This window comes from Vibrio sp. SCSIO 43140 (assembly GCF_023716585.1).
GTDB classification, from domain to species: domain Bacteria; phylum Pseudomonadota; class Gammaproteobacteria; order Enterobacterales; family Vibrionaceae; genus Vibrio; species Vibrio maritimus_B.
In genome coordinates this window covers 2,984,190-3,906,935 of sequence record NZ_CP071850.1, presented here as the reverse complement: position 1 = coordinate 3,906,935, position 922,746 = coordinate 2,984,190, and the positions used below count along the sequence as shown (strand labels likewise).

Below are 922,746 nucleotides of genomic sequence, written 5' to 3'. Positions count from 1 at the left end.
GTAGTATCGATAAAGATGCGCAAAAAGACATTCTCGACAATATTACTGCGAAACTTTAAAGCGAGGGGCGCCTATGTCTGAATTGACTACAATCGCACGCCCCTATGCTAAAGCAGCATTTGACTTTGCGGTGGAAAAACAAGCGCTAGACCAGTGGGTCGAAATGCTAACGTTTGCCGCTGCAATCGCTAAGAACGATGAAATTGCAGACCTGATTTCAGGCTCTGTGACAGCGACGCGAGTGGCTGAAATTTTCAACGCAATTGGTGGTGAACAGTTTGATGAATTTGGTCAAAACCTGATTAAGGTTATGGCTGAAAATGGTCGACTAGTCGCGTTGCCTTATGTGTTAGTTGAGTTTCTAGAGCTGAAAAAAGAGCTAGAAAAGCAAATCGATGTAGACGTGATTTCTGCATCTGAGCTAACCGAAGAGCAGCGCACTGAGATCAGCAACAAACTTGAAAAGCGTCTTGAACGCAAAGTTAAGCTGAATTGCAGTGTAGATGAGACCCTACTTGGTGGGGTTATTATTCGAGCCGGAGATCTTGTAATTGATAACTCAGCACGTGGTCGTTTGAACCGCCTGAGTGAAGCAATGCAGTCTTGATGGGGATTGGAGCATGCAACTTAATTCCACAGAAATTAGCGACCTAATCAAGCAGCGTATCGAATCTTTCGATGTTGTGAGTGAAGCTCGTAATGAAGGTACTATCGTATCGGTAAGCGATGGTATCATTCGCATTCACGGCCTAGCGGACGTGATGCAAGGTGAAATGATTGAATTACCGGGTGGCCGTTATGCACTAGCACTTAACCTTGAGCGTGACTCGGTTGGTGCGGTAGTAATGGGCCCATATGCTGACCTTAAGGAAGGCATGAAAGTAACAGGTACTGGTCGTATTCTTGAAGTACCAGTTGGTCCAGAATTGCTTGGTCGTGTTGTAAACACGCTAGGTGAGCCAATTGATGGTAAAGGTCCAATTGAAGCGAAACTTACGTCACCAGTTGAAGTGATTGCACCGGGTGTAATCGACCGTAAATCGGTTGATCAGCCAGTACAAACTGGTTATAAGTCAGTTGACTCAATGATCCCAATCGGTCGTGGTCAGCGTGAGCTTATCATCGGTGACCGTCAGATCGGTAAAACCGCGATGGCGATCGATGCAATCATCAACCAGAAAGACTCTGGTATCTTCTCTATCTACGTAGCGATTGGCCAAAAGGCATCTACAATCGCAAACGTTGTGCGTAAACTGGAAGAGCACGGTGCACTACAAAACACTATCGTTGTTGTAGCATCTGCATCTGAATCTGCTGCACTGCAATATCTTGCGCCATACTCTGGTTGTGCAATGGGTGAGTACTTCCGTGACCGCGGTGAAGACGCTCTGATTGTTTATGATGATCTATCTAAGCAAGCGGTAGCTTACCGTCAGATCTCTCTACTACTTAAACGTCCACCAGGCCGTGAGGCATTCCCAGGTGACGTATTCTACCTTCACTCACGTCTACTAGAGCGTGCAGCTCGTGTAAACGAAGAGTACGTAGAGCGTTTCACTAATGGTGAAGTGAAAGGTAAGACAGGTTCTTTGACTGCTCTTCCTATCATCGAAACTCAAGCGGGTGACGTATCTGCGTTCGTACCTACGAACGTAATCTCGATTACCGATGGTCAGATCTTCCTACAAACTGAAGCCTTCAACGCGGGTGTACGCCCAGCCGTTGACCCAGGTATCTCAGTATCTCGCGTAGGTGGTTCAGCACAGACTAAGATCATTAAGAAGCTATCTGGCGGTATCCGTACTGCACTAGCGGCTTATCGTGAACTAGCGGCATTCGCACAGTTCTCATCTGACCTAGATGAAGCAACTAAGCGTCAGCTAAGCCACGGTCAAAAAGTTACAGAGCTAATGAAGCAGAAGCAATACGCTCCTATGTCTGTATTTGACCAAGCGCTAGTTATCTTTGCTGTTGAGCGCGGCTACCTAGATGATGTTGAAATCAACAAGATTCTAGACTTCGAAGCAGCGCTTCTATCGTATGCTCACAGTCAATATGCTGATCTTGCTAAAGAGATCAACACTACGGGTGCTTACAACGACGATATCGAAGCTCAGCTTAAGAAACTGACTGACGATTTCAAAGCAACTCAGACTTGGTAATTGGTGGGTGACCTTCTGGTCACCACTTATGGAGAGTAACGATGGCCGGCGCAAAAGAGATACGTAATAAAATCGGTAGTGTGAAAAGCACTCAGAAAATTACGAAAGCGATGGAAATGGTAGCAGCTTCAAAAATGCGTCGTTCGCAAGACGCGCGTGAAGCTTCTCGTCCATACGCTGAAACTATGCGTAAAGTGATCGGTCATTTGGCTAACGCAAACCTAGAGTACCAACATCCGTACTTAGAAGAGCGTGAAGCCAAGCGTGTTGGTTATGTCATTATTTCTACCGACCGTGGTCTCTGTGGCGGCTTGAACATTAACTTGTTCAAAAAAGCTGTCCTAGAGATGCAGGATTGGAAACAAAAGGGTGCTGAAGTTGAGCTGGCTGTGATTGGCTCAAAAGCAACGGCATTCTTTAACAACAGCGGTGCGAAAGTAGCGGCACAGGTATCTGGTCTGGGTGATGAGCCTAGCTTAGAAGACCTAATCGGTACTGTAGGCGTCATGCTGAAGAAATATGACGAAGGCGAATTGGATCGCCTGTATGTAGTGTATAACCACTTTGTGAACACTATGATTCAGGAACCAACGATCGATCAATTGCTACCTCTGCCTAAATCTGACAGTGATGAGATGCAGCGCGAACATTCATGGGGCTACATTTATGAGCCTGAGCCAAAACCACTACTAGACGCACTATTGCTTCGTTATATCGAATCTCAAGTGTATCAAGGTGTGGTAGAGAACCTTGCTTGTGAGCAAGCGGCTCGAATGATTGCAATGAAAGCTGCAACGGACAATGCGACCAACTTGATTGATGATCTAGAGCTTGTGTACAACAAGGCGCGTCAAGCGGCTATCACACAAGAACTATCAGAAATCGTTGGCGGCGCAGCTGCGGTTTAAGCTTAGGTAAAACGAAATAGATTAGAGGATTAACGATGGCTACAGGTAAGATCGTACAGATCATCGGTGCGGTAGTCGACGTAGAGTTCCCACAGAGTGACGTACCAAGTGTATACGACGCTCTAAACGTAACGGACTCTAAAGAGCGTCTTGTTCTTGAAGTTCAACAACAGCTAGGCGGTGGCGTAGTTCGTTGTATCGTAATGGGTAGCTCTGATGGTTTACGTCGTGGCGTAACAGTAGAGAACACAGGCGCGCCAATCTCAGTACCAGTAGGTACTAAGACTCTTGGTCGTATCATGAACGTACTTGGTGATGCGATTGACGAGTGTGGTGAGATCGGTGCAGAAGAAAGCTATGCGATTCACCGTGAAGCGCCAAGCTACGAAGAGCAATCTAACGAAGTCGCTCTTCTAGAAACGGGTGTTAAAGTAATCGACTTGGTTTGTCCATTCGCTAAGGGTGGTAAAATCGGTCTATTCGGTGGTGCAGGTGTAGGTAAGACCGTTAACATGATGGAGCTTATCAACAACATCGCACTACAACACTCAGGCCTATCCGTATTTGCGGGTGTAGGTGAGCGTACTCGTGAAGGTAACGACTTCTACTTTGAGATGCAGGAAGCAGGCGTTGTAAACGTTGAGAAGCCTGAAGAATCAAAAGTAGCAATGGTTTACGGTCAGATGAACGAGCCACCAGGTAACCGTCTACGTGTTGCACTGACTGGTCTAACAATGGCAGAACGTTTCCGTGACGAAGGTCGTGACGTACTACTATTCGTTGATAACATCTACCGTTACACACTTGCAGGTACAGAGGTATCGGCACTTCTAGGTCGTATGCCATCTGCGGTAGGTTACCAGCCAACTCTTGCAGAAGAGATGGGTGTACTTCAGGAGCGTATCACGTCAACAAAAACTGGTTCTATCACGTCTGTACAGGCGGTATACGTACCAGCGGATGACTTGACTGACCCGTCTCCAGCAACAACGTTTGCGCACTTGGATGCGACGGTTGTACTTAACCGTAACATCGCTGCTATGGGTCTATACCCAGCGATTGACCCACTAGATTCAACGTCTCGTATGCTTGATCCACTAGTGGTTGGTCAAGAGCACTACGAGGTAGCTCGTGGTGTGCAGCAAACACTGCAGCGTTATAAAGAGCTGAAAGACATCATCGCGATCCTAGGTATGGACGAGCTATCTGAAGAAGATAAGCAAGTAGTATCTCGTGCTCGTAAGATTGAGCGTTTCCTAACTCAGCCTTACCACGTAGCGGAAGTATTTACTGGCGACCCTGGCATCTACGTACCTCTTAAAGAGACTCTACGTGGCTTCAAAGGTCTACTAGCTGGTGACTACGATGACATTCCAGAGCAAGCGTTCATGTACTGCGGTACTATCGACGATGCTATCGAGAATGCTAAGAAGCTATAAGGCTAAATAGGAGGCGATATGGCAGCAATAACCTTTCACCTAGACGTAGTAAGCGCTGAGAAAAAGCTTTTCTCTGGTCGCGTAGAAACGTTCCAGGTGTCCGGTAGCGAAGGTGAACTTGGTATCTTCCATGGTCACACACCGCTGCTGACCGCTATTCAGCCTGGTATGGTGCGTATCGTTAAACAGCACGGCCACGAAGAGTTCATTTATGTCTCTGGTGGTATTGTAGAAGTTCAGCCTGGTACAGCGACTGTACTGGCTGATACGGCTATCCGTGGTGAGGAACTAGACGCAGCGAAGGCAGAAGAAGCCAAGCGCAAAGCTGAAGAATCGATTTCTAATCAGCATGGCGACATGGACTTCGCGCAAGCGGCCAGTGAACTGGCTAAAGCCATTGCTCAGCTTCGAGTAATCGAACTGACAAAAAAACGTCGTTAATCTAGCCCGATTAGATTAACTGCGATGAGAAAGGCGACCGTTTGGTCGCCTTTTTGCTTATTTTTTAGCGTAAATTTGCATACCGACATTAACACTGCTGCGATTCATCGTTAGAATGTTGACAATATTTTTAACGTCAATGGTTTGATAATAATGAAGTTCAGCGCAGTTGTTCTCGCCGCGGGAAAGGGAACCCGCATGTATTCCAATAAGCCGAAAGTGCTGCATACCTTAGCGGGTAAGCCGATGGTGAAACATGTCATCGATACGTGCGAAGGCTTGGGATCTCAAAATATCCACCTAGTGTATGGCCACGGTGGCGACCTAATGAAATCTGCTCTTGAGCAAGAAACCGTAAACTGGGTTTTGCAGGCCGATCAACTGGGCACCGGTCACGCAGTGGATCAAGCATCACCTCATCTAGCCGATGACGAGAAGGTTCTTGTTCTGTACGGTGATGTACCGCTAATCTCTGAACAAACTATTGAAAACCTGCTAGATGCGCAGCCAACAGGCGGTATTGCACTGCTTACTGTCGTGCTGGATAACCCAATGGGTTACGGTCGTATCGTGCGTAAGAATGGTCCTGTGGTTGCTATCGTCGAGCAAAAAGATGCGACTGAAGAGCAAAAGCTGATTAAAGAGATCAACACGGGTGTGATGGTCGCAACGGGTGGCGATCTTAAGCGCTGGCTATCTGGCCTTAGCAACGATAATGCTCAAGGCGAATACTACCTAACAGACGTGATTGCTGCAGCGCACGATGAAGGCCGTGCAGTAGAAGCGGTACACCCAGCGAACCCAATTGAGGTTGAAGGTGTTAATGATCGCGCTCAGCTCGCTCGTCTAGAGCGTGCATTCCAATCTATGCAAGCACAGAAGCTGCTAGAGCAGGGCGTTATGCTGCGTGACCCGGCACGCTTCGACCTACGTGGTCAGCTGCAGTGTGGTATGGATGTCGAAATCGATACTAACGTCATCATCGAAGGTAGCGTAACGCTAGGCGATAACGTAGTGATTGGTGCCGGCTGTGTGCTGAAAGACTGTGAAATCGATGACAACACGATTGTACGCCCATACAGCGTGATTGAAGGCGCGACGGTTGGTGAACAATGTACCGTAGGTCCATTCACTCGCCTACGTCCTGGTGCTGACATGCGCAATGACTCTCATGTGGGTAACTTCGTTGAGGTGAAAAATGCTCGCCTAGGCGAAGGCTCTAAAGCAAACCACCTTACTTACCTTGGTGATGCAGAGATCGGTCAGCGCACTAACGTTGGGGCCGGTGTTATTACCTGTAACTACGATGGCGCGAACAAGTTTAAGACCATTATCGGTAACGATGTGTTCGTAGGCTCAGATAGCCAGTTGGTGGCGCCGGTGACGATTGCTGATGGCGCAACGATTGGTGCGGGTACTACCCTAACCAAAGACGTAGCAGAAGGTGAGTTAGTGATCACTCGCGCTAAAGAGCGCAAGATCACAGGCTGGCAGCGTCCAGTAAAGAAAAAGTAATCAAGATTACATTCTAATAGTGAAAAGGGTCTCATTGAGACCCTTTTTGGTTTCTGAAGCTTAGTTAAGCCTTGTGATATATTGTGCTGGTGGTTAGTGACTTGGGATCGCAATCCTTTTCTCTAGCCATCGCACGGCCTGAGAAACCAGCAGAATCAGCACTAAGTACTCCAACACTAGGAAGGTATAGATCTCTAATGGTAAGTATTCGTTAACCACCAGCTCATTGGCACGCCTAGTTAAATCACTTAAGCCAATGACACTCACCAGTGAAGACATCTTTAAGATGTAGACAAACTGGTTCCCCAGCGGCGGCAGTATCTGCCTAAACGCCTGAGGCAAAATAACCAAGCGCATTTTCTGCCAATAGTTGAGCCCTAACGATTCTGCCGCTTCATGTTGACCACGAGTCACGGCTTGAATACCGCCACGAAACACCTCAGCCATAAAAGCACTCTCAGCGATAGTCAGTGCTATCACGCCAGCCCAGAAATGGTTAAGTGAAACGTCAAGCAGTGTGGGCATGCCGTAGTAGACCCAGAGCAGCAGTACCAGCACCGGAATGGAGCGTATTACTTCAACATAGACGCGGTTTATCGCGCGCAGCCAAGGTTTGTCAGAGAGTGCGGGAAAGGCAACAAGTAGACCCAACAGCATGGCAAATACCATACTGAGCAGCGACACATAGATAGTGTCCTTAAAACCTGCCAATAAGAAGCCGAGGTTGGTTTTCCCTTGTTCGGTGGAGGGGTCGAGCACATACCAGCCCCACTCGTAATCAGAACAACCACTTAGTAGTGGTAGGCACAAAACAACAGCAAGTAATCGATAGCTCACAATCGTCCCTAAATATTCCTGAAAAATCCATCTGTTACTGCTATGTTATCAAGGATGTACCACGAATGTTTAATAATTTTAGGGACTATTCAATGAAGAAGTGGATTCTGGGCTTTATTATTACTTTTCTTTCTATCGGTCAGGTAGCGGCAGAAACCAGTCGTCTACAAAAGATCCTAGACTCAGGTGTGCTTAGGGTCGGAACCACGGGAGACTGGAACCCGATGACCATGAAAGATCCGGCGACCAACTCTTATCGTGGATTTGATATTGATGTGACCACTGAGCTTGCCAAAGATCTTGGCGTCAAGGTGGAATATGTGGCGACCGATTGGAAGACATTGGTTAACGGTATTACCGCCAACAAATACGATATCACGGGAAGCGCGTCACTTAACATGTCCCGCGCTAAGGTAGCAGGGTACAGCCAACCGTATTTCTACTTAGCTTTTGTACCAGTAGTGCAAAAGAAAGACCTTGAGAAGTACGCTGATTGGGCAGACTTCAACAAGCCTGAAGTTAAGGTGGCAGCGACATTAGGTACAGTGCAAGAGAAGATGGTCAAAGACTTCTTCCCTGATGCCGAACACATCGTGATTGAAGCGCCAGCGCGTGACTTCCAAGAGCTATTGGCTCGCCGAGCTGATGTCTCTGTGACTTCAAACGTTGAAGCAGCGACCTTGGTGACCAAGTTTAAGCAATTGGCGATTGTGCCAGTAGAAGAGCCACGTAAGCCAACGCCAATCTCTATGCTGCTGCCACAAAAGGACCAAGTATGGATTAACTACGTAAACCACTGGGTAGAGCTTAAGAAGACCCAAGGCTTCTTTGACGCGACGGCAGAGAAATGGGGACTGAAAAGTCTGTAAGCACTGTCGATAATAAGTCCAGTCGATAAGTAGAAAGGGCGACCTGCATACTGTGCGAGGTCGCCCTTTTTTGTCTTTATTCGTCGCTAACGACGCGAGAGTTATCAGGAATCGTTAGCTCCTCGGTGACCGCTGGGTTAGCAATCAGATAGCCAATCCACATGATAGCCAAGCAGCCTAGAATGACGTAGCCAACCGCAGACTGCGCCATAACAGCAAACGCGGCCACAATGGCACTGGCTAGGCTGCTTACCCCTATCTGTAGGCTATTTTGCAGACCCGCAGCCGTTGCTGAGCAGTGCGTTGCGCTCGATAGCGCACGGTTCACTACGATTGGGTATAGAGCGCCATTGGCGACAGCTAACAAACAGAATGGCAATAGGATTGGCCAAACACTGCTAAGCTCCCACTGACACGCTACAAACACCATTAGAATAGCCACGGTTTCTAACCCAAGTAACTGCTTAAGTACTGCATCATCACCGAGTTTTGCCACTAGCTTTTTACCTGCATAGCCACCAACCATAAAGGCGATGGTTTGCGGGATAAAGCTAAGACCAATGTCTTTCGCTGAGTAGCCAAGCTGGCTCATGATTTCTGGCATACCAGTTAGGTAAGCGAAAAATGCCGCCGATGCCACCCCGTACATGATCACATTGCCCATGTACTCTCTTGATCCAAACAAACTCTTAAGATCGGCGCCAATGGACGATCGTTGCTCGATGGATTTTGGATGATCGTTAAGTGATAGAGTGATCATTGCCAGTAGCGCGCCTGTGATCGCCAGAACCACGAAAATACTATGCCAGCCCCACATTTCTGTCAGCAAGACACCAAGCTGTGGCGCGAGTGCCGGAGATAGTGCGACGAGCGGCATAATGGTGGCAAAAATCTGTTGGCTGGCTTTCTTATCAAATTTATCGATAACCATAGATTGCCAGATAACAGCGGGTGCACAGACACCAATCGCCTGCAGCAGACGCAGCGATAACAACTGCCACACCTGTTCGCTCCAAGCCAGACCAAATGACGCGACGGTGAAGATAGCGAGTCCGGCAAACAGCGTTTTACGATGACCAAAGCGATCACTCGCCAGCCCCCATACAAATTGACCCAGCCCCATACCAACAAGAAATACCGTCAGTGATAGCGCGATCTGCTCGGGCCCAGTGGCAAAGTCCTGCTCGATAAGTTTAAACGCAGGCAAATACATATCCGTGGCGATAAAGCCCAACATGGACAATGCGGATAAGTAGACAAGTTGAAGTTTAGAGATTTTCATTGTTATTCCTTGAAATATTTTCACAGGAATGGATTGGCGCCAGCCCATACTGCTGATGGGGTGTATTCTATTTTTGGATAAAACAAAAATAAAACGCTATATTTTGTGGTCATCTATCAAAAAATTTGAAATCTAGTTATGTACTCACGTTCTTCATTAGAAATGCTCGATGCGGTCGCACATTTAGGCAGTTTTAGCGCAGCAGCAGAAGTGCTGCACAAAGTCCCTTCTGCGATCAGCTATAGCGTGCGTCAGATAGAGCAAGAACTTGGCGTGCAGCTGTTCACCCGTTTACCACGCAAGGTAGAGCTGACGCCTGCCGGCGAGGTGTTCATATTGGAAGCTCGCCAAATGCTGCGCCGCATGGATGAACTGACTCACCAAACCCGCCGTGCAGCTCAGGGCTGGCAAAGTAGCTTAAAGCTGACCCTAGATAATATCGTTAAGGTCGACAAGCTGTCGGATCTTATTGAAGACTTTTACCGTGAGTTTGAGTTTGCTGAGCTGCAGATCAACATGGAAGTGTACAACGGAGCTTGGGAGGCTATCTCACAGGAGCGTGCCGATATTGTGATTGGCGCGACATCTGCAATTCCTGTTAGTGGCGAATATGGGGTTAAGAAGATTGGTAGTCTAGACTGGGCTCTGGTGATGTCGCCGACGCATCCGTGCGCACTAGCAGACACGCTGGATGAAACTCTAGTCAGCCAATATCCTGCCATTTGCATTGATGATACCTCGCGTGAATTGCCAAAACGTCACACAGAACACTTTCCGCAGCAGCGTCGCTTGTTGCTTCCTAACTGGTTCACTGCGATTGAGTGTTTGAAAAGCAATGTAGGAATTGGCTACATGCCCAGCCATATTGCTGAGCCTTTGGTTCGCCAAGGTCTTTTGGTTGAGCGTGTATTGCTGGACGCTAAGCTATCGAGTGAATGCTGCATGGTGTGGCGAAAACATGATAACCATAAGCTCCTTGAGTGGATGGTGGATTATCTGGGCGATGAGCAGCAGCTCTATCGTGACTGGCTGCAATCGACATAAATATCATCTAATCGTTGCTCTTGATTAAAAATGACGCTATTTTGAAAACTGTTAATATGGTGTTCGGTAAAAGTAGCGTTGTTGTATGTCTAAGCTGATTGATAAGAAGTGGCAGATGCTGCCAGTCATAGCGCTATCAGTATGTATGCTGGTTGGGTTGTACGGTTTTTATATCACATTGGAGAAATCCATCCATGACTCCGTAAGGCGAACTACAGAATCGTTGCTTGCGGATGTTATCTATGAAATTCAAGAAGATGCACCAAGCTTTGTCAGCAGTCAGGCGATTGATGACTACATCGGCGATCTCACTCAAGCCGATGCTGACGCGCGAATTCAGGTGATTAATGGCTTTGGTACGGTTGTGGGGGACACGGCGCTGTCGGACAGAGCGCTGGTGGATCTCGATAACCACGCAGACCGCCCAGAGTTCATCAAGGCATGGGAAACAGGTGTTGGTGAAGATGTCCGCTTTAGCTCAGTGTTGTCAGTCGACATGTTCTACTCGGCGCGCAAGATGTACGTCGGCGATCAAGACTACGTGATTGTGCTTGCCGTTCCAATGCACCACTTAAAAAGCATTACCTATCAATTGATGGGCATCTTAATCGGATTAGCGCTACTGAGTTTAGCGATTCTTATCACTACCTCTGTCTGGAGTCATCGACAAATCATCCTCAGCGTGACCGCAGAGAAACAGAAACAAGATGAGCGAATTCGCCAACGCACCTTAGAAATTGAGCTCATGCATCGCCTCGCGAATATGCTTGCTGCTTGTAATAACCTGATTGAAGCGCAGCGTGTGGTTGAGGATATCGTGCCGCGTATTCTTGGTAAGGTAAACGGCAGTATCTCGCTGATGCGATCTTCTCGAAATCAGTTGGTGACGCAATTGGATTGGGGTGAGGCATGGCCGGGAAGTCGCAGCTTTGCGCCCGACGAATGTTGGTCGCTGCGCAAAGGTCGAAGTCATCTGTCGATTGAGACCTTCCATAATCTCTCTTGCGAGCATATGGCATCGATCGAGCAGAACCAAACTCTGTGCATCCCTTTGACCGCTCATGGCAACACCATTGGCATTATGCATCTCTATTTTGGTCAAGGAGAGATAGAGGTTGATGAGATCACAACACAGCTTGCCTATAGCGTTGCCGAGCACTTAGGGTTGGCACTGGCGAACCTGAGCTTGCAAGAGAAGCTGCGTTCGCAAGCACTTAGCGATCCATTAACAGGACTCTACAACCGCCGTTTCTTCGAGCAGAAGCTCACAGAACATGTGAATAACTCGGCGACCAGCACGGAGTCGCTATCTCTGTTGATGTTGGATCTCGACCACTTCAAGCGATTTAACGACAACTTCGGCCATGATGCGGGTGATTACGTGCTCAAAGAGATCAGTGCGATGCTAAAACGCACCGTCTCTGATGATGAAATTGCTTGCCGTTTGGGTGGGGAAGAGCTGGCGGTGATCTTGCCGCACAGTGATATGGATGAAGCGACTGAGTACGCCGACAATATCGTGACACAGATACGTACCATGCACCTTGAGCATAAAGGGCTATCGTTGGGTCAACTAAGCGTTTCTATTGGTGTGTCGACTTACCCTGAGCCATCGTCTGATATTGAGGGGCTGGTTAAGATGGCAGACAAAGCGCTCTACATGGCAAAAGAGCAGGGCAGGGATCGCGTGGTGAATTATCGCCAATACAGTGAAGCGAAATCACCGGAGCTTGAGTTGGTTGAAAGCCAGTAAGCTTAATTGCAACGGATACAAAAACACCCCATAACGGGGTGTTTTATTTTAGGATAAGAAGAACTTATAGGACGGGTTGTCCGTTTCATCTTTGCACTGATAACCAAGCTCTCGAAGGTGAGTTGAGAACTCGCTTAGATCGCTATCTTCAAGCTCAAACCCACACAATACACGACCATAATCGGCACCATGGTTACGGTAGTTAAACAGACTGATGTTCCAGTGCGTGCCTAACGTGCTCAAGAACTTAAGCAGGGCACCCGGGTATTCAGGGAACTCAAAGCTGTATAAACGCTCTTTAAGCTGCTTCGATGGCTTACCGCCTATCATGTAACGAATGTGCAGTTTCGCCATCTCATCATCAGAGAGATCAGCGACAGGATAGCCACCGGTGCGAAGGTCGCTAATAATGCCATCGAGCTCATCTTGGCCGCCAACCAGTCTCACACCAACGAAGATGTTTGCTAGCTCATCATCGTTGTAACGGTAGTTAAACTCAGTAACGGCACGCCCACCAATGATATTGCAGAACTCAAAGAAAGCCCCCTGACGCTCTGGGATCGTCACCGCGAGTAAGCCCTCACGTTTCTCACCCAGCTCACAGCGCTCAGAGACGTAGCGAAGACCATGGAAGTTGGTGTTTGCACCAGAAAGCACAGTACCCAGCTGCTTGTCTTTAAGCTGATGCTTCTCAGCAAACTTCTTAAGACCCGCTAACGCAAGCGCACCAGATGGCTCTGCAATAGCGCGGGTGTCTTCAAAGATATCTTTCACCGCTGAGCAGATCTCATCGCTAGATACGGTAATGTGACCATCAATGTACTGCTGACATAGCCTAAAGGTCTCGTTACCGATGATCTTCACTGCTACGCCGTCTGCAAACATGCTCACTTGGTCAAGGACGACTGGTTCACCTGCATCTAAAGCGGCCTTTAGACAAGCGGAATCTTCTGGCTCTACTGCAATTACTTTGATTTCAGGCATAAGCTGCTTGACTAGCACGGCAACACCCGCCGCCAGACCACCGCCGCCCACAGGGACAAAGATGTAATCAAGGTGACCATTTTGCTGCAGCATTTCCATACCAATAGTGCCTTGTCCTGCAATCACCAGAGGGTGATCGAAAGGGGGAACAAAGGTATAGCCATGCTCTTTTGAAAGACGCTCAGCTTCAGCTTTCGCTTCATCAAAATTGCTACCGTGAAGCACCACGTTGCCACCAAAGCCGCGTACCGCTTCTACCTTGATGTCTGGTGTGGTTTTTGGCATCACGATGGTCGTATTGATGCCGAGCTTGGTGCCCGACAGCGCCATGCCTTGAGCGTGGTTACCTGCTGAAGCAGCAATCACACCTGCACGCTTTTGTTCATCGCTAAGGTTTGCCACCATGTTGTAGGCGCCGCGAAGCTTGAACGAGTGTACAGGCTGTCTGTCTTCACGCTTGATTTGGACTTGGTTTCCGATGCGAGCGCCGAGTCTTGGCATATCTTGAAGCGGCGATACAGTCGCCACTTCATACACTGGTGCTCTGAGAACCTGACGCAGATAATCTGCGCCAGATACGGGATGATTATCTACGTCACTCATGATTAGCCCTCGAGTTTGGACTTGTCACGTACCGCGCCTTTGTCGGCGCTGGTGGCTAGATTGGCGTAGGCTTTCAATGCTAGAGAAACTGTACGTTCACGATCAGCAGGTTTCCAGCCAAGCTTGTCTTGCTCTGTGCGGCGAGCGGCTAGCTCGTCTTCAGAAACAACAAGCGTGATCTCACGATTTGGAATATCGATGTTGATCATATCGCCATCTTTTACCAAACCAATCGTACCGCCATTAGCCGCTTCTGGAGAGGCGTGACCGATAGACAGACCCGATGTACCGCCAGAGAAGCGGCCGTCAGTCAGTAGCGCACACTCTTTGCCTAGACCCATAGATTTTAGGTAAGTCGTTGGGTACAACATCTCTTGCATGCCCGGACCGCCTTTTGGACCTTCGTAGCGGATAACCACAACATCACCGGCTTTCACTTTGCCGCCTAGGATGCCATCTACCGCATCTTCTTGGCTCTCGAATACCACAGCAGGACCTTGGAACTTCAGGATGCTCTCATCCACGCCTGCCGTCTTAACGATACAGCCATCCAGTGCGATGTTGCCTTTTAGCACCGCAAGGCCGCCGTCTTGGCTGTACGCATTTTCTTTAGTGCGGATACAGCCATTTTCACGGTCGTCATCAAGGGTGTCCCAGCGACAATCTTGTGAGAAGGCTTGTGTGGTACGAATGCCAGCAGGACCTGCGCGGTAGAAGGATTTCACTTCTTCCGAGTCAGTCAGCATGATGTCGTATTGAGCCAGCTGCTCTTCCATTGTCAGACCAAGTACGGTCTTGGTTTGGTTATTCAAGATGCCTGCACGGTTAAGTTCACCTAGGATACCGATAACACCACCCGCGCGGTGTACGTCTTCCATGTGATACTTAGGCGTTGATGGTGCCACTTTACATAGGTTAGGCACGCGGCGAGACATCTGATCGATGTCTTCCATATCAAAGTCGATTTCACCTTCTTGGGCAGCTGCCAACAAGTGAAGTACCGTGTTGGTTGAGCCACCCATGGCAATATCAAGCGCCATTGCGTTCTCAAATGCATCTTTATTGGCAATGTTTCGAGGCAGTGCTGATTCATCATCTTGCTCGTAGCAGCGCTTAGTGAGTTCAACGATGCGCTTACCTGCATTCTTAAATAGCACTTCACGATCTGCGTGCGTGGCAAGTAGAGAGCCGTTACCTGGCTGAGATAGACCTAGTGCTTCAGTCAGACAGTTCATAGAGTTAGCGGTAAACATACCAGAGCAAGAACCACAGGTAGGGCATGCAGAGCGCTCAATTTGCTCACTTTGTTCGTCAGAAACCGTTGGATCGGCGCCTTGGATCATCGCATCAACCAGATCCAGCTTGATGATCTGATCAGAAAGCTTGGTTTTACCTGCTTCCATTGGGCCGCCAGACACAAAAATCACTGGGATGTTAAGGCGCATTGAGGCCATCAGCATTCCCGGGGTGATCTTGTCGCAGTTTGAGATACATACCATCGCATCGGCACAGTGTGCATTCACCATGTATTCGACTGAGTCGGCGATGAGTTCACGCGATGGCAGTGAGTACAGCATGCCGCCGTGGCCCATTGCGATACCGTCATCTACAGCGATAGTGTTGAATTCTTTCGCGATGCCGCCCGCTTCTTCGATCTCGCGAGCGACGAGCTGACCAAGATCTTTCAGGTGTACGTGGCCTGGAACAAACTGAGTGAACGAGTTCACAACAGCAATGATAGGCTTACCGAAGTCTTCATCTTTAACGCCAGTTGCGCGCCATAGAGCACGCGCACCAGCCATATTGCGACCATGGGTTGTGGTGGCAGAACGATATTTTGGCATTGTAATACTTCCTTAAATTTACTTGGTGCTTACTGGTTATCTTGTGGGTAGACGTAGTCCAACCAGCCCCACTTATCTTCAGTGGTGCCGTTGAATAAACCGAAGTACGCGTCTTGCATCACTTTAGTGATTGGGCCGCGTTTACCTTCACCTACTTCAATTTTGTCGATAGTGCGAACTGGAACGATTTCCGCCGCTGTGCCTGTCATGAACACTTCATCGGCAAGATATAGCGCTTCGCGAGCAATGTTGGCTTCACGCACTTCATAGCCCATGTCTTTTGCTAGCGTCATGATAGAGTCACGGGTAATACCAGGAAGGATAGCGCTGGTGGCTGGTGGCGTCGTAATCACGCCATCTTTAACCACGAAAATGTTCTCACCCGCGCCTTCTGATAGGTAACCGTCAACGCTCAGCGCGATGCCTTCATCATAACCATGACGACGGGCTTCACCGCCAACGAGTAGTGATGATAGGTAGTTACCACCCGCTTTCGCCGCCGTTGGAATCGTGTTAGGTGCGGCGCGATTCCAGCTAGAAATCATCGCATCTACACCGTTTGCGAGTGCTTCTTCACCTAGGTAAGAGCCCCATGGGAAAGCGGCGATGATGAGATCCATGACCGTACCTTCTGGTGGACAAACACCGAGACCGACATTACCTACAAAGCCAAGTGGACGGATATACGCGGATTCCAACTTGTTTTGACGCAGTGTTTCACGTGTCGCTTCCATGATTTCTTCTTCGGTAAAAGGAATTGGGAAGCGATAAATTTTTGCAGAATCTTTTAGACGTTTAGCGTGCTCAGGGTGACGGAATACCACAGGCCCTTTTGGCGTGTTGTAACAGCGAACCCCTTCAAAAACCGATGTGCCGTAGTGCATTGCGTGGGTTAAGACGTGTACATTCGCCTCTGCCCATGGAACCATCTCACCATTAAACCAAATAAAATCTGCTGTACTTTTAGCCATTTAGCATTCCTTCCTTATGCACTTTGTTCTTGTAGGTTGTGATTGGTCAGTTCGTTGTTTTTAAGCTCTGTTACCTCGACGGTACGAATATCCCAAAGCTTTTCAATCTGGTTGATCAAGGTAGTGATCGGGCGATCGCTATCTACGATGATCTCAACACTGGCAATCTTACTCTCATGGTTTTGAGTGGCGGCCACTTGTTTGATGATAAAGCCACGGTGGCGAATCACGCGCAATACGCGCTCAAGCAAGACAGGTTTGTCATCGGCTTTGATGTCTAGTAGATATCTGTCCATTAGGTATTCTCCAACATGTCACTATTTGAGGCACCTGGTGGAACCAAAGGCCATACGTTTTCTTCTTCATCGATCAGCACGTGCAGCATGTAAGAGGTCTTTGACTCCAGCATATCTTTCAGTGCTGGCTCGACTTCTTCTTTGCGCGTGATGGTCTTGCCAGGAATATCAAAGGCTTTAGCAAGCATGACGAAATCTGGGTTGTCATCCAAAATCGTTTCACTATGTCTGCCGTCGAAGAACAGTGACTGCCACTGTCTTACCATACCAAGACGTTGGTTATTTAACAGTACAATTTTTACTGGGATCTGACGGCGCTTAAGCGTGCCGAGTTCTTGAACGTTCATCATGAATGAACCATCACCAGTAATCAGTACCGATTGGTCATCAGGACGTCCTACCGCAGCGCCCATCGCCGCTGGCAGACCAAAGCCCATAGTGCCGAGACCTGCTGAGGTAATAAAGTTCTCAGGCAGTCTTGGTTGAATGTGCTGAGCAGCCCACATCTGATGCTGACCAACGTCGGTAGAGACTATGGAATTCTCAGGCATCATGTCCGACAGCTGTTTTAGCAGCAGCGGGGCAAAAATCAGATCACCTGGGTGGTCATAGCGCCATTTGAAGCCGCTGCGAAGACTCTCACTGTGATGCGCCCATGCGTTGATGTCTTTTGATAGCTCAAGCTGAGGCAAGATCACATTGATGTCACCACGTAGTGCCGCATGTGCCTCGCGAAGCTTATTGAATTCTGCCGCATCGATATCGATGTGAATCACCTTCGCGTGCGGTGCGAACGTATCTAGCTTACCGGTCACACGGTCGTCAAAGCGCGCGCCGACTACGATGAGTAGGTCACACTCCTGCACCACTAAGTTCGCGGCTTTGGTGCCGTGCATACCGAGCATGCCTAGGTAGTGAGGGTCGTGGCGGTCAATCGTACCCAGCCCTTTAAGCGTGCTGACACTTGGCATAGGGTTGATGCGAAGGAACTCGCGAACCGACTCGGTCGCATTGGCAAGCTGAACACCACCGCCGACATACAGCACTGGACGAGAGCTTTCATCAAGTAGTTGCTGAGCGCGTTTTACCTGCTGCTCATCAGCAACTGGGATCGCAGGTGGTGTAAATGGAGGAAGCACGTCCACCGGAGCATTAGCAAGTTGGACATCTTTGGCGATATCAACGATGACAGGACCAGGTCTGCCTGTTTTAGCAACTTCAAATGCTTCGGCTAGAGTGGGAGCGAGTTCGTTGATATCAGTCACGAGGTAGCTGTGTTTGGTACACGAGAGAGACATACCGATCACATCCATTTCTTGGAAGGCATCAGTACCGATATGTGAACTAGCAACTTGGCCAGTGATGGCAACGAGAGGGATAGAATCAAGGAAAGCGTCGGCAAGGCCGGTGACAAGGTTGGTGGCTCCAGGGCCTGAGGTTGCCATGCAAACAGCAACATCTTTGGTGGCTCTTGCCATTCCGATGGCAGCCATTGCAGCGCCTTGTTCGTGTCGGCAAAGGATATGTTCCACACCACCGTCATACAAGGCATCGTAGATTGGCATGATGGCTCCCCCTGGGTAACCAAACACGGTCTCGATACCTTGCTGCTTCAATGCGGCTACAACTAATTCAGCACCTGTCATTATAGCCTCCTTGAGTGCCACGCTTATCGTGACGATTTGTCGTTCGCTTGCACATGTTGTGCTCCATTCTTCCTGTCATCTCAGCCAGTTGGCCTTCAATGAGTGATCACTATCAAATTACTAATATGAGTTTGTAAAAAAACCCCCGGACTTTTCAGTGCGGGGGTTTTTAAAATCTTGTGGTTATTTAACGCCCACATGCCCCCGTGCGGTACCAATCAGGACCACAATAATCAGGCTAATCAGAGTGTGAGAGTGTGCGTTAAAAGTCATTATCTTGTTTATTAATCGTTGCGTTGTGTCTAACGAAATTGTTTGCGTCCCTAGTGGTATCACAAATTTCTGTTAGCTGACAAGCAAAAAATCATACTTTCTTCACATTTACTCAGCATTAAATGTCGAGATATAACATTGGGTATATATAAAAATCTGACTTTTAACCGTCTAACAAAGAGAAGTCGGAATAAAAAAGGGATTCTATGGGATTATCTATTATTTATAGCCGTGCCAGTGTTGGTGTGGAGGCACCTTTGGTGACGGTGGAAGTGCACATCAGTAATGGCATGCCAGGCTTTACACTGGTAGGACTTCCCGAGACAACCGTAAAAGAATCTAAGGACAGAGTTCGCAGTGCCATCATCAACTCTCGCTTCGAATTTCCGGCCAAAAGAATTACGGTTAATCTCGCCCCTGCGGATCTGCCTAAAGAGGGAGGGCGGTTTGATTTACCGATAGCGTTAGGAATACTCGCCGCGTCCGACCAACTGCCACACGATAAGCTACTGGCACATGAGCTGGTCGGTGAACTGGCGCTGTCAGGGGAGCTTAGATCGGTGAAGGGCGTGCTACCTGCCGCGCTCGCCGCTAACAAAGCGCAGCGCTGCTTGCTTGTACCAGAAGACAATGGCGACCAAGCCGCGCTCGTGGGCAAAGAGAACCACAAGTCTGCCTCCTCACTATTGGATGTGTGCAGTTATCTGATGGGGCAGCAGACGCTCTCTTTGGTGACCAGTAAAGCCCGAGCGCCATCTTGCGCTAAAACGCGCGATCTTCAAGATATTATTGGTCAGCAACAGGGCAAACGTGCCTTGGAGATCGCAGCGGCAGGTAATCATAATCTATTGTTCTTGGGACCACCGGGCACCGGCAAGACAATGCTTGCCTCTCGCCTGTGTGACTTGCTGCCGGAGATGAGTGAAGAAGAAGCGATGGAAACCGCCTCTGTCGCTTCGTTAACTCAGCAGGAGATCAACGAGAGCAACTGGAAAACCAGACCCTTTCGAGCGCCCCATCATTCCAGTTCAATGGCCGCACTGGTTGGTGGCGGATCTATTCCAAGACCGGGAGAAATCTCTCTGGCGCACAACGGGCTGCTTTTCTTAGACGAGATGCCGGAGTTTGAGCGTAAAGTGCTGGATTCACTTCGTGAGCCACTAGAGTCTGGTGAGATCATCATTTCTCGCGCCCAAGGAAAAACGCGTTTTCCAGCGAGATTTCAGCTTGTTGGTGCACTAAATCCGAGCCCTACAGGCTACTACGAAGGCAATCAAGCCAGAACCAATCCGCAGCTCATTCTTCGTTATCTGAGCCGATTATCCGGACCGCTGCTGGACAGGTTTGATATGTCTATCGAGATACCTTCACTGCCCAAAGGGACCTTGGCGGAAGGTGGCGATAGGGGAGAAACCACGCAAGTGGTTAAGCAGCGTGTGTTGGTTGCCAGAGAGACCATGCTATCGCGAAGTGGTAAAGTGAATGCCCTATTGCAAAGTCGTGAAATTGAGCATTACTGCCGATTAGAAAAAGCCGATGCCGAGTTTCTGGAGAATGCTCTGCATCGACTCGGTCTATCGATACGCGCGTATCATCGTATTATCAAGGTGGCGCGAACCATTGCTGACCTTGCCAATGAGCCCAACATCCAGAGAGCTCATATTGCAGAGGCGCTAGGCTACCGCGCGATGGACAGATTGCTCAAGCAGCTTACTGCGCAAGCGGTGTAGTTAAAACGCGAAGTTCATACCAATAGAGGTGATCCAATCTACGGAGTCATAGAAGGCTATTGAGGAGTCTGTCGCGTTGTAGCCAGAGAGCGAGATCAGCGATAGGGACTCAATGTTTCCTAGCGACAGGTACTCATAGGCAAGAAATGCACTGTACTTGTCGTCGATACGACTAGACTGCTCGAATATCGCATTGTTACCACGATATTCGTGATTCATGTAGCTCATGGTTGCGGCAATGCTATGTTTTTTATGAACAAACAAAGCAGTAAGTTCGCTGCCCACACCTTGGTTGTTAAGCGCTTCGCCTTTGGCGTCATCTAGGAGGTAAATCAGCGAGGGAAACAGCGTCCAAGCGTTGTTCATCGATAGGGTGTAAGAGCCTTTGACGTAGTACATGTCGCTGTTACGGTCGTATTGACTCGACAGGTTGTTTGTTAGGTTGGCGGCGGAGCTTTCGTCGGTTACCTCGCGGTTGCCGTAAGCCATATCAAGTGTAAACAATGAGCCTGCAATATTCTCTATTTGTAGGCGATAGGCTTCGCCCTTTGCTTCGGTCTCTTCGAGCTGATCGGCACCAACGTAAGGGTTTTTCCAGATGGGCTCACCAATCACGGTAGGGAGATAAGAGGCACTCCAAATGGAGCCGTCTTGCAATTGCTGACGGTAGCCACCTTCGAGCACAAAGGTACCGACTGCGATGTCGTCTCGAGATGTACCGACAAACCACTCTTTGTCACGCTGAGTACCATAGGTGTATTTCACCACGCCAAGTGGCATCCAAAAATTATCATAGGCTTCTTGTGAGGCGCTTATTTTTGGATCTAAGCTCGCAACAAGATTCGACTTATCACCAACCTGCGCACTACTGATGGATATCTCTCCGCTAAACCCGCTCTCGGGTGCAAGAGCCGCCGATACAGAATGGGAGAACACTACCAGCAATGTGGCGCTGAGAAGAGGCTTGCTTATCGTCATACTACATCCGTCAGTAAAAAGGCACGTTCAACACGTACACCTATATTTAGTGCGGATACTTTAACGACAAAAAATGGCTTAACAACACGTGTTGCTAAGCCATATATTGATTACTTTAATGCTTTGGGCGGGCTTCTATTAGAAATCCCAGTTTAGACCGACAGACGTAATCCAATCTTTGGAGTCATAGAACTCGATATTTGAACTGCTGTTGTTGATACCACCGAAAGCAACCAATGATAGGTTGTCCGAATAAAAGATGCCTGGATACTCATAGGCCAAGAAGGCTTTCCACTCATCATCTTTGCGAGTGACATCATCAAATACTGGGTTGGCACCGTCATACTGACGATTCAAGTAGGTTACAGTGAAGGCAAATTGGTGATTTCCTGCCGAGATGAAGGAAGACACTTCAGCACCATAAGTATTACTCTTCATCGCGCTGCCATTGGCATCTTGCTGGGTGTAGATCAGCGCCGGGAACAACAGAACGCCTCGATTGATCGGTAGCATCATCTTGAATTTGCCGTAGAAGATATCGGCATTACGGTCTAGTGTTGCCATTTCTTCGGCGGTTAAGCCCGCTCCCGAGCCGGATAGTTCTGAATCCAGTTCGCGTTTACCATAAGCTAGGTCGAGACTAAACAGAGAACCGGCGATATTATCGATCTGCATACGGTAGGCCGTGCCTTTTTCATCCGTGGTGCTTCGCGCGGTATTGAGGAGGTAGGGGTCTTGCCAAACTTCGCCCTCAAGAATGGTTGGGAGTACTGCTAGACTCCACTTGGTACCACCTTGAAACTGATAGCGATAGCCTGTTTCTAGCGCTAAAGTACCGACTGCTACGTCTGCTCGAGAGGTACCTAAGAAAACTTGATGGTTGGAGCGTGAGCCCCATGTGTATTGAACGTTACCTAGAGGCAGAACGAGCGCGCTGCTATTTTCTTGCTGTCCCCCATTGTAGGTACGGAATTCATCATCGGTATTGGTGAGATTTGACGTTTTACTGGCGTAAGCGGCGTTTATTGCTATCTCGCCACTAAAGCCATTACTTTCTCCTAATTTAGCCACTGCACCATGAGAGACAACACTCAGTGACACTGCTAAGACACTCCATGCCCTTTTCATAACGGTTCCTTATCACATTCTGAATATCGAGGTAACGGTTGTAATTATATGTTTATGTTATGTTATTGGTTCAGAATAAGATTGTTTTTTGCAAGTTACAACACAAATCAGACCAATTAATTAATCGTTGCGTGGGGCTTTTCCCCTTGTACAATTAACCGCCATAAAACTGTTACAAATACTTCATAGAACGTTAGATATGCTTGGATACCTAATTTTTGTAATGAGTTCGTCGCTCGTCATTCTCAACACGGCATTTTGCTCTATCCCAATCTTGGGTTTTGGGTTGATCAAACTGGTGTTGCCGTTTAAGCCTATTCAGGCACTGTGTACCTCGCTGGCAAACAAGTTTATGTGGCTATGGGCAACCATAAACCACGGCATACTGCATTTGGTGAATCCAAAGCTCGAATGGGATATTGAAGGCATAGAATCGCTGAAAAAAGATGGCTGGTATCTGATGATCAGCAATCACCTTAGCTGGACTGATATCGTCGTGCTGTGCAGCGTGTTTAAAGACCGTATTCCAATGCCAAAGTTTTTCCTTAAACAGCAGCTGCTGTATGTGCCATTCGTGGGGATGGCGTGTTGGGCGCTGAATATGCCCTTTATGAAGCGCTATTCTCGCGAGTATTTGATTAAGCACCCAGAGAAGCGTGGTCAAGATTTGGAAACCACCCGCCGCTCGTGCGCCAAGTTTAAGGATACCCCGACGACGGTCGTGAACTATGTCGAAGGGACGCGCTTTACACCAGAGAAGCAAAAACGCAGCAAAGCTGGCTTCGAGCACTTACTGCAGCCTAAATCGGGTGGCATAGCTTACACACTGGCCGCGATGGGCGAACAGTTTGATAGCATTATCGATGTGACACTTGCCTACCCAGAAAACCGTGTTGAGCCTTTTAAGGCAGCGTTGATGGGGAACATGACCAAGATCGTTGTTAAGGTGCGAACCTTACCCGTCGACGAGAATGTCCGCGGCGATTACTTTAATGACAAGCCATACAAACGTCGCTTTCAGCAATGGCTGGGAGAGGTCTGGCAAGAAAAAGATGAAGCGCTAAAAGAGATTCATCGTAAATAAAAAAACCGAGCCTTCAGTGTTGACTGGGCTCGGTTTTTTCTACATCCGTTATTTTGACGCTAGGGTTACTTCTTCAGTAGGAAGTTAACCAGCTCAAAATACTCATCCAGAGACTGGATACTTCCAGATTCCACTAGATATTTATTGTTCACCACAACCGCTGGAACACCTGATAAGCCACTGTCTTTGAACTGTTTGTCAAAGCGGCGCACCATTGAATCAACAGCAAAACCTTTGAATGCTGAGTCGAATTTCTTCGCATCAACACCTTCATCAAGGAAGATCTGACGAAGCTCTTCATCGTTTCTTGGTGGTTGGTTTAGGTCATGGATACGGCGGAACATCACTGGCACCATCTTGTCTTCGACTTTAAGTGCAATCATGGTCGCGTAAGCCTTGCTCATCGACATACCCATGTTACCACCCATAAAAGAGACGTGGTTCTTTTGGAATTTCGCGTCAGCAGGGATCTTTTTCTTCAACTGAGCAATGATAGGCTCAAAGCTATTACAGTGTGGGCAATAGAATGAGAAGAACTCGGTGACGACGGGCTTAGATGACTTTTCTAGCTCCAACACTTTATAGTGTGTGCCTTCTTGGAACTGTGCGGCACTGACGCTTAGGCTGACGAGTAGCGTCGCAAAAAGTGCGATGATTTTTTTCATTATTTTCTCCATGTGTATAACTCAATCCTATTGATGGATTTCGACTAGTTTGTCACCACTGCGGCTGCAATGAAAGTGGCTTTTCGTTAAGAGCGGCAATTTGCTCCTTAAACCCCAGTACCTGGCCTTCCCAATATTTGGCGTCGTTGAACCAAGGAAACGCGAGCGGAAACGCAGGATCATGCCAACGCTTGGCTAGCCATGCCATGTAGTGCACCATACGTAGACCGCGTAAAGGCTCAATAAGTTTCAATTGACTGCTAGGTAAGTCGCTGAATTCTTGATACCCCTCCAATAACACGTCGAGTTGCATCAGTTTGTCCTGACGGTCACCATTGAGCAGCATCCACAGGTCCTGAACCGCAGGCCCGTTACGCGCGTCGTCGAGATCGACGAACATTGGACCATCACGCCATAGAATGTTGCCTGGGTGACAATCGCCATGCAGCCTAATGGTCTCAGTGGGTTGCCAATGCGCTTCAATCTGATTAATAAGCATGTCCAAATCACTAAAGAAGGCGTTCTCTAAATGCGCTGGGATAAAGCTCGAGTTTTGCAGCAGGGTACGAGGCTGATACAGATACTCATCCAGACCTATGGTAGGGCGGTGCTCAAATGGCTTGCTTGCACCGACTTTATGAATACGACCAAGGAAGCGTCCCACCCATTCAATCTGCTCAAGGTTATCGACCTCGAATTGTCTGCCGCCTTCGCTCGCAAACAGGGTGAATAGGTAGCCTTGATACTCATGAATCGACTGTCCGTTGATAATGAGTGGTGCAGAGACTGGCACTTCATATTCTTGTAGTTCATGAGCAAAATCGTGCTCTTCTTGGATCTGTGCGTGTGTCCAGCGTTGAGGGCGATAAAACTTCACCACATAGCGTCGGCGTTCTTCATCAGTGAACTGATAAACACGGTTTTCATAGCTATTGAGGGGAAGTAGACCGGATTCGGCTCTGACTCCAATACTTTCAAGGGCGTACCACATGAAATCGGGTGTCAGGGCATCGAAGTTGAACGCAGTATCTGTCATCGTGATGATAAAAAAGGCTCGTTGCCGAGCCTTTTCCTATTATGTCGTGCTGCTAGCGAGCTAGAGCTTTTTGATAAATCGACTCTCCACTTGTACGGAGAAGTCATTACTGTCGCTCAGTATAAACTGAATTGTCGAGACAGGTGAACTTAGCTCATCAGGATTTGCACCCAGACTCATCGGCAGGTTGTACACCTCACCTGGCTCAACGGTGATGGTTTGTCTGCCATACCAGGTTGCCCCTTCTAAACCAGAGACGCTCAAAGTATATTGCTGCTCTTGCTGTGTTTTGTTGATGACCTTTAAGGTGTAGGTGTTCTCGACCAAACCGTCACTGTTGACGCGGAACAATTGGTTACGGTCGCGAAGGACACTCAAGCCTGCCGGATCTACTGCAGAGACTTGCGCAAAGAACAGCCCCACCATGACTAGCAATACCGCGCCATAGCCGAGCAGTTTTGGTCGCATGACTTTGGTGTGTTTACCTGAGAGTCTATGTTCAGTGGTGTAGCTAATCAGCCCTTTGTCGTAGCCCATGCGGTCCATGGTCTTGTCACAAGCGTCGATACAGGCGCCGCAGTTAATACATTCGTATTGCAGACCATCGCGAATATCGATACCCGTTGGACAAACTTGTACACACAGATCGCAGTCGATACAGTCGCCTAAGCCAAGCTGCTTGGGATCGGCTTTGCGAGATCGAGGTCCTCGCTTTTCACCGCGCTTAGTATCGTAACCGACGATAAAGGTGTCTTTGTCGAACATCGCAGACTGGAAGCGTGCATAAGGACACATGTGGATACACATGATAGAGCGCATCCATCCTGCATTGGCATAGGTACATGCGGCGAAGAATACAACCCAGAATACAGGCCAAAAGCTGGCATTGAAGGTGAAGAAATCGCTGACCAGTGGACCAATGGGTACAAAATAGCCGGTAAAGGTAAAGCCGGTAGCGAGTGCAATCGCAATCCAAGCGGCATGTTTGAGACCTTTGCGAGCAATAAGGTTACCGGTGAGCTTTCCGCTATCTTGCTTGCGGCGTTTGTTCGCGCTGCCTTCCAGTTTTTCTTCAAACCAGATGTACATAAAGGTCCACACAGTTTGCGGGCATAAGTAGCCACACCAGACGCGACCTAGAAAGGTGGTGATAAAGAACAGACCAAAGGCCGCCACCATAAATAGCAGAGCGAGTAAAGTGAGATCTTGCGGATAAAGGGTGGTACCAAAGAAGTTAAACTGCTGATTACCGATATCGAGCAGTACCGCTTGTCTCTCGCCATAAGGTATCCATGGGATGATGGCAAACAGTACGAGTAAGAACCAGCCACCGTAGCGTCTGAGTTTTTGAAAGGTACCTTTGCTTTCGCGTACATAGATTCGATTACTTGGGTTGAATCTGTCGCCTTTGCCTTTGTGGGTTTTGGGGTTGAACGTTTTGGGTGTTACATCCTTTACGTCGATTTTATCCTGACTCATTGTTGAGTGTCCTTCTTGGGCTGACGGTGCGTTTCGGACGCACTCTATCTATTCCGACATTGCATTGACTGTGTACGACACCATGCCATTTTATGTGGCAGTTCTATTCAGTACGCAGTATGAAAACCCAAGGATTATAACCCTGATAACAATTTCATTTCTTTAAGGCTATCAACCTTTAACAACAAAATTAGCCAAGGCTCATATAAAAAACGACCCTTAGAGGGTCGTTTTTATAACTATTCGTTATTTGATGATGCCGCGAGCCTTGAGCAAAGCGGTCTTGAAATCATCCTCTTGGTCTTTGGCAAGGCCTGGGATCATTTCGTCTTTTTTACTGTTACGCATCTTTAGGTGATAGATGAGTACATCGTCGGTCAATTCTTCCAGTTTGCCATCATAGCCCGCTTCATTAGCAAGCTTCACTAGGAATTCCAACAAGTTAAGATCAGAATCTTTTTGCCATTCAGGGTGAATGAGCTCGATTAGTTCGTTGACGCGGTGACACTTCATAACTTTCTCCACAAAATTTATAGGTATTTTTGAGTAAAAGTATCAAAGTTCATTGAGAATACCAATATGTGGTGAAATGGAAGGCAAAAAAAAGCGCAGACAGACTGCGCTTTTTATTAAGCTGCTTTAACAACGCGTGTTGGCGTTGATGTCATTCGGACACCTTGCTCAACCAGGGTCATTGAAGGAGCGACTTTTTTCGCGACAGGAGCAGAGACAAAACCACTGCGACGACGCATTGACGCACTGCGATGTACTGAGTGCGAGAACCTGACGGGTGTTGGGCGCATATTTTGGTAACCTAACAAGTCAGGCAATTCCGTTGCCAAATAGTTGGCCTGACTACTTATGAGAAACACTGAATAGACTCCCAATGTCGCTCTTTTTTGACTAATGCCACTCCAAATAAGTAATCAGGAATTACGGTGTGCATGCACACCACGCATAGAATAGCAGTAAGCTTAGGTATATTCGATAGATCCCATAAAAAAAGTGGTTAATTTTTCTTCACCGACTCTGTGCGCATATCGTTTGTTTTCTCGACAGATTTACGATACAACACTAACAGTGTCTTTGGTTATAAAGGGAAGTAAGTATGTCTTTTTTCAAAAAAACCTTAGCAAGTTTTGGGATAGGGGCGGCCAAAGTTGACTCTGTCCTGCATCAAGAGTTTCTCCACCCGGGGGAAACGGCAAAAGTGACCATTCATGTGTATGGTGGTAAAACGGCGCAAACAGTTGATAACATCAAGCTTAAACTGTGTTGTCGCTATATTGATGAAGTGGCTCAAAACCAAAACGACAACAGTAACCACCATGGCGTCCCTAAAAAGAAAGTTTCCAAGACCTACGAGTTGCAATCGTGGACGCTTCCATACGCCTTTACCATCGAGCCTGGTGAAACCCGTGACTTTGATGTCGAGCTAGATGTGCCTTGGAATACGCCCGTGACGATTGGTGATTCTCGAGTCTGGTTGGAAACGGGTTTGGATATCGCAATGGCGGCGGACCCTCAAGATAAAGACATGCTGACCGTTCGCCCCGATCCTTTGATTGATGGCATCTTCGTCGCACTTGAAGACCAAGGGCTGCGTATTCGTCAGGTTGAATGCGAGGCAGCTAAGGGCTTTGCGATGCCATTTGTTCAAGAGTTTGAGTTTGTACCAACCACAGGGCCTTATCACGGACGCTGGCGTGAGCTCGAGATCATCGCCTATCGAAGTGAAGATGAGCTCAAGTTGTGGTTTGAGATTGACCGCAACAAAGAGGGAGTGAAAGGTATGCTCTCTAGCTTGATTGGTCTAGGTCAACTGAAACGAGAATTGACACTGCCAAGTTCTCTGTCAGGTGAAGAGGCTGGACAACAAGTCCTCGATTATCTAGAGCAAACCACCTAAGTTTGAGCTAACACATGTTCGCTGAGTGTGGCATACTCTGATTTTCTGGCGAAAATGAGAGTATGCTCAATGTCGACGATCACTTCTAATTACAGTCTACGTGAAGAGTGGGCAAACAGTGTTACCCACGGCATTGGCGTTATCCTTTCTATTATCGGATTGGTAATGCTGCTGCAGCGGTCACTGGCAGCGGGTGCCGACGTCATGACCATCACCAGCATGAGCTTATATGGTGGTAGCATGATTACCTTATTTCTCGCATCAACGCTGTATCACTCCATCCCAAACCCAAGCAGTAAGCGCTGGCTCAAGACCTTTGATCATTGCGCCATTTTCTTGCTTATCGCCGGCAGCTACACCCCATTTATGCTTGTCAGCCTGAGGACCCCCCTTGCGGTGGGATTGATGATCGTGATTTGGGCGTTGGCCGTGATTGGCATCATAATGAAGCTGTTCTTCGTGTATCGATTTAAACGCGCATCATTGATTACTTATTTGGTGATGGGATGGCTGTCGCTGATCGTGATTTACCAGCTTGCCAAACATCTCGACCCATCCGGTTTGATTCTTCTAGCTGTTGGTGGCGCGATTTACACGCTCGGTGTGGTGTTCTACGCCAATAAGCGCATTCCTTACAATCATGCTATTTGGCATCTATTTGTGCTAGGTGGCGCAGCGTGTCACTTCTTCGCCGTCTATTGGTACGTAGAGCCTGTTTAGCGCTCCGTCAAAATGCTTAGCGGCGCCAGAACGCAGGGAAGAACAATACGATAAGGGTCAGGATTTCTAGGCGTCCCATGAGCATGCCAAAGCTGAGTAACCACTTAGCGGCGTCCGGTAGAGGGGCAAAGTTTCCTGTTGGACCAATTACCGATCCCATTCCTGGGCCCACGTTGGCAACGGCCGTTATCGCGCCAGAGATACTGGTCACTGGATCCAGTCCCATGGCACTGAGTGCACCCGCCAGCACGATAATGGTCACAAAGAACATCAACCCAAAGGCGACAACTGAGCGGACGATATCGTCGTTTACCGGCCTTTGATTGTATCGTTGAACAAACACGCCTGAAGGGTGGATAAGCTTCATCATTTGTTTGTGAAGCAGAGTCACCGCTATCTGAAAGCGAAAGATTTTGATACCACCGGATGTCGAGCCTGAGCAAGCACCGACCATCATCATAAAGGCAAAGACCACGGATGGGAGAGGTCCCCAAGCGGTGAAATCTTCCAGTCCAAATCCAGTAGTGGTGACGACAGAGACGATGTTGAACATGGACACGCGGAAGGCATCGGTGAGTGCATAGCCATCTTCAATAAACAGCCAAAGCGCAACAACGGTACTAGAGACTAGAAATAGATAACCGAAGCCTCGTACCTGAGCATCATTCAAAAGCACCCTAGGATCTCGTTTAGACAGTGCAGCAACAAAAAGCAGAAATGGCAGACCACCCAAAAACATAAACACGGTACCGACCCAATGTGAGCCCTGTGAGAAATGATTCATTGAGCCGTCAGAGGTTGAGTATCCTCCGGTGGATAGGGTGGTAAAGGAGTGATTGATGGCATCAAAAAGGTTCATACCAGTGGCGAGATAGCCAAGCAGACACAGCCCAGTCAGCACTAGGTACACCACAACGATGTTTTTTGCGACGGTCTTGGCGCGTGGACTGCTCTTATCAGACCAATCGGAGGACTCGGTTTGGAACAGCCTCATACCACCCACGTTGAGCATGGGGAGCACCGCCACCGCCATAACGATAAAACCAATACCGCCAAGCCATTGCAAGATGGATCGCCACAACAAAATACTCGGTGCCATATTGTCTAGGCCACTGAGTACCGTAGAGCCTGTTGTCGTGATACCTGACATGGTTTCGAAGTAGGCATCGGTAAAGCTGATGTGGTTGATGAACACAAAGGGCAGCGCCGCGAAAGCGCTGGCAATGGTCCACACTAAACTGGTGATCAAGAACATATCTCGAACACCAAGCTTAAAGTGTTTGGTTCGGCCTATAGATAGACACAAGAATGCCGCAACATGGGTGATGATGACCGCTAGACCAAAATCGAGGAAGCCATCAGTACCCGTAAAGAAGGCGACCAATGTCGGTACGTACATGAATAGGGCGAGTTTAGAGAGTACTAACCCTATAACGAACGAGACCGGGCGGGCGTTAACCATAAAATTGCCTTACAAGAAGAACGCGCTCGGCTGGAACAATGCCTCAACATCAGGCACGTATTTCTTATCAACCAAGAACATCACCACGTGGTCGTCCTGTTCGATAATGGTTCGGTCATGGGCAATCAGTACTTCTTCACCGCGCACAATGGCGCCAATGGTGGTACCGGGTGGTAGTTTGATATCGCCGATGGCTTTGCCAACCACTTTGGAGGTGGTTTCGTCACCATGTGCAACGGCTTCGATGGCCTCGGCAGCGCCGCGACGCAGTGACGAAACGTTAACGATGTCAGCGCGGCGAACGTGTGTCAGTAGCGCCGAAATCGTAGCTTGTTGCGGTGAAATCGCCACATCGATGGTACCGCCTTGCACCAAGTCCACGTAGGCACCACGCTGGATCAGTACCATCACCTTCTTAGCGCCCATTTTCTTCGCCAGCATGGCTGACATGATGTTGGTTTCATCTTCGTTGGTGAGGGCAATAAACACATCGACTTGATCGATGTTTTCTTCGGCAAGCAGCTCTTGGTCAGCGGCATCACCGCAGAATACGATGGTGTTTTCTAGTTCTTCAGAGAGTTTTTCAGCGCGCTGATAGCTGCGTTCAATCAGTTTAACGCTGTAGGTTTGCTCCAGACGTTTAGCGAGGCTGGCACCGATATTACCACCACCCACAATCATGATGCGGCGATACGGCTTTTCCAGACGCTGCAGTTCACTCATTACTGAGCGAATGTGGTTGCTTGCCGCAACGAAGAACACTTCATCATCGGCTTCGATAATGGTGGTGCCTTGTGGACGAATAGGGCGCCCTTGACGGAATATTGCTGCTACGCGGGTGTCAATGTGTGGCATGTGCTCACGCAATGTAGACAGCGCATTACCAACCAACGGGCCGCCGTAGTAAGCTTTAACCGCGACCAAACTAACTCGCTCGTCGGCAAAACTGACCACTTGCAATGCACCTGGGTATTGGATCAGTCGTTCGATGTAGCTGGTAACGAGTTCTTCTGGCGCGATAAGGTGGTCAACAGGGATAGCACCCGAGTTAAACAGGCTCTCTTTTTCGATCAGGTACTCACGAGAGCGAATACGTGCCACGCGGTTTGGTGTATTGAAGAGCGAGAACGCGACCTGACAGGCTGCCATGTTGGTTTCGTCCATGTTGGTCACCGCGACCAACATGTCAGCATCTTGTGCGCCGGCCTCTCTTAAAACGTCTGGGTGACAGGCGTAACCATTCACCACGCGCAAATCATACTTATCTTGCAGCTCTCTTAGGCGGTCGCTGTCGCGGTCGACGATAGTAATATCGTTGTTTTCACCAACGAGGTTCTCCGCTAGGGTGCCACCAACTTGACCAGCTCCAAGAATGATGATTTTCATAACATTTCGCTCTTCTGTTTTTTATAAACTCATTACGCCAATAGCATAGCCATCAATAAGTTAGCATGCTATTGATTTTTAAGTTCACTATCTAATGTTCGATTACTGTGTCTTTTGTAGAACAGCGTAATAGAAGCCATCCATATCGTGCTCACCCGGAAGAATCTGACGTCCAGGGTTCTCTTTATCTGAGCCGATAAGCTCGGCATTTGCCGTACGAGCCAAGAAAGCAATCACTTGGTCTCTGTTTTCTTGCGGCGTGATAGAGCATGTCGCATAAACCAAAGTGCCGCCTACTCTCAACTGCTGCCACATGGCATCAAAGATTTCGCGTTGTAGCTCGGCTAGTGCTTCGATGTCGTCAGCGCGGCGCAGCCACTTAATGTCGGGGTGGCGGCGGATAACGCCAGTCGCAGAACACGGTGCATCCAATAAGATGCGGTCGAACTGCTCACCTTGCCACCACTCTTGTGGCGTTCTTGCATCTCCACAGACGACTTTTGCCTGGAGATTCAGACGTTTTAGGTTGTCATGAACACGCTTAAGACGTGTTTCGTCACAATCAATCGCGACAACCTGACTCTCTTTGGTGCGCTCTAGGATATGCGCAGTCTTTCCGCCTGGCGCTGCACAGCAGTCTAGAATTAGCTCGCCATCTTGTGGCTGTAGATAGTTAATCGATAGCTGTGCCGCCGCATCTTGAACTGAGACCCAGCCCTTTTCAAAGCCCGGTAATTTGGTCACATCGCAAGGCGCGGCCAATTTTAGGGCATCTTGCGCTTCTGGGTGAGAGGTGGAATCTATGCCTTCATTTTTGAGAAGTGCCTGATAGTCATCACGAGGTAGGTGCTGGTGGTTCACGCGCAGCCACATAGGCGCCTTCATGTTGTTAGCTTCAACAATGCTCTCCCACTGCTCAGGGTAGCTCTGTTGCAGCAGCTTCAGCAGCCAACTTGGATGACCATATTTACCTGCGTTGTGGCTTACCGATTTTTGGTCTAGCTCTTCTTGATTGCGCTGGTAGTTACGCAGTACCGCATTAATCAAGCCGCGCAGTCTTGGGCCTTTGAGCGCTTTGGTTGCTTCCACTGTCTCACCAACCGCGGCATGCGCAGGAATACGCATATGACCGATTTGGTAGAGTCCGACCAAAATCAAATGATGAAATACGCGCTGTTTGCCTTTTAGGGGTTTATCCATTAATTCGGAGGCGACAGATTCAAGACGAGGCAAGATTCGAAGTGCACCAAAGCAGATCTCTTGTAGCAGTGCTTGGTCGCGAGGTTTCACCTGCTGCTGACCCAATGGAAGAGCACTCGATAGCGATTGGCCTTTATCAACCACTTGGAAAAGGATATTAGCCGCGACAGCGCGAACGTTCATGTTAGTTACCTAAAATTGTGTTGCTATGAAAACAAACTAGGGCCCGTACTGGTCAGTACTGGCCCTAAATATCGTACGCGGTAGCTATCGTTATCCTAGGATACTACCGACTTCAAACCAGCTAGCTTTGGAATTAAGAACATCACTCACTGACATGGCTTTTTTGCCTGGGATCTGAATCTGCTCCAGAACCAAGGTGTCTTTGCCTGTTGCGACGTAAATTCCTGTTTTATCAGCCTTAAGAATAGTCCCCGGTTTGGCGTCTGTCGCATTCGCTTCAACGCGCGATTGCCAAACCTTGATGTTGTTCTCTTCAACAGAGAAGAAACTCATTGGCCACGGGTTAAATGCACGAATGCAGCGCTCAATAAACGCGGCATCTTGAGACCAATCAATCTTGGCTTCGTCTTTGCTCAGTTTGCTGGCGTAATTGGCTTGCTCATCGTCCTGTTTTACCGGGTTGGCATTGCCTGACGCGATATCGCCAAGACAATCAACCAAAGCTTCAGGGCCCAACTCGGCGAGCTTATCGTACATAGTCGCGCTGGTGTCGGTGGCTTCAATCGGAAGCGTTGCGATCTTTAGCATGTCGCCGGTATCAAGGCCGATATCCATCTGCATGATGGTAACACCAGTTTCTGCATCGCCCGCCCAAATAGAACGTTGAATCGGCGCCGCACCGCGCCAGCGAGGCAAGATCGAACCATGCACGTTGATACAGCCAAGCTTTGGTGTATCCAGAACGGCTTGAGGAAGCAGTAGACCGTATGCCACGACAACCATGATGTCAGCGTTAAGATCTTTTAGCTCTTGTTTTGCCTCATCAGATTTGAAATTGACGGGCTGATAAACCGGGATGTCATGCTCAAGCGCAATGTTTTTAACTGGACTTGCTGTGAGTTTTTTACCACGACCTGCTGGGCGATCTGGTTGGGTATAAACAGCGACAACCTCGTGCTCCGAAGACAATAACGCCGCCAAGTGACGGGCGGCGAAGTCTGGAGTACCGGCAAACACAATACGTAATGATTGGCTCACACTGACCTCTCTTAACTTAAATTCTTATTCGATTACTGCTTAGCGTTAAAGCGCTTAATTTTCTCAAGCTTGTCTTTAATACGCTTGCGCTTTAGAGGGGATAGGTAATCAACAAACAGTTTACCCTCTAGGTGGTCAAGCTCATGTTGAACACAGATAGCCAGTAGATCGTCCGCATCGAAAGTGAACTCTTCACCGTCGCGGTTTAGCGCTTTTACTGTTACTTCAGCTGCGCGAGGCACCAATGCACGAGCGCCAGGAACCGATAGACAGCCTTCTTCGATACCGTCTTCACCACGTTTTTCAGTGATTTCTGGGTTGATCAGAACCATAGGCTCGTCGCGAGTATCTGAAATATCAATCACAACAATTCGCTGATGAACGTCAACTTGGGTTGCTGCCAGACCGATACCTTCTTCGTCGTACATGGTTTCAATCATGTCGTCGACGATTTTTTGGATTTCCGGCGTTACCGCTTCAACGGGCTTTGCTACCGTTCTTAGGCGATCATCCGGGAAAGTTAATACTTGTAATACAGACATATACACTCAAAATGTTGAACTGTGCCGAATAGGCTTGGACTTCGTTGGTTCAATTCTAGACATTTTCCAACCTAAATGACAGCATCCCTTGAAACAAAGCGAAGGATTGCGGTGTATGAAGCAGGGAAATGTGCTGTTATTGAGGGGTTACATTGTTGTCGTCACGCTCGTCTTAGGTTTTCCCTCCCTCGCTGATAATTCTCTCACCTTAAAAGACCAAGCCCCTTCATTCTACCAAGTGAAAAAGGGCGACACGCTTTGGGCTATTTCCAGCCTTTATCTGTATTCTCCGTGGCGCTGGCCAGAACTCTGGGGAAACAATAGACACATCCATCATCCACACCTTATTTATCCTGGTGACCGATTGTCGCTGAGCTGGGTCGATGGCCAGCCAAGATTGACTCGTAAAAAGCTTGAGAAGCTATCGCCGAGTATTCAAATCGCGAGCAAAGCACCAATCGCTGCGATTAACGCGATAACGCAAGCTCGCTACACACGCACAGAAGGGTTGGTTTTAAGTAGTGAGCTGCGAGATTTTCCCAAAGTGATTGGCTCCAGCAACGGGCTAAAGTATGTCACCGCTCAAGATGATGTTTATATCAACTATCAAGGTAATGAAACCGATTGGGCCATTTACCGCGTAAGCCAAACATTCTCTGCATTGCAACCAGAGTACAGCATGCAGCAGGTTAGGATGGTGGCAGTCGCGAAGATGAAAACACAGAGTGCTGACATTACAACGCTTGAGATTGAAAGGCTCATTCATGAAGTTAAACAGCAGGATGTGGCGATTCCTCTGTCGTCGATTCAAACGCCTGAACATCTTCAATCTTTTGAACCTCACGCCGGAATACCTGCCGATGGACTTGCTATCGTTGGCATGATGGAAGCCACCCATTATGCGGTTCGAGGTCAGGCGGTGGTACTTAATCACGGGTTTGTGTCTGGTATTGAGCAAGGGAGTAGCTACACACTGGTGAGACCGGCACAGGCGTTTCAGTTCGCTCAAGGGGAGCACGGATTGACTGACACCTACCACGAAGGGCTATCACAACAATTGCCGACGATAGAAATTGGACATCTTGTGGTGATTCGCAGCTATCCGTTTTTCAGTATCGCTCTCATTACCGAGGCCAGTGAGCCCATTACTCGCCAAACCATCGTGGCTAATCCTGATAAAACGCCGACCAGTTAATGGGCCATGCTATTGATGAAAGGTATGGATGAATGCTATGGATGATAATACGAGAGTAGCTTGGCTCCGCCTCTCCCTGTGTCCGGGAATTGGTCCCGTCACGTTTTATAAGCTGCTAGCCGTTGATGACCCACGCAACATTGTGGAGTCAGATGAACAAACCTTATCTGCGATAGGGCTCAAGCCAAATCAAGTGAGCTTTATTCGGCGTAAGTCAGTTGAGCTTGCACATAAAGCGATGGAATGGAGCAATGGTGCCGACAACCACATCTTAATCCATCAAGATGAGCACTATCCGCCATTATTGCGTGAGTCTAAGGGCTGTCCTCCGGTTCTTTATGTCCAAGGCGATGTGAGTTTGTTGTCCGATCAGCAAATCGCCATGGTAGGCAGCCGAAATGCCAGCACAGGTGGTCTCGAGACTGCGCGCAGCTTTGCGGCTGAGTTTGTTCGATATGGCTATTGCGTAACAAGCGGCCTGGCACTCGGAATTGATGGCCATGCTCATCAGGGAGCACTAGATGCATGCGGGAAAACCATAGCGGTATTGGGCTCAGGGCTAGGCTCTATTTATCCAGCCCGCCACCGTTCCCTCGCGCAAAGGGTTGCTCAGCACGGAGCCTTGGTGAGTGAGCACCTTCCGTGGATAAAGCCAAGAGCGGAGCACTTTCCGAGACGAAATAGAATTGTCAGCGGGCTATCACTCGGTGTCGTGGTGGTGGAAGCGGCCGAGAAAAGTGGCTCACTGATAACCGCAAAATATGCAGCGGAGCAAGGACGTGAAGTTTTTGCTATTCCCGGTTCCATTCGCCATGCCTATCACTCGGGGTGTCATTCATTAATACGAACGGGCGCCTGTCTCGTACAAAGTGTTGAAGATGTATTGTGTGAAATAGAATCTCTGTCTAACTGGTCTAAAAAAGTACAACCAACACTTTTTGACCAAGTTATTGATAAAGAAGAATTGCCATTTGCAGATCTGTTGGCTAACGTAGGAATAGAGGCAACGCCGGTTGATATTTTGGCGCAAAAGACCCATATTCCTGTTCAAGAGGTCATGCAACAGCTTTTAGAGCTCGAATTATCGGGTCATGTTGTTGCTGTAAACGGTGGTTATATTCTTAAGGGGAGAGGCTAGCTATGATGATGGACATACTGATGTACCTGTTCGAAACCTACGTGCATAGCGATGCAGATCTGCAGGTAGACCAAGACGAACTTGAGGATGAGCTGTTAAGAGCAGGCTTTAAGCAAAAAGATATCTACAAGGCACTCGAATGGCTTGAGGATCTAGCTGAGCTGCAAAACACCGACAATCACTCCGCCATTGCGATGAGTGCCGCGACCTCGACACGGATCTACACCGCTCAAGAAATGACGCGCATGGATGTGAAAAGTCGTGGACTATTGATGTTCCTAGAACAGATTGGTGTACTGACCACAGAAACCCGTGAAATGGTTATCGACCGTGTAATGGGATTGGAAACCAACGACTTTGAGCTCGATGACCTGAAATGGATCATTTTAATGGTTTTGTTCAATGTTCCAGGCAACGAAAACGCGTACACTCTCATGGAAGAACTCATCTACACCGCTGAACGAGGTGTGGTGCATTAATCCTCCCAGCCCAATCAATTGGGTTGCTTGCGTTAAGAGAACACCATGAGTGGTAAAATCGACAATCAACTTTTCTCGGCTCATGAGCATGCACTGGATCATGAGCCGTGTCCTCAATGTGACGCTGGTAAGCTGATCCTTAAAAATGGCAAACACGGCCCTTTTCTAGGTTGCGACCAGTACCCTAGCTGCGATTACATTAAACCCTTGCATCAAAATGATGGTCATATCATCAAAGAGTTAGGTGTAGCGTGCCCTGACTGTGGCTCAGAGCTACTGCTGCGCCAAGGACGATTTGGAATGTTTATCGGCTGCAGTAACTACCCAGAATGTCATTTTATTCAATCACCCAACAAGCAAGAAGAGCCAGAGCAACCAACCCAAGCGACGGTCTCCTGTCCGGAATGTGCTAAAGGCGCGCTGACAGAGAGAAAGTCGCGCTTTGGCAAGGCCTTTTATGCCTGCGATCAGTATCCGAAGTGTAAGTTCGCAGTTAATCACCCTCCAGTCGAGGGGCACTGTCAGTATTGTGGTTTTGAGTTGTTGGTAGAAAAGAAGCGGGCATCAGGTACGGTACTTGAGTGCGCGTCAAGGCGCTGCCATAAAGTGCAAGAAAGCGAATAACAAAACGGCTCCCAATGGGAGCCGTTTTAAATTCTAGCGTTTAACCAAGCTTAAAGTGCTTCAGCGGCTGGTTTAAGTGCAGGAAAAGCGGTCTCATCTAGGAGTTCAGACAAGGCAAGCAGCTGCGCTTTTAACGCGGCTTTGTCGTCTGCAGTCACATTGATGTGACCCATCTTGCGACCAGCACGTTTGTCTTTACCATACCAGTGCACGTGGCAGCCAGTCAGAGCATGCACGGCTTCTGGCAGGGTATCTTCACCCAAAATGTTTACCATTGATGTCGTGCGAATGGCTTGTGTCGAGCCCAGCGGCATATCGCATACTGCGCGTAGGTGGTTTTCGAACTGACACGTATCGGCACCTTGCTGAGTCCAATGCCCAGAGTTGTGCACGCGAGGAGCGATCTCGTTGACAAGCAACTGACCATTGACATCGAAGAATTCAAGCGCGAGTACACCCACATAGTCCAGAGACTCAGCAACAGCGGTAAACATCTGCGCCGCTTGTGCTTGAAGTTCAGGTTCATCAATCGCAGTAGATAGTGTCAATACGCCATCGGTGTGCACATTTTCAGCCAGTGGATAGATAGCAATCTCACCTTGCTTATTGCGAGCACCAACCAATGAGACTTCCCGTTGGAAAGGAACAAACTCCTCGGCAACAATGGCTTGGCTGTCTGATTCAGCAATGCACTGTGCCATTTCGGTCCAGATAGCATCGACGTCATCAAGCGTTTTCAATCGCCACTGGCCTTTACCATCGTATCCGCCTAAAGCGCTTTTGAGCACCATTGGAAGGCCAACATGCTCAATAGCCGCGTCGAAATCAGCGCGTGTGTTGATGACAGCGTATTTAGCGTTCTTCACTCCGGCATTGTCGAGAAGTGCTTTCTCTATGCGACGGTCACCACCGGCTTTGATGGCCTCTGTCGAAGGTAGGAACTTGCCACTCTTCTCACAGATTGCGAGCACGTCATGTGGAATATGTTCGAACTCAGCGGTAATCACATCAGCTTGAGCGATCGCCTGCTCTAGACCGTTACCTAAAACTTCAAGTGTTAGCGGGTGAACGATATTCTCGCTACGCACGTCAAACGCGGAGATTTGAATATTCAATGGAGCGCCAGCCAGTGACATCATACGTGCCAGTTGTCCGGCCCCTAGAACCAGTACATGTTTCATTATTAGTCCTCAGAAGGATCTGGGTTAGCAAGTACGGTTTCTGTTTGTTGGCTGCGGAACGCTTCAACTTTTTCCATCACGGCATTATCGTGAACACCAATGATTTGCGCTGCTAGGATACCGGCATTTGCTGCACCTGCTTCACCAATTGCCAGTGTGCCAACCGCAATGCCTTTTGGCATTTGCACGATAGACAGTAATGAATCCATGCCCTTTAGGGCACGGCTTTGAACTGGAACGCCTAATACAGGAACGCTTGTGAATGCTGCAGCCATACCAGGAAGGTGTGCAGCACCGCCTGCGCCTGCGATGATAACTGAGATGCCACGCTCTTTAGCAGAGGTCGCGTAGTCAGCGAGTAGTTGCGGTGTACGGTGAGCAGAAACAACCTTGGTTTCATAATCCACACCAAACTGATCCAGCATTTCTGCTGCAAGTTTCATGGTTGGCCAATCTGATTTTGAACCCATAATAATGCCGACTTTCATCCGAAGCTCCTTCAAGGCGTGTGCAAATGGACTAATTTGCGCGCATTATACGAGGATTTTTTTCTTAGGAAAACGTTTGCGTGGGTGAATTTTGTGTTTTTTTCTGGATTCTCACCCGGCTTTTGAGCATAGTGCCGTTGAAATGTAAAATAATTGTTTAGCTTTTAATAAAAGGAAGTCTCGGTGGATAATTTTCAAACCACAGTTGCGGCGCTTCAATCCGGTGAAGTAATTGCTTATCCAACGGAAGGTGTGTTCGGTGTTGGATGTGACCCTGATGATACTAAGGCGATTGAAAAACTGCTGGCAGTAAAAGAGCGTCCGGTAGAGAAAGGTCTTATCCTCATCGCGGCCAATTTTGAACAGCTGCGTCCCTACATAGATGAAACACAGTTAACGCAGCAACAGCTAGAGAGTGTTCAACAGACTTGGCCAGGGCCTTATACCTGGATCATGCCAGCCAGCTCTCGTGTCTCTTCTTGGTTAAGCGGTGCTTTTGATACCATTGCGGTGCGCGTGACCGACCATCAATTGGTGCAAAAGCTGTGTTTGGTCTACGGCAAGCCGATTACCTCAACCAGTGCTAACCTTTCCGGTATGCCATCATGCATGACGACAGAAGAAGTGAAAGAGCAGCTCGGTGACCGATTAGTGGCTATTCTCGAGGGTGAAACCGGCGGTCGAAACAAGCCTAGTGAAATCCGCGATGCGCGCACCTTAAAAGTACTAAGACAAGGTTAAGGAGACCCTGTGCAGCAAGTCGATAAACATCAAGTCAAAGCGTTTCTACTTCAGCTTCAAGACGATATCTGCCAAAAACTCGAGCAACAAGACGGTGTTGCTACCTTTCAGCAAGATGAGTGGCAACGTGAGCAAGGTGGCGGCGGTCGCAGCCGAGTGATGAAAGACGGTCACGTGTTTGAGCAAGGCGGCGTGAACTTCTCACATGTGTTTGGCGACAAGATGCCCGCTTCCGCAACAGCTCACCGACCAGAATTAGCCGGGCGTAAGTTTGAAGCGATGGGGGTATCGCTAGTGATTCACCCTAAAAACCCTTATATCCCTACCTCACATGCCAATGTGCGCTTTTTCATTGCTGAAAAAGAGGGAGAAGATCCGATTTGGTGGTTTGGTGGAGGCTTTGACCTGACACCGTTTTATCCGTTCGAAGAGGATTGCCAGCACTGGCATGATACCGCTAAGCAAATCTGCCAGCCATTTGGCGACGAAGTTTATGCGGAGCATAAGAAGTGGTGTGATGATTACTTCTTCTTGCCACATCGAAATGAAACTCGCGGTGTAGGTGGCTTATTCTTTGATGATCTCAATCAGTGGGGATTTGAACGCTCATTTGCCTACATGCAGGCGGTGGGTAATGGGTATACCAATGCTTATTTGCCTATAGTCGAGAAGCGCAAAGACGAGTCTTATGGTGAACGCGAGCGCAATTTCCAGCTGTATCGTCGCGGACGCTATGTAGAGTTTAACCTTGTTTATGATCGTGGGACGCTGTTTGGCTTGCAAAGTGGTGGCCGTACAGAGTCCATTCTGATGTCGATGCCTCCATTGGCTCGTTGGGAATACAGTTACCAACCTGAAGAGGGAAGTGCCGAGGCGAAGCTGTATAGCGACTATCTACAACCTAGAGAGTGGTAATTGAGCGGATAGCCACAGTTCAAATAGCCATGGTTCAACTTGGCGAATGTGTGTCGAAATGATAGTGTCGAGCTATACCTTTCGGCACCCATTAGGCAAGGACAGTAGGCACAGACATGAGCAAGCCCGATCAGTACGTTGTATTTGGTAACCCCATTTCACAAAGTAAGTCACCGTATATTCATACACTTTTCGCACGACAAACCTCGCAAAACCTAGAGTATGGTCGCCAAGAGCCGGAACCTGAAGGTTTCAAACAAGCGGCAACGGACTTTTTTCTATCGGGTGGCAAAGGGTGCAACATTACCGCACCGTTTAAAGAAGACGCTTATCAGTTCGCAGGTCGTCTGACCGAGCGCGCGCAGCTTGCCGGTGCGGTCAATACGCTCAAGAAACTTGATGACGGCGAAATCATTGGAGATAACACCGACGGCGAAGGCTTAGTTCAAGATCTGCTACAACACCAAGTTCAGTTAGAAGGCGCCTCCATCTTAGTGATTGGTGCTGGTGGTGCTGCTCGAGGTGTTCTCAAGCCACTACTCGATCAAAAGCCCGCATCTATAACTATCACCAACCGTACTTTTGAAAAAGCACAGCAGCTCTCTGAGCTTTTTGATGAGTTTGGCCCAATTGCAGCGGTGCCAATGAGCGATATTGCAAACGCTTATGATGTGGTCATCAACTCTTCTTCTACCAGCCTCTATAAACAGCTTCCTGATGTTAGTAGTGCTATCTTTGCTAACCACACCGTCAGTTATGACATGACTTATGGTCAAGGACTAACGACATTCAATCAATGGGCCAAGGATTCTGGCGCAAGATTCGCTTATGATGGTCTGGGTATGCTTGTTGGGCAAGCGGCCGAAAGCTTCATGTTATGGCGAGGTTTGAGACCGGGCACTAAGCAGATCTTGCGAGAGCTAAGAAAGAACCTAGAAGGCTAATCGAATGAATCAGTCCATTTTGTTTTCTGACCAGCTTACTTGGAATGAGGAAACCGGCATGGTTGAGTTTCATGCTCAGCAGGCTGGAATGTTGATTATCTGTTTGGTGAGTTTGGACAAGCTGGGTAAGCTTAATAACTCCAGTGAGGTTTCAAAGGAAAACGCCTTTGAGCAGTTTGAAGCGGCGCGCTTTGATATAGAAGAGATAGCTGAAAGCCTCGTTGAAGATGAGGCTTTCGATGAACAGGGACGCATTATCATTAACTAACGAATGATCGTTACTTCCTGCATATAGTCATTTTTGTTCTGAACATAGTTATTGGCAGAGCGCAGCAAAAAGGCTCTTTCTTTATCGGTTAAAGGACGAGCCTGTTTGACAGGGCTGCCTACATAGAGGTAGCCACTTTCTAAAACTTTATTAGGTGGCACCAGCGAACCTGCTCCTATCATCACATCGGACTCAATGGTTGCGCCATCAAGTACGATGCTCCCCATACCCACAAGAACCCTATCTTTGATGATGCAGCCATGCAGCATTACCTTATGACCGATAGTAACGTCATTACCTATGAGTAATGGGTAGCCTTCAGGGTTTTCCGCATTCTTATGGGTAACGTGCAATACACTGTTGTCTTGGATATTAGTGCGCTCACCGATTTCTATATGGTTCACATCACCACGCGCTGACACTAGGGGCCAAACACTGGCATCTTTACCAAAGCGGACATCACCGACGATAACACTGGTTTCATCTATATAGACGGAGCTGTCTAATTGTGGCTTTATGCCCTTGTAACTGCGAATTGAAGTCATATCAGTCTCTAAATCTGTGGAATGGGGCTATTTTGGCGAGTTATTGCAGTAATTTACAGCGCCAAAGCACAAAAAATAACCATACAAACAAAAAATGCGAAAAAACTGCATTTAGGGTATTGCCAATGTGATTTCGATCTCTATAATGCCCCCTCGCTGACACGGGAAAGGACAACGAAATCCCCAACGAGTCAGAAGGTCACAAGCTTCTAAGAAGCTTAGCAAAATAAGTTGAAAAAAGTGGTTGACACGAAAACTTATCTCGCTAAAATGGCCATCCGTTTTGAGAGGGACGCTTAGTCCGAAGCTCGAAACAAGCTCTTTAACAATATAAACCTATCAATCTGTGTGGGCACTCGTTGATGATAATCAAATTAGATACCTCGGTATCAAATTAGGTTTCAATGAAACGAAGTGACCATTGAATCGAAAGATTCAGCACAGTCAATTCAAACATTACTTTATGTAATGTTCAGTATTCATTGAGCCGAACAAAATCTTAAATTGAAGAGTTTGATCATGGCTCAGATTGAACGCTGGCGGCAGGCCTAACACATGCAAGTCGAGCGGAAACGAGTTAACTGAACCTTCGGGGAACGTTAACGGCGTCGAGCGGCGGACGGGTGAGTAATGCCTGGGAAATTGCCCTGATGTGGGGGATAACCATTGGAAACGATGGCTAATACCGCATAATAGCTTCGGCTCAAAGAGGGGGACCTTCGGGCCTCTCGCGTCAGGATATGCCCAGGTGGGATTAGCTAGTTGGTGAGGTAATGGCTCACCAAGGCGACGATCCCTAGCTGGTCTGAGAGGATGATCAGCCACACTGGAACTGAGACACGGTCCAGACTCCTACGGGAGGCAGCAGTGGGGAATATTGCACAATGGGCGCAAGCCTGATGCAGCCATGCCGCGTGTGTGAAGAAGGCCTTCGGGTTGTAAAGCACTTTCAGCAGTGAGGAAGGCGGGTACGTTAATAGCGTGCTCGTTTGACGTTAGCTGCAGAAGAAGCACCGGCTAACTCCGTGCCAGCAGCCGCGGTAATACGGAGGGTGCGAGCGTTAATCGGAATTACTGGGCGTAAAGCGCATGCAGGTGGTTAGTTAAGTCAGATGTGAAAGCCCGGGGCTCAACCTCGGAACTGCATTTGAAACTGGCTGACTAGAGTACTGTAGAGGGGGGTAGAATTTCAGGTGTAGCGGTGAAATGCGTAGAGATCTGAAGGAATACCGGTGGCGAAGGCGGCCCCCTGGACAGATACTGACACTCAGATGCGAAAGCGTGGGGAGCAAACAGGATTAGATACCCTGGTAGTCCACGCCGTAAACGATGTCTACTTGGAGGTTGTGGCCTTGAGCCGTGGCTTTCGGAGCTAACGCGTTAAGTAGACCGCCTGGGGAGTACGGTCGCAAGATTAAAACTCAAATGAATTGACGGGGGCCCGCACAAGCGGTGGAGCATGTGGTTTAATTCGATGCAACGCGAAGAACCTTACCTACTCTTGACATCCAGAGAACTTAGCAGAGATGCTTTGGTGCCTTCGGGAACTCTGAGACAGGTGCTGCATGGCTGTCGTCAGCTCGTGTTGTGAAATGTTGGGTTAAGTCCCGCAACGAGCGCAACCCTTATCCTTGTTTGCCAGCACTTCGGGTGGGAACTCCAGGGAGACTGCCGGTGATAAACCGGAGGAAGGTGGGGACGACGTCAAGTCATCATGGCCCTTACGAGTAGGGCTACACACGTGCTACAATGGCGCATACAGAGGGCTGCCAACTTGCGAAAGTGAGCGAATCCCAAAAAGTGCGTCGTAGTCCGGATTGGAGTCTGCAACTCGACTCCATGAAGTCGGAATCGCTAGTAATCGTGGATCAGAATGCCACGGTGAATACGTTCCCGGGCCTTGTACACACCGCCCGTCACACCATGGGAGTGGGCTGCAAAAGAAGTGGGTAGTTTAACCTTCGGGAGGACGCTCACCACTTTGTGGTTCATGACTGGGGTGAAGTCGTAACAAGGTAGCCCTAGGGGAACCTGGGGCTGGATCACCTCCTTATACGAATAGATTATTGCGATGAGTGTTCACACAGATTGATTAGGTTTGTAAAGATAAAGAGATTTTGTTTTTGCTGAAAAGCGAAAGCAGAAAATAGTAAGTGCCCAACACTTACTGCTTAGTGTCCCGTTCGTCTAGAGGCCTAGGACACCGCCCTTTCACGGCGGTAACAGGGGTTCGACTCCCCTACGGGATACCATTGGGTCGTTAGCTCAGTTGGTAGAGCAGTTGACTTTTAATCAATTGGTCGCAGGTTCGAATCCTGCACGACCCACCATTCCTTCTTTGAAGGAACTCTCAAGAAATGGGGCTATAGCTCAGCTGGGAGAGCGCCTGCCTTGCACGCAGGAGGTCAGCAGTTCGATCCTGCTTAGCTCCACCATTCTTGAACATTCCACGGAATGACTTTCGTGGGCGATTAGCTCAGTTGGGAGAGCACCTCCCTTACAAGGAGGGGGTCACTGGTTCGAGCCCGGTATCGCCCACCATCTTTAAGCACATTTGCTTAAGTGTTCTTAAAAATGGTTTCGAAAGAAACTAGCTCTTTAACAATTTGGAAAGCTGACGAATAAGAATTGATTATTCTTATTCAATTAAAAGTTCTCAAATCCTATGTCGAAAGATGTAGGTACCAACACACATTCAAGTGTTCTTGGAATTTGAGTCCGGCAAAATCGAGTCTGCACATGTATAAAAATGCAGACAACTTTGGTTACGTAACAAAGACCCTTTGGGGTTGTATGGTTAAGTGACTAAGCGTACACGGTGGATGCCTTGGCAGTCAGAGGCGATGAAAGGCGTAATAACTTGCGATAAGCCCAGATTAGGTAGTAATAACCTTTGAGTCTGGGATTCCTGAATGGGGAAACCCACCTGCATAAGCAGGTATCGCTGAGTGAATACATAGCTCAGCGAGGCGAACCGGGGGAACTGAAACATCTAAGTACCCCGAGGAAGAGAAATCAACCGAGATTCCGAAAGTAGCGGCGAGCGAAATTGGATTAGCCCTTAAGCTTTTAATGAGACAGGCGAAGGCTCTGGAAAGTGCCGCGATACAGGGTGATAGCCCCGTAACCGACATCTCATCATCAGTGAAATCGAGTAGGGCGGGACACGTGATATCCTGTCTGAATATGGGGGGACCATCCTCCAAGGCTAAATACTACTGACTGACCGATAGTGAACCAGTACCGTGAGGGAAAGGCGAAAAGAACCCCTGTGAGGGGAGTGAAATAGAACCTGAAACCGTGTACGTACAAGCAGTAGGAGCACCTTCGTGGTGTGACTGCGTACCTTTTGTATAATGGGTCAGCGACTTATATTCAGTGGCAAGGTTAACCGTTTAGGGGAGCCGTAGGGAAACCGAGTCTTAACTGGGCGTTCAGTCTCTGGATATAGACCCGAAACCAGGTGATCTAGCCATGGGCAGGTTGAAGGTTGAGTAACATCAACTGGAGGACCGAACCGACTAATGTTGAAAAATTAGCGGATGACTTGTGGCTAGGGGTGAAAGGCCAATCAAACCTGGAGATAGCTGGTTCTCCCCGAAATCTATTTAGGTAGAGCCTCGGACGAATACTACTGGGGGTAGAGCACTGTTAAGGCTAGGGGGTCATCCCGACTTACCAACCCTTTGCAAACTCCGAATACCAGTAAGTACTATCCGGGAGACACACGGCGGGTGCTAACGTCCGTCGTGGAGAGGGAAACAACCCAGACCGCCAGCTAAGGTCCCAAATTATAGCTAAGTGGGAAACGATGTGGGAAGGCTTAGACAGCTAGGATGTTGGCTTAGAAGCAGCCATCATTTAAAGAAAGCGTAATAGCTCACTAGTCGAGTCGGCCTGCGCGGAAGATGTAACGGGGCTAAGCTATAAACCGAAGCTGCGGCAATGACTTAGGTCATTGGGTAGGGGAGCGTTCTGTAAGCCGTTGAAGGTGGACTGTAAGGTCTGCTGGAGGTATCAGAAGTGCGAATGCTGACATGAGTAACGATAAAGGGGGTGAAAAACCTCCTCGCCGGAAGACCAAGGGTTCCTGTCCAACGTTAATCGGGGCAGGGTGAGTCGACCCCTAAGGCGAGGCCGAAAGGCGTAGTCGATGGGAAACGGGTTAATATTCCCGTACTTCTTACAATTGCGATGGGGGGACGGAGAAGGCTAGGTGGGCCTGGCGACGGTTGTCCAGGTTCAAGTGCGTAGGCTTAAGAGTTAGGTAAATCCGGCTCTTTTTAAGGCTGAGACACGACGTCGAGCTACTACGGTAGTGAAGTCATTGATGCCATGCTTCCAGGAAAAGCCTCTAAGCTTCAGATTGTAAGGAATCGTACCCCAAACCGACACAGGTGGTCGGGTAGAGAATACCAAGGCGCTTGAGAGAACTCGGGTGAAGGAACTAGGCAAAATGGTACCGTAACTTCGGGAGAAGGTACGCTCCTCGCGGTGAAGTCCCTTGCGGATGGAGCTATGGGGAGTCGCAGATACCAGGTGGCTGCAACTGTTTATTAAAAACACAGCACTGTGCAAAATCGTAAGATGACGTATACGGTGTGACGCCTGCCCGGTGCCGGAAGGTTAATTGATGGGGTTAGACTTCGGTCGAAGCTCTTGATCGAAGCCCCGGTAAACGGCGGCCGTAACTATAACGGTCCTAAGGTAGCGAAATTCCTTGTCGGGTAAGTTCCGACCTGCACGAATGGCGTAATGATGGCCACGCTGTCTCCACCCGAGACTCAGTGAAATTGAAATCGCTGTGAAGATGCAGTGTACCCGCGGCTAGACGGAAAGACCCCGTGAACCTTTACTACAGCTTGGCACTGAACATTGACCCTACATGTGTAGGATAGGTGGGAGGCTTTGAAACTAGTACGCCAGTATTAGTGGAGCCGTCCTTGAAATACCACCCTTGTAGTGTTGATGTTCTAACGTCGGCCCCTTATCGGGGCTGCGGACAGTGCCTGGTGGGTAGTTTGACTGGGGCGGTCTCCTCCCAAAGAGTAACGGAGGAGCACGAAGGTGGGCTAATCACGGTTGGACATCGTGAGGTTAGTGCAATGGCATAAGCCCGCTTGACTGCGAGAATGACAATTCGAGCAGGTGCGAAAGCAGGTCATAGTGATCCGGTGGTTCTGAATGGAAGGGCCATCGCTCAACGGATAAAAGGTACTCCGGGGATAACAGGCTGATACCGCCCAAGAGTTCATATCGACGGCGGTGTTTGGCACCTCGATGTCGGCTCATCACATCCTGGGGCTGAAGTCGGTCCCAAGGGTATGGCTGTTCGCCATTTAAAGTGGTACGCGAGCTGGGTTTAGAACGTCGTGAGACAGTTCGGTCCCTATCTGCCGTGGGCGTTGGAAGATTGAAGGGGGCTGCTCCTAGTACGAGAGGACCGGAGTGGACGAACCTCTGGTGTTCGGGTTGTGATGCCAATCGCATTGCCCGGTAGCTAAGTTCGGAATCGATAACCGCTGAAAGCATCTAAGCGGGAAGCGAGCCCTGAGATGAGTCTTCCCTGGCACTTTAAGTGTCCTAAAGGGTTGTTCGAGACTAGAACGTTGATAGGCAGGGTGTGTAAGCGTTGTGAGGCGTTGAGCTAACCTGTACTAATTGCCCGTGAGGCTTAACCATACAACACCCAAAGGGTTTTGATGGACTCAAAGCAAGAACTTTGAATGTGTATTTAGACTTTTAAAATCAGTTTTCCGAATTAAAGAATTTGCTTGGCGACCATAGCGTTGTGGACCCACCTGATCCCATGCCGAACTCAGAAGTGAAACGCAATAGCGCCGATGGTAGTGTGGGGCTTCCCCATGTGAGAGTAGGACATCGCCAGGCTTTGAACATTATCTGTTTAAAGCACGATTTAGATAAGACTTTAAATAGACCACTGCGGAGTGGTAGTTCAGTTGGTTAGAATACCGGCCTGTCACGCCGGGGGTCGCGGGTTCGAGTCCCGTCCACTCCGCCACTTATTAGAAAACCCGATGCGAAAGCGTCGGGTTTTTTATTATCTATAGTTTGGTAGCTTCCCTTTCAAGGAAGTCGAGTCCCGGTTGTATGCAACCCTAGACTGGGCGTCCCCGCCACTATTCAAGAAGCCTCGTTTAACGACGAGGTTTTTTTGCATTTGTAATTCTTTAATTATCTCGTACTGTATTCAACTGTAGCAATCAAACCACACTCAGTGCAAACGTTACTCCTGTAACTTTTGAATTTTTGGTAGGGTTCAGCCCACTACATCATCAAAATTTATCCTTAGTTTCCTAGATCTTCACTCGAATTTATAGAGTGTTCGTATATTATTACTCCCATCAGTAAGTTTTTTAAAAAGAGTGGTTATGGGACAGCTTTCAATTTTAGGCTTTATAGCAATCGGTGGGGCATTTGGCGCTTGCAGTCGCTATTTGATTTCTGAGCTTTGTGTGATGATCCTAGGGCGTGGTTTCCCTTATGGTACGTTAACCGTGAATGTTGTCGGTTCGTTTATCATGGGGCTGTTGATAGCGGCTTTTGAGGCAGAGGTGTTTGCTCCAGAGCCATGGCGTCAGATCATTGGTCTTGGCTTTTTAGGCGCATTGACGACATTCTCTACCTTTTCGATGGACAATGTATTACTAATGCAGCAAGGCGCATTTTTGAAGATGGGACTAAACGTGCTCCTTAACGTTGTGTTAAGTATCTCAGCCTGTTGGATAGGTTTTCAAATTTTAACCAAAAGTTAGTCAAAAACCACTCAACGGTTATTGAATGTTCGGAATCTTTTCTTCTATAATCGTTGCCAATACTTGTCGGAGTGCCCTCTGGGCTGAGACCGTTAATTCGGGATCCGTTGAACCTGATCTGGTTAATACCAGCGAAGGGAACAAGAGAATAAAAGTAACTTCACCTCTTTTATTATCAAATAGCTCACGCTATTGCAGTTGATACCTCTTGTATTCACACATCCGTCAAGCATTTATCTTTTATAACTATATGATATATAAGGAAATGCTATGTCGACACGTAAGCAAAATAGACTGGACGCAAAGAACTTCATCGATACGTTATCGGTGACGCCCTATCCAAACTCAGAGAAAACCTATATTCAAGGTAGCCGCAGCGATCTGCAGGTACCGATGCGTAAGATCTCTCTTTCCGATAGTCTAATTGGTGGCAATCAAGATAACCCTGTATACGAGCCTAACGAGCCTATACACGTGTATGACACCTCTGGCCTATACACGGACCCTCAACATGACATCGACCTCTACAATGGGCTCCCAAAGCTCAGGGAGCAATGGATAGAAGAACGCCTAGATACGGAAGTACTAGACGGTGTGACTTCTGAGTTCGCCAAGGAGCGTTTAGCTGATGAAACCTTGGACGAGCTTCGTTACGGTCAATTACCTCGCATTAGACGTGCTACCGATGGAGCATGCGTTACTCAGCTTCACTATGCTCGTAAAGGCATTATTACTCCTGAGATGGAGTACATTGCCATCCGCGAGAATATGGGACGTCAAAAGCTTAAAGACGAAATGCTCACTCAGCAACATCCCGGACAACACTTCGGCGCTAACCTACCAAAAGAAATCACTCCTGAGTTTGTGCGTAAAGAGGTTGCTGAAGGGCGTGCCATTATACCGTCAAACATCAATCACCCTGAGTCTGAGCCAATGATCATTGGTCGAAACTTTTTAGTAAAGGTTAACGCCAATATCGGTAATTCATCGGTCACGTCATCTATTGAAGAAGAAGTAGAAAAATTGGTGTGGGGTACGCGCTGGGGTGCCGATACCGTGATGGATTTGTCTACCGGACGAAATATTCACGAGACTCGAGAATGGATCCTTCGAAATAGTCCAGTACCGATTGGTACCGTTCCTATGTATCAAGCATTAGAAAAGGTAAATGGTGTAGCTGAGAATCTTACATGGGAAGTGATGCGAGATACACTGATAGAGCAAGCGGAGCAGGGGGTTGATTACTTTACGATCCACGCGGGTTTGCTTCTACATCATATCCCATTAACCGCAAAGCGTGTGACAGGCATTGTAAGCCGAGGTGGTTCTATTATCGCTAAGTGGTGTCTTGCGCATCATGAAGAGAGCTTTCTCTACACCAACTTCAAAGAGATCTGTGAGATTTGTGCACGCTATGACGTTGCGTTATCTCTAGGCGATGGGCTGCGCCCTGGTTCGATAGCCGATGCTAACGATGAAGCTCAGTTTGCTGAGCTTAGAACGCTTGGCAAACTGACTAAGATAGCGTGGGAGCACGATGTTCAGGTAATCATTGAAGGCCCAGGCCATGTGCCAATGCATATGATTAAAGAGAACATGGAGGAGCAGCTTGAACATTGCCACGAAGCGCCTTTCTATACTCTAGGTCCATTAACTACAGATATTGCACCTGGCTATGACCACATTACCTCAGGTATCGGGGCTGCAATGATTGGTTGGTATGGCTGCGCTATGTTGTGTTATGTGACACCCAAAGAGCATCTTGGCCTGCCCAATAAAGAAGATGTGAAGACTGGTCTTATTACTTACAAACTTGCCGCACACGCTGCTGATCTGGCAAAGGGTCATCCGGGCGCTCAGATCCGTGATAATGCACTGTCAAAGGCAAGATTTGAGTTCCGCTGGGAAGATCAATTCAACCTCGCTCTCGACCCCGATACAGCACGCCAATTCCATGACGAAACCTTGCCTCAAGAATCTGGGAAAGTTGCCCACTTCTGTTCCATGTGTGGTCCTAAATTCTGCTCAATGAAAATCTCACAAGAGGTTCGCGAGTATGCAAAAGACTATCAATCCAATGAAAATATTGAGGTCAAATTAATCGATGATCCCCTTGAAGGAATGCGTCAAAAATCTCAGGAGTTTAGGGCGACGGGTGCCGAACTTTACCACCCAGCTGTCACCGAAGAATAACTCTACCAACTAGAAGACTAAGGAGCTTCCGTTGAAACTTTTATTGCCCTCTATTTATGCGCCTTTACATTCTCATATAGAGGATGTACTTCAACTTGCAAGTAAGGTTGGCTTTGCTGTCGAGTCTATCGAGCTTTCTATCTCAGACCAATGCGAGGTAGTGACGATTGTTAATGGAAATGAAGTCAGTACGATTTCTAACGACAGTCATCGTAACGAACATTTCGCTAACTGCGACTATCGAGTTCGCTATTTACATGATTTAGATGAAACACAGTTATCGAGTAACCTTGCATCGCTTGAATTTGGCGATGTCTACATCGATGTCGCTAGCGCTAATAATTACGCTGATGTTTGGTCGTGTAGAGAAGGCACAATAAAGGCTTCAGCGGACGCCAATAAGGTCATAGACAAGGATAATCATTTTGCTTGGTTTGTTGTCTGCTTAGCTCTGGATTTTCCTCTTGAGGATACGATGATGCTCGCAAGAGCAGGGAGTGTTTCACGTGAAACATGGCCAGCTCAGCTCGAGCAGTTTTCAGTACCCGTTATTGAAAACCATCACCTTGGCATTCGTGTTGGCTGGGCCGTTGATGCGTCCAACCAAGCTTTCCCTAAAGTGAGTAAGCAAAAGCTAGGTCTCTATCCAGTGGTTGATAGCATTGAATGGATAGAGCGTCTGTTAGAGCTAGGCATTAAAACGATTCAGCTTCGAATCAAGCAACCTGATACACCTAACCTTAAACAACAAATAGAACAAGCTATAAGACTTGGCGAGAAGCATGATGCACAAGTCTTTATTAATGACTATTGGCAGTTGGCACTTAAGCATGGTGCTTATGGTGTTCACTTAGGGCAAGAAGACATCGAAGTTGCGGACTTAAAGCAACTAGCTGAGCAAGGTATTGCGTTAGGGCTATCGACGCACGGTTACTACGAATTGTTGCGCATTATCCAGATCAATCCGAGCTACGTTGCTTTGGGCCACATTTTCCCGACAACGACTAAACAGATGCCGTCGAGACCACAAGGCTTAGTTAGGTTGGCCTTATATCAAAAGCTCATCGATTCGATTCCTTACGGTGATGTAATCGGCTATCCGACGGTCGCTATTGGTGGGATCGATCTTAGAACAGCGAAACCCGTCTGGGACTGTGGTGTTACGAGTCTAGCAGTTGTACGAGCAATTACCTTATCCGACAACGTACCGGCGGTACTTGATAACTTTGCAACGATTATGAGTGAGCGAACACATGATTAACGATGCTCAGTTCAAACAGTATTTGAGACAACTCAGCTTGACGAATGTGGGTGAAGCAGGACAAGCAGATATTGTGAACTCTCATGTTTTGATCATTGGTTGCGGTGGTCTTGGAACTGCCGCGAGTATCTATCTAGCTGGAGCTGGGATAGGCCGAATAGTGCTAGCAGATGATGATGTCATTGAAACGTCCAATCTACCTAGGCAAGTTACCTATGGCTACGCAGATATCGGTGCAGCTAAGGTAGCGTGTTTGGCTAAAAGTCTCACCAACCAAAACCCGAATATTAGCGTCAGAGCGATTGATAAGAGGCTTGAGGCTAGCCAGTTAGCGTTAGAGATATCGCTTGCAGAAGTGGTTGTGGACTGTAGCGACAACATCACTACACGCCAGGCTGTTAACCAGTACTGCCGTCAACACAATACCGATTTAGTGACTGCGGCGGCAATTGGATGGAATGGGCAACTGAGCGTATTCCCTTTTTCATCCAACCTAGATGTACCGTGTTATCGCTGCCTGTACCCATTTGACGAGATAAAAGGGACGTCAAAATGCTCGGAATCGGCGGTAATGGGGCCTGTGGTTGGGATGATGGGGGTCTATCAAGCGCTAGAGACATTAAAGCTACTCCTAGCAGTTCATCGTGATAGCCAAGATAAACAGTTGCCAGATTTGAGACTATTCGACGGACTCAATGGTAGTTGGCAATCATTGCGAATTAACAAAGACACTGAATGCAGTGTGTGCGGCAACAAGTAAAAAGAAGTAAGAGAGCAGAGATGATTCAGTTAAAAGTAAATAATTCCATCCATCAGATGTCGCAAGAAACTAACCTAGCTAACTTGCTTACAGAGCTAGATATTGACGCGCTAGGTTGTGCGATTGCTGTCGACGATCAGATCGTTCCTAAATCGGAGTGGCCTACATTCACTGTCAAAGAAAACATGTCCATCAATATTTTTCAAGCGATAGCAGGGGGCTAACTGATGCTGAAGATTGCAGATAAAACCTTTAACTCAAGACTTTTTACCGGTACAGGTAAATTCGCTGATCAGTCGTTGATGATGAAGTCTATCGTGGAGAGTGGTTCAGAATTAGCGACGATGGCACTAAAGCGGGTTGATCTCGACGGTCAAGATGATGACATCTTGCGTCCTCTAATCAGTAATAAGGTCAACTTGCTTCCCAACACCTCAGGTGCAAAAAACGCAAAGGATGCAATATTTGCGGCTCATCTAGCGAGAGAAGCATTGGGTACTAACTGGTTAAAATTGGAAATACACCCTGACCCGAAATACTTACTACCTGATCCAATCGAAACATTAAAGGCGGCGGAGCAGTTAGTAAAAGATGGTTTTATTGTTTTACCTTACTGTCACTCTGATCCGACGCTTTGTAAACATTTAGAGGAAGTTGGCTGTGCTGCTGTGATGCCATTGGGTGCGCCGATTGGAAGCAATAAAGGTATAGTCAGTAAAGACTTCCTAGAGATCATAATCGAGCAAGCAAATGTGCCTGTTGTCGTCGACGCTGGAATTGGCGCACCTTCTCATGCAGCACTTGCTATGGAGATGGGGGCCGATGCGGTCTTGGTTAACACAGCAATAGCCGCTGCTGCTGACCCAGTCGCGATGGCTCGTGCATTTAAGTTAGCAGTAGAATCAGGTCGCATCGCTTATGAAAGTGGATTGGCTGGTACGGTGAATTACGCGGTTGCGTCTAGTCCGCTTACTGCATTCCTTGATTCGATGTAGGAGAAGGCACCATGAGCTTTGTTGAAGAACATGCTAAGTATGACTGGGATGACGTTAGGTTGTCTATCTATGGCAAAACAGCGGGCGATGTGCAAAGAGCTTTGTCTAAATCTCGTCTTGATCTAGAAGATTTCAAGGCATTGATTAGTCCTGCAGCCGAGCCTTTTCTAGAGCAAATGGCGCAGCGTTCCTTCGCTCTAACTCGTAAGCGTTTCGGTCATACTATGTCTATGTACATACCCTTGTATTTATCCAATCTGTGTGCCAACGCGTGTACTTACTGCGGCTTTTCCATGGAGAACCGTATTAAACGTAAAACACTATCGAAGCAGGAGATAGCACTCGAATGTGACGTTATTAAACAAATGGGCTTCGACAATATCCTTTTGGTGACAGGCGAGCACGAGAATAAGGTGGGAATGAAGTACTTTAACGAAGTCATTCCAGAGATCAAAAGACACTTTAGCTATCTCGCGATGGAAGTGCAGCCTCTCGATAGAGAAGATTACGCGACATTAAAGCAGCATGGCTTAGATGCGGTGATGGTTTATCAAGAGACCTATCACAGACGTACCTATGCAGAGCATCATCTGCGTGGTAACAAGATGGATTTTGATTACCGACTGGATACGCCGGACCGTCTTGCGCAGGCTGGTATTGATAAAATTGGAATCGGTTCTCTGATAGGACTCGAAGAGTGGCGCACCGACTGTTTTTACGTCGCGGCACACCTTCAGTATCTTGAGAGTCGTTATTGGAAAACGCGTTACTCGATCTCGTTCCCAAGGCTTAGACCTTGCGAGGGAGCACTGCAACCTAAGTCGGTGATGACAGACAAGCAGCTGGTTCAGTTAATCTGCGCTTATCGATTATTCAATAACGAGGTAGAGTTGTCACTGTCGACTCGTGAATCAGCCGCGTTTAGAGACCATGTTTATCCTCTCGGTATTACCAGTATTAGCGCAGCATCTAAAACACAGCCAGGCGGCTACGCTAACGACGAAGAAGAGCTAGAGCAGTTTGCCATTAGTGATGAGCGAAGTGCAGAGCTTGTTGCGGCCTCTGTTAAAAGGGCAGGTATGGAACCGGTTTGGAAGGATTGGCACCAGTCTTATTCTGGATAGTAACTCTGACAGGTTTCACGTGAAACAACAAAAAAAAGGCGCTGTAAACCAGCGCCTTTTCTTCATCTAACAGATTTAGCTTAGATTGGCTTACAAGCTTCCTCTAGCCAAACTAGCGCTTCTCCCTCGACTAATGGAGAGACGTCGCTCCAGACTTTTTGATGATACTGATTCAACCAAGCCTTTTCGCCTTCAGTGAGCAGTTCTGTCACGATATTGCGTTTGTCGATTGGGCAGCGAGTCAACGCCTCAAAACCGTACATTACGCTATCACCATTTGTTGCCTTTTCGACAACAAGCTCAAGGTTCTCTATGCGGATACCGAACTCATCTGCACGATAGTAACCCGGCTCATTTGACAACACCATGCCAGGAACCAGGGGGGTATTGTTGACAGCCTTGGCTATGCGCTGTGGTCCTTCATGAACACTCAAGAAATGACCCACACCATGACCTGTACCATGGTCGTAGTCGAAGCCATTTGCCCACAAATGCTGGCGAGCTAATACATCTAACTGGTGACCACAAGTTCCTCTCGGGAAGAGTGCAGATGCGAGACTGATATGACCCTTTAGTACCAGTGTAAACTGACGCTTCATTTCGTCACTAGGCGTACCGATTGCGATGGTGCGAGTAATATCTGTCGTGCCGTCTAGGTACTGACCACCTGAGTCTACAAGGTACAAGGTATTTTGAATGATTGGGCCTGGTACTTCCTGGTTCTCATGATTGTAATGGCACATAGCAGCATTACCAGCTGAGGCCGAAATGGTATCAAAGCTGAGGTCGACAAGGCTTGCATCGGCACGGCGGAAGGTTTCTAGCTTGTCAGCAAGTACAGCTTCGTCATACAGATTACCCGCTGCAACTTCTGCATCAAGCCAGCAGAGGAAGTTGGTCATCGCAGCACCATCACGAATGTGGCTTTGTTTCATGCCTTCCACTTCTACAGAATTCTTAGCCGCCTTTGGCATCAAACATGGATCGGCGATTTCCAGCAGTAGTGCACCGTATTGCTCTAACTTGAGCTTGAACCAAGCGTTACTTGTCGCTGGGTCCAACGTGACTTTTTTGGCTTCTAGAGTTTTAAGGACGCTCTCTAAAGTCTCTGGTTGGCAAACTTCTACACTTTGCCCTACGTGAGAATCAAAGGCTTCACGGTCTTCGATTCTAGATGGGTCGATAAAGAACTGCGTTGTACCATCAGAGTACAGGATGGCATGGGAAAGCAATACAGGCAGGCGTGAAACATCGAGACCACGAATGTTGAGCATCCAACAAATAGAATCTAGCTCGGTGATGATGGCTGCATCGGCACCAGATTTGCTCAGCGACTCTGCAAGCGCGTTACGCTTCTGTTCACTGCTTTGACCAACCTTGTCTAACGGCATCAAACGAACGTTACTTAGCAGAGCGTCAGGGCGGTCGCTCCAGAATAGATCAATCGGGTTTTCATCAACAGCAACGAGCTCGTACTTACCTGCAAGCTGCTCAATTGCGCCTTGATACCAACTCCCTCTATGCATGCGTGGGTCCACTGCAATGCGAGCACCAAGCTCAACTGACTCCATAGTCCATGTTAGTGGTGGTTGTTCAATAAGGTGGCAGTAGTCAAAAGTACCTGCTGGAACTTGCTTGCGAACTTGTACCGTATAGCGACCATCAACAAAAATAGCGGCTGATTGGCGAGTGATAACCGCTGCACCTGCTGACCCAGTGAACTGCGTTAGCCAGTGCAGTCGCTCGTTGTGAGCTGGGACATACTCGCCCAAGTACTCGTCTTCATGGGCAACAATAAACGCATCTAAGTTATTGTCGGTGAGCCAAGATTGAATCTGTTCAACTCGGCGAGAAATCTGTTCCTGCATCTGTAGTTCCTTTGTCTCGGCGAAGCGTGTCACCTTACTATTATTTGCTCTATAAGCTAGCGCTTTTGCGGATGATATACAATCGATTCTATGCTCAGATGAAACTATCCACCATTAGTTAATACGAACAAACTTGGAACGCTATCTCAAGTGCAATGTTTTTTGTCGAATGATGTCAATAAGCCAGTTTAGAGCCGGGTCGCGGTCTCTGTCTTTATGCCAAAATAAGGTGTAAGCCATCGGAGGAAACTCTAAGGGCAGTGGCAAGACTCTCAGTCCCATTTGCTCAGCGACCAAGTGAACAAAATGCCTCGGTGCGGTAAAGACAAAATCGGTATAGCTGCAAAGGGCCGCTGCATTATTAAAGTCAGGAACCGTAATGGCGATATCACGCTCTTTACCCATATCAGCGAGTTTGTAGTCCAACAGCCAGCGGTCGCTTCCATCACAGCGTACTTGTACATGTCGCAAGGAAAGGTAGGTATCTAGGTTCCAAGGGTTAGAAAGAATAGGGTGGTTTGCACGAACCAGACACATCTGATTGTCTCTATACACCTCAAGTTCTTGGATATCGTCGGGGGCGACCATAGTGCGGATAGCATCTCGAATATCAATGTCTTTACCAGTGATACCAAGATCGAGTTCGCCTTTTTGCATCTGTTCAAACGTCGATTCGTTCCAAGCATGAGTACTAATACTGAGATTAGGACCTTGACTGAATATCGCAGGTAAGAAATGCGGCATGATGAGAGGGTAGACGCTCTCAACGGCTGCAATGTGGAAACGGTATTCACTGGTAGTCGGCGAAAACTCTGGTGGCGCAGTAATCGACTGCATGTGAGCCACCAAAACATCAAGTTTCGGCTTAAGCTGAAGGGCACGGGGTGTGGGAGACAACCCATGAGCATGACGAGTAAATAGCGGGTCATCAAACAACTCACGTAGTTTGGATAGAGACTTACTGACCGCGGATTGGGTTAGGCACAATCGATTTGCTGCCCGAGTCACATTGCATTCATCTAAGAGGACCGACAAACAGAGTAATAAATTGAGATCGATCCGACTCAGCTTTTCTAAGTTCATAGTGAGAAATTCCTATTAGGAATAATGCTAATGAGTATAAACCATTTCTGCTCATATCATAACGAATATAGAATCGCATCCCAATTGAACAAATTCTATCGGTAAGAGGCGACCTTTGAATAACACCCCTTCTAAAGTCCAAGTAGCAGCGCTCGTCATGTTGGTATTTTTTAGCCCTTTGGCTATTGATATTTATCTGCCAGCATTGACGCAGATCTCTTCATCTTTTGATGTCGCGCATACTCGTGCTCAGGACACGATCACTTGGTTTTTGATTGCGATGGGTGTAGGTCAGCTCTTTGCAGGGCCACTTGCCGATAAACTAGGACGTCGAACGGTTGCCCTTGGTGGTATCGCTATCTATGGAATGAGTGCTTGCTTGGCGTGGGCAGCTCAATCTATCGAGTGGATGCTTGCCGCAAGGTTGCTACAAGGCTTAGGTGCGTGCGCAACATCTGTAGCGGCCTTTGCAACCGTTCGCGATATGTATGGGCCAGAGCGCAGTGGAAAAATGATCAGTTACCTTAACGGAGCCATTTGTTTTATTCCTGCACTCGCTCCAATTTTAGGTAGTTATTTAACACAGCAGTTTGGATGGCGCGCAAACTTCAGCTTTATGGCGGTATTTGCACTTATGGTTGGAGGCATAGTTCTGCTTAATATGCGTGAGACCAATCCTGCTCAAAGTGGCGAAAAGTACTTTGCTTTGTCTCGCTACACACAGGTGCTTAGTACACCGACTTTCTTATTTCATGCCACGCTATGTTTGCTGGCGATGGGGGTTATTCTTGCCTATGTGACGTCTGCTCCCGTAGTCTTGATGGAACAAATGGGTTTGTCGATGAACGCCTTTACGTTCTGGTTCGGCCTTAATGCGGTATTTAATATCGCTGCCTGTATGTTAGCGCCAAAAATCATGGACAAGGTGGGGACCCATAAAACTCTGCAACTCGGTATTGTTACTTTATTGACAGCTGGCGCAGCCATGGTGTGGGGAGCGAAGTTCTACACACCGGCATCGTTTATGGTTCCAGTCATTCTTTCATCGATAGGCTTTGCTCTTATATTGGGAGCTGCGGCGGGTAAGGCATTAGCACCATTTGGTGATAAAGCTGGCACAGCTGCTGCGCTACTTGGCTTGTTCCAGATGAGTGGTGCTGGTCTTTTGGTTGGTATCATGCAGCGAATGGGGTTAGAAGCACCTTATATGATTGCATTGCAAATGTGGCTTGTGCTGCCTGCACTAATTATACTCAAGACAAAAGTTGGTAAAGGCTGGCATCAAACTGTAAAAATCGGCTAATTTAAAATCGATTTAGTTTTCCCAATTGAAAAAACGGGTGTATATTTAGCTCTATATACCCCGTATTAATTAATAACTGGATAAACGCAGTAATGTCTTTGACAACGTACGAAATGGCTCGTGTTCTCGAGCAAATGGAAGAATCTCCAGAAAAAATCATGTTTGGTAAGTTGCTCAATGAATTGGGTAACCAAAGTGAAGAGCGTATCCGTAGTGCCGCTAAGCAGGTACCAATCCATATACTGCGAGATATTGTTTATCAATTTCAGCAAGTCATTGAATCTCGTAAAGGTGAGCAGGTAGAGTCACTCGCCAAAGAATTGGCAGAACAAGGTATTTCAGCTGAAGAATTAAAAGCCTTTCTTGCGAACAAGTAATCCATCGTTTATTAAAAGCCCGGTATATTTATACCGGGCTTTTTACTTCCTACATTATTCAATCAACAGATTATTTTATCTGTGAACGAATGACCTTATCTGCGGATATAGGTCCAGGCCCCCATACGACGACGACTAATATCATCAAGCCCCAGAGTTGGTGGTCATAGAACCCTTTTTCCCAAAGCAGTGGGTATGAAACAACAGCAATGATATTAAACACAAACAAGACAGCTGCCATTGGTCGAGTAAACAAACCGAGAGCAACAAACACCGGCAAGATCAATTCCGCTGCAGTACCCATATATGCCGCTAACTCCCAGGGTAAAATCGGCACTTGGTACTCGAGCTCAAATAGATAAAGCGTGCTGTCCCATGACGCAATCTTGGTTAGTCCAGAATTAAAGAAAACCCAAGCGACCCAGAGGCGGCAGAACAGTAGCAGCAATGGTACAAAGCCTGCTTGAAGCGTATCGATTAGCTTATCGTAGCTTACTAGCCAATTAGAGAGTGTTGATTTCATGTCATGTTCCTTGCGGTGTGCTCGTTATGCAGAGTAAATCCAGCTACAACATCCAAGGCGAATATACTTGGTAGTGCCGTTAGGAGAGCAGGATCAATGAACTTCAGTGGCTGCTGGTGAGATAAAGCGACCAACAATTGAAAGCTAGTCTCGTCAATCACATGTATGTTAGGGGATGCCAATCCTTGCTTTATGACGAGCACGGATTCGGTTTGATTGATGTTGAAATCATCGAGCTGCTCGTTGTGAATTGCCTCTATAAGGCTCGCGATAGCAAATTCAGACTGCATCAAACGATGATTTGGTTTCACATGAAACACAAGCTCACTGTGTTGTGTCTCTGGTACTAGGCTCATGTTGACGAGTGGCTCGATGTCATCATTAATGCTGCTTAGCGGACATTGATTAAGTGCATCAATCGCTGATTCTAGCGTCATGACATCGACTAAATAGGGAACCGCGCTTGTAATGTTGTCCAGTTCAGATACGGAGTGCGTGAAGCCTTCCCCATAGTCGGCGACATTGCCTGATTGTGGGGGATGATGAATGATGTGGTGTTTTGCCATTGACTGGAAACACTCCTCTCCCACGAGCTGTAATGTTATTGGATAGCAGGCTGCTAATACTTCACTTAGGCTAATGACGAAATTATTGCGATAGACTTGCATACGATCATCGGCACTAAAGTGGTCGCCGACAATATATTGGTTGATGCTGCTATCAGTTTGGCAGAGGGAGCGACTGAAGGCCGATTGCAGTTCACTAAGACTTAGTTCGCTGGGATTCATTATGCGCTCCTCAATGTCTGCGTGCTATTTTCAACGAGAATATCGATCGCTTTCTCAGCTTCTTCGAGTAGCACTTGCGGCTCGGGGATATCGAGATCCCACTCAATGAGAGTAGGGACTGGAGCGTTTGAACTGTTCCACTCTCGATATAACTCCCATACTTCATCCGATACCCGAGCACTGTGGGTATCAATCCAAATTTCACCTTGCTCAAGCTGCTTACGGGTAAAACCGGCTAAATGAATCTCGTCTACGGTCGTTGGATCGACAGCGGAAAGATAGCGATTTGCATCGTAGCCGTGGTTGAAGCAAGAGACATGCACGTTGTTTAGGTCGAGTAACAGACGGCAATCAGTACGACGTTGCACTTCGGAGAGAAATTCCCATTCTGGAATCGTCGAGTGATTGAATCGCAAATAGCTGGATGGGTTCTCAATTAATAGCGGCCTTTGAATTGCATCTTGTACTTGAAGCACATTGCGACAAAACAGTATCAACGCTTCTTCCGTATAGGGAAGTGGCAGTAAGTCATTAAAATAATGCCCACCGTGCTCACTCCAGCTTAGGTGATCCGAAACAGCAAATGGCTGAATGTCATCGATGAGCCGTCTGAGCTGATGTAAGTGTTGAGTGTTTACTTCTGACGCCGAACCCAAAGAAAGACCGATACCATGACAGCTGATATTGACCTGATCGCGAATCGCCTTTAACTGACGGTACTCAGCGGTATGCGATAGGAAATAATTTTCGCTATGAATCTCAAGCCATCCTGCCTTATCAGCATGCTGCTCAAAGTAGTCTAGGTGTGGTGTGCGTAACCCAACACCAACAAGCTGAAAGGCACGACTTCGATCCATGATGATCTCCCTGATCTGTTTGATTTTGTGGGTAACTTGTAGAAAACGAAAGGGGCGTATCGTTACGCCCCTCCGGTCTTGTTGTAACTTGAAAACGTATGAACAAACAAAGTGAAGACAAAGTTACAATCAAGCTATGCTGATAGCATTGTCGCTTCTAGCAAGCGGGACGGTTACGCAGACTCTGTGCTACCACCAACCAGTTTGCCGCAAAGACCTTTAGGGACAACAACGAAGGCATCTTTCTGGTTATCTTCTTTCGCAGTACCTGCACATGAGCTGGTTTTTGTTGCACAGTCGTTTTTCCCAGCTTTTGATACACCGTAGCATTTCTCTTTATCTGCTGCGTGTGCTGGTGCTGCGCCTAGTGTTGCGCCGCCAAGAGCGATTAGACCGGTAACTGCTGCAGTGATAGCTAGATTAGTAGTTTTCATAGTACTTTCCTCGAGACTTGATCCATTTGGTTTATTTTCACAGGTCACTGTTTGCGACTTGCTTATTCAATAGGATAGGAAGCCAAACAAAAATCTTTCAAAAAGATCAAAAAAACTTTTTAATAATGTTAAATATCAATGCATGATTCTGATTTATATATGTTTTATTTAATTTTAAAATTAGGAAAATTTTCTGAAATGGCGAGACTGTTTGAGTTATAATCAACTGATATGTATAAATAACCAGTAGCTAAGACTCATCATGGATCCTTCTCTTCTTCTCGACGGCCTCAATGACAAGCAGCGTGAAGCTGTTGCAGCCCCTCTAGAGCACATGCTCGTCCTTGCCGGTGCCGGCAGTGGTAAAACGCGCGTTCTGGTGCATCGTATTGCTTGGCTTATGTCGGTTGAGAACGCCTCTCCGTTTTCCATTATGTCTGTGACCTTTACCAATAAAGCGGCAGCAGAGATGAGAGGGCGTATTGAAGAGCTGATGATGGGCAGCGCCTCTGGTATGTGGAACGGTACTTTCCACGGCATCTGTCACCGTATCCTGCGTGCGCATTATCTCGATGCTAAGCTGCCAGAAGACTTCCAGATCATTGATACCGACGATCAGCAGAGGCTGTTAAAACGTCTCATCAAAGCGCAGAACCTTGATGAGAAGCAATGGCCAGCACGTCAGGCCGCTTGGTGGATCAATGGTAAGAAAGATGAGGGGCTACGACCTCAACATATCGATAGCTACCAAGATCCTGTGACTAAGACCTATTTGCAGATCTACACCGCGTACCAAGAGGCGTGTGACCGTGCTGGGCTAGTGGACTTTGCAGAGATCCTGCTGCGCGCCCATGAGCTGCTGCGTGATAACAAGTTTGTTCGCGAACACTACCAAGCGCGCTTCAAACACATTCTGGTGGACGAGTTCCAAGACACCAACAACATTCAGTACGCCTGGCTACGAATGATGACCGGTGCTGATTGTAGGGTGATGATTGTTGGCGATGATGACCAGTCTATTTATGGCTGGCGTGGTGCTAAGGTCGAGAATATACAGAAGTTCTTAGATGAGTACCTAGGTGCGAAAACCATTCGCCTTGAGCAGAACTACCGTTCAACCAAAACCATCCTTGAAGCTGCCAACGAGCTGATTGCTAACAATACTGAACGTATGGGTAAGGAGCTATGGACGGAAGGTAACGAGGGTGAAAAGATTTCTGTTTACTCGGCATATAACGAGCTGGATGAAGCGCGTTTTGCCGTGGGTAAAATCAAAGAGTGGCATGATAAAGGTGGCAGTCTGACAGATTGCGCCATGCTATATCGAAACAACGCCCAGTCTCGTGTTTTAGAAGAAGCCTTGATTCAAGCGCAGCTGCCATATCGTATCTATGGTGGTATGCGATTCTTCGAGCGCCAAGAGATCAAAGATGCCCTGGGCTATTTGCGCTTGATGGCCAATCGCAACGATGATGCCGCATTTGAACGTATTGTGAATACACCGACTCGTGGGTTGGGGGATAAAACTCTAGATACTATTCGTTTTGCCGCTCGCGATCGTGGGGCAACGCTATGGGAAGCGAGTATTGCACTACTGGATGAAAAGGTTCTTGCTGGGCGCGCTGCTGGCGCGCTATCGCGTTTCATTGAGCTTATCAATGCACTCGAAGACGACACGTTTGAATCGCCGCTTCATGAGCAAACTGACCATGTGATCAAGACCTCTGGGTTATTTGCTATGTACGAGCAAGAGAAGGGCGAGAAGTCTAAGGCGCGCATTGAAAACTTGGAAGAACTCGTCACCGCAACGCGTCAGTTTGAGAAACCCGAAGAAGCGGAAGATATGACGCTGCTGACGGCGTTCTTAACTCACGCGGCGTTAGAAGCTGGTGAAGGTCAAGCCGATGAGTTTGATGATGCGGTGCAGCTAATGACGCTGCATAGTGCCAAAGGTCTTGAGTTCCCAATGGTATTTATGGTGGGGGTTGAAGAGGGCATGTTCCCTAGCCAGATGTCGGCGGAAGAAGCGGGCAGGTTAGAGGAAGAGCGCCGCCTCTGTTATGTGGGTATGACGCGTGCGATGGAGAAGCTATTCATCACCTACGCAGAGATGCGTCGTCTTTACGGACAAGACAAATATCATAAGCCGTCTCGTTTTATCAGAGAGCTGCCAGAGACATGCTTGCAAGAAGTTCGTATGAAGGCGCAAGTCAGCCGTCCAACGACAGCGGGACGCTTTAGCCAAACGGAAGTGAAGAATAACTTCAACGAAACGGGCTTCAATCTGGGTGAGCGTGTCATGCACCCTAAATTTGGTGAAGGAACCATCATCAACTTTGAAGGAAGTGGCCCACAAAGCCGCGTACAAGTTGCCTTTAATGGTGAGGGTATCAAGTGGTTGGTGACGCAGTACGCCAAGCTAGAAAAGCTGTAAACGATTCAACATGAACGTTTAACCAAAAGGAGCTTATCGATGGGCTCCTTTTTTTGTATCTAGTGTTCTAGGTTGAGCCTTGTTTTGAATCGCTAGATCGCAGACAAAGAAAAACCCCGAGGGCTTGCGCCCATCGGGGTTATAGTCTTACTCGCAGCAATCCGGCTACTAAAAGTGCTCCATGCATCTAATCCATGATAGTGTGCTGTAATCCGTCAGCTTAGTCCTTTCGTCGCCTTCCTAGCGGTGTCCTAATGATCTTATCCTGATCTGCTAACAATCCTCGTTAGCGCACTTCACTTGTTCCCTGAGCGGTGTCCCTGACATCATCCTGATGCTAAGTCCTTGCCTCATCCAGAGGTGTCCATTGTCTTTCCTTAGTAGTAACCATCCTAGTTACTATTGCGTCCATTCAATGTCCAATTTGCTTTCCATGCCGATCATTCATCCTGAATAACCGTATCTTCTTCCTGAAGATGCCCAAATCCGTGAGCGTTTCCTGTTCCGTGTCAGCATCCTTCCGACATGGTTAATATTAAACGAAACTGGCCTCGGAGCAATCCAGTTAAACGGTAATAATCCACTGTCTCAGCAAAGCGAAATTATCACTATGCTAATAAAAACAAATATTTAGCTAGTTTCAGGGGTGAATGCTTGTAGCACGAAGCGATAAACACCTAAGGCTTTGTGAGAGATCTCGCACACGCTGCGTGTCGAATGGCGCAAAATACCCTAAAGGCCGGAAATCACCTGAGTGAAGATGGTCACACCAATCCCTGAAAACAGCACACCACATAGCCCATCAATGTAGATAGCCGCTGATCCAAGCTTACGCTGCATGCGCTTAGTCGATAGCGCCCAGGCTAAAAACGAGAACCAAGCCAAGGAAAGCGACCATAGAATTACGAGAGCCGCCACTTTACCCGGAATCGACATGGTTGATGGCACCAAGCTAGACATCAAACTAATAAAGAACACCAAGGCTTTCGGGTTGAGAATATTGGTGGTAAAGCCGCGAGAGAACGCCTGTCTTCGGCTAGAAAGCAGAAGACTAGGGTCATTGGCAAGGTCACCTGGCTGGTGGCGCTGTGCCCATCTACCCCATACGGAGCGCAAGGCGCCAATACCTAGGTAAAGCAAATAGCTGCCGCCAGCGATTTGCACCACGGCAAACAGTGTTGGGTGCTGATGTACGACATAGCTCACGCCCGTTAGGCTGAAAATAGAGTGCAGCAAGATGCCAAATGACAATCCCAGGGCAATATAAAAGCCAGTCTGTCGTCCAAATCGAGTCGCATTTTGTACCACGAGCGCAAAGTCTGGGCCTGGGCTCATGAGGGCAACAAAGTGCACCGTGGCGAGAGTGACTAGAATAGTGATTTCGTTCATTGTTTTCTGTATCTGTATTACTGAGTTTTAGCCATTGTCTTCTTATTGCTGCGATTGGTTTTTAGTCCATCGAAGCTAAATACCACCAATGCACCCCAGATGAAGGCAAAGGTGAGCGCTTTATCTAAGGTAAAGGCTTCGCCATACACTAGTACGGCCAACAAGAACATTAAGCTCGGGCCAATGTATTGGAAAAAGCCAAGAGTCGACAGTTTCAAGCGTGTCGCCGCACCGGTAAAGCACAATAGTGGTAGCGTGGTAACGATACCTGCAGAGATAAGCAGTAGGTTCAATGTCGTGCTGTTATCCATCATATTTGACGTCGCCGTATCCGCGATAAATAGCACATAAATGGCGGCAGCTGGCAACATCACTAAGGTTTCAATGAATAGCCCGGTTTGCGCATCTAAACTGACTTTCTTACGCAGCAAACCGTAGAGGCCAAAGCTCATTGCTAGTGCGAGGGCAACAACGGGTACCGAACCAAATGCAATTAGCTGGATCAGTACACCGATGGTGGCAAGTGCGACCGCAAACCACTGCAGTTTTCTAAGTCGTTCACCTAAAAACAGCATGCCGAGTATCACGTTGATGAGCGGGTTAATGTAGTAACCCAGGCTAGCATCAAGCATGTGATTGGCGTTAACCGCCCAGATAAAGATAAGCCAGTTAACACCTACTAATAGTGCGGTGGTGATTAGGTAGCCCATCTTCTTTTTTGAGCGCAGTACATCGCGAACGCTGCGCCAGCGTCGACCAACATGCAGCAAGACCGTCAGTAACACAAATGACCAGATCACTCGGTGGCTGAGAATTTCTAAGGGAGAGACGCTACTTAGTGCCTTAAAGTAGATAGGCGCGATGCCCCACATTGTGTAAGCACCGATGGCGAGCAGTACGCCTTGTTTGGCTCTTTGTTGTTCTTCTAATGACATGCAAATTTTCTCAAGAGCAGGTCTGTGACCTAAAGGGGGGAGGAAAGCGTTTGAGTATAACGTGTTGTGGTGTTTTGGACTATTTAATGCTCGATCTGAAGCTACTTTTTCTTCACCCCGCAGAGTAAATTGAGTTTCCTTCAAGTGACAACCCCTCTACAATGTAGCGTTTTCGACCCATCAAAGACTTTCATCAGGATATTGCATGACAGCCGTACTCGCTGCAGAACAATCTGAATCACTACCCAGTTCGCAGTCGGTCTTAGAGTCCGTTTTCGGCTATCAAGAGTTCCGTCCGGGACAGCAAGAGGTTATCGATAGTGCCATTGCGGGCAACGATGGACTAGTGATCATGCCAACCGGTGGTGGTAAATCTCTGTGCTATCAGATCCCTGCCTTAGTGAGACCCGGCGTGACCTTGGTTATCTCGCCACTGATTTCCCTGATGAAAGATCAAGTCGACCAGCTCAAGGCTGACGGCGTCGCTGCAGAGTGCATTAACTCGACTCAGTCGAGAGAGGCACTAATTGATATTTATCGCCGCATGAGCAGCGGACAGATCAAGCTGGTGTATGTGTCGCCAGAGCGTGTGTTGATGCACGACTTCATCGAAAGGCTAGAGCATATTGAGCTGTCGATGATTGCCGTGGATGAAGCGCACTGTATTTCTCAGTGGGGGCACGACTTTCGCCCTGAGTATGCCGCACTCGGTCGACTAAAAGAGCAATTTCCCTACGTGCCCGTTGTGGCGCTGACAGCAACCGCCGACGATGCCACTCGCAAAGACATCATCCACAGGCTCAATCTACAAAACCCGCACGAATATTTGGGCAGTTTTGATAGACCTAATATCCGTTACACCTTGGTAGAGAAGCATAAGCCGGTCTCGCAGATCGTGCGCTTTCTTGGCGAGAACAAGGGCGGCAGCGGAATCATCTATTGTGGTAGCCGTAAGAAAGTGGAAATGCTCACGGAAAAACTGTGTGGTAACCATATCCGAGCGGCTGGCTATCATGCCGGTATGGACACCGATGAGCGTGCCTATGTTCAAGATGCGTTTCAGCGTGACGACATTCAGGTCGTGGTGGCGACGGTGGCCTTTGGTATGGGTATTAATAAGCCGAACGTACGTTTCGTTGCTCACTTTGATATCCCGCGCAACATCGAATCTTATTACCAAGAGACCGGCCGAGCCGGGCGTGATGGGTTACCCGCAGAAGCGATGATGCTTTACGATCCTGCCGATATGGGTTGGCTGCGCCGCATGGTGGATGAAAAACCCGAGGGACCACAAAAGCAGGTTGAGAGCCATAAGCTTAACGCCATGAGTGCCTTTGCGGAGGCGCAAACCTGTCGTCGTCAGGTGCTGCTTAATTACTTTGGAGAGTACCGAGAGCAGCCTTGCGGTAACTGCGATATCTGCTTGGATCCTCCTAAGCACTTTGATGCTACCCAAGAGGCGCAAAAAGCACTCTCTTGTGTCTATCGCGTCAATCAAAGCTTTGGTATCAGCTACGTGGTAGAGGTGCTGCGTGGTATGTCGAATATCCGTATTCGCGAGCATGGGCATGACAAGCTCACCACTTACGGTATTGGCCGCGACCATAGTCACGATTATTGGGTGAGTATCTTTAGGCAACTGGTCCACAAAGGGCTACTGAGTCAGAACATCACTCGCAACTCGACGTTGCAACTGACAGAAGAAGCGCGCCCTCTGCTGCGTGGTGAAACCACGCTAGAGCTTGCCGTACCGAGACTTGATACCGCGGCGCGCAGCGCGAAATCCGATAAACTGGCGTCGAAACACTACGACAAGAAGCTGTTTGCCAAACTACGTAAACTGCGTAAGTCGATTGCCGATGAAGATGGTTTACCGCCGTATGTGGTGTTTAGCGATGCTACCTTGATTGATATGGCAGAAATTTTACCGACCTCGTATGGTGAAATGCTCGCCGTGAACGGGGTGGGCGAGCGCAAGCTTGAGAAGTATGCGGATCCATTCCTCGACTTAATACAGGAGCACTTGACGGGTCATGGCTGATTTTGGTCTTCGTGAATATATTGAACAGGAAGGTAAACTGCTTATCATCACGCCTTCCTTTGACTTTGATAGTTTTGACTCGCTAGCGGTGTCGATGCTCGGCCAGCTTTCAGCTACTGTGGTAGAAAAGCAGTGGGATGCGGACATTCATACTTGGCTGGTGGATTTTGAAGGTTGTCGTATGCTGCTAAAAGGCGAGCATTACAGTGAGTCAATGTGGTTTGAGGCCTTGGATATTTCGGCGAGCAAAGAAGAGTTTGATTTCTTAGCTGGTCTATTTCGTCGCGGCTTTTGACCTAATGCATTCAGTCGTTAGATCGAAAACGTTTGCTCTATTATCCTCTATTGCGCGTCAAATTGATTAATGTATAATCGCCCGCCGCTGAGCTTAGTTAATCAAACAATGAGTTAAACGAGCAGGCACAATAAACCATTTTATTAGTCACTCGAGGCTTTGCCTCAACTTGGGTTCCCTCAACCCCAAGCAAAACGAAAAAGGTACAATATGAATCCGTTTTCTCCTGCGCAGCAGCGCAAAGCCCTGACATTTCTCGTTCTATTTCACTTGGTGATCATCGCATCCAGTAACTACTTGGTGCAGCTACCGTTTACTATTTTCGGTTTCCACACCACGTGGGGCGCATTTACTTTCCCATTCATTTTCCTTGCGACCGATCTGACCGTACGTATCTTTGGTGCTGGTTTAGCCCGTAAGATCATCTTCTTGGTCATGCTGCCTGCGTTGGCGGTGTCGTATGGGTTATCGGTATTGTTCTTTGAAGGGCAGTTCCAAGGCTTTGGGCACTTGGGTGAATTTAACCTGTTTGTTGCTCGTATCGCTGCGGCAAGCTTTATGGCTTACCTGCTGGGACAAATACTAGATGTGCATGTTTTCAACCGTCTGCGCCAAATGAAGCAGTGGTGGGTGGCTCCGACATGTTCAACACTGTTTGGTAACGCGCTGGATACGCTAGCCTTTTTTGCTATCGCATTCTACCAAAGCCCAGATCCGTTTATGGCAGAGCACTGGACGGAGATCGCCTTGGTCGACTACGGCTTCAAACTGGTGATCAGTCTCGGCTTGTTCGTACCTATGTATGGTGTGCTGCTCAATTTCTTGGTGAAGAAGCTTACCGCAGTGAACCCAGAGTTAAAGGTGACCGGCGTAAAAGCCTAATGAGTCTCTAGAAGCAAAATATAAAAAATCCCGAATGGTTTGGTTCGGGATTTTTTTTACAGTAATCAGTTTGAGCCGCTTGAATCAGGCTCAGACCGCCTGAATCGTCAGTGGCCAACCGGCATCTGACTGTCGGTTAGACTCGATTTCCAGCTCTGCTGCTGACAGAGGATGGGCTTCTAACCACTGCTTGTCGATAGAGAGCGTTAGGCTGTTGCCTTCACACTGCACTGCAAATTGAGGCTGCAGATCACGCTGACGGCGGTGAGTAATGATCACCGATAAGCGCAGTAGTCGCAGTACGCGCTCGGCACTTTGTGTCGATAAAGCATGCTGCGATGGCAGTGGTGTCAGTTGGTCTTTGTATCGACGAACTACTTCAGCAAGCAGATGTTTTTGTGCACGAGTAAAACCCGGTAGATCTAAGTTTTGAAGTAAGTACGCACTATGTTCACCGGCCTTTTTAAAGTCTAAGGTTAGGCCGATTTCATGCAGTTTTGATGCAGCTTCGAGCAATGCAATAGCATGTGGCTCTTCAATCCAGTTTTCGTTACCACAGCTCACCAATAAGCTGGTGGCAGTAACAGCAACTTGATCGCCGTACTCCACATCGAGCTGACAACGGGTTTGCACGCTATTAATCGTGCGCGCACGAATGTCATCTTGTTGCAACTCTTCAACCATGTCATACACCATTCCCTCGCGCAGCGCACCGCCCGCAAGCGTCATGGAGTCGATATTGAGTAGTTCAAAAATGGCAATCAGGATAGATAGGCCGCTTGGGAACACCAAAGCACGTTCTAGCGTTAGGCCATCAATGTCGAGCTCTTCAAGATGATCAGCTTGCATCGCTTGTTTTTGCAGGCGCTTGAGTTTGGCATGAGTGATGACCTCATCCATACCTTGCGCCAGCATGATCTCTTGCAGAGCTTGAACTGTACCACTGGCACCCACACACACGTCCCAGCCCAATCCCTGATACTGCTCTAGAATTGGGGCGAGTGTCTGTTTGGCGCCTTCGATAGCGCGTTCGAAGTTGGCTTTGTTCAGTTGGCGGTCTTTAAAGAAACGCTCTAACCAAGTCACGCAGCCCATTTTTAAGCTGGTCAACGCTTTTGGCTCGAACCCTTCGCCAATAATAAGCTCAGTACTGGCACCGCCAATATCGACCACAAGGCGACGACCCGTACCACCAGACGTATGAGCCACACCTTTATAGATGGTCGCTGCTTCTTCTTCACCGCTGATCACTTGGATTGGGTAACCCAAGATTTGATTGGCCTTGGTTAGGAATACATCGACATTGGTCGCGGTACGCAGCGTTGCGGTACCGACGATACGGATGTTTTCCTTTGGGATATCCTGAAGTCGTTCTGCGAAAAGACTAAGGCAATCCCAACCACGCTGCATCGCTTCTTGACTGAGGGCCATCTCATCATCAAGGCCTGCGGCCAAACGCACTTTGCGCTTAATCTTGGCCATGGTCTGAATGCTGCCATCGATATGACGCACAACCAACATATGGAAACTGTTGGAGCCAAGATCGATAGCCGCATACAAAGGTGAAGAATTCACTGCGAGACTCATAAAAACTGCTTACTTCCTGTTCAGATTACTGCTTATTTCAGATCTCGGTCTATTAAGACCTTGGTGATCTTGGCCTTCTTTGAGGCTTTCTGTTTGATGGTCGTGAGCCACCTGTATTCGTGCGACGAGGACCTGAGTTGCGGCTCTTCATTACGAGTGGCGCAGGCAGCTCGGTCAACAGTGCGCTTGAGTCATAGTCAGACACTGGAATGGAGTGCTCGATATACTCTTCAATCGCTGGCAGGTTGATCGCGTACTCTTCACAAGCAAAGCTGATTGAGTGACCACTTGCACCAGCACGACCTGTACGGCCAATACGGTGAACGTAATCTTCACAGTCGTCAGGTAGGTCATAGTTGAATACGTGCGTCACTTGAGGGATGTGTAGACCACGTGCTGCAACGTCCGTCGCAACCAGAATGTCCACATCACCTTTTGTGAATTGCTCAAGGATTTTTTCACGCTTCTTCTGTGGTACATCACCAGTCAAAAGACCAACGCGATGGCCGTCAGCGGCTAGGTGGCCCCATACTTTTTCACATTTATGTTTGGTGTTAGCGAAGATAATAGCGCGATCCGGCCATTCTTCCTCTACCAGCGTTTGCAGTAGCGCCATCTTTTCATTGTTTGATGGGTAGAACAGCTCTTCTTGAATGCGGTGACCGGTCTTTTGCTCAGGCTCAACCACTACGTGCTCAGGGTTATGCATGTGTTCAAACGCAAGCTCTTGTACACGGTATGACAAGGTAGCTGAGAACAGCATGTTGAGACGGTCTTTAGGCTCAGGCATACGGCGGAACAAAAAGCGAATGTCTTTAATAAAGCCAAGGTCGAACATACGATCGGCTTCATCAAGAACTACAGCTTGAATGTTGTTGAGGTTAAAGACACGCTGCTTATAGAAGTCGATAATACGTCCACAGGTACCGATAAGAATATCGACGCCTTGTTCCAGCTTAGCAAGCTGCTTGTCGTAGCTATCACCACCGTACGCAAGTGCTGTTTTCAGACCCGTGCTTTCAATGAGCGGCTTGGCATCATTGTGGATCTGGATAGCAAGTTCGCGCGTTGGAGCCATGATGATCGCGCGCGGTTGTGTCGCTTTGCGGCCTTCATGTTCAGGCGTATTTAACAGATGGTTAAAGGTAGCAGTGAGAAACGCAAGCGTTTTCCCCGTCCCGGTTTGGGCCTGTCCTGCAATATCTTGGCCGGCGAGCAGTACCGGCAGCGCCAAGGCTTGGATAGGGGTACAGTATTCGAACCCTTTTTTTTCCAATCCTTCAATGATTTGCGGGTGCAAATCTAAATCGGCGAACTTTTGCTCTGTGATATGCGTCTTTTTCATCGGTATAGAATATCAGCTTAAGCTTGCAATACGAAGGTAAATACATTCCAATAGGAGATCTAATTGTTGGTGATTATCTCATCAATACAAAAAATATCGGAGTGAAAGATGAGTGAAAAGATTTTGCAGCTGACGGATGACGGTTTTGAAACTGACGTAATTAATGCTGCAGGCCCGGTTCTTGTTGACTTCTGGGCGGAGTGGTGTGGTCCTTGTAAGATGATTGCCCCAATCCTCGATGAAATCGCAGATGAGTACGAAGGCAAACTCACTATCGGCAAGCTAAACATCGACCAAAACGCAGGTACTCCACCTAAGTTTGGTATTCGTGGCATTCCAACGCTACTACTTTTCAAAGATGGCGGAGTGGCAGCAACTAAGGTTGGCGCACTGTCAAAAACTCAGCTAAAAGAGTTCTTAGACGAGAACTTATAATGAGAAGTAACGAAAACCGTGTATCTTAACAAATACACGGTTTTGTTTTTTTCAAAGCTAGACTAGACTCTTTTTTAGTGATAATTTATCGCACGTTAATTAAACAAGTGTTCACTTCTTGGTCGATCCTGTGACCAAATCCTTCTTAACAACAAAACAGATCCTATTTTGACTAAACAAACATCCACCACAATGAACTTAACAGAATTGAAGAACAGACCTGTTTCTGAGCTCGTTAAACTTGGCGAATCTCTTGGTCTGGAAAACTTAGCTCGTCTGCGTAAGCAAGACATCATCTTCGCCATCTTAAAAGCCCATGCGAAAAGTGGTGAAGATATCTTTGGTGACGGGGTCTTAGAGATTCTTCAAGATGGTTTTGGTTTCCTGCGTAGCGCAGACAGTTCATACCTTGCTGGCCCAGATGATATCTACGTTTCTCCAAGTCAGATCCGTCGTTTCAACCTGCGTACAGGTGACTCGATTGCCGGTAAGATTCGCCCACCAAAAGATGGCGAGCGCTATTTCGCACTTCTAAAAGTAAACACTGTTAACGCTGACAAGCCAGATAACGCACGTAACAAGATCCTGTTTGAAAACCTAACCCCTCTGCATGCTAATGAGCGCATGACTATGGAGCGTGGTAACGGTTCAACAGAAGACATTACTGCACGTGTTCTTGATCTCGCGTCTCCAATCGGTAAAGGTCAACGTGGTCTCATCGTTGCACCACCTAAAGCGGGTAAAACCATGCTGCTGCAAAACATTGCGCAGAGCATTGCCCACAACCACCCTGAATGTGAATTGATGGTTCTTCTTATCGACGAACGTCCGGAAGAAGTCACTGAGATGCAGCGCCTGGTTAAAGGTGAAGTAATCGCATCGACGTTTGATGAACCAGCGTCTCGTCACGTTCAAGTTGCCGAGATGGTTATCGAGAAGGCTAAGCGTCTTGTTGAACACAAGAAAGACGTGGTTATTCTACTAGACTCTATTACTCGTCTAGCTCGTGCTTACAATACCGTTGTACCTTCATCAGGTAAGGTTCTTACTGGTGGTGTTGACGCGAACGCACTACACCGTCCTAAGCGTTTCTTCGGTGCAGCTCGTAACGTAGAAGAAGGCGGCAGCCTAACTATCATCGCAACAGCGCTAGTGGATACTGGTTCTAAGATGGATGAAGTTATCTACGAAGAGTTTAAAGGTACAGGTAACATGGAACTGCACCTAAACCGTAAGATTGCTGAAAAACGTGTATTCCCAGCGATTGACTTCAACCGTTCAGGCACACGTCGTGAAGAACTACTGACGAAAGCCGATGAGCTACAGAAGATGTGGATCCTACGTAAGATTGTTCATCCAATGGGCGAAATCGATGCGATGGAATTCCTAATCGACAAGCTTGCGATGACTAAGACTAACGATGAGTTCTTTGACGCGATGCGTCGCCAGTAATCGTTAATCGAGTCCGCAAAGCGGACAACGAGTCTCAAATTTTAAACGTCACCCCTTTGGGGTGACGTTTTTGTTTGCACTTCCCCTGTTTCACGCGCACAATACTGAGTGTGTTAACAGGAGGTTAATATGCTACAAGGATGGTTAGCGTCTTTACTCCTCGTATTGGCAGTGTCATTTTCACAGCCAGTTTATGCGTCTAAGGAAATGACGCAGCAGGAGGTTGATCACTGGATGCAAAGCCCTGTGGTTTTGCAGAAAGTAGACGATTTTTTATTGTTGGTAGAACAAGACGATACCGACAGCCTCAGATTTGCGTTAAATCGACTCGCGTTGCCTCAGCAAGAGGTAACGAGATTTTTGCTGCTCAAGCATCTTGAAGACAGTGAGCGTATTCTTTCCCCTAAAATGGCCATTTTCGTACAAAGCCAAAAATCCTTGCCGCCCACATACACTATGCTCGAGCGCGGTGATGGTTATGAATTTTCGATCCCTGCCTTTAATTATCCCGCCATATCAGCACGTCTAATAAAGCGTTGGAACAGCGACCAAAAAACCTTGGAATTTATCCTTCAGGCTGAAAGTGAACAGTTAGTTTTGCGTGATTGGTTGTCACAGGGCAGTGACTATGAACGTAAGATTCGCGAAGACCTGCTCGTCAAAGAGTTTGACAGTTTGTCACCCAAAGCAAACGCCTATATTACACAACAGCTTACCGAAGCCAAGATCACGGAATGGTTGCCATCAACACGAGTTTTAGTACGTATGGCTCAAGTTAACGAAGACGAAGCTCTGTATGACTTACTGTGGAAAATGCGCGCCGACTATCATAGCCAAGCAGAGCTAGAGAGGCTGGCGAGTGTCTCTTCACCGTTTGCACAGAAGCAGATTATGGCAGCCGCACGTAACCCTAGTCTCAAGCGCCAGGCGATCACTGAGCTTGCTCAAATTACGCCACTCCCAAGTGAGGTAAAAACCTTCTTGGTGACGCGAATGACAAGAGTCGAAGATGCAAGCTTTGTGGCGACACAGCTAGCGCAGAATGGTCATAGTGGTTGGGTAAGAGATGTGCTTTCAACCAATAGCCAGGTCAAATCGAGTCTTATTTTGCAGGCGTTGTCGAACTAACTGAATTTGTTAGCCTCTTTGGTTAGTTGAGAGGACATTTCGCTAGATGATAGATTTACGTATATAATGGCACCATCTTTCAAGGCGAAGTATCCCCTATGATTTACAAGGACTTACGTGATTTCACACAGCACCTGGAAAGCCAGGGGCTGCTCAAACGCATCTCGCATCCCGTCGACCCTGATTATGAAATGACGGAGATCAGCGATAGGACTCTGCGAGCTGGTGGACCAGCATTGCTGTTCGAAAATCCAATCGGCTACAACATGCCGGTATTGACTAATCTCTTCGGCACGCCACAGCGAGTGGCGATGGGGATGGGACGAGAGCAAGTATCCGAGCTTAGAGAAGTAGGCAAACTACTGGCCTACCTAAAAGAACCTGAGCCACCTCGTGGATTCAAAGACGCGATCAATAAAATCCCTTTATTTAAGAAAGTGCTGCATATGCCTGCCAAAAGGCTGCGTAAAGCGGCTTGCCAGCAAGTCGTTTGGCAAGGTGATGAGGTCGATCTTGATAAAATCCCTGTAATGAGTTGCTGGCCTGATGACGTCGCACCCTTACTAACGTGGGGACTAACGGTCACTAAAGGGCCGAATAAGAAGCGTCAAAATTTAGGTATCTATCGCCAACAGAAAATCGCTAAGAATAAGATCATCATGCGCTGGCTGGCGCATCGCGGTGGTGCACTCGATCTAAGAGACTGGATGGAAACCAATCCAGGAAAGCCATTCCCGGTCTCAGTCGCATTTGGCGCTGACCCGGCTACCATTCTTGGAGCGGTGACGCCGGTACCAGATACTCTGTCTGAGTATGCGTTTGCTGGATTGCTGCGCGGCGAACGTACCGAAGTGGTCAAATCAGTTAGCAACGATCTTGAAGTGCCAGCGAGTGCCGAAATTGTCCTTGAGGGTTATATCGATCCGCAAGAATTTGCCGATGAAGGTCCGTATGGAGACCACACCGGCTACTACAACGAAAAAGAAAAGCACCACGTCTTTACTATCACGCACATTACTATGCGTGAAAACCCTATCTATCACAGCACTTATACAGGCCGCCCACCAGATGAACCGGCAGTACTCGGGGTTTCGCTGAACGAAGTCTTTGTGCCTATCTTGCAAAAGCAGTTCCCGGAAATCGAAGACTTCTATCTTCCGCCAGAAGGATGTTCGTATCGGATGGCGGTGGTAACAATGAAGAAGCAATACCCAGGGCACGCTAAGCGCGTGATGATGGGGGTATGGTCTTTCTTGCGTCAGTTCATGTACACCAAGTTTGTGATTGTGTGTGATGAAAGCGTTGATGGCCGCGATTGGCAGCAAGTCACGCAAGCCATGAATGACCATATGGTACCGAGTCGCGATACTTTGATGATTGAAAGCACACCGATAGATTCTTTGGACTTTGCGTCTCCTGTGACAGGTCTAGGTTCCAAAATGGGACTGGATGCCACGATTAAGTGGGATGCAGAATTGGAACTGAAAGCGGCCAAGTATCAAACGGTACAAGATATCGAGCGCTCGAATAGTTGGGATGAAACCGTATTGACGAAACAGGTTACAGCTCAATATCCAGAGGTGACTGACTTGTATATTGCACCGGGAACGGGTACAAATCGTATGGTACTGCTGACTCTAGATAAGCAACGCGCAGGTCAAGCTATTGAGGTAATGAAAGGAGTAGAGACTATACTCTCACCTTATCTGGCGACTAAGTTTATTGTTGCCTGCGACCAAGACGTGAATGTGCGTGATTGGAATGACGTGATTTGGGCGATTACTACGAGAATGGACCCGTCCAGAGATACATTGCTGGTCAACGATAGCACCTCTAGAGCTTATTTAGATGCAACCAATAAACTTGAAGACGAAGTGACGCGTGAGTGGGGCATACCAATTAAAAAAGACCCAGCATTGGTTGCTAAGATAGACAGCATTTGGGATGAACTCAATATCCTATGACAAAGCGAGTAGTGCTCAAGCCTCAAAACCTTGAGTTTATAGTCGAAGAAGGGCAGACAGTATTAGAGGCTGCGCTCAACCAGAATCTTGCTTTTCCTCACCGCTGCCAGGTGGGGGCCTGCGCTTCTTGTTTATGCCGTATCAAATCAGGTGCGGTGGACTATGATTTGGAACCATTACTTACCGAGAAAGAAAAGCAGCAAGGTTGGATGTTCTCCTGCCTTGCTTATCCAAAGAGTGATTTGGTGATCACCTTTGGAGACGAATAAAAGAGATAAACCATGACCATCAATTGTAAAGTTAAGTCTATTGAGCCTTTAGCAGCGAATACCTATCAAATTTTGCTGCACCCAGAACAGCCTGTTAGCTTTAAAGCAGGTCAGTATTTAATGGTAGTAATGGGAGAGGCCGACAAGCGTCCTTTCTCTATTGCTAGCAGCCCTTGCCGTCATGAAGGCGAGATTGAACTCCATATTGGTGCTGCTGAGCACAATGCTTATGCGCTAGAAGTAGTTGAGTCAATGAAACATGCACTTGAAGTGGGTGGCGACATTCAGATTGATGCCCCTCATGGCGAAGCATGGATTCGTGAAGATAGCCAACGCCCAATTCTATTGATTGCTGGTGGCACTGGCTTTAGCTATGTACGTTCTATTCTTGATCACTGTATTAGCCAAAACATTGCGCAGCCTATCTATCTATACTGGGGTGGTCGCGATGAAGCTCAGCTATATGCCAAACAAGAGCTAACTGACATCGCTAATGCTCATGAGCGCATTCAGTTCATTCCTGTTATTGAAGAAACTTTGGCTGAGTGGACCGGTAAACAGGGCAACGTACTTCAAGCTGTCAGTGATGATTTTGATTCACTGGCTGACTTCGATATCTATATAGCAGGCCGTTTCGAAATGGCTGGCGCTGCACGTGAACAGTTCACGCAAAACAAGCAGGCAAAATCAGATCACATGTATGGTGATGCGTACGCATTTATCTAATTGTTAGTGATTTGTGGCTAAAAGGAGAGTTTTTATACTCTCCTTTTTGTTTTTTGATGGTATTTCAATCAAAAGAACGTTTTTTCTAAAAAATATTGAAAAAGGGGTTGCGCGGCTTCTCATTCTCCCTATAATGCGCACCACACCAAACGGGAGGGCAGCAAAGCAAGAGCCCAACAGGTTTGGCGGGCAAAAAGTCTAAGCGAAAATAATTTGAAAAAGTGGTTGACACGACAAGTTATCTAGTTAAAATGGCCGCCCACTTCGAGAGAAAAGCCGAAAGGCTCAAAAACGAAAGTTTAGCTTCTCGAAGAAACGTTCTTTAAAAATTTAAACCTATCAATCTGTGTGGGCACTCGTTGATGATAATCAAATTAGAAACTTCGGTTTCAAATTAGGTTTTCAATGAACTGAGTGACCAATCAAGTCGAAAGACTTGGCACAGTCAATTCATTATCGTTCTGTTGGAACGATAATAGCTTTAAAATTACATAAGTAGTTTTGAAGTCAGTATTCATTGAGCCGACAAAATCTTAAATTGAAGAGTTTGATCATGGCTCAGATTGAACGCTGGCGGCAGGCCTAACACATGCAAGTCGAGCGGAAACGAGTTAACTGAACCTTCGGGGAACGTTAACGGCGTCGAGCGGCGGACGGGTGAGTAATGCCTGGGAAATTGCCCTGATGTGGGGGATAACCATTGGAAACGATGGCTAATACCGCATAATAGCTTCGGCTCAAAGAGGGGGACCTTCGGGCCTCTCGCGTCAGGATATGCCCAGGTGGGATTAGCTAGTTGGTGAGGTAATGGCTCACCAAGGCGACGATCCCTAGCTGGTCTGAGAGGATGATCAGCCACACTGGAACTGAGACACGGTCCAGACTCCTACGGGAGGCAGCAGTGGGGAATATTGCACAATGGGCGCAAGCCTGATGCAGCCATGCCGCGTGTGTGAAGAAGGCCTTCGGGTTGTAAAGCACTTTCAGTCGTGAGGAAGGCGGTGTAGTTAATAGCTGCATCGTTTGACGTTAGCGACAGAAGAAGCACCGGCTAACTCCGTGCCAGCAGCCGCGGTAATACGGAGGGTGCGAGCGTTAATCGGAATTACTGGGCGTAAAGCGCATGCAGGTGGTTAGTTAAGTCAGATGTGAAAGCCCGGGGCTCAACCTCGGAACTGCATTTGAAACTGGCTAACTAGAGTACTGTAGAGGGGGGTAGAATTTCAGGTGTAGCGGTGAAATGCGTAGAGATCTGAAGGAATACCGGTGGCGAAGGCGGCCCCCTGGACAGATACTGACACTCAGATGCGAAAGCGTGGGGAGCAAACAGGATTAGATACCCTGGTAGTCCACGCCGTAAACGATGTCTACTTGGAGGTTGTGGCCTTGAGCCGTGGCTTTCGGAGCTAACGCGTTAAGTAGACCGCCTGGGGAGTACGGTCGCAAGATTAAAACTCAAATGAATTGACGGGGGCCCGCACAAGCGGTGGAGCATGTGGTTTAATTCGATGCAACGCGAAGAACCTTACCTACTCTTGACATCCAGAGAACTTAGCAGAGATGCTTTGGTGCCTTCGGGAACTCTGAGACAGGTGCTGCATGGCTGTCGTCAGCTCGTGTTGTGAAATGTTGGGTTAAGTCCCGCAACGAGCGCAACCCTTATCCTTGTTTGCCAGCACTTCGGGTGGGAACTCCAGGGAGACTGCCGGTGATAAACCGGAGGAAGGTGGGGACGACGTCAAGTCATCATGGCCCTTACGAGTAGGGCTACACACGTGCTACAATGGCGCATACAGAGGGCTGCCAACTTGCGAAAGTGAGCGAATCCCAAAAAGTGCGTCGTAGTCCGGATTGGAGTCTGCAACTCGACTCCATGAAGTCGGAATCGCTAGTAATCGTGGATCAGAATGCCACGGTGAATACGTTCCCGGGCCTTGTACACACCGCCCGTCACACCATGGGAGTGGGCTGCAAAAGAAGTGGGTAGTTTAACCTTCGGGAGGACGCTCACCACTTTGTGGTTCATGACTGGGGTGAAGTCGTAACAAGGTAGCCCTAGGGGAACCTGGGGCTGGATCACCTCCTTATACGAAAGATTATTGCGATGAGTGTTCACACAGATTGATTAGGTTTATGAATTAAAGACGATGCTTGGGTCTGTAGCTCAGGTGGTTAGAGCGTTCGCCTGATAAGCGAGAGGTCGGTGGTTCAAGTCCACTCAGACCCACCAATCTTCCTCCCAGATGATTGGTGATAAGCATCACACTGATGGGGCTATAGCTCAGCTGGGAGAGCGCCTGCCTTGCACGCAGGAGGTCTGCGGTTCGATCCCGCATAGCTCCACCATCTTTAAGTGTTTTCTCTTTGAGAATATTTAAAAATGGTTTCTTTCTTTAAATAGAAAGCAAATCTCGTTCTTTAAAAATTTGGAAAGCTGACGAATAACATTTGATTAATGTTATTCATTTAAAAGTTCTCAAATCCTATATCGAAAGATGTAGGTACCAACACACATTCAAGTGTTCTTGGGAATCACGAAAGTGATTCATATTTGAGTCCGGCAAAATCGAGTCTGCACATGTATAAAAATGCAGACAACTTTGGTTGTTTAACGACAATCTCGAGGTTTCTTTGAAACTCTTTGGGGTTGTATGGTTAAGTGACTAAGCGTACACGGTGGATGCCTTGGCAGTCAGAGGCGATGAAAGGCGTAATAACTTGCGATAAGCCCAGATTAGGTAGTAATAACCTGTGAGTCTGGGATTCCTGAATGGGGAAACCCAACTGCATAAGCAGTTATCGCTGAGTGAATACATAGCTCAGTGAGGCGAACCGGGGGAACTGAAACATCTAAGTACCCCGAGGAAGAGAAATCAACCGAGATTCCGAAAGTAGCGGCGAGCGAAATTGGATTAGCCCTTAAGCTTTTAATGAGACAGGTGAAGGCTCTGGAAAGTGCCGCGATACAGGGTGATAGCCCCGTAACCGACATCTCATCATCAGTGAAATCGAGTAGGGCGGGACACGTGATATCCTGTCTGAATATGGGGGGACCATCCTCCAAGGCTAAATACTACTGACTGACCGATAGTGAACCAGTACCGTGAGGGAAAGGCGAAAAGAACCCCTGTGAGGGGAGTGAAATAGAACCTGAAACCGTGTACGTACAAGCAGTAGGAGCACCTTCGTGGTGTGACTGCGTACCTTTTGTATAATGGGTCAGCGACTTATATTCAGTGGCAAGGTTAACCGTTTAGGGGAGCCGTAGGGAAACCGAGTCTTAACTGGGCGTTCAGTCTCTGGATATAGACCCGAAACCAGGTGATCTAGCCATGGGCAGGTTGAAGGTTGAGTAACATCAACTGGAGGACCGAACCGACTAATGTTGAAAAATTAGCGGATGACTTGTGGCTAGGGGTGAAAGGCCAATCAAACCTGGAGATAGCTGGTTCTCCCCGAAATCTATTTAGGTAGAGCCTCGGACGAATACTACTGGGGGTAGAGCACTGTTAAGGCTAGGGGGTCATCCCGACTTACCAACCCTTTGCAAACTCCGAATACCAGTAAGTACTATCCGGGAGACACACGGCGGGTGCTAACGTCCGTCGTGGAGAGGGAAACAACCCAGACCGCCAGCTAAGGTCCCAAATTATAGCTAAGTGGGAAACGATGTGGGAAGGCTTAGACAGCTAGGATGTTGGCTTAGAAGCAGCCATCATTTAAAGAAAGCGTAATAGCTCACTAGTCGAGTCGGCCTGCGCGGAAGATGTAACGGGGCTAAGCTATAAACCGAAGCTGCGGCAATGACTTAGGTCATTGGGTAGGGGAGCGTTCTGTAAGCCGTTGAAGGTGGACTGTAAGGTTTGCTGGAGGTATCAGAAGTGCGAATGCTGACATGAGTAACGATAAAGGGGGTGAAAAACCTCCTCGCCGGAAGACCAAGGGTTCCTGTCCAACGTTAATCGGGGCAGGGTGAGTCGACCCCTAAGGCGAGGCCGAAAGGCGTAGTCGATGGGAAACGGGTTAATATTCCCGTACTTCTTACAATTGCGATGGGGGGACGGAGAAGGCTAGGTGGGCCTGGCGACGGTTGTCCAGGTTCAAGTGCGTAGGCTTGAGAGTTAGGTAAATCCGGCTCTCTTTAAGGCTGAGACACGATGTCGAGCTACTACGGTAGTGAAGTCATTGATGCCATGCTTCCAGGAAAAGCCTCTAAGCTTCAGATTGTAAGGAATCGTACCCCAAACCGACACAGGTGGTCGGGTAGAGAATACCAAGGCGCTTGAGAGAACTCGGGTGAAGGAACTAGGCAAAATGGTACCGTAACTTCGGGAGAAGGTACGCTCCTCGCGGTGAAGTCCCTTGCGGATGGAGCTATGGGGAGTCGCAGATACCAGGTGGCTGCAACTGTTTATTAAAAACACAGCACTGTGCAAAATCGTAAGATGACGTATACGGTGTGACGCCTGCCCGGTGCCGGAAGGTTAATTGATGGGGTTAGACTTCGGTCGAAGCTCTTGATCGAAGCCCCGGTAAACGGCGGCCGTAACTATAACGGTCCTAAGGTAGCGAAATTCCTTGTCGGGTAAGTTCCGACCTGCACGAATGGCGTAATGATGGCCACGCTGTCTCCACCCGAGACTCAGTGAAATTGAAATCGCTGTGAAGATGCAGTGTACCCGCGGCTAGACGGAAAGACCCCGTGAACCTTTACTACAGCTTGGCACTGAACATTGACCCTACATGTGTAGGATAGGTGGGAGGCTTTGAAACTAGTACGCCAGTATTAGTGGAGCCGTCCTTGAAATACCACCCTTGTAGTGTTGATGTTCTAACGTCGGCCCCTTATCGGGGCTGCGGACAGTGCCTGGTGGGTAGTTTGACTGGGGCGGTCTCCTCCCAAAGAGTAACGGAGGAGCACGAAGGTGGGCTAATCACGGTTGGACATCGTGAGGTTAGTGCAATGGCATAAGCCCGCTTGACTGCGAGAATGACAATTCGAGCAGGTGCGAAAGCAGGTCATAGTGATCCGGTGGTTCTGAATGGAAGGGCCATCGCTCAACGGATAAAAGGTACTCCGGGGATAACAGGCTGATACCGCCCAAGAGTTCATATCGACGGCGGTGTTTGGCACCTCGATGTCGGCTCATCACATCCTGGGGCTGAAGTCGGTCCCAAGGGTATGGCTGTTCGCCATTTAAAGTGGTACGCGAGCTGGGTTTAGAACGTCGTGAGACAGTTCGGTCCCTATCTGCCGTGGGCGTTGGAAGATTGAAGGGGGCTGCTCCTAGTACGAGAGGACCGGAGTGGACGAACCTCTGGTGTTCGGGTTGTGTCGCCAGACGCATTGCCCGGTAGCTAAGTTCGGAATCGATAACCGCTGAAAGCATCTAAGCGGGAAGCGAGCCCTGAGATGAGTCTTCCCTGGCACTTTAAGTGTCCTAAAGGGTTGTTCGAGACTAGAACGTTGATAGGCAGGGTGTGTAAGCGTTGTGAGGCGTTGAGCTAACCTGTACTAATTGCCCGTGAGGCTTAACCATACAACACCCAAAGGGTTTTGATGGACTCAAAGCAAGAACAAATTGAATGTGTATGAGAACGCATTAACAGCTTTCCGAATTAAGAATTTGCTTGGCGACCATAGCGTTGTGGACCCACCTGATTCCATGCCGAACTCAGAAGTGAAACGCAATAGCGCCGATGGTAGTGTGGGGCTTCCCCATGTGAGAGTAGGACATCGCCAGGCTTTAAATATTGTTACTTGCAGTAGTAAGTAACCACATCATCAGTGTACGAATCTGTTGATGACAATTTGTGGAGAGATGGCTGAGTGGTCGAAAGCACCGGTCTTGAAAACCGGCAACCGTTAATAGCGGTTCTAGGGTTCAAATCCCTATCTCTCCGCCACATTAGAAAGCCCGCTGAGAAATCAGCGGGCTTTTTTCTTATCTGCAATTCTTCAAAAACCCCATACTTACTGCTTACCTGACTAATCCTTCCGTTTAATGGTATTGTCTGTCACAGTGAGCATCAGTTTCTATTTCTAGAGGTATCTGAGGTTTGAGTTCCAGCCCGTATGAGCCAACGTTGGCAATAAAAAAACTGATTGGTGAAACGCATCGAGTGATCTCTAAAGAGCCGATACAGAGCCTTTGGAGTGGCTATGGACAGTTGTTTAGAGTAACTACGGATAATCCAGAGCTGCCAAGTATGGTCATTAAGTCGATCGACTTGCCAGAGTTAGCGCCGGAGTATCATCCAAAGGGGTGGAACACCCAGTTATCGAACGAGAGGAAATTGAAGTCCTATCAGGTTGAGTTTAATTGGTATCGGCAATACGTCTCTCAAATGCCTTTTGGCTGGACACCAGGCTGTTTAGCAGCGATCAACCATGGTTCGCACTATGAACTCGTTTTGGAGGATCTCAAGCTTCAAGAACGTGCGAGAGTGGTAAAAAAGCCAACGACGGATGAAGTAAAAGCCGTATTGAGCTTGCTTGCCCGCTTTCATGCCTTTTGGCTCGATACGAAGCCTTTATGCCTTTGGGAGCAGGGAACCTATTGGCATTTGCCTACCCGCCCCGACGAATGGCAAGCAATGACGCCAAGCCGATACAAACTGGCGGCTAAGCGTATTGATGACATACTTAATCGCTGTCGATATCAGACCTTGGTGCATGGTGACGCTAAGCTTGCCAATTTTTGCTTTAATCAATCAGGCTCACAAGTCAGCGCGGTGGATTTCCAATACGTTGGCGGTGGTGTGGGCGTAAAAGATGTGGCTCTGTTCTTCACTACAGTACTCAACTTCGATGATACGCAGCTATCGATCGATGAATATGTCGAGTTTTATTTTCAAGCGCTGAGGGCGGCTTTAGAAGAGTATCAACCCAACGTCGACTCGAATGATGTGTGCCAGCAGTGGCGCGCGCTATTAGGGCTGGCATGGGCAGATTACCAACGATTTCTGCTAGGCTGGAGCCCCGTTCACGCGAGAGTGAATGCTTTTACCAATCGACTCACGCTTCAAGCATTAGACGATTTCCAGCTATAAAAAAAGCTCCCAAGGGAGCTTTTTATGCATAGACTGATAGCTTATTTACTTTCGATTAGGGTCAATGCCTTACGAGAAACTTCACCTGCTGCTTTAGTCAGGTTCTGTTTCTCTAGCGTGTCTGCCAAATAGGCATAATCGGAGACATCTGGTCGGATAGATAACGCACGCTCGAAATGACGCTGTGCTTCTGGCCATTTTTCATCACGGAAATAGAACTGTGCTAATGCGCTTTGTGCTTTTGCATTATCTGGTTGCTTCTTCACGACATCTTCGAGCATCACAACAACGGGATGCGCGTCTGCTAGGTTAAGTTCTGGTAGCAACGTATACAGCTCGTCATGCCCCTGCTTCTTGAGCGTCTCTTTGATAACAGTGAACGCTTCTGCGTCTGCCTTACGAGCGATAAGCTGCTTGGTGAAGCATCCGACTAAGTGCGTGCTTTGGCGTGTCTTACGAGGTAGTTTATTCCAATGGCTGATTAAGCCTTCACTGCCTTGCTGGCTAGCGATGTCTTCAAGCAGACCACATTGAGCTCGTTCTTCTAATTCCGCTTGCTCTTCAGTATCGATAAGTTTTGCTTTGTTTAGCTTAGGCAGAAGATCAATCAAAGCCTGCCATTCGCCAAGTTCGCGATAGGTTGTCTTCAGTAGGCTTAAAACGATGGTGTTACTTGGGTGTTCAGCTTTTAATGTCTCAAGAGTCGACGCTGCGACTTCCCATTCTTCTTCGCGGACTGCTTGTTTAGCTCGAGTAAGCTGCACGGCCAGCTCAGAGTTTTCTTGTTGAGAAGCAAGATTTAGGTAGTGGTCACGCTTTGCTTTATCACCTTGTCCCAAGGCTGCCTCTGACGCTACCAGATAACACAGTAGTGGCATGTCGTGGTAATTCGCCCAGCGAGTTACTTTCTTCTCTGCGAGCTTCCAGTCACCCTCTAGTAGCTTAACGATACCTTCATTGGTATAGCGGCGAGAGCGACGCATTTTGCGCACACTAAAGTAATTAAAGGTGGTCACACTGGTGTAGAGAATTTTCTTGATGATGTACTCAAGTAGAAACAGTGCTGCAAGCGCAGCGATCACAAACACCACAAGCGTGGTGACACTCATCTCGATGGTCTTATCAGCAATCGAGATCAGCACATAGCCTTGTTGACCGGAAAACTGAGTACCAACAAATAGACCTGCGCCAAGGACGACGAAGAGAAAAATTAATCGAATCATTATTTCTCCTCCGTGATGATGGTAGTGACTTCACGGCGTAAACGCTCGCTGATCACGTCAGACAGCTTCGCTTGCGTTTCTAGCTTAACTGGATAGTCGACCTGAATGTTTTGTTGACTAAGCTTGCCAAGTGCAGCGTTAAACTCTTTGACGCTATTGTTATCCATATCGAAGAAGGATTCTGACCACTCTTCAGCCGTCTCTAGCGACATCTTGTAGATCTCACCTTGCTCCTCGTAGGTCGCACGAATCGCGGTCTCGATTTTAGACTTGATGTTCTCTCTCAAATAGAAGTGCTGTTCTGGAGACAATAGCGGGATCACGTTACCGTCACGACTACGGAAGGTAATGAAGTTTTCTGAGAAATCCTTCAGTGATGTCATCAGGTTATCTTGCCAGTCATAGATGTCTTGCGATACCTGGCGCTTCTCAACAGCAGGGGCATCAGGAAGAATCGCATTAGCTAGTGGAAGCTGGTCGACTTGGCGTTGCAGTGACGTTAAGCGTAGTACTAGCCCGTCACGGTCAATCAAAGGCACGGTACGAAGCTTAGTAATGTCGTTTGCCATGGATTGACGTAGGGATACAAGGCTTGGGTCGTTTAGCGCAGCGATACGTTGGTCCGCACTTTCCATCAAGCGTGTCGCACTGACGACATCATGCTCCAAAAACAGTTTGCGGCCCGCCAGTTTAACCAGGTAATCCGCTTCCGCTAACAGCCAGTCATTTGGACGGCGACCTTTCACATCCGCCACGGCAAGTTGCAGGCTTTCAATGCTCTTTTTCTGCTGCCCAAGCACGACTTCGGCTTTGTGGGTCATGGTTTTCGCTTGTTCCAGCGTATCTGCCTGAACCTGCTGCATCTCAGAGCTCAATGAGCTTTGTGATGCTTTAATCTGTGCTTCAAGCCTTGCAATGCGAGCTTCATAATCGCCCGCTTGCTTTTGCATCATGAACGTCATGCCACCACCAAGTAGCAGTGCAAGGATAATGGCAGCGGTACCGAGTTTCACCCCGCGCTTACCCTGCTTTTCTTCAAATTCAGGTGATTTAGGCTGCGGGCTTTCTGCTTCCGATGCTGGCGCTTCAGGCTCGATCGATTCTTGGGTGTTCTCTGGGGCTAGAGTAGTAACGTCTTGTTTGTCTTCAGACTGGATTTGCTCGTCTTTATTTTTGTTCGTCATTGTTAAGTCCTGTTTTTAGACGCTGGAGAGCAGCAAATAGAGTAGAGTTCGATGCACCTTGGGTGTTCGTTACGTTATTAAATCCCTGTGTCATCGCGAGATTAGCGATTCGTTCACTTGGAACCAAAAGCTGATGTTGTCTTAACCAGTCATGGTTTGACTCTGGTACTTGAGACAGCAAATATTCAAGTTGTTCACCGCTTGTGACCACTAACGTGTCAGTTTTACTATCTTGCCAGTGCTCGAGGGCTTGTTTATCGAACGAGCGATACTGACGCTGATACATTTCCAGATATTGCACATATGCACCGCGTTTCGTCAACTGCTCGTAAATGAGTTCACGCCCGCCATTACCTCGGAGGATGGTCACGACTTGTCCTGAAATCTGTGCAAGCTCTGGCAAAGCGAGCAGGTGCTCACTGTCGCTTATCGAGGGATAGTTTACGTTTTGTTGTACCAGTTTGCTTAATTCATGTGCGGTTTTTTGACCAACGCCAAGATAAATAGCCTGTTTAGGCGCGCAAACGGAGGTGCGGTTGAGGTAGTGCTCTAGGCCTTGCACTGCGTATTGGCTGACGGCGATGACGATGTCTGATTGACAAAAGTGCACACTGTCGGCTGCTTGAATAGTGGGAAAAGAAATGTCAATAAGAGGATAGTGGAGGGCAAAGCCCCCCATACGTTCGATTTGTTTACAGAGTTCGGCACCTTGGGTTTCAGGCCTTGTTACCAGTACTCTCATCTCGCATTACTCGTGATCTTGATAGAGTTTCTCTAGAATTTCTTTTGCGCCGTCGTTAAGGAGCTGGTTAGCAAGTTGCACGCCTAACGCTTCGGCATCTTTGCGACTACCTTGGATTTCACCGCGAACGATTTTGCTACCATCGGGTTCACCCACTAAAGCGCGTAGCCAGATGTTGTCGCCATCAATTAAAGAATAGCTGCCGATTGGAACCTGGCAGCCACCTTCAAGAGTTAGGTTCATTGCGCGCTCGCAGCGCACGCGATCTGCTGTTTCCGCATGATTTAAAGGCTCAAGCAGCTTGATAAGACGCTCATCATCGAGGCGGCACTCAATGCCAACTGCACCTTGACCAACGGCAGGTAGCGATTCTTCTGGCTCGATAAAGCTGCGAATGCGAGACTCAAGCTCTAAGCGCTTAAGACCTGCTGCGGCGAGAATTATGGCGTCGTACTCACCGTTGTCGAGTTTGCCTAGACGGGTGCCGACATTGCCTCGTAGCTCCTTGATGATGAGGTCTGGGCGCTGCTCCTTTAGCTGGCATTGTCTGCGCAAGCTACAGGTGCCCACGACAGCGCCTTGTGGTAGTTCGCTAATGCTCGCATAGGTATTAGAGACAAATGCGTCGCGCGGGTCTTCGCGCTCGCAGATAGTGACTAGACCAAGTCCCTCAGGAAAGTCGACGGGCACATCTTTCATCGAGTGAACCGCTAGGTCAGCACGACCCTCGAGCATCGCCACTTCGAGCTCTTTTACGAAAAGTCCTTTACCGCCAACCTTGGCAAGTGGGGTATCTAAAATGACATCACCTTTGGTTACCATTGTCACCAACTCAACCTCGAGTCCTGGGTGCGCAGCAATTAGGGCATCTTTTACATAGTGAGCCTGCCACAAAGCAAGTGGGCTTTTTCGGGTGGCAATTCGAATTGGCTGAGTCTGTGTCATATCGTTCTCGTAAACATCTAGGTGGTTTCAATAGCGTAATCGTACCATCGACTCTATGAAATGCTTAGTGATTTCCCAATACCCAAAGTGAGGGATAACTTCACCGATCACAAATATTATCAATACTGTGAGTTTAATCGCATTTGTTGTGGTAACTACTGTTAGAATTGTCCGCTATGATTTGGAAGGCTAAACCAAGTCCCGCATTAGTGGGTATGAGTTGTCGTAGTGCCGAGTATTGCTTTACCGCCTATAATAAAAATGTTACATTGATCACGTTTTGAACGCTCTTTTGTTTAAAACCTATGCAAAATAGCAGTTAGATTGAATCTAGGAATCACCCTTGCAGGCATACACTCAAACTCTCATCCAAAGGTTAGATACCCTTAACCAGCAGCGTATTGAGCGCGCGCTGGCGCTTATGGATCTCCAAGGACAGCGTGTATTCCAACTGATTCCAGCCCTTTTCCATTTCAATCACCCCATCATCCCTGGCTTCTATGAAGCAGAGAGCCCATGCGGTCTGTTTGGTTTTGAAGCGAATGCTCTACAGCAGCAGTTCCTTGATGACATCGCCTTAGCGCTTGGTCAACCACTCCCTGAGCCGACAGAGAATGACATCCTTGGTCTTTACACCATGGGGAGTACCTCATCGATTGGTCAAAGTACCTCGAGTGACTTGGATATCTGGGTGTGTATTTCACCTGAGATGTCGACCAAGTCTCGTGAGAAACTCAGCAATAAATGCTTATTGATCACCGACTGGGCCAAAGGGTTAGGGGTAGAAGCGAACTTCTTCTTGATGGATGAGGAGCGTTTTCGCAGCAACATCTCTGAGGAGATGACGGGCGACAACTGTGGCTCCTCACAACACCTGCTATTGCTTGATGAATTCTATCGCTCAGCCGTTAGGCTGGGTGGTCAGCGACTATTGTGGCAAATCGTTCCCCCTGAGATGGAGGAATGCTACGAGGATTATGTCGCTGAAATGTGCCAAAAAGGTCACATCAATTGCGATGAGTGGATCGACTTCGGTCGCTTAAATCGCATCCCAGCGGAAGAGTACTTTGGCTCTAGCCTATGGCAGCTCTATAAGAGTATCGACTCACCGTATAAATCGGTGTTAAAGGCGATCCTACTTGAGGCCTATTCTTGGGAATATCCGCATACGCAACTGCTAAGCATCGACACTAAGCGTCGCTTCTTTGCCCATGAGCCTGATCTCTACGGGATGGATGCCTACTACCTGATGCTCGAAAAGGTGACTCGATACCTTGAGCGTATCGGAGATTCCACGCGTCTCGACCTTGTTCGTCGCTGTTTCTATCTCAAAACACACGAGAAGCTTTCTCGTGAACCAGGCATTGGTTCTATGCCGTGGCGCCGTGAAGCGCTGTCGCACATGACGACAAAATGGAACTGGTCACTTGAGGTATTGCAAGAGCTAGACGATCGCCGTAACTGGAAGGTTGAGCAGGTGATGCGCGTTCACAACGACTTGCTTGATGCGCTCATGCTTAGCTATCGTAACCTTATCCAGTTTGCACGACGCAATGACATTACTTCTGCGATCAGCCCACAAGATATCAGTATCTTGGCGCGTAAGCTGTATGCGGCATTTGAGGTGTTGCCGGGTAAGGTTACTCTGCTCAATCCGCAGATCTCGCCTGACTTACACGAACCTGACCTTACCTTTATCGAGGTGCAGGAAGGTAAGAGTTATCAATCAGGCTGGTACCTGTACAAGCAGCCGTTGATCCCGCACCGAATCTTGGGTCAAGCACCACTCGAGCATAACGAGTACCTCAGTAAGCTCGTGGCATGGGCGTTTTTCAATGGCTTAATCACCGAGTCAACACGACTCAATTCTGTGGTGCGTGATGCTCATATTGATATCGACAAGTTCTATCAAATGGTGAGCGATCTACGAAACACCTTCTCACTGCGTAAGCGCCGCCCAAGTATGCAGGCGCTTGGTAGCCCTTGTGAGATAAGTCAGTTGGCGATGTTCATCAACTTTGAGAACGACCCAACCAAGGACTTGTCGGCAAAAGCCTCTAAAGTGGACCTCAAAAACGTTGATATCCTGAGTTTTGGTAGTGAAGGGCAAAGCCTCATCGGCTCTGTTGACCTGGTCTATCGCAACTCTTGGCATGAAGTGCGTACCCTTCATTTTGAAGGTGATACCGCTATGCTTGATGCGCTGAAAACGGTGTTGGGTAAGATGCACCAAGATGCGCTGCCGCCAGAGTCTGTCGACGTTTTCTGTTACAGCAAGAACCTTCGTGGTGTGCTGAGAAATACCGTCTACCAACTTCTCGCCGAGTGTATTGAATTGAGATTGAAGCCGATCGACCAAGAGAAGCGTCGTCGATTCAAAGCACTCAAAGTCGCGAATCAGATGTATGGCTTATTCTTTGAGCGTCGCGGCGTGTCAGTCCAAAAGCTTGAGAACTCGGTGGACTTCTATCGCAGCATCTCGACTAATAAGCTTCAAGGCTCGCCACTGCTCATGCTTGATCGCGAAGAAGAGTATCAGCTTCCAGAAGTGGTCGATGGGTTTGCGAGTGAGGGCTTGATTCAGTTCTTCTTTGAAGACACGGATAACGGCTTCAACATCTATGTGTTGGATGAGTCGAATCAGGTGGAGGTTTACCACCAGATGCGTGGCAGTAAAGATGAGATGATCGCGAGTGTGAACAGCTTCTACACCTCCCATGTGGATAATGGTGGAGAGGTGTCATCGAAACTGATTAACTTTAACCTTCCTCAGTACTACCAGTTAGTGCATGCCGAGGAGGGAGAACCTTACATCATTCCTTATCGTAATGATGGTGGCTCTCCAAACTCGAGAAATTCAAAAGCCGTTAATGCGTAATGACTATCGATTGGGGTTAGACCCAGTCGATAGATTCGCCAGCATGCTTTTCACACTCTTCTTTTACCATCGCCATCAGCTCAAGCTGAGTCTTTGAGCATGTCCATTTACCTTCAATCAATTTGAAGTGGAAACCACCTGATTTAGACGCTAGCCAAATCTCATGCATAGGCTCTTGGCGGTTAATGATGATTTGACTGCGGTCTTCAAATTCTAGCGTCATGACGTTGCCTGTCACTTCGTAATCGATATCTGCACCTGAATCGTCAATCGCCTCTTCGATGTTTTGCATCTGCTCATCGACTAATTGGTGAAATTCCGTGTCGTTCATTTTGTAATCCTATTGCTTTTCTAATTCGTGGTGCGATTATAGGGGGCATTGATTCAATAATCACGACATGCAAAATGAAAAAGACGATTACGGCAATTTTTATGCTCGTTGTGGTTGGACTTGTGGGATGCGGCCAAATGGGTCCACTTTATCTTCCTGCAGAAGAAGCGCCAGCAAACGAGCAAGCACAATAACCACCGCCATCGACACAGTGTAAAGGGATACAGGATTTGGATTATTTCAACTATCAGGACGATGGCCAGCTTTGGGCCGAGAATACGTCACTTACCGAACTAGCCGAGCAATACGGCACACCACTTTATGTTTATTCGCGCGCGACGCTAGAGCGTCACTGGAATGCGTTTGATAAATCTGTCGGCGATCATCCACACCTTGTGTGCTATGCGGTGAAAGCAAACTCGAACATCGGTGTACTTAATGCACTCGCACGTTTAGGCTCAGGCTTTGATATTGTCTCGGGCGGCGAGCTAGAGCGTGTGGTAGCCGCGGGCGGCGATCCAAGTAAAGTGGTTTTCTCTGGTGTTGGTAAAACGGCACAAGAGATGCGCCGCGCACTAGAGCTGGGTATTAAATGCTTTAACGTCGAGTCTGAACCAGAGCTTGAGCGTCTCAACCAAGTTGCGGGTGAAATGGGCGTGATTGCGCCAATTTCTCTGCGTATTAACCCAGATGTTGACGCCAACACGCACCCTTATATTTCAACCGGTCTTCGTGATAATAAATTCGGTATCGCATTCGACTGTGCCCCTGCAGTGTACAAGTTTGCACAAAGCCTAGACAACCTTGCGGTTCACGGTATTGATTGTCACATCGGCTCGCAGCTAACGGACATTGAACCTTTTATCGATGCAACCGATCGCTTGCTCGCGCTTATCGACCAACTGCGCGCTGACGGTGTGGATATTCGTCACCTTGATGTCGGCGGTGGTCTTGGTGTGGTTTATCGTGACGAACTGCCACCACAACCTTCGGATTATGCTAAAGCGCTACTGGCTCGCTTAGAGAACCATCCAGAGCTTGAGCTTATCTTTGAGCCGGGTCGTGCAATTGCCGCGAATGCTGGTGTGCTTCTGACCAAGGTTGAATTCCTAAAACACACTGAGCACAAAAATTTCGCGATTATCGACGCGGCAATGAACGATCTTATGCGTCCTGCGCTGTACCAAGCTTGGCAAGACATCATCCCAGTGGCACCTCGTGAAGGTGACGCGACGACATACGACTTGGTCGGTCCAATTTGTGAAACGGGTGACTTTATCGGTAAAGACCGTGCCTTGGTGCTAGAGCCAAATGATTTGCTGGCTGTGCGCTCAGCGGGTGCCTATGGCTTTGTTATGTCTTCAAACTACAACACTCGCCCGCGCGTGGCGGAAGTGATGGTGGATGGAGATAAGGCACACCTTGTTCGTAAGCGTGAAACACTTGAGAGTCTTTGGGAATTAGAAAGCATTTTGCCGGAGTAACTGAACCACTATGCACTTCCACTTTTCTAAAATGCACGGTCTGGGCAACGACTTTATGGTTGTTGATTGTATTACCCAGAACGTTTTCTTTTCGCCTGAGCTTATCCGCCGTTTAGCAGATAGGCATACTGGTGTTGGTTTTGACCAATTACTGATTGTTGAAGCTCCTTACGATCCAGAGACGGATTTTCATTACCGCATCTTCAATGCTGACGGTAGTGAGGTTGAGCAATGTGGTAACGGCGCGCGCTGCTTTGCTCGCTTTGTGCAGATGAAAGGGCTGACCAACAAGTACAGCATCAGTGTCAGTACCAAGAAAGGCAAAATGGTTCTTAAGTTGGAAGAGAACGATCTCGTGACGGTCAATATGGGCCAACCGGAGTTCGAGCCAAACAAGATCCCATTTAAGGCGAAGCAGAAAGAGAAGACCTATATTCTGCGTGCTGGTGACCATACCTTGTTCTGTGGGGCAGTGAGTATGGGCAATCCGCATGTAGTGACGGTTGTCGATGATACAGAAACCGCAGACGTGGACACATTAGGCCCTCTGTTAGAGTCGCACGAGCGCTTTCCAGAGCGCGTAAACGCGGGCTTTATGCAAGTGCTGAGTCGCGGTGAAGTTAACCTTCGTGTTTATGAGCGCGGCGCGGGCGAAACACAAGCGTGTGGAAGTGGTGCTTGTGGCGCGGTTGCAGTTGGCATTGTGCAAGGTCTATTAGATGAAACCGTAAAAGTGCATCTGCCAGGTGGTGACCTTAAAATCAGTTGGAAGGGGCCGGGTCATCCGCTCTATATGACTGGCGCGGCGGCTCACGTTTTCGATGGGCAGATTTCTTGTTAGCCAATAACCCATTATACTAATGGCGGGCCGTTCACTGGCCCGCCATTTTTTTATCTATTTGACAGGGATTAAAGGGAAGCATTTTGTCTGAGTTTGAAGCAAGCCACCTAACAGCAGAAGTGGTAGCCGAGTATCTTTCTGATCATCCAGATTTTTTTAAGGGTAGAGAATCACTAGTAGAATCCCTTTCCCTCCCGCACCAACAGCAAGGCGCCGTGTCCTTGGTTGGTATTCAGTTGCAGCGACAGCGCGAGCGTATTGAAGCGCTTGAAGAAGAGATCACCGCATTGATGTCTCTGGCTGCTCGCAACGATAAAACCTTCTATGAATTCATGTCGCTGCAAGAGAACCTCTTGAAGTGCCATGATCTACAAAGCGTCATATCCGCCATTAAGCAAACGGCAGCGGGTCTTAACCTGCGTGGCTACCTTAAGCTCATTGATAGCGATGACAGTGCCGATCCACTCTCACTTGAGAGTTGGCAGCGTTTCACCACTAACCATTTGAATGGCAAAGACGCTTATCTTGGTCGCCTGCGTCAGGCCGACCGTACTATGCTATTTACAGAGCAGCAGATCGCCGATGGTCACGTGCCAGAGCTCGGCTCATATGTGGTGCTGCCTCTTAAACGTAAGTTCGTGCAAGGATTGCTGATCTTCTCAAGTGAAGATGGTGGTCACTTCCAACCGGATATGGATACCCTGTTTTTACGCCATCTCGCGTTGGTGGTTTCCTATCTTTGTGAGCATCTCGATTGGCAGGTGCAAGAGGAAGACAATGTCAGACCAAGTCACGCCTAAAATCAACTTACCGAGTGGACTGCAAAAGCCACTCGATAAGTTCTACGAATACCTTCGCAGTGAGAAAGGGCTTAGCCTGCACACTCAACGCAACTATCGTCAGCAACTAGAAACCATGGCTCAGCACTTAAATGAGATGGGTGTAAAAGCCTGGACTCAAGTTGATGCTGGCTGGGTGAGGCAGCTGGCTGGCAAAGGCATGCGTGAAGGAATGAAAGCCAGCAGTATTGCCACGCGCTTATCTTCACTACGCAGCTTCTTTGACTTTCTTATCTTGAGAGGAGAGCTAACGGCGAACCCCGCGAAAGGCGTCAGTGCCCCGCGCAAGCAAAGGCCGCTCCCTAAGAATTTGGATGTTGATGAGGTTTCTCAGCTGCTGGAAGTGGATGAGACCGATCCATTGGCGATTCGCGATCGTGCCATGATGGAGATGATGTATGGTGCAGGTCTTCGCTTGGCGGAAATGGTCGGTATCGATGTTAAACACCTCAACCTATCGAGCGGAGAGATCCGTGTGATTGGTAAAGGTAACAAAGAGCGTAAGGTGCCGTTTTCGGGCTATGCGGCTGAGTGGGCGCAGAAATGGCTAAAGGTTCGTGGTGAGCTGGCTAAACCCGGTGAGCCAGCATTATTTGTTTCAAAGCTTGGTACCCGTATATCACACCGCAGCGTGCAGAAGCGCATGGCAGAGTGGGGACAGAAGCAATCATTGGCGAGCCACGTCAGTCCGCACAAACTGCGTCACTCTTTTGCGACGCACATGCTAGAGTCGAGCAACAACCTGCGTGCGGTTCAAGAGCTGCTGGGCCATGAGAATATCTCGACCACACAAATCTATACTCACCTTGATTTCCAACATCTTGCCCAAGCGTATGACCAAGCTCACCCAAGAGCACATAAGAAAGGTAAGCCTAAGCAACAAGAGGATTCCTGATGCGCTTTTATCGCAGTTTAGAACCGATCAAGGCGATGACCTTTGATCTCGACGATACGCTTTACGATAACTGGCCGATTATTCGCGAGGTCGAACAAAAAGCCACACAATGGCTACTACAAACCCATCCGATCAGTCAGCAGTGGGATAAAGCGCAGTGGCAGGCCTTTAAGTTTAAGCTGATAGAGCAAAATCCTATGCTGAAACACGACGTCACAGAGTGGCGTTATCAGCAAGTGAAGCAGGGTTTGGAGCATTTGGGTTACGATGATCCTAAAGCTACCGACGCTGCAAAAACCTTAATTCGTCATGTATTGGAGTGGCGTAGTGACTTCGATGTTCCACATGAAACACATCGGGTTTTAAGTAAGTTGAGTGCCGCAATGCCGTTGGTCGCGATCACTAATGGCAATGTGGATGTCGACAAGATCGGGTTGAGTCAATACTTTGCCTTAGTGCTTAAGGCGGGCCCTGATGGCAGAGCCAAGCCCTTTGCGGACATGTTTGATAAAGCCGCAGACTTTTTGGCCTTGCCGCGTCAGCACATTCTGCATGTCGGCGATCATGTGGTAACCGATGTTGAGGGAGCGAAGCGTAATGGCTTCAGTGCTTGTTGGTTTAACGATAAAGGATTCACGCCTCGTGACACACGCCGAATGAAAGTGCTGCCAGATGTCGAGATTAGCGACATCGAGCAGTTACTTGAGTTACGCGCTGAGCGATAGAGGCTAGCGTGTTAACGCATGTCCGCTGCGCTCTGCCTGAAAGCGCAGCAAGTAGTCTTCAAAGAAAGTGAGCATGGCATTGGCGTCATGTTCACTCCCGATCTCTCTAGTAATCTCGGCGCACACTTCAAAGGTGCAGAGATTGCCCGGCTCTTGGTTTCTTCTTAATTGGTATTGCGATAGCTCGGCGCTATCAAGGTGTACTTTGGGCAGCGATTGCAGCCAAGCGCTGCGGTTAAGCATCTTTTGGGCTTCTTGCCACGTCCCATCAAGCACAATGAAATTACTTTTCGCACCTTGCTGTTTCTGGTGCCATTTAGCAAGCGGCACACTTTCTTCACACGGAAATACCAGTACTGGACTATGAGGGCTAGTGTCAGGCAAGCAGCGTTCGCACGGCGACTTGCGTTGCCACTCAGTAATTGTGCAGTCATCAAATAATTTATCGATAAGCTTGCCAGTATTGGTGGCGCGTGGCGGCTCGTTAGGGTGAGTGAGTAGGGTAAAACAAAGATCAGAGGCGATCGTTGGGATCGCCTCACAGTAGCAGTTGTGGATAAAACCACAGCGTGGACACTTCTGGCTCATAGTTGGTTCTATTCGCCCTTATAAAGCACTAAACCACCGTTCGCGATTGGGTAGACGATATCGCCCACCTTCTCTTGCTTAGCGACCAGCTTATTGCCGTCTAGGGTGAAAATGCGTTGTGACACTAAATACTGCTGCTGGTGGCGCGTCATGATGACCTGGACTTGCTGATTGTTCAGTTGTTGCCAAAAGCCACGCTCTTCGGTTGCTGGAGAGTCATCTGGATACTCGTAGCGAGTGATAGCGGTGTGGTCAGGAAGCAGCGTCATCGAGATGGTAAAGCCCGCGGTCTCTGTGGATTGTGCCACATAACTGCCAGCCCAGTTTAGTGTCGTATCCGAGTTCGAAAGCGTGGCACAGCCTTGTCGAGTCTGACCGTTCATGGTCAGCACACCTGTCCAGCCATAAATAGAGTCGCTCATGGTGTCATTACAAAGCTTGCTACTCATCTGAAGGTTCGCATCATCAAACTCATAGCGGCGGGTGGTCTGAGTCACTTTACGATCTTTGAGTGTGAGCGACTGTTTATCTTCGCCCATTATCGCAAAGCTCGCTTGCTTGGCGCTGTCAAACTTGAGAGACCAGAAAGGTTCATTGCCAAGTACCTGTGTTGGTCGCAGCGGTTGATCGCAGCGCTTGGGGTTTTCGGCGGTTAGCAGGTTAACGTGTTTCACCACAAAGCGGCCAGTGTAATCAGAATCAAACCCACGATGGCTCGGCGGCTCTAGATAGCCAACCACTTCCGCATATATTGGCTGATAAGGCTCACGAGTGAGCTTTTCTGCCTCAGGACGAACCTCTTTAGGCAAATCTAGCCAATACTGATGTTGACTACCACACGGCTGAATGGTGCGGGTCTCGTGTCCAATGACAGCTTGGCCGCGCATGACATAAGTTTGTGGTGTGATAGTTTCTGGACGTGATAGCTCCGCAGAAGGTACTGGAGGCGCGCTTGGCGGCGTCTCTGTATTGAAAGACGAACATGCTTGAAGCAATATGAGCGGAACAACCGCGAGCGGTAGGCGCGACATTGTCATTAAATTTTCCTTATTTAGAACGATCACAGGTATCTAAACCATTATGGCATATTGGCTATTTAAAACAGAACCCGATGAGTTTTCCATCGACACTCTGCGTGTCAAAGGGAGCTCATGCTGGGAAGGGATCCGCAATTATCAAGCACGAAACATGATTCGAGATGAGATGAAGCTTGGCGACTTAGTGCTGATCTATCACTCATCGTGCAAAACCATAGGGGTTGCCGGTATCGCTCGTATTACTAGAGAGGCGTATCCCGATCATTTCCAGTTTGATATCAATAGTGACTATTACGATGCCAAAGCTGAACCCGATAACCCACGTTGGTTAATGGTAGACATTGAATATGTTGAAAAGTTTAAGCGTGTGTTGCCGTTAAGTGTGCTCAAAACCATGCCTGAACTGGAAAACATGCTGCTAGTGAAGCGTGGTAATCGCTTGTCGGTCATGCCAGTGTCAGAGAGCGAATGGTCTGCGATTTTGGGTCGAGTGGCGCGCTAAACAAGCGACTGGCCACCAACGACATAAAACAAAACTCCCACGCCCAATAGCTAGGATATGCGCTATATAGGGGTGAGCATGGGAGTTTGATTGTTGATATTCGGCTTACAGCAGATGCTTTTTCAAAAATTCAGCGACAGCATCGTCGGCGTTGCTGCCAATAACGGTGTTGTTTGGTAGGGCTTTTTTCACTTTGTCGTGAGCGTTTTCCATCACATAACCGTGTCCTGCCATCGTCAGCATTTCAACATCGTTCATGCCATCACCAAAGGCGATGCAGTTCTCAAGACCTAAGCCAAGCTTCTCGGCGACCGCTTTTAGCGCATCACCTTTAGAGACTTCTTTCGCCATCACTTCTAGGCACCAAGGCGTCGAGAAGGCGATATTCAGAGCGTCACCAAACTTAGCTCTCAATGCATCCTCAAATTCTACTAAGTGTTCGTGGTCTTGCTTTGGATGGGTAATGAAGATCTTGGCGATACCATCTGTTGGCGCATTGTTGGCGTCAAATAGGTGATAGCTAAATCCTGTTTCGGTGTGGAACTTACGCAGATACTCATCTTCTTGGTTAAGCAGCCATGTATCGTCTTGGTACATGTGAACAAACAGCTCACTGTCGGTGTTGAGCACATCAACGATCGGTTGTACTAGGTCTTCAGGAACGTTCTGGCTGTATAGCAGTTCATCCTGCTGGTCATGAACTCTCGCGCCGTTCGACGTAATCATATAGGCAGGAATACCCACAGATTGACGAATGCCTGCGACGTCCACATGGTGACGACCGGTTGCGAAAATGAAAGTGTAACCCTTAGCGTGCAGTTCCTTTAACGTTTGCTTGGTGTTAGCACTCAGTAGGTGGTCTGGAGCCAGTAAGGTGCCGTCTAAATCAGAAGCGACAATGTTGATGGAATCTCGATTAAGGGTCATAACTTTCTCTTCGTGTCGAACGTGGAGGGGAGTCGCCAAAGGGGCAACCTAATAGGGATATTGTAGGGGATATTAAACCAGAAAAAGAGGGTAAATGGGTGACAGAAATATTTCCTCATTTACCTTCTTTGTTACGTGTTATTGCTTTGAAAAGAAATGGCTTACGGCATCGAGTGCTTGATTTCGGTAGGCATCTTTTTCAAACAAAACTTCATGTTTTGCGCCCTCGACCGTCACCATCTTGGCGTGTTGATTGGTACGTGAGAGCTTGCTAACAAAGCGCTGCTGATCTTGGTTACTCACAATCTGGTCTGCGCCAGCTTGCACCAGAAGTAGCGGTATCTTTACCTGCCTAGTTTGCTGGATACACTGCTTGGCAGCCATTAAGCCTTGCCATACCCACCGAGTGCTTGGTCCGCCAATCTTTAACTCCGGCATCCTTTCGTACAGGTCTCTAAACCAGTGGTAGCGGACCTCGCTTGAGGAGAGCGGGTTGATCTCAAAGGGCTTGGCCACATAGCCTTGATACCCAGGGGCATAGGTTGGCACCGGGTAGATGGCTGTCATAATCTGCGCCACAAATGGAGCGATTGGCTTTAAATACCATGGCACATTGACGCCGTACATAGGCGCACTGAGCGCAATCTTATCGAAGTTGTGAGCAGGACGAGTTTGAATATAGCGAGTCGCAATATTTCCGCCCATAGAGTGAGCAAGGACATGGCGCTGCTGATAGCGGCTTAAGTCAAAACTCTTTAATACAAGGTCCATGTCATCGAGGTAGTCATCGAACTCATGGACGTGGCCCATCTCAGGGTTGGGGGCCAGGTGGCTTGATAGGCCTTGGCCTCTGTGGTCAAACGAATAGATGTCGTAACCTTGTTGGAAGAAGTCGTAGAACAGCTCTTGGTATTTCCATGCAGATTCAATACGTCCATTGACCACGATGAGGGCTTTTTGATGATTCTCGTGCGTTAATTTGCACCAGTATAATTGGGTACCATCCTTTGCTTTTAGCTTCCCTTCCTGTCGATTCTCCCATAATTGAGCAATGTGAGTGTTTATTACTTGCTCAAACTCTGGCTCTTGAGTATAAGAGATGTCAGTAGCATTTATCGTGTGCATACATGGGCCTGCTTCAATTTTTATGTATAATGCGCTGTTTTTTAGACACTTTTGTGTCAGTTTACAGGGTTATCATTCCACGGAACGTCTTATTCAGTTAAGAGTAAACCAGTGGTGAGGAATTACAATGGATTATCATGTTTGGTTCGCTTATGTGGTTACAGCGATCGTATTTAGCTTGGCGCCGGGTTCGGGTACCGTTAACTCGATCAGTAACGGTCTAAGTTACGGAACACGTAAATCTCTAGCTGCCATTGCTGGACTGCAAATTGGTTTGGCAATCCACATTATGCTGGTGGGGGCCGGAATCGGTGCTTTAGTAGCAAAATCAGCACTGGCGTTTAGCATTATCAAGTGGGTAGGTGTGGTTTACCTAATTTGGCTTGGTATTCAAAAGTGGCGTGATACCTCATCCGTAAAGGCTAGCTCTGAACATGAAAGCCGTACCGCAGGTCAACTGCTGCGCAGTGCTGTGTTGATTAATCTGACCAATCCTAAGTCGATCGTCTTCCTCGTCGCACTGTTTCCTCAATTTATCGACCCTGCTGGCGACCAAGTTCAGCAGCTCATGATTCTCGGTATCACGACAGTAACGATAGACTCTATCGTTATGCTCGGTTATACGTCGCTGGCTTCACAGATGGGGCGTTATATTCGCTCTGATCGTGTTATGGGGCGTATTAATAAGTTGTTTGGCTCTATGTTTGTAGGATGTGGCGCTTTGCTTGCCGCCGCGAAATCGTAAGGCCGCGTTTTGGATATGTACGCCACCTACGTAGCTCGTCAGCCCATATTTAATGCCCGTCGGCACACCTTGGGTTACGAGTTGCTGTTCCGTGACGGAGAACGGAACGCCTTTCCGGCTCACGTAGAAGCGAATCGCGCCACCTACCGGTTGATCGCAGAAAACTTCTTATCATTGGGTATCAACCCAGCGCTCTCTAGTTCGCGTTGCTTTATCAATTTCCCTCAGCAGAGCTTGATTCGCAGGCTGCCACTCATATTACCCAAAGAGAGTGTGGTGATTGAGATCCTTGAAACCTGTGAACCAAACGATGAGCTATATGATGCAGTCAAAGAGTTAGCGCGTAGTGGCTACATCATTGCCCTTGATGACTTCGTCTATACCGACGCGTGGGAGCGCTTCTTACCGTTTGTACAGATCGTTAAGCTAGACATCATGTCGATGGGCGTCGAGCAGGCATGTGAGTTTGTTCAGCGTCAAAAAGCCAAGGGCAGTCCAAGGCATTACCTTGCTGAGCGTGTTGAGACAGAGCAAGAGTTCCTCTTGACCAAGCAAGCTGGGTTTAAGTTCTTTCAAGGCTTTTTCTTTAGCAAGCCCGTCATGGAAAAGCAGGTTTATATCAGTGCTGAGCAGCTGGTGGCGATGGAGCTGTTTCAGCAGGTGTGTATGCCTGAAGTGGACTTTGACAAGATTGAGCAGATCGTTGCTAAAGACGTTACGCTCTCTTATAAGCTGCTCCAGTTTGTCAATACCATGAATCCACGCCTCGAGTCTGAAATCTCCTCATTTAGACAAGCTTTGGTGTATCTAGGGCAAGAGAAACTCAAACTGTTTGTGTCGCTGACCGTTGCGTCGTTCATTTCGAGCAGTAAGCCCAAAGCACTCTACGAGCTCTCATTGCAACGTGCTCAATTTTGCCGATTGATGACCAAATACCCGCCGTTTAGAGATTACAAAGATCAGGCATTTATGATCGGCTTATTCTCGATTCTGGATGCTTTGATGGATCTCTCCCTAGACCAATTGATTACTCAACTGCCACTATGCGAAGAGATCAAACGTGCGCTGCTAGAGAGGCAAGGTCCGTATGGACGATTGCTGTCGATGGGAGAGTGTTTCGAATCCGCCGACTGGCAAGGGCTTGAGAAGCATCGAGCTCAACTTGGGGTATCACAAAATCAAGTGTTCTCAGCGCTGGCCGATGCCCAGCGCTGGAGTCAGAAGGTTCAGGCGTTAAGTTAGTTATCGCCTGACGGGGTGCTTTTCGGTAAGACGGTCAGCATGTTTTGATACGCCATTTTGTTGGCGACATGTTTAGGCAGTGCAGACAGTACCGGGTCCCATACCGCGAGCGCTCCTTGCTGATACTGAAACTGACCCACGACATCACTACCGATCATAAACCGCTCTGGATACGCCTCAATCAATGATAGCCAACGGCTGTCGACTCGACCTTGGGGCGCGATGACCTCAATGAGACTCCAAGACGCCAAGATGTACAGGTTGTCATGCTCACTTAAAAGGTCGGCCACGGTTTGATAGAGGAATCGCATCTTGATGGTTCGAGTGAGTGTGGTCGTGGTACCCGCATGAGCCCAGAGAAAGCGGGTGTCGGGGTGGTTACTGAGTGCCTCTTCAAGCTCTTGTAGATAAAGCGGGTTATCCTCGCGCTGTGAGGTGATATTGGTGTGCAGCAGTACGGGAAGGTCGTGCTTAGCGGCTAAGTCATAGACTTTGGCAAGTGCTGGGTGGTTTGCTCTAGGTTTCTCATCGGCGGTGAGTGCGGTTAGATGGTCATGACGAGTGATCACCTCCCCAATACCTTTCCAAAACCCAGGACGAAATGTTAGCTCGCGTTCGATGTGCTCGGCGGCATTCATGTCTGTGGTGTTAAACCCACTAAGAAACGGGTGCAGCCTAGCTTGGCTTGGCTTCGGTAGTGATTCTACCTCGCGCGCAATGAGCTCATCGGTAAATGAATAATAGTAGACCGGGGTGTCATCACCATATACAAAGCGCGGTGCCTTAGGTGCGCTCGCATCCCACTTTTTCATCACAGGCAACCCCATGACGTATGAGTGGTCGATACTCAATGCATCCATATTATCAATCAGCGCCTGTGCACCGTCACCACGTTGGAAATAGTCGACCAGGTGTATTTCTGCATCATTGACTCGACCCTGATAAGCAGAGCTACAGCCAGAGGTAAGCAGCGCGATACACGTGAAAACGGCTTTTAGTTTCACGTTAGAATAGAAACTCATGATTAACATCCATGTGATTGAGCTAAGCGTTACGCTACCACGACTGATAAGCGACGTAAATCTATGGGATTTAACGATTTAGCGCAAAATGTAGGAACTTATCACCCTGATAAGTCAGTACGCCTTTATCGCCAGGATTGAGGTGATGATAGTAGTGGACCCCAATCTGGAACTCTCTTTTGGGGCCAAACGCGCCTTTTTGAATGTAGATCCAGTATTCGTCTTCTTGTGTCGGGTCTTCGGTGGCAACAACCTGCTTATCAAGAATGGTGACAGAGGCTTTTCGCTCTGGTGCATCAATACCAAGTGTGTGTTTTCTTTGAATGAAAACAAAAAGATAGCCAGCAATAACGATCAGTACAATGACAGCAATAATCAGAGAGATAGGCATACAAACCCCATTCATTTCAGTACGCTGGAACTAAGATCGCACAAAACCAGCAGAAAATAAGCTGTCATCGTTGGTTTAGCCAAGATTTTTAGGCTCATATCACACAAAAGCGGGCTGAATTAGGTTTAAATCTTTACTTGAATTTACCTTACAATTGTCGAATTCTTAATACAGATGGTTAACAATGGAGTGAACCAAAGTTTTGGACATTAGCCAGCACACCTTTTTTTCACAGTTCGCTGGTGGTTGGAGGGATGCATATGTCTGATATTGAACGTGTTGTTTTACGAACGAGGCGCTTAGAGAAGTTGCTTAGGCAGCAATATCGCGCCGATGGTAAGGGCTTACATCAACTTGTGACTAGCTGTGAAGAACGACTACCGCATGATGTGATTAGCAAATTGAGATACATCGCGACGATTCGCAACAAGATCGTTCATGAAGAAGATTTTGAGTTGGATGACAAATCAGGATTTCTTCGTGCCTGTGATGAGTGTGAACAAGAGTTAACGCCTAGAAGCAGTCGCTTTATTTGGCGCACCGCCATGTGGTTGATGGCACTGATCACCTTGCTTGCAATGGGCTTCTACTACGTGCACTGGGAGAAGGTGCTACACATCATCTCTAAATGAGACTGTTTACCTCTAATAGCAAAAGGGACGCATTAAGCGTCCCTTTTTTGATCTTGTAGATTAAAGTCTACTCATCGCTATTAGTAAAGCATCGGCAGTGTCATTAGCCCTACCACTACGGCTATCATCACTAGACCTTGCTTCTGAGAAGATGAAATCATAACACTGCTCCTATTATTAATTCTGTCGTTGGATATAAGAATAGCACCTGTTTTGGCTTTTAGGCAAGGATATTGTCAAAAAAACTCCATTTTTATAAGTTTTCCACCCTAAATATGATCTTTATGCCACAAAGAAACAGTGTATTTAATCTGGGTTAATTTTGTCCGCACGTCATTTTGTGACGCAGATTTAAATTAAGTGCATGTTATTTAAGAATAAATTTGTGATTACATAGTGCTCGTTATATCTGGTGTTTGTTTTGGGGGCTTGGTGTCAGCCTGAGGTGAATGTCTAGTTAAGCATTGTTTTTGGTGTCTAAATAAGAGGGCGCTGTATTGATAGATGAGAAAGTAGGGCTGATTTTCTTATGAGGTGATAGGAAAACCGTAACTTTTATTAAGTTATTAGAAAGTTAACGGACAAGCTCCGTCAGAGTGTATTAGGTTTTAATTCTTATAAAACAGTTGCTTGAGTTAAGGCTTCTGAGTTGGGAATGTTGGTTTACGTTAGCGTTAATGATCCATCTTAGAAAAAAGTCACTTACGTCATAGCAAAGAAAGGAAAACGTTTGCTTTGTAATTCTTATGTTTGAGTGACAAAAGGGACGTACTCACACTGAATCTTGGCCTGTCAAAGGCAAACTTTTTTAGTTTAAGACAAGTCCAACTTTTGAACCTTGCCACTGGACAGTCACCATCAGCTTCTTACACTGGGTCCGAAAATAAGAATTAGGTGTGTGTATGTGGAGTTGGCTAGCTGTAGCCCTATCGTGTTTGCTGTTTATTTTTGCTGGTGAGAAAGGCGACAAAGCCCGAATGGTGGTGTTTAGTGGACTAACACACATTCTTTTGGCAGTCATACTCATCAAGACGGGCATGTTCGAGCCTTACCAAATGTGGATATTGGTAGGGTTAGCGCTATTTACTATCAGCGACGGGGTGGTGCAGTGGCGACGTTTTACCAAACTTAGTTTTTTTGGATATATAGCGGCGCAACTCGCTTATAGCTGGGCTATGTGGGGGCAAGTGAACAGTGAGTTTGTGCTTTGGCTGCCTGCATTGCTGTTCTGCATTGCTATCGTCACCTTCTTATTACTATTACCTAGGCTCGATTCATTCCTTATGCCCGTTGCCTTGATGGGTTTATCACTGGTTCATCTTATGTGTGCCGCAGGCGAGGCGTGGCTAATTACCCGTTCGTTTGAGGCTATGATTGGGTTTGCGGGGGCGGCGTGTCTTGCACTGTCTGCATTGTTGCTAGCACTGGATAAGTACCATTTCCAATCCAAACGCGCCAGTTATGCTGTGTCGGGAAGCTACTACCTTGCGCATAGCCTTATTGTGGCTTCGGCGCTGTCGAGCTCAACTCAAATGATATAGCGTCGCTTTGGCTTGCGTCAGATCATGATGCGCCACGCTAAGATTGGCTAGCATAGTAGCACGCTATTTAGTGAGGTAATCTTCATGACAACATCTATCCATGCCCACAAAGTTCTTAACCTGCTGCGTGAGCAACCAATGAGCCGTGAGCAGTTAGAGCAAACCGTTCTTGATCAGTTTGGCGCGGATGCTACTTTCCGTACATGTAGCCGAGAAGGCTTTGATCTTGAGGCTTTGCTAGCGTTCTTTATCGAAAAGCAGAAAGTGATTGAGAATGAGGGTCTGTGGACGCTAAACATCGAGCGAGTCTGTTCTCACTAATTAAGAATTAGCCTGCTATACTCCACTGCAAATTCTTAGATAGCAGGCTGTAATCCATGGATATTCTTTCAGCGGCGACCATGTTATTCCTTATCATGGACCCGCTCGGCAACCTTCCCATCATACTCTCGATACTTAAACACCTCGACCCAGAGCGACGTAGAAAGGTATTGGTCCGTGAATTGTGCTTTGCTTTGCTCATTCTGCTTCTGTTCCTTTTTGCAGGCAAAGGCATACTAAGCTTCTTACACGTTGAGCCAGAGACACTAAGTATATCCGGCGGTATTATCCTATTTATCATAGCGATACGCATGATTTTCCCACAGGCTGGCAGTGTGACGGGTTTAGCCGCGGGGGAAGAGCCCTTTATTGTACCTATGGCGATCCCAATGATTGCGGGTCCCTCTGTCATCGCATCGGTTTTATTGCTTTCGACTCAAAACCCGGACAGCTTGGTTGAGCTGTCTGCTGCGGTTTTGATTGCTTGGGGGGCGACCTTCTTTATTCTCATGTTCTATAACTTCTTCCATAAAATGCTGGGTGAGAGAGGTCTTAAGGCCGTCGAGCGATTGATGGGCTTGTTGCTGGTTATGATTTCAACCCAGATGTTCCTGAATGGGGTGAAGAGTTACCTAGGTTAAATACCTCAGGTGACGGCTCAAAAAAGAAAAGAGCCGCTATTGCGGCTCTTTTTCTAAACATTACTTTTTATCGCTGTTTTCAGCAGTTTGGTCTTCTGGCTCTGGAGCAGGCCCCATCATGTGTTTTTGACGGATATCCAGCAGGGCAAAAATACCAAACGCAAGTATCGAGTATTTCTCCCATGTGCCCAGTTTCAACTTGTCGCCAAAGGCACCAAGAAAGATTGCCATTTGAACGCCGTGCATCAAGAACAAGAACGCGGTCATGATATAGAGAGCGATGGCACCTTTGCCTGGAAATGGATGGAAGATATTCAGTATTAAGACAAACCAAACAAACCCGAAGGCGATTTTTGCTAGCATGAGTAGCGCTTTCATTGTGATTCCCTCTCAAATAATCGGTAGCTAACCTGACCCGCCGTCTTTTCTTTTAGTAAGTCCCAGTGCTCTGGAATGGCGTCAAGTTGCAGTTCTTTCTCCGTTTCTATATAGATTAACGCATTGTCTGCAAGCCAACCATTATTCTCTAAACGGTCGATGACATCCGGCAGTAATCCCTTTCTAAACGGAGGATCGATGAAGACTAAGTCTTGTGGCTCGCCAGCTTGTGATAAAAAGCTGAGCGCGTCGCCATGATGAGCTTTGATATTGTCCGCTTTGACCAGCGCAATGTTACTAACGATCTGCTTATAGGCTTTGTCATTAAGCTCAATCATAGTGACATGGTCGGCTTGCCTTGATGCGGCTTCAAACCCTAAACCGCCAGAGCCCGCAAACAGGTCCAGTACTTTGGTATGGGGAACATCTTGTGCCAGCCAGTTAAATACCGTCTCTTTAACGCGGTCTGTCGTTGGTCTTAAACCCTCCGCATCATGTACAGGGAGCTTGCGACCACGCCAAAGTCCGCTAATGATGCGAACGCTACCCATCTGAGACGATGGTTTTTGTGATGGAGTTTGCTTGCGACGTCTAACCATAGATTTTTTGACCGCCAATAAAGTGATACTATAACGGGCTCATTAACGAGCTTAAATTAATAAGTGACGAAGTGTACCAATCTCTGAGAAAAGTTTTCACTGCTTTGTCACAAATATTTTTTGCACCGCCAGACGTTAACCTATAACGTCTAGGCTACGACGAATTTAAGACATTTGAAAAGACAGTATTCAGGATAGTTTCAGATGACAGAAAAGAAAAAACGCGGACTTCTCTCTTGGCTCGGCTTTGGCGACGAAGATCAAACAGAGCAAAAACAGCAAGACACTGCCGCGGAGACTCAATCCGAACCGCTAGAAGCAGAAGCATCGACTGATGCTGAGCAGCAACAAGCTGAACAGGTTGAAGCGAGTGTTGAACAACAAGACGACGCAGAACCAACCGCTACTGAGCCCGCAGAGCAAGTAGTCGTTGCGGCTGACGAAACCGAAGATACTGAAAAAGCAGAAGCAGAAGCAGAAGCAGAAGCAGAAGCAGAAGCCCCAGTTGTTGCTCGAGTTCAGGAGCAAGAAAAACCAACAGAGAGCTTTTTTGCGCGCTTGAAACGCAGTCTGAGCCGTACCAAAGCCAATATCGGTGCTGGTTTCTTTGGTCTGTTTAAAGGCAAAGAGATCGATGACGAGCTGTTTGAAGAGCTAGAAGAGCAGCTACTCATTGCTGACGTGGGCATGAACACCACAGTAAAAATTATTGATAATCTTACAGAAAAAGCGTCTCGTGCCGATTTAAAAGATGGCGAAGCGCTGTATGGTCTTCTTAAAGATGAGATGGCTGACATCCTTAGTCATGTTGAAAAGCCATTAGAAGTCGATACCACTAAGACTCCGTTCGTTATCCTAATGGTGGGTGTGAACGGTGTGGGTAAAACCACGACGATTGGTAAGCTTGCTAAGCAGTTCCAAGCGGAAGGCAAGAAAGTCATGCTAGCGGCGGGCGATACCTTCCGTGCAGCGGCGGTTGAGCAGTTGCAGGTTTGGGGAGAGCGTAACGATGTCCCAGTGATTGCTCAGCATACTGGAGCGGACAGCGCATCGGTGATTTACGACGCTATTGAAGCGGCGAAAGCGCGTGGTGTGGACGTCGTTATCGCGGATACCGCGGGTCGTCTGCAGAATAAAGCGAACCTGATGGAAGAGCTGCGCAAGATTGTGCGTGTAATGAAGAAGATTGATGATTCTGCACCACACGAAATCATGCTGACGCTTGATGCCGGTACCGGCCAAAACGCGATTAGCCAAGCTAAGCTGTTTAGTGATGTAGCACCGCTGACAGGTATTACGTTAACTAAGCTTGATGGTACCGCAAAAGGCGGGGTGATTTTTGCGCTGGCGGATCAGTTCCAAATCCCAATCCGCTATATTGGTGTTGGTGAAGGCATTGATGATTTAAGGCCGTTTGAGACCAAAGAATTTATCGACGCACTGTTTAGTCGAGAAGAATAAATTAAGGGGATGCATGGCATCCCCTTTCTGACCTAAGACATCCAAATCAGAGGAATGATTCGGTGATCAAATTTGAGCAAGTGAGTAAAGCCTACCGAGGTGGGCGACAAGCGCTGCAAAAAGTCGATTTTCACTTAAAGCGTGGTGAGATGGCATTTTTGGGAGGTCACTCCGGCGCAGGGAAAAGTACCTTACTAAAGCTTATCTGTGCGATTGAACGACCAACCGATGGTCGCATTCTATTTAATGACCACGATATCAGCAGACTACCTTCGAAAGATATTCCGTTCTTGCGCCGTAATATTGGCATTGTTTTCCAAGATCACCGCTTGCTGATGGATCGCACTGTATTTGATAACGTTGCGCTGCCGATGCGTATCGAGTCTATCTCGGAGAATGAAATCAAGCGCCGCGTTTCAGCTGCGCTAGATAAAACTGGGCTGCTCGATAAGATGAAGTGTTTGCCAAGTCAGCTCTCTGGTGGTGAACAGCAGCGTGTCGGCATCGCCCGCGCTGTCGTCAATCGCCCGACAATGTTGCTTGCGGATGAGCCAACGGGTAACCTAGACCCTGAGCTTTCGAACAAAGTGTTGAAGTTATTCGAAGAGTTTAACCGTGCTGGCGTGTCTATCCTGTTAGCGACGCATGACATACATCTCGTACGCTCTCGCCCTCAATACCGTTACCTAGAGCTTAATCAAGGCTTTTTAAGTGAGGTGAGCGATGGTGTTTAAGCGTAATAAAAAGCCGGCTAAGCATCGTCTCAAGTCCGATGGCTTCTTTACTGTGCACTGGCGACAGGCTAAATCGTCACTGGTAGAAATGTGGCAGCGTCCGTTGGGCAATATTCTTACGCTAGCGGTTATCTCTATGGCGCTCACCATGCCCGCATGTTTGTACCTACTAGGCAAGAACGTGGCGGCAGTGACGTCGAATGTGGCCAGCCAGTCTCAAGTGACCGCATTTATCGATGTTGGGGTGCCGGATGCACGCGTTTTAGTGCTGAAAGATGATATCGAGAGTTGGGACACTGTGAGTGAGGTTGAATACATCACGCCGCAGCAAGGTTTGGCGGACTTGAGTCAGCACTCAGGTCTCGATCAAGCCTTAAGCTTACTGGATGGCTACGCATTGCCAGGTGTATTGGTGATCATTCCCAGTGATACCAGCGTAGAGACAGATCGAGAATTGGTGTCTAAGCTTCGCACCCGTAGCGACATTACCGATGTGCGCCGCGATGAAGATTGGCTAGGGCGCTTTGATGCGATCAAGAACCTGGCATCGACCTTGGTGATCAGCTTGTCTGCTTTAATGTTAGTGTCGGTGTTTCTCATTGTCGGTAATACGTTGCGCTTTAATGTACTAGCGAATAAAGAAGCCATCCAGACCATGAAACTGATAGGCGCGACGGATGCCTACATCCTTAGACCGTATCTTTACTCAGGAATGTGGTTTGGATTGATTGGAGCGGTCGTCGCGTGGCTGCTTACCGCGTTGCTGACGATTATTATCAACAGCACAGTCACCGATTTGGCCATGCTTTACGACAGTGATTATCGATTGCTTGGACTTGGCTGGGATGAAACCTTACTGATTCTAATGCTGGGTTTGTTCCTGGGCACTGGCGCGGCGAGAATCTCTGCAAAGCGTCATTTAAAAGAAATTGAACCGGTTTAAGCGAAAAGGGTCTTAAATAGTGGCATAAACATCGTTGGTCGACCTGAGCGAATAATCGTTCAACGTTTCAATAACATAGTGAGATTTAGCTCTCATTAATGGTGTGTTTACCTATTAATGAGTTAAATTTAATCGGTAATAACACTTGTTTAGACCTATTGATTATGCATAATTACTAACCCCTTCTTGAAACTGTCATGGTTTAGGTCCAGTATTGTCAGGTTAAGAAGGTGTTGACCCTACTCGAGATAGATGAGGAAGTGAATGGCAAACCAAGCGTATCCAATGGCTTTAGTAACACAAGATAGCTTAGACAGCTATATCCGCTCAGTGAACAGCTACCCTATGCTGACCGCTGATGAGGAGCGTGAACTAGCAGAAAGATTACACTACGATGGTGAAATAGAGGCAGCGAAAGGGCTGATCTTATCGCACCTTCGCTTTGTTGTTCATGTTGCTCGTGGCTACTCCGGTTATGGTCTACCTATGGCTGACTTGGTTCAAGAAGGCAACATAGGTCTGATGAAAGCAGTGAAACGTTTTAACCCTGAAGTGGGTGTAAGACTGGTTTCATTTGCAGTGCATTGGATTAAAGCAGAGATCCACGAGTACGTGCTGCGTAACTGGCGTATCGTTAAGATCGCGACCACCAAAGCTCAGCGTAAGCTGTTTTTCAACTTACGTAAGTCGAAGAAGCGCTTAGGTTGGTTTAACAATGGCGAAGTTGAAACGGTAGCGAAAGAGCTCGGTGTTGAACCATCAGAGGTTCGTGAAATGGAATCTCGTCTTGCTGCGCAAGATTCAACGTTCGAGATGCCAAGCGACGATGATGACTCAGGTACAACCTACACCGCGCCTGCTCTGTATCTAGAAGATAAGAGTTCAGATTTGGCTGAAGACTACGAAGCTCAAAACTGGGAAGCTCACACCAACAATCGTCTAAGCCACGCATTAGCGACGCTTGATGATCGCAGCCAACACATCGTTCGTTCACGTTGGTTGGATGACAACAAGTCAACCTTGCAAGATCTCGCCGATAATTACGGCGTGTCTGCAGAGCGTATCCGTCAGCTAGAAAAGAATGCGATGAAGAAGCTGAAAGCGGCAGTGGGTGAGTTTTAAACCCAACACATCGCGAAGCAAATTTTCAAAAGCCGAGGTCAATTGACCTCGGCTTTTTTGATCTCGGCAATGCGTTGTTAAGTACCAGATCAAGTGGTCATCGCGATCCGATAATTGATCGCAAAATTCCGTCTCTTGCCTGTGGATAAGTCTGTGATGAAATTATTTGCCAACTGTCAGAAAGCAGCGACAAATGGTGCTTTGAGAGGCTTTTGGCCTTGGGGATACCTTTTGCTTTACCCACAGTTAGATCAAGATCATACCTAGATGTAGTGGATCAAATGATCCAAAACCACTTTATCAACGCAATCCACAGAGTTACACACAGCTGGTGAAAATGTAGACTGAAGTGGATAACCCTAAAAGGTGTCGGTACTTTGTCAGCACTGAATAGTGCTATTATCGACCAAGAGAAAATAACCAAAAAAAACGCATGCAATACGCTTAATTTTGACGTAGCGCTAAGTGCGATGAAAGTAAAGGATTAGACTCTATGGAGCAGTTTCAACATATTGACGTGCACGGTGCACATCAGTTACTACAAGACAACGACGAAGCAAGGCTGGTGGATATCCGTGATATCCAGAGTTTTAATGTCGCTCATGCCACTGAGGCATACCACTTAACCAATGACAGCATTGTTGATTTCATGCAGCAGGTTGAATTTGAAGCACCAGTATTGGTGATGTGTTATCACGGTATCAGTAGCCAAGGCGCAGCTCAGTATCTCCTTAATCAAGGGTTTGAGCAGGTATACAGTGTCGATGGCGGTTTTGAAGCGTGGCACAGAGCAGCCTTGCCGGTAGAGAGTCACACATAGAGAGAGCAGCAATGGTTAGACTTATCACCCTGCAGAACCCGAGAATGGGGCAGGCATTTATCGATTACATGGCATCGAGAAAGATTGATGTCCAAATGATGCCCGAGGGTGGTGGTCAGTTCGTACTCTGGCTGATGAACAGTGAAGACCAGCTTGAAGCGGAGGTTGAACTCAAGCATTTTCTCGACGACCCTATGAATCCCAAATACCAAGCATCGTCATGGGATATGGCAGAAACGCGTCGCAATGCATTCCGCTATCAAACGCCAAGCTTTACCTCGATGCTTAAAGCGAAAGCTGGGATAACAACACTCTCTGTCATGGTATTGTGCTCGGTAATCTATATCACTCAGTTTGTTGGATTAGGGCAGTGGGTGTTCTCTTGGCTGCATTTCCCAGCCTTTGATGGACAGGAGTGGCAAGTATGGCGCTGGTTTAGTCACGCCTTGCTGCATTTCTCTGCCATGCACATCATCTTTAACCTACTGTGGTGGTGGCAGTTAGGTGGGGATATCGATAAGCGCCTTGGTGGTAAGAAGCTGTTAGAGATCTTTTTCGTCTCCGCCGCTATTTCGGGAATCGGCCAGTATTGGATTGAGGGAGCAAACTTCGGTGGTCTGTCTGGGGTTGTGTATGCGCTAGTCGGCTACCTGTGGATGCTCACGGTGAAGCGTCCTGATATTGGTCTTATTATCCCTAAGCCTATCGTTGCCTTTATGCTGGTTTGGTTGGTGCTTGGCTTTGTTCAGCCGTTCCTTGCAATTGCCAACATGGCGCACCTGACCGGTTTGTTGGCGGGTGTGGCGTTGGGTCTGCTCGACAGCTATCGTTTGAAGACAGCTAAGGCTTAAAGACGCTTGAAAATAGCCTAACCCAACACGCTCATTCTATTGGTAGAGATATTTGGTAAACAGAAGGTCGGCAATGACCGCTTTACCAGTCTCTGCCAATAGCAAGTTGTTGAGATTCTCGACCAGCATCTGACGGATCTCTTCTCGTCCCGCCAAAGACTTAATCACATCCGCATTTTGTTTGCCTAGCAGTTCAATCACGGCATCACGAATTAGCGGCTGGTGATGCTCAATAATCGCTAAATCATTAACGTCGCCGACCATGACATCGATACGCACTTGAACATAGCCAAGTCGCTTGCCTTTGGTGTGGAAGTTAGTGGTCAATTCCGGCTCGAGAGTGAAATACGCAAGGCTAGGTGCCGACTCCTCTGCGGAGAATGCAGGCATAGCGGCAGTCAAGCCCATGATCAGGAAAAACTGGGTCAGGTAACGTTTACACATATTTCTCTCTTTTAAACTCGAATTAGCCGATATTCCATGAGCCTAATTTTGTTACAATGACGTAATAACGCTGGAGTGTACCGACATGGTTGGTGGTACAATACGCCGTCCAGATGAACAATGATTGTACGCGCTTCAAGCGTGTTATTGAATAGCAAAATGAATGATTCAGCTTTCGACTATCTGAAAATATTACGCCAAGCTCAATGGCAGTCTCCTGACGAGTTTCCTCATCTTAATCGCCATGCCTTGCAGTGGTTGACGGAGCAAGGGTCGCTTTCACATAAATTGGCAGAGCATTGTCAGCACTTCTCTGTCGAAGTCGTGCGCAATGAAGCCAGCCCACTTCATACTATGTCTCAGGAGGAAATGGAGCTTCTTGACCACGAACCTTGTTGGTTGAGAGAAGTCGTGTTGTCTGGTGACAACCAGCCTTGGGTTATAGGTCGCACGCTGATGTCGCTTGAGTCGATGGACCGCAGCCAATATGATATTTCTCAACAAGGGACGGTGCCGATTGGTGTGACGGTCTTTTCAAGTGCTGATACCACGCGCGATGCATTACAAGTGGCACAGATTGCCACGCCAGAGGGCGATCTTTTTGCTCGCCGCTCACGGCTTTGGGTAAAAGGACACCCGATATTGGTTGCCGAACTTTTCTTGCCTGAGTCACCGATTTACCAACAGGAGTGTGGTCAATGACCTCGACAAAAGCCAGAGCTTACTGGCAGCTGATGCGCATGGATAAGCCTATTGGCTCGTTACTATTGCTTTGGCCAACGCTGTGGGCACTGATTGTTGCTGCAGAAGGCATCCCTGATCTTTTGGTGCTTGTGGTCTTTACCTTAGGTGTGGTCATGATGCGTAGTGCGGGCTGTGTGATCAATGATTTCGCCGACCGCAAAGTCGATGGGCATGTAGAGCGAACCAAGGGTCGCCCGTTGCCATCAGGGCAAGTGTCATCAAAAGAGGCCATTGGCCTATTTCTATTTTTGGCAGTGGCGTCATTTATTCTGGTTTTGACCATGAATACGTTGACGATTCAGCTTTCATTTGTCGGAGTTTTTTTAGCGTTTATCTATCCCTTCATGAAGCGTTACACACACCTTCCGCAGCTGTTTCTTGGTTTGGCTTTTAGTTGGTCAATTCCAATGGCGTTTGCCGCTCAAGCTGACGCTTTGCCGCCAATGGTTTGGTTTATCTTTGTGATTAACGCTCTTTGGACCATCGCTTACGACACCCAATACGCCATGGTGGACCGAGAAGATGATCTTAAGATAGGAATCAAGTCGACCGCCATTTTGTTTGGCAAGCGCGACAAGCTCATCATTGGTGTGTTGCAGCTGATTACATTGTTGATGTTGATGGGGCTTGGCTACAGCTACCAGTTGGGCGCAAGCTTCTACTGGAGTTTACTTGCGGTGAGTGCGCTGTTTGTCTATCAGCAGTGGCTAATCCGCCATCGTGAACGCCCACTTTGCTTTCAGGCATTTCTCAACAATAACTATGTAGGAATGGCAGTCACCATAGGTTTGCTAAGTGCATTTCTGTTGAAGTAACTGAGAGTTATCGAGTTAAAAAAAGCGCGGTCATTGCAAAATGACCGCGCTTTTTCGTTTTCTTAAAGAGGGTTACTCACTCTCGATGCTTTCATCGTCATCTAAGCTTGGGTCGCTTTGATGAACACTCTCTTGAATAGTAAGGCGTACCTCTGGGTACAACAGACCATAGAGCATACCAGCGAGGTTTTCAGTGGCTGCGATATCGCAGTTACCATCGATATCTAGGTAACCTTGCTCTTTTAGTGTGCTAAATAGTGCCGCGAATACGCCCTTATCGAAAAACTCTGGCGCATTGATACTGTGCAGACGACCCAGGCGCTGAGCAATGTCTTGGCTCTTTTGTTCTAGATCGCGCTTGCCAAGCTCTGGGTAGCACGCCAGTAGGTTAAGAGAGATCGCGTAGCGCTGCAGCGTCTCAGAAATTGTGCGGCCCAATAGCATCAGAGTTTGGGTGTTGGACTGATTCATTGACACGACGCCTTGATCAACCAGCACCAGTTCTTGGCGCGACAGCTCATTGATAATGCTATCGACCATCGACTCTAGCTCGCTCTCTTCAATGCTCAAGAACAGCTCTTTTTTCAAGAAAGGATAGAGCTTCTGCACATTGTATTGAATTTGCTCCAGTGACAGTTTGTGCTGACGAATCAACATCTGTGCGATAAGTGATGGCAGTGCGAACAGGTGAATAATGTTATTGCGGTAGTAGGTCATCAGAATCGACTGGTGACGGTCTAGTGAGATAATGTCACCTAGGGTGTCCGACTCAATAACAAATTTATCCAGTGACTCAGCATGCGCGACAAGCTCTTCTGCCGTTGCATTAGGCAGCGTACATGTCTTCGAATAAGGCACGTGTTTAAGCAGTGATAGATAGCAATCGATCTGGTTAACTAAGCTGTCACGAGACAGAGCACGCTGACGTGATGCTAGCAGAGCAGTCGCACAAAGCGTCAGAGCATTAGCGGCGGCAGCGTCGTTGATGTTGGTCATCATCTTAGTCGCAAGGTCATTGACCGCCGGAACCAACCACTGTGGTTTGCTGGTACCCATTGGGTCGATGTCTTGCGTCCAGTTAGGCGCCGCCTCGTTGAGGTACTGGTTAAGTGGGATTGGCTCACCAAAGTTCACGTAGCCTTGACCGAAGTTACGCAGCTTACGCAGCGTTTTAAGTACCTGACCCGCGTTCTCTTTCTCTTTGCGCTTACCGCGTAGCTCTTTCGCGTAAGTGCTCACTTCCATCACGTGTTCGTAGCCAATGTAAACAGGTACTAACGTGACAGGACGGTTAAGACCGCGCAGCATAGCTTGAATCGTCATCGCCAACATGCCGGTTTTTGCTTGCAGTAAGCGACCAGTACGTGAGCGACCACCTTCACTGAAGTATTCCACTGAGTAGCCTTTCGCGAACAGTTCAGCGAGGTACTCACGGAAAATCGTCGAATACAGCTTGTTGCCTTTAAAGCTGCGGCGAATAAAGAAGGCGCCACCGCGGCGAAAAATAGGGCCGGCTGGGAAGAAGTTGAGGTTGATGCCCGCGGCAATATGCGGCGGAACCATGCCTTCTTTGTACAGCACGTAAGAGAGCAACAGATAGTCCATGTGACTGCGGTGACACGGAACGTAAACAATCTCGTGACCGTCTTGAGCCAGGCGGCGAACGGTAGAGGCGTTGCTGACATTGATGCCTTGATACAGCTTGTTCCAAAGCCATGTCAGAACGTGATCACCGCTTTTTACCAGCTTGTAGGAGAAATCTGCTGCGATCTCATCCATGATTTGCTGTGCTTCTTTGCGCGCCTTCTCTTCGCTAACGTCGTTGCTTTGCGCGTGATCTTTGATCGCTTGCTCGATAACTTGCGAGTTGAGCAGACGATGGAACAAGACTTGGCGGTTTGGCAGGTTAGGACCTGATGCTGCGAGTTTCTGACGCGAGAAGTGAATGCGGGCCACGCGAGCGAGTTTGTGTGCAATAGACTCATCGGTGCCGTGAGAATCGGCCATATAGCGCAGTGATACCACTGGGCTAAAGCGAACCATACAGTCTCGGCCTGATGCCAATACCGCCATGGTTTTCTGTACGCCATTCATCGGTTGCAGATAAGGCTTCGGCGTTTCTTCTTTGCCAGGCTTACGACCCCATAAGACCGTCGCAGGAATCACCTGAACATCAAGTGATGGGTCTTTTTCGTGCTCTTTGAGTAGATCAGAGAAGAGGGCAATAGACTCATTCGGGACGTCTTGATCACTGGTAATCAGCGTCGGTCTTGAAGCTATGAACACAAAGCGATCACGTTCTTCGCCATTGAGCACGATCGGCTCAAGCGGATCTGGCAGTCCTACCGCGAGCGCTTGCTTTTGTAGGGTCAGGAGATCAACGTTTGAGCTGAAGGGCAGTGCATACACCACAGGTTTCGAGATATCGATATTGTGGTCTTCGATGGGGTTAGATGGAATCGCCGTCCCTTTTACTAGCACCGACATGGGCAGTTTTATAAAGGAACGGAACAGTGATTGTCCTGAAGACATAAAGGTTCACAGCCTCAATTTGTTCAAAGAAACAATGCCAGAGGATGAAGCATGGCAACACGATGTTGTGTATTAATCCTAGGCATTAGATTTAGTGCGCCGCAAGCATACCAGAAACTGGTCTTACCTTTTACTGAAAAAACAGCACAACGACATATTTACAATTCTATGCGCCATTGTGTTTAGTTATGGTGTCAATCTGCTAAAAAAACAACCAATTATCGTTGCAATTACAGTATTACTGGATATACTCACAGTTAACTGTATAAACAGACAGGTGATGTATGAAGCCGCTAACGCCCCGACAACAGCAGGTCTTTGATCTAATCAAAGCCAAGATAGACGACGTAGGTATGCCACCTACGCGTGCCGAAATCGCTAAGGAACTAGGGTTCCGCTCAGCGAATGCGGCCGAAGAACACCTAAAAGCACTCGCTCGTAAAAAAGCGATTGAAATCATCCCAGGCGCTTCGCGTGGTATCCGAATTCTACTTGAGCAACAAGCAGCAAACGAAGACCAAGGTCTACCGCTTATCGGTCAAGTAGCGGCGGGTGAGCCTATCTTGGCTCAAGAGCACGTAGAAGCACATTATCAAGTGGATCCGAGTATGTTCAAGCCTCAGGCGGATTTCCTACTTCGCGTAAACGGCGAGAGTATGAAGGACATCGGCATCATGGATGGCGACCTACTAGCGGTTCACAAAACTCAAGACGTTCGTGACGGTCAGGTTGTGGTCGCGCGCGTTGATGAAGATGTGACGGTGAAGCGTTTAGAGCGCAAAGGCGCAACGGTTCTATTACATGCAGAAAACGAAGAGTTTTCGCCGATTGAAGTCGACTTGACGGCGCAGCATTTAGCCATTGAAGGCATCGCCGTGGGCATCATCCGTAACACGGATTGGATGTAAGCTAATTCGGCGGAAGGGCATTTTGTTGTCTTCCGCCAACCTTCCTCGGCCAAAATTACACAAATTGTAGAAAAAATACCCGTCTTTACTCCACTCCGTGCTCACTTTCTGGTATGTTTCGCACCCTTGTATTGATCAGGGTATCGTTCAGGAGAGGAATTGTGGAATCTTGCCCACTGTGTTCGGGACAATCCGTCCACCATTACCATAGTGACAAAAAGCGTGATTACTTGCAGTGCTCGCGTTGTGAATTGGTGTTTGTGCCAAGAGAGCAGCGTCTGGATGCAGTAAGTGAAAAGGCGCACTATGACCTCCACAATAACGATCCCCAAGACCAAGGATACCGCCGCTTTTTGTCTCGATTGGCAGACCCAATTTTGCAGCGAATTGCGCCCGGTTCAAAAGGACTAGACTTTGGATGTGGTCCAGGTCCGACTCTGTCACTGATGCTCACTGAGCAAGGTCATGACATGGCACTGTACGATCTGTACTATTATCCGGATAAATCCGTACTCGATAATAGCTACGATGTGGTGACCGCGACAGAGGTTATCGAACACTTGTATGAGCCAAACCAAGTTTGGCAACAATGGTTATCGCTCATTAAGCCTGGAGGATGGTTAGGCTTAATGACAAAACTGGTGATAGATGTAGACGCATTTGCTAAATGGCACTACAAAAATGACCAGACACATGTTGTTTTCTTTAGTCGAGCCACGTTCTTGTATTTAGCAGAGCGAGACGGGCTGGATATTGAATTCATTGGTAATGATGTCATTTTACTGAGGAAGCTTACGTAATGAGTCGTAAGAAAAAATCAAGAAAGCCGGGCTCTAATCCAGAGCCGGTAGTTGCGGTTACCCGTAACCGTTCTCAAGCGGACGTTGACGGTCGCTTGCGCAAGCGTTTGAAAAAACGCAAAGGTCAGAAGTCAGGCAGCCGCCACTCTGAAGGCAAAGAAGTTAACCAGTCGACGGGTGGTGCTAAGCTAGACCCTCGCCTAGGCAGTAAGAAAAAGATTCCGCTTATCGTTGAGCCTACGAAGAAGCCAACTAAGGTTGAGCGTCGTCTATCTGCTGAGCAAGAGCTGGAGATGCTAGAGAACGATGCGCAACTGAACGTGTTGCTCGATCGCATTGAAAGCGGTGAGAACCTAGGTGCTGGTCTACAGAAATACGTGGACGAGAAACTGGACCGTATTGAGAAGCTGATGAATCAACTTGGTCTTATGGAGCCTGAGTATGATGAAGACGAAGAGCTTGATATGCCAGTGGCTGAGGTGTCTACACCAAGCAAGAAAGCAAACAGTGATGATGATCTATTGTCGCAGTTTGAAGATATCGACATGGATCAGTTCAAAGGCTAACAAGGGGTAGAGTAGATGAATACCGTGACGCTGTTAACCATTGCTGGTGTGCTCATTATTGTGGGCTTGGCAAGCTACGCGGGCTATTTGCTACTGCAACTCAAAAAGCAAAAGGAGTTGCAACAACAGCATCGTGAGCTGGCAATCAAAAAGCGTAATGCCAACATCTTCGAGAGTGTGGATACCATTTGCTTAGCGACGATTCAGGGGCAGTGCGACCTGTCGGAAGCGGCGATTCGACTCTATAACATCATGGACTATGTTCAAGGTGATGAGCGCGTCGATTTTGATAAAGAGTTTCCTGCCACTGCTGAGCTTTTCCATATCGTTAAAGACATGCCTCGCGGTGATGCGAGACAGGAGATGGAAAAGCAGCAGCGAATGCGTGACAATCTGACGCGCCAAAAAGCGGAAGCACGCCTTAACGATGCTATTGTAGAAGAGCTAAAAACGCTGCAACGCACCGTCCAGCCTCTTAATGACCAAATCGATATCAAACTGGTGGGTTAGCTTTAGTGTGCCTACCTTTAGCAAGTGATCGTGATAGCAAAATTGGCGATCACTTGCACAATTCCACTTCTTGACGGGATACCCGTCATATTTGTGTGGCAAAATAGCGCCTAGTTGACTCCCTATACCGTCAGGCATTTCTCGTCGGTCTTAGCTCGTAGGTTTAGTGGGGCGAAAGCAACGTGTTTATTGGAAGTATGACCATGTCTCAAAATCAATCCGAAACTCAACAACAGATCGTCTGGGATCAAGCTATCCTCGACAAGTACAACTATTCCGGTCCGCGATACACCTCGTATCCAACGGCGGTTGAGTTTCATGAAGCGTATACCATTTCTGATTACGATATGGCGTGTACTCAATACCCAGATCGTCCGCTTTCGCTGTATGTTCATATCCCCTTCTGTCACAAGCTTTGCTACTACTGTGGCTGTAATAAGGTGATCACTCGTCATGCGCACAAAGCCGATGAGTATCTTGATGTTATTGAGCACGAGATTCGCCAGCGTGCGTCGTTGCTGCAGGGCCGAAAAGTCACCCAGCTGCATTTTGGTGGTGGTACGCCAACCTTCCTGACGAAGAGCCAAATCAGCCGCCTAATGGCAATCTTACGTGGTGAGTTTTTCTTTGAAGCGGATGCTGAGATCAGTATTGAAGTCGATCCTCGCGAAATTGAGCTGGATATGCTTGACCACCTACGTGAGGAAGGCTTCAACCGACTAAGTATTGGCGTTCAAGACTTCAATAAAGAGGTTCAAAAACTGGTAAACCGCGAGCAAGATGAAGAGTTTATCTTTGCTATGGCGAAGCGAGCGAAAGAGCTAGGTTTCCGCTCGACCAACTTAGACTTGATTTACGGCTTGCCAAAGCAGACCAAAGACCGATTTGCACAGACACTTGAGCAGGTGCTTACCATGCGCCCAGGTCGTTTGTCGGTGTTTAACTACGCGCACATGCCAAACCTGTTTGCTGCACAGCGTAAAATCAAAGATGAGGACCTACCGCAAGCTGAAGAGAAGATGGCTATCCTGCAAGATACCATTGCTACCTTGACCGGTGCGGGCTATCAGTTTATCGGTATGGATCACTTTGCGCTTCCTGAAGATGAGTTGGCTGTTGCTCAGCGCGCAGGGGAGCTGCACCGAAACTTCCAAGGCTACACCACACAGGGCGATTGTGACTTGGTTGGGTTTGGTGTTTCTGCTATCTCTATGATTGGTGACAGCTACGCTCAGAACCAAAAAGAGCTGAAGAAATACTACGCTCAGGTGAACGAGTCTCGTCATGCGTTGTGGAAAGGTGTGGTGCTAGACAAAGATGACTTGATCCGTCGTGAGGTCATCAAGCAGCTGATCTGTAACTTCAGCCTAGATAAGCGCTTCGTTGAAAAGATGTTTGCTATCGACTTCAATCAGTACTTTGCCGAAGATTTGAAACTGCTGCAAACCTTCATTAACGATGAGTTGGTCGCGGTATCAGATGACACGATTGAGGTGACTCTGCGAGGTCGTTTGCTGATTCGCAATATCTGCATGAGCTTTGACAAATACCTTCGCCAGCGTGCACGTCAGCAGCAGTTCTCACGCGTTATCTAACGTTAGCTGACAAAGAGCCGACCAAGTAGCGAAAGCCCACTAGGAGCCTACCAATAAGTAAGCAGTGTAGTGGGCTTTTTTACATCTGGGATATGGGGCCTGATAATGGTGTTCTGACTTAGGCCATCTTGTTGAGTGAGTTGACTTGGTCATCCCAAAGCACACTTGGCCACTTCTCTATCGGAAGAGGCGGGCTGAACAAATAGCCCTGTGCATGATGGCATCCAAGGGATTGAATGAGCTCAGCTTGTTGCTGGGTCTCAACCCCTTCGGCAACCAGGCTAAAGCCAAAACTCTTAGAAAGCTTGGTAATGGCGGCAACGACGCTGTCGTCGACGTTATCACGTGTCAGTCGATCGACAAACGCCTTGTCGATCTTCAAGCTATCAAACGGCAGCTTGTGCAGATAGGCTAGCGAGGAATAACCGGTACCAAAATCATCAATCGCGATGCTTGCGCCCAGCGACTTAATGAGGCTCATATTATCCAATAGTACCGGATCGTTATCAGCGAGCTTTGATTCCGTTACTTCGATGGTCAGTTGGCTGACAGGGAATCGAGTTCTCTCAAGCAACTGACTCAACTGCTCTACATAGTCTCCGTCTGACAGTTCAAGAACGGACACATTGATATGCAGCTGGAAATTGGCGGGCAACGCACCCTTGTCTATCTCTGTCTTGACCGTCTGCATTGCTTCCGCTGCCATGTGTTGACCAATTGCCTTGATAAGACCGGAGCTCTCCGCCAGAGGGATAAAATCGAGTGGAGAGATAAACTGCCCTTGATGATCGCGCAGCCTCAGAAGTGCTTCTGCGCCAAATGGCTGGCCGGAGCGAATATCGACAAGGGGTTGGAAGTAGACTTCGAACAGGTCATGGTCGATGGCGTGGCGTAAGTAGGTCAGCAATCGAGTTTTGTTCTTAGACTGCTCTGCCATCACAGGCGTATAGATGCTGACGTGATTACTCTCGGTTTTCGCATGACTGAGCGCAATACCCGCATTTCGCAAGCAGGTGTCTGCCTTTGCGCAGTCAGAGGTGATTCCGATAGAGATGTTGACGCTCAGTGGCTCTCCCGCCACCACAAAGGGTGCTGAGAATACCTGACGCAGACGATGCTGATAGCAAAGCTGTTGCTCTGCGGTGATGCTGGGTAGATAGATAGCAAACTCATCGCCAGCAACACGACCTAAGACGCCATTCTCTGCTAAAACCCAAGCTTTGAGGCGCTCGGCAACGATGGTGAGTAGTACATCTCCATAGTGATGCCCAAGGCTATCATTGATGTCACGAAATTGATTAATGCCAAGTAGCATCATAGTACCACTGCTACTTTGCTGCGCCTTTAGCGAGTCGCACGTCTCGATAAAGCCCTGACGACTGTACAGCTTGGTTAAGTTATCGCGAGTCAGCTGCTCTCTCAAAGCATGAAACGAGGCTTGCAGGTGTGAGCGCATCGACGAAAAGCTTTGCAACAGTTGTGAGATTTCGCTAATGCGATTGCGTTTTGGTAACGGGTAATCCCATGAACCATTGGCAATTTGCTTAGCCGCTTCTGCTGTTTCCGAGAGCGGCACGGTAAGCCTGTTGAGAACGACAATCCCCATGCCCAATCCAAGTAGACCAAGGATAAGCCCTGCCCAGAGCATACGATTGCTGACTACAGGAATATTGCCCATCAAGTCATCGGCAGAAATCACCACCGCGACATACCAATTCAAACGCTTATCGGATTGATAAGGGCTAATCATGATGTACTGTGTCGTGCTCTCATCATCGAACGCGAGAAGCTTGGGGGCGCTTGGCTCCATATTGTGGATGCTTTGACTCAGATACTGCAGCAGCGGGCTTTCGCTGTTAGACAACGAGCGACGATGGCCCGATTTATCCAAAATGGTTCCAGTGCCACTTTGAGCAATGAGCTCATGGTGTTCATCCACCACGTAAACTCTGGCACTGTGTGTGGTATCCAAATCATTAAGAAAACGACTAAAGGTATCAATCTGAACATCAATGGCCGCAACACCAATCAGTTCACGTGTGCCACGAAGAGATTGAAACACAGGAGAGAGCGCGGAAATAGTGATCTCCTGCGCTTCATCTGCATTGGTATAGACTTTTGACCAGGTCGCGTTAGGCTGCTGACGTACAGGTTGATACCAAGGGCGCTCGCGTGGGTCATAGGGTGAAATCGTGGCCACGACCTTCGACTCGCGTGTATCAGAGGAGTAGACATTGAGGGTATCTTCGGTACCAATGTCTTTGACCATCAGCGAAAACTCAGACTCTTCACCGTCACGCTTGGTTACCCTCAGCGCAAGAAACTCACCTTGCTCCCCGCCAAAGCCCATTAAGTCAATTTGCGGAGATTGTACGTTAAGAGAGGCGAAGCTGGAGCGCAGGTAGGCCTCCAATTTAGCGGTATCATTGGGCGTGTAGAGCTGGTGGTATTCGATGGCGTGCGCCAGAGTCTCGACGGCGGTCATTGGCTTGTCGAGATAGATATCAAGACTATGCACTACGTTCGTGGACAAGCTAGAGAGTTGTCTGTCGCCGACCTCCATCGCAAGGTCGTCATAACGTTGTTTTTGTAGCCATAGAATAGTGCCAACCGAGCACAAGAACACCGCAATAAAGGGTGCAATCAGTGCTTTCTTGAGCGACAGAGTGAATAATCCAGGCATACAAACAACGTACTTAACTGATGAAACAAACAGAATGAAGTTAACGGGCGAGGGTTTCGCCAGTCTCTATAATAAATCGGCAGAGCGGGGGTAAAGTTTAGGCCATTAACACAATTAATGGCCTAAATAAGTGATAGTTTTGTCGGTAAAGTGTGTGCGAATGTGTGACGTCAGTATTAGTAGAGTTCTTTTAGCTTACGAGTCAGAGTGTTACGACCCCAGCCTAACACTTTAGCGGCATCCTGCTTGTGACCATTGGTGTGAGAAAGTGCCGCCTCAAGCAAGATACGTTCGAATTCTGGCTGAGCTCGGTTAAGGATTTCAGTCTCTCCAGACTCTAGGGCTTGTGATGCCCATGAAGAAAGAAGCTGCTGCCAGTCGCCACCACTCATCTCTGTCATGCGCTTTGGTTCATCGAGCAGTTCTGGCGGTAGGTCGTTCGGCAGTATTTCGCTGCCACTCGCCATGACTGTCAACCAGCGACAGGTGTTCTCGAGCTGACGTACGTTACCTGGCCAATCCAGCTTATTAAGGATCTCTACAGTGTCTGGGTTGAGCGATTTGGTCTCGACGCCAAGCTCCTCCGCTGCCAGAGACAGGAAGTGCAGAGTGAGTTTTTCAATATCCTGCTTGCGCTCTCTCAGTGCTGGAATATGGATGCGGATAACATTGAGGCGGTGAAACAAATCCTCACGAAACTCGCCATCGTTAACCAGCTTTTCCAGATTCTGGTGCGTCGCCGCAACGATACGAACATCCACCTTAACTGCTGAGTGACCACCCACGCGGTAGAACTGGCCGTCTGCCAAAACACGCAGTAAGCGGGTTTGGATATCAAGAGGCATGTCACCAATCTCATCCAAGAACAGCGTGCCGCCGTTTGCCTGTTCGAAGCGACCCTGCCTAACACTATTAGCGCCGGTAAAGGCGCCTTTCTCGTGACCAAACAGCTCCGATTCGATGAGATCTTTAGGGATGGCCGCCATGTTTAGTGCGATAAAAGGTTTTGCAGAGCGTGGGCTATGTCTGTGCAGAGCATGGGCGACCAACTCTTTACCCGTACCAGATTCTCCGTTAATCAAGACCGAGATAGAAGAGCGAGAGAGGCGGCCGATAGCGCGAAACACTTCCTGCATCGCAGGGGCTTCACCGATGATCTCTGGCGCTTCTGCCGTAATCGTATCGTCACTGCTTAGAGCACTTTTTTGCTCTTGGCTATGAGTGATGGCTCGCTCGACGAGCGTTAAGGTTTCGTCGATATCAAAGGGTTTAGGCAGATACTCGAAGGCGCCTTTTTGATAGGCGTTCACTGCGGCGTCTAGATCGGAGTGCGCCGTCATGATGATAACGGGAAGCTCTGGTGCGCTTTGTTGGACGCGATTTAGAAGCTCTATACCATCGATACCCGGCATGCGAATGTCCGACACCAATACGTCAGGCGTCTCTCGCTCAAGCGCCATCAATACGCTTTCGGCATCCGCGAAGGTCTCACATTTGATATTTGCTGACGACAGGGTTTTATCCATAACCCATCGTATTGAGCTGTCGTCATCGACGACCCATACATATCCTTTACTCATAGCCAAACTTCCTTACAGCAAGCTCATCCAACAACCTCTCAGGGCGTTTAAATGGGCAGATAAATAGTAAAAATGGTACGACCGGGCCAACTTTCTACGTCTATTTTTCCATTGTGTTGGTCGATCAAGTTTTGCGAAATGGACAAACCAAGTCCGGTACCGCCTTCGCGACCACTCACCATAGGGTAAAACAGTGTGTCTTGAAGCTCGGCAGGAATGCCTGGTCCATTGTCGATAATTTCTATGCGAGCGGCGAGTTTATGACGCTGTCCGTGAATGTTGGCTTGATGAACGGTGCGGGTACGCAGCGTGATCATGCCATTCTCTTGCTTGGACAAGATCTGTGCGGCATTGCTGGTGATATTAAGCAACGCCTGCTCGATTTGGTCTGTATCCATCAGTATTGGAGGGAGACTCGGATCATAGTCGCGCTCGATTGCTATGCCGGTGCCAGCGTCTAGCTCCACCAGTTGGCGAACCTTTTCTAGTATTAGGTGCAGGTTTTCTTGTTTTTTAGTACCCGGCTTTTGGGGTCCAAGTAGACGATCAACCAGAGCCCTGAGCCTATCAGCCTGCTCAATAATGATATTGGTGTATTCATTGAGTGACGGGTCTGGGAGCATCTTGGATAGCAGTTGTGCTGCGCCGCGAAGTCCACCGAGTGGATTTTTTATCTCATGCGCTAACCCGCGAACCAAAAGCTTAGCCGCCTGTTGTTGGGCGTGTTGGTTAAGCTCTTGCGTCAGCCTTTTTTGCTGGCCGATCTTGCGCATTTCAATCAGCAACATCAGCTCTTTATTCCAAGAAAGCGGACTTACGGTAACCTCGAGCAACAAGGGTTTTCCGTCAACGACAAAGGTGACGTCGCTATCGGTAATGCTCTGGCCGCTTTGCAGTGGCTGTGTCAGCAGTGCTAAATCAAGTGAGGCATGTTGGATAATCTGAGACAAATGGCAGCCAACCAGGCGCTTTGAGCTTTGAGAAAACAATTGCTCCGCTGAGGGGTTGGCATACTGAACCGTTAGCCCTTCATTTAGCATCAACGTGGCTGTTACCACATTATTGAGTATTGCATCCGTCAATTCACAATTCGCCACACGCTATCCTTACTCTGTTCAAAAATGGTGCATTGCACGAGCATCGAAAACTCAATGCACTAATTTGGTGCATCTAGTAAGCTAAGTATGGCGCAATTTGGGTTAGAGTAAAAGCGTCAGGGTAGATAGGCTCTCTATTGCACCGATGCACGATGAAGATGCACAGTAATTGTATCTGATGATGCAATTACCTTGCCGCTTTGTAGAATCTGAAGTGTTAACGTGTGTGTACCGCGATCGATGTTATTGAGTCGCCACTTAGGATTCGATTGCGGAGGCATAACTGGCGAGCCATCGAGCAGTAATTGAAGCTGCTGATCCGTTCTGAGATTGGGTGTGAGTTCTGCAATAACATCGATAACGCCGGCGTTGCTGCGAATGGTCGCGTCATGCTTTGGAAAGCGGATGCTCACGCTCAAAGGAAGAGCACTGCTGCTTTTGTCCTCTTTGTCCGCAAGGGAGCTAGAGGTCCAATCGACATCGCTCTCATTCAATACTTGAGGTGGAGGAGGGGCGTCAGGGAGCTCAATGCGTTTGGCGTCTTTGTGCTCGGGAAAGTCACTAAAGTGAAGATTACCCTGTGTATCTTTCCAGACATAGACTTCGCTTGTATACGAGTTAGCACTAAAAAGGCTGAGTCCCAATATACTGAAACTTAAAAGCCGAGAGCGAAAAAGAATGGGGGAACAGAGCCAGGCGGAATTCATGCTTGAACCTTCAATCAAATAGAAAGATAAAGTCCATGCTAGCCCCAGTCTACAAAGGGCTGAATACGAAAAAGGCCCGCCTGCGAGGCGAGCCTAATAATTATGAAAACATGTAACGTATACAGGTCTATCTACTAAACAAAGTGTTTATTAAACAGAGTAGTATAGTTCGAACTCAAGTGGGTGAGTTGTCATGTTTACTTTCTCTACGTCTTGAGACTTAAGGTCGATGTAAGAATCGATAAAGTCATCAGAGAATACACCGCCAGCAGTTAGGAACTCACGGTCAGCGTCTAGGCACTCTAGCGCTTCTTTTAGTGAGTAAGCCACTGTTGGGATCTCTGCCGCTTCTTCAGCTGGTAGATCGTAAAGGTCTTTATCCATCGCTTCGCCTGGGTGGATCTTGTTCTTGATACCGTCAAGACCAGCCATAAGCATTGCAGCAAAACATAGGTATGGGTTCGCTGATGGGTCACCGAAACGTAGCTCGATACGACGTGCTTTCGGGCTTGGTACCACTGGGATACGGATAGAAGCAGAACGGTTACGTGCAGAGTATGCAAGCATAACTGGCGCTTCGAAGCCTGGTACAAGGCGCTTGTACGAGTTAGTTGATGCGTTAGCAAATGCGTTGATTGCTTTAGCGTGCTTGATGATACCACCGATGTAGTAAAGCGCCATTTCAGATAGGCCGCCGTACTTGTCGCCAGCGAATAGGTTAACACCGTCTTTCGCTAGAGATTGGTGAACGTGCATACCAGAACCGTTGTCACCTACTAGTGGCTTAGGCATGAATGTTGCCGTCTTACCAAATGCGTGAGCAACGTTGTGTACAACGTACTTGTAAACTTGGATTTCGTCCGCTTTCGCTGTTAGCGTGTTGAAACGAGTTGCGATTTCGTTCTGACCCGCAGTTGCTACTTCGTGGTGGTGAGCTTCAACGACTTGACCCATTTCTTCTAGAACTAGACACATTGCAGAGCGGATGTCTTGAGAAGAGTCAACAGGAGCTACTGGGAAGTAACCACCTTTAACGCCAGGACGGTGACCTTTGTTACCGCCTTCGAAGTCTGTACCTGTGTTCCAAGCTGCTTCTACGTCATCGATCTTGAAGAATGAACCAGACATGTCTGTTGCAAACTTAACGTCGTCGAATAGGAAGAATTCTGGCTCTGGACCAACTAGAACAGTATCAGCGATACCTGTTGAACGTAGGAAGTCTTCAGCGCGCTTAGCGATTGAACGTGGGTCGCGGTCGTAGCCTTGCATAGTTGCAGGCTCTAGGATGTCACAACGAATGTTCAGAGTCGCATCTTCAGTGAATGGGTCAAGAACCGCGCTTGCTGCGTCTGGCATCATCACCATGTCTGACTCGTTGATGCCTTTCCAGCCAGCAACAGAAGAACCGTCAAACATTTTACCTTCTTCAAAGAAGTCTGCGTCTACTTGGTGAGCAGGGATAGAAACGTGTTGTTCTTTACCCTTAGTATCTGTAAAGCGTAGATCTACGAATTTAACTTCGTTCTCTTGGATCAGCGATAGAACATTTTCTACTGACATCTTGGAAAACCTCCAGTGTTATTAAAGCGGTTAAGTGCACGATTAGTGTTAATCGGCATTGATTAACGTCTGCTCATTGAAGTGCGTTAATCGATGCTGATTCTAGTAAAGCTAAAACCGTGCCAAAAAATAAATCCTTTATTTTTCAATGCTATGAAAAACTTAGTCCCAAATTGGAGCAAACGTTTGCACCAAAATGATCATTGATTGCACCATAAGTGTGCAATGTTAAATTCTTGCACCAAGTTGAATCAAATAGCCCATACATTCAGCATGGTTTTGGCGCGCCTGTCAACCGATACCTTTTCATGACGTTTCATGTTGCGCAGTTTTGGTGAAACCCAGGTTTTCCCTCTCTATATGCAGCAAAAGCAGTGTAAACCGACTATGTTTAAGCAAGATTTCAACGAAGAAGATCACAACTCTCGATATTTCTGGTATATTGCGGGCGTTTTTTTAATCGAGTCAGCGGCTATCGTGCGGCGACTCTTGACTGAGTGAAAGAAATCTATGTCAACTCCACAGATTGATAAGTTAAGAAACATTGCGATTATCGCGCACGTTGACCACGGTAAAACTACCCTTGTTGACAAGCTGCTTCAGCAATCCGGTACTCTTGAGTCTCGCGGTGAAACTGAAGAGCGAGTTATGGACTCGAACGATATTGAAAAAGAGCGTGGTATTACCATTCTTGCTAAGAATACCGCGATCAACTGGAACGACTACCACATCAACATCGTAGATACTCCGGGACACGCGGACTTCGGTGGTGAAGTAGAGCGTATTATGTCGATGGTAGACTCAGTACTACTTATCGTTGACGCAGTAGACGGTCCAATGCCACAAACGCGTTTCGTAACGCAAAAAGCATTCGCGCACGGTCTTAAGCCAATCGTTGTAATCAACAAGATTGACCGTCCAGGTGCTCGTCCTGATTGGGTTATGGATCAAGTATTCGACCTATTCGACAACCTAGGTGCTTCTGACGAGCAGCTAGACTTCCAAGTAGTTTACGCATCAGCACTAAATGGTTGGGCTACGCTTGAAGAAGGCGAAGAAGGCGAGAACATGGAAGCACTATTCCAAGCTATCGTTGACAACGTAGAAGCGCCAGCAGTTGACCCAGAGGGTGCACTACAGATGCAGATCTCTCAGCTGGACTACAGCTCATACGTAGGTGTTATCGGTGTAGGCCGTGTAACTCGCGGTACGGTTAAGCCTAACCAACAAGTGACTGTTATCGGTGCTGACGGTAAGACTCGCAACGGTAAAGTAGGTACTATCCTAGGTTACTTAGGTCTTGAGCGTCACGAAGTTCAACAAGCAACGGCGGGCGACATCATCGCGATCACGGGTCTTGGCGAGCTAAAAATCTCTGACACTATCTGTGCTCAGGGTGAAGTTGAAGCGCTACCAGCACTGTCTGTAGATGAGCCGACAGTAACCATGACGTTCCAAGTAAACACTTCTCCATTCGCAGGTAAAGAAGGTAAGTTCGTGACTTCACGTAACATCCTTGAGCGTCTAGAGAAAGAACTAGTACACAACGTTGCACTGCGCGTTGAGCAACTTGACGATCCAGACAAGTTCCGTGTATCAGGTCGTGGTGAGCTACACCTATCTATCCTTATCGAAAACATGCGTCGTGAAGGCTTTGAGCTAGCGGTTTCTCGTCCTGAAGTTATCATCAAAGAAGAAGATGGTCAGAAGCAAGAGCCGTACGAAACCGTGACTATCGACGTTATGGAAGAGCACCAAGGTAGCATCATGGAAGCTATCGGTCTTCGTAAAGGTGAGCTAACTGACATGGCTCCAGATGGTAAAGGCCGTATCCGTATGGACTTCATGATGCCATCTCGTGGTCTAATCGGTTTCCAAACTGAATTCATGACACTAACGTCTGGTTCTGGTCTTCTATACCACACGTTCGATCACTACGGTCCATTCAAGGGCGGTGAGATCGGTCAGCGTGTAAACGGTGTACTTATCTCGAACGGTGCTGGTAAAGCGCTAACTAACGCACTGTTCAACCTACAAGAGCGCGGCCGTATGTTTATCGGTCACGGTGTTGAGGTTTACGAAGGCATGGTTATCGGTATCCACAGCCGCGACAACGACCTAACGGTTAACCCGCTTAAAGGTAAGCAGCTAACTAACGTTCGTGCATCTGGTACAGATGACGCACAGGTTCTTACTCCGCCAATCATCATGACTCTAGAGCAAGCGCTTGAGTTCATCGACGATGACGAGCTAGTAGAAGTAACACCTGAAAGCATCCGCATCCGTAAGAAGTTCCTTTCGGAAAGCGACCGCAAGCGTGCGAGCCGTGAAGCTAAGTCTTAATTGATTTAGGTTAGATGTGAAAAGACCAGCCGTGAGGCTGGTTTTTTTGTGTTTGGGGTTTGGGTTGAGTCTTGGGTTTTATTTGAGTTTCGCGTTTACCCCCTCTAGCTCCCCCCTATCTAGGGGGAGAACTACAGGCTAGCTCCTATCGTCGCATCGCTGTCTTATTTACAATAGGCTACGCGCTAGCGAGCCAGTCGTTCCTCTCCTTGCAAGCGGGGCGCGCAGCTGGGGGCTAGGAGGGGTAAAGCTCTTTAATCTCTTAAAGCAACTGCTTCAAAACCCGATCAGCCCTAACCCGAGTAATCTTCTTCAATAACTTCTGCACTGGCACCGGATAATTCTCAACCTTCTCCAACTGCTTATAAGTACAAATCAGCTGAGTATGCTCAAGAATATTCTCAATCTCAGCATCAAACTTATCAACAAGGTGCGAGTAGTGATCCTGAATCAGAATCGCGTTCTCGAGATCTAGGCTCCAAGCGCGTGGGTTCAGGTTGTTTCCTGTGATCAGCATATAACGCTTATCTACCCAAATACCTTTCAAGTGGAAGCTGTTGTCATCGTGCTTCCAAAGACGAATGCACAGATTACGGCTTGCGATGTGCGCTTCGTTGGCTTTGGCAAAACGGCGCAGATTCATTTCATATAGATAAGGCAGGCCACCAATGGTCTTAAAGTCTTCTTCTGGTGAAATGTAGAAATCGTTAGCCGTCTTATCACCAACGACAATACGCACTTTTACCCCGCGCTTTAGCGCGCGCTTGATCTCTTTAGCAACCGATTTAGGGAAGTTAAAGTAAGGCGTACAAATAAAAATCTCGTCTTTGGCGCTTGCCAGAAGCTGATTGATGCTTTGGTTTAGCTTGTTGCGTCGCTTACCAATGCCCACGATCGGCGTGACGGACACTTGGTGTTCATTAGCAGGCTCAGCATCGAATTCATAACGAGCTTGGGATAGCGAACCACGCAGCTGTCGGATCTCGGCCTTGATTTCTTTGGTGGTCGGCTTTTGTGGGAGCGAGAGATCATTAACCGCAGGGTTAGCGATCATTTCTGAAGCCACAAAGTTCGCCATACTGTCGGCAAGCTTTTGATTCTCAAGCACGTGATAGCGGTCAAAACGGTAACGGTCTTGGTAGTTCAAGTAGATGTTATTAAGGCTAGCGCCGCTATAAATCACCTTGTCATCGACGATAAACCCTTTTAGGTGCAATACGCCAAACACCTCTCGACCACGTACAGGAATACCGTATACAGGGACGGCATGTTCGTATTTCTCGCGAAACTCACGGTACATCACTGCATTGCCATCGGATTGCTTAGCACCAATAAGGCCACGCTGAGCGCGATGCCAATCAACACAGATTGCGATATCTAGGGCAGGGTTGTTCTGTTTCGCCTGATAAAGCTCAGTCAAAATCTGACGACCTGCCTCATCATCTTCTAAATACAGTGCGACTAGGTAGATTCTTGACTTTGCTTCGCGTATCGCTTGAATTAAATATTCGCGATAGTCGCTGGCGGAGAGCAAAACATCGAGCTTGCTCGGATCCTGTGCGATAGAGGGAAGCTGTTCAAAAGAGTTCCTAAAAGCCATCATGTAGAGACTGTACCTTTGGTCATTGCAAAATTGCGAACCTAGAATTTTACCAAACTCTTGCCCCAAATGGGTAGTAAACCGTTGATAAGTTTAACGGGGATCAATGTAACGCATTGCTAACAGCGATTTCCCACCGCCAATGTAGCGAGAAAACAGTTGCTTAAGCGGATTTGGTAATGAATCCTCGTCTATGGTTTTAAAGCCATGTTGTGAGTAAAAGCGTTCAAGGTGCGACAAAGCGAAGCAGTAGTCTCCCTCTTTGAGTTCACCTTGCTCTAAATACGTCATCAACTGGTGACCAAGACCAGCGCCACGTTGTTCCGGTAGAACCAGCATGCCAGTCATTAGTCGGTAATGCTCAATCGTTCGAAAGCGCACCAGTGCACTGAGCGATTGATTGCGACTTAAAGTAAGAATGCGTTCGTCACTTTTTGGTTTACCCGCTGGGTAGTGCGATTTGTAGAGTTTCTTTGCGATTGGCAGCTTTATTGGGTCAAGCACACCGAAATTTAACGTATCCATAGCCAATACGGATTTCAAAAGGATAGAATAGCGGCAGTGTAAGCCATCAATTGACGCCCATGCAAATTCAAAACAATGCCCAGCTTCGCCCGTACCATACCTTTGGTATCGACCAACAATGTCACGTCTTGGTTGAGGTCCACTCAGTAGAGGACCTTATTGCGGTTTATCAACGCCAAGAGTGGCTAGCTCTGCCAAAGCTTATGCTCGGAAAGGGCAGCAATATGCTGTTTACCACACCGTTTGAAGGTGTAGTCATTATCAATCGCTTACGCGGTATCGATGTGAGTGAGACCGACGGGCAATATCATCTGCATGTCTCTGGTGGGGAAGATTGGCCGAGTTTGGTCGAATGGTGTGTCGAGCATAACTATGCGGGCATCGAAAATCTCGCCCTGATCCCTGGCTGCTCAGGCAGCGCACCCATCCAAAACATTGGCGCGTATGGGATTGAGCTTAAAGATGTTTGCAGCTACGTCGACTACCTTTGCTTAGAAACCTTTGAGGTGAAAAGGCTGACGCGTGAGGCGTGTCTATTCAGCTATCGCGATTCGATTTTCAAACATCAGCTTAAAGATAAAGCCATTGTTACTGCAATAGGATTAGCGCTTGATAAGAAGTGGCAGCCAAATCTGAGTTACGGTCCGCTGCAATCACTAGATCCAACCACAGCAACGCCCAAAGCCGTGTTTGATATTGTCGTTAGGGTGCGTCAGGAAAAGCTTCCCGATCCCAAAGTGACGGGCAATGCCGGTAGCTTTTTCAAGAACCCGATCATCAGTCTCGAGCAATATGATGTTCTCAAAGCGCAGTTTGAGGCTTTGGTGGCGTATCCTGCCAATGAAGGTATGAAGCTTGCTGCGGGATGGCTGATTGATCAGTGTGGTCTCAAAGGGCACCAAATTGGTGGCGCCATGGTACACCCCAACCAAGCTCTAGTATTGGTCAATCACAGCGAAGCAAGAGCGCAGGACATTGTCGAACTTGCGGCATTTGTTCGTCAGAGTGTCTTAGACAAGTTTTGCGTAGAGCTTGAACATGAGGTTCGCTTTATGGGCGCGCAACATGAAGTTTATTTGAAGGATTTGCTATGAAAGAACATCAAATGAAGCTGGCAATCCTAAATCAGCTATCAAAAGGCGGCTTTCACTCGGGTGAGGCGCTCGGCGAACAGCTTGGGATCTCGCGTGCTGCGGTCAGCAAACACATCAAAGGCATCCAACAGTGGGGGGTGGATATCTTTCGCGTGCAAGGCAAGGGCTACCAATTGGCTCAACCTATGGAGCTATTATCGGAGCAAGCCATTGGTGATGCGCTGACAACACCGTTTGAGCTGATCCCAATTATCGATTCGACCAATCAATACTTGCTCGACAAACAGGATTTACTCGATTCGGGCAGTGTGTGTATTTCTGAGTACCAAGCCAAAGGGCGTGGTCGCCGAGGTAGACAGTGGGTCTCACCGTTTGGTAGCAATCTCTACCTTTCGATGTATTGGCGTTTAGAAGCCGGAATGGCAGCGGCAATGGGCCTAAGCCTTGTCGTTGGCGTGGCGATTGTCGAAGCGCTGCAAAGCTTGGGTATTGATGGCGTTAAGCTTAAGTGGCCAAACGATCTCTACTACCAAGATAAGAAGCTTGCGGGCATTCTCGTTGAAATGTCCGGTCAAGCGGGTGGGGCGGCGAATCTAGTGATTGGTATGGGTATGAACCTGAACATGAGTGAACAGGTGACCGGTATCGACCAACCATGGACCTCTCTTAGTGAAGTTGCCGATAAACCGTTTAGCCGTAACGAGTTAGTGGTGGCGTTTATCAAAGCGTGGCACGCCGCACTGGAAGACTACGAACTGCGTGGCCTGCATGGTTTCGTTGAGCGTTGGAATCAGCATGATAACTTCCTTGAAAGAGAGGTGAAGCTGATTATGGGGGCTCGAGAAGTCAAAGGCATCGTCAAAGGTATTGATGCAACAGGTGCTGTGCTGTTAGAAACCGAGCGCGGGGTCGAGGCATACGTCGGTGGTGAAATATCGCTAAGAAAAGCCTGATCTGAGATTATTGAGGCATCGGCTCGCAACAGTCGATGCCAATTCGCGACTATTTTCTTAAGTACACCGTCTCAACGCTGTGATCCGCACCTTTTTGCAAAATCAACTGCGCACGCTCTTTCGTCGGCAAGATGTTCTCTTCTAGGTTCAAGCCATTAATCGATGCCCAAATAGACTTCGCCTTAGAGGTCGCTTCGGCTTCAGTGAGCTGGGTGTAGTGGCTAAAGTAAGAGCCTGGCTTAGTGAACGCACCCTCACGGAATTTCATAAAGCGGTTTACATACCACTGCTCAATTTTCTCACTGTCGGCATCCACGTACAGTGAAAAATCCAAGAAGTCAGAAATAAACACACGATGTGGGTCGTGCGGATAGTCCATACCACTTTGCAATACGTTTAACCCTTCAATGATCAGCACATCCGGTAGATCAACAATTTTCTGCTCTTCGGTAATATCGTAAGTAATGTGTGAGTAGACAGGGGCTTGGACATTGCGTTTACATGCCTTAACGTCCGAGACAAACTGCACCAAGCGGCGCATGTCGTAGGATTCAGGAAAGCCTTTTTTACCCATCAGCCCTTTTTCTAATAGCGTTTTGTTGGGATACAGAAAACCGTCAGTGGTGATGAGTTCCACTTTCGGGTGGTTATCCCAGCGGCTTAATAACGCTTTGAGTAGACGCGCAGTGGTGCTTTTGCCAACGGCGACACTACCAGCGATACCAATAACAAAGGGTGGGGTGTGCTCACTGTTCCCGAGGAACTCTCCGAGTACCGAATTGCGGCGCTGCCTTGCTGCGACATAGAGGTTAAGCAGTCGAGAGAGCGGCAGGTAAACATCTGTGGCTTCTTGCATGGTTAGTTTCTCATTGATGCCCTGAAGCTCTTTTAGGTCTTCTTCTGTGAGTGTCATCGGTACGGCGTTACGAAGCGCTGACCATTGCTCTCGACTGAATGACATAAAGGGACTCATAGGTAACCTAACCATGGATTAAAGTGACTGAGTGCTGAACATACCTGAAGCAAGCGATAAATCAAATAATTCATGCAACCAGGTCACGCTAATTCCCCGAAATGTGTACAAAAAGTCGTCAAACAAAAAGAATGTGGTGAAAATCGGATTTTTTTTTAATTTAACGGTTGCATCCACAAGATTCATTCAATAGAATGCGCTCCACTTATGCCGACTTAGCTCAGTAGGTAGAGCAACTGACTTGTAATCAGTAGGTCACCAGTTCGATTCCGGTAGTCGGCACCATTTTCACTTTGCCTAGGGCAATGATGACGAAAATGGTAAGTAAAATTTGGGGGGGTTCCCGAGTGGCCAAAGGGAGCAGACTGTAAATCTGCCGGCACTGCCTTCGATGGTTCGAATCCGTCCCCCCCCACCATATTCTTTAGGGAATAGCTCTCAGAGTTACGTGTTGCGGGCATCGTATAATGGCTATTACCTCAGCCTTCCAAGCTGATGATGCGGGTTCGATTCCCGCTGCCCGCTCCAACTCATTTAGAGTGCTGATATAGCTCAGGTGGTAGAGCGCATCCTTGGTAAGGATGAGGTCGGCAGTTCGAGTCTGCCTATCAGCACCAGCTCTCAAAGCAATTTTCCTTTTGATACTTTCTTTCGCCTAAACTATGTTTATTGGTTGAAAGAAGCTTTATTACCAAGATTTTTTGGTTGCGTGGTCTTCAAAGCCACCTAAATCCGTACCTAGAGGGACAACTCATGTCTAAAGAAAAATTTGAACGTACGAAACCGCACGTAAACGTTGGTACTATCGGCCACGTTGACCACGGTAAAACAACTCTAACAGCTGCAATCTGTACTACTCTTGCAAAAGTGTACGGCGGTGAAGCGAAAGACTTCGCATCTATCGATAACGCTCCAGAAGAGCGTGAGCGCGGTATCACAATCGCAACTTCTCACGTTGAGTACGACACTCCAACTCGTCACTACGCACACGTAGACTGTCCAGGACACGCGGATTATGTTAAGAACATGATCACTGGTGCTGCACAGATGGACGGTGGTATCCTAGTTGTTGCTGCAACTGACGGCCCAATGCCTCAGACTCGTGAGCACATCCTACTAGGCCGTCAGGTTGGTATCCCATACATCATCGTATTCATGAACAAATGTGACATGGTTGACGATGAAGAGCTTCTAGAGCTAGTAGAAATGGAAGTTCGTGAACTTCTATCTGAGTACGAATTCCCAGGTGATGACCTACCAGTTATCCAAGGTTCTGCACTAGGCGCTCTAAACGGCGAGAAGCAGTGGGAAGACAAAATCGTTGAGCTTGCTGAAGCACTAGACTCTTACATCCCAGAGCCAGAGCGTGCAGTAGACCAACCGTTCCTACTACCAATCGAAGACGTATTCTCGATCCAAGGTCGTGGTACTGTTGTAACTGGTCGTATCGAGCGCGGTATCCTACGCGTAGGTGACGAAGTAGAAATCGTAGGTATCAAAGAGACTACAACTACTACTTGTACTGGTGTTGAGATGTTCCGTAAGCTTCTTGACGAAGGTCGTGCTGGTGAGAACGTTGGTGCACTTCTACGTGGTACTAAGCGTGACGAAGTTGAACGTGGTCAAGTTCTTGCAGCTCCTGGTTCAATCAACCCACACACTAAGTTCGAGTCTGAAGTATACGTACTTTCTAAAGACGAAGGCGGCCGTCATACTCCGTTCTTCAAAGGCTACCGTCCACAGTTCTACTTCCGTACAACTGACGTAACTGGTGATATCTCTCTACCAGAAGGCGTAGAAATGGTAATGCCTGGCGACAACATCCAAATGAAAGTTGAGCTAATCGCTCCAATCGCTATGGATGAAGGCCTACGTTTCGCTATCCGTGAAGGTGGCCGTACAGTAGGTGCTGGTGTTGTTGCTAAGATCTTCGACTAATTCTTAGAATTGTCGCAAGCTCTGGGAAAATCTTTGAATAAGATTTGACTAAGCAATGCTAAAAAGGGCATCATTTGATGCCCTTTTTCTGCGCTACTATTTATAGGGGCGCATTATTCACTCAATGACTGCTCAAAGAGTGAATGAATAAAGGATTTATAAGGGTTGAGTTGGAAAGCGATTTCTACCTGAGCCTTTGCATAATATGTTGGTTTGACTCAAATTTTATCAACATTAAAGGAATAAGCCCTGCAGCAGCGGGGTTGTTGTCGTCTAGTTAAGACTTGTCACAGGTTGGTTTTATGAAAGCAAACGCTGAAACTCCTGATAGCTCAAATGCAGCAGATGTAATTAAGTGGATCGTCGCTTTTGCGCTGCTAGCCGCCGCTGTTGTGGGTAATTACCTGTACGGAGAGCTATCTGTAGTTCTTCGCGCTGCAGGTGTAGTTGTATTGATTGCCGCGGCACTTGGTGTTGCAGCTACAACAACAAAAGGTAAGGCAGCTATCACGTTCGCACGTGAAGCACGCGTAGAAGTTCGCAAAGTGGTTTGGCCTACACGCCAAGAAACGATGCAGACTACGCTGATTGTCCTTGCAGTAAGTATTGTAATGGCGCTTGCGTTATGGGGTATCGACGGCATTATGGTCCGTCTTGTTGCGTTCATAACCGGGTTATAGAGGGTGTTAATTCATGAGTGAAGCTCCGAAAAAACGCTGGTACGTTGTTCAAGCCTTTTCTGGTTTTGAAGGACGTGTGGCTCAGTCTCTTCGCGAACATATCAAAATGCACGCAATGGAAGAGTACTTTGGTGAAGTGCTAGTACCGACTGAAGAAGTTGTGGAAATGCGCGCAGGCCAACGCCGTAAAAGCGAGCGTAAGTTCTTCCCAGGCTACGTTCTTGTTCAGATGATCATGAACGATGAGTCTTGGCACTTAGTACGTAGTGTACCGCGTGTCATGGGCTTCATTGGTGGTACCTCTGACCGTCCAGCACCTATCACAGATAAAGAAGCTGACGCTATCCTTAATCGTCTAGAGAAAGCTAGCGAAGCTCCTCGTCCAAGAACAATGTTCGAAGCGGGTGAAGTGGTACGTGTTAACGAAGGTCCGTTTGCTGACTTCAATGGTACTGTTGAAGAAGTGGATTACGATAAGAGCCGCGTAAAAGTGTCTGTATCGATCTTTGGTCGTGCAACACCAGTTGAGCTTGAATTCGGTCAAGTTGATAAACTTGATTAATACTCATTTTTTAAAGGCTTAGGCCAATAAAAACGAGAGTATAAAAAAACACCATTTTAGGGTTGTTAAAGGCGCGAATTATGCTTATAATTTCGCGCCTTTTTACAGTAACGACTGTAGAAAGTTTTTTCAAAACACGGGGAGCTCTCCCATTCGGATAGCGCTTGAACCCAAAATTAGGAAATATCATGGCTAAGAAAGTTGAAGCTTATATCAAACTGCAAGTTGCAGCTGGTATGGCAAACCCAAGTCCACCGGTTGGTCCTGCTCTAGGTCAACACGGTGTGAACATCATGGAATTCTGTAAAGCGTTCAACGCAAAAACAGAATCTATTGAGAAAGGTCTACCGACTCCAGTAGTAATCACTGTATACAACGACCGTTCTTTCACGTTCGTAACTAAGACTCCACCTGCTGCTGTTCTTCTTAAGAAAGCTGCTGGCGTTAAGTCTGGTTCAGGTCGTCCTAACACTGAAAAAGTGGGTACAGTAACTGACGCTCAAATCCAAGAAATCGCAGAAACTAAAGCTGCTGATATGACTGGTGCTGACATCGAAGCGATGAAGCGTTCTATCGCGGGTACTGCTCGTTCAATGGGCCTAGTGGTAGAGGGTTAAGATCATGGCAAAACTTACTAAGCGTATGCGCGTAATCCGCGAAAAAGTTGACGTAACTAAAGAATACGAAATCAACGAAGCTGTAGCTCTTCTTAAAGAACTAGCAACGGCTAAATTCGTTGAGTCTGTAGACGTTGCTGTTAACCTAGGCATCGATGCTCGTAAATCTGACCAGAACGTACGTGGTGCAACTGTACTACCTCACGGTACTGGCCGCGAAATCCGCGTTGCAGTGTTCACTCAAGGTGCAAACGCTGAAGCAGCTAAAGAAGCTGGCGCAGACATCGTAGGTATGGAAGATCTTGCTGAGCAAGTTAAGAAAGGCGAAATGAACTTCGACGTAGTTGTTGCTTCTCCGGATGCAATGCGTGTTGTTGGTCAACTAGGTACTATCCTAGGTCCTCGCGGTCTTATGCCAAACCCGAAAGTTGGTACTGTAACTCCTAACGTTGCTGAAGCAGTTAAGAACGCTAAAGCTGGTCAGGTTCGTTACCGTAACGACAAGAACGGCATCGTACACACTACCATCGGTAAAGTGTCTTTCGAAGCTAACCAACTACAAGAGAACCTAGAAGCTCTACTAGTTGCGCTTAAGAAAGCGAAGCCGTCTTCAGCGAAAGGTACTTTCCTGAAGAAAGTAAGCATCTCTACTACTATGGGTGCTGGTGTTTCTGTAGATCAATCTACACTAAACACTCAAGCTTAATTGCTTGCATAGGCGCGAAATTCTTGTATAATTTTGCGCCTATCAAAATTTGTGGTTGAGGCTGAAATCCTAGTGATTTAAGTCTCCATCCAAGACCGTAGGCGTTCTGAAAAGAACTTAATACTACCTACGTAGATGGTGCCAGATAGAAAGGAAGTTGAGCGTAACGTTTATCTTTCTTCTGGAAAGCACCGTATGAACTCCCAAAATCGTGACGATTTCGGGTGGTGTAAAAACAACCAGGAGTAAATCCAAGATGGCTTTAAACCTTCAAGACAAAAAAGCAATTGTTGCTGAAGTCAACGAAGCAGCCAGTGGTGCACTTTCTGCAGTTGTAGCTGACTCTCGTGGCGTTGAAGTTGGCGCAATGACTTCTCTACGTAAACAAGCTCGTGAAGCGGGCGTTTACGTGAAAGTTGTGCGTAACACTCTAGCACGCCGTGCGGTTCAGGGTACTGACTATGAGTGTCTAACTGACACTTTCACTGGTCCTACTCTAATCGCGTTCTCTAACGAGCACCCAGGTGCTGCAGCGCGTCTTTTCAAAGACTTCGCTAAAGAGAACAAAGAATTCGAGATCAAAGCTGCTGCATTTGAAGGCGCGGTTACTGATGCTGAAGTACTAGCGACACTACCAACTTACGACGAAGCTATTGCACGCCTAATGATGTGCATGAAAGAAGCTTCTGCAGGCAAGCTGGTACGTACTATCGCTGCACTACGCGACCAGAAGCAAGAAGAAGCTGCTTAATCAGCTTGCTTTTTACTGGTTGCAAAATAAACTTATTGTTGACTTAAAAGAGAATTGTTATGTCTATTACTAACGAGCAAATCCTAGACGCAGTTGCAGAAATGTCTGTAATGCAAGTTGTTGAGCTTATCGAAGCTATGGAAGAGAAATTCGGCGTATCTGCTGCAGCTGCTGTTGTAGCTGGCGGTGCTGCTGGTGGCGAAGCTGCTGCTGAGCAAACTGAATTCGACGTAATCCTAACTGCTGCTGGCGGTAACAAAGTTGCTGTTATCAAAGCGGTACGTGGCGCAACAGGTCTAGGCCTTAAAGAAGCTAAAGGTCTTGTAGACTCAGCTCCAGCACCTCTAAAAGAAGGCGTTGACAAAGCTGAAGCTGAAGCTCTTAAAGCTCAGCTAGAAGAAGCTGGTGCTTCTGTTGAAGTTAAGTAATTATTGCTTAATTTCTTAGCCGAATAGGCTAATGGCTGGTGGTTTATTGACCACCGGCCTTTTTGCGCTGTAGGGCATAGATGAATTTTCCCGCTGTTTAAGCGTCTATGCACCAAGCAAAAAACGTTGTCTCGACGCTAGAGCCAACGTCACTACAGTAAACAGTTGTTAGTCACTGCCCCATACTCCACCTTAAGTAACTAGGATGGAAGGGCAGTTTGGGTCACTTATCAGCGAGCTGAGGAACCCCATGGTTTACTCTTATACCGAGAAAAAGCGCATCCGTAAGGACTTTGGTACTCGTCCACAAGTTTTGGACATTCCATACCTGCTATCGATCCAGCTTGATTCGTTCGACAAATTCATCGAACAGGATCCAGAGGGTCAATACGGACTTGAAGCTGCGTTTCGTTCTGTATTTCCAATCCAGAGCTATAACGGCAACTCTGAGCTGCAATACGTTAGCTACCGTCTTGGTGAGCCAGTATTTGATGTTAAAGAATGTCAAATTCGTGGCGTTACGTATTCAAAGCCACTACGCGTAAAACTACGTCTAGTTATCTTTGATAAAGACGCACCAGCAGGTACCGTAAAAGACATTAAAGAACAAGAAGTCTACATGGGCGAAATTCCGCTTATGACAGACAATGGTACCTTCGTTATCAATGGTACCGAGAGGGTTATCGTATCCCAGCTGCACCGAAGCCCAGGCGTGTTCTTCGACAGCGATAAGGGTAAGACTCACTCTTCAGGTAAAGTTCTTTATAACGCACGTGTTATTCCTTACCGTGGTTCATGGCTCGACTTCGAGTTTGACCCGAAAGATAACCTGTACGTTCGTATCGACCGTCGTCGTAAACTACCAGCATCGATCATTCTTCGTGCACTAGGTAAGTCTACGCAAGAAATCCTCGATATCTTCTTCGAAAAAGTAAACTTCGAAGTTAAGGACCAAACTCTACTTATGGAGTTGGTGCCTGAGCGTCTACGTGGTGAGACTGCTTCTTTCGATATCGAAGCAAACGGCAAAACTTATGTTGAGACTGGTCGTCGCGTTACTGCTCGTCACATCCGTCAACTAGAAAAAGATGGCGTTGAGTTCATTGAAGTACCTGTCGAGTACATCGTAGGTAAAGTAGCTTCTCAAGACTACATCAATGAAGCGACAGGTGAGATCATCGTTGGTGCAAACCAAGAGATCAGCCTAGAAGCACTAGCGAACCTATCTCAGGCAGGCGTTAAGAAACTAGAAGTTCTATTTACGAACGATCTAGACCACGGTCCGTTCATGTCTGACACTCTACGTGTCGACAGCACGGTAGACCGCATCTCTGCACTGGTAGAAATCTACCGCATGATGCGCCCTGGTGAGCCGCCAACAAAAGAAGCTGCAGAAGCACTATTCGAAAGCCTATTCTTCTCTGAAGAGCGTTATGACCTATCGACTGTTGGTCGTATGAAGTTTAACAGCTCTATCCTACGTGAAGATGCTCTAGAGCAGGGTACGCTGGATGAGACTGACATCATCGAAGTGATGAAGAAGCTTATCGCGATCCGTAACGGTATTGGTGAAGTCGATGATATCGACCACCTAGGTAACCGTCGTATCCGTTCTGTGGGTGAAATGGCTGAGAACCAATTCCGTGTTGGTCTTGTACGTGTTGAGCGTGCAGTGAAAGAGCGTTTGAGCCTAGGTGACCTTGATGCAATCATGCCTCAAGACCTAATCAACGCGAAGCCTATCTCTGCGGCAGTTAAAGAATTCTTCGGTTCTTCACAGCTATCTCAGTTTATGGACCAGAACAACCCACTTTCAGAAGTAACGCACAAGCGTCGTATTTCTGCATTGGGTCCTGGCGGTCTAACTCGTGAGCGTGCTGGCTTCGAAGTACGTGACGTACACGTAACTCACTACGGTCGTCTATGTCCTATCGAAACACCTGAAGGTCCGAACATCGGTCTAATTAACTCTCTATCAGCTTTCGCGCGCTGTAACGAGTACGGTTTCCTAGAAACTCCGTACCGCCGCGTTGTTGACGGTGTAGTAACTGACGAAGTTGATTACCTATCAGCAATCGAAGAAGGCCAATTCGTTATCGCTCAGGCTAACGCTGCGCTAACGGAAGAAGGCTCTTTTGCTGACGAGCTAATCACAGCACGTCAAAAAGGTGAATCTGGTCTTCACCCACGCGACCATGTTAACTACATGGACGTTGCAACAAACCAAGTAGTATCTATCGCTGCATCGCTTATCCCGTTCCTAGAACACGATGATGCGAACCGTGCATTGATGGGTGCGAACATGCAACGTCAGGCTGTTCCAACACTTAAGGCTGATAAGCCTCTAGTTGGTACTGGTATCGAGCGCAACGTAGCGGTTGATTCTGGTGTAACAGCAGTAGCTAAACGTGGCGGTACAGTTCAGTCTGTAGATGCTTCTCGTATCGTTATCAAAGTTAACGAAGACGAGCTGATCCCTGGCGAAGCAGGTATCGATATCTACAACCTGACTAAGTACACGCGTTCGAACCAGAACACTTGTATTAACCAGCGCCCAACCGTACTACCTGGCGAGCCAGTAGCACGCGGTGACGTTCTTGCTGATGGTCCGTCAACAGACCTTGGTGAGCTAGCGCTTGGTCAAAACATGCGTATCGCGTTCATGCCTTGGAACGGTTACAACTTCGAAGACTCGATCTTAGTATCTGAGCGCGTAGTTCAAGAAGACCGCTTCACGACTATCCACATCCAAGAACTGTCTTGTGTGGCACGTGATACTAAGCTGGGCTCTGAAGAGATCACAGCGGATATTCCAAACGTAGGTGAGTCTGCTCTGTCTAAACTAGACGAGTCAGGTATCGTTTACATCGGTGCTGAAGTTAAGGGTGGCGACATCCTAGTTGGTAAAGTAACACCTAAAGGTGAAACTCAGCTAACTCCAGAAGAGAAGCTACTACGTGCGATCTTCGGTGAAAAAGCATCTGACGTTAAAGATACTTCACTACGTGTACCTAACTCTATTTCAGGTACCATCATTGACGTTCAAGTCTTCACTCGCGATGGCGTAGAGAAAGACAAGCGTGCTCTAGAAATTGAGCAAATGCAGCTGAAAGAAGCGAAGAAAGACCTAACTGAAGAATTCCAGATTCTTGAGGGTGGCCTTCTAAACCGTGTGAAAGCTGTACTACTTCAAGGTGGTTACTCTGACGCTAAACTAGATACTATCGATCGTAAGAAGTGGCTAGAGCTAACGCTAGAAGACGATGCAATGCAAACTCAGCTTGAGCAACTTGCAGAGCAGTACGACGAGCTAAAAGCAGACTTCGATAAGAAGTTTGAAACTAAGCGTCGTAAGATCACTCAAGGTGATGATCTAGCGCCTGGCGTTCTTAAGATTGTTAAAGTTTACCTCGCGGTTAAACGTCGTATCCAGCCTGGTGATAAGATGGCGGGTCGTCACGGTAACAAGGGTGTAATCTCTAAGATCAACCCTGTTGAAGACATGCCTTACGATGAGAAAGGTCAGCCTGTCGATATCGTACTTAACCCACTGGGTGTACCTTCGCGTATGAACATCGGTCAGATCCTTGAGGTTCACTTAGGTCTGGCAGCGAAAGGTATCGGTGACAAGATCAACCAGATGGTGAAAGAGCAGCAAGAGCTAGCGAAATTCCGCGAATTCCTGCAGAAGGTTTACGATCTAGGTGGTACTCGTCAGAACGTTGATATTGCATCACTGTCTGATGACGAAGTACGTACTCTGGTTAAGAACCTACGTGGCGGTCTACCGATTGCTACACCTGTCTTTGACGGTGCGTCTGAGAAGTCTATCAAAGAACTTCTAAAACTGGGTGACCTACCAGAATCTGGTCAGCTAACTCTGTTTGACGGTCGTACTGGTGATGCGTTTGAGCGTCCTGTAACTGTAGGTTACATGTACATGCTGAAACTAAACCACCTTGTTGATGACAAGATGCACGCTCGTTCAACTGGTTCGTACAGCCTAGTAACTCAGCAACCACTTGGTGGTAAAGCTCAGTTCGGTGGTCAGCGTTTCGGTGAGATGGAAGTATGGGCACTAGAAGCATACGGTGCTGCATATACGCTTCAAGAAATGCTAACGGTTAAGTCTGATGACGTTAACGGCCGTACGAAGATGTACAAAAACATCGTCGATGGTAACCACAGCATGGAACCTGGCATGCCAGAATCGTTCAACGTACTGTTGAAAGAGATCCGCTCGCTAGGTATCAACATCGAGCTAGAAGACGAATAATCCCTCTGGATTATCTGGTAGAAAAGGGGCTCGCACAGGTTTGCTGACCTAGCGGGTTCCTTTTTAAACTCCTTACAGGAGCTGATTGTGAAAGACTTATTAAACTTTCTAAAAGCACAGCATAAGACCGAAGAATTTGATGCAATCAAAATCGGTCTATCTTCACCTGACATGATTCGTTCATGGTCTTTTGGTGAAGTTAAAAAACCAGAAACTATCAACTATCGTACGTTCAAGCCTGAGCGCGATGGTCTGTTCTGTGCGCGTATCTTTGGTCCAGTTAAAGACTACGAATGTCTTTGTGGCAAATATAAGCGTCTGAAGCACCGTGGTGTTATCTGTGAGAAGTGTGGTGTAGAAGTTACACAAACTAAAGTTCGTCGTGACCGTATGGGCCACATCGAGCTTGCGTCTCCAGTAGCTCACATCTGGTTCCTAAAATCGCTACCATCTCGTATCGGTTTGCTAATGGACATCCCGCTACGTGATATCGAGCGCGTTCTTTACTTCGAAATGTACGTAGTAACAGAGCCGGGTATGACGGATCTAGAAAAATCACAGATGCTTACTGAAGAAGAGTATCTTGATCGTCTAGAAGAATGGGGTGATGAGTTCACTGCTAAGATGGGTGCAGAAGCGATCAAAGATCTGCTGTCTACTATGGACATGCACGCTGAAGCAGAGATGATGCGCGAAGAGCTTGAGTCTACAAACTCAGAAACTAAGCGTAAGAAAATCACTAAGCGTCTGAAGCTAGTTGAAGCGTTTATTCAATCAGGTAACAACCCTGAGTGGATGATCCTAACTGTGCTTCCGGTACTTCCGCCAGATCTACGTCCTCTAGTACCACTAGATGGCGGCCGTTTCGCAACGTCTGATCTGAACGACCTATACCGTCGCGTAATCAACCGTAACAACCGTTTGAAGCGTCTTCTAGAGCTAGCGGCTCCGGACATCATCGTACGTAACGAAAAGCGTATGCTGCAAGAGTCTGTTGATGCCCTTCTAGATAACGGTCGTCGCGGTCGTGCGATCACAGGTTCGAACAAGCGTCCTCTGAAATCTCTTGCTGATATGATCAAGGGTAAACAAGGTCGTTTCCGTCAGAACCTACTGGGTAAGCGTGTAGACTACTCTGGCCGTTCTGTAATCACAGTAGGTCCATACCTTCGTCTGCACCAGTGTGGTCTTCCTAAGAAGATGGCACTAGAGCTATTCAAACCATTTATCTACAGCAAGCTAGAAACTCGTGGCATGGCGACGACAATCAAAGCAGCTAAAAAGATGGTAGAGCGCGAAGAAGCGATCGTTTGGGATATCCTAGACGAAGTAATCCGCGAACACCCAGTACTATTGAACCGTGCACCAACACTTCACCGTCTTGGTATCCAGGCGTTCGAACCAGTACTAATCGAAGGTAAAGCGATCCAGCTACACCCACTAGTGTGTGCGGCGTACAACGCGGACTTCGATGGTGACCAAATGGCGGTTCACGTGCCTCTAACTCTAGAAGCACAGCTTGAAGCTCGTACTCTGATGATGTCGACAAACAACATTCTGTCGCCAGCATCAGGTGATCCGATCATCGTACCTTCTCAGGACGTTGTATTGGGTCTGTACTACATGACACGTGACAAGATCAACGTGAAAGGTGAAGGTATGTACCTTGCTGGCCCTGAAGAGGCTGAGAAGGCATACCGTACTAAGAGCGCAGAGCTACACGCTCGCGTAAAAGTACGTATCACTGAAACGGTAGTTGACGAAGACGGCAACAGCACAACTGAGACTAAGATGGTGGATACCACTATCGGTCGTGCAATGCTATGGCAAATCGTGCCATCAGGTCTTCCATACAGCTTGGTAAACCAAAAGCTAGGTAAGAAGCAAATCTCTAACCTACTGAACGAGGCTTACCGTAAGCTGGGTCTAAAAGACACTGTAATCTTCGCTGACCAAGTTATGTACGCTGGTTTTGCTTACGCAGCACTTTCAGGTGTATCTGTTGGTATCGATGACATGGTTGTACCTCAAGCGAAGTACGACGAAATCGAATCAGCAGAAGAAGAAGTTCGCGAAATCCAGGATCAGTTCCAATCTGGTCTTGTAACAGCGGGTGAGCGCTACAACAAAGTGATCGATATTTGGGCATCGACCAACGATCGCGTAGCGAAAGCGATGATGGACAACCTATCATCTGAAACGGTTATCAACCGTGACGGTGAAGAAGAACAACAAGAGTCGTTCAACAGCATCTACATGATGGCTGACTCGGGCGCTCGTGGTTCTGCAGCTCAGATTCGTCAGCTTGCTGGTATGCGTGGTCTGATGGCGCGTCCAGATGGTTCAATCATCGAGACGCCAATCACCGCGAACTTTAAAGAAGGTCTAAACGTACTTCAGTACTTTATCTCAACGCACGGTGCTCGTAAGGGTCTTGCGGATACAGCACTGAAAACAGCGAACTCGGGTTACCTAACTCGTCGTCTAGTAGACGTTGCTCAGGACGTAGTTGTTCACGAGCACGACTGTGGTACGCACGAAGGTATCGACATGATGCCGCATATCGAAGGTGGTGACGTTAAAGTTGCGCTTTCTGAGCTTGCGCTAGGTCGTGTAGTTGCTGAAGACGTTCTTAAGCCAGGTACTGAAGAAGTTCTGATCCCACGTAATACTCTGATTGATGAGAAGTGGTGTCAGATCATGGAAGATAACTCTGTAGACAGCATGAAAGTGCGCTCAGTAGTTACCTGTGATGCAGACTTCGGTTGTTGTGCACAGTGTTACGGTCGTGACCTAGCACGTGGTCACCTAGTGAACCAAGGTGAAGCAGTGGGCGTTATCGCTGCTCAGTCTATCGGTGAGCCAGGTACACAGCTTACGATGCGTACGTTCCACATCGGTGGTGCGGCATCTACTGCAGCAGCAGAGAACAGCATCCAAGCTAAGAACACAGGTTCTGTAAAACTTCACAACGCTAAGTTTGTTATCAACAAAGATAAGAAACTGGTTATCACCTCTCGTGCGTCAGAAATGACGATCATCGATGAGTTCGGTCGTACCAAAGAGAAGCACAAACTTCCTTACGGTTCACTACTGACTAAAGGTGACGGCGATGCAGTTCAAGCTGGTGAAACAGTAGCGAACTGGGAAGCGCACACGCTTCCAATCATCACTGAAGTAGCAGGTCGCATCCAGTTTGTAGACATGATCGACGGCGTAACTGTTTCTCGTCAAACAGATGACCTAACAGGTCTATCTTCAAGCGAAGTAACAGAAGCGGCAGCTCGCCCAGCAGCAGGTAAAGATATGCGTCCAGCTATCAAACTTGTTGATGAGCAAGGTAACGACGTAATGATCGCAGGCACTGAAATGCCAGCACTTTACTTCCTACCTGGTAAAGCGATCGTGAACATCGAAGATGGCGCAGAAGTAGGTGTGGGTGATACGCTAGCACGTATTCCACAGAAATCTGGCGGTAACAAAGATATCACCGGTGGTCTACCTCGCGTTGCGGACCTATTCGAAGCTCGTAAGCCAAAAGAGCCAGCAATCCTTGCTGAGCACTCTGGTACCGTTTCATTCGGTAAAGAGACGAAGGGTAAGCGTCGTCTAATCATCACTCGTGATGGTGGCGATAACTACGAAGAGATGATTCCTAAGCATCGTCAGCTAAACGTGTTCGAAGGTGAGCGCGTAGAGCGTGGTGACGTAATCGCTGATGGTCCAGAAACTCCACATGACATTCTACGTCTACGTGGTATTCACGCTGTGACTCAATACATCGCGAACGAAGTTCAAGAAGTATACCGTCTACAGGGTGTAAAGATTAACGATAAGCACATCGAGACTATCGTTCGTCAAATGCTACGTAAGTGTACAATCACTCATGCTGGTGACTCTGAGTTCCTACCAGGCGAGCAGGTTGAATACTCAAGCGTTAAGATCGCAAACCGTCAGCTAGAAGCTGAAGGCAAAGAACTTGTACGTTTCGAGCGTGACCTACTAGGTATCACTAAGGCATCGCTAGCAACAGAATCGTTCATCTCTGCAGCATCGTTCCAAGAAACGACGCGCGTACTAACAGAGGCAGCGGTATCTGGTAAGCGTGATGACCTACGTGGTCTGAAAGAGAACGTTATCGTGGGTCGTCTGATCCCAGCGGGTACTGGTTTTGCGTATCACCAAGACCGTCAAGCTAAGCGTGACGAAGCTCAAGAAGGTCCATCAGCTGAACAAGCGACGGACAACCTAGCTGCGCTACTAAACGCAGGTTTCTCTTCTGACGAGTAATCGCAGAGCGAAATGATAAAAAAAAGGCGCCGAAAGGCGCCTTTTTTGTGTCTGTTGTTTTTGAAAGAAGTGCCATTATTGCTGCGTTATCGGTGACCCAGCAATACCTGTTACCCCAATGGTGCCATCCCCTTGAAAAAGGGGGATCTCGTACGGCAAGTGACTCACACAAATTGAACACAATACTCGCTGGTGAAGATCCTCACTTTCGTGAGGATGACGGTTTAATTTGGATTGGGTATACATTGGATTCGAGACAGTAAAACACTTGACCTGTGTGGCCGTCGTCCCTTTAAAAAGAGGACTTCGTGCGGCTGGTGACTCACGCAAATGGAGCACAATACTCGCTAGTGAAGATCCTCACTTTCGTGAGGATGACGGTTTAATTCGGATAGGGTATACATTGGATTCGAGACAGTAAAGCCGTGACCAGTGTAGCTGTCATCCCCTTGAAAAAGGGGACCTCGTGCGGCAAGTGAATCACACAAATTTAGCACACTACTCGCTGGCGAAGATCCTCACTTTCGTGAGGATGACGGTTTAATTCGGATAGGGTATACATTGGATTCGAGACAGTAAAGCCGTGACCAGTGTAGCTGTCATCCCCTTGAAAAAGGGGATCTTGTGCGGCAAGTGGCTCACACAGATCGAGCACAATACTCTCTGGCGAAGGTCCTCACTTTCGTGAGGATGGCGGTTCAATTCGGCTTAGGTATTAATTGGATTCGAGATAGTAAAACTGTGACCAGTGTAACCGTCATCCCCTTGAAAAAGGGGATCTCGTGCGGCAAGTGGCTCACACAAATCGAGTACAATACTCGCTGTCGAAGATCCTCACTTTCGTGAGGATGACGTTATTGCGGAGGTGAGAACACAACAGACGAGTAATGAACGGCAAATAAATCGCTCGTGCGTTATATATACCTAAGCACCTGGCGGAATCGCCAAACTATCCGCAATTAGCTGAATCAGCTTATCTTCCACTTCAAATCGCAGTTCAAGTATCTCACCAACTTTAGACATATCGTCCTCGAAACCCGGAAGCTCATCTTCAAATGATACTTGTACATACTTGTCGTTGAACTCAAGTAATGGGTCTGTGGTGAGAACGATCTTAGCGTAGGTCGCATCGATATCATCGTTGGTCTTAAAGCCAGTCGCCTTCCACTTATCCATCACCATGTCGTAGATCTTAAAGTGGCCTTCAGAGATGTAGTCGACGAGATGATCACAAAAGGAGCTGATTTCTTTCGCTGAGGGAAGCTCAACCACGTTAGATTGGGCTTGAGCGGGTTGAAGGGAACCGAGCTTACAGTATTCAACAATAAGCGCTTGTCTTGTTTCTAGCCAGTGGTCGATGACTTCGCTAGAGCCACCCCATTGTTCTTGTACTTGTTTGAATTTATTTAACATGACCATGTCCTCATGATCGGCACTGCAATTGGCAGCTGCACGCTTTGTAACGACAAAGAGTAAAAGAGAATTCATTTCTCATTCACCAGAATTAGAATTTCGAGTTTTCTAGCTGGTATGAATTTAGATTGCCAGTAAAATGGACGAACTGCAAGTGAAGAGGATTCATGATGTTAAAAAAAAGTGAAAAGGTCATTCGCCAGGCTTATTGGTGTGTGGTGTCAGGGAATGAACTTTGGCTTGCAGACGGTGATGTGCCGCTTGGTTCGGCAGAGCAGTTTTCACTGCCTGCTCAGCAGGCAATAAAAGTAGGGGAGTTTGACGGTAAGCCCGTGATGTGGCTTAACGATGCCGACCTAGAAGGAGAGCGAGAGCTAACCTCGCTGCGCGAGTTGCTTCATATTCCAGAAGCGCTGTTCTATCAAATTTCTAAAGCAATTCAATACGGCTACATGAGCCAGTCTATGCGTTTTTGTCCTCAATGCGGAGGTCGCAATCACCTCAACCACAATCAACTCGCTATGCAGTGCCAAGACTGCCGAACGCTGCATTATCCACGTATCTTTCCCTGCATTATTGTCGCCGTGCGCAAAGGGCAAGATATCTTGCTGGCACAGCATAATCGGCATGCAGGCGGCATGTACACGGTTATCGCCGGGTTCCTAGAAGTGGGTGAGACACTAGAAACTTGCGTTGCCCGTGAGGTGGAAGAGGAGACAGGCATCAAGGTTGCCAATATTCGTTATTTTGGCAGTCAGCCATGGGCATTTCCTTCGAGCATGATGATGGCGTTTCTAGCTGACTATGAGAGTGGGGATATCAAACCAGACTACAGCGAACTCAAAGACGCACAGTGGTTTAATACCAATGAGCTCCCCTTAGTCGCGCCTGAAGGGACCATTGCCAGGTCGCTCATTCATGCGACCGTCGAGGTGGCTGCAGCAGAAAAATGACAAAAAAAACCCTCCGCGTGCGGAGGGGGTAAGTAAGATGTCGTTATGAGATGCTGAGTCTAGAGACTCAGTAGTATTATTGTAATTTTCGCTAGCAAACAAACTTTTAACATTCCTTTTGGTCCTTGGCAAACTCACTTCAAAACTGCGTATTGATAATATGATCTGCTTTGCAAAGTGACTCTTTTTTGAGCGGTAGCGCAACACAGGCGATGACCCTCAAATTTTGGTAAAAGAATTGTTATCTAAGGCTGCCAACCATGAATGAATAGCGGTAAACTAACGCCTTTCGAATTGGAGAAAAAAGAATGACGGAATTAAAGAACGATCGCTATCTTCGAGCGTTGTTAAAGCAACCTGTAGACTACACACCAGTATGGATGATGCGCCAAGCGGGCCGTTACCTTCCAGAATACCGTGAGACTCGCTCAGTAGCGGGTGATTTCATGTCACTGTGTAAGAATGCAGAGCTAGCGTCTGAGGTGACTCTTCAGCCGCTACGCCGTTTCCCACTGGATGCCGCCATTCTATTTTCTGACATCTTGACGATTCCTGATGCAATGGGCCTAGGTTTGTACTTTGAAGCGGGTGAAGGTCCTAAGTTTGAGCGTCCTATCACTTGCAAAGCTGACGTCGACAAGATTGGTATTCCAGATCCAGAAGGCGAGCTAAAGTACGTAATGAACGCCGTCCGTCAGATCCGTAAAGACCTGAATGGTGATGTTCCGCTGATTGGCTTTTCTGGCAGCCCGTGGACTTTGGCCACTTACATGGTAGAAGGTGGCAGCTCAAAAGCCTTCACTAAAATCAAAAAGATGATGTACGCAGAGCCACAAATCCTGCATGCACTTCTTGATAAGCTAGCAGACAGCGTTATCGAATACCTAAATGCTCAGATCAAAGCAGGTGCTCAGTCTGTAATGGTATTTGATACTTGGGGTGGCGTCTTAACACCTCGCGATTACAACCTGTTCTCACTTCAGTACATGCATAAGATTGTCGATGGCCTTATCCGTGAAAATGAAGGTCGCCGCGTTCCAGTGACCTTGTTCACTAAGAACGGTGGCATGTGGCTAGAGCAAATCGCTGCAACGGGCTGTGATGCGGTTGGCCTAGACTGGACCATCAACATTGCCGATGCGAAAGCTCGCGTAGGCGATAAAGTGGCGCTTCAAGGTAACATGGATCCATCCATGCTTTACGCGCAACCTGAGCGTATTCGTGAAGAAGTGGCGACCATCCTAGAAGGCTTTGGCGACGGTGGTACAGGTCATGTATTCAACCTAGGTCACGGCATCCACTTGGATGTGCCACCAGAGAATGCAGGCGTGTTTGTAGAGGCAGTTCACGAGTTATCTAAGCCATACCACAAGTAATAAGCTGCTGGCTACTTACGTCTAAATAATGAGATGCCGTTATTTCCCAAAGGGGAGTAACGGCATTTTTGTTTCACTTTGACTACGCTTTAACTAGGTCTTGTGTTGTGAGGCAACCCTATGTTCAAAGTGCTTGTTTCCTTTCTAGCTTCGCTGCTACTTCTCACCGGTTGTGCCTCTGACGTCGCAACCGACTATAACTCTAGCGTCAACTTCGCTGCGTTCAACACGTATCAATACCAAGAAAGTGCGTCAGTACCAGTCAGCCTAGACGGCGCGCGCATCAAACAAGCCGTTGATAACGAGCTCAATGTTCGAGGTTTTTCCATGGTGGAGCAGGGTGCAGATCTGGTTGTTCGTTATGACATCCTTGAGGGTACAGAATTAAGAGCCGATGGTCCTAGTTTTGGATTTGGTATCGGAACGGGTGGTTACAACAGCGGCTACGGTGTGGGTGTCCGCACCCCAACACGAGTGAAGGAGAAGAAATTTGGTAAGTTGGTGGTCGAGCTTGTGGACCCAAAAACCAATGATGTAGTGTGGCGCTCAGTCTCGCAGCGCCAGCTAACCGAGACCATGGAGCCAGCCGACAGAGATGTGTTTGTACAGGAGCAGGTTCATAAGATGTTTGAGGAGTATCCTGCAAACTAGCTGTATCCGTTTAGGTCATAGAGCTTTTGGATCATGGTGATCCAAAAGCTTAAATACCGCCCTAATACCCACGCTCAAAATCAATCAAATTCTGCAGCTGAAACCCATCACGCCAACGCAGATAATTCTCAGCAAATATCTCGACCACCTGCTCCGGAAAACTGATTGCCGCTATATGAGGCGTCACCGTTACGTTTGGATTACTCCAGTAGGGGCACTCTTGCGAGATAGGCTCATCAATAAACACATCCAAAAACGCATGCACCAGATTGCCGCGCTCCAAGGCGTTAAGCAGAGCATTGCCATCCACCGTTTGACCGCGCCCAACATTAAAAAACAGCGCATGGCGACAAGCCGCAAATAGGCGCTCATCGAAAAGACCGTCAGTAGATGGCGTATTAGGGAGCGTGTTGACGATGATATTCGCACTTTCAAGCGCTTTGCCCGCCTCATTGATATGGTAGGTCTCTGCAAAGGCACTTTGTCTTGGTGGGATTCCGGTGCGATTAATGCCTACAGGGATTATCCCCAGGGCTTTGACTGTATTGGCAAGATGGCTACCAATCGCGCCAGTACCAAAAATGACCATGCGTTTGCCGATCATGGATTGATAAGTGTGAGGCTGCCAATCACGTTTTTGTTGCTGCTGCTTGTAAAGGTCGAAATGTCGGAAATAGCCAATCGAGTAACCCAGAACGTATTCACTGATCTGCTGACCAAATATGCCTTTCACATTAGTCAGTTTGTAATCCTTGCGAAGTGACTCGCCAAGCAGTGCATCGATACCTGCGTACGTTGACTGAACCCACTCGACATCCTGTGCGTCATCCAATTGCTTTGCCAGTTTTGGTGGTGCGGCCAACAAGATGGTTGCGCCATTGAGGTCAGTGGTGATCTCGAGATCTGGCAACTGTTTGGTTTCAAGGAGCTTTCGGTAGTGGTCATTGTTGTCCGTCACAAGTGCTAGGCGATGCTTTTGCGTCGTCATTTCTGGCTATTCCCTATCCGTTTGGTTACACTTCCGCTGTCTACATTCACTACGGCAGAGCGACCATGTTAAAGAACCCTATTCAGGTACGTATCGAAAAATTTGAGCCTTGGCAGCATATCACTTTTATGACCTGTTTGTGCGAACGTATGTACCCCAACTTCGCTATGTTCTGTGAGCAAACCGAGTTTGCGGAAGCGCGCGTGTACCGCAATATTTTGGATGCGGTATGGGAACTGCTGACGGTGAAAACCGCTAAAATCAACTTCGAAAAGCAGCTTGAGAAGCTAGAAGAGGTCATTCCGAACTCAGAAGATTTCGAGATGTATGGCGTATACCCGGCGATTGATGCATGTTTTGCGCTGTCGACGCTTCTGCATGGTTTGCTTGACCGTGATTACCTACTGGAATCGAGCCTTAAAATTAGTCAGCAGTCAGTGGCGACGGTTGCTCAACTAGAGCAGGCTGAAACTGGTGTTGAGATCACCAATGACAATCAAAAAGAAAACGAAGCTGTGTGTGAAGAGTGGGATGTTCAATGGGCTATCTTCCGTCCGCTACGTGACAGCGAAGAGCGCGATATTGAGTTGATTAAAGACCTGCGCCTAGAATTGAAAGAGCAGGGCATCAGTAATATTGGTGTTGAGATTTAAATACAAAAATGGCCCAGTTCTCTGGGCCATTTTGTTATAAACCGTTGTAGCTTATTCGATTAACAAACCACTCTTTGATGCCTTCTGGTGTCTTTACCACGAATTCATCATCGACTTCTTTCTTTAGAATCGCTCTTGCCATTGGTGCATCAATGGAAATGTAGCCTTTTGCGCCACCGTAGATTTCATCAGGGCCGACAATACGAAAGCTCATGGTGTCGCCATCTTCGTTCTCAATCTCGACCCAAGCGCCAAAGAAGACTTTGCCTTCTTGCTGAGGGGAGTAATCGACCACAGTGACTTGCTCTAGGCGCTTGCGAAGGTAGCGGACGCGGCGGTCAATTTCGCGTAGGCGCTTCTTGTTGTACTGATAGTCAGCGTTCTCGGAGCGATCTCCAAGCGACGCAGCCCAAGTCACTTTTTTCGTCACCTCAGGGCGCTCTTCACGCCACAAGAAATCGAGCTCTTTTTTAAGTTTGTCATACCCTTCGCGGGTAATTAGGTTTGTTTTCATTGTTCAATCGTTTCGCCATTCATCATTGCGAACTGAGTCCACTCACGGAGTCGTGGATTGATTCGCACATGACTACATATTGCCATGAAAACAGAAAAGCTCAATCTATGCTGGAGTAGCGCTTTTCTCGCTGTGAACTTCGGCAGCGTTGAGTCGACGATCTCTTTGTACTTTCTGGTGGTGACTCAGCAGCGACAAGATCCGACCTTCATCATGAATCTGTTCAAAGAACGGGTTGGCAGTCAGCGCATTAATATTGCACTCATATACGCTGAGTTCGCCAATGCTGTACTTTTCTGGGATATAAATGTCGGAAATCACCGTCTTAGCGTACGGTTTGATCGCTGTGGTGAGCACTTTCTTGCCTTCAAACATCTCGCAAGCATGGCGGTGAACCTGACGATATAGCGTTTTATCGAGGGCGAGATAGCTAAGTAGGCAGTCTTGGCCGCTGCCATCTTTACCATAAACGATATGACCGACCATCGCGTTATTGTGAAGGGCGACCACTACATGTATTTCACTGACAGACATCACACTGATCAGGTCATCAAAGCCGATGTTGCGATAGTTCTCTTGCGCGTAAAGGATCTGCTCGCGATAGACCTCAGGCAGTTTTTCCCAAGGGTAGGTGACATAGCGATCGATAGTGCATGGGTATAAAGTATCGAATCCGACAAAGAACTGATCGTATTTCTCAACGCTTTGAATGAGCCTCAGCTCTTCTTCTGAGTACTGATAAGGCTGCTGAAAAAACGCTGCCACGCCAACGCGTCGCATGAGTGAGGGTTGGCCATTGCCATGCTCCCATTTACTCAGCATCGGCTGATTGACGCCTTGAAAAGCCCGGTGAGACAAACTCAGCGCTTCCACGAGGTCTAGTTGAGACATGCCATTGAAGCTTCGCCAGTGCTTAAGTGCTTGGGCAAAATTATCACGCGAAAAATGAAGTTCCCATTGGGGCGCTAGAGTCATAACCTTTCCTTGAACAATTCAAAACAAGATACCGTATACAGGGTATATGACAGAACGACGCCTCGTACGCTAAAACCAAGTTTCAGAATGTTACAAAGCGTTAGCGAGCGCAAGGAATATGGCTACAGGGTTAAATAGGTTTCAGGGGGTAAATTTCCTCAACATGCGATAAACATCGCTCATATCACATAGAACTGTGACGAAGATGAATAATATAGACCATAATTAATAATCTCTAACAATTCCGTGCACAATTCTTACGCAAGGAATGTTACATTTACCGCTGATACGCTGATTTGTCATAGTGTTAGACAATTTAGTGTGTGGATAGCCTTTTTAGTGGTGGAATCGAATATGCAAGAAAATCACAAGATTTTAGTTGTTGATGATGATGCACGTCTGCGTGCATTACTAGAGCGTTACTTATCAGAGCAAGGATTCCAAGTACGCAGTGTTGCTAACAGTGAGCAGATGGACCGCCTGTTAACCCGTGAAAATTTTCACCTTATGGTATTGGACTTAATGCTACCTGGTGAAGATGGCCTGTCGATCTGTCGTCGTTTACGTAACGCCAACAACATGTTGCCGATTCTAATGCTGACAGCGAAGGGCGATGAGGTAGACCGTATCGTTGGCCTTGAGGTTGGCGCGGATGACTACCTTCCTAAGCCATTCAACCCGCGCGAGCTACTGGCTCGTATTAAAGCGGTGTTGCGTCGTCAGACTATTGAAGCGCCAGGCGCACCTAGCCAAGAAGAGTCTGTGGTTGAGTTCGGTGACTTCCGACTAAACCTAGGTACTCGTGAGATGTTCCGCGGCGAAGAAGCGATGCCTCTAACCTCTGGTGAGTTTGCAGTACTGAAAGCGTTAGTGACTAACGCGCGTGAGCCAATGTCTCGCGATAAACTGATGAACATGGCTCGTGGTCGTGAATACTCAGCAATGGAGCGTTCAATCGACGTTCAAATCTCTCGCCTACGTCGTATGCTCGAGATTGACCCAAGTAAACCTCGTTACATTCAAACGGTATGGGGTTTAGGTTACGTCTTCGTGCCAGACGGCAAAGAAGCATAATCTCGCTGGTTTTATGAAGGCTCTGGATGGATTCAGAGCCTTTTTTGTTTATTATCAACTCTCGTCTTCGCTCCAAAGGAAACGTTATGCGCTTTCGTAGCTCGTTCACCCAATCCATTCTTCTGTTCTTTACTCTGCTTATCGCCAGTCAGGTTTTCTCGTACTACGCGGTGTATAACTACGCGCTGGTACCGAGTTTGCAGCAGTTCAACAAGATACTGGCGCATGAGTTGGTGTTCTTCTTGGAAGATACCGAAGATGTCGATGGTCAGATTGAGATGGATGCGCCGCTGCGCAGACAGGTGCTGGCTCAGTTAGGTGTGACCATTCATGCTGATGACAGTGCGATGGCGAATGAGTTTAATCATGCACTGCCTATCGACTTGATGAGTGAAGAGATGACCGATGAGCTGCAGTCCAATACCGAGGTGCGGCTTATCTTAGGCGAAGAGAGTTATATTCTCTGGATGCAGATTGATGCCTTGCCGAACTCATTGATCCGTATTCCGTTGTCTGAGCTGCAAGAAGAAGACTTCGCGCCGCTGTTTCGTAATAGCTTGATTATGGCATTGCTTGTCATTGTGGGTGGTTGGTTGTTTATTCGATTGCAAAACCGTCCATTAACTGCCTTGGAGAATGCAGCGAAGCTGGTGGGTAAGGGGGAGATTCCGCCGCCACTGCCAGAGCGAGGCGCGTCAGAGATTCGCTCTGTGACGCGTGCATTCAATCAAATGGCGAAGGGCATTCAAGAGCTTGAGCAAGACCGCACATTGCTCATGGCCGGTATTAGCCATGATATCCGCACACCGTTGACTCGTATTCGACTCGCGACAGAGATGATGTCACCAGAGGATAGCTATCTGGCGGAAGGCATCATTAGTGATACTGAAGAGTGTAATGAGATCATCGGTCAGTTCATGGATTACCTTAAACCGGTCAACACTCAGTCGTTTGAGCCGATGAGTCTCAATGACATCTCATCCGATATTGTCTCTTCAGAGGGGGGCTATGAGGTGCAAATTGAGTACGCGCCAATGAAGAACATCAAAGATATCGAAGGCAGCCCAATTGCCATCAAGCGGGCCATTACCAATTTGGTAGTGAATGCGGTTCGTTACGGTAATGGTTGGGTGAAGGTCACGACAGGGATGACGGTGGACAATAAACTGGCTTGGGTCACCATCGAGGATAATGGTCCAGGCATCGAAGAGAGCCAGATAGGTCGTTTGTTCGAACCGTTCACTCGCGGTGATACTGCCCGCGGCAGTGAGGGCACCGGTTTGGGCTTGGCGATCGTGAAACGAATTATCAGCCAGCATCACGGCTCTGTAAGCATTACCAATCGCAGTGGTGGAGGCTTGAAGGCACAAGTGAGTTTTCCTGCGCTCAAGAATGGGTTGAGATAGTGGATGCTTTGATTTGCTCGTGGGCTGTAGAAGATCCCCTTTTTCAAGGGGATGACAGCGTGGCGGAGGATGACAAGTTTTTAGTTCGATTTTGAATGAAGAAATTACTTCGTCATCCTCACGAAAGTGAGGATCTCGTGACGCGAGTGCCTAACCTAGTTGTGACGTCCAACCTACCATTTACGCTTTCGCGTAAAACTCTCGGTCGCCTAGCCAGCGGTCGATAATCTTCTTGGCGTTGTCTGGATATTGCTCATGAACATGGTGCGCAATGCGTTGCACCTCTGGCACTAACCGCTGGTCGCGCACCAAATCTGCTATCTTAAACTCAGCCAATCCCGTTTGCTTGGTACCCAGTAGTTCACCCGGTCCACGGATCTCCAAGTCTTTTTGCGCGATCACAAAGCCATCATTACTCTCACGAAGCACGCCTAAGCGCTTCTGTGCGGTTTTAGAGAGTGGAGAGTGATATAACAGCACACAGTGACTCGCCACGCTACCACGGCCCACACGGCCGCGTAGCTGGTGCAACTGAGCCAGACCAAGGCGCTCTGGGTTCTCGATAATCATCAAGCTGGAGTTAGGGACATCCACGCCCACTTCAATCACCGTGGTCGCCACCAATAGATGCAGTTCATTGTTTTTAAAGCGCTGCATGACGTCTTGTTTCTCAGCTGGCTTCATGCGGCCATGCACTAGGCCTATTTTTAGGTCGGGTAGTTTACGCTGCAGGTCTTCAGCAGTGTCGGCGGCCGCTTGAGCCTCAAGTACCTCGGACTCATCAATAAGGGTACACACCCAATAGGCTTGCTTGCCTTCGTGTAGGCAGGCGTTTTTCACCCTTTCAATCACATCATCGCGCTTAGTATCGGGAATAGCGACGGTTTGAATCGGGGTTCGACCTGGTGGAAGCTCATCGATAACCGAAGTTTCTAAGTCAGCATAAGCAGTCATCGCCAGCGTTCTTGGAATTGGCGTTGCCGTCATGATTAATTGGTGCGGGTAGAAGCCTTGCTTCGCCCCTTTTGCACGTAGCTCTAGACGCTGGTGGACACCAAAACGGTGCTGCTCATCGATAATGACAAGGGCGAGGTTGTTAAATTCAACCGACTCTTGAAACAGCGCATGAGTCCCCACCACCATCTGTGCTTCACCACTGGCTATGCGCGCCAGCTCGGCTTCTTTCGCTTTACCTTTCTGCTTACCAGACAGCCAACCGACTTGGATGCCCATAGACTCAAACCAGCCGGCAAAGTTAATGGCATGCTGCTCTGCAAGCAGTTCAGTAGGCGCCATCATAGCGACTTGATAGCCGTGTTCAATGGCGCGCACGGCGGCCAAAGCGGCAACCAGCGTTTTACCTGAGCCCACATCGCCCTGAACTAATCGCATCATAGGGATTGGCTTTTGTAGATCGGCTTCTATCTCTTGAACGACGCGAGCCTGAGCACCTGTTGGTGAGAAGGGCAGTTGTCCGAGTAGCTTTTGTTTGAGCGTCTCGACAGGCTGCAGCGCGATAGCAGCATCTTGCTGGCCTTTGCTGCGAACGGCCAACATCGATAGGTTCTGTGCCATCAACTCTTCAATGATAAGACGCTGCTGCGCAGGGTGCTTGCCTTCATCAAAATCGTCGAGGTTAATATTCGGTGGCGGGCGGTGAATTACGTGCAGCGCCTCAGCAAGCGTCATCTGTTGGTTGTACAAGCCGCTTGGGAGGAGTTCATCTACTGCTGCACCGTCCATTAGCTCAAGGGCTTGGTCGGTTAAGCTCTTTAGAGTGAGCTGCCTCAACCCCTCAGTTGTCGGGTAGATGGGCGTCAGTGTTTGCTCTAGCTTTGGCGTTTTCCCTTCAGTATGAAACTTGTATTCAGGATGGATGATTTCAAGACCATGATTACCGCGCTTTACCTCACCATAAGCGACAATGATGCGCCCTTCAGAGAAGTTGTTCTTCATAGCCGCGGTGAAGTTGAAAAAGCGCAAGGTAATGGTGCCATTGCCATCACTAACTTTTACCGTCAGCATCTTGCGACGACCAAAGGCCACATCGCTGCTCATCACCTCACCTTGCACTGAACCCCAAAGACCGGGGTGCAGTTTGACGATAGGGTAAATACGCGTGCGGTCTTCATAGCGATGAGGTAGGTGAAACAGCAGGTCTTGCACTGTGTGCAATCCTACCTTTTCAAGTTTCTCTGCGACTTTTGCCCCAACGCCAGAAAGCGAAGTTAAAGGAATTGCCGACAGTAACTGAGCCATATTCACCATCCATCAGAGTGTTAGATGAGAATATTCAAGCATTTTACTGTCTTTTTGTACAGTTTTAATGGCTTCAACCTATATTACAGAGCTCTGCCCTCACGGCGCTTTCTATATGGTATGAAGCCGATAAGGCTACTTCTTCTGCATCTCCTTCCACCACGACTCATCAGCAACAATCTGCCCTTCGTCATCGAGTGGTGGATATGGCATATTTTTCTTCTTAGCGACCTTGGCGAGAACCGGGTGACCACGCTCAAAGAGGATGCGGTGGATGGTTTCTTCTGGAAGCACACTTGCATCGCGATCGTACATGCCCGCTAGCTGACGCTGACGTTGAGCTTCGAACAAGATAAGTGCACTGGCGACCGAGACATTAAGAGACTGCACCATGCCAACCATAGGAATAATGATGTCTTGATCCGCTTCACCGAGCGCATCTTGAGTAATCCCGTTCTTTTCACCACCAAGGATGATGGCTGTTGGTTTGGTGTAGTCTATCTCACGAAAGTCGACGGCGTTGTCAGACAGGTTGGTAGCCAGTACCTGCATGCCTTGGCTTTTAAGCTCGCGCACAGCATCTGCGACCGTGTCGTGGGTTTCAACTTCCACCCAGTTACGCGCGCCAGCTGAGGTGTGGCTTAGGGTACGCATTTTCTCATCAGGCCAAACGGCATGGACCTTGTGTACACCTGCGGCATCGGCGGTGCGAATGACGGCAGAGACATTGTTCGGCTTGTGAACTTGCTCTAGCAGCAAAGTCAGGTCGGGTTGGCGTGCTTTTAGCACTTCCTGAATACGATTGTAGCGTTCTAAATTCATTAGGATGTTCCAAATAAAACGGGCTCGATATTCATCGAACCCGTGTTAGATCAAGCAATAGCCTTAGTTCTTACGACGTCTGACTCGCAGTGCGTGTGGCATAACGCGAATGCGCTTCATGATGCCAGCAAGGTGCACACGGTCTTTGGTTGTCAGCAATACCGTCACAGTATACAAACGACCATCACGCTCTTCCGTCGAAATGCCGTGAATGTTCGAGCCAGTCTTAGCAATCACATTAGTGAGCTCAGCAAGCGCACCTTGGTGGTTTTGCAGATCGACTTGAAGTTCTGCAGTGAACTCTTGCTCGTAGTCGTCACTCCATTCTACCGCCATGTACTTGTCTGGCTCTTTCTGGTGACCACGAACGTTTGGACACGTTTCACGGTGAACCACAAGACCACGACCCGGTGACACATGGGCAATGATGTGATCGTCTGGAATTGGGTGACAGCAGTTCGCGAACGTGAGAAGAATACCTTCTGCGCCGCGGATTGGCAGCTTCTTACCTGATGATGGAATAGAGCTTGTTTGTGTTAGCTCGTCCGTATCACCCAGTAAGCGTCTCGCAATCACGATGCTCATCAGCTCACCAAGACCAATCGCAGCAAGCAAGTCGTCGAGTGACTCTAGCTTGAGATCGGTGAGCACTTCGTTGATGTTCTCTGGGTAGATGGTATCAACAGAGTGGCGACCTAATGCATGGTTAAGCAGGCGGCGACCTAGAACCACAGACTCTTCACGACGCATGGTCTTCAGCACCTGACGGATCTTAGTGCGAGCACGTGACGTCACGACATAGTTTAGCCATGCCGCATTTGGACGAGCGCCTGGTGCACTGATGATCTCAACGGTTTGACCGTTCTTCAGAGCCTTGCTTAGTGGGTATGGGTTACGATCAACACGAGCGCCCACACAGGTGTTACCGACATCGGTATGCACCGCATAAGCAAAGTCGACCGCTGTCGCGCCAAGTGGCAGCTCTACAATACGACCTTTTGGTGTGAACACGTAAATCTCATCTGGGAACAGATCGGATTTTACGTTTTCAATAAATTCAAATGAGTTACCTGCGCTTTGCTGTAGCTCAAGCAGGCTTTGCATCCAACGCTGCGCCTTAATCTGCGCAGTAGTGCCAGTGCGGTCGCCATTGCCTTTGTATGCCCAATGCGCTGCCACACCCTTGTCCGCCATCTGGTCCATGTCTTCGGTACGAATCTGTACTTCAACAGGAACACCGTGAGGCCCAACCATAGAGGTGTGAAGGGATTGATAGCCGTTCGCCTTTGGTACCGCAATGTAATCTTTCATGCGACCTGGGCGTGGCTTATATAGGCTGTGTACTTGACCAAGTACACGATAGCAGGTGTCCGCCGTGTCCACGATAACGCGGAAGGCGTAGATATCCATGATGGTGTGGAAGCGCTGCTCTTTGGTTTTCATCTTGTTATAGATGGAGAACAGGTTCTTCTCACGACCCAACACGCGACAGTTCAAACCAACCTCACCGAGGCGGCCTTCGATCTCGCTATGGATACGTTGGATCATTTCCTTACGGTTACCACGAGCAGCTTTCACTACTTCTTTCAGAACGCGATAACGGTTTGGATAAAGCGCTTCAAAACCCAACTCTTCAAGCTCGGTCTTGATGTTGTGAATACCTAGACGATGCGCAAGCGGCGCATAGATCTCTAGGGTTTCACGAGCAATACGGCGTTTCTTGTCCGGACGAAGCGCGCCCAATGTACGCATGTTATGAGTACGGTCACTGAGCTTAATCAAGATCACGCGGATGTCTTGCACCATGGCAAGCACCATCTTGCGGAAGTTTTCCGCTTGAGCTTCTTTGCGATCTCGGAATTTTAGCTTGTCGAGCTTAGAGACGCCGTCCACGAGTTCCGCGACGGTGTTGCCAAACTGTTCTTCTAGCTCTTCTTTGGTGACTTCCGTATCTTCAATGACATCATGCAACAGTGCTGCTTGCAGTGTTTCAATATCCAGACGCATTTCTGCGAGGATACGAGCAACCGCAACCGGGTGGATGATGTAAGGTTCACCGCTAGAGCGGGTCTGCCCTTCATGGGCATCTCTTGCTACCACATAAGATTGACGCAGAGCCTCAATTTGAGGCTCTGTTAGGTATTCTTGGGCAACGTCTTTAAGGCTATCGAATAGGTACAAATTATAGGCCCGAAAGTCGATGGAACTCTGATTGGATAGGTCGAATTAACGGTTGTGAGCGATGCTGCTTACTGCCGCTAGTTCTGCAGCTTCTTGCTCTTGCTGCTCTTGACGCTCGCGTGCGTCTAGTACTTCTTTCGTGATCAAGCCTTCTTCGATTTCGCGTAGAGCGATAACCGTTGGCTTATCATTTTCTTCTGGCACTAGTGCATCTTTACCACCGATTTGCATCTGACGTGCGCGGCGAGCCGAAATAAGAACTAGGTCGAAGCGGTTGCCAACTTTTTCAACAGCGTCTTGAACAGTTACGCGTGCCATAAGAACTCCAATAGTTAACTAAATTTTTGATGACGAGAAAGTATACAGGCTATTACATTTAGATTCTAGATCACAAATGATCCGTTTAGCTACTGTTACTTAGGGTTTAATCGGCGATATCACTAATGAGATCGCCTGTTATTTCATTTCATCGCGCTAGGCGAAAAACAGAATAGGGGCTGATAGCGAGCGATTTATTCTGCTAGTAGGGCATCCAGCATGCCTTTGTATTTCACGGCTTGCTTGTCTTGCTTCAAGCGCTCAGCGCGCAAAATCGCTTTAAAATCAACAAGTGCGCCATCAAAGTCATCGTTGACGATAACATAGTCGTACTCGTTGTAATGTGACATTTCTGATTTTGCTTCGCTCATGCGTTTTGCGATCACTTCATCGCTGTCTTGACCGCGCACGTTTAGGCGACGCTCAAGCTCACTGTTTGACGGCGGCAGAATAAAGACGCTTTTCGCTTCTGGCATCTGCTCGCGGATTTGGCGCGCGCCTTGCCAGTCGATATCTAGGAAGACATCGATGCCTTTATTTAGCGTTTCTTCAATCCACAAGCGAGACGTACCGTAGTAGTTACCAAACACTTCGGCATACTCAAGAAACGCGCCTTGCTCAATCAGTGATTCAAACTCTGATTTTTCAACAAAGTGGTAGTGCACGCCGTCTTCTTCACCAGGGCGCATGCCGCGAGTGGTGTGAGAAACAGAAACCTTCATTGCGTAGGTTGGGTTTTTTTCCAACATAGCTGCAATTAAGCTCGATTTACCAGCGCCGCTTGGTGCCGATACGATATAAAGGGTGCCTTTACCAATCATTTGTCAGTGTCCGCATTCTTGGGTTGAAGGAATAGAAGCCGGTCAGTACCTTCTTCTATTTTAGATAAAACACTGTCCGAAGTGCTGAAATTTCGGCCAGAAAAATGGAGGCGAAGAGTATCACGATTGAGGGCAGCACGACAAGCTGTCTTCTCTTTGATGTGAGGACTTGCATAAGGCGCGTAGGGTAGGTACCGAGAGTTGGCAGGTAACATTTAAGGCAAACGTTTGCTTATTTATCAAGGTTTTGTTTTTTAAGCGATAAAAACCAACAAGAAAAACATTGATTTATTTCTCTGGCTGATTAAAATTCGCGCCATTATTTTTGTCGCGCATACGTTTGCGTCTCCGTCATTTCTATCTTTAAAGGTTCCACTGTGAGTGCAGAATTAGCTGGCCAAAGGCAAGCCAACCCCTCTTTTATCGAAGCTACCTTCAAGGTGAGCGAGCGTAAATCTACGATCGGCACCGAGGTATACGCAGGTTTTATTACGTTTCTAGCGATGAGCTACATCTTAGCGGTGAACCCAGCCATCTTGGGTGACATTCCCGGCATGGACCGCGGCGCGGTATTCACTGCAACGGCGCTAGCTGCGGCATTTGCGACTCTAATTATGGGTTTCTTTGGTAACTACCCAGTGATGCTTGCACCTGGTATGAGCATGAATGGCTTCTTTAAAGGCATGCTTCTTAGCGGCTCAGTGGCTCTGGTTTGGCATGAAGCGCTACTGGGTATCTTCTTCTCGGGCATCATCTACTTGATCTTATCAATGACTAAGATCCGTAAAGCAATGATCGAATCGATTCCAGAAGACCTAAAGCTGGCGATTACCGTATCGCTCGGCTTGTTTATCGCCTTCTTGGGACTTAAGAACGCCGGTATCATCGTTTCAAACCCAATCATCTTGGTGAGCATGGGCGATATCCTGAACCCTCAGGTTATGATCGCTTACATCAGTATCTTTATTGCGCTGGGTTGCATGGTTCGCGATATCAAGTTGGCGACGTTTATCTCGTTCATATCGGCCATCGTTCTAACCATACTTGCTGACACCTTTATGGGCACAAGCAACGCACCAATTCCAGATCAGCTCGTCGCGATGCCACCAAGCATGGCAGGTAGCTTTGGTGCGATCTTTGATTTCTCTGGTCTAACAGCAGAGAAGATGTTCGATCTACTGTTCATCGTGATTATCTTCTTAATTGTCGACTTCTTTGATGGCTTGAGCACGATTGTTGGTGTGGGCCGTGACGCTGGCATCATCGACAAAGACGGCAAGGTGCCAAATGCTCGTTCAGCGCTCGTTGCAGATGCAGGTGGTACTGTAATGGGTTCGCTGCTTGGCACAACGTCGGTTACAGCATTCTCTGAGTCGGGTATCGCGTCTTCTCAAGGTGCGAAAACGGGTCTAGCGGCAGTTGTAGTAGCCGGTTTGTTCTTTGTGTCTCTATTCCTATACCCGCTATTCTCATTGTTCTCTGCGGCAATGGTGGCACCAGCGATGGTAGTCGTTGGTATCTATATGATTGGTCGCCTTGGCGATATTAAGTGGGATAAAAAAGAGTCGCGCATCGCTGCCTTCTTTACCATTATGTTTACCGTGCTGAGTTTCTCACCAGCAAACGGTATGGCGATGGGCTTTATCAGTTATGCATTTAGTATGGTAGTGGCAGGCAAGGGTAAAGAAGTTCACCCGGTGATCTATGTGCTGTCGGCGCTGTTTATGACTTACTTGGTGTTGCTATAACTCAACTTCAGAGACAAAAAAAGCAGGCATCAAGCCTGCTTTTTTATTGCGTCCGCATTACTCAATATTCTGAATCTGCTCACGCATCTGCTCAATCAACACCTTAAGCTCAACACCTGATGCGGTGATATCCGTGCTGATGGACTTAGACGCTAGCGTGTTCGACTCGCGGTTAAACTCTTGCATCATAAAGTCGAGACGACGACCGACAGCACCACCTTTCTTCATGATGCTGTTGGTTTCTTTAACGTGAGAATCTAGACGGTCCAGTTCTTCTGCTACGTCAGACTTTTGCGCCAGAAGAATCAACTCTTGCTCAACGCGAGAGGCATCAAGCTCAATCTTGGCTTCTTCAAATTTGCCCAGTAGACGTTCACGTTGCCATTCGATGATTTCTGGCATGCGAGCGCGAACCTTCACCACTTCTTCTGTGATGGCATCTAAACGCTGAACGATCAACGCCTTCATGTTTTCACCTTCACGACCACGCGCTTCGATGAAGTCACTCAGTGCACCCTCAAAGCCATCTAGCAGTGCTTTGTTGATGGTGTCCATATCTTGCTCTGGCGTTTCCATCACACCTGGCCACTGCATGACTTGGAATGGGTTAATGCGGTTTTGCTCACCAGTGAGCCCCATAATCTGGTTCGCTGCACCGATCACTTGCTTAGCGAGTGTTTCATTGATGTTCAGCTCACTTTTCGCTGCAGGGTTTGCTTCAAAGCGAAGGTGACATTCGACCTTACCGCGTGCCAAACGCTTACGGAAGCGCTCACGAAGGACAGGTTCAAGACCACGGAACTGCTCAGGAAGACGGAAGTATGTTTCGAGATAACGTTGGTTTACAGAGCGGATTTCCCATACTGCGCTACCCCAGTCACCTTTGACCTCTTTGCGCGCGTACGCGGTCATGCTGTAGATCATGAAATGATTCCCTTGGATTCAATAAATGTGTTCAAACTGTCTTCATGGTAGCACAGAGCTCGAATCGAAGTCACACAACCTAGACCCATACTCGCTTCTCCGTTATAATCTTCGCCCAACCAAATTCGCTTCCCCAACAAAGGTAATGTCCATGCGTCCAAATGATCGCGCAGCAGACCAAGTGCGCCCAATAAAAATTACTCGCAACTATACCGCTTACGCAGAAGGCTCTGTGCTGGTAGAGTTCGGCAATACCAAAGTGTTGTGTAACGCAACAGTGGAAGAGAATGTACCTCGCTGGCTAAAAGGCCAAGGTAAAGGCTGGGTAACCGCTGAATACGGCATGCTACCACGCTCAACGCACTCAAGAATGCGCCGTGAAGCGGCAAGTGGCAAGCAAGGCGGCCGCACCATGGAAATCCAACGCCTAATCGCTCGTAGCCTACGTGCAGTCGTAGACCTAGAAGCCATGGGTGAAATCATGGTGACAGTCGACTGTGACGTTATCCAAGCGGATGGTGGTACTCGTACCGCTTCGATCTCAGGCGCTAGCGTTGCAATGGCAGACGCATTTGCTCACCTTGTAGCAAAAGGCACGCTAAAAGCGAATCCAATGAAAGGCCACGTTGCGGCAGTATCTGTAGGTATTCTTGGTGAAGACGTACTGTGTGATCTTGAGTACACCGAAGACTCGGCAGCCGATACCGACATGAACGTTGTGATGACTGAAGATGGTCGCATGATCGAAATCCAAGGCACCGCAGAAGGCGAACCGTTTAGCCACGATGAGTTAATGGCGCTACTGGCGTCAGCGAAGAAAGGCATTACCGAGATCGTAGCAGCTCAGAAGCTGGCATTAGAAGATTGATTGATGGCTCCCGTAAGGGGGCTATTTTTTTGTGTGCAGGACACACTAAAAAATCGAAATAACCCGTCATCCTCACGAAAGTGAGGATCTTCGTCAGCAAGTACTGTGCTCAAATAATGTGAGTCACGTGCCGCACGAGATCCCCTTTTTCAAGGGGATGACGAATGTACTACGTTGAATGCAGAGTAAATTAAAAACCGAAATAGCCCGTCATCCTCACGAAAGTGAGGATCTTCAGCAGCGAGTATCGGGCTCAAATAATGTGAGTCACTTGCTGCACGAGATCCCCTTTTTCAAGGGGATGACGAGTATGTGCGTTGAATGTAGAGTACATTAAAACTCAAAAATACCGTCATCCTCACGAAAGTGAGGGTCTTCAGCAGCGAGTATCGGGCTCAAATAATGTGAGTCACTTGCCGCACGAGATCTCCTTTTCAAGGGGATGACGAGTGTACTACGTTGAACGAAGTGCACGTTAAAAGCCGAAACAACCCGTCATCCTCACGAAAGTGAGGATCTTCGTCAGCAAGTACTGTGCTCAAATAATGTGAGTCACTTGCTGCACGAGATCCCCTTTTTCAAGGGGATGACAGATGTACCGCGTGGGTGACGCGATGTACATTGTGAATGAAATTAAAGAGAGAGATAAAATGAAAGCATACCAGCGTGAATTTATTGAATTTGCATTAGAGAAAGAAGTCCTAAAGTTTGGCGAGTTTACCCTTAAATCTGGTCGTAAAAGCCCGTACTTCTTTAACGCTGGGCTTTTCAATACAGGTCGTGATCTGGCTCGTCTGGGTCGCTTCTACGCAGCAGCACTAGCAGACTCTGGCATTGAGTTTGACGTGCTATTTGGCCCAGCTTACAAAGGCATTCCAATCGCAACAACAACAGCGGTAGCACTCGCTGATCACCACGACATCGACACTCCTTACTGCTTTAACCGTAAAGAAGCGAAAGACCACGGTGAAGGTGGCAACCTAGTGGGTAGCGCACTTGAAGGTCGTATTATGCTGGTGGATGACGTAATCACGGCAGGTACTGCGATTCGTGAGTCAATGGAAATCATCAAAGCAAACGGCGCTGACCTAGCGGGTGTACTAGTTGCTATTGACCGTCAAGAAAAAGGCAAAGGTGAGCTATCTGCGATTCAAGAAGTTGAACGCGACTTTGGCTGCGCAGTGATTTCAATCGTAAGCCTGACTGACCTTATTACTTACCTTGAAGAGAAAGGTGGTAATACTGAGCATTTAGAGGCAGTTAAAGCGTATCGAGCGTCTTACGGTATCTAATCACCTAGTCTCAGAAATAGAAGACCCACAGCTTGCTGTGGGTCTTTTTTATGGTTTCAATCTACTTTTCGTATTGCTTGACGAATCATTTAAATTGGCAAAGTAGCGCAACACGAGAGTCACTCTCAGCCAGTGGCTCGCTACAAGTCACTTCGTCTCCCGCGATAGTTTTCCATCGTTCTTGCCACTCTTTAAGAACTACCATATAGAAATCTTCTCTCTGCCTAATGTCTTCAAGAGTATTGATCGCTTTGGCCTGACCGTTGCTGTAGTACTGACCAGAGTATGAGCGATTTTCCAGATAGTATGTTGGCACAGAAAGGTCAATCTCTTGAAAGATGGATTTATCACTATTATCGGCAACTTGGCCTGTGTGAAGTAGCCAAGTTGCAGCAATAAGAGCAACTGGCACGACTAAAGCTGCTATAGACATCCAAATAATATCTTTCTGCTTCCAGAAAATCGCCAATAGAATGGCGACAGCAGGCGTGCCCGGTAGAACGTACGTTGGCAGAATATTGCTCGACAGCGTGAACAAAATAAGCGGTGACAGTGCCCACCAAAGAGCAAAACTAGTAAAACCGTTGTTTTGCTTTGCTTGTTCTAAGCCATATCTCGCACGCACAAGCATAACCACTGGCAAAATCAGAGACCACGGCAGTACTGCCAGTAGCCAAAAGAAGAAAATTTTCCCTTTAGGCTCCTGATGCCCAGAACCATAGAGATCGCCTTCCCACCCCGGTTCTACAAAGCGTTTATAGTGCTCGCCAACAATAAAGTAGTCGAGGAAACCTGGCGTTGCACGCTCGGCCATTAGATACCATGGCAGTGCGATCGCTAGCATTAGCAGTGTTCCCTTGATAAGTGGGAATCGACGCCAAAGCTCAACAAATGCACCAATAATACCGTGTTGAAGCACCATCCACGGGAACACACCAAGACCAAATAGCACGATAGCTACGGGGCCTTTGGCAAGCAGCCCGACGGCTAGACCCGCAAAGCCGACATAGCCCCAGAATGTTGTACCCAGCCAGCATTGGTAGAAACCTACCATCGCCATTGTTAGGCCAACTGTCAGAGCCATGTCCGTCATGACTGCACCAGCTGAGATAGAGAACACTAGCGTGGTTGAGAGAACAACGGCTGCGACTAATGGGTTATAGCCATTTTTCTTCGCAAACCAAGCCGACAGCCATACGACAAGTACACCAGCAGCCCAGTGTGGCAAACGCAAAGTAAATTCAGACAGGCCGAACATTTCGACACTGATGGCGCTCATCCAAGTGAATAGAGGTGGCTTGCCCCAAAAAGGAACGTCATAATCAAAAAGAGGCGTTAGCCAGTTTCCGGTTTCGACCATTAAGCGTGCCATCTCGCCATAGCGAGATTCCGTAGTATCCATCAAAGGATAAAAGCCCAATGACAGTAAGCGGATAAGTAACGCACCTATCAATAAAATCCAAAGTGTGCGTTCTTTATTAATCATCTTTTACTCCTAACAAGTAAGGCACAGAAGGTGTCTAAATTGAGTTTGACGACGAGTTCTGATAATGGTTCATGGTGTCTAAGACCATCCTAAAGCGTAATCGTTTCATACGCTCAATGAGCACGCATCAATTTCACGCTCAGTAATAAAGCAAGTCGTGCATTCTATGTCGAAAGAGGCAATGTGGACAGTATTAAATTTGCTCGAAATAGATTGTTGTGTCAGTGAGTAACTTATTTAAACGTCTATCGACGACCTGACACATAAAGCATCAAAAAGAGCCTCACTGATGACATTGGTTCGAGCTATAAAAGCACGGATAGCTAAACGATTTTTTTAGACTCTAGAGCACTGGCCACAATCGGCGGAACAAACTGAGTCACGTCACCACCATGAATTGCCACTTCACGTACTAGTGTAGAAGAAATAAAGGCATGCTCTTCGGCAGGAGTAAGAAACACACTTTCCAACCCAGGCAGCAAACGGCGATACATATTGGTAAGACCGAACTCATACTCAAAGTCGACGGTTGTACGTAGACCACGGATCAATACGTTGGCTTGCTCTGCTTTGGCAAAGTCAACTAGCAAACCTGAAAAGCCCTTAGAGGTTACATTGGAAAGGTGGCTGGTGACTTGACGAGAAAACGCCACGCGTTCATCCAATGTGAATAGCGTGTTCTTACTTGGGCTGGCCGCAATCGCAATGATAATTTCATCAAACATGGTCGATGCGCGCTCGATAAGATCGAGATGACCATTAGTAATGGGATCGAATGTGCCAGGGTAAATGACTCTGGATAGGCGTTTAGGGCTCACGGTATTCTCTTTTGTCGAGTTTTGGTCATAAGTCTACCATGTTATAGACAGGAACAAAGAGGTAAGCAACAGTTATCATTATGTGGTGGACTTGCTATCATCAGTGGTTGGCTTAACTGAGTGGAAACAATGAGTAGGATGAAGAATATTCTCGTAGTGCGTAATGACAAGATTGGTGACTTCATGCTTGCCTGGCCAAGCTTTGCAATGTTGAAGCAGTCCTTGCCAGACTGTCGTATTACCGCATTGGTCCCTGGTTACACCGCAGCACTTGCCAAGGCTTGCCCTTGGATTGATGAAGTAATTATTGATGCAGGTAAAAAAGCGGATAAAGCGACTCAGCAGGCTCTGGTCCGCACTATAAAAAGTGCAAACTTTGATGCGTCTATTAACCTGTTTTCTGATACTTACAATGCCTTGCTCGTATTGAGGGCAAAGATTCCTTATCGACTAGCGCCAGCGACCAAGTTTGCACAGGTTTTCTATAATAAACGTATCAAACAAAAGCGCTCACAAAGTGCAAAACCGGAATTTGAGTACAACTTAGATCTGATCCGTGCATTTTTAAACGACCAGTCTGTCGAAATCGTAGAGCCTAAAACGCCTTACTTTTCTTTCTCACTCGATTCACTCGCCAAACAAAAAGAGAAACTATCACAGCAGTTAGGGCTCAATAAAGCGAAGCCATGGCTGTACGTCCATGCTGGTAGCGGTGGTTCTGCTAATAACCTGAGCTTGCAACAGTACTGCTCACTGCTAAGCGGACTAGAAGAGGACTTTGAGCTAGTGCTAACTGCAGGGCCGGGTGAAGAAGAAAAAGCGCGAGAGTTACAGTCAATGCTCACAGATAGCGACTTACCAAGCGTGATCTACGATAATAATGATGGTCTGGTCGACTTCTCTTGCTCGCTTGCTTGCGCAAGTCTTTTCATTGCTGGCTCAACTGGACCGCTTCATATTGCAGCGGCACTCGATGTTCCTACGGTCGGCTTCTTCCCTGCGAAACGCTCAGCGACCCCGTTACGCTGGAAAACCTTAAACTCAGAAGGTCGACATATCGCGTTTTGTCCGCCCCAGTCTGAGGACAAGGTAAGCCAAGATGATATGTCTAGAATTGATGTGAGTGCTTGTGCTCGTGATGTCAATTCGTGGTGGAAAGGCATTATCTAATGAAAAAGCCAAGAGGCTATGTCCGTGGATACATAGCTTCGTTTAGACAGAGCCCTTTGCTTTCAAAGTTTGGATACAGCGAGTGATGCTCTACGATTTTTGCTGGCTATCGTTCGCTCTTGCCCAAAGGTCTGCGTACTTAATAAACGTCGAGTGTGCTGAGAGAATCGCGATCAAAAAGCCCTGCTTACCGTCCAAGAATCCGCGTTTTAGAATATACATCTTCAAGAAACACCCTAACGCATGCAGTATTGCTTGCGAGAGTGAGGCCGACTTACCGCGCTTCTGCTTTTGATCAGCCCATGCTCGGCCATAACTTGCCGACTTCACCAGGTAGTGCTCCATGTCTTTGTAAGAGTAATGAAGAATGTCACCCTTAAGTCGCTCGGTTTTGACTCCATCAGGGATAATGACGGACTCGTGTACCAGGTTATCGTTATATTGTGTCAGCGCGTTTGGATATAAGCGAACATGATGATAATACCAACCAGAATGCTTTAAGAAGCGCCCAAAGACCCAAGTGAGTTCATTAAGGCTGAACACCGTATTCTTCGGTGAGGCGAGTAGCATTGTTTGAATCTCTTGCTGCAACACATCATCAATACGCTCATCTGCATCCAGCGCTAATATCCAGTCACAGTCGGTATAAGATTGCGCTAACTGTTTCTGTTTACCGAATCCCGGCCACTCGTTGTTAATGAAGAATTTCGCACCATATTTTTCTGCGATTTGTTGAGTGCCATCCGTACTTCCCGAGTCGACAATAACGATTTCATCAACCCAAGAGACACTTTGCAAACACTCTTCTAGCGACGCCTCTTCATTCTTAGTAATGATAATCGCTGCGATGGATGCTCGCTGTTGATGAGATGTGGATGGTGATGTCATAGTTTTTCCTCGTGACAAACAAGGTCGAACATGTCGATTACTTGCTGTGGTTGGATACGTTGCATGGCGGATTTATCTTTCACTCGGGTGCGCCATTCTAGCTCTTGGCTTGGTTTTCCAGTCTCAGCCATGATGGCTTCTTCATAGACTGAGACGACGTACTCTTGATAGTTGTAAGGACCGGTTCGTAATGGGTTGTGGTGCGCATAAAGCCCGATAACCGGTGTCTTCATGGCATTGGCCATATGACAAGGGCCAGTATCTGGCGCGATCACTAAATCTGCTTGGTCAAGCAGAGCGAGCATTTGCAGTAAACTGCTTTTACCAATCAGATTAATAATAGGGTCTGTGAAGCTTGCTTCAATCTTTTCACCAAGTTCAACCTCGATTTTTGCTGGGCTGCCTGCCAATATGACGTTCCAGCCGAGGTCTTTGGCATGGTTAATCACTGCCACGTATCCCTCTACCGTCCAGTTTTTATAGCCCTTACTGGCGGCGGGAACGATCACTAGGTTAGGCTTTTCTTGCAAATATTGCGCTGCCCATTCTTGATCGTCTTCATGATACTGAAGCAACCAAGATGGGGTTGTAGCAGGGATGCCGAGTGATTCAGTGAAGGCCATTAAGCCATCGAGAACGTGCATTTTTTCTGGGGAGGGCACTTTTACGTTCGTAAACAGTCCCTGGAAGTCTTGTGCTCGTTCGCCATCAAAACCAAGCTTGTATGTAGCTTTGATACCCATTGTCGCAATGCTGGCTCGAAATGCGTATTGCATGTGAAGCAAGGCGTCAAAACGCTGACCATTTAACTGCTTCCATAGCTGTCGATAGCCTTTCCAACCCGCTTTTTTATCAAATACGATGATGTTGATATCGGTAACGCTTTCTAGAAGCTTTGCCTCAAGTTTACCTGTGATCCACGTAATCTTTGTCTCAGGCCAATAGGTTTGAATGGCTTGCACAGCTGCAATGGTATTGCAGACATCACCAATGGCAGATAGGCGGAGAATACAAATAGATTGAGGGGGGGTCTCAAAAAGTGCCATAAAATCGCAACGCTAAGAACGGATGTAAAGATTATGCAGGGGGGCGGTTTGAATGTAAAATCAGAAACATGGAAAGCAGGTGAAAACTTCTAGATAGATACACAAGTTAGGGATGTGAATGTGAGAACAATTGCTGAGAACAATACCAAATATTGGTTTGACGAAGAGTTGCTGCAAGAGCCGGTGCAAAAGGTATTCGATCCTAACTATTGGCAGTTTCAAGGTCGAGTCATCGGTAAAGCGGAGGGTCGTGGGACTACTTGGTTTGTGCAGACTGATACCCTCGCTGCCGCGCTGCGTCATTATCGTAGAGGTGGGTTATTTGGCAAACTTGTTAAAGATCAGTATTGGTTTTCAGGTTGGGATGACACACGCTGCTACCAAGAGTTTCAATTGTTGCATTCATTGATAGACGCTGGTGTGAACGTACCTCGTCCTATTGCCGCGAGAGCGGTAAAGACAGGTGTATTTTATCGCGCCGACTTATTAACAGAGAAAGTACACAATGCACGAGATTTAGTAGCTATCTTAGAAGAAGGCCCTCTGCCTAATGATATGTATCAAAAGATCGGCCAAGAGATCCGAAAAATGCACGATGCGCAAGTAAACCACACCGATCTTAATATCCACAATATACTGATAGATGACTCAAGTGATGTTTGGATCATCGATTTCGATAAATGCCATCAACAGAATGGAAATGATTGGAAACAAACAAACTATGACCGATTAAAACGCTCATTCGAGAAAGAGGTGAGACGTAAGGGGATCTATTACAAACCCGATAATTTTATACATATTCAGGGTTAAACCCGACCATTAATCAAGGTGTAAGAGTGGGTTTGCGTATAGAGTTTTGCTATTATGCTCGCCCAAATGAGCAGTAAAACTGAGAATTGTGAAGTGACAAAGATAGAACAATCAAGCTATAGCTTTAAGTTAGCTAGCTGGAGTATCGCAGGGCTTGCCCTGTCTTTAGCTGTATCTAAAGCAGGCCTTAGCATCTTTTCAGTGCTTTTACTGCTTGCATTTCTGTCCTTCTGGGTAACCAATCGAGAGCACTTTCGTTTTTCTCAGATGAGCAATTTGACCAAAGCGATACTAGGTTTAATTGTTCTTGGGGCGGTATGCTCGCTGTTTTCCTATGGTGGTGTCGCTAGTCTGAAAGATTATGCCGGTAAAGGCAGTTTGCTTTTAGTCTTGCCTATCAGCCTGCTGTTTCTTCAATATGAAAGCGTGAGGACAAGAGCGTTATATGCTCTCGTTTTGGGTACAATTATAGCGAGTAGCTATTCAATCTACTCATGGTCTCAAGTGTACGCTGCAGGAGCTCAAGGAGCACTGCTTAGAGTCGGCAGTTTTTGGGATATGGGGCGCTGGGGGGAGTTCATTTGTTACTTTCTCGTGTTGATGACACCACTTCTGTTTAGCACCCAATCGAAGGCATCGAAATGGTTGTTTATTGCCGGCTATATATTTGCGATTGTTGCTTTGCTAACGTCGGGGTCTAGAGCGCCGTTACTAGCCACCATTCTGATGACAGGAGTGTATTTCGTCCTGTTTAATCGCCGCTTGCTGGTACCATTTTTAGTGTTATTTGTCGTCTTGATTGGTGTTATTTACCTTTCTGTGCCAACACTCATTGAATATACGATTCTTCGCTTGAAATCGATTTTTGATTTCACAGATAGATCCAATTTAGGCCGTATTAACATATGGATAAACGCATTAGCGTTTTTCCAATACAATCTTACACACGATATTAGGTCAGTATTGTTCGGTAGTGGGTTCGAAAACTTAGAGTCAACGTTCGAAGCGTTTTTACACTCTACGGACCGATACAACGATATGATGACATTATCGAGTGGCGAAGCCTCAACGACTGATCACCATAATGCGTTATTAAATGTGATCAACCGAATGGGGCTAGTATACCTTGTCGGCTTGGCAATCAGCGGATACTACGCAGCGAAAGCCCTGTTGTCTCGAGTGAGACTCTCGCCGAGCAATGTTTGGTACCAGTCTGCTTTATTAGTGGCTATGTCCTACCTGATCTGCGGTATTTTCTACAGCAACGAACTCAACTACCAAACGCTGATGGCCGCCTTTATGTGTGTGCTTGCGGTGCGTTTTGGTGATGCGATATTAAAGAAAGAGAGCCAATCACATGTATAAAGCGTCAGTGATCATTGCCTTTTATAACAACCTTGATGTGCTTTCGGTAGTGCTTAAAGCATTAGAAGGGCAAACCGAGCAAAACTTTGAGGTGATATTGGCTGATGATGGCTCTAGAGCAGAGGTTGTTGAGCAATTACAACAACGAATAGAGGCCTCCCCGCTAAGTATCAAGCATATTTGGCATGAAGATGCAGGGTTTAGAAAGAATCGCTGTTTAAACCTTTGTGTCAAAGCAAGTCAAAGTGATTACCTCATCTTTATTGACGGTGATTGCGTTCCGCAACGACATTTTGTAGAAGATCATTTAAGCGAAGCGAAACTGAACCGCTGTGTGAATGGTAGACGCGCTGACCTATCACCGCGTTGCAGCAAACTGCTGGTGGAATGTGATACTCCCGAGCGCTTTGTTGAGCAGAACTTTGCGACCATGGTATTTGATGGGCTTCGCGGGAAAGGTAAAAACGTAGAGAAGGGCTACCGTATCAAAAATGATTGGTTGCGTAATAAGTTACAAAAGCAAGGCAAAGGCATTGTTGGCTGTAACTTTTCTATTCATAAGCAGGATTTATTACGAATCAATGGCTTTGACATGCGTTATGAGGCGGCGGGTACTGGAGAGGACAGTGATGTCGACTACCGCCTCCAGCTAATAGATGTTGAAATCCACAGTTGTTTTTATAAAGCAACACAAGTCCACATCTACCATAAAGAGCTACCAAGGTTGCCTGTAAATGACGAACTGTTTGCATTGGTTCGAAAAGAGCAGAAAGCCTACACAGACTTTGGCATCGATAGCCTAGACGATGAGTAGTCAGAAAATGATGGGCAGCTAGCTTAGCTCCCCATCATTTCAAGAGTGCGATTGATAGCGCCCTGACTCTGATTTACCACCTGTTTCGCAGAAAGCGCAAGATCGTCGGCGCGCTGAGGGTTTTGTATCAAGGATTCGAGTGTTTGAGCAAGATGGTATTCATCACTGACCACCTCAATCGCGTTAGCACTCAGCATCTGTTCTACAACTTGAGTAAAGTTGAAGTAACTCGACCCAGTGATGCAGGGCACGCCAAGAGCGGCTGGCTCAAGAATGTTATGTCCTCCCACTTTACTTCCAATCAAGCTTCCACCCATAAAGCAGAGATCGCTTGCTGCTAGGTAGGTCATCATCTCACCCATAGTATCGCCTAAGAACACTGACGTGCTGGATAAAACTGGCTGGTGGGTAAGACTCTTCCGCTCGACAGAAAAACCGAACTCAGTGCTAAGTCGTTCGACTTGATTAAAACGCTCTGGGTGGCGAGGTACCAACACCAGCAGAGCATCAGGTTGAACTTTACGCAACGCTTGATGAGCAGACAGTACCTTCTCATCCTCGCCCTCGTGGGTGCTGGCTGCAATCCAAACCAATCTTGAAGCTCCCAGCATTGCTCTCAGTTCGTCACCCTGCACTTTGATATCTGGGTCTACCGTGATATCAAACTTGACCGAGCCGGTGACCGAGACGCGACTTTTATCCACACCTAAGCGAATAAAGCGCTCTGCATCTTCAGCAAACTGACAACACAAGGTATCGATATGCTGAGCGGCTAACCAAAAGAAGGGTCTGACTTTTGCGTAGTTCTGGCAAGAACGTTCAGAGAGGCGAGCATTAATCACAGTAATAGGAATACTGGCATGTTTGACGGTCACAAGCGTGTTCGGCCAAAGCTCTGTCTCTACAATCATGAGCTTGTTGGGTTTAACTCGCTTGATAAATCCTCTTACGGCAAAGGCAAAGTCGAGCGGCATATAGCGATGCTGAGCGATATCAGCGAGTTTGCTCGCTTGCTCGGCACCGGTGGGTGTCGTGGTCGTGATGACAATGGTATGACTTGGATTCGTATTAGCGTAACGGCGAACAAGTGGGCTAACAGCAATCACTTCACCTACCGATACGGCATGAAACCAGATTACAGGCTGGCCTTTGGTTCGCGATATGTCTGGAGTGATACCAAAGTGTTCTTTCCAACGCCCGTCTACACTCGGTTTCCCTTGCTTGCGCTTAAACAAACCATATAGAAATAGCGGGGCAACAAGCGTCAGAACTAAAGTGTAGAGCAGGCGTAGCATCTCAGTTATTGACCTCTTGGAAGCAATTGTTCTTGGTGTAGGTAGCTCTCTACTTGTGACACGTAGTCGCTTTGATAAGAGAACTTAAGACTATCTTGTGAGGCTAAAAGATTGAGTATCAATAAATAGCCAAAGCTTGCGACTAACATGAGGCGCAGCTTGTGTGAATCTGTGAACACTTCAGCAATCTTGCGGGTCACTGAATAACGAGCAACAAAACGAGTGAAGCGGGTTTCAACTGCTTCGGAGCGATTAACTCCCTGAGGTTGATTAGTCAGAAAGCGCAAAATCCCAGACAGAATAGGGATGATAGCAAACGGATAGACCATGATCAGGTGCCAGTAAGAGAAGGTAATAGGGGACAAAGCCGCACTAATCAACACTCCAATGACGGCACTGAATGCATAAAGCTCAATCCAAGATACAGAAGAAATAACATCGTTTGAGCGACGTATCAGCGGTTTGATACGTTGCCAGCACAGCCAGTTTAGACGCGCAGATACCACAACACTGATTCCACCAATCAAGAAAATCAGAGTTTTCCAGAGGCCAAGCGCAGTGACTTTAATCCATTCAATATTGGTAAGCCAATCAAACTCGCCAAACGCAATCACTTTGTTGGAGAACAGCATAGAGCCATAGCGCAGCCAATAAAGCAGAGCTTTTAAAACTGGGTAAACGTGAACTAGGCCATAGCCAAAGTAGCGGTCACTCTCACGAGAGATGGACTCGTTTACAGCATACTCTTGAAAATACGGGATCAGTGAAGCTACTAGGGCAAGCACGGCGGCAATGGCTCCAGCCCAAGATATGTGGCCCATGTTGCGATAGAAGAGATACACCGAAATAACCGCTAGAATTGGCCATGAGTAGTGAAGCTGCATCGCGAGACCGATAGACAACACATGAATAAAGGTGTACCCAAAAGACTTATGCTCACGCATCTTAGTTGCGGACCAAAGATGCATTGCAGCAAATAGACACAAGTAAGAAGGGTTATAGAGCAAGCTGTCGTACAAGAACCAAGGGTTTAGCCAGTACAGAGCTAAAAATAGCAGCCTTGCGAGCTTGTTGTATTCATCTTCAAACGTGTTTTTAATGACGTTATCAAGAAGTATCAGAGAAACAACACGCATTGCTATCAGTAATACCATAGGCGACCAGGGTGAGTCCCAGATAAGCAGAGGTCCCCCTATCAACCAGGTAGATAGTGAGCCTGGTACATTACCCACCGCACTGGCTGCGTTACCAAAGTTTAGCCAGGTGCCTTGATAAGCCCCCAAGTAGCCCTTGTAGAGCATCTGAGTTTGGTCACCAGTGAGAATCTGGTTTTGTGCGTATAGGAAACAAAAACCGAGCCCGATGAAAAAGCCTAACGAATATAGCCAATGAAACGCGCTATCAGCCCTAGAGGTCAACGACATCCTTTTACTCTCTATTATTTATTGTTGAGGAGGTTGTGTGTCCGAGAAGGTCCACACCTTGTGGATAATGTATGTCACGATAGGCAGGATAAACACCACCATGATGACTCGTAAATAGCTGTTGATATCAGAGAAAATCTCGCTGATCCCTTGGGCTACCAGTAATGCACCAAACTGAACCATAAAGAAACGCAGCGCATTCCCCCAGTTTACCGAGTTTTTGAATACCAGCAGTGTTTGTGCAAAATACGAGAAGATAAACGCCAAACTAAAGCCAAACACATTCGCGAGAAATACATTATCTTGGATAAGGTGCAGGTACAAAAAGGCAACAGCAATATGAATAGCGGTAGCAATACCGCCTGTTAATGCAAAGCGAACCAGTCGATACTGTAGCAAACGATCAAGCAGCTGGGTCATGGTCGTCGCCATCGTTGGTTTTTTCTAGCTTGCTTGTCTGTTCGCTGCGATGAATGTTATCAGTCTTCTCGATATAGCTGTCTTCTTCGACAATATAAGTTGGTCGTCGTTTAGATTCCATATAGAGGCGCCCGATATATTCGCCCATCACACCAATACCAATGAGCTGTACGCCACCTAGAAAGAGCATAACGGTAATCAAAGAGGCGTAACCAGGTGCATCGATACCGTAAATCAAGGTTTTCACGACAGTGAAGCTGCCGTAAACAAACGCCAATGCCGAGATAAATGACCCGATGTAAAGCCAAATACGCAGTGGTGCGGTACTAAAACTGGTGATACCGTCGAGGGCAAAGTTCCACAGCTTCCAGCCATTAAAACTGGTCTCACCTGCTTCTCGAGCTTCACGTTTGTACTCAACAACCGAGGTCTTAAAGCCCACCCACGAGAAAATCCCTTTCATAAAGCGCTGATTCTCAGGAAGTAGTTGTATTGCCTTAACGACGCGACGGTTGATAAGACGGTAATCACCCACGTTCTCAGGGATCTCTACCTGAGCAACCGCATTGTGGAATTTGTAGAACAGTTCAGCTGTGAGTTTTTTTGCCCATGTATCGGTACTGCGGTCGACACGCTTTGCTACGACCACGTCAAAGCCTTTTTTCCACTCTCGCAAGAAATCATGAATAAGCTCTGGGGGATCTTGCAGATCCGCATCGATCGGGATCATTACTTCACCGCGAGCGAGGTCGATACCTGCAGTAAGGGCAGCTTCTTTACCGAAGTTACGAGAGAGGTTGACTACGCGAATGCTCGAGTATTGTGTCTGCAGCTCTTTAATCGTGGCGAGTGTATTATCTTTACTGCCATCATTGATGAGGATGATCTCATAGCTGTACGATGTGCTATCCAGTACGGCGCTGATGCGCTCCATAAATAGCCCAACTACCTGCTCCTCGTTGTAGCAAGGGCAAACAATTGAGATTGTAGGGGCGTTAGTCATTGTGTTGGGTCTCCATCGACTCAATGCCATTTAGGCAGTAAATACGTTTTTGTTTTTTCTTAGCTTCAAACATTTCAGTGGCAGTATCGAGCTGTGTTTTTTCTGGATGATACAAATGAAACAAAGCACAACGGCCAAGCATGGTTTGTATTTTCAATCCAAATTGTTCGAGTCGCCAAACTAAATCTGTCTCTTCCATGCCATAACCCTGATAGTCGGCGTCAAAGCCATTTACCTTCAGCAGGGCTTCACGGGGAACAGCAAGATTAGCACCAATTGCCCCTCTTGGCTTACGATTCCAGTACTTTACTATGAAATCGGGGAACCGGATTGCAATTTCGGGGCGTTTTAAATACCCCTTTAATGTTTGAGATAAAAGCCACCATGACTGTTCGATGCTCGCTAATGACACTTTGCCATCTCTTATTAATTGGCTGGCACCGCCGGGTAAATCAACGCGTCGCCCAAAAAACATCGAATCGTATGACATCACGCGTCGATAGTCTGCAATGAAATACTGAGAGGGAATGCAGTCGTTATCGGTCATTACGATGAAGTCGGCAGCAGAACTGGCTATGGCTTTGTTGAGAATCAAGGCTCGGCGGTAGCCATCATCAACCTGCCAGATGTGACGAATGGATAACCCTAGAGCACGATAGACCTCAATCAGTGCTTTGATCTCTGGTCCCGAACCATCATCGGCAATGCACAGTGAAAATGATGAGTCTGTTTGTCGTAAATAACCTTCAAGAGCGATTCGCATATCACGGACATTGTTGTATGTCGTAATGATGACCTCAATAGACTGCAAGGATTTTTGGGTTGTTGCCATAGTAACGCTAGTTTAAACCTGCCGCTTTCAAACCTAGCAGTCCACTCAAGTTACACTAATGCAATTTGAGTCACTACCGGAGGTGCTTAATTACTTGGTCAGACCCCAATTGATTCAAACAGTTCATATGGCCTAGGGGACATTCACGCTTAAAGCATGGTCTGCACTCAATATCGGTATGCACCATAGTCAGCTTGTCGGTTAGCGGTGGCGTGTAATCTGGTGAACTCGAGCCATAGATTGCCACGACGTTTGTCCCTACTGCCGCTGAAATGTGCATCAGACCAGAATCATTGCACACCACGGTATCACAAGCAGCGAGTAGATCGACGGCCTCAATCAATGAGGTAGAACCTGCCAAATTATGACAATAGACTTGTGCCTCTTCGGTTAGTGCCAAGCGAATCTTTTCGGTTACCTCTCTGTCTTTCGCAGAGCCAAATAGCCACACTTGCTGTCCGTTATCTATGGCATGCTGAGCCACTTCTGCATAGTGCTTGTCAGGCCAGCGTTTTGCAGGACCAAACTCAGCACCAGGACACATGCCTATGATAGTGCGGTCACTGGTTAGGTTGAATTTCTCGAAGGTGCTAGCTTGCGCTTGCGTATCGACAACGAGAGTAGGGCGAGGGCAAGATTCAAGTTGAACTTCTTGCTTCATCGCTGATTTGTCACTTGCCAAGGCAACGAACCGCTCAACATAGTATTGGAACAAACGCCTGTCCGGTCGAAGATCCGTCAGTAGGCCATAACGCATCTCACCTTTCCAACCTATTCTATTTGGAATCCCTGCAAAAAACGGGATCAAGGCTGATTTCGCAGAGTTGGGCAGTACGAAGGCGTGAGTATAAGCCTCGGCTTTTAACTCACGCCCAATTCTCCAGCGCCCTTTGAGGTCAAAAGATCCGTGACCAATTGGCATGTCGATAGCACGGTTCACTTCAGGCATGCGTGCAAGGATAGGTCTACACCATGCCGGTGCGAGAACATCAATGGTTGCTTGAGGGTGCTTTATTTTCAGTGCTTTATATAAGCTTTGCGACATTACCATATCGCCCACCCAAGAGGGGCCGATAACAAGAATCTTCATAATTACTAGTCTTTAGTTTTCGCAATGAGCTGCGCGAGTTTTTGTTCTACATCTTGCCAGTCTAGCCCATTTATATCCGGAACTGCATTGATGACAGGCACAGTACTTGTGAGTGCGAGTTCAGAGTTTGGATGCCACTGGGCAAAGTTGGCCGGGTCGTCGTTATAAAACGCGAGCTGCGGGATATTCAAGCCCGAAGCCATATGAACAATGGCCGTGTCGACAGACACCACACACTCAGCCTTGGCTACCAGGCTAGCTACATCGAAGATCGATTTACTGATATCGTAATGTATCGCATCAATATTAAGTTCTGAGATGAACTTTTCAGTCTGCTGAAAGGTCTCTGGTGACGATAATAGTATCACCGGAAGAGACGCATCCTTGTTCTGAATAATCTCAACAAGGCGATGCACAGATGCCGCATTTAATCGGCGTGCACTGCCACTACCATGCGCATTGATGATGGCAAAGCGAGTAAGCTTGTGTACTTCAATAAAACGGGCAGCGGTTTGTTGCGACTCTGGCGTTTTTGGAATCATATAGTGCCGTGGATGTGCCGCTATCCCGAGCTCTTCCAACAAGATAGCGAATCGATCGGCAAAGTGGTGTGTCTGGGTTTTCTCACCAAGCTTGATGTCGATGGTTTTTAGTGAGTCATAAAGGCCAGCGATGTGTTTGGTTTTACACTGCTTTAGAAAGAACAAGTCCTTCATTTTTGGATTCAAGTTAAGGGATACCAAAACATCGCAGGTGCCTATTTCGATACATGCTTTGGTTATTTCTGTGTAACTAGGGCGCTTTTTAAGTGTCACGACCTGGTCAGCACCAAGGTGGTCCAAAAACAACGATTTCATGTTTGGTGTGGTCACCACAGTAATCTTGATGTTTGGGTCGTGGGCTTTGATATCGTCAAAAACAAATGAGGAAACAAAGGTATCACCAAGCTTAGCATCAGTGCGCATGAATACGATGTGCTTGATGTTCGCTTTATCTATTGCGACTGCTGGTCTGGGTTTATCAAACAAGAAAATCCCTAATTGTCGACGGACTTTATCCCTCAACAGCTGTAGGCGAGAAATGAGAAGTCGCATGTTATTGTTTAACCTTTCTGAATAGATAATTGCCGCGAACCTTGCGCCATAAACCAAACGCATCGGTTTTCGGGAAGATGGCGATACGTCGTATCTGGAAGCGATCTTGATGGAATTTTAGTGGGCCCGAGTCAGTTGCTACCGCGTAGGTGTAACCTAATGATCCCGCTAATTGCTTCGACTCTTCATTATGGTCGCCATAAGGGTAGGCAAAAGAGACCATAGGCTTGCCAATAATCGCCTCCAGTTCTTTTTTGTTGTTCTCAATCTCGTGTTTTTGCTGCTCGTAAGACAAGGTACTGAGTCTTGGGTGAGTCAGCGTATGACCACCAATCTCAACATACCCAGAATCCGATAGCTCACGAACCTGCTCAGCATTCATAATATCCAGCTCACGTTCTTTCTGCTCGGTCTCTACATCCCAGCGATTAAAGGTTTCACCCGTCACAACATAAACGGTCGCCTTAAAGCCATACTTTTTCAGTACAGGCAGCATGAGCTCAAGGTTATCAACATAGCCATCATCGACAGTAATCATGATATAGCGTTTGCCTGGCTCTAAACGTCGAATCGTACGACCATCGGCAATGTCTTCAAATGTCAGGGTTTCAAAGCCTTGTTTTTTGAGCATCGCTAGGTGTTTATCGAACATATCGATATGAATGTAAGGCGCAAAGACGTTCTTATCTTCATCCTTATCGATAAAGCGGTGATACATAATCACCGGCATTTCGCGTCTAAGCTTTTCTACATAGGTATCTTGGTACACGCGCTCAACTTGATCGACGATGTTCGTGAGCGTGTAGTTATCGCGAATCACCTGGCTGGTGGCGTCACTACAATGAGGCGTGCTTAAGCCTTTCTCTACCAATGCGGTAATGGTAGAGAAGTCGATATTCATCTCTTTAGCGCCGATATCACCGAAGTTACATGCCATCGCTTTAGCAACATTGGTTTCATCCACAATGCCTACACAGCTAGCTTCACCCACCGCTAACGTCGGTCTGCCACACAGCAAAGATTCCATCGCCACACGGCCAGCACCAATGACAAGGTCCGCTTCACTGAGCATTTTCGGCACGTCATTGGTGTAGCCAACAAAGTTAACCGTTGAGGTGAACTGCTCAAACCGCTCGGTCATTTCAGAGCCAGTAACGACGCGAATATCATACTTAGTCGCATCCAAACATTCATCGAGCAAGCGATAACACAAGTCACCTTTAGGACCCGTTAAACGACCAACAATGGTCACAACCGGTTTGGGATTGGTCGGAGCAGCGGTTTTTTGGAAGCGATCAGTTTCAATACCATTGCGGCTGACTTCCATTTGCTCTAATGGAACATCGAGTTCGTTGTTTAATTGGTCCCGAATAGCTTCACACACTGGAAGAGCTTTATCACCCATCGCATGGAATTTCTTGCGCGAGGCATGCACAGGTTGGCGTCCATGCACCGTCGTCACCATCGGCGTGCCAGTCATCTTACACGCCACATGACAACTCCAGCTCGATGCTCGAGAGTGAGCATGCACCAGTTGGATATTGTGCTTTTTAATCAAATAAACCAAATACCCCACATGCCAAAAACGACGAGGCACACTGCGCTTATTAAACCGCAGCGAAAAAAACTCACCATCGTGAGGCTTAGTCAGGGTATCAGAGACATAAAACACATTATGACCCCGAGCCGTCAGTTCATTACCCACCGTAGTAGCGTAAACCTCAGCCCCAGTCACTTCGAGCTGGGACAGGGCCATAAGAATGTTCATTATGATTTGTCTCTTTTAATTACTTGATTACGCACTTATCCCTGTCATCCCTACTTAATCTCATCATACTCGCTTATTTTCCGTCATCCTCAAGAAAGTGAGGATCTCCCAAAGCGCACTCCGCCCTCAACAACTACACCACAATCCCAGCGCAATTACCTTCATCACGCGCTTCACAAGATCTCCTTTTTCAAGGAGATGACGTAGTTGGGGAGATTGTCTGTGTCGTTTTGGAAGCAATACACTAAAAAACATACCGCCATCTTCACCTATTCCCATCATCCTCACTTATCCCCGTCATCCTCACGAAAGTGAGGATCTCCCAAAGCGCACTCCGTCTTTAACAATTACGCCACAATCCCAGCGCAATTACCTTCATCACGCGCCTCATGAGATCCCCTTTTCCAAGGGGATGACGCAGTAGGGGGGGATAGTGTCTTTGTCGTTTTGGAAGCAATACACTAAAAAACATACCGCTATCTTAACCTATCCCCGTCATCCTCACGAAAGTGAGGATCTCCCAAAGCGCACTCCGGACTCAACAACTACGCCACAATCCCAGCGCAACTACCTTCTTCGCGCGCCTTATAGGATCCCCTTTTTCAAGGGGATGACGTAAATGGGGGATGACGCAAACAGAGGACACTACTAGTGAAAGCTAACGCCAGTAAAAGAACGGTATACGCAACACCATTCTACCTATCACCCATTAACAATCGCCAAATACTCCGCCACGCCTTCAGCAACCGTCTTAAACTCAACATCACACCCAGCCGCACGCAAATTTGTCAAATCCGCCTGAGTAAACTCCTGATAAGCACCCTTCAAATGATCCGGGAACGGAATATTCTCAATCACACCCTTACCATGATGCTTAATCACTGCACTTGCCACAGCCTCAAAGCTCTCAGCATTACCCGTACCACAGTTAAAGATGCCAGAAACGCCATTATCCATGAACCAAAGGTTCACTTTCGCCACGTCACCCACATAAACAAAATCACGAATAAAGTGCTCACTACCCGCGAACAACTTCGGATTCTCACCCGCATTCATCTGATTATTCAAATGGAACGCAACCGACGCCATGCTGCCTTTATGCTGCTCACGAGGACCATAAACATTAAAGTAACGGAATCCCGTCACCTGCGACAGCGTCTCACCATGCGCCTCAGCATCCGCCCACAAACGGCGAACATAATTATCGAACTGCTGCTTAGAATAACCATAAACATTCAGCGCGCCTTCATACTCACGCTCTTCCTTAAATACCGTCGTCTCACCATAAGTCGCAGCCGAAGAAGCGTACAAGAACGGAATTTCACGATCCAGACAGTAATGAAGCAACTCTTTAGAATACTCATAGTTATTGAGCATCACATACTTGCCATCCCACTCAGTTGTCGCCGAACAAGCGCCTTCATGGAACACCGCCTCAATCGGCCCAAAGTCATCACCCGCCATAATCTGCGTCAGGAAGTCATCACGGTCCATGTAATCTGTGATATCAAGGTCTACTAAGTTTTTGAACTTGCGTCCATTTTTAAGATTGTCTACCACCAGAATATCATTCAAGCCAGCCTCATTAAGCGCCTTGATAATATTGCTGCCAATCATGCCAGCACCACCAGTTACAATGATCATAAAAACTCTTCCAATTTGAATAGGATAATGGATTGAGTATATAAGATTTTGGGGGACTGGGTAAGAGCTTGGTAGAGAATGAACCTCGGTCTTTGGTCCTCGGGTTTAAGAGCGGGGGCTTTTGTTTTTGGTGCTATTTGGATACGGTGAATAATTGTCTCTCGAAAAATGAAAACTAAGATCCTCCCTTCCAAACCAACATTCCCCTTCAACTCAAACACCGAGAACCGGTCTCCCCACACCTAGGACCAAGGACCGCCTTTTCCCAGGACCGCTCTTAGAACCGTGACAACCTGCTCAAAAACTACCTTTTGTCAGCAAACTGTAAAAAAAATCTCATTTACAACGCTTTATACAATGGACTAACATTGAAAGTCAGTGTGTTCAACTAGATGCACTGAATTATCGATAATTGAGTAAAAAGGATATAACCATGAAAAAAATCGCACTAATCATGGCGATTGCAGCGGGTCTTTCTGCACCAGCGTTTGCTGAAGCAGAAGGCGCAGCAGCTGGCGCGAGTGCTGGTGGTGCTGCGGCTGGTGGTGCTGTGACTGGCGCTGTTGCCGTTGGTGCAGCAGCAGCGGTAGCGGTAGTTGCAGTAGCGTCTTCAGAAGATTCTACAGCGACAACCACGACAGTTACGGCTGGCCAGTAACCGTCATTTAGACAAGCTTCTTTCACGCTTTAGTAGTGAAAGAAGCTTTGTTTTTAATGCACAGAAAATAATGAAGTGCTCTCGATTTTTGATTCGAAGAGACAAAACTCAGTTTATCGCGGAATGTTGTATTGAAGCTCAAACTTACCCTTCTAGCTGGAGCCTTGCTCGCACTTAGTGGCTGTTCACAGCGCTTTCAAGATGTTAATTCAACGCTATCCGAAGCTTTCTTAGGAGCAGACGATGTTGTGATGACTGCAGAGCAAATTAAAGAACTCCCATACGCTAGCGCCTACCTTCGTATTAACGATGGCGCCCAAATCTTTGTTGTGCTTGCATTCGCAGAACCCAATCCCGCGACAGGAAAAACCCAGTACAAGTGGATGTCCTCAGACCGAGCCATGTTCATCTTCGAAGATGGAAGGCTGGTGAAAACCATCGGTTTATATGACAACAATCTACAAGGTATTACGCATACTCAGATTACAAACTCGTCTTGGTCAGTAAACTACGACTGGATGCCAGACTATCGGTATGGCTATCAAGGAACGCTTGTCCGAACTGAAGATACCCTAGAGCAAGTAAACACACCTATAGCAAGCTATCAGACCCAAAACTACACAGAGCAAGTTCGCTTTGACGCCATCGATGCAACTATCACCAATCAATATTGGCGAGACACAAAGTCAAACAGAGTAGTCAAGTCGATAAATTACGTAGGCCCAGATATGGCAAAAGTAGAATTCACCGTATTAAAGCGCCCTTCGATGTAAGCGTCGTAACGAAAGCTTTTAGATCCAACAAGGAAAAGAATAATGATACACGGATGGCTAAAAAGACGTTGTTCTGCACTACTACTTGCCTGTCCCTTTTTTGCAGTCAGCGCTGAGCTATCGGTGTTACTCCCAGAGCAGTCTGTTCGTTTGGAATATTCCCAACCTACACGCCTCGAAACCGTATTAAGAGACACCCATTCACAAGCTCTAAAGAATCGAACCTCTCTAGATAGCGTTCAAGCCCAACTATTTTCATTAAGTAAACAATCAATAATTGAAAACCAGGTTGATGAGCTCGTTAAGAAACTAGAATCACTGCAGCAACAAGAGCCGGAAATTGGTGCCAATTACCTTTTAGAACAGATCCAACAATTCAGTTTCAAGTATCGAGAGTTTACTTCACTCGACTACGATGTTGTGCAATCACAGCATGAAGGCAACCCATTATTAACAGGTAACTACGAACTAAATATTGGTCCAAGGAACAATCAAGTCATCTTCATGGGAGCGATTAACAAGATAGAGGAAACTCCTCACCGCGCTCAATGGTTCTTAGCCGATTACTTTAAATCAATGGGACATATACGGCTAAAATCAGCAAGCGAAAGCATCGCTTGGGTTATTCAACCTGATGGGAACATTCAGCAAACCGATTATGGTTTATGGAATTTCAAACCTCACTTCATAGCACCAGGCGCTATCGTTTATGTCCCTACTAAGTCCCTGCCCTCTGAATTTGAATCACTCAACAAGGATTACGTTGAGCTGCTGCGTCACAAGGTAAAAAACAATGAATAATACGATGACACCTTCACTGATAGCTGCAGCCGTCACGCTAGCGTTAACGGCCACCGCAAAAGCCGATGCTTTCAAACCAGCAACGCTAACCCCCTCTCAATCTGATTTTGGTGGCGTTGGATTAATGCAAATGCCAACAGGTCGAATGGCGGCCGAGGGTGAGTTTAGCTTTAACGGTGACTGGAATGAGCATTACCACAAGTACAATATCAGCTTACAGGTGATGCCATGGCTCGAAACTACGATTCGCTACACACTAGTCCAAGATTTGCTATACAGTAACGACCCAAGCTTTAGCGGCGACACCAAATACACAGACAAAGGTATTGACCTAAAATTTCGCTTACTGAAAGAAGGCGATTACTTACCTGAAACATCGATCGGTTTGCGTGATTTCGGCGGTACAGGTTTGTTTGATGGGGAGTTTATCGCTGCGACCAAACGATTTGGAAACTTAGACTTTACCTTAGGTATGGGCTGGGGATACCTAGGTACTCGTGACAATATCGTTAATCCTTTTTGCAAAATTAGTGATGGCTACTGCACGCGCCCTTCAGATTTGAAAGGCAGTGGTGGGATGGTCGACTACGAGCGCTGGTTTAAAGGACCAGCAGCATTATTCGGTGGTATTGAATACCAAACACCTTGGCAACCACTCCGTTTTAAACTTGAATATGATTCTAATGACTATTCTCAAGACTTTCCTGTAGTGAGAGCGGGTGTTGATATGACCCCCTCAACACCGTGGAACGTTGGTGCTCTTTATCAATTAGGCAATTGGGGCGACATTCGAGCAAGTTATCAGAGAGGCAACGCTGTCGCACTTGGCGTCACATTGCGCACTAATTTTAATGACGCAAAATCGTATTGGTTGGACGAACCAAAACCTGAACTACGCCCAACTGAAACGTCGGACAACATAGCGGCGGTTGATTGGGACAAAATTGCAGGCGAACTGAGCAAGAATGCCGGTTATGATGACGTTGCAATAAAACGCAGCGGTTCATCAGTAACTATAATCGGTAAGCAAACGAAGTACCGAGATCGAGCAGAAGCACGTGAACGCGCTGCAAGAGTACTTGCCAGCGAGCTGCCACCAGAGATTTCCTCATACAAAATCATTGAAACTAACCTCAATCAGCCTCAAACAGAGACGCAAATAGATGTTGAAGCTTTCAAGCAGATCGCCATTGAGCAACCGATAGATCGCGAAGTTACCGATGCAATGGTAGAAACTGAACTAGCTAGCGATAGCAACGGCTCAACAGAATACGATGGCTTTAACCGTTTTGACTACTCCTTCAGGCCAACCCTCGCACAGTCGATCGGCTCCGCTGAAAATTTCTACCTATATGAAATCGGTATCGATGGCAGCGCTGAAATGTGGACGACTAAAAATTTAAATCTATCGGGTACAGTGCATCTTAATTTGCTAGATAATTACGATAAGTTTAACTATATCGTCCCACCGGATGGCACTAATGTTCCGAGGGTAAGGACACTATTCAGAGCTTACGTATCTGACAACACGCTTTGGGTGAAAAACCTTCAAGCAACCTATTTCCAAGAATTTGGCAATGGCTTCTATGGTCAAGTCTATGGGGGCTACCTAGAGACGATGTTTGCAGGCGCGGGCGGTGAACTCCTTTATCGGCCCCTAAATAAAAACTGGGCCATTGGTGCTGACGTAAACATAGTGTCACAGCGCGACCCAAGAAGTCCATTTGGCGTTTTTGATGAAGAAGACCAATCGATACCCGAATTTGGACGCCCATTTAAAGTAGTAACGAAAGGAACGACAGGCTTCTTAACCGGTTATTACATGCCGCAGTGGTCATTCATCGACAATACTTTACTAAAAGTGGGTGTTGGTAAGTTTTTGGCAGGAGACTTAGGTACTCGAATAGATTTCTCAAAGCAGTTTAAGAGTGGTGTTATAGCTGGAGCTTACGCCAGCTTTACCGACCTTAGCTCAGAAGAGTTCGGAGAAGGCAGCTTTACCAAAGGCTTCTATGTCTCTATTCCATTTGACATCATGACCGTCAAACCAAGCGCAAATCGAGCTAGCTTTAACTGGCAGCCAATAACGCGAGATGGTGGGCAGATGCTTGGCCGTAAATACGAGCTGTTTAGCGTGACTGATGCTCGATCCCCTTGGCTGCAAAGACCTTCTTCTAACTAGCAATACAAATCCTTACAGGACTGTCAGTGAAAATATTTTATGCTGACAGTCCTGTGATCTGTGCCACGTTTTGGGGGCTGAAAGTCCTTGGGTTTTAGGCGTAATTCCGGAATAATATTACCAAAATGACTGTTGCTTCACAGAGTGCTTAAAGCACCACTGCGACAGTATAAGATAAATGGTTACCAACCCTAAACGCAGCATAGCGTTAAAGCGATTTGGCTTAAAACAAATAGTCGCGAGGGGTTGGAATACACATCAATATGTCAGTTAACCATACCTATCTGCTAATGACGTTAACGTCATGCGACATGCGTGATATCACGCTATCGAGACGTGCCAAAAACCATCATAGATACCATATCGCAATACGAGACGAGTTGCTTGTAATGCTTTTTTCTATGTGGATAATGCAATGACTCAAAAAATGGTAAGTTTCTTACAAGTTTTTGAGTAAAGATAGAGCTTTCAAAAGAAAAAATACGTCAATTGAGTGTGACATTTTAGTTTCATATTCATGATATAAAGTACGTGCCTCGGTAATTATTTACTTAAATGTAACGTTGCCAGTCGTGTTACGAAAAAACTCGCTTAAGGATGCGCAATAGGGTTAAGCGCAACACGACCAAAGGGCGGTAGCGTATTAAAACTAGGCGATCTAGTGCCCAAATTGGTAAGTAAATGATATTCACACCTTGACCCTCGCTCTTAACAAAAGAAAAATACTCACTAGCATTCACTCTCAGGGACCGGGACGAGTAAACTCGGACCAAAACTAGGAACTGGCTTCAAATACCCATGAACAATCTTAAAAAATTGACTATTGCCACTCTGCTTCCACTAGCGATTGCAGGGTGTACTTTACCTGGTGGTCACATCTCGACCAGTGATAAAAATGTTGTGCAAGCGGAAGGCGAAACTACAGACCTTTCTAAGCTCGTTAATGTTTATCCTCTTACTCCTGAACGTGTTGCTTCATTCAAATCGCCAGAGCCTGTTGCTCAATCAAACCCGACGTTAGATCTTGAGATTGCCAAGTACCAGTATAAAGTCGGTCCGGGTGACATCCTTAATGTGACCATTTGGGACCACCCCGAGCTCACGATTCCTGCGGGTTCTTATCGTAGCTCTGCAGAGGCGGGTAATTGGGTGAATGCTGACGGAACCATCTTTTATCCATACATTGGCCTAGTGCATGTCGAGGGCAAAACTGTTCGTGAAATCCGTATGGAGATGACAAAGCGTCTCGAACGGTATATCGAGAGCCCACAAGTTGATGTAAACGTGGCTTCATTTCGTTCAAAAAAAGTCTACGTAACAGGAGAGGTTGGCTCTCCAGGGCAACGTGCGGTCACCAACATCCCAATGACATTGCTCGATGCTGTAAACCAAGCTGGTGGGCTTGAGGAGCATGCAGATTGGCGAAACGTCACTCTAACTCGTAACGGTATCGAAGAGCGTATCTCCCTATATGCGTTAATGCAAAAAGGCGACCTACAGCAAAACCGCCTAATGCAACCAGGCGATATCATCCACGTGCCACGCAACGACGCGCAAAAAGTGTTTGTAATGGGTGAGGTTGGCGACCCACAAACCCTAAAAATGGAACGCAACGGCATGAGCCTAACTGAAGCATTAAGTTCAGTAGGTGGCATCAATGAAGTCGCAGCCGAAGCAACGGGTATCTTTGTCATCCGCCCAACCCGCGGCAGTGAAACCGACAAAATCGCCAGCATCTACCAACTCAACATGCAAGACGCCACAGCTTTGTTCTTAGGCACAGAGTTCGAACTAGAACCATACGACGTTGTCTACGTTACTGCCACACCACTAGCTCGCTGGAATCGCTTAATGACGCAGTTACTACCAACGCTAACGGGGCTTAAGAATATTGGTGATGCGGGTAATTCATATAGGGGTTGGAACAACTAAAGGATTTAAGCGGTTCTATGGCCTTATGGCAGGCCATAGAACCATAGAACCATAGAACCACAGGACCGCTTTTAAACATGTTCAACAAAATCCTAGTCGTCTGCGTAGGCAACATCTGTCGCTCCCCTATCGGCGAATATATGCTAGCTAAGATGCTACCAAACAAAACAGTAGCATCCGCTGGCATCGCATCAGCCAAAAGCGGCCTAGTCGGTAAACCAGCAGACAAAACAGCAATAGAAGTTGCCGAAGAACACGATATCGATTTAACACCCCACGCATCTCAGCAACTAACAAGCGAACTCTGCAAAGACTATGACCTAATCCTAGTCATGGAAAAAGGTCACATAGAAGCCCTAACCAGCATCGCTCCAGAAGCTCGCGGTAAAACCATGCTCTTCGGTCAATGGATTGGTCAACAAGACATCCCAGACCCATATCGACAAAGCCGCGAAGCGTTTGATCATGCCTATGAGTTGATTGAACGGAGTGCGGGGGAGTGGGTTAAAAAGCTGTAGGTAGAGCGGTCCTAGGAGAAAGATGGGCCTAGGTTCTAGGTGGAGTCGACTTAAATCAAGTCGATAATGTTGATTATTGCGGTTGCTTTTGGTTGACAAAAACAACCAAAAAACAAAATTCTGTAGGACCAAGGACCAAGGACCAAGGACCAAGGACCAAGGACCAAGGACCAAGGACCAAGGACCAAGGACCAAGGACCAAGGACCAAGGACCAAGGACTTACTTTGCAATTTGAAAAACTAGAAGTTTGGAAAAAGAGTTCACGGCTATGCGTCGAAATCATCAAGGAGCTCGATTCTTGCAGGAACTTCAGCTTAAAAGATCAATTATCACGAAGCTCTCTTTTCAGTGCCTTCCAACATTACTGAAGGTGAAGAGCGTGAGACAGCTAGAGAATCAGCACGGTTTCTTTACATAGCCAAAGGCTCATGTGGAGAAATGATTACACAGCTATACATAGCAGCAGAGCTGAACTATTTGAATAAAGAGAAATCAAAGGAGTTCATCAGTGAAGCAAAACATATTTCTGCCATGCTAGCAAAACTAATTAAAATTCGTCGAGGCTCAGTCAAAGAAGAAAGTGCTTCTTACGACCCCGAGTAATCACCAAGGACCAAGGACCAAGGACCAAGGACCTAAAATTATTGCTTTAACCGGAACAATACTTTCATCATGACTACATCACAACAACCTAACACGTCCACTCCCGACGAAATCGACCTAGGCAAACTTTTCGGCATCCTCCTAGACGCCAAATGGGTCATCCTATTCACAACTTTCTTCTTCGCCTGCTTCGGTGTTGCTTATGCACTTTTAGCCACCCCCATCTATAAAGCCGATGCACTAATACAAGTTGAGCAAAAAAGTGGTGGTATGTCGTCACTGTTAAGTGAAGGGCTTGGTGATATGTTTGCCCAAGAGTCCTCAGCAACAACTGAGATCGAGCTGATTAACTCTCGTATGGTCTTGGGGCAAACGGTTGATAAGTTAAATTTAACGACGAGAGCAACACCAGAGTATCTTCCTATTATCGGAAAAGGTTTGGCAAGAATTATGGGTGAGCAAGCGTTTATTGATGTTGGTCGATTAGAGGTGCCTGAACGTTGGCATTATTTAAAAGATCAATCGCTCACATTGAAACAGTTGGACGAAAACAATCAAACTTATGAGCTTTATGATGCAGAAGGCAATGTCCTGTTGGCGGGTGATGTAGGAGTGCTCGCTGAAGGCAACGGCTATAAGTTGTTTGTTACTGAGCTGTCGGGTAAAAATGAACAAGAATATTCACTCGGTAAGGTTGCTCGCATCGATGCCATAAACTCTCTGCAGCAAGCGCTTTCGATTTCCGAGCGCGGCAAGCAAACGGGTATATTACAACTCTCGTTAGAGGGTGAGCGTAAAATTACGCTAGAGCGAGTTCTCAACGACATCAGCCAAAATTACTTCCTACAAAACGTAGCGCGCCAATCCGCAGAAGCGGAAAAAAGCCTCGATTTTCTTAAAGGCCATTTACCAGACATTAAAACCAGTCTCACAGCGGCAGAAGACACGTTAAACCAATATCGTCAAGAAAATGAATCTGTAGATTTAGGCTTAGAGGCTCAATCAACGCTAAAAGTGATGGTAGAACTTGAAGCGCAACTCAATGAACTCACTTTCAAAGAAAGTGAAGTGAGCCAACGTTTTACGCCTGATCACCCTGCTTATCGTTCGCTGCTTGAAAAACGTGAAACTTTGCTGAAAGAAAAGCAGCGTTTGAATCAGCAAATCCAAAAACTGCCAAAAACACAGCGCGAAGTATTGCGTATGACGCGTGACGTTGAGGTAAACCAGCAAATTTATGTTCAGCTTTTAAATAAGGTGCAAGAGCTGAATATTATGAAAGCAGGTACAGTCGGCAACGTACGCATTGTTGATTCAGCGCAGTCTTACACCAATGCAGTTAAACCAAAGAAACCACTGATCGTTGTGCTAGCAACACTACTGGGCGGTATGCTGAGTGTAGCGTTTGTTTTAGTGAGAGCGGCCTTTCACAGAGGTGTCGAGTCTCCAGATGAGATTGAAGCGATTGGCTTACCTGTGTATGCAAGTGTTCCTAAATCAGACATGCAGTTGCAGCTGGAACAATTGTCGAAGCGCAATAAAGGGAAGCAAAAACTTTTAGCAGAATCTAACCCAGCTGATCTGTCCATTGAATCGCTACGTGGCCTTCGTACCAGCTTGCACTTTGCCATGATGGAAGCGAAAAACAATATTCTAATGATTTCTGGCCCTGCGCCGGGTATTGGTAAATCTTTTGTTTCTTCAAACTTTGCCGCTGTGGCGGCGAAAACAGGTCAAAAAGTACTTCTTGTCGATGCGGATATGCGTAAAGGCTATTTGCAGAAGCACTTTGATCTCAAGTGGGACGATGGTTTGTCTGAAATGCTAAGCGGAAAAATTAGTACTGAACAGGCAATAAAATCCACAGCCGTTGATAACCTTGATGTAATAACTCGCGGTCAAGTTCCACCAAACCCATCTGAGCTCCTAATGCATCCAAGATTTAAAGAGTTTACCGAGTGGGCATCTGAACACTACGACCTAGTTATCCTTGATACACCACCTGTGCTGGCAGTAACCGACCCAAGTATTGTGGGCGCATTAGCAGGTACGACTCTAATGGTTGCACGCTTTGGTCAAAACACGATTAAAGAGATAGAAGTTGCCCAAGGTCGATTTGAGCAATCTGGTATTGAGGTGAAAGGCGTGATCTTTAATGCGATAGAGAAGAAAGCTTCGAGTTCATATGGCTATGGTTATTATAATTATGCTTACACTAACGATAAGAAATAAGTATCGGTGAGTCAGAACGTTGTTACCTGCTCTCGTCCCCGATGAAGCGAGTATGTAACGGAAGCTCTAGGTCTAGTGAAAATCTAGACCTATTGGGGCGGGTGGGATAAAAATACCAAAAACAATGAATTACAATGAGATAGGTGAAATAGCCTGTCTCAAAATGAATAGAAAGTGTCTCAGTGAATGCGAAATGTCTGAGGCATTTATTTGTCATCTTGCATCAGGGAAAAATCATTTACGTGCCCATGTTTAAAGGGCTGACGACCCAATAAGGTAGAGAGAGCAGTTAAAGTTTTGACTTTTCCGGTTTATCGAATTCTCGCGATTTTTTAATGAATAACAAAACCAGTAAGTTATGATTTAAACGTGACTTGTTGGTCGGTTAGAAATGATGTTTCTGACTAGCTTTCAACCCCTACGTAGCAAGGATGTTCATGATTTCCCATAGCTTTGGCAACTGTTCATTTACAATTTCAAATTTTTTTCTCTAATAATTAGTAAGGAATTTCAATGAGTGAAACCTTAGGCAATATAAGGCTAGCTATTATTGGGCAGGGCTACGTAGGCTTGCCATTGGCTGTAGAACTCGGCAAAAAATATCCGACGATTGGCTTTGATATTAATCAACAGCGCGTCGAAGAACTTCGCCAAGGTATCGATAAAACACTTGAAGTAGAGTCGGATGAACTAAAAACAGCAGAATACTTGTCTTACACGTCTGATTTGGCTGACATCAAAGACGCGAACGTTTACATTGTAACGGTTCCTACGCCAATTGATGATAGTAAAGCGCCGGACCTAACACCTCTTCGTAAGGCTTCTTTTGCTCTATCTACCGTGATTTCAAAAGGTGACATCGTTATTTTTGAGTCAACCGTTTATCCTGGTGCAACAGAAGAAGTCTGCTTACCAATTATCGAAAAAGAGTCGGGCCTTAAATTCAATGAAGACTTTTTCGCAGGATACAGTCCGGAACGCATCAACCCAGGCGACAAAGTAAACACGCTGACTAAGATTCTTAAAATAACCTCAGGCTCGACCCCAGAAGTGGCTGACAAGGTTGACGCTTTGTACGCGTCTATTATCACTGCGGGTACGCATAAAGCGTCTTCCATTAAAGTGGCAGAGGCGGCAAAGGTAATTGAAAACACTCAGCGCGATTTGAATATTGCGATTATCAATGAGTTTGCGAAGATATTTAATAAGCTAGATATCGATACAGAAGAAGTATTGAATGCGGCCGGTACTAAATGGAATTTCCTCAAGTTCAAACCGGGTTTGGTAGGTGGTCATTGCATCAGTGTTGACCCATATTATTTGACGCATAAAGCCCAAGAAGTAGGTTACCGACCAGAGGTGATTCTTGCTGGCCGCCGTATTAATGACGGCATGGGCGAATACACTGCGACTCAGTTTGTAAAGAAACTGGCAAGTAAGAAAATCCACATTGATGAAGCAAAAGTCTTGGTCATGGGCTTTACCTTTAAAGGTGATTGTCCGGATGTCCGTAACACCAAAATTATTGATATCGTGAACGAGCTGAAGGACTTCAATATGCTGGTCGATGTTTATGACTCTTGGGCAGATAAAGAAGAAGTTCAAGAAGAGTATGGTATCGAACTAATAAGTGAAATCGTGGATACCGATTATGACGGTGTAATTTTGGCAGTTGACCATTCAGAGATTAAAGAGCTAGGTATCGAAAAAATACGTTCTCTATGTAAAGAAAATCATGTTGTTTATGATGTGAAACACATTTTGGGTGTTCACGATGCGGATATAAGGTTGTAGTAATGAAGAAGTTTGCATTAATTGGTGCGTCAGGTTACATTGCACCCCGTCACTTAAGAGCTATCAAAGATACCGGTAATGATTTGGTTGTGGCGATGGATATCAATGACTCCGTGGGCATCATGGACAGCCATTTCCCTGAAGCGGAATTCTTTACTGAATTTGAAGACTTTTCAGCTTTTGTTGAAGACCAACAACTGAGAGGTGAAAAGCTGGACTACATCTCAATTTGTAGCCCAAACTATCTACACGCGCCGCACATGAAATATGCGCTGAAAAATGGCATTGACGTAATCTGCGAAAAGCCACTGGTATTGTGCTCAGACGATTTGAATGTGCTGAAGCAATACGAGGAATTGTATGGTGCAAAGATAAATTCAATTCTCCAATTGCGTCTGCACCCATCTATCATTGCGCTAAAAGAGAAGGTTGCGGCCGCACCTGCCGATAAGATTTTCGATGTTGACCTGACGTACATGACGTCGCGCGGCAAATGGTATCTGAAATCTTGGAAGGGGTTTGACCAAAAGTCGGGTGGTGTCGCGACCAATGTAGGCGTGCATTTCTATGACATGTTGCATTTTGTCTTTGGTGATTTGAAGCACAACGAAGTGCACTTTAAAGATGAGAAGACGGCAAGTGGCTACCTAGAGTATGAACGTGCTCGTGTTCGCTGGTTCTTATCAATAGATGCGAACAACCTTCCTGAGAACGCAGTCCAAGGTGAAAAAATGACTTACCGCAGCATTACCATTGGTGATGAAGAGTTGGAATTTTCTGGTGGCTTTACGGATCTACACACTAAAAGTTATGAAAATGTGCTCAAAGGCACTGGCTATGGTGTGGATGAAAACCGCGTAGCAATTGAAACGGTTGAGCATATTCGTCACAGCGACATAGTAAAAGCTGATGAAAAAGCACACCCATTATTGTTTAAAGTTCTAAAGTAAACGTTATGACAAAATTCTATAAACACGAAAGCGCCATCGTTGACGATGGTGCTTTGATTGGAGAAGCGTCTCGCGTGTGGCATTTTACCCATGTTTGCGGTGGTGCGCGTGTTGGCTCGGGTGTTTCCCTTGGCCAAAATGTTTTTGTTGGCAACAAAGTAACCATCGGCGACAAGTGCAAGATCCAAAATAACGTATCGGTATATGACAATGTGCACCTAGAAGCTGAAGTGTTCTGCGGGCCGAGCATGGTGTTCACAAATGTGTACAACCCTCGCTCTGGCATTGAACGTAAAAGCGAATACCTTGACACCTTAGTGAAGCGTGGCGCAACATTGGGAGCTAATTGCACAATTGTTTGTGGCGTTACCGTTGGGGAATATGCGTTTGTCGGTGCCGGAGCAGTCATCAATGCAGACGTTAAACCCTATGCGCTTATGGTGGGTGTCCCAGCAAAACAAATCGGCTGGATGAGTGAATACGGTGAACAACTTGACCTTCCACTTACGGGTAATGCCAAAGTGGACTGTCCTCACACCAATACCACTTACCAACTGATTGACTCTGTTTTGAGTAAAGTAGAGAACTAATATGCAATTCATTGATTTACAGGCACAATACCAACACCTTAAAACCCGTATTGATAAGCGTATTCATGATGTACTAGACCATGGTCAATACATCATGGGGCCTGAAGTCTTCGAGCTTGAAGAGAAGCTTGCAGAATATGTTGGTGTGAAACACGCAATCACTTGTGCCAATGGTACCGATGCTCTGACACTGTGTATGATGGTGTTGGATGTAAAACCAGGCGACGGGGTGTTCTGCCCAACGTTCACGTTTTTCGCGACAGCAGAGGCGGTTGCGTTTGCAGGAGCAACCCCCGTTTTTGTGGACTCCGACGAAGACACGTTCAATATCTGCCCGAAAGATTTGGAAAAACGCATTGAACAAACACTGGCGGCCGGAGAGCTTAACCCCAAAGCGATTATCGCGGTGGACTTGTTTGGACTTCCTGCTAACTATCCTGAACTAGAGCGTATTGCGAAGAAGTACGATCTCAAGTTGATTGAAGATGCGGCACAGGGATTTGGCGGTTCAATCAATGGCCAACGAGCGGGTAGTTTTGGTGATATCGCCACAACTAGCTTCTTTCCGGCAAAACCATTGGGTTGCTACGGTGATGGTGGGGCTGTGTTTACCGATAATGATGAGTACGCGGAGTTGCTACGTTCATATCGTGTACATGGGAAAGGTAGTGATAAGTATGATAACGTTCGTATCGGTGTTAATAGCCGTTTAGATACAATTCAAGCAGCTATATTATTAGAAAAATTGGCCGAATTCCCTACAGAATTGACAAAACGCAATGAACTTGCCAACCAGTATTCCAAAAACCTCGCTGGTGATCTCAAGCTTCCTATAGTTCCTAAGGGCTACAGCAGTTCATGGGCTCAGTATTCAGTTGTCTCGAAAGAGCGTGAAAAGTATATTGAGTATTTTAATGACACAAGTATTCCAACAATGGTCTATTATCGCACTTGTATGCATGAGCAAACCGCATTTTCATATTTAGGCTATACAAAGGGAGATTTCCCGTTTGCAGAAAAGCTGTCAGTGGAAATTTTTAGTTTACCTATGCATGGCTATGTTAATAAAGATTAGGCTATGCTGAATAGAATTAAACCAAAATCAGACTTTGTAAAGAGTGTGATGTTGTTGATGACGGGAACATCTGTTGCTCAGGTAATACCATTGGCCATTACACCAATATTAACTCGTATTTACAGTCCGAGTGATTTTGGACTGTTTGCGCTATATACAGCCTTGGTCGCAGTGTTCTCGGTGGTTTGTACTGGAAGGTATGAATTGGCAATTTTGCTACCGAATAGACAAAAAGATGCAATTAACGTAATGTTCGTTGCTCTGCTGGTGACTATTCTTTCAAGTATTTGCATTTTTATGCTTGTCGCTTTTTTTAGTCATGAAATAGCAGTATTTTTAGGCCAAGAGGGCATTGAAACTTGGCTTTATATAGTGCCTATTGCGACAATGCTGACAGGGTGCTATCAGTCAATCAACTACTGGCAGAATCGCCAAAAGCGATATTTGCATCTGGCCCAAAATAGGGTGGTTAAAAGTACTGGCAGTTCGGGAGGACAATTAGCACTCTTTCCGACAAACAGTGTGAGCGGTTTGATTCTTGGTTCGTTGGTTGGGTTGATACTTGGTATAGGTCTATTTATTAGAGAGTTGCTGAAACGTGATAAAGCAATTCTGACTTCATTTCGTATAGCGCAGGCATTTAAATTAGCTAAAAAGTATAGCAAATTCCCTTTATTGGATGGTCCTTCGAGTGTGCTAAATATAATGGCAAATCAAGCGCCGAACATACTTCTATCAACACTTTATTCTCCGACTGTTGCTGGTTTTTATTACTTAACTCAGAAAACGCTTCAAATCCCTATTACTTTGATATCAACTTCAATATTAGATGTTTTTAAACAAAAAGCGGCAGAGGACTATAAAAAGGGCAATTCAAGGGTTATATATATAAAGACGCTGAAGGCGCTGTTTATTATGGGCTTGCCACCTACATTGGTATTGTACTTCACCGTAGAATATCTATTTTCTATTGTATTTGGCCCGGAATGGACTACGGCAGGTTTATATGCAAAGTTATTGCTACCTGCTCTTTTTCTCAGATTTATGGCGGGACCATTAAGTTTTATGCTTTACATCGCAGAAAAACAAACCTGGAACCTAATGTGCATGATAGCACTTTTCTCTATGATAATGCTATCTTTGTTCTATTTTGATAGTGAAACTATGTCGATATTTGCAATTTCCGTATCGTTTTCATTATATTACGGTGTTCATTTATTGCTGTCCTATATATTGACTAAACCAAAATCAGTATAGCACTTCACAAATAGCGGCTCATTTGAATTTATGTGTGCTAAGCTAATTCAACATGATAGTTCTTTCTTTTTTATTTGTAATTTACATATTTTCTAAAAGGTTATACGAGAATGAAGATTCTAACTATTTTAGGGGCTAGACCTCAATTTATTAAAGCTGGGAGTGTTAGCCGTGAGATTTCTCGCCATCCCGAGATAACTGAAATAATCGTTCATACTGGGCAACATTACGATGAGAATATGTCTGATGTATTTTTTAGTGAAATGAAAATACCAGAACCCCATTATAGGCTCGGAATCGGAGGGAAGTCGCATGGCGCAATGACTGGGCGAATGATAGAAAAAATTGAAGAAATTGCGATTAAAGAAAACCCAGATTGGGTAATGGTTTACGGTGATACTAATTCAACTTTAGCTGGTGCAATTGCAGCCTCTAAGTTGAATATAAAGCTTGCTCATGTTGAAGCTGGGTTGCGAAGTTTTAATAACCAGATGCCAGAAGAAATAAATCGGATACTGACAGATAGAGTAAGTGATATCCTTTTCTGTCCAACAGAAACAGCTGTAAGAAACTTGCAAGAGGAAGGCTTTGACAAATTTGGCCGTAAGATAGTTAAGTGTGGAGATGTCATGCAAGATGGTGCGAATTTTTATAGGAATTTAAGTCTTAAGCCTCATTGTAATATTAACGATAATTTTGTTTTATGTACGATTCATAGAGCAGAAAACACAGATTCGGATGACAGAATCACAGCTATCTTTGAAAGTCTGAACGAGATTGCTAAGAGCAAACAAGTAGTACTTCCTTTACATCCTCGTACTCACAAAAAACTGGTTGAATTAGAATTAGACTTGGGCAACATTACCGTCATTAAACCAGTTGGTTATCTTGAGATGGTATGGCTAATCAATAATTGTAACCTAGTTCTGACAGATAGTGGTGGCCTACAGAAAGAAGCCTATTTCTTTGGTAAACAGTGTATAACTCTGAGAGATGAGACTGAATGGGTTGAGTTGATTGAGTCAGGAGCGAATGTTTTAGTAGGAGCTAGCAAAAGTAATATTTTAGAAGCATATCAAAGTTCACGCGACTTTGATTTCAATCGCATGCCAAAGAACTTGTATGGAGATGGAAATGCTAGCAAAATTCTAGTAATGGAGCTGCTAAATGGATAAGCTAAAGAAGAAGGATATTGTATTTCTATCATTTGGAGCATATGCTACAAAAAGTGGTCTGATATACTCGCAGATGATTAAGTTTGCAGACTATCTGAGTAGCTGCAACGTATTTAATTCTGTACAGTCTATATGTATCTTGCCTAAGATATCTACATATAGAAGATTTAAAACACATAGTAAGAATCTAAAAGAATTAGAATCATCTGTTAGCAGCGGGTTATTCTTCTTTAATTCTTGGTTGCTTAACGGAAAGATGTTTAGCTTCATCTTTAAAAAAATATTTTACAAAAAGCTCAAATCAAAAATCTATGATAGGATTCAGAGTCTTGACGAAATCATCTTCCACTGCAGAAGTTATTATGCTACTGATTTTGCCTTGTACATAAAGGAAGAGTATCCGGATAAAAACATCAAAGTAGTTTTTGATATGAGAAGTTTGCTTCCGCCAGAATTTCCATACACATCTCGTCTGTTTGGAAAATACATTTATGTTTCGGGTAAGGAGTGGGAACGACAACTGATTAAAAAGTCTGATCTATCTTTGCTAGTCACTCAAAATGCCATAGAATTGCTAAAGCTCGAGGATAGTACTTACAAAAATATTCATTACATACCAATCATAGGATTTGAAAAACATCAAAGAGCAGGTGACATTGAAAGCGAATTCGATGAACGATGGAAGAAAAAGAGTTTCGGTTATGTTGGCTCAGTTGGATTGTGGCATAATCTAGAAAGTATAGAATATGTTGCTAATAAACTAAAACTAGATTTTTGCTCGAATCATGATTTCAAGATTGCAACAAACAATAAAAATCTTTTAACGAAGCTTCAAACGACCTCAATCCCCAACGATCAGATGCCAGAGTTTTATAGAAAGCAACTTGCAGTAATTATTCCTGGAGTAGTTAACGAACTAGACTATTTCAAAGCGTTGCAGATGACATCTAATTTGTTTTCTACCAAAGCATCAGAAGCTTTAAGTCTTGGAGTACCTCTAATAGTCAATAACCAAATTAGTGAACTTGCAAATTTAGTGACTGAGAATGAGTGCGGTATTGTCTTCGAATATAATCCTGAAGAGCAAAAAATAGAATTTATTAATGCTTCGAATGAGGACTTGAACTCGAAGGTTTTTTGGGAAAATTTGACACGCAACGCCTACAAGTTAGGTTCTAATTATCAAAAAGAGAACGCCCAAAAAATGTATTTGGATTATTGGTCTCTACTCTAATGCTATATGTAATTGTTACAACAATATGCGTATGTATCTCGTATTATCTATTTCGAATAGCTTCGGGTACGATGAGTATTCGAGAGATAAACCCTACATCATTCATATTTTACTATCATCTGTTACTCTACACTACAATTGGGGCTGTAATTATAGTTAATAATCTAGATGGGAGTAGTTGGTTTAGATATATAAACTTAAGCCAAGAAGTCAGAGTGTTGGGTTGGTTAGCAATACTATATACAATTATAGTAATGCCAGTTGGGATGATTTTAGCAAACTTGACTCTTAATGTGACAAGTATGAGCAAGTTTTTTTATAATTATAGAGTATCAAGCGTAGATCTGTTTACGTATGGTGCATATGGTCTAGGATTCCTCTGTAGCCTTTCCTTCTTTGGCGTATTTTATACGTTTTACACCATAGGTGAAATTCCAATATTGAGAGTCTTCACGTCTTCTAGTGCATGGGATTTGGCACGTTTAAGGATGAGCTTGAAAAGCGATTTTGGCGGTAACTCCTTTATAAGACAAGTGTTAGGTCTGATGTTAACTCCTTTTCTGTCTTACGTGTTCTTTATATACTACAGAACTACAAAGAGTGCTTGGCATCTAATAGCATTTGTTGTTTATTCATTACTCAGTGTGCTTATACTTACATACAATTTTGAGAAAGCTCCACTGCTCATCTACCTTATCGGTTTTATTTTGATTCATGTTTTAACCAATTTTATCTTGTCTAGAGTAAAGTTTTATAAGGCTGCTTTTTCTATCTTGGTTCTAGTTGTTTTTATGTATGTGTTTATTATGGGTAAGGAGATATCTGGTCTGTTTGATATAAATAATGGTGGCGGTATTTTGCAAAGAGTGTTGATTTCTCAGGTTGTAGGTGTCTTCGTCAGTTTTCAAATGTTTCCAGAGATAGAACCGTTTGTCGGTCTTTCTGGTTTGAGTGTATTTTCAGTTCCGTTCGGTATAGAACAGTCACCTGGAGTCTCAAAATTGATGATGAATTATGCTAATCCAGAAGGGACTGACTCAGGTACTGCCGGTTTCTTGGTTTCGTTATTTGTAAGTGAAGCATGGGGAAACTTCGGCTTATTTGGAATTTTATTCTCTCCATTATATGTTGGTTATCTAATTCAAATCGTCAATGTGATGCTGATGAAAATCAAGAAAAGCCCTATTTCATTGGCGTTAATTGTCTACTTAGCACTGTATTGGCCAGTGACGACTTTATTTGTAAAGTTCTATTATAATCCACATGTTCTCATTTTTGTCACTTTGGTTTTATGTCCCATGATATTCAGACATCTTTTTAGAGAGCGTTGTTATGGATAATGTAGCAATAATAACAGTAGCCTATAACCCTGATTTGGATGAAATACGCCAAAATATTAACAGCTATGTTAATCAAGCTGGATTGGTAATTCTAGTTGATAACTCGGATGACATAGATAAGATTAGATGTATGAAGAAAGCCTTTTCTGACTCTAAGCAAGTCCATCTAATATCCCTCGGTGGAAATTATGGTATAGCAAGGGCTCAAAATATAGGTTTTGAGTTTGCTTTAGGCAGAGGATTTAACTTTTTCATTGAAATGGATCAGGATTCTTCTTTGCCAAATCGGTATATAGAAAGAATCCATCAAAGATATATTAGCTTGACGGATAGTGGTATCAACGTAGCGGGCATTGGGCCAACAACTGAATTTAGAAGTGAAGATTTGGATGATTCAACTAATTCAGAATGTAAAGAAGCGAAGACTACCTTGAGTTCCGGTTTTTTTTCTTCAAGAGATGCATTTATTGCTATCGGTGGAAAGGATGAGGACCTATTTATAGATTTGGTCGATTGGGATTGGTGTTGGAGAGCTTGGGACCAAGGTTACAGAGTATTTGTAGATCATTCGTTGGTAATTTGCCATAGAAGTGGTGATGGTCATAAAAAGATAGGGTATTGGTATTTTGGAGTATCTTCACCCTTTAGGCTATATTATCAGTTTAGAAATAGTCTATATATGATGAGGAAAGGGTATGTTCCTTTCTCTTGGAAGTTAAAGAGGTTGTTTATTTTGTTAACAAAGCCGTTTATATACTTGATCTTTTATGATAAGAAGATATTAAGATTGAAGTATATTTTTCGTGCGATTTTAGATTTCTTGAAGAATAAAAAGGGTAGTTTGACATAAAGTGATTTTGTTGAATCCATCTTCTTGGTTTTTATTTATTTTGGTGCTTGAGCTTGTATTATTATGGTTATTTTAGGCGAAAAAATGTTAGGTAGCAAAGTTGCAGTTATAATGTCTGTATATGAAAAAGATACAGTTGAATACTTGAAAGAATCAATTGAAAGTATACTAAATCAATCATATCAAGACCTGATGTTTTTTATTCAAGTAGATGGTGTTGTCTCTGTCGAGATAGCTAACTTGTTAGAATTCTATTCTTCTGACCAAAGGGTGGTAGTGACTTTTCATGAGGTTAACCTTGGCCTAGCTCATCGATTAAATGATGCTATTGATCAAGTATTGCATTATGGTGGTTTTGATTTTGTAGCTCGAATGGACGCAGACGATATTTCGGTTAATAACAGGATAGAATTACAAGTACAGTATTTAACTGGACACCAAGATATTGATGTGCTCGGAACTGACGTTATAGAAATCGATGAAAGTGGAAACGAGTTGTTTTACAAGAGAATGCATGGAACTCACAAAGCACTTAGCGAAAACATAATCAAAAGATGCCCATTTAATCACCCTACAGTGGTTTTCAAGGTTGATGTGTTCAAGGAAGGCTTTAGGTATAACTCTGATTTGATGAATACGCAAGATTATTATTTTTGGGTCGACCTTTTGGCTGCAGGAAAAAGGTTCGCGAATATTAATGAAGCTTTGCTCTATTTTAGATTGGATAGTACATTCCATGCGAGAAGGGGACTAAAGAAAGCCAATAACGATCTTTTCTCTAGAGTTTATGCTTTGAAGAAATTGCGGAACATGACATTAACTAATTGCTTACACTTGATTCTACTATATATATTAAGATTATCACCTAAGTTCATAAAAAAATTTGCATATAATAATTTTCGATAGCTAGGTTAAGTCCTGAGGAAGGGATAATCATGAACATGTTAGAGGGTGCGTAGCGTATTTTGTTCTCACTTTTTGAGCTGCATTAGTTAGCTTTACCACACAACGACCAATAGTCTGATGATCAATTTGTAGATCATTTTGAGTGTTTTTTAACAACTCCATAGATAATTTGGATGCCCAACAATTTGCAAGAAGCAACCATTTATGCATTTAGATGTTATTCCAGATAACTGACAACAAGGCAAAGTCGAGCGAGTACAAGTTAACTGATATCATTTTTTTAAAAATTTACGCTGTGCTTTCTGGTCAAGATGATAGGAAAGCTATTTTCCTTTACGGCGAAGCTAAGTTGGAATTTTTAAAACGATTTGGCGATTTCAGTCATGACGCTCCATCTACTTCGACGATAGCCAGTGTAGTGGTCAACAAATTCCGGACACTAACTTAAGCCGATTTTCGGCAGTAACTGGCGACAGCCCATCATTTGCTTGATGAGGCCGTTGCCTATTGTAGTAATCCATCAAGTAATAGCTGATATCTCTCTTTGCTTGAGTTTGAGTCAGATACCCATTAGCTGGTATCCATTCGGTTTTTAAGCTTCTAAATAGCCTTTCCATAGGGGCATTGTCCCAACAGTTACCTCGACGACTCATGCTCTGAGTTATACGATATCGCCAAAGCCTTTGACGGTATTTTAGGCTACTGTATTGGCTTCCTTGGTCTGAGTGGAACATCACGTTGCTAGGCCGCCCTCGTTGTTCCCAAGCCATATCCAAGGCTTTGCAAGTCAACTCTGCATTGGGTCTGTCTGATAGTGCCCAACCTACTACACGGCGGCTAAATAAGTCGAGTACAACAGCCAGATAACTCCATTTTGAACCAGACCAGATGTAAGTAATATCACCACACCAAACTTCATTTGGAGTGGTAACGGAGAACTCTCGCTTCAACCTATTGGGGATATCTGGTCGCTCTAGCTTAGCCTGCTTATAGCGATGCGAGCCTGGTTGTTTGCTTATCAGCTCTGCTTCTTGCATAAGCTTGCGTACTTTGAAGCGTCCGACATCAAAGCCCTCAGACTGAAGCATAGAAGCAAGAGTCCGACTACCAGCAGCGCCGCGACTCATGTTAAAGAGCTGCTTTACTCGGCTGACTAACTGAATGCGATTAGCATCCGGCTTTCGTTGTTTAAACTCGTAGTAGCAGGAAGACGCGACATCGAACAGCTTACAAAGAACTTTGACCGGTTCATGCCCCCTCAACTGGTCAATTAGCGAGAACGTTCGAGTTCGTCCGACATTAAGAGAGCTGTAGCTTTTTTTAGTATAGATTTTTCTCTTTCTAAGCGATTAATCCTAGCTTCTAACTCTTGGATCTTCTGCTGTTCTGGCGTCAGAGCTTTAACCGTTGGCGTTTCTCCGCCACGCTCAATCTTGAGTTGATCGACCCAGCGTCGTAAGGCCGTATCACCGATGTCTAGAGAGCGTGCCGCCTCAGATATTGAATATCCTTGATCAAGAACCAAGCTTGCGGCATCTACTTTGAACTCAGAAGAAAATGTACGTCGTTGTCGTTTAGTCATTGAACACCTCATTTATGGCGGAGACTTTACTACCTAATTTGGTGTCCGGGATCATTAAACCACTACAGTCAGTCTCGGACAGCATAAAGTTTACGGAAAAAGCAATGAGTTCACTACTACTCCAGGCTTGCTTTAACCAACTGATATATAAGCATGTTTAGCCATTATTGATGCGATTGGTCGCCAAAAGAAAATCGTGCAGAAAATTTTAGATAAAGAAGCGGATTATCTGTTGGCTCCATAGGGTAACCAAGGAATGTTAGAGCAAGCGTTTGCTGATTACTTTCGAATGGAAATAAGAGTGGCTTTAGTGAATACAGATTTATCGATCTTGGGTTACATTGAGTATGAATGGCCTGAGTTAAGAACCATGAGCATCGTTGCTTCGAGTCATCAAGAATCGGCTGTAGCGACAGAGCAAGAGGTCAGTATTCGCTACTACATTTGCTCTAAGGAACTCGAAGCTAAAACGTTACTTGAGGCAACACGATCCCATTGGGGTGTAGAGGTCATGCACTGGTCTCTTGATACAGCATTTTGCGAAGACAATTCTCGTATTTAGAGCGGACGATAGAGCAGAGTCTTTTGCTAGGATCAGACAGATATGGTTAAACAATCGAAGGAGTGAAACGATTTTGAAAGCGAGTATTATACACAAAAGAGCGATGTGTGCGATGAATACTGAACACTTTTTTTGAAGGTTCTGGTAAGCCTTTATTGACGCGGATGTTCATGATTTTTCCGTAGGGATGTACATAATTTTTTCGTGTAAAAATAAAGGGATGCGCTGTGCAATGGACCAAAGATATCGAATTAAGGCACATATGAGCCTTATATGACAGCGGTGTTCGTGGTTAATAGCATAGCACTTCTATATTTGAATATAACAACGTATAAACCGATTCTATGATGATATAGATATAAATGGTTGAACACAGGACAATAGGAAGATTAGTGAAAATAATAGTGACCGGCGGTGCAGGTTTTATAGGCAGCGCTGTAATTCGTCATATCTTGAACGAGACCTCTGACAGCGTCGTCAATGTCGATGTGCTGACCTATGCTGGCAATTTGGAGTCGTTACCAGATGCTGAAAAATCTGATCGTTATGCGTATGAACAGGTGGATATCTGCGATTTTGGTGCGCTAGAGAAGGTGTTTGAACAGCATCAACCGGATGCGGTGATGCATTTAGCCGCCGAGTCTCATGTTGATCGCTCTATCGATGGGCCTGCCGCCTTTATTCAAACTAACTTGGTGGGCACGTTTAACATGCTTGAGGTTGCACGCCAGTATTGGAAGAACCTCGGTGAGGGGAAGCAATCGGCGTTTCGTTTCCATCATATCTCTACCGATGAGGTGTATGGCGATCTTGAGGGTACGGATGATCTGTTTACGGAACAGACCTCTTATGAGCCAAGTAGTCCATATTCAGCTAGTAAAGCGGGATCGGATCACCTAGTTCGCGCCTGGGGACGTACCTACGACTTCCCTGTGTTGGTGACCAACTGCTCTAACAACTATGGTCCCTACCATTTCCCTGAGAAACTGATCCCTTTGATGATCCTAAATGCACTTGAAGGCAAATCGTTACCTGTCTATGGCGATGGATTACAGATCCGCGATTGGCTGTTTGTCGAAGACCATGCTCGCGCCTTGTACAAAGTGGTGACGGAAGGGGTAGTCGGTGAGACCTACAATATTGGCGGCCACAATGAGAAAGCCAATATTGAGGTGGTGAAAACGGTCTGTGCGCTGCTTGAAGAGTTGGTACCAAACAAGCCACAAGGTGTTGCACACTATCAAGACCTCATTACCTACGTAACGGATCGCCCAGGGCATGATGTCCGCTACGCTATCGACGCTTCTAAAATTGAGCGTGAGTTGGGTTGGACACCAGAAGAGACCTTTGAATCCGGTATTCGTAAAACCGTTGAGTGGTATTTGAATAACCGTGAGTGGTGGAGTCGGGTACTCGATGGCTCGTATTCTCGTGAGCGTCTAGGCACGCAGTAAGTACTAACCACTATCCATTGAAAACTCACCTAAGGCTTTGCCCCAAAGCTCTAGGTGTTATTGATTCTGGAACTATCAATTCAAGAACTATCAACCCAGGACCTAACGACTATGAAAGGTATTGTTCTCGCCGGTGGCTCTGGCACTCGCCTTTATCCACTTACTCGCGGTACATCTAAACAACTACTTCCTATTTACGACAAGCCAATGGTGTACTACCCAATTTCAACTTTGATGTTGGCGGGTATTCGTGACATTCTCATCATTACCACCCCAGAGGATCAGGCTGGCTTCCAGCGCTTGCTTGGCGATGGCTCTGACTATGGGGTTAACCTGGAATATAAAATTCAGCCATCTCCAGATGGACTTGCCCAGGCTTTTATCATCGGTGAGGAATTTATTGGTGATGATTCCGTCTGCTTGGTGCTAGGCGATAACATCTATTACGGTCAGTCGTTCGGACAACAGTTGAAACGTGCCCGAGAGCTGACCTCGCAAGGTCTAGCCACCGTGTTTGGCTATCAAGTGAAAGATCCTGAGCGCTTTGGTGTGGTGGAGTTTGATAGTGAGATGAAGGCCGTATCCATTGAAGAGAAACCTCAGCAGCCTAAATCAGACTATGCGGTCACCGGTTTGTACTTCTACGATAACCGTGTTGTCGATTGGGCCAAGCAGGTTAAACCGTCTGAGCGCGGCGAGCTGGAGATCACCACGTTGAATCAAATGTATCTGCAAGATGGCTCGCTAACTGTTGAGCTGCTTGGGCGTGGCTTTGCTTGGTTAGATACAGGGACCCATGAAAGCTTGCATGAGGCGTCGTCGTTTGTGCAGACTATCGAGAACGTTCAAGGACTTAAGGTCGCCTGTCTTGAAGAGATTGCCTGGCGTAACCAATGGCTGAGCGATGAAGCGCTGCTTGAGATTGCTCAGCCGATGATGAAAAACGAGTACGGGCAGTATTTAGCGCGTCTTGTGAATGACAAAACCAAGAAGGCTAACTAAGTGAAGAAAGTACTGATTACCGGCAGCCGTGGTCAGGTAGGCCACTGTCTGAACGATGTATTAGCTGAGCGTGATGATGTTGATGTAATTGCTTACGATCGCGACCTTTTAGACATCACCAATGAGAGTCAAGTTGCTTCAGTGCTAACAGAGTTGGCCCCTGATGTCATCATCAACTGTGCTGCACACACCGCGGTAGATAAGGCAGAAACCGACGTCGAGATGAGCTATGCCATTAACCGTGATGGCCCTCGACACCTCGCCCAAGCAGCGGCGTCGCTTGGCGCTGTGATACTGCATATCTCGACTGACTATGTTTTTGATGGCGACAAGGCTGAGCCCTATGTAGAAACCGACACACCGAACCCGAAAGGGGTTTATGGACAAAGTAAGCTAGCAGGCGAAGAGGCGGTCGCGGCGCATTGCTCACGCTATGCGATTTTGCGCACCGCGTGGGTGTTTGGTGAGCATGGCAATAATTTTGTTAAAACCATGCTTCGCTTGGGCCAAGATAGACCAAAGCTAGCTATTATTGGTGACCAGTTTGGCGGTCCTACCTATGCGGGGGATATTGCCAATGCGCTGGTGATGATGATGGATAGCTTTACCGGTCCTGAGCAAGCGGGCGTGTATCACTTCTCTGGCGCGCCACATGTTAGCTGGTATCAGTTTGCTAAGGCTATCTTCGCATCAGCAGATGAACACGGCGTGCTACCTCAAATCCCTCAGGTGCATGAGATCACAGCTGACCAATACCCACTACCAGCACCAAGACCAGCCAACTCTCGCTTGAACTGCGACAAGATCCAGCAAGTGTTTGCGATAGCGCCAAGTGATTGGCAAAGCGCGCTAGAGAATATTAAACAGTACGGCTAGGAAACAGAGCATGAAAGTAAAAGCAACAAGCATCCCAGATGTAAAGATTATTGAGCCTCAAGTCTTCGGCGATGAGCGCGGCTTCTTTATGGAAACCTGGCAACAGAACAAATTTGAGCGGCTGGTCACCGGCAAGTCAACCCCGTTTGTGCAAGACAACCACTCAAAGTCGAGCAAGGGCATTTTGCGCGGCCTGCACTACCAAACCGAAAACACCCAAGGCAAACTAGTACGTGTAGTGTCTGGCGAGGTGTTTGACGTTGCCGTCGATGTCCGCAAAGACTCACCGACGTTCGGCCAGTGGGTAGGAGTATACTTATCAGCAGAGAACAAACGCCAGCTATGGGTACCAGAAGGCTTTGCTCACGGGTTTTATGTGACCAGTGATGAGGCGGAGTTTGTGTATAAGTGCACAGATTACTATAACCCATCTGCTGAGCACTCTATAGCTTGGGATGATCCTGAGATTGGGATTGAGTGGCCCATTGAAGCAGAGCCCATTCTTTCTAGTAAAGATATGAACGGTAATAGTATTAATAGCTCTTTATTGCTTTAATGTAGGGAAATGGTAAATAAATAGAAGGTTTGAAGAGTGTCATTATTTGTAAAGTGAACACTAAATACTAAACAACGAAGGGTGCGATTGGTTTTGATTGCCTTTTTTAGGTATTAGCAGAATATGAGTGACGTAAAGCTTATGAATTATCCATATGTTAGTATGGCTTTTCACGAGTGTTCATGAATTTCAAATGTAATATATTAGAGAACTTGGTTAGGAAAAATATGAAATATTTGGTGACAGGGGCAGCAGGTTTTATAGGAGCCGCGGTTTCCCATAAGTTATGTGAGATGGGACATACCGTTATCGGTATTGATAACCTAAACACTTATTATGACGTTAATTTGAAACTTGAACGATTACAAAATTTGAAACCTCATAAGAATTTTATCTTTCGCACATTAGATCTATTTGAGAAAACCGCTGTTGCGTCATTGTTCCAAGTAGAGCAATTTGATAAGGTCATACACCTTGGTGCGCAAGCTGGGGTTCGGTTCTCACTAGAAAACCCTCACACATACTCGGACGCGAATCTAGCGGGGCACATAAATATATTAGAAGGGTGTCGTCACAATAACATCCAACACTTAGTCTATGCCTCTAGCAGTTCTGTTTACGGAATGAATAAAGAGCAGCCTTTTAAAGAGTCTCATGCGGTAGATCATCCCGTTTCTTTGTATGCTGCGACCAAAAGAGCCAATGAGCTTCTCTCTCATACCTATTCTCACCTCTATGATATTCCAACTACTGGATTAAGGTTCTTCACAGTTTATGGTCCTTGGGGAAGGCCTGACATGGCTCCATTTAAGTTTACAAAAGCTATCGCTGAAGGTAGGACTATTGATGTGTATAACCATGGCAACATGTACCGTGATTTTACGTTTATCGATGATATTGTCGAAGGCATTATACGCGTGCAAGACTTGATACCTGTTCGTGATGACGGCTATCGAGATACACCAAATAGCAGTGACGCACCTTACTCCATTTACAATATTGGTAATGGTTCACCAGTGAAATTAATGGATTTTATCAACGCGATTGAAGAAGCGTTAGGCGTTGAAGCGAAGAAGAATTTCATGCCAATGCAGCCCGGCGATGTACCATCAACATGGGCATCTACAGAAGCATTATATGAAGCTACTGGCTATAAACCGAGTGTTGACATAAAAACAGGCGTCAATAGTTTTGTTGCTTGGTATAAAGATTATTACAAGGCTTAGAGAGTTATTATGAAAATTACTATTGCCGGAACTGGCTATGTGGGGCTATCAAATGCAATGCTGTTAGCGCAGCATTGTGAAGTCGTGGCGTTGGATGTGATCGCTGAAAAAGTGGAGATGCTAAACAGTAGAAAATCTCCTATTATGGACGCAGAGATTGAGGCATTTCTTAAAGAGAAAGAACTCAAATTTATCGCCACTTTAGATAAAGAGGCAGCCTACAAAAATTCAGATTATGTAATAATTGCGACACCAACGGATTACGACCCTGAGACCAATTATTTTAACACAAAATCGGTAGAAGCCGTCATTGCCGATGTACTCGAACTGAACCCAAATGCAACGATGGTGATCAAATCGACTGTGCCGGTAGGCTTTACCCAGTCAGTTAGAGAAAAATTTGGTACTGATAGTATTATTTTCTCGCCAGAATTCTTACGTGAAGGCACTGCATTGTTCGATAACTTACATCCTTCTCGCATCATTGTCGGTGAGCGTAGTGAGCGTGCTAAAGTTTTTGCAGATTTGTTGGTTGAAGGCGCAGAGAAAGAAAATATCGATGTGCTGTTCACAGATTCGACTGAAGCAGAGGCGATAAAGCTGTTTTCTAACACCTATCTTGCTATGCGTGTAGCGTACTTTAACGAACTCGATACGTACGCTGAGACACATGGATTAGAAAGTCGTCAAATCATCGAAGGAGTTGGTTTGGATCCTCGAATCGGCAGTCATTACAACAATCCGTCATTTGGTTATGGAGGATACTGCTTACCAAAGGACACTAAACAGCTTTTGGCGAACTATTCCGATGTTCCAAACAATCTAATTCAGGCGATTGTTGCTGCGAATACTACGCGTAAAGACTTTATTTCTGACAGCGTCATGAAGCGCAACCCAAAAACTGTGGGTATCTATCGCCTTATCATGAAGTCGGGTTCCGATAACTTCCGAGCTTCCAGTATCCAGGGCATCATGAAACGCCTCAAGGCCAAAGGCATTGGAGTGGTGGTTTATGAGCCAGTCCTTCAAGAAAAAGAGTTCTTCCATTCAGAAGTGTTGACGGACCTTGAAGAGTTTAAGTCTCGCTCTGATGTGATTGTCTCAAACCGCATGGCGCAAGAGCTTTTGGATGTGGAAGACAAAGTCTATACGCGCGACTTGTTTAATGGTGATAAGTAGTTCCCAACAGTCACAATATTAGAAAGGATCCTTGTGATCCTTTTTTATTGTCATCCCTAAACCACCGCCTTTGGCGGTGGTGATTGTTCCTAAGGGCTGTTGCCCGAAAACACGTCCATGTTAGAAGTAAGACTCTTATTCACCACAAGTAAGAGGAAACAATTAACATAGGCGATTGTAGAAGTTCATCACACGTCTACTGGCGATGCAAATACCATATAGTTTGGACTCCAAAGTACAGGTTCAAAATTCTTAAGGGCAACGTAGCCAAAGAGTTGTACAAGTTTATCTACATACTCTGCAATATGAAGGATTGTGAGGTACTGGAGCTAAATATTCAGCCTGATCACGTTCATTTGGTGTCATCGTCCCACCGAAAGTTTCAATTTCAACGTTAATGGGCACTTTGAAGGGGCGGTCTGCAATTCGCCTATTCAATAAGTTTGCTCATATTCGAAAGAAACTATGGGGAAATCATATTTGGGCGAGGGAATCCTTTGTTGATACCGTAGGTGTGAACGAGGACATAATTCGGCGCTACGTTAGACATCAAGACAAAAAAGACCAAGAGTATGAGGCTCAGTTGGAGTTAAAGATGAACTAACAGCGCGGAGACGCCCCCTTTGAGGGGGCTGAAAGCTAAAGCCGCCTTCTAAGAAGGCGGATTTTTACTGCTCAAATTCAGATAGTTAAAAATAAACTGTCTCAAGGATGAGACGTATTTGAGACAGTTTTAGTGACTTGTAAATTCCCCCCAATAGTCACTTTCAGCTTCTTAGGCCGCTACATTTAGGCTCCGTTTAAGGTGAGGTCAACGCAAAGAGAGCGTGTGTTGCTTCTTGCTCTATGCTCCCCTGTTAGTTGGAAAAATTATTATGATAAAACACTGTTTATTCCCTGCCGCTGGTTACGGCACTCGCTTTCTTCCTGCAACAAAATCCATGCCTAAAGAGATGATGCCAGTCGTCAACAAGCCGCTCATCGAGTATGGCGTTGAAGAAGCCATTCAGGCCGGGATGGATCACATGGTGATTGTCACCGGTCGAGGAAAGCATACGCTCATGGATCATTTTGACAAAAACTATGAGCTTGAGCACCAAATCAGTGGCTCGTCCAAAGAGTCGCTCCTAACGGACATTCGTTCTTTGATTGATTCCGCCTCTTATACCTACATTCGACAGCGCGAAATGAAAGGCCTTGGACATGCGATCCTCACAGGGAAAGAGCTTGTGGGTGATAACCCTTTTGCTGTCGTATTGGCAGACGATCTTTGTGTTAACGAGGAGTCAGGCGTACTGTCGCAAATGGTCGAGCTCTACAATAAGTTTCGATGCTCTATCGTTGCCGTTGAAGAAGTACCGGAATCGGAAACTCACAAATATGGGGTGATCGCCGGTGAGAAGCTCAAAGAGGATTTGTACCGCGTTGATAATATGGTTGAAAAACCAAAGGCTGGCACCGCGCCAAGCAACTTAGCTATCATTGGGCGCTATATTCTAACGCCGGATATTTTTGAGCACATCGAAAATACGCAGCCGGGGAAAGGTGGTGAGATACAAATTACTGACGCACTGTTGAAGCAAGCCCAACAAGGCTGTGTGATGGCGTTTAAGTTTAAAGGCAAACGTTTTGATTGTGGCAGTGTTGAGGGCTATATGGATGCTACGAATTATTGCTATCAAAACTTGTATCTAGACAATGATAAACAAGCGCCAGCTGAAGCAAACAAGCGCAACCACAAAGATCTCACTCCAGCGTGATAGGTAACAAATTTCGTCAGGCCGTTGTCTCTCACCCGTACTATGACATCGTGTGCAAATTGGGCTTATTGGCCACATTTGGAGGGATCCTCTATTTCTCTCTGATGCCTAACTATTCTGCATCAATTGTGACTTTTGATGGTGCTGATAAACTCAAGCACGTTTTTGCTTACTTGGTGTTAGGCTTTGCGGTTTCACTGGTGGTACCCAGACGATTGTTTGTTTTGTCATTGCTAGGATGTTGGTTTTTAAGTGGTGCTATTGAGCTTCTACAGATGCTGCAACCAGGTCGGAAAGCATCATGGTATGATTGGTGCGCCAATGGGGTGGGGCTTATATTGGCGTTTTGCGCCGTCTATTGGCTGCGGTTGCTCTATCGCGCAACGTAGTATCGCTCTGATAAATGCGCCGTTGATACGTTGCTCATCGAATAGATTTAAATACGCATAGTCTACTATCACTGCTGTTCTGATCGGTGTGATGTCATCGTGGTAAAGTTGCAGTTTTGCAGCTTAATTCTCTTCGATTTAATTTAGCTACAACGTATCCTCTAAGCAGACTCTTCCGTGTTCTCAATGGAGCGGAGAGGTAATGTACTGGTTTCTCGATACAGCATTTTGTGAGGACAATTCTCGCATTAGAGTGGACGAACGTGAACGAGCGCAGGCTTTCGCGAGGATCAGACAGATGTGTTTGAACCTATTAAAGAGTGAGAGCACTTTTAAAGGTGTCATCAAACGTAAACGAATGAACTGTGTAAAGAACGAAAATCACCTAATTGAGGTTCTTTTAAGCCTTGTATGACGTTGGTGTTCGTGCGGTTTCCATATACTAAAAACTTAACTCAACATTATTAGGTAATACCAGTGAAATTTAGTGCTGTCATTCTCGCTGCGGGGAAAGGAACCCGTATGTATTCAAATAAACCCAAAGTCCTCCATGAACTAGCGAAGAAACCAATGGTCAAGCATGTGATTGATACTTGCAAATCTTTAGATGCTAAAGGACTTCATTTGGTTTATGGCCATGGGGGTAACCAGATGAAAGCAGCTCTAGCGAGTGATGACTTAGTTTGGGTAGAGCAATCTGAACAGCTCGGGACAGGGCATGCCGTCGCGCAGGCTGCTCCTCACTTATCTGATGACGAAAAAATTCTTGTTCTGTATGGCGATGTGCCATTGATATCAGAACAAACGATACAAAACCTTGTCGATGCTTACCCCAAAGGAGGCATCGCATTGTTAACTGTGATGCTTGATGACCCGACTGGCTACGGACGCATAGTACGCAAGAATGGCCCTGTAGTTGCTATCGTAGAGCAAAAAGACGCGTCTGAGGAGCAAAAGCTCATTAAGGAAGTGAATACGGGGGTAATGGTAGCCTCAGGAAAGGACTTCAAGCGCTGGCTTTCAGGTTTGAGTAACGACAATGCCCAGGGTGAGTACTATCTAACCGACGTCATTGCAGCAGCGCACGATGAAGGCTGTGCTGTAGAGACTGTTCATCCAAAAAGCCCAATAGAATTTGAGGGTGTGAATAACCGTGCTCAGCTAGCTAGATTAGAAAGAGCATTCCAAAATGCGCAAGCTCAACGTCTTTTAGAAAAAGGTGTCATGCTAAGAGATCCAAGTCGCTTTGACTTAAGAGGTGAACTTGAGACCGGTATGGATGTTGAACTTGATATAAATGTTATTGTTGAAGGCAAAGTAAAGCTTGGTAGTAACGTCAAAGTGGGTGCTGGAGTAGTGCTTAAAGATTGTGAAATAGCTGAAGGTACCGTTGTTCGACCACACTCGATTATTGAGCAAGCTAGCGTCGGCGCTCATTGCACTATCGGTCCATTTGCTCGATTACGACCGGGCACTGCAATGGCAAATGATTCGCATGTCGGCAACTTTGTTGAGCTTAAGAACACAAAAATTGGTGAAGGCTCCAAAGCGAATCATTTAACTTACTTAGGTGATAGTGAAATCAGTAATGGAACCAATATAGGTGCCGGCACTATTACTTGCAATTATGATGGCGCCAATAAGTTTAAGACAATTATTGAAGACAATGTATTTGTCGGTTCTGATACACAGCTGATTGCACCTGTAACGGTTAAGTCAGGTGCAACGATTGGTGCAGGGAGCACTATCACCAAAGATGTAGAAAATGACGAGTTGGTGCTTACACGTGCACAACTTACCATCAAGCAAGACTGGGTTCGTCCAGTAAAACAGTAATCAAAAACAGAAAGATAACACTATGCAACGTAAATACTTTGGCACTGATGGCGTACGAGGAAAAGTAGGTACTTTTCCAATTACCCCTGATTTTGCATTGAAGCTTGGCTGGGCTGCGGGACGAGTACTGTCTCGCATGGGGACTAAAAAAGTCATTATCGGTAAAGACACTCGTATCTCTGGCTATATGTTGGAATCCTCTTTGGAAGCGGGGTTATCGGCTGCAGGTATCAGCGCGGTAATGTGTGGTCCAATTCCGACGCCTGCTGTCGCGTATCTAACAAAAACATTTCGCGCAGAAGCGGGTATCGTGATCAGCGCCTCGCACAACCCATATTACGACAATGGGATTAAGTTTTTCTCAGCGTCGGGTGAGAAACTGCCTGATGAAGTTGAGCTTGCGATTGAAGCTGAGCTTGACAAAGAGATTGAGTGCGTTGAGTCAGACCAACTTGGCCGAGCGACTCGGATGGATGATGCTGCTGGCCGTTATATCGAGTTTTGTAAAGGCACCTTTGCAGCATCTGAAACACTGACGGGTCTAAAAGTGGTAGTCGATAGTGCAAACGGCGCTGCTTACCATATTGCACCGAATGTCTTTGCTGAGCTTGGTGCAGAAGTGGTTTCGATTGGTGACAAGCCAAATGGCATAAACATCAATGAAAAATGCGGCGCAACTGATTTGAAATTGCTTCAAACGAAAGTGTTGGAAGAAAAAGCAGATATTGGTATCGCTTTAGATGGTGATAGTGACCGTATCATGCTGGTGGATGAGCATGGTGAAGCTATCGATGGTGACCAAATCCTGTATGTATTAGCAAAACAGGCATTAAAAGAGGGGCGCCTGAACGGTGGTGTGGTCGGTACTCTCATGTCAAACATGGGATTAGAGTTGGCGCTACAAAATTTAGGCATTCCCTTTGTTCGCGCAAAAGTAGGTGATCGCTATGTTATGGAGCAGTTGCTAGAGCGCGATTGGTGGCTTGGCGGTGAAAACTCAGGTCATGTAATTTGCCGTGATAAGGTGACCACGGGTGATGCAATTGTTGCAGCACTACAAGTACTTTGCGTTGTTAAGCAAACTGGCTTGACGATTACTGAGTTAGCCTCAGATATGCCAATGCTGCCACAAGTACTGATCAATGTGCGCTTTGTTGATGGTACTGACCCGCTAAACTCTGATGATGTGCTCGATGCTGTGCACCAAGCGGAAAAAGCGCTTGGCGCTCACACCTCTGAGGCGAAAGGGCGCGTTTTATTGAGGAAGTCGGGGACTGAACCTCTTATTCGTGTAATGGTTGAGGCTAAATCAGAGACAGATGCGCATCACTGGGCTAGTGCGATCGCAAAAGCGATTGAGCAGTTTGATGGTGTGGCAGCGTAAACCTTCTGGGAAGATTCATGAATATGTCAGTGTTTAAAGGGCGGGACGGCATACTCAGATAGAGAGGTTGGTTAAAAATTTTGAGTTTACCGGTTTGTCGAATTCTCGCAATTTTCTAGTCACCATCCAACTCAATGATTTTTTGGTGATTAGCCTGTCGGTTAGACGCGATGCTTATGATTTTTCCGTGAATTACAGATTTAATGGAAATGGGCAATGGATGAGATCCATTGCCCATTTTTTTATGCCATTAGAAATCGCGAATTAAATATAAGCGCATCATAACCCCCAAATTCTAATTATCTGGAACGAATAAAAGAAAATACAGGACACCATATATTTTTGACGTCCTTCCAACACCCTGCCAGGCTTACTCTATCTGTTTGGATTTTGTTCACTTTGGCGACTAGGATGCCGTAGGCTTACTCATGTCAGCGCCGATGTAAAAATGACCTACTAACGTCAATTTAAAATTGACCCATCTGAGGCAAACTATCCGTTCGTAACATGGACAAAGCTGCAGATTATGATCAATCAGGAGTAACTAGTGGAAATACACTTTTAACTCAGCGCTGACATCTCCAAGGAAAGCATGCTTCTCGAGCGATTGAACATGAGTACTGATGGGTGGCTGCGACTATCCGAGAGCTTTGGAAGTAAGTTTCGTTGGGCAGTTGGTACTGTCTGGGAGCTTGGATTATACGCGATTCACACTAGCAGGGCTTGGGTGTCGGGTTAAAGGCAGGTGTTAGGAAAGCTTTGATATCGAGTGAGTCATTTGCTCATATCGAAACTTATGGTCTTAAGCTTCAATACTATTGAGTCTGTCACCCAGTAGGTTTGAGCGTTGATATGTTAGCGCGAATGCCCGAAGCATAGCGCATCTGAGACCTCGACCTTTAACTTAAGAAGAGTCAAAGGCCGATTGACAGGGGCGGGTTTACTTAGACTCGGCGGCCTCAGCTCCTACGTCTTGTCCCAGCTTGTTGCGCACAAAGCGAGTAATACGCCAGATATACGACAGACACAACGCATACCCGATAAAACACGCAATAAACCCATAAAACATAATGGGCTCTGGAATCTGTGCCATCTCACCATATAAACCAAATCCAGTCAGCGCCGAAGCAAGCACACAAATCGCCAGCAGCGTTTGTCTCGAGCTAAGCCCCAAACGCTGACAAATATGATGCAGGTGTTCACGGTCTGGTTTAAACGGCGAATCACCACGACGAACACGACGAATCATGATCGCCGCCATATCCATTAACGGTAGCGCAATCAACCAAAGTGCTGTTACCGGCCTCATAATCGCGCCCGACTCATCCTGGCTTCCGCTAAGAAGCAGCCAAATGACGGTAAAACCAATCATCATGCTCCCTGCATCACCCATAAACACTTTACGCTTGCGTCCTAATAAACCTAGGTTCATACCGATATACGGCAGCGCCGCTGCAATAAAGATAAGACAAAGCAAACCCAGGCCCGAGTGCCCGTCTTGATAAAGAAGAAATGCTAAAGCACCGAAAGATACAATCGACAACCCGCCAAGTAGCCCGTCAATCCCGTCCACCATATTGAACGCATTGATTGCGCCAATCACGCCTAACACAGTAATCAATACCGCGAAACCACCAAGCTCGGTGTGGCCCAAGCCAAACATGTTCCCTAGTGTATGCAGTTCTAGCTCTGCAAAATGCATCATAGCAAGTGAAAGCAGCGCTTGGCATAACATGCGAGACTTAAAACTAATATCGTATTTGTCATCAACTGCCCCTAATGCGGTGAGGGTACAGATTGAAAACAAGAATAGGCCTGCATGATCAAGGTCTATATCAAACGCGAGTACTGTAATGGTCACGGTGATACATATTGAGATACCACCGACCAATGGTACTGCGCCTTGATGGTGTTTTCTTGCATTTGGTTTGTCAACAAGACCAATAACTTTAGCCAGTTGTCTTGCAAAAAATAACGTGATGAAGGCGGTGACCGCCACAAAGCCGAGGAGTAAAGTCATGTATCCTACTGAGTAACATTTTTTATGTAATTAGAATTTGTTGGGTTCTTTTTTTGTGACCCATCGCTTAATGTTACTGGAGTTTTGGTCGCATATGAAGGTGGGCCTGCATATATTTTTTCTATATCACTTCGATTTTCAGATAATAATGACCAATATCACGAATTGTGCATCTATATTCACATTGTGTTACTCATCGGTCATCAACCTGCAGAGGCTTCTTGAGGCTGATTTCGTCTCATTAGGCGAATATAGGCGGTAAGGCGGAAGATCTTTGAAAGGCTCCAATAGTAGCCACCAAATAACGCCAAAAACAGATAGAACATGGTGGAGTCTTGGGCGTCAACTAACTCGCCTATGATGCCAAGTGAAGCAAATAATGTAGCGATAGCTGTGATGATAAAGAGGGTCTGTTTGGAGTTAAATCCAACGCGCTGAAAAATATGGTGGAGATGCCCTCTGTCTGGTGTCATTGGTGATTGGCCTTTTTTGATGCGCCTAACCATAATAGCCACCATGTCCATAAGCGGAACGGCAATCAGCCATAGTGCTGTCACAGGGCGCACGGAGTCATCAATGGTTGAGATGATGGATGATTCCGCTTGTTGGGTTAGGGTGAAGAGTAGCCATACTACTACAAAGCCAATCATCATACTGCCTGCATCGCCCATAAAGAGTCGATACTTGTTGCCGAGTAGGCCCAAGTTAAAGACAAGGTAGGGACCAATAGCGCAAAGTAGTAGTGAACACAGTTGTAAGTGCGCTATATCACCTTGTAGAGCAAATAATAGACAAAGCGCGAGGAGTGTGACACTTGCTAAACTGCCAAGCAGACCATCAATACCATCTACCATATTAAAGGCATTGATAGCGCCGATAACGGCAATGATCGTTAGAGGCAGCGATAGCCAATCAAAGGTGACATAACCAAAGCCAAAGGCACCGCCAAAAGTTACTAGCTGAACGTCTGCAATTAGAGCAATGAGAGTGGCTATAAAGGCCTGTACGATCAGACGACTACGGCAACTTAGGTCGTAGCGGTCGTCGAGGACGCCAAGGAGTACTAATCCTGCGACTGACGCCACAAATAGGCTCTGAAAGGGAATGAGTTCGGGTATGAGTATTAGCGCGGTGCAAAATGATACTGCAATGGAGACGCCGCCTACGAGGGGGATCTGTCCTTTGTGACGTTTACGCGAATCTGGGTTGTCTACCAAGCCTAGAGTAGGCGCGAGTTTATGCGCGATGAGCAATACTGCAAACGTGCTCATCACTACACTGATCATTTGCCAAGCCATAACTATTCCAACTGTTTTTGCTGCTAATTCGCGGCCAACGATTGTTGTGTTTTATTGTTTAAGCCGAACACTGTCCTTAGAAACCCGGTCATTATGTTTGTTAGTACTCGGGTTGGTAGGGCGATTTGTGGTGGTCGCGATTCCTGTTTAACTAGGTTATGACGATCACATAAATATGCAAATGGGTGAGATGGAGGAATACTGTAGAGTGATGATTCTAACTGGTTGAAAATTATACGGTTGGGTGACGGTAAAAGTGGCTAGGTTAATTTTATTGCATTTTTGTTTGTTGTGATCGTTATCACAAGGGATATGAGTGTGGTTGTGTAGTGGGCTGGTGGTTGGATTTTTAGTTGGTCACGCGCGGTTGGAGATCCTCACTTTCGTGAGGATGACGGGGAAGTGAGGGTGGCGGGGGGAAACGAAGATTACGGGCGTTGGGTTGGGATGACGGACGTTGGGTGAGGGTATCTAGTAATGGGCGGGGGCGACAGTTGGGAGGTTTGGTGTGTTTCAGGTTCTGTCATTCTCGTGAAGACGAGAATCTTGTGAGGCGAGTGGTGTGGTTTGTTGGTGGACGTGGGTGAGTCACTTGTGGGGGGAGATCCTCACTTTCGTGAGGATGACAGGGAAGTGAGGGTTACGGAGGGAAGCGAAGATTACGGGCATTGGGTTAGGATGACGGATGTTGAGTGATGGTATCTAGTAATGGGCGGGGGTGACAAATGGGAGGCTTGGTGTGTTTTAGGTTCCGTCATTCTCGTGAAGACGAGAATCTTGTGAGGCGAGTGGTGGGGTTTGTCGGTGGACGTGGGTGAGTCACTTGTGGGGGGAGATCCTCACTTTCGTGAGGATGACGGGGGAAGTGAGGGTGGGGAATTTAAAGTAGAGAGTTATCTTTATTTTCAATGTTGCGTGTGTGTAAGCACTAACCTTTGAGTGCATCTTGCCTCGCAAATACAGGCTTCTTAAACGCAAATAACCAAGAAGCTTCGTATGCTCGATGGTTTTTATGAGCAATAAGGGGGCCGCATGTTATTTATCACTAACCGAATTCCTATCCAGTTAGCACGTTCTAAAAAGAATCGCGCTATCTCATTTGATACTCAAAATACCGACATTTCAAAATGGCTCTATTTCTGTGAGCGACGTGGTGAGGGTGATTATGTTGAGATTCTCTCTTCCACGTTATTCGCAAGACTTAAGGCTTTACCAGAACAAACTCAGCTGCTTTTTTATCTACACGGCTTTAATAACAATATGGAGCCAGAGGTGTTTGAGCGTAGTGCCAGGTTGCAGGCGTTACTGGATAAACAGCAACCCGGTCTGGCGCTCGTGATACCGATTATCTGGCCTTGTGATGATGACCATGTTGTCGCGATTGCGGATGATTATTGGGATGATCAAAAGGCAGCGGAGCATTCTGGCGTGGCGTTTGCGCGGTTGTTTTACAAGTTTGATCTGTGGCGTCGAGAGGCTACGCAGCAGCAGTTTCCGTGTTTAAAGCGGATGAATGTTTTAGCGCACTCGATGGGAAATCGGGTGCTGAAAAGTGCCATGTCATCATGGGTGAAAGATGAACGCCTTGGTGGTATGCCTCTTCTGTTTCGAAACGTGTTTATGGTCGCGGCTGATGTGGAGAATCATTGCTTAGAAGAAGGTGAAGATGGGCGGCATATTGTTGATTCGGCGAAAAATGTGTTGGTGTTTTATGCCAGTGATGATCTCGCCATGTCTGCTTCAAAAGTCGCCAACCTTAAAAATATGACTGCATCGCGCCGTCTTGGGATGACTGGCCCTGAGCAGCTCAGTGTCTTGCCAAAAAACGTGTATGAGTTTGATTGTGATTGTTTCAATCAGCGTTTTGATTATCCCGTTGGACACAGTTACTTCTTGGTGAACAGCGAAGGAGAAGTGAGCCCAGTTATTTCGCAGATGGTGAGCGCAATGAAAAGTGGTGTCGTTGAGGGAGAGCGAAGTCAGGCATTGCGTGTGGTTGAATCAACGAGCTGAGGTAATGTTATGCGAAAGGCAAGTAAACAGATATCACTGACCGATGATGTTCATGTCACACACCATGGTGGTAAAAATTCCGTCACTGGATCGTGTCATGAATTGACTATCCATGGTGATGGGCTGCTAATTGATTGTGGTTTGTTTCAAGGAAATGATGCAGTAAATAAGTCGCTAGAGATAGAGTTTAAGATCTCACACATTTGTGCGTTAGTGCTTACTCACGCTCATATTGACCATATAGGACGACTACCTTGGCTGCTCGCTAAAGGGTTCCAAGGTCCGATCTATTGCACATACGCGACAGCGCACTTAGTGCCGCTTATGCTTGATGACGGATTAAGGTTGCAGCTAGATTTAACCCGTGTTCAGCGAAGTCGCATTCTAGAGCGAATTAAACGCCAGCTTCAACCCGCCGAGTATGGCTCTTGGGTGCCGATAAAGTCTCAACAGCAAAGTTATTTCACTTACATTCGTTTTAGCCCCGCGGGGCACATCTTGGGGAGTGCGTACGTTGAAGTTAAGCTGCCCACTCAAGAAATAGCGGTGTTTTCTGGTGACCTTGGTCCTAAGAATACGCCGCTACTGCCAGACCCTCTGCCCCCAAAGCGGGCCGATTACCTTTTTATCGAAACCACTTATGGCAACAAGCAGCATGAAAGCGTTGAGGCAAGAAGTGAGCGACTGCTCACTATTATAATGAAGAGCCTGCAAAATGGCGGGACTATTATTATTCCTGCCTTCAGTGTCGGCCGAACTCAAGAGCTGCTGTATGACATCGAATCTCTGCTGTATCAAAAGCAGTTATCAGATTCGCTCCCTATCATTGTTGATTCCCCCATGGCTGCCAAGATAACGAAAGCCTATCGCCAGTATCGTAAGTTGTGGACCGCTGAGGCGAAAGGTAAACGTGATGCAGGGCGCTATCCGCTTGGGTTTCGTCAGTGCGTGGTCATCGATAGTCATAAAGAGCACATAGCGCTGGTGAATCGTCTCGCGTCGACCGGTGAGCCTGCCATTGTGATTGCTGCATCGGGTATGTGTATGGGCGGGCGTGTGATGGACTACTTAAAAGCTCTGCTACCGGATTCTCGTAGCGACGTGATCTTTACTGGTTATCAAGTGAAAGGAACTCTAGGAAGGCAGTTACAGAAAAAAGTGAAACGTGTTGAGATCGATAATCAAAGTGTTGCTGTGCAAGCTTGCATACATACTATGTCGGGGTACTCAGCGCATGCCGATCAGCAGGATTTGATGAGCTACATAACGGGGTGTAAAGACCAATTGAAGCAGCTTCATCTTATTCATGGAGAAAAGGACGCGAAAGAGGCTCTGGTAGAGTGTATTTCCCCCTATCTTGAGCCGCCTACTCGCATTGTTTACTAGTGTGTGAATGCTAACGATTAATTACTGAACGAAATTGTTAATGCACGATTTAGTCAGGCATAGAGCGGCGCATGTCGTCCGACTTTTTGAAAAACCAAAATGAACCGATACAAAAGAAAAGTGCACCAAGCGATGCCAAAATGAGTTGGATATTATCGGTGGTTAATAGTGCGCCAATCGCCACCATTGCGATTGCAATCACAGCCAGTTCAAGAACGCGACCCGCGCCTTTGTTTTTATGACGAAACGACGCATAACGAAGGGTTAGAGCAAATGCCATTGAAGATAAACTCCCAGTGTTAGTTGCTACTCACTTCTTCTGAGCAATGCCCAGCCAGAGAGTGATAAAATTTAACAGGTGATGCTAATAGAGTACGGCAGCGCCCTTGGTTTCATTAATCCAGTTTTCGAAAAGTGGAATCGACTTCTAAATAATAAGGTTATCAATTAGAGTTGGCGCACAAAATTTGAGCGACCAAGAGAGTGTAAAGATAGATTGCACTTGAGCCCTACATGATACTCTCGCTCATCCTATCCTCTTGGAATGCCAGAGCCTATACTAAGGTTTATTAATCATAAATGTTCGCGCACTGCGGTTAACTCAGGTACAATTCACCCACTTTTATCTGGGGCTAAAATGCCCTAAATCATTGCTAAACTTTGCTTTTGAGGGTGTGACTCAAGGGCGGTAGCGTTCCAAATTCAAGGGAAGTGTATGAAAATATTAGTGACTGGTGGTGCTGGCTTTATTGGTAGCTCAGTAATTCGTCATATCTTGAATGACACATCTGACAGCGTCGTTAATGTGGATGTGCTGACCTATGCAGGTAACTTAGAGTCGTTACCGGGCGCACAACAGTCAGAGCGTTATGCGTTTGAGCAAGTTGATATCTGTGATTTTGGTGCGCTTGAAGCCGTGTTTCAAAAACATCAACCTGATGCGGTAATGCACTTAGCGGCAGAATCTCATGTAGATCGCTCAATTGATGGCCCTGCGGCATTTATTCAAACCAATCTCGTTGGCACGTTTAACATGCTTGAGGTTGCACGTCAGTACTGGAAAACACTCGATACCGCCAAGCAAGCGGCGTTCCGCTTCCACCATATTTCCACCGATGAGGTGTATGGTGATCTAGAGGGAACCGATGAGCTCTTTACCGAAGAGACCTCCTACGATCCAAGTAGCCCATATTCTGCAAGTAAGGCAGGTTCAGATCATCTAGTCAGAGCTTGGGGGCGTACATACGGCTTCCCTGTATTGGTGACCAATTGCTCTAACAATTATGGTCCTTATCACTTTCCTGAAAAACTGATCCCACTGATGATCTTAAATGCGCTCGAGGGCAAAGCGCTGCCGGTATACGGTGACGGCTTGCAGATTCGTGATTGGTTGTTTGTAGAAGATCATGCGCGTGCACTCTATAAAGTGGTCACAGAAGGTAAGATTGGCGAGACGTACAATATTGGTGGTCATAATGAAAAGGCCAATATTGACGTTGTAAAAACGATTTGTGCTCTGCTTGAAGAGTTGGTGCCGAATAAACCACAAGGTGTCGCACAATACCAAGACCTGATTACTTATGTTACCGATCGTCCGGGACATGACGTTCGTTATGCTATCGATGCCTCAAAAATCGAGCGAGAGCTAGGTTGGGTACCTGCAGAGACTTTTGAATCTGGTATTCGAAAAACCGTAGAGTGGTACCTGAACAATCGAGAGTGGTGGACTCGAGTCCTCGATGGCTCATATTCTCGTGAACGACTGGGCACACAATAACAATCAAACTCCCTCTTACTATATTGCTCTGGATTTTGACGCTTGCTGAACCCAGAGTTTAAACCAAAACTGGAAATTCCCTCATGAAAGGTATTGTCCTCGCTGGTGGTTCTGGCACCCGTCTCTATCCGCTCACTCGCGGAACGTCTAAGCAGCTTCTGCCAATTTACGACAAACCCATGGTTTACTACCCGATATCCACATTAATGTTGGCGGGGATTCGTGACATTCTCATCATTACGACTCCAGAGGATCAGGCTGGCTTTCAGCGTTTGCTTGGTGACGGCTCTGACTATGGAATCAATCTTGAGTACAAAGTTCAGCCGAGCCCAGATGGCCTAGCTCAGGCGTTTATTATCGGTGAAGATTTTATTGGTGATGATTCTGTCTGTTTAGTGCTGGGTGACAACATTTATTACGGCCAATCGTTCGGGCAGCAGTTAAAGCGTGCGAGAGAGCTTACCTCTCAGGGCCTAGCAACAGTATTTGGCTATCAAGTGAAAGATCCTGAGCGCTTTGGTGTTGTAGAGTTTGATAGCGAAATGAAGGCGGTTTCGATTGAAGAGAAGCCAGAGCAGCCTAAATCAGACTATGCTGTCACCGGTTTGTATTTCTATGACAATCGCGTTGTCGATTGGGCGAGGCAGGTTAAGCCGTCTCATCGTGGAGAGTTAGAAATTACCACGCTAAATCAAATGTACCTCGAAGATGAGTCATTAAATGTGGAATTGCTTGGTCGTGGTTTTGCTTGGTTGGATACGGGGACTCATGAAAGTTTGCATGAGGCGTCATCGTTTGTGCAAACTATTGAAAATGTCCAAGGCCTAAAAGTCGCTTGCCTAGAAGAGATTGCCTGGCGCAACCAATGGTTATCTGATGAAGCATTACTGGAAATTGCCAAGCCTATGATGAAAAACGAGTATGGACAGTATTTAGCGCGTCTTGTTAACGATAAAACGAAAAAGGCCGATAAGTGAAGAAAGTACTGATTACGGGTTGTTATGGCCAGGTGGGTCATTGTTTGGCGAAAGTATTAGCTAAGCGCGATGATGTCAGTGTTATCGCCTACGATCGCGAACTGCTAGACATTACTGATGAGGACCAAGTCTCTTCCGTGCTTGCTGAGGTGGCTCCGAACGTCATTATCAACTGCGCAGCACATACTGCGGTCGACAAAGCAGAAACCGATATAGAAATGAGCTATGCCATCAACCGAGATGGTCCACGTTATCTCTCCCAGGCTGCCGAGTCTTTGGGAGCGTTGATGCTGCATATTTCAACCGATTATGTCTTTGATGGTAACAAATCTGAACCTTACCTAGAAACTGATACGCCGAACCCAAAAGGGGTGTACGGTCAAAGTAAGCTAGCTGGCGAAGAGGCTGTCATGGCAAATTGCTCTCGCTATGCGATTTTGCGTACCGCGTGGGTGTTTGGGGAACATGGCAATAACTTTGTAAAAACCATGCTTCGGTTGGGCAAAGACAGACCAGAGCTGGGTATTATCGGTGATCAATTTGGTGGCCCTACCTATGCGGGAGACATTGCCAAGGCGTTAGTCAATATAATGGATATGTTCACAGATAGTGAGCTGTCGGGCATCTACCATTTCTCTGGTACTCCGCATGTCAGCTGGTTTCAGTTTGCGAAAGCCATATTTGAGTCGGCCGACAAACATGGTGCATTGTTAAAGACGCCACAGGTTAATGAGATAACGGCAGACCAATATCCGTTGCCAGCACCAAGACCAGCCAACTCACGTTTGAACTGCGACAAGATCCAAAAGGTCTTTGCAGTAGAGCCGAGTGATTGGCAACACGCGTTAGATAATATTAAACACTACTGCTAGGTAATAGAGTATGAAAGTAATAGCAACGAGCATCCCAGATGTAAAGATTATTGAACCTCAAGTCTTTGGTGATGAGCGCGGTTTCTTTATGGAGACCTGGCAACAAAAGAAGTTTGAGGAGCTTGTCACCGGAGCGCCAGTAGAGTTTGTGCAAGACAACCACTCTAAATCAAGCAAAGGTATTTTGCGTGGTCTGCATTATCAAACTGAAAACACTCAAGGTAAGTTAGTGCGTGTCGTTTCAGGTGAGGTGTTTGATGTTGCTGTCGATGTTCGCACAGGTTCGCCGACGTTTGGTCAGTGGGTTGGAGTCTATTTATCGGCAGAGAATAAACGTCAGTTGTGGGTACCAGAAGGGTTTGCTCATGGGTTTTATGTGACCAGTGATGAAGCGGAATTTGTTTATAAGTGTACTGATTACTACAACCCATCTGCTGAGCACTCGATCAAGTGGAATGATCCAGAAATTGGGGTTGAGTGGCCAGTTAATGTAGAACCTAAGCTATCTCAAAAGGATGAAAATGGGTTACTGCTCAGTAAGTCCGTTCCTTTACCGTATCGGGCGTAACAAGATCAAGTTTAGCGTTGTGTGATATGTATTCGTTTTGTAGTTTTATTGTTTGAGGTGGATTAATTGACAGTCTTATATTTGCCAGTTGAGGTTAAGAAAAGAGAGTACAAATCTAGGTTGGCAGTAGGTCTTGCTTGTTTACGAGACGACATTAATGGTGTCTTTATTGGTCGAGACCAAGAGATTATCACAAGAGCTTTACACACCCCTGGAATAATACTACTAAAAAGTGCTGCATCATTTGAAAGCCGATTAGTTGGAGAGCTAAAACAGAAAGGTAATATCGTACTCTCGCTTGACGAGGAGGGTGTGTTGCCTCCATTGAACGATCCGTCAGTGAACTCTAGGTTTTCTTCCAAACTGTTGGACATGTTAGACCGCATTTTCATTAATGGACCGCTCGAATTAAAGGCCATGCCGGAAGAGTTTCGGAGCTCGCCTAAGCTTGTCTATACAGGAAACCCCCGATTTGATTTTTACAAGAGCTATACGAGTTCACTCTATACTGAAAGCTTAGCAAAAATTAACGAATTGGTAGCAGGCAAGAAAATCATACTAATAGTATCTAGGTTTGGAGATGTTAACCCAGCCAAAGGCCTTGATTACTTGAAGCTTCTACGTGACAGTGGCTATATTGATGATGATGAGTCAGAAAAGTTCTTCTATGGATTTTATGATCATTCGAAGTTGATATTTGATGCGTTATTAGATGTACCTAAAACATTGTCTGAAAATTTGGACGATCATATTGTGGTCATCAGACCTCATCCATCTGAGGGGCATGAACTTTGGCAAGAATTAACGAGTGATATGGAGAATGTCATTGTTAATTCTGAATTTGAGATCGCGTCATGGCTACATGCTTGCGAAGTTATGATTCATAACGGCTGCACGACCGCTATTGAAGCGACGGCGATTGGTAAGCCAGTGATCAGTTTTGTTCCCGTAGAAAATGATACGTTTGATCTGATCTATGCCAATAATATTGGTGCCAAAGTCAAAAATGCGTCTGAGATTATTGATTTTCTAGATGGCGATCGTAATTTATATGATGATTATCAAAGGCTTAGTCGACTTAATGAAGTAGTGTTCTTCTCGGATGAAGAGTGCGCTTTTAATATTCTCTCAAGAGAAATACTGGAGTTGGCAAAATCTAACTCTAAAAGGGGGACTGTCAATGATAAGGTATCCTTTGACTTTAAAGAATTAATACGCTTCTATTTGCATAAAACAAACCTCAGAGAGTATTATCACCGTACTAAGTTTAATGCCCTATCAAAGAGAGAGGTGAGCGAAAATATTCAGGAGCTTAAAGAACTATTTGGCTTCGAAAGTGTTAACGTTAAGAAAGTAGGAATTGATTCTTATCTACTCACAAAAAAGTAAACAATGAATAAGAAAAATACGCTGTACTACATGCTTGGTGAGATGATAGCAAAAGTAGTCCCCTTTGCTTTTATGCCATATTTGACTCGCCAACTTGGTGCTGATGGGTATGGTGAGTTAGCGCTTTATCACGCATGGAGTGCGCTGGCTTTAGTATTTATCTCTTATGCTCAGGAAGCTGCGATAATAAGATACATTTTTTATTACGGCAAGAGAGGGTTAAAGCATCTATTAAGCGTAGGGTACATTTACATTGCTTTAATGACCGTTATTCTGTCAAGCGTAGCATTTATACTGAATGATGACTTTTTACTTTATGTCGTATTATGCTCTAGCTCACAAGCATTTTTGAAAGTACGTTTAACCGAGATGCAGGGCTTGCAACGGGCAAGAGACTACATGCTAGTCCAAGTATCATTTAGCTTATTTTCCGTGATTGTTACCTTGGTACTGTTTGAGCTTTTCGCTCAAAATCCAGAAGTGCGAGTGTTAGCCATTATACTCGCAAATATGTTGTCACTATTCTTTAGCTTTGCATTGTCGCGTAAAATATGTAGTTCAAATAGAACGTCGAAAAAAAGTCGCTTATCATTAAGAAAGGCTTTTGTTTATGTAAATTATATAGTTGTTTTTTGTTCTCCTTTAATTCTGAATAATTTATCTTCTTTTATTAAAGGGCAGTTCGATAGAGTGTTGCTTTCCGGAAGTTACAATAGTGCTGAGCTAGGTGTATACTCAGTAGGCTATCAATTTGCTTCAATTCTATTGGTGTTAATAATCGCTGGCTACCGAGCGTATGAGCCATATATATATGGTCTTTTAAAGAAGAGTAGCTTTGATTTTCATTCGTTTAGGAAGAGGAGCTTACAATACGCTCCTTTGTGCTTTTTGCCATTTTTATTATCACTTGTTCTATCTGAAGATTTTTATACTTTCATCATTGGTGAGGGGTATGCCGGGGTTCCTGGTTACGTGTCGTTATTCCTTTTTGCTTTCGGTGTGAATGCAATATACTTCTCGTACGTACCCTTCCTGAGCTACTTTGGCAAAACTAAAGTGCTGATGACCATTAATGTCTTGTCAATGATAGTATATGTGTTGTTACTGTTTGCATTGACTAATATAAGTATTTTGTATGTTCCGTACGCAACGATCATAGCAAACGTTGTTATGGCTATTTACGTGATTAAGGAGTCAAATAAAGTGGTAATGTCTAATGTCTAATTATTCACTCTTTAAAACAATCGCACAAGATATGGCTTTCTCAGCGAATAAGTTGACTGTTAAAGAAAAGAAACTGAGTGTTAAAATGGCCTTTCTAATGCTCATTTCTCCCGAATTTAGGGTAGTAATGAGCTATCGTATCAATTCATATCTTTATCGTGCTGGCTTTGAGCGACTATCCACAGTGTTGTATTGTTTTTCGAAGAAAAAATATAGTACTGACATACACCCAAAGGCTCAAATAGGGGTACCCTTCAAGCTGGGTCATCATATGGGCATTGTGATCGGTCCAGAGGTGACGATAGGAGATGGTTGCTATTTCCTTAACAGCGTGTCTCTTGGTAATGCAAATGTAGGCGGACAAGACGTAATGCCAACGGTTGGTGATGAGGTGATTGTCGGTGTGGGGGCTCGTATTCTTGGTGGGGTAAGTATCGGAAATGGCAGTATAATTGGTGCTAACAGTGTTGTAAGAAGTGATATCCCAGCAGATGAAATATGGGCTGGCATACCAGCAAAAAAAATCCGATCTAAGTCGTAAATTATCGAGATAAAAATTAACTCTCACCTGTATGTTTGGCCCGACGATTCCAATCATGCAGTAATAAGTAAATCAAGCCAGGAATGCACTTATGAACCAGATTCTTCCATTAATAGGCCGTGATAAAGAGCTTTTTAGCTATGATATTGCTGAGCATGAAGTTACCTTAAGCAAAATTGTATCAGAATCGCGCTTTCTCGTTTTAGGGGGCGCTGGTTCTATTGGTCAGGCGGTTACAAAAGAGATCTTTAAGCGTCAACCTAAGAAATTACATGTCGTAGACATTAGTGAAAATAATTTGGTTGAGCTGGTACGTGATCTGAGAAGTTCACACGGGTACATCGACGGCGATTTCCAAACTCTTGCACTTGATATCGGCTCAGTTGAGTATGATGCGTTTATTCAATCTGATGGACACTATGACTATGTACTGAATCTTTCGGCCCTTAAACATGTTCGTAGTGAAAAAGATCCTTTTACATTGATGCGAATGATTGATGTGAATGTGTTCAATACCGATAAAACGATCCAGCAATCGATTGATACCGGCGTTAAGAAGTATTTTTGCGTGTCCACTGACAAAGCGGCCAACCCGGTCAATATGATGGGGGCGTCAAAGCGCATCATGGAAATGTTCCTGATGAGAAAAAGCGAGCAAATCGCTATTTCAACAGCTCGATTTGCTAATGTCGCATTTTCAGATGGTTCATTGTTACATGGGTTCAACCAACGAATTCAGAAACGTCAGCCTATTGTGGCTCCAAATGATATCAAACGATATTTTGTCACGCCTCAAGAGTCGGGAGAGTTATGCTTGATGTCGTGTATTTTCGGTGAAAATCGCGATATTTTCTTCCCAAAATTGAGTGAGGCTTTGCATCTTATTTCGTTTGCGGATATTGCTGTGAAGTACTTAGAGCAGCTTGGTTACGAGCCTTATTTGTGTGATTCGGAAGAGGAAGCGCGTCAGCTTGCACACACGCTGCCACAGCAAGGAAAGTGGCCGTGCTTGTTCACTGTAAGCGATACAACGGGTGAAAAAGACTTTGAAGAGTTTTTCACAGATAAAGAAACGTTGGACATGTCTCGATTCGAAAATCTAGGCATCATCAAAAATGATCCTCTTTATGAACAAACGCTTCTTACCCTGTTCGAGAACAGCATTTCTGAGATGAAAGATCAGCGAGCGTGGACGAAAGAGCAAATCGTCGAGTTGTTCTTTACTATGATCCCTGACTTTGGTCATAAAGAGACGGGCAAATACCTCGACAGCAAGATGTAAGCGGAGTATTCAATGAAAGTGACATCAATTATTGAATTTGTGAGAGAGACTTACAAAACCGATGAGTTTATTCCGTTGCACGCACCGACGTTTGATGGCAACGAAAAAGCTTATGTAATGGAAACAATTGACAGCACATTTGTTTCTAGTGTCGGGAAGTTTGTTGATGACTTTGAACGTAAAATCGAGGCCTATACTGGCTCGACAAAAGCGGTAGCAACGGTTAATGGCACGGCAGCATTACACGCTGCATTGTATATGGCTGATGTTCAAAGAGGCGATCTGGTCATCACGCAAGCTTTGACTTTTGTTGCGACCTGCAATGCGCTTTATCATATGGGGGCTGAGCCCATTTTTCTTGATGTGTCTCCAGTAAGTTTAGGTTTATGCCCTAAAGCGGTGGATGCATTTTTGGAAGAGAATGCCGACGTTACCGAGGCAGGATGCATCCATAAAAAAACGGGCCGAAGAATCAAAGCCGTAGTCCCAATGCATACTTTCGGTCACCCCGTTGAGCTTGATGAGTTGGTTGCCGTTAGCTTGAAGTGGAACATCACCTTGGTTGAAGATGCCGCAGAAAGCCTAGGTTCGTTTTATAAGGGCAAACATACCGGCACTGTTGGCGACTTTGGCGCTGTCAGTTTTAATGGCAATAAGATTATCACCACAGGTGGTGGTGGCATGGTTTTATGTAAGACTCAAGAGTTAGGGGCGCGTACCAAGCACGTCACTACGACTGCCAAAGTTCCTCATCCTTATGAGTTTTTTCATGATGAGCCTGGTTTCAACTATCGTATGCCAAACCTGAATGCAGCCCTAGGCTGTGCTCAGATGGAAGTCATCGAGCAATATCTTAAAAAGAAGAGGCTGCTGGCAGAAAGCTACAAGGCTTTCTTCAACGGAACCGACTTTAAATTTGTCACTGAGCCAGAGTATGCTCAATCAAACTATTGGTTGAATGCCGTTATTTGCCCCGACAAAGAAAGCCGCGAAGAGATGCTTGCAGGCACAAACAGTTCCGGTGTGATGACTCGACCTATTTGGCAGCTCATGCACAGATTACCGATGTTTGAGAATGCTATACGTGATGACCTCACGTACTCTAAGTATATAGAGACGCACTTAATCAACCTTCCAAGTACTCCTGTGGATATCCAAGACTAAGTAGGTGTATGGTATAAATGACGCAGATACATAAAAAGGTTGCGGTCTTTACTGGTACAAGAGCAGAGTATGGTCTGCTTTTTTGGCTTTTAAAGGACCTCCAAAGCGACCCTGATATTACACTTCAGTTGCTTGTTTCAGGTATGCACCTATCCCCTGAGTTTGGTGATACTTACCAGCAAATTGAAAAAGATGGCTTCGATATCGATGAAAAAATAGAGATTTTGTTGTCTTCTGATTCGGCGGTGGGTACTGCCAAGAGTATGGGGTTAGGGGTGTTAGGATTTGCCGATGCATTGTCGCGACTATCACCAGATGTCCTTGTTGTTCTCGGGGACCGTTTTGAAGCACTTGCTGCAGCCCAAACGGCAATGATACTTCGCATTCCGATTATTCATCTTCATGGTGGAGAGATCACGGAAGGTGCTTACGATGATGCGATCCGTCATGCGATTACTAAGTTGAGTTACCTTCACGGCACATCAACAGATGAATATCGAAATCGAGTTATTCAGCTCGGTGAATCTCCGGCACGTGTAAAAAATGTGGGTGCGATTGGCTTAGATCACCTAAATCGAGCGTCTTTCATGACGGTCTCTGAGCTGAGTCACTCGCTCAGTTTCGAACTTACGGAGCCTTACTTTGTGGTTACTTATCACCCTGTTACTTTGGGCGATGAGTCTCCTGAGGAAAGCTTTCAAGCACTTTTAGATGCGTTGGATGAGTACCCTGATCATCAAGTTATCCTGACTTACCCGAATGCTGATGACGGTGGTCGACGTATTATTCCGATGCTGGAGGCTTATGCGGCCAATCAACCAAAACGTGTCTTGGCAATCCCATCACTTGGGCAAGTTCGTTATCTAAGTTCGGTAAAACACGCGGCTGCAGTCATTGGTAATTCGTCGAGCGGTATTATTGAAGTGCCAGCCTTTGATGTTCCTACTGTGAACATTGGCTCCAGGCAAAAGGGGCGATTGGCTGCAAAAAGTGTCCTAAACGCAAAGGCTACGAAACAATCCATCAGTAATGCGATTGCTCTCGCCGTGAGTCGAGAGTATAAGTCGCCAGATGAACGTATTATTAACCCTTACGGTCAGGGTGACAGTAGCAAGCAAGTCATAGAGATGATTAAGGGGCTAGATTTTGAACCTTGTAAGTCTTTTTATGATGTAAATATTGAACCTGACTTAAACGAGAAAGCAGAGTGAGACCACAATGACTTTGATTATTGCTGAAGCGGGTGTTAACCATAATGGTCAAGAAGAATTAGCGTTTGCTTTGGTCGACGCTGCTCACAAAGCCGGAGCGGATATAGTAAAGTTCCAAACGTTTAAAGCAAAGAATCTAGTTACTGAAGAAGCGGAACAAGCCGAATATCAAGTAGCAAATACTCAAAAGCAAGAGTCTCAGTTAGCGATGTTAAGTCGTTTAGAGTTATCCTACGAGACTCACCATGAGCTGGTAAAGTACTGTGAGTCGATTGGCATTGAGTTTCTATCAACGGCTTTCGATCTCGAAAGTTTGGATTTCTTAGTCAATGATCTTGGTCTGACGCGCTTAAAGTTACCGTCTGGTGAGTTAACGAATGCTCCTCTGGTATTGGCTCATGCTCGCACTGGCTGTGATCTTATCGTATCAACGGGTATGGCAACGCTTTCTGAAATTGAGACCGCTCTCGGGGTCATTGCTTTCGGCTATATCGCCAACGAAACTGTAATACCTTCCATGCAAGCTTTTCAAGAAGCTTATGCGACCGAAGCCGGTCAAAAAGCCCTAAAAGAGAAAGTCACTATTCTTCATTGTACGACAGAGTACCCAGCGCCGATGGAGGAAATTAACCTCAGGGCAATGGATACGCTAGGGCAAGCATTCGATTTAACTGCAGGCTATTCGGATCACAGTGAAGGAATTACGATTCCAATTGCGGCCGTTGCCCGTGGCGCTGTTTTGATCGAGAAGCATTTTACCCTGGATAAAAACATGGAAGGGCCAGATCATAAAGCCTCACTTGAGCCACAAGAACTAGAGGCAATGGTTAAAGCGATCCGTCAGATTGAGGTTGCATTGGGTTCTAATGTAAAAACTCCAACTGTTTCCGAAGTGAAAAACAAATCTGTTGCTCGAAAAAGCCTAGTGGCAGCAATGGATATTGAAAAGGGTGAAGAATTAACGGAATCAAACCTTACTATCAAGCGCCCTGGTACTGGCCTATCTCCCTACCGCTATTGGGAGCTTATCGGTAGTCAGGCAAGCAAAGGATACAAAGCAGGAGACCTGATTGTTGAGTGATAAGGCTATGCTTCCTATTGTGATGATAGGTGGAGGTGGTCATGCCTCCGTCCTTGCTGAAATATTGCTTACTCAAGGAAGAGAAATACTGGCCGTGATAAGCCCTGAAGATGTCAGCCAACGTTCTGTATTTAAAGGAATCACTATCCTTGAGAAGGACGAAGATATTCTCAGATTTGACAAAGACAAGGTACTTTTGGTCAATGGTATTGGAATGATGCCTAAGTCGGGTTTCAAGCAAAGAATTAATGAATATTTTCTTTCTTTAGGTTTTGAGTTTGAGACGGTTATCGCTGACAGTGCATTCGTTTCACCTTACTCAAAAATTGAAACAGGCGCCCAGATCTTACCTATGGCGGTTATACAGACTGGGGCAACAGTTGGTTGCCACAGTACAATCAATACGAGCGCTTTGATTGAACATGATTGTAAAATAGGCTCTTACAATCATATTGCTCCCATGGCGACATTATGTGGCCAAGTGACGACTGGCAGAGGAACCTATATTGGCGCTAATGCTACTGTTATCCAGTCGATTGACCTAGGGGAGGATGTGATTGTGGGGGCTGGTACGACAGTGACACAATCGCTAGATACTCGTAGCATATGTTATCCTGTAAGAAATGTGGTTAAGCTGTATTAATACCTAACTTCAATTTAGGTAGAGAAACAAATAAAAAGGTGAGTAATGATTCACTGTTGGAAAAACGTATTAATAAAACCTCAAAACACGATTCGCGATGCGTTAGAGATAATTAATACCGAGGCTCTAAAGGTAGCTCTGGTTGTCGATGAGCAACAGAACCTAATTGGTGTAGTCACGGATGGAGACATTCGTCGTGGCTTGTTGAACAACTTGCCACTGACTGAGTCAGTGGCAAAAGTGATGAATACTCAACCCACAACTGCACTCAAAGCAACATCCCGTGAAGAGCTAATTAGATTGATGGATAGCCAAGATATCCTGTCTGTTCCTTTGTTGGACTCAGATGGAAAACTTGTTGGCTTAGAAACATTACATGAGGCGCTTCATCAACCAAAACACCAAAATCCAGTATTCATCATGGCTGGTGGTTTTGGTACTCGCTTAAAACCTCTAACTGATACATGCCCTAAGCCGATGCTTCACATTGGCAACAAACCTATTCTTGAGACGGTAATTCGTAGCTTTATCAAGTCAGGCTTTGTTAACTTTTACATCTCCACCCACTACATGCCAGAGCAAATCCAGTCTCATTTTGGTGATGGGAGTGAGTTGGGCGTTAACATTCGCTATGTTCATGAGGAGCACCCGCTTGGTACTGGAGGTGCGTTAGGCTTGCTCCCTAAAGATCTACCGCAAGGCCTACCGCTGATCATGATGAATGGCGATGTACTAACTAAGGTTGATTTCCAACGCTTGCTTGACTTCCATGTTGAAAACGATGCAGATGCAACCATGTGTGTTCGTGAGTATGATTACCAGATCCCTTACGGTGTTATCAATGGCATAGGGAACAAGATAAGCAGTATGGTTGAGAAGCCAATCCAGCGTTTCTTTGTCAACGCTGGTATTTATGTGGTCTCTCCGCGCGTTATTTCCTCTGTCCCTATGAACCACCATATCGACATGCCTACGCTTTTAGAACAACACATGCATGAGCGAGACAATGTGTTGATGTTTCCGATACATGAGTATTGGCTGGATATTGGTCGCATGGATGACTTTAATCGAGCTCAAGCCGACATCCACACGCTAGGTATGGACTAATTGTGAAGACTGTCGCTGTTATTGGGCTGGGTAATATTGCTACCCGGCACCGAAGAAACCTAAAACATCTTTTTCCTGAAACTCGGTTACTTGCAATGTCTGCAAGTGGGCGGGTCCCAGGTGAAAACGTGTCAGATTGCGATCTGGTCGTGTCCAGTATTGAAGAGGTTATTCGCCAAGGTGCTGAATTAGTGATTATCGCATCTCCAGCCCCTTTTCATGCCCAACATGCTATTCCTTTTCTTAAGGCGGGCATTCCTACGCTGATAGAGAAGCCAGTGACCGCCTGCTTCGAAGACTCCAAAAAACTCATCGCAATAGCTGAGCATACTCAGACTCCGGTAGCGGTGGGCTACTGTTTACGCTATTTGCCATCCAGCCAAGTAGTGAAGCAACTGCTGGAGTCACAGAGTATTGGCAACCTGCTGAATGCACAGGTTGAAATTGGTCAGTATCTCCCGGATTGGCGTCCGACGAAAGACTACAGAGAAACGGTCTCTGCGAAAGAAAGCCTCGGAGGGGGGGCTCTACTGGAGTTGAGCCATGAGCTAGATTATACCCAATGGTTATTGGGTAATTTGGAAATCCAATTTGCTCATTTACGCTCCTCGACTCAGCTCAGCCTTGAAGTAGAAGACTTGGTGGACACAGTTGCTATAACGGACAGTGGTGCCGTGGTGAGTATTCATCTTGATTTTTTGCAGCGCCAGGCATATCGACGATGCCGTTTTGTTGGTTCTCAAGGAACGATAGAATGGGATTTGATCAAAAATGAAGTCAAACAAACGCTGTTGACTGATACCTCTGTGATCTACAGTGAGCCTGATTGGGATAAAAACAACATGTACCTTAATATGGTGCTGGATTTTATCGCTAAAACTAAAGGCAAACAAAGTAATTGTGTAGGGCTTCATCAGGCGGCGAAAACCATTGAGCTGATTGAAACGATTAAAAGTGGTGCAAACCATCGATAAGAAACTGGAGTTTTTTTGAAAAATTACGCCTTTATTTTTGTACGTGGTGGCTCGAAAGGGTTACCCGGGAAAAACATCAAGCCATTGGCCGGCAAGCCGTTACTAGAGTATTCAATTGAAACAGCAAAAGCGTGTCCGTCTATCTCTAAGGTATTTGTCTCCACTGACGACAGTAATATTGCAAAGGTTGCCGTTGCAGCAGGTGCGGAGTTGATCGAAAGACCAGACGAGCTTGCGACAGATACGAGTGCTGAGTGGTACTCTTGGCGCCATGCGATTAGTTGGGTTCAGGACAAATACGGCGATTTTGAACGCTTTGTTAGCTTACCAGCAACAAGCCCTTTACGTAGCGTAGAAGACGTCGAACTATCGTTGGAACGCTTAGAAAAAGATATGGCCGATATCTGTATTTCAGTAACCCCAGCGAATCGTAGCCCATTTTTTAATATGGTAACGAGAACAGCGCAAGGCTCTGTAGAGTTGGTAAATAAGCCTAAGGGCGAAGTAGCTCGCCGCCAAGATGCCCCTGAAGTATTCGATATTACCACCGTTGTTTACACGACAACGCCACAGTTCGTATTGCAGCATTACGGCATATTTAGTGGTAAGGTGACGAGCGTCGTGGTGCCAAAGCATCGAGCGGTCGATATTGATGACATTTATGATTTCAAGCTGGCAGAAGCCATAGTGATGGGTGACGAATAATGAACGCGCTATTAACGGGTAAAACGATCTTAATTGCGGGCGCTGGCGGATTACTTGGCTCAAAAATTGTCCCTGCGGCTCTTGAACAAGGGGCAACTGTGATTGCTGCCGACCTTAATGTTGAAGGTATGAAGCAGCGTTTGGAAGGGGTAGGTGTTGATCTAACCAACAGTGCTCTGTCACTCTTTGAGCTTGATATTACCAAAGAAGAATCTGTGAAGGCGCTATTCGAGGCAAGTCATCAAGCCATTGATGGTGCAGTGAACACGACATACCCGAGAAACAAAACATACGGCAAACACTTCTTCGATGTCTCGGCAGCTAGTTTCAATGAAAATATGTCCTTACATCTAGGTAGTGCTTTCTTATTTGTGCAACAAGCTGCCGCTTATTTTCAACGAACGGAACAGCCGCTTTCGCTAGTTAATATCTCATCAATCTATGGTGTAGTAGCGCCAAAATTTGAGATATATGACAACACGCCGATGACGATGCCGGTAGAGTACGCTGCAATTAAATCTGCGATTCAGCACTTAAGTAAGTATGCTGCTGCGTACGTGAATGACAGCCGCTTCCGAATCAACTGTGTAAGTCCTGGTGGTATTTTTGACCACCAACCTGAACCATTTTTGGACGCATACAAGTCGCAAACACACGGTGCAGGTATGTTAGATGTTAAAGAAGTAGTTGGATCCGTACTATTCTTATTGTCAGAACAATCTAGATATGTGACCGGGCAAAATATTATTGTCGATGATGGGTTTAGTTTGTAGCCCAAGCTTGAAAGTGAAAAAAATGAAAATAGCAATTATAGATTATGATATGGGCAATGTTCGTTCTATAGAGAACGCTATTAACCATGTCGGCGACTTCGACATTCGAATCACCAGTGATCCTGACGTGATAAAAGCATCCAATTGTATTATTTTGCCGGGTGTAGGAGCGTTTCCTGATGCAATGAAAAAACTTCGAGAGAAGCAGCTTCTCGATGTATTAACCACAGAAGCCACAGTCAATAAAAAGCCGGTACTGGGAATTTGCCTAGGTATGCAGCTATTGTTCGAGTCATCGGAAGAGATAGAGTTAACCGTAGGTCTGGGGTGGATTCCAGGGAAAGTTGAATACATGAAACCGGGAAAGAACTTACGTGTACCTCATGTAGGTTGGAACTCATTGATCCTTAAAAAGAACCAGAGTGTATTCGACTATTTGGGTGAAGACAAAGATTTCTACTTTGTGCACAGTCTGTGGGTTAACTGCCCTGAAGAGTATAAATTGGCAACGTTTGACTATGGCGTCGAAATGACGGCATCGGTCCAGAAAGGTAACGTATTTGGTATGCAGTTCCATCCTGAAAAAAGTCAAAAGAATGGATTAGCTGCAATGAAAAGCTTTCTAGATTGGGCTCAAACACAGCAACAAGGTGAGAGTGATGCTTAAGACCCGATTAATCCCGTGTATCATTACCAAAGGTGAACTTGTGGTTCAGAGCTTTGGCTTCAAAAGATATCTACCAATAGGTAATGTAAAAACGGCGATAGATTTTTTTGTTAACTGGGATGTTGATGAGATCATTGTCAATGATATTGATGCAACGAAAGATGGACGAGCACCAAATGTGGAACTAGTGAGCTGGGCAGCAAAAGAGTGTTTTGTCCCATTAACTGTCGGTGGCGGTATAAAAAGCTTGGAGCATATTCGCCAGTTGTTGAAAGCTGGAGCAGACAAGGTAGCTATTAATTCACTGGCCTTAGATAACCCAGGCTTTATTACGGAGTCATCATCCCTATTCGGTAGTCAGTGCATTACTGTATCAATTGACGCGATAAAGCATGGGGATGAATATCGAGTTTTTGATTATCAAAAGCAATCCGCATTAGACATTGATGTGGTCGAGTGGGCTATGAAAGTAGAGTCGTTGGGCGCAGGTGAAATACTACTGAATTCAGTTGATAGGGATGGTAGCCGTGAAGGCTATGATACACAGCTGCTTCGCAGCGTCAGTGAGCGTCTCTCTATCCCAGTCATAGCGTTAGGTGGCGTTGGCCGGTTTGACCAACTGGCAGAGGGGGCAACTGCTGGTGGTTGTCAAGCATTAGCTGCGGCTAACATTTTCCAGCATATGGAGCACAGTACCATTGCTGCAAAAGCACAAATGAGAAGTGCGAATTTGAATGTGAGATTAAGCTCGGAAGTTAAATATGAGAACTTTGAGCTAGATTTTCTTGGTCGACCATACTAAGCGTATAGATAGATGAAATATTGCAAACGTTGTTTATATCCTGGAAACCACGCCCTTAATCTTGTTCTCGATGATGAGGGGGTTTGTAGTGGTTGTCGCGTACACGAAGAAAAATATCAAATCGATTGGCAGAAAAAAGCAAATGAGCTAGAACAGTTACTTGCCCACTATAAAGAAAGGTCGGGTTCGCATTATGATTGTGTTATTCCAGTAACCGGTACGGGCGATGATTTCTTCGTTGTTGATTTAATCAAGAACAAACACGGCCTTAACCCTCTTTTGGTAACGTACAACACCCACTTTTCGACTAAGGTTGGGGTTCGCAACCTTGCTCGCTTGATTACTGAGTTAGATTGTGATCACATGATGTCCACTGTGGGGCCAGATACAGTAAAAGAAATCACACGTCTTACTCTAGATAAAATGGGTGACATGTATTGGCATGTCCTCGCAGGTAGTCAGACTTTCCCTGTTCAGGTTGCGACCAAACTTGATATCCCACTAATAATCTGGGGTGTAAATGGTTGGCTGGATCAAGTCGGAATGTTTAGCCATCACGACCGCGTAGAAATGACAAAAAAGGTACGCAAAGAACACGCACTTCGCGGTATCGATGCAGAACACCTGGTTGGTAGTAGTCAAAAAGTATCGGTGAAAGACTTACAGGCATTTACTTACCCGTCAGATGAGCAGCTCGAAAAATCTCGAGTTCGTGGCTTGTACGTTGGAAACTACGTGAAGTGGGATTCTCAGAAGCAAATCGAAGACATGATCGAACAGTACGGTTATGAGACTAGTCCGCAAGAGCGTACCTATAATCTTTATGAGTCCATTGCTTGCGCTAACAATGCTAGCGTGCACGATTACATTAAGTATTTGAAGTTTGGGTATGGAAAAGTGAATGATCATGTTGCTCGTGATATTCGCTTAAAGCGTATTACGCGTGAGCAAGGTTTAGAGTTAATCCGACAGTACTTACCGGTTAAACCCAAAGCACTTGGCCGATTCCTTGAATGGGCTGATATCTCAGAATCACAGTTTTTTCAGTACATCGATAAATTCCGTGATCCTAGAGTATGGGAAAAAGAGGCATCGGGAAAATGGAAGCTCAAAGAGACGGTCTTGGATGTAAATATTGCTCCAAGCGAGCAAGCGCTAGCGGTCGAGGATCCGAGAGAATATCAGCAGACCGAACTACTTGAACCTCAGAGCTTTGAGGATGAATACATTCTCCTTGGTCGCACTTATATCGATGAAGCAAACTACAAAGCGAAAGAAGGGTAAGTCATGAGATTTTGTTCAAATTGTGTCATGCCAGATACGAAGCCGGGCATTGTACTTGATGAGCGCGGCTTCTGTAATGCTTGTCGCACGAAAGAGATTAAAGAAACTATCGACTGGAAGAAACGTCGTGAAGAGCTCGATGTTATCGTCAATGACATAAAGGCGCAAAATAACCCATTCTATGACTGTATTGTAGCGGTCAGTGGAGGCAAAGACAGCTGGTATCAAGCGGCCGTTTTAGCAGAAGAGTACGGTCTGAAAGTACTATGTGTAACACTGGCTGCCCATGTCCCCACAACTGAAGGCATAGATAACTTGAACGGTATGATTGAAGACTTAAATGTCGATCATATGAAGATTACTATCAAGCCAAGTGTGTTTCGCAAAATTAGACAGAAGTGTTTTTTACGTCAAGGAGAGCCTAACTGGGCAGAGCATTGTGCAATGTTCTCTAGTGTAGTGAATACAGCATTAATCTATGATGTGCCCCTAGTCGTCTGGGGTGAAGATATAGCATTTGAATTTGGTGGCTTGCAAAGGGCTGAAAGTAAGCCATCTGCACTTGCCATCGATAAAAGTGACCTAATCAAAGAAAAAACGATCCATGACTGGCTCGATAATGATATTTCTGAGAGAGACATATTCTTCTATAAATACCCGGACTATCAGAAGCTTAAAGACGCTGGTGTGAAAAGTATTTATCTTGGACATTTCTTACGTTGGTATGGTCGACAAAACTATGAGTTCGTAAAAGAGCGAGGATTCACAGGAAGGCGAGCAGGTCCTTTACCAGGTAATTTTCTCGATTATGACAATATTGATGAAAAGCTGTGTGAAATTAACATCTGGTTCAAGTACTTGAAATTTGGCTTCTGGCGAGCGACTGACCAAACTTGCTACGATATTTGGAATGACAGAATGACAAGAGATGAGGCTGTCGATATTGTGAATCGTTTACAGGGAGAGTTTCCTGGTAATGATTTAGAGCATTTCTTGCGCTTTCACAATATAACAGAGGAGCAGTTTTGGGAAACAGTCGAGAAGTTCCGAAATCATGACCTTTGGGAAAAGGTTAATGGTCAGTGGCAATTAAAGTACAAGTTAGAAAAAATAAATAATGAGGGAGAGCAATAGTGCTTTCCATCTACAACAAAGTAAAATTTTGGCTCTACTCGAATAGAGTAGGGCCTGATATGCCATTGACTCATTGGATGCTACACTCCAAACGATTAGGTTACTGGTTATGTAATAAAAAATTTAAAGTGTTTGCCGATGGTGCGTCTGTTCGAGCTGGTGCATATGCTGTTGCAACAGACAAAATTTCTTTAGGGAGAAATGTTGTTATTCGTCCAGGTAGCATGTTGCATGCCGATCCAGAGCCCGGAGGTGCTGAGATCATTATTGAGGATGATGTTCTTATCGGCTCTTCAGTCCATATTTATTTGGATACTCATGCTTATGATGACGTTAGTTTGCCTATATATTATCAGGGCTTTTACAAGGCCGAGTCAGTGACACTGAAATCAGGGTGCTGGATTGGAGCAAATGCGGTCATTTTACCAGGAGTAACGGTTGGTAAGAATAGTGTAATTGGGGCTGGCTCAGTAGTGACTAAGTCTATCCCTGATTTTTGTGTAGCGGTAGGGGTACCTGCAAGAGTTGTTAAAAAAATAGAGTAAATAGAATCGGAAGTCGTAGGTCGCTAGCTGATAAGCAAGCGCCGCTTAGTAGGGAAGATCTCGTCCTACCGTCAGACCTGACCAAAATATTGGTTATGCTCTGAATTTCAATTAATAATGCTTCGGAGGTAGAATGAAGTATTTAGTAACAGGTGTTGCCGGTTTTATAGGTTGTGCTACTGCGCTAAAACTCTGTCAACAAGGTGAGCAGGTTATTGGTATCGATAACCTGAATGATTATTATGATGTTAACCTAAAAAAAGCAAGGTTAGCGCGGCTGGAAAAATATAGTAACTTTAGCTTTATCCACGCGGACCTTTTTGATAGAGAACTGATTGCTACCATTTTTAGCCAGAACCAATTTGATAGAGTGATTCACCTTGGTGCGCAAGCTGGTGTTAGATATTCGTTAGATAACCCAAACTTATATTCGGATACAAACCTAACAGGGCACTTAAATATACTTGAAGGGTGTCGCCACAATAATGTTGAGCATTTGATATATGCCTCTAGTAGTTCCGTCTATGGTATGAATGAGAAGCAACCCTTTACTGAGCGTGATGCGGTTGATCACCCTGTCTCCCTGTATGCTGCAACGAAAAGAGCCAATGAACTTATTTCTCATACCTACTCGCACCTCTATCAAATACCAACAACTGGTTTAAGATTCTTTACGGTTTATGGTCCTTGGGGACGTCCAGATATGGCTCCTTACAAGTTTGCGAAGGCTATTATCGAAGGTAAGGCTATTGATGTGTATAACCATGGTGACATGATGCGCGACTTTACTTACATCGACGATATCGTTGAAGGAATCCTTAAAGTTAAAGATATTATACCAGAGCCAGGTGGTTCAAAAATACTACCTAACGAAAGCTCTGCACCTTATTCTATTTATAACATCGGTAATGGTTCGCCGATTAAACTAATGGATTTTATTAGCACTTTAGAGAGCGCTCTAGGGATTGAAGCTAAAAAGAACTTTATGCCTATGCAAGATGGTGACGTGCCTGCTACCTGGGCAGATACAACGTCTCTAAAGCAAGCGGTGAATTATGCGCCTAAGGTAGGGATTGAAGAGGGCGTTCCTAAGTTTGTTGATTGGTATAAAGAGTTCTACAAATAGTCGCGATGAGTAAAAAAATTGTCTTGTTTGTAAGTGGATTACATGGCGGTGGCGCTGAAGGTGTATGCGTAAAAATCGCTAATCAATTGGCGCATCAGGGATATGATATTGACCTACTGGTGTTGAATCTTGCAGACAAGAAGCGTCTTAATGAGGTTTCGCCAAAAGTTCGTCTGCGCAGTTTAGATGTTGGTTCGGTGAAGCTATCGCTGAATTCATTAAAGAACTATATTAAAACGGTGAAGCCTCAGATATTTTTGACCTTCAGTCATGAATTAAGCGTGATGTGTATCGCTGCTAGGAAGTTGTTGAGTAAGAAGTACAACTTCAAGGTCGTTTCTAGAAATATTAACTTTCTATCTCAATCAGTTTTTGCTTCTAATCATCTTATATATGGCTATTTGTATCGTTGGCTTTTGAGGAATATATATGTTTATTCAGATTACTTCATAGCTCAGTCTTTCGCTATGAAAGATGATATGGTCAATGTTCTAAATGTCGATAGTGAACGAGTTAAAGTAATTAATAATCCTTGCTTAAGTGTTAGCTTGGATGATTGTCGAAGTCAGCGAGTCAACGAAGTTGTTTGCATCGGTAGGTTGGAAAAACAGAAGAGATTTGATAGGGCTATCATCAGCTTTTATTTTTGCCACAAGGTAAACCCAGCCATTCATCTATCGATATATGGCGAAGGAAGCTTGAAGAATCGCCTAGTTGACCTTGTGAATAGATTGGGACTTCAAGATCATGTTACTTTTCCTGGTTTCGTTAGTGATCTTAGCTCTGTATACAAACCCGGTACTATTACCCTTCTTAGCTCGGACTATGAAGGCTTTCCTAATGTCCTAGTGGAGTCCATATCTCACGGTGTTCCAGTAGTATCTGTCGATTGTACAAGCGGTCCAAGTGAGATAGTTGAGGGTGGTGTGAATGGTTTCTTATCTTACAAGACAAATGTGATGGCTTTGGCTGAATCTCTAAGACTGGGTTTAGAGAAACAATGGGACATACGCGAAGTAAAGAATTCTTCTGACAAGTTTTCAATAGAGAGAGTTGTTCATGAATATGAAGAAGTGCTCAATAAATTTTAAGTGGTATTAAAAAGTAATGAAGTACGGAGTCATCTTACCATCGCTAGAAAAAAAAGGCCCTAATCTAGTGGCTTTAGACATTATTACTGGACTCTTGGAGCTTCATACTGACATTCAAATAAAGGTTTTCTATTTTCGAAGTAGCAGTAATGAACTGTCATTCCCTGTTGAAACAGAGAAAATTGGCTTTTTTGAAAAAGTCGACTTTTCCAGTTTTGATGTTGTTCATTCACACATGATGAAACCTGATATATTTGTTTTTTTTCATAAACTGATCGGTCGAATGAAGGGGACAAAAACAGTCACCACATTACACCAAAAAGACATGGTTAACCTTCGCTATGATTATGATAGTAAGACCAAGGCATTTTTATATAGTTTAGTTTGGAGAGTATGTTTAAGTTGGCATAACCATATTGTGTTCCTTTCTGACTCTATGCGAAGGTTCTATTTCCCGTTTTTTTTCAATCGTAATCACTCCTTTATTTATAATGGTAGAACATTTGACTCGGCTGAAAAAGTGCCCAAAAAGAAAGTCAGTGATCAGCGGTATAAACTAGGAGTCGCTTGCTTATTGACAAAGAGAAAAGGGTTAGAGCAAGTTGTTAATGCGTTGGCTCATTTACCTGATTATGAGTTCCATATAGCAGGTGATGGTCCTGAAAAAGACTCGCTAATGACTCTTTGTCGAGAAATGGGAGTTGAAGATAGGGTTGTGTTTAGAGGCTTTATTGATGATACCGCTTCCTTTTTAGGTGAACTGGATATTTTTGTATTACCATCTAGAGGTGAGGGTTTTCCTTTAGCACTTATCGAGGCTGCAGCCCAATCAAAAGCGATTGTTGTTTCGGATATGGACGTCGTTCTTGAAGTATTTTCATCTAATGAAGTGAAAATATTTAAAATGGACGATATAGATTCATTGGTGAATGCGATACATGGTGCTTTACACGAGTCTCAGACACTCTCTAAAAATATTTATAAACGTTATTGCCAAGACTTTACTGCTACATCTATGGCTAAAAAGTATTCTCATCTTTTCGAAGCTTTAACTAAAAAGCATTAAAATAAGGCAATTTATGAGCGGTTACTTTGTTTCAATTGTCAGTCATGGACATGATGAACTCATCATGCAAAATGAAAACTGGACTGAGATATCAGCACTTCCTGATGTTACGATAATTATTAAAGATAACTTATCAAGTGAAGTTTTAAAGGAATATTGCCACGAAAAAGGGTTTGTTTATCTTTCAACGCCTGAAGTCATGGGCTTTGGACATAACAATAACTATAACTTTTCTTGGGCTCAACAGCATGGTATTAGTCATGATGGTTGGTTCTTGGTCATTAATCCTGACGTTATTATTGAGTGTCAGCAGTTTGAACGTATGACTACGCTGTTAAAAAAGCAGAATGGCAGTATATTCACGGTGAATCTTTTTAAAGATGAAGAATACACTGTGTCTGAAGATTCACTAAGGTACTTTCCCAATATTAATAGCTTGATGAATCTATTTGCCAGAAAGCCCGTAACCAAAAGTTACAGCAAAGAGTCCTTGACTAACTTGGCTGAAGTAGAGTGGGCGTCTGGGGCTTTTTTAGTCTTTTCTTCAGATCTTTATGCTAAGTTGCAAGGTTTTGATGTGCGTTTCTTTATGTACTACGAGGATGTTGATATTTGCTTCAGGGCTCAGCGTGATTTTGATACCAGCGTAAAATATCTTAGCGAAGTATACGCGGTTCATGAAGGGGCTTACCGCAATCGGAATCTATTTTCAAAACACTTCTATTGGTATTTGGGAAGTCTACTTAAGTTTTTGATTGGAAGTAATCGATGAAAATTTTTCTCACTGGAGCGAATGGCTTTTTAGGAAGCCAGATCAATCGAACGCTTTCAAACAAGTATCAAATGGTCTGCTTTGGACGTACTCCTCCCAAAGGCAGCTGTTCTAGATTTGTTAAGGGCAGTCTAGAGGATCTTGATGAAGGCAACTTGGATTTAGAAGACATAGACGTGGTCATTCATTGTGCTGCCCGTGTACATATGATGAATGACTCTTCGACTGAACCACTAGCAGAGTATCGAAAGATCAATGTAGAGCCCACTGCTCAACTCGCGAGATTAGCGGCAAAGCAAGGAGTAAAGCGATTCATTTATGTAAGCTCAATTAAGGTCCACGGAGAGTTTACTGAGGAAAAGCCTTTCTGTGCAGATGACATCGCGTCTCCTCAGGATGATTATGCTCGCTCTAAACTAGAGGCTGAGCAAGAACTGCTTAACGTATCTGATGAGTTGGGGATGGAAATCGTCATTGTCAGGCCACCACTAATCTATGGGCCTAATGTCAAAGCTAATTTTGCAGCATTAAGTCGATTGGCAAACAAAGGTCTACCTCTGCCATTTGGGTGTATCAATAAAAACGACAGAAGTATGGTGTCTACCTACAATATGGTTGATTTTATCGACACATGCATTACTCACCCTCAAGCCGCTAATCAAGCATTTTTAGTCTCTGATGATGACGATGTTTCTACTAAGCATTTGATTCAGTTACTTAGCGAAGTACAAGGAAAACGCGCTATTCTATTGCCTATCCCTGAAGCTCTCTTTATCATTGCTGGTAAAGTTCTTGGGAAAAGTGATGTCGTTGACCGTTTGCTCGGGTCACTGCGAATAGATATTCAAAAAAATAGCAGTTTACTTGGCTGGACGCCACCATATTCGCTGAGAGAAAGTTTGCTGCGTATGATTAAAGAGTCGAATTAGGCTGGGGCGATAAAGTAATGTTACGAGTTTTAGATTTTTTGCTAGCCGCTATAGGGTTGATAGTCACCTTCCCGATTTTATTGATTGTGACGATCGTTGGCTATTTCGACACTGGTTCTCCAATTTTTATCCAAGAGAGAGTTGGAAAAAATAAGAAACCATTTAAGTTGGTGAAGTTCCGCACTATGAGTAAAGACACTGCTCATGTCGCAAGTCATCTGGCAAGTCGTGCTTCGATCACGAAAATGGGGACATTTTTGCGCAAGACCAAAATCGATGAGCTACCTCAACTTATTAATGTTGTGAAGGGTGAGATGAGTATTGTGGGCCCTCGCCCTAATCTGTTTAATCAAACAGAGCTAATTGCAGAACGTGATAAGTTGGGCGTATACGATGTGTTACCTGGTATCACTGGTTTAGCCCAGGTGAGCAACATCGATATGTCGACACCAGAACTTCTCGCCAAAACGGATAAAAAGATGCTAGATACTTTAAATCTAACGTTGTATTTCCGTTATATTATTGCCACTGCAACCGGTAAGGGCGCAGGAGATCGCGTGTCTAAATCTTAAGTTTCTATTCTTCGCAGGGGTTAGTTTGTGCTCTCTCTGAATCCTATTTGGACAATGCCAAGGCCAGCTAAGAGGCTAGTCAGTGTTGTTATCGATATTATTTTCATCTTTGTGGCATTTTGGGGCGCATTTTACTCACGTATGGGGTCCATCGCGAAGTACTGGGTCGATCCGGACTATTGGTATGTCCTCACAGCGGTGACATTGGTTACCTTGGTTATCTTCACGAATACTGGGCTGTATCGAGCGGTATTGCGTTATTTGAGCCTACAAGCAGTCGTTACCGTCGCGTTTGGTGCTGCGCTATCGGGCCTATCTATCGTTCTGTTTTCTCACTATTTTCAAATGTTTCTCCCTCGCTCGGTTCCGGTTATATATGCCACGTTTTTGGTTTCGATGTGCGGTGGAGCGCGATTGTTAGTACGTTTTTTAGTGGCTGACTTGTTGGTGAAAGGGCGTATTCCTGTACTCATTTATGGTGCAGGTAAAGCAGGGCGACAGCTCTATAATGTTGTTTCTCAAAGCGATGAGTATCGCGTCGTAGCATTTATCGATGATAACCGTAAGATGCATAAAACAACGATCCAAGGCATCACAGTGTTTCGTCGTAAATACCTAGCGAGACTTATCGACAAGCACAAAGTCGAAAAGGTGTTACTTGCGATGCCATCGGCGTCGCGCAGTGAGCGAAAATCAGTCATTGAATTACTCTCCGATTATCCAGTAGAAGTGATGACCATCCCTAACTTGAGTGATATTGTCAGTGGAGAACTGAAGATTGATCAACTCAAAGAGGTTGCGATTGAGGACTTACTTGGTCGCGATCAGGTAGCTCCTGATCAGAGCTTGCTCGAAAAAAATATCAAGGGTAAAGCGGTGATGGTTACAGGAGCTGGAGGTTCTATTGGCTCTGAGTTGTGTCGTCAAATCATTAAGCATCAACCAACTTGCCTAATACTGTTTGAAGCATCAGAATATTCGTTGTATCGAATCGATAGAGAACTGCGTCAAGTGTTTCCAGATCTTTCCTTGATACCGATTCTGGGCAACGTTCAGAATCAAGAGCGACTTCAACAGACTATGAAAGCCTACCGAGTTGATACAGTGTACCATGCTGCTGCTTATAAACATGTTCCTATGGTTGAGTTCAATGTCGTTGAAGGTATGCAAAATAATGTGTTGGGTACTTATCGTGCCGCATGTGCTGCGATTGAAGCTAATGTGTCGTCCTTCGTATTGATCTCGACAGATAAAGCAGTCCGTCCAACTAACGTTATGGGGACAACTAAGCGCTTAGCTGAACTCGGACTACAAGCATTGGCCAAAGGGTACCAACAAGAACACAATACCCTGTTTTCTATGGTACGTTTTGGTAATGTGCTTGGCTCTTCAGGCTCGGTGATCCCTTTGTTTAAGGCTCAAATCGCCAAAGGTGGTCCTGTGACGGTAACTCACAAAGATATAATTCGTTACTTTATGACTATCCCGGAAGCCGCTCAGCTTGTTATCCAGGCAGGCGCTATGGGTAAAGGTGGAGACGTGTTTGTTTTGGATATGGGTGAGCCAGTCCGTATCGCGGAGCTTGCAAAAAACCTAATACATTTGTCAGGTTTGGAAGTTAAAGACAATAGTAACCCAGATGGTGATATTGAAATCCTCTACACAGGACTGAGACCTGGTGAGAAATTGTTTGAAGAATTACTCATCGGAGATAATGTCTCGGAAACATCTCACGATCGCATCATGACAGCTCAGGAAGTCTCGATAGATCAGCATACGTACGATGAGTTACTTGACGATTTACAACAAGCAGCACAAGATTATGATCAACCGAGATTGCGTAAACTGATGCTTGAAGCACCGACTGGCTTTGTACCAACGGATGGAATTCGTGACCTTGTATGGGTTCAATCTCACGAACAGAATTATTAATAAATTAGTAAGAAGAAACTATGAAAATAGCAGTTGCTGGAACCGGCTACGTTGGCCTATCAAATGCAATGCTGCTGGCTCAGAATCATGAGGTAGTAGCAGTAGATATTGATGCAGATAAAGTAGGCATGCTTTGTAATAGGCAATCACCAATTGTGGATACCGAAATAGAGGTGTTTCTTAAGCGTGATGATCTAAACTTTACAGCAACGTTAGATAAGGAATTAGCTTATTCTGGTGCGGATTACGTGATTGTGGCGACACCAACAGACTATGACCCCAAGACTAACTACTTCAATACAGGCTCAGTAGAGGCGGTCATTAACGACGTTATCGCAGTAAACCCAGATGCAGTGATTGTCATTAAATCTACGGTTCCTGTTGGTTACACCAATCGAGTAAGTGAAGAAGTAGGCTCTGAGAACATCTTTTTCTCACCGGAGTTTCTACGTGAAGGCAGTGCGCTTTACGACAACCTAAATCCTTCTCGCATCATTATTGGTGAGCGCAGTGAGCGTGCTAAGGTGTTCGCAGACTTGCTGATTGAAGGTGCGCAGAAAGAAGATATTGATGTGCTGTTTACTGACTCGACAGAGGCAGAGGCAGTGAAGCTATTCTCAAACACTTATCTAGCGATGCGTGTGGCTTACTTTAATGAGTTGGACTCTTATGCTGAAGCCTTGGGTCTGGATACGCGCCAAATCATCGAAGGTGTCGCGCTTGACCCACGAATTGGTGGTCACTACTGTAACCCTTCGTTTGGTTATGGCGGCTACTGCCTACCGAAAGATACAAAGCAGCTTCTAGCCAACTATGATGAAGTGCCGAACAATATTATTGGTGCGATTGTAGATGCTAACCGTACCCGTAAAGACTTCATTGCGGAGTCAATCATGAAGCGTGGGCCGAAAGTTGTAGGTGTTTACCGCCTTATCATGAAGTCTGGCTCTGATAACTTCCGTGCTTCGAGCATTCAGGGCATCATGAAGCGCCTGAAAGCGAAAGGCATCGAAGTGATTGTGTATGAGCCCGTATTGAAAGAAGATCACTTCTTCCATTCACGCGTGATTCGCGATGTGGATGCGTTTAAACAGGAAGCGGATTTGATTATCTCAAACCGTATGTTGCCTGAACTCGAAGACGTAGCTGAGAAGGTTTACACGCGAGACTTGTTCGGTAATGACTAATCTTTGCTGGCTTAATAGCAGAAACAGTTAATGTAAAAACGGGAGCCAATTGGCTCCCGTTTTTTTTATTAATTTCAACAAGTTGTTGCTCGATGCGAGGCTGAGATTGATTACTCTTCGACCTCATCAGACTCTTCATCGAAACTCACATCCAGAGGCTCTTGAGATAAGATGATGCCCGTATTGTCGGCATACACATAGTCTTCTGGTAGGAAGGTCACGCCACCAAAGTTCACTGGCACATCGACTTCACCAACATCAGACTGAGCGGCGCCAACAGGAATAGAGGCGAGCGCTTGGATACCCAAATTCATATCTTCGAGCTCGTCTACTTCGCGTACGCAGCCGTAAACTACAATGCCTTCCCATTCGTTGTCTTCCGCAAGCTGGGCTATCTCAGCGTCAATCAGCGCCTTTCGTAGCGAACCACCACCGTCAATCAGCAAGACGCGACCCACGCCATCTTGCTCTAGCATCTCTCGAATGACCCCGTTGTCTTCAAAACATTTTACTGAGGTAATTTGACCTGCAAACGAGGCTCTGCCGCCAAAGTTACTAAACATTGGTTCAACAACGTCTACTTGATCTAAGTAGATATCACATAGGGCTGAAGTACTGTATTCCATGGCGACTCTTCTATGCAGTTTACAAAAAGTATAAATCGAGTATATCGGGTGAATAGGTCAATGCAATGACAAGGCTCAATTAAGTGATCAGAGTTTGAGCTATAACCACTCCAGAAAACAGGATATTAGTGACCAGTGAGCACTTCACCACGATAGGCATCATAGGGGCGATTTGTGCTGGCTGCGTTGTTTGCCATACGGCTTTGCCGTGCTTGAGAACGACCACGAGACTGAGCACAAATGGCAGGCTAATCCAAAGCGGTGATTGCTGAACCGATAGGTAAATAGCAAAAGCCGCAACCGCGGCCATGAGCAGAATAAAGTGATACAGCTTCGCTTTGTGTTCGCCTAGTCGAACGGCGACGGTGCGTTTGCCACACGCGCTGTCATTTTCGATATCACGCATGTTGTTGACGTTGAGAACCGCAACCGCCAGCAGTCCGCAGCCAATTGCCGGCAAGAACAATAGGGTATCGAGGTGTCCAGTGTGCAAGAAGTAGGTACCAGAGACGCCCAGTAAACCGAAGAAGATAAAGACTGAGATATCGCCAAGACCAACGTAGCCATAGGGCTTGTTACCCACTGTGTATGCAATAGCCGCAGCGATAGCTAACACGCCCAGCCCAATAAAGGCGAGAATGTTCTCCAGTGACTCAAGGGCATGCAATACCAAAAACAGACCGGAGGCTATCGTTAGTACCACATTCAAAATAATCGCTTTTTTCATGTCTTGCTGCGTGACTTCACCAGACTGAATCGCGCGCATTGGACCGAGACGGTTTTCGTTGTCGGTGCCTTTTACCGCATCACCATAATCGTTAGCGAGGTTGGACAAGATTTGCAGCAAGGTAGCCGTGAGTAGGGCGAGGACTGCAACACTCCATGACATCTCTCCTTTGGAGAAGGCGAGGGCGCTACCTGTCACAATCGATACCAGCGCAAGTGGAAGCGTTTTAGGTCTGGCGGCGTCTAACCAGATTCGAAAAGATGAGTTCATGTGCGATTTTTAATTTAACAGTTTGTTTTAGTATACGGGAAAAGCAGAACAGGCTAAACACGCATGAATTATAAGGTCGTAGTATGAGATTAGTATGATATTGGGAAAGGCGTGAAGTGCGCCGTAAATCTAATTCCAGAAACACTTTAGCATGGATGTGTTTTAACCCAATCAAAAGGAAAAAAAGGATTTAGTATGACAAAGCAACCATGCGTCTACATTACCACTTCAAAGGGTCGCGGCGTTATTTATATTGGAGTCACTTCAAACTTACAGCAACGTATGTGGAAGCACAGGCATGGCGTGACGGATGGATTTGTTAAAAAGTACAATGTCAGTTTGTTGGTTCACTACGAACTCTTTGATTCAATGGAAGATGCCATAGCACGCGAAAAGCAGCTTAAACATTGGAATCGAGAATGGAAAAACGAATTAGTGACGAGTAACAATCCCTATTGGCGAGATTTGACAACAGAGCTGTGGTAATCGTTGTCAATTCCACCACTTTCGTTATCTTCACTATTCTTGTTATCTTCATATCCCGTCACCCTCATCATATTTCCTACCTACGCCATACTCCCTACCTACGTCGTCTTCACGAAAGTGAAGATCTCCCGATGCGCGTGACTGACACGATAGTGACTCGACCCTAAAGTAAGGTAATGACAGGGTTCCGCGCACACGGCATAGACGGTGCGCGCTGTAAAAGATCCCCTTTTTCAAGGGGATGACGACCTATTTTTTCATTATCTATATTATAAGTTCCACGAACTTTTATTTTCGTAGTCCGTCACCCGAACTTTAATCGCCGATTTCACGACCATCACTATAATCAGCTACCTCGCAATCTTCATCATCCTCGTCACCTCCGCCTTTCTCATCATCTTCCCCACCTACGTCATCTTCACGAAAGTGAAGATCTCCCGACGCGCGTGACTAACACGATAGTGACTCGATCCTAAAGTACTCTGATGACAGGGTTCTGCGTACATGGCATAGACGGTACGCGCTTCAAAAGATCCCTTTTTCAAGGGGGGACGGAAGTTTGGTAAATGAAGAGTAGTGGTGGTAAGACAGCAATAATTGGCTAGAGCTAGAGCTAGAGCTAGAGCTAGAGCTAGAGTTTAGGATGAATTTCAGCCTTTGTACTCGAATAAAAACGGCGCTTAAACAAAGCGCCGTTTGAAGTAAGTCTGTGAACTACTACAAAATAAAGCGGCTCAAATCCTCATCTTCCACAAACTCACCAAGCTTAGACTTCACATAGCCAGAGTCGATCACCAGCTTAGAACCAGGCTTGTCTGTTGCTTCAAATGAAATCTCATCCATTAGGCGTTCCATAACGGTATGTAGACGTCGGGCACCGATGTTCTCGGTGGTTTCGTTAACTGTCCATGCTGCATCTGCGATCTGTTGGATGCCATCGGTTGTGAACTCTACGTCCACTTCTTCGGTCTTCATCAGGGCAATGTACTGCTCAGTTAGCGACGCTTTTGGCTCAGTTAGGATGCGTTTGAAGTCATCGCTGCTTAGTGCTTCTAGTTCAACACGGATAGGTAGACGGCCTTGAAGCTCAGGAATAAGATCCGATGGTTTAGCCACTTGGAATGCACCTGACGTGATAAACAGAATGTGGTCTGTTTTTACCATGCCGTGTTTGGTAGAAACCGTGCTGCCCTCGATTAGAGGGAGTAGGTCACGTTGTACACCTTCACGAGATACGTCAGGACCAGACGCTTCGCCGCGCTTACAGATTTTGTCGATCTCATCGATAAACACGATGCCGTTGTTCTCAACGTTGTAGATCGCTTGTTCTTTCAGCTCTTCTTGGTTAACCAGTTTCGCTGCTTCTTCTTCCGTCAGTGCTTTGAAAGCTTCTTTAATCTTTAGTTTGCGCTTCTTCTTAGTGTCGCCACCAAGGTTTTGGAACATGCTTTGTAGCTGATTGGTCATCTCTTCCATGCCAGGAGGAGACATGATTTCCACACCCATCTGTGGTGCTGCAGTCTCGATGTCGATCTCTTTGTCGTCTAGCTTGCCTTCACGCAGTTTCTTGCGGAAGATCTGGCGTGTATTTGATGAAGTTTCCTCAGGTTGCTCGTTTTGACCCCAAGCATCACGCGCTGGTGGCAATAGAGCATCAAGGATGCGCTCTTCTGCTTGCTCTTCCGCACGGAATTTTACTTTTTCCATCGCTTGCTGGTGGGTCATCTTGATCGCCACATCGGTAAGATCGCGGATGATGGTCTCGACTTCTTTACCCACGTAACCCACTTCAGTGAATTTGGTCGCCTCTACCTTGATAAACGGTGCATTGGCAAGTTTCGCCAGACGGCGTGCAATCTCGGTTTTACCCACACCTGTTGGACCGATCATTAGGATATTCTTTGGTGATACCTCTACACGCAAGCTCTCTTCAAGCTGCATACGACGCCAGCGGTTACGCAGGGCGATAGCCACAGAGCGCTTTGCTTTGTCTTGGCCAATGATGTGGCGGTTTAACTCATGAACAATCTCGCGAGGAGTCATCTCAGACATAATCAATTCCTTACAAAACTTCTGACTTTAAAGCTCGTCAGTTTGAAATTCGACTCATGACCTAGTTAGTTTCAGTGTCATGCTTAAAAGCACGTCATTCCTGTGAAGACAGGAATCTACTCAAAGGCTTGGTGCTTGCTAACAACAGATCCCCGCTTATGTAGGGATGACGTACTTCGTCAGCAGCCTGAGAAATTCTATTTTTAGTCGACGTTACTTGTTTTCTGAAGCGTCGCTATCTAGTTCTTCAATCGTGTGGTGATGGTTAGTGAAGACACAAATATCACCAGCAATCTTTAGGGCTTTCTCTGCAATTTCACGTGCATCGAGCTCTGTGTTTTCTAGTAGTGCTGTCGCAGCGGCTTGTGCAAAGTTACCACCAGAGCCAATCGCGATTAGGTCGTTCTCTGGCTGCACTACATCACCGTTACCTGTGATGATAAGCGAAGCGGTTTCATCCGCGACTGCCAATAGTGCTTCTAGCTTACGAAGTGCACGGTCGCTGCGCCAGTCTTTAGCAAGCTCAACCGCGGCTTTGGTCAGGTGACCTTGGTGCATTTGCAGTTTGCTTTCAAAGCGCTCAAATAGAGTAAACGCGTCAGCGGTACCGCCAGCGAAGCCTGCTAATACTTGGTTGTTGTAGAGTCTACGAACCTTACGGGCATTCCCTTTCATTACTGTGTTGCCAAGGGATACTTGTCCATCACCAGCGATCACGACTTTGTTATTACGGCGTACAGATACAATAGTAGTCACGACGTTTGCCTCTTATTGGTTTTAATTCGGTTATGGAATGGATATGTGGACGCGAGGAATGGAATTCAAGGGAGGGAAGAGGGGGACTGGGGAAAAGAAGGTTCTAGGCCCTAGGGAAGTGTTTGACTTAGGGGGCGAGAAAAATAGCCTCTACAAGAAGCAAAAAGTATTATCACAGTATATCGTCATCTCCTTGAAAAAGGAGATCTCCCACAGCGCTTAGCAAACTCGATTGATTTGAGTGAGTCAAGCGCTTCAGGAGATCTTCACTTCCGTGAAGATGACGGAGTCGGTGTGAAGATGAGGAGTGGGCGTGAAGATGACGAAGCCGCGGAGGAGCTTACTGCGCTTCCTTCCAAATAGCACAAGGCTCAATCTTAGCGCGCTGTAACTTATGCTTATCACGCTCGGCATCACGCTTTAGTTTGTAAGGGCCTAGTACCACTCTAAACCAGCTACTGCCTTCTTTTTTGCGGATCTGGCTAGAGATGCCCTGGAAGGCGATATCGAGCTTACGAGCTTCGGCTTGAGCCAAGGTTTTGTAAGCGCCACACTGCATGATGTATGGGATCTTAGAGACCACTTGCTCTTTCGCTTGAACCTCAACCTCGCGCTTTGGCAGCGTTTCTACGTAGTCCCACTTCTCTTCTGGAGGCGGTGGAATCGGCTTAGCGGGTTTTGGTTTCGGCTTAGCTGGCTTTGTGACAGTAGGTTGTGGCTTCGGCGGCTCTGGGTCATTACTGAGTATGTAAAGCCCGTAGCCAAACGCGCCGGCTAAGATAATTGCCAGCAGACCACTGCGCCACGGTTTTTTACCGGAAGTCTTCTTTTTTGCAGGTCGGCGGCTGGTGCCTTTGCCCCGTCTTACATAGTCTCGGTTTGCCACTTAGATAGGTTCTGATTGAAATAACTTACTGACCTCATGGTAAATTCCACAAGGTCAAGTTGCAAGTCAGTATCGTGCCAACTACAGGATTCTTGGAGGAGCCGCACTGTCGCGGATCACAAGTTCCGTATCCAGAAGACGAGAGCCTGCTCTTACATCAGCACCTTTTAGCACTTCGAGCATCATGTACATGGCTTGTCGTCCAATCTCATAGCGAGGCTGTGAGACCGTCGTTAGCGGTGGATCGCAGTACTGTGCAAATTGGATATCATCGAAGCCGACGACAGAGAGATCTTGAGGAACACGCAGCCCTAATTTCTTCGCCTCTTGCATGGCACCAATCGCCATCACATCATTGTGACAGAATATTGCAGTTGGTGGCTCTGGCAGTGCCAAGAGGGTGCGAACAAGTCTAGCGCCAGCCTCAAAGGTGAAATCACCCTTCACGGTGTACGCGGGATTCATTGGCAGGCCAGCACGGCGCAGGGCTTGCTGGTAGCCTTGCTGTCTAAAGCGGCATAAGAATGCTGAGTCTGGACCAGCAATCTGAGCGATTCGCTTATGCCCAAGGTTTGATAGATAGTTCACCGCTTCAAACGCTGAGGTCAGGTTATCAATGTGAACGGTTGGCAGTTCAAGCTCAGGCGCAAATTCACACGCCATGACAATTGGTGGCAGGTTCTTTTGCTCTGGCTTACTGATGTCGAAAGGAAGATCCGTTCCCAACAGCAACATACCATCAGCTTGTTTGGTGAATACGAGGTTCACAAACGAGGTTTCACGTTTTTTTGACTGACCGCTGTCCCCCAGTAATACGAGATAACCATGCTCCATAGCGGCATCTTCAATACCACGAATGATCTCGGAGAAATATGGGTCACAGATGTCAGGTACAATCGTCACAATGGTTTTAGATTCATTTCTGCGAAGATTGCGTGCGAGTGAATTTGGAGAATAGCCAGCTTCTAAAACCGCATCTTCCACTCGCTTACGAGTAGATGATGAGACTTTTTCTGGGTTCATCAGAGCTCTTGATACCGTAGCCGTAGAGACGCCTGCAAGCTGGGCAACATCCTTCATTGTCGCCATAAACGTTTGTCCTCTTTTAAATGTCTAGACCTATCGAATAACTATTATTATTTAGTGCTATGTTTCGCGATGGGTTATTGCTGTGTTAAATGTTTAATTTATCTAATAAATAGATTTTCAAAATCCGTTTTTATAATCATGAACTATTACTAAATATTATTCATTTCTCGAATGAAAGTTACGGTCTGATTAACAGATTTTGCAATACAATTGTGAAGCATATCACAACTCGTAGTGGTTATCGTTTTGTTATTAATCAAATTTTACCGATTAACTTAAATCTTGTGGCTCGATATCTAATGACCAACGTACCTTTTTCGCCAGCGGTAATTGCGCGATAACCGGTTTGGCTGCAGTGATGATTTTTTGCATCTGTGGTCTTGAGGGAACTTGAAGCATGAGTTGCCAACGCGCTTTTCCTGCGCGTTTTGCTATCGGTGCAGGGGTTGGACCTAACACCATACAAGCATTATCAAACAGCGGGTGAGCTTCTAAAGAGTAGCGAACCTGGCGCAAGAAGGTCTCGACGTCATTGCTGTTATTGGCCTCGGCGCGAACCAGGGTCAAGAAGCTAAAGGGAGGCAACTGCGCCAGTTTACGCTCTTCAATCACGGTCTCGGCAAAATGGCGATAGTCTTTATGGAGTAAGCTTTGAAGCAGTGGGTGCTCTGGGTGGTGAGTTTGCAGCAGCACTTCACCGGGCTTGCTTGCGCGTCCGGCACGTCCAGCCACCTGAATAAACAGCTGTGCTAAACGCTCTGACGCGCGAAAATCGCTGCTGTAAAGAGACCCGTCTACGTCAAGCAGCGCGACTAGTGTGACATTAGGGAAGTGGTGCCCCTTGGCAAGCATCTGGGTACCAATCAAGATCTGGTACTCATTGTTTTTGATGGCATTGAGCGCCGCTTCTAGGCTGCCTTTGCGTCTGGTGCTGTCTCGGTCAATACGAATGGTATTGTATTCAGGAAATAGGCTTTCTAGCTGAGCTTCAAGCTGCTCTGTACCCACACCGACGGTAACCAGTTGATGCGAGCCACAACCTTCACACTGATGAACGATAGGACGCTGGGAGCCACAATGGTGGCAGCGGATCTCGTTACTCGACTGGTGATAGGTGTAATAGGCATCACAGCGGTGACATTCTGCTGTCCAGCCACATTCGTGGCACATGAGGGCAGGGCTAAATCCACGGCGGTTGAGGAACAACATCACCTGGTTGCCTGCTTCTAAATGGCGGCGCAGCTCAGCAATCAGTGGCGCTGATAGTCCGGCTTCAAGAAACTGACCTTTGACGTCAATGACCTTATTGGTCGTCGGTACCGCTAGTCCTGCTCGCTGGCTGAGTATTAAATGATGATACTTGCCCGCCAGCGCATTTTGTAGCGTTTCCATAGACGGCGTGGCAGAGCCAAGAATAATCGGGATCTGCTCTTTGTTCGCACGCATCACCGCGACGTCACGGGCATGGTAACGCAAGCTGTCTTGCTGCTTATATGAGGTGTCGTGCTCTTCGTCGACAATAATAATACCGAGGTCGGCAAATGGCGTAAGTAGCGCCGAGCGCGTACCGATAACAATACCCGCCACTTTGTCGCGTGCGCTTAGCCACGCGTTGAGCCGCTCAGTGTCATTAAGACCTGAGTGGATAACCTCAATGGGCACATTAAAACGTTTACGAAAGCGATTAATGGTTTGCGGAGTAAGGCCAATCTCCGGCACCAACACCAAAGCTTGCTGTCCGCGCTCCAGTATGGGCTTAATCATCTGCAGGTAGACTTCGGTCTTGCCTGAACCAGTGACGCCTTCAAGCAAGTAGCAGCCAAACTCAGTCTGACTGTTGACCGACGCTATCGCAACGGCCTGTTCGGCATTCAAGCGAAGATCGACAGGATCGTTGCAGATCGCCTCTGGCCATTGGGTTTGTTGGTTTTGTCTCTCTATCGACGTTATCCAGCCTTTTTCTGTCAGTGTCTTGAGTACGCTAGTGCTGACGTCACTGTCGATAAAAAGCTGATGCGAACACGGACCAGATTCCAACATATGCATGACTTTGGCTTGCTTCACTGCTCGCCCAAAGCCGGACATTAGTTGAGTCTTGCCAGCTTCTGTGATCTGCCACTCCACGGTTGCGGCAAATTCAGCAGGCTTGCCTTTTCTAAGAGCTGCGGGTAGTGCGTTACTCAAGGTGTCGCCAAGTGGATGCTGGTAATAAAGGCTGCACCATGAGATAAGGTCAAAAAGAGGCTTAGACCAAACGGGAGCCGTATCTAACGCCGCTTTTATCGGCTTGAGTTTGTCTATCGGAAACTCAGACTCATGGCTAAACTGCATCACAATACCGACGAGCGTTTTTGGTCCAAATGGTACAGACACGCGCCCGCCAACCACAGGAAAAAGGTGGGCAGGGACGAGGTAGTCAAACTGTTTATCAAGTGGGACGGGAAGAGCCACTCGAGCGACATTTGGGCGCATAGTTAGGTCGATATTGATAAAGAAGACGTCTATTCTAACGGTATGGGTCGCCTTGTATAGACTGGATAATCAATTTATCGGCTAAGGCTCACCGAAGGTGGCGAAAAAAGTCGCAATTTTAGTTGATTCCCTTGGCACTATTCATTACTATACTGCGCCTTGATGGCATGGCTTCTTGCTTTCATATTGAAATGCAAAGCGATGGTATCATCTATTTATTAACTACGTGTGGTGTCCGGCTTAGAATCGGATGGCGACACGGCCTAAATTATTGAGGTTTCCCATGAAAGCTGGTATCCACCCAGAATACAAAGCTGTAACAGCAACTTGCTCTTGCGGCAACACATTCGAATTCAACTCTACTCTAGGTAAAGATTCTATCCACCTAGACGTATGTGACAAGTGCCACCCATTCTACACTGGTAAGCAACGTATCGTTGATACTGGCGGCCGTGTTGATCGCTTCAACAAGCGTTTCGGTGCTCTATCTAGCAAGAAGTAATTATTACTTTTGCAGATTAAAAAAGGACGCTTCGGCGTCCTTTTTGCTTTTTTGCTGTTTTTTTACCTGTCAACATCTGCTTGCATAACGTGTTACCTATCTCTACTTTTTTCTTCGCTTCATCCCTTCCATCCATTCAAAAGCCTAATAAACTCGCGTAGTATTGGTTCGTCAGAGTAATGAACATCAGAGATACCTCCTCTCCGTTCAAATGTACCCACTCTGTGTGTGTAACCCTTTAGAAGCAACGCGAATAAAAATAAACGGGCTTATACTCATAACTACATCATCTAAGTAACTAATCAGTCTTATAAAAGCAGGATAGCTAACCATGTCCGATGACCATCAAATTGACGAATTTCGCCAGCAAGCGCTTGATTACCATGCCAACCCTGTACCTGGAAAAATCGAAGTAGCATTAACTAAACCCGCCAACTCAGCAGCGGATCTCGCATTGGCCTACAGCCCTGGTGTGGCCGAGCCTGTGCGTGAAATCGCGCAAAATGCCGAGAATGTTTATAAATACACTGCGAAAGGCAATATGGTCGCAGTGATCTCTAACGGTACCGCAATCCTAGGTCTTGGTAACCTAGGTCCAATGGCGTCTAAGCCAGTTATGGAAGGTAAAGCGTTACTGTTTAAACGTTTCGCGGGCCTAGATTCCATTGATATCGAAGTAAAACACCGCACTATCGATGAGTTCGTAGATACTGTTGCGAACATCTCAGACACCTTTGGTGGTATCAACCTAGAAGATATTAAAGCGCCAGACTGTTTTGAGATTGAACGACGCCTAATCGAGCGTTGTGATGTGCCGGTATTCCACGATGACCAGCACGGCACGGCGATTGTAACTGCAGCAGGTATGCTCAACGCTATTGAGCTTCAGGGTAAAGATCTGAAAGAAACCACTATTGTCTGTCTTGGCGCAGGCGCGGCGGCGATCGCGTGTATGGAGCTTTTGATCAAATGTGGCGCGATGCGTGAGAAGATCTACATGCTGGATCGCAAAGGTGTGATCCACACTCGTCGTGACGATCTTAACGAATACAAAGAGCTGTTTGCCAACAACACAGATAAGCGCACGCTAGAAGATGTGATCGAAGGCGCGGACCTATTCCTAGGTGTCTCGGGGCCTGATCTGTTGCCACCAGAAGCGCTTAAGTTAATGGCGGACAAGCCAATTGTGTTTGCGTGTTCAAACCCAGATCCAGAAATCAAACCTGAGCTTGCTCATCAGGTTCGTGATGACCTAATTATGGGTACAGGTCGTTCAGACTACCCGAACCAGGTAAATAACGTGCTGTGTTTCCCGTTTATCTTCCGTGGCGCTCTTGATGTGCGTGCGAGTGAGATTAATGATGAGATGAAACTGGCAGCGGTAGAAGCGATTCGTGAGCTAGCGAAAGAGCCAGTGCCACAAGACGTACTTAATGCCGCAGGTGTTGAGGCGTTGACCTTTGGTAAGGACTACATCATTCCAAAGCCAATGGACCCGCGTTTGCTTCCTCGTGTGGCTAAAGCGGTAGCGAAAGCTGCGGTTGAATCTGGCGTGGCTCGTATTGAATTGCCTGATAGCTATATGGCTTAATAGTTCAACAGCGTAGTGCTAGCTCTGCACTGTCTTGTTTCGCTGTTGTTCATCATCCAGTCTCACTTTCGTCATCCCCTTGGAAAAGGGGATCTTTCGCAGCGAGTGACTCACACAAATTGAACACCATACGCGCTGACAAAGATCCTCACTTTCGTGAGGATGACGGCATATTGGGGTTTTAAAATATGCGGCATTTAAGGGCGCATTTTCGTCACCCCCTTGAAAAAGGGGATCTTTCACGGCGAGTGACTCACATAAATTGAGCACCATATGCGCTGAAAAAGTCCTCACTTTCGTGAGGATGACGAATGAAAAAGGATGACGAGAAGAGGTGCTAGTAATAGCACGAGTTTAAAGTAATAAAAAAGACGGTATTAATACCGTCTTTTTTATTACCGTTTAATACTTACTCTTCATCAAACGCTTCAAACTCAATCCCCATCGCCGTCATCAGCTCTTTCGCTTCTGTCGGGATATCATCAGGACGGTCTTTTCTTAAATCTTCGTCGGTCGGAAGCGGCTGGCCAGTGTAGGCGTGCAGGAACGCTTCGCACAATAGTTCACTGTTGGTTGCATGGCGTAGGTTATTGATTTGGCGACGAGTACGCTCATCGGTCAATACCTTTAGCACCTTCAGCGGGATAGACACTGTGATTTTTTTTACCTGCTCGCTTTTCTTACCGTGCTCCGCATATGGGCTAATGTATTCACCATTCCAATCTGCCATTACACACCTTCGCTCTGTTAATCATAAATAGTAGTAATAAGAATGCTGCAATTTTAGCGGGATTTACTGCCATAAGCAAAGACATATAGACGTCTAGAAGTGTTGACGTCTCACATTTTGGAAAGTAAAGTGGGGCAACGAATGTGGACATTTATTTTAATGCAATGTTAATTCTTTAACGTTTGTGGCGTTTGCCGGTTCCCATATTACCGGTAAAAGTAGACACTGTGGTTACACCAACTAGCCATGCGATCTGAGAAAGGAAGTTTCTATGAGCAATCGGAAGCCAGCGACAATAGCCGTACGTACTGGTATCGAATCGGATACCCAGCATCACGCTGTGGTGCCACCTATTTATCTCTCTACTAACTATGGTTTCCCTGCGTTTGGGGAAGTGCCGACTTACGATTACACCCGCTCAGGAAACCCTAACCGAGGTTTGTTAGAAACTGCTTTGTATGAGCTGGAATCTGGTAAAGGCGCGGTAGTGACTAACTGTGGTACCTCTGCACTCAACCTTTGGGTGTCTGCTTTCTTAGGTCCAGAAGACACGATTATTGCTCCTCATGACTGTTACGGCGGCACGTACCGCTTGTTCAACACGCGTGCCCAAAAAGGGGACTTTAAGGTTAATTTTGTTGACCAAAGTGACGAGCAAGCCTTCGATGCTGCGCTTGAGCAAAAACCAAAACTGATCTTGCTTGAAACGCCGTCTAACCCACTTGTGCGTGTTGTCGATATTGCCGCCGTGTGTGAAAAAGCGAAAAATGTCGGTGCGCTGGTAGCAGTAGACAACACCTTTTTGACACCTGTGTACCAAAAGCCTCTCGAGCTTGGCGCAGACTTTGTGATTCACTCAACGACCAAGTATATCAACGGTCACTCTGACGTGATTGGCGGTGTGGTGATCACCAAAACCGAAGAGCATGCAGAAGAGCTCGCATGGTGGGGCAACTGCATCGGTGCGACAGGCACGCCTTTTGATAGCTACATGACTTTGCGTGGTATTCGTACCCTTGGCGCACGTATGCGCGTCCATGAAGAAAGCTCGCAACAGATCCTAGATTTTCTTAAGCCGCAGCCATTGGTAAAAGTGATTTATCACCCAAGTCTGCCTGAGCACCCTGGTCATGAGATTGCTAAGAAGCAGCAGTCTGGTTTTGGCTCTATGTTGAGCTTTGAGTTCGCAGGTAGCTTTGAGCAGCTTAAGTACTTTGTCGGTGAGCTAGAGCTATTCTCGCTCGCAGAGTCTCTTGGTGGCGTCGAAAGTCTGATTTGTCACCCTGCCTCTATGACGCACCGTGCGATGGGCGAAGAAGCATTAGCCGAAGCGGGGGTTTCTCAGCAGCTCCTTCGCCTCTCTGTTGGTCTAGAAGACGCGCAAGATCTGATTGATGACCTAGCCCAAGCGTTTGAGAAAGCATCTGCATTTAAAGGATAAGCCGGCATGAGTCAAAGCAGTACCCTAAATAACAGACAAGGTAAGCAGTTGCACAAATTTGGCGGTAGCAGCTTAGCGGACCCTGAATGTTATCGCCGAGTGGTTTCCATCTTAAAAGACTACTCGAATGAAGAAGACCTTATCGTGGTCTCGGCGGCGGGTAAAACCACTAACCGTCTCATCGAATTTCTAGATGCGCTCAATAAAGATGGGCGCATTGCGCACGAGCACCTACAGGCGCTTCGTCAGTTTCAGATTGAGCTGGTGGAGTCACTACTAACAGGTGAAGAAGCCGAAGGTCTTGTGTCTCAGTTACACGATGAGTTTAGCACGCTTGGTGAGCTTAGCTATCCGCTCACAGACGCTGAGCGCGCATCGGTACTAGGACATGGCGAGGTGTGGTCTTCACGTCTACTGGCAGCACTGCTTAGACAGAGCGATTTGCCTGCAGTGGCACAAGACGCAAGAGCCTTCCTTCGCGCTGAGTTCGGCACTCAGCCAGAGGTAGACCGCGCTAAATCCTACCCGCTGATCAAAGAAGTATTGGCGCAGCATGCGCATCACCGTGTGGTGATCACCGGTTTTATGGCGCAAAGTGAATGCGGCGAAACCGTGCTGCTGGGTCGTAATGGTTCTGACTATTCTGCTACTGTGATTGGCGCATTGGCGGAAGTGTCATGCGTGACGATCTGGAGTGACGTGGCGGGTGTATACAGTGCGGACCCACGCGTGGTGAGCGATGCATGCCTATTGCCTCTGCTGCGTTTAGATGAAGCCAGCGAACTGGCTCGCCTTGCAGCACCTGTATTGCACAGTCGTACGCTTCAGCCTGTTGCTCAAAGCGCGATGGACTTGAATCTACGCTGCAGCTATCAACCTGAGTCTGGTTCAACACGCATTGAGCGTGTGCTTGCATCAGGGCGCGGCGCAAAAATCATCACGTCACTCGATGAAGTTCTGCTTATTGAATTGGCATTTGGTGCGGGTCACGATTTTGAGCGTGCACAGACTGAAGTGCTTAATAGTCTTAAGCGTGCACAATTGGCACCGTTAGCATTTGAAGCGCAGGCGGACCAATCTCGACTTCGCCTTGCTTATACCGCGGAAATTGCCTCTGGTGCGCTTACTGAGCTGCAAGACTTGGCGATTGAAGCGGAAATTAAGCTCAAAGAAGGCTATTCCATGCTGGCTGCAGTGGGGGCGGGCGTAACGAAAAATGCCAACCACTGCTTTGGCTTCTATCAGCAACTTAAACATGCGCCAGTTGAGTTTATTTCAGAAGCTGAGTCTCAATTGAGTCTTGCTGCTGTGCTACGTAAGTCAGACATTCAACCTCTCGTGAAATCGGTCCATACTCAGCTATTTCAAGCGCAAAAGCGTGTTGCGGTGGCGCTGTGCGGTAAAGGTAATATTGGCTCAAGCTGGCTATCTCTATTTAAAGAGCAGAAAAGCGAGCTTGAGAAACGTCGTGGTATGAGTTTCAACTTAGTCGCAGTTATCGATAGCCAGACCTATTGGTTTGATGAAGATGGCATCGACGAGCAGCAGGTGCTCACGCGCTATGAAGACGAAGCGATTGAATACCAAGGTGACATCTGGCTACAACGCCTAGCGGCACTTCAAGGCTACGACGAAGGCGTAGTATTAGATGTGACTGCAAGTGCGGCACTGGCGGAAAGATACGTCAGCATCGCAGAGCATGGTCTCCACCTCATCTCAGCAAACAAGGTTGCGGGCTCTGCTCCAAGTAATGACTATCACGCCGTGCAAGATGCGTTTTCGAAAACCGGTCGTCACTGGCTTTACAACGCCACTGTGGGCGCAGGGTTACCAATAAACCATACCGTTCGCGACCTTCGTGAAAGTGGTGATGACATCGTTGCGCTTTCAGGGATATTCTCTGGCACTTTATCGTGGTTGTTCCAGCAGTTTGACGGCTCTGTACCGTTTGCAGAGCTTGTAGACCTTGCGTGGCAGCAGGGCTTAACCGAGCCGGACCCTCGCTCAGACCTTGATGGCTCTGACGTGATGCGTAAGCTCGTTATCTTGGCTCGTGAATCGGGGCTCGATATCGAGCCTGACGCCGTCGAAGTGGAGTCTTTGGTTCCTGAAGAGCTTGCCGAGCTATCGCTAGAGGGCTTCTTTGAGAAAGCCACACTGCTTAGCGAGATCTTGCAAGAGCGTTTAGAGAAGGCTCAACGTGAAGACAAAGTGCTGCGTTATGTTGCTCGTTTAGATCGACAAGGTAAGGCTCGTGTGGGGATTGAAGCGCTATCGAAAGAGCATGCGCTGGCAAACCTTCTACCTTGCGACAATATCTTTGCGATTGAGAGTAAGTGGTACAAAGACAATCCGCTGGTTATCCGTGGTCCTGGTGCCGGTCGTGAAGTGACGGCTGGGGCGATTCAGTCGGATTTGAATTTGATGTCGAGCTTTTTTTGATTGAGAGCTTTAAGAGCAAAAGCAAAAGCAAAAGAAAGATCAAGAGCTATACCCCCTCTAGCTCCCCCTATATTAGGGGGAGAATGACGGGCTCGCTCCTATCGTCGCGTAGCCTATAGCGAAATCATAGGCGATGCGTAGCTAGCCGTTGTTCCTCCCCTTACAAGCGGGGCGCGTAGCCGGGAGGCTAGGAGGGGGAAAGCGCCAGCGCTGCGAAACTTCCAGCGCTTATCTATCTAAACTATTCCCCCGCTAAACCACTCCCACCCCCATCTTCAATTTCCCTAACTCTCCACATGAAAAAAATTCATAATCCCTCTATTGACTTTAAAACCCATTCATTTCATTCTGTAGACATATAGACGTCTAAACGTCAAAAATTAAAAAATCATCATTTAAAGACAGACAGGTTTTAATCTGAGATTGGATGGGATAACCAATCTTGGTGATTAGGGAGAGGACCATGGGATATACACACGCAGGCCACATTGATGCTTTGAACCAGAATATTGCTGAGCTATCGGACAATATTAATGTTTCATTCGAGTTCTTTCCGCCGAGCACGCCAACAATGGAAGAGACGCTGTGGAAATCGGTTCATCGCCTAAAAACACTCAAGCCTAAGTTTGTCTCAGTGACTTACGGTGCTAACTCTGGTGAGCGTGACCGTACGCACTCTATTATCAAAGAAATTAAATCAGAGACGGGCCTTGTGGCAGCGCCGCACCTAACGTGTATCGATGCGTCACGTGATGAGCTTATCGATATCGCTGAAGACTACTGGGCGAATGGTATTAAGAACATCGTTGCTCTGCGTGGTGATATTCCAGAAGGCGGCGGTCAGCCAGACATGTATGCGTCTGACCTAGTTGAGCTACTAAAATCTCGCCACGACTTTGATATTTCAGTCGCTGCGTTCCCTGAGGTTCACCCAGAAGCGAAGAGTGCTCAGGCGGATCTTCTTAACCTAAAGCGTAAAGTGGATGCGGGTGCGAACCGTGCGATCACTCAGTTCTTCTTTGATGTAGAGAGCTACCTACGCTTTCGTGACCGCTGTGTGGCGGCTGGTATCGATGTAGAGATTGTTCCAGGTATTCTGCCTGTGACTAACTTTAAGCAAGCGTCACGCTTTGCAGCAATGAACAAGGTGAAAGTGCCGGGTTGGATGCAAAAACAATTCGAGGGTCTTGATGACGACCTAATGACTCGCCAATTGGTGGGCGCGAGCCAAGCGATCGATATGGTGCGTGTTCTTAGCCGCGAAGGTGTGAAAGATTTCCACTTCTATACCCTAAACCGCGCAGAAATGACTTACGCACTGTGCCACACACTCGGCGTTCGCCCTGAAGCATAACCGAGAGTTTTAGTCCCAAACAAAAAACGCCAGTCTTTGAACTGACCCCATAAAGTTGGACTCATTTCTAAGCGGCTGCTAAGGCTTGATTTCGATATGCTATCGGACTCAGGCCTTTTAACTTCAGCTTAATTCGTTCGTTATTGTAATAGTCTATGTATTCTCTAATTCTTTCAATCAGTTCATCTGCACTTTTAAAGACTTCGTTATGATACATCTCTGTCTTGAGTATTCCGAAGAAGTTCTCAGCAACCGCATTGTCTAAGCAATTCCCTTTTCTAGACATACTTTGAGCGAGCCCTTTCTTCTTGAGATGGTTTTGATACGCCTTATTTTGATACTGCCAGCCTTGGTCTGAATGCACGATGGGATTCTCATGCTTTTTAAGTGTCTTTATCGCCTTTTTTATCATGTCAGTGACCAAGGGTAATGCTGCTGACTTACGCACCTCATAACTCACGACTTCTTGGTTGAATAAGTCGATAACGGGTGACAGATAAACCTTCTGACCATCGACTTTAAACTCGGTCACATCCGTTACCCACTTTTGGTTCGGTTTGTTGGCATTGAATTCTCTTTTTAATAAGTCCGAAGCGATCCGCCCAACTTCGCCTTTGTATGATTTGTATCTCTTGGGCCTGACCTTGGACCTAAGACCAAGCTCAATCATAAGACGTTGAACTCGTTTATGGTTAATCACCATGCCTGCCTTCCTCAAGGTGCATGTGATTCTGCGATATCCATAGCGCCCTTTGTGTTGCTGATAGATATCACGTATTTGCCTTTTTAAACTCGATTCAGAGTATGACTCCTGTGTTGTATTACGATGATAGTAATACACACTTCGGGCTAACCCAGTAGCTTTGAGTAAATGGTGCAAGCGGTACTTTGCCTTGAGCTCATCGACTACGAGTGTCTTTGCTTTGCTTTTTTCTTTTTGGCTTGAGCCAAGGCCTCTAACTTTTTTAGGACAGCATTCTCTGCACGTAAATACTCAAGTTCCTCTCTTAGTTCTTTCTCTGTCATCTGCTCAGATGGCTTAGGTTTAAGAGAGTGGTTTGTCATGCAAGGTCTGCCTTTTTTCTGTGGTTTAAGCCGGGATATACCCTGCTGAGCATAAAGCTTTTGCCATTGAAATAGTATCCCTGGAGACGATAAATCAAAGTAAGCACTGGTATATCTTAAGGACCAGTTATTAATACGCATAGTCTTTAGAACTTCTAGTTTAAAGTCTTGACTATAGGGAGCTTGCTCGTGACGAAAGCTATTTTCCCCATGAATTTGATAAACCGACACCCAATAACGAATTTGGTCTGACGATACTCCGAATTTAAGGGCAAGAGCTCTTGACCCCTCGTGTTGTGCATACTTAGCCAATTTTAGCTTGAATGCTCTGTGGTGTTTGGACATAAAAAGACCCCCAGTAATTGGAATGTCCAACTATTGGGGGTCAGTTCATCTTTGCAGACTGGCGTTTTGCTATGCGTTGAATCAGAACTAGATTACGCGAGTGCTTCTAGCTCAGCAAGCGCTTCTTCTGCCCAGTCTAACCATGCTTGACGTGCAAGTAGGTTGCGACGAAGAGTGAGACGCTCAAGGCGTGCGTGCTTCTCTAGCGTGCTTGGTGTTGCGTAGTAGGCTGCTTCAATCTCGCGGTAGTGTGCAACCAGCTTTTTAGACTCTTCGATAAGCTCTTCGAGTTGGATGCGGAAAGCCGCTGAAGGCTGAACTGCACAAGCCGCTAGCTTCGCTGAGAACTCATCACGAACGGTTGGGTGTACGGTTGGTTGCTCAAACCACTCGCCAAGCGCTCCACGGCCAGCGTCAGTAATTGAGTAAACCTTACGGTCTGGTTTGCCTTCTTGAGGCTCAAGTTTACAGGTAACGAGGGCTTTATCAGCCATCTTGTTTAGCTCACGGTAAACTTGCTGGTGGCTTGCCTTCCAGAAGTAACCGATGCTAGCAGAAAATTCCTTAGTAATGTCGTAGCCAGTCGCGTCACGAGTGCTTAGGACAGTAAGGATAACGTGTGGTAGTGACATGTCTTAAATCCAAATGGTCAAAATCTTAGTAATAGTTATATTGTTCTTATAAGTGCGTTTGCGGTTAAACGTGTGAGCACCGAGCAAGCGCCCTGGAATCTGCCGTGATTCCGGGAAACTCGCGCGAAGCGCTACTTGTCTCGCAAAGAGCTATGCGTGTTACAAAGAGCTGTGCATCTAACAAAGCACTGTGTATCGCACAAAAGAACAGCGCACCGCACAAATGTGGGCACTAATAACCGTGTTTAAAGCCTTTGTCACCTAGACAGCCACATGAACATGTGACCCGCGCTGCTGACGTCGTGTTTTTTTATTTATCGAACAGCGGAATGTAATTATATCTGAATTATATAAGCAAAAAGTGGAATAGAATGCGATACCACTTCAAAAAACTAACAAAACTCTCAGTAAGTATGCCAGTAAAAAGAAAAGGCCGCAATGTGCGACCTTTTGTCTCTTTTGTAAAATAATATATCGTTTAGCCAGTATTTCGCATACCAGCTGCGATGCCAGCGATGGTCACCATCAGTGCTTCTTCTAGCTCAGATTCGGTTTCTTCGCTTTGACGAGTACGATATAGCAGCTCCGCTTGCAGCATGTTGAGAGGCTCAACATAGATGTTACGCAGGCGGATAGATTCTTGGCCCCAAGGGTCACTTTGCATCAGGTGGTTGTGGTTTTCTACGTTCAGTACCGCAACGATATCTTTCTGCAATTGACCACGCAGCTTGTCACCAAGAGGCAACAACTCTGGATCCGCCAGACGCTTGTCGTAGTAGCGAGAGATTTCCATATTACACTTGGTGTAAACCATCTCTAGCATGCCTAGGCGCGTTGAGAAGAATGGCCATTCGCGACACATCTCTTCAAGCAGTGCTTGGTGACCTTTGTCGATAGAGTATTGAATCGCTTCACCAGCACCAAGCCACGCAGGCAGTACCAGACGGTTTTGGCTCCATGAGAAGATCCATGGAATCGCACGCAGGCTTTCTACGCCGCCATTCGGGTTACGTTTCGCAGGGCGAGAGCCAAGAGGCAGTTTGCCCAACTCCAACTCAGGGGTTGCTTGACGGAAGTAAGGAACAAAGTCCGGCTCGCCGCGAACCACTTTACGATACGCATCGCATGATACTTCAGAAAGCACTTCCATTAGGTCACGCCAATCTTGCTTCGGCTCTGGTGGCGGCATTAGGTTCGCCTCCAGAATTGCACTTGCGTACAGGTTGAAGCTGTTGACCGCAATTTCTGGTAGACCCAGCTTAAAGCGGATCATCTCACCTTGCTCTGTCACACGTAGGCCGCCTTTTAGGCTCTTCGGTGGCTGAGATAGCAGTGCCGCGTGTGCCGGCGCACCACCACGACCAATCGTACCGCCACGGCCGTGGAATAGGGTGATGTCGATACCCGCTTCTTCACCAACTTCAACCAGTTTTTCCATCGCACTGTACTGAGCCCAGCCTGCCGCCATTACGCCGGCGTCTTTTGCTGAGTCAGAGTAGCCAATCATCACCATTTGATGGTTTTGGATGTAGCCACGATACCAGTCGATATCGAATAGCTGCTTCATGACCGCTTCAGAGTTGTTCAGGTCATCAAGGGTTTCAAACAGTGGGCAAACGTCCATGCGGAACTTACAGCCACACTCTTGAAGGATAAGGTGCACAGCTAGCACGTCAGAGGCCGTGCGGGCCATAGAGATCACATAAGCACCAAACGCTTCACGTGATTGTGATGCAATCACACGGCACGTATCGAGAACTTCTTGAACTGGCTCTGAAGGTTCCCAATCGCGTGGTAGCAATGGACGCTTTGAGCTTAGCTCGTTGATTAGGAAAGAAACCTTGTCTTGCTCGCTCCACTGGTCGTAGTCGCCGAGACCAAGGTGACGCGTTAGCTCAGAAATCACATCTGAGTGACGTGTGCTTTCTTGACGGATATCGAGACGTACTAGGTGAACTCCGAACGCCTTCACGCGGCGAAGAGTGTCGAGTAGTGAGCCGTCGGCGATGATGGCCATACCACTTTCACGAAGTGATTTGTAGCAAGCCATGAGCGGCTCCCAAAGCTGGGAGATGTCTTCAAGGATTAGCTTGTTCGGTACGTCTTGTTGATTGATCTGTGCTTCTAGCACTTCCAATGTATCAATCAATAGCTTACGAACGGGTTTCAAAATGGCGCGGTACGGTTCGTGTTCGTCACCGGCAAGGTCGCGAACCTGATCGTTACACTTAACCATAGAAAGCTCAGTGATAAGCTCTTGGAAATCTTTTAGATAAAGCTCAGCCGCTTTCCAGCGTGACAGCAGCATCACTTCACGCGTGATTTTATGCGTCACGAACGGGTTACCGTCGCGGTCACCGCCCATCCAAGATGAGAAGTGTACTGGGCGCGCATCGATTGGCAGCCCTTCGTCTAGGTAGCCTTTTAGGCGCTCATCAAACTCACGCAAGAACTCAGGAACCGCATCCCATAGTGAGTTCTCAACCACGGCAAAGCCCCATTTCGCTTCATCAAGTGGCGTTGGGCGCTGCTGACGGATTACATCTGAGTGCCAGCTTTGTGAAATGAGCTGCTCGAGACGGCGCTCGGTTTTTTTGCGCTCTTTATCAGACAGCTCGTTAAGCTCGAGCTTAGAAAGACACTCGTTGATTTTGACCAGCTTGTTGATCATGGTACGGCGAGTGATTTCTGTTGGGTGAGCGGTCAGTACAAGCTCGATGTTGAGGTCGCGCACGGCTTGAACGGTATCAAACTTGCTGACATCTTGCTGGCTAAGCTTAGAAAATAGGGTGTAGATTGGGTCTGGTTCACACACATCGGCTTCGCAGCTACGCGAGATCGTATGGTATTGATCGGCGATGTTAGTGAGGTTTAGGAACTGGTTAAATGCGCGAGCGACTGGGGTCAGTTGCTCATTTGGCAGGTTTTTAATCTCTTCAATGAGAATGTCACGATCGGCTTCATTGCCTGCGCGTACTACGGATTTAGAAAGCTTACGAATCTTCTCCACTTTCTCTAGGATCTCGTCTCCATGCGCTTCCCTGATGGTGTTACCCAACAGGTGCCCTAGCATCCTAACATTGCTCTTCAATGGGGCATATTTTTCGTTCATAGTCGTCCTGCCTTGTAATTTAACTACATCCGTTATTCCTTATCAGCCTCACAATCTAGCGAAAAATGTTAGTGCGAGTCAAATAAAGTAAACCAAGTTTGCATTTATCGTGCTGGCACGAAAAACGCACACTTGGTCGAGTTAAAAGGTTGAATTGTTGAAAATTTATTACAGAATATCGATCACTCGAAGCAATATTGGCGCATTGCCTTGGCTAAGATATCTATGGTCGGGTCAATAAAATCAAAGCTTAAGAACTCATCTGGCTGGTGAGCTTGGTCTATTGAGCCAGGGCCGAGCACCAAGGTTGGGCACAGCTGCTGCAAAAATGGTGCTTCAGTACAATAGTTAACCGTTTCTGATGGGGTTTCACACAATGTTTCCATTCCACCAACAAATGGGTGTTTATGATCGCACTCATAGCCAGGAATTGGTTCGTGTAGCGCGGTAATGGTTAAGCGCCCCGGCCATTTCGCTTCCACTTCTTTGAGTGCATCACGCAATAGGTTGTCCAAACCATCCAAGCTGATACCCGGCAGCGGTCTGACATCGTAATGCAGCTCACAGCAGCCGCAAATCCGGTTAGCGCTGTCACCGCCATGAATATGACCAAGGTTGAGGGTAGGGCTGGGGATAGCGAAACCAGGGTGGTGATACTCTTTCACTAGCTTGTCGCGCAGTTTCATCATTGCGTACAACACTTCATGCATGATTTCGATGGCGTTAACGCCCAATGCTGGGTCTGAAGAGTGACCCGATTTACCCGTCACTCGAATCGCATTGGCCACATGACCTTTATGACCACGAATAGGCACTAGGCTGGTGGGCTCGCCAATAATGCAGTAATCCGGTTTGAACGGTGCGTTGTCGGTAAAGTGTCTTGCGCCCAGCATAGTGGTTTCTTCATCACAGGTTGCCAACACGTAAAGTGGTTTGGTTTGCTTGCTCCAGTCGATTTTCTTGACAGCTTCGTAGATAAACGCGAAGAAGCCTTTCATATCTGCAGTACCCAAGCCGTAGAAGCGGTTGTTAGCTTCGGTCAGATCATGCGGGTTGAAACTCCAACGACCTTCATCAAATGGCACGGTATCACTGTGACCTGCCAATAGTAGACCGCCTTCGCCTTGTCCCTTCTTGGCAATCATATTGAACTTGTTCGGTTCAACTTCGATAACCTCAACCTCAAAACCTAGGTCTTTCATCCAAGTCGCCAGCTTCTCAATAACTTTCTCGTTGCCATGATCCCAGCTTGGGTCCGTGGAGCTAATCGAAGGTGTGCCGATAAGGCCTTTGTAGACCTCTAAAAAACTAGGTAATTGCATATTATCTTCGCTTCTACTGTTGACAGATTAATCTTAAGACTGTAAAACACATATTAAATCATAATTAATGAATAAAAAATCAATTAATGGCATTTTTTCTATATTTATAATCATTAATTGCAAGATTCACTAACAACGTTAAATCGACTTACTTACGGAATCAGAGTCATGCTAAAAACCACTATTATTGGCGCATCAGGATACACAGGAGCAGAACTGGCTCTCATGGTGACCAAACACCCAGAGCTCACGCTATCAGGTTTGTACGTGTCCGCCAATAGTGTCGATGCTGGCAAACCGATTTCTCAGTTGCATGGCAAGTTGGCAGGCTTAGTTGAAATGCCCGTGCAGCCGCTGGTCGATGTGCAAAAAGCAGCGAGCGAGTGTGACATTGTGTTTTTGGCAACAGCCCACGAGGTGAGCCACGATTTGGCGCCGGTGTTTTTGGCACAAGGTTGCCAAGTGTTTGACCTATCAGGCGCTTACCGCGTGAAAGCCGATGACTTTTATACCACCTTCTACGGCTTTGAACATCAGCACGAAAACTGGTTGGACAAGGCGGTGTATGGTCTTGCCGAGTGGAACGCAAAAGAGATTGAAAGCGCGCAGCTCGTGGCAGTACCAGGTTGTTACCCAACCGCTTCACAGTTGGCAATCAAACCGCTGCTAGAAGCTGGTCTTGTTGATAGCACTATGTGGCCAGTTATCAATGCAACGAGTGGTGTCTCTGGCGCAGGACGTAAAGCGTCGATGACCAACAGCTTTTGCGAGGTCAGCCTTCAGCCTTATGGGATTTTTAATCACAGACACCAACCAGAGATTGCAACGCATTTGGGTTGTGATGTGATTTTTACTCCGCATTTAGGCAATTTTAAGCGTGGCATCTTGGCGACCATCACCATGAAGCTCAGCGATGGTGTGACTGCGGAGCAGGTTGCATCAGCATTTGCCACGGCTTACGAAGGCAAACCGGGCGTACGCGTCAAAGGGGAAACTATCCCAAGAATTCAAGATGTTGAGAACACCCCGTTCTGCGATATCGGTTATAAGGTTCAAGGCCAACACATCATCGTGGTGTCGGCGATTGATAACCTGCTAAAAGGTGCATCGAGTCAAGCGATGCAGTGTTTGAACATCAAAAATCAGTTTGCACAGCTAACCGCGTTGGTTTAGTCGAGGAGAGCAGCATGAGTCAGCAAAATACATCATTAGTGATCAAGTTGGGCGGCGCGGCACTGTCGTGCTCAGATACGCTTGGACAACTATTTAAGGCTATTTCTGATTACAGCCAGCAAGCACAGCGAAGCATCGTGATTGTTCACGGTGGCGGTTATCTAGTAGACGACCTAATGAAGAAGCTCGACATTCCTACCGTTAAGAAGCAAGGTTTGCGCGTGACACCTTATGATCAAATTCCTTTGATTGCGGGCGCGCTAGCGGGCACTGCAAATAAGTTGCTACAAGGCGATGCGATCAAAGCGGGTCTTAAAGCGGTAGGTTTGAGCCTTGCTGACGGCGGCCTTTGTGAAGTGACTGAGCTAGATCCAGAGCTTGGCGCCGTAGGTGATGCTAAGCCAGGTAACCCAGCGGTTCTACAAGCGATTCTAGCTGCAGGTGCACTGCCAATCATTAGCTCAATCGGACTTGATAGCCAAGGTCAGCTGATGAACGTTAATGCCGACCAAGCGGCAGTGGCAGTGGCTGGCGCATTGGATGCCGAATTAGTATTGCTATCTGATGTGAGCGGCGTGCTGGATGGCAAAGGTCATCTGCTACCAAGCCTGACTAAGCAAGAAGCGGATGCGCTGATTGAAGGCAAAGTGATTACCGATGGCATGATTGTTAAGGTACAAGCCGCACTGGAAGCGGCCAATGACCTAGGTCGCCCAATTGAAGTGGCGACATGGCGATACCCAGAAAAATTAGTCGAATTGTTTGCAGGTCAGAGTATCGGCACACAGTTCGTCCCAAACTGAATTATCAAAAAGTAAACCAAATTTAAGATTAACGAATTTAAAGTGAAGTAACCCCGAGAAGCTGACCGCCAAAATCAGGCTCGGACAAGGAGAGAGACATGAGTAAACCATCTGTAAAAAAAGTTGTTGTTGCCTACTCTGGCGGTCTAGATACGTCAGTGATCATCCCATGGCTAAAAGAGAACTACGACTGTGAAGTTGTAGCATTCGTTGCTGATGTAGGCCAGGGCGAAGAAGAGCTTGTGGGCATCGAAGAAAAAGCGAAAGCATCAGGCGCTTCTGAATGCTACATCGCGGACCTGAAAGAAGAAATGGTTGCTGACTACATTTTCCCAACGCTAAAAACGGGTGCGTACTACGAAGGTAAATACCTGCTAGGTACCTCAATGGCGCGTCCGATTATTGCTAAGGCTCAAGTAGAAGTAGCGCGTAAAGTGGGTGCTGATGCACTGTGTCACGGCTGTACAGGTAAAGGTAATGACCAAGTGCGTTTTGAGGGTGCGTTTGCAGCCCTAGCCCCAGACCTAACAGTGATTGCACCTTGGCGTGAGTGGGATCTCGTGAGCCGTGAAGAGTGTCTGGATTACCTAGCGGAGCGCAACATCCCTTGCAGCGCATCACTAACTAAGATCTATTCACGTGATGCAAACGCATGGCACATCTCAACGGAAGGCGGCGTACTAGAAGATACATGGAATGCGCCAAACGATGATTGCTGGGCATGGACAGTGGATCCTGAGCAAGCACCTGATCAAGCAGAATACGTGACGCTAGAAGTCGCAAAAGGCGAAGTAGTTGCCGTTGACGGTGAGAAAATGACGCCATACAACGCTCTAGTTTACCTAAACGAGAAAGGCGTGAAGCACGGTGTAGGTCGTATCGACATCGTTGAAAACCGTTTGGTCGGTATGAAGTCTCGTGGCTGTTACGAAACTCCAGGGGGCACCATCATGATGGAAGCACTGCGTGCAGTTGAGCAGCTAGTGTTAGACAAAACATCATTTGAGTTCCGTGAAGAGCTAGGCGTGAAAGCCTCACACCTTGTTTATGATGGTCGTTGGTTCACACCTCTTTGTAAGTCTATCTTGGCGGCGTCTGAAGAGCTGGCACAAGACGTGAACGGCGAAGTTGTGGTTAAGCTATACAAAGGTCAAGCGATTGTGACTCAGAAACGCAGCGTAAACAGCCTTTACTCAGAAGAGTTCGCAACGTTTGGTGAAGATGAAGTGTACGACCAAAGCCACGCTGAAGGCTTCATCCGCCTTTACTCGCTATCAAGCCGTATCAGAGCATTGAACGAAGCGAAGAAAAAGTAGCGTTGGTTGACTGTTTTTAACGTTAAATAAAAAGGAGCCCTCAGTTGTGTCGACCAACTGAGGGCTTCTTATTTAGAATTACCTAATAGTACAACAACTAGTTACTTTGCTGTGTTTCTACATACTGGTAGGCAATACTGATGTTTTCCCCTTCATTGGGGATAGCTGATCCGGTAAACACTATTGATTTTGATAGTGGGTAATACTGCCAACCGTCGGTCGAGTCTCTATCGACAGAAACGCCAGCAACTTTGACCGCGATAGATGAAGAGAGTATTTGCTTCGTTTTAGCTTGGGTCAGTTCGTAACCTGCACTTGATGCCCCAGCATTTTGAGCCATCGTTTCAACAAATGAACCATATTCATCGGTTACATTGATGTTGAGTGTTTTACCTAATGTTCTAGTAGCGAGATCATCATACTGGCTGTACGATGCATCGTTAGGGTTTACAATAGAATACACGCGATAACCCTTATCAACGAAAATGTTACCGTCTACATCAAACTTCCCATTGATCGATGTTGGATATTGGCTCGGCTCATCACTCATAATGACCACGGACAATGACGCCCCCGCCCTTGGGTAGCCAGCGGCTTCAACTGTCCCACCGGGTAGTAACGCCTTCTCAGAGTAATAAATCCCTCTTTCGGTAGCACTACCCCATGTGCCAGGTTTGAAGTCTTGGGCTATTTGCGCAATATCATTGGTGAAACCTTCGCCGCGTAACTCATCAGTATCCGTAGTGATTGTACCTACCATGAAATCGACACTGGCGTTTAGCATTGTGTCAGTAAAGGCTTTGGTTAGGTCACTAATGGCTTGTTGCTCATCAGACATGCTTCCTGAGTTATCGATAACAAACAAGAAATCTGCTTTGGACACTGTCTGATTCACAGCAGTAAAGCTATCGTTCTGCAATAAGAGTTTTGCCTGTTTCGATGAGGTAATGCTTTCTGATGTAGTCGACACTATAAGGTCCGAATACAGAGTTGCTTTGTCTTTTGCTACTAGTGTTGACGTAAGGACCGCCCCACCCGATTCAGGAGCGTAGCTTAATGTGATGTCTAGCTGATATTCTTTTGCTGCGATCTCTGTTGCAGCCGGAACAAGGGCACTAGCGGTACCGCCGACTTTGTCGATAGCAGTCTGTTGGATCAGCGTTTGAAGCAATGCTGTTAGTGTTTCTTCGGTGCCTAGTGTGATTTTGTATGATGCATTGATATCACCATTTTCAAGAATAGTTTGTGAGGTTTGCACTAACGGAGACCAGCCTGAGAGCTGAGTAGCAAACGCGCTCATCATTGACTGCAGCACGACTTCTGTACTTAATCCCTTATCCAGTGTTGTCCTCTCCGCTACGAAGCCAGCAAGCTGAGTGTCTTCAGGTGTCGGTATCCCCCCAGACATGGCGGCTGCGCTAGTTGGTTGAGGTTTGGCATAGATAATACTGCCGTAAACATCGCCGGTTAGTTGACTGGTGTTGTATCCCTCAGGAAGGAAAACCTGCTTAGTATTTAAAGACACTGCCTGGGTTGGAGCTGGGGCATCAGCAACAGTAATTTGAACATCTTTATGCTGGACAACGCTCTGTCCCTGTTCGTTAGTTGTATTGATCTCAAGTGTGTAAGTTTCTGTTCCGGAGAGGTCACCAGTCGTAATTGATAGAATATTCGGTGCATTAACATCTTGTGGCGTCAATACATTACCTCGACTGTCTTTCCATACAAGAGTGTCATTATCGGTCATATTGGACACTGTAGCTGTTAATGTCGTAGTTGAACCTGTAGCCACAATCGCAGGGTTGGCTGTAATAGCGTTGATTACTGGACTAGGTGCGAAGTCAGCACCTAAGCTACATAAGATTTCGTTTTCTAAAACTTCGCTATTATCGAGTAGTCCATTGTTGTTTTGGTCGATGCCTACGAGGACTTGTTGGCCTCCAGCGGAGCATCGATTGTCGTCTTTTGAAATAAGAACGGTCGAAACAAGAGCTTGATCAAATATTTCATCGCCTTCGTCTGAAGTCTCGCCGGTACCATCATTGCATATTGTTTTGTTTGAAACGTATTCACTTTCCTCTAACGTTCCATTTTCATTTTCGTCGTAACCAGCTAGAACTTTTAGGCCACCAAAGGCACATTCTGCACTATCCAGCTCGAGCTTTTCCACTAGCACGACGGCATCTTTTGGTTCAGGGGCTCCTGCATTTGGTGCGCCATCCGAAGCGTCATCACCACAGCCCGTAATTAAGAGCGTCGCTATTGCACTAGCCAAAAGCGTTTTGTTATATGTTTTTGTAGTATTCATTCTGATTTCCCTATTATTTGAATTAGCAACCAGTAGTTATAAAATCGGAACCGATATCACCAATTAAAGTTGCAGTGCGTTATGATGCACATCGATTGTTGAGTGTTCTATAGAGAAATTAATAACGTGTGATGTATATCTTGAATTGTTCAATTTGTTGATAACATTGCATTTTATTTATGAATGATTTGGGTTGTATTGAATTGCTTGCTGATTGTTTTAGAGATGAAGATTATTTTCTACCGATGGTCGTGAGAGGGATAGAAAGAACACATGAACAACCTTATGAATATTTATGTAAAAAATGTGAATCTTTACTTTATTTTTAATTCGGTTTGTCGTACCTTGAACCCTATCAACAAAGACACTGAGTTGCATTCAATTCACTCAGCGAGAATAGCGGTTTATTCTTACAATAAGTAACCACAGAAGCAGCGACGCAGACTGAGCAGTTAGGAGAGACACGATGGCATTATGGGGCGGAAGATTTACCCAAGCAGCAGATACGAGATTCAAAGACTTTAATGATTCATTGCGCTTTGATTACCGACTTGCTGAGCAAGACATTGTTGGCTCAATTGCTTGGTCAAAGGCGTTGGTTTCGGTCGGCGTTCTGACTGAAGATGAACAGCAGAAGCTAGAGCTAGCACTGAACGAGCTTAAACTCGAAGTGATGGAAAATCCAAAGCAGATCCTAAGTTCGGATGCGGAAGATATCCACAGCTGGGTTGAGCAACAACTGATTGGCAAAGTGGGCGACCTAGGTAAGAAGCTGCACACTGGCCGTTCTCGTAACGACCAAGTGGCGACTGACCTGAAACTTTGGTGTCGTCAGCAAGGTCAGCAACTTTTGCTGGGTCTCGACAGACTGCAATCGCAAATGGTTGAGGTTGCAAGAGCACATCAAGATACTGTTCTTCCGGGTTATACCCACCTGCAGCGTGCTCAGCCTGTGACGTTTGCTCACTGGTGCTTAGCGTACGTTGAGATGTTTGAGCGTGATTACTCTCGTTTGGATGACGCCATTAAGCGTTTAGATACCTGCCCACTGGGTTCAGGTGCACTAGCGGGTACGGCTTACCCAATGGATCGTGAGCAGCTTGCTCATAACCTAGGTTTCAGAAGAGCAACTCGTAACAGCTTGGACTCGGTATCCGATCGTGACCATGTGATGGAGCTGATGTCTATCGCCTCTATCTCCATGCTGCACCTATCGCGTCTGGCTGAAGATATGATCTTCTACAACTCAGGTGAGTCTAACTTTATTGAACTTGCGGATACCGTGACGTCTGGCTCTTCTCTGATGCCTCAGAAAAAGAACCCAGATGCTCTAGAGCTTATCCGTGGTAAAACCGGTCGTGTTTACGGCTCGCTAGCTGGCATGATGATGACAGTAAAAGCTCTGCCACTTGCGTACAACAAAGATATGCAAGAAGACAAAGAAGGGCTATTTGATGCACTCGACACTTGGAGCGACTGCATGGAAATGGCCGCGCTGTGTTTCGATGGTATCAAGGTAAACGGCGAGCGTACGCTCGAAGCGGCGAAGCAAGGTTATGCAAACTCTACCGAGCTTGCAGATTACCTAGTTGCTAAAGGTATTCCATTCCGTGAAGCGCACCATATCGTAGGTGTTGCGGTAGTCAGTGCGATTGCCAAAGGCTGCGCACTCGAAGAGCTCTCCATTGAAGAGCTGAAAGAATTCTCGCCAGTGATTGAGAACGATGTTTATGACATCCTGACCATTGAGAGCTGCCTAGAAAAGCGTAATGCCCTTGGTGGTGTAGCGCCGCAGCAAGTTGCTTACGCGGTAGACCAAGCAGAGAAACGTCTCACTGCACGTGATAACTCGGCGGTGAAAGTGCGCTCTGCTCGCCTGACGGATATCGATGCGCTAGAGAGCATGGTCGCTTACTGGGCGAACCTGGGTGAAAACCTACCTCGTAGCCGCAATGAACTGGTGCGTGATATTGGCTCGTTCGCCGTCGCAGAACATCATGGTGAGGTTACCGGTTGTGCGTCGCTCTATGTGTATGACTCAGGACTGGCTGAGATCCGCTCTCTAGGTGTTGAAGCGGGCTGGCAAGGTCAAGGGCAGGGCACAGCGATTGTTCAGCACTTGGTAGAGAAAGCACGTAAGATGGCGATTAAGAAAGTGTTCGTTCTGACTCGTACGCCAGAGTTCTTTATGAAGCACGACTTCATCCCAACATCGAAGACGCTGCTGCCTGAGAAAGTTCTGAAGGACTGTGACCAATGTCCACGACAGCACGCTTGTGATGAGGTAGCGTTGGAAGTGAACTTGGTAGAGCAAATTATTGCCAAGATGAACGTTGCTTAACTTATTGAAAAATAGGCAAGTAAAGAAAAGATCGGAAAAATTTTAAAAAAAGATCATTTTTCTGGGAACAAACAAGAAAAGGCACGGTCTATTAAAGTACCACTGCTTTTTCTTAGAAGAATCTAAGAAGGCCCCGAGTCAAGGTTGACTACGGGGCTTTTTTCTTTTTAGTGCTTTTCAAAGCTCTCTCCCTTTCAATCTAAACCTCTCATTTTCGAACAATCTAAACATTTGCTTTTACCAGTAGCAGAGAAAAACTGCGGTTCGCCAAGCATGTCACAATGTTCGCGTGTTGCTTGCGCTTGGTATCCGATAGAATAGGCCTCCCTGTTTCAGCCCTATCGTTCGGATAGCCTAAAAAAGAGCAATAACATTATGATTGAACGCCTTCATACTAAAGAGCGCATGAGCCGCATCGTTAAGCACAATGGCACTATCTACCTTTGTGGTCAGGTGTGTGCAGATGCTACTAAAGACATTACTGAACAGACGCAAACCATGCTCGATAAGGTCGAGGCTCTGCTACTTGAAGCGGGCAGCGACAAAGAGCACATGCTGTCTGCGACCATCTATCTTAAAGACATGCAAGATTTCCAAGCAATGAACGCGGTATGGGACGCATGGGTACCCGCAGGCCATGCGCCAGCACGCGCTTGTGTGACTGGAGATATGGCTCGTGAAGCACTGCTGGTGGAGATCTCTGTGATTGCTGCTGAGATTGCGAGCTAGCCATAAGTTTGCAGAAAAACAAAAAATGCGAGCCCATTTGGCTCGCATTTTTTTATGGGTAGGAAGATTAACCTAGGTAAGCTTCTAGCTCTTCGCTGCCACCAATGTGCTTACCACCGATAAATACCTGAGGTACGGTCGTACGGCCGCTTACTGCTCGTAGAGTCACAGTAGTCGCGTCTTTACCCAGTACGATTTCTTCATACTGAAGGTTGTGGTCAATCAGGTTTTGCTTCGCTTTCATGCAGAATGGGCAACCTGGCTTAGAGAATATAGTGATTGACTCTTGAGTCTTATAGCTTGGCGCGATGTAGTTCAGCATCGTATCTGCATCTGATACCTTGAACGGGTCGCCTGGCTCGTTTGGCTCGATAAACATCTTCTCTACCACGCCGTTTTTCACCAGCATGCTGTAGCGCCACGAACGTTTGCCAAAGCCAAGGTCGTTTTTCTCAACCAGCATACCCATGCCATCGGTGAAGTCGCCGTTACCATCAGGAATGAAGGTGATGTTTTCTGCCTCTTGATCTGATTTCCACGCATTCATAACGAAGGTGTCGTTGACTGATACACATAGGATTTCATCGACACCGTGGTCCTTGAACACAGGAAATAGCTCGTTGTAGCGCGGCAAGTGGCTTGATGAACATGTCGGCGTGAAAGCACCTGGTAGGCTGAACACAATCACGGTCTTGTCTTTAAACAGCTCATCTGTTGTCACGTTGACCCACGCATCACCCTGACGAGTTGGGAATGTCACTTGAGGTACTGCTTGGCCTTCTTTAGATGCAAACATACTTATGTCCTTCTGGATAATTAAATTCTTGTGAGTCTAGCGTTGCTAACAGAGAGTAGCGTCTATCGCTTTGTTTCGTTGGGACCATTATCAAAAAAATGGTTTGATAGTTCTAATCGTTTATTGTTATGGTATCGATAGTCAATTTCTATCGGAGTAAGCGATGAACATTCGTGATTTTGAATACCTAGTGGCACTGGCTGAGCACAAGCACTTCCGTAAAGCCGCAGAGGCATGCTTTGTGAGTCAGCCAACACTGAGTGGTCAGATCCGTAAACTGGAAGATGAGATAGGTACCTCTTTGTTGGAGCGTAGCAGTCGTCGCGTGTTGTTTACCGATGCAGGCTTGCAATTGGTTGAGCAAGCAAAGCGTGTGCTTAAAGAAGTCAAAACGTTTCGCGAGATGGCTGCGGGTCAAAGTGGCGAGATGATGGGCCCTATGCATATCGGGTTTATTCCGACGGTGGGACCTTACCTTTTGCCGCGCATTGTACCTCAGCTTAAAGAGTCGTTTCCTGATCTTGAGCTATTCCTGCATGAGGCTCAAACGCATCAATTGGTCAGACAGCTTGAAGAGGGTAAGCTTGATTGCCTAGTTCTCGCCTCTGTGCCAGAGACCGCACCGTTTAAAGAGATTGAAGTCTTTAACGAGCCAATGAGCATTGCCGTGCCATGCGACCATGCTTGGGCGAAGCGCGACCATGTAGAAATGGATGAATTGAAAGGGCAAACCGTGCTGTCACTGGGTGATGGACATTGCCTAAGAGACCAAGCGCTAGGTTTCTGTTTTGCTGCTGGCGCGAGAGATGACGAGCGATTTAAAGCAACCAGCCTAGAGACGTTGCGTAACATGGTGGCCGCTGGAGCAGGCATCACTTTGCTGCCTGAACTGTCTCTTCCGAAAGAGAAAGAAAAAGATGGTGTGTGCTATGTGACTGCTGTGAATCCGACGCCGTCTCGTAGTATTGTGTTGGCTTACAGACCTGGCTCACCGCTGCGTGCACGTTTTGAGAAGTTGGCAGAGTCGATTAGCAGTTATCTTGGCGAGTAGCGCTGAAATTTAGATGTTAAAAAAGGGGCTTAGCGCCCCTTTTTTACTTGTTAAGTCCAATCTAGAACAGACTCTCACCGCCAGACTCATCATTTGAGTACAAGGTATCCGTGAGACTCTCCTGTACGTACTCTTTTGGCTCGGTGCCAATCTTGAAGTATTCAAACATGGTCGAACCATCGGTCTTGTTAGTGAGAAGGCCAGAATCACGGTCGATACGCACGCGAGTGATGTCATTCGGCACTTGTCTTGCGACCACTTCATGACCCTCGAGCGCCATACCCATAAAGTCTACCCATGCAGGCTGAGCGGTTTTCGCCCCAGCTTCGGCACCAGTGATCTGATCTTTACCTAAGTTAGGGTTCGCCGTTGTACGTCCAAGCTTTCTCTGATGGTCATCAAAACCAACCCACGCGGTCGCAACGATACCCGGACCATAGCCGTTGTACCAAGCGTCTTTCGAGTCGTTTGTGGTACCCGTTTTACCGCCCACATCACGACGCTTAAGTTTTTGAGCACGCCAGCCAGTACCATTCCAACCAGTGCCTTCACGCCAGTTGCCGCCGCCCCAAACGTTGCTGTAGAGCATTTCACGCGTCAGGAACGCCGTTTGTTCTGAGATAACCTTCGGTGCATAGCGCGGTTCGTTGGTTTCAGTCAGGTCTTCTTCGTTAAACTGAGCCATATCCAGTGGTTCGATTTCAGACGCATTAGTGGCTTCTTCAATGCTTGGTGCTGCTTCATCGGTAGTCTCTGTAGCGAACTCAGGAGCCTGCATATCCGGACAGTTTTGATGACAAACGACTTTTGGATTGGCTTCAAATTCAACCTTACCAAATGGGTCTTCTACCTTGCTGATGTAGAACGGCTCTACATAGTAGCCACCGTTAGCAAACACAGAGAAACCTTGTGCCATTTGAACCGGCGTCAAGCTACCAGCACCCAGTGCAATGGTCTCAGAGCGAGGAAGCTTAGACTTATCAAAACCGAATCGAGTCAGATAATCACGAGTCTCATCCAGACCGACTTCACGCAGCACACGAACCGCCATGACGTTCTTAGACTGTGCCAGACCGATGCGAAGACGCGTTGGGCCTGTGTACGTCGGTGGCGAGTTTTTAGGGCGCCAAGCGGTGCCAGCACTCTTATCCCACTTGTTGATTGGAGCATCGTTAACCAAGCTCGCCAGCGTCATGCCTTTATCTAGTGCAGCTGCATAGATAAACGGCTTGATACTAGAACCTACCTGTCTAACAGATTGCGTTGCACGGTTAAACTTACTGTGCACGAAGTTAAAACCGCCCACGAGCGATAGCACCGCACCGTTCTCGGGATTAATGGCAACGAAGGCCGTGTTTGCATTTGGTACTTGGCTTAAACGCCACGTGATGGCGATCGGCTCGGCAACTTGATCGTCTTCAGTCTGCGCCTCTTTTTCTTCTGGAGACACATCTGGCGTGATATCAAGATCAGCGGCACGCACCCAAACCTGTTCACCAACCGCAACCACGTCGCTCGGTGCTTTCGGTGCTGCACCTTGGCGATCATCGGTTCGGAACTTACGCGCCCAGTTCATGTTCTCCCAGCTGATGGTCTGCTCACCATAGCTCTTCACATAAACCGTCGCGGATTGGTCTGCAACGCCAGTCACAACCGCTGGGCGAAGCTCGCCATAGGTAGGCTCACGTCTCAGGTGCTTAGCAATCTCTTCGTTGGTCATGGCTGTTTGACCCGCCTTCCACAGTACTTTTTCAGCGCCGCGGTAACCGTGTCGCTCGTCGTAGTCTAGAAGGTTTTTAATCGCAGCTACGTGACCCGCTTTTTGCAGCTTCGAGTCAATGGTGGTGGTGATGCGCATGCCTGATTCGTAGGCTTCTTCACCATAACGACTCACCATCCAAGCGCGCGCAATCTCTGCGACATAAGGAGCGCTTAGCTCGATCTCTGCGCCATGGTATTGAGAAATAATTGGCTCAGCACGCGCCTCATCAAACTCAGCCTGCGTGATGTATTTTTCAGACAGCATACGTGATAGCACCACGTTACGGCGCTGAGTAGCACGCTCCACAGAGTAGATAGGGTTCATGGTTGATGGTGCTTTAGGAAGACCTGCAAGTACCGCAATCTCACTTAGCGTGAGCTGATCAAGGTTACGACCGAAATACGCCTGTGCTGCTGCGCCAAAACCGTATGAGCGGTAGCCCAAGAAGATCTTGTTAACGTACAGCTCCATGATCTCTTGCTTTGTAAGCAACTGCTCAATGTGAACGGCGATAAAGATCTCTTTCACTTTACGCATGATCTTCTTCTCATTAGATAAGAAGAAGTTACGAGCTAGCTGCTGCGTGATGGTACTCGCACCCTGTGAGGCACTACCTGACGCGATAACGGCGACCGCAGCACGGGTAATACCGATAGGGTCGAAACCAAAGTGGTCGTAGTAGCGGCTGTCTTCCGTCGCAATGAGGGCGTCGATTAGATCTTGTGGGATCTCGTCGTAAGATATTGGGATTCTGCGCTTTTCGCCAAATTGTGCGATCAGCTTCCCATCTTGGCTAAACACCTGCATTGGTGTCTGGAGTTGGACATCTTTTAAGGTCGCGACGTCAGGCAATTCTGGTTTTACGTAGTAGTAAAACCCAAAAATTGTTCCGACTCCAAAGAGTATGCAAATCAATGCAAAAACCAACAGTCTCTTTATGAACTTCACCGAGATTTCCCTGATTAATTAAGGTTACGAGTAGGTAATTACTTGTAGGCTAGGACAAAAATATACCTATAGGGTTAATTAACGCTTATTTGAGCGTCAATCTCAACCTTTTCGCGTTGTTTATGTATTTGTTGAGGTTATTTTTCATGGCAAGAAAATGGATTACGGGGATTGATATAGGTCACCACAGCGCCAAGGCTGTTGTCTTGGTTCGCGATGGGGTGAGCCTCACCCTAGTAAACCATCTGGAGCTCAACGGATGTGGTGCTATTTTCTCCGATCCTCACACCCTTAAACATCAGGATAGTGTTAAGAAACTTAAAATTCTCCGAAAGATTGCCCCGTTAATGCGCAGTAACGCAGCGATAGTCGTGCCTGAAAGTGCCGTGATCAGTAAGGTGGTGAACTTAGAGGCAGGGCTTGAAGGGCAAGAGCAGGTTTTTGCAATCGAACAGGCGATGAATCATCAAACGCCGTTTCCTGTTGATGATATCGCTCTAGATTTTGTCCAACATGCGCCAGAGCAGGGTGCGAGCAGTGACGCCTATCGAGTTCATGTGACTAAGCAATCAATGGTATCCAACTGGAGTCAAACCATTGCTAAGTTGGGGTTTAAACCCAAGTTGATGGATACCACGAATGGCGCGTTACGTGGCGCTCAGAGTTGGCTGGTCACTCAAGCGTCATCCCTATCGAATTTTGCCGTCTTAGAGCTTGGTCATCAACATGTTACTTTGCTTCCTCCCACAGGCGTATCGCCTGACCTTGCTAAGTCTTGGTCGATAGATACACAAGATACCTTGCTATCTAACCCATCCGCGCGTTTTAAATCCAATTCTGAAGTGATGTTTGAGTCAGTAGCAAGCCGAGTCGTCTCTCAGCTTCAACTTTATCGGTCTGTTGCAGGCATAGATTCGATATCAGGCGTTCTGCTCATGGGTGGGCATGCGATGGAAGAGGGGTTAGCTAGTGTTGTCGCTAAACACTTATCGTGCGAGGTAAAGGTTGCTGATTATTCGACCTTGAGTTGCCACAAGAGTAAACGCAGTGAGCGGTTGCCTGCGAGTTTTTCGGCAGCATTTGGCGTTGCGATTAACGGCCTTGACTGGTTAGCGAGTCATTAACATGGCGCTGATCAACCTACTGCCGTGGCGAGAAGAGCAGCGCAACCAACGCCGCCAGAGACTCATGCTGATGTTCATCACAGCAACATTCGTTGGCTATGTTAGTGCTTACTTCGCCATGGTTAAGACGGAAGGAGAGGTGAGCGCTCAGCGAGATCGGTGAGAGTACGGCTGTACTTGCGCAAATGCTTGACCGGTTTGAGCAATCAAAGGTGATCAATAGTGTGGAGATACACTCTATTGTTCACAACCGAGAACGATTTGGAAACAAGTTCCAATCCTTTCAGCTCTCTTTTCACCTCGATAGTGAGGCACTTTTGCTATCGGTATTGAAAGAACGGGTTTCGAAAGAGCGGGTATCGAAAGAGCAACAACGACTAGATGGTGAGCACTAATGTCATTGGATTTCGATTTAGACGATATTATCGATTGGTCATTAGGTCCACAGCTGCTGTTGGCCGCGTTCATCTTGCTGGTATCCACAATGTTGAGTACGTGGTTTTTGGTCAAGCCTAGCTATGAAGATTTGAATTATTACAAGCAACAAGAGAGCCAGCTAAAGCAAGAATTAGAGGTGGTCGCACGCAAAGCAGCAATGTTACCGATTGCAGCTAAGCAGATTGAGGATTTAACCATTCACTACGAGCGATTAATGAAGCAGCTACCTGCTCAGCAAGAGCTAGCAAGCGTGCTAGCTGCGATGAATGAGCAAGGCTTGAATAACCATTTGACCTTCACACGCATCAACTGGGGTAAGCGAAAACCTCAGCAATTTTTACTCAAGTTACCTATCGATATCGAACTGACTGGGAGTTATGACGATATCGGTCGATACACACAAGCCATTGCCGAGCTTCCAAGAATAGTATTGATTGAGAACGCCGAGTGGCAGCGAGTGAGCCTTGAGAGCAGTACGTTGCACTTTCGTGTTAATGCGTCGACTTATCAATACGTTCAGGAGCGCTTGGAATGAGAAACCCTAGGTGGACATTATGGCTTATTACGACGCTACTCGGTGGCTGCAATGCCCATCAAGACTCATTGGAGAGTTTTATTGTCATGACGGAAGCGAAAACCGAGCAACAGCACGTCGCAGAGCGCTTACTAAAACCCGCTGAACTCGTTGAATTCAAGAGTTTTCACTCTCGCTCGCCATTTGATTTACCCAAAACGGCGCTTCTTCAAACGCCAGACCGAAATAAAAGTTGCTGGCAACCTAGATCAAGAACTAAGCAAGGTTTGGAGCGGTTTCGACTCGATGAATTGCAAGTAAAAGGTGTGATGAGCAAAGGTGGAAAGATGAGTGGTCTGGTGATGTTGCCTAATCGTCGAGTGGTTCAAGTTGAGGTCGGGCAGTATCTAGGCGAGAACAATGGCAAGATTGCAAAGATCACCGATAGCGGGCTGATCATCGGCGAAACCTTATCCGATGGGTTAGGTTGTTGGTATCAGCGTCAGATTAAGTTGGCGATGAAGTAGTGGAGAAGGCAGTGCAGTATCACGTTAATTTTGGGGCTCGATATCTAGTCATTGCTCTGGCGTTAGTTTTGTTTGGCTTAGTCTCCAGTATGGCAAATGCCAACAATCTAAAGCGCGTATCCTTTGAGGTGGATGACAAGCGTCAGGGCGTCATTGTTATTGAGTTATCTGATAACGCTATTGCGGTGGATGTCGCCGGGGCTGAGTATGGTCTCGATATCATGCTCCAACAAACCTCGGTGGGCGCTGAGCAGATGTCGATTTATGATGTAACCGATTTTGCCACATTGGTGAACACGATAGAGGTATTCGATGAAGCGCCACACGCTCGCCTTCAAGTTTCCTCAACCCAAGCTGTCGACTATCAAACGATGGTAAGAGGGAATCAACTTCGAGTGACCGTTATTCCACTCACTCAAGAAAAAGCCGATGAGAAAGCGCTCGAAACCATCAACAAAGGGCAACTAACCTCGATTAATTTTCAAGATATGCCTGTGCGCAACGTGCTTCAGCTTCTTGCCGATTACAACGATTTCAATCTAGTCGTATCCGATACGGTGCAAGGCAATCTCACATTGCGATTAGATAGCGTGCCGTGGACAGACGTTCTGGACATTATCTTACGAGTGAAGGGGCTTGATAAGCGAGTGAAAGGGGACGTAGTGTTGGTCGCTCCCAAGGCTGAGTTAGACAGGCAGGAGAAGCAAGCGCTTGAAAAGAACCGACTGACTGAGCAAATAGGGCAGCTCGAGTCGCAGATCGTCAAGATTCACTACGCGAATGCGTCGGATGTCGCCGCCATGATTGGTGGCGAAGGGGCGGTGAGTATGCTCTCTGAAAGAGGCTCTGTCGCGATTGATGAGCGGACCAACTCCCTCCTGTTACGTGAGTTGCCGAGCAACATTAACGTGATTAAATCGATCATTGCAGAGCTCGATGTACCGGTTAAGCAGGTACAGATAGAAGCGCGTGTTGTGACGATCAAAGAAGGTAATATTGAAGAGCTTGGTATTCGTTGGGGTGTCAGTTCGACCAATGGCAATACGACAATTGGTGGCTCGATTGAGAGTAACCTGGCCGCCGCAGGCATTGGTGACGGGAGCCTTGAAATCGATGATATTCTGAACGTAAACTTGCCAGCCATTTCCGACAATGCATCGAGTATCGCCTTTCAAGTGGCGAGTCTAGGTTCAAACACCTTACTCGACTTAGAACTCTCGGCGCTACAAAACGAGTCAAAAGCAGAGATCATTTCAAGCCCAAGGCTTATCACCACGAACAAGAAATCCGCCTACATTGAGCAAGGGACTGAGATCCCATACCTCAAATCCACTTCAAGTGGCGCAACTGCGGTAGAGTTTAAAAAGGCGGTGCTCTCGCTTACCGTCACCCCACAAATTACGCCGGACAATCGACTCATTTTAGATTTGGACGTTACCCAAGACCGTGTTGGTGAAGTGCTGAAAACCCTCGAAGGAGAAACGGTCGCAATCGATACTCAACGAATTGGCACCCAAGTATTAGTCAACAATGGCGAAACGGTGGTTTTGGGAGGAATTTATCAACATTCCTTTTCAAATAAGATAGATAAAGTGCCGCTTCTCGGTGATATTCCGGGTTTAGGTGCATTATTTAGACGAACCTACGAAAATATCGGCAAGAATGAGTTATTAATCTTTGTCACGCCACAGATCATTACCCCTACACCCATCGTGGCTGAGCTTGGTAACTCATTGTAATTTAGCCAGTAATTGAAAATGACTAAAAATAAAGTTGCATTCAAGTCACCTTACCTTGATAATTTCGGGTCTTATCACGACTTATCTGTGAGGAATCGGTGCCACAAGCCCTTTTTTCCGAGGCTCCTTATCGGTCTTTTCTTGTGGCGATGTCATTGAATTAACGTTGTAAATTAATGCTGAACATGGCTGAGAAACGTAATATTTTTCTTGTTGGCCCTATGGGTGCCGGCAAAAGTACAATCGGTAGACACCTAGCTCAACAACTTCATATGGAGTTTGTTGATTCTGATACCGTAATTGAAGAGCGCACAGGCGCAGACATCGCATGGGTGTTTGACGTTGAAGGCGAGGAAGGTTTCCGTAAGCGCGAAGAAACCGTTATTAATGATCTAACCGAGCAGCAAGGTATTGTACTTGCTACTGGTGGTGGTTCTGTAAAGAGCAAAGACAACCGTAACCGTCTGTCTGCTCGCGGTATCGTTGTTTATCTAGAAACTACTATCGAAAAACAACTAGCTCGCACAAACCGCGACAAAAAACGTCCACTACTTCAAACGGATAACCCACGCGAAGTACTAGAGAACCTAGCGGACGAGCGCAATGATCTATACAAAGAAGTAGCGGACTATGTTGTTCGTACTGACGATCAAAGTGCAAAAGTGGTAGCCAACCAAATCGTAAAAATGCTAGAAGAAGGTTAATCAAACCTTTTTTATTAGGAGAGCAAACCATGGAACGGATTACGGTCGATCTTGGTGAGCGCAGCTACCCAATTTCAATTGGTGCCGGGTTATTCAAAGACTCGGCTCAATTTGCCCAAATTCCAGACGGAAAATCGGTGGTGGTGATTACCAACACCACAGTTTCCCCTCTATATGCTCAAACCATTCTTGAACAGCTTGATAGCAAAGGGTGTAAGACCTCGCTGCTAGAATTGCCGGATGGTGAGCAATACAAATCGTTAGACACCTTCAACACCGTGATGACCCATTTGCTTTCCGGCAACTATGGTCGTGACGTGGTGGTCGTTGCTCTTGGTGGCGGCGTGATTGGTGACCTAGTCGGCTTCTCTGCCGCTTGTTATCAGCGCGGTGTTGATTTTATTCAGATCCCAACGACTCTGTTGTCTCAAGTCGACTCGTCTGTTGGCGGCAAGACTGCAGTTAACCATGAGCTGGGTAAGAACATGATTGGCGCCTTTTATCAGCCTCAATCTGTCATTATCGATATCGAGTGTTTGAAAACCCTTCCAGAGCGAGAGTTCGCTGCTGGCATTGCAGAGGTTATCAAGTACGGCATTATCTACGATCCGTCTTTCTTTGAGTGGCTTGAAGAGAATCTCGATAAGCTGTATGAACTCGATCAGCAAGCACTGACCTACGCGATTGCACGTTGCTGTCAGATCAAAGCTGAGGTGGTCGCGCAAGACGAGAAAGAGTCGGGTATTCGTGCGTTATTGAATCTAGGTCATACATTTGGTCATGCGATTGAAGCAGAACTAGGGTATGGTAAATGGTTACATGGAGAAGCGGTCTCTTCGGGTACGGCAATGGCGGCGCATACTGCACAACTGCTTGGTGACATTACACCAGAGCAGGTGACTCGTATCATTAGCCTGCTTGAGCGTGCCAAGTTGCCGGTGCACACACCAGAATCAATGAGCTTCGATGATTTTATGAAGCATATGATGCGCGATAAGAAGGTGCTTTCGGGCAAGCTTCGTTTGGTGTTGCCAACGTCTATCGGTACCGCTCAGGTCGTCTCTGACGTACCAAGTGACTTGATCAAGCAAGCAATCGATTTGTGTCGACAGTAATGTCGTCTCATCAAGCCTTAGTTAGGCTGATGACGCTTATATGAGAAGAGGCTCCATTGTGGGGCCTTTTTTAGTTTGGATGGGTGTAAATAGGGAACGAATGAGTTTGTCCTACGAATTGCGAGTGCTTGAACTCGACTCGCAGACACAATTACTTGAGCGAATGCAGCTGTTAACTCAGTTTGCATCGAATTTTGTTGTCGTCAAAGGAGAAGCCGGAGCCGGTAAAACGTGGTTGGCACATCGCTTCTTGGAAGCGTGGTCGCACGACAAAAACCAGTCGCTGGTCACCTGTCTTGCGAATCAAGAAGATGAGGTGAATCGCGGCAACATCTTAAGGCAGTTGTTTCCTCAATCGATGTACAGCACAACAGATTCTCTCAACGACAGTGTCGAGCGTATTTTAGAGGGCGAGTCCTGTAACATCGTGATTGTGGTAGACAATGCCCATCACGCCTCGCAAGCACTGCTGGCTGAACTGTGGTTGTTGTTCACCGCGGCCCAGCACACCCCGAAGCAAAATATTAGTATTGTACTGTTTACCGCTAGTGACTCCGTGTCGAGCAAGCTTTCCCGGCTAAGCCATGGTATGGAAGCGAAGCCCGTTGAGCTGGATGTGGATGAGCTGTCGGACGCGGAAGCAGAGCAGTTTTTTGAAAGTTTAGTGCTTCGCTATCTTGATGAAAGCGTTGAAAAAAGAACCAAAAGCGCGTTTACTAATACCAGACCACTTCCCGGAGAGATTTTGGCGCTAGGAGAGCACAAGGTGGAAAAGAAAGTGATTATTCGTTCTTTAGTCGGTTCGCCGGCTAAGATTGCAGCCACAATTGCAGTGATTCTGTTACTGCTGTTTTTAGGCTACCGTTGGCTCCTGCAGTCACCAAAACCAAGTGTTGAGCCGCTAGAGTCAGCATCGAGTGAGCAAACGGTCATTCCGACCTTAGATCAGCCACAAGATGCGGCGACGCTCGAGCAAGCAGAAAAGGCCAATCGAGAGATGCCTGATGATCTAACAGCAACGGATGACTCATTGGCACTGCCTCCGACAGTAACGTCAGAAACCGCGAGTGTAGGCGAAGCGGAATCGGGTGAGCGTGTTGTCATTACCTCCGATGTCGTAGATGCCCTGCTTGAGGATAAAACGGATATTGCTGCCGAGAAAGCCACGGAAATACAGCAAGCGGTGGATAGTGCCAGCACTAGCGCTCAGCAAGCGACTCGCTCACCACAAACGCCACCAGAAGAGACTGTGGTCGAGATAGAAGAGAGCGAAGCATTGCAAACACCCATTACCTTCTCTTTTGCGAGAGACCAGCTCAATGCACTGCCATCGAATAGTTACACGCTGCAAATCGCGGCAATGACCGAGATGGAAGACGTGCAGCTGTTCCTAAACCAGCACACCTTCGATAAGCCAATTCGTGTCTACCCGACGCTGCGCGGTGAGGAAAAGTGGTATATCGTTACCTACGATAACTTCCCAAGCATTCAATCGGCTCGAGATGCGGCAGATAATCTGCCTAGTGAGATCAAGTCTCTGGGTCCTTGGCCAAAAGCGATGAGCCAAGTGAAACGAGAAATCGAACGCTGGGCTGAATAAGCTTTCGACTTAGTCGCCTGTGAGCGAGTTAACGGCGACTCAGTCAACATTTACACCCAGCGCTGTTGACCTTTCTACCAGAAAGGTCAACATAACAATTTGAATTATGATATATTCCCCAGCCTTAATTTTTGGGGTGGCAGTAAATAGAGCAAGTAATGAAGAAGCAACGTGCCTTTCTTAAGTGGGCTGGTGGAAAATATGGCTTGGTTGAAGACATTGAAAAGCATCTGCCAGACGCTAGAAAGTTGGTAGAACCCTTCGTTGGTGCAGGCTCTGTTTTTCTGAATACGGATTATGAGCAATACCTGCTCGCCGATATTAACCCCGATCTTATCAATCTTTACAACCTGCTTAAGACGCAGCCAGAGCAATACATTGCCGAGGCAAAACGTCTGTTCACTCCAGAGCATAATCGTAAAGAAGTCTATCTCGATATTCGCGCTCAGTTTAATCAAACCGACGATGTTATGTTTCGCTCGGTGGCATTCCTGTACATGAACCGCTTTGGGTTTAACGGCTTGTGCCGTTACAACAAAAAGGGTGGCTTTAACGTACCGTTTGGTTCTTACAAAAAGCCATATTTCCCTGAAAATGAGATGGAGTTTTTTGCGGAGAAGGCGAAGAAAGCAACCTTTGTGTGCGAGGGTTACCATGAGACCTTTAAACGCGCCCGCAAAGGCAGCGTGATTTATTGCGATCCACCGTACGCACCGCTCTCTAATACAGCTAATTTTACCTCTTATGCAGGTAATGGTTTTACCTTAGATGACCAAGCTGCGCTGGCGGATGTGGCGGAGCACGCGGCATTTGACCGTGGCATTCCAGTGCTGATCTCCAATCATGATACGACATTAACGCGACGCTTGTATCATGGTGCTCAACTCAATGTGGTCAAAGTGAAACGTACCATTAGTCGTAATGGTGCCGGGCGCAATAAAGTCGATGAATTATTGGCATTATTTGAGCCACGAGATCAATAACTCCTCGTTAGGGGCTAGGATTTAATCAACCGCTTCGGTAGAATTGCGCACGCTTGCAATCCATTTCACTGAGGTTAGGTATGAAAGATTTTCTTATTGCTCCATCCATTCTCTCTGCAGACTTTGCTCGTCTGGGTGAGGATGTCGAAAAAGTACTCGCTGCGGGTGCTGACGTCGTTCACTTCGATGTGATGGATAATCACTATGTGCCTAACCTAACGTTCGGTGCGCCAATCTGTAAAGCGCTGCGCGACTACGGCATCACGGCTCCTATTGATGTTCACCTAATGGTGAAACCTGTAGACAGCATAGTGCCTGACTTTGCTAAAGCTGGCGCAAGCATGATCACTTTCCACGTCGAAGCGTCTGAGCACGTTGACCGTACGCTTCAGCTCATCAAAGAGCACGGCTGTCAGGCGGGCGTGGTACTCAACCCAGCAACGCCGCTTTCTTGCCTAGATTACATCATGGACAAGGTCGACCTAATTCTACTGATGTCAGTAAACCCAGGCTTTGGCGGTCAGTCGTTCATCCCATCAACGCTAGATAAGCTGCGTGAAGTTCGTAAGCGTATCGATGCATCGGGTCGTAACATTCGTCTAGAGATTGATGGCGGCGTTAAGGTGGATAATATCCGCGAAATCGCTGAAGCGGGCGCAGACATGTTTGTTGCGGGTAGCGCTATCTTCAATCGTCCTGATTATAAAGAGGTGATTGATGAGATGCGTGCTGAACTTGCGAAAGTAGAAAGCAAGTAACGGGCAGTCATGATGAGCACAATTAAACTCGTTGTATTCGATCTCGATGGTACGCTTCTCGACAGCGTGCCTGACCTTGCCCTAGCGGCTGACCAAGCGGTTCAAGAGCTTGGTTACCCTGCGGTAACAGAAGAGCAAGTTCGTGACTATGTTGGCAATGGCGCTGACATCTTGATTGGTCGCTCGCTGAGCCAAAGCATCGAGGTTGACTCGAGCTTGTCTCCAGAGCTACTCGCGAAAGCGCGTGTTCTGTTCGATGATTTTTATAAAGCGAGTGGTCACAAACTTAGCCACCTTTACCCAGCAGTGCATCAAACGCTGGATACCTTGGTTGCAAACGGTATCACTGTCGCTCTACTGACGAATAAGCCATCGAAGTTTGTTCCAGAACTACTAGAGCAGCACAAGCTGGATAAATACTTTAAGCATGTGTTGGGTGGCGACGCGTTTGAAAAGCGCAAACCTGACCCCATTGCTCTGCATTGGTTAATGGAGCAAGAACAAGTCTCTGCCGACCAAGTACTGATGGTTGGCGATTCAAAGAATGACATCCTTGCGGCGCGCAATGCGGGTTGTCACGCGTTTGGTTTGACCTATGGTTACAACCATGGTGAGCCAATTGCTAATGCCAAGCCTGATTTTGTCGCTGACATTGTGTCGGACGTGCTAAAAGCGGTCGGTATCGACGCTTAACTTCCTCAAAATGCCGCGAAGCCAGTGTCTTTGGGTATCCTCGTTATAAAACACTGGCAAAATACTCGCCAATGAGTACACTGCTAAAACCGCGTTAAAATAACGCGGTTTTTCATTCTCCTAAATTATCTCGTCAAGAAGTCGAAGGAATCATAATCATGAGCAAACCCATTGTATTAAGTGGTGTTCAGCCGTCAGGTGAACTAAGTATCGGTAACTACTTGGGTGCTCTACGTCAATGGCAACAAATGCAAGACGACTATGACTGCCAGTACTGCGTTGTTGACCTTCATGCCATCACGGTTCGCCAAGATCCGAAAGCGCTGCATGAAGCAACTCTAGACGCACTAGCAATCTGTCTTGCGGTTGGTGTTGATCCAAAGAAGAGCACGCTATTTGTTCAGTCACACGTACCAGAGCATGCTCAACTTGGTTGGCTTCTTAACTGCTACACCCAAATGGGTGAACTGAATCGTATGACTCAGTTTAAAGACAAATCTCAGCGTTATGCGAACGATGTTAACGTCGGTCTATATGACTACCCAGTGCTGATGGCTGCGGATATCCTGCTGTACGGTGCGCATCAAGTGCCGGTCGGTAGTGACCAGAAGCAACACCTAGAGCTAGCTCGTGACATCGCGACTCGCTTTAACAACATCTACAGCCCTGAATCGCCAATCTTTGAAGTGCCAGAGCCGTACATTCCGACTGTGAATGCGCGTGTAATGAGCCTACAAGATGCGACTAAGAAGATGTCTAAGTCGGACGATAACCGTAAAAACGTGATCACGCTGCTAGAAGAGCCAAAGTCGATTCTTAAGAAGATCAACAAGGCGCAAACAGATACAGAGACGCCGCCACGCATTGCCCACGATTGGGACAACAAAGCGGGTATCTCTAACCTAATGGGTCTGTACTCTGCAGCAACCGGTAAAACGTTTGAAGAGATTGAAGCGCAATACGCTGGCGTTGAAATGTACGGTCCATTTAAGAAAGATGTCGGTGAAGCACTCGTCGCTATGCTTGAGCCAATCCAATCTGAGTACCGTCGTATTCGTGACGATCGTGCTTACATGGATGAAGTGATGCGCCAAGGTGCAGAGAAGGCATCTGCTCGCGCGGCAGAGATGCTAGCGAAAGCGTACAAAGCGGTGGGTTTTGTCGCTCGCCCATAGGTGTAACGCACTTAATTATTGATAATTAAATCATTGAATTTAAAGCCCCTTGGTTCGCCAAGGGGCTTTTTTTGTGCGTATTCACTTATCCTGTTGATAGTTTGGCACAGGTGGCAAACTTGGTACTTTAAATTTGATCGATATCTCAGTTAACTGAATGTCCATTATTCATTTGCAATAAAAATGACAACACTCGTCTCGAAAATAGCAAGCTTATATACAACAAAGTGCAATCATGGCAACGGACAGATTGCCATTCAATTCGAGGTGAATGATGACACGCACAAACAAAAAGCAGTGGTTGGCGTTGACTATCTCATCCGCATTAGCGGCTGGGGCGCACGCCGAAATTTTTATTTCTCAGTATGTTGAAGGTGGTGGCTATAACAAAGCCGTTGAGATAGCGAACTCAGGTGACAGTGATGTCACTTTGACTGACTATCAACTGGCAAAGTCACCTAATGGCAATGGTTCTTGGGATTCGCTCGACCTGTCGAGTTACACCATTCCAGCGCATTCGGTATTGGTGTTTGCAAACTCCAAGGCTGATGAGGCAGTGCTGGCGCTAACGTCGGTTGCAACAACTCATCAAGCGCTGAACTTTAATGGTGATGACCCTATTGCATTGTTGGATAGCAATGGGCAGGTTCTGGATATGGTTGGTGCGATGGGTGAGACCTTCGGCAAAGATAAAACCCTAGTTCGCTACCAAAATGCCTATCAGCCATCGAGTGTCTACATTGCGCAGCAATGGGTAACGTTAGCAAAAGATGACCTTACCGGACTGGGGGAGCTCGAAGCTCTTGAGCCTCCGCAAGCCTTCCAGTGTCTCGATAATGGTAATGACCCGGTATTTACCGCGATTCAGGCGATTCAAGGAGAGGGGAGTCGCTCGCCATACATCAATGGCTACCCTTATATCACGGATGAGCAGTTCTTTGTTCAAGGCGTGGTATCCGCAGTCAGCACGGGCATTAACCAAGGCTTCTATTTGCAGGCTCTAGAAGATGATCATAACCCGCTGACATCAAATGGTTTGTATGTTTACACCCAGTCTAATCCAAACCTTGCGGCTGGAGATGTGGTGTGTGTTCGCGGGCAAATCCAAGAGTTTTACGGTCAAACACAGCTAAAACTTAATGAGCAAGATTGGGTAAAACAGGGCGAGCAGACAGCGCCTGTAGCGACACAGGTCGAGGTGTTGGCATCCGATGAGAACTTTGAACAAACCCTTGAGCGCTACGAGGGAATGTTGGTGAATCTGCCACAAGCCCTAGATATGCGCGTCAGCCGCACCTTTGGTTATGACTATTCTGCTCGTCGCAATAACATGGTGCTGGCTCACGAGAGGGTGAATCTGCATCCGAACCAAAAATACGCGGCCGGATCGGATGAGGCTAAGGCGCAGAGTGAAGATAACTCACTTCGCCGTCTATTCGTCGAGTCACCGACGCCAGCCGCCAATGGCGTGGTGCCTTACTACCCTGAGTTTGGTCGCAGCGATGTCGACCAAGATGGCAGCACCGAAGATTACATTCGTATCAACGATACCCTATTTGGCATCGAGGGTGTGATTGGCTACAGCTATGGCGACTATCGCTTGTACGTGACCAGTACCATCTCTAAGGATAATTTTGTTCGTAATACGCCGCGTACCGAACAGCCTAACCTAGCGGAGCAACCTTGGAATAAAAAAGATCTGCGCGTTGCGACCTTTAATGTACTCAACTATTTCACTTCACCATTTGGTGGTGATGAGAACCGTTTCGGAAGTAATCGCGGGGCAAGTAACCTAGGCGAGTTTGAGGTACAACAAGAGAAAATCTTACAAGCTCTGCTGCGTTTAGATGCCGACATCATTGGGTTGATGGAAATTGAGAACAATGGTTTTGGTGATAACGGTGCCATCGCTCAGTTGGTGAACGAGCTAAATGCGCGAGTGGATAATCGCAAACAGCGCTATGAGTTTGTGTCTGTCGATAGTAACCAAGATGGTGTGATTGATGCGTTAGATGCTGTGGGTACCGATGCGATTACGACAGGTGTTATCTATCGCCCAAGCAAGGTAAAACTCAAGCAGGTCAACGTGATAGAAATGCCGCGCCAGATCGCCCCAGAGGTGCTGGATGATGATGGCAAAGTGATCGAAGATGGTAAGAACTATCAGCGTAATACCCTAGCACCAACCTTCAAGGTGAAGGGGGGCAAAGAGAAGCTGACCGTGGCAGTGAATCACTTTAAGTCAAAAGGCTCCAAATGTTGGGAAGATGCGGCTCCCGAGTCTGAGGGTGGGCAAGGTGGTCAAGATGTCGATCAGCAAGGCTCATGTGAGGCATTTCGCGTAGCGGCAGCAGTGGCATTGGGTGATGCGCTTGCTCAAATTAAGGGGCATAAGGTGGTGTTAGGTGATTTCAATGCCTACGGCAAAGAAGACCCAATGCTGGTACTGACAGACTATACGGCTGAGCAATATGGCAAAGTCATTCGCGCTGCTCGCAATACCTTCATTGGTGAAGATGAGCAGTTTGGAGATAAGGGCGCTGTTATCGACCACAACTATGGCTTTATTAACGTGCTGGGTGAGATGCACCCTGACGGTTGGAGCTATTCTTACAATGATGAAGTAGGTGCGCTAGACCATATCCTCATTAGCCCGAGCTTATCAAAGCGCGTGGTTGATGCGACCGAATGGCACATCAATGCGGCGGAATCGACCTTGTTTGATTATAACGATGAGTACAAAGGTGATCTGCCTAAGTATCAAGATCATTACCGCTCGTCAGATCATGATCCTGCTGTCATTGATCTCAATATAAATGGCGGCTCCGTTGGTTTTTTTGCTCTGTCTGTACTTGGTCTTATGGGATGGCGTCGTCGACAGCTAAGTCGCTAATACATTCTGATCAAATCTAACGCATACGCGGTGGGACCTTAGGTCTCGCCGCGGTTTTCTTCTTATTTTTTCTTGCCTTTCTGCCACCATGTTGCAAAATACCGCCTTATTTTTTGCAAACTCAATGTGACCGCGAGCGCTATGCTACTCATCATCGATAACTACGACTCCTTTACCTTTAACCTGTTTCAGTACTTCTCTGAACTGGGCGCTGAGGTGAAAGTGGTACGCAATGATGAGATTGATATTGCAGGCATTGAGGTTCTAAACCCTTCCCACTTGGTCATTTCCCCTGGCCCTTGTACACCCAATGAAGCAGGGATTTCGCTCGAGGTGATCAAACACTTTGCTGGCAAATTACCACTGCTTGGCGTCTGCTTAGGTCATCAGGCGATTGCACAGGTGTTTGGTGGCGAGGTGGTACGAGCAAGACAAGTCATGCACGGTAAGACATCACCGATTCGACACACGGATCAGAGTGTATTCTCAGGACTCAACAACCCTCTCACTGTGACGCGTTATCACTCGCTTATTGTTGATCGTGACAGTCTACCTGATTGCTTTGAGGTGACCGCTTGGACCGAGCTTGAGAGTGGTGAGTTCGACGAAATCATGGGGTATCGTCATAAGAGCCTCAACATCCACGCAGTGCAATTCCACCCAGAATCCATCAAGACTGAGCAAGGGCACGAGCTTTTGCGTAACTTCTTGTTGCAGAAATAGTCGATCCAGATCACTTTTTTTTGTTTTCTTATCTCTCATAAGTTTAACTTATGGGATTGCAAAATTATTCGCATTTACTGATGTATGGCGAGTGAAAACCTTGCATGAGAACTTTCTTTGCCTCCTTGTCAAAAAACACTTCATTCAAATTCATTTATGGTGCATAAATAGTCATAAGGCGATATTGAATTCGGCGCAAAGTGCACCTAAAAAGTATTTTTCACTATTGCTATGGTTAAATAATTGTAAATACAATGCTGCATCTGTGGAAAGGCGATAGAAAATGTTCTGCCGCTAATAGAAAGAGAAGGTTCCCCTTAGTCGCCTTGTTGAAGGCAAACCTCTTTTCACCCACACGCAGTAATAAGAAGGAATGTGTTATGACAACGGAAAAAGCGGTAACTCGTGAGTGGTTCGATGAGGTAATGGTACCTTGTTATAACCCGATGGAGATGATTCCAGTTAAGGGCGAGGGTGCACGTGTTTGGGATCAGCAAGGTAACGAGTATATCGATTTTGCTGGTGGTATTGCGGTGAGCTGTCTGGGTCACTGCCACCCTGCTATGGTCAACGCTGTGACTGAGCAAGCCAACAAAATTTGGCACCTAAGTAACGTAATGACCAATGAGCCAGCGCTGCGCCTTGCGAAGAAACTCACCGAAGTAAGCTTTGCTGAGCGTGTGTTCTTTGCCAACTCTGGTGCAGAAGCAAATGAGGCAGCGCTTAAGCTTGCTCGTCGCTGGGCAGCGGATGTACATGGTGCTGAAAAGTCAGAAATTATCGCCTTTAACCAAGGCTTCCACGGTCGTACCTTCTTTACGGTAACGGTGGGCGGCCAAGCAGCCTACTCTGATGGCTTTGGTCCTAAGCCAGGTGATGTAACACACATTCCTTATAACGATATCGCCGCGCTTGAAGCGCAAATGTCGGATAAAACCTGTGCGGTCATGATGGAGCCGCTACAAGGTGAGGGCGGTATTGTTTCTCCGCAACCAGAATTTGTTCAGGCCGTTCGTGAGCTTTGTGATAAGTACAATGCGCTGCTTATCTTTGATGAAGTGCAAACAGGTAACGGTCGTACTGGTCACTTCTACGCTTACCAAGGTCTTGGTATTACGCCTGACATTCTAAGCACGGCTAAATCACTAGGCGGCGGTTTCCCTATCGGTGCCATGCTAACAACCGAGAAGCTGGCAGCCCACATGAAGGTAGGAACTCACGGTTCGACCTATGGTGGTAACCCGCTAGCATGTGCGGTAGCAGAAGCGGTTGTTGATGTCGTGTCGCGTAAAGATGTACTTGAAGGTGTTGCGGAGCGTGAAGCTTGGTTCCGTGAAGGTCTTGAGAAGATTAACGCCAAATACGGCATCTTTGGTGAAATCCGTGGTAAAGGCTTACTACTTGGCGCTGCACTTAACGAAGAGTGGCAAGGCCGCGCTCGTGATGTTCTGGTGGCTGCAGGTCAACAAGGCTTGATGGTGCTGGTCGCCGGTGCCAACGTGGTGCGTTTCACACCATCACTGGTTATCACTCAGCAAGAAGTTGAAGAAGGATTAGCTAAGCTAGACAAGGCCATTGGCACGCTAGTTTAAGCAGACAGCCGAGAAACGGCTATTTGATGCTCTCTCGGATTTGGATGTTCCGAGAGAGTTTGCGTCAGGAGGGATTATTGATGCTTGTTGTTCGTCCTATCTCTATATCTGATTACGATGCACTGCATACTTGTGCCGTAGAATCAGGTCACGGTTTTACTTCTCTTCCCGTTAATGAAGAGCTACTGACAAACCGAATTACCCACTCTGAATACAGCTTTGCTAAGCAAGATGTCACGTCGCCTACCGATGAAGGCTACCTGATGGTTGGTTTCGATACGGAAACTGGCGAAGTCGCAGGGACAACGGGTATTGAAGGTGCGATTGGTTGGGATGTTCCTTTCTACTCTTATCACATCAGTACTGTGGTGCACTCATCACCGAAGCTGAATGTGAATAACGTGGTGAAGCTACTGACGTTTGGCAATAACTACACGGGCTGTAGCGAGATCTGTACCTTGTTCTTGCGTCCGGAGTTTCGTGGTGGCTTGAATGGTCGCCTGATGTCTAAGTGCCGCTTCTTGATGATGGCAGAGCACCCAGAGCGTTTCTCAAAAACCATTTTTGCTGAGATGCGTGGTGTGTCGGATGCAGAGGGTAACTCTCCGTTTTGGAAGTGGCTTCAAGAACACTTTTTCTCTATCGACTTTACCTTAGCCGACTATCTAACTGGTATTGGTAAGAAGGGCTTTATTGCCGATTTAATGCCAAAACTACCGATTTACATCAACCTACTGAGCAAAGAGGCTCAAGAGGTTATCGGTCAGGTGCATGAGAACACGCGCCCGGCGTTGAAATTGCTTGAGAACGAAGGGTTTACCTGTCGCAACTATGTCGACATTTTCGATGCGGGTCCAACCGTGGAATGTGACCTTCGCAACATCCAAGCGGTGCGCGATTCATTCCGTGCCAAGGTATCGGTATCTGAGCATACCAGCTCGCAAGACTACCTGATTGCTAACACCTCATTTGAGCACTTCCGCGCAACTGCAGCCAAAGCAGCGTTTGATGCGGAATCTGGCACCGTATTGCTGTCTCCTGAAGCGGCCGATGCACTCAATGTTGCTGAGGGCGACATGGTTCGCATGTTGGCGCAGTAGGCATTTAGCGTGTCGCTGCATCAGTAGCAATAAGACAAACCGCAATAAGCATAAGATGGCCGCCAATAGCGGCCACATTTCAAAGACCAAAGGAATTTCACTATGTCTCAACAAACTCAATGGATCTCGGGTAACTGGGTGGCAGGTCTCGGTGATGCGTTTCAGTCACTGTCGCCATACGACAATAACATCATCTGGGAAGGTCAATCGGCGACACCTGAGCAGGTAGAGCAGGCGGTATCTTCCGCTCGTAAAGCGTTTGTTGAGTGGAAAAAAAGACCGTTCGCTGAGCGTGAGGCTATTGTGCTGGCGTTTGCCGACAAGGTTAAAGAGCGTAGTGAAGAGATCGCCATTGCGATTGCCAAAGAAACCGGCAAGCCGCTATGGGAAACGCGCACTGAAGCGGGGGCAATGGCCGGTAAGATTGCCATTTCGATTCGTGCCTACCACCAACGTACAGGCGAGAGCCAACGCGAAGCTGCTGGAAACCAAATTGTCCTCCGTCACAGGCCCCTTGGTGTTATGGCAGTGTTTGGCCCTTATAACTTCCCTGGTCATTTACCGAATGGTCATATCGTACCGGCCTTATTGGCAGGGAACACGGTAGTCTTTAAGCCTTCAGAGCAAACGCCACTGGTGGGTGAAATCGCGATGAAGATTTGGGAAGAGGTGGGATTGCCTGCCGGTGTCATTAACCTGGTTCAAGGTGGTAAAGAAACCGGTATTGCTCTTGCCGATTCAAAGGGCATCGATGGCGTGCTGTTTACAGGTAGTGCTAACACAGGTCATATTCTTCATCGTCAATTTGCGGGTCAACCTGGCAAGATGCTGGCGCTTGAGATGGGCGGTAACAACCCACTTGTTGTCAGTGAAGCGTTTGGTGATGTGGATGCAGCGGTGTACACCATTTTGCAATCGGCCTACATCAGTGCCGGACAGCGTTGTACCTGCGCACGACGCCTTTATGTGCCATTTGGTGAAAAAGGTGATCAATTAGTAGAAAGCTTAGTGTCAGCTATTAATAAGATCCGCATTGATGAGCCGTTTGCAGAGCCTGCCCCATTTATGGGACCGCAGATCTCAGAGCAGGCCGCAGACCATATTATTGCAGCGCAAGCTGAACTGGTGAAGCTGGGCGGTAAGAGCTTAGTTGAAGCAAAACGCTTGAATGCCGCTTTCGTAACACCAGCACTGCTAGATGCGACAGATATCGCGGAGCTTCCAGATGAGGAGTACTTTGGGCCGCTGCTACAACTGGTGCGCTACGAGACCCTAGAGCAAGCGGTAGAACTTGCTAACGACACTCGATTTGGTCTATCGGCAGGTCTTATCTCTGAGCTTGATGAGGAGTGGCAGTATTTCACAGACCACATTCGAGCAGGCATTGTAAACCGTAACCGTCAGCTCACGGGCGCGAGTGGTGATGCGCCGTTTGGTGGTCCGGGCGCTTCTGGCAACCTTCGCCCAAGTGCGTTCTACGCAGCGGATTACTGCGCTTACCCTATGGCATCGATGGAAGGCGATAACACCGTTCTTCCTGCGACGTTGAGCCCTGGCATTGAACTATAAGGATCTGGATATGACTGTTGACGCGTTATTTGGCCATTTGTGGCAAGACTACATTACTCGCTTATGTCCTTCAGCTCACAAGGTTCATGACTTGCTGAGAGAAGATGAGTCGCTCATCAATGACCATATTGCTCTGCGAACCTTTAATGTTGCACCGCTCGGTATCGACACGCTGGCTAAGCCGTTTCTGGACCTTGGTTACGAGGTGAGTGGCCATTACGATTTTGAATCCAAAAAGCTGACCGCGATTCACCTAGAACATAGCAATGCTCTGCTTCCTAAGGTGTTTATCAGCGAATTGCGGGTAGAAGAGTGCTCTCAATCGCTTCAAGATATCGTGGCTAAGCTAGTGGCGCAGGTGGACAGCGCTAAGCTATCTTCTGCTGAGTTCTTATATGGTGGCCGCTTGTGGGATCTAAGCTATCAAGACTTCCAAACACTGGCACAAGAGAGCGAGTACGCCTCATGGCTTGCCGCTCATGGTTATGGCGCGAATCACTTTACAGTGAGTGTGAACCAGCTTGATCGCTTTGCCGAGGTCGTTGGTGTAAACCAACACCTTCGTGATGCAGGATTTGCGATAAATGAATCGGGTGGTGAGGTAAAAGGCTCACCAGAAGTTCTTTTGGAGCAATCCTCGACGATGGCAGACAAAGTGTCCGTGGCATTTACTGATGGTGATCAGGTGATTCCTGGCGGCTTCTATGAGTTTGCTAAGCGTTACCAGTTAGCCGATGGCACTTACTATCAAGGCTTTGTTGCTGCTTCGGCAGATAAAATCTTTGAGAGTACGCATCAGTAACGATAAACCCTACAACGCCGTCATTCCACTGGCCGTGCGGCGACGATAATTTGGGGTTAGAAGTCCTCTCAACGCCCGTCATTCCTGCGCAGGCAGGAATCTACTCGAGGCTTGGTGCGCGCTTAAAGAAGCCCACTGCCTGCGCAGGCGCGCGGCTCGTGGGATGACGATAGAGTTTGAATGACAAGATAAAAACAAAAAAGCCACCCGAAGGTGGCTTTTTAAATCTTGCGACGCGCTCTTAACGAGTACCGTAAACCACGATAGTTTTACCGTGTGCAGAAATTAGGTTCTGCTCTTCTAGCATCTTAAGAATACGACCTACTGTCTCACGAGAACAGCCAACGATTTGGCCAATCTCTTGACGAGTGATCTTGATTTGCATGCCGTCTGGGTGCGTCATTGCATCTGGTTGTTTCGCTAGGTTTAGTAGCGTCTGTGCAATACGACCCGTTACGTCTAGGAACGCTAGGTCACCTACTTTTTGGCTAGTCACTTGTAGACGACTTGCCATCTGAGCAGATAAGCGCATTAGAATGTCTGGGTTAACTTGGATAAGCTGACGGAACTTCTTGAATGAGATTTCCGCAACTTCACAAGGTGATTTTGCTCGTACCCATGCTGTACGTTCTTGGTCTTCTTCGAACAGGCCTAGTTCACCAATGAAGTCACCTTGGTTAAGGTAAGACAAGATCATCTCTTTGCCTTCTTCATCTTTGATAAGTACCGCTACAGAACCTTTTACGATGTAGTAAAGCGTCTCTGCTTTCTCGCCCGCGTGGATAAGCGTGCTCTTCGATGGATACTTGTGAATGTGGCAGTGTGAAAGGAACCACTCTAACGTTGGGTCGGTTTGAGGTTTACCTAGAACCATATATCTTACTTCCTCTGCAGGGTATGCTTGCTGCTTTCCATATTTGTTAGCAAGCCCGTTTGTTAAGACTTACTAGCATAAAAGCACTTTGAAGATGGCGCAAGCGATCTTCTGTTTCAAAGAAATAGTATCCTTTTTTGCGCCACTTTTCTTGATTTTAATCGTGTCATAAGCCCATTTATCTATACAAAACTGTGCACATGATCACGGTATAAAAAATCATCGAGATTCGGCTCACAAAACCTAACCTATTTTTCCAGTTTCTATGAGCTGTTGAAGTATTGGTCTGACGATTAGTTCCATCGCAAAACTCATCTTACCCCCAGGGACCACTATGGTGTTGTGGCGAGACATAAACGAGCCATCAATCATGGCGAGCAGGTAAGGGAAGTCGACATTCTTGATACCACGCAAGCGAATTACCACAAAGCTTTCATCCAAGCTCGGAATGCCTTTGGCGTTGAGCGGGTTGGAGGTATCGACGGTTGGCACGCGCTGGAAATTAATGTGAGTGCGCGAAAACTGTGGCGTGATATAGCTTAAGTAGTCATCCATTGAGCGAACAATCGAATCGGTGACCGCCTCTCTTGAGTGGCCGCGATCGCGGGTATCTCGCACGAACTTTTGAATCCACTCAAGGTTAACGATAGGCACCATGCCAATGAGTAGGTCAACGTGCTGAGCGGCATTCACATCACCGTCGACGACGCCGCCATGCAGGCCTTCGTAAAACAGTACATCGCTATTTTCTGGCAGGTCTTGCCATGGGGTAAAGGTGCCTGGCATTTGGTTGTAGGGTACGGCTTCATCAAAGGTATGCAGGTAGCGGCGAAACTGACCTGTACCATTTTGCCCATAGTTGCGAAAAAACTCTTCTAGGGCGGGGAAGTCGTTGGCTTGAGGCCCAAAGTAACTGATGTGTTTACCTTGCTCTTTCGCCTTGCGGATCTCGATATCCATCTCTGGACGCGTAAAGCGGTGAAAACTGTCACCTTCAATAAACGCAGGCTTGACGCTCATCATGTTGAACATCTTGCGGAATGCTTCTGACGTTGTTGTCGTTCCAGCTCCAGAGGAGCCCGTTACAGCAATGATCGGGTGTTTTGCTGACATAACACTTCCTGTGTATTTGTAATTGTCGTTATAAATTTGCTAACTCACATAAGGAGTTAGACCTTATGGGCCAGTTTCAGTTCAATAGCCTTTCAATATAGCAGCTACTTACGTCGCTACCGAAAAATTACAGCGCGCGACGAGATTTAATGTCGACGGTCTCGTGAAGCTCAGAGAACACGATGACGGCTTCACCGCTTTCGAGTTGGCTGCGAACATGACGAACCTTGTCGTCTAGCGACACTTCCGACTCACCATAGTCGGTGCCTTCGCGCAGCACGAACTCTTTAATAAGGTTATCCAGCGTATCTGCATCAATCTGTTGCCATGGGATGATCATAAATACCTCTCAATTCTATGACCACGGGATTATACCACTGCTGATTCACAAAGGGAGTGGTTGCTCTTTTTGGCTAGTCAATCAGATGCTGGTAATAACTTGGCAGGGTCTCTTCTAGCCAAAAGCGCGGGCGTCTCAGGCTGCCAGTCATAAAACCGACATGACCACCACGTTCAAGCAATTGGTAGTCGATATGGTTTGGAAGTGTAAAGGTTGGAATGACCTCGTGTGTCATAAAGGGGTCATCCTTGGCATGAATAAACTGAGTCGGTACCGTGATTTCTCGTAGGCGAGGTAGACCAGAGCAGCGCTGATAATAGTCATCGGCATCTTTGAATCCATGCAGAGGTGCTGTGATCAAATCATCGAACTCGTAGAGTTTTTTCATGTTCTTGATGCGCTCTTCGGTCAGACCAAGCACTTCACTCAGTAGATGGAGTTTGTTAAGCGCATTCTTTTTCATTGAGCTGAGCAGGTAAGAGCGATAGACCTTAGAGAAGCCTTGCTCTATACGTCTTGCGCACGCTGCGAGGTCGAGCGGGGCAGAGATGACGGTTGCGCCATTCAGCTTAGTATCATCACCATAGTGCGCAAGATAGTTGGTCAGCATATTGCCGCCAAGGGAAATGCCTATGGCAACCTTTTTACTATTTGGGTAACGATGATCTAAAAGCTCAATGAACTGTCTTGCGTCACCAATCTCACCGGAATGATAAGCCCTGGCAAGTCGATTCGGATTCGGCCCACAGCCGCGAAAATGCATCATGACGGACAGCCATCCCTGCTTAGCAAAGGCGTGCATCAGTCCATTGGCATAGGGGCTGTAAAAGCACCCTTCTAAGCCATGGAATAGAATAAACACAGGCTTGCCTTGGGCACTTTTTCCGTGGGGATCTTCACTCCATGCCAACTCGACAAAATCTCCATCTGGGGTGTCGAGCGTTTCCCAAATTGGCTCAAACAAAGCTTTGCGGCGCACAAAGCGTGGGATAAGCGTTTGGATGTGTGGATTGGCTAGCCCTTTGGCGGCGATAAAGTGTTTGCTGCTCATAACGTAAATTCACTTACGGGATTGGATTGTAGTAGTGCTTTTAAAGTATCTACGCCTAATTGTAGCTGCTCGATCGTTTGAGGTGAGCTCAGCGACAGGCGCACCGCAGGTGCGACTGAGCCGCCAGGAGGTGCGAATAGCTCGCCCGACTTGACGATAACCCCTTGCTCTGCTGCTCTGCTGACAAACTCACTCAGTCGCCAGTGCTCAGGTAGAGCTAGCCAAACATGAAACCCACCTTGCTGGTAACGAAGGTTAAAATCGCTCAGTGCGTCTACTGCAACAGCGATACGCTTTTTCATCTCATTGTGAATGATGGTGAGGTTACGCTCGGCATCACCTGAGGTCAGCATCTCACAGGTTAGGGCAGTGAGCAGCGGGCTTATCATCCAGCTATGGTTTTGCAGTGTCATCACGAGGTGCTGATAAAGCTTTTCTGGAGCGCTCATATAACCCACTCGCAAACCCGGTGCGAGACACTTTGAGAAAGCACCAATATGGATAACCCGCTCAGGCGCGAAGTTCACCATGGGCGCTGGCGCTTGTTCGAGCAGCAGGCCGTTGATCTCATCTTCAATCACGTAGACATCATAGGACTCACAGATACGCAAGATATCGCGGCGGCGCTCTTCAGGCATAATGGCGGTGGTTGGGTTTTGCAGCGTGGGTGTTAAGTAGATAAAACGCGGAGAGTAGCGTTGGCAGCAAACCTCTAGAGACTCTGGCGTGATGCCGAACTCATCCATATCTACACCCTTGAGCGTCAACTGATTCTGACGCGCCAAGCTAATCACACCAGGGTAGGTGTACTTTTCTACTAAGACGGTATCGCCTGCGCGAGTGAAGGTGTCGAGCACCATTTGAATCGCATGCTGAGCGCCTGAACTAAACAACATCCTATGTGCGGCGAGCTTGATGCCTTTTTCATTGAGCCATTTAGCGACAATGCTGCGGTGTGCATCAAGTCCAGCGGGTGGCTGATAGAGCATCAATTGGTTGAGGTGCGAGTTCGAGCTTGTGATGCGCTGCATAGCTTGTTTCAGCATATCGCTTCTGTCGAGAAGGGGCGGAATGTTATAGCCGAAATTCATTTCGCCTTGTGCCACAGTGCTTTGCTCGAACACCCAACTTGGCTTGTTGGTATCGGAGACATAGGTGCCAGCCCCCACTTTTGCCTCTACTAAGCCTCTCCGCTCTACCTCCGCATACGCTCGAGTAATCGTGCCTACCGTGACACCGAGCTTATCTGCAAGCCAGCGGTGGGTAGGCAGCTTACTGTTTGCTTTAAGATCGCCCTCTTCGATCATCGTGGCGATCTGATCGGCGATCTGCTTGTAGATCGGCGCTGGATCTTGCTTGAATACGGTAATTGTCTCGATTGTCATGGTGACAATAAATCCTTTGCGTCTGGTTTATGGCTTTGTTAGGGTTATTTTGAGCTCGCATTAACAATAAATCAACGTATTTGTGAAAATTGTACCGATACAATTTTGTGGCAATAGGAGAAAAAGGATGGATTGGTCATTTTTGCTATCAGTAGCATTGTTCGCCGTGGTCATGACGGGGACGCCGGGTCCTAACAATGTCATGTTAACGGCGTCGGGCGCTAACTTTGGCTATGTTAGATCGATCCCGCACTTTCTTGGGATTGGTCTCGGCCTGATCAGCTTGATCCTGTTGAATGGTGCAGGTCTCGGCGTGATCTTCCAAACCTACCCTATGGTCCAAGAAGTTCTCAAATGGCTGGGCAGCGCCTATTTGCTGTATTTGGCTTGGCGAATTCTCACCGCTGGGATCAACAAAGGAGAGTCTGATAGCAAAGCCAAACCGATGACCTGCTTTGAAGCCATGACATTTCAATATTTGAACCCAAAAGCTTGGGTGATGTCGGTCACCGCCGTGAGTTCGTTTGCATTGAGCGGTGACTACTATTGGTGGTCGCTGGTGGGGATATCGGTGATCTTTTTGCTGGTTCAGATACAAACGTCGTCGGTATGGGTAGGCTTTGGCACCTTTATTCGCCGCTGGCTGGCAACACCCACGGCATGGCGCCGCTTTAACTCCAGTATGGCGCTGCTTACCGCGTCATGTGTGCTGTTTATTTGGTAGCGAGTTCGCTGACTGGCTTGGCGAAAATAAACCCTAGATGCTCAGCGCCAAGTTGGCGACAATAGCCGAGTACCAGTGCTTCACCCTGTTTCGGGCTTAGCGTTAACGCATTAATGCAATCAACGAGGTCGGATTGCTGCTGCTTCTCAAGACTGAGTTCAAACTCAAGCGCTTCACGATAGAGACTATCAACCACGCTGTGTTTGAGTTGACGGCGGATATCGCGAAATTGATGCAGCAGTTTTTCCGTGCGACCGAGACAGGATTGAACATGATGCCAATCCTCGGCATTGAAGCGAAGTGCCTGTTCGTCCAGACACTTCAGTAGTAACAGCAGATTGACGTTACCGTGATAGTGATTTTGCAGATTTAAGCACGCCTCTTTTACCTCACGCACCCCGTAGTATTGCAGGCTGAACTGCCATAGGTGGTCAAAAGTGAGGTTTGAAGATGCGTGCTCGCGGGTCATGATTGATTGAATTCCTGTTCCATCTGCTCAAGAACTTCTTGCTGCGCCATCCAGTCCATTTCGACTTCTTCAAGTTCGGATTTACTGGAGGCTTGCTTGGCAAGTACTTCATTAAGTTTAGCTTTATTTTCCGCATCATACAGAGAAGTATCAGACAATTGCTCCTCTGCCTCAGCGACGAGGGCGGATAACTTATCCATTTTTTCCTCAAGCTTTGTCAGTGTTTTGCGAATTGGCGCGGTTTGCTTACGAAACTCGGCGTCTTTGCGTTTTTGCTCTTTTTTGGCAGCGGCACTGTTATTTGAGGTTTTATCCGGCTCATTGGCTTGAGCCTCTTTACGCTCAATCTTTTGCTGCTCGGTCAGCCACTTATAGTAGTCAACCAAGTCACCGTTAAATGGTGCTACTTGGCGATCGTGGACTAGGTATAGGTCATCGGTGGTCGCACGCAGCAAGTAGCGATCGTGGCTGACGATGACCATGGCACCCTCAAAGGTTTGCAGTGCAAGCGTTAAGGCTTGGCGCATATCAAGATCAAGGTGGTTGGTCGGTTCATCGAGTAGCAATAGGTTGGGTTTTTCCCATACAACAAGCGCTAACACCAGTCTCGCTTTCTCGCCACCAGAGAACGGCGCGACTTTTTCAAGTGCTTTATCCCCTTGGAAACCAAAGCTACCCAAATAGTCACGAAGCTGCTGCTCGGTATGTTGCGGTGCGATCTGCATCATGTGTTGCAGCGGTGTCTCTTCTGGGTGCAGGGTTTCTAGTTGGTGCTGGGCAAAGTAACCAATCTTAACCCCTTGCGAGTAATTAAGATCGCCCCCTTTGGCGCCAAGCTCGCCTGACAGCAATTTGATCAGCGTGGATTTACCAGCGCCGTTGCGACCCAATAGACCAATTCGGCTACCCGGAACTAGGTTTAGACGGATCTTTTCAAGAATGATGTTGTCATCGTAACCCGCCGAAACATCATCCATCATGATGATTGGATTTGGCAGTGCTGCTGGCTCTCTGAACTCGAAGCTAAATGGATTATCAAACTGAGCTGGCAGCACTTTTTCCATGCGCTCTAGCGCTTTAATACGGCTTTGCGCTTGGCGTGCTTTCGATGCTTTGTAGCGGAAGCGGTCGATGTACTTTTGCATGTGCGACATCTGCTTTTGCTGCTTCTGGTATTGAGCCTGTTGCAAGATGAGTTTTTGCGCGCGCTGCTCTTCAAACGAGGAGTAGTTGCCTGTGTACTCGTTCAGCAGTTGATTCTCGATATGGATGATGCGGCCAACGATTGGATCGAGGAAATCTCGGTCGTGCGAGATCAAGACAAGTGTACCTGGGTAGCTTTGTAGCCAGCGCTCAAGCCACATGACGGCGTCTAAGTCCAAGTGGTTGGTTGGTTCGTCGAGCAGCAGTAGATCTGAGCGGCACAATAGCGCCTGCGCTAGGTTAAGGCGCATACGCCAACCACCCGAGAACTGGGTCAGATTCCACGTCATCTGCTCTTGGCTAAAACCAAGACCATCTAGAAGCTCTGCTGCGCGAGCACGGATGCTGTAGCCACCAATGACTTCGATTTTGCCATGCAGCTCTGCAACCAGAGTGCCGTTGTCTTGCTGCTCAGCGTCGATCAGCTTTTGTTCTAGTGCACGATACTCACGATCGCCATCAATCACGTATTCAATAGCGGTGCGCTCTAGTGCTGGGGTTTCCTGTGCCACCCAAGCGAGCTCCCAATGGGATGGCTGACTAAATGAGCCTGCATCAATGGAGAGTTCGTCTTTGAGCAGCGCAAACAGGGTGGATTTACCACAACCGTTTTTGCCGACTAGACCCACTTTGTCACCAGGGTGAATGGTGGCAGAGGCTTGGTCGAGCAGTGGTTTACCGCCGCGAAGCAATTGAATATCAGAGAAGGTGATCATAAGGAAACAACTAGCTAGTGATTGAATTTTCGACCCACGAATACTATGGGGAAAGCAGCGAAATGTCGATCATTATCCCTTGTGAGAAGTCATAAATAGCAAGGCAATCAGGGGCAAACTAACCTGCACGAACGGTGAAGTTTGGTATATGATGGAACAAACTGATAACAAAAACAGAATGATTTCAATAACAATCATCACTGTCTACCCTTAAAGATTAGGGTAAACAAGAGTGACTGACTCTCGATGTTACGAGAGAGCAGTTTACGAAGCCGTAAGTATGGAGATGGTTTTCAAGGAATGACGTCAGAATTACAACACTCAAACCAATCCCCAAAAGTTCTGGTGATCTATGCGCACCCAGAGCCGCAAAACTCTATCGCCAATCAGGTGATGCTCAAAAAAATCCAATCCTTGGATAATGTCACCCTGCGCGATTTATATGCCCTGTACCCTGATTTCTTTATTGACGTCAATGCTGAGCATCAATTGCTGCTCGAGCACGATGTGATTGTGTTTCAGCATCCACTTTATATGTATTCCTGCCCATCGCTGCTCAAAGAGTGGATTGACCGAGTGCTGGGCAAAGGCTTTGCGTTTGGTGATGATTGTGCCTTAGAAGGTAAGTATTGGCGCAGCGTGATCACGACAGGCGGTAAAGAGTCGGCCTTTAGCCAGTCTGGCTACAACAAGTACCCACTTGAGCAGATATTGCAGCCGTTTGAGCTCAGCGCAGCCTTGTGCAAAATGCATTGGATGGAGCCTTTGGTTCTCTACTGGTCTCGCCGTGTGGATGACATGGATCGCTATCAGCATGCTGAGCTTTACAGGCAGTGGCTGATGCACCCCTTCGATGAGTCTTTAATGATGTCGTCGCTTGCGGTAAAGGAGGCGGCTGATGGCAATGGCGAATGATTTTCTACAGAGCAGCGTGATATTTCTTTCGGCGGCAGTAGTGGCTGTGCCGATTGCTCAGCGCTTTGGGTTAGGAAGTGTGCTGGGTTACCTGCTGGCGGGTGTGGCGATTGGTCCATGGGGGCTCGGTCTCATCAGTGATGTGGATGAGATCCTTCATTTTGCCGAATTTGGCGTGGTGCTGCTGCTGTTTCTAATTGGTCTTGAGCTTAATCCCAAGAAGCTGTGGCAGATGCGGGTACCGATTCTGGGACTCGGTGGTGCGCAGGTCTTAGTCACCACCTTAGTGTTGTCTGCTATCGCCTCGCTTTTTGGGCTCACATGGCAGACAAGCCTAGCCATAGGGATGGCGTTAGCCCTGTCCTCCACTGCGATTGCACTGCGGGTGATAGAAGAGCAGGGTTTGGCGGGCGGCGAAACGGGTCAGTCTGGTTTTGCAGTACTGCTATTTCAAGATATAGCCGTGATCCCGATGTTGGCGCTGCTTCCGGTACTGGCAGGTAACACAGCAGGTAACTGGGATGACATATTATGGATGCTCGCCGGCGTACTTGCGCTGCTCATTGGTGGTCATTACCTCATTCGACCATTATTTCGCTATGTGGTGATGAGCGGCGTACGTGAACTGTTTACCGTGGCGGCGCTGCTGCTGGTGGTGGGTATTGCCGCCTTCATGCAAAAGCTGGGTCTATCGATGGCACTTGGCACCTTCTTAGCTGGGGTGCTACTTGCAGAGAGTGAGTATCGCCACGAGCTAGAGATAGCTATTGAGCCCTTCAAAGGTCTGTTGCTCGGTCTGTTTTTTATCGCTGTGGGCATGGCAGTCAATTTAGGGCTACTGGTCTCTGAACCACTTAAGGTTCTACTTGCGGTTGTTTCTCTAGTGGTTATCAAAGGCTTGCTGCTTTATGTGTTGGCGCGTCTATTTGGTATTCGCCCGAAAGCGCGCAGTAAGATGGCGGCTATTTTGAGTCAAGGTGGTGAGTTTGCATTCGTTATTTTCACTGCTGCCAGCGCTCAGGGTCTGTTGCCTGCTGAAGAGTCGGCTTTCTTGTTGGTCGTAGTGAGCTTATCCATGGTGACCACGCCACTGCTTTTGATGGGACAGAAAAAGTGGTTTGAGAGATCACTCAATCAAGAGCAAGAAACTACCATTAAAACCGATGTTGAGGATAGGCAGCCACGAGTCATCATTGCGGGCTTCGGTCGCTTCGGACAAATTGTTGGTCGCTTGATGTACGCCAATAAGGTCAAAATCACCGTACTAGAGAGTGACGCGAGCCAAATTCATCTGCTGAGAAAGTACGGCTATAAGGTGTTTTATGGTGATGCGACACAGCTAGACCTATTAAGGGCAGCAGGTGCCCATAAAGCGGAAGCCATTATCGTCTGCACGGATTCTCCAGAAGAGATTATGGAAGTGGTGGATATGTGTCATCAGCACTTCCCGTCGCTTAAGGTGCTGGCGCGAGCTCGCAGCCGCGTAGAAGCGTATCAGTTAATGAACCACGGGGTAGACCGCTATTCTCGTGAGACCTTCTTAGGGGCACTTGACTTAGGGCGTCAGGCGCTGATTGAGCTAGGATTTCACCCTTATGAGGCCAAACGCGCAGAAGCGCACTTTAAAAAACTGGATAATGCCATGCTCAAGGAGTTGTTGCCGCAACACAGTGAAGACAAAGAACTGGCGCAGCGCTCAAAAGAAGCTCGTAAAGAGCTCGAAGAGATCTTTGGCCGTGAAATGGAAAACGACCGCCAGTCCCGAAACTTTTGGGATTAGGTGACGAGAGTCGTCTGGATAGTAGGAAGTAACATGAGCAGTATTAAGAAACGATTTATCGCAGGGGCAAGCTGCCCGAAATGTTCCACACAAGACAGCCTACGCTGGTGGATCGAAAACAATGTTGAGTGGGTAGAGTGCGTGGATTGCGAGTTCACTGAGCAGCGAACCCCTAAAGCTGTAGAAAAATCTGAACGAAGTGATGAAGAATTAATCGGCATTTTTAAGCCGGAATGATTGAGTTTCTATTTTCTATCCCCATAATATGCTCACACGCCGCCTAACGGCGGCATTGTTTTTATAAGATTAGGCGAAGTTAAATGTCTAGTCTTAGTGCCAATCCTTTGGAGTATCCATGAAAATTGCTAACAACGCAGTAGTAAGCCTAGCGTACCAAGTAAAAACTGAAGACGGTGTGGTTGTTGACCAAGCAACTGTAGAAGCACCTCTAGATTACCTACACGGCCATAACAACCTAATCACTGGCCTAGAGAAGGAACTTGAAGGCAAAGAAGCAGGCGACAAGTTCACTGCAACTGTTTCTCCAGAAGAAGCGTACGGCGAGCACAATGACGCGCTAGTTCAGCGTGTTCCAGCTAACGTATTCCAAGGCGTTGACACAATTGAAGTAGGTATGCGTTTTCTAGCGGATACTGACCAAGGTCCAATCCCTGTAGAAGTTACAGAGGTAGACGGCGATGAAGTTGTGGTTGATGGTAACCACATGCTAGCGGGCCAAACGCTAACGTTTGACGTTGAAGTGGTTGCACTTCGCGAAGCAACAGCAGAAGAGATCGAGCACGGTCACATTCATAAAGCTGAGCACGGCGGCTGCTGTGGCGGCGAAGGTCACGGTGAAGAAGGTGGCTGTTGTGGTGGCGAAGGCCACGGTGAGAAGAAAGAAGACGGTTGCTGCGGTGGCGGCGGTTGTGGTTCTCACTAATCACACGCTTTTCAAAGGCCTCCCATTGGGAGGCCTTTGTCGTTTATAGTACTTTGAAACAGAACGAATAATAAGGAAGTGATGTATGACTCAGCCTTTTGCTATCGCTATTCATGGTGGTGCCGGTACGATTTTAAAAACGCAGATGAGTGATGAGCTCAAGCAAGAGATACTGGATGCATTGAGTAAATCGGTACAGGCGGGCGCTGCGGTTCTTGAAGCAGGAGGTGATGCTCTCGATGCCACGGTTGCAGCGGTAAAGGTGATGGAAGATTCGCCCCATTTTAACGCGGGTAAAGGCTCGGTATTGACGCACGACGAGATGGTGGAGATGGACGCATCTGTGATGCACGGCGCGCAGCAAGATGCGGGTGCTGTGGCGGGTGTTAGGCATATCAAAAACCCGATTGCGCTTGCTCGTGATGTGATGCGCGATAGTGATCACGTGCTCTTAATTGGCGAAGGCGCGGAAAAGTTTGCTTTTGAGCAAGGTCATGACTACACCGAACAAGATTACTTCTTTACTGAGAGGCGCTATGAACAGCTTCAATCGATGAAAGAAAAAGGGCTTTTTGCGCTATCAGAATCCAAATACCCCGATGATAAGAAATACGGCACAGTCGGTGCGGTCGCGCTTGATAAGCAGGGCAACCTCGCCGCAGCGACCAGTACCGGCGGTGTAACCAATAAGAAATATGGTCGTGTGGGTGATACCGCCATCATAGGTGCGGGTACCTACGCTGAGAACAATAATGTCGCGGTTTCAACCACCGGTATGGGCGAGTATTTTATTCGCAAAACGGTGGCGGGAGAGGTGGCAGCACGCATGCGTTATCTCGATGAAGATGTACACACGGCGTCTGAGACCATTATTCAAGGTGAACTGAAAACGATGGGCGGAGAGGGCGGCTTGATCGCCATTGATGCCAACGGCGATGTCCACTTTGCGATGAACAGTTCTGGCATGTATCGAGCCTCTGTTGGCGTGGATGGGGCATTAACGGTGAAGATTTATGCTGATGAATAGCAAGGCTTTTTGCACCTAAGCAGCACTGTATAATTTCCGTGGTTGTTTCACCTCTAAAATTGCTTGCTTATTGTCCGCCCTTTCTGTAACATTCGCGGTCCTTAATTCTCGGTCTTTTTTATTAGTTCCTTGCTTCCTCTGGACGACCGAGCCAAACGTGGAAGCTAATAATCCGTAAGGAGCAACCAATGCGTCATTACGAAATCGTATTCATGGTGCACCCTGATCAAAGCGAGCAAGTTGCTGGCATGATCGAGCGTTACACTGGTTCTATCACTGAAGCTAACGGTACTATCCACCGTCTAGAAGACTGGGGTCGTCGTCAACTGGCTTACCCAATCAACAAGCTTCACAAAGCTCACTACGTTCTAATGAACGTTGAAGCTCCACAAGAAGCTATTGATGAGCTAGAAACTGCTTTCCGTTTCAACGATGCAGTTCTACGTAACATGATCATGCGTACTAAAAAAGCTGTTACTGAGCCTTCTATCATGCTTAAGCAGAAAGAAGAGCGTTCTGAGCGTGCTCCACGTCGTGAAGAGCGTACAGAAGCTAAGCCAGAAGCATCTGCAGAGTAATTCGTTACTCACTTAGTACTTGGTAGTGGTTATCCATTACCGACATCAAGACTTTAATTTAGATCAGGAGATAGCCCATGGCTCGTTTCTTCCGTCGTCGTAAATTCTGCCGTTTCACTGCAGAAGGCGTTCAAGAGATTGATTACAAAGACGTAGCAACTCTTAAAAACTACATCACTGAAGCTGGTAAAATCGTACCTAGCCGTATCACTGGTACAAGCGCTAAATATCAGCGTCAGCTAGCGCGCGCTATCAAGCGTTCACGCTACCTAGCTCTACTTCCGTACACTGATAAGCATCAGTAATCGGCACCGTTTAGAAAAGAGGATTAAACAATGCAAGTTATTCTACTTGATAAAATCGGTAACCTAGGTGGTCTTGGCGATACAGTTAATGTTAAATCTGGTTACGCTCGTAACTTCCTTATCCCACAAGGTAAGGCTGTAATGGCAACTAAATCTAACGTTGAAATGTTCGAAGCTCGTCGCGCTGAACTAGAAGCTAAAGTTGCTGAGCAACTAACTGCTGCTGAAGCTCGTGCTGAAAAAGTTAACGCTCTAGAAGCTGTTGTTATCGCTTCTAAAGCTGGTGACGAAGGCAAACTATTCGGTTCTATCGGTACTCGTGACATCGCTGACGCAATCACTGCTGCAGGCGTTGAAGTTGCTAAGAGCGAAGTTCGCCTTCCTGAAGGTGCTCTACGTACAACTGGTGAGTTCGAGATCAGTGTTCAACTTCACTCTGAAGTTTTCGCGCAAATCGCACTACAAGTTGTTGCTGCTGAGTAATTTCAGTTACAAGAACACGAAAAACACCAGCCTCGGCTGGTGTTTTTTTTTTTTGCTCATTTTCTATTAGATTAAGACCAAGTTTGTCTTTGATAGAAAGCTAGAAAGCGAAAAGCAGATTAACCGTAAAGATTGAATCGCGTTTGCTTAAGGTAGGGCTAGGTACCTTGGTATGGTATTTACTGTCATAAGCCAGCTTAAGGGCGATGGTCTCGGTAATGTCGTTGGTGACGTTTAACTCCGTATCCATACGCGTGTTGCTTTGACCTGCAGTGACGGTAAGTTTGGTGGCGACCGTTAGGTTATCCAGTGGGTTCCAAGAGAAATTAATGTTACCGCGCACAATGGCTTCTTTCACAATATCCTTGAAAATGATCTCATCATCATCGATTTCATCAACGTTAGGCTCTTGATAACGAAAGCCTGGACCAAATTCGGCTTCAAGCAAAACTGAATCTGTATTAAATAACTGGTAACCAAAACCGCCTGAAACGGTATGGTCTTCAAAGTAAGAGCTGTAGCGAGATGTAAAACCGTTATAGTTTCCGTATAGATAGGTCCTTGGGCCCAACTTATAGTCGCTCTGCAGCAAATAGTTTTGTTGATTCTTGTCCTCTTCCCCATTTTTGTACAATTGATAGTACTTCCACTCACCATTGGTACGGTGTCTACCCTCAGTATATTCAGCGCCAACACGAGCGTTTAGCGATTGAGAGTCGGTATTACCTGAGTGCGCCTGATAGCCAAACTCGACTTCAGTTTTTAGAGGTGAGGGTGGTGTGTCTTCGTTGTCACCAGAAGGCGTGAACTCTTCAGCATAGATCGCCGGCGAAGCAAGCAGCACTAAACTAAATATCAACTTCTTGGACACGAAAACCTCATGGCATGGGGAAATGGGCAGGGGATTATATGTGTCGCATATTCGTTCATCGTCAGCGATAGGTCAAATTTTGATTCATGATTCATCGTTTTAGTCGCGTTTTCTTTGCTTTAGCCCACACTTACTTGAGTATATAATGGTGGGTCTTAGTGTGTTATCGAGTAAGGTCATGGCGGATATCCGAAATCAAAAAAGTAAAGATGCTCAAGTGGACTCAGTGAAGGTTCCTCCTCACTCCTTAGAGGCGGAGCAATCGGTCTTAGGTGGTTTGCTGCTGGACAACCAGCGTTGGGATACCGTGGCAGAAAAAGTCATCAGTAGCGATTTTTATAGTCGACCGCACCGTTTGATATTTGAAGGTATCCAAGCGATCCTCGAAGAGAATCACCCTCTTGACTTGATTACCCTCTCCGAGCATCTAGAGCTTCGAGAGCAGCTTGATGATGTGGGTGGCTTTGCTTACCTAGCGGATTTGGCGAAGAACACGCCAAGTGCAGCCAATATCAATGCTTACGCGGATATCGTGGCTGAGCGTGCTTTGGTGCGCAACTTGATTGGTGTGGCGAATGAGATTGCTGATGCTGGCTATGACCCTCAAGGTCGCTCATCGGAAGACCTTCTCGACATGGCGGAGAGTAAAGTCTTTAAGATTGCTGAAGACCGCACCAATGAGAACGAAGGCCCTCAAAACGTCGATAACATTCTAGAAAAAACCCTAGAGCGTATTGAGATCCTCTACAAAACACCGCAAGACGGTGTGACAGGCGTGACCACGGGCTTTAATGACCTCAACAAGAAGACTGCCGGTCTACAAGGCTCTGACTTGATTATCGTTGCGGCGCGTCCTTCTATGGGTAAAACCACGTTCGCAATGAACCTGTGTGAGAATGCGGCGATGTCGAGCGACAAGCCTGTACTTATCTTCTCACTCGAGATGCCTTCAGAACAGATCATGATGCGTATGCTCGCCTCGCTTTCTCGTGTTGACCAAACCAAGATCCGTACTGGTCAGCTTGATGATGAGGATTGGGCAAAAATCTCCACCACCATGGGCATGCTCATGGAAAAGAAGAACATGTATATTGATGACAGTTCAGGTTTGACTCCGACAGAAGTGCGCTCGCGTGCTCGTCGAATTGCCCGTGATCATGGCGGTCTTAGCCTCATCATGGTCGACTACCTTCAGTTGATGCGTGTCCCCTCTTTATCTGACAACCGTACCCTAGAGATCGCTGAGATCTCTCGCTCTCTTAAAGCGTTGGCGAAAGAGTTGAATGTGCCTGTTGTGGCACTGTCTCAGCTTAACCGTTCCTTGGAGCAACGTGCTGATAAGCGCCCGGTAAACTCGGACCTTCGTGAATCGGGCTCTATCGAGCAGGATGCCGACCTTATCATGTTCATCTACCGCGATGAGGTATATCACCCAGACAGCGCGCTAAAGGGGATTGCGGAAATCATCATAGGTAAGCAGCGTAACGGTCCTATCGGTTCGGTGCGCTTGACGTTCCAAGGTCAATTCTCTCGCTTTGATAACTACTCCGGTCCTGCGTTTGATGAAGAATAGTAAGGGTTCGGCATGAGTTACATGAAAGCAGCGACAGCGCATATCAACCTAGATGCGTTGGCTCATAATCTAGCGCGCATTAAGCACAAAGCGCCAAACAGCAAAGTGATGGCTGTGGTTAAGGCAAATGGTTATGGTCATGGCTTAAGACACATTGCTAAGAATGCTGAGGGTGCGGATGCCTTTGGTGTGGCGCGTATTGAGGAAGCACTGCAGCTAAGAGCGAGCGGTGTTGTAAAGCCTATCTTGTTATTAGAAGGGTTTTATTCGGCGAACGATTTACCTGTATTGGTTACCAACAATATTCAAACTGTGGTCCATTGTTATGAGCAGCTTGACGCATTGGAGCAGGCTGAGTTAGAAGGACCGGTTGTCGTCTGGCTTAAAGTCGACAGCGGCATGCATCGCCTCGGCGTTCGTGAGGAGCAATATCAAGAGTTTGTCGAGCGTCTGCATCACTGCAATAACGTAGCAAAGCCGCTGCGTTACATGAGCCACTTTGGTTGTGCCGATGAGCTTGATAACCCAATGACGAAACAGCAGATTGAGCTGTTTCTCTCGCTTACCGAAGGCTGCAATGGTGAACGCTCAATGGCAGCATCTGCTGGCCTGCTAGAGTGGCAATCAAGCCAGCTCGATTGGGTTCGCCCAGGCATCATTATGTATGGTGTGTCTCCATTTGGTGATAAAACAGCGGCCGATATGGGCTTTAAGCCTGTGATGACCCTAAAGTCTCATCTGATTGCCGTCCGTGACGTGAAAAAAGGTGAGAGTGTTGGTTATGGTGCCACCTGGACCAGCGAGCGAGACACCAAAGTCGGCGTGATAGCCATCGGCTACGGTGACGGATACCCACGAACAGCACCTAATGGTACACCAGTGCTAGTTAATGGCCGTAAAGTGCCTATCGCGGGGCGCGTATCGATGGATATGCTTACCGTAGACCTAGGTCCAGATGCTGAAGACAATGTTGGTGATGAAGCCATTTTGTGGGGAGAGGACTTACCGTCTGAAGAGGTCGCAGAACACATTGGTACCATCGCTTATGAACTGGTTACCAAGCTCACCTCACGTGTTGAAATGAGCTACAACGAAATCAACTAACCTCTCTTCCGACGTGATTTCGTAACTTTAAGTCGTCATCCCTGCGCAGGCAGGGATCTTCCCACCGCGATCTCAAAACCCAACATGGTTCTTACCTCAAGCCTGCCCCTGCAACGTCGCAATCACTCGGCGCTCACCACCAAAATCTCGATGCTCTCCTAAGTAAATGCCCTGCCATGTTCCCAAAGCTAGTCGACCATGACTAATGGGAATTGACACACTCGCACCAAGCAATGAGCTCTTAATATGTGCAGGCATATCATCACTCCCTTCATAGGAGTGTCGGTAGTAAGGGGCGTTTTCAGGTACGTAGCGGTTAAAGTGGCTCTCCATATCCGTGCGTACCGTGGGGTCAGCGTTTTCATTCAGGGTTAAACTTGCTGAGGTATGTTGAATGAAAAGATGTAGCAAACCTACAGAGTAGTCGCTAAGTTGTGGTAATTGTTGTTCAATTTCATCAGTGATTAGGTGAAAACCACGTTTTTTCGCGCTGAGGTAAAGGGTCTTTTGTTGCCACATAATCACTCCTCTGTATTATAGTGCTATGCATATATAAGGTGTTTACTAAATTTGTTTACATTGTGAACCGATACGTGACCTAACTCAAGGAGCGTACAGGCGCTCTGGTTCATAATTACGCCTGAAAATTTATTACTAAACAAAGCCACGGCTTTGTGAACAACATACAAGATTGTAACGACGAGTGATCATCAAAGGCACTCGTCTGTATTTAGAATATACTGTTTATTATTCGCTAAACTGGGGGTTCCTTTTCCTTGGGGGGATTGGGAATAAAACCGACTAAAAATTGGGATAGAGACCATGTTGAAAAACATCAATCCAACGCAAACTGAAGCTTGGAAAGCACTGACAGCGCACTTTGAATCTGCGCAAGATATGGATTTAGCAGAGCTATTTGCACAAGACGCTGACCGCTTTGGCAAATTCTCTACACGCTTCGGCTCTGACATTCTTGTTGATTACTCAAAAAACCTAATCAACGAAGACACAATGAAGAACCTTTTTGCTCTAGCGAACGAGACTGAGCTTAAAGGCGCAATCAAAGCGATGTTTGCAGGCGATACCATCAACCAAACGGAAGGTCGTTCTGTTCTTCACGTTGCACTGCGTAACCGCAGCAACACGCCAATCATGGTGAATGGCGAAGACGTAATGCCAGCGGTAAACGCGGTTCTAGAGAAGATGAAAGGCTTCTCTGAGCGTATCATCTCTGGTGATTGGAAAGGTTACACTGGCAAAGCAATTACTGACGTTGTGAACATCGGTATCGGTGGTTCTGACCTTGGTCCTTACATGGTAACTGAAGCGCTAGCGCCATACACAAACCACCTAAACATGCACTTCGTGTCTAACGTTGATGGTACTCACATCGCCGAGACTCTGAAGAAAGTTGACCCTGAGACAACGCTATTCTTGGTCGCTTCTAAGACATTCACGACTCAAGAAACCATGACAAACGCGCACTCGGCTCGTGACTGGTTCCTAGCGTCTGCATCAGATGAAGCACACGTTGCTAAGCACTTCGCTGCGCTATCTACCAACGCAACTGCTGTTGCTGAGTTTGGTATCGACACAGACAACATGTTCGAGTTCTGGGACTGGGTCGGCGGTCGTTACTCACTTTGGTCTGCAATCGGTCTTTCTATCATCCTAGCGGTTGGCTACGACAACTTTGTTGAGCTACTGGCTGGTGCTCACGAGATGGATAAGCACTTTGCTGAGACTGATCTGGAAAGCAACATCCCAGTACTACTTGCTCTTATCGGTATTTGGTACAACAACTTCCACGGCGCAGAATCAGAAGCGATTCTACCGTACGACCAATACATGCACCGCTTTGCTGCGTACTTCCAGCAAGGCAACATGGAGTCTAACGGTAAGTTTACTGACCGTAACGGTGACGCAGTAGACTACCAAACGGGTCCAATCATCTGGGGTGAACCAGGTACTAACGGTCAGCACGCGTTCTACCAGCTAATCCACCAAGGCACTAAGCTTATCCCTTGTGACTTCATCGCACCTGCGATCTCTCACAACCAAGTGAGCGACCATCACCAGAAGCTAATGTCTAACTTCTTCGCGCAAACTGAAGCGCTCGCGTTCGGTAAGTCTAAAGAGACTGTAGAAGCAGAATTTGCAAAAGCAGGTAAGAGTGCGGAAGAAGTGAAAGATCTCGTACCATTTAAGATCTTTGAAGGTAACCGCCCAACTAACTCAATCCTAGTGAAGCAAATCACACCTCGTACTCTGGGTAACCTAATCGCGATGTACGAGCACAAGATTTTCACTCAAGGTGTTATCTGGAACATCTTCAGCTTTGACCAATGGGGTGTAGAGCTTGGTAAGCAACTGGCTAACCAAATCCTACCTGAGCTAGCAGACGACAGCGAAATCTCGTCTCACGACAGCTCAACCAACGGTCTAATCAATGCATTTAAAGCGTTCAAAGCGTAATCATTGAAACCAGAACTAAAAAGGTGCCGAATGGCACCTTTTTTATTTATTCTCGATTAGAGTGTTACTTCGCTTTGGGTAACACCACAACCTTAGTCTTCGCCCAAATATCGTGAAAGCCACGCTTTTTCGGGTCGATAGGAACGGCAAGGTTTGATAGTCCAAAAGCAGACGTCGCGAGTCTAATAAGCGCTTGAGTCACAGTGATTCTACCGCCTTCAAGGTTCTGCACTTCAATCTTCCAGGCGCGCATACCAAGCGTCTGACCTGCTCGGGTCCAAAAGAATACGATAAAGTAGATCCAAACAAACGCGAGATAAGCAGTGTACACAGGGCTCCAAAACGGATGGTTTCCGAGAAGATCACTGGCATCAGCATAGGGAGCGTAGGAGATAAGCCCCGCAGCAACCAGAGCTTCCATTACCGCAACAACAACACCGCCAGCCATCATGACCACAGCAAGAATAATTAGGCTATCGTAGAACAGCGCACCAAGCCTGCGAAAGAATCCTGCAGGTGGGAGAGATTGGGTTTCCATTGAGACAAACTTCCATAACTTAAACTCGCCACAGCATAGCGATTTCAATGCCGAGGGGAAAGCCTTGCTCATCGCATTGCTTCACATTGTGGTGAAAATAGCAGCAAACAATAGAATATTCAGCGTTTTGCTCTTGCGCGATCTAAATGCTTACGTATAATGCCAAACATCAAAGGACGTCAGTCCAAAGATGCCGGTGTGGTGAAATTGGTATACACGACGGATTCAAAATCCGTTGCCTTCGGGCGTGGCGGTTCAAGTCCGCCCACCGGTACCATATTTAAACGATAAAGCCTCGACGAAAGTCGGGGCTTTGTTGTATCTGGACCTATCACAAACCCTTTTCATTCTTGTGAGAGTGTTTCTCTCATGTCTTATTCTTAGCGGTCTTCGTTTGTCTCAACCACGGCTAAGCGCTAGAATCTAGCTATCAGAGAGGAGAATTACTGTGAGCGCAAAATTTACCTATCTCGCTTGGCAACAAACCAATCTAGAAGCGAGCCATAAGTTAGTGTTGTTGAAGTTGGCTGACTTGTGTGGACAGGACGGCTCTGTGGCTGTTGCGCTTGCGGATGTCGCAAAAGAGTGTTTGCTCGGAGAGTTTGGTTTTGCCGATGTGCTCACTGCATTGTCGCAAAAAGGATTGCTTGAAAAAGGGCGAGTGGAGTCAATTGGCTCTCGTCAGATTCATCACCTAACGCTTTCGTTATCTGAGCCGAATAGCTTACCTGTGATTGAAACGTCAATGGCACACGATAGCCAGCCGAAGACGCCTGTGGTAACAACACCACAAGCCTCTAGTGCGCCACCGTGGACATATCATCCTATGAACCTCTATAAGGTACCGGTAGCAAGTCGCGATAACCTCTGGCAGCGTTTTATTCGAGAGCGAGACGTTCGTAATATGAATGATGTACGACGCGATGCTATCTTACGTGATTGGCTTGAAATGATGAAAGGGTCGGGTGGCTTTCAAGAGTACTTTGAAAATACTCATAGCCAAAATGAACGACCTGTACCGAGTCGACAGCGTTCAAATTCTCCTTCTAATGCTAAGTATATTTCGACTCATGATTTGCAAGAGAACGAGATTGCAGAGTGGGCGATGCAATCCATTTTGCATTCGGGCATGGCTGCCGATCCGCATCTGTTCTGGGAGAAGTTTGTAGTCTATTACAAAGCGCGAGCGAATGAGTTTCTGTCTGTTACCCAGATGCTCAATAAGTTGAGACTCTGGATAGTGAATGAGAAGCAAGCCGAGGATAGACGCAGGCAGGCGGATGAAAGACGACGACAGTCGTTCCAGCAAAGCCAAAAGTCGGGTGAGGTGAGCCCATCAGAAGAGTTTCGTGAATACCTGCGTGGGCAGGGTAAGAATCCTAATTTTTGATAAGATACCGTGTGTGCGGTTCTTGAGGTAAAAGGTTCGATATGAGTACGGGCAATAAGCCAAAAAATTTAGATTTTGGTGCAATGGAAAAAAAACTCCGTGAAATGGGAGTAAGCAGTAACCTAGAACACTTGAAGTCTGCAAAATCCGAGTCTTCACGCCCTGAGTCTGCGCCAAAGACAGAAGTTCAAGTCGCTAAGCCTCAAGCATCTCACCCGGTAGAGTCTCGTCCTGTTACAACCGGCTCTCGCGCAGTGATGCAAACAGACACTGAAACTGAGCGACAACCAAGCGATTGGTGTAACTACATTTTTGGTACTTTGCTGAGTATTTATGAGTCGACATGGATTAAGTCCTACGGTCGACGTCCAACGGGACGCTTTTTGGATTTTGCAGATAGTCTGACAGAGTCAGAGTTAATGCGTGTAATTCAGCATTGTCGTGAGCGTTTGCAAGCTGGTGAAAAGTGGCCACCTATCATGGGGGAGCTAGCGTTACTCAAGAGTCAGTTAACAGAATCAGAGTCGCTTGAAGCCATGAACCGTGTGGTCAGTAAGACGCCTAAGAATCAGATTGAAAAGTGGATCATGCAAAACAAAGGCTATGAACTACGTCGCTTGCCACAATCGATTATCGTCAAACGCTTTAAAGAGTTCTACCGTGAGGCGATGAGCTTGCAAGAAAAGGGCAAGTTAGTCACCGAGGTACCTAAAGGGCTGCCAAGTCAGTCGGTCAAAAACTTGGTTGATTTGAAGCGCGAAGAGTATGAAAGTCAGCATGGTAAGAAGCTAGACCCTCGGATTCAAGCGATCCTAGATCGTAAATCACAGTAGTAAAAATGCCCACATCGACAGTGGGCATTTTTATTGATAGTGCTATTAGTTATATCACTGAATCACATTTTATTGATAAAGGGATGAACTAAGCTTCGAACTTCTTTAAACTTGCCGCGTGTTTTTCAGCCAAATTGCAGTAAAGTTGTGGCAAGTATCAAAATATCTGTGGATCGAATTCAACCCGGACTCCATATCAAGATACCGCTCAAATGGAATGAGCATCCTTTCCTTTTTAACGTGTTTAAGGTTAAGTCTGATCAGCAAGTTCAAGTTATCAAGCAACTAGGCTGTAAGTATGTTTACGTCACGCCCGAACTGAGTGATACGCTTCCTTTACCGGTCCAAGAAGCTTCGTCAAAGCCTATCGACGAATCAGCAAAAACGGAATCGGATATGCTTTGGCAAGAGAAACAAAAGCGTATTGAAGAATTGTCTGCTTATCGCCGAAAAGTCTCACGCTGTGAGAAGGAGTTTGACCGCTCTCTTGCTCGTATCCGTAACCTCATGACCAAACTTAGAAGTCGCCCCGAGCAAGCAGCTAAAGAGGCGCAGCAGCTTGTTGATGATATTGTAGAGTCGCTGTTGTCTCAAGATGATGTGACGCTGCACCTTATGGGCAGCAAAACTGAGTTTGAAGACCTCTACTTCCATTGCTTGAACGTCTCGATTTTGGCCATGATGATAGCCAAAGCTAAAGGAATGGATGCGGCTTCAATCAAGATGGTCGCAATGGGGGCGCTGTTCCATGATATCGGTAAAGCCAAGATCCCATCTGCCATTCTGCGTAAAGCCACTCCACTCACTGAGCCAGAGTCTAATTACCTAAAGCTACATACTAAGTATGGTAAAGACATCGCTATTGCTATTGATACACTACCTGAAGAGGTTATCACCGTTATAGAGCAGCACCACGAACTGTTGGATGGTACTGGGTACCCAAATGGTTTGAAAGGCGAAGAAATTGATGCCATTACCCAGATTGTCTCAGTAGCCAATGCTTTCGATAACCTGTGTCATCATCAAAATCCGGCTGAGAAAAAAATCCCCTACACGGCGTTATCCTATCTTTATAAGAAGGGTAAGCAGCATTACAACAATGAAAACCTCAATATCCTTATCAAATATATGGGGGTCTATCCACCGGGTACGGTAGTTAAACTGTCGAATGACATGGTGGGGCTGGTTGTTTCAATTAATAGTGGTAGCCTTCTTAACCCCAACGTTTTAATGTACGACCCGACGGTACCTAAGCTTCAGGCACCGATCATCGCCCTAGAGAATAAAGACTTGAAGATCGAGTCGGTTATACATCCGGAGAGACTACCCGAAGAGATCCGAGAGTATTTGAATCCGCGCGCTCGAATCTCTTACTATTTCGAAGAACAAGCTAACTAGTTTGTTATCCAGTTCTATAACTCACGGTTTATGGGTGACTAGTAGGAACTATTATTCAGTGACTTGTCTCTTTATATCTTATCCTGTCTACGGAAAAGCAAGAGAGAGAATAGTGGCTGTTCGAAAGTTAACTATATAAATGCCAAATTCACGGCACTTAGTATGTTTTTTCTTCAAACACGTCATTTTTGAATTTTTTATCAAGAAAAGGCTTGCCAAGCTGAATCGGTTCTCTATAATGCGCTTCCACTGACACGGCAGAGCCCACAAGGGTTCAAGGCGATAGTCAGTAAGGCATTTAGCTTACAAGATGGTCTTCTAGTTAGATTTGAAAAAATCAAAAATAATTAGAAAAAAGTGTTTGACACTGAGAATCATCTCGCTAGAATAGCCGCCTCTTCAGACGAAACGCAGCAGCGAGCAGTTGAAGAGATGTTCTTTAAAAATATAGACCTATCAATCTGTGTGGGCACTCGTTGATGATAATCAAATTAGATACCTCGGTATCAAATTAGGTTTTCAATGAACTGAGTGACCAATCAAGTCGAAAGACTTGGCACAGTCAATTCATTATCGTTCTGTTGGAACGATAATAGCTTTAAAATTACATAAGTAGTTTTGAAGTCAGTATTCATTGAGCCGACAAAATCTTAAATTGAAGAGTTTGATCATGGCTCAGATTGAACGCTGGCGGCAGGCCTAACACATGCAAGTCGAGCGGAAACGAGTTAACTGAACCTTCGGGGAACGTTAACGGCGTCGAGCGGCGGACGGGTGAGTAATGCCTGGGAAATTGCCCTGATGTGGGGGATAACCATTGGAAACGATGGCTAATACCGCATAATAGCTTCGGCTCAAAGAGGGGGACCTTCGGGCCTCTCGCGTCAGGATATGCCCAGGTGGGATTAGCTAGTTGGTGAGGTAATGGCTCACCAAGGCGACGATCCCTAGCTGGTCTGAGAGGATGATCAGCCACACTGGAACTGAGACACGGTCCAGACTCCTACGGGAGGCAGCAGTGGGGAATATTGCACAATGGGCGCAAGCCTGATGCAGCCATGCCGCGTGTGTGAAGAAGGCCTTCGGGTTGTAAAGCACTTTCAGTCGTGAGGAAGGTAGTGTAGTTAATAGCTGCATTATTTGACGTTAGCGACAGAAGAAGCACCGGCTAACTCCGTGCCAGCAGCCGCGGTAATACGGAGGGTGCGAGCGTTAATCGGAATTACTGGGCGTAAAGCGCATGCAGGTGGTTAGTTAAGTCAGATGTGAAAGCCCGGGGCTCAACCTCGGAACTGCATTTGAAACTGGCTGACTAGAGTACTGTAGAGGGGGGTAGAATTTCAGGTGTAGCGGTGAAATGCGTAGAGATCTGAAGGAATACCAGTGGCGAAGGCGGCCCCCTGGACAGATACTGACACTCAGATGCGAAAGCGTGGGGAGCAAACAGGATTAGATACCCTGGTAGTCCACGCCGTAAACGATGTCTACTTGGAGGTTGTGGCCTTGAGCCGTGGCTTTCGGAGCTAACGCGTTAAGTAGACCGCCTGGGGAGTACGGTCGCAAGATTAAAACTCAAATGAATTGACGGGGGCCCGCACAAGCGGTGGAGCATGTGGTTTAATTCGATGCAACGCGAAGAACCTTACCTACTCTTGACATCCAGAGAACTTAGCAGAGATGCTTTGGTGCCTTCGGGAACTCTGAGACAGGTGCTGCATGGCTGTCGTCAGCTCGTGTTGTGAAATGTTGGGTTAAGTCCCGCAACGAGCGCAACCCTTATCCTTGTTTGCCAGCACTTCGGGTGGGAACTCCAGGGAGACTGCCGGTGATAAACCGGAGGAAGGTGGGGACGACGTCAAGTCATCATGGCCCTTACGAGTAGGGCTACACACGTGCTACAATGGCGCATACAGAGGGCGGCCAACTTGCGAAAGTGAGCGAATCCCAAAAAGTGCGTCGTAGTCCGGATTGGAGTCTGCAACTCGACTCCATGAAGTCGGAATCGCTAGTAATCGTGGATCAGAATGCCACGGTGAATACGTTCCCGGGCCTTGTACACACCGCCCGTCACACCATGGGAGTGGGCTGCAAAAGAAGTGGGTAGTTTAACCTTCGGGAGGACGCTCACCACTTTGTGGTTCATGACTGGGGTGAAGTCGTAACAAGGTAGCCCTAGGGGAACCTGGGGCTGGATCACCTCCTTATACGAATAGATTATTGCGATGAGTGTTCACACAGATTGATTGGTTTATAGATTTAAGACACAGTGTCCCGTTCGTCTAGAGGCCTAGGACACCGCCCTTTCACGGCGGTAACAGGGGTTCGACTCCCCTACGGGATACCATCTTTAAGCATTCTTGAGGTAAAAAGCCTCTGATGAGAATTCTTAAAAATGGTTACTTCATTACGAAGTGATTAGCTCTTTAAAAATTTGGAAAGCTGACAGATAACAATTTGATTGATTGTTATCTATTAAAAGTTCTCAAATCCTATATCGAAAGATGTAGGTACCAACACACATTCAAGTGTTCTTGGGAATTACGAAAGTAATTCATATTTGAGTCCGGCAAAATCGAGTCTGCACATGTATAAAAATGCAGACAACTTTGGTTGTTTGACCGTTTGCTTTCACTTTTCAAAAGTGAAGACAAATAGAAAGACCCTTTGGGGTTGTATGGTTAAGTGACTAAGCGTACACGGTGGATGCCTTGGCAGTCAGAGGCGATGAAAGGCGTAATAACTTGCGATAAGCCCAGATTAGGTAGTAATAACCTTTGAGTCTGGGATTCCTGAATGGGGAAACCCACCTGCATAAGCAGGTATCGCTGAGTGAATACATAGCTCAGCGAGGCGAACCGGGGGAACTGAAACATCTAAGTACCCCGAGGAAGAGAAATCAACCGAGATTCCGAAAGTAGCGGCGAGCGAAATTGGATTAGCCCTTAAGCTTTTAATGAGACAGGTGAAGGCTCTGGAAAGTGCCGCGATACAGGGTGATAGCCCCGTAACCGACATCTCATCATCAGTGAAATCGAGTAGGGCGGGACACGTGATATCCTGTCTGAATATGGGGGGACCATCCTCCAAGGCTAAATACTACTGACTGACCGATAGTGAACCAGTACCGTGAGGGAAAGGCGAAAAGAACCCCTGTGAGGGGAGTGAAATAGAACCTGAAACCGTGTACGTACAAGCAGTAGGAGCACCTTCGTGGTGTGACTGCGTACCTTTTGTATAATGGGTCAGCGACTTATATTCAGTGGCAAGGTTAACCGTTTAGGGGAGCCGTAGGGAAACCGAGTCTTAACTGGGCGTTCAGTCTCTGGATATAGACCCGAAACCAGGTGATCTAGCCATGGGCAGGTTGAAGGTTGAGTAACATCAACTGGAGGACCGAACCGACTAATGTTGAAAAATTAGCGGATGACTTGTGGCTAGGGGTGAAAGGCCAATCAAACCTGGAGATAGCTGGTTCTCCCCGAAATCTATTTAGGTAGAGCCTCGGACGAATACTACTGGGGGTAGAGCACTGTTAAGGCTAGGGGGTCATCCCGACTTACCAACCCTTTGCAAACTCCGAATACCAGTAAGTACTATCCGGGAGACACACGGCGGGTGCTAACGTCCGTCGTGGAGAGGGAAACAACCCAGACCGCCAGCTAAGGTCCCAAATTATAGCTAAGTGGGAAACGATGTGGGAAGGCTTAGACAGCTAGGATGTTGGCTTAGAAGCAGCCATCATTTAAAGAAAGCGTAATAGCTCACTAGTCGAGTCGGCCTGCGCGGAAGATGTAACGGGGCTAAGCTATAAACCGAAGCTGCGGCAATGACTTAGGTCATTGGGTAGGGGAGCGTTCTGTAAGCCGTTGAAGGTGGACTGTAAGGTCTGCTGGAGGTATCAGAAGTGCGAATGCTGACATGAGTAACGATAAAGGGGGTGAAAAACCTCCTCGCCGGAAGACCAAGGGTTCCTGTCCAACGTTAATCGGGGCAGGGTGAGTCGACCCCTAAGGCGAGGCCGAAAGGCGTAGTCGATGGGAAACGGGTTAATATTCCCGTACTTCTTACAATTGCGACGGGGGGACGGAGAAGGCTAGGTGGGCCTGGCGACGGTTGTCCAGGTTCAAGTGCGTAGGCTTGAGAGTTAGGTAAATCCGGCTCTCTTTAAGGCTGAGACACGATATCGAGCTACTACGGTAGTGAAGTCATTGATGCCATGCTTCCAGGAAAAGCCTCTAAGCTTCAGATTGTAAGGAATCGTACCCCAAACCGACACAGGTGGTCGGGTAGAGAATACCAAGGCGCTTGAGAGAACTCGGGTGAAGGAACTAGGCAAAATGGTACCGTAACTTCGGGAGAAGGTACGCTCCTCGCGGTGAAGTCCCTTGCGGATGGAGCTATGGGGAGTCGCAGATACCAGGTGGCTGCAACTGTTTATTAAAAACACAGCACTGTGCAAAATCGTAAGATGACGTATACGGTGTGACGCCTGCCCGGTGCCGGAAGGTTAATTGATGGGGTTAGACTTCGGTCGAAGCTCTTGATCGAAGCCCCGGTAAACGGCGGCCGTAACTATAACGGTCCTAAGGTAGCGAAATTCCTTGTCGGGTAAGTTCCGACCTGCACGAATGGCGTAATGATGGCCACGCTGTCTCCACCCGAGACTCAGTGAAATTGAAATCGCTGTGAAGATGCAGTGTACCCGCGGCTAGACGGAAAGACCCCGTGAACCTTTACTACAGCTTGGCACTGAACATTGACCCTACATGTGTAGGATAGGTGGGAGGCTTTGAAACGAGTACGCCAGTATTCGTGGAGCCGTCCTTGAAATACCACCCTTGTAGTGTTGATGTTCTAACGTTGGCCCCTTATCGGGGCTGCGGACAGTGCCTGGTGGGTAGTTTGACTGGGGCGGTCTCCTCCCAAAGAGTAACGGAGGAGCACGAAGGTGGGCTAATCACGGTTGGACATCGTGAGGTTAGTGCAATGGCATAAGCCCGCTTGACTGCGAGAATGACAATTCGAGCAGGTGCGAAAGCAGGTCATAGTGATCCGGTGGTTCTGAATGGAAGGGCCATCGCTCAACGGATAAAAGGTACTCCGGGGATAACAGGCTGATACCGCCCAAGAGTTCATATCGACGGCGGTGTTTGGCACCTCGATGTCGGCTCATCACATCCTGGGGCTGAAGTCGGTCCCAAGGGTATGGCTGTTCGCCATTTAAAGTGGTACGCGAGCTGGGTTTAGAACGTCGTGAGACAGTTCGGTCCCTATCTGCCGTGGGCGTTGGAAGATTGAAGGGGGCTGCTCCTAGTACGAGAGGACCGGAGTGGACGAACCTCTGGTGTTCGGGTTGTCATGCCAATGGCATTGCCCGGTAGCTAAGTTCGGAATCGATAACCGCTGAAAGCATCTAAGCGGGAAGCGAGCCCTGAGATGAGTCTTCCCTGGCACTTTAAGTGTCCTAAAGGGTTGTTCGAGACTAGAACGTTGATAGGCAGGGTGTGTAAGCGTTGTGAGGCGTTGAGCTAACCTGTACTAATTGCCCGTGAGGCTTAACCATACAACACCCAAAGGGTTTTGATGGACTCAAAGCAAGAACAAATTGAATGTGTAGAGAACGCATTAACAGCTTTCCAGATTTATTGTTTTCAGATTTTCAGAAAATCTGAAGGCAAAACAGAATTTGCTTGGCGACCATAGCGTTGTGGACCCACCTGATTCCATGCCGAACTCAGAAGTGAAACGCAATAGCGCCGATGGTAGTGTGGGGCTTCCCCATGTGAGAGTAGGACATCGCCAGGCTTTAATTTCGACTTGTCTTTAAGTAGACGGGTCACCATAAAGTTTTAAGAGATTTTCTTAGAGTTTTATGTTGACTTTCAAAGTAGAAAGCGTATTATACGCGTCCTGCTTAAGTGCTAAGGCACTGAAAGCTCTCTCTTTTTAGAGAATTGCTCTTTAACAATATAAACCTATCAATCTGTGTGGGCACTCGTTGATGATAATCAAATTAGAAACTTCGGTTTCAAATTAGGTTTTCAATGAACTGAGTGACCAATCAAGTCGAAAGACTTGGCACAGTCAATTCATTATCGTTCTGTTGGAACGATAATAGCTTTAAAATTACTTCTTACTTTTAGTAAGGATGAGTTTTGAAGTCAGTATTCATTGAGCCGACAAAATCTTAAATTGAAGAGTTTGATCATGGCTCAGATTGAACGCTGGCGGCAGGCCTAACACATGCAAGTCGAGCGGAAACGAGTTAACTGAACCTTCGGGGAACGTTAACGGCGTCGAGCGGCGGACGGGTGAGTAATGCCTGGGAAATTGCCCTGATGTGGGGGATAACCATTGGAAACGATGGCTAATACCGCATAATAGCTTCGGCTCAAAGAGGGGGACCTTCGGGCCTCTCGCGTCAGGATATGCCCAGGTGGGATTAGCTAGTTGGTGAGGTAATGGCTCACCAAGGCGACGATCCCTAGCTGGTCTGAGAGGATGATCAGCCACACTGGAACTGAGACACGGTCCAGACTCCTACGGGAGGCAGCAGTGGGGAATATTGCACAATGGGCGCAAGCCTGATGCAGCCATGCCGCGTGTGTGAAGAAGGCCTTCGGGTTGTAAAGCACTTTCAGTCGTGAGGAAGGCGGTGTAGTTAATAGCTGCATCGTTTGACGTTAGCGACAGAAGAAGCACCGGCTAACTCCGTGCCAGCAGCCGCGGTAATACGGAGGGTGCGAGCGTTAATCGGAATTACTGGGCGTAAAGCGCATGCAGGTGGTTAGTTAAGTCAGATGTGAAAGCCCGGGGCTCAACCTCGGAACTGCATTTGAAACTGGCTGACTAGAGTACTGTAGAGGGGGGTAGAATTTCAGGTGTAGCGGTGAAATGCGTAGAGATCTGAAGGAATACCGGTGGCGAAGGCGGCCCCCTGGACAGATACTGACACTCAGATGCGAAAGCGTGGGGAGCAAACAGGATTAGATACCCTGGTAGTCCACGCCGTAAACGATGTCTACTTGGAGGTTGTGGCCTTGAGCCGTGGCTTTCGGAGCTAACGCGTTAAGTAGACCGCCTGGGGAGTACGGTCGCAAGATTAAAACTCAAATGAATTGACGGGGGCCCGCACAAGCGGTGGAGCATGTGGTTTAATTCGATGCAACGCGAAGAACCTTACCTACTCTTGACATCCAGAGAACTTAGCAGAGATGCTTTGGTGCCTTCGGGAACTCTGAGACAGGTGCTGCATGGCTGTCGTCAGCTCGTGTTGTGAAATGTTGGGTTAAGTCCCGCAACGAGCGCAACCCTTATCCTTGTTTGCCAGCACTTCGGGTGGGAACTCCAGGGAGACTGCCGGTGATAAACCGGAGGAAGGTGGGGACGACGTCAAGTCATCATGGCCCTTACGAGTAGGGCTACACACGTGCTACAATGGCGCATACAGAGGGCAGCCAACTTGCGAAAGTGAGCGAATCCCAAAAAGTGCGTCGTAGTCCGGATTGGAGTCTGCAACTCGACTCCATGAAGTCGGAATCGCTAGTAATCGTGGATCAGAATGCCACGGTGAATACGTTCCCGGGCCTTGTACACACCGCCCGTCACACCATGGGAGTGGGCTGCAAAAGAAGTGGGTAGTTTAACCTTCGGGAGGACGCTCACCACTTTGTGGTTCATGACTGGGGTGAAGTCGTAACAAGGTAGCCCTAGGGGAACCTGGGGCTGGATCACCTCCTTATACGAATAGATTATTGCGATGAGTGTTCACACAGATTGATTAGGTTTGTAAGTTAAGAGTAAGGAAACCTTTTCCAGATGGGGCTATAGCTCAGCTGGGAGAGCGCTTCGCTGGCAGCGAAGAGGTCTGCGGTTCGATCCCGCATAGCTCCACCATCTTTAAGTGTTTTCTCTCGAGAATATTTAAAAATGGTTACTTATTTAAAGTAATTAGCTCTTTAACAATTTGGAAAGCTGACGAATAAGAATTGATTATTCTTATTCAATTAAAAGTTCTCAAATCCTATATCGAAAGATGTAGGTACCAACACACATTCAAGTGTTCTTGGGAATTACGAAAGTAATTCATATTTGAGTCTGGCAAAATCGAGTCTGCACATGTATAAAAATTGCAGACAACTTTGGTTGTTTGATTAAACAATCTCATGGTTTCATCTGAAACTCTTTGGGGTTGTATGGTTAAGTGACTAAGCGTACACGGTGGATGCCTTGGCAGTCAGAGGCGATGAAAGGCGTAATAACTTGCGATAAGCCCAGATTAGGTAGTAATAACCTTTGAGTCTGGGATTCCTGAATGGGGAAACCCACCTGCATAAGCAGGTATCGCTGAGTGAATACATAGCTCAGCGAGGCGAACCGGGGGAACTGAAACATCTAAGTACCCCGAGGAAGAGAAATCAACCGAGATTCCGAAAGTAGCGGCGAGCGAAATTGGATTAGCCCTTAAGCTTTTAATGAGACAGGTGAAGGCTCTGGAAAGTGCCGCGATACAGGGTGATAGCCCCGTAACCGACATCTCATCATCAGTGAAATCGAGTAGGGCGGGACACGTGATATCCTGTCTGAATATGGGGGGACCATCCTCCAAGGCTAAATACTACTGACTGACCGATAGTGAACCAGTACCGTGAGGGAAAGGCGAAAAGAACCCCTGTGAGGGGAGTGAAATAGAACCTGAAACCGTGTACGTACAAGCAGTAGGAGCACCTTCGTGGTGTGACTGCGTACCTTTTGTATAATGGGTCAGCGACTTATATTCAGTGGCAAGGTTAACCGTTTAGGGGAGCCGTAGGGAAACCGAGTCTTAACTGGGCGTTCAGTCTCTGGATATAGACCCGAAACCAGGTGATCTAGCCATGGGCAGGTTGAAGGTTGAGTAACATCAACTGGAGGACCGAACCGACTAATGTTGAAAAATTAGCGGATGACTTGTGGCTAGGGGTGAAAGGCCAATCAAACCTGGAGATAGCTGGTTCTCCCCGAAATCTATTTAGGTAGAGCCTCGGACGAATACTACTGGGGGTAGAGCACTGTTAAGGCTAGGGGGTCATCCCGACTTACCAACCCTTTGCAAACTCCGAATACCAGTAAGTACTATCCGGGAGACACACGGCGGGTGCTAACGTCCGTCGTGGAGAGGGAAACAACCCAGACCGCCAGCTAAGGTCCCAAATTATAGCTAAGTGGGAAACGATGTGGGAAGGCTTAGACAGCTAGGATGTTGGCTTAGAAGCAGCCATCATTTAAAGAAAGCGTAATAGCTCACTAGTCGAGTCGGCCTGCGCGGAAGATGTAACGGGGCTAAGCTATAAACCGAAGCTGCGGCAATGACTTAGGTCATTGGGTAGGGGAGCGTTCTGTAAGCCGTTGAAGGTGGACTGTAAGGTCTGCTGGAGGTATCAGAAGTGCGAATGCTGACATGAGTAACGATAAAGGGGGTGAAAAACCTCCTCGCCGGAAGACCAAGGGTTCCTGTCCAACGTTAATCGGGGCAGGGTGAGTCGACCCCTAAGGCGAGGCCGAAAGGCGTAGTCGATGGGAAACGGGTTAATATTCCCGTACTTCTTACAATTGCGACGGGGGGACGGAGAAGGCTAGGTGGGCCTGGCGACGGTTGTCCAGGTTCAAGTGCGTAGGCTTGAGAGTTAGGTAAATCCGGCTCTCTTTAAGGCTGAGACACGATATCGAGCTACTACGGTAGTGAAGTCATTGATGCCATGCTTCCAGGAAAAGCCTCTAAGCTTCAGATTGTAAGGAATCGTACCCCAAACCGACACAGGTGGTCGGGTAGAGAATACCAAGGCGCTTGAGAGAACTCGGGTGAAGGAACTAGGCAAAATGGTACCGTAACTTCGGGAGAAGGTACGCTCCTCGCGGTGAAGTCCCTTGCGGATGGAGCTATGGGGAGTCGCAGATACCAGGTGGCTGCAACTGTTTATTAAAAACACAGCACTGTGCAAAATCGTAAGATGACGTATACGGTGTGACGCCTGCCCGGTGCCGGAAGGTTAATTGATGGGGTTAGACTTCGGTCGAAGCTCTTGATCGAAGCCCCGGTAAACGGCGGCCGTAACTATAACGGTCCTAAGGTAGCGAAATTCCTTGTCGGGTAAGTTCCGACCTGCACGAATGGCGTAATGATGGCCACGCTGTCTCCACCCGAGACTCAGTGAAATTGAAATCGCTGTGAAGATGCAGTGTACCCGCGGCTAGACGGAAAGACCCCGTGAACCTTTACTACAGCTTGGCACTGAACATTGACCCTACATGTGTAGGATAGGTGGGAGGCTTTGAAACGAGTACGCCAGTATTCGTGGAGCCGTCCTTGAAATACCACCCTTGTAGTGTTGATGTTCTAACGTTGGCCCCTTATCGGGGCTGCGGACAGTGCCTGGTGGGTAGTTTGACTGGGGCGGTCTCCTCCCAAAGAGTAACGGAGGAGCACGAAGGTGGGCTAATCACGGTTGGACATCGTGAGGTTAGTGCAATGGCATAAGCCCGCTTGACTGCGAGAATGACAATTCGAGCAGGTGCGAAAGCAGGTCATAGTGATCCGGTGGTTCTGAATGGAAGGGCCATCGCTCAACGGATAAAAGGTACTCCGGGGATAACAGGCTGATACCGCCCAAGAGTTCATATCGACGGCGGTGTTTGGCACCTCGATGTCGGCTCATCACATCCTGGGGCTGAAGTCGGTCCCAAGGGTATGGCTGTTCGCCATTTAAAGTGGTACGCGAGCTGGGTTTAGAACGTCGTGAGACAGTTCGGTCCCTATCTGCCGTGGGCGTTGGAAGATTGAAGGGGGCTGCTCCTAGTACGAGAGGACCGGAGTGGACGAACCTCTGGTGTTCGGGTTGTCATGCCAATGGCATTGCCCGGTAGCTAAGTTCGGAATCGATAACCGCTGAAAGCATCTAAGCGGGAAGCGAGCCCTGAGATGAGTCTTCCCTGGCACTTTAAGTGTCCTAAAGGGTTGTTCGAGACTAGAACGTTGATAGGCAGGGTGTGTAAGCGTTGTGAGGCGTTGAGCTAACCTGTACTAATTGCCCGTGAGGCTTAACCATACAACACCCAAAGGGTTTTGATGGACTCAAAGTAAGAACATTGAATGTGTATGAGAACGCATAACAGCTTTCCAGATTTATCGTTTTTAGATTTTCAGAAAATCTGAAGGCAAAACAGAATTTGCTTGGCGACCATAGCGTTGTGGACCCACCTGACTCCATGCCGAACTCAGAAGTGAAACGCAATAGCGCCGATGGTAGTGTGGGGCTTCCCCATGTGAGAGTAGGACATCGCCAGGCTTTAAATTTTGGACACTTGCATTAGCGAGTATGCCACTGCGGAGTGGTAGTTCAGTTGGTTAGAATACCGGCCTGTCACGCCGGGGGTCGCGGGTTCGAGTCCCGTCCACTCCGCCACTTATACTAAGCCCCAGTCGAAAGACTGGGGCTTTTTTACGTCTATAGCTTCTTGAAGTTCTATCATCTGCCATCCTATAGATACAAAAAAGGCGGTATTTCTACCGCCTTTGTTCAATGTTTTCCGTCTACTCAAACAAGTCTTCATGCAGTGCTTTTACCGCATCTTTAGCTTCGCCTTCGTCTAGAAGGAAGCAAAGGTTGTGAGGGCTTGCGCCGTAGCAAATCATGCGGATATTGAAGCTGTCTAGAGTATCGAATACTTCCGCAGCAGAGCCTTTGGTTTCACTCATTTGGTTGCCGATAAGCGCGACAAGGCTAAGCCCTTGTTTAACCTCAACAGTACAAAGCTGTTCTAGTTCTTGCTGTGCTTCAAGTGGGAGCTCTGGTGCACCGCCACCCGTATCAGTTTGATCAAGTGTTAGAGAAACACTGACCTCAGAAGTCGTTACTAGATCAACAGAGATCTTGTGTTTAGCAAGCACTGTAAACACGTTTGCCAAGAAACCATAGGCTTGGAACATACGAGGGTTACGCAGTGTTACCATGGTTTGGTTATTGCGCAGAGCTAGCGCGCGGAATAGAGGTGCGCTCTCTACGGTTTGTCGTACCCAAGTGCCACCTTCTTGTGGTGCTTTCGATGAACCGACAAAAACTGGGATTTGATGACGCAGTGCAGGTAGTAGTGTTGAAGGGTGCAGGATCTTGGCACCGAAGTTAGCCATTTCAGACGCTTCACTGAAGCTAATCTCTGGGATAGGACGAGCGTTTGGTGCAATGCGTGGGTCGGTCGTGTAGATACCTGGTACGTCGGTCCAGATTTCAAGACCTGCAGCTTCTACGGCTTCAGCGATAAGTGCAGCGCTGTAATCACTACCACCACGACCTAGCGTGGTAGTCTCGCCATCTTCATCAGAGCCGATAAAGCCCTGTGTAACTACAACATGTTGCTTACAAAGAGGAACCAGCTTCTCGCTAGCTGCTGCTTTGGTCGCTTCGATGTTTGGTTCTGCCTTACCGTAATCACTGTCAGTCTTAAGCGCTTCACGAATATCAAAACGCACTGCATCGATACCACGCTCTTGCATTAGACGAGTAAGGATGTGTGTCGACATACGTTCACCACATGCCACTAGGTGATCGGTAAGCTTTGGAGTCGCTGCAATGCAAGCTGCTTCCGATAGCGTTGCTACCTTTTCGATCAGAGCGTCAACACGTGCTTCAATAGAGCTTACATCATTGAGCTTTGACATGATGTCGGTATGGATATCGCGAAGCTTGCTAATGAGCTCAGCGCGACGAGTCTCGTCTTTAACGCCGTTTGCAAGTTCAACCAAGATGTTGGTCACGCCTGAACAAGCGCTGCTAACTATCAATTTGGTTTGCGGGTTATTTTCGATGATTTCGGCACAACGGCTCATGGCTTCGAAGTTGGCGACGCTAGTTCCGCCAAATTTAGCTACATTGAATGCGCTCACAGTGATTCTCCAGGACTTCCAGTTAAAGTTTATGGTTGGTAACCCAACATCCGATGTTTGAAGAGAGAAATAGAGCAGAGGAATCTGAATATTAGAATAGACCTCAGAAGCTCTTCACCAGTTATTGGTGACAGTTAAAGGGATTCAGCCCATTTAACCGACAAACTAAATCCGACAAATTTAGTTCATCTCGGCACTGCTCCCCATGAGTGAATTGTATTGAAGTTGCGGCTTCACAAATCACTTGCCTGGGCAGTGCTCCTCTTCCGCTGCAGCATCGAGAACGTCAATGAAAACGATTGGCTACAGATAGTGTGTTTATTCAACGTTTTTGCGTGTCAAAAGTCAATGGATGTTTATGCATTTCACATGAAAAACTTGAGTGGTTGGATGTTGCAAAAATGTTGTTTTTTCGCCATTGTAGATGACATTAACGTCCAACGTGATGTTTTTCCCAACAACTACAATAACCTAATAGGATAACTGCCCATGACCATTTCAAGCTTTGTGCCCCCTCACCGAACCCTAATGGGACCTGGCCCATCGGATATCTATCCGCAGGTATTGCAAGCATTGAGCCGCCCAACGATAGGTCACCTTGACCCGCTTTTTATCGGGATGATGGATGAGCTTAAAGCACTGCTAAAATACGCATTCCAAACCGAGAATGAATTTACTATAGCGGTCTCGGCCCCCGGTAGTGCAGGTATGGAAACTTGCTTTGTAAACCTAGTCGAGCCGGGCGATAAGGTTATTGTGTGCCGTAATGGCGTGTTTGGTGAGCGCATGCGTGAGAACGTGGTTCGCTGTGGCGGTGAAGCGATTGTAGTGGATGATGAATGGGGAACACCAGTTTCGATTTCTAAAGTCGAACAGGCGATGGCTGAGCATCCCGATGCGAAGATCCTAGCGTTTGTACACGCTGAAACTTCTACTGGTGCAGTGAGTGATGCTAAGGCGCTAGGTGCGCTTGCTAAGCAGCACAACATGTTATCTATTGTGGATGCAGTGACCTCGCTTGGTGGTGTTCCACTATTGGTAGACGAGTGGCAATTGGATGCCGTTTACTCAGGTAGCCAGAAGTGTTTGTCTTGTGTTCCTGGTTTGTCACCAGTCACCCTGTCTCCTGCAGCCATTGAAGTGATTAAGTCCCGACAAGCGCCTGTTCAGAGCTGGTTCTTGGATCAGAGCTTGGTACTAGGTTATTGGAGCGGGGAAGGTAAGCGCAGTTATCACCACACTGCGCCAGTAAACAGCCTTTACGCGCTTCATGAGTCCTTGGTGCTTTTGAAGAACGAAGGCCTAGAGAATGCGTGGCAGCGCCATAAAGATATGCATATGTTGCTACGTGAAGGGCTCGAAAACCTTGGTCTGAGTTTTGTTGTTGAAGAGCAAAGCCGTCTGCCACAACTTAATGCTGTCTATCTTCCAGAAGGCGTGGATGATGTTGCGGTAAGATCGCAGCTTTTAGAAGAGTACAACCTTGAGATCGGTGCAGGCCTTGGTGCGCTCGCTGGAAAAGCATGGCGTATCGGTTTGATGGGTTATGGCGCGAGAAGAGAGAACGTCGCACTTTGTTTGAAGGCGCTTGAGACTGTGTTGAAGTAATCTTTGTAATACTAGATAACTGACGTCATCCCCTTGAAAAAGGGGATCTCGTGCGGCAAGTGACTCACACAATTTGACCGCGGTAATCGCTGATGAAGATCCTCACTTTCGTGAGGATGACGGGGGATATGAGGTAGACGTTAAACCCTTTCCACTGACGTTAAAAACGAAAAAAGCCGAGAGTGTTACCAATCTCGGCTTCTGTTTTTTATACTTGCTTATTAAAGCGCAGCAATAGTTTGCTTTTGCTCTTCAAGCTTAACTAGCGTCTCTTTGTAGCCTTCTAGCTTCTCACGCTCTTTAGCAACTACCGCTTCAGGTGCTTTCGCTACGAAGCCTTCGTTGCCTAGCTTGCCTTCGATACGCTTGATCTCGCCTTGAGTCTTAGCGATCTCTTTCGCTAGACGATCCAGCTCAGCGTCTTTGTCGATAAGACCTGCCATTGGGATCATCAGTTCAGACTTACCAACCAATGCGGTTGCACATGCTGGTGTCTCTTCGCCTTCAGCCAGTACCTTGATGCCTTCTAGTTTAGCAAGCGAAGCGAGTACCGCTTTGTTTGCTTCTAGGCGTGCTGCGTCTTTCTCGTCAGCTACTTTGAGCATTACATCCAGACCTTTGCTTGGTGCAATGTCGTACTCAGCACGAAGGTTACGGATGCTAGTGATGAATGCTTTCACCCACTCGATGTCATCAAGCGCTTCTTGGTTGAAGTTAGCTTCTTCAAACTGAGGTAGAGCTTGTAGCATGATCGTGTCGCCTTCAACACCGTCTACTAGCGGCTTAACGCTTTGCCAGATAGTTTCAGTGATGTATGGCAGTACTGGGTGAGCAAGACGAAGAGTCTTCTCAAGTACGGTGATCAGCGTGCGACGTGTACCGCGTTGCTGTGCTTCGTTACCTTTCCATAGAACTGGCTTAGTAAGCTCTAGGTACCAGTCACAGAATTGGTTCCAGATGAACTCGTAGATAGTGTTCGCAGCCATGTCTAGACGGTAGTTGTCTAGGTGAGCGTTAAACTCTTTTGCTGCTAGTTCAAATTGAGATTCGATCCACTTGTCTGCTAGTGAGTACTCGATGTCACCTTCGCCGAAGCCACAATCTTGGTCTTCAGTGTTCATCAGTACGTAACGGCTTGCGTTCCACAGCTTGTTACAGAAGTTACGGTAACCTTCAAGACGCTTCATATCCCAGTTGATATCACGACCGGTAGACGCCATTGCTGCAAGAGTGAAGCGAAGTGCGTCAGTACCGTATGGTTCAATGCCATCTTCGAACGTCTTACGTGTGTTTTTCTCGATCTTCTTCGCTAGTTGAGGCTGCATCATGTTGCCAGTACGCTTCTCAACCAGAGACTCTAGGTCGATACCATCAATCATATCGATTGGGTCAAGTACGTTACCTTTCGACTTAGACATCTTGTCGCCGTTCTCGTCACGGATTAGACCCGTAACGTAAACTGTCTTAAATGGTACTTGCGGCTTACCGTTTTCATCTTTACAGAAGTGCGTGGTCATCATGATCATGCGCGCAACCCAGAAGAAGATGATGTCAAAACCTGTTACCAGTACGTCTGACGGGTGGAAGGTTTTTAGATCTTCTGTGTTTTCTGGCCAGCCTTGCGTGCCGAATGTCCATAGTGCAGAAGAGAACCAAGTATCCAGTACATCATCGTCTTGACGCAGTACAACAACTGGAGCCAAACCGTTCTTTTCACGAACTTCTTCTTCAGTGCGACCTACGTAAACATTGCCGTCGTTGTCGTACCATGCTGGAATACGGTGGCCCCACCATAGCTGACGAGAGATACACCAGTCTTGAATGTCGCGCATCCAAGAGAAGTACATGTTTTCGTATTGCTTAGGCACGAATTGGATTTCGCCGTCTTCAACTGCTTTGGTGGCTGTTTCAGCAAGAGGGGCAGTGCGAACGTACCATTGGTCGGTTAGCATTGGCTCAATAACCACACCACCACGGTCACCGTAAGGGACTGTTAGGTCATGATCTTTGATCTCATCAAGAAGACCCAGCTCTTCGAATTCTGCCACGATAGCTTTACGAGCCGCAAAGCGCTCCATGCCGTGGTATTTCGCTGGAAGCTCGGTTGCGTATGCATCGCTTGCTTCACCGTTGGTATTAAATACTTCAGCGGCGTCACGGATGTTGGCATCGAAGGTTAGGATGTTAATCATCGGCAGTTGATGACGTTTACCTACCTCGTAGTCATTGAAATCGTGTGCAGGTGTGATCTTCACACAGCCCGTGCCTTTTTCCATATCGGCATGCTCGTCACCCACGATAGGGATGCGGCGATCAACGATAGGAAGCAGGATTTCTTTGCCAATAAGATCTTTGTAGCGCGGATCTTCTGGGTTTACGGCCACACCAGTATCACCAAGCATGGTTTCTGGACGTGTTGTCGCAACAACGATGTAGTCTTTGCCTTCAGCGGTCTTAACGCCATCCGCTAGTGGGTAGCGGAAGTGCCACATGTGGCCTTTTTTGTCTTTGTTTTCTACTTCTAGATCTGAGATTGCTGTGTGCAGTTTTGGATCCCAGTTAACCAGACGCTTACCGCGGTAGATGAGGTCGTCTTCGTATAGGCGAACAAAGACTTCTTGAACGGCGTTAGACAGGCCGTCATCCATTGTAAAGCGCTCGCGATCCCAATCTACAGATGCACCTAGGCGACGAAGCTGTTTAGTGATTGTGCCACCAGACTCGCCTTTCCATTCCCAGATTTTGTCGATGAACGCATCACGACCGTAATCGTGCTTAGTTTTGCCTTCTTCTGCAGCGATCTTGCGCTCAACAACCATTTGCGTTGCGATACCCGCGTGGTCGGTACCTACCTGCCAAAGGGTGTTTTTACCTTTCATGCGCTCAGCACGGATTAGTGTATCCATGATGGTATCTTGGAAAGCGTGACCCATGTGTAAGCTACCAGTGACGTTCGGTGGCGGGATCATGATGCTGTATGATTCTTTAGATGTGTCACCGTGTGGCTTAAAGTAGCCTTTCTCTTCCCAAGTCTGGTACAGAGCTTGTTCGATAGATTGTGGGTTATATGTCTTTTCCATAGCTTTCTTGGATACTTACTTTAATCTGTGAAAGAAATTTGCCAAACCTTATAAATAAACGAGAGTACGTCACGCTTACTTATAAGGATTGACCTTGATTAGGATTCTGAATGCTGAATCTCAATGGTTTGTAGCTGATAGCCCGCTTGACGGTAAATTTTATACCTTTCTCGCGCAACTTGCTTAGCTTTTTCTTCGCAAGGGACGAAGTCTACCACTTGACCAAAGGAGTTCGCAAAGGTTGCGTGACTATTGGCCATATTTATTACCAATTGACGGTTCCAACTGGGTTTAAGCCCCTCAAAACCAATTTCAACAGGCGTGCCATTCTTGGGCCCTTCACCCACCAAGTTATGGGCAATGAACTGCTCAGGCGAGACTTGCCAGAAGAATTCCGCTACCGCTTCCGCATGCTGCCTGTCGGTGCAATTAATGTAGAGTTTGGCACCTTGCCCTACGAAGTGACGACTGAGAAAGTGCACATAAGCAAACCAGCCTTGCTGTGTCGCTTGCTCAGAGTCTTCTCCAATAATGTAAAACGTTGCAGTATTCATATCGTGACGTCTGTATACAAAGGATTTGCACGTGCCCAAAACTAAAAAAGGGCCTTGCGGCCCTTTTTATGATTACTCTTCAGTCTCTTGGCCACTGCGGTTAAGCAAGAATTGGACAAGTAGTGAGACTGGACGACCGGTAGAGCCTTTCGCTTTACCCGACTTCCATGCGGTGCCTGCGATATCTAGGTGAGCCCAATGATACTTCTTCGCAAAGCGCGATAGGAAGCAGCCAGCCGTGATAGTACCGCCAGGACGGCCGCCGATGTTTGCCATGTCTGCAAACGGGCTAGCGAGCTGTTCTTGGTACTCGTCAGCCATAGGTAGACGCCAAGCGCGGTCACCTGCTTGCTCAGAAGCGTTAACGAGCTCGTGAGAAAGTGGGTTGTGGTTAGAGATAACACCGCTGATGTGGTGACCCAGTGCAATAACACAAGCACCGGTTAGCGTAGCCACGTCAACGACACACTCTGGTTCGTAGCGCTCAACGTACGTTAGTGCATCACACAATACTAAGCGACCTTCCGCATCCGTGTTCAACACTTCAACAGTTTGACCGGACATGGTTGTTAAGATGTCACCAGGGCGGTAAGCGTTGCTACCAGGCATGTTTTCACAACCAGCGAGTACCGCTACGACGTTAATTGGTAGGTTCAGCTTCGCTAGCGCTTTCATGGTACCGAATACAGACGCTGCACCACACATGTCGTACTTCATCTCATCCATACCTTCACCCGGCTTTAGTGAGATACCGCCTGAGTCGAACGTTAGACCTTTACCAACAAGCACGATAGGTTTCGCGTCTGGATCTGGGTTGCCCTTATATTCCATGATGGACATCATAGATTCGTTCTTAGAGCCACGACCTACCGCTAGGTAAGAGGTCATACCCAGTTTTTCCATCTCTTGCTCACCGATGATTTTAGTTGTCACGGTGTCATAGTCATCTGCAAGGCGACGAGCTTGAGAGGCTAGATAAGCAGGATTAGCAATGTTTGGTGGCATGTTGCCAAGGTCTTTTGACGCTTTCACACCAGATGAGATAGCAAGGCCGTGGGCGATCGCTTTTTCACCTAGGTTTAGTTCACGGCGAGTTGGTACGTTAAATACTAACTTGCGCAGCGGACGGCGAGTTTCTGGCTTGCTGCTCTTGAACTGGTCAAATGTGTAAAGACCATCTTTGGTTGCTTCAACAGCTTGACGCACTTTCCAGTACGTATCGCGACCTTTAACGTGAAGTTCTGTCAGGAAGCACACCGCCTCCATTGAACCTGTTTCGTTGAGCGTGCTGATGGTTTTTTGGATAATTTCTTTGTATTGGCGCTCGCCAAGCTCACGCTCTTTACCACAGCCTACGAGAAGAACACGCTCTGATAGTACTCCTGGTACTTGGTGAAGAAGAAGCATTTGGCCCGGTTTACCTTCAAGGTCACCACGGCGAAGCAGCGAGCTGATATAGCCATCACTGATTTTGTCCAGCTGCTCTGCAACTGGAGAGAGACGACGTGGCTCGAAAACACCAACGACAATGCACGCACTGCGTTGTTTCTCTGGACTGCCACTTTTTACACTAAACTCCATGCGTACTCCTACATCCTAAAGACAAATAGAACTAAATGTTAGATAATCGATTATTAGTGTTTGAAATTTATGTGCCAATTCGGCCTATAATCTAAAGATAAGAATCGATCAAAAAAGTAAAAAATAAAAGGTTTACCCGAAAACTATAGCGATTCAATCAAAAAAACAAGTTTTGTATAGGTGTTTTCACTGTGATTATTGTTAGATATTTGATCAGAGAAACAGTTAAGAGCCAGTTAGCCATCTTTTTCGTGCTCTTTCTCGTGTTTTTCAGTCGTCAATTTATCCAAGTGCTTGCTGACGCGTCAGATGGAAGTATTCCCGCTGGGCTCATCATGACGTTAGCGGGCATCAGTATGCCAACCATGGGGCTTTTGATGTTCCCGTTGAGTATATACATAGGCATATTGGTAACTTTTGGGCGTCTATACGCTGAAAGTGAAATTACCGTTATGAATGCCACGGGCATTGGCAACAAATTCCTTATTCGTGCCGCTATGTATCTAGCGGTTATTACCACGACGTTGGCCGCTGTGAACGCATTTTGGCTCGCGCCATGGACTCAAGAACAAGAAGTACAGATTCGTGAGAAGCTGGCGTCTGAAAACTCAGTTGAACTGCTGCAAACAGGCAGTTTTCAACGCACACCAGACGGCTCTTCGGTCGTGTTCATTGATGATATTCGCAATCGCAAACTAGAAAATGTGTTTGTGGCACAGCTTAGCCCTCGTGATTCTGTATTACCGAGTGTGATTTCGGCGAAGTCGGGGGATGTGAAGGAGCTTAGTGATGGGCGACAGATCATCGCGCTATACGATGGCGTTCGCTACGAAGGCGTTCCCACTCGTTTGGAATACATGATTACCGACTTTTCCGAATACGAAGGGGTGATAGGCCAACGAGAAGTTCAGCAAAGAGGGCGTTCTTGGATGGCGATACCAACGCTCGACCTTATCAGTGATCCGACACCGAAAGCACAAGCTGAGCTACACTGGAGGATTTCACTTGTGGTTTGTATCCCTCTGCTCACCATGCTGGTGGTGCCTTTATCTGCCGTGAATCCACGACAAAGCAAGTTTGCTAAAATGGGACCTGCGATCTTTGTTTATTTTGCGTATTTTATGGCAATCAGTGCGATGAAGTCCGCATTAGAAGATGGCGCATTTCCAACGTATATTGGTCTGTGGCCCGTCAACTTTGCCCTGTTGGTGGCAGCGATAGGCGTTAACACATGGGATACCGTACCTGTTCGACGATTCAGAGAAAACTGGCGTCGTAAGCGGTTTAAGAAGCAAGAGGTAGCCTAAGCGTGTTTAGAATCTTAGACGTCTATGTTGGTCGCACTATAATCACCACCATTTTATTGGTCCTGTCGGTCTTTGTTGGTTTGTCAGCGGTGATTAAGTTTGTAGAGCAGTTGCGTGCGGTGGGTGAGGGCAGCTATGACATGTTGTCCGCGGTCTATTTTGTGTTACTGAGTATGCCGCGTGACATTGAGTTGTTTTTCTCAATGGCTGCATTGTTAGGCTCGCTGGTGGGCCTAGGTATGCTTGCGAGTAGCTCGGAGCTTGTGGTTATGCAGGCCGCCGGTATTTCAAAAGTCCGTATCGGATTCTCCGTACTGAAAACCGCTCTGCCCCTTATGCTTGTGGTGATGGCTCTCGGTGAATGGGGGGCGCCAACGACACAGCAAATGGCGCGTGACTTAAGGCTTGAGGCGATATCGGGCGGCAGTATTGTTTCAGTCCGCAACGGGGTTTGGGCTCGTGATGCCAATGATTTTATTTTTATTTCTAAGGTCGATGGGCAGTCGATCGAAGGACTGAATTTATGGCGCTTCGATACTGATAAACATCTGACCACGACCATTTATGCCGACAGTGCCGATTACTTGGGTGACAACCTCTGGGAAATGCATGGCGTTCATGTGACTGACATGGCGAATGATGTTGTGTTGAGTAAAGAGACCATGGAGACACAAGAGTGGCGTACGTCACTGGTACCCGATAAGCTGGCGATCGTTACTGTTGACCTGAATGAGCTGCCTTTAAGTGGGTTGTGGGACTACACGCAATATTTGAAAGCGTCCGAGCAAGATGCTTCTCGTTATGAGCTCGCTTTCTGGCGTAAAGCGACGCAGCCTATTTCCGTTGCGGTTATGATGTTGATGGCGCTGTCTTTTGTGTTTGGACCGCTTCGTAGCGTTACCATGGGTGCACGAATACTTTCGGGTGTTGTTGCTGGCTTTACCTTCTATATTTCTAGCGAGTTCTTTGGTCCCGTGAGCTTGGTTTATGGCATCTCACCATTGTTTGGTGCGTTAGGGCCAAGCTTAGTGTTCTTGACGATTGCGTTGCTGTTATTGAGAAGAAAACTCTAGCCACTCATCACTGTTTTAAATTCATTAAAAAAGGCTCCTCGCGGAGCCTTTTTTCTAACTGATCATTATGGTCGCGAGACCAAGGAATACCGATAAACCGACAACATCTGTGATGGTCGTTAACGCCATCCCTCCAGCTAATGCAGGGTCAATGTTCATTTTCTTCAGAAGAATTGGGATAGTTACGCCTGCAACCCCAGCGACCAATAGGTTGGTCATCATTGCTGCAGAAATGATACCGCCTAACATCCAATCGCCTTTCCAAGCAACAACAATACCACCAATGATCAGTGCCCACAGTATGCCGTTGAGAAAACCGATAGCGGCTTCTTTTAGTAATAGCTCTCGGCGGTTACTGTCACCAATGTGCCCGAGCGCCAATCCACGGATTACAAGTGCCACTGTTTGATTACCGGCAACCCCACCCATTGAAGGCACAATTGTCATCAAGACGGCAATGGCTGCCATTTGCTCTAGCGTTGCTTCAAACATATTTGAAACCGAGGCAGCAGCAAGTGCAGCGAGTACGTTAGCACCTAACCATACGCTGCGACGCCTTGCTGATTTAACCACTGGAGCAAAGGTGTCTTCATCATCATCCATACCCGCCATACTCATCATCGAGTGCTCTGCGTCTTCACGAATGATATCAACCACGTCATCGATGGTGATACGACCGACGAGGTGATGTTCGCTATCGACAACCGGTGCGGAGACCCAGTCACGACGTTCGAACAGCGATGCTACATCCGAGTCACTGGTTTCGACGTGAATCGCTTCATCGGCATCGTCCATGACGTCACTGACTTTGATATCAGGCTGAGTGGTTAACAAAGTGGTCAATGAAAGGTGACCAATCAGCATATCGTCTTCGTCAATAACATACAGCGCATCAGTGGCTTCTGGAAGCTCCCCTTTCATACGCAAGTAACGCAATACCACATCGACATCAACATCACTACGAATGGTAATGAAGTCGGTATTCATAATACCGCCAGCGGTATCCTCGGGGTACGACAGTGCGGTTTCGACACGCAGTCGATCGACGGCATCCATCTGTGAAAGAACTTCGCGAGAGACATCGTCAGGAAGGCTACGCAGGACGTATGCAACGTCATCGGTATCCATGCCCTCAGTAGCTTCTGCAAGCTTCTCTGGTGCCATTTTAGAGACAAGGGCGTCTTTTACATCCTCGTTGAGTTCATCGAGGATTTCACCATAGTCTTCAGGATCGGTAAGTTGCCACAATACCTCACGGCTTTTTCGTGGAGAGGCCTCTAAAAGGTGGGCAATATCTTCAGGCTCCATATCCTGAAGTTGTCTACGAACGAATACGAAGCGGCCGTTTTCCAGCGCTTCAGTGACTTCTTGGAGGGTTTGGTGAGCTTGATCGAATTCTATTTGCTCTGCCATGGATGCCCCCTACACTCAACTGCTTTTTAATGTACTGAATATTAGCCTAATTCTGCTTGTTAATTAATAAGAAGTTATGAATGAGGAGAAAGTTTTTGTCATGAGGGTAGGAGTGTTTAGATACTATTCATCTTCATCGAAGCGATGCTCAACAAGGTCGCATACCGCGTTGAGCGCTTGCTCTGCTTGAGTGCCTGTCGCTTTAATGGTGATATTTTCACCTTGAGCCGACTCGAGCATCAGAAGACCCATGACGCTATCGGCCGTGGCTTCTTTCTGTTCGTGGTTACATATCGTCACTGTGGCATCAAAACTTTGCGCAAGTTCAACCAGTTTAACCGCTGCGCGGGCATGTAGACCAAGACGGTTAAGAATAAGAACAGTGCGTGAGTGAGACATGTAACTTCCTATTTGTTTTTTTCTAGCGAGGCGTGACGGATTTTGACTTTGTGCCCAAGCTGTTCGAAGTACTCACCAATTTGTTGAGTAATGTAGACTGAGCGATGCTTACCACCGGTGCAACCGATCGCAACGGTAAGGTAACTGCGGTTGTTTTTTTCTAACAGAGGAAGCCAGCGCTCAACGAACCCTTGGATCTGCTGCTTTAGTTCGATGACGTCTGGATAAGATTCAAGGAAAGACTTAATCGGAGCGTCGAGCCCGGTCATTGGACGCAATTCTGGCTGCCAGTGTGGGTTAGGCAGAAAGCGCACATCAAACACATAATCAGCGTCGCTTGGCATACCGAACTTAAAGCCAAAAGATTGGAAGACCATGACAAGCTCTTTCTTCTCTCGACCTTCTAGTTGAAAGCGTATGGTTTCACTTAAATCATGAATCGACTGCTCACTTGAGTCGATAATGAAATCTGCTTGCTCTTTGATTGGGGCAAGGAGAGCGTGCTCTAAGTCGATAGCTTGCTCTAGAGACAGCTTGTCTTCTCTTTGTGAAAGCGGATGAATTCGACGAGTTTCACTGTATCGAGTGAGTAGTACTGATTTGCTGGCATCCAAAAACAGCAGCTTTACATCATGCTTGAGACTAAGTTGGTCGAGCGTCAGTGATAGCTGAGCTAGATTCTTGGGTAAGTTCCTAATATCAATACTTACCGCGACACTTTGCTGAGTATCTTGCGTTGAATCGACAAAAGGACCGAGAAGGTCGACGGGAAGATTGTCGACGCAGTAGTAGCCTGAGTCTTCTAACACACGCAGAGCGACACTTTTGCCAGCTCCTGAGTGTCCACTTACCACAACCAAACGCATGTCAGCTTTTTTCCTTGATTAGTGACTAACGATGATGTCGTAAAGCTCTTGGTCACTTTGAGCATTACGAAGTTGTTTCAACACGGCTTTGTCGTTAAGACGTTCAGCCATGCAAGAAAGTGTCTTTAGATGCTCTTTACATTGCGCGTCTGGCACAAGCAGGGCGAACATAAGATCGACCGGACGATTGTCAATGGCATCAAAGTCGACGGCATCTTGGCATTGCAACAATACAGCGACGGCTTTATCGCTGTCTTGCATACGAGCGTGAGGAATGGCGATTCCATTGCCGATACCGGTACTGCCCACTTTTTCGCGGCTAAGCATACACTCGAACAGTTCCGTTGAGTTTTGTCCGGTGTGCTCTGCGGCGATCTCACTAATGATTTCTAGGGCGCGCTTTTTGCTCGTACAAGGGACTGCACTTTTGGTGCAGTCCAATGTTAATACTTCACTTATTTGCATTTTAGTGATTACTTAATTTTTCTTTATGCTTATTCAGTTGTCGAGTTAGCTTATCTACTAACGAGTCAATCGCAGCATACATACTCTCATCATTGGAGGCTGCGTGAATTTCAGCTTGATTTACGTGGAGCGTAGCTTCGGCGATCTGGTTTAGTTTTTCAACTTTTAAAACCACATGAATGTTATTTATATGCTCAAAAAAGCGCTCGAGCTTCTGAAATTTACTGTGAACGTAGTCTTGCATTGAATCAGTGAGATCAACATGGTGGCCTGTAATTTGAATTTGCATAGACTTTCCTTCTTAGTTAATGACCTTAAAGTAGGCGTTTTCGCTGACTGGAAGGGGCGATGCCCAGAGATTCACGGTATTTCGCTATGGTTCGCCTAGCGACCTGAATTCCTTGGTCAGCGAGTTGAGCTGCGATTTTACTATCGCTCAATGGCTTGGCTGGGTTTTCCGCAGCAACAAGCTTCTTGATTAGGGCGCGGATGGCGGTTGATGAGCATTCGCCGCCATTGTCTGTTGAGACATGGCTAGAGAAGAAATATTTGAGCTCAAAAATACCGCGCGGAGTATGCATATATTTTTGTGTGGTGACACGAGATATGGTGGACTCGTGCATGTCGACGGCAAGCGCGACGTCATTGAGCACCATAGGTTTCATGGCCTCTTCACCGTATTCAAAGAAGTCGTGTTGATGCTCTACAATGCACTTAGCTACTTTGAGCAGCGTTTCATTGCGGCTCTCTAGGCTTTTGATCAGCCATTTGGCTTCTTGAAGGTTTGAGCGAATATACTGGCTGTCTGCACTGTTGCCAGTACCCAGCTGAGCATATTGTTGGTTCACCTTGAGCTTAGGTACGCTGTCAGGGTTGATCTGTACCACCCACTTTCCGCGGTCTTTAAACACGGATACGTCAGGAACGACATATTCCGTTTCATCTGGGGTAATTTTACTGCCGGGTCTTGGGTCGAGCTGTTGAATCAGTTTTAGAACTTCGCGAAGCTCTGCTTCTTTGAGCTTGGTTTCTTTGATAACGAGTTTGTAATCTCGGTTACCCAACTGGTCAATGTGATGAGTGAGCACTAACTTGGCTTCAGCTAACCACGGTGTATCCTCTGGGAAGGTAGCAAGTTGCAGCAGTAGGCAGTCCTGAAGATTGAGCGACGCGATACCGAGTGGATCAAACTGCTGTATGCGTTTGCGAACCGCTTCGACTTCATCAAGCTCGACATCTTCAATATCGACACTCTCAAGAATGTCTTCACAGGATAGGGTGAGATATCCGTAGTCATCCACCGCGTCGATAATAGCGAGCGCAATGGCACGATCGGTCTCAGAGAAAGGTGTTAAATCGAGCTGCCAGACGAGGTAGTCCTGCAGTGACTGTGTCGTCTCACCTTGATAGATCGGCATATCATCATCAACGGCGATACCTGTGTTACCTGTGTTGGCACTGTAGACGTCGTCCCAAGTGGTATCCATCTCGAGTTCATTGGAAATCTCTGATTTTTCAATCTGTTCAGAGCTGTCCTTGAGATCGGGCTCGCTAGTGACCTCTGCAGTAGTGCCCTCATCTTTGCTGTCTGAGCTCGCTTTCTCTTCGTTGTTCGATTCTTCGGAAGATTCTTCGACATCGAGAAGAGGATTTGAGTCCAGTGCCTCTTGGATCTCTTGCTGCAAATCGAGCGTGGACAACTGCAGCAAGCGAATTGCTTGTTGCAACTGAGGCGTCATTGCTAACTGTTGACCTAGCTTGAGTTGTAATGAGGGTTTCATGCAGTGTTATGGGCCTATTATAAATATTGTATCCGTGCCTATTAAATCATAGTCTGAATTGTTCACCGAGATAAACCTGTTTTACGTGTTCATTATTGAGAACATCTTCAGGACTTCCTTCAGCGATCAAGTGACCTTGACTTACGATGTAGGCTTTTTCGCAGACATCTAGCGTTTCACGCACATTGTGGTCGGTGATAAGGACACCCAACCCTCTGTCGCGCAAGTGTTCAATGATTTTCTTTATATCAATTACTGAGATTGGGTCAACCCCAGCAAATGGCTCATCGAGCAGAATAAACTGCGGGTTTGCAGCCAGAGCTCTAGCGATTTCTACACGTCTTCTCTCACCACCGGAGAGGGCCATGCCTGCGCTTTTGCGGATATGCTGAATATTAAACTCATCAAGCAAATCTTCCAGTCGGTCCTGTCTTTGCTCTTGGGTGAGCTCATTGCGGGTTTCAAGAACCGCCATAATGTTGTGTTCAACACTCAGCTTACGGAAGATGGATGCTTCTTGAGGTAAGTAGCCAATGCCCATTTTGGCGCGGCTATGCATAGGCAAAATGCTGATGTCATTGTCATCGATAGTGATTGTGCCTTCATCGCGAGCAACCAGACCAACGATCATGTAAAACGAGGTTGTTTTACCTGCACCATTCGGGCCGAGCAGACCGACAATTTGACCTGACTCTACCGACAGGCTCACATCGGATACGACCTTGCGGTTTTTATAGCTTTTCGCCAAATGCGCGGCTTTAAGTAACGCCATACTGGACTCTACTTCTCTTGAACTTGTTGTGGTTGAAGAACCGTGGATACGCGCTCGTTGGCGTTGCCATCAGCAACCAGCTTTTGTGATGAAATTCGGTACTTAATTGTAGTACCTCGGATGACACTGTCGTCTTGAGACAGCATGGCTTGTTGCTTCATCGTGAGCTGATCGTCTTTTAGCGAGTAGTGAAGCTCTTTCGCTTCGCCGTATAGGGTTTTACCGTCGTCAGTCAACTGAGAAAAGGTAGCGAGATCGCCAAAGCCTTGGATCACTTGAATCGCCCCAGTTTGTGCTTCTCGAGTAACGACAATTTTGTCTGCGTTGATGTTAATACTGCCTTGTTTTAACTTCACATCACCTGCAAAGGTCACTTGATTGCTTTTCATATCAAGCTGCTGCGTGTCTGAGTCAATGTATACCGGTTGTTCAGTATCCGTTGATAGCGCCAACGCCGCTGTCGGAAGCAACAAACACAGGCTGAGACTAAGGTGCGAGAGTTTCATATTTGCTATTCACTTTTTTATACAGTTCCGCGAGGTGGTTAGCGAAGTTTCCTTTCATCGCCTCTCCTTGCGTTTCAAATTTAGGGCCCAGCATAATGACTTTGCTGTCAGCCCAAAAATCACGATTTTCGAGTTTGATACTCATTTGCTGGGTAGACAAGGTGTCAAAGCCAGAGTCTGCCAGCAAGTTTTGTGCGACGACATTCGTATACAGCGTAAGGACTTCTTGTTTGTCCAGCACGGCTTTCTCGGCGGATATTTCCCACTCTTGCGTTTCTCCGTTAGCGAAAATACGCAGAACGGGTTGCTGAAATACCGTTTCTCCTTTCTTGGAGAAATGCTCAAGGTGTGCAGAGCTGATGCTGTAGCTGCGCACCCCAGTGTCGCTGTACGAAATGTTGTGCAAGTTTGTGCCGCTAAAAGCGGGCAGTTCGATATCTGGCTCTATCTGGATGACATTCGAGTCATCCTTGCTGTACAGGTAGTAAGTACTGCCTGCTGCAATAATTGCAAGTAAACTGTAAAGAATACGAGATAAACTCATATACTTAGACCCTTGTGAAGCTCAAGTTCTCCCTTTGATTCTAGGATCAGATCACAGATTTCCCTAACAGCGCCGTGTCCGCCACGAATAGAGGTGACATGATCAGCCTTCTTCGCGAGCAAAGGATGCCCATCAGCAACACAGATACCTAACCCAACTTGCTCCATGACAGGCCAGTCGATTAGGTCATCACCAATGTATGCCGTGCTCTGAGCATCGATGTTCAATTTTTGACAGATGTCTTGGTATGCCACCACTTTGTCATCTTGTCCTTGATAAATCAATGAGATACCCAAAGCTTTCATTCGGTTCTCGACAATCTTAGAGCTGCGACCAGTGATTATGGCAACCTGGATACCCGCGCTCATCAACGCTTTGACACCATAGCCGTCACGGGTATGAAAGGTTTTAAGTTCTTCGCCATCGTTACCCATGTAGATAAGGCCGTCAGAAAATACGCCGTCAACGTCGCAAATCAAAAGCTGAATGCCTGCTGCCTTGTCAACGATGCTTTTGTTGATTGAACCGTATAAAGTTTCGACTTGTTCAGACACTACATTACTCCTGCTTTGAGTAGATCGTGCATGTTCAAGGCACCCACTACTTTATTATCGTCTAGTAGTACCAGACCATTTATGTTCTTTGATTGCATCAAGTTCAGACCCTCGGCGGCAAGCATGTTTGGCGTTGCTGTCGTTGGATTGGCAATCATCACTTCACCAATCGTGGTCTCATGAATATCGACTCGGCGGTCTAAAATTCGACGTAAGTCACCGTCGGTAAAGATACCAAGCAATGCACTGTTCTCGTCAACGATGGTCGTCATACCCAGACCTTTGTTGGAAATCTCGAGTAGGGCGTCTCTCACTAGCATAGTCGGGTTGACCATAGGTAGTGCGTCTCCAGAGTGCATAATGTCGCTGAGTTTGAGAAGTAGTTTGCGACCAAGCGCGCCACCTGGATGAGAGAGTGCAAAGTCTTCTTCGCTGAATCCACGAGCCTCAAGCAGTGCGATAGCTAAAGCATCGCCCATAACAAGCGTCGCTGTGGAGCTAGAGGTTGGCGCTAAACCTAGTGGGCAGGCTTCTTTAGGCACGGTAATCTGTAAGTGGAAATCAGATAATTTACCCATGGTTGAAGCCGGCTTACCCGTCATGCTCACCGTGGTGATCCCCAAGCGTTTGAACACAGGGAATAGGCTGATAATCTCATGTGCCTCACCAGAATTAGAGATAGCAATCACCAGATCATGAGCTTCGATCATACCCAGATCGCCATGGGCGGCTTCACCCGGATGAACAAAAAATGCGGATGTACCAGTACTGGCAAGGGTCGCAGCGATCTTTTTACCGATATGCCCTGACTTGCCAATTCCCATCACAATGACTTTGCCTTTGTGCTCTATGATGGCGCGACATACCGCTTCAAACTGCTCATCGAAATAGCGCTCTAGGTGCACTAATGCTTGAACTTCGGTATCTAAAACTCGCTTTGCACTGCGAATAAAATCAAAATCAGTCATGCTGCTGCTCCTACGCCGCCATGTTTGCGAACAGGTAGATTTGGTAGCCTAAGAAGAGGATAAACAAGATTCCCCCTTCAATACGGTTGATGCTTTTCGACTTACCTAGCGCCATAACGACCAGTAATAAAGACAAGCCTAGCATGACCCAAAAATCACGCCCCATCGCGTGCTCACTGAGCACTGACGGGTTAAGAATGCCCGGGATGCCCATTACCGCTAGGATATTAAATACGTTAGAGCCGATGATATTACCAACTGCCATATCATCCTCGCCCTTGAGCACGCCTGCTAGCGATGCGGCAAGCTCAGGTAAGCTAGTACCAATCGCGATAATCGTCAGACCGATGACAAGGTCGCTCATACCAAAATATTGTGCAATGGTGACAGCGCTGTCTACCAAACGGTCGGCGGCTAACGGCAAAACGATGAGACCGATAACCACCCACATAGCGGCTTTGCCGTTACTGACCCCTTCTGGGACTTCAGATTCTTGGTCGTCCAGTAAGGCATCATTATTACCTGTTTCTCGCTCAGCTTTACTAATTCGAAGCATGGCCAAGATAAAGGCAGCAAATAGGGCAAATAGAATCACGCCCTCAAGGAAACCAAGGTGGCTATCCCATAAAATAAGGCCCGCTACTAGTGTGACCGCAATCATCAGTGGGAGTTCGCGTCTCAGAACCGCTGAAGAGATAGAAAGCGGTTTGATCATGGCGGTAATGCCGAGGATAAGTGCGATGTTGGCAATGTTCGAACCAAGGACGTTACCCACGGCGGTGTCCGTTTTTCCGTCTAATGCTGCTGTTGCTGAAACCATCATTTCTGGCGCGGAAGAGCCCATTGCCAGAATCGTCATACCAATCACTAAAGGCGAGATACCAACATTGCGTGCCAACGCTGCAGCACCAAACACCAGTTTATCCGCGCTCCATACGAGAAAAACCAGTCCAATAATCAGAAACACCACGGCTTCAAGCATGTTTAAATCCACTTATTTTTTTCTGAGACATTTGGCGGCTAATTTTGACGCTTTGTCATCCAAAATGGAAGCTAATCAATAAATAAAATACCGATAGCGCTCGGAATTGCGTACCTTTAAAAGTACAGGCAAAGCGTTTGCTGTTTTTTAGAGTGACCTCTCTTATTCCTTAATCACTGTGAATTTGTTGAATTGTTTATACAACTGAATGAAGCTTAGGGTTTTAATTGCACGCTTGTATCATTATTATGGAGAGTCACTGAGTTTGAAATTCGAGATAGGGAAGTCTATGTCAAACAACGACTTGGTTTCGATTAGCAGGTTGTCTTTTTCTCGTGGCTCACGTGTCATTTTCGATGACATTGAGCTGCATGTTCCAAAAGGAAAAGTCACCGCGATTATGGGACCATCAGGGATCGGCAAAACAACACTACTGCGTTTGATAGGTGGGCAACTGCTGCCTGACCAAGGCGAGGTGTGGTTTGACGGCGACAATATTCCTACTCTGTCTCGCAAACGCCTCTATCAGGTTCGCAAGAAAATGAGCATGTTGTTTCAGTCAGGTGCACTGTTCACTGATTTGACTGTGTTTGACAATGTTGCCTTTCCCCTGCGAGAGCATACTGCTCTTGATGAATCCATGATTCGCACACTTGTGTTGCTCAAACTCGAGGCGGTGGGTCTGCGAGGCGCGGCGGATTTGATGCCAAGTGAACTCTCTGGCGGTATGGCTCGGCGTGCCGCTCTGGCTAGAGCCATCGCACTCGACCCTGAACTTATCTTGTACGATGAGCCTTTTGTAGGCCAGGACCCGATTACTATGGGGGTCTTGGTTGAGCTTATTCGTAAACTCAATAACGCGCTCAATGTCACCTCTGTGGTGGTCTCACACGATGTGCCTGAAGTCATGTCGATCGCGGATTGGGTGTACCTATTAGCGAATGGCAAGATTGTCGCGAAAGGGACGCCAGATGAACTTCGTAACAACCCTGATCCTCAGATTCAACAATTTCTCAATGGTGACGCGGATGGGCCAGTGCCGTTTCGCTTCCCCGCCATGCCCCTAGAACAGGAGCTCTTCTAATATGACGACACCTAGTCTGTGGATTCAGAAAGTTGGTCAACGAGCGCTCTCTATCGGTTATGCCTGGGGGCGCGCTACGTTTATGCTGCTCGGTGTGCTGCTATCCAGACCACAACCTAAAAAACACTTTCCCTTGTTAGTGAAACAGCTTCACAACGTGGGCGTGCAGTCCTTGGCGATCATTATGGTCTCAGGACTATTTATAGGCATGGTACTGAGCTTACAAGGCTATGTCGTGCTGGTGGACTATGGCGCTGAAGGCAGTTTGGGTCAGATGGTGGCACTCTCATTGCTTCGTGAGCTTGGCCCAGTGGTCACTGCGTTGCTGTTTGCTGGGCGAGCTGGCTCGGCGCTTACAGCTGAAATTGGTTTGATGAAGGCAACAGAGCAGCTATCGAGTTTAGAAATGATGGCGGTTGATCCTCTCAAGAGAGTGATAGCGCCTCGTTTTTGGGCGGGCGTGATCTCTATGCCACTGCTCGCGATGATCTTTATGTCCATCGGCATATGGGGTGGACAGCTAGTGGGGGTTGACTGGAAGGGCATTGATCACGGCAGCTTTTGGTCTGCGATGCAGTCTTCCGTGGAACTTGGACGAGATATTGGTAATAGCGCAATTAAATGTGTGGTCTTTGCCATCACAGTAACTTGGATTGCGCTGTTTAATGGTTATGACGCGACGCCGACCTCTGAGGGTATCAGTCAAGCAACGACTCGCACGGTGGTGCATTCTTCCCTCGCGGTGCTCGGATTGGATTTTGTTCTTACTGCCTTAATGTTTGGCAACTAAGCTTAAAGCAATAATTAAAGGAACTCTTGATGCAACAGACAAGAAAGTTGGAATTGTGGGTAGGCAGTTTTGTGTTGTTAGGCCTTGGCGCAATCTTGTTTATGATTTTTCAGGTTGCTGACGTGAAGAGTCTCGGCTCGGGTGACACTTACACCTTGGAAGCAAGATTCGACAACATAGGCAGCCTTAAAGTGCGCTCACCAGTAAAAGTAGGCGGAGTGGTTATTGGGCGTGTGAGCGATATCCACCTCGACAAAGAGTCATTTTTACCTGTGGTTAGCCTGTCGATCAGCAGTGATTACCAGTTTCCAGAAACATCAAGCGCGCAGGTACTGACCTCAGGTCTTATAGGCGAACAGTACATCGGCTTGGTCCCTGGTTTTGTATTTGACGATGAAGGCTACCTAGCGGATGGCGACCGTATTGAAGATACAAAGTCGGCATTAGTGCTTGAAGATATGATAGGCCAGGTGCTCTACAGCATTGGTGGTTCTGATGAGACAAGTAAGGAGTAACGCCATGTTTAAACGGTTTATTTTGATGGTCTCTGCGCTGTTTATGTCATTGAATGTGATGGCAACGGAGATTGATGCGACACAGCCTTACGATATGATTATGAAGGTGTCCGACAAGGCATTTTCACGCTTGGGGGCAGAGCAAGATAAAATTCAGGCTGATCCTGACTACCTCAAAGTGGTGGTTGAGGAAGAGCTGATGCCCTATGTGAACTATCGCTATGCGGCGCTTAAACTGCTGGGCCCAAACCTCAAGGGAGCCAAGCGTGAAGAGGTGCTCGAGTTTATCGAGGCATTTCGTGCCTATCTGGTGACCTCTTATGCTCAGGTTTTGACTCAGTATACTGGGCAAGACGTGAAGTTTGGTCCCGAGCCTAAGATCGACGACAAAACCACAATTATCGGTGTCAAGGTTACCATTATGGACTCCCCAAGACCGAACATAAATCTTGAGTTTAAGCTTCGCAAAGATAAGAAAACCGGTGAGTGGAAAGCCTTTGATATGATTGCTGAGGGCATAAGCTTGCTGTCTAGCAAGCAGTCAGAGTGGAATACTAAAATTCGCCAAGAAGGCGTGCTGTCCGTGGCGCAAGAGCTCGAACAGTTAGCGAAGGCACCTATTCGTTTTGAAGGTAGTAAGTAATCGTGGTGGCGAAATTAGAACAGCGTACTGACACAACGCTTGCTCTGGTGGGTAATATTGACCGCGACACCGTGCCCGAGCTTTGGCGCACGATTCAAACGGTTTCTTTCACCCAGCCAGAGGTTAAGTTGGAGCTCAAGCAGGTTGAACGCTTCGATTCTGCAGGATTGGTGATGTTAATCCACTTATTAGAGCATGCAAAAAATCGAAAGTGTCATATAATGCTCAGCTTCGTGCCCGATGAGCTGAACATACTGTTTCAGCTATATAACGTTGAATCAGTCATAGAGAAACACATTTAGGAGTATCTTGTGGATAGCACAAAAGTACAGGAACTATTACAAAACGCGTTGAACCTAGAAGAGCTGCACGTCAAAGGCGAAGGCAGTCACTATGAAGTTATCGCGGTAGATGCTCAATTTGAAGGCATGAGCCGAGTTAAAAAGCAGCAGATGATCTATGGTCCTCTGATGGAATACATTCAGCGTAATGACATCCACGCAGTTTCAATTAAAGCCTATACTCCAGAAGAGTGGGCTCGTGATAAAAAGCTGATGTCTCTGTAAGGTTTATTAATGGATAAGTTTCGAGTTATTGGATCGGATGCTCCGCTGACAGGCGAAGTGTCGATCTCTGGTGCTAAGAACGCAGCACTACCAATTTTGTTTGCATCTATCCTGGCTGAAGAGCCAGTTGAGGTAGCGAACGTTCCCCATCTTCGCGATATCGATACGACGATGAAACTGCTGAGCCGCCTTGGCGCAAAAGTACGTCGTAATGGTTCAGTTCATGTTGATGGCAGTGAAATCAATGAGCTATGCGCTCCTTACGATCTGGTTAAAACCATGCGTGCATCGATTTGGGCACTAGGCCCACTTGTGGCGCGTTTTGGTAAAGGCCAAGTATCGCTGCCAGGTGGCTGTGCTATCGGTGCCCGCCCAGTGGATCTTCATATTCACGGTCTAGAGCAGCTTGGCGCAACCATCACGCTAGAAGACGGCTACGTAAAAGCCGAAGTCGATGGTCGTCTGAAAGGCGCTCATATCGTGATGGATAAAGTCAGTGTTGGTGCGACTATCACTATCATGTGTGCAGCGACGCTTGCTGAAGGCACAACTGTGCTAGATAACGCAGCGCGTGAGCCAGAGATTGTAGATACAGCCGATTTCCTAAATAAGCTTGGCGCGAAAGTGACTGGTGCAGGTACTGACACCATCACTATTGAGGGTGTTGAGCGTCTATCGGGTGGTAAGCACACGGTAGTGGCTGACCGTATCGAAACAGGAACCTTCTTGGTTGCTGCTGCGGTATCGGGTGGCAAAGTAGTATGTCGTAATACCAGCGCACACCTTCTTGAGGCAGTGCTAGCGAAGCTAGAAGAAGCGGGCGCTGATATCGAGACTGGTGAAGACTGGATCTCGCTTGATATGACAGGTCGTGAGCTCAAAGCCGTCTCGATTCGTACCGCGCCACACCCAGGCTTCCCAACCGACATGCAAGCACAGTTCACGCTGTTGAACATGATGGCGAAAGGCGGTGGTGTGATCACGGAAACTATCTTCGAAAACCGCTTTATGCATGTGCCAGAGCTAATGCGTATGGGGGCAAAAGCAGAGATCGAAGGCAACACAGTGATTTGTGGTGACGTCGATTCTTTGAGCGGCGCTCAAGTGATGGCGACAGACCTTCGTGCATCTGCAAGCCTAGTTATCGCAGGCTGTATTGCTCATGGTGAGACGCTGGTGGATCGCATCTATCACATCGATCGCGGTTATGAGCGCATCGAAGACAAATTGTCAGCGCTCGGTGCCAACATTACCCGTGTCGCGGGCGATGAATAATAACATTTAAGATTCAATTAGCCGAAATCCAAGGGTTTCGGCTTTTTTATGAAGCCATTGTCGGAGAACAAAATGGTTGCTTTACTTCGCTGCATCGCAGTGGCTATTTTCGCTGTAGTGATGTTTGTATTTGGTTGTGGCTACTGTCTACTTAGCCCGAGAAACCCAAAACACGTATTTACCTTTGGTCGTTACTTTGGTGCCATGTCTAAAATCCTTGGCGTTAAGCTCGACCTTCGTCTTCCAGAAGATGCATACAAGCGTGGTCAGCACATCTATATCGCCAACCACCAAAATAACTGGGATCTTTTCACGGTATCTTCAGCGGTGACACCAAACGTTGTGACCGTTGGTAAGAAGAGCTTACTTTGGATGCCGCTTTTCGGTCAGCTTTACTATCTAACGGGTAACATCCTGATTGATCGTGCTAACCGCAGTAAGGCAAAAGGTACGATTGACCAAGTGGTTGATAGTATGAAGAAGAGTAACTTGTCGGTATGGATGTTCCCGGAAGGGACGCGCTCGCGCGGTCGCGGTTTGCTACCGTTTAAAACAGGTGCGTTCCACGCAGCAATTGGCGCCGACGTGCCAATCATCCCTATCGTGTGTAGCAGCACAAGTCACCTTAAGCTTAATAAGTGGGATAACGGACATATCATCGTAGAGATGCTGCCGCCAGTCTCAGTAGAAGGCTACGGAAAAGAGGACGTACGCAAGCTTGCCAATGTCTGCCGTGAGCAAATGGTAGAGAAACTTGCCGAGTTAGATGCCGAAGTCACTGAACTGAACGCCAAGAAATAACGAAAAAGGGTTGCCAATGGCAACCCTTTTTTCTATTCAAGCAGAGCGATTATTTGCGAACCGCGATCGCCTCAATTTCAATTTTCACATCTTTAGGAAGACGAGCAACCTCAACACAAGAACGTGCTGGGTAGTTTGCTACTTCGTGCTCATCAAAGAACTTGCCGTATACTTCGTTAACCGTGCCGAAATCGTTTAGATCTTTCACGAATACTGTCATTTTAACGATGTCAGAAACAGTTAGGCCAGAGGCTTCAACCACAGCTTTTACGTTGTCTAGAGACTGACGTGCTTGCTCTGAAATGTCGTCAGACACTTCACCCGTTTGCGGGTTTACTGGGATTTGACCTGAAGTCAGTACCATGTTGCCTAGGTCAACACCTTGAACGTAAGGACCGATTGCTGCTGGTGCAGATTCTGTATGAAGTACTTTTGTCATCGTTTTATCCATTATGATGGGATTAGTAAGAGGTCTAGACTGCCTCTAGGACAAATAAAAATCAAGCCTACGATGTTTAGAAATATCGTAGGCTTGAATATCTATTAACAAGGATTTAGTGACCGGTTCTATCGCTCAGTCACAATCTCGCGCGAGTAGACTTTTTCGCAGTATTTACATTTCAAGCGAATGTCATCGTGCTTTTCGAATACCTTAAAGCTGCTATCGACGGGTTCGTTGTGAGTAATACAGTTACTGTTTGGACACTCGAATACACCAGTAATCGTCTCTGGTAGTTCTAGAGCCAGCTTTTTGCACACTTCGTAGTTTTCAATCTGATTTACCGTTGCGTGTGGTGCATACAGGGCAAGCTTGTTCGCCTGCTCTTCGGTAACGAATACGTTTTCAATCTTGAGCAGGTCTTTACTGCCCAGTGCCGAAGAAGGCAGGTTCAAGCCAATGGTGACGCGCTGCTTCGATTGGTCCATTGCAAATAGTTTAAGCACTTTAATGCCGATGTTTGCAGGGATGTGGTCGATGACAGTGCCGTTCTTGATTGCTTCAACTTGCAATTGTGTTTCTTTAGCCATGACTGAATCTCTCCTTAAAGTGCTTCGTTAAGAACAAGGGCAAGCAGTGCTTCACGTGCGTATACGCCATTCTCTGCCTGTTGGAAGTAATAAGCGTAAGGCGTTTTATCTACGTCTACCGTGATTTCATCCACGCGAGGCAGTGGGTGTAGCACCTTAAGGTTGTTACGTGCGTCTTTTAGAGTTTCTGCTGACAGAATGTACGCCGACTTAATATGAGCGTACTCTGACTCATCAAAGCGCTCTTTTTGTACTCGAGTCATGTACAGAATATCAAGCTCAGGAACAACGCTGTCGATGTCCGTGTGCAGGCTGTATTGGATACCTGCCTCTTCTAGCTCTTCGCAGATGTAATCTGGCATCGCTAACGCTTCTGGTGCAATGAAGTAGAAGCGAACATTGTTGAACTTCGCCAGAGCTTGAGTGAGTGAGTGAACCGTACGGCCGTATTTTAGGTCACCAACAAACGCCACGTTGATGTCATCAAGGCGACCTTGAGTTTCATAGATAGAATACAGATCGAGTAGCGTTTGCGTTGGGTGTTGGTTCGCACCATCACCGGCGTTGATAACAGGCACACCGTTCGAGAACTCAGAGGCTAGACGCGCTGCACCTTCTTGTGGGTGGCGCATGACAAACGCGTCAACATAGGAAGAAATGACCTGCACAGAGTCTGCAAGAGTCTCACCCTTTTTCGCTAGAGAGGTGTTACCGCCACTGTCGAAACCAATCACATCACCACCGATGCGCTGGATAGCCGTTTCGAATGAAAGTCGGGTACGTGTCGATGGCTCGAAGAAGCAGCTTGCCACGACTTTATTCTTGATTAACTCAGGTTGAGGGTTGGATTTCAGTTGACCCGCTGTCTTTACGATGAGCTCTAGCTCTTCACGTGACAGTTCCGGAATCGAGATAATGTGCTTTTGATAGAGCGTATTCGCCATGTTTATCTTCCCTATAGTTACAACCAGACCAGATACTTTCTCTAAGTGATTTAGAGATTAACGACCATAAAAAAGCCCCCCATGATGGGAGGCTTAGAATTCGATAGGAAATAATAACGGTGCATGATAAGCAAATTGCTTATCGAGAGTGTGTAGTGATGTCAAACTCGCTTGCGCCATTAATCGTTCCCCAGACAAATTGCGAGGAATTATACGCCCAAATTTTGGGAGCGCAAGCGATTACATCAAACATTTAGCGTCAATTAGTGTGATATTTATTAACTGCCTAATGTAGCAACCATGACCGCTTTAATAGTATGCATACGGTTCTCTGCTTCATCAAAAACGATTGAATATTCAGACTCGAACACATCATTGGTCACTTCAAGGCCATTGAGTCCATATTTATCCGCAATTTCCTTACCTATAGTCGTCTGATCATCATGGAATGCCGGCAAACAGTGCATAAATTTCACGTTTTTATTGCCGGTTGCTTTAATCATATCCATGTTGACTTGGTACGGTTTCATCAAGGCAATTCGCTCATCCCAAGCCTCGGCAGATTCACCCATCGAGACCCAAACGTCGGTATAGAGGAAGTCACAATCGGCGACACCCGCTTGAACGTCTTCGGTCAACGTGATGGATGCGCCAGTTGAGAGGGCAATAGTTTGGCATTCATCAATAAGGCTTTGCTCTGGCCAAAATGCTTTTGGCGCGACAAGGCGAATATCCATACCCATCTTTGCTGCACCAACCATGAGTGAATTACCCATGTTGTTGCGTGCATCGCCAAGGTAAGCAAATTTCATCTGATGCAGTTGTTTGCCTTTGCCGTGCTCGAGCATAGTGAGAAAATCGGCAAGTATCTGCGTTGGGTGGAACTCATTCGTCAAACCATTCCAAACAGGGACACCTGCGTGCGCGCCTAACTCTTCGACAATCTCCTGACCAAACCCACGGTACTCGATACCGTCGTACATACGACCCAATACACGCGCGGTATCTTTCATTGACTCTTTGTGGCCAATTTGCGAGCCAGACGGGCCAATGTAAGAGACCTGAGCACCTTGATCAAAGGCAGCGACTTCAAAAGCACATCGGGTACGGGTCGATGCTTTTTCGAAGATCAGTGCAATGTTTTTGCCGATGAGTTTTTTCTGTTCTGTGCCAGCGTATTTGGCGGCTTTGAGTTCTTTCGACATATCGAGCAAGAATTGAATCTCTTTAGGAGAAAAGTCGAGAAGTTTTAGAAAGTTCCTATTTCTTAAGTTGTAAGCCATGGTCCGTACCTCTGAATTAGTTTTCGATTTTAGTTATACATATAAATTCTTATTTTGTGAATATTTATTTTAATTAAATGCAAAAAAAGCCCCTTTATAGGGGCTTTTGTAAATAGTTATGTTTAAATGCCATCGCGTTCAATAGGGCAGCTCATGCAGCGAGCACCACCACGCCCTCGTCCAAGTTCGTTCCCCGGAATGGTAAGAACTTGAATCCCAGCTTTGTCGTATTTCTCGTTGGTGTAGACATTGCGCTCATAGCCAATCACTACACCTGGCTTCACAGTAAGAACGTTGTTTGCATCGTTCCACTGCTCGCGCTCTGCTTCGTAGTTGTCACCGCCGGTTGTGATGATCTTGAGCTGATCTACATCCAGCGCACTTTCGAGCGCTTTGAGATAATTCGGTAGCTTCTCGACCTGCATTTGCCCATCGTTTGATGCTGTGAGTCGCCACGTATCCAACTTATCATTGATGATCTCTGGATAGACAGAGAAGGTATCGACATCCATATGGGTCATGACGGTATCGAGGTGCATACAAGAGCGATGCTTCGGTAGGTCGATAGCGATTACCTGGCTAGCTTGTCCGGATTTAAATAGGTTCGCAGCCAAGTTTTCGACACCTTGTGGCGTCGTGCGCTCAGAGATACCAATCAGAACCGCCCCTTTACCTATAACGAGAACATCACCGCCTTCTATGTTGGCGTTATCGTAGTGCAGATCTTCGTCGCCAAAGTATTTAATGAAATCTTGCCCAGCAAAGGTCGGGTGCCAACGATAGATAGCACGCAGATGGTTAGTTTCTCGCTGACGTGCTGGCTTCATCATTGGATTCAGCGACACGCCACCATAGACCCAGCATGATGTATCACGAGTAAATAGGTGGTTAGGTAGCGGCTCGATAACGAAATCGAGTGGCTTGCTCATTTTCTGAAGAATAGAAGGGGTCTTCAGAGGCAATTCTGAGTAAGCCAGTCCACCTAGCAACACTGTCGCTAGATGTTCGTTGTCCATCTGTGATAGATATTGACGGATTTCATTGGCAAAGATTGGCCCATAACGAAAATCTGAAATTTGTGTCTCTAAAAGCCAGGTTTTGGCTTGCTCGACCGCAAGCGTTTCAACTAACAAGTCATGAAGTAACAACACCTCGACATCTTGACTGCGTAGCGTATTGGCAAATGCATCATGCTCTTCGCCTGCGGCTTCTACCGCGAGTACATCATCAAACAGTAACTCATGGCAGTTAGATGGGGTGAGGTGGGTTAGGGCTCTTTCTGGACGGTTTAACAAAACACGTCGTAATTGACCGACTTCCGAGCCGACGTACAACTTACTCATTACGATTCCTTTCAGCTTTAACTGCCGCTATTTATGACAAGCTTGTTATCAAGATGCAAGTTAGCATGGCAGTTAAAATTACTGTAAATACATACTTAAACCATAATATTTATTGATGTCAGCTTTGTTAACAGATAATGATGGAACTGTTTTGAGAGTAAAAAAGCCGACCTTGATGCGTGAATATGCAGAGCGTTTTGAGAGTCTTTGTTGATTTTTAATTGGCGTTTTGTGCATAAAAATACGGGCTTTAGGTAAAATACAGCAGCTAAACGAATAAACCTTGTTATCTGACTCCTTAGTAAGGACATACGGATATGCATTTCAATCTCATAATGTTTCGTTGATGAATCGTAACAATCGTCACCACAAATGGCTGAATCGCCAAGGACAGTTTCCAGAGATAGAGAAATGTTAAAATTATGTTTATGTGATCTAGATCGAGTTTCGTCGTTTAAAGCAAAGACAAAAATAGTCAGGAAAGATCTCGTTTTGATCTTTCGATCTCCGCTGACTTCTCGTATCATTCATGCCGTTAACCTATTTTATAGCTGGAGCACTTTATGTCTCAACAAGATGAGTATATGTCCGTTGAAGAACTGATCGAATTTCAGAAGGAAGAAACTCGCGATATCATTCAAGCACTAATTGAAGATGGAAGTGATCCAGAAGCACTTTACGAGATCGAGCACCACCTATTTGCAGAAGACTTTGATCGTCTAGAGAAAGCGGTAGTTGAAGCGTTCAAGATGGGTTTCGAAGTTCTAGAAGCAGAAGAAACCGAAGATGAAGACGGCAACAAGCTGCTTTGCTGTGATGCGACCATGGAGTCGGCGCTTAATGCAGAACAAATTGATGCGCAGGTAGAGAAGTTGGTTCACTTAGCCGAGAAGTACGACATCATTTATGATGGCTGGGGTACTTACTACGAAGGTGAAGATGCACTGTACCCTGAAGAAGATGATGAAGACGAGTAGCTCCTCTTCTAGAGAAAAGGTCAGCTAAGCTGACCTTTTTTGATCGCGCTATCTTTCCAAAAACGATTTGATTATACTGCGCTAAATATGATCTGGGTCAAACTTAGCGAATGAAGATAAATCTCGACGGCCTCTGGCAACTCTCTCCCCTCACGGATCTTTCTATTCCTCAAGATGATCTGACGTTTCCTGGCCCATTGAGCCAAGTATTACCTGAACACCTATCAGAGCTATCCATTATCGAGCAAGAGTGGCACTTAATGCACGACTTTGAGCTGACCGAGCAGCAACTGGCCAATCCGGCGGTGGATTTGGTGATTGGCGGCGTGGATTACTATGCGGAAGTGCGCATCAATGGACGAGCAGTGATAGATTGTGATGGCAGTGAGACGACCTATCGTAAAGAGGTCAGAGCCCATCTTCAAGAAGGACCGAATCGCGTTGAAATCCTGTTTCTTGAGTTCGATGAGGATGACTTGCTCGTTGATATGGATAAGGCCCCAACCTGCTCACTTGTCCAAGAAAAAACGCGTACCGATGAGCGTATGGGTGTTTGGCAAATGCCGTATCTTCAGTTTATTCCTCACGTGCGCCTTGAGCATGTTGCGATGGAGCAGATATGGCACCATGGTGGCGGCTGCGAGTTTAAAGTCGACCTACATTACCAAACCTTTCGTTCTGGCCTTGTTTCTGCTTCTGTTAAGTTCAATGGCATGACGTATTTTCTGCCCATAGATGTTCGTGCTAATCAGGCATCGGCGCTGTTTCAGATAGAAGCTCCTAAGTATGCGAACCCTGAAGCCCCTAATAAAGACGACCTATATAACCTAGTCGTTGAACTTGATGGTCAACAGCAAGAGTTTGACGTTGCACTCAGCGAGCAGTTGTGTGTCACTCACATTGCGCTGTAGATTGAATGTAAGGCGATGCGACGATAGGAGCTAGTCTTGGTTCTCCCCCTTGATAAGGGGGAGTTAGAGGGGGTAGCAGCGCGCTCTTAAAGCAGCTGCTTCAACCGATACAACTCTTCCAACGCCTGACGCGGCGTCAAATCATCGGGATTAATCTGCGCCAGTGCTTCTTCCACTTCACTTGGTTCAGGGATCAAGCTTAGCTGATTAGCAATATCGACTTGTGGCGATTCTGCGCGAGCAGGGATTTGTCCAATTTGCTCTAGCTGCGTCAGTTTTTGGCGCGCGTTCTTAATTACCGCTTTTGGCACGCCAGCAAGGCCAGCAACAGCCAGACCGTAAGACTTACTTGCTGCACCTTCTTGAACCGCATGCATAAACGCAATTGAATCACCATGCTCAACCGCATCCAAATGAACATTGGCAAGGTTAGGAAGCTGATTTGGCATCTCTGTTAGTTCGAAGTAATGCGTCGCGAAAAGCGTCATCGCACCAACCTTGGTTGCGAGCCATTCCGCACTTGCCCACGCGAGCGAAAGGCCATCGTAGGTACTAGTGCCTCGGCCAATCTCATCCATCAACACTAGGCTGTTTTGCGTGGCGTTATGGAGAATGTTCGCCGTTTCTGTCATCTCCACCATAAAGGTTGAGCGACCCGATGCGAGATCATCAGAGGCACCGATGCGGGTAAAGATGCGATCTAATGAGCCAATTTCTGCTGATTCAGCGGGCACATAGCAGCCAATGTGAGCCATTAGAGCAATGAGCGCAGTCTGTCGCATGTAGGTCGATTTACCACCCATGTTCGGACCTGTAATGATCAGCATTTTACGCTCAGGGTTAAGCGCGATTGGGTTGGCAATAAAAGGCTCATCCATGACCTGCTCTACCACAGGGTGACGACCTGATTGGATCTGAATACCCGCTTTTTCGCTTAACGTTGGTCGGCAGTAATCTAAGCTCTCTGCGCGCTCTGCTAGGTTTTGCAGTACGTCTAATTGAGACAGGGCAGAGGCAAGGTTTTGTAACTGTTCTAAGCTTGGCAGCAACAAATCGAACAGCTCTTCCCAAAGCTTTTTCTCAACGGCGAGTGCCTTAGATTTTGAGTTCAGCACCTTATCCTCATGCTCTTTGAGCTCAGGAATTATGTAGCGCTCAGCATTTTTTAGAGTTTGCCTACGAACGTAGTGTGGCGGCACTAGATGGCTTTGACCACGGCTCACCTGAATATAGAAACCATGCACATTGTTGTAGCCAACTTTTAACGTGTCGATACCGTGGCGGTCACGCTCATCATGCTCAAGCTTTTCGAGGTACGCGGTAGCACCATTGGCGAGGTCGCGCCACTCATCGAGCTCAGCATTGTAGCCATCGGCAATCACACCGCCGTCACGAATAACGACTGGAGGATTCTCTTTTATCGCTCGCTCAAGTAGATCAGCCATCGACTCCATAGGTGCAGAATAGTCAGCCAGCTGTTTGAGATAAGGGTGCGCCACGGTCTCAAGACTGACCGCCAGTTCCGGTAGCTGTTGCAGCGCGCTTCGTAAACGAGCCATATCACGAGGTCTTGCCGAGCGCAGTGCTAGCCTTGCCAAGATACGTTCAATGTCACCGATCTGCTTGAGCGTTGGAGCAAGCTCGGTATAGAGCGCATCTTGCTTGATCTCAGAGATGGCATCCAAACGATAGTTCAGTGTTTTTTGGCAGCGCATAGGTTGATGGATCCAGCGCTTGAGCATTCGGCTACCCATAGCGGTTGCGGTGTGATCTAGCACTTCCGCTAGCGTGTTTTCATGACCGCCAGACAGGTTCTGGGTCAACTCAAGGTTGCGCCTCGTGGCCGCATCGAGAATGACCGATTGATCTTGACTGTCTAGTGTCAATGAGCGGATATGAGGAAGCGCGGTACGTTGGGTGTCTTTTACGTATTGGATCAAACAGCCTGCTGCACATAAACCTAATACACAGTTCTCGACACCAAAGCCGACAAGATCCTTGGTACCAAACTGTTGGTTGAGCTGCTGACGCGCAGTATCAATCTCAAACTCCCACACAGGGCGACGACGATTGCCATTGCGACTCGCCATGATATCAACAGGTTCAAAATCTTCAGGAAACAAGAGCTCTTTAGGCGCAGTGCGCTGCAGTTCAGCCAGCATGGCTTCTTCTGTACTGGGTTCACAAAGTTGAAAACGACCAGAGGTAATATCCAGAGTAGCGTAGCCAAATTTGCCATTTTGGTGATAGATTGCGGCAATAAGATTATCAAGCCTTTCCGAGAGCAGAGCTTCATCAGAGACAGTGCCGGGCGTAACGATGCGCACGACTTTTCTCTCAACCGGACCTTTGCTGGTGGCAGGATCACCGACTTGCTCACAAATTGCTACCGATTCGCCAAGCTGGACCAGTTTAGCTAAGTAGCCTTCGACAGCATGAAAAGGAACACCTGCCATAGGAATAGGCTCACCCGCGGAGGCGCCGCGCTTGGTCAGTGAGATATCGAGCAATTGAGATGCGCGTTTCGCGTCATCGTAAAACAGCTCGTAAAAATCGCCCATTCGATAGAACAGCAAGATATCTGGATTCTCTGCTTTTAGCTTCAGATATTGCTGCATCATTGGTGTGTGTTTTTGTTCCGCTTTCACTGTCACTTCTTTGCTACTGGTTTTTCATTGCCGCCTAGGATACGTGAAAGCGGCGAGAGCGAAAAGGGCAGAGTCGTCACTGATATCACGCAAGCGCAGGTATTAAACCCAATTAAGTCCCACACGAAGGACTAGGAGTTGTGTCAAATGCAAAACATATCTGAGTTAAGTGCCAACCTAGGTCAATTACTGCAACAGAGAGATCAGGTTTTAGTGACCGCTGAATCCTGCACAGGTGGGGGCGTGGCAACCGCGATTACCGATATCGCAGGCAGCTCTGCGTGGTTTGACCGAGCGTTCGTCACCTACAGCAACGATGCCAAGATGGAAATGATTGGTGTGAAGTCAGAAACGCTTGGGAAGCATGGCGCCGTGAGCGAACCAGTGGTGATTGAAATGGCGCAAGGAGCACTAGCTCATTCAAACGGAACCCTAAGTGTCGCAATCAGTGGTATCGCTGGACCCGGTGGAGGCAGTGAAGAGAAGCCAGTCGGAACCGTATGTTTTGCATGGGCATCTTCTCAGGGCTGGCAGAAGGTAGAAACCTGTTTGCTAACGGGTGACCGAGCGAGTGTTCGTTTACAGGCAGTAGAGCATGCACTAAGAACGTTACACACCCATGTTCTAGAAGATGAGCCGTTTAGCTAAGCCTATTGAAATATAAAGAGTCTTGGTGAAGTCACACTGAGGTCACAAAAAAATCTTCATACAGGTATAGACACTGTATGAATCAACAGTATAATAAAATACATCTTGCGATGAATTGAATGCATCGCTTACCTGATTAAAACAGCTCAAGCACGTAAGTTGCCTAAAGCGTATATCCGTAAAGGATAGTTGTGGAGAAAGTAATGGACGAGAATAAACAGAAGGCGTTAGCCGCTGCATTAGGTCAGATTGAAAAACAATTTGGTAAAGGCTCAATCATGCGCCTTGGTGATAACCGTACCATGGACGTAGAAACTATTTCAACGGGTTCACTTTCTCTCGATATCGCACTAGGTGCAGGTGGTCTGCCTATGGGTCGTATCGTAGAGATCTACGGTCCAGAATCATCAGGTAAAACAACACTTACCCTTGAGTGTATTGCTGCCGCTCAAAAAGCAGGTAAAACCTGTGCGTTCATCGATGCTGAGCACGCCCTAGACCCTGTCTATGCGAAGAAGCTAGGTGTTGATATTGATGCGCTATTGGTGTCTCAGCCAGATACCGGTGAGCAAGCGCTTGAAATCTGTGACGCTCTAGCACGCTCTGGTGCGATTGACGTGATGGTTGTCGACTCGGTTGCTGCACTAACACCAAAAGCGGAAATCGAAGGCGAAATGGGTGACAGCCACATGGGTCTGCAGGCTCGTATGCTTTCTCAAGCTATGCGTAAGCTTACTGGTAACCTAAAGCAGTCTAACTGTATGTGTATCTTCATCAACCAAATCCGTATGAAGATTGGTGTGATGTTTGGTAACCCAGAAACTACCACTGGTGGTAACGCACTTAAGTTCTACGCATCTGTACGTCTTGATATCCGCCGCACTGGCTCTATTAAAGAAGGCGATGAGGTTGTGGGTAACGAAACTCGCATTAAAGTCGTTAAGAACAAGATTGCTGCACCATTCAAACAAGCAGAAACTCAGATCCTATACGGTCAGGGCTTCAACCGCTACGGTGAGCTGGTTGACCTAGGTGTTAAGCACAAGCTGGTTGAAAAAGCAGGCGCTTGGTACAGCTACAACGGCGATAAGATTGGTCAAGGTAAAGCAAACGCATGTAAGTTCCTGCGTGAAAACCCAGAAGCGGCACAAGCGATTGATAGCAAACTACGTGAGCTATTGCTAACGCCTGCGATTGTTGAAGAAGCAGAAACTGGCGAAGCGCCGGCAGAAGAGCTATAAATCTTCAATTGAATTAAACAAAGCCCTGCACTGCGGGGCTTTGTTGTATCTGTTTTCCTATCAAGTTATTAGTCTCTATGTATCAACGAAAGCCACCGACCCTGTCCGCTAATGAAGCTGCGATCCAACTGTTAAGTCGCCGAGATCATGGCGAGTATGAGTTGTACCAAAAGCTTGCCTTTAAAGGCTATGAGGAATCCGAGGTTGAAGCCGCGATAGAGCTGTGTAAGTCATATCGATATCTTGATGATCTGCGCTTTGCCAAAAGCCAGGTAAGGCAGCATGTCTACAAGGGGCATGGTGAACGTCGAATTCGTCAAGAGCTGAATCAAAAGCGCGTCTCAGAGTCGGTCGTGAATGAAGCCTTGATGGAAGAAGAAGTCGATTGGTTTGAGCTGGCGAAAACCACAGCTGAGAAAAAGTTTCGCCATGGAAAAGCCAGTGATCCCAAAGAATATGCCAAGCAAGTGCGATTTCTACAGTATCGAGGCTACTCTTTTGACCAAATAAACTACGCACTAGATTCACTAGAAAGTGAATAACACCTTCCCGTCACTGCCCGCAAATACTTGTCCTGACTTGAATAAACTTTAAATTCCTTTCGTTTGTTGCCTTTTTTACCAGAAGACTAGGCGAATCCTTACTCATGGGGTTACAATATGCCCCCAAAATCTAACTCGAATTATTTCAGGAAGAGCTGCATGTACATGAGCACAGACGAGGTTCGCAACGCGTTCCTTAAGTTCTTTGAGAGCAAAGGGCACCAAATCGTAGACAGTTCATCGTTGGTTCCACACGATGACCCAACTCTGCTTTTCACAAACGCCGGTATGAACCAGTTTAAAGACTGTTTCCTTGGCCTAGAAAAGCGTAACTACACTCGTGCCACTACGGCCCAGCGTTGTGTTCGCGCTGGTGGTAAGCACAACGACCTTGAGAACGTTGGCTTCACTGCTCGTCACCACACTTTCTTTGAGATGCTGGGTAACTTCAGCTTCGGTGATTACTTCAAAGAAGATGCCATCAGCTTTGCTTGGGAATTCCTAACTGAGACGCTAAAACTGCCAAAAGATCGCCTGCTGGTGACAGTTTATGAAACTGACGACGAAGCATTCGAGATCTGGAACAAGCAAGTAGGCGTTCCTGCCGACCGCATCGTTCGTATCGGTGATAAAGAAGGCGGTAAAGCATACGAGTCAGATAACTTCTGGCAAATGGGTGACACTGGTCCTTGTGGTCCATGTACAGAAATCTTCTACGATCACGGTGAGCACATCTGGGGCGGTCGTCCTGGTACTCCGGAAGAAGACGGTGACCGCTTCATCGAGATCTGGAACAACGTATTCATGCAGTTCAACCGTCACGCCGACGGTACAATGGAGCCGCTACCAAAACCATCGGTAGATACAGGTATGGGTATCGAGCGTATCTCTGCAATCATGCAAGGCGTTCACTCAAACTACGAGATCGATGTATTCCAAACGCTAATCAAAGCAGCAGCAGAAGTGATCGGCTACGAAGACCTTTCGAACCAATCACTGCGCGTTATTGCAGACCACATTCGTTCTTGTTCATTCCTAATCGTTGACGGCGTAATGCCATCAAACGAAGGTCGTGGCTACGTGCTTCGTCGTATTATCCGTCGTGCAGTACGTCACGGTAATAAGCTAGGTGCACAAGGCGCCTTCTTCTACAAGCTAGTTGGTACCCTAGCATCAGTAATGGGTACGGCAGGTGAAGAGCTTAAGAAGCAACAAGCCGTTGTAGAAAAAGTACTGCGTATCGAAGAAGAGAACTTCGGTCGTACTCTTGAACGTGGTATGACAATCTTGACTGAAGCGCTTGATAATCTTGGCGACGAGAAAGTGCTAGACGGCGAAACGGTATTCAAACTTTACGATACCTACGGCTTCCCAGCAGACCTGACTAACGATGTGGCTCGTGAGCGCGAGTTTGCTATCGATGAAGAAGGTTTTGAGAAGGCGATGGAAGCTCAGCGTCAACGTGCGCGTGAAGCTGGCCAGTTCGGTACTGACTACAATGCAGCGATCAAAGTTGATACCGATACTGAGTTCTGTGGTTACACAGGCACAGAAGGCAGCAGCACAGTGGCAGCCATGTTTGTTGAAGGCAATGAAGTGGAAGCACTCTCTGCTGACGACAAAGCGATTGTGGTTCTTGAAGAGACACCGTTCTACGCAGAGTCGGGCGGTCAATGTGGTGATGCTGGCGTTCTGAAAACATCAGCGGGTCTATTCAAAGTAGAAGACACTCAAAAGCTAGGTAACGCGATCGCACACCACGGTGAGCTGGTTGAAGGCGTACTTGCTAAGGGCGATGAAGTGGCAGCGACTGTCGATGCAGAGCGCCGCGCGGCTATCTCGCTAAACCACTCAGCTACGCACTTGCTACACGCTGCACTGCGTCAAGTTCTGGGTGAGCACGTAACGCAGAAAGGCTCGCTAGTGAAGCCTGATAACCTACGTTTTGACTTCTCTCATCTTGAAGCGATGACCAAAGCGGAAATCAAACAAGTTGAGCGTCTTGTGAACGCACAGATCCGTACTAACCACGTGATCGAAACCAACGTTATGGACATTGAGTCTGCGAAAGCAAAAGGCGCGATGGCTCTGTTTGGTGAGAAGTACGACGATGAAGTTCGCGTGCTTTCAATGGGCGAGTTCTCAACTGAGCTTTGTGGTGGTATCCACGCAAGTAACACGGGTGACATTGGCCTATTCAAGATCACCTCTGAGGGTGGTATTGCTGCGGGTATTCGTCGTATTGAAGCGGTAACAGGTGAAGCGGCTCTGGATGCGATTGAAGCGACAGCGGCACAGTACGAAGCGAAACTTGGCGATGCGGCAAGCAAAGCGAAATCTCTAGAGAAAGAGATTGCTCAGCTTAAAGACAAGCTAGCAGCAGTAGAAAGTGCCAACATCATGGGTAAAGTCGAAGAGATCAATGGTACTAAGGTACTGGTTGCCGCACTTGAAGGTGCGGATAGCAAAAATCTTCGCACCATGATGGATAACGCTAAGAACCAAATGGGCAGCGGTATCGCGTTCATTGCCAATGTTGCTGATGGCAAGATTGGTTTGATCGCAGGTGTGACTAAAGACCTAACTGGCAAAGTAAAAGCAGGCGACCTTGTTAAGATGGTGGCTGAGCAAGTTGGCGGTAAAGGTGGCGGTCGTCCAGATATGGCGCAAGCAGGCGGCAGTGATGTCGATGCGCTTCCAGAAGCGTTGCAATCTATCCGTGGTTGGCTTGAAGAGCGTTTATAACTCTTAAGTAAACACCGCTAAATGCCCAATCAATGTTTGTTGATTGGGCATTGTTGCTTTTGGTCACTACCTATTCAGTGAATCAATTGCACAGTGCAGAACTGCACATCTATTTAATAGGCGAGGCACATGGCGTCGCCTAATACAGGGAGCGGTCACTCAAGATCGTAATTTCAAAATTCGACAACACTATGTTGTCTTGGGAAGGTGAAGACTGGTGAAAAGACCACTAATCGTGCAAAAGTTCGGTGGAACTTCTGTTGGCTCTGTTGAGCGTATCCATAGCGTTGCAGAGCATGTAATTCGAGCTAAACAAACCGGCAATCAAGTGGTTGTCGTTGTCTCAGCGATGTCAGGTGAGACCAACCGTTTGGTTGAACTTGCCAAACAAGTAGACAAAGTGCCAAACGTCAGAGAGCTGGATGTATTGCTCTCTGCAGGTGAACAGATCTCTATGGCACTGCTGTCGATGACGTTGAGCAAACTTGGACACGCGGCGATATCTCTGACCGGTGGCCAGGCACGAATTATGACCAACAATAATCACAACAATGCCACGATTAGTCATATTGATACCAGTGTCATCGATGAACATTTAGCGCAAGACAAAATTGTGATTGTCGCTGGATTCCAGGGCATAAATGAAGTCGGCGATATAACGACATTGGGACGAGGTGGCTCTGATACGACAGCGGTCACCCTAGCGGGTGCCCTAAACGCACAAGAATGCCAAATATTTACCGATGTCGATGGCGTTTACAGCTGCGACCCTAGAGTCGTCAAAAACGCGCAGAAGCTCGATAGCATCGATTTCCCAACTATGCACGAAATGGCCCACAAAGGCGCTAAAGTGCTCCATCTTCCTTGTGTGGCTTATGCGTGGCAAAATCATGTGCCACTGCGTGTGCTTTCTAGCTTTGACGCAGGAGAGGGGACATTAGTGGCGGGTAAAGAGGCTAAACCTGGGATCTGTGGTCTAGCAATACAGAAACAGGTGGTGTCACTACGTATCTGTGAAGAACATGTCGATGTTGTTGATAAGCAAAAGCAGATGTTGGGAGTGGAAGAAAGTCACTGGGTGACAGATTCGACCTACAGTCATTTGTTGGTGAAAACAGATTGCCGTGACAAGCTAAAATTAGTCATTGAAGACAAGATCGTTACAGAGCAGGACGTCTCACTTCTGACACTTGTGGGGTCAAATGCCGCAGAGCAAGCGTCACAATATCAACAACTTCTCAACTTATCAGACATATCTGTTCTACACTTTTGTGAAGATACGCACTCAATTACACTCGTTCTCGAGCCAGGGGCTATCGACAAAGCGGCTAACGTACTGCATGATAACTACATTATCGCCAGTGGATCCGTTGAGAGAGAAGAAAAACAGGTACATTTGGGGTAAATACTTTTCAGAAGATAGTTTACGAAAATATAACTTTTGTTGGATAATAAGTTTCGTAGCAAGATAATTAGAGAATACTCAAGGAGCTAAGAATGCTGATTTTGACTCGCCGTGTTGGTGAAACGTTGATGATTGGTGATGAAGTCACTGTTACTGTATTGGGTGTTAAAGGCAACCAAGTTCGCATTGGTGTTAATGCTCCAAAAGAAGTGTCAGTGCATCGTGAAGAGATCTACATGCGCATTCAAGCGGAGAAAGGAAACGGTAACGTTGCATCAGGCAACTACTAATCCTAACTAGAGAGGGCTGGCAATTTGCCAGCCTTTTTGTTGCGTGAAATTTGCCATAAAACAGAGGCACCAAGGCGAATTTTGCTTAGGAAAGCTACGATTAAATGGTGGTTTGGTTAATTTGCCAACGCTTAGTCTGTTTTTTCCTATTTTTACCAAGAAAATGTTTGACTTATTTTTGGTAAATCGTAATATGTGCCTCCGCAAGACGGTGAGGTGGCCGAGAGGCTGAAGGCGCTCCCCTGCTAAGGGAGTATACGGTTTGTAGCCGTATCGAGGGTTCGAATCCCTCCCTCACCGCCATTCTTGCATTGTGTTGTATGACACTGTTCTTATTGAACATATTGCGCGCTCGTAGCTCAGCTGGATAGAGTACCTGGCTACGAACCAGGCGGTCGAAGGTTCGAATCCTTCCGAGCGCGCCATTTCTCTCTTCGGAGCGAAATACATGTGGTGAGGTGGCCGAGAGGCTGAAGGCGCTCCCCTGCTAAGGGAGTATACGGTTTGTAGCCGTATCGAGGGTTCGAATCCCTCCCTCACCGCCATTTATTGACTGTTTCAGTCAATTTTTTTGTTCAAAAAGAAATTAAATGTGATATGCTTCACAACCTTGCGCGCTCGTAGCTCAGCTGGATAGAGTACCTGGCTACGAACCAGGCGGTCGAAGGTTCGAATCCTTCCGAGCGCGCCATTCTCTCTTTTTTGTAGAGGATGCCCTTTGGGAAAGGACTTTCTCTTATAGAGAAGAAGGGTAATGCCCTGTAACGTCAAATGACAATGCGAAAACTTATTGCGCGCTCGTAGCTCAGCTGGATAGAGTACCTGGCTACGAACCAGGCGGTCGAAGGTTCGAATCCTTCCGAGCGCGCCATTCTCTTTGAAAGAGTGTTCTTTTTGAAAGAGATAGGGGAAGCCCTGCATCGTTAACTGACAACACGAAAATTTGTTGCGCGCTCGTAGCTCAGCTGGATAGAGTACCTGGCTACGAACCAGGCGGTCGAAGGTTCGAATCCTTCCGAGCGCGCCATTCATTCTACTTTGTAGAGAAAAGGGTAATGCCCTGCAGCGTCGAATGACAATGCGAAAACTGTTGCGCGCTCGTAGCTCAGCTGGATAGAGTACCTGGCTACGAACCAGGCGGTCGAAGGTTCGAATCCTTCCGAGCGCGCCATTTTCTTTCTTTACAGAGACCTAGGGTATTGCCCTGCAGCGTCGAATGACAATGCGAAAACTTGTTGCGCGCTCGTAGCTCAGCTGGATAGAGTACCTGGCTACGAACCAGGCGGTCGAAGGTTCGAATCCTTCCGAGCGCGCCATTCTTTAGAAACCTCGCTTCGGCGGGGTTTTTTATTAACAAAAATTTATCATATCAATAACCTTATTATTACAACGTAATGTTTTTAAACGAAAAATTGCGGTAATTTTAAGCGTGTCCCAGTTTTTCAACTTTAGTTTGTTTATGTTGAGATCTCATGTGAGGTCATAGTATGAAGTTCTGTGTAAGCCTAAATACACCATAAATTGTCGTGTGCATCATAGTTTTTCATTCGAATGACGTTTTAATGACGGCGTAAGATTAAACAAAATTGACAAACTTTCACCAATCGAGATAATCCTAGACCTCTTGCAATGGATCGATGCAAGGCCATTGTGAGTCAATCAGTGAGCAGTGACGCCACAAAAATGATTGAGTAACTTGTCAGGATGACAAAGAAAGGAAGCAACATGACTAATATTGGAAGCCTGCTAGGAGATGCAGCCACCCTCATGCTAACGGGTATGGCCGTGGTATTTGTATTCCTAACAATCCTCGTTTATCTCGTTCGGTTAATGTCAAAATTGGTACCAGAAGAAGTACCAGAACCGATCGCAGTTCCTACTCAGAATAAAACCCAACCATCCCCCTCAAATGGTGTTAGCCCGAATGTGGTGGCAGCAATTTCTGCCGCTGTCCATCAATACCGCACTTCGGCCGCTAAATAGATTGAGTTAAAAAAGCTTAAAAAGGAGTTTATGAGCATGTCTAAACCACTTGCTATCACGGACGTGGTACTTCGTGACGCCCACCAATCTTTGTTTGCTACGCGCATGCGTATTGAAGATATGTTACCGATCGCAGCTGAGCTTGATAAGGTTGGCTACTGGTCCCTAGAAACGTGGGGGGGAGCGACCTTTGATGCCTGTATTCGATTCTTGGGTGAAGATCCATGGGAGCGTTTGCGCGAGCTAAAAAAGGCCATGCCGAACACACCTATGCAAATGCTGCTTCGTGGTCAAAACCTACTGGGTTATCGCCACTACGCAGATGACGTTGTTGAAAAGTTTGTTGAGCGTGCACATGCTAATGGTATGGATGTGTTCCGTATCTTTGATGCGATGAACGATGTTCGTAACTTTGAAAAAGCAGTGAAAGCAGCCGTTGATGTCGGCGCGCATGCTCAGGGCACGCTGTCTTATACGACAAGCCCAGTTCACAACACCGATACTTGGGTCGATCTTGCTAAGCGTCTTGAAGACTTAGGCTGTCACTCTCTATGTATTAAAGATATGTCGGGTCTGCTAAAGCCTTACGAGGCAGAAGAGCTGATTTCTCGCATCAAAGCATCTTGTGAAGTACCGCTTGCGCTGCACTGCCACGCGACAACGGGTCTGTCTACTGCGACAGCAGTGAAAGCGGTAGAAGCTGGGGTCGATATTCTAGATACCGCAATCTCGTCGATGAGCCAAACCTATGGTCACACGCCAACAGAAACTGTTGTCGCGATGCTACAAGGTACTGAGCGCGACACCAACCTAAAACTCGAGCAGATCGAGCCTATCGCTGCTTACTTCCGCGAAGTTCGCAAGAAGTATGCGAAGTGGGAAGGTCAGTTGAAAGGCGTGGATTCTCGTATCCTAATTGCTCAGGTACCTGGTGGTATGCTGACCAATATGGAAGGTCAGCTAAAAGAACAAGGTGCCGCGGATCGCATCGATGAGGTTCTAGAAGAGATCCCACGCGTACGCGAAGATCTTGGCTTTATTCCTTTGGTAACGCCAACCTCGCAGATCGTCGGTACTCAGGCGGTTATCAACGTACTGACTGGTGAGCGCTATAAGAGCATCACTAAAGAGACGGCCGGTGTTCTAAAAGGCGAATACGGTAAAGCGCCAGCGGAAGTCAACGCTGAGCTTCAAGCAAAAGTGCTTGAAGGTGGTGAAGCGATTACCTGTCGCCCAGCCGATCTACTCGAAGCTGAGCTACATACGCTGACGGATGACTTGTTACAGAAAGCGAAAGCAGAGGGCATTTCTCTAGCAGAAGACACTGTGGATGATGTTCTTACTTACGCACTTTTCCCACAAGTTGGTCTTAAGTTCCTGAAAAATCGTCACAACCCAGATGCATTTGAACCAGCGCCAGGTAAAGAAGAAGCGAAGCCTGCTGCGCCTGTCGCAGCGCCAGCAACGTCTGCTCAAGGTATCGAAGCATACAGCGTGAAGGTCGATGGTCAGGTTTATGATGTTGAAGTGGGACCAAAAGGTGAACTGATGTCAGTAACGCCAGCAACCGCTCCTGCGGCCGCTGCACCAGCGCCATCTCCAGCAGCAACCAATGTTGAGGCGGTATCTGCGCCGCTAGCGGGTAACATCTTTAAGGTTAATGTCGCTTCTGGTGCGCAAGTTCAAGAAGGCGATGTCCTATTGATCCTCGAAGCGATGAAAATGGAAACGGAAGTTCGCGCAGCGCAAAGCGGCGTGGTTCAAGATGTACACGTTAAAGAAGGTGATGCTGTTGTTGTTGGCGCGCCTCTTGTTAGCTTAGCGTAAGGGAGCACCATGGAAGGATTGATGACCTTATGGTCAGAAACAGGGATCGCTAACTTTGAATTCGGCCAGATCTGCATGATCTTGGTCGGATGCATCTTGTTGTACTTGGCGATTCGCAAAGGGTTTGAGCCGCTACTCCTATTGCCAATCGGCTTTGGTGCTGTGTTGGCAAATATCCCTAATGCTGGCTTCACTGAGCCGGGTGGTCTGCTGTACTACGTCTACTATATCGGTATTGAATCGGGTGTATTCCCACTGCTCATCTTTATGGGCGTGGGCGCGATGACGGACTTTGGTGCCCTTATTGCTAACCCGAAAACGCTATGGTTAGGCGCAGCGGCACAGTTTGGTATCTTTGCGACCTTATTTGGCGCGATCTTGCTGAACTACGTACCAGGTATGGAGTTTTCCATGCAGGATGCGGCATCAATCGCTATCATCGGTGGTGCCGACGGCCCAACCGCGATTTTCTTAGCGAGCCGACTGTCTCCTGATTTGCTTGGGGCAATCGCGGTCGCAGCATACAGCTACATGGCATTGGTACCAATCATTCAGCCGCCAATCATGAAGGCACTTACCACGCCTGAAGAGCGTACTATCAAAATGGCTCAGCTGCGCCACGTTAGCAAAGGCGAGAAGGTTCTGTTCCCTCTTGCCGTGCTATTGATGACGATTCTGTTCTTGCCATCGGCAACGCCTCTGGTTGGCATGTTCTGTCTTGGTAACTTGATGCGTGAAGCGGGTGTTGTCGATCGACTATCGAAGACGGCGCAAAATGAGCTGATCAACATCGTCACCATCTTCTTGGGTCTAGGTGTGGGTTCTAAGCTTCAAGCTGAGCAATTCCTGAACTTCGAGACCTTGGGCATCCTGGCACTTGGTGCTGTAGCGTTCAGTATCGGTACTGGAGCGGGTGTATTGATGGCGAAGCTCCTCAATAAGTACTCAAAAGAAGACATCAACCCTCTTATTGGTGCTGCAGGGGTTTCTGCCGTACCGATGGCGGCGCGTGTAGTAAACAAAGTAGGTTTGCAGGCTAATCCGCAAAATTTCCTACTGATGCATGCAATGGGACCAAACGTCGCAGGCGTATTGGGCTCTGCCGTTGCTGCGGGTATCTTGTTAGCCCTCGTTGGCTAGCACTTTTAACTGCATTTGATAAACAAAAGGGAAGCGCGAGCTTCCCTTTTTGCGTTACTAGCTCAGTGTCTCTGGCGACTTACCGGAATCAAACGCACAGCTAAAGTGATTGAATTTGTTACATACTTGCTATTGAGTGATGAAAAGTTAATCTAGACTCAACTATGGAAATCGTTACTATGAAGTCTTGATTAGGAAGAGGAAGCTGCAATGAAGTGTAAACAGATCGTGATTCCAGAATTTGGTTCAGCAGAGGTATTGGCGTTTCAAGAGATTGAGGTTCCACAGCCTCAGGCCGGAGAAGTTCTGGTAAAGGTTACCTACTCTGGAATCAATCCGATTGATGTGAAAACTCGTGCAGGTCTTGGTTGGGCGGCTGCAGAGAACAAAGACAATCTTCCTTGGGTTCCCGGCTATGACATCGCTGGTTCGATTGAAGGACTTGGCGAGGGTACTCATGAGTTCGAAATAGGGCAAGAAGTCGTTGGCTTTATCGGGTTCCCTGTTCGAGGTGGTGGCTACAGCCAGTACGTATGTGTTCCTGAGTCAGAGTTAACTCCGATTCCTAATTCCGTCACACTTGAAGCGGCCGCAGCGTTGCCGCTGGCAGGTCAAACCGCGGCACAAGCAATCAATAAAGCACAAGTTCAAGAAGGGGAACGAGTGTTGATTTTAGCGGGTGCAGGTGGTGTCGGTCATATCGCCGTTCAAATCGCTGTCGCAGCAAAAGCAGAAGTGTACACCACGTGCAGTGAGCGAAATCTTGATTATTTGGCCACCTTGGGCGCGCATGCCATTAACTATGAGTTTGCACCGGCATCCGAGCGTGTAAGTGACGTCGATGTGCTTATCGATCTTGTTGGTGGTGATACGGCTTTAGATGCGCTGAAATGTTTGAAAGATAATGCGCGAGTCGTGACGATCCCTACGATTACCGCAGAGCTAGTGTGTGAAAAAGCCAAGCTCCTTGGCTTTGAAGCAAGTGGTATGTTGGTATCGCCAGATACTAAACAGATGGAAACCTTACTTTATATGGTGGGCGTTGGGTTGCTGAAAACGGAGATCCAACAAGTCTACCCTTATCAACAAGTGGTGGCTGCTCATCAGCAGGTAGAAACCAGCCGCACGCGCGGTAAAGTACTTCTTAATATGCAATGCTAGAAACGTTTTCTCAATTCCTTGCGGAGTCTTGGTTCGCCGACTCCGCTCTCGCTGTTCTTTTTATCTCTGGATTTTTAAGTGCAACACTTCTCCCGGGCGGCTCTGAAGCAGGTCTTATTGCTACATTGAGCCTGCAACAGTATTCGCCCGTATGGGTTATTATCGTCGCCACGATAGGTAACACCTTAGGTGGTCTCACTAATTATTGGATAGGGATTTGGTTACCAAATCGAACTCAAAACGAGAAGCATGGTCATAAAGCCATGGCTTGGCTACAAAAATATGGGTATTGGAGCTTGTTATTTAGCTGGCTACCCGTCATTGGCGACCCTCTCTGTTTAGCGGCAGGGTGGCTAAGAATGAAATTTCTGCCTTGTGTTGTTTTGATCGCTATAGGTAAGGCTCTGCGCTATATGGTGCTTACGGCCTTGTTCTACGGTCTATTCTAGTTTTCTCGATCTTTTAAGGAGCTCTTATGAGAAAGATCTGGCTCGGCTTACTGTCGGTGGTCTTTGTTTACGGTTGTAGCAATAGTGACTTTTCGACCCAAAGCGATAGTGCACTCCCTCCGGGTATCACCCTTGTTGAGGAGATGAAAGCCGATCCCGACCGGGTGATGATCCCATACTCCAAGTACAAGCTGGATAATGGTCTGACCGTCATTTTAGCGCCTGATGATTCAGATCCTCTTGTGCACGTCGATGTGACCTACCATGTCGGCTCTGCACGTGAGGAGATCGGTAAGTCTGGGTTTGCTCACTTTTTCGAACACATGATGTTCCAGGGCTCAGAGCATGTTGGTGATCAACAGCATTTTAAGATCATCACGGAGGCTGGTGGTACCTTAAACGGTACAACGACTCGAGATCGAACCAATTACTTCGAGACGGTTCCGTCCAATCAGCTTGAGAAAATGTTGTGGCTGGAAGCGGACCGTATGGGCTTTTTGCTTGGCGCTGTCTCGCAGCGTAAGTTTGAAATTCAGCGCGATACCGTCAAAAATGAACGCGCCCAAAACTTTGATAACCGCCCTTACGGTCTGATCTGGGAGCGTATGGGAGAGGCGATGTTCCCTGAAGGCCACCCATACTCTTGGCAGCCAATTGGCTATGTAGAAGATCTCGACCGCGTCGATGTCAACGATCTAAAAGCCTTCTTCTTACGCTGGTATGGTCCAAACAATGCCGTGCTCACTATCGGTGGTGATATCGATAAGGCGCAAACACTAGAGTGGATTCACAAGTACTTTGGCTCGATACCTAAAGGTCCAAGTGTAGAAAAAGCACCAAAACAGCCGGCAGTACTGCCTGAAGATCGCTACATCACACTCGAGGATCGCATCCGCCAACCTATGGTGGTGATTGGCTGGCCAACGACGAGTTACCGCGGGGCGGAAGATCAAGTGGTTCTCGATGCGATGGCGGATGCTATCGGTGGTGGTACCAACGGTTTGCTGTATCAGAAGCTAATCAAAACGCAGAAAGCCCTCGATGCTGGTGCGTTTAGTGACTGTAATGAACTCGCGTGTAATTTCTATGTGTATGCCATGGGCGCCTCTACAGACAAAGATGGCTTGAAGTCTCTTTACAATGACTTGTTAGCGACGCTAGCTGAGTTTGATAAACAAGGCATCAGTGACGAGCGACTCAAGCAAATCACAGGGCTTTCAGAAGCCGGTGCTGTGTTTGCACTGCAAAGCGTAAAAGGCAAGGTGACTCAACTTGCCGCGAATGAAACCTTCTATGGTCAGCCGGATCGCATCGAGCAAAAACTGGAGCAGATTCGCTCGGTGACATCGGAAGAGGTAAGTGCCGCTTACAAGACCTTCATTGAAGACAAACATAAAGTCACCTTGAGTGTTGTACCAAGAGGGCGAACCGACATTGCGGTGAAACCAGCAACGTTCGTGACGCCAGCACGCACTCTGCCTGAATATAAAAAGGTAACCGAGGCCGATCTTGAGCTGCGCCGTCCTGTTGATGATTTTGATCGAAGTGTTATGCCTCAGGTAGCGGAAGGGGTTGCTGCGAAAATGCCTGAGCTGTATCAAGTTCACTTCGACAATGGCAGTGAGTTATTGGGCACCGAGACCAGTGAAACCCCAACGGTTGAGATCCACTTCCAGATGCCAGCGGGCAGTCGCTATGTTCCTAAGGGCAAAGAAGGTCTTGCTGGCCTCACTGCTGCCATGATGGAAGAGGGCACAACAACACGTACGGTTGAGCAGCTTCAAGCAGAGCTCGATAGTTTGGGGAGCCGGATTGGATTCAGTGAAGGCGCGTACACGACACGAGTTTCTGTGTCTGCTCTGGAGCGAAACCTACCACAAACCTTAACCTTGCTTGAGGACATCTTGTTCAATCCTGCGATGAAACAGGAAGACTTCGACCGTCTCAAAGCACAAACGTTAGAGGGCTTGGTGTATCAGCATCAAAAACCAAGCTGGATGGCATCGCAAGCTACCCGTGATGTGCTCTATGGTGACTCAGTCTTTGGTCGCTCATCAGACGGCAGTGCCGAGTCCATATCGTCTATCACTCTAGAGGATGTGAAAGCCTTCTATCGCGATCACTACACGCCGCAAGGAACCCAAATCGTCGTGGTTGGCGATATCTCAGAGAAGAAGATCACCGATCAATTAGCGTTCTGGTCGCTATGGCAAGGGCAAGCCGCACCGCTTATCGCACCAGAGATCATTCCATCTCAAGGTGAGCAGCGAATTTATCTTGTCGATAAACCATCTGCACCACAAAGTATTGTACGTATGGTGCGTCAAGGCCTACCGTTTGATGCAACGGGCGAGCTTTACCTAAGTCGTCTAGCAAACTTTAACCTGGCAGGTAACTTCAACAGTCGCATCAATCAGAACCTCAGAGAGGACAAAGGCTATACCTACGGTGCCAGCGGTTATTTTGCTAGCAACCGTGAAGTTGGCGCGATTGTGTTTAGTGCTCAGGTTAGAGCCGATGCAACCCTTGCTTCTCTCGAAGAGATGATTGCTGAGCTGAAAAACTACAGTGAAAATGGCATGACGGACGAGGAGCTCTCTTTCATGCGCCTCGCAGTGGGGCAACAAGACGCCTTGACTTATGAAACACCGAGTCAAAAAGCCAGCCTGCTTTCGTCGATTTTAACCTATAGTTTGGATAAGGATTACCTTAAGCAGCGTAATGAGATTGTCGCCACAGTCGAAAAAGAGGCCCTCAATACGTTGGCAGCGAAGTGGTTTGACCCGAGCCAATATCAGCTGATAGTGGTCGGTGATGCCAAGCGTTTAAAACCACAACTAGAGAAATTGAATATTCCAATTACAGAGCTTGAAATCTCTCAATAGCATGACCATATAGGGAGGATGGGTGATCTGACGGAGAACAAGGTTTGCTGTCTGTCGGTGCATCCACCCTTCAATTGGAATAACAAACTATAAGCGAATCGCATTGTGACTAATTTTGCTAAGCGACTGGATCAAGTTGCTAAAGATGAGACCGTTTTCCGTCAGTTTGGACGCGGTGTGGAACGGGAATCGCTACGTTACACCGACGATGGTCGATTAGCGACAACACCTCACCCTAAGGCGTTAGGCTCAGCCTTCACTAATGAATACATCACGACGGACTTTTCAGAGTCGTTATTGGAGTTTATTACCCCAGTGTCGCGTGATGTTGATACGCTGATTAATCAGTTGTCCGATATTCATCATTTCACGCAAACCAAGCTCGGTGACGAGAAGCTTTGGCCTTTGTCTATGCCTTGTTATGTTGGTTCAGAAGATGACATCGCCTTAGCGCAGTACGGCAGCTCAAACTCAGGTCGTATGAAGACACTATACCGCCAGGGACTTAAGCACCGCTACGGTAGCTTGATGCAGATTATCTCTGGCGTGCACTTTAACTTCTCTTTTCCTGAATCATTTTGGGACGCATTATTTGGTGAGCAAGACGAGAAAACTCGTCAAGATGCCAAGTCAGAAGCTTACTTTGGGTTGATCCGCAACTACTACCGCTTTGGTTGGTTGATTCCTTACTTCTTTGGTGCATCACCAGCTATCTGCTCCTCTTTCTTACAAGGCAAAGAGACGAAGCTTCCGTTTGAAAAAGTGGGTGGGACCTTATATCTACCAAAGGCGACGTCGTTAAGGCTAAGTGACCTTGGTTATACCAACAGCGCTCAGAGTGCATTGAAGATTGGTTTTAATGGACTAGAGCAATACCTAGAAGGCCTTAATCAGGCGATTCATACCCCATCACAAGACTTCGCCAAAATTGGCGTTAAAGTGGATGGTGAGTACCGTCAGTTGAATGATTATGTGCTGCAGATAGAGAATGAGCTATACGCGCCAATCAGACCAAAGCGTGTCGCAAGAAGCGGCGAAAAACCCTCAGAAGCACTATCTCGCGGCGGTGTTGAATACATCGAGGTCCGTTCTTTAGACGTGAACCCGTTTAGCCCGATTGGGATTACCGCGGAGCAGATTCGCTTCCTAGACTTGTTCCTAACTTGGTGCGCGCTCAAAGATTCTGAGCCGATGGACAATTGTGAGCTAGAGTGCTGGCGTGAGAACTGGAACAAGGTCATTGTTGATGGTCGCCAAGTGGGTCTTCAGCTACAAATCGGCTGTCACGGTGAAGTTCTCGATAGTCAGTCTTGGGTAAAACGCGTCTTTGCTGATCTTCGTGAGATTGCCAAGCATATGGATTCAGCACACGGTGGTAACGAGTACGCTGCAGTATGCGACAAGCTAGAAGCGTGGAACGACAATCCTGAGCTTTCTATCTCAGGCCAGCTATTGGCGAAAACCAAAGAGCTAGGTGGACTTGGGAAAGTGGGCTGTGAACTGGGTAAAGAGTACCGTCAGAAGAACCTTTCTCACGAATATAAGGCGTATTCGACTCAAGTAATGGAAGATGAGGTCACTCGTTCGGTTTCAGCTCAAATGAGCATTGAATCGGCGGATACCGTTAACTTCGACGACTTCTTGTCTGATTACTTTGCTTACCTATCACCAGAGCAAGCTCAGGTCGCTAACTAAGCTTGCTAACTGAGGTTGCGCAGCAATACTGTGCCACTTACAATCACGCTAAAGACATTGTTCTTAAAAACATGGTTCTTAAAGACAGTGTTCTAAAAGACATAGTTCTCACGGTTTTAGCCAAGGTTGAAACCGTGAGTAAACCAAGGAGAAAATATCATGCCACTACTGGATAGCTTTACGGTAGACCACACTAAGATGCACGCTCCAGCGGTACGCGTTGCGAAAACAATGCAAACCCCTAAAGGCGACACGATTACTGTTTTCGACCTACGTTTTACGATCCCAAACAAAGACATCTTGTCTGAGCGCGGCATTCACACGCTAGAGCATCTATATGCCGGCTTCATGCGTGCACATCTAAATGGTGACCAGGTTGAGATCATCGATATCTCTCCAATGGGTTGTCGTACTGGTTTTTACATGAGCTTGATAGGTACGCCATCTGAGCAGCAGGTTGCTGACGCTTGGCTAAATGCAATGCAAGATGTACTGAAAGTCGAGAGCCAGAACAAGATCCCTGAGCTTAACGAGTATCAATGTGGTACTGCAGCAATGCACTCACTGGATGAAGCGAAAGCGATCGCAGAGAAGATCATTGAAGCGGGTATTCAAGTGAATAAGAACGATGAGCTTGCATTGCCTGAGTCTATGTTGCAAGAGCTGAAAGTAGACTAATTGAATTAGGTCGCGCGCTTTGAGTCTATCCCTGCCTGCGCAGGAGCGCGGCTAGCGGAAAATAAAAAAGGATGGCATTTGCCATCCTTTTTTGTGTTTAAAGCAGCATTAAGCCCACTGCGCCTCAAACCAGCTCTCTAAGATCACCACCGCTGACTGGCAGTCAACATTGCCTTTTGATAGGGCCTTGTAACCACCCATCTCAAACAGCTCCGAGCGAGCTTCGGCGGTAGACAGTCTTTCATCGTGCATTTCCACTTGAAAGCCGAACCGACCATGTACACGGTTGGCAAACTTCTTAGCGCGAGCGGTGATTTCATCAAGTGCTTTGCCTCGCACGTCGGTGGGTAGACCCACGACGATGAGGTCAGGTTGCCACTCTTTTAGCATGGCTTCGATATCATCCCAGTTTGGAATGCCGTCTTTGGCTTTGAAAGCTTTTAGTGGGCTTGCTGTGCCAGTGACCTCTTGGCCTATAGCACTACCAATACTCTTGGTTCCGAAATCGAAAGCAACGATGGTTCTGGATGTCATAATTTCTCTGTTTGTGAAGACAATGCGTTTTGTGAAGACGCTAACCGGGCAGCTTAGGGCGCAGTCTATGCGTGACCAACATCAGTTGAAAGCTGAGCGATATCGAACCCTAACATACCGACAGCGCTACTCCAACGTTCTTCAACCGGGGTATCAAAGATCACGCTTGGGTCGGCCTCTATGGTGAGCCAAGAGTTCTCAGCTAACTCGGTTTCCAGTTGCCCCGCACTCCAGCCAGAGTAGCCTAATGCGACGATATAGTTATCCGGCTGTGCGTCAGTGCCGAGTACGGCCAGAATATCCTTAGACGTGGTGACAGATACCGTGTCGGTGATCTGGATACTGGACTGGTACTGATCTTTAGGGTTATGAAGGATAAAGCCGCGATCTTCAGAAACGGGCCCGCCGTTTAACACGGGCTCGTCGAGGCTTTTGCTGTGTGTCGTTTGCGAGGCGATAGGAAGCTCAGTTTGCACTTGCTTAAGCATGTTTGCGACAGTGACATCGATTGGAGTGCTGATCATGATCCCCATCGCGCCATCTTCATTGTGCTCACACACATAGATGACGCTGCGTTGGAAATACGGATCCTTCATCCCCGGCATTGCCACGAGAAAGTGGTTGGCTAAGTTCATGATCGCCTCTCCCAATAGACTTCTACAATTGGCTACTTGCCTAAACGGCGCTCGATAGCGTCCATTAGCTTGCCAGTAATAGAGATGTCAAAGGCGGCTTCAATTTCACGAATGCACGTTGGGCTAGTCACGTTGATCTCAGTAAGTTTGTCACCGATGACATCCAGACCTACAAATATTAAGCCCTTCTCTTTCAAAGTGGGAGCTACTGCCTCGGCAATTTGCTTGTCTGTCTCACTTAAGGGACGAGCTTCACCACGGCCACCGGCTGCAAGGTTGCCACGAGTTTCCCCTTTAGCTGGGATACGTGCTAGGCAGTACGGCATTGGTTCACCATCCACCACGAGAATACGTTTGTCACCATTGCTGATATCAGGAACAAACGTCTGAGCCATAGCGTAGTTTTGACCATGGTTAGTCAGGGTTTCGATGATCACAGATACGTTCGGATCGTCTTGCTTAACACGGAAGATAGAAGCGCCGCCCATACCATCAAGTGGTTTCAGGATGACATCGCCATGCTGATCACGGAACTCTTTAATCTTCTCTGCTTTGCGCGTTACGATAGTCGTTGGCGTTAGCTCAGGGAACCATGCTGTGAAGAGTTTCTCGTTGCAGTCACGAAGGCTTTGCGGCTTGTTGACGATTAGCGTGCCTTTTTCTTCTGCGCGCTCCAAAATGTAGGTCGCGTAGATGTACTCTGTATCGAATGGAGGGTCTTTACGCATCAATACGGCATCTAGCTCAGACAGCTCAATGGTTTGCTCTGAAGTAAATTCGTACCAACCGTTAGGATCTTCTTTAAGCGTCACGATTTTTGTATCGGCAACCGCCGTACCTTGATCTAGGTGTAGGTCATTCATCTCCATGTAGTGGATTTCATAACCGCGACGCTGGGCTTCCAGCATCATTGCAAAGCTTGAATCTTTCTTGATGTTGATGGACGAGATAGGATCCATCACGATACCGAGTTTGAGCATTATTTTTCTCCCGTTAACCTAAATCGCCAAAGCGTACTTGAAGTGCCGTAATAGCGGTCAATGCCGCCGTCTCAGTTCTAAGTACACGAGGACCAAGCAGGGTTTCTTCGAATTGATATTGTTCTGTCATTTCAATTTCTTGCGCAGACAAGCCACCTTCTGGACCGATAAGAAGACGAACCTTATTCACGGGCTCTGGCAAGGTATTAATTGAGTATTTTGCTCTTGGATGAAGGTTGAGTTTGAGCGCCTCAGATGGCTCTGCACACCACTCCTCTAGCGACATGATTGGGCGAATCACAGGGATGGTATTCCGTCCACACTGCTCACAAGCGCTAATCGCTATCTTTTGCCACTGTTGCAGCTTTTTCTCAAAACGCTTGGCATCGAGTTTCACGCCGCATCGTTCTGAGATGAGAGGCGTAATCGTGTTCACACCCAACTCAACGGACTTTTGGATGGTGAACTCCATCTTATCGCCGCGAGAAATGACTTGTCCGAGATGCAAATCAAGTGGTGACTCTATGCTCGACTCGACCTTCTCTTGAATATCCACGTCGACATTCTTCTTCCCAACGCTGGTAATCGTCGCAGGAAATTCATATCCACTACCGTCGAATAGTAGAACCTCTTGACCCTCTTTCATACGCAATACTCGGCCAATGTGCCCTGCGGCATCATCACTTAGGGCGAGAGTGCCTAAAGATTGAATCGTTTCAGGGTGATAGATACGAGGTATACGCATAACAATTTCCAAAGAACAAACAGTATTGAGGTATAAGATGGATGCCAGCCCTCGAAATTACAAGGGCTTGGCTAAGGAATTAACCCTGATTTTTACACGCTTCGGCGACAAAAGGATTATCGTTGCCCTGAATGCGGCGGATACGCTCGTTTCGAGTGCACTCCCAGTTATCGACAGGGTAGCTTTTGTTCCAAGCTTTCATTAGCTTAGCTTGCTGTTTAGATAGCCTAAACCCGTACTCTTGACTCATGTAAAGGTAAGTGCGAGCAATAGACCCTCGTGCACGTTCAGGCGGCATCGCTTTGCGCTGCTTGAAGTTTACTTGCATTTCGCATTGGCCATAGCTGACACCATCGACCCCATTCCACTGCGAAAAGTTGTAGTTGGAACGATCACCGTTGACTTCACCAATGGCTGGTGTGAGGTTATGTAGGTCGGCTTCCATCAGTTTGAACTGTTTGTCGTTGCGTGTGCAGTTCTTGCGCCCGCCATCTTGCCAACATTGACGCTGGTGGCCAAACTGCCAAGCAGGCACCACGTGTTCCCACTCAATACGACTTGCGCGCTTTTCTTGTTTACGAACCTGATAACCGCACGCAGAAAGGTCTGGTACGCCTTTCTTACCGTTCCATTGAATATCACAGCCGCAATAGAAGCTCACAGGATGGTCGGCATAGATTTTTACCGCTTCTTTCTTCGCTTTACTAAAGCTACTCGGTGGTGCACCAACTGCTGTGATTGGAACGGTGATAGCCATTAGGGCGATAGAAGTGAGAAAGCGGCGCATCATAGTAAGGTCTAAAAAAGGTTGAGATAACCTAGTGTAACTCGCAAAAAAGACCTTAGCTATCGATAGTTAGCTCAGTTGTTTGCCAGTGTACTCTATGATTTGGCCGCACTTTCGACAACGGTAGCTGGCTTGCTGGCGCAAGACCTTATTGTGGCGTCGTATGGTCACAGCAAATGTGTCGCATTGGCAGCGGTACTCAAACGTGCGTCCCTGTACAGACTGGATATTGAGTGAGTGTGTGGTGTTTGGTGCAATATGGAATACTTGGTTCATGACCATCTGCCACTCTTTGCCATGCGGGCGCACGCGACCGAAGAGCGCATAGGTAATTAAATGAGCGACTTCATGGGGAATGACTTCGTCGATAAACGCCTGTTGATTCTCGACAAAAAGCACTGGGTTTAAACGGACCTCCCAGGTCTGTAGGTACGCTTTACCTGCGGCTTTTCCGCGCAGCTTGTAGTTGAGAGCTGGGACGGGGAAGTCTCTTTCAAAGTAGTGACGTGCACGCTCAATACAACGAGACAGTGTTTTTAAAGCAAGATAGTGAAGCTGCTCTGATAATTCTGCATCCACGAAGTTCAATCCAAACAAAAAGCGCCCAAACAGGGCGCCATTCTACTTAGGATGTGATGTTATGCCAACACATCAGACATGATGCTTCTTCTTGATGGTCTCATGGTAAGCGTGCCAAGTTCCGTACCCGAGGATCGGCATGGTCACAATCATTCCAATCCCGTAGGTGGCAAAACCAATTAAAATACCGCCGCAAATGATAAGAGCCCACACTATCATGGCCGGAATGTTGGATTTCACAGCGTTAAAACTGGTGAAGACTGCGGTCATGATATCGACTCGACGTTCCATCATAAGAGGGATCGAGAAGGCTGAAATGCTAAAGATAACCGCTGCGATAACCGCGCCAACAACACTGCCGGTAATCAAAAACGGCGCGAACTCAGTTAGGGGAGCGCCTTGCACTGATGGGTAGAGCGCATGTAACAGCGCAGCGATACGCATCCAAAATATCATCGCTACCGCGAGTAACACGGCAAACGCCCATTGTGATGTTGAGTTGCGACCAATGGCTTTCATGGAATGGAACAGGCTCGGTTTGTGCCCTTTTTCTCTCTCCCAAGCGGCATCATAAAGACCCAGCGCCAAGAAAGGCCCGATAAGCATATAAACCACTAGGCTTGGCATAATGACGAGGTGTGTACCTTGCCATTGCACCAATAGAACGATCGCGACCGCCGCTGCGGTAAAGCAGAGTCCGTAGAAAGCACTAATGATTGGCATACGTATGAGGTCATGCAAGCCGAGCGCGAGCCAGTGGAATGGGGCTGATACACTCAGTTGGTTGCACGGAATGGTTTTAGCGTAATCTTGATCCCTGACTTCATGTTTCTTCTGGAAGTCATCAGAATTTACAGTTCGAGGCATATGTCCTCCCTGATTGACAAACTGGCCTTCGTTTTATCAGGGCAAGGCGCTAATGGTCGCGTTGTTAACACGAGCAGCGACTCTCGCCGCAGTTGACGTGTCCTTACCAGCTTACCGTTATTAGCGTCTTCCCCTCTTAAGTGCTCTATTTTGCATACGAACAAACCGAGCAAATTGGTCTATTCGCAAGGGCACTTTTGATTAACTATTGACCGTGTTACAGGAAAACACAATTTTCAAAAGGGTATTAAATCAAAGCCATTTGAGTTGAAGTTAACAACTTGGTAACAAAGTATTTGAAAAGACAGGATTAAAAAAATAAAAAAGCCCTCAAAAAAATTTGAGGGCTTTTTTGGAGTAAATACTCAGACTAAGAGTAATTACAGACCAGCGAAATCACGTAGGATTGCCGCTTTGTCTGTCGCTTCCCAAGGGAACTCTTCGCGACCGAAGTGACCGTATGCTGCAGTCTTCTTATAGATAGGTTGCAGTAGGTTTAGCATCTCTTGCAGGCCGTATGGACGTAGGTCGAAGTTTTGACGAACCGCCTCTACGATGATGTCGTGAGAAACTTTTTCAGTACCAAATGTCTCAACCATGATAGATGTTGGATCAGCAACACCGATTGCGTAAGACAGTTGGATCTCACAACGGTCAGCCATACCAGCCGCTACGATGTTCTTCGCTACATAACGTGCTGCGTATGCTGCAGAGCGGTCGACTTTTGATGGATCTTTACCAGAGAACGCACCGCCACCGTGACGAGCTGCGCCGCCGTAGGTATCAACGATGATCTTACGACCCGTTAGACCACAGTCACCCATAGGACCGCCGATTACGAAACGACCGGTTGGGTTGATGAAGAAGTTGGTTTCTTTGTTGATCCACTCAGATGGAAGTACTGGCTTGATGATCTCTTCCATTACTGCTTCACGCAGGTCAGGTGTTGAGATTGAATCACAGTGCTGAGTTGAAAGAACAACCGCATCGATACCAACGATCTTACCTTGGTCGTATTGGAACGTTACCTGAGACTTAGCGTCTGGACGTAGCCAAGGTAGAGTGCCGTTCTTACGTACTTCCGCTTGCTTTTGAACAAGACGGTGAGAGTAAGTGATAGGTGCTGGCATTAGGATGTCAGTTTCGTTGGTTGCGTAACCGAACATGATGCCTTGGTCGCCCGCGCCTTGCTCTTTAGGATCTTCTTTATCAACACCTTGGTTGATGTCTGGAGACTGCTTACCGATGGTGTTTAGAACGGCACAAGAGTCCGCGTCAAAACCCATGTCAGAGTGAACGTAGCCGATTTCGCGAACGGTTTCACGAGTTAGCTCTTCGATGTCTACCCATGCTGAAGTGGTGATCTCACCACCCACCATCACCATGCCAGTCTTAACGTAAGTTTCACAAGCAACACGTGCTTTTGGATCTTGTTCTAGGATTGCATCAAGAACCGCGTCAGAGATTTGGTCTGCGATTTTATCTGGATGGCCTTCTGATACTGACTCAGAAGTAAACAGGTGCTTAGCCATGAGAGCTCCAATTACTGTTTTTAAGCGAGTGTCGAATCACTCACTTGTAATAAATTCAATGATATATAGTAGGTGTATCTACATCTAGACGTCTATTCTAGTCATCAATGTTCGATTAGCAAGCGATTTTTGCTTTTAACATATAGCCAAACGTTTGCCTATTTTGCGCGTGGATCGCCACATTCCGGCGACATTATTCGGCGATAATGCCAAAAAATGACGGTAAATCGTTTGCAGAGACTATATGGCTTTGCGACAATAGCCGCCGCTGATTATTCAATCAGTCTATGAAAAACTTGGAATTCGCTTAATGCACTCAGGAGCAGACATGTCTTCTCGTAAACAACTCGCTAATGCAATCCGCGCGCTAAGCATGGATGGTGTTCAACAAGCTAACTCAGGTCACCCAGGTGCACCAATGGGTATGGCAGATATCGCTGAAGTTCTTTGGCGTTCTCACCTAAATCACAACCCTTCAAACCCAGAGTGGGCTGACCGCGACCGTTTCGTACTGTCAAACGGCCACGGCTCAATGCTGATTTACTCTCTGCTTCACCTAAGCGGTTACGAGCTATCAATTGACGATCTTAAAAACTTCCGTCAACTGCACTCAAAAACACCAGGTCACCCAGAGTACGGCTACGCACCAGGTATCGAGACGACGACTGGTCCTCTAGGTCAAGGCATCACTAACGCGGTTGGTATGGCGATTGCTGAGAAATCTCTTGCAGCGCAATTCAACAAAGAAGGTCACGATATCGTTGACCACTTCACTTATGTATTCATGGGTGATGGCTGTCTGATGGAAGGTATCTCTCACGAAGCGTGTTCACTAGCGGGTACCCTAGGTCTAGGCAAGCTGATCGCGTTCTGGGATGACAACGGCATCTCTATCGATGGTGAAGTGGAAGGTTGGTTCTCTGATGACACACCTAAGCGCTTCGAAGCTTACGGCTGGCACGTAATTCCTGCAGTAGACGGTCACGATGCTGACGCGATCAATGCAGCGATTGAAGCGGCAAAAGCGGATCCACGTCCAACACTTATCTGTACTAAAACCATCATCGGTTTTGGTTCACCAAACAAAGCGGGCTCTCACGACTGTCACGGTGCACCACTAGGTCACGACGAAATCGCAGCAGCACGTGAATTCCTAGGCTGGGAACACGGTCCATTCGAAATCCCTGCTGACATCAAAGCAGAGTGGGATGCAAACGAAGCGGGTAGCGCAAAAGAAGCAGCTTGGAACGAGAAGCTAGCAGCTTATGAAGCGGCTTACCCAGAGCTTGCGGCTGAGTTTAAGCGTCGCGTGAACGGTGAGCTTCCAGCTCAGTGGGAACAAGAAGCAAGCAAGATCATTGCTGACCTTCAAGCGAACCCAGCAAATATTGCATCACGTAAAGCGTCTCAAAACGCACTAGAAGCGTTCGGTAAGATGCTTCCTGAATTCATGGGCGGCTCTGCTGACCTAGCGCCATCAAACCTAACCATGTGGTCTGGTTCTCAGTCGCTAACGGCTGACGATGCGTCTGGTAACTACATCCACTACGGTGTACGTGAATTCGGTATGACAGCGATCATCAACGGTATCGCTCTGCACGGTGGTTTCGTACCATACGGTGCAACCTTCCTAATGTTCATGGAATACGCTCGTAACGCAATGCGCATGGCAGCACTGATGAAAGTGCAAAACATCCAGGTTTACACTCACGACTCTATCGGTCTGGGTGAAGATGGCCCGACGCACCAACCGGTTGAGCAAATCGCATCACTGCGCGTGACGCCAAACATGAGCACATGGCGTCCATGTGACCAGGTTGAGTCTGCAGTGGCTTGGAAATACGCAATTGAGCGTAAAGACGGCCCTACATCGCTTATCTTCTCTCGTCAAAACCTAACACAGCAAGATCGTGACGCTGAGCAGCTAGCAAACGTTGCTAAAGGTGGTTACATTCTGAAAGATTGCGAAGGCACGCCTGAGCTGATCCTTATTGCGACAGGTTCTGAAGTTGAGCTAGCAACAAATGCTTACGCTGAGCTAACGGCTGAAGGTAAGAAAGTACGCGTAGTGTCTCTTCCTTCTACTGACGTATTTGATGCGCAAGATGAAGCATACCGTGAAGCAGTTCTTCCAGCGGCAGTAACTAAGCGTATCGCAGTTGAAGCGGGTATTGCGGATTACTGGTACAAGTATGTAGGCTTCGGTGGCAAGATCATCGGTATGACGACATTCGGTGAGTCTGCACCAGCAGGCGAGCTATTCAAGATGTTTGGTTTCACAACGGAAAACGTTGTGAACACCGCAAAAGAGCTGCTTGCATAAGCACCTTTTCTTGAAATGAAAAACCGAGCCTAGTGCTCGGTTTTTTTATGGCTATTCAAACTCTTTGCCCTTGTTATCAAGTGTGCGTTTGCCACAGTCTTGGCAGGTTATGTAGCGATCCATATCGTAGTAATGGCCGCCATTAATAAACGTATGCGCAAACAGCTTAATCTTGCCCATTAAGGATGGATCGGTATCGTAACTGCTTGGCTTGCGTACCAGCATCTCTTTGTGAGTGGTGGGTTTGTTGCAAGCTTTGCAGTAGGTTGAGCTTGTCATAGAGAACACCTCCTGTGCGTTAAAAACTGTGCGATTAAAAGACACAAGATCATGACTCTTATTTGAGTGTAACAAGGCTATTGCGAGGAAGAGTGAGCGCGTTAGAGAGATGCATCGCAACTAATGGTGAAAAATAGCGCAATCAAATTGCGAATCACGTAATGCGAAATGTCGGTCGATCGGTTACCATGCAAGCCCTTATCACGTGAACAAAAAGGCGTAATGCGATGCTAAGAGTGGCAATTAATGGCTTTGGACGCATTGGACGGAATGTACTCAGAGCGCTATACGAAAGCGAGAAGAACGACCAAATTAAAGTCGTCGCCGTTAACGAGTTGGCGCAACCTGAAGCGATGGCTCACCTGCTTCAATACGATACCAGTCATGGTCGTTTTGATAAGAAGGTTTCTCATGACCAAGAGCATTTGTACCTTACGCATAAAGATGGTCAGTTCGACACCATTCGTATTTTGCATCTTGAGGACATCAGCCTGTTACCGTGGAAAAACCTAGAGGTTGATATCGTATTAGATTGCACTGGTGTATTCGGTAGCCGCGCTGATGGCGAGAAACACATCGAAGCTGGTGCAAAGAAGGTGCTGTTTTCTCACCCTGGCAGCAATGATCTTGATAACACCATTATTTACGGTGTTAACCACCATACTCTGACCAAAGATCACACCATTGTCTCCAATGGTTCTTGTACCACGAACTGTATCGTGCCGGTTATCCAAGCGTTAGATGAAGCCTTTGGTATCGACTCTGGAACGATCACCAGCATTCACTCTTCCATGAATGATCAACAAGTTATCGACGCGTACCATGGCGATCTACGCCGTACTCGCTCAGCGAGTTTATCCATCATTCCGGTGGATACGAAACTCCACAAGGGCATCGAACGCATCTTTCCGAAATTTTCTAACAAATTTGAAGCAATTTCTGTAAGAGTGCCAACAATTAACGTCACCGCTATGGATCTTAGTGTAACTATAAATACGAATGTGAAAGTTAATGACGTAAATCAAGTCATTATTAACGCTTCTCGGTGTACATTAGACGGCATTGTTGACTATACTGAAGCTCCGCTGGTTTCCGTGGACTTTAACCACGACCCGCACAGTGCCATTGTTGATGGGACACAGACTCGAGTGAGTGATGGTCGTCTAGTCAAAATGCTGGTGTGGTGTGACAACGAGTGGGGCTTTGCTAACCGCATGTTAGACACCGCGTTAGCAATGCAAGCGTCTCAGTAGTATCAAGGGCGCTCTTGGGGAAAAATATTAATTTCGAAGGTTGAAATTAATATTCATGAGCCCAATATAAGTAAGCAGTTGATGAATTCTAAAACTTGGCAAGAAGCCGGGTTTCAAAAACTTTATTTATTTTTTAGTTGAGAGGACTAAACATGTCTGTAATCAAGATGACTGACCTGGATCTAGCAGGTAAACGCGTATTTATCCGTGCTGATCTGAACGTACCTGTAAAAGACGGTAAAGTAACATCTGACGCTCGTATCATTGCGTCTCTACCAACCATCAAGCACTGCCTAGAAGCTGGCGCTAAAGTTATGGTTACGTCTCACCTTGGTCGTCCTACTGAAGGCGAGTACGCAGAAGAATTCTCTCTACAACCTGTAGTTAACTACCTAAACGACGCACTAGATTGCGACGTTAAACTAGCAAAAGATTACCTAGACGGCCTAGAGCTTAACGCTGGTGAGCTAGTTGTTCTTGAAAACGTTCGCTTTAACAAAGGCGAAAAGAAGAACGAAGAAGAGCTATCTAAGAAATACGCTGCACTGTGTGACATCTTCGTAATGGATGCATTCGGTACTGCTCACCGTGCACAAGCTTCAACTCACGGTGTTGGCATGAACGCACCTGTAGCGTGTGCTGGTCCTCTACTAGCTAACGAACTAGACGCATTAGGCAAAGCAATGGACAAGCCTGCTCGTCCAATGGTTGCTATCGTTGGTGGTTCTAAAGTATCGACTAAGCTAACGGTTCTTGAGTCACTATCTAAAATCGCTGACCAACTTGTTGTTGGTGGTGGTATCGCGAACACGTTCATCGCTGCAGCTGGCCACAACGTTGGTAAGTCTCTATACGAAGCAGACCTAGTAGACACAGCTAAGAAGCTAATGGATGAGTGTGCAATTCCAGTTGCGACTGACGTTGCATGTGCAAAAGCATTCGACGAGAACGCAGAAGCTGAAATCAAGCACGTATCTGAAGTTCAAGACGACGACATGATTTTCGACCTAGGTCCAGACTCAACAGCTGAACTAGCGAAAATCCTGAAAGATGCTAAAACTATCCTATGGAACGGCCCTGTTGGCGTATTCGAATTCAAGAACTTCGAAGCGGGTACAGAAGGCATTTCTAAAGCGATCGCTGAATCTGAAGGTTTCTCTGTAGCAGGTGGTGGTGACACGCTAGCAGCTATCGACAAGTTCGGTATCAAAGCTGACGTTTCTTACATCTCTACAGGTGGCGGTGCTTTCCTTGAGTTTGTTGAAGGCAAAGTACTACCAGCAGTAGCAATGCTTGAAGAGCGTGCTAAAGCATAATTATCTTTTTATAAAGCGGACTGATTGGTCCGCTTTTATCTATGCTGCAATGGCTGGTTAACTTTGATACAATGCCGCCCATTGTGAGCAAACGATTGCCAATTTTTATTTAAAACGACAGAAAATAGGACTTATTCCATGTCTAAGATCTTCGACTTCGTAAAACCAGGTGTTATCTCTGGCGATGACGTTCAGAAAGTATTTGAAGTTGCTAAAGAGAACAACTTCGCTCTTCCTGCAGTTAACGTAGTTAACACTGACTCTATCAACGGTGTTCTTGAAGCTGCAGCTAAAGTTAAAGCTCCAGTTGTAGTTCAGTTCTCTAACGGCGGTGCTGGCTTCTTCGCTGGTAAAGGCGTTAAGCTTGAAGGTCAAGGCGCACAAATCCTAGGTGCAGTTGCTGGTGCGAAATACGTACACGCAGTAGCTGAGTCTTACGGTGTTCCAGTTATCCTTCACACTGACCACGCTGCTAAGAAACTTCTACCATGGATCGACGGTCTTCTAGATGCAGGTGAAGAGTTCTTCGCTCAAACTGGTAAGCCTCTATTCTCTTCTCACATGATCGACCTTTCTGAAGAGTCTCTAGAAGAGAACATCGAAATCTCTGCTAAGTACCTAGCTCGCATGGCGAAAATGGGTATGACTCTAGAGATCGAACTAGGTTGTACTGGTGGTGAAGAAGACGGCGTAGATAACTCTCACATGGACGCATCTGAGCTTTACACTTCTCCAGAAGACGTAGCATACGCATACGAGAAACTAAACGCTGTTAGCCCACGTTTCACTATCGCTGCTTCTTTCGGTAACGTACACGGTGTTTACAAGCCAGGTAACGTTGTTCTAACTCCAACTATCCTACGTGACTCTCAAGCATACTGTGCAGAGAAGTTCGGTATCGCACCTAACGCTCTAAACTTCGTATTCCACGGTGGTTCTGGTTCTACTGAAGCAGAAATCCAAGAGTCTATCGGCTACGGTGTTATCAAAATGAACATCGATACTGATACACAGTGGGCAACTTGGGATGGTATCCGTTCTTACGAAGCTGAGAACCACGATTACCTACAAGGTCAAATCGGTAACCCAACTGGTGAAGACGCGCCAAACAAGAAGTACTACGATCCACGCGTATGGCTACGTGCTGGTCAATCTTCAATGGTTGCTCGTCTAGAGAAAGCTTTCGCTGACCTAAACGCTATCGACGTACTATAAGATTAAATCGCATACGATTTAACTGATAGTAAGATGAAAAAAGTCGCTCTTTGGAGCGGCTTTTTTTGTGTCTGATGAAAATTGTGTGATTGATCTTAAAAAAACTGGCATTAACGCATATGTTTGCGTAACCTTTTGTTAAGTAATGTGTATTGGTATTGATTTTCTGAATGCATTGCTAATTACGGCGCGCCTTTGCTAATAGTACAGTGGTATTAGCTAAGACTCGCTTTGCCCAATTCGTTTTATTTAAGAGGTACGCAATATGGCTGGTGAGTCAGTTGATATCGAAACTCCGCTCGTGGATAGCCTGTCGCATGCAGAAAAATGGCTAACCAATAACTCTGATCTTCTGATCCAGTACGGTGTAAACATCATCTCTGCACTGCTTATCCTATTTATCGGTAACATTATCGTTAAAGCGATAGCGGGCAGCGTCGCTAAGCTGCTGCACAAGAAGAAGATGGATAAAGCCGTCGTTGAGTTTATCCATGGGATTGTACGCTACACCTTATTTGTTATCGTACTCATTGCTGCATTAAGTCGCATCGGCGTACAAACCGCCTCAGTGGTAGCGGTGATCGGTGCTGCCGGTTTAGCTATCGGTCTTGCTCTGCAAGGCTCACTTTCTAACTTTGCAGCGGGTGTGCTTATTGTTGGTTTCCGTCCGTTTAAGTCAGGTGACTATGTAGAGATTGGCGGTGTAGCGGGTTCAGTGGATTCGATCCAGATCTTCCAAACTATCCTTACCACACCAGACAACAAGATGGTTGTGGTTCCAAACGCATCGGTCATTGGCTCTCCGATCACTAACTATTCGCGTCATGCGACTCGTCGTATCGACCACGTGATTGGCGTCTCTTACGGTGCAGATTTGAAGAAAACTCAAGAAGTGATTCGTAAGACGCTAGAAGCGGATGAGCGTATCCTTAAAGAGCCGGGTATTACCGTGGGTGTCGTTGCACTTGCTGATTCTTCAGTGAACTTTGTGGTTCGCCCTTGGGTTCGCACTGAGCAATACTGGGACGTTTACTTTGATACCCTACAAGCGATCAAAGAAGCTTTGGATGCCGAAGGTATCGAAATCCCATTCCCTCAGATGGATGTGCACTTGAACAAAGTGGACTGATCGCTCAGGCGTCACCATCAGATGTAAAAAAGGAGAAGCTAGGCTTCTCCTTTTTCTATTTCAATGATTTGGTTTGGAACGCTATCTAACACCTGCTTAAGAGCATTGCCGTCAATACCGAATGTCCACTCAGGCTTACCGGGCGTGTAAAGGATCTCTTCGGCATCAAATAAACGGCTATCGACAACGATGGCGATGTCATCGGGCAAGCCGATAGGGCAGACAGCTCCGGGAACACAGCCGATTTGTTCAATCATTTCTTCATTGCTACAGATAGAGGTGCGTTTGCCGAGCGCTTGTTTTAGCTGCGCTTTGTCTAGCCTTGAGTCTTTATCGGTTAGGAACAGAGCAAACCCGCCGCCTTTCTTTTTCAAAAACAGGCTCTTGCTATGCAGCCCAGTCCAGCCAAGCTCTTTCGCTATACGAACATCAGTTTCAAAATCCAGAATAGGCTCATGTTGCCACTTGGAAAAGGAGACGGATAACTGCTCCAAAAGCGCGACGTTAGCGAGGTAGATGGCTTCGGTTCTGTCCATCAAGACTTACTCCATTAATCCTTTTGTTAGTAACAGAGCAATAGTAAACATCATTGCCGCCACCGCCAAGTCGATACCCTTTTTAACTTTAGGTTTTGATAGCGTTGGACCAAGTTTAGCCGCGCCCATCGATAGGGAATAGAACCAAACGAATGACGCGAGTACCGTACCAATAGCAAAAGCAATTCGGTCATTGCCCTCAAATTGGCCACCAATGGAGCCAAGGATAACAACCGTATCTAGATAGAGATGTGGGTTCAACACCGTTACCGCTAGGGCACCCAACACCACTGTACGTCTTCCGCGTGCTAATACCTCGCCTGATGACTCTTTTGCTGCGGGTGCTTTAAACGCGCTGCGCAGTGACAACAAACCATAACCGGTTAGAAAGGCGATACCACCTAAAGTAACAGCGGTAAGCAGCAGCTCATTCTGCGACAAAATCGCACCGCCACCAAAGATACCCAGTGAGATGAACGTCATGTCTAGCAGGCTGCATACCGTTGCTGTTGTCAGGTGGTGATTGCGTTTAATCCCCTGATTTAATACATAAGCGTTCTGAGCGCCAATTGGGATAATCATTGTTGCGCCCAATCCGAAACCTTGAAGAAGCACCCAAAAATTCACTTTAATTTCCTCACCACTGCATAAAAGAGAGCGAGAGAATAGCGATTCGATTATGATTAGGATAGTTAATAATATTAATGATAAATAAGCTTAACTAATGGCTGTTTTGAGAGGTTAAAAGATGCGCGGATTAGACTACAAATGGATAGAGGCACTGGATGCCATTGTTGAGCAAAAAAGCTTCGATAAAGCGGCGGAACACCTATATATATCTCAATCTGCCGTATCTCAACGAGTGAAGCAACTGGAAAAATGGTTAGCGCAACCGGTATTGGTTCGCGAGCAACCACCGCGTCCAACCGCTGTAGGTAAAAAGCTGTTAGGTCTATATCGTCGAGTGCGCCTACTTGAGCAAGAATTGGTGCCTGAGCTTGCCGCGGATCTTGGCGATAAACCTTTATCGGTATCCTTGGCCACTAACGCAGATAGTCTCGCCACTTGGTTACTTCCAAGTCTGTTTCCTCTGCTCGAATCTAAGCGTGTCGAACTAGACCTTATTGTTGATGATGAAGGTCGAACCATAGAAAAGCTGAAAAATGGTGAAGTGGTGGGCGCGATCAGTCTCGAGCCACAATCTATTCCAGGCTGTGTTGCCGACTACTTGGGACGTGTGGATTACCTTTGTGTGGCGAGCCCAAGCTTTATTAAGCGCTACTTTAGCCAAGGCGTGAATCGTGAAACTTTGATGAAAGCGCCAGCGGTTGCTTACGACCAGCATGATAAGATGCATCAGAAGTTTGTTAACCAGCACTTCAATATCATGCGTGGCAACATACTCAAACATACGGTGCGAAGCTCAGAGGCGTTTGTGAAGTTAGCTGTTGCGGGTGTCGCATACTGTCTGATCCCCAAGCTTCAAATCCAAGAAGAGCTAGAGTCTGGCGCCCTCATCGAATTGACCCCTAATATCTTACTGTCACATCAGATCTACTGGCATCACTGGCAGCTCGAGAGCGGAGTACTCAGTGAGGTCTCAGATGCCATCATAGGACATGCTCGCCAGTTTTTGCCGCAGTAACGACAAAAACCTTTGGTCAACTTTCTGTCAGCTTTGCAATGTTTGGGAACCTATAGTCTGAACTTATGCCTAACATTGAGTATGAGAAATAAGACGAGGAGTCTTCATGAAAAAATTGTTTGCTGGTAAATGGGTTGTCGGTGCATTAACGGCGAGTTTAGCTGCAGCACCGGTATTTGCGAATCAACCAGACTTTGCTCACATCTCCACAACGGGTTACGGCGAGATCCAGGCCAAGCCTGATATGGCTGAGTTTTCAGTTCGCGTGGTGCAATCACAGATGGATGCAGACCAGGCCAAGCAAGGTGTGGACTCAGTTGTCGATAAATTTCTTGATGGCTTAACCAAGAATGGTATCGATAAAGCCGATATCCAAAGCTCAAATCTGTATCTCTCGCCGCAGTATCACTACCCAGATAAGGGCAAGCCTGAACTCATAGGTTATCGAGCTTCTCGCACGGTGACGGTTCAAGTGATGGACCTAGATAAGCTTAATAACTATTTAGACTTGGCTCTAGAATCTGGAATCAATCAAGTCGACAACATTCAACTCAAAGTGAAAGACGAAGGGCAGTATCAAGAAGCGGCCCGCATGGCGGCGATAAAAGATGCTCAAAGCAAAGCGTCTTCATTGGCGAAAGGCTTTGAACAGCAGCTTGGGAATGTGTGGCGTATTGAGTACCGTCAGCAAATGAATCAGCCGGTAGTGATGCGTGCGATGGCGATGGATAGTAAGGCGGAGTCGAATAGTTATCAGGACTCGGTGATTACGATTCGTGATCGGGTGGATGTGACTTATCGGATTGGTGAGTGATGGTTTTTGGAGTGCTTAGTGAGTTAGCTGTGTTTGCTAGAGGCTAAGGCGTCTACTTTAATTACTAACTTGTTGTAAGTTCAGCGCATTATACCCCCGATAGCTCCCCCTATATTAGGGGGAGAACCTAGGCTAGCTCCTGTCGTCGCATCGCCTTTTAGCAAAGCGGCGCGCAACGAGCATTGGCTCCTCCCCTTGCTAAGGGGAGGCTGGGAGGGGTAAAGCTCTTACTAACCATTAGTGAAGAATACGCGCTCTCAACGTCCCTTCAATTTGCTTCAACTTAGCCAACGCTTCTTCCGAACGCGCCGTCTCAACATCAATCACTACGTAACCGATATCTGCAGAAGTCTGCAGGTACTGACCCGCGATGTTGATCCCTTCATCCGCAAAGATGGTGTTGATTTGCGTTAGGATACCCGGGCGGTTTTGGTGAATGTGTAGTAGACGAGAACAGTCAGTGTGCTCTGGCAGTGATACCTCTGGGAAGTTCACGCTTGATAGCGTTGAGCCGTTATCTGAGTATTTCGCTAGCTTACCAGCAACCTCGACACCAATGTTCTCTTGTGCTTCTTGTGTAGAACCACCAACGTGCGGTGTAAGGATCACGTTGTCGAACTTCATCAGTGGAGACTCAAACGGGTCTGCATTGGTTTTTGGCTCTTCAGGGAATACGTCAATCGCTGCACCTGCTAGGTGACCGCCTTCAAGTGCATCACAAAGCGCAGGGATATCAACCACAGTACCGCGCGCAGCGTTGATAAAGATTGAGCCAGGCTTCATGCGTTCGAACTCTGCCGCGCCCATCATGTTCTTGGTACCTGCGGTTTCTGGAACGTGAAGTGAGATCACGTCACACTTATTCAGTAACTCAGTCATGGTGTGCACTTGAGTCGCATTACCAAGAGACAGTTTGTTCTCGATGTCGTAGAAGTAGACACGCATACCCAAGTTTTCCGCAATGATACCCAGCTGAGTACCAATGTGACCGTAACCGATGATACCTAGGCGCTTACCACGAGCTTCATAAGAGTTGTCCGCACTCTTCTTCCAGATACCACGGTGAGCGAGAGCATTCTTCTCTGGAATACCACGAAGTAGCAATAGAATCTGACCAAGTACTAGTTCAGCTACACTTCGCGTGTTTGAGAATGGAGCGTTGAAGACAGGCACACCGCGCTTGGCAGCGGCTTCAAGGTTAACTTGGTTAGTACCGATACAGAAACAGCCAATCGCCACCAGTTTCTCTGCCGCGTTGATCACCTTGTCGGTTAGGTTAGTACGGGAGCGAATACCGATAAAATGTACATCTTTCACTGCTTCCATTAGCTCTTCTTCTGGCAGAGAGCCTTTGTGGTAAGTGATGTTGGTGTAACCGGCAGCTTGTAGAACCTCTACAGAAGATGGATGCAAACCTTCCAGCAGAAGAATCTTAATCTTGTCTTTTTCCAGTGAAACTTTGGCCATTGAACTCATCCTTAACATGGGAAATTTGGGCTAAATTGGCGCACATTTGACAGTGAGAATATCAGGGAGGGAGCTTCCAACTGCTTGAGGCAAACGTTTTCCTTGTGCGTCTTGTGACCAATAAAGTAACAAAAAAGTTTAACGATGGGTAAGAAAATTACGGAATAAGGCATAATTTTCTTATAGGAAAACGAAAAAACGGCACCAAGGGTGCCGTTTGTAGTCAAATGACGTAATCGCGTTCAATATATCGGCCAGTTATAAGTCTGGCGACAACGCGAATGTGGAGTCATTAATCTTCGATTTTCGCGCCTTCTGGCGTACCTGTGATGATCACGTCGGCACCACGGTGCGCGAAGAGACCCACAGTAACAACACCCGCTAGAGCGTTAATGCTGTCTTCCATCGCTTTTGGATCAGTAATTTGCATACCGTGAACGTCTAGGATGACGTTGCCGTTATCCGTTACCACGCCTTCACGATATACAGGGTCGCCACCAAGTTTTACTAGCTCACGAGCCACGTAAGAGCGCGCCATTGGGATGACTTCAACTGGAAGAGGGAACTTACCCAATACGTCTACCGCCTTTGTACCGTCAACAATACACACGAACTTGTCTGAGATAGCTGCAACAATCTTCTCACGAGTGAGCGCCGCACCGCCGCCTTTGATCATGTCGCGAGTTGCGTTGATTTCATCAGCGCCATCGACGTAAACATCAAGCGCAGCCACATCGTTACAATCGAAAACTTCGATGCCAAGCGCTTCTAGCTTCTCAGTGGAAGCTACAGAGCTTGAAACAGCACCTTTGATGTCCTCTTTAATTGTGCCTAGTGCATCAATAAAGTGGTTAACAGTAGAGCCAGTGCCGACACCGACAATGCTGCCTTTTTCAACATACTTTAGTGCCGCCCAACCAGCAGCTTTCTTCATCTCGTCTTGAGTCATGGTGAAATCCCAGTTTTTAGAATTAAGGTGAAAATGCGGGCGAATTATATATCAAAATCATTAAAAAATGAGCGTAAAGTTGGCGAAATGAAGAAAATCGCCAAAAAACAGCAATCGTTTGCTCGGTGGAGGGGATTTACCAGCGCCAGATCTTGCTCGGTGTCATGATGGTACTAAGAGGAATGTCCCAGGACTCGGTTGGCAGCGCGCTTACCTGCTGACAGTCGTGCGCAAGTCCAATCGCGATAGGACCCGTTGACTTTGACTCCCAGGGTGCCAACGTTCGATCATAGTAACCCCCACCCATACCTAAGCGTTGACCCTGCTCGTCAAAGGCGACGAGTGGCGTAAAAATGATATCGAGGTCAGCGAGAGGACAAATCATTTGCGCATCAAGGCGCGGCTCGAGGATTTTATATTGGTTGTAGACCAGAGGCGTTGTTGGTGCGTAACGCAGAAACAACAATTGGCCCTTGGAAAAAGGGTGAATCACGGGAAGGTAGGTTTCGATGCCTTGCTGCCAGCACCATTCAATCATTGGCTGGGCATCTAGCTCACCGTCGGTGGCAAGATACAGGGCTATCTTTTTCGCTCGGCTAAGTTCTGGTAACTGCTTAGCACGCTCGGCTAACTCATCAGAGTATCGGATTTGTTGGTCTGAACTGATGGCTTGGCGGCGACCTCGAATCAAGGTTCGAATTTGCTGCCTAGTCGATAATGACATTAGGAATACCCCAGAGTGCCGTTGAGGATTGTGGCCCTTGAACCAGCTGGTTCAAGGCGGATCAGCAATGATAACCGTAGGCTTCTCGGTACGGGCCGAGCTTGCTCAATAGCTATCAAGTACTAACCCTTTGGTATTGCTTATCGGCTCAGGGACTTAAATCCACTGACGCACACCCCAGGGTAAAATTAGGCTTGCTGTCCTTGCTTTACTTTGCTGATGGCATCATCAAGTGATGCCGCGAGCTGCTCCATGCGCTCGTTCATTTCAGTCACTTCTTGAAGTGACTCATTACTGCGGTTGTTGAGCTCATACGACATGTTAAGCGCCGCAATGGTAAGCAGTTTCAACTCGTTGGTTACTTTAGTCCTTTCAGACATTTCTTGCAATCGGTTATCCAAGTCTTTCGCTGCTTGAACAAGGGTATCTTTCTGATCTGCAGGACAATTTACCCGAGTCAGTTTACCCAAAATTTCAACTTCGACAGCTTGATTTTCCATAATGACAAGAACTCTTTTAAGTATCACCAATAGCGGTAATGTTGAGGGAGAAACTATAGGTAAAGCCACATTAAGATTCAAGCTTTTCCGGTGACTCAGTGTTAAATGCGTGGCTAATCACACACGAAATCGACAATTCGCACAAAAGCTATTCAGAAACGAGTGCGACACCATTTCCGCCAAGTGTGTGAAGTGGTAGCATGGCACATCAAATTTGAATCAAGGTAGTCATGTTCTTTTTACAGTAGACTACCCCACAGGACAACGAGTATCGTTATGAGTGAATCAACACTACCCGATTACATTGCGGTGGCGACAGAGCTACAGCAGGCAGGACTTGCCGTTTCCCCAGCCGAACTACATGGCCTATTGGTCGGTATGTTGAGTGGTGGTTTAGGGCTAAAGGATGACAGCTGGCAACCGTTATTGTTTGATTACACCAATGATGGACTCGGTTGGCCGCAATCATTATTGACTCGCTCAAGAGAGCTTCTTGATCTTTCTATCAAAGAACTTACGGCTGAGCAGAGCTTTGAGCTCGCACTGTTTATCCCTGGTGAAGGTGTGGAAGCCGATCTGTTCGAACAAGCAGATGGGCTCAGCGAGTGGGTCAATCACTTCATCTCTGGCTTGGGGCTTATTAATGCTCAGCTTGCTAAGGCATCGGCGGACACCAAAGAAGCGCTCGCTGACCTAGAAGAGATCGCAAGATTAGGCATCGATGAAGATGATGATATGGAAGAGCAGGCACAGTTGCTTGAGCAGGTTATTGAGCATGTTAAAGCGTGCGTTCTGACCATCCATGCTGAGTTTGGCGTAAAACCAAGTAAAGAATCAGAGACACCTACCATCCACTAAGGTCGGAGAGGGTTTGGCTACAAGGAGAATATCCGTGCCCAAAGAGTATGATGTTGTTATTGCTGGTGGAGCTATGGCAGGCGCAACGCTTGCCATGGCGCTAGATTCCAGCACTAATCATGCGTTAAAGATTGCGGTCGTCGAGCCATATGCGCAAGGTAATGCCGCTCACCCGGGCTTTGATGCTCGCTCTATTGCTCTGTCTTATGGCAGTGTCGAACTTCTGAAACGTTACGACCTTTGGTGTCTCATCGAGGATCACGCTACGCCGATCACACATATTCATGTCTCAGACCGAGGTCATGCTGGAATGACAGATTTCCATGCTGACAAAGAAGGTCTGGATGCGATGGGTTATGTTGTTGAGTTGGCTGAAGTTGGGCAGCGGTTTAGCGATGAACTAGCCACTCGCTCCCACATCGATTTGTTCTGCCCAAATGCAGTTACGCACCTCGTTCAGCAGCAAGATAAGGTGGTTCTTGACCTCACCTCTGACGAAGGTGACCAGCAGCTTCACGCTAAGCTAGTGGTTGCCGCCGACGGTGCAGATTCTGCGATTTGCCAAGCGGTTGGACTAGGACAAGAGATTCGAGATTTCAATCAAGTTGCCGTTATCGCGAATGTGCTGACTAGCGAGGCACCAAACGGTCGAGCGTTTGAACGATTTACGGAACATGGTCCATTGGCTTTGCTCCCAATGTCACAATCGCGCAGCTCACTTGTTTGGTGCTTGCCTCCAGAAGAGGCAGCGGATGTGCAATCACTCTCGGATTCATCGTTTCTCGAGAAACTGCAACAGGCATTTGGGTGGCGTTTGGGGAGGTTTACTCGCGTGGGCTCTGTGGTTAGTTATCCACTGTTGCTCAAACACCGTCCACAAATCGTGAGTCATCGAGTAGCTGCTGTAGGCAATGCGGCACAGACCCTTCACCCGATAGCAGGGCAAGGCTTCAACCTAGGAATTCGCGATATTGCGACTCTGGTCGATTCGTTACTGGAAAACCTTAAAGACGTCGGCGAATACGCTAATCTAACAAGGTTCCAGGCACAACGTCAGTCGGATAGAGAGCTGACGATAACCATGACATCAGGTTTGGTGCATGTATTTTCCAACGATTTGCTCACGCTTCGCGTAGCTCGAAATCTTGGACTGGCAATGATGGACAATTTCCCACGTCTGAAGACGCCAGTGTTCAACCGAGCGTTGGGCGTGGTGAAAAGGTAAGGCAAAGATGCAAAGTTTTGACATCGCCATTGTAGGTGGCGGAATGGTGGGGTTGGCGTTAGCGCGTGCCCTAAAAAATACCGGAATTCGAATCGCAATTGTGGAAGGCTCTCAACCTTCCAAAGATTTGAGTGGAGACCCAGACATTCGTGTCTCCGCACTTAGCCGCGCGAGCGAAACCATTTTAAAAAATCTGGATGCATGGGAAGCGATCCAAAATCACCGCTGCGCACCCTACCAAGCGATGGAAGTCTGGGAGCAAGATAGCTTTGCACGTATTGAATTCTCTGCCAGCCAAATGTCTCAACCAAACCTTGGCCATATCGTTGAAAATCGTGTGATTCAGTTAGCGCTGTTAGAACAGGTGGAACAGCAAAGCAATGTGACGCTATTTATGCCGCACCGCTGTCAATCGATGGCGATTGGTGAGAGCGAGGTTTGGACCACGCTGGATAACGGTCAGTCCTTTACGAGCAAACTCATCGTTGGTGCAGATGGCGCCAATTCTTGGGTTCGAAAGCAGCAAGATATTCCTCTGACGCATTGGGATTATGGTCATAGCGCTTTGGTTGCGAATATTTCGGTAGAGGATCATCACCAGCGTGTCGCTCGACAGGTGTTTACCTCTCAAGGCCCACTGGCTTTCTTACCTATGGTGGATGATAACCTGTGTTCAATCGTGTGGTCGACAGAGCCAACGCGAGCAGAAAAACTCGCAAAGATGTCAGATGCTGAGTTCAACAAAGCCCTGACCGCTGAATTTGATAGCCGTTTAGGTTTATGCCAAGTTCAATCTGAGCGACGCGTTTTCCCGCTGACCATGCGTTATGCTCGAGATTTTGTAACTGAGCGCGTTGCTTTAGTCGGTGATGCGGCGCATACGATCCATCCGTTAGCAGGGCAAGGGGTTAACCTTGGGCTGCTTGATGCAGCAAGCCTAGCACAGGAACTGCTCAAACTATGGAACTCAGGACAAGATTTGGGTCGCAAACGTCATTTAAGAGAATACGAGCGCTGGCGTAAAGCCGAGGCGGCGAAAATGATTGCGGCTATGCAAGGCTTTAAGGATCTTTTTGAAGGCGATAATCCAGCCAAGAAGTTATTTCGTGGTATCGGTATGAGCCTAGTAGGACAATTGCCAGGGGCAAAACAGGAAATTATGAGTCGGGCATTGGGGATGCGAGGTCGCTTACCTGAGCTTGCAAAAGCGGTTGTGAATCAAGATTAATCGTAGTCTCTGATCCAAAAGCAAAAGGACAGCATGAATGCTGTCCTTTCTTAATTTTGTTGTGTTTTTCTAATGCGCTAATTCTAATGAGCTTATGCTTACGAGCCTATGCTTGCGAGCTCAGGTCTAACGCGATGCTGCCTTGATGTTGATGAGAGCGCAGCGAGATTATGACTAAACTTTCAGCTATGCGTAGGCGCACCTCAGTTTCATCACTTCTTGATTTACTTCTTTTACGGCTTGAAAGTGGCGTTTCTCTGCACGCTCAGGGATGATCAATTTGCCGTTATCGAACTCAAAGCCACCGAGTCCATAGATGTAGATCTTTCCTTTAAACAATCGACTTATATGTTTAGCAATCATACCTGGCGTATAGCGCTTAAACAGTCTCATTTAGCCTTCCTTATCGTGTTACCTAGCATTGTCCTAGCTCGAGAATTATAGATAAAACCCTAGCTAAATTGTGTGATTGAGAGGGCTTAATTTGTCCTCTATCGGGGTCACTTTTTGGTTTTGTGGTACGTTTTGCAATTCTTCCACTTGCCAGCCTATTCCGCGTGATACCTAGCACAAAAGCGCGTTGAGGGGGCTTCCATTTATTTCGGTATCCTGTTTCAGATAGGCTAGTCACTAGCAAACGAGAATCAACATTATTCTCCAGTAGTTAGTGAGGGAGAAAAGCGCACCTTTGCTATTGCTTACGGATTAATAGACCGGAGAAATCAGAAAAAGTTGTCACCAGACATAAACTTTTACAGATGAGCGAGAGCGATAAAGTCGATACTAACAGGTAAAAAAAAGCCCGCACAGCGGGCCAAATGTCACAGATGCATTACACAAAAGTGGAGTTACTGCACTAGGCAGAGATTCACTCTAGTGTGATATTCAGTTCGTCGTGACGATGAACTGAACACAAAACCACCATATCGTAATTTTCACTCTGTGACTATTTATGCTGAATAAATGTATAACTTTTCATTAAGGTAAGTGATAAAACTCGACGGTTCTCACAGTTCCTTGCGCAGAGTGAACAAAATATTACATAAGATCCCGTTTAATTGGGCGCTAACGAATGATGTCACCCCATATTGGAGAGCAGTTCTGAACCAGATCGCTAAGGGCGAGCTCAATGCCCGCAATGCGCTCACCGCTGCTAATTGTCACTGTGGGTGTGGTTTGGAGCGAATGATCAAAGAGGACTGGCATTGGGGTCTTGATAAGTAGGGGAGTGACTGTCCCTATTTGATAGCCGGTTAGCGACTCAATTTCTTTGCTATCGACACACGTCATGCGTCGGGACTGGAGTTGTGCTCGTACTTTCTTTGGGTCAATTTGGCGATCACCCGGGCAACACGCGAGGGCATATTGATTGCCCATGTCTCTGAGTACCATGGTTTTCACCATCATATTGGGTTTGATGCCACGCAATAAAGCCGCATCTTCAATGGATACAGCCTCTCTAGATTGCATAAGGACACGAAACGCAATGCCGTTCCGTGTCAGATACTCAGTAATAGGGGTGTTGAACATCTATTATTCTTCATCCAGCGGATAAGGAGGAAGTGCGAGCGATAGGCGACTTTCTGGTTGAGACGATACGCGAAACTCAACATCTTGCTCAAGGTTGTTGTTGACGATAATAGAGGCAAGTAAGGTGTTGTCATCGTATTGGAATGTGGCTAAGACATCGCCCGCTTTACGCCAGTTTTCGCCAACCGAACGCTCAATAACGATCTCGTCACCATCTGCGACCGGCGCTGGTAATGTGCCTTTTACCGTTGCCAGCATGCGCTTGTTGATCCCACGGTACTTTGCTCTTGCTACGGTTTCTTGACCTGTATAACAGCCCTTGCTGAAACTTATACCATCCAGTGCTTGCAGGTTAAACGCCTGAGGAATATGTTGGCTTTGCATAGCATCTGTCAGTGTAGGTAGGCCCTGCTCGATATCGAACTTGGTCCATAACGCTTCTTGAACCCAAGTGAGTGAATCCTGGCTTTGTAGCGCAGAGACAAGCTCAGCATCAGCCAGAACAAACCATCTCTCTTCGGATACTTTTACCGCAGTACTGCCATTGTGTTGTCTTACGTTGCCGCTCACAGGGAAGTGCTGCTCGATCCAAGCGCTCGCCTGTTCGCCCAGCACGCCAAAGCAGGCTTTATCACTTTGGGTAAACTCGACCTTAGAAAATACCGCATACTTTTTCAGTTCTGCGAGTTCTTGAACAATCGCGCTCTGAGGCTGAAACATTGCGTAGCCTTGCTCGGTATGAAATAGGCGGAAAATACTCCACACTTTGCCTTTGGCATCACAATGAGCACCCAATGTTGACTGCTGAGGCTCAAGCGAGACCACATCACACGTTACTTGACCTTGAAGATAAGACTTGGCGTCGTCTCCCGATAACTCAATGGCGCCCCATGACGTTAGCGGCGTAAACATTAATGAAGGTAGCGTTGTCTCTGGCGTTAAAGATAGTGCTTGAATGCTTGGTTGCCATTCCATAGATTGTGATCTCATTGTTAAACATAGTGGCTATGTTAATCCTCACCGTGGCATTTGTCAGCTTAAACTGCGCAGGATAAATGGGGTGAGGACGAGGGAAGCAAATAAGATTGAGTGTGTTGCACGAAATCTTGTGAGCAAAGTTGAGTTTGTGTGATACAGAGTGTGGTGGGGCATGCACTTGCTTGTTACACTCGGCTCATATTGAGTAGTAGATGGAGATTAGAATGTACTCTAGTGAAGAAAAAGCGCGCATCAAGTGGGCGTGTCGTAGAGGTATGTTGGAGCTCGACGTGGTAATTATGCCTTTCTTTGAAGAGTGCTTTGATACTCTCAACGATCAAGAGCAACGAGACTTCGTATCCCTGCTAGAATGCGATGATCCTGACCTGTTTACCTGGGTCATGGGGCATGGACGTAGCGAGAATCTTGGGCATGCGTCAATGGTCGACAAAATCGTGGCACATAACCTAAGCAAAGTGCGTTAATTCTATTGTCTGGGGGGCAGGCATCGACTCATCACCTTGACCTGCTCCTTCATTCTTCTGCTTTCTCCTTCTATATTGATATCAGTATCAGGCTATTCCTCTGTAGCCTAGTCGTCTTCTTGCCTATTCCTTTGGTTATTGTGCCAATTGTTTTTACTTTTGTTATGACCTCTTCAATGCTCAGGCCCTGTGTTGTTGGACGGCTGCTGCTTAAAGACGAGGTTTGGTATCTAAACAGTGAAGCGCTGAGAAACGTACAGTTTAGTCTCGCGTTATCGCCCTGGGTAATTGCGATAAAAGATCATCGATATGGTTGGCGTCTTATCTGGCGTTCGTCGGCTTGTGAGACAAGTTATCGTCACTTAATCGTGAGCATAAAAAAGCAGCCGATATAGCGGCTGCTTTTAAAGGTAGGCGAGTCGAATCGACGATTCGTTGAGTGCTCGTTACACATTAGGTGTCAGAATAGTTGGCCCGCTGTTCTCTAGCATATCTGGGTAATCTAGCGTGTAGTGAAGACCACGACTTTCTTTACGCTGCATCGCACAACGAACCATCAGCTCTGCAACCTGAAGAAGGTTACGAAGCTCGAGTAGGTTGTTGGATACCTTAAAGTTGCTGTAATACTCGTGCGTCTCTTGCTGAAGCATTTGAATACGACGCAGCGCTCTTTCTAAGCGTTTGTCGGTGCGAACAATCCCCATGTAATCCCACATAAATAGGCGCAACTCGTGCCAGTTATGCTGAATGATAACCTCTTCATCAGAGCAGCTGACTTGGCTTTCATCCCAGTCTGGAATAGCATCAACCACGCTCGCATCGTCAAATTTGGTCAGGATATCTTTCGCCGCTGCCCAGGCATAAACCACACACTCGAGCAGTGAGTTAGATGCCATACGGTTGGCGCCGTGAAGACCCGTGTAGCTCACTTCACCAATCGCGTATAACTGGTCGAGATCGGTTTGACCGGTTTTATCCACCATGACGCCACCACAGGTATAGTGAGCGGCAGGAACGATAGGGATCGGCTCCTTGGTCATGTCAATACCCAGATCTTGCAAGCGCATGTGAATGGTCGGGAAGTGTTTAATAATGAACTCTTCTGACTTGTGGCTGATGTCTAGATACATGCAATCTGCACCAAGTCGCTTCATTTCAAAGTCAATAGCGCGAGCGACCACATCACGCGGCGCAAGCTCTTCTCGCTCATCAAAATCAGGCATGAAACGAGTGCCATCTGGGCGTTTTAGGTAAGCCCCCTCACCACGCAGTGCTTCCGTAAGTAAGAAGTTACGCGCGTCTGGGTGGAAAAGGCACGTTGGATGGAATTGATTGAACTCTAGGTTCGCAACGCGGCAGCCTGAACGCCATGCCATCGCGATACCATCACCCGATGATACATCAGGGTTTGAGGTGTATTGGTAGACCTTAGAGGCACCGCCTGTCGCGAGGACCACGAATTTCGCGCGCACGGTTTCTACGTGTTCTTGGTTTCGGTTCCAGATGTAAGCCCCGACAACCTTGTCTTTGCGTCCGCCGACTTTATCTTCGGTAATAAGATCGAGTGCATTATAGCGTTCGAAGATCTCAATGTTTGGATGGCTTAATACGTTGTCTTGAAGAGTTGTTTGCATCGCCATGCCTGTGGCGTCGGCCGCATGCAGAATTCGGCGATGGCTATGACCACCTTCACGAGTTAAGTGGTAACGAGGGGCTTCGTCTTTGGCCGTTTCAACTTGGTCAAATGGAACGCCACCGTCGATGAGCCATTGCACACACTCTTTCGCGTTCTCGGCAATAAACTGCACGGTATCTTGTTCGCACAGCCCAGCACCAGCAATATTGGTGTCATTGACATGAGATTCAATGCTATCTGCTTCGTCAAAAACAGCCGCAATACCGCCTTGGGCGTAGTAAGTTGCCCCTTCACTTAGCGGGCCTTTACTTAAAACAATAACCTTCGCGCGCTCAGCAACTCGAAGCGCAAGAGAAAGACCAGCAGCGCCACTTCCTATGACTAAAACATCACAAAGATGTTCTCGGTTTGTGTTCATAATTCTATTAAAATCCTGACCTATAGTAGAGCTAGCAAACTCTACTCAGCTAAAAGTGCACGATAGGAAGCTGCCTAATGCAGCTGGCGAAGGGCACTTGCTATGAGGATTACCACCTTGAGTAACACATTGAAAAACTCGTTGTGTTGCGGCGTTAAGTAATCCATTCTAGAGAATTGACCCCATTGTAGTTGACGCCAAATCACATTGTGAATGATAAATAACAAAAAAATGCAGAAATTTTGGAACTTTCCAAATTGCATAGAGTCACAATAGTGCTCATGTTAGCGGTGGTGTCAAGACTACATTATGCATAATTAATACTCATATCTGAGAAGGTAAGAGTAATAACGAATAGGAGTGAACGCTCGCATGAACGAGCAGCCGACCGATCAGGTGTTGATTGAGCGCGTTCAAAGTGGAGATAAACAAGCATTTAACCTATTGGTTTTGCGCTATCAAAACAAGGTTTGCAATCTCATATCAAGATACGTGAGCAATTCGGGCGATGTAGCGGACATAGCCCAAGAAGCATTTATTAAAGCGTATCGAGCGATCCCGACGTTTAGAGGCGAGAGTGCCTTCTATACTTGGTTGTATCGCATAGCAGTGAACACCGCAAAAAACCACATAGTGGCACAGAGTCGAAGACCGCCTGCCAGCGATGTGGATGCAGAAGATGCCGAATTTTTTGAAACCGGTAACGCTTTGAAAGAAATTTCGAACCCTGAGAACTTAACGTTGTCGAACGAATTGAAGCGAACAGTTTTCGCTGCAATTGAAGCGTTACCAGAAGACTTAAAGACTGCGATGACCTTGCGTGAGCTTGATGGTTTGAGCTACGAAGAAATCGCAGAAGTAATGGATTGCCCAGTAGGAACGGTGCGTTCGCGCATCTTCCGTGCTCGTGAAGCGGTAGAGAAGAAGATTAAGCCTCTTCTTCAACGCTAAAACTAGTTACAACTATGGTGAATATAATGGCTGACAAACAGAAGCTTTCAGCATTCATGGATGGAGACTTGATCGATGACGCGTTAATTGAAGCGTTAGAGAACGATCAGGAGAGCAAAGAAGCCTGGCAAAACTATCATCTGATTGGTGATGTGATGCGAGGTGATGAGCCCCAGAGTCTGGATTGGAACATCGCTGAAAGCGTGGCGCTAGCTCTTGAAGATGAGCCTGCGCATCAAAGCGTGAACACCGAAACGGTTACTCCGATTGAATCACAACCAACGCCTTCACAGGCGAAGCGTCAGTTGCCAGCGTGGCTCACGCAGTTTGGTCAAGTGGGTATTGCGGCGTGCGTATCCATGGCTGTGATTCTGGGTGTTCAACAGTTCTCTGGCCAAGATGCAACGCAGCCAGAGATTGAGCAACTTCCTGTTTTACAAACGATTCCATTTGCCGGTAGTGCAGAGCCAGTGAGCTTGACTCGTGACTCAGTCGCTAAGACGAGTTCAAACGAAAGCGCTAACGTGCAAGAGCAGCGTCGTCGCATCAATGCGTTGCTGCAAGACTACGAGTTGCAATTACGCTTAAACAGCGAAGACCACGCTTCGCTGAATACGGATACAGAATCGGTAATTGAATGAAAAAACTTCTGACCAGTTCGTTATTGCTGTTCAGTTTGTTTGCTAACTCGGCCTTTGCAGAAGAGGAATCTTCTGTAGAGGCTTTGTTGCATCAGATGAATGAAGCCAGTCAGCAATTGAACTACGAGCTGTCTTATATCCTTATCAAAAAGAGCAGTATCGAACCTCTGCTCTATCGTCATGCGACCCATGAAGAGCAGCAGCTCGCCCACTTAGTCTATTTGAGCGGTCCTGTCCGAGAAGTTATCCGACGCGGCAACGAAGTCAGCTACATCGAACCTGGTGTCGATCCATTTACGATTGAGTCGGGTAAGATGGTGGCACCATTGATGCCACTACTAAACAGTGACATCAAAAAGCTGAGTCAATACTACGATTACGTTAGAGTTGGACGTGCTCGAGAAGCAGGCGCTGCGGCGCAGGTGTTCAGAGTAGTACCAAAAGATGGCCTGCGTTATTCCTACGTATTGTGGGTGGACGAAAAGAGCAAGTTGCCACTGCGCGCCGATCTATTGGATCGTGATGGCGAGATCTTAGAGCAGTATCGCGTGATCTCTTACAGCATCAACGATCACATTGCGACTATGCTGAGCTCTTTAGATGAGGTTCAGCTTCCAGCTGTGTTGTCTCTTCCAAAAGGCAACATCGAGAATACGTTCTGGCAAGTGGGTTGGGTGCCAAGTGGTTTCAATCCGAAAGACTTGAATCGCTACCGAATGATAGCTTCAGAAGATGTGGTGGAAAGCCAAATGTACACCGATGGGTTATTTAGCTTCTCGGTCTATGTGTCTGAGCGTGACAGTAACTCTATGAAAGGGCAACTGATTCGCCAAGGGCGCCGCACCGTACACAGCATAGTGACCGGCGATAAACAGATCTCTGTCGTCGGCGACATTCCTCCAGCCACTGCGCAGCGTATCGCACAATCTGTTAAACTGAATAAAGTACAGCAAGCAGACGAAGGCGTAACCCCATGATGACCGCTCTTGCAACGGTGACCTCGGTGAAAAACCGTGGTCATCGTTATCAAGTCGAATTGAGCTGCGACCAACAAACCAGTTGCAGCTCTTGCCAATCAAAAAACAGTTGTGGAACCGGCATTGTCACCAAAGCGGTCGGTAACAAACAGCTGAACTGGCACCTACTGACCTCCAAAACCGTCAACCCAGGCGATGTTGTCGAAATCGCGTTTCCAGAGAAAAGTCTGCTGCAATCGGCAGCATTGATCTATTTATTACCACTACTGTTTCTGTTTTTGGGAGCGATGGCTGGCCAGTTGTGGTTGGCGCCCTTACTTGGCGGCAGTGAGCTGGTGGTGATTGGTTTTTCAGCAATTTCTGCCTACTTTGGCTTCCGACTTGCGAAAAAATGGGTGTCACCAATGGAGGCTGCATCACACCAACAGGTTGAATTGGTGCGGGTGCTCGGGCAGTCCATTGCCTAAATAAGGTGCGAACCGCAACGAAATTGGGTAGAATCTGCCAACTTAATTGAAATGCGTGTTTTTTCCGCTATTTCATTCCCTAATTGTTTAAGAGTTTAGCTACACCAAATCTATGAAGCACATTCGTAACTTTTCTATTATCGCCCACATTGACCACGGCAAATCGACGTTGTCGGATCGTTTGATCCAAGTTTGCGGCGGCTTAAGCGACCGTGAAATGGCGGCACAGGTTCTTGATTCTATGGATCTAGAGCGCGAGCGCGGTATCACTATTAAAGCTCAGAGTGTTACTCTGGATTACACGGCGAAAGATGGGGAAACCTATCAGCTAAACTTTATCGATACTCCAGGACACGTTGACTTCTCGTACGAAGTATCACGTTCATTGGCAGCTTGTGAAGGTGCGCTACTGGTGGTTGATGCGGGTCAGGGCGTAGAAGCTCAGACACTCGCTAACTGCTACACCGCAATCGAAATGGAACTTGAAGTGGTTCCAGTTCTTAACAAGATCGACCTTCCAGCGGCAGAGCCAGAGCGCGTAGCTGAAGAGATCGAGGAGATCGTCGGTATCGACGCGATGGAAGCGGTTCGCTGTTCAGCGAAGACCGGTCTAGGTGTTGATGACGTTCTTGAAGAGATCGTAAAAGCGATCCCAGCGCCAGAAGGCAACCCAGAAGATCCACTACAAGCGCTTATCATTGATTCTTGGTTCGACAACTACCTTGGTGTTGTTTCTCTAGTACGTATCAAAAACGGCGTGCTGAAGAAGAATGATAAGATCAAAGTAATGAGCACTGGTCAGGTTTGGGGTGTAGACCGTCTTGGTATCTTCACACCAAAACAGGTTGATACGACTGAGCTAAATACTGGTGAAGTAGGCTGGGTTGTTTGTGGTATCAAAGACATCCTTGGCGCGCCAGTGGGTGATACACTGACCACGGCTAAGAATGGCTGTGAAGTGGCACTACCAGGCTTCCAAAAAGTAAAACCTCAGGTATACGCAGGTCTATTCCCAGTATCGTCTGATGATTACGAAAACTTCCGTGATGCACTAGGCAAACTGAGCCTAAACGATGCGTCTCTGTTCTATGAGCCAGAGAGCTCTGCAGCACTTGGTTTTGGTTTCCGTTGTGGCTTCTTGGGTATGCTTCACATGGAGATCATCCAAGAGCGTCTAGAGCGTGAATACGACCTAGACCTGATTACGACAGCGCCGACGGTAGTCTACGAAGTAGAGAAAACGGATGGTTCACTTCACTATGTTGATAGTCCAGCGAAACTGCCGGCAACCAACGACATCGAAGAGATCCGTGAGCCAATCGCACGTTGTAACATCCTAGTACCATCAGATTACTTAGGTAACGTGATTACGCTTTGTGTTGAGAAGCGTGGTACTCAGGTAGACATGGTTTATCACGGCAACCAAGTGGCTGTCACTTACGATATCCCGATGGCAGAAGTGGTACTCGACTTCTTCGACCGTCTGAAGTCTACATCTCGTGGTTACGCATCACTGGACTACAACTTCCAACGCTTTGAAGCGTCGAACATGGTTCGTGTGGACGTGCTGCTTAACGGCGATACAGTTGACGCACTGGCTATCATTACGCATAAAGACCAGTCTCAGAGCCGTGGTCGTCAGTTGGTTGAGAAGATGAAAGAGTTCATCCCTCGTCAGATGTTCGATATCGCGATTCAGGCTGCGATCGGTAACCACATCATTGCGCGCTCGACTGTGAAACAGTTACGTAAAAACGTAATCGCGAAATGTTACGGTGGTGACGTGAGCCGTAAGAAGAAACTGTTGAAGAAACAGAAAGAAGGTAAGAAGCGTATGAAGCAGATCGGTAACGTCGAACTGCCTCAAGAAGCGTTCCTTGCGATTCTACACGTAGGCAAAGACTAATTCTTTTGCCTGACGTGGCGACATAATACAGCAGAAGTGAAAGTGCTCAGTGAGTGCTTTCACTTTCGTTATTTTTAAAGATACGAAAATTAAGGGAATTGAATGGCTAATACCTTCTCATTGATCCTCGTCATCGTGACGTTAGTGACTGGTGTCGTTTGGGTTTTGGATAAGCTCGTATTGAGAAAGCAGCGTCAGCAGAAGCTGGCAGATATCCAAGCGCAAGCAAATCAAATTGATGATGAGACCGCAAACAAAGCGGTCGCACCATCTTGGTTTGTTGAGAATAGTGTTTCAATCTTCCCTGTGATTGCCTTTGTTTTGGTGTTGCGTTCGTTCATTTACGAACCATTCCAAATCCCATCAGGCTCAATGATGCCAACGCTACTGGTTGGTGATTTCATCTTGGTTGAGAAGTATGCCTACGGACTAAAAGATCCAGTATGGCGCACTCAGCTAGTTGAAACTGGCAAACCTGAGAGAGGCGATGTTGTTGTATTTAAGTACCCGCCGCAGCCAAACATCGACTACATTAAGCGTGTCGTTGGTCTGCCGGGTGATACGGTTCGTTACAGCGCTCGTAAGGACATCTGTATTCAGCGTCCTGGCGAGTCAAGCTGTAAGCCGGTTAAGCTGTCTAATGTCCAAGACAGTCCGTTTATCCAAAATGGTATCCCGCTTATCCAAATGGATGAGAAGTTGGGTGAAGTAGGTCACCAGGTATTGGTGAATCCACTGCGTCGCGACCGTGTTGATCAATATCAGCCACGCAATGGCGTGAACGAATGGGTTGTGCCAGAGGGTCAGTACTTTGTGATGGGTGATAACCGTGACAACAGTGCCGACAGTCGTTACTGGGGCTTTGTGCCAGAAGGCAACCTAGTGGGTAAAGCGGTTGGCATTTGGATTAGCTTCGAATTTGAACGTGGTGCAGACAGCATTCTGCCTACATGGATCCCAACCGGTGTCAGATTTAATCGCATCGGTGGAATAGACTGAACGAGAGAGCATGAATTCTCCTATTAAACTTTTAGAAAAAAAGCTCGGCTATCAGTTCAATGATAGCGAGCTGTTGATGCTGGCGCTGACTCACCGCAGCGCCCACGGCAACCATAACGAACGACTAGAATTTCTGGGCGATTCAATTTTAAGTTTTGTCATTGCTGACGATCTTTACCATCGTTTTCCTAAGGTAAACGAAGGGGACATGAGTCGAATGCGTGCCACCTTGGTTAGAGGAAATACTCTGGCTGAGCTAGGGCGTGAATTCGTCTTGGGAGATTACTTAAAATTAGGTCCAGGCGAGCTGAAAAGTGGCGGATTCCGTCGTGACTCAATCTTGGCTGATGCGGTTGAAGCAATCATTGGCGCGATTTATCTTGATAGCGATGTCGAGACGGTTCGCGGCATCGTGCTGAGCTGGTATCAATCGCGTCTTGATGCGATCAAGCCGGGTGTGTCACAGAAAGATCCAAAAACTCGCCTGCAAGAGTTTCTACAAGGTCGAAGAAAACCACTCCCTGTCTACACAGTGACTAATATTAAAGGGGAAGCGCATAACCAAGAGTTTACCGTTTCCTGTGAAGTGGCAGGTGTGGATAAGCCTGTTATCGGCAAAGGCACCAGCCGCCGCAAGGCAGAACAAGCGGCTGCGGAACTGGCTCTAGAGAAACTGACCAATGTCTGATAAACCAAATTCTGATCAAGAGTTCGATCTTGATGCGTACTTCGCTTCAACGAGCGACTCGACAAGCGCAGCAACCCAAGAAAGTACCGGTGAGCAGCACTGTGGCTTTGTGGCTATCGTAGGTCGCCCTAACGTCGGTAAATCGACGCTGCTTAACCGCATTTTAGGACAGAAGATCTCGATCACCTCACGCAAGCCTCAAACAACGCGCCACCGTATCATGGGTGTGGACACGGAAGGTGACTATCAAGCGATCTATGTCGACACTCCGGGTCTACATATCGAAGAGAAGCGTGCGATCAACCGCCTAATGAACCGCGCAGCAAACAGTTCTCTAAGTGATGTGAACTTGGTGCTATTCCTTGTGGATGGTACGCAGTGGACCGACGACGATGAGATGGTATTGACCAAGCTGCGTAAGTCGAACTTCCCAGTTATCTTGTGTATCAACAAGGTAGACAATGTGAAAGATCGCAATGACGTGATGCTGCACATGCAAGAGATGACCAAGAAGATGGAATTTGTTGATGTAGTGCCAATTTCGGCCAAGCACGGCAAGAACATCGACGTGATTCGCCAGCACGTTCGTAATCACCTGCCTGAAGCGATTCACCACTTCCCAGAAGAGTATGTGACTGACCGCTCTCAGCGTTTTATGGCATCTGAAATCCTGCGTGAAAAGCTAATGCGATTCACCGGTGACGAGCTACCTTACTCGGTAACGGTTGAGATTGAGCGCTTCGATTACAACCCAGATACGGATGGCTTCCACATCAATGCGCTGATCCTTGTAGAGCGCAGTGGCCAGAAGAAGATGGTGATTGGTAAAGGTGGTGAGAAGATCAAAACCATCGGCCGTGAAGCTCGTCTTGATATGGAAGAGCTGTTCGATCGTAAAGTGTATCTAGAGACCTGGGTGAAAGTGAAATCAGGTTGGGCTGATGATGAGCGTGCACTGCGCTCCCTTGGCTACATCGACGATATCGAAAACAAATAATACCCTAGATCAGAGTAGCACTCGCTGCTCTGATCCCCTTTAGACAGAATATGACCTATGGATGGATTGCAACGCTGCTTTGTTTTGCATCGAAGACCTTACAGTGAATCGAGCTTAATACTCGATGTATTCAGTGAGGAATATGGTCGTGTCACGCTGCTATCCAAAGGCGCTCGAAGTAAGCGCTCAAATCTCAAAGGCGCTCTACAGCCTTTTACCCCATTATTGTTGAAGTGGTCCGGCAATGGCTCAATGAAAACATTGAGACAAGCGGAGGCCATCAGTCTTGGTCTGCCGTTAACCGGTGTGAACCTCTATTCTGCCATGTACGTGAATGAGCTGATTGCTCGCGTATTGGCAAGTGAGATACCGTTTCCTGAATTATTTCACGACTATCTTCAAGCTTTAACAGAGCTTGCCCACAATACCAATCCTGAACCTGCGTTGCGGCGTTTTGAACTCGCTCTCCTTTCTGCAATGGGATACGGTGTAGACTTCTTGCACTGTGCTGGTACCGGCGAACCTATAGATCCGACAATGACTTATCGTTATCGGGAGCAGAAGGGATTCATCGCGAGTGTGCGTAGAGACAATCTCACCTTTTTAGGTGAAGAGCTCATCGCCATCAGTGAGCGACGTTTCCTGAGTAAAACACAGTTACAAGCGGCAAAACGCTTTACACGTATAGCATTAAAGCCGTATCTTGGCGGAAAACCATTAAAAAGCAGGGAGCTGTTTCGAATGAAGCAGTCCTGATCATGGAGTAATCATCGATGAGTTCTATCCTTTTAGGTATCAATATTGACCATATCGCGACCCTACGTAATGCTCGCGGTACTAAGTATCCAGACCCAGTGCACGCAGCAGAGATTGCTGAGCGTGCAGGTGCAGATGGCATCACGATTCACCTTCGTGAAGACCGTCGTCACATCCTAGACCGCGACGTGCGTATCCTGCGTGAAACGCTACAAACGCGTATGAACCTAGAAATGGCCGTCACCGATGAGATGATCGACATCGCGCTAAAAACTAAGCCTGAATTCGTATGCTTGGTACCAGAAAAGCGTGAAGAGCTGACGACGGAAGGTGGTCTAGACGTTAAAGGTCAGTTTGAAAAGATCAAGGCTGCGACTGAGAAGCTAACGGCAGCAGGCATTAAAGTGTCTCTGTTTATTGATGCTGATCGCGAGCAGATCGATGCTTCAAAAGCGGCTGGTGCGCCATTCATTGAGCTTCACACTGGTCACTACGCGGATGCAGAAACGGAAGAAGATCAGCAAGACGAACTGAAGAAGATTGCGGCAGGTGCAAGCTACGCGGCTGACATCGGTATCACGGTTAACGCAGGTCACGGTCTGACTTACCACAACGTTGGTCCTATCGCAGCCTTGCCAGAGATCTACGAGCTGAACATTGGTCACTCTATTATTGGTCGTGCTGTGTTTGATGGCCTGCATAAAGCGGTTGCTGACATGAAAGCAGTCATGGAAGCGGCGCGCCGCGGTTAATCCGCGCACGGTAAACAACGAATAGAGGCGAGACTTAGTGGCAATCTTAGGACTTGGGACAGACATTGCGGAAATAGAGCGTGTAGAGAAGGCGCTATCGCGAACAGGCGAGGCGTTTGCTAAGCGTATCTTGACCGACAATGAGTTTACGCAGTTCCAGAGCCTGAAGCAGCAGGGGCGCTTTTTAGCAAAGCGCTTTGCTGTCAAGGAAGCTGCCTCTAAAGCTTTAGGTACGGGTATTGCTCATGGTGTCACGTTTCATGATTTTGAAGTCACAAACGATGAGCACGGCAAGCCTTTACTGACGCTCTATAAAAAAGCCGCACAAATTGCGGCTTCTATGGGAGTGGTGTCTAACCACCTCTCTATCTCTGACGAGCGACACTATGCCGTCGCGACTGTCATCTTTGAAAGCTAGCCCTTGTCTTGGCTGTTATCCCCTTTTAGATACAGCTTTGAGCTTTCCAGAACCTTATCCATCTCATCCTGCAGCTCAAACAGCTCAGGCTCAATGTCTTCCAAAGTGTCTCCAGCACGCAGTGCTTTTTCAATCGTTGCGCAGATAGATTTTAGCCTTGGAACTCCACAATACGAGCAACTGCCGTGCAGCTTGTGGATCAAATGAATCACCTGCTCGACATCATCAAAGCTATTCTCAAGGATATTCTCACTTAACTCGGCGACTTCAGGAATAAAGTCGACCAGCATCTGGAGCATATCGATAGCCAGATCTTCTTTGTTTGCAGCTTGCTTGAGCGCAGCATTCCAATCGATCACTTGTGAGGTCGGAGCTTCGATGACAATAGGTTGAGGTGTTTCTGACTGCTGTGCTAGGTCGCTCGGTGCGACAAAATCGAGACATGACTCTGGCTCCGATGGACGCACTGGTACCCATTTGTTGATCACTTGCAGTAGCATGGTCTCGTCAATTGGCTTGGTGAGGTAATCATCCATCCCCTCAGACAGCAATCTATCACGCTCGCCTGTCATCGCATGGGCAGTCACAGCAACCACAGGTGTCGCGCCATTTTGCTGAGTCTCTTTCACCAGTTTACATGCCGTCACACCATCCATTTGCGGCATTTGAATATCCATAAATACCATATCGAAATGCTGCTCTTGCGCCTTCTCGACAGCCGCTTGACCGCTGGTACAAGAGACGACCGTTTCGACGCGTTCAGAGAGAAGCGCCGTAATCAGCTTAAGGTTTGCAGGGTTGTCGTCTACCGCCATAACATTCAATGCGCGTTTCTCAGTCGAGGCCACCTCAACCACTGGGGCGATAAGTGCCGGCTGCTTCTCAACCAGCGATTGCAGCAGTTTCTTACGTGACAATGGCTTAGTGAGACACTGCACGTCATGGGTTTGCATCAAGTAGTCAGAGAGTGCTAGCTGAGTACTCGCGGTACCAATGATGATGTTCGACGTCGATTGTTTACAGCGAGCGATCCAATCCTCAATCACCGTCAGTGGAACTTCTTCATTGGTAGGCAAGCAGACAATGATGTAGTCAAACGACTCAATACGCTCAGGTAAGGTTGAGCGATAGGTCACCATGACACCTTCATTGGTCAGTGTTTGTTGCAGCACTGAGGCGGCTTGCATGTTTGGCTCAACCAAGAGTAGGCGCTTGTTATTGATCACCGCTGGGTCGATAGGGTCCAGCATAGGAATATCGGTTGAACTGAGTTTCACCGTAAACCAGAAGGTCGAGCCTTGGTGTAGGCGACTGGTTAGACTGATGTCACCACCCATTTGTCCTACCAATTTCTGAGTGATAACTAGGCCCAGACCCGTACCGCCGTAGCGTCTCGAGATACTGGCATCTGCTTGACTAAATGCTTGGAATAACTGCGCCTGTTGACGCTCTGAGATACCGATACCGGTATCTCGCACCATAAATTGCAGTTCCACTCGGTCTTCTTTGGTGCTCTTGAGTTCTACGGAAATATCAATATTGCCGCGCTCGGTAAACTTGATTGAGTTACCCACAAGGTTAGTCAGGATCTGCTGGATACGCAGTGGGTCTCCCACCAAACCGCTTGGGATCTTAGAATCGATTTTTAAGGTTAGCTCTAAGCCCTTTTCATGAGCGCTGGTGGCCTGCAGTGCGACGACTTCATCGAGGCTATCTTGGAACTCGAACGGAATATTCTCCAGAGCCAGCTTACCGGCTTCTAGCTTCGAGAAGTCAAGGATGTCATTAATGATGTTCAGCAGGTTGTTCGCTGATTTTTCAATGGTTTGTAGATAGTCTGTCTGGCTATTAGTGAGCTGAGTCTTCAGCATCTGACGCGTAAAGCCAATCACACCATTAAGCGGGGTTCGTAGCTCGTGTGACATGTTCGCCAAGAATTCAGATTTCACTCGGGCAGCTTCTTGTGCGCGTTTTTTCGCGATATCCAGCTCGACGTTTTGGATCTCAAGCTGTTCAAGTGTTTCTCGTAGATCGGAAGTGGCCTGGTCGATACTGTGTTGCATCTCGACATGATACTCAGACAGCGATACCGCCATGGCGTTGATACCGTTTTTCAGTGAGTCGAGCTCACCATGCATCTTGCCCTCAATTCGTACGTCGAGGTGACCACGACGGATACGGTCGACCATATTCTTCATGTGTGAGATAGGGCGCGTAACATCGTACATGAGTCGATAGGCGAAGATGCCAGACAAGATAAGCCCTAAAACCATGACCAGGATGGCGGAGAAAACTTCTTGGTATTGCTGCAGGCGCAGCGAAGAGAGGTCGAGTTCAATTGCAATATAGCCAAGCATCTGGCTGGTAGAGGTCAATTCTCGGGTGTCCGATACCAATTGGCTCTCTGCCAAAATAGGAGCACGCAGTATCAGAGTGTTATCATGAAACTCTGATGAGCTAAGAAACGGTATAGGTCTATCTTTGGGAAACGTCAGCGTATCAAAATTGGGATGAAAGTTTGAGGTGACAAACAGTTCATGAGAGGCGTCGAACACCGCTATACTGCGGACAAATTTTGAGTTTTTGCGGTGGGCGTAACTTATAAGGCGTCGGACGGATTCGCGGCTCTGATTAACAAGTCCTTGCTCACTGGCGATAGCGAGTGGCTCTATGATGCTCGCCCCCGCATTCAGTACCTGTGATTCAAGGTCGTGATAACGGTTATACGAGAAAAAGGCACTCAGAAGAAGACCGATGATTAAGGTCGGTGCCAAGGTCAATGTGATTACGCGAGCGCGAAGGCCGTATCTTGTCATTTTAATTCGAAGTCATTATTTGCCAACAGAGTATTATCTGATGGGGGGATATGGGACAATACCCAGTATTGCATCCTCAAGATGACGTAAGCTTAATCAAAGCAGCGCTGTTCGACAATCATTCAGACTCAGAATAGTGAAACTCTAACAATATTTTAAAGGCGCAGAGCATTAACGCTTTGCCTTGGAACTGGTCATGGCACGTTTTTTTAAACCAACAAAGAAAACCTCTTTCTCCAAAAAGCACCAAGAGGTGCAGATTGAGCGCATGGATCACCACGGCGCAGGTATTGGTTACATCAACAAGAAGCCTGTATTTGTCGAGAGAGCCCTAGCGAATGAAAAGGTGTTGGTGCAGTTGACGGAAAGTAAAGCTAAGTTTGCCAAAGCCAATCTCATCAAAGTCTTAACGCCATCAGAGCAGCGCGTCGAACCGTTTTGCCCACATTATTATGAGTGCGGTGGTTGCAACCAGCAGCACTTAGAGCGTGAAGAACAAATCACCCACAAAGAGCGTGTGCTATCGCAGTTGATGACTAAGTTTGCAGGGCAGACTCTAGCGTTATCACCTTCGATCACAGGAGAGGGGCTTGGCTACCGACGCCGCGCGAGATTGAGTATTCATGTCGATAAGCAGCGTGGTCTGATGATGGGCTTTCGACGCAAACAGAGCAATCAGATCGTCGATGTCGACCATTGCCCTGTGCTCGATAACAAGCTCAATGCATTGATTCCTGAGTTACGTAAGATTTTTGATGGCTTTAGACAGCCTAGTATTTTAGGGCACCTTGAACTTGTGCTTGGCGAGGCAGGACCTATCGCGGTTATTCGTCATACCAAAGCACTGAGCGAGAAAGAGCAAACTCGCTTAATCGAGTATGCTGAGCAAATGGGGATCACGCTTTATTTGATGCCAGAGGCCAATCAATTAGATCGAGTGGTCGGAGAGCAGCCCTATTACGCCGAGGTTGGCGTCAAGCTGCCGTTTTTGCCCTCCCACTTTATTCAGGTCAATCAAGCGATCAATGCGCGTATGGTGACGCAAGCGCTAGAGTGGTTAGCACCAGTAGAAACGGATCGCGTATTGGACCTATTTTGTGGGTTGGGTAACTTTACCCTGCCGCTGGCCAGTCGCAGTGCCCACGTGGTTGGTGTTGAAGGGGTTCAAGATATGGTCGACTGGGCCGCGGACAACGCGAAACTAAATGGCATTTCGAATGTCGAATTCTATCAAGCTAATCTTGAGCAGGACTTATCGAGCATGCCATGGGCATCGCAGCAGTTTGACAAAATTTTGTTGGACCCTGCGAGGGCTGGCGCAAGCGGCGTGATCGACCAAGTTTCCGCATTAGGTGCGACACGTGTCCTTTATGTTTCTTGCAATCCTGCTACCCTTGCGAGAGACAGTCAAAGCCTACTTGAACAAGGCTATACATTGACTCGATTAGGTATGATGGATATGTTCCCTCATACCAGTCATCTAGAGTCGATGGCGTTGTTTGAAAAATAGCGCAGATGTCATAGTAATAACGCTAACTGGGATAGGTTAGTGAACCAATAAACTAGGAAGAAAAAGAAATGGTTGCGGTAAGAAGCGCGCATTTGAACCCGGAAGAGCAATTCAATTTGGATAATTGGATTGCATCACTTAAGCAAGATAAAAACACCTCAAAAAGATTGAAAGACGTGTATCGTCAGTGCGAGGAAATCGTTGCCGATAGTGAGCAAGGGGCATTGCTGTTGTGGCGCGGGAGAGAGATGAATGAAATCCTCATTACCCTGTCTATGGATAAAGCGACGCTGGTGGCGGCGCAATTGTATCCCGTGGTCTCTAGTGGTCTTTATGATCGTGAATTGCTAGAAGAAAACTACGGCAAAGAAATCATTAAACTGATCGATGGCGTAGAAGAAATGGCCGCTATCGGTCAGCTCAACGTTACCCTTGAAGGCTCTGAAGCCTCGGGTCAGGTTGATAATGTTCGTCGTATGCTGCTTGCCATGGTGGATGACTTCCGCTGCGTGGTTATTAAGCTTGCAGAGCGTATCTGTAACTTACGCGAAGTGAAAGATGAGCCTGATGAAGTGCGCCGCGCGGCCGCGAAAGAGTGTGCCAACATCTACGCACCACTCGCCAATCGTCTGGGTATCGGTCAGCTCAAATGGGAAATCGAAGATTACGCCTTCCGTTACCAGCAGCCAGACACCTATAAACAAATTGCCAAGCAGCTTTCTGAGCGTCGTATCGTCCGTGAGCAATACATCAAAGACTTTGTTGACGATCTAACCAGTGAGATGCAAGCCTCGAGCATCCTTGCAGAAGTCAGTGGTCGTCCAAAGCATATCTACAGCATCTGGCGCAAAATGCAGAAGAAGAGTCTGGATTTTGACGAGCTGTTTGACGTGCGCGCGGTGCGAATCATCGCTGAGCGTTTGCAAGACTGTTACGCCGCTCTAGGTGTGGTACACACCAAATACAAGCACTTACCTAGCGAGTTTGACGATTACGTTGCTAACCCTAAACCAAATGGCTACCAATCGATTCATACCGTGATTCTGGGGCCTGAAGGCAAAACCATTGAAATCCAAATCCGTACCAAACAGATGCACGAAGACTCAGAGTTGGGTGTTGCCGCGCACTGGAAGTACAAGGAAGGCGGCAGTGGTGGTCGCAGTGGTTACGATGAGAAGATCACGTGGCTGCGTAAGCTACTCGATTGGCAAGAAGAGATGTCTGACTCTGGCGAGATGCTCGATGAGCTTCGCAGTCAGGTGTTTGATGATCGCGTTTATGCCTTTACACCGCGTGGTGATGTGGTCGACCTGCCTATGGGCGCGACTCCGCTTGATTTTGCTTACCACATTCATTCTGAAGTGGGACACCGCTGTATTGGCGCTAAGGTAGCAGGACGTATCGTTCCGTTTACCCACAAGCTGACAATGGGCGATCAGGTTGAGATCATCACGGCCAAAGAGCCCAACCCATCTCGTGACTGGTTGAACCCATCACTTGGCTTTGTGCACTCTGGTCGGGCACGCGCTAAGATCAACGCGTGGTTTAGAAAGCAAAGCCGCGAAAAGAACTTAGAAGCGGGTCGTGAGATCCTTGAGGCCGAGCTGGCTAAGATCGGCGCGACACTCAAAGATGCTGAGCAATATGCCCTTAAGCGTTTTAACGTAAACTCGGCGGACGAGCTGTATGTCGGTATCGGCAGTGGTGATCTGCGTATCAATCAGATCATCAACCACATCAACGCCTTAGTAAATAAGCCAACGGCGGAAGAAGAAGATCAGCAAGCGCTAGAAAGATTGCAAGAGTCTGAGAATAAAGCACCCGCGCAAAGCCGCCCGCATAAAGATGCAGTGGTGGTGGAAGGTGTCGATAACCTAATGACTCACTTAGCGCGCTGCTGTCAGCCAATTCCAGGCGATCAGATAAAAGGCTATATCACCCAAGGGCGTGGTATCTCAGTGCACCGCGCTGACTGTGAGCAGCTTGAGGAGCTTAGTCATCACGCACCAGAGCGTATTATCGATACGGTATGGGGCAGTGGATTTGTTGGTTCATACATCTTGACGATTCGTGTTGAGGCGATGGAGCGTGGCGGTCTACTGAAAGACATCACCACCTTGCTGACCAACGAAAAGATTAAGGTGACCAGTATGAAGAGCCGTAGCGATTACAAGCGTCAGCTATCTATCATGGATTTTGATCTGGAAGTGAACAATATTGAGGTATTGTCGCGCGTGACCAAGCGTATTGAGCAGATTAAAGATGTGATGAATGTGAAGCGGTTGGGGTAATTGGGCGTACTATTTTAGGTTCGGTGGATTTTACCCCTCCCAGCCTCCCCTTAGTAAGGGGAGGAGCATACGAATAACAGGCGATGCGACGCTAGGAGCTAGCATTCTGTTCTCCCCCTAAATAGGGGGAGCTAGAGGGGGTAAAAAACCACGCGCTCCCAACCCCTAACAAACCAAAAAACACAACCAAGGGCGAGTGCTACCACACTCGCCCTTGTCGTAACCAGGAACCCAACATGACCCAACCTATAGACCAACTCCTCACCATCATGGCGCAGCTCCGCGACGAAGAAAAAGGCTGCCCATGGGACAGAAAACAAACCTTCGAAACCATTGTTCCTCACACCATCGAAGAGACCTTTGAGGTGGTGGATGCCATCCACAACAAAGACTGGCCGAACCTAAAAGAAGAGCTGGGTGACTTGCTGTTCCAAGTCATCTTCTACAGTCAGATGGCGAAAGAGCAGGGGCTGTTTGATTTTAATGAGGTGGTAGAAGGGCTTAACGAGAAGCTTACCCGCCGCCATCCGCACGTTTTTTCTGACGTTGAGTTTGAAGATGAAGCGGCGATCAACGCCAACTGGGAAGCAGAGAAACAGAAGGAAAAAGCGCAACTAGGCAAAACCGCGCAAAGTATTCTAGACTCAATACCACAGTCGCTTCCTGCACTTTCTAAAGCCAACAAAATACAGAAACGTTGCGCAAAATTTGGCTTCGATTGGGACGCGCTTGGGCCTGTGGTTGAGAAGGTTCAAGAAGAGATCGAAGAGGTCGTTGAAGAAGCGATACAAGTCGATGTAAACGAAGACAAACTGGAAGAAGAAGTGGGCGATTTGCTGTTTGCCGCAGTGAACCTTTCTCGTCATTTGAAGAAAGATCCTGAAGTGGCGCTGCGAAAAGCTAATGACAAATTTGCACGCCGATTTAAGGGTGTAGAAGCTCGTGTTGCGGGCGAAGGTAAGTTATTGACAGACTTTAGTCTTAACGAGCTAGATGCGTTTTGGAATGATGTAAAAAAACAAGAAAACAGCTCGGATTTGTGAACCACTTCTCGCTGGTGTAAGTTTCTACTATTGATTTGAAGCAAAAAATAAAAATTTTGAATGTGATAAGTTTCACGTTGTGGCGGTAAAGGGCTTCTGGTATATTTGCATCCCGTCCAGAAGAAATCCATTTTCCCTCATTCAACCAACTTCAGGTTAAACATGACGACAAATTATATTTTTGTTACTGGCGGGGTAGTATCCTCTCTAGGTAAAGGTATTGCAGCAGCATCTCTTGCAGCAATTTTAGAAGCACGTGGTCTTAAAGTGACCATGATGAAGCTTGACCCTTACATCAACGTTGATCCAGGCACAATGAGCCCAACTCAGCACGGTGAAGTGTTCGTCACGGAAGATGGCGCTGAAACTGACCTTGACCTTGGTCACTACGAGCGTTTCATCCGTACCAAGATGACAAAACGCAACAACTTTACTGCTGGTCGTGTTTACGCTGACGTTCTACGTAAAGAACGTCGTGGTGACTACCTAGGTGCGACTATTCAGGTTATCCCACACATCACAAACGCTATTAAAGATCGTGTAATCGCTGGCTCTGAAGGCCATGACGTTGCGATCGTTGAAGTTGGTGGCACCGTTGGTGATATCGAATCTCTACCATTTATGGAAGCAATCCGTCAGCTAGCGGTTGAGCTTGGTCGTGAGCGTGCAATGTTCATGCACCTGACTCTTGTTCCTTACCTAGCAGCAGCGGGCGAAGTGAAAACTAAGCCAACGCAGCACTCTGTAAAAGAGCTTCTATCTATCGGTATTCAGCCAGATATTCTTGTTTGCCGTAGCGATCGCATGATCCCTGCTAACGAGCGTAAGAAGATTGCTCTGTTCTGTAACGTACAAGAGAAAGCGGTTATCTCAATGAAGGACGTAGATTCTATCTACAAGATCCCTCAGTTGATTAAAGCGCAAGGTCTTGACGATCTTGTTTGTACTCGCTTTGGTATTAACGCTCCAGAAGCTGACCTATCTGAATGGGAACAGGTTATCTACGAAGAAGCGAACCCAACTGGTGATGTTGTTATCGGTATGGTTGGTAAGTACATTGAGCTTCCTGATGCGTACAAGTCGGTGAACGAAGCACTTAAGCACGCGGGTCTTAAGAACCGTCTGAACGTGAAGATCAAGTACGTTGACTCGCAAGATGTTGAGAGCAAAGGCGAAGAAGCACTAGCAGGTCTAGATGCTATCCTTGTTCCGGGTGGCTTCGGCGATCGTGGTGTAGAAGGTAAGATCCGCGCAGCTCAATACGCACGTGAGAACAAAGTACCTTACCTAGGTATCTGTCTAGGGATGCAAGTAGCGCTTATCGAATACGCACGTAACGTAGCGGGCATGGAAGGCGCACATTCAACAGAATTTAACAAAGAGACGAAATACCCTGTGGTAGGCTTGATCACAGAGTGGGTTGATGGTGAAGGTAAAGTTGAAGAACGTACTGAAACCTCAGACCTTGGCGGTACAATGCGTCTTGGTTCTCAGCTATGTCACCTTGAGAAAGGGACGAAAGCGTACGAACTATACGGCAATGCGAAGATCCACGAGCGTCACCGTCACCGCTATGAAGTGAACAACGTACTTCGTCCTCAGATTGAAAAAGCAGGTCTTAAAGTTTCTGGTCTTTCAGCAGACAAGAAACTGGTTGAAGTGATCGAGAACCCAGCACACCCATGGTTTGTTGCTGCGCAGTTCCACCCAGAATTCACTTCAACACCACGCGATGGTCACCCACTGTTCTCTGGCTTTGTTAAGGCAGCAGGTGAGTACCAGCGCGGTACTGAAGAAAAGTAAAAAGGATACGGGCGGCAGCGAAGGTTGTGCGGCTGCCCTAAATTTGACATTTATATTTAATGAGAGGAAACATTAATGTCTAAGATCGTTAAAGTTCTAGGTCGTGAAATCATCGACTCACGTGGTAACCCAACTGTTGAAGCTGAAGTACACCTAGAAGGCGGTTTCGTAGGTATGGCTGCGGCTCCATCTGGCGCATCTACTGGTTCTCGCGAAGCTCTTGAGCTACGTGACGGCGACAAAGCACGTTTCCTAGGTAAAGGTGTTCTTAAAGCTGTTGAAGCTGTGAACGGTGCAATCGCTGAAGCTCTAGTTGGTAAAGACGCTAAAGCTCAAGCTGACGTTGACCAAGTAATGATCGACCTAGACGGTACTGAAAACAAGTCTAAGTTCGGTGCGAACGCTATCCTAGCTGTTTCTCTAGCAAACGCTAAAGCGGCTGCAGCTGCTAAAGGCATGCCTTTGTTCGAGCACATCGCTGAGCTAAACGGTACTGCAGGTCAGTTCTCTATGCCTCTACCAATGATGAACATCATCAACGGTGGTGAGCACGCAGACAACAACGTTGACATCCAAGAGTTCATGATCCAACCAGTTGGCGCTAAGACTCTTAAAGAAGGTCTACGTATCGGTGCAGAAGTATTCCACAACCTAGCTAAAGTTCTTAAGTCTAAAGGCTACAGCACTGCAGTTGGTGACGAAGGTGGTTTCGCTCCTAACCTTAAGTCTAACGCTGAAGCTCTAGAAGTTATCGCAGAAGCTGTTGCAGCTGCTGGTTACGAACTAGGTAAAGACGTAACTCTAGCTATGGACTGTGCAGCATCTGAGTTCTTCGACAAAGAAGCTGGCATCTACAACATGAAGGGCGAAGGTAAGACTTTCTCTTCTGAAGAGTTCAACCACTACCTAGCAGAGCTTGCTAACCAATTCCCAATCGTTTCTATCGAAGACGGTCTAGACGAGTCTGACTGGGATGGCTTCAAGCACCAAACTGAACTACTAGGTGACAAGCTTCAACTAGTAGGTGACGACCTGTTCGTTACTAACACTAAGATCCTTGCTGAAGGTATCGAGAAAGGCGTAGCTAACTCTATCCTTATCAAGTTCAACCAAATCGGTTCTCTAACTGAGACTCTAGCTGCTATCAAGATGGCTAAAGACGCAGGTTACACAGCTGTAATCTCTCACCGTTCTGGCGAAACTGAAGATGCAACTATCGCTGACCTAGCGGTAGGTACTGCTGCAGGTCAAATCAAGACTGGTTCTATGAGCCGTTCTGACCGTGTTGCTAAGTACAACCAGCTAATTCGTATCGAAGAAGCTCTAGGTGAAAAAGCACCATACAACGGTCTTAAAGAAGTTAAAGGTCAGTAATTCATAGTTTGAATTACTAGCTTAAAGCTTTAATGAATGCCCCACTTTTTAGTGGGGCATTTTGCTTTTAAGGTCCTAAGAACTTTTAGGGCTCTAAGAGCAATGAGCCGCTCTGACCGTGTTGCTGCTACACCTAAAAGAAAGCAACCAGCTAATTCGTATCGAAGAAGCTCTAGGTGAAAAAGCACCATACAACGGTCTTAAAGAAGTTAAAGGTCAGTAATTCATAGTTTGAATTACTAGCTTAAAGCTTTAATGAATGCCCCACTTTTTAGTGGGGCATTTTGCTTTTAAGGTCCTAAGAACTTTTAGGGCTCTAAGAGCAATGAGCCGCTCTGACCGTGTTGCTGCTAAACCTAAAAGAAAGCAACCAGCTAATTCGTATCGAAGAAGCTCTAGGTGAAAAAGCACCATACAACGGTCTTAAAGAAGTTAAAGGTCAAGCTTAATCCTTGATTTTTAAACGACTTTGAAAAAGCCGCTCATTAGAGCGGCTTTTTTTATAGCCAGATTAGCCTCACAGTTCTGTGACGCTTATCATCAAAACGGGTAACAGTTTAAGTAACAGCATCCAGTATTTTACTTCTGAAATATGCCTCATCGGTTAAAGTGATTACAGTTTTCATAAAAACGTATTCCTACTTATACAGAGGACATTACCATGGCTAAAGTTAGCAGCCCTACTACTACGTTTAACAACGAGTACTTCTCATTCATCGTTTCTGAATCTTGGAAGCACATTGGTGCATCTCAAGCTCACGCTGATATCCTTGCGCACAACCTACTTGTAGGTGGCCTACAGGGTAAACTACACCAAGGTCTGGGTGTTATCGAAGCGGTAACTATCCCTTACGAAGCGGGCATCCTTGACACGACTACGACTCCAGAAATCGAGTCTGAAGGTGAAACTTGGGCTGTTTACAACGGTAAGAAGTCTTCTGGCCACTACGTATGTACGCTAATGGCTCAAACGGCTATCGAGAAGGCACGTAAGCACGGTATCTCAATCGTATTCGGTTACGACCACTGTGACGGCGGCAACTTCTCTAACTACACACAGATGGCAATGAAAGAAGGCATGTTTGCGATGTCTTCAAACAACTCTGTACCTCTAAACGCACCATTCGGCGGTATGGATCCAGCAATGTCTTGTCCTCCATTCGACGCTGCATGTATCGGTGGTGAAGAGCTTCCGCTAGTAACGTCTATCATGATCGGTGAAGGTTACGACTCTCACATCTGTGACGCTATCGTGAACGACCGTGACCTACACGTTGCAGCACTTGTTGACCAAGACACGGGTGAACTAACAGCTGACGCTCGTAAGTGGGGCTCTCTAATCGAAGGTTACGGCCGCGTTGCTGACTGTAAAGCACCATGGACGTTCCTAACGCCACGTCTATACTCGCTAAACATCTGGAACGAAGTAATGACTGCAATCATCAACCCGAAAGGTAAGATTGCTCCTGAGCTTCCAGCAGTACCAAGTGACTTCTTCACTATGGAAAATGCACCATGTCCAGTAGGTGGTTCATACATCCTAGTGATCGACCCAAGCCACTTCGGTCCAATCGAAGAAGTGAAGCGTAAGTCTGACATGTTCGTTAAAGCACTGAAAGAAAACCGCCCACGCGCTGGCTTCAACGAAGTATTCATCCCAGATGAGTGGGGTCTAAAAGCTCTTGCAACTGCAACTGATGAGCACCAAGTAATGGACGCTCACTGGGACGGTTTCAAAGACTTCCTAAAACGTTCTGGCACTTCAATCGAAGAGCTAAACGCGAAGTGGGAAGCGAAAGTTGGCGCTGAGCGCGCTGCGGAAACTATCCGTAAGTAATTGAAAATCATACGCACATGATTTTAAGCCCGGTCCTTTGGACTGGGCTTTTTTTTACCTGTAACTGCCAGTAACTACCCAAGAGTGGCTTCATTGACTATTTTTAGCGTACACAAAAACTAGTCAGTCATTTGAAAGGAGTTATCTATGTCTGCAAGTCCTACTCTCACGTTCGACAACGAGTACTATCAATTCGTCGTTTCACAAGCTTGGCTGCATGTTGGTGCGGACAAAGAGCACGCTGACATCATTGCGAGAAACACCATGAATGGTGGCTTGCAAGGTAAACTTCATCAGGGGTTGGGTGTAATGGAAGCGGTCACGATTCCTTTTGAAGCTGGAGTGATGGACGTTTCGAGTAAGCCAGTTGTAGAGTCTGAAGGTGAAACATGGGCCGTTTTTGACGGTCAACGCTCTTCTGGTCACTACACCTTAACGCTTATGGCGGAATCAGCTATTGAGAAAGCTAGAAAGCACGGCATCTCCATTGTGTTTGGCTATAACCACGTCGATGGCGGTAATTTCTCCAATTACGCCCAACTTGCTGCTAAGCAAGGTATGTTTGCAATGACGTCGAATAACTCTATTCCACTCAACGCGCCATTTGGTGGTATGGATCCTGCGATGTCCTGCCCACCTTTCGATGCAGCTTGCGTCGGTGGTGAGGAGCTTCCATTGGTCACGTCCATCATGCTCGGTGAAGGATATGACGCCAATATCAGTGATGCCTTGATTAACAATAAACGTCTGAACGTCGCGGCTCTTGTCGATCAAGAAACGGGCGAGTTGACGGATGATGCAGCAAAATGGGGACGACTGATTCCCGGTTATGGACGTGTTGCGGACTGTGATGCGCCTTGGACCTTCCTAACGCCGCGCCTATACTCCCTGAACATTTGGAACGAGGTTCTGTCTGCCATCATTAACCCGAAAGCGAAAATCGCACCTGAGCTACCAGCGTTGCCAAGCGACTGCTTGAAAGAGGGTGCTCCGACACCTGTCGGTGGCTCTTACATCATCGTTATTGACCCAAGCCATTTTGGTCCGTTAGATGAAGTGAAGCGCAAGAGTGACGAGTTCGTTCGTGCTATCAAGGCAAATCGTCCACGCAAAGGCTTTGATGAAGTGTTCATTCCAGATGAGTGGGGCTTAGCAGCAATGCGTGAAAATGCGACGGAACACCAAGTGTTGACCGCTCACTGGAACGCATTTAAAGACTTTCTGGTAAGACAGGGCACAAGCATTGAGGCGCTAAACCAGAAATGGAAAGAAACGGTTGGCGAAGCGCGCGCTGAGCAGACGGTGCATCAATAACGGTTGAAACAGAGCGCGCCGAGCAGGCGTGCTCTTAGTTGGATTTGTTATTTGCTCTGAACTGACTCGGGCTAACGCCCACATAACCTTGAAATGCGCGGAAAAACGGTGGAGACGAGTGGTAGTTCAGCATGTCTGCGATTTCAGTTGTTGAGAGCTCGGAGCTGAGTAACAACTCTTTTGCCACCTGCATGCGGGTGTCGAGAACTAAATGTTTGAAGGTTGTTCCTTCGGTCTCCAAGCGCCTGCGCAAGGTTCGCGATGTCATATTCATCTCATCGGCCACCGTTTCCATGCTGGGCAATCCATATTTGAGCTGAGACAAGAGTTTTATTCGAATTTGGTAGCTGAGAGGAGCATCCTTCTCACTGTCAAACTGCTGACTTTGCTGAGTCGCAATGTGGGCAATAAGCGAGGGTTGTAGGCTGATTGAGTGGTGAATCCAATCAACAGGGAACCGTAGCTGATGTTGCTGTCTGTCGAACATCAGATTGTGTTCGAAAACCTCTCTGTAGAGAGCTTGGTAGCTAGGAGCTGGATAGGCGAAATCAATTTCGATTAACTCGGAGTCAAAGCGCTCGTTTAAGAACTGCTGTAACCCCAAGTAATAATGACATAGAGACTCTTCGACATTGTAGTGCTGCGCAGAGCGCCCTTCGGAGCGGTCAACAATCGTGATGTAAGCCCATTCACTGTCGTAACCTATATGGATGTCGACATAGTCTTTGGTTACAAACGAAAACTGCAAACCGGTGTCGAGCAACTGCTTTATGTTTTGACAGTTGATCATCGCATAGCCCCAAGCGCCCATATCTTGAAGTTTGAGTCGCTTAGCGATGCGCAGACCTAACCCGTCAATGTGCAGTTGGTTTACAGTGAGATCAATAAGCTGATGCACCTGAGAAACTTGGAGCGGGTGGTAGTGACCTTGAGTGATACGCACTATACCGGCTTTACGTAGGAACTGCTGAGCATCAAAGTCACGACCGAGGGATTGACGCACGATGGTTTCCCAATGACCGATAATTGCCTGCAAGAAGTGTTGATGGTTCAAAGAATACACAGACATTGTCCTGAAATATCATATTGCTGTCCTGAAGTGTAATTAATTACACCCGATTTAGCCACTATAATAACCCTATCTTGAGAAGTCGCTTTAGCGGCTACCTCCAATAACTAGAGGAATTATCCATGTTTAAGCCAAAACGTGTTGAGATTGCGAAAGACAAACTAGACCTATACCAAGACATCTACTGGAACAAGTCAGATGCGGATTTCTACATCAACGAAGACATCGCTCCTATGCAAGCGCGCATGGCTGAGCAAGGCGTTGAAGCATTCAGTTTGCTAGGTAAGCAGCACGTTGGTGCATTTGGTGCGCCATATGTGAACAGCTTTGAAGGCGTTGACATTGCAATGTACGGCCTAACCATGGATAAGTGCTCACCAAACGCTGGTGGTCACAAGTTCGGTCCTGCCGCTATCCGTGAAGCATCAAAAACGGGTATGGGCATGATTCACCAAGACGGTACTATGCCGTTCGAACTGTGTAACATCATCGACTACGGAAACTGGGATGGCCTAGGTCAATTCAACCTAGACGAAGAAATGCGTGCCGCGCAAGAAGTTGTTGATGACATGGTTATTAATCACGGTATCACACCATTCTTCTTTGGTGGTGACCACACTGTGGCTTACCCTGGCCCTGCGGCACTGGCTAAAGTTCACGGTCCTGTATCGCTAATCCACATTGACGGTCACTTTGACCTGCTGACTCGCAAAGATTTTGACTACGAGTCATATTCAGGCAACTGGTACTGCCGTCTAGCATCAGAAGGTGCAATGGATCCGTCTACCAGTGTAAGTCTTGGTATGCGTGGCCGCTGGTGTGCATCACAACAAGGTAAAGCGAAGGCTATCGGTGGTAACTTCTTCCTAGCGGACGAAATCTACGACCTAGGCATCGACTACATCGTAGAGCAGATCCTTGAGAAGCAAGGCGACGGTCGCCCAGTGTACCTAACGTTTGACCTAGATGGCTTAGATCTTCTAGACCACAGTGCAAACTCAAGCCCAGATCCATTTGGTGTGACTGCGCGCATGTACTACGACATCTTCCGCAAGCTTCGTGCGACTAAGCGTATCAACCTAGTGGGTGCTGATATTGCTGAATTTGCTCCTCAGAAGAACTCTGACGAGAAAGATGCGCTACTAACAGCCGCATTCGGTTGGGAACTACTGACATGGTTGGCAGAGTGTCGCCACATCCGTGAAGGCAAGAAGAACCCAACAAACTGGCCAATGAACTTCGGTCGTAACATCGAGTTCTAATAAGACTTGGTCTGTTTTGTGGGTGTCATCCCAGCGCAGGCAGGGATCTTCTCACAGCGTCCAGCAAGCCTATCGAGATAGGCGCACGCCAGTGGAATGACAAAAAAATGCCCGCTCAACTGAGCGGGCATTTTTCTTTTTAGCAAAAGGAAACTATTTACGGAAGTTCATCGCCATTGCAGCAGCGATATTACGAGAAGTCATCTCGACATTAAACGCCGCTTCTTTCAACGCCGTCGGCAAATCGGTCGCGCCAAGCACTACACTGTAAGCTGCATCAATACCGTGCTCATGCACCACTGCGCAATCTTTCGCTGTGCTACCAGCAATCGCGATCACAGGAATATCGTATTGCTTAGCGGTGCGCGCCACACCAACTGGTGTTTTTCCATGGATAGTTTGGCTATCAATTCGACCTTCACCAGTAATCACAAGGTCGGCATCTTTGACCACTTCGCTAAGGTTTACAGCATCCATCACGATCTGAATGCCCGGACGAAGCTCGGCATCGAACAGGCCTAAAAGTGCAGCGCCTAGGCCTCCCGCAGCGCCAGCACCAGCAGTATCTAAGACGTCACGACCATTGGTTGATTTAATCACTTCAGCGTAGTGCGCTAGGTTAGCGTCGAGCGTTTCAACTATCTCAGGTGTTGCCCCTTTTTGTGGGCCAAACACATGAGAGGCACCTTTCGGGCCGCATAGTGGGTTATCAACATCACACGCCACTTCTAGCTTGATGTTCGTTAGGCGAGGATCTAGCTCAGAAAGGTCAATACTCGCAAGCTTACTTAGCTCACCGCCACCAAAACCCAGTGCATTGCCATCAACATCAAGGAGTCTTGCGCCTAGAGCCTGCGCCATGCCAATACCACCGTCATTGGTCGCACTACCACCGATACCGACGATAATGTGCTTTACTCCGCGATCCAGCGCTGCCTTAACTAGCTCACCCGTGCCAAAGGTGGTGGTCAGCAGTGGGTTGCGATTTTCAGGTTCAACCAGATGAAGACCGGACGCTGCCGCCATCTCAATGATGGCAGTGGAACCATCACCCATCAGACCGAAAAAGCCCTCAACGGCTTGCCCGAGCGGCCCAGTTACGTCACAAGTAACAATAGAGCCATCAGTGGCATCAACGAGCGATTGCACTGTGCCTTCGCCGCCGTCTGCCATAGGTAGTTTGATGTATTCGGCATCGGTGAAGATCTTCTTAAATCCTGCCTCAATAGCTTCGGCAACTTCCATGGCCGTAAGACTTTCTTTGTATGAATCTGGAGCGATGATAATTTTCATAATTAAACCTTAAACAAATAGACCGAACACACCGAAGATCATTACCGAAACGAACGCGATCATCAGACCAACCGCAGACTCGTAAGGAATGAGTTTGAGACGCTCGCGAATATCCATATGCACAGCGCCGCCAGTGGCGTGGAAGAAGCTACCGTGTGGCATGTGATCCAGAACAGTAGCACCAGAGTGAATCATGGCTGCGCCCGCTAGAGCAGGAACGCCGAGTTCAAGAATGGTAGAGCTAAATACGCTAGATGCTACCGCCGTACCTGCTGTGGTCGATGCGGTTGCAAGTGCCATCATGGCACCGGAAATTGGAGCAAGTAGATATGATGGAAGACCAGAGGCGGTCAGAACATCAATAAGGCCATCTTTTAGGCCAGAGTTAGCGATGATGCCAGCAAGTGTACCCGTACCAAGAAGCATCACAGCTACTGGTGCCATGCGTGATAGGCCAGACACTGCAAAGTGGTTGGTATCGGCAAAGCGACCCATGACGACAGCACCGATCAAACCACCTAGTGGTAGTGCGATGAGCGGGTCAACGTTGATGCCAGCAATAGGGCGAAGCGCAAGCAGAGCGATAGCAACAAGAGGTGCCACAATCGCAGCGCCAAATTTAGGTAGCCTAGAGTGGTCAACTGCAACCACTTCGCTCTCTGCTACTTTTGAGCCTTTGTTGACCAGCTTTTTCGCTATGAAGTAAGCGAAGATCATACCGCAGAGACCCGGGATGACGCCGGCTGCCATTACTGAGGTCAGCGGTACGTTGAACGCATCGGCCGCCGCAATGGCGTTCGGATTTGGTGACATCACGTTACCCGCTTTACCGCCGCCGACCATCGCCAGCAAGATAGCGGTTTTTGAGATGTCTGCGCGGCGTGCAATGGCAAGTGCGATAGGCGAAACAGTGATAACTGCAACGTCAACGAATACGCCAACGGCAGTTAGGATCATGGTGGCAATCGCCAAAGCGAGAAGCGCGCGGGTTTCGCCCACTTTCTTTACGATGGTCTCTGCGATGGATGTTGCAGCTCCTGACTCGATCAATACGCCCGCCAGCACACCAGCAGCAAGGATGCGCAATACTGCTGTGACAATGCCTTGTGCACCGCCAATCATTAGCGCAACGGTATCGGTGAGAGAAACGCCGCCAACGACACCACCGACAAGCGCGCCGATGATCATGCCGTAAGCAGGTGGCACTTTTTTAAGGATAAGGGCAATAGCAACAACCAGAGCTGCTAATGCGCCTAAGGTAGAGACTTCAATCATGGTTTGGTTTCCGCAATACTAATTTTATTAATTTTTTAGTTGGGTCTTGTGACCCTTATTGAGCGGAAGAGTAGCCATTTAGGGGGAGATTTTCTTTATGCGAACTGACGAATTTATCACTGCTGGTTATCGTTAATTTGTGCAATTGCACAAATTAACGGATTTTTTACAAACATTTTAACGCAAGGTAGAGCTGAACTTTTTCATCTAAGTTATTGATATTTAATTTAGTTGTCTGTTCTATTTTCTCAAGTCGATACCGCAAAGTGTTACGGTGGATATGGAGGGTTTCACAAGTTTGAGCCAGATCGCAGTTTTGCTCAAAAAAGGTGCGCAGTGTCTTTAGCATTACGCCTTTACTATCTGCAGCTACCAGTTTTTCGATCGGAGCCTTCAGTTGAGTCGCACGCCACGGGTCATGTTTAATGCTGCTCACCAGCACCGAGAGTTTCCGGTCTTGGTAGAACAGTATGGGACCATCATTGATATGACTGCTTTCAATGGTGGCTTTGGCGGTTTCGTAAGACTTTGCTATGCCGACGAGTTCAGGGAAATAGTCTCCGATAGCCATCTGAATAGAGAAGTCACACTCTTGGTCGATACGCTTAAGCAGTTTAGCGACTCGCTTTTCTTCCTCTTTGCGATTCCATGCGTTATTGACGACCGTCACCGGTTTCAATACCACGATCTCATTCATCGATACCGAGGCAATTCCGACGATGTTATCGCGCTCAGGGTACTCCAGAAGATGTACCAGTTTCTGCAGGTGCTCCAGTGTGACTGGTTCTCCAGGCAGCGGGATCACTTTGATCACTGTGGCTACACGAGGCTGTGCGAGATCAAGATCGAGCCGCTGAGCAATAGAGAGCAGTTGTCCCTCATTTAAACTTGATCCTTCAATGAGCTGCAGTAGTAACTCTTCCCGGTGGCGTTTATTCCATTGAACCTGCGACATAAGTGCAGCCTGTTCGACAATAAGCTCAGCCGTCATCTTTACCAGCTCACCGTAGCTTCTCACCTCTTCAGGCGTGCCTGAGATCCCGACAACACCAATGACGTTGTTATCGTAGATGATGGGTAGGTTGATGCCTTTTTTAACACCGGACAATGTGGAGGCAACGGAATCATTGATCTCTAAGGTTCTATTATCTCGGATCGCTAGCAGTGCCCCTTCATGTGTTTGGTGTAAGCGTGACGGGTCGCTAGAGCCAATGATCACGCCATTCTCGTCCATCACGTTGATGGAGTGCTCGATGATCTTCTTGGCACGATCGACAATTTGTTTAGCAATGAGAGAGTTAAGTTGCATAGGATCTGAGTCATAGAGAGCGATGTCATGAGTATACCCGATTGTCTCGAAAACTAAGGTATAATCGCCGCGAGATTACCAAGAGAAACAGTGATGGAATTCGAGTTTATTAAAAACAGTTTCACAGGTGAGTACCTAGTGAGATGCGAAATGGGCCAAGAAGTGATTGCTCGCTTGCTGCAAGAAGAGATCAGTACCAGTGACCGCACCATCATGGAAATTACCGAGTTGCTCACCCAAGCTGCCCAGTTTTCGGGCAATGAGTTTAAGTGGCAAGGTAAAGAGATCTCATTAAGTGTGGTGGACTCCGAGGTTCATGTTTACGAAAACTCCTTAGCTTTTGATAGCTTAATGGAGATGGATGAAGAGTTTTCTGTCTATGAAAGTGAGAGCCATAGCGAGTGTGGGCTAGAGGATTTTCGCTCAGTTTTAGAGCAATGGGAGCGTTTTATTCATAACAGGTAATGACCCTTTGCCCCAAATTTGCACACTCCTAGTGCTAATAACATAAAACGCATTATTTTTGTGAATGTCTTGCACCATTAAAGTGCAAGGTATTTTCATTTGTGTAACATGAAATCATCAATTCTATATATATCAATAACTTAAAAAGTTGGCACGCACCTTGATTACTAGAATACGTAACAGGGATAAAAGGCGAAGGGGATGCCATGAAACTTATTAACGCAATCATTAAACCATTCAAACTCGATGATGTAAGAGAAGCACTTGCAGATGTTGGTATTGAAGGTATGACAGTTTCTGAGGTCAAAGGATTTGGCCGTCAGAAAGGACACACAGAATTATATCGTGGTGCGGAGTACCAAGTGGACTTTCTACCGAAAGTAAAACTTGAAATTGCGACGCACGCAGACAACGTAGACCGAGTTATTGAAGCGATCACTAACGCTGCTCAAACCGGCAAGATTGGCGACGGAAAAATATTTGTGTACGACCTAGCCCAAGCAGTACGTATTCGTACGGGCGAAATGGACGCTGAAGCACTTTAAGGGATTGGAGAAATTATTATGGAATTAGCAACAACTGTCAGCGAACTGCGTTATGCGCTGGACACTTTTTACTTTCTTATTTCAGGCGCACTAGTAATGTGGATGGCAGCAGGCTTCGCAATGCTAGAGGCAGGCCTAGTTCGCTCTAAAAACACCACAGAAATCTTAACCAAGAACTTCTGTCTGTACGCGATTGCATGTACCTGTTACCTCATCGTCGGTTACCACATCATGTATGTTGATAACGGCGAAGGCGGTTGGCTACCATCATTTGGTGCGCTAATTGGTACTCAAGGTGAAGGCGCAGACCACTCTCTAGAGTCGGACTTCTTCTTCCAAGTAGTATTCGTTGCAACAGCAATGTCAGTTGTATCTGGTGCGGTTGCTGAGCGTATGAAGCTTTGGTCTTTCCTAATCTTCTCAGTAGTGCTAACAGCATTCATCTACCCAATGGAAGGTTACTGGACATGGGGCGGCGGTTTCCTATCAGAAGCAGGTTTTAGTGACTTCGCAGGTTCAGGTATCGTTCACATGGCGGGTGCAGCAGCAGCTCTAGCAGGTGTTCTACTACTAGGCGCTCGTAAGGGTAAATACGGTAAGAACGGTGAAATCCACCCAATCCCAGGCTCGAACATGCCGCTAGCAACACTAGGTACGTTCATCCTATGGCTAGGTTGGTTCGGTTTCAACGGCGGTTCTCAGCTGATGGTCTCTGACTTCGAGAACGCAACAGCGGTTGGTCAAATCTTCCTAAACACCAACGCAGCAGCCGCGGCGGGTGCAATCGCAGCAATGCTTGTGTGTAAGACAACGTGGGGCAAAGCTGACCTAACTATGATTCTGAACGGTGCACTAGCTGGTCTGGTTGCTATCACAGCAGACCCACTGTCTCCATCACCAGTTTATGCTGTAGCAATTGGTGCAGTAGGTGGCGCGCTAGTGGTATTCAGCATCATCGGTCTAGACAAGCTTAAGATTGACGATCCAGTAGGTGCTATCTCAGTTCACGGTGTGTGTGGTTTCTTCGGTCTAATGGTTGTTCCACTAAGCAACGGTGACGCAACGTTCGGTGCACAGCTTCTAGGTGCGGCAGTTATCTTCGGTTGGGTATTCGCAGCAAGCCTAGCGGTATGGGCGGTACTGAAAGCAACAATTGGTATCCGTGTATCGGAAGAAGAAGAGCTAGAAGGTATGGACATGCACGATTGTGGTGTTGGTGCTTACCCAGAGTTCGTAAGTATGAAGTAACATTTAGTTACACTTCTATTAAAAACCTGCCTTATATGGCAGGTTTTTTTATATTGGATCATTGTTTTCCTAATAAATATGAATATAATAACGCAACTGATAAACGTTCTCATTATGAATTAAAGGAACTAACACAATGAAAAAACTGCTAACTCTTTCAGCAATTGCAGCAAGCTTCGCTGCTCCAGCGATGGCTGCAGAAGAAGTCAACGTTTACTCTTACCGTCAACCTTTCCTTGTTGAGCCAATGTTCAACGAGTTCACGAAAGAAACGGGTATCAAGGTAAATGTGAAGTTTGCTAAGAAAGGTTTGGCAGAGAAGCTTCAGCAAGAAGGCGAGTACAGCCCAGCTGACGTTGTGCTAACAACGGACATCAGCCGCCTTGCAGAGCTGACTGACAAGGACGTAGTTCAAGCGGTAGACAGCGACGTGATTAACGCAAACGTTCCTGCTCAGTACCGTGACAAAGAAAACGAGTGGTTTGCACTGACGCTACGTACTCGTAACGTTTACTCATCTCGTGACCGTGTAGGTAAGCTAGGTGCAGAGTTCAACTATGCAGACCTTGCTAACCCTGAGTACAAAGGCAAAATCTGTACTCGTAGCGGTAAACACCCATACAACGTATCTTTGGTTTCATCTATGATTGCTCACCACGGTGAAGCAGAAACCAAAGAGTGGCTAGAAGGCGTTAAAGCCAACCTAGCTCGTAAGCCTCAAGGCAACGACCGCGCACAAGTTAAAGCGATCAAAGAAGGCCTTTGTGATGTTTCTCTAGGTAACAGCTACTACCTAGGCAAAATGGTTAATGACAAAGAACAGAAAGCGTGGGCTGATGCGGTTTACATCAACTTCCCGAATCAAGAAACCACTGGCACACACGTGAATGTGAGTGGCATGGCAATGGCGAAGCACTCGCCAAACAAAGAAAATGCACTGAAGCTAATGGAGTTCCTAACAGGCGACAAAGCTCAGCAATTGTACGCAGAAGTGAACTTTGAGTACCCAGTAAAAGAAGGCGTTAAGCGTTCTGAGCTTGTAGCATCTTGGGGTGACTTTAAAGCAGATACTATCTCGCTAGACGACATTGCTGGTTACCACAGCGCAGCGATCAAATTGTTAGATGAAGTTAAGTTCGACCTATAATCGATAAAAGGGGGTATAATGCCCCCTTATTTATTCTGGTTTATGACTTCTCGACTTCGCGTCGCCTGATGTATGTTTAGGCAATGAAAGAAAAAAATGTTGTTTGGAAAACCAGTAGTGGAGTGTTAACTCTGCTACTGGTTTTGCCTATTTTAGCGATCTTCTATACTGCACTTGGTGAATCAAGTGATCTTTTTGCACACCTGATGTCCACGGTGATGCCCACCTATGTTCTCAATACCATCAAATTGGTCGTTGGAGTTTTGCTGCTCTCTCTTGTGTTCGGGGTGCCCAGTGCCTGGCTAATGGCCATGTGCAAGCTGCCTAGCGAACGCGTATTGCAGTGGGCCTTAGTATTGCCACTGGCGATGCCAAGTTACATCATTGGCTACATCTTTACTGACTGGTTTGATTTTGCAGGCCCTGTCCAAGTGTGGTTACGTGATGTTTTTGCTTGGCAGGTTGGCGACTACTGGTTCCCGGATATCCGCACAGTAGGCGGTGCTACGGTTGTGCTCTCTTTGGTGCTTTACCCATACGTCTATCTGTTGTGCCGCGCGGCGTTTATGGAGCAAAATGTCTCTTTGCTGCAGTCTGCAAGACTTCTCAAATGCTCGCCGTTAGAAAGCTTTTGGCGTATCTCGTTGCCGCTTGCTCGTCCATCCATTGCGGTAGGTCTATCGCTGGTGGCGATGGAGACCATTGGTGACTTCGGCGCGGTTAGCTACTTTGCAGTCAGCACCTTAACCACAGCGGTTTACGATACTTGGCTTGGCTATTCCAATTTAAGTGCGGCCGCCAAAATTTCCGCCATGATGATGGTGGTGATTGTGCTTCTACTGGGTGCTGAGCGCTACAGTCGTCGTAAACAGAAACTGTTTCAAAGCCAGTACAATAGCCATGAAGATTTTCGTTATGAATTGCGAGGTTGGAAAAAGTGGGCAGCATTAACTTGGTGTTGGGGCTTGGTATCAGCTGCGTTTATCTTCCCGCTTGGCCAGTTAATTATTTATGCCTACAAGTACTTTGAGCAAAGCTGGACGGAAGAGTTTCAAACCTATGCCATTAACAGTTTACAGGTCTCGATCATTGCCGCCATCATTGGCGTAATCGTCGCTTTGGTGGTTAACTTCTATCGCCGTTTGGATCCAAGTCGTAAGGGTGTCGTTTTCATGCGTGCCTCGTCGCTGGGCTATGCTGTGCCGGGAACGGTGCTGGCGATTGGCGTGATGGTGACTGTCCTGTTTATGGATCATTCAGTAAATGACTTTGCCAAAGCGATGGAGTGGCAGCGCCCAGGTCTGATCTTCTCTGGTTCAATGTTTGCGCTGATTTTTGCCATGGTGGTGCGTTTTTCAGCGGTAGCGATTGGCAGTATCGAGACCAGCCTCAGTAAGGTTTCGCCTTCGCTTGATATGGCCTCGCGCACTATGGGTTGCAAGAAGAACCAGATGTTGGTTCGCGTGCATCTGCCGCTGATTAAACGTGGTGTGTTGATTGCTGGCTTGTTGGTGTTTATTGAGTCGATGAAAGAGCTCAATGCTGCGCTGCTATTGCGTCCATTCAACTTTGAAACCTTGGCCACCTACGTATTTAACTTTGCCTCAGATGAGCATTTGGAGCTTGCTGCGATGCCTGCGGTCTTGCTGGTACTCGTTGGCTTACTCCCGCTCATTATTGTTAACCGTTCATTGGAGCAAAACCACTGATGACCACTGCACTGTCGATTGAAAATTTATCTTGTCAGTATGACGAGCAAACGATTCTTGAGAATTTGTCTCTAGAGGTTAATCAAGGTGAAATTGTTTGTTTGTTGGGTGCCAGTGGCTGCGGTAAAACCACCTTGCTGAAGGCCATCGCGGGTCTATTGCCCCTGTCAGCGGGCAAGATGACGCTCGGTGAGCGCGAGATTGATAACGGTGAAACCTGGATGCCACCAGAGCAGCGTAACATTGGCATGATCTTCCAAGACTATGCGCTGTTTCCTCACCTAACGGTGGCGCAGAACGTTGCGTTTGGGCTAAAGGGCACTCCGAAGTCAGAGCAAGATGCAATCGTGAAGGAAATGCTGTCATTGGTGCATCTAGAACAATTCATTGACCGCTACCCGCATCAACTATCGGGTGGTCAGCAGCAGCGTGTGGCGATTGCGCGCAGTTTGGCGTACAAACCTGATCTACTGTTACTTGATGAACCATTTTCCAACATCGATACCCAAGTGCGTCACGAGCTCATTCGTGAGATCCGCAAAATCTTCAAAAAGCAGGGTGTGACAGCGATTTTCGTGACTCACAGCCGTGAAGAAGCGTTCGCGTTTGCCGACAAAATGGCAGTGATGAACCAAGGCATAATCGAGCAATATGGCGCGGCCTCGGAACTCTATTTCTGTCCATCGAGTAAGTTCGTTGCAGATTTCTTAGGCGGTGGCAGTTACTTGCAAGCTAAGCATATCAATGACACGACTTTCGAGACGGCTATCGGCCAAGTTGAAGCACAGTCGTGTGCCTTGATTGAGCAGGGGGCTGATTGCCAACTCTTGGTGCGCCCACAGCACATTCAATTGACTCAATCAGAAAAGAGCACTATTACGGTTATCGAGCAGCAGTTCATGGGTGACCATTGTCGCTATGTGGTTGATATTGAGGGCACGCGCGTTTTGGCCACCTCATTAGAGGCGCTTGATGTTGGCCAGAGTGTCGCGGTGAGTGTCGATGCGCAGGGCATTGTCGCGTTTGCATAAGTACTAAAAAAGCCCGGAGACAGTCGTTCCGGGCAAAGATGTTCTCCACCTATAGGGAGCTTTTTGCTAATAGGTGACCAAGAAGGTGAGTCGAGGTCACTTAGGGCAAAAAGAGAAGGAAACAGTGACTACAAAGACAAAAAGTCTTTCATCTGCTGAAGAACATATTCCGCTTGTTCCTTATCTTCCATTTCACAGAAAATTCGTAATAGGGGCTCCGTACCCGAGAAGCGAGCAATCACCCAACCACCGTTCTTAAAGTACACTTTCGCGCCATCGGCGTAACTTACCTTTTCTACGTCATAATCAAACTCAGGAAGCAGTTTTTCGACATAAAGTTTGTGGTATAAGCTGTCTTTTTGTGATGGTTTAAAGGTGCAATCGCCTTCAGCTGTGTAGGCGTAGCCATACTTGCCGTAGATCTCTGATAGCAACTCGGAAAGCGTCTTCTGAGTGACACTGAGCATTTCGACTAAAAGGCTAGAGGCAAATACACCATCCTTACCTTTGATGTGGCCGCGAATAGTTAAACCACCTGAACTCTCACCGCCAATCAGTGAATCGTCGGCCTCCATTTGACTACTGATGTGCTTAAAGCCTACAGGAACCTCAAAGCTCTTTTCACCGTAGTCGGCAGCGACTTTATCTAGTAGGTGAGTGGTCGCGATATTACGAACCACTGAGCCTTTCCAGCCTTTGTACTCAAGTAGGTAGTAATAGAGCAGCAGCAGGACTTCATTCGGGTGTATGAAATTACCTTGCTCATCAATGATGCCAAGGCGGTCTGCGTCGCCATCGGTACCTATACCAATATCATAGCCTTCTGCCGCTACTAGGTGCTTAAGACGATATAGTGTCGCTGCACTTGGCGAAGGCATTAAGCCGCCAAAGTCTGGGTTTTTACCATCGTTGATGACGTCAACGTCACAGCGACCGTTGATGAGCACCGTCTGCAATGCGTTTTTCGCGACTCCAAACATCGGGTCGATAAGCACTTTGAGATTGGCGTTTTTGATGGCTTCAATGTCGATAAGATCGATGATGGAATCAACAAACTCGTTCATCGGATTGATAACAGTAATCGCGCCGCGCTCAACACATACATCGAAGTCGCCGGAAATCACTTCCTGAAGGCTGAGAGTGGCGATTTGAGCTTCAATCTTCTCAGTAATGATTTCGTCGGCATCACGGCCACCTTCGATAAAGACCTTAATCCCGTTGTAATCGGCTGGATTGTGCGACGCGGTAATACAAGCCGAGTAGGCACATCCCATACTCTTCGCCTTGTACATGACTATAGGGGTCGGCACAAACTTGTCGATAAAGCTCACTGGGATGTTGTTCGCGGCCAGGACTTCCGCAAACCAGCGCCCCGCTTTATCGGATAGAAAACGCCTGTCGTAGCCAATCACGAATCCGCGTTCTGCCACGTTTTCGCTATTGATGATGTTTGCCACCGCTTGAGCAACGAGTTTTACGTTATCTTTAGTGAACTCCTCGCCGATGAACGCGCGCCAACCACCTGTTCCAAATTTGATCATCTCTCTCTCCTAAGAGGTTACCTACTCTTGTAGTGATACGCTTAAGTTCGATGGGTCCGAACTAAGGACCCATCGAGGCACTCGTTAACCTAGAACAACATGTACTTGGTTTACGCTGCCTTCGGCTTGAGGCGCGATCGCGCCTTGAATGGCTTGACCATTCAAGGTAATGGACTGAACACCCTTGCTGACATTGTTTGGGTTCTCAACCGTAATTTGATACGTTGCACCGCGCCATTGACGCGTCACCTCAAATCCTGGCCACTCTGTTGGAATACATGGGTCAACCACTAGGCCATCGAAGCTCAGTCTCACGCCGAGAATATAGTTGGTTGCGGCGAAGTAAGCCCAGCCAGAAGTACCCGTTAACCAAGGGTGGTTGGCGCGACCATGATCTTGGTGGTCACGGCCCATGATGAACTGCACGTATGAGTACGGCTCTGTGATGCGTGTTTCGATCATGTCGTTTTGGTTATAAGGGTTTAGTGCGTCGTAGTACTTCATGGCTTGATCGCCACGGCCTAGTTTCGCTTCGGCTACCCACGCCCATGGATTTGGATGTGAGAAGATCGCGCCGTTTTCTTTTACGCCCTGATAAACGCGAGTGACAAAGCCGATGTCGTCATTAGGTGTTGCGAACGATGGCGCGTTTAGATGTAAGCCGAAGTCTGAGTAGAGGTACTCATCGACCGCATCCATGGCTTTCTTACCGCGCTCTTCGCTAACTGCGCCAGAAACCACTGCCCAGGTGTTGGACTCAAGGTGAACCTTACCTTCGGTTTGTTTACTGGTACCGACCTTGTCGCCGTTTTTGGTGATACCACGGATGTACCAGCCACCGTCTTCATCCCAAAGATGCGTTTCACAGGCGTCTTGAACTTTTTGCGCCATTTGTTGGTAGTAGGCGACATCATCAAGCTCGCCACGGTTGCGTGCGAGGTCAACAAAGTCTTGCAGTGCCCAGTAGTGCAGGAACGCCACCATGGATGACTCACCACCGCCTAGGTTTAGACAGTCATTCCAGTCTGCGCGTAGACCTTTGGCGATGCCTGTCGCTCCCACGTGCTCATCGGTAAAGTTAAGTGCCGCTTTCATGTGCTCGTAGACGGTTGCATTGCCGCCGTCTGCGTATGGGATTACCTCATCAAAGAAATCTGTTTCACCGGTTTCCATCACGTAGCGACAGATCGTTGGGACCAGCCACAAGTGATCGTCAGAGCAAGTATCGGCAATGCCGTGGATCTTATCTTCATCGCTTGGTGTCGGAACCACGGTTGGTGATTTTGATGGCTCAACATCGGCTTTTTCTGGATCAAACCAGTCTGGATCGAATAGGTGTAAACCGTAACCAGCTTTCACTTGGCCACGTAGTAGATCAACGATTCGTTTGCGAGTCATAGCCGGTGCAGAATGAGGAACGGCCATAGCGTCCTGAGCGGTATCTCGATAGCCCAGTCCAGTACGTCCTCCAACCTCGATAAATGAAGCGAAGCGTGACCATACGACACAGGTCTCGGCTTGATACAGAGTCCAAGTGTTCAGCATGGTGTCTAGCCCCTCGTTAGGAGATTTCACCTGGAACTTCGCGCAGCGCTCATCCCAGTGAGCCTTGATGGCATCAAACGCTGCATCGACCTCAGTTAAGTCTTGGTATTTTTGACGAAGACGCTCACCGTTGCCTTTGCCAATACCAAGGACGTAGGCAAAGCGCACCTCTTCTCCCGGTGCGATGACGAATTGCTTGTGCAGTGAACCACAATGGTTGTAGCAGGTTTGTGTGTGATTAGAGCATTGCCCTTTTTCAACTGCGATTGGGTTGGATTCGTCGCGATATAGACCTAAGAAGCTATCGCGCTGACCATCATAGCTATCTGGGCTAAAAGTAGAAGCAAGGTAGTAGTAGCCTTCGAAATCGTTGGTGTTGTAGAAGAGATCATACTCAATAACACCATCTTGATAGCTAGTTCCTGCTGAGTATAGCGACATTTGATGGTTTTGATTGTCTGAGGCGATGTGGCTGAAAGAAAACTCCACAAACGAGAAGGCGCTGATGGTGCGTGGCTTATCACCGGTATTGCGGATCACCACATCCCACACCTCAGCATCTTCGCCTTTTGGTACGAACAGAGTTTTTGTCGCCTCAATATCTGAGTATTGACACTTAAACTTTGAATAAGAAAGCCCATGCCTTACTTCATAGTTTGCTTCATCAAGGCTTTTGGCGACTGGCTGCCATGAGATTGACCAGTAATCACCTGTCTCATCATCACGCAGATATACATAATGTCCTGGGCGATCGAACGTCGCATTTGGGCGGAATTTGGTTACACGGTTGTACTCAGGCGAGTTGTAAAAGGAGTAGCCGCCAGCATTATGAGAGATAACGGTACAGAACTTCTCTGTGCCTAGGTAGTTGGTCCAAGGAGCGGGGGCATCGGGACGAGTGATGACATATTCTCGGTTCTCGTTATCGAAGTAGCCGTATTGCATGATGATATCCTTATTGGGGAAAATTTAAATTCGTTAAGTAATGTTGGCTTTGAGTGTTGAACGTCAGCCATTCTTTTTTTGGCTCTCTGGCCATGGGTGTCTGTATCGCACATCTTGTCTATCTAACAATTGGAGGTGTGGCTTAAGCCGAGACAAGAAGGCGTGGAAGTCTTTTGAGTGATCTTGTGTCCATGCGGTTTCTGCAAGCGCAACCAAGCGCGGAAACATCATGTAGTCGAGCCGCTCCGGAGAGGTAACTCTCTCTGTCCAAAGTGCGGCCTGCATGCCCAAAATGCGTTTCTTGATTGGGTCTTGCTCATGAAGTTGGACGAGAGGTTCGTATTGATATGCGTTTTTTAGGGTAATTATGTGAGAGCGGTACACGCCCAACTCGCAAACGCTGTAGTCTTGCGCCATATCTAAGTAGGTGCTTTGCCCTGGTTGAAGGATGACGTCGTAGCCCAGCTTGGCACTATTAATAGCGGCTTCTTCGCTCAGCCATGAATAGACGACCGTGTCTTTGCTTACCTTGCTACCAAAGTGCGCCTCTTCCCAGCCAAGCATGCGCTTGCCCATGGATCTGAGTTTATCTTCGACGTAGCGAAGCAGATGACCCTGCAGGTCTTTCGGATTGCGATAGCCTTGCTCCGCCATGAGTTCACGACAAGACGGGCTGTTGGTCCAAACCCCGACTGGCACTTGGTCTGCGCCGATATGAACGTAAGGGGCTGGGAACAACTGAGCAATCTCTTCAAGCACGGCATCAAGAAATTGGTAGGTGCCAGAGATGCCCGGTGATAACACGTTGTCGGTGTAGTTTTGTTCACTGCGGTAATGAGACTGATCCTCTGGGTCGACTAACAGATCCGGTAGCGCGGTAATCGCGGCGCGACTGTGACCAGGAATGTCGATCTCTGGGATCACTTGGATGCTGCGATCCTGAGCGTACTGAACAATCTCGCGGATCTCTTGCTGTGAGTAGAACCCACCATAGTAATCTCCGATGCTGTGAAGCTGCGGTTTTAGCGGGTGAGTCGGGCCACGCCAAGCACCAACGTCAGTCAGCTCTGGATATGCTTTGATTTCAACACGCCAGCCTTCGTCATCAGTAAGGTGCCAATGGAAGGTATTGATCTTGTAGTGCGCAAGAAGGTTGATAACGCGCTTTATCTCGGTCACGGGCTGAAAGCTGCGTGCACTGTCTAGCATTACACCACGGTAGCGAAAGCGAGGTGCGTCTTGGATGCGGATATGAGGCACGTAGATGGTATGGCGATCATGGTCAAAGTCCATCAACTGAATCAGCGTTGCGCAGCCATAGGTAAAGCCTGCGTTGCTGTTGGACTCAATCTCAATCCCTGAACCATCAACAGTCAATTTGTAGGCTTCAGAATCTAATACAGGAGAGTGCCTAAAACGAATGTCTTGCTGCCCAATCGATTTATGGCTTAGTCCGAATAGACGCTCCACCTCTTCACTTAGCCAGTTGGCGACACATTGCATGGATTGATCTTCGACGCAAATCTGACTGTAACGCGTCAGTTCAAACACGCTTTCCCCAAACTCCATGTATTGAGGATGTGGGATAAGAGCGTGGCGTCCTGCGCCTACCTCTGGCAGCGATACTCGGCGGTCGTCAACCGCCCCAAGCACAATCGGTGAAACTGCAACTGAAAGCTGGGTTTCTGCATCAGTGTCGAGATAGGCGTCGTTAATGCCATCACTCAGTAAGTTGAATGCGGACGTAGCGGTGCAAAATTCGACATAGACATGGTTATTGGCATACAGCGGCGTCTCGTTGACGTTTAGCGTACAGAAGGTGCCGACTTGTGTGAGCTCGCCTTGTGATAAGCTGTCTGGAATCACAAAACACTCAAACGCAAAATTAAGCTTCCAATTGGCGTGACTCTTCTCAGACAGGTTATGCAAGGTTAGCCCGAAGCGACAGCCTTTCGCTAGATGTTCAACAATGGCTAAGTCGACACGAAAATCCATACTCATCCCTTACTCGTAAAGGTTGTGTTGCTCGTTACCCGCCATCATCAGCGCGCCATCCATCGCATCCCCTTTAGGGGCGACAATCCAGCGCTGAGCAGTAGGAGATAACCAGTCAAAGATACGCTCGGCGATACTGCCCATCAGGCATATTTTGTCCGCGCCTTTGTTGTTGAGCGCGCACAAAAACATCTCGATGTCGTTGGCGGTTTCCATCAGAAGAGATTTTGCCAACCCATCATTGACGTAGGCATACTCAAAAATCGCGGGAGAAAACTGACCGTAATCACGTGGTAACGCTGTTTTTGACCACTCTACAATGGCGTCGATATCCTGGTTGAAATGTTCCATAACGACATCGGCGAGGGGAGAGTGGGGCTTGATACCATCTTGGATAAGCAGGACCTGCTGGATCAACCTAAGTCCCATGACGGCGCCGCCTCCCTGATCTGAAATAGGGAATTCTCGACCGCCTACCACATACTGATTTCCCCCTTTAATGAGAAGACCAACAGACCCTGTACCGGCAATCATGATGGCACCATCTTCGCCCTGATGTGCGCCAAGGCAGGCACCGTAGCCATCGGTGTTAAGCGTTAGGCTTGCGAATGGGTGTGTTGTCGCCATAAACGCCTGATAACTACTTTTGTGCTCGGCACCCGCGAGTGCGCAGCCAACATCCATCTGGGCAAAATCGGCTGAGTCAAGACCTGCTGACTGGGCAGCAGACTCAATCGCCTCAATAATCGACGTTAAAGCAAGTTCGGCGCCCAACATAATGTTCGCGCTGCCGCTTTTCGCCTCACCAATGACTTGCTGCTGTTCATTGATGATTCTGGCGCGACACGATGTACCACCGCCATCAATTCCTACTCTGTACCTAGCCATATTTAACCCTTAGTTTTTATAGTGTTGCTGCCACAGTGCCAAAGCGAGAAGTAGCCAACCTGCATGGGGGATCCACTGCTCACCCCAGCGCCAATTTTGTAGCATGTCGTCTTTATGAACTGGTGGGTTAAAGGCAATATCAGCCTCATCTTCAAAGCCTGCGGTGATACCGTTGCACACCCCTCCGAGAGCATTGAAGAAACCAAGCTTCGGTAGGTAGTCGGGGTTGTTGTGGCCATGACCATCGAGCATGCACATATCATAGGGGTTGGCACCGAACACCCAGCTAATACAGTTATCGGCATAGTGCGATAACTGAGCTTTCAAAGCGGAGTCTTCTAGGTGCGGTTGAGCCAAAAAAGCCATTGAGGCAAGTGAAGCCAAGCGAGCATTTTCGCCTTGCCACCAGTACCCAGACTCGTTTTGATGAGGGATAAAGAACGCGTCATGTTTGACCCCATCGACGGCTTTTACGTATTGCCTTGGGTAGCCAAAAGGGTTGTATACCTGACGAGTAATGTTGATTTCAAATTGGCAGGCTTTATTGAGCGTTTCTCGCGCTGCTTTGACTCGCTCTGCTTCGGTTTCTATTGCTAGATACTCAGTCAGTGCGATGTTAGGCAGCCCAGCCTCTGCAGCATGGAAGTAAGGTCGATTGCCATCGTCATTTGCAGACCAGTAAAAAGCATGTTGCTGGTCGCTTAGTGCTCTTTTGGCTAATGCATCAAACCAGCTTCTTGCTTCCGTTAGGTACTGTGGTTCCAAGGTGGCTTGATACAGAGCCACTGATGCTACAAGTGCGCAATATTCGTCAATGATGTTCGGTGTACGATCATCAAGGTATTGTTCGTTGTGCTCTTTGAGGTGCCAATAGCCTGCTTTTGCTGCTTCTAAATAAGTGGTGGCGCTATCCTTTAAAAGTGAGCTCACCTGACTGGTTTTCGCCAGTGCTGCGATGGTCATGCCGCCGCCTTGACGAAACCCAGCCTCATGGTTGGTTTTCTTATGACCGAGTTGAGTCTCGTAAGCGCAGATCTCTCGCTGCGTGGGATCTTTACTCCATTTGTCAAAAACGGTCATATAGAAATAGCCACTGTGATGCTGCATGCGCGAAAGGAACTCGGCACCGTAAAGCGCTTCTTCTAGAAGTCGGGTAGCAACAAAGTTTGGGCTCTCGATGCGCTCACACACTATGTCGTGTGCCTTGAGCATATTCCAAACCACCATAGGGGTTTGTTGAGGATTCAAATAGTTGGCATAGGACAGGTGGCTAAGGTACTTGCTGACATCACCAGACGCGTCATACCAACCACCATGGACATCCACCGAATCTTGGCTGCCTACAATCGAAGCTTGCTTGTCGGCGGCATCAAACTCCCCACCGCATCGCTGAGATTTGAAGTAGTGGATAATGTCTGAGAAGCAGCGGTTGTAGAGCTGATTCTCCGCGATTTCAAAAGATTGAGAGCGTACTGTCTGATAGCGCAGGTAGTAGTGACCTTGCTCTGTCCATTGACTGAAATCGAGAGTGAAGAAAACACCTTGATGCCAATTATCCACGTTAGCGCCACCAATAGGGCTCAGTTCGAGCACGATTTCGTCATTGTGGGCATCCACTAAAAAAGCACTAGCGAGTTCATGCTGTGACTGTTGAGCCATTAACACGGCGCGCTTCTCACTGTTTATGTGGTAGCCAATGTGGTTAGTGAGTAATTGCATGTTTTCTTCCATAACTTATCCCTACAGCTAGGCTCCCGAGAAGGGAGCCGGGTATTAGTTCTCGTATAAGTAGCAACGTACGAAGTGGTTGTCTGATAGCTTGGTAACGCTAGGTAAGGCTTCACGGCACTTAGTGGTGGCGTGCTTGCAGCGTCCTGCAAATGGGCAGCCTACTGATGCTGGTGTCCACAATGGGATTTCACCTTTGTTTCCTTCCAGCTTCTCGTGGATGGACTTGGATGGATCGGGGACGGCAGATACCAGCAGCTGGGTATAGGGATGCTGAGGGTTAGCAATGACCTCGTCAGTGTCGCCCCATTCGACCATGTGACCGACATACATCACGGAGATGTCTTCGGCGATGTAGCGTGCCGTTGCAATGTCGTGGGTGATGTAAAGTAGCGACATCTGCTTCTCGAACTTCATCTCTTCCATCAGGTTGAGAACGCCTGCTCGAATCGATACATCCAGCATGGATGTCGGTTCGTCTGCGAGCACGACCTCTGCACCTACGGCAATGTTTCGAGCAAGGTTGACACGCTGTCTCTGACCACCAGAAAGTTGATGCGGATATTTCGCCGCGGTCTCTTTTGGTGGGATCAATCCAACTTGTTCTAGTAGGTCGTAAACACGCTCTTCCAACTCTTTCTGGTTGCCCTTGCTGACCTTGTTATGTATCAGCAGAGGACGGGCAATGTGGTGGAAAATAGTGTGCGTTGGGTTAAGTGAACCAAACGGGTCTTGCCATACCATTTGTACGCCTTCGCGATACTGCATGAGGTCACGGCGCGAGGTGATCTCTTGAATGTCACGACCGCGGTATTTGATCTCACCTCCGCTTGGCGCATACATCTTGGCAATCATCTTAGCTGTGGTGGATTTGCCCGAGCCGGACTCACCTACGACTGATAATCCACGGCTCTTGTACATCTTGAATGAGACATCGTTAATCGCACGCATCATTGGCTGAGATAGCGCATTACTATTGATCGGAAAGTCTTTAACGACGTTGTTGCCTTCTATGAGTAGTTCACCATAGTTGCTCATAATTGTTCTCCAGAAATCCTTGTTAATACTTACTTCTTCGCTGGTGGTCGTTATGACAACTCTTGCGCGACGGCAATAGGTTCACCGTATAAATGGCAGTTTGAAAAACGGCTGTGCTCGATTTGACGCAGTTTAGTGGGTACGCGAGTACAAGCTTCATGTACTCGATCACAACGAGCTTGGAATCGGCAGCCCTGAGGCACCTCCAAAAGGTTCAAAGGGTTTCCTGGAATACCAGTCAACTTGGTCTTAGGGCCCGTTAACGGCGGGAACGAACTACCCAGTCCTTTGGTGTATGGGTGATAAGGCGATTCAAGGATCTGTTTCGACGGTGCAACCTCGATAAGCTCTCCTGAGTACATGATCCCAATGCGATCAGAAAACTCGACCATGAGTGAGATATCATGGGTGATGAACAAAATAGAAAAGCCAAACTCTTCTTTTAGCGCATAGATCTTTTGTAAGATCTCGCGTTGCACAACCACATCCAGTGCTGTGGTTGGCTCATCCATAATGATCATCTTAGGGTTCAATGCTAGTGCGATAGCGATGACCAGTCTCTGACGCATACCACCAGAGAACTGGTGTGGATAATCATTTAAGCGGCTAGGGTGAATATCAACGATTTCCAAAAGACCTTGAGCGCGTTTTACTGCCTGCTCACGAGTCATGTTGGTGTGGCGCATAATGACGTCACAGAACTGCTCTTCCATGGTCAGTACAGGATTTAGCGCGTTCATCGCACTTTGGAAGACCATCGACATTTCGCTCCAGCGGAATGTCTGCATTCGGTCGTCACTGTATTGAAGAATGTCTTCGCCATTAAACAGTACCTGACCGCCACTGATATAAGCAGGTGGCTTATGAAGACGCATAAGAGAGAAAGCGACTGTTGACTTGCCACAGCCAGACTCGCCAGCAAGACCGAAGACTTCGCCTTTGCCGATATCGAAGCTGACGTTGTTACAAGCGCGCACGTCGCCAGCATCGGTAATATAGTCAACGCAAAGGTTGCGGATTGAAATTAGTGGTTCTGACATGATTAACGATCTCCGCTCCATAGTGCATTTTGAGGCGCGACTTCAACTTCACGCTGCTTTTTGTCTTGTGCTGCGATTTTCTTCCAGCGTTTCATACCTTTATGTGAACGAAGCTGCGGGTTAGCAATTTCATCGACCGCGAAGTTCAACAAGGCTAAACCTGTCACTAGGAACGTCAGTGCTAAACATGGTGCAATCACTTCCCACCACGCGCCGATAAGCATGGCAGATGAGGTTTGAACGTTGTAAAGCATGATGCCCCAGCTGATCGTGTTTGGATCGCCCATACCTAGGAATGAAATCGTAGCTTCCATCAAGATGGCGTACATGACTGAGCCGATGAAGCTTGCCCCAACAATGGAGATAAGGTTTGGCAGTAGCTCAACGAAGATAATACGAAGGCGCGATTCGCCCAGAACTTCGGCTGCTTTTACGAACTCTTTTTCACGTAGTGATAGGGTTTGCGCTCGAATGACCCTTGCGCCCCATGCCCAGGACATACAGCCGATGACCAGAGCTATGGTTAGCGGACCTGCCTCGCCGATAAATGCAGCCACCACAAACAGTAATGGGAAAGGAGGAATAACCAACATGATGTTCATGGCAGAGGTCAGTACTTCGTCTACTCGACCACCAAAGTAGCCTGCAGAGATACCAATAACGGTGGCTAGGAAGCAAACGGTGATACCGGCACCAAAACCAACCATTAGTGAAACACGTGCGCCGTAAACAACCTGTGACCAGATATCACGACCCATACGAGTTGTGCCCATTGGATGATCGGCTTTTTTCGACATTAGGAGCGTTCGGCGATCATCTGCAAGATTTTGTGCCACCCAGCCATCAGGGTTCGCTTGGGCAAGTTTTACCACCGCACTTGGGTATTCATGAGAGTTACCCGTTCGTTTGTCTGGTGCGTGTTTGGTGATAAGTGGGGCGGCGACCGCCATAAACACGAACAAACCTATGATTGAAAGTCCAAGTCTGGCAGTGGTATTACGCCACACGAGTTGTAAGAAACCTTTCATGGTTATTTGCCTCCCTTGCGTAGACGAGGATCAAGCACGACATAAAGCATGTCAGCCGCTAAGTTAAAGAAGAGCATAAACAGAGTCATAATAAGCAGCTGTCCTTGCAGAACCTGGTAGTCACGGGCGTGGATAGCGTTGAGCATCACAGAGCCAAGACCTGGATAGTTAAAGATGATTTCGACAATCAGCTGACCACCAATCGCAACACCAAGAGACATCGAAAGTGCAGTCACACTTGGTAGCAGTGCGTTACGAGCGGCGTAGTTGAACACTACGCGGTTTTCACTCAGCCCCTTACCTTTTGCCATCGTGATGTAGTCTTCATTGAGAAGGTTGATCATGTTGTTACGCATGTTGACCAGGAAGCCACCGATCTGAATAATCGTCGCACAGAATAGAGGCAAGACCGCGTGGTAGAGTGCATCTTTGATGAATGCCCAGCTAGTCCAGTCAGGCAGGGTGCCAGCAGTGTAGGCGTAACCTGTAGGGAACCATTTCAGACCGATTGCGAAGATGAACATGGCCATCATAGCGATAACCACCTGAGGCATTGCTTGGATGATAAGCATGCCTGGAGTGACGAAGGTGTCGAACTTCGAACCTCGTTTCCACGCGGCGAAAATGCCCAGTACCGAGCCGATTGAAAACGAAAGAATAACCGCGCTGCCTGCCAGAAATAGTGACCAGCCGAAAGCACTGCCTAATAGTGTATTGACCGATAGTGGGAAGAATTGAATCGAGGTACCTAGCTCCCAGCTCAGAATGTTTTTCATGTAATGTAGGTATTGAACGAAGTAGTTACCTTCTACAAAACCCAGTAGTTCTTTCATCGCAGCAATACGTTCTGGTGTTACCTGAACCGTTGTGTGGGCGAACATCATAGTGACCGGATCGCCTGGCATTGCACGAGGAATAATAAAGTTGATGGTGGCTGCAACCAGAAGTGCCACCATATAAAAGGACAAACGTCTTAAAAAATAACCCATAACTCACACCTTAATTACCCAGCTTTTCCTTGCTGCTGGTAGCCTCATCTCAAAATTTGAAACGAGTAAACCCCTGACGACGAGCGCCACACATCAACACTGATATTTAGGGGAAGAAAGCGGTACGGACGTACCGCTTCAGTTTGTGTTTACTTACTTAACTGGTTTTAGGTCCAGCACGTGAAGTAGACGCTCTGGGATACCAGCCCAGATGTTTGGACGACCTTTAGGATTTTGCTCGTTCCACCAACCCGCGAAGCGAGTCGTGTTGTATTGGAACATGTAAGCACCAGACATAACCGGGATAGTAACCTGATCTTGAGCAATGATTTTCTGGATGCCGTGAGCGATTTCTAGCTGCTCAGCTTTATCCGCAGTTTTGTAGAAGCTGTTTAGCAAGTTATCTAGCTCAGCATTCTTGTAGAAGTGCATGGCAAAACGAGGCATACCGTCACCACTTTGCAGGGTCGAGTTATAGCCAGAGTTCCAGTATGTGTATGGGTCTGCACCGTGGAAGTAGTTGGTGTAAGCAACGTCATAGTTTGCTTCAAGCATTGCTTGGTTGTACACAGAGAAGTCTGGTGTACGAGCTTTTGCTTTAATGCCGGCTTCTGCAAGTTGCTCAACCGCTAGCTGAACTGTGTTGTTGAAGTCGGTCCAACCGTTAGGTGATTGAATCAGTAGTTCAAATGACTTGCCTGATGGAGTATCTACAAAACCATCACCATTGACATCTTTAAAGCCCGCTTTTTCAAGCAGTGCTTTTGCACCGTCGACGTCGTAAGAGTTGTAGCCCTTGTACTTGTTGTGCGTCGATTCATCTGACCAAGTAGCAAATGCGTAGCCTAGACCTGAAGCGAAGTCATTTACTGTACCGCCGCCATAAAATGCGATATCAATAATTGTTTGGCGGTCAAGAGCCATAGAGAATGCGCGGCGGAAATCAACGTTAGTCAACGCTTCTTTTTTAGCAGGATCTTGGTGTTTGAAGTTCACAAGAAACGCTTGTGTACCTGCTGGTGGATACCAGTACTGATGATTTGGTGACGCTGCTGCATAGGTGCGGTCAATATCTGGGATGAACGATGATGTCCAGTCCATCTCTGAGTTTACAACTTTACCTAGGAACTGGTCATTGTTAGCGATCTGAGGAACACGGAGACAGTCGACTTCTAAGTTGTCGTTATCCCAGTAGTTAGGGTTGCGACACTGAACGTAAAGCTGTGGAGTGAAGGTATCAATTTCAGTGAAAGGTCCTGAGCCTACAGGGTTCTCATTAGTGAACGTTGTTGGATCTTTCACATCTTTCCATACGTGCTCAGGCACGATTGGCACCTTAACGATTTCATAAGGAACGTTTGAGTTAGCCTCAGTTGTGTAGAACTTAAGCTGGTAGTCGTTGAGTTTCTCTACCTTAGTTACCCAAGAGTTGATACCACTTTGGTCCAGGGCTGGGTTGTTCTTCACTAGGTTGAACGAGAACAATACGTCGTTAGCATCAAATGTTTCGCCGTCAGACCACTTCACACCTTTACGAATATCAAAGGTTACAGACATAAGATCGTCTGCCATTTTGAAGCCTTCAGCTAAACGGAACACAGGCTCATTGCCGTGCATTTCGTTAAATACAACAAGCGGCTCGTATAGGAAGTCGGTTGTTGTGTGTAAGTAGGTTGCACCTAAATATGGGTTGAAGTTGCGAACAAAGGTGTTGAACTCTTTCGGGTGGATAGTGAGTTCGCTGCGTTCTGCTGCTGTTGCTACAGAGCTGAAACCTGTTACTGCGGTCGCAATAATTGCTGTCGCTAGTGCTGTTTTTTTAATATGCGCAAGCATAGCTATTCCTTACTATTTGCTTTTGTTTCACAGAGAGACCAAGTGCTTCCCTCTCACATGTTGCTAAAGCCTACCTCTCTAAATAGGGTCCTAAAGAGTGGCCTGTAGGCCTTAGGCGTTACTAAGAAAACACCTTAAAGCACAATTTATCAATTACGCTTCCCGTCAAAAACGTCAAAACTGAGATTGAGTCCGTCAAAAACGTTAAATTTACGGCGAATTGTATGTTTTTTCATCGAGATTCTAAGTTGGTTTCCTTCACGTAATGGTGATTTTTTGGTCGCTTTGTAAGTGCTTACTATCCTGTATGTATAGTTATATTATCGCCTTCTAAGTGGTAGTGTTAAAAAGTGAGATGGGTCACTACTCAAAAGTGCACGTTAATTCTATCCGAAAAATAGCACAGTGAATTTGTTGTGATAACTATCGCAAAGTGGTCATTATTTTGCTTTTCTATAGGCGGAGACTGAGAAATATGTGGGCTAATGATGTTGCTCTTGGTGTTTGTTTTGAACCGTTAATAAAGTCTGTTTGTTGAAAAACTTGCCAAAGAATCAATTGAAGAAATGGTGAAAACAAGTAATAAGAGGTTGAATGAAGAAACCGATGACACGTCGAGAGGTGCGAAGGTTGGGATGGGTAAAGCGGTAGAGGTACAAAAAAACCCGATCAACGAGTGCGTATCGGGCTATTTCATAAAATGCTTTCAGGATTACTTAGTGTGGAATATCTGCTCTGTTTCAAGAGAGGTCATGCCACGGATTTGACGCCAAACATAATAGAAAATACCCATCATCATCAACATGCTTGGGATGGCGATAATAGGGTAACTGTAGAGCGTGAGCTTCCCGAGCTCTTCATTAAATGCTGCAGTACCTGCTGGGCTGGTTACTATCCAGGTTGCAAGAAAGTAGTTCATAGCCGATGAAAACGCAAAAGTACTAGCGAACAGGTAGTTTGACGACATTAGGCAGCGGTCAAATGCCTGTGTCTTACCGCGCTCTTGCAGGCGCTCAGTTATGAGCTCGAGGTTGAGTACCGTGTCATTCAAGATCATTTTCTGCATGAACGGATAGCGCGTAAAGGTCGAACCAAGAACCGCCAAGCCGATAAGACCTGGAATCAATGCTTCTTTTAAAGCTAGCCAGCGTGTATCAAGCTCTAACAACCCGATACCACCGGTCAATAACACGCTGATAAAGCCCAACGCCGCGATAAAGTTAAACTTCTTATTGCGGATAAGATCCATACCGCCGTAGACCACAGGAAACAGCAAAGCGACAACCAGAGCCATCGCCGTTCCAAGGTGTTCGTCACCGCTGAACTTCATCAGGATAAAAGATGGAATGAAAACGTTGAAGAGGATTTCAAATAGTGGGTTCGACTTTTTTGTCGTTGTGTTACTCATAATGTGTTGCTGGCTCTACTGTATCGACTGACTGTGTAATTCGAAAGGCAGTGTTCATTGCTTAATGGCAGATGTAAAGGGCTAAATTTCGAACTTGTGTAACGACATGTGAAATTACGTGTTACGATTAGGTGCTCTGTGCGTGACCTATATCGCGCTCTTTTTGAGAAAGTATGCTCTATGTTACGCCTGAACCACGGAAAAGGCGCATCATGTGATACTGCTCTATTGGTAGAAATGTTAATTAATTGTACCATTGAATATTATAACAACTTAAGCAGGACTCGATAAGGATGTTTAGTCAGCTAGTTTCAAAGGTAGCCAAGTGTTGCCTATTAAGTACTTCTATTAGTTTATTATTTTCAATGTGGGTATATGCAGAATCGAATGCTAGTTACCCCAAAGGCTGGGAAGATTGGCCGGTAGTAAAGGAATCTATGAACCTGCCAGCCGATACGGTACTCCCGCCAGACACGTCATTGTTTATCCAAGAGTCCGTTCGGGCTTACAGCTGGATCAACAACGGTGAAGGCTCACCACTAACCATTCGAGTTAACCCAGAAAAGATTGAACAGTACAAGACCCACGGTCCTTATACCGATGGTCCCACTGTGGTTGCCGTCTCTGAGGTACAAGGCATTGTCTGGGTCACGGAGCATATTGCAGGCGAAGCAATTTATGGGAGCTACGATAGAAAAGGCAAGGACATCTCTTCTATGCACCCGACACTAGAGCCAAGTTTTTGTCAAAACTGCCACACCACGTACAAAGATATTTGCATCAATGGCACCTGTACTGAACCCGTTTTGGAAGTGTATGAGTCTAAATAGGATTCGTTAATTTGGGCCCCAATCTGTTTGGTCGGTTGACTATAAACCAGATGCTGTTTGTCTCGCATCTGGTTTTAGTGATGTTCATCATCGTCGGGATGACCTACACAAGATACACCAGTGAGTGGTCTAATCGACTCGATACCACGGTTGAGATTGCCGAGGCACATCTCGCCCCACACAATACGTTCCTCTCTGGCGCTGTAGCTGGGCGAAACTATGCCAAACTGCTTATGCCAACCACTAAAGACACACTTTTCAATATCCCCAACCTTCGATTTCTAGAAATCAGTGGTACTTCAGATTATCAAGGTCAACCGATAGGAGTTCGTTACTCCCCCAAGGAACAACAGGCTTGGCGAACGGATATTGATGACACTGAGGTCACAGTGCTCGCTGCACGGCTAAAAGAGTTAGACGCGGCACTAAGCTCTAAAGATGAAAAAACGCAAGCGAGAATCAACAAGCTGACTTACGTAAAAAACAAGCTTCAAAGTGACTTCAATAGCTTACAGTCGAGTCAAGAGATCCACAAAACCTATACCTTACCTTGGTCTAAGCCTGATTTAAGCCAGCAGCATTGGCTTTTGGAGCTGGAGCAGAACATTTTGCATGTATGTATTGAACTGCGAAATGAAAACGGAGGAGAACTCTGGTTGGTGCTTGATGCCACCGAGCTTCAAGCTTTTCGTAAGGCGCTAGCACGCAGTTTGCTGTTTGAGGCCAGCGGCGCATTTTTGGTCTCTTTGGTGTTGATATATTGGGTCACGCTTTGGATTGTGAGCCCACTTAAACGGCTGGCGAGCTCCATGAAATCGGATGTGGAAGACATTCGCTTAAACATTCCAAAAGAAGTGCAGCGTGATGATGAGATAGGTGACCTTGCTCGTTCCTACATGAGTCTTATCCAAAAGATAGAAAACCAACTAGGGGTATTGCAACAGCAAACAGACACCGACCCTCTTACAGGTCTTGGCTCTCGCTACAAGTACTCACGTGATGGTAAGGCATTCTTGATGCATCATCTCAGCCACGGTCGATACGTTGGATACATGGTTTGTGACATCGATAACTTTAAGGCCTATAACGACCTCTATGGCCATATTGCGGGTGACAACGCCTTGTGTATGGTGGCGTCGGTGATTGGCGAACAAGTAAAAGGTCAAGGGTTTGCTGTGCGCCTGGGAGGAGAAGAGTTTGTTGTGGTGATTGAGGCAAATACTTCCCATGAGATAGAGGAGGTCGCCAAGCGTATCCATCATGCAATTGAAGACTTGAGTATTCTTCACCGAGGAAACCCTCCCTTTAATCGAGTAACCATCTCTATAGGCTCCATCGCTATCGCGCCTACTGAGCTCGCTTTTGATGGCGAGGCGCTACTTGCCGAGGCGTTTGATGCAGCCGACGTTCACCTCTATCACTGTAAAACTAACGGAAGAAATAAATCACATCACCAAGAGGTCACGATTGGTGAGTTACTAGAGACTACTGTGGAGAAACAATGCAGAGAGTAAGCAAGGAAGCACCACTGCAAGGCAATCAAACACGTCTATGGATAGACACGGATATCACGATTGGTACGCATGGCAAGTTAATGGCGTTCCGAGATGTTGATGATGGTTATGCGCTAGGCGCTTTGTTTCGTAGCCAGGAGGTTGATATTGTTGGGTTAAGCTCGACGCGCGGTAATACGGACGATATTGCAGTTACTACCGCCAAGGCGAAAGAGTTTACCGCACGATTTGGTCCAAACAGCTTAACGGTAACGGCTGGTGCGGCGGTAAACTTTGAAGATGACAAATATACCAAAGCCACATTACCTGACGGTGTGAAAGCGTTAGCGGAACAACTACAGCAAGGAAAGCTAACCATTCTTGCTATCGGAGCACTGACCAATATCGCGCTGTTATTAAAATACTTTCCTGAGTTGAGTTGCCAGATTGAGCAGATTATTTGTGTTGCAGGTCGACGCTCAGTGGATCAGCATTTCATTTCCGGCTCCCATCAACCAAGGCCTTTTCGGGATCTTAATTTTGAATTTGATGTTCCTGCTTTTCGTAAGGTGTTAGAGGGTGATGTGGACCTAACCTTGGTTCCGTTCGAAGTATGCCAGCAAGTTTGGATTCATTTTAAAGATCTAGAGCAGTTAGCGGAGTCTAATCAGCTTAGTCGTTACCTTGCTGAGCATTCTCTAGGGTGGTATTTAGAATGGAAAGCGGTATTTGGCGCGAAGCAAGGCTTTAATCCTTTTGATATGGTTGCGGCGGCGTTTGCTATAAATCCTCAATGGTTCCAAAGTAAGCAATGGCCAGTGGCGATAGTAGAAGCGTCAAGCGATACGCAACATAAGCAGGACAAACCCTATTTGCTTTGTCACCCAGAGCTTGTCAGTGAGCGTAAAGTGAATTACCTAGTGGAGATTGCCCCATCCGCATCAGAGACGCTGCTCGAACGTATAGAGCAAAATGACATCAGCGCCTTTGTGCTCGGTCTCTCTCATATTAATGTCATCGTAGATGATGTCGATAATGCGAGTGAGTACTATCAGCGAGTACTCGGGTTTAAGCCAGCTTTCGATGAGCAAGGTCAGCCGATGGACTATCGTGGTGTCTCTATGGCGCAATTTAATCAAGATGCGGGGCTTGCTGGTCAAGATGTGATTGTCGATGTTCTATTCGTTAAACATCCATACGCTCACATCTACCTGGAACTGATGAAATACCATAGGCCGATCGGTAATAGCGAGCTACCACCACAACCTCGAACCTATGATCTGGGTGGCCCTCGTCATATCGCGCTGGAAGTATCGAACTGCAATGAGGTGTTTAATTACCTAAAAGTTCAGCCTGATGCCAAGATGATCGATCCTCGTTCATCGTACCATCCTGAAAAGTTAGACGGCTTCCCAATTACCTTCTTTTATTGGATTGATAAATATGGCATTCAATGGGAGATCGAGGAAGGGAGAAGAGTTGGTACTTCTCGAGGGATCGTGTAGTACGTTGAAATCATTGGGTAACTGAAACGCAAAAGGCGCATAGATTTCTCTATGCGCCTTTCTAAATTTGGTGGCCCCTCGCAGACTTGAACTGCGGACCAATCGATTATGAGTCGACTGCTCTAACCACTGAGCTAAGGGGCCAATAGGTGGATGATTATAGGGGAAGGTAGGGCGAGTGTCTAGATGCAGTGTAGGCTAATTGCGCTTGCTTTTTAGTCACTTAAACCTTGCAGATACAAAAAAGGTGAGCCAGTGCTCACCTTTTTGTTAAAGCTTGATGCGATTACTCGTCAAGGAAGCTGCGCAGCGTTTCTGAACGGCTTGGGTGACGAAGCTTACGCAGAGCTTTTGCTTCGATCTGACGGATACGCTCACGCGTTACGTCGAACTGCTTACCAACCTCTTCTAGAGTGTGGTCAGTGTTCATATCGATACCAAAGCGCATACGAAGTACTTTTGCTTCACGAGGCGTTAGACCAGCTAGTACGTCTTTCGTTGCTACACGCAGACTTGTCATCGTTGCTGAGTCTACTGGTAGCTCGAGCGTCGTATCCTCGATGAAATCACCTAGATGCGAATCTTCGTCGTCACCGATTGGTGTCTCCATAGAGATTGGCTCTTTGGCAATTTTAAGTACCTTACGGATCTTATCTTCAGGCATCTGCATACGCTCTGCCAATTCTTCAGGAAGTGGCTCACGGCCCATTTCTTGAAGCATTTGACGAGAGATACGGTTTAGCTTGTTGATGGTCTCAATCATGTGCACAGGGATACGAATCGTACGAGCTTGGTCAGCGATTGAACGCGTAATAGCCTGACGGATCCACCATGTTGCGTAAGTCGAGAACTTGTAACCACGACGGTATTCAAACTTATCTACCGCTTTCATCAGACCGATGTTACCTTCTTGGATCAGATCCAAGAACTGTAGGCCACGGTTGGTGTACTTCTTCGCGATAGAGATAACAAGACGTAAGTTCGCTTCAACCATCTCTTTCTTCGCACGGCGAGCTTTCGCTTCACCGATAGACATGCGACGGCTGATGTCTTTAATGTTTTGTACGGAAAGCGAAGTTTCTTCTTCGATGATGTCCAGCTTCTGGATAGAGCGGCGGATATCATCTTCGTAACGCTTGATCTTTTCTGCGTATGGCTTGTCAGAAGCAAGGACTTCGTCTAGCCACGCATCACTTGATTCGTTACCTGTGAACAGTGCGATGAACGATTTCTTTGGCATTTTGCCGTACTCTACCGCTTGACGCATGATCAGGCGCTCTTGAGTACGTACGCGGTCCATAGACGTGCGTAGTTCGTTCACAAGGTGGTCGAACTGCTTAGGCGTTAGACGGAACTCACGGAACACTTCTTGTACTAGTTCGTGCGACTTAGCCACTTGTGGGCTGTCGTAGCCGAATTCGTTTACGGCTAACTGAAGATCTTGGTAGGTGTTACGAAGCGCAGTGAATTTCTCAAGAGCAAATTCAGGGTCGATACCTGTATCTTCCTCTTCCTCATCCTCTGAGTCTTCATCACTTTCTGCGTCTTCTTCATCTTCGTCTTCAAGATCTGCTTCAGACAGTTCAGAGCCGATATGCGTAGCAGTAGGTGCCGCTGTTTCTTCTTCGTTTGGATCAACAAAGCCAGTGATAACGTCAGTTAAGCGAAGTTCTTCCGCCTGCACCTTATCAAACTGTTCAAGAATGTATGGGATGGTACCTGGGTATTCTGCCACTGAGCTTTGAACTTGGTTGATACCGTCTTCAATGCGCTTAGCAATGTCAATCTCGCCTTCGCGAGTCAATAGCTCAACAGTACCCATCTCACGCATGTACATGCGGACTGGGTCGGTAGTACGACCGATTTCACTTTCAACGCTGGAAAGTGCAGCTGCAGCGGCTTCGGCTGCATCTTCATCAGTAATGTTGTTGTCATCATTCAGAGCAAGATCATCAGCATCAGGAGCAGTCTCTACTACCTTAATACCCATGTCATTAATCATCTGAATAATATCTTCTACCTGTTCTGAATCGACGATTTCTTCAGGTAGGTGGTCATTTACTTCTGCGTAGGTCAGATAGCCTTGTTCCTTGCCCTTAATGACAAGTAGCTTCAGCTGTGACTGCGGATTTTGGTCCATAGACGATATCCAACTTAAGATCTGGTGAAGGAATTTTAGTATGCGAAATGCAAACCACTAATATTAACAAATTTATTCGTTGCTGACTAACTGAATTGGGTTACGCTTTTAAGTCTAGCATCAAGGCTAGCAGCTCCCGTTTTTCTTCGACTGATAAGCCGACACTTCTTTCTTTGGCCTGCAGGTTTTCAATTTGCTTTTCAATGCATTGGGATAAAATTTTGTCCAATGAATCGATAAATACGTCTTCTTGGTTGTCGTCGTCAAGTGGAATGACCCAACTTGCGAGACGAGACAGAAGTGCCTCATTACTACTTCCACGCCATTGTTCTAATAGCTGGCCTGTAGTCATATGGGGATGTGCTTGACATTTATCAACCACTTCCACAAATAAATTCAGCCCAGGCAGTGACAAATCTCTCACTGTGGACAAATCAGGTACCATTTCAGCATAGCTCGGATTTTGTAAAAGGAGAGCTATGACTTCACGCATTGGTGTGCGTTTAATCTCTTTATGAGGCTGAGCTCGCGTTTCTTGCTGACCTTGCTTATCGATAAGCTGTTGCAGTTGTCTTTCATCGACAAGACCCAGTTTACGCCCTAGAAGCTCCCTCAAGTATAGTCGCAATGTGCCGCCGGGTACTTTGTCAATCAACGGAACCGCTAGAGTGCTAAGCTTTGCCATCCCTTCTTTAGTGCGGGCATCGACCTGCTGCATGAGTGAAGAAAACATAAACTCAGACAATGGCATGGCATTTTGCACTTCGGCTTCGAACGCCTCTTTGCCGTTCTGGCGAATGAATGAATCAGGGTCTTCGCCGTCTGGCAAGAACATGAATTTCAGCTGCCGACCATCATTTAAGTAAGGCAGAGCATTCTCCATTGCGCGCCAAGCAGCATCTCGACCCGCTCGGTCACCATCGTAACAGCACACGACTGTACTGGTTTGGCGAAACAGTACCTGAAGGTGATCGCCTGTTGTTGACGTACCCAAAGAGGCGACAGAGTAGTCAACGCCATATTGTGCCAGCGCGACGACGTCCATATACCCTTCTACGACAAGTACCTGTGGTGGCTCACGATAGGCTTGCAGCACTTCGTAAAGACCGTAAAGCTCTTTACCTTTATGGAAGATTGGCGTTTCGGGAGAGTTTAGGTACTTTGGCGTACCATCGCCTAAAACACGTCCACCAAAGCCAATCACACGACCACGTCGGTCACGAATAGGGAACATGATACGGCCTCTAAAGCGGTCATATCGGTTACCCTTGTCGTTTTCTATCAACATACCCCCAGACACCAACATGTCTTGGGTGGCTTTTTGTTGACCGAAGTTCTTACGCACGCTATCCCATTCGTCTGGGACGTAGCCAATGCCAAACTTCTGAACAATCTCTCCAGAGAGCCCACGGCCCTTTAGATACTCTATAGCGACTTTGTTTGCAGAAACTTTAAGCTGATCTCGGTAGTATTGACCTATGGTCCCCATTAGATCATACAAAGATCGTTTCTGTTCGCTATTAGCGGTAGGTCCTTTGGAGAAATTGCCCGATTGCCCACTGCGCTGTTCTCTTGGAACATCTAATCCTAATGACGAAGCTAACTCTTCAATCGCTTCAACAAACTCGAGGCGTTCATACTCCATGAGAAAGTCGATAGCATTACCGTGTACGCCACAGCCAAAGCAATGATAGAACTGCTTTTCTTGGCTTACGCTGAAAGAAGGGGTTTTTTCGTTATGGAATGGGCAGCAAGCACCGTAGTTCTTACCTTGTTTCTTCAGTTTTACGCGTGCGTCAATGACGTCGACAATATCAAGTCGAGCGAGTAGGTCATCGATAAAGCTACGAGGGATGATTCCTGCCATAAAACCTTTTTACAAGAGAGAGATACAAACAAGCCGTGCGTTCCAAAGGATAGCACGGCTTGTTGCAATTTTGGTTGAGTAATTAAGCGAGTTTAGAGCGAACTAAACCACTTACTTTACCCATATCTGCACGACCTTGAATTTGTGGCTTAAGCACACCCATTACCTTACCCATGTCTTGCATGCCCGCTGCACCAGATTCGGTAATGGCACTGTCAATCAGTGCTGCAACTTCATCATCGGTCAGTGGTTGAGGCATAAAATCCTCAAGTACGGCAATTTCAGCTTGCTCAGCTTCAGCAAGATCTTGACGACCCGCTGCTTCAAATTGCGTAACAGAATCGCGACGTTGTTTAACCATTTTAGTCAGCACGGCAAGAATGTCGTCTTCGCCCAGAGTAATCTGTTCGTCGACTTCACGTTGCTTGATGGCTGCTAAGGCTAAACGAATAGTACCAAGGCGCAATTTGTCCTTGGCTTTCATCGCTAATTTTTGCTCTTCTTTGAGTTTATCAATCAGAGCCATAACTAAAATCCTATCTGGACCTAGTTATTAGTACAGGCGAACGCGACGAGCGTTTTCGCGAGCTAGCTTCTTAGCGTGACGCTTTTGAGCTGCTGCTTTAGCGCGTTTGCGAACTGTAGTTGGTTTTTCATAGTGCTCACGACGACGCACTTCAGAAAGGATACCTGCTTTTTCGCAAGAGCGCTTGAAACGACGTAGTGCAACGTCGAACGGTTCGTTTTCACGTACTTTAACTACTGGCATATGCCTTTCACCTCAGGGGTTAACTGTTCATTAATGCTGGCGCTTGTTGGTTAGTACTAAGAACTCTCAATGGAACTCTCTGTTCTAAGCGTAAAACCAGCTAGATCAAAAATGGTGCGGAATTTTAATCCGATCACATGCCCTTTGTAAAGTACTTTGTCGTCTATCTCTTGTACAAAATTTGTTTGCAAGCTCGTGACGAGGTAATATTGCGCCAATTTCGAAATATGTCGAGAACAATATGCGCATTCTAGGTATTGAAACCTCTTGTGATGAAACAGGCATCGCAATCTATGATGATGAAAAAGGACTGCTGTCCCATCAACTATATAGCCAGGTAAAACTGCACGCTGATTACGGCGGTGTTGTCCCTGAATTGGCGTCACGTGATCACGTGAAGAAAACGATCCCGTTGATCAAAGCAGCATTAGCAGAAGCAAATCTGACACCAAAAGATATTGACGGTGTGGCCTATACCGCTGGTCCAGGTCTAGTGGGTGCGCTGCTGGTTGGTACGACGATTGGACGTAGCATGGCTTACGCGTGGGGTGTGCCTGCTGTGCCGGTGCATCATATGGAAGGACACTTGCTGGCACCAATGCTGGAAGACAATCCACCACCATTCCCGTTTATCGCTCTGCTGGTCTCAGGCGGACACAGCATGATCGTTGAAGTAAAAGGCATTGGTGAGTATCAGATCCTTGGTGAGTCTATTGATGATGCCGCTGGGGAAGCATTTGACAAGACGGCAAAACTAATGGGTCTTGATTACCCGGGTGGGCCGCTGCTTTCTAAGCTTGCAGATAAAGGCACGCCGGGTCGCTTTAAGTTCCCACGTCCAATGACGGATCGTCCGGGTCTTGATATGAGCTTTTCAGGTCTTAAAACGTTTGCAGCGAATACCATTGCGGCGAACGATGATAGTGAGCAGACGCGCGCAGATATTGCTTACGCATTCCAAGAGGCGGTGTGTGAAACTCTAGCAATCAAATGCAAGCGTGCCTTAAAGCAAACGGGTATGAAGCGTATCGTTATCGCGGGTGGTGTGAGTGCTAACCGTTTCTTGCGTAAAGAGCTAGAGGCGCTGGCGAGCAAAATCGGTGGTGAGGTGTATTACCCACGCACTGAGTTTTGTACCGACAACGGGGCGATGATTGCTTACGCGGGCATGCAGCGACTTAAAAATGGTGAAGCGGCCGAACTTTCGGTTGAGGCAACGCCACGCTGGCCAATTGATCAGCTAAGTCCGATAAGAGGTTAACAATGAAGGTCACGCAAGTGGCCTTTTTTAATGACATTTCTGCACAAAACTCCTAAAGTCCGAGACTGGCTTATCGTGCTACAGTCTTGATTAGCAAAGTAATGGTTTTTAATTAGGGAATACGACAACATGAAGCAGTTTACCGTTGAAGGACAAGTCATGACGTATCAGGATGTCGGCGAGGGGCCGGTCGTCCTATTTGGTCACAGCTATTTGTGGGATAGCCAAATGTGGCAGCCGCAAGTAGAAGCGCTGAGTCAGCACTATCGTTGTATCGTTCCTGATTTGTGGGCTCATGGACAGTCGCAAGCCGCACCGGCATCAATGAGTAATCTTGCCGATTACGCCAAGCACTTGTTGGCGTTAATGGATGAGCTTGGGATTGAGACGTTTTCAATCGTCGGTTTGTCGGTTGGTGGAATGTGGGGCTCTGAGTTGACGGCTCTGGCTCCAGCTCGAGTAAAAAGCTTAGTGTTGATGGATACTTTCGTTGGTTTAGAGCCTGAGGTTGCGCATGCCAAGTACTTTTCAATGCTAGCGACGATCTCTGAGCTTAAGATGGTACCCGCACCCATTGTCGACGCGGTTGTGCCGTTGTTTTTTGCCAATAATGCCAAGCAAGACAATACAGAGTTAGTTTCAGGTTTTGAAACCAAACTTGCCGCTTTGTCAGGTGAGCAGGCAGATCAAGTTGCCCGAATTGGCCGAATGGTGTTTGGTCGTCGTGATCTCTGTGATGAGATTGAGAAGTTTGCATTGCCGACCTTGATAGCCGTTGGTGCAGAAGATAAGCCTCGTCCAGTGCTTGAGTCTTACCTAATGAATGATCTGATCACCGGAAGCTCGATCAACGTGATCCCTTCTGCAGGTCATATTAGTAACTTAGAGCAGCCAGAGTATGTGACGGGGATGCTAAGCGAGTTTTTATCTCAGCATGCGTAAGCAGCCAACATCGCACGCACAGAAAAGAGCAGCTTGGGCTGCTCTTTTTTATTGGGAAGATAGGTAACTAGGAGGTCTTTTTCTTACCTAGCTTTGGCTCTGTTCCTTCAAATAGCCTGCGAATATTTTGATGGTGCCTTAATAGGATAAGGCAGCTAAGCATAGCAACAGGCAGGGTAAATAGTGGGCGCGCCATCCAGGTATATACAGGGGCCATGAGGACCGTCACTATCGCCGCTAAAGAAGAATAGCGAAACAGAGCGGCAACCAATAACCATGTCCCGGTGATGAGTCCGGTTAAATCCCAGCCAATGGGTGCGATGGCTCCCAGCGCTGTCGCCACTCCTTTGCCACCTTTAAAATGGAAGAATAGTGGGTACATGTGACCTAAACATGCAGCAATCGCAATGACACCCAACACTACAGCATCGATGCCGAGGTAATAGCCACTCCAGACAGGAATCGTCCCTTTCAGCATGTCACAAAGAAGGACAGCAACCGCAGCCCCTTTGCCGCCAGTACGCAGGACATTGGTCGCTCCGGGGTTGTTAGACCCGACCGTTCTTGGATCGGGCAGTCTGAGTAGACGACAGATCAGTACAGCACTCGACACAGAGCCAAGCAGGTAAGCTGCAATAATCATAGCGAGTGCTATTGGTGTCATTGGAACCCTTTTCGCAAGAAATTATCCATAGGGACTGATATCATAACGAAAATAGTACGTTTTTTCCCGATAAATGGGTATCCGACCTCTAATCAAAGGACAAATCATGGCATTGGATAAAGTATTCATTGAGCAGCTTGAAGTGATCACCACCATTGGTGTGTATGACTGGGAACAAGAGATTAAACAAAAGCTTATTCTTGATATTGAAATGGCCCATGATAATGCGCCAGCAGGAAAAAGTGATGATGTTGCTGATGCCTTGGATTATTCAAAAGTAAGTGAAGCAGTACTCAACCATATCCAGAATGGGCGCTTCCTCCTGGTAGAGCGTGTTGCTGAAGAGGTTGCCGCTATCATTCAAAATCAATTCAATGTGCCTTGGGTTAAGATACGTCTTGCTAAACCTGGAGCTGTTCCTCAAGCAAAAAGCGTTGGTGTCGTTATTGAGCGAGGCCAAGCATGATCACTACTTACATTGGCATCGGTACCAATGTGGAGCGTGAAAAGCACATCAGAGCGGCATTCGTAGAACTGACATCTCTAGGACGCAATCTTGCACTTTCGCCCGTTTATGCCTGTGAGTCATTTGGCTTCGATGGCAGTGAGTTTTATAACATGGTGGTGCGAGTTGATACCGATCTCAATTTGTTTGAGCTTTCCCAAGTGTTAAAACAGATTGAGATAAAGTGGGGCAGGGCGGCAGATGCGGCAAAGTTTCAGGATCGCACGCTTGATCTTGATATCTTGTTGTATGGAAATGAAATCTCACAAAAAAAGCCGTTAGTTCCGCGTGAAGATATCTTTAAGTATTCCTTTGTCACACAGCCACTGTATGATCTCGACCCGCAGCTTGTTATTCCTAATGACGGGCGAACGGTAGAACAGATTTTAGAGACTATGTCCGATGTAGACTCACTGAAAAAAATCGATTTTCAATTTTAGTTGGTAGTTATTAATCATGAGTTATTTTGAAGCCTTTATACTGGCCTTGGTGCAAGGATTTACTGAATTTTTGCCAATCTCTAGCTCCGCGCACCTTATTTTGCCTTCGGCTATTTTGGGCTGGGAAGATCAAGGTCTGGCATTTGATGTTGCTGTACACGTAGGCACACTGGCTGCGGTGGTGATCTATTTCCGCAAAGAGGTCGTCACTCTTTTTAGTGCTCTATTTGGATCCATATTCAAGGGAGAGCGAAGCAAAGAATCGAAACTGGCGTGGATGATTGTTCTAGCAACGATTCCGGCATGTATCTTCGGTTTGCTGATGAAGGACATTATTGAGCTTTATCTGCGCAGTGCTTATGTGATTGCGACGACGACAATCGTATTTGGTTTGTTGCTGTGGTGGGTTGATAAAAACGCTAAGCTGGCGGATGACGAATATCAAGCGGGCTGGAAGAAAGCGTTATTCATTGGTCTGGCTCAGGCCGCGGCAATCATTCCTGGTACTTCTCGCTCTGGTGCGACGATTACTGCAGCGTTATACCTTGGATTTACCCGTGAAGCGGCAGCGCGTTTTTCATTCTTAATGTCGATTCCGATTATCACGCTAGCGGGTGCGTATCTTGGCTTGAAACTAGCCACTGGCAGTGAGCCGATTCACTTTGGTTTCTTGTTAACGGGCATCATTGTTTCGTTCGTTAGTGCGTATATCTGTATTCACTTCTTCTTGAAGCTTATCTCACGTATGGGCATGACGCCGTTTGTGATTTATCGCTTGATCTTAGGTGTGGGTCTGTTTGCTTTTCTGCTAATGAGCTAATTTCACTTGATAGTGGCTCAGAGCTTTTCCTTCGAGCCACTATTCATCATCACTCGCTTTAGCTTCCCTCGGCTAATGCCATTTCAACAGCTTTGATGCGGCGTTTATCCAGCTCTTCCTTTATCGCCTGTCCTTTAAATCCATCAGCAATAATGGTTTGGACATTAACACCAACTGCGGCTCGATATGCATTCATAAAGCGCTCTGCTTGTGGGTAAGGTTCCTTTTCCAATCCCTTTCGACCCCTGTGGTCCGCCTCGCAGCATACTAAGACCTGCTCAAGTTTTTCTGGTTTTCGCCAGACGTCGAGTTGGCCGAATATTTTCACAAAGGTGCTGGCGCGCAGTTCAAATGCGCGATGAACATTCGAATGCTGAGCGCACACGGCGATAGCGAGATCTCGGTAGTCATTAGGAACGCGCACACGTGCGCATAATGCTTTAATGATCTTCTGTCCTGTGTGCGTGTGTAGCTTGTGACTTGGCCACTCTTCTTTGGGGGTGACCGCTTTTCCTAAGTCATGAACTTGGGCTGCGAATCGTACGGTTGGCAGTGCGCTTAATCGTGAGACCTGTTTAGCCACCATTAAGGTATGGACGCCAGAATCAATTTCTGGGTGCCATTTTTCTGGTTGCGGGACGCCAAACAGCGCATCTATCTCTGGCAATACGACCTCTAGGGCACCGCAGTCTCTAAGAACTTGTAAGAAAACCTCAGGCGATTGTGTGGTTAACGACTTATGCCACTCTTGCCACACGCGCTCGGCCGTTAGGTATTTGAGTTCCCCTGCGTCGACCATAGTGCGCATGAGCGCTATTGTTTCGGGAGCTACCTGAAAACCAAGATGAGCAAGTTTCGCGGCGAATCTTGCAACGCGAAGGACACGAAGTGGATCTTCACTAAATGCTGGTGAGACATGCCTCAGCACCCGCTCTTCGAGGTCTTGCTGCCCGTTGTAGGGGTCGATAAGTTTGCCTGTTTCATCTTGGGCAATAGCATTGATGGTGAGATCGCGGCGCATTAAGTCTTGCTCTAGCGTGACATCCGGCGATGAGAAACATTCGAAACCGGTATAACCCTTACCAGATTTTCGTTCAGTTCGAGCTAATGCGTGCTCTTCTTTAGAATCTGGATGCAAAAATACCGGGAAGTCTTTGCCCACGGCTTGAAAGCCGAGCTCAAGCATCGCCTCTGGTGTAGCTCCGACGACCACCCAATCTCTGTCGTAGACATCAATATTTAATAATTGGTCGCGTACTGCGCCTCCAACAAGAAAGACTTGCAAATTGGCTCCCCTTTTTACTACTTAGCCGTTGGCATTACTGAGCGCCAATGGTACTTTGCTTTGAGTGATATTGTAAGGTTAACCCATGTACAAGGATTATTTTGGTTTTCGCGAGGTACCGTTCTCGATAGTACCGAGTTCGCGCTACTTGTTTTTAAGTCAACGCCACCGAGAAGCGATGCAGCATTTGCAAGCTGGACTCGGCCAGGGTGGCGGCTTTGCCATGCTTACTGGTGAGGTGGGGACCGGGAAAACCACGGTTGCCAAAGCCATGCTGGCTTCGCTTGATGATAAGACGGCGTCAGGGCTCATTTTAAATCCAACGTTTTCAAGCCAGGATCTGCTTGAAGCGATTTGTGATGAATTCTCTATCTCTTATCCTGAGCAAGCCTCACTCAAGCAGTTAAGCCAAGCTATCTATCAGTATTTGCAACACAATGAGCAGCAAGGTATCAATACGCTGGTGGTCATTGATGAAGCTCAGCACCTTTCTGCAGAAGTGCTAGAGCAACTGCGCCTTTTAACCAATCTGGAAACCGACGATCGTAAGCTTCTGAAAGTACTTCTGATTGGTCAGCCTGAGTTACAACAGAAGCTAAGAACGACGCAATTACGCCAATTAGCACAGCGTATTACTGGTCGATATCATTTACTGCCATTATCAGAAGGTGAGGCGCGTCAGTATATCGAGTTTCGCTTATCGACAGCAGGCGGCGAGACTTCGTTATTTAACAAGTCGGCAGTAGCGGCGATTAACAATGCGAGTCAGGGTATTCCAAGGCTGATTAACCTAATTGGGGATAAAGCCTTGCAGTACGCTTACCATTCAGGTGAGAAGCGAGTGTCAAAGTCTATCGCTCTCAAAGCGTGTGAAGATATTCTCTCGTTTCAGGCTCCCGGTGTTGGTAATGCAGCCAAATCAACGGCTAGCCCTTGGCGTCAAGCCATAGGTCAATATGCTCTGCCTGCCCTCTTGGGCGTGTGTGTTGCGGCGGGTTTGTACTGGAAGGGAGCTGATGCCTTGTCTTGGGCTCAGCTCTCATGGGCGTCGCTGCAGGCGACGGATGTTCCCAATGAAACGGCACCTGTCGAGACACCCGTGGATGCGCGAACGGTGATTGCCGAAGAGCCTCAGCCGCAACAGACTCTATACCCTGCCGAATTGATTCCGCAACTGCTAAATCGTGATGACAAAATTGCTGCGATCCAGGAGCTTTATGCTGTTTGGGGGTATAGAGCCAGCGTGTTAGATGGCATGTGCGACTCTGAAACCAATGGTTTGTTTCAATGCCAGAAGTACCTTGGCACGTTAGCGCAGATCACGGCACAAAACCTTCCTGTTGTTATGCCTTTGTATCATAAAGGGAGAGAAGGCTATGTCGTGCTCTACAGAGTGGCTGGTGATGAGGTTGAGGTGCTCAATGGTACGCAACGTATTGCCATGCCGAAAGAGTGGCTAGAATCACTATGGACCGGTGAGTACTACTCGATTTGGCAACGTGAGATCTACTCGACACTGCGCTTGAATCAACAAGGCGAGCAGGTGTTGCTGTTGGATAGCAAACTGTCTCAAGTATTGGGTGACCAGCCAACCGGCAATGACGTGTTCGATAAAACACTAGAGCGTAAAGTTGAGATCTTCCAACGCTGGCAAAATATGGATGTCGATGGCATTGCTGGAAGAAACACACTCCGACAGCTAGAGCTTATGACCCAGACCGACGCACCTAGCCTGGTTTGGGATAACCCTGAGGAATCCATGCAATGAGTCAGGTTACTTCTGTGAGTCTACTTCTTGTGGCGATGGTGAGTAGTGCAGCGCTTGCTGAAAGCCCATCGGATAGTCCCGCCACTAGCGAAGGGTACTCGGTATTAACGTATCCGACGTTTTCTGAGTTAAAGCCGCTCCCGAAAAGAACGTATGTAGCGCCGCTGCCAATACCTGAACCAACGGCCGCTATACAAGCTTCATCAAACATCGAGCGTGAGTTGCCTAGTGTTTCTGAGCCAGCGCTTAACGCTCCAAAACCAACAAACACATCTAATGAACCTTTTGGGTTGGATGATCTTGATTTGAGCGGCCTTGATCCAGAGATCGCGAGAAAAGTGGCGGCGGCGATGAGTAATGAGCCGGAAAATCCTCTGCTTCGCAATGCTGACCATATAGCATTAGAGAGCAACGAGGCCCGCTATCGAGGCCGTTTGCCAGCCCTTAATTTACAGACCCACATGTACTCGTCGGATACGAACCGAAGGTGGATTAAGGTAAATGGTCAGGAAATGAAAGAAGGCGATCGACTCAATTCGATCCAGTTACTGGCGATTGAACCGCAGTCGATAACGATTCGATTCGACAATGACATTATCGATATCCCAGCGCTTTATGAATGGGGTGGGTAATAAACAAAAAATGAGGCTCGCCGATATGGCGAGCCTCATTTTATTAGAGAGTGGTAGATGCAGTACTTACGGCGTCACTGCCGCTGTTGGTTGGCTTGGATATTGGTGCCAGAGCAAACGTGTGATCCGGGAATAGATATTGCGCCTCAGCGAGCACCTGCTGGGCCTTACTCACCTCACCACTACCTTGATACGCCAAGATCAAGTTTCGATAGAAGGCTGGTCTGGGTTTACTCTTAATCACCTCGACTGACCAATCAATATAAGGCTGAATATACTCTGGGTTTCCGGTTGCGAGTCCAAGTTTTAAGTAGGTGCTGTATAGATCCCAGTGATACCTGTCTTTCCAAACCACAGGATTCGTTACTTGCTCAAGTAAGCTTGCGTCGACCGGTTGCGACTTTTCAAATTTGGTCAGTACATAGTTGGTGTGCAGCGCCGCGACCATATACACACTGACCAAGATAGGGATGAGCAATGACAGAACCCTAGAGAGCGTTTTGGTAAACGAAGTAAAAGAGAGCTGTTTAATCCTTGGCGTGCGTTGATCTACCCAGTAGATAAGAATAATGAATGTGATCCAGTGGATCAGCGAATGGTAAAACGGGTACTCAAGTTGACTGTGCAAAACGATGGGCAGAAACAGTGCAAATATAGCGAGTCGAGTCCCTTTTTTCGCGGTGTAGATTCGACTCAAGACAAATAGAGCAGCCAGTAGAATACCGAGCATTGGGAGTAGGCCGCCTTCGATGCCCCAAAACAGCATTTCGTTGTGTGGGTGATCAAGAGCAGGCAGACCTGGTGCAAAGTTGTCGTTTAGTTGGTGCTGTCTCGCGGTATAAATCAAATACTCAGATTCAAACTTACCCAGTCCGTAGCCTGTGAATGGCTTTTCAATCAACATATCTAAAGACTGGCTATAGATGGTTGAACGCACATCTTCGAGACTCGACTTTTGCGTGATCAGATTCTGACTTCCTGAGTTACCGAACCCTAAGAGTAGCCCTAGAGCCAAACCAGAAAGAGTGGCGAGAGTCCAGCCTCTAAAGCGTTTTCTGGTCGAGTGGCGGTAAAGATATGGCACAAGAAATACAAACCCCATCGCAGCGCCAAGCCAACCGGTTCGAGAGCCCAGTACTACGACTAAAGGTATGGTAATCATGGGGGTGACATAGAGGATAGAGACGTCACTGATTCGCCAGTTGTACTTATGCTTTTGCCTAGCGAGTAAGTAGCCAGAGAGCACGAAACCTGTAGCGAGAAAGCTTGCCATAACGTTAGGCTGTTGAAAAATGCCATAGGGACGGTTGGCCGATACATTGTAACCGAACCAATTGTCAGGCGTGAGCAGTAGGAGCTGAGCATAACCGATTGAGGCTTCAATGAGAGAAGCGAGTACGATGAGCCACAGCAAGCGTTGCTTCTGTTTGTTGGTAAATTGAAATTGCTGCAGCAATACAAAAAATAAAAAACCAAACCACAGGGCGACATATCGAGGTGCGACAGACGCGATATCTGGACCGCTGTAGAGTAAGGGCAGCGTCATCAATACACAGGAAAGCCCAAGCCCTACGGTTAGTTTGCTAAATTTTAGTACTCGATTAGTGCCTAGCTGGTAAAGCCCCAAGCCAATGGCTATCGAGAAAACAATCCATGCTGTGTTGTTGAACGACAGTGCCAGACCGGTTCCCCCAGGGTTTGGCCAAAATAGATGCGTCGCAATAAGAAACAGCACCGTCATGGCGGTCATAAACTTGCGATTAAGGGGAGGGCGAACCTTTACTGGTTCGAGTTCCGTTCCATTGGTATGAATGATTGCCATGTTCGCGACTAGTTAAACCCAAGAAAATCATAGGAGGTCAAACTGACCTCCTATGTATGATGCTCTAATTTAACCTTTTAGCATAGGTTTTAGGAAGCGTGCTGTGTGAGAACCTTCGACTTGGGACACAGTTTCTGGCGTGCCTTCTGCGATGATTTCACCGCCGCCTTGTCCGCCTTCTGGGCCTAAATCGATGATCCAATCTGAGGTCTTGATGACATCAAGATTGTGTTCAATCACCACAACGGTGTTGCCGTGGTCGCGTAAACGGTGCAGTACCGACAACAATAATTCGATATCGTGGAAGTGCAGACCCGTTGTCGGCTCATCTAAGATATATAAGGTTTTACCCGTATCGCGTTTTGACAGCTCTCTTGCTAGCTTCACACGTTGTGCTTCACCACCAGACAGCGTAGTTGCTGCTTGACCTAAACGGATGTACGACAGGCCCACATCCATCAAGGTTTGTAGTTTTCTGGCGATGACAGGAACAGGGTCGAAGAACTCTCTTGCGTCCTCGACGGTCATCTGTAGAACTTCATCAATCGTTTTGCCTTTATAGCGAACTTCCAGTGTTTCACGGTTGTATCGCTTGCCTTTACACACATCACAAGGCACGTATACATCAGGAAGGAAGTGCATCTCTACCTTGATGACGCCATCACCCTGACATGCTTCGCAGCGTCCACCGCGCACGTTAAAGCTAAAGCGCCCTGGCTTATAGCCGCGTGAGCGGGCTTCCTGTGTGCCAGCAAACAGCTCACGGATTGGCGTGAAGATACCGGTATAGGTTGCTGGGTTTGAACGTGGCGTTCGACCGATAGGGCTTTGGTCGATATCAATGACCTTGTCAAAATGCTCAAGCCCTTCAATTTTCTTATATGGTGACGGCTCTGCAGTCGTAGCACCATTGAGTTGGGTATGGGCGATCTTAAAGAAGGTATCGTTAATCAGCGTTGATTTACCGGAACCCGACACCCCAGTAATACAGCTAAACAGACCGACTGGTACCGTAAGGTCAACATTTTTCAGGTTGTTACCCGTCGCGCCTTGTAGCGTGACTACCTTTTTCGGATCCATAGGGGTGCGATTTTCAGGGATTGCGATCTCGCGCTTACCACTCAGATATTGACCGGTAAGGGATTGTTCTGATGCAATGATATCGTCAATCGTGCCTTCAGCAACTACTGAGCCTCCATGAACCCCAGCACCAGGACCGATATCAATCACATGATCGGCTGTACGAATGGCATCTTCATCATGTTCAACCACGAGAACTGTGTTCCCGAGATCCCTTAGGTGGGTCAAGGTATTAAGCAGGCGTTCGTTATCACGCTGATGGAGACCAATGGAAGGCTCATCCAGTACATACATTACCCCAACTAGGCCCGCACCAATTTGGCTGGCCAAACGAATACGCTGCGCTTCACCACCAGATAAGGTTTCAGCGCTGCGAGATAGGTTAAGGTAGTTCAAGCCGACGTTGACGAGGAAATGGAGTCTGTCGTTGATCTCCTTCATCACCTTTTCGGCGATTTGAGCTCGCTGACCCTCTAGCTTGAGTGACTGGAAGAAAGCCATCGCTTCGCTGATACTCATCTCAACGATCTCTGGCAGTGTCGTATCGTCGACAAAGACATTCCGCGCCTCTTCACGCAAGCGAGTTCCGCCACACGTTCCACAAGACTTGGTAGAGATGTACTTAGCCAGATCTTCACGAACCGAGTTTGATTCTGTATCGCGATAGCGACGCTCTAGGGTGTTCAAGATCCCTTCGAATGGATGACGTTTGACGCGGATATCACCGCGATCATTGACGTAGTTGAACTCGATCTCAGTGCGTCCAGAACCGGTCAATACGACGTCTTTAATTTTCTTAGGGAGTGATTTAAACGGCGCAAACAGATCAAAGTCATAATGCTTTGCCAGCGACGTTAACATCTGGAAATAGTAGTAGTTTTTCTGATCCCAGCCACGGATTGCCCCGTCTGCAATGCTGAGGTTTTCATCTACGATGACACGGTCAGGATCGAAGTACTGCTGCACACCGAGTCCGTCACAGGTGTGACAAGCGCCCGCTGGATTGTTGAATGAGAACAATCTAGGTTCTAGCTCTTGTAAGCTGTAGCCACAATATGGGCAAGCAAAGTTCGCTGAGAAGATGATGTCTTCTTTCTCCGGCTCATCCATCCAAGCGACGCCAACGATGCCACCAGAGAGCTCAAGTGCCGTCTCGAAAGATTCAGCCAGACGTTGCTGAAGGTTATCGCGTACCTTGAAGCGATCCACAACGACCTCGATTGTGTGCTTTTTATGGAGCTCTAGAGTCGGCGGATCAGAGAGATCGCAAGTTTCACCATCGATACGAGCACGAATAAAGCCCTGAGCGGCGAGGTTCTCTAAGGTTTTAACGTGTTCCCCTTTACGCTCCTTAACAATAGGTGCCAGCAACATCATCTTGGAGCCTTCAGGAAGCTCCAACACCTTATCGACCATCTGGCTTACAGTTTGAGCGGCCAGTGGTACTTTGTGGGTAGGACAACGCGGTTCGCCAACTCGAGCGTACAGCAATCGCAAATAGTCATAGACCTCAGTAATGGTACCCACGGTTGAGCGTGGATTGTGAGAGGTGGACTTTTGTTCAATGGAAATAGCAGGTGACAGACCTTCGATGTGGTCAACATCCGGTTTTTCCATGAGTGAAAGGAACTGTCTTGCATAAGCGGACAAGGACTCTACATAGCGACGCTGACCTTCTGCATATAGGGTATCAAAAGCAAGAGATGATTTGCCTGAGCCAGAGAGACCTGTGATAACGGTAAGTTTGTCGCGAGGAATTGTGAGATTGACGTTTTTAAGGTTATGGGTGCGGGCGCCCCTAACTTCGATCTTGTCCATTGTTGCCACTCATGTAATACGTAGTGTGACAAGTATTACATAGTGTGAAGTTTGTGCAAAGAAATACTGGATAAAAAAACAGGCTTTGAAAGAAAAATGGCCACTACTAAGTAGTGGCCATTTATATGCTTCAGTGAGCTTAAACGTGCTTAAGCTTTTTTAGTCGCGTGCTTACCCAGCTCTGAGGCTTTTTCATCTTTGAGGTAAAGATTTTCGAAACAGTAGTTGGTTGCTTCGATGTAGCCTTCTACGCTTCCGCAGTCAAAACGCTTGCCCTTAAATTTGTAAGCGAGAACGCAGCCTGCTTTTGCTTGTTTAAGAAGGGCGTCAGTGATTTGGATTTCACCGCCTTTGCCAGGTTCTGTTTGCTCAATAAGCTCAAAGATATCTGGGGTTAGGATGTAGCGACCGATGATCGCTAGGTTGCTTGGCGCTGTGCCTTGCTCTGGTTTTTCAACCATGTCGTCAACACGGAATAAATCGTCTTTGATCATCTCACCAGAGATCACGCCGTACTTGTGTGTTTCATCTTCTGGCACTTCTTGCACGGCAACAATAGAGCAGCGGAACTGCTTATATAGTGCAACCATTTGTGCGAGTACGCCTTGATCTTCATTGACACACAAGTCATCGGCAAGGACTACAGCAAACGGTTCGTCACCAACCAGTTCACGACCTGTAAGAATCGCATGACCAAGGCCTTTCATTTCGCGTTGGCGAATGTAAGTGAAATGCGCAGAGTCGATGATGTCGCGAATATCGACCAGAAGTTCCTCTTTATTGGTACCACTGATCTGGTGTTCAAGCTCGTAGTTCTTGTCAAAGTGATCCATGATCGAGTGTTTGCCACGTCCAGTAACGATACACATACCGTCCATACCTGCTTGAATGGCTTCTTCCACACCATATTCAATCAAAGGTTTGTTAACGACTGGCATCATTTCCTTAGGCATCGATTTAGTTGCCGGTAGGAAGCGTGTTCCATAGCCCGCTGCTGGAAATAGGCACTTTTTGATCATGATAAGACCCTTTATCTTTATAAGTTTTAATTCACTGCCAACGATGGCGAATACGCCATAGTCTACAGAGTAACGTTGGGTTATGACAGTAGAAATATTGTGAAGTTCGATTCACATGCAAGTGATAAAGATGCTTGTAAAATAAAGAGTAATGGGTCTGATTTTTGTAGAAGAAAGGTTGCTTATGACAGCAAGTGTTGGTTTGCCCAGGCAATAGCTTGGAGCCTGTTTTTGACCGATAGCTTTCTAAAAACTTGATACAAATGAGACTTTACCGTCGACTCCGTTATGTATAAATCTTCTGAGATTTCGAGATTACTCGCACCTGATTGCAAGCAGCGTAATATTTCTATCTCTCGTGAGGTTAAATCTACCACTGTGGTAGAGGTATTCGCTGAAACGACATAGCGATAATGGTGTATAAGTTGGCTCGCCACGTCTCGCGGTAACCAGTTTTTTCCATTGATGATCTCGCCAAACCCATAGGTAATCTTACCTGCATCCTCATGGGTGTAGAAAAGCCCTTTGATGTGACCATATTTGAGAATCTCTTCAGTGGTTAACCTGTGAGGAACGTTGATGAGAATCGTCTCAAAATTTTTGCTGGCAAGGGGGAGATTTAGCACTTGTTTGAATAGGTCTAGCGATTCTTCATAATCAAAAAGAAGGATGCGATTTCTGGGTCCCGACGCGACATTGAGCAAGTCGTTCGGAGTAATGGTTTCGATACTGTTGATGCATAGATTGGACAGCTCACTTACGCGCTGTGTGACTTCTGGATCTTTCCCAAAACTGACGTGTTGTATGGTTCGCTTATAGCTATTTTTTCTCATAATCATTAATAATTTTGCCACTGAACTAGCGTGCATATTGAAGTTTATAAAATTTGGCTTCCAGCGTTTACAACGTAAAATGGGAGAGAGTTAAAGCAAATCAAGTAACTGATATGTATATAAGGTGGGCGCATCTTGTAGAAGGTCTGAAGTTTCAACGCTAGACTTATATTCAGACACGTGTGCTGGATTGTAGGATAGTTCACATAAGCGCTGTTGCTGTCTGGTTGGTTCGTGGTATCCTACTGGGCTATTTTAAAACACACTGTGGTTACGGAGCAAAACATGGCAAGCCGTGGAGTAAACAAAGTCATTCTAGTGGGTAACTTAGGTAACGACCCAGAAATTCGTTACATGCCAAACGGCGGTGCCGTGGCGAATATTACAATCGCGACTTCTGAATCGTGGCGTGATAAGGCGACTGGCGAACAGCGCGAAAAAACTGAGTGGCACCGTGTTGCACTATTCGGCAAGCTGGCAGAAGTGGCTGGCGAGTACTTGAGAAAAGGTTCTCAAGTGTACATCGAAGGTCAACTACAGACTCGTAAGTGGCAAGACCAAAATGGTCAAGACCGCTACACAACAGAGGTTGTGGTTCAAGGCTTTAACGGTGTTATGCAGATGCTAGGCGGCCGTCAAGGCGGCGGTGCTCCAATGCAGGGTGGTATGAACCAAGGCGGTATGCAGCAGCAAGCTCCACAACAACAAGGTTGGGGTCAGCCACAGCAGCCTGCAGTTCAGCAGCCAGCACAGCAAAAACCTGCTCAACAGCAGCCACAATACAATGAACCACCAATGGATTTCGACGACGACATCCCGTTTTAAATCGAGGTTTGGTGAGATCAGTGTGTAGCACTGATGGTATTGAACATAAGAAGCCGCGATGATCATCGCGGTTTTTTTGTGTTTCTTAGAACCTTGCCATAGCCTGTTACTTAAAGGTTTTGGTTAAATTTGATATAACAAACATTAATATAGCTGGCTATTTCTCTGTTCAAAAAGGACTTTGACAACCTATGAGGCAAACTCCCACTCTCAAGCTGAGCACGCGCTTGGTCGCTTTTGTTACGGTGATCGTGATGAGTGCGGTCTTTATTCTCTTTGTCGGTGGCACTTTGTCGATTAAGCGAATGGGACAAGAGTATTTAAATCACCACTTAGCAGGGATTGTTAAGGTGATAGATAAAGAGCTTGAAGACCCAGATGCTGCGTACATGATGCAGCGCTGGATGCCTAAAATGCTTCAGGCAAGTAATATCATAGAGATGCAACTGCTCTCATCAGCCGGTATTGTCTACCGATATAAGAATACTTCGCCAACCATAGACAGAACCATTGTCTACAAGCAAGGCTTCGAACTCGAGAGAAATGAAGGCTACCGCGTAGAATTTGTCGCCTTACCCCCTTATTTAGATGTTCGCTATTCGATAGAAGCCATGTGGTCGGTGACGCTGGCATTTGGCTTGATTGTATTTTGCTTAATGCAAGGCGTGAAATGGCTGCGGCAGCAGTTAGTCGGCTCTGAGCTTCTCGAAGAGCGGGGGCGTATGATCCTCGGTGGGCGTGTTGAACAATACGCTAAAGGGGATGAGCGTGAGTGGCCATACACCGCCAGTGAAGCGCTGGATATCTTAATTGAAGAGCTTCAGGATGCGCGCCAAGAGCGCAGTCGATTCGATACCTTTATTAGGACTCAAACCTTCCTCGACCCATTGACTGGCAGCGCCAATCGTATGCTTTTTGATAGTAAGCTGGAGTCAGCTTTGCAAGAAAGTGGCGCTCAGGGTGGTGTCATCTTATTCCGCATTGAGGACTGGGAACAGGCGCAGGAAAAGTTAGGTAAATCCGCTGCCGATGACTTCTTAATTGAGGTCGGAGAGGTATTGTCTCAATCGATTCAAAAATACCCAGATGCCATATTCTCTCGTTACTACGATGCAGATTTTGCCATATTTATCCCACATCAAAGCAGTAAAGACGTTGCGAACCTGGCGAGCCAGTGTATTCGCCAAATGGAGAAGGCACCGCCGCCTGCGCCTCTTGATGAAGATAATTGGTGTCATATCGGGGTGAGTATGTACTCCGAAGGGGAGCGTCGAGGACGCATCATGGAAGAGGCGGAAACGGCTCTTAAGAGCGCTCAACTGCAGCGAGTTAATAACTGGAGTCGATTCCAAAAGCAAGCCCAACCGTTTGATGAGCGTGGTAGCGTCCGCTGGAGAACCTTATTTGATAAAGCCTTGTTGCCAGAGAATTTGTTGATCTATGCTCAGCCCTGTTATCTGTACGAGAAAGGCAAAGAGCTGAATACGATTCACAAAGAGCTGTTTGCCAGAATCGATGATCCAGAAAGAGGAACGGTGAAGGCGTCTAGGTTCCATTCGGCTCTGCTTCAAGTCGGTTATGAGGCGAACTTTGATAGAGCAGTACTGGGCAAGCTATTTAGAAGTATCAAGCAAGGCCAGATTACGTTGCCCGTTTCGATTAATGTCTACGTGGTGCCATTTGCCAACAAGAACTACTTCAAGTGGTTCAGAGATGAGTTACTGCAACTACCGGTTGGCGTCAGAAAGCAATTGAGCTTTGAGTTCTCAGAGGCTCGCTTAGTGCAGCATCTCGACTATATTCGTCATGTGGTTAAAATGCTCTCTGGGCTAGGGTGCACCGTGATCGTTGGGCAAGCGGGACGTTCGATTGTCAGCACGCACTACATAAAAGATTTAAAAGTCGACTACCTCAAATTGCATCGCAGCCTAGTCAAGCGCATTGATCAGCGAGATGAAAACCAGCTCTTCGTGCGAAGTATGGTTGGTGCGTGTGGTGATGCCCCAACCAAGGTGATTGCGGTTGGCGTGGAAACTAAGAAAGAGTGGCACACATTGATAGATCTGGGTGTTACTGGAGGTCAGGGGCGTTATTTCGCCGCTGAAACTCAGTTGCTGCCGGAAGTTAAAGCGAAAGCGGCAACGATCAAACCTGGACGCAGAAATCGCTGGAAGCGCTCTTAGTTAAGATTAAACCAAAGTCATTGAAGAAGAGCTCTATCTCGCTAGATAGAGCTCTTTTTTTATGCTTGTTATGCAAGGAACGTAACCGTGTCGGTTTAATTACTGCGGGGTCTGTACTCAGTCCAAGATTGATCGTCAAAGCTATAGAACTGCTTGCCATCCACTTCGAGCATGGTGGTTCCAGAGTTCTGAGATATGACTGGTGTTGTCGGCAGACCTTGGGTAAGCGATGCAAGTGATGTCGACTTACCTTGGTACATGTCACTCGTGACGATATTGGCAAGAAGATCGCTAAGGGCTAAGAAGCTAACGGGTTCTTCGACATCTAACTGCGTACGGTTGTCGATAGACGCGTTACCAAAAAACTTAATGCCGACAGGCACGTTAGTGATTGCTTTTGTGGGAATTTCTCTCATTCCCGATATCTGCATACGGTCACCCCGAACGGCTGCGCCATGCTCCGGAAGCAATACGACAACCACGTTTCGCTTGCTCTCTTTTAGTGACTGGAAGAAGGCATACAACTCATCCAGCAGAATTTTCTGTTGGCGTTTGTAAGTGACCAAGCGAGAGCCAGATTGACCAACAACGCGGTTACCATCGTGAATGCTGATCGTGTTGTAGAGGCTCACTGTCGGTTTGTCGTGTGAAAGTTGCTCCCATTGCAAGAGAATCTGTTCATCGCTGTATATCTTGGTGCCATCAAATGCGTATTGCGACGGCGACATCGTCTCTATATCGACGGCCGGTGAGAAGCTACCGATGTTGTTGGCAATGTGCTTATTGAAACCGTCAAACTTGCCGTCGTGGTTCATGAAAACCTCTTTGCTAAACCCAAGGCGAGCGAGCTGATCGAACAGTGAGCACTGTTGAGTGAGATTATCATTGAACAGGTCTGCGTGAGATTGCTGACCACAGTTAGCCCGCAAGATCCTCAAAACGGCAGGGCCACTATACGATGTGGCAGAGTTAAACTTCTTAAATAGAATATCGAACTCTTTAAATATCGGATGATCGATGTTGCCTGAGTACTCCAAATCGTCCCAAGCCAGTGAACAAACGCTGAGGAATAAAATATCGAAGTTAGGCTGCTCTGCAAGTGCATCAATACTGGTTAGCGTTGAGGTTTTTGATGCTTGCTGATTGAAAAACTGACCAATGTAGTTGGTGAGCCCCTCTGATGAAGTATCTATCGCCACTTGCGGTGTCTCTGGCGATATTCCAGCGGGCTGAACTTCAGTCTTTTCGAGTGGAGAGGCGGTCGTGAAGGAGACTTGCCAGAAGGAACTTGGAATAGACGCTACGATCATACCCAAAACTACGAATGTCGATAGACGTAAGATCTGATTGAGATAAAGGTAAGCCACAAATAGGACGAAGCCGAGCAACAAAAAGTCGACCGAGACAAAATCTTTTGCCAAAGCAAAAAGGTAAGCGGTATCAAATTGACTGACAAGATCCCATTGGCTAAACAGGCGTTCTATTGGTGGTAAATAGGAGTCATGATGGAGTAAAAGCAGTGCCAATACGACGGCAACACAGTGTCTAGCTATGTTGAGCCAACGAGAGCGAAGAGGGATCGCGATAAAGCAAAGCAAGCTGAAGTTGTACAAAGGAGAAAAATTCAATGTATCACTGGCGTATAAGGCCAGCTTCAGCGCAAAGTAGAGTGTCCACCAGCCTAGGGAAATGGAAACAATGGGCTTAGTACTATGCATGGTTTAAAGTTTGGTTTCTCTTAAGTGTTTTGGGCGCTTGCTGAGCCGGGAAATAAGTCTAGCGACTATCCTGAACACACTAGGCGCAACAATGCCGATGGCTAATCCAACAAGGGTAAACAAGCCAGCGACAATCAGAAAGTCTTCAATGTTCATACGTCATCCCAAATGACAGGTTTAGCATAACGGCTCATAGGTATAGCCGTATCAGCCTCCAATGTATCGGTCTCACTTTTATCAAGGTAGTCGATTGCCTGAAGGTTGGATAGTCGGTCGATGATCGTTTCTGCCGTTGTCAGCTGTATTTCGTCGATGAACAACTCGCTTGGCGCGACTGCGAAGACATTGAGCAAAGCCTGGTGTATCTCATATCGGCGTAACGAGCTGAAAAAGATCAAGACACGACCATCGATTTGGCAGGCAATGTCTCCTCTCCGCTTCATCTTACTATACGAGACTACCTCATTGAGTGGCACTGAAGAGTATGGAATTAATTCGACAAGCGCATACTCAATTTGAGTATTCTTACAAAGTTCAATCGCATCCAGTGTTATCGATTTAAAGTCACTGTAACTGATGAAGCCGCTCTCGCTTACTGGGCTTTCGAACTGCTCCAGTAGATTTTGCATACTTAGGAAGCTAGCTTCCATCTTCGTTAACGACGCAAGGCGAACTTGATCATAGAGAGCTGCTTCATTTTTATTATGCTCGACAATACTTTGAGCACCAGCAGTGATTAGCATATGAAAATCATTATATCGAATGCAAGGTGTTAACTCTTTGACTACGAAGTGGATGCTCTCACCGTAAAGGTTTTTACTTTCGAGGATAGTTTCAGCAACGCGACCTATATCGCCAAAACCACGACATGGAAGTACGACGACAGATGCATTGCTACTTTCGATAATGGCATTGGGAAAATTGAAATTATCAAAAGATTGAAAGCCATGGGTTTGTAGGAATTCACTGCTGGCTGCAAGTGAAGAGACAAGTACCGGAAGTACATTTCGCTGCTGATAGTCACCATCTGTAGTTAACACAAAAAGCTTGTTCTCAATGCGAGTATTGGCATTTTGGTACAGGGAAATCTTTAAAAAACATTGTTTCTTAAGGGTTTTAAGTTCGCCCAAAAATATAGAGTTGCCTCGCAAGTTTGCCTTATGTTCGTTTACATCGTGTTTATTATTAATGTCTATTAACAAAAAAGTAATATCCACAAAATTATTTGTTGCTTGCTCGATCGCAAATTTTACATCCAAATCTGCGCTCTGGCTTAGATCAAGCAATATAACTATTTGAATATCCTTATTAAAAGGGAGTCTTGACAGATCATCAAGAAAGTCAGAGATAGACAGCCCCTGCTCTGATAGAAAGATATGGTCAAAGCTTTGATTGATGAACTCGCTGCCTTTTGCGGTTAAATGTTCACTTTTTGTAAGAAAGTCCTTACTTAATGGGGAGGTAAATAAACCAGTTTTCGACTCGAAAAGTGGGAATCTTTCGCCCTGCATCAACAAATTTTCCAATGACTCCCAGGAGTTAATGTATATGATCTGCTGAATCATTTGCTTATTTACCATTCATAGTAGTGATATTAGTTGTGTGTTAGTGTACTATTCGCTCAAATTTAGAACAAACTTATCTTATTGAGAGTAGTATAAGGTAATGCAAAAACACACCGCCGATGTAGAACAAATCTATAATTCGTACGGTATTCCATCAACTGGTTATCAGAACTTGGAACGTAAAAACGAATTAGAATCATCGCAAAGTAAATGGAGTTTTTTGCAATCAAATCAAACAGTGCAAGCCAGTAAAGAAGGTAAATCATTGGTATTGCATGAGAACCCAATCGAGCCGTCTTCAGAGTCGTTGCTTGAAGGAGAGTAAACGTATATGTCCGTATTACTTGTCAAAGGTATTCATGCTGGAGTAGGAGCAAACAGTGTCGCTGCTAATCTCGCAGCTGCCTATACAGTATTAGGGCATAAAGTACTGCTGATAGACCTGGACGCTAAAAACCTCATTGGTCCTTGGTTTGGTCATTCAACTGAAAATGTTTTGGGCTGGACAGATGCCATTGAGAGCGGCGACAGTTGGAAAAGCGCGCTCTTAAAAGACCCGATTGGCAGCTATTTTCTGCCTCACGGAAGCACTTTGTTAGAGCCTGCGGAGTACCGCTCTCGTTTGTCCGAGATGTTGGGCGCTGCCCAAGATAAGTTTGAGATCATAATTGTCTCTGCGCATCATGACTTTGTCGCTGCAGCTGTGGAGAGCGTTCTGTTAACGATTAATGTTGTTAATCCGACGCCGAGTTCAGTTACGTTACTCAACCGCTTTTTACAGCTAAGTAAGGCTGACCCTTCCACTTATTTCGTACTCAATCAGTGTCGTCATGATATGGCTCTATCAAGAGATATGACACTCGTCCTAGAAGAGACGCTTGGCACTCGATTGATCTCTGCTCATCTTTACTTTGATATTGCTATTCAAGAAGCCTTTGCCATGCTTGGTAATGTGATGACCGCGGCAAAGCGCTCAAATGCGGCGGTGGAATTTAGGCAATTGGCAACCGTGTTGTTGTCTCAGATAGAAAAGAACCAGCTACGCTCATAAACATGTTTGTTGCTCGATTTATTTCACTCGATCTGCTTCGTCAGTTTTCAGAGTCTATTCAAGTATCTGAAATGGCGTTGAAAAACCGTCATACGTTGCCACTGCTTTGCTTCTTAGTTGTGGTCGCTTTCTCGCGCCAAATCCCCTCGCGATCCGATTGGGATCGCTACTTTCCGCAGATAGACATGAACCAATTTGGTTTTGGCGACAATCTTAGGCTCTGTATACAAATCTTTTGGTTATCGGTTATCAAGCAAGACTTCACGTGGAAAGATTGGACCCTAACGCGTCACTTCAATGCGATAAGAGCAATGAATGCTCGTTTCTTTGGGCTATGTCGGCGCTTATCTGCGCGTCTTGTGACAAAAATTGATGATAGGCTTGAAGGGCGAGGAGTAAAACGCAGTGCCAACCATTTTGTGCCAGATAGTTTGCTTTATGCCGTCCTATTGATTCTTACCGCACTTTGCTTGACAGTGCCTTTCTCGATAACTGCCCAGGTTGTTTTTGTCAGTGTACTCGCAGTAGTGGCTGCCTCTGTTCGGGGCGTCAAAGGGCGTCTGCCTAATATGTTGCTTATCATCTTGTCACTGATTGCGTCGTGTCGCTATCTCTGGTGGCGATATTCATCGACTATCAACTGGGATAAAGATCTGGACATGATCTTGGGGCTAGTACTGCTCATGGCGGAAACCTACTCTTGGATGGTCCTGCTTCTCAGCTATTTCCAAACGATCTGGCCTTTGAATCGAACGCCTGAAGCGTTACCTGAGGACTCTAACACTTGGCCAAGTATCGATCTGTTTATTCCTACCTATAATGAAGAGTTAGAAGTTGTTCGTGCGACCGTTCTGGCAGCGACAGCCATTGATTGGCCAAAAAACAAAATCAGTATCTATATCCTTGATGATGGTAAAAGGGATGATTTTCAAGCGTTTGCGGAGCAAGCTGGCGTTGGCTATATCCGACGGCCAACCAACGAACACGCTAAAGCGGGTAATCTAAACTACGCCCTCAAGCGCACTCATGGCGACTATGTTGCAATATTTGATTGTGACCACATACCGACACGTGCATTTTTCCAAGTCACTATGGGAGCGTTCTTAAAAGACGATAACTTGGCACTCGTACAGACCCCTCACCACTTTTTTTCGCCGGATCCATTTGAGCGCAACCTATCGCGCTTTAGACAACTGCCAAATGAAGGCAACTTGTTCTATGGTTTGATTCAAGATGGTAACGATATGTGGGATGCCGCCTTTTTCTGCGGGTCGTGTGCCATCCTGCGACGTGGCCCTCTTGAAGAAGTGGGTGGTGTTGCCGTGGAAACTGTGACAGAAGATGCGCACACAGCACTCAAAATGCATCGTTTGGGCTATCGCAGTGCCTATCTCAAAGAGCCTATTTCGGCTGGCCTTGCTACCGACAGTCTGTCCGCTCATATCGGGCAGCGTATCCGATGGGCTCGAGGTATGGCTCAAATCTTTAGGACGGATAACCCATTGTTTGGGAAAGGACTTTCTTGGCAGCAGCGACTTTGTTACCTTAACGGTATGATGCACTTTTTAAGTGGTATACCGCGTTTGATTTTTATGGTCGCGCCACTGGCTTTCTTGATATTGGATGCCTACATCATTTATGCGCCAGCGCTGGCTATTGTGCTGTTTGTCTTGCCGCACATGTTTCACGCGAACGTCGCGAACTCGCGGATACAAGGTCAGTATCGACACTCTTTTTGGGGTGAAGTGTATGAGACGGTATTGGCTTGGTACATTGCGATTCCTACGACGGTTGCCTTGTTTTCACCTGGAAAAGGTAGCTTCAATGTGACCGCTAAAGGCGGGTTGATTGATAAGCGCTTTTTTGATTGGGACATCAGTAAGCCCATTATTGGTTTGTTATTGCTTAATTTGACAGGATTTGCTGTCGGAATCTTCCGATTGTTTGACTACGAGTTTACAGATACCACCACCGTTTTAGTCAACCTGTTTTGGGTGATGTACAACCTCATTGTTCTGGGTGTGGCGCTGGCTGTAGCTGCAGAAGAGAAGCAGGTACGTATGGCGCATCGAATTGATGTCGATTATCCCGTTTCGTTTATGACGACATCGGGTCATCACTATCCTGCTAGATTAAAGGATTTTTCGTTTAGCGGTCTTGGAATGCAAGTGGACCCAAACATTAATATCCAAAACGGCGATGAAGTTTTGGTCGCCCTGGAGCGTTATGGAATCAAAGAATCGTTTCGCTGTGTCGTCCGTTTTAGTCGAGATGGCGTCATTGGTGCAGAGCTATTACCAATGACCATGGAGAAAGAGAAGCGCTTTGTGCAATGTACATTTGCTCGCTCTGATACATGGTCAAAGTGGCAGCAAGCGTATGAGCAAGATAAACCATTAGAGAGTTTGAAAAGCATGCTTTACGCGAGTGCGATTGGCATCAAGAAAATGATTGAATTTAGCCCTGCTATGGTTAAAACGGTCGTATTTAAGTGGTTCGATATGGTGGCAAGCGTTGCCTCTTATCGCCCTCGCTGGATTGTATAGGAACAAAGAATGAAACTGATTCATGCTTTATCGGGGTTACTACTAGGTGCGGCATCTATGTTGTCGACCTCAGTGTGGGCCGATTTTGTTGATACCTCGACCAAGCAAGTGAGCTATACCTTCAGTGAAATAGCTGGTCCGTCATCGATCTCGATAAAAGGAAGTGGCGGCACTGCTTATCTAGGCTTTGGATCACGACTTGATCAGATAATCACTGGCGGCTCGCTGAATTTAGAGTTCGCTCCATCTCCTGCGTTGCGCGCTCGTGTCTCTCATTTACGTGTCTATCTCAACGAAGAGTTGATGGATGTGGTGGATTTCGCGCAAAGCGACTCGCCGCTGTTAACCAAAGTGATTGAGCTAGATGGGCGTTTTTTTAAGAACTACAACCAGATTAAATTTGAGCTAATTGGTCGCATTGATGAAGAGTGCAGTGACGCTAGCGATCCTGCATTGTGGTGGGAGCTGGGCTCAGCGAGCCGTATTACTCTAGATGTTCGCGATATTGAAGTCGCCAATGAACTCAGTTTGCTTCCAGCGCCTTTTTTTGATGCTCGTGATCTAAAAGATGTGAGCATTCCAGTCGTAATGCCGTCAGATTTTGGCTTACAAAACCTGCACTCAGCGTCAGTGGTGGCGTCATACTTTTCAAGCCAAGCAAATTGGCGAGAGGTGAGCTTTCCTGTATTCCAACAAGAGACGCCGAACCATCATGCTATCGTGTTGGCGACCAATGACAAACGCCCTGAGTTAATTAAGGACCTGCCAGAGATCACTAAGCCGACTATCCAGATGGTGACACACCCCAGCGCGCCGGGTAAAAAGCTGTTACTAGTACTTGGTAAAGATGAAGAGCAGTTAGCGTTAGCAGCGAAAGGGCTTGTTGCCGGTAGTCAGTTGATGTCGGGGGAGGTGGCGTATATCAACAGTGTAAATAAGGTTGCACCTCGCAAACCCTATGATGCGCCCAATTGGCTACCGACTGACAGACCCGTGAAGTTCTCGGAGCTTATCGAGGGGAACTATCAATTAGAATCACAAGGCGTTGAGTTACCGCCGATTCGAGTGAGTTTCACTCTGCCTCCTGACTTGTTTACTTGGAACGCGAATACCGTTCCAATGAAGCTGAGCTATCGCTATTCGCCACCGCTGAAGGGCAGTAAAACGTCGCGGCTTAATATCTCGGTTAATGACCGTTTTGTGCGTGCGTTTCCGCTAGATGAGAATAAAAGCGAGGGGGAACAAGATACGTGGCGTGTGCCTATCTTAGGCAGCGAGTCGTTTAGTGCGCGTTCATCAACACAACTGCCAGGTTTTAAAATCACCGAGAATAATACCGTGGCGTTTAATTTCCAGATAGCCAACGTGTCAACGGGGATCTGTGAGGGGGTGGGTCCGTCTATCTATTATGCGGCGGTAGACGGTGATTCGACGCTAGATTTCTCAGGCTTTCCTCACTACATCCGAATGCCAAATGCTCACTCTTTTGTGAGCTCTGGGTTCCCATATTCACGAATGGCGGACTTATCAGAGACATCCGTTGTGATTTCGCCAAAACCAAGCAGCGAAGAGGTCGAGCTGTTATTGAATACTGTGGGTTTAATCTCGAAAAAAACGGGCCTCCCAGCCTACCAGTTCGATTTGTTGGAAGATTGGGATGAAGCGAGCTTAGTTGATAAAGATATTTTGGTTCTTGGCGTGCAGGCCGCTGACAAATTCAAACTGACATCGACGTCCTTAGCGCATGTGAGTTCTAGTGAGTTAGGGCGTTTCATTGAAGCCACTGCAGTTTCTGAGAAGCCGCAAGCGCAGGGCATAGCGAATTTATCTGGTCGCCAGGCAACCATGAGTGCCAACGTGCGAGCTCGCGGTGAGTTTGCCTCTATTGCAAGTTTCGAGTCTCCACTGACTAAGCAGCGCACCGTTACTGTTTTGTCGGCCCGTAATGATGCGTCGGTGCCATTGCTCTTTGGTGCAATGAATGCGCGAGCGGATACTATTAGTGGCTCTGCAGTTGCCATCACTCAGAATGACATCACTAGTCATCAAGTAGGCGATTACTACTACGTAGGTCAACTGCCACTGTTCGATCTTGTGTGGTATCACTTTTCTGATCGCCCAATGCTAATGGTTGCCGTGGCTTTGTTGTTGGTCGTTGCATTTACCATGTTGATGTGGCGAATGCTGTCTCGTTATGCCAAGCGACGTTTGGGAAATAAAGGAGCTTAGCTATGAAGTCTTGGATTACGACCCTAGCTCTTTTGCTAAGCGTGACAACAACCGTGGTGCACGCAGATGAATGGCAAGATTGGAGCCGTTTCAAGGCGGTTTACATGACACCAAAAGGGCGCATTGTCGATGGTTCGGATAAGCGGTTGATTACGACATCGGAAGGGCAGTCTTACGCCCTGTTTTTTGCGCTGGTGGCAAATGATCGTAATGCGTTTGATCTGCTTTATGACTGGACTCAACAGAATTTGGCGCAGGGTGATCTCACCGCTCGTCTTCCTGCTTGGTTGTGGGGAAAAACCAGCCAGGGATACGGTGTGCTCGATGCTAACTCTGCTTCTGACTCAGATTTGTGGATTGCGTATACCTTGATCGAAGCTGGGCGTTTATGGGGTGATGACTATTATCAGAATGTCGGCTATTTGCTAGCTGAACGTATTTTGCGAGAAGAAACGGTCGTTTTTGGGCCAGGTAACAGACAGCTTTTACCCGGTAAACAAGGCTTTGAACTGCAAGGTAAGGTCAAGCTCAACCCTAGCTATACTCCAATGCCATTGTTAGCGGCGTTTGCATCGCGCGACACCAAAGGAGAATGGAAAGATCTTTATCAAGGGTCACTTAAGCTTTTGACGACTAGTCAGGCGAAAGGCGTTAGCCCGGATTGGTTGCTATATGATGGTAATGCCATTAGTTACGACCAACAGACGACCGACATTGGTAACTACAATGCCATTCGAAGCTACCTTTGGGCGGGTATGATGCCGAATGCAATGGATGGTTATCAGCCTATTATCGATTCATTGACGTCTTTTGCGAAGCAGTCGATGACTCAGGGCTTTGCACCGCTTAACACCTATGCTCAAACTGGAAGGCTAGAGAAGAAAGGCCCTGTGGGCTTTGATGCTGCCCTGTTACCTTTACTAATGATTCACTCGTCAACGGACGTGGCAGACTTGTGGGCAAATCGTATCCGCACAAATCTAGTAACGGATCGCAACGATGAGTACTACAACAACGTGTTGGCATTGTTTGGTTTGGGTTGGTATGACAACCAGTATCGCTTTAGCGATACGGGTGAGCTATCGCTCCCTTGGGCTGAAAAAGGTGAACAGTAACAGTGAAGGCGGTATCAACTAAGATAGCAGCGACAGCATTAACCGTTTTCAGTACCTCCGTCTGGGCGGTGGATGTGCCATCGATCTTTTATAGCAACGCGCCAGATTGGCTAGAAAACCAGATTGTGATTGGTGAGCTCAAACAAGATGAAACCTTAGTTGAAGGCGCGGTAGAGCGTTGGCTCGCTATTGCACCAAATAGTCCAGAGGCTGTGTTTGCGAAAGCGCGTTGGTTGGTGCGAAATAACCAGCTACAAGAAGCACAAGCGTTATTTGCTAAGCTTGATAAGAGCACTAACTTAGAGTTGGTGTCTGCTTTTGGTAATTACTTATCCCTACACTCCACCCAACAAGACCAGTACAATCAGGCGCTGTTACTGCAGCGTGGTGGTCAGAATGAAGCTGCGTTGGAACTGTTTGAGAAGCTTTATGGTCCTCATCGCCCTGATATTAGCAGTGAACTGAGTTATTTAGGACTAAAGTCGACGTTTCCAAAGTATGAACAAGAAGTGCTCGAATCTTATGAGGAATTAAATAGGCGTTTTCCCGACGTAGGGGAAATTAGACTGGGTCTTGCTCGACACCTTTCCCGCTATGGACGAGAGGAGGAGGCATTAGCCATCTATCGAGAGCTTGCCAATGACTCCCGATTGGGGGTGTTCGCGAGTACGTTGTGGATGAATGAACTGCAGACTCAACCCATGTCCGAAGAGTGGATGGAGACGTTTGAGCTGATTGCGAGTTATCACCCCGAAAACCTGTCTATTCAGCAGCAGTACGAGACAGCAAGACAGAACTGGCAGCGTGAAAAAACACTAAGAAGAGATCCGATTTATCGAGGTAAGCTCGCTGCGTTCGAGAGTGTTGAGCAAGGTCAGTACAACAAATCGACGTTGAACGCCTTACTCGCTGCCAACCGCAAGTATCCCAATGATCCAGACACCCTGACAGCTTTAGGGCGTTATTATTACAGCATCAATGATTTCCAAACATCGCTCGATTACTTCCTAAAGGCACAAAAACTCGATGATTCGCCTGACCTTATTGACTTCTACGAGGCTGAAATTCGCTCTGTACGTTTCTGGCAAGCGCTTGATGCCGCAAGGCGCTCTTTAGGTGCTCAGCAATATGCACAAGCAATGCAGCAGGTCGATGTAGCGATCTCTCTCGATCCGCAACAATCCTTCGCCTATACCATCAAAGGGCGAATTTATCTTGGACAACAAGAGTATACGTTAGCTCACCAAGCCGCGAATAAAGCGTTGACGATAGAACCTTCAAGTAGTTCAGCAATACAGTTGTGGGTGCAAACCTATGACCCTGAAACGGGCAATAGAGGAGAATACGAGGCGCTAAACACCCTGAGCCCATCTCAACGAGCTCAAATTGAAGCGTATGCCGCTGAGGTAGAGCATTTGTTTGTCTACGACCAACTGGTCGCTAGCAGTGAGCTACCCGAAAGTAACGAACAGTTTCGAGAACAGTTCAGAAAGGTACTGGAGAGCAACGCTTATTTACCTTGGGTAAAAAGAAACATTGCCGAGCAAGTATTACGTTTGGGTAACTCTCGATTGGCTGATAAGGTGATGACAAACGCCTATCAGGCACATAAAGATAGTGAGCATACTCATGCTTATGTACTCTACCTATCAGGTCAAGGACGCTGGAGAGAAGCGTTTGATGTCATTAATGCCTCCGAGGCTCAGCAGCTGACGGCCGCTGAAGTTGCAACGTTTTCTAGAGTGAAACTCGAATACTATCGCCAGCAAATTGCTGCACAAGGGTTACGAGGTGATGATCTCTTCCGTTACATTGATGACGTTGCGAAAAAGGATCGCCCTAGTGCAATCGTGTTGTGGTCCGAAACGCCATTTGATGAACGTGCACAGGCTGAAATGGATGCTGTCGACGTGGCTAAGCTCTCTATTCCCGAGCTGGAGTTGATGTCACAAGCGGCGTTTGATGTGAATAATGCCAAGTTCCATCAGTCGGTGTATCAAGAGGCAAAACGAAGGAATGCTCTCTCGTCGTCGATGACTCAGCGACACAGCTTGTTTGAAGCAGATAGACTGTTAGCGCAGCAGAAAACCAAGCAGGCGTCTGAGATTTATTTGGCGTGTTTAGAGGAAGGCTTTCCTATTTCTGACGCCCGAATGAGTGTGTGGTTGGCCGCCTCACCCGAATATGTTGACCCTGTGTTAGAAATTCAGGCTCAGCGTGTGTTCGAACTCAGTGATGAGCAAGTGGTAAGTAGCCTATCAATGGCGCTTCAAACCAACAATAAGCCTTATATCAACTTCTTTAACAACCATTTGCCGTTAAAATCGCTAAGCGCTTTTAATTACTGGCAACTACAAGAAGCATCACTTGAGCAGCCTAATGACGTATTGACGAAACAGTATGCTCGCCAAGCATTGCTTTTGGACGACAAAGAGCGACTCGGACTCGACCGTACCCGTGATATCGGTAGCGCCTATCGTGCAGCAGACGACAATTGGATGACCAATGATATCATTGCCACATTGGATCGTTTGGATGAACGACACGAGTCATATTTCATTGTTGGCTCAGAATTTAATAATGTTCCAGGTGGCTCAAAGTACCTAACCGTCCCGTTTGAGCTTGGGATTGCCATGCCTGAATGGAACGGTCGACTTAAGCTTAGAACCGATAGCGTGTACCTCAATAGCGGCTCTTTGACGTACTACAATACCAATGTTGAATTTGAGCGTGATCGAGTAGGGCAGGCGTTTTCGATTGGTTGGGAAGCGGATAACTGGCAAGCCGATATTGGTACTACGCCCGTTGGTTTTCGTTATACAGACTGGGTTGGTGGTATCGAAGGTGTGACCGAGTGGGGAGATGTTACATTGAGAGGCAATCTCTCTAAGCGTCCGGTTACCGCGAGTTTGATCTCTTATTCGGGCCTATCTGTTACCGAGCGCACAGGGGAGACGACGGAGTTTGGCGGGGTCACTCGCACTGGTGCGACATTGAGTGCCTCATGGAATGATGGTCGCCCCTATGGGGTCTGGGGTTATCTTGAATACCATCAATTGACAGGCAATAATGTTGCCGATAACGATCGTACGTCAGGCATGCTCGGGACTTACTACAACTTTATCAGTACTGATGAAGAAGCCTTCTCGTTAGGAGGCACCGTGTTCTATATGGGATACGATAAAAATGTCAATGAAGTGATTATTGGCCATGGTAAGTATTACAGCCCGCAAAACTATACGTCGTTCTCTGTGCCCGTTTCCTACTATCGACGTCATAGTTTTGATTGGACTTATGGAGTGAGGGGAACGGTCTCATTCTCCAATGCGTCGTTTGATGCGCCATACAATATTCCAGGTACGTCTCCGTCAACATCACAAGGGGTCAGTGCTGGTTTGCAGCTTTATACTGAATATCGGATCAGCGATCATTGGAGTTTTGTCGGTTATGTATCACAGCAATTTGCGAGCGATTACCAGCCAAGCGTCTTTAACGTTTATCTCAAATATCACTTTGATTCGAACTGGCGCAAAGCACGACTTCAACCGGATCCACTAAGGTTATATGCGGACTATTTCTAGTCCGCCGTCTGGCTATTTTTCCCTGTTCTTAAAGAACTTGGCACGCTGTGTGACCCACTTGTGAGCCCAATCTACTGGCGCATTTTGGTAAGCACGTTCAACTGATTGGCTAAGTGTGCGAACGGAAGGGGTGTAATCAATGGCGTTTTTCACCCCTCCGAGCGCCGCAATATCATTGCTGGTCAGTGAGCGAGGTGTGAACATGAGCGAGTTTAGGTAGACCTCGCCCGACTCAAACTTACCGTCAGCTGTATCAGTAAATAGCACAAGCCCACTTCTGTCCATCGCCCAAAAGTGCCCCAAACCGGCATAACGCATAGACGCAATAAAGTCGCCATCGGCATAGAGCTTGTACGCGACGTCTCCTTCACTGGATGCAAAAAATACCAAGGCAATTCGATACCAAGTATTAGGCTCAAAATAACCTTCATATTGTGGTGAGACTCCAATATCTCCTTCTGGAGAGAGATAGATGTTGGGTTGACCATCGTCGTCGTTGGCATCGACAAGGGCTCGGTATTTGTCACTGGCTGGCCATAGAGCATCGAAGACCAAGGTGTAATTCGAAATGCGGTCAAGACTCGCGAAATCACCATTCGCTGCATGTTGTGTCGAGAGCTCAAAACGACCATTGCTCAACGCCGTCAGGGCTCCGAGCTTGATAATGTTGCCGATACTACCATCAGGCAGTGCAGGAACCGAAAGTGACTCTGTGGTGCCGCAGCTAAGCAAGTTGCTACCGCAGAGCAGAGCATCGCCAAGTTCATCAGTGAGTTCCACTGATGAGGCTTGATTTTGCTCTGTGGCAAAGATGTCACTGCTGTCTGAGAAATTCCAGATTGAAGTGGTGTTGGGGGCATCTTGGTCACAGCTAAACAGTAGGTCATCGGCATCGAGGTATAAGCAGTTCGCCGTGCGTGAACGCGCATAGTTATCAAAACTCTCCCATGCTTCGGCTATTAGTTCTGCTTCTTCCTTCGTGTAGTAACTCGCATTGAAAAAAAGCTCTGGATTCCAGGCCGCTGACTTGAATAATCCAATGTTGTAATTCTCCGTTACATCAATATCGTTTACTGCAGGACCTCGATAGGCAAGCTCAGTGTCAGATTCAATCATGTTAATCAGCTCATTTCCGCTAACGATGACCTGATATAAGGCGCTGAACCCCGGCGTGTTGGACGGCTGGCGCTCAATCGGGTAGGCGTTGTGAAAATCCTCTTGTGTCAATGAGCCAGGGGCCCAAATCTCGCTGTCTTCGATCTCATCGCGGTTGAGGAAACTCGCGTTAATTGTGTAACGTTTTGCTGTCTTCGGAGCGGTAAAGTCGGTCAGGCTGGCATGAAGGATGTCGAGAACTTGGTCGCGTGAGGGCTGTTTTTGAGAAATTGCGATTTCAGTGCTGGCGTCTGGCGCATAGGTTCCCATGATGCTATCGATCTTGGTTTGAGTGGTTTGATCGATAGGTGAAGATTCAGCAATACTTTGTGGTTGAGGATCGCTCGTCGTCGCGGTTTTAGTGGCAAGATCAAAGGTAACCGTAATGTCGGTGTAACCTTTAGCATTAAAGTCAGGTAACACAACCGTACTGTTGTTAATACGAGTTGTGGTCGGTGAGTCATGGGTATGCCCGCCAAGGACAAGGTCAATACCATCGACAAATTCAGCCAAAGCGGTATCCGTGCCGTGGCCGAGGTGGCTGAGCATAACCATGTAATCGACCTGCTCACCATAGGCTGAAATGAGCTCTCTTGCGCGGTTGTTCCAGTCCCAACGCATGCTAAAATCGTCAATAAAATCGCCAGGAGGCGTGACTTCTTGGTCTAGTTCATTCCATGGCCCTGAGGTCATACCGAAAAATCCGACCTTAACACAGCCCACCTCTGCAATCGCAAAGTCGACACCGTTAAAGCCTTCCGTATCGTTCCCATAGTAGGATGTATTCGACGCGAGCACGGTCGCTACGTCGTCTCTTGAATACTCTAATAACTGTTCAGGGCCCCAAGCAAAATCGTGATTACCGATAACGCGATAGTCGAATGCGAGCGCCTGAGTTGCTTCGAGTGTCGCGTAACCCCCAGACAATTGCTCTGCGACCGTACCTTTTTCGTAGTCATCGCCACCGTTGGTAAACAGCGTATAGGCGTTGTCGTCAAGGGCAGACAGGTGTGCCTGTTTGATCTTGCTATAGAATTGTTCTCGATAACCAAAATGGCCATGTAAGTCTGCGACGTGTATGAATCGAATGGTTTGTGACACTGCGCTTGGGTCACAGTCAGGACCATGCTTTTTGGTTGGTGCGGTAGGAATTGGGTCTCCCAGGGATACCGAACTGTCGTCATTACACCCAACTAATGAGGCGGATGCTAAGGCACTAGACAAAAGCAGAACAGTAAAATGCGAACGATTCATAGTAATTATAAACTGGTGGAATATCCCCATAGAATACCAGATTGCGGGTCACGGGTTATCGTATGTTGTCGCGTTATTGGTGGGTTTTATGGTTTGGTTCGCATTCGCGGCTTAACGAGACGGTTTTTTTAGGGCGAGGGGATGGCATTGAGCGTATTTATGAAGGCTGGCTAATCGCATCTCGCCAATAAATCCTGTGAATTTTTTGCGTTAAGTAAGGAAACTGTAAGAAAATGGGGGTTTCCTCCAATGTTTCTGCTTCAATGCCTTGCTGTGATGGCGCGGCATTGGTACATTTAGTGCAATTTTTGTCTTCTAATTCTTGCAGGACGAGCGAAGAATATGTTTAAAAAACTGCGTGGCATGTTTTCTAACGACCTATCGATTGATTTAGGTACTGCCAACACACTGATTTATGTAAAAGGACAGGGTATCGTCCTCGACGAGCCTTCTGTTGTAGCTATCCGTCAAGACCGTGCGGGTTCAGCGAAGAGCGTTGCGGCCGTTGGTCATGCAGCGAAACAGATGCTAGGTCGTACACCTGGTAACATTTCTGCCATTCGTCCGATGAAAGATGGCGTAATCGCTGACTTCTACGTGACTGAGAAAATGCTTCAGCACTTCATCAAGCAAGTGCATGACAACAGCGTACTTAAGCCAAGCCCTCGTGTACTTGTCTGTGTCCCTTGTGGTTCTACTCAAGTTGAACGTCGTGCGATTCGCGAATCGGCACTGGGTGCGGGTGCGCGCGAAGTGTACCTAATTGATGAGCCAATGGCAGCGGCAATTGGTGCGGGTCTTCGCGTGTCTGAGCCAACGGGTTCAATGGTGGTCGATATCGGTGGTGGTACGACTGAAGTTGCGGTTATCTCGCTAAACGGCGTTGTTTATTCATCGTCTGTTCGTATCGGTGGTGACCGTTTCGACGAAGCGATCATCAACTACGTTCGCCGTAACTACGGCAGCTTGATTGGTGAAGCGACGGCTGAAAAGATCAAACACGAGATCGGCTCTGCGTATCCAGGTGATACTGTTGAAGAGATCGAGGTTCGTGGTCGTAACCTTGCAGAGGGTGTGCCACGTAGCTTTAGCCTAAACTCAAACGAGATCCTAGAGGCACTTCAAGAGCCACTCACGGGTATCGTATCTGCTGTGATGGTTGCGCTAGAGCAATGTCCACCAGAGCTAGCATCGGATATCTCTGAAAACGGTATGGTACTAACAGGTGGCGGTGCACTGCTTCGTGACCTAGATCGCCTGCTAACAGAAGAGACGGGTATTCCAGTTGTTATCGCTGAAGATCCACTCACGTGTGTGGCTCGTGGTGGCGGTAAAGCGCTAGAAATGATCGACATGCACGGTGGCGATCTATTTACAGAAGAATAATGGTTTCTCTCTAGTTTTGGTGTGGCACTAAAACTAGAGTCCACATCAAGGTTATGCGTACATGAAACCAATATTTGGTCGAGGTCCTTCTTTACAACTTCGGTTATTTCTTGCTGTTACATTATCAGCCGGCTTAATGCTGGCTGATAGTCGTTTAGACACATTCTCAAATTTTCGCTACTTGTTGAACAGTGCCGTGGCACCGATTCAATATGCGGCTAACCTTCCTCGCTCGATGTTTGACGGCGTTTATGAACGCCTAAATACCCGTCAGGGCTTGGCAGAGCAAAACATTAACCTCAAACGAGAGGTGCTTCGCTTAAAAAGCGATTTGATTTTGCTTGATCAATATCGTGAAGAAAACCAACGCTTTAGAGAACTTCTTGGCTCATCATTTGTCCGAGACGAGAAGAAAGTTGTCACCGAAGTAATGGCGGTCGATACCTCTCCGTATCGCCACCAAGTGGTGATCGATAAAGGCCGCATTGATGGCGTTTATGAAGGTCAGCCGGTGATCAATGAGAACGGTATTGTCGGTCAGGTTACCTTTGTTGGTGCTCACAACAGTCGAATTATGTTGCTCACTGACTCGAACAGCGCGATTCCAGTTCAAGTTATCCGAAATGATATTCGTGTTATTGGGTCAGGTAATGGATCCATTGATGAAATACAGTTGGAACACATTCCAACCAGTACGGATATTCAGCCTGACGATCTACTCGTCACCTCTGGTCTTGGTGGCATCTATCCTGAGGGGTACCCGGTGGCTCATGTCAAATCGGTTCAACGTGACAATCGCCGAGAGTTTGCCAATATCGTCGCGGAGCCGGTAGTGGATTTTGACAGATTACGCTACCTACTGCTGATCTGGCCAAATAACGACAGGCAACAGCAAGAAGTGGAAGATATCCTCAATGCAGAATAAAGGATTAACACACAATCATGGCTAACAGTTCATTTCGCAGTCATATGGTGATTGGCACATCGTTGTTGGTCGCACTCGTTCTGCAAACTATTCCCTGGCCTGGCGTATTGGATTTCATCCGTCCTTCATGGCTGTTTTTAGTACTCGGCTATTGGGTGCTGGCCTTGCCGCATCGTGTCAATGTGGGTACTGCTCTGTTTGTCGGCTTAGTCTGGGATCTGCTTGTCGGCTCTACGCTAGGTATCCGCGGAATGATGATGTCGATTGTCGTCTACGTTATAGCGTTAAACTTCTTAGTACTCAGGAACATGGCGCTATGGCAGCAGGCAACCATCATGGCATTGCTTTCTATGGTGCTCGAAGTGTGCATCTTTTTCGGCGAGTATTTGATCCAAGACGTGACTTTTAATCCGATGTCGCTGTGGAGCGGTCTGATTAACTGTATACTTTGGCCATGGATGTTTTTACTGCTGCGCCGTGTAAGAAGGCATTGGCATGTCAGATAGGGCTCACTCTTTGAATATTGTATTGGCGTCGACGTCACCTAGGCGCCGTGAATTACTGACTCAACTGGGTTACGATTTTTCGATTGTCAGCCCAGACATTGAAGAGCAAAAGCAGGTGAGTGAGTCACCTGAGCAATATGTTGAGCGCCTATCGCTAGAAAAAGCGCAAGCCGGGTTAGCATTAAGCAAGCCCAATAGTGTGGTTGTCGGCTCTGATACGGTCGTCGTGCTTGACGAGACGGTATTAGAAAAACCGAGTGATTTCAGTCACTCTAGAGCTATGCTCAGCAGCATGTCCGGACGAAAACACCAAGTACTGACAGCGGTCAGTGTAGTAAGCGAATTAAAGCAAGTATCGGTGGTTGTGACGACCGATGTATGGTTCAAACCCCTTGGCGAACAAGAAATAGAACAATATTGGCAAAGCGGTGAACCCAAAGATAAAGCTGGCAGTTATGGTATCCAAGGATTAGGTGGGCGTTTTGTCACTCGTATCGAGGGCAGTTATTACGCTGTTATGGGACTGCCACTGTATGAAACTGACCAGCTCTTGCAAGAATTTATAAATAATTAAAAATATTGAGGTGCGCTCATGAGTGCAGAGCTGTTGATAAACGTAACTCCTAGTGAAACAAGAGTTGCGATGATTGAAAGTGGAATTTTACAAGAAGTCCATATTGAGCGTGAAGCAAAGCGTGGCATCGTTGGTAACATCTACAAGGGTAAGGTAAGTCGCGTTCTACCGGGTATGCAGGCGGCGTTCGTCGACATTGGTCTAGAGAAAGCGGCTTTCTTGCATGCCTCTGATATCGTTCCCCACACTGAGTGTGTTGCCGAGAACGAGAAAAAACAATTCCAAGTTCGCGATATTTCTGAGCTGGTTCGCCAAGGTCAGGATATTGTTGTGCAAGTCGTTAAAGACCCGCTAGGCACCAAAGGCGCGCGTCTCACTACCGACATTACCTTACCATCTCGTTATCTCGTCTTTATGCCGGGAGCCAGTCATGTTGGCGTGTCTCAGCGCATTGAGAGTGAAGAAGAGCGCTTGCGTCTAAAGCAGGTTGTCGCTGAGTATTGCGATGAAAATGGTGGCTTTATCATCCGAACTGCGGCAGAGGGTGCGAATGAAAAAGAGCTTGCCCAAGATGCTGCTTTTCTAAAGCGACTTTGGCTCAAAATTAACGAGCGCCGCACTAAATACAAGACACGCTCTACGTTATACGGTGAATTAGGCTTAGCTCATCGTATCTTGCGTGATTTTGTCGGCACAGAGATCACCCGTATTCAAGTCGATTCTCGCCTTATCTACGAGAGCCTAAAAGAATTCACTAGTGAGTTCGTACCTGAGTTGGAATCTTTGCTCGAGCTGTACGAAGGTGATAAGCCTATCTTCGATATGTTTGACACTGAGAATGAGATTCAGCGCTCACTGGAACGTAAAGTCGATCTTAAATCTGGTGGCTACCTGATCATCGATCAGACCGAAGCCATGACCACAGTGGATATCAACACGGGTGCGTTTGTAGGCAGACGCAATCTAGAAGAGACCATCTTCAATACCAACGTGGAAGCGACGCAAGCTATTGCTCGTCAGCTGCGACTTCGCAACCTTGGTGGCATCATTATTATCGATTTCATTGATATGGGGCTTGATGAGCACCGTCAGCGTGTTTTGACGTCATTGGAAGCTGCGCTAGCCAAAGACCGAGTAAAAACCAACATCAATGGCTTTACTCAGCTTGGTTTAGTCGAGATGACTCGTAAGCGCACACGAGAAAGTATTGAACATGTCCTATGTAGCGGTTGTCCAACATGTGAAGGGCGTGGTTCAGTGAAGACGGTCGAGACAGTCTGTTATGAGATCCTAAGAGAAATCACGCGCGTCAACCGTGCTTACGATGCTGACAACTTTGTGGTTTATGCCGCGCCAGCTGTGGCGGATGCGCTTGAGGGTGATGAGTCACATGCGTTAGCTGAACTTGAAGTCTTTATTGGTAAGCAAGTGCGTATTCAAGCAGAGCCTTTGTATATTCAAGAACAATTTGACGTTGTTATGATGTGATGAGAAGTTTGTGAGTCCTCGCGTTAATCAAATCGTACGCCTATTTCTTTGGCTTTTACTGACCGTGTTGGTGCTGCTTGCCTCCACGGTCACAGTGCTGCGTGTGGGCTTGCCACAACTCAATAAAATCCAGCCTGAGATTGTCACTTGGATCAATCAGGGGACCGGACTTAACGTCTCGCTTAAAGATGTTCGCGGTTTTTGGCGAAATACCCACCCCTCCATCTCACTTCAAGGGGTCTCCGTTGGCCTGCCTGATAGCCCTGAAACTGAGTTCAAGGTGGCGAACCTAGAACTAGAGTTCGACCTCATACAAACTCTATTGCAGCAGCAACCCGTACTTGCCGACATGGTCATCAATGACATGGTGCTCGATGTTCGTTCGGTGGATTTGCTAAAAGCAACGGAGAGTACGAATTCGGAGCAAGATAAAACGCCAGCCAAAAGTGGCGAGCAGTTAATTCAGCGACTCGACAACTTGTTGCTACGTCAATTGGACCGCTTCACCGTCGCTAACTCGAGTATTCATTACACCTCGATCTCGGGCGAAGCGCGTCAACTTGAAATCGAAAATCTTCAATGGCGCAATGAGCAGCGTCGTCACCTTGCGCAGGGGGTGGTATCGATTGCCGATGTGAACCTCAATGCGCTCGAGGTGCGTGCTGACTTTGTCGACAATGGTTCTTTAACAAGCGTCAGTGGCGATTTTTATGTCTCCGTTGAACAGATGTCATTGACACCATGGCTATCACAAGAACAAAGAGAGCAAACTGGCATCGAAACGGGGTCAGTCAGTTCACGAGCTTGGTTAAAGCTTGAGGGGAGCAAAGCAAAAGAAGCGTATCTTGAAGTATTGCCTTCAGAACTTTCTTGGTCAAAAGCTAACACACAGCATGATCTCATTGTCGAGTCGGCGGTACTGCACCTTTTGCCATCTGAATCTGGTTGGCAACTGAACGTTCACCAAGTCAACGCTCGAACCGATGATATTGCTTGGCCAGAGCTCGATGTCGCGGTGGATTGGAATCGTGATAATCAGTGGCAGGTGAATGTCTCTCAATTGGACGTTAATGCACTTAAGCCATTAACCACATTGAGCAACAATGCAGCTCTAAATGACTGGCTAACTAAGCTGAACCCTGGTGGTCGTATTGAGGACATACGTGTCTCCCAACTTGAAGGTGAGGGGTCACTGAAGTACTCAGCCAAGTTGCAGCAAGTATCCATGTCACAATGGGCTCTGTTGCCTGGCTTTTCGCAGGTCTCTGGTCAGGTTCGCGGTAATACTGAGCGAGCTTATGCTCGCGTATCAGTGATTGATGACAGATTCCCATACGGTGATGTGTTCCAAGCGCCCTTGAATATCAAACAAGGTCTTGTTGATATCCATTGGGAGAACCATGGTGAGCAAGGTTGGTCACTCTGGTCAGATAAAGTGACGGCCGCAACGCCTGACCTTCAAGTACTTGGTGCATTTAGGCTCGATTTTCCAAAAGACGACAGCCCATTCCTATCCTTTTACGCTGAAGCAGACTTGTACAATGCCGGTGAAGTATGGCGTTATCTCCCAACGCTGGCGATGGGACAAAGTCTGACAGATTACTTGTCTGCAGCCATTCAAGCGGGTCGCGTAAAAACATCAAAACTGCTTTGGTACGGCAGATTGTCTGATTTCCCGTATCGAGAAAACAACGGTATGTTCCAAGCCTTTGTCGGCTTGAGAGATGCGAAGTTTAGTTTTGATACCAATTGGCCGCCGCTTACAGACTTGCAGCTCGACCTATTGTTCCAAAATGAGAGCATGCACCTTGATTCTCGTGCTGCAACACTAATGAACGTTAAGGGGCAACGCATCACAGGTCGTATTCCTGTGCTGAGCGGAGATGGCCACCTAGAGATTGAAGCGAAAGCGAAAGGCAAAGGCAGTGCGGTACGCGATTACATGACTGCGTCGCCATTAGTCGACTCAGTCGGTGCGGCGCTGACGGCCGTGCAGGTGAGTGGTGACGTCAATGCCGATTTCCAGCTTTATATTCCGTTTTCAGGCGATAGCACGCCATCACGAGCGTGGGGTTTTGCTGAGCTGAGTAATAACCATGTTGAAATCGATGCGCCACCTATGACGTTAGAGCAAGTGTCTGGTCGAGTTGAGTTCGATAATGATGTGGTCAAAGCAACAGGATTGTCGGCCAACTTACTGGATCAGCCAATCAACCTTGATTTCCAAGGCCAGAATGCGGGCAAGGGCTATGCGGTGAACATTGATGCCGTGGGCGATTGGAAAACAGCACCTTTAGAGCCGTATATCGGTGACAAAGTTGTCAGCCGATTAGCAGGGCACTCACCTTGGCATTTGGATGTCGATATTCAGCTCAATGACGTTGGTTTTACTTATCAATTGGATCTCGATGCCAACCTAACGACCATTGCCAGCCAGTATCCTTATCCGCTCAGCAAGGCATTCGGTGAAAAAGGCAAGGCACGACTTCAGGCATCGGGAAATCAAGAAAGCATCTCTGCTCGACTGCAGTTGCCTTCGGTTAAGTATCAGACGGAAATTGATATCACCAAAGACGTCCCTGTTTTAGAAGCGACGAACTTAGTACTCGGTGAGGGCGGCTTCAAGATTAGCCCGATTGTCGGTCACTACGTGCAGGTGCGCTCGGATAAATTGAACCTCGACCAATGGAGTGAAGTGTTCAAAGAGCCGCCGAGCGATAAAAAAGCTGTACTGGATGATTTACCTAAGCCAGAACTTCCGTTGCCAAGAAGAGCAACCGTTGAGGCGAAGGAGCTGACTTTAGGAGGTATCGAATGGCACGATGTGGACTTCGATGCTAGATACAAGAAAGGGGGCTGGCAGTTCTCTTTAGATAGCCAAGAGGCGAAAGGGGAAGCGAGTTATAGCGACAATAACGAGCTGCACTTAGCGCTTAATCGTCTACACATCTATGTGCCAGAGCTCGATGTGCTTGCTGAAGAAGATGAATCGATCATCACGCAAGATAACCCACAAGCACCATTAGTGACTGACTTTGAGCGCTCACTATTTGACGTATTGCCTGATACACAACTAACGATCGATAACTTTTGGTTCCAAGGCTATAAAGTGGGCAAAGTGGATATGGATGTGGAACGCTCAGGTAACAAGCTTGTTTGGAACAAGCTTAACCTATCTAGCGGAACCAACCAGGTTAATATCGACGGCAGTTGGCTGGTGTCCGGTGACCAGAATAAGACTAAGGTGAACTTTAAGGTCAAGGGTGAGAACAACAGCGACCTAATGGAGCGATTTGGCATCACCTCTGGTATTCAGCGTGCACCATTTGAGATGGACGCTAAGTTAGATTGGGAAGGTGCGCCTTGGTCAATGCGCCTTAATACCGTGAACGGAGAGATGGACACCAAACTCGGCAAGGGGGTTATCTCAGATGTCAGTGGCGCTGCTCGATTATTAGGCCTGTTCAGTTTAGACTCGATCATACGCAAGATGCAGCTCGATTTTACCGATGTGTTTGATAAAGGGATGGCGTTCAACTCCATCACAGGTTCCGGTAAGATTCGCGATGGTGTGTTTGTGACGAACGACATCATGATGGATGCGGTCGCGGGTGAAATGAAGATCAAAGGCTTAGCTGAGTTGCCGACACAAACTGTGGATGCAGAAGTGAGCTTCACACCGGATATGACCTCGGGTATTCCAATTATCACCGCCTTTGCTGTGACACCCCAAACCGCGTTGGTCGTTTTGGCAGTAACGACGGTTATCTCTCCGGTTGTTGAGGTTGTTACCCAGGTTAATTATTCGGTCAAAGGACCACTAGATTCGCCAACGGTTAGCGAGATCTCCCGAAGTAAAGGGGAATACAAGCTGCCAGAGGATCTAAAGCAGGAGAAATAGGAATTCGATGAGCAAGGAACGCTTTGGAATCATTCAAATGACCTCAGGGCCCGATCCTGAGAGCAACTTTCAACACATTAAGGAGAAAGTCGCTTTTTTGGCCGATAAAGGGATGCGTTGGATATTAACGCCTGAAAATGCTCTGGTGTTTGGGCAAAGAGAAGACTATCACCAGCACGCAGAGTATTTAGGTCAAGGGACGTATCAAACAAAATTGGCTGAGCTTGCTAAGCAATACAAAGTGAATCTGATCATCGGCAGTTTCCCTATTCGGGTGTCTGATAAGGAAGTCTCTACCACAACGTTAGTTTTTGATGTGAACGGTCAGCGAATGAATCACTATGACAAGCTGCATATGTTTGATGTTGACGTCGACGACGGTCATAGAAAATATCGGGAATCCGAGACGTTTAAGGCGGGAGGTAACATTGCCATGGTACCCACCGATTTCGGCGCGATAGGTCTATCTATTTGTTATGATTTGCGTTTTCCTCACCTATACTGTGCGTTGAGAGCACAAGGTGCAAACGTCATCGTCGTGCCCGCCGCCTTTACAGCGGTGACGGGCAAAGCGCACTGGGAAGTGCTGTTACGTGCAAGAGCGATAGAAAACCAGTGCTGGATCATTGCCGCCAATCAATGTGGTACGCACCCTTGTGGAAGAGAAACCTGGGGGCGTTCTATGGTGATATCTCCATGGGGGGAGATTCAAGGGCAACTTGAACAGCAAGCCGGCACCATTACCGCTGAACTGAATTTTGATGTGGTTGAAGAGGTGAGACAGAGTATGCCTGTCGCAAAACATATCCGCTTCGAACAGCATCTACACTAATTATACTTACAAAAGAGTAATCAAATATGGAACGCATAGAAGACGCGCTATTGGGCCCAACTGGTCTTTCTGAGCAAGACATTGAAGCGACACTGGCAAGTATTGCGACCCGCCAAATAGACTATGCGGATATCTACTTTCAATCCAGCTGGCATGAATCACTCGTGCTAGAAGACAGCATCATTAAAGATGGTTCGTTCAACATCGACCGAGGTGTGGGTGTTCGAGCTGTAACGGGAGAGAAAACGGGATTTGCTTATTCCGACCAAATTACACTTGAAGGCCTGAAACAGAGCGCGATAGCCGCTCGTGGTATCGCGCAGCAAGGCCAAAGCGCGCAAGTGAAAGCGCTAACGCGTAGCGATAATCAGGCTTACTATGCTGCGGTAAACCCGCTAGAGAGCTGGGAGAAACAACAGAAGACAGAACTGTTGAAACAGCTCGATGCCTATATCCGAACCAAAGAGCCGTTGGTAAAAGAAGTGTCTGTGAGCCTCAGTGGCGTCTACGAGCAGATGCTAGTCGCTGCAACAGATGGCACGTTTGCTGGTGACGTTCGCCCGCTTGTTCGTTTATCTATTAGCGTATTAGCGCAAAAGGGTGAGCGACGTGAGCGCGGTAGCGCTGGTGGTGGCGGTCGATATGGCTATGATTTCTTCCTATCTACGGAAGAAGGCCAGCAGGTTGCCTATAACTATGCAGACGAGGCGATTCGTCAGGCCTTGGTTAATCTAGAAGCGATTGATGCTCCTGCTGGCACGATGCCGGTTGTACTGGGCTCGGGCTGGCCGGGTGTGCTGCTTCATGAGGCGGTGGGCCATGGCTTGGAAGGCGATTTCAACCGTAAAGAGTCCTCGGTATTCTCTGGTAAGCTTGGCGAGCAAGTGACTTCTAATCTTTGCACTATTGTTGATGACGGCACACTGCAAGATCTTCGCGGCTCACTCAATGTCGATGATGAAGGTGTCCATGGTCAGTACAATACGCTTATTGAGAACGGCGTACTAAAAGGCTACATGCAAGACAAGCTTAACGCTCGCTTAATGGGTGTGAACCCAACAGGTAACGCACGTCGTGAGTCATACGCACACTTGCCAATGCCGCGCATGACCAATACCTATATGTTGCCAGGTGAGCACTCGCCAGAAGAGATTATCTCAACGGTTAAAAAAGGTCTTTATGCACCTAACTTTGGCGGTGGCCAGGTCGATATTACGTCTGGCAAGTTCGTATTCTCGGCTTCAGAAGCTTATCTTATTGAAGATGGTAAGATCACGGCCCCAGTAAAAGGCGCTACCTTGATTGGCTCGGGTATTGAAGCCATGCAGCAGGTTTCCATGGTTGGTAATGACCTGAGCATTGACCGTGGCGTTGGCGTTTGTGGTAAAGCCGGTCAGAGTGTGCCTGTTGGTGTTGGTCAGCCAAGCTTGAAGTTGGATGCACTAACCGTGGGTGGCACGGACTAACTTCCCTCGTTCTACCACAAAACTGTCATTCGATAGCCCGTCATCCTCGCGAAAGCGAGGATCTCCCACAGCGCGTTATACGCTGAAAGAGATCCCCTTTTTCAAGGGGATGACGAGTATTTTTATGGCGAGGTATTGTCATTCCGCGAAAGATTCACAAATTCTCCTCAGCAAACTCTGCCAAGCGACTGCGCACTACACCGTTAAGGTGGATGTTGGCACTGCCGCCAAAGTTTTTAAAGCGTTCTACCATATAAGTCAGCCCTGAGGTGACTGGGGTTAAGTATGGCGAGTCGATCTGCGCTAAGTTACCAGAGCAAACAATCTTAGTGCCTTCACCACAGCGCGTGATAATGGTCTTGATCTGCGACGCCGTTAGGTTTTGACATTCATCAAGCAGTACAAACGCGTTTTGAATCGAACGACCCCGCATAAAGTTAATCGATTTGAACTGAATATTAGCTTTATCACAAATGTACTTCAGAGACCCTTCTGTACAATGGTCATTCTTATGCAGCGCCTCTAAGGTATCGGTGATCGCAGCTAGCCAAGGCATCATCTTTTCTTCTTCTGTGCCCGGTAAGAAGCCGATGGACTCGCCTATGTCTGGCGTGTTTCGGGTGACGATGATCTTATCGAACATGCCTCGTTCAATCGTCATTTCCAACGCTGCCGCCATGGCAAGTAGCGTTTTACCACTACCGGCTGCACCAGTTAGGATAACGAGATCGATGTCGGGGTCGAGCAGGGCATCCATCGCCATACCTTGATAGATGTTTTTAGGTCGAATATCCCAGGCTTGGCGACACAGCATCCGTTCTTGGCTCAAGTCGCGAATCGTGACTTTTTCGCCATCAATATCGGCAACACGGCCTGCAAAATCACTCGATTCATCAATTAGGTATTGGTTAATAAAGGTTGGGTCGATAGCCTCTCGGTCGAAGGTGTGATACGTCTTGCTCGCTAAGGTTTTCGTTTCCACTTCATCGATGTTCTCCCAAAAAGCCCCTTCTGATTTTTGGAAACCTTTGGTGAGGTATTGAACATCGTCGATCAATTGGTCGGTTCGGTAGTCTTCGACAAAACGCACGCCTGCCCCTTTGGCACGTAAGCGCATGTTGATGTCTTTGGTCACCAACACGACTTCACGTGGGGAGCGCTTGTTCTGTAGGTACAATACGGCATTAAGAATGCGGTTATCACCCTCTTTGTCGGCAAATGCTTTGACCGTTTCTTGCAAGACATAGTCTGCCAAGATAGAGATGGTTCCAGTTGCATCTAAATTACTCGAAAAAGGAATGCCCTCAGAAATTTCATCTGGGGTGGCGTCTTTGAAAATATCTTCAAGTGCTCGTATGGCGACTCGAGCATCTCGCGCTACGTCTCGCTTACTGTCTTTTATGCGATCGAGCTCTTCGAGTACCGTCATCGGAATGACAACGTCGTGTTCTTTGAATGAAAAAATGGCGTGAGGTTCGTGGAGAAGAATATTGGTGTCGAGAACGAAAATTTTACGGTCGGTATCGCCCATAGAGTCTCCTTGCCGCAACTGGCGCTGGTCCTTTGCGGTTAACTCGGATGGGGATCGAGTCAGACTGTCCTTCCGTGTTGCATTCGTTTACTGCGCTAATCGCTCTTAAACGATGCTGGGGATCTACGCTGGCTCTGATTTCCTATCCTAGTGAGTCAACCGTGATGCGTTCAATCTGACAAAGTCGATTGAACCTGATTCCCTGTAAACCATGCGAGAGATGCAACTATCAGGGCTTGGCGAGTAGTGGCATATCGCTTAGGTTCACAATTTGAGTATAAGTGAAAAATCTCACTTAGGTTCTCAGAAATGACACTCTTTTTTTGCAGTTTGATGTCAACCACGACAATTCAAAAAAAACTCAGGTTTTCCTTGTAATTGGCGTGACCTGTATCACGCCTTCGAGTAAGATTAGCGACCTTTCATCCAAGGGATGGCGCGAGCAAAATTTGCGCGATCACCTACTATTATTTGGGCGGAGTTTTGAGCGCAGTTTGTAGGCAATTGCAAGCTGAGTTACCGCCGAAATAAAAAAGAAATCGATACGAATTGAGGTAGTCTCTCTATGACATTTGCTTTAGGGCAGCGCTGGATTAGCGATACGGAAAGTGATTTAGGTTTAGGTACGGTCGTCGCATTGGATGCGAGAACAGTATCACTTATGTTTGCAGCATCAGAAGAGAATCGCGTTTACGCACGTAATGATGCGCCTGTTACCCGAGTTACGTTTAATGTCGGTGATGTCATAGAGTGCCAAGAGGGTTGGTCGCTAGAGGTTGAGGAGGTCATTGAAGACCAGGGTGTGTTTACTTATATCGGTACACGTCAGGATACTGAAGATACCAATGTTGCGCTGCGTGAGATTTTCTTAAGCCATCAAATTCGTTTTAACAAGCCTCAGGACAAGTTGTTTGCTGGTCAGATTGACCGTATGGATAACTTTGTGCTGCGTTATCGTGCTCTAAGTAATCAATATGAACAGCACAAGAGTCCAATGCGTGGACTGTGTGGTATGCGTGCTGGTCTGATTCCGCATCAGTTATTCATCGCACACGAAGTTGGTCGCCGCTTTGCGCCTCGCGTATTGCTAGCGGATGAAGTGGGTCTGGGTAAGACCATTGAAGCGGGTATGATCATTCACCAGCAGGTACTCTCAGGACGTGCTCAGCGCATTTTGATTGTGGTGCCAGAGACGCTTCAGCATCAATGGTTAGTTGAGATGATGCGCCGCTTTAACCTGCACTTCTCTATCTTTGATGAAGAGCGCTGTATCGAAGCCTACGCCGAGTCAGATAATCCATTTGATACTCAGCAACTTGTATTGTGTTCACTGGATTTCCTGCGTAAGAGCCGCAAGCGTTTCGAGCAAGCTCTAGAAGGGGAATGGGACCTATTGGTTGTCGATGAAGCGCACCACCTAGAATGGAGTCAAGAGCAGCCAAGCCGACAATATCAAGTTGTCGAAGCGCTAGCGGAAAAGACACCAGGTGTCCTTCTACTGACTGCAACGCCAGAGCAGCTTGGTCGCGAAAGTCACTTTGCCCGTTTGCGTCTTCTCGATGCTGACCGATTCTTTGATTACGAAGCTTTTGTTAAAGAAGAAGACCAGTACGCACCCGTCGCAGATGCAGTAACGGCTTTGTTCTCTGGTCAAGCCTTGGCTGATGATGCGAAAAACCAGATCACTGAACTGCTTTCAGAGCAAGACGTTGAGCCACTGTTCAATGTGCTTGAGAGCAACGCAAGTGATGAAGAGAAAGCGACGGCGCGCCAAGAGCTTATCGATAACCTGATGGATCGCCACGGTACGGGGCGTGTTTTGTTCAGAAACACACGAGCGGCAATTAAAGGATTCCCTACCCGTAACGTGAATCTGATTCCGATGCCGATCCCTCAGCAGTACACTACATCAATGCGTGTCTCTGGCATGATCGGTGGCAAGATGACGCCTGAAGCGCGCGCGATGAAAATGCTCTATCCAGAGGAGATCTTCCAAGAATTTGAAGGGGAAGATTCAAGCTGGTGGCAATTCGATTCTCGTGTGAATTGGTTGATTGAAAAGATTACCGCGAAGCGCAGTGAAAAGGTGTTGGTGATTGCTTCACGCGCCAGTACTGCCTTGCAACTCGAACAGGCTCTACGTGAGCGTGAAGGTATTCGTGCCACTGTGTTCCACGAAGGCATGTCTATTCTTGAACGTGATAAAGCCGCGGCTTACTTTGCGCAAGAAGAGGGCGGTGCTCAGGTGCTGATCTGTAGTGAAATCGGCTCTGAAGGTCGTAACTTCCAGTTTGCTAACCAGTTGGTAATGTTCGATCTCCCATTTAACCCAGATCTACTGGAGCAGCGCATTGGTCGCTTGGACCGTATTGGTCAAAAGCGTGATATTGATGTGCATGTTCCTTATCTTGAAGGCACCTCTCAGGGCATTCTTGCACGTTGGTTTAATGAAGGTCTCAATGCGTTCGCAGAAACGTGTCCGACGGGTCGTATGGTATATGACCGCTATGAAGAAAGCATCATTAACATGTTGGCAAGCGGTGATACGAGTGAGCTCGATGATGTCATTGAGGGCTCACGACAGTACAACCAAGAACTCAAGCATGAGTTGGAGCAAGGTCGTGACCGCCTGCTCGAAATGCATTCTAACGGTGGTGAGGCCGCACAAGAAATTGTTGAGAAGATCTCGGCAACGGATGGCGACACTAACCTAGTGACGTTTGCCCTTAGCTTATTTGACACCATAGGCCTTAACCAAGACGACAAAGGTGAGAATGCCCTCGTTGTGACGCCATCTGAGCATATGATGGTGCCAAGTTATCCAGGTCTCCCATATGAAGGGGCAACCATCACCTTTGACCGTGATACCGCGCTATCTCGCGAGGATATGAACTTTATCAGCTGGGAACACCCAATGATTCAAGGTGGTATCGACTTGGTGATGAGCGAAGGCGTTGGTACCTGTGCGGTATCGCTTTTAAAGAACAAAGCACTGCCAGTAGGAACCATCTTGCTTGAGTTGGTTTACGTTGTCGATGCTCAGGCACCAAAGAAGAGCGGTATTAGTCGCTTCCTGCCACCAACACCAATTCGCATGATGATGGACGGGCGTGGTAATGACCTCTCAGCACAAGTCGAATTTGAAGGTTTTAATCGCCAGCTAAGCCCAGTAAACCGCCATCTAGCAAGTAAGCTCGTTACCTCGGTTCAAGCGGATGTACATCGTTTGATTGAAGCGGGCAATGGTGCTGTGGAAGAGAAGCTAACCGTGGTGCGTGAAGAGGCTCATAAAGCCATGTATGCAAGCCTAAATGGTGAGCTTGAGCGTCTACAAGCCCTTAAGGCGGTTAACCCAAATATTCGTGATGAAGAGATTGATGCCATTGAATCTCAAATCTCTGAGTTAGATGAGTACATCAACAAGGCTCAGGTTCAGCTGGATTCACTTCGCCTGATTGTGGTCAGTCATAATTAAGCGTTTCGCTGACACATTATTTAACTGATAGAATGGCGCAGCGAAAGTTGCGCCTTTTGTTTTCCTACTTTTTTACCCAGCTATACAGCGCGAGACCTTTATATGGCTATGCTAAGTTACACTCCGCCAACTGACCCTTGGATTGATATCGTCTATGAGGATGAGGCCATCCTTGCGGTTAACAAGCCATCAGGGCTTTTGTCCGTGCCGGGGAAGGCTGCTGAGCATTACGACAGTATGTGGAGTCGATTGGTGGTCGACTATCCGGAGATTCAGGTGGTACATAGATTAGACATGTCGACCTCTGGACTTATGCTTTTAGCAAAGACGAAGGAAGCCGAGCGTTCACTCAAGAAGCAGTTCCAATACCGTCTGACTCATAAGATCTACTACGCGCGAGTGTGGGGGACGCCTTCCGAGCGCGAAGGGCTGATCGATTTGCCCTTGATCTGTGATTGGCCAAACCGTCCGCGTCAAAAGGTATGTTACGAGCATGGCAAACCCTCGCAGACTTACTATCAGGTCGTTCAGCAAGAAGAGAAAACCAGTGTTGTTCGATTGTTTCCTATCACGGGCCGCTCACATCAGCTGCGAGTGCATTTGCTTGAATTAGGACACCCTATTGTTGGCGATGAATTTTACGCTCATGAAGACGCGATGAATTATTCGCAGCGACTTGAGCTGCACGCTTCAGAGCTGTGTTTCTATCATCCGCAATCAGAGCAGTTACAATCGATTTTTGTTCCTTGTGATTTCTACGAGCAGACTGAACAACTTGTGATTGAGCACTTTGACCCCGCGCCACATTTACCCGATTATAAGAGCCTGCCTCGGCCATAAATTGTTTGTCGGCCGTGAATATCAAAGGAGAAATCATGGCCGCCAAAAAGATTGTGTTTTTAGACCGAGACACGATTCCTGCACATATTCTTATTCCCCAACCTGCTTTTGACCACCAATGGGTCAATTACCCCGAGACAGCGCCGCACGAGGTCGCGCAACGGATCTCCGATGCCGATATTGTGATTAGCAATAAGGTGTACCTTGGAGAAGAAGCGCTAAACACAGCATCTCGACTGGAGCACATCGCCGTTGCTGCGACGGGAGTCAATAATGTTGATTTAGACTACTGCCGCAAACATCAGATCCGAGTCACTAATATTCAAGGTTACGCGACCCAGTCGGTCCCGGAGCACATCATCGGGCTGCTATTTGCCCTTAAACGAAACTTGTTTGCTTATCACAAAGATATTGCTGATGGGGAATGGCTGCGTCAGAACAAGTTTTGCTTCTTTACACACCCTATTCAAGATATGGCGGGATCGACCCTCGGCATCATTGGCAGTGGAACACTAGGTCAAGCTACCGCCGCGTTAGCACGCGCTATTGGTGTTAAGGTGCAGTTTGCTGAGCGTCGGGGCGTAAGCGAGTGCAGAGCAGGGTACGTTTCATTTGAGGACTGCCTTGAGACGAGTGATGCGATAGCTCTGCTGTGTCCGTTAACGGATGAAACCCGTAACCTTATTGATGCGAATGCACTCAGTAAGATGAAATCAACGGCTTTGCTCATCAACACGGGTCGAGGTGGCTTGGTTGATGAGAGCGCATTGGTCAGTGCATTGGAACGTGGCGAAATTGCTGGCGCTGGTGTCGATGTATTTACAAAAGAGCCGGCACCGATGGATAACCCATTGGTCGCGAATCAACACTTGCCAAACTTAATTCTAACGCCTCATGTCGCATGGGGGAGTGACTCATCGATTACTAGGCTGTGTGAGATATTGGTCAGTAACCTAGAGGCGACCAGCCAAGGGATTGAGCAGAATCGAGTCGTTTAGGACATTCCAAAGCTAGTGCTCTGAAAGTAAAAAGTCCCACGTAGGGTGCAATGTAGATCAGATAAGAATCGATTGACCGATCCTTCTGATGAGAGACAATCGGAAACCTGTTTATAGGTTTCCGATTTTTTATGTCTATTCAAAACTTCTTTGCCGACTTCCTCGAAGAAAACCCTGTCGATGTAGCTCAACTCACTACATTCTCTGAACACATTCCTGATGAGTGGGTCGCTAAAGCAGCCTCTCTGTCTGATAAAGCGACAATCCGTCGACGCCGATTACCGAGTGATATGGTTTTGTGGTTAATTGTTGGTATGGCTTTTTTCCGTAATGAACCCATTGCCGAAGTCGCACGGAGAATGAACGTCTGTGCAGACGGTTTGGCTGATGAAGAACTGTTGGCAAAGAGTGCTTTAACCCAAGCAAGGCAACGCTTGGGTAAAGCAGCACCTGAATGGCTATTTAGGCAATGTGGGAGAACGTGGGGGCTTGAGCGATACCCTGATGATACTTGGCAGGGCCTACAGGTTTTTGCTGTAGATGGTGCTCTTTTTAGAACAGCTGACACACCCGAACTAAGAGAACATTTTGGCTCTGGTAATACGTCTAGCAATAGACAAACCCCTCATCCAGTATTGAGGGTTGTGACCATGATGAACGTTCGCTCTCATGTCATCGTTGATGCTGCGATAAGCCCTTATCGCCGAGGTGAAATCCCTCTAGCGATGCCCTTTATCAACGCTTTACCAGACAACTCTGTGACATTACTGGACAAAGGTTTCTATGGAGCAGATTTACTCCTTTCTCTCCAAAGCAGTGGAATAAATAGACACTGGCTTCTCCCTGCAAAGAAAGGAGTCAAATATACCCTATTAGACGATAAAGAAAGCAGTGACATGCTTGTGGAAATGAAGACCTCACCGCAGGCTCGTAAGAAAAACCCTAATCTTCCTGAGAAATGGACTGTCAGGGCGGTCACTTACGAGGTCCAAGGTAAATCCAAGACGGTGTTTACCTCTCTTCCTAGAGATAAGTACGATGCTCAATCCGTGGCAGAGCTTTATCATGAAAGGTGGGAGATCGAATTAGGTTATCGTGACATCAAGAGTTCGATGCAACATAACGCTTTAGTGTTGAGAAGCAAAACAGTCGAGCTTGTCTATCAAGAGTTATGGGGACTGCTACTCGGTTATAACTTGGTGAGACGAGAAGCTAGTCAAGCCGCCGTTGAACACGGACGCTTACCTAATGAAATAAGTTTTAAGTATGCTTGCCAATTTATAGCCAGCCAGCTCAAAGTGATGAGTAAAGCGGTATCTTTAGGTAACACGCCGAAACGCCTAAAGAGCCTTCGAGGTGATTTGTCTATCCTCTTCATAGACAAACGCCCTAAGCCAAATCGGCCTAGGGCGGTAAAAATATCAAAAACCCGATACCCTGTTAATCGCAACGCAGCTCCTCTTAAGTGAACTACGTTGCACGTAGGGTGGGACTTGTCTAACAGAGCTAATTCGAAGCACGCAGAGGTAGCCCCGATGTCTAATTGGCTTGTGGTTTCACAACCAGTACATTGATTGGGGAGTTCTGCACTACCTTACTTGCCACTGAACCCAAGACCACTTTATCGATCTTCGAACGTTTATGGCTTGGCATGACAATAAGATCAGCGCCAAGACGCTCAGCATAGTCTAGGATGGTCGCGTACGGCTTGCCTTCCGCGACATGCACCTTATACACCACGTCGTCAGAGATGTGTTGTTCGGCGAACGCTTTAAGCTGCGCCTTAACATCATTCTTCATTTGCGCAGCAGCGTCCTTAGGAAAGTAGGTCGCGACCATAGACATGTGAATGCCAGGCAGCACATTCAGTAGATGGACTTCTGCGTTTGAGTGTTTGGCGTGCCAAACCGCAATTTCGACGGCTTTGTCAGAAAAGCCTTTGTCATTCAGATCGACAGGAACAAGGATTTGCTTGTACATGTTATTTCTCTTTTTGGTTCCTACCCTACTAGCATAGGGTAAAGCATAAGCTTGGCTAGTATTATCCGTTCCGTTTTAAGGTAGAGGGCCCCAAGCTTAAATACTTGGAGCCAAAATTACCTTAGGCGCTCAAATTCTCACGACGAGCGCGGCGCTTTTGATTCATCGCCATAACGAGAAGCAAAAGTAGGGCAGGTACAAAGACCCACTCTTTCATTGGTCTATCTGCTTCCTGCACGATAGATTTGATTTCCCAGTCGAAGTCCAAACCAGATGCTTCAGCAGGGCTACCAAACTCCACCATATCGACAATCATCTTGCCGTCGGTCTCGTTAAGCATTAGACCCATAGAAGCAATACGGTCGTCTGCGCCGACAGCATCATCCTCAAATGGTAGGCGAACTGTCTTCTCAACGTATTTGCCTTCAAGGGTTTCGCCAGCGACTCTCAACTCGAGGGATTGTCCAACATTTAAGTTTTCAGTAACTTGAGCTATCTCAACCCCAGGTGAAAGAACTTTCGCTGGATAGACCATATCCCACCAGAAACCTGGTCGGAAGAAGGTGAAGGTCAGAGCAAGTAGTAACACGGTTTCCCACCACTTGTTCTTAGTAAACCACCACCCTTGCGTCGCTGCAGAGAAGATCAACATCGCGATGACCGCAGAGATAACGGTGAGAGCTAAGTGCCACCATGAGTCGATGCCCATCATCAACAGCTGAGTGTTAAAGATAAACATAAACGGCAGAATCGCGGTACGAATATCGTAGGTGAAGCCTTGGATACCGGTACGGATAGGGTCTGACTTAGCAATGGCTGCCGCAGCGAAGGCTGCAAGACCTACCGGTGGCGTATCATCAGCCAGAATACCGAAATAGAATACGAACAGGTGAACGGCAATTAATGGGATAATCAGACCGTGCGCCGCGCCAAGTGTCACAATAACAGGCGCCATCAAGGTTGATACCACGATGTAGTTCGCTGTCGTCGGCAGACCCATACCTAAGATAAGCGAGATAACGGCGGTAAATAGCAGCATCAAGATGATGTTTCCACCTGAGATGAACTCAACAAAGTCGGTCATTACAAGACCGATACCTGTTAGGGTAACCACACCCACAACCGTGCCCGCCGCAGCAGTAGCTACACCGATACCAATCATGTTTCGAGCGCCGGAAACAAGACTTTCGGCTAGGTCCACAAACCCCGCTTTGAGCTCCTCAGTGACGTTACTGGTTTTTGCCATCAAGGCAATGAGTGGACGTTGAGTGATTAGGATGAAGATCATAAACACCGTTGCCCAGAATGCAGATAGACCTGGAGAGAAGCGCTCAACAGTCAAACACCAAACAAGTACTACAATAGGAAGTAGGAAGTGCAGACCTGACTTGATGGTTGGACCTGGGTCAGGGACTTCGTTTAGTTCAGCATCGATCTCGATACCGCCTTCATTGGCGTATTTAGCAGAAACCCGCAATAAGCCTATGTATGAAAGTAGTAGAGCTACACCAACGATTGGGGTGGCGGCATCGCCAAATACATCTTTAGTCCAGCCGATACCGTAGTAAACCACAGCACTAATAACGCAAAGCCCTAAGATGGTTCCTGTAAACGACAGCAGACTTTGTACTAGCGTTGGATTATGGCGACGCGGAAGTCCCGTCATGCCCGCTTTACAGGCTTCAAGGTGCACGATGTAAATAAGCGCAATGTATGAGATAAGCGCAGGCAGCAAGGCCGCTTTGATAACCTCAACATAAGAGATACCCACGTACTCAACCATCAAGAAGGCCGCGGCACCCATGATTGGTGGAGTGAGCTGACCGTTAGTTGATGCTGCGACCTCTACCGCACCAGCCTTGGTGCCAGGGAAGCCGACTCGTTTCATCAGCGGGATTGTAAATGTACCGGTCGTTACTACGTTAGCGATGGAAGAACCAGAAACAAGACCAGACAGGCCTGATGCGACAACTGCCGCTTTTGCTGGGCCGCCACGCATGTGACCAAGTAGTGAGAACGCTACTTTAATGAAGTAAGCACCCGCACCAGCACGTTCAAGCATGGCGCCGAATAGTACGAACAGGAATACAAACGAGGTCGATACGCCAAGAGCCACACCAAACACACCTTCAGTGGTTAGCCATAGGTGTGACATCGCTTTATTTAGGCTCGCACCTTTATGCGCGATGACGTCCGGCATGTATGGGCCGCCAAAGGTATACAACAAGAATACCGCAGCAACCACCATCAGCGGTGGACCGAGTGCACGGCGTGTTGCTTCTAGTAAAAGAATCATACCCGTTACGGCAGCGACAATATCCATTGTCGTTGGTGCGCCAGAGCGACCAGCGAGTTGGGTATAGAATAGATAGATATAAGCGGCAGAAAAACTGCCCGCAAGCGCTAAAATCCAGTCAATGGCAGGAATTCGGTCACGAGGAGAATTCTTCATTGCTGGGTAAGCAGTAAACGCTAAAAAGATAGCAAATGTCAGGTGGATAGAACGCGCTTCAGTGTCGTTCAGTACGCCAAAATTGAACACAAATGGTAGTGGTGATGCGTACCAAAGTTGAAATAGCGACCAACAAAGCGGAACAAACCAAAGGATCTTGGCGGGTATCCCTTTCGGGCTTCTTGCTCCAGTGTCGGCTTGTGCGACCATGTCTTGCACATCTTGCGACGGTTGTGTTGTCTGCGTCATGTACGTTGTCCTTTATTATTTTTAGGTCTGTGACTTTAGAACAAAGGCACAGAACCGTATTTCGCATTTAACATTGTAGTCAATGGATGCAAACGTGTAGTTTTCGTTGTGTTTTTTTAGGGCTCTAAATGACGGGCTTGGAAAGAGAGCCCAAATAGCCACACCAGTTGGGTGTACTAGTGTTTGTTGTTCTGAGTGTTACTCATGATAGAAAGAGGCAGGGGAAGCGGTGCTTCCCCTGCGAAGTGGTCTTATTTTAGAAGGCCAACTTCTTTGTAGTACTTCTCAGCACCTGGGTGAAGAGGGATAGAAAGACCAGCTTTCACCATGTCTTCTTTCTTCAGGTTTGCAAATGCTGGGTGTAGGCGTTTGAATGTGTCGAAGTTTTCAAACACAGCCTTAGCAACGTTGTAAGCTGTTTCGTCAGAAACGTCTGACGTGGTTACCATAGTTGCCGCTACACCGAAGCTGTTTACGTCACCCTCTGTACCACGGTACATGCCAGCAGGTACTGTGCTGTAAGCGTAGTATGGGTTTGCTGATACGATACCATCGATTTTCTCACCAGTCGCTGAGATTAGCTTCGCGTCACAAGACGTTGTTGCTTCTTTGATTGATCCGTTTGGATGACCAACAACATACACAAATGCGTCAATTTTGTTGTCACAAAGTGCTTGAGAACGCTCAGAACCTTTTAGCTCAGAAGCCAGTTTGAAGTCGTCGTTGGTCCAACCCATTGCATCCATAACCACGCCCATAGTTGCGCGGTCACCAGAGCCTGGGTTACCGATATTGACGCGCTTACCTTTAAGGTCTGTTACGTTTTCAATACCTGCATCAGCACGAGCGATGATGTTGAACGGTTCGGTGTGTAGAGAGAACATTGCACGAAGCTTTTTGTAAGGGCCTTGCTCTTCAAATTTGCTTGTGCCGTTGTAGCCGTGATATTGCCAGTCAGATTGAACGATACCGAAATCTAACTCACCAGCACGGATAGTGTTGACATTGTAGATAGAACCACCAGTGGACTCTACTGAACAACGAATGTTGTGTTCCTTACGGCCTTTATTCACAAGTTTACAGATTGCGCCACCTGTTGGGTAATAAACACCCGTAACAGAACCAGTACCAATTGTGATGAACTCTTGAGCATTAACAGCGCCCGCGCCCATCACTGCAGCGGCAATAGCACCGATTTTAACAAGTTTCTTAAATGCCATGAATTTCCCTTCCTTATTCATTATTAGCCCTGAATAACTATAGTTGTCTTCAGAGGTTTCCTATGTGGAAACGGCATCTTTTTCAATCCATATGTTGAAAAAGTGGCGCAATCATACCAAATAATTTGGAAGAAAATTACTGGATTGTTAATAGAAATAGGGGAATTGTCTGTGCTAGAGATGAAAGGGGATGTATATATTTTGGAATATAAATCAACAAAAACAAACAATTAAGGTTTATTTTTGGTCAATTCTTTGATTTTTCAAGATGTGATTCAAATCACGGAACACTGAGGTTCCGTGATAGATTGTTCTAAATGTTAATGTTTAAAACTTAACCAGCGTATTCAAATAGGTCGCACACTGAATCAAACAGCTGCTTGGTCGAAACGGTTAACGTTGGAGTGATGAAGATAGTGTCATCACCAGCTACGACCCCAAGGATGCCCTCTGCCTTACCTAGGGAGTCCAACAGTCGAGCAATAAGCTGTGCAGCGCCTGGTCCCGTGTGAATGACAACAAGCGCATTATTATGGTCAATGTCAAGAACCAACTCTCGAAGTGAGCTCGAAACAGTTGGGACGCCAAGTTCTGCTGGTAAGCAGTAAACCATCTCCATTTTGGCGTTGCGGGTTCTCACTGCGCCAAACTTAGTCAACATACGTGACACTTTGGATTGGTTAATATTTTCAAACCCTTCGTGTTTTAATGCATCGACAATCTCACCTTGAGAACCAAATCGTTCTTCTTTTAATAGCGCTTTAAAGGCGCGAACCAGATTGTCTTGTTTGTCATTATTGCGCATATACGCCTCTTATTCTTCGTTCTACTCGCAGTGATCGCCGTATTGTGGCACAGAACCCGTATCTTAACCAACTTATCCATGGTTTCTGCCAACGATATCACTTTAAACCATACTTGTTGTAGGTGCTATAACCTCATAATTACCAAGGGGAAAAGTGGGTTTTATCAGCGGACTTTACGTGCTAGTTTAGTGGCACGTATTTGGCGAGTTGCGCGAGCTCGCAAAGCTGAGGTTAATTGATTGTAATCGATTAGTGATTACTATAGCTTTTTACTAACTGATGAAAAATTACCCTACAAGACTATTAATAAGAGATACCAATCTCAAGGAGAACTACCATGAAAGTAGCTGTTATTGGTGCCGCGGGTGGCATCGGTCAAGCCCTAGCTCTACTACTTAAAAACCGTCTTCCTGCCGGTTCTGATTTAGCCCTATATGATATTGCCCCTGTGACTCCTGGTGTTGCTGCTGACCTAAGTCACATCCCGACACCTGTCTCTATTAAGGGATATGCAGGTGAAGACCCAACACCGGCACTAGAAGGTGCAGATGTTGTGCTTATCTCTGCTGGCGTTGCTCGTAAGCCTGGCATGGATCGTTCAGATCTATTCAATGTTAACGCGGGTATCGTAAAATCATTAGCAGAAAGAATCGCGGTAGTTTGTCCAACAGCGTGTATCGGTATTATCACTAACCCAGTAAACACGACTGTGCCAATTGCAGCCGAAGTTCTGAAAAAAGCGGGCGTTTATGACAAGCGCAAGCTATTCGGTGTCACTACGCTTGATGTTATCCGTTCAGAAACTTTCGTTGCTGACCTAAAAGCAAAAGATCCAGGTGACATTCGTGTACCAGTGATCGGTGGTCACTCAGGTGTGACAATTCTTCCACTGCTATCTCAAGTTGAAGGTGTTGAGTTCACTGCTGAAGAAGTTGAAGCTCTGACTAAACGTATTCAAAATGCTGGTACAGAAGTCGTTGAAGCTAAAGCGGGTGGCGGCTCTGCAACGCTATCTATGGGTCAAGCAGCTTGCCGCTTTGGTCTTGCTCTTGTTAAGGGGCTACAAGGCGAAGAGAGCGTTATTGAATGTGCTTACGTTGAAGGTGACGGTGAACATGCCCCATTCTTCGCTCAGCCTGTGAAACTGGGTAAAGACGGCGCAGAAGCGATTCTTAGCTATGGTGAGTTAAGCGACTACGAGAAAGCAGCGCTTGATGGCATGCTAGAGACGCTAAACAAAGATATCGAAATCGGTGTCGAGTTCGCTAAATAATTTCGCCTAGACGTATTAAGCGTCGTTAGAACGTGATTAAAAGACAAACCCAGCTTTCATAAGCTGGGTTTTTTGATCTATACCCTATATAAGCGCGTAAGCAATGGCGTTAGGGGAGGGGACAAAATGGAAATTAAAAACGTTCGAAAGGGCATGTGGGTTGAGTCCCAACATGGAGTCGGAAAAGTGTTGGTGATTGACGAAGTGTCAAACTCAGTGCTTGTAGAGCCGCTAGGCAGCGACACTCAGTGGGCGCTCGGTGCTGAGGAAATTGAGGAAGACCAGCAATTGCACAACGGATGCGAACAGTACTATTGAGTCGCATCCAACCGGTAACTGTAAAAAGGGGTAGCAACTCGAGCCGCTACCTCTTTTTTATGCGGTACGTTTAACAGCCATGTAAGCAAGAGCAACTAGCGCTTCTTTATAGTCACTCTCCGGAAGGATAGAAATCGCCTCTACGGCTTTGTCCGCTTCTCTAAATGCGATGTCTTCAGTGTATTTAAGCGAGCCGACACGCTTCATCGTCGACATAATGGCTTCTATCTTGTCGAGACCATTGCCTTTCTCAATCGCTTCACGAATCATTTCAGCCTCATGGGCTTCACCATGTTGCATCGCGTGGATAAGCGGAAGTGTTGGCTTACCTTCTGCCAAATCATCACCGACGTTTTTGCCCATGTCCTCACCTGATGAGGTGTAATCCATCACGTCGTCGATGAGCTGAAACGCGGTGCCCAAAAACTTGCCGTAGTTTTGCAGTGCGGTTTCTACTTCTGGCTCGGCAACATTGAGAATGGCACCTACTTGAGTTGCCGCTTCAAACAGGCGGGCAGTCTTAGAGTAGATGACCTGCATGTAACTATCTTCAGTGGTATCTGGATCATTACAGTTCATTAACTGCTGAACTTCACCTTCTGCGATTACGTTAACGGCGTCACTCATGAGCTCTAAAATGCGCAAAGAGCCAAGACCAGTCATCATTTGGAAAGAACGAGTATAGATGTAATCTCCGACCAGAACGCTCGCTGCATTGCCAAATGCTGCGTTTGCGGTCGCTTTACCACGGCGCATGTCAGACTCATCAACGACGTCATCGTGCAGTAGGGTTGCCGTGTGGATAAACTCAATAAAGGCTGCAGCAGTCGTATGAGCGTTTCCTTGGTAGCCGAGCGCTTTGGCCGACAAGAGAGCAAGTAGTGGTCTTATGCGCTTTCCACCACTGTTCACGATATAAAAACCAAGTTGATTGATTAGACTAACTTCTGAGTTTAATTGTGCTTGTATTGTTTCATTCACTTTTGCCATATCGTCGGCAGTCAGTGCTTGGATAGCTTTAAAATCCATTACATACCCGGTTGAGCTTAGAGCCAGTAAGGCTTAGTCATTAGTTATAATCTGTGAATAATACACTAAAAAACGTTGATTAATACATGGTGAAAGGGCATTATTGCCGCACTTTTCATTGGCGATTAGTGTTTCGCCAATTTTTTCAAAATATGGCTTGTCATAGGGTAATCATTCGCGTAGAATCTGCGCCCTATTGATGATTAGTTTAGCGCACACCCTATTTGTTGAAATAACAATCAAAAGGCTGTGCGGAAAAAGCGGAGTAAAATATGTACGCTGTTTTCCAATCTGGTGGTAAACAACACCGTGTAAGCGAAGGTCAAACTCTTCGTTTAGAGAAATTAGACGTTGAAACTGGTGCAACTGTTGAATTTGATAAAGTTCTACTTGTTGCTAACGGTGAAGACATTCAAGTTGGCGCTCCTCTAGTAGAGGGCGGCAAGGTTGTTGCTGAAGTAGTACAACACGGTCGTGGCGATAAAGTTAAAATCGTTAAGTTCCGTCGTCGTAAGCACTCTCGTAAGCAACAAGGTCACCGTCAGTGGTTCACGGAAGTGAAAATCACTGGCATCAACGCTTAATCGATTAGGAGAGTTTAACAATGGCACACAAAAAAGCTGGTGGTTCTACTCGTAACGGCCGCGATTCAGAAAGCAAACGTCTAGGTGTTAAGCGTTTCGGTGGTGAGTCTGTTCTTGCAGGTAACATCATCGTACGTCAACGTGGTACTAAGTTCCACGCTGGTACTAACGTTGGTATCGGTAAAGACCATACTCTTTTCGCTCTTACTGAAGGTAAAGTGAAATTCGAAGTTAAAGGTCCTAAGAACCGTAAATTCGTTAGCATCGAAGCTGAGTAATTAAGCGTTTAGCTAAATTACCCAATGCTTTCAAGCTGAATTCAAAAGCCCTGCCGAGTCGGCGGGGTTTTTTATTTGTATTGAAATGAAGGCAGTCGATAGAGACGAATCTCTAGGTTTAGATAAGGTCTAGCTTGGTGGGGAGTCGTCTCTGTCATCTGCTAAAATGTAGTGATAATCGAATGAAGCCATAAGGCGCGTCGTGATGACGCTTGAGCCTTTTGGTGGGTAAGCGAAGAAGTAGTCGGAGTAAGAGATGAAGTTCGTTGATGAAGCGGTAGTAAAAGTCCAAGCGGGCGACGGCGGTAACGGTGTTGTTAGCTTTTGGCGTGAGAAATTTGTAGCGAAAGGTGGCCCTGATGGCGGCGACGGCGGCGACGGCGGCGATATCTATATCGAGGCAGATGAAAACCTAAATACACTAATCGACTACCGTTTCCAGCGTTTCTATGAAGCGGAGCGTGGTGAAAATGGCCGTGGTGGTAACTGTACTGGTAAGCGTGGCAAAGACAAAGTCATGAAGGTGCCAGTTGGTACTCGCGCGGTTGACATTCACACCAATGAAATCGTGGCAGAAGTGGCTGAGCATGGCAAAAAGGTCATGGTTGCCAAAGGCGGTTGGCACGGTCTTGGTAACACACGTTTTAAATCATCGGTTAACCGTGCACCTCGTCAAAAGACGCTAGGTACCAAAGGTGAGATGCGTGAACTGCGCCTTGAGCTACTTCTGCTTGCAGATGTGGGTATGCTTGGTTTGCCAAACGCAGGTAAATCAACCTTCATTCGCGCGGTATCTGCAGCAAAACCTAAGGTAGCTGATTACCCATTTACCACTCTGATCCCAAGTCTTGGTGTTGTGAGTGTGGTCCCTGAGAAGAGCTTTGTAGTCGCTGATATTCCGGGGCTAATTGAAGGTGCTGCGGATGGTGCTGGCCTTGGTATTCGTTTCTTGAAGCACCTAGAGCGCTGTCGCGTGCTGCTTCATATGATCGATATTATGCCTATCGATCAATCTAACCCAATCGAAAACGCATTGACCATCATCGATGAGCTTGAGCAGTACAGTGAAAAACTGGCGGATAAGCCGCGTTGGTTGGTGTTCAACAAAGTTGATCTGATGCCAGAAGACGAAGCGAATGAAGTGATTCAAGAGATCCTTGATGCGCTGGGCTGGGAAGATGAATACTTTAAGATCTCTGCGGTTAACAAAAACGGCACCAAAGAGCTTTGCTACAAGCTAGCAGACTTTATGGAGACCTTACCGCGTGCTGAAGAAGAGATCTCTGAAGAAGAGAAAGTCGACTTCATGTGGGATGACTACCATAAAGACGCTATGTCAGGTAAAGACGTTATCACTGAAGACGATGACTGGGATGATTGGGACGACGAAGAAGATGACGGTCACGTTGTCTACGTTCGCGACTAAATCGCCATTGATTTTGAAAAACCGCAATTGTTATTGCGGTTTTTTTGTGCCTAAATCATTTCTCTGATACGTAATCTGAGGCAAACTAACCCGCTTAAACGTTTGCATTGTTGTGATACAGAACCTTAAGGGTACTAAGCACTGCAAGATACCAGGCAGTGCGGTAAGAATTATCGCTAGGAAGGAAACATGGCACCAAATCAAAGAGCAGTCTCTCGACTGATTGCTCAAGCAGGTCAGATGCTGTTAGCCCATGGCGCTGAAAGCACCTTAGTTGGACACATTACTCACCGTATAGGGAAAGCGGCGGGGATGGATGAGGTTGAAGTCTCGTTGTCAGCCAGTTCGCTGGTCGTGACCACGGTATACAAAGAACACTGTGTGACTACCGCGAGACGAAGTCCGGATCGTGGCCTGAATATGCGTGTTGTGACGCAGATACAGCGTATCTGCATCATGATGGAGAAGGGCATTCTAGACTATCAACTCGCTCAAAAGAAGATCGATCAAATTAGCCCCGAAAGATATAACCGCTGGTTAGTGGTGGTAATGATCGGACTGTCATGTGCGGCGTTTAGCCGGTTAGCCGGTGGTGATTGGGCGGTATTCGCCATGACCTTTCTTGCATCAGCGTGTGGCATGATCGTTAGGCAAGAGTTTGGTCACCGCCATTTCAACCCTTTACTTAACTTTGCGATTACCGCGTTTGTGACCACACTCATCTCCGCACAAGCCGTGATTTATGGCATTGGTGCACAGCCGCAGCTCGTCATGGCCTCTTCAGTCCTTATGCTGGTTCCGGGCTTTCCGCTCATCAACTCTGTAGCAGATATGATCAAAGGTTACGTCAATATGGGTATCGCTCGCTTTGTTATGGCGAGTCTGCTGACGCTCGCAACCTGTTTAGGGATCGTTGGCGCAATGAGTATTACCAATGTACTAGGGTGGGTGCAATGATGTCCGTATTTGAACTCTTAGTTGCACTGCTAAACGATATGTTTTTTGCCGCGATTCCTGCCGTGGGTTTTGCTTTGGTATTCAATGTTCCCCAGAATGCGTTAGCGTATTGTGCTATCGGCGGTGCAATTGGTCATGGCTCTCGCTTTCTCATGATGCATTATGGCGTGCCTATCGAGTGGGCGACCTTTTTTGCCGCAACCATAGTAGGGATGATTGGCGTGCATTGGTCTCATAAGTTTTTGGCGCATCCTAAGGTGTTTACCGTGGCCGCTTTAATCCCTATGGTGCCGGGTGTATTTGCCTTTAAAGCCATGATTGCTATGGTGGAAATCAACCATTTAGGCTTCACGCCAGAGCTTTTGGCCACTCTTATGGAAAACTTTTTAAAGGCCATGTTCATTATCGCTGGTCTTGCCGTTGGTCTTGCCATGCCTGGGCTGTTATTCTACCGCCGACGACCAATTGTTTAACTAGGAACATAATTTCATGATCATCAGTATGATAGCCGCGATGGCAAACAATCGAATTATTGGCAAAGACAATCAGATGCCTTGGCATTTGCCCGCGGATTTCGCTTGGTTCAAACGTTGTACTATGGGAAAGCCCGTCATCATGGGCCGTAAAACCTATGAGTCGATTGGTCGCCCACTACCTGGTCGTCGCAATATCGTGGTGAGTCGTAATGCTGAGCTTGAGATTGAAGGCGTCGATACTGTGACTTCATTGGATGAGGCACTATTGCTGGTTAGTGATGTTGAAGAGGCGATGATCATTGGTGGTGGGAGCTTCTATACCCATTGTCTACCGATGGCACACAAACTCTATCTAACCCATATTAATGCTGAGATCGATGGTGACACTCAGTTCCCGGAATGGGGAGAGGGTTGGAAGCAGACTCATAACGAGCACTATCGCTCTGATGAGAAAAACGCTTATGACATGGAGTTTGTCATTTTAGAGCGTTAACGCTGATATTGACTCCAAAGCTAGCAGGCTTTGGAGTCATTGGTTTTATATTCTATCGAAAGATTAAAGAGCTGGTTGGCTGAATAGCTTTTTGTCTTCCCAACGAATCATGGTCAGTGCGCCACCCCAAACACATCCGGTATCTAGACCTATGACCTCATCGCTCACGTATCCTCCGAGCGCTGCCCAATGCCCGAATAAAACCGCCTTGCTGAGTGGTTGTCGCTCGGGCAATTGAAACCAAGGAACATACTCATTTGCGTTGACATCGTTTGGTGGCAGTTTACACCCCATATCCAAACGCCCGTCAGGGAAGCAAAATCGCATTCTAGTGAATGCATTAATGGTGTAACGAAAACGCTCTAAGCCTGAGAGTGACTCTGACCACAGATCCGGTTCATTGCTGTACATCTTTTTGATCAGCTTTTTCCAGTTAGCGCCTTTCAGTTCCGTCTCGACCTCTGCTGCACAGGCCCTCGCTTGCTCTAGCGTCCATTGTGGTGAGACACCAGCATGGCACACAACAAACTCATCGTGTTCAAGCAGAAGTGGTTGATGTCTCAACCAATCAAGCAGCTCGTCACGGTCAAGAGCATCTAGAATAGGTAGGGTTTTGTCTTTTGGCTTCGCTTTGTGAATACCTAATGATACCGCTAGAAGGTGAAGGTCGTGGTTTCCAAGGCATACCTTTGCTGATAACCCTAACGAGCGCACAAACCTCAAAGTCTCCAGTGACTTTGGTCCCCTAGCAACAAGGTCACCAGCGAACCAAACAGTGTCGTGCTCTGGGTTGAATTGAGCGCTCGATAAAAGAAGCTGCAGTTCATCAAGACAGCCTTGAATGTCTCCGACAATATAATTTGCCACAGTGTTCCTTAATTCAAAATATTGGGGATAGCGAGGCGAAAGGGCTCGATCTCCGCGATAAACTCTTTGCCGGCTTCGTCAAGCATGATGTAGTGACCTTGCATGACGCCTAGCGGTGTTTCGATGGCCGTGCCACTGGTATAGGTGTATTCGTCATTTTTTTCTATCACAGGCTGCTGACCAACGACACCCTCACCTTCTACGGTAAGTTGTTTGCCGTTGGCGTCGGTAATGAGCCAGCGACGACTGATGAGTTGCACGGTTTCTTGGCTGAGATTTTTGATGGTAATGATGTAGGCAAACACATAACGATTGTTGTCTGGATCGGATTGCTCTTCTACGTACTTAGTATGTACTTGGCATTTTACGCATGGCGTAGTCGACTCCATGTCTCTCTCCTGGCAGCTTATGGTGTTCATCCATCAGATATGACAAAAAAAACGCTCAATAGCAAGCTAGTGAGCGTTTTTTCTATTATTGGTGATTGGCGTCGAGCCAGTTCGCCATGTCGACAAACTGTTGCAGTGTCAGGTTCTCTGGTCGCATTGATGGATTCACACCAAGCTCTTCCAAGATTTCTGCGGACATCAGTGCTTTATAACAGTTGCGCACGGTCTTACGGCGTTGGTTAAAACCTTCGCGACACACACGATCAAGCCACTTAAGGCTGGTTGCTGGGTAAGGCAGTTCTTCGTAAGGAACGAGACGCACAACTGCAGAGTCTACTTTTGGCGGCGGTACGAATGCCGTTGGCGGCACTTCAAGTACGGGTACTACTTTGCAGTAGTATTGTGCCATGACCGTCAGACGCCCATAAGCTTTGCTACCTGGCCCTGCAGCTAGACGGTTAACCACTTCTTTTTGAAGCATAAAGTGCATGTCTTGAATGTCTTTATGGAATTCAAACAAGTGGAACATCAAAGGTGTAGAGATGTTATATGGCAGATTACCGAAGATACGCAGTTTGTTGTTTGGCTTCACCAACTGGGTGAAGTCAAAACGCATTGCGTCGCCTTCGTGAATCGTCAATTTATCGGCTAGATCTGGGTGATTACGCAGACGCTCCGCCAAGTCACGGTCTAGCTCGATTACCGTGAACTTATCGACTTCTTTGCCCACTGGCTCAGTGATAGCACCAAGACCAGGGCCGATCTCAACGAGGTTTTGACCCGGTTTTGGGTTAATCGAGGATACGATGCCATCGATAATGTAAGGATCGTTCAGGAAGTTCTGACCAAAGCGTTTTCTGGCCTTGTGCCCTAAATGGACATCATTTCTCATTGTCTGCTCTCTACTAAGTCTATTGCGTACGCCAGCGCCGTCTCAAAGCTGCCAAAGTCTGCTTGGCCTGTGCCAGCAAGATCAATCGCGGTGCCATGATCAACCGATGTCCTTATAAAAGGTAGACCAAGTGTGATGTTTACTGAACGACCAAAGCCTTTGTATTTCAATACAGGGAGTACTTGATCGTGATACATGCCTAAGACAGCATCCGCTTCGCGTAAGTATTTGTCATTAAATATCGTGTCGGCGGGTAATGGGCCAACAAGCTGATAATTTTTCTCTGTGCGAAGTTTTTCTAGGGTAGGAGTGATGGTTTCAATCTCTTCCATTCCTAGGCAGCCATCTTCACCCGCGTGAGGGTTTAGGCCGCAGACATAGATGTTTGGTGTCTTGATACCAAACTTGGTGACCAAATCATGATGCAGTATGTCGACGATTCGCGTTACGCGATCTTCGGTGATGGCATTAGGTACTTCCGATAAGGGAAGGTGAGTCGTAACCAGTGCAGTTCTTAACCCTTCCGTTGCGAGCATCATCACCACAAGTGGTGTATTTGATACCTCGGCAAAGAACTCTGTATGGCCACTAAAGCTAACGCCAGCGCGATTGATCACCCCTTTGTGCACAGGGCCGGTGACAATAGCATCAAATTCACCTTTCATACAGCCTTTTGCGGCTTTTTCTAGGGTATTTAATACGTATTGCCCGTTTCGCTCATCCAGAACACCTGCTTTAGCAGGCACTGCAAGTGGTTCATGCAAAATAACCAATCGACCAGGTGTATGAGAATCGAAATTCTGTGGATCGAAATCAGTGAGTTCGACGCTTATACCGAGCTGCTGTGCTCGTTCTGCGATCAAAGACTTGTCGGCGCAAATGACCACTTGATGTGGCCATTCCTTTTGCGATAGTGCGACCGCTAAGTCAGGACCTATTCCCGCAGGCTCGCCTGCCGTAACGATAACACGCTTAATTGGTTGCATTCTCTTCGTCCTCATCGATCACCATTTCGACAAAGGCACTTGCTCGCAGTTCTTGGATCCAAGCAGACGCTTCCTCGTTAAACTTACGATTGAACAAGATACGATAAGCACGGTTTTGCATCGCAGAACCTGTCTTATCCACATCGCGTCGATCTAAGACTTCGACGATGTGCCAGCCGTGTACGGTCTTAAACGGTTCGCTGATCTGGTTAACGGGTAGTGTTTCTACCTGATGTTTAAACTCAGGAACGTAAAGCTCTGGTGTTTGATAACCAAGCTCACCGCCTTGCACTGCAGAACCCGGGTCTTGGCTGAACTGCTCGGCCATTTCAGCAAAGCTTGCCTCACCAGACTGAACCTTTTGAATGATTTCGTTAAGTTGGCGCTTCACCCCTTCGTCACTAAGAATGACGGTAGGCTTGATCAGGATATGACGAGCGTTAACTTCAGTGACAGAAACTGTCTCTAGTCCTTTCACATCTTCAATTTTCAGAATGTGGAAACCAACACCACTTCTGAATGGACCGATAACCGTGCCTTTGGTTTGCATATTGATTTGATCAGCGAAAATGGTTGGCATTTCCTCTTTACGCATCCAGCCCCAGTCACCACCTTCCAGTGCTTTCGGGCCTTTCGAGAAGGTATAAGCCAATGTTGCGAAGTCTTCACCTTTGTTCAGGCGATCGATAATCGTTTCGGCTTGCTTCTCTTGGACGCTCTTGTCTTCACCATCATTGAATCGAAGCTGAATGTGACGAATTTTGTAGGTCACAGTAGCGTCGCTCTCTTTAGCGAGTAGCTCAGATAGGTTGTCCACTTCTGCTGGTAGAATATTGATGCGCTGTCTTACCATGGCATTGCGAGCTTCGCTTGCGGCAATTTCGTCACGAATCTGTTCACGGAACGCTTCCCAAGACAGCCCTTCAGCAGCAACCGTTTGACGAAGCTGATCGAGAGTTTGCTCATTGTTTGCAGCGATATCAGACAAAGACTGAGAGAGACGGTTATCGTCGATACGAACACCAATACGATCAGCCTCTTGAAGCTGAAGTTTTTCTAGGATGAGTTTATCTAGAATTTGCTCAAGCAAGATATCATCAGACGGCAGCTCTTGATTGTTCTTACGAGCGTTCGCGGTCAGAGTTTTGGTCGCTGAGTCGATATCGCTCTGCAAAATCACCCCGTCATTAACAATAACGCGCACGCGATCAAGCTCAACAGGCTCGGCTGTGACTTGAAATGACAGTACGGCCAATAAACAGGTTGAAAAAAGTGTACTAATAAATTTCATCGATATTCCCAGTGAAAAACTTCACAGACTGAGAGTCTGTGAAGTGAATTAAGTTCCTTGCGTGATGTCTTGGTGTGAGCCACGTACGTTCTATTCGTTAAGTATAAACGGTCGACCGTATTTCAGCGCATTGCCATTTGGCGGCTCAGGTGCTTTCGAGCTGCCACCTAGCCCCGTAATACCAAAGCTAAATCGAACATTGTCCTCAAAGTTGGCACCACCGATGCCGACGATCCCTGATTCCCAGCTACGCAGTTGGCGGCTGTAGTCGAGCCCAAAATACCAACAATCGGAGTGGTACTCCAGTTTTGCCAGCCATTCGATCGATACCCTTTCGGTCATGTCGTAATAGTATTGACCTGTGGCGATCCAGTTTCGGTTGATTTGATAACCACCGAGCAGGCCGACTTGATTAATACCATTTCTCGTCAACTTGGAGAGCTCATCATTGCTGTAGGCATTGATGCTCTCGATGTATTCCTTAGTGACGTAGCGATAGTTGGCTTGAATGAAGTCATCCTCTACTCGATATTCGACCGCGCTGTTTGCCAGTGATACGGATGATGAGTCGATATCATACTGGATGCCGCCATGATAAAAGACACGATCATCATAGTTAAAATCGGTCTCAATCGCCCATGAAGAGTAATTTGACGAATCTGTGTCAGATACGTTGTTTGGGTTTTTACTCGCTGGATCTAGGTAGTAAATTTGACCGAATGAGATCGCCAAGCGCTCTTTTTGCCCGCCGTCATAAAAGCGTGTTGTCGCACCGTAGCTTATTTGGTTGGCAGCAGCGATTTTATCTACACCACTAAAACGACGACTTCGAAACAAACCGTAGTAATCGGTCTGAAGTAAGGTTGTATCGTAGTTGTAGATGTTGCTTTGGTCGACTTCTGGGACATACAGGTACTGAACCTGAGGCTCTAGAGTTTGAGTGTAACCGCTGAAAAGCGCAGTATCACGTTCAAATACCATACCCGCGTGAGTTCTAAATTCAGGCAGGGTCCTAGTGACGCGCTCCTCGAGTGGGCCGAGCTCAGTGAGGTTTAATCCATCAATATTTTGCTCGTACTGCGTTAGCATATAACGCGCTTCTGTCGTCCAGGTACCCCAAGTATTTGAGAGTGGCAAGACCACACCAGGCTCTAAATGAAGACGCGTTGCCGATGGTTTATCTTGGTCTTCGGTCTCAAAGCGCGAGACATGACTGATAAAGTCAAAGTTGAGGTGCTTATATATCTCTGGTCGATAGTAGTTGAACTCAAACTGAGGCATCAACTGATATGGGTTGGTATCGTCAACTAAGATCTGGAAGTCTTGTACAGTAAGAGATGCATCCCAAAACTCTTCACGATAGGCAACCGTTCCCTTTTGAGAAAGTTGACCTTCCGAACGACTACCAATGCTTGAGTCAAGATCTTGGAAGTAGTCATTATCACTGACTTGGGAGTAATCTAAATCTAGCTTCCAGTGCTGGTTGAAGTTACTGCTATTTTTGTATTGAAATGCCCAGCGTTGTCCTTTTTCCGGGTATTTCTGGTCGTCAGCTAGATATTCGGCATTGAAATTACCATTGCTGGTACCAGTTAAATAGCGGAAATCGCCTTTTAGCTGTAAGCCACGTGATTGCATATAGTGAAACGTGGTCAGCAAGTCATAGTTTGGGGCGAGATTCCAATAAACAGGAATTTGTAGTTCTAAACCGTTCTTTGAGCCAAGAGATAGAGAAGGGAACAACACACCAGTTTTTCGTTTGTTGCTGGTCGGCATAGTCATATACGGCATATAAAAAATCGGCACGTCTTTGACTTCTACACGGCTTCCGTAAAGTGTCGCGGTTTCTTTTTCTTGATCAACTTTGATGTCATCGGCAAGGAAGCGCCAAGAGTTATCGTCTTCAGGACAAGTGGTAATCGAACCATCACTAATCTGGTACATGGATTTGCCAGTCTTAGAAATATACACCGCATCACCACGTCCGCCGCCACATAGCATCTTATACTGGGTGTTTTCGGCAGTGATCTCGTCTTTGTTTAGATCGTTGGTGATTTTGTCAGACACAGCATTAAACTGGCCGTCATCCAAGGTGACGTTGCCTTCTGCGACGACAACATTGTCGTCTTGGTGCAGGGTAACACTGTCCGCAGTAATGGTTTTGTTGCCCTGAATAACAACAACATCGCCTTTGTACGTGGCTCTTTGTCCATTGATCGCCTCTAAAGAGTCCGCTTCAATGTTGATTGGCTCTTGATTGGAATCTGAACTTTGTGCAGTATCAACGGAGCATTGCTCTGCTGGTGGCATAGGTTGCCCACTGTTTTTCGATGTTTCTTCGGCATGTGCGTAAGACGCTAGCAGCGCAGCACCAATAGAGGCCGCTAGATAGGTGCGGGAAAAACGTGACATCGAGTTGTACTATCCTGTTTAACTTGATTCATTCAGTTGAATTCGATTGATATTGAATCGTTTATAAGACGGTCTCTATCATAAAGGAAATTGACCTCAACGACACTAGTAGACTGCGAATCAGCGCAAAAATTCATAAATAAAGAGCACATACATCACATGATAGGTAAAATTTTAGGCGTATTTTTCGGCATGTTGTTTGGCGGACCGTTAGGGGCGCTGTTTGGCTTGTTTTTAGGGCATCAGTTTGACAAAGCTCGACGTTTAAATCAGTCCGGTTTCGCACGTGGCGGTTTTGGTGGCGCAGATCAGGCGCAGCGCCAAGAAGAGTTTCTTAATGCAGCGTACGCTGTTATGGGCCATGTGGCGAAGGCGAAAGGTCAGGTAACACGCGAAGAGATCCAGCTTGCGACCATAATGATGGATCGCATGAACCTCAACAGCGAACAAAAACGTGCTGCACAAGAGGCCTTCCGTGAGGGTAAATCTGCAGATTTTCCGCTTGAGCGAGTCCTAGATAAAGTACGTATTTCATCTGGCGGTCGCCATGACCTTTTGCAGTTCTTCCTTGAGCTTCAAATCTCAGCTGCGTTCGCAGATGGCAGTGTTCACCCAACAGAGCGCGAAGTATTACACCGCATAGCGCAAGGTCTCGGTTTCTCAGCACAACAGCTCGAGCAGCGCCTGCGTATGCAAGAAGCCGCGTTTCGCTTCCAACAGGGCGGTGGCAACTTTGGTGGGGGTCACTATCAAGGTGGGCAGCAAAGTGGTGGCAGTTGGCAACAAGCAAGCAGTGCGTCACAGCTCTCTGATGCCTATGATGTTCTCGGGATTTCTGAAGATGCGGATGCCAAAGCTGTTAAACGAGCTTATCGTAAGCTAATGAACGAACATCACCCTGATAAACTCATGGCGAAGGGTCTACCGCCAGAGATGATGAATATGGCGAAAGAGAAATCTCAAGAGATCCAAAACGCTTATGATCTCATCAAAAAAGTGAAAGGATTCAAGTAATGCTAACGGAGGAGGATGTACTCGACTTTTGGTTTCAAGAGTTATCGCCAAAGGATTGGTTTTCTGGGGACAAAGCACTGGATGAGGTGATTGCTCAAAGGTTTGGAGCGCTTCATGAACAAGCGCGCCAAGGAGAGCTACATCGCTGGCGCTCATCGGCTGAAGGCAGGCTTGCAGAAGTGATTGTGCTCGATCAGTTTTCTCGAAACCTGCATAGAGGCACGCCCGAGTCTTTTGCTTCGGATCCTATGGCTTTGGCATTGGCACAAGAGGCGGTCGCGGGTGGCGCTGACGAAATACTTTTAGCTGAACAGCGCACCTTTCTTTATATGCCCTACATGCACAGTGAATCGTTGAAAATACATGAGGAAGCGGTACTACTGTTTAAAAGCAATGGAATCGAAAACAACCTGGAATTTGAGTATCGCCACAAAGCGATTATTGAACGCTTCGGACGATACCCTCACCGAAATGAGATTTTAGGTAGGGAGTCTACCGCAGAAGAGATTGAATTCTTAAAACAGCCAGGCTCAAGCTTTTAACCCTTACTTCTTGTTTAAGTCCCAATCGTAATCGTATTTGATCTTGCCATCGAAATTGGCAAGATCAGGGCGATACTTCGCCATATGCTTCAATGCACCACCATCCTGCACAAAGTCTGCCTCAAACCATTCATAAATCGACGACAAAGTGATGGTATTTCCTGAAATGCTCGCGCCTTTCGATGAGTTCACAAATGCATTGGCAGCACTTTCTAGCAGTGCCTCGGTGTTATTGGCCGTGAATGCCTGGGTTTGCAGATTCGGGCAACCTAGGCTGGCACAGTTGACCGCATAATGTGTTCTAGAATCGTTCCAAATCGGGCGAAGGATGCGGTGCTCGATATCGTTCAAGGTAAGAGCTTGCCCTGTAATAGTAATCACCTCATCACCCCATGGGCCAAAGCTAAATAAGCCGCCAAGCTTAGTGATGGATTTCACAGGGTACTCATCTAGGATCAAATCAACCGTGATGGCGTTATAGAGGTTCACCCAGTAGGCGTACTGCTCAGCGCGGTTAAGTTGTCTTGGGTCTATTCGAGCTAGGTCACTGATGTAGGTTTTGAGCGCTTGCTTATCGTTGGGAGAAACGCGGACATAGCGCACTAGGGTATTCTCGCCTTCAGTGACTAAGTATCGGTCTAGAAAGCTCTGCCATGCTTGGTGCGAAACACTTTGCGTGTTGCTGTCATTACTTTTATCCCAATACGACCAAAGTTCAGATTTTGGCGCCGCAAAAGCACTGGTGGTAAACATGAGAAAAACCAAAGAGAGAACACGTAGCATAGCGAATATCCATTCCATTAAGTGATTAATCCAACAGACCCGACTCAGAGCCGAGTTCTTTCAGTGTAGTGACAAACGATATAAAAAAATCCCAGCCTTACTTAAGAAAGTAGGGCTGGGATTGGATAGTTCAACTAATTCGTTAGCAGATTATTTTAAGAAGCTTGGGATCTTCGCTTCATAAGCCGCAATCTTCTCTTCGTGCTGTAGCGTTAGACCGATGTTGTCCAGGCCGTTCAGTAGGCAGTGACGGCGGAATTCATCGATCTCAAAGCTATAAGATTGACCATTTGCTGTCACTTTCATCGCTTCCAAATCAACGGTGATCTCCGCACCTTCATTGGCTTCAACATAAGTGAACAGCTCATCAACTTCTTGTTCTGTTAGACGAACCGGCACCATCTGGTTATTGATAGAGTTGCCGTAGAAGATGTCTGCGAAACTTGGTGCAATCATGACTTGGATGCCATAGTCCGCCAGTGCCCAAGGGGCGTGCTCACGAGATGAACCACAACCGAAGTTTTCGCGAGCAAGCAGAATGCTGGCGCCTTGGTAACGAGGCGCGTTCATAACAAATTCTGGGTTATCTTGTTTGCCCGCATCGTCTAGGAAGCGCCAGTCGTGAAATAGGTGCTGACCAAAACCCGTACGAGTTACCTTTTGCAGGAACTGCTTAGGGATAATCGCATCGGTATCGACGTTGGCTGCATCAAGAGGGACGACTAAGCCGGTGTGTTGTTTAAATCCTGACATGGTATGTTCCTTCTTAGTCTAGCTCTCTGATATCAACGAAATGTCCAGCAATAGCGGCTGCAGCGGCCATCGCAGGGCTTACTAGGTGCGTACGACCATCACGACCTTGGCGACCTTCGAAGTTACGGTTACTGGTCGATGCACAGCGCTCTTGTGGACCTAAACGGTCATTGTTCATAGCGAGACACATAGAGCAGCCCGGTAGGCGCCATTCAAAGCCAGCATCCTTGAAGATAGCGTCCAAACCTTCCGCTTCTGCCTGAGCTTTAACCTGCTCAGAGCCAGGTACGATCAGCGCTTGAACGTGAGAAGCAACCTGGCGGCCTTTAGCAATCTCTGCCGCCGCGCGCATGTCTTCGATACGAGAGTTAGTACAAGAGCCAACAAACACCTTGTCTACCTTGTAATCTTTTAGTGATTTGCCCGCTTCTAGCCCCATGTAGGCCAGCGCTTTTTCGGCTGATGCTTTCTCTACTGGATCGGCGAAGCTTTCTGGCGCTGGAATTGGCTGATCAACCGCGATAACTTGGCCTGGGTTGGTGCCCCAAGTGACTTGAGGTTTGATGTCAGCACCGTTTAGTGTGACTACTGCATCGAAGGTCGCGTCAGCATCGGTCTTGAACGTTTTCCAGTACTCAACCGCAGTATCCCATTCAGCACCTTGAGGTGCGAATTTACGGCCTTTTAGGTACTCAAAAGTGGTCTCATCGGGTGCGATAAGGCCTGCTTTCGCGCCTAGCTCGATAGCCATGTTACATACCGTCATACGACCTTCCATGGAAAGGTCAGTGATGGCTTCACCACAGAACTCAACGACGTATCCAGTGCCGCCCGCAGCTGTTGTTTCGCCGATGATCGCGAGAACGATGTCTTTCGCTGTTACGCCTGGTGCCACTTTGCCTTGCACTTCAATCTTCATAGTTTTAGCGCGCGATTGTTTTAGAGTTTGCGTCGCTAGAACGTGCTCAACCTCTGAAGTACCGATACCGAAGGCAAGTGAGCCAAATGCGCCGTGAGTCGCGGTATGAGAGTCACCACATACGATTGTCATCGCTGGCAGTGTAATGCCTAGCTCAGGGCCCATTACGTGCACGATGCCTTGGTATTTGTGGTTGATGTCGTAAAGCGTCACACCAAACTCTTCACAGTTTTTCGATAGCGTTTCCATTTGGATACGCGCCATCTCACCAGAGGCGTTGATGTCTTTGGTCGTGGTTGACACATTGTGGTCCATAGTGGCAAAAGTTTTGCCTACTTGGCGCACTTTACGACCTTTTTCACGCAAGCCATCGAAAGCTTGTGGTGAAGTCACTTCATGAACCAAGTGACGGTCGATATAAAGAATTGGGTTTTCGCCCTCTGCTTCGACGGCAACATGAGCGTCGTAGACTTTTTCGTATAGAGTTTTAGACATTGCTTAATTCCTTGCTTCCCCTAGCTGAATTGAACGGCCATCGGCTAGGGCAGTGTTTTAATTATGAATTCAGTACGTACGCTGCGATCTTGTCACCCATCTCAAAGGTGCTCAATGCTGGCTTGTCACCGGCTAGGTCGGCAGTAAGCTCACCCGCTGCTAGGGCTTTGCTCACTGCTGCTTCAATATCTTGCGCTGCCGCTTCTTCACCTAGGCTGTAACGCAGCATTAGTGCAGCTGAAAGGATTTGAGCAACCGGGTTAGCGATGTTCTTGCCTGCGATATCTGGTGCACTGCCGCCTGCTGGTTCGTAAAGGCCGAACTGGCTTTCGTTTAGGCTTGCTGATGGCAGCATGCCCATAGAGCCTGTGATCATCGCACATTCATCAGAGATGATATCGCCGAAGATGTTTGAGCAAAGCATGATGTCAAACTGCGCTGGGTCTTTAATCAGCTGCATGGTCGCGTTATCGATGTACATGTGGTTAAGCGTCACATCTGGGTAGTCCTTCGCAACTTCTTCAACCACTTCACGCCATAGAATAGAGCTCTGTAGAACGTTCGCTTTGTCGATTGAGTACACGTTTTTGTTACGAAGACGTGCAGATTCAAACGCGATCTTAGCGATACGCTCGATCTCGTAGCGGTGGTATACCTCAGTATCAAACGCTTTCTCTGTCGGGCCTTCGCCTTCACGACCTTTTGGCTGACCAAAGTAGATGCCGCCCGTTAGCTCGCGAACAACCACGATGTCGAAGCCTTTTGCTGAGATATCAGCGCGCAGTGGAGAGAAGTCCTCTAGACCTGCGTGAATCTGCGCAGGGCGCAGGTTACAGAACAGTTGGAAGTGTTTACGAAGTGGAAGTAGCGCACCACGTTCAGGTTGATCGTTTGGTGGAAGGTGTTCCCACTTAGGACCGCCAACCGAACCAAATAGAATCGCATTCGACTCTTCACAGCCTTTTACCGTGCTCTCAGGAAGCGGGCAGCCGTGGTTATCAATGGCAATACCACCTACATCAAACTCTTCACGCTCTAGGGTAATGTTGTGTTTCTCTGAAATTGCATCAAGCACTTTATGAGCCTGAGCCATTACTTCTGGACCAATACCGTCACCTGGTAGAACCGCAATCTTGTAAGTACCTGCCATGGGGCTAATTTCCTTAAATGTTGTATTTGCTTATATTTTTAGGTTTGCTCGCGGCTGTGCGAGCAAACGAATCTTTGGCTTGGCTCCACCGAGGAGTGGAGCCAAGTAATCTGTCTTATACCGTTTCGACTTTCTTCTGCTTCATCACTTCGATTTGATCAGCGCGATGGATACTATTGATAACATGAAGTAGTGCCTGACCTGAAGCCTCAACGATGTCGGTTGAGACACCCGTACCGTGATATTTGCGACCTTTGTAGTTCGCGATGATATCCGCTTGACCTAAGCCATCTTCACCTTCGCCTTTCGCCGTCAAATCAAACTTGTCTAGCACAATGTCATAACCGGTTACGCGATAGATACATTGGTAAAGTGCGTCAACTGGACCATTGCCCACAGCTGCTTCGCATTTCTCTTCGTCACCGCACTGGATCTTGATACTAGTCGTTGCCATGATGCTGCCTGATTGCACGCTCAAGTAGTTCAACTTAAAGAAGTCGTCTTCTTCGCGCAAGTTTGCAAAGTGCATTAATGCTTCTAGGTCGTAGTCGAATACCTGACCTTTGCGATCCGCAAGCTTCAAGAAATCTTGATACAAAGTATCTAGGTTGTACTCATGCTCACTGTAACCCATTGAATCCATGTGGCTCTTAACGGCCGCGCGGCCAGAACGGCTGGTTAGGTTCAGTGCTTTGTTCTTCAGACCGATAGACTCAGGGGTCATGATCTCGTAAGTATTCTTATTCTTTAGCATGCCATCTTGGTGGATGCCTGAGGAGTGGCTGAACGCGTTGGCACCAACAATCGCCTTGTTGTCTTGAATCGGCATATTACATAGCTGAGACACTAGCTTACTGGTGCGGTGGATCTCTTGGTGCTGAAGACCGGTGTGAACGCCTAAGAACTCTTGGCGCGTCTTGATGATCATCGCAATTTCTTCTAGCGAGCAGTTACCTGCACGTTCACCGATACCATTGATGGTCCCTTCGATCTGACGAGCACCAGCTTGCACGGCTGCGATTGAGTTAGCCACTGACATACCCAAGTCATCGTGACAGTGCACAGAGATGATGGCTTTGTCGATGTTTGGAACGCGATTGAAAAGTGTCTGGATGATGCCACCGAACTCATTTGGGACGGTGTAGCCTACTGTGTCTGGGATGTTGATGGTGCGAGCGCCAGCATCGATAGCCGCTTCCACCATACGACACAAGTTATCGATCGGAGTACGACCTGCATCTTCACATGAGAACTCGACGTCGTCGGTGTAGTTACGCGCATGCTTAACCGCTTTAACGCCCATCTCAACTACATCGTCGTAGCTGCGGCGCAATTTGTCTTGAACGTGGACGGTCGATGTTGAAATGAAGGTATGGATACGGAACGCGTCCGCCACTTTTAAGGCTTCAGCTGCCGCATCAATGTCTTTCGCTACCGCACGAGACAAGGCACATACGCGGCTATCTTTAATGTGTTTCGCTATGGTCTGCACCGATTCAAAATCACCCGGAGAGGAGATAGGGAAACCAGCTTCGATAACATCAACACCTAGACGCTCGAGCGCATAAGCAATTTGCAGCTTCTCTTTCACTGTTAGACTTGCTGAAAGTGCTTGTTCGCCGTCACGTAATGTGGTGTCGAATATAATCACCTGATCGTTCATATTTGCTTCCTCTTTTTCCAGGTTAATCGTTTACGTCCAGTTCAATCGATATAAAAAAACCCGCTTGTGTAAGCGGGTTTTTTGGAATTCTTTATGTGGTGTTTTTCGTCCACAACCTACCCGCGCGATGTTTTCACGATAAGGAGGAGGTTCAGGAGTAGAGAAAAACGTAATGACACTGTTATGCGTTCCACAAAAATAAGTTACAAGATTAGTACCGCACTCAGCTTCATGCGTCAAGGATTAATCTGAATTTTTATTGATATCGGAGCAGTTCGCTTTTTATCCGAGGTAAGGGGAGTGCTTAATTAATCACATGATTAATATTTGATGAATTTAACTGTTCGCCGATTGAGCAAGCTTTACTCTACAATTAATCAATGATTAATAAAAGCAAGGATTGGTATGACGAACGCTACTGAGACCACGCGTAAAGTCGGTCGCCCCAAAGAACGCACGGATGCGAGGCACAAGCTCCTTACCCATGCGAGAGAACTGTTTGTCGTCATGCCTTATGACAAAGTCTCAACACGTCTGATTGCTCAAAAGGCGGGCGTCAATATTGCCATGATTCGCTACTACTTTGGTAACAAAGAAGGTCTTTTTGAGACTATGGTTCGCGAAACCATGATGCCGATGAAAAAGAAGATGGATGACATTTTCAACGAGAGCGATCATCGTAATCTGTTTGAGTTCATGCGTATTTACTACCATGAAATGAATAAAGTCCCTCAGTTTCCGAGATTGGTCGCTCAAGTCATGCACATGCCGCCTTCAGCGACGCAGCGACGATTGTTTGAAAAGGTGTTCACCGATATGGGAAGGCCAGACCATGATTTGATGTTTGGTAAGCTCAAAAAAGCGGGATATCTGCACAGCGATGTCAATCCAAAGCTCTGTAAAGTCTCTTTTATTGCTCTAATGGTTTTCCCATTTGTGGCGCCGCCCGCCATGCTGCAATTACACGGTATTGAGTTAACCGAATCTTTCCTTGATGAACTGTTAGAACACAACATTCGTCTGCTCTCACGTGGTTTACTGCGTGACCAAACCTAATTACAGAATGTAACTCTATGAAGTCTATAAACAAAAAACTCCTGTTCTTTCCTGCGCTCGCAGTAGGCGTCGTGGCGTTAATCGCCGCTGTTAACCTGCGTCCAGACGTGCCAACTAAACCTGCAGGCGACCGCTCACGTGTGGTGGATATTTTGCCGCTACAACCACAGATGTCAGCGCCAGTAGCGATTGGTTTTGGCCGTGCTGAGCCGAAGGTACAGTGGCAAGCCATTGCTGAAGTGACGGGCGCGGTCATCTATAAGCACCCGAATCTAGAGAAAGGTACAGTGATAGCGGCGGGCACAGAAATTCTTCGAATTGACCCTTTAGATTATGAGCTCAAGCTATCTCAAGCCATTGCTGATCTGAAATCGAGCCAAACCCAGTTAGCGCGACTCGATCAAGAAGAGACCAACCTAAAGCAAACCCTGTCGATTGAGATGAACCGCTTAAAACTGGCGGAAAACGAGTATCAGCGCCGTGTGGACTTAAATAAGCGCGGGCTCACTTCACAGTCCGATGTTGATACTCAGCAGCAAAATATGCTTTCACAGAAGAAGTTGGTGCAAGAGATTGAAAACCAACTTGCGCTGATGCCAGATGAGCGTGGCGTGTCTGAAGCATTGGTTAAGGTGAACCAAGCGAAAGCGGATGAAGCGCAGCGTTCGCTGGAGAAAACTCGTATTACCCTGCCGATGACGATGCGTATCTCAGAAGTCGATGCTGAGATAAATCAGGTGGTCAACTTACAGCAAACCATGGTCACTGCGCACCTCAATGATGTCATGGAAGTGGAAGCTCAGCTGTCGATCCATGACTTACAGCTGCTCTCTGACACACTCTCATGGGATGAAAACCAAGCCGAACGCGGCGAGCTCGATAAATTGCAAGCGACGGTTGAACTCAGTAGCGGCAACCTAACCGCGACTTGGCCTGCAAAAGTTGCGCGCGTTAGTGAAACGGTTGATGCCAACCAAGCCACCGCTGGGGTGATCCTAGAGGTGTCTCAACTACCAAGCAGCAACGGCTTAGCCGGTACACCTGTGTTGGTTAATGGCATGTTTGTGAAGGCGACAATTGAAGGGCAAAAACAGCAATCTTGGTCTGTTCCTGAGCGTGCTCTGCATGGCGACAAAATCTACTTGATGAACGCCGAAAATCGATTGGAAATGCGTGATGTGAATGTCGAGTATCGCCGCGATAACCAAGTGATCATTTCTGGTGATCTCGAAGCGGGTGAGAAAGTGATCCTCAACGATATCTTGCCTGCCATTGAGGGGATGCTACTGCGTGATAGTCAAAGCGATGATCACAGCACCGAAGAGGTCACCCAATGATTCGATTTTTCTCCAAACATCCAACAGCCGCAAACCTATTGATGCTCGCGCTGCTGATACTGGGTATCAGCTCGCTATCGACCATCAAGCGTGAGACTTTTCCTGAGTTCGATCCTCCCTACATTATGGCTGCGATCACTTACCCTGGCGCCTCTCCACAAGAAGTGGAAGAGAGCTTGTGTGTACGTATGGAAGATGCCGTTGACGGCCTTTCAAACATCGTCGAGACCAAGTGTGAAGCGATTGAAGGCTCCGCAAGACTGACCCTTAAGCTTGATGAAAAAGCCGACATTGGCCGAATGCTGGTGGATGTTCAAACCCAGATCAACGCGATTAATGACTTTCCTGATGAGATTGAATCACCTGTCGTGCAAGAGCTGGACTGGAACGAACCTGTTGTCGATGTGGCGATCACCGCTGAGACCAGTTGGCCAGAATTAAAAGCCTATGCGGAGCAGCTAAAACGCACGCTCAAGCTCGACTACGGTGTTTCGCTCGTTGATGTCAGTGGCTTTTCTGATCACCAGTACCGTGTTGAGCTGAATACTCAAATCATGCGTCAGCTTGGGTTAAGTATCGGTGATATTGCGACCCAGATTGGTAATCAAAACATTAAGCTGCCAAGCGGTAATGTCGAAACGGAAGATAAGAACTTTCTGATTCGCTTTGATGAGAGGCGTATTACCCCTCAAGAGTTGGAGTCGATCGTAGTGGGCTCCAGCCCAAGTGGTGCGTTGATTCGTCTCAAAGATGTCGCGACCATTACCGACCGATTCGAACTGGATGAGCAAAAAGTCCTGTTTAACGGCAAGCCATCTGCCGTACTTAAAATCAGCAAGAACAAAGAAGACGACGCGCTACGTGTGAAAGAGAAGGTGACGGAGTTTGTTGAAGCTCAGCGCCTGATCGCCCCTGAAGGGGTCACGCTTGAGATGACCAATGATATGTCGTCCATACTGTGGGATCGTCTGACCATGATGGTGAAAAACGGCTGGCAAGGCATCTTGCTGGTGTTTGCGACCATGTGGCTGTTCTTTAGTTTCCGTTACTCATTCTGGGTGGCCGCGGGCTTGCCGGTGGCGTTCCTTGGTGGTCTGTTCTTGATGGCGAATCTCGGGCTCTCCATCAACATCATGTCATTGGTGGGACTGCTAATGGCGATTGGTATCATGATGGATGATGCCATCGTGATCGCAGAGTCGATACAGGCGCACCTAGACCGTGGGCAGAAAATTGATGATGCGGTGATAAACGGCGTTAAGAAGGTGCTACCAGGTGTTATCTCATCTTTCTTAACCACAGTATGTATCTTCGGTAGCTTGCTGTTCTTGCAAGGGGAGATGGGCGCCGTGCTTAGAGCTGTGCCTCAAGTGCTGATACTTGTGTTGTCTCTAAGTCTGGTCGAAGCCTTCTTGATTCTGCCAAATCACCTGTCTCACTCGCTGCATAAGCACAACCGTGATAAGCAGCCTGTGAAGTTTAAACGTGTGCTGCTGGAGCGTTTTGAGCACTTCAGAAATACCACGCTAGTCAATGCGGTAGATAAAGTCGTCTCTTATCGCTACGCCTTCATGGGCAGTGTGTTCGCGGCGCTGCTTATCTCTGTCAGCCTACTTGCTGGTGGTGTGGTGAAGTTCAATCCTTTCCCTGCATTGGACGGTGACATTGCCGAAGCTCGCATTATTCTGCCGCCGGGGGCATCTTTGTCTCAGACCGAGCGAGTGGTTGATAAAATCGTTCTATCCGCTGAAAAGCTTAATAAGCAGTGGAGTGAAGAGATGGAAGGTGGTGAAACCCTAGTCAAGCAGATCACCAGCCAGTTCAATACCAACCAAGATGCCAACGAGTCGGGTCCTCATATAGCGACGGTCAGACTGGATCTGCTGAGTGCAGAGATCCGCAATACGCTCATCGATGAGTTTATCGATGCTTGGCGTGAGGATGTCGGGGAGCTTGCCGACCCCATCTCTATGGTGTTCAAGCAGCCTACGATGGGACCAGGTGGTCGTGCGATTGAAGTGCGCATCGCACATGATGATCTAGATATGCTGAAAGCCGCATCGGTGGAGATCCAGCAATACCTCAATGAATTTGATGGTGTGAGCGGCGTACTCGATGACATGCGCCTTGGTAAAGAAGAGATCTTAGTTAAACTGCGCCCGGGTGCGGAAAGCTTTGGGGTTAATGGTCAGATGATCGCAAGTCAGTTGCGTGCGGCCTTCTTTGGTCAAACCGCCGATGAGATCCAAGTCGGTGTTGAGAACATCAAGATTGAAGTAAAACTCGACAAGCAAGATATCGGCGACATTCAGCAGCTATCGAATTTCCCGATTTTCTTAGCAGACGGCTCTCAAGTGCCGCTAGCATCGGTCGCGACTCTGGATTTTCAGCGTAATTACGTTCGCATCCAACGCGTCAATGGCCTGAGAACGGTCAGCGTTTTTGGTGATGTTGATACCAGCAAAGCGAGCTCCACCGATATCATTAGACAGTTCCAAGCCGAAGAAGTCGCTAAGCTTCAGAAAGAGTATCCTGGATTGCGTTTTGATTTTGAGGGTGAAACCAAAGACAGCGCAGAGACAGGCGCATCGATGGCTAAAGGGTTTTTGCTAGGACTATTTGGCGTCTTCACCATTCTTAGCTACCAGTTTAGAAGTTATTTAGAACCGTTTGTGGTGATGCTGGCGATACCGCTTGCCTTTATTGGCGTGGTCTGGGGGCATTTGCTACTTGGGCACTCGATGAGTATGCCAAGTATTATGGGCTTTGTGTCTTTGGCGGGGATTGTTGTGAATGACTCAATCTTGCTGGTGCAGTACATACGTCATCACGTTGATGAAGGTGACTCTGTGCATGACTCAGTAGTGAAAGCGAGTCGTGAGCGCTTCAGAGCCGTGTTCTTAACATCGATGACCACAGCCGCTGGTTTGCTGCCTTTGTTAACCGAGACCAGCCTGCAGGCTCAGGTTATTCAGCCTCTGGTTATCTCCATTGTGTTTGGTATTTTTGCTTCCACAGCTTTAGTGCTATTCATGATTCCTTCAGCCTACGCCATCCTCGCGGATTGGGGATTGGTTCATAAGCATGAAGAGCTTTAACACGCCATAAATCCTCTCTCAATCAAATGAAAGTTAGTGACTAGGGTTCCTCTAGCGCTAACTTTCATCATTTCTCCAATAAACCGTCACCGAATTGTCATTGTTGCTGACTACTTTTTGATCATGAACTGCGCGTCTAACAAGGAGTAGGTTGTGCGAACGATTGAACCGATTGCAAGAATGGATTTGGCATTTTCATTGTTTTGTTTGGGGCACCGATTTAACGCTCAGGTGGCCCGAGTGAGTCGCTGGGTATCACGCACCGGCGATGGGCACTTATACCTTTTACTTGGCGTTTCGGTTTGGCTCTTTGACGACACTGTAGGCAAGCTGTTTTTTGCCGCTGCTCTGCTGGCATTCGCGATTGAACTACCGATTTATTGGTTGGCCAAAAATAGCTTCAAGCGCCGCAGACCCGAAGAGTTCTCCAACCTTTTACATGCCTTTATTACACCCTCGGATCGCTACAGTTTGCCATCCGGGCACACGGCGGCAGCATTTTTAATGGCGACCATCATTGGTCATTTCTATCCAGGTTGGCACGATGCGGCATTGATGTGGGCTGCCTTCATCGGAGCGTCACGCATCTTACTCGGGGTTCACTTTCTTACCGATGTCGTCATTGGCGCAGCTCTTGGTCTTTCGTCGGCTCAGATCGCGCTTAACTACGTTCTAGACAAGTTTTAAAAGGAACCGCATTAATGAAAATACTTTACGGTGTTCAGGGGACGGGAAATGGGCATATTGCACGTGCAAGGGCGATGTGTCATGCGCTGAAGTCTCATGATGTAGACGTCGATTTTCTTTTTTCTGGGCGAGCGAAAGACAAATACTTCTCGATGGAACAGTTTGGTGACTATCAAACCCGCAGAGGTTTTAGCTTTGTCACAGAAAACGGTCGGGTGAATTACATGAAAACCGCGCTAGAAAACAGTTTGCCTTCGTTTCTTGCAGAGGTGCGAGAGTTAGATGTCAGTGGTTATGACCTTGTCGTGAACGATTTTGAGCCGGTTTCTGCATGGGCGGCGAAAAGGCAAAAAGTCCCCACAGTCAGTATTAGTCATCAGAACGCGTTTCTTTTCGACGTTCCTCAAAAAGGAGCGAACTGGCTAGACGATTCTGTGATACAGCATTTCGCACCGTCGCAATATCAACTGGGACTTCACTGGTATCATTTCGGTCAGCCGATTCTGCCTCCCATCGTTCACACCCTTGAGCAGGATGTTACCTCGGAAGACTTTATTTTGGTCTACCTGCCATTTGAAAACACCGATGCCATCATTGATCTTCTTCTTCGCTTTGCGAGGCATAATTTTGTTTGCTATCACTCTGACAATATCGAACACGCGCAACTCGAGAATATCTTGATGAAGCCGCTTAGCCATGAAAGCTTTCAATGCGATTTGCATCGTTGCTCTGGTGTGATTGCTAACGGAGGCTTTGAACTGCCTTCAGAAGCACTTAGCCTGGGTAAAAAGCTGTTGGTGAAACCACTAGATGGCCAGTTTGAGCAGCAAAGTAATGCGGCGACGTTAGAGAGTTTAGGGCTGGCTCAGTCTATGGACTTTTTAGATGCCGGTGTTATCCGAGACTGGTTGGATGAAAAGCAGGCGGAGCGCGTGTTCTACCCCGACGTCGCAGAAGGTATTGCCAACTGGCTCGTTAGCGGCAACTGGTCATGCAGTGCGAGTTTGCGTGAGAGTTTGTGGGAGAAAGTAGACTTCCCAAGTTACGCTTCTATCTGACCATTACCATCCTTACCGATTTACAACAAAGCCCAACCTCACTCTAGGTTGGGCTTTGTTGTTATTGTCATACAGTTCATCCGGTTACATATATAGAGCTCTCTGTATTGGATTTTCGTCCGTGTAGCGTATGACGATGATGAATACAAACTATATATAATGCGAATAGTAGTGGCTGAAATTTAATCGTGTATCAAATAGACTATGAGGTAGAGCTTTGCACCTTGTTATAGTGCCTAGTTATGATTTGGCATGCTAACTTGGACAAAAGTTATTAAAAATGTAATTTATCTTTTTTTATATATGATTTAAATTACTGTTATTAAAGGTTATTGTAATTAACCTGATAAAATTTGATGATTCTTTGTCAATCTTGTTGGTGTTGAGTTAATTATTGGTGGATAGTTGGTTTCGTCCTCGAAGTATGCAGAGGATTAATAGAATGATGTAGGGTACCCCTGAGGCGATGACGCTGTTCTCATTGCTCTCTTTTATTGGTTACCTGTTCCCCATAGTCGAGATTGAAATTACACGAGGCTTACTAAATGTTAGACAAAAAAGATGCTATGAGCGCAATCGCTAGTTACCGCATGGAAAGCACATTACGCGGCGTAGATCTAAACCTATTGACTGTTTTCGACGCAGTGATGCAAGAGCAGAATATCACTCGCGCGGCGCACAATTTGGGTATGTCGCAACCTGCAGTAAGTAACGCAGTAGCGCGTCTAAAAGTGATGTTTAATGACGAGCTATTTATGCGTCAGGGCCGTGGTATTCAACCTACACAACGAGCACGTCAATTGTTTGGTCCTGTTCGCCAAGCGCTACAATTGATCCGCAACGAGCTTCCAAGCTCTATCTTCACACCAGAGACATCAACTCGTCTATTTAAGATGGCGATTTGCTCTCCATGTGACATGCGTTTTGCTCCAAAAATCATGCAAACTATCTCTGAGCAAGCGCCGCACGTGCAGCTTCACTTAGACGCAGAAGCGGATCGTCAGCTCGCTGATCGTATGCGCTACCAAGAGATCGATTTTGTTATCGACTACGCTCGTTACGATGCGCAAGGTTTCTCAAGCACAGAGATCTTCCAAGATGAGTTGGTTGTGGTTGCAGCGAAAAACCACCCACGTATCCATGGTGCAGTAAGCACAGCGCAACTAGCCAATGAAAAGCACGCTAAGCTGTCTAAAGTTCACGGTGTACGCAGCTTCTCAGAGCAGGCTTATCGCGACCTTGAGTGTCAAGCGTCTTACGAAGGCACTAGCCTTAGCAATGTGCTGTATGTGGTAGGTCAGTCGGAGCTAGTGACGATCGCTCCACGTTGGTTAGTTGAAAACGCTGTTAATAAAGAGCAGCTACAAGTACTTACTCTGCCAACAGAAAACAACAAAATCAGCGGTTTCCTAAGCTGGCACGAGTCGAGCGAAAAAGACAAAGGTCACATCTGGCTACGTGATCAGCTAATGGTTATCTGTGGCGAAGTTGTTGCTTTGTCATAATCCATTACAACTTTAGTTATCGAGCCCCAAGCACGCTGTGCTTGGGGCTTTTTTATTGGTTTCAGCGCTTTATTATCATCGCACGGTAAATCGGGTAGGAATTATTGATAACTTTGATATGGGTCTGTTGCCTTTTTCAGCGGCAGATGTACACTTGTGCGCTCAAAAGGCTTACATGTGTAAGCTAAAAGGTAAAGATAGAACATGGCTAATTTAGATTTCCATATTGTAAAGAAGATTCGTGACCGAATCGCACAAGGTGGCGACAAGATCGCCTTACGACATAAAATCAACAATGTGTGGCAAGGGATTAGCTGGAAGGAGTTTGGAGTCAACATTGATGCGTTGTCTCTGGCTCTGATTGGAAAAGGAATCCAACCTCAAGATAAGATTGGTATCATTTCGAACAACATGCCGAAATGGACCATTGCTGATTTGGCTGCATTACAAGTGCGCGCAGTGACTGTGCCGCTATACCCTACCAATACGCCAGCTCAAACCAGTTATATCGTTCAAAATGCGGATGTACGTATTCTCTTTGTTGGTGAACAGGAGCAATACGATGCAGCGCTATCTATTTTTCATGAATGTGAGCAGCTAGAACTCATCGTTGCGATGAGTGAAGAGATCGTGGTTGAAGACAACAACTTCTCGGTGAGTTGGCAGCAGTTTATTGCTGATGCCAGTATCGAGAATCAGTCAGAACTCACAGAGCGTTTGTCACAAGCTAACTACGACGATCTACTGACGCTGATCTATACCTCAGGGACAACGGGTCAGCCAAAAGGTGTCATGCTTGACTATGCAAACATTGCAGCACAGCTTCGCGGACACGATGAGAGACTAAGCTTAAGCGAGAGCGATGTGTCTCTTTGTTTCCTTCCGCTCTCTCATGTGTTTGAGCGCGCGTGGACATTCTACGTCTTGTATAAAGGTGGCACGAACTGCTACTTGCAAGACACAATGCAGGTACGTGACGCGTTAGGCGAAATTCGCCCAACGGTAATGAGTGCGGTGCCACGCTTCTACGAGAAGATTTTCTCTGCGATTCATGAACGTGTATCTAAAGCGCCAATTCATCGCAAGATCCTGTTTACCTGGGCGGTAAACATGGGTGCGAAAATGGCGCAATGCCGCCAAGATAATGTCGAGCCATCCTTTTTGCTAAAGAAAAGCTACGCGCTGGCAGACAAGATCGTGCTTGCTAAACTGCGTGAGCTGCTTGGCGGTCGTATTAACTTTATGCCATGTGGCGGCGCTAAACTTGACGAAACCATTGGTCGTTTTTTCCAAGCGATTGGTATCAACGTCAAGCTAGGCTACGGCATGACCGAAACCACAGCGACGGTTTCTTGTTGGGATGATACCTGCTATAACCCAGGCTCTATTGGGATGCCAATGCCAGGTGCTGAGGTTAAGATCGGCGACAACAATGAGATCCTCGTCCGTGGTCCTATGGTCATGCGTGGCTATTACAAGCTACCTGAAGAAACTGCGAAGACCTTTGATGCTGACGGTTTCTTGAAGACAGGTGATGCGGGTGAATTTGATGCGCAGGGTAATCTGTTTATCACTGATCGCATCAAAGAGCTAATGAAGACCTCAAATGGTAAGTACATTGCGCCGCAAGCTATTGAAGGCGCTATCGGTAAAGACCATTACATTGAGCAGATTGCGGTTATCGCTGATACCCGTAAGTTTGTTTCTGCTTTGATCGTACCGTGCTTTGATACACTGGAAGAGTATGCCAAAGAGCTCAATATCAAATATCAAGACCGTCTGGAGCTGATTAAGCATCATGAAGTGGTTGAGATGTTTGAGAAACGCATTACCGAGCTGCAAAAAGAACTGGCTAAGTTTGAACAGGTGAAGAAGTTCAAACTGCTACCAACAGGCTTTTCTATGGATAAGGGTGAGCTGACACCAACGCAGAAACTGCGCCGTAAAGTCATCAACGACCGTTACCAGGACGAAATCGAAGAGATGTATCGCGACGCACCAAGCAAGTAATACACTCTAAGTAAACGAAAGCCCCGAGCAATGCTCGGGGCTTTTTTGTTGCTTTGATTTTTTAGTTGTTGGCGTAAAGCAGTTCGCTGTATCGGTCTAAAGTATTGAGGCGGTTCTGCGCATTGGCTAAGAAGGTTTGCTTCGCTTTGCCTGTTAAAGACTTAGATTGTGGAAGCTTGACCGTTCTTGGATTCTTATGAACGCCATTAACCAAGAATTCATAATGGAGGTGAGGACCGGTCACTCGACCTGTGCCCCCAAGTGTTCCTACAGTCTGTCCTTGCTTTACACGCTGCCCGGTTTTTACCTTACGTTTCTGTAGGTGCAAGTACTTGGTAATAAAGGTGTTACTGTGTTTGATAAACACATAATTACCATTGAACTGGTTATAGCTAGATTTGATTACCGTACCATCGCCTGCTGCCCAGATCGGTGTACCAACTGGAGCAGCATAATCGGTGCCTCGGTGAGCTCGAACTTTACCTGTGACTGGGTGGCGACGGTTCGGATTGAAGTTTGACGTTACACGCCTAAAGTCGAGTGGTGCTCGCAAGAATGCTTTTTTCATCGCTCGACCGTTCTCGTCGTAATAGTTACCTGTTTTGTCATCAAAGATGGCGGTAAACGTGTCATTTTGGTTTTTAAAGATAGCGGCGATGATTTTACCACGGCCAATCACTTCGCCTTCGACGACTTTCTCTTGATACAGTAGTTTAAAGTAGTCGCCAGAGCGGATATCTAACGCAAAGTCGATATCCCAACCAAAAATACCCGCAAGCTCCATGATTTGGTTGGCGGTCAATCCTGCGCCGATTCCGGCGTTCCAGAAGTTTGAGCTGATCTCCGCTTGCGCATAGTTGTATTGGTAGTCGACCTGTTTTTTGTCCCAGCTAGAGGCAAAGCCTTTATCGGTTTTGGTGACCTTGAAGGTCTCATAGTCATTGATACGGCGCTTTAATTGCACGAAGTCGCTGTTTTCGTCAAAACCAAAGGTAAGCTTATCACCGGGGCGCAAACGCGAAAGCTGCTGCTTAATATCATCATTGGTATAGATAAGATCGTGAAGCAGGCGAGGAGAGAGTCCAAGACGTTGAAATAGAATTGCCGCACTCTCACCGGAGCGAACGGTATGCTCTTCCCACTTTAACACCACGGTCGGCGGTGCAGCATTACCAATTGGGAATGCATCGCTATCAATGGAGAGCGCGTAGTGCTTGCCAATTTCGAGTCGGTCGTTTCTATCATCCAGCTCTGAGATATCTGGCAGAAACAGTGCAACGACGATAATGGCACTAAAAAAGGCGATGAGCGCGCGATGGAGCCAAGGCAAGCGCTTAAAAACAGAGACCATGAGCGTTTAATTCAACATTATTTTGAAATTTCCTAAACCAAATAGTCTAACTGGTTTCAAAAAACATCGCTATTCAAGTAAGATGTCCAACTATTATATTTTTGCCAAATCTGTGGGAGTGAACAAGAATGGCGAACCTTGAAGCAGCGTTGGCTGAAATCAAACGCGGTGTTGACGAGCTAATTCCAGAAGAAGAACTGATTGCGAAGCTAAAAGAGAACCGTCCTCTTCGCATTAAACTGGGTGCCGATCCAACTGCGCCAGATATTCACCTAGGCCATACCGTAATTTTGAACAAACTACGTGCATTCCAAGACCTAGGCCACGACGTGACGTTCCTGATCGGTGACTTCACCGGTATGGTTGGCGACCCAACGGGTAAAAACACGACTCGCCCACCGCTAACTCGTGAAGACGTACTGCGTAACGCAGAAACGTATAAAGAGCAGGTATTCAAAATCCTAGATCCTGCAAAGACTAAGATTGCATTTAACTCTGAGTGGCTATCTGAGCTTGGTGCAGAGGGCATGATTCGCCTTGCTGCAAACCAAACTGTTGCTCGTATGCTTGAGCGTGATGACTTTAAAAAGCGTTACGGCAACAACCAGCCAATCGCAATCCACGAATTTATGTATCCACTGCTTCAAGGTTACGACTCAGTAGCGATGGAGACGGATGTAGAGCTTGGTGGTACAGACCAAAAGTTCAACCTACTTATGGGTCGTGAACTGCAAAAGTCGCACGGTCAAAAACCACAAGTTGTGCTTACTATGCCACTACTAGTTGGTCTAGACGGCGTGAAGAAGATGTCTAAGTCTGCTCACAACTACATCGGTGTCAGTGAAGCGCCATCAGAAATGTTCGGTAAGATCATGTCTATCTCTGATGATTTGATGTGGAGCTACTACGAGCTGCTTTCATTCCGTCCATTAGGCGAGATTACCCAGTTCAAAGCAGATGTTGAAGGTGGTGCAAACCCTCGTGACGTTAAGATCTTGCTAGCGAAAGAAATCATCGCTCGTTTCCACTCAGAAGCAGATGCTGACGCGGCGGAAAAAGAGTTCATCAACCGTTTCCAAAAAGGTGCGATGCCAGAAGAGATGCCTGAGTTCGACTTCGACGCGGGCCTTCCAATCGGTAACCTACTAAAAGAAGCGGGCCTTGTGAGCTCAACGTCTGACGCTATGCGTATGATCCGCCAAGGTGCGGTCAAGATCGATGGCGAAAAAGTTGAAGACACTAAGCTAGTACCAGCAGCAGGCCAAGCGGTTTACCAAGTGGGTAAACGTAAGTTTGCTCGCGTGACGCTGAAGTAATACTTAGATGCTGTGAGGGCGCTTTGAGAAGATCCCTGCCTGCGCAGGGATGACACAGTACAGACTACAGTGTTTATTCAATGCGCATCAAAAACCTCCTTCGGGAGGTTTTTTTGTATCGGTTGATTGCCGATTTACAGGCATAAAAAAAACAGACGCTTGTGCGTCTGTTTTTTAGTATCTGTTTACTTAGCGTCTCTAATTATAGAGACTCAGTAAAGGTACGAGCGATAACGTCACGTTGCTGTTCTGGCGTTAGTGAGTTGAAACGCACTGCGTAACCAGAAACACGGATTGTTAGCTGTGGGTAGTTCTCTGGGTTAGCTACTGCGTCTTCTAGAGTTTCGCGCTTAAGAACGTTCACGTTTAGGTGCTGACCGCCTTCGATCTTTGGAGCAGCTTCGATAGCAACTTCACGGCTTTCGTACTCACCTAGATCGCTAACTGCGATAACTTGGTCAGCTTCAAAACCAGCGTTTGCTGCAACACAACGTGCTTCGTTTTTCTCGCCGTCGATCAACCAGATTGAGTTTAGTAGATCGTCGTTTGCTGCTTTAGTAATTTGGATACCTTGAATCATCACTATCTCCTAATCCACTTTCAGAGTGGCATTTATATGGTGTTAATTTTCAAATTTTGTTGAGCTGGCTTATGTATAACTCGTTGTGGGTATTTTAGTATTGATTTAGATCAAAATACAACAAAAAACATTAAAAACTTCATGGTTAAATTTTTGATTAAGGTCAACTAAACCTTTAAAAATGGTGCTTTAAAATGATATTTTAATATTTAAAATTTATTTGAATACTCATTTTGTTGTAATAAAACTACAAAATGAGTTTATTTATTCATCGCTATACCTAAAATCAAGGGTTTCCATAGCTCAAACTGAAAGTATAAGATCGCTAAATAACAGTTCTAAAAATGTGATCTCGATCGGGTATCAAACGACATGAAAAAATTTATTGGAGCGCATGTTTCGGCAGCGGGTGGTGTGGATAATGTGCCACAAAGAGCAAGTGACATTGGGGCCAATGCCTTTGCGCTTTTTACCAAGAATCAACGTCAGTGGGTGGCAAAGCCACTGGATGAAAAAGTGATTCAAAACTTTAAAGCGGAATGTCGAAAATACGGCTTCCGAGCGGAACAAATTCTTCCGCATGATTCTTATTTGATAAACCTAGGTGCACCAGAGCAAGAGAAACTCGAAAAGTCACGCGCCGCCTTTATTGATGAAATGGAACGCTGTCATCAGCTCGGGCTGACCTTATTGAACTTCCATCCCGGTAGTCACTTGAAGAAGATCTCAGAACAAGAGTGTCTGGACAGGATTGCAGAATCGATCAATCTTGCACACCAAGCGGTACCTGAGGTGATTGCCGTGATTGAGAATACGGCGGGACAGGGTACAAACCTAGGTTGGCGCTTTGAACATCTCGCACACATTATCAATAAGGTAGATGATAAATCGCGGGTTGGTGTCTGCATTGATACGTGCCATACGTTTACGGCGGGTTATGACCTTAGAACCAAAGAGGCGTGTGAGGCGACGTTTGCTGAATTCGATCGTGTTGTCGGTATGCACTATTTGAGGGCTATGCACCTAAACGACTCAAAGATACCTTTAGCAGGTAAGGTCGATCGCCATCAATCGCTTGGGAAAGGTGAGATTGGATGGGACTGTTTTGAGTATATCGCAAAAGATCCTAGATTTGACTCTATCCCATTGATTTTAGAGACAATAGAGCCTGAAATCTGGGCCGATGAGATCCAGCAATTGAGACTGTTTGCAATTAATTGATCTTTTTTTGCTGTTCTATTAAGCATTTTGGCATCTTTCTTTCATAATGAATTACATGCATGTTGCATAATTCTGTGACTTTATAAGGTAGGTGCCATATGACTCGTCCAGCTGCTCCAAGACCAAGTACAACACGTTCATCACGTTATCCAAGTCCTAACCGTCATATTCATTGTCACGGGCACTACCGAACGCCACAGATGAAGAATCAGCACCATTGATAAACTGACGCATTAGATAACAGCACCGACGTTCAAAAAACGCGTCAAAGGTGCGTGGCATAAAGCCAAATGACAGTAGTGGTGACCCTCCATTGAGTGATAGACTACGCCCCAGATTTCACCATCTTGGGGACGATAATGACAACACTCACCTGGCAAGACGTCATCGGTAAAGTGAAACAGCAAGCATACCTTCAGCAAACCCTTGAGTTTGTGGAGCAGCAGCGCGACGCGGGTAAAATCATCTATCCACCAGCAAGCGATGTGTTCAATGCATTTCAATTTACTGAATTTGCCGATGTGAATGTGGTGATTCTTGGTCAAGATCCTTATCACGGTCCCAATCAGGCGCATGGTCTCTGTTTCTCGGTACTTCCGGGTGTGAAGACGCCGCCGTCGCTCGTCAATATCTACAAGGAACTCGCTCAAGATATTCCTGAGTTCGAGATCCCAGGGCATGGTTATCTCAAAAGCTGGGCCGACCAGGGCGTACTGCTTCTAAACACTGTGCTCACGGTCGAGCAGGGGCAAGCACACTCTCACGCCAAGTTGGGTTGGGAAACCTTTACTGACAGAGTGATAGAAGCGCTAAATCAAAACAGCGAGAACATCATATTCTTGCTTTGGGGTGCGCATGCTCAAAAGAAAGGATCGATGATCGATCGTCAAAGACATCATGTATTGACGGCGCCGCATCCATCGCCGCTTTCGGCGCGTCGAGGTTTCTTTGGTTGTGGTCATTTTTCCAAGACGAACCATTTGCTAGAAGAGCTTGGTAAGCCTGCTATCAATTGGCAGCCAGTACTCGACTAGCATTATCTTTAAGTTGACGATTTTTCGAGCACCATCAAAACACGTTGCCTGATTCTCTTATACACTTATAAAGAGTATGGAAATTGGGAGCAGGATTATGATGATCGAAAGGATTAGGCGCGAGCACGGCTATATGGTGCGATTGCTCGCGATTTTAAATCGAAAATTGCACTTACTCGAAAAAGAGCAACCTATCAATTATGGGGTGATCAAAGAGATCGTTGATTACCTCGCAAATCACTCTGAAAAAATCCACCACCCGAAAGAAGACATTCTTTATCATTACTTTATCGAAAAGTATGGCTCGCAGGAGCAGATCGATAACTTAGAGTCAGACCATCAAGCTTTATCGGCCAAGACCCATTCGTTTCTCGATATTGTCGAGATGATTCTGCACGATGCGGTGGTACCTCAAGAACTGTTTATTGGCAGGCTGTCAGAGTTTATTCAAGATCAGAAGCGACATTTAGACCTTGAAGAGCAGTCTGTTTTGCCTTTGATAGAGAAGCGATTTACCACTCATGATTGGCAAACAGTAGAGAGTCAGTGGACGATAGTGGAAGATGATCCCGTGTTTGGTGAGACCATTGCAGACCGCTATAAACAGCTGGCTCAGCGAGTAAGACAAAACGAATTCGAGAGTGTTTAGCTGCTCTAAAAACGACGATTCCCTCATAAAGAGGGAATCAAGCATCGTAAGGTGCGATTAGCGATTAATTTTGGCCACCATTAGTGAGCTTGGCTCATCTGTTGTAGGTATTGCAGCCAATCTGCACTCTGTGTTGTTGGCTTGACTCTGTGTGCCTGTTCGGCAACCTTGGTCGCTTTCGCGTAGTCTTTCAAGCCCACATAGGCTCGCGCTTCTAAGAGTAATCTTTCCTGTTCAGGCATGCCCTGAACTTTGGCTAGTGAGCTCAAAGCTTGCTTAAAATCCCCTTGTTGCAACTCAAGACGTGACACTTCTTCGTAGTATTTGGCGTTGAGTCTCGCCGCAGCGAGCCAAGCGGTTTGCGCGTTTGACCACTCACGCGCCATCTGCCAATGTCTCGCCTGTTTGATAATCGTATCGATGTCCGTCTCTTTCAGCTGCAGGTTGGCATAAGCCTGCGCAGCTTTCTCTGGAATACCTTGCTGAGAATAAAGCTGTGCCTTGCTCAGTTGCAGGTTGTCAGGTACTTCAATGCCAGCGCGCTCTGCCGATACAAGTGTTGCGAGTGCGAGCTTGTATTGCTTAGTCTGCATGTATAGAGAGCTTAGTTGCTGCCACCACATCAGATTATCAGGCTGTAACGCGAGTAGCTTCTGGGTGGTTAGGATTGCACTCTTTAGATGATTCAGCTGCATTTCCGCGGTGAGCTGTAGACTCAGTGGTTGCAGTTTCGGCGTGCTGTCCAACTGGTGGTAATGCTTGATTGAGGCAAGCAGCGCTCTCCACTGTTGGAGCAGGTAGTGAGCGCGAGCTTTGTTTAACCATACACCCGTTATCTGCTCTTTCGATAGCTTTTCGTAGTTCTCGGCTGTCTTAGTGAGGTTGTCAAAATGAACTAACGCCTTTTCTGGCATATCTTCGGAGAGCAAAAGCTCGGCAAGCATACGCTCTGTTTGCCAGCCTTGTTCGTCTTTAAAGGCTTTGGTGTCGACGGCGATTTGTAGCTGAGTGATGGCTTTGCTCGGTTGCTCCGCCTGCCAGTAATAAATACCCAGCATACGAGCAACATAAGCACGGTCGAAGCTTGCGTTTGGCTGCAAACCTTCAAGCAAGGTGATTGCCTCGCCAAGTTTCTCTTCTTGCTCTAATTCATACGCTTTAGATACCTGAGCCGCAGTTCGCATGCCGAGCTCTTGGTTGGCGAATGCGCTGCCACTTATCACACTAAGAAATAAGGCTGAGAGCGCCAATAAACGTTTACTCATTGATTTAACTTAAACTCTAGTTTCACAGTCTGACCAACACGAGGCGTCGCCTCGCCATTGACCACCATAGGCTGGTATTTCCATTGCTTAAGAGCAACCATAGCTTCACGCTCAAACATGCGTTTTGGATTGGCTTCCACCACTTCAATATCCGTTGGGCGACCGCGTTCATCGATAGTAAATGACATCACGACGTAGCCTTGAATGTTACGCTGCAAAGCTCGACGCGGATAACGCGGCTCTTTACGGTGTAGCGGCATGACCTGTTGGTTCTGACCAATGTCAGGAACGGTCGGCGCATTCAAGGAAACACCAGCAACCGAGGTTGATACCGAGATGTTTGGTAACTGCGGCGTGCTTGGCGTTTGTACACTGGATACCTGCGAGCTTTGCTCTACGACAGCTGCGGAAGGCGGTGTCGATGGCATTTTTGGTGGCTCAGGCAGTGTACGTTGGCGTCTCGCGGTTTCACTGTCGGGTTCTACCATGACCAAGTCATAGCTTAGCCTTGGCTTTTCATCTGGCTTGGACTTGGGACCAATATCGATCATCCAGCTCATAAACGAGAATAGGGCAATCGCGAGCGCGGCTGCGAGCGGTATGCTCGCAAGAACTCGAATCATCTATGGACTCTCCGTTGCCAAGGCGATCTTAGTGACACCCGCACCTTTTGCGCTATCCATCACCTCGACGACTGTGCCGTTGAAGGCGTGTTTGTCAGCTTGAATCACCATTGAGGCATTCGGCTGCTCGAGTAGTAGCTTCTCGATAGTCGCTTGGACACGTTCTACATCCACACGACGTTTGTCGATGTAGATGTCATTGGCAGAGGTAATGGCAACGAATATCCCCGCGTCTTTTTGGCTCACAGCGTGACTTGCTTGCGGGCGATTCACATCAACACCCGACTCACGAACAAATGAGCTTGTTACGATAAAGAAGATCAGCATGATAAAGACGATATCCAGCATGGACGTCATATCGATATTGGCTTCTTCATTTTGTTTTCTTCGGTGACCTAATCTCATTGTGAGTCTCCATCCGCAGCCTTGCTAGCGTGAACATGGCTATGTTGGCGTTCACTTCTTAGCAACTGCTCAAGTTGAAGCAGGCTTTTGCTGCTCCATTTTTGAATACGGGAAAAGGCAAGCATACCTGACAGTGCTGCAACCATACCTGCCATAGTAGGGATGGTTGCCATTGAAATACCTGCAGCCATGAGTCTTGGTTGCGCGCTGCCTTGTGCCGCGAGCGTATCAAACACAGTGATCATGCCGGTTACGGTACCAAGCAGACCTAGCATCGGGCAGAGGCTGAGTAAGCACTTCAGCAGGTTTATGTTTTGCTTGAGCTTGTTTTCTGCCTCGCTGAGCATGGCATTACGCTGTGATTGTGCATACCAAGAGTAGTGATCTTGACGCGCGGCCCATTGATTGACCCAGAGCTTGCGTTCTGACGGGAATATCTTGGCAAAGTAAATCACGCGCTCAATCGCGACCACCCAAAATATAAACACTACGGCGGCCAGCCACCATAATACTGGCCCACCTTGCGTCATAAACTGGTTTAGGTGCTCGCTTCCTGGCAACCAACTGAAGAGGTTATGCGGCATACGCTTGCTTGCTCTCCGTGGTTTGCGCTTCAGCTTGCTGTGCAACCAGACCGACACTTTGTCTTTCAAGAACGTTGCGAATGGCTTCTGCTTTTGAGCTCAGTAGGTTGTGAGCAAGTAGCAGTGGCATTGCCGTGATAAGACCCAGTACCGTAGTGACCAGCGCCATTGAGATGCCGCCAGCCATGACTCTTGGCTCGGCGTTACCAAACTGAGTGATCACCTGGAAGGTTTCAATCATGCCGGTGACTGTGCCTAGCAGACCGAGCATAGGTGCTAGAGCTGCGAGAAGTTTTAGCATGCTCAAACCGCGTTCTAAGTGCTGCTGCTCATCCATAATGGATTCAAGCAGTCTTAGCTCAAGTGCTTCAACGTGCAGTTGTTTCTCGCTGTTGTAGACGCCTAGTACGCGACCTAGCGGGTTATCGGTTGGCGCTTCTGGTGACTTAAGCTGTTTCTTGATTTTCTGTTCTGTCGTAGTAAGAACTACAGCACGATACAGAGCGATGATCATACCAATCGCAAATAGACCAGCGATGATTTTGCCGACGATACCACCGTGAGCGAATCGCTCACTAAGTGTTGGGTTATCAGCAAGTTGCTTGTAAATATCGCCGCGACTCGGGTCGATAACAGCAGGTGCTTGACCTGTTACTATGCCCGCTGTATCCGCTGAAGTCGGGACTTCTTTCGGTAAGCGAGGGAAATCACTGGCAAGCTTGCCATCCCAAGCAACCGGACCGTGCTCTGCAAGCAGGGCAAAGTTGCCTAAGCGGGTGGCGTTAATCGTGGTAATTTCACCGGCGCCGTTAACAAATGGGACTTTCACGTCAGCATAGGTCGCGCTTGAGGCGATTTGCGCTTGGTAAGCATTCCAAAGGCCGGTCAGCTCCTGAATTGAAGGCAGTTTTTTAGCGGCAACAATATCGTCTATCGCTTTGATTTGTTCAGGCTGTTCGGTATTAGCGACAGATTGCTCTAGCTCAACTTGAAGTTCTTTCGCTGATTGGCGAACGACGCCGAACAGTTCACCTAAGCTGCCGGTTTCAAGGTGCAGTTTCTTTTGCTGCTCAGCTAGCGTGCGCTCATTGTCAGAAAACGCATTGCTAAGTGATTCAATGCTTGCTTCAAGTTGCGCTTTACGGCTTTCTAGCTCCGCTTTGCGTGCCGCTAGCGTTTGTTCTTCTTGTTTGAACTTCGCTTCACGTTCGCTGCTGTGGGCTTTTTCTTGTTGCTGTGCAGTTTGTGCTTTCGACGTCAGTGAGTCGGCAGCAATACTTGGTTGAGAGAAGCCAAATGCGATCAGCGCGGCCATCAATACTGTGTTACGCATTAGCTTGGATCCTTCTGTAGAGAAACCGGTAGCTCAATCAGAGCTGGAGAGGCTTGTTTGTTTGCAATCGCAAAGGCTTTATCGATTTGCGGAGCAAGCGCAGCGTCAACCACAACCCAGCTGTTTTGGTTGCTGTCCCATGTCCAGTATTGGTTTCTATCAAGGCTGCGAGCAACCAGTGACAATCTGCCTAGGTACAACTGCTCAGCTTCAATTTCACTGCCTACATTAATAAGTGAACGGTAGCTGCCTAGCTTGATGCCGTAATCCATTTCAATTTGGTAGGCTTCAAGGATGCGACGGTATTTTTCGGCATCGCTGACATCAGCTTGAGGCATCAGTGCTTTAAGCTCTTCCAGTCTTGCAAGGCGTACATCTTGACGAATTGGCTTGTCGCTCGAAATATGTTGTTCAAGCCCCTCAAGCATTTGATACATCAAAGGCACAACGCCTTGGCGCGTGTCGCTGATTTGCTCGAGCTGAACATTGATGCTCGCCATCTCTTCTTCTTGGTTACCAACGACGGCTTTTAGGTGACGCTCGTAGACTTCTAGGTTGGCAACTTCTTGCTCAAGCATGGCAATGTCAGACTTCAGTTCGAATGCCTTATCGCTGCTTTTATTGATGCGAGCTTGGCTTTGCGCGCTCTGTGTGATGGTTTGTGCTTCGACATTGCGAGCACTGTTGAGATCGTTGGCGCTCGTCATATAGCTGATGGTCAGCAATGGTAGCGAGCATAAAGTGAGACGAAGAGCCGTCTTGTTCATTTCTATAGCCTTCTGCTGTTACTAGAAAGTACCGATAATGTGTTGGGGTGATGTCCAAAGCGAAGCGATGCTGTCGTTCGAAACGAGGGCGTATTGTAGGTCAATAGCGAGCAGAAATACAGAGTAAATGATATTGATATGAGTTATCATTTGACTTTCGTCAATTAGTTATCTCTTTTACGTAAGAAAAAGATGACCTGTATAAAAGACAAAACCCTCGCTAAGGAGGGCTTTGGTTGTCATCAGCAGCGACGTTTCAGGCTCGTCGTTACCGAAAATTCTATGGTGAATGTGGGATAGGTTATAGGTCTACATCATCCAATGAGAAGTCCAAACCGATATCCATATCGTTGAGCTCTTTTTGCAGACGCTGCCTGTCTTTGATGGCTTCAATTTCGCGCCACTTTCTTTTGACAGGTTTCGAGCGACCCGCGCGGGCTCTCGGTGCATCCATTTCCGCAATGTCTTCCAGTTCAAAGCCGTCCATAAGCTACCTCTACTTTTGTTGTTCTCCCTACGGAGACCTTTAAGTACCATATTCTTACGCAGACTAACTTTGATATGTTTCTCATTTGTTTCGTGATTATGAATCTTTTATGCCATTTTGAACGCAATCTCACACTTTTGAGCCAAACGGTTGCGCAAAAAATAACCGCTTGAATCACAAAACGAAAAAGAGTTGGTGGTGCTATGTTGTTAAAACCGTGTGCAAGTGGAGCCGTAGGGCAGAGAGTTCGTGCTACGAGAAACGTTCTCATTGCCTGAGAGTGAGTAAAAAGTATTCCGTTTTGTAAAATAAGCGCTAGCCGTTGTGGTAACAAGGTTTGCTCGCGTTTTCTCAGCAGAGTGACTTGTCGCTGACTATGCTTGTTAGTTGTTGGTGAAATGTTATGGTTTTGGGACGGCTTTGAAAGTTAATTGCTTTGCTAACTGTTAACTTTTCGTGATTTTATGGTGAAAAATAACAAATATATACATATCATTGCGTATTGATTTTTACGTGGCATGCCTGCAAAATCCGCCCCGTCAAAAAATACGCCGACTTGTATGCCGTTCTCAAGTGGTAAGAAATACAAGCTAAGTTGCCGTGAAAAACAGAGAAACTAACAAAACTTCACGGATGGAGATAACCATGGCACTTAGGACGCACTTGGAAGTGCAGCTCGGACTCTAACTTTAAGTGAGGTTTAAAGTGACAGACGTTATCAATTTAATGAACGATCTACTTTGGGGATCGATTCTGGTTTATCTACTCGTAGGTGTGGGGATTTACTTTACAGTGCGCCTCGGGTTTATTCAGTTCCGCCATTTCGGTCACATGTTCAGTGTGCTGAAAAACAGCCGCAGAGCTGACACAGCAGGCATCTCTTCTTTCCAAGCTCTTTGTACAAGCCTAGCTGCACGTGTTGGTACTGGTAACATGGCTGGTGTTGCAGTCGCACTAACCGCTGGTGGTCCGGGTGCTATTTTCTGGATGTGGCTAATTGCTATGCTCGGTATGGCAACCTCGTTTGCTGAGAGTACCCTAGCACAGCTATACAAAACCAAAGATGATGATGGCAACTACCGTGGTGGTCCTGCTTACTACATGGAAAAGGGGCTGGGCATGCGCTGGATGGGCGTGCTGTTCTCTATCTTCCTAATCATCGCTTTTGGTTTGGTATTTAACGCAGTACAAGCCAATGCTATCGCCAATGCGATGAACACAGCGTTTGGCTTTGACCCAATGATTGTCGGTGTGGTGATTGTACTTATCTCTGCATTCGTCATCTTTGGTGGTGTGCGCAAGATCGCTCGTACGGCAGAGCTTATCGTTCCTGTGATGGCTTTGGCTTACCTTGTTCTTGCTTTCGTAGTGATGTTTATGAACATCGAGAAGGTTCCTGAAGTCCTTGCCTACATCTTCAAGAGTGCGTTTGGTCTGCAAGAAGCAGCGGCTGGTGGTCTAGGTTACGCAATTGCTCAAGCTATGATTCAAGGTATCAAACGCGGTCTATTCTCGAACGAAGCGGGTATGGGTTCTGCGCCAAACGCGGCGGCATCTGCAACACCATATCCGCCACACCCAGCATCTCAAGGTTACGTTCAGATGCTAGGTGTGTTCACGGATACCATTGTTATCTGTACCGCAACTGTGGCTATTATCCTGATGTCAGGTGAGTATGTACCACATGGTGAGGTGACGGGTATCGAGCTGACCCAGCGAGCGCTGAGCTCTCAGGTTGGTGATTGGGGCGGTATCTTTGTTGCGGTTGCGATTTTCTTCTTCGCATTTACCTCGATCATTGCTAACTATTCGTACGCAGAAACCAACCTGATTTTCCTTGAGCACAACCACAAAGCGGGTCTTGGTGTGTTCCGCATTATTGTACTGGGTATGGTGATGTTCGGTTCGATGGCTACGCTGCCAATGGTTTGGGCGCTAGCCGATGTTTCGATGGGTCTGATGGCGATTGTCAACTTGATAGCGATTATCTTGCTGTCAGGTATCGTGATTAAGCTGGCGAAAGACTACAACCAGCAACTGAAAGCAGGGAAGGTTCCGACCTTTGATGCGAATGACTACCCTGAGCTGAAATCTCAGCTTGAAGAAGGTATTTGGGATAACAACAAGGAAACGGCGAACAAGTAATCGCTTTTACCTATCTCAAAAATAGATTAAGCCATGCACTATTTCGTTGATGAAAGTGCATGGCTTTTTTTATACTGAAGCAAACCAATATTAAAAGAGTAAAGTCATGCTTATTGTTGTTTCACCTGCTAAGACCCTTGATTACGAGTCACCACTTGCGACAGAAAGGTTTACTCAACCTGAGTTGATCGAGCATTCTGCAGAGCTGATTAAAGAGTGTCGTAAATTAACGCCTGCCGATGTCTCCGCACTTATGAAGGTGAGTGACAAGATCGCAGGGCTTAACGTCGCCCGCTTTGAAGAGTGGTCAGAAACCTTCACGACCGATAACGCACGCCAAGCCATTTTGGCATTCAAGGGCGATGTGTATACGGGACTTGAAGCCGAGACTTTGTCGGAAGACGATTTTGACTATGCTCAGCAGCACCTAAGAATGCTGTCGGGTTTGTATGGCATGCTCAAACCTTTGGATCTGATGCAACCTTACCGTCTTGAGATGGGAACCAAGCTTGCTAATGAGCGCGGAACCAACCTCTACCAATTCTGGGGTGACATCATTACCAACAAGCTTAATGATGCATTGAATGCGCAGGGCGACAATGTATTGGTTAACTTAGCCTCAAACGAGTATTTCAAGGCAGTAAAGCCAAAGCAGCTTGACGGTAAGGTGATCACGCCGGTATTCAAAGACTGTAAGAACGGCCAATACAAGGTTATCAGTTTTTACGCTAAAAAAGCGCGCGGTATGATGGCACGTTACATCATCGAGAACCGTGTTGATTCGATTGATAAACTGACGGCATTCGATGTTGCGGGCTACTACTTTGTTGAAGAAGAATCGACGGCGACGGAACTGGTGTTTAAGCGCGAAGAGCAGTGATTAGTGGAGTCGAGATAAAGCAGAAGTAACTAGCTAATGCTCGCGGTATATCTCGTCATGCTCAAATTATACTTCGTCATCCTCACGAAAGTGAGGATCTCTGGCCGCGAGTGTCGCTCTCAAATTAAGTGAGTCACTTGCGGTGAAAGATCCCCTTTTTCAAGGGGATGACGCATATTAGGGACTACAACATACCTAGTTGTGTAGTTATTATTTGATAGAGCTATATCTAGAGTGGCGCGCTCGTTATTTCTTCTTAGCGCTTTTCTTTTTCTTCACCGCTTTTTTCTTGTCGTCTTTCTTCGGCTTTTTCTTCTTGAAGACTGGCTTTTTGTGCGTTGGACGCATGCCGTCGATGAAGCGCTCTTTGATAGTCTCTTTAGTGTAGCGAGCGACGCGATCCATCATTGGTTGATCGTGGGCTTCTACAATAGAGATAGCAATGCCTTTTTTACCTGCCCGAGCAGTACGACCGATGCGGTGCAGATAGACGTCAGCACTGCGCGGCATGTCGTAGTTGATAACGTGAGAAACATCTGGCAGGTCGATACCACGAGCAGCGATGTCGGTTGCGAGCAGAACGTTCACTTGGCCATCGCGGAAACGACTGATGGCGTTGTTACGGCGATCTTGCGGCATCTCACCTTGGATCCAAGAACATGGGATCTGAGAACTATCCAATTGCTGGCGCAGCTCGCCTAAGCGCTCACGGGTTTTTACGAACACTATGGTGCGCTGAGCTTGCTCAGTCAGGATGTGTTTGAGCAGGTTAAGCTTATGTGCGGCGTCATCGGCGCGGTGATACCACTGGGTGATCTTCTTGCGCTCACGCGTCGATGGCTGCGCTTCGAGTTCAGCAGGCTCTTTTAGAAGATCAGCTGTAAAGCCTTCTACACCGCGTCCCTCTAGCGTCGCTGAGAAAAGCAGTGTTTGTTTACGCCAGCGACATTCTGCTGATAGGCGATCAACCGTTGGGCCAAAGCCTAGATCAAGCATACGGTCAGCTTCATCTAATACTAACCATTCAATGGCACGACAATCAAAGCGCTCTGCCTCGATATACTCCATCAAACGACCCGGCGTCGCTACGACGATGTCTTGAGTCTCGGCAAGTGTGGAGGCGTGTGAGTCATAGGTAACGCCGCCTGTGATGGTTGCAACTTTAAGTCGAGTGTATTTCGCCAGCGCTGTTGCCTGCTCTGCCACCTGCATCGCAAGTTCACGAGTAGGAGTCAAAATCAAAATACGTGCTGGACCGGCTTTTTTACGAGGGAAGTCGAGCAAGTATTGAATTGCAGGGATAGCGAACGAGGCCGTTTTACCCGTGCCTGTTGGCGCTGAAGCGAGAATGTCACGTGCATCTAATGCTTGTGGAATAGCCTGAGCCTGGATCTCGGTAGGGCGGCTAAAGCCCATTTCTTCAATCGCTTCTAAAAGGATTGGATCTAAATCTAGTTCGGCAAAGGTTCTGATCACGGTAGTGTCTCCACAAGACGTAGGTTGCCCCCGAGCAAAAAAACATCGATCAGGGAAAAAGTAGGGCGGCTATTATACTCAAACCGAGGCGCGGCGCACTTACATTTTAAGGTAAAAATCTTTGGTTAGGGCAATAAAGTCCTCGGAGTATCCGCCAGATGCGCTATGAATAATGAGGCGTTCTTCATCACAGGCTTCAGAGTGCCTCTTCAGCGTAAACAGTAATCGGTTACACGGCTTGTTGATGGTTGCCTGTACATAGCAAATTCGATTCAAGTGCCAGCCTTTGTGCTGGGCAAGATCGATGAATTGCTCTCCCTCGACTTTAGGTAGTATAAAGCTAGCACTTCCTTCTTTATTCAGGAGCTGGTCACAACGATCAAGCAAATGCTCATGGGAGAGGGTATGTGTGTGTCTAGCGGTTGCTCTCTGGCTATTTTTCGCGGTCTCTCCGCTATTGAAATACGGCGGATTGCAGATGATGCCATCGAAACGGTGTTCAAATGGTTGCGCCAATATATCGCAGTGGAGCACAGTGATGCGTTTGTGCCATGGTGACTGCTGAATGTTATAGGTTGCATCGACAATGGCAGTCTCATCGATATCGACAGCAGTGATTACTGAATCGATAAATCGCTGGGCGAGCATCAAGGTCAGTAGTCCGGTGCCGGTACCAATATCCAATAGGGTGTCAGATGAATGAAACCTTGCCCATGCCCCCAGTAAAACACCATCAGTACTGACAGGCATTCCTGAGTTGCCATCGTGTATAGAGAACTGCTTGAATTGAAAGCCTTTAGTTTTTGTCGTGCTACAAATCATAGTTTATTTTGTTAATCGTTTGCTTTTAAGGGTTTGTCACTATTGTTAAATTATTGAGTAGTGAAATGCTCTGCATGTAAGCGATGTGTGTGAGAAAATGATCAAGATAAAAATTTACCTTTTAGTTTAAAATTAGTGGATCAAACTGCCAATTAACTGTAACAACAAATTAATGTGGTGTTTATCACCGCTTCTATTGCTTATTAATCATCGATTGTTCATCATGCCCGCCTAATTTTACGTGGCAACTAAGAGTGCTGCGGCAGACACAACATAACAAGTAAGGGCATATCTGTGAAACAGACGTTAAAAACAACAGATATTATAGCAGTCGGCTTTATGCTGTTTGCTTTTTTCTTAGGCGCGGGCAACATCATTTTCCCACCTCTAGCGGGTCAATTGGCGGGTGAAAACCTGCTACCAGCCATGACTGGCTTTCTTCTCACTGCAGTAGGTCTTCCTCTTATTACCATTATTGCTGTTGCAGTGGCTGGGGGCTCTTGGGAGCACCTCACGAAAGATCTGCCGAAGAAAGCAGCGACTCTAATCGCTGTCCTTATCTTTATTATCATTGGTCCAGCTTTCGCAGCTCCGCGTACGGGTCTTGTGGCCTATGAAATGGCTATTCGTCCATTCTTTGCTGATGCGGCGCAAATGCACCTAACGATTTTCTCAATCTTGTTCTTCGCTGTGGCTATGTCATTTGCATGGTCACAGGGTAAGTTGATCGATGTAATCGGTAAGGTGTTAACTCCGGTATTGTTTATCGGTTTGATTGTTTTGGCGGGTGCGGTGTTTATTGACCCACAAGGCGAGATGATTGCACCGGTTGGTGAGTACCTAAGTCAGCCACTGACAAAAGGTTTCCTTGAGGGTTACAATACAATGGACACCTTTGGTTCGTTGATGTTTGGTATGTTGATTGTCGATGCGCTGCGCAAGAAAGGCATTACTGAGCAAGCTGCGACCACTAAATACCTGATCAGCTCTGCGCTTATTGCTGCTGCGGGTCTAGCGTTTGTGTATATCTCTTTGTTCTATCTAGGGGCAACTAGTGCAACGGTTGCAGCGGGTGCAGATAATGGCGGCGCTATCTTAAGTCAGTATGTGCAGGCTCTGTTTGGTCCATATGGTCAGATTGTTCTGTCTGTTATTGTTCTATTGGCCTGTTTGACGACGGCGATTGGTCTTATCTCTGCATGTTCAGATTACTTTAGCTCGCTAACGTCAATCAGCTATCAGAAATGGGTCGTTATCATTGGCGTGGCGTGTGCGGTTGTAGCCAACATTGGTCTGGCTCAGCTGATTTCTCTGTCTGTACCAGTACTGTTCGCACTCTATCCGGTTGCCATTGCCCTAGTGGCATTGACATTTGCTCGCAAGTACCTAGCAAACCCGAAATTGGCATACCGCGTGGTTATTCTTGTGTCTCTGTCGTTCGCTATGATTGATGCCGCAAAAGTAACGGGTATTGATGTGTCATTCTTTAATGCATTGCCACTCTTTAGCGTTGGTATGGGCTGGGTAATGCCAACGGTTGCCGCTATCATCTGTATGTGCTTTGTAGGTCGTAACCATGAGAAGCTAGAACAAGAAGCGGCTTAATCACTAAGTATCAATATAAAAACGGCGCCTTGTTAGGCGCCGTTTTTTTGTCATTCAGGTTTAAAGCGTTTGCTGATACTCGACGAGGATCTGTTCGCACCAAGTGGCGATACGCTCATCACTCAGCTCATATTGTGAGTCCTCGTCTAGAGCGAGACCGACAAACTGGCTACCATCTTCGGTCAGCGCTTTAGACGCCTCGAACTCATAGCCTTGGTTATCCCAGTAGCCAATGAACTGCGCACCTGTTGGCTTAAGCTCTTCATGAAGCATTCCCATTGCATCCAGATACCATTCGCCATAGCCTTCTTGATCGCCTAAGCCGAATAATGCCACGACCTTGCCGCTTAGTGACACGCCACCGATTTGATCCCATATCCCGCCCCAGTCTTCTTGGAGTTCGCCGAAATCCCATGTAGAGATCCCTAAGATAAGTAGATCGTAGTCGCTCATCTTGGAAATAGGTGTGTCTTTTACGTTAAATATGTCCACGATATCTGGACCAATGATCTCGCGTATTTTTTCTGACGCCATCTCGGTGTAGCAGGTTGATGAACCGTAAAATAAACCTATTTTCATAACTTCACTGTATCGCTGTTGTAATGAGTGGCAGTGATTCTACTCTGAATTCGCCCATCTTTGCAGCGCTTATTGATCTGCTTGTTGTTTTTTATAGCATTCTTGTTTTTTCTCGCTTACTCTGTTGAAAGTACTGTATAAACATCCAAGAGGTAGTCGTGAGCGACGTGAATATCCAAGATCAGGGGCTAGTGGAACAATTCTTAGATTCCATGTGGATGGAGCGAGGATTGTCAGAAAACACCCTGGCATCTTATCGAAATGACCTGGTTAAGTTATTGAAGTGGATGCATGAACACAACTACAGGTTGGATTTCATCAGCTTATCTGGCTTGCAGGAGTACCAAACGTGGCTGACAGATCAAAATTACCAACAAAGTTCACGAGCTAGGATGCTGTCTGCGATTCGTCGCCTGTTCCAATATCTTCATAGGGAGAAGCTTCGCTCCGATGATCCCACCGCTTTATTGGTTAGCCCGAAGCTCCCGAAGCGTCTGCCGAAAGACCTGACCGAGGATCAAGTTACCGCCCTGTTGGAGTCGCCAGATCCTAACGACCCGATTGAGCTTCGCGACAAAGCCATGCTAGAGCTTCTTTACGCGACGGGACTTCGTGTCACCGAGTTAGTCAGTCTGACCATGGAAAACATCAGTCTGAGACAAGGTGTGGTGCGTGTGGTCGGTAAGGGCAACAAGGAGCGTTTGGTCCCAATGGGAGAAAATGCCGTCGATTGGATCTCGGAGTTTATTGAAAAAGGACGCCCGCTACTGCTTGGCGAGAAAACGTCAGACGTGGTCTTTCCGAGCAAGCGCGCCAAACAAATGACCCGGCAAACTTTCTGGCATCGTATTAAGTTCTATGCTGTGCTGGCGGATATTGATACCGAATTGTTGTCGCCTCACGTGTTGCGACACGCTTTTGCGACGCACCTTTTGAACTATGGGGCAGATCTGCGTGTCGTACAGATGTTATTGGGGCATAGTGACTTATCTACGACACAAATTTATACTCATGTAGCAACAGAGCGATTGAAGAACATTCATAGCCAGCATCATCCAAGGGCTTAATTTAACGTTTTCTATACAAAGGTGATTTTAATGAGCGTACTACGCCGCTTAACTCTACTCTCTCTGCCATTTTTCGTAACAGCTTGCGGAGCTGAAGAGACGCAAGCTACTCAAGCCGCGCCAGTGCCAGCGGCGGTCGCAGCAGAGATGAACACTCAGGCAGATGAAGCGGCGATTCGAGATCGTTTTGCCAAAATTGGTATTGAGATTTCCGAGATCGTCCCATCTGATATCCCAGGTTTAATGGAAGTGAGAACCCCAGGAGGCATTCTGTTTGCTTCCCCTACAGGTGACCATTTTATTGCAGGTACGCTTTATTCCATTGATGCAGAAGGTAATTACAAAGACGTGATTGCTGAGCGCCAAGCGCCAATCAACGCAGAGAAAATCGCTGCGTTTTCTGACAGTGTGATTGAGTATAAAGCCAAAGACGAAAAGTACGTGGTGACTATCTTCACCGACATTACGTGTGGATACTGCGTGCGCCTTCACAGTCAAATGGAAGGCTATAACGACCTAGGCATCACAGTTCGTTACTTAGCTTATCCTCGCCAAGGTGCTACGGGTTCGGTGGCAGAACAAATGGCTAAAATCTGGTGTTCAGAAGACCCAGCTGCGGCGATGCATGATGCAAAAGTGAATCGCAAAGAAGCGACATTCGATGGTGATCTTAAACAGTGCCAAGAGACGGTTACAAAGCACTACAACCTTGGCCGTGAACTGGGCATTAGCGGTACGCCAGCGATCTTCTTGCCAAACGGCGAAATGGTGGGTGGCTACCTTCCACCGGCAGACCTGATTAAACGTCTAGAACAAATCAAATAAGAACTAGGATAAGGGCTCCGATTACGGGGCCCAATACACTTTATGATAGAAATCCAACGTCGTCCTGAAGTCGATATTTCCGCACTTCCAGACTCCATTCCTGCTTTGCTGCGCCGCTTATACATCAGTCGCGGAGTCTCTGATGCTTCTCAACTAGAAAAAGCCGCCAAAGGGTTACACTCCTACCAACAATTGGCGGGTATTGACGCCGCCGTTGCACTGTTATTTGACGCGATTGAGCAGCAAAAGCGCATTATTGTGGTTGGAGACTTTGATGCTGACGGTGCGACAAGTTCGGCGCTTTCAGTATTGGCATTGCGTATGCTCGGGAGTCGCAATGTTGACTATTTGGTACCTAACCGTTTTGAAGACGGCTATGGTCTGAGCCCGGAGGTCGTCGATCAGGCGATTGAGATTGGTGCTGAAGTGATCATGACGGTCGATAATGGCGTGTCTTCTATCTCAGGTGTCCAATACGCCAAAGATAATAACATCAAGGTGTTGGTTACGGATCATCACTTACCAGGCTCTGAGTTACCTAACGTTGATGCGATGGTAAACCCAAACCTCAATGAGTGCGGTTTCCCATCCAAAGCGCTGGCAGGCGTTGGGGTGGCATTTTATCTGATGATGGCACTGTGCGTTTATATGCGAAAGCGCAACTGGTTTGCAGAGCAGGGTATGGCTGAGCCTAAACTCATGGAGCTTATCGATTTGGTGGCACTTGGCACGGTCGCTGACGTTGTTCCTTTGGATGAGAATAACCGCATCTTGGTGCACCAAGGACTACAACGTATTCGTGCGGGCAAGGCCAGACCGGGTATTCAAGCTCTGATTGAGATCGCAAAACGTGATGCGCGAAAACTGGTGGCGGCTGATTTCGGTTTTGCGCTGGGTCCGCGTATCAATGCTGCGGGCCGCTTGGACGACATGTCGTTTGGCGTCGAGCTACTCATGTCGGATAACATCCATGCGGCGCGTCGTATGGCGAGCGAACTCGATGGTCTTAACCAAACCCGAAAAGATATCGAAGAAGGAATGAAGCAAGAGGCTCTGGCTTTTTGTGAGCGTTTGCAAATCAGTGACAAATCAGAGCTACCTTATGGTTTAGCGCTTTTTCAGCGAGATTGGCATCAGGGCGTGATTGGTATCTTGGCATCTCGAATCAAAGATAAATTTCACCGCCCTGTGATTGCGTTTGCAGATGGCGGCGAGGGCACGATCAAAGGCTCATGTCGCTCGATTCAAGGTTTGCATATGCGCGATGCGCTCGACAGAATTGATACGCAAAACCCTGGGCTAATTTTGAAGTTTGGCGGCCATGCGATGGCGGCGGGTCTCACCATCATGGAAAAAGACTTTGAGCGCTTTAGTAAGCTGTTTGATCAAGTGGTGCGTGAGGAGCTTGGCGATACCGCGCTGAAGGGAATTATTTTGTCAGACGGTGAGTTAACACCAGAAGAGTTCTCTATGCACACGGCAGAACAGATTCGTGCTGGTGGTCCATGGGGACAAGCTTTCCCAGATCCTGTATTTGATGGTGAGTTTAAGGTGCTGCATCAAAAACTGGTTGGTGAGAAGCATCTTAAGCTGATGGTCGAGCCCATGCACAAAGGGTTTGGTACCAATATTATGCTGGATGCGATCGCCTTTAATGTGGATCTACGACGCTGGCCAGATGCCTCAGTAAAAACCGTCACCCTTGCCTATAAACTGGATATCAACGAGTTTCGTGGAAACCAGTCACTGCAACTGATGGTCGACCATATTGAGCCTCGCTAGGGGCTCATGAAATAGGTCAAGGAAAATCGATATTTTCCTGTATCTTCGTCACATTTTTGAGTAGAATTCTGCGGTTAAATTCTACTCATAAATGCTGAGCAAATATGTTTGAAATCAATCCTATCAAAAATCGCCTACAGGATGTGTCTGAACGCACAAATATCCTGAGGGGGTATCTTTGACTATGACGCTAAGAAAGAGCGTCTAGAAGAAGTCAACGCAGAACTTGAACAACCGGATGTATGGAACGAGCCTGAGCGTGCGCAAGCACTAGGTAAAGAGCGTGCCTCATTGGAAGCGGTTGTTGAAACCATCGACCTTCTTGACCAAGGTGTAGAAGACGTAGACGGTCTTCTAGAGCTTGCGGTTGAAGAAGAAGATCAAGAAACCTTCGATGAAATTGAACCAGAACTTGCTGAACTGGAAGCTAAGCTGGAGAAGCTTGAGTTCCGTCGTATGTTCGCTGGTGATCACGATGCGTCAGATTGCTACATTGACTTGCAATCGGGCTCTGGTGGCACGGAAGCACAAGACTGGACCAACATGATGCTACGTATGTATCTTCGTTGGGCAGAAGCGAAAGGCTTCAAGACAGAAATCATTGAGGTATCAGAAGGTGAAGTTGCAGGCCTTAAAGGCGCAACTGTGAAGGTATCAGGCGAGTACGCTTATGGCTGGCTACGTACAGAGACAGGTGTTCACCGCCTGGTTCGTAAGTCTCCATTTGACTCAAGCGGCCGTCGCCACACTTCATTTGCGTCTGCGTTTGTTTATCCAGAGATTGATGACAACATTGATATCGAGATCAACCCGTCTGATCTTCGTATCGACGTATACCGCGCGTCTGGTGCGGGTGGTCAGCACGTTAACACCACGGAATCTGCGGTTCGTATTACCCACGTTCCTACTAACATCGTGGTTCAGTGTCAGAACGATCGTTCTCAGCATAAAAACAAAGATCAAGCGATGAAACAGCTACGTGCAAAACTGTTCGAGCATGAACTGCAAAAGCAAAATGCAGAGAAGCAAGCGAACGAAGATGCTAAATCTGACATCGGTTGGGGCAGCCAAATTCGCTCTTACGTACTTGATGATTCACGCATCAAAGACTTGCGTACTGGCATTGAAAATCGCAACACTCAAGCGGTTCTTGATGGCGACTTGGACAAATTTATCGAAGCTAGCCTAAAATCAGGCCTGTAAGCTTTTCACCACTTTTAAAACGGGATACATCGAAAAATGACTGATGCTGTTCAAAACGAAAACGCACAAGAAGAGAATAAGCTAATCGCTGAGCGTCGTAGCAAGCTGGATCACATCCGTAAAAGCTGCAAAGCGAACGGCCACCCAAATGATTTCCGTCGTGAGCACCTAGCGGGCGACCTTCAAGCGGAATTTGGTGAGAAGACGAAAGAAGAGCTAGAAGAGCTAAACCACGTAGTGGCAATCGCAGGCCGTGTTATGGCTAAGCGTGGTCCATTCCTAGCAATTCAAGAAACGTCTGGTCGCATCCAAGCATACGCAGCAAAAGATGTTCAAAAAGAGCTGAAAGAGAAATACCAAGGCCTTGATATCGGTGACATCATCGGTGTGAAAGGTGCACTGCACAAGTCTGGTAAAGGCGATCTTTACGTGAACATGGAAGAGTACGAGTTGCTAACGAAAGCACTTCGTCCACTACCAGAGAAGTTCCACGGTCTCACTGACCAAGAGATGCGTTACCGTCAGCGTTACGTTGACCTAATCGTTAACGAAGACTCTCGCCACGCATTCATTATTCGCTCTAAGCTAGTATCGGCAATCCGTAATTTCATGAGCTCAAAAGGCTACCTAGAAGTTGAAACGCCAATGATGCACGTGATCCCTGGAGGTGCAACGGCACGTCCATTTATCACGCACCACAACGCGCTTGATATCGACATGTTCCTACGTGTTGCACCTGAGCTTTACCTAAAACGTCTAGTGGTTGGTGGCTTTGATCGCGTATTCGAGATCAACCGTAACTTCCGTAACGAAGGCCTATCGCCACGTCACAACCCAGAATTCACTATGATGGAGTTCTACCAAGCGTATGCTGACTACAAAGATCTGATGGATCTAACGGAAGAGATGCTAAGCACGGTAGCGATGGATGTTCTAGGTTCGACGTCTATGCCTTACGGTGATGAAACCGTTGAGTTTGGTGGCACTTACGCTCGCATGAGCATGTTCGAAGCGATCAAACACTACAACCCAGACCACGCTGAAATCCAAGCGCTAACAGAAGAAGACCTCACTGACCGTGACAAGATGGTAGCGATTGCGAAATCTGTACACGTTGAGGTTGAGACGTTCTGGACATGCGGTCAGCTTCTTGAAGAGATCTTTGGTGAGACAGCTGAGCCTCAGCTAATCCAGCCAACGTTCATCACTGGTTACCCAGCAGATATCTCTCCACTGGCGCGTCGTAGCGATGACAACCCATTCTTCACTGACCGTTTTGAGTTCTTCATCGGTGGTCGTGAAGTTGCGAACGGCTTCTCTGAGCTTAACGATGCAGAAGATCAAGACGCACGCTTTAAAGCGCAGGTTGATGCGAAAGATGCAGGTGATGACGAAGCGATGTACTACGATGCAGACTACATTACTGCACTAGAGCACGGTCTACCACCAACAGCGGGTCAAGGTATTGGTATCGACCGTCTAGCAATGCTATTTACTAACACGCACACGATTCGTGACGTTATCCTATTCCCAGCGATGCGTCCGCAACAATAATCGTATATCCATCAGCAAGATGGTGAATGATTCCTACAAAGCCTCTCTTCGGAGGGGCTTTTTTCATGCCACATTTCCGAGAATGTTTATAGAAAAGTTAGAAATCGTACACTAGTCTTAATTATGAGACACATCTGTACGTTTTAAACGCGATTGCCGTGTTTGATAGATGGTTTTATTTGCATAGAATAAATCTATTGAATCTAAAAACAATAATAGGAATGATGTAATGGGAACCGAATTTCGGATGGATTCAATCCCCGGCTCTTTAGTGGTTGTAGGGGGCGTGTACGAGCCATGGCTCTCTGTATTGGAGCAGGCGGGATGGCGCTGTACCCAATGTTCAGATTTACGTAAAGCTGATGCGTTATTTTCAGAGATTGGTCCCTGTATTGGAATTGTAGACCTAACTCGCGATGATTTCAGTCTTAACGGGATTGCGAAACTAGTCAGCACGCACAAGCAGGTGCGTTGGATAGCCTTTATTCGCGAGTCTCAATTGGGCTCAGATACGATTTGCCAATTTATCGTTAACTTCTGTATCGACTTTTTTACGACACCTATTCCGGACTCACGATTGATGAGTACCATAGGACACCAACTGGGTATGCTCAAGCTCGAGCAGAAGGTGTGGCCGCATAATGGTAATGACAGCGATCTCGGGATTGTCGGACAATCTTTACCAATAAGACGTTTACGCGATCAGATTCGTCGAATTGGCCCCACCGATGTCAGTATCATGATTCATGGCGAAGTTGGCGCAGGTAAAGAGTCTGTGGCGAAAGCGATTCACCGCTGTTCTGCTCGCTCACAAAAGCCTTTTGTAGCGGTAAATTGTCGCGCATTCTCAGATGCTCGTTTTGAGAATGAGTTTTTTGGGATGCACGATCCCGAACAAAGCTCGCTACTTGATCAAGCCTCTGGGGGAACGATCGTTCTCAACGATATCTTTACTCTACCCGCGAAACAGCAGCTTAACTTATTGAAGTTCTATCAAGATGGTCAAATAGAAACGGCGAAAGGAACCAAAGAGTTTGATGTGCGTATTCTGGCTGCCGATTCTTCGGATATTGAAAAAGCTCTGGGAGACGGCTCCTTCAATGAAGAGCTATTTCACTGTATCAATGTGCTTAGAATTAATGTCCCTAGCCTAAAAGAACGCGCGACTGATATTTCTTTGCTCGTCGCTCATTACATCAACCAGTTTGCAAAAGAGTTTAACTCTCCTGTTAAGTCGATTGATGATGATGCCATTAAAACGCTTACTTACTACCACTGGCCAGGCAATGTTAAAGAGTTAATGAACCAAGTTAAACGTGCCGTACTCATGACTGAAGAAGAGGTGTTAGTTAAGAAGCACTTCGAACTTCCAGGTACATTCTCTGGCAAGCGGAGCCTCAAGAGCATACGAGAGCGTTCTGAACGTGACGCACTTATCTTGGTGCTAGATAGCCATAACGGCCAGGTTACTTTAGCGGCAAAAGAGCTGGGTATTTCTCGAGCTACTATGTATAGATTACTCAATAAGCACAATCTAATCACGGAAGAAACAATCTAACTTCCTCCAGTTATTCAGCTTAATCACCTAAAGGCGCCGTGGCGCCTTTATTTTTTTCATACAGGTTGCAGTCTAAACTAGATGTTAGTCGCACTATGAATATCCAGTACAATATCGTGTTGTATATTTCCGGTTTAAAATTAATCACCATAGTTAAAGGTAAAAGCTATGTAATAGTCGGCCTTTAAGTCCTCATTCGGTTTGTGACTAGAGTTTTCCGTTGTTTTTAACTTTTTTTTATATGATATGTTGATTTAATATACGGATTGAATAAGAATTAACCGTGAGCAAGACGCTCAACCTATCAAATTTCAGGATTAATAAGTCAGTATGGAGGCGCAGAAAATGATGAATCGCATTTCTTTTATCAACACTTGTGCTGCTTTCCGTACCGATGCTGAGCATATTATCGATCGTGATTCGATCGTAATTATGGCCGATAAACCGGTAGTAAAATCAGCACAAGATTAATTAATCCGTAACCTTATGAGGCTGCGGAATAGCAGTCACGTAAGAGTCTAATTACCTCCAAGACCGCTATTTCTCTCCTCTGTAATATTCCAATCAGGAGATTATTATGCGTACATCTTTTTATCTAACTATCGCAACTTGGCTTATTAAAGCAGACATTCAAAAAGAAGAACGTGAGTGGAAACGACGCTACCGCCGCAGTGCTTATCAACTACCTTTGCACAATGAGCACTTGTTGAGAGACATTGGCTTAGACAAAGAAGGTCGTCCTCTAGGTCGTGTCGCTGCACCTCAAGTTGTCGCTAAACGTAAAGCTCGTCATCTTCGTCGAGAATTACAGTCGCGAATAGCTACGTAAACCAAGGCGGGTAGTACGACTACCCGCCGACTATCAGAATATCGAGAAATATCTAATGAGTTGTAGTAGATATTCTCAATACCTAAGTTTAGGGGCATGGATTAGAATATTGTGCCCCTATTACTTGAAGCTCTTCTAGTAATTCATTTGAAAGCGTAACGTCGATACTGTCTATATTGCTTTTTAACTGAGTGAGATTTGTCGCTCCAATTATATTCGAAGCAACAAATGGACGTTGATTGACGAAAGCGAGCGCCATTTGCGCGGGATCTAAATCATGCTTATGAGCGAGATCGACATAAGCTTGTGTCGCTTCGATGCCTTGCGGCGTAAAATAACGAACGAAGCGTTCAAATAGACTACAGCGAGCGCCTGCGGGCTTTTGTCCATTAAGATATTTACCACTCAAGCAGCCAAAAGCGAGAGGAGAGTAGGCGAGCAGGTCGACGCCCTCATGGTGGCTGATTTCTGATAAACCCACCTCAAAACTGCGGTTCAATAGGTTGTAAGGGTTTTGAATTGAGACGATTCTCGGTAGATCGTGCTTTTCAGCGAGCTTAAGGAGCGTCATCACCCCCCATGGGGTTTCATTCGAGACACCGATATAACGAATCTTTCCAGCTTTGATGAGCTCATTGAGCGCCTCTAGCGTTTCAATAAGTGTGACTTCCTCATTGCCTTCAAGGTAGGGGTAATTCAGCTGGCCAAAGCAATTGGTTTTCCGTTGTGGCCAGTGCAATTGGTACAAGTCGATATAGTCAGTCTTCAAGCGCGTTAAGCTGTCATCGATCGCTTGGTGAATGTTACGTCGATCTAAGCTCATATTATCGCGGATGTAAGGTACGTTACGTGGGCCTGCAACCTTGGTGGCGACAATAACTTTTTGGCGCTTGTCTGAGTGAGATAACCAGTCGCCGATATAGGACTCCGTCAATCCCTGTGTTTTTTGTTTAGGTGGGACGGGATACATCTCTGCGGTATCAATGAAATTGACGCCACGCTCAACGGCATAATCCAACTGGTCAAATGCATCTTGTTTGCTGTTCTGTTCACCAAAGGTCATGGTACCTAAACAGATTTTGCTCACTTCGAGCGAAGAATGTGGGAGCTTGTGGTATTTCATTGAGCCATCCTTGCTTGTCGTTGTTTGATTCCACTATACCCCGTTTTTATAAAAGATCTGTTCAATAAATGCGCAACTAGCTACTTATTGGCTAAACTGAGAGTTATCAGTAAAGCATTATCCACAAAAGAGAAGGAGGTGGACTATGCAAAAGCATCAGCTCGATCGATGGTTACATGGACACCACAAAGATTCTTATAAACCGCCTAGAGTGTTCGTAATTGGTTGTGCTGATATTTCACATTATCTACTTGCAGTGGAATACAAGCACAAACTTGAACCGATCAAAGAAGACGATGAGCCGATCCATTACGAGTCTTTAGACTCGGTAAAAGAAGCTCTGACCCGTCTAGGCGTTGAGAAAGCATATTTGCGACTTCATAATGCCTATGATGAGTGCGGAAGCGCTGAGATGAACCGGTATTGCGACATTGAACTGAATCTGCATTGAAAACCAGGGCAGATGTTAGGCAAAATAAGTATCTAGTATGTAGCTAGTAAACTTTGCCCTGAGGTAAAAGCCTCGAGGTAAGGTTTTGATTGGCTGTCCGCTCGCACCATAAGCTTCGGTTTTAGCGCGGCTGTTGGCGGCTTTCGGGCGTATTTGTAATACCTCGCCGCTTCTGGCTGTTATTTGGTTGACCCCGCCAAGCGCGATAAGATCCATCAACTCTTCCCAGTCATTGCGCAGCAGCGTCTCTTCTTCTTCTGACGGGCTCCAGATAAGTGGAGAACCCACTCTTCTCTCTGCGACCGGAATTTCACGTTCACCTTCAACCGGCAGCCATAACACGCGAGATAGTTTGTTTCTGATGTGACTCGTTTCCCAAGTCAACCCTGTGATGCCAGTCAAGGGCGCAACACACACAAAAGTCGATTCTAGAGGCTTGCCATTATAGCCGACAGGAATGCTCTTGAGCTCGACACCGATTTCTGGAAAGTCCTGAACCGGCTTACTGCCAGCCGTGGCACCGAGATGCCATTCGAGAAGTTGTCCCACCCAGCCCTTATCTCGTTTGAGATTTTCAGGCACTTTCATATTTGCTTGCTCGGCAAGTTCGCCAAATGACACACCTGCGATGCTGCGAGCACGTTCGAGCAGTTCTGATTCTGTAGCTGGAGTCGTTTTCATGTTTGCTAGTACAGTTGGCTGGATAGACGAGATTGAGTTTACCACGTTAGCGTATTTGTGCTCTGTACAAAAAGAGATCACTCTGGTGGAAAGTTGATCTATTATTAACTTATCCACAGGTAGGATGGTAAATACCGGTGATTTATCGACTTCTGTATAAATAATCAGTGGTATTATGCCTATAAAACACTTGATATATCAGGGTTTGTATGAATTTTATCAAATTCGATGTGGATAATTTAGCTTGTGGTTGATCTTTAACCGATCTGATCTTTTCGTTAATTTTTAAATTGCTAGTTCAAAAACAAATGATTGATACTTCTTTAAGTTACTGAATTTATGCTAATAAAATTTAATTGGTACATTGTTGGCTTTTATAGGGCTTTTATACTAAGTTGAGTTTTTCCTAGAGATCAAAGATTCTGCACACAGTTATTCACAGAAAAGGTGAATAAATGTGGTCTAGGTCTCATTGCTGTGTTGATAACTAGCGTTTTGTTCGAATCTTATCCAATGGCTTTCAAAGAACTGGGAATTGTTCAAATTTACACATCCTTAAGTTTGCTCAAGTTGGGGATATGTGGAAAAATCAAGGTAATGAAAATTTAATTGAGGTTGGCCAGTGATAGATGGCGATGGTTACCGACTGAATGTTGGTATTGTAATCTGTAACAACCATGGTCAGGTCTTCTGGGCTAAACGATACGGACAACACTCATGGCAGTTCCCTCAGGGCGGTATTGACGAAGGTGAATCCCCTGAAGAGGCCATGTATCGAGAACTGTATGAAGAGGTGGGGCTCACTAAGAACGACGTCAAGGTCGTTGCGGTCAGTCGCCATTGGCTAAGATATAAGTTACCCAAGCGCTTAGTTCGCTGGGATTCGAAACCTGTCTGTATTGGGCAAAAACAGAAATGGTTTTTACTGCGTCTGGATTGTGATGAATCCAAGATCAACATGCAGCGCGGTAATACCCCTGAGTTTGATGGTTGGCGTTGGGTGAGCTATTGGTACCCAGTAAGACAAGTCGTTTCTTTTAAGCGTGATGTCTATCGCCGAGCGATGAAAGAATTTGCATCCTTGGCAATGCCGTTTAAGGAACGAAAATTTAAAGGCAAAAGAAAGCATCGAAGAGGGTAAGTATGCTATCGCAACTAAGGGATATAGTTGAGCACGTTTCAAAAGTTGAAGACGTGCATGCGGCCCTCGAGATGTTAGTACAACAAACATGTGCAGCCATGAACACCGAGTGCTGCACGATTTACCTTGCTAACAAAGATAAGCAGCGCTTAGAGTTGATGGCCACTCAAGGCCTCACCTTTGAGGGTGACACAATCCAAATTGGTTTTGATGAAGGCTTGGTGGGGTTGGTGAAGCGTACAGCAGAGCCTATCAACTTAGCCGAAGCTGCTAAACACCCTGCTTTCAAGTTTTTCCCAGAACTTGGTGAGGATGTCTACCACTCCTTCTTAGGCACACCAATTATTCATCGCAAGCAAGTACTTGGCGTATTGGTCGTGCAACAAAAAACATCCCGTCAGTTTAGTGAAATGGAAGAGTCTTTCCTTGTCACGCTGGCTGCGCAGGTTGCGGTTTTGATAGCCCACGCCATCGCTCAAGGACATGGATTCTTTGACGATAACGCAGTCCCAGTGATTAAAGGTATTGGTGCGTCATCCGGTGTGGCCATAGGCCCGATTTGGTGGGACAACACTCAGCCTGATCTTAGTGATGTTTTTCCCGCCTCCACCTTGGATGTTGCTAGAGAGCAAGAGCTTCTTTCTGTGGCGATTGAGAATGCGCTGGCCGATTTTAAGCGTATGCGTAAAAAGCTCGATCTCGAGCTGAACAAAGACGCGTTAGCCATATTCGATCTCTTTACCCACTTGCTCAACGATCCAATGTTGAGAAATGATCTCAAGGCGCAGATTCAAAAAGGCGATAAGGCCGATTGGGCCTTAAGACAGGTGGTTGAAAGCTATGCCAATCGCTTTGCAAAAATGTCTGACGTCTATCTACGTGAACGTGCACAGGATGTGAAAGAGCTTGGACAGCGCCTGCTGTTTTTCTTACATGATACTGAATACCCGGTTCATGAATTTAGTGAGCCGGTGATATTTGTCGTTCGAGAACTCACCGCCTCGATTCTCGCTTCTATCCCAAAAGAACAACTGCTCGCAGTCGTCTCTCTTGAGGGGGCTGCCAACTCGCACGCAGCGATTTTGTCGCGTGCAATGGGCATTCCTGCTGTAATGGGCGTAAACACCAACCCTGCACTGCTCAGTGGCAAGCTCGGTATCGTTGATGGGTACAGCGGTGAAATATTCCCTGACCCGAGCCATGAATTGCTCTCTGAATATCGAGAGTTGGTAACGGAAGAATCTGAGTTGTCTCAGATGGTGGAGTCAACCGCGGGGCTAGAAGCTGCTACCAAAGATGGTCAGCGTATCCAAGTGATGCTCAACGCAGGTTTGAGTGCCGATACCAGTATTTCTATTAATAAGAACGTAGACGGTGTTGGATTATATCGAACCGAGATCTCGTTCTTGCTTCAGCAGCAGTTTCCATCTGAGGAAGAGCAGCTACATCAGTATCGTTCTGTCCTGAGTGCTTATCCAAGCAAGCGAGTTGTGATGCGAACGCTGGATATTGGTGGAGATAAAGCGCTGCCGTATCTGCCAATTGATGAAGACAACCCATTTTTGGGCTGGCGTGGTATCCGCTTCACACTGGATCACCCTGATATCTTCCTTATTCAGATCAGGGCGATGTTGCGCGCCAGCGTCGGCATTGATAATTTGAGTATCCTCTTGCCCATGGTGTCGTCAGTGCAAGAGTTTGATGATGCCGCGACATTGATTGAACAAGCTTATCAAGAGGTTCTCGTTGAGCACCCTGAGGTGAAGAAGCCGGAAATTGGTGTGATGATCGAAGTGCCCTCTATGCTCTACATCTTGCCGTTTATGGCTGAGCGGGTCGACTTTGTCTCGGTGGGAACCAATGATTTAACCCAGTATCTGCTGGCGGTTGATCGAAATAATGCTCAGGTTGCCGACATCTACGAAACCTTGCATCCATCCGTATTGGCAGCGATGAAACATATATTTGAAACCTGTCAGTCTTATCATCTACCTGTTTGTATTTGTGGTGAGCTTGCGGGCGATCCAATTGGTGCACTACTGCTTGTTGGTTTGGGGTATGACACGTTAAGTATGAACACCTCAAACGTTGCTAAGGTAAAGTATTTGCTTCAACAAAGCTCGCTTGATGAGCTTAAGCAACTTGCTGACAAAGCGCTGATGCAACCTTATGGTAAAACCATCTACAATCAGATGCGCGAATACTTCGAGAATAAAGGGCTCGCGGGCTTTATTCGTGCAGGCAAATTTTAACTTTACTATTTTGGTCGTTTTGTGAATTACGAATTAATACTGCTTTTGTTGCTGCTTGGCGCTGTAGTAGGGACCATGTCTGGTCTTTTAGGGATTGGCGGTGGACTTATTGTGGTGCCCGCATTGGCGTTTTTGCTACCGAAGTTTCACATTTCGAGTGATGTAGTGATGCACATTGCATTGGCTACTTCGCTTGCCTCCATCATTATTACCTCTGGCTCTTCTGCGCTCAATCACCTCAAATTGGGTAACGTAGATCTGTTTGTTATCAAGTGGTTGATGCCTGGTGTCGTCATCGGTGGTTTTGCTGGATCTTATGTTGCTGAGTGGATTCCCTCTCATTATTTACCTAAAGTGTTCGCTTTCATTGTGCTTATGCTCGCCATTCAGATGTTTTTATCGATCAAGTCGCAATCCGTGCGTTCGCTGCCTTCACCTGCGGTGACGACATGTTGCGGTGCGGGTATTGGCATGATTTCCAGTCTAGCCGGGATTGGTGGTGGCTCAATGTCGGTGCCATTTTTGAGCAAACACGGTGTCGAAATGCGTAAAGCAGTCGGCTCATCCTCAGTGTGTGGTTGTGTGATTGCGATTGCCGGTATGATAGGGTTCGTGATTCATGGTGCGAAAGTGGACGGTTTACCAGAGTACAGCGTCGGCTACGTCTATTTGCCCGCGTTATTTGCGATTGCCGCGACGTCGATGATTACGACTCGTTTTGGTGCCAAGTTGGCTACGACCATGCCAACACCGAAACTAAAGAAGATTTTTGCGGTCTTTCTATTGTTCGTTGCATTCTCTATGATGTTCTAGCCCCAATTAATCAATAATTTTTAAGTGAGCGTTTTATGTCTCAGGGATATATCCAATTTCCTAATATTGACCCTGTTCTGTTTGAGTTAGGTCCTTTGTCGGTTCGCTGGTACGGTTTGATGTACCTGATTGGCTTTGCTTTTGCGCTATGGTTGGCAAATCGCCGCGCCGATAAGGCAGGCTCTGGTTGGACTCGTGAACAGGTTTCAGATCTGCTGTTTGCTGGCTTCCTTGGGGTCGTTATTGGCGGTCGCGTCGGTTACGTGCTGTTTTATGGCTTCGAAGAGTTGATGCAAGACCCGCTTTACCTGTTTAAGGTATGGACCGGTGGTATGTCATTCCACGGTGGGTTGTTGGGTGTCATCAGTGCGATGTTCTGGTATGCACGAAAAAATGGTCGCACCTTCTTTAATGTTGCTGATTTTATTGCGCCGCTTGTACCGTTTGGTTTAGGTATGGGGCGTTTAGGTAACTTCATGAACAGTGAACTTTGGGGACGAGTCACCGATGTGCCGTGGGCGATTATCTTTCCTAACGGTGGCCCGTTGCCGCGCCACCCATCACAACTCTATGAATTTGCCCTAGAAGGTGTGGTTCTGTTCTTCATCCTGAACTGGTTTATTCGCAAACCGCGTCCTGAAGGCTCTGTCTCAGGTTTGTTCTTGCTCGGTTATGGTACGTTTAGATTTATGGTAGAGTACGTCCGCGAGCCGGATGCGCATCTTGGCTTGTTCGGTGGATTTATCTCAATGGGACAAATCTTATCCCTACCAATGGTTATCATTGGTGCCTTGATGGTTGCGTGGGCTTACAAAGTGAATGGCGCAACCACCTCAAACGTTTCAAAGTAATAGGAATTGTCGTGAAGCAGTATTTAGACTTATGTCAGCGTATCGTTGACGAGGGTGTATGGGTAGAGAATGAGCGAACAGGTAAACGTTGTTTGACTGTTATTAATGCGGATCTTACCTACGATGTTGCCGGCAATGCCTTCCCGTTAGTCACAACACGTAAGAGCTTTTGGAAAGCGGCGGTCGCAGAGCTACTGGGTTACATTCGCGGTTATGATAATGCGGAAGATTTTCGCAAGCTTGGCACTAAGACATGGGATGCCAATGCAAACCTAAATGACGCGTGGCTAAACAATCCTTACCGTAAAGGTGAAGATGATATGGGCCGCGTCTACGGTGTTCAGGGCCGAGCTTGGGCAAAACCGGATGGTGGTCATATTGACCAACTGCGTAAGATTGTCGATGATCTGACGAATGGGGTCGATGATCGCGGAGAAATCCTTAATTTCTATAACCCTGGTGAGTTCCATATGGGTTGTCTGCGCCCTTGTATGTATAGCCACCATTTCTCATTATTGGGCGACACTCTATACCTAAATAGCACGCAGCGTTCATGTGATGTACCGCTGGGCTTAAACTTTAATATGGTTCAGGTTTACGTGTTCTTGGCGATTATGGCTCAAATCACAGGTAAGAAACCTGGCCTGGCGTACCACAAAATTGTCAACGCGCATATTTATGAAGATCAGCTAGAACTGATGCGAGATGTGCAACTTAAGCGCGAACCACTGGCAGCGCCAACATTCCGTATTAACCCTGATATTAAGTCTCTTGAAGACCTTGAAACGTGGGTGACATTGGATGATTTTGAGGTGATTGGCTATGAGAGCCATGAACCTATTCGTTACCCGTTCTCTGTGTAACGTTGATTAGAAACGCCGAGCATCAAGCTCGGCGTTTTTCTTTCTGCTGATCACCAGCTTATCGCCTCGCGCTCGGTGAAGAAACCAGCCGTTGGGCCATCCTCAGCTAATGTCGCTAGCCAAATCGCGGTATCGGCGCCTTCCCGTGGCGTTTTCAGTTTGACGCTCTCTCCGTACTCAGGGAGCTCTTCTAGATTCATACCTGAATCAACCCAGCCAGGGCAGTAAGAGTTCACTTTAATCCCAAAAGGTTCTAGCTCTTTAGCGAACAGAACAGTGTTGGCGTTGACACCAATCTTGGACGATTGATACGCAGCGCAGATGTCATCTCGCCAAGGGGAATGCATGTCGGATAACTGCGACAGTTGGGCTGCTTGACTGGAAACATTAACCACTCTAGCACTGCTCGACTTCTTGAGCAGCGGGGTCAGTGCTCGTGTCAGCAAGAAGGGACCGATCTGGTTAACTTCAATTACGCGTCGATAGGTGTCTTCATCGATCAGAGATGGATGCTTACCGAAATCGGTTAGGATAGAAGCGTTATTGACCAAAACATCCAGGTGACCAAACTCTTCATGGATTTTGTTGGCGATGGCTGGAAACATCGATGACATGGCGAGATCAATTTTAACGTGTGACGCCATATAGCCTTTATGACGGAAGTCATTGGCTAGTGCGCCGCAAGATTGAATATCGGCCATGATGACATGGAATCCTTGTTCCATAAGCATTTCCGATGTGGCTAAACCGATGCCTTGATATGCACCAGTAACGAGAGCAATTTTGTGCATGATTGACCTTTTTTGTGGCGTTCAATCACGGCAGTTTATCGGCGGGGAACAGAGGATGGCAGTAACATAGGGGGATGTTACTTATAGGTTACTGCCAAAATGTGAAGGTAAAATGCTAGTCGTAGTAGTACTCTTCGGCGATCTCTTCTTCAACAATTTCTTCCTCGACGATTTCCTCTTCGACAACAACATCTGTTGCCACTTCACAGGCACCCTCGTCATACGCTCCGTCTATGGTACCAACAACCGCACCGGTACCGCCTCCGATAGCTGCGCCAGCCGCTGCACCACTGCCACCATCGACAATACCACCAACCACGGCACCAGTAATTGCGCCGTCTACCGCACCATCAATCGCACCTTCTGCGGTTTGATCGCAGTAATAGGCGAAACTAGGAGAGGCGATAAGTGAGGCTAGAAGTAGAATTTTTGTTTTCATGACAAGGTCCTAGATTGAGTAACTGCGTATTAGAGTAAACAAGGAATGTGCGCTGAGTAAGGTCGGCAGCGTCAATCTTGGGTTAGATTCTGGTTGTCGTATTGTTGGGGTGTATTAGGTTTGATTAGAAGTGTTTGTGTATCAATATCTGGAAGCCTAAACTCAAGTTCAGGGTGCAACTTGCTAAGCGGTAACACCTTGACTCATAATGAAATGAGTGATGATTAGGAGAGCAGATAATGCGAGTGTACGTATGGATGTTGGTCGCCTTGCTGGTGGGGTGTAGCAGTGGACCAGATGAGATTAAAGTAGCGGATGAAAAGCTGCTTGTTAGCTACCAAGATGCCCGTGAAGACGCGACACCTTTCAAGGGTCAACCCGCTCGTTGGGGTGGTGTGGTGGCTAAGCTCACCAATCCTTCAGCGAATAGTAGTGAGCTGCAGATCAGCCATTTTGAGTTGGACTCTAAAGGAAGGCCAGATGAAACACGTCAGGGTAGCAGTCGCTTTGTGGTCAAAGTAGAACGCTTTTTGGACCCCAAAATCTTTATGCTAGGCAAACCGATGACGTTTGTTGGCACTATTGTGGAGCAAACTGAGATAAAAGTAGGTGAGCAGACCCTATCTGTCCTTGTGCTCAAAGCATCAAATTATTACCTTTGGACAGAAGATAAGCGCATCAAAACCTACTATGTCGGCGACCCGTTCTACAACTACTACTATGACAGATATTATTATTGGGATTACGTCGATGAAGCGGATCTCATCGAGCATTACGACGCCTATGATGCTTACGACGCGTATGATGCCTACGACTATGGCGATTTTTAGATAAAAAAAGACCCAGCTTCTTAGCTGGGTCTTTTTTTAAGTTTTAACCTTAGGCTGTTAGCGCGAGGATGGAACCAGGAATCACTACGAAGATAGAGACTAGGTAACCAGCAACCACAGCTTTGTTTTTAATGGCCATATCTGAGATATAGTCCGCGCCTTTCACTGGAAGCTCACGTAAGAACGGAATACCAAAAATGAACACCGTTGCCATAATATTGAACACCAAGTGCACTAGAGCAATCTGTAGCGCAAATACAGCGTATTCACCAGATACCGCCGTCGCAGCAAGTAGACCCGTGATACATGTACCGATGTTCGCACCTAGCGTGAATGGGTATACATCACGAACCTTTAGAGCACCTGTACCTACTAGCGGTACCATCAAGCTTGTTGTCGTTGATGAAGACTGAACCAGTACAGTAACGATTGAGCCAGATACGATACCGTGAATTGGACCACGACCAATTGCGTTCTTCAGAATCTCGCGAGCGCGGCCAACCATCAGGCTCTTCATCAGTTTGCCCATCACTGTGATAGCAACAAAGATAGTCGCGATACCCAGAACGATGAGTAGCACACCACCTGTGACGCTACCAAATGCACTTAGTGGCTCTTGGATTGCGCTCACTACCGGCTTAGTGATTGGCTTGATGAAGTTGAGACCGCCCATACTTACATCACCAGTTGCCATCATAGGTGATACAAGCCAGCTAGAGATCTTATCTAGCACACCGAACATCATTTCCAACGGCAGGAAGATAGCTACAGCAAGCAGGTTGAAGAAGTCGTGAATCGTTGCACTTGCAAAAGCGCGTTTAAATTCTGTATTGCAACGAACGTGACCTAGGCTTACTAGGGTATTGGTTACGGTTGTACCAATGTTAGCACCCATGATCATTGGGATTGCTGTTGTGACAGGCAGGCCACCGGCTACCAGACCAACAATAATAGAAGTAACGGTACTAGAAGATTGGATAAGTGCCGTAGCAACCAAACCGATCATCAAACCAGCAACTGGGTGAGAAGCAAACTCGAACAGCACTTTTGCGTGCTCGCCAGTCGCCATTTTGAAGCCACTACCTACCATAGAAACAGCAAGTAGCAATAAGTAAAGCATGAATGCCAAGTTAGCCCAGCGCAGCCAACGCGTCGTAGTCGACATAGGAGTCGTCGCTGTAGTTGCTTGGTTCATCATAGTTTTCTCCGTTTGGCCTTGGTTAATCTATTTGCGGCCTGTTGTTGAATCTGACGCGATAGTAGAACTCGAATATTACAGAAATATGACGAAACTATTTCTATGTGAATTAAGTGCGATCTTAGGTTGGTTTTTAGTCTATAAATTTGAATTTGCGACTTTAACTTGTTGATTTTTATGAATTATATTCTATGTGAGAAAAAGAGATTAATCTGACCTGATTAATGAATTAAATCGATTTATATTGTCTGGTTTGTCAGTTATATGACAGTGGCGTGTCTAATGTGACAGTTAGTGGTTCGTAAAAACAGTATTATTTACTTAATAATTTCGGTTTTAACGAATATTGTTGGATTGGACAGATTTTGCTATAAATGTAGGTCACTCTTTTTAGGCGAAATAGCATGTCTCACCTTAACTATAATCATTTGTACTACTTCTGGATGGTGTGTAAACAAGGCTCAGTCACCAAAGCGGCAGACGCTCTGTTTTTAACCCCTCAAACTGTCACGGGGCAAATCAAAGCACTGGAAGAGCGCATGGATGGCAAGCTAACCAAGCGAAACGGCCGTAGTGTTGAACCTACAGAACTGGGTCAGCTGGTGTATAAGTATGCCGATCGTATGTTTGGCCTAAGTTATGAGATGCTCGACATCGTTAATTACAGTCAGCGCTCTAACTTGCTGTTTGATGTCGGCGTTGCTGACGCGTTATCAAAACGCTTGGTGAGTAAGATTTTGATGACGACGATACCAGAAGACAACAATATTCATCTACGCTGTTTTGAATCGACGCACGAGATGTTGTTAGAACAACTCGCTCAGCACAAGTTGGATATGATCCTGTCTGATTGCCCAGTTGATTCGAGTCAGAGTCCGGGGCTATTCAGCAAGAAGTTAGGGGAGAGTCGTATGAGCTTCTTTACTTCAGGACATATGGACAATGTTAGCTTTCCAGAAGTATTAGAACAGACCCGCCTTCTTATCCCAGGTAGTCGTACCTCAATGGGACGAAAAGTGCTTCAATGGTTTGATCAGCAGGGGATTCAACCTAACATTCTAGGCGAGTTTGATGACGTAGCTCTGATGAAAGCCTTCTCTATGTATAAAGATGATGTGATTTTCCTAGCGCCGAGTATCTACATGTCGGAAATTAAAGACCAGCGACACTTGCAGCTTATCGGTGATATAGAAGATATCAAAGAAGAGTACTACGTCATTTTTGCGGAGCGTATGATTCAACACCCTGCGGTGAAGAGTGTATGCGAAGCGGATTTTACTGACTTACTTGCGTTTTGAGTAAGCTAACAAATTACTCTTTCCAATTACACTTAATTAAACAAAGCGTTACCATACACGTCCTAACCATGTAGAATGTGCTGGAAATTGCCAAGGTTGCTCAAAAAGCAGCCAGTAGGTAGTAATCGGTGTCGCGAAAAGATTTAGAGGTAGACTATGAACTTGCAGGATATGGAGAAAAACTCAGCACAAGCGGTTGTACTCTTGAAAGCGATGGCTAATGAGAGGCGCCTGCAAATTCTGTGTATGCTACACAATACTGAGCTGTCTGTCGGTGAACTGTGTTCTCGCCTAGAGCTAAGTCAGTCTGCATTATCTCAACACTTAGCTTGGCTTCGCCGAGATGGCCTGGTGTCCACTCGAAAAGAAGCTCAAACGGTGTATTACACACTAAGCAGTGGAGAGGTACGTCAATTAATTGAAACACTACATGGTATGTATTGCAGTGATCACTAGTAGGTAGTGGAAGGCGCGAGCAACGAATGTTGCGAAAGAGAGCAGCGAAAGAAACGACAGATACAAAAAAACCGGCATTAGCCGGTTTTTTTAACACAATACAAAGTCTAAATTATAGAGCTTTGATTGCAGCAGAGAAGCGTGCCTTGTGACGAGCAGCTTTATTCTTATGAATAAGGCCTTTAGTCGCCATGCGGTCAAGGATTGGAGTAACTTCTGCAAATGCTGAAGTTGCTGCTTCTTTGTCGCCAGCTTCGATAGCTGCGATTGTTTTCTTCATGTAAGTGCGCATCATAGAACGACGGCTAGCGTTGTGCTGGCGACGTTTCTCAGCTTGGATAGCGCGCTTCTTAGCAGATTTACTGTTTGCCAAGGGTCTAACTCCCAAAAACTTAGTTCGGTGACAATTTAAGGGCGAGGAATATCCCTCATTTGCGCTCAATTGTCAAATGATTTGTGCAAAAACCCGACGATATAAAACAACTTTTGATATCTGTGGGCTATCGCGGTTAAGATGGCGGGGATTCTAACAGTATTTTTCGACCAATGCTAATACTAATCCTCTCTTCAATAACAAAGGCTATTGAAACCGATAAATAGCAAAGCATTGGCTAGGTAATTCAGAGGTTATCGTGAGTAAACGCCTTCTTAAGTCAGGCATGATAGTGAGTGCCATGACGCTGGTGTCTCGAGTATTGGGACTGGTTCGTGATGTGGTGGTGGCGAATCTAATGGGGGCAGGGGCGAGCGCTGATGTCTTCTTCTTTGCCAATAAAATCCCCAACTTTCTTAGACGTCTTTTTGCAGAAGGCGCATTCTCTCAGGCATTTGTGCCGGTACTTACTGAATATCATGCCTCGGGTGATAAAGACAAAACTCGAGAGTTAATTGCCAAAGCCTCAGGGACGCTTGGCGTCATTGTTACCATAGTTACCTTGCTGGGTATTCTTGGCTCGAGTGTCGTGACGGCACTGTTTGGCTTTGGTTGGTTTCTTGATTGGCTCAACGATGGACCCGCAGCACCCAAGTTTGAACTCGCCAGTTTGATGCTCAAGATCACTTTCCCTTATCTTTGGTTCATCACCTTTGTCGCCTTGTCTGGGGCGATTCTCAATACCTTAGGTAAGTTTGCGGTTTCCTCTTTTACCCCTGTTTTTCTTAACGTGATGATCATTGCCAGTGCGTGGTTCATTTCACCTAACCTTGCTCAACCAGAAATTGGTTTGGCGATAGGGGTATTCTTGGGCGGCTTTGTCCAGTTCGCGTTTCAAATTCCCTTCCTTATAAAAGAGGGTGTACTCGTTAAACCTAAATGGGGTTGGCGCGATCCCGGCGTAACTAAGATCCGTACCTTGATGATCCCAGCGCTGTTCGGCGTATCGGTTAGTCAAATTAACTTGCTATTCGATACCTTCATTGCCAGTTTCCTAGCCACAGGTTCAATTAGTTGGCTTTATTATTCAGACCGTCTTCTAGAGTTCCCGCTTGGTTTGTTTGGTATTGCGATTGCTACCGTGATTTTGCCGGCACTGTCGCGCAAGCACGTGGATGCGCACAGTGAAGGCTTTGCCCACACCATGGATTGGGGGGTGCGCATGGTGATCCTACTTGGCTTGCCCGCCATGTTGGGACTAATGGTACTCGCCAAACCTATGCTGATGGTGCTATTCATGCGCGGTGAGTTTACGCCTCACGATGTTGAGCAAGCATCTTTGTCTCTCTTGGCTTATGCATCTGGCTTGCTTAACTTTATGTTGATCAAAGTGCTGGCACCGGGCTATTACTCGCGTCAAGACACTAAGACACCGGTGAAATATGGCATTATTGCCATGGCGTCTAACATGGTCTTCAATGCTATCTTTGCTTACTACTACGGGTATGTGGGTCTGGCGATGGCAACGGCCCTGTCTGCCTTCATTAACATGGCACTACTCTATCGTGGTCTTCACCGTCAAAATGTTTACCGTATAACCAAGAAAACCATTGGTTTTGTTGTTCGTCTAGTGGTTGCGGTTGCGGCCATGGTGGCGGTATTGCAGTGGCAGCTACAAGACATGCAGCAATGGCTAAGCTGGGGCTTATCAGAGCGTATTTTGACCTTAACGATTCTGATTGGTCTTGGTGGCGTCACTTACTTAGTTGCACTGCTTATCTTGGGAATTCGTCCTAAAGACGTAAAAGCAGCGACAGATTAACAATGATTGGTTATAATCCGTCAGTTTCACACTCGTAACATTTACTCAAGCAGGTGGTTTAGTCGTTTCATGGAACTCATTCGAGGCATACATAACCTTAAAAATCAGCACCATGGCTGCGTTTTAACCATCGGCAATTTTGATGGTGTTCACCTCGGACATCAGCGCGTACTGAATCAAGTAAAGCAGAAAGCATCGCAACTGGGTTTGCCTGCGGTTGTCATGACATTCGAGCCTCAACCTATGGAGCTGTTTGCCAAAGACAAAGCGCCAGCGCGTTTGACACGGTTGCGTGATAAGTACGAACTGCTTGAGAAAATGGAACTGGACCGCCTATTGTGTGTGAACTTTAATCAGCGATTTGCCAGCTTAACTGCGGAGTCTTTTATTCGAGACTTGTTGGTGGGTAAATTGGGTGTTAAGTTCCTTGTCATCGGTGATGACTTCCGCTTTGGTAAAGGGCGTGAAGGCAATTTCGAGATGCTTCAAAAAGCGGGCGGAGAGTTCGGTTTTGAGGTTGTGAATACGGCAAGTTTTCGTGTTGAAGAGACTCGAGTCAGTTCAACGGCCATTCGTCAGGCTCTTGCCAATGACGAGCTTGATGCGAGCGCAGAAATGTTGGGGCGTCACTATACTTTGTCCGGGCGTGTTGCCCATGGTCAAAAGTTAGCGCGTGGCTTTGGGTTTCCAACTGCCAACATTTCACTTAAGCGTTATGTCGTTCCTGTCCGCGGCGTCTATGCGGTGCAGGTGTTTGGTGTTGATGATAAGCCGCTACCGGGCATTGCCAATGTAGGTAAAAAGCCAACGGTTGCGGGGACAACGCCAGATCTTGAAGTGCATATCTTTGACTACGAGGGCAACCTTTATGGTCAACAAATTGAAGTGGCACTGCTTCATAAAATCCGTGATGAGAAAAAATTTGAGTCATTGGAGCTGCTTAAGCAGCAAATAGAATTGGATGCTGATGTAGCAAGGGTGTGGCTACGTCAGTTTAAGGGTTAGCGGAAGATTCCACCGCTAACATAATGTCTAACTTTCGCCCAATACAACGGAATTAAGAATCGATGAGTGAGTATAAAGATACCCTGAACCTACCTGAAACAGGGTTTCCAATGCGCGGCAACCTGGCCAATCGTGAGCCAGAAATGCTTAAGCGTTGGTACAAAGAAGATCTTTACGGTGAGATCCGTAAAGCTAAAAAAGGCAAAAAATCCTTCGTGCTACACGATGGCCCTCCATATGCGAATGGTGACATTCACATTGGTCACGCTCTAAACAAGATTCTTAAAGACATTATTATTAAATCCAAAACACTTTCAGGTTTTGACGCACCATATATTCCAGGTTGGGATTGCCACGGTCTGCCTATCGAACTAATGGTAGAGAAGAAAGTGGGTAAGCCAGGTCAAAAAGTGACTGCGGCTGAATTCCGTGAGAAATGTCGCCAATACGCGGCAGGTCAGGTTGAAGGTCAAAAAGAGAGCTTCAAGCGTCTAGGTATTCTTGGTGAGTGGGACAAGCCTTACCGCACTATGGACTTTGCAACTGAAGCAAACATCATCCGTGCACTAGGTAAGATCGCTGATAACGGTCACTTACTAAAAGGCTTCAAGCCAGTTCACTGGTGTACAGACTGTGGTTCTGCACTTGCTGAAGCAGAAGTTGAGTACAAAGATAAAGTGTCTCCTTCTATCGATGTACGCTTTAAAGCGGCAGACGAAGCTGCGCTAGTGTCTAAGTTCGCACTAAGCGAAGGTCATGAAGGTCAGGGTGACATCTCAATTGTTATCTGGACGACCACACCATGGACGCTGCCAGCTAACCGTGCGGTATGTCTACGTGACGATCTTGAGTACGTACTTATCCAAACTGAGGGTGACAACCCTGAGCGTATTATCGTGGCTTCTGAGCTTGCGAAAGACGTGATGGATCGTGCGGGTATCGAGCACTTCCACAACCTTGGTTTTGCGAAAGGTGCGGATCTAGAGCTTTCTCAGTTCAACCACCCATTCTATGATTTCACTGTTCCTGCGATCCTAGGCGATCACGTAACGACTGAATCAGGTACTGGTGTGGTTCACACAGCACCTGGCCACGGTCAAGAAGACTTCGCGGTTGGTCAAAAATACGATCTAGAAGTGGCGAACCCAGTAGGTTCAAATGGCGTTTACTTGCCTGATACTGAGCTATTTGCTGGCCAGCACGTGTTTAAAGCTAACGATGCGGTTGTAGAAGTACTGAAAGAAAAAGGTGCTCTACTTCATCATCATGCATACGAGCATAGCTACCCACACTGCTGGCGCCATAAGACGCCAATCATCTTCCGTGCAACACCTCAGTGGTTCGTATCTATGGACCAGGCGGGTCTACGTGCAAAAGCACTAGAGTCAATCAAGGGTGTTGAATGGATGCCTGAGTGGGGTCAAAGCCGTATCGAAGGCATGATTGAAGGTCGTCCTGAGTGGTGTATCTCTCGTCAGCGTACTTGGGGTGTGCCAATCGCTCTGTTCGTTCACAAAGAGACAGCAGAACTTCATCCAAACTCGCTAGAGCTGATTGAAAAAGTGGCTCAGCTAGTGGAAGAGAAGGGCATTCAAGCTTGGTGGGATGTAGAAATCGCAGACCTACTTGGCGACGACGCTGACCAGTACGAGAAAGTTCTGGATACACTCGACGTTTGGTTCGATTCTGGTGTGACTCACTACTCGGTTGTAGATTCTCGTGAAGAATTTAACGGCAACAGTGCAGACCTATACTTGGAAGGTTCTGACCAACACCGTGGTTGGTTCCAGTCTTCGCTGATTTCATCTATCGCGATGAAAGACGAAGCGCCATACAAGCAAGTGCTAACGCACGGCTTCGTGGTGGATGGTCACGGCCGTAAGATGTCTAAGTCAATCGGTAACGTTGTTGCGCCAAAAGATGTGACTAACAAGCTAGGTGCGGACATCCTGCGTCTATGGGTAGCATCGACTGACTACACTGGCGAAGTTGCGGTTTCTGATGAAATCCTAAAACGCTCTGCAGATGCTTACCGTCGTATCCGTAACACGGCTCGTTTCTTCCTAGCAAACCTAAACGGTTTTAACCCAGAAACTGACCTAGTACCAGCAGAAGAAATGGTGGCCCTGGATCGCTGGGCGGTAGGTCGCGCGCTAGCGGCTCAAGAAGAGATCGTAAAAGCATACGAAGAGTACAACACGCACGGCGTGACTCAGCGTCTAATGCAGTTCTGCTCTATCGAAATGGGCTCGTTCTACCTAGACGTGATTAAAGACCGTCAGTACACAGCGAAACTGGGCGGACACGCACAGCGCAGCTGTCAGACAGCGCTTTACTACATCGTTGAAGCACTTGTTCGTTGGATGGCACCTATCATGTCGTTCACTGCTGATGAAATCTGGAACGAAATGCCAGGCAAGCGTGAGAAGTTTGTGTTCGCTGGCGAGTGGTTCGAAGGTCTGTTCGGTCTTGCTGAAGGCGAAGAGCTAAACAACGAATTCTGGGCTGAAATCCAAACGGTTCGTGATGCAGTAAACAAGCAGCTTGAAGCGGCTCGTGGCGAGAAAACCATCGGTGGTGCACTACAAGCTGAAATCACACTGTTTGCTGATGATGCGCTAACGGCGAAGCTTAGCAAACTAGAAGACGAGCTACGTTTTGTATTGCTAACGTCTGCAGCAGCGGTTAAGCCAATGTCTGAGAAGACAGATGCAGCGAAAGCAACAGACCTAGAAGGTCTATTCGTTGAAGTAGCAGCTACTGAAAATGAGAAGTGTGACCGTTGTTGGCATCACACTCCAGACGTAGGTACTATCGCGGGTCACGAGAAGATTTGTGGTCGCTGCGTATCGAACGTAGACGGTGAAGGCGAAGTTCGTAAGTTCGCTTAATGGTAAGCTAACCGGAACTTTTGAAAGATTTAACAGCCCCAGTTTTTACTGGGGTTGTTTTTATCAGCTAACTGATTGAACATATAATTCATTGAGTGTTTGCTACCAAAGGTAGCGATAAAGGAAACAGATGAGCGAAACGGCAATCACATTTCGACAATCAGGTGTACGCTGGCTTTGGCTAGCGGTAGTGATTTTTATTGCTGATATCAGCATCAAGCTCGTAGTCATGGATAACATGGGTTACGGTTGGGCAAATCGAATTGAAATCTTGCCATTCTTCAATTTGCTCTACGTCCATAACTATGGTGCAGCATTTAGCTTCTTAAGCGACCAGGCAGGTTGGCAGCGCTGGCTGTTCACCGGCATCGCGTTTGTCGTCACCGGTATGCTGACCTATTGGATGAGCAAGCTTCCGGCAAAAGAGAAGTGGAACAACATTGCGTATGCCATGATCATCGGCGGCGCAGTAGGTAATGTCTTTGATCGTGTGGTTCATGGCTTTGTTGTCGACTACTTGGACTTTTACTGGGGCAACTATCATTGGCCTGCTTTCAACCTAGCAGACATGGCGATCTGTATTGGTGCGGCGATGATTATTATCGATAGCTTTCGCAATAAAGAGCAAAAGTAGCGCAGATAACGAATAACCTTAAGCGCTGTGCGTTGATATGCACGGCGCTTTTTTATATAACAAGCTAAATGATAAAGAGCTGCTGTGCGTATCAATCAACACAGACTCAATAACACAAGGAAGCCGTAACGTGAGCATCATTTCCCAAGATAGCGCTGTCACCCTCCATTTTACTATTAAGCTGAGCGATGGCTCTGTAGCCGACAGCACCCATAATATGGGTAAGCCAGCCAAATTTATTATTGGTGACGGTAGCTTAAGTGACAATTTTGAAAAATGCTTGGTGGGTTTGACGTCTGGTGACAACAAAGCCATTGAATTAAAAGCCGCAGATGCGTTTGGTATGCCAAATCCAGACAATGTTCACCATATGGATCGCGCAAAGTTTGTAGGTGACTCTGAGGTTGAAGTCGGTACAATAATGGCCTTCTCTGGTCCTGATGGTATGGAGATCCCTGGTATCATTACGGATATTGCGGGTGATTCGGTAACGGTCGATTTTAATCACCCGTTAGCAGGGCAAGATGTCACCTTTGAAGTTGAAATTCTCGAAGTAGAATAAAACCACCCAGATAAATACGATAAGTAATAGCGGTTCCTCAATGAGTAATGAAATGAAAATTAAACTAGCTAACCCACGTGGCTTTTGTGCGGGTGTAGACCGAGCGATCAGCATTGTTGAACGTGCGCTTGAGATGTATCAGCCGCCAATCTATGTTCGTCATGAAGTGGTACATAACCGTTTCGTGGTTGAAGGCCTTAAGCAGCGTGGAGCGATCTTTGTTGAGGAACTGAGTGAAGTGCCTGATGACAACATTGTGATCTTTTCAGCTCACGGTGTGTCTCAAGCGGTTCGTAAAGAAGCAAAAGCGCGTGAACTGACGGTATTTGATGCGACTTGTCCGCTGGTAACTAAGGTCCATATGGAAGTGGCTCGTGCGAGTCGCCGTAATATGGAAGTAGTGCTTATTGGCCATGCAGGTCACCCAGAGGTGGAAGGGACTATGGGTCAGTACTCAAGTGAGACTGGCGGCATGTACCTTGTTGAGCGTCCAGAAGACGTACTAACGCTCGAGGTTAAAGACCCAAGTAACCTTCATTACGTGAGTCAAACCACACTGTCTGTGGATGAAACCGCGGATGTGATTGATAAGCTTCGCGAAGTGTTCCCTGAGATCCAAGGCCCTCGTAAAGATGACATCTGCTATGCAACGCAAAACCGCCAAGATGCAGTCCGTGAACTAGCTGGTGCCGTGGATGTTATGGTTGTCGTAGGCTCGACCAACTCTTCGAACTCAACGCGTCTGAAAGAGCTTGCAGAAAAACTGGGTACACCGGCATACCTCACAGACACGCCTGATCTGATTGAAGCAAAGTGGTTTGAAGGTAAAGGTCTGGTTGGCGTGACCGCGGGTGCGTCAGCGCCAGAAGAACTGGTTAATCAAATCATCGACCGAATCAAAGCCCTAGGTGCTGATGACGTGGAAGAAGTCTTAGGCCGTGAGGAGAACATGTTCTTTGAGGTGCCAAGAGAGCTTCAAGTGAAGGTTGTCGATTGATAGGGATATCAATGTCTATCGAAAACGCCGCGTTTCTCACGCGGCGTTTTTTGTTGTATAAGAATGAAGAAAAACAACGAGTTCGTGCCTGTGAAATGACACTTATATGAACAAAAGTAAAAAAAGATTTCTATACCGAAATTGGACTTTACTCACAGGCGTATTTTGGTATCCTACGCCGCGCTACCAGTAGGGTAGTTTTTTCGGAGATAACTATGAACAATACCGACCATCCTCCTAGTATGAAAGGAGAAGAATAGCCTCACGTCGGTAATTGCGATCTTCGCTCCTACCGTTGAGGTAGGTGTATTCCTTTCTGTAACACCCTGATATTTTTCTCCTTTCTTCTATTTAGTCACTCTATAAGTGTGCTTGTTGCATGGCAGTTGTACTGTGTCTAACTGCGCCCATAGAGAGTTGACGTTTTGATGGTCGTTACCAACGCTAATCGGGAGATTCGCCATGACGGTAATGAGCAATACATATATTGAAAATGCAGCACCTCGCTTCTCGGAAGAGGAGATCAGTGCAGCAACAAAAGCATTCCTACAATACGACACAGATCAGCAACTGAACTTACTGACAGTGATGCCGATTGATGAAGCAGTAGGTGTGTTACAACACTGTGCCCTAGGGCAAGTGCAATTTCTAATTGAAGAACTTGATCTGCAAGGTCACGATAAGCGAGCAAGACTGTTCGCTCACCATTTGGGGTTAATTCACTCAGAAGCGGAAACCACAGGTGGCTATCTAACAACAGGTGTACTCGAGCACGTTAAACAGCGTATTGGCTGGATCATTACGTTGGCTCTATTGGGTATCGTATCTGGGCTTATTATTGCACAGTATGAAGATACGCTTAGCCAGCTTGTACTGCTTGCCGTCTATATGCCGGTGATCGCCGCCGCTGGCGGTAATACGGGTACTCAGGCTGCGACCTTGGTCATTCGAGCTTTAGCGACAGGCGAGCTACGCAAAAGGCAGTGGCTTGACGTGTTGTGGAAAGAAAGCCGCGTGGCGGTCTGTCTTGCGGCAGCCGTTGCACTCGTGATGGTAGGGCGCATACTGGTCTTTGGCGATGCAAACTCAGCGGGTGGCTTTGATATTAACTTGATTGCGATGGCCATTGCCGTGGCACTGTTTATTCAGGTCACAGTGTCCACGACTCTAGGTGGCGTGTTACCAATCATTGCACGTGTATTCAAACTGGACCCAGCAGTGCTTGTGAGCCCAGTGCTAGCCTCTATCGTTGATATCTCAGGTATGTGGATTTACTTCACTGTGGTCAATCACTTCTTAGGATTGTCTTAACCACTCAAGAACTCGGCTATCTAATCGCAGAGAACGCAAAGCGCAGCTATTGCTGCGCTTTGTTGTTTGAGCGTTCTAACGAGAAACTGTAATCGACGACTTGTCGATAATAGGCTTTCTCGAACTGGGTGAGCGGCGACTCTACAGGTTTGCTGGTCGTAGGCTTCTGAGGGTGATAGTCCGTCACAAATTGCACGAACAAGCTCTCACGTTCTCCTTTACTACCCAGGCCAAATCCCATCATATTGTAAGTACCAAACAATGAACCACTTTTTGCGACAAGTGCACCCTTTATAGGGGCTTTTCGCATGCTTGAGCGATACTTTAGTGTGCCGTTATTTCCTGAAACTGGCATTAATCGAGCGAGTTTTAATTGGCTGTCATTGTTATGGATGTAGCTAAGGACGTGCTGCATCTGATTGGCTGTCACACGGTTATTACGAGATAATCCTGAGCCATCTTCAAGAACGGCGAGTTCAAGATCGATGCCCGCTTTATCTTTCAAAATGGCTTTAATCGCTTCAGTACCGTTGTTAAAAGAGCCGGGCTCATTAAAGTAGGTCGCGCCTAGGGTTTTGGTGATGTTATCCGCATAGAGGTTGTTGGAATCTTTGAGCATGACAGCAAGCAGGTCATTCAGCGGACGAGAGCGCTGGACGAACAGTGGCTTCTGGCTGGTTATGTTGGGCGTACCTACTCGCACTTCACCTGAGAGCGTGACGCCAAGGCGTTGTAACTCAGATTTAATTACGTCGACTGTAAATTGCTCAGGAGAAGAGACAGCAAATTTAAGGGGGATGGGGGACTGACGTTGCACCGCGCAGCCACTAATCGAGTACTGGTTATTTGGGCTGACTTCGAGCTCTAGGTCGCAATGACTTTGCTCTTGTTGTTGTTTGGATACGCTAAGCGCAGTAGTTGATGCACTGACAGGCTGGTGTGATGGGATATTAACACGTGTGGAACCATTGCTATTGGTGTAGAGCGCGCCTTGGACACAATTACCGTCAAGGGTAATGGCCGACGCTGGAGCGCTGTAGCAAACCCCAAGAATATCCCAAGGCCACCCAACACCGCGCTGATAGCCTGCGAAAGCTCGGTCATCTAACCAAATATTATTAAAGCGTGAACCTACTTCTGATTTCGCCTCTTTGAGCATAGTCGTCAGTGATTCTCGACTAAAGGTAGGATCTCCTGAATACTTGATGATCAGGTCATTGCCTGATGTATAAAGCGTGGTTTCAAATCGAAAACTATCGGGTAGCGTCAGCTTTGCTGCCAAAGCTGTGACGACTTTTAACGTACTCGCTGGTGGAAAGAATTGATCGGTATTTTCCGCGATAAGAGGCTGATCTGGGCTTGAGAGTGGTGCGATTAGCTGTGCATTTCGACTGCCGTATGGTAAGTGCTTGCTGGCATCGATGCCGGCGGCAAATATCGATGATGAAAAAAGCAGAAGACAGCTGAGTGAGAGTTTAGGTGTCATGGCGGTTCAAAGAAGAATGGGCTTAGTTTTAATGTAGGCTAGCAACCTATTAAGTCGAGATAAAGCGTTAAATTTTCGCAAAAAGTGGTATCGGATAGTCTTTGTACGGCTTCGATATAGTGAATCTACATCGCTCACATTTTCGTGCTAACCTAAATGCAGTTAGCCTTGCGAAATCAAAGCCAACTAGGCTATATTGTTGCGTTGCTCGAAGGGATCTATTCCGATCCTCTTAACTAAGAGCATTATAGCCAGTGCAAGTAGTCGGGTGTGCCCATTACCTTAATATCTGAATCTCAGTGATTTGTATCCACGGATTGATTACACTAGGCTTAATCCAGTTTATTTTTCAAATTGTACTCAGGCTTGCTTGAGTAGGGTTTTATTGTCCAAAGGATGCTTTGGAAAAGAGGTTGTTATAATGGAAAAGGTTCCAATGACTGTACGTGGCGAACAGCAGCTACGTGAAGAGCTAGATCGTCTACTTAAACTTCGTCCACAGATTTCTGAAGCAATTGCAGAAGCGCGTGAACTTGGCGACCTAAAAGAGAACGCAGAATATCACGCGGCTCGTGAAGAGCAGGGTATCTGTGAAGCGCAAATTCGTGATATTGAATACAAGCTGTCTGTAGCGCAAGTTATCGATGTGACTAAGCTAGACAACACGGGCAAGATCATCTTTGGCTCTACTGTGACTCTCATTGATATCGATACGGATGCTGAGCAGACATACCAAATCGTGGGTGATGACGAAGCAGATATTAAAGCTGGTCGCATCTCAGTAAGCTCACCGATCGCGCGTGGCCTTATCGGTAAAATGGAAGGTGACGAAGTAACTATCGTAACTCCTGGTGGTCAAAAGGACTTCGAAATCGACAAGGTTGCTTACGTTTAAGCAGTGTTGTTGAATGAAAGGTTGAAAGAAAGTCGTCAAATTGGCGGCTTTTTTTGTGCCTGCATGATGGTGGCATCGCGCTCGTTTGACAGATACCCATTGTCAGAAAAATGAAAAGGCCGCAGATGCGACCTTTTCCACTTTGAAACAAATTGTTTCTATAAAATCAACTGTTCAACAAATTACTTGCGTGGCAGTTCGATTTTCTTTTGCTCTGACTGACGGTAAAGAACAAGAGTCTTACCGATAACCTGAACTTTTTCCGCTTTCGTTTCGCGCACAATTGCGTCGATAATCAGCAGTTTAGTTTCACGGTCTTCTGACGCCACTTTCACTTTAATCAGTTCGTGGTGGTCAAGAGCGATTTCGATTTCCGCTAGAACAGCCTCTGTTAGTCCATTTGCGCCCATAAGCACAACGGGTTTCAGTGCGTGTGCTAGGCCTTTTAGGTGCTGTTTTTGTTTGGTGCTTAGGTTCATAACGCGGCCAAATTTATTTACTATTAGGGTTGAAAAGTCGTATTTTAACGCCATCTAATGACGAAGACTATACTTTATTCTAAGGGCTTGCCCTTATCGAGTTGGAAATTGAATGAGTAAGCAAAAACATTCGGCCAGTTCTGGTCGTTGGCTAAAAGAGCATTTTGATGATAAATATGCCAACGAGGCCAGACGAAAAGGCTATCGTTCACGTGCTATCTTTAAGATTGAAGAGATTCAAAATAAAGATAAGCTACTGAAACCTGGGATGACTGTGGTTGATCTTGGTGCTGCTCCTGGTGGGTGGTCTCAATACGCAGCCAAAGTCGTTGGCGACGAAGGACAGGTGATTGCCTGTGACTTGTTGCCAATGGATCCTATCTCTGGTGTGAGTTTCCTTCAGGGCGATTTTCGTGAAGAAGCGGTGCTCGATGCACTATTAGAAAGAATCCAACCGGATATGGTCGACGTAGTAATGTCTGATATGGCTCCGAACATGGCAGGAAACTTATCTGTCGATCAGCCTAGAGCAATGTATCTTGTTGAACTAGCATTAGATATGTGTCATCAAACTTTAGCACCTGGCGGCAGTTTCGTCGTGAAAGTGTTCCAAGGCGAAGGGTTTGATGAATACGTAAAACAGGTACGTGAAGCCTTCAAAGTTGTGAAGATTCGCAAGCCTGACTCATCTAGAGCTCGCTCTCGTGAGGTGTTTATTGTGGCTAATGGTTTCAAAGGCTGAACATTAGTTTACAAAGACAAAATTAACAATGTAGCTACAGCCTAAAAACTGTAGTACCCTACCTTTAATTACAATTAGTTATCGAGAGGCTGACACCTTGAGTGACATGGCAAAGAATTTAATTTTGTGGTTAGTCATCGCCGTTGTGTTGATGTCGGTATTCCAAAGCTTTGGGCCGGGAGAAAGTAACGGTCGAGCGGTAGATTACACCACGTTCGTACAGGAAGTTGGCAATGGCCAGATTCAAGAAGCTCAATTCAAAGACAGCGAGATAACCTTTACTCGTCGTGGCGGTGGCAGTCGTTTTGTGACTTACATGCCAGTTTATGATCAAAAACTTCTTGATGACCTAATTAATCAAAACGTGAAAGTTTCGGGTACGCCACCGGAAGAGCAGAGCCTGCTTGGCACTATCTTCATCTCGTGGTTCCCTATGATTCTTCTTATCGGTGTCTGGATTTTCTTCATGCGCCAGATGCAAGGCGGCGGCGGTAAAGGCGCTATGTCGTTTGGTAAGAGTAAAGCTCGCATGATGAGCGAAGAACAGATTAAAACCACCTTTGCTGACGTTGCAGGTTGTGACGAAGCAAAAGAGGACGTGAAAGAGCTCGTAGACTACCTACGTGATCCAAGCCGCTTCCAGAAGCTGGGCGGTAAGATCCCAACGGGTGTTCTAATGGTTGGTCCTCCAGGTACTGGTAAAACGCTTCTTGCTAAAGCGATTGCCGGCGAAGCGAAGGTACCGTTTTTTACGATTTCTGGTTCTGACTTCGTAGAAATGTTCGTGGGTGTTGGTGCATCTCGTGTGCGTGACATGTTCGAACAAGCGAAGAAAGCAGCACCTTGTATCATCTTCATCGATGAAATCGATGCGGTAGGTCGTCAGCGAGGCGCTGGTGTTGGTGGTGGTCACGATGAGCGTGAGCAAACCCTTAACCAAATGCTTGTAGAGATGGATGGTTTCGAAGGTAACGAAGGTATCATCGTTATTGCAGCAACTAACCGTCCTGACGTACTTGACCCAGCACTACTTCGTCCTGGTCGTTTTGACCGTCAAGTTGTGGTTGGTCTACCTGATGTACGTGGTCGTGAACAGATCTTGAAAGTACACATGCGCAAAGTACCTCTAGCGTCAGACGTTGAGCCATCTTTGATCGCACGTGGTACGCCAGGCTTCTCTGGTGCAGACCTTGCTAACCTAGTAAACGAAGCTGCTCTGTTTGCAGCGCGTGGTAACAAACGCAACGTGTCTATGGTTGAGTTCGAACTAGCGAAAGACAAGATCATGATGGGTGCAGAGCGCCGCTCTATGGTGCTTTCTGAAGAAACCAAAGAGTCAACGGCATACCACGAAGCGGGTCACGCCATCGTTGGTCGCTTGGTTCCTGAGCACGATCCTGTGTACAAGGTATCTATCATTCCACGTGGTCGTGCACTGGGTGTGACTATGTACCTACCAGAGCAAGACCGTGTGAGCATGTCTCGTCAGCACCTTGAGTCGATGATCTCAAGCTTGTACGGCGGTCGTCTGGCCGAAGAACTTATCTACGGTAAAGACAAGGTATCAACAGGCGCATCAAACGATATCGAACGTGCGACAGATATCGCTCGTAAGATGGTGACACAGTGGGGCTTCTCGGAAAAACTGGGCCCTCTACTGTACGCGGAAGATGAAGGTGAAGTGTTCCTAGGTCGTAGCGTAACCCAAACGAAACACGTATCGGGTGAAACGGCGAAACTGATTGACGAAGAAGTTCGTCTCTTGATTGACCGAAACTACGATCGTGCTAAGCAGATACTCGAAGACAACATGGATATCATGCACGCCATGAAAGATGCGCTTGTAAAATACGAGACCATCGATGCAGGTCAGATTGATGACCTGATGGAGCGCAAATCGGATATTCGTGAGCCAGCAGGCTGGGCTGACCAAGCGGCAGCGCAGCAAGAAAAGGCAGAGGCTAAACCTGAGCCTAAAGCTGAAGAGCCTAAAGTAGAAGAGCCAGCTGCGCCAGCCGCTGACTCAGAAACAAAGGCAGAAAACGTGTCTTCTGAGCCAACTAAGAAAGACTCAGAGTAACCACTTGTGATTAAGCCCCGAGCCTAGCTCGGGGCTTTTGTCGTTTAAAGCAGTTATGATTTTACAAGCAAACAACAAAACACTCTCTCTCGATACGCCCCAAGTCATGGGCATCGTCAATGTCACGCCAGACTCATTCTCCGATGGTGGTAAATTCAATTCGGTTGATGCCGCACTTGAACAAGTTGACGCTATGGTTGCGTCTGGGGTTACGATTGTCGATGTAGGCGGCGAGTCAACGCGCCCCGGAGCGCCAGACGTTGAGCTGCAACAAGAGCTAAAGCGTGTTATCCCGGTCATTAAAGCCATCCGTGAACGACATGACGTGTGGATTTCTGTCGATACGAGTAAGGCGGAAGTGATGCGTCAAGCGGTAGAAGCGGGGGCGGATATCATTAATGATGTCCGTGCACTTCAAGAACCTGGCGCTGTAGAAGTGGCGGCTAAGGCTGGCGTGCCGATTTGTCTGATGCATATGCAAGGTCAGCCGCGCACTATGCAAATGAATCCGACCTATGAGGATCTTTTGAAAGACGTGGCGGAATTCTTACAAGAACGTATCTCTGCGTGCGAAGCTGCCGGCATTTCTCGTGATAGACTCATCCTAGATCCGGGTTTTGGATTTGGCAAAACACTCGAACATAATTATCATCTGCTAGCGCATCTAGATAAATTCCATCAATTTGAATTGCCTATTCTTGCTGGTATGTCGCGTAAATCAATGATTTTCAAATTGTTAGATAAAGCGCCTGCGGACTGTTTAGCGGGAAGCCTTGCCTGTGCGACGCTCGCTGCCGCGAAAGGGGCACAGATTATCCGCGTTCATGATGCGGTGGAAACCGTTGAGGCGATGAAAATCGTCCAGATGATGCAATCAAATTTATAAAAACGAATAAGGAAATAGAATGTCACAACGACGTTATTTTGGTACCGACGGTGTTCGTGGAAAAGTGGGCCAATACCCAATTACACCTGACTTTGTACTTAAACTAGGCTGGGCTGCGGGTCGTGTTCTTGCAAAGCAAGGCACAAAAAAAGTAATCATCGGTAAAGACACGCGTATCTCTGGCTATATGTTGGAATCGGCTCTAGAGGCGGGTCTTTCTGCTGCGGGTCTAAAAGCCATCTTTACTGGTCCATTGCCAACTCCTGCTGTGGCTTATCTTACGCAGACTTTCCGCGCGGAAGCTGGCATCGTTATATCAGCTTCGCATAACCCATATTATGACAACGGCATTAAGTTCTTCTCTTCTGAGGGGACAAAACTTCCGGACTCAATTGAGCTAGCGATTGAAGAAGAGCTGGATAAAGAAATTGAGTGTGTTGAGTCGTCAGAGCTTGGTAAAGCAAGTCGTTTGACCGATGCGGCGGGTCGTTATATCGAGTTTTGTAAGAGCACCTTCCCACATGATTTGAGCCTAGCCGGTCTAAAAATCGTTATCGATTGTGCTCATGGTGCCACTTATAAGATCGCACCTTCAGTATTTAAAGAGCTTGGCGCTGAGCTAATTTCTATTGGTGTTGACCCAGATGGTACCAACATTAACGCTGAAGTGGGTGCCACGGACGTACGAGCTCTACAAGCAAAAGTGGTTGAAGAAAAAGCCGACCTTGGCCTTGCTTTTGATGGTGATGGCGACCGCATCATCATGGTCGATCACCTAGGTAACAAAGTGGATGGCGACCAAATTGCCTACATTATTGCCCGTGACGCACTACGTCGTGGCGAGCTAAAAGGTGGAGTTGTCGGTACTCTAATGACCAACCTAGGTATGGAAAACGGTCTTAAGCAACTTGGAATCCCATTCGTTCGCGCAGCCGTTGGTGACCGCTATGTAATGGAGCAATTGCTTGAGCGTGACTGGCGCATCGGTGCAGAAAACTCAGGTCACGTTATTCTGCTTGATAAAGTCACGACGGGTGATGCTATCGTGGCTGCGCTACAAGTGCTTGCTTCTGTGATTGGCGCGAAGATGTCGCTCAATGAACTCGCAAGTGGCATGACGCTCTACCCACAAGTGCTGATTAACGTTCGTTTCAGTGGCGATGCAAACCCGCTAGAAGCAGAAGCTGTAAAACAGGCGGTAGCGAAAGCGGAAGCGGATCTTGGCGATAAAGGTCGTGTACTACTTCGCAAATCGGGCACAGAGCCACTGCTGCGTGTTATGGTTGAGGGCGAGGATGACGCGCTAGTGAATCAGTCAGCACAGTACATTGCTGATATCGTAAAAGAAAACTGCTAAGTAGAGACTATTTAGCATGAGCAAGAACCAAATTAGTTCTTTTGGTTCTTGCTTATTTTTTATATGATTACTCGCTTATTCTTATCGGTAATTGTTCTTTTGCCCTTTTTTTGAGCGTTCAGTTGCTCGGCGAAAGATTTTTGTCATTTTTCTCTTGTCAGTCAGTGCGGCATTCGCTAGTATTGCCACCGCCTTCTCTTAGGAGGTCATAGCCAGGTTTTCAATGCGTTCAGCAAGGAAAGCAGCGCTGGCTCAACAATTAGGAACATAGGTGGACACATGATTCAAGTTCTACTTGTGATTTACCTGTTGGCTGCGCTTGGTGTTATTGGCCTAGTGTTGATTCAACAAGGTAAAGGCGCAGATATGGGAGCCTCATTCGGTGCTGGCGCTTCAAACACAGTGTTTGGTGCTAGTGGCTCAGGAAATTTCCTAACCCGAATGACTGCAATTTTTGCAATCGTATTTTTTGTTATCAGCTTAGTACTTGGCAACATGTACACTCACAAAGGTGAGTCTCAATGGGTTGACCCTACTCAAGGTCAAGTGATTGAGCAAGCAGCTGATGCAGCGAGTGATGTTCCAGCTGAAAACAGCGACGAGATCCCTCAATAAGTCGATTGATTCTAACGAATTGAAAAGCTTAGATGCCGAGATGGTGAAATTGGTAGACACGCTAGCATGAGGTGCTAGTGCCTTTGGTGTGAGGGTTCGAGTCCCTCTCTCGGCACCATTATTTATAAACTTGTAATACAGGTTGTTGAGCGTATAATGCTCAGCACGTCGGACGCGGGGTGGAGCAGCTTGGTAGCTCGTCGGGCTCATAACCCGAAGGTCGTCGGTTCAAATCCGGCCCCCGCAACCAATACTTTCTAAGTGTTGATGGATTGCAAGTTTAGCAGTGTGAAAAAATCACTGCACATCGAGGAAACACCAACTATCTTTTTAGGGTGTTATTTTTTCTCGATGATCAGGGTCCAGCAACAAAAAACCCCGACTATCGGGGTTTTTTGTTATTTGCGCTTTTTAAAAGGCCGCAAATACAAGTGCTTGGAATTTAAATTGGGCTATATGCCCTTTTTTTGTTTCTGGAGTGGTTAAATGACTGGTTTAGAAAGACAACTTACAGAATTGCTCGAAGCGCCTGTTGAGGCAATTGGCTACGAGCTTGTTGGTTTAGAGTTCATCCGTGCAGGTGAGCATTCTACCCTTCGAATCTATATCGACCATGAAGATGGTATTACTGTTGATGCTTGCGCAGAAGTAAGTCATCAAGTAAGTGCAGTAATGGATGTCGAAGACCCAATTACGGTGGCTTATAACCTAGAGGTGTCTTCACCAGGCCTAGAAAGACCACTTTTCAAAGCAGCACATTACCAACAATTTATTGGTCACGAGGTCAGCATCGTTCTAAAAATGGCTGTCGGCAACCGTCGTAAATGGAAAGGTGTCATCCAATCTATTGAAGGCGAGACAGTGACCATCCTTGCTGATGGTAACGAAGAAGAAATGGCGCTAAGCAACATTTCAAAAGCTAACCTTATCCCTAAATTTTAGGTCCCTAATAATAAAAGCTTAGAGGCTAGATAAATGAGTAAAGAAATTTTAGCGGTAGTAGAAGCAGTTTCTAACGAGAAAGCTGTTCCTCGTGAGCGTATCTTTGAAGCGCTAGAGATTGCACTGGCAACCTCTACAAAGAAAAAACACGAAATGGAAATTGAAGTTCGTGTTGCTATTGACCGCAAAACTGGCGAATTTGAAACTTTCCGCCGCTGGATGGCAGTAGAAGAAGTTGAATTCCCAACGAAAGAAATTTCTATCGAAGCTGCGCAGTATGACGATGAATCTGTTGAACTAGGCGACTTCGTAGAAGAAGAAATCGAGTCAGTAACGTTTGACCGCATCACGACGCAAACAGCGAAGCAAGTTATCGTACAGAAAGTACGTGAAGCTGAGCGCGCGCAAATCGTTGAGCAGTTTATCGACAACGAAGGCGATCTAGTGACAGGTGTGGTTAAGAAAGTTAACCGTGACACTATCATTCTAGACCTTGGTAACAACGCAGAAGCCGTGATCCTACGCGATGACCAGCTTCCACGTGAAAACTTCCGTCCAGGTGACCGCGTACGTGGTCTTCTATACAAAGTGGCTCCTGAAGCTCGCGGTTTCCAGCTATTCATTACTCGTTCTAAGCCAGAAATGCTTGCTGAGCTGTTCCGTGTGGAAGTACCAGAGATTGCTGAAGAGCTAATCGAGCTGAAAGGTGCGGCGCGCGATCCGGGTTCTCGTGCGAAGATCGCTGTGAAAACAAACGACAAGCGTATCGACCCTGTGGGTGCGTGTGTTGGTATGCGTGGTGCACGTGTACAAGCGGTTTCTGGTGAGCTTGGCGGTGAGCGTATCGATATCGTTCTTTGGGACGATAACCCTGCTCAGTTTGTTATCAACGCAATGGCGCCAGCAGACGTTGCTTCTATCATCGTTGATGAAGATGCGCACGCAATGGACATCGCAGTTGAAGCAGATAACCTAGCGCAAGCTATCGGTCGTAGCGGTCAAAACGTACGTCTAGCATCTCAACTTACAGGTTGGGAACTGAACGTAATGACAGTTGCAGACCTTCAGAAGAAACACCAAGAAGAAGCATCAGCTTCTATCGAAAACTTTATGAAGCACCTAGACATCGAGCAAGACTTCGCGGAAATGCTTGTTGAGGAAGGCTTCTCAACTCTAGAAGAAGTGGCATACGTGCCAGTTAACGAGCTTCTAGAAATCGACGGCTTAAACGAAGAGCTTGTAGAAGAGCTTCGTAGCCGTGCAAAAGATGCCCTAACGACACTAGCTCTTGCTCAGGAAGAGTCATTCGAAGGTGTTGAGCCAGCTGAAGACCTACTAGGACTAGAAGGTCTAGAGCGTGAAATGGCATTTAAACTGGCTGCAAAAGGTGTAGCTACTCTTGAAGACCTTGCAGATCAAGGTGTCGATGAGCTAGAGGGCATTGAAGGGCTAACAGAAGAGCGCGCAGGTGAGCTAATCATGGCTGCACGTAACATCTGTTGGTTCGGCGACGAAGAATAATAATCAGCAAGGAGGTAGTTGCATGACAAAACTTACGGTTAAAGCACTTAGCGAAGAGATTGGTACGCCAGTTGAACGCCTAATTGAACAACTTGCTGATGCTGGTCTGAAGAAATCAGAAAGCGATCAGGTGAACGATGAAGAGAAGCAAACGCTTCTTACTCACCTTAAGAAAGAACATGGTGATACATCTGGTGAGTCAGAGCCTACTCGTCTTACGCTGCAGCGTAAAACTCGTAGCACTCTGTCTGTTTCTGCCGGTGGCGGTAAGAGCAAAGATGTACAAGTAGAAGTGCGCAAGAAGCGCACTTATGTCAAGCGCAGTGCGATCGACGAGCAAGCAAAACGTGAAGCTGAGGAAGCAGCAAATCGTGAGGCGGAAGAGCGTGCCCAACGTGAAGCCGAAGAGCTAGCCAAACGTGAAGCTGCAGAGAAAGCACAGCGTGAAGCAGAAGAGAAAGCTCAGCGCGAAGCCGAAGAAAAACGTCTAGCAGAGGAAAAAGCTAAACGTGAGGCTGAGCAACCTGAAGCAGATTCTGCTAAGCGCGAAGAAGCGGAAAAGGCTAAGAAAGAAATGAACGCAAAGAATGCTGAAGCGAAGAAAGAAGCTGACGAACTAAAACGTCGTCAAGAAGAAGAGGCGCAACGTAAGGCGGAAGCTGAAGCGGCTCGTCTAGCTGAAGAAGCTCGCAAACTAGCGGAAGAGAATGCCGCTCGCTGGTCTGAAGAAGAGAAAAAATCTAAAGACAACGAAAAAGCAGATTACCACACGACAACTTCTACGTACGCTCGTGAAGCAGAAGATGCTCAAGACCGTAAAGAAGAGAAAGCACCTCGTCGTCGTAAGAAGAAAGCTAGCCCGCAAGAAGACAACCGCGGCGGTCGTGGCGGTCGTAACCAGCGTGGTAAGAAAGGCAAACTGGCTAAGCCAACGTCTATGCAGCACGGCTTCGATAAGACAGCTCAGGTTGCTAAGCAAGACGTTGTAATCGGCGAAACCGTTGTTGTTTCTGAGCTAGCAAGCAAGATGTCTGTGAAAGCAACAGAAGTTATCAAGGTGATGATGAAGATGGGCGCAATGGCGACTATCAACCAAGTTATCGACCAAGAAACTGCACAGCTTGTTGCTGAAGAAATGGGCCACAAAGTGGTTCTACGTAAAGAGAACGAACTGGAAGAAGCAGTACTGTCTGACCGTGATGAAACATCTGAAGCAGTTTCTCGTGCTCCTGTTGTAACTATCATGGGTCACGTTGACCACGGTAAGACATCGACACTTGACTACATCCGTCGTACTCACGTTGCATCAGGCGAAGCGGGTGGTATTACTCAGCACATCGGTGCATACCACGTAGAAACTGACAACGGCATGATCACTTTCCTTGATACTCCTGGACACGCGGCGTTTACCGCAATGCGTGCTCGTGGTGCTCAAGCGACAGATATCGTTGTTCTAGTAGTAGCTGCAGACGATGGTGTAATGCCACAAACAATCGAAGCTATCCAGCACGCGAAAGCGGCGGGCGTTCCTCTGATTGTTGCAGTGAACAAGATCGATAAAGAAGACGCGAACCCAGACAACGTTAAGAACGAGCTGGCGCAATACGACGTTATCCCTGAAGAGTGGGGCGGTGAGAACATGTTCGTTCACATCTCTGCGAAACAAGGTACTAACATCGATGGTCTTCTAGAAGCTATCCTACTTCAATCAGAAGTACTTGAGCTAACAGCGGTTGCTGACGGCATGGCATCTGGTGTGGTTGTAGAATCATTCCTAGATAAAGGCCGTGGTCCAGTTGCTACTGTACTGGTTCAATCTGGTACGCTACGTAAAGGCGACATCGTACTTTGTGGTCAAGAATACGGCCGTGTACGTGCGATGCGTGACGAACTAGGTAAAGAAGTGACTGAAGCTGGTCCATCTATCCCAGTTGAGATCCTAGGTCTATCTGGTGTCCCATCATCAGGTGACGAAGCAACAGTTGTACGTGATGAGCGTAAAGCTCGTGAAGTAGCAAACTACCGTCAAGGTAAATTCCGTGACGTGAAACTTGCGCGTCAGCAAAAAGCGAAACTAGAAAACATGTTCTCGAACATGACTGCTGGTGACGTTGCTGAGCTTAACGTAGTACTGAAAGCGGACGTACAGGGTTCTGTAGAAGCAATCTCTGATTCTCTACTGAAACTGTCTACTGACGAAGTTAAAGTGAACATTGTGGGTTCTGGTGTTGGTGGTATTACTGAAACTGATGCAGTACTAGCAGCAGCTTCTAACGCGATCATCCTAGGCTTCAACGTACGTGCTGATGCTTCTGCTCGCCGTACTGTAGATACTGAAAACCTAGACCTACGCTACTACTCAATCATCTACCAGTTGATTGACGAAGTGAAACAAGCAATGGGCGGTATGCTTGCTCCTGAATTCAAGCAAGAAATCATCGGCCTTGCAGAAGTACGTGACGTATTTAAGTCTCCAAAACTTGGCGCAATCGCTGGTTGTATGGTGACAGAAGGTACTATCAAGCGTAACAACCCTATCCGCGTACTGCGTGATAACGTTGTAATCTACGAAGGTGAGCTAGAATCTCTACGCCGCTTCAAAGATGACGTTCAAGAAGTTAAGAACGGTTACGAGTGTGGTATCGGCGTTAAGAACTACAACGATGTTCGCGTTGGCGACCAAATCGAAGTATTCGAAATCGTTGAAATCAAACGTACTCTAGACTAATTGACAAAATCGCTACTCAGTTTTTAACTTGAGTATTGATGGTTGTTGAATACGCCATGGGGGGCTGGTTATTACCATCCCCCCATTCTTTCTATAGGAAGTAAAGAAATGTCAAAAGAATTTAGCCGCACACAACGTGTTGCGCAGCAACTACAAAAAGAGCTTGCTCTTATCCTTCAACGCGAAGTTCGCGACTCTCGCCTTGGTATGGTGACGATTTCAGACGTAGAAGTGTCTCGTGACCTAGCTTACGCAAAAGTATTCGTGACTTTCCTATGTGTGGGTGAGCAAACCCCTGAATCAAGCATTGCGGCACTTCGTGAGCATGAGGCTCATATTCGAATGATGCTAGGTAAGCGCATTCGCTTACGTCTAACGCCAGAAGTACGTTTCCACTACGACAACACGCTTGTCGAGGGTATGCGTATGTCTAACCTAGTGAGCGAAGTGGTCAGCGAAGATAAGCGTAAGCAAAACGAAGCTGGTCGTAGCGAAGAAAACGGCGCTGAGGGAGAAGAGCAGTAATGGCTAGACGTCGCAAGGGACGTCCAGTCAACGGCGTTATCCTTCTAGATAAACCTACCGGTATCTCATCGAATGATGCTCTGCAAAAAGTAAAGCGTATCTACTTTGCTGAAAAAGCAGGGCACACGGGTGCTCTTGACCCACTAGCAACGGGCATGCTGCCAATTTGCTTGGGCGAAGCCACCAAGTTTTCGCAATTCCTATTGGATTCAGACAAGCGCTACCGCGTAATCGCTAAACTTGGCGAGCGCACCAATACCTCTGACTCTGATGGCGAAGTGGTTGAAACTCGCGATATCAACGTAACTCCAGAGCTTCTTGATGAATGCATCGATAAGTTCCGTGGTGAGTCTAATCAAGTGCCGTCAATGTTCTCAGCACTGAAATATCAAGGTAAGCCACTTTATGAGTACGCTCGCCAAGGTATCGAAGTACCGCGTGAGGCGCGCAAGATCACTGTGTATGAAATCGTCCTACATCGCTTTGAAGGTGACGAAGTAGAGATGGAAGTACACTGCTCAAAAGGCACGTACATCCGTACTATCGTCGATGATCTCGGTGAAATGCTAGGCTGTGGTGCGCACGTGACTATGCTGCGTCGTACGGCGGTTGCTAAGTACCCTTATGAGAACATGGTGACCCTAGAGCAGCTTAACGAGCTATTCGAGCAGGCGAAGCGCGAGGAGCGTCAGCCGCGAGAGTTGCTTGACCCACTGCTGATGCCAATGGACAGCGCAGTACAAGACCTTCAAGAAGTGAATGTATCACCTGAGCTTGGTGACTTGCTTCAGCATGGTCAGCCAGTACAGGTTTCAGGCTTGCCAGTCGATGCGCCAGTACGCATGACCATGGGTGAAGAGCGTTTATTCATCGGCGTTGGCGCGATGAATGACGATGCGAAGCTTGCACCTAAGCGACTCGTTGTTTTCCGTGAGGAAGAAAGTGCTCAATAGAGCAACGAATACTCCTTGCTCTAGCTAGAATTATTCCCTATAATTCGCGCTTCGCGTAGTGGCTGAATCAGAGATTGGCTGCTACAAATTTTAAACTTACTCTTATTAGGAGAGAATTATGTCTCTGAATGCAGAAACTAAAGCAGCAATCGTTGCAGAATACGCACAAGGCGAAGGCGACACTGGTTCACCAGAAGTTCAAGTAGCTCTACTTACAGCTTCTATCAACCACCTACAAGGTCACTTCAAAGCACACAAAGGCGATCACCACAGCCGTCGTGGTCTTCTACGTATGGTTTCTCGTCGTCGTAAGCTTCTAGATTACCTAAAAGGTAAAAACCTAGCTCGCTACCAAGACCTAATCAAACGTCTAGGCCTACGTCGCTAATCAGCGTCTGCATAGAAAGTTTGTTAAAAGGGGCTATATGCCCCTTTTTTGTTAGCTAAATTCTTTAGTTAATGGCAAAACTTCCACTAAGTAGTTTATACTACGTCCCGTCTAAACAGAGTTGTCTAAAGCATATCCGTTTAGTCACAATCTGCTCAGTACATTACAGTCCATTTTGTCGACCGCAGGGTCGCGACTATTCCAAGCACATTTGCTCGCTTTTAGCGGCACAGAACTAGCTGCTTAGAGCAAAGAGCTAAGTTTGTTTGAACTAGTCGCGATTTGTAATGCATTGAGCGCACAATCAAATGATCTGGACTTGCTCCAGAAAAAAGGAAATACAATGTTCGAAAAACCAGTTGTTAAGTCGTTCCAATACGGCAACCACACTGTGACGCTAGAAACAGGCGTTATCGCACGTCAAGCTACTGCAGCTGTAATGGTAACAATGGACGATACGTCAGTATTCGTTTCTGTTGTTGGTAAAAAAGAAGCTGTTGAAGGTCAAGACTTCTTCCCACTAACAGTAAACTACCAAGAGCGTACTTACGCGGCAGGTAAAATCCCAGGTGGTTTCTTCAAGCGTGAAGGTCGTCCTTCTGAAGGCGAAACACTGACTGCACGTCTAATCGACCGTCCAATTCGTCCACTATTCCCAGACGCATTCAAAAACGAAGTTCAGGTTATCGCGACAGTAATGTCTGTAAACCCGAACGTTCAACCAGACATGGTAACAATGATCGGTACTTCAGCTGCTCTTGCTATCTCTGGTATTCCGTTCAACGGTCCTATCGGTGCAGCACGTGTTGGTCACATTGATGGTCAACTAGTACTAAACCCAAGCAACACTGAGCTAGAAAACTCTAAACTAGACCTAGTTGTTGCGGGTACTGAAGGCGCTGTTCTTATGGTTGAGTCTGAAGCAGACAACCTAACAGAAGAAGAGATGCTATCAGCAGTGGTTTACGGCCACGACCAACAGCAAGTTGTTATCAAAGCAATCAACGAGTTTGCAGCAGAAGTTGCTACTCCTGCTTGGGATTGGGTTGCTCCAGAAGAGAACACGGCTCTTAACGAGCGTATCGCAGAGCTAGCGGAAGCTAAGCTAGTTGAAGCGTACCAAATCACTGAAAAGATGGCTCGTTACGACCGCATTCACGCGATTGCAACAGAAGTGAACGATGTTCTTCTTGCTGAAGATCCAGAAGCGAACACGAAAGAAATTCACACTATCTTCCACGATCTAGAGAAGACAGTTGTACGTCGCAGCATCATCGCGGGTAACCCACGTATCGATGGTCGTGAAAAAGACATGGTTCGTGCACTAGACGTGCGCACTGGTGTTCTTCCACGTACTCACGGTTCTTCACTGTTCACTCGTGGTGAAACTCAGGCAATCGTAACTGCGACTCTTGGTACGCAGCGTGATGCTCAAATCATCGATGAGCTAACTGGTGAGCGTAAAGATCACTTCCTACTACACTACAACTTCCCTCCATACTGTGTTGGCGAAACGGGTTTTGTAGGTTCTCCTAAGCGTCGTGAAATCGGTCACGGTAAACTGGCTAAGCGCGGTATCGCAGCAGTAATGCCTTCTGTTGAAGAATTCCCATACACAGTTCGTGTTGTATCGGAAATCACTGAATCTAACGGTTCATCTTCAATGGCTTCTGTATGTGGTACGTCTCTGGCACTTATGGATGCAGGTGTTCCAATCAAGTCTTCTGTTGCGGGTATCGCAATGGGCCTTGTTAAAGAAGGCGACGACTTCGTTGTTCTTTCTGACATCCTTGGTGACGAAGACCACCTAGGTGACATGGACTTTAAAGTAGCAGGTACTAACACTGGTATCACTGCACTTCAAATGGACATCAAGATCGAAGGTATCACTAAAGAGATCATGCAAATTGCTCTTAACCAAGCGCAAGGTGCACGTAAGCACATCCTTTCTGTAATGGATGAAGCTATCTCTGGTGCTCGTGAAGAGATCTCTGAGTTCGCTCCACGTATCCACACAATGAAGATCAGCGCAGACAAGATCAAAGACGTTATCGGTAAAGGTGGCGCGGTTATCCGTCAGCTAACTGAAGAAACTGGTACGACTATCGAGATCGAAGACGACGGTACTATCAAGATCGCGGCGACTGACGGTGACCAAGCGAAAGATGCGATCGCTCGTATCGAAGCTATCACAGCAGAAGTTGAAGTTGGTAAGATCTACACGGGTAAAGTTGCTCGTCTAGCTGACTTCGGTGCATTCGTAACGGTTCTTCCAGGTAAAGATGGTCTAGTACACATCTCTCAAATCGCTCAAGAGCGTGTTGAGAAAGTGACTGACTACCTGAAAGAAGGCCAAGAAGTTCAAGTTAAAGTACTTGAAATCGACCGCCAAGGCCGTGTACGTCTAAGCATGAAAGAAGCGGTAGAACAGCCAGCGGAAGCTGCGAATGAAAAAGCGGCACCTGACGCAGAATAATTCGCATTTCTAGACCATTGCGTCTAAAAGCATGCTATAAAGAGGGGGCAATCGCCCCCTTTTTTAGTGCGCGAAGGAAATTACCTGCTATACCATTAAAGCAGCACGGCAAAAAAATTAAATAAAAGCCGTCAGTTACGCTTAGCGATAGCAGGCATTAAGGAGAAGAATATAGTGAAGTGGTTTCGAATCTTAGGATTGAGTTTAGTGGCCGTCGTGACGGGTTGTGCATCCAACTCATCAACGCAAGATCAGCAGTGGTTAAACCCACCAATGGCAGTGCCTTTGCAAGCCAATGTTCAATATGAAGTACAGGTTGCAAGACTGACTCAGCTACTTCAACGCAGTGATCTTGATAATGACGTGCGCGCTAAAATGCACTTTGAGCGTGGTTCTTATTTCAATAGTCTAGGTATGCGTGATTTGGCGCAGCTTGACTTCAACCAATCGCTTCAGCTTAACCCTGCTCAGCCAGTGGTGTTCAACCAAGTCGGCCAATACTTCACGCAGATTGGTGATTTTGATTCAGCCTATGAAGCATTTGATTCAAGCTTAGAGCTGGATCCTGCCAACTCTTACGCGCTCCGCAACCGTTCAATTGCACTTTATTACGGGGACCGTATTCCTCTCGCTATCGAAGGCATGACGCGTTATTACCAAGAAGAGCCATCAGATCCATACCGCGCGTTATGGCTTTACATCATCTCTCGTGAAGCGAGTCCATCAGAAGCTGCGATTAACCTCAATAAGCAATATCTATCTCGCAATAAAGATTGGGGTTGGATCTTGGTCGCGCTGATGTTAGACCAAATATCAGAAGAGCAGGCCTTCCAAGCGATTCTGGCAAGCAGCAGAGACAACAATGTATTGGCAGAGCGTTTGACAGAAGTGTACTTCTATCTTGCGAAGCGTCATCAAATCGACGGTGATTTCCCAACAGCCGTATCGCTATATAAGTTGGCAATCGCCCAAAACGTCTACGATTTTGCAGAGCATAAGTACGCATTCCTAGAGCTGACAAAAATCTTTGAAATCGTTAGAGCTCAACAAGCAGAAGAAGCGAAGAAACAGCAAGAAGAGCAAGCGAACGCAGAGCCTAGCGACGCCTAATTCTCTGAGACACGTTGAATTCGAAAACACCAGCCATTGGCTGGTGTTTTTTTATGCGTTGAAGTTTATTTCTAATCGCCCTAAAATAGTTAGCTATGCTAATTAATAAGTAATATGAATGTCTATAGAAGTCAATTTAGAGAAAATGGAGCGACTGACTGCTAAGGTCTGGCGCAGTTACTGTAAGGAAGATCCACTCTCGCATCTTAGTTTTAATGAGTATGACTATTTGAAGACGGTACAGGCTTCGTTAGAACCAATACGCCTTACTGATCTCGCCAAGGAGTTAGAGGTATCTAAACCTTCGGCAACCAACATGGTTAAGCGGTTGGAAAAGAAAGGTTTGGTGGAGCGCCTACCATGCCCAGAAGATGCCCGGGCGAAAAGAGTGATACTTACGGAGAAGGCTCGCATTCCTTTGGCATCAGAAACCGAGATTTACGGCGCCGTTGCTGAAAAACTAAAAGTAAACCTCTCACAGAGTGAGTTTGCATCACTCAACCAGCTACTGACAAAGGCTCTGAGGCCAGAATAGGGTTCTGAATGAGCCATCTGATAACAATAAAATCGTAGTAAAGTCGTTATGAAACAAAAATCAATCTATCAACAGTTTTGGCGCTATGCGATCCCAACCATTGCCGCCATGCTCGTCAACGGCTTGTATCAAGTCGTGGATGGGATATTCATTGGCCAGTATATGGGCGGGGAAGGTCTCGCGGGTATCAATGTCGCTTGGCCTGTTATCAGTGTCATCCTTGGACTTGGGATGATGGTCGGCGTGGGTACGGGCGCTTTGGCTTCCATCAAGCAGGGTGAGAATGACCTTGCAGGTGCGAAACAGGCATTGGCAACCGGTATGATGGCCTTGCTCGCATTAAGCCCTATTGTCGCGATTGCTTTGTGGCAATTTGCGGATGAAATGATATTGCTTCAGGGCGCGCAGGGTCGCATGTATGAGTTGGCAATGCAGTATCTCGATATACTCATTGTCGGTGGTGTGTTTGCGCTCGGCTCCATCGCAGTTCCGTTTCTACTGCGTAATGACGATAGCCCTAACATGGCGACATTGCTTATGGTGCTGGGCGCGGTGATCAACATAGCGCTCGACTATTGGTTTATTGCCTTACTGGGGTGGGAGCTAACAGGGGCTGCTCTAGCAACCGCTATCGCTCAATCTGTGGTCACTGTTTTAGGTATTGGTTACTTCTTTACGTCTAGAGCAAAGATGCGTTTAATGCTCAAGGACTTTAAGTTTCAGTTCCATTTGCTGCCCAAGATCTTTTCTATCGGCTTGGCGAGCTTCTTTATGTACGCTTATGGCTCATTTATGGTGGCGATACACAATGCACTCTTTGCAGAGTATGGCTCGGTTACCTTAGTCGGAGCTTATGCGATACTTGGTTACATCGTCGCATTCTACTATTTGATTGCCGAAGGTATTGCCAATGCGATGCAGCCGCTATTGAGTTACAACTATGGTGCGCGCCGTGAAGATAATATGCGTAAGCTGTTTAATGTCGCTATGTTAAGTTCTGTGTTAGGCGGGGCTGCATTTATCGGACTGTTGAATTTGTTCCCATATCAAGCGGTATCGGTATTTAACTCATCAGAACCGCTGCTTATTGAACACACCGTGACGGGGATAAGGTTGCATCTTTTCTCGATGTTCTTAGATGGATTTATAGTGGTAGCTGCCGCTTACTATCAAGCGATCAGCTACAGCAGAAAGGCGCTATTTGTCACTTTAGGGAACATGCTGATTCAATTACCATTCCTCTATGTGATGCCAAAACTCTGGGGAGTGACTGGGGTTTGGATTGCTTATCCGCTATCCAATGTGGCGTTGAGTGTTGTGGTGGGTGTGATGATCTGGCGTGACATCCGTAAGCTGCAAACGAGTGGCTATGCTGAAGCCACGGCTTAGCCCTCTGAAACGATAAGGCCTCGCGAATTGCGAGGCCTTATACATTGGACTGACTTTAACTAGATCTGCTTAACGTCGAGACCAGCAATCTGATGCCAGTAACCGTTGCACTGACGGTCGAGTGAGGCGACTGGGTTACTGCCGTCTTCATTGGCTCTGAAACGGTCAACCTCTGCAAAGGTATCCAGTCCAAGTGGGCTCAAACGTACAACATCGACCAAGCCTTCCATCGACTTAAGATCGTTGATTAGGTTGTACTGATAACCAGATTGCGTTTGGATACCGTTTAGGTTGAACACCGACTGGCCCTCTTGGCTCTCTACTTGGAGGCCTGTCGGGTATTTAATACAGCAGGTTTCGCAGTCATCTTTCGCGCGGTTTTCCGCACGAGCAGTGAAGCAGCGCGCAGAATACGCGAGCGGTAAATAACCGTGGCTAAATACTTCTACCTCGAACTGATCACGAATGCCCAAGTCGTCTGCTTGGTTCATGGCGTTTTCTAGCCATTCGCGTGACAGCTCAACTGGCATGCACCAACGAATCATGCCTTGCTTAGCAAACAACTGTAGCGTGCGAGCGTTGTATGTGTTTACCGCTGGCCCAACGACAAATGGCACCTTGCTTTCACTGGCGAGTTGAATAGCGGATACGTCATTAGCTTCAATCGCAAAGTCACCGTTGTCGATGTACTTCTTCATGATATTCACTTCACTCGGCGCTTCGAGTAGTGCCATAGTGGATAGCACCACTTGCTTACCCGATGCGCTGAGCTCTTTAGCAATATTAAACCAATGAGTAGGTTTCATTTCACGGCGCTTAGAACACACGCTCTCGCCTAGATAGATAATATCGGCAGAGCTTGATTTTGCTTGTTCGTAGAAGCTCTCTACATCTTGCTTTGGCCAAAAGTACAACAGTGGCCCTAATGCATACTTCATGTATTTTGCTCCTTATTGCCACTTACGGTGGTAAGCACCGAGTGTCGTTTGTGTGCCTTCAGAAACGTTGGCTAGAGCACTATCCCAGCTTGGTTTTACTTGGTATTGCTCTGGGTTGCGTTGGTACATATCAATGGCTTCTCGCCAGGTGCGAGTCACCTGCTCGACGTAGGCAGGACTGCGTTGGCGACCTTCAATTTTCACTGATGCGACATTCGCAGCAAACAGCTCAGGCAACATAGATAGGGTATTTAGGCTAGTTGGCTCCTCAAGGGCGTGGTAGCGCTTGCGTTCACCGTCAACTTCCGCTTCAAAACGCCCCTTACAAAGCGTAGGGTAGCCAGCGTTTTCACCTTGTGCATAGCGGTCGATTAGAATGTCATTTAGACGTGACTCTAACCCGCTTTCTGTCTCTTGCCAGCGCACATATTTCGCTGGAGAGCAAGCGCCCACTGTGTTCGGGGATTCGCCCGTTAAATAAGAAGACAGATAACAACGCCCTTCAGACATGATGCAGAGGCTGCCGAACGCAAACACTTCAAGTTCAACGTCTGACGTCATGTTTCGAGACAGCTGTTTGACCTGATGAATCGACAGTACGCGAGGCAGAACTACGCGCTTCACATTGAAGTTCTTATGATAAAAATCGATGGCAGCTACGTTGGTCGCAGAGGCTTGTACTGAAAGATGCAATTCAAGATCTGGGTACTTGTTTGCAGCATAATCCAGTACGGCGATATCGGCCACAATCAGTGCATCAACACCTAGGTCTGCGGCTTGGTCAACGGCATTCGTCCAGCGCTCAAAGCCATTTGGGTGAGCAAAGGTATTTAGGGCGATATGCAGCTTTTTGTTGTGGTCATGAACATACTGCGCGGCACGTTCAAGCTTTTTACCCGTGAAGTTCAACCCCGCAAAATGGCGGGCATTGGTATCGTCTTTAAAGCCGATATAAACGGCATCGGCACCGCAATCAATTGCAGTCTTTAGCGCAGGTAAGTTGCCTGCTGGGCATAAGAGTTCCATATGCTCATTACCATAAATCTGTCAGTAGAGCGCATTTTATGAAGATTTGATAAAGGTCAATTTGATATAAGGCAGGTTTCGCTTAATAAGCAACGAATTAACACCAAAGAGGTAAGCTAATTTGGGGGATAAACGCTCAGTCTCTTTGGCTAGTTTCTGTGTCGGCGGTTTTGAGCAAATAGTGCTTCGACTTCATGCTTTGGTTGTGGGCGATGGAAGTGGAAACCCTGAATCGAATTGCAGTTTAAGTTGGATAGTAGTGTCGCTTGATGGCGCGTCTCGACGCCTTCGGCAACAACAGACAGATTCAGTGATTTACCAAGGTTGATGATGTTCTCGATCACCGTGAGCTGTTTTGGTAGCGTATCGATATCCATGATAAACGCTCGGTCTATCTTAAGTTCATCGATAGGGAAGTGCGCAAGGTAAGAGAGCGAAGAGTACCCGGTACCAAAGTCATCAATAGAGAGCGCAAAGCCAAGCTTCTTGATTGAGTTGAGCATCTGCAAGGTGTGTTCACTGTTACTCATTACCGCACTTTCGGTCAGCTCAAAGGTGATACAGCTTGGATCGAGTCCGGTGCTGCGCAGTAAGCGCTCCATGTAGTCAATAAGCTTAGGGTTGCCAAATTGCTCAGGCGATAGGTTGATCGCGACGCGGCCTGGCAAGATGCCTTGAAGTTTCCAGCGTTTCACAGTGGTGAAGACATCACGCATAACCACTCGGCCTAAACTCTCGATCAGGCCCGCTTGCTCGGCGACAGGGATGAAAGACGCTGGACTAATGTAACCTTCGACAGGGTGCTTCCAACGCACCAACGCTTCAGCACCATTAATGCTGAAGTCACGCGCGTTCACCTTAGGCTGATACCATACCTCAAGACCATTTTGTTGCAGTGCTTTTTGTAGCTCGATCTCAAGCCACAAGCGCATACGTGCTTCTTTGTTCATTTGGTCGTTGAACTTCACCAAACGGTTACGACCGCGAGCCTTTGCTTCGTACATTGCGGTATCGGCGTTTTGCAGCAGGATGCGAGCATCATTGCCATCGTTTGGTGATTGGACGCTACCAATCGAGCAAGCGAGTCTTTTGCTGAAATGGTGTAGGTCGAAGGGTTGGTTAATTAGGCTAATGATTTTCTCTGCTAGCTCATCAGCGGCTATGTTGCTATCAGGCTCTGGCAAAATGATGCCAAACTCATCGCCACCAAGGTGAGCGAGAACCGCATGCTGAGGCAAGTAGCGTTTGAGGCGTGCTGAGACCTCTTGAATCACTCGGTCGCCGATATGGTGACCCAATGAGTCATTAATATTCTTAAAATTGTCGATATCAAGGTAAAGCATCACAAACGGGGTGCTTTCCTCAATAAAATGCTCCAAACAGCGTGTAAACCCGAGGCGGTTATACAGCTTGGTGAGCGCGTCGATATTCGCGTCTTCATGACTGTTTTTTGCAACAGGACTCGGTTTCTCATCAAGGTCTTGGACTAATATTAGGTGCGCATTGGCACCAAATAGATTGGCACTATCGACATGCAATGAGAGTCTGCGTTGAATGCCGCAATAGTCACTGGTTGAGAAGGTAAGCGGTGTCTTAGCGTCGACCTGACTCAGATCAAGTTGTATTCGTTGATTGTCGTTTTCGTTGCGCAGGAGTCGTGTTAGTGACTCTCCGAGTAAGTCGCTTTGACTTGAGTAGCCAAATAGGCGTGCTGAAGCCGGGTTTGCCGACAAAATGCAGCCATCTTCAACCAGTAGCAACCCATCGGGAATTAACTCAGCAAGCTTTAAAAATTTGCTTTCGGATTCCTCTAGGGAGCGAGTGATGATCTGCTTTTCTGACGTATCGATGGCATGGAAGACGATGTATTCGATTACGCCATTGAGTTCAATAGGAGAGACGCTAAAGTGAAGACTAGATTCGATATCTGATTCATCGAGCGTGACTTCGGCTTCAATGGATTCACCAAGAAAGGCACGCTCATAGTACGGCTTGAGGTGATTGTAGAAACGGGCGCCTAAAACCTCGTGGTCATTCATACCGACCAGGTCACTGTGGGTAAGTCCCGCGACATCGCAATAGCGATCATTGACCATCCAGTAACGGTGCTCGTCATCCAAAATAGCAAAAAAGAAAGGGCTATTGGATGTTAACTTAGCAAAGTATTCCTTTAACAATTTGGATGACATCAATGTACTACCAGTTTTCTGAAGCGCTTATATATCAGTAACCCACACACTATAACTGTGATTTATCCGTTAGAAAAGGGTTAAGACAAAAGCAAAAAATATTTGACGCACAACAGGATTTTTTTTGTACGAATACCGTATTATGTCGTTTCTTAAGTACAAACTAACGGAAAAACCGCGTGTTAGACAAGATTCGAAGTCAACTAGTTAAAAACGCAGCACAAATTTTGCGATCTCCAGTCCATTTTCTGCCAACCAAAATTCAGAATAAAGCGCTGCTTGAAGGGCTAAAAACCGTTTTTAAAGAAGCACTTGAGGACGGTGATTTCGAGTTTTTAGAACAGAAGTGGTTGAAAGTTCATATTCGTGATCTAAACCTCAGTTGGTATATTTCCTACAACGATGAGACGCTCGTCGTTTCCGAATCTGTTGAGCAAGAAGACGTCAGTTTTAGCGGTAATCTGAATGACTTAGTCCTAATCGCGGGGCGTAAGGAAGATCCTGATACGCTGTTTTTCCAACGCCGTTTAAGCATTGAGGGTGATACCGAACTAGGCTTAGAAGTAAAGAACTTAATGGATAGTGTTGATCTTGACGCGCTTCCAAAACCAATGTTGTCAGCATTGATGCATCTTGCAGAGTTCGTTCATAAAGGATTGCAGCCAGCTCAAGGCGCAAGTGAGGTACCTAATGCTTATTCGAACTGAAGCACCCGCTGACATTCTTGCCATCGACCGCCTACTTAAGTCAGTGTTTGATACAGAGGCGGAAGCAAACTTGGTGATGGCACTTCGCGAGAACAGCCGCTTAACGCTGTCGCTTGTGGCATGCACTGACGAAGGGGAAGTGATTGGCCACGTGCTGTTCTCACCCGTAACGCTCAATGGCGAAGACTATGCTTGGCAGGGTTTAGCTCCACTTGCAGTGGCTCAATCGCACCAAGGTCAAGGTATTGCAAAGGCTTTGGTAAAAGAAGCGTTCGAGACCCTACCAGACTTTGGCTATCCAGCGTGTGTGGTGCTTGGCGATCCGAATTACTATTCAAAGTTTGGCTTTAGCTCCGCAAGCGAAGAGGGATTGAGCTGTCAATGGGAAGTACCTGAAGGTGCATTCCAAGTAAAATCATTGACGGCAGACTCGATTCAGACTCTTCTTTCCGGTAAATCGGGCGTGATTGAATACAGCCCAGAGTTTCTAGAGCTTTAATTCATTTTTCACACGAGTAAGATCCTACTTACTCGTGTGTTGGTGATCCAATTCGCCTCTGTTACACTTCGCCCAACATACTCGGATTTTGGTCGAACCTGATAAGCAGGCAGTCCTATGCATAACAGCACCACGCTACAGCTGATGGGTATTCAAACTTGGGAGCTCACTCACCCAGAGAGAATGCCAAACAGTGCTCAAGCCACATTTTCACTCGCTCCATCTTGCCAACTGCTGTTTGTGTCAGCCGTGAAGCCGGAGGGAGAGCTCGTCTCATTCTTTGAAAAAATCTTAAAGGCGATGAAGTTAGAGCTTGATAGTGTCTTGCACATCACGCCAGAACAGCTTGGTCAACTTGACGCGCAATCTGTCCCGACTTGGATGTGGTTCGCAGGCGATGAGCACGCTGCTGACCGTTTTGAGCACTGGTTGCAACTGCTCGACATACCATCAAAACCTAAGTTTCTTCAATCGTCTTATTTGGCAGAGATCGAAGGTGACGACAGTCAAAAACGACAGCTTTGGAATCAAATTCGTGCCTACAACTGATATCACCTTTACTGAGATACAAACATCCCATCTCGACGCTATTGTAAGTATTGAGAGTCAAGCGCATAGCCACCCTTGGAAAACCTCCATGCTCCATGACCTAAACGGTCGAGGCGCGCACAATGTGGTTATGCTGGTGGATGAACAGCCAGTTGGCTATTTCTATGCTCAGAATATTGTTGGTGAAGTGTCGCTATTAAACATTGCGGTGTCACCACTTCATCAAGGCAAAGGTTATGGTCGTCAATTGGTCCAGCACTTTTTAGCCTACTGTGAGACTTCCCAAGCGGAGAGTGCATGGCTAGAGGTGAGAGAGAGTAATGTGCCCGCTGTGTCGCTCTATTTGGCGGAGGGCTTTAATGAGGTCGACCGACGCCGTGATTACTACCCAACTGAAGATGGTCGTGAAGACGCGGTCATCATGTGCTATCACTTTCTGTTTTCTGCAATGTGACAGAGGTGTGTCGTACGCGCCTCAACTCTAAATTTCCGCTCTATCGTGCCTAAAACTTAGTTAGAACGCCGACTAAACCGTCAGATTTATAGATAGGTTACATTACCCAGAGTTACTTCGAATAACTCGCCAGTGCTTCATACTGCCCGCAATTATTGATAATCATGGGATTAAAAACATGAAGCACATTTCAACTCTTTCTGCAGCGTTCCTAGCTGCACTGACAGTCAATGCTCAGGCATCGGAAGAGCAAACCAATGACCCTGCTGACGTGACTCGTCCTCAAACCTACCTAAAAGTTGATTCTGGCGCGAAAGGCAAAGACGGCCTAACTCGCCTGCAATTGAACATGGCTGGCTCTTACAATGAAGACATTGGCTACCTAGGTCAGTTTGAGACCGACTTCCAAACCAACCTTGACGGACAAGAAGGTAAGTCGAAAGACTTTGGCCTGTCTCGTATTCGCGCACGTTACTTCCAAGTGCATGCGACGGGCTCAGAGGTGCTTCCTGAAATTGGCTTCTCGCTTGATTACATTAGCTATGGTTCAAACTGGGTAGCAAAGCAAAGCGGTGTAGAGCAAACCGCAGCAGTAGGCGCCGTTGCAAAAGTGATTACTCCGTTTGAAAACTGGGTCTCTTACCCGAACATCGCCGTGATGCGTAACGAGTACGACAATGGTCGTTCTGAAAATGGTTGGCAGGCAAACTGGTTCAACTCATTCTATCTGTCTGAGCAAGGTCATTATGTCACCGTGAACCCACAGTACGCGAACTACAACAACGCGTTTGGTAAAAACGAGCAGTCACTTGAACTTAACTTCGAAGGTGGTGTGCCACTGACTTCCGATGGCAGCGTTTGGGGTAACGTCACATACTCAGAACACTTCTTCAAAGCAGGCACAGAGTCACGCATGAAGCATCTTGATGGCAATCGTGAAGTGCGTATTGGTGCCACTTGGTTCTTCTAACCAATTAGCGTAAACAGTTCCTCTCAACTCTAAGGCAAGGATGCCTTAGTCTCTACTTTATTCTTACTTTTTAGTTCCCTTGTTACTGGATCGTTTCCAGTTACTAACTCCATCCCAATTCGCAGAGTCGTTACACTGAGTCACAGTGAAATTCTAACCGAGTTAAATCCATGAGGACGCATAATGTCTATGCCATTTCAGCTTACCGATAAAGTCGTTGTATTGATTGGTGGAACGTCAGGTATCGGAGAAGCGATTGCTAAGCGTTTAATCAATGCAGGCGCAAAACTGGTGATTGCCGGTGTCAATGCGAACGAGCCTGCGTTGCAGACGCTGGAGGCGCACTATGTCTATGCCGATGTGACCGATGAGTTCTCGCTAAGCGAGCTTATGGCGATTGCGTTCGAGCGCTATGGCCAGATTGACGTGTTGGTGAATTGTGCTGGCTCGACCAATGGCTACAGCACCATCATGGAGTCGAAGAAATCGGAGTACAACGCCAACTTTGAAGTGAATGCGCTGGGTACGGCTTTGACGATCAAACACGCTGTACCTTACATGCCAAAAGGCAGCAGCATTATCAATATTGCATCGGTTGCCGGTACACAGGGCGTGCCATACCTGGGTGCGCTTGCTAGCTCAAAGTGGGCGGTTTTGGGTATTACTCAAACCGCAGCACTTGAACTTGGTACCAAGCAAGTAAGGGTCAACGCCGTCTGTCCTACCTCTGTCGATACCCCGCGTGCGCACACGTCCGGTGGCGAGCCACAACTTCGCATGGAGAAGCGCGCCGTCCCACTTGGTCGTATCGCGCAGCCAGAAGAAGTCGCCGCGGTGGTGCATTTCTTAGCATCGGAAGACAGTAGCTTTGTGAATGGCCAATCAATTGGTGTTGACGGCGGTTTCAGCGCCGGCATGAGTATCGATGCCTACAATCAGCTCGCACAGTGACCAGCTCGCACAGAGAGCAACTTGCACAAGAACCAACTTGCACAAGAACCAACTAGCACAATAATTTGGAGCTTATTTATGAATAAAACCCGTTTACTTTTAGGAGCATGCCTATTGATGCTCAGCTCAAGTACTTTTGCTTATTATTGCGATCAAGAAGCGGAAGGCGCCGTCGTCGGTGCAGTCGATGGTGCGATTACCGGAGCGATTGTTGGTGGTATTGTTGATGGCAGTGATGGAGCAAAAACTGGCGCTGTGATTGGCGGCGGTGCTGGCGCGGTCGGTGGTGCTATTGATGGTGCTTACTATGAGGGTGCTTGTGAAGTGGCAACGGATGTGATCGTTGAAGACGAGATCATTGCTGAGGAATATCTGGCGGAAGAATATATTGAAGAAGAGTACATCGCCGAAGAGATCGTCGAAGAAGAAATTGAAGATGAGTACTTAGCCGAAGAGATCTACGACGACGCTTTGTACGACTAATTCGGAATTCACAGCCATCAAACTATAAGAAAAGAGAGCCAATCGGCTCTCTTTTCGATTCTAACTTTTTATAAACGCTCTAGGGCTTCAAGTAGCTTGTTTTTAATGGCTGGGCTTGAGATAAAGGCACCCAAATATCGCTCTTCATTGCCCTCGAAGTCAGGGCGGATTTGTAGCATTTCTTTGTAGCTTGCTTGCGCTTGTTTGAATTCACCCTTGTAGACTTGGATGACCGCTTTGAGCATCGGGATCCAAAATAGACGACGCAGCGATAGCTTGCTGACCGACTTCTCAGCACCGTCAAAGTCATCTTGCATGATCTTATACACCACAGAGGCAATCGAGAACCAAGGTGGACGGAACGGGTTCAACTCTTTAGAGCTGCGAATCAGCTCTAGGCCTCGTTCGAATTCGCCTGCCATGCACAATGCCCAGCCACACAAACCAATCTGATAAGCGGCATTCGGGTTGATATCCAATACTTTGTCGACTGTCTCTATAATGCCGTTAACGTCGTCTTTCAACTGATGTGCCATCAGCATTGCCATTTGAGCTTCTTGGTTGCTTGGCTCTAGCTCTACCGCGCGGCGAGCGTGGTTCAGACCAGTTTCAACAGCGTTGTCGACCTGTCCCATACCGAGCATCTCGGCGTCAAAGTACAGAACCGCGAGCATAGAGTGAAGCAGCGCCACATCAGGCTCGTTCTGAACCGCGCTAAGCAATGCTTGCATGGCTTGAAGGTGGGTATCTTCTGTCAGCGTCATTAGGTAGTGACGATAGCGCAGGGTGGCTTCATAAGTCGATAAGTGCTCGATCTTCTTCTGATTGCAGCTTGCATAGATTTCACGATGGATAATTCCAAAGCTAGACGCAAGCTCAGCAACAATCTCGGCGATGATGTCGTCTTGAACAGAGAATAGGTCTTCGGTAGCGAGGTCACAGGTGTACTTTTCAGCCCAGACTTGCTCTCCGCTGTCGGTGCGATATAACTTGGCATAGATACGCACTTTGTTGCCAAGGGCCTGCATAGTACCTGAGGTAATAAACGATACGTTGAGCTTCTCACCAAGCCCTTTAACATCCGCGGACGTGCGAGGGTCAATATTGGTATCACCAAGGGCATGCATCGAGACAACTTTTAGCATGTCAAAGCGAGCAAGCTCAGTGGCGAGCTCTTCACCAAAACCTTCTGCAAAGAAGCGTTTTTCAGCATCATCTGATAGAGACAAAAATGGCAGTACAGTAATGGTTGGATTAAGCGATTTATTGGTCTCGCCAACCATTTGCGCCAGAGTTGTTGATTGACGAGCGGCCTGTGGAACCTGAGGGGTAAAGAGAGGGCTGTAGCGACCTTTAGGGATCGACAGTACCAATGGGTCATTAACCCCTTCCGTTAAATAATACGTTTCGAGAGTGCGTCGGACGCGACCCGCTTGAATTCGAACAATTGGGTCTGCTTGATGATCAAAATCAGCATCACGATCAAAGACTTCGGTAGCAATCGTAAATTGCTTTAAGCGATCTCCATTACCCGCCAAAGTTTGCTCTACAACGAAAGAGAGGAGCTGCTTCATCTTAGGGCTTTGGTCGAATGCTTTGCTGGAAAGAATGCGATTGAGTTGATCTTTCACACGGGCTTGATTTTCTTCGATTCGAATATCTAATGGAGCTTGTTCTGACACCGTTGCTAACTCTCTCTTTGTAGGATCTGCGTATTCTGCCACTTTAGGACATTGAAAAATAGTAACGAGTTCACTTCTTGATTAAAAACTAGATATCACTCGCTACTCATACCAATATAAAAGTATGAACGCCGTTAAAATAATAATCTAAACCATAGACTTACCACTAGTAACTATAGACGAGCTGAATGCTTACAGCGAGCCGACAGGCTGACATTTTTACTAAAAAGTGTCGCCAACTCAGTGGCTTTTGTTATCTAAACGTGATTATTATGTAACGATTGATATCCGCTAATGCTGTGCGTTTTTACGCGTGGGGAGAGGTCATGGAAAAGACGAATAATAGGATAATTCTGGCAGCGATTTCAGCCTTGTGTGTCTCGTCAAATGTTGGGGCGATGGGGCAATTTATTGATCCCAAAGATGGAATGTTTGATGCGAGTAAATGGGTGCTGGATAACGCCGTGGGTTTTATGCCAGTGCCCATCATTATTACTGACCCAGCCGTTGGCGCTGGTGGTGGTGCCGCGCTACTGTTTTTCCATGAATCTGAGAAGCGCAAACAGCTTAGAGAAGAGAACCCCGACGAAGTGGTGGGTTTGCCGCCAAGTGTCACGGCAGTAGCAGCGGCGGCAACCGAGAATGGCTCTTGGCTAACTGGCGCATTCCATTTTGGTTCATGGCAAGAGGATACTTGGCGCTACCAAGGTGGTTTGTTCTATGGCTCTTTCAACCTCAAATATTACGTTGTCGATACCCCGTTTGATTTTAATATCGATGGTCTCTATTTCATGCAGGATATTGACTACCGAGTCGCCGGCAGCAATTGGTTTGTTGGTGCCAAGTACTCGATTCTTTCTTCAAAAAGTACGTTCGATTTAGGCGGCTCGATCCCAAATATTCCGCCAATCGATTTTGATTTAGAGGACGCAGGTGTCGAGCTCAAGGTTACTTATGACAGTCGGGATACCATCTTTACGCCTAATGACGGGCTAAAAGCTAAGCTAAGTGCCGACTTCCACAATACGGCATTTGGTGGCGACGTCGACTACGCAAAAGCTCGTGCACAGGTGAACTACTTCGCACCCGTCCGAGATGATCTCATTATCGGCGTCAGAGGGGATTACCAAACGGTTACCGATGATGCGCCATACTACGCCAGACCTTTTATTAATATGCGCGGCATTGCGGCCATGCGCTACCAAGGACAGGATATGGCATTGGCTGAGCTCGAAGCGCGCTATGACATCACACCTCGTTGGTCAATCATCGGATTTACTGGAACCGGTAAAGCCATTGAAGATGGACAAAGCTTCTCCGATGCAGAGTATCAAAGTGTCGTCGGTGGCGGCTTCCGATATTTGGTCGCAAGACAGCTTAATATGCGGGTAGGTGTGGATGCTGCGAAAGGTCCAGAGGAGTGGGCGTATTACATTACTGTCGGGCATGCGTGGCAGCTGTGATTGAATAAAACAAAGGCTGGAGTCATCCAGCCTTTGTTCTCTAATGTGAGTAATTACTTACGTTTAAACAACAGAGTAGCGAATGCTAACATCAAGGTCACAATGATACTTGCCGCACAATAATCCACAACCGATACAAAACCTCCAGCGTCGATGAGCTGACCTGCAATGTAAGTACCTACTCCGAAGCCAATCGCCATCGCAAACATCAGAATGCCCTGGGTCAAAGCTGGAGAGCTTGGGCTTAGCTCTTCTGCAATCGCTGGAATGACCATATCAAACCAAGAGATCGCTTGCATGAGTAGTACTATTAACAAGATAGGAACAAGGCTTGGAATATTGGTGCCTATTGCTAACCACAGACCTATCGAGGTTACTGCATAGCAAGCCAGTGACACCATCCAAATGATATAAGGGCTGCTTTTTTCTGCGAGGCGACCAGCTGGCTCAAGGAGTACCATGGTTAATACCGCGGAGCCTGCGAGACCAAAGGCAGAGTGTCCAAGATCGACGTTAAACACTTCTTTGATGATGATAGGTCCAGTTTCCATCAAGTTACTGGCAGTAAACATGGAAATGAACACGGTTGCCAAGAACATCACAAATGCGATTGCAGTGCGCTTGTTGCTTTTCTTTGTCAGTGATTCATCGTCGCTTTGCTTTTCAGCCTCAGGCACTTTGACTTTCGGTGGCGGTGCAATAAATACAGTAACAATAGAAATACAGACCAATACCATGAGCATCAGCAGCTTTTGTTCACTAGTCCAACCTAATAGGCTGACAATCCCGAGGAGCGAGCCTGCAATCACCACGCCCAAGAACTGGAACTGAAATAGGCGACTCAGCCCACGTGCTTGCTCGTTTTCTGGAAGAGAGTTAAGAACAAATGTCGGGTTCAGTACCAATTGAGAGACCGTACCGATACCTATAGTCAGTCCAACCAACAGGTAAGTGTAGATTTCCGTCTGCGCAAAGTAGAGCAACACCAGTGAAAATAGGTGCGAGAATAGCGCTACTTTTTGCATCTGGCGGTGGATACCATATTTATCGGCGAGCCAACCAATGAGTGGTGCGCTGATTCCAAACAGGCCAATCAGAGACATTACGCTGCCCATAAGAGCGCCGCTGCCTGTGCGTTCGATAATAAGCGGTGTCAGCATCAGGGCGATGCCCGCCCACTGAACCACCCCGTTTGACATCTGTGCGATGTACCAAGGTTTAAAAGTTTTCATGGAGTGTTCCCCAAATTAAAGACCCTAAGGTCAAAACGAAATGAAATTGCGATAGCTAAAAGCACTGGGAAACGCTCTTATTTATCGAAACTCGGTTTACGGCAAAAAGTATATGGGAGGCGATTTACGTTGAGCAGTGTGTAACCCGTTGTTACTTAAGCGGAGAAAGTAAGTTACTGAGCCTTTGAACGGTTAGTCAGTTGCTTGAGGAAACTAGTGATTGAGAATCGAAGCCAGATCGGTGAAAATAGCGCCCATTATTTTTTCGACGCCTTCGAGTAGTGGTTGAGCCAATACTCTCAAACGCTATTCTACAAACCAAGAAGATCGAGATTCATGTCAAATCCTCAATTTCAGCAAGAAGTTTCTAAGCGCAGAACTTTTGCGATCATCTCTCACCCGGATGCGGGTAAAACCACCATTACTGAAAAAGTACTGTTATTCGGAAATGCGATTCAGAAAGCAGGCACAGTAAAAGGCCGTGGCAGTGCTCAGCACGCGAAATCGGACTGGATGGAAATGGAAAAAGAGCGTGGTATCTCGGTAACAACCTCCGTGATGCAGTTCCCATACAACGACTGCTTGGTTAATCTTCTTGATACCCCAGGGCACGAAGACTTCTCGGAAGATACCTACCGTACACTGACGGCGGTTGACTCTTGCTTGATGGTTATTGACGCTGCGAAAGGTGTCGAGGATCGTACTCGTAAACTGATGGAAGTTACCCGCCTTCGCGATACGCCTATCGTTACCTTCATGAACAAACTTGACCGTGACGTTCGTGACCCAATGGAAGTATTGGACGAAGTCGAAAGCGAACTGGGCATGATGTGTGCGCCAATCTCTTGGCCAATCGGTTGTGGTAAAGAGTTTAAAGGTGTCTATCACATCCACCGTGACGAAACGATTCTTTATGAATCTGGCCACGGTCACGAAATCCAAGAAGTACGCATCATCAAAGGTCTTGATAACCCAGATCTTGATGAAGCTGTGGGCGCTGATCTTGCTGAAAGCGTGCGTGAAGAGCTTGAGCTAGTAATGGGCGCATGCCCTGAGTTTGATCTTGAGTCATTCCTAAAAGGTGAATTAACGCCAGTGTACTTCGGTACCGCTCTTGGTAACTTCGGCGTTGACCACATGCTAGATGGTCTGACTAAGTGGGCACCAGCACCACAAACACGTCAAGCGAACGAGCGCGACGTTGAAGCAACAGAAGACAAGTTCTCTGGTTTCGTGTTCAAGATCCAAGCAAACATGGATCCTAAACACCGTGACCGTATTGCCTTCATGCGTATCGTATCGGGTACCTACAAGCAAGGTATGAAGATGAACCACGTTCGTACCGGTAAAAACGTCAGTATCTCTGACGCAGTCACCTTTATGGCGGGTGACCGTGCGCGCGCAGAAAATGCGTACGCAGGTGATATTATCGGTCTTCACAACCACGGCACTATCCAGATTGGTGACACCTTCACTCAAGGTGAATCACTGAAGTTCTCTGGTATTCCAAACTTCGCACCGGAACTGTTCCGTCGTATCCGCCTAAAAGATCCATTGAAGCAGAAACAGCTACTGAAAGGTCTGGTTCAGCTATCTGAAGAGGGTGCAGTACAGGTATTCCGTCCGCTGCAAAACAACGATCTGATCGTTGGTGCGGTTGGTGTGCTTCAGTTTGACGTGGTTGTTGCGCGTCTGAAATCTGAGTACAACGTTGAAGCGATCTACGAGAGCGTTAACGTTGCGACAGCACGCTGGATTGAGTGTGACGACGATAAGAAGCTCGAAGAGTTCAAGCGTAAGAACCAAACCAACCTAGCGTTGGATGGTGGCGACAACCTAAGCTATGTTGCACCAACTATGGTAAACCTAAACCTAGCGCAAGAACGTTTCCCGGATATTAAGTTCCGCGCGACGCGTGAGCATTAATGCTGGTTGATTGAATGGGAAAGCCGCTCGGGAGAGCGGCTTTTTTTTGTTTGGTGTGTGGGTTTTTAAGAGCTTACCCCCTCTAGCTCCCCCTTATTAAGGGGGAGAACCACTGCTCGTTACTAACGTAACATTGCTCTTTTTATAAGGCGATGCGCAGCGAGCCTTTGGTTCCTCCCCTTTATAAGGGGAGGTTAGGAGGGGTAAAAACGCGAAGCGTTAGCTACTCACGCTCCTTAGTATAAGGCACCCCAATCGCCTTAGGCGCCACCGCCTTACCAATAAACCCAGCCAACAAGAACACCGTCAACACATACGGAATCGCTTCAATTGCCTGAACTGGAATTGGGAAGTCACCAATCGACACCCCCTGCATACGAATCGCCAATGCATCCAAGAAGCCAAACAGCAAACAGGCACCCATTGCCGTAAACGGACGCCACTTACCAAAGATCAGCGCCGCCAGAGCCATATAGCCCTTACCTGCGCTCATGTTAGGAATGAACTGCGCCGTTTGTGCCACCGATAAGTAAACACCGCCGATACCTACCAGCACACCACAAATAGCGACCGCAGCGTAGCGCATACGAACTACTGATATACCTGCGGTATCAACGGCTGATGGCGATTCACCCACAGCGCGTAGACGAAGTCCAAAGCGCGTCTTAAACAGTAGGTACCAACAAGCTGGTACGATGAAGACCACCATGTAAACCAGAATCGAGTGGCCGCTGATAAGCTCTGAATAGAGCAGACCAAGCACAGGCACATCCGCTACCGCATCCGCACCCGGGAAGGTGATAGGCGCAAATCGCGCATCGCCTGAAAGTGCTGGTGTTTGACCACCTTGCTGGAACCAGTGACGACCAAGCGTAATGGTGAGGCCTGCCGCGAGGATATTGATTGCCATACCACTGACGACTTGATCGCCGCGGTGGGTGATCGAGGCAAAACCGTGGAGCAGGGCAAGTAATACCGATACGCCAATACCAGCAAACAGACCAAGCCAAGCGGAGCCTGTGACATGTGCTGTCGCAGCACCCGCAAATGCTGCCGCCAGAAGCTTACCTTCTAGGGCAATATTAACGATGCCCGAGCGTTCACAAAACATGCCAGCAAGCGAGGCAAGGATAAGCGGGGTTGCCACACGTAGCGTGGCATCAAGCATGAGAATAATCGTTTCAAACATAATCAAGCGACTCCTTTCTCTGCTTGTTGCTCAGCTTGTTTTTTGCCGAACAGTTTGAGGTAGGTTCTCTCTAGAGAAGGGCGGAACATGTGCTCAAGAGCGCCAGAGAATAGAATCACCAAGCCTTGGAGTACCACAACGATGTTTCGGTCTACACCGTACTCAAAGCTCAGCTCTGCACCACCTTGGTATAGGAAGCCGAACAATAAGCTTGCCAGTAATACCCCAACTGGGTGGTTGCGACCCATGAGCGCGACAGCGATACCGGTAAAGCCAAAGCCTTCAACGAAGTTTAGCTTGATCTGGTGTAGCTCACCTTGAAGTACGTTCAGACCAAAGAAGCCCGCCAGCATACCCGAGATAAGCATGGTCAAGATGATGATCTTTACATACTTAATCCCTGCGTAGTTGGCTGCCGATGGGTTAGAGCCAACAGAGCGGATCTCGTAACCCCAGCGTGAGTGCCACATCAGTAGCCACACAAATACACAGCACAACAGAGCAAAGATAAAGCTCAGGTTCATTGGGCTTGGCGCCATCTCAATCCCAACGACCGCGAGGATCTCATGCATCTTTGGTAGCCAACTTGAAGCTGCAAAGACCCGGCTTTCTGTTGCCATTGTCGTTTCTGGCTTGAGGATATCAACCAACAAGTACGCCATCAAAGAAGAGGCGATAAAGTTAAACATGATGGTGGTGATAACAATGTGTGAGCCGCGCTTGGCTTGCAGATAAGCAGGGATAAATGCCCACGCTGCGCCAAATAGGCCGCCGACAACAATTGCTACCGGAAACACAATGTACCAAGGCGCATATTCGCCTAAGGTGAGACAGATAAGACCGACACCGAGGCCGCCAATGTAGGCCTGACCTTCGCCACCGATGTTAAACAGACCCGCGTGAAACGCGACGGCGACAGCAAGACCGGTAAAGATAAAGCCTGTGGCGTAATACATGGTGTAGCCAAAGCCTTCGGCGTAACCAAAGGCACCCGTCCACATCACTTTTGCAGCATCAATCGGATTGATGTCGATATACATAAACAGCAGGGCAGACACTAGGAATGCCACCAACACGTTAATCGCTGGTAGCAGAGCCACGGTTACCCAAGCTGGAACTTTTGCTTGGCTCATGCACTTTCTCCTTGTGGCTGATTAGCCGCTGCCGATTTTAGGTGGTCAGGCATAATGTTTGCCATCATCAGACCTAAGGTTTTCTCATCGGCATCTTTGATTGAGACTTCGCCGACAATCGCGCCATCGAACACGACAAGGATACGGTCAGAAAGGCTCAAGATTTCATCGAGCTCTACCGAGACTAAAAGCACTGCCTTATCTGCGTCGCGAGCAGCGATGATTTGCTGGTGGATGTATTCAATGGCGCCGATATCAACACCACGCGTCGGCTGTCCGACCAAAAGCACATCCGGGTTTTGTTCCATTTCACGGGCAATCACTAGCTTTTGCTGATTACCACCGGAGAAGTTAGCGGTTTTCAAAGTCGTGTCGTTGGGGCGCACATCCCACTTATCCATGCTCGCCTGACAGCTCTCCTTGATGGCCTGCTTGTCTTGCAGAAGACCTTTGTTGTATTGCGGCAGGTGATGGTAGCCGAGGATATAGGCCTCTTGCGCCTCGAACTTGTTGATGAGTCCTTGCTTGTGGCGATCTTCAGGAATATGACCCACGCCGATCGCGCGAACCTGCTGCGGATCAAGCACCGTGTGCTTATCGATGTGGCTGCCGTTAATGTCAATGCTGCCCGAATAAGGCTGGATGATGCCGGAAAGCAGGGCGAGGATCTCGGATTGACCGTTGCCTGATACGCCAGCAATACCGACGACTTCACCTTGGCGCACGCCAAAGCTCACGCTTTTCACACGCTCGACACCTGCGTCATCAAAGTACTGTAAGTTATCGACTTTAATCAGCTCTTTCTTCGGATTGGCCTCTGACTTATCGACTTTAAGACGAACTTTGCGTCCTACCATCAGCTCAGCCAGTTGCTCTTTATTGGTGTCGGCGGTCACTACATGTTCCACCATCGCCCCCTGGCGCATGACGGAGATATTATCGGTGATCGCTAATACTTCACGCAGTTTGTGCGTGATGATCATAATGGTGGTGCCTTGCTGACGAAGTTTGTCGAGGATCTTAAACAGGTGATCCGCTTCTTGAGGTGTCAGCACGCCCGTTGGTTCATCGAGGATCAAGATCTTCGCGCCGCGATAGAGCGCCTTTAAGATCTCCACTCGCTGCTGAAGACCTACCGGAAGCTCGCCAACAATGGCATCTAAAGGGACTTCCAAGCCATAATCTTCGGCCAGTGCCTTGAGTTTCTTCTTAGCTTTGCCAAGACTTTCTTGTAGCTTCCATCCATCTTCAGCGCCGAGAACAATGTTCTCGAGTACGGTAAAAGTCTCCACCAACATAAAGTGTTGGTGCACCATGCCGATGCCTGCCTTGATCGCTTCTTGAGAGTTCGCCGGCTTATAACGTTCGCCATTGACGGTCATCTCGCCTGCATCTGCGTGGTAAAAACCGTAAATAATACTCATAAGAGTGGACTTGCCTGCACCATTTTCACCAATGATGCCGTGAATCGTGCCTTGTGGAACTTTCAGGTCGATATACTTGTTGGCGTGCACCGCACCAAATCGCTTATCGATCTGCTTGAGTTCGATGGCAATAGATTGTCCATGTGTCACTAGATACTGCCTTATAATTATACGCCGCTGTTTTTAGGCAGCGGCGTTGTTATATTTGAACCTAGGTTATTGATAAATAAACCTAACCTAGGTTTTCATTCTGAGTGTAATGAGTTTAGATGTTACACGTGTTGTCAGACATGTAGTCGTGAACGGCGATCTTGCCTGATACGATGTCAGCTTTAAGGCCGTCTAGGTACTCTTTCATTTCTGGAGTGATCAGATCTTTGTTGTAGTCATCGTATGCCCACTCAACCGCACCTTCTTTAAGGCCAAGAACCTTGATGCCTGCTTCCCAGTTACCTTGCTCTGCTTCTTCCCATGTGTTGTAAGCCGCAACGCCTACTTTCTTAACCATTGACGTCAGCATAGTGCCTGGTTGTAGGTGGTTTTGGTTTGAGTCAACACCGATAGCGAAGTTGCCCGCATCTTTCGCTGCTTGGTAAACACCCATACCTGTGCCGCCTGCTGCTGCGTAGATAACGTCCGCGCCTTTAGAGAATTGTGATTTCGCAAGCTCAGAGCCTTTTGCTGGATCAGCAAACGCTGCTGGTGTCGAGCCAGTCATGTTTTGGAAGGTTTCGATCTGTGGGTTTGCGTATTTCGCACCTTGGCGGTAGCCACACTCAAACTTACGAATTAGCGGAATGTCCATGCCACCTACGAAGCCAACCTTCGCGGTTTTCGATGCTTTAGCGGCAAGTGCGCCGACTAGGAATGAACCTTCATGCTCTTTAAATACAATAGATTGCACGTTTGGTTTATCAACCACCATGTCGATGATCGTGAATTGAATATCTGGGAACTCAGTGGCAACCTTTTCTACCGCTGAAGCCATGTTGAAGCCAACAGCAACAATTGGTGTGAATCCACGGCTTGCCAAACGGCGAAGACCTTGTTCGCGCTGTGCTTCGTTCTGTGGTTCAAATTCACGTACCTTAATGCCTTTATCTGCATTGAAGACTTTTACACCATTTTGGAACACGGCTTCGTTGAATGATTTGTCGAATTTACCGGCTGTATCGTAAACCACTGCGGGTTTTGCTGCGAATGCACCAAATGAAGTAACTGCCACTGCGAGTGCAGACATTTTTAGAATAGTTTTTTTCACGATCAATTCCCTTATAGTGTCGAATGATGGGGCATCATTGACGATTCGATAGGCTAGGCGTATCCAAAATAACTTGCCTAGAAAGTAGTCGTTTGTAAAAACATGATCTGGCCAGCCACAAGCAAACCGAACAGTTTACAAACAATGCGTGCCATTTTATCGTTTGCTTGTGCAAAAAAAACGCTTTGCATGGCAGCATTGAGGTATAAGTCACAACTTAGTGACAAAACTCTAACTATTGCAGCTATCCTTTGTATAGCGAGGCGCGACGCGCTAAATGCTGCAATCGATTACACCTTTTTTTTGGAGTCATGATGTTGAAGTTAATGAAGAAATGGCTAAAGAAGTATGACGAATGGTGTGCCTCTCTCGGTCTCACTCCAGAGAACAAACGCAGCTGCGTTCCATACAAAAAAGAGCCCAACCGCGATGATAGATAGCCACTGTCATCTCGATCTGCTTGCGGATAAAAAAGAGATCCAACAGGTACTTCTCGATGCGAAGAGCGCTGGTGTACAGAAAATTGTTGTCCCTGGGATCAATGAAGCGAATTGGGAGCGAATTAGAAAGCTCTCGACAGGCTACGACCAGATCTATTATGCATTAGGCTTTCATCCGCAGTTTTTGGATGGTGTTACGAAAAGCAGTCTCGAGCGACTCGCTCAACGGGTTGAGGAACAGGTTCCGGAAAAATGTGTGGCGATTGGCGAGTGCGGGCTCGACTTTTATCACGGTCGTGAAGATGAAGCTTTTCAAAAGCAAGTTCTAGAAGCTCAGATAACGTTAGCCAACCACTGCAAGTTGCCAGTATTACTCCATTGTCGAAAGGCTCATCAAGACCTTGTGGTATTACTTAAACAAACTCAGCCGAAATATGGCGGAGTTGTACATGGCTTTAGTGGCAGTCTGCAACAAGCGATGGACTTCGTAAAACTGGGTTTAAAAATTGGCGTAGGCGGTGTCATTACCTACGAAAGAGCAAAGAAAACACGCGCGACGATAGCGGCTTTGCCTTTGGAAAGTTTGTTAATAGAAACAGACGCTCCTGATATGCCATTAAGTGGTTATCAGGGCAGTCCTAATGAGCCTAAAATGATAAGTTTGGTGCTATCTTCTTTAATTGAGTTGAGAAATGAATCCGAGCAAACGGTTGCCTCACAATTGGATGTCAATGGCAAATCTACGTTTAATTTTTGTGATTAAAATTTACTTAAATTGTGAATTCGAAAACGTTTGCAGAGTCTATTTGTGATATTTATCACAAATCTCAGTGTATCTCCCATGTGTTCAGAACGAAAGTGTGAGGGGGGTACTACTTTCTTTTCTGTGGGTTTGTATAATCGCCCCCGCTTTTGAGCTTCAATTTTTGTTACACGCCAAATTTATTATATAAGGAAGTCATAAACTATGAGCCTGTTTATGAGCCTGGTTGGTATGGTAGTGCTTATTGCTATCGCAGTACTACTATCGGATAACCGCAAAGCTATTAATATCAGAACTGTGGCTGGCGCATTTGCTATCCAATTTGCACTAGGTGCATTCGTTCTTTACGTACCTTGGGGTCAAGAGATCCTACGTAGCTTCTCTGACGCTGTATCTAGCGTGATTAACTACGGTAACGACGGTACGTCATTCCTATTCGGTGGTCTTGTTTCTGACAAGATGTTTGAAGTATTCGGCGGCGGCGGTTTCATCTTCGCTTTCCGTGTACTACCTACACTAATCTTTTTCTCTGCGCTAATTTCTGTACTTTACTACCTAGGTGTAATGCAGTGGGTTATCAAGATTCTTGGTGGCGGTCTGCAAAAAGCGCTAGGTACATCTCGTGCGGAATCTATGTCAGCAGCAGCTAACATTTTCGTAGGTCAAACCGAAGCACCTCTAGTTGTACGTCCTTTCGTACCTAAGATGACTCAATCTGAGTTATTCGCTGTAATGTGTGGTGGTCTAGCTTCTATCGCTGGTGGTGTACTTGCAGGTTACGCTTCTATGGGCGTGCCAATCGAGTACCTAGTAGCAGCATCTTTCATGGCAGCACCTGGTGGTCTTCTATTTGCTAAGATCATCAAGCCAGAAACAGACGAGCCAGTAGAACAACTACACAGCATGCAAGCTGAAGGTGAAGACAAGCCAGCTAACGTTATCGACGCAGCAGCGGGCGGTGCATCAGCAGGTCTTCAACTAGCGCTGAACGTAGGTGCAATGCTAATCGCATTCATCGGTCTAATCGCTCTAGTTAACGGTATGCTTGGCGGCATCGGTGGCTGGGTTGGTATGCCTGAACTACGTCTAGAATTGATTCTAGGTTGGATCTTCTCACCACTAGCATTCCTACTAGGTGTGCCATGGTCTGAAGCGACAATTGCTGGTGAGTTCATCGGTATGAAGACGGTTGCGAACGAATTCGTAGCATACGCGAACTTCGCACCATACCTAGGTGACGCAGCGCCAGTTGTTCTTTCTGAGAAAACTAAAGCAATCATCTCATTCGCTCTATGTGGTTTTGCGAACCTTTCTTCTATCGCAATCCTACTAGGTGGTCTGGGTAGCCTTGCACCTAAGCGTCGCGGTGATATCGCTCGCATGGGTGTGAAAGCAGTAATCGCAGGTACGCTATCTAACTTGATGGCAGCAACGATTGCTGGTTTCTGTCTAAGCCTTGCTGGCATGTAATTGCTCGCGTTAAGGTAATTAGTATATAGACGCCGTATTAAATCGCCCCGTAGCAAGAAATTGCTGCGGGGCTTTTTTGGTTTTTGGGGGCCAGAAAACCTCAATAGTCCTTTTGGGATAAGGGATGAATGATGGACAACGGAACTTTTTTGAGATACAAACCGTTTGCGTTTTAATCGGTACTACCGTTTTTGAGATCACTCCTATACTGTATAGGCTACTCAGTAACTCATCGTGTGTTTAAGGTAATGACACAGACAATTGATGAGTTATTCAGCCAGAGCCAGTTCTCACCACAGATAGGAATCAGGTGATCTAAACGAGCAGGTACTGTGCGGTGACAGGGATAGCAATTGGTGAGGCAGCGAGTTTGTCGAGCCGAGTCTTCAAGGAACCAAGTCCGTTCATTTATTGCTGACGTGTTTGTCAGGTAATTAATTGAATATATTGACCGGAGATAGAAATGAGCGATTTAAAATCAGCAGCTCTACGTGCACTAAAACTTATGGATCTAACCACGTTAAATGACGACGACACTAACGAGAAAGTGATCGCACTATGTCATGACGCGAAAACGGCTGTGGGTAACACAGCTGCGATCTGTATTTACCCTCGCTTTATTCCTATTGCTAAGAAAACCCTTCGTGATCAAGGTACACCAGATGTACGTATCGCGACGGTAACCAACTTCCCACACGGTAACGACGACATTGAAATCGCAGTAGCAGAAACCAAGGCTGCAGTTGCTTACGGCGCAGATGAAGTAGACGTGGTGTTCCCATACCGCGCACTTATCGCTGGCAACGAAGAAGTAGGTTTCGAGCTAGTGAAACAGTGTAAAGAAGCGTGTGGCGATATTCTTCTGAAAGTTATTATCGAAACCGGTGAGCTAAAAGAAGAAGCACTTATCAAGAAAGCATCAGAAATCTGTATCAAAGCAGGTGCTGACTTCATTAAAACCTCTACAGGTAAAGTGCCAGTCAACGCGACTCCAGAGTACGCTCGCATGATGCTAGAAGTGATTCGCGATATGGGCGTTGCTAAGACCGTTGGTTTCAAACCAGCTGGTGGCGTGCGCACTGCGGAAGACGCGGCTGCTTACCTAGCAATGGCAGACGAAATCCTAGGCGCAGACTGGGCAGACAACATGCACTACCGCTTTGGTGCATCAAGCCTACTGACCAACCTACTGAATACATTAGAAGTAACTGACGAAACTGCGGATCCTAGCGCGTACTAAGTTACTTTGCGGGATTTGGGGTTTCGCGATTGACCCCTCCTTGCCTCCCTTTATAAAGGGGAGGAACCACTGGCTCGCTAGCGCATCGCCCTATATTCAAAAATATAGGCGACGCGACGATAGGAGCGAGCCCGAGGTTCTCCCCCTAATATAGGGGGAGTTAGAGGGGGTATAAAACGCCTATCTAAACCATCCACACGCCCGCAACTTCTACCCTACACTTATTTTGTACTTCAGCACTTCGCTGTGGAGGCACTAATGTATTTACCTCAAGAGATAATTCGTAAAAAACGCGACGGTTATGAACTGAGCGCGGAAGAGATCAACTTCTTCATTCAAGGTGTTGCGAAAGACACGGTATCGGAAGGTCAAATTGCAGCATTTGCGATGACCATCTTCTTCAATGAAATGACCATGCCAGAGCGCATTGCGCTGACTTGTGCCATGCGTGATTCTGGCATGGTTATCGACTGGAGCCATATGAATTTTGGCGGTCCGATTGTCGATAAGCACTCAACCGGTGGCGTGGGGGATGTTACCTCACTAATGCTTGGTCCAATGATTGCGGCTTGTGGCGGCTTCGTTCCTATGATTTCAGGTCGTGGTCTTGGCCATACAGGCGGCACACTGGATAAGCTTGAAGCTATCCCAGGCTACAACATCACCCCGACCAATGAGGTATTTGGTGACGTAACGAAGGAGGCGGGTGTAGCCATCATCGGTCAAACCGGCGATCTTGCACCGGCTGATAAGCGCGTTTACGCGACACGTGACATCACGGCGACGGTTGACAACATTTCGCTTATTACAGCGTCTATTTTGTCGAAGAAGTTGGCTGCGGGCCTAGAGTCTCTAGTGATGGACGTAAAAGTCGGCTCTGGCGCCTTTATGCCAACCTACGAAGCATCAGAAGAGCTTGCAAACTCAATTGTTGCAGTGGCGAACGGCGCGGGTACAAATACAACTGCGATCCTTACCAATATGAACCAAGTATTGGCATCCTCGGCGGGCAATGCAGTGGAAGTGCGTGAAGCCGTACAGTTCTTGACTGGTGAATACCGCAACCCTCGCTTATACGAAGTGACGGTGGCTCTGTGCAGCGAGATGTTGGTACTTGGCAAGCTGGCAAGCGATACCGAGCAAGCGGAAGCGATGCTTAATGAGGTACTCAATAACGGCAAAGCCGCTGAGTGCTTTGGCAAGATGGTAAAAGGTTTAGGTGGTCCAGCAGACTTTGTTGCTAACTACGATAATTACCTAGAAAAGGCAGAGATCGTTAAGCCAGTGTTCGCTGATGTTGACGGTATCGTCTCAGCTATGGACACCCGTGCGATTGGCATGGCTGTCGTTGGTATGGGCGGTGGACGTCGCGTAGCAACAGATACTATCGATTATGCGGTTGGATTCGATCAATTCATCAAACTTGGTGAAAAGGCAAGTGCAGACAAGCCACTTGCTGTTATTCATGCTCGCAATGAAGCGCAGTGGCAAGAAGCCGCAGACGCGCTTAAAGCCGCCATCACCGTTGGTGATACAGTTTATACAGAAACCCCTTGTGTATACCGCCATATTCGTGCGGAAGATCTAGCATAAGGGTGGAGAGAAGTTATGAAACGTGCATTTATTTTAGTTCTAGATTCTTTCGGTATTGGCGCAACAGCGGATGCCGATAAGTTTGGTGATGTGGGCTCAGATACCATGGGTCATATTGCTGAGCAGTGTGCGAAAGGTCTGGCAGACAACGAACAACGTAGCGGTGAGTTGAAGTTGCCAAATCTATCCAAGTTAGGCTTGGCTATGGCCCATAAAGAGTCAACGGGCGCACTTGCAGCCGGTTTGCGTGATGACGTCGAGGTCATTGGTGCTTACGGCCACGCTGCTGAACTGTCTTCGGGCAAAGATACACCATCTGGCCACTGGGAAATTGCCGGTGTACCAGTATTGTTTGATTGGGGTTACTTCACAGACAAAGAGAACAGCTTCCCTAAAGAGCTAACAGATCGCATTTTAGAGCGTGCAGGTATTGACGGCTTCCTTGGTAACTGCCATGCCTCTGGTACTCAGGTTTTGGATGATCTTGGTGAAGAGCATATGAAGACAGGGCAACCTATCTTCTATACCTCTGCGGACTCGGTATTCCAGATTGCATGTCACGAAGAGACATTTGGCTTAGAACGCCTGCTTGAGCTTTGTCAGATCGCTCGTGAAGAGCTTGAAGACTACAACATCGGTCGTGTTATCGCTCGTCCATTTATTGGTCCTGGTAAAGGTCAATTTGAGCGTACTGGTAACCGTCGCGACCTTTCTGTCGAACCGCCAGCACCAACTGTGCTGTCTAAACTGGTTGATGAAAAGCAAGGTCAGGTCGTGTCGATCGGTAAGATTGCTGATATCTATGCGAACTGTGGCATCACTAAGAAAGTGAAGGCGACAGGCATTCCAGCACTGTTTGAAGCAACCAAAGAGCAGATCAAAGAAGCGGGTGATAACACGATTGTTTTCACTAACTTCGTCGATTTTGATTCAGCGTACGGTCACCGCCGCGATGTTGCCGGTTATGCTGCGGCGCTGGAATACTTTGATTCTCGCATTCACGAAGTGATCGAGTTAATGCAAGAAGACGACGTGCTGATTCTGACGGCAGACCACGGCTGTGATCCAACATGGCAAGGTACCGACCACACTCGCGAGCATATCCCAGTTATCGTCTATGGTGAGAAAGTACCTGCAGGTTCTTTGGGGCTACGTGAAAGCTTTGCTGATATTGGTCAAAGTCTTGCGAGCTACTTTGGTACATCCTCAATGGACTACGGAAAGAACTTCCTGTAATGACAGTAAGTTAAGAGCAAGTTAGCTTGCTCTTAACTCGTTTAAACCATTTTTCAGAATTGATAACGAACAACGTAAAGGAAATAACAATGGCGACTCCTCACATTAACGCGGAAATGGGTGATTTTGCTGACGTAGTATTGATGCCAGGTGATCCACTTCGCGCAAAATACATTGCTGACACATTCTTGGATGATGCAGTACAAGTATGTGATGTTCGTAACATGTACGGCTACACAGGGACCTACAAAGGTCGTCGTATCTCTGTGATGGGCCATGGCATGGGTATCCCTTCATGCTCAATCTACGTGACAGAGCTGATTAAAGACTTTGGTGTTAAGAAGATTGTTCGTGTTGGTAGCTGCGGTGCGGTGAACGAAGACATTAAAGTACGTGACGTAGTGATCGGCATGGGTGCGTGTACTGACTCAAAAGTAAACCGTATTCGCTTTAAAGATCATGACTTTGCAGCAATCGCTGACTACCACATGGTGAAGAATGCTGAAGAAGCGGCTAAAGCACGTGGCATCAATGTGAAAGTGGGTAACCTTTTCTCTGCTGAGCTGTTCTACACACCGGATCCAGAAATGTTCGATGTTATGGACAAGTACGGCATTGTTGGTGTTGAGATGGAAGCGGCGGGTATCTACGGCGTTGCAGCAGAATACGGTGCGAAAGCGCTGGCTATCTGTACTGTCTCTGACCACATCAAAACGGGTGAGCAAACCACTTCAGACGAGCGTGCAACAACGTTTAATGAAATGATGGAAATTGCACTGGACTCAGTACTTCTGGGTGACGCTGAATAAGCACGTTTTCTTAGATAGTTTAAGGCCTCGCAATTGCGAGGCCTTTTTGTATTTGATGGTTGCTTAAGAAGCCTAAGGTTGCTTAAGAAGTCTAAGGTTGCTTAAGAAGTCTAAGGTTGCTTAAGAAATCTAGGGCTGCTTGAGAAGTAGGTTTTCGCCTTTGTCTTTCGATTGCCGTCTAAGCAGTACCATTAGCAAGATGCCGCACAAGAAGCTCATCAGGATCATCATATACATAAAGCGGTCACTTTTTCTGTAGTGGTGATCTGAAATCGCCGTTACTTTGCCGGTTTCAAAAGTAATACGAACAAAGCCAATAATCGTATTATCGTTAATGATAGGCTCGACCAGTTGCTGGCGTCCGATACTGGCAGTCGATAGTGGGGTATCGAGCCCCAATACTTCACGAACTGTCTGAGCATTGTTACTCGAGGCAACTTTGACCCCTTCAGAATCATAAACCGTCGCATCCAGAACCAGGCGTTCTTTGGACAGCTGATTCGTCAGTGCACCGAGACGCTCTTGATCTTGGTCTATAAGCATCTGCCTTGCCGACTTTGAGGCTTGCGAGATAAGTACTTTTGATAGCACTTCTAATTGGTTAGCTTGAATGCGCTCGTTTCCCTTGCTGATCAGTACGCTGTTACTGGTAATAAAAAACACCATCGCCGCGATCAAGCACAAGGCAACCAAACGCAAAAAATTCCTAAACGAAAACAGTGAACCGTCCATAAAAGTGCAAAAGTACTAAGAAATTACTGATTGGTTCATATTGATGCTTGCACAACCAAATTGCAATAGGGTAACGTTTCGGGAGCTCATTTGAAGGAAGGATTAGCCATGGATGCTATCAAACCGCTTGCGATCAGTAAGCGTATCCCACTAAAACAAAGATTTCCGGAGACATTGCTCTCTCACTCGCTAGAGAAGCGCGCTGCTACCTGGATTGTCTACGCACCCACTTTATACACCGAATTGTTCAATGATTTGGACTTCTATGTTGGCGAGACCACTCGAATCCTAGATATCTGGCAAGTTGGTCAATACGAGGTCGCTTTGATGGAAGGTAACCTTACCCCAGACCATATTCGTATTCTTGATGAACTGAACGTTGATTATGCAAGGCTTTGCGATGTTCCTGATCTTAACAAGCCAGGTGTTATTGTGCTCGATATGGACTCAACCGCGATTCAGATAGAGTGTATTGATGAGATTGCTAAGCTGGCTGGCGTCGGTGAGCAAGTGTCAGAGGTCACTGAGCGAGCGATGCAGGGTGAGCTCGATTTTGAGCAAAGCCTTCGCCAACGTGTTGCTGCATTAAAAGAGGCTGACGAATCCATTTTAAGTGAAGTGCGTGAATCTTTGCCTTTGATGCCAGAACTTCGCGAGATGATCAAAACACTGCAAAGCTATGGTTGGAAAACCGCGATTGCATCAGGCGGATTTACCTACTTCTCAGATCACTTAAAAGAGATGCTCGACCTAGATTTTGCGCAATCCAACACATTGGCAATCAAAGACGGCAAGCTATTGGGAGAGGTTGTTGGAGAGGTGGTTTCTGCGCAAACCAAAGCGGACATTCTGCTTGAGCTTGCCGAAGAGTACGACGTGGAGCCGCACAATACGATCGCGGTGGGTGATGGTGCGAACGACCTAGTGATGATGAAGGCTGCGGGTCTCGGCATTGCGTATCATGCAAAACCTAAAGTTGAGGCGCAGGCTCAAGTTGCTATTCGACATGCTGGATTGGGTGGTATCGTTTGTATCTTGTCAGGTCTGCTTGCAAGACAAAAGAAAATTGGCTGGTAGTTGATAGCTAGTGATTTCAAAAAAGCCCTCGCAGGTTAACCTGCGAGGGCTTTTTATATTTCGCAATTAATGGTTCATCTCAAGTCGGATCAACACTTCTTCTGTAATGTCCACGAGCTCGCAGTATCCAATAATAGAGGTCATTTCGTTTTCTAGGTTGCGTGCATGACTTAAGCTCAACGACAGCAGCTCATTGATGTCTTTTTTCATGAGCGTAGTCAACGCGTCATAAACAGGTCCGGAAGAGACTCTTAGAATATACAGCTCACCCATGCTTAGGGCATCTTTAATGAACTTAATGCGCTGCTGGGTAGACTCGAAATCATCGCGAACCTTAGTGTGAATCGATTGGATTCTATCGCCGAGTTTAAGGACGCCAATATAGAGCTCACAGGCAACAGGTTTGGCACCTGGTTTACGTTTGAGAGGCTCGGCCAATAACGAATTACTTCTGCCTTTAAAGATGGGTTCAAGCGCCAGTTTTTGGTCGTGCCCAATGCGTTCAAAGAACTGCAAGTAGCCGGGCAGTGGAAAATTGACACCCACTGAGCGGCATTTGACTGAGGTACCGCGTTTATCGACGTAAACGGGCGTAGAGACCATTTTTCCTAGTAGCACGTTGTGCAGAGCCTCAAGCAATGAGCTGCTTGGTAAGATTTCTTGCTGAGCGACTAACTTGTCTTGGTTGTTCTCTATAATGCCTCTAAAGAAGGCGATTGTTTTGACCGTCTTTCCAGATTCAACAATAGAGAGGTGCACCGTTTTTCTGTCCGCTGACATGCGAACAACTTCGTACGGTACTTGGTTCAAGGGAATTTGGTCGTTGTAACGTTTAAGCTCCAAATAGTCGACACTAATGATCGAACCAGAAGGAATAGCCAAAGGCTCTGCTAGCTTGATGCTCGCGCCGTGCTTAGATAAATCGACGGTCTTACCCTGGATTCGAACATTCTCTCCCGCGCTGACAACAAGTGGTGAGGAAAATTGGTATCTAGGCTCTCTTCGACGAGATTTGGCGTCAAAGTACAACCCTCTAGGCTGCGTTTTGACATTTCTCGGGTGTCGGAACTGATTGAGAGTACTGGCTGGTAGTCTTGGCTTTTCAGTAAATAGATAGTCGCTGGCGGATTTGTCGTCACTGATTTCTTGCAGTATGCCAAAATGCGTCAACTTCTCGTCGTGCCCAACAAGCTCACTGTAGTGTTTTGATATGGTCAACATATCATCGGTTGATAGCTCAAATACCGACAGCCTAAATGCACGCCAACTCGCTCTTCTGCCGCCAACATGCCAGAACAGTTGACGCTCTTGGCGATCCGCCTCGGGCATCATCATGGAATAGAACAGCTTCATTCCATTGTGTTCGTGGGTAAAGGTATAGAGAACGTTACTGCATCCTTTTATCCCAGCTTTAACTAGCAAGTCCATTCGCTGGTTGGAGAATAACGAGGCTAGCGATTGCTGGTTACGTTCGTCGTGCCAATAGCGCCAGATATCTTGGTTGTTTTCTGTAAGCAACGCGACTTTCAGATCGTTGCCACTAAAGAATAGTGGCAGGTTACAAGCGTGTTTCAGGTAGGTATGCTCAAATCCGCGAGTCCGTGCACGAGTAATACGATCTTGATTGTCGTGGCGAACCTTTTTGGACTCAGTGTTGAGCATCTTGTCGACGACAAGTTCTACAGCGTTGGTACGCGTTAATCTAAGCGTGCGTAGATACTTCACCGGAGAGATGCCATGCAGGCCATCAACGCCGAGCACTCGGTACTCAATAGGTTTGGTAATTTCTTTTAGTTGACTGGTTTCCGCTAGCTCGTCGAACGTAACGGTAATAACTTGCCCTAAATCGTAATCAAAGGTGCCAGGTACTTTAAACTTAGCTCCAGAGCTAGAGAGGTCGACGCTCAGACCAATAACGGTTTCACCGTTTTCCAGCGTAATAGATACCTGCGACTCGACCTTTAAGCGGCATTCTTTGCGCTTGAGGTCATAGCCTAGATTTATGGGGGTGGCAGCATAAGGACTTTGCGGGTCGGTTAAATCTCCGCTATTGGCATTGCGTTGCTCATCACCCAAGTTGCTCAGGGTTTTCTTATCAACAAGAAGCTCCCATACACCCTCGGTGTAACCACCGTATTTGCGAGTGAGCTTGTGATAGGAGTTAAATGCGCGATCGTCCAGCCAGTGTGCAAGACCATCTAACTGGTACTCGTGACAGTTGGTAGAGACGCGCCCACGAAGGTCAATACGTTTATAGCAGGGCGCCATAAGACGATTGAGCTCCATCTTCACCAGTAACTTTGTCGACGCAGATTCGCCTTCGGTGACTTGGTTGAGTACTTGGTCGAAGTCCTCAGCGTGGTAAGCTGAAATCAAACGTTCGGCAATGGAAAGTATTTCTGTTTGCTGCATGAGTTTTGTTAAAGTGTCCCTTTGATGATGAGTTTCATCAGAATAAGTACAGCGTAATGCCTTATTATATCGGCAGCCATGCCGAAAGCCTTAACGGTATGTATAGGAAAGATAAGGTATTGTCTCACTTTATTCTTAGGGTATTGTCATATATTGACAATACTTTTCATTGGTTACACACCGAAACTAATAGATTAGTCAATAAATAAATGCAACTCAGTGCATTGTAACGCTAGAGTAAGTAGGTTAGTTCAAATTATGGCAAAAGCGAAAAGAGCTTACGTTTGTAATGATTGCGGAGCAGATTTTCCCCGTTGGCAAGGTCAATGCAACGCATGTGGCAGTTGGAACACGATCAGTGAAGTCCGTCTGGCTGCATCACCTCAAGTGGCTCGCAACGAGAGACTGACGGGCTATGCTGGTGGAGCGACGGAGTCGACAATCCAAACCCTCTCTGAGATTGATCTGCAAGAAGTGCCGCGATTTACCAGTGGCTTCAAAGAACTGGACCGAGTGTTAGGGGGTGGCGTTGTACCTGGCGCGGCCATCCTCATCGGCGGTAACCCTGGTGCAGGTAAATCAACATTGCTGCTGCAAGCTATGTGTTGGTTGTCCTCCCAGATGCCTACCTTATACGTCACTGGTGAAGAATCTCTACAGCAAGTCGCTATGCGTGCTTCTCGCTTAGGGCTACCGAAAGAGCATCTCAAGATGCTCTCTGAAACCAACGTTGATCGTATTTGCCAAATCGCTGAAAAAGAGCAGCCAAAGCTGATGGTTATCGACTCGATTCAGGTTATGCATGTTGCTGATGTCCAGTCATCACCAGGCAGTGTGGCGCAGGTACGAGAATCAGCGACGGCACTCACTCGTTATGCTAAGCAAAACAATGTAGCGATATTCATCGTTGGTCACGTGACTAAAGATGGTACCTTGGCAGGTCCAAAGGTACTGGAACATATCATCGACTGCTCAGTACTACTTGATGGCGGCACGGATAGCCGATTTAGAACACTTCGAAGCCACAAGAACCGCTTCGGCGCGGTAAATGAGCTTGGCGTATTTGCGATGACGGGGCAGGGGTTAAAAGAAGTCAGTAACCCATCGGCGATTTTCCTCTCTCGTGGCGAAGAAGAAACATCGGGCAGTTCAGTCATGGTCGTGTGGGAGGGGACTCGTCCGCTCCTCGTTGAGATCCAGGCACTGGTTGACTACAGTCAACTGGCGAACCCGCGTCGCGTTGCGGTAGGCCTTGAGCAAAACCGTCTTTCGCTTCTTTTGGCTGTGCTGCACAAACATGGTGGCTTGCAGATGGCGGACCAAGATGTATTTGTCAACGTAGTGGGTGGCGTCAAAGTTACCGAGACCAGCGCAGACCTTGCTTTGGTTATGGCATTGCTTTCAAGCTTTCGAGATCGTCCGCTACCTAAAGATGTGGTTGTGTTTGGTGAGGTGGGACTTGCTGGGGAGATTCGCCCAGTACCAAGTGGCCAAGAGCGGTTAATGGAAGCGTTTAAACACGGTTTTAAAAAAGCGATTGTTCCGGCGGCCAACATGCCGAAAGGCGGTATTGAAGGCATGCAAATCCACGGAGTGAAGAAGCTTTCAGAAGCGATTTCAGCATTTGATGAACTTTAATGGTGGTTTTTGCTCAATTTCAGGTAGAATACCGCCAACAAAAGTACGATTTTGCGAAATGACATCGAAAAATCACCAAGAGCAGCTAAAATTAACTGCGATCTGGTAACAACACCCAAATCCGTTGAAGCTTGATGATATAAGCCTTGAGAGACCATTTCTCCCAAGGTGGCGTGTTATCGAGTCGGGTTCGGATAACTTTTTTTTAATACACATGCACGCAGAGGTATCGGTCTTTACAGATTGTGATATACTCTGCGCGCAATTTATACCTTATAAACAGAGTAAGACAATGGCAGATTTATCAAAGTACAGAAACATTGGTATTTTCGCGCACGTTGATGCGGGTAAAACTACCACCACTGAGCGTATCCTTAAGCTTACTGGTAAAATCCACAAAACTGGTGAAGTACACGACGGTGAGTCTACAACTGACTTCATGGAGCAGGAAGCTGAGCGTGGTATCACAATCCAGTCTGCTGCGGTAACTTGTGAGTGGAACGGCCACCGCCTAAACGTTATCGATACTCCGGGACACGTTGACTTCACAGTTGAAGTATATCGTTCACTTAAAGTACTAGACGGCGGTATCGGTGTATTCTGTGGTTCTGGTGGTGTTGAGCCTCAGTCAGAAACAAACTGGCGTTACGCGAACGAATCAGAAGTATCTCGTCTGATCTTCGTTAACAAACTAGACCGTATGGGTGCAGACTTCTTCAACGTTGTTGACCAAGTTAAGAACGTTCTTGGCGCTAACCCACTAGTAATGACTCTGCCTATCGGTCGTGAAGACGATTTCGTTGGTGTTGTAGACGTACTAACTCGTAAAGCTTACGTTTGGGATGATTCTGGTCTTCCAGAAAACTACGAAATCCAAGACGTTCCAGCTGACATGGTTGACGATCTAGAAGCTTACCGTGAAGAGCTAGTTGAGACTGCTGTAGAGCAAGACGACGACCTAATGGAAGCGTACATGGAAGGTGAAGAGCCTTCTATCGAAGACCTTAAGCGTTGTATCCGTAAAGGTACTCGTGACCTAGCGTTCTTCCCAACATTCTGTGGTTCTGCATTTAAGAACAAGGGTGTTCAACTCGTTCTTGACGCTGTTGTAGATTACCTACCAGCTCCAACTGAAGTTGATCCTCAGCCTCTAACAGATCCAGACACTGGTGAAGCGACTGGTGAAGTTGCTACAGTTGACGCTGATGCGCCACTAAAAGCACTTGCGTTCAAAATCATGGACGACCGTTTCGGTGCACTAACGTTCATCCGTATCTACTCAGGCCGCATGAAGAAGGGTGACACTATCCTTAACTCTGCAACTGGTAAGACTGAGCGTATCGGTCGTATGTGTGAGATGCAGGCTGACGAGCGTAACGAACTTACTGAAGCACAAGCTGGTGACATCATCGCTGTAGTAGGTATGAAGAACGTTCAAACTGGTCACACTCTATGTGATCCTAAGCACGAATGTACTCTAGAAGCTATGATCTTCCCAGAACCAGTAATCTCTATCGCTGTTTCTCCGAAGGACAAAGGTTCTACTGAGAAGATGGGTATCGCTATCGGTAAGATGGTTGCAGAAGATCCATCTTTCCAAGTTGAGACTGATGAAGATTCAGGTGAAACTATCCTGAAAGGTATGGGTGAACTTCACCTAGACATCAAGGTAGACATCCTTAAGCGTACTTACGGCGTTGAGCTAGAAGTAGGTGCTCCACAGGTAGCTTACCGTGAAACTATCACTCAACCAGTTGAAGATAGCTACACGCACAAGAAGCAGTCTGGTGGTTCTGGTCAGTTCGCGAAAATCGACTACCGTATCAAACCAGGTGAGCCAAACTCTGGCTTCACGTTCTCTTCTTCAGTTGTTGGTGGTAACGTTCCTAAGGAATTCTGGCCAGCAGTTGAGAAAGGCTTCGAGAGCATGATGGACAACGGTGTTCTAGCTGGCTTCCCAACGCTAGACGTTGAAGTTGAGCTATTCGACGGTTCATTCCACGCAGTTGACTCTTCGGCAATCGCTTACGAAATCGCAGCGAAAGGTGCATTCCGTCAGTCTATGCCAAAAGCTGGTGCACAGCTTCTTGAGCCAATCATGCACGTTGACGTGTTCACTCCAGAAGATCACGTTGGTGATGTAATCGGTGACCTTAACCGTCGTCGTGGTATGATCAAAGACCAGCAAGCTGGTACTACTGGTGTTCGTATTAAAGCTAACGTTCCTCTATCAGAAATGTTTGGCTACATCGGTCACCTACGTACTATCACATCAGGTCGTGGTCAATTCTCTATGGAATTTGAACACTACTCTGCATGTCCAGCAAACGTTGCTGAAGAAGTTATCGCTAAAGCGAAAGAAGACAACAAGTAATTGTTCTTTGACTTCAGATAGTAAAAACCCGCCTTTCGGCGGGTTTTTTTATAGCTTAATTTTAAGGTTCTACAGTGAGTTTGGCCTTAGAACGTAGTCGGTTTCGATGATGGAAATGTGCGACATATCGCAGCGCTTAAACTCATTCACCTCTTTGTTAAGCCAAGATAAGAAGGTTTGAATTTTTGGCCGGTTGAAGTGGTTTGCCGGTGCACATACGTAGTATGCGAATCTAGGTTTTAGCGCGAAGTCACCGATACGAACCAGCGTCCCTTCTTTGATGTACCTGTAAGCGAGGCTGTGCTTAATCAATCCAACCCCCTGCACAGACAATGCTCCTTCGACAACAAAGTGCGCCCCATTATATTGAAGCGTTCGCGTTCCAATAGGTGCGCCGACATGGTTAAGCCATAAGCTCCAGTCCATATCAGGCCAGGTATCTTCAATTAAGTCGGCTTTATGCAGATCATGAATCGTATGGATGTTGTGCTGCTCCTGATATAGGGGATGGCAAACAGGATAGATAATGTCTTCCATTAAAAGTCGGCTCTCGACATCTGGGTAGTGCCCTTCACCATAGCGAATACAGATATCAACCGAGTCATCTTGAAAAGTCACCAGTTTATTATTGGGTTCAAGCAGCAGGCTGAGCTCTGGATACTGTTCACGAAAGCTCTGAATTCTGGGTACCAACCAATGTTGAGCAAACGAGGGAAGGGTAGAGATAGAGAGTCGGTTGGGCTCTGCGTCGCTATGAATGCTCTGAACGCCGCGAAGAATATGTTCAAAGCCCTGACTTAGCTCCTTAAAAAGCGAATGTCCCTCGGTCGTGAGCTTGACTTTTCTGTGTTGTCGATAAAACAGCTCACAACCAAGCTGCTCTTCTAGCTGGCGTATTTGCTGGCTGATTGCCGCTGCTGAAACATAAAGTGTTGAAGCGGCATCCTTAAAGCTGCCAAGTTTGGCTGCTTGATAGAAATAATACAGCCCTTGGAGTGGAGGGAGTTTATCTTTCACTTAAGTTTTCCTTAACTCAATAACAGAATAGATCGTTTGTCAGTTTTCTCTGTGTGCACAAAAATTATACGAAAAGACGGAGGGAAAACAAATGGACAGAACCATTACGACGCTAGAATGTGCAGAGCAAGGAAACGGTGGATTTCAGCTGAGAAAGAATATCTTAACTGTACTTAGCGTTTGGTATCGAAATTACAGAACTCGAAAAGCGCTTGCAGAGATGTCAGAACGGTTACTTGATGATATCGGAATCACTCCCTATGAAGCGAAGCAAGAGTCCCGTAGGCCTTTCTGGAAATAAAATAGGCGACCCTAAGGTCGCCTTTTCTGGATTGAAGAGTGATCACTCTTCCCATACCACCAGCTGACCTTTTGGCCAGTTCTGACCGACTTCGTGGTACTTCTGCTCCAGAAGGTGGCGTTTAATTTTAAGGGTAGGGGTTAGCAAACCGTTTTCAATGCTCCACGGCTCTTTAACCATAAGAACACCTTTGATGTGTTCGTGAGATTCCAGCTCTTGATTCATGCGTTTGACGACTCGTTCCGCGGTACGAGCATAACGCTCGCGGTCGAAGTTCGGGAAGTCGTGAGGGACGACCAGTAAGATTGGCGCAGGTAGGCCTAAACCAATCAAACACATCATCTCAACGCGGCTGTACTCTGCGAGCTTTTTCTCAATAGGAACGGGCGCAACAAACTTACCTTTGGCGGTTTTAAAGGTGTCTTTTTTGCGACCTTGGATAGTTAGGTAGCCTTCACTATCGATCACACCAATATCACCGGTATGCAGCCAGCCGTCACTATCAAATGACTCTTGTGTTGCGATATCGTTTTTGTAGTACCCAGAGAACAAGCCTTTACTGCGAACCATGATCTCTGAGTCATCGGCAATCTTGAGCTCAATACCCGGGCCTGCATTACCCACCGAACCGATTTTATCCCCGCGGAAAGGATGGTTGAGCGTACTGTAGGCGAAGGATTCGGTCATCCCCCAAGCTTCGGTAATATTTAAGCCGACACTGTGGTACCACTCGAGAAGAGCAGGTGAGACAGGAGCTGAGCCACAACCTAAAACACGAGCCTGATCAAGGCCTAGACCGTCAGCGAGTTTCTTCTTAATCAGTGTGTTGACGAAAGGTATTTTCAACAGGATATTGAGTTTTTTCTGCGGTAGCTTGTCTTGAATTCGTTGTTGGAACAAGTTCCACAGACGAGGTACAGAGATAAACAGCGTCGGACGCTGCATCTTCACGTCTTCAATAAAGGTATCCAGTGATTCTGGGAAAGCAGTAGGTACGCCACCCTGTACCGAAGAGCCAAAAATATAGACTCGCTCGGTAATGTGCGCGAGTGGCAAGTAAGAGAACAAGCGGTCATTGGCTTCAATACCGATATGATCAATCAGTCGTTGTACCGACCAAGAAAAAGCGCCATAGGTCAGCATCGCACCTTTGGGTAGGCCTGATGTGCCCGAGGTGTAAACCAGCGACATCAGCTTATCATCATAGTGAACAGGGCGCTCTTCGCTTGGCTCATTGTCGGCAACCAGCTGAGTAAAGCTGTGTTGGCACTCTGGTGCTGAGTCGTAAGGTAAAGAAATAGTGATGAGATCGCTAAGATTCCCCATCACCTCACTGGTGGCCGCTGCGTCATCCAATTTTCCTGCGATAAGTACTTTACTCTCACTGTGAGTGAGACAATATTCAATGGTATCAGGACCTGCTGTAGGGAAGATTGGCACGCTAACATAGTCACCGAGCATCATCGCAAGATCGCAAATAAACCACTCAGCACAGTTTTTAGAGATTAACGCGACTTTATCACCAGGCTGAATACCAAGCCCACGAAGTGCCGAAACCAGTCGTAGTGCTTTATCAGCAACCTCGGCATAAGTGAATTCAACAAATTGTCGGTTAATGATTTGTTTTAGGTAAACCTCGTTAGGTTTCTCATGCGCCCACTTTAGGATCATTTCGTTAGGCGGTGGTAGAGTACAGCTAGAAGTAGTCGTTTCGTTAGGCAGTATCATTCTTGAACTCCGTTTACGTGTAGAACGATAAATTTTATAGTTGTATTTATGTTAATTGATTGTTAACACTACAATACTAGACATACAGAGAATGGACTGCAAGAAGCGATTGACGCATAAATGCGGCCCCGAGCACATAAGTCGAGTAAAAACTCAATTTTTCGGGGCGCATTCACAACGAGTAGAAGGCCGTTTCTTTGCTAACGGTTAATGTCTCGGTAGAAAGTTTGATTGCATCACAAGCTTTACAGCGTCTTGCTGCGCACGTAGGGCTTGAACACAGTTTCCGTCGATCTTGCCGAGGGTAACCATTTTCTCTAGCTCTAGAAGCGCATGGGTTAGTGACCAAGATTCGCTGTAGGAGCGGTGACTTGTCAGGGCATCAAAAATGTTAGCAACGGTAACAATTCGCGCTGATACAGGAATATGCGCGTGACTGAGGCCGCGAGGCGCGCCGCTGCCATCGAGATACTCATGATGATACTGAATGATCTCTCTTAGCAATTGAACACAGGTTTGTTGCTCTTCATGAACCTGCCGAGCTAAAGCGTTAATCAGATTGAGCCCTTGCTGGATCTGTGCGGTGAGTTTCAAATGATCCCCCCAATCCTCCAGCCAAAGGCTTTGCTGCTTAGTACCAAGATTCGAGTATTTACCTACATCATGCAGCTCAGCAAACTGAACCATATGCTCGATAGTTTCATCATTCAACTGATAAAGCTCTGCTACTTTTTCACCAATTAGGCGTGTGTACTGACCCACGCGATAGGCGTGATCAAGGCTCTCGTTCTGATGCTCGAAGTTGGTGCGGCGAAGAGAGAAGCCTAAATCGGACATAGCGTTGACGCACTGGCGCTGTTTACAAATCTGACGTACGAGATTATCAGAATCTTTGATGAGCTCGCTGGTGGTTGATGAGTCGAAGAACCCTTTGCGATCAGCATCGAAAAACAGCAGGCCTATAAACTCACCGTTGTCAAACACAGGTCGAGTGAATGAGGCTTCGTAGCCCTGTTCAAGTAACCATTTAGAATGCTGCGAGTCATCGGCAATTTCGGTTGGGATATCATTGACCACACGAGTTAGTTGGCGAGTGACCATCCTACCTAGGCGAGACTGAGCAGAGATAGGTGCGCTGTAATGAAGCAAGGGAGTGCCTTGTAACGTACTGTGCGCAAAGGTTCGCAGTTGACCATGAGTACTGTCATAGGATGCAAAGGCCAATCTGACGACTTCAGGTGTTTGCTCGTGAATAGCGAGGTGCGTCTGCTCAATAGCCTGATTGATTGAGTCGGCTTTGGCGGTGTTGAGGTGCCGATTGCGGGGTGTAGATTTGTCCATAACTCGCCTCCTTACTGTCACCTACATACATGGCACGCGAATCTGGTTGCGGTTACAGTTGCTCTCATAGATAGCGTCGTGAGAGCAAGAGGTTCGTGTGCGAACCATGTTGGAAGGTGATTCTATGAATACACGCTTTTGCTTATATCGTTAACCCTTTTGATGCAGTTGACGGTCGATAAGGGGCATTTGCCCCTCATAATTAGTGTATGAATCAGCTAGAAAACTTGCGAGAAATATCGCTCAAAATCAGAGCGATACTTGATTTAGATTAAATTTGCTAGGCTCGGAGCAATCAGACCAGCACAAGCAAAATAGATGACCATCCACACAATAGGCAGTTTAAACTGTTTCATCAGTAAGGCGCCAAATAGAACCCAGGCTAAGTCAAGCGAAGAGACCACAGCACTGACGAAAACGGGCTGGTACAGCGCAGAGAGTAGTAGACCAACCACCGCAGCGTTGACCCCCATTAAAGCCCCTGACACCGCTGGAATGCTTGCGAGCTGTTGCCAATTCTTAAGAACGCCTACCAGCAATAGAAAGCCTGGAACGAAAACGCCTAGAGTGGCGATGATGGCGCCAGCAATAGGTGCCGTTGGCATAAGCTCATAACCAATATAGGTGGCGAAGGTAAACATTGGTCCCGGAACCGCTTGCGCCGCCGCATAGCCGGTCAGGAATGCATCTTGAGTTAATTGGTCACCAACAATATTTTGAAGTAAAGGCAGAACCACATGGCCACCACCAAATACTAAACTACCCGCTTGGTAGAAGTCCGCGAACAGCTGCAGTGACGGCGAAAAGCGTCCAAGTAGCGGCAGAGCAACAAGCAAAGCAAAAAAGCTAACTAATGGCATTACCGAGAAAGAAAGTGAGCCTGCAGGGGACTCATTGTTGCCAGTCGCTAGATAGCGAGTACCTACAAGAGCTGCGATAATTAGCACGATGATTTGCGTGGCAATACCCTGGAAGACCAACAGTGCAATGGCTGTCCCGATACACAAAGAGACAGTCAGCACCGACTTGCAGAAGTTTTTATACATTCCCCAAGCCGCGTCAGCCACGACCAGTACAGCAAGTAGCTTCAAGCCATGGACGATGTTTTGGAATACGCTCGACTCGGTTAATTGGCTGCTCAATACTGCAAGTGCCAACATGAGAATAACTGAGGGCAGTGTAAAGCCAAGAAAGGCCATGATGCCGCCGCCAAGACCGGCGCGCTGATAACCCACAGCAAAGCCCACTTGACTTGAGCCTGGTCCTGGTAAGAACTGGCTGAGGGCAACGATTTGTGCGTAGTCGTTATCACTGAGCCATTTGAGCTTTTCAACAAAGGTATTTCTAAAGTAACCAATGTGTGCAGCAGGTCCACCGAAGCTTACCCAGCCAAGGGCAAAAAAGATCTTAAAGATGGCAAACAAGGATTGCTGCTGAGTGGGTTCGCGAGTGAGCGAATCTGAGTTGCTTGTAGACAAAGTAATACCTGCGTAGCGATAACATTTTCGATTAGCGCTGATACTAAGTCGTGACATATAATGATTCAAATCGATAGTTTTGATACCTACTATGAATGAAATGGGACGAGGAAAATTAGATTGGAAGCGGATAGATCTCAACTTGTTGATTGTGTTCTATCACCTATATCAGACCCGCAGTGTCTCTGTCGCTGCGCAGAAGTGTTTCGTTAGCCAGTCTGCGATGAGTCATAGTCTCGCTAAACTTAGAGAGCTGTGTGGCGATAAGCTGTTTGAAAGAAAGTCGCACCAAATGGTGCCGACAGAGCGTGCGAGTGAGCTCTTTCCAACCGTAGAGCAGATCCTTAGCTTGGTTCAACATAAGGTCTTGCCAAAGGCGGTGTTTGATCCCAATGAGTATCGAGGTGTCTGTAAGATAGGTCTGACCGACTACGCTGAGTTTATTTTTGGTCCGGTGATTTACGATGCCATCCTAACCGATGCTCCTCATTCAAAGGTTAGCTTCGTCAACGTGAATCGCAATAATTATAAGTCGATCAGTGAGCAAGAAAGTCTAGATATGATCATCGGCAGCATTCCTGAATTGGATGAGCAGTTCGATGGACAAACCTTATATACAGAAAAACATGTCTGTATTTATGACCAATCTCAGGTGCCAATTGAGTATGTCGATATCGAAACCTTCGTCTCCCTGCCGCACTGTTTGGTCAGCCCTGAGGGAGCCTTTACCAGCAATGTAGACAAACATTTGGATGCCGTAGGACTGACTCGCTCGGTAACCGCAGTGTCTCGCAATTTCCTCACCATCGGACGCTTGGTAAGTGGGCGTGCAATGTTTGCCATTGTTCCTGAAAAAATGGCGCAGATTAGCCTCATGCAGCCACACCTTACTGCCGTTGCTCCGCCAGTACCTGTAGCCGACTTCGACATCGCATTGATTTGGAGAAAGCAATCACAGTTAAGTGAAAAAGCTAAGTGGCTCAAAGAGGCCCTTTATGAAGCGGTGTTGACGTCAATAAGGGAGAGCAGTTTGTAATTCGAGCACATCGTTTGACTGATGTGCTTGATGGTTTTTTGGAGGTGGCAGTGGCGGTTAAGTCAGGGCAAAGCGCGTCCATACTTTGGATCGCCAACGATGAATCATAACCAATCCACGCAGCCACTCATCCATACCTATCGCTATCCAGGCGCCCAAGATACCAAAGCCCCAATGCAGACCGAGTAAGTAGGCGAAGACAACGGCAATGCCCCACATACTCAAGATCCCCATTTTTACAGGGAACTTGATATCACCAGCACCTTTCAGAGCGGCGATAAAAATGAGGTTAGAGACTCGACCTGACTCCACAAAAATAGAACCACCAATGAGCATTGCGACAAGCGTGACGATTTCCGGGTCTTGGGTGAACAGATCGATAAGTGGATATCGGAACAAGAACAGCGTAATCACTATGCCTGTCGATGCCGCAAGACCCACTAGATAGTATTTCTGGATGCGACCCAGTATGTCATCAGCCCAGCCTTTACCGATAAAGTAGCTGGTTTGAATCTGCCCTGCCTGACCCAGAGCAAGTGCAAAGGCAAAAGAAACGCGCGTGATATTCTGAGCATAGGTAAATGCCGCCAACGATGCGGTGCCCATCTGCACAACAAAGTAGACAATCGCCATCTGCGCCATGTTATAGGACAGGATCTCTCCGGCATTCATCATGCCGATCTTCATGATCTTCTTGTAGAGTGTGTTTGGGATAGCACGCCAGGTCTCGAATGGTAGATCAATGCGCTTTCCACGCACTGCCAATATCATTAATAGTGTACCGATCACTTGGCTTACTACCGTTGCCGTTGCTACGCCACTTACACCAAAGACAGGCAAGCCAAACGGCTGATAGAGTGCGACATAGTTACCGAATATATTAATAACGCCCGCAATTAGGTTAATGACCATGGGAGAGCGTGAAAAGCCATGGCTTCTCAATATAGTGGTCAGTACGATACCAAGAGTGACGTTGAAGGTCATTGAGCCGCTGATGATAAGATAGTCGTAACCATAGGCTGCAACTTGTTCTTCTAATCCAAACAGCGCAATAAAATGCTCAGCACCCACAAGCAGTGACAAGCTCAGAATAGCACCTAAACCAAGAGCCAATAGAATGCTCGCGACACCCGTTTGTGCGGATTCAGAAAATTTCGATGCACCATTGTATTGAGCGATGAGAATGCCTGTGCCACTGCTGACCATCATGGACACGACGATAAGAAAAAAGCTGATCTGGGTGATCACTCCGACCGCGGAAACCGCTTGATCAGAATAGCCACTGAGCATAAACACATCGGTAGTATTGAGAGCGGTGCGCAGTAAGACTTCGATAAAAATGGGCCACGTCAGCGCGACGATGTTCATTCGCTTATTGAGCGATGAAGCACTGTTAGACATTCGTTTTCACCTAGTATTAATAGGGTTTTGGTTAAAGGGTCGGCAAGTTTACTCTCTATTGGCGCAAACACAATACAATAATCATCTCCTCGAGAGAGTTTGACATTTTGTTCTATCAACGAGCGTTGTTATAAAAAATAGAGCCCTGATAAGAAGAACCTATTGCGTGATTCTTTCATTTTGTCCCAAAGTGATTTATTACTTAATGACTATTACGTGTCTTTATGACTCTAAATTTTTATGAGTCAAAAAGACACTTATCTCTTTTATATGTCTGATAAATAGTGATTTTAAGTGTGGCATGCTTCATGCAATAGGTTCTTAGTTAGAGATTAGATAGCGAGTTGAGATGTTGAATATCGTCGATAAAAAAGCCGAAGAAGCGATTCCTGCTTGGCTTAGATTGGGCTTTCGTCCATTTTTCTTACTCGGTAGCGTTTACGCTATTTTTGCAGTCGTAGCTTGGGTCATTATGTTCCAAACCGGTCAACCTGAAGTACTTAAAGTGCCGGCGTTGTGGTGGCACGCACACGAAATGATTTTTGGTTTCGCGATGGCAATAGTGGTGGGGTTTGTACTTACTGCAGTGCAAACTTGGACGGGTATTAATGGTACTAAGCATTATCGTTTGTTAATTTTGGTGGGGCTATGGGTTGCCACTCGTATCTTGTTTTGGACGCCTGTGCCTTTGTGGTTAACCTCAAGTATTGAATCTCTGTTCATTGCTTTGGCCGCCTATGAGGTTGGCTTTCGTGTGTATCGCTCAAAAGGGTGGCGCAATCTGTTCTTTGTTCCTCTTTTTTTATTGGCGATTTTTGCGAACTTCGCGAGCTATGCAACGATCAAAGGCATGCCTCCATTTAGCTCCAGCGCGGTATGGCAAGCGATGTTGTGGTGGTTTACTATCTTGTTGTCAGTGATGGGAGGGCGAGTTATTCCGTTCTTTGCTGCCCGTCGTTTTCAGTATGAAAAGCCACAGCCCATTGTATGGCTCGAATGGCTATCGACCTTGCCGTTGATGATGCTGTTTGTGCTGAGCTTCTTCCCGCTGTCGCTAGCCACTCTAGGGAAACCTTTAATGTTGGTTGCTGGGGTGTTGCAGCTGGCTCGTTGGATCCGTTGGAAACCTTGGTTAACCTTATCTGAGCCTTTGGTATGGTCGTTAATGCTAACTTACTTATGCTTGCCATTGAGCTTGTTATACCGTGGTATTCTCACTGACGCTTTCGCGGCTCACGCGATGCTTCATTTGTTTGCGGTAGGGGCCTTAGGTGGTCTTGTGCTTGCTATGATCAGTCGTGTCACTATGGGTCATACTGGAAGAGCAATCTACGAAGGTCCAAACATGACACTGGCGTTTGGCGCTATCATCTTGGCAGCGGTCGTGCGCAGTGTCGGAGTCGCAGTTTGGCCTCAACACATGTTTACCATGATTGATATTAGCGCCGGACTATGGGCGTTTGCGTTTGCCATGTATGTTTATCACTTTGGCAAAATGCTCGTGACACCGAGAGCGGATGGACATCCAGGGTAAACCTATACAATAGACGTAAAAAAACCAGCCGAAGCTGGTTTTTTGTATCTTAGTAAGCGTCGTTGTGAACGGCTTGAACCGCACGACCCGATGGGTCAACACAGTTTTGGAATGACTCATCCCATTCAATTGCTTTCGCTGAAGAACAAGCGACAGATGGACCACCCGGTACACACTTCGCTGCTGACTCTAGCGGGAACAACTCTTCAAAGATTTCACGGTATGCATAACCTTCTTTCGTTGTTGGTGTGTTGTATGGGAAGCGGAATGCCGCGGTTTCCATTTGCTGATCAGTGATCTTAGCTTCAGCCACTTCTTTTAGCGTGTCAATCCAGCTGTAGCCAACGCCATCAGAGAATTGCTCTTTTTGACGCCATGCGATTGATTCTGGTAGGTAATGCTCAAAACACTCACGAAGAATGTGTTTTTCCATCTTACCGTTACCACACATCTTATCTTCTGGGTTCAGGCGCATAGCCACGTCGATAAATTCTTTATCTAGGAATGGAACGCGACCTTCTACACCCCAAGCAGCAAGCGACTTGTTGGCACGAGCACAGTCAAACATGTTCAGTGCGAGTAGTTTACGCACAGTCTCTTCGTGGAACTCTTTGGCGTTTGGCGCTTTGTGGAAGTAAAGGTAGCCGCCAAAGATCTCGTCAGCACCTTCGCCAGATAGCACCATCTTAATACCCATCGCTTTGATCTTACGACCCATTAAGAACATTGGTGTTGAGGCGCGGATGGTGGTGACGTCATAGGTTTCAATATGATAGATAACATCACGAATCGCATCCAAACCTTCTTGGATTGTGTAGGTCATCTCATGGTGAACGGTACCGATTTGATCGGCAACCTCACGAGCTGCTTTAAGATCTGGAGCACCTTCAAGACCTACAGCGAATGAGTGAAGCTGTGGCCACCATGCTGCAGATTGCTCATCGTCTTCAATACGCATTGCCGCAAAACGTTTTGCAACCGCTGACGTGATAGAAGAATCTAGACCACCAGACAACAACACACCATAAGGTACGTCAGTCATAAGCTGGCGCTTAACCGCTGCTTCAAGGGCTTCCGTCAGCTCTTCTTTGCTGGTGGTGTTACCTTGAACTGCCGCATATTCGTTCCAGTCGCGGATGTAGTAACGCTGAGGTTCTGCATCTTTGGAACCGTAATAACAACCAGGAGGGAACTCACTAATGGTTTTACAAACTGGTACCAGCGCTTTCATTTCTGAAGCAACGTAGTAGTTACCATGCTCGTCATAGCCTTGGTAAAGTGGGATGATACCGATATGGTCACGGCCCACTAGGTACTCATCTTTTTCTTCATCGTACAGTACGAATGCGAAGATACCGTTTAGCTCTTCAAGCAGATCTGCCCCCATATCTTCATAGAGCGCTAGAATAACTTCACAGTCAGAATCCGTTTGGAACTCGTATTTACCTTCGTAACGAGCACGAATTTCTTTGTGGTTATAGATTTCACCATTTACTGCAAGGATGTGTTTTTTATCTTGGCTGTAAAGTGGCTGTGCACCACTATTAAGACCAACGATAGCTAGGCGCTCATGCGCAAGAATTGCTTTATCTGAAGCATAGATACCTGACCAATCAGGACCACGGTGGCGAAGCTTTTTAGACATTTCTAACGCGATTGGGCGTAGAGCGGCTGCATCACTTTTAATGTCTAAAATGCCAAATACTGAACACATACAACTTCCTTTTTGATGAAATTTAACGCTGTTGAGTTCAATTTGCCATCTGCACAAAAAAAAGCAACCGTGAACAATGAAAAATAGAATAAAAGGCGATGTTAGTTAGAAATTATTTAAATAAAATCCATTTTTGATGAATGAAATCAATGTTTGGGTGCTTTTTTGGTCGCTAAAAGCAAAACAGCCGCTATTTAGCGGCTGTTTAATTGATAAATTTGGCTTACTTTAGATTCGGCTGCAGTTGGTCACATACATGGCGAGCAAAACCACTACCTGCCTCGCTGTAGATATTAAACGCAGCGTTGACTCCCATTTCTTCAAGTTCCGCCAATTGATCTGGATAAGCGGCAATGGCTGCGACTTGTCCCTTGAACTGTTTTTTCTGAAGTAGCTCTAGCGCTGTTTGGTTACCTTGGTGGTGCGGCATCGCCAGAAGTACCAGCTTTACATGGGCGGTATCAAGGATACGTTCCCAAAAATCGGGGTCAGTCGCATCACCAGCGATAACATTTCGACCTTTAGCTTGGTGATCGGCGGCGGCCTCTTCGCGAACTTCCACTCCCAAGCTTACCTTTCCATAGCGTTCATAAAGTTCATCGTATGCTCCGCTACCGATTCTTCCCATCCCTAGGATCAGTACCTGTGCTTCTCCTGGGTTGATAAACTGATCTCGTGTATTAATTTTCTCTGCTGCTTGCTCCTTCAGCCATTTTGCTGAGCGCAAATAGATGCTGTGACCCACGCGGTTGAGCGGGGCAGAGATGATGAATGATAGTGATACCGCTATCGCTAATGCCACCAAGATATCGCCAGAGATCCAGCCGAGCTTAAAGGCAAGGCCGCCAACAATCAGTCCAAACTCACTAAAATTGAATAAGGTGAGTGTGGTTAATAGGCAAGTACGGACACGGAATTTAAACGCGTTGATCACCACGAAGTACAGAATACCTTTAAGCGGTAGCAAGAGCAGCAGCAACACACCAAGGATAAAGCCTTGCATCGTCGGCTCGTCAGCTAAACCAATATTTAGGAAGAAGCAGACTAGGAACAGTTCTTTGAGATTGAACAGTGATTTAGACAGCTCAGACGCCTTGCGATGAGATGCGAGCAGCATACCAAGTATCAGTGCGCCAAGATCTGGTTTCATGCCTACCAGTTCGAACAGACCAGCACCCATGACCAAAGCAAAGAAAATACCACTCAGTACGAGCATTTCCCCGTGACCCGCTTTGTCGAGCAGCTTGAACATAATTGGACGCAATAACGGTAAACCAAAGAGGGCTATGGCATACCATTCAGGGAACTTACCCGTCGATGCGGTTAAGAAGATAACTGCAAAGATATCCTGCATAACCAGGATACCGATCGCCAGTGTGCCGTAGGTGGCATTCATTTCCCCTTTTTCTTGCAGTGTCTTCACCGCAAAAACAGTACTGGAGAAAGAGAGAGCAAAGCCAAGCAATATCAGTTGATCGATGCCTAGCGTTGCCAAACTGGTCACGCCAAGGAATTTTAGTCCCAGAAGCAGTAAGGCAAAGAGTAGGGTGGAAAGTAGATTGTGGACGGTCGCGCCGGCCCAGATTTCTTTGGACAGCAGTGTTTTAACGTCGAGCTTAAGACCGATAGTAAATAGCAGTAAGGTGACCCCAAGGTCTGCCAGTGTGGTGATGGTCGACGTTGATTCAAAGCCAAAGTTATGCAGCAAGAAGCCTGCGAGCAAAAAGCCGACTAAAGGGGGCAATTGGCATTTGAGAGCGAGAAAGCCTGCAATAAAGGCGACGGTGATTAGAATCAGTTCCATATTATTCTATTAGTTTTCCACAAAAAAAAGACCACACATGCGTGTGGTCGTCTATTCTACTCGAAATTACCGCTTAGGTGCTGCGGAATTTCATTACACTTGTTCAATCTTCAAGTAGTTTTTGTAACAAAACGCCGTTGAGCATTGCTCTCTTGATCATCGCGAAAGCACCCATGGTTGGCTGCTTGTCTATCTCTGAGGCAACAATGGGTAGGTCACTATGGAAGGTGGTTAGCGATTGATTCTCGACATTGCGGCGGATTGCAGGGAAAAGGATGTCTTTCGCCATGGTAATATCGCCAGCGATGATGACTTTTTGTGGGTTGAATAGGTTAATCGTAATGGCAATCGCTTTACCTAATTGATTACCCACGCGAACTAAGCTCTGTTTCGCCAGTTCGTCACCATTGAGTGCGTGAGAGCAGACATCTTCTATAGTGATGTGCTCTTTGAGTGCAAGCGTTGACTCATAGCCTTGTTCGATGAGGGTGCGAACTCGCTTAACAATTGCAGGGTTAGCCGCTACGGTTTCTAGACAACCAAAGTTGCCACATTGACACTGCTCGCCAAGTGGATCGATTTGGATATGACCAATCTCACCAACGTTACGGTTGTGTCCTAAGAAAACCTGACCGTTGACAATAATGCCGGCACCAGTGCCTCGGTGAACACTGACAAGAATTGAATCTTGGCAATCACGGCTGGCACCAAAGTAGTGTTCAGCGAGTGCTAGGCCACGAACGTCGTTACCAACGAAACACTCTACCTTAAACTGCTGCTTCACAAGATCTGCAAGCTCGAGTTTGTCGATGTCGGTGTTTGGCATGTATTCCACAACACCTGTAGTTGGGTTGACCAAACCTGGCAAGGTAACGCCAATGGCGATAAGCTGATCGATCTTCGGGCTATGTTGTTTAAGGAACTCACGGATTTCAGTGATTAAGCCTTCACTCAGCTCGTTTTGATTGGTGTAGTAAAGCTCTTTATGGGCAAACGCGAGCTCTTTACCACCTAGGTCATAAAGTGAGAAAGAGATGTAATCACGGCCTAAGCGGACTGCAACGGAGTGGAAGGGTTCGACAGCGGTGGTCAACGATATCGCACGTCGGCCACCGGTTGAAGCTTGCTGAGCGACCTCTTTGATAAGGCCGCGTTCGAGCAATTGGCGGGTAATTTTGGTAACACTTGCAGGAGCCAGTTGGCTGACGTCTGCAACTTGAATGCGCGAGATAGGACCTTGCTGGTCTATCAAACGGTAAACCGCTGCGCTATTGAGTTGTTTTACTAAATCTACGTTACCTATTTGTCCGCCATTCATGCTTAATTTTGCTCGTATTGTCCGTTAACAACCGTGCCTTGAACATTGAAGTCTCTGTCGAACACAGTCAGGTTAGCAACCATGCCTTTTTTGATACGACCAAGTTTGTCTTCGATACCCATCGCTTTCGCAGGGTAGAGCGTAGCCATACGTAGAGCTTCGTCCAAAGCGATACCAGCGTGTTCTACTGTATTTTGAACCGCTTCTATCATGGTCAGTGCGCTGCCACCTAAGGTGCCATTTTCATCCACACACTTACCATCCTTGTAATATACTTTCTTACCGACAAAAATAAAGTATTCCATGTCAGCACCCGCCGGAGCTGTGGCGTCCGTCACTAATACGAGCTTTTCGCCCTTCACTTTATGCGCGATACGAATATTCGCATAGTCGACATGAAAACCGTCAGCGATGATACCGGCGTAGACATCTGGTGTGTCATAAATCGCGCCAACGACGCCAGGTTCACGACCTGTCATTGGAGTCATCGCATTAAACAAGTGCGTCGCAAAGGTGATGCCTGACTCAAAGCCCAGGCGAGCTTGTTCGTATGTCGCATTGGTGTGACCGATAGAAACCACGATACCTGCATTGTGAAGCCTTTCGATGTGCTCTGGCGCATTTTGCTCAGGGGCCAGTGTTACCTTGGCAACGAGATCGCGATTTTCGCAGATAAGGTCGATCATTGCGTCGTCAGACTGACGAATGAAATCTGGGCTGTGGATGCCTTTTTTCGCGACGTTTAAATATGGACCTTCTAGATGCAGACCTAGAGAGTGGTTCTTATATTGGTCGTGGTACTCACGAGCTGCCGATAGCGCCTGACGCATATTCTCATCTGACGATGTAATCAGAGTTGGAAGAAAGCTGGTACAACCCGACTTTAGGTTAGCTCTATGCATGGTGTGAATCGTATCTGCGGTGATTTCGTCGTTAAACATCACACCGCCACAACCGTTAAGCTGCAGATCAATAAAACCTGGGCTTAGGTTAGCGCCATTCAAATCCACACGTTCAATTGACGAAGACAGTTCTGAATCATGAACGATAGAATGGATGTCTTCTCCATCAATAAGCACTGCATGATTGGTGAGAACATCAGAACCAGTGAAGACCTTACAGTTCGTTAATGCATACATAGTTAGCGAATCCTTGTGTTGTATTCTTTCTAGCTTGTTACATCGCTGAGATTAATCGTATTGATTTTACTTGATTTCTAGCACTTAGTAACAGGGCGAATTTTAAGTCAGCAAGTTATAAATAGTTAATATGGTCAAAGTAACTTAATGATTAATCGAGAGTTATTATCATTTTTTCTATATAAGCGGTTGTTGAAAACTTGATTTATATCGCAGTTTAACCGCCATTCTTTGCAACTCTCACTATGGAAATCCTACTTAGATTTGACCATTTTTTCGTATGATAAAATAAGTTTTATGATCTCGCTAGCAAAAAGCCTGAATTTTGGCAAAAACTGGTGATTAGGATCACAAATGATAAGGTTTTAATTTGCGGGGCGAATTTAATTCCATACACTGAAAAGGACTAAATTGAACGGCTAAAATAAGTCGTCCAAAAAAATTCAAATCCTATAGGGGGAACTTAAGGTGAATATTCTAGGATATGCGCAGAAGCTAGGTAAAGCATTGATGCTTCCTATCGCAACGCTTCCAATTGCGGCGCTTCTACTACGTTTGGGCCAACCTGATCTATTAGACGTTCCATTTATGGCGGCTGCAGGTAATGCAATCTTCAGTCAGCTACCACTACTTTTCGGTCTAGGTATCGCGATTGGTCTATCTAAAGATGGTAACGGTGCAGCAGGTCTTGCTGGTGCAGTTGCTTACTTCTCACTAACAGCGGCAGCAACCACAATTGATGCAAGCGTTAACATGTCATTCTTCGGCGGTATCTTCGCAGGTATCATCGCAGGTCACTCTTATAACGCTTTCCACGCTACTCGCCTACCAGAATGGCTAGCATTCTTCTCAGGTAAGCGTCTTGTACCTATCATGGCAGGTCTCTTTGCTCTAGTAGCTGGTGCGATCTCTGGTGTAGTTTGGCCTTCAATCCAAGGCGGTCTAGATGCACTAGCACACGCAGTATCTACATCTGGCGCAGTAGGTCAGTTTGTTTACGGTACACTTAACCGTGCGCTTATCCCTGTTGGTCTGCACCACGTACTTAACTCTTACTTCTGGTTCGGTATGGGTACATGTCAAGAGATCATGGTAACGGGCGCGCAAGCAGCTGGCCAAGCTCTACCTGCACTACAACAGCTTTGTGTTGACCCAGCTCTTGCTAAGACTCTAGTTGCTGGTCAGTCTCACACATTTGAATTCGCTAACTCAGTAACGCCTGAAATCACAGCAACAGTTAAAGAAGTTACTGAAACAGTGAAATCTGGTGACCTACACCGCTTCTTCGGCGGCGACAAAGGCGCTGGCGTATTCATGAACGGCTTCTTCCCAGTAATGATGTTTGGTCTACCTGGTGCAGCACTAGCTATGTACCTAGCAGCGCCTGCTGAAAAACGTGGTCAAGTTGGTGGCGCTCTATTCTCAGTAGCATTCTGTTCTTTCCTAACAGGTATCACTGAGCCACTAGAATTCATGTTCGTATTCCTAGCACCTGCACTATACGCAATGCACGCAGTGTTCACAGGTCTGTCTCTAGTCGTAGCTAACATGTTTGGTACGCTACATGGCTTCGGTTTCTCTGCTGGTCTAATCGACTTCGTACTGAACTGGGGTCTAGCAACGAAACCATTCATGCTACTAATCATCGGTCTAGCTTTCGGTGCTCTATACTTCTTCACTTTCAGCTTCGCAATCCGCGCATTCAACCTGAAGTCGCCTGGTCGTGAAGATGATGACGAAGCGGTAGAAGTTGCAGCTGGCGAAGGCAAAAATGGTGACCTAGCTCGTCAATACCTAAAAGCGCTTGGTGGTCATGACAATCTAACGTCAATCGATGCTTGTATCACTCGTCTACGCCTAACACTTAAAGACCGCTCTGTTGCTGACGAAGCAGTACTTAAGAAACTTGGTGCGAAGGGTGTGGTTAAACTAGGTGAAAACAACCTACAAGTTATCCTTGGGCCTCTAGCTGAAATCATCGCTGGTGAAATGAAGTCTATCGGCGCTGGTGAAGACCTATCAGAAGTGAAACTGCCATAATCACTCTGACTCATTGATTTCCATACCAAAGCCTCTCCCCCGAGAGGCTTTTTTTGTGTCTGTAGAACCGCCTGTGTTACCTGTTCATAATTCAGTACTAAAATAATCTAATGAAAATGCGAGATCTTGTTGAGGTTTCTCAAAGAATTGTGGATCATTAGCGTTTATATATCTGACAATACTTAAAACATAGAGGTGTTATAGATGAGTGAAGCTGAGGCTCGTCCATCGAACTTTATTCGCCAAATCATTGATAAAGATTTAGCGGATGGCAAGCATACTAGCGTGCATACTCGTTTCCCGCCGGAGCCAAATGGCTACCTGCACATCGGTCACGCGAAATCTATTTGTTTGAACTTCGGTATTGCTCAGGACTACCAGGGTCAGTGCAACTTGCGCTTTGACGACACCAACCCTGAAAAAGAAGACGTTGAATACGTTGAGTCAATTAAGAATGATGTAAGCTGGTTAGGCTTCGATTGGTCAGGTGAAGTGTGCTATTCATCTAACTACTTCGACAAGCTTTACGAGTATGCGGTTGAATTAATTAACAAAGGCTTAGCGTACGTTGAAGAGCTAAGTCCAGAGCAGATCCGCGAATACCGTGGTACGCTAACCGCGCCAGGTAAGCCAAGCCCATACCGCGACCGCCCAGTTGAAGAAAACCTAGCGCTATTTGAAAAGATGCGTGACGGTGGCTTCGAAGAAGGCACGGCATGTCTTCGTGCAAAAATTGACATGGGCTCTTCGTTCATGGTGATGCGCGACCCAGTTCTATATCGTGTTCGCTTTGCTGAGCACCACCAAACTGGTGACAAGTGGTGCATCTACCCGATGTATGACTTCACGCACTGTATTTCAGATGCGCTAGAAGGCATTACGCACTCACTATGTACGCTAGAGTTCCAAGACAACCGTCGTCTATACGACTGGGTTCTTGATAACATCACTATCGACTGTCAGCCTCGCCAGTACGAGTTTAGCCGACTAAACCTTGAATACACAGTGATGTCTAAGCGTAAGCTAAACCAACTTGTGACAGAGAAACTGGTTCATGGTTGGGACGACCCTCGCATGCCAACGATCTCTGGTCTACGTCGCCGTGGCTTCACGCCTGCATCTATCCGTGAGTTCTGTAAGCGTATTGGTGTGACTAAGCAAGAGAACATGATCGAGTTTGGTTCACTAGAATCTTGTATTCGTGATGACCTAAACGAGAACGCACCTCGTGCGATGGCAGTACTTGACCCAGTTAAGATTGTTATCGAGAACTACGAGGGTGAAGGTGAGACGCTAACACTTGCGAACCATCCAAACAAAGAAGAAATGGGCACTCGTGAAGTACCATTTACTAGTGAAGTTTGGATTGAACGTGAAGACTTCCGCGAAGAAGCGAATAAGAAGTACAAGCGTTTAGTGCTAGGCAAAGAAGTACGTTTGCGTGGCGCGTATGTGATTAAAGCCGAGCGTATCGAGAAAGACGACGCAGGTAACATCACCACTATCTTCTGTAGCTACGATCCAGAAACGCTAGGCAAAAACCCAGCAGACGGCCGTAAAGTGAAAGGCGTTATCCACTGGGTATCAGCGGACAAAGGTCTTCCAGCAGAGATTCGTCAATACGATCGTCTATTTACCGTCGCTAACCCAGCTGCGGCAGATAACTTTGCTGAAACCATTAACCCAGATTCACTGGTAGTGATCAACGGTTTTGTTGAGCCAAGCCTAGCGGCAGCGAAAGCTGAGCAAGGTTACCAGTTTGAGCGTATGGGTTACTTCTGTGCGGACTCTAAAGATTCTACCGCTGAGTCTTTGGTGTTTAACCGCACGGTTGGTCTTCGTGATACTTGGGCGAAGATTGAAGGGAAGTAGGTTTAAGAGCTGGTAGAGCTTACCCCCTCTAGCTTCCCCTTATAAAGGTGGAGAACAACAGGCTCGCTGCGCATCGCTGATATAATTTGAGGCGATGCGACGATAGGAGCTAGCCAGTAGTTCCTCCCCTTAAAAGCGGGGCGCGTAGCCGGGAGGCTAGGAGGGGTAAAAACAGCGCTCACCAAACCCAACCCACAAAAAAACCAGCCATCAGGCTGGTTTTTCATATCCAAATAAAGACTTATTTAGGCTTGTGCGCCTTAGGATCTGTCTTACACGCGCCACCAACACACTTACCATATAGGTACAAGCTGTGGTTCGTTAGCTCGATGTTGTATTTAGCCGCGATTTCTTTCTGACGAGTTTCGATTAGGTCATCAGAGAACTCAATGACTTCACCACAGTCTAGGCACACTAGATGGTCGTGGTGGTGCTGAGTTGATAGTTCAAATACTGACTTGCCGCCTTCGAAATGGTGACGAGTGACAATGCCGGCATCATCAAATTGGTTCAATACTCGATAAACTGTTGCTAGACCGATCTCTTCGCCAAGGTCGATAAGCTTCTTATACAAGTCTTCTGCGCTAATGTGTTGGTACTCTGGCTTCTGCAGTACTTCTAAAATTTTAAGTCTTGGCAACGTGACTTTCAGTCCCGCGTCCTTAAGTGCCTTGTTATTGTCTGACATAAACTTTCCTGTGATGATCTGCAGCAATAAACAGATTTCATGTATCCATTCATTATAGGGTACTACAGCGTAACAATAAACCACGAACTTCAAAGGGTTACTAACTATTAACATAGAAGCAGAACTATGTCACTTTACAAACACATCTGACCAGTTACAATTTGTTTACATCTATTGAAGAGTTGTAGTTATGGATAGACGATTAGCGAAAATTTATAAACCTAAATACGTTAAGTTTGCTTTGAATATTTGGCCACCTTTTTGGGGGGCGGGCATACGCATTGAAGAGATCAGTGAGGATTTTCGTTCTGTGAAGGTTCGTTTGAAGCTGCGTTGGTGGAACAAGAATGCCAACCGCTCTCAGTTTGGTGGCAGCATTTTTGCAATGACGGATCCTATCTACTCTTTGATGCTGATGGGGATATTGCGCGAACAGTATTATGTATGGGATAAAGAAGCGAGTATCGATTTTATTAAGCCGGGATTTTCCGATCTTCGAGCCGAATTTGTGGTGAGTCAGGACATGTTGGATGACATTTTGCAGAGCACTGCCACTGGAGAAAAGTGCTTTCCTGAGTTCGTTACTCATATCCAGAACAATAAGGGCGAGGTCGTATCGACTATTCAGCGTAAGCTGTATATTCGTAAAAAGGCTGAGTATCGAGAAATGCAAGCCAGTGATACCGAATCAGTGGGAGCATAGAGTTTTGCTGCTTTAGATACAAAAAAACCTCCAATAGGAGGTTTTTTTACGTTTATGAAGAATTAGTCTTCTAGCTCTGCTAGGCACATCTCTTCATAAAGCTGCTTAGTCCAGCTCGATACGCGCTCATCCGTTAGCTCTGGTTGACGATCTTCGTCAATACATAGACCAACAAACTGAGATTCGTCACCTTCAACAAGTGCTTTTGACGCTTCAAACTCGTAGCCATCTGTTGAAGTGTAACCGATGATAGTACCACCTTTGCCTTCAACGATGTCGCGTACTGTACCCATAGCGTCACAGAAGTACTCTGCGTAATCTTCTTGGTCACCACAGCCGAAGATAGCCACTAGCTTAGTAGAGAAGTCGATGCCCTCTAGCTCAGGGAAGAAGTCATCCCAATCTGCTTGAGCTTCGCCGTAATACCAAGTCGGGATACCAAGTAGAAGCAGATCGAAGTTATCGATGTCTTCTTTACTACTTTTAGCGATGTCTTGAACGTGGATGAGCTGTTTACCCAATTGTTTTTGGATCATCTTTGCAATAGCTTCTGTGTTGCCAGTATCGCTACCAAAGAATAGACCTACACTTGCCATAGATTCAGTACCTTTTTATCTGTCTTCGTTGGATTCAGGAACAGTGGCGATTAGCCCAGTCCTGTGCCTTCCCAGCTAAGCTGAATAATGCCTTTCGCGACAAAACCTGCACAGCCTAAGAACAGCACAAGCCACACAATACGTCGACCAAACACGGGGACATTGCCTTGTTTTAGTACATCTTTGATTGCCATACCGATCAGAAAAAAGATGGACGCAAACAATAGATCCAAACCAATGGACTCGAGTTTATCTATATAGTCGTAAAGCATGGTATTCCTTTGTGCCAATATGCTTGCGCGGAACTATACCATTGTTACTCGGTAAAGTTAATCCATGGAAATCAACCTGCTTACGATGTAGGTCAAAATTAGATGAATTTGCGTATCGCTCGCAATACCTCGTTTGGCTTTTCTGCGTGCAGCCAGTGACCCGTGTTCGCGACAATGTGGACCTTTACCTGACCAAACTGCTGTTGAATCTGTTGCTGATGATCCGCTTGGAGGTAGTCAGAGTCGGCACCTTTTAGAAACAGGACAGGCGTCTCGGTCTTGCGGATTGGTTGCCAGTCGAGTATCTGCATGTAGTTTTGCTCTAGGCCTTTGAGGTTAAAGCGCCATCCCATGTGCTCACCGGTGTTATAGAGCGACTTACCGAGAAACTGCCTAACCCCTTCCATTTCGATGTGCTCGCTCATTGCTGCCATGGCTTCGCCGCGTGTCTTTGGTGTTTGCTGACAAACGGCATTGAGCCCCGCGAGCACGTTGTCATGTCGTCGGGTGTCGTATTTGACCGGAGACATGTCCATCACCACGAGTTTTTGGATAGGGTAGTCGTAATCACAAAGCTTCATCGCGACCTTTCCACCCATGGAGTGACCAATAATAATCGGGTGTTCTACATTAAGTTCTTCAAGTAACTCAATGATATCGTTCGCCATTAATGAATAGCTATGTTCTTCGCTGTGAAACGAACGCCCATGATTGCGAAGATCGATGCTGATGACATCATGATCTTGCTTAAGTTCTCGAGCAAGCACGCCAAGGTTATTGAGGTCACCAAATAGTCCGTGGATGAGAACGACTGGCGCGCCGTGACCTTCTCTTTTGTAGTTTAATAAAGCTGACATTTTCTGTTATTCGTGATGTGTTTAACGTGGAGGTTCATCGCGGAACTCGTTATAATCATCCAGAGTTTAAACATAGAGATTGTGAAAAGCGAATGAAAACAATTGAGGTTGATGAGGATCTATACCGTTACATTGCAAGCCAGACCCACCACATTGGCGAAAGTGCTTCAGATATCTTACGACGTTTATTAAAGGTAGATGCAGCCGAGACGGAAAAGAGACCCGCTGCCGCTAAGACGATTGTCGTGAGTAAAGAGGCACCGAAAGTAGAAGCTGTTGATTCAGTAAAAGAGATGCGCTCTCTACTGATTTCAGACGAGTTTGCTGGCCTTAAGAAAGCGATTGACCGCTTTATGTTGGTCTTGTCTACTTTGCATCGCTTGAATCCAGAAGGTTTTTCAGAGGCGACGCAAGTGAAAGGTCGCAAGCGTGTCTACTTCGCTAACAATGAAGCGACCTTGTTAGAGAGTGGCAATACAACGAAACCAAAAGCCATTCCAAACACGCCGTTTTGGGTGATTACCAACACCAACACCAGTCGTAAGAGACAAATGGTCGAGCAGGTAATGACCATGATGGAATTCCCTGCAGAGCTCATCGAGAAAGTCACGGCTTCTATCTAAGATTTAGATTTAAACCTCATAATGTTCAAACTTAAACGAGTATTATGAGGTTTTTTGTATTTTTAAGCTTGAATTTGAAAGGACGTCAGTTATGGCTATACACCCACGCGCGGGCCAAAAGGCTTTGCAAGAAGATTTGCATAATATCCCAGCGCTTGTTTCTAATTACTTCTTAGTTCAACCAGAAGCTGGTAACACAGCTCAAAGCGTACAGTTTGGTACGTCTGGTCACCGCGGTAGTGCCGACAAGGCAACCTTCAACGAAAACCACATCCTTGCCATTGCACAAGCTGTGGCTGAAGTACGCGCAGAGAAAGGCACAACGGGCCCACTGTTTGTCGGTAAAGATACTCACGCACTGTCAGAACCTGCGTTCGCGACTGTGGTTGAGGTATTGGTTGCCAACGGTGTACACGTGATTGCTCAGGAAGATAACGGCTATACGCCAACCCCTGGTATTTCACACGCGATTTTGACTCACAACCTGTCCAGCGATAAGAAAGCGGACGGTATTGTTATTACGCCTTCACACAACCCACCTCAAGATGGCGGTATCAAGTACAACCCAACGCATGGTGGTCCAGCAGAAGCTGAGCTAACTCAAGCGATTGAAGACCGTGCTAACGAAATCATCAGCAACGAAATGAAAGACGTTAAGCGTCTACCTATCGCCGTTGCTAAAGCGAATGACTTGTTTGAAGAGCGTGATTTGGTGAAGCCGTATATTGATGACCTAGTCAATGTCATCGATATGGAAGCGATCCAAAAAGCGGGACTCAAGATTGGTGTTGATCCGTTAGGTGGCTCAGGCATTGACTACTGGCGTCAAATCGGCAAAGCGTACAATCTAGATCTTACTTTGGTTAGCGAAGCGGTCGATCCATCATTCCAGTTCATGTCATTGGATAAAGATGGCGTTGTTCGTATGGACTGTTCATCTCCATATGCAATGGCAGGTTTACTGGCGCTTAAGGATGACTATGACTTGGCATTTGGTAATGACCCAGATTACGACCGTCACGGCATCGTAACGCCAAAAGGTCTTATGAATCCAAACCATTACCTAGCAGTATGTATCGACTACCTATACCGTCATCGCAGTGAATGGCGCGCTGACGTTGCTGTAGGTAAAACGCTGGTATCGAGTGCGCTGATTGACCGTGTTGTCGCCGATCTCGGCCGTACGCTGTGTGAAGTACCTGTTGGTTTTAAGTGGTTTGTTGACGGTTTGTACAACGGTGAGTTTGGCTTTGGCGGCGAAGAAAGTGCAGGAGCGTCTTTCCTTCGTAAAGATGGTACACCGTGGTCAACAGACAAAGACGGCATCATCCTTTGTCTTCTAGCGGCAGAAATCACTGCGGTAACGGGTAAGAACCCTCAGCAGTACTATGAAGAGCTTGCGGCTAAGCACGGTGAGTCTAAGTATAACCGTATTCAAGCGGTAGCGAATACAGAGCAGAAGAGCGTGCTTAAGAAGCTATCACCTGAGATGGTGTCTGCAGAAACTCTAGCTGGTGACGCGATTACGGCTCGCCTAACGCATGCTCCAGGTAATGGCGCGGCAATCGGTGGCCTAAAAGTCACAACCGCTAATGGTTGGTTTGCAGCGCGACCATCTGGTACTGAAGATATCTACAAAATCTACTGCGAAAGCTTCAAAGGTGATGAGCACCTAAAACAGATTGAAGCCGAAGCACAAGAGATTGTGAATCAAGTATTTGCAGACGCTGGCTTGTAATCCTAATCTGACATAAACGATTAGCTCAGCTATTAATAAAATTATAGAAAGCGGTCACCATGGGTGGCCGTTTTTTTATGGGCTGATTTAGCGGATATAACTATCCAGAATTAGTGAATAAAATTCAGATAAAAAAACACCGCCATATAGGCGGTGTAAGAAAATTTGACAGACAGGTCAAAAATACAGGAAGTACACACATCAACTAGGGGATAACTAGCCAAGGTGTGGTGGTAGAATTCTACCTAACTCGAAAATCGAGATTGCAAACACAACATCGCAAGCGCAGAGTCAATCGGTTCTAGAGAGAACCGAGCCGTTCAGACTCGCGTTTGCGGGATGAAATATAGAATTTCTCTGGCTGTTCGGCAATGGACAAATTATAATGTTTCAGATTAAAAAAACTAATGCATTAGAGAGTCGTTATGTCGAGACGTTTGCCTCCCCTCAATTCGCTCAAAGTTTTCGAGGCGGCCGCGCGCCATTTGAGCTTTACCAGAGCTGCGGAAGAGCTGTTTGTCACTCAAGCGGCGGTGAGTCATCAGATAAAAGCACTTGAGGAATTTTTGGGCCTCAAGCTGTTTCGTCGCCGAAATCGTTCGTTGCTACTGACAGAGGAAGGCCAAAGTTACTTTCTTGATATCAAAGATATTTTCACGTCACTTGCCGAAGCAACTGACAAGGTACTCGAACGCAGTGAAAAAGGCGCACTAACCATCAGCTTGCCCCCAAGTTTTGCGATTCAATGGCTGGTTCCTCGCCTTGCGGATTTTAATGAGCAAGAGCCCGATATCGACGTGCGAATCAAAGCGGTGGATATGGATGAAGGCTCACTTACCGATGACGTAGACGTTGCGATTTACTATGGTCGCGGCAACTGGCCTGGACTTCGTGCTGATAAGCTTTATCAAGAGTTTTTGGTTCCCTTGTGCTCTCCAGCCCTCCTGCTTGGCTCTAAACCGCTCAACACCTTAGAAGATTTATCGAAGCACACGCTACTTCACGATACCTCACGTAAAGACTGGAAGCAGTTCGCCAAACAAAATGAACTTGACGGTGTTAACGTCAATCATGGTCCTATCTTTAGTCACTCAACCATGGTGCTTCAGGCTGCGGCTCATGGGCAGGGCATCGCCCTCGGTAACAATGTGCTTGCTCAGCCTGAGCTCGACGCTGGGCGTCTCATTGCACCGTTTGATGAGGTCTTAGTCAGTAAGAACGCGTTTTATGTGGTTTGCCACGACAAACAAGCTGATATGGGGCGTATCGCCACGTTTAGAGATTGGATGCTCGCGAAGGCGCAAAGTGAGCAAGAGGTACTATTGGATGACTAACCTAGTATTTGATGGGCCAGAGCAAGGTCCGCTGTTTCTATTTGCGCATGGCGCTGGTGCGGGGATGGAGCATGATTTCATGCAGGATATGGCTACTCGTTTAGCTGAGAAGGGTATCCGAGTAGTCAGGTTTAATTTCCCTTACATGGTGAAACGCGCCGAAGATGGTAAGAAACGTCCGCCAGATCGCGCGCCAAAGCTGCTAGAGGCGATGACACAAGTGATTGAGGATGTTGCAAACGGCCAGCCTATTGTCATCGGTGGTAAATCGATGGGTGGTCGAATGGCATCATTGCTTTCTGAGCACGAACTCGTCAAGTCGATTGCCTGCCTCGGATTTCCTTTCCACCCACCCGGTAAGCCTGAAAACTTCAAAGGCGACCATTTAGCGACGATGGAAAAGCCGTGCCTTATCTTACAAGGTGAGCGCGATACCTTTGGCAAGCAAGAAGAGTTCGCCGACTTTGCTCTTTCCGATAAGGTCGAAGTGAGCTTTGTACCCGATGGTGACCATAGCTTTAAACCGAGAAAATCTTCAGGCTTTACCGAAGCGCAGAATCGCCAGATGGCTGCGGATCGTTTAGTGCTATTTATAAAGGGTATTAATGATACGGAGGAGGCGAGTGCGTAGTCGAACTCTTGTTGTTATTGCCGCGCTTTCAGGGCTTATCAGTGTTGGGCTTGGCGCATTTGCAGCGCATGGCCTTAAAAACCTGTTGTCGCCTTATTTGCTTGGTGTGTTCGAAACAGGCGTGACGTACCAGTTTATTCATACCTTAGCTTTGCTGCTGTGTGCGCTATTTGCGTTGAATACCCCTATATTGAATGCGCAAAAGGCGTTTCATCGCGCCGCGATTTGCTTTATCATCGGCATCCTTTTCTTTAGCGGTAGTCTATACGCCCTTGCGCTAACAGGAGTGAAGTGGTTTGGCCCTATTACTCCACTGGGCGGGGTGATGTTTATGGTAGGTTGGGGATTCCTCGCTTATGCTGGATATCAGATGACTGACGAAACAAACAAAGATGGAGTCAATCAGTGAAACAGGTAATGCTTTATTGCCGCTCTGGATTCGAGAAAGAGTGTGCAGGCGAAATTCAAGACAAAGCGACAGCCCTTGAGGTATTCGGCTTCCCGCGAGTCAAAAACAACTCAGGCTACGTGATTTTCGAGTGTTACCAAGACGGTGATGCGGACAGACTCATCCGCGATATCGATTTCCAATCGCTTATCTTCGCTCGTCAAATGTTCGCGATTGCGAGTGAGCTTGAAGCTCTGCCATCGGATGATCGCATTTCTCCGCTATTGGCTGCACTCGATGAGGTGGAAGATTTCCCTCGCTGTGGCGATATCCGCATTGAAACGCCAGACACCAACGAAGCGAAAGAGCTACTCAAGTTCTGCCGTAAGTTTACCGTGCCAGTGCGTCAAGCGATGCGTGGCAAGGGTTACCTGTTCAACAAAGAGCACGCCAAAAAGCCGGTTCTGCATATCTGCTTTATTGCACCGGGTCATTGTTATGTGGGTTACTCGTATCCAAACAACAACTCCGCGTTCTTTATGGGCATTCCACGCCTCAAGTTCCCAGCGGATGCGCCAAGCCGCTCGACGTTGAAATTGGAAGAAGCGTTTCACGTGTTTATTCCTAAAGAAGAGTGGGATGAGCGCTTAGCATCGGGCATGTGGGGTGTTGACCTTGGTGCGTGTCCTGGTGGTTGGACATATCAGCTGGTTCGCCGCTCTATGTTCGTACATGCGATTGATAATGGCATGATGGCAGATAGCTTAATGGAAACTGGTCAGGTTAAGCACCACCAAGAAGATGGCTTTAAGTTTGAGCCACCACGTAAGAACGTCACTTGGTTGGTGTGCGACATGATTGAGAAACCATCTCGCGTTGCGCAGCTAATGGGTGAGTGGTTGATTCGTGGCTGGGCGAAAGAGACTATCTTCAACCTGAAACTGCCAATGAAAGGCCGTTATGACGAGGTTCTGCAAGATATTGAGAACCTAAAGATCTTCTTGATTGAGAACAAGGTGAAGTTCAAGCTACAAGCGAAGCACTTATACCATGACCGTGAAGAGATCACGGTGCACATTCAAGTGCTATCCAATATCTCGCCGCATTAATCTCGTCTAAAGCGTCTCTTAAAGGTCTAGGTGTTGCTGCCTAGACCTTCAAAACGAATATCCTGCAGGTTAAAACCAAGCTCAATATCTGTTTTGAGAGCCGATACTTGCTTTGATTTTCTCGCCATCTCAATGTGTTCGTCGAGCTTCTTGCGATACTTAGCTGCAAGCTCTTCAGAAGCATACGCAGACTCAATGTCGCTATACTCGGTCAAAATCTCTTTTGCTGCTTTTGGACCAATACCTGCTACTCCCGGCACTTGAGAGGAGCTCACGCCCGTTAACCCCCAATAGTCGGCCAGCTGCTCAGGTTTAACCCCAAATTCTTGTTCGATAAACGGAGCGTCGAGCCAGCGATGCTGAAAGTAGTCGCGAATTTGTAGCGTCGGAGAGAGCAGTTGGCAATAGCCTTTGTCGGTCGAGATAATCGTGACCTTTTCACCATGGCTAGCAACCTTAACGGCAAGCGTTGCCACCAAATCATCCGCTTCATCCCCTTCTGATAGCAGAGAGTCAATGCCGAGTTGCCACCACGCATCTTGGATTTTATCGAGCCCATTGTAGAGCGGTTCAGGCATTGGCTTTCTGTTCTGTTTGTATTCAGGTAGGATGTCGCCACGCCAACCACGGTCTTGCTCGTGATGATCGAACACCGCAATGATATGAGTTGGCTGCGCTTCGTCGACGATACGACGTAAGGTGCGAGATGTGGTTTGAATGGTTCTTTCTATGTCATTTGGATCAGGTTGTACCGCATGTACACGGCGGATCAGGTTTAAAGCGTCGATGATAACAAGATGAATTGACATAAAAATAAAGCCACGGAGAAACGTGGCTTTATTGTAAATAAAACGCTACTGAGTTTCAGGTTTTATTCGCCATTAGCGATGCGATAACACGGAATGTACTCAGAGCCCGGCAGTTTCATGCGTTGCTGAGTCACAAAATCGCTCAGTAGTTTATCCATTTTCTTCATCAAGGCTTTGTCACCATCAATGGTAAATGGACCGTGTCTTTCGATTTCACGGATGCCCTCGGCTTTCACATTACCTGCAACAATGCCGGAGAAGGCTTGGCGCAGTGCCGCTGCTAAGTTCTCTGGTCGTTGATTCATGTGCAGATCAAGCCCAGCCATGTTCTCATGAGTTGGGTCGAATGGTAGCTGGAATTCTGGCTCGATGTGCAGTGACCAGTTGTAGCTGTATGCATCGCCATTTTTCTTGCGGTGCTCTTTTACCGCTGGCATCGCCTGTTTCATTATCTTGGCGGCTTTTTCAGGGTCAGCTATGACTATCTCATAGTATTTAGTGGCTTCTTCACCCAGTGTTGCTCGAACAAACTCATCAATGGAGCGGAAGTATGCCTCACTCTCTTTAGGCCCCGTCAATACGATAGGCATTGGCTGTTCAGCGTTATTTGGGTGCATCATAATGCCCAAAATATAGAGCAGCTCTTCCGCGGTACCGGGACCTCCAGGGAAGATCACAATACCGTGAGCAATACGCACAAACGCCTCAAGACGCTTTTCAATGTCTGGCATGATGACCAATTCATTGACAATAGGGTTTGGCGGCTCAGCGGCGATAATAGAGGGTTCAGTTAGCCCTAAATAGCGCTGGTGGGTATAACGCTGCTTGGCGTGGCCAATGGCCGCCCCTTTCATTGGCCCTTCCATTGCGCCTGGTCCACAGCCGGTACAGATGTTTAGCTCACGAAGGCCAAGTTCGTTGCCAACCTCACGGGTGTATTGGTACTCGGTGGCGTTGATGGAGTGACCACCCCAGCAGACGATTAGGTTTGGGTCGATCCCTGGGATCAGAGTTCCAGCATTACGAAGAATACCAAATACCAAGTTGGTGATATGAGTCGAGTTGGTTAGGTTGAGACGCTGGTTGTCAGCAAGGTGCATGTTGACGTAGACGATGTCACGTAGAACTGAAAATAGGTGCTCTTGAATACCCTTGATGATTTGGCCGTCTACGAATGCATGCTCTGGTGGGTTAGTTAGCTCAAGCTTGATACCACGCTCACGGCGCATGACATTGACGTCAAACGATAGGTGTTTATCTAGTAGCTCTTTTGAGTTGTCGGTGTGGCTACCAGAGTTGAGTACCGCTAGCGTACAGTTGCGATACAGTTGGTATAGGTCACTAGACGCGGTCTTTTTAAGGCGCTCAACCTCAAGTTGAGACAAAAGGTCCATACTGCCCGCGGGACTAATGTGAGTGATCATAAGCAAATTCCTTATCTAGAACCGAATGCCGCGACGTCCTGTGTTGGGCAAGAGAGAGTAGGGTGATGGAATGCCCACTGAAATGAGGTCGCAGGTTTTGTTTTGGGTTCGTTGTTATTGTTATTGGTCGAGTCTTTAATACGAGTTTTCTCAAGAGATTAAAGTACACGACTATCTATTAGACTAGCAAATGTTAGCTATGTTGCTATAACTATTTGAAAAATATGATGAGATTATGGGTTCCAAGCCAACTGGTTTGGACCAAGCTTCTGGGTGTGAGACAGGGTTTTGTGAAGACGCTCTAGTACATCGTCAGGTGTATCGTTTTGTGTAAACACCGCGCTGGTCGCAGAGAGGGTAATGGTGATCAGTTGGTCGCGGAACTTAAACGGCAAGTTACTGATCTTAGTTTGAATTTCACGAACTTTAGCCAAGCTGGTCGCTTCGTTTTGCTCAGGCATGATCAGAATAAACTCTTCACCTGAGAATCGTGCTACGGTGTCGGTTTTGTCGACCGTGTTGGCAATGGTTTTCGCTATGATTTTCAGAGCCTTATCACCGGCACTGTAACCAAAGTTGTGGTTGATGCTTTTGAACTTGTCGATATCAAAGACGACAACCCATAGTGGGTGTTGGCTTTTTAGCCAGCGGCGATACTCAATCTCCAACTTATCGACCAGCGCCGTGCGGTTGTATACCTTGGTGAGTGGATCTAGAAGCATGCGTTGCGACTGATCTTCTAGTCGACGTCGGTAGTCTTGCGTGGTGTCGTATAACGACTCGAGCTGGTTCTTGTTATGAGCCATCTGATCCAGTAGAGCGGCTTCTCTCACCTCTGCATGTTGCAGCCGTTCAGTCAGAGAGGCCAGCTGGGCAAACAATGGATTCATTGCTCTTTTGGCTTCATCTAAATCTTTTACCGACTCAATGCCACGTTTGCCGCTCGATACTAGGGCGTGTAACTCCTGGCTCATGTTTTGGCGCTGTTCAAAGTAGATTTGGCTTTGGTCTAGATTTTGCGAGCTGCCTTTAAGAGAGGAGGAAAGTGAGCCGTTGACCTGTTCTAGGAACTGCTGAGAGGTTCTACGTTCATATTTGGTGGCATCAATCACCAGTCTCAGCACTTGCAGTGTGTGTTCTAAAAGCTGATTACCCGTCGAATCGGTGAGTAGCTTATAGCGGATCTCAAACAGCTGTTCACCCGGCTCGCCATCGAAATCTAGCTCGGTAATGAGGTTCTGTAGCTCGTCGTTCAAGCTCAGTAAAATACCACTGTTCTCACTGGGTTCTGGCTCTTTTGAGGCAAGCGCAGAGTTCGAAGTGATGATTTTTACTGCGCGCTCATAGATGGCGAGCAGCTTAACGGCGTTATCGGTAAGTTTGAGCGAGCTTTTGTCGTTGTAGGCTAGGACACTGCGAAGGTCACGTTTGATTTGAGCAGGCAGACCGCTGATACGCTGCAGGGTCTCGCCACTGCGACGCGTCTGTTCCTCTAGTGAAACGTGTTGTTTTTCCATCGTAGCAGCCCTTTGACCAATCAAGCGCTCCAAGATGGCAAACTTGGGCACTAAAGAACTAATGTCTTTGTTATGCTCTAACTCTTGGCGGAGTTCAATCAGTTTGTCATCAATTCGCGAGTGGGAACCAATATGAGTGTTACTCAACGTCGAAATGAAACGTTTTAGGATAGTTTGTTCACGACGCGATTTGAGCGAAGCGTCGCGCTGAGCTAAACGTAATTGCTCCAACTGCACTTTCAGCTGATGGAGATGCTCTAATGTCTCGCTATCCTGTGAGCTCATAAATCCTATAAAAACAAACTAGATGGGAATCTTATTGATGTATTGATCGATAATATCAAAAAACATCACAACGTCACGTAATTCAATGTTCAAGTGCCGTTTTTTTACCCATTCATCAACGATTTTTTGAACCCGTCCTCATTCTGGGAAGAAGAATGAACTTTAATAAGCCCCTGTTTTATCGCTGTGCGACACGCTTGTCGGATATTGTCGGTCGCCAGACTCGCTGCCGGTGCATTGTCGATTGCTTTTAGATAGACCCAATGACTCTGACTCTCACGCATACTGACATCACGCGCCATATGCGTCGCTACCAATAGAATGTCGAGCAATTCTTTGTCATTGATAGCCGTGTAAGCGCGAGGCAGGAACGGGTAGTTGGCCATGCCAATACGTACGATGCGATTCATCTTGCGTTCTTGCTCAAACTCATTCACCCAACTTTGGATCTCATCAAAGAGGCTTTCAGCGGTCCTTGGCTTAATGCTTGGCTCGATGTAAAGCAGGTTGGCATCGGAAAAGTGATAAATACGAGCAGGTGATTCAACCTTGCTACGGATAAAGTCACCAAATGCGCGTTCGAGTTCGAGACCCGCCTTGTAACCGTTTTGTAGGTACATATTGCGCAGGAAAGGGAGGTCAATCATGACAAACCGCAGTCGGTCACTCAACGGTTCGTTAATAAGCTCACCCACCTGCCACTGCTCAAAGTAACGCTGAGTGCGTTGCAGTGAGTTCGGTAGCTTGGCATTAAGTAGGCGCAAGTTTGGCAATCCAGAGCGAGCGTGTGTGAACAAGTTTTCGTTAAGCTCGTGAAGCTCGGTTTTGTTGCGGCGATACACGTAACTGAGGCGCATCACGATGAGCGCGAGTAACGCAGCAACACAGAACAGCCCCAAAGCGACTTTCTGGAACTTGTTTTGCTTTTCTGTCGCTTCACCTAACTCTTGCTCTTGAATATCGTAATGCAGGCCTTGCTCAACAAACTGTTTCTGCTTGCGAAAGGCTTCTTCACTGATCTGGTTTAGCTGGTCTTGCTGGTAGATACGAAGTGAGTTGGCCTTTTTGATGTTGACCAAAGCATTCTTGAAATCTCCTTTTTGCTCATAACCTAGCGCAAGCAGTTGATAGGCCTGTTGTTCAAGAGAGGTTTGCTGCAGAGATTGGCTAAGCTCTAACGCTTTTTGTGCCTGTTCGAGTACTTTCTCGTTCTCTTGCTGATGATACGCAAGCCCTGCGTCAAGCAATGCTGCTCGTGCCTTTAACGCGGGTAAATCTGAATAGTTAAGCAGCTTTTCTGCACGCACCAGATACTGCTCTGCCAATGGGTAGTTGTAGAGCTGTAAATAAGTCGAAGCAAGGCTAAGGCGAATATCAATCACCTTTTGAATATTTTTACCGGTCGACTTGTGATCGATCACATTGAAGTAGTGGACCAGAGCCAGGTTGTATTTGCCTTGCAAGAAGTAGATGTCGCCCATCAATTTCAGGACATCGGCGAGGATTGGTGACTCTGGGTAATTACCGTAAAAGTCCGCTGCTTGAGATAGGTGTTCAAGTGCCTTATCGAGCACCTGCCTTTGCATGAAAAGCTGTGCCAGAAGCTGGTTGATATGGGCAAGTTGGTCACTGCTGTTGAGTTCAATGGCAGACCAGTAGGCAAGGAGCAGCTCGGACAGCGCTTCGTTGTAGCGGCGGTAACGAAGATAGTGGTTGCCATAAACGGTATGGAAGTCAATTTGCCATTTGGAGAGTTTCTCCTGTGGAACAAACGCTTTGGCCCTTTGATACATCTGCTCTGCGAGCTCATATTCATTCTCTGCAGAGGCAATCTCTGCTTGCAGAATCTTGATGCGATAGCTAGTGCGATTGGCGATGCTTTGCCCTTTGCGTATTGAATCTAGGTCGCGCTCTACGTCTTTTAGTGCGTTGAGTGCTTTTGCACCCTCACCAGTGGTTAGCCACTGCAATCGAGTTTTTAGGATGCGAACGTCCAAAGCCAGAAAGAGGAGTTGATACTTTTCTGTCATCGCTTGAGCAAGCTGCAAGGTTTGCAACGCGGCTTGCTTGTCGCCGAGGTTAAACTGAGCCTGCGCCACGATAATGAGCGCGTTGACACTGCTAAGCGGTGTGCGAATACGCTGGTCGGTATCATCACGCGCCAGTTTCGGCAGCCTGTCATCGTTCGGCTCTGCAAATGTTCGATTGGTCAGGTAGTTGTTGGCGATCTCTAGGGCTTTCGCGGGCTCAATTTCGACCAGTTTGTCGGCCTCGACCAAGATTGGTGAGGTAAAGGTGGTGTTGGCATTGACCATGCCTGACATTACCGAGCAAACCAGCGCGAATACAATCCAAATTCTTGAGCCCATGAAGTCGTCCATTTTCCCTAATAGTGAGTGCTTATTGTCTTGCCATGCGCAAGTTGTGAGCTGGTGCGCTGTCTTGGTTTGAACGGTAAGGATTGATATCCAAACCGCCACGGCGCGTGTATCGCGCGTATACCGTCAGCTTGCTTGGCTTGCAGTAGCTCATGATATCGGTAAAGATACGCTCAACACATTGCTCGTGGAACTCATTATGTTCACGGAACGAGACAAGGTAGCGTAGTAGGGCTTCACGGTCGATCTTTGCGCCGTGATATTGGATCTCGACACTGCCCCAATCAGGTTGATTAGTGATAAGGCAGTTGGATTTTAGCAGGTGACTGTGCAGCGCTTCTTCAACCACTTCCTCTCCTGCAGCACCCTCAAGTAGCGCCGCGTCGAAGTCGTAGCTGTCGATACGAATATCTTGGTTGTCGATGCACTCGCCCTTCATGCCCACGATCTTAGTGTTTTCAAAGTCGCCCACTGGGATAAGTTTTACTGTTACGGTTTCCCCGGCGCAGTTTGATAGATCGCCAGCGATGGTGCTTTCTACCTCACCCCATGAATCAAATCGCGTTTGGTTGTAGCTATTGAGATACAGCTTAAATGACTTGGATTCGATAAGGTTGGCACTGGTTGCTGGGATGTAAGCTTCACCAACAGCGACCTGTGGCAAGCCATTGGCATTGAGCCAAGAAATCTCATACATAGTCCAAATATCACAGCCTTGGAATGGCAAGCTATCACCGAGTTCAAGGTCGTCACGGTTTAGGCTTCGTGGTACAGGTTGCAAAAGCGAAGCGTCATACTGGTTGGCATAATCGGTCTTTTGACCCAGAGTGAGCCCCGAAAGCTCTTTCGCGTTGGAATATTTGCTCATAATTGTGTGATATTTCGATTAGAATAAAACGAATTTTACGAGATCCCCGAATAGCTGTCATCCTTTGTGCTCGGAAATCGCCGAACTATTGAAGGATGAGTGGAGAGCATATGAATCAAAGTGTACAGCAAGCTTTAGAGGCGTTTTCACAGCGCTATCAACAAGCTTGGCAAGAAAAGCATCAAACACTACCGGCCAGCGAAGAGCTTCACGGTTTGGTATCCCCTTGTATTGACCGCAAAGATGACGAATCGGTGTATTGGCGTGCCTGCGTCCGTGACGTCCCTGAGCGCTTAGAAAACATTGAGCAAGGGATAGAGCTAACGCTACACGATGACATCAAAGCTTTCTATGGACACCAGTACAGCGCAGACATGAATGCCACATGGCAGGGCAACGACCTGACGCTGCTACAAGTGTGGAGCGATGATGATTTCACTCGTCTGCAAGAGAACATTTTGGGTCACCTGGTGACGCAGCGTCGCCTTAAACTCAAACCAACTGTATTTATTGCGGCCACTGATGCGGATATGGATGTGATTTCTATCTGTAACATCACCGGTAACGTGATTCTTGAGCGCCTAGGGACCGATCGCCGTGATGTGGTTGCCGAGGATATTGAGACATTCCTTAATGGTCTGGAGCCAGACGTTTAATTATGTATGTGGTAGAGCTTCATTTTGAGTGTTTTGATAACACCACAATCAGCGCGGTAGAAAAGGGTATTAACGGCCTGATGGACGCGCTGCGCTATAACGGTCAAGTGTTAGGACGCGAGTTTCCGGTGGTGATGGGCGAGGGCGAGTTCTTTGTTCGTGCGGTATGCCCTGAGCAAGATAGCTTGCACCCAAGTAACCACTCAGATTTCGTAAAAGTGTGTTTAAAGCGTTTGTCGGATGCGTGTCTATTGGCACCCAAGGTTCGCCTTCTGGGTCGTGATATCAATTCAGAGCAAGCAGCAGAAGATGAAACGCCGAGCTGGCAAGTGCTGTACACCACCTATGTGCATACCTGTTCACCGCTTCGAAGTGGTGAAACCTTGTTGCCAATCCCGCTGTACCGTAATCCGCCAACACTCAATGGCGATCATAAGTCAGTGATTAAATGGCAAACTGAGTGGCAGGCGTGCGATGAAATCCAGATGGCGGGTGGCTGTAAAGCCGAGCACGCCGCGCTGCGAGAGCTGTCAGAGGTAGGCAGTGACCTGTTCCGCCGTGGCTGGGATATTCGTGGTCGTATCGAGTACATTACCCAAATCCCAACGTACTACTATTTGTACAAGGTAGGCGGTAAGAGTCTTGAGGAAGAAAAAGCACGTAAGTGCCCGAAATGTGGTGGAGAGTGGTTGCTTGATGAGCCGCTGCACGACATCTTTTACTTCAAGTGCGACTCATGCCGAATCGTCTCCAATATTTCTTGGGATCACCTAAAGTAAACAGACTTATCGGGTGAAAATACAAAAGGGGTTGAAGCTTAGCTTCAACCCCTTTTTGATGCTTGGTGCAAAGGAGGTGAGATTACCAGCCTTTAACGACGCCACCTTTGAAGATATCAGAGGCTGCGTTGTACACATCTTCTGTTTGGTACGCTTTAACAAAGTTCTGAACGTTTTCTGCGTTCACATTGTCTTCACGCGCAACGATTAGGTTTACGTATGGAGATTCTTTGTCTTCAACGAATACACCGTCGCGTTGAGGTGTTAGGTCGATAGAGCTTGCGTAAGTTGTGTTGATGATAGATAGCGCTACGTCATCAAGAGAGCGTGGTAGCTGTGCTGCGTCTAGCTCAACGATAGTGATGTTTTTTGGATTTTCTTCGATATCACGAACTGTCGCCAGTAGACCAACACCTTCACGTAGAGTCAGTAGACCTTGCTGCTCAAGTAGCAGTAGAGAGCGACCTAGGTTTGTTGGGTCGTTTGGTACTGCGATACGCGCGCCGTCTTGGATTTCATCAACAGACTTCACTTGCTTCGAGTAGCCCGCGATTGGGTATACAAAGGTGTTACCTGCAATAGTCAGCTTGTAGTTACGATCCGCTACTTGTTGGTCTAGGTATGGCTTATGCTGGAATGCGTTGATGTCAATAGAGCCATCATCAAGCGCTGCGTTTGGTGTTACGTAGTCAGTGAAGGTGACTAGCTCAACGTCTAGACCGTATTGCTCTTTAGCAACTTTTGCTGCGACTTCTGCAACTTGTGCTTCTGCACCTGCCATCACACCGACTTTGATCTTGCTGGTATCGACTTCTTTTTCACCACAGCCAGATAGAATAAGTGCTGATGCAGCGGCTGCAATTGCGAGTAAATTCTTAACGTTGAATTTCATGACTCTCTCCTTGTTATAAATCTTAAAATCTCGATTATCTGTGGTCTACGCGGCGAACAACGGCATCACCGATAGACTGAATAATTTGTACCAATACAATGAGCATCACCACAGTCACGGCCATAATGGTCACATCGTATCGGTGGAAACCATAGCGAATGGCTACGTCACCTAGACCGCCACCGCCGACGGTACCCGCCATTGCTGAGTAGCTTACTAGGGTCACTAGAGTGATTGTCACCGAATTGACAATCGTAGGTAATGCTTCTGGAAGCAGTACCTTAGTAATGATTTGGTATGGTGTTGCGCCCATTGATTGTGCCGCTTCTACCAGACCTGTTGGTACCTCAAGTAGTGCACCCTCAATAAGACGTGCCACAAATGGAATCGCGCCAACTGTTAGTGGAACGATTGCTGCTGTGGTACCGATAAAGGTGCCAATCAAAATCTTGGTCAGTGGAATGATCGCTACCATCAATACTAAGAATGGTACCGAGCGACCGACGTTAACAATGGCACCTAGCACACTGTTTAAACGCGTGTTTTCTAGCAAGCCACCTTTTTTAGTGGTATGCAGAATAACGCCCAGTGGAATACCCACGGCGAAGCCAACCACACCTGCTACTGCAACCATGTAAAGGGTTTCCCATGTTGCCCCTAATAGTAGGTTACTGTTTAGAGATAACCAGTCTGTGACAGTGTTAAAGGACATAACCAAGTACCTCTACTTTTACATTGTGGTCACGAAGATATTGAATCGCCGCATTGTCATCTTGCTCATTACCAAACAGCTCTGCCACCATCATGCCGAATTTTACGCCGCCTGCGTAATCAAGATCGGAGCTTAGGATACTGACATCAATATTGTATTTACGTGCAATTTGCGTCATTAGCGGCGCGTCTACAGTGGCACCGGTAAACTCTAAGCGAACAAGCGGGTAGCTGCCTTCCACACGCTCAGCTTGCAGCCTTGCTTGGTAGTCTTCTGGAATCGATAGGTCGAGTGTTGAACGAATGAATTCGTGTGCAAGCTCCGTTTTTGGATGAGCAAAGATTTCACCCACGGTGCCTTTTTCAACCAAGCGACCGTCGCCAATGATAGCGACCTCATGACAGATGCTTTTTACCACGTCCATTTCGTGAGTAATCAGTAGCATGGTGATCTTTAGTTTGCGGTTGATTTCTTTCAGTAGTTCAAGAATCGATTGTGTCGTCGCAGGGTCAAGTGCGCTGGTGGCTTCATCACAAAGCAGTACCTTAGGATCTGACGATAGCGCGCGAGCAATCGCAACACGCTGCTTTTGACCGCCACTTAGATTGGCAGGGTAGGTATCGCGCTTATCTGCCAAACCAACGAGCTTTAGAAGATCCGTCACTTTGGTTTCGATGTGCGAGCGCTCTTTGCCAGCAAGTTCAAGTGGCAGTGCGACGTTTTCAAATACGGTGCGAGATGAAAGCAAGTTAAAGTGCTGGAAAATCATGCCGATGTTGCGGCGCGCTTCTGACAGCTCTGATTTCGATAGCTTAGTCAGGTCAACACCATCAACGATGACTTCACCTGACGTTGGCGCTTCAAGCATGTTTACGCAGCGAATCAGCGTACTCTTACCCGCACCAGAGGCGCCAATCACACCAAAGATGGTGCCTTCTGCGATATGCAGATTGATGTCTGCCAAGGCGTTGATTTCCTTGGCGCCTTGATAAAACACTTTGTTTACTTGATTAATTTCGATCATCTAAGCAACCTGAAGTCCGTGAGTAGCATAAAAGTTTGAACTACATCTCAATTGATAGAAGATGCTATGGTTTTCACCTTTTAGTGTCAATAGATATTTTTACGTCTAGACGTCTAAACGGCATTTTCATAGTGCCGTGACTATAAAAGCGTGTAATAATTCAGGTTATTAGCACCTATCTATAACAAGAGAGTGAACTGTGGCAAAACCAGCTGTTTTTTTGGATCGTGATGGCGTCATTAACGTTGATCACGGGTATGTGAGCGATGAACACGACTTTGAGTATGTTGAAGGCGTCTTTGAAGCGACGAAAAAACTGCAGGACATGGGCTATATGCTAGTGTTGGTGACCAACCAATCAGGCATTGCTCGCGGTATGTTCTCCGAAGATCGCTTCCTTTCTTTAACCCAATGGATGGATTGGAACTTCTCTGATAATGGCGTTGAATTCGATGGCATCTATTACTGTCCACATCACCCAGAGCATGGCATTGGTGATTACAAACAAGATTGTAACTGCCGTAAACCAAAGCCGGGCATGTTTATCTCTGCTCGTGATTTCCTAAAGATTGATATGGAAAACTCAGTCATGGTCGGTGATAAAGCCGAAGATATGATGGCAGCTGAGGCGGCTGGCGTTGGTACCAAGATCTTAGTTCGTACTGGCAAACCGGTGACCGAGCGCGGTGAGCCTGTCGCAACTGTGGTACTTGATAGTATCCGCGATGTGCCGCAATACTTAGCTAAGTAATCAGTCGACCCAAAAGGAGTCATTATGAATACTTACGTTAAATACGGATTGGTTGCCGCGTTGATGGTGGGTGGTTTGACAGCGTGCAGTAGCAAAGAGCAGGCAGAGCCTCAAAACCCGTATCATGTACTTCAGTATCAGTGTGATAACCAGAGCTTTCAGGTAACCCAGTTATCGAGCGAGCAGGTTCTGCTACTCATTGATGGCGAAGAGTATCATCTGCATCGTGTCCCTTCTGCATCTGGCACCAAATACTCACTCGATGGCCAGTCGCAAGCTGAGTCTGAGGTTGAGCTGTTTAGTAAAGGCAGAGAAGGTATGCTTACCATTGCCGGTGAAACCGATAAAAGCTGCATGATGACTACGCGAAGCGTACCAAAAAACGGATATTGAACCTTTTAGACACCCATGAGCAAAAAACTCACCATACTTGATATTGCCAAGCTGTCGGGAGTCGGTAAATCTACCGTCTCTCGAGTGCTGACTAACGATCCTAAAGTAAAACCCGAAACCCGCGAGAAAGTGGAGCGTGTGATTGCTGAGCATGGCTATGTGCCCTCCAAGTCGGCGCAATCGATGCGTGGGGGCGGCGTGCAAAAGGTCATTGGTGTCATTATCTCTCGTCTCGACTCGCCTTCTGAGAACAAAGCGGTGAGCAGCATGCTTAATGTGCTTTACTCGGCAGGTTACGATGTGGTGATCATGGAGAGTCAGTTCGATCCCGAGAAAACCAACGAACACCTGAGCGTACTGCGTAAACGCAACGTTGAAGGTGTCATTGTGTTTGGTTTTACTGAGCTTGATATTGACAAAGTCTCTCAGTGGCAGGAGAAAGTGGTGGTCATCGCCATGGATACCGATCAAGTCTCGTCCATCAATTACGACAATCAAGGATTGATCCAAGCGGTTTTGAATAAGTTGCAGGCGCAAGGCGTTAATCAACTAGCCTATATTGGTGTTGATCCAAAGGATAAAACCACAGGCTTGGCTCGCCTCAACGCATTTCAAAAATGGTGTGATGAAAATGGTCAGAATGCCAAGTATCGTACCGGTGAACTTCATCATGAGAGTGCCTATCAGCTTGTTGATGAGATAGTGACGGACTCACTTCAAGCTATCGTGTGTGCCAGCGATACCTTAGCGCTTGGTACTATCAAACGCTTACAAGAGCTTGGCCGAGAAGATATTGTGGTGACGGGCGTTGGCGGTAATGAACTCTTATCTTTCTTGTTCCCTAATATCTACAGCATTGATCCTGGCTATCAACAAGCGGGAGAAAAGGCGGCTAACCTATTGATCAGTCAGCTTACTGGTAATAAAACTATCTCCCATCTCACGCAAGAAGCGGTGTAATCACAGCTTCTTTTTCTTAGCAGCTTCCTTAATCAACTTGGCGCATTTATCAACAATTATTGTGATCACACTCAATTAATGGGACTGTTCCCATTTTTGTTTGAATCATTCCGTGGCACACTTTACGTAACTTTTGGGAATGTTCCCATTCGCATGTTGCGATATTATTAATACAACGAGACAAATGGACCTAGACGTCTTAACCCTACGTCTCTATATCAGGAAAAGGTGTACAAACGATGAGCAAAATAGCCCAGCAAGACATTGCAGCGATCATCGACGGTGTTGGCGGCGCTGACAACATTGCCAGTGTTAGCCACTGTTTAACTCGCTTAAGATTCGTTCTTAACGATACCGACAAAGCCGATAAGTCGGCATTAGAGAGCCTAAAGATTGTTAAAGGCTGCTTTACCAATGCCGGTCAGTTCCAAGTGGTGATTGGTACTGAGGTCGACGAAGTCTACAAAATGTTGATTGACTCAGCAGGCAAGAAAGCGGCATCTAAGGACGATGCCAAGCTAGCTGCTCGTCAGAACATGAACTTTCTAGAGCGTGGCATCTCACACCTAGCCGAAATTTTTGTTCCCCTTTTGCCGGCGATTATCACGGGTGGTTTGATTCTTGGTTTCCGCAACGTTATCGGCGACATCCGTATGTTCGATGGCAAAACCTTAGTGGAAATCAGCCAGTTCTGGGCAACCGTTCACTCGTTCTTATGGCTAATTGGTGAGGCAATCTTCTTCTTCCTACCGGTAGGCGTGTGTTGGTCTACGGTGAAAAAGCTGGGTGGTACGCCAATTCTTGGTATTACGCTGGGTGTCACCTTGGTATCGCCTCAGTTGATGAATGCCTATCTCATTGGCAAAGAAGTGCCTGAGGTTTGGGACTTCGGATTGTTTGTGATTGAGAAGGTGGGCTATCAGGCTCAGGTTATCCCGGCGATGCTGGCGGGTGTGGCATTGGCGCTTATTGAAACTAACTTAAAACGAATTGTCCCAAGCTACCTGTATCTGGTTGTGGTGCCATTCGTTTCAATCATTCTGTCGGTCATTCTTGCTCACGCCTTCATCGGTCCGTTTGGTCGCGTGCTAGGTGATGGCGTTGCATTTGCGGCAAAAGCGGCGATGACGGGTGATTTTGCAGTACTGGGTTCTATGGTGTTTGGTTTCTTGTACGCACCATTGGTAATTACTGGTATCCACCACACAACCAATGCGGTTGACCTTCAGCTTATGCAAGACCTAGGCGGCACGCCAATCTGGCCTCTGATTGCATTGTCTAATATCGCTCAAGCATCTGCGGTTGTTGGCATCATCATTATCAGTAAGCGTGAAGGTGAGCGTGATATCTCAGTTCCAGCCGCTATCTCGGCTTACCTAGGTGTCACTGAGCCAGCTATGTACGGTATTAACCTCAAATACAAGTTCCCAATGCTCAGCGCAATGATTGGTAGCGCAATTGCAGCCGCTATCTGTGGCAGCGCTGGCGTGATGGCGAACGGTATCGGTGTAGGCGGTCTGCCAGGCATCCTATCGATTCAGCCTCAATACTGGATGGTGTATCTCGTGGCGATGTTAGTCGCGATGGCCGTGCCGATTATGCTTACTTTGTTCCTGTACAAACGCGCTCAATCAAAAGGTGAGCTAGAGCTTGCGAGCGCGTAACCCCCATTAGTGGCTCATCTTGAGCCACTTCTTTGCTTTTTATTTTGACGAATTTCCAAATTGGTAAGTGAGATTAAACTTATGAGTCAAACTGCTCAAAAAGACTGGTGGAAAACAGCCACGATTTATCAAATCTATCCGAAGAGTTTTTGCGATAGCGGTGATAAAGGGATGGGGGATATCAAAGGAATTACCTCGAAGCTTGATTACTTAGCGAAGTTAGGTGTCGATGCCATCTGGTTGACTCCAGTGTATGCCTCACCAATGATTGATAACGGTTACGATATCTCAGACTACTATGCGATAAACCCTGACTTTGGCACCATGCAAGACTTTGATGAGCTGCTCGCGGCTGCCCATCAGAAAGGTATCCGCATCATTATGGATATTGTGGTGAACCACACCTCAACCGAACATCAGTGGTTCCAGTCAGCATTAGGGGACAAACAAAGCCCGTACCGCGACTACTACATCTGGAAACCTAACGAAGGCAAGCTACCTAACAACTGGCAGTCAAAGTTTGGTGGCTCTGCATGGGCATTAGACGAGGCCACCGATGAATACTATCTGCACCTATTTGCCAAAGAGCAGGCTGACCTTAACTGGGAAAACCCAAAAGTTCGCGAAGAAGTAAAACAGGTCATCGAGTTCTGGGCGCAGAAAGGGGTGGATGGCTTTAGGCTGGATGTGATCAACCTTATCTCAAAACAGCAAGACTTCGCTGATGATGATATTGGTGATGGCCGCCGTTTTTACACCGACGGTCCGCGCGTTCATGAGTATTTACAGGAAATCAGTGAAGCGGTATTCCAGAAGTACGGCTCGGTAACCGTTGGTGAAATGTCGTCTACGACGCTAGAGCATTGCCAGCATTACAGTTCACTGGATGGCAAAGAGCTTTCGATGGTATTCAATTTCCACCACCTAAAAGTGGATTACCCTAATGGTGACAAGTGGACGAAGGCAGACTTCGACTTCCTGCAGCTAAAACAGATTTTCAACCACTGGCAAACAGGACTAAATGGTCAAGGGTGGGGGGCGCTATTCTGGTGTAACCACGACCAACCTCGCGTAGTGAGTCGTCTTGGTAATGATCAGCAATACCGAAATGAGTCGGCAAAAATGTTGGCAGCCTCTGTCCATCTGATGCAAGGCACACCTTATATTTATCAAGGTGAAGAGATCGGCATGACCAATCCGGGCTTCACGGATATGAGCCAGTATCGTGATGTCGAAAGCCTTAATATGTATCAGCTGATGGTGGAACAGGGCGATACCTCTCATGAGGATATGATGGCTATCCTGAGACAGAAATCTCGTGATAACTCTCGCACCCCGATGCAGTGGAACGACAGCAAACACGCTGGTTTTACCCAAGGTACACCTTGGATTGGCGTCGCGGAAAACTATCCTCATATCAACGCTGAGGCAGCGGTTGAAGATGAGCAGTCGGTATTCTACTTCTATCAAGAGCTTATCGCGCTTCGTAAGCAGCTAGCAGTGATTACTGACGGTAGCTATGTGGATTTGTTCCCAAAGCATGCTCAGGTTCACGGTTACTTGCGTGAGAGTGAGGAGGCGATGCTGCTGTGTTTGAACAACTATTATGGTGAGGAGACTCGCGTGGTGTTGCCGGAGCAGTTTGATGGTTTGGTGAGTCGTGCTGCGTTGAGTAACTACGGGGTTGTTGGTGAGGTTGAGTTGTCGGGTGAGGTGGTTTTGAGGCCTTATGAGACTTTGGTGTTGTTGGTGGAGAAGAGCTAAAATAGAAGAGTAAAGGCCAAAGAGCTTTACCCCTCCTAACCTCCCCTTAGCATGGGGAGGAACTACTGGCTCGCTAGCGCGTAGCCCTATTGATAAACCGTAAGGCGATGCGACGAAAGGAGCTAGCCTGCGGTTCTCCCCCTTAATAAGGGGGAGCTAGAGGGGGTAAACGAGCGAAGCGAGTAATACACCTACCTCACCCATAAGTCACCACATACCTCGTCGGTTTATGATTCATCGCCAACACCAAATTCAACATCACCGCACCTAGAATCGAAATCCCAATAATCGACGGCGACACAAAGAAGAACGACGCTACAAGAATGCCACAATCAATCACCATCTGCGTTTTACCGACAGAAATTCCAAACTTGTCCTGAATAAACAGACATAGCACATTAAAGCCACCTAGGCTTGAACGGTGTCTGAAGAGAATCAGCATACCCAATCCCATCAATAAGCCACCGGCAATCGCACAGTAGATAGTATTGACGTTATCCAGCGTGACCACTCGATGCATGTTGTCCGTAATAATAGACACCAAGGCACCAGAGATGGCGCTGCTCGCAGCAAAGCGTTTGCCAAAGCGTTTCCATGCAAGTAGGTAAAACGGGCTGTTTAGGGCGAAATAAAGCGTACCAAAAGAAATCGGTACAAACTGGCTCATAAGAAGGGCGAGACCTGTAGTTCCGCCAGTCAAAAGTTGAGCCGACTGAAGAAAGAATATTCCCTGAGCGACGATAAAGGTGCCAGTAAGAATCGCTATCCAGTCTTCTTTACGTGAGTGTTTTTGCATCAATTCTAAATTCTTCTAATCAATAAACGCCGCAATATTATTGAAAAGTTGATGTTTTCGGTAGCTTGAAGGGGAAATTTACGGTAAACCTATGTAATTCAATTTTTACACTGTGTAAATGGAATTATTGACACTTAGTGCCCGTGATAACGCCGATTTATCGGCGGATATGATGAAGCCTAAGGTTCACTATGAAAAAACTGCATGAGAAATTTCCAATTTTCTCTTTATGACCTAGATCAAATTATGTATGATGCAAGTCATCAAATGTGGTGACGAAAACGTTTGCTTTTGGTCATTGAGTGGTTTTTTTGAAACTTTCAGAACAATCTGAGTCAGGAGATACAGATGCTTAAGCGTGATATGAACATCGCTGATTACGATGCGGAGCTATTTGCAGCAATTCAAGAAGAGACACTACGTCAAGAAGAGCACATCGAGCTTATCGCTTCGGAAAACTACACTAGCCCTCGCGTAATGGAAGCGCAAGGCTCTCAGCTAACGAACAAGTATGCTGAAGGCTACCCAGGTAAGCGCTACTACGGTGGTTGTGAGTATGTTGATAAAGCGGAAGCACTAGCGATTGATCGTGCTTGTGAGCTATTTGGTTGTGAGTACGCGAACGTTCAGCCGCACTCTGGTTCTCAAGCGAACAGCGCAGTATACATGGCGCTACTTAACCCAGGCGACACAGTTCTAGGTATGAGCCTAGCGCACGGTGGTCACCTGACTCACGGTTCACCAGTAAACTTCTCTGGTAAGCACTACAACGTTATCCCTTACGGTATCGACGAAGCTGGCCAAATCAACTACGACGAGATGGAACAGCTTGCTGTTGAGCATAAGCCTAAGATGATCATCGGTGGTTTCTCTGCATACAGCCAAATTGTAGACTGGGCTCGCATGCGTGAGATCGCAGACAAGGTTGACGCTTACCTATTCGTTGATATGGCACACGTAGCGGGTCTTATCGCTGCAGGTGTTTACCCAACGCCAGTGCCACACGCACACGTGGTAACAACAACAACGCACAAGACTCTAGCAGGTCCTCGCGGTGGTCTTATCCTGTCTAATGCAGGTGAAGACATGTACAAGAAACTGAACTCTGCTGTATTCCCTGGTGGTCAGGGTGGCCCTCTAATGCACGTTATCGCTGGTAAAGCAGTAGCATTTAAAGAAGCAATGGAGCCAGAGTTCAAAGAGTACCAAGCACGCGTTGTTAAGAATGCAAAAGCGATGGTTGCCCAGTTCCAAGAGCGCGGTTACAAGATCGTTTCTAACGGCACTGAAAACCACCTGTTCCTTGTTGACCTAATCGACAAAGACATCACAGGTAAAGAAGCGGATGCAGCGCTTGGCGCAGCAAACATCACTGTGAACAAGAACTCAGTACCAAATGACCCGCGTAGCCCATTCGTAACGTCTGGTATCCGTGTTGGTTCACCTGCGATTACTCGCCGTGGCTTCACTGAAGCGGATGCGACTGAGCTTGCTAACTGGATGTGTGACGTTCTAGACAACATCAACGATGCATCAGTAATCGAAGCAACGAAAGCGAAAGTACTAGAGATCTGTAAGCGCCTACCTGTTTACGCGTAATTCTCTACTGCTGATACGCAATGAAAAAAGCGAGCTAAATGCTCGCTTTTTTAGTGCCTGATACTTTTGGGTCCCAGGGAGTATTACTTATTGATATTAAGCAAAGTGCCCGATTTGCATCGGAATGAGTAGTACTTGCGACTCTCACTAAACTGACCTAAGCCTTCACCATTACAGTAATCAATGTTGATATCACGCATGATATCCAATGTCTTCTCGCTGTTAAGGGCGAACTTAGCACCGTCCTTACAAACGATACGAACGCGACCATCGTCGCTGACCGAGTATAGGTTCACTTCAGTGTTACATAGCTCGAATGACGCTTCTAAATAGTTGTCTTGCTGAGTGTTTTGCGCACAGCCTGCGATCACTGTTGCCGCTAGAATCGGCAAGCCAATTTTCAATAACTTCATGCTACATCCTTGATTGGGTGAAACTTTTTCTTTAAGCCTACCTAAAAATAGCAAAAATGCGAGTATGAGATTGTCATGTTGCATACTTTTCTCAAAAAAAACACGGATTGCTTCAACAGCGAACCCGTGTCTCTTGTTCCGAAAAAGGCAATGTTACTTCAAAGAAGCAATGTTCCTTCAAAAAGACAAAGCTATTTCACTTCTTCGCCTTTTGCTTGCAAGTCTGCATGGTAAGACGAGCGAACAAATGGACCACACGCAGCATGGGTAAAGCCCAGCTCCAATGCGATCTCTTTTAGCTCATCAAACTCAGATGGTGGCACGTAACGCTCTACTGGCAAGTGGTGACGACTTGGCGCTAGGTATTGGCCTAGAGTTAGCATGGTAACGCCGTGAGCGCGAAGATCTTTGAGTACTTCAACGATCTCTTCTTTAGTTTCACCCAGACCCATCATCAAGCCAGACTTGGTCGGGACCTCAGGGTGCATTTCTTTAAATTTCTGAAGAAGTTGCAGTGACCATTTGTAGTTCGCACCTGGACGCGCTTTGCGATATAGGCGAGGCGCTGTCTCTAGGTTGTGGTTAAACACGTCTGGCGGGTTATCTTTTAGTGCCTCAAGCGCTACATCCATACGGCCGCGGAAGTCAGGTACCAAGGTCTCGATGCGGATCTCTGGGTTAAGTGCGCGGATTTCACGGTTACAGTCTGCAAAGTGCTGAGCGCCACCGTCACGGAGGTCGTCACGGTCAACAGAGGTCACCACGACGTATTTAAGCTTCATATCTTTGATGGTTTGAGCAAGCTTTTGCGGCTCACCCGCTTCAGGCGCATTTGGACGGCCATGAGCTACGTCGCAGAAAGGGCAACGACGAGTACAGATAGCACCAAGGATCATAAAGGTTGCCGTACCGTGGTTAAAACACTCAGCCAGGTTAGGGCATGATGCTTCCTCACATACCGAGTGAAGATCGTTTTTGCGCATCGCAGACTTGATGTCTTGAATACGTTGGCTGTCCGCTGGCAGCTTGATCTTCATCCATTCAGGTTTACGAAGGATTTCTTTTTGCTCGGTAGGCATGTTCTTTACGGGAATCAGTGCCATCTTGTCAGCGTCACGGTATTTGACGCCTTTTTCCATTTGGATAGGTTTGCTCATCGTCTTATGCTTCTTCGCTGAATTCTACTTGCTCGTAATCAAGTATTTCTAATAGTGCTTTGATCATTTGGTCTTCGACAGTCGAGACCTCTTTTGGACCACCCAGCTGGCTCACTTGAACCATTTCCATCCCAGCATAGCCACAAGGGTTGATACGAAGGAAAGGGGAGAGATCCATATTTATGTTGAGTGCCAGTCCGTGGAATGAGCACCCTTTACGGATACGCAGACCGAGCGAACAGACTTTTTTACCATCGACATACACTCCAGGGGCATCCGGTCGTGCTGCTGACTCAATATCATACGCGTTAAGTGTCTTGATAACGAGGTTTTCGATGTGCGTAACCAGCTCGCGAACGCCAAGCTTTTTACGACGTAAGTTGATAAGAAAGTAGGCCACGAGCTGACCAGGACCATGGTAGGTTACCTGACCGCCGCGATCGCTTTGAATGACGGGGATATCACCAGTATTGAGTAGGTGCTCTTCTTTACCTGCTTGTCCCTGAGTAAAGACAGGGTTGTGTTCCACTAACCACACTTCGTCTCGTGTGTCGTCTGTTCGATTGTCAGTGAAATCATGCATGGCTTTCCAGACAGGTTCATAGTCTTTTCGCCCAAGCTTCCTTACAACTAGCTGATTTTCCACCAGTCACCTCGCTGCCACTTAATAAAGTATTCGCATTATAAACATGTTGATGGTTTTGAACTACCAATAAATAACGAATTCTTAACCAATGTATGATGCGGATTTTTTATCTTATTGATAAATAAAAAGAAAGCAGCCTAAGCTGCTTTCAAAAAAAATTTAAAGTTTCAAATTTTTACAGAACCATGCGAACAATGTCGATCTCACCAAGTTCTTTATAAAGGGTCTCTACCTGCTCGATTGAGGTTGCTGTGATGTTGATAGATACAGCGTGGTAGTTGCCTTTCGCACTTGGCTTAATGGTTGGGCTGTAGTCCCCTGGCGCGTGGCGTTGGATCACTTCCAACACTTTTTCAGGAAGTTCTGGTTTTGCGTAACCCATCACTTTGAAGGTAAAAGAGCAAGGGAACTCTAGTAGATCTTTGAGTTTTGCATCAGAGTTGATGGTCAACATAATAGGGACTCCAAAAAATACCAATTCTTTATAACGGTGCGAATAGTAATGCCTTACGTGGACGATCTCAAGCCAATGAAAAAGTAAAGCCGCTTTAAGCGGCTTTACGATGACTCCATTACTTTTGCGTTAAACGCTAAGGCTTAGAAAAAGCTCTTGAAAAGTAATACGATGTAATCCCACAAGCGGCTGAACAGGCTACCTTCTTGAACATCTTCAAGAGCAAGCAGCGGGTATTCAGCAACGTCTTCGCCTTCTAGTTGATAGTATAGCTTACCAACTACATCGCCTTTAGATATTGGTGCTTCTAGCTGTTTTTCAAGTACGAAGCTGGCTTTTAGGTTTTTCGCTTGGCCGCGTGGTAGCGTGACATAGGTGTCCTGAACGACGCCAAGTGCGACTGCGTCTTTGTCACCCATCCACACTTTCTCTTCAACGAAGGTTTCGTCTGCTTTGTGTGGGTTGACCGTTTCGAAGAAGCGGAAGCCGTAGCTCAGTAGCTTTTTGCTTTCTGATTTACGAGCATTAGCGTTTTTAGTGCCCATCACAACTGCGACAAGACGCATCTTACCTTCAGTAGCAGAGCTCACTAGGCTGTAACCCGCTTTGCTTGTGTGACCGGTTTTGATGCCATCAACGTTCATGCTCTTGTCCCAAAGTAGACCGTTACGGTTGTATTGGGTGATGCCGTTGTAGGTAAATTTCTTCTCAGAGTAGACACGGTACTCGTCAGGCACATCTTTGATAAGTGCGCGGCCAAGCAAAGCCATGTCATACGGTGTTGAATACAGGTTTGGATTGTCTAGACCGTGTACGTTAGCAAAGTGTGAGTTGGTCATGCCAATAGACTTCGCCCACGCGTTCATTAGGTCAACGAACGCGTCTTCTGAGCCCGCAATATGCTCCGCCATTGCGACACAAGCATCGTTACCCGATTGAATGATGATGCCTTTGTTAAGCTCATCAACGGTGACTTTTGTGCCGACTTCGATGAACATTTTAGATGAATCTGGGAAGTTCTTAGCCCAAGCATTCTTGCTGATGGTCACTTCATCTTGTGGCGTAATATTACCACGCTTAAGCTCTTGACCGATGACGTAGCTGGTCATCATCTTTGTCAGGCTAGCTGGATGAAGCTGGGTGTTCATCTCTTTCTCAGCTAGAACTTTACCAGAGTTGTAGTCCATCAAAACAAAGCCTTTGGCTGCGATTTGAGGCGCATCAGGCATGACAACAGGTGCCGCAGTAGCAGAAGTGGCTGCCAAAGTTGCGGAAAGAGCAATAGTGGTTACAAATTTCATAGAAGACTTATTCTTATTCATTTCGAATGCGTTTTAGTAATAGTTCGTATAGTAACAGAATGTTTGCTACAAACTAGATAGCTTACACTAAGTAACAACAGTTATTTATGTCAATGATGTTTACAGTTTTTTGACGAAAGCTGAGGGATAACCAATCTTTTGCACCTGTTCTAGCACGTCCTGCGTCTGCTTGTAGTCTTTAAACGGACCTAACATCAAGCGGTAGTTACTGTTCACAGGGGTTAAGAAGGTCTCGACGGATAGCTTTTCTGCCAACTGCTTTGACAATTCATCGATGCGATCTTTGTGTGGCGATGCTGCCACTTGGATCGTGTATTCCGGATGTTGGTCGAGTTTATGCTGACTCGACGGTTTTTCGACGATGATAACTTCAATTTCAACGTTTGCCGTACCCGTTTTAATTACGTCGAGTTTGCTCGCCGCGGCATAGCTTAAGTCGATGATGCGTCCATCATGGAAAGGTCCGCGGTCATTAACACGAACAATTGTCTCTTTGCCATTGTCGAGGTTTTTCACTTTAACGTAGCTCGGCAATGGCAGCGTTTTGTGCGCCGCAGACATGGAGTACATGTCATACACTTCGCCATTTGACGTTAAGTGACCGTGAAACTTCTTACCGTACCAAGATGCTTGGCCACTCTCTTTGAAGCCCTCGGCATCTTTAACAACGGTATAGCTCTTGCCACGTAACGTATAGTTCTTGTTACCACCTAAACTGTATGGCTCATACTTTGGCTGAGCACCTTCAATATGGTCGACCGAAATTGGCGTTGAAGGTGCGACATCATCTTTGATGTCATAACGACTGTCCGATGATGATGAGCATCCCGCAAGAACGGCGACACCTAATGCTAGCCAAAGCCAGTTGAGTTGGGCACGCCATTGAAAATTCCGTTTGTTCATTAAGTCGCCTTTGAGAATGCTTTTCTGTGTGTATGTATGGACATTAAGATGCCAAAACCAGCCATCAGAGTCACCATGGAGGTTCCACCGTAACTAATGAGCGGCAATGGTACACCAACAACCGGTAATATACCGCTCACCATACCAATATTTACAAAAACATAAACGAAGAAGCTCAGTACGATACTGCCAGCCATCATTCGACCGAATGCAGTTTGAGCAGAGCTGGCGAGATACAAACCGCGCCCAATAATGAACAGGTAAAGTGCTAAAAGAATCAGAATGCCTACCATTCCCCATTCTTCAGCAATCACAGCAAAGATGAAGTCGGTATGGCGCTCTGGTAGGAATTCTAACTGAGACTGAGTTCCCTGCATCCAACCTTTACCGGCAATACCACCGGAGCCAATCGCGATCTTACTTTGGATAATATGATAGCCAGCACCAAGCGGATCAGACTCAGGGTCAAACAGCGTTCTTACACGAACTTTTTGGTATTCGCGCATGAGGAAGAACCACAGCACAGGCACAAAAGCGCCGAGAGCCATGGCAGCACCAAAGATAATCTTCCAGCTGATACCCGCCAAGAAGATAACAAAGATGCCTGATGCAGCGATCAGGATAGAAGTCCCCAAATCTGGCTGTTTAGCGATCAAAATTGTCGGGACAAACACCATGACCAGGGAAATGATCAAGGTTTGGAATGTAATTGGTAGTGAGCGCTTACCTATGTAGCGAGCGACCATGAGTGGTACGGCGAGTTTGAGAAGCTCCGAAGGCTGAAAGCGAACGAACCCTAGGTTTAGCCAGCGCTGAGCGCCTTTAGAGGCTTCGCCGAAAAACAGTACCCCAAACAGAAGTAACACGCCAGCAAAGAACATCAAAGGCGCCAGACTTTCGTAAGTCCGTGGTGAAATTTGAGCAAGCACGACCATTACAACCAGTGCTAACACCATGCGCATCGCCTGTCTGTCCATCATTGCCATACTTTGCCCACTGGCACTGTACATGACGACTAAGCCAAATCCCATCAGGGCTATAACGCCAAGCACAAGAGGTAGGTCGATGTGAAAGCGCTCAAACATCACTCGGCTTTGACCGGTAGAAGGATCAAATCTCATTCTTCTTCACTCCCTTCCTTTTCGGCCAATGCCAAATCGAACAGTTGTCGAGCCACTGGCGCACCGTTGCTCGAACCACCACCGGCGTTCTCGAGAACGACGGTGACCACGACCTCAGGGTTTTCAAACGGGGCGAAGCCGGTAAACAACGCGTGGTCTTTCAGGTGTTCAGCTAGCTCTTCGGCATTATATTCTTCGTCTTCTGCCAAGCTAAATACCTGCGCTGTACCCGATTTACCACCACTTTGATAAGGCATATTGGCGAAAGCGCGTCGAGCCGTGCCTTTCACACCGTGGTTTACGCGGCGCATGCCTTCTAGAGCGATATCCCAATAGCGTTCTTGTACACCCGAAATAGGCGGCCTAGAGTCAACTTCACTCAATGTTTGATGATCAAAGCTGTCGCCATTTTCTATGGTTGCGCGCAGCAGGTGAGGTGAGAGCACTTCACCGCGATTCACGAGCACAGATGTTGCCTTCGCTATCTGCATTGGCGTTGCAGTCCAGTAGCCTTGCCCGATACCAACAGGGATTGTGTCACCTTGATACCATGGGGTGCGGTGTCTTGCCATTTTCCACTCACGTGTTGGCATGTTGGCTTTGCTCTCTTCATAGATATCAATACCCGTGTAGTCACCGAAGCCGAACATCATCATCCACTTGGATAGGCGATCAATGCCCATATCGTAAGCAATTTGATAATAGAAGGTATCAACCGACTCCTCGATCGCTTTTAGAATATCGACCTTACCATGTCCCCAACGTAGCCAGTCACGGAATGGGCGCGTTTTAGAGTTTGGAATACGCCAGTAGCCGGGGTCATTACGCGTCGTTTTAGTGGTAATCACACCTTCTTGAAGTGCACCAACAGCAATAAACGGTTTAACAGTTGACGCTGGTGGATAGATACCCAGTGTCGCACGGTTTACTAGTGGGCGGTTTTTGTCTTCCAGCAATGCGCGATACCCTTTGCCTGAGATACCGTTTACAAAAGCGTTAGGGTCATAACTTGGGCTGGACACCATCGCCAGTACACCGTTATCACTCGGGTCAAGAATGATAGCCGATCCACGTCGACCATCGAGCAGTTTATGTACCTTTAACTGGAGTACGATATCAAGGTTAAGGACAATATCTTTCCCCGGAACGGGCGGCACAAACTTAAGCGTGCGAAGCACTCGACCACGGCTGTTTACCTCAACTTCTTGATAGCCTGCCGTGCCATGCAAAATATCCTCATAGTAGCGCTCGATACCCAATTTACCGATATCACGAGTCGCCTGATAGTTGGCATCTTTTTCTTCGCGGATGAGACGTCGCATGTCTCGGTCATTAATTCGAGACACATAACCAATCACGTGAGTGAGGACATCACCATACGGATAAAAACGTTTTAGATTGGCAGCGATCTCTACACCAGGGAATTTGTGCTGATGCACAGAAAAAACGGCGACTTGATCTTCCGTCAACTGGGTCAGTATCGGAATCGACTTAAAGCGGCGCGTTCGCTTGCGGTCTCGGTTGAAGGCTTCTTCACGCTCAGGCGAAATATCCAGATACTGTCGCAGCGCTTGGATGGTGGCATCCATGTCTTTGACTTTCTCTGGGGTGATTTCTAAGTTAAAAACCGGACGATTTTCTGCAAGCAAGATACCGTTTCGGTCATAGATGAGTCCACGGTTTGGCGCGATAGGCACGACTTTTATGCGGTTGTCGTTGGAGCGGGTTTTATAGTCTTGATACTGGTTGACTTGGATGTTGTAGAGGTTAGCGACGAGCACTAACACCATAGCAACGATAGCAACAAAAGCCACAATGGCGCGACTTTTGAAAAGTCGCGCTTCGGCCTGATGATCCCGTATCTGGCTGCGTTTACGTTTCATCGCTCGCTAAATTACTCTCTGTGATACGGATGGTTAGCGGTAATCGACCAAGCTCGGTATAAGCTTTCAGCCATTACAATGCGCACAAGCGGGTGAGGCAGTGTCAGTGCAGATAAAGACCAGCTTTGGTCTGCAGCAACTTTACATGCAGGCGCTAACCCCTCAGGACCACCAATTAAGATCGACACATCTCGACCGTCGAGCTTCCAACTCTCAAGCTGCTCAGCAAGCTGGGGTGTATCCCATTTCTTACCTGGGATATCCAACGTGACAATGCGGTTTCCTTTTGGAACCGCGGCAAGCATCGCTTCGCCTTCTTTTTGAAGGATACGTGCGATATCCGCATTTTTGCCACGCTTACCTGCTGTTATTTCGATGAGCTCAAGTGGCATGTCGTGCGGGAAGCGTCGGCGATACTCTTGAAAGCCTTCCTCAACCCATTTGGGCATTTTGGTACCGACTGCGATCAGTTGTAGTTTCAAACCACTAGCTCCAAAGCTTTTCTAGTTGATACAGCTCACGGTGCTCTTCTTGCATTACGTGCAGCATGGTAGAGCCCATATCCAGCACGACCCACTCACCCTCGGTATCACCATCGATGCCCAAAGGTTCAAGTCCTACTTTTTTCACTTCTGAAGCAACATGATCGGCAATTGAAATGACGTGTCTTCTAGAGGTGCCGGTACAGACGATCATAAAGTCTGTGACGCTGGACTTACCTTCAACATCAATAGTGACAATGTCTTGGGCTTTCATATCGTCCGCTTTATCAGCTAGAAACAGTTTCAATTCTTCGCGTTGCAAAAGAGATTCCTCAGTGTTTTTTTGAATAGTGGAGTACGTGTACTCAATCGATCGCTAATTATATCACGATTTTATGGATGTAAAGACAAGCTGTTGTCAGCGCTGCTCAGGTTAAGCGTCAACTGCTGCAAGTAAGGCCAAGGGCTCAGCTCATATTGGGTTTTAACCTGAATCTCGATGGCGGTGAGCAGTTGGATAGCCTGGTGTAGCTTTTCAGGCGTTAAGCGATTCAGTGCCGCACTATACAGCGGCTTCTTGTTTTGCCAAATCCTAAACTTATCAAACACTTCTCTAATCGATGACTGCTTGAGCATCTGCTGCATCTTAAAAAGCTGCGTCAGCTCTTTTTGGATGGTACGCAGTAAAATCGTCGCCTCAACGCCTTCAGATTCCAGTTGTGTCAGTATACGGTGCGCACGCTTTGGCTTACCTTCAAGCAGCGCATCAACCCAGTGGAAGACGGTAAAATGGTTGTGTCGACTTAACGACTCTTGCACTCGAATGAGATTGAGCTGTCCATCAGGGTAGAGTAGCCCTAGCTTCTCAAGACTCTGAGAAAGGGCAAAAAGATTGCCCTCGTGCCACTGGCAAAGCAGTTGCACAGCTTCACCGTCTGGTGCCAAATTGTTTGCTCGACAGCGTCTCATCACCCATTGCGGCAGTTGTTTGATATCCGGTGTGTTACAGCTAACTAAGCAGGCATTGAGTGCTTTAAACCACTTAGCGGACTCTTGTGCTCTTGTGAGCTTTGTTCCGGTAATGATAAGCACGATGTCGTCATGCAATTGGGGGGCTATTTCCGCAAGATGCTTTGCCGTTCCCGCATTTATTCCCGATTCTGGTACCGTGAGTTCGATGATCTGCTTCGATGAAAACAGGCTTAGCGCCTGGGTGCAGTCATACACCTCGTTCCAATCTAAGGAATTATCGATACTAAAGCGATGGTGCTCCTCAAAACCAAGTTGTTTGGCGTGTTTGACAATGCCGTCACGGCTTTCTTGAACGAATAGTGGCTCGTTGCCAAATAGCATGAAGCAGTGATGCCACTGTTTCGCTAAGTGTTCAACAAGCCTGTCCGCAAATATTCTCACAGCGAACTACCTATTATGACTTAGCGTCGGCTGGCGTGTTTGTGTCTTCAAGGAGTTGCTGTTCTTCGTACTCCTCGATTTCTGTCTTAAGGCGAGCCATCTGGCGCATCATTTGCTGCGCGGAAAATTCGCGCATCTCATCTTCGATAAGCTTACGTTCAGCAGATTTTGCTAGTGCAGATAGCGGGTTATCAAGGTAGCTGCGGGTCATGGTCGCGGTAAAATCTTTAGAGCCGAGATTCGGTACGGTCACACGGTAGTTAACTTCGTAGACGACTTCTTTTTCTGCCGCACGCGTGTTTTGGTACAGCGAGAGGGTGCGATCGGTAATGGTTTCACCGGTAATATGGATATTCGGCACGTCTTTGCTCGGTGAAACGAGATCGATCTGATTCAAACGCAGTTGCTCTTTGATAAGACGAGTGATCTTGCTGTATTGGTCAAAACTGGTGACCGAAATAGCGGTAATGTCTTCAGGTACCGAGTACTCGCCACGCAACTGGAATCCACACGCTGTCAGTAAAGAAGAGAGAAGAATAATAAAACTGGCTTGTGTTAGTTTTTGTTTGAATCGAAACATAGCTACCGAAGACTCTCATTGAAAAGGCTTATGTAAGTCCCTGAACAGACACTTAGATAAGGCTTTGCTTAAAATGGACAAAAGAGCCGCAGTGGTAAACTGCGACTCTTAATATCATAAAGTGATGATGATTAGTTCGCTACAATATTCAGTAGCTTACCTGGTACATAGATCACTTTACGAACAGTTTTGCCATCTGTGAACTTAGTGACGTTCTCGTCGTTCAGACCAAGCTCTTCAACTTGCTCTTTAGAGGCGTCAGCAGCCACAGTCAGCTTAGCGCGCAGTTTGCCGTTTACTTGAACAACGATCAGCTTCTCGTCTTCAACAAGGGCTTTCTCGTCATGCGTTGGCCATACTGCGTTGTCAATGTCAGACTCACCCAGAGCAGCCCACATTTCAAACGAGATATGTGGAGTGATTGGGTAAAGCATTGCCACTACTGCTTTTAGCGCTTCATCTAGAATCGCACGATCTTGCGCTGACTCTTGAGGAGCCTTCGCTAGCTTGTTCATCAGTTCCATGATGGCTGCGATAGCCGTATTAAACGTTTGACGACGGTCGATATCGTCCGTTACTTTCGCGATAGTTTTGTGAACGTCGCGACGAAGTGCTTTTTGGTCACCAGAAAGCGCGGCTGTGTCGACTGCTTCTGCTGCGCCTTTCGATGAATGCTCGTTAACCAGCTTCCAAACACGTTTTAGGAAGCGGTTAGCACCTTCAACGCCGGACTCTTGCCACTCAAGCGTCATGTCTGCAGGAGATGCAAACATCATGAATAGACGTACTGTGTCTGCACCGTACTTGTCTACCATTTCTTGAGGGTCGATGCCGTTGTTCTTTGACTTAGACATCTTGATCATGCCTGAGTGTTCAACGTCACGGCCTTGGTTGTCTTTCGCCGAAGTGATGCGACCTTTACCGTCACGCTCAACCGCTACGTCTGTTGGTGCAACCCACTCTTTACCGCCTTTGTCGTTCTCGTAGTAGAACGCGTCTGCCAGTACCATTCCTTGACATAGTAGCTGCTTGAACGGCTCGTCAGAGGTGACATAACCCGCGTCACGAAGCAGTTTGTGGAAGAAGCGAGAGTACAGTAGGTGCATACAAGCGTGCTCGATACCACCGATGTACTGGTCTACTGGTAGCCAGTAGTTTGCTTTTTCTGGATCTAGGATGTCGTCAGCTTGCGGTGAACAGTAACGTGCGTAGTACCAAGAAGACTCCATAAACGTATCGAACGTGTCCGTTTCACGAAGTGCAGGTTCGCCGTTAAATGTAGTCTTCGCCCATTCTTTATCTGCTTTGATTGGGCTAGTCACGCCGTCCATAACCACGTCTTCTGGAAGAATAACGGGCAGTTGGTCAGCAGGCACTGGGTGAACTTCACCATCTTCAGTCGTTACCATTGGGATTGGTGCGCCCCAGTAACGCTGACGAGATACACCCCAATCGCGTAGACGGAAGTTCACAGTCTTGTGACCTTTGCCTTCAGCTTCCAGTTTTGCTGCGATCGCATCGAATGCCGCTTGGAATTCAAGACCATCGAACTCACCAGAGTTAAACAGTACGCCTTTCTCAGTGTATGCTTCTTCAGAGATGTTCAGCTCGCTGCCATCAGCAGGCTGAATGACAGGAAGTATATCTAGACCGTACTTAGTCGCAAACTCAAAGTCGCGTTGGTCGTGACCAGGAACCGCCATAACCGCGCCTGTGCCGTAGTCCATCAGTACGAAGTTAGCCACATAAACTGGCACCTCACGACCATTTAATGGATGAATAGCAGTAAGGCCAGTCGCCATACCTTTCTTCTCCATTGTCGCAAGCTCAGCTTCCGCAACCTTGTTGTTTTTGCACTCTTCGATGAACGCTGCAAGCTCAGGGTTGTTCTCAGCTGCGATCGCCGCTAGAGGGTGACCTGCTGCAATACCCACGTAAGTCACACCCATTAGGGTATCTGGACGAGTTGTGTAGACTTCTAGATCTTGTTGACCGTTAACGGCAAACTTCAGTTCAACACCTTCAGAGCGACCAATCCAGTTGCGCTGCATGGTCTTAACCATGTCTGGCCAACCTTCAAGGTTGTCTAGGTCATCAAGAAGCTCTTGTGCGTACTCAGTGATCTTAATGAACCACTGTGGAATCTCTTTTTGCTCAACCGGAGTGTCACAGCGCCAGCAACAGCCATCTTCAACCTGTTCGTTTGCAAGAACAGTTTGGTCATTTGGACACCAGTTAACCGAAGACGTCTTCTTGTACACTAGGCCTTTTTCGTAAAGCTTAGTGAAGAACTCTTGCTCCCAGCGGTAGTACTCAGGCGTACAAGTCGCGAACTCACGGTTCCAGTCGTAGCCAAAACCAAGCAGTTTAAGCTGGTTTTTCATGTATTCGATGTTTTCGTAAGTCCATGGCGCAGGAGCTGTGTTGTTTTTAACTGCAGCGTTTTCTGCAGGTAGACCAAACGCATCCCAACCAATTGGTTGCATTACGTTTTTACCTTGCAGGCGTTGGAAACGAGATACCACATCACCGATCGTGTAGTTACGTACGTGACCCATGTGCAGTCGTCCACTTGGGTAAGGGAACATTGACAGGCAGTAGAATTTTTCTTTATTTGGGTCTTCACTTACAACAAAGGTTTCATTGTTGTCCCAATGCTGTTGAACTTTACGTTCAATGTCTTGTGGGTTGTATTGTTCTTGCATCGATGATGTCCGGTTATCTTGGAATTTGTGAGTTCTGTTAATACAGAGACTAATAGATCGTCATAGAATACCTAAAGGAAGCTCGGTCAACAATAGCCAATATAGCCTTCATCGTATTGGGGTAAATAGGGGGATGTATGCCTAAGCGTAAAACCAGTTATGAAGAAATGATCGAAGATGTGGTTGAGAATCTCAAACACAGCCCGGATGAGCTACAGCACGTGCTTGAAAAGTCAGGACAAGTTGTTGAGGCAGCCAACGATATGACCAAGGACGAAATGGCACTGATCTCAGCGTATGTAAAGTCGGATCTGAAAGAGTTCGCTGACAACTACGAGGAGAGCAAAAGCGGTCCATTTTATTTGATGATTGCAAACTCGATTTGGCAGGGATTATTAGACATTACCGACAAGACGCGAGTGGAATGGGTCGAGTTGTTCCAAGACCTTGAGCATCAAGGTGTGTACACCTCTGGAGAAATGATTGGCTTGGGTGTACTGGTTTGTGAAGAGTGTGGCCATAAGACCGAGTACAATCATCCAACGGTAATCAGCGATTGTGGTAAGTGTGGCAACAAAACCTTTAGTCGCCAGCCTTTAAAGCCTTAATGGCTCTGTTGCGATGTTCCTTACGATGAAATAAGGAACATCGACGTTGTATCTCGCGCCTATTTGTATTGGTCGCGAAATTCTTGCACCCACATTGCTGTGGCCCCACAAACTGATACAGGAACGATAAACAGGTTCAGAATTGGAATCGCGGTGAACAGTGACACCAACATTCCGAAACTGTAGGCTTTGCCTTGCTTTTGCTTTAACGACATTCGCATGTCGTTAAACGGGACTTTGTGGTTATCAAACGGGTAGTCACAGTACTGAATAGCCAGCATCCATGCGGTGAAGATAAACCAGGCAAAAGGACCGATCGTTTGTCCAATTGCGGGTATCAGTAGCAGAAGAAACAGACCGATGGCTTTCGGTAAGGTGTACAAGAGTTTACGCCATTCACGAGCCATTATTCTCGGCACATCTTTGACGACACTCATTAAGCCTTCATCATTGAACTTGTTTCCGGTTAACTGCTCTTCAACTTTCTCGGCAAGCAGACCGTTGAACGGTGCTGCAATAAAGTTGGCTAAGGTACTAAAAAAGTAGGAAAAGGTCGCAAGGATAGTAAGCGCTAACAAAGGCCAAAGGATATAGCTAAGCCATGATAAAAATTCTGGTAGGTAGCCTAGCCAACCTTCAATCCATGCATTTAAATTAGAGAAAAGGTAGTACATCGCAGAACCCACTAGAATGATATTAGCGAGTAATGGTAACAACACGTAGCGTCGGATCCCTGGAGTGAAAGCGATTTGAAAACCTTGCATGAAGTAGCCAAACCCAGTGTTTGCTTTGTTCAAAATTGGTGTCCTTTCTTCGGTATTAGCGATGCGAATGCACCCGACTATAACAAAAAAGGCTTCATGAAATCACAAACTTCTTATACTTAGGTGTTCTAATCATCTATAGAGTTTTGGTAAAGTAGAGAAAGCTGAAGTGTGTAAGCGCTTCTTTAAGGACTATTTTTAACATTGAGAGCAAACAATGCAGGAATTGCGATTCGTACTCATTATTGTCGGTGCCTTGGCTATTGCGGCGCTACTGTTCCACGGTTTGTGGTCGAGCAAAAAGGAAGGCCAGAAGAAATTTGGCGATCGACCTCTAGGTAAGTTAGACGAAAATGACAACGCTGACGATGACTACGTTGCTCCTGAAGATGATTTCGAGATCATCAGAAAGACACGCACAGAGCCGGATTTCGGATTAAATGAGCAGAAACCTGCTTATGACCCTCTGGATGATACACTACCAGAGGAGGCGCCAATCCAGCAGCAGGTGGAACAACCTGAACCCGAATTACAGGAAGCGCCCGTTAGCTTCCAAAGCGCGCCTGTAGAAGAACCAACGCCAACTGCAGTTGTCGAAACTCAAGAGGAAGAGCCTCTGCCATCGTTTTCTGCAAATAAAGATGATGATATTGATGCGGTTGAGCCGAGAATCGATTTAGACGCGCTCAATGATGACATTGGCGAAGAAATTGAAGAGCCTGAAGCGCCAGTGAGTATCTCTGAGCCAGTTGCACCAGCAGTAGCCCAAGAGCCGGTGGAACCAAAAGAACCAGAGATGGAAGTCTTAGTACTCAACGTCCATTGCTCTGGTGATGTACCTTTCAACGGAACAGAATTGTTCGACAGTATGCGTCAAAACGGTCTTATTTACGGTGAGATGGATATTTTCCACCGCCACGCTGATTTGTCGGGTACAGGCAAAGTGTTGTTTAGTGTCGCGAACATGATGCAACCAGGCACGCTTCAACATGACGACCCAGCAACCTTTACCACTAAAGGTATCTCATTCTTTATGACGCTACCTTGTTTTGGCGAAGCAGACCAAAATTTCAAGCTGATGTTACGTACAGCGCAGCAGATCTCTGACGATCTCGGTGGCAACGTATTGGATGACAGACGCAACCTCATTACGCCAACGAGACTGGACGCATACCGTCAACAGATCAAAGAATTTAACCTGGCAAAAGCCAGCGCGTAATCTGAATTAAATCGAAGCAAAAAAGGCTCCTATGGAGCCTTTTTTATCAGTACTATCAAGGTATAACATGTCGCAACAACGATTAAACGAACTCAAACAACAGCTTCATTATCACGGTGTGAAGTACTATGTTGAAGACAGCCCTGAAATCCCAGACGTTGAATATGATCGTCTTATGCAAGAGCTACTTAGTATTGAAGCTGAACACCCAGAATGGGTGACAGTGGACTCGCCAAGCCAGCGAGTGGGCGGTCTACCTCTTGATAGCTTCAGCCAAGTTCAACATGAAATACCAATGTTGTCGCTGGACAATGCGTTCTCAGATGAAGACTTAGATGGCTTTAACAAGCGCGTTTCCGAGCGACTGAATCGCACTGATGTTGGTGCCTATTGCTGTGAGGTGAAGCTTGACGGCTTGGCGGTAAGCCTTCTCTATGAAAATGGCACGCTAGTACAAGCCGCGACACGAGGTGATGGTACGACAGGCGAAAACATCACAGAAAACGTTCGTACTATCAGTGCAATACCTCTCAAGCTTCAAGGTGATGATATTCCGGCTCGTATCGAAGTTCGTGGTGAGGTCTTTATGCCGAAGGCGGGCTTTGAGAAACTCAACGAGCAAGCTGCAAAAAAAGGTGAGAAGGTATTCGTTAACCCAAGAAATGCCGCAGCTGGCAGTTTGCGTCAGCTAGATTCTCGTATCACAGCGAAGCGCCCACTTAGCTTTTACGCCTATAGCCTAGGGGTTGTCGAGGGCACCGAACTTCCTGCCAGTCACTATGACCGCTTCTTGAAGCTAAAATCGCTTGGTTTCCCGATGGGCCCAGAAACTAAACGCGTCAATAGCATTGAGGAAGTCAAAGCCTACCACAAAGAAATCCAAGAAAAGCGTGAAGCACTTGCATACGAAATTGATGGCGTGGTGATTAAGGTCGATGATGTCGCTTTGCAAGAGCAGCTAGGTTTTGTTGCTCGCGCACCACGTTGGGCGATTGCTTATAAGTTCCCAGCACAAGAAGAAATCACCGTCTTGAACTCTGTAGATTTTCAAGTGGGGCGCACTGGAGCCATCACCCCAGTAGCCAAACTCGAGCCTGTCTTTGTTGGTGGCGTTACTGTCAGCAATGCAACGCTGCATAACGCCGATGAGATTGAGCGCTTGGGCGTAAAAGTGGGCGACAGTGTGATTATCCGCCGAGCGGGAGACGTTATTCCTCAAATCGTTTCTTTTGTACCTGAGCGCAGACCCGATGATGCAAAAGACATCGAATTTCCAACGCACTGCCCAGTGTGCTCTTCTTTAGTTGAGCGTATTGAAGGGGAAGCCGTTGCTCGATGTACTGGCGGTTTAGTGTGTCAGGCGCAGCGTAAAGAGGCGCTGAAACACTTCGTTTCTCGAAAAGCCCTAGATGTGGATGGGTTAGGTGAAAAGGTCATAGAGCAATTAGTCGATAAGGAAATGGTGGAAACACCGGCTGATCTATTCCGTTTATCTGCTGGTCAATTAACAATTCTAGAGCGAATGGGGCCAAAGTCTGCTCAGAATGTGGTGAATGCCCTGAATGTATCGAAAGAAACGACACTAGCGCGCTTCCTATACTCTCTCGGTATTCGTGAGGTTGGAGAGGCTACGGCAGCAAACTTGGCCGCGCATTTCAAAACATTGGATGCTATTAGTCAGGCCACACATGAACAGCTCATTGAAGTTCAAGATGTCGGTGAGATTGTTGCTAAGCATATTCAGTTCTTCTTTAAGGCTGAGCTTAATCAAAGCGTGATTGCTGCCCTTATCGAAGCAGGTATTCACTGGTCTGATATTGAAGAGGTAGCAGCAGACACACCACAGCCATTGGAAGGCAAAACGGTGGTACTGACAGGTTCACTCTCTGTACTCAACCGAAATGATGCGAAAGCGGCGCTTCAGGCGCTAGGGGCTAAAGTCACGGGTAGCGTGTCTAAGAAGACAGATATCTTATTCGCCGGCGACAACGCTGGTTCGAAACTTGCGAAAGCGCAAGAGCTAGGTATCGAAGTTAGAACCGAAGCGGATTTGATAGAGCTGATTCAATAGTCTTTTATTAATTTAATAAAAAGCCCCGATTATATCGCAACGTAGTTCACTTAAGAGGAGCTGCGTTGCGATTAACAGGGTATCGGGTTTTTGATATTTTTACCGCCCTAGGCCGATTTGGCTTAGGGCGTTTGTCTATGAAGAGGATAGACAAATCACCTCGAAGGCTCTTTAGGCGTTTCGGCGTGTTACCTAAAGATACCGCTTTACTCATCACTTTGAGCTGGCTGGCTATAAATTGGCAAGCATACTTAAAACTTATTTCATTAGGTAAGCGTCCGTGTTCAACGGCGGCTTGACTAGCTTCTCGTCTCACCAAGTTATAACCGAGTAGCAGTCCCCATAACTCTTGATAGACAAGCTCGACTGTTTTGCTTCTCAACACTAAAGCGTTATGTTGCATCGAACTCTTGATGTCACGATAACCTAATTCGATCTCCCACCTTTCATGATAAAGCTCTGCCACGGATTGAGCATCGTACTTATCTCTAGGAAGAGAGGTAAACACCGTCTTGGATTTACCTTGGACCTCGTAAGTGACCGCCCTGACAGTCCATTTCTCAGGAAGATTAGGGTTTTTCTTACGAGCCTGCGGTGAGGTCTTCATTTCCACAAGCATGTCACTGCTTTCTTTATCGTCTAATAGGGTATATTTGACTCCTTTCTTTGCAGGGAGAAGCCAGTGTCTATTTATTCCACTGCTTTGGAGAGAAAGGAGTAAATCTGCTCCATAGAAACCTTTGTCCAGTAATGTCACAGAGTTGTCTGGTAAAGCGTTGATAAAGGGCATCGCTAGAGGGATTTCACCTCGGCGATAAGGGCTTATCGCAGCATCAACGATGACATGAGAGCGAACGTTCATCATGGTCACAACCCTCAATACTGGATGAGGGGTTTGTCTATTGCTAGACGTATTACCAGAGCCAAAATGTTCTCTTAGTTCGGGTGTGTCAGCTGTTCTAAAAAGAGCACCATCTACAGCAAAAACCTGTAGGCCCTGCCAAGTATCATCAGGGTATCGCTCAAGCCCCCACGTTCTCCCACATTGCCTAAATAGCCATTCAGGTGCTGCTTTACCCAAGCGTTGCCTTGCTTGGGTTAAAGCACTCTTTGCCAACAGTTCTTCATCAGCCAAACCGTCTGCACAGACGTTCATTCTCCGTGCGACTTCGGCAATGGGTTCATTACGGAAAAAAGCCATACCAACAATTAACCACAAAACCATATCACTCGGTAATCGGCGTCGACGGATTGTCGCTTTATCAGACAGAGAGGCTGCTTTAGCGACCCACTCATCAGGAATGTGTTCAGAGAATGTAGTGAGTTGAGCTACATCGACAGGGTTTTCTTCGAGGAAGTCGGCAAAGAAGTTTTGAATAGACATAAAAAATCGGAAACCTATAAACAGGTTTCCGATTGTCTCTCATCAGAAGGATCGGTCAATCGATTCTTATCTGATCTACATTGCGATTATATCGGGGCTTTTTTTTGCGAGTAACTTCAAATAATAATGCGTTAGAGTATTAGTAAATAAACAGCAAGTAGTCCAATCACGTATTGTTTTAATTAATTTGATAAAGAAATATCTATGCGAGTCACTTCACAATTAATGGTATTGTTTTTTCAAATCCCTATTACTTTGTGGATGTAAAGTATTTCATTAAAGTCATTGTAAGAAATAAGATCTTCATCAATAACTGCCCTCAAAATTTGTACTGCCTCCTATTTTTTTTACTAAAAATAAGTCTTAAATTGATATTTTTTCTCGCGAAGTTAGTCTTGTGATTATGGATACACAGAGTGTAGACAGTAACTTTAATCAGAAGTTCTGATTATAAATATAAAGGAAATGATTTGTTCTTCGGCGGCCAACTTAAGAATGAATTATGGATAACAGCTATACCCATTTTTAGGAGTTTATTCCATGGAAAAAATGTTTAAACGCACCCTACTCGGTGCAGCAGTGGCGTCAGTCGTTTCATTTGGTTCTTTTGCTGATGAAGGTGCTGGTGGTCAGGTTGGTATCAACTCGGATTTTGATGTTGAGGTTTATGGTGTTGCAGCAATTTCCGCAGTGAACTACAACACAACAGACAATAAAAGTGATAGCTCTGGCTTCGCTGTAGAAAATGAATCTCGAATTGGTTTCCGTGCTTCAGGTGATATGACAGACAGCATTCGCGTAACAATGCAGATTGAGTCTGGATATGTTGATAATACAGACTGGGCTCACGGTGGTGCTTCTGGTGGTGTGTTAGGTTTCCGTGATACGTACATTGGTATGTCTGGCGATTTCGGTAACGTTCGAATTGGTCGTGTACTTACGCCACTATATGAAATTGTAGACTGGCCTTTCTCTAACCCAGGTCTTGGTTCTGTCTTCGATTGGGGTGGTATTAATGCTCACTACGATCGTCAATCAAACCAAGTACGTTACGACTCTCCTAAATTTGGTGGTTTCACTTTTGCAGCTTCTGTTGGTCGTGATGACGATGATAATGGTGGCGGTAATGCAACACGTGATGCGTATTTTGCGGGAGCCAACGCGCGCTATGCTTTTGAGAAATTGACATTAATGGGTGCGGTAGAGACAGGTAAACGTCCTGGTAGCACAACGGCTGCTGAATGGAAGATTGCGCAAGAAAGTGGTACGGATGATAACGGTAATGCTTATCAACCAGGAGACAGCTACTATACCGCAGCATCTACAACAGACGATACAGACACTCTAGCGTACATCGTCGGCTTTGAAGCATCATTACCAGCAGGTTTTGGTTTAGCTGCAGCATATAAACAGGAGCAGTTGAAGCAGGGTGGTGTTAAACATGATCAAGGCTCTTACTCAGTTATTGGTCAATATTGGAACGGTCCAATTGGCTTTAAACTAGGCTACGCCGCGAACCTTGATTCAGAGAAAGGTGGTGTAAACCAAGATGACGCAGACCACACAATTTCAGGTCAGTTGATGGCAGTTGTTAATGGTTTCGTTCCTTATCTTCGTGTAGCTCAACGCACAACAAATGTTGCGGACAGCACGGAAAACCGTTCAGATATCGTTACTCGCATCGGTCTTGAGTACGGTTTCTAAACCAAGTATTTTAAAGAAAATAATTACGGAGCGTTAGCTGCTTAAAGTTAACGCTTTTTCTGTCAAAGGAGAGGAATATGTTGAGAAAAACTGTAGTTGTAATGTCGTTGTTGTTAGGAGCATGCTCTTCCCTTGATTCAGAAAGTGATTTTTCTCAGTCAGTGGAAAGCGTAAGCCACAAAGGTGATAAGATTACTGTGGTTGGTAAGAAATATAGCCCAGAGATCGATGCATCGAACGGTGGTGATATTCTTAAATCTAATGCTTTGGTTGTATTACAGGCTAGTAGAAACCCTGAAGAAAAATCAGTTACTGGTTATATGAACATGGAGGTGTCTTACTTTAAATCGTACACCGAGTTTGAAAAAGCATCCTATCAAGGTAAGCTTTTTGATCTTACTGAGCTCAAACCTTCAACCAGTGTTTGTACAGAACATTGTACAGCCACCCAATATATTAGTTTCCCGATAGATCAATCGGTATTAAACAGTGCTAATGGTGGAAACTTTAAATTTGATTTGGTCACTAATAGTGATTACAAAGTTACCTTTTTCATTGCGAACGGATATATAAAATCTCTTAGTGATGAGCTTGCGAATCAGCGTGGTCAGACGAATGCAGTAGCGACTACTGCGGCAACAGCTGCTGCTCCTGTGATTGCAACTTCTGTGGGAGAGCCAGAAATCGAATCAGGAGCCAAATCGGTTCAGATGATTCAGTATTGGTATGATAAAGCACCTGTTGCAGAACGAGAAGAATTTGTAGACTGGGCATATCAATATCGCAAGACTGGCAGTGATGTAGCGACATTTAAGTCTCAGCCTGCACAAATGATGCAGTATTGGTATAATGAGGCATCACTAGAAGAGCGTCAAAAAGCTCTAAGTTGGTTGATTTCTCGTTAAATACAGAGTCTTGAGAGGGTTGAAATGAACATTAGTCAAGTAGCGAAGCTAACAGGCTTGTCATCCAAGTCGATTCGTTTTTATGAAGAACGAGATGTCATTTCAGCCCCAAAGCGTGCTGAAAATGGTTACCGAGTCTATTCTATGGATCAGGTTGAGGACCTAAAATTTGTATTTAACGCCAAAAAAGCAGGCTTTTCGCTCGATGAATGCCGAGAGCTCTTGAAGCTGGCAAACAATTCTATGCGAACCAGTGCAGACGTAAAGAACTTTGCGACTAATAAGCTGAGTGATGTTAGAGACCAGATTGAGACTTTACGAAGTATCGAATCTAAGTTGTTAGAGTGGGTCGAGCGTTGTCCTGGTGATGATCAGAGCGCTTGCCCTATCATAGATGGATTGAAGGAGGGGAGCTAACCCCTCTCTTCTTGGATTTGCCTCGTTAGTATCGAGCATGTCCATTTGCCATTTTACAGTAAAGTTGATAGGTGGTCTTCGTACTGCCATCCGGTAATGTACACTCAACAACGCTTCCAATAACATTGCCACCCGCCGAATAACTATTCGCCATAGATGGCATAGAAAACATTAATGCACAAGCCATTGCTATAAATAAACGTTTCATTTTGATTCTCCATATTAGTTACATAGGGTTTGTAAAGGCAACTTAAGTATGAAGCTAATAGGATAAAGATCAAAAAATCTTGTAAATTTTAAAATTTTTTAATGATAAATAAGGAACTTGTAGCTTTTAGGTGGAGGACATTAACTACCTGAATGCCAAAGGGTTATTAATTTGCTCATTATTGCCAAAATGACGGCTTTGATAGAGTTAGTTATTGTTATCTCGTTACTTTGTTTCTAACACTATCTAACTAACAGCTAATTTAAATTATTGATTTTACATATCATCTTTTTTTTACATATTGATCTTTAGCGTTAAATTTCAAACGAATGGCTAAAAAACAACTTTTCAATTGATGGCACCAAATTTAATCGAAGATAGTGTCTTAAAAATAAGACGTTATTCATGTGTTTTCATAGTGCATTTTGCTTCCTCAGATCGGCTGAGCTGTGTCATGGAATAGCCATTGCTTCTTAGTAAACCGATTACACTATTGGGACCGACTAGATGCAACGCTCCTACAGCGACAAAGTAGGTGCCTTTTTGATACTGACTTGAGTTTGTCAGTTTCGCCACCCAAGCATCGTTTCGATCGATAAGTAGACTCTTAAGAAAGTCACTGCTGTCGCTATCATGTTCTAGCATTGCTGACAGATTTTTTATATCACCCGCTTTCCATGATGCTAGCAAGCATTGAATGTTGTGTGCGTTGTGTGGCCATTCTAATAACGTTTGTTTTAGCATTTCCTTTCCTCCCTCATCTTGCTGAGAAAGTAAATCGATCTGAAACTGCAAGGTCTCTAATCCGTCAATGGTTATTCCGTTCCCTTTGGCCCAATCAGAAAGCTGATGTTCAGAGCCAAATTCCGAGTAGTAATTTAGCTGAGTGAACGTCGTTTGTTGAAGAATCAGTGCGGCATGCCAAGGCGGTAGACTTTGCAGTGTTCCAAAATCAATCCCTATCTCAGATGCAATAGTTTCGAGTTGTTTAAGTTCGTTTTGCTCCAGCACTTGCGCAACTTGAAAGCGACTAGTCGTCGGAAACTGAACAGACTGATCCATTTTTGCTTCGAGTATCAGGGAATCACTTACCCCAAGGACATCTTCGATTTGTTTAGTAATAGTGATTTGATTTTTGGGTCCTACATGAACCGTACCGTAGATATAAAAGGTTTGGTCACCGCGCTCGGCTTTGAACAATAGTGGTTGAGCATAAGCTGACGCAGATATCACAGTTGTTAGAAAAACGGATAATAGTACAAATGCAATTCGTAGAGACGCAAACATCTTAAAGCTCAATCGGAGTTTAGGTACATAGAGCATATCAATTGAGCTCTTTTGAGGGAAGCTGTCTTAAGGGAAGTGTCTTTGCCTTCGTAGTTGTTTGGATTCATTCACGAATAAAGGCAAGCCACTTACGTTCTCTTGTAAATTAAGTTAGAGGTTGATGAGGATCTATTACGTCCATTTTCTAAATTTAGTATCTAAGATCACAGAATTCACTCAGGAAAACACGTTGATACTATGAGGATTAGGACACTATCTGTAAAAAACAGACAGTGTCCTTTGGTTTTGTGTGACTTGGATCTGGTTAAGTTTCTTCGCAAAAATAGATATAAATTTATATTTTGGTTTAAGTTGCTGTTTTTATTGTATTTATATTTTCGTATTCTTGCGGATGGTGATTATGATCACTAAAAAGCCTTAATTATTTGTTAGCGCGAAATAAATGTCGTTATATTGTGCTCAAGCCAACTGGCAACGAAACAAGACGGCACCATAAGCCGCCCGTATATCAACAAATATAGGTGTTTTTACCATGAAAAAAGTCCTCGCTCTTACCGCTTTAGCAGTAGCTTCAACAAGTGCATTCGCTGGTTCTTCTTATGTAACAGGTAACGTTCAATTCCACGATACTTACCTGCAAGGTTCAAAAGCGACATCAACGCTAGAAGCTGGCCATACGTTCGACTCAAACACGACACTTCTAGTAGAGTTTGATGCTATTCCTCTTGGTGACGTAAAAGATACCGATCGTCCTTTACCTTTTACAACACTAGGAGCTGAGCAAGTATTCAATGTAACAGACAACTTCTGGTTGGCAGCTGGTTATCATCATCTAGTACAGGCTGGTGATACTGTACAATACCGCCCACTTATCAAAATTGGCTATAACTTCGATAACGGCATCTCTCTAAGCAACCGTACCCGTCATCACATTCAAGCAGATAAGAACAAAGATGACGAAACTCGCTTAGATAACAAAATTGCGTACCAATTTGCAGATCAGCCAGTCGCTGTTAGCTACAACAATATCTATGTTATTAAGCAAGGTGACAACGATAACACTATGGATCACGAGCTTCGTGCAACTTGGACTCGCGATGGCGTTCAGCCTTACTTTGAGTTCCGTAGCCAGGCTCATGGTCTTAAAGACAGTAATGGTAGCAGCCTAGTGAACAATGCGTTTGTGTTTGGTGCTTCTTACGGCTTCTAAGTAAACTCCACACGTTTTTAAAAAGGCTCCAAATGGAGCCTTTTTTATTTCCCTCGTGCTCGGGCTAGTTTTTGATATGACTTTTTATCTTTTGAAAAGAAATAACCTTGTTTGATGAGGTTGTTATTTAAACAGATTTGGTATTCAAATTAACTCTTCAGGTCATGTTGGTGTTATTGGTATTGTTTTGTTCTGACTTTGACTTGACTTCAAAGGCAGGATTTAAGCTATAGCCCTTTGCGCTGTGGCTTTATGAATATTTATAGTTGTCGTTTCCCTGACATTGTTGGTATTTGCAACTCGCTGTTCTGATGAGCACAATCGCCGCAAATTTTAGTTAGGGAATCCATTTTATGCGCCTCTTAATAATTGTAGGCTTGTTGTTTGCTTCATTGTCTGCAAGCGCCGCCTCTTCATACATCGAAGGCAACATCCAATTTAATAGCACTTACCTTTACGACTCTAAAACCACTGCCAAAATGGAAGCAGGTCATACCTTTGATACGGATACGACGGTTCGTTTTATCGTAGAGGACATTCCCATTGGCAAGACGCCATACAGTCATCATAACCACCACAATAATGTTTACTATGGTCACTCTGCTCGAGCACCGCTGACTACATTAGGGGTTGAACAGAAGTTTCAGATGTCGAAAAACTTTTGGCTGGGGGCGGGCTATGAGCACTTGATGCAACTTGGTGAGACTGTCCAATATCGCCCACTGTTTAAGATTGGGTATGACTTTGATGAGGGACTGTCCCTGAGTCATCGCACGCGCGTTGAAGCCTATGCAAAGCATGACCGCTGGGGTTACAAGCCAGATATCGACTATCGTTTCGACAGCAAGGTGGAGTATCAATTAAAAACTCACCCGATAAAGCTGCACTATAACAACGTTTATCATATGAGTGGGGCTTACCATCCTTACTACCCATATACCGATAATGCGATGGACCATGAATTTAGGTTAACACTGACGAAATTCGCATTTCAGCCTTATTTTGAATACAAGAACCAAGGCACGTTCCGAACGCCTTATTACCCACGCGGCACGGCAAACTCAGCCATTGTCGTAGGTGGTACTTATCACTTCTAAAAAAACGCCCACTTTACGTGGGCGTTGTCGTTTACATGTTGTACGAGCGGTAGGAAAAGACTTGTCCTTCTTCGTTGTAAGCATAGACATGATACGGGTCTTTTTGATCGCCATATTCCATACCAGGAGAGCCTACAGGCATCCCTGGTACTGCCAAGCCCTTCGCACCTTTTGGTGGGTTTTCTAGAAACGCCTTGATATCGTCAGCGGGAATATGCCCTTCAAACACATAGTCGCCGATAACAGCTGTATGACACGAGGCGAGCTCCGGTTTGATGCCAAGCTTTTGTTTTATTGGGTTCATATTCTTATGATCTTCGACGGTGACCGTGAAGCCAGCGTCTTCCATGTGTGTGACCCAGTCTTTACAGCATCCACAGTATGGGGATTTATAGGTCAGTACATTGGTTGCAAACGCCGAGCCTGCTAGCATTGCCAGCGATAGCGTTGCCAGTTTTATAAATCTTTTTTGGTTCGACATAGTCCATCCTCTTTAACATTGCATTGTTATCAACAATCACCAAGTGCTTCATATAACCTTATTTTAGATTATCAGCCATGCTGAGCACCGGTTAGTTTTTATAGTGAAACTTTCTTAATCGGTTAGCATTGGTTACGACCGTAATAGAAGAAAGTGCCATTGCTGCTCCTGCAAAAACAGGGCTAAGTAAAAATCCGAACAGTGGGTATAACACACCAGCAGCAATTGGGATGCCTAAGGTGTTGTAGATAAACGCACCGAATAAGTTTTGCTTAATGTTCTTAACCGTCGCTTTAGAGAGCGCTATCGCATGTGCCACACTAGCAGGGTTGCTGTTTAGTAGCGTCATTGGGGCGCTTTCTATCGCGACGTCGCTACCTGAGCCCATGGCGATACCCACATCTGCGAGCGCTAATGCCGGTGCGTCATTGATCCCGTCACCCACCATGGCGACATGTTGATACTGTTTTCTAAGCGCTTCGATATGCGCGGCTTTTTCATCTGGTAATACTTCAGAGAACACCTCATCAACACCAACTTGCTCTCCAATGACTTTTGCAACGTGGCGATTGTCACCGGTTAGCATAATGGTCTTTATACCTTGATTTTGGAGGGCTTCAATCGCTTGTTTTGCCTCAGGTTTGATTTGATCGGCAATGGTGATTAAGCCCGCAGGTTTTGAGTCAACTAGGATAACGACTGGGGTCAAAGCCTTGGTCGCGGCGTCTGAAATTGATGCGTCTAGCGCGGTAATATCTACCTGTGACGCTCTGATATGATTTAGAGAAGCAACGAGCACGTGGCGACCTTCCACCACTCCTTGAACGCCTCTACCTTTGAGGTTCTCAAACTCGGCTGGCTCATTGACCTCTGTTTCAGCCCAATAATCGGTGACGGCTTTGGCGAGAGGATGTTCAGAGCGTTTCTCTAATGGCAACACCAATCTAGCAAGCTCCATTTCAGATAGACCAACGGTTTGGACGCCTTGTACTTTAGGTTGCCCTAACGTGAGCGTTCCCGTCTTATCAAATACGACAGCGTTGATCTTGCTAAGCTTCTGTAGTGCATCCGCATCTTTAATCAGAATCCCAGCTTGTGCGGCTTTACCTATGCCAACGGTGATAGACAGCGGGGTAGCAAGACCCAGAGCGCAAGGGCAGGCGATGATAAGTACGGTTGTCGTGACCACAAGCATGTAGCTTGCCTTTGGCTCTGGGCCTACCATGAACCAAATAGCCGCAGCGCCTAAGGCAATGAGCACAACAACAGGGACAAACACTGCAGAGATGGAATCTGCGAGCTTCGCAATAGCGGGTTTGCTGCTCTGTGCGTCTCGAACCAGATTAATAATGCGTGACAGCATGGTATTGGCGCCAACACCGGTTGCGTCTATCACCAAACTGCCATCGGTGTTCACGGTACCTGCTGACACCTTGTCGCCAACCCCTTTAAGTGCCGCAATCGGTTCGCCAGTGAGCATAGACTCATCAACATAGCTGTGACCCTCAGAAACCTGTCCGTCGACGGGGACCTTTTCACCCGGCTTAATTCGCAGTCTCATGCCAAGCTGAATGTCGGAAACGGCCAACTCGATGTCTTTGCCATCGATGATCGCCGTCGCCACTTGAGGCTGAAGGTTCATCAGAGCCTGTAAGGATTGATTGGTCTTGGCTTTCGCTTTGGCTTCTATGTAGTGACCGAGCGAGATCAGTCCGACGATCATCGCGCTTGCCTCAAAATACACATGACGTGATGGTTCTGGGAACCAGCTCGGTGCGATGACGACGAGCATCGAGTAGAACCATGCTGCGCCCGTGCCCAGAGCAACCAAGGTATCCATGGTGGCACGACCGTGCGTTAGTGATTTGTAAGCGTTGATATAGAAATCACGACCTGCCGTCGCAAGAAGCCATAAGCAGAGTATGCCGACAGCGCCCCAAGCCATTTGATCGCCAGAGTGACGGATCATCATACTGCCGCCAAGCACGCCCCACAGCATCAACGGCGCTCCGACCGCTAGCGCGACAATCGTATTCTTTTTTTGCTGCGCTTGATGAGCAAGCAAGGCTTGCTGCTGTTGCTGCTGGCTGGTCGCTAGGTCCTCGACCAGCTCGCCTTGGTAACCGGCATTGCTAATCGCTTTAAGTAGTGGCGTTTGGATATCATCTATCGGCAAGGCGGTGCTGACCATTGCGCTTTGCTCGGCAAGGTTTACGCGAGCAATGTCGACACCAGGCACGGAGAGAAGTGCTTTCTCTACTGACGAGACACAGCTCGCGCAGGTCATGCCTTGAATCAGCAAATGAATACTCGGTAGGTGGGCGTTTTGTGAAACTTCGACGGGCTGTTGGATTTCAGGTTCTTTATCTTGATACTCTGAATGTTCAACGGCGGTGTCTGTAGTGGGGACATTAGATGGCTTCGCTACTTGTTCTGTCACTAAAGTTGCGTGATAACCAACCTCTTCGATGGCATCAACTATGCTGTTTACGTTCAGTGTTGATTCCAGAGTTAGTGATTGCTTGCTGATCTCAACAATGTCGCTCTCTTCGAGCGATCGCAGCTTTTCACTCAGTTTTGCCACACATTTACCGCAGTTTAGTCCCGATAACTCAAATGCCCATACAGGCTTAGCTTGGTAACCAAAGCCTTCAACAATCTCAATCACTGTAATCACATCGCTTTGTGTTGAGACCTTAAGTGTTTGCTTATCGATATGGTCGATATGGATGTCATTGGTCGATGCTTCGACAGCATTTCTGACTTTATTCACGCAACCCATACAGGATAAACCCGATAAATTAAGCGTATAACTGACCATAACCCACCTCAAAATTCGTTCGTTGTTGTTAACCATAAACCTTCCCTCAAGGGTAAGGTCAAGAGATTTGATTGCATTGACTTTGGTTGATGAGGTTATTGGGTATAGTGATTGTAGAATTAGCGCAAGGTGATAAAATAGCGCCCAAAATTTGCAACGCACAATGATGAGCATTGTGCGACGTTGACAACAAGGTACTTTCGATGACGGTTAAAACACGTTTTGCTCCAAGCCCTACAGGCTATCTTCACGTCGGTGGTGCGCGTACTGCACTGTATTCTTGGCTATTTGCTAAAAACCAAGGCGGTGAATTCGTTCTACGTATTGAAGATACAGATCTTGAGCGTAATTCTCAGGAAGCAGTAGATGCGATCCTAGAAGGCATGCAGTGGATGGGTCTTGAGTGGGACGAGGGTCCGTACTACCAATCTAAGCGTTTTGACCGCTACAACGAAATGGTAGAGAAACTACTTGCTGAAGACAAAGCATACAAATGTTATGCACCAAAAGAACTTCTAGAAGAGATCCGAGCAGAGCAAGAAGCGAACAAAGAGATCCCTCGCTACGATGCGAACCATCCGAAGATTGTTGCGGCGAACGCAGCAGCGAAAGAGGGTGAGCCGTGTGTGATTCGTTTCCGCAACCCGAAAGAGGGCAGCGTAGTATTTGACGATCAAATCCGTGGCCGTATCGAGATCGCAAATAGCCAAATGGATGATCTGATCATTCGTCGTACTGATGGTGCGCCAACATACAACTTCGTTGTTGTGGTTGATGACTGGGATATGGGTATCACTCACGTTGTGCGCGGTGAAGACCACATCAATAACACACCACGTCAAATCAACATCTATGAAGCACTTGGTGCGCCAGTGCCGACATTCGCACACTGTGCAATGATTCTAGGCGATGACGGCGCTAAGCTATCTAAGCGTCATGGCGCTGTGTCAGTGATGCAATATCGTGATGAAGGTTACCTACCAAACGCACTAAACAACTATTTAGTACGTCTAGGTTGGTCTCACGGTGACCAAGAAATCTTCTCTCAAGAAGAGATGATCAACTTGTTCTCTCTAGATGCGATCTCTAAGTCAGCATCAGCGTTCAATACAGACAAACTGAACTGGTTGAACAACCACTACATCAAGACCTCTGAACCAGAGTATGTAGCGAAGTACCTTCAATGGCACCTTGATGAGCAAAAGCTGAACACTGAAAATGGTCCAGCGATCACTGAGGTGATCAAGCTTGTTGGCGAGCGCTGCAATACCTTGGTTGAGCTTGCAGAGCAAATCCGTTACTTCTACGAAGACTTCTCTGAGTTTGAAGCGGGCGCGGCTAAGAAACACCTACGTGGCGTTGCGAAGCAGCCTCTAGAAGTAGCACTAGCGAAAGTAGAAGCGCTACAAGAGTGGACAACGGCAAACATTAAAGAGCAAGTGATTGCGGCAGTTTGCGAAGAGCTAGAAATTGGCATGGGCAAAATCGGCATGCCACTTCGCGTAGCGGTAACCGGTGGTGGTCAATCTCCGTCAGTGGACGCTGTGATGGAACTTGTAGGTAAAGAGCGCGTGATTGCTCGCATTAAGATGGCGCTAGAGTTTATCGCTGAGCGTGAAGCAAACGCATAATTGCCATCCAATTGGATTTGAAAAGCCGCAACCTAGGTTGCGGCTTTTTTGTGTCCGTAAGTTATCCGAATGAGAAAAAGTGGCATTAAAAAAGCGACCACAAGGTCGCTTTAGCTTTCTCTAACCAGAAATATCTCTATTTAGAGATGTAATTACGAATAGACGCTTCGATACCCGCAGCATCAAGACCAAGCTCTGTATGTAGCTCATCCTGCGTGCCTTGTGCGATAAACCGGTCTGGAAGACCAAGGTTTAGTACTGGCTTCATTAGCTTCTCTTGCATCATGAATTCTATGACACCAGCACCTGCGCCGCCAGCGATAGCGTTCTCTTCAAGAGTCACAATCACATCGTGGCTATCGCACAGCTCCTTGATAAGCGCCTCATCAAGCGGCTTAACAAATCGCATATCTGCCACTGTCGCGTTGAGGTTTTCTGCTGCAACCAGCGCGTTGTCTAAGAAGGTACCGAATGACAAGATGGCTACTTTTTCACCTTCGCGAACAACATGGCCTTTACCAATCTCTAAGGCGGTAAACTCAGCTTCAGGTGTTGTGCCGTTACCGCTGCCACGAGGGTAGCGAACCGCACTTGGACCAGTGTGCATGTGACCAGTGTAGAGCATCTGACGACACTCGTTCTCATCGCTTGGCGCCATGATCACCATGTTTGGAATACAACGCATAAAGCTGAGATCGAACGCACCTTGGTGGGTTTGACCATCGGCTCCAACCAGACCAGCACGGTCGATGGCAAACATCACCGGCAGATCCATAATGGCGACATCATGGATTAGCTGATCGTACCCTCGCTGTAAGAAGGTTGAGTAGATTGCCACGATTGGTTTGTTGCCAGCAATCGCCATGCCCGTTGCAAGTGTCACCGCATGCTGCTCGGCAATCGCGACATCAAAGTACTGACTAGGATACTCTTTCGAGAAGCGAACCATACCAGAGCCTTCACGCATTGCTGGCGTGATTGCCATTAGTGATGGGTCTTTCGCTGCCATATCACACAGGAAGTCACCAAAGATCTTCGAGTAAGTCGGCTTGCTTGAACTGCTTTTTGGCAGGCAAGAGTGCGAAGGGTCAAACTTCGGTACACCGTGGTAGCCGATAGGATCCTTCTCAGCAGGCTCATAGCCCTTGCCTTTCTTGGTCATAATATGAAGGAACTGTGGACCTTTCAGCTCACGCATATTCTTGAGTGTTTTGACCAGTTCATTAACATCATGACCATCGACAGGACCAATGTAGTTAAAGCCTAACTCTTCAAATAGCGTTCCAGGGACAATCATGCCCTTGATATGCTCTTCGGTGCGCTTGACCAGTTCCTTAATAGGCGGAAGTCCAGACAGTGCTTTTTTACCGCCCTCTCGAATTGAGGTGTACAAGCTACCAGACAACACTTGAGCAAGGTGGTTGTTCAGTGCGCCAACGTTCTCAGAGATGGACATCTCGTTGTCATTGAGGATGACCAACATGTCAGGGTGAACATCACCTGCGTGGTTCAGTGCTTCAAACGCCATACCTGCCGTGATAGCGCCATCACCGATAACGCTAACGACTTTGCGATCTTTGCCTTCTTTAGCGGCGGAAATCGCCATGCCAAGGCCCGCACTGATCGACGTTGATGAGTGACCAACAGACAGTGTGTCGTACTCACTTTCTTCGCGCCATGGGAAAGGGTGCAACCCGTCTTTTTGACGGATAGTCGATAATTGCTCACGACGGCCAGTTAAGATCTTATGAGGATAGGCCTGATGACCCACGTCCCAGATAAGCTGGTCGAAAGGTGTATTGTAGACGTAATGCAGAGCAACTGTGAGTTCCACAGTGCCTAGTCCGGAAGCCAAGTGTCCACTAGACTGGCTCACTGAATTTAGCAAATACGTCCTTAGCTCCTCACACAGCTTAGGTAAAGATTCCTTCGGCATCAGACGAAGTTCTTCTGGCGTGTTTGCTAATGTCAGTGTCGGATACTTTGAAATATCAAGTGTCATAGTTATTTAGCGCTTTAATATAGTCTAGTTGTTGCGCTCGATGACATATCGTGCGAAGTCTTCGAGTAATTGCGTATTGTAGGGTATCGCTTGCAAAGCACAAAGTGCTTCTTCAAATAGTTGCGTAGCTTTTTGCTGCGCGCCTTCCAGCCCAAGTAAGGCAGGATAGGTACTCTTATTGAGTTCGACATCGGAACCTTGAGGTTTCCCTAGTGTTTCCGTGTCACTAACAATGTCTAGAATGTCGTCTTGCACCTGAAACGCAAGACCAATCGCCTCAGCGTAGTTCTCAAGCTGAGGAAGATACTCGCGTCCTTTCTCTCCAGCGGCTAACGCGCCGAGTTGAACCGCGCATTTGATAAGCGCACCAGTTTTGTGGCGGTGTATCTGCTCAAGCTCTTCTAGGCCTACCGAGCGGTTTTCCGCTTCCAAGTCCAGTGCTTGCCCGATACACATACCAGCGGCACCAGATGCGTTCGCGAGTTCTTTCACCATATTGATACGTTGAGACTCGGCAAATGACGCTAATGGACCTTCAGATAGTATCGTAAATGCCAATGTTTGAAGTGCGTCGCCTGTCAAAATAGCGGTCGCTTCATCAAACTCAATGTGGCAGGTCGGCTTACCGCGACGAAGTTCATCGTCGTCCATCGCAGGAAGATCGTCGTGGATGAGCGAATAAGCATGAATGCATTCGATGGCTGCAGCAGGGGTGTCGAGCTCTTCTTCAGTGCGTCCAAAGATAGATCCTGTGGCATAAACTAGAAAAGGCCTTGCACGTTTGCCGCCGAGAAGTAGGGCGTAGCGCATGGCCTCAATGAGTCTTTGCTGTTGAAACGGGTAGCGGTCCAACCAAGCATCCAGTTGCTCGTTGTTGCGCGTTTGATAAGACTTCAAAGCCTCAATCATGGGGATACTCACTTTTGAAATTATTCTGACTGCTGAGCGAAGTCTTGCAGGTCCGCGTCGTCATCCTTAACCAGGAGAATACTCACTTTTTGCTCCGCTTCTGTCAGCTTTTGCTGTCCAGCTCTCGCTAAGGCGATGCCTCGCTCAAACTTTTTCAGCGCGTCGTCAAGCGCTAGGTCGCCATTTTCTAATTGTTCTACCAGCGAATCGAGCTCATCGACTGTCGCTTCGAAAGACATGTTTTCAGGTTTCTTAGTCGCCATAACGTACTTATTTTTTATGAAATGATCGAACGTTACATGAGCGGCTAGCGATGGTCAAACTTAAGGTGCTAAAAATGCCGTGAAGATACGTCGCAGGCTTTTTGATTGCTAAAAAAAGCGCCAATATCGTGCCTCAAAACAATGAGGTTAAGGGCTTTTCTATCTGATAAAAGAGGAGAAGTGATCACTGGTCACGCAATTTTGTGATTTTGTGGTCATAAATCACTTAAAGATATCGTCACTTGGTCGATAACCTAATAGCAACGAGATAGACTCGGTGAGCTCGAATAGCTCACCAGAGTTTCTAAGACGTCAAATTTTTCATGGAGTGTTGAGTGGATTTAGCAACGCTGATAGGCCTCATTGGTGGGGTCGCTTCGATAATTATCGCAATGGTGCTGGGTGGCAGCATCATGACTTACTTCGATACAACCTCGGTATTTATCGTAATCGGGGGCTCGACCTTCGTCGTCTTGATGAAGTTCACCTTGGGGCAGTTTTTTGGGGCAACCAAAATTGCCAGTAAGGCGTTCATGTTCAAGACCGACGAGCCAGAAGATCTCATCGCTAAAATTGTGGAAATGGCGGACGCGGCTCGTAAGGGCGGCTTCCTAGCGCTTGAAGAAATGGATATCCAAAACAGCTTTATGCAAAAGGGCATCGATCTTCTTGTAGATGGACACGATGCAGAGGTTGTACGCAATGCAATGCAAAAAGACATCGCGTTAACAGACGAGCGTCATGAGAAAGGCGCCGCGGTGTTTCGATCATACGGTGATGTGGCACCTGCCATGGGTATGATTGGTACGCTGGTGGGTCTGGTAGCGATGCTATCTAACATGGATGACCCTAAGTCTATCGGTCCTGCGATGGCGATTGCACTTTTGACCACTCTTTATGGTGCCATGCTTGCGAACATGCTGTTTTTCCCTATCGCTGACAAACTGACGCTGCGCCGAGAGCAAGAAAACCTTAATCGCCGCTTGATTATGGATGGCGTATTAGCGATTCAAGATGGTCAAAACCCGCGTGTCATTGATGGGTACCTGAAGAACTACATCAACGAGAGTAAACGAGCCTTCGACCTCGATGGTGAGTAGTACCGTGTCCGTAATGAATTGCAACGGGATTAAATGATGGAAGAGAAAGCAAAATGTAAATGCCCACCTCCTGGGGCGCCTGCTTGGATGGCGACTTTCTCTGATCTCATGTCGCTATTAATGTGCTTCTTCGTACTCTTGCTATCGTTCTCTGAGATGGATGTACTGAAGTTTAAGCAGATAGCAGGTTCAATGAAGTTTGCGTTTGGTGTTCAGAACCGACTGGAAGTGAAAGATATCCCTAAGGGCACCAGTATTATCGCGCAGGAGTTTCGTCCAGGTCGTCCAGAGCCAACCCCTATTGATGTGATCATGCAGCAGACCATTGATATCACTCAGCAAACTCTCGAGTTTCAAGAAGGGGACTCAGACAGAGCGGGTGGCAATCAGCGTGATGATGGCAAGATAACTGGCGGACAAACCGCAGACCGAACGCAGAAGAATCAAATAGGCACAGCCTCGGCAGAGAATGAACAGCAGAATGAAGATCTTGAGAAGTTAGAAGAGCTTATCAAACAAGCGTTACAACAAGAGATCAATCAAGGGGCTGTAGAGGTGGAAAACCTTGGGCAGCAGTTGGTGATTCGAATTCAAGAGAAGGGCGCATTCCCTGAGGGTTCGGCGTTCCTGCAACCTAAATTTAGGCCTTTGGTGCGCCAAGTTGCCGACCTAGTGAAAGATATCCCGGGTCAAGTGCGAGTATCGGGCCATACCGACAATCTGCCGTTGGACTCAGAGCTGTATCGTTCGAACTGGGATCTAACATCGCAGCGCGCGGTATCCGTGGCGCAAGAGATGGAAAAAGTGAAGGGCTTCTCACACCTTAGACTGAGAGTGATAGGCGTTGCTGATACCGAGCCACTTGGACCCAATGATACCGAAAGGCAGCGAGCTCGAAATCGTCGCGTCGAGATCAGTATTATGCAGGGCGAGCCAGTCTACACTGATGAAGTCTCCGCAGACGGCAATTAGTGACTTTTCAAGTTGATGAAATACCAGAGCCATGCTCTGGTATTTTTGTTTGTGGACCAAAGAAATGCGTGTAGATTTGAATTAAGTCGATTACTCGCATCTTATCGGGCTTGCGGGTATACTTGCGCCCCTGATGAACAATCGCTCAGTCGAGTCTTAGCTTTTAAGCACGCAGAATTGAGCGAATTTGTACTACAGTTGATATGTGTTTCCCTATACTGTCGCGCTCAGACAGCATTGCAACGAGATGTGAAAAGACTATGAGATTTATCGTAAAGCCCCATCCAGAGATTTTTGTAAAAAGCGATTCAGTGCGTAAGCGCTTTACAAGGATCCTTGAGTGCAACCTGCGAATCATTATCCAGCGCCGTACGGAATCGGTGGCGGTGTTTAACCGTCGTGACCACATTGAAGTGAGTGCAAGTTCAGACCAATACCACAAAGAGGTATTGGAAATTCTGACTCAGACCCCTGGTATCCACCACGTGCTTGAGGTTCAGCAATCTGATTTTGCTGACATGCACGATATCTATGAGCAAGTTCTAGAACTTAACGGCAAGCGTATTGAAGGCAAAACCTTCGTCGTGCGTGCGAAGCGTCGCGGTAAGCATGACTTTACCTCGATTGAGCTTGAGCGCTACGTTGGCGGCGGTCTGAATCAAGCGGTAGAAAGTGCGCGTGTGAAGCTGTCTAAGCCGGATGTGACGGTAAACATCGAGGTTGCAAACGACAAGCTTAACCAAGTTATCGCACGCCACAAAGGTCTTGGCGGTTTCCCTCTAGGTACTCAAGAAGATGTACTCAGCCTTATCTCTGGCGGTTTCGACTCTGGTGTATCGAGTTACCTGCATATCAAACGTGGCTCAAAGACGCATTACTGCTTCTTCAACCTAGGCGGCCCTGCTCACGAGATTGGTGTTAAGCAAGTAGCACACTTTTTGTGGAACAAGTACGGCTCGTCAGCGAAGGTGAAGTTCATCTCTGTCGATTTCGAACCGGTTGTTGCTGAGATCCTAGAAAAAGTAGAAGACGGCCAAATGGGCGTCATCCTCAAGCGTATGTTTATGCGTGCTGGTGGCATGCTTGCTGAAAAGTTCGGTATTGAAGCACTCGTGACAGGTGAAGCACTGGGTCAGGTATCTAGCCAAACACTGACTAACCTGCGTCATATCGATGGCGTCACTGATACTCTAATTCTTCGTCCTCTTATCAACTGGGATAAAGAAGACATCATCGACCTAGCGCGTGAAATCGGCACCGAAGATTTTGCTAAAACCATGCCAGAATACTGTGGCGTGATTTCTCGCAAGCCGACGGTTAAAGCGGTGAAATCTAAGCTAGAAGCGGAAGAAGAGAAATTTGATTTCTCTGTGCTTGAACAAGTGGTGCGTGACGCTCGTATGATCGATATCCGTGATATCGAGAAAGAGAGCCAAGAGCAGGCACCGGAGGTAGAGCAAGTGGAAGCAGTTGAAAACGATGCTATCGTACTAGACATTCGCAGTGCGGAAGAAGAAGACGAGAATCCATTAGAGTTGGATGGCGTTGAAGTGAAACACCTACCGTTCTTCAAGCTTGGCACTAAGTTTGGTGATCTTGACCAGTCTAAGACTTACCTACTTTATTGTGACCGCGGTGTGATGAGTCGACTGCAAGCGCTTTATCTTCAAGAGCAAGGCTACAGCAACGTTAAAGTTTACCGCCCATAACGTAAAGTACTCTGAAAAACGCCAAGCTTTCATGCTTGGCGTTTTTTTATTGTCTGACCGATAGAAATTGGTATCGGTGCTAGATTCCAGCCATAAAAAAACCAGTCTCAAGACTGGTTTTTATTACTGTGAAAGTCACTATGCGCTTGTCTTGGTGACATCCACATATAACTTCAGCTTCTGCCCCGGCTTCAGATACTTGTTCTTCTGCAGGCTGTTCCATTTAACGACGTCGTTAGTACGAACCTTGAACTTCTGTGCGATACCACTAATGGTGTCGCCACTGCGTACCGAATAGAAAACCGTGCGAATGACTGCACCGTCGCTGGCATTTTTCCAGATAACCAGCTCTTGTCCGATACGCAAGGTATCGCGCGGACCCATGCCGTTCCATTTTGCTAGTGACTGATGAGAGACCTTGTTAGCTTTCGCGATAGACCACAGACTGTCACCACTTTTCACCTGATGAGTGACTTTGTAGTTGCCACGAGACGTTGACTGCGTTTTCGCTAAACGGTTTGAGGCGCTTAAGCTGTAGGTTGAGTCATCTTTTGTCGAGGTAGGTACAAGCAGGTACTGACCAGCACGGATGTTGTTGTTCTTCAGGCCGTTCGCATTGCGAACTACGTTTGTCGTGGTTTGGTGGCGCTGAGCGATGACACTCAGTGAGTCGCCTGACTTAACCTTATAACGCACTAAACGCATGCCTTTACCGCGGTTTTTCTCAAGCTCAGTATTGAACTGCTCGACGCTATCGATTGGTAGCAACAGAGTTTGAGGACCGTCAGGCGCAGTTGCCCATTGGTTGTAAGCTGGGTTATAGCTTTGTAGCTCCTTGACCGAGATACCCGCGTATTTCGCTGCGATCGCAAGATCAAGCTGCTCGTTCGGGTCGATCAGCTCCAACACTGGCTTGTTCGGAATAGGTGGGATCTCTACGCCATACTTCTCAGCATTCGCCAGAATGTCGGCGAGCGCTAGCAGTTTTGGTACGTAGCCACTGGTCTCTTTTGGAAGATCCAATGAGAAGAAGTCGATCGGTTTGCCAGCATTGCGGTTTTTACGGATAGCACTAGAAACACGGCCGCCGCCACTGTTATAAGCAGCGATAGCATGGTTCCAGTTACCATCAAAGCGATTATTTAGCTGGGTTAGGTAATCGAGCGCCGCATTGGTCGATAGAGTCACGTCACGACGTCCGTCAAACCAATAAGTTTGGTCCAAACCAAACGCTTTGCCGGTTGCAGGCACAAATTGCCACAAGCCAGCGGCACTACCGTGCGAGTAGGCAAAGGCATCAAATGAGCTCTCGACAATCGGAAGTAGCGCGAGCTCAAGCGGTAGATCGCGAGCCTCGATTTCTTCCGTGATCAGGTATAAAAACGGTTGTGCACGTTGTGACACCGTCTTTAAATGATTTGGATGTTTGATGTACCACTTGCGATAGTAGTCAACTTTCGCATTGTTTGGGATCTCCATCTCCAGCTGCATCGCGATACGCTTCCACACATCCTCTTGTTGTTGAGGCGTCAGCGCTTTCGGTGCTTGTTTTACATCTGGAGTGGTCACTGAAACGGGCTTTGTTGTTGTAGTTGTCGCTGTTTCTGCAGGAGAGTTGGTAGGCTCTGTTGTGCTGCTTGAGTCTGGCTGAGTCATTTGACAACCAGCCAGCAACAGGGCGAATGCCCAACTGTATTTCTTATGCATTGTGTTTGCTACAACCTCTTACTTGAACGGTTGAGCATAATACTAATAGGCGTTGGGTCAAACAAGCAGCAAAACGTTAAAATTCGTTCTTCCACTCACGAAGCGCGGTAAAAGTGGCGAGTGGATCATTATTCACACTGCGATTTGCAACCGAACTCACAACTTCTGTTTGGGTTGTTCTTAGGAATGGATTGATTCTTTTCTCAACGGCGATTGAGGTTGGTAGTGTAGGAATCCCCTGTGCTCGTTTTTGGTTGGCTTGATCGCGATACTGATGTAAAAACTCATTGTGTGGCTCGACGGCGAGAGCAAACGCTAGATTGCTGAGTGTGTATTCGTGGGTGCAGTACACTTCCGTTTCTTCGGGAAGCAGGGTGAGTTTTTGTAGCGAGTTGTACATTTGCTCTGGTGTGCCTTCAAAGATACGTCCGCAACCTGCTGAAAAGAGCACGTCACCGCAAAAAAGCTTACCATCACCGACATAACCAATATGGTCGAGCGTGTGCCCCGGTAAATTTAAAACTAAAAACTCTTCTTGGAATAGGTTGATGCGATGGCCTTCCGATACTCGGTGAGTCAGATGTTCGGTTGAAGAGTGTTCAGGACCAATAACACTAATAGAAGGATACTTCTCTACCAGCTTCTCAATTCCGCCCGTATGGTCCCAGTGGTGATGAGTCACGAGGATAGTGACCAGCTCAAGATCGTGGCGTTCTAGATAGTCGATAACCGGCTCTGCATCCCCTGGATCGACGACAGCACACAAGTTTTGGTTATTTTGAATAAGCCAGATGTAATTGTCATTAAATGCAGGTATGCTTTTGATATGTAACATTGTTGTTTCTCCAGTTCGGTTTGGGAGATCGCCCGAATATGAAACCAGCTCGCAGCAAGAAAAAAGTCGACCATCCTCATTCATGGGATGAACTCGCCAATGGGCAATGGGTGTCCGAGTCGATTCAAACTCGCCTCGACGAATGGTGCCCTAAGCTATTTGGCTACCACCTACTAAAGCTTGGTGGATTGAGCTGCGAGTTAACGAGCTGCAATTGCAATATTCAGCATCAAGTCAATCTTGATCTTAAAAACCCTCTTCACAATGTTATCGCTGACCGCTACGAATTGCCATTTTTAGAAAAGAGTTTTGATGCGATTATCCTTTCTCATCAGCTAGAGTATGCCGAAGACCCTCATCGAATGCTGCGCGAAGTCGATCGCGTAATGATGGACGATGGTTATTTAATTCTTACCGGCTTTAATCCCATGAGTTTTACTGGCTTAGCGAGCCTGATGCCTTGGCGAAAAAATAACTTTCCGTGGAGCGGGCGAATGTTTACACCTGGTCGAATTAAAGACTGGCTGGGGGTACTTAACTATCAGGTGGTTTACGCGGATACCTACGCGCTGTTTCCGATGAAGCGCTACAGGACGATGTGGACCTGGCTTGAGAGCAGTATTGGTGATTGGGCATCACCGATGGGGAGCTTGTACTTTATTGTTGCTAGAAAGCGTACCTACCCGCTAAAACCAATTAAGCCGCACTGGCGTCTTAAAAAGAAACTGACGCCCGCAAGCGTCAGTTATCGAACGGTGGATAAAAAACAGTCGAGCTAGCTCGGCTGGTAACCCGTATCTTCTTCGGTCGGATTTTCTGCGGCTGCACGTGCGAGTTCATCACACATCTCATTCTCGCGGTGCCCTGCGTGACCTTTTACCCAGCGCCAATCAATAGAGTGTCTTGCTGTTTCGGCATCAAGCGCTTTCCATAAGTCGGCGTTTTTTACTGGCTTCTTGTCAGCTGTTTTCCAGCCACGTTTTTTCCAGTTATGGATCCATTGTGTGATGCCTTGGCGAACGTATTGGCTATCTGTGGTCAATATGACCTCACAAGGCTCCTTAAGTGCTTGAAGCGCAACGATAGTGGCTAACATCTCCATTCGATTGTTGGTGGTTAGCGTGTAGCCCTTTGCTAGGGTCTTTTCGTTTTGCTTATAGCGCAGTACGATACCGTAGCCACCAGGGCCTGGGTTTCCTAAACAGGAACCATCAGTGAAAATTTCAACCTGCTTCGTCATGATTTGATACTATAGAGTCTTGAGAGTTTATCTTTATAGTCTGACATACAAAACGCCATGAATACCAGTCACAATCCAGAACAGCGCCGAATCGTCGTACTCGATACCGAAACAACCGGTATGAACCGAGAGGGTGGTCCGCATTACCAAGGGCATCGAATCATTGAAATCGGTGCGGTTGAGATCATTAACCGAAAACTGACTGGTCGACATTTCCATGTCTATATCAAACCAGACATGGCGATCCAGCCTGACGCGATTGACGTTCACGGTATTACGGATGAGTTCTTGTTAGACAAGCCACTCTACAAACAGATACATGAAGAGTTCCTCGAGTTTATCAAAGGTGCCGAGCTGGTTGCCCACAACGCGCCCTTCGACGTGGGCTTTATGGACCATGAGTTTGGTATGCTGGATGCATCTATTGGTAAGACCGAGCAGTACTGCAAGATTACCGATACCCTCGCCATGGCAAAACGCATGGCGAACATGCCAGCTAGGAAAAATCTAGACTCTTTGGCGAAACACTACACGATCGATACCTCTGCTCGTATTCTCCACGGGGCATTGCTCGATGCCGAGATCTTGGCCGATGTTTACCTTGCAATGACTGGTGGACAGACGTCGATGCAGTTCAACGCTGGTCAATCTGATGGCGATGCTGGTGGCGAATCCATTAAGCGTCTCACATCCTCACGAAAATCATTAAAGGTTTTGGTCGCTTCTGCCGATGAAATAGATGCGCACAATGCGCGTTTAGATATCGTTGAAAAAGGCGGCAGTTGTCTCTGGCGTCAGTAGGAGAGAAACATGCAGAGGATAATGCTAGCGATAGCGGTGTGGCTATCGCTGACGGTCGGTGCAATCGCGAGTGAGTCCTCAATGCCATTTCTCGATAATCGGTTTCGTGTGGATGAAACCGTCGACCGAATTACTTTTTTGGTTTATAGAGAAGACCGTTCTAAGCCAGTAACCTTGGTCAGACCCGATGGCAAAAAATATTACGCATGGCGCCACCCATCACACGTTCGTTGGATAGAAGAACCGACGGTAGACGTGATTACCATCGAGCGCCCGATGCCAGGGCCCTGGCAAGCAATTGGTAAGGTGACGCCTAAGAACAATATTCAGATTATCTCTCAGCTGACGTTACAAGCAGAAACCCTACCGCAGCGCATCTATCAGGGTGAGAAGCTAAAGTTTACCGCTCGCTTGATGACGGATAATGAACCACTCATCGTTGAAAATATCCTAGACCGAGTGAACCTTCGCGTTGTTATGACTCGCTATCTAGAGGAGCAAGCGCAAGCAACGGCGAAAGTCGCGCCTGTTCCTATTGTTATTGGTGAGTTCCTCGATAATGGCGAGGGTCTGGATGAGCGGGCAGGAGATGGCATCTTCACGGTTGAGCTGCCGATAACTATCGAACCTGGTAAGTACAATGTTCGAATTACCACCGGAAACGGGGTTTTCTTGCGAGCACTTGAGCAAGAAGTGTTTGTTTATCCCACTCCGTTCGTTACTCGTTTTTTACAAGGTGAGGGTGATGTCCCGCACCGCGTGCAGGTGAGAGGGGAGGCGGCCACCATTGAAGCGGGGTCACTTGCTGCCTCGATTGAGCTTCAAGAGCCAGATGAAACAGAGAGCATCGTTCAGCACCAAGCAGGTCGTGATGAAAACGAGATGCTGATTCAGTTTAACGATCGCCATCAGATCGGAACGTATCATTGGTCGGGACATGTCTACGCAAATGAAGCCGCATCTGGAAGAGCCCTAGTGTTTGACTTGCCCGATAGAACTTTCAGTGTAGTAGGGGCAATTGATCTAGCAAAGGCAGAACAGATGCAGCAAGCGGCGCGAGAAGCACGTAAGAAGGCTGAGCAGGAAGCCCAAATACTGGCGCATAGGCAAGAAGTACGTAAAAAGGCGATAATTGCGATTGCTGCCGGTAACCTCATACTTTTGATTGTCGGTGGTCTCACCTGGTGGCTATTGAGGCGTCGAAAGGTGGCGAAAGCGTCGTTACCTGAGATGCAATTAAAGATGCCAGGTTAATTAAGCTCACACCTTATAAGCACAAGAAAGCCAGCAAGATGAACTCTAGCTGGCTTTTTGCATTAATGGTTTGAAGGTGTTAAGCCACTTCTTCCATCGCTGGGTAAACTGGCTTTGCGGCGAGTTCCTCAGGGGAGAAGTCATCCACATTAATCGTGTACAGACGATGCGCCTCTGCCGTAGTGAGTAAGTTTGCCTCTTCTTGAGTAATGATACCTTTCTCTAGACCTAACGTGGCGACTTTGTCCAATTGCGTGAAAGGACGACGCTGTTCTAGTGCTTTACATACCTTAGTAAAGACTGGCTCAGCGCGAAGAATGATATCAAGCGCTTGTTCGATTCGTCCTACAGCGTTGTGCTCAGTTGGCTCGAGGTATTGACCATAGCCAAGGCGAGTTCGAGCCGCACTCGGCGTTTGTAGGATGCGAGCGACTTGGCTATCTAACTTGTCTGAAGGGGCTTTACGCACCGTGCCAAATGGCAGCACAATGAATCGCATCAAGCGACCAATCGCTTTGTTCGGGAAGTTCGCTAAGAAGTCATCAAGAGCCTGCTCCGTTTGTAGCAAGCTATCTTGCATACCCCAATGCAGTAGCGGTAAATCTTCGCTGTTGCGACCTTCTGCGTCATAGCGTTTTAGCGTTGCGCTGCTTAGGTATAGCTGACTTAGGATATCACCAAGACGTGCCGACAGACGCTCTTTACGTTTCAGTGATCCACCTAGTACAGCCATGGATACATCAGAAAGAAGAGCTAAATTAGCGCTGTAGCGGTTAAGCTGCTGGTAATAACGCGTCGTTGCGTCTTTATGTGGCGCTGCTGAGCCGCGACCATCAGTGAGACCAAGCCAAAAACTGCGAACCAAGTTACTGATAGTAAAGGCAACGTGACCTGCTAATGCCTTATCAAACTTGTCCACAGCATCTGAAGCAGATGAGTGAGCAGCTTCCATCTCATCAAGGACGTATGGATGGCAACGAATCGCCCCTTGTCCATAGATGATCATTGAACGAGTCAAAATGTTTGCGCCTTCAACGGTAATCGCAACCGGCGCACCTTGATAGCCACGACCTAGGAAGTTCGATGGACCCAAGCAGATACCTTTACCACCAACAATATCCATCGCATCAATGACGCTGCGTTGGCCACGGTGTGTACAGTGGTACTTAACAATTGCCGAGATAACCGATGGCTTCTCACCCAAATCAATACCAGTTACGGTTAGGCGGCTCGCGGCATCCATTACATAAGCGTTACCGCCAAGGCGTGCTAATGGCTCTTCGATGCCTTCCATGTGGCCGATAGGTTGTTTAAATTGACGGCGGATACGAGCGTATGCGCCAGTCGCCAGAGCGGCTGTTTTGATGCCACCCGTTGAGCTTGAAGGCAAGGTAATACCACGACCTACTGACAAACACTCAACGAGCATGCGCCACCCTTGGCCAGCCATCTTTTGACCACCGATGATGAAATCAATCGGGACAAACAGCTCGTTTGCTCGAGTAGGACCATTTTGGAACGGTACATTAAGTGGGAAGTGACGATTACCAATCTCAACGCCTTTAAGATGAGTTGGAATAAGCGCACAGGTAATGCCAAGATCTTCAGCATCGCCTAATAGACCATCAGGATCTCTCAGTTTGAAAGCAAGACCAAGCACAGTCGCTACAGGTGCAAGCGTGATATAACGCTTGTTCCAAGTCAGCTTCATGCCCAATACTTCTTTACCTTCCCATTGGCCCTTGCAGACGATGCCAAAATCAGGAATCGAGCCTGCATCTGAGCCAGCCTCAGGGCTGGTTAGTGCGAAACATGGGATCTCTTTGCCCACTGCAAGCCTTGGTAGATAGTAATCTTTTTGCTCTTCAGTACCATAATGTTGCAGTAGCTCACCGGGACCAAGGGAGTTTGGTACGCCTACGGTTGAAGACAAGACTGTTGAAACGGCGCAAAGTTTTTGCAGTACACAAGACTGAGCGTATGCAGAGAACTCAAGCCCGCCATACTGCTTTTTGATGATCATGGCGAAGAATTTGTTGTCTTTTAGGTATTGCCAAATTTCAGGTGGCAAATCGGCAAGCTCATGGGTGATTTGGAAGTCATTGACCATTGCACACACTTCATTGACTGGACCATCAAGAAACGCTTGTTCTTCTTCTGTCAGCTTTGAAGGCGTGATGTTTTGCAGCTTCTGCCAGTCGGGTTTGCCTTTAAATAGTTCTGCTTCCCACCATACGGTACCGGCATCCAGTGCCTCTTTTTCTGTTTGAGACATAGCAGGAAGCACTTTTCTAAACAGGGTTAGTGCTTTTGCTGACACCAGTGATTGTCTGATTGCAGGGACACACAACATAGCAATAGTTGCGACATATAACGCCCACATAATCGCACCAAACACGCCTAGTAGCGTGCCTAGCACCATAGCTGCGGTGATAAACAGAAGGGATTTTGCCAATGACGCTCGTTGATAAAAGCTAATACCAATAGCGCCAAGTAAGGCGACGAGTGAGAGCAAGATGTCCATGATGGTTCCTTTATCTGGGTACTTATTGTTGTTTTACGCAATGGTTGTTTTGGTTCGACTCATATTGTTGTATGTAAGGTAAGAGGTCGTACCAGTGATAATTGTAACTCAAATATTGCACAAATGTAAAATCTGAAAAGTAATTACTCTAATTGGTGCTAAATTAAGCAAGCGGAAACGCAGTCCATGTGCATATTTGTGCGTTGATTGACAATATTTCTCAATTCGATGAACAGGTAGGGTTACGTCTATCGACAGAGTTACGGGTTTATAGGTAAACTCAAATAGAACAGACATCAGGTGTATGTCGCAAAAACAAAGAGAATAAACCTATGTACCAAGACTTGATTAGAAATGAGCTTAACGAAGCTGCTGAAGTACTAAACAAATTCCTTAGTGACGATCACAACATCGCTCAGATTGAAGCTGCAGCAAAGATGATCGCTGACTCGTTTAAACAAGAAGGTAAAGTATTGTCTTGTGGTAACGGCGGCTCTCACTGTGATGCTATGCACTTTGCAGAAGAGTTAACTGGCCGTTATCGTGAAAACCGTCCAGGTTACGCAGGTATCGCAATTTCTGATCCTAGCCACCTTTCTTGTGTGAGTAACGACTTCGGTTACGACTTTGTGTTCTCTCGCTACGTAGAAGCCGTAGGTCGCTCAGGTGATGTGCTATTTGGCTTGTCAACATCGGGCAACTCAGGGAATATCCTTAAAGCGATTGAAGCTGCTCAAGCGAAAGGCATGAAAACCATCGCTCTAACGGGTAAAGATGGTGGTAAAATGGCGGGTGCAGCTGACATTGAAATTCGTGTACCGCACTTTGGCTACGCAGATCGTATCCAAGAAGTACACATTAAAATCATCCACATCATTATTCAGCTTGTTGAAAAAGAAATGGAATAACAACGCACTGTTATTCTCAATGATCGGAACCAAAGAGTAGGAAACTCAATGTGTGAATTGCTTGGCATGAGCGCCAATGTGCCAACAGATATTTGTTTTAGCTTTACTGGCTTGATTCAGCGTGGGGGCAATACGGGTCCGCACAAGGATGGCTGGGGCATAACGTTTTATGAAGGTAAAGGTTTTCGCACCTTTAAAGATCCACAACCAAGCTGCGACTCCAAGATTGCAGAGTTGGTACAAAACTATCCGATTAAAAGTAAGGCGGTAGTGAGTCATATTCGCCAAGCGAATCGTGGCAAAGTGAATCTTGAGAATACCCATCCCTTCACGCGCGAGTTGTGGGGGCGTTATTGGACCTTCGCACATAATGGCCAGCTAAGTGATTATCAGCACCTCGAAACGGGTCATTTTCGCCCAGTCGGGGAGACGGACAGCGAGCTGTCGTTTTGTTGGTTGTTAAAAAAGCTGGAGCAACGCTTCCCAGAGCCTCCTCAAGATCTGATGGCAATGTTTGCCTATGTGGCAGAGTGTTGTGACGAGTTGAGAGAGCTGGGCGTGTATAACATGCTGCTGAGTGATGGTGAGTTTGTTATGACTTACTGTACCAACCATCTCTACTGGATTACGCGCAAAGCGCCTTTCGGCAAAGCGACCTTGTTAGACGAAGATGTCACAATCAACTTCCAAGAAGAGACGACGCCAAATGATATCGTGTCGGTCGTCGCGACCCAGCCACTAACCGGCAATGAGACGTGGCATCGCATGAAGCCAGGGGAGTACAACTTGTTCCACTTTGGTGAGCTGGTTGCATCGAATGTCGATGATCTGGCCGATGTTCCATTTGCCGAGGTGAAACCGAAAAGCCAGGCACCGACTGAGCCTCTCTAAAACAGAAAAAGCGAGTGACAAGTCACTCGCTTTTTTAATTCATTCACAGGTCAATGCGCTTACTTATCAGCGTAACCTTGTGGTCCAAGGGCAATGCCGTCAAGTAGGGCTCTACTGCCATCCATTTGCAAACGGTCTTCTACAAACCATTTAACGACAAGAGGGTAGATCTTATGCTCTTGGCTCTGAACACGTTGCTCTAGTGTTTCAACGGTATCGTCATCGAATACAGGTACTTTTGCCTGAAGTACGATAGGACCACCGTCAAGTTTCTCAGTCACAAAGTGAATGCTGGTGCCGTGGTGCTCATCGCAGTTTTCGATAGCACGTTGGTGCGTATTCAGACCAGGGTACTTAGGCAGTAGCGAAGGGTGAATGTTAATCATTCGACCCATATAGTGACGAACGAACTCACCACTCAAGATTCGCATGTAGCCAGCCAGCACCAAAAGATCTGGATTGTGTACATCAATACGGCGCATCAACTCAGCATCAAATGCCTCACGTGTTTCACTTAGCTTAGGGTCAAGGAACTCTGCCTCGGCGCCAGCTTTGCGAGCACGTTCTAGTGCAAATGCGGATTCTTTATTAGAGAAAACAGCACGGACTTTAGCATTTGTGATAGTCGACTCGCAGGCATCAATAATTGCCTGCAAGTTAGTACCATTCCCTGAAACTAAAACAACGATATTCTTCATGAAATTAATTGATCTCTACTTGCTCTTCACCAGCTTCTGCAGTCGCGATCTCACCAATTACCCAAGCGTTCTCGCCTTCAGCTTTTAGAAGCTCAACCGCTGCGTCAGCTTGCGCTTTAGGTAGAGCAACGATTAGACCTACACCACAGTTGAAAGTACGGTACATTTCGAATGTATCAACGTTGCCTTTCTCTTGTAGCCAGTTGAAGATAGCAGGCCATTCCCAGCTGTTACCGTCGATAACTGCTTTTGTGCCTTCTGGCAGTACGCGTGGGATGTTTTCCCAGAAACCGCCGCCAGTGATGTGAGAGATAGCGTGGATATCGTGCTCAGCGATCATTTTCAGAGCTGATTTTATATAAATTTTTGTTGGTTCTAGTAGGTGTTCACCGATGGTGCGCTCACCTAGCTTTTCGTTCTTATCAGCGCCAGAAACTTCAAGAATCTTACGGATAAGCGAGTAGCCGTTTGAGTGTGGACCGCTTGAGCCAACAGCGATAAGTGCATCACCTGCGGCTACTTTTGTGCCATCGATAACTTCAGATTTCTCAACGACACCAACACAGAAGCCAGCGACGTCGTAATCTTCGCCTTCGTACATGCCTGGCATTTCTGCTGTTTCGCCACCAATTAGTGAACAACCAGCTTGTACACAGCCTTCAGCAATACCAGAAACTACGTCTGCAGCGGTATCAACATCTAGTTTGCCAGTTGCGTAGTAATCTAGGAAAAATAGTGGCTCTGCACCTTGAACGATAAGATCGTTCACACACATAGCAACAAGGTCGATACCGATAGTGTCGTGCTTGTTCATGTCTAGTGCTAGGCGTAGTTTTGTGCCAACACCGTCTGTACCAGAAACAAGTACCGGCTCTTTGTATTTTGTTGGCAACTCACATAAAGCACCAAATCCACCGATGCCTCCCATTACTTCAGGGCGACGAGTGCGCTTAACCGCGCCTTTAATACGGTCAACTAATGCGTTACCTGCATCAATATCTACACCAGCGTCTTTATAGCTTAGGGAAGTGTTGTTTCCGCTCACGGGACAGTCCTCGATAAATAAATGGATGTGAAAAGCGGCGCTATTCTAACAGGGGTTTAAACAAAAAGGAAAACGTTTGCGTAAGAAAATACAAACTATTTTCCGAGATAGCTAATCTGTTGATTTGACGTGGCTAGATCGACTTTTAGTGCTAACAAAGGGCATTTTGGCCACATTGCTGACTGAAATAGTGAAAGAAACCATGTATAATTTGCAGGTTTTGTAAAATTTAGCCGGAGTTGGACATGAAAGTTGTTGAAGTTAAACACCCTCTAGTAAAACACAAATTGGGTTTGATGCGTGAAGGGGACATCAGCACAAAGCGTTTCCGTGAACTAGCCACTGAAGTTGGTAGCCTGTTGACGTATGAAGCGACTGCAGACTTTGAAACTGAGAAAGTGACGATCGAAGGTTGGAATGGTCCTGTAGAGATTGACCAAATCAAAGGTAAGAAAGTGACTGTAGTGCCAATCCTACGTGCTGGTCTTGGCATGATGGACGGTGTACTTGAGCACATGCCAAGCGCGCGTATCAGTGTGGTTGGTATCTACCGTGATGAGGAAACACTTGAGCCTGTACCTTACTTCAACAAGCTAGCGTCTAACATCGACGAGCGTATTGCTCTAGTTGTTGACCCTATGCTGGCAACAGGTGGTTCAATGATTGCAACGATTGACCTACTAAAAGAAAAAGGCTGTAAGCACATTAAAGTATTGGTTCTTGTTGCTGCGCCAGAGGGTATCGAAGCGCTTGAGAAGGCACACCCAGATGTTGAGATGTACACAGCAGCTATCGATGAGTGCCTAAACGACAAAGGCTACATCGTACCTGGTCTAGGTGATGCAGGCGATAAGATCTTCGGTACTCAATAATTACCGATTAGCTAGCGCATATAGAAAAGGCTGACAGTGTGTCAGCCTTTTTTTGTGCCTGAGGAATTAATCTTCCATCTGCGCATTATCAACCACTTTGTTCTCACCTAGGTCATCTGGCAAGATTTGGTTAAGAATAATTGCCACAATACCACATAGGCTCACACCTTGAAGGCTGAAGTCACCGATGCCAAATGCCATGCCGCCGATACCAAATACAAGCGTGATAGCAACAATCACTAGGTTACGCGACTTGTGAAGATCGACGTTGTTCTTGATAAGTGTGTTTAGACCTACTGTCGCGATAGAACCAAACAGCAGAATCATGATGCCGCCCATCACCGGGACAGGGATCGTCTGCAAAATAGCACCTAGCTTGCCAACAAGTGCCAGTACGATTGCCGTCACCGCTGCCCAAGTCATGATCACTGGGTTAAAGGCTTTAGTCAGCATAACAGCGCCGGTTACCTCACTGTATGTAGTATTCGGTGGCGCGCCAACCATTGATGCTGCGATCGTTGCCACACCGTCACCTGTAATCGTGCGGTGAAGGCCAGGCTTCTTCAAGTAGTCTTTGCCCGTTACGTTCGAGATGGCGAGCATATCACCCACGTGCTCAACCGCAGGAGCGATGGCCACAGGAAGCATAAACAGAATCGCATTGATATTAAATTCTGGTGCAGTGAAGTTGGGTAGTGATAGCCAAGACGCTTGAACGACAGGTGTAAAGTCTACAACACCAAAGAATAAGCTCGTCACGTAACCGGCCAAGATACCACTTACGATAGGTAGTAGCTTCAGGAAGCCTTTGGCGAACACACTCACACTGATAGTGACCAGAAGTGAAATCGCAGAGATCCAAAGCGCGGCATTACCATCGATAAGTTGTACTGCACCATCGCCTGTTTTACCTAGCGCCATGTTTACCGCAACAGGTGCAAGACCCAAACCGATAACCATAATCACAGGCCCAACAACAACAGGTGGCAGTAATTTGTGGATAACCTCAACGCCTTTCACTTTGATCACAGCGCCCATGAGTACATAGACGATACCAGCAGCCATCAAGCCACCCATGGTCGCGCCGACACCCCAAGTTTGCACACCAAACATAATAGGTGCAATGAAGGCGAACGAAGACGCTAGGAAGATAGGCACACTGCGACGAGTCACCAATTGGAACAATAGCGTGCCGACACCAGCACCAAACAGTGCAACGTTAGGATCAAGTCCAGTTAGAAGAGGTACGAGTACCAAGGAGCCAAATGCGACGAACAGCATTTGCGAGCCTTGTAAGATCGTTTTCATAATGTTTTTCCAAGCAAGTCAAAAAAGAGTAAGCAAAACGTGCAGGATTCTAACACTTCGCAATCGTTTACTTAATGATCTATTTAAATATTGCTAGATTTTTGTTGGATAAATCTCAATAGCTTGGCGCTATTAGTATTGGATCCGCCAATGGTATTGAGTAAAAACACATATTGACCAAACCTTGAAGCAGTGAGCTTGCTCCAAATCCCATACTTGCTTATCATTTCGGCTTATCTGTTTGTAATTTAGGATGCTTATGCGTTATTTAGCTTTGTTGTTGGCTGCTGCGTGTGCTTTGCCAGCGTATGCGTTGACAAAAGTCGATATCTATTCGACCGAGGTCGTTGTGGACTCAGAGCAGCCGAATGCTGATGAACTCGCTCGCCAGCAAGGTATGTTGGATGTGTTGGTGAAAGCAAGTGGTGACTCAAGTGCGGCAACAAACCCAGTAGTCAAAAAGGCACTAGGCAAAAGCTCACAATACATTACTCAACTTGGCTATACCCAGGTTGATGGGCAACAAGCAATGCGCCTGACTTTTAATAGTCAGCAAATCAATACACTGCTCACTCAGGCTGATTTGTCATCGTGGCCGGTAGAGCGTAAAAACGTGATGGTATGGCTTGTTGAAGATAACGGTTATGACCGCTCTATCGTATGGGAGCACACCAACTCCGCGAACGCCAATCAGCTGAAAAAGGAAGCTAACCGTCGTGGTTTGCCACTGACTTTTCCAATCGGTGACTTCGACGACATTACTGGCGTTCAAACGACCGACCTTTGGGGTGGCTTTGTAGAACCTATTGCACAGGCAAGTTTGCGTTATCCTGTTGATGCAGTTGCTGTAATTCGTCTTCAGGGCAACAGCCTTCGTTATACTTTGTATGACCAAACGCCGGATAAACTCGGCAAAAACACCTTGGCGCCAGTTACAGGTTCAACCTCTGGTGAGTTGGCTGTTGCGACAGCAATAGACGAAATCAGTGACTACTACGCAGCTCAAAACGCGTCAACCGTGCTGGGCGAAAGTGCTGGTATGGTTACCGTGTCTTTCTCGCGTATTAGCAGCGCCGATGCTTTCTTCACACTAGAACGCGCATTAGGCCGTTTAGCGTCTACAGCTAAAGTTGATGTTGCTGAGATCAATGGCGATGAAGTAGCTGTGCGAGTCTCTCTACTTGGCTCGCTTGAGTCGTTCGAGGAAGAGGTGCTTAGATTGGGTTTAGTGAAGAAATCAGAGCAAATCGCGATGGAAGATAACCAAGTTGTAGCACCAGAAACAGAGATGACTGAGACAACAGATGGTTCACTGCCGCAAGATAATGCGCTAGATGCGAGCGGTGAGGTGAGTACTGAGACCCTTGTATCTGAAAGCGTGCAAGCACCTTCAGTTGACGTTGCTCAGCCAATGGGTCCAGCATTACGATTTGAATGGTTGTACTAGAAAAACCTAGCAAAAAGGAGGCGTTAGCCTCCTTTTTTAATCTCAAATGTTTGCTTATTTGCCAAACCGTTCGCGCTCTTTCTTTTCCACGGAAGAGAGCCTTGGCAACTTGAGACCCATCTCCTTACCTTTGAGGCGCGCGTAGACGGTATTACCGACAAATGCCAAGCTGGTCAAAACAAGTTCAACGGCTGCTAACCAACGTTCCCCTTCGTCTGCATAGAGCAAAGTCAGTGCGTGCAAAAAATAGAGCATTAAAACAAAATTAGCCCAAGCATGAGTGTAGGGCTTACCCGCCAAAATACCAGGCAGCGGCAGTAATAGCGGAATCATCCAAGCTACGGTGAGAGCAATAGGGTTGATGTGTGGGTGTGGCGATAAAAAGCCATGCCAAAGCCCAACCCAACATAACAAGGCAAAGTTTGCCGACAGAGCGAAGACTCGCATGTTAGCGGTGTTGATTAAAGTATTGCTAGTCATTGTTGTACCTAATCCCTGATACCTAGTTGTGCTTGAGCTTGTATGCCGTAGAAGCTAATCGTTGCCCTAGCGCAGAGGCGAGTGCAAGTTCATCATCACTGAGCTGAACACTTGAGTTGGCAACATGAGATGCGCCATAGGGGGTGCCTCCTGTTGTGGTCGAGTGCAACTGTGGTTCACTGTATGGGATACCCATAATCATCATACCGTGATGAAGCAGCGGTAACATCATGCTCATTGCAGTACTTTCTTGTCCACCATGCATTGATGAGGAAGAAGTAAATACGCAAGCTGGCTTATCAATAAGATCGCCACTTAACCACAAGCTGGTGGTTTGATCCCAAAAGTGTTTGAGAGGTGCTGCCATGTTGCCAAACCACACAGGACTGCCCATGGCGAGACCATCACATGCTTTAAGCTCGGAGATAGTGACATTGATATCGCCCGACTCTTCTCTGCTCGTATTAAGCTCGGGTACTGTACGCAGGATAGCTTCACAGCCATCAACAGACTCAACGCCACGAGCGATGGCTCTAGCTAAACGCTGAGTGCTACCATGACGGCTGTAGTACAACACCAGAATCTGGCAAGCCATTACAGGATCTCTAGCACTTGCTCTGGTGGGCGGCCATGGCGGGCTTTGCCGTTACTGATCACGATAGGGCGCTCAATCAGCTTTGGATTCTCAAACATAGCTTGGAAAAGTTGATCGTCTGTAAGCGCTGGGTCGGCTAGGTTAAGCTGTTTATAGATATCTTCCTTGGTACGCATCATCGCACGTACGCTTTCTAGCTCGAGCTGCTCAAAAATCTGTTTAAGCTTCTCAACCGTCGGTGGTGTATCGAGGTATTTCACAACGTCAGGTTGAACACCTTTTTCCTCTAGTAGAGATAGGGTTTGTCGGCTTTTTGAGCAGCGAGGGTTGTGAAAGATGGTGACTGACATATCGTTTCCTTTGTGTTTTTTATTGTAGAGCCATGAAGCGCTCTCGTTGAACCAATAATTGGTCAATACGAGCGTCATAGCGTGCTTGTTTTAAGCTTCCAAGTTCCGCAAGCTGACTGGCTTGTGAGTACATCTGAATCGACTTATCCCACTGAGCGTTTAATGCCATGATCTCAGCACGCGCTGCTAAGTCTTCAGCGCTGTTGCCTTTTTTGATATTCGCATCGGACAGCAAGTGCCAACCATTGGTGTCATTCGGTCTGTCGTGAGTATATCGCTGTAGTACTTTGATCGCTTCGTCAAGCTTGTCGCTTTCTATCAGTGCATTGGCGTAGTTGATGGAAATCACCGCGTTGTTGGGTTTCACTAGCAGTGCACTTTTCATCATTTCGGCTGCTTTTTCAGGCTGCTTCTTGGCGATATACAGATCCGATGCGGCATCTAAATAGAAGTTGTTGTTTGGGTCATAGTCGAGCAACTTAGTCAGTATCTCTTCGGCCTTGTCGAGCTTGTTGGTATCGAGATACACCAAGGCTTTACCGTACTCAAATGAGTTTTGTATTTTTGGCGATGCTTTTCGCGCTGTGCGTTCAAACCAATCCAAAGCGGCATCAGATTTAATACCAGCCTGGCGTGCTACGATGCGCGCTCTAGCCAAATGGTAATTGATCGATGGTTGCACGCGTAGGGGCGGATAGGCCTGTGCACGTTCGCGAGTATCGGTAATACGGTCTTCTGGTAATGGGTGAGTCAACAGCATTGGTGGTGGCTTGCTGGCGTATCGATACTCATCGGCGAGTCGACCGAAAAAGCGTGGCATGTCATTGACATCAAATTGAGCGCGCGCCAGTGTTGCGATACCAAAGCGATCGGCTTCTTTCTCGTTACTACGTGTGTAGTTGATAGATGCCTGCATTGAGCCTGCTGTTGTTGCCGTTAACGCAGCCATACCCGCTTGCGGTGCAGCGATGGCGAGTAGCAATGAGCCTACTAGAGCGGCAACCGTGGCAGGAGAACGACGAGCTTCATCTTCCATGCGGCGTGCCAGATGTCGCTGGGTGACGTGTGCGATTTCGTGCGCCATTACCGAAGCGAGTTCACTTTCCGTATGAGCATGTAGGAATAGACCTGAGTGCAGTGCTACGTAACCACCGAAGAAAGCAAACGCGTTAATGTTGCGGTCGCGAATCATGAAGAACGTGAATGGCGTTTTCACGTCATTCGCACTGGATACCAAGCGATGACCAACTGAGTCAATGTACTCGTTCAACACAGGGTCGTTGACGATGGGGGAACTTGCTCTGATCATCCTCATGTAGGCATCACCATAGATAAGTTCTTGATCTATGGTCAGCGTGGCGCCGGCAGCGGTGCCAATGTCAGGTAAGTCCATTTCGGCGTATGAGACTTGGGGTGTCGATATCGCGGCAGCAATACATAAGCAAACCAACGAGCGGGTACGTTTCAACATGCTAGTGAGGTAACTCCTTTGTAGTTGGTAGTTTGGACCACGAAACTGTCCTTCGGTTTCCTACCATAGCCTCTAACGCAACATTTTTGCATACGGACTCAGGTTAGGAAAGGACTAATAGTGTATTAAGATAACAGCAGGTTATCGTTTTTAGTGACACATTGTTGTGGTAATTGGTGATCTGTAACACATACGGGTTGGGGATACCTCAAAAAGCCTTTACAATAGATCCATTGAAGGTGAACCATGCACTCTTGGCTGCGATAATCGTGAGCGAAAACATAGTGATGACAGATATCCAATTAGATCTGGAAAACGAACGCTGCCCCATGTCGTTACTGCTGGTAAAGCGCGCATACAAGCAACTTGAAACCCAACAAGTGCTGCGTGTCCGAATAGTGGATGCGCAATCTATTCGAGACTGTCGACACTACCTCATTAAGCAAAATGCGATGATCGATTGTACCCAAGAGCATCATGTCACCGTGATGACCATATCAAAAAGGAAGGATAGCAAATGCTAGACATGGTTCGTCGCTGGTATAAGCGACGTTTTTCAGACCCAGACGCAGTAAGTCTGGTGGTAATTTTGCTATTTGGTTTTATTACCATCTACTTCTTTGGCAACCTGATCGCCCCATTGTTGGTGGCGATTGTATTAGCCTACCTTCTTGAATGGCCGGTGAGCAAATTGCACTCGCTTGGACTCCCTCGAACGTTTGCTGTTATGACGGTCATCTTAGTCTTCATTGGATTGATGCTCATGGCCATCTTTGGCTTAGTACCAACGATTTGGAATCAGGTGGGTAATCTGCTCAATGATATCCCTAATATGTACACCGGATTGCAACAATTCGTGGCCTCTCTTCCTGAGCGCTACCCAGACCTTGCAGAAGTACATCTAGTCGAATCCATCATTATCAATATGAGAGACAAGGTTCTCGTATTGGGTGAGAATGTGGTTAAAGGCTCCCTTGCATCGCTTGTCAGTCTGGCTGCACTCGCCGTCTATCTGATTTTGGTCCCGCTATTAGTGTTCTTCTTGCTAAAAGACAAAGAAGAAATGGTTGGCATGGCAAGTGGCGTACTACCGCAAAACCGCCGCCTAGCGAACAAAGTCTGGGTTGAGATGAACCAACAGATTTCTAATTATATTCGCGGTAAGGTACTGGAAATTCTAATCGTTGGTACGGTGAGTTACATTACATTTGCGGTACTGGATCTTCGCTATTCTGTTCTTCTTGCGGTACTCGTCGGTTTCTCCGTACTGATCCCTTACATTGGTGCTGCCGCCGTGACTGTGCCGGTTGCCATTGTTGGTCTGTTCCAGTGGGGACTAACGCCTCAGTTCTATTGGCTTCTGTTAGCTTACGGCATCATTCAAGCGCTTGATGGTAACGTATTAGTGCCAATCCTATTCTCTGAAGCTGTAAACCTGCACCCAGTGGCGATCATTGTTGCGGTGTTGGTATTCGGTGGTTTGTGGGGATTTTGGGGTGTGTTCTTCGCGATACCGCTCGCAACCCTAGTGAAAGCCGTATGGAATGCGCTGCCTAGTAACGATGAGCCCATACAACCCGCCACATAAATATTAAAAAAGCCTCGCTAAGCGAGGCTTTTTGCTATCCGGTGGTTGCCTGTCGATGAGCGTACAGGCTGCCAAGTTATTAGTCGTTACCGTTTAGGTAATCAAGCACCACTTCATGGTGAGTCTTGGTTTTAAACTTATTAAACACGTGCTCGATAACGCCTTCTTCGTTTATCAGAAAGCTAATACGGTGTAGGCCGTCGTACACTTTGCCCATGAACTTCTTCTCGCCCCAAACGCCAAACTGGTCAGCAACCGCGTGGTCTTCGTCTGATAGGAGGGTAAAGTTAAGAGAGTCGCGTTCAATGAACTTACCGAGACGCTTAACAGGATCGATGCTTACGCCTAATACCACAACGTTGTGTGCGTCTAGTTCTGCTTTGGTGTCACGTAAGCCTTGTGCTTGAACCGTACAACCTGGTGTCATTGCTTTAGGGTAGAAGTAGAACAGTATCTTCTTGCCTTTAAAGTCTTCCAGCGTCACTGTGTTGCCATCTTGGTCGAGCAGTGAGAAATTCGGGGCTGGAGTACCCGCCGTCAATGTGTTCATTGAGATTCCTTTGAAGTCTATATTTTTATTATTAATGGGTTCCGCTAATGAAGTTTAGCGACCCTTTTACTGAAAGCTGGTTGCACAGCGCATCAAACTCTTCTTGAAGTTGCATCAGATTGCAATCTTCGTCGACATTGGCACTGAGTGCGATCTGAAACTGGTCAGTATCGGTACCTGCGCGCTCTTTCACTATGGTTTGTGCGCTTAATGACGCTAGTCCAATGTGCTTGTCAGCGAAGAATTGAGTGAATTCTTCAGTAAGTCCCACTCTATCTTCAGACTCGATGAATACCTCAACCGTATATTGGTTGGGAATGGAGTCGTGCTTGGAGGTACGTTTCATCATGGTGATCAGATCATGTTCTTGACCCAATAGTGGCAGAGTGGTCTCAACGCGAGTGATGTAACTAGGCGTGCCAGAAATTAACATGATGAGGGTGAATTCATTGCCGAACATGGCAATGCGACTGTCAATGATGTTGCAGCCCGCATTGGCGACGAGATGAACAACTTCATTGCATATCCCTGGTCGGTCTGTGCCAACTGCGGTAATCACTAAATACTGATTCATAGTGTCACTCTAAATTCCTTGTTGGCTATATGTTAGCATAGCTAGGCCCAAAGCTCTTGTGATAGATGTAACCGATTATCGACAAAGTGCCGTTGAGTGGTCGTGGATTGAGCATAGAATTAACTCCAGATTGACACCTGTTTTACAGAAAAGCGCATCTTATACGTGCCTCATATCCGAAATCTGAAATTATTCATTCACTTCTTGGTGGGATCTGTTTTTAAGCTCTTGTGTTTATCAATAGCATTACAGTACCATGCAGTAAGTATCAATTTAGGGAGATCACCATGTTTTCAGGAAGTATTGTTGCACTATTAACCCCACTCACCACAGACGGCGAAGTTGATTTTGTTAGTCTACGAAAACTGGTTGAGCATCACATCGAAGCAGGTACCGATGGTATCGTTGCGGTAGGTACGACAGGGGAGTCTGCAACTCTAACCGTTGAAGAACATGTCAAAGTTGTCGCCAAAACGGTAGAGTTTGCCGATGGCCGTTTGCCTATCATCGCGGGCACAGGTGCTAATGCAACACACGAAGCGATCACGTTTAGCCGTTTGTTCAACAATGTGGGCATTGCAGGTTGCTTGAGTGTGACTCCTTACTACAACAAGCCTACTCAAGAAGGCATGTACCAACACTACAAAGCGATCTCTGAGGAAACTGATATCCCACAGATCCTTTACAACGTTCCTGGCCGCACAGGTGTTGACCTAAAACCTGAAACGGTTGCTCGTCTAGCAGAGCTTCCAAACATCGTTGCACTTAAAGATGCGACGGGTGATTTGTCTCGAGTGCAAACTCACCGTGAACTTTGTGGCGAAGAATTTATCTTACTAAGTGGAGATGACGCGACTGGTCTTGATTTCATCAAGGAAGGCGGTAAAGGCGTTATCTCTGTGACCAACAACATCGCGGCTGCAGACATGGCGAAAATGATGCATCTGGCGCTGGAAGGTAAGTTTGAAGAAGCTGAGATCATCAACCAACGTTTGATGACTCTGCATAAAAACCTGTTTGTTGAGTCGAGCCCAATTCCTGTTAAATGGGCTGCGCATAGAATGGGTCTTATCGCGAACGGCGATCTAAGACTGCCGCTCACTGAACTATCAGAAGAAGCGAAGCCAATTGTTGCTCAAGCTCTAACAGAAGCCTGCATTTACTAAATAGAACGGTAAGAGGAGCGCCAAGCTCCTCTTATATAAGGGAGTATCAATGAAATTTTCACGTCAGCTAGCGGTTTCTACGTTAGCTGTTATTGTTTTAGCCGCGTGCTCAAGTGACCCTAAGACGCGTCGCGAGGCGAAAGATGACTTTAACTACCTCGAAGCGCCAGGGCTAAAAGAGTGGACCTTGCCAGAAGGTGCCACCCCTCAGTTTTATCCAAACTATGAAATTCCAACGGGTGACTTCTCTGGTGGTATTGGTCGTGCAGTCGACATTCGTCCACCGCAACAGGTTCTAGAGCTAATTCCGGGTGCTCGTGTAGAGCGACAAGGCTCAGAAGTGACACTTTGGCTGCTTCAAGAAGAAGAGATGGACAAGGTGTGGGCAACGGTGAAAACGATGCTCTCTGAGATCGGCGTAGAGTCTGTGAATGAAACAGACGACATGATCGAAACGGGTTGGGTGACTTGGACATCAGAAGATGAAGACGTAGAGATTGGTAGCCGCTACGAGATCACGCGTTACGAAGCAAACAATCGCTACGGCTTTAAGATGAAGCTTATCGATTGGCGTGAAGGTGGAACGGTAAAACCGGTTACTCGTGTTAATGAAGAGCGCTACAACACGCTGATGACTAACCTAGTGACAGCGCGTTATGACCGTGATCTTCGTGAAGAAGCGGCGCTTCGTGCACAAGAGCTGGTGAAGTCTATTCCAATTAGCATGGGGACTGACCGTAGTGGTCTGCCAGTTATCATCGCACGTACTCCTTACAACGTGTTGTGGCAAGAACTGCCAGAGTTGCTGCCTAAGATGGGCTTTACTATCGAAGAGCGTAACCAGTCTCAAGGTACTGCGAAAGCCAAGTATGCGAGCCCAGATGATGAGTTCTGGAATCAAGTGGGTCTTAAGCCGATTGATCTAGAGCCAGGTGACTACACCTTCTTGTTCGGTGACCTGGGTAACCGTACCTCTATCAACGTGACGGATAAAGATGGTAAACCGGTATCTGAGAATCTACTACGCTCGCTAGAACCATTGATTGCGACTGTGATTAAGAAAGAGCAGTAATAGCCATAATTTAGTCATTAAAAAGGACCCAATCGGGTCCTTTTTTCTATCCGTAGGCTCTGCACGCTGAGTGCCTGTCCTAATGTGTGGCGGCTATTTTTCTGAATCGTCGTTCGCCTTGTCACCGTACTTCTGTTTATCCAACTCATTGAGTCTATCTAGCTGCTGTTTACGCGACATGACTTTATCACTTTGCTGGAACTTCATATTAGCCGTGTACTTCAAAGCCGCGATGTTGCCGATGACAACCGCGAGTACCACGATAATGATTACCCAAGGGTTAAACAGCCACTCAATCATAGTCTACTCTCAGCGATTAATGTTGGTTACATACTGATTGTAGATGGAATCGAGTTTAGAAAGTATCGGCTCTTGTCCCAAAATGTCTGATTGCTTCAAAACTTTACCAAGTTTTTCACATGAAAAACTGTCTAAACAGTCACTTGCACTCGCTCGGTGGCTAATGTGCCACGGTTCCATGGCGACCCCACCATTATCTTTCGCATAAGGAAAGAAAAACCCATAGCTGTCCGCATGTTGCTTGAGCCAGTGATAGAAAGGGCGCTGATGCCCATCAAGGTATTCCCATGGCTCGAGCTGAAGGGTTGTGTCAGCAGGGAGTAGATTACCCGCATAGACATCAAAGTCAGTGCCCCAATGGTGACGACTTGCGCCTGGGAGTGCGCTCCATTTGAGGATGGCCGCCACCTTTTCTGCTTCGCTTAGCGAGTCGACATTCATTGGAACACTATTGGCATCCAAAATGGGTTTTGCCCCTGACATTTTGGCATTCCAAATGGCAAGCTGACGCTCAAAAGAGCGATAGCCGCTGGCAAGATAGAGATCAAAGCCCGCCGATTTCGCCGCGTTAACCAGCTCACCGAGATCGCGACTTGCGTCAGGATGAACGAGAAACGTGCGATTACCGATCGTGATATCGACCAGTGAGTCAGAAGACTGTCCTACCAGATGAGCTATCTCCATCTTGCGCCTCACGTTATTTTTGAGCGAATAAGTTCACCAAGGTGTTTTCGTACATATCCGTCAGTTTCTCTAGGTCAGCAACATTCACGCACTCATTTACCTTGTGAATCGTGGCGTTGACTGGACCCAACTCTACGACCTGAGCACCCATGCGAGCGATGAAGCGACCGTCTGAGGTTCCACCTGTGGTCAGAAGCTCAGGACGAGTGTGATTGACTTCTTCCACTGCGCTGACAACGGCATCAAGTAGGCTGCCTTTATCAGTAAGGAATGGGTGTCCGCTGAGTGTCCATTTCAGGTCGTAGTCAAGACCATGCAAATCAAGCGTTGAGTGGACGCGACTCTTGATGGTTTCATCGGTCAGTTCAGTGCTGAAACGGAAGTTAAACTGTACGTTAAACTCGCCTGGGATGACATTGCTTGCGCCAGTACCTGCTTCAAGGTTCGGGATCTGGAAGCTGGTTGGTGGGAAGTAGTCGTTACCGTCATCCCATTTAGTTGCAGCAAGCTCAGCGAGAGCTGGGAGCGCTTGATGCACAGGGTTATTTGCTAGGTGAGGGTAGGCAACGTGACCTTGTGTCCCTTTGACCTTAAGGTCTCCAGTGATAGAGCCGCGGCGGCCGTTTTTAATAACATCACCAACACTGTTAGTACTCGATGGTTCACCAACAATACACATGTCGATGTTCTCATCACGAGCCATAAGCGTATCAACTACGCGCGTCGTACCGTTGATAAACGGACCCTCTTCATCAGAGGTGATAAGAAACGCAATTGAGCCTGTGTGGTCTGGGTGTTTCTCGATAAATCGCTCCACCGCAACAATCATACATGCCAGTGAGCCCTTCATATCAGCGGCACCGCGTCCATGAAGGTGACCATCGATGATGGTAGGTTCAAAAGGTGGTGTATGCCATTGGTCTAGGTTGCCAGCTGGGACTACGTCGGTGTGACCAGCAAAAGCAAACAGTGGTGCCTGTGTGCCGCGTCGCGCCCAAAAGTTAGTTGTATCCTCAAATACCATGACTTCGATTTCAAAGCCGAGCTTCTCTAGTCTTTCAATCATGACTTTTTGGCAGTCGGCGTCTTCTGGTGTCACTGATTGGCGGCTGATTAGGTCTTTTGCGAGTGCCAAAACGGGGCTGTCGTTCATCCTTGAGGATCCTTGTTCTTGTCGTGTTCTAATGTTGTGTTTGCGTATCTGGCTATTATGCGCCAAACACTTGTTGATATTGTTCAGCTTTAAAGCCCACGTATTGTTTACCGTCTACGTCTATAATTGGGCGCTTGATCATGGCAGAGTGCTCGACGAGTAATGCGATGACATTCTCTTCATTTAGGCCGTCTTTTTGCTCTTGCGTCAGTTGGCGGTACGTTGTGCCACGTTTATTGATGACTTGCTCCCAACCGAGCTGCTCGCAAAAAGCGCGGACCATCTCTTCATTGATACCGTCTTTGCGATAGTTATGGAATGAATAGTCGAGCTCGTTTGCTTCCAACCATTTCTTAGCTTTTTTGATGGTGTCACAGTTGGGAATTCCAAACATTGTAATAGCCATGATGACTTCCTTATGGGCGTTAAATTCTGACTTTGTTTATTCTGCTCTGAATCGTCGGACGCAAAGCATTTCATTGTGTTTAGCATCCTATCAAGAAGTGTCGCGTTAAACAAAAGGTTGTAAGCGATCACAGTTTTCTGCCCCGTTTTCGGCATCAACAGTTACAAAATCTCAAATTTCGAAATCACAGCGATCAGCGAGAAATTGATCAAGCGCAACACGGGCGCTCGTAAATGCAATATATTGGAAATGCACATAAATAGGAGGTGTCAATGGAACTGAGTCCTGTTTTTGCACGTCGTCTCTATCTCGCGTTGCTCGTTGAAAGCATCGAAAGACCGAATGTGCCAAAACTAATCGAGAAAACGGGTTGGCCTCGCCGAACCATTCAAGATGTCATCAAAGCGCTACCGGGAATCGGCATTGAGTTGATGTTTGTTCAAGATGGGCGTAGACACAACGATGGTTATTACCAGTTGTCAGACTGGGGACCTTTTGACAGTCAATGGGTGATTGATCGCCAAGGTGATATCGAAACGACATTGGGTGTATAGCTTAGGTGCTGCAAAAGGGTTTGGGTGACCGTCGCGTGCATTGGAATGAAAAAATAAAGCCGAAGCTAAGCTTCGGCTTTATTTTTTACAGCGATAGGCGGTGCCAAATAGGGTCACAGACGTCTCAAAATCAACAGGCGTGAGCAGCAGTATGGTGTCACCACCCAACGCTGCCGTTTGATTTTTTATCTCGTTGACCGCCCCTTCCGTAAGCGAAGCGTTGCTGAAGAACAAATAGGTGTACCAATGACCTTCAGAGCCTCTTACATCCCCTTTCCATTGGCATTGAGATACATCCATATTGGCATCGGCTCGCACCTCAACGATCTGCGCTTGCTCAGATTGCAGTTGATTAAAAGGCTGCGAGCAACCGGCTAGCAAAGTGGTGCTCACCAGCGCCACTCCGAATGCTACTTTTTCTGTGGTGCGCTTAAATCGTGACATAGCTGATAAATCCGATCCAACTTACGATAAGCAGCGCCCATGGCAGCATATCTTGACGTGGCTTGCTTTCTTCTACCGAGGCAGTCTGCTGATCGACAGCGGTTTCTTGCTGTGCTTGTTGTTTGGTACGCTTTTGTTTCTTGAGCGCTTTATCAGCTTGACGCTTTCGCTCTTTTTGCTGCTTCTTATATTGAGCAATGCCTTTTTCGATGCCTTGAGCGATTAATTTGGTCTGCTCTTTGGTTTGACCTGGCTTTTGCGTGGCTTTGGCAATTTTCATTGCTTCTTGCTGTGTTTCCACTGAAGGGGTAATTTTATCGTTCTTCATGCTAATTCCGCGCGAGAGTTTTCGAGCATCTTAGCACAATGATTGTGTGGATCTTGAATGATTCGAGGGTTAGCACCATATACTTTGATATGAGTTAAAAATAGAGACGTACAATGCGCTATGGCATCGAACAATATGATCAGCACGGTCTGTTGAAAACACCCGTTTTACTCTGGGTGGGGTGGGCGTTCCTGATCCGTGCGTGGGTGGTGTTTGTCGTCGCAGGGGCGAGTCGCCAAGAGGGAAGTACGATATTACAGTATGTATACCCAAACCATACCATGCTGTATCTCGGACTCGCGATGGGCTTGCCAATTGTTGTGGGAATGTGGCTGGTTGGACTAAGAAAAAGCGACTCAACCAAAACCAACTTCATTGTTAGCCAGCTAAAACCCGTCAGCTTGTTGATTGTGATACTTCAGCTTGGTCATACTGTTTACTTGGTTGATTTGCAGCACTGGCAATTTACTTGGACCAATGCGGTGACTTTGGTGTCATTGATTTGGTTTGCTATTTATTTGCTGAACAGCCGCCGCGTAGCCGATAGCTTGGCGCTTCCAGCGAAAATCACCTAAGTTCCTGATCAAGGTCATACAATCAACAACTGTTAAAAAATACACTGAGCGAAAAAACAGAGGAAAGATAATGTCATTACCACAAAGTGCGATTACGCCAGAGGCAGAGCCTTTTGCGCTATACACCCAATTAAAAGTCAATCAGAATGCTCAACAGGTACTAGAAGCTCTTCAGAAGCTACCTGCGCTGGTGGAAGAGCTAAATGAAACTCAGCCAGGCGCTCAGTTAACGCTCTCTGTGGCTTTTTCTCACGCTTTTTGGTCTCAGCTAGAACAATCTATGCCATCGGAGCTAAAGCCATTCCCAGAGCTTGGTGAGGGCGATATTTTCGCACCGTCGTCGGATGTTGATGTATTGGTTCACTGTCACTCGAATCGCCACGACTTGCATTTCTATTTGCTGCGCAAGCTGATGGGGCAGATTGCTGAAGATGTCACCATCGTGGATGAGACACAGGGCTTCCGCTTTATGGATTCTCGCGACATGACGGATTTCGTCGATGGCACTGAAAACCCGAAAGGTGAGCAGCGTGCAGAGGTAGCATTGGTCGCCGATGGTGAGTTTGCTGGTGGTAGTTATGTGATGGTTCAGCGCTTTGAACACAACCTTCCTGCATGGAATCGTCTGAATGTGTCCGCTCAGGAAAAAGTGGTAGGTCGTACCAAGCCAGACAGTATTGAGCTTGAGGATGTGCCGGCTGCGTCTCACGTTGGTCGTGTAGACATTAAAGAGGAAGGCAAAGGGCTAAAAATCGTTCGTCACAGCTTGCCTTATGGCACAGTCAGTGGCCCTCACGGTCTGTTGTTTATCGCATATTGCAATACGGTACATAACTTCGACGCGATGCTTGAAAGCATGTATGGCGTTACCGATGGCAAAACCGATCAACTATTGCGCTTCACTAAAGCCGTCACTGGTGGTTACTTCTTTGCGCCTTCGCAGACAATGTTTGCGACCCTAAACGTCAAAGCTTAATTGCCTCTCAGTTCCTAGGGGACAACGCCTCCCCTAGGTGCTTACCATATTTTCCTCAAGTTTCCTTTCTAATGGTCGATATCTAGGCTATTCATCACGCCTTTTGGAAGCCAAATGTCGATCACCGTCAACACCAATGTCAGTGCTATGGTTGCTCAAAATCACCTGGGTAGTGCAAGTAAAGCACTGAGCCAGTCTTTGGAGCGCCTGTCATCAGGGCATCGCATCAATAGTGCCAAGGACGACGCGGCAGGCTTGCAGATTTCGAATCGCCTCAATGCTCAAATAAGTGGCTTAGGTGTTGCTCAGCGCAATGCCAATGATGGTATCTCGATAATGCAGACGGCGGAAGGTGCGATGAATGAGGCGACTCACATCCTACAACGCATGCGCGATTTGTCCCTGCAAAGCTCTAACGGTTCTAATTCGGCTCAAGATAGACAAGCATTAGAAGAAGAGTTTGTTGCCTTGAATGATGAGCTGAATCGAATTGCTGAAACCACAAGTTTTGGTGGACGAAAACTTCTCAATGGCACCTTCGGGACGTCATCGTTTCAGATAGGGGCTCAATCTGGCGAAGCCTTACAAGTGGGACTTGGTAACCTGCGTACTGATCAACTTTCTATGGGTGGCGCTGTATATCAGGCGAGTCGAGCGGCTACGTCGAATTGGCAAGTCACAGACAGTAATCGTGAGCTGACATTCAGTTACCTTGATGCTGCTGGCGACAGTCAAACCAAGACGATAGAACTTAAAGCAGGCGATGACATTGAACAGGTCGCGACTTATATCAATGGTCAAACGGATATCCTGTCGGCGTCGGTAGATGAAAACGGTCAGTTGCAGGTTTTTGCAGACTCCGAGAAAGTAAAAGGGGCTGTCGACTTTTCTGGCAGCTTTGCGAGTGAGGTTGGGCTGCAAAACGGTGAAATTGTCACGGTAAATGACCTGTCTATTCGCTCAGTTGGAGGCGCTCAGCTCTCTGTTTCTGTATTAGATAAAGCGATGCAGTTTGTGGATAGTCATCGAGCTGCTCTGGGGGCGAACCAGAACCGCCTCAATCACACCATTAATAATCTTGCCAACATGGAAGAGAATCTATCCGCATCGCAAAGCCGTATTCGCGATACTGATTATGCAAAAGAAACCACGGAGATGCTCAAGCAGCAGATTTTGCAGCAAGTGAGCACCTCGATATTGGCGCAAGCTAAGCAAACGCCAAACCTCGCTCTGACCTTATTGCAAGGCTAGCGCTAGCCCAAGCGAAGATGTCTAAGTGCTCTTGTCTATGCACACCTGTTTATGAGTACTTGTTTATAAGCAATTGTTTATGAGCTATTGTTTGTGAGACATAGCGCCCTTCGACATCTTGTTCATCAACTTTAGTCTTTTTTTGATAAAACTTTTCTTTTTACCATTCTTGTCACAACTTCCTACGCTAACAGCCAAAATACTCAATTTAATTTCTTTTTTTTCTCAAGTCTTTGGTTTCGAAGACGATAAAGAAAGTAACTTTGAGAGAACTACTTGGTTTTCCGAGACGTCGGAAACCGCTACACCGGAAAATCAATTGGAGAAACAACATGGCAGTGAATGTAAACACAAACGTATCAGCGATGACTGCGCAGCGTTACCTAAACAACGCAAACCAGGCTCAACAAACGTCAATGGAGCGTTTGTCTTCTGGTCACAAAATTAACAGCGCTAAAGACGACGCAGCGGGTCTTCAAATCTCTAACCGTTTGAACGTACAAAGCCGTGGCCTAGACGTCGCAGTACGTAACGCCAACGACGGTATCTCAATCGCACAAACAGCAGAAGGTGCGATGAACGAGACAACGAATATCCTACAACGTATGCGTGACCTATCGCTTCAATCCTCAAACGGCTCAAACTCAAAAGCAGAGCGTGTAGCGATTCAAGAAGAAGTGACGGCACTGAACAACGAACTAAACCGTATTGCAGAAACCACATCATTTGGTGGTAACCGTCTTCTAAACGGCACGTACGGCACTCAGTCATTCCAAATTGGTGCTGACAATGGTGAAGCTGTGATGCTAAGCCTACGCGACATGCGTTCAGACAACGAAATGATGGGTGGTTCAAGCTACCAAGCAGCAAACGCGAAAGACAAAGACTGGAGCGTAGCGGCGGATGCAAACGAGCTAACCATCACGCTAAAAGACAGCTTTGGTCAAGACCAAGCGCTGACCATCAATGCGAAAGCAGGCGATGACATCGAGCAGCTAGCGACATACATCAACGGTCAAACAGACCTAGTAAAAGCGTCCGTAAACGAAGACGGTCAGCTACAAGTATTTGCAGGTAACAACAAAGTAGACGGTGACGTGAGCTTTGGTGGCAGCCTAGCGGGTGAACTTGGTATGCAAGACGCCCAAGCAGTTACGGTTGATACTATCGATGTAACCACAGTAGGCGGCGCTCAAGAGTCAGTCGCGATTCTAGATTCAGCGTTGAAGTATGTAGACAGCCACCGTGCGGAGCTGGGTGCATTCCAAAACCGTTTCAACCACGCAATCAACAACTTGGATAACATCAACGAGAACGTGAATGCGTCGAAGAGCCGTATCAAAGATACCGACTTTGCGAAAGAGACGACAGCGATGACGAAGAACCAAATCCTATCGCAAGCATCAAGCTCAATCTTGGCACAAGCGAAACAAGCGCCAAACGCGGCACTAAGCCTACTAGGCTAATCGCTCGCGCTGATTTAAGCATTCTAGAACGACAAAACCAGAGCCTCGGCTCTGGTTTTTGTATTAAGCGGCTTTGTGACTTTATTGAGCTTTATTACTTACACTATCAACATGCCCTAAATCCCTATCGGGGGCGATAATATCGCGAACGCGCTGTTTTAATACCTTGGCTTCAGGGAAGCCTCCGTCTTTCTTACGCTCCCAGATCAGTTCACCATTGCAATGTATTTCAAATCGACCACCCGTATCTGGGTGTAAGCTAATGACTTCCACCTCTTCGCTGAAGGTGTGCAGCAGTTCTTGAGTCATCCAGGTTGCACGTAGCATCCAGTTGCATTGGCGACAGTAGTAGATGTCTATCTTGGCTTTAATCATGATCATCCTTGTGCGGGTAGGTGGCAGACAAAAAAGGGAAGCTTTCGCCTCCCTTTTAAATAAACAGTGCGTTCAATTAGTTTGAAAACAGGATGGAAGAGCCTTGATTCAAACTGGTTAGTAGCAGCGTTTTTTCGTTTACGATATCGATACGACGACTTTGCTGAGCTTCCATTTTTAGAAACTGTTTGATCATCGCAAGCTGCTCATGAGTGAACTCGTCAGATTGTGCTGTTGCTGTGTCTTTAAACTCACGTGGCGAAATCAACAAGTAGTTGTCGCTAATGGTCCAAGTGCCCATCTCCGAAATTTTAATCAGAGTGTGGGTCTCAGGATCATCACCAAATAAACGCATTGATGATTCACGGATGTATTCACCACCTGGTAGATACTTAACGTTGGCAGACATTTCAAGTCGGCTCAAAGGACCAATGTCTGTATCCGGGTAATCTCGCGCTGCGATAATGCCAACCATGTTCGATTGCCACTCTTTCGCTGTCAAAACTTGCTCAAGTTTGAGGTCGCTGCCCCAATAAAGCCAGGCACTAAGCGCCGTAGATAGCGCAAGAAGAATAGCGGCGTATTTCATTTTCATTATTCAATACTCCTTACTGGCAAACTTTATCTAGGTCAGATTGTTCAGTGAAAATGCGCATTGTGCTGTTTTCGCCTGAGTGCTCTACGGTGTGCACGAAGTTAAGTGCAATCTGATCGCTTTGGTCACCAGTAACAATAACCTCAACCGGTAGCATGTCACCAGTATGCGTCTCTACATATTTCGCGACACACTGTTCAATCTTTGGCTGCCAGCTGGAGACATCAGGGTGGCTTTCCGGTGTGACGATTTTGACGTTTTCAACAACACTTAGCTCTCTAAACGTAGACTGAGCTGGATTGGTGACCATCAACACTAAAATCGGCAGCAAAATAGACGCAACAACCATTGCCCAAACGGCCGGAGGTGTTTTTTCTTTAGGGGCGGCAACAGGTGCTGGAGCTGGTTGAGCAGCTGCAGGTGCAGTGGCTGCTGTCGCAGCTTCGAGCTTGTCGGCAGGCAGTTCTGCAACCGGCGCTTCGCTGATGGCTTCTGAAGATGCCATCGGTACTGAGCGTTCAACCGTTGAGATCAATTGATAACCGCGTTTCGGCACCGTTTTCACAAACTGGGGTGATTTCGTTGGGTCTTTCAGCATTTTGCGCAAGGTAGAGATAGCTTGCGTTAAGCTTGAATCATCAACCTCAAAGCCTTGATCACGCCATACAAACTCATGCAGTTCATTACGAGTGACAACTTCATTAGGTCTTTCAGCAAGCAGAAGTAGGATGCGACTTTCATTACTACCGAGACGTACTACTTCATCGTTATTAGTTTGATCGACCAACGAATTGCTGTTTGGGTCAAAAATGTACTTCTGGCCGAGTATAAACTTAGTGCCTATGTTACTCATTGCATTCTTCTTTTTAGTGCCGCAACGCGACGGGAACTGGTATTTTGGCGCTGAATGGATGCAGAGCCAATTATAGGATTTTAGGATTTTTTTATAGTCAGGGGCAGTAGGATAATAAAAACAAATCAAAAAAACAGCATTTTTATTTTTTTTGACCTTGAATTTACAATGTTCAGCCTCATTTCTTTAGTCGATGAATCATAGCGATATCGAGTGCAAATTTATGTCGAGACTCGGTATTAAACGTGTAAATGGAGGTAGCATGAGCACCGTTGAAACTAAGAACAAAGAAACCCGTGGCTTCCAGTCTGAAGTAAAACAACTGCTTCACCTTATGATCCACTCTCTGTATTCAAACAAAGAAATATTTCTAAGAGAGTTGATTTCAAACGCGTCTGACGCAGCTGACAAACTGCGTTTTCAAGCCCTATCTAACTCAGAGCTTTATCAAGGCGATGCTGACCTAGGCGTAAAGCTGTCATTTGACGAGAAGAACAACACATTAACGGTATCAGACAATGGTATCGGTATGACTCGTGATGACGTGATTGAACATCTTGGCACCATTGCCAAGTCTGGTACTAAAGAATTCTTTGCCAAACTATCTGAAGAACAGAGCAAAGATTCACAGCTTATCGGTCAATTTGGTGTTGGTTTCTACTCTGCGTTTATCGTCGCTGATGCCGTTACCGTGCGCACTCGAGCGGCAGGTGTGGCTTCTGACCAAGCTGTACAGTGGCACTCAGCAGGTGAGGGTGATTACACCATTGAAGACATCACTAAGGAAACTCGTGGTACTGATATCGTGCTTCACATGCGTGAAGAGGGTAAAGAGTTTTTATCTGAGTGGCGCTTGCGTGATGTGATCAGCAAGTACTCTGATCACATCGGTATTCCGGTTTCTATCTGGACACTTGAGCGTGACGAGGAAGGCAAAGAAACGGACCAAGGTAAATGGGAGCAAATCAACAAGGCTCAAGCACTTTGGACCCGTAACAAGTCGGATATCAAAGACGAAGAATATCAAGAGTTCTACAAGCATGTTTCTCACGATTTCGCCGATCCACTGGTTTGGAGTCATAACCGTGTAGAAGGCAAAAACGACTACACCAGTCTTTTGTACATCCCAGCAAAAGCCCCGTGGGATATGATGAACCGCGACCATAAGAGTGGTCTAAAACTGTATGTTCAGCGCGTATTTATTATGGATGACGCTGAGCAGTTTATGCCTTCTTACCTGCGTTTTGTGCGTGGCTTGATAGATTCAAATGACCTTCCGCTAAACGTTTCGCGTGAAATCCTTCAGGACAACAAGGTAACGCAATCACTTCGCGGCGCGTGTACTAAGCGCGTACTTACTATGCTAGAGCGCATGGCGAAAAATGACGAAGAGAAATACCAATCGTTCTGGAAAGAGTTTGGTCTTGTGTTGAAAGAAGGTCCTGCTGAGGATATGTCGAACAAAGAGAAGGTGGCAGGTCTACTGCGCTTTGCTTCGACAGAGGTTGATTCTTCAGAGCAGACGATTTCATTGGCTTCTTATGTCGAACGCATGAAAGAAGGTCAAGATAAGATCTACTACCTAACGGCAGATAGCTACGCAGCCGCGAAGAACAGCCCACACCTAGAGCAGTTCAAAGCTAAGGGTATTGAAGTTGTCTTGATGTATGACCGCATCGACGAATGGCTAATGAATTACCTGACAGAATTTGATGGTAAGCAGTTCCAGTCAATCACTAAAGCGGGTCTTGATCTGAGCAAGTTTGAAGGCGAAGAAGAGAAAGAGAAGCAAAAAGAGACGGAAGAAGAGTTCAAGTCAGTGGTCGAGCGCACGCAAACCTACCTGGGTGATCGCGTTAAAGAAGTTCGCACCACGTTCAAACTAGCCAACACTCCTGCTGTTGTAGTGACTGATGATTTCGAAATGGGTACACAAATGGCCAAGCTTCTGGAAGCTGCAGGTCAGGAAGTACCAGAAGTGAAGTACATCTTCGAGATTAACCCTGAGCATGAGCTGGTTAAACGCATGGCTGATGAAGCTGACGAACAAGCCTTTGGTCGTTGGGTTGAGGTACTTCTTGGTCAAGCGATGCTCGCTGAGCGTGGCTCGATGACCGATCCTTCTCAATTCTTGGGTGCGATCAACAAGCTTTTGGCTAAAGTCTAATTCCCTTGCGGACTTTGACACCCTAGTCTAATTCAAGAGCTCGACGTTTCGAGCTCTTGTTTTCTCAGGGGTAAACGCACACTTTTAGGTAACTTTAGAGTGCATTGAAGCATCTTTAGACACTTTTGGCGTCAAGCAAGCGATTTCTATGATAGAATGCGCGCCAAGTTAAAGATTCAACTATTTTTGAATAAACCGTTTATACCGAAACGTATCGCAGCAAGCATGCCTTAATGGCGTCAAAAGTAGTGGGCTTCGGTATAAATCTTTTTTTATATAAGAGGACAAGTCATGCGCATCATTCTTTTAGGTGCTCCAGGTGCAGGTAAAGGCACACAAGCTCAATTCATCATGGAAAAATACGGTATTCCACAAATTTCTACTGGTGACATGCTACGTGCAGCAATCAAAGCAGGCACTGAGCTTGGTAAGAAAGCGAAAGCAGTTATCGATGCAGGTCAACTTGTATCTGACGACATCATTCTTGGTCTGATCAAAGAGCGTATCGCTCAAGATGACTGTGAGAAAGGTTTCCTACTAGACGGTTTCCCACGCACTATCCCTCAGGCTGACGGCCTAAAAGAGATGGGTGTAGAAGTTGATTACGTAATCGAATTCGACGTAGCTGATGACGTTATCGTTGAGCGTATGGCAGGTCGTCGTGCTCACCTAGCTTCTGGTCGTACTTACCACGTTGTTTACAATCCACCTAAAGTGGAAGGTAAAGATGATGTGACTGGTGAAGACCTAGTAGTTCGTGATGACGACAAAGAAGAGACAGTACGTGCACGTCTAGGTGTATACCACGACCAAACTGCACCTCTGATTGCTTACTACGGTAAGGAAGCTGAAGCAGGCAACACTAAGTACCTAAAATTTGATGGTACTAAGCAAGTTGCAGACGTAAGTGCAGATATCGAAAAAGCACTGTCTTAATTCACTTTTGTGAATCTGTTAAAAGAAAACGACCTTTATAGGTCGTTTTTTTTGATCCAAGGAAAGCGAGCATCGGTATATAATCCGCTTAGCAATCATATGAAAAACAAAGGAAGTCTATGAGCGAATCGTCAAAAACAGGTGTGCTACTGGTCAATCTTGGTACTCCTGACGAGCCGACAGCGAAAGGCGTGAAACGCTTTCTTGAGGAGTTTTTACATGACCATCGTGTCGTTGATATGACCCGTTGGATTTGGTGCCCAGTGTTACATGGCATTATCCTCCCAATTCGCTCGCCTAAGGTAGCGAAGGCTTACCAGTCCGTGTGGATGGATGAAGGTTCACCGCTGATGGTTTACTCAAAGCGTCAGGCTGCGAAGCTGGAGCAAGAACTTGGACTTCCGGTAGCGCTTGGTATGAGTTATGGCAACCCGTCGCTTAAAGCCGGTATTGACCAACTTCTCGAACAAGGCGTTGAGAAAGTGGTGGTGCTGCCGTTATACCCGCAATATTCAGGTACGACTACCGCTGCCGCGTTCGACGGTATTGCCAAAGCATGCAAGTCCATTTCTACTATCCCAGCGATGACTTTGATACGTGATTATCATGATCACCCTTTGTATATCAAAGCGCTTGCTGACAACGTGCGAGCACATTGGGAGAAAAATGGCCGCGCAGACTATCTGTTATGCTCTTACCATGGCATACCAAAGCGCTACGCGGATAACGGCGATGTGTATCCGCAGCACTGTAAAGCCACGACAGAGTTACTAAGAGCAGAGTTAGGGCTTGATGAGTCACAAATGGGAATGAGCTACCAGTCTATTTTTGGTCGTGAGGAATGGCTTAAGCCATACACCGACAAAACCTTAGAGCAGATGCCAAGTCAGGGTATCAAGTCGATTGATATTATGACCCCAGCCTTCTCAGTGGACTGCCTAGAAACGCTGGAAGAGATTGCGATTGAAGCGAAAGAGACGTTTCTAGAAGCTGGGGGCGAGCAGTATCGTTACATCCCATGTCTGAACGATTCAGATGAGCATATCGCGATGATGGCTCAATTGATTCAAAGCGCTTAGAAAATCCAATCAGATACAAAAAGGCCCATCACTTAAGTGACGGGCCTTTCCATTTAACTCAATCAAAGCTTAGACAAGCTGAGCTTGCTGCTCTTCTACTTGCTCGGCGTTACTAGGCGCGCCTTGCTCAGCACCGTGCATCCACTTAACGAGCGTGTTCGCAAACATCAGCAGGATAACACCACAGATGACAGCCGTTACTGCGATGCCACCAAAGATAGCCATAGCACCTAGTTCACCAACGTGAGAACCAATTAGACCTGCAACATAGTTTGCGATTGCATTGAAACCAAACCATGCACCCATCATGAGAGAGGCTAAACGTAGTGGGGCAAGTTTAGTCACCAAAGATAGACCAATTGGCGATAGACAAAGTTCACCTAACGTATGGAAGAAAAACGCACCGACAAGCCATAGCATTGACGTTTTAACGCTGGTATCGCCACCTTGCTCTAGTACTGCACCAACCATGCATAGGAAACCTGCTGCTAGGAAAAATAGCGCTAGCGCGAATTTCACAGGCGAGTTTGGTTCACGTTTGCCAAGCTTCACCCAAATAGCCGCTAGCACAGGTGCTAGGGTAATGATGAAGAATGGGTTCAGTGACTGGAACCAAGCTGCAGGGACTTCAAAGTCACCAATCATACGGTCGGTATACTGCTGGGTATAGATGTTCATCAGGCCACCCGCTTGCTCAAAGCCAGCCCAGAAAACGATAACAAACAGACCCATGATAAGGATGACCTTCAGGCGGTCGACCTCTTCACGAGTAAGAGGGGCTTTGGTCTCAGATTTATTCAGTGCTTTTGCGCGTGCAGCTGCTGGCACGTTACCAATTTCACCTAACCAAGAGTTTGCCATGGTCAACTGCATGATAAGGCTAAATACCATACCAACACCGGCAACGACGAAACCAGCAGACCAGCCAAATGAGTCTGTCGCTGAACCTACGACGATACCCGCTAGCAGTGCGCCAAGGTTGATGCCCATGTAGAAAATAGTGAACGCGCCATCACGACGGTTATCGCCTTCTTCGTAAAGATCGCCAACCATAGTTGAGATGTTTGGCTTAAACATACCGTTACCGGCAATCAGTAGCGCCAGACCACCGTAGAACAGATGTGCACTTGGCTCACCAGATGCCGCTGCAGCTAGGGTAAACTGACCTGCGGCCATAAGGACGCCACCGATAATGATAGACTTACGCTGACCCAAGTAGTTATCGGCAATGTAACCGCCAATAAGTGGCGTAATGTAAACTAGTCCAGTATAGATACCATAGAGATCTAGAGCATCTTTAGTCGACCAGCCCATACCACCGTTGATTGTTGTATCGGTCAGGAAAAGAACCAGAATTGCGCGCATGGCGTAATAGGAGAAGCGCTCCCACAGTTCGGTTCCGAACAGTAGAAACAGGCCGCGAGGGTGACCTAAGATGTTGCGTTGTGCTGTCATAAGTTTTACTAATTTTAGTTATCAAAGAATATAATGTGCCAACTGGTATACCTGACAAAATTAATTACTGCAATGATGTAAAAATATAGATTTTGTGAATATAATGTTTAACGGGATGAAATGTAAGGAAATTTTTCATGGTGGGTACGTAAAAGATGTGCTGCAAACTAATATTTCATTTTTATTTTTCCGTCATCCATTCGGAAATTTCATCGGTAAGGTCGCAGACCTCTATAGGTTAGTCGCGCATACGGTTCTGTTTAGTGGTAGGATGCAAAAAACAAAATTTTCGAATAGCTAAAATGAAACGTTGGTATTTGCTTTATTGCAAGCGCGGTGAACAAGCCCGCGCGAAAATGCATCTCGAGAATCAAGGCTTAGAGTGCTATTACCCTGAAGTGGAAATAGAGAAGATTCTTCGAGGAAAGAGACAGAAGGTAAAAGAGCCTCTTTTCCCTTCTTATGTGTTTGTTCACTTTGATTATGAACAAGGGCCTTCTTTTACTACCGTCCGCTCTACTCGTGGTGTCGTGGACTTCATTCGCTTTGGTGCTCACCCTCAAGAGGTTGATCCGGCTTTAATCGACGAGCTTGAGAAGTTGGCGACACATCCAGAAGAACCAGAAACGGATGCGCTGCCTAAACAGGGTGAAGCAATTCGAGTGACGGGTGGACAGTTCGCTGGCATCGACGCCATCTTCCAAGAGGCGGATGGTGAAGCTCGTTCCATCATGTTGGTGAAGATGATTAATCGACCGGTGCAGGTGAGTATCGACAACAAAGATCTCGATATTTAATCTTCTGAACGCGAAAAACAAAAAACCTCAGCGGTATCGGCTGAGGTTTTTTTATTTCAATCAAGCTTGATTAGTTGTTGCTGTGTAGCTCGCTGTTTAGCTCTACCGCTGTCTTGTTGGTTAGGCACTCAATCTGACCTGTTACCGAGTTACGACGGAACAGTAGATCTGGCTTACCTGCAAGATCACGGGCTTTAACAATTTCAACTTCAGCGCCAGATGCATCAAGCATACGTACCTTTGAACCAGCCGTTACATACAGACCAGATTCAACCGTACAACGGTCACCTAGAGGGAAGCCTAGACCTGCGTTCGCGCCTAGTAGTGAGTTCTCACCGATAGATACAACCACTGTACCACCGCCAGATAGCGTGCCCATGATAGAAGCACCACCACCGATGTCAGAACCATTACCCACAACAACACCAGCAGAAATACGACCTTCAACCATGCTTACGCCCGTTGTACCTGCGTTGAAGTTAATGAAGCCTTCATGCATAACGGTTGTACCTTCGCCAACGTGAGCACCAAGACGCACACGAGAGGTATCAGCAATACGAACGCCTGTTGGTACCACGTAATCAACCATTTTAGGGAACTTATCGACACAATCGACCGTCAGCGTTTCACCTGCTAGACGTGCTTCGATTTGACGCTCTGCCAGTTCTGGTAGGTCGATTGGACCTTGGCTAGTCCAAGCGATGTTGTGTAGTAGGCCAAAGATGCCATCTAGTACCGTACCGTGGGGTTGAACTAGGCGATTTGAGATAAGCTGCAGCTTAAGGAAGCCTTCGGCAACAGATTGTGGTTTCTCATCAGTCGCCAGAACGACAAGAACCAGTGGCTGTGAAGAGCTTGCCGCTTTTTCAGCAAATGCTGCATTTTCTGCATCACCGTTTGCTGAGAATGCACCCGCTAGAGCTGCACTTTGTGCTGGAGTAATTTCGATAGCTTGGTTGCCTTCCGCATAACCTGAAACCTCAGCAACAGCTGCGATTAGGGCGTCAGATGGGTTTAGACGTGGGTTTGGAAAGAACGCTTCGATGATTTTACCGTCGCGGTTTTTGGTTGCAGTACCAAAAGCAATTGAGAACGCTGCCATGACTCTATTTCTCCATGTATAGATTTGTCTTAAAGCCGCCGCGATTGGCAGCGACTTTAGGTAATTTGTTGGTAATCATCTTAAAGAGTGGTTTCGGCAGATGAAAGGGCAAAAGCGACAAAAGTCTGTAAAACGATACCCTTTGTCTTTTTAGCGATGTTTTTTCCTATTAAGAAATAGGGTGGACGCTATGCGCTAACAATTAAACGCATTATGTCACTTTTCCCAAGATAGAAATCGCCTCATGAATGCCCTCAATGAGCATCTGTGTGCCAATCACAGCAAGAATGAGACCCATCATTTTGGTGATAACAGACAGCACACTAGGGCCGAGTGCTTTCACGAGTCGCTCACCTGAAATAAATAGAAAATAGGTAATGGCACAAAGCACACCGAAACTGATAATGGTGATAATCACCTCTGAGATACCGCCCGTTGTAGCGAAGTTCATGGCGGTGGCGATAGTGCCTGGCCCAGCTAAAATTGGCATAGCCAGTGGGGAGACAGCAATACTCAATGAGGCGTTTTGTTGAGCATCAGAAGTGGCGGCTTTTTTAGTGGAGTCATGATTGTTCGAGCCTTGCAACATGTTGAAGCCTATCAGGAACACTAAGATACCGCCCGTGATTCTCAACGCGTATAAGGTGATACCAAACAGGTCAAAGATAAGCTTCCCGCTGACGGCAAAAATCGTAATAAGTAAGAATGCCAGCGAGACTGAGCGTAGTGCGATTGCTTTGGTGGTGGCTCGATCTTCGTCACCGGTAAGACCCAAGAAAATAGGCGTATTAGCGATAGGGTTCATGATGGCAAAAAAGCCCATAAACACGGTGACAATATGAATAATCAGCTCTTTCATATAATTGAAATTCCTAGAGTTGCTATGCAAAGCGGGACAGTTCAATCATAGGAGCTTAAAACAAAATAGCCAGTAAAAACCTCGCGGCTTACTGGCTATTTTTATAATCATCTAGGTGCTTAAGCTGCGTCTTCTTCTTCGCTTGGCTCGTCGACAGCTTTAACCACTTTTGGCTTTTTTGGTGTCGGTTTGCGTTTCGCACCCAGTGCATATAGCACTTCTTCTTTGCGCTGTGCAAGATACAAAGATAGCTCTTCTTGCTTTTCTTCGTCTTCGATAAGGTTGCTTTCACCTAGCAGAGAAAACAGCTCATCCGCCATATCCAACATTTTGTCATAAGCGTCAGCTTCTGCTTTAGAGGTAAAAGTCATCTTTTCTTCTCCGTTGCGTTCCACCACGTACTTGACGATTACAGCCATGGTTAATCCTCTAGATAGTTCAATTTTGAAAAGTATAATACTGTCTGTTTATACAGATGCCAGATCCTAATGTCCAGTCGCGGGCGCAAAAGTGAGACCTGTTTGCCTAAATCCTATCCGAGTTGTTGTCGTCCCAGCCTTGGCAGAAATCAATAAAACGTTTAAGGAGAGGGCTCTGGTACTTTTCTTTGTGAACCAATAGCCAAAAACGGCGCTTCATATCCAATGAAATAGGGACCTCATGAAGTCTTCCATCGTCGATAGCGGTTTGCGCGGCAAGTTTCGACAGACAAGCTAAGCCTAAGTTGGCGGACACGCTGTTGATAATGGCTTCAGTGGTGTTGAGCTCGAAGGCTTCATGCCAGACTTCGATCCTTGGCGCGACGGTGCGTAGAAAGAATTCGCGAGTACCTGACCCAGGTTCACGCAGAATCCAATCACTGTTCTCAAGGTCACTCAACGTAACTTGTTGCTGCTTAGCAAGCGGGTGCTTTGGTGATGTCACGATGCACATTTCATCTTCACTGAACGGGTGGCTATCCAACTCTGGGTGCAATGTTTTGCCCTCGACTAGACCAATATCCAACTCATAATCGATAAGCTTTTGGCAAATCAACGCAGTATTTGAGATGAACAGCTGCTGAGATTTGTGATGATGAGCTTCGCGAAAGTCACTCAAAAGGAATGGTGCCATTTGGTTGCCAACCGTATCACTGGCTCCGATGCGAAGTATGCCTCGATAACTTTGCTCATCGCTGTAAAGCGATTCTATATCGCGACTACGGCATAAAAGCTCGTCGGCGAGAGGCAGAAGTTTTTGACCTTCTTGATTGATAACTAAGCGATTGTTAACGCGGTCAAACAGGGCATGACCTATCTGTTTTTCTAGCTCACTCAAGGACATACTGACGGCTGCTTTTGACAGAAACAGGGTCTCAGAGGCGGCGGTTAGAGTCTGGTGTTGAGTGACAGCCACAAAGACTTTGAGCTGTTTTAGGGAGATATGCGGCTTCATGTTCAGTTTGTCTTAACGTCGACCTTAAAAAATTTGATGTATGTAAACTTAAGCTGGGTTTACACTTAGCGCAACTGATTATTTGAGGTGATTAAAATGATTGCTACCGTAAGAAGAGCACACAACAAAGTGAAGGGCGCGCCTACTCCAATGGCAGGTCTAGCTCTTGGTATCGCAAGTTTAGGATGGTGTTGGGAGAATGCACTGCCATTCCATCATGTTGCTCAATGGACGGGGGCTGCAATTGCGACAGTGCTGTTAAGTATCCTTGCGTACAAGTATTTGTTCCACAATCACTCGCTACGCCAAGAGCTTGCACATCCAGTAGTAGGAAGCGTTGCGCCAACTTTTGCGATGGGCTCAATGGTGGTCTCTAACTCGGTTGGACAGTTCTTTCCAATTCTAGGTGATGGCATTTGGTTAGGTGCTGTGGCGCTGCACATTGTGTTCTTAGCGAGCTTTGTTTATCACAGAGCCCGTAACTTTGAGCTTCACCACATGGTACCAAGCTGGTTTGTTCCGCCAGTGGGTCTTGTGGTCGCGGACGTATCTTTTTCTGGTAACCCAAGTCTTCAGTGGGTCGCCGATGCAACTCTTTATTTTGGCTTGGCGACCTACGCTGTGATGCTTCCAACGATGATTTATCGTTTGATCTTCACACATGAGATCCCAGACGCAGCGAAACCAACGATTGCGATCATGGCAGCGCCAGCAAGTCTCTCTCTTGCAGGCTATTTAACGGTGACCACGCAGCCTTCACCAGTGATCATTGCTCTACTATTTGGTATCGGTGTGTTGATGACCATGGTTATCTATTTAGCGTTTTTAAAACTGCTTCGCCTGCCATTTAGCCCAGGTTATGCCGCATTCACATTCCCTACGGTCATTAGTGCAACGGCGCAATACAAATTGGCGGCGTGGATGGGGACGCAAGGAGCAGCTGCAGAGATGATTAACCAAGTGAGAACCATTGCGAACATCGAACTTGGTATCGCGACTGTCGTGGTAAGTTATGTTGCGCTTCGCTACCTTGGCGCTTATTTACCCAAAGGAGTAAGTAACCCAGCGTAAAGTAGTAAATAAGGCGTCTAAATGGACATGAATACACAGGGACTGTGTTAATCTTGTGGTAAGGCAATTAGCGAAAGGCGCGACGTCAGGTGTTCACCGTTTACCACTCAAATCAAATAGATGTGCTCAAGTCTTTATTGGTTCAGCTCATCAAGTTGGACCCACTTCAAAACCCATTTGAGAAAGAACAGATTCTGGTACAAAGCCCAGGCATGTCTCAGTGGCTTAAAATGGCGCTGGCACAAGAGTTTGGTATTGCTGCCAACATTGACTTCCCATTACCCGCGACTTTTATTTGGGATAGGTTTGTTCAAGTACTCGATGATGTGCCGAAACGCAGCGCCTTTAATAAAGAAGCGATGACGTGGAAGATCATGCATCTGTTGCCAAAACATCTCGATGACCCAGATTTCGCACCGCTAGCCCAATATCTCAGTGATGATAGTGACGCCTCCAAACGCTATCAGCTTGCTGAAAAAATCGCCGATATTTATGATGGTTATCTGGTTTATCGCCCAGAGTGGATTGCGACTTGGGAAGCAGGACAAAGTGTTGTTGAGCTAGAGGGCGAGCAGCCTTGGCAACCCAAACTGTGGCAAGCCCTTTATGACCATACCGTGGCACTCGAGCAATCGCCTTATCATCGCGCCAACCTTTATGAACATTTCATTGATGAGCTAGAAAGCAATAAAGACGTTAAGACGCACGGTTTAAGCCAGTTGCCCAAACGACTGTTTGTGTTCGGCATCTCCTCGCTGCCACCTCGTTACCTTGATGCGTTAAAAGCGCTAGGGGAACACATCGATGTTCACCTAATGTTTACTAACCCTTGTCGTTTCTATTGGGGAGAAGTTCGCGACCGAAAATACCTTGCTCGATTAGCCGCGGCGAAACGCAAGCAACTGAGCGACCTCGATAGCTTTGTCTCTAGCCAAGACTGGCAAGAGGGGGATTGGGCGTTCGCGCAGCAGCTCAAAGGTGACATCGAGGCGAACGTTGACGACGAGTTGCACCTGTCTGAGGTCGGCAATAGTTTACTGGCATCGATGGGCAAGTTAGGTCGCGATAATTTGTATCTGCTGTCTCAGCTTGAATCGAATGAAATAGAGGCGTTTGTAGAAGTCGAGCGCAATACTCTACTGCAAAATATTCAAGCGGATATTCTTAACCTCGACGAGCATCAAGATGACACCTTGTTGTTGTCTTCTGAGCATAAACCCTGCATCGAAGCATCGGACAACTCGCTCTCTGTGCATGTCTGCCACAGCCCAATGCGTGAAGTGGAAGTGCTCCACGATAATCTGCTCGCGATGTTTGACCAGAACCCAGAGCTAAAACCGCGCGACATTATTGTGATGGTGGCGGATATTAACGCCTACAGTCCGGCTATCCAGGCGGTATTTGGTAATGCATCCGGTGAGCGTTATATTCCGTTTTCGATCTCTGACCGCACGGCGGATAAAGAAAGTCCGTTGCTGAATGCGTTCAATCAACTTTTGCAGTTGCCAGAGCTGCGCTGCACCAGCAGTGAAGTGTTGGAACTGCTCGAAGTGCCTGCCATTATGGCTCGTTTCGACATTAATGAGCATGAATTTTCAACCTTACGCGCGTGGGTCGAAGAGGCTCAAATCCGTTGGGGGATCGATGCTCACACTGCCAGTGAGTTTGACCTGCCAGAATTTGGGCAAAACTCGTGGATGTTTGGTATCTCACGCATGCTAGCTGGCTATGCAATCAGCGAGCAAGCAGGACTCTTAATGGTGGGCGGTGAAGGTATTTCACCTTATGAGCAGACTCAAGGCATGCAGGCGGAAACCGCAGGCAAACTGGCGCAGTTCATTGACAAGTTGGCACACTATCGCGGCGCACTCACTCAAACTATGTCGATATCAAGCTGGCAGCAACACATTAACCAGCTGGTGGATGACTTTTTTGCCGTCGATATTGAAGGCGAGGTCGTCGTGAAGTCGATTCGCGATACCCTGTCTGGGCTCAGTGAGCAGCTTGCAGATGCCCGCTATGATGAGTCGCTATCGCCAAGAATTATTCGCCAGTATTTTCTAGATAAACTCTCGGGCTCTCGAGTCAGTCAACGATTCTTGGCGGGGCAGGTAAACTTCTGCACACTCATGCCAATGCGCTCGATTCCGTTTAACACGGTATGCCTCTTAGGTATGAATGATGGCGTTTATCCGAGAAGTGTACCGCCAGAGAGTTTTGACTTAATGACGGGACGCACCAAGCCAGGTGACCGTTCTAGACGCGATGACGACCGATACCTCTTTTTAGAGGCCATGTTATCCGCTCAGCAAACCCTATATATCAGCTATGTAGGACGCTCAATTCAAGACAATACCGAACGTGTTCCCTCTGTTTTGGTCTCAGAGTTATTAGAATACTGCGAGCAAAACTATTGTTTGGTGGGTGATGAGGCGCTCGATGTGGATACATCAGGAGCAAAACTCACTAAGTCACTTTGTCATGAATACCCTATGGTGCCCTTTAGTGCTGCACACTTTGATTCTACGTACGGTATTCAAAGCTACGCAGCGGAGTGGCTGCCTTCGGCATGGCAAACCACACAAGTCGCTGCACAACAAACCAGTGCGCCATTCCATCTAGATCCTATTGATAGGGTTGAGGGGGAGAGAATCGAACTCGATCTCTCTGAGTTGCACCGTTTTTGGCGCTTGCCCGTGCAGTATCTGTTCAACCGACGCCTGCAGGTCAACTTTGATGAAAGCTTATTGGGTATCGAAGATGAAGAGCCGTTTGCATTAAATGGACTAGAGAGCTTTGGCTTACGCAAATCGCTGCTGGATGTCTTGATTGAGCCGGAAGATCAAGCGAACAAGCTGGCTCATTTCAAAGCACAGCAGAAAGCGCAGGGCTACCTACCTGTGAACCAGTTCGGAGAGCTTGAGTTTGCCTCTAACGTGGCTCAGACCCAAGACCTTGCTGAGGCTATAGTTCCGTTAACAGCCAATGAACTCGACGGCATCGAAATCGATATCTCAATTCCTTTGAAAAAAGTGTCAGTGACCCTACAAGGTTGGGTGACCAACTGCTATCAGAGCGGACTGGTCCGCTATCGAAGCGGAAGATTGCGTGCCAGTGATTACCTGGCAGCCTGGATCGATCATCTGCTGGTCTCGGTCTCCGGTCATCAGACGCGCACCCACATGCTGGCATACGACAAAAAAGAGGGCGTGGTGCACCGCATCTACCCTGTTATGTCCGCAGATGAAGCGATGAACTATTTAACACAGTTAGTCAGCCTGTTTGTCGATGGCTTAGATAGCCCGTTGAGTTATTTCCCAGAAACCGCATTAGCAGGTATCGAAGCCAACTACAGTCGCGGTCAATGGAGCCCTAACGATGATAAAATGATCAGCAAAATGCAGGCACGTTTTGTAGGGGGCTACATGCAGACAGGTGAAGGGGAAAACGCGTACATTTCTCGCGTATGGAGTGAGTGGAGCGATGCGCTAGCTAACGATGCCAAGCAGTTGGCTCATTTGGTGTTAGAGGCGCCGAGAACAAAGAGTGTGAGTGCTGAGGAATATTACTCGCAGAGTACCTGACAAAGAGGGAGTGGCCGCCAGTCTTTATAATAGTGTGTAGGGAGAGTGCTGGGCGGCCGATGAGGGTCAGAGGGACCCGTATTTCTGCGAAGAATAGTAGGCGTAGCGGGTGATTAAATCCGTGAATAAGATCGCAACTTACATACTAATTAATTATATCTACTTGTTTTGAATTGGATTTTAAGCGTTGGATCACACAGTTGAGTTTGAACATGCAGCCAGAGAATAAAAAGCCGACAGCCCTAGACACCATGACCTTTCCTTTGCATGGTGCTCGTTTGATTGAAGCATCAGCGGGAACAGGCAAAACCTTTACCATAGCGGGTCTTTACTTGAGGCTGCTGCTTGGTCACGGTAACGATGGCAGTCAGCATCGTCAGCCACTCACGGTCGATCAGATTCTCGTGGTGACCTTTACTGAGGCGGCGACTGCTGAACTTCGTGATCGCATTCGTGCACGCATACATCAAGCACGTATTGCCTTTGCCCGCGGAGAAAGCAGTGATCCTGTTATCCAGCCGCTGCTGGAAGAGGTGACTGACCACAGATACGCTACTGAGACCTTGCTTCAAGCCGAGAGGCAAATGGATGAAGCCGCGGTGTATACGATTCACGGCTTTTGTCAGAGAATGTTGACGCAAAACGCCTTTGAGTCCGGTGCTCGATTCAATAATGAGTTTGTGACAGACGAAAGCCGGCTAAAAGCTCAAGTGGCTGCCGATTTTTGGCGAAGTCAGTTTTATCCATTGAACCTAGAGATGGCATCAGAGGTTCGTAAACTGTGGGCGACACCGAGTGCACTGCTTAGTGATATTAGCCGTTACTTAACTGGTCCTGCGATTACCATGCAGGGCGTTGAGGGCAGCGTCGATATTGCCGCTTTGCACCAAGCCAATCTAGACCGAATCAAGACGTTAAAAGCGAACTGGTTGGCAGTATCCGATGATGTCGTGCCTTGTATCTCGCAATCCGATGTGAATAAACGCAGCTACACCAAAAAATCGCTTCCTAGTTGGGTTGAAGGCATTACTTATTGGGCTCAGCAAGAGACTCTTGATTATGGTTTGCCAAGTGCATTAGAGAAGTTTTCTCAATCGATACTGATTGAAAAAACACCGAAAGGTGAAGCGCCTTCGATGAGCGTTTTTTCCGAGATAGAAGCGTTCTTGGCCACGCCTCCTGAGCTAAAAACGCCTCTGTTGGCAATGGCGATCCATCAGTGCCGGACGCGTCTTGCGCTCGCGAAAGAGCAGAAACAATGGCTGTCATTTGATGACCTACTGACTCAGCTTTCAGCCGCGCTGGATCTGGAGTCTGGTGACATGCTAGCTGAGAAAATTCGCACTCAATTTCCCGTTGCGATGATTGATGAGTTTCAAGATACCGACCCGCTTCAGTATCAGATTTTTAGCTCAGTCTATTTAAGCCATCCAGAGTGTGGTTGGTTTATGATCGGTGACCCAAAGCAGGCGATTTATGGCTTCCGTGGGGCGGATATTTTCACCTATATTCAAGCCAGAAATCAGGTGGTTGATCACTACACGTTAGGGACCAACTGGCGCTCCAGTGAGCGCATGGTTAATAGCGTTAATACGCTTTTTGATCGCGCCGATTCGCCGTTCCTTTATGACAGCGATATCCCATTTTATCCTGTGAATGCGAGCCCGAAAGCGGGTGGTCGCCAATGGCAAAAAAGTGGCGAAGCGCAGCCAGCACTGCAGTTTTGGCTCCAAGAAGCGGAAGCGCCACTACCAAAAGGTGACTACCAGCAGCACATGGCTGCCGCAACAGCGCAACACATCAAAATGGTGCTTACCGAATCGCAAACCAGCGATGTGGTGTTGGCGGATGGCGATAAGCAGCATCCGGTCGAGGCGGGTGATATTGCCGTGCTGGTAAGAACCGGTAGCGAAGGGCAACTTATCAAACAAGCTCTGGCGGAGCGAGGCATTGCCAGCGTCTATTTATCCAATCGCGACAGTGTGTTTGGCAGCCCAGTTGCTGAAGATATGCTGCGCTTAATGCAGGCGATATGGTATCAAGACGATGAGCGCCTGTTAAAAGGGGCATTAGCATCTGAGCTATTTGCACTGCCCGCAAATGAGCTAGACGGCCTCAACAATCATGAAAACCTGTGGGAGCAGGTTGTTGGTGAATTTCGCGATTACCGACAGCTGTGGCAATTGAGGGGCGTATTGCCGATGCTGCGCTCAGTGCTGTTTAAGCGTGAGATGTCGAATCGATTATTGTCCACGGTGGGGGGTGAGCGCCTACTGACCGACTATTTGCACCTCGGTGAGCTGCTGCAAGCGGCGCGACAAGATGTAGAGAGTGATACAGCCTTGCTGCGCTGGTTTGCTCAGTCTATTGAAGATGCCAAGCAAGGTCTTGGTGGGGGCGATGACCACATTCAGCGCCTCGAGTCAGAGCGAAATCTCGTTCAAATCATCACCATACATAAATCTAAAGGGTTGGAATACGATCTCGTCTATTTGCCGTTTGCTGTCAGTTATCGTGAGGCGATGGAGGCGAAGTACTATGATGAGCAGGCTAAGCAATCCACTCTCGATCTAAGAAAGTCAAAAGAGGCGCTGGCTCAGGCAGACAAAGAGCGCTTAGCGGAAGACCTACGACTCATCTATGTGGCCCTCACCCGCGCCGTTTACGCTTGCTTTATCGGTATCGCACCGCTTAGAAATGGACGTTCAACCAAAGAGCCAACCGGCGTTCATCACAGTGCGCTGGGTTATCTGGTTCAAAATGGTCAAGAGCTCGGTGTCAGTGAGCTAGGCGCCATGCTTGCTGAGCTGGCGAACCATTCCGGTGATATTGCGGTGATAGCGCCGCCAGAGCCTGATGACTCACGCTATCAAGCGCCTCAAGCTGAGCTTTCAGAGCTAAGCGCGAAAGAGCAAACGCAAGACATTGACCGCGATTGGCGTCTCACCAGTTACTCGGCCCTAGTGAAGCAAAGTAGCCATGGCAGTAGCGATGAAGTCTTTATAGAAGAGTCGGGCTTGGATATTGACTCTTCCGATGATGAGCAGCTTGACCCACTGCTAGAGCCAGAGAAAACCATCTTCCATTTCCCGAAGGGAGCGAGGCCCGGTACCTTCCTCCACACGGTGTTTGAAGAGATTGAGTTTACTGAACCTGCTGGCTCTGAAGGCAACTCGCAAATCATTGCTGAGCTACTTGAAAAAGAACAGTATGACCCTGAGTGGCTGCCTGTACTTACAGAGCTGGTGGATCAAGTGATGAACACGGCATTGGATGGCGATGCACTGTTTTTAAGAGATAAGGGCATTGATAAGCGCTTGGTTGAGATGGAGTTTTTGCTGCCCATTGATGTTTTGGATGCGCCATCCCTCAACCGAGTCATCCAAAGGCATGATAGCCTGTCAGCAAAAGCTCATGAGCTTGGCTTCTATACCGTAAAAGGCATGCTTAAAGGCTTTATCGATTTGGTGTTTGAGCATCAAGGTAAGTACTTTGTACTCGATTGGAAGTCGAACTATCTGGGCGATGATGTGAGCTGTTATCAACGCTCACAGCTTGAGCATGCCATGGTCGACCATCGCTACGACTTACAGTATCAAATTTACGCTTTAGCTCTGCATCGCTTTTTGAAAACACGTATTCCAAATTATGACTACGACACGCATGTTGGCGGGGTTTATTATCTATTCTTGCGAGGTATTGAGCCTAATTCAGATTCGGGGATATTCAGTGCTCGCCCAACAAAAGCCATGATTGAGGCGTTAGATGGTCTGTTTTTCGGAGCGCAACCTTCTCACAATCAAGGTATGGAAAGCGCAGAGAGTAATGAAACTGACGCTACTACCGATGGAGAAAATCAACAAATGGGGCTTGGATTTTGATGACGACTAGCCGGACGTTCGCACTGTGGATCGAGGATTTAGTGGCGAAGAAGTGCCTTAGACCACTCGATTATCAATTTGCAAAGTTTGTTGCCTCGATAGAGACCCAATACGCTGATGAAGTGATGTGGTTGGCGGCATTGGTAAGTGCTCAGTTAGGTCAGGGGCACATATGTGTCAACTTAGACAGTGACCTCACAGAGCAGGCGTTGATGCCTTCACCGGATTTGATAGGTCTCTACGGCGCGGCAGCAGTCCCTCTAGAGGATAAAGTTGCCAAGGTTGATTGGTCGCTAGTCATTGATAAGGCATCAACCATTAGCCAGCTTGAGGCAGAGAATGCACAGTTGGCGACAGTGACGCCTTTAGTTTGGCAGCATCATCGTCTCTATTTGCAGCGCTATTTTGCGTACGAACAGACCATTGCCGAGCGTTTGCTTGCCATGGCCACGCCTATTGAGCTTTCAGCTTCGCAGATTCAATCTGCGGCGACCATGCTTGACCAGCTATTCGCGCGCGAGTATCACTACCTTTATTCTGCGCTAGCCAATCAATCAAAAGGGTCGAGTAATCAGGTCTCACGCCAGCAGATCGTGTGTGACTTTCTCGATGTGATAGACGAGCAAGCCATAGATTTGGAGCGAGTAGAAAGTACTTTAAGTGCTGCGCGCTCAGCATCAGACTTACAGCCTCTAGACAACGTGATACCTCTAACGGCTTGCCTCAACTGGCAGAAAGTGGCCGCGGCCGTGGCACTGACTAGGCGTTTTGCGGTGATTTCTGGTGGGCCTGGAACGGGCAAAACCACTACAGTCACCAAATTGCTCGCCGCTATGGTCAATCAGGCGAATCAACAGGGAGAGTCGCCGACGATTAAGCTGGTGGCGCCAACGGGTAAGGCAGCCGCGCGATTGACGGAGTCTATTGGTAAGGCCGTTGACTCATTGGCATTAGACCCTGAGCTTAAGGCGAGTATTCCGACCGAGTCGAGTACGCTGCATCGCTTATTAGGTGCTATTCCTGGACGAGTTGAATTTAGGCACAATCAATCCAATCCATTGCATTTGGATGTGTTGGTGCTCGATGAAGCCTCCATGGTCGATCTGCCGATGATGCATCGACTGTTGGATGCACTGCCGTCTCATGCGCGGCTGATATTGTTGGGGGATAAAGATCAGCTCGCGTCAGTAGAGGCTGGGGCCGTGTTGTCTGATATCTGTGATTTTTCATCGCATGGATACAGTGCAAAACAGAATGAGCGTATCCGTGCGCTTACTCAGTTTGACTGTCAGCGTGGCGAGGTGGCAAAAACGTCGGTTTCGCCATTGGCAGATAGCTTATGTGTGCTGCAAAAAAGCTATCGCTTCGATGCGCGCTCTGGCATCGGACAACTTGCTAAGCAGGTGAACGCTGCGAGCAGCAGAGGCTTTGGGCAAGTTTGGCAAAAAGGGTTCGATGATATTGAGTGGATGGCGCTAAGTGGAGATAGTTATCAAAAGCTCATCGATCGTTTGGTGCGCGCCTATCAGCCTTACTTGACGGATGCGAGAAATGCTTCGCCCGCGAGTGAGTCATTAGAGAGCCACGAGGCGTTAGTGAATTGGCAACAGTCGCTAGCTCGTTCGGTTTTGAATGCTTTTGCAAAAGCCAGATTACTCTGCGCGGTTCGTGATGGTGACTTTGGGGTGACAGGACTAAACCAGCGCACGGAATCTCGCTTGAAACAGCGCGGATTGATTCCCCGTGGTGAGGAGCTCTGGTATGTGGGCCGACCACTAATGGTGACAAAAAACGACCATGGTCTTGGGCTCTATAACGGTGATATTGGTATTTGTTTATGGGACTTTAGTGCTGATACACCAAGGCTTAAAGTGTTCTTTGAACTGCCTGATGGAAGTATCAAGTCAGTACTGCCAAGCCGAATGCCAGAGCACGAAACGGCATACGCAATGACCATCCATAAGTCTCAGGGCAGTGAATTTGCTCATACCTTTATGATTTTGCCAGCTGATTTTAGTCCGTTGTTGACCAAAGAGCTGATCTATACCGGTATTACGAGGGCGAAATCGCGTTTTACCTTAGTCGCAGATGGCAAAGTCGTCGGTAAAGGTATTCGTCACAAGACATTAAGGCACAGTGGGTTAGCGCTGAGGTTGGGGTAGTTTGGTAAGGCGAGAAACAATGCCTACCTTCCATGGTAGTGCACTCTCGACGTCTAGTTAAAGACTTCGGAATAGGTGATGTCGTTGATCCGATACTGCTCTTGGTAAACCTTCATTAGTGATTTGACCTTTTCGGATACAGGGAAGACACAATGGACATTGTGTCCTTCTAGGAAGTGGTTTTCTGCCATGTCCCAGAAGCTTTGAATAGAATTGCAAATAACTGTTCGCATAGATGTCACTCTTAGAGTTTTGGTGTTCACCTAGCAATCCTTGCACTGCCCGCCAGCTTGCTGCTTTTTGGGAGTCCTGTCACACTTACTGCTGTAACTTGGACGAATTTTAGACAGTTATTGGCGAGTTGTAAAACAATTTGTGCCAATTAATGACGGCAATCGATTTCATACAATCAATTGTCGTCATCAATGGAATCTGAGCGCAGTTTACTAGACGGTGACGGAGAGTATTTTCGAACGACGCTGTAAATTGTATAAGTCCTGTTTGGCCATCGGCAGCGACTCCACACCCACTTCAAAGAAGCCTTGTTCCCTAAACCAGTGCAAGCTATGAGTGGTGAGCACAAAGATATGCTCTATCCCCTTCATTTTTGACTGCTGCTTCATATGATTAAGTAATAATACGCCTCGGTTACCATCACGATAGTCGGGGTGAATGGCAACGCAGGCCATCTCTGCCATTTTCTCTTGCAGATAAGGGTAGAGGGCGGCGCAGCCAATCACTAAGCCATCTTTTTCTATGATGGTGAATTGGTGTATCTCTTGCTCGAGTTGTTCTCTAGAGCGGCGGACCAGTATCCCTTTTTCCTCGAGCGGCCTAATGAGTTCAAAGATGCCACCGATATCATCAATATCGGCTTGCCTGACTTGCTCAGCACTCGCCATGACGATTTGAGTACCGATACCATCGATAGAGAACAGTTCTTGGATAAGGGCACCGTCAATTTTGTAACTGATTAGGTGGCAACGTGGAATACCTGCTCGGCACGCAGACTGCGCACCGCGCAGAAAGCGCAGCGTGCCACTGCTTTGACCTTCGTCAGCAAGTTCATTGGCTTCAAATTTCTCAATAAGCTCATTGACTTCGCTTGGAAACAGCTCAGCAATGGCATTGCCTGCTTCGTCAAGTACACCTTGCTCAGAGCAAAAGCCAATCAGTTTATCGGCATTTAATTTGATCGCGACTTGGGTCGCCACTTCTTCAGAGAGAAGGTTAAAGGTTTCTCCGGTCACGGAGCCAGCCACAGGCCCTAGCAGCACGATAGAGCCCTGGTCGAGAACTTGGTTAATGCCTTGAATATCGATACGGCGAACACGACCGCTGTGGCAATAGTCGATGCCATCATCAACGCCTAGCGGTTGAGCAATAACGAAGTTGCCGCTGACCACGTTAAGTTGATTGCCCGCCATTGGGGTGTTATTGAGGCTCATAGAGAGGCGTGCGGTGATATCAAGTTGAAGACGTCCCGTGGCCTGCATAACGTAGTCGAGACACTTCTCCGTCGTGACTCGAATCCCTTTGTGATAAGGGCAATGGCAATCGTTGTTCTCGACTAGTTGATTAATTTGAGGGCGAGCGCCGTGTACCAATATCAGTTTGACACCAAGGCTGTGCAGCAACGCAATATCGCTCACAATATTCGTGAAGTTTTTGTCAGTGAATGCTTCACCGCCCAGCATGATAACCATGGTTTTGTTGCGGTGTGCATTAACGTATGGAGTGGACTGTCGAAATCCTTTTACTAAGGCGGTACTACGGATCTTCACAATAATTACTCTGGGATTATTTATGTTTAAATAATGACTTTTTATTCAAGATCGCGCAAGGAAAATTTTGATTAACCGTTGAGATGAGGTTGCTCATGCAAACCATAGGTGACAATATGAGTAAGGAAGCACAAGAAGGCAGATTATGAGTGACGGCAAAGAGAGTAGTATTGTCAGCGGCGTGAACGTGAATGTGGCTCAAAAGAGCGCAGTCAAACCCAATAAATGGCTGGAGCGAACATTAATCTTGCTCGCACTAGTGGGGACTTTTGCGGTGGTTGGCCTGTATCAGGACCTATTTGGCCGCGTTCATCAACAGATTAACCCTAAAGCGGCGGTGTATGGTTTGTGGCAGGAGAAAGATGTCGCTCCGTTTGCCAGAGAATCGTTTGAGCTCGGAGAAAATCGGGTGGTGATCAATAACAGAGTTGTGGCAACGTCATTTGAGATCTCTTCATCAGAGCTTTGGTTTAACGTTGGCGTCACTGAATATCGTTATCAGTTTCTCGATCGAAACAAGACAGAAATTCGCCAGCTGTCACCAGCACACTACAAGCCCACGTTTGTTTTGTCAGGAAAACACAAAAAAGACCTGAGATAACCCTCGGTTTTATTGCGATTTATTATAGAGTTTGCCATTCTGAAAGCACGATACATAAGGAATGACTAACTTGATCAAACGTATTTTGCCTCTAGCTTCCGTTTTACTGGTTTTTGGTTGTGCGCAAACAGAACGAGCGCAGCAATATCAGGACGGAGAGTTCACTAGCCTTCTCAATAAAACCGAGCAGATTGAATCCAACAAGCCTCGTAATTTTCAAACCTTTGCTGCGCAAGCCGATGAGGTGGTCAAAGCCTCTCCTTCGATGGCGGAAACCTATCAGCCACTCTATGAACAGCTTGAAGCCTGGGCGGTTCAAAGCGGCGACCCCAAGCAACTTGCTAACTACGGTGTTCAAGCAGCGCAATTAGGTGGTGGAGATAATAAAGGCAATGTGCTGTTTACCGGTTATTTTTCTCCGGTTATGGAGCTAAGACACAAGCCTGACGAAACCTTTAAGTACCCAGTTTATTCACTTCCAGATTGCCAACAAGAGTGTCCAACGCGTGCTGAAATCTATGGTGGTGCGCTCAATGGTCAAGGGTTAGAACTTGGCTATGCAGACAATCTTATCGACCCATTCATCATGGAGGTACAAGGCAGTGGCTTTGTACACTTTGGCGATGACGACACGCTAGAATATTTCGCTTACGCAGGTAAGAACAACAAAGCTTATGTGAGCATTGGCCGAGTGCTTATCGAACGTGGAGAAGTGCCAAGAGAGCAGATGTCACTCAAAGCGATCAAAGACTGGGTGATGAAGCAAGATGAAAAAACGGTACAAGCACTACTCGAGGAAAACTCGTCGTTTGTGTTCTTTAAGTCATTAGACGCTGCCCCAGTGCGCGGCACTGCAGGCATTCCTTTATTGCCGATGGCGTCGGTCGCGGGCGATCGCTCTGCGTTCCCAATGGGGACGCCAATCCTAGCTGAGGTTCCTCTGTTAAATGCAGATGGAACATGGAGCGGTGCACATGAACTGAGGTTGCTGATTGTTCTCGATACTGGTGGTGCCGTTAAAGGCAATCACTTTGACCTTTACCACGGTATAGGCGATTTTGCTGGCACTCAGGCGGGACACTACAAACACTTTGGCAGAGTATGGAAGTTAGGGCTTGAGAACTCGGCAACGGAAAATCCTTGGGGCGAGTCAGAAGAAACCCAATCCCCTCAGGCTGACCCTGCGACGAATTAGCGTCTGGAGTCTCTGCCGTAGTTGATCTTTTCTAAAAGAGTGCGTATAAATCGCACTCTTCTTTTTTACTCGGAAAATGCAAGGTAACCCATGCGCGAACTGAACCAACCAGCCTCTGACAGCTATAACCAACGCTTTGGTGGCACTCGTCGACTTTATGGTCACAACGAGGTCGATATCTTACGAGCGGCACATGTCTGTGTTGTCGGTATTGGTGGTGTTGGATCGTGGGCGGTAGAAGCATTGGCGCGTACGGGGATTGGAGAGCTAACACTCATCGATATGGATGACGTGTGTGTCACCAATATTAACCGTCAGATCCATGCGATGTCGGGTACGGTGGGCCAAAGCAAGATTGAAGTGATGGCTGAGCGAGTCAAACTTATCAATCCTGAGTGCAAAGTGAATCTGGTCGATGACTTTATCACGCCGGATAACGTTGCTGAGTATATCTCTAAAGATTTCGACTATGTGTTGGATGCAATTGACAGCATCAAACCCAAGGCGGCTTTGCTGGCGTATTGCCGCAGCAATAAGATCAAGGTGATCACTACTGGTGGTGCGGGTGGACAGGTTGATCCGACTCAGATCATGGTCGCGGATTTAACCAAGACGATTCAAGACCCATTAGCGAAAAAGCTCAAAGATACCCTGCGACGTCATCATAACTTCAGCAAGAACCCCGCTCGAAAGTTTGGCATTGATTGCGTATTTTCAACAGAGCAGCTGAAGTACCCACAAGCGGATGGCAGCGTGTGTGGCGTGAAATCAACCGCTGAAGGACCTAAGCGTATGGATTGTGCGAGTGGGTTCGGTGCGGCAACCGTTGTAACGGCGACCTTTGGCTTTGTCGCGGTATCTCGCATCGTAGAAAAAATTCTTCAAAAATACGCAGCGAAGTAGGGGCTGATTATGGCAAGCAATCCGTTTGGTACTGAAATTCACGCAGAAGATGTTGTTGCTGTAATGGCAGAGCTGAAAGGCTGGGAAGATCGCTATCGTCAGGTTATCCAGTGGGGTAAGAAGCTTCCTGTCATGGAAGAGGCTTTAAAGCAAGAAAAGGTGCTGGTATCGGGGTGTGAAAGCTCTGTATGGTTGGTGCTTAACTGTGAAAGTGGGCACTGGGACATTCAAGCAGACTCTGACGCGCGTATCGTTCGTGGTTTGATTGCGATTGTACTTGCCGCGTTTAATGGTAAAACCTCACAGCAAATCGCTGAATTTGACTTGCCACACTACTTCGAGCAGCTAAACCTTATCAATCATCTCAGCCCATCTCGAGGCAATGGTCTGCAAGCCATCGTGGAAACCATTCGCGAGCGAGCAATGAGCGAACTCTAGCGCATACGATACCAATAAAAAAACGGTGAACGCCTCGAGTGCTCACCGTTTTTTTATGTCCCGCTAAGTGATATGTCTAGAGCATATCGACGGCTTTCTTTACTGCCGCGACAAATCTTTCAACGTCTTCCACCGAGTTGTAGATAGCAAAGGAGGCGCGAACGGTACCTTTTACCCCAAGCGCATCCATCAACGGGTGGGCACAGTGGTGACCTGCGCGCACGGCAATGTTTTGTTGATCCAGTAGCGTCGCCAAATCTTGGTGATGAACACCATCCATGACAAAGGTGATGACACTCGCACCGGGTTGAAAACCGATGATCTCTATGTCGTCGAGTTGACTTAATCCATCGAAGGCAAGTTGTTGAAGCTGATGAATGTGCTGCTCGAGCTGACTATTAGGATATTGATCAAGCCATTCTATCGAACAAGCTAGCGCTAGTGCTCCCGCAACATTCGGCGTGCCGGCTTCAAACTTCCCTGGTAGTTGACTGAAAGTTGTGCCTTCAAACGAAACTTTTTCAACCATCTTACCGCCGCCATGCCAGGGTGGCATCGCTTCGAGGATAGCGAGTTTTCCGTAAAGGACGCCAATACCCGCAGGTGCGTAAAGCTTGTGTCCAGAGAAAACGTAAAAATCCGCATCGAGGTCTTGAACATCGGTTGGCTGGTGGACAATACCTTGAGCGCCATCGACGATCACAATCGCCTGACTCTTCGCACGCGTCATGGCGACGATATCTTTGATTGGCAGTGCGGTACCAGTTACGTTGGTCACCTGTGCGACAGCGACAATTTTGGTATTGCTATTAATCAGCGAGTCGAATGCGGTTAAGTCAAACTGGCACTGTTCCCCGATAGGCACTTTTACCACTTTCGCGCCCGTCTGCTCAGCCACAATCTGCCAAGGGACGATGTTCGCGTGATGCTCCATTTCAGACACCAGAATCTCATCACCGGGCTTTAGCGTGCTACGCGCATACGTTTGAGCGATGAGGTTCAGGGCTTCGGTTGCGCCACGCGTCCAGATGATCTCTTTAGCACTGTCAGCGTTGATAAAGCGAGCAACTGTCTCGCGAGCATTCTCAAATCGTGTTGTCGCCATCGCTGTGAGTGAGTGAGAGCCTCGATGGACATTGGCATTTTGATTGCGATAGTAGTCAGTGATGCAATCAATGACGACTTGTGGCTTTTGAGTGGTGGCTGCGCTATCCAGATAGACAGTTTCTCCGTCGATAGCCGGAAACTGAGCGCGGATAGACTGCATATCAAGCATCGTTTTTTCCCATCTTGTGGTAATGCAGGGTTGGGTTAGTCACCATAGGCTCAGCCACTTCCCAGGCTTTTTCTTTGCCGCAAAGGGCGATAATGATTTCGACCGCGAACTCAAGTGCCGTACCCGGACCCTGACTGGTAATCAGGTTGTGGTTGATGTCCATGGTGACGCGCTTGTCACGCCAACGGTTTTCAGGGACATGGGATTTGAAACTTGGGTGGCAAGTCATCAAGGCATCTGGGTAAAGCTTATGGTGCTGCAGAACAAGAGCAGGCGCGGCGCAAATAGCTGCCATGAGTTTTCCATCGTACTTGTGCTGGCGAACCATCTCGACCAGTAGTGTACTGTCACGAAACACTTCAGACCCGCCGACGCCGCCGGGCAATGCGATAACATCGAACTCATCGTCGGCCACATCAACTAACTTACAGTCAGCGGTTAGGGTTACTCCTCGAGAGGCTTTCATCGTTAATGCGCCATCAAAGTCGGCGCTAGCTACGGTAACCTCAAAACCAGCGCGCACCATAATATCGATAATGGTAATGGCTTCCATTTCTTCTGTGCCTGGGGCGATAGGGACAAGTACCTTTTTAGTCATGATGACTCCAGCTCGCTTCTATTTGCTTAATTTTTTGATACAGAGATAAGTTATTCGGTACATCGATTTTGTTTTTTGCAGCAATATTGACCACATAACCGTTGATAAAATCGATTTCACTTTGTCTTTTATTATAAATGTCTTGGTGCATAGACGAGTAGTTTTGTGCCGTAGATTGTGCCACATTCACAACGGTGTCGAGCATCGTAGATGCCTCTAACTTGACCCCATCGAAGTTCGCGCAAAAAACGGCTTCTTCAACGATACCAGTTAGCTGTGCTCGATACTCTTCGTTTATTAGTTGACCATTGCGACAGTCAAGTATTGCGGTCAATGGATTGATGGCACAGTTGATGACCAGTTTAGTCCATAGCGCTTGCTGGATATTGCTATGCCAATGCGTCGGTGCAAAAGCGTGGTCAAATACCTCAGCGACAAACTGGCACTGTTGACCTTTTTCGTTCCAAGCACCAATGAGTGTTTGCCCGTTTCCCGTGTGGTGAACGGTATTAGCATTCACCTTGAGCGCACCGTGTGTGCTGGTACCCAGTAGTACAGGTCGCTCGGTCAGTTCATCTGTTAGTGTATCGACCGTGCCCATTCCATTGTGCAAAAACAGGATAATGGCGTCATTATCGAGATGAGTCAGTAACGGCAGTAGCGCGCTTTGTACCTGCCAAGCTTTTAAGGTAACAATCAAAAGATCACAGTGTTTTAGATCTTCAAGGCTCTGATTATTGAACGCTATGTTTTCCTCATCATCGAGAGTTATCTCGATTTTTTGAGACGGTGTGCGTCCCCACAGAGAAACAGAATGGCCAGCGAGATGAAGTTTGTAAGCGTACAAGGAGCCAACGGCACCAGGACCTAGAATGGTAATGTTCACAATTATCTACGAGTAATGAGTGAAGCGAGAAGGATAGCAAAGTTAGCTAGGTTGGTCGAAAGCTTCGTAAGCGAATTTTAGGTACAAAAAATGGCGCCTGAGCGCCATTTTTTCGAACATCTAATACCGAGAGAATTAGAAGTTGTACTGTAGACGGTAGATGATAGCGTCACCGTAGTGTTGCTGGTTGCTACCTGATGAGCCGTATACACCAAGTTTGTTGTTGAAGTAACGGTATTGAATAGCAGCAGTTAGGTGCTCAGTTGCGTGCCAGTTGAATAGCAATGCACCGTTAAGACCGTTTTTACCGCCTTGGTTTTGAGCGTACTCGTCGTTGCGGTCGAACTCGATCTCGTTCCAGTTAACGAATGAGAAGTTTTGACCACCTAGATTGAACGCGTAGCGCGCTGTCCAACCAGCCATGTAACCGTTGTTACCGTTCACATTCTGGTTTGGAGAGAATGAATCCCAAGAAGTGATGTCATGAACACCAACCCATGGCTTGAAGAACCAGTTGTCACCTGAAAGCGCAGTGTAGCCAAGACCTAGAACGCGGTTAGTTTCGCTTTGCGCTGGGTTGTCGTGGTGGTAAACCTGACCGTATAGAGATACGCCAGAATCACCTAGATAAACGTGTGCAGTACCTTTGAAAGAGTTCTTCTGCTCTGAAGAGTTTTTCTCTACGCTTTCACGATCGTAAAAACCGTATAGCTCACCCCAAGTGAAACCTGCACCACCTTCGATACCTAGAACGAATTGGTTACGACCTTTACCGTCTTGGCCATCTTGGATAGCGTTAGGACCGTGGTTCCAGCTCTGGTGATCAAGATAAACACCACCAAAACCGTATAGATATTCTGCTGAAGCTGGCACTGCAGATACTGCTGCAACAACGCCAAGAGCTAAAAGTGATTTGCGCATAGTGAGAACTACTCTTCAAGTTGTACTGTAAATTGATCGCTTTCCGTGCGAATTCATCCGATGGGTGGGCATGATAGCGATTTGTGTCGCAAAGTAAATGTGCAACATCGCAAACGTTTACTAAAGTTTGTGATTGACATCACAAATAAGAAAGGTTCAAGGGAACTTCTATAAAACGTACACAAAATAGTCAATTTTGTGTTGTGAATGGTTAACAACTGATCTATCTAGTTAACAAAGTCCTGCTGATCGGTTTGTTTTTGAGGGGCGTAGAAGCATCTGTAGTTAAAAAGGGAATGAAAATGAAACAGATAATGCTTTTTCCACTGCGTTCGGTGGTGCTGCCAGAAGGGAAGATGCGTTTGAGGATATTCGAGCCACGCTACAAACGCATGGTCACTGAATGTCTGAAACGAGAATCTGGGTTTGGTGTCTGTCTAATCAGTAGCGATGCAGGGGCGGTGCCTAAAAATGTGTCCGCGGTCGGAACGTTTGTAAGTATCGTCGATTTCGAGACTTTAGATGACGGCATGTTGGGCATAACCGTTTCTGGTATCAAAAAGTTTCGAGTAAAGCACGTTGAAGCAGACGACGATGGGTTAAGGCAAGCGACGGTAGATTGGTTAGAAGGTTGGGATACGGCAGAGCTTAGTGATGAAAATCAGTTCCTCGGGGAGCGTTTGCAAGATGTCTACAAGAAATTCCCACAAATCGGTGAGCTATACCTGCACCGCTTTTTCGACGATGCGGCGTGGGTAAGTCAGCGCTGGCTTGAGGTGCTACCTTTAGACTGTAATCATTTTGAACATTTGGTGACTCAACCTGATTGCTCTGTCGCGGTCGATTTTTTGACTCAGGCGTTCAAAGCGGGCGACATTGAAGAAGAAACGCGACACTAAGCGCAACTAGCGGTGATCGCTAACAAAGTTTATCGCGTAAAATGTATGGTTATGGAGCAATACGGCATATCAACCCAAGGGACATAAGCATGATAGTAGAGAGTCCAGAAGCGCTCACCAAACAAGAGTGGGCAGAGTGTATGGAGAAGATAAAGCAGCGTGACAAGCGCGCCTTCGCCACTGTGTTCAGTTACTTTTCCCCTAGGTTAAAGCAGTTTACTTTCAAGCACATGGGAAATGAGCAAGTCGCCATCGAGATGGTTCAAGAGACCATGGCGACGGTTTGGCAAAAAGCGCATCTGTTCGACGGCAGCAAAAGTTCTCTATCAACTTGGATATACACCATTGCCAGGAACCTTTGTTTTGACATGCTGAGAAAGCAAAAGGGCAAAGAGCTGCATGTGCATGCCGACGATATTTGGCCAACCGATTACTGTCCGCCTGATTTTGTCGAGCATTATTCTCCAGAGACTGATCGACTCAAGGAGCAGATATTGAAGTTCATGGAAGAGTTACCCAAGGCTCAAAGGGAAGTGGTAAGAGCCGTCTATTTAGAAGAGTTACCGCATCAGCAGGTCGCCGATATGTTCGATATACCACTGGGGACCGTGAAGTCTCGTCTCAGACTTGCAGTAGAAAAATTAAGACATTCAATGGAGGCGGAATAGTATGAGCTATCACCCAGAACAAGAATTACTAAAGCAATTTGCAACGGGCGACATCGATTCAGCTCACGCCGCTGCTGTTGCAACGCATTTAGAGACATGCTCTCACTGCCGTCAACTTGTAGCCAAGTTTGAGGAAGAGGCTGCCGACGATTTGGTTGCCAGCGGTACTGAGGGCGCCATTTCCGACAATGAGCTAGCTCTCGTGTTCGAGAATATGATGAACGACATCACTACGCTAGACGCGGATTACAGCCAGCCGAAGGTGCGCTCTGCCGCTTCGATTGAGGTGAACGGCAAGACGTTTAAAGTGCCCGCAACACTCAAACCCTTCGTAGAGCGAATGGGCGAGTGGAAGAGTTACGGCGGCAAAGTGTTTACATCCAGTATCGACCTCGACGAAGACTGTAAGGTGAGCCTACTTTATATCAGTGAGGGGGTACAGGTGCCTCAGCACACTCATAAGGGCTTTGAGTCGACGTTAGTGCTTCACGGCAGCTTTAGCGATGAAAATGGCTTTTACGCACAGGGTGATTTCATCCGAGAAGACGGTGAGACGAAGCACGCCCCGCAAACATCGGCTTCGCAAGATTGCTTGTGTTTATCGATTCTGACCGAGCCAATGATATTCACTCAGGGTGTGGCACGTATCTTTAACCGCTTCGGTAAAGGTATGTACCCGTAGGGTTCGCTTCATAAAAAAGCCCGCAATTGCGGGCTTTTTTTAGTTGGAGCTTTCAGATTTAGCTTCTGGAGCTGCAGATTCGTCGCTGTGTTTCGCTTTGTCGAGTAGGTCGCTGAAATAGTGACGTAGTGAGTAGAGCATAATTAGACTCGGTATCACCATCAGAGATGTGATGATGAAGAACAAACTCCAATCATTGAGTGCGTCGACCATTTCTCCACTAAATGACGCTAGGGTTGTCCGACCGAAGTTACCCAAGGAAGCCAATAATGCATACTGAGTGGCAGAGAAGGCTTGCCCCGTCAAAACGGTGAGGAAGGAAACAAATGCCACGGTTGAGAATGCGGTTGTGAAGTTATCAACGATGATAGTCGCTAAGAACAATTGCTCACTCGGGCCCACTTTCGCGATCCAAGCAAACATCAGGTTACTCGCACTCATCGCGATACCACCTATCATTAAGCCCTTAACGATACCGAACCTGACGTTAACCATACTACCCAGTAGTGTGAAGGCGATCGTTGCACCCCAGCCGATGAGTTTGGAGTAATAGCCAATCTGCTCGTTGCTGAAACCAATCTCTTTGTAGAAGGTAATCGACATGCGCCCAAGGAAGGCTTCGCCAATCTTAAACAAGAAAACAAATAACAATAACGTGATTGCGACTTGTACACCGTTGCGGCGGAAGAAATCCAAGAATGGCTCCACGACGGTTACCGATAACCAGCTCGTTACTCGATTTGATACTACTTTACTGTGGCGCGCTTCTGCGGCAGCTTGCAGCGCTTCACGATCAGTTTTCGGCTCGCCCACGAGCAGAGTGAACAGCATCAAAATGACGACGATACCCGCCATACCATAGTAAACGCCATTCCAACCCATTGAGTCCGCGTTGATAAACGCTAAGTAGCCAGGCAGCGAATAACCGGTCCACCAACCAATCACTGCCATTGCAGAGGCTTGAGGTAGTTTGTTTGATTCCGATTTTGGGAAAGTATCAATACGAAATGCATCAATCGCGATGTCTTGCGTAGCAGAAGAAATCGCAATGCATAACGCCAGCATTGATGTGAACATCAAGTTTTCGGCTGGGTTGACGCCGGCGATAAACAGTGTGCCGACTAAAATAAAGCTTTGGCACAAGAATATCCAACTTCTGCGCTGTCCAAGAGAGCGGTGCAGTAGGGGAAGTTTAACCCTGTCGACTAACGGAGCCCAAAGGAAGTTAATTGCGTAGACGGCAAATACGGAGCCAAAATAGCCGATAGCGGCACGAGTGAGCCCAGCGTCTTTGAGCCAGCCAGACATGTTGGAGCCAATCAGCACCCACGGGAAGCCGCTTGAGCAGCCCATCATAAAGACCCAAAGCAGTCTTTTATCCCAGTAGCTTTTGACTGTGTCCAGCCAGGTCATTTTTTGTTCCACGTACGGGCTCCTTGTGAGTTTGGCAGGTGGGGAAAAGCGGGTAAGAAACAAAGAGAGAGGCATGCCTCTCTCTTTGTTAGGGATTAATCTGCAAGTCGTTCTACTTTAGTGATAATGATAGGGTCCAAAGGTACATCACTCATGCCACGCGTGCTGCGAGTTGGCTTTTGTCCCATTTTCTGAACCACATCGAACCCTTCAACAACCTTACCAAACACCGCGTATCCTGGATTGGTCACGCTGTAATTCAGAAAGTCGTTATCGACAAAGTTGATAAAGAACTGGCGAGTAGCCGAGTTTGGATCGCGTGTGCGTGCCATAGCGATCGTCGCTGTGTCGTTATCTAGGCCATTTGAGGCTTCATTCTCAATTGGTGAGTAAGTCGGTAGACGCTTGAACTCTTTGTCAAAGCCACCGCCTTGTGCCATAAAGCCCGGAATAACTCGGTGAAACTGGCTGTTCACGTAGCTGCCATCATCCACATACTTCAAAAAGTTCTCAACACTAATCGGTGCTTGCTCTTGATTGAGTTCGATAACAAAGCTACCAAGGTTGGTTTCGACTTCAACCTTAGGTCCAGCAAACACGCTGGTGGCGACCAGAGCTAGGGTTGCGACAATTGTTCTAAGCATTAGAAGCGCTCCTTCATGTAATCTTGAAGTTCTTTATCATTGGCAATCTCTTTGAGTACCAAGTTGACGGTGTCGTTCAGTACCGTTTCGATGTCATCATTAGATGCGCTCATCAAACCAGAACGACTCGCTGTTCCAGTATAGGTCTTCACTAACTTACCTTTCGTATTTTCTGCCGTCAGCTCCAGAACAACGTTAGCGGTCATGTCATTTTCCATAACGGTGTGCTTTACAGAAACCAGCGCTTCTTGCACTTCTACGTTCAGTGCGTTTTCACTGTTGACAGTCACTTGGAAACCTTGAGATGAGAATTGATTCACGAGCGCATTTTCAATGCCGATACGAAGATTCTGACGAGTGTGAACTGGTGTGATGTTAGAGCGACCGTTATCAAGTAGAGCAACATATTGCGCAGTTCGGACATCTTTGCTCGATAAAGACATCGACTTGTTTTCTACGACCTTAGCGGCGCTTGTTGTCGCTTTTGGAGCAAAATTCACTTGTTCTTGTTGAGGGCTTGCACATGCGGCAAGCAAAACGACGGAAGCCGCTAAAACGAGCTTTTTCATTAATGATTCCTTTTCACACTCTATATTTTCTTAAGCTTTTATCTTTGCTGCGGTCGACGCGAAACGTGCCTGCACCGCATCATATCTAATTCTTATTTCGTGCACGATTTGTATAGGGCAACTATGACCCAAACTTTACTTAGTTGCCTGTAAAATAACAAATTTGGCGTTGGAAGCTACACGCTTAACGTTATGCTTGCCAAATAAACGTGCCAATTTTTTATCGTAGCCCAGGTGACGATTACCGATAACCATTAATTCCCCTTGAGAGCGAAGAACATGCTTTGCATCACAGAACATCTGCCAAGCGATATGGTCGGTGACCGCTTGCTGCTGATGAAAAGGAGGGTTGCAGACCACGAGGTCTTGAGATTCAGCATTGAACCCATCAAGACAGTTGTTGGTGATAAATTGGCAATCAGAATCTGGCAGCTGGTTGATCTCAAAATTGTTTTTCGCGGAAGCCGTTGCCATGTAGCTTTCATCTACAGCGGTGATTCGTGCTTGCGGAAACGTCTTCTTTAACTTCAAAGAAAGCACGCCATTACCACAGCCAAGGTCGACAACATCCTTGTCATTAGCGTCGAGCACAGAGAGATGCTCTAGGATGAAGCGAGCGCCCAAGTCGAGACTTTCTCCAGAATACACATTAGGCAAGTTGGTTAGGGTTAACCCATGTTCGGGTACTTGCCAGCTGGTGTATTCCTCCACAGCGTTTTCATTGTTATTAGATAGCGTAGTAAACACTAGGCGGTGCTTTTTCCATGCCAGTGATGTCGTTGTGGTGCCACCAAACTTTTCGAATAGCTTAAGTGTAGAGGTATGGATCTCTTTTGCCTTGTTGACTGCGATGAGCTGACAACGGTCTCCATACGTTTGTGCCAATTGGTTTAGCTGCCATGTGAGATAGCGGTTGTTGCGAGGTATTTGCATTAAAACAATATCGATGTCTTCCGGTAAGGCATCGGTAGAGCGTAATAGCTTTACACCATCAACTTGGTTATTCGCGAGGTTACTTAGGATTCCTTGTGTAGAGATAAAGGAGTCGGTCACCGTTGTCACATTGTGTTTATCAGAAAACCAGCAACTCAAAGCTCCAAAACTGTCATTGAGGATCAATATGTTGGATGAGCTAGGTAACGCGAGGTCTTCGACGTGCTGAATCAAGTATTCGTCGCCAGCGTCCCACGCTTGCAGTTGTTCATTAGCAAGCTTTGGGTAGCGAAAAAGTGAGTAGCTGCGTTCCAAGAGGTTAAGTTCTGTTTTCATAATTTCTTGATTTGGTGACAATGGTTGTATTTTGACAAAATCCCAGTGGTTCCGCCAAGCAGAAAGTCATTTAAGGGGAGATTATTGATTAAGTAAAGTATATACTTTACCGACTATATAAAAATAAAAGTCGGTAAATACCCAAGGAAGTAAGATGATTCAACAAGCCATCGAGCAAAAGCTCCATCAAGCTTTCCATCCAACACATCTTGATGTTCGCAATGAAAGTAATATGCATAACGTACCACCGGGCTCAGAGAGTCACTTTAAGGTGATTGTCGTCAGTGACGTATTTGCTAATGAGCGTCTGATATCGCGACATCGTAAGGTCAATACGGTTCTAGCCGACGAGCTAGCAGGACCCGTTCATGCGTTAGCGATCCACACCTATACACCCGAAGAGTGGACACAAGAAAATCAATTAGCACCAGCCAGCCCGAATTGCGCTGGTGGTGGCAAGTAACAAAGAAACAGTTTTACCAGTGCGGCTAACACACCTTTGAGTAACAAAGTCAGGAAAGACTGATAAACGCTGTCTATCCTTGTAGGAATGGCTAATAAACGCATACCTCTTTAGGGGTAAATTATTAACAGCGTGTCAACATATAATGTTATGCGTTTTTGTTAACAGAGAATGTGTCAGGATGTGAATGAGCTAATCGCTTATTTTTAATAGCGTTAATAGTGCTTTGTGCGATCGGTCAAAGTTATACATATTCACAACCCCAGATGTAGCAAAAGTTTCGAAATAATGACGCTATAGCTGGGATTCGTCATGGCATCCCCTTTGTAAAAGATGCTAAACTACCGCACCAGAAAAATCTCGCATCGATTCTATGACGAGATTGTTAAAGTGATGTTGCTGCTTTGGTCTTTAAAAAGTCAAAGCCAGACACTCAATGTCGTGTCTAAATGTTACGCAATTTAAAAGAATCTTTTTCCCGATAAAAGTAGTGCAAGTGCGTATGATTACAATAAAGAAGGGCTTGGATCTTCCTATCGCAGGAACTCCTTCCCAGGTGATTAATGATGGTAAGTCCATCACTAAAGTCGCCTTGCTTGGCGAAGAGTACGTGGGTATGCGTCCAACGATGCATGTTCGCGTGGGTGATGAAGTGAAGAAAGGCCAGGTTGTTTTTGAAGACAAAAAGAACCCAGGCGTTAAATTTACTTCTCCAGCAAGCGGTAAGGTTATTGAAGTTAACCGTGGCGCGAAACGTGTCCTACAATCCGTCGTGATTGAAGTGGCAGGTGACGAGCAAGTTACTTTCGATAGCTACACAGCTGACCAACTAGCGGGTCTTGATCGCGATGTGATCAAAACACAACTGGTTGAGTCTGGTATGTGGACTGCATTGCGTACTCGTCCGTTCAGCAAGGTTCCGGCGATCGATTCTACGACTCAAGCGATTTTCGTGAATGCTATGGATACTAATCCACTAGCAGCAGAGCCTGAATTGATCATCAACGAGCAAAAAGACGCGTTTGTTGCAGGTCTTGACCTACTGTCGAAACTGACAGACGGTAAAGTGTACATCTGCAAAACAGGCACTAGTCTTCCTCGCTCAACTCAATCCAATGTCGAAGAGCATGTCTTCAACGGTCCGCACCCAGCGGGTCTTGTGGGCACTCACATGCATTTCCTATATCCAGTTAACGCGAATAACGTTGCGTGGAGCATCAATTATCAAGATGTGATTGCATTCGGTAAGCTTTTCACCACAGGTGAATTGTACACGGATCGTGTTGTGTCTCTTGCAGGCCCTGTTGTTAATAACCCTCGCTTGGTTAGAACACAGCTTGGCGCTAGCCTAGAAGACGTAACAGATAACGAGTTGATGCCTGGTGAAGTTCGAATCATTTCTGGTTCTGTTCTTTCTGGTACACATGCTACTGGTCCACACGCCTACCTAGGTCGTTACCACCAGCAAGTTTCTGTACTTCGTGAAGGTCGTGACAAAGAGCTGTTTGGCTGGGCGATGCCTGGTAAGAACAAGTTCTCAATCACTAAATCATTCCTTGGTCACCTATTCAAAGGTCAGTTGTTCAACATGACAACCACAACCAATGGTAGTGATCGTGCAATGGTTCCAATCGGCAACTACGAAAAAGTAATGCCACTTGATATGGAGCCAACGCTATTACTTCGTGATCTATGTGCAGGTGACCTAGACAGCGCTCAGCGTCTTGGTGCTCTTGAACTAGATGAAGAAGATTTGGCGCTATGCACCTTTGTTTGTCCAGGTAAGTACGAATACGGTCAACTCCTGCGTGAGTGCCTAGACAAGATTGAGAAGGAAGGGTAATCCCATGCTTAAGAAATTCATTGAGGATATCGAGCATCATTTCGAGCCAGGTGGCAAACATGAAAAATGGTTTGCACTGTACGAAGCAGCGGCAACGCTATTCTACACGCCAGGTCTTGTAACGAAGCGCAGCTCGCATGTCCGTGATAGCGTTGACCTTAAACGCATCATGATCATGGTTTGGTTCGCAGTATTCCCAGCAATGTTCTGGGGTATGTACAACGCGGGTAACCAAGCGGTTATGGCACTTAACCATCTTTACACTGGCGCAGAACTTGCGGGTGTTATCGATGGCAACTGGCACTACTGGCTAACTCAAGGTCTTGGCGGCACGCTAGGCACCGACGCGGGTTGGGGCAGTAAGATGATCTTGGGTGCAACTTACTTCCTACCTATCTACGCAACAGTGTTTATTGTTGGTGGTTTCTGGGAAGTGTTGTTCTGTATGGTGCGTAAGCACGAAGTTAACGAAGGTTTCTTTGTTACTTCTATTCTTTTCGCATTGATCGTTCCGCCAACACTTCCACTTTGGCAAGCAGCACTAGGTATTACCTTCGGTGTTGTTGTTGCTAAAGAAATCTTTGGTGGTACTGGTCGTAACTTCCTTAACCCAGCGCTTGCTGGCCGTGCTTTCCTATTCTTCGCTTACCCAGCGCAAATCTCGGGTGACTTAGTATGGGTTGCAGCTGACGGCTACTCAGGTGCTACGGCTCTTAGCCAATGGGCACAAGGTGGCGAAGGCGCACTAATCAACAACATCACTGGCCAAACAATCTCTTGGATGGACGCGTTCATCGGTAACATCCCAGGTTCGATTGGTGAAGTTTCAACGCTAGCACTTATGATTGGTGCGGCAATGATCGTTTACATGGGTATTGCGTCTTGGCGCATCATCGCCGGTGTAATGATCGGCATGGTTGCAGTAGCAACTCTGTTTAATGTTGTTGGTTCTGACACAAATGCTCTGTTTGCTATGCCTTGGCACTGGCACCTAGTACTAGGTGGTTTTGCATTCGGTATGTTTTTCATGGCAACAGACCCAGTTTCGGCATCGTTCACTAATAATGGTAAATGGGCATACGGCATTTTGATTGGCGCAATGTGTGTCATGATCCGTGTAGTCAACCCGGCTTACCCAGAAGGTATGATGCTAGCAATTCTATTTGCTAACCTGTTCGCACCTCTATTCGACCACTTCGTGATCGAGAAGAACATCAAACGGAGAGAAGCTCGCTATGGCAAGTAATAACGATAGCATTAAAAAGACGCTGTTTGTTGTTATCGCGTTGAGCTTAGTGTGCTCAATCGTTGTATCGCTTGCAGCAGTAGGTCTGCGTGACAAGCAACGCGCGAACGCGGTTCTAGATAAACAGTCGAAAATCATCGAAGTAGCGGGTATCGAAGCGGAAGGTTCGATTGCTGAGCTTTACAGCCAGTACATTGAGCCACGTCTAGTTAACTTCGACACTGGTGAGTTTGTTGATACAGCCCCAGATGGCAGCGATGCAAACAGCTACGATCAACGTAAAGCGGCAAAAGACCCATCTGAGTCTATCCGCCTTACTGCTGACCAAGACTTTGCAAAAATCATTCGTCGTGCAAACGTAGGTACTGTGTACCTAGTTAAGCAAGGTGATGAAGTGAGCAGCATTATCCTGCCAGTTCACGGCACGGGTCTATGGTCTATGATGTACGCGTTTGTTGCAGTTCAAACAGACGGTAATACTGTGAACGGTATTACATACTACGAGCAAGGTGAAACTCCTGGATTGGGTGGCGAAATCGAAAACCCATCTTGGCGTGCACAGTTCGTTGGCAAGAAACTGTTTGATGAAAACTTCAAGCCAGCGATTGCAGTCGTGAAAGGTGGCGCACCTGAAGGTTCTGAGCACGGTGTTGACGGTCTATCTGGTGCAACACTGACAGGCAACGGCGTTCAAGGTACGTTTGACTTCTGGTTGGGTGACATGGGCTTTGGTCCATTCCTAGCTAAAGTTCGTGACGGAGGTCTGAACTAATGGCTAATGCTAAAGAAATGAAGAAGAGCCTGATGGCACCGGTGTTGGATAACAACCCGATCGCTCTTCAAGTTCTTGGTGTGTGTTCTGCTCTTGCGGTAACCACAAAACTAGAGACAGCATTTGTTATGACGCTGGCGGTAATTTTCGTTACTGCACTGTCTAACTTCTTCGTATCTCTAATTCGTAACCATATCCCAAATAGCGTTCGTATCATCGTACAGATGGCGATCATTGCATCTTTGGTAATCGTGGTAGACCAAATCCTGAAAGCGTATCTTTACGATATCTCTAAGCAGCTTTCAGTATTCGTTGGTCTGATCATTACTAACTGTATCGTAATGGGTCGTGCTGAAGCATTCGCTATGAAGTCTGCGCCACTACCATCGCTAATCGACGGTATTGGTAACGGTCTAGGTTATGGCTTCGTTCTTATTACTGTTGGCTTCTTCCGTGAACTGTTTGGTTCAGGCAAGCTATTCGGTCTGGAAGTACTTCCGCTAGTAAGTAACGGTGGTTGGTATCAGCCAAACGGCATGATGCTGCTAGCGCCTTCTGCGTTCTTCCTAATCGGCTTCCTGATCTGGGCAATTCGTACAATTAGGCCAGAACAAGTAGAAGCGAAGGAGTAAGGCTGTCATGGAACATTATATTAGCTTAATGGTTAAGTCGATTTTCATCGAAAACCTTGCGCTTTCTTTCTTCCTAGGTATGTGTACATTCCTAGCGGTATCGAAAAAGGTTAAGACCTCTTTCGGTCTAGGTGTTGCGGTTATCGTTGTACTGACAGTGGCAGTACCGGTGAACAACCTGCTTTACAACCTAGTTCTTAAAGAAAATGCATTGGTGGCAGGTGTCGACCTTAGCTTTCTAAACTTTATTACCTTTATCGGTGTAATCGCAGCACTAGTACAGATCCTTGAGATGGTACTAGACCGCTTCTTCCCACCTTTGTATAACGCACTGGGTATCTTCCTACCGCTAATCACGGTGAACTGTGCGATCTTTGGTGGCGTATCATTCATGGTACAGCGTGATTACAACTTTGCAGAATCTGTCGTGTACGGTTTTGGTTCTGGTGTGGGTTGGATGCTAGCTATCGTTGCGCTAGCAGGTATCCGTGAGAAGATGAAGTACTCTGACGTTCCTCCTGGTCTTCGTGGTCTTGGTATCACGTTCATCACGGTAGGTCTGATGGCACTGGGCTTCATGTCATTCTCTGGTGTTCAACTGTAAGGTATAAGGAATAGTCAATGGACATTATTCTAGGTGTAGTGATGTTTACGCTGATTGTTCTAGCCCTAGTTTTGGTGATTTTGTTCGCCAAATCTAAGCTAGTACCAACAGGCGACATCACGATCTCTGTAAACGAAAACCCTGATCTCGCGATCACCACACAACCAGGTGGCAAATTATTGAATGCACTAGCTGGCGCTGGCGTATTCGTATCATCTGCTTGTGGTGGCGGTGGCTCTTGTGGTCAGTGTCGAGTAAAAGTGAAATCTGGCGGTGGTGACATTCTACCAACCGAGCTTGACCATATCTCTAAAGGTGAAGCGCGTGAAGGTGAGCGTCTAGCGTGTCAGGTAGCAATGAAGACTGACATGGACATCGAGCTTCCAGAAGAGATCTTCGGCGTTAAGAAGTGGGAATGTTCTGTTATCTCTAACGATAACAAAGCGACATTCATCAAAGAGCTTAAGCTACAAATCCCAGATGGCGAATCAGTACCTTTCCGTGCTGGTGGTTACATCCAGATTGAAGCACCTGCTCACCACGTTAAATACTCTGACTTCGACGTACCAGAAGAGTACCGTGAAGATTGGGACAAGTTTAACCTGTTCCGCTACGAGTCTGTAGTTAACGAAGAATGCATCCGTGCATACTCAATGGCTAACTACCCAGAAGAAGAAGGCATTATTATGCTGAACGTGCGTATCGCTACGCCGCCGCCTAATAATCCTGATGTACCACCTGGTATCATGTCTTCGTTCATCTGGTCACTGAAAGAAGGTGACAAGTGTACGATCTCTGGTCCATTTGGTGAGTTCTTCGCGAAAGAAACTGACAACGAGATGGTCTTCATCGGTGGTGGTGCTGGTATGGCACCAATGCGTTCGCACATCTTTGACCAACTTAAGCGTCTGAAGTCTAAGCGTAAGATGTCATTCTGGTATGGTGCTCGTTCTCGTCGCGAAATGTTCTACGTGGAAGATTTCGATGGCCTACAAGCAGAAAACGACAACTTCCAGTGGCACGTTGCACTGTCTGACCCAATGCCAGAAGATAACTGGGATGGTTACACAGGCTTCATCCACAACGTAATCTATGAGAACTACCTCAAAGATCACGAAGCGCCAGAAGATTGTGAATACTACATGTGTGGTCCACCAATGATGAACGCGGCTGTAATCGGCATGCTGAAAGACCTTGGTGTAGAAGATGAAAACATCCTTCTAGATGACTTCGGTGGTTAATCTTCCTTGAAGTAATGAACATGGCTGGCTCATGTGAGCTGGCCATTTGTTTTTAGAAATTGAGCAAAATAAAGAGTGCTTTCTTTTGCAAGTACATCAATCAAGATGCTGTAAATGTGAGCATTTTTAAATTCATTAGGTGAGTAAAGGCATGTTTCATCTAACCAAACAGTTAAAGGTTATCGTTGTCAGTTTGTTCGCAGCTTTTGTGCTGACGGCTTGCGGCAACAGTCGTGAACAAGTGCACTTGAGCGGTCCGACGATGGGTACCATATACAACGTGAAGTACATTACGGTTGATAATGGTCCAAAACCTGAGAAAATTCAGGCGGAAATTAATCGCTTGCTTGAACAAGTCAATGACCAGATGTCGACCTATCGACAAGATTCAGAGCTGAGCCGCTTTAACCGCTTTTTCGGCACAGAATCGTTTCCTGTGTCTAAGCAAACGGCGATTGTGGTAAAAGAAGCCATCAGACTGAATGAAGTGACGTTAGGCGCGCTGGATGTGACGGTTGGTCCTTTGGTCAACTTATGGGGATTTGGCCCTGAAGCTCGCCCCGAAGTCGTGCCTTCTGACGAGGAATTAGCCAAGCGTAAAGCGCAGACAGGTATTCAACACCTATCAGCGACGGATACAACATTGAAGAAAGATCTGCATGGTCTTTATGTCGATTTATCGACGATTGCGAAAGGCTGGGGTGTGGATGTTCTTGCTGATTACCTTGATCGCGTAGGTATTGAAGATTACATGGTTGAGGTAGGTGGTGAGATGCGCCTTAAAGGCCTCAATCGTGAGGGTGTAAAATGGCGTATCGCCATTGAGAAACCATCTATCGACGAGCGCAGTGTTCAAGAAATCATTGAGCCTGGCGATATGGCGATTGCCACGTCAGGTGATTATCGCAATTACTTCGAAAAAGAAGGTGTGCGCTACTCACACATCATCGATCCATCAACGGGTAAGCCAATCAATAATAAGGTGGTTTCAGTCACGGTATTGGACAAGTCGTCAATGACGGCAGACGGTCTCGCGACGGGTTTGATGGTGTTGGGTGAAGAGAAAGCGTTACAAGTGGCAGAGCAACATAGCATTCCTGCACTTATTATTGTAAAAACAGAAGATGGCTTTAACGAGATTGCTTCAGAAGCATTTAAGCCTTACCTAAACAAATAACGGGTGACCAATATGAGTACATTTCTAATTACCTTCGGAATTTTTCTAGCCGTTATTGTTGCAATGTCGGTTGGCTACATCTTCCAAAAGAAAGTTGTGAAAGGCAGCTGTGGTGGCCTAGGTGCGCTAAGCATCGATAAAGTGTGTAACTGCCCAGAGCCTTGTGATGCACGTAAAAAGCGTGAAGCGCGTGAACAAGCTCGTGCCGAGAAGCTTGCTGCTTGGGAAAAAGATCGCATCGCGTAATCCAAGTCCGGCATAGAATTAACAGCAAAGACCAGAGTAACCCTCTGGTCTTTTTTGTTGGTCTGATGAACAAAACGGCGTATACTTTAACTGTATAAATAAACAGTTAAATAAGCCGTGTCCGACTCCATTCGAAAATTCATTCATGTAGATATGGATTGCTTTTAAACTTTAGGGTATAAAAAATAGGCAATACTTGTAAGTTTACATTTATGAACTAATCTCTCTTTAGCAACTAGTGACAGTTGGGAATAGGAGAGATACATGCAAAGGCTGTATGACAAAGACATAAATGGACATTGGATTTATCTCACCGATGAAAATATTCCCCTAATCATCCCTTCACTCTACAGCAGGTACACACACCAACGAGGTGTTTCGATACAACTTCGTGTTAAAAGAGATCGAGTACTAAACGGAATAGAACACTCTTTTGAAGAAGAAGAAATCGGTTCAGAAGGGCAGTATGTCCGAGGGAATCAGTTAGGCCTCTTTCTTGAATGGGTAGAAAGCCGTAATAAACTAGGTTCACAAATTTCTTTAGTAAATCATACTGCTCTACCGAGTGATGTTATTAACGCGTATATAAATGACTACTTAATAAAGGAAAAAGGTAAAGGGGAAACTACCGTTGAAAGAGCGGTTTATTCGTTAAAGAGCTATTATAACTGGCTTCACTACTATCTTAATAATAACTATAAGGAAATATACGTTTTCTCTGAAAATAGAGAAATTTGTCGTAATAACAACAAGAAGAGACTGGTTGTAAAATATTTGCTTCCTGAAACGCGTGAACTTATTTATAGGTATACAGAGACACTACTTGAGGAAATAGTGCTTCGCAATGGTGGTGATTTAGGATGTAGGACAGCGGAAAATCAGGGCTTTCTTCTTAACGATTTTTACGAGGGTAGAAGAAAGTACAAAGGTATACTAACTTTAATGAAGGAATTGAAGCGCGACAGCTATAGTGAAGAGTTTGAATATCATTTGCCCTCATTGTTCGCCAAGAGAGGTAGTTCTCGGACGTTGTATATACCTAGAGCAATGTTAATTAAAATTAAGACCTACTATGAACTAGAAAGGCCTCATTCTGATTCTGAGCATCTGCTAATTTCAAACTCAAGTAATAATTCAAAAGGTAAGTGTATATCACGTAGTTTTGGAACGGCAGTTTTTAAAAAGACATTGAAGAAATTAATCCCGGAAATAAAAGAAAACGAAGAGATATACGGAAACTTCCAGAATATTACCTTGGATAGTGTTTACCATCACCTGAGACATTCTTTCGGAACAGATGTTTTCTATGGAGAGTGTGAGGCAAGAGGAAAGGACTACGAATCGATAAGTACTGAATCTGTAGTTTTTCTGGAAACGGCCAGGCGTATGGGGCATAAAGTTGATGGTAGATACGTCAACCAAGTCACGAAGACCTATATTCACTCGTGTGGTCACCGAGATCGTTTGATGTGTGAGTCAATGAGTGTTGAAGCTGCGAATACTCAGTCACGTGGGGGATGATATGACGGTTGAGAACTCGGAAGACTACCAGAAAAAGCTACAGAATGAGTTTGACGATAGTCGCTCAATTGTGGAAATGCAATTTCCTATGAATGCTAAGAGCATACTCTTACCGCCAATAAATGGCTCTAGTAGCTTTCCAGAACGTAAAATTGTATTAAATAATGCAGATTCTCCTTTTAAAATAACTCTGTTTAAAGTCGTAATAGCTGCTTGCAATTACGCATTTTTTGATAAAGGTGCATCTATAACTGCAAAAGAAAAATGCTCAGCACATGCCCATACGTTTATTGAATGGCTTGATTCGAAAGAAATAGATAATGAATATGAGTTACTTAAAGAATATGAATCATATCGTTTCGACATGCTGAATAACCATGGGGGGAGAAGTGTACTAAGTGATCTAAAATTACTATTTACATATGCCTTAGATTACTCAGTCCAATTGCAAATTGAGCTTGATAAAAAAGAGATTTTATATCTTCAACAATTAAGGGCTACACCGATAAGCCCAAACCTTAATAAGAAGCAAATTTCATTATTTAGCTATTTTGGAAAGTTAGATTGGTTGCGGCGCGATGATGTGGGGATTGGCAATGAGTTGTATGTAGCGCTGGCGTCACCAAGAATAACAGTCAACTCACTTAAGGTAACGGCTTCTGTCTTAATTAATGAAATAAATAAGTCTAAACAAGAAATAGTGGATTTTTTCAATGGTTCCGGTATGGATAAACACATACTAGAATTGCCAGTTGAGGACTCTTGTCACAAAAAGAAGCAGTTTGTTGGTGAGACAATATACAAGATTATAAACCACTATCACGACATTGAAAATAAAAGTGACGCTTTGTTAACTGCGCTAAAATTAATAATAATTTCAAATGTTAGCAACGATAATTGTATTGATTTGATTTTTAAAGCGTTTGATTCAAAAGAGAAATGTCAGAGGATTTTTTTAAACCCTAAGAGAGACCGTACGCAGATCAACACGCGTTTCCTACAGCTTAACTTCACAGCTGGAAGCAACTCGGCTCTGTTTGACTTTAGCGTGTTGAGGCTTTTGTCTGATGGAGGCCCAAATTGTGCTGTAACTAAGATTGAGGAATTAATGTTTTCCTGGTTAATGGCATCATTAGCAGTTCAACCTAGTGATATAAGTAAGCTTACAAACAGATCTTTTCGATTCTTGAAAAAAGGCGACAGGATAAAACATATTGAGACGGAATATTTTAAAGGACGCTCAAAGTTATTTCACACAACGAACTCTGTGTCTGGTGACTCTCCTGAAGGTAAAGCGATATTACTTATGCTTTCAACGCGAGATCCACATGAAAAATTAGTTAGTGGCTTTGTAGATGTGGAAATTCTTAAAGGAGTTAGATCTAAAAGTGGCGCAATTAATGCCTTGCTATATATGACATCAATTCGCGATGAACTGTTGTTGGTTCATAAAAAACGAGGAGATTTACCCTATGTTATACCAAGTGCACTTGTTGCGTTGTTTAAAAACGGTCTGAATGCCCACAATCTTGCAGGTAGAAATTGTTCTCACTTATCTATCAGTCAGAGAAGAGCTCTCGTAATTGAATCTGGAACCGCATGTCAAAAGTGTCTATTTGGTTTGCAAGCTATATAAAATAGCTCAGTTCACGCATTTAGTGACCCATTTACCTACACTTATCTCGTCAATAGAAACTCTCATTCAAATAAAACAGAGAGGAAGCACTATTTAAACAGCGACAACGAAGAGTGGCTGAACTCTTCAGGTCGTATCACAAGAGAGGTTATGATTGACCTTATTAACAATGTGTTTTCCTTATGTTTTGAAAACTTAGCTTCAACGGAGGAAACTGATTCTGTAAAACGCTTTAACAGTGAATTCCTAGCTGTTTCTGATGAAATATCCTACAGGACGGGCGAGTTTGTTTCGAGAATTAAATTGGCTACAGGTAAAGATAAGGGGAAGTTACAACAAGTAGGAGTAAATATCCGAACTCAGTTGAATCAATCTTCTTTCTTTGAACCGATATATATCAAAGATAGCCCAATAACAGCTTGGAAGTTCTATAATTATTTATACGAATTCAAGAAAATACTATAGGAAGTTACTGTCACTAAATCCTAAGAATTTCTATAGAACGGTAATTCCTACAGTTGAATGGACAGAGTATGCATTAAATATGCTTGGTAAAGAAAATGTGAAGGAGGGCCGAAGAATGTTTTTAAAATCGCAAAAAGAAGGTGTAACAGTGAGTGTTTTCAACTTATTATAACAAGGTTTATTAATGAAAAATAAAGCATCAAACACTCTATATGATCTTTTTTGGGAGGATCAGAATAAAATCTTGATGTCTCATCCGGGTTTTGTCAAAAGTCGCGGCTTAATTCAAGATGATAAAATATACTTTTATCATTTCAATTGTGGACTCACTGAAATCGATTTCTCATTGTTCGATAAACCTTCTTTATTATGTAGGGATATCGCGACCTTAACGATAGATGATGATTTGAATACACATTATCATCTAAATCTTATGCCAAGTTATTTTTCTCGGTAGCAATATCCGCTACTACAGCCCATAATGTATATCAAGCCTATACTATCATTGCGCATGTCATCGCGTTTATCAAAGAAATAGGGGATAGCGAGGTAAGTCTGAATAACTTAGAAGACTTCTGGTGTTCATTTATTTTGAGAACTCTGGATAAGGAAGGGTCTTTTCGCAATCGCATATCTCCACCTAGTTACTGCGGTTCGATACATCCTTTTAGACTCCCAGCGATCCGAAATAAGCTACAGGCAATTGGTGTAGAGGGTGTGTTTAGCAAGTATATCAATAAGAATAATTGTGACAATGCACTTTCTGCCGTGTGCAAGTCTCAAATTGGCATGTCACTACAAGAGTATAAGAAGGGAGGTAGTTTTAACGCACTAGGACTTGAGTTAGGTCAGTTTTATGTCGATTACTTAAGAAATCTATATCAACAGAATTATCTCAATTTGGTTGTATGTAAAAAAACAATCGATGATATTAGGGACAGATATAGCATCGGTTCATTTGATAGCATGGTAAATAATAGACTACTCAAGGTAGTGATGTGTGGGTTGAGAGGAGAGAATTTAGATGTGGTAAGGAAATAATAGTAGTGGAGTAAATCACCTTGAACTCTTTCAAAGCGTAAAGCAAACGGTTTATTATCAATATGAAAGTAACTACAATCATGCAATGTCGTTAAACGAGTTTTACATAGAAAAAGTAGTGTTAATTTTGGGGCTAGGGATGAGGTTTGATGCCGTTGAAGTAGTTCGAATTTTGATGCTACAAAAGTTCTATTCTTTTGATTGTAATAAGACGCCAGAACAAGTTTGGGAAGGTTATCTAGCATCTCTAGATAGAACTTTTATTTTTAACAACAAGTTAGAAACTATCACTGCATCAGATGTTTACGATATAATGGAAAAGGTTATTCTGGCTAAAAAGTTAGATCAGAAAGAACAATTGTTAGAGCTAAGAAGTTTTGTAGGGCAGTTAATAGACAATGCTTCGGATTCAACCTACCAATCTTTTATGGTTGAATTAAATGCTCAAGCGCATGCAATGAGTACACTAATTGTCGCGTGGTTAGGATACAGGAAAACAGAGTTTGGTTTTCCACTTAATGCTATAATAATCGAGAACAATAATGATATACTGGATAGCTCGCATGTCCCTTTTCGTTTTAAATTAAAGTGGTATGTTCCGAAAACAAACGGTCGCACAAAAATAGATAGAGAGATAACATCTCAGTGTTTTCAAATTTCTCTTCAACTCAACGACTTATTCAATGCAAACGAAGGCGAGCCCTGTTTATACCAAGATACTAGTGGTCGTATTAAGAACCTCGAGCAGTCAGCTACATTTATTGAAAAGCGCGTTAAAGCAAACTGGCATAGGTTTGTCTATGACTATCAACCATTCAATGAATGTCTAAAACTTGAGTCGTTTTTATTGAAAGACATAAACTTACTCTCTGATGTTGAACGTATCGAGTTGAAGAGACTTTCGGCAAAATATGATGTCACCAGTCGAAAGTATAAAATCATTGTAGAAACAGCCAATGAAAATAAAAGGTGATTGGTTAAGACTGAATTGTACATCTTTTAATGGTGCTCTCGCTCAAAGGAGTTTTAAGTCATCCCTTAAGGAATTTATGGCGAAAGGGGAGGTCAGTGATCCTATACACATGAAGGTGATAGAGACTCATTTGTCGGAAAAGTCGAAGGCTCTGCTTCGTGCTAGGACTATAGTTTTAGATCGAAAAACGATGAATGATATATCAAACGAAATCTTACAAGGTGTTCGCTACCCTACCCCTCATGCGTTCCGCCATATATGGGCTGAAGCTGTTTTGACGCGTTATCAAGGCGATATTGGGACTGTGATCAGACATCAGTTTTGTCATCTTGACGCTTCTTTTTTCATGTCATATCTCCGTGACAAGGAAGCTAGCAGCCTAATTAGAGGAGCGAAGCAACGATATTTGAACGCTATCGTAGATACGTTGTTAGTGGAATCTGACAAGATCGGCGAAGACTATGTTGGTGGCTTTACTCGTTATGTTCAAAAGGCTAAAGAATTGACGAAACCATTAACTGAAAATGAAGCGCTAGCGCTTAGAGAGAGCATTAATGGACGAATAATCGATTTGCAGACTAACATTTTTGCCACCTGTATACCAAGAGAAGGTGCAGAAAATAAGGCAAAGTGCGCAACGTTTGAAAGAATAAACCCTCATGACGCTAAGCCTGAGTTTTGTTTAAACTGCACGCACGCTATTGTTACGAAGGGCAATATTCGAGGAATATGGGTCACAATTTTACCCATGGTAAAAGAAGCCTTAGATGATAAGACATTGGGTTTTATGGTTCAGGATCACCTTCCGACGTTACGTTCAGCATATAAGAGGATCAAGGATTTGCGGTCCTCGTCCCCAACCCCCGAATCCGTAGATCAGATATTGAGTAAGATTTTTTGTTCTATAAATGCTATCGAGCAAAAGTTAGAAGAGGAGATGTATCGATATGATTAATGATAATAGTAGCTTAGATGAACTAATGAGTGATGACTTTTTGAATAGTCTAGAGTGTGATAGTCCTATTAGTGATGTTTCTTCTCCTCCGAACTGGGTGGTTCCGGATATCACACACACGACATATCGGGTGTGGCAATCGATTTTGGCGTTAACGGAAACTAAGAAGAAGAACATCCAAAATTATGGGAAGGTAGCGAGCCGTAAAACCCCCAAAGCATTGTTTGAGATGACAAAAGCTGAAGTGGCGAGAGACGTAAATATCAGCGCTCAAAGCATCTTTAGAGCTTCTAAGTTCAGTGCGAGTATTCTTGATTTTTTTGACGAAACCAACGCAATGTTGTCAGACTTGCATCAGAAAGAACAGACAAGGCAAGTACGAAGACAGATAAACACTGGTATCAGGACTAAGAAGAAAGATGCAATCGTAAAGATTCAACAAGATATGAAAGTTGAATTAAGGGATCTCAAAGCAAAAACGACCAAACAGGTACTGGATTTGGCTATCGATAAGATGCCTCTGGATCTGAGGCTAAAATTAGGTTTGTAATTATTATAAGTGTCGCCTTAATTGTAGAAATAAGCTTGTTGTTCATATTGAGGTGTTTCTCGTGCATTTGAACAGTACTAGCTGCGCTCGGTTCCTGTCAGCGTATTGATAAGTTTTTGCCGTTCTTCCTCACTCAAGCTTGCGATTATGCAAGCTAACTGAGCAGTGCTTTCCTCTTCGCAAAAAAAGTAGTTCAACGGGACTCCTAGCTCATTTGCAATCAATTTAAGAGTCTGAATGTCCGGACTATGCTTACCCTTTTCATACTGATTCATTCTCGCGCTTGCTGAACCTTCATCCATACCGATTCTCACTCCCAAGGCTTTTTGGGAGAGTTTGGCTTTTTTGCGTGCTTCTTTGAGCCGCAACGGGATTGGGCTGATAAATGACATTTTCGTTTCATTGTTCGAAACCTTCATTAACTAAGATTTTCTTAGTTTTGTTGATTTTTGTATACTAAGCAATCCTTAGTTTTCTGTTCGGAACGAGTTTACAATGAAACAATCGACAAAAATCAATGCGATTATGCATAACTTATTGATTGAAAAAGGTATGGATGATTTTTCGGTTATTGAACTACGCGACGCTTATCTCTCGACAAGTGAATGCAAAGTGGATCCCGATGAGGCAAGAAGAAAGGTCTATCGACAGATTCTCCGGTTCATGAAGAACAACTGGCTTGGGTGCAAAGGTGAAGGGCGACAGAGACGATACTTTCAAACAGATTTGTTTCATTCTCTCTATGTGACACCGAGATCTGAAAGTGCAGAGCTAGCCACAAAGATTGTAAGTGACTACTCAGTTTTAGTTCATGAACGAAATCAATACAAAGGTGAGCTAGAGATTGTTTTGGGTGAGATTGATGAGTATCAATCACTCTTAGGTCGTTTTCCTGAGCTGGAAAAGAAGTTGAGGCCTCTATTGGAACAAGCTAGGGAGCATTCTGCGCAGTTGCTTGGAAAAGTTAACGTACTTACAAAAGTACTCAAAACTCTTATGCCGGATAATAGAAAATGTTGAGGCGCTGGCAACAAGAGTGCGCTGATAAAGCGTTACAAAAGTACAAAGGCAGACAAGGCCATTTTTTTTGCCAGGCAACACCTGGGGCAGGTAAAACGTTTTTAGCTGCAAGTGTTGCTTTAAGGCTAATAGAGGATGACATGGTGGATCTTATTTTGTGTTTCTCTCCATCTTTAACAGTCTCAAATGTAAAGTATAAAAAGAACCTTTTCAAAAGTTCTCGGTTGCTCCTTTAATGGTGGTTTAGGTTCTATTGGTCAGTCGCTAACATACCAATCTATTCAATTTCTCAATGAAGAGTTTTGGCAAACCTTACGGAACCATCGAGTGTTTGTAGTATTCGATGAGATACATCACTGCTCTGGTTCCGAGCTGGGCAACGGGAACGTTTGGGGACAGCAAATCCTGACTAAGATTCAAGGCTTAGCTACCTATACTTTGGCGCTGTCTGGAACGCCTTGGCGGTCAGATGCACTTCCTATTGCAATGGCTCATTACAGTGACCCAGACGGAAAGCTGTTAGTCGATTATCAATACACTTTAAAGCAAGCTATTGTCGAAAGCGTGTGTCGAGCACCAAAGATTGTGCTAGTTGATAATGAGAAGCTGTCGGTAACAAACGATCAGAGAATTGAATCGTTTCCTTCAATTTTCGAGATGCTTAAGGAAACCAAAATTTCTTATCAGAGTGTGATAAATAATCAAAAGGCAATGGAATACTTGCTTGGACTCGGTTGTAAAAAACTAGCAGAGATTCGAGTTCAAAACCCTTTTGCCGGTGGGTTAGTAGTCGCGTCTTCTGTTAAGCACGCACAACTGATCAAAGAAGTTCTTTTCCAAAAGTACCAACAAAGTGTATCTATTGTGACCTACCGCCATGACGAGCCTTTGGCCACTATTGAACGTTACCGCAAGAATGATACTCAATGGATAGTTAGTGTCGGTATGATCAGTGAAGGTACTGATATTCCGAGACTTCAAGTTTGTTGTCATATGAGCTCGGTTAAGACGGAGTTATATTTTAGACAAGTGCTAGGACGCATACTCCGAGTAAACAATGGCATAAGTCAGCAAGCGTGGTTGTTTACGTTCGCTGAACACAGTTTAATCGAGTTTGCTGAACGTATTGAGCAAGATATTCCCGAGACATGTTTGTTTGTAAAGGAGATTGTTGCTCCAGACTCAGAAGTCCTTGGGGGGCAAAGTCCTATAGTTCGGGTGAGCTCTATATGTGATCCAGAACACACTCAACAAAACGTGAGTTGGGGTGTCAATTCGACAAGCGAGCTTACAATGCGAGACTCAGTAAAACTTGCGGATGAACTTCATTTAGGAGCATTCAATAAGCGAGTTATTTCAGCCTTTTTAGTAAATTAGCCTTAACTTGCCGTGATCAAGTTAATAGCACTGCCTTCTTGAAATCGGTAGTTATTATGCTAGGTTGGATATTCCTACTTAGGGGTGAGTCAGTGGCTTTCGCATTCGGCGGGAGCTTTGGGGCGTGCCCCACCATGTTCTCCCTATTAAGCATGAGGACAGAGTGTACCCAAGAGCTATAAAACCTAAAGCAAAGAAATACCCTAATAAAAAGAAAGCCAGTCAGCTTAACTGACTGGCATTAGGCTTTATGCCTCTTTTTTTAGTTAACGTTCAGTTCACGCAGCATGGGGAAGGCGAGTTTTGCTTGTTCCCCTGTGCAGACAAATCCAATCAACTTGTCTTTTTCGTCATACCCCCGAGCCATGATTCCGGTGCCTTTGATATCCGCCTGCCAGCGATAGACCATATGAGCTGCAACGCCTGCCAGTTGTATTGGGTACTCTGGCGTTTTGACTTTTACTAGCATGTTTGGGAGGTTTAGCGAGCCATCATAACCCAAAAGTTGTTTTGCCAGAACTGTGGCTGACATTACCGCAGGCTGCAAGAAGGCCATTACGCGACCGTTAATTTCCGCGCAATCCCCAATAGCAAAAACATCAGGCGCGCTTGTTTCTAGCTTGTCGCTTACTACGATGCCGCGATTCACTTCGATGCCTGCTTGTTTTGCGAGTTCGGTGTTTGGTTTGATACCAGCCGCAGAAAGGATTATATCTGTTGCAATCATCTTTCCGTGGCTAGTGATTGCGGCTAGACCTGTAGGGTTAGCATTTACAGAGACTAAAGCGCTGTCTGTGTAAATGTCGATGTCGCGCTCTTCGAGGTGATGAACCAGCTCGTTCTCCACAAATTCAGGGATTAAGTTGCTAAGTAAAGTGGCTGCAGGCTCGATGATAGAGACCTCTTTGCCGAGTTTTGCTAGGTCAACGGCAAGCTCCACACCGATAAGTCCACCGCCCACTATTGTGATTCTATTGGCTGCTTCGATCTTGTCTTTGTTTGCAGAGTACTCTTCCAAGCTGTTTAGCGTAGCAATGTGTTTTGAATCGATGCCTTTGATTGTTGGCACGAAGGTATTAGCACCAGTAGCCAGAACAAGCTTTGAGTAGCTATAGAAACCTTCGTCAGTCTCAACAACGTGGAGGTCTGGATTAATAGTCTTAACACGTGTGTTCGTGGTGAACTTAACACCGTACTCGCTTGAAAGCTCGCTGGCTGTTTTCAGCACTAGCTCTTCAGGTTTTTGCTGTTTGCTGAATACGTGGCTAAGGTCTGGCTTATTGTACTCACTGCCGTCACTAGATGTAATGACTTTGATTGGAGTTGTACAGCCAGAACGGTGCAGCATTTTGACGACTTGGAGAGCGGCAAAGCCGCTTCCAATAATTACTATTGGTCTACTCATTATTTGATCTCCACGAAAACTTCTTTACCGATTTGGCATTCAGGGCATAGGAACCAATCTGGCAAGTCATCGAATGCTACGCCGGGTTCGATACCTTGATTTGGCTCGCCTTCTTTTGGATCGTAAATCCAGTTACAAACTGTGCATTTGTAGCAAGTGCAGTCGGCAGAATGCTCGACTTCAGGTTCTTCATCTTGAGCTGGCGCAATCACGCCTTCGTGCTTCTGGTTCCATTCTTTTGCCAGTGCTTTGCCGTACTCGATACATTCAGCAATACCGTCTGTGTCTGGCTTCCAATGAAGGTGCATTGGTGCTGATGTATCTAAGCCAGCTTCCCTCAAGCGTTGGTCAATGCGAGTTACTGCTCCGCCTGTCCAGCCAGAAGAGCCGAATGCCGCCGCTGTTTTCTCTGCTAGTCGCAAACCATGGACTTCTTCTATCATTCCTGCAACTTTTGGCATCATGACGTTGTTCATAGTTGATGAGCCGAACAGAACACCTTTAGAACGGAACATATTTGCTAGCACTACGTTCTTGTCGCTATGTGAAATGTTGTAGACGTTGATTGTTGTGCTTGGGCTTTCCTGCTTGATGCCTTCAGCAATGGCCTGTGCCATCATCTGAGTGTTGCCACTCATTGTGTCGTAGGCGATAGTTATGCGGTCTTCTTTGTATGATTGTGACCACTCATAGTACTTCTCAACAATCTGAGTTGCGTTGGTGCGCCAGATGCACCCGTGTGATGTGGCGATCATATCGATAGGCACACCAAGAGAAAGAACCTCTTCAATTTTCGTTTTAACCAATGGCGCGAATGGTGTCAGGATGTTTGAGAAGTAGCGCTGACATTCTTCGTAGAGTTCGTCTTGGTTCATCTCATCGTTGAAGAGATTGCCGTCACAATAGTGCTGACCAAATGCGTCATTAGAGAACAGGATATTATCGCCTGTCATGTATGTTGCCATTGAGTCAGGCCAGTGAAGCATTCGCATTTCGACAAACACCAACGCTTTGCCGTTACCAATATCTAGGGTGTCGCCTGTCTTGATAGTGCGGAAGTTCCAGTTCGGGATGTGGTGATGACCAATGATGCTCTTAACACCTGCTTCTGTGCAGTAGATTGGCGTGTCTGGAATCTTAGCCATTAGTGCAGATAGTGCGCCAGCGTGGTCGTGCTCTGCGTGTTGAGTGATAATGTAGTCGATTTGATTTAGGTCAATCTCTTGCTCAAGGTTTGCAAGGAACTGCTCATCGAATTTGTGATCCACTGTATCGATAAGGACCGTTTTCTCTTCTTGGATTAAGTAGCTGTTGTAAGTTGTACCGCGCCCCATCTTGTATTCAGTGCCGTGGAAGTGGCTAGTTACAGTGTCCTTCACACCAACCCATTTAACATTGTTTTTAACTTGGATACTCATACCGTTTTAGCTTTTTCAAATTTTTATGATGAACGCCATCTACTTTGCATGGCGTATGCCAAGTTTGTAACTTGCTGTTATTGATGAATTAACTTGCTCTACGTTGTTTGTTTTTGTGTCTAAATGACATGTTTTCTTTTGGATCAAAATGACTCTTTAATAAATATTCGAGTCAAATTGACATTAATTTTATTGATTGGTGTCAGATCAACATCCTCCCTTCTACCTGCTGCTAGAATCCTCCTCCCAAATAAGAGGCGAACAATAATGAAACTAAGAACAACAGCGTTAGCAGTGGCGCTATTTTCTCTTCCTGCAGTGGCGAACGATGACTTGAGGGTAGCGAACACAGAATGCGCGATGAATGCGTTTATGATGTTGGAGATTACTAATGAGTCTCAGTTTGAGAAGGCTGGCGATTACTTTATCAGTCATGCGTTTGGTTGGTCGAACAGAGCCAAGATGAAGTCACGGATCAAGGAGCAAATTGCGATGTCCCGGGATGCGATCAACGCTCAGTCTAGTATTCCCAATGCAGCTTTCCACTTGGAGCCAAGACGCGCATTTAATGGAAGAACGTGTGCAGAAAGGTATGCCCTGCGCTGATTTGCCCACGCATGGCATAAAAGCGATACTTGTCTCGCCTTGAAGATGCAGCAAGGTATTAGACCGCCTAGTCTTCAGGGCGTTTTTTTTACGTCTATAGGATGCAACTATGTCTACTCTTTCCCGGCCACTGAACGCAAAGATTAAGCGACAAATGAAGGCGCTAGGTTTTAGCACGAACTATTTGAACGCCGGGTCTTCAATCTGCAAATCAAGTGCGAGCGAGATACTAAGAGGCGTAGAACCTACTGATTATGAGTACAGTTGGCTTGAGATGGTTTTGCGAATCAGCTTACGAGAATTAAATCACGCACAGCTGCTATGCTATACATTTTGCCGATATCCTTGATATGTTTGTCTTATTGTTTGGCGGCAAGATGAGAGTGGGAAAGGCGGCTTGTTACTGTACATAAAGCGTTAGTTTTCAAGGAGAATACAATGAAAAAAGATGATCTAATAGATTTCTTTTTTAATGATTCATCAAGAGAAATCCTCTTTAATCTTGTTGATAAAAAACAACAGAAAGGGTTGGCAACCGGCTCTGATGATGTGTTTGAGCCAACGATTTCAGCAGTATTCATCTTATTTGATGAACTTATGAAGAAAAATACACCTGATTTATATGAGTCTGAATGGTTGTTAATAGCGGAAGCGTTTGTTTCCAAAAGTACACCATATAGGCTTACTAGTTCATTGGCTTATATGAGACGAGAATTAGTAATTTCGTTAGAGGACTTAGGTGATGGAGAGTTGTTTCAAATAAATAGTTTTGAGTTATCTAAAAAAATAGCAGGTTTTAGTGATATCGAAATCAGTGCGGTTTACTATCAAGTGCATCAGTATTTGGTTGCAAAGAAACACAATCGAGCTTATGAACTGCCAACTATTACATACAAAAGCTAACAAGCATTTAAGAGTAATTATCAACGCTTGGCATTTTTCATTCCATCGTTGGGTATAGTGTTTACTGTGGTCCGGATAATTTTAGTGGTTCTTGATACAAAAATTAATTCATTATTTACTAATTTAGCAAAATCTGTAATATGCATTTACCCCTATCGGCGTCTCAAACCATACCAAATTCACCGTCATCCCCTTGAAAAAGGGGATCTCATTCAGCGCGTTGAAAAGTTAAACTACGTGACTTAATCGAATATTTTTATATACCTACACGTGGTATGAGATCCTCATTTTCGCGAGGATGACGGCTATATGGGGCATGTGAGAGATAAAGGAATGTAGTGCGTTTCTGTCCATCTTCTAGTTGCTTGAGTGGCTAGCTCATGGTCAAACTGTAACTTGCCTTTGCAAGAGAGCCATGAAAGCTAAAGCTAGTTCTATACGTTTCACAATTATCTATTCGCCAAAACCTAAAATAACCTCGTCAGAATCCGGATCTCTTGAACCTGCTGATATTGGTGTACCATTCTTTAACGTAAACCATACATTTACTGGTGCTTTTGTATCTTTGATTACCATATTAATCAATGTTACACGACAAGCACCACCTGAAGGTGTAATGAATCCACTACGTTCTCCACTAAGGGAGTCAACAAGCTGATCTTTGCAAGTTACCTCTGGATCGAAAAAGTGTTCAAACGAAGGGGTATTCTCAAACTCTTGTATATTGTCATTGAATGGATAAGTACGCAGTCGATATTCACCAGTGAAATATAAATCTATATCCACTCTAATCTGACTAGATTGATCAACACCATAGTAATCGTGAGTTTTAGGAAGTATTACGCTCTCTGCATGGGTAAATACGGGGGTGTTATTAATAAGGTACTCTTGAGTTGACATATCGACCTTTACTGAAGATGGTGCATCAGTGCCACCATCTCCACCACAACCCGATAGAATAGATGCGGCTAACACTGAAAATGCAATTAACTTTTTCACAACTTAACCTCTATTAACTTGAAGCGTATTGAGTGATACACGTATTGAGCTTATTCTTCATATCATTAACAGCACTATACATATTATCTACGTACTCTTGATTGTGTAGCATATGAGGATCTTGCCAACCACCTGTTACATATTGAGATGGAGTTTGAAACCACTGGATGCCTTGAGATTTGATCTCACCTTTCTTCCCATTGATGCGGATTGTTGCTTTAAACTCGTTTGATTGAGGATTACCCAGAAGCATATAGGCAGCACGATCATGGTAAACAAAAGCTAGCTGACTATTCTTCTCACTCTGATAAGTGAATAGTTGACCTGATGATGGTGGATTAACATTATCCAAAACGCATTGAACAGCAGCTTCATAGATCGCTTCGGGAGCGGTATTAGTTTGAATCATAACTGTAGTATCAGTAGGAATTGTTGCTAGTGGACGTTGAGCACAACCTGTTAGTGAACCTGCAACAATCATTACGGTCACAGCAGATAGTTTTAGGGTGTTCATAGTTTGATACCTTGTTAAATGTGATGAAGCGCACATTACATTAGAGCGCTTACTCTAATGTAGGTGCAAACTTAGTTTGATTTGTTGAATTTATGAACTGACAGGAGAATCAGAAAGTTAGATAGAGAGCAGGAAATGGAACATTTCCAATATTTCAGATTTGCTTACGGACAACACACTTACAGCTACCCTTTTTAGATATTTTAAGCTTTTAACAAGTTCAACCTAGTAGCAGCACGAAGTGATGCGCACCCGCAAATTTGGACGCTTCACTAAGCGACTTTCCCCATTCTTAAAGTTATCAGCATCTTTCTAATTTAAGTAATTGTTCTAAAAGGTTTTTCCAGATGCGAGTTACGTCATTTAGGCAGAGAACTACTTTGATTTCAGGATGAACGACTCCCTATTGCATCAACAGTTCTGAGGCGACCAATTATGTCATCAACCTCATCATGCAAAGCTCTGACAAATTTACTGCTCATTTGAGTCTTCTTCGCAGCATCGCGTTCTTTCTTTGCCCTCTGGCTACTCCAATCCACTACATATTGTGCACAGGTGGCGTGTGACCATCCAACTCTTTCTGAGACCTTTCTGGAGGTGATCTTATCTGATTTGACTACCTCACATGCAGCGAAAATCGCCATTTGATTGTCGTTCTGAACTTTAACATCCATATCTCATCGCTCACTTTACACTTTTACAATTCAGTATGACGTAAAGCGTAAAGTTTAAGGTGATGTTGTGATTTGACGCGGAAAGGACGTTAAAAAGGTGCTTACGTAACAAACAAGCATGTCCGCAAATAAGGTGAAAACCATGCCACTATGGTTATTGCATATTAGCGGCATGGTTAAGGAGCAAAGCAGCCCAAGCTTGTGCATTAACTTGGTAATGCGCGGCCAAACTTCATAACATATTGCACCGACTCTATTAGTACAAATTCGTTAAAGTTGATCGATAAGTTTGTGTCGGTCAGTGCAATGATTAGAAGTATGTCACCCTCGAACATGTCGTTCATTAAATGCCTATCGATTTCTACTGAACTGTTTCGCATCACGGCTAGGCTCATCATATCAAGAAGTTCGATTAAGCATTTGTCACAGTCTAGTCTTGCTCGATGTATTTGGGCTAGAAGAAAGGTCTTTGTGTTCATACAACTAGAGTAGCGACTTTCGTATATCGACAAGTATGGGATTTGATTGATGAACTGTGACCTCCAATAAATTTCGGGCTAGCAAAAGCAGATCACTGAGCTACATGTGAAGTATGAATGTTTGGGACATAACTGCTTGAGATAAGAGTTTCATTCTTTATCTAATTTCTGTAACTGAATCAGTAATCGCACCTAACGTTTAATTGAGTATTCATTCATGAGAAGGGTTAGGTGAAGACATCAGATTGAACGGATAACACAACTAAGTGCTCGACTAAGTTGGAAGGTTAATGACTTACCGTTCCGCTAGTATCTGAAGCGATGCGCTTCACTAACCTCGAACAACACTCACAAGATTTAAAGCTTCTAATTGACAATATTTATTACTCACAATCGATATTGGGAAAATAATGAGATACCCAAAGCTTGCTGAGGATTCATCAGAAAGCAGAAGCTAACCAGCGTTCACCAACTGGACTTGGCAATTAATCGATATAGGAAAAGCATGCAGAAAGGTCACGACTGCGTGGATATCAAGTAAAACAATGGCTGCACATTGGCAGCCATCTTTGCATCAGTGGTTCTTGAACATCTTCCAAGTAATGCCAAGCGACATAGAAACCCAAATCCACAGCACAAGCAATTGGCCTGATTCGCTTTTCCAAATCGTTGCACAATAACCAGCAAAGAACGCCACGCCGATCATTGATGCTACCCACTTAAGGATGAAAACTAGAACTCTACGCATGCTTACTCCACTGGCATTGGAATTGGTGGAACCTCAACACTGTCAAAGTACATATCAACTATCGCCTTCGCGTAATCTGGATCAATCTTAAACTTCTTGGCAAAGTATACTTGGGGCTGGGATGCATCAAACGTTCGATGGAAATAGCCAGCCCAACATTCAGAACCAACGTTTGCGCAGTCGCCAATAAGACCTTCAAGTTGGGATCTGGTCGAGAACTCCATAGCATTCTCATCCAGCTGGAACCGAGCGTATTTTAAAGTAGCAAATACAAAATCATCGCCATAATCCGCTGTGTAGCTGTGGGTGTCTTCAATTCGATAGTGTTCTTCTTGGGTGTCGCTATTCCACTCAAACACCTTTTGAACGCCAACAACTCGTATCACCTTAACGGCTATATCGCTATCAACAACCAAGTGCTGATGCGGAGCCATCAATGCCATTTCTAGATTCGCCTGAGCAGCGCTGACATCCGTTTGTCTTTCAAAAGCAAAGTAATCGCTGTCAGAATTCTTTGAGATGTAAATCGCCGTATCTACGTCAAAGTCACTGCAGTACGATTCATCGTACTCGACTGTTAGGTTAACTTTCCCATCGTACTCTGAGTCCCAGTTATAAGGAAGAGCAGGATTTTCTCGCTTGGAGATTGCACCTACAAGGTGATAGCTCATGCCGTCTGGTTGAACGTAAGCAGTATATTTACCCACACACGCGCCAAGTGTGTCGGTTGGTGAATCTGGTGTTGCTTCTATTTCTTCGTCGCTGCTATTGCAACCCGCCAAAGCAGCTACTGCGATTGCCACTGTTAATTTTTTCATTCTGATTTTTCTATTTATTCCAAGCTGCAGAGAACCCCATAGCATTGAAGTCCACAGAACCGTTGGTTGTGTCAATTGGGAATAGAACAAGAACGTTCTTACCCTTTGTGAATGCATTAACTACGAGTTCTAGATCTTCTTCGTTCTTGGGTGTTGCTGTCATGTACACCAAATCACGGCGTCCAGACTTAGTTTTATCTCTGCAAACTGCAGCCATCTGGATTCGAATGCCGTTAATCGTAAATAACTCATCGTATGGTTCATCAACAACAAACTCTCGATCAGAGCAAATGTCAAAGATGCTCGACATATGCGTAAACTGAATTGTCCTGCCTCCGTTTGGTAAGTGCTTGATTTGAGCCATGTAGTGCTCAATTGTGCCTGAATCTGCATTGATTCGAGTCGCTGTTCCGTTAGGTAGTCTGGTGTCCCAGTCAAGATACAGAAGGCTGGCAGAGGCTACGAAAGGAAGCGAAACCAGCCCAGCCAGCACGGTCAGTCTATTCAACATTGCTGATTCGCTCCATTATCACGGAGTCATGATCATACATTCGAACATTGTTAAGCTTGGCTCTGTACGTGATTGTTGACCTACCATCAATCACGGCAATCTCGAACCTGTTACCCCCAATGTGAGTAACCTCATGCTCGCGCCATCGTGCTTCTTGATTTGCATCTGAGCAGCTTCTTGAAAATTCACTAGGTCTAGTGATAAAGATTTGCTTGATAAAAGCGTCGCCCGACATTGTTCCAGCTAATGGTTCGTAGCAGAACTTGCTTATCGGCTTGCCATCAACCAGTATCTCATTGTCCGAATAGCTAACGTCAAAGAATCTAGTGTTGTTGCAGAACGCTCTAGCTCGCTCTATTGCTTTGTCCGAGCTTGTCATATCTATAGCAACTCGCGTTATTCCACGGTCGATTGAACCATTTTCGCTACGCTCGTATCCTTTGAACTCTAGTCGAGCCAACATCGAATCACGCATGGATTTGATGAAGCTTAGGTTACTTACCTCTGACCAATTCCATGAATCAGTTCCTTGATTTGGCATGTAGAAGCTTCCAGAGCCAACATCGGTATTAAAATTCACGCCATAAGATAAGTCTCTGTTTGGAACCTTTACCTTGAACGCTTCTCGCGCAAAACCATCGTTCCTTACTGAACACTCCCACGACAAAGCTTGGTTGTGGTTATTATCGAAACCTATCACCGTTGCCGCTCTGTGGTCATCGGTCACTTGGTTAAGTAGCGCTGTCCAATTATTAAAGTCTTCCCTTACGGTGTCTGATACTGCTGGGCACGATGCCAACGCTATAAGAGGTGCTATTTTTTTCATGCTTATGCCACTGCTGTTTTATTTCTGGTCAAACCTAACTTACTGGTGGTGTTGTGATTCTTTGCCATGATCCTGCAAGCGGCAATACCGTTAGTAATACCGATTGGTCTGCAGAGATCGGAATGCTTTAGGATTGAGTCACTACTATAAATATGATCATTTGTTTTCTGGTGAGCGATAAAACCATGGCTGCACATTGACAGCCATCTATGTATTACATTGTGGTGCTTTGTCTACAGACCAGTCGCATTGATGTTAATTGTGCGCTCATTGCTACCGCGAACTGCTTCGTTTCTAGCATCGATTGTGTCACCAACTTTGTCTGCAATGGTTTCTTGAGTTGAAGTATTTGCTTCGATTCTGCGGCGAGCATGTTCACGCGCGAACTGGCGATCTTCTTCTTTTTCAGCTGCGATTCGAGCTGCTTCAGCATCGGCCTTGGCCTGCTTCTCGGCATCACCTGCATAGTTAGTCTTCTGTGCGCGCTGGAACTGAACGCCAGCTGTCGTGTCTAGACTGATGTTGAGTTTGCCAGAACGGAACTGGCGCACGAACACTGGAGAGCCAACCATGATCGGGTTGTCATCGATTTGGAATGCTTCGATCATACCGCCGTTTTGGTACTCAACGGTGTAGCGAATAGCGTCAATTTTCTTGCTGTCTGACATTGACTGTGCAGCCATTCCAACTAGACCAACCAGAGCTACAGCACCACCAATTGCCGCAGCGTTACGATTACCACTAAGACCACCATAAGCGGCTGTAGCAGCGCCAGCACCCATAACACCACCCGCTAGGCTCTTTTGTTGGTCTTCAAGTTGCTTGTTCGTAACCTGAACATGGTCAGCCATCAGAAGAACGCCGCGCTTCATAGAAACAACACGGTCGCTAACATCAACAACAGAGCTATCTAAGCTATTGCGTGATGATTGGGTAGTTTGACAGCCAGTCATTGAAACAGTCGCCAGAATGACAACTGCAAGTGAGGTCTTTTTAAACTTAGTCATTACTTCCCCCTAGAACTTAAGGCCAACTAGTAGTTGGTGAGTGTATAAATCAACATCTGAGAACTCTTGCGCCTTTGCTTCGTAGCCAAACGTCATGATCTCATTGAACGTCATGCGAACGCCAAATGCACCAGTTGCGCTTGTCTCGCTGTTCTTTGCTGTATATTCACTTCTGTAGCAGTTCCAGTTGACGCAGTAGACATCAGTAAACGTACCTTCAGCTTTGGTGTTCGCAAGTCCAAAGCCAATATATGGCTTGATTGCAAACCCGGCGTTCTGGAAGTCATAACCAACTTCAACCTGCGCACCAAAACGACTAACCTCAATCTCTGAAGTAGACGAACCATAGTTCTCACTCCAAGGGCCAACTTTCTCATAGCTCAACGATACGCCGACGATCTTGTTAAAATCGTACCCACCACGAAGAACAAAACCAGATTCACTATCCGATTCATAACCAAATTCGTCATACCAGTTTGAGCTGAAACCAATCTCTGCTCGAAAACCTTTACCATCCTGCGCCAAAGTTGGTGCTGAAATACCTGCAGCTAATATTGCTGCCACTGCTAATTTCTTCATTCTAATACCACTGCTTTTTCTTGTTTATAAGACGTATGTCACTGTTATTGTTGTGATTCTTGGTTCACTTTTCTGTGCGGGATATTAGCGTTGGCAATACGGTTTAGTCTGTAAGGAAGGGGAAGTTTTGGGGCTGGATCACGGCGTTAAGATGTTTCAAAACGTAACACCGTATAAATCAATTGGATATAGATTATTGCTTAAGTTGCTCATCAACAAAGTTATGAGCTTCACGTAGTTGGTGCGGTTCATACACATAGCACGAACGCGAGCAAGGAACGCTTTGCGCCATTCTTCTGACATCTCTTGCTTCTTGATGTTGTGCTCATCTGAAAGAAAGTGCTCGAATGATTGGATGTAGATATATGGATCGACGCGTGCTGGAATCTCTTTCTCTTTGAAGCTGTAGGCCAAGTACTGCTTTGCTCGTCTAGTTCTGCGAGATTTGTTTGCGCGTTCTGTTCCTGTCATTGCCATTTGGGTAGCCTCTTGGGGTTTTGTCGCAAAGTTTAATTTTATAGGTTAGGATTTGGCCAATTTCGACTCAATACCTGAATTATAATGTTTAAAGGCTGCCACTTTCCCTCTGAAGTTATTCTCGAAACCGTTCGCTATTACCTCGCTTACAAACTCAGTTATCGCGAGATTGAAGAAATCCAGAGGGAACGTGGTGTGTGTGGAACATGCAACTATTAATCGTTGGGTTATCAAATTTACACCTGTTTTAGAACATAAAGCGAGATCAAAGAAAAAGCCTGTCTCTACTTCGTGGCGCATGGATGAGACCTACATCAAAGTGAAAGGAGAAGGGCTTTACTACTATCGAGCGGTCGATAAGTTTGGAAACGTCATTGATTATTATCTTCGCTCCAATCGCGATGAAGCTGCTGCCAAGGCCTTTCTGAATAAGGCGATAGCTCAACATAGCCTCCCCGAGAAAGTGGTCATTGATGGGAGTAAAAGCAACTACGCGGCTATCGATGCAATGAATATTCAACTCTGGTTAACGGGTTTCTTTATGTTGTCACTGATTGAGATATTGGATATCAAATATCTCAATCATATCGTGGAGCAAAGTCACCGTTGGGTAAAACAGAAGACGTGCCAAGCCCTTGGGTGGAAGTCATTAAGGGGAGCAACAGCGAGCCTTCACGGCCGAGAGTTGTGGACGATGTTGAAGCGTGGTCAGATAGAGATAGTTGGAGAAACCGCCTACGAACAATTTTATGCACTTGCAGGATGATTGCGTCTAGAGAGTGGCTCTGCCACGTCTTTATCAGAATTTGCGACAGAACCGTAAATCTTCTTCATGATGATCACTGGGTTGTGATTTTCTGCCTTCTCCAGAACCTTCTGTAGTTTGAGAAACTTGTACAGAGTAGCTTTATTCACCTTGTGATTGCTGAAGCGCTCAATGTTCTTATCAATTTGCTCTTGAGTTGGTGCTAAGTCACCTTTAGTTTTGCGCATTTTTCACCTTCATTAATCGGTTGGCTATTCGAATGTGCTGAGCTGAGAGCTTGCGAACCGTGCCAGATTCCAGCTTGCAGTGCAGGCACTTGGGGCGGCTTCCACGCCACTCCCAAAACTCAAACTCAGACTTATGACGCAGCTTGGCGCACTTGGTGCATTCTCTATATTCGATCATTAGGCTGCCATCTCCTTAAGCTCTTCACCCACAGGCCAAGCGTCAGCTACGAACGCATCAATGATGCTGGATGCTAAGCTAGAATCTGCCTCAAGTTCTATTTGCGCCATCATTGCTTCAAGCAGCACACCAAAGAGATTCGCCAAGTACTCATCTTCAGTTATGACGAACATGATCATGGTTCCCTTGGCTGCGATAGCTACCGAGCGAAGGCTGTTATTCATCGGGAAAGGCAAATCAACCATATCGTCGATAGCGCTACTTGCTCTTGCGGCTTCCATGATCTGCTTACGTTCTGAAGCGTCTATCCCAAGTTGAAGAAGGGCATTTGTAGCGCCGTTGATTAGGCGAAACTTTCTGAAGAATCTGAACATACCAATCACCAGTTAAACCCAACAGAACCAAACACAGCGCCAAGTGCTGAGTCATACTTAGTACCAACACTTAAATACTTGTACATGTATGTGGTGCCAATATATACGCCATACTCGCTCGTTCTTTCTGGCTCCTTCCAGTAATCACCTTCATGCCCCCAGATGCCAGTGGGCGTGTGCATTCCGCGATAGAGTCTCTTTTGAAATAGAGTTCCGCCAAAGTCCAGAGCAACACGGATGTTCTGGTCTACTTCCCACGTGTAGTTACTACCAACCGAATAGTATGATCCTTGCGTGATGTCGTTCTCTGGCTTTGCGTAGTGCCAGAAGTATGAAGAAGGATACGTGTCCCACACATCAGGCGCAGCTTCCGTGTTATTACCAAGAGCTAAACCGAGTCCAAAGTTATCTGGACGGTAATAGCTGTAGTTCAATCCCCAGAAGTCGCTAGGGGAAAGCTCAACGCCAAAAGAAGCGCGGTTATCGGCTTGAGCCGCGCCAGCTGCCAGTAGTGAAATTAAAATTGCTGCTCGTTTCATTGCTTAGTACTCGGTTAGAAGATCGTTCGACTTGATGACTCCGTTCAGGAAATTGCTGTGCTTACCGTTAATAGCTTCGATAGCAAACCACTCGGTGTACCCACCAAAGCGGATCGTGCATCCAGAGCGATCAAGGTAGTTACCAATAAGGTGCTTCGATTTTAAGATGCGTTCGTGAGCTGCCAGTACTTCTCTGCTGAAGCTTGTCTTGTTGTCACTGACCGTAAAGAACACGCGGTACTTCTTCAGTTCGTTGTGAATGATGTTCTCAATAATCTCGGTATTAACACGGTTGTTCAGTGGCACACTCCATACCATGTTCAACGGGAACGGCGTTGTCTGACAAAGTTGATCAAGGCGAAGGTCAGGACGATTGCTGATTCCAACCTTCGCTAGCCCAAGCTCTTTGTTGATGATCAAATAAATCTGGCGCTTGTTGAATGCTGCGTTCTGGCGGTTCGGTCGCTGCAAAGTTGCTGCGAACGTATCGGTGATTTGACTGTCGCTCATTTCTTGGATGTTCACTTTATTCTCCGACTTTTCTGAGTACTTCTGTTTTTGTGGTGGAGTAGTTATCGGCTTCCGCTTTCTCTTCGGTCGCTTAGCCAGCTGTTCCAGAGTTTTGCTTGGTTTAAAGTTGGCTCGCCTTACTAAATCAACCGTTCTGCAATTGGCGCATACCTTTGCAAGGCTTGGCGGTTCGTTCTCTGCGGCTTCTGGTAAGTGGCTGTATCTGCCACACATCGAGCAACGGATAAGTTCTCTGCTCATGGTTTTCTCTTTGATTAACAAAAAAGGTGTTAGAAAGGGGTGTTAATCGTTGGGTTAGTCCAGACCGCTGCTACAATCTGGACTAGGTTTGTAGAACGAGAGTGCTAATCAGAGTTAGCATAAACATTGAATTTCCTTATTAGTTATGCGCCAGCATCGCAAGTTGCCATTACTGTAAGATCAACACCGTGGTCGCCTGCATGCGTTGGCTGTGTCAGCGTGGTAAACAGAGCCATTTGGTAAACTTTATCTGGGTTTGTTATGTTGATATCGGCCGGGCTGATGATGAAACAATAGCACCAGCGTCACCTCCGACTTTGCCAAAGTAAGCTTTTGTGTTGTTATCATCGGTAACTTGGTCTGAAAGACCGCCATTCGTGGTCATGCTGCTGCTCTGAATTGTTGGGTGGTTAGTTGCGCTTGACGAGATTTTGAACTTAACATAGTTGTCTTTTGTGGCGTTACGCTGCAGTGCTAGTACGCTACTGTCATTAATAGCGTTGGTGAAGAACACTGCACCTAAAACCTTTTCATCAATATCGATTGTGAATAAGCCGTCAAACTGGCGACCGTTGTGTATCTTGATTCGACCGCTAGCCACTTCATTGAACGTGGTTACCTGCGGGTTCGGAGGTGACTGCGTATGCGCCAAAGCTGAACCACTTAGATTAATTGCACTAATTGATAGGAAAAATTTTTTCATCGGTGTAACTTGCATTGTGATGAGCCAAAGACAGGTCTATCCACTCCTTCGATATAAGCAGTAACAACAGACTCAACTTGATGAACGTTCGTGAACTGGCGCGCGAACTCGCGTGTCAGGTTCTCGCACTGACTAGCTGCTGTGTCATCTGCCCACTCTTGCCAGCCATTGATAGCCTTCTTGTTCTTACCAATGAGAAAGTAAGCTTGCTCTTGGTACTTCCAGCCATCAAATTCAGTATCAAAGCGGATCATGGTGATAGCTGCTACCTCATTACCCAACTCGCGGTCACGAACGTTCTGAGCGTGTCGAGCTGCGATAGTTGATGTCATCTCCTGCGGTTGATACTGGTCATTAGCTGGCAAGGTTGAGCACCCAACCAGCGCGCTAGTAGCTAGCGCAAGTGCAATTACTTTTTTCATTCGGGTGTTACTCCTAATAAGTGCTCTTCATAAACATTCAAGGCAAAGTTAGCATCACAGTGGAACCACTCACCACAGGTGCGCATTCCGCCCAGTAGATAGTGCATATCTTGTTCCACCTGACGCGCAGTAGAACCAACATGGGGAAAGCGAAACACTTTCCCTGAAGCATTGGTTAACTGTCTGACGCGCTTTTCTGGATGCACCGAAACACCAATCTTTACCATCCCAAATTCGTTCGCCATTAGATAAACAACTTCACCACGCATAACGGTTTCTTAGTTCTAGCCAACGGCAGCAACAAACCCAATTGCTACTCCAGTAAATAAACGTCCAAGCAGCAAATAAATGATGCTGCGACCAATTGACCAAAGCAGATCAATCATCTTCCTTCACCTTGTCGAAGCGCTCTTTGGTCCAGTAAAGTTCTGGGACGTCATCTTTAGAATTGAATCCCAATGCACGAACAGCTTTTGGTAATGCGCCTTGGTTCTTTACTTCGTGACCATCAACAACGGCGAACACATAAGAAGCTGAACGTTTGGCGTAAGTGCGCTTGCGTGGCTTGGTCATGAAACTAAACAACTCATCTTCAGTGATGTTGTAGTCACGCATCTGCTCAAGAATTGCATTCATCTTGTCATTGCGCTTTTGCTGCTGGTAGCCGTCAACTGAGTTGGTTATTACGGTTTTCACGCGACCTAGGTGCTCTGGTGTTACTTCGGCACTATCAAACAACTTCATCATGAAGTCAGCGTTCTGCAATTGAGTTTGTAGTTCGTCATTGTTGTCCATGGTTCTATGCTGTCTTTAGTTCCTTGTAGGTACAGCCAAAAACAATTGTTAGCGCCTTTGGATTTGCACCTTCCTTAAGAAGCTTCTTTGCTGTCACTAACTGACTGTCAATAAGAACATTTCCCCGTCCGTGCCTGGCATTTAACAGGAGCATTTTAAAATCCCGCCCCTCTTCCATAGCGCTCATGAATACCTAATTGAAATCAAAGTGTGCAGAATTATGCACTTCCAAAGTAAGCGCCATTGCTTACAATGAGGACGAACTTAACTGAGTAATTACTCTATTACAAGTATTTTTCGTCATTATAAATGACGTAAAACTATCAAATATGTCACCAATAGTGACATAACCTGTTTATTTGGTTAGTTCCCGGTAGTAAATTTGAGGCTCACCAAGAAAACTCGCAATCACTGCTAAGTCGGGCTATAAAGGTCACTTAAATGAAACTGCACAACAGACTTAAAGAAACAACTGAGAACGCTGACATCTATTTCAATCTTGTAGATAAGGTATTCACCCAAGAACTGATGGAAAGTAAGTGTTTGAAGTTGGAAATCACCGGAAAGGATAAACTGGCGCTAGCTTCCTTTTTGGATTACGCCACGTGGCGGGGGGATTTTGATGCGGTTTCTTCAATTGAGGAACTACTGGAAATAGACATATGAAAAAGACATCTGGCGAGATGGTTTCGCTTGAAGAGTTCGAAGAGCGCATGTCAGAAACAACGGCTAGGCTAATTGATTTAAACACGCGGTTTCGTGTTCATCGTGGTCATATTGCTTATGTTCGGCACGGTTTCAATTTAAACCTGCCTTGCTTCTTGCCTCCTTCGCACGTTGATTTTGAACTACCAGATAAAGAAATGGTGCGCCGGGTTGTTGCTTCGATAACCGATCGCGGTTTTAGCAAGTCAGATATTTGTTACGCGCTTGGCCTACAAACAAAGAACAATAGAACGCTGAATATCTGGATGAACGACAGCAACCCGGAGAAGCAGATCAATAAAAGCAATTGGGTTCTGCTCACGCAGTTGGCTGGTTTAACACTTACCACGATGCTAACTGATGAAGAGTTGTTGTATCGCGTGAAAATGTGCCAAGAGAAGCACCCAAACAAAGACATTGATTAATCAGTCCAGCTTACGGCGCATCTCCCCATTCACCACCGTGGGCTGATAAAGGAAGGGAACGAGCTAACAGAGTTAAGCTTATGGAAGCCAACTTACCAGAAAACCTAAAGCGCACTTATAGGATCGGACAATGAAGACAGCAACACTAGCCAAGACACTTGGTTGCGCCTCGCTAAATGAGGTTGCAGGTTTTTACCAAGTAACAACCCAGAACCTGCGCGACAAACACGCGAACAACCCAAAAGCTTTTATCGCTATGGTGCTCGGTTACAAGCAGGTTCAAAACCTTGATGTGATCAACACTCTTAATATTCAAGCTGACTAGCTGATTGAGCCCAGGAAAGGCCGCAAGCTAGCGGTCTTTTTTTATTGCTACAAACCAAGTAAATGACAAAATATTTGTCTTTTTACTGAAGAAAAGAAAAACTACAACGAAATCAATCAACTTATAGTTCAGCTCATCCGCTGCACAGGGGGACAACGATAGAGGTTAGGACTGAAGTTATGAACGCTTTTGAAATCGTAACAAAGTTCGCTCAGAAAGAATGAAACATCACAACAACGGAAGAGGCGCTTTGCTGGAGGTTTTACGGAAGCGACATGCACGAGTTCCTAGAAGACTACGTTGACCTGGACGAGGAAGAGATTGATTTTATTCTCGCTCACGATTGGGAATTGGTGGATACCAGCGGCGAAAAAGCAGACTTCTGTTCAACAATCTTCAGCTTTGATTGGTCGAAGTAGGAAGCTGTTTAAAACGCCAACGTTGATTTTGATGTAGTTCAGGCGGCTGTTCTTGCGGAATCAGTATCGAGAGCGCCAGCGATGCTTACCGAGGTCAGTACGAAAACGAAGAAGCTTTCGCAATGCAGTATGTTGAAGACTCTGGTTTGCTTGACGATGTACCAAGCGAAGTGGTGCGTTACTTTGATTATGAGCAATATGCCAGTGACCTGTTCTGCGGCGATTTCACAGAGCATGACGGACACGTGTTTAGCAACTGTTGAGGTACTTATGACAGGTTTAAGAATTGTATTACTGATTGTCGCGCTAGTTTACCTAGAGTGGGGATTGGCTCCCCAAGATAGTCACTGGAAAGCACCATACACAGATGGCATTTGGCAAAAGGTAGAGGTATCACAATGAGCATGAGTAACGAAGCAGCAGATGGCGTACTACAGTCGTTGGTACGCATGACTCACGGCGTCAAGGTGGACGTTCAGCCAGAAAAAAGATATTGGCGCGCTATCCCTGAATGGTCAGAAGGTGGAACCAAATGCCGTGACAGCGTTTGGATTGGTCATCGCCAAGATGGAACGGTTCATCTGTTCTTGAGTGGAAAGTTTATGCGCTTCCAGCAGGAAATTGAAAAGCTCGCCGTACGAGCTGAGCTAGATAGTCAGTCAACATTTCGCAAGCGCCTTTACGTACCGCTTGAAGATTTTACGCAGGTTTTGGGAATTATTAGTCAGGTTACCAAATGAAACAGATTATTTTCGGCCTAGTGGCATTAGTACTAATCGCGTTCAGTGGTTACCAAACAGCACAGCTACACAGAGAAGTTAGCGCTTTGAAAGAATCCACATTGATTCTGGTGCACAAGTTGGACCAACTTCAGGGGGAGCACGGTTAGCTAAAATCAGACACAGACGCGACAATTGAACAACTAATGGATTGGGTAGCCCAAGTGGACACCAAAGCAGAAGACAACTATTGCGACCTTCACGTTTCAGAGTGTGAAGGCTAACAACAAACATCGGCAGTGGAAGCTGGCGCAACAATTTAAATTTAACCAAACGAGACTAACCAAATGAAAAAAGTAATTCTAGCAACCGCAATCGCTTCAACTTTTGCAGCTTCAGCAATGGCGTCAGACATCTCTAGCCACTTCGGTCAAATTCGTCCACTTGGCGAGCCAGCGCCACAAGAGTCTAAAGCGGTTGTTCTTGACCGTCACGTTCAGAAAGAAATCCGCGATATTCGTGAGCACCAAACTTCAGGTCCAGTTTACAACATCGTAGCGAACCAGAATGCCGGTCAAATGAATACCCACGGTCACCGTACAGCTTCTCTTCCAGATGATGTTATCCAAGAGATGGTATTGAACCACGAAGCAGTGAACGAGCGCTTCCAGCGTCAAACGCTTCCATCAATCAATGAAGCTTTGTCAGATGTTCGTGGTAGCGCACAGGCAAACAAAGAAGCCATCGCACAGCAAGGCAGTGACCTTACAGCTGTTGGCGCTCGCGTTACTACCACTGAGCAGGTTCTATCGCAGCACACTGCAGTTCTAAACAACATGCAACAAGCGAACGGTCGTACCCAGAGCCGCATCACAGAGGCGCAAAACAAAGCTGATGGCAACAGCCAAGAAATTGGTCGCGTTCGCACCGAGATTCAAACAGTTCGTGGTGATGTTGATGCAGTAGCTAGTACCACTCGAATGATCGAGAAGCAGCAAGCTAAAGCAGCTAAGAAAGTTGATCACCAAGCGGGTGTAACCGCTAGCCAAGACCAAGCGATTATCGCCAATGCTGAAGCTATTGCAGACACTCAGCAAACGGCGGCTAGTCAGCTTCAGTTAATCAACGATGTGCAAGCACAGAGTGAAGGTAACGCAGATGTGATCGCCAAGGTAGCAAACCAGAACGCAAAGCAAGCCAAGCGCATTGCAGGCATGCAAGAACGCGCAGGCGAGCAAAGCCAACTGGTAGAAGAGGCGCACATGACCGCCAACACAGCTCTGTCTGAAGCGGGTATCGCACATGCAGCAGCTGAAGACGCTAAGTTCTTGGCGCAAACTAATCAGCAGGCTATCGAAGACAATGCCCATGCCCAAGACGCGACTGCAGAAGCTACGTACCGCAACATCAAGCGAGTAGAACGCCAAAGCAAGAAAGTGACACACCAAGGCACTGCTATTCGCCAAGCGCAGCAGGCAGCTCAAGCGACACAGCAAGGCGGTTTGGTACGTGACATGGCATTGGCTAGCGGTGTTGATCAAAATGCTCAAGGAATAGAGCTAGTAAATGAACAGGTGGAGTTCCAAGGTGAAGTAATGCGCCAGATGGTTGTTGGTGGTCGTGAAGCTATCAAGACTCAAAAAGCGCAAGGTAAGAAGTCTACTCACCAAGCGACTGTTACACGCCAGAACGCTCAGCGAATCGCTAACCTTGAGAACCGTGCATCAGTGCAAGCTGCTAGAAGTGCATCTGAAGTTAAGAAGCTAGCTAGCCGTGTTAAGGACAACAACAAGATGGCTAGAGAGAACTGGGATGCAGTTGAAGAGAACATCGCGGTAATCGATAAGAACTGGAATGCCATCGAAGACAACATCACATCTATTCGTAGCAACAGCCAACACGTGTCTAGCAACCGTACTGCTATCAACCACAACTCGCAGGCAATCGCTAAGAACTCACAGGACATCGCAAGCTTGCGCCAAGACTTCGAGAAGATGGCCGACGAGATGAACGGCGTTAAAGCACAAGCAGGCGCGTTCGCTGGTTTGGTACAACCTTATGGTGTTGGTCACATCAACACTACAGTGGCGCTTGGTCATTCTGGTTCTGAGTCTGCAATCGCTGCAGGTATTGGCTATCGAGTAACAGAGCAGTTAACCATCAAAGCAGGCCTAGGTTACGAGACTGTGGCTAGCTCAACAACTGAATATGTTGGTGTTGGTTACGAGTGGTAATAATAAAATGCAAAAATATTTTGCAAAAAGTGTTTAAAACGCAAATAAATGCGTATAGTCTAACTCATCCGCTGCACTACGGTGCAGCGTTTTTGATTTAACTATGCGAGGCAATGCAATGAACTTTCTAAACAACTACATCTTTGGCGATTCACTCGATCTATTTAATGGCCTAACTAGCGTTGATGGCTTCCTTTCCATGATCCAAAACTTTGGAGCCAATCTGCCACTAATCGTTGCAGTTATTGCAGGCTCTTACATCTGGTCACTAATTAAAGGGGAGAAGAAATAATAAAAGTACTAAACACAAACCGTCACGCACAGCTAGAGAAGATTTACGAAGCGCGCAACGAAATGGCAGAGAAGCATCAAAAGGAAGGTCAAGACCTCCGTGCTAACTATAGCCAAGGCTATGCTCGCGCATTGCTAAATGTGATAGAGATGCTTGAGAAGCCAGAGCTTTGGATTGTTGAAGTGAAGAGCGTTCTTGATGATGAGGTTCGGGATGTTAACAAGTACCACTTCGCTGAGAAAAGTGATGCGATGAACTTCATTACAGAGAAAATGACAACAGCAATTGCATGTGAACACCTTTACTACGTTTCCCCAGAGCTTGATGAGCTGCAGATTACATTAACAGGTGGTAGAGAGCGCTACTACTCTCTAAAAGAAGGAACTCTTCTGTGAAAATTGAGGCAATTAACCCAAGTAAGTGGCAAGCGGTTGTTAACCGCTTTGTCTCCCAGAACGAACGTTATAAATGGTTCATTAGCATGGGGAAAGACGAGACGTTAACGTGCCATCTGGCACACGAAAGAGCGCTGATAGCTTGGAACAAGCTTACCAAGCGCGAACAAAAGAACATCGGCAAACACATAGACACAACAGGATACTGAGATGGAAAGCAAGGGTGAAAAGATAGTAAACGTGGTTCGTTGGGTGATGTTGTTAGCAGTGGCTTACGCTGCTGGCAGCATTGCAGACTTAATCAACCCCGTGGCGTTCATTAACCAACACCAGTTCTTTAGTGACTGGTCTGGATTGGCTAAAGCGGGTTACTACCTTTTCAACTTAGCTTTGATCGCGCCTTTCGTGCTTTTTGCACTAACCAAAACAACCAAATTTTTCGACCGCGCTGAACGCCACATCGATAACGAAGAGTAACAACCATGAAAAAATTAGTAGCAGCAACAGCAATCACCCTAGTAGCAACAACTGCAGTCGTGAACCAAGACATGATCAGAGAGACTTACTACCAACAAACAGTTAACCCAAGCATTGAAGTGAACAGCGGTGTTACATCTTTTTGTGGTGTTGATGGTGCAAGTACAGAGACGCCAGGGCAACTAATTGAACAAGTTCGCACAACGTTCGATAGCTCGGCGTTCATCAAGCGAGTTATTGAAGCCAAAGACGTACTGATTGGCACTAGCGATAAGTACGAAGAGTTGAGCAACCAACTTGATCAGTTTGGCTATGACACTGACGAACAGCTTCAAAAGAATTATGACTATTACAGCAAGTATTCAAGCAAGTCTTCTGCTTATGCAAAGTTTGCCAAAGAAGCCAAACAACAAATCGAGTTCCGCAAGGCAAACCCTGACCTGACTCGCGACTCAATTAGGCAACAACGTGCATATGAGTACGAAGCGCTCGCAATGGCAGCTCAAGACAAAGTTGATTCTATGGTTGAGAAAGAAGTCAGTGCATTGGCTTGCAAGTTCGACCTAGACATTGCGGAGCAGCAGGCCATTAAAAACCAATTAGCCGTGACTTACTTCGATAAGCTCGACGAAGGCACACAACAAATGATGAATGACTACTCAGCTAAAAAGCGGCAAAGCAACAAAACCATTGCTAATGTGGCCTTCCCAAAAGCAGCTGATGCGATAGTAGCGTTCGTTGGTGATTCTATCTTGAACATCAAGCCAATCGGCAGCACTACCGAGATCGAAGACAAAGATGGATTCACACCAATTAAGACTCACATGGATATCTCATTGACGAATGCGTTTGGTCGTAAGCGCCTTGGAGAAGTAACGATTTCAGGTTACATCAACGGCTACAACCCAGTGCTTGGTTCTGCAATCGTAAGCAACATCAACATCAAGGTTGAAGACATCGACCGCACTGTGTTCTTGAAGCATGCAGAACGACTCACAGCAGAGTCAATCATCAACAACCAGATGGCAATGACAGAACTGAAGCAAGCACTTGTTAAGGAGTTCAAATAACCAAAATCTTTCCCAGTTCGCGCCTTGGTTCTGTTACCTGCAACGAATAAAATCATGGCGTACTGATTTATCATTATCCATCTCGTATATTGTCAATACATACTTGATTTGTCCCACGAAGACATACCTTAGTTAGTTGTCTGCTAGACAGCATGGCATTAAGCCAAAAGGCGTTGTTTTGATCATCTAATTTGGGTGGTCTTATTTTTGTCTTGTAATCCGTAAATGTTGTCACTCTTCAGCTTACCTAGCTAGAATGGCAGTCCAAACCAACGGAGATTGGTAGCTGCTATACCGTGCGGAAAAGACAACTAGAACAAGGTAGCAACATGATATACACCGAAGAGCTAGAGGCGAATCTAGTATCCCAAGTCGCAGAGCACTAAGCTCAAACGAACGTGGTTCCACTACACGAACAATACGGGTTCTGTCGCAAATTCTGATAAAGACGTGGCAGAGCCACTCTCTAGACGCAATCATCCTGCAAGTGCATAAAATTGTTCGTAGGCGGTTTCTCCAACTATCTCTATCTGACCACGCTTCAACATCGTCCACAACTCTCGGCCGTGAAGGCTCGCTGTTGCTCCCCTTAATGACTTCCACCCAAGGGCTTGGCACGTCTTCTGTTTTACCCAACGGTGACTTTGCTCCACGATATGATTGAGATATTTGATATCCAATATCTCAATCAGTGACAACATAAAGAAACCCGTTAACCAGAGTTGAATATTCATTGCATCGATAGCCGCGTAGTTGCTTTTACTCCCATCAATGACCACTTTCTCGGGGAGGCTATGTTGAGCTATCGCCTTATTCAGAAAGGCCTTGGCAGCAGCTTCATCGCGATTGGAGCGAAGATAATAATCAATGACGTTTCCAAACTTATCGACCGCTCGATAGTAGTAAAGCCCTTCTCCTTTCACTTTGATGTAGGTCTCATCCATGCGCCACGAAGTAGAGACAGGCTTTTTCTTTGATCTCGCTTTATGTTCTAAAACAGGTGTAAATTTGATAACCCAACGATTAATAGTTGCATGTTCCACACACACCACGTTCCCTCTGGATTTCTTCAATCTCGCGATAACTGAGTTTGTAAGCGAGGTAATAGCGAACGGTTTCGAGAATAACTTCAGAGGGAAAGTGGCAGCCTTTAAACATTATAATTAAGGGATTGAGTCGAAATTGGCCAAACCCGAACCTATAAAATTAAACTTTGCGACAAAACCGCCCGAAATGATACGCCAAGAGTTATGGGGACTGCTGCTGAGTTACAATATCATCCGGTATCAGATGATTAATATGGCGAAACAAATTCCGGGGCTACATCCCAATCAGCTGAGCTTCACGACAAGTGCAAATGCAATTATCCACTTAATTCATAGCTTCTGGCTTGAATCTGCTGGGACGATACCGAAACGAATAACCCACTTGCTTGAAGAAGCTCCCCACCATGTTCTCCCTATTAAGCATGAAGACAGAGTGTACCCAAGAGCTATAAAACCTAAAGCAAAGAAATACCCTAATAAAAAGAAAGCCAGTCAGCTTAACTGACTGGCATTAGCCTCAACAGGCCGTTTTTTCTATTTTCGGACAGATAGACGGGAATCGGGTTTTAGATAAATATTACTGTTTGTTTGTACAGTGCTTCAGGTTGGGTTATAATTTTCAGACATGTCCCTGACACGGATAAACATACGTATCTTCTCTTCTTAGGTTTTCAGTTTCACCGCACCGCATACTATGACCCGAAAAATTATCCACATAGATCTCGATTGTTATTATGCCGCAGTTGAAATGCGAGATAACCCAGAGCTAAGAGACATACCTCTAGCGATTGGTGGTTCTCAAAATCGGCGCGGTGTTATTTCTACCTGTAATTACATTGCTCGAAAATTTGGTGTTCGTTCAGCAATGGCGACCGCTCATGCACTGAAGTTATGCCCAAGCTTGACGGTCATAGGCGGAAACATGGAAAAGTACAAAGCTGTATCCAAGCAAATTCATAAGATTTTTGCTCGTTACACTGACATGATTGAACCACTATCACTTGACGAAGCCTATCTTGATGTAACTGAATCAAAGCTATTCAAAGGGTCAGCTACATTGATAGCCGAGGATATTCGCAGAGCCATCGAAATAGAACTTGGGCTTACGGCTAGTGCTGGTGTTGCTCCCATAAAGTTTGTTGCAAAGGTAGCCTCTGATATTAATAAGCCAAATGGCATTTGTGTTGTCCCGCCGAATGAAGTTGAAGAATTTGTAGATAATTTAGACTTAGGTAAGATTCCTGGTGTAGGAAAGGTGACACTAGAGAAACTTAACAAGCTTGGTTTGTACAAAGGAATTGATGTAAAAAACTATGATCAGCATATGCTGATTAAGCAGTTTGGAAAGTTCGGTACTTCTCTCTGGGAGCGTAGTCATGCGATTGATCGGCGAGAAGTAACACCAACACGCGTTAGAAAGTCCCTAGGTGTAGAGCGGACGTTTGCCAAAGATATTAAAACCGAACAAGAGTGTGCCGATGCGGTTGAAACGCTTTATGATGAACTAGTAAGACGTTTTGCTAAAATTGGTGATGATAAAAGGATAGTCAGGCAGGGAGTTAAGTTGAAGTTCGATGATTTTCAGCAAACTACTGTGGAACATAAGCAAATTAGTCTAGATAAAGCATTTTTTCTAGCGTTATTACAAGAAGCGCTATCACGAGCGAAGGGTCGTGGCATTCGCTTAATTGGTTTAACTGTTGGGCTAGAGCCCAAAGAGGGGCAAGCTAGTACGCAGATGACGCTTGAGTTGTAAAAGCACAAACTGGAAATCAGATTTCACTCTTCGTTCTTCAAAATATCTATGTAAGTGGGAATTGTAAGTGGAAACTATGATTTAACTCTCTGCTTTTATTGTGTTTATTGTGAACCTTATCCATATACTTACAAGTTGTACCAGCTAGTTTTACTCGTGCGATGGGCGGCTATGCCTTTGCGGTATATACATTTAGAGGTAAGAATGCAATCTTCGCAACTATGCTAGCATCAATGATGGTACCACCAGTACTTGGGCTTATTCCTTATTATCTGATTATTCAATTCTTGGGGTTGTTGGACACGCACCTTGCCATTTGGCTACCGTTTACAGCTACGCCCGTTGCCATCTTTCTAGTAAGACAATATGTCGTCGCATCAATACCTCGAGAGCTATTAGAAGCAGCTAGGATAGATGGCGCAGGAGAGTTTCGAACCTTCTTCACCATTGCTCTCCCGCTAATGAAACCCGTACTTGGAACCGTTGGGATCATCCAATTTGTATTCTTCTGGAACAATTTCCTGACGCCATTGATCGTGCTAACCAGTGACGATAAATACGTCGTAACCCTAGCCCTTAGGACGGTACAAGGACTCCCCAACACACCATGGGGAGCCGTCATGTTAGGTACAACGATATCCATCATACCGATCGTTGCCTTCTACATATTCTCATCCAAACAAATGATAGCCGGTTTAACAAGTGGCGCTGTAAAAGGCTAAATCAGCATTGGATTAGCCAAGTGTTCCTTGGCTAATCCTCCTCTACTCAGTGTTCATCATGAAAGTACACACTCGCACGCTCTACTACCTCTGTTGAGAGCAGTGTTCGAATTGCACTTCGTGAGAGCAAATTCGGATCTGTAGCTGATGCGACCTGTTGAACGGCCAATTCCCCCATCGATTTCATTGGAGCCTGAATGGTTGTTAGCGGCGGCAATATCGTCGACGCGACCTCATAGTTACCAAAACCGATCACAGAGGCATCGTAAGGCACTCGAACTTTTAATTCATTGAACACTGCAATGAGTCTTTCGGCATAGACATCATTTACACAAAAATACGCCGTGGGTAGTGTCCCCGTATCGCGTTGAGTTTTCATTCGCTCCTTGAAAGCAAATAGATCATCTAGACTCAAGCTTTGAACCAATACATCGGAGTGTTTTTCAGCTTCAAGGCGAAATCCGTCGACTCTAGCTTGCATGCTGGGTGATGAAAAATTGGTGCCACAACCTCGTACAACCGCCAATTGGGTGTGTCCTGCGTCGATAAGTGATTGGCAGGCTTGCCCTCCAACTTCGTAATCTGAGAACATGATATTGTCGATTTGAGTGCCATTTGGTAAGTAAAACAGCGCAACAAGTGGGGAAAGCGCCATAGCTATACGAGTGTAATCCTCGGTTTCTAACTCGCCAGCCAGAATATAGCCACTACATTCATCGGAAGGTATGTCTTCGAGTCGATTCGTTGTCACTATTTCTAGTGAAACACCCATCTTTCTCGCTTGACGCTCCGCGCCAGAAACAACATTCATATAATGCTCTCCCGCACCCAAATCTAGGCTAGGAATAACAAGCCGAATGACTCTCGGTTTCACCTCTGGTTGAGATTTAGAAGAGTATCCCATGCGTTCCGCTATCTCGCTGATATAAGCACGACTTGAATCACTGACACCCGATTTCCCCGATAAAGTTCGCGACACCGCATACACAGACATCCCCGTTTCCGCCGCAATATCGGCTATTGTTACTCGTTTCACATCCACACTCCTTTGATCACTGCCCTAACTCAGCCCTAACTAATAGGAAATAGACCTTAGGGCATTTCTGTAATCACATCTTGGACCATGTAGAGCACTCAATTTCGTGATCAGTGAAACACTCCCTGAACCCTTGTGCGACAAGGGGATCACAAAAACCAAAAAACACAAAGCTTATGCAACATTGCACAACTTCTCTTCCTAACAAACGAGAAAACGACAATTGCGTCATTTCGTTACTCTACAGATAGCGATTTGAGTGTGAGCAACATACGCTTTCTTCCGGGTTTCGATGGGGCTTACATCACCTTGGCACCGATAATTTCGATAACCAGTTTCCACATGGTCGTTATTTTCTATCAGTAAGGATTAAGCATGATAAAACCCTTAGTCGTCATCACAGGGGCTAACTCTGGCGTTGGTCTCGCCTGCGCAAAACTCTATACCAGTCTGGGGCATCCAGCTTTGCTGCTTGACCTTAACGTAGACAACGTTTCAGCACTAAAACTAAACAACGCCGTTTGCGAACATGTCGATGTTACCGACCCCGATTCTTTTTCCAGCGCAATCGCAAAAGCGGAGCGTCAGTATGGACCTGCCGACTGCCTTATCAATAATGCAGGTACTATGTTTTTGGGAGACATTGGCTCGCAACCATCTAAGCATTGGCACACTATGTTTGCGGTAAACGTCGACGGTGTGATTAATGGTGTGCAAGCTTGTCTAGAATCTATGAGGCAGCAAGGGCGTGGCACCATTATCAACATGGGATCGCTCGGCGCAATCAAGCCCCTTGAACATCATGGTATATACAACGCGACGAAAGCCGCCGTTCATTCGCTTTCTGAGATGCTCCGACAGGAAGTTGCGCAGAGCAACATTCGCGTTTGTGTTCTCGCGCCGGGAGCAATTGACACCAACCTTATTAACACCACCAAAAACCCCGAGATTGTCGCCGGGCATAAAAACTATGTCTACTCTATCGGTGGAGCCCTTTCTGCCAATGATATCGCCACTTTGTTACTCACCATCTATCAGATGCCACAACACATTTGCATCAGAGAACTCGTCGTTGGTGCCACTCAACAAGTCGTTTAGTCACACATCACGCCTTAAAGGTAACGAATAAGAAAATGCCAATGAACTATATCCAAAATCCAATAATTCCAGGCTTTAACCCAGATCCGTCCATCTTAAGGGTTGGAGACGATTTCTATATTGCTACTTCCACCTTTGAATGGTTTCCAGGTATCCAACTTCATCATTCGCGAGACCTCGTAAACTGGAAACTGATTGGTCATGGTCTCACTTCGACGACACAACTCCCGCTTGAAGGTGTTGAGAATTCAGGTGGAATCTACGCTCCCTCACTCACATACTGCGATGGAGAATTTTGGCTCGCCTACTCTATTGTTTACGCCTGTCGAGGCGAGACTTGGATGTCGACACCCGCATACGTTGTTAAATCCAAAGATATCAATGGACCTTGGAGCGAGCCATACCCAATCGGGAGCTTTGGTTTTGACCCATCGGTATTTCACGATGCAGATGGTAGAAAGTATGTCGTTCATATGATCTGGGACGGTAGAAAGCACGTGAACAACTTTGGCGGTATTGTGATACAAGAACTCAACCCAGCGACAATGGAACTTGTCGATGAGCCCAAGAAGGTTTTCTCAGGCACCCATCTGAAAGGTACTGAGGGACCGCAGGTACTTCGAAAAGATGATTGGTATTACCTCGTTGTCGCTGAAGGTGGGACGGGTTACGGTCATGCTATAACCGTGGCTCGCTCCCGATCCATTTGGGGTCCATTTGACGTGCACCCCGACAATCCGATACTCACCGCTTACCTAGACGAAACTTCACTTTTGCAGCGAGCCGGACATGGTTTTTTTGTCGAAACGCAAAACGGAGAATGGTATTTATCGCATCTTGCCACACGCCCAATATATCCTGAAGAATATCAGAAGCATTACATTGGCGGTCGATTTGGCAAAGGGTTTAGCGTCCTTGGCAGAGAAAGCAACCTTCAGCAAATTGAATGGAGAGATGATTGGCCCTATGTTGTCGGCGGTAAAGCACCACAAATCCGTGTCGCTGCGCCTAAGTTACCTCGTCACACTTGGTCACCTTCTCCTACTCGCGTTAATTTTGATTCAGGTCCCTTACCAACAGATTTTCAAACGCTTCGGGCACCATTAACCTCTGACTGGGCAAGTTTTAAAGCCGATCTAGGCAAGTTACGAATAGTGGGCAGACACTTTCTTAATTCGAATTTTCAGCAAAGCTTAATCGCGCGACGAATACAGCATTTCAACATTCAAGCCGAAACCGAGTGTACTTTCCTTCCAACACTGCCACATCATATGGCAGGACTCATTGTCTATTACTCGTCGAGAAGTTATTACTTTTTACAAATAACCGCGAACGACGACGGGGAAAAACAGCTCCAGTTAGTCTTCGCAGACAACGGGAGTTACGACGAACATTCGGACGTCGTTAATATTAATAATGACACCATTTATTTACGAGTGAACTTTGACGGTTACCGGTATCAGTTCCGCTACTCCGAAGATACCAAACACTGGAAAAGGATAGGACCTGCGCTCAGTGCTGTCCCTATATCGGATGAAGGCGCAGACGACATTTTCCGATTTACGGGACCTATGGTAGGCATGTTTGTTAGTGACGTCTCTGGGCAAGGGAAATACGCCGACTTTGGGTACTTTGAGTACAGAGAAATTTGATTACTAGATGGTTAATCTAAAATGGAGAGGCATTGCCTCTCCTACTACCCCTAACGTTTGATATCGCTAGATGACCTCAAACTCACAAGTCATACGCCAATCTTTTGGTAAGATGCGTGTCCCACCATTTACTGTGATGGTTTCTTTAAACAATATATCGGTAGATGATTTTCCAACCATAATGTCAAAGTCCCCTGCTTCAACAATTCTTTGATGGAGGTGATTGGTAAAGTTGAGCATATCGACTGGTAAAGTAAATCTCACCGTTTTTTGCTCGCCGGGTTCAAGGTACAGCTTTGAAAATCCTTTTAGCTCTCGAATCGGGCGCACTAGCGAGCTGACCATATCTCGTACATACAACTGGACAACCTCATGACCCGCTATCTGACCACTATTTCGAACACTCACCGTCACTTCAACGCTATCCTCTTGTTTCAATTGATGAGCCTTGATCTTAACCTCATCATACTCAAAGGTGGTGTAGCTTAAACCATAACCAAATGGGTAATTCGAACCAAAATGATAGGCAATCGGGGTACCGCCACTTTTGAGCTTGTGGTTATAGTAATAAGGCACAGCGCCTACATTCTTCGGAATAGAAACCGTCAGACGACCACTCGGATTCACCTTACCTAGCAGAGCATCGGTAATAGCTTGCGCACCAACTTGTCCCGGAGCCCAGCCATATAAAATAGCCGCTGCTTCACTCTCGGCTCGCCCTAAGTTGTAAGGGCGACCGCCAGTAACAATTACAACAACGGGTTTGCCGGAGTCTAACGCCACATCGATAAGCCCCTGTTGCACGCCCGGCAGATCAAGGCTATCAGCATCAGATCCCTCTCCAACCGTTCCCGTTTGAAAAAGCCCTGCGAGGTCACCCACGCAGACAACAGCAACATCTGAATCTTGAATGACACCACCAGCTTCGATAAATCCTGATGTATCCTTATCGATTGGAGAGTCTAAGTTCTGTGATAACGCAAGGTCGACATCTCCAGGAAACACAGGGGCATTCGCATGTCTTTCTGTCAGGATATTGCAGCCCTTTGCAAAGCACACACTATCAAAAGCTTGCTCAAATGTTTCGCGCAAAGTTGCCGCAACTCGCGCATCACTCTCTTCACTACTGAGAATTAGATGGACAGGGAAACTATAGCCCCCTAATAGAGCGAGTTGATCATCTGCCGTCGCCCCTAATAAGGCAACTTTTGTTTGATTAGACAAAGGAAGCAGTCCGTCGTTTTTGAGTAGGACTACAGACTCCGCAGCGACTTGATACGCTAGTCGCTCTGATTCTTCATTATGTAAAGGCTCAGTAGGTAGTTCACAGTACGGATTTTCAAACAGCCCTAGTTCAAATTTCATCGTCAGAATACGAGTCACAATTTCGTCTAGCTTAGTGATCGAGAACTCTCCTCGCTCCATGGCAAGTTCCAGCTTAGTTGAGCACGCATCATCAGGCAGTTCGATATCAAGACCAGCATTAAACGATAGAGCGGCAGCACCTGCTGAGTCCGAAGCGATACCGTGATGAGAGTACAGCAAGTCAACACCACCATAATCAGCAACCAATAACCCATCAAATCCCCAGCGATGACGAAGCACTTCGGTCAGTAGGTATTCAGAAGAATGGCAAGGCTCACCATCAATATCATGGTAAGCAGGCATAATGGATCCCGCGTTACCAAGCTTAACCGCCATCTCAAAAGGTAAAAGGAAGGTATCATTCAATTCTTTAAAGCCAATGTGGACCGGCGCATGATTGCGAGCCCCTTCACTGAATGAATGTCCAACGTAATGCTTGAGTGTTGCCAATACATCGCGCTTCTCACCTTGTAAACCTTTGACATAAGCGGTCGCGAGTAAGCCGACATGATAAGGGTCTTCTCCTAAGGTTTCCTCGGTTCGCCCCCATCTTACATCTCGAGATACATCCAGAACAGGCGCTAACCCCTGATGGGCACCCACTGCCCTGACTTGTCTACCAATGTCGGATGCCATTTCTTCGATAAGTGCAGGGTTCCAAGTATGGCCGTAGTTAAGTGACGATGGGTACAACGTTGCATCTTTTGACATCAAGCCAACCAGACATTCTTCATGAGAAAGTGCTGGTATTCCAAGCCGCGTTTGATTGACCAAATAATCTTGCAACGCGTTAAGAGCTTTTACTCCTTCGGCAGGCGAGACAGAGTGAGTACCCAGAGGACGAGTAATTTGTCCAATACCATGTTTAAGGCGTTCATGAATTGGCTTTTTCGACTCATGAGATCCCATCTCTAAATCTCGGTCTTGGTGGTCACCATGCTCGTTGAGGATAAGCCATTGAGCACCTAACTGCGCCAATTTCTCCGGCAGGGTCATTCGTGATAGGAGGTCGTTAACGCGCTCTGCTGTCTCAACATTTGGATTCTTGTAAAGGTCTTTGTAAAGCATAGTCTGATACCTGTTTCGTTCTTGATATCCGTACTATGTATCAATCCTGCATTGGATTATGGGCGACTCGATCTAATTACCAAATTCGTACATTCAGTTACCAGATAACGTCCTTTTGCTCCTTATTTACCACTCAACTTATGCATGATTTACAACACAACTACGGCATGCTTCGCATTGTGTTGACGGTACTTCGCCGGTGACAAGCCTAGCTGCTTAATAAAAACCTGAGATAGGTAAGACTGACTGGGGTAACCACACTGTTTTGCAATACTCTCCATACGGTCATTTGTGGTCTCTAGCAGATGTTTAGCACGCTCTACACGGAGATTGGTTAAATATTGATGTGCAGTGACACCGTGAACGATTAGAAACCGAGTATCCAATGTCTTGCGTGAGATTCGGCAGAAATCCGTGACCTGTTTGATCTTTATATTAGAGTGGAAATGATTTCGCATATAAAGCTCGGCTTTTACCACGACCTTATCTTCATCCCCTTCACTTGCAGTAGTTTTCGCATGAATGACTGTGTTTGATGAGAACAGCTTAGATACTGACCGCTTGTAACGAATTACCTGTTCTAGTGTCTCCATGCAGCTACGCCCAAGTTCAAACGGATCAAGCTCTACCGAACTTAACGGCATAGGTGACAACAAACGTTCAGTGTCGTCATAGTCGGTGCCAATAATCGCGACTTGCTCCGGCACATTGATGTTTTCTAACTCGCATAACTCTGCTACGCGACGAGCTGACCTGTCTGACGAACAATAAACACCCAAAGGAAACATCCGACTTTTAATGGCATCATTCACATTGTCACAATAGTTGAGAGAGTGTTTAGGGGCCGCTCTTTGAAACGCTTTGTGTCGCTCTTGACTCCATGGCGTAACAAGGTCTTGCTGGTTTGCGAAATACCCGACATGCATAAGACCGCTTTTTGCAAATGTACGGATCGCTAAACGAGCAAGCCCTTCATTATCGAGAATGACAGAAGACAAAGTATCAGGGAGATCAACCGGCGAATGATTGGCATACACCACACGCTTTGCGCCCAACGTATCAACGAGGTGTTTTACTGCTGGTTTATTGTAATCCGCAATAACGTAATCCCAGCTTTCGCTGAGTATGTAGTCTAAGTTACTCGCACATTCTAAATAAAGACTGAGCTTGAGATCGGATTCATCAGAACGAGCTTTGATACCCTTAAGCACTTGGCGGTCAAAATAGACCATGCTGTCGAGAAGAATAAGCAGCTTTTTCATAACTTACTTCCTAAGATTAGTGCTAAAAAAAGCCCTACTGGTGAGTAGGGCTTATAACGGCTTATCAGGAGCGACAAGACGTTTTAGGGGTTCTAATTAGCCTAGCTCTGCGTTGTGAGCAACAGGTTTACGTTGTTCGTTCTCTTTCGCATCAAGAACAAGGAGTGCTTTGATCTTCTCTAGATGCTCGTTGTCTAGTTTGTAGAACATCATAAATACCGCGATTGAAGCGAAGAATACGCCAGGTATTACCGTGTAAAGTAAGTTAATCGCTGTGACTGCCTCAGCAGTTTGCGTCTCCGCACCGCCCACATAACCTGACCAAGCTAGAATCCAACCTACTGCTGCGCCACCAATCGCAATACCGAGCTTAATCGCAAATAGATTGGTCGAGAAAACCATGCCGCTTAGTGAGCGATTGCTGCGCGTTTTCTCATAGTCGACAACGTCCGACATCATGCTCCATAGAATTGGCGTTGTACTCATTTGAACCACACCAAGAATAATCACTAGGGCAAACACCATAAATACGTTCTGAGGGTCGACTAAGAACAGAACCGCTGATAAGAAACCTGAAGCAACAATCAGCGCACGATATACCTTTGGCTTGTCGTATTTGCCAAGCACTGGCGCAGAGAATATCGCACCGACGATGTTAGCTAGCATACCGGTCACCATAAAGGCAGTAGCAAGGTCCGCTCGTCCCATAACCGTGTTCACGTAGTACATAGTGGAAGCACCTTTGAGAACGATACCGGTCAGAAGGACAACATTGACGATAAACAATACGCGCCACTGGTTATTCTTCATTAGAAGCTTTAAGTCATCCCATACAGACTGCTTTTCTTCAATCTCTGGAACGCAACGCTCGGTGGTGTTAGCAAAGCTGAAAAAGAACAATGCAATCGCGCCCAAGCCCATAACTGCCATCGCACCCATGTAGCCTTTTTGCACGTCCCCTTGACCAATAACGTCCACAAGCGGTAGCGCAACCATAGCCACGACCAATCCACCAGCGGTACTCAGTGCGAAACGATATGATTGAAGAGATGTACGCTCTTTCGAGTCGTTTGTCATCGCGTTCGCCATAGCACAATACGGAACATTAATAGCCGTATACATTAACGTTAAAAATATATAAGAAACATAGGCATAGACAATCTTACCTGTCTCGCCGAAGTCTGGGGTAAAGAAGGCTGCCATACAAGCTCCCCCAAACGGAATCGCCATCCATAACAGATAAGGGCGATAACGACCATGTTTCGATTTCGTTCTATCTACAATAGAGCCCATGATTGGGTCAGTTACCGCATCGATAAAGCGAACTAACAAAAACATGGTTCCCATATGGGCAGGCGACAAACCGTAAATATCAGTATAAAAATATGCAAGAAATAGCATTACTGTCTGCCATACAAAGTTACAGCCAGTATCGCCTAACCCATAAGCTATCTTCTCTTTTACGGATAACTTGATAGTGTTCATTTTAATTCTCCGGGTACCTAATGTGTCTGTCTCACATTCTTGACGCATCGATAAATTAATTCAATTTACCCAATCTGGTTACTAATTTACGATATTTTTCATATGTGATTCAAATCGCCTAATCTCATATCATAAAACCTTAGTTTTATTATAAATCAATAACTTAACAAAACCTCCTGAGCATAAAATGGAAAAACAAACCTTATTTTTGAGAACTAGGGCACATTTAGTAAATAGGTGAAATTTGGTATCAAAAATCATAATTGATGGCTTGGTCGAAAAGGTTGAATATTAAATACGAACGAAGTCCACAACCAGAAAATTGGAAATTAGGCTATGACTGAATTTTTTAAGAACATTAATAAAATCAAATTTGAAGGAAAAGAATCGACGAATCCTTTAGCGTTTCGTCATTACGATGCGGACCGCATGATTCTCGGTAAGTCGATGAAAGAGCATCTTCGCTTCGCTGCTTGCTACTGGCATAACTTCCGCTGGCCTGGTTCTGACGTATTTGGTGACGGTACTTTCGACCATGAGTGGTTAAAAGTATCAGACCCAATGGAACACGCTCGCGTTAAAGCGGATGCTGCATTTGAGTTCTTCTCAAAGCTAGATGTCCCTTATTACTGCTTCCACGATACTGATGTTGCACCGGAAGGCGCTTCTATCAAAGAGTACGTAAACAACTTCCAGACAATGGTTGATGTATTAGAGCAGAAGCAAGAAGAAACAGGTCTTAAACTTCTTTGGGGTACGGCTAACGCATTCTCACATCCGCGTTATATGTCAGGTGCAGGCACAAACCCAGATCCTAAAGTATTTGCTTATGCTGCAACTCAAATCTTCAACGCTATGGGTGCAACTAAGCGCCTTGGTGGTGAAAACTACGTACTTTGGGGTGGTCGTGAAGGCTATGAGACACTGCTAAACACTGACCTACGTCAAGAGCGTGAGCAGTTAGGTCGCTTGATGCAAATGGTAGTAGAACATAAGCACAAGATTGGCTTTAAAGGTGCAATCCTAATTGAACCTAAGCCGCAAGAACCAACTAAGCACCAGTACGATTACGACACAGCGACGGTTTACGGTTTCTTGAAGCAGTTTGGTCTTGAGAACGAAATTAAAGTAAACATCGAAGCGAACCACGCAACACTTGCAGGTCACAGCTTCCACCACGAAGTAGCAACAGCTACATCACTAGGTCTATTTGGCTCTATCGATGCTAACCGCGGTGACGCGCAACTAGGCTGGGATACTGACCAGTTCCCTAACAGTGTTGAAGAAAACACGCTAGTGATGTACGAAATCCTAAAAGCAGGTGGCTTCACTACTGGTGGCTTTAACTTCGATGCACGTGTTCGTCGCCCTTCAATCGACCTAGAAGATCTGTTCCACGGTCACATCGGTGGTATGGACGTAATGGCGCTATCACTTGAGCGTGCAGCTGACATGATTGAAAACGACGTTCTATCTAAGAATATTGCACAGCGTTATTCTGGTTGGAACGAAGATCTTGGTAAGAAAATCCTAACGGGCGATCTAAATCTAGAGCAGGTGGCTAATTACGCGGTGGATAACAACCTATCTCCGGTGAAAGAATCGGGCCGTCAAGAACATCTAGAAAACATTGTGAACGGGTTCATCTACAAGTAATCCTTGTGTGAACATTTGCTTCAAGCCCAAGTATAATCGGGGGATGTGCTTGGGCTTTTTTATTGCGTGCGTGTTGAGTTTTCTCAGCACCTTTTTCAATGCCCTTTCTTTGTGAGTATTTTCCAATGACGCAAACTATTCAAAATCCTGTACTTAAAGGTTTTAATCCTGATCCATCAATTGTTCGTGTTGGTGATGACTATTACATTGCGACGTCAACATTTGAGTGGTTTCCTGGCATTCAAATTCATCATTCAAAAGACTTAGTCAATTGGCGTCTAGTCAGCCATGTCCTTACTCGAACCTCTCAACTTGACATGACTGGTATGGACAACTCAGAGGGTGTGTACGCTCCTGCCCTAACCTATGCGGATGGTAAATTCTGGGTGTGTTTTTCGAATGTACACTCTTGCCGTGGTGGTAACTGGATGGCAACACCAAGCTTTGTGGTAACCGCAGACAATATTGAGGGTCCCTGGAGTGAGCCAACACCGATCGGTAATTACGGTTTTGACCCATCGCTTTTCCATGATGGCGATGGCAAAAAATACATGCTAAACATGATCTGGGATGGGCGAGCAAAAACCAACTTCTTCGGCGGCATCGTCATGCAAGAGTTCGATGCTGAACGTGGTGAGCTCGTGGGTGAACCTCGAAACATCTTTGAAGGCACGTATCTGGGCTGTACAGAGGGTCCACAGATGCTCAAGAAAGATGGTTACTATTATCTCATCACTGCAGAGGGCGGCACTGAACGCAACCATGCAGTGACAGTTTGCCGTTCAAAGAATGTTTGGGGACCTTACGAGGTGCATCCAGATAATCCAATTCTAACAAGTCGCTTCCAAGAGGACGCTGAATTGTCTCGCGCTGGCCACGGATTTTTAGTCGAAACTCAGCAAGGCGAATGGTACTTAAGCCACCTCTGTGGTCGACGTATTCCAAATCCCGAGGGCTATCAGTTTATTCCCAAGTATGACAATGGCTTTTCTATTCTTGGGCGTGAGAGTGCAATCCAAAAAGCACATTGGGAAAATGGTTGGCCATACGTAACTACAGGCAAGACGCCCGTCGTTGAGGTTGTAGCGCCTGAACTCGAACCTTGCCCTTGGCCAGAACTGCCAAAGATCGACAACTTCGATTCACCAGAGCTTGATATCAACTTCCAAACACTGAGAGAGCCGTTAGATGATTCTTGGGCTTCACTTACTGAAAAGCCAGGTTACCTGAGACTAAAAGGACGTCACTATTTAAGTTCTCGTTATCAAAATAGCTTGGTGGCACGCCGATTCCAAAGCCACTATGCAACGGTAGAAACTAAGTTGGAGTTTAATCCAACAACACCTTACGAAATGGCGGGGCTAAGCGCTTATTATGCTCGAAATGGTCACTATTTCTTAAAAATGACGGCTAACGATGCCGGCGAGAAAGTGCTACAGATTGCAGGAAACATTAACGATGTTTATGGCGAGTATAGCGAAGAGGTCCGCATTGGTGATTGCGATGCGGTTTATCTCCGCCTAGAACTTAAGTGCCAGTGGTATCAGTTCTCTTATTCACTTGATGGTGAAAACTGGCTAACTATTGGTCCTGCGCTCAACAGTACCCCCTTATCTGACGAAGGTGGACCGGATATCTTTAGATTTACAGGTAGCTTTGCAGCGCTGTTTGCTTGCGACATTACGGGCAGAATGCAGCCCGCGGATTTTGACTACTTCAGCTATCAGGAACACGAAGCGTAAGTATTAGTTCCCCTAATCGTCGCGATAGATTGAAATACCAATAGCATCTCATTACTAAACTATGGCTATCGAGCTTTTGTTCGATAGCCATTTTTTATGTTGCACGTCCGTAAACCAAGCTCTTATTCTGATCTATTAATTACGATCATTAAAATTTTATGAAAGTTTATTACGGACATTGATCACATTTTTATTTCATTGTATAGTTATTACACCAACTTTGGTAACAAACTTACAAGGAGCGCTAATATGCTATCAGTAATTAAGAATCTATTCGTACCAACAAAAGACTATGCAGGCCGTAACATTGATTTAGTGATCGAACGACTAGCAGCGCAAACCAACACAGATGTCCACGCTTGGTCGTACCTAAACGAATCAGCCGTGTATGAAAATACAAAGACGGGAATGCGCGTTTATCGTCACGAGGTATCAAAGCGTGCTGCATAATAATCTATCAATTCTAAATCAATCAGGGTGGGCGGTGTCGTCCACCTTAGATCAGCTCTAATCCTCCCCAAGCTTCAAACTTACTGCGAAAAAAAGCGCCACTAAACGCAGCGCCCTCACCTCATGTTGTTTTTTATCGGTTAGCTTTCGTTGCACTATCCATCCATACCGCGAGCAGCAAAATTCCACCTTTGACGACATACTGCCAAAACGTCGGCACATCCATCATGCTCATTCCATTGTCGAGTGAAGCCATGATAAAAGCACCAATAACTGCGCCAATAACGGTGCCAACACCACCAGCCATACTTGTTCCACCAATCACACACGCCGCAATTGCATCGAGTTCAGCGATGTTGCCAGCAGAAGGAGACCCAGCTCCAAGTCGGCTTGATAGAATTAACGCAGCAATCGCCACGAGCAATCCGTTCATTGCGTACACAGACAGCTTAGTTCGCTCGACATTGATGCCAGACAATCGACTTGCTTCCAAGTTACCGCCTATGGCATAGATTCGACGACCAAACTGAGTTTTGGTTGCAATGAAAGTGCCTGCAATAAGTAATGTCGCTAGCAACAACACCGGCGTTGGTACACCACGATAGTCATTAAGAATGAAAATAATCGCCAACACGGCAACACCGATAGCGGCGTGTTTGGTTAAGTTTGCAGTTGCTGAAGGAATCGGTAATCCATATTGTTTTCGCGTTACGCGACGTTTCTGCTGCCAGGCAAAATACATAGCGAGTCCGCCTAGCCCAATCATCATGCCTAACATATTTGGCAAATAGCTTTGACCGATGATTCCCATTTCCTGTGACGTCGGTGCGACGGTGGTTCCATCCGTAATACCGATAAGGATTCCTCGAAACGCGAGCATGCCAGCGAGAGTAACAATGAAAGATGGAACTTTACGATATGCGACCCACCAGCCATTCCAAAGACCGAGCAAGAACCCAGCGCCTAATGTCAAAACAATGGTCAATGGCAAAGGTAGACCAAACCATACATCCAAAATCGCTGCTGCGCCGCCTAGTAGCCCCATCATAGAGCCCACGGAGAGATCGATTTCCCCACTGATGATGACAAACACCATACCTATTGCCAAAATCCCAGTGATGGCAGTTTGTCTAAACAAATTAGAGATATTTCTCGGTGATAGATAAGCCCAATCAGTCATAATGCTGAAGAACAACATAATGATAATGATGGCAGCAGCCATAACAATGAGCTGCAATTTAGCCCCTGTTAGTTTGTCTTTTAAAGATGTTTTTGCCGTGTTTGATGTTGCTGTTTTTATTGTTTCCATCGCGTTATACCGCCTCTGTCACTTTTTCAGAAAGAGCACAGTCCATGATGAGCTCTTGAGTCAGGTTGTTATTAATTAGATCGCCCTTTATTTCACCCTCATGCATGACCAAAACCCGATCACTAATTCCCAGTACTTCTGGCAGCTCAGAAGAAACCATAATGACGCTGATACCCTGTTTAACGAGTGTAAAAATGAGTTTATAGATCTCGTACTTAGCACCGACATCGATGCCACGAGTCGGCTCATCAAGTATCAGAATCTTTGGGCTCACGAGGAGAAATCTTGCGAGGATGGCTTTTTGTTGGTTACCGCCTGACAAGCTCCGTATAGGCAGTTCAGAGTCGGAGGTTTTCACCGTAAGGGAACGAATGGAGTCTTCAATGGTAGATGCCTCCTTTATATCATCTAACACACCAGCGCGAGCGAACCCTTCGAGTCCAGCTAACGTAATGTTCTGCCCTACTCCCATAATTGGCACAATGCCGTGACGTTTACGGTCTTCTGGTACCATTGCGATTCCAGAATGCAATGCGTCTTGGCTACTGTTGATTGACAGCTTCTCGCCGTCTAGGTAGATATCGCCTTGGTGCTTGCCTTGATAGCAGCCGTAAATGCACTCCATTAGTTCAGTACGACCTGCTCCCACCAATCCTGATATACCAAGGATTTCGCCTTTGCGAAGAGCAAAGTTCGCGTTCTTCACTTTTGCGACAGAGCGGTTCGCTTTATCCCATGCGGACACGTTCTCAACCAGTAATACGACATCTCCAATCTCATGTTCCTCTCTAGGAAACAGTTGCTTCATCTCCCTACCCACCATCATGGTGATAATGTCATCGGTGGTCAGTGAAGAAGCGGTTCTGGTACCGATGTGGCAACCATCTCGTATCACACAAATATGGTCAGAGATCGCCTTCACTTCATTGAGCTTATGGGAGATATAGATACAGCTGACTCCCTCATTTTTTAAGCCTTGTACCAAGTCCAGTAGGATCTCAGTTTCCGACTCAGTAAGAGGCGCAGTTGGCTCATCTAATACTAAGAGTTTGGCTTCTTTCGATAGTGCCTTTGCGATTTCGATTAATTGCTGCTGACCCACTCCAAGATCCCCAACCTTCGTTTCTGGCGAGACATTCAGCTTGACCTTCTCAAGCAGTTTCTCTGACTCGGCATGCATTTTGTCGAAATCTAGAACACCAAATGTTTCGATCTCTTTTCCCAAAAATAAGTTTTCAAGAACAGATAACTCTTTCACTAGGGTCAACTCTTGGTGAATAATCGCAATCCCGAGTGTTTCTGAATCTGAGATACCCTTTGCAACTAGAGGTTTTCCTTGGAATAGAATTTCGCCTTCAAACTCGCCTGAGGGATAGATTCCGCACAACACTTTCATCAAGGTTGATTTGCCTGAGCCGTTCTCTCCACACAAAGAAAGTATTTCACCTTTTTCAAGAGATATACTCACTCCATCAAGCGCTTTTACTTTTCCAAAACGCTTCACAATACCTTTCATTTCCAATAGCGGAACCATACTTCACTCCCTTTAATCAAAGACTGATAACGTGAGCCCGAAGGGCTCACGCGAACGACTTAGAATCTATTGGTAGATGTCTTTTTCTGCGTGGAACTTGTCAGCAACAAGCGTTTGTTTGATATTGGATTTATTCACTGTGATAGGTTCTAGTAGCCAAGCAGGAACGTCCTTCGAACCGTTGTTAAGGGTAGCGTTTGATTCTGGTGTTTCGTTGCTACCGAGTTCTACCGCAATTTCCGCAGCACGAGCAGCAAGCGTACTGATAGGCTTGTACACTGTCATGGTTTGAGTTCCATCTACAATGCGACGGACTGCGGCTAAGTCAGCATCTTGTCCTGAAATCGCCACCTTACCCGCAAGCCCTTGCGCATCTAACGCTTGAATCGCGCCACCAGCCGTTGAGTCGTTTGAAGCAACAACGACATCAATATTGTTATTATTCGCTGTCAGAGCGTTTTCCATGATTTTAAGCGCATTCTCTGCTAACCATGAGTCCACCCATTGATCACCGACCACTTTGATATCGCCAGCATCAATCTTAGGCTGCAGTACATTCATTTGACCTTGGCGGAACAGTTTGGCGTTGTTGTCTGTCGGCGCACCGCCCATCAAAAAGTAGTTACCATTTGGTTTAGAGTCCAACATGGCTTGAGCCTGCATTTCCCCGACCTTCTCATTGTCAAAAGACAAGTAGAAATCAATGTCCGCATTATTAATCAAGCGATCGTAGGCAAGAACTTCAATCCCATCTCGTTTCGCCTCGGCGATAACGTTACTAAGAACCTCACCGTTATAAGGAATGATGACCAATACATCGACACCTCGCGATATCATATTTTCGATCTGAGAGATTTGAGTCTGCTCATTACCATTGGCAGACTGAACATAGACTTTCGCCCCTAGCTCCTCTGCTTTGTTGACAAAAATATCTCTGTCTTTCTGCCAGCGCTCTAACCTCAAGTCATCGATTGCCATACCAATTTTTACCGTATCTGCTAACGCTGACACCGATGAAAGAGCAAGAGCAATTGCGCAAAGACCCGTCATTATTTTTTTCATGTTATTTTCCTTTTCACGATTATTGGAAATCCAACTTAGCGTTGAATTAGTACTAACTTAGTCAGCAATCGCGAAGAGTTCTTTTGGCATTTTTGAGCAAGCTTTTACGTTTTTTAGTTTTCCGCAACCAATGTGACTTCGACTACATTTCAATCTATTATTTTTGTGACTTAGGCAGGAGATAGCATCTAGTGCTATAAATAAACGAACTTTTGAGCCAATTTCATAACAGTATTTAAAACTAAAGACTTAGCTCTACTGTTATTTTTGTTCGAATCAACGATCACGCTCACACAAACCTAATAACAACGATTTCACTCTGTTTAACTTGGCTTCTGTGCTTTACATTACAGACTAGACGGGCTGGACCAAACATCTAGGTTAATCAGAAAATGCAGGATAAATCTCTAATGATTACAATTTGTCCACTTAAAATTCATAAACCCCATGAGCGTAAACTATGCCGATAGAGATGCGAATTAGGACTAGTACTCTGCACAAGGTGACGGATATTTAAACCCAAATCATTTATCAAATTTCGCATTTCATCAAAATAGATAAGCTCTGAAGAATGACTTAAGAAGATCAACGTTCTTTCTCGGGTTAAACCTAAAAAAAAGCTTCTCATAAAGAGAAGCTTAGCTTTGATTCTTAATAGAGCGCTTCGACAATTATCGTCTGTCAAAAACCACGTAGTCCGTGTTTAGTGCCGTATCACCGGTTTCCCACTTGATGGCTACCTCAGCCCCTTCTGGAATATCAACTCGCATCTCTACTTTGTTGTACGTTCCAACCCAAGAACCTGTCGAATCGAACTCTATGTCATAAGATCGTTGACCGTTGACAAACAGGCCAATTTTGCCTGACCGTTCCGACGCATAGCGAATCACAAAATAGTTAGACTGAGGGACACCTTTAAAGGTCAAAGAGTCACCCTGCTGATACATATATGCCATCCCCTTGCCGCCTGCTGCAGCGCCATCTGGGTAGATACGTACATTGCCGGTTGGCGTCGCATCTTCAGCCTGCCACTGGTTTTCTTGTGGTACAGTGTCTTCAGCGGCTTTGTTTCGTGCTTGTTTCAACTCATCGTAGTCGTCTGGAAGCAAGAAAATTGGTGGAATGGCAACCGTTGACGTAACCAACCACTCTTCTCTCTTGATGGTTCTGCGCCATTTATTCGCGATGTATAAGTTCGATTGAAGGCGTGTGTCACCCCAACCTTGACCTTTCCACATCGGCTGTACATCCCAGTCGGCATTGATGTACGCGATGATTTTGATAACGTCTTGGTTTTCTTTTAGATGATTCAAAAAAGGCTTGAACCAGCTATCCCATGTTTTTTTACCATCATCCAGCATCAGGTTATAACCGCGCGGAGTAAGCTCTGCAATCATGACTGGTTTGCCACGTTCACGAGCAATGCGCAGCATTTCTTGTCCCGCCAGTTTTGGGTCGTGGTTGAAGTATGAATAGGCTACCCAGTCTACATAAGCATCGCCTGGATAGTAGCTCAATAGTTCCTCTCTATCCTCTTCATAGCCACTGGATTGCCACACGTATTCAACGTTATCAACATTAAGTTTGTTTAGACCATCAACAATACGTCGGTATGCCGCTTTATAATCATCAGAAGCGTAACCATTCCAACTACCCTCAAACTCATAACCGATTCGCAGGTAAACCGTTCTTTCTGATTGACTGATCCAGTTAGCCAATTTGGAAATGTTACTGTCTAACTTACCCGCGTTGATAGCATCAAGTTGGTCTACCAAGTAGAGCCCCATCGCGATATCAACGCCTTTAAACGCGTCACTTTCTAAGTAGAGATTTGCATGGTTATCACCCGCGCCGTAGTTCACCTTCTGCTCGAGACCTTCAAGATCTTTTAGACTGGTATAAACCGTTACACCGCTTGGGATGCCAAAATAGTCGACATAGCCTTGGTCGTAATCTTTTAACCCACCAACTGCACCAAGGTCTTGGCCTACAAATAGTTCAATGGGCTTTTTTGCAATGTCTGCAGGTAGTGCTTTCGGCGCCGTATCCACCGCCACCGTGTTTGGCTGACTGCTACACCCCGCAATGATGACAGCACTGGCCACAGAGGCAATAACAGGGATAATAAGTTTTCTCATATAAAATCCTTTCTTTGAGGTAAAAAAAAGGCCCCGGAGGGCCTTTGGTATCCGATGAGTGTTTGCTTATCGAGTCTTTAGATTTAATGTCTGCTTAATGGCAGTTAGTGTGCGACATACACAGATTTTTCTTTGCTTGTGTCAAACACATGCAGCTGTGAGCCATCTAGATATAAATCAATTTGATCACCCTCTTTCACCGCTTGTGTCGAAGGTGCTTCAACCACCAAACTATGGTCACCGAATCGGTTCATTATCTGAATGGTTGACCCCAGTAACTCGTAGCTTTCGACTGTTGCAGTCACTTTAACTGGGCGCTCTAGAAGCTCTGGTGTTAAATGAACATCGCTTGGGCGAATCCCCATAGTGACTTTTTCTCTATCCACTTGTGCATCAACATCGCCTGCTAGAGATAACTTCTGACCTGCTAGCTCTAGGTGCCAGCCACTATCGTCATTCGCAAGTTCAGCGGGCAATAGATTCATTGTTGGGCTGCCGATAAAACCAGCGACAAATTTATTCGCAGGGTTTTGGTAAATCTCTTTCGGTGTACCGACTTGCTCTATACGACCATCACGAAGAATGACAATGCGATCAGCTAAGGTCATCGCCTCTACTTGGTCGTGCGTCACATAGATGGTTGTCTTCTGAAGTTTCTTGTGAAGTGCTTTGATTTCGCTTCGCATTGCGTTACGCAGTTTTGCATCCAAGTTTGATAGTGGTTCATCAAACAAAAATACCTCTGGTGTACGAACCATTGCACGGCCCATTGCCACGCGTTGGCGTTGACCACCGGATAACGCCTTAGGTTTACGATCCAGTAGCGGCGTGAGCTGGAGCATGTCGGCTACAGGGCGAACCTTATTTGCGATTTCCTCTTTGCTAGCGCCTGCAAGTTTGAGCGCAAAGGCAATGTTCTCATACACTGTCATGTGCGGATAAAGCGCGTAGCTTTGGAATACCATTGCGATATTACGATCCTTTGGCTCTAGGTTGTTTACGACCTGACCACCAATCGAAATCTCCCCACCGGTGATGTCCTCGAGTCCTGCAAGCATTCTCAATGTTGTGGACTTACCACAGCCTGATGGACCAAGAAATACGATGAATTCACCATCTTTAATGTCTAGGTTGAAGTCCTTTACTATACGAACGTCGCCAGAATACACTTTCTCTAAGTTCTTAAATGAAACTGAAGCCATTTTTGATAATTCCTTTCCTAATTAACCTTTCACCGCGCCGCCGGTCAAACCCGCAACTATGTATTTTTGAGCCAGCAAGAAGAATACGATCGCTGGGGTAATCGTTACCGATACATACGCAAGGATCTTGTTCCATGCGATACCGTACTCTCCGCGATACTTCATGATACCGAGGGTCCATGGATACATATCTTCAGTATTCAAAACGAGCAGTGGAAGTAGATAGTTGTTCCAACTGCCCACCAAGACAAACACACCAACGGTTGCAAGTATTGGCGTAGATAGCGGAAGAATAATGTGTAGATAGAACTTGGCATAACTACAACCATCAACACGTGCCGCGTCAAATAACTCAGCTGGTAGCTGTTCAAAGAAGGTTCTAAATAAAAGGATGCTAAACCCAAGCCCAAACGCGACTTGCGGAATGACGATACCTGGTAAAGTATCAAGCAGCGCTAGGTCTCGTATACGCAGGAACAGAGGTAATATTGCCGCCGCCGCTGGGAACATCATCCCCATTAGAAAATAGCTATAGACGTACTTGTAACCAGCAAATTTTATATGCGAGAACGTAAACGCCGTCATTGTTCCAACGAGTAGCGTGAGAATGACCGATAATGCAGCGATGATGAGAGAGTTCTTCATCAAAATCCAAATGCTACCATCAGCAAATACTGTCGCGTAGTGTTCGAGTTCCCACACTTCAGGGATACCAAATGGGTTAGTACGAAGCTCCCCGAGGCTTTTAAAACCACCGAATAACGTTGCCACCATCGGCAAAAGTACAAACCCGGCTACCAGCATCAAGAAGGACATCCTGACCCACTGAATATTCTTAATCTTTTCCATGATGAGCCCCTACTTCTTGTCTTCTTTCATGATTGTGTTCTGATAAGTGAATGCGAACACGACACAGGCTATGAACAACACGACACCAACCGCACTACCAAAACCAACATTCATTCGTGTAATACCGAAGGTATATAGATAACTCACCAATGAATGACTGCTATGCGATGGGCCACCACCTGTTAATGGCATTATGAGATCGAAGGTTTGCAAAGCACCCAAGATACTGAAGAATATGGAAACTTTTATCCCCGACATAATAAGTGGGATTTTTACATGCCAGATTGCTTGCAGTTTTGACGCTCCATCGAGCTTGGAGGCTTCGATCAAATCTTTAGGCACACCTTGAAGTGCGGCGATATAAATCATCATGTGGAAACCAAAATACTTCCAAACAATGACCACCAAAATAGCGGTAAATGCCCAATCTCTGTCAGCGAGAATGTACCAAGGGTCTGTGCCCAATGATTCGGCAATACCTGCCATCATTCCGTAGTCACCGTCGAAAACGAAACGCCAGATCAGACCCGCGACAACTTCTGCAAGAATGTAAGGCAAAAAGAAGATCAAGCGAAAGACGCTGTTTGACCAGCTTTGTTTGTAAATACTCAAGGCGACAATCAATGCCAAAGGCAACTGGATGACCAATGAAACTAAAATGATTTTTACTGTGTTCCACGCAGCGGTTTCAAACGCACTGTGCTTAAGAATTCGTGCATAGTTTTTAAACTCGACGAACTGTGTTGGTTCACCATAACCGTTCCACTTGAAAAAACTGTAATAGGCAGCTTCTCCGAGCGGTAACATGACAAAAACAGTAAACAGCAATAGTGCGGGCGGCAGGAAAAACACTAGGGTTAACAATCGATTCCCGTGGTTCCTTTCTTTTAGCCAGTGGCCAAAACCAGCGGATTTGGTTTCTTGAGGATCGTCAACCATGGCTGCTAACTTCTCACTCATACATACTCCTTAAATTGTGAGGTAAAGCTGGCTAATAGGTGAACGAAGTCCGACAAGGTCGGTATAGCCAGCTTTTACGAACGCTAAATAACGTTAAACGTCATCCATTACGTTGAATTAACGCATCTCCCACGCTTCTTGCACTTGCTCAGCAGCCTCTCTCGGGGTTACGTCGCCGTTAACGATGCCAACAGAGATGTCATTAACAACACCGCCAACATCTGCACCTAGAGCTTGGTCAAAGAACACTTGGTGCCATTGCGCGCTTGAAATTGTTTGG

818 protein-coding genes, 27 tRNA genes, 12 rRNA genes, 1 other RNA gene, 9 pseudogenes and 2 riboswitches (2 of these 869 running past the window's edge) are annotated in these 922,746 nt (G+C 46.8%); of the genes and pseudogenes, 521 read left to right on the top strand and 346 right to left on the bottom strand.

Translation table 11 applies throughout. The annotated features are described in order from the left end of the window. The 7 genes from atpF to glmU (J4N45_RS18570) all read left to right on the top strand — a co-directional run. On the top strand, nucleotides 1-59 hold the 3' end of the coding sequence (gene atpF / locus J4N45_RS18600) for a F0F1 ATP synthase subunit B (protein ID WP_042478163.1). The gene continues 412 nt to the left of window position 1, outside the view; only the last 59 of its 471 coding nucleotides appear in the window; its start codon lies beyond the left edge, outside the window; its stop codon occupies nucleotides 57-59. 14 nt (nucleotides 60-73) lie between these two features. Next, nucleotides 74-607, top strand: coding sequence for a F0F1 ATP synthase subunit delta (gene atpH, locus J4N45_RS18595; RefSeq protein WP_112460761.1), 534 nt, complete (start codon nucleotides 74-76; stop codon nucleotides 605-607). Between the two features lie 13 nt (nucleotides 608-620). Further along, the gene (gene atpA / locus J4N45_RS18590) at nucleotides 621-2,162 is read left to right on the top strand and encodes a F0F1 ATP synthase subunit alpha (RefSeq protein ID WP_006073059.1); all 1,542 of its coding nucleotides are present in this window, start codon (nucleotides 621-623) and stop codon (nucleotides 2,160-2,162) included. Between the two features lie 41 nt (nucleotides 2,163-2,203). Beyond that, the gene (atpG, locus tag J4N45_RS18585; protein ID WP_042478116.1) at nucleotides 2,204-3,070 is read left to right on the top strand and encodes a F0F1 ATP synthase subunit gamma; all 867 of its coding nucleotides are present in this window, start codon (nucleotides 2,204-2,206) and stop codon (nucleotides 3,068-3,070) included. A 35-nt stretch (nucleotides 3,071-3,105) separates the two neighbouring features. Beyond that, nucleotides 3,106-4,509: a F0F1 ATP synthase subunit beta gene (atpD, locus tag J4N45_RS18580; protein ID WP_112460762.1), complete on the top strand. Its 1,404-nt coding sequence runs from the start codon at nucleotides 3,106-3,108 to the stop codon at nucleotides 4,507-4,509. A gap of 18 nt (nucleotides 4,510-4,527) precedes the next feature. Then, nucleotides 4,528-4,950, top strand: coding sequence for a F0F1 ATP synthase subunit epsilon (locus J4N45_RS18575; protein ID WP_042478114.1), 423 nt, complete (start codon nucleotides 4,528-4,530; stop codon nucleotides 4,948-4,950). A gap of 153 nt (nucleotides 4,951-5,103) precedes the next feature. Further along, a complete protein-coding gene (gene glmU / locus J4N45_RS18570; protein ID WP_234494889.1) occupies nucleotides 5,104-6,465 on the top strand; it encodes a bifunctional UDP-N-acetylglucosamine diphosphorylase/glucosamine-1-phosphate N-acetyltransferase GlmU in 1,362 nt (453 codons plus the stop codon). Between the two features lie 93 nt (nucleotides 6,466-6,558). Here glmU (J4N45_RS18570) and J4N45_RS18565 read toward each other — a convergent pair whose 3' ends face one another. Further along, nucleotides 6,559-7,302 (bottom strand): amino acid ABC transporter permease, encoded by a 744-nt coding sequence (locus tag J4N45_RS18565; RefSeq protein WP_252012976.1) that lies wholly within the window; start codon nucleotides 7,300-7,302, stop codon nucleotides 6,559-6,561. Nucleotides 7,303-7,394: 92 nt separating this feature from the next. Here J4N45_RS18565 and J4N45_RS18560 point away from each other — a divergent pair, with 92 nt between their 5' ends. Continuing rightward, a complete protein-coding gene (locus J4N45_RS18560; protein WP_252012975.1) occupies nucleotides 7,395-8,171 on the top strand; it encodes a transporter substrate-binding domain-containing protein in 777 nt (258 codons plus the stop codon). Nucleotides 8,172-8,247: 76 nt separating this feature from the next. On the opposite strand, the gene punC is transcribed toward J4N45_RS18560, so the two are convergent. Beyond that, entirely contained in the window at nucleotides 8,248-9,453 is a 1,206-nt protein-coding gene (punC, locus tag J4N45_RS18555; RefSeq protein WP_252012974.1) for a purine nucleoside transporter PunC, read from the bottom strand. 138 nt (nucleotides 9,454-9,591) lie between these two features. Between punC and punR the strand changes: the two genes are divergently transcribed. Next, entirely contained in the window at nucleotides 9,592-10,497 is a 906-nt protein-coding gene (gene punR, locus J4N45_RS18550; protein WP_252012973.1) for a DNA-binding transcriptional activator PunR, read from the top strand. 85 nt (nucleotides 10,498-10,582) lie between these two features. Then, entirely contained in the window at nucleotides 10,583-12,250 is a 1,668-nt protein-coding gene (locus J4N45_RS18545; RefSeq protein ID WP_252012972.1) for a sensor domain-containing diguanylate cyclase, read from the top strand. Between the two features lie 48 nt (nucleotides 12,251-12,298). On the opposite strand, the gene ilvA is transcribed toward J4N45_RS18545, so the two are convergent. From ilvA to ilvG, 5 genes are read right to left on the bottom strand one after another with little or no spacing between them, the layout of a single operon-like run. Beyond that, a complete protein-coding gene (gene ilvA / locus J4N45_RS18540) occupies nucleotides 12,299-13,837 on the bottom strand; it encodes a threonine ammonia-lyase, biosynthetic (RefSeq protein ID WP_252012971.1) in 1,539 nt (512 codons plus the stop codon). 2 nt (nucleotides 13,838-13,839) lie between these two features. Continuing rightward, a complete protein-coding gene (gene ilvD / locus J4N45_RS18535) occupies nucleotides 13,840-15,681 on the bottom strand; it encodes a dihydroxy-acid dehydratase (RefSeq protein ID WP_252012970.1) in 1,842 nt (613 codons plus the stop codon). 29 nt (nucleotides 15,682-15,710) lie between these two features. Beyond that, complete coding sequence (locus tag J4N45_RS18530; protein WP_128649116.1) at nucleotides 15,711-16,652, bottom strand: branched-chain amino acid transaminase; 942 nt, start codon at nucleotides 16,650-16,652, stop codon at nucleotides 15,711-15,713. A gap of 14 nt (nucleotides 16,653-16,666) precedes the next feature. Continuing rightward, entirely contained in the window at nucleotides 16,667-16,948 is a 282-nt protein-coding gene (gene ilvM, locus J4N45_RS18525) for an acetolactate synthase 2 small subunit (RefSeq protein ID WP_042478104.1), read from the bottom strand. Beyond that, on the bottom strand, nucleotides 16,948-18,594 hold the full coding sequence (gene ilvG, locus J4N45_RS18520; RefSeq protein ID WP_252012969.1) for an acetolactate synthase 2 catalytic subunit: 1,647 nt from the start codon (nucleotides 18,592-18,594) through the stop codon (nucleotides 16,948-16,950). The genes ilvM and ilvG overlap by 1 nt, the downstream gene beginning before the upstream one ends. A 479-nt stretch (nucleotides 18,595-19,073) precedes the next feature. On the opposite strand from ilvG, the gene J4N45_RS18515 reads away from it, so the two are divergent. Continuing rightward, nucleotides 19,074-20,597 carry a YifB family Mg chelatase-like AAA ATPase gene (locus tag J4N45_RS18515; protein ID WP_252012968.1) on the top strand — a complete coding sequence of 508 codons (1,524 nt, stop codon included), beginning with the start codon at nucleotides 19,074-19,076 and terminating at the stop codon, nucleotides 20,595-20,597. On the opposite strand, the gene J4N45_RS18510 is transcribed toward J4N45_RS18515, so the two are convergent. Together J4N45_RS18510 and J4N45_RS18505 are read right to left on the bottom strand one after the other, a co-directional pair. Then, on the bottom strand, nucleotides 20,598-21,575 hold the full coding sequence (locus tag J4N45_RS18510; RefSeq protein ID WP_252012967.1) for a DUF2860 family protein: 978 nt from the start codon (nucleotides 21,573-21,575) through the stop codon (nucleotides 20,598-20,600). 138 nt (nucleotides 21,576-21,713) lie between these two features. Then, on the bottom strand, nucleotides 21,714-22,703 hold the full coding sequence (locus J4N45_RS18505) for a DUF2860 domain-containing protein (protein WP_252012966.1): 990 nt from the start codon (nucleotides 22,701-22,703) through the stop codon (nucleotides 21,714-21,716). A 199-nt stretch (nucleotides 22,704-22,902) separates the two neighbouring features. Here J4N45_RS18505 and yihG point away from each other — a divergent pair, with 199 nt between their 5' ends. Further along, nucleotides 22,903-23,787 carry a 1-acylglycerol-3-phosphate O-acyltransferase, YihG family gene (yihG, locus tag J4N45_RS18500; RefSeq protein ID WP_252012965.1) on the top strand — a complete coding sequence of 295 codons (885 nt, stop codon included), beginning with the start codon at nucleotides 22,903-22,905 and terminating at the stop codon, nucleotides 23,785-23,787. A gap of 65 nt (nucleotides 23,788-23,852) precedes the next feature. Here the strand turns inward: yihG and J4N45_RS18495 are convergent, their stop codons facing one another. The 5 genes from J4N45_RS18495 to J4N45_RS18475 all read right to left on the bottom strand — a co-directional run bounded on the left by J4N45_RS18495 (nucleotide 23,853) and on the right by J4N45_RS18475 (nucleotide 27,839). Next, nucleotides 23,853-24,452 carry a thiol:disulfide interchange protein DsbA/DsbL gene (locus J4N45_RS18495; RefSeq protein ID WP_042478078.1) on the bottom strand — a complete coding sequence of 200 codons (600 nt, stop codon included), beginning with the start codon at nucleotides 24,450-24,452 and terminating at the stop codon, nucleotides 23,853-23,855. Between the two features lie 52 nt (nucleotides 24,453-24,504). After that, entirely contained in the window at nucleotides 24,505-25,488 is a 984-nt protein-coding gene (locus J4N45_RS18490; protein WP_252012964.1) for a serine/threonine protein kinase, read from the bottom strand. Between the two features lie 60 nt (nucleotides 25,489-25,548). Then, the gene (gene ccoG / locus J4N45_RS18485) at nucleotides 25,549-26,967 is read right to left on the bottom strand and encodes a cytochrome c oxidase accessory protein CcoG (RefSeq protein ID WP_252012963.1); all 1,419 of its coding nucleotides are present in this window, start codon (nucleotides 26,965-26,967) and stop codon (nucleotides 25,549-25,551) included. Nucleotides 26,968-27,213: 246 nt separating this feature from the next. Beyond that, a complete protein-coding gene (locus J4N45_RS18480; protein ID WP_042478074.1) occupies nucleotides 27,214-27,480 on the bottom strand; it encodes a YihD family protein in 267 nt (88 codons plus the stop codon). A gap of 116 nt (nucleotides 27,481-27,596) precedes the next feature. Further along, nucleotides 27,597-27,839, bottom strand: coding sequence for a hypothetical protein (locus tag J4N45_RS18475; protein WP_252014720.1), 243 nt, complete (start codon nucleotides 27,837-27,839; stop codon nucleotides 27,597-27,599). Nucleotides 27,840-28,075: 236 nt separating this feature from the next. On the opposite strand from J4N45_RS18475, the gene J4N45_RS18470 reads away from it, so the two are divergent. Together J4N45_RS18470 and trhA are read left to right on the top strand one after the other, a co-directional pair. Further along, complete coding sequence (locus J4N45_RS18470; RefSeq protein ID WP_234494874.1) at nucleotides 28,076-28,876, top strand: sporulation protein; 801 nt, start codon at nucleotides 28,076-28,078, stop codon at nucleotides 28,874-28,876. 69 nt (nucleotides 28,877-28,945) lie between these two features. Then, the gene (trhA, locus tag J4N45_RS18465) at nucleotides 28,946-29,596 is read left to right on the top strand and encodes a PAQR family membrane homeostasis protein TrhA (protein ID WP_503055603.1); all 651 of its coding nucleotides are present in this window, start codon (nucleotides 28,946-28,948) and stop codon (nucleotides 29,594-29,596) included. 16 nt (nucleotides 29,597-29,612) lie between these two features. On the opposite strand, the gene J4N45_RS18460 is transcribed toward trhA, so the two are convergent. From J4N45_RS18460 to def, 5 genes are all read right to left on the bottom strand, one after another. Then, nucleotides 29,613-31,058: a TrkH family potassium uptake protein gene (locus J4N45_RS18460; protein WP_252012962.1), complete on the bottom strand. Its 1,446-nt coding sequence runs from the start codon at nucleotides 31,056-31,058 to the stop codon at nucleotides 29,613-29,615. Between the two features lie 9 nt (nucleotides 31,059-31,067). Next, a complete protein-coding gene (gene trkA, locus J4N45_RS18455; RefSeq protein ID WP_042478065.1) occupies nucleotides 31,068-32,444 on the bottom strand; it encodes a Trk system potassium transporter TrkA in 1,377 nt (458 codons plus the stop codon). A gap of 102 nt (nucleotides 32,445-32,546) precedes the next feature. Next, nucleotides 32,547-33,827, bottom strand: coding sequence for a 16S rRNA (cytosine(967)-C(5))-methyltransferase RsmB (gene rsmB / locus J4N45_RS18450; RefSeq protein ID WP_252012961.1), 1,281 nt, complete (start codon nucleotides 33,825-33,827; stop codon nucleotides 32,547-32,549). A 90-nt stretch (nucleotides 33,828-33,917) separates the two neighbouring features. Next, complete coding sequence (fmt, locus tag J4N45_RS18445; protein WP_252012960.1) at nucleotides 33,918-34,865, bottom strand: methionyl-tRNA formyltransferase; 948 nt, start codon at nucleotides 34,863-34,865, stop codon at nucleotides 33,918-33,920. Nucleotides 34,866-34,897: 32 nt separating this feature from the next. Further along, on the bottom strand, nucleotides 34,898-35,407 hold the full coding sequence (def, locus tag J4N45_RS18440) for a peptide deformylase (RefSeq protein ID WP_042478058.1): 510 nt from the start codon (nucleotides 35,405-35,407) through the stop codon (nucleotides 34,898-34,900). A 115-nt stretch (nucleotides 35,408-35,522) separates the two neighbouring features. Between def and J4N45_RS18435 the strand changes: the two genes are divergently transcribed. From J4N45_RS18435 to J4N45_RS18420, 4 genes are read left to right on the top strand one after another with little or no spacing between them, the layout of a single operon-like run. Next, nucleotides 35,523-36,602 carry a LysM peptidoglycan-binding domain-containing protein gene (locus tag J4N45_RS18435; protein ID WP_252012959.1) on the top strand — a complete coding sequence of 360 codons (1,080 nt, stop codon included), beginning with the start codon at nucleotides 35,523-35,525 and terminating at the stop codon, nucleotides 36,600-36,602. A 37-nt stretch (nucleotides 36,603-36,639) separates the two neighbouring features. Next, on the top strand, nucleotides 36,640-37,740 hold the full coding sequence (gene dprA, locus J4N45_RS18430) for a DNA-processing protein DprA (protein WP_252012958.1): 1,101 nt from the start codon (nucleotides 36,640-36,642) through the stop codon (nucleotides 37,738-37,740). Between the two features lie 2 nt (nucleotides 37,741-37,742). Further along, nucleotides 37,743-38,219 (top strand): DUF494 family protein, encoded by a 477-nt coding sequence (locus J4N45_RS18425; RefSeq protein ID WP_042478052.1) that lies wholly within the window; start codon nucleotides 37,743-37,745, stop codon nucleotides 38,217-38,219. Between the two features lie 45 nt (nucleotides 38,220-38,264). Beyond that, nucleotides 38,265-38,843, top strand: coding sequence for a DNA topoisomerase family protein (locus tag J4N45_RS18420; protein ID WP_234494868.1), 579 nt, complete (start codon nucleotides 38,265-38,267; stop codon nucleotides 38,841-38,843). Between the two features lie 50 nt (nucleotides 38,844-38,893). Here the strand turns inward: J4N45_RS18420 and J4N45_RS18415 are convergent, their stop codons facing one another. Together J4N45_RS18415 and purE are read right to left on the bottom strand one after the other, a co-directional pair. Continuing rightward, nucleotides 38,894-40,024 (bottom strand): 5-(carboxyamino)imidazole ribonucleotide synthase, encoded by a 1,131-nt coding sequence (locus J4N45_RS18415; protein WP_252012957.1) that lies wholly within the window; start codon nucleotides 40,022-40,024, stop codon nucleotides 38,894-38,896. Nucleotides 40,025-40,026: 2 nt separating this feature from the next. Further along, the gene (purE, locus tag J4N45_RS18410) at nucleotides 40,027-40,512 is read right to left on the bottom strand and encodes a 5-(carboxyamino)imidazole ribonucleotide mutase (RefSeq protein ID WP_042478050.1); all 486 of its coding nucleotides are present in this window, start codon (nucleotides 40,510-40,512) and stop codon (nucleotides 40,027-40,029) included. Nucleotides 40,513-40,695: 183 nt separating this feature from the next. Between purE and tsaC the strand changes: the two genes are divergently transcribed. The 4 genes from tsaC to J4N45_RS18390 all read left to right on the top strand — a co-directional run bounded on the left by tsaC (nucleotide 40,696) and on the right by J4N45_RS18390 (nucleotide 43,380). After that, complete coding sequence (tsaC, locus tag J4N45_RS18405) at nucleotides 40,696-41,253, top strand: L-threonylcarbamoyladenylate synthase type 1 TsaC (protein ID WP_252012956.1); 558 nt, start codon at nucleotides 40,696-40,698, stop codon at nucleotides 41,251-41,253. 9 nt (nucleotides 41,254-41,262) lie between these two features. Next, the gene (hemF, locus tag J4N45_RS18400) at nucleotides 41,263-42,168 is read left to right on the top strand and encodes an oxygen-dependent coproporphyrinogen oxidase (protein WP_252012955.1); all 906 of its coding nucleotides are present in this window, start codon (nucleotides 41,263-41,265) and stop codon (nucleotides 42,166-42,168) included. A 116-nt stretch (nucleotides 42,169-42,284) separates the two neighbouring features. Further along, the gene (gene aroE / locus J4N45_RS18395) at nucleotides 42,285-43,112 is read left to right on the top strand and encodes a shikimate dehydrogenase (protein WP_234494863.1); all 828 of its coding nucleotides are present in this window, start codon (nucleotides 42,285-42,287) and stop codon (nucleotides 43,110-43,112) included. 4 nt (nucleotides 43,113-43,116) lie between these two features. Then, complete coding sequence (locus J4N45_RS18390; RefSeq protein ID WP_252012954.1) at nucleotides 43,117-43,380, top strand: DUF1488 family protein; 264 nt, start codon at nucleotides 43,117-43,119, stop codon at nucleotides 43,378-43,380. Here J4N45_RS18390 and J4N45_RS18385 read toward each other — a convergent pair. Beyond that, the gene (locus tag J4N45_RS18385; protein WP_252012953.1) at nucleotides 43,377-43,925 is read right to left on the bottom strand and encodes a gamma carbonic anhydrase family protein; all 549 of its coding nucleotides are present in this window, start codon (nucleotides 43,923-43,925) and stop codon (nucleotides 43,377-43,379) included. The genes J4N45_RS18390 and J4N45_RS18385 overlap by 4 nt on opposite strands. A 501-nt stretch (nucleotides 43,926-44,426) precedes the next feature. Here J4N45_RS18385 and J4N45_RS18380 point away from each other — a divergent pair. From J4N45_RS18380 to thiH, 15 genes are all read left to right on the top strand, one after another. Beyond that, nucleotides 44,427-45,978, top strand: a 16S ribosomal RNA gene (locus tag J4N45_RS18380). A gap of 123 nt (nucleotides 45,979-46,101) precedes the next feature. Beyond that, nucleotides 46,102-46,177 (top strand) — tRNA-Glu (locus J4N45_RS18375). Between the two features lie 2 nt (nucleotides 46,178-46,179). After that, nucleotides 46,180-46,255, top strand: a tRNA-Lys gene (locus J4N45_RS18370). A gap of 29 nt (nucleotides 46,256-46,284) precedes the next feature. After that, a tRNA-Ala gene (locus tag J4N45_RS18365) sits at nucleotides 46,285-46,360 on the top strand. Nucleotides 46,361-46,390: 30 nt separating this feature from the next. After that, nucleotides 46,391-46,466 (top strand) — tRNA-Val (locus tag J4N45_RS18360). 254 nt (nucleotides 46,467-46,720) lie between these two features. Next, nucleotides 46,721-49,607 (top strand): 23S ribosomal RNA (locus J4N45_RS18355). A 91-nt stretch (nucleotides 49,608-49,698) separates the two neighbouring features. Next, a 5S ribosomal RNA gene (gene rrf / locus J4N45_RS18350) occupies nucleotides 49,699-49,814 on the top strand. The 16S, 23S and 5S rRNA genes sit together here with 5 tRNA genes alongside, the layout of an rRNA operon. Before the next feature lie 56 nt (nucleotides 49,815-49,870). Beyond that, nucleotides 49,871-49,947 (top strand) — tRNA-Asp (locus J4N45_RS18345). Nucleotides 49,948-50,317: 370 nt separating this feature from the next. Further along, nucleotides 50,318-50,701 (top strand): fluoride efflux transporter CrcB, encoded by a 384-nt coding sequence (gene crcB / locus J4N45_RS18340; protein WP_234494910.1) that lies wholly within the window; start codon nucleotides 50,318-50,320, stop codon nucleotides 50,699-50,701. 57 nt (nucleotides 50,702-50,758) lie between these two features. Then, nucleotides 50,759-50,858, top strand: a riboswitch (TPP riboswitch). Between the two features lie 113 nt (nucleotides 50,859-50,971). Further along, nucleotides 50,972-52,894: a phosphomethylpyrimidine synthase ThiC gene (gene thiC / locus J4N45_RS18335; RefSeq protein ID WP_252012952.1), complete on the top strand. Its 1,923-nt coding sequence runs from the start codon at nucleotides 50,972-50,974 to the stop codon at nucleotides 52,892-52,894. Nucleotides 52,895-52,925: 31 nt separating this feature from the next. Then, nucleotides 52,926-54,155, top strand: a complete 1,230-nt coding sequence (locus J4N45_RS18330; RefSeq protein WP_252012951.1) for a thiamine phosphate synthase — start codon at nucleotides 52,926-52,928, stop codon at nucleotides 54,153-54,155. Next, entirely contained in the window at nucleotides 54,148-54,915 is a 768-nt protein-coding gene (locus J4N45_RS18325) for a HesA/MoeB/ThiF family protein (RefSeq protein ID WP_252012950.1), read from the top strand. Before J4N45_RS18330 ends, J4N45_RS18325 begins: the two co-directional genes overlap by 8 nt. 20 nt (nucleotides 54,916-54,935) lie before the next feature. Continuing rightward, on the top strand, nucleotides 54,936-55,139 hold the full coding sequence (thiS, locus tag J4N45_RS18320; protein ID WP_252012949.1) for a sulfur carrier protein ThiS: 204 nt from the start codon (nucleotides 54,936-54,938) through the stop codon (nucleotides 55,137-55,139). A gap of 3 nt (nucleotides 55,140-55,142) precedes the next feature. Next, nucleotides 55,143-55,910: a thiazole synthase gene (locus J4N45_RS18315; RefSeq protein ID WP_252012948.1), complete on the top strand. Its 768-nt coding sequence runs from the start codon at nucleotides 55,143-55,145 to the stop codon at nucleotides 55,908-55,910. Nucleotides 55,911-55,921: 11 nt separating this feature from the next. Beyond that, nucleotides 55,922-57,034, top strand: coding sequence for a 2-iminoacetate synthase ThiH (gene thiH, locus J4N45_RS18310; RefSeq protein WP_252012947.1), 1,113 nt, complete (start codon nucleotides 55,922-55,924; stop codon nucleotides 57,032-57,034). An 80-nt stretch (nucleotides 57,035-57,114) separates the two neighbouring features. Here the strand turns inward: thiH and J4N45_RS18305 are convergent, their stop codons facing one another. Both J4N45_RS18305 and J4N45_RS18300 read right to left on the bottom strand, forming a co-directional pair. Then, nucleotides 57,115-58,902 carry an aminopeptidase P family protein gene (locus J4N45_RS18305; RefSeq protein WP_252012946.1) on the bottom strand — a complete coding sequence of 596 codons (1,788 nt, stop codon included), beginning with the start codon at nucleotides 58,900-58,902 and terminating at the stop codon, nucleotides 57,115-57,117. Nucleotides 58,903-59,043: 141 nt separating this feature from the next. Continuing rightward, nucleotides 59,044-59,985, bottom strand: a complete 942-nt coding sequence (locus J4N45_RS18300) for a LysR family transcriptional regulator (protein ID WP_252012945.1) — start codon at nucleotides 59,983-59,985, stop codon at nucleotides 59,044-59,046. Nucleotides 59,986-60,142: 157 nt separating this feature from the next. On the opposite strand from J4N45_RS18300, the gene J4N45_RS18295 reads away from it, so the two are divergent. Both J4N45_RS18295 and tsrA read left to right on the top strand, forming a co-directional pair. Continuing rightward, complete coding sequence (locus J4N45_RS18295; protein ID WP_252014718.1) at nucleotides 60,143-61,288, top strand: multidrug effflux MFS transporter; 1,146 nt, start codon at nucleotides 60,143-60,145, stop codon at nucleotides 61,286-61,288. Between the two features lie 92 nt (nucleotides 61,289-61,380). Next, the gene (gene tsrA / locus J4N45_RS18290) at nucleotides 61,381-61,665 is read left to right on the top strand and encodes an H-NS-like global regulator TsrA (protein ID WP_042478912.1); all 285 of its coding nucleotides are present in this window, start codon (nucleotides 61,381-61,383) and stop codon (nucleotides 61,663-61,665) included. Nucleotides 61,666-61,735: 70 nt separating this feature from the next. Here tsrA and J4N45_RS18285 read toward each other — a convergent pair whose 3' ends face one another. The 4 genes from J4N45_RS18285 to J4N45_RS18270 form a co-directional block, all read right to left on the bottom strand. After that, on the bottom strand, nucleotides 61,736-62,188 hold the full coding sequence (locus J4N45_RS18285) for a DoxX family protein (protein ID WP_042478909.1): 453 nt from the start codon (nucleotides 62,186-62,188) through the stop codon (nucleotides 61,736-61,738). Further along, entirely contained in the window at nucleotides 62,185-62,976 is a 792-nt protein-coding gene (locus J4N45_RS18280) for an HvfC/BufC N-terminal domain-containing protein (protein ID WP_252012944.1), read from the bottom strand. Before J4N45_RS18280 ends, J4N45_RS18285 begins: the two co-directional genes overlap by 4 nt. Further along, the gene (gene bufB, locus J4N45_RS18275) at nucleotides 62,976-63,833 is read right to left on the bottom strand and encodes an MNIO family bufferin maturase (RefSeq protein ID WP_252012943.1); all 858 of its coding nucleotides are present in this window, start codon (nucleotides 63,831-63,833) and stop codon (nucleotides 62,976-62,978) included. The genes J4N45_RS18280 and bufB overlap by 1 nt, the downstream gene beginning before the upstream one ends. A gap of 173 nt (nucleotides 63,834-64,006) precedes the next feature. Further along, nucleotides 64,007-64,267: a BufA1 family periplasmic bufferin-type metallophore gene (locus J4N45_RS18270; protein ID WP_042478904.1), complete on the bottom strand. Its 261-nt coding sequence runs from the start codon at nucleotides 64,265-64,267 to the stop codon at nucleotides 64,007-64,009. Nucleotides 64,268-64,529: 262 nt separating this feature from the next. Here J4N45_RS18270 and uvrD point away from each other — a divergent pair, with 262 nt between their 5' ends. Further along, nucleotides 64,530-66,701, top strand: a complete 2,172-nt coding sequence (gene uvrD / locus J4N45_RS18265; RefSeq protein WP_252012942.1) for a DNA helicase II — start codon at nucleotides 64,530-64,532, stop codon at nucleotides 66,699-66,701. Between the two features lie 732 nt (nucleotides 66,702-67,433). Here the strand turns inward: uvrD and J4N45_RS18260 are convergent. Both J4N45_RS18260 and rarD read right to left on the bottom strand, forming a co-directional pair. Next, nucleotides 67,434-68,090 (bottom strand): LysE family translocator, encoded by a 657-nt coding sequence (locus J4N45_RS18260; protein WP_252012941.1) that lies wholly within the window; start codon nucleotides 68,088-68,090, stop codon nucleotides 67,434-67,436. A 17-nt stretch (nucleotides 68,091-68,107) separates the two neighbouring features. Continuing rightward, nucleotides 68,108-69,025 (bottom strand): EamA family transporter RarD, encoded by a 918-nt coding sequence (gene rarD / locus J4N45_RS18255; protein ID WP_252012940.1) that lies wholly within the window; start codon nucleotides 69,023-69,025, stop codon nucleotides 68,108-68,110. A 205-nt stretch (nucleotides 69,026-69,230) separates the two neighbouring features. Between rarD and recQ the strand changes: the two genes are divergently transcribed. The 3 genes from recQ (at nucleotide 69,231) to J4N45_RS18240 (ending at nucleotide 72,243) form a co-directional block, all read left to right on the top strand. Beyond that, complete coding sequence (gene recQ, locus J4N45_RS18250) at nucleotides 69,231-71,066, top strand: ATP-dependent DNA helicase RecQ (protein WP_252012939.1); 1,836 nt, start codon at nucleotides 69,231-69,233, stop codon at nucleotides 71,064-71,066. Then, complete coding sequence (locus J4N45_RS18245) at nucleotides 71,059-71,361, top strand: DUF3630 family protein (protein WP_128649908.1); 303 nt, start codon at nucleotides 71,059-71,061, stop codon at nucleotides 71,359-71,361. The genes recQ and J4N45_RS18245 overlap by 8 nt, the downstream gene beginning before the upstream one ends. A gap of 210 nt (nucleotides 71,362-71,571) precedes the next feature. Continuing rightward, the gene (locus tag J4N45_RS18240) at nucleotides 71,572-72,243 is read left to right on the top strand and encodes a 7-cyano-7-deazaguanine/7-aminomethyl-7-deazaguanine transporter (protein ID WP_042503155.1); all 672 of its coding nucleotides are present in this window, start codon (nucleotides 71,572-71,574) and stop codon (nucleotides 72,241-72,243) included. Between the two features lie 90 nt (nucleotides 72,244-72,333). Here J4N45_RS18240 and gppA read toward each other — a convergent pair whose 3' ends face one another. Both gppA and rhlB read right to left on the bottom strand, forming a co-directional pair. After that, on the bottom strand, nucleotides 72,334-73,830 hold the full coding sequence (gene gppA, locus J4N45_RS18235) for a guanosine-5'-triphosphate,3'-diphosphate diphosphatase (protein WP_252012938.1): 1,497 nt from the start codon (nucleotides 73,828-73,830) through the stop codon (nucleotides 72,334-72,336). A 52-nt stretch (nucleotides 73,831-73,882) separates the two neighbouring features. After that, complete coding sequence (gene rhlB, locus J4N45_RS18230; RefSeq protein ID WP_042478900.1) at nucleotides 73,883-75,175, bottom strand: ATP-dependent RNA helicase RhlB; 1,293 nt, start codon at nucleotides 75,173-75,175, stop codon at nucleotides 73,883-73,885. A gap of 108 nt (nucleotides 75,176-75,283) precedes the next feature. Here rhlB and trxA point away from each other — a divergent pair, with 108 nt between their 5' ends. The 13 genes from trxA to J4N45_RS18165 all read left to right on the top strand — a co-directional run bounded on the left by trxA (nucleotide 75,284) and on the right by J4N45_RS18165 (nucleotide 88,202). Further along, nucleotides 75,284-75,610 carry a thioredoxin TrxA gene (gene trxA / locus J4N45_RS18225; RefSeq protein WP_042478899.1) on the top strand — a complete coding sequence of 109 codons (327 nt, stop codon included), beginning with the start codon at nucleotides 75,284-75,286 and terminating at the stop codon, nucleotides 75,608-75,610. Nucleotides 75,611-75,802: 192 nt separating this feature from the next. Next, the gene (rho, locus tag J4N45_RS18220) at nucleotides 75,803-77,062 is read left to right on the top strand and encodes a transcription termination factor Rho (protein WP_252012937.1); all 1,260 of its coding nucleotides are present in this window, start codon (nucleotides 75,803-75,805) and stop codon (nucleotides 77,060-77,062) included. Between the two features lie 129 nt (nucleotides 77,063-77,191). Beyond that, on the top strand, nucleotides 77,192-78,190 hold the full coding sequence (locus tag J4N45_RS18215; protein ID WP_252012936.1) for a hypothetical protein: 999 nt from the start codon (nucleotides 77,192-77,194) through the stop codon (nucleotides 78,188-78,190). 98 nt (nucleotides 78,191-78,288) lie between these two features. Then, nucleotides 78,289-80,154, top strand: a complete 1,866-nt coding sequence (gene ubiD, locus J4N45_RS18210) for a 4-hydroxy-3-polyprenylbenzoate decarboxylase (RefSeq protein WP_252012935.1) — start codon at nucleotides 78,289-78,291, stop codon at nucleotides 80,152-80,154. Beyond that, nucleotides 80,151-80,423 (top strand): 2Fe-2S iron-sulfur cluster-binding protein, encoded by a 273-nt coding sequence (locus J4N45_RS18205; RefSeq protein ID WP_252012934.1) that lies wholly within the window; start codon nucleotides 80,151-80,153, stop codon nucleotides 80,421-80,423. The genes ubiD and J4N45_RS18205 overlap by 4 nt, the downstream gene beginning before the upstream one ends. A 12-nt stretch (nucleotides 80,424-80,435) precedes the next feature. Then, nucleotides 80,436-81,149, top strand: coding sequence for an NAD(P)H-flavin reductase (gene fre, locus J4N45_RS18200; protein ID WP_128649906.1), 714 nt, complete (start codon nucleotides 80,436-80,438; stop codon nucleotides 81,147-81,149). Between the two features lie 535 nt (nucleotides 81,150-81,684). Continuing rightward, nucleotides 81,685-83,236 (top strand): 16S ribosomal RNA (locus J4N45_RS18195). A 66-nt stretch (nucleotides 83,237-83,302) separates the two neighbouring features. After that, nucleotides 83,303-83,379, top strand: a tRNA-Ile gene (locus J4N45_RS18190). Nucleotides 83,380-83,419: 40 nt separating this feature from the next. Continuing rightward, nucleotides 83,420-83,495, top strand: a tRNA-Ala gene (locus tag J4N45_RS18185). 307 nt (nucleotides 83,496-83,802) lie between these two features. Continuing rightward, a 23S ribosomal RNA gene (locus J4N45_RS18180) occupies nucleotides 83,803-86,689 on the top strand. A gap of 90 nt (nucleotides 86,690-86,779) precedes the next feature. Beyond that, nucleotides 86,780-86,895: ribosomal RNA gene (gene rrf / locus J4N45_RS18175) — 5S ribosomal RNA — on the top strand. A gap of 70 nt (nucleotides 86,896-86,965) precedes the next feature. Beyond that, nucleotides 86,966-87,056 (top strand) — tRNA-Ser (locus J4N45_RS18170). 180 nt (nucleotides 87,057-87,236) lie between these two features. Then, the gene (locus tag J4N45_RS18165; RefSeq protein WP_252012933.1) at nucleotides 87,237-88,202 is read left to right on the top strand and encodes a phosphotransferase; all 966 of its coding nucleotides are present in this window, start codon (nucleotides 87,237-87,239) and stop codon (nucleotides 88,200-88,202) included. A 41-nt stretch (nucleotides 88,203-88,243) separates the two neighbouring features. Here J4N45_RS18165 and J4N45_RS18160 read toward each other — a convergent pair whose 3' ends face one another. From J4N45_RS18160 to hemC, 4 genes are read right to left on the bottom strand one after another with little or no spacing between them, the layout of a single operon-like run. After that, a complete protein-coding gene (locus tag J4N45_RS18160; RefSeq protein WP_252012932.1) occupies nucleotides 88,244-89,425 on the bottom strand; it encodes a heme biosynthesis protein HemY in 1,182 nt (393 codons plus the stop codon). Then, on the bottom strand, nucleotides 89,425-90,609 hold the full coding sequence (locus tag J4N45_RS18155; protein WP_252012931.1) for a uroporphyrinogen-III C-methyltransferase: 1,185 nt from the start codon (nucleotides 90,607-90,609) through the stop codon (nucleotides 89,425-89,427). Before J4N45_RS18155 ends, J4N45_RS18160 begins: the two co-directional genes overlap by 1 nt. Then, on the bottom strand, nucleotides 90,593-91,351 hold the full coding sequence (locus J4N45_RS18150) for a uroporphyrinogen-III synthase (protein WP_252012930.1): 759 nt from the start codon (nucleotides 91,349-91,351) through the stop codon (nucleotides 90,593-90,595). The genes J4N45_RS18155 and J4N45_RS18150 overlap by 17 nt, the downstream gene beginning before the upstream one ends. 6 nt (nucleotides 91,352-91,357) lie before the next feature. Beyond that, nucleotides 91,358-92,296 (bottom strand): hydroxymethylbilane synthase, encoded by a 939-nt coding sequence (gene hemC, locus J4N45_RS18145; RefSeq protein WP_252012929.1) that lies wholly within the window; start codon nucleotides 92,294-92,296, stop codon nucleotides 91,358-91,360. A gap of 343 nt (nucleotides 92,297-92,639) precedes the next feature. Between hemC and J4N45_RS18140 the strand changes: the two genes are divergently transcribed. Next, nucleotides 92,640-95,174: a class I adenylate cyclase gene (locus J4N45_RS18140; RefSeq protein WP_252012928.1), complete on the top strand. Its 2,535-nt coding sequence runs from the start codon at nucleotides 92,640-92,642 to the stop codon at nucleotides 95,172-95,174. A gap of 16 nt (nucleotides 95,175-95,190) precedes the next feature. Here J4N45_RS18140 and cyaY read toward each other — a convergent pair whose 3' ends face one another. Next, nucleotides 95,191-95,505: an iron donor protein CyaY gene (gene cyaY, locus J4N45_RS18135; RefSeq protein WP_128650156.1), complete on the bottom strand. Its 315-nt coding sequence runs from the start codon at nucleotides 95,503-95,505 to the stop codon at nucleotides 95,191-95,193. A 74-nt stretch (nucleotides 95,506-95,579) separates the two neighbouring features. Between cyaY and lptM the strand changes: the two genes are divergently transcribed. The 6 genes from lptM (at nucleotide 95,580) to yigB (ending at nucleotide 100,289) form a co-directional block, all read left to right on the top strand. Further along, entirely contained in the window at nucleotides 95,580-95,699 is a 120-nt protein-coding gene (lptM, locus tag J4N45_RS27355; RefSeq protein ID WP_503055545.1) for an LPS translocon maturation chaperone LptM, read from the top strand. 36 nt (nucleotides 95,700-95,735) lie between these two features. After that, entirely contained in the window at nucleotides 95,736-96,989 is a 1,254-nt protein-coding gene (gene lysA, locus J4N45_RS18125) for a diaminopimelate decarboxylase (RefSeq protein ID WP_252012927.1), read from the top strand. 10 nt (nucleotides 96,990-96,999) lie between these two features. Continuing rightward, on the top strand, nucleotides 97,000-97,830 hold the full coding sequence (dapF, locus tag J4N45_RS18120) for a diaminopimelate epimerase (RefSeq protein ID WP_042478753.1): 831 nt from the start codon (nucleotides 97,000-97,002) through the stop codon (nucleotides 97,828-97,830). Nucleotides 97,831-97,913: 83 nt separating this feature from the next. Beyond that, complete coding sequence (locus J4N45_RS18115; RefSeq protein ID WP_252012926.1) at nucleotides 97,914-98,630, top strand: DUF484 family protein; 717 nt, start codon at nucleotides 97,914-97,916, stop codon at nucleotides 98,628-98,630. Beyond that, nucleotides 98,608-99,564: a tyrosine recombinase XerC gene (xerC, locus tag J4N45_RS18110; protein ID WP_252012925.1), complete on the top strand. Its 957-nt coding sequence runs from the start codon at nucleotides 98,608-98,610 to the stop codon at nucleotides 99,562-99,564. The genes J4N45_RS18115 and xerC overlap by 23 nt, the downstream gene beginning before the upstream one ends. After that, nucleotides 99,564-100,289 carry a 5-amino-6-(5-phospho-D-ribitylamino)uracil phosphatase YigB gene (yigB, locus tag J4N45_RS18105; protein WP_252012924.1) on the top strand — a complete coding sequence of 242 codons (726 nt, stop codon included), beginning with the start codon at nucleotides 99,564-99,566 and terminating at the stop codon, nucleotides 100,287-100,289. Before xerC ends, yigB begins: the two co-directional genes overlap by 1 nt. Nucleotides 100,290-100,292: 3 nt before the next feature. On the opposite strand, the gene J4N45_RS18100 is transcribed toward yigB, so the two are convergent. Together J4N45_RS18100 and J4N45_RS18095 are read right to left on the bottom strand one after the other, a co-directional pair. Further along, entirely contained in the window at nucleotides 100,293-100,877 is a 585-nt protein-coding gene (locus tag J4N45_RS18100) for a tRNA-uridine aminocarboxypropyltransferase (RefSeq protein WP_252012923.1), read from the bottom strand. 8 nt (nucleotides 100,878-100,885) lie between these two features. Continuing rightward, nucleotides 100,886-101,914, bottom strand: coding sequence for a COG3650 family protein (locus J4N45_RS18095; protein WP_252012922.1), 1,029 nt, complete (start codon nucleotides 101,912-101,914; stop codon nucleotides 100,886-100,888). A 43-nt stretch (nucleotides 101,915-101,957) separates the two neighbouring features. On the opposite strand from J4N45_RS18095, the gene J4N45_RS18090 reads away from it, so the two are divergent. After that, entirely contained in the window at nucleotides 101,958-102,416 is a 459-nt protein-coding gene (locus J4N45_RS18090; RefSeq protein ID WP_252012921.1) for an EVE domain-containing protein, read from the top strand. Nucleotides 102,417-102,521: 105 nt separating this feature from the next. Here the strand turns inward: J4N45_RS18090 and J4N45_RS18085 are convergent, their stop codons facing one another. Continuing rightward, the gene (locus tag J4N45_RS18085; RefSeq protein WP_042478765.1) at nucleotides 102,522-103,343 is read right to left on the bottom strand and encodes a Cof-type HAD-IIB family hydrolase; all 822 of its coding nucleotides are present in this window, start codon (nucleotides 103,341-103,343) and stop codon (nucleotides 102,522-102,524) included. A gap of 138 nt (nucleotides 103,344-103,481) precedes the next feature. Beyond that, a complete protein-coding gene (locus tag J4N45_RS18080; protein WP_252012920.1) occupies nucleotides 103,482-104,468 on the bottom strand; it encodes an alpha/beta fold hydrolase in 987 nt (328 codons plus the stop codon). 127 nt (nucleotides 104,469-104,595) lie between these two features. On the opposite strand from J4N45_RS18080, the gene rhtB reads away from it, so the two are divergent. Together rhtB and J4N45_RS18070 are read left to right on the top strand one after the other, a co-directional pair. Then, entirely contained in the window at nucleotides 104,596-105,213 is a 618-nt protein-coding gene (rhtB, locus tag J4N45_RS18075) for a homoserine/homoserine lactone efflux protein (RefSeq protein WP_234494944.1), read from the top strand. Between the two features lie 15 nt (nucleotides 105,214-105,228). Beyond that, nucleotides 105,229-106,455: an EAL and HDOD domain-containing protein gene (locus J4N45_RS18070; RefSeq protein ID WP_252014717.1), complete on the top strand. Its 1,227-nt coding sequence runs from the start codon at nucleotides 105,229-105,231 to the stop codon at nucleotides 106,453-106,455. On the opposite strand, the gene J4N45_RS18065 is transcribed toward J4N45_RS18070, so the two are convergent. Both J4N45_RS18065 and J4N45_RS18060 read right to left on the bottom strand, forming a co-directional pair. Then, complete coding sequence (locus J4N45_RS18065; RefSeq protein ID WP_252012919.1) at nucleotides 106,452-107,477, bottom strand: amidohydrolase family protein; 1,026 nt, start codon at nucleotides 107,475-107,477, stop codon at nucleotides 106,452-106,454. The genes J4N45_RS18070 and J4N45_RS18065 overlap by 4 nt on opposite strands. A 70-nt stretch (nucleotides 107,478-107,547) precedes the next feature. Next, entirely contained in the window at nucleotides 107,548-107,868 is a 321-nt protein-coding gene (locus tag J4N45_RS18060; protein ID WP_252012918.1) for a DUF2500 domain-containing protein, read from the bottom strand. 260 nt (nucleotides 107,869-108,128) lie between these two features. Between J4N45_RS18060 and J4N45_RS18055 the strand changes: the two genes are divergently transcribed. From J4N45_RS18055 to J4N45_RS18040, 4 genes are all read left to right on the top strand, one after another. Then, nucleotides 108,129-108,500: a hypothetical protein gene (locus tag J4N45_RS18055; protein ID WP_042478771.1), complete on the top strand. Its 372-nt coding sequence runs from the start codon at nucleotides 108,129-108,131 to the stop codon at nucleotides 108,498-108,500. Between the two features lie 902 nt (nucleotides 108,501-109,402). Beyond that, nucleotides 109,403-110,041, top strand: a complete 639-nt coding sequence (locus J4N45_RS18050; RefSeq protein WP_252012917.1) for a lysoplasmalogenase family protein — start codon at nucleotides 109,403-109,405, stop codon at nucleotides 110,039-110,041. Between the two features lie 84 nt (nucleotides 110,042-110,125). Then, entirely contained in the window at nucleotides 110,126-110,362 is a 237-nt protein-coding gene (locus J4N45_RS18045) for a YecH family metal-binding protein (RefSeq protein WP_042478773.1), read from the top strand. A 56-nt stretch (nucleotides 110,363-110,418) separates the two neighbouring features. Further along, nucleotides 110,419-111,003, top strand: coding sequence for a YhgN family NAAT transporter (locus J4N45_RS18040; RefSeq protein WP_128649876.1), 585 nt, complete (start codon nucleotides 110,419-110,421; stop codon nucleotides 111,001-111,003). 60 nt (nucleotides 111,004-111,063) lie between these two features. Here the strand turns inward: J4N45_RS18040 and J4N45_RS18035 are convergent, their stop codons facing one another. Both J4N45_RS18035 and rsmD read right to left on the bottom strand, forming a co-directional pair. Then, entirely contained in the window at nucleotides 111,064-111,381 is a 318-nt protein-coding gene (locus tag J4N45_RS18035) for a DUF1145 domain-containing protein (protein WP_234494948.1), read from the bottom strand. Then, entirely contained in the window at nucleotides 111,378-111,980 is a 603-nt protein-coding gene (gene rsmD, locus J4N45_RS18030) for a 16S rRNA (guanine(966)-N(2))-methyltransferase RsmD (RefSeq protein WP_252012916.1), read from the bottom strand. The genes J4N45_RS18035 and rsmD overlap by 4 nt, the downstream gene beginning before the upstream one ends. Before the next feature lie 204 nt (nucleotides 111,981-112,184). Between rsmD and ftsY the strand changes: the two genes are divergently transcribed. From ftsY to glpG, 6 genes are all read left to right on the top strand, one after another. Beyond that, nucleotides 112,185-113,441 (top strand): signal recognition particle-docking protein FtsY, encoded by a 1,257-nt coding sequence (gene ftsY, locus J4N45_RS18025; RefSeq protein ID WP_252012915.1) that lies wholly within the window; start codon nucleotides 112,185-112,187, stop codon nucleotides 113,439-113,441. A gap of 62 nt (nucleotides 113,442-113,503) precedes the next feature. Next, nucleotides 113,504-114,175, top strand: coding sequence for a cell division ATP-binding protein FtsE (ftsE, locus tag J4N45_RS18020; protein WP_042478777.1), 672 nt, complete (start codon nucleotides 113,504-113,506; stop codon nucleotides 114,173-114,175). Continuing rightward, nucleotides 114,165-115,118, top strand: coding sequence for a permease-like cell division protein FtsX (ftsX, locus tag J4N45_RS18015; RefSeq protein WP_252012914.1), 954 nt, complete (start codon nucleotides 114,165-114,167; stop codon nucleotides 115,116-115,118). Before ftsE ends, ftsX begins: the two co-directional genes overlap by 11 nt. 264 nt (nucleotides 115,119-115,382) lie before the next feature. Further along, nucleotides 115,383-116,240 (top strand): RNA polymerase sigma factor RpoH, encoded by an 858-nt coding sequence (gene rpoH / locus J4N45_RS18010; RefSeq protein WP_234494951.1) that lies wholly within the window; start codon nucleotides 115,383-115,385, stop codon nucleotides 116,238-116,240. Between the two features lie 493 nt (nucleotides 116,241-116,733). Further along, on the top strand, nucleotides 116,734-117,060 hold the full coding sequence (gene glpE / locus J4N45_RS18005) for a thiosulfate sulfurtransferase GlpE (RefSeq protein ID WP_042478783.1): 327 nt from the start codon (nucleotides 116,734-116,736) through the stop codon (nucleotides 117,058-117,060). An 11-nt stretch (nucleotides 117,061-117,071) separates the two neighbouring features. After that, entirely contained in the window at nucleotides 117,072-117,911 is an 840-nt protein-coding gene (gene glpG, locus J4N45_RS18000) for a rhomboid family intramembrane serine protease GlpG (protein ID WP_252012913.1), read from the top strand. Between the two features lie 36 nt (nucleotides 117,912-117,947). Here the strand turns inward: glpG and J4N45_RS17995 are convergent, their stop codons facing one another. Continuing rightward, nucleotides 117,948-118,355: a flagellar basal body-associated protein FliL gene (locus tag J4N45_RS17995; protein WP_252012911.1), complete on the bottom strand. Its 408-nt coding sequence runs from the start codon at nucleotides 118,353-118,355 to the stop codon at nucleotides 117,948-117,950. 159 nt (nucleotides 118,356-118,514) lie between these two features. On the opposite strand from J4N45_RS17995, the gene J4N45_RS17990 reads away from it, so the two are divergent. Together J4N45_RS17990 and ubiA are read left to right on the top strand one after the other, a co-directional pair. Further along, nucleotides 118,515-119,057, top strand: coding sequence for a chorismate--pyruvate lyase family protein (locus tag J4N45_RS17990; protein WP_252012909.1), 543 nt, complete (start codon nucleotides 118,515-118,517; stop codon nucleotides 119,055-119,057). Then, complete coding sequence (ubiA, locus tag J4N45_RS17985; protein WP_042478792.1) at nucleotides 119,054-119,914, top strand: 4-hydroxybenzoate octaprenyltransferase; 861 nt, start codon at nucleotides 119,054-119,056, stop codon at nucleotides 119,912-119,914. Before J4N45_RS17990 ends, ubiA begins: the two co-directional genes overlap by 4 nt. 72 nt (nucleotides 119,915-119,986) lie before the next feature. Here the strand turns inward: ubiA and plsB are convergent, their stop codons facing one another. Next, nucleotides 119,987-122,446: a glycerol-3-phosphate 1-O-acyltransferase PlsB gene (gene plsB / locus J4N45_RS17980; RefSeq protein WP_234494955.1), complete on the bottom strand. Its 2,460-nt coding sequence runs from the start codon at nucleotides 122,444-122,446 to the stop codon at nucleotides 119,987-119,989. A gap of 284 nt (nucleotides 122,447-122,730) precedes the next feature. Between plsB and lexA the strand changes: the two genes are divergently transcribed. From lexA to hemN, 5 genes are all read left to right on the top strand, one after another. Then, nucleotides 122,731-123,354 (top strand): transcriptional repressor LexA, encoded by a 624-nt coding sequence (gene lexA / locus J4N45_RS17975; RefSeq protein WP_252012907.1) that lies wholly within the window; start codon nucleotides 122,731-122,733, stop codon nucleotides 123,352-123,354. Nucleotides 123,355-123,515: 161 nt separating this feature from the next. Continuing rightward, on the top strand, nucleotides 123,516-124,154 hold the full coding sequence (locus J4N45_RS17970) for a class I SAM-dependent methyltransferase (protein WP_252012903.1): 639 nt from the start codon (nucleotides 123,516-123,518) through the stop codon (nucleotides 124,152-124,154). Then, the gene (gene yihI, locus J4N45_RS17965; protein ID WP_252012901.1) at nucleotides 124,154-124,720 is read left to right on the top strand and encodes a Der GTPase-activating protein YihI; all 567 of its coding nucleotides are present in this window, start codon (nucleotides 124,154-124,156) and stop codon (nucleotides 124,718-124,720) included. Before J4N45_RS17970 ends, yihI begins: the two co-directional genes overlap by 1 nt. Before the next feature lie 15 nt (nucleotides 124,721-124,735). Further along, nucleotides 124,736-125,230, top strand: a complete 495-nt coding sequence (locus J4N45_RS17960) for a DUF2489 domain-containing protein (protein ID WP_042478799.1) — start codon at nucleotides 124,736-124,738, stop codon at nucleotides 125,228-125,230. 203 nt (nucleotides 125,231-125,433) lie between these two features. Beyond that, nucleotides 125,434-126,825 (top strand): oxygen-independent coproporphyrinogen III oxidase, encoded by a 1,392-nt coding sequence (gene hemN, locus J4N45_RS17955; RefSeq protein WP_252012899.1) that lies wholly within the window; start codon nucleotides 125,434-125,436, stop codon nucleotides 126,823-126,825. 118 nt (nucleotides 126,826-126,943) lie between these two features. Here the strand turns inward: hemN and J4N45_RS17950 are convergent, their stop codons facing one another. From J4N45_RS17950 to glnA, 5 genes are all read right to left on the bottom strand, one after another. Continuing rightward, nucleotides 126,944-129,508, bottom strand: coding sequence for an EAL domain-containing protein (locus tag J4N45_RS17950; RefSeq protein WP_252012897.1), 2,565 nt, complete (start codon nucleotides 129,506-129,508; stop codon nucleotides 126,944-126,946). A gap of 176 nt (nucleotides 129,509-129,684) precedes the next feature. Beyond that, a complete protein-coding gene (glnG, locus tag J4N45_RS17945; protein ID WP_234494961.1) occupies nucleotides 129,685-131,088 on the bottom strand; it encodes a nitrogen regulation protein NR(I) in 1,404 nt (467 codons plus the stop codon). Nucleotides 131,089-131,135: 47 nt separating this feature from the next. Then, nucleotides 131,136-132,185 (bottom strand): nitrogen regulation protein NR(II), encoded by a 1,050-nt coding sequence (glnL, locus tag J4N45_RS17940; RefSeq protein ID WP_128649889.1) that lies wholly within the window; start codon nucleotides 132,183-132,185, stop codon nucleotides 131,136-131,138. Nucleotides 132,186-132,319: 134 nt separating this feature from the next. After that, nucleotides 132,320-132,829 (bottom strand): DUF4124 domain-containing protein, encoded by a 510-nt coding sequence (locus J4N45_RS17935; RefSeq protein WP_252012895.1) that lies wholly within the window; start codon nucleotides 132,827-132,829, stop codon nucleotides 132,320-132,322. Nucleotides 132,830-133,042: 213 nt separating this feature from the next. Next, complete coding sequence (gene glnA / locus J4N45_RS17930) at nucleotides 133,043-134,452, bottom strand: glutamate--ammonia ligase (RefSeq protein ID WP_042478804.1); 1,410 nt, start codon at nucleotides 134,450-134,452, stop codon at nucleotides 133,043-133,045. 510 nt (nucleotides 134,453-134,962) lie between these two features. On the opposite strand from glnA, the gene typA reads away from it, so the two are divergent. Next, the gene (gene typA / locus J4N45_RS17925; RefSeq protein WP_252012892.1) at nucleotides 134,963-136,795 is read left to right on the top strand and encodes a translational GTPase TypA; all 1,833 of its coding nucleotides are present in this window, start codon (nucleotides 134,963-134,965) and stop codon (nucleotides 136,793-136,795) included. A 262-nt stretch (nucleotides 136,796-137,057) separates the two neighbouring features. Here the strand turns inward: typA and pssA are convergent, their stop codons facing one another. Together pssA and J4N45_RS17915 are read right to left on the bottom strand one after the other, a co-directional pair. Further along, nucleotides 137,058-138,398, bottom strand: a complete 1,341-nt coding sequence (gene pssA / locus J4N45_RS17920; protein WP_252012891.1) for a CDP-diacylglycerol--serine O-phosphatidyltransferase — start codon at nucleotides 138,396-138,398, stop codon at nucleotides 137,058-137,060. Between the two features lie 90 nt (nucleotides 138,399-138,488). Further along, nucleotides 138,489-138,920, bottom strand: coding sequence for a GNAT family N-acetyltransferase (locus J4N45_RS17915; RefSeq protein ID WP_252012889.1), 432 nt, complete (start codon nucleotides 138,918-138,920; stop codon nucleotides 138,489-138,491). 59 nt (nucleotides 138,921-138,979) lie between these two features. Between J4N45_RS17915 and murB the strand changes: the two genes are divergently transcribed. Then, on the top strand, nucleotides 138,980-140,014 hold the full coding sequence (gene murB, locus J4N45_RS17910) for a UDP-N-acetylmuramate dehydrogenase (protein WP_252012887.1): 1,035 nt from the start codon (nucleotides 138,980-138,982) through the stop codon (nucleotides 140,012-140,014). Further along, entirely contained in the window at nucleotides 140,011-140,967 is a 957-nt protein-coding gene (gene birA, locus J4N45_RS17905) for a bifunctional biotin--[acetyl-CoA-carboxylase] ligase/biotin operon repressor BirA (protein ID WP_252012886.1), read from the top strand. Before murB ends, birA begins: the two co-directional genes overlap by 4 nt. Nucleotides 140,968-141,016: 49 nt before the next feature. Here birA and coaA read toward each other — a convergent pair whose 3' ends face one another. Beyond that, nucleotides 141,017-141,940, bottom strand: coding sequence for a type I pantothenate kinase (gene coaA / locus J4N45_RS17900; protein ID WP_252012883.1), 924 nt, complete (start codon nucleotides 141,938-141,940; stop codon nucleotides 141,017-141,019). 209 nt (nucleotides 141,941-142,149) lie between these two features. Between coaA and J4N45_RS17895 the strand changes: the two genes are divergently transcribed. The 13 genes from J4N45_RS17895 to rpoC all read left to right on the top strand — a co-directional run bounded on the left by J4N45_RS17895 (nucleotide 142,150) and on the right by rpoC (nucleotide 156,188). Continuing rightward, nucleotides 142,150-142,225 (top strand) — tRNA-Thr (locus tag J4N45_RS17895). Nucleotides 142,226-142,273: 48 nt separating this feature from the next. Beyond that, nucleotides 142,274-142,358 (top strand) — tRNA-Tyr (locus J4N45_RS17890). Nucleotides 142,359-142,393: 35 nt separating this feature from the next. Next, a tRNA-Gly gene (locus tag J4N45_RS17885) sits at nucleotides 142,394-142,468 on the top strand. A gap of 13 nt (nucleotides 142,469-142,481) precedes the next feature. Then, a tRNA-Thr gene (locus tag J4N45_RS17880) sits at nucleotides 142,482-142,557 on the top strand. A gap of 136 nt (nucleotides 142,558-142,693) precedes the next feature. Beyond that, nucleotides 142,694-143,878, top strand: coding sequence for an elongation factor Tu (tuf, locus tag J4N45_RS17875; RefSeq protein ID WP_252012881.1), 1,185 nt, complete (start codon nucleotides 142,694-142,696; stop codon nucleotides 143,876-143,878). 302 nt (nucleotides 143,879-144,180) lie between these two features. Further along, nucleotides 144,181-144,558 (top strand): preprotein translocase subunit SecE, encoded by a 378-nt coding sequence (gene secE / locus J4N45_RS17870; protein WP_042478967.1) that lies wholly within the window; start codon nucleotides 144,181-144,183, stop codon nucleotides 144,556-144,558. Between the two features lie 13 nt (nucleotides 144,559-144,571). After that, entirely contained in the window at nucleotides 144,572-145,120 is a 549-nt protein-coding gene (gene nusG, locus J4N45_RS17865; RefSeq protein ID WP_031496663.1) for a transcription termination/antitermination protein NusG, read from the top strand. Between the two features lie 188 nt (nucleotides 145,121-145,308). Beyond that, on the top strand, nucleotides 145,309-145,737 hold the full coding sequence (rplK, locus tag J4N45_RS17860) for a 50S ribosomal protein L11 (RefSeq protein WP_008078231.1): 429 nt from the start codon (nucleotides 145,309-145,311) through the stop codon (nucleotides 145,735-145,737). A gap of 4 nt (nucleotides 145,738-145,741) precedes the next feature. Further along, on the top strand, nucleotides 145,742-146,443 hold the full coding sequence (rplA, locus tag J4N45_RS17855) for a 50S ribosomal protein L1 (protein ID WP_042503215.1): 702 nt from the start codon (nucleotides 145,742-145,744) through the stop codon (nucleotides 146,441-146,443). A gap of 256 nt (nucleotides 146,444-146,699) precedes the next feature. Continuing rightward, nucleotides 146,700-147,194, top strand: a complete 495-nt coding sequence (gene rplJ / locus J4N45_RS17850; RefSeq protein WP_042478976.1) for a 50S ribosomal protein L10 — start codon at nucleotides 146,700-146,702, stop codon at nucleotides 147,192-147,194. A 59-nt stretch (nucleotides 147,195-147,253) separates the two neighbouring features. After that, entirely contained in the window at nucleotides 147,254-147,622 is a 369-nt protein-coding gene (gene rplL, locus J4N45_RS17845) for a 50S ribosomal protein L7/L12 (RefSeq protein ID WP_031493851.1), read from the top strand. Nucleotides 147,623-147,872: 250 nt separating this feature from the next. Next, nucleotides 147,873-151,898 carry a DNA-directed RNA polymerase subunit beta gene (rpoB, locus tag J4N45_RS17840; RefSeq protein WP_234494969.1) on the top strand — a complete coding sequence of 1,342 codons (4,026 nt, stop codon included), beginning with the start codon at nucleotides 147,873-147,875 and terminating at the stop codon, nucleotides 151,896-151,898. An 87-nt stretch (nucleotides 151,899-151,985) separates the two neighbouring features. Beyond that, complete coding sequence (gene rpoC, locus J4N45_RS17835; protein WP_112460209.1) at nucleotides 151,986-156,188, top strand: DNA-directed RNA polymerase subunit beta'; 4,203 nt, start codon at nucleotides 151,986-151,988, stop codon at nucleotides 156,186-156,188. A gap of 924 nt (nucleotides 156,189-157,112) precedes the next feature. On the opposite strand, the gene J4N45_RS17830 is transcribed toward rpoC, so the two are convergent. Next, a complete protein-coding gene (locus tag J4N45_RS17830) occupies nucleotides 157,113-157,607 on the bottom strand; it encodes an Rsd/AlgQ family anti-sigma factor (protein WP_042478978.1) in 495 nt (164 codons plus the stop codon). Nucleotides 157,608-157,771: 164 nt separating this feature from the next. On the opposite strand from J4N45_RS17830, the gene nudC reads away from it, so the two are divergent. The 3 genes from nudC to J4N45_RS17815 all read left to right on the top strand — a co-directional run bounded on the left by nudC (nucleotide 157,772) and on the right by J4N45_RS17815 (nucleotide 160,581). Then, the gene (nudC, locus tag J4N45_RS17825; protein ID WP_252014716.1) at nucleotides 157,772-158,554 is read left to right on the top strand and encodes an NAD(+) diphosphatase; all 783 of its coding nucleotides are present in this window, start codon (nucleotides 157,772-157,774) and stop codon (nucleotides 158,552-158,554) included. A gap of 308 nt (nucleotides 158,555-158,862) precedes the next feature. Continuing rightward, nucleotides 158,863-159,930 carry a uroporphyrinogen decarboxylase gene (gene hemE / locus J4N45_RS17820; RefSeq protein ID WP_042478979.1) on the top strand — a complete coding sequence of 356 codons (1,068 nt, stop codon included), beginning with the start codon at nucleotides 158,863-158,865 and terminating at the stop codon, nucleotides 159,928-159,930. Between the two features lie 120 nt (nucleotides 159,931-160,050). Continuing rightward, nucleotides 160,051-160,581: a DUF4136 domain-containing protein gene (locus tag J4N45_RS17815; RefSeq protein WP_252012879.1), complete on the top strand. Its 531-nt coding sequence runs from the start codon at nucleotides 160,051-160,053 to the stop codon at nucleotides 160,579-160,581. 61 nt (nucleotides 160,582-160,642) lie between these two features. Here J4N45_RS17815 and J4N45_RS17810 read toward each other — a convergent pair whose 3' ends face one another. Further along, nucleotides 160,643-161,569 (bottom strand): D-2-hydroxyacid dehydrogenase, encoded by a 927-nt coding sequence (locus tag J4N45_RS17810; protein ID WP_252012877.1) that lies wholly within the window; start codon nucleotides 161,567-161,569, stop codon nucleotides 160,643-160,645. Nucleotides 161,570-161,634: 65 nt separating this feature from the next. Here J4N45_RS17810 and J4N45_RS17805 point away from each other — a divergent pair, with 65 nt between their 5' ends. Beyond that, complete coding sequence (locus J4N45_RS17805) at nucleotides 161,635-162,222, top strand: YjaG family protein (protein ID WP_042478981.1); 588 nt, start codon at nucleotides 161,635-161,637, stop codon at nucleotides 162,220-162,222. A 34-nt stretch (nucleotides 162,223-162,256) separates the two neighbouring features. Here J4N45_RS17805 and greB read toward each other — a convergent pair whose 3' ends face one another. Then, complete coding sequence (gene greB / locus J4N45_RS17800) at nucleotides 162,257-162,736, bottom strand: transcription elongation factor GreB (RefSeq protein ID WP_234494973.1); 480 nt, start codon at nucleotides 162,734-162,736, stop codon at nucleotides 162,257-162,259. A 105-nt stretch (nucleotides 162,737-162,841) separates the two neighbouring features. Beyond that, on the bottom strand, nucleotides 162,842-163,711 hold the full coding sequence (locus tag J4N45_RS17795; RefSeq protein WP_252012875.1) for a helix-turn-helix domain-containing protein: 870 nt from the start codon (nucleotides 163,709-163,711) through the stop codon (nucleotides 162,842-162,844). Between the two features lie 354 nt (nucleotides 163,712-164,065). On the opposite strand from J4N45_RS17795, the gene ompR reads away from it, so the two are divergent. Together ompR and envZ are read left to right on the top strand one after the other, a co-directional pair. Further along, the gene (ompR, locus tag J4N45_RS17790; protein ID WP_006071277.1) at nucleotides 164,066-164,785 is read left to right on the top strand and encodes an osmolarity response regulator transcription factor OmpR; all 720 of its coding nucleotides are present in this window, start codon (nucleotides 164,066-164,068) and stop codon (nucleotides 164,783-164,785) included. A gap of 86 nt (nucleotides 164,786-164,871) precedes the next feature. Continuing rightward, nucleotides 164,872-166,191, top strand: a complete 1,320-nt coding sequence (gene envZ / locus J4N45_RS17785; RefSeq protein WP_042478986.1) for a two-component system sensor histidine kinase EnvZ — start codon at nucleotides 164,872-164,874, stop codon at nucleotides 166,189-166,191. A gap of 180 nt (nucleotides 166,192-166,371) precedes the next feature. On the opposite strand, the gene recG is transcribed toward envZ, so the two are convergent. From recG to gmk, 5 genes are all read right to left on the bottom strand, one after another. Then, a complete protein-coding gene (gene recG / locus J4N45_RS17780) occupies nucleotides 166,372-168,450 on the bottom strand; it encodes an ATP-dependent DNA helicase RecG (RefSeq protein WP_252012873.1) in 2,079 nt (692 codons plus the stop codon). 135 nt (nucleotides 168,451-168,585) lie between these two features. After that, nucleotides 168,586-169,272: a tRNA (guanosine(18)-2'-O)-methyltransferase TrmH gene (gene trmH, locus J4N45_RS17775; protein ID WP_252012871.1), complete on the bottom strand. Its 687-nt coding sequence runs from the start codon at nucleotides 169,270-169,272 to the stop codon at nucleotides 168,586-168,588. 63 nt (nucleotides 169,273-169,335) lie between these two features. Further along, nucleotides 169,336-171,453, bottom strand: coding sequence for a bifunctional GTP diphosphokinase/guanosine-3',5'-bis pyrophosphate 3'-pyrophosphohydrolase (gene spoT, locus J4N45_RS17770; RefSeq protein WP_042476939.1), 2,118 nt, complete (start codon nucleotides 171,451-171,453; stop codon nucleotides 169,336-169,338). A gap of 45 nt (nucleotides 171,454-171,498) precedes the next feature. Next, on the bottom strand, nucleotides 171,499-171,771 hold the full coding sequence (gene rpoZ / locus J4N45_RS17765) for a DNA-directed RNA polymerase subunit omega (RefSeq protein ID WP_006071268.1): 273 nt from the start codon (nucleotides 171,769-171,771) through the stop codon (nucleotides 171,499-171,501). 194 nt (nucleotides 171,772-171,965) lie between these two features. Beyond that, nucleotides 171,966-172,589: a guanylate kinase gene (gmk, locus tag J4N45_RS17760; RefSeq protein ID WP_042477262.1), complete on the bottom strand. Its 624-nt coding sequence runs from the start codon at nucleotides 172,587-172,589 to the stop codon at nucleotides 171,966-171,968. A gap of 380 nt (nucleotides 172,590-172,969) precedes the next feature. On the opposite strand from gmk, the gene J4N45_RS17755 reads away from it, so the two are divergent. Then, nucleotides 172,970-174,340: an NCS2 family permease gene (locus tag J4N45_RS17755; protein WP_042476944.1), complete on the top strand. Its 1,371-nt coding sequence runs from the start codon at nucleotides 172,970-172,972 to the stop codon at nucleotides 174,338-174,340. Nucleotides 174,341-174,397: 57 nt separating this feature from the next. On the opposite strand, the gene J4N45_RS17750 is transcribed toward J4N45_RS17755, so the two are convergent. Beyond that, on the bottom strand, nucleotides 174,398-175,264 hold the full coding sequence (locus J4N45_RS17750; RefSeq protein ID WP_252012868.1) for a YicC/YloC family endoribonuclease: 867 nt from the start codon (nucleotides 175,262-175,264) through the stop codon (nucleotides 174,398-174,400). 151 nt (nucleotides 175,265-175,415) lie between these two features. On the opposite strand from J4N45_RS17750, the gene rph reads away from it, so the two are divergent. Next, nucleotides 175,416-176,132 (top strand): ribonuclease PH, encoded by a 717-nt coding sequence (gene rph, locus J4N45_RS17745; RefSeq protein WP_234494980.1) that lies wholly within the window; start codon nucleotides 175,416-175,418, stop codon nucleotides 176,130-176,132. Between the two features lie 650 nt (nucleotides 176,133-176,782). Beyond that, nucleotides 176,783-177,424, top strand: coding sequence for an orotate phosphoribosyltransferase (gene pyrE / locus J4N45_RS17740; protein ID WP_252012867.1), 642 nt, complete (start codon nucleotides 176,783-176,785; stop codon nucleotides 177,422-177,424). Nucleotides 177,425-177,509: 85 nt separating this feature from the next. Here pyrE and J4N45_RS17735 read toward each other — a convergent pair whose 3' ends face one another. Both J4N45_RS17735 and coaD read right to left on the bottom strand, forming a co-directional pair. Next, a complete protein-coding gene (locus J4N45_RS17735; protein WP_252014715.1) occupies nucleotides 177,510-178,907 on the bottom strand; it encodes an ArnT family glycosyltransferase in 1,398 nt (465 codons plus the stop codon). A 326-nt stretch (nucleotides 178,908-179,233) separates the two neighbouring features. Further along, nucleotides 179,234-179,728 (bottom strand): pantetheine-phosphate adenylyltransferase, encoded by a 495-nt coding sequence (gene coaD / locus J4N45_RS17730; protein ID WP_252012865.1) that lies wholly within the window; start codon nucleotides 179,726-179,728, stop codon nucleotides 179,234-179,236. A 138-nt stretch (nucleotides 179,729-179,866) separates the two neighbouring features. On the opposite strand from coaD, the gene J4N45_RS17725 reads away from it, so the two are divergent. After that, on the top strand, nucleotides 179,867-180,898 hold the full coding sequence (locus tag J4N45_RS17725) for a glycosyltransferase family 9 protein (protein WP_252012864.1): 1,032 nt from the start codon (nucleotides 179,867-179,869) through the stop codon (nucleotides 180,896-180,898). A 90-nt stretch (nucleotides 180,899-180,988) separates the two neighbouring features. Here the strand turns inward: J4N45_RS17725 and J4N45_RS17720 are convergent, their stop codons facing one another. Then, nucleotides 180,989-181,786, bottom strand: a complete 798-nt coding sequence (locus J4N45_RS17720; RefSeq protein ID WP_252012862.1) for a glycosyltransferase family 2 protein — start codon at nucleotides 181,784-181,786, stop codon at nucleotides 180,989-180,991. After that, on the bottom strand, nucleotides 181,783-182,832 hold the full coding sequence (locus J4N45_RS17715) for a glycosyltransferase family 9 protein (RefSeq protein ID WP_252012861.1): 1,050 nt from the start codon (nucleotides 182,830-182,832) through the stop codon (nucleotides 181,783-181,785). The genes J4N45_RS17720 and J4N45_RS17715 overlap by 4 nt, the downstream gene beginning before the upstream one ends. Before the next feature lie 120 nt (nucleotides 182,833-182,952). On the opposite strand from J4N45_RS17715, the gene J4N45_RS17710 reads away from it, so the two are divergent. The 3 genes from J4N45_RS17710 to J4N45_RS17700 all read left to right on the top strand — a co-directional run bounded on the left by J4N45_RS17710 (nucleotide 182,953) and on the right by J4N45_RS17700 (nucleotide 185,821). Beyond that, entirely contained in the window at nucleotides 182,953-183,642 is a 690-nt protein-coding gene (locus tag J4N45_RS17710; protein ID WP_252012860.1) for a 3-deoxy-D-manno-octulosonic acid kinase, read from the top strand. A gap of 93 nt (nucleotides 183,643-183,735) precedes the next feature. After that, on the top strand, nucleotides 183,736-185,007 hold the full coding sequence (locus tag J4N45_RS17705; protein WP_252012859.1) for an O-antigen ligase family protein: 1,272 nt from the start codon (nucleotides 183,736-183,738) through the stop codon (nucleotides 185,005-185,007). Continuing rightward, a complete protein-coding gene (locus J4N45_RS17700; RefSeq protein WP_252012858.1) occupies nucleotides 185,000-185,821 on the top strand; it encodes a glycosyltransferase in 822 nt (273 codons plus the stop codon). The genes J4N45_RS17705 and J4N45_RS17700 overlap by 8 nt, the downstream gene beginning before the upstream one ends. Before the next feature lie 23 nt (nucleotides 185,822-185,844). Here the strand turns inward: J4N45_RS17700 and waaA are convergent, their stop codons facing one another. The 9 genes from waaA to rfaD form a co-directional block, all read right to left on the bottom strand. Continuing rightward, nucleotides 185,845-187,116, bottom strand: a complete 1,272-nt coding sequence (gene waaA, locus J4N45_RS17695; RefSeq protein WP_252012857.1) for a lipid IV(A) 3-deoxy-D-manno-octulosonic acid transferase — start codon at nucleotides 187,114-187,116, stop codon at nucleotides 185,845-185,847. Nucleotides 187,117-187,121: 5 nt separating this feature from the next. Next, a complete protein-coding gene (locus tag J4N45_RS17690) occupies nucleotides 187,122-188,540 on the bottom strand; it encodes a 3-deoxy-D-manno-octulosonic acid transferase (protein WP_252012856.1) in 1,419 nt (472 codons plus the stop codon). Between the two features lie 18 nt (nucleotides 188,541-188,558). Next, nucleotides 188,559-188,960, bottom strand: a complete 402-nt coding sequence (locus tag J4N45_RS17685) for a GtrA family protein (RefSeq protein WP_252012854.1) — start codon at nucleotides 188,958-188,960, stop codon at nucleotides 188,559-188,561. Continuing rightward, nucleotides 188,944-189,963, bottom strand: coding sequence for a glycosyltransferase family 2 protein (locus J4N45_RS17680; protein ID WP_252012852.1), 1,020 nt, complete (start codon nucleotides 189,961-189,963; stop codon nucleotides 188,944-188,946). The genes J4N45_RS17685 and J4N45_RS17680 overlap by 17 nt, the downstream gene beginning before the upstream one ends. Further along, nucleotides 189,956-190,795 carry a glycosyltransferase gene (locus J4N45_RS17675; RefSeq protein ID WP_252012851.1) on the bottom strand — a complete coding sequence of 280 codons (840 nt, stop codon included), beginning with the start codon at nucleotides 190,793-190,795 and terminating at the stop codon, nucleotides 189,956-189,958. The genes J4N45_RS17680 and J4N45_RS17675 overlap by 8 nt, the downstream gene beginning before the upstream one ends. 73 nt (nucleotides 190,796-190,868) lie before the next feature. Next, nucleotides 190,869-191,885 (bottom strand): lipopolysaccharide heptosyltransferase II, encoded by a 1,017-nt coding sequence (gene waaF, locus J4N45_RS17670; protein ID WP_252012850.1) that lies wholly within the window; start codon nucleotides 191,883-191,885, stop codon nucleotides 190,869-190,871. A 5-nt stretch (nucleotides 191,886-191,890) separates the two neighbouring features. Next, nucleotides 191,891-192,979, bottom strand: coding sequence for a glycosyltransferase family 9 protein (locus J4N45_RS17665; RefSeq protein WP_252012848.1), 1,089 nt, complete (start codon nucleotides 192,977-192,979; stop codon nucleotides 191,891-191,893). 1 nt (nucleotide 192,980) lies between these two features. Next, nucleotides 192,981-194,747, bottom strand: a complete 1,767-nt coding sequence (locus J4N45_RS17660) for a bifunctional glycosyltransferase family 4 protein/polysaccharide deacetylase (protein WP_252012847.1) — start codon at nucleotides 194,745-194,747, stop codon at nucleotides 192,981-192,983. A gap of 702 nt (nucleotides 194,748-195,449) precedes the next feature. After that, on the bottom strand, nucleotides 195,450-196,391 hold the full coding sequence (gene rfaD / locus J4N45_RS17655) for an ADP-glyceromanno-heptose 6-epimerase (RefSeq protein WP_252012845.1): 942 nt from the start codon (nucleotides 196,389-196,391) through the stop codon (nucleotides 195,450-195,452). A 433-nt stretch (nucleotides 196,392-196,824) separates the two neighbouring features. On the opposite strand from rfaD, the gene J4N45_RS17650 reads away from it, so the two are divergent. The 19 genes from J4N45_RS17650 to J4N45_RS27285 all read left to right on the top strand — a co-directional run bounded on the left by J4N45_RS17650 (nucleotide 196,825) and on the right by J4N45_RS27285 (nucleotide 217,710). Next, nucleotides 196,825-197,049, top strand: coding sequence for a hypothetical protein (locus J4N45_RS17650; protein ID WP_252012844.1), 225 nt, complete (start codon nucleotides 196,825-196,827; stop codon nucleotides 197,047-197,049). Between the two features lie 131 nt (nucleotides 197,050-197,180). Continuing rightward, complete coding sequence (locus J4N45_RS17645) at nucleotides 197,181-197,822, top strand: YjbF family lipoprotein (protein ID WP_252012843.1); 642 nt, start codon at nucleotides 197,181-197,183, stop codon at nucleotides 197,820-197,822. Nucleotides 197,823-197,864: 42 nt separating this feature from the next. Then, nucleotides 197,865-198,623 carry a capsule biosynthesis GfcC family protein gene (locus J4N45_RS17640; RefSeq protein ID WP_252012842.1) on the top strand — a complete coding sequence of 253 codons (759 nt, stop codon included), beginning with the start codon at nucleotides 197,865-197,867 and terminating at the stop codon, nucleotides 198,621-198,623. After that, complete coding sequence (locus tag J4N45_RS17635; RefSeq protein WP_252012841.1) at nucleotides 198,616-200,805, top strand: YjbH domain-containing protein; 2,190 nt, start codon at nucleotides 198,616-198,618, stop codon at nucleotides 200,803-200,805. The genes J4N45_RS17640 and J4N45_RS17635 overlap by 8 nt, the downstream gene beginning before the upstream one ends. 798 nt (nucleotides 200,806-201,603) lie before the next feature. Further along, a complete protein-coding gene (locus J4N45_RS17630; protein ID WP_252012840.1) occupies nucleotides 201,604-202,737 on the top strand; it encodes a polysaccharide export protein in 1,134 nt (377 codons plus the stop codon). 77 nt (nucleotides 202,738-202,814) lie between these two features. Then, the gene (locus tag J4N45_RS17625) at nucleotides 202,815-203,255 is read left to right on the top strand and encodes an arsenate reductase/protein-tyrosine-phosphatase family protein (RefSeq protein WP_252012839.1); all 441 of its coding nucleotides are present in this window, start codon (nucleotides 202,815-202,817) and stop codon (nucleotides 203,253-203,255) included. Nucleotides 203,256-203,604: 349 nt separating this feature from the next. Further along, complete coding sequence (locus J4N45_RS17620; RefSeq protein WP_353505875.1) at nucleotides 203,605-203,859, top strand: four helix bundle protein; 255 nt, start codon at nucleotides 203,605-203,607, stop codon at nucleotides 203,857-203,859. 69 nt (nucleotides 203,860-203,928) lie between these two features. After that, complete coding sequence (locus tag J4N45_RS17615; protein ID WP_252012837.1) at nucleotides 203,929-206,091, top strand: polysaccharide biosynthesis tyrosine autokinase; 2,163 nt, start codon at nucleotides 203,929-203,931, stop codon at nucleotides 206,089-206,091. A gap of 513 nt (nucleotides 206,092-206,604) precedes the next feature. Then, nucleotides 206,605-207,885 carry a Vi polysaccharide biosynthesis UDP-N-acetylglucosamine C-6 dehydrogenase TviB gene (tviB, locus tag J4N45_RS17610; protein WP_252012836.1) on the top strand — a complete coding sequence of 427 codons (1,281 nt, stop codon included), beginning with the start codon at nucleotides 206,605-206,607 and terminating at the stop codon, nucleotides 207,883-207,885. Between the two features lie 2 nt (nucleotides 207,886-207,887). Beyond that, nucleotides 207,888-208,835: a Gfo/Idh/MocA family protein gene (locus J4N45_RS17605; protein ID WP_252012834.1), complete on the top strand. Its 948-nt coding sequence runs from the start codon at nucleotides 207,888-207,890 to the stop codon at nucleotides 208,833-208,835. Nucleotides 208,836-208,840: 5 nt separating this feature from the next. Then, on the top strand, nucleotides 208,841-209,425 hold the full coding sequence (locus J4N45_RS17600; protein WP_252012832.1) for an acyltransferase: 585 nt from the start codon (nucleotides 208,841-208,843) through the stop codon (nucleotides 209,423-209,425). 1 nt (nucleotide 209,426) lies between these two features. Next, on the top strand, nucleotides 209,427-210,500 hold the full coding sequence (locus tag J4N45_RS17595) for a DegT/DnrJ/EryC1/StrS family aminotransferase (RefSeq protein ID WP_252012830.1): 1,074 nt from the start codon (nucleotides 209,427-209,429) through the stop codon (nucleotides 210,498-210,500). Between the two features lie 3 nt (nucleotides 210,501-210,503). Beyond that, the gene (locus tag J4N45_RS17590) at nucleotides 210,504-211,757 is read left to right on the top strand and encodes a lipopolysaccharide biosynthesis protein (protein WP_252012828.1); all 1,254 of its coding nucleotides are present in this window, start codon (nucleotides 210,504-210,506) and stop codon (nucleotides 211,755-211,757) included. Nucleotides 211,758-211,867: 110 nt separating this feature from the next. Further along, nucleotides 211,868-212,932, top strand: a complete 1,065-nt coding sequence (gene wecB / locus J4N45_RS17585; RefSeq protein WP_252012817.1) for a non-hydrolyzing UDP-N-acetylglucosamine 2-epimerase — start codon at nucleotides 211,868-211,870, stop codon at nucleotides 212,930-212,932. Beyond that, complete coding sequence (locus J4N45_RS17580; RefSeq protein ID WP_252012815.1) at nucleotides 212,925-214,166, top strand: glycosyltransferase family protein; 1,242 nt, start codon at nucleotides 212,925-212,927, stop codon at nucleotides 214,164-214,166. The genes wecB and J4N45_RS17580 overlap by 8 nt, the downstream gene beginning before the upstream one ends. A gap of 215 nt (nucleotides 214,167-214,381) precedes the next feature. Then, on the top strand, nucleotides 214,382-215,506 hold the full coding sequence (locus J4N45_RS17575) for a hypothetical protein (protein WP_252012813.1): 1,125 nt from the start codon (nucleotides 214,382-214,384) through the stop codon (nucleotides 215,504-215,506). After that, complete coding sequence (locus J4N45_RS17570; protein WP_252012811.1) at nucleotides 215,499-216,356, top strand: glycosyltransferase family 2 protein; 858 nt, start codon at nucleotides 215,499-215,501, stop codon at nucleotides 216,354-216,356. Before J4N45_RS17575 ends, J4N45_RS17570 begins: the two co-directional genes overlap by 8 nt. A gap of 84 nt (nucleotides 216,357-216,440) precedes the next feature. Then, nucleotides 216,441-217,262 carry a glycosyltransferase gene (locus J4N45_RS17565; protein ID WP_252012809.1) on the top strand — a complete coding sequence of 274 codons (822 nt, stop codon included), beginning with the start codon at nucleotides 216,441-216,443 and terminating at the stop codon, nucleotides 217,260-217,262. A 214-nt stretch (nucleotides 217,263-217,476) separates the two neighbouring features. Further along, complete coding sequence (locus J4N45_RS27285) at nucleotides 217,477-217,710, top strand: transposase family protein (protein WP_353505874.1); 234 nt, start codon at nucleotides 217,477-217,479, stop codon at nucleotides 217,708-217,710. Here J4N45_RS27285 and J4N45_RS17560 read toward each other — a convergent pair. After that, a protein-coding gene (locus J4N45_RS17560) for an IS3 family transposase (protein ID WP_252012806.1) occupies nucleotides 217,685-218,844 on the bottom strand; the annotation gives its coding sequence in 2 pieces (ribosomal slippage) (nucleotides 217,685-218,577 and nucleotides 218,577-218,844; 1,161 coding nt in all). The two genes, J4N45_RS27285 and J4N45_RS17560, sit on opposite strands and share 26 nt — an antisense overlap. Nucleotides 218,845-218,911: 67 nt before the next feature. Here J4N45_RS17560 and J4N45_RS17555 point away from each other — a divergent pair. From J4N45_RS17555 to glmM (J4N45_RS17495), 13 genes and pseudogenes are all read left to right on the top strand, one after another. Further along, a pseudogene (locus tag J4N45_RS17555) lies at nucleotides 218,912-219,542 on the top strand (ISAs1 family transposase); the annotation flags it as partial. Between the two features lie 256 nt (nucleotides 219,543-219,798). Beyond that, complete coding sequence (gene rfbB, locus J4N45_RS17550) at nucleotides 219,799-220,860, top strand: dTDP-glucose 4,6-dehydratase (RefSeq protein WP_252012804.1); 1,062 nt, start codon at nucleotides 219,799-219,801, stop codon at nucleotides 220,858-220,860. Between the two features lie 111 nt (nucleotides 220,861-220,971). Further along, nucleotides 220,972-221,862, top strand: coding sequence for a glucose-1-phosphate thymidylyltransferase RfbA (gene rfbA, locus J4N45_RS17545; RefSeq protein ID WP_252012801.1), 891 nt, complete (start codon nucleotides 220,972-220,974; stop codon nucleotides 221,860-221,862). After that, the gene (rfbD, locus tag J4N45_RS17540; protein WP_252012799.1) at nucleotides 221,863-222,738 is read left to right on the top strand and encodes a dTDP-4-dehydrorhamnose reductase; all 876 of its coding nucleotides are present in this window, start codon (nucleotides 221,863-221,865) and stop codon (nucleotides 222,736-222,738) included. It abuts the gene before it with no gap. Nucleotides 222,739-222,748: 10 nt separating this feature from the next. Further along, nucleotides 222,749-223,294, top strand: coding sequence for a dTDP-4-dehydrorhamnose 3,5-epimerase (gene rfbC / locus J4N45_RS17535; RefSeq protein ID WP_252012797.1), 546 nt, complete (start codon nucleotides 222,749-222,751; stop codon nucleotides 223,292-223,294). A gap of 227 nt (nucleotides 223,295-223,521) precedes the next feature. Then, on the top strand, nucleotides 223,522-224,520 hold the full coding sequence (locus J4N45_RS17530) for an NAD-dependent epimerase (RefSeq protein WP_252012795.1): 999 nt from the start codon (nucleotides 223,522-223,524) through the stop codon (nucleotides 224,518-224,520). Nucleotides 224,521-224,529: 9 nt separating this feature from the next. After that, nucleotides 224,530-225,699: a nucleotide sugar dehydrogenase gene (locus tag J4N45_RS17525; RefSeq protein WP_252012793.1), complete on the top strand. Its 1,170-nt coding sequence runs from the start codon at nucleotides 224,530-224,532 to the stop codon at nucleotides 225,697-225,699. Nucleotides 225,700-225,860: 161 nt separating this feature from the next. Next, nucleotides 225,861-226,303, top strand: a pseudogene (gene tnpA / locus J4N45_RS17520) (IS200/IS605 family transposase). A 271-nt stretch (nucleotides 226,304-226,574) separates the two neighbouring features. Beyond that, nucleotides 226,575-227,459: a UTP--glucose-1-phosphate uridylyltransferase GalU gene (gene galU, locus J4N45_RS17515; RefSeq protein WP_252012790.1), complete on the top strand. Its 885-nt coding sequence runs from the start codon at nucleotides 226,575-226,577 to the stop codon at nucleotides 227,457-227,459. Next, on the top strand, nucleotides 227,456-227,848 hold the full coding sequence (locus J4N45_RS17510; RefSeq protein ID WP_252012788.1) for a VanZ family protein: 393 nt from the start codon (nucleotides 227,456-227,458) through the stop codon (nucleotides 227,846-227,848). Before galU (J4N45_RS17515) ends, J4N45_RS17510 begins: the two co-directional genes overlap by 4 nt. Before the next feature lie 181 nt (nucleotides 227,849-228,029). Then, nucleotides 228,030-228,263 (top strand): annotated as a pseudogene (locus tag J4N45_RS17505) (ISAs1 family transposase); the annotation flags it as partial. Between the two features lie 62 nt (nucleotides 228,264-228,325). After that, nucleotides 228,326-229,684 (top strand): bifunctional UDP-N-acetylglucosamine diphosphorylase/glucosamine-1-phosphate N-acetyltransferase GlmU, encoded by a 1,359-nt coding sequence (glmU, locus tag J4N45_RS17500; RefSeq protein ID WP_252012786.1) that lies wholly within the window; start codon nucleotides 228,326-228,328, stop codon nucleotides 229,682-229,684. 22 nt (nucleotides 229,685-229,706) lie between these two features. Then, a complete protein-coding gene (glmM, locus tag J4N45_RS17495) occupies nucleotides 229,707-231,068 on the top strand; it encodes a phosphoglucosamine mutase (RefSeq protein WP_252012783.1) in 1,362 nt (453 codons plus the stop codon). Nucleotides 231,069-232,008: 940 nt separating this feature from the next. Here the strand turns inward: glmM (J4N45_RS17495) and wecA (J4N45_RS17490) are convergent. Beyond that, nucleotides 232,009-233,088: a UDP-N-acetylglucosamine--undecaprenyl-phosphate N-acetylglucosaminephosphotransferase gene (gene wecA, locus J4N45_RS17490; protein WP_252012781.1), complete on the bottom strand. Its 1,080-nt coding sequence runs from the start codon at nucleotides 233,086-233,088 to the stop codon at nucleotides 232,009-232,011. A 203-nt stretch (nucleotides 233,089-233,291) separates the two neighbouring features. Further along, complete coding sequence (gene wecA, locus J4N45_RS17485; protein WP_252012779.1) at nucleotides 233,292-234,386, bottom strand: UDP-N-acetylglucosamine--undecaprenyl-phosphate N-acetylglucosaminephosphotransferase; 1,095 nt, start codon at nucleotides 234,384-234,386, stop codon at nucleotides 233,292-233,294. A 1,032-nt stretch (nucleotides 234,387-235,418) separates the two neighbouring features. Here wecA (J4N45_RS17485) and J4N45_RS17480 point away from each other — a divergent pair. Both J4N45_RS17480 and J4N45_RS17475 read left to right on the top strand, forming a co-directional pair. Beyond that, on the top strand, nucleotides 235,419-236,399 hold the full coding sequence (locus J4N45_RS17480) for an alpha/beta hydrolase (protein WP_252012777.1): 981 nt from the start codon (nucleotides 235,419-235,421) through the stop codon (nucleotides 236,397-236,399). A 9-nt stretch (nucleotides 236,400-236,408) separates the two neighbouring features. Next, entirely contained in the window at nucleotides 236,409-237,785 is a 1,377-nt protein-coding gene (locus J4N45_RS17475; RefSeq protein WP_252012775.1) for an MBL fold metallo-hydrolase RNA specificity domain-containing protein, read from the top strand. Nucleotides 237,786-237,834: 49 nt separating this feature from the next. Here the strand turns inward: J4N45_RS17475 and J4N45_RS17470 are convergent, their stop codons facing one another. Next, nucleotides 237,835-238,065 carry a hypothetical protein gene (locus tag J4N45_RS17470; RefSeq protein ID WP_252012773.1) on the bottom strand — a complete coding sequence of 77 codons (231 nt, stop codon included), beginning with the start codon at nucleotides 238,063-238,065 and terminating at the stop codon, nucleotides 237,835-237,837. 435 nt (nucleotides 238,066-238,500) lie between these two features. Between J4N45_RS17470 and rfbB (J4N45_RS17465) the strand changes: the two genes are divergently transcribed. From rfbB (J4N45_RS17465) to J4N45_RS17325, 29 genes are all read left to right on the top strand, one after another. Next, nucleotides 238,501-239,562 carry a dTDP-glucose 4,6-dehydratase gene (gene rfbB, locus J4N45_RS17465; RefSeq protein WP_252012771.1) on the top strand — a complete coding sequence of 354 codons (1,062 nt, stop codon included), beginning with the start codon at nucleotides 238,501-238,503 and terminating at the stop codon, nucleotides 239,560-239,562. A gap of 83 nt (nucleotides 239,563-239,645) precedes the next feature. After that, nucleotides 239,646-240,539 carry a glucose-1-phosphate thymidylyltransferase RfbA gene (rfbA, locus tag J4N45_RS17460; RefSeq protein ID WP_252012769.1) on the top strand — a complete coding sequence of 298 codons (894 nt, stop codon included), beginning with the start codon at nucleotides 239,646-239,648 and terminating at the stop codon, nucleotides 240,537-240,539. After that, nucleotides 240,536-241,411, top strand: coding sequence for a dTDP-4-dehydrorhamnose reductase (gene rfbD / locus J4N45_RS17455; protein WP_252012767.1), 876 nt, complete (start codon nucleotides 240,536-240,538; stop codon nucleotides 241,409-241,411). The genes rfbA (J4N45_RS17460) and rfbD (J4N45_RS17455) overlap by 4 nt, the downstream gene beginning before the upstream one ends. Before the next feature lie 10 nt (nucleotides 241,412-241,421). Continuing rightward, a complete protein-coding gene (gene rfbC, locus J4N45_RS17450) occupies nucleotides 241,422-241,979 on the top strand; it encodes a dTDP-4-dehydrorhamnose 3,5-epimerase (RefSeq protein WP_252012765.1) in 558 nt (185 codons plus the stop codon). Between the two features lie 66 nt (nucleotides 241,980-242,045). Next, a complete protein-coding gene (locus J4N45_RS17445) occupies nucleotides 242,046-243,368 on the top strand; it encodes a surface carbohydrate biosynthesis protein (protein WP_252012755.1) in 1,323 nt (440 codons plus the stop codon). 3 nt (nucleotides 243,369-243,371) lie between these two features. Then, entirely contained in the window at nucleotides 243,372-244,592 is a 1,221-nt protein-coding gene (locus J4N45_RS17440; protein WP_252012753.1) for an oligosaccharide flippase family protein, read from the top strand. Then, nucleotides 244,585-245,133: a serine O-acetyltransferase gene (locus J4N45_RS17435; RefSeq protein WP_252012751.1), complete on the top strand. Its 549-nt coding sequence runs from the start codon at nucleotides 244,585-244,587 to the stop codon at nucleotides 245,131-245,133. Before J4N45_RS17440 ends, J4N45_RS17435 begins: the two co-directional genes overlap by 8 nt. Nucleotides 245,134-245,224: 91 nt before the next feature. Beyond that, a complete protein-coding gene (locus tag J4N45_RS17430) occupies nucleotides 245,225-246,415 on the top strand; it encodes a UDP-N-acetylglucosamine 4,6-dehydratase (RefSeq protein WP_252012749.1) in 1,191 nt (396 codons plus the stop codon). Between the two features lie 12 nt (nucleotides 246,416-246,427). Further along, nucleotides 246,428-247,579, top strand: coding sequence for a LegC family aminotransferase (locus J4N45_RS17425; RefSeq protein ID WP_252012747.1), 1,152 nt, complete (start codon nucleotides 246,428-246,430; stop codon nucleotides 247,577-247,579). 17 nt (nucleotides 247,580-247,596) lie between these two features. Then, nucleotides 247,597-248,790, top strand: coding sequence for a UDP-N-acetylglucosamine 2-epimerase (gene neuC / locus J4N45_RS17420; protein WP_252012745.1), 1,194 nt, complete (start codon nucleotides 247,597-247,599; stop codon nucleotides 248,788-248,790). Between the two features lie 7 nt (nucleotides 248,791-248,797). Further along, complete coding sequence (gene neuB / locus J4N45_RS17415; RefSeq protein ID WP_252012743.1) at nucleotides 248,798-249,871, top strand: N-acetylneuraminate synthase; 1,074 nt, start codon at nucleotides 248,798-248,800, stop codon at nucleotides 249,869-249,871. Then, nucleotides 249,864-250,514 carry an acetyltransferase gene (locus J4N45_RS17410; protein WP_252014714.1) on the top strand — a complete coding sequence of 217 codons (651 nt, stop codon included), beginning with the start codon at nucleotides 249,864-249,866 and terminating at the stop codon, nucleotides 250,512-250,514. The genes neuB and J4N45_RS17410 overlap by 8 nt, the downstream gene beginning before the upstream one ends. A 45-nt stretch (nucleotides 250,515-250,559) precedes the next feature. Then, entirely contained in the window at nucleotides 250,560-251,621 is a 1,062-nt protein-coding gene (locus J4N45_RS17405; protein WP_252012741.1) for a nucleotidyltransferase family protein, read from the top strand. Between the two features lie 2 nt (nucleotides 251,622-251,623). Then, nucleotides 251,624-252,595, top strand: a complete 972-nt coding sequence (locus J4N45_RS17400; protein ID WP_252012739.1) for a Gfo/Idh/MocA family protein — start codon at nucleotides 251,624-251,626, stop codon at nucleotides 252,593-252,595. 15 nt (nucleotides 252,596-252,610) lie between these two features. After that, nucleotides 252,611-253,300 (top strand): acylneuraminate cytidylyltransferase family protein, encoded by a 690-nt coding sequence (locus J4N45_RS17395; protein ID WP_252012737.1) that lies wholly within the window; start codon nucleotides 252,611-252,613, stop codon nucleotides 253,298-253,300. Beyond that, nucleotides 253,300-254,073 carry an oxidoreductase gene (locus J4N45_RS17390; RefSeq protein ID WP_252012734.1) on the top strand — a complete coding sequence of 258 codons (774 nt, stop codon included), beginning with the start codon at nucleotides 253,300-253,302 and terminating at the stop codon, nucleotides 254,071-254,073. The genes J4N45_RS17395 and J4N45_RS17390 overlap by 1 nt, the downstream gene beginning before the upstream one ends. A 22-nt stretch (nucleotides 254,074-254,095) precedes the next feature. Beyond that, nucleotides 254,096-254,740 (top strand): imidazole glycerol phosphate synthase subunit HisH, encoded by a 645-nt coding sequence (gene hisH, locus J4N45_RS17385; RefSeq protein WP_252012732.1) that lies wholly within the window; start codon nucleotides 254,096-254,098, stop codon nucleotides 254,738-254,740. Next, nucleotides 254,733-255,542: a HisA/HisF-related TIM barrel protein gene (locus tag J4N45_RS17380; RefSeq protein ID WP_252012730.1), complete on the top strand. Its 810-nt coding sequence runs from the start codon at nucleotides 254,733-254,735 to the stop codon at nucleotides 255,540-255,542. The genes hisH and J4N45_RS17380 overlap by 8 nt, the downstream gene beginning before the upstream one ends. A 12-nt stretch (nucleotides 255,543-255,554) precedes the next feature. Further along, entirely contained in the window at nucleotides 255,555-256,826 is a 1,272-nt protein-coding gene (locus tag J4N45_RS17375) for an N-acetyl sugar amidotransferase (RefSeq protein ID WP_252012728.1), read from the top strand. Nucleotides 256,827-256,829: 3 nt separating this feature from the next. Beyond that, on the top strand, nucleotides 256,830-257,960 hold the full coding sequence (locus tag J4N45_RS17370; protein WP_252012726.1) for an N-acetyl sugar amidotransferase: 1,131 nt from the start codon (nucleotides 256,830-256,832) through the stop codon (nucleotides 257,958-257,960). Then, entirely contained in the window at nucleotides 257,960-258,505 is a 546-nt protein-coding gene (locus J4N45_RS17365) for an acyltransferase (RefSeq protein ID WP_252012724.1), read from the top strand. The genes J4N45_RS17370 and J4N45_RS17365 overlap by 1 nt, the downstream gene beginning before the upstream one ends. A gap of 133 nt (nucleotides 258,506-258,638) precedes the next feature. Further along, nucleotides 258,639-259,631, top strand: coding sequence for an NAD-dependent epimerase (locus J4N45_RS17360; RefSeq protein WP_252012722.1), 993 nt, complete (start codon nucleotides 258,639-258,641; stop codon nucleotides 259,629-259,631). 5 nt (nucleotides 259,632-259,636) lie between these two features. Further along, on the top strand, nucleotides 259,637-260,722 hold the full coding sequence (locus J4N45_RS17355; protein WP_252012720.1) for a glycosyltransferase: 1,086 nt from the start codon (nucleotides 259,637-259,639) through the stop codon (nucleotides 260,720-260,722). A gap of 16 nt (nucleotides 260,723-260,738) precedes the next feature. Next, entirely contained in the window at nucleotides 260,739-261,788 is a 1,050-nt protein-coding gene (locus J4N45_RS17350) for a glycosyltransferase family 4 protein (protein ID WP_252012717.1), read from the top strand. A 13-nt stretch (nucleotides 261,789-261,801) separates the two neighbouring features. Next, a complete protein-coding gene (locus J4N45_RS17345; RefSeq protein ID WP_252012715.1) occupies nucleotides 261,802-262,560 on the top strand; it encodes a glycosyltransferase family protein in 759 nt (252 codons plus the stop codon). Next, nucleotides 262,557-263,489 (top strand): UDP-glucose 4-epimerase family protein, encoded by a 933-nt coding sequence (locus J4N45_RS17340; RefSeq protein ID WP_252012704.1) that lies wholly within the window; start codon nucleotides 262,557-262,559, stop codon nucleotides 263,487-263,489. The genes J4N45_RS17345 and J4N45_RS17340 overlap by 4 nt, the downstream gene beginning before the upstream one ends. A 17-nt stretch (nucleotides 263,490-263,506) precedes the next feature. Beyond that, on the top strand, nucleotides 263,507-264,061 hold the full coding sequence (locus tag J4N45_RS17335; protein ID WP_252012700.1) for a sugar transferase: 555 nt from the start codon (nucleotides 263,507-263,509) through the stop codon (nucleotides 264,059-264,061). 27 nt (nucleotides 264,062-264,088) lie between these two features. Continuing rightward, entirely contained in the window at nucleotides 264,089-265,993 is a 1,905-nt protein-coding gene (locus J4N45_RS17330; RefSeq protein WP_286036891.1) for a polysaccharide biosynthesis protein, read from the top strand. 20 nt (nucleotides 265,994-266,013) lie between these two features. Continuing rightward, a complete protein-coding gene (locus J4N45_RS17325) occupies nucleotides 266,014-267,180 on the top strand; it encodes a nucleotide sugar dehydrogenase (protein WP_252012699.1) in 1,167 nt (388 codons plus the stop codon). 110 nt (nucleotides 267,181-267,290) lie between these two features. Here the strand turns inward: J4N45_RS17325 and rraA are convergent, their stop codons facing one another. Then, on the bottom strand, nucleotides 267,291-267,806 hold the full coding sequence (rraA, locus tag J4N45_RS17320) for a ribonuclease E activity regulator RraA (protein WP_234495051.1): 516 nt from the start codon (nucleotides 267,804-267,806) through the stop codon (nucleotides 267,291-267,293). Nucleotides 267,807-267,885: 79 nt separating this feature from the next. Next, nucleotides 267,886-268,803 carry a 1,4-dihydroxy-2-naphthoate polyprenyltransferase gene (locus tag J4N45_RS17315; protein ID WP_252012698.1) on the bottom strand — a complete coding sequence of 306 codons (918 nt, stop codon included), beginning with the start codon at nucleotides 268,801-268,803 and terminating at the stop codon, nucleotides 267,886-267,888. Nucleotides 268,804-268,998: 195 nt separating this feature from the next. Between J4N45_RS17315 and J4N45_RS17310 the strand changes: the two genes are divergently transcribed. Continuing rightward, a complete protein-coding gene (locus J4N45_RS17310) occupies nucleotides 268,999-269,289 on the top strand; it encodes a GIY-YIG nuclease family protein (RefSeq protein ID WP_252012696.1) in 291 nt (96 codons plus the stop codon). Nucleotides 269,290-270,006: 717 nt separating this feature from the next. Here the strand turns inward: J4N45_RS17310 and hslU are convergent. From hslU to priA, 5 genes are all read right to left on the bottom strand, one after another. Beyond that, nucleotides 270,007-271,341 (bottom strand): ATP-dependent protease ATPase subunit HslU, encoded by a 1,335-nt coding sequence (gene hslU, locus J4N45_RS17305; protein ID WP_252012695.1) that lies wholly within the window; start codon nucleotides 271,339-271,341, stop codon nucleotides 270,007-270,009. Nucleotides 271,342-271,554: 213 nt separating this feature from the next. Then, the gene (gene hslV / locus J4N45_RS17300; RefSeq protein ID WP_252012694.1) at nucleotides 271,555-272,097 is read right to left on the bottom strand and encodes an ATP-dependent protease subunit HslV; all 543 of its coding nucleotides are present in this window, start codon (nucleotides 272,095-272,097) and stop codon (nucleotides 271,555-271,557) included. A gap of 340 nt (nucleotides 272,098-272,437) precedes the next feature. After that, the gene (locus J4N45_RS17295) at nucleotides 272,438-272,983 is read right to left on the bottom strand and encodes an SPOR domain-containing protein (RefSeq protein ID WP_252012693.1); all 546 of its coding nucleotides are present in this window, start codon (nucleotides 272,981-272,983) and stop codon (nucleotides 272,438-272,440) included. An 81-nt stretch (nucleotides 272,984-273,064) separates the two neighbouring features. Beyond that, nucleotides 273,065-274,072 (bottom strand): DNA-binding transcriptional regulator CytR, encoded by a 1,008-nt coding sequence (gene cytR, locus J4N45_RS17290; RefSeq protein WP_234495057.1) that lies wholly within the window; start codon nucleotides 274,070-274,072, stop codon nucleotides 273,065-273,067. A gap of 270 nt (nucleotides 274,073-274,342) precedes the next feature. After that, nucleotides 274,343-276,544 carry a primosomal protein N' gene (gene priA, locus J4N45_RS17285; protein ID WP_252012691.1) on the bottom strand — a complete coding sequence of 734 codons (2,202 nt, stop codon included), beginning with the start codon at nucleotides 276,542-276,544 and terminating at the stop codon, nucleotides 274,343-274,345. A 283-nt stretch (nucleotides 276,545-276,827) separates the two neighbouring features. Between priA and rpmE the strand changes: the two genes are divergently transcribed. After that, on the top strand, nucleotides 276,828-277,046 hold the full coding sequence (rpmE, locus tag J4N45_RS17280; RefSeq protein WP_006071169.1) for a 50S ribosomal protein L31: 219 nt from the start codon (nucleotides 276,828-276,830) through the stop codon (nucleotides 277,044-277,046). Between the two features lie 331 nt (nucleotides 277,047-277,377). Then, a complete protein-coding gene (locus tag J4N45_RS17275) occupies nucleotides 277,378-278,637 on the top strand; it encodes a malic enzyme-like NAD(P)-binding protein (RefSeq protein ID WP_042477146.1) in 1,260 nt (419 codons plus the stop codon). 409 nt (nucleotides 278,638-279,046) lie between these two features. Here the strand turns inward: J4N45_RS17275 and metJ are convergent, their stop codons facing one another. Further along, nucleotides 279,047-279,367, bottom strand: coding sequence for a met regulon transcriptional regulator MetJ (gene metJ, locus J4N45_RS17270; protein ID WP_006071165.1), 321 nt, complete (start codon nucleotides 279,365-279,367; stop codon nucleotides 279,047-279,049). Between the two features lie 271 nt (nucleotides 279,368-279,638). On the opposite strand from metJ, the gene J4N45_RS17265 reads away from it, so the two are divergent. The 3 genes from J4N45_RS17265 to metF all read left to right on the top strand — a co-directional run bounded on the left by J4N45_RS17265 (nucleotide 279,639) and on the right by metF (nucleotide 284,604). Next, nucleotides 279,639-280,808 (top strand): O-succinylhomoserine (thiol)-lyase, encoded by a 1,170-nt coding sequence (locus J4N45_RS17265; RefSeq protein ID WP_252012690.1) that lies wholly within the window; start codon nucleotides 279,639-279,641, stop codon nucleotides 280,806-280,808. Between the two features lie 6 nt (nucleotides 280,809-280,814). Continuing rightward, entirely contained in the window at nucleotides 280,815-283,250 is a 2,436-nt protein-coding gene (locus tag J4N45_RS17260) for a bifunctional aspartate kinase/homoserine dehydrogenase II (RefSeq protein WP_252012689.1), read from the top strand. 463 nt (nucleotides 283,251-283,713) lie between these two features. After that, complete coding sequence (gene metF / locus J4N45_RS17255) at nucleotides 283,714-284,604, top strand: methylenetetrahydrofolate reductase (protein ID WP_042477154.1); 891 nt, start codon at nucleotides 283,714-283,716, stop codon at nucleotides 284,602-284,604. Between the two features lie 67 nt (nucleotides 284,605-284,671). On the opposite strand, the pseudogene J4N45_RS17250 reads toward metF, so the two are convergent. From J4N45_RS17250 to argE, 5 genes and pseudogenes are all read right to left on the bottom strand, one after another. Continuing rightward, a pseudogene (locus J4N45_RS17250) lies at nucleotides 284,672-285,511 on the bottom strand (IS3 family transposase); the annotation flags it as partial. Next, nucleotides 285,511-286,014 (bottom strand): helix-turn-helix domain-containing protein, encoded by a 504-nt coding sequence (locus tag J4N45_RS17245; protein ID WP_252011666.1) that lies wholly within the window; start codon nucleotides 286,012-286,014, stop codon nucleotides 285,511-285,513. The gene J4N45_RS17245 and the pseudogene J4N45_RS17250, both read right to left, overlap by 1 nt. A gap of 92 nt (nucleotides 286,015-286,106) precedes the next feature. After that, complete coding sequence (locus tag J4N45_RS17240; RefSeq protein ID WP_042477158.1) at nucleotides 286,107-286,646, bottom strand: PadR family transcriptional regulator; 540 nt, start codon at nucleotides 286,644-286,646, stop codon at nucleotides 286,107-286,109. Nucleotides 286,647-287,124: 478 nt separating this feature from the next. Continuing rightward, nucleotides 287,125-289,758, bottom strand: coding sequence for a phosphoenolpyruvate carboxylase (gene ppc / locus J4N45_RS17235; protein WP_252012688.1), 2,634 nt, complete (start codon nucleotides 289,756-289,758; stop codon nucleotides 287,125-287,127). A gap of 182 nt (nucleotides 289,759-289,940) precedes the next feature. Continuing rightward, a complete protein-coding gene (gene argE, locus J4N45_RS17230) occupies nucleotides 289,941-291,080 on the bottom strand; it encodes an acetylornithine deacetylase (RefSeq protein ID WP_252012686.1) in 1,140 nt (379 codons plus the stop codon). Between the two features lie 168 nt (nucleotides 291,081-291,248). Between argE and argC the strand changes: the two genes are divergently transcribed. The 3 genes from argC to J4N45_RS17215 all read left to right on the top strand — a co-directional run bounded on the left by argC (nucleotide 291,249) and on the right by J4N45_RS17215 (nucleotide 294,372). Next, on the top strand, nucleotides 291,249-292,253 hold the full coding sequence (gene argC / locus J4N45_RS17225) for an N-acetyl-gamma-glutamyl-phosphate reductase (RefSeq protein ID WP_252012684.1): 1,005 nt from the start codon (nucleotides 291,249-291,251) through the stop codon (nucleotides 292,251-292,253). Nucleotides 292,254-292,267: 14 nt separating this feature from the next. Continuing rightward, on the top strand, nucleotides 292,268-293,056 hold the full coding sequence (gene argB, locus J4N45_RS17220) for an acetylglutamate kinase (RefSeq protein ID WP_252012683.1): 789 nt from the start codon (nucleotides 292,268-292,270) through the stop codon (nucleotides 293,054-293,056). A gap of 98 nt (nucleotides 293,057-293,154) precedes the next feature. Then, nucleotides 293,155-294,372 carry an argininosuccinate synthase gene (locus tag J4N45_RS17215; protein ID WP_252012680.1) on the top strand — a complete coding sequence of 406 codons (1,218 nt, stop codon included), beginning with the start codon at nucleotides 293,155-293,157 and terminating at the stop codon, nucleotides 294,370-294,372. Nucleotides 294,373-294,469: 97 nt separating this feature from the next. On the opposite strand, the gene J4N45_RS17210 is transcribed toward J4N45_RS17215, so the two are convergent. Then, nucleotides 294,470-296,680 (bottom strand): DUF7151 family protein, encoded by a 2,211-nt coding sequence (locus J4N45_RS17210; protein WP_252012679.1) that lies wholly within the window; start codon nucleotides 296,678-296,680, stop codon nucleotides 294,470-294,472. A gap of 466 nt (nucleotides 296,681-297,146) precedes the next feature. Between J4N45_RS17210 and argH the strand changes: the two genes are divergently transcribed. Both argH and J4N45_RS17200 read left to right on the top strand, forming a co-directional pair. After that, on the top strand, nucleotides 297,147-299,021 hold the full coding sequence (gene argH, locus J4N45_RS17205; protein WP_252012678.1) for an argininosuccinate lyase: 1,875 nt from the start codon (nucleotides 297,147-297,149) through the stop codon (nucleotides 299,019-299,021). A 375-nt stretch (nucleotides 299,022-299,396) separates the two neighbouring features. Continuing rightward, nucleotides 299,397-299,750: a RidA family protein gene (locus tag J4N45_RS17200; RefSeq protein ID WP_042477174.1), complete on the top strand. Its 354-nt coding sequence runs from the start codon at nucleotides 299,397-299,399 to the stop codon at nucleotides 299,748-299,750. A gap of 67 nt (nucleotides 299,751-299,817) precedes the next feature. On the opposite strand, the gene J4N45_RS17195 is transcribed toward J4N45_RS17200, so the two are convergent. After that, nucleotides 299,818-300,546: a glutathione peroxidase gene (locus J4N45_RS17195; protein WP_252012677.1), complete on the bottom strand. Its 729-nt coding sequence runs from the start codon at nucleotides 300,544-300,546 to the stop codon at nucleotides 299,818-299,820. A gap of 163 nt (nucleotides 300,547-300,709) precedes the next feature. On the opposite strand from J4N45_RS17195, the gene oxyR reads away from it, so the two are divergent. Beyond that, nucleotides 300,710-301,597, top strand: coding sequence for a DNA-binding transcriptional regulator OxyR (gene oxyR / locus J4N45_RS17190; protein ID WP_252012676.1), 888 nt, complete (start codon nucleotides 300,710-300,712; stop codon nucleotides 301,595-301,597). A 61-nt stretch (nucleotides 301,598-301,658) separates the two neighbouring features. Here oxyR and J4N45_RS17185 read toward each other — a convergent pair whose 3' ends face one another. Beyond that, a complete protein-coding gene (locus J4N45_RS17185; RefSeq protein WP_252012674.1) occupies nucleotides 301,659-304,307 on the bottom strand; it encodes a penicillin-binding protein 1A in 2,649 nt (882 codons plus the stop codon). A gap of 146 nt (nucleotides 304,308-304,453) precedes the next feature. Here J4N45_RS17185 and pilM point away from each other — a divergent pair, with 146 nt between their 5' ends. The 18 genes from pilM (at nucleotide 304,454) to J4N45_RS17095 (ending at nucleotide 324,356) form a co-directional block, all read left to right on the top strand. Next, nucleotides 304,454-305,431, top strand: a complete 978-nt coding sequence (pilM, locus tag J4N45_RS17180) for a pilus assembly protein PilM (protein ID WP_252012672.1) — start codon at nucleotides 304,454-304,456, stop codon at nucleotides 305,429-305,431. A 1-nt stretch (nucleotide 305,432) separates the two neighbouring features. Next, complete coding sequence (locus J4N45_RS17175; RefSeq protein WP_252012671.1) at nucleotides 305,433-305,594, top strand: PilN family protein; 162 nt, start codon at nucleotides 305,433-305,435, stop codon at nucleotides 305,592-305,594. Between the two features lie 231 nt (nucleotides 305,595-305,825). Continuing rightward, nucleotides 305,826-306,404, top strand: a complete 579-nt coding sequence (locus J4N45_RS17170; RefSeq protein ID WP_252012670.1) for a type IV pilus inner membrane component PilO — start codon at nucleotides 305,826-305,828, stop codon at nucleotides 306,402-306,404. After that, nucleotides 306,401-306,910 (top strand): pilus assembly protein PilP, encoded by a 510-nt coding sequence (locus tag J4N45_RS17165; protein ID WP_252012669.1) that lies wholly within the window; start codon nucleotides 306,401-306,403, stop codon nucleotides 306,908-306,910. The genes J4N45_RS17170 and J4N45_RS17165 overlap by 4 nt, the downstream gene beginning before the upstream one ends. Nucleotides 306,911-306,999: 89 nt before the next feature. Continuing rightward, on the top strand, nucleotides 307,000-308,649 hold the full coding sequence (locus tag J4N45_RS17160) for a type IV pilus secretin PilQ (protein ID WP_252014712.1): 1,650 nt from the start codon (nucleotides 307,000-307,002) through the stop codon (nucleotides 308,647-308,649). A gap of 185 nt (nucleotides 308,650-308,834) precedes the next feature. After that, nucleotides 308,835-309,353, top strand: coding sequence for a shikimate kinase AroK (gene aroK, locus J4N45_RS17155; RefSeq protein WP_042477283.1), 519 nt, complete (start codon nucleotides 308,835-308,837; stop codon nucleotides 309,351-309,353). A gap of 29 nt (nucleotides 309,354-309,382) precedes the next feature. Then, the gene (gene aroB, locus J4N45_RS17150) at nucleotides 309,383-310,468 is read left to right on the top strand and encodes a 3-dehydroquinate synthase (protein ID WP_042477191.1); all 1,086 of its coding nucleotides are present in this window, start codon (nucleotides 309,383-309,385) and stop codon (nucleotides 310,466-310,468) included. A gap of 100 nt (nucleotides 310,469-310,568) precedes the next feature. After that, nucleotides 310,569-312,068 (top strand): SPOR domain-containing protein, encoded by a 1,500-nt coding sequence (locus J4N45_RS17145; RefSeq protein WP_252012668.1) that lies wholly within the window; start codon nucleotides 310,569-310,571, stop codon nucleotides 312,066-312,068. 158 nt (nucleotides 312,069-312,226) lie between these two features. Continuing rightward, nucleotides 312,227-313,051: a Dam family site-specific DNA-(adenine-N6)-methyltransferase gene (locus J4N45_RS17140; RefSeq protein WP_234495071.1), complete on the top strand. Its 825-nt coding sequence runs from the start codon at nucleotides 312,227-312,229 to the stop codon at nucleotides 313,049-313,051. 80 nt (nucleotides 313,052-313,131) lie between these two features. After that, the gene (gene rpe, locus J4N45_RS17135; RefSeq protein WP_252012666.1) at nucleotides 313,132-313,809 is read left to right on the top strand and encodes a ribulose-phosphate 3-epimerase; all 678 of its coding nucleotides are present in this window, start codon (nucleotides 313,132-313,134) and stop codon (nucleotides 313,807-313,809) included. Between the two features lie 12 nt (nucleotides 313,810-313,821). After that, the gene (locus J4N45_RS17130; RefSeq protein WP_128648105.1) at nucleotides 313,822-314,502 is read left to right on the top strand and encodes a phosphoglycolate phosphatase; all 681 of its coding nucleotides are present in this window, start codon (nucleotides 313,822-313,824) and stop codon (nucleotides 314,500-314,502) included. 158 nt (nucleotides 314,503-314,660) lie between these two features. After that, the gene (gene trpS, locus J4N45_RS17125) at nucleotides 314,661-315,677 is read left to right on the top strand and encodes a tryptophan--tRNA ligase (protein WP_252012665.1); all 1,017 of its coding nucleotides are present in this window, start codon (nucleotides 314,661-314,663) and stop codon (nucleotides 315,675-315,677) included. A gap of 274 nt (nucleotides 315,678-315,951) precedes the next feature. Next, on the top strand, nucleotides 315,952-318,570 hold the full coding sequence (locus tag J4N45_RS17120) for an ExeM/NucH family extracellular endonuclease (protein WP_503055438.1): 2,619 nt from the start codon (nucleotides 315,952-315,954) through the stop codon (nucleotides 318,568-318,570). Nucleotides 318,571-318,711: 141 nt separating this feature from the next. Continuing rightward, nucleotides 318,712-319,293, top strand: a complete 582-nt coding sequence (locus J4N45_RS17115) for an aminodeoxychorismate/anthranilate synthase component II (protein WP_252014711.1) — start codon at nucleotides 318,712-318,714, stop codon at nucleotides 319,291-319,293. A 380-nt stretch (nucleotides 319,294-319,673) separates the two neighbouring features. Then, entirely contained in the window at nucleotides 319,674-320,885 is a 1,212-nt protein-coding gene (locus J4N45_RS17110) for an aspartate aminotransferase family protein (protein ID WP_042477213.1), read from the top strand. Nucleotides 320,886-320,965: 80 nt separating this feature from the next. Further along, a complete protein-coding gene (astA, locus tag J4N45_RS17105; protein WP_042477216.1) occupies nucleotides 320,966-321,985 on the top strand; it encodes an arginine N-succinyltransferase in 1,020 nt (339 codons plus the stop codon). Nucleotides 321,986-322,087: 102 nt separating this feature from the next. Then, the gene (gene astD, locus J4N45_RS17100) at nucleotides 322,088-323,554 is read left to right on the top strand and encodes a succinylglutamate-semialdehyde dehydrogenase (protein WP_252012663.1); all 1,467 of its coding nucleotides are present in this window, start codon (nucleotides 322,088-322,090) and stop codon (nucleotides 323,552-323,554) included. A gap of 10 nt (nucleotides 323,555-323,564) precedes the next feature. Continuing rightward, a complete protein-coding gene (locus J4N45_RS17095) occupies nucleotides 323,565-324,356 on the top strand; it encodes a DUF1338 domain-containing protein (RefSeq protein WP_252012662.1) in 792 nt (263 codons plus the stop codon). A gap of 241 nt (nucleotides 324,357-324,597) precedes the next feature. Here the strand turns inward: J4N45_RS17095 and crp are convergent, their stop codons facing one another. The 5 genes from crp to J4N45_RS17070 form a co-directional block, all read right to left on the bottom strand. Further along, nucleotides 324,598-325,230, bottom strand: a complete 633-nt coding sequence (gene crp, locus J4N45_RS17090; protein WP_004410522.1) for a cAMP-activated global transcriptional regulator CRP — start codon at nucleotides 325,228-325,230, stop codon at nucleotides 324,598-324,600. Nucleotides 325,231-325,473: 243 nt separating this feature from the next. Beyond that, nucleotides 325,474-326,343, bottom strand: coding sequence for a phosphoribulokinase (locus tag J4N45_RS17085; RefSeq protein ID WP_252012661.1), 870 nt, complete (start codon nucleotides 326,341-326,343; stop codon nucleotides 325,474-325,476). 127 nt (nucleotides 326,344-326,470) lie between these two features. Continuing rightward, a complete protein-coding gene (locus J4N45_RS17080) occupies nucleotides 326,471-326,683 on the bottom strand; it encodes a YheU family protein (RefSeq protein WP_234495078.1) in 213 nt (70 codons plus the stop codon). A gap of 73 nt (nucleotides 326,684-326,756) precedes the next feature. After that, nucleotides 326,757-327,734 carry a hydrolase gene (locus tag J4N45_RS17075; protein WP_252012659.1) on the bottom strand — a complete coding sequence of 326 codons (978 nt, stop codon included), beginning with the start codon at nucleotides 327,732-327,734 and terminating at the stop codon, nucleotides 326,757-326,759. After that, nucleotides 327,731-329,119: an aminotransferase-like domain-containing protein gene (locus J4N45_RS17070; RefSeq protein WP_252012658.1), complete on the bottom strand. Its 1,389-nt coding sequence runs from the start codon at nucleotides 329,117-329,119 to the stop codon at nucleotides 327,731-327,733. The genes J4N45_RS17075 and J4N45_RS17070 overlap by 4 nt, the downstream gene beginning before the upstream one ends. Nucleotides 329,120-329,246: 127 nt before the next feature. On the opposite strand from J4N45_RS17070, the gene J4N45_RS17065 reads away from it, so the two are divergent. Beyond that, on the top strand, nucleotides 329,247-329,843 hold the full coding sequence (locus J4N45_RS17065; RefSeq protein WP_252012657.1) for a LysE family translocator: 597 nt from the start codon (nucleotides 329,247-329,249) through the stop codon (nucleotides 329,841-329,843). Here J4N45_RS17065 and J4N45_RS17060 read toward each other — a convergent pair. Continuing rightward, nucleotides 329,833-330,312 (bottom strand): TIGR02444 family protein, encoded by a 480-nt coding sequence (locus J4N45_RS17060; protein ID WP_252012656.1) that lies wholly within the window; start codon nucleotides 330,310-330,312, stop codon nucleotides 329,833-329,835. The two genes, J4N45_RS17065 and J4N45_RS17060, sit on opposite strands and share 11 nt — an antisense overlap. Next, the gene (locus tag J4N45_RS17055; RefSeq protein WP_252012655.1) at nucleotides 330,309-332,231 is read right to left on the bottom strand and encodes an ABC transporter ATP-binding protein; all 1,923 of its coding nucleotides are present in this window, start codon (nucleotides 332,229-332,231) and stop codon (nucleotides 330,309-330,311) included. The genes J4N45_RS17060 and J4N45_RS17055 overlap by 4 nt, the downstream gene beginning before the upstream one ends. A gap of 300 nt (nucleotides 332,232-332,531) precedes the next feature. Here J4N45_RS17055 and kefG point away from each other — a divergent pair, with 300 nt between their 5' ends. The 8 genes from kefG (at nucleotide 332,532) to rplI (ending at nucleotide 338,262) form a co-directional block, all read left to right on the top strand. Continuing rightward, nucleotides 332,532-333,146, top strand: a complete 615-nt coding sequence (gene kefG / locus J4N45_RS17050; RefSeq protein ID WP_252012653.1) for a glutathione-regulated potassium-efflux system ancillary protein KefG — start codon at nucleotides 332,532-332,534, stop codon at nucleotides 333,144-333,146. After that, nucleotides 333,130-334,926 carry a glutathione-regulated potassium-efflux system protein KefB gene (gene kefB / locus J4N45_RS17045; RefSeq protein WP_252012651.1) on the top strand — a complete coding sequence of 599 codons (1,797 nt, stop codon included), beginning with the start codon at nucleotides 333,130-333,132 and terminating at the stop codon, nucleotides 334,924-334,926. The genes kefG and kefB overlap by 17 nt, the downstream gene beginning before the upstream one ends. 33 nt (nucleotides 334,927-334,959) lie before the next feature. Further along, the gene (locus J4N45_RS17040) at nucleotides 334,960-335,163 is read left to right on the top strand and encodes a YheV family putative zinc ribbon protein (protein WP_042477233.1); all 204 of its coding nucleotides are present in this window, start codon (nucleotides 334,960-334,962) and stop codon (nucleotides 335,161-335,163) included. Nucleotides 335,164-335,281: 118 nt separating this feature from the next. Beyond that, complete coding sequence (gene slyD / locus J4N45_RS17035) at nucleotides 335,282-335,869, top strand: peptidylprolyl isomerase (RefSeq protein ID WP_042477236.1); 588 nt, start codon at nucleotides 335,282-335,284, stop codon at nucleotides 335,867-335,869. 85 nt (nucleotides 335,870-335,954) lie between these two features. Beyond that, nucleotides 335,955-336,896 carry an isoaspartyl peptidase/L-asparaginase family protein gene (locus J4N45_RS17030; protein ID WP_252012649.1) on the top strand — a complete coding sequence of 314 codons (942 nt, stop codon included), beginning with the start codon at nucleotides 335,955-335,957 and terminating at the stop codon, nucleotides 336,894-336,896. Between the two features lie 188 nt (nucleotides 336,897-337,084). Further along, the gene (rpsF, locus tag J4N45_RS17025; protein WP_042477242.1) at nucleotides 337,085-337,474 is read left to right on the top strand and encodes a 30S ribosomal protein S6; all 390 of its coding nucleotides are present in this window, start codon (nucleotides 337,085-337,087) and stop codon (nucleotides 337,472-337,474) included. A 77-nt stretch (nucleotides 337,475-337,551) separates the two neighbouring features. Next, nucleotides 337,552-337,779, top strand: coding sequence for a 30S ribosomal protein S18 (rpsR, locus tag J4N45_RS17020; protein WP_000090472.1), 228 nt, complete (start codon nucleotides 337,552-337,554; stop codon nucleotides 337,777-337,779). A gap of 30 nt (nucleotides 337,780-337,809) precedes the next feature. Beyond that, the gene (gene rplI / locus J4N45_RS17015) at nucleotides 337,810-338,262 is read left to right on the top strand and encodes a 50S ribosomal protein L9 (protein WP_042477246.1); all 453 of its coding nucleotides are present in this window, start codon (nucleotides 337,810-337,812) and stop codon (nucleotides 338,260-338,262) included. Nucleotides 338,263-338,362: 100 nt separating this feature from the next. Here the strand turns inward: rplI and J4N45_RS17010 are convergent, their stop codons facing one another. Continuing rightward, complete coding sequence (locus J4N45_RS17010; RefSeq protein ID WP_234495086.1) at nucleotides 338,363-339,133, bottom strand: DUF481 domain-containing protein; 771 nt, start codon at nucleotides 339,131-339,133, stop codon at nucleotides 338,363-338,365. A gap of 178 nt (nucleotides 339,134-339,311) precedes the next feature. On the opposite strand from J4N45_RS17010, the gene J4N45_RS17005 reads away from it, so the two are divergent. Next, complete coding sequence (locus J4N45_RS17005) at nucleotides 339,312-340,706, top strand: replicative DNA helicase (protein ID WP_156111084.1); 1,395 nt, start codon at nucleotides 339,312-339,314, stop codon at nucleotides 340,704-340,706. Between the two features lie 12 nt (nucleotides 340,707-340,718). Next, entirely contained in the window at nucleotides 340,719-341,810 is a 1,092-nt protein-coding gene (alr, locus tag J4N45_RS17000) for an alanine racemase (RefSeq protein ID WP_252012647.1), read from the top strand. A gap of 96 nt (nucleotides 341,811-341,906) precedes the next feature. Here alr and J4N45_RS16995 read toward each other — a convergent pair whose 3' ends face one another. Further along, the gene (locus J4N45_RS16995) at nucleotides 341,907-342,329 is read right to left on the bottom strand and encodes a secondary thiamine-phosphate synthase enzyme YjbQ (RefSeq protein WP_252012645.1); all 423 of its coding nucleotides are present in this window, start codon (nucleotides 342,327-342,329) and stop codon (nucleotides 341,907-341,909) included. Nucleotides 342,330-342,632: 303 nt separating this feature from the next. On the opposite strand from J4N45_RS16995, the gene pgi reads away from it, so the two are divergent. After that, nucleotides 342,633-344,285, top strand: a complete 1,653-nt coding sequence (gene pgi / locus J4N45_RS16990; RefSeq protein WP_252012643.1) for a glucose-6-phosphate isomerase — start codon at nucleotides 342,633-342,635, stop codon at nucleotides 344,283-344,285. Nucleotides 344,286-344,349: 64 nt separating this feature from the next. Here the strand turns inward: pgi and J4N45_RS16985 are convergent, their stop codons facing one another. After that, nucleotides 344,350-344,823, bottom strand: a complete 474-nt coding sequence (locus J4N45_RS16985; protein ID WP_252012641.1) for an RDD family protein — start codon at nucleotides 344,821-344,823, stop codon at nucleotides 344,350-344,352. 192 nt (nucleotides 344,824-345,015) lie between these two features. Here J4N45_RS16985 and J4N45_RS16980 point away from each other — a divergent pair. The 13 genes from J4N45_RS16980 to J4N45_RS16920 all read left to right on the top strand — a co-directional run bounded on the left by J4N45_RS16980 (nucleotide 345,016) and on the right by J4N45_RS16920 (nucleotide 359,885). Further along, nucleotides 345,016-345,100: transfer RNA gene (locus J4N45_RS16980), tRNA-Leu, on the top strand. 171 nt (nucleotides 345,101-345,271) lie between these two features. After that, nucleotides 345,272-346,213, top strand: coding sequence for a hypothetical protein (locus J4N45_RS16975; protein WP_252012640.1), 942 nt, complete (start codon nucleotides 345,272-345,274; stop codon nucleotides 346,211-346,213). Nucleotides 346,214-346,296: 83 nt separating this feature from the next. Continuing rightward, nucleotides 346,297-347,046 (top strand): hypothetical protein, encoded by a 750-nt coding sequence (locus J4N45_RS16970; RefSeq protein ID WP_252012639.1) that lies wholly within the window; start codon nucleotides 346,297-346,299, stop codon nucleotides 347,044-347,046. Nucleotides 347,047-347,193: 147 nt separating this feature from the next. Beyond that, nucleotides 347,194-348,444, top strand: coding sequence for an HD-GYP domain-containing protein (locus J4N45_RS16965; RefSeq protein WP_252012638.1), 1,251 nt, complete (start codon nucleotides 347,194-347,196; stop codon nucleotides 348,442-348,444). Nucleotides 348,445-349,096: 652 nt separating this feature from the next. Beyond that, nucleotides 349,097-350,648: ribosomal RNA gene (locus tag J4N45_RS16960) — 16S ribosomal RNA — on the top strand. A 64-nt stretch (nucleotides 350,649-350,712) separates the two neighbouring features. Continuing rightward, nucleotides 350,713-350,788: transfer RNA gene (locus J4N45_RS16955), tRNA-Glu, on the top strand. A gap of 332 nt (nucleotides 350,789-351,120) precedes the next feature. Continuing rightward, nucleotides 351,121-354,007 (top strand): 23S ribosomal RNA (locus J4N45_RS16950). 126 nt (nucleotides 354,008-354,133) lie between these two features. After that, a 5S ribosomal RNA gene (gene rrf, locus J4N45_RS16945) occupies nucleotides 354,134-354,249 on the top strand. A gap of 384 nt (nucleotides 354,250-354,633) precedes the next feature. Further along, a 16S ribosomal RNA gene (locus J4N45_RS16940) occupies nucleotides 354,634-356,185 on the top strand. 79 nt (nucleotides 356,186-356,264) lie between these two features. Continuing rightward, a tRNA-Ala gene (locus J4N45_RS16935) sits at nucleotides 356,265-356,340 on the top strand. A 301-nt stretch (nucleotides 356,341-356,641) separates the two neighbouring features. After that, nucleotides 356,642-359,528 (top strand): 23S ribosomal RNA (locus J4N45_RS16930). Between the two features lie 124 nt (nucleotides 359,529-359,652). Then, nucleotides 359,653-359,768: ribosomal RNA gene (gene rrf, locus J4N45_RS16925) — 5S ribosomal RNA — on the top strand. Nucleotides 359,769-359,808: 40 nt separating this feature from the next. Then, a tRNA-Asp gene (locus tag J4N45_RS16920) sits at nucleotides 359,809-359,885 on the top strand. A gap of 128 nt (nucleotides 359,886-360,013) precedes the next feature. Here the strand turns inward: J4N45_RS16920 and lysC are convergent. After that, nucleotides 360,014-361,363, bottom strand: coding sequence for a lysine-sensitive aspartokinase 3 (gene lysC, locus J4N45_RS16915; RefSeq protein WP_252012637.1), 1,350 nt, complete (start codon nucleotides 361,361-361,363; stop codon nucleotides 360,014-360,016). Between the two features lie 99 nt (nucleotides 361,364-361,462). Continuing rightward, a riboswitch (Lysine riboswitch) is annotated at nucleotides 361,463-361,637 on the bottom strand. A 215-nt stretch (nucleotides 361,638-361,852) separates the two neighbouring features. Between lysC and J4N45_RS16910 the strand changes: the two genes are divergently transcribed. Then, nucleotides 361,853-362,971, top strand: coding sequence for a pyridoxal-phosphate-dependent aminotransferase family protein (locus J4N45_RS16910; RefSeq protein WP_252012635.1), 1,119 nt, complete (start codon nucleotides 361,853-361,855; stop codon nucleotides 362,969-362,971). A 221-nt stretch (nucleotides 362,972-363,192) separates the two neighbouring features. On the opposite strand, the gene J4N45_RS16905 is transcribed toward J4N45_RS16910, so the two are convergent. The 3 genes from J4N45_RS16905 to pepA all read right to left on the bottom strand — a co-directional run bounded on the left by J4N45_RS16905 (nucleotide 363,193) and on the right by pepA (nucleotide 368,186). Next, nucleotides 363,193-366,051 carry a valine--tRNA ligase gene (locus J4N45_RS16905; protein ID WP_252012633.1) on the bottom strand — a complete coding sequence of 953 codons (2,859 nt, stop codon included), beginning with the start codon at nucleotides 366,049-366,051 and terminating at the stop codon, nucleotides 363,193-363,195. Between the two features lie 98 nt (nucleotides 366,052-366,149). Continuing rightward, the gene (locus J4N45_RS16900) at nucleotides 366,150-366,605 is read right to left on the bottom strand and encodes a DNA polymerase III subunit chi (protein WP_252012632.1); all 456 of its coding nucleotides are present in this window, start codon (nucleotides 366,603-366,605) and stop codon (nucleotides 366,150-366,152) included. 72 nt (nucleotides 366,606-366,677) lie between these two features. Next, complete coding sequence (gene pepA / locus J4N45_RS16895; RefSeq protein WP_234495096.1) at nucleotides 366,678-368,186, bottom strand: leucyl aminopeptidase; 1,509 nt, start codon at nucleotides 368,184-368,186, stop codon at nucleotides 366,678-366,680. A gap of 191 nt (nucleotides 368,187-368,377) precedes the next feature. Here pepA and lptF point away from each other — a divergent pair, with 191 nt between their 5' ends. Both lptF and lptG read left to right on the top strand, forming a co-directional pair. Next, a complete protein-coding gene (gene lptF, locus J4N45_RS16890; RefSeq protein WP_042473175.1) occupies nucleotides 368,378-369,493 on the top strand; it encodes an LPS export ABC transporter permease LptF in 1,116 nt (371 codons plus the stop codon). A 2-nt stretch (nucleotides 369,494-369,495) separates the two neighbouring features. After that, nucleotides 369,496-370,566, top strand: a complete 1,071-nt coding sequence (lptG, locus tag J4N45_RS16885) for an LPS export ABC transporter permease LptG (protein WP_042473178.1) — start codon at nucleotides 369,496-369,498, stop codon at nucleotides 370,564-370,566. 54 nt (nucleotides 370,567-370,620) lie between these two features. On the opposite strand, the gene mgtE is transcribed toward lptG, so the two are convergent. The 12 genes from mgtE to J4N45_RS16825 form a co-directional block, all read right to left on the bottom strand. Beyond that, nucleotides 370,621-371,979 (bottom strand): magnesium transporter, encoded by a 1,359-nt coding sequence (gene mgtE, locus J4N45_RS16880; protein ID WP_234495097.1) that lies wholly within the window; start codon nucleotides 371,977-371,979, stop codon nucleotides 370,621-370,623. Nucleotides 371,980-372,102: 123 nt separating this feature from the next. After that, nucleotides 372,103-372,378, bottom strand: a complete 276-nt coding sequence (locus J4N45_RS16875; RefSeq protein ID WP_042473181.1) for an HPr family phosphocarrier protein — start codon at nucleotides 372,376-372,378, stop codon at nucleotides 372,103-372,105. Between the two features lie 8 nt (nucleotides 372,379-372,386). Further along, nucleotides 372,387-373,244, bottom strand: a complete 858-nt coding sequence (gene rapZ / locus J4N45_RS16870) for an RNase adapter RapZ (protein WP_252012631.1) — start codon at nucleotides 373,242-373,244, stop codon at nucleotides 372,387-372,389. A gap of 18 nt (nucleotides 373,245-373,262) precedes the next feature. Next, entirely contained in the window at nucleotides 373,263-373,709 is a 447-nt protein-coding gene (gene ptsN / locus J4N45_RS16865; protein ID WP_042473185.1) for a PTS IIA-like nitrogen regulatory protein PtsN, read from the bottom strand. A 1-nt stretch (nucleotide 373,710) separates the two neighbouring features. Continuing rightward, entirely contained in the window at nucleotides 373,711-373,998 is a 288-nt protein-coding gene (gene hpf / locus J4N45_RS16860; RefSeq protein WP_042473188.1) for a ribosome hibernation promoting factor, read from the bottom strand. A gap of 25 nt (nucleotides 373,999-374,023) precedes the next feature. Beyond that, nucleotides 374,024-375,490 (bottom strand): RNA polymerase factor sigma-54, encoded by a 1,467-nt coding sequence (locus J4N45_RS16855; protein WP_252012630.1) that lies wholly within the window; start codon nucleotides 375,488-375,490, stop codon nucleotides 374,024-374,026. A 46-nt stretch (nucleotides 375,491-375,536) separates the two neighbouring features. Then, nucleotides 375,537-376,262, bottom strand: coding sequence for an LPS export ABC transporter ATP-binding protein (gene lptB, locus J4N45_RS16850; RefSeq protein WP_042473193.1), 726 nt, complete (start codon nucleotides 376,260-376,262; stop codon nucleotides 375,537-375,539). A gap of 8 nt (nucleotides 376,263-376,270) precedes the next feature. Then, complete coding sequence (lptA, locus tag J4N45_RS16845) at nucleotides 376,271-376,768, bottom strand: lipopolysaccharide transport periplasmic protein LptA (protein WP_042473195.1); 498 nt, start codon at nucleotides 376,766-376,768, stop codon at nucleotides 376,271-376,273. After that, nucleotides 376,749-377,312, bottom strand: coding sequence for an LPS export ABC transporter periplasmic protein LptC (lptC, locus tag J4N45_RS16840; RefSeq protein ID WP_252012629.1), 564 nt, complete (start codon nucleotides 377,310-377,312; stop codon nucleotides 376,749-376,751). Before lptC ends, lptA begins: the two co-directional genes overlap by 20 nt. Continuing rightward, complete coding sequence (gene kdsC, locus J4N45_RS16835; RefSeq protein WP_252012628.1) at nucleotides 377,309-377,866, bottom strand: 3-deoxy-manno-octulosonate-8-phosphatase KdsC; 558 nt, start codon at nucleotides 377,864-377,866, stop codon at nucleotides 377,309-377,311. Before kdsC ends, lptC begins: the two co-directional genes overlap by 4 nt. Continuing rightward, the gene (locus tag J4N45_RS16830; RefSeq protein ID WP_252012626.1) at nucleotides 377,866-378,834 is read right to left on the bottom strand and encodes a KpsF/GutQ family sugar-phosphate isomerase; all 969 of its coding nucleotides are present in this window, start codon (nucleotides 378,832-378,834) and stop codon (nucleotides 377,866-377,868) included. The genes kdsC and J4N45_RS16830 overlap by 1 nt, the downstream gene beginning before the upstream one ends. A 10-nt stretch (nucleotides 378,835-378,844) precedes the next feature. Beyond that, nucleotides 378,845-379,816 carry a calcium/sodium antiporter gene (locus J4N45_RS16825; protein ID WP_128650060.1) on the bottom strand — a complete coding sequence of 324 codons (972 nt, stop codon included), beginning with the start codon at nucleotides 379,814-379,816 and terminating at the stop codon, nucleotides 378,845-378,847. 289 nt (nucleotides 379,817-380,105) lie between these two features. Here J4N45_RS16825 and mlaF point away from each other — a divergent pair, with 289 nt between their 5' ends. The 8 genes from mlaF to J4N45_RS16785 all read left to right on the top strand — a co-directional run bounded on the left by mlaF (nucleotide 380,106) and on the right by J4N45_RS16785 (nucleotide 385,490). Next, nucleotides 380,106-380,900, top strand: a complete 795-nt coding sequence (gene mlaF / locus J4N45_RS16820; RefSeq protein ID WP_252012624.1) for a phospholipid ABC transporter ATP-binding protein MlaF — start codon at nucleotides 380,106-380,108, stop codon at nucleotides 380,898-380,900. A 1-nt stretch (nucleotide 380,901) separates the two neighbouring features. Continuing rightward, the gene (mlaE, locus tag J4N45_RS16815; protein WP_252012623.1) at nucleotides 380,902-381,690 is read left to right on the top strand and encodes a lipid asymmetry maintenance ABC transporter permease subunit MlaE; all 789 of its coding nucleotides are present in this window, start codon (nucleotides 380,902-380,904) and stop codon (nucleotides 381,688-381,690) included. A gap of 29 nt (nucleotides 381,691-381,719) precedes the next feature. After that, complete coding sequence (gene mlaD / locus J4N45_RS16810) at nucleotides 381,720-382,205, top strand: outer membrane lipid asymmetry maintenance protein MlaD (protein WP_128650063.1); 486 nt, start codon at nucleotides 381,720-381,722, stop codon at nucleotides 382,203-382,205. Between the two features lie 4 nt (nucleotides 382,206-382,209). Further along, a complete protein-coding gene (gene mlaC, locus J4N45_RS16805; RefSeq protein ID WP_234495104.1) occupies nucleotides 382,210-382,848 on the top strand; it encodes a phospholipid-binding protein MlaC in 639 nt (212 codons plus the stop codon). Next, the gene (locus J4N45_RS16800; RefSeq protein ID WP_042473208.1) at nucleotides 382,848-383,150 is read left to right on the top strand and encodes an STAS domain-containing protein; all 303 of its coding nucleotides are present in this window, start codon (nucleotides 382,848-382,850) and stop codon (nucleotides 383,148-383,150) included. The genes mlaC and J4N45_RS16800 overlap by 1 nt, the downstream gene beginning before the upstream one ends. Nucleotides 383,151-383,159: 9 nt before the next feature. After that, the gene (gene ibaG, locus J4N45_RS16795) at nucleotides 383,160-383,414 is read left to right on the top strand and encodes a BolA family iron metabolism protein IbaG (protein ID WP_042473211.1); all 255 of its coding nucleotides are present in this window, start codon (nucleotides 383,160-383,162) and stop codon (nucleotides 383,412-383,414) included. A 9-nt stretch (nucleotides 383,415-383,423) separates the two neighbouring features. Beyond that, nucleotides 383,424-384,689 (top strand): UDP-N-acetylglucosamine 1-carboxyvinyltransferase, encoded by a 1,266-nt coding sequence (gene murA, locus J4N45_RS16790; protein WP_042473215.1) that lies wholly within the window; start codon nucleotides 383,424-383,426, stop codon nucleotides 384,687-384,689. A 72-nt stretch (nucleotides 384,690-384,761) separates the two neighbouring features. After that, nucleotides 384,762-385,490, top strand: coding sequence for a 1-acylglycerol-3-phosphate O-acyltransferase (locus J4N45_RS16785; protein WP_252012622.1), 729 nt, complete (start codon nucleotides 384,762-384,764; stop codon nucleotides 385,488-385,490). A gap of 49 nt (nucleotides 385,491-385,539) precedes the next feature. On the opposite strand, the gene J4N45_RS16780 is transcribed toward J4N45_RS16785, so the two are convergent. The 5 genes from J4N45_RS16780 to arcA form a co-directional block, all read right to left on the bottom strand. Further along, nucleotides 385,540-385,929, bottom strand: a complete 390-nt coding sequence (locus tag J4N45_RS16780; protein WP_042473220.1) for a RidA family protein — start codon at nucleotides 385,927-385,929, stop codon at nucleotides 385,540-385,542. A gap of 128 nt (nucleotides 385,930-386,057) precedes the next feature. Further along, nucleotides 386,058-386,519, bottom strand: coding sequence for an aspartate carbamoyltransferase regulatory subunit (gene pyrI / locus J4N45_RS16775; protein WP_042473223.1), 462 nt, complete (start codon nucleotides 386,517-386,519; stop codon nucleotides 386,058-386,060). Nucleotides 386,520-386,533: 14 nt separating this feature from the next. Continuing rightward, nucleotides 386,534-387,463, bottom strand: a complete 930-nt coding sequence (gene pyrB / locus J4N45_RS16770; protein WP_042473226.1) for an aspartate carbamoyltransferase — start codon at nucleotides 387,461-387,463, stop codon at nucleotides 386,534-386,536. A gap of 278 nt (nucleotides 387,464-387,741) precedes the next feature. Continuing rightward, the gene (gene argF / locus J4N45_RS16765; RefSeq protein ID WP_252012621.1) at nucleotides 387,742-388,746 is read right to left on the bottom strand and encodes an ornithine carbamoyltransferase; all 1,005 of its coding nucleotides are present in this window, start codon (nucleotides 388,744-388,746) and stop codon (nucleotides 387,742-387,744) included. Between the two features lie 122 nt (nucleotides 388,747-388,868). Beyond that, nucleotides 388,869-390,089 carry an arginine deiminase gene (arcA, locus tag J4N45_RS16760; protein WP_128650195.1) on the bottom strand — a complete coding sequence of 407 codons (1,221 nt, stop codon included), beginning with the start codon at nucleotides 390,087-390,089 and terminating at the stop codon, nucleotides 388,869-388,871. A 563-nt stretch (nucleotides 390,090-390,652) separates the two neighbouring features. Between arcA and rraB the strand changes: the two genes are divergently transcribed. Together rraB and J4N45_RS16750 are read left to right on the top strand one after the other, a co-directional pair. Then, a complete protein-coding gene (gene rraB, locus J4N45_RS16755) occupies nucleotides 390,653-391,066 on the top strand; it encodes a ribonuclease E inhibitor RraB (RefSeq protein ID WP_042473231.1) in 414 nt (137 codons plus the stop codon). Between the two features lie 110 nt (nucleotides 391,067-391,176). Further along, complete coding sequence (locus tag J4N45_RS16750; RefSeq protein ID WP_252012620.1) at nucleotides 391,177-391,977, top strand: glycosyl hydrolase 2 galactose-binding domain-containing protein; 801 nt, start codon at nucleotides 391,177-391,179, stop codon at nucleotides 391,975-391,977. 86 nt (nucleotides 391,978-392,063) lie between these two features. On the opposite strand, the gene mutS is transcribed toward J4N45_RS16750, so the two are convergent. Next, entirely contained in the window at nucleotides 392,064-394,625 is a 2,562-nt protein-coding gene (mutS, locus tag J4N45_RS16745) for a DNA mismatch repair protein MutS (RefSeq protein ID WP_252012619.1), read from the bottom strand. Nucleotides 394,626-394,772: 147 nt separating this feature from the next. Here mutS and pncC point away from each other — a divergent pair, with 147 nt between their 5' ends. From pncC to luxS, 22 genes are all read left to right on the top strand, one after another. Beyond that, nucleotides 394,773-395,273 (top strand): nicotinamide-nucleotide amidase, encoded by a 501-nt coding sequence (gene pncC, locus J4N45_RS16740; RefSeq protein ID WP_234495109.1) that lies wholly within the window; start codon nucleotides 394,773-394,775, stop codon nucleotides 395,271-395,273. A 203-nt stretch (nucleotides 395,274-395,476) separates the two neighbouring features. Further along, nucleotides 395,477-396,514 carry a recombinase RecA gene (gene recA, locus J4N45_RS16735; RefSeq protein WP_042473235.1) on the top strand — a complete coding sequence of 346 codons (1,038 nt, stop codon included), beginning with the start codon at nucleotides 395,477-395,479 and terminating at the stop codon, nucleotides 396,512-396,514. Between the two features lie 77 nt (nucleotides 396,515-396,591). Further along, the gene (recX, locus tag J4N45_RS16730; protein WP_234495110.1) at nucleotides 396,592-397,056 is read left to right on the top strand and encodes a recombination regulator RecX; all 465 of its coding nucleotides are present in this window, start codon (nucleotides 396,592-396,594) and stop codon (nucleotides 397,054-397,056) included. 159 nt (nucleotides 397,057-397,215) lie between these two features. Next, nucleotides 397,216-399,801, top strand: a complete 2,586-nt coding sequence (alaS, locus tag J4N45_RS16725) for an alanine--tRNA ligase (protein WP_252012618.1) — start codon at nucleotides 397,216-397,218, stop codon at nucleotides 399,799-399,801. A 217-nt stretch (nucleotides 399,802-400,018) separates the two neighbouring features. Then, nucleotides 400,019-401,206 (top strand): aspartate kinase, encoded by a 1,188-nt coding sequence (locus J4N45_RS16720; RefSeq protein WP_252012617.1) that lies wholly within the window; start codon nucleotides 400,019-400,021, stop codon nucleotides 401,204-401,206. A 92-nt stretch (nucleotides 401,207-401,298) separates the two neighbouring features. Further along, nucleotides 401,299-401,496, top strand: a complete 198-nt coding sequence (gene csrA / locus J4N45_RS16715) for a carbon storage regulator CsrA (RefSeq protein WP_004415691.1) — start codon at nucleotides 401,299-401,301, stop codon at nucleotides 401,494-401,496. Between the two features lie 210 nt (nucleotides 401,497-401,706). Next, a tRNA-Ser gene (locus tag J4N45_RS16710) sits at nucleotides 401,707-401,799 on the top strand. Nucleotides 401,800-401,844: 45 nt separating this feature from the next. Continuing rightward, nucleotides 401,845-401,921, top strand: a tRNA-Arg gene (locus J4N45_RS16705). Nucleotides 401,922-401,948: 27 nt separating this feature from the next. Beyond that, nucleotides 401,949-402,041, top strand: a tRNA-Ser gene (locus J4N45_RS16700). Nucleotides 402,042-402,110: 69 nt separating this feature from the next. Next, nucleotides 402,111-402,187 (top strand) — tRNA-Arg (locus J4N45_RS16695). Between the two features lie 103 nt (nucleotides 402,188-402,290). Further along, nucleotides 402,291-402,367, top strand: a tRNA-Arg gene (locus tag J4N45_RS16690). A 79-nt stretch (nucleotides 402,368-402,446) separates the two neighbouring features. After that, a tRNA-Arg gene (locus J4N45_RS16685) sits at nucleotides 402,447-402,523 on the top strand. A 67-nt stretch (nucleotides 402,524-402,590) separates the two neighbouring features. Beyond that, a tRNA-Arg gene (locus J4N45_RS16680) sits at nucleotides 402,591-402,667 on the top strand. Between the two features lie 68 nt (nucleotides 402,668-402,735). Then, a tRNA-Arg gene (locus J4N45_RS16675) sits at nucleotides 402,736-402,812 on the top strand. Nucleotides 402,813-403,221: 409 nt separating this feature from the next. Next, nucleotides 403,222-403,479: an oxaloacetate decarboxylase subunit gamma gene (locus J4N45_RS16670; RefSeq protein WP_042473248.1), complete on the top strand. Its 258-nt coding sequence runs from the start codon at nucleotides 403,222-403,224 to the stop codon at nucleotides 403,477-403,479. Between the two features lie 36 nt (nucleotides 403,480-403,515). Continuing rightward, the gene (oadA, locus tag J4N45_RS16665) at nucleotides 403,516-405,306 is read left to right on the top strand and encodes a sodium-extruding oxaloacetate decarboxylase subunit alpha (RefSeq protein ID WP_252012616.1); all 1,791 of its coding nucleotides are present in this window, start codon (nucleotides 403,516-403,518) and stop codon (nucleotides 405,304-405,306) included. A 9-nt stretch (nucleotides 405,307-405,315) separates the two neighbouring features. Beyond that, entirely contained in the window at nucleotides 405,316-406,446 is a 1,131-nt protein-coding gene (locus J4N45_RS16660) for a sodium ion-translocating decarboxylase subunit beta (protein ID WP_234495114.1), read from the top strand. A 210-nt stretch (nucleotides 406,447-406,656) separates the two neighbouring features. Continuing rightward, the gene (locus tag J4N45_RS16655; protein WP_252012615.1) at nucleotides 406,657-407,607 is read left to right on the top strand and encodes an NADP-dependent oxidoreductase; all 951 of its coding nucleotides are present in this window, start codon (nucleotides 406,657-406,659) and stop codon (nucleotides 407,605-407,607) included. Then, complete coding sequence (locus J4N45_RS16650) at nucleotides 407,601-408,056, top strand: YqaA family protein (protein ID WP_128649347.1); 456 nt, start codon at nucleotides 407,601-407,603, stop codon at nucleotides 408,054-408,056. The genes J4N45_RS16655 and J4N45_RS16650 overlap by 7 nt, the downstream gene beginning before the upstream one ends. A 26-nt stretch (nucleotides 408,057-408,082) precedes the next feature. Further along, the gene (locus tag J4N45_RS16645; RefSeq protein ID WP_252012614.1) at nucleotides 408,083-410,941 is read left to right on the top strand and encodes a M16 family metallopeptidase; all 2,859 of its coding nucleotides are present in this window, start codon (nucleotides 408,083-408,085) and stop codon (nucleotides 410,939-410,941) included. A gap of 105 nt (nucleotides 410,942-411,046) precedes the next feature. Then, complete coding sequence (gshA, locus tag J4N45_RS16640; protein ID WP_252012613.1) at nucleotides 411,047-412,636, top strand: glutamate--cysteine ligase; 1,590 nt, start codon at nucleotides 411,047-411,049, stop codon at nucleotides 412,634-412,636. Nucleotides 412,637-412,795: 159 nt separating this feature from the next. Then, nucleotides 412,796-413,314 carry an S-ribosylhomocysteine lyase gene (luxS, locus tag J4N45_RS16635; protein WP_042473253.1) on the top strand — a complete coding sequence of 173 codons (519 nt, stop codon included), beginning with the start codon at nucleotides 412,796-412,798 and terminating at the stop codon, nucleotides 413,312-413,314. 108 nt (nucleotides 413,315-413,422) lie between these two features. Here luxS and ruvX read toward each other — a convergent pair whose 3' ends face one another. The 8 genes from ruvX to metK all read right to left on the bottom strand — a co-directional run bounded on the left by ruvX (nucleotide 413,423) and on the right by metK (nucleotide 419,973). Beyond that, nucleotides 413,423-413,848 (bottom strand): Holliday junction resolvase RuvX, encoded by a 426-nt coding sequence (ruvX, locus tag J4N45_RS16630; RefSeq protein ID WP_234495117.1) that lies wholly within the window; start codon nucleotides 413,846-413,848, stop codon nucleotides 413,423-413,425. A gap of 65 nt (nucleotides 413,849-413,913) precedes the next feature. Continuing rightward, on the bottom strand, nucleotides 413,914-414,483 hold the full coding sequence (locus tag J4N45_RS16625; RefSeq protein WP_128649352.1) for a YqgE/AlgH family protein: 570 nt from the start codon (nucleotides 414,481-414,483) through the stop codon (nucleotides 413,914-413,916). 32 nt (nucleotides 414,484-414,515) lie between these two features. Next, nucleotides 414,516-415,463, bottom strand: coding sequence for a glutathione synthase (gene gshB, locus J4N45_RS16620; RefSeq protein WP_252012612.1), 948 nt, complete (start codon nucleotides 415,461-415,463; stop codon nucleotides 414,516-414,518). Nucleotides 415,464-415,476: 13 nt separating this feature from the next. Next, complete coding sequence (rsmE, locus tag J4N45_RS16615; protein WP_252012611.1) at nucleotides 415,477-416,208, bottom strand: 16S rRNA (uracil(1498)-N(3))-methyltransferase; 732 nt, start codon at nucleotides 416,206-416,208, stop codon at nucleotides 415,477-415,479. 79 nt (nucleotides 416,209-416,287) lie between these two features. After that, entirely contained in the window at nucleotides 416,288-416,995 is a 708-nt protein-coding gene (locus J4N45_RS16610) for an endonuclease (protein ID WP_394150938.1), read from the bottom strand. Nucleotides 416,996-417,064: 69 nt separating this feature from the next. Continuing rightward, nucleotides 417,065-417,574 (bottom strand): SprT family zinc-dependent metalloprotease, encoded by a 510-nt coding sequence (locus tag J4N45_RS16605; protein ID WP_252012609.1) that lies wholly within the window; start codon nucleotides 417,572-417,574, stop codon nucleotides 417,065-417,067. 72 nt (nucleotides 417,575-417,646) lie between these two features. Then, nucleotides 417,647-418,441: a DUF2189 domain-containing protein gene (locus tag J4N45_RS16600; RefSeq protein WP_252012608.1), complete on the bottom strand. Its 795-nt coding sequence runs from the start codon at nucleotides 418,439-418,441 to the stop codon at nucleotides 417,647-417,649. Nucleotides 418,442-418,821: 380 nt separating this feature from the next. Beyond that, on the bottom strand, nucleotides 418,822-419,973 hold the full coding sequence (metK, locus tag J4N45_RS16595) for a methionine adenosyltransferase (protein ID WP_234495121.1): 1,152 nt from the start codon (nucleotides 419,971-419,973) through the stop codon (nucleotides 418,822-418,824). A gap of 310 nt (nucleotides 419,974-420,283) precedes the next feature. On the opposite strand from metK, the gene tkt reads away from it, so the two are divergent. Then, nucleotides 420,284-422,296: a transketolase gene (gene tkt / locus J4N45_RS16590; protein WP_112478572.1), complete on the top strand. Its 2,013-nt coding sequence runs from the start codon at nucleotides 420,284-420,286 to the stop codon at nucleotides 422,294-422,296. A 51-nt stretch (nucleotides 422,297-422,347) separates the two neighbouring features. Here the strand turns inward: tkt and J4N45_RS16585 are convergent, their stop codons facing one another. Then, the gene (locus J4N45_RS16585) at nucleotides 422,348-422,584 is read right to left on the bottom strand and encodes a hypothetical protein (RefSeq protein ID WP_503056906.1); all 237 of its coding nucleotides are present in this window, start codon (nucleotides 422,582-422,584) and stop codon (nucleotides 422,348-422,350) included. 218 nt (nucleotides 422,585-422,802) lie between these two features. Here J4N45_RS16585 and epd point away from each other — a divergent pair, with 218 nt between their 5' ends. From epd to mscS, 4 genes are all read left to right on the top strand, one after another. After that, nucleotides 422,803-423,828, top strand: coding sequence for an erythrose-4-phosphate dehydrogenase (gene epd, locus J4N45_RS16580; protein WP_252012605.1), 1,026 nt, complete (start codon nucleotides 422,803-422,805; stop codon nucleotides 423,826-423,828). Between the two features lie 152 nt (nucleotides 423,829-423,980). Then, entirely contained in the window at nucleotides 423,981-425,144 is a 1,164-nt protein-coding gene (locus J4N45_RS16575; RefSeq protein WP_112478570.1) for a phosphoglycerate kinase, read from the top strand. Nucleotides 425,145-425,282: 138 nt separating this feature from the next. Further along, the gene (fbaA, locus tag J4N45_RS16570) at nucleotides 425,283-426,359 is read left to right on the top strand and encodes a class II fructose-bisphosphate aldolase (RefSeq protein WP_042473266.1); all 1,077 of its coding nucleotides are present in this window, start codon (nucleotides 425,283-425,285) and stop codon (nucleotides 426,357-426,359) included. Nucleotides 426,360-426,624: 265 nt separating this feature from the next. Next, nucleotides 426,625-427,488, top strand: a complete 864-nt coding sequence (gene mscS, locus J4N45_RS16565; protein ID WP_042473269.1) for a small-conductance mechanosensitive channel MscS — start codon at nucleotides 426,625-426,627, stop codon at nucleotides 427,486-427,488. A gap of 38 nt (nucleotides 427,489-427,526) precedes the next feature. Here the strand turns inward: mscS and J4N45_RS16560 are convergent, their stop codons facing one another. Both J4N45_RS16560 and J4N45_RS16555 read right to left on the bottom strand, forming a co-directional pair. Continuing rightward, nucleotides 427,527-428,024 carry a YbaK/EbsC family protein gene (locus tag J4N45_RS16560; protein WP_252012603.1) on the bottom strand — a complete coding sequence of 166 codons (498 nt, stop codon included), beginning with the start codon at nucleotides 428,022-428,024 and terminating at the stop codon, nucleotides 427,527-427,529. A 6-nt stretch (nucleotides 428,025-428,030) separates the two neighbouring features. Next, the gene (locus tag J4N45_RS16555) at nucleotides 428,031-428,651 is read right to left on the bottom strand and encodes a LysE/ArgO family amino acid transporter (protein WP_042496218.1); all 621 of its coding nucleotides are present in this window, start codon (nucleotides 428,649-428,651) and stop codon (nucleotides 428,031-428,033) included. Between the two features lie 121 nt (nucleotides 428,652-428,772). Here J4N45_RS16555 and J4N45_RS16550 point away from each other — a divergent pair, with 121 nt between their 5' ends. Together J4N45_RS16550 and J4N45_RS16545 are read left to right on the top strand one after the other, a co-directional pair. Continuing rightward, nucleotides 428,773-429,669, top strand: coding sequence for a LysR family transcriptional regulator ArgP (locus tag J4N45_RS16550; RefSeq protein ID WP_234495124.1), 897 nt, complete (start codon nucleotides 428,773-428,775; stop codon nucleotides 429,667-429,669). A gap of 106 nt (nucleotides 429,670-429,775) precedes the next feature. Then, nucleotides 429,776-430,483, top strand: a complete 708-nt coding sequence (locus J4N45_RS16545; RefSeq protein ID WP_252012602.1) for an oxidative stress defense protein — start codon at nucleotides 429,776-429,778, stop codon at nucleotides 430,481-430,483. 237 nt (nucleotides 430,484-430,720) lie between these two features. On the opposite strand, the gene serA is transcribed toward J4N45_RS16545, so the two are convergent. From serA to zapA, 5 genes are all read right to left on the bottom strand, one after another. Beyond that, nucleotides 430,721-431,950, bottom strand: coding sequence for a phosphoglycerate dehydrogenase (gene serA / locus J4N45_RS16540; RefSeq protein WP_042473278.1), 1,230 nt, complete (start codon nucleotides 431,948-431,950; stop codon nucleotides 430,721-430,723). A 292-nt stretch (nucleotides 431,951-432,242) separates the two neighbouring features. Beyond that, nucleotides 432,243-432,899 carry a ribose-5-phosphate isomerase RpiA gene (gene rpiA, locus J4N45_RS16535; RefSeq protein WP_128649339.1) on the bottom strand — a complete coding sequence of 219 codons (657 nt, stop codon included), beginning with the start codon at nucleotides 432,897-432,899 and terminating at the stop codon, nucleotides 432,243-432,245. Between the two features lie 136 nt (nucleotides 432,900-433,035). Then, the gene (locus tag J4N45_RS16530; RefSeq protein ID WP_252012601.1) at nucleotides 433,036-433,623 is read right to left on the bottom strand and encodes a 5-formyltetrahydrofolate cyclo-ligase; all 588 of its coding nucleotides are present in this window, start codon (nucleotides 433,621-433,623) and stop codon (nucleotides 433,036-433,038) included. A 3-nt stretch (nucleotides 433,624-433,626) separates the two neighbouring features. Continuing rightward, nucleotides 433,627-433,810, bottom strand: a non-coding RNA gene (gene ssrS, locus J4N45_RS16525) — 6S RNA. Between the two features lies 1 nt (nucleotide 433,811). Beyond that, nucleotides 433,812-434,123, bottom strand: a complete 312-nt coding sequence (zapA, locus tag J4N45_RS16520) for a cell division protein ZapA (RefSeq protein ID WP_042473283.1) — start codon at nucleotides 434,121-434,123, stop codon at nucleotides 433,812-433,814. A gap of 276 nt (nucleotides 434,124-434,399) precedes the next feature. Between zapA and J4N45_RS16515 the strand changes: the two genes are divergently transcribed. The 3 genes from J4N45_RS16515 to J4N45_RS16505 all read left to right on the top strand — a co-directional run bounded on the left by J4N45_RS16515 (nucleotide 434,400) and on the right by J4N45_RS16505 (nucleotide 437,434). Beyond that, a complete protein-coding gene (locus J4N45_RS16515; RefSeq protein WP_252012599.1) occupies nucleotides 434,400-434,981 on the top strand; it encodes a YecA/YgfB family protein in 582 nt (193 codons plus the stop codon). 73 nt (nucleotides 434,982-435,054) lie between these two features. Beyond that, nucleotides 435,055-436,206: a 2-octaprenyl-6-methoxyphenyl hydroxylase gene (gene ubiH / locus J4N45_RS16510; protein ID WP_252014710.1), complete on the top strand. Its 1,152-nt coding sequence runs from the start codon at nucleotides 435,055-435,057 to the stop codon at nucleotides 436,204-436,206. Nucleotides 436,207-436,213: 7 nt separating this feature from the next. After that, complete coding sequence (locus J4N45_RS16505) at nucleotides 436,214-437,434, top strand: FAD-dependent 2-octaprenylphenol hydroxylase (RefSeq protein WP_252012597.1); 1,221 nt, start codon at nucleotides 436,214-436,216, stop codon at nucleotides 437,432-437,434. 186 nt (nucleotides 437,435-437,620) lie between these two features. Here J4N45_RS16505 and J4N45_RS16500 read toward each other — a convergent pair whose 3' ends face one another. The 3 genes from J4N45_RS16500 to ygfZ form a co-directional block, all read right to left on the bottom strand. Beyond that, nucleotides 437,621-437,827 carry a DUF1107 domain-containing protein gene (locus J4N45_RS16500; protein WP_042473288.1) on the bottom strand — a complete coding sequence of 69 codons (207 nt, stop codon included), beginning with the start codon at nucleotides 437,825-437,827 and terminating at the stop codon, nucleotides 437,621-437,623. 672 nt (nucleotides 437,828-438,499) lie between these two features. After that, nucleotides 438,500-438,964 carry an aminoacyl-tRNA deacylase gene (locus J4N45_RS16495; protein WP_252012595.1) on the bottom strand — a complete coding sequence of 155 codons (465 nt, stop codon included), beginning with the start codon at nucleotides 438,962-438,964 and terminating at the stop codon, nucleotides 438,500-438,502. A gap of 3 nt (nucleotides 438,965-438,967) precedes the next feature. Continuing rightward, nucleotides 438,968-439,939, bottom strand: coding sequence for a tRNA-modifying protein YgfZ (gene ygfZ / locus J4N45_RS16490; protein WP_252012594.1), 972 nt, complete (start codon nucleotides 439,937-439,939; stop codon nucleotides 438,968-438,970). Nucleotides 439,940-440,166: 227 nt separating this feature from the next. Between ygfZ and J4N45_RS16485 the strand changes: the two genes are divergently transcribed. Beyond that, entirely contained in the window at nucleotides 440,167-440,427 is a 261-nt protein-coding gene (locus tag J4N45_RS16485; protein WP_042473291.1) for an FAD assembly factor SdhE, read from the top strand. Between the two features lie 446 nt (nucleotides 440,428-440,873). Here the strand turns inward: J4N45_RS16485 and nadB are convergent, their stop codons facing one another. Continuing rightward, on the bottom strand, nucleotides 440,874-442,481 hold the full coding sequence (gene nadB, locus J4N45_RS16480) for an L-aspartate oxidase (RefSeq protein WP_252012592.1): 1,608 nt from the start codon (nucleotides 442,479-442,481) through the stop codon (nucleotides 440,874-440,876). A gap of 372 nt (nucleotides 442,482-442,853) precedes the next feature. On the opposite strand from nadB, the gene rpoE reads away from it, so the two are divergent. The 11 genes from rpoE to acpS all read left to right on the top strand — a co-directional run bounded on the left by rpoE (nucleotide 442,854) and on the right by acpS (nucleotide 452,033). Beyond that, complete coding sequence (rpoE, locus tag J4N45_RS16475) at nucleotides 442,854-443,432, top strand: RNA polymerase sigma factor RpoE (RefSeq protein WP_103882021.1); 579 nt, start codon at nucleotides 442,854-442,856, stop codon at nucleotides 443,430-443,432. Nucleotides 443,433-443,446: 14 nt separating this feature from the next. Continuing rightward, nucleotides 443,447-444,073, top strand: coding sequence for an RseA family anti-sigma factor (locus tag J4N45_RS16470; protein WP_128649335.1), 627 nt, complete (start codon nucleotides 443,447-443,449; stop codon nucleotides 444,071-444,073). Then, entirely contained in the window at nucleotides 444,070-445,050 is a 981-nt protein-coding gene (gene rseB, locus J4N45_RS16465; RefSeq protein WP_234495132.1) for a sigma-E factor regulatory protein RseB, read from the top strand. Before J4N45_RS16470 ends, rseB begins: the two co-directional genes overlap by 4 nt. Beyond that, a complete protein-coding gene (locus tag J4N45_RS16460; protein ID WP_252012590.1) occupies nucleotides 445,047-445,517 on the top strand; it encodes a SoxR reducing system RseC family protein in 471 nt (156 codons plus the stop codon). The genes rseB and J4N45_RS16460 overlap by 4 nt, the downstream gene beginning before the upstream one ends. A gap of 112 nt (nucleotides 445,518-445,629) precedes the next feature. Then, entirely contained in the window at nucleotides 445,630-447,423 is a 1,794-nt protein-coding gene (gene lepA, locus J4N45_RS16455; RefSeq protein ID WP_112460553.1) for a translation elongation factor 4, read from the top strand. Nucleotides 447,424-447,525: 102 nt separating this feature from the next. Next, nucleotides 447,526-448,422, top strand: a complete 897-nt coding sequence (gene lepB, locus J4N45_RS16450) for a signal peptidase I (protein ID WP_112460554.1) — start codon at nucleotides 447,526-447,528, stop codon at nucleotides 448,420-448,422. Between the two features lie 10 nt (nucleotides 448,423-448,432). After that, on the top strand, nucleotides 448,433-449,110 hold the full coding sequence (rnc, locus tag J4N45_RS16445; RefSeq protein ID WP_042473301.1) for a ribonuclease III: 678 nt from the start codon (nucleotides 448,433-448,435) through the stop codon (nucleotides 449,108-449,110). After that, nucleotides 449,103-450,107: a GTPase Era gene (era, locus tag J4N45_RS16440; RefSeq protein ID WP_252012588.1), complete on the top strand. Its 1,005-nt coding sequence runs from the start codon at nucleotides 449,103-449,105 to the stop codon at nucleotides 450,105-450,107. The genes rnc and era overlap by 8 nt, the downstream gene beginning before the upstream one ends. Nucleotides 450,108-450,164: 57 nt before the next feature. Continuing rightward, nucleotides 450,165-450,863: a DNA repair protein RecO gene (gene recO, locus J4N45_RS16435; RefSeq protein WP_042496265.1), complete on the top strand. Its 699-nt coding sequence runs from the start codon at nucleotides 450,165-450,167 to the stop codon at nucleotides 450,861-450,863. Between the two features lie 17 nt (nucleotides 450,864-450,880). Beyond that, nucleotides 450,881-451,615 carry a pyridoxine 5'-phosphate synthase gene (pdxJ, locus tag J4N45_RS16430; protein ID WP_042473306.1) on the top strand — a complete coding sequence of 245 codons (735 nt, stop codon included), beginning with the start codon at nucleotides 450,881-450,883 and terminating at the stop codon, nucleotides 451,613-451,615. Nucleotides 451,616-451,652: 37 nt separating this feature from the next. Then, on the top strand, nucleotides 451,653-452,033 hold the full coding sequence (gene acpS, locus J4N45_RS16425; RefSeq protein WP_252012585.1) for a holo-ACP synthase: 381 nt from the start codon (nucleotides 451,653-451,655) through the stop codon (nucleotides 452,031-452,033). Here acpS and barA read toward each other — a convergent pair. Continuing rightward, nucleotides 452,030-454,849 (bottom strand): two-component sensor histidine kinase BarA, encoded by a 2,820-nt coding sequence (gene barA / locus J4N45_RS16420; protein WP_252012583.1) that lies wholly within the window; start codon nucleotides 454,847-454,849, stop codon nucleotides 452,030-452,032. The genes acpS and barA overlap by 4 nt on opposite strands. 196 nt (nucleotides 454,850-455,045) lie before the next feature. On the opposite strand from barA, the gene rlmD reads away from it, so the two are divergent. From rlmD to J4N45_RS16385, 7 genes are all read left to right on the top strand, one after another. Continuing rightward, entirely contained in the window at nucleotides 455,046-456,359 is a 1,314-nt protein-coding gene (gene rlmD, locus J4N45_RS16415; RefSeq protein ID WP_252012580.1) for a 23S rRNA (uracil(1939)-C(5))-methyltransferase RlmD, read from the top strand. Between the two features lie 68 nt (nucleotides 456,360-456,427). Continuing rightward, nucleotides 456,428-458,650 (top strand): GTP diphosphokinase, encoded by a 2,223-nt coding sequence (gene relA / locus J4N45_RS16410; protein ID WP_234495139.1) that lies wholly within the window; start codon nucleotides 456,428-456,430, stop codon nucleotides 458,648-458,650. Between the two features lie 236 nt (nucleotides 458,651-458,886). Beyond that, entirely contained in the window at nucleotides 458,887-459,693 is an 807-nt protein-coding gene (mazG, locus tag J4N45_RS16405) for a nucleoside triphosphate pyrophosphohydrolase (protein ID WP_252012578.1), read from the top strand. Nucleotides 459,694-459,855: 162 nt separating this feature from the next. After that, nucleotides 459,856-461,496 (top strand): CTP synthase, encoded by a 1,641-nt coding sequence (pyrG, locus tag J4N45_RS16400; RefSeq protein WP_252012576.1) that lies wholly within the window; start codon nucleotides 459,856-459,858, stop codon nucleotides 461,494-461,496. Between the two features lie 75 nt (nucleotides 461,497-461,571). Continuing rightward, nucleotides 461,572-462,870 (top strand): phosphopyruvate hydratase, encoded by a 1,299-nt coding sequence (gene eno, locus J4N45_RS16395; protein WP_252012574.1) that lies wholly within the window; start codon nucleotides 461,572-461,574, stop codon nucleotides 462,868-462,870. A gap of 661 nt (nucleotides 462,871-463,531) precedes the next feature. Further along, nucleotides 463,532-464,707, top strand: coding sequence for an Ldh family oxidoreductase (locus J4N45_RS16390; protein ID WP_252012573.1), 1,176 nt, complete (start codon nucleotides 463,532-463,534; stop codon nucleotides 464,705-464,707). 147 nt (nucleotides 464,708-464,854) lie between these two features. Further along, nucleotides 464,855-466,021 (top strand): Ldh family oxidoreductase, encoded by a 1,167-nt coding sequence (locus J4N45_RS16385; protein WP_252012571.1) that lies wholly within the window; start codon nucleotides 464,855-464,857, stop codon nucleotides 466,019-466,021. A gap of 34 nt (nucleotides 466,022-466,055) precedes the next feature. On the opposite strand, the gene J4N45_RS16380 is transcribed toward J4N45_RS16385, so the two are convergent. Beyond that, nucleotides 466,056-467,084 (bottom strand): AraC family transcriptional regulator, encoded by a 1,029-nt coding sequence (locus J4N45_RS16380; protein ID WP_252012568.1) that lies wholly within the window; start codon nucleotides 467,082-467,084, stop codon nucleotides 466,056-466,058. A gap of 128 nt (nucleotides 467,085-467,212) precedes the next feature. Between J4N45_RS16380 and J4N45_RS16375 the strand changes: the two genes are divergently transcribed. Next, on the top strand, nucleotides 467,213-468,352 hold the full coding sequence (locus tag J4N45_RS16375; protein WP_252012566.1) for an arginase family protein: 1,140 nt from the start codon (nucleotides 467,213-467,215) through the stop codon (nucleotides 468,350-468,352). Between the two features lie 153 nt (nucleotides 468,353-468,505). On the opposite strand, the gene J4N45_RS16370 is transcribed toward J4N45_RS16375, so the two are convergent. The 3 genes from J4N45_RS16370 to J4N45_RS16360 form a co-directional block, all read right to left on the bottom strand. Beyond that, nucleotides 468,506-469,645: a glycerate kinase gene (locus J4N45_RS16370; RefSeq protein WP_252012565.1), complete on the bottom strand. Its 1,140-nt coding sequence runs from the start codon at nucleotides 469,643-469,645 to the stop codon at nucleotides 468,506-468,508. A gap of 9 nt (nucleotides 469,646-469,654) precedes the next feature. Continuing rightward, entirely contained in the window at nucleotides 469,655-470,920 is a 1,266-nt protein-coding gene (locus J4N45_RS16365; RefSeq protein ID WP_234495145.1) for a GntP family permease, read from the bottom strand. A gap of 166 nt (nucleotides 470,921-471,086) precedes the next feature. Next, the gene (locus J4N45_RS16360) at nucleotides 471,087-472,229 is read right to left on the bottom strand and encodes a sugar diacid recognition domain-containing protein (protein ID WP_252012564.1); all 1,143 of its coding nucleotides are present in this window, start codon (nucleotides 472,227-472,229) and stop codon (nucleotides 471,087-471,089) included. Nucleotides 472,230-472,322: 93 nt separating this feature from the next. On the opposite strand from J4N45_RS16360, the gene J4N45_RS16355 reads away from it, so the two are divergent. The 6 genes from J4N45_RS16355 (at nucleotide 472,323) to J4N45_RS16330 (ending at nucleotide 478,374) form a co-directional block, all read left to right on the top strand. Next, nucleotides 472,323-472,694 carry a YacL family protein gene (locus tag J4N45_RS16355; protein ID WP_042473337.1) on the top strand — a complete coding sequence of 124 codons (372 nt, stop codon included), beginning with the start codon at nucleotides 472,323-472,325 and terminating at the stop codon, nucleotides 472,692-472,694. A 206-nt stretch (nucleotides 472,695-472,900) separates the two neighbouring features. Further along, nucleotides 472,901-473,239 (top strand): P-II family nitrogen regulator, encoded by a 339-nt coding sequence (locus tag J4N45_RS16350; protein WP_038229080.1) that lies wholly within the window; start codon nucleotides 472,901-472,903, stop codon nucleotides 473,237-473,239. Between the two features lie 18 nt (nucleotides 473,240-473,257). Beyond that, complete coding sequence (locus J4N45_RS16345; RefSeq protein WP_252012562.1) at nucleotides 473,258-474,487, top strand: ammonium transporter AmtB; 1,230 nt, start codon at nucleotides 473,258-473,260, stop codon at nucleotides 474,485-474,487. A gap of 136 nt (nucleotides 474,488-474,623) precedes the next feature. Beyond that, nucleotides 474,624-475,634: a Fe(3+) ABC transporter substrate-binding protein gene (locus J4N45_RS16340; RefSeq protein WP_252012560.1), complete on the top strand. Its 1,011-nt coding sequence runs from the start codon at nucleotides 474,624-474,626 to the stop codon at nucleotides 475,632-475,634. 83 nt (nucleotides 475,635-475,717) lie between these two features. Then, nucleotides 475,718-477,343 carry an ABC transporter permease gene (locus J4N45_RS16335; RefSeq protein WP_234495148.1) on the top strand — a complete coding sequence of 542 codons (1,626 nt, stop codon included), beginning with the start codon at nucleotides 475,718-475,720 and terminating at the stop codon, nucleotides 477,341-477,343. Beyond that, nucleotides 477,343-478,374 carry an ABC transporter ATP-binding protein gene (locus J4N45_RS16330; protein ID WP_252012557.1) on the top strand — a complete coding sequence of 344 codons (1,032 nt, stop codon included), beginning with the start codon at nucleotides 477,343-477,345 and terminating at the stop codon, nucleotides 478,372-478,374. Before J4N45_RS16335 ends, J4N45_RS16330 begins: the two co-directional genes overlap by 1 nt. Before the next feature lie 128 nt (nucleotides 478,375-478,502). Here the strand turns inward: J4N45_RS16330 and J4N45_RS16325 are convergent, their stop codons facing one another. The 11 genes from J4N45_RS16325 to J4N45_RS16275 form a co-directional block, all read right to left on the bottom strand. Next, a complete protein-coding gene (locus J4N45_RS16325) occupies nucleotides 478,503-479,915 on the bottom strand; it encodes a phosphoglucomutase/phosphomannomutase family protein (RefSeq protein WP_252012555.1) in 1,413 nt (470 codons plus the stop codon). Between the two features lie 84 nt (nucleotides 479,916-479,999). Further along, the gene (locus tag J4N45_RS16320; protein ID WP_252012553.1) at nucleotides 480,000-482,405 is read right to left on the bottom strand and encodes a glycoside hydrolase family 94 protein; all 2,406 of its coding nucleotides are present in this window, start codon (nucleotides 482,403-482,405) and stop codon (nucleotides 480,000-480,002) included. 63 nt (nucleotides 482,406-482,468) lie between these two features. Further along, a complete protein-coding gene (locus tag J4N45_RS16315; RefSeq protein WP_252012551.1) occupies nucleotides 482,469-484,400 on the bottom strand; it encodes a beta-N-acetylhexosaminidase in 1,932 nt (643 codons plus the stop codon). A 9-nt stretch (nucleotides 484,401-484,409) separates the two neighbouring features. Further along, the gene (locus J4N45_RS16310; RefSeq protein WP_252012549.1) at nucleotides 484,410-485,288 is read right to left on the bottom strand and encodes a glucosamine kinase nucleotide-binding domain-containing protein; all 879 of its coding nucleotides are present in this window, start codon (nucleotides 485,286-485,288) and stop codon (nucleotides 484,410-484,412) included. 9 nt (nucleotides 485,289-485,297) lie between these two features. Then, nucleotides 485,298-487,007 carry a glycoside hydrolase family 9 protein gene (locus tag J4N45_RS16305; protein WP_252014709.1) on the bottom strand — a complete coding sequence of 570 codons (1,710 nt, stop codon included), beginning with the start codon at nucleotides 487,005-487,007 and terminating at the stop codon, nucleotides 485,298-485,300. A 54-nt stretch (nucleotides 487,008-487,061) separates the two neighbouring features. Further along, nucleotides 487,062-488,054 (bottom strand): ABC transporter ATP-binding protein, encoded by a 993-nt coding sequence (locus J4N45_RS16300; protein ID WP_252012546.1) that lies wholly within the window; start codon nucleotides 488,052-488,054, stop codon nucleotides 487,062-487,064. Between the two features lie 50 nt (nucleotides 488,055-488,104). After that, the gene (locus J4N45_RS16295) at nucleotides 488,105-489,094 is read right to left on the bottom strand and encodes an ABC transporter ATP-binding protein (RefSeq protein WP_252012544.1); all 990 of its coding nucleotides are present in this window, start codon (nucleotides 489,092-489,094) and stop codon (nucleotides 488,105-488,107) included. A 2-nt stretch (nucleotides 489,095-489,096) separates the two neighbouring features. After that, nucleotides 489,097-490,122, bottom strand: coding sequence for an ABC transporter permease (locus tag J4N45_RS16290; RefSeq protein ID WP_252012542.1), 1,026 nt, complete (start codon nucleotides 490,120-490,122; stop codon nucleotides 489,097-489,099). A 2-nt stretch (nucleotides 490,123-490,124) separates the two neighbouring features. Further along, nucleotides 490,125-491,111 (bottom strand): ABC transporter permease, encoded by a 987-nt coding sequence (locus J4N45_RS16285; protein WP_252012540.1) that lies wholly within the window; start codon nucleotides 491,109-491,111, stop codon nucleotides 490,125-490,127. Nucleotides 491,112-491,264: 153 nt separating this feature from the next. Continuing rightward, nucleotides 491,265-492,947 (bottom strand): ABC transporter substrate-binding protein, encoded by a 1,683-nt coding sequence (locus J4N45_RS16280; protein ID WP_252012538.1) that lies wholly within the window; start codon nucleotides 492,945-492,947, stop codon nucleotides 491,265-491,267. Nucleotides 492,948-493,659: 712 nt separating this feature from the next. Beyond that, on the bottom strand, nucleotides 493,660-494,355 hold the full coding sequence (locus tag J4N45_RS16275) for a VC0807 family protein (RefSeq protein ID WP_128648954.1): 696 nt from the start codon (nucleotides 494,353-494,355) through the stop codon (nucleotides 493,660-493,662). 365 nt (nucleotides 494,356-494,720) lie between these two features. Here J4N45_RS16275 and J4N45_RS16270 point away from each other — a divergent pair, with 365 nt between their 5' ends. From J4N45_RS16270 to J4N45_RS16260, 3 genes are all read left to right on the top strand, one after another. Next, entirely contained in the window at nucleotides 494,721-495,185 is a 465-nt protein-coding gene (locus J4N45_RS16270; protein ID WP_234495158.1) for a hypothetical protein, read from the top strand. A gap of 80 nt (nucleotides 495,186-495,265) precedes the next feature. After that, nucleotides 495,266-496,699 carry a sensor domain-containing diguanylate cyclase gene (locus tag J4N45_RS16265; protein ID WP_252012536.1) on the top strand — a complete coding sequence of 478 codons (1,434 nt, stop codon included), beginning with the start codon at nucleotides 495,266-495,268 and terminating at the stop codon, nucleotides 496,697-496,699. Next, on the top strand, nucleotides 496,687-498,183 hold the full coding sequence (locus tag J4N45_RS16260) for a nucleoside hydrolase (protein ID WP_252012534.1): 1,497 nt from the start codon (nucleotides 496,687-496,689) through the stop codon (nucleotides 498,181-498,183). The genes J4N45_RS16265 and J4N45_RS16260 overlap by 13 nt, the downstream gene beginning before the upstream one ends. 68 nt (nucleotides 498,184-498,251) lie before the next feature. Here J4N45_RS16260 and J4N45_RS16255 read toward each other — a convergent pair. From J4N45_RS16255 to rpsU, 5 genes are all read right to left on the bottom strand, one after another. After that, nucleotides 498,252-498,327 (bottom strand) — tRNA-Ile (locus J4N45_RS16255). Between the two features lie 142 nt (nucleotides 498,328-498,469). Continuing rightward, on the bottom strand, nucleotides 498,470-500,323 hold the full coding sequence (rpoD, locus tag J4N45_RS16250; protein WP_252012532.1) for an RNA polymerase sigma factor RpoD: 1,854 nt from the start codon (nucleotides 500,321-500,323) through the stop codon (nucleotides 498,470-498,472). A 100-nt stretch (nucleotides 500,324-500,423) separates the two neighbouring features. After that, nucleotides 500,424-502,190, bottom strand: coding sequence for a DNA primase (dnaG, locus tag J4N45_RS16245; protein ID WP_252012529.1), 1,767 nt, complete (start codon nucleotides 502,188-502,190; stop codon nucleotides 500,424-500,426). Between the two features lie 82 nt (nucleotides 502,191-502,272). Next, nucleotides 502,273-502,716, bottom strand: a complete 444-nt coding sequence (locus J4N45_RS16240) for a GatB/YqeY domain-containing protein (protein ID WP_252012528.1) — start codon at nucleotides 502,714-502,716, stop codon at nucleotides 502,273-502,275. 27 nt (nucleotides 502,717-502,743) lie between these two features. After that, a complete protein-coding gene (gene rpsU / locus J4N45_RS16235) occupies nucleotides 502,744-502,959 on the bottom strand; it encodes a 30S ribosomal protein S21 (protein WP_001145625.1) in 216 nt (71 codons plus the stop codon). Between the two features lie 241 nt (nucleotides 502,960-503,200). Here rpsU and tsaD point away from each other — a divergent pair, with 241 nt between their 5' ends. Together tsaD and J4N45_RS16225 are read left to right on the top strand one after the other, a co-directional pair. Continuing rightward, nucleotides 503,201-504,220, top strand: coding sequence for a tRNA (adenosine(37)-N6)-threonylcarbamoyltransferase complex transferase subunit TsaD (gene tsaD / locus J4N45_RS16230; RefSeq protein WP_252012526.1), 1,020 nt, complete (start codon nucleotides 503,201-503,203; stop codon nucleotides 504,218-504,220). Nucleotides 504,221-504,349: 129 nt separating this feature from the next. After that, on the top strand, nucleotides 504,350-505,162 hold the full coding sequence (locus J4N45_RS16225) for an alpha/beta fold hydrolase (RefSeq protein WP_252012524.1): 813 nt from the start codon (nucleotides 504,350-504,352) through the stop codon (nucleotides 505,160-505,162). Between the two features lie 67 nt (nucleotides 505,163-505,229). On the opposite strand, the gene plsY is transcribed toward J4N45_RS16225, so the two are convergent. Beyond that, a complete protein-coding gene (plsY, locus tag J4N45_RS16220) occupies nucleotides 505,230-505,826 on the bottom strand; it encodes a glycerol-3-phosphate 1-O-acyltransferase PlsY (protein ID WP_234495166.1) in 597 nt (198 codons plus the stop codon). Nucleotides 505,827-505,932: 106 nt separating this feature from the next. Here plsY and folB point away from each other — a divergent pair, with 106 nt between their 5' ends. The 3 genes from folB to J4N45_RS16205 are packed head-to-tail and all read left to right on the top strand — an operon-like array spanning nucleotide 505,933 to nucleotide 507,591. Continuing rightward, nucleotides 505,933-506,292 (top strand): dihydroneopterin aldolase, encoded by a 360-nt coding sequence (gene folB, locus J4N45_RS16215; protein ID WP_042473853.1) that lies wholly within the window; start codon nucleotides 505,933-505,935, stop codon nucleotides 506,290-506,292. Further along, complete coding sequence (folK, locus tag J4N45_RS16210) at nucleotides 506,289-506,771, top strand: 2-amino-4-hydroxy-6-hydroxymethyldihydropteridine diphosphokinase (RefSeq protein ID WP_234495168.1); 483 nt, start codon at nucleotides 506,289-506,291, stop codon at nucleotides 506,769-506,771. Before folB ends, folK begins: the two co-directional genes overlap by 4 nt. Before the next feature lie 16 nt (nucleotides 506,772-506,787). Next, entirely contained in the window at nucleotides 506,788-507,591 is an 804-nt protein-coding gene (locus tag J4N45_RS16205) for an undecaprenyl-diphosphate phosphatase (protein WP_042473366.1), read from the top strand. A gap of 58 nt (nucleotides 507,592-507,649) precedes the next feature. On the opposite strand, the gene J4N45_RS16200 is transcribed toward J4N45_RS16205, so the two are convergent. Continuing rightward, nucleotides 507,650-508,876 (bottom strand): multifunctional CCA addition/repair protein, encoded by a 1,227-nt coding sequence (locus J4N45_RS16200; protein WP_252012522.1) that lies wholly within the window; start codon nucleotides 508,874-508,876, stop codon nucleotides 507,650-507,652. A gap of 85 nt (nucleotides 508,877-508,961) precedes the next feature. Here J4N45_RS16200 and J4N45_RS16195 point away from each other — a divergent pair, with 85 nt between their 5' ends. After that, nucleotides 508,962-510,644, top strand: coding sequence for an ExeA family protein (locus J4N45_RS16195; RefSeq protein ID WP_252012520.1), 1,683 nt, complete (start codon nucleotides 508,962-508,964; stop codon nucleotides 510,642-510,644). Then, nucleotides 510,641-511,276, top strand: a complete 636-nt coding sequence (locus J4N45_RS16190) for a general secretion pathway protein GspB (protein ID WP_252012518.1) — start codon at nucleotides 510,641-510,643, stop codon at nucleotides 511,274-511,276. The genes J4N45_RS16195 and J4N45_RS16190 overlap by 4 nt, the downstream gene beginning before the upstream one ends. Before the next feature lie 43 nt (nucleotides 511,277-511,319). Here the strand turns inward: J4N45_RS16190 and J4N45_RS16185 are convergent, their stop codons facing one another. The 4 genes from J4N45_RS16185 to J4N45_RS16170 form a co-directional block, all read right to left on the bottom strand. Then, a complete protein-coding gene (locus J4N45_RS16185; RefSeq protein ID WP_252012516.1) occupies nucleotides 511,320-513,098 on the bottom strand; it encodes a PglL family O-oligosaccharyltransferase in 1,779 nt (592 codons plus the stop codon). Between the two features lie 69 nt (nucleotides 513,099-513,167). Continuing rightward, nucleotides 513,168-515,996: an excinuclease ABC subunit UvrA gene (gene uvrA, locus J4N45_RS16180; protein ID WP_252012514.1), complete on the bottom strand. Its 2,829-nt coding sequence runs from the start codon at nucleotides 515,994-515,996 to the stop codon at nucleotides 513,168-513,170. A 149-nt stretch (nucleotides 515,997-516,145) separates the two neighbouring features. Continuing rightward, the gene (gene galU / locus J4N45_RS16175) at nucleotides 516,146-517,015 is read right to left on the bottom strand and encodes a UTP--glucose-1-phosphate uridylyltransferase GalU (protein WP_042473378.1); all 870 of its coding nucleotides are present in this window, start codon (nucleotides 517,013-517,015) and stop codon (nucleotides 516,146-516,148) included. Nucleotides 517,016-517,197: 182 nt separating this feature from the next. Further along, complete coding sequence (locus J4N45_RS16170) at nucleotides 517,198-517,848, bottom strand: LuxR C-terminal-related transcriptional regulator (RefSeq protein ID WP_419153433.1); 651 nt, start codon at nucleotides 517,846-517,848, stop codon at nucleotides 517,198-517,200. Nucleotides 517,849-518,133: 285 nt separating this feature from the next. Between J4N45_RS16170 and J4N45_RS16165 the strand changes: the two genes are divergently transcribed. Both J4N45_RS16165 and csrD read left to right on the top strand, forming a co-directional pair. Next, complete coding sequence (locus J4N45_RS16165) at nucleotides 518,134-518,673, top strand: single-stranded DNA-binding protein (RefSeq protein ID WP_042473381.1); 540 nt, start codon at nucleotides 518,134-518,136, stop codon at nucleotides 518,671-518,673. 191 nt (nucleotides 518,674-518,864) lie between these two features. Next, nucleotides 518,865-520,856, top strand: a complete 1,992-nt coding sequence (gene csrD, locus J4N45_RS16160) for an RNase E specificity factor CsrD (protein ID WP_252012513.1) — start codon at nucleotides 518,865-518,867, stop codon at nucleotides 520,854-520,856. 95 nt (nucleotides 520,857-520,951) lie between these two features. Here csrD and bcsG read toward each other — a convergent pair whose 3' ends face one another. Genes bcsG through J4N45_RS16145 form a run of 3 tightly spaced genes read right to left on the bottom strand, consistent with a single transcriptional unit; the run spans nucleotide 520,952 to nucleotide 524,139 of the window. Beyond that, nucleotides 520,952-522,574, bottom strand: a complete 1,623-nt coding sequence (gene bcsG / locus J4N45_RS16155) for a cellulose biosynthesis protein BcsG (RefSeq protein ID WP_252012512.1) — start codon at nucleotides 522,572-522,574, stop codon at nucleotides 520,952-520,954. A 3-nt stretch (nucleotides 522,575-522,577) separates the two neighbouring features. Beyond that, entirely contained in the window at nucleotides 522,578-522,730 is a 153-nt protein-coding gene (locus J4N45_RS16150; RefSeq protein ID WP_234495176.1) for a hypothetical protein, read from the bottom strand. Further along, complete coding sequence (locus J4N45_RS16145) at nucleotides 522,727-524,139, bottom strand: BcsE family c-di-GMP-binding protein (RefSeq protein ID WP_252012510.1); 1,413 nt, start codon at nucleotides 524,137-524,139, stop codon at nucleotides 522,727-522,729. Before J4N45_RS16145 ends, J4N45_RS16150 begins: the two co-directional genes overlap by 4 nt. A gap of 100 nt (nucleotides 524,140-524,239) precedes the next feature. On the opposite strand from J4N45_RS16145, the gene J4N45_RS16140 reads away from it, so the two are divergent. Genes J4N45_RS16140 through J4N45_RS16115 form a run of 6 tightly spaced genes read left to right on the top strand, consistent with a single transcriptional unit; the run spans nucleotide 524,240 to nucleotide 534,661 of the window. Then, nucleotides 524,240-524,464, top strand: coding sequence for a hypothetical protein (locus J4N45_RS16140; protein ID WP_252012509.1), 225 nt, complete (start codon nucleotides 524,240-524,242; stop codon nucleotides 524,462-524,464). Between the two features lie 6 nt (nucleotides 524,465-524,470). Then, nucleotides 524,471-525,190 carry a cellulose synthase operon protein YhjQ/BcsQ gene (locus J4N45_RS16135; protein ID WP_252012507.1) on the top strand — a complete coding sequence of 240 codons (720 nt, stop codon included), beginning with the start codon at nucleotides 524,471-524,473 and terminating at the stop codon, nucleotides 525,188-525,190. A 2-nt stretch (nucleotides 525,191-525,192) separates the two neighbouring features. Beyond that, complete coding sequence (gene bcsA / locus J4N45_RS16130; protein WP_252012506.1) at nucleotides 525,193-527,736, top strand: UDP-forming cellulose synthase catalytic subunit; 2,544 nt, start codon at nucleotides 525,193-525,195, stop codon at nucleotides 527,734-527,736. Nucleotides 527,737-527,745: 9 nt separating this feature from the next. Next, nucleotides 527,746-529,965 (top strand): cellulose biosynthesis cyclic di-GMP-binding regulatory protein BcsB, encoded by a 2,220-nt coding sequence (bcsB, locus tag J4N45_RS16125; protein WP_252012504.1) that lies wholly within the window; start codon nucleotides 527,746-527,748, stop codon nucleotides 529,963-529,965. Between the two features lie 2 nt (nucleotides 529,966-529,967). Further along, a complete protein-coding gene (bcsZ, locus tag J4N45_RS16120) occupies nucleotides 529,968-531,080 on the top strand; it encodes a cellulose synthase complex periplasmic endoglucanase BcsZ (RefSeq protein ID WP_252012501.1) in 1,113 nt (370 codons plus the stop codon). Between the two features lie 2 nt (nucleotides 531,081-531,082). Then, nucleotides 531,083-534,661, top strand: coding sequence for a cellulose synthase subunit BcsC-related outer membrane protein (locus tag J4N45_RS16115; RefSeq protein WP_252012499.1), 3,579 nt, complete (start codon nucleotides 531,083-531,085; stop codon nucleotides 534,659-534,661). A gap of 12 nt (nucleotides 534,662-534,673) precedes the next feature. Here J4N45_RS16115 and J4N45_RS16110 read toward each other — a convergent pair whose 3' ends face one another. Then, nucleotides 534,674-537,070 carry a metallophosphoesterase gene (locus J4N45_RS16110; protein WP_252012497.1) on the bottom strand — a complete coding sequence of 799 codons (2,397 nt, stop codon included), beginning with the start codon at nucleotides 537,068-537,070 and terminating at the stop codon, nucleotides 534,674-534,676. A 342-nt stretch (nucleotides 537,071-537,412) separates the two neighbouring features. On the opposite strand from J4N45_RS16110, the gene J4N45_RS16105 reads away from it, so the two are divergent. From J4N45_RS16105 to tldD, 8 genes are all read left to right on the top strand, one after another. Continuing rightward, nucleotides 537,413-538,456 (top strand): rod shape-determining protein, encoded by a 1,044-nt coding sequence (locus J4N45_RS16105; RefSeq protein ID WP_042473407.1) that lies wholly within the window; start codon nucleotides 537,413-537,415, stop codon nucleotides 538,454-538,456. A 61-nt stretch (nucleotides 538,457-538,517) separates the two neighbouring features. Then, a complete protein-coding gene (mreC, locus tag J4N45_RS16100; protein ID WP_042473408.1) occupies nucleotides 538,518-539,381 on the top strand; it encodes a rod shape-determining protein MreC in 864 nt (287 codons plus the stop codon). Nucleotides 539,382-539,398: 17 nt separating this feature from the next. Continuing rightward, nucleotides 539,399-539,887, top strand: coding sequence for a rod shape-determining protein MreD (gene mreD, locus J4N45_RS16095; RefSeq protein WP_042496399.1), 489 nt, complete (start codon nucleotides 539,399-539,401; stop codon nucleotides 539,885-539,887). Then, the gene (locus tag J4N45_RS16090; protein WP_252012495.1) at nucleotides 539,877-540,461 is read left to right on the top strand and encodes a Maf family protein; all 585 of its coding nucleotides are present in this window, start codon (nucleotides 539,877-539,879) and stop codon (nucleotides 540,459-540,461) included. The genes mreD and J4N45_RS16090 overlap by 11 nt, the downstream gene beginning before the upstream one ends. Nucleotides 540,462-540,479: 18 nt before the next feature. Next, nucleotides 540,480-541,949, top strand: a complete 1,470-nt coding sequence (rng, locus tag J4N45_RS16085; protein ID WP_252012485.1) for a ribonuclease G — start codon at nucleotides 540,480-540,482, stop codon at nucleotides 541,947-541,949. Between the two features lie 10 nt (nucleotides 541,950-541,959). After that, complete coding sequence (locus J4N45_RS16080; RefSeq protein WP_252012483.1) at nucleotides 541,960-545,850, top strand: YhdP family protein; 3,891 nt, start codon at nucleotides 541,960-541,962, stop codon at nucleotides 545,848-545,850. 7 nt (nucleotides 545,851-545,857) lie between these two features. After that, nucleotides 545,858-546,682 carry a carbon-nitrogen hydrolase family protein gene (locus tag J4N45_RS16075; RefSeq protein ID WP_252012482.1) on the top strand — a complete coding sequence of 275 codons (825 nt, stop codon included), beginning with the start codon at nucleotides 545,858-545,860 and terminating at the stop codon, nucleotides 546,680-546,682. Nucleotides 546,683-546,708: 26 nt separating this feature from the next. Then, nucleotides 546,709-548,148, top strand: a complete 1,440-nt coding sequence (tldD, locus tag J4N45_RS16070; RefSeq protein WP_252012480.1) for a metalloprotease TldD — start codon at nucleotides 546,709-546,711, stop codon at nucleotides 548,146-548,148. A 154-nt stretch (nucleotides 548,149-548,302) separates the two neighbouring features. Here the strand turns inward: tldD and J4N45_RS16065 are convergent, their stop codons facing one another. Beyond that, nucleotides 548,303-549,679: a PhoH family protein gene (locus tag J4N45_RS16065; RefSeq protein WP_042473421.1), complete on the bottom strand. Its 1,377-nt coding sequence runs from the start codon at nucleotides 549,677-549,679 to the stop codon at nucleotides 548,303-548,305. A 565-nt stretch (nucleotides 549,680-550,244) separates the two neighbouring features. Here J4N45_RS16065 and rapA point away from each other — a divergent pair. The 4 genes from rapA to J4N45_RS16045 all read left to right on the top strand — a co-directional run bounded on the left by rapA (nucleotide 550,245) and on the right by J4N45_RS16045 (nucleotide 556,461). Beyond that, a complete protein-coding gene (gene rapA / locus J4N45_RS16060; protein WP_252012477.1) occupies nucleotides 550,245-553,154 on the top strand; it encodes an RNA polymerase-associated protein RapA in 2,910 nt (969 codons plus the stop codon). Nucleotides 553,155-553,256: 102 nt separating this feature from the next. Next, nucleotides 553,257-553,994, top strand: a complete 738-nt coding sequence (gene rluA, locus J4N45_RS16055) for a bifunctional tRNA pseudouridine(32) synthase/23S rRNA pseudouridine(746) synthase RluA (protein WP_252012476.1) — start codon at nucleotides 553,257-553,259, stop codon at nucleotides 553,992-553,994. Nucleotides 553,995-554,029: 35 nt separating this feature from the next. Continuing rightward, nucleotides 554,030-554,992, top strand: coding sequence for a D-2-hydroxyacid dehydrogenase (locus J4N45_RS16050; protein ID WP_252012473.1), 963 nt, complete (start codon nucleotides 554,030-554,032; stop codon nucleotides 554,990-554,992). A 131-nt stretch (nucleotides 554,993-555,123) separates the two neighbouring features. After that, nucleotides 555,124-556,461 (top strand): IS4 family transposase, encoded by a 1,338-nt coding sequence (locus J4N45_RS16045; RefSeq protein WP_252012245.1) that lies wholly within the window; start codon nucleotides 555,124-555,126, stop codon nucleotides 556,459-556,461. A gap of 70 nt (nucleotides 556,462-556,531) precedes the next feature. On the opposite strand, the gene J4N45_RS16040 is transcribed toward J4N45_RS16045, so the two are convergent. The 4 genes from J4N45_RS16040 to argR form a co-directional block, all read right to left on the bottom strand. Next, on the bottom strand, nucleotides 556,532-556,972 hold the full coding sequence (locus J4N45_RS16040) for a universal stress protein (protein ID WP_042473429.1): 441 nt from the start codon (nucleotides 556,970-556,972) through the stop codon (nucleotides 556,532-556,534). A 121-nt stretch (nucleotides 556,973-557,093) separates the two neighbouring features. Further along, nucleotides 557,094-559,673 (bottom strand): TRAP transporter permease, encoded by a 2,580-nt coding sequence (locus tag J4N45_RS16035; protein WP_252012471.1) that lies wholly within the window; start codon nucleotides 559,671-559,673, stop codon nucleotides 557,094-557,096. A gap of 251 nt (nucleotides 559,674-559,924) precedes the next feature. Further along, a complete protein-coding gene (locus J4N45_RS16030; RefSeq protein WP_042473432.1) occupies nucleotides 559,925-560,893 on the bottom strand; it encodes a TAXI family TRAP transporter solute-binding subunit in 969 nt (322 codons plus the stop codon). A 334-nt stretch (nucleotides 560,894-561,227) separates the two neighbouring features. After that, nucleotides 561,228-561,698: a transcriptional regulator ArgR gene (gene argR, locus J4N45_RS16025; RefSeq protein WP_042473435.1), complete on the bottom strand. Its 471-nt coding sequence runs from the start codon at nucleotides 561,696-561,698 to the stop codon at nucleotides 561,228-561,230. 338 nt (nucleotides 561,699-562,036) lie between these two features. Between argR and mdh the strand changes: the two genes are divergently transcribed. After that, nucleotides 562,037-562,972, top strand: coding sequence for a malate dehydrogenase (gene mdh, locus J4N45_RS16020; protein WP_042473438.1), 936 nt, complete (start codon nucleotides 562,037-562,039; stop codon nucleotides 562,970-562,972). Between the two features lie 126 nt (nucleotides 562,973-563,098). Continuing rightward, complete coding sequence (locus J4N45_RS16015; protein ID WP_252012469.1) at nucleotides 563,099-563,290, top strand: hypothetical protein; 192 nt, start codon at nucleotides 563,099-563,101, stop codon at nucleotides 563,288-563,290. A 57-nt stretch (nucleotides 563,291-563,347) separates the two neighbouring features. Here J4N45_RS16015 and ispB read toward each other — a convergent pair whose 3' ends face one another. Next, on the bottom strand, nucleotides 563,348-564,319 hold the full coding sequence (ispB, locus tag J4N45_RS16010; protein WP_252012468.1) for an octaprenyl diphosphate synthase: 972 nt from the start codon (nucleotides 564,317-564,319) through the stop codon (nucleotides 563,348-563,350). A 272-nt stretch (nucleotides 564,320-564,591) separates the two neighbouring features. Between ispB and rplU the strand changes: the two genes are divergently transcribed. The 6 genes from rplU to folA all read left to right on the top strand — a co-directional run bounded on the left by rplU (nucleotide 564,592) and on the right by folA (nucleotide 568,533). Beyond that, a complete protein-coding gene (rplU, locus tag J4N45_RS16005) occupies nucleotides 564,592-564,903 on the top strand; it encodes a 50S ribosomal protein L21 (RefSeq protein WP_006074830.1) in 312 nt (103 codons plus the stop codon). Between the two features lie 20 nt (nucleotides 564,904-564,923). Beyond that, on the top strand, nucleotides 564,924-565,181 hold the full coding sequence (rpmA, locus tag J4N45_RS16000) for a 50S ribosomal protein L27 (protein ID WP_004409945.1): 258 nt from the start codon (nucleotides 564,924-564,926) through the stop codon (nucleotides 565,179-565,181). Between the two features lie 256 nt (nucleotides 565,182-565,437). Continuing rightward, nucleotides 565,438-566,607 (top strand): Obg family GTPase CgtA, encoded by a 1,170-nt coding sequence (gene cgtA / locus J4N45_RS15995; protein WP_252012467.1) that lies wholly within the window; start codon nucleotides 565,438-565,440, stop codon nucleotides 566,605-566,607. Nucleotides 566,608-566,796: 189 nt separating this feature from the next. Continuing rightward, nucleotides 566,797-567,564, top strand: coding sequence for a threonine/serine exporter family protein (locus J4N45_RS15990; RefSeq protein WP_252012466.1), 768 nt, complete (start codon nucleotides 566,797-566,799; stop codon nucleotides 567,562-567,564). Beyond that, nucleotides 567,564-568,037: a threonine/serine exporter family protein gene (locus J4N45_RS15985; protein WP_252014708.1), complete on the top strand. Its 474-nt coding sequence runs from the start codon at nucleotides 567,564-567,566 to the stop codon at nucleotides 568,035-568,037. Before J4N45_RS15990 ends, J4N45_RS15985 begins: the two co-directional genes overlap by 1 nt. A 16-nt stretch (nucleotides 568,038-568,053) precedes the next feature. Beyond that, nucleotides 568,054-568,533: a type 3 dihydrofolate reductase gene (gene folA, locus J4N45_RS15980; RefSeq protein ID WP_252012464.1), complete on the top strand. Its 480-nt coding sequence runs from the start codon at nucleotides 568,054-568,056 to the stop codon at nucleotides 568,531-568,533. Nucleotides 568,534-568,596: 63 nt separating this feature from the next. On the opposite strand, the gene J4N45_RS15975 is transcribed toward folA, so the two are convergent. The 6 genes from J4N45_RS15975 to lptD form a co-directional block, all read right to left on the bottom strand. Then, on the bottom strand, nucleotides 568,597-569,400 hold the full coding sequence (locus J4N45_RS15975) for a symmetrical bis(5'-nucleosyl)-tetraphosphatase (protein WP_252012462.1): 804 nt from the start codon (nucleotides 569,398-569,400) through the stop codon (nucleotides 568,597-568,599). An 8-nt stretch (nucleotides 569,401-569,408) separates the two neighbouring features. Then, nucleotides 569,409-569,789, bottom strand: a complete 381-nt coding sequence (apaG, locus tag J4N45_RS15970; protein WP_234495199.1) for a Co2+/Mg2+ efflux facilitator ApaG/CorD — start codon at nucleotides 569,787-569,789, stop codon at nucleotides 569,409-569,411. A gap of 85 nt (nucleotides 569,790-569,874) precedes the next feature. Further along, the gene (gene rsmA, locus J4N45_RS15965) at nucleotides 569,875-570,681 is read right to left on the bottom strand and encodes a 16S rRNA (adenine(1518)-N(6)/adenine(1519)-N(6))-dimethyltransferase RsmA (protein WP_252012459.1); all 807 of its coding nucleotides are present in this window, start codon (nucleotides 570,679-570,681) and stop codon (nucleotides 569,875-569,877) included. Further along, a complete protein-coding gene (gene pdxA, locus J4N45_RS15960; protein ID WP_234495201.1) occupies nucleotides 570,678-571,667 on the bottom strand; it encodes a 4-hydroxythreonine-4-phosphate dehydrogenase PdxA in 990 nt (329 codons plus the stop codon). The genes rsmA and pdxA overlap by 4 nt, the downstream gene beginning before the upstream one ends. Further along, entirely contained in the window at nucleotides 571,654-572,958 is a 1,305-nt protein-coding gene (surA, locus tag J4N45_RS15955; protein ID WP_128648796.1) for a peptidylprolyl isomerase SurA, read from the bottom strand. The genes pdxA and surA overlap by 14 nt, the downstream gene beginning before the upstream one ends. Before the next feature lie 90 nt (nucleotides 572,959-573,048). Then, nucleotides 573,049-575,370, bottom strand: coding sequence for an LPS assembly protein LptD (lptD, locus tag J4N45_RS15950; RefSeq protein WP_252012457.1), 2,322 nt, complete (start codon nucleotides 575,368-575,370; stop codon nucleotides 573,049-573,051). Between the two features lie 159 nt (nucleotides 575,371-575,529). On the opposite strand from lptD, the gene djlA reads away from it, so the two are divergent. Together djlA and J4N45_RS15940 are read left to right on the top strand one after the other, a co-directional pair. Continuing rightward, a complete protein-coding gene (gene djlA / locus J4N45_RS15945; protein ID WP_128648797.1) occupies nucleotides 575,530-576,384 on the top strand; it encodes a co-chaperone DjlA in 855 nt (284 codons plus the stop codon). Next, complete coding sequence (locus tag J4N45_RS15940) at nucleotides 576,384-576,926, top strand: DUF924 family protein (RefSeq protein WP_252012446.1); 543 nt, start codon at nucleotides 576,384-576,386, stop codon at nucleotides 576,924-576,926. Before djlA ends, J4N45_RS15940 begins: the two co-directional genes overlap by 1 nt. 3 nt (nucleotides 576,927-576,929) lie before the next feature. Here J4N45_RS15940 and J4N45_RS15935 read toward each other — a convergent pair whose 3' ends face one another. From J4N45_RS15935 to leuA, 5 genes are all read right to left on the bottom strand, one after another. Then, nucleotides 576,930-577,709 (bottom strand): DUF547 domain-containing protein, encoded by a 780-nt coding sequence (locus tag J4N45_RS15935; RefSeq protein ID WP_252014707.1) that lies wholly within the window; start codon nucleotides 577,707-577,709, stop codon nucleotides 576,930-576,932. 150 nt (nucleotides 577,710-577,859) lie between these two features. Next, nucleotides 577,860-578,462: a 3-isopropylmalate dehydratase small subunit gene (gene leuD, locus J4N45_RS15930; RefSeq protein ID WP_252012444.1), complete on the bottom strand. Its 603-nt coding sequence runs from the start codon at nucleotides 578,460-578,462 to the stop codon at nucleotides 577,860-577,862. A 13-nt stretch (nucleotides 578,463-578,475) separates the two neighbouring features. Next, nucleotides 578,476-579,876, bottom strand: coding sequence for a 3-isopropylmalate dehydratase large subunit (gene leuC / locus J4N45_RS15925; RefSeq protein ID WP_252012442.1), 1,401 nt, complete (start codon nucleotides 579,874-579,876; stop codon nucleotides 578,476-578,478). Nucleotides 579,877-579,937: 61 nt separating this feature from the next. Next, the gene (leuB, locus tag J4N45_RS15920; protein ID WP_252012441.1) at nucleotides 579,938-581,026 is read right to left on the bottom strand and encodes a 3-isopropylmalate dehydrogenase; all 1,089 of its coding nucleotides are present in this window, start codon (nucleotides 581,024-581,026) and stop codon (nucleotides 579,938-579,940) included. Nucleotides 581,027-581,141: 115 nt separating this feature from the next. Beyond that, a complete protein-coding gene (gene leuA / locus J4N45_RS15915; protein ID WP_252012440.1) occupies nucleotides 581,142-582,689 on the bottom strand; it encodes a 2-isopropylmalate synthase in 1,548 nt (515 codons plus the stop codon). Nucleotides 582,690-583,094: 405 nt separating this feature from the next. Between leuA and J4N45_RS15910 the strand changes: the two genes are divergently transcribed. From J4N45_RS15910 to J4N45_RS15880, 7 genes are all read left to right on the top strand, one after another. Continuing rightward, on the top strand, nucleotides 583,095-583,745 hold the full coding sequence (locus J4N45_RS15910; protein WP_042473471.1) for a TetR/AcrR family transcriptional regulator: 651 nt from the start codon (nucleotides 583,095-583,097) through the stop codon (nucleotides 583,743-583,745). A 17-nt stretch (nucleotides 583,746-583,762) separates the two neighbouring features. After that, complete coding sequence (locus J4N45_RS15905; protein ID WP_252012439.1) at nucleotides 583,763-585,082, top strand: efflux RND transporter periplasmic adaptor subunit; 1,320 nt, start codon at nucleotides 583,763-583,765, stop codon at nucleotides 585,080-585,082. Beyond that, nucleotides 585,079-588,180 carry an efflux RND transporter permease subunit gene (locus J4N45_RS15900; protein WP_252012437.1) on the top strand — a complete coding sequence of 1,034 codons (3,102 nt, stop codon included), beginning with the start codon at nucleotides 585,079-585,081 and terminating at the stop codon, nucleotides 588,178-588,180. The genes J4N45_RS15905 and J4N45_RS15900 overlap by 4 nt, the downstream gene beginning before the upstream one ends. 153 nt (nucleotides 588,181-588,333) lie before the next feature. Beyond that, the gene (locus J4N45_RS15895) at nucleotides 588,334-588,867 is read left to right on the top strand and encodes a phosphatase PAP2 family protein (RefSeq protein WP_042473476.1); all 534 of its coding nucleotides are present in this window, start codon (nucleotides 588,334-588,336) and stop codon (nucleotides 588,865-588,867) included. A gap of 14 nt (nucleotides 588,868-588,881) precedes the next feature. Continuing rightward, entirely contained in the window at nucleotides 588,882-589,925 is a 1,044-nt protein-coding gene (locus tag J4N45_RS15890) for an MJ1255/VC2487 family glycosyltransferase (protein WP_252012435.1), read from the top strand. Between the two features lie 545 nt (nucleotides 589,926-590,470). Continuing rightward, on the top strand, nucleotides 590,471-591,430 hold the full coding sequence (gene leuO, locus J4N45_RS15885; protein ID WP_042473481.1) for a transcriptional regulator LeuO: 960 nt from the start codon (nucleotides 590,471-590,473) through the stop codon (nucleotides 591,428-591,430). A 204-nt stretch (nucleotides 591,431-591,634) separates the two neighbouring features. Continuing rightward, nucleotides 591,635-593,440, top strand: a complete 1,806-nt coding sequence (locus J4N45_RS15880; RefSeq protein ID WP_252012433.1) for an AMP-dependent synthetase/ligase — start codon at nucleotides 591,635-591,637, stop codon at nucleotides 593,438-593,440. A gap of 61 nt (nucleotides 593,441-593,501) precedes the next feature. Here J4N45_RS15880 and shyC read toward each other — a convergent pair whose 3' ends face one another. Further along, entirely contained in the window at nucleotides 593,502-594,791 is a 1,290-nt protein-coding gene (shyC, locus tag J4N45_RS15875; protein ID WP_252012431.1) for a peptidoglycan DD-endopeptidase ShyC, read from the bottom strand. Between the two features lie 128 nt (nucleotides 594,792-594,919). Between shyC and tyrS the strand changes: the two genes are divergently transcribed. Then, nucleotides 594,920-596,107 (top strand): tyrosine--tRNA ligase, encoded by a 1,188-nt coding sequence (gene tyrS, locus J4N45_RS15870; protein ID WP_252012429.1) that lies wholly within the window; start codon nucleotides 594,920-594,922, stop codon nucleotides 596,105-596,107. Nucleotides 596,108-596,309: 202 nt separating this feature from the next. Here the strand turns inward: tyrS and grcA are convergent, their stop codons facing one another. After that, entirely contained in the window at nucleotides 596,310-596,687 is a 378-nt protein-coding gene (gene grcA, locus J4N45_RS15865) for an autonomous glycyl radical cofactor GrcA (protein ID WP_112459559.1), read from the bottom strand. Nucleotides 596,688-597,059: 372 nt separating this feature from the next. Between grcA and nfo the strand changes: the two genes are divergently transcribed. From nfo to J4N45_RS15850, 3 genes are all read left to right on the top strand, one after another. After that, nucleotides 597,060-597,908 (top strand): deoxyribonuclease IV, encoded by an 849-nt coding sequence (gene nfo, locus J4N45_RS15860; protein ID WP_252012427.1) that lies wholly within the window; start codon nucleotides 597,060-597,062, stop codon nucleotides 597,906-597,908. Between the two features lie 356 nt (nucleotides 597,909-598,264). Beyond that, nucleotides 598,265-598,942, top strand: coding sequence for a uracil-DNA glycosylase (ung, locus tag J4N45_RS15855; RefSeq protein ID WP_252014706.1), 678 nt, complete (start codon nucleotides 598,265-598,267; stop codon nucleotides 598,940-598,942). A 97-nt stretch (nucleotides 598,943-599,039) separates the two neighbouring features. Continuing rightward, nucleotides 599,040-599,591 carry a hemerythrin domain-containing protein gene (locus J4N45_RS15850; RefSeq protein ID WP_252012425.1) on the top strand — a complete coding sequence of 184 codons (552 nt, stop codon included), beginning with the start codon at nucleotides 599,040-599,042 and terminating at the stop codon, nucleotides 599,589-599,591. 80 nt (nucleotides 599,592-599,671) lie between these two features. Here the strand turns inward: J4N45_RS15850 and J4N45_RS15845 are convergent, their stop codons facing one another. From J4N45_RS15845 to J4N45_RS15815, 7 genes are all read right to left on the bottom strand, one after another. Beyond that, nucleotides 599,672-600,856 carry a tetratricopeptide repeat protein gene (locus J4N45_RS15845; protein WP_252012423.1) on the bottom strand — a complete coding sequence of 395 codons (1,185 nt, stop codon included), beginning with the start codon at nucleotides 600,854-600,856 and terminating at the stop codon, nucleotides 599,672-599,674. After that, nucleotides 600,853-601,479 carry an energy transducer TonB gene (locus J4N45_RS15840; protein ID WP_128648266.1) on the bottom strand — a complete coding sequence of 209 codons (627 nt, stop codon included), beginning with the start codon at nucleotides 601,477-601,479 and terminating at the stop codon, nucleotides 600,853-600,855. Before J4N45_RS15840 ends, J4N45_RS15845 begins: the two co-directional genes overlap by 4 nt. Further along, complete coding sequence (locus J4N45_RS15835) at nucleotides 601,480-601,884, bottom strand: ExbD/TolR family protein (protein WP_042473501.1); 405 nt, start codon at nucleotides 601,882-601,884, stop codon at nucleotides 601,480-601,482. Next, nucleotides 601,881-602,468, bottom strand: coding sequence for a MotA/TolQ/ExbB proton channel family protein (locus J4N45_RS15830; protein ID WP_252012421.1), 588 nt, complete (start codon nucleotides 602,466-602,468; stop codon nucleotides 601,881-601,883). The genes J4N45_RS15835 and J4N45_RS15830 overlap by 4 nt, the downstream gene beginning before the upstream one ends. Continuing rightward, nucleotides 602,458-603,801: a MotA/TolQ/ExbB proton channel family protein gene (locus J4N45_RS15825; RefSeq protein WP_252012419.1), complete on the bottom strand. Its 1,344-nt coding sequence runs from the start codon at nucleotides 603,799-603,801 to the stop codon at nucleotides 602,458-602,460. Before J4N45_RS15825 ends, J4N45_RS15830 begins: the two co-directional genes overlap by 11 nt. Beyond that, nucleotides 603,801-604,568 (bottom strand): DUF3450 domain-containing protein, encoded by a 768-nt coding sequence (locus J4N45_RS15820; protein ID WP_252012417.1) that lies wholly within the window; start codon nucleotides 604,566-604,568, stop codon nucleotides 603,801-603,803. The genes J4N45_RS15825 and J4N45_RS15820 overlap by 1 nt, the downstream gene beginning before the upstream one ends. Before the next feature lie 301 nt (nucleotides 604,569-604,869). Next, nucleotides 604,870-605,055 (bottom strand): DUF3545 family protein, encoded by a 186-nt coding sequence (locus tag J4N45_RS15815; protein WP_234495219.1) that lies wholly within the window; start codon nucleotides 605,053-605,055, stop codon nucleotides 604,870-604,872. A 705-nt stretch (nucleotides 605,056-605,760) separates the two neighbouring features. Here J4N45_RS15815 and J4N45_RS15810 point away from each other — a divergent pair. Together J4N45_RS15810 and yaaA are read left to right on the top strand one after the other, a co-directional pair. Then, complete coding sequence (locus J4N45_RS15810; protein WP_252012415.1) at nucleotides 605,761-607,200, top strand: alanine/glycine:cation symporter family protein; 1,440 nt, start codon at nucleotides 605,761-605,763, stop codon at nucleotides 607,198-607,200. A 106-nt stretch (nucleotides 607,201-607,306) separates the two neighbouring features. After that, nucleotides 607,307-608,080 carry a peroxide stress protein YaaA gene (gene yaaA / locus J4N45_RS15805; protein ID WP_252012413.1) on the top strand — a complete coding sequence of 258 codons (774 nt, stop codon included), beginning with the start codon at nucleotides 607,307-607,309 and terminating at the stop codon, nucleotides 608,078-608,080. Nucleotides 608,081-608,326: 246 nt separating this feature from the next. Here yaaA and srmB read toward each other — a convergent pair whose 3' ends face one another. After that, a complete protein-coding gene (srmB, locus tag J4N45_RS15800) occupies nucleotides 608,327-609,556 on the bottom strand; it encodes an ATP-dependent RNA helicase SrmB (protein ID WP_252012411.1) in 1,230 nt (409 codons plus the stop codon). A gap of 99 nt (nucleotides 609,557-609,655) precedes the next feature. After that, entirely contained in the window at nucleotides 609,656-610,378 is a 723-nt protein-coding gene (locus J4N45_RS15795) for a tRNA1(Val) (adenine(37)-N6)-methyltransferase (protein WP_252012409.1), read from the bottom strand. 294 nt (nucleotides 610,379-610,672) lie between these two features. Between J4N45_RS15795 and brnQ the strand changes: the two genes are divergently transcribed. Beyond that, complete coding sequence (gene brnQ, locus J4N45_RS15790; protein WP_252012408.1) at nucleotides 610,673-611,983, top strand: branched-chain amino acid transport system II carrier protein; 1,311 nt, start codon at nucleotides 610,673-610,675, stop codon at nucleotides 611,981-611,983. A gap of 60 nt (nucleotides 611,984-612,043) precedes the next feature. Here the strand turns inward: brnQ and fldB are convergent, their stop codons facing one another. Further along, on the bottom strand, nucleotides 612,044-612,562 hold the full coding sequence (gene fldB, locus J4N45_RS15785; RefSeq protein WP_234495224.1) for a flavodoxin FldB: 519 nt from the start codon (nucleotides 612,560-612,562) through the stop codon (nucleotides 612,044-612,046). Nucleotides 612,563-612,720: 158 nt separating this feature from the next. On the opposite strand from fldB, the gene xerD reads away from it, so the two are divergent. The 8 genes from xerD to J4N45_RS15750 all read left to right on the top strand — a co-directional run bounded on the left by xerD (nucleotide 612,721) and on the right by J4N45_RS15750 (nucleotide 621,380). Beyond that, on the top strand, nucleotides 612,721-613,629 hold the full coding sequence (gene xerD, locus J4N45_RS15780; RefSeq protein ID WP_503055392.1) for a site-specific tyrosine recombinase XerD: 909 nt from the start codon (nucleotides 612,721-612,723) through the stop codon (nucleotides 613,627-613,629). 30 nt (nucleotides 613,630-613,659) lie between these two features. Continuing rightward, nucleotides 613,660-614,454 (top strand): bifunctional protein-disulfide isomerase/oxidoreductase DsbC, encoded by a 795-nt coding sequence (dsbC, locus tag J4N45_RS15775; protein ID WP_252012406.1) that lies wholly within the window; start codon nucleotides 613,660-613,662, stop codon nucleotides 614,452-614,454. 42 nt (nucleotides 614,455-614,496) lie between these two features. Continuing rightward, complete coding sequence (recJ, locus tag J4N45_RS15770; protein WP_252012404.1) at nucleotides 614,497-616,236, top strand: single-stranded-DNA-specific exonuclease RecJ; 1,740 nt, start codon at nucleotides 614,497-614,499, stop codon at nucleotides 616,234-616,236. A gap of 104 nt (nucleotides 616,237-616,340) precedes the next feature. Beyond that, nucleotides 616,341-617,439 (top strand): peptide chain release factor 2 gene (gene prfB, locus J4N45_RS15765; RefSeq protein ID WP_156110994.1). Its coding sequence is split into 2 segments (ribosomal slippage): nucleotides 616,341-616,415 and nucleotides 616,417-617,439, totalling 1,098 coding nucleotides; the frame shifts between segments, so codons are not numbered across the junction. Between the two features lie 36 nt (nucleotides 617,440-617,475). After that, entirely contained in the window at nucleotides 617,476-618,993 is a 1,518-nt protein-coding gene (lysS, locus tag J4N45_RS15760; protein WP_252012402.1) for a lysine--tRNA ligase, read from the top strand. 229 nt (nucleotides 618,994-619,222) lie between these two features. Further along, nucleotides 619,223-620,551 (top strand): sigma-54-dependent transcriptional regulator, encoded by a 1,329-nt coding sequence (locus tag J4N45_RS15755; RefSeq protein WP_234495228.1) that lies wholly within the window; start codon nucleotides 619,223-619,225, stop codon nucleotides 620,549-620,551. Between the two features lie 345 nt (nucleotides 620,552-620,896). Beyond that, entirely contained in the window at nucleotides 620,897-621,022 is a 126-nt protein-coding gene (locus J4N45_RS27230) for a hypothetical protein (RefSeq protein ID WP_267967700.1), read from the top strand. A 106-nt stretch (nucleotides 621,023-621,128) separates the two neighbouring features. Continuing rightward, nucleotides 621,129-621,380, top strand: a complete 252-nt coding sequence (locus J4N45_RS15750; protein WP_252012400.1) for a DUF1127 domain-containing protein — start codon at nucleotides 621,129-621,131, stop codon at nucleotides 621,378-621,380. 88 nt (nucleotides 621,381-621,468) lie between these two features. Here the strand turns inward: J4N45_RS15750 and J4N45_RS15745 are convergent, their stop codons facing one another. Beyond that, nucleotides 621,469-622,503, bottom strand: coding sequence for an NADP(H)-dependent aldo-keto reductase (locus J4N45_RS15745; RefSeq protein WP_252012398.1), 1,035 nt, complete (start codon nucleotides 622,501-622,503; stop codon nucleotides 621,469-621,471). Between the two features lie 145 nt (nucleotides 622,504-622,648). On the opposite strand from J4N45_RS15745, the gene J4N45_RS15740 reads away from it, so the two are divergent. Continuing rightward, complete coding sequence (locus J4N45_RS15740) at nucleotides 622,649-622,954, top strand: DUF6482 family protein (protein WP_128648275.1); 306 nt, start codon at nucleotides 622,649-622,651, stop codon at nucleotides 622,952-622,954. Nucleotides 622,955-622,969: 15 nt separating this feature from the next. Here J4N45_RS15740 and mutH read toward each other — a convergent pair whose 3' ends face one another. Next, nucleotides 622,970-623,635: a DNA mismatch repair endonuclease MutH gene (gene mutH, locus J4N45_RS15735; protein WP_252012396.1), complete on the bottom strand. Its 666-nt coding sequence runs from the start codon at nucleotides 623,633-623,635 to the stop codon at nucleotides 622,970-622,972. Between the two features lie 622 nt (nucleotides 623,636-624,257). Here mutH and rppH point away from each other — a divergent pair. Genes rppH through J4N45_RS15710 form a run of 5 tightly spaced genes read left to right on the top strand, consistent with a single transcriptional unit; the run spans nucleotide 624,258 to nucleotide 629,555 of the window. Beyond that, on the top strand, nucleotides 624,258-624,776 hold the full coding sequence (rppH, locus tag J4N45_RS15730) for an RNA pyrophosphohydrolase (protein WP_042473544.1): 519 nt from the start codon (nucleotides 624,258-624,260) through the stop codon (nucleotides 624,774-624,776). Between the two features lie 2 nt (nucleotides 624,777-624,778). Continuing rightward, nucleotides 624,779-627,028 (top strand): phosphoenolpyruvate--protein phosphotransferase, encoded by a 2,250-nt coding sequence (ptsP, locus tag J4N45_RS15725; RefSeq protein ID WP_252012393.1) that lies wholly within the window; start codon nucleotides 624,779-624,781, stop codon nucleotides 627,026-627,028. Nucleotides 627,029-627,049: 21 nt separating this feature from the next. Further along, entirely contained in the window at nucleotides 627,050-627,841 is a 792-nt protein-coding gene (locus J4N45_RS15720; protein WP_128648276.1) for a sulfite exporter TauE/SafE family protein, read from the top strand. A gap of 35 nt (nucleotides 627,842-627,876) precedes the next feature. After that, the gene (gene lgt / locus J4N45_RS15715; RefSeq protein WP_128648277.1) at nucleotides 627,877-628,692 is read left to right on the top strand and encodes a prolipoprotein diacylglyceryl transferase; all 816 of its coding nucleotides are present in this window, start codon (nucleotides 627,877-627,879) and stop codon (nucleotides 628,690-628,692) included. Between the two features lie 11 nt (nucleotides 628,693-628,703). Then, nucleotides 628,704-629,555 carry a thymidylate synthase gene (locus J4N45_RS15710; RefSeq protein WP_234495232.1) on the top strand — a complete coding sequence of 284 codons (852 nt, stop codon included), beginning with the start codon at nucleotides 628,704-628,706 and terminating at the stop codon, nucleotides 629,553-629,555. Between the two features lie 50 nt (nucleotides 629,556-629,605). Here J4N45_RS15710 and J4N45_RS15705 read toward each other — a convergent pair whose 3' ends face one another. Then, the gene (locus J4N45_RS15705; protein WP_252012392.1) at nucleotides 629,606-630,346 is read right to left on the bottom strand and encodes an SDR family NAD(P)-dependent oxidoreductase; all 741 of its coding nucleotides are present in this window, start codon (nucleotides 630,344-630,346) and stop codon (nucleotides 629,606-629,608) included. 115 nt (nucleotides 630,347-630,461) lie between these two features. Beyond that, nucleotides 630,462-630,785 (bottom strand): YMGG-like glycine zipper-containing protein, encoded by a 324-nt coding sequence (locus J4N45_RS15700; protein ID WP_128648280.1) that lies wholly within the window; start codon nucleotides 630,783-630,785, stop codon nucleotides 630,462-630,464. 239 nt (nucleotides 630,786-631,024) lie between these two features. On the opposite strand from J4N45_RS15700, the gene J4N45_RS15695 reads away from it, so the two are divergent. Continuing rightward, the gene (locus J4N45_RS15695) at nucleotides 631,025-631,615 is read left to right on the top strand and encodes a Slp family lipoprotein (protein WP_252012390.1); all 591 of its coding nucleotides are present in this window, start codon (nucleotides 631,025-631,027) and stop codon (nucleotides 631,613-631,615) included. Nucleotides 631,616-631,664: 49 nt separating this feature from the next. Here the strand turns inward: J4N45_RS15695 and J4N45_RS15690 are convergent, their stop codons facing one another. Beyond that, nucleotides 631,665-632,810, bottom strand: a complete 1,146-nt coding sequence (locus J4N45_RS15690) for a Na/Pi symporter (RefSeq protein WP_234496041.1) — start codon at nucleotides 632,808-632,810, stop codon at nucleotides 631,665-631,667. A gap of 407 nt (nucleotides 632,811-633,217) precedes the next feature. Here J4N45_RS15690 and nhaR point away from each other — a divergent pair, with 407 nt between their 5' ends. Together nhaR and J4N45_RS15680 are read left to right on the top strand one after the other, a co-directional pair. Beyond that, on the top strand, nucleotides 633,218-634,111 hold the full coding sequence (nhaR, locus tag J4N45_RS15685) for a transcriptional activator NhaR (protein ID WP_252012388.1): 894 nt from the start codon (nucleotides 633,218-633,220) through the stop codon (nucleotides 634,109-634,111). A gap of 156 nt (nucleotides 634,112-634,267) precedes the next feature. Next, entirely contained in the window at nucleotides 634,268-634,567 is a 300-nt protein-coding gene (locus J4N45_RS15680; protein ID WP_042473561.1) for an ArsR/SmtB family transcription factor, read from the top strand. A gap of 112 nt (nucleotides 634,568-634,679) precedes the next feature. On the opposite strand, the gene rpsT is transcribed toward J4N45_RS15680, so the two are convergent. Continuing rightward, nucleotides 634,680-634,940, bottom strand: coding sequence for a 30S ribosomal protein S20 (gene rpsT, locus J4N45_RS15675; protein ID WP_042473565.1), 261 nt, complete (start codon nucleotides 634,938-634,940; stop codon nucleotides 634,680-634,682). Between the two features lie 259 nt (nucleotides 634,941-635,199). Here rpsT and murJ point away from each other — a divergent pair, with 259 nt between their 5' ends. The 7 genes from murJ to J4N45_RS15640 all read left to right on the top strand — a co-directional run bounded on the left by murJ (nucleotide 635,200) and on the right by J4N45_RS15640 (nucleotide 644,162). Further along, nucleotides 635,200-636,762 (top strand): murein biosynthesis integral membrane protein MurJ, encoded by a 1,563-nt coding sequence (murJ, locus tag J4N45_RS15670; RefSeq protein ID WP_353505872.1) that lies wholly within the window; start codon nucleotides 635,200-635,202, stop codon nucleotides 636,760-636,762. 69 nt (nucleotides 636,763-636,831) lie between these two features. Then, nucleotides 636,832-637,767, top strand: a complete 936-nt coding sequence (gene ribF / locus J4N45_RS15665; RefSeq protein ID WP_252012386.1) for a bifunctional riboflavin kinase/FAD synthetase — start codon at nucleotides 636,832-636,834, stop codon at nucleotides 637,765-637,767. 62 nt (nucleotides 637,768-637,829) lie between these two features. Beyond that, complete coding sequence (ileS, locus tag J4N45_RS15660; protein WP_252012384.1) at nucleotides 637,830-640,658, top strand: isoleucine--tRNA ligase; 2,829 nt, start codon at nucleotides 637,830-637,832, stop codon at nucleotides 640,656-640,658. A 130-nt stretch (nucleotides 640,659-640,788) separates the two neighbouring features. After that, complete coding sequence (gene lspA / locus J4N45_RS15655; RefSeq protein WP_042473570.1) at nucleotides 640,789-641,292, top strand: signal peptidase II; 504 nt, start codon at nucleotides 640,789-640,791, stop codon at nucleotides 641,290-641,292. Nucleotides 641,293-641,422: 130 nt separating this feature from the next. Beyond that, the gene (gene fkpB, locus J4N45_RS15650) at nucleotides 641,423-641,854 is read left to right on the top strand and encodes an FKBP-type peptidyl-prolyl cis-trans isomerase (RefSeq protein ID WP_112459689.1); all 432 of its coding nucleotides are present in this window, start codon (nucleotides 641,423-641,425) and stop codon (nucleotides 641,852-641,854) included. Nucleotides 641,855-641,894: 40 nt separating this feature from the next. Further along, nucleotides 641,895-642,851 (top strand): 4-hydroxy-3-methylbut-2-enyl diphosphate reductase, encoded by a 957-nt coding sequence (ispH, locus tag J4N45_RS15645; protein WP_252012381.1) that lies wholly within the window; start codon nucleotides 641,895-641,897, stop codon nucleotides 642,849-642,851. 462 nt (nucleotides 642,852-643,313) lie between these two features. Then, nucleotides 643,314-644,162 (top strand): magnesium transporter, encoded by an 849-nt coding sequence (locus J4N45_RS15640; RefSeq protein ID WP_234495238.1) that lies wholly within the window; start codon nucleotides 643,314-643,316, stop codon nucleotides 644,160-644,162. A gap of 46 nt (nucleotides 644,163-644,208) precedes the next feature. Here the strand turns inward: J4N45_RS15640 and dacB are convergent, their stop codons facing one another. After that, nucleotides 644,209-645,648 (bottom strand): serine-type D-Ala-D-Ala carboxypeptidase, encoded by a 1,440-nt coding sequence (dacB, locus tag J4N45_RS15635; protein WP_252012379.1) that lies wholly within the window; start codon nucleotides 645,646-645,648, stop codon nucleotides 644,209-644,211. A 421-nt stretch (nucleotides 645,649-646,069) separates the two neighbouring features. On the opposite strand from dacB, the gene greA reads away from it, so the two are divergent. Then, the gene (gene greA / locus J4N45_RS15630; RefSeq protein WP_252012377.1) at nucleotides 646,070-646,543 is read left to right on the top strand and encodes a transcription elongation factor GreA; all 474 of its coding nucleotides are present in this window, start codon (nucleotides 646,070-646,072) and stop codon (nucleotides 646,541-646,543) included. Nucleotides 646,544-646,725: 182 nt separating this feature from the next. On the opposite strand, the gene yhbY is transcribed toward greA, so the two are convergent. After that, nucleotides 646,726-647,022: a ribosome assembly RNA-binding protein YhbY gene (yhbY, locus tag J4N45_RS15625; RefSeq protein ID WP_042473875.1), complete on the bottom strand. Its 297-nt coding sequence runs from the start codon at nucleotides 647,020-647,022 to the stop codon at nucleotides 646,726-646,728. Nucleotides 647,023-647,134: 112 nt separating this feature from the next. Between yhbY and rlmE the strand changes: the two genes are divergently transcribed. The 17 genes from rlmE to J4N45_RS15540 all read left to right on the top strand — a co-directional run bounded on the left by rlmE (nucleotide 647,135) and on the right by J4N45_RS15540 (nucleotide 665,269). Continuing rightward, nucleotides 647,135-647,764 (top strand): 23S rRNA (uridine(2552)-2'-O)-methyltransferase RlmE, encoded by a 630-nt coding sequence (gene rlmE, locus J4N45_RS15620; protein WP_042496566.1) that lies wholly within the window; start codon nucleotides 647,135-647,137, stop codon nucleotides 647,762-647,764. 106 nt (nucleotides 647,765-647,870) lie between these two features. Continuing rightward, a complete protein-coding gene (gene ftsH, locus J4N45_RS15615; protein ID WP_252012375.1) occupies nucleotides 647,871-649,844 on the top strand; it encodes an ATP-dependent zinc metalloprotease FtsH in 1,974 nt (657 codons plus the stop codon). 55 nt (nucleotides 649,845-649,899) lie between these two features. Continuing rightward, nucleotides 649,900-650,730, top strand: a complete 831-nt coding sequence (gene folP, locus J4N45_RS15610; protein ID WP_252012373.1) for a dihydropteroate synthase — start codon at nucleotides 649,900-649,902, stop codon at nucleotides 650,728-650,730. 19 nt (nucleotides 650,731-650,749) lie between these two features. After that, on the top strand, nucleotides 650,750-652,087 hold the full coding sequence (glmM, locus tag J4N45_RS15605; RefSeq protein WP_042473580.1) for a phosphoglucosamine mutase: 1,338 nt from the start codon (nucleotides 650,750-650,752) through the stop codon (nucleotides 652,085-652,087). Nucleotides 652,088-652,366: 279 nt separating this feature from the next. Beyond that, nucleotides 652,367-652,702, top strand: coding sequence for a preprotein translocase subunit SecG (gene secG / locus J4N45_RS15600; RefSeq protein ID WP_042473582.1), 336 nt, complete (start codon nucleotides 652,367-652,369; stop codon nucleotides 652,700-652,702). 34 nt (nucleotides 652,703-652,736) lie between these two features. Then, nucleotides 652,737-652,820 (top strand) — tRNA-Leu (locus J4N45_RS15595). A 55-nt stretch (nucleotides 652,821-652,875) separates the two neighbouring features. Next, a tRNA-Met gene (locus J4N45_RS15590) sits at nucleotides 652,876-652,952 on the top strand. Between the two features lie 236 nt (nucleotides 652,953-653,188). After that, complete coding sequence (gene rimP / locus J4N45_RS15585; RefSeq protein WP_042473583.1) at nucleotides 653,189-653,644, top strand: ribosome maturation factor RimP; 456 nt, start codon at nucleotides 653,189-653,191, stop codon at nucleotides 653,642-653,644. Between the two features lie 33 nt (nucleotides 653,645-653,677). After that, nucleotides 653,678-655,165 (top strand): transcription termination factor NusA, encoded by a 1,488-nt coding sequence (nusA, locus tag J4N45_RS15580; protein WP_234495243.1) that lies wholly within the window; start codon nucleotides 653,678-653,680, stop codon nucleotides 655,163-655,165. 22 nt (nucleotides 655,166-655,187) lie between these two features. Then, nucleotides 655,188-657,893, top strand: coding sequence for a translation initiation factor IF-2 (infB, locus tag J4N45_RS15575; RefSeq protein WP_252012371.1), 2,706 nt, complete (start codon nucleotides 655,188-655,190; stop codon nucleotides 657,891-657,893). Nucleotides 657,894-658,001: 108 nt separating this feature from the next. Then, the gene (gene rbfA, locus J4N45_RS15570) at nucleotides 658,002-658,418 is read left to right on the top strand and encodes a 30S ribosome-binding factor RbfA (protein ID WP_042473586.1); all 417 of its coding nucleotides are present in this window, start codon (nucleotides 658,002-658,004) and stop codon (nucleotides 658,416-658,418) included. Then, nucleotides 658,418-659,371 (top strand): tRNA pseudouridine(55) synthase TruB, encoded by a 954-nt coding sequence (gene truB / locus J4N45_RS15565; RefSeq protein WP_252012369.1) that lies wholly within the window; start codon nucleotides 658,418-658,420, stop codon nucleotides 659,369-659,371. Before rbfA ends, truB begins: the two co-directional genes overlap by 1 nt. Nucleotides 659,372-659,489: 118 nt before the next feature. Continuing rightward, complete coding sequence (gene rpsO, locus J4N45_RS15560; RefSeq protein ID WP_005380094.1) at nucleotides 659,490-659,759, top strand: 30S ribosomal protein S15; 270 nt, start codon at nucleotides 659,490-659,492, stop codon at nucleotides 659,757-659,759. Between the two features lie 343 nt (nucleotides 659,760-660,102). Beyond that, complete coding sequence (gene pnp, locus J4N45_RS15555) at nucleotides 660,103-662,235, top strand: polyribonucleotide nucleotidyltransferase (protein ID WP_252012367.1); 2,133 nt, start codon at nucleotides 660,103-660,105, stop codon at nucleotides 662,233-662,235. Between the two features lie 174 nt (nucleotides 662,236-662,409). After that, nucleotides 662,410-663,345, top strand: coding sequence for a lipoprotein NlpI (nlpI, locus tag J4N45_RS15550; RefSeq protein ID WP_252012364.1), 936 nt, complete (start codon nucleotides 662,410-662,412; stop codon nucleotides 663,343-663,345). A 118-nt stretch (nucleotides 663,346-663,463) separates the two neighbouring features. After that, on the top strand, nucleotides 663,464-663,880 hold the full coding sequence (locus J4N45_RS15545; protein WP_252012362.1) for a MarR family winged helix-turn-helix transcriptional regulator: 417 nt from the start codon (nucleotides 663,464-663,466) through the stop codon (nucleotides 663,878-663,880). 48 nt (nucleotides 663,881-663,928) lie between these two features. Then, entirely contained in the window at nucleotides 663,929-665,269 is a 1,341-nt protein-coding gene (locus J4N45_RS15540; protein WP_252012359.1) for an MATE family efflux transporter, read from the top strand. A 59-nt stretch (nucleotides 665,270-665,328) separates the two neighbouring features. On the opposite strand, the gene J4N45_RS15535 is transcribed toward J4N45_RS15540, so the two are convergent. The 3 genes from J4N45_RS15535 to J4N45_RS15525 all read right to left on the bottom strand — a co-directional run bounded on the left by J4N45_RS15535 (nucleotide 665,329) and on the right by J4N45_RS15525 (nucleotide 669,422). After that, a complete protein-coding gene (locus tag J4N45_RS15535; protein WP_252012357.1) occupies nucleotides 665,329-666,207 on the bottom strand; it encodes a U32 family peptidase in 879 nt (292 codons plus the stop codon). Between the two features lie 12 nt (nucleotides 666,208-666,219). After that, nucleotides 666,220-667,233 carry a ubiquinone anaerobic biosynthesis protein UbiU gene (gene ubiU, locus J4N45_RS15530; RefSeq protein WP_252012356.1) on the bottom strand — a complete coding sequence of 338 codons (1,014 nt, stop codon included), beginning with the start codon at nucleotides 667,231-667,233 and terminating at the stop codon, nucleotides 666,220-666,222. A 149-nt stretch (nucleotides 667,234-667,382) separates the two neighbouring features. Beyond that, a complete protein-coding gene (locus J4N45_RS15525) occupies nucleotides 667,383-669,422 on the bottom strand; it encodes a sensor domain-containing protein (RefSeq protein WP_252012355.1) in 2,040 nt (679 codons plus the stop codon). A gap of 179 nt (nucleotides 669,423-669,601) precedes the next feature. Here J4N45_RS15525 and ubiT point away from each other — a divergent pair, with 179 nt between their 5' ends. The 7 genes from ubiT to J4N45_RS15490 all read left to right on the top strand — a co-directional run bounded on the left by ubiT (nucleotide 669,602) and on the right by J4N45_RS15490 (nucleotide 674,035). After that, entirely contained in the window at nucleotides 669,602-670,129 is a 528-nt protein-coding gene (gene ubiT / locus J4N45_RS15520; RefSeq protein WP_042473597.1) for a ubiquinone anaerobic biosynthesis accessory factor UbiT, read from the top strand. Then, nucleotides 670,113-670,628 (top strand): GNAT family N-acetyltransferase, encoded by a 516-nt coding sequence (locus tag J4N45_RS15515; RefSeq protein ID WP_252012354.1) that lies wholly within the window; start codon nucleotides 670,113-670,115, stop codon nucleotides 670,626-670,628. Before ubiT ends, J4N45_RS15515 begins: the two co-directional genes overlap by 17 nt. 117 nt (nucleotides 670,629-670,745) lie before the next feature. Further along, nucleotides 670,746-671,177: a DNA polymerase III subunit psi gene (locus J4N45_RS15510; protein ID WP_252012352.1), complete on the top strand. Its 432-nt coding sequence runs from the start codon at nucleotides 670,746-670,748 to the stop codon at nucleotides 671,175-671,177. Beyond that, entirely contained in the window at nucleotides 671,164-671,631 is a 468-nt protein-coding gene (rimI, locus tag J4N45_RS15505) for a ribosomal protein S18-alanine N-acetyltransferase (protein WP_252012350.1), read from the top strand. Before J4N45_RS15510 ends, rimI begins: the two co-directional genes overlap by 14 nt. A 178-nt stretch (nucleotides 671,632-671,809) precedes the next feature. Further along, nucleotides 671,810-672,601, top strand: a complete 792-nt coding sequence (locus J4N45_RS15500; RefSeq protein WP_252012348.1) for a hypothetical protein — start codon at nucleotides 671,810-671,812, stop codon at nucleotides 672,599-672,601. A 183-nt stretch (nucleotides 672,602-672,784) separates the two neighbouring features. Next, nucleotides 672,785-673,552: an SDR family NAD(P)-dependent oxidoreductase gene (locus J4N45_RS15495; RefSeq protein WP_252012347.1), complete on the top strand. Its 768-nt coding sequence runs from the start codon at nucleotides 672,785-672,787 to the stop codon at nucleotides 673,550-673,552. A gap of 78 nt (nucleotides 673,553-673,630) precedes the next feature. Then, nucleotides 673,631-674,035: a YMGG-like glycine zipper-containing protein gene (locus J4N45_RS15490; RefSeq protein WP_128648295.1), complete on the top strand. Its 405-nt coding sequence runs from the start codon at nucleotides 673,631-673,633 to the stop codon at nucleotides 674,033-674,035. 68 nt (nucleotides 674,036-674,103) lie between these two features. Here the strand turns inward: J4N45_RS15490 and J4N45_RS15485 are convergent, their stop codons facing one another. Beyond that, nucleotides 674,104-675,759, bottom strand: coding sequence for a FlgO family outer membrane protein (locus J4N45_RS15485; RefSeq protein ID WP_252012345.1), 1,656 nt, complete (start codon nucleotides 675,757-675,759; stop codon nucleotides 674,104-674,106). Between the two features lie 284 nt (nucleotides 675,760-676,043). Here J4N45_RS15485 and J4N45_RS15480 point away from each other — a divergent pair, with 284 nt between their 5' ends. Further along, entirely contained in the window at nucleotides 676,044-677,180 is a 1,137-nt protein-coding gene (locus J4N45_RS15480) for a BamA/TamA family outer membrane protein (protein ID WP_252012343.1), read from the top strand. A gap of 53 nt (nucleotides 677,181-677,233) precedes the next feature. Here the strand turns inward: J4N45_RS15480 and J4N45_RS15475 are convergent, their stop codons facing one another. Beyond that, nucleotides 677,234-678,412 (bottom strand): MFS transporter, encoded by a 1,179-nt coding sequence (locus tag J4N45_RS15475; RefSeq protein ID WP_252012341.1) that lies wholly within the window; start codon nucleotides 678,410-678,412, stop codon nucleotides 677,234-677,236. 336 nt (nucleotides 678,413-678,748) lie between these two features. Between J4N45_RS15475 and prfC the strand changes: the two genes are divergently transcribed. Next, nucleotides 678,749-680,338, top strand: coding sequence for a peptide chain release factor 3 (gene prfC / locus J4N45_RS15470; RefSeq protein ID WP_252012339.1), 1,590 nt, complete (start codon nucleotides 678,749-678,751; stop codon nucleotides 680,336-680,338). Nucleotides 680,339-680,561: 223 nt separating this feature from the next. On the opposite strand, the gene J4N45_RS15465 is transcribed toward prfC, so the two are convergent. From J4N45_RS15465 to J4N45_RS15450, 4 genes are all read right to left on the bottom strand, one after another. Beyond that, nucleotides 680,562-681,527: an ABC transporter permease gene (locus tag J4N45_RS15465; RefSeq protein WP_042473613.1), complete on the bottom strand. Its 966-nt coding sequence runs from the start codon at nucleotides 681,525-681,527 to the stop codon at nucleotides 680,562-680,564. A gap of 2 nt (nucleotides 681,528-681,529) precedes the next feature. Next, the gene (locus tag J4N45_RS15460) at nucleotides 681,530-682,660 is read right to left on the bottom strand and encodes an ABC transporter permease (RefSeq protein ID WP_252012337.1); all 1,131 of its coding nucleotides are present in this window, start codon (nucleotides 682,658-682,660) and stop codon (nucleotides 681,530-681,532) included. After that, the gene (locus J4N45_RS15455; protein WP_234495263.1) at nucleotides 682,657-684,234 is read right to left on the bottom strand and encodes an ABC transporter ATP-binding protein; all 1,578 of its coding nucleotides are present in this window, start codon (nucleotides 684,232-684,234) and stop codon (nucleotides 682,657-682,659) included. The genes J4N45_RS15460 and J4N45_RS15455 overlap by 4 nt, the downstream gene beginning before the upstream one ends. Nucleotides 684,235-684,349: 115 nt before the next feature. Further along, nucleotides 684,350-685,345, bottom strand: a complete 996-nt coding sequence (locus tag J4N45_RS15450) for a BMP family lipoprotein (RefSeq protein WP_197058735.1) — start codon at nucleotides 685,343-685,345, stop codon at nucleotides 684,350-684,352. A gap of 314 nt (nucleotides 685,346-685,659) precedes the next feature. On the opposite strand from J4N45_RS15450, the gene J4N45_RS15445 reads away from it, so the two are divergent. The 7 genes from J4N45_RS15445 to deoD all read left to right on the top strand — a co-directional run bounded on the left by J4N45_RS15445 (nucleotide 685,660) and on the right by deoD (nucleotide 692,896). Next, nucleotides 685,660-685,785, top strand: coding sequence for a DUF5363 family protein (locus J4N45_RS15445; protein ID WP_128648315.1), 126 nt, complete (start codon nucleotides 685,660-685,662; stop codon nucleotides 685,783-685,785). Then, the gene (locus tag J4N45_RS15440) at nucleotides 685,775-686,548 is read left to right on the top strand and encodes a TatD family hydrolase (protein ID WP_252012335.1); all 774 of its coding nucleotides are present in this window, start codon (nucleotides 685,775-685,777) and stop codon (nucleotides 686,546-686,548) included. Before J4N45_RS15445 ends, J4N45_RS15440 begins: the two co-directional genes overlap by 11 nt. A gap of 204 nt (nucleotides 686,549-686,752) precedes the next feature. Further along, on the top strand, nucleotides 686,753-688,018 hold the full coding sequence (locus J4N45_RS15435) for a NupC/NupG family nucleoside CNT transporter (protein WP_252012333.1): 1,266 nt from the start codon (nucleotides 686,753-686,755) through the stop codon (nucleotides 688,016-688,018). 463 nt (nucleotides 688,019-688,481) lie between these two features. After that, nucleotides 688,482-689,258: a deoxyribose-phosphate aldolase gene (deoC, locus tag J4N45_RS15430; RefSeq protein WP_252012331.1), complete on the top strand. Its 777-nt coding sequence runs from the start codon at nucleotides 688,482-688,484 to the stop codon at nucleotides 689,256-689,258. 258 nt (nucleotides 689,259-689,516) lie between these two features. After that, nucleotides 689,517-690,851 (top strand): thymidine phosphorylase, encoded by a 1,335-nt coding sequence (gene deoA / locus J4N45_RS15425; RefSeq protein WP_252012329.1) that lies wholly within the window; start codon nucleotides 689,517-689,519, stop codon nucleotides 690,849-690,851. A 15-nt stretch (nucleotides 690,852-690,866) separates the two neighbouring features. Next, nucleotides 690,867-692,087 carry a phosphopentomutase gene (locus J4N45_RS15420; protein ID WP_128648299.1) on the top strand — a complete coding sequence of 407 codons (1,221 nt, stop codon included), beginning with the start codon at nucleotides 690,867-690,869 and terminating at the stop codon, nucleotides 692,085-692,087. Nucleotides 692,088-692,176: 89 nt separating this feature from the next. Further along, the gene (gene deoD, locus J4N45_RS15415) at nucleotides 692,177-692,896 is read left to right on the top strand and encodes a purine-nucleoside phosphorylase (RefSeq protein WP_252012327.1); all 720 of its coding nucleotides are present in this window, start codon (nucleotides 692,177-692,179) and stop codon (nucleotides 692,894-692,896) included. A gap of 129 nt (nucleotides 692,897-693,025) precedes the next feature. On the opposite strand, the gene J4N45_RS15410 is transcribed toward deoD, so the two are convergent. Then, nucleotides 693,026-693,628, bottom strand: coding sequence for a YtjB family periplasmic protein (locus tag J4N45_RS15410; protein WP_042473628.1), 603 nt, complete (start codon nucleotides 693,626-693,628; stop codon nucleotides 693,026-693,028). Between the two features lie 108 nt (nucleotides 693,629-693,736). On the opposite strand from J4N45_RS15410, the gene serB reads away from it, so the two are divergent. After that, on the top strand, nucleotides 693,737-694,705 hold the full coding sequence (gene serB, locus J4N45_RS15405; protein ID WP_252012324.1) for a phosphoserine phosphatase: 969 nt from the start codon (nucleotides 693,737-693,739) through the stop codon (nucleotides 694,703-694,705). 66 nt (nucleotides 694,706-694,771) lie between these two features. On the opposite strand, the gene J4N45_RS15400 is transcribed toward serB, so the two are convergent. Then, the gene (locus tag J4N45_RS15400) at nucleotides 694,772-697,117 is read right to left on the bottom strand and encodes a PilZ domain-containing protein (RefSeq protein WP_252012322.1); all 2,346 of its coding nucleotides are present in this window, start codon (nucleotides 697,115-697,117) and stop codon (nucleotides 694,772-694,774) included. Nucleotides 697,118-697,375: 258 nt separating this feature from the next. Between J4N45_RS15400 and radA the strand changes: the two genes are divergently transcribed. Both radA and fusA read left to right on the top strand, forming a co-directional pair. Further along, the gene (radA, locus tag J4N45_RS15395; RefSeq protein ID WP_042473633.1) at nucleotides 697,376-698,755 is read left to right on the top strand and encodes a DNA repair protein RadA; all 1,380 of its coding nucleotides are present in this window, start codon (nucleotides 697,376-697,378) and stop codon (nucleotides 698,753-698,755) included. Nucleotides 698,756-699,047: 292 nt separating this feature from the next. Then, entirely contained in the window at nucleotides 699,048-701,129 is a 2,082-nt protein-coding gene (gene fusA / locus J4N45_RS15390) for an elongation factor G (protein WP_252012320.1), read from the top strand. Between the two features lie 69 nt (nucleotides 701,130-701,198). Here the strand turns inward: fusA and J4N45_RS15385 are convergent, their stop codons facing one another. Next, the gene (locus J4N45_RS15385; protein WP_252012317.1) at nucleotides 701,199-702,146 is read right to left on the bottom strand and encodes a LysR substrate-binding domain-containing protein; all 948 of its coding nucleotides are present in this window, start codon (nucleotides 702,144-702,146) and stop codon (nucleotides 701,199-701,201) included. Nucleotides 702,147-702,237: 91 nt separating this feature from the next. On the opposite strand from J4N45_RS15385, the gene J4N45_RS15380 reads away from it, so the two are divergent. Beyond that, nucleotides 702,238-702,447: a DUF1127 domain-containing protein gene (locus tag J4N45_RS15380; protein WP_252012316.1), complete on the top strand. Its 210-nt coding sequence runs from the start codon at nucleotides 702,238-702,240 to the stop codon at nucleotides 702,445-702,447. Nucleotides 702,448-702,489: 42 nt separating this feature from the next. Here J4N45_RS15380 and J4N45_RS15375 read toward each other — a convergent pair whose 3' ends face one another. The 3 genes from J4N45_RS15375 to chrA form a co-directional block, all read right to left on the bottom strand. Further along, nucleotides 702,490-704,175, bottom strand: a complete 1,686-nt coding sequence (locus tag J4N45_RS15375) for an AMP-binding protein (protein WP_252012313.1) — start codon at nucleotides 704,173-704,175, stop codon at nucleotides 702,490-702,492. A 207-nt stretch (nucleotides 704,176-704,382) separates the two neighbouring features. Continuing rightward, complete coding sequence (locus J4N45_RS15370) at nucleotides 704,383-705,516, bottom strand: HD-GYP domain-containing protein (RefSeq protein WP_252012311.1); 1,134 nt, start codon at nucleotides 705,514-705,516, stop codon at nucleotides 704,383-704,385. Between the two features lie 266 nt (nucleotides 705,517-705,782). Further along, complete coding sequence (gene chrA, locus J4N45_RS15365; protein ID WP_252014703.1) at nucleotides 705,783-706,940, bottom strand: chromate efflux transporter; 1,158 nt, start codon at nucleotides 706,938-706,940, stop codon at nucleotides 705,783-705,785. Between the two features lie 145 nt (nucleotides 706,941-707,085). Between chrA and J4N45_RS15360 the strand changes: the two genes are divergently transcribed. Continuing rightward, nucleotides 707,086-708,030 carry a LysR family transcriptional regulator gene (locus tag J4N45_RS15360; RefSeq protein WP_503055376.1) on the top strand — a complete coding sequence of 315 codons (945 nt, stop codon included), beginning with the start codon at nucleotides 707,086-707,088 and terminating at the stop codon, nucleotides 708,028-708,030. A 57-nt stretch (nucleotides 708,031-708,087) separates the two neighbouring features. On the opposite strand, the gene J4N45_RS15355 is transcribed toward J4N45_RS15360, so the two are convergent. Beyond that, on the bottom strand, nucleotides 708,088-709,431 hold the full coding sequence (locus J4N45_RS15355) for an MATE family efflux transporter (RefSeq protein WP_252012307.1): 1,344 nt from the start codon (nucleotides 709,429-709,431) through the stop codon (nucleotides 708,088-708,090). A gap of 349 nt (nucleotides 709,432-709,780) precedes the next feature. Here J4N45_RS15355 and J4N45_RS15350 point away from each other — a divergent pair, with 349 nt between their 5' ends. Continuing rightward, nucleotides 709,781-710,965, top strand: a complete 1,185-nt coding sequence (locus tag J4N45_RS15350) for an NnrS family protein (protein WP_252012305.1) — start codon at nucleotides 709,781-709,783, stop codon at nucleotides 710,963-710,965. A gap of 49 nt (nucleotides 710,966-711,014) precedes the next feature. Here J4N45_RS15350 and asnB read toward each other — a convergent pair whose 3' ends face one another. The 4 genes from asnB to nagA form a co-directional block, all read right to left on the bottom strand. Next, nucleotides 711,015-712,679: an asparagine synthase B gene (asnB, locus tag J4N45_RS15345; RefSeq protein ID WP_234495278.1), complete on the bottom strand. Its 1,665-nt coding sequence runs from the start codon at nucleotides 712,677-712,679 to the stop codon at nucleotides 711,015-711,017. 223 nt (nucleotides 712,680-712,902) lie between these two features. Beyond that, nucleotides 712,903-714,483 carry a cation:proton antiporter domain-containing protein gene (locus tag J4N45_RS15340; RefSeq protein ID WP_252012303.1) on the bottom strand — a complete coding sequence of 527 codons (1,581 nt, stop codon included), beginning with the start codon at nucleotides 714,481-714,483 and terminating at the stop codon, nucleotides 712,903-712,905. Between the two features lie 103 nt (nucleotides 714,484-714,586). Then, nucleotides 714,587-715,801, bottom strand: coding sequence for a DNA-binding transcriptional regulator NagC (nagC, locus tag J4N45_RS15335; protein ID WP_234495280.1), 1,215 nt, complete (start codon nucleotides 715,799-715,801; stop codon nucleotides 714,587-714,589). A gap of 2 nt (nucleotides 715,802-715,803) precedes the next feature. Then, complete coding sequence (gene nagA, locus J4N45_RS15330; protein ID WP_252012301.1) at nucleotides 715,804-716,940, bottom strand: N-acetylglucosamine-6-phosphate deacetylase; 1,137 nt, start codon at nucleotides 716,938-716,940, stop codon at nucleotides 715,804-715,806. Nucleotides 716,941-717,408: 468 nt separating this feature from the next. Between nagA and nagE the strand changes: the two genes are divergently transcribed. After that, nucleotides 717,409-718,980: an N-acetylglucosamine-specific PTS transporter subunit IIBC gene (gene nagE, locus J4N45_RS15325; RefSeq protein WP_128648310.1), complete on the top strand. Its 1,572-nt coding sequence runs from the start codon at nucleotides 717,409-717,411 to the stop codon at nucleotides 718,978-718,980. Nucleotides 718,981-719,184: 204 nt separating this feature from the next. Then, a complete protein-coding gene (gene glnS / locus J4N45_RS15320; protein WP_252012299.1) occupies nucleotides 719,185-720,852 on the top strand; it encodes a glutamine--tRNA ligase in 1,668 nt (555 codons plus the stop codon). A 241-nt stretch (nucleotides 720,853-721,093) separates the two neighbouring features. Here glnS and fcrX read toward each other — a convergent pair whose 3' ends face one another. After that, nucleotides 721,094-721,540, bottom strand: a complete 447-nt coding sequence (fcrX, locus tag J4N45_RS15315; protein ID WP_252012297.1) for a ferric iron uptake transcriptional regulator FcrX — start codon at nucleotides 721,538-721,540, stop codon at nucleotides 721,094-721,096. A 190-nt stretch (nucleotides 721,541-721,730) separates the two neighbouring features. Here fcrX and J4N45_RS15310 point away from each other — a divergent pair, with 190 nt between their 5' ends. Beyond that, nucleotides 721,731-722,243: a DUF4442 domain-containing protein gene (locus J4N45_RS15310; RefSeq protein WP_042473656.1), complete on the top strand. Its 513-nt coding sequence runs from the start codon at nucleotides 721,731-721,733 to the stop codon at nucleotides 722,241-722,243. A gap of 62 nt (nucleotides 722,244-722,305) precedes the next feature. Here J4N45_RS15310 and fldA read toward each other — a convergent pair whose 3' ends face one another. The 3 genes from fldA to J4N45_RS15295 all read right to left on the bottom strand — a co-directional run bounded on the left by fldA (nucleotide 722,306) and on the right by J4N45_RS15295 (nucleotide 723,968). Beyond that, entirely contained in the window at nucleotides 722,306-722,839 is a 534-nt protein-coding gene (gene fldA, locus J4N45_RS15305) for a flavodoxin FldA (RefSeq protein ID WP_042473660.1), read from the bottom strand. Nucleotides 722,840-722,889: 50 nt separating this feature from the next. Next, on the bottom strand, nucleotides 722,890-723,111 hold the full coding sequence (locus tag J4N45_RS15300) for a DUF2788 domain-containing protein (protein ID WP_042496654.1): 222 nt from the start codon (nucleotides 723,109-723,111) through the stop codon (nucleotides 722,890-722,892). 98 nt (nucleotides 723,112-723,209) lie between these two features. Next, nucleotides 723,210-723,968 (bottom strand): alpha/beta fold hydrolase, encoded by a 759-nt coding sequence (locus tag J4N45_RS15295; protein ID WP_252012295.1) that lies wholly within the window; start codon nucleotides 723,966-723,968, stop codon nucleotides 723,210-723,212. Nucleotides 723,969-724,060: 92 nt separating this feature from the next. Here J4N45_RS15295 and seqA point away from each other — a divergent pair, with 92 nt between their 5' ends. The 6 genes from seqA to rlmM all read left to right on the top strand — a co-directional run bounded on the left by seqA (nucleotide 724,061) and on the right by rlmM (nucleotide 729,791). Next, nucleotides 724,061-724,591 (top strand): replication initiation negative regulator SeqA, encoded by a 531-nt coding sequence (gene seqA / locus J4N45_RS15290; RefSeq protein ID WP_128648311.1) that lies wholly within the window; start codon nucleotides 724,061-724,063, stop codon nucleotides 724,589-724,591. A gap of 91 nt (nucleotides 724,592-724,682) precedes the next feature. Further along, the gene (pgm, locus tag J4N45_RS15285) at nucleotides 724,683-726,329 is read left to right on the top strand and encodes a phosphoglucomutase (alpha-D-glucose-1,6-bisphosphate-dependent) (RefSeq protein WP_252012293.1); all 1,647 of its coding nucleotides are present in this window, start codon (nucleotides 724,683-724,685) and stop codon (nucleotides 726,327-726,329) included. 425 nt (nucleotides 726,330-726,754) lie between these two features. Then, a complete protein-coding gene (locus J4N45_RS15280) occupies nucleotides 726,755-727,663 on the top strand; it encodes a transcriptional regulator GcvA (protein WP_252012292.1) in 909 nt (302 codons plus the stop codon). Next, complete coding sequence (locus J4N45_RS15275) at nucleotides 727,656-728,294, top strand: alpha/beta family hydrolase (protein ID WP_252012291.1); 639 nt, start codon at nucleotides 727,656-727,658, stop codon at nucleotides 728,292-728,294. Before J4N45_RS15280 ends, J4N45_RS15275 begins: the two co-directional genes overlap by 8 nt. Then, nucleotides 728,287-728,703 (top strand): DUF423 domain-containing protein, encoded by a 417-nt coding sequence (locus J4N45_RS15270; RefSeq protein WP_234495289.1) that lies wholly within the window; start codon nucleotides 728,287-728,289, stop codon nucleotides 728,701-728,703. Before J4N45_RS15275 ends, J4N45_RS15270 begins: the two co-directional genes overlap by 8 nt. After that, nucleotides 728,700-729,791 carry a 23S rRNA (cytidine(2498)-2'-O)-methyltransferase RlmM gene (rlmM, locus tag J4N45_RS15265; protein WP_042473674.1) on the top strand — a complete coding sequence of 364 codons (1,092 nt, stop codon included), beginning with the start codon at nucleotides 728,700-728,702 and terminating at the stop codon, nucleotides 729,789-729,791. The genes J4N45_RS15270 and rlmM overlap by 4 nt, the downstream gene beginning before the upstream one ends. A gap of 26 nt (nucleotides 729,792-729,817) precedes the next feature. On the opposite strand, the gene xni is transcribed toward rlmM, so the two are convergent. From xni to queF, 5 genes are all read right to left on the bottom strand, one after another. Beyond that, nucleotides 729,818-730,600: a flap endonuclease Xni gene (gene xni / locus J4N45_RS15260; protein WP_234495290.1), complete on the bottom strand. Its 783-nt coding sequence runs from the start codon at nucleotides 730,598-730,600 to the stop codon at nucleotides 729,818-729,820. Nucleotides 730,601-730,662: 62 nt separating this feature from the next. Further along, entirely contained in the window at nucleotides 730,663-732,024 is a 1,362-nt protein-coding gene (gene ppnN, locus J4N45_RS15255; protein WP_234495291.1) for a nucleotide 5'-monophosphate nucleosidase PpnN, read from the bottom strand. Nucleotides 732,025-732,257: 233 nt separating this feature from the next. Then, entirely contained in the window at nucleotides 732,258-733,826 is a 1,569-nt protein-coding gene (locus J4N45_RS15250; protein WP_252012290.1) for a GGDEF domain-containing protein, read from the bottom strand. Between the two features lie 104 nt (nucleotides 733,827-733,930). Then, entirely contained in the window at nucleotides 733,931-736,195 is a 2,265-nt protein-coding gene (locus J4N45_RS15245; RefSeq protein ID WP_252012281.1) for a tetratricopeptide repeat protein, read from the bottom strand. A gap of 31 nt (nucleotides 736,196-736,226) precedes the next feature. Then, nucleotides 736,227-737,072, bottom strand: coding sequence for an NADPH-dependent 7-cyano-7-deazaguanine reductase QueF (gene queF, locus J4N45_RS15240; RefSeq protein WP_252012278.1), 846 nt, complete (start codon nucleotides 737,070-737,072; stop codon nucleotides 736,227-736,229). A gap of 110 nt (nucleotides 737,073-737,182) precedes the next feature. On the opposite strand from queF, the gene syd reads away from it, so the two are divergent. After that, nucleotides 737,183-737,728, top strand: a complete 546-nt coding sequence (gene syd / locus J4N45_RS15235) for a SecY-interacting protein (protein ID WP_252012275.1) — start codon at nucleotides 737,183-737,185, stop codon at nucleotides 737,726-737,728. Between the two features lie 2 nt (nucleotides 737,729-737,730). Continuing rightward, entirely contained in the window at nucleotides 737,731-738,507 is a 777-nt protein-coding gene (locus J4N45_RS15230; protein ID WP_112459632.1) for a Zn-ribbon-containing protein, read from the top strand. Between the two features lie 82 nt (nucleotides 738,508-738,589). Here J4N45_RS15230 and metQ read toward each other — a convergent pair whose 3' ends face one another. From metQ to metN, 3 genes are read right to left on the bottom strand one after another with little or no spacing between them, the layout of a single operon-like run. After that, nucleotides 738,590-739,399 (bottom strand): methionine ABC transporter substrate-binding lipoprotein MetQ, encoded by an 810-nt coding sequence (gene metQ, locus J4N45_RS15225; protein ID WP_112480668.1) that lies wholly within the window; start codon nucleotides 739,397-739,399, stop codon nucleotides 738,590-738,592. A 34-nt stretch (nucleotides 739,400-739,433) separates the two neighbouring features. After that, on the bottom strand, nucleotides 739,434-740,111 hold the full coding sequence (locus J4N45_RS15220) for a methionine ABC transporter permease (protein WP_234495296.1): 678 nt from the start codon (nucleotides 740,109-740,111) through the stop codon (nucleotides 739,434-739,436). Next, nucleotides 740,101-741,135 (bottom strand): methionine ABC transporter ATP-binding protein MetN, encoded by a 1,035-nt coding sequence (gene metN, locus J4N45_RS15215; RefSeq protein WP_042473684.1) that lies wholly within the window; start codon nucleotides 741,133-741,135, stop codon nucleotides 740,101-740,103. The genes J4N45_RS15220 and metN overlap by 11 nt, the downstream gene beginning before the upstream one ends. A gap of 199 nt (nucleotides 741,136-741,334) precedes the next feature. Here metN and gmhB point away from each other — a divergent pair, with 199 nt between their 5' ends. The 5 genes from gmhB (at nucleotide 741,335) to treC (ending at nucleotide 746,667) form a co-directional block, all read left to right on the top strand. Further along, the gene (gene gmhB / locus J4N45_RS15210; RefSeq protein WP_252012273.1) at nucleotides 741,335-741,886 is read left to right on the top strand and encodes a D-glycero-beta-D-manno-heptose 1,7-bisphosphate 7-phosphatase; all 552 of its coding nucleotides are present in this window, start codon (nucleotides 741,335-741,337) and stop codon (nucleotides 741,884-741,886) included. Nucleotides 741,887-741,910: 24 nt separating this feature from the next. Continuing rightward, a complete protein-coding gene (locus tag J4N45_RS15205; RefSeq protein WP_252012271.1) occupies nucleotides 741,911-742,279 on the top strand; it encodes an MliC family protein in 369 nt (122 codons plus the stop codon). 15 nt (nucleotides 742,280-742,294) lie between these two features. Beyond that, on the top strand, nucleotides 742,295-743,239 hold the full coding sequence (gene treR, locus J4N45_RS15200; RefSeq protein ID WP_252012269.1) for a trehalose operon repressor TreR: 945 nt from the start codon (nucleotides 742,295-742,297) through the stop codon (nucleotides 743,237-743,239). 239 nt (nucleotides 743,240-743,478) lie between these two features. Then, nucleotides 743,479-744,903 (top strand): PTS trehalose transporter subunit IIBC, encoded by a 1,425-nt coding sequence (gene treB, locus J4N45_RS15195; RefSeq protein WP_252012267.1) that lies wholly within the window; start codon nucleotides 743,479-743,481, stop codon nucleotides 744,901-744,903. Between the two features lie 81 nt (nucleotides 744,904-744,984). Beyond that, nucleotides 744,985-746,667, top strand: coding sequence for an alpha,alpha-phosphotrehalase (gene treC / locus J4N45_RS15190; protein ID WP_252012265.1), 1,683 nt, complete (start codon nucleotides 744,985-744,987; stop codon nucleotides 746,665-746,667). 196 nt (nucleotides 746,668-746,863) lie between these two features. Here treC and J4N45_RS15185 read toward each other — a convergent pair whose 3' ends face one another. Further along, nucleotides 746,864-747,463 (bottom strand): YitT family protein, encoded by a 600-nt coding sequence (locus J4N45_RS15185; protein WP_252012264.1) that lies wholly within the window; start codon nucleotides 747,461-747,463, stop codon nucleotides 746,864-746,866. 348 nt (nucleotides 747,464-747,811) lie between these two features. Here J4N45_RS15185 and glyA point away from each other — a divergent pair, with 348 nt between their 5' ends. Continuing rightward, nucleotides 747,812-749,062, top strand: coding sequence for a serine hydroxymethyltransferase (gene glyA, locus J4N45_RS15180; RefSeq protein ID WP_042496689.1), 1,251 nt, complete (start codon nucleotides 747,812-747,814; stop codon nucleotides 749,060-749,062). A gap of 83 nt (nucleotides 749,063-749,145) precedes the next feature. Here the strand turns inward: glyA and J4N45_RS15175 are convergent, their stop codons facing one another. The 13 genes from J4N45_RS15175 to leuS all read right to left on the bottom strand — a co-directional run bounded on the left by J4N45_RS15175 (nucleotide 749,146) and on the right by leuS (nucleotide 762,141). Beyond that, nucleotides 749,146-749,475 carry a hypothetical protein gene (locus tag J4N45_RS15175; RefSeq protein WP_042496692.1) on the bottom strand — a complete coding sequence of 110 codons (330 nt, stop codon included), beginning with the start codon at nucleotides 749,473-749,475 and terminating at the stop codon, nucleotides 749,146-749,148. A 191-nt stretch (nucleotides 749,476-749,666) separates the two neighbouring features. Beyond that, nucleotides 749,667-750,632 (bottom strand): lipoyl synthase, encoded by a 966-nt coding sequence (gene lipA / locus J4N45_RS15170; RefSeq protein WP_128648988.1) that lies wholly within the window; start codon nucleotides 750,630-750,632, stop codon nucleotides 749,667-749,669. 4 nt (nucleotides 750,633-750,636) lie between these two features. After that, nucleotides 750,637-751,278 carry a lipoyl(octanoyl) transferase LipB gene (lipB, locus tag J4N45_RS15165; protein ID WP_112459637.1) on the bottom strand — a complete coding sequence of 214 codons (642 nt, stop codon included), beginning with the start codon at nucleotides 751,276-751,278 and terminating at the stop codon, nucleotides 750,637-750,639. 175 nt (nucleotides 751,279-751,453) lie between these two features. Further along, nucleotides 751,454-751,732: a DUF493 family protein YbeD gene (gene ybeD, locus J4N45_RS15160; RefSeq protein WP_042473702.1), complete on the bottom strand. Its 279-nt coding sequence runs from the start codon at nucleotides 751,730-751,732 to the stop codon at nucleotides 751,454-751,456. A gap of 143 nt (nucleotides 751,733-751,875) precedes the next feature. Next, a complete protein-coding gene (locus tag J4N45_RS15155) occupies nucleotides 751,876-753,054 on the bottom strand; it encodes a serine hydrolase (RefSeq protein ID WP_252012262.1) in 1,179 nt (392 codons plus the stop codon). Between the two features lie 99 nt (nucleotides 753,055-753,153). Further along, nucleotides 753,154-753,957 (bottom strand): septal ring lytic transglycosylase RlpA family protein, encoded by an 804-nt coding sequence (locus tag J4N45_RS15150; RefSeq protein ID WP_252012260.1) that lies wholly within the window; start codon nucleotides 753,955-753,957, stop codon nucleotides 753,154-753,156. Next, on the bottom strand, nucleotides 753,957-755,078 hold the full coding sequence (gene rodA, locus J4N45_RS15145; RefSeq protein ID WP_252012257.1) for a rod shape-determining protein RodA: 1,122 nt from the start codon (nucleotides 755,076-755,078) through the stop codon (nucleotides 753,957-753,959). Before rodA ends, J4N45_RS15150 begins: the two co-directional genes overlap by 1 nt. Further along, nucleotides 755,075-756,961 carry a penicillin-binding protein 2 gene (gene mrdA, locus J4N45_RS15140; RefSeq protein ID WP_252012256.1) on the bottom strand — a complete coding sequence of 629 codons (1,887 nt, stop codon included), beginning with the start codon at nucleotides 756,959-756,961 and terminating at the stop codon, nucleotides 755,075-755,077. Before mrdA ends, rodA begins: the two co-directional genes overlap by 4 nt. 11 nt (nucleotides 756,962-756,972) lie before the next feature. Then, nucleotides 756,973-757,443 carry a 23S rRNA (pseudouridine(1915)-N(3))-methyltransferase RlmH gene (gene rlmH / locus J4N45_RS15135; RefSeq protein WP_252012254.1) on the bottom strand — a complete coding sequence of 157 codons (471 nt, stop codon included), beginning with the start codon at nucleotides 757,441-757,443 and terminating at the stop codon, nucleotides 756,973-756,975. A 4-nt stretch (nucleotides 757,444-757,447) separates the two neighbouring features. Beyond that, complete coding sequence (gene rsfS, locus J4N45_RS15130; RefSeq protein WP_042473714.1) at nucleotides 757,448-757,765, bottom strand: ribosome silencing factor; 318 nt, start codon at nucleotides 757,763-757,765, stop codon at nucleotides 757,448-757,450. A 71-nt stretch (nucleotides 757,766-757,836) separates the two neighbouring features. Next, nucleotides 757,837-758,856: a DNA polymerase III subunit delta gene (holA, locus tag J4N45_RS15125; RefSeq protein ID WP_252012251.1), complete on the bottom strand. Its 1,020-nt coding sequence runs from the start codon at nucleotides 758,854-758,856 to the stop codon at nucleotides 757,837-757,839. 13 nt (nucleotides 758,857-758,869) lie between these two features. Then, nucleotides 758,870-759,436, bottom strand: a complete 567-nt coding sequence (locus J4N45_RS15120; protein WP_234495306.1) for an LPS-assembly lipoprotein LptE — start codon at nucleotides 759,434-759,436, stop codon at nucleotides 758,870-758,872. 131 nt (nucleotides 759,437-759,567) lie between these two features. Continuing rightward, complete coding sequence (gene leuS, locus J4N45_RS15115) at nucleotides 759,568-762,141, bottom strand: leucine--tRNA ligase (RefSeq protein ID WP_128648983.1); 2,574 nt, start codon at nucleotides 762,139-762,141, stop codon at nucleotides 759,568-759,570. Nucleotides 762,142-762,278: 137 nt separating this feature from the next. Between leuS and J4N45_RS15110 the strand changes: the two genes are divergently transcribed. Then, complete coding sequence (locus J4N45_RS15110; RefSeq protein WP_128648982.1) at nucleotides 762,279-762,749, top strand: zinc ribbon-containing protein; 471 nt, start codon at nucleotides 762,279-762,281, stop codon at nucleotides 762,747-762,749. A gap of 59 nt (nucleotides 762,750-762,808) precedes the next feature. On the opposite strand, the gene cysZ is transcribed toward J4N45_RS15110, so the two are convergent. After that, nucleotides 762,809-763,546: a sulfate transporter CysZ gene (gene cysZ / locus J4N45_RS15105; protein WP_286036889.1), complete on the bottom strand. Its 738-nt coding sequence runs from the start codon at nucleotides 763,544-763,546 to the stop codon at nucleotides 762,809-762,811. A gap of 184 nt (nucleotides 763,547-763,730) precedes the next feature. On the opposite strand from cysZ, the gene zipA reads away from it, so the two are divergent. Continuing rightward, nucleotides 763,731-764,732 carry a cell division protein ZipA gene (gene zipA, locus J4N45_RS15100; protein WP_252012249.1) on the top strand — a complete coding sequence of 334 codons (1,002 nt, stop codon included), beginning with the start codon at nucleotides 763,731-763,733 and terminating at the stop codon, nucleotides 764,730-764,732. Nucleotides 764,733-764,799: 67 nt separating this feature from the next. Next, the gene (ligA, locus tag J4N45_RS15095; RefSeq protein WP_252012247.1) at nucleotides 764,800-766,803 is read left to right on the top strand and encodes an NAD-dependent DNA ligase LigA; all 2,004 of its coding nucleotides are present in this window, start codon (nucleotides 764,800-764,802) and stop codon (nucleotides 766,801-766,803) included. Between the two features lie 46 nt (nucleotides 766,804-766,849). Here ligA and J4N45_RS15090 read toward each other — a convergent pair whose 3' ends face one another. Next, nucleotides 766,850-768,187 (bottom strand): IS4 family transposase, encoded by a 1,338-nt coding sequence (locus J4N45_RS15090; RefSeq protein WP_252012245.1) that lies wholly within the window; start codon nucleotides 768,185-768,187, stop codon nucleotides 766,850-766,852. Between the two features lie 540 nt (nucleotides 768,188-768,727). On the opposite strand from J4N45_RS15090, the gene J4N45_RS15085 reads away from it, so the two are divergent. The 3 genes from J4N45_RS15085 (at nucleotide 768,728) to cueR (ending at nucleotide 771,213) form a co-directional block, all read left to right on the top strand. Continuing rightward, nucleotides 768,728-769,891 carry a porin gene (locus tag J4N45_RS15085; protein WP_252012243.1) on the top strand — a complete coding sequence of 388 codons (1,164 nt, stop codon included), beginning with the start codon at nucleotides 768,728-768,730 and terminating at the stop codon, nucleotides 769,889-769,891. A 77-nt stretch (nucleotides 769,892-769,968) separates the two neighbouring features. Next, nucleotides 769,969-770,796 (top strand): DUF2057 family protein, encoded by an 828-nt coding sequence (locus tag J4N45_RS15080; protein WP_252012242.1) that lies wholly within the window; start codon nucleotides 769,969-769,971, stop codon nucleotides 770,794-770,796. A gap of 24 nt (nucleotides 770,797-770,820) precedes the next feature. Further along, nucleotides 770,821-771,213 carry a Cu(I)-responsive transcriptional regulator gene (cueR, locus tag J4N45_RS15075; protein WP_252012241.1) on the top strand — a complete coding sequence of 131 codons (393 nt, stop codon included), beginning with the start codon at nucleotides 770,821-770,823 and terminating at the stop codon, nucleotides 771,211-771,213. 25 nt (nucleotides 771,214-771,238) lie between these two features. Here the strand turns inward: cueR and J4N45_RS15070 are convergent, their stop codons facing one another. Beyond that, nucleotides 771,239-771,421: a hypothetical protein gene (locus J4N45_RS15070; RefSeq protein ID WP_252012240.1), complete on the bottom strand. Its 183-nt coding sequence runs from the start codon at nucleotides 771,419-771,421 to the stop codon at nucleotides 771,239-771,241. Between the two features lie 399 nt (nucleotides 771,422-771,820). Continuing rightward, nucleotides 771,821-772,708 (bottom strand): TraB/GumN family protein, encoded by an 888-nt coding sequence (locus tag J4N45_RS15065; RefSeq protein ID WP_252012238.1) that lies wholly within the window; start codon nucleotides 772,706-772,708, stop codon nucleotides 771,821-771,823. A gap of 532 nt (nucleotides 772,709-773,240) precedes the next feature. Between J4N45_RS15065 and J4N45_RS15060 the strand changes: the two genes are divergently transcribed. Together J4N45_RS15060 and J4N45_RS15055 are read left to right on the top strand one after the other, a co-directional pair. Then, nucleotides 773,241-773,918, top strand: a complete 678-nt coding sequence (locus tag J4N45_RS15060; protein WP_042473740.1) for an oligogalacturonate-specific porin KdgM family protein — start codon at nucleotides 773,241-773,243, stop codon at nucleotides 773,916-773,918. A 353-nt stretch (nucleotides 773,919-774,271) separates the two neighbouring features. Next, nucleotides 774,272-775,015 (top strand): oligogalacturonate-specific porin KdgM family protein, encoded by a 744-nt coding sequence (locus J4N45_RS15055; RefSeq protein ID WP_252012236.1) that lies wholly within the window; start codon nucleotides 774,272-774,274, stop codon nucleotides 775,013-775,015. Between the two features lie 31 nt (nucleotides 775,016-775,046). Here the strand turns inward: J4N45_RS15055 and J4N45_RS15050 are convergent, their stop codons facing one another. Together J4N45_RS15050 and J4N45_RS15045 are read right to left on the bottom strand one after the other, a co-directional pair. Beyond that, nucleotides 775,047-775,496 carry a DUF411 domain-containing protein gene (locus tag J4N45_RS15050; RefSeq protein WP_234495315.1) on the bottom strand — a complete coding sequence of 150 codons (450 nt, stop codon included), beginning with the start codon at nucleotides 775,494-775,496 and terminating at the stop codon, nucleotides 775,047-775,049. A 91-nt stretch (nucleotides 775,497-775,587) separates the two neighbouring features. Beyond that, nucleotides 775,588-778,317 (bottom strand): heavy metal translocating P-type ATPase, encoded by a 2,730-nt coding sequence (locus J4N45_RS15045; protein WP_252014701.1) that lies wholly within the window; start codon nucleotides 778,315-778,317, stop codon nucleotides 775,588-775,590. A gap of 203 nt (nucleotides 778,318-778,520) precedes the next feature. Here J4N45_RS15045 and gltX point away from each other — a divergent pair, with 203 nt between their 5' ends. Beyond that, complete coding sequence (gene gltX, locus J4N45_RS15040) at nucleotides 778,521-779,948, top strand: glutamate--tRNA ligase (RefSeq protein ID WP_252012234.1); 1,428 nt, start codon at nucleotides 778,521-778,523, stop codon at nucleotides 779,946-779,948. A 136-nt stretch (nucleotides 779,949-780,084) separates the two neighbouring features. Here the strand turns inward: gltX and dxs are convergent, their stop codons facing one another. The 3 genes from dxs to xseB are packed head-to-tail and all read right to left on the bottom strand — an operon-like array spanning nucleotide 780,085 to nucleotide 783,122. Continuing rightward, a complete protein-coding gene (dxs, locus tag J4N45_RS15035) occupies nucleotides 780,085-781,950 on the bottom strand; it encodes a 1-deoxy-D-xylulose-5-phosphate synthase (RefSeq protein ID WP_252012232.1) in 1,866 nt (621 codons plus the stop codon). A 24-nt stretch (nucleotides 781,951-781,974) separates the two neighbouring features. Beyond that, complete coding sequence (gene ispA, locus J4N45_RS15030; RefSeq protein ID WP_252012229.1) at nucleotides 781,975-782,859, bottom strand: (2E,6E)-farnesyl diphosphate synthase; 885 nt, start codon at nucleotides 782,857-782,859, stop codon at nucleotides 781,975-781,977. A 20-nt stretch (nucleotides 782,860-782,879) separates the two neighbouring features. Beyond that, nucleotides 782,880-783,122: an exodeoxyribonuclease VII small subunit gene (gene xseB, locus J4N45_RS15025; RefSeq protein ID WP_252012227.1), complete on the bottom strand. Its 243-nt coding sequence runs from the start codon at nucleotides 783,120-783,122 to the stop codon at nucleotides 782,880-782,882. A gap of 335 nt (nucleotides 783,123-783,457) precedes the next feature. Here xseB and pomA point away from each other — a divergent pair, with 335 nt between their 5' ends. The 3 genes from pomA to thiI all read left to right on the top strand — a co-directional run bounded on the left by pomA (nucleotide 783,458) and on the right by thiI (nucleotide 786,903). Continuing rightward, nucleotides 783,458-784,222, top strand: a complete 765-nt coding sequence (gene pomA, locus J4N45_RS15020) for a flagellar motor protein PomA (protein WP_042473753.1) — start codon at nucleotides 783,458-783,460, stop codon at nucleotides 784,220-784,222. A 33-nt stretch (nucleotides 784,223-784,255) separates the two neighbouring features. Beyond that, a complete protein-coding gene (locus J4N45_RS15015) occupies nucleotides 784,256-785,194 on the top strand; it encodes a flagellar motor protein MotB (RefSeq protein ID WP_394150737.1) in 939 nt (312 codons plus the stop codon). A gap of 260 nt (nucleotides 785,195-785,454) precedes the next feature. Next, nucleotides 785,455-786,903: a tRNA uracil 4-sulfurtransferase ThiI gene (thiI, locus tag J4N45_RS15010; RefSeq protein ID WP_234495319.1), complete on the top strand. Its 1,449-nt coding sequence runs from the start codon at nucleotides 785,455-785,457 to the stop codon at nucleotides 786,901-786,903. Between the two features lie 138 nt (nucleotides 786,904-787,041). Here thiI and J4N45_RS15005 read toward each other — a convergent pair whose 3' ends face one another. After that, on the bottom strand, nucleotides 787,042-788,610 hold the full coding sequence (locus J4N45_RS15005) for a LysM peptidoglycan-binding domain-containing protein (RefSeq protein ID WP_252012225.1): 1,569 nt from the start codon (nucleotides 788,608-788,610) through the stop codon (nucleotides 787,042-787,044). A 76-nt stretch (nucleotides 788,611-788,686) separates the two neighbouring features. Then, entirely contained in the window at nucleotides 788,687-789,445 is a 759-nt protein-coding gene (gloB, locus tag J4N45_RS15000; protein WP_252012222.1) for a hydroxyacylglutathione hydrolase, read from the bottom strand. A gap of 38 nt (nucleotides 789,446-789,483) precedes the next feature. On the opposite strand from gloB, the gene J4N45_RS14995 reads away from it, so the two are divergent. After that, on the top strand, nucleotides 789,484-790,224 hold the full coding sequence (locus tag J4N45_RS14995; RefSeq protein WP_252012220.1) for a class I SAM-dependent methyltransferase: 741 nt from the start codon (nucleotides 789,484-789,486) through the stop codon (nucleotides 790,222-790,224). On the opposite strand, the gene rnhA is transcribed toward J4N45_RS14995, so the two are convergent. Continuing rightward, nucleotides 790,221-790,685, bottom strand: coding sequence for a ribonuclease HI (rnhA, locus tag J4N45_RS14990; RefSeq protein WP_042473763.1), 465 nt, complete (start codon nucleotides 790,683-790,685; stop codon nucleotides 790,221-790,223). The two genes, J4N45_RS14995 and rnhA, sit on opposite strands and share 4 nt — an antisense overlap. A 57-nt stretch (nucleotides 790,686-790,742) precedes the next feature. On the opposite strand from rnhA, the gene dnaQ reads away from it, so the two are divergent. Both dnaQ and J4N45_RS14980 read left to right on the top strand, forming a co-directional pair. Beyond that, nucleotides 790,743-791,486, top strand: coding sequence for a DNA polymerase III subunit epsilon (gene dnaQ / locus J4N45_RS14985; RefSeq protein WP_252012218.1), 744 nt, complete (start codon nucleotides 790,743-790,745; stop codon nucleotides 791,484-791,486). 9 nt (nucleotides 791,487-791,495) lie between these two features. Then, the gene (locus J4N45_RS14980; protein ID WP_252012216.1) at nucleotides 791,496-792,740 is read left to right on the top strand and encodes a TIGR03503 family protein; all 1,245 of its coding nucleotides are present in this window, start codon (nucleotides 791,496-791,498) and stop codon (nucleotides 792,738-792,740) included. Nucleotides 792,741-792,819: 79 nt separating this feature from the next. Here the strand turns inward: J4N45_RS14980 and fadE are convergent, their stop codons facing one another. Further along, a complete protein-coding gene (fadE, locus tag J4N45_RS14975) occupies nucleotides 792,820-795,264 on the bottom strand; it encodes an acyl-CoA dehydrogenase FadE (RefSeq protein WP_252012214.1) in 2,445 nt (814 codons plus the stop codon). A 332-nt stretch (nucleotides 795,265-795,596) separates the two neighbouring features. Between fadE and lpcA the strand changes: the two genes are divergently transcribed. Together lpcA and J4N45_RS14965 are read left to right on the top strand one after the other, a co-directional pair. Next, the gene (gene lpcA, locus J4N45_RS14970; protein WP_128648969.1) at nucleotides 795,597-796,172 is read left to right on the top strand and encodes a D-sedoheptulose 7-phosphate isomerase; all 576 of its coding nucleotides are present in this window, start codon (nucleotides 795,597-795,599) and stop codon (nucleotides 796,170-796,172) included. Between the two features lie 48 nt (nucleotides 796,173-796,220). Continuing rightward, nucleotides 796,221-797,063: a class II glutamine amidotransferase gene (locus tag J4N45_RS14965; protein WP_252012212.1), complete on the top strand. Its 843-nt coding sequence runs from the start codon at nucleotides 796,221-796,223 to the stop codon at nucleotides 797,061-797,063. A gap of 59 nt (nucleotides 797,064-797,122) precedes the next feature. On the opposite strand, the gene purN is transcribed toward J4N45_RS14965, so the two are convergent. Both purN and purM read right to left on the bottom strand, forming a co-directional pair. Continuing rightward, complete coding sequence (purN, locus tag J4N45_RS14960; protein ID WP_042473772.1) at nucleotides 797,123-797,761, bottom strand: phosphoribosylglycinamide formyltransferase; 639 nt, start codon at nucleotides 797,759-797,761, stop codon at nucleotides 797,123-797,125. A 4-nt stretch (nucleotides 797,762-797,765) separates the two neighbouring features. Further along, on the bottom strand, nucleotides 797,766-798,806 hold the full coding sequence (purM, locus tag J4N45_RS14955; protein ID WP_234495327.1) for a phosphoribosylformylglycinamidine cyclo-ligase: 1,041 nt from the start codon (nucleotides 798,804-798,806) through the stop codon (nucleotides 797,766-797,768). Between the two features lie 245 nt (nucleotides 798,807-799,051). On the opposite strand from purM, the gene upp reads away from it, so the two are divergent. Continuing rightward, entirely contained in the window at nucleotides 799,052-799,678 is a 627-nt protein-coding gene (gene upp, locus J4N45_RS14950; protein WP_252012210.1) for a uracil phosphoribosyltransferase, read from the top strand. Nucleotides 799,679-799,744: 66 nt separating this feature from the next. Here upp and J4N45_RS14945 read toward each other — a convergent pair whose 3' ends face one another. Continuing rightward, nucleotides 799,745-800,986: a uracil-xanthine permease family protein gene (locus J4N45_RS14945; protein WP_252012208.1), complete on the bottom strand. Its 1,242-nt coding sequence runs from the start codon at nucleotides 800,984-800,986 to the stop codon at nucleotides 799,745-799,747. 259 nt (nucleotides 800,987-801,245) lie between these two features. Here J4N45_RS14945 and J4N45_RS14940 point away from each other — a divergent pair, with 259 nt between their 5' ends. Then, nucleotides 801,246-802,433, top strand: coding sequence for a DUF2066 domain-containing protein (locus tag J4N45_RS14940; protein ID WP_252012206.1), 1,188 nt, complete (start codon nucleotides 801,246-801,248; stop codon nucleotides 802,431-802,433). A 54-nt stretch (nucleotides 802,434-802,487) separates the two neighbouring features. On the opposite strand, the gene J4N45_RS14935 is transcribed toward J4N45_RS14940, so the two are convergent. The 4 genes from J4N45_RS14935 to bepA are packed head-to-tail and all read right to left on the bottom strand — an operon-like array spanning nucleotide 802,488 to nucleotide 805,329. Continuing rightward, on the bottom strand, nucleotides 802,488-802,913 hold the full coding sequence (locus J4N45_RS14935) for a DUF2069 domain-containing protein (RefSeq protein ID WP_252012204.1): 426 nt from the start codon (nucleotides 802,911-802,913) through the stop codon (nucleotides 802,488-802,490). 22 nt (nucleotides 802,914-802,935) lie between these two features. Next, on the bottom strand, nucleotides 802,936-803,508 hold the full coding sequence (gene wrbA / locus J4N45_RS14930) for an NAD(P)H:quinone oxidoreductase (RefSeq protein WP_252012202.1): 573 nt from the start codon (nucleotides 803,506-803,508) through the stop codon (nucleotides 802,936-802,938). Then, nucleotides 803,508-803,858 carry an arsenate reductase (glutaredoxin) gene (gene arsC, locus J4N45_RS14925; RefSeq protein ID WP_252012200.1) on the bottom strand — a complete coding sequence of 117 codons (351 nt, stop codon included), beginning with the start codon at nucleotides 803,856-803,858 and terminating at the stop codon, nucleotides 803,508-803,510. Before arsC ends, wrbA begins: the two co-directional genes overlap by 1 nt. A 19-nt stretch (nucleotides 803,859-803,877) precedes the next feature. Further along, nucleotides 803,878-805,329, bottom strand: coding sequence for a beta-barrel assembly-enhancing protease (gene bepA / locus J4N45_RS14920; RefSeq protein ID WP_252012198.1), 1,452 nt, complete (start codon nucleotides 805,327-805,329; stop codon nucleotides 803,878-803,880). A gap of 239 nt (nucleotides 805,330-805,568) precedes the next feature. Between bepA and J4N45_RS14915 the strand changes: the two genes are divergently transcribed. Together J4N45_RS14915 and J4N45_RS14910 are read left to right on the top strand one after the other, a co-directional pair. Beyond that, nucleotides 805,569-805,853 (top strand): sulfurtransferase TusA family protein, encoded by a 285-nt coding sequence (locus J4N45_RS14915; protein WP_252012196.1) that lies wholly within the window; start codon nucleotides 805,569-805,571, stop codon nucleotides 805,851-805,853. Continuing rightward, nucleotides 805,847-806,917 carry an AI-2E family transporter gene (locus J4N45_RS14910; RefSeq protein ID WP_234495332.1) on the top strand — a complete coding sequence of 357 codons (1,071 nt, stop codon included), beginning with the start codon at nucleotides 805,847-805,849 and terminating at the stop codon, nucleotides 806,915-806,917. Before J4N45_RS14915 ends, J4N45_RS14910 begins: the two co-directional genes overlap by 7 nt. A gap of 79 nt (nucleotides 806,918-806,996) precedes the next feature. Here the strand turns inward: J4N45_RS14910 and bcp are convergent, their stop codons facing one another. Together bcp and J4N45_RS14900 are read right to left on the bottom strand one after the other, a co-directional pair. Continuing rightward, nucleotides 806,997-807,467, bottom strand: a complete 471-nt coding sequence (gene bcp, locus J4N45_RS14905) for a thioredoxin-dependent thiol peroxidase (RefSeq protein WP_252012194.1) — start codon at nucleotides 807,465-807,467, stop codon at nucleotides 806,997-806,999. Between the two features lie 31 nt (nucleotides 807,468-807,498). After that, complete coding sequence (locus J4N45_RS14900) at nucleotides 807,499-808,041, bottom strand: glycine cleavage system transcriptional repressor (protein WP_042473808.1); 543 nt, start codon at nucleotides 808,039-808,041, stop codon at nucleotides 807,499-807,501. A 287-nt stretch (nucleotides 808,042-808,328) separates the two neighbouring features. Here J4N45_RS14900 and dapA point away from each other — a divergent pair, with 287 nt between their 5' ends. Then, nucleotides 808,329-809,207 (top strand): 4-hydroxy-tetrahydrodipicolinate synthase, encoded by an 879-nt coding sequence (dapA, locus tag J4N45_RS14895; RefSeq protein WP_252012192.1) that lies wholly within the window; start codon nucleotides 808,329-808,331, stop codon nucleotides 809,205-809,207. Nucleotides 809,208-809,256: 49 nt separating this feature from the next. Further along, the gene (gene bamC / locus J4N45_RS14890) at nucleotides 809,257-810,279 is read left to right on the top strand and encodes an outer membrane protein assembly factor BamC (protein ID WP_042473814.1); all 1,023 of its coding nucleotides are present in this window, start codon (nucleotides 809,257-809,259) and stop codon (nucleotides 810,277-810,279) included. Nucleotides 810,280-810,372: 93 nt separating this feature from the next. Here bamC and J4N45_RS14885 read toward each other — a convergent pair whose 3' ends face one another. From J4N45_RS14885 to J4N45_RS14870, 4 genes are read right to left on the bottom strand one after another with little or no spacing between them, the layout of a single operon-like run. Then, nucleotides 810,373-810,579, bottom strand: coding sequence for a DUF2897 family protein (locus J4N45_RS14885; RefSeq protein ID WP_042473816.1), 207 nt, complete (start codon nucleotides 810,577-810,579; stop codon nucleotides 810,373-810,375). A gap of 9 nt (nucleotides 810,580-810,588) precedes the next feature. Next, nucleotides 810,589-811,263, bottom strand: a complete 675-nt coding sequence (locus J4N45_RS14880) for a M15 family metallopeptidase (protein WP_252012190.1) — start codon at nucleotides 811,261-811,263, stop codon at nucleotides 810,589-810,591. A 13-nt stretch (nucleotides 811,264-811,276) separates the two neighbouring features. After that, complete coding sequence (gene dapE / locus J4N45_RS14875) at nucleotides 811,277-812,416, bottom strand: succinyl-diaminopimelate desuccinylase (RefSeq protein WP_234495342.1); 1,140 nt, start codon at nucleotides 812,414-812,416, stop codon at nucleotides 811,277-811,279. Between the two features lie 55 nt (nucleotides 812,417-812,471). Continuing rightward, entirely contained in the window at nucleotides 812,472-812,822 is a 351-nt protein-coding gene (locus J4N45_RS14870) for an ArsC family reductase (RefSeq protein ID WP_252012187.1), read from the bottom strand. 272 nt (nucleotides 812,823-813,094) lie between these two features. Between J4N45_RS14870 and J4N45_RS14865 the strand changes: the two genes are divergently transcribed. Then, the gene (locus J4N45_RS14865) at nucleotides 813,095-813,376 is read left to right on the top strand and encodes a winged helix-turn-helix domain-containing protein (protein ID WP_042473827.1); all 282 of its coding nucleotides are present in this window, start codon (nucleotides 813,095-813,097) and stop codon (nucleotides 813,374-813,376) included. Between the two features lie 78 nt (nucleotides 813,377-813,454). Here the strand turns inward: J4N45_RS14865 and J4N45_RS14860 are convergent, their stop codons facing one another. After that, nucleotides 813,455-813,820, bottom strand: coding sequence for a DUF4156 domain-containing protein (locus tag J4N45_RS14860; protein ID WP_252012185.1), 366 nt, complete (start codon nucleotides 813,818-813,820; stop codon nucleotides 813,455-813,457). Next, the gene (locus J4N45_RS14855; RefSeq protein WP_128650398.1) at nucleotides 813,807-814,148 is read right to left on the bottom strand and encodes a DUF2956 domain-containing protein; all 342 of its coding nucleotides are present in this window, start codon (nucleotides 814,146-814,148) and stop codon (nucleotides 813,807-813,809) included. The genes J4N45_RS14860 and J4N45_RS14855 overlap by 14 nt, the downstream gene beginning before the upstream one ends. Nucleotides 814,149-814,261: 113 nt before the next feature. Between J4N45_RS14855 and J4N45_RS14850 the strand changes: the two genes are divergently transcribed. The 4 genes from J4N45_RS14850 (at nucleotide 814,262) to J4N45_RS14835 (ending at nucleotide 818,416) form a co-directional block, all read left to right on the top strand. Beyond that, complete coding sequence (locus J4N45_RS14850) at nucleotides 814,262-814,723, top strand: DUF2919 domain-containing protein (RefSeq protein ID WP_252012183.1); 462 nt, start codon at nucleotides 814,262-814,264, stop codon at nucleotides 814,721-814,723. 70 nt (nucleotides 814,724-814,793) lie between these two features. Next, nucleotides 814,794-815,699, top strand: coding sequence for a Dyp-type peroxidase (locus tag J4N45_RS14845; protein ID WP_252012181.1), 906 nt, complete (start codon nucleotides 814,794-814,796; stop codon nucleotides 815,697-815,699). A 114-nt stretch (nucleotides 815,700-815,813) separates the two neighbouring features. Beyond that, nucleotides 815,814-816,950, top strand: coding sequence for a flagellin (locus J4N45_RS14840; protein WP_252012180.1), 1,137 nt, complete (start codon nucleotides 815,814-815,816; stop codon nucleotides 816,948-816,950). A gap of 332 nt (nucleotides 816,951-817,282) precedes the next feature. Beyond that, complete coding sequence (locus J4N45_RS14835; RefSeq protein WP_252011569.1) at nucleotides 817,283-818,416, top strand: flagellin; 1,134 nt, start codon at nucleotides 817,283-817,285, stop codon at nucleotides 818,414-818,416. An 81-nt stretch (nucleotides 818,417-818,497) separates the two neighbouring features. Here J4N45_RS14835 and J4N45_RS14830 read toward each other — a convergent pair whose 3' ends face one another. From J4N45_RS14830 to J4N45_RS14820, 3 genes are all read right to left on the bottom strand, one after another. Beyond that, entirely contained in the window at nucleotides 818,498-818,791 is a 294-nt protein-coding gene (locus tag J4N45_RS14830) for an Rdx family protein (RefSeq protein WP_234495349.1), read from the bottom strand. Between the two features lie 76 nt (nucleotides 818,792-818,867). Next, nucleotides 818,868-819,386, bottom strand: coding sequence for a regulatory protein ToxS (locus J4N45_RS14825; RefSeq protein ID WP_128650183.1), 519 nt, complete (start codon nucleotides 819,384-819,386; stop codon nucleotides 818,868-818,870). 13 nt (nucleotides 819,387-819,399) lie between these two features. Further along, nucleotides 819,400-820,239: a transcriptional regulator gene (locus tag J4N45_RS14820; RefSeq protein ID WP_252012178.1), complete on the bottom strand. Its 840-nt coding sequence runs from the start codon at nucleotides 820,237-820,239 to the stop codon at nucleotides 819,400-819,402. Nucleotides 820,240-820,501: 262 nt separating this feature from the next. Here J4N45_RS14820 and htpG point away from each other — a divergent pair, with 262 nt between their 5' ends. From htpG to hemH, 3 genes are all read left to right on the top strand, one after another. Beyond that, nucleotides 820,502-822,406 carry a molecular chaperone HtpG gene (htpG, locus tag J4N45_RS14815; protein ID WP_252012176.1) on the top strand — a complete coding sequence of 635 codons (1,905 nt, stop codon included), beginning with the start codon at nucleotides 820,502-820,504 and terminating at the stop codon, nucleotides 822,404-822,406. Nucleotides 822,407-822,697: 291 nt separating this feature from the next. Then, nucleotides 822,698-823,342, top strand: a complete 645-nt coding sequence (gene adk / locus J4N45_RS14810) for an adenylate kinase (RefSeq protein ID WP_042477529.1) — start codon at nucleotides 822,698-822,700, stop codon at nucleotides 823,340-823,342. A gap of 119 nt (nucleotides 823,343-823,461) precedes the next feature. Continuing rightward, complete coding sequence (hemH, locus tag J4N45_RS14805) at nucleotides 823,462-824,421, top strand: ferrochelatase (protein WP_252012175.1); 960 nt, start codon at nucleotides 823,462-823,464, stop codon at nucleotides 824,419-824,421. A 69-nt stretch (nucleotides 824,422-824,490) separates the two neighbouring features. Here the strand turns inward: hemH and J4N45_RS14800 are convergent, their stop codons facing one another. Further along, complete coding sequence (locus J4N45_RS14800) at nucleotides 824,491-825,876, bottom strand: peptide MFS transporter (protein ID WP_252012174.1); 1,386 nt, start codon at nucleotides 825,874-825,876, stop codon at nucleotides 824,491-824,493. 302 nt (nucleotides 825,877-826,178) lie between these two features. On the opposite strand from J4N45_RS14800, the gene rfaH reads away from it, so the two are divergent. Then, nucleotides 826,179-826,673, top strand: coding sequence for a transcription/translation regulatory transformer protein RfaH (gene rfaH, locus J4N45_RS14795; RefSeq protein ID WP_128650180.1), 495 nt, complete (start codon nucleotides 826,179-826,181; stop codon nucleotides 826,671-826,673). Between the two features lie 70 nt (nucleotides 826,674-826,743). On the opposite strand, the gene dapD is transcribed toward rfaH, so the two are convergent. From dapD to J4N45_RS14775, 4 genes are all read right to left on the bottom strand, one after another. Then, the gene (gene dapD, locus J4N45_RS14790) at nucleotides 826,744-827,775 is read right to left on the bottom strand and encodes a 2,3,4,5-tetrahydropyridine-2,6-dicarboxylate N-succinyltransferase (protein WP_234495354.1); all 1,032 of its coding nucleotides are present in this window, start codon (nucleotides 827,773-827,775) and stop codon (nucleotides 826,744-826,746) included. A 211-nt stretch (nucleotides 827,776-827,986) separates the two neighbouring features. Next, nucleotides 827,987-828,634 carry a MarC family protein gene (locus J4N45_RS14785; protein ID WP_128650179.1) on the bottom strand — a complete coding sequence of 216 codons (648 nt, stop codon included), beginning with the start codon at nucleotides 828,632-828,634 and terminating at the stop codon, nucleotides 827,987-827,989. Nucleotides 828,635-828,753: 119 nt separating this feature from the next. Beyond that, nucleotides 828,754-829,053, bottom strand: coding sequence for a YebG family protein (locus J4N45_RS14780; RefSeq protein WP_042477541.1), 300 nt, complete (start codon nucleotides 829,051-829,053; stop codon nucleotides 828,754-828,756). Between the two features lie 106 nt (nucleotides 829,054-829,159). Beyond that, nucleotides 829,160-830,068 (bottom strand): LysR family transcriptional regulator, encoded by a 909-nt coding sequence (locus J4N45_RS14775; RefSeq protein WP_252012173.1) that lies wholly within the window; start codon nucleotides 830,066-830,068, stop codon nucleotides 829,160-829,162. A gap of 96 nt (nucleotides 830,069-830,164) precedes the next feature. Here J4N45_RS14775 and J4N45_RS14770 point away from each other — a divergent pair, with 96 nt between their 5' ends. The 4 genes from J4N45_RS14770 to recD all read left to right on the top strand — a co-directional run bounded on the left by J4N45_RS14770 (nucleotide 830,165) and on the right by recD (nucleotide 840,766). Continuing rightward, nucleotides 830,165-831,139 carry a TDT family transporter gene (locus J4N45_RS14770; protein WP_252012172.1) on the top strand — a complete coding sequence of 325 codons (975 nt, stop codon included), beginning with the start codon at nucleotides 830,165-830,167 and terminating at the stop codon, nucleotides 831,137-831,139. Nucleotides 831,140-831,228: 89 nt separating this feature from the next. Next, the gene (gene recC / locus J4N45_RS14765; protein WP_252012171.1) at nucleotides 831,229-834,723 is read left to right on the top strand and encodes an exodeoxyribonuclease V subunit gamma; all 3,495 of its coding nucleotides are present in this window, start codon (nucleotides 831,229-831,231) and stop codon (nucleotides 834,721-834,723) included. A gap of 212 nt (nucleotides 834,724-834,935) precedes the next feature. Beyond that, nucleotides 834,936-838,604: an exodeoxyribonuclease V subunit beta gene (gene recB, locus J4N45_RS14760; protein WP_252012170.1), complete on the top strand. Its 3,669-nt coding sequence runs from the start codon at nucleotides 834,936-834,938 to the stop codon at nucleotides 838,602-838,604. After that, nucleotides 838,604-840,766 (top strand): exodeoxyribonuclease V subunit alpha, encoded by a 2,163-nt coding sequence (recD, locus tag J4N45_RS14755; RefSeq protein ID WP_252014700.1) that lies wholly within the window; start codon nucleotides 838,604-838,606, stop codon nucleotides 840,764-840,766. The genes recB and recD overlap by 1 nt, the downstream gene beginning before the upstream one ends. 53 nt (nucleotides 840,767-840,819) lie before the next feature. Here the strand turns inward: recD and J4N45_RS14750 are convergent, their stop codons facing one another. Beyond that, nucleotides 840,820-840,999: a hypothetical protein gene (locus tag J4N45_RS14750; protein WP_042477542.1), complete on the bottom strand. Its 180-nt coding sequence runs from the start codon at nucleotides 840,997-840,999 to the stop codon at nucleotides 840,820-840,822. Nucleotides 841,000-841,212: 213 nt separating this feature from the next. After that, entirely contained in the window at nucleotides 841,213-842,550 is a 1,338-nt protein-coding gene (gene argA / locus J4N45_RS14745) for an amino-acid N-acetyltransferase (protein ID WP_252012168.1), read from the bottom strand. Nucleotides 842,551-842,695: 145 nt separating this feature from the next. On the opposite strand from argA, the gene J4N45_RS14740 reads away from it, so the two are divergent. The 4 genes from J4N45_RS14740 (at nucleotide 842,696) to csdE (ending at nucleotide 845,687) form a co-directional block, all read left to right on the top strand. Then, entirely contained in the window at nucleotides 842,696-843,151 is a 456-nt protein-coding gene (locus J4N45_RS14740) for a DUF2850 domain-containing protein (protein WP_252012166.1), read from the top strand. 70 nt (nucleotides 843,152-843,221) lie between these two features. Next, nucleotides 843,222-844,346, top strand: coding sequence for a murein transglycosylase A (gene mltA, locus J4N45_RS14735; protein ID WP_252012164.1), 1,125 nt, complete (start codon nucleotides 843,222-843,224; stop codon nucleotides 844,344-844,346). A 90-nt stretch (nucleotides 844,347-844,436) separates the two neighbouring features. Then, complete coding sequence (gene tcdA, locus J4N45_RS14730) at nucleotides 844,437-845,249, top strand: tRNA cyclic N6-threonylcarbamoyladenosine(37) synthase TcdA (protein WP_252012161.1); 813 nt, start codon at nucleotides 844,437-844,439, stop codon at nucleotides 845,247-845,249. A gap of 9 nt (nucleotides 845,250-845,258) precedes the next feature. Continuing rightward, on the top strand, nucleotides 845,259-845,687 hold the full coding sequence (csdE, locus tag J4N45_RS14725; RefSeq protein WP_252012159.1) for a cysteine desulfurase sulfur acceptor subunit CsdE: 429 nt from the start codon (nucleotides 845,259-845,261) through the stop codon (nucleotides 845,685-845,687). A 76-nt stretch (nucleotides 845,688-845,763) separates the two neighbouring features. Here csdE and csdA read toward each other — a convergent pair whose 3' ends face one another. From csdA to J4N45_RS14705, 4 genes are all read right to left on the bottom strand, one after another. Then, the gene (csdA, locus tag J4N45_RS14720) at nucleotides 845,764-846,963 is read right to left on the bottom strand and encodes a cysteine desulfurase CsdA (protein ID WP_252012157.1); all 1,200 of its coding nucleotides are present in this window, start codon (nucleotides 846,961-846,963) and stop codon (nucleotides 845,764-845,766) included. After that, a complete protein-coding gene (locus J4N45_RS14715; protein WP_128649992.1) occupies nucleotides 846,956-847,561 on the bottom strand; it encodes a DJ-1 family glyoxalase III in 606 nt (201 codons plus the stop codon). The genes csdA and J4N45_RS14715 overlap by 8 nt, the downstream gene beginning before the upstream one ends. After that, complete coding sequence (gene panE / locus J4N45_RS14710; RefSeq protein ID WP_252012155.1) at nucleotides 847,554-848,447, bottom strand: 2-dehydropantoate 2-reductase; 894 nt, start codon at nucleotides 848,445-848,447, stop codon at nucleotides 847,554-847,556. Before panE ends, J4N45_RS14715 begins: the two co-directional genes overlap by 8 nt. Before the next feature lie 135 nt (nucleotides 848,448-848,582). After that, nucleotides 848,583-849,368 carry an outer membrane protein OmpK gene (locus tag J4N45_RS14705; protein WP_252012153.1) on the bottom strand — a complete coding sequence of 262 codons (786 nt, stop codon included), beginning with the start codon at nucleotides 849,366-849,368 and terminating at the stop codon, nucleotides 848,583-848,585. Between the two features lie 302 nt (nucleotides 849,369-849,670). On the opposite strand from J4N45_RS14705, the gene J4N45_RS14700 reads away from it, so the two are divergent. The 3 genes from J4N45_RS14700 (at nucleotide 849,671) to J4N45_RS14690 (ending at nucleotide 851,617) form a co-directional block, all read left to right on the top strand. Next, nucleotides 849,671-850,267 carry an LON peptidase substrate-binding domain-containing protein gene (locus J4N45_RS14700; RefSeq protein ID WP_252012151.1) on the top strand — a complete coding sequence of 199 codons (597 nt, stop codon included), beginning with the start codon at nucleotides 849,671-849,673 and terminating at the stop codon, nucleotides 850,265-850,267. An 89-nt stretch (nucleotides 850,268-850,356) separates the two neighbouring features. Next, nucleotides 850,357-850,935, top strand: a complete 579-nt coding sequence (locus J4N45_RS14695; RefSeq protein ID WP_234495369.1) for an RNA polymerase sigma factor — start codon at nucleotides 850,357-850,359, stop codon at nucleotides 850,933-850,935. Nucleotide 850,936: 1 nt separating this feature from the next. Further along, nucleotides 850,937-851,617, top strand: a complete 681-nt coding sequence (locus J4N45_RS14690) for a ChrR family anti-sigma-E factor (RefSeq protein WP_252012148.1) — start codon at nucleotides 850,937-850,939, stop codon at nucleotides 851,615-851,617. A gap of 39 nt (nucleotides 851,618-851,656) precedes the next feature. On the opposite strand, the gene J4N45_RS14685 is transcribed toward J4N45_RS14690, so the two are convergent. From J4N45_RS14685 to J4N45_RS14670, 4 genes are all read right to left on the bottom strand, one after another. Beyond that, entirely contained in the window at nucleotides 851,657-853,030 is a 1,374-nt protein-coding gene (locus J4N45_RS14685) for an AmpG family muropeptide MFS transporter (protein WP_252014699.1), read from the bottom strand. Between the two features lie 95 nt (nucleotides 853,031-853,125). Beyond that, nucleotides 853,126-853,674, bottom strand: coding sequence for a peptidylprolyl isomerase (locus tag J4N45_RS14680; protein WP_252012146.1), 549 nt, complete (start codon nucleotides 853,672-853,674; stop codon nucleotides 853,126-853,128). Beyond that, a complete protein-coding gene (locus J4N45_RS14675; RefSeq protein WP_252012144.1) occupies nucleotides 853,674-854,243 on the bottom strand; it encodes a YajG family lipoprotein in 570 nt (189 codons plus the stop codon). The genes J4N45_RS14680 and J4N45_RS14675 overlap by 1 nt, the downstream gene beginning before the upstream one ends. Before the next feature lie 135 nt (nucleotides 854,244-854,378). Beyond that, entirely contained in the window at nucleotides 854,379-855,512 is a 1,134-nt protein-coding gene (locus J4N45_RS14670; protein ID WP_252012142.1) for a methyltransferase, read from the bottom strand. A gap of 154 nt (nucleotides 855,513-855,666) precedes the next feature. Between J4N45_RS14670 and bolA the strand changes: the two genes are divergently transcribed. From bolA to J4N45_RS14595, 15 genes are all read left to right on the top strand, one after another. Further along, a complete protein-coding gene (gene bolA / locus J4N45_RS14665; RefSeq protein ID WP_042477569.1) occupies nucleotides 855,667-855,975 on the top strand; it encodes a transcriptional regulator BolA in 309 nt (102 codons plus the stop codon). Between the two features lie 502 nt (nucleotides 855,976-856,477). Then, entirely contained in the window at nucleotides 856,478-857,818 is a 1,341-nt protein-coding gene (locus tag J4N45_RS14660; protein WP_252012140.1) for a Na(+)-translocating NADH-quinone reductase subunit A, read from the top strand. A 4-nt stretch (nucleotides 857,819-857,822) separates the two neighbouring features. Then, complete coding sequence (locus J4N45_RS14655; RefSeq protein WP_234495373.1) at nucleotides 857,823-859,064, top strand: NADH:ubiquinone reductase (Na(+)-transporting) subunit B; 1,242 nt, start codon at nucleotides 857,823-857,825, stop codon at nucleotides 859,062-859,064. Beyond that, nucleotides 859,054-859,836, top strand: a complete 783-nt coding sequence (locus tag J4N45_RS14650; protein ID WP_252012138.1) for a Na(+)-translocating NADH-quinone reductase subunit C — start codon at nucleotides 859,054-859,056, stop codon at nucleotides 859,834-859,836. The genes J4N45_RS14655 and J4N45_RS14650 overlap by 11 nt, the downstream gene beginning before the upstream one ends. Next, entirely contained in the window at nucleotides 859,836-860,468 is a 633-nt protein-coding gene (locus J4N45_RS14645) for an NADH:ubiquinone reductase (Na(+)-transporting) subunit D (RefSeq protein ID WP_042477579.1), read from the top strand. The genes J4N45_RS14650 and J4N45_RS14645 overlap by 1 nt, the downstream gene beginning before the upstream one ends. Nucleotides 860,469-860,475: 7 nt before the next feature. Continuing rightward, nucleotides 860,476-861,072, top strand: coding sequence for an NADH:ubiquinone reductase (Na(+)-transporting) subunit E (gene nqrE, locus J4N45_RS14640; protein WP_042477581.1), 597 nt, complete (start codon nucleotides 860,476-860,478; stop codon nucleotides 861,070-861,072). A 17-nt stretch (nucleotides 861,073-861,089) separates the two neighbouring features. Then, nucleotides 861,090-862,313 carry an NADH:ubiquinone reductase (Na(+)-transporting) subunit F gene (gene nqrF, locus J4N45_RS14635; RefSeq protein ID WP_252012136.1) on the top strand — a complete coding sequence of 408 codons (1,224 nt, stop codon included), beginning with the start codon at nucleotides 861,090-861,092 and terminating at the stop codon, nucleotides 862,311-862,313. A gap of 151 nt (nucleotides 862,314-862,464) precedes the next feature. Next, nucleotides 862,465-863,490, top strand: coding sequence for an FAD:protein FMN transferase (locus tag J4N45_RS14630; RefSeq protein WP_128649986.1), 1,026 nt, complete (start codon nucleotides 862,465-862,467; stop codon nucleotides 863,488-863,490). Between the two features lie 12 nt (nucleotides 863,491-863,502). Next, nucleotides 863,503-863,736, top strand: coding sequence for a (Na+)-NQR maturation NqrM (gene nqrM / locus J4N45_RS14625; RefSeq protein ID WP_042477741.1), 234 nt, complete (start codon nucleotides 863,503-863,505; stop codon nucleotides 863,734-863,736). Between the two features lie 264 nt (nucleotides 863,737-864,000). Next, a complete protein-coding gene (locus tag J4N45_RS14620; protein WP_252011154.1) occupies nucleotides 864,001-865,257 on the top strand; it encodes a site-specific integrase in 1,257 nt (418 codons plus the stop codon). Nucleotide 865,258: 1 nt separating this feature from the next. Next, nucleotides 865,259-866,893: a hypothetical protein gene (locus J4N45_RS14615; RefSeq protein ID WP_252012134.1), complete on the top strand. Its 1,635-nt coding sequence runs from the start codon at nucleotides 865,259-865,261 to the stop codon at nucleotides 866,891-866,893. Between the two features lie 150 nt (nucleotides 866,894-867,043). Then, a complete protein-coding gene (locus J4N45_RS14610; RefSeq protein WP_252012132.1) occupies nucleotides 867,044-867,358 on the top strand; it encodes a hypothetical protein in 315 nt (104 codons plus the stop codon). Nucleotides 867,359-868,484: 1,126 nt separating this feature from the next. Beyond that, on the top strand, nucleotides 868,485-869,372 hold the full coding sequence (locus J4N45_RS14605; protein ID WP_252012130.1) for a hypothetical protein: 888 nt from the start codon (nucleotides 868,485-868,487) through the stop codon (nucleotides 869,370-869,372). Continuing rightward, nucleotides 869,356-870,327: a hypothetical protein gene (locus J4N45_RS14600; protein WP_252012127.1), complete on the top strand. Its 972-nt coding sequence runs from the start codon at nucleotides 869,356-869,358 to the stop codon at nucleotides 870,325-870,327. Before J4N45_RS14605 ends, J4N45_RS14600 begins: the two co-directional genes overlap by 17 nt. After that, nucleotides 870,320-870,877 (top strand): hypothetical protein, encoded by a 558-nt coding sequence (locus J4N45_RS14595; RefSeq protein ID WP_252011160.1) that lies wholly within the window; start codon nucleotides 870,320-870,322, stop codon nucleotides 870,875-870,877. Before J4N45_RS14600 ends, J4N45_RS14595 begins: the two co-directional genes overlap by 8 nt. Before the next feature lie 77 nt (nucleotides 870,878-870,954). Here the strand turns inward: J4N45_RS14595 and J4N45_RS14590 are convergent, their stop codons facing one another. Next, nucleotides 870,955-871,269: a helix-turn-helix domain-containing protein gene (locus J4N45_RS14590; RefSeq protein WP_252011162.1), complete on the bottom strand. Its 315-nt coding sequence runs from the start codon at nucleotides 871,267-871,269 to the stop codon at nucleotides 870,955-870,957. A 103-nt stretch (nucleotides 871,270-871,372) separates the two neighbouring features. Here J4N45_RS14590 and J4N45_RS14585 point away from each other — a divergent pair, with 103 nt between their 5' ends. Both J4N45_RS14585 and J4N45_RS14580 read left to right on the top strand, forming a co-directional pair. Then, nucleotides 871,373-871,897, top strand: coding sequence for a VspR family transcription factor (locus tag J4N45_RS14585; RefSeq protein WP_252011169.1), 525 nt, complete (start codon nucleotides 871,373-871,375; stop codon nucleotides 871,895-871,897). After that, nucleotides 871,891-873,062: pseudogene (locus J4N45_RS14580) on the top strand (DEAD/DEAH box helicase); the annotation flags it as partial. The gene J4N45_RS14585 and the pseudogene J4N45_RS14580, both read left to right, overlap by 7 nt. A gap of 474 nt (nucleotides 873,063-873,536) precedes the next feature. Here the strand turns inward: J4N45_RS14580 and norW are convergent. Together norW and norV are read right to left on the bottom strand one after the other, a co-directional pair. Continuing rightward, the gene (norW, locus tag J4N45_RS14575; RefSeq protein ID WP_252011174.1) at nucleotides 873,537-874,679 is read right to left on the bottom strand and encodes an NADH:flavorubredoxin reductase NorW; all 1,143 of its coding nucleotides are present in this window, start codon (nucleotides 874,677-874,679) and stop codon (nucleotides 873,537-873,539) included. Beyond that, on the bottom strand, nucleotides 874,679-876,097 hold the full coding sequence (gene norV, locus J4N45_RS14570; RefSeq protein WP_252011176.1) for an anaerobic nitric oxide reductase flavorubredoxin: 1,419 nt from the start codon (nucleotides 876,095-876,097) through the stop codon (nucleotides 874,679-874,681). Before norV ends, norW begins: the two co-directional genes overlap by 1 nt. Nucleotides 876,098-876,364: 267 nt before the next feature. Here norV and J4N45_RS14565 point away from each other — a divergent pair, with 267 nt between their 5' ends. Both J4N45_RS14565 and J4N45_RS14560 read left to right on the top strand, forming a co-directional pair. Further along, on the top strand, nucleotides 876,365-876,703 hold the full coding sequence (locus J4N45_RS14565; protein WP_252011177.1) for a hypothetical protein: 339 nt from the start codon (nucleotides 876,365-876,367) through the stop codon (nucleotides 876,701-876,703). A 438-nt stretch (nucleotides 876,704-877,141) separates the two neighbouring features. Next, nucleotides 877,142-877,606, top strand: a complete 465-nt coding sequence (locus J4N45_RS14560) for a hypothetical protein (protein ID WP_252011179.1) — start codon at nucleotides 877,142-877,144, stop codon at nucleotides 877,604-877,606. Nucleotides 877,607-878,059: 453 nt separating this feature from the next. On the opposite strand, the gene J4N45_RS14555 is transcribed toward J4N45_RS14560, so the two are convergent. The 11 genes from J4N45_RS14555 to J4N45_RS14505 form a co-directional block, all read right to left on the bottom strand. Then, entirely contained in the window at nucleotides 878,060-878,605 is a 546-nt protein-coding gene (locus J4N45_RS14555; protein ID WP_252011181.1) for a hypothetical protein, read from the bottom strand. A gap of 13 nt (nucleotides 878,606-878,618) precedes the next feature. Continuing rightward, entirely contained in the window at nucleotides 878,619-879,119 is a 501-nt protein-coding gene (locus J4N45_RS14550; protein WP_252011182.1) for a hypothetical protein, read from the bottom strand. A 386-nt stretch (nucleotides 879,120-879,505) separates the two neighbouring features. Then, entirely contained in the window at nucleotides 879,506-879,793 is a 288-nt protein-coding gene (locus J4N45_RS14545; protein WP_252011184.1) for a hypothetical protein, read from the bottom strand. A 206-nt stretch (nucleotides 879,794-879,999) separates the two neighbouring features. After that, the gene (locus tag J4N45_RS14540) at nucleotides 880,000-880,272 is read right to left on the bottom strand and encodes a hypothetical protein (RefSeq protein WP_252011185.1); all 273 of its coding nucleotides are present in this window, start codon (nucleotides 880,270-880,272) and stop codon (nucleotides 880,000-880,002) included. Nucleotides 880,273-880,846: 574 nt separating this feature from the next. Next, nucleotides 880,847-881,020, bottom strand: a complete 174-nt coding sequence (locus J4N45_RS14535; protein WP_252011186.1) for a hypothetical protein — start codon at nucleotides 881,018-881,020, stop codon at nucleotides 880,847-880,849. Nucleotides 881,021-881,022: 2 nt separating this feature from the next. Beyond that, complete coding sequence (locus J4N45_RS14530) at nucleotides 881,023-881,838, bottom strand: hypothetical protein (RefSeq protein WP_252011187.1); 816 nt, start codon at nucleotides 881,836-881,838, stop codon at nucleotides 881,023-881,025. Between the two features lie 10 nt (nucleotides 881,839-881,848). After that, complete coding sequence (locus J4N45_RS14525; protein ID WP_252011188.1) at nucleotides 881,849-882,349, bottom strand: hypothetical protein; 501 nt, start codon at nucleotides 882,347-882,349, stop codon at nucleotides 881,849-881,851. After that, on the bottom strand, nucleotides 882,339-883,175 hold the full coding sequence (locus J4N45_RS14520) for a hypothetical protein (RefSeq protein WP_252011189.1): 837 nt from the start codon (nucleotides 883,173-883,175) through the stop codon (nucleotides 882,339-882,341). Before J4N45_RS14520 ends, J4N45_RS14525 begins: the two co-directional genes overlap by 11 nt. 233 nt (nucleotides 883,176-883,408) lie before the next feature. Further along, nucleotides 883,409-884,182 carry an acetate kinase gene (locus tag J4N45_RS14515; protein WP_252011190.1) on the bottom strand — a complete coding sequence of 258 codons (774 nt, stop codon included), beginning with the start codon at nucleotides 884,180-884,182 and terminating at the stop codon, nucleotides 883,409-883,411. A 9-nt stretch (nucleotides 884,183-884,191) separates the two neighbouring features. Then, nucleotides 884,192-884,761, bottom strand: coding sequence for a porin family protein (locus tag J4N45_RS14510; RefSeq protein WP_252011191.1), 570 nt, complete (start codon nucleotides 884,759-884,761; stop codon nucleotides 884,192-884,194). Nucleotides 884,762-884,917: 156 nt separating this feature from the next. Next, a complete protein-coding gene (locus tag J4N45_RS14505; protein ID WP_252011192.1) occupies nucleotides 884,918-885,238 on the bottom strand; it encodes a hypothetical protein in 321 nt (106 codons plus the stop codon). Between the two features lie 84 nt (nucleotides 885,239-885,322). On the opposite strand from J4N45_RS14505, the pseudogene J4N45_RS14500 reads away from it, so the two are divergent. After that, nucleotides 885,323-886,004: pseudogene (locus J4N45_RS14500) on the top strand (IS6 family transposase). On the opposite strand, the gene J4N45_RS14495 reads toward J4N45_RS14500, so the two are convergent. The 9 genes from J4N45_RS14495 to J4N45_RS14455 form a co-directional block, all read right to left on the bottom strand. Continuing rightward, nucleotides 885,986-886,231: a hypothetical protein gene (locus tag J4N45_RS14495; protein ID WP_252011193.1), complete on the bottom strand. Its 246-nt coding sequence runs from the start codon at nucleotides 886,229-886,231 to the stop codon at nucleotides 885,986-885,988. The pseudogene J4N45_RS14500 and the gene J4N45_RS14495 sit on opposite strands and share 19 nt — an antisense overlap. Further along, nucleotides 886,218-886,409, bottom strand: coding sequence for a hypothetical protein (locus J4N45_RS14490; RefSeq protein WP_252011194.1), 192 nt, complete (start codon nucleotides 886,407-886,409; stop codon nucleotides 886,218-886,220). The genes J4N45_RS14495 and J4N45_RS14490 overlap by 14 nt, the downstream gene beginning before the upstream one ends. Beyond that, on the bottom strand, nucleotides 886,409-886,783 hold the full coding sequence (locus J4N45_RS14485; protein WP_252011195.1) for a hypothetical protein: 375 nt from the start codon (nucleotides 886,781-886,783) through the stop codon (nucleotides 886,409-886,411). Before J4N45_RS14485 ends, J4N45_RS14490 begins: the two co-directional genes overlap by 1 nt. 5 nt (nucleotides 886,784-886,788) lie before the next feature. After that, the gene (locus J4N45_RS14480; RefSeq protein ID WP_252011196.1) at nucleotides 886,789-887,322 is read right to left on the bottom strand and encodes a hypothetical protein; all 534 of its coding nucleotides are present in this window, start codon (nucleotides 887,320-887,322) and stop codon (nucleotides 886,789-886,791) included. Between the two features lie 3 nt (nucleotides 887,323-887,325). Beyond that, nucleotides 887,326-888,093, bottom strand: a complete 768-nt coding sequence (locus J4N45_RS14475; protein WP_252011197.1) for a GIY-YIG nuclease family protein — start codon at nucleotides 888,091-888,093, stop codon at nucleotides 887,326-887,328. A 259-nt stretch (nucleotides 888,094-888,352) separates the two neighbouring features. Further along, on the bottom strand, nucleotides 888,353-888,796 hold the full coding sequence (locus tag J4N45_RS14470) for a hypothetical protein (RefSeq protein WP_252011504.1): 444 nt from the start codon (nucleotides 888,794-888,796) through the stop codon (nucleotides 888,353-888,355). Next, nucleotides 888,793-889,218 carry a hypothetical protein gene (locus tag J4N45_RS14465; protein ID WP_252011199.1) on the bottom strand — a complete coding sequence of 142 codons (426 nt, stop codon included), beginning with the start codon at nucleotides 889,216-889,218 and terminating at the stop codon, nucleotides 888,793-888,795. Before J4N45_RS14465 ends, J4N45_RS14470 begins: the two co-directional genes overlap by 4 nt. Beyond that, nucleotides 889,215-889,487 carry a GIY-YIG nuclease family protein gene (locus J4N45_RS14460; protein ID WP_252011505.1) on the bottom strand — a complete coding sequence of 91 codons (273 nt, stop codon included), beginning with the start codon at nucleotides 889,485-889,487 and terminating at the stop codon, nucleotides 889,215-889,217. Before J4N45_RS14460 ends, J4N45_RS14465 begins: the two co-directional genes overlap by 4 nt. Nucleotides 889,488-889,596: 109 nt before the next feature. After that, nucleotides 889,597-890,013 (bottom strand): hypothetical protein, encoded by a 417-nt coding sequence (locus tag J4N45_RS14455; protein ID WP_252011201.1) that lies wholly within the window; start codon nucleotides 890,011-890,013, stop codon nucleotides 889,597-889,599. A gap of 441 nt (nucleotides 890,014-890,454) precedes the next feature. Between J4N45_RS14455 and J4N45_RS14450 the strand changes: the two genes are divergently transcribed. The 14 genes from J4N45_RS14450 to J4N45_RS14390 all read left to right on the top strand — a co-directional run bounded on the left by J4N45_RS14450 (nucleotide 890,455) and on the right by J4N45_RS14390 (nucleotide 897,074). After that, nucleotides 890,455-890,679 (top strand): hypothetical protein, encoded by a 225-nt coding sequence (locus J4N45_RS14450; protein WP_252011202.1) that lies wholly within the window; start codon nucleotides 890,455-890,457, stop codon nucleotides 890,677-890,679. Continuing rightward, a complete protein-coding gene (locus tag J4N45_RS14445; RefSeq protein WP_252011506.1) occupies nucleotides 890,676-891,143 on the top strand; it encodes a hypothetical protein in 468 nt (155 codons plus the stop codon). Before J4N45_RS14450 ends, J4N45_RS14445 begins: the two co-directional genes overlap by 4 nt. A gap of 130 nt (nucleotides 891,144-891,273) precedes the next feature. After that, the gene (locus J4N45_RS14440) at nucleotides 891,274-891,468 is read left to right on the top strand and encodes a hypothetical protein (RefSeq protein ID WP_252011204.1); all 195 of its coding nucleotides are present in this window, start codon (nucleotides 891,274-891,276) and stop codon (nucleotides 891,466-891,468) included. A gap of 275 nt (nucleotides 891,469-891,743) precedes the next feature. Then, nucleotides 891,744-891,887: a hypothetical protein gene (locus J4N45_RS14435; RefSeq protein ID WP_252011205.1), complete on the top strand. Its 144-nt coding sequence runs from the start codon at nucleotides 891,744-891,746 to the stop codon at nucleotides 891,885-891,887. Nucleotides 891,888-891,946: 59 nt separating this feature from the next. Further along, nucleotides 891,947-892,150, top strand: coding sequence for an antirestriction protein ArdA (locus tag J4N45_RS14430; protein WP_353505885.1), 204 nt, complete (start codon nucleotides 891,947-891,949; stop codon nucleotides 892,148-892,150). A 7-nt stretch (nucleotides 892,151-892,157) separates the two neighbouring features. Then, complete coding sequence (locus J4N45_RS27225; RefSeq protein ID WP_286036861.1) at nucleotides 892,158-892,289, top strand: hypothetical protein; 132 nt, start codon at nucleotides 892,158-892,160, stop codon at nucleotides 892,287-892,289. After that, complete coding sequence (locus tag J4N45_RS14425; protein ID WP_252011207.1) at nucleotides 892,286-892,627, top strand: hypothetical protein; 342 nt, start codon at nucleotides 892,286-892,288, stop codon at nucleotides 892,625-892,627. Before J4N45_RS27225 ends, J4N45_RS14425 begins: the two co-directional genes overlap by 4 nt. After that, on the top strand, nucleotides 892,624-892,776 hold the full coding sequence (locus tag J4N45_RS14420; protein ID WP_252011208.1) for a hypothetical protein: 153 nt from the start codon (nucleotides 892,624-892,626) through the stop codon (nucleotides 892,774-892,776). The genes J4N45_RS14425 and J4N45_RS14420 overlap by 4 nt, the downstream gene beginning before the upstream one ends. Nucleotides 892,777-892,953: 177 nt before the next feature. Then, nucleotides 892,954-894,840 (top strand): YadA-like family protein, encoded by a 1,887-nt coding sequence (locus tag J4N45_RS14415; protein ID WP_252011209.1) that lies wholly within the window; start codon nucleotides 892,954-892,956, stop codon nucleotides 894,838-894,840. A 118-nt stretch (nucleotides 894,841-894,958) separates the two neighbouring features. Beyond that, nucleotides 894,959-895,132: a hypothetical protein gene (locus J4N45_RS14410; protein WP_252011210.1), complete on the top strand. Its 174-nt coding sequence runs from the start codon at nucleotides 894,959-894,961 to the stop codon at nucleotides 895,130-895,132. 62 nt (nucleotides 895,133-895,194) lie between these two features. Next, nucleotides 895,195-895,527 carry a hypothetical protein gene (locus J4N45_RS14405; protein WP_252011211.1) on the top strand — a complete coding sequence of 111 codons (333 nt, stop codon included), beginning with the start codon at nucleotides 895,195-895,197 and terminating at the stop codon, nucleotides 895,525-895,527. After that, complete coding sequence (locus J4N45_RS14400; RefSeq protein WP_252011212.1) at nucleotides 895,524-895,736, top strand: hypothetical protein; 213 nt, start codon at nucleotides 895,524-895,526, stop codon at nucleotides 895,734-895,736. Before J4N45_RS14405 ends, J4N45_RS14400 begins: the two co-directional genes overlap by 4 nt. 1 nt (nucleotide 895,737) lies before the next feature. Further along, nucleotides 895,738-896,004, top strand: a complete 267-nt coding sequence (locus J4N45_RS14395) for a hypothetical protein (RefSeq protein ID WP_252011213.1) — start codon at nucleotides 895,738-895,740, stop codon at nucleotides 896,002-896,004. Between the two features lie 5 nt (nucleotides 896,005-896,009). Next, a complete protein-coding gene (locus J4N45_RS14390) occupies nucleotides 896,010-897,074 on the top strand; it encodes a hypothetical protein (protein WP_252011214.1) in 1,065 nt (354 codons plus the stop codon). A gap of 476 nt (nucleotides 897,075-897,550) precedes the next feature. Here J4N45_RS14390 and J4N45_RS14385 read toward each other — a convergent pair. After that, nucleotides 897,551-898,232, bottom strand: a pseudogene (locus J4N45_RS14385) (IS6 family transposase). A 60-nt stretch (nucleotides 898,233-898,292) separates the two neighbouring features. Here J4N45_RS14385 and J4N45_RS14380 point away from each other — a divergent pair. The 3 genes and pseudogenes from J4N45_RS14380 to J4N45_RS14370 all read left to right on the top strand — a co-directional run. Continuing rightward, nucleotides 898,293-898,625 (top strand): annotated as a pseudogene (locus J4N45_RS14380) (IS4 family transposase); the annotation flags it as partial. Between the two features lie 189 nt (nucleotides 898,626-898,814). Continuing rightward, nucleotides 898,815-899,876, top strand: a complete 1,062-nt coding sequence (gene dinB, locus J4N45_RS14375) for a DNA polymerase IV (protein ID WP_252011215.1) — start codon at nucleotides 898,815-898,817, stop codon at nucleotides 899,874-899,876. 158 nt (nucleotides 899,877-900,034) lie between these two features. Continuing rightward, a pseudogene (locus J4N45_RS14370) lies at nucleotides 900,035-900,598 on the top strand (carbohydrate ABC transporter permease); the annotation flags it as partial. A gap of 46 nt (nucleotides 900,599-900,644) precedes the next feature. Here J4N45_RS14370 and J4N45_RS14365 read toward each other — a convergent pair. Further along, complete coding sequence (locus J4N45_RS14365; protein WP_252012124.1) at nucleotides 900,645-901,634, bottom strand: LacI family DNA-binding transcriptional regulator; 990 nt, start codon at nucleotides 901,632-901,634, stop codon at nucleotides 900,645-900,647. Between the two features lie 375 nt (nucleotides 901,635-902,009). Here J4N45_RS14365 and J4N45_RS14360 point away from each other — a divergent pair, with 375 nt between their 5' ends. Further along, on the top strand, nucleotides 902,010-902,732 hold the full coding sequence (locus J4N45_RS14360; RefSeq protein WP_252012122.1) for an SDR family oxidoreductase: 723 nt from the start codon (nucleotides 902,010-902,012) through the stop codon (nucleotides 902,730-902,732). Between the two features lie 41 nt (nucleotides 902,733-902,773). Then, a complete protein-coding gene (locus J4N45_RS14355) occupies nucleotides 902,774-904,384 on the top strand; it encodes a glycoside hydrolase family 43 protein (protein WP_252012120.1) in 1,611 nt (536 codons plus the stop codon). A gap of 66 nt (nucleotides 904,385-904,450) precedes the next feature. Here the strand turns inward: J4N45_RS14355 and J4N45_RS14350 are convergent, their stop codons facing one another. The 3 genes from J4N45_RS14350 to J4N45_RS14340 form a co-directional block, all read right to left on the bottom strand. Further along, nucleotides 904,451-906,817 (bottom strand): glycoside hydrolase family 3 N-terminal domain-containing protein, encoded by a 2,367-nt coding sequence (locus tag J4N45_RS14350; RefSeq protein ID WP_252012118.1) that lies wholly within the window; start codon nucleotides 906,815-906,817, stop codon nucleotides 904,451-904,453. A 149-nt stretch (nucleotides 906,818-906,966) separates the two neighbouring features. Continuing rightward, nucleotides 906,967-908,079, bottom strand: a complete 1,113-nt coding sequence (locus J4N45_RS14345) for a substrate-binding domain-containing protein (RefSeq protein ID WP_252012116.1) — start codon at nucleotides 908,077-908,079, stop codon at nucleotides 906,967-906,969. Between the two features lie 96 nt (nucleotides 908,080-908,175). Next, the gene (locus J4N45_RS14340) at nucleotides 908,176-909,564 is read right to left on the bottom strand and encodes a glycoside-pentoside-hexuronide (GPH):cation symporter (protein ID WP_252012114.1); all 1,389 of its coding nucleotides are present in this window, start codon (nucleotides 909,562-909,564) and stop codon (nucleotides 908,176-908,178) included. A gap of 336 nt (nucleotides 909,565-909,900) precedes the next feature. Between J4N45_RS14340 and xylA the strand changes: the two genes are divergently transcribed. The 3 genes from xylA (at nucleotide 909,901) to J4N45_RS14325 (ending at nucleotide 913,412) form a co-directional block, all read left to right on the top strand. Continuing rightward, on the top strand, nucleotides 909,901-911,220 hold the full coding sequence (gene xylA, locus J4N45_RS14335; RefSeq protein WP_252012112.1) for a xylose isomerase: 1,320 nt from the start codon (nucleotides 909,901-909,903) through the stop codon (nucleotides 911,218-911,220). Between the two features lie 125 nt (nucleotides 911,221-911,345). Beyond that, on the top strand, nucleotides 911,346-912,962 hold the full coding sequence (locus J4N45_RS14330) for a glycoside hydrolase family 43 protein (RefSeq protein ID WP_252012110.1): 1,617 nt from the start codon (nucleotides 911,346-911,348) through the stop codon (nucleotides 912,960-912,962). A gap of 249 nt (nucleotides 912,963-913,211) precedes the next feature. After that, complete coding sequence (locus tag J4N45_RS14325) at nucleotides 913,212-913,412, top strand: hypothetical protein (protein ID WP_128649495.1); 201 nt, start codon at nucleotides 913,212-913,214, stop codon at nucleotides 913,410-913,412. A gap of 133 nt (nucleotides 913,413-913,545) precedes the next feature. On the opposite strand, the gene J4N45_RS14320 is transcribed toward J4N45_RS14325, so the two are convergent. The 8 genes from J4N45_RS14320 to J4N45_RS14285 all read right to left on the bottom strand — a co-directional run. Continuing rightward, nucleotides 913,546-914,721, bottom strand: coding sequence for a sugar ABC transporter permease (locus J4N45_RS14320; protein WP_286036888.1), 1,176 nt, complete (start codon nucleotides 914,719-914,721; stop codon nucleotides 913,546-913,548). A gap of 4 nt (nucleotides 914,722-914,725) precedes the next feature. Continuing rightward, entirely contained in the window at nucleotides 914,726-916,255 is a 1,530-nt protein-coding gene (locus tag J4N45_RS14315; RefSeq protein WP_252012109.1) for a xylose ABC transporter ATP-binding protein, read from the bottom strand. A gap of 66 nt (nucleotides 916,256-916,321) precedes the next feature. Then, a complete protein-coding gene (gene xylF / locus J4N45_RS14310; RefSeq protein WP_252012107.1) occupies nucleotides 916,322-917,317 on the bottom strand; it encodes a D-xylose ABC transporter substrate-binding protein in 996 nt (331 codons plus the stop codon). A 671-nt stretch (nucleotides 917,318-917,988) separates the two neighbouring features. Then, nucleotides 917,989-919,455 carry a glycosyl hydrolase gene (locus J4N45_RS14305; RefSeq protein WP_252012105.1) on the bottom strand — a complete coding sequence of 489 codons (1,467 nt, stop codon included), beginning with the start codon at nucleotides 919,453-919,455 and terminating at the stop codon, nucleotides 917,989-917,991. Between the two features lie 104 nt (nucleotides 919,456-919,559). Continuing rightward, nucleotides 919,560-920,657 (bottom strand): ABC transporter ATP-binding protein, encoded by a 1,098-nt coding sequence (locus J4N45_RS14300; RefSeq protein ID WP_252012103.1) that lies wholly within the window; start codon nucleotides 920,655-920,657, stop codon nucleotides 919,560-919,562. A gap of 21 nt (nucleotides 920,658-920,678) precedes the next feature. Continuing rightward, entirely contained in the window at nucleotides 920,679-921,506 is an 828-nt protein-coding gene (locus J4N45_RS14295) for a carbohydrate ABC transporter permease (RefSeq protein WP_128649500.1), read from the bottom strand. 9 nt (nucleotides 921,507-921,515) lie between these two features. Further along, nucleotides 921,516-922,466, bottom strand: a complete 951-nt coding sequence (locus tag J4N45_RS14290; protein ID WP_252012100.1) for a carbohydrate ABC transporter permease — start codon at nucleotides 922,464-922,466, stop codon at nucleotides 921,516-921,518. Nucleotides 922,467-922,583: 117 nt separating this feature from the next. Continuing rightward, nucleotides 922,584-922,746 carry the final stretch of an ABC transporter substrate-binding protein gene (locus J4N45_RS14285; RefSeq protein WP_252012098.1) on the bottom strand. It continues 1,103 nt past the right edge of the window, so 163 of the gene's 1,266 nt are visible here — the last part of the coding sequence; its start codon lies off the right edge, out of view; the stop codon is at nucleotides 922,584-922,586.

Bases quoted from the DNA above. Each gene is read 5' to 3' on its own strand.
- J4N45_RS15445 (WP_128648315.1), top strand. From the start codon at position 685,660: ATGTTGAAGTTAATGAAGAAATGGCTAAAGAAGTATGACGAATGGTGT.
- rpoB (WP_234494969.1), top strand. From the start codon at position 147,873: ATGGTTTACTCTTATACCGAGAAAAAGCGCATCCGTAAGGACTTTGGT.
- J4N45_RS17565 (WP_252012809.1), top strand. From the start codon at position 216,441: ATGTTAGGTAGCAAAGTTGCAGTTATAATGTCTGTATATGAAAAAGAT.
- J4N45_RS17580 (WP_252012815.1), top strand. From the start codon at position 212,925: ATGGATAAGCTAAAGAAGAAGGATATTGTATTTCTATCATTTGGAGCA.
- glnG (WP_234494961.1), bottom strand. From the start codon at position 131,088: ATGAGTAAAGGATATGTATGGGTCGTCGATGACGACAGCTCAATACGA.
- J4N45_RS15245 (WP_252012281.1), bottom strand. From the start codon at position 736,195: ATGGGCTCAAGAATTTGGATTGTATTCGCGCTGGTTTGCTCGGTAATG.
- luxS (WP_042473253.1), top strand. From the start codon at position 412,796: ATGCCACTACTGGATAGCTTTACGGTAGACCACACTAAGATGCACGCT.
- ispH (WP_252012381.1), top strand. From the start codon at position 641,895: ATGAGTAATGAAATGAAAATTAAACTAGCTAACCCACGTGGCTTTTGT.
- J4N45_RS15830 (WP_252012421.1), bottom strand. From the start codon at position 602,468: ATGCCGCATAACCTCTTCAGTTGGTTGCCAGGAAGCGAGCACCTAAAC.
- J4N45_RS17370 (WP_252012726.1), top strand. From the start codon at position 256,830: ATGAGATTTTGTTCAAATTGTGTCATGCCAGATACGAAGCCGGGCATT.
- J4N45_RS14465 (WP_252011199.1), bottom strand. From the start codon at position 889,218: ATGAAAAAAGTAATTGCACTTGCGCTAGCTACTAGCGCGCTGGTTGGG.
- J4N45_RS15700 (WP_128648280.1), bottom strand. From the start codon at position 630,785: ATGAAAACAAAAATTCTACTTCTAGCCTCACTTATCGCCTCTCCTAGT.
- J4N45_RS14360 (WP_252012122.1), top strand. From the start codon at position 902,010: ATGATAAAACCCTTAGTCGTCATCACAGGGGCTAACTCTGGCGTTGGT.
- J4N45_RS15005 (WP_252012225.1), bottom strand. From the start codon at position 788,610: ATGCATAAGAAATACAGTTGGGCATTCGCCCTGTTGCTGGCTGGTTGT.
- J4N45_RS14750 (WP_042477542.1), bottom strand. From the start codon at position 840,999: ATGCGAACAGTTATTTGCAATTCTATTCAAAGCTTCTGGGACATGGCA.
- J4N45_RS15175 (WP_042496692.1), bottom strand. From the start codon at position 749,475: ATGAAGTTATTGAAAATTGGCTTGCCGATTCTAGCGGCAACAGTGATC.
- lspA (WP_042473570.1), top strand. From the start codon at position 640,789: ATGAGCGAAACGGCAATCACATTTCGACAATCAGGTGTACGCTGGCTT.
- J4N45_RS15990 (WP_252012466.1), top strand. From the start codon at position 566,797: ATGGCACCAAATCAAAGAGCAGTCTCTCGACTGATTGCTCAAGCAGGT.
- J4N45_RS15230 (WP_112459632.1), top strand. From the start codon at position 737,731: ATGTATGTGGTAGAGCTTCATTTTGAGTGTTTTGATAACACCACAATC.
- J4N45_RS14305 (WP_252012105.1), bottom strand. From the start codon at position 919,455: ATGAGAAAACTTATTATCCCTGTTATTGCCTCTGTGGCCAGTGCTGTC.
- J4N45_RS17060 (WP_252012656.1), bottom strand. From the start codon at position 330,312: ATGACCCGCGAGCACGCATCTTCAAACCTCACTTTTGACCACCTATGG.
- mreD (WP_042496399.1), top strand. From the start codon at position 539,399: ATGGCTAACAGTTCATTTCGCAGTCATATGGTGATTGGCACATCGTTG.
- dxs (WP_252012232.1), bottom strand. From the start codon at position 781,950: ATGACACTTGATATTTCAAAGTATCCGACACTGACATTAGCAAACACG.
- cytR (WP_234495057.1), bottom strand. From the start codon at position 274,072: ATGGCGACAATGAAGGATGTTGCCCAGCTTGCAGGCGTCTCTACGGCT.
- ppnN (WP_234495291.1), bottom strand. From the start codon at position 732,024: ATGATCACTCACATTAGTCCCGCGGGCAGTATGGACCTTTTGTCTCAA.
- alaS (WP_252012618.1), top strand. From the start codon at position 397,216: ATGTACATGAGCACAGACGAGGTTCGCAACGCGTTCCTTAAGTTCTTT.
- J4N45_RS15475 (WP_252012341.1), bottom strand. From the start codon at position 678,412: ATGAAAACTTTTAAACCTTGGTACATCGCACAGATGTCAAACGGGGTG.
- zapA (WP_042473283.1), bottom strand. From the start codon at position 434,123: ATGGAAAATCAAGCTGTCGAAGTTGAAATTTTGGGTAAACTGACTCGG.
- J4N45_RS15080 (WP_252012242.1), top strand. From the start codon at position 769,969: ATGTTGAGAAAAACTGTAGTTGTAATGTCGTTGTTGTTAGGAGCATGC.
- J4N45_RS14995 (WP_252012220.1), top strand. From the start codon at position 789,484: ATGAAACCAGCTCGCAGCAAGAAAAAAGTCGACCATCCTCATTCATGG.
- slyD (WP_042477236.1), top strand. From the start codon at position 335,282: ATGAAAATTGCTAACAACGCAGTAGTAAGCCTAGCGTACCAAGTAAAA.
- rodA (WP_252012257.1), bottom strand. From the start codon at position 755,078: ATGAGATTTGATCCTTCTACCGGTCAAAGCCGAGTGATGTTTGAGCGC.
- J4N45_RS14295 (WP_128649500.1), bottom strand. From the start codon at position 921,506: ATGGAAAAGATTAAGAATATTCAGTGGGTCAGGATGTCCTTCTTGATG.
- rsmB (WP_252012961.1), bottom strand. From the start codon at position 33,827: ATGAACGTTCGCGCTGTCGCGGCTAATATCCTTTTCCAAGTGGTTGAT.
- pncC (WP_234495109.1), top strand. From the start codon at position 394,773: ATGCAAAACATATCTGAGTTAAGTGCCAACCTAGGTCAATTACTGCAA.
- J4N45_RS17640 (WP_252012842.1), top strand. From the start codon at position 197,865: ATGATACACGGATGGCTAAAAAGACGTTGTTCTGCACTACTACTTGCC.
- waaA (WP_252012857.1), bottom strand. From the start codon at position 187,116: ATGCTACGCCTGCTCTACACTTTAGTTCTGACGCTTGTTGCCCCGCTA.
- rnc (WP_042473301.1), top strand. From the start codon at position 448,433: ATGAATTCTCCTATTAAACTTTTAGAAAAAAAGCTCGGCTATCAGTTC.
- J4N45_RS18295 (WP_252014718.1), top strand. From the start codon at position 60,143: ATGTTGGTATTTTTTAGCCCTTTGGCTATTGATATTTATCTGCCAGCA.
- J4N45_RS14865 (WP_042473827.1), top strand. From the start codon at position 813,095: ATGGAACTGAGTCCTGTTTTTGCACGTCGTCTCTATCTCGCGTTGCTC.
- nfo (WP_252012427.1), top strand. From the start codon at position 597,060: ATGAAAAAATTTATTGGAGCGCATGTTTCGGCAGCGGGTGGTGTGGAT.
- J4N45_RS16470 (WP_128649335.1), top strand. From the start codon at position 443,447: ATGGTGAATATAATGGCTGACAAACAGAAGCTTTCAGCATTCATGGAT.
- arcA (WP_128650195.1), bottom strand. From the start codon at position 390,089: ATGAGTAAGTTGTACGTCGGCTCGGAAGTCGGTCAATTACGACGTGTT.
- J4N45_RS16165 (WP_042473381.1), top strand. From the start codon at position 518,134: ATGGCAAGCCGTGGAGTAAACAAAGTCATTCTAGTGGGTAACTTAGGT.
- J4N45_RS18245 (WP_128649908.1), top strand. From the start codon at position 71,059: ATGGCTGATTTTGGTCTTCGTGAATATATTGAACAGGAAGGTAAACTG.
- J4N45_RS14470 (WP_252011504.1), bottom strand. From the start codon at position 888,796: ATGAAAAAATTTTTCCTATCAATTAGTGCAATTAATCTAAGTGGTTCA.
- rpoD (WP_252012532.1), bottom strand. From the start codon at position 500,323: ATGGACCAAAATCCGCAGTCACAGCTGAAGCTACTTGTCATTAAGGGC.
- J4N45_RS16500 (WP_042473288.1), bottom strand. From the start codon at position 437,827: ATGAGACTGTTTAAGCGCTATACGCCAGGTATGATTGCTAAACATATA.
- J4N45_RS17120 (WP_503055438.1), top strand. From the start codon at position 315,952: ATGACACGCACAAACAAAAAGCAGTGGTTGGCGTTGACTATCTCATCC.
- J4N45_RS14510 (WP_252011191.1), bottom strand. From the start codon at position 884,761: ATGAAGAAATTAGCAGTGGCAGCAATATTAGCTGCAGGTATTTCAGCA.
- rapA (WP_252012477.1), top strand. From the start codon at position 550,245: ATGACATTTGCTTTAGGGCAGCGCTGGATTAGCGATACGGAAAGTGAT.
- J4N45_RS14550 (WP_252011182.1), bottom strand. From the start codon at position 879,119: ATGAACACCCTAAAACTATCTGCTGTGACCGTAATGATTGTTGCAGGT.
- J4N45_RS17720 (WP_252012862.1), bottom strand. From the start codon at position 181,786: ATGACATCACCATCCACATCTCATCAACAGCGAGCATCCATCGCAGCG.
- aroK (WP_042477283.1), top strand. From the start codon at position 308,835: ATGGCTGAGAAACGTAATATTTTTCTTGTTGGCCCTATGGGTGCCGGC.
- J4N45_RS17340 (WP_252012704.1), top strand. From the start codon at position 262,557: ATGAAAATTTTTCTCACTGGAGCGAATGGCTTTTTAGGAAGCCAGATC.
- J4N45_RS14590 (WP_252011162.1), bottom strand. From the start codon at position 871,269: ATGTCATTTATCAGCCCAATCCCGTTGCGGCTCAAAGAAGCACGCAAA.
- mlaE (WP_252012623.1), top strand. From the start codon at position 380,902: ATGACGACACCTAGTCTGTGGATTCAGAAAGTTGGTCAACGAGCGCTC.
- rplA (WP_042503215.1), top strand. From the start codon at position 145,742: ATGGCAAAACTTACTAAGCGTATGCGCGTAATCCGCGAAAAAGTTGAC.
- J4N45_RS15835 (WP_042473501.1), bottom strand. From the start codon at position 601,884: ATGAGATTAGGTCACCGAAGAAAACAAAATGAAGAAGCCAATATCGAT.
- J4N45_RS14460 (WP_252011505.1), bottom strand. From the start codon at position 889,487: ATGCGTGGTGAAGTTGTTTATCTAATGGCGAACGAATTTGGGATGGTA.
- envZ (WP_042478986.1), top strand. From the start codon at position 164,872: ATGCGCTTTCGTAGCTCGTTCACCCAATCCATTCTTCTGTTCTTTACT.
- bcsA (WP_252012506.1), top strand. From the start codon at position 525,193: ATGTTTGTTGCTCGATTTATTTCACTCGATCTGCTTCGTCAGTTTTCA.
- J4N45_RS14520 (WP_252011189.1), bottom strand. From the start codon at position 883,175: ATGAAAAAAATAGCACCTCTTATAGCGTTGGCATCGTGCCCAGCAGTA.
- J4N45_RS18085 (WP_042478765.1), bottom strand. From the start codon at position 103,343: ATGACCCTTAATCGAGATTCCATCAACATTGTCGCTTCTGATTTAGAC.
- J4N45_RS14910 (WP_234495332.1), top strand. From the start codon at position 805,847: ATGCTAGACATGGTTCGTCGCTGGTATAAGCGACGTTTTTCAGACCCA.
- J4N45_RS16290 (WP_252012542.1), bottom strand. From the start codon at position 490,122: ATGAAAGGTTTCTTACAACTCGTGTGGCGTAATACCACTGCCAGACTT.
- argH (WP_252012678.1), top strand. From the start codon at position 297,147: ATGGCATTATGGGGCGGAAGATTTACCCAAGCAGCAGATACGAGATTC.
- thiI (WP_234495319.1), top strand. From the start codon at position 785,455: ATGAGATTTATCGTAAAGCCCCATCCAGAGATTTTTGTAAAAAGCGAT.
- J4N45_RS15905 (WP_252012439.1), top strand. From the start codon at position 583,763: ATGAAGTCTATAAACAAAAAACTCCTGTTCTTTCCTGCGCTCGCAGTA.
- metK (WP_234495121.1), bottom strand. From the start codon at position 419,973: ATGGCTAAGCACCTGTTTACTTCTGAGTCAGTATCAGAAGGCCATCCA.
- J4N45_RS15480 (WP_252012343.1), top strand. From the start codon at position 676,044: ATGGAAAAGACGAATAATAGGATAATTCTGGCAGCGATTTCAGCCTTG.
- J4N45_RS14630 (WP_128649986.1), top strand. From the start codon at position 862,465: ATGTTTCATCTAACCAAACAGTTAAAGGTTATCGTTGTCAGTTTGTTC.
- J4N45_RS17685 (WP_252012854.1), bottom strand. From the start codon at position 188,960: ATGACCCAGCTGCTTGATCGTTTGCTACAGTATCGACTGGTTCGCTTT.
- ubiD (WP_252012935.1), top strand. From the start codon at position 78,289: ATGATTTACAAGGACTTACGTGATTTCACACAGCACCTGGAAAGCCAG.
- treC (WP_252012265.1), top strand. From the start codon at position 744,985: ATGAGTCAAACTGCTCAAAAAGACTGGTGGAAAACAGCCACGATTTAT.
- J4N45_RS17830 (WP_042478978.1), bottom strand. From the start codon at position 157,607: ATGGTCATGTTAAATAAATTCAAACAAGTACAAGAACAATGGGGTGGC.
- rhlB (WP_042478900.1), bottom strand. From the start codon at position 75,175: ATGAAAAAGACGCATATCACAGAGCAAAAGTTCGCCGATTTAGATTTG.
- deoA (WP_252012329.1), top strand. From the start codon at position 689,517: ATGTATTTACCTCAAGAGATAATTCGTAAAAAACGCGACGGTTATGAA.
- argB (WP_252012683.1), top strand. From the start codon at position 292,268: ATGAGTCAGCAAAATACATCATTAGTGATCAAGTTGGGCGGCGCGGCA.
- pyrE (WP_252012867.1), top strand. From the start codon at position 176,783: ATGAAAGCATACCAGCGTGAATTTATTGAATTTGCATTAGAGAAAGAA.
- J4N45_RS18560 (WP_252012975.1), top strand. From the start codon at position 7,395: ATGAAGAAGTGGATTCTGGGCTTTATTATTACTTTTCTTTCTATCGGT.
- dinB (WP_252011215.1), top strand. From the start codon at position 898,815: ATGACCCGAAAAATTATCCACATAGATCTCGATTGTTATTATGCCGCA.
- xerC (WP_252012925.1), top strand. From the start codon at position 98,608: ATGTCAGACCAAGTCACGCCTAAAATCAACTTACCGAGTGGACTGCAA.
- J4N45_RS16515 (WP_252012599.1), top strand. From the start codon at position 434,400: ATGAGTGAATCAACACTACCCGATTACATTGCGGTGGCGACAGAGCTA.
- zipA (WP_252012249.1), top strand. From the start codon at position 763,731: ATGCAGGAATTGCGATTCGTACTCATTATTGTCGGTGCCTTGGCTATT.
- J4N45_RS14535 (WP_252011186.1), bottom strand. From the start codon at position 881,020: ATGCGTAGAGTTCTAGTTTTCATCCTTAAGTGGGTAGCATCAATGATC.
- xseB (WP_252012227.1), bottom strand. From the start codon at position 783,122: ATGGCGACTAAGAAACCTGAAAACATGTCTTTCGAAGCGACAGTCGAT.
- bcsG (WP_252012512.1), bottom strand. From the start codon at position 522,574: ATGCATAGTACTAAGCCCATTGTTTCCATTTCCCTAGGCTGGTGGACA.
- J4N45_RS15060 (WP_042473740.1), top strand. From the start codon at position 773,241: ATGAAAAAAGTCCTCGCTCTTACCGCTTTAGCAGTAGCTTCAACAAGT.
- glmM (WP_042473580.1), top strand. From the start codon at position 650,750: ATGTCACAACGACGTTATTTTGGTACCGACGGTGTTCGTGGAAAAGTG.
- J4N45_RS18505 (WP_252012966.1), bottom strand. From the start codon at position 22,703: ATGAAAAGGGCATGGAGTGTCTTAGCAGTGTCACTGAGTGTTGTCTCT.
- J4N45_RS17355 (WP_252012720.1), top strand. From the start codon at position 259,637: ATGAGTAAAAAAATTGTCTTGTTTGTAAGTGGATTACATGGCGGTGGC.
- rbfA (WP_042473586.1), top strand. From the start codon at position 658,002: ATGTCAAAAGAATTTAGCCGCACACAACGTGTTGCGCAGCAACTACAA.
- J4N45_RS16170 (WP_419153433.1), bottom strand. From the start codon at position 517,848: ATGAGAAAAAATAGCTATAAGCGAACCATACAACACGTCAGTTTTGGG.
- greB (WP_234494973.1), bottom strand. From the start codon at position 162,736: ATGAAAACAAACCTAATTACCCGCGAAGGGTATGACAAACTTAAAAAA.
- J4N45_RS16030 (WP_042473432.1), bottom strand. From the start codon at position 560,893: ATGGCATTTAAGAAACTTGTTAAAATCGGTGCTATTGCCGCTGCAGTG.
- kefB (WP_252012651.1), top strand. From the start codon at position 333,130: ATGGCAATGGCGAATGATTTTCTACAGAGCAGCGTGATATTTCTTTCG.
- infB (WP_252012371.1), top strand. From the start codon at position 655,188: ATGACAAAACTTACGGTTAAAGCACTTAGCGAAGAGATTGGTACGCCA.
- J4N45_RS15545 (WP_252012362.1), top strand. From the start codon at position 663,464: ATGTCTATAGAAGTCAATTTAGAGAAAATGGAGCGACTGACTGCTAAG.
- J4N45_RS14880 (WP_252012190.1), bottom strand. From the start codon at position 811,263: ATGGAGATAGCTCATCTGGTAGGACAGTCTTCTGACTCACTGGTCGAT.
- priA (WP_252012691.1), bottom strand. From the start codon at position 276,544: ATGCGCCCAAATGTCGCTCGAGTGGCTCTTCCCGTCCCACTTGATAAA.
- bcp (WP_252012194.1), bottom strand. From the start codon at position 807,467: ATGAACACATTGACGGCGGGTACTCCAGCCCCGAATTTCTCACTGCTC.
- J4N45_RS18055 (WP_042478771.1), top strand. From the start codon at position 108,129: ATGTCTGATATTGAACGTGTTGTTTTACGAACGAGGCGCTTAGAGAAG.
- csrA (WP_004415691.1), top strand. From the start codon at position 401,299: ATGCTGATTTTGACTCGCCGTGTTGGTGAAACGTTGATGATTGGTGAT.
- J4N45_RS17950 (WP_252012897.1), bottom strand. From the start codon at position 129,508: ATGCCTGGATTATTCACTCTGTCGCTCAAGAAAGCACTGATTGCACCC.
- grcA (WP_112459559.1), bottom strand. From the start codon at position 596,687: ATGATTCAAGGTATCCAAATTACTAAAGCAGCAAACGACGATCTACTA.
- ilvA (WP_252012971.1), bottom strand. From the start codon at position 13,837: ATGAGTGACGTAGATAATCATCCCGTATCTGGCGCAGATTATCTGCGT.
- J4N45_RS16190 (WP_252012518.1), top strand. From the start codon at position 510,641: ATGAGTCAGGTTACTTCTGTGAGTCTACTTCTTGTGGCGATGGTGAGT.
- J4N45_RS16370 (WP_252012565.1), bottom strand. From the start codon at position 469,645: ATGAAAATTATCATCGCTCCAGATTCATACAAAGAAAGTCTTACGGCC.
- argE (WP_252012686.1), bottom strand. From the start codon at position 291,080: ATGCAATTACCTAGTTTTTTAGAGGTCTACAAAGGCCTTATCGGCACA.
- coaA (WP_252012883.1), bottom strand. From the start codon at position 141,940: ATGAGTCCCTTTATGTCATTCAGTCGAGAGCAATGGTCAGCGCTTCGT.
- J4N45_RS15220 (WP_234495296.1), bottom strand. From the start codon at position 740,111: ATGTCCTTTAACACTGTCACAGACTGGTTATCTCTAAACAGTAACCTA.
- kefG (WP_252012653.1), top strand. From the start codon at position 332,532: ATGACGTCAGAATTACAACACTCAAACCAATCCCCAAAAGTTCTGGTG.
- J4N45_RS17995 (WP_252012911.1), bottom strand. From the start codon at position 118,355: ATGTGTAAACGTTACCTGACCCAGTTTTTCCTGATCATGGGCTTGACT.
- J4N45_RS16970 (WP_252012639.1), top strand. From the start codon at position 346,297: ATGGAAAAAAAACTCCGTGAAATGGGAGTAAGCAGTAACCTAGAACAC.
- csrD (WP_252012513.1), top strand. From the start codon at position 518,865: ATGAGGCAAACTCCCACTCTCAAGCTGAGCACGCGCTTGGTCGCTTTT.
- J4N45_RS14415 (WP_252011209.1), top strand. From the start codon at position 892,954: ATGAAAAAAGTAATTCTAGCAACCGCAATCGCTTCAACTTTTGCAGCT.
- J4N45_RS16375 (WP_252012566.1), top strand. From the start codon at position 467,213: ATGTTTAAGCCAAAACGTGTTGAGATTGCGAAAGACAAACTAGACCTA.
- argF (WP_252012621.1), bottom strand. From the start codon at position 388,746: ATGGCTTACAACTTAAGAAATAGGAACTTTCTAAAACTTCTCGACTTT.
- J4N45_RS14780 (WP_042477541.1), bottom strand. From the start codon at position 829,053: ATGGCTGTAATCGTCAAGTACGTGGTGGAACGCAACGGAGAAGAAAAG.
- J4N45_RS16280 (WP_252012538.1), bottom strand. From the start codon at position 492,947: ATGCTTGCGCATATTAAAAAAACAGCACTAGCGACAGCAATTATTGCG.
- J4N45_RS17145 (WP_252012668.1), top strand. From the start codon at position 310,569: ATGAGTTTGTCCTACGAATTGCGAGTGCTTGAACTCGACTCGCAGACA.
- J4N45_RS16355 (WP_042473337.1), top strand. From the start codon at position 472,323: ATGGAATTCGAGTTTATTAAAAACAGTTTCACAGGTGAGTACCTAGTG.
- surA (WP_128648796.1), bottom strand. From the start codon at position 572,958: ATGAAATTTATTAGTACACTTTTTTCAACCTGTTTATTGGCCGTACTG.
- J4N45_RS15275 (WP_252012291.1), top strand. From the start codon at position 727,656: ATGACTAACCTAGTATTTGATGGGCCAGAGCAAGGTCCGCTGTTTCTA.
- J4N45_RS17405 (WP_252012741.1), top strand. From the start codon at position 250,560: ATGATTCACTGTTGGAAAAACGTATTAATAAAACCTCAAAACACGATT.
- astD (WP_252012663.1), top strand. From the start codon at position 322,088: ATGTCTCAACAAACTCAATGGATCTCGGGTAACTGGGTGGCAGGTCTC.
- J4N45_RS17210 (WP_252012679.1), bottom strand. From the start codon at position 296,680: ATGAATACTACAAAAACATATAACAAAACGCTTTTGGCTAGTGCAATA.
- J4N45_RS16320 (WP_252012553.1), bottom strand. From the start codon at position 482,405: ATGCAATACGGCTACTTCGATAACGAGAACCGAGAATATGTCATCACT.
- J4N45_RS18270 (WP_042478904.1), bottom strand. From the start codon at position 64,267: ATGAAAACTACTAATCTAGCTATCACTGCAGCAGTTACCGGTCTAATC.
- J4N45_RS16575 (WP_112478570.1), top strand. From the start codon at position 423,981: ATGTCTGTAATCAAGATGACTGACCTGGATCTAGCAGGTAAACGCGTA.
- J4N45_RS16265 (WP_252012536.1), top strand. From the start codon at position 495,266: ATGTTCATCATCGTCGGGATGACCTACACAAGATACACCAGTGAGTGG.
- J4N45_RS15850 (WP_252012425.1), top strand. From the start codon at position 599,040: ATGATGATCGAAAGGATTAGGCGCGAGCACGGCTATATGGTGCGATTG.
- J4N45_RS17805 (WP_042478981.1), top strand. From the start codon at position 161,635: ATGTTAAAGAACCCTATTCAGGTACGTATCGAAAAATTTGAGCCTTGG.
- J4N45_RS17345 (WP_252012715.1), top strand. From the start codon at position 261,802: ATGAGCGGTTACTTTGTTTCAATTGTCAGTCATGGACATGATGAACTC.
- oadA (WP_252012616.1), top strand. From the start codon at position 403,516: ATGTCTAAACCACTTGCTATCACGGACGTGGTACTTCGTGACGCCCAC.
- J4N45_RS15880 (WP_252012433.1), top strand. From the start codon at position 591,635: ATGGCTAATTTAGATTTCCATATTGTAAAGAAGATTCGTGACCGAATC.
- J4N45_RS14660 (WP_252012140.1), top strand. From the start codon at position 856,478: ATGATTACAATAAAGAAGGGCTTGGATCTTCCTATCGCAGGAACTCCT.
- folB (WP_042473853.1), top strand. From the start codon at position 505,933: ATGGCATTGGATAAAGTATTCATTGAGCAGCTTGAAGTGATCACCACC.
- J4N45_RS15380 (WP_252012316.1), top strand. From the start codon at position 702,238: ATGGACAGAACCATTACGACGCTAGAATGTGCAGAGCAAGGAAACGGT.
- J4N45_RS18300 (WP_252012945.1), bottom strand. From the start codon at position 59,985: ATGAACTTAGAAAAGCTGAGTCGGATCGATCTCAATTTATTACTCTGT.
- J4N45_RS14855 (WP_128650398.1), bottom strand. From the start codon at position 814,148: ATGAAGAACGATAAAATTACCCCTTCAGTGGAAACACAGCAAGAAGCA.
- recA (WP_042473235.1), top strand. From the start codon at position 395,477: ATGGACGAGAATAAACAGAAGGCGTTAGCCGCTGCATTAGGTCAGATT.
- J4N45_RS17390 (WP_252012734.1), top strand. From the start codon at position 253,300: ATGAACGCGCTATTAACGGGTAAAACGATCTTAATTGCGGGCGCTGGC.
- dapD (WP_234495354.1), bottom strand. From the start codon at position 827,775: ATGGCAGCGTTCTCAATTGCTTTTGGTACTGCAACCAAAAACCGCGAC.
- recQ (WP_252012939.1), top strand. From the start codon at position 69,231: ATGACAGCCGTACTCGCTGCAGAACAATCTGAATCACTACCCAGTTCG.
- J4N45_RS14690 (WP_252012148.1), top strand. From the start codon at position 850,937: ATGAGCTATCACCCAGAACAAGAATTACTAAAGCAATTTGCAACGGGC.
- J4N45_RS16035 (WP_252012471.1), bottom strand. From the start codon at position 559,673: ATGACGCAGACAACACAACCGTCGCAAGATGTGCAAGACATGGTCGCA.
- J4N45_RS14330 (WP_252012110.1), top strand. From the start codon at position 911,346: ATGACGCAAACTATTCAAAATCCTGTACTTAAAGGTTTTAATCCTGAT.
- rfbC (WP_252012765.1), top strand. From the start codon at position 241,422: ATGAAAGTAATAGCAACGAGCATCCCAGATGTAAAGATTATTGAACCT.
- J4N45_RS15910 (WP_042473471.1), top strand. From the start codon at position 583,095: ATGACGAACGCTACTGAGACCACGCGTAAAGTCGGTCGCCCCAAAGAA.
- J4N45_RS15435 (WP_252012333.1), top strand. From the start codon at position 686,753: ATGAGCCTGTTTATGAGCCTGGTTGGTATGGTAGTGCTTATTGCTATC.
- J4N45_RS15065 (WP_252012238.1), bottom strand. From the start codon at position 772,708: ATGTTTGCGTCTCTACGAATTGCATTTGTACTATTATCCGTTTTTCTA.
- J4N45_RS16385 (WP_252012571.1), top strand. From the start codon at position 464,855: ATGTCTGCAAGTCCTACTCTCACGTTCGACAACGAGTACTATCAATTC.
- J4N45_RS17115 (WP_252014711.1), top strand. From the start codon at position 318,712: ATGCTACTCATCATCGATAACTACGACTCCTTTACCTTTAACCTGTTT.
- J4N45_RS15640 (WP_234495238.1), top strand. From the start codon at position 643,314: ATGACGGTAATGAGCAATACATATATTGAAAATGCAGCACCTCGCTTC.
- J4N45_RS15535 (WP_252012357.1), bottom strand. From the start codon at position 666,207: ATGAAGTATGCATTAGGGCCACTGTTGTACTTTTGGCCAAAGCAAGAT.
- J4N45_RS14840 (WP_252012180.1), top strand. From the start codon at position 815,814: ATGTCGATCACCGTCAACACCAATGTCAGTGCTATGGTTGCTCAAAAT.
- hpf (WP_042473188.1), bottom strand. From the start codon at position 373,998: ATGCAAATTCAAATTACAGGCCACCATGTTGATCTCACTGATTCAATG.
- J4N45_RS14820 (WP_252012178.1), bottom strand. From the start codon at position 820,239: ATGAGTAACATAGGCACTAAGTTTATACTCGGCCAGAAGTACATTTTT.
- rfbC (WP_252012797.1), top strand. From the start codon at position 222,749: ATGAAAGTAAAAGCAACAAGCATCCCAGATGTAAAGATTATTGAGCCT.
- J4N45_RS18150 (WP_252012930.1), bottom strand. From the start codon at position 91,351: ATGAGAGTACTGGTAACAAGGCCTGAAACCCAAGGTGCCGAACTCTGT.
- J4N45_RS17265 (WP_252012690.1), top strand. From the start codon at position 279,639: ATGAGCAATCGGAAGCCAGCGACAATAGCCGTACGTACTGGTATCGAA.
- J4N45_RS14495 (WP_252011193.1), bottom strand. From the start codon at position 886,231: ATGCGCAAAACTAAAGGTGACTTAGCACCAACTCAAGAGCAAATTGAT.
- J4N45_RS17030 (WP_252012649.1), top strand. From the start codon at position 335,955: ATGACTCAGCCTTTTGCTATCGCTATTCATGGTGGTGCCGGTACGATT.
- J4N45_RS15900 (WP_252012437.1), top strand. From the start codon at position 585,079: ATGATTCGATTTTTCTCCAAACATCCAACAGCCGCAAACCTATTGATG.
- J4N45_RS17690 (WP_252012856.1), bottom strand. From the start codon at position 188,540: ATGTCGTTGACCTCTAGGGCTGATAGCGCGTTTCATTGGCTATATTCG.
- J4N45_RS15515 (WP_252012354.1), top strand. From the start codon at position 670,113: ATGCTTATTCGAACTGAAGCACCCGCTGACATTCTTGCCATCGACCGC.
- tuf (WP_252012881.1), top strand. From the start codon at position 142,694: ATGTCTAAAGAAAAATTTGAACGTACGAAACCGCACGTAAACGTTGGT.
- glyA (WP_042496689.1), top strand. From the start codon at position 747,812: ATGCTTAAGCGTGATATGAACATCGCTGATTACGATGCGGAGCTATTT.
- recX (WP_234495110.1), top strand. From the start codon at position 396,592: ATGTATCAACGAAAGCCACCGACCCTGTCCGCTAATGAAGCTGCGATC.
- rlmE (WP_042496566.1), top strand. From the start codon at position 647,135: ATGAGTAAGCAAAAACATTCGGCCAGTTCTGGTCGTTGGCTAAAAGAG.
- hslU (WP_252012695.1), bottom strand. From the start codon at position 271,341: ATGTCTGAGATGACTCCTCGCGAGATTGTTCATGAGTTAAACCGCCAC.
- J4N45_RS16750 (WP_252012620.1), top strand. From the start codon at position 391,177: ATGAAGATAAATCTCGACGGCCTCTGGCAACTCTCTCCCCTCACGGAT.
- J4N45_RS16110 (WP_252012497.1), bottom strand. From the start codon at position 537,070: ATGAATCGTTCGCATTTTACTGTTCTGCTTTTGTCTAGTGCCTTAGCA.
- J4N45_RS14775 (WP_252012173.1), bottom strand. From the start codon at position 830,068: ATGAAGCCGCATATCTCCCTAAAACAGCTCAAAGTCTTTGTGGCTGTC.
- queF (WP_252012278.1), bottom strand. From the start codon at position 737,072: ATGAGCAAATATTCCAACGCGAAAGAGCTTTCGGGGCTCACTCTGGGT.
- J4N45_RS18325 (WP_252012950.1), top strand. From the start codon at position 54,148: ATGATTAACGATGCTCAGTTCAAACAGTATTTGAGACAACTCAGCTTG.
- J4N45_RS15465 (WP_042473613.1), bottom strand. From the start codon at position 681,527: ATGTTTGAAACGATTATTCTCATGCTTGATGCCACGCTACGTGTGGCA.
- J4N45_RS17175 (WP_252012671.1), top strand. From the start codon at position 305,433: ATGGCGCTGATCAACCTACTGCCGTGGCGAGAAGAGCAGCGCAACCAA.
- argR (WP_042473435.1), bottom strand. From the start codon at position 561,698: ATGCGCAATAATGACAAACAAGACAATCTGGTTCGCGCCTTTAAAGCG.
- glpE (WP_042478783.1), top strand. From the start codon at position 116,734: ATGGAGCAGTTTCAACATATTGACGTGCACGGTGCACATCAGTTACTA.
- J4N45_RS16105 (WP_042473407.1), top strand. From the start codon at position 537,413: ATGTTTAAAAAACTGCGTGGCATGTTTTCTAACGACCTATCGATTGAT.
- fre (WP_128649906.1), top strand. From the start codon at position 80,436: ATGACCATCAATTGTAAAGTTAAGTCTATTGAGCCTTTAGCAGCGAAT.
- J4N45_RS17660 (WP_252012847.1), bottom strand. From the start codon at position 194,747: ATGAACATTCTTATGGCCCTGTCCCAGCTCGAAGTGACTGGGGCTGAG.
- J4N45_RS16780 (WP_042473220.1), bottom strand. From the start codon at position 385,929: ATGACAAAAGTACTTCATACAGAATCTGCACCAGCAGCAATCGGTCCT.
- J4N45_RS17810 (WP_252012877.1), bottom strand. From the start codon at position 161,569: ATGACGACGCAAAAGCATCGCCTAGCACTTGTGACGGACAACAATGAC.
- J4N45_RS15825 (WP_252012419.1), bottom strand. From the start codon at position 603,801: ATGCGTAACACAGTATTGATGGCCGCGCTGATCGCATTTGGCTTCTCT.
- ruvX (WP_234495117.1), bottom strand. From the start codon at position 413,848: ATGACATCCAGAACCATCGTTGCTTTCGATTTCGGAACCAAGAGTATT.
- J4N45_RS18575 (WP_042478114.1), top strand. From the start codon at position 4,528: ATGGCAGCAATAACCTTTCACCTAGACGTAGTAAGCGCTGAGAAAAAG.
- J4N45_RS16015 (WP_252012469.1), top strand. From the start codon at position 563,099: ATGGAAATTAAAAACGTTCGAAAGGGCATGTGGGTTGAGTCCCAACAT.
- hemC (WP_252012929.1), bottom strand. From the start codon at position 92,296: ATGACACAGACTCAGCCAATTCGAATTGCCACCCGAAAAAGCCCACTT.
- J4N45_RS14860 (WP_252012185.1), bottom strand. From the start codon at position 813,820: ATGTCACGATTTAAGCGCACCACAGAAAAAGTAGCATTCGGAGTGGCG.
- J4N45_RS14670 (WP_252012142.1), bottom strand. From the start codon at position 855,512: ATGAAAACAGAACTTAACCTCTTGGAACGCAGCTACTCACTTTTTCGC.
- J4N45_RS16825 (WP_128650060.1), bottom strand. From the start codon at position 379,816: ATGCTTGAAGCCGTGGTGTTTCTGATTATTGGACTGGTTTTTCTCGTA.
- J4N45_RS17615 (WP_252012837.1), top strand. From the start codon at position 203,929: ATGACTACATCACAACAACCTAACACGTCCACTCCCGACGAAATCGAC.
- ubiH (WP_252014710.1), top strand. From the start codon at position 435,055: ATGGCAGGCGCAACGCTTGCCATGGCGCTAGATTCCAGCACTAATCAT.
- J4N45_RS16285 (WP_252012540.1), bottom strand. From the start codon at position 491,111: ATGGGTTATTTTTTAAGACGTTTGTCCTTTTATATGGTGGCACTTCTG.
- nhaR (WP_252012388.1), top strand. From the start codon at position 633,218: ATGTCTCACCTTAACTATAATCATTTGTACTACTTCTGGATGGTGTGT.
- J4N45_RS17275 (WP_042477146.1), top strand. From the start codon at position 277,378: ATGTCCGATGACCATCAAATTGACGAATTTCGCCAGCAAGCGCTTGAT.
- J4N45_RS14675 (WP_252012144.1), bottom strand. From the start codon at position 854,243: ATGAAAAAGCTCGTTTTAGCGGCTTCCGTCGTTTTGCTTGCCGCATGT.
- J4N45_RS16625 (WP_128649352.1), bottom strand. From the start codon at position 414,483: ATGAACTTAGCCAACCACTTTCTCGTGGCAATGCCGGGGATGAAGGAT.
- pepA (WP_234495096.1), bottom strand. From the start codon at position 368,186: ATGGAGTTTAGTGTAAAAAGTGGCAGTCCAGAGAAACAACGCAGTGCG.
- J4N45_RS18060 (WP_252012918.1), bottom strand. From the start codon at position 107,868: ATGCCTATCTCTCTGATTATTGCTGTCATTGTACTGATCGTTATTGCT.
- prfC (WP_252012339.1), top strand. From the start codon at position 678,749: ATGTCAAATCCTCAATTTCAGCAAGAAGTTTCTAAGCGCAGAACTTTT.
- xylA (WP_252012112.1), top strand. From the start codon at position 909,901: ATGACTGAATTTTTTAAGAACATTAATAAAATCAAATTTGAAGGAAAA.
- nqrE (WP_042477581.1), top strand. From the start codon at position 860,476: ATGGAACATTATATTAGCTTAATGGTTAAGTCGATTTTCATCGAAAAC.
- J4N45_RS14435 (WP_252011205.1), top strand. From the start codon at position 891,744: ATGCACGAGTTCCTAGAAGACTACGTTGACCTGGACGAGGAAGAGATT.
- J4N45_RS17715 (WP_252012861.1), bottom strand. From the start codon at position 182,832: ATGGCACTTTTTGAGACCCCCCCTCAATCTATTTGTATTCTCCGCCTA.
- J4N45_RS14980 (WP_252012216.1), top strand. From the start codon at position 791,496: ATGCAGAGGATAATGCTAGCGATAGCGGTGTGGCTATCGCTGACGGTC.
- bolA (WP_042477569.1), top strand. From the start codon at position 855,667: ATGATTCAACAAGCCATCGAGCAAAAGCTCCATCAAGCTTTCCATCCA.
- J4N45_RS18155 (WP_252012931.1), bottom strand. From the start codon at position 90,609: ATGACGAACAAAAATAAAGACGAGCAAATCCAGTCTGAAGACAAACAA.
- J4N45_RS17200 (WP_042477174.1), top strand. From the start codon at position 299,397: ATGATTGAACGCCTTCATACTAAAGAGCGCATGAGCCGCATCGTTAAG.
- recD (WP_252014700.1), top strand. From the start codon at position 838,604: ATGACGACTAGCCGGACGTTCGCACTGTGGATCGAGGATTTAGTGGCG.
- pdxJ (WP_042473306.1), top strand. From the start codon at position 450,881: ATGAGTTCTATCCTTTTAGGTATCAATATTGACCATATCGCGACCCTA.
- J4N45_RS17240 (WP_042477158.1), bottom strand. From the start codon at position 286,646: ATGTCACTACCACACGTTATCCTTACTGTCCTAAGCACTCGTGACGCG.
- J4N45_RS14945 (WP_252012208.1), bottom strand. From the start codon at position 800,986: ATGAAAACGATCTTACAAGGCTCGCAAATGCTGTTCGTCGCATTTGGC.
- pnp (WP_252012367.1), top strand. From the start codon at position 660,103: ATGTTCGAAAAACCAGTTGTTAAGTCGTTCCAATACGGCAACCACACT.
- rfbA (WP_252012801.1), top strand. From the start codon at position 220,972: ATGAAAGGTATTGTTCTCGCCGGTGGCTCTGGCACTCGCCTTTATCCA.
- J4N45_RS17160 (WP_252014712.1), top strand. From the start codon at position 307,000: ATGGCAAATGCCAACAATCTAAAGCGCGTATCCTTTGAGGTGGATGAC.
- atpH (WP_112460761.1), top strand. From the start codon at position 74: ATGTCTGAATTGACTACAATCGCACGCCCCTATGCTAAAGCAGCATTT.
- J4N45_RS17440 (WP_252012753.1), top strand. From the start codon at position 243,372: ATGAATAAGAAAAATACGCTGTACTACATGCTTGGTGAGATGATAGCA.
- J4N45_RS18160 (WP_252012932.1), bottom strand. From the start codon at position 89,425: ATGATTCGATTAATTTTTCTCTTCGTCGTCCTTGGCGCAGGTCTATTT.
- J4N45_RS17380 (WP_252012730.1), top strand. From the start codon at position 254,733: ATGCTTAAGACCCGATTAATCCCGTGTATCATTACCAAAGGTGAACTT.
- J4N45_RS18240 (WP_042503155.1), top strand. From the start codon at position 71,572: ATGAATCCGTTTTCTCCTGCGCAGCAGCGCAAAGCCCTGACATTTCTC.
- J4N45_RS15740 (WP_128648275.1), top strand. From the start codon at position 622,649: ATGCAAAAGCATCAGCTCGATCGATGGTTACATGGACACCACAAAGAT.
- secE (WP_042478967.1), top strand. From the start codon at position 144,181: ATGAAAGCAAACGCTGAAACTCCTGATAGCTCAAATGCAGCAGATGTA.
- J4N45_RS16090 (WP_252012495.1), top strand. From the start codon at position 539,877: ATGTCAGATAGGGCTCACTCTTTGAATATTGTATTGGCGTCGACGTCA.
- J4N45_RS17530 (WP_252012795.1), top strand. From the start codon at position 223,522: ATGAAATATTTGGTGACAGGGGCAGCAGGTTTTATAGGAGCCGCGGTT.
- alr (WP_252012647.1), top strand. From the start codon at position 340,719: ATGAGTTACATGAAAGCAGCGACAGCGCATATCAACCTAGATGCGTTG.
- trhA (WP_503055603.1), top strand. From the start codon at position 28,946: ATGTCGACGATCACTTCTAATTACAGTCTACGTGAAGAGTGGGCAAAC.
- J4N45_RS14530 (WP_252011187.1), bottom strand. From the start codon at position 881,838: ATGAAAAAATTAACAGTGGCAATCGCAGTAGCTGCTTTGGCGGGTTGC.
- J4N45_RS17570 (WP_252012811.1), top strand. From the start codon at position 215,499: ATGGATAATGTAGCAATAATAACAGTAGCCTATAACCCTGATTTGGAT.
- lysS (WP_252012402.1), top strand. From the start codon at position 617,476: ATGACTGATGCTGTTCAAAACGAAAACGCACAAGAAGAGAATAAGCTA.
- J4N45_RS17195 (WP_252012677.1), bottom strand. From the start codon at position 300,546: ATGTTTGCATCTAAAGAAGGCCAAGCAGTACCTCAAGTGACATTCCCA.
- J4N45_RS18390 (WP_252012954.1), top strand. From the start codon at position 43,117: ATGAATCAGTCCATTTTGTTTTCTGACCAGCTTACTTGGAATGAGGAA.
- J4N45_RS17470 (WP_252012773.1), bottom strand. From the start codon at position 238,065: ATGGCATTTGCTCTAACCCTTCGTTATGCGTCGTTTCGTCATAAAAAC.
- pdxA (WP_234495201.1), bottom strand. From the start codon at position 571,667: ATGCAACCAATTAAGCGTGTTATCGTTACGGCAGGCGAGCCTGCGGGA.
- J4N45_RS16150 (WP_234495176.1), bottom strand. From the start codon at position 522,730: ATGAACATTGAAGACTTTCTGATTGTCGCTGGCTTGTTTACCCTTGTT.
- rfbA (WP_252012769.1), top strand. From the start codon at position 239,646: ATGAAAGGTATTGTCCTCGCTGGTGGTTCTGGCACCCGTCTCTATCCG.
- aroE (WP_234494863.1), top strand. From the start codon at position 42,285: ATGAGCAAGCCCGATCAGTACGTTGTATTTGGTAACCCCATTTCACAA.
- J4N45_RS15085 (WP_252012243.1), top strand. From the start codon at position 768,728: ATGGAAAAAATGTTTAAACGCACCCTACTCGGTGCAGCAGTGGCGTCA.
- dnaQ (WP_252012218.1), top strand. From the start codon at position 790,743: ATGAATACCAGTCACAATCCAGAACAGCGCCGAATCGTCGTACTCGAT.
- J4N45_RS14680 (WP_252012146.1), bottom strand. From the start codon at position 853,674: ATGCTTAGAACAATTGTCGCAACCCTAGCTCTGGTCGCCACCAGCGTG.
- J4N45_RS14900 (WP_042473808.1), bottom strand. From the start codon at position 808,041: ATGAATCAGTATTTAGTGATTACCGCAGTTGGCACAGACCGACCAGGG.
- J4N45_RS14450 (WP_252011202.1), top strand. From the start codon at position 890,455: ATGAAACTGCACAACAGACTTAAAGAAACAACTGAGAACGCTGACATC.
- recO (WP_042496265.1), top strand. From the start codon at position 450,165: ATGGATGGATTGCAACGCTGCTTTGTTTTGCATCGAAGACCTTACAGT.
- J4N45_RS16660 (WP_234495114.1), top strand. From the start codon at position 405,316: ATGGAAGGATTGATGACCTTATGGTCAGAAACAGGGATCGCTAACTTT.
- J4N45_RS16495 (WP_252012595.1), bottom strand. From the start codon at position 438,964: ATGTTCAACACCCCTATTACTGAGTATCTGACACGGAACGGCATTGCG.
- recB (WP_252012170.1), top strand. From the start codon at position 834,936: ATGCAGCCAGAGAATAAAAAGCCGACAGCCCTAGACACCATGACCTTT.
- J4N45_RS14870 (WP_252012187.1), bottom strand. From the start codon at position 812,822: ATGGCTATTACAATGTTTGGAATTCCCAACTGTGACACCATCAAAAAA.
- J4N45_RS16040 (WP_042473429.1), bottom strand. From the start codon at position 556,972: ATGTACAAGCAAATCCTTGTTCCTGTCGATCTGAATGACAAAGGCTTT.
- J4N45_RS17725 (WP_252012864.1), top strand. From the start codon at position 179,867: ATGAAGAATATTCTCGTAGTGCGTAATGACAAGATTGGTGACTTCATG.
- J4N45_RS14485 (WP_252011195.1), bottom strand. From the start codon at position 886,783: ATGTTCAGATTCTTCAGAAAGTTTCGCCTAATCAACGGCGCTACAAAT.
- J4N45_RS18510 (WP_252012967.1), bottom strand. From the start codon at position 21,575: ATGACGATAAGCAAGCCTCTTCTCAGCGCCACATTGCTGGTAGTGTTC.
- J4N45_RS14800 (WP_252012174.1), bottom strand. From the start codon at position 825,876: ATGACAGCACAACGCAACATCTTAGGTCACCCTCGCGGCCTGTTTCTA.
- rfbB (WP_252012771.1), top strand. From the start codon at position 238,501: ATGAAAATATTAGTGACTGGTGGTGCTGGCTTTATTGGTAGCTCAGTA.
- seqA (WP_128648311.1), top strand. From the start codon at position 724,061: ATGAAAACAATTGAGGTTGATGAGGATCTATACCGTTACATTGCAAGC.
- rho (WP_252012937.1), top strand. From the start codon at position 75,803: ATGAACTTAACAGAATTGAAGAACAGACCTGTTTCTGAGCTCGTTAAA.
- gshB (WP_252012612.1), bottom strand. From the start codon at position 415,463: ATGCTCAAACTCGGTATCGTGATGGATCCTATCTCGTCCATCAACATC.
- rpoH (WP_234494951.1), top strand. From the start codon at position 115,383: ATGGCAAACCAAGCGTATCCAATGGCTTTAGTAACACAAGATAGCTTA.
- J4N45_RS17335 (WP_252012700.1), top strand. From the start codon at position 263,507: ATGTTACGAGTTTTAGATTTTTTGCTAGCCGCTATAGGGTTGATAGTC.
- J4N45_RS15540 (WP_252012359.1), top strand. From the start codon at position 663,929: ATGAAACAAAAATCAATCTATCAACAGTTTTGGCGCTATGCGATCCCA.
- J4N45_RS14395 (WP_252011213.1), top strand. From the start codon at position 895,738: ATGGAAAGCAAGGGTGAAAAGATAGTAAACGTGGTTCGTTGGGTGATG.
- J4N45_RS14615 (WP_252012134.1), top strand. From the start codon at position 865,259: ATGACGGTTGAGAACTCGGAAGACTACCAGAAAAAGCTACAGAATGAG.
- J4N45_RS16505 (WP_252012597.1), top strand. From the start codon at position 436,214: ATGCAAAGTTTTGACATCGCCATTGTAGGTGGCGGAATGGTGGGGTTG.
- murB (WP_252012887.1), top strand. From the start codon at position 138,980: ATGCAAATTCAAAACAATGCCCAGCTTCGCCCGTACCATACCTTTGGT.
- J4N45_RS14700 (WP_252012151.1), top strand. From the start codon at position 849,671: ATGAAACAGATAATGCTTTTTCCACTGCGTTCGGTGGTGCTGCCAGAA.
- J4N45_RS14480 (WP_252011196.1), bottom strand. From the start codon at position 887,322: ATGAAACGAGCAGCAATTTTAATTTCACTACTGGCAGCTGGCGCGGCT.
- rraA (WP_234495051.1), bottom strand. From the start codon at position 267,806: ATGGAATACAGTACTTCAGCCCTATGTGATATCTACTTAGATCAAGTA.
- J4N45_RS14345 (WP_252012116.1), bottom strand. From the start codon at position 908,079: ATGAAAAAGCTGCTTATTCTTCTCGACAGCATGGTCTATTTTGACCGC.
- glpG (WP_252012913.1), top strand. From the start codon at position 117,072: ATGGTTAGACTTATCACCCTGCAGAACCCGAGAATGGGGCAGGCATTT.
- yigB (WP_252012924.1), top strand. From the start codon at position 99,564: ATGCGCTTTTATCGCAGTTTAGAACCGATCAAGGCGATGACCTTTGAT.
- J4N45_RS17055 (WP_252012655.1), bottom strand. From the start codon at position 332,231: ATGATCACCTTCTCTGATATTCAATTGCTTCGCGGCGGTAAACCACTG.
- J4N45_RS16045 (WP_252012245.1), top strand. From the start codon at position 555,124: ATGTCTATTCAAAACTTCTTTGCCGACTTCCTCGAAGAAAACCCTGTC.
- glmM (WP_252012783.1), top strand. From the start codon at position 229,707: ATGCAACGTAAATACTTTGGCACTGATGGCGTACGAGGAAAAGTAGGT.
- J4N45_RS17070 (WP_252012658.1), bottom strand. From the start codon at position 329,119: ATGACAATCGAGACAATTACCGTATTCAAGCAAGATCCAGCGCCGATC.
- hemN (WP_252012899.1), top strand. From the start codon at position 125,434: ATGTCTCAAAATCAATCCGAAACTCAACAACAGATCGTCTGGGATCAA.
- J4N45_RS27285 (WP_353505874.1), top strand. From the start codon at position 217,477: ATGTTATTCCAGATAACTGACAACAAGGCAAAGTCGAGCGAGTACAAG.
- J4N45_RS18205 (WP_252012934.1), top strand. From the start codon at position 80,151: ATGACAAAGCGAGTAGTGCTCAAGCCTCAAAACCTTGAGTTTATAGTC.
- cyaY (WP_128650156.1), bottom strand. From the start codon at position 95,505: ATGAACGACACGGAATTTCACCAATTAGTCGATGAGCAGATGCAAAAC.
- ygfZ (WP_252012594.1), bottom strand. From the start codon at position 439,939: ATGGAATGGCAACCAAGCATTCAAGCACTATCTTTAACGCCAGAGACA.
- nusA (WP_234495243.1), top strand. From the start codon at position 653,678: ATGAGTAAAGAAATTTTAGCGGTAGTAGAAGCAGTTTCTAACGAGAAA.
- leuC (WP_252012442.1), bottom strand. From the start codon at position 579,876: ATGTCTAAAACTCTATACGAAAAAGTCTACGACGCTCATGTTGCCGTC.
- argC (WP_252012684.1), top strand. From the start codon at position 291,249: ATGCTAAAAACCACTATTATTGGCGCATCAGGATACACAGGAGCAGAA.
- J4N45_RS15155 (WP_252012262.1), bottom strand. From the start codon at position 753,054: ATGAATAAGAATAAGTCTTCTATGAAATTTGTAACCACTATTGCTCTT.
- J4N45_RS16315 (WP_252012551.1), bottom strand. From the start codon at position 484,400: ATGGATTTTCGTGTCGACTTAGCCATTGTTGAACATCTAGCGAAAGGC.
- J4N45_RS14685 (WP_252014699.1), bottom strand. From the start codon at position 853,030: ATGACCTGGCTGGACACAGTCAAAAGCTACTGGGATAAAAGACTGCTT.
- rpoE (WP_103882021.1), top strand. From the start codon at position 442,854: ATGAACGAGCAGCCGACCGATCAGGTGTTGATTGAGCGCGTTCAAAGT.
- lepB (WP_112460554.1), top strand. From the start codon at position 447,526: ATGGCTAATACCTTCTCATTGATCCTCGTCATCGTGACGTTAGTGACT.
- J4N45_RS14425 (WP_252011207.1), top strand. From the start codon at position 892,286: ATGAGCATGAGTAACGAAGCAGCAGATGGCGTACTACAGTCGTTGGTA.
- J4N45_RS16485 (WP_042473291.1), top strand. From the start codon at position 440,167: ATGTACTCTAGTGAAGAAAAAGCGCGCATCAAGTGGGCGTGTCGTAGA.
- J4N45_RS18435 (WP_252012959.1), top strand. From the start codon at position 35,523: ATGAAGCAGGGAAATGTGCTGTTATTGAGGGGTTACATTGTTGTCGTC.
- mlaD (WP_128650063.1), top strand. From the start codon at position 381,720: ATGCAACAGACAAGAAAGTTGGAATTGTGGGTAGGCAGTTTTGTGTTG.
- tldD (WP_252012480.1), top strand. From the start codon at position 546,709: ATGGAACGCATAGAAGACGCGCTATTGGGCCCAACTGGTCTTTCTGAG.
- J4N45_RS15500 (WP_252012348.1), top strand. From the start codon at position 671,810: ATGAAGCACATTTCAACTCTTTCTGCAGCGTTCCTAGCTGCACTGACA.
- J4N45_RS17080 (WP_234495078.1), bottom strand. From the start codon at position 326,683: ATGATCATCCCATGGCAACAGATTGATGCAGATACGCTGGATAACCTT.
- J4N45_RS15050 (WP_234495315.1), bottom strand. From the start codon at position 775,496: ATGTCGAACCAAAAAAGATTTATAAAACTGGCAACGCTATCGCTGGCA.
- lptC (WP_252012629.1), bottom strand. From the start codon at position 377,312: ATGAGTTTATCTCGTATTCTTTACAGTTTACTTGCAATTATTGCAGCA.
- rng (WP_252012485.1), top strand. From the start codon at position 540,480: ATGAGTGCAGAGCTGTTGATAAACGTAACTCCTAGTGAAACAAGAGTT.
- J4N45_RS14650 (WP_252012138.1), top strand. From the start codon at position 859,054: ATGGCAAGTAATAACGATAGCATTAAAAAGACGCTGTTTGTTGTTATC.
- J4N45_RS14600 (WP_252012127.1), top strand. From the start codon at position 869,356: ATGAAAATAAAAGGTGATTGGTTAAGACTGAATTGTACATCTTTTAAT.
- crcB (WP_234494910.1), top strand. From the start codon at position 50,318: ATGGGACAGCTTTCAATTTTAGGCTTTATAGCAATCGGTGGGGCATTT.
- J4N45_RS16300 (WP_252012546.1), bottom strand. From the start codon at position 488,054: ATGAGCAACTATGGTGAACTACTCATAGAAGGCAACAACGTCGTTAAA.
- lipA (WP_128648988.1), bottom strand. From the start codon at position 750,632: ATGAGCAAACCTATCCAAATGGAAAAAGGCGTCAAATACCGTGACGCT.
- ompR (WP_006071277.1), top strand. From the start codon at position 164,066: ATGCAAGAAAATCACAAGATTTTAGTTGTTGATGATGATGCACGTCTG.
- J4N45_RS17915 (WP_252012889.1), bottom strand. From the start codon at position 138,920: ATGGATACGTTAAATTTCGGTGTGCTTGACCCAATAAAGCTGCCAATC.
- metN (WP_042473684.1), bottom strand. From the start codon at position 741,135: ATGATCGAAATTAATCAAGTAAACAAAGTGTTTTATCAAGGCGCCAAG.
- J4N45_RS17600 (WP_252012832.1), top strand. From the start codon at position 208,841: ATGACAAAATTCTATAAACACGAAAGCGCCATCGTTGACGATGGTGCT.
- J4N45_RS15360 (WP_503055376.1), top strand. From the start codon at position 707,086: ATGAATGAAATGGGACGAGGAAAATTAGATTGGAAGCGGATAGATCTC.
- J4N45_RS16335 (WP_234495148.1), top strand. From the start codon at position 475,718: ATGAAAGAAAAAAATGTTGTTTGGAAAACCAGTAGTGGAGTGTTAACT.
- J4N45_RS15495 (WP_252012347.1), top strand. From the start codon at position 672,785: ATGTCTATGCCATTTCAGCTTACCGATAAAGTCGTTGTATTGATTGGT.
- mreC (WP_042473408.1), top strand. From the start codon at position 538,518: ATGAAACCAATATTTGGTCGAGGTCCTTCTTTACAACTTCGGTTATTT.
- J4N45_RS14965 (WP_252012212.1), top strand. From the start codon at position 796,221: ATGTGTGAATTGCTTGGCATGAGCGCCAATGTGCCAACAGATATTTGT.
- lptM (WP_503055545.1), top strand. From the start codon at position 95,580: ATGAAAAAGACGATTACGGCAATTTTTATGCTCGTTGTGGTTGGACTT.
- J4N45_RS14490 (WP_252011194.1), bottom strand. From the start codon at position 886,409: ATGATCGAATATAGAGAATGCACCAAGTGCGCCAAGCTGCGTCATAAG.
- J4N45_RS15510 (WP_252012352.1), top strand. From the start codon at position 670,746: ATGCATAACAGCACCACGCTACAGCTGATGGGTATTCAAACTTGGGAG.
- rplL (WP_031493851.1), top strand. From the start codon at position 147,254: ATGTCTATTACTAACGAGCAAATCCTAGACGCAGTTGCAGAAATGTCT.
- J4N45_RS14420 (WP_252011208.1), top strand. From the start codon at position 892,624: ATGAAACAGATTATTTTCGGCCTAGTGGCATTAGTACTAATCGCGTTC.
- J4N45_RS14525 (WP_252011188.1), bottom strand. From the start codon at position 882,349: ATGTTGAATAGACTGACCGTGCTGGCTGGGCTGGTTTCGCTTCCTTTC.
- J4N45_RS18065 (WP_252012919.1), bottom strand. From the start codon at position 107,477: ATGAGTTTCTATTCTAACGTGAAACTAAAAGCCGTTTTCACGTGTATC.
- J4N45_RS14825 (WP_128650183.1), bottom strand. From the start codon at position 819,386: ATGAAAATGAAATACGCCGCTATTCTTCTTGCGCTATCTACGGCGCTT.
- J4N45_RS15410 (WP_042473628.1), bottom strand. From the start codon at position 693,628: ATGGACGGTTCACTGTTTTCGTTTAGGAATTTTTTGCGTTTGGTTGCC.
- J4N45_RS15120 (WP_234495306.1), bottom strand. From the start codon at position 759,436: ATGTTTCGATTCAAACAAAAACTAACACAAGCCAGTTTTATTATTCTT.
- leuD (WP_252012444.1), bottom strand. From the start codon at position 578,462: ATGTCAGGATTTAAACAACACACCGGCTTAGTCGTCCCTCTTGATGCA.
- J4N45_RS18460 (WP_252012962.1), bottom strand. From the start codon at position 31,058: ATGGTTAACGCCCGCCCGGTCTCGTTCGTTATAGGGTTAGTACTCTCT.
- def (WP_042478058.1), bottom strand. From the start codon at position 35,407: ATGTCTGTATTACAAGTATTAACTTTCCCGGATGATCGCCTAAGAACG.
- yhbY (WP_042473875.1), bottom strand. From the start codon at position 647,022: ATGAACCTAAGCACCAAACAAAAACAGCACCTAAAAGGCCTAGCACAC.
- J4N45_RS18470 (WP_234494874.1), top strand. From the start codon at position 28,076: ATGTCTTTTTTCAAAAAAACCTTAGCAAGTTTTGGGATAGGGGCGGCC.
- J4N45_RS14350 (WP_252012118.1), bottom strand. From the start codon at position 906,817: ATGCTTTACAAAGACCTTTACAAGAATCCAAATGTTGAGACAGCAGAG.
- asnB (WP_234495278.1), bottom strand. From the start codon at position 712,679: ATGTGTTCAGTATTTGGCATTTTAGACATTAAAAGTGATGCAGCCGCT.
- truB (WP_252012369.1), top strand. From the start codon at position 658,418: ATGGCTAGACGTCGCAAGGGACGTCCAGTCAACGGCGTTATCCTTCTA.
- J4N45_RS17095 (WP_252012662.1), top strand. From the start codon at position 323,565: ATGACTGTTGACGCGTTATTTGGCCATTTGTGGCAAGACTACATTACT.
- folA (WP_252012464.1), top strand. From the start codon at position 568,054: ATGATCATCAGTATGATAGCCGCGATGGCAAACAATCGAATTATTGGC.
- J4N45_RS17065 (WP_252012657.1), top strand. From the start codon at position 329,247: ATGGATTGGTCATTTTTGCTATCAGTAGCATTGTTCGCCGTGGTCATG.
- J4N45_RS17165 (WP_252012669.1), top strand. From the start codon at position 306,401: ATGAGAAACCCTAGGTGGACATTATGGCTTATTACGACGCTACTCGGT.
- J4N45_RS16600 (WP_252012608.1), bottom strand. From the start codon at position 418,441: ATGCCTCGAACTGTAAATTCTGATGACTTCCAGAAGAAACATGAAGTC.
- rplU (WP_006074830.1), top strand. From the start codon at position 564,592: ATGTACGCTGTTTTCCAATCTGGTGGTAAACAACACCGTGTAAGCGAA.
- J4N45_RS17430 (WP_252012749.1), top strand. From the start codon at position 245,225: ATGAACCAGATTCTTCCATTAATAGGCCGTGATAAAGAGCTTTTTAGC.
- J4N45_RS18495 (WP_042478078.1), bottom strand. From the start codon at position 24,452: ATGAAAAAAATCATCGCACTTTTTGCGACGCTACTCGTCAGCCTAAGC.
- lptA (WP_042473195.1), bottom strand. From the start codon at position 376,768: ATGAAACTCTCGCACCTTAGTCTCAGCCTGTGTTTGTTGCTTCCGACA.
- ptsN (WP_042473185.1), bottom strand. From the start codon at position 373,709: ATGCAAATAAGTGAAGTATTAACATTGGACTGCACCAAAAGTGCAGTC.
- J4N45_RS17350 (WP_252012717.1), top strand. From the start codon at position 260,739: ATGAAGTACGGAGTCATCTTACCATCGCTAGAAAAAAAAGGCCCTAAT.
- J4N45_RS15525 (WP_252012355.1), bottom strand. From the start codon at position 669,422: ATGTCATCCAAATTGTTAAAGGAATACTTTGCTAAGTTAACATCCAAT.
- J4N45_RS18070 (WP_252014717.1), top strand. From the start codon at position 105,229: ATGTACGCCACCTACGTAGCTCGTCAGCCCATATTTAATGCCCGTCGG.
- J4N45_RS14515 (WP_252011190.1), bottom strand. From the start codon at position 884,182: ATGACTAAGTTTAAAAAGACCTCACTTGCAGTTGTCATTCTGGCGACT.
- thiH (WP_252012947.1), top strand. From the start codon at position 55,922: ATGAGCTTTGTTGAAGAACATGCTAAGTATGACTGGGATGACGTTAGG.
- ispA (WP_252012229.1), bottom strand. From the start codon at position 782,859: ATGATTGAGGCTTTGAAGTCTTATCAAACGCGCAACAACGAGCAACTG.
- ftsY (WP_252012915.1), top strand. From the start codon at position 112,185: ATGACAGAAAAGAAAAAACGCGGACTTCTCTCTTGGCTCGGCTTTGGC.
- trmH (WP_252012871.1), bottom strand. From the start codon at position 169,272: ATGAATTTAGAACGCTACAATCGTATTCAGGAAGTGCTAAAAGCACGC.
- rraB (WP_042473231.1), top strand. From the start codon at position 390,653: ATGTCTCAACAAGATGAGTATATGTCCGTTGAAGAACTGATCGAATTT.
- J4N45_RS15690 (WP_234496041.1), bottom strand. From the start codon at position 632,810: ATGAACCAAGCAACTACAGCGACGACTCCTATGTCGACTACGACGCGT.
- recG (WP_252012873.1), bottom strand. From the start codon at position 168,450: ATGGCTCAGTTACTGTCGGCAATTCCTTTAACTTCGCTTTCTGGCGTT.
- J4N45_RS14325 (WP_128649495.1), top strand. From the start codon at position 913,212: ATGCTATCAGTAATTAAGAATCTATTCGTACCAACAAAAGACTATGCA.
- yihI (WP_252012901.1), top strand. From the start codon at position 124,154: ATGAGTCGTAAGAAAAAATCAAGAAAGCCGGGCTCTAATCCAGAGCCG.
- J4N45_RS14545 (WP_252011184.1), bottom strand. From the start codon at position 879,793: ATGGATGTTAAAGTTCAGAACGACAATCAAATGGCGATTTTCGCTGCA.
- J4N45_RS15935 (WP_252014707.1), bottom strand. From the start codon at position 577,709: ATGCTACGTGTTCTCTCTTTGGTTTTTCTCATGTTTACCACCAGTGCT.
- J4N45_RS17170 (WP_252012670.1), top strand. From the start codon at position 305,826: ATGTCATTGGATTTCGATTTAGACGATATTATCGATTGGTCATTAGGT.
- J4N45_RS15250 (WP_252012290.1), bottom strand. From the start codon at position 733,826: ATGAGCTCACAGGATAGCGAGACATTAGAGCATCTCCATCAGCTGAAA.
- J4N45_RS17635 (WP_252012841.1), top strand. From the start codon at position 198,616: ATGAATAATACGATGACACCTTCACTGATAGCTGCAGCCGTCACGCTA.
- J4N45_RS16360 (WP_252012564.1), bottom strand. From the start codon at position 472,229: ATGCAACTTAACTCTCTCATTGCTAAACAAATTGTCGATCGTGCCAAG.
- lgt (WP_128648277.1), top strand. From the start codon at position 627,877: ATGTCTCAGGGATATATCCAATTTCCTAATATTGACCCTGTTCTGTTT.
- J4N45_RS18515 (WP_252012968.1), top strand. From the start codon at position 19,074: ATGGGATTATCTATTATTTATAGCCGTGCCAGTGTTGGTGTGGAGGCA.
- J4N45_RS15750 (WP_252012400.1), top strand. From the start codon at position 621,129: ATGCGTACATCTTTTTATCTAACTATCGCAACTTGGCTTATTAAAGCA.
- wecA (WP_252012779.1), bottom strand. From the start codon at position 234,386: ATGGCTTGGCAAATGATCAGTGTAGTGATGAGCACGTTTGCAGTATTG.
- J4N45_RS14315 (WP_252012109.1), bottom strand. From the start codon at position 916,255: ATGGTTCCGCTATTGGAAATGAAAGGTATTGTGAAGCGTTTTGGAAAA.
- uvrA (WP_252012514.1), bottom strand. From the start codon at position 515,996: ATGGACAAGATCGAAGTTAGGGGCGCCCGCACCCATAACCTTAAAAAC.
- J4N45_RS15310 (WP_042473656.1), top strand. From the start codon at position 721,731: ATGGATAGACGATTAGCGAAAATTTATAAACCTAAATACGTTAAGTTT.
- bepA (WP_252012198.1), bottom strand. From the start codon at position 805,329: ATGTTGAAACGTACCCGCTCGTTGGTTTGCTTATGTATTGCTGCCGCG.
- J4N45_RS16295 (WP_252012544.1), bottom strand. From the start codon at position 489,094: ATGTCAGAACCACTAATTTCAATCCGCAACCTTTGCGTTGACTATATT.
- mdh (WP_042473438.1), top strand. From the start codon at position 562,037: ATGAAAGTAGCTGTTATTGGTGCCGCGGGTGGCATCGGTCAAGCCCTA.
- fadE (WP_252012214.1), bottom strand. From the start codon at position 795,264: ATGGACATCTTGCTCTCACTCGTCGCCTTACTTGGCGCTATTGGTATT.
- recJ (WP_252012404.1), top strand. From the start codon at position 614,497: ATGATAGAAATCCAACGTCGTCCTGAAGTCGATATTTCCGCACTTCCA.
- trpS (WP_252012665.1), top strand. From the start codon at position 314,661: ATGAGCAAACCCATTGTATTAAGTGGTGTTCAGCCGTCAGGTGAACTA.
- J4N45_RS17675 (WP_252012851.1), bottom strand. From the start codon at position 190,795: ATGGCAACAACCCAAAAATCCTTGCAGTCTATTGAGGTCATCATTACG.
- J4N45_RS18090 (WP_252012921.1), top strand. From the start codon at position 101,958: ATGGCATATTGGCTATTTAAAACAGAACCCGATGAGTTTTCCATCGAC.
- J4N45_RS16460 (WP_252012590.1), top strand. From the start codon at position 445,047: ATGATGACCGCTCTTGCAACGGTGACCTCGGTGAAAAACCGTGGTCAT.
- leuA (WP_252012440.1), bottom strand. From the start codon at position 582,689: ATGAACGATCAGGTGATTATATTCGACACCACATTACGTGACGGCGAA.
- atpA (WP_006073059.1), top strand. From the start codon at position 621: ATGCAACTTAATTCCACAGAAATTAGCGACCTAATCAAGCAGCGTATC.
- J4N45_RS15340 (WP_252012303.1), bottom strand. From the start codon at position 714,483: ATGGAACTGATTCTAATCACCGTCGCCTTTATTGCAGGCTTTCTCGCT.
- mazG (WP_252012578.1), top strand. From the start codon at position 458,887: ATGACCCAACCTATAGACCAACTCCTCACCATCATGGCGCAGCTCCGC.
- rsmD (WP_252012916.1), bottom strand. From the start codon at position 111,980: ATGGTTAGACGTCGCAAGCAAACTCCATCACAAAAACCATCGTCTCAG.
- rpmA (WP_004409945.1), top strand. From the start codon at position 564,924: ATGGCACACAAAAAAGCTGGTGGTTCTACTCGTAACGGCCGCGATTCA.
- galU (WP_042473378.1), bottom strand. From the start codon at position 517,015: ATGATCAAAAAGTGCCTATTTCCAGCAGCGGGCTATGGAACACGCTTC.
- J4N45_RS15150 (WP_252012260.1), bottom strand. From the start codon at position 753,957: ATGAACAAACGGAATTTTCAATGGCGTGCCCAACTCAACTGGCTTTGG.
- thiC (WP_252012952.1), top strand. From the start codon at position 50,972: ATGTCGACACGTAAGCAAAATAGACTGGACGCAAAGAACTTCATCGAT.
- J4N45_RS14830 (WP_234495349.1), bottom strand. From the start codon at position 818,791: ATGATTAAAGCCAAGATAGACATCTACTACTGTCGCCAATGCAACTGG.
- J4N45_RS16275 (WP_128648954.1), bottom strand. From the start codon at position 494,355: ATGAGTAACACAACGACAAAAAAGTCGAACCCACTATTTGAAATCCTC.
- rsmE (WP_252012611.1), bottom strand. From the start codon at position 416,208: ATGCGTATACCTCGTATCTATCACCCTGAAACGATTCAATCTTTAGGC.
- J4N45_RS17310 (WP_252012696.1), top strand. From the start codon at position 268,999: ATGACAAAGCAACCATGCGTCTACATTACCACTTCAAAGGGTCGCGGC.
- J4N45_RS16205 (WP_042473366.1), top strand. From the start codon at position 506,788: ATGAGTTATTTTGAAGCCTTTATACTGGCCTTGGTGCAAGGATTTACT.
- leuB (WP_252012441.1), bottom strand. From the start codon at position 581,026: ATGGCAGGTACTTACAAGATTGCGGTTCTACCAGGTGACGGTATTGGT.
- mutH (WP_252012396.1), bottom strand. From the start codon at position 623,635: ATGAAAACGACTCCAGCTACAGAATCAGAACTGCTCGAACGTGCTCGC.
- nagC (WP_234495280.1), bottom strand. From the start codon at position 715,801: ATGAATGGCGGACAAATAGGTAACGTAGATTTAGTAAAACAACTCAAT.
- pilM (WP_252012672.1), top strand. From the start codon at position 304,454: ATGGCAAGAAAATGGATTACGGGGATTGATATAGGTCACCACAGCGCC.
- thiS (WP_252012949.1), top strand. From the start codon at position 54,936: ATGATTCAGTTAAAAGTAAATAATTCCATCCATCAGATGTCGCAAGAA.
- J4N45_RS15840 (WP_128648266.1), bottom strand. From the start codon at position 601,479: ATGATTCGAGTTCTTGCGAGCATACCGCTCGCAGCCGCGCTCGCGATT.
- J4N45_RS15490 (WP_128648295.1), top strand. From the start codon at position 673,631: ATGAATAAAACCCGTTTACTTTTAGGAGCATGCCTATTGATGCTCAGC.
- punR (WP_252012973.1), top strand. From the start codon at position 9,592: ATGTACTCACGTTCTTCATTAGAAATGCTCGATGCGGTCGCACATTTA.
- J4N45_RS18480 (WP_042478074.1), bottom strand. From the start codon at position 27,480: ATGAAGTGTCACCGCGTCAACGAACTAATCGAGCTCATTCACCCTGAA.
- nagA (WP_252012301.1), bottom strand. From the start codon at position 716,940: ATGTATGCATTAACGAACTGTAAGGTCTTCACTGGTTCTGATGTTCTC.
- J4N45_RS15890 (WP_252012435.1), top strand. From the start codon at position 588,882: ATGAAAATACTTTACGGTGTTCAGGGGACGGGAAATGGGCATATTGCA.
- norW (WP_252011174.1), bottom strand. From the start codon at position 874,679: ATGAGTAGACCAATAGTAATTATTGGAAGCGGCTTTGCCGCTCTCCAA.
- J4N45_RS15185 (WP_252012264.1), bottom strand. From the start codon at position 747,463: ATGCAAAAACACTCACGTAAAGAAGACTGGATAGCGATTCTTACTGGC.
- J4N45_RS17605 (WP_252012834.1), top strand. From the start codon at position 207,888: ATGAAGAAGTTTGCATTAATTGGTGCGTCAGGTTACATTGCACCCCGT.
- J4N45_RS18305 (WP_252012946.1), bottom strand. From the start codon at position 58,902: ATGCAGGAACAGATTTCTCGCCGAGTTGAACAGATTCAATCTTGGCTC.
- J4N45_RS15695 (WP_252012390.1), top strand. From the start codon at position 631,025: ATGCGAGTGTACGTATGGATGTTGGTCGCCTTGCTGGTGGGGTGTAGC.
- J4N45_RS17130 (WP_128648105.1), top strand. From the start codon at position 313,822: ATGAGCACAATTAAACTCGTTGTATTCGATCTCGATGGTACGCTTCTC.
- J4N45_RS17315 (WP_252012698.1), bottom strand. From the start codon at position 268,803: ATGAACTCATCTTTTCGAATCTGGTTAGACGCCGCCAGACCTAAAACG.
- plsY (WP_234495166.1), bottom strand. From the start codon at position 505,826: ATGACACCAATAGCACTCGCTATGATTATTGCAGCTTACCTGCTTGGC.
- rplK (WP_008078231.1), top strand. From the start codon at position 145,309: ATGGCTAAGAAAGTTGAAGCTTATATCAAACTGCAAGTTGCAGCTGGT.
- rpsU (WP_001145625.1), bottom strand. From the start codon at position 502,959: ATGCCAGTAGTTAAAGTACGTGAAAACGAACCGTTCGACGTTGCACTA.
- lpcA (WP_128648969.1), top strand. From the start codon at position 795,597: ATGTACCAAGACTTGATTAGAAATGAGCTTAACGAAGCTGCTGAAGTA.
- fldA (WP_042473660.1), bottom strand. From the start codon at position 722,839: ATGGCAAGTGTAGGTCTATTCTTTGGTAGCGATACTGGCAACACAGAA.
- treB (WP_252012267.1), top strand. From the start codon at position 743,479: ATGAGCAAAATAGCCCAGCAAGACATTGCAGCGATCATCGACGGTGTT.
- J4N45_RS17700 (WP_252012858.1), top strand. From the start codon at position 185,000: ATGTATAAAGCGTCAGTGATCATTGCCTTTTATAACAACCTTGATGTG.
- J4N45_RS14610 (WP_252012132.1), top strand. From the start codon at position 867,044: ATGATTGACCTTATTAACAATGTGTTTTCCTTATGTTTTGAAAACTTA.
- J4N45_RS17085 (WP_252012661.1), bottom strand. From the start codon at position 326,343: ATGTCAGCAAAACACCCGATCATTGCTGTAACGGGCTCCTCTGGAGCT.
- J4N45_RS17680 (WP_252012852.1), bottom strand. From the start codon at position 189,963: ATGACTAACGCCCCTACAATCTCAATTGTTTGCCCTTGCTACAACGAG.
- J4N45_RS16365 (WP_234495145.1), bottom strand. From the start codon at position 470,920: ATGATTGAAGTCTCTACCTTAGGCGCATTAGCAGCTCTGGTTGTTGCT.
- bufB (WP_252012943.1), bottom strand. From the start codon at position 63,833: ATGGATCGAAGTCGTGCCTTTCAGCTTGTTGGTGTTGGGTTACGCACA.
- rplI (WP_042477246.1), top strand. From the start codon at position 337,810: ATGCAAGTTATTCTACTTGATAAAATCGGTAACCTAGGTGGTCTTGGC.
- ubiU (WP_252012356.1), bottom strand. From the start codon at position 667,233: ATGGAACTCTTATGCCCAGCAGGCAACTTACCTGCGCTAAAGACTGCA.
- rapZ (WP_252012631.1), bottom strand. From the start codon at position 373,244: ATGCGTTTGGTTGTGGTAAGTGGACACTCAGGAGCTGGCAAAAGTGTC.
- serB (WP_252012324.1), top strand. From the start codon at position 693,737: ATGGATGCTATCAAACCGCTTGCGATCAGTAAGCGTATCCCACTAAAA.
- J4N45_RS15055 (WP_252012236.1), top strand. From the start codon at position 774,272: ATGCGCCTCTTAATAATTGTAGGCTTGTTGTTTGCTTCATTGTCTGCA.
- metQ (WP_112480668.1), bottom strand. From the start codon at position 739,399: ATGAAATTCAACGTTAAGAATTTACTCGCAATTGCAGCCGCTGCATCA.
- rluA (WP_252012476.1), top strand. From the start codon at position 553,257: ATGGCTATGCTAAGTTACACTCCGCCAACTGACCCTTGGATTGATATC.
- rpsR (WP_000090472.1), top strand. From the start codon at position 337,552: ATGGCTCGTTTCTTCCGTCGTCGTAAATTCTGCCGTTTCACTGCAGAA.
- bcsB (WP_252012504.1), top strand. From the start codon at position 527,746: ATGAAACTGATTCATGCTTTATCGGGGTTACTACTAGGTGCGGCATCT.
- bamC (WP_042473814.1), top strand. From the start codon at position 809,257: ATGAAATTTTCACGTCAGCTAGCGGTTTCTACGTTAGCTGTTATTGTT.
- J4N45_RS17665 (WP_252012848.1), bottom strand. From the start codon at position 192,979: ATGCGACTTCTCATTTCTCGCCTACAGCTGTTGAGGGATAAAGTCCGT.
- J4N45_RS14605 (WP_252012130.1), top strand. From the start codon at position 868,485: ATGTCGTTAAACGAGTTTTACATAGAAAAAGTAGTGTTAATTTTGGGG.
- rpsO (WP_005380094.1), top strand. From the start codon at position 659,490: ATGTCTCTGAATGCAGAAACTAAAGCAGCAATCGTTGCAGAATACGCA.
- J4N45_RS17475 (WP_252012775.1), top strand. From the start codon at position 236,409: ATGCGAAAGGCAAGTAAACAGATATCACTGACCGATGATGTTCATGTC.
- fcrX (WP_252012297.1), bottom strand. From the start codon at position 721,540: ATGTCAGACAATAACAAGGCACTTAAGGACGCGGGACTGAAAGTCACG.
- J4N45_RS16785 (WP_252012622.1), top strand. From the start codon at position 384,762: ATGGTTGCTTTACTTCGCTGCATCGCAGTGGCTATTTTCGCTGTAGTG.
- rsmA (WP_252012459.1), bottom strand. From the start codon at position 570,681: ATGAGAAATGATGTCCATTTAGGGCACAAGGCCAGAAAACGCTTTGGT.
- relA (WP_234495139.1), top strand. From the start codon at position 456,428: ATGGTTGCGGTAAGAAGCGCGCATTTGAACCCGGAAGAGCAATTCAAT.
- J4N45_RS18490 (WP_252012964.1), bottom strand. From the start codon at position 25,488: ATGACAGATACTGCGTTCAACTTCGATGCCCTGACACCCGATTTCATG.
- cgtA (WP_252012467.1), top strand. From the start codon at position 565,438: ATGAAGTTCGTTGATGAAGCGGTAGTAAAAGTCCAAGCGGGCGACGGC.
- J4N45_RS14320 (WP_286036888.1), bottom strand. From the start codon at position 914,721: ATGGAAACAATAAAAACAGCAACATCAAACACGGCAAAAACATCTTTA.
- J4N45_RS14560 (WP_252011179.1), top strand. From the start codon at position 877,142: ATGAAAAAAGATGATCTAATAGATTTCTTTTTTAATGATTCATCAAGA.
- J4N45_RS15205 (WP_252012271.1), top strand. From the start codon at position 741,911: ATGAATACTTACGTTAAATACGGATTGGTTGCCGCGTTGATGGTGGGT.
- J4N45_RS16350 (WP_038229080.1), top strand. From the start codon at position 472,901: ATGAAACTTATTAACGCAATCATTAAACCATTCAAACTCGATGATGTA.
- J4N45_RS17005 (WP_156111084.1), top strand. From the start codon at position 339,312: ATGGCGGATATCCGAAATCAAAAAAGTAAAGATGCTCAAGTGGACTCA.
- J4N45_RS16655 (WP_252012615.1), top strand. From the start codon at position 406,657: ATGAAGTGTAAACAGATCGTGATTCCAGAATTTGGTTCAGCAGAGGTA.
- rpsF (WP_042477242.1), top strand. From the start codon at position 337,085: ATGCGTCATTACGAAATCGTATTCATGGTGCACCCTGATCAAAGCGAG.
- J4N45_RS15705 (WP_252012392.1), bottom strand. From the start codon at position 630,346: ATGCACAAAATTGCTCTCGTTACTGGTGCATATCAAGGCATCGGTTTA.
- J4N45_RS18280 (WP_252012944.1), bottom strand. From the start codon at position 62,976: ATGAATCCCAGCGAACTAAGTCTTAGTGAACTGCAATCGGCCTTCAGT.
- J4N45_RS14565 (WP_252011177.1), top strand. From the start codon at position 876,365: ATGAAACTAAGAACAACAGCGTTAGCAGTGGCGCTATTTTCTCTTCCT.
- J4N45_RS18035 (WP_234494948.1), bottom strand. From the start codon at position 111,381: ATGAAAGCGCTACTCATGCTAGCAAAAATCGCCTTCGGGTTTGTTTGG.
- ilvD (WP_252012970.1), bottom strand. From the start codon at position 15,681: ATGCCAAAATATCGTTCTGCCACCACAACCCATGGTCGCAATATGGCT.
- J4N45_RS14445 (WP_252011506.1), top strand. From the start codon at position 890,676: ATGAAAAAGACATCTGGCGAGATGGTTTCGCTTGAAGAGTTCGAAGAG.
- rpoZ (WP_006071268.1), bottom strand. From the start codon at position 171,771: ATGGCACGCGTAACTGTTCAAGACGCTGTTGAAAAAGTTGGCAACCGC.
- J4N45_RS15420 (WP_128648299.1), top strand. From the start codon at position 690,867: ATGAAACGTGCATTTATTTTAGTTCTAGATTCTTTCGGTATTGGCGCA.
- lepA (WP_112460553.1), top strand. From the start codon at position 445,630: ATGAAGCACATTCGTAACTTTTCTATTATCGCCCACATTGACCACGGC.
- J4N45_RS18050 (WP_252012917.1), top strand. From the start codon at position 109,403: ATGTGGAGTTGGCTAGCTGTAGCCCTATCGTGTTTGCTGTTTATTTTT.
- J4N45_RS14885 (WP_042473816.1), bottom strand. From the start codon at position 810,579: ATGATTGAGTGGCTGTTTAACCCTTGGGTAATCATTATCGTGGTACTC.
- norV (WP_252011176.1), bottom strand. From the start codon at position 876,097: ATGAGTATCCAAGTTAAAAACAATGTTAAATGGGTTGGTGTGAAGGAC.
- atpG (WP_042478116.1), top strand. From the start codon at position 2,204: ATGGCCGGCGCAAAAGAGATACGTAATAAAATCGGTAGTGTGAAAAGC.
- waaF (WP_252012850.1), bottom strand. From the start codon at position 191,885: ATGAAGATTCTTGTTATCGGCCCCTCTTGGGTGGGCGATATGGTAATG.
- J4N45_RS16995 (WP_252012645.1), bottom strand. From the start codon at position 342,329: ATGTGGCAACAAAAGACCCTTTACCTCAGCGCGAAAAAACGTGGTTTT.
- J4N45_RS15755 (WP_234495228.1), top strand. From the start codon at position 619,223: ATGGGAACCGAATTTCGGATGGATTCAATCCCCGGCTCTTTAGTGGTT.
- glmU (WP_234494889.1), top strand. From the start codon at position 5,104: ATGAAGTTCAGCGCAGTTGTTCTCGCCGCGGGAAAGGGAACCCGCATG.
- J4N45_RS16650 (WP_128649347.1), top strand. From the start codon at position 407,601: ATGCTAGAAACGTTTTCTCAATTCCTTGCGGAGTCTTGGTTCGCCGAC.
- J4N45_RS15370 (WP_252012311.1), bottom strand. From the start codon at position 705,516: ATGGACAAATCTACACCCCGCAATCGGCACCTCAACACCGCCAAAGCC.
- J4N45_RS14645 (WP_042477579.1), top strand. From the start codon at position 859,836: ATGGCTAATGCTAAAGAAATGAAGAAGAGCCTGATGGCACCGGTGTTG.
- J4N45_RS18260 (WP_252012941.1), bottom strand. From the start codon at position 68,090: ATGAACGAAATCACTATTCTAGTCACTCTCGCCACGGTGCACTTTGTT.
- rlmD (WP_252012580.1), top strand. From the start codon at position 455,046: ATGGCACGTTTTTTTAAACCAACAAAGAAAACCTCTTTCTCCAAAAAG.
- trxA (WP_042478899.1), top strand. From the start codon at position 75,284: ATGAGTGAAAAGATTTTGCAGCTGACGGATGACGGTTTTGAAACTGAC.
- metF (WP_042477154.1), top strand. From the start codon at position 283,714: ATGGGATATACACACGCAGGCCACATTGATGCTTTGAACCAGAATATT.
- rnhA (WP_042473763.1), bottom strand. From the start codon at position 790,685: ATGACGAAGCAGGTTGAAATTTTCACTGATGGTTCCTGTTTAGGAAAC.
- J4N45_RS18045 (WP_042478773.1), top strand. From the start codon at position 110,126: ATGACAACATCTATCCATGCCCACAAAGTTCTTAACCTGCTGCGTGAG.
- dnaG (WP_252012529.1), bottom strand. From the start codon at position 502,190: ATGGCAGGAATCATCCCTCGTAGCTTTATCGATGACCTACTCGCTCGA.
- lptB (WP_042473193.1), bottom strand. From the start codon at position 376,262: ATGGCGTTACTTAAAGCCGCGCATTTGGCGAAAAGCTATAAAAACCGC.
- J4N45_RS15400 (WP_252012322.1), bottom strand. From the start codon at position 697,117: ATGCAGCAAACAGAAATACTTTCCATTGCCGAACGTTTGATTTCAGCT.
- J4N45_RS16610 (WP_394150938.1), bottom strand. From the start codon at position 416,995: ATGCGCCGCTTTCTCACTTCTATCGCCCTAATGGCTATCACCGTTCCA.
- rph (WP_234494980.1), top strand. From the start codon at position 175,416: ATGCGTCCAAATGATCGCGCAGCAGACCAAGTGCGCCCAATAAAAATT.
- J4N45_RS14390 (WP_252011214.1), top strand. From the start codon at position 896,010: ATGAAAAAATTAGTAGCAGCAACAGCAATCACCCTAGTAGCAACAACT.
- ilvG (WP_252012969.1), bottom strand. From the start codon at position 18,594: ATGACAGGTGCTGAATTAGTTGTAGCCGCATTGAAGCAGCAAGGTATC.
- ispB (WP_252012468.1), bottom strand. From the start codon at position 564,319: ATGGATTTTAAAGCTATCCAAGCACTGACTGCCGACGATATGGCAAAA.
- deoD (WP_252012327.1), top strand. From the start codon at position 692,177: ATGGCGACTCCTCACATTAACGCGGAAATGGGTGATTTTGCTGACGTA.
- J4N45_RS17260 (WP_252012689.1), top strand. From the start codon at position 280,815: ATGAGTCAAAGCAGTACCCTAAATAACAGACAAGGTAAGCAGTTGCAC.
- J4N45_RS14655 (WP_234495373.1), top strand. From the start codon at position 857,823: ATGCTTAAGAAATTCATTGAGGATATCGAGCATCATTTCGAGCCAGGT.
- J4N45_RS16345 (WP_252012562.1), top strand. From the start codon at position 473,258: ATGGAATTAGCAACAACTGTCAGCGAACTGCGTTATGCGCTGGACACT.
- glnS (WP_252012299.1), top strand. From the start codon at position 719,185: ATGAGTGAAGCTGAGGCTCGTCCATCGAACTTTATTCGCCAAATCATT.
- oxyR (WP_252012676.1), top strand. From the start codon at position 300,710: ATGAACATTCGTGATTTTGAATACCTAGTGGCACTGGCTGAGCACAAG.
- typA (WP_252012892.1), top strand. From the start codon at position 134,963: ATGTCAACTCCACAGATTGATAAGTTAAGAAACATTGCGATTATCGCG.
- J4N45_RS14440 (WP_252011204.1), top strand. From the start codon at position 891,274: ATGAAGACAGCAACACTAGCCAAGACACTTGGTTGCGCCTCGCTAAAT.
- arsC (WP_252012200.1), bottom strand. From the start codon at position 803,858: ATGTCAGTCACCATCTTTCACAACCCTCGCTGCTCAAAAAGCCGACAA.
- nqrF (WP_252012136.1), top strand. From the start codon at position 861,090: ATGGACATTATTCTAGGTGTAGTGATGTTTACGCTGATTGTTCTAGCC.
- J4N45_RS16550 (WP_234495124.1), top strand. From the start codon at position 428,773: ATGCGCGGATTAGACTACAAATGGATAGAGGCACTGGATGCCATTGTT.
- J4N45_RS17325 (WP_252012699.1), top strand. From the start codon at position 266,014: ATGAAAATAGCAGTTGCTGGAACCGGCTACGTTGGCCTATCAAATGCA.
- J4N45_RS14405 (WP_252011211.1), top strand. From the start codon at position 895,195: ATGGCAGAGAAGCATCAAAAGGAAGGTCAAGACCTCCGTGCTAACTAT.
- rfaD (WP_252012845.1), bottom strand. From the start codon at position 196,391: ATGATCATTGTAACTGGTGGTGCTGGCATGATTGGCAGCAATATTATC.
- J4N45_RS16985 (WP_252012641.1), bottom strand. From the start codon at position 344,823: ATGGAAACCCAATCTCTCCCACCTGCAGGATTCTTTCGCAGGCTTGGT.
- nadB (WP_252012592.1), bottom strand. From the start codon at position 442,481: ATGAACACAAACCGAGAACATCTTTGTGATGTTTTAGTCATAGGAAGT.
- deoC (WP_252012331.1), top strand. From the start codon at position 688,482: ATGAGCGATTTAAAATCAGCAGCTCTACGTGCACTAAAACTTATGGAT.
- J4N45_RS17525 (WP_252012793.1), top strand. From the start codon at position 224,530: ATGAAAATTACTATTGCCGGAACTGGCTATGTGGGGCTATCAAATGCA.
- folK (WP_234495168.1), top strand. From the start codon at position 506,289: ATGATCACTACTTACATTGGCATCGGTACCAATGTGGAGCGTGAAAAG.
- J4N45_RS14785 (WP_128650179.1), bottom strand. From the start codon at position 828,634: ATGAAAGAGCTGATTATTCATATTGTCACCGTGTTTATGGGCTTTTTT.
- pgm (WP_252012293.1), top strand. From the start codon at position 724,683: ATGGCTATACACCCACGCGCGGGCCAAAAGGCTTTGCAAGAAGATTTG.
- J4N45_RS15300 (WP_042496654.1), bottom strand. From the start codon at position 723,111: ATGCTTTACGACTATATAGATAAACTCGAGTCCATTGGTTTGGATCTA.
- J4N45_RS17425 (WP_252012747.1), top strand. From the start codon at position 246,428: ATGAAAGTGACATCAATTATTGAATTTGTGAGAGAGACTTACAAAACC.
- J4N45_RS16065 (WP_042473421.1), bottom strand. From the start codon at position 549,679: ATGGGCGATACCGACCGTAAAATTTTCGTTCTCGACACCAATATTCTT.
- J4N45_RS14505 (WP_252011192.1), bottom strand. From the start codon at position 885,238: ATGGCAATGACAGGAACAGAACGCGCAAACAAATCTCGCAGAACTAGA.
- J4N45_RS14410 (WP_252011210.1), top strand. From the start codon at position 894,959: ATGAACTTTCTAAACAACTACATCTTTGGCGATTCACTCGATCTATTT.
- barA (WP_252012583.1), bottom strand. From the start codon at position 454,849: ATGACAAGATACGGCCTTCGCGCTCGCGTAATCACATTGACCTTGGCA.
- J4N45_RS17110 (WP_042477213.1), top strand. From the start codon at position 319,674: ATGACAACGGAAAAAGCGGTAACTCGTGAGTGGTTCGATGAGGTAATG.
- bcsZ (WP_252012501.1), top strand. From the start codon at position 529,968: ATGAAGTCTTGGATTACGACCCTAGCTCTTTTGCTAAGCGTGACAACA.
- J4N45_RS14935 (WP_252012204.1), bottom strand. From the start codon at position 802,913: ATGACTAGCAATACTTTAATCAACACCGCTAACATGCGAGTCTTCGCT.
- J4N45_RS18425 (WP_042478052.1), top strand. From the start codon at position 37,743: ATGATGATGGACATACTGATGTACCTGTTCGAAACCTACGTGCATAGC.
- fbaA (WP_042473266.1), top strand. From the start codon at position 425,283: ATGTCTAAGATCTTCGACTTCGTAAAACCAGGTGTTATCTCTGGCGAT.
- gloB (WP_252012222.1), bottom strand. From the start codon at position 789,445: ATGTTACATATCAAAAGCATACCTGCATTTAATGACAATTACATCTGG.
- J4N45_RS15985 (WP_252014708.1), top strand. From the start codon at position 567,564: ATGTCCGTATTTGAACTCTTAGTTGCACTGCTAAACGATATGTTTTTT.
- ccoG (WP_252012963.1), bottom strand. From the start codon at position 26,967: ATGAGTCAGGATAAAATCGACGTAAAGGATGTAACACCCAAAACGTTC.
- J4N45_RS16135 (WP_252012507.1), top strand. From the start codon at position 524,471: ATGTCCGTATTACTTGTCAAAGGTATTCATGCTGGAGTAGGAGCAAAC.
- J4N45_RS16140 (WP_252012509.1), top strand. From the start codon at position 524,240: ATGCAAAAACACACCGCCGATGTAGAACAAATCTATAATTCGTACGGT.
- J4N45_RS14340 (WP_252012114.1), bottom strand. From the start codon at position 909,564: ATGAACACTATCAAGTTATCCGTAAAAGAGAAGATAGCTTATGGGTTA.
- J4N45_RS14290 (WP_252012100.1), bottom strand. From the start codon at position 922,466: ATGAGTGAGAAGTTAGCAGCCATGGTTGACGATCCTCAAGAAACCAAA.
- astA (WP_042477216.1), top strand. From the start codon at position 320,966: ATGCTTGTTGTTCGTCCTATCTCTATATCTGATTACGATGCACTGCAT.
- lexA (WP_252012907.1), top strand. From the start codon at position 122,731: ATGAAGCCGCTAACGCCCCGACAACAGCAGGTCTTTGATCTAATCAAA.
- treR (WP_252012269.1), top strand. From the start codon at position 742,295: ATGAGCAAAAAACTCACCATACTTGATATTGCCAAGCTGTCGGGAGTC.
- csdE (WP_252012159.1), top strand. From the start codon at position 845,259: ATGGCAAGCAATCCGTTTGGTACTGAAATTCACGCAGAAGATGTTGTT.
- J4N45_RS15090 (WP_252012245.1), bottom strand. From the start codon at position 768,187: ATGTCTATTCAAAACTTCTTTGCCGACTTCCTCGAAGAAAACCCTGTC.
- yaaA (WP_252012413.1), top strand. From the start codon at position 607,307: ATGCTTATTGTTGTTTCACCTGCTAAGACCCTTGATTACGAGTCACCA.
- pyrI (WP_042473223.1), bottom strand. From the start codon at position 386,519: ATGGCTAAAGAAACACAATTGCAAGTTGAAGCAATCAAGAACGGCACT.
- J4N45_RS16645 (WP_252012614.1), top strand. From the start codon at position 408,083: ATGAGAAAGATCTGGCTCGGCTTACTGTCGGTGGTCTTTGTTTACGGT.
- J4N45_RS15795 (WP_252012409.1), bottom strand. From the start codon at position 610,378: ATGATTTGTAGCACGACAAAAACTAAAGGCTTTCAATTCAAGCAGTTC.
- J4N45_RS14455 (WP_252011201.1), bottom strand. From the start codon at position 890,013: ATGGACAACAATGACGAACTACAAACTCAATTGCAGAACGCTGACTTC.
- J4N45_RS15110 (WP_128648982.1), top strand. From the start codon at position 762,279: ATGCCTAAGCGTAAAACCAGTTATGAAGAAATGATCGAAGATGTGGTT.
- cueR (WP_252012241.1), top strand. From the start codon at position 770,821: ATGAACATTAGTCAAGTAGCGAAGCTAACAGGCTTGTCATCCAAGTCG.
- rpmE (WP_006071169.1), top strand. From the start codon at position 276,828: ATGAAAGCTGGTATCCACCCAGAATACAAAGCTGTAACAGCAACTTGC.
- J4N45_RS17140 (WP_234495071.1), top strand. From the start codon at position 312,227: ATGAAGAAGCAACGTGCCTTTCTTAAGTGGGCTGGTGGAAAATATGGC.
- eno (WP_252012574.1), top strand. From the start codon at position 461,572: ATGTCTAAGATCGTTAAAGTTCTAGGTCGTGAAATCATCGACTCACGT.
- tcdA (WP_252012161.1), top strand. From the start codon at position 844,437: ATGCGCGAACTGAACCAACCAGCCTCTGACAGCTATAACCAACGCTTT.
- J4N45_RS16900 (WP_252012632.1), bottom strand. From the start codon at position 366,605: ATGAATACTGCAACGTTTTACATTATTGGAGAAGACTCTGAGCAAGCG.
- J4N45_RS17360 (WP_252012722.1), top strand. From the start codon at position 258,639: ATGAAGTATTTAGTAACAGGTGTTGCCGGTTTTATAGGTTGTGCTACT.
- serA (WP_042473278.1), bottom strand. From the start codon at position 431,950: ATGGCCAAAGTTTCACTGGAAAAAGACAAGATTAAGATTCTTCTGCTG.
- xni (WP_234495290.1), bottom strand. From the start codon at position 730,600: ATGTCAATTCATCTTGTTATCATCGACGCTTTAAACCTGATCCGCCGT.
- rplJ (WP_042478976.1), top strand. From the start codon at position 146,700: ATGGCTTTAAACCTTCAAGACAAAAAAGCAATTGTTGCTGAAGTCAAC.
- gltX (WP_252012234.1), top strand. From the start codon at position 778,521: ATGACGGTTAAAACACGTTTTGCTCCAAGCCCTACAGGCTATCTTCAC.
- leuO (WP_042473481.1), top strand. From the start codon at position 590,471: ATGTTAGACAAAAAAGATGCTATGAGCGCAATCGCTAGTTACCGCATG.
- J4N45_RS17375 (WP_252012728.1), top strand. From the start codon at position 255,555: ATGAAATATTGCAAACGTTGTTTATATCCTGGAAACCACGCCCTTAAT.
- J4N45_RS18530 (WP_128649116.1), bottom strand. From the start codon at position 16,652: ATGGCTAAAAGTACAGCAGATTTTATTTGGTTTAATGGTGAGATGGTT.
- dsbC (WP_252012406.1), top strand. From the start codon at position 613,660: ATGAGCGTACTACGCCGCTTAACTCTACTCTCTCTGCCATTTTTCGTA.
- radA (WP_042473633.1), top strand. From the start codon at position 697,376: ATGGCAAAAGCGAAAAGAGCTTACGTTTGTAATGATTGCGGAGCAGAT.
- dapF (WP_042478753.1), top strand. From the start codon at position 97,000: ATGCACTTCCACTTTTCTAAAATGCACGGTCTGGGCAACGACTTTATG.
- tsrA (WP_042478912.1), top strand. From the start codon at position 61,381: ATGTCTTTGACAACGTACGAAATGGCTCGTGTTCTCGAGCAAATGGAA.
- J4N45_RS16195 (WP_252012520.1), top strand. From the start codon at position 508,962: ATGTACAAGGATTATTTTGGTTTTCGCGAGGTACCGTTCTCGATAGTA.
- wecA (WP_252012781.1), bottom strand. From the start codon at position 233,088: ATGACTTTACTCCTCGGCTTTGTGGCGGTCACCGCCTTCATCACGTTA.
- J4N45_RS14705 (WP_252012153.1), bottom strand. From the start codon at position 849,368: ATGCGCAAATCACTTTTAGCTCTTGGCGTTGTTGCAGCAGTATCTGCA.
- plsB (WP_234494955.1), bottom strand. From the start codon at position 122,446: ATGTCTTCAGGACAATCACTGTTCCGTTCCTTTATAAAACTGCCCATG.
- J4N45_RS16390 (WP_252012573.1), top strand. From the start codon at position 463,532: ATGGCTAAAGTTAGCAGCCCTACTACTACGTTTAACAACGAGTACTTC.
- J4N45_RS15815 (WP_234495219.1), bottom strand. From the start codon at position 605,055: ATGGACGGCTTTGAACTGGAAGACATTGCGGAAATGGATGCACCGAGA.
- J4N45_RS16340 (WP_252012560.1), top strand. From the start codon at position 474,624: ATGAAAAAACTGCTAACTCTTTCAGCAATTGCAGCAAGCTTCGCTGCT.
- J4N45_RS16905 (WP_252012633.1), bottom strand. From the start codon at position 366,051: ATGGAAAAGACATATAACCCACAATCTATCGAACAAGCTCTGTACCAG.
- J4N45_RS14715 (WP_128649992.1), bottom strand. From the start codon at position 847,561: ATGACTAAAAAGGTACTTGTCCCTATCGCCCCAGGCACAGAAGAAATG.
- J4N45_RS16530 (WP_252012601.1), bottom strand. From the start codon at position 433,623: ATGTCATTATCGACTAGGCAGCAAATTCGAACCTTGATTCGAGGTCGC.
- J4N45_RS14475 (WP_252011197.1), bottom strand. From the start codon at position 888,093: ATGAGCAGAGAACTTATCCGTTGCTCGATGTGTGGCAGATACAGCCAC.
- rpe (WP_252012666.1), top strand. From the start codon at position 313,132: ATGAAAGATTTTCTTATTGCTCCATCCATTCTCTCTGCAGACTTTGCT.
- wecB (WP_252012817.1), top strand. From the start codon at position 211,868: ATGAAGATTCTAACTATTTTAGGGGCTAGACCTCAATTTATTAAAGCT.
- J4N45_RS15680 (WP_042473561.1), top strand. From the start codon at position 634,268: ATGAACTTGCAGGATATGGAGAAAAACTCAGCACAAGCGGTTGTACTC.
- dprA (WP_252012958.1), top strand. From the start codon at position 36,640: ATGGATGATAATACGAGAGTAGCTTGGCTCCGCCTCTCCCTGTGTCCG.
- J4N45_RS16855 (WP_252012630.1), bottom strand. From the start codon at position 375,490: ATGAAACCCTCATTACAACTCAAGCTAGGTCAACAGTTAGCAATGACG.
- ptsP (WP_252012393.1), top strand. From the start codon at position 624,779: ATGCTATCGCAACTAAGGGATATAGTTGAGCACGTTTCAAAAGTTGAA.
- csdA (WP_252012157.1), bottom strand. From the start codon at position 846,963: ATGCTTGATATGCAGTCTATCCGCGCTCAGTTTCCGGCTATCGACGGA.
- J4N45_RS16240 (WP_252012528.1), bottom strand. From the start codon at position 502,716: ATGGCTCTGATTGATAAACTCAAAGAAGAGCAAAAATTAGCGATGAAA.
- J4N45_RS14595 (WP_252011160.1), top strand. From the start codon at position 870,320: ATGATTAATGATAATAGTAGCTTAGATGAACTAATGAGTGATGACTTT.
- J4N45_RS14770 (WP_252012172.1), top strand. From the start codon at position 830,165: ATGATTGCTACCGTAAGAAGAGCACACAACAAAGTGAAGGGCGCGCCT.
- ppc (WP_252012688.1), bottom strand. From the start codon at position 289,758: ATGAACGAAAAATATGCCCCATTGAAGAGCAATGTTAGGATGCTAGGG.
- J4N45_RS17630 (WP_252012840.1), top strand. From the start codon at position 201,604: ATGAACAATCTTAAAAAATTGACTATTGCCACTCTGCTTCCACTAGCG.
- J4N45_RS16305 (WP_252014709.1), bottom strand. From the start codon at position 487,007: ATGCAATTACTCACTAACCACATTGGCTACCACATAAACAGTGAGAAG.
- J4N45_RS18040 (WP_128649876.1), top strand. From the start codon at position 110,419: ATGGATATTCTTTCAGCGGCGACCATGTTATTCCTTATCATGGACCCG.
- J4N45_RS15940 (WP_252012446.1), top strand. From the start codon at position 576,384: ATGCTAACGGAGGAGGATGTACTCGACTTTTGGTTTCAAGAGTTATCG.
- J4N45_RS16545 (WP_252012602.1), top strand. From the start codon at position 429,776: ATGAAAAAATTGTTTGCTGGTAAATGGGTTGTCGGTGCATTAACGGCG.
- J4N45_RS17590 (WP_252012828.1), top strand. From the start codon at position 210,504: ATGCTGAATAGAATTAAACCAAAATCAGACTTTGTAAAGAGTGTGATG.
- folP (WP_252012373.1), top strand. From the start codon at position 649,900: ATGATTTTACAAGCAAACAACAAAACACTCTCTCTCGATACGCCCCAA.
- J4N45_RS18415 (WP_252012957.1), bottom strand. From the start codon at position 40,024: ATGAAACATGTACTGGTTCTAGGGGCCGGACAACTGGCACGTATGATG.
- J4N45_RS17040 (WP_042477233.1), top strand. From the start codon at position 334,960: ATGAGCAGTATTAAGAAACGATTTATCGCAGGGGCAAGCTGCCCGAAA.
- dapA (WP_252012192.1), top strand. From the start codon at position 808,329: ATGTTTTCAGGAAGTATTGTTGCACTATTAACCCCACTCACCACAGAC.
- J4N45_RS17215 (WP_252012680.1), top strand. From the start codon at position 293,155: ATGAGTAAACCATCTGTAAAAAAAGTTGTTGTTGCCTACTCTGGCGGT.
- J4N45_RS14300 (WP_252012103.1), bottom strand. From the start codon at position 920,657: ATGGCTTCAGTTTCATTTAAGAACTTAGAGAAAGTGTATTCTGGCGAC.
- J4N45_RS14585 (WP_252011169.1), top strand. From the start codon at position 871,373: ATGAAACAATCGACAAAAATCAATGCGATTATGCATAACTTATTGATT.
- dapE (WP_234495342.1), bottom strand. From the start codon at position 812,416: ATGAACGACAGCCCCGTTTTGGCACTCGCAAAAGACCTAATCAGCCGC.
- epd (WP_252012605.1), top strand. From the start codon at position 422,803: ATGCTAAGAGTGGCAATTAATGGCTTTGGACGCATTGGACGGAATGTA.
- J4N45_RS15440 (WP_252012335.1), top strand. From the start codon at position 685,775: ATGATAGATAGCCACTGTCATCTCGATCTGCTTGCGGATAAAAAAGAG.
- neuC (WP_252012745.1), top strand. From the start codon at position 247,597: ATGACGCAGATACATAAAAAGGTTGCGGTCTTTACTGGTACAAGAGCA.
- ybeD (WP_042473702.1), bottom strand. From the start codon at position 751,732: ATGTTGACCATCAACTCTGATGCAAAACTCAAAGATCTACTAGAGTTC.
- J4N45_RS14850 (WP_252012183.1), top strand. From the start codon at position 814,262: ATGCGCTATGGCATCGAACAATATGATCAGCACGGTCTGTTGAAAACA.
- secG (WP_042473582.1), top strand. From the start codon at position 652,367: ATGATTCAAGTTCTACTTGTGATTTACCTGTTGGCTGCGCTTGGTGTT.
- tkt (WP_112478572.1), top strand. From the start codon at position 420,284: ATGCACTCAGGAGCAGACATGTCTTCTCGTAAACAACTCGCTAATGCA.
- nqrM (WP_042477741.1), top strand. From the start codon at position 863,503: ATGAGTACATTTCTAATTACCTTCGGAATTTTTCTAGCCGTTATTGTT.
- J4N45_RS18545 (WP_252012972.1), top strand. From the start codon at position 10,583: ATGTCTAAGCTGATTGATAAGAAGTGGCAGATGCTGCCAGTCATAGCG.
- J4N45_RS14620 (WP_252011154.1), top strand. From the start codon at position 864,001: ATGCAAAGGCTGTATGACAAAGACATAAATGGACATTGGATTTATCTC.
- J4N45_RS16875 (WP_042473181.1), bottom strand. From the start codon at position 372,378: ATGTCTCACTCACGCACTGTTCTTATTCTTAACCGTCTTGGTCTACAT.
- J4N45_RS16260 (WP_252012534.1), top strand. From the start codon at position 496,687: ATGCAGAGAGTAAGCAAGGAAGCACCACTGCAAGGCAATCAAACACGT.
- J4N45_RS17075 (WP_252012659.1), bottom strand. From the start codon at position 327,734: ATGAGCAGCAAACACTTTATCGCCGCCAAAGGGCTAGCCAATCCACAC.
- J4N45_RS16910 (WP_252012635.1), top strand. From the start codon at position 361,853: ATGACCATTTCAAGCTTTGTGCCCCCTCACCGAACCCTAATGGGACCT.
- pyrG (WP_252012576.1), top strand. From the start codon at position 459,856: ATGACGACAAATTATATTTTTGTTACTGGCGGGGTAGTATCCTCTCTA.
- xylF (WP_252012107.1), bottom strand. From the start codon at position 917,317: ATGAAAAAAATAATGACGGGTCTTTGCGCAATTGCTCTTGCTCTTTCA.
- htpG (WP_252012176.1), top strand. From the start codon at position 820,502: ATGAGCACCGTTGAAACTAAGAACAAAGAAACCCGTGGCTTCCAGTCT.
- mscS (WP_042473269.1), top strand. From the start codon at position 426,625: ATGGCTGGTGAGTCAGTTGATATCGAAACTCCGCTCGTGGATAGCCTG.
- ileS (WP_252012384.1), top strand. From the start codon at position 637,830: ATGAGTGAGTATAAAGATACCCTGAACCTACCTGAAACAGGGTTTCCA.
- uvrD (WP_252012942.1), top strand. From the start codon at position 64,530: ATGGATCCTTCTCTTCTTCTCGACGGCCTCAATGACAAGCAGCGTGAA.
- yihG (WP_252012965.1), top strand. From the start codon at position 22,903: ATGCTTGGATACCTAATTTTTGTAATGAGTTCGTCGCTCGTCATTCTC.
- rseB (WP_234495132.1), top strand. From the start codon at position 444,070: ATGAAAAAACTTCTGACCAGTTCGTTATTGCTGTTCAGTTTGTTTGCT.
- J4N45_RS17815 (WP_252012879.1), top strand. From the start codon at position 160,051: ATGTTCAAAGTGCTTGTTTCCTTTCTAGCTTCGCTGCTACTTCTCACC.
- greA (WP_252012377.1), top strand. From the start codon at position 646,070: ATGGAAAAGGTTCCAATGACTGTACGTGGCGAACAGCAGCTACGTGAA.
- J4N45_RS16560 (WP_252012603.1), bottom strand. From the start codon at position 428,024: ATGGACAGAACCGAAGCCATCTACCTCGCTAACGTCGCGCTTTTGGAG.
- ribF (WP_252012386.1), top strand. From the start codon at position 636,832: ATGGAACTCATTCGAGGCATACATAACCTTAAAAATCAGCACCATGGC.
- dacB (WP_252012379.1), bottom strand. From the start codon at position 645,648: ATGACACCTAAACTCTCACTCAGCTGTCTTCTGCTTTTTTCATCATCG.
- J4N45_RS17595 (WP_252012830.1), top strand. From the start codon at position 209,427: ATGCAATTCATTGATTTACAGGCACAATACCAACACCTTAAAACCCGT.
- J4N45_RS15045 (WP_252014701.1), bottom strand. From the start codon at position 778,317: ATGGTCAGTTATACGCTTAATTTATCGGGTTTATCCTGTATGGGTTGC.
- rimP (WP_042473583.1), top strand. From the start codon at position 653,189: ATGACTGGTTTAGAAAGACAACTTACAGAATTGCTCGAAGCGCCTGTT.
- lptD (WP_252012457.1), bottom strand. From the start codon at position 575,370: ATGTCACGTTTTTCCCGCACCTATCTAGCGGCCTCTATTGGTGCTGCG.
- neuB (WP_252012743.1), top strand. From the start codon at position 248,798: ATGACTTTGATTATTGCTGAAGCGGGTGTTAACCATAATGGTCAAGAA.
- J4N45_RS18080 (WP_252012920.1), bottom strand. From the start codon at position 104,468: ATGCACACGATAAATGCTACTGACATCTCTTATACTCAAGAGCCAGAG.
- hisH (WP_252012732.1), top strand. From the start codon at position 254,096: ATGAAAATAGCAATTATAGATTATGATATGGGCAATGTTCGTTCTATA.
- pyrB (WP_042473226.1), bottom strand. From the start codon at position 387,463: ATGGCGAATACGCTCTATCAAAAGCACATTATCTCGATTCCGGAACTG.
- apaG (WP_234495199.1), bottom strand. From the start codon at position 569,789: ATGGAGTCGACTACGCCATGCGTAAAATGCCAAGTACATACTAAGTAC.
- birA (WP_252012886.1), top strand. From the start codon at position 140,011: ATGAAAGAACATCAAATGAAGCTGGCAATCCTAAATCAGCTATCAAAA.
- J4N45_RS15375 (WP_252012313.1), bottom strand. From the start codon at position 704,175: ATGATACTGCCTAACGAAACGACTACTTCTAGCTGTACTCTACCACCG.
- metJ (WP_006071165.1), bottom strand. From the start codon at position 279,367: ATGGCAGATTGGAATGGTGAATACATTAGCCCATATGCGGAGCACGGT.
- J4N45_RS27230 (WP_267967700.1), top strand. From the start codon at position 620,897: ATGATGAATCGCATTTCTTTTATCAACACTTGTGCTGCTTTCCGTACC.
- J4N45_RS17480 (WP_252012777.1), top strand. From the start codon at position 235,419: ATGTTATTTATCACTAACCGAATTCCTATCCAGTTAGCACGTTCTAAA.
- tviB (WP_252012836.1), top strand. From the start codon at position 206,605: ATGAGTGAAACCTTAGGCAATATAAGGCTAGCTATTATTGGGCAGGGC.
- J4N45_RS15460 (WP_252012337.1), bottom strand. From the start codon at position 682,660: ATGAGCCAAGCAAAAGTTCCAGCTTGGGTAACCGTGGCTCTGCTACCA.
- atpD (WP_112460762.1), top strand. From the start codon at position 3,106: ATGGCTACAGGTAAGATCGTACAGATCATCGGTGCGGTAGTCGACGTA.
- J4N45_RS16075 (WP_252012482.1), top strand. From the start codon at position 545,858: ATGAGCAAGGAACGCTTTGGAATCATTCAAATGACCTCAGGGCCCGAT.
- rpiA (WP_128649339.1), bottom strand. From the start codon at position 432,899: ATGACTCAAGACGAGATGAAGAAAGCTGCTGGTTGGGCGGCACTAAAG.
- rhtB (WP_234494944.1), top strand. From the start codon at position 104,596: ATGGATTATCATGTTTGGTTCGCTTATGTGGTTACAGCGATCGTATTT.
- J4N45_RS16185 (WP_252012516.1), bottom strand. From the start codon at position 513,098: ATGGCAATCATTCATACCAATGGAACGGAACTCGAACCAGTAAAGGTT.
- syd (WP_252012275.1), top strand. From the start codon at position 737,183: ATGAATCAAAGTGTACAGCAAGCTTTAGAGGCGTTTTCACAGCGCTAT.
- J4N45_RS18315 (WP_252012948.1), top strand. From the start codon at position 55,143: ATGCTGAAGATTGCAGATAAAACCTTTAACTCAAGACTTTTTACCGGT.
- J4N45_RS18285 (WP_042478909.1), bottom strand. From the start codon at position 62,188: ATGAAATCAACACTCTCTAATTGGCTAGTAAGCTACGATAAGCTAATC.
- punC (WP_252012974.1), bottom strand. From the start codon at position 9,453: ATGAAAATCTCTAAACTTCAACTTGTCTACTTATCCGCATTGTCCATG.
- J4N45_RS14355 (WP_252012120.1), top strand. From the start codon at position 902,774: ATGAACTATATCCAAAATCCAATAATTCCAGGCTTTAACCCAGATCCG.
- ligA (WP_252012247.1), top strand. From the start codon at position 764,800: ATGTCGCAACAACGATTAAACGAACTCAAACAACAGCTTCATTATCAC.
- ubiA (WP_042478792.1), top strand. From the start codon at position 119,054: ATGACCTCGACAAAAGCCAGAGCTTACTGGCAGCTGATGCGCATGGAT.
- J4N45_RS15350 (WP_252012305.1), top strand. From the start codon at position 709,781: ATGTTGAATATCGTCGATAAAAAAGCCGAAGAAGCGATTCCTGCTTGG.
- J4N45_RS18100 (WP_252012923.1), bottom strand. From the start codon at position 100,877: ATGAGCCAGAAGTGTCCACGCTGTGGTTTTATCCACAACTGCTACTGT.
- J4N45_RS17750 (WP_252012868.1), bottom strand. From the start codon at position 175,264: ATGATCTACAGCATGACCGCGTACGCGCGCAAAGAGGTCAAAGGTGAC.
- ftsH (WP_252012375.1), top strand. From the start codon at position 647,871: ATGGCAAAGAATTTAATTTTGTGGTTAGTCATCGCCGTTGTGTTGATG.
- galU (WP_252012790.1), top strand. From the start codon at position 226,575: ATGATAAAACACTGTTTATTCCCTGCCGCTGGTTACGGCACTCGCTTT.
- J4N45_RS15845 (WP_252012423.1), bottom strand. From the start codon at position 600,856: ATGAGTAAACGTTTATTGGCGCTCTCAGCCTTATTTCTTAGTGTGATA.
- J4N45_RS14740 (WP_252012166.1), top strand. From the start codon at position 842,696: ATGAGTGACGGCAAAGAGAGTAGTATTGTCAGCGGCGTGAACGTGAAT.
- J4N45_RS16330 (WP_252012557.1), top strand. From the start codon at position 477,343: ATGACCACTGCACTGTCGATTGAAAATTTATCTTGTCAGTATGACGAG.
- J4N45_RS15745 (WP_252012398.1), bottom strand. From the start codon at position 622,503: ATGAAATACCACAAGCTCCCACATTCTTCGCTCGAAGTGAGCAAAATC.
- shyC (WP_252012431.1), bottom strand. From the start codon at position 594,791: ATGGTCTCTGTTTTTAAGCGCTTGCCTTGGCTCCATCGCGCGCTCATC.
- J4N45_RS16670 (WP_042473248.1), top strand. From the start codon at position 403,222: ATGACTAATATTGGAAGCCTGCTAGGAGATGCAGCCACCCTCATGCTA.
- J4N45_RS16145 (WP_252012510.1), bottom strand. From the start codon at position 524,139: ATGATTCAGCAGATCATATACATTAACTCCTGGGAGTCATTGGAAAAT.
- J4N45_RS15015 (WP_394150737.1), top strand. From the start codon at position 784,256: ATGATGGAAGAGAAAGCAAAATGTAAATGCCCACCTCCTGGGGCGCCT.
- J4N45_RS17625 (WP_252012839.1), top strand. From the start codon at position 202,815: ATGTTCAACAAAATCCTAGTCGTCTGCGTAGGCAACATCTGTCGCTCC.
- J4N45_RS14540 (WP_252011185.1), bottom strand. From the start codon at position 880,272: ATGAACACAAAGACCTTTCTTCTAGCCCAAATACATCGAGCAAGACTA.
- J4N45_RS16225 (WP_252012524.1), top strand. From the start codon at position 504,350: ATGAAGCAGTTTACCGTTGAAGGACAAGTCATGACGTATCAGGATGTC.
- J4N45_RS14695 (WP_234495369.1), top strand. From the start codon at position 850,357: ATGATAGTAGAGAGTCCAGAAGCGCTCACCAAACAAGAGTGGGCAGAG.
- era (WP_252012588.1), top strand. From the start codon at position 449,103: ATGTCTGATAAACCAAATTCTGATCAAGAGTTCGATCTTGATGCGTAC.
- J4N45_RS17960 (WP_042478799.1), top strand. From the start codon at position 124,736: ATGAATACCGTGACGCTGTTAACCATTGCTGGTGTGCTCATTATTGTG.
- J4N45_RS15295 (WP_252012295.1), bottom strand. From the start codon at position 723,968: ATGTCAGCTTTATTAAACTACAAAAGAGAAGGTCACGGCGCGCCAGTC.
- J4N45_RS18215 (WP_252012936.1), top strand. From the start codon at position 77,192: ATGCTACAAGGATGGTTAGCGTCTTTACTCCTCGTATTGGCAGTGTCA.
- rfaH (WP_128650180.1), top strand. From the start codon at position 826,179: ATGAAACGTTGGTATTTGCTTTATTGCAAGCGCGGTGAACAAGCCCGC.
- hemH (WP_252012175.1), top strand. From the start codon at position 823,462: ATGAGCGAATCGTCAAAAACAGGTGTGCTACTGGTCAATCTTGGTACT.
- J4N45_RS27225 (WP_286036861.1), top strand. From the start codon at position 892,158: ATGACAGGTTTAAGAATTGTATTACTGATTGTCGCGCTAGTTTACCTA.
- ilvM (WP_042478104.1), bottom strand. From the start codon at position 16,948: ATGGACAGATATCTACTAGACATCAAAGCCGATGACAAACCTGTCTTG.
- J4N45_RS17245 (WP_252011666.1), bottom strand. From the start codon at position 286,014: ATGTCCAAACACCACAGAGCATTCAAGCTAAAATTGGCTAAGTATGCA.
- pssA (WP_252012891.1), bottom strand. From the start codon at position 138,398: ATGATGGCTTTTAGGAACTCTTTTGAACAGCTTCCCTCTATCGCACAG.
- J4N45_RS14940 (WP_252012206.1), top strand. From the start codon at position 801,246: ATGCGTTATTTAGCTTTGTTGTTGGCTGCTGCGTGTGCTTTGCCAGCG.
- J4N45_RS17650 (WP_252012844.1), top strand. From the start codon at position 196,825: ATGAAAAAAATCGCACTAATCATGGCGATTGCAGCGGGTCTTTCTGCA.
- trkA (WP_042478065.1), bottom strand. From the start codon at position 32,444: ATGAAAATCATCATTCTTGGAGCTGGTCAAGTTGGTGGCACCCTAGCG.
- J4N45_RS16325 (WP_252012555.1), bottom strand. From the start codon at position 479,915: ATGATCAAATTTGGAACAGGTGGTTGGCGCGCGTTCATCGGCGAGGAG.
- purE (WP_042478050.1), bottom strand. From the start codon at position 40,512: ATGAAAGTCGGCATTATTATGGGTTCAAAATCAGATTGGCCAACCATG.
- purN (WP_042473772.1), bottom strand. From the start codon at position 797,761: ATGAAGAATATCGTTGTTTTAGTTTCAGGGAATGGTACTAACTTGCAG.
- J4N45_RS15070 (WP_252012240.1), bottom strand. From the start codon at position 771,421: ATGAAACGTTTATTTATAGCAATGGCTTGTGCATTAATGTTTTCTATG.
- upp (WP_252012210.1), top strand. From the start codon at position 799,052: ATGAAAGTTGTTGAAGTTAAACACCCTCTAGTAAAACACAAATTGGGT.
- fusA (WP_252012320.1), top strand. From the start codon at position 699,048: ATGGCAGATTTATCAAAGTACAGAAACATTGGTATTTTCGCGCACGTT.
- pgi (WP_252012643.1), top strand. From the start codon at position 342,633: ATGTTGAAAAACATCAATCCAACGCAAACTGAAGCTTGGAAAGCACTG.
- J4N45_RS15280 (WP_252012292.1), top strand. From the start codon at position 726,755: ATGTCGAGACGTTTGCCTCCCCTCAATTCGCTCAAAGTTTTCGAGGCG.
- J4N45_RS15355 (WP_252012307.1), bottom strand. From the start codon at position 709,431: ATGTCTAACAGTGCTTCATCGCTCAATAAGCGAATGAACATCGTCGCG.
- J4N45_RS18385 (WP_252012953.1), bottom strand. From the start codon at position 43,925: ATGACTTCAATTCGCAGTTACAAGGGCATAAAGCCACAATTAGACAGC.
- fldB (WP_234495224.1), bottom strand. From the start codon at position 612,562: ATGAAAATAGGTTTATTTTACGGTTCATCAACCTGCTACACCGAGATG.
- murA (WP_042473215.1), top strand. From the start codon at position 383,424: ATGGATAAGTTTCGAGTTATTGGATCGGATGCTCCGCTGACAGGCGAA.
- glnA (WP_042478804.1), bottom strand. From the start codon at position 134,452: ATGTCAGTAGAAAATGTTCTATCGCTGATCCAAGAGAACGAAGTTAAA.
- J4N45_RS15820 (WP_252012417.1), bottom strand. From the start codon at position 604,568: ATGAACAAGACGGCTCTTCGTCTCACTTTATGCTCGCTACCATTGCTG.
- J4N45_RS16050 (WP_252012473.1), top strand. From the start codon at position 554,030: ATGGCCGCCAAAAAGATTGTGTTTTTAGACCGAGACACGATTCCTGCA.
- tyrS (WP_252012429.1), top strand. From the start codon at position 594,920: ATGGCGAACCTTGAAGCAGCGTTGGCTGAAATCAAACGCGGTGTTGAC.
- hemE (WP_042478979.1), top strand. From the start codon at position 158,863: ATGACGGAATTAAAGAACGATCGCTATCTTCGAGCGTTGTTAAAGCAA.
- djlA (WP_128648797.1), top strand. From the start codon at position 575,530: ATGATAGGTAAAATTTTAGGCGTATTTTTCGGCATGTTGTTTGGCGGA.
- aroB (WP_042477191.1), top strand. From the start codon at position 309,383: ATGGAACGGATTACGGTCGATCTTGGTGAGCGCAGCTACCCAATTTCA.
- J4N45_RS18095 (WP_252012922.1), bottom strand. From the start codon at position 101,914: ATGACAATGTCGCGCCTACCGCTCGCGGTTGTTCCGCTCATATTGCTT.
- nusG (WP_031496663.1), top strand. From the start codon at position 144,572: ATGAGTGAAGCTCCGAAAAAACGCTGGTACGTTGTTCAAGCCTTTTCT.
- J4N45_RS16830 (WP_252012626.1), bottom strand. From the start codon at position 378,834: ATGACTGATTTTGATTTTATTCGCAGTGCAAAGCGAGTTTTAGATACC.
- mlaC (WP_234495104.1), top strand. From the start codon at position 382,210: ATGTTTAAACGGTTTATTTTGATGGTCTCTGCGCTGTTTATGTCATTG.
- tsaD (WP_252012526.1), top strand. From the start codon at position 503,201: ATGCGCATTCTAGGTATTGAAACCTCTTGTGATGAAACAGGCATCGCA.
- J4N45_RS18420 (WP_234494868.1), top strand. From the start codon at position 38,265: ATGAGTGGTAAAATCGACAATCAACTTTTCTCGGCTCATGAGCATGCA.
- crp (WP_004410522.1), bottom strand. From the start codon at position 325,230: ATGGTTCTAGGTAAACCTCAAACCGACCCAACGTTAGAGTGGTTCCTT.
- J4N45_RS16270 (WP_234495158.1), top strand. From the start codon at position 494,721: ATGTGGGTATATGCAGAATCGAATGCTAGTTACCCCAAAGGCTGGGAA.
- J4N45_RS14845 (WP_252012181.1), top strand. From the start codon at position 814,794: ATGTCATTACCACAAAGTGCGATTACGCCAGAGGCAGAGCCTTTTGCG.
- J4N45_RS17795 (WP_252012875.1), bottom strand. From the start codon at position 163,711: ATGACTCTAGCGCCCCAATGGGAACTTCATTTTTCGCGTGATAATTTT.
- J4N45_RS14835 (WP_252011569.1), top strand. From the start codon at position 817,283: ATGGCAGTGAATGTAAACACAAACGTATCAGCGATGACTGCGCAGCGT.
- nudC (WP_252014716.1), top strand. From the start codon at position 157,772: ATGTTAAAAAAAAGTGAAAAGGTCATTCGCCAGGCTTATTGGTGTGTG.
- leuS (WP_128648983.1), bottom strand. From the start codon at position 762,141: ATGCAAGAACAATACAACCCACAAGACATTGAACGTAAAGTTCAACAG.
- mrdA (WP_252012256.1), bottom strand. From the start codon at position 756,961: ATGAAACGTAAACGCAGCCAGATACGGGATCATCAGGCCGAAGCGCGA.
- J4N45_RS17435 (WP_252012751.1), top strand. From the start codon at position 244,585: ATGTCTAATTATTCACTCTTTAAAACAATCGCACAAGATATGGCTTTC.
- rarD (WP_252012940.1), bottom strand. From the start codon at position 69,025: ATGTCATTAGAAGAACAACAAAGAGCCAAACAAGGCGTACTGCTCGCC.
- ftsX (WP_252012914.1), top strand. From the start codon at position 114,165: ATGGTGTTTAAGCGTAATAAAAAGCCGGCTAAGCATCGTCTCAAGTCC.
- adk (WP_042477529.1), top strand. From the start codon at position 822,698: ATGCGCATCATTCTTTTAGGTGCTCCAGGTGCAGGTAAAGGCACACAA.
- mlaF (WP_252012624.1), top strand. From the start codon at position 380,106: ATGTCAAACAACGACTTGGTTTCGATTAGCAGGTTGTCTTTTTCTCGT.
- wrbA (WP_252012202.1), bottom strand. From the start codon at position 803,508: ATGGCTTGCCAGATTCTGGTGTTGTACTACAGCCGTCATGGTAGCACT.
- mgtE (WP_234495097.1), bottom strand. From the start codon at position 371,979: ATGGCAGAGCAAATAGAATTCGATCAAGCTCACCAAACCCTCCAAGAA.
- J4N45_RS16310 (WP_252012549.1), bottom strand. From the start codon at position 485,288: ATGGCTAGGTACAGAGTAGGAATTGATGGCGGTGGTACATCGTGTCGC.
- gppA (WP_252012938.1), bottom strand. From the start codon at position 73,830: ATGAGTCTCGCAGTGAATTCTTCACCTTTGTATGCGGCTATCGATCTT.
- J4N45_RS17990 (WP_252012909.1), top strand. From the start codon at position 118,515: ATGAATGATTCAGCTTTCGACTATCTGAAAATATTACGCCAAGCTCAA.